The sequence below is a fragment of the Achromobacter xylosoxidans genome, from assembly GCF_001457475.1.
Lineage (GTDB): Bacteria > Pseudomonadota > Gammaproteobacteria > Burkholderiales > Burkholderiaceae_B > Achromobacter > Achromobacter xylosoxidans.
This window is the reverse complement of the sequence record NZ_LN831029.1, coordinates 5,491,409-6,398,685: the sequence shown is the minus strand read 5'-3', so window position 1 is coordinate 6,398,685 and position 907,277 is coordinate 5,491,409. Positions and strand designations below refer to the sequence as shown.

The following is a 907,277-nucleotide window of genomic DNA, read 5'->3' as shown; positions in this document are numbered from 1 at the left end:
CCGGTCCCCAGACAGCCTGTTGGCACGGCTGCGCAGCGAACCGGCCGACATCGTCGTGTTGCGCGGCACGAGCGACAATCTGTCGCAACTGATTGCCGAACTGCGTCGGGCCGCATCTGGTAGCGCAGTCGTGTGGCAATCCTCCGAAGATTCCCCCACGGCCCGCATCGCGGCGCTCGACGCCGGCGCCCATGCCTGCGTGCCGTTGCAGGCGAACATCGCGGAATGGGATGCGGTGCTGCGCAACCTGATCCGTTGCCGGCGCGCAGAGACCGACACATTGCCGCGCTGGCGTGTCGATGGCCGCGGCCGGATGCTGGCCGGCCCCGCGGGCGAACGATTGCCGCTGACCAACACTGAACGCGCCTTCTTTGTCAGCCTGCTGAACGCCCCGCATCAGTGCCTGCCCCGCGAAGGCTTCTTCCCCGAGGCCGCACGCGACCCCATGGACGGCGCGCGGCGCGTGGATGTGCTGGTGTCGCGCCTGCGCAGCAAGGCCCGCCGCCTCAACATCGACCTGCCGGTGCTGGCGGTGCGCGGGTGGGGGTACATGTTGATGCCGCAAGGCGTGCCGGCGCCCCACGACTAGATACGGTCCCGCGCGTGCTCCAACACCATGCCGCGGAAATTCCTACTAATGTGATATTCGAATTACATAGGTAGGGGAGCATCGCGCCGGTACAGGCGCGCATTCGATTGCGCCAACGGGCGGCGGATGCCGCCTTGTTCGGGAAGAGGGAGGGGCGCCGCCCGCGCGCTGTCAGAGCACGACCAGGTTGTCGCGGTGCATCAGCTCGGGGTCGGTCATGTTGCCCAGGATGCGGGCGATCTGCGATGACGGCTGGCGCAGGATGCGTCGGGTGTCCACGGAGGAATAGTTGATCAGGCCGCGCGCGCATTCGCGGCCCTGGCTGTCGACGCAGGCGACCACGTCGCCGCGGCCGAATTCGCCTTCCACGTCCACCACGCCGATCGGCAGCAGGCTCTTGCCTTCTCGCAGCAGGGCCTGCACGGCGCCGTCATCGAGCACCACGCGGCCACGCAGCCGCAGGTGGTCGGCCAGCCACTGCTTGCGCGCCGACCAGACCGGCAGCACGGCGCGCAGTTCGCTGCCGATGCATTCGCCTTGCGCCAGGCGCGTCAGCACGTTGCGTTCGCGGCCGGAGGCGATCACGGTGTGCGCGCCGCTGTGCGCGGCGCGCTTGGCCGCCAGAACCTTGGTCAGCATGCCGCCGGTGCCGATGCCGCTGCCGGCGCCGCCAGCCATGGCTTCCAGCGCCGGATCGCCGGCCTGGACGTGCGCCATGAATTTGGCGTCGGGATTCTTGCGGGGGTCGGAGTCGTACAGGCCGCGCTGGTCGGTCAGGATGATCAGCGTGTCGGCTTCGATCAGGTTGGTGACCAGCGCGCCCAGCGTGTCGTTGTCGCCCAGCCGGATCTCGTCGGTGACCACCGTGTCGTTTTCATTCACGATCGGCACCACGCCCAGGCGCAGCAGCGCGAACAGCGTGCTGCGCGCGTTCAGGTAGCGGTGGCGGTCGGCCAGGTCTTCGTGGGTCAGCAGGATCTGCGCGGTGCGCAGGCCGTATTCGGCGAATGCCGCTTCGTAGGCCTGGCACAGGCCCATCTGGCCCACCGCCGCCGCGGCCTGCAGTTCGTGCATCACCGACGGGCGTTTGCGCCAGCCCAGGCGGGCCATGCCTTCGGCGATGGCGCCGCTGGAGACCAGCACGACCTGCTTGCCCTGCTTGTGCAGCGCGGCGATCTGGGCCGCCCAGTGCGCCACGGCGGCGCGATCCAGGCCTCGGCCTTCATTGGTGACCAGCGATGAGCCGACCTTGGCGACGAGGCGCTGGGCATTGGCGACGACGGAAACGGCGGGTGATTCGGCAGACATGATGGCGGCGGGCTGCGGCGCGAAAAAAGGCGTAATCGAACGAGATTGCGATTATGGCTTATTCGTCGCCGCGCGGCGCGGCAGTCTTGTTGTCGGCGTCGCTGCGGGTGTCGTCGAAACGCGGATCTTCGGCCACGTAGGTGCCATCGGCCTGGTCCTGCGCCAGTTGTTCCTTTTCGCGTTCGGCGTCAAGGTAGTCCTGCAGCGCGTAGATCAGGTCCTGGGTGCCGTCGCCGGACAGGCCGGAGATGCCGAACACCGGGCCCTTCCAGTCGTACAGCTCGATGAAGCGGCGCTTGGTGTCCTCGGGATCGGCCACCATATCCAGTTTGTTCAGCACCAGCCAGCGCGGCTTGGCGGCCAGCTCGGGATCGTAGCGGCGCAGTTCCTCGACGATGGCGCGGGCGTCGACCACGGCCTGCTCCACCGGATCGGCATCGGGATCGGGCGTGGACACGTCCACCAGGTGCAGCAGCACGCGGGTGCGCGCCAGGTGGCGCAGGAACAGGTGGCCCAGGCCGGCGCCTTCGGAGGCGCCTTCGATCAGGCCGGGAATGTCGGCCACGACGAAGCTGCGCGACGGCGAGGTGCGCACCACGCCCAGGTTCGGGTGCAGCGTCGTGAACGGGTAGTCGGCGATCTTCGGCTTGGCGTTCGAGATGCGGGTGATCAGCGTGGACTTGCCGGCGTTGGGCAGGCCCAGCAAGCCGACGTCGGCCAGCACCTTCAGTTCCATGCGCAGGTAGCGGTGTTCGCCTTCCTTGCCGGGCGTCCACTGGCGCGGGGCGCGGTTGACGCTGGACTTGAAATGCATGTTGCCCATGCCGCCCTGGCCGCCGGCGGCCAGCACGACCTTCTGGTCGTGGCGGTTCAGATCGAACAGGACTTCGCCGGTCTCGGCGTCATGGATGATGGTGCCGACGGGCACGCGCAGCGTGATGTCCGGGGCGGCGGCGCCGTACTGGTCCGAGCCGCGGCCGTTTTCGCCGTTCTTGGCGCGGTGCAGGCGCGCGTAGCGGAAGTCGATCAGCGTGTTGATGTTGCGATCAGCCACGGCGAAGATGCTGCCGCCGCGTCCGCCGTCGCCGCCGTCCGGGCCGCCCTTGGGAATGAATTTCTCGCGGCGAAAGCTCGCCACGCCATTGCCGCCTTTGCCGGCGACGACTTCGATGGTGGCTTCGTCTACGAATTTCATGATGTCTGCGCGTGTATGAGATAGGGAGTCGCCGCAGCGCGGCGAGGGCCGCCACGCATTTGCGGTGGCCCGAAGGAAAAAAAGCCCTGCCGCGTGCGACAGGGCTTTGCCGTTCTGGCTGGCGGCGGATCGCTGAGGCAACCGCGCCGCTGGCCTGACCGTGCTGCGTCGAGGATTACTCGGCGGCGACGATCGAAACGGTTTGCTTGTTCAACGCGCCCTTGAAGCCGAATTGAACCTTGCCGTCGACCAGCGCGAACAGGGTGTGGTCCTTGCCCATGCCGACGTTCACGCCAGCGTGGAAACGGGTACCGCGCTGACGCACGATGATCGAACCAGCGGGAATCAGTTCACCGCCGAAAGCCTTGACGCCCAGACGCTTCGATTCTGAGTCGCGTCCGTTTCGCGTAGAGCCGCCGCCCTTTTTCTGTGCCATGTTTAGCTCCTGCTAATGTGGTGCCGAGTCGCGTCTTAGGCCGTGATGGCTTCGATGCGGATTTCGGTGTAGTTCTGACGGTGGCCCTGACGCTTCTGATAGTGCTTGCGACGGCGCATCTTGAAGATCTTGACCTTGTCGTGGCGGCCTTGCGCAAGAACCGTTGCCTTGATCACGGCGCCGGCGACGAGGGGCGTACCAACTTTCAGTTGGTCGCCTTCGCCCACGGACAGCACTTGATCCAGGGTGATTTCTTGCCCAATGTCAGCCGGTATCTGTTCTACCTTGAGTTTTTCGCCAATGGCAACACGGTACTGCTTGCCACCGGTTTTTACGACCGCGTACATGGGGTATTCCTTAAATAGGTAAATGGGTTCATTCGCTTGCCGGCCCTGCTGGGCTGGCAGTGCTTGCCTGGGGTTGCCAAGATTGGGGTTGCCAATATGGGGTTGCCAAGACCAAGCGCGCGTAATTCACCGACGTAATTCGGCCATCTCTGACCGAATCCGGGATATTAGCCCGCGGCTGAGGAAAAGTCAAAAAGCGCTTGCAGGCTAAGGGCTTAGGTGTGGCCGGGGCGCCGCGTCGGGGTGGCGCGCAGCCGAAAAAACGGGGGCGGGGCGGTTCGGATGGGATGGCGGAGGGGGATTCCGCGCCCCGGGCAGGGGCGTCGCTACGTCCGGCTCCGGTTCCTGGCAGCCCGTATAATCGCTGGTCGAATCCCCCGCCATCCCGGCGGCCCAGCGGTAAGAGCTGTTACATATGGCTCGTTTCACTCTCCGGATACGTCTTGAATCTCCCCGCGCTCATTGCTCCCATAGTTGACGATATGAAAGCCGTCGATGCGGTTATCCGCGAGCGGCTGAATTCCGATGTGGTGCTCATCCGTACGATCGGCGACTACATCATTGGCGCGGGCGGCAAGCGCATGCGCCCGGCGATGGTGCTGATGGTGGCGCGCGCGCTGGGGTATCAAGGGACGCACCACCAGTTGCTGGCCGCCGTGGTGGAGTTCATCCATACCGCGACGCTGCTGCATGACGACGTGGTCGACGAGTCCGACCTGCGCCGCGGGCGCGAAACCGCCAACGCGGTGTTCGGCAACGCGGCCAGCGTGCTGGTGGGCGACTATCTGTATTCGCGCTCGTTCGAGATGATGGTCGAGGCCGACTCGATGCGCATCATGAGCATCCTGTCCGAAGCCACCACGGTCATCGCCGAGGGCGAGGTGCTGCAGTTGCTGAACGTGCACGATCCGGACGTCTCGCAGGAGCGCTACCTGCAGGTCGTGCGCTACAAGACCGCCAAGCTGTTCGAGGCCGCCGCCCAGGTCGGCGCGGTGCTGGCGGGCGCCACGCCCGAGCAGGAAGCCGCGGCCGCCGCCTATGGCCGCCACGTGGGCACGGCCTTCCAGTTGGTCGACGACGTGCTGGACTACAGCGGCGACGCCGCCGCGCTGGGCAAGAACGTGGGCGACGATCTGCGCGAGGGCAAGCCCACGCTGCCGCTGATCCGCGTGATGGAAGTGGGAACGCCGCAGCAGCAGCAATTGATCCGCGACGCCATCAAGACGGGCGACGCCGACTTTGCCGCCGTGGCCGCCGCCATCCAGGCGACGGACGCGTTGGAACACGCCCGCCAGGCCGCCGTGGCCGAGGCGGATCGGGCCCGCGAAGCACTTTCTGCATATCCCGTTTCCCCTTTTCTAAATTCTCTGTTAGAATTCTGCGCTTTCGCGGTGAATCGAGATCGCTAGTTGAAAACAGCACTGCAAGCGCTGCTTTGAGCAAGGTTGGAATTCACGAGGCGGGAAGGGCAAAACCTTCAAGCCAAAGCGAAAAGATGATTTGGTTGCACTGAGCGCAACGAAGTCAGCAGCTGTAGGGTGTGGGAGATGTATAAGCCCATGCCCAGACTCGGGGCGTAGCTCAGCCTGGTAGAGTACTGCGTTCGGGACGCAGGAGTCGGAGGTTCGAATCCTCTCGCCCCGACCACTTATCTGTGGTCGAATTCTTGGTGGTGTTCTCGACACCAGCAGCAATAGCCGGAACCGCGAAAGCGGCGCCGGCTTTTTTGCGTTTGCTCTCTTCCTGTGCCAGCAAGATGAACGTCGCATCGATCGCGACGCCCGCTTCCTGAGCCATCAGCATAGCAGTCCGGTAGTCCGGAAGGTGCGTGCCCTTCACATAGCGATCCAGGGTCTGCTGTTTCAGACCCCACGCCTTCGCCATGCTGTTCACGCTGCGCCCCTTGAGCGCGGCTTCTACAAATTCCTGATATTCCATCGCCAGTCCTATCTTGCCGAATTACACGGATTCGGGTAATGTCGCCCTGAATTACACAAAATCGTGTAACACGGAACCGTGTTTTGACTAACGATAACCGCCCTTGAACGGGTATGCAACTGGGCCGAATGGCCTAGCGCCGAAAAGAGGAACGCCATGCCACACGTGATCGCTGTCGCGTCCACCAAAGGTGGAGTCACGAAGACCACAACCTGCGCAAATCTCGCAGGAATATTTGCCGATTTCGGCATGCAGGTGCTGTTGTTCGACGCGGACGAACAGAACAGCCTGACGAAGTACTACCCCATCGAACAGCGCGCTGAACACGGGCTGACGCGAGTTATTACGCGCGGTGGCCTCGTCACCGAAGACTGCATCAGCAAGACCGCGATTCCGGGAATCGACATCGTTTGCTCGGATGCTGTCGCGGGGAATCTGCAAACGTGGCTGAAGGATCGTGAAGATCGTCTGTTGATAATGCGCCGGGCAGTGAGGCGCTCAGCGGCCGTCGAGAAATACCACGCGATCATCATCGACACCCAGGGCGCGGCGGGCGAGCTGCAGAAGACGGCGGCGATGGCGGCGGACGTGATCCTGTCGCCGATCAAGCCTGACGTTCTGTCTGCGGCTGAATTTGCAGACGGCACGCTGCGCATGATGGAGTCTTTGAACAGTCTGTCCGACTTCGGCGCCGACTTCCGCAGTGGGGACCTATACGTCGTCATCAGCGCCCTGGAGCGTAACAACAACGCGCGTCACGTTGCGGATCAAATTCGCCGAAGCTTCCTCGGTCATCGGCAGGTGAAGGGCATTCTAGAGACGGTCGTTCCGCATGCAGCCGCCTATACCGCTGCGACGACTGCACGAATTCCGGTTCATCAATACGACCGTCGCAGGGGGGACAAGTCGCCCTGGGACGTCATGCACCGCTTGGCTTGGGAGCTCTTCCCCGCATTGAACGGCATCTACGTGGACGGTCAGGGCCAGCCTAGTGACGCGGGGGCTTGAGCAATGAAAAGAGCCATTAGACTTCCCGAACTGCCGGACATCGGAGACGTGTTCCGCGCAACCGCGCCTGCTGGAGGAGAGCAGCCGCCCCTGACGTTTTACGTGGCCGTGTCTTCAGATCACGCGCCCCTGGAAATGCGACGCGCGCGTGCTGCTGCCGTAGTGCAGACCGCTCTCCTCGCGATGCGACCCGTCGGCCTTGATTCTACGTCGACGGCTCCCTCCGAAGTCGTGAGCTTCAGCGAAATGAGCCTTATGGGCGTCTCAGAGACCGAGGCCGCAAGAATTTTTGAAGACCCAGTCCTCCATCGCTGGGTCCACCGCCCGATCTTTATCGTGCCGGACCCAACGCCCTACTTGAAAGCGTGGTCCGCCATCAGCTCGGGGAGGGTAGAGGCATGAGCACGAACAAGGAGCTTGCTCTCCTGCACTTGAGCACCGAGCTCGATCTTTTGCATCGTGCAACCGCGGGCTCCCCCGAACGCGCCCTGCACTTGGGCGTGGTGTTAGGCGCCGTGAGCGCGTATCGAAACCTCGGCGTGCTTGATGAAGACGACTTGCTTTTCATGGCCACCGCCCTCGCTGGCGAGGACGAAAAGCTGCCAATCCTGAGGGGCAACTGATGAAGCCCGCATCGAAGAAAGTAGACCTGGACCAAATGATCGCTTCGCGGCTGAGCGAAAGGTCGCCGGACCCTGCCGCAATCGACTCGGCGTTGACCAACGTGATTACCCTCAATGTCCGAGACGACTGCCGTCTGTACGAGCGCAACCCGCGGACGGTTCGCAATGAAAAGTACGACGAGATCAAGGAGTCGATCCGCACGCGCGGCCTCGATCAGATGATTGCTGTTACGCAGAGACCTGGCGAGAAGCAGTACATCCCGGCTAAGGGCGGCAACACCCGCTTGGAAATCCTGCAGGAACTGGTCGCCGAAGGCCATATGCAGTTCTTGCATATGGACTTCGTGAAGGTTCCGTACCGCAGCGAGGCAGCCCTTCTCGCGGCCCATATGGTGGAGAACGACCAACGCTCGGGCCTGCTGTTTTGGGACGCAGCGCGTTCGACCTTTGACCTGAAGCAGGAGGTGGAGCGCGAACGCGGCGGCCCGATGAGCTTGCGTGACTTTTCCGAACACCTCAAAGCAGGTGAAGGAATACAGGCGTCCCCTGCGCTTCTGAGCCACTATGGTTTCACCATGAAGCATCTGGCCGACCTGGCGTGCGCGGCCAGCCAGCTCTCCAGGCGCGATGTGCAGGACCGCTTCATACCGGCACGCAGTCGGCTGGCGACGATTGCGGCGAAGCTTGGTGCCGAGGAGGCTCTCGACCAGGCTTGGACGCTCGCGATCGATCACATGCGAGAGCGCTACGTCGCGACCAAGTCGCTGGACTTCGCGGCATTCACTGCTCGTCTTGACGAGAACTTCGCCCAGCGCATCAGTCTTACGGTGGACGAGCTCCAACGCGCGGTGCAGATCCTCCAGGCTAATCCGGACGCTGAATCCGCGAGCTTGGTGCGTGACGCGAAGCAGCATGCGCCAGCACCAGGCAGCTCCCTGGCAGACACGCAAGCCTCGGACGGTGCCGATGAAAGTTCAGGCCGTGATTCAGCGAACGTGGCCACGCAGATGAAGCTGCCTCCGCAGCATGAAACCTCCAATGCCTCAACCTCGCGGCGGAATGGTGAGCACGACACTGAAGCCGCCGGCGCGCAGCCGAGTTCGAAGCAGCCGCCCGCCGACAGTCGAGGCTCCGCCGAACGGGAACTCTGGCATGCGCTGGAGGAACTCGTGACGGTCAGCCATCTTCAAGGGTGCCTCCTGTCCGTTGACGAGCTGCCTTTGCGCTTCATGGTCGAGATACCCAAGGATGTTGGCGGCGACCTGGGCTCATTGCAAGAACAAGCTCTGCAGGGTGGGGACTACGCCGAACGTTATTACGCGTGGTGGTGGCTGGTCCTTCTGTCGCAACAAAACACGCCCGCAGGCCTCGCGGCTCTGTCCCTTGAGTCAGACTTCAAGCTCCACGCCGAAAGCACTGACTCCTGGCAGGATGCGTGCGACAACCTGTTGGGAGACCCGGTTTACGCAGACGGCTCCTACCACGTCGTGCGTCGAATGACGGACCCGGATGATGCCACTGGGCTTGTGTATCTCAGGGTGATCCAAGCCGTCCGACAGTTCAATCAAGCATTTCCTGAGCGTTCGAAGGACTCATTCTGGCAATCGGTGGGCGTGCCGGTGGAGTTGACTGGAGGCGCGTCATGAATTTCCTGGAGTTGACCCATCCCACCCTGAAACGCAAAGCGCTGCGAGAGCTGAACGAACAGATCCGGCGGCGCGCACATGCCGACGGGGCGCTACCACAGCACACGGCGGAACTTTTATTGGCTGGCCTTCGCGATCGAGGGCTTGATGCAATGCTTCCAGCAGTCACGGTGCGCATCTACGTGGACCCCGAAGCACTGGTGGAACAACAGAGCGAGCACCAGCGACGCCAGGAGCTCATGGCGCAGCTTCGACGGTTTCTCCGCGCACAAGCGGGCGGATCGCTGATCCGCGCGCTGTTTCCGGCAATACCGGCAGCGGAAGTGGACCAGATGCGGGCGCATATGCGGCTAAGTCCGCCTGGCCCAGCCGTTGAGCTGGATCCAGCGGAATACCTTCGGGTGCACAGCATTTGGAAGGAGCTGCAGGGGACCACTTCTGACGTCCGGGAGCGATATCTCGCACTCCATGAGGCATTTCCAAAGCACACGCTTCTCACACTGTTCGCCGCGCTCAATCAGCGCTAACTGGAGATCGCCGATGACTGCGACAAAATCACCGCGGGCCTTACCCGCAAACGCTGGCGAGGATGCTCCTGGTGCCATGGTCACCGTCCTCAAGGGCACGCCGGCGTTTCGCCCGCTGACGTACACACTCGCGATGCAACGGGTCGTGGAACGTGCGGCAGATCAGCCCCCTATGAAGGCGATGTCAGGCCGTGCCGGCCTGTGGAGGGCCGGCCGTGATTAGGATCCTGTCGCTGTTGAGTTGCTTCCCAATGCCCAGGAGGGGCTTGGGACCTTTGGCTTCGCCCATCGACCCTGCGTGGTTCCCAATTCGCCTCTTTGATCGACGCGGAAGCGCTGCGAACGATCCTCAGTTCGTCACCGAGGGTCGGCACGTGTGCCCAGACGGGAGTCCGCAATGACAGCATGGGATTTTGCGCTCGATCCCTACGGGCGACAGTACACAGCGAACGCCGATACGGATGCCGTCGCCCAGCGCGACCAGGCCAACGAGCATTACTTGCTAAGAGTCTTGGACGCGCCGATCACCATCCATCGCGCCTTCGTAGAGCTCGCAGGCAGTCTCAACGCTGCGGCCATCTTGAGCGACCTTGCCGCCCAATCCGACCTGACCGAACTAGCGGGCGACTGGGTCTATATCGACGCGGAGGAATGGCGTTCGCGCCTGGGACTGTCCTACAAAGAGCAGCTCACAGCGCGAAGACTATTGGAGCGGAACGGCTTTCTGGAAACGATGCGCATCGGAATGCCCCCGCGAACGGCCGTTCGCGTCAACTGGCTGGTAGTGGATAGGGAACTACGCGTACAGGCCGCGAACGCGGCGCTGGCGCGTCCATCTCCGAGCCTGAGTAGCTGACAGTCGTATGTCGACCAACATCGCCTACGACCGACTTTGGCTGGCCCTGAAGCGGAGCCGGCCTATCGCCTTTGGACTGTTCTTGGCACGTATGACCGGGAATCCGAAGGCGGCGATCGTACTGTCCCAGCTCGCGCATTGGACGCGAACCGGACGAGACGTAGCTCAAACCAACGGCTGGATCTTTAAAACTCAGCAGCAGTGGTGGCTTGAGACAGGCCTGTCGCGCGCGGAGCTCGACACCGCGCGCCGCAGGCTCCGCAATCTCGGCTTCGTAGAGGAGACATTGGCGGGCCGGCCAGCCACGTTGTGGTATCGAATGAACCTTCCGAACATAGCGAGGGCCTTGGAGGTGTGCAGGAAGGAGGCCCTTCCTGTCGAACTCACATTTGAGTTCATGCGCGCGCCTGAGCGCGCGGTGCGGGATCTGCTCGGGCCAACTACGGCGTATCACCGCATCCTGGCAGACGTGACCGGCGGAGTGAACGCCGGTCTACTTCTGTCGCGACTGCTCCAGCTTCAGCGCAAGTCCGTCGAGTCCGGGTATCCCTGGTTCAGCCTGACCGCACTCAACTGGCAAGAGGATCTCGCGCTGAATAGACGCTCGTTGGAGAACGCCAAGGATAAGCTGAAAGAGCTAGGTCTCGTACAGGAGTTCTACCTGAACCGCGGCGCCAAGCGCGTTTACACGCAAGTAGATCCCGCACTGCTCTGCAAGCTTCTGGAAGCACAGTTCGCATCTCAAGCAGCAGCCCGAAAGAGGGCTGAGGTGGAAGGTTTGGCGACCACGCGGCGCCACCAGGCATTCCAAATGTCTAGGGGCGAGCCGGGGCAGACTATGCCGCAAGCGGGCCCCGCGCCTGCCAATGTACGAAACCGACAAACTGGTAATGCCAAACCGGAAATATCAGATTGTGGGATTCGTACATTGCAGATTGCTGGAAACATGCATAGCAGTTTGCCAGATTCGTCCACTTCTATAAGGGATACGACTACAGGTCCGAATACAGCAACGACCACAACCCACGCGCGCGCACGGGAGGCCGTTTTGCAGCGAAACGAGTCAGTGGTGGTTGATTTGGACTCCCTTCTGTGGCCAGACGTGCTTCCGCAAGAGAGCAGGCAGGGCGCGATCACGATTCTTGGCTACGCGCCAACTGCTGTCCGGCAAACCCTGCTCGACGAGTTTGGCGCGCGAGCAAGACGGCAATCTGTGGAGAACCCGCTCGGATACCTGAGGCGACTGGTTCTCCTGGCCCAGCAAGGACGATTCGTGCCCGAGCTTGCCCATCTTGAAGAACAGCGTCGTCGCAACCTGGTTGCGGTTTCCGCCTCGGTGCGGGCGGCGGAGGCTGTGGTGGCGGCGAAGGCCTGCCCGGGTCCTCAGCCTTCGTCGAAGGAAGAGGGACGCGCCCGAATCGCAGAGCTACGCGCGGTGATGGCGGAGCGGAGGGCTCGGCCATGAGTGTTTTGCAGCAAAACAGGTCGACAAGGAAATTGACATTCGCGACCACGCTGTCGCCCTGGAGCAATTTCCTAACGATGCGGGCCAGCATCACCCATAAACACATTCAACAACGGAGAAGCGCCTGATGGCACCGAAAAAAACGGCGGTTGATTCTTCCCTGTCCGCATTTGCGACGGCGGACAACTCCCCATTTCCCGATCGTTACGACCTCGACGGTGAGCGCCGCATACTGGGCTCCCTCCTCAACGACGATGACCCCGACCCGGCCCATCCTCTCTTCGGGCGCTTGCAACTCTACTACGAGCGCGAGGCCGAATTTACGCGTATGCGTCAGGCCCATGAAGCGCGTGCCGGCGCCGACCCCTTGGTTGGGAGTTCTGAGGCGCGCCAGATAAAGACGTTGCCGTCGCTGGTCGCCGAGAGCCAGGACGTTATGTCTCTTCACACGCTGGAGGCCCTTCGGCTGTTTATGGGAAAGGCGGTCGAGCCCGGCAAGCCCGGCGCTCCGATTGCGGGTGGAAAGCGTGTTGCGGCAGCACTTCGATCCCTTTGGTCGCTGTCGTCGAATGACAATCCCTATGCAGACTGGGCTCTGGTCGAAACGAAGGCCCGCATTGAGGAAGTGCGCGCATACATCAAATCCGAACAAGGGCAACTGCTGTTGAAGCTGGACGAGATGAGAGCCAAGGGCCTCGCGTACTCGGTTTTGCAGTCCCGGGAGCCCGCGCAAATGCAGCTCGGCTTCGCCTCGCCCTATGGCTATATGGTGGCGCTACTCATCGTGGAAGTCGACTACTTCACACGAGTGTTGAAGAGTGCTCAACGTCGCGACCTAGTTTCGGGACGCCAAGGTCATGCGCTACTGCAGGCCGTCAAGCACAAATGTCGGAGCGTCTTTGAACGCGTTCTGTACTGGCAGAAGTATCTGATGAAGGACGAGCTCGTCACCCTAAGTCGCGTCGACTTTGTCGCGGGAGCAGAAGCGTCAGCCCAGCAGCGCGTGAGCGCCGTGAAAGCCATATTCGGGGAGGTGCCCAAGCCGGTGTTCATGGGTGAGGAGGCTCCTCGCCATACGAAGCGCCGGCTAAATCTATCTGCTGCCGAATTGCGACTGTTGGATGCGGTGCCGCTAGCGGATGCAGTTGCTACAGGCGTCGACAAGAACCTTCTGACCTAGATGGAGACGCTCATGTCGCCAAAGTCTGTCGCAGATGGTCTCACCAGCATGACAGGTTTGCCGTCACCTTCCGGGCTGGAGGGTGCGCGAGCGGTCGCCAGTGTCCCATCGTTCTCGTGCTCGTCCGTATCCGTGGACATAAAAGCCTTTAAGGGTAAGGGAGCGTTCCGCTCCCTGTCGCGGCAGTTCGCTGATTCGGTGGCGCAGGCAAGGGATGCCATGAGCGATCTGGCGCTGGATACCACCAGATTCGAAGTCGGCTGCTACTTGCGCCTAGTAGAAGAGCGTGGCCGCGGGGCGCTGGGACGGGCGCGGTTGCGTTGGTGCATTCGAGGCCATGCGCGCTACGTGCGATTTGAAGCGCTGGCAGGAATCTTGGAGACGCTCCCGCCATCGGTCGTGGAGCACTTCCGCAACTGCGACGTTCGCGCGATGGAATTGAACGCGCTTGAAAGCGTGCTGCGCCAAGCCGTCGACCAAGTGGAATCGTACTTGCGAAATGGTGCGCTGCGCCAACGGGCTGGAAACTTGGTGCCGCGCGCCGTTTTGCAGCAAAACACAAGAACCTATGAACGAAACCAGCAATCTTGAAGCTGCCGAAACGGGCGAACGACCCTGTCCACGCGGTAAGAGAGTTCTACGAGGATCAACTTTTTTGGAGCATTGAAATGGCTATGAGAAGCGAGATGGGCGGAAATGTTCTGGTGAATCCAGTGCTGAAGACCGTCAAGGTGAAGGGTGATGATCGCCAAATTTGCGAGCTCCGAGTGATGTGCTCGGAATACAAATCTGATGGCAATGGGGGGTACGTGCAGGACGACTCACGGACGTTTCCCGTCCAAGTGACCATCTGGCATGAGGGAACTGCAAAGCGGGTGTACGAGGTGGTGCGGGTTGGGGCAGCCGTCAGCGTGGTCGGGGCCGCATATGTGCGGCCATGGATCAACGAGCAAAGCGGTCAGGCAGAGGCCGGCATGTGCATGGACGCCGAGAAAGTCACCCTGGGCCTTCAGCGGATTGAAGCCGTGCAGTACCGCGCCAAGGCGCAGCCGGAAGCACCCCGAGCTACCGAGGCGGCGCCGACCGCTCTCTAACCATTATTCGATCGGTCGGGGGTGGCTCCGCCACCTCTGACGTGGAGGACATTGATATGCGTATCAGCACGAGAAGGCCGAAGTGGGAGCAGTTTCGCGAGTCGTACGTCCTGCGTGTCGGGAAAGAGCAGCGAGTGGTGGGCAGAGTCGACGTGATTGGCTCGGTGGGGTACTGGTGGCAGACGGCCGATAAGACGGATGTCGCCTACAGCCTTCAAGAGGCCAAGCGGAAGGTTGAGGACTTGCTTAGGCTGGGCGGTGGAGTGGTGGTGCTCAAAGGCATGGCGGCAAGTCCAATGGCCCGGGCCGCATAGGGGCGGGCCATGCGTAACTTTATTGGTCAGTATTTGGCGCGCGTGCGCCTAGCCACTCTTGAGACTGTTCTCGGGACTGCCGCCCTGGCGAGGAAGGGGCGCATCGCTGCGATGGGAGCGCCGCGCCGGTGGTGGCGCGTTCTGGCTCTTTTCTGCTCTGGTGTGCTTTTCGCAAACCTTATCGCCTATTTCGTGTCTGGCGGCGAGTCTGGGCATGAGGGTCTTGCCGGGTTTGCCGCACATCCCTTCAACATGGCCCTCATCGCTTATGTCCTCGGGTACGTGCTCTGCTTCGGCACCTGGAACTTGCTTTCGGTTGTTCGACGGTTGGGCCGCGAGGAAATGACGCGGGCGTCCTTCTTGCGAATGAATGGAAAGCGCACGAACTGGCCGCGACGTATCCCTCAGGAGCGGAAATGACGAAGACCCTCATAATCGCTGAGAAGCCCTCTGTCGCTCGCGATATCGCTGCGGCGCTTGGTGGGTGCCGTCAGGCCGGGAACTGGCTGGAAGGTGAGCAGTTTGTTGTCAGCTCTGGCATAGGGCACTTAGTTCAGATTGCCGACCCCGATCCTGGTCAGCCTGCTGGTGGGTTCGGTGGCCTTCCCCGCATTCCCGACCGATTTGTGCTGAGTCCTATCCCCGGAACGGTCGACCAGCTCAAGCTGCTCGGGAAGCTGATTGCACGCCCGGATGTGATCTCGGTGGTCAACGCTTGCGACGCGGGCCGTGAAGGTGAGCTGATCTTCAATCTGATTTATGAGTTTCACAAGGCGCAGAAGCCGGTGTATCGGATGTGGATTCAGTCCATGACTCCTGCGGCGATCCGCGAGGCCTACAAGGGGCTTCGGCCGGCCTCAGCCTTCGCCAGGTTGGGCGATGCGGCGCGCAGCCGGTCCGAGGCGGATTGGCTGGTTGGCATTAATGGTTCAAGAGCGGTATCTGCATTGGTTGAAGTGCTGACCGATCGACGCGAGCGGAATTCGCTGGGGCGAGTCCAGACGCCGACGCTCGCGATTGTTGTTCACCAGGAGCTTGCCATTCGCTCCTTTGTGCCGCGGCCATACTGGGAACTGCATGCGACTTTCGCCGTGCAGGCGGGCGAATATGTCGCGCGTTGGCGCGGTCCGTCTATCGACTCGGGGGACTCTGGCGACACGACTCACCGCATATGGGACAAATCCGCGGCCGAGGCCCTGCACGCACGATGCCGCGCTGCGGAGCCCTCCACGGTGCGAGATGAGTTCAAGGCAGTAACAAGCGCTCCGCCTAAGTTGTTCGACTTGACGACGCTTCAGCGTGAGGCCAACAAGCGGTTCAAATTCTCCGCCAAGAAAACGTTGGACTTGACCCAGGCCTTATACGAGAAGCACAAAGCTGTAACTTACCCGCGCACAGACTCCAATGCGCTTCCGGAGGACTATGTGGGGAAAGCTGCCTCAGTAATGGAGACGCTCTCTGTGGGTGCGTACGGCGAGCATGCTGGACGGATCATTGCCAATAGCTGGGTGCGCCCGGACAAGCGGATCTTCAACAATGCGAAGATCTCCGATCACTTCGCCATTATTCCAACTGGGAAGCTTCCGGAAGGCCTGACCGAAGGCGAAGCTAAGGTTTTCGACCTGGTCGTGCGACGGTTCCTGGCTGCCTTTCACCCGCCCGCGGTCTACGCTAAGACCGAGCGAACGACAGTCATGGCAGGGCACGAGTTCACGGCCACGGGCCGAGTGCTTCAAGAGGCTGGATGGATGGCGGTCTATGGGCGAGACCTTGATCCGGAGGACGATTCCACATCACTTTGCCCATTGGTGCAAGGCGAAGGCGCGGCGAATCGCGGCGTGAAGCTCGTGGCGCAGAAGACGAAGCCGCCCGCCCGGTTTAACGAAGCCACGTTGCTGGGGGCAATGGAGACCGCTGGAAAGTTGTTGGAGGACGATGATCTGAGAGAGGCGATGCGAGAGCGAGGGCTTGGAACGCCCGCCACTCGCGCGGCCATTATCGAAGTACTCCTAGCGGATCATGATCGTGCCAAACGACCGATTGAACCCTATTTGCGGCGGGAGGGAAAGGAGCAGCATCTCGTGCCCACCGACAAGGGCATTCAGCTTGTGCAGTTCTTGGAATCCAACGGACTTGAAGAATTGACTTCGCCCAGGATGACCGGGGATTGGGAAAGCAAACTGCGACTTATGGAGCGCGCCCAGTACGACCGATCGCGCTTCATGACCGAAACCGCTCAGTTTGCACGTCGCCTGGTTGAGACATTGAAGGCCAGGGCCGCGGCCGCCCCTGCGACGCCAAAGACCAGGCTTGCAGCGCCATGCCCAAAGTGTCAGGCGCCGCTGCAGGCGGGCACGCTACAAGTCTCGTGCAGCGCAGAATGTGGGTTTCGCCAGGTTAGATTGGTGGCAGGACGCGAACTTTCCGACGCAGAGCTGACTGTTCTGTACATCGATGGGAAAACGGGGCTGCTGGAAGGCTTCGTCAGCAAGACGAAGCGACTGTTCAGTGCCAAGCTCAAGGTAAATGCAGAGTGGCGTCTGGAGTTTGAATTCGAGGCCAGAGGTGACGCCAATACGGGCGCCGGTGTGACGCTCGGTGGTACGCAGAAGCGCTATCCGTGCCCGCTTTGCCGGCAACCGCTGCGCCTGCGGCAGAGCTCGAAGGGAGCCTTTTGGGGATGTTCAGCTTATCCGCAGTGCAAGCACACTCAGCCCGACGATGGCGGAAAGCCAGGCGTTCGCACGGCGACGGTCACGGCATCCATGCCGGTCGCGGAGGCGTTGCAGCTATCTGCCAGCCGTGAGGCGCCCGGTGGCGCTGCCGGAGCGGCGTGCCCGACTTGCGGCTCGGGAAAGCTCGTGAGCCGGGCTTCGAGCACGTCGCCCAGGCGCTTTCTAGGCTGCAGCAAGTTCCCTAAATGCCGTCATTTCGAATGGGAGAAAGGTCATGCGTCGAATTAGGGTGGACGTGCCTTTCAGGGCAGCTATTGGAACCATAGGGCGTGTGTCTCTGAACTTTGACCACTATGACAGCCTTCAAGTGCCAAAAGCCAGCTTATCTATTGACTTGGGGGTTGGGGCATGCGGGGAGGCAGTTACTGCCAGTCTTGACGTTGCGGCACTACGGCAGCTTGTGGACGGGATGATGGACGTGACTCTCGCGGTCGAGCGACGCCAGCGTTTGGACGGCCTGCAGGCTGCTGTTTAGCACTGCAGAACCTGTAGGTGCGGTATTCGCTGTTTAGCGTACACACTGCGCGGTGTGTACGGTAGTGCAGTCAGCCCGTAATAAGTATGACGATTTTCATGATTGATACTTCAGGGGGCAGTGGAAATGGGTAGGCCGTCATTTCAGCTAACGGATGACCATGCCAGGAAAATCATGAAGGCGATAGGCTATTTGCAGGTTGCCTATCCGACCGCTTCGGATAACCGCGCACTTCTTGATGGGCTGATACGAGTAATGTTGGACGTCACGGGTCGCTTGTATGGCGTGCCAACGTACCAGCGGATCTTGCGCGCCTACGCTCCGTCGCGAAGACCATCCACCGCGACCATTTTGTCGGTCCTGGTCGGCGTGCAAAGATCTTTCGCAAGCTCGCCGGCGCAGGCGGGTGAACTGGTGCCCAGCACTGCTACTGCGCCGCCCGCCGCGGCGGCAGCTCCCCGGCAGGAGGATCCGACTGCGGTTCGGCTGCTTGCAGTGGAGTTGGAGGAGCATCGCGGGCGGCGCCGGCTGTTAGAAGCTGATGTCGCTCGGCTCGAAGCTGCGATGATGCAGCAGAGTTGTGAGCTGTCGCGCGCCCAGGGCGAGGTGGATAGTGCCGAGCGTGCGCTCAACGCTATGGCTGATAAGTTGGCGGAGCTGGTGAACACAGTGACGCACGTCACAGAAGCGGAGAAAGGTGGACGGGCGTTCGCCTTGCGCGCGATCGAGGCCGCACGAGCAGAAGGCCGCCTATGGCGAGAGCGCTATGAAGGTCTGGAGGCGCTCAGGAAGGAAGAGCAAGCTCTGCTGGACTCGTATCGTCGGGCCGCTTTAGGGGCCGCAGGAGCCGCGCGATGACTGTTCTCGTGGCAACCCCTTCTCCGCTCGTTGCGGGCGACCCTGAGGGCTCTCTATGCGTTCTGGGAGCTGTTCGCGACGACTGGGAAGCGGCCGAGCGTTGGATTCAAGTGCTTGCCGCCCGACGGCCGCCCGTAAGCCACCATACTTTGGCGAACTATCGACGCGAAATTGCCCGCATCCAGTGGTACTGCCAGTTGGTCGGTTCGGATGGTCCAGGGCGTTGGTGCATTCCCGACGTGACGCGTTATCTCGATTTTCTGCGAGACAGATCGGGTGACCATATCTGCGGCCGACGCGCCGCGCGAGTCGGGGATACCGACTGGACCCCGTTTCGAGCCAGGCTTGGAGCATCGGCGCTGGCGAACTCACAGAAGGTCTTACATGCGCTGCTCAAATTTTGGTTTGAGGCAGGGTACCGCCGAGCCAATCCCATGGCGTCGATCGGAAGCGGCGGGGGAGTCGCGCGTGACGCGCCACGCCGGCATGCGGTGCCGCCCGATCTGATCGAAGAAGTGCTGGACTTTATGGGGCAGATTCCACGCACGTCAGTCGAGAAGAAGCTGATGTTTCTGCGGGATCGATTTGTCATTCGCCTGTTGCAATTCACGGGGATGCGCGCAAGTGAAGTTGTGTTAGCCAACATGGGCGACGTGGAGTTGTATGCGGATCCAAAAACTGGACGTGTGCATTGGTCCTTGTTGGTGAAACACGGCAAGGGTGGCAAAGCCGGACGTGTTGCTGTCCCAGCTCAGGTAATGGACGATCTTCGCGCGTACAGATATGCGTTTGGCTTTCCGCCAGAGCCCGTGTGCGGCGACTCCACCGCGCTGATCTTATCCACGCGGACGCGAAGGTCGGATGGGGCAGGCCGAGCGCCGCAGTCTGTGGTGGGGCGGCGAAGTCAACGGCTGTGGGCAGAGGTGCGCCGTCGCGCGACACTTTGGGACATTGTGTGTGGCGCGTTTGTTCACTGTGCAAAATCGCTGCGCGAAGCGGGCCGCGATTCCGAGGCCGCGTTGCTGGATCGTGCGTCGACACATTGGCTTCGACACACTTTCGGTCGCCAGCTTACCTTGCGTGGGATTGACGTCCGAATTATCGCTAAGGCCATGCGGCATGGCGATGTTCGAACGTCCATGGCCTATACGGAGCTGGATTTTCTAGACGTCGTGAGAGAACTCGAAGGTCCTGGACGATAGGGCGCTTTTGGAGTTGAAATTCATCCAACTGGAGATTTGCGTCATCTAGTTTGGAATACGTGACACGTCGGACGGAGTCCGACAGCGAGAAAAGCAGCGCGATTGCACGATTGCACTTTAAACAATGAATTAAGAGAAATTCTTCATTGACTTTGGTCTCATCGCGTCACTCAAGTTGGGATTTTGCTAGCAAAACTTCACCTAACCTGGGGTTTTAGATCAACAAAGCTGGAGCTGCTGGGTGATTGCCAAAGTGCAAAAACATCACACCTCGGACCCCGCCGTCCGAAATCTCGAAGCGCGCAGGTGCGCTTCTGAGACTAAATCCATTTCTTCTGAAGGCCGGTTTCGGCCGATTCTGTTGAAAAACTCGATCTCCGCGCGCCATCGCACCAGGATCGAAAAATGGACCCTCCAGATCGGCGCCAGATCAACGATCTCATCCCGGGCAAGGGGTGAAGCACTCTCAAGAACGTAGTCGAGTGTCACTGGAAGGAGTTTTTCAACAGAATCGGCCAAAAACGGACATTCATTAAAATCAAATGAGTGTCGGCTCTGAAGCGATAAATGGCCCGAGCTCTTTACCTGATCTGCTGAAGGTGAGAGTTAGAACGAAGGCAGATTGTTTGTCATATCTTCGTCCGGCGCATCTGGATGTTCCACCCCAGGTGCGTCAAGAACCAACAGAGAAATGGACATGTCGTACCGGTCGGAGAGTACGAGCATCTCGCGCAAAGGCAGCCTGATAGGCCAGACGCCGGGAGGGTGCTCCACGCCCGCGCGATAATCCGCCGTGGATAGTGCTTGGTCTGGACTCACAGCAAGCGAGCCCGAAGGCAGTTCCATACCCTCATGCAGCGCTCCAAATGTATATTTCTTCGCACTGCTACTGGCCTTCCACCAGTGCAGCATCCCTTCCCGCCCCATGACGGCAACGGCAGCCTGATCAGTGAACTCCAACCACTTGAGGATTGCAGCCGTCAGAGAGACGCCGTAACGGTCGGCGCACTGTCCCAGGAGATCAAGAGTGATCCGACGGCCGTGCACCAGTTGGGTGTAGTCGTCGATAGGCATGAGCAGGTACGACGCAAACTGGTCTGCCTCCCGTTCGATCCTGGCCCCCGTGATGCCCAATGTTGCACTTTGGGAGCACTGAAATGCCTCTTGCAGTTTGCGATGCAAGACGTAGTGCCCGAACTCATGCGCAACGGTGAAGTTGGACCGTCCTGGCAGGTCGGGGTGCGGGTGGTACAGCAGCGCCCAAACTTTTCTCTCTTTCAGCCAGAACAATCCGCCCTCGAAGCCTTTCAACTCTCTAGCCTGCAGCTCCCCAATGGGCGCCTCCGGCGCTACATTCCTGGACCATTCCTGGGCCAATGCTCCCGCGTTGATTGGGAACGTGAGGCCATGGACGGCGCGCCATAGCTGCGCCATCTTGATCGCCTCTCGCGCTGGAGAAAGCATCTGATTCAAGACCCAGCCTTCTTGTCGAGGACGCTGAGGATCTCCTGCAACTGCTGCTTTACCCCGTCGTCTAACGACTGGTACTTGCGAAAGAAGGCTTCGTCGGCCACATCGATCGTGGGCTCGGCGACGTCGTCATTCATCAGGAATTCGGGCGTCACGCCCAGGACCTTCGCAACCTCATTGATCCGATCTGCGGACGGGCGGGCCTTATCCTTGTTTTCCAGCTCCCATACGGAGGACTTGGACGCACCGATCTGCTCGGCGAATTTTTCCATCGTCAAGCCTGCTTTCTTCCGCAATGTGCGGACCTTTTCACCCAGTGTTGGCATACTTGTTCGGACTTTCGGTAAAAAAAATACTTGACTCCAGAAGTTCGGGAGTCCACAATTTTTATTGTGATTATTCCGAACTTACTGCGCAACCCCAATTTGGTAACACGGCCAGAGGGGGAGAGGCCCAAGGCCGGAATATCGCAACCAACCAACCGATCCTGAAAGGGGACGACCATGAGCAAGACGTTGAAGCCCGGTACGCCGGCACCGAAGTCCGGTCAGTACAAGAACCCAGGCACCGGCAATGAAGTGACAGGCGTGAAGGGCAAGCCGCTGCCACCGACGCCGCGGCCGGGCCAAGGCTACAAGCTGGTAGACCCCACTAAGCACAAACGTTGAGCTTGGGCGAGTCCAGGTGAAGCTGGCAGCCATCAACAAGAAGTTCAAGGAGTTCCTTTGATCCGCGAACCTGTGACTCTTCCTCAGCGCCCTCGCATTTCCATACGGTCGTCGGCGCGCTTCTTCCACCTAGTGGATGCCATCGCTCAGGCCCACGAACCAACGCCCACCCAGTTGAGCGCGCTGGAGCGCTCATACAACAGCACCGGTGAATTTCTTTCGGCTTGCCCTGAGTTTCGGGGCGACCTGATCCAGATCCACGCCCATGGCTCTCGACAGTTGGGCACAATCGTTCGGCCGCGGGACGGCTCGCGGGAGGGCTTCGACATCGATTTGATCGCGCGTTTGGCGTCAGGCGCGCGTCCCCAGTACGAGGGCGAGCGAGGGCCAACTGTGCTGCTCGACCGTTTGCATCGCGCCTTGTCCCGCTACGCCGATGCGCATGGGCTCCGGCTACGCCGCTGGGAGCGTTGCGCGACACTCGAGTACGCGGAAGGCATGTGTGCCGACATCGCTCCAGTCATTGACTCTCCATTGTTGGCCGCCCCATTCGGTGAGACGCACGGGCTCATCCCTGACCGTAAATTGCGGCTCTTCGACTCCACGAATCCGCGAGGGTACGCGGAGCATTTTGATCTCGCCGCCGCGATCTCTCCGAATTTCACAGCCGTTGCGACCTTTGCGGCGGCGATGGATTCGGTCAAGCGTGCTGATGTGACGCCGTTGCCCGACGCTCAAGAGGTGTTCGACCGACTGCTGTGTCGGCTGGTTCAACTGCTGAAGCTGCATCGCAATGTGGCCTTCGGCATTGCGCAAGGGAGCCCAGACATGGCGCCTTCCTCAGTCTTCCTGACGACGTTGGCCGCTATGGCATATGCGGTGGAGGCGCCGCAGCCACACGATAGTCCCCTGGAATTGCTACTAGATATCGTTGAGCGGATGCCACTGCACTTCGAGCGTATTCTGAGGTCCGATGGTTCCGAAGAATGGCTTTTGCCCAACCCGTCTGCCCCAAAGGACAACTTGGCGGCAAGCATGAATTCTCCCGCGAGGCAGGAAGCTTTTTTCTTGTGGCACCGACGCCTCATCGATGACCTAAGGCGCATCCTGCGGACCATCGAGAATAATGAGGGCATGGATGTCTTGCTCAAAGTATTGGAGGGCGCGTTCGGACCCCGCTCTGCGGCCGCGATCCAGCAGGACCACACCCAGCGACGCCAAGTCAACCGCGCGGCGGGCCGGGTAACGCTGATCTCGTCGGCCGCAGCCGCGCCGGTCAGTGTCGCTGCGCGCCCGCACACTTATTTCGGTCGTTGATGAGACAGTATCCGGCGCCGCCCGTTTCGACCTTGGCTCAGAGAGCCATGGAACTGCGTGCTCTTTCTCTTGAAGGCGCCCGTCTGGTGTTTCAGTCAGGCCGCGCGTTGCGCTATAGATTCCACTTGGCACCGAGCGATTTCGGTCGCATTTATGAGTGCGAGCTTCGCTTGACACCCGATTCACGTCTACCAGAAATGTTCGTGCTCAGTCCTGACCTGACGGTCCTGGCCGACGAAGCCACGCTACCGCACATCTACCCCAACGATGGTCCCGGCACCAAGCTGTGTCTGTGGTGGCCCAAACAGCGCGAATGGATCCCGCAGATGAAACTGGTCGACACCTACATTGCCTGGACCGCAGAGTGGCTGTGGTATTTCGAGGACTGGTTGACGACAGGGGTATGGGCCGGCGGCGGCGAGCATCCGCGGCAACGCAGGAAGCGTTGGGCTTGAGACGTCGATGATTGAATCATAGGATCTCAAAAATGGTGCAAGTAGAAGGGGGACAACATGAATGAAATCGACAAGAAGCAGCTGGAGCCGCGAATGCTCAATTTGCTGCGCGCCAGGACATTGATCTATCGGCGGGCTAAGAACGTCCAGGCCGTGGGCTTTGCCATCTCGCTCGGATTCCCGATCCTCGGCTTAGTCGTGTCCGCGTATCTCCTCCCGGGGAAGCCGTTCATTGCATTCTTCGCCCTTATCTTCGGCTTCCTGGAGGTTCTGCTGCTTGACCGCTGGCACCGTGCTCAGCTCAAGAGCGCGGCCAAGCTGCAGGAAGATTTCGACTGCACGATATTGCAGATGGACTGGAACGCCTTTTTGGTTGGCAATCGGATAGACCCTGAGGATGTATTTGCCGACGCATGCAAGAAGCTCAGTGACAAAGACGAGCAACGGCTGATCAATTGGTATCCGCTCGCCGTCAAAGAACTGCCACTGCATTTGGCAAGGCTGGTGTGTCAGCGGACCAACCTCTGGTACGACAGCGCTTTGCGCAAACGCTACAGGTTCGTTCTCTTGGCGGGCTGCGTAGTGCTGGGTGCCGTGGCTGGCTTCGCCTCGCTCGCGATCGACTACACCATGACGACATTCGTGCTTTCGACGCTGGCTCCGATGACGCCGGTGTTGATCTGGGCGCTCAGAGAGTGCAACCGGCAGGCAGCTACCTGTGAGCTATTAGACCGGCTCAACGATGAAGTCAAGAAGCTCTGGGACCATTCCCGCAGTGGCGCAACAGAACAGGAGATCAGCATGCGGTCGCGCGAGCTGCAAGATGCTATCTTCAACCACCGCGCCTCCAGTCCGTTGATCTTCGACTGGGTCTACAACCTGTTGCGCAGGCAGATGGAGGAGCGGATGAATGCCGGTGCAGAGCACTGGGTGAACGAATTGCGTGCAGCGGGCAATGCGCGCTGAAGGTGGGTAGAAAAATGAAACTGGTCCAAGACTTCAACGCCTTTCTGAACGACACCGTCAACCTCAACAGCACGCGGTTCGATCAGCTCGAATGCAGCATCGAGGCCATCAGGAAATCGGTGCGAGGGCTTGACTGGAAGCCTTCCATCGTCGGTTTTGCCGCGCAAGGGTCTTGGGCTCACAAAACTATCATCAAACCCCTGCCCGGAGATCCTTTCGACGCGGACCTGCTGGTTTTCGTGAGGCCGATCTCAGGCTGGGAGGCGAAGGACTACATCAACGAGCTGTATGCGGAGATGGGAAAGCTCGGTCTGTACAAGGACAAGATAAGGCGCTATTCGCATTGCATCACCGTTGAGTACGTTGGCGAGCGCAAGATCGACGTGGCACCCTGCGTGAAAGAGCGTCTTCATTCGGACGTTTGGGAGGTTTGCAATCGCGATACCAATCTCTTCGAAAAATCCAACCCACTCGATTACACCAATTGGCTGATTGAGCGCAATGGAATCTGTGGGAACAACAGTTTTCGCAAGGTCACCCGTTTACTAAAGTACCTCAGAGACATCAAGACGAACTTCACGTGCCCCTCGTTCCTCTTGACGACCTTGCTTGGAATGCAGGTATACGCCTCAGACAAAGGGACTGTGGGCTTCACCGATGTCCCCACGACGCTCAAGACGCTAGTTGATCGCCTCGATGACTGGCTGCAGGCCAACCCAAGCAAACCTACGGTGCGAAATCCCGTATTGTTCGAGGAGATTCAAAGCAGTGCGTGGGACGATATCAAATACTCAAACTTCCGCGCGAAGATTAATCTGTACCGTGGTTGGATCGATGACGCCTACGATGAGCCAGACAAAGAGGAAAGCATCGGGAAATGGCAGCGTGTGTTTGGCGAAGACTTTGCTACTCGGGAGGCTGTCGAGAAAGCCGGCAAAGTCAGTGAAGCTGCACTGTCCGCCGTCCGGGGAAGCGCGGCGTTGGCTGGCGTGGCAGATCTGGTCGCGTTGGTAAAGAAGATCGGTCGGGAGGCGCTGCCCCGCGACTTCGATCGCCTGCCGCACATGCGCCGTCCGCGATGGCGGGAGGCTGCCGGGACACGGTTAACGGTGAACGTTGGTGCGCAACTCTGGACAGAGCGCTTCGGGCGGCAAGTCAGCCCGTTCGTCTCGCTCGCGCCCACGCCGCCTGGGTACTGGGTCCGTTTCAACGCCAGCAACAATCTCGGGCTCCCGTTCCCTGATACCTATAAGGTCGAATGGCGTGTGACGAATACGGATGAAGTAGCGCGGCGTGCCAACGCACTGCGTGGCGACTACTACCGTTCAGATGAGCCATGGGTTCGATGGGAGCGATTGTCGTACCGAGGAGTCCATATGGTCGAGGCCTTCCTGATCCGAAGATCCGATGATTTCCTATTAGGCAAGAGCGATCCGTTCTACGTGGTGATCGAATAGGAATTGGGAGCACAGCCGATTTCGAAGGTCTTTGCCACATGCCGGAAGATCTGGCCTTTTCGAGCGTCCGTTTCGGGTCGGATAGCGCCCCTCCGTAGGAGCACACTGAATCTCCCTTTACTCAAAAGGAGATTGTCATGGAATCCGCGAATGCCGCCGTTGACCGTCGTGTGCCATGGAACAAGGGAAAGCTCACCGGGCAGAATCCGCCCCTAAAGCTCCGAGAAATTTGGGCAATTCGAATGAGACTTCAGATGGCTTCGAACACCCGGGAACTCGCGATGTTCAATCTCGCAATTGATAGCAAGCTTCGAGCGTGCGATCTCACGCGATTGCAGGTACAGGACATCCGTCACGGAAACCACATAGCCGCGAGAGCTAAGTCATGCAACAGAAGACCCAGCGTAAGCGCCTGCCGAACACACCCTTGACGGTCCAGCCTACTTGGCAGGCACCCACCGATGCGGCAGCAGTTCAGCGATCTGGCTGTTTTTCTGCGTCGGCAACCGCGTAAGCACGTTCTTCAGATAGGCATACGGATCGTGCCCATTCAGCCGCGCCGACTGGATCAGGCTCATGATGGCGGCCGCGCGTTGCCCGCCGCGCAGCGACCCCGCGAACAGCCAGTTCGAACGACCGATCGCCCACGGGCGGATCTGGTTCTCCACCCAGTTGTTGTCGATCGGCGCATCGCCGTCGTCAAGGTAGCGTGTCAGCGCCTCCCAGCGCTTGAGGCTGTAGTCGATGGCGCGTGCGGTGCCGGAGCCTTCCGGCACGCGCTGGCGCTGCCCGATCAGCCACCGATGCAACGTTTCGGTTATCGGCTTGGCGCGTTCCTGGCGCATCCGCCTGCGCTCATCGGCAGGCAACTCGGCGACCTCCCGCTCTACGCCGTACAGCGCGCCGAACAACTCCAGCGCCTCGGCGGCGATCTGGCTCTGGTTGTTCGCATGCAAGTCATGGAACTTTCGCCGGGCGTGCGCCATGCAACCCAGTTCAATAATACCGGCAGCGAAGCCAGCCTTGTAGCCGGCATAATCGTCGGTCACCAGCTTGCCGCGCCAATCTTCCAGGAAGGTGCGGCAGTGCTCGCCGGCCCGGCTGGGCGCGAAGTCGTAGAGCACCGCGTGCAGGCTGTCGTACGAGGTCGGTGTGTACGCCCACAGGTACGCACGGTGCGTCTTGCCCGCGCCCGGCTTGAGCATCTGCACCGGCGTCTCGTCGGCATGCAGCATGGATTTGCCCAGCACCTCGGCTTTCAACGCATCGACCAGCGGCTGCAACCGCAGCCCGCACACGCCGACCCACTCGCCCAGCGTCGAGCGCGGCAGCGCCAGGCCGGCGCGCGCAAAGATGCCTTCCTGACGGTATAGCTGCAGGTGGTCGGCGAACTTGGCCACCAGCACCTGCGCCAGAAGTCCCGCGGTCGGGATGCCCTTGTCGATGACCTGCGCGGGCACGGGCGCCTGCGTGAGCGTCTCGCAGTGCTCGCACACCCACTTGCCACGGATGTGGCGCTCGACCGTAAGGACGCCCGGCAGGTAGTCCAGCTTCTCACTGACGTCCTCGCCGATGCGTTTCAATCCGCAGCCGCAGCGGCACGTCGTGGTCGCCGGTTCGTGATGGATGTCGGTGCGCGGCAGCTCAGCCGGCAGCCGCAGGCGACGCGGAACTTGGGGCACCGTGGGCTTGGTCGAGATCGCCTCGCGTAGTGCGTTGACTTCCTCTTCGATGGCCGCCATGTCGGCATCCATCGTCTCTTCCAGCAGGCTTGCCTGCGCGGGGTTCAACTGCTCGCTGCGCTTGCCGTAGCGCCAGCGCTTGTACAGCGCCAGTTCTTGCATGAGCTGATCGATGTGCGTTTGTTTGAAGTGCAGTGCGCGATCCCGCTCGGCGACCACCGCGTCGTGCGCCGCTATCTGGGCGTCACGCGTGGCCACCTCGCCCATCAGGCGTTCGGCCAGCGCGCGCAGTTGCTGCGCGTCAAGGTGATCCAGGGATGCGGTACTCATGGCCGCCAGTATGCCGCAGGGCTCGCAGTGGCGGTATTGGCGTCATGCCGGATTGCACAGCGCTATAGCACCGTGATCGTCCCGGCCGCACCCACATGCTGCCAGGGCAAGCCCAGCACCAGCGCCTGCCACTGTTCGCCATCGACCGCGACGTGGGGGCCATGCAGGGCATCGGCCCACACGAACTTGCCTCGGTTCAGCCGGCGCGCAGCCAGCCACACGCCGATCCCGTCGTGCCCCAGCACCTTCATCCGGTTGGCGCGCCGGTTTGCGAAGCAATAGGCGTGGTGCGGGCGAGCCACGCCGAACACCGCCACCACCCGGGCCAGCGCCGTCTCGGTGCCAGCGCGCATGTCCAGCGGCTCGGTGGCCAGCCAGATCGCATCGACACGGATCACCGCAGCCACTCACGCAGCCACGCCACGCACGTGCCAGCTTCGCTTACGGGCCATTGCACCGTCGCTTGCACAGGACCACGCGACAAGCGGATCTCGATGTGACGGCCTGCCGAGGAAACCGCTGGCAACGCGACCGGCACGAACGCCGGCGCTACAGGGCTCTGCCGTTCGGTCTGGCGGATCCATTTATGCACCAGGTTCGCGTTCACGCCGTGCGACAGCGCCACTCCAGCGATGGATGTTCCTGGCTGGCTGCACTGGGCCACGATCTGCGCCTTCAACGCCTTCGGATAAGACCGGCGCTTAGGCGCCGGCGCTAATTCTGTCTTCGACATGGTGTCCACCTAAAAGTGGTGGACACTATCGGGGACAACGCACTCGCTCAAGATGGGTTTGCCGGGCGCTTACGACCCAGCGTCCGGTCCAATTCGAGATTACGGAGCAAACCCGTGAGAGCCTTGACGCATGGATCGAAGCGCGAGGGCTAAAGGCGGCGGATTTTCTGTGTTCGAGCCGGTTGCATACGTCGCTACATCTGTCGACGCGGCAGTACGCCCGGATTGTGCATCGCTGGGTCACATCGATTGGCCTCGACGATACCGCATATGGAACCCACACTATGCGCCGTACAAAAGCCTCGCTGATCTACCGCCGGACGAAGAATCTTCAGGCTGTACAGCTGCTGCTCGGGCATACGAAGCTGGAAAGCACAGTTCGCTACCTTGGCATCGAGGTAGACGATGCTCTTGAGATGGCTGAACAAACAGAGGTTTGATGCATCCTGGCCGGCGAGCGGTCGCTTGCCGGCCAAAATGAGACTTTCGGTTCATCCGATGTAGGTGACGTGCGTGGGTCACCCTATCGACTATCCCATAAGTTCTCACCGCTAGCGCACAAGCAGAATCGGCGCCTCAACAGCTCGTATCATTGACGTCGTGGTACTACCAACGATCAAATTTCTGAGCGGGGAGTGGCCATAGGCCCCCATGACCAGCACGGACGTCGGAGCCCCGGCTACGCAGTCGGCGATAACTCGCTCAGGTGACCCCGACGTGAGCGAAAAAGTTGCGGCCCGCCCGCTTTGCTCGAAGAGCTTAACGGCCTGCTCCATTTGGTCTCGATGCTCTTGCGTTTCCGCGCCAGCCCTGACGAGGTGAATGGGCAGACGGTCGAGCAACGGCGTGCTCGTCAGCAGTGCGATCGCCCTGGCAATAGACTTGCCTCCGTCGTATGCAATCACAGCCTGCGTGGGTGCCACAAACTGCTCGGGTGCAACCAACAGCGGCTTGTTGCTGGCTCGAAGCACACGCTCGATTTTCGATCCGAGATGGCCGGCGGCAAATGCGCTGGAGGCCCCACGCTTGCCCATCACCACCAAGCCCGCCTCAGCTTCACGCTCGATGATGGTCTCTACGATACCGCCGTGCAGGTGCACCGTGCTGACGTCGTCGACGCCGGCAGCCCGCAAGCGCGCTTCAGCGCCCGCCAAGAGCGCGCGGCCGCCTTCGACCGCCAACTTGCCCTGGGCTTCCTCGATACGGGTCAGCTCTTCCAGCAGTTCGCTTTTCACGCCCAGCCCGATCGCGCCACTGAGATCGTGCCGCGCCGTCACCGCGCTTTTTCGCTGCACGACGTGCAGCAGTTCAACGCCCCAGGAAAGGCGGGGCGCCACCCATGCCGACAAATCGCAAACCGAGGCGGCATAGGGGGAGGCATCGAGGCATGCAAGTATTTTGGACATATCTGCTCCTTAGTGTCCCAACGACTTGGCGTCGGCGCCGGCTTTGTCGTGAACCGCAAACCGGCCAATCATCGTGGCGCTGGCGGCGTTCAGACCCACAACGTCAACGGTCGTGCCCTCGCGGCGCAGCTTGATCACGACCTTGTCCAGGGCGCCCACGGCAGAGATGTCCCAGAAGTGCGCGGCGGATACGTCCAGCACCACGTGGTCAACGACCTCCTTGAAATCGATGGCTTCGGCAAACCGTTCGGTGGACGCGAAAAACACCTGGCCCGAGTAGTAGTAGGTACGGGTGCGTCCGTCCTCCGACAAGGTTGAGGTGACCGCGAAGAGCCGCTTGACCTTGCCCGCGAAGAACACGCCGCTCAACAGCACCCCTGCCAGCACGCCCTGGGCAAGATCATGCGTCCAGACGACGACCACGACCGTGGCCAGCATGACCACCGACGACTGCCAGGGATGCGAACGCAGGTTGCGGATGGACCCCCAACTGAACGTGCCGATGGACACCATGATCATCACCGCGACCAGCGCCGGCATGGGAATACGAGCCACCAAGGGTCCCAGCACCACGATCAGGAACAGCAGGAAAGAACCCGCAACGAAGGTGGACAGCCGGGTCGAGCCGCCGGACTTCACGTTGATGACGGACTGGCCGATCATGGCGCAACCGCCCATGCCGCCAAAGAAGCCCGTCACGAAATTGGCGATGCCCTGACCCTTGCATTCGCGCCGCTTATTACTGGGCGTGTCAGTCAAGTCGTCCACGATCTGCGCGGTCATCATCGATTCCAGCAAACCCACCGCCGCCATGGTCAGCGAATACGGCAGAATGATCTGCAAGGTTTCAAGGGTGAAGGGCACGTTCGGAATCAGGAACGAGGGAAGGGCCGACGGCAGTTTGCCCATGTCGCCCACCGTGTTGACGGGCAGGCCCCAGTAAATCGAGATGATCGTCAGCACGATGATTGCGATCAAGGGCGATGGCACGGCCCGAGTGAGGCGAGGAAACAGATAAATGATCGCCAACCCGCCCGCCACCATCACGTAGGTGACCCACGTGACATTTGTCAACTGCGGCAACTGGGCGATAAAAATAAGGATTGCCAGTGCATTCACAAACCCGGTAATCACTGAGCGCGACACATATTGCATCAGCAGGTCAAGTCGAAGAAATCCGGCGGTTACCTGAAAGATTCCCATCAGGATGGTGGCGGCAAAGAGGTATTCGACGCCATGGCTCTTGACTAGAGGTACCACCAGCACGGCAATGGCGGCCGTAGCCGCCGAAATCATGCCGGGTCGGCCGCCCACTAAAGAGATGATTACCGCGATCGAGAACGATGCGTAGAGGCCAACTCTGGGATCTATTCCCGCGATGATTGAAAAGCCGATTGCTTCGGGAATGAGTGCAAGAGCAACAACGATGCCGGCGAGGACGTCGGCACGAGGGCTGGCCATCCATTCCTGGCGAAACGAGGAGAAAAAAGACATTGTTTGGCTAACCTGAAGTTAGCAAGCGATGCATCACACCGAGGGGGTATGTAGTCGGTCTCGGAGCGAGCGGTAATTCGCTTGGAGTTGTCCGAGGGATAGGCGCCCGGCCGAGCCACCCAGCAAACGCCGGGTCCACTAGTATCGCCATCGAAGCGATGCAGCATCCGTTGCAGATGCTGCGCGTCGCATTGTACACGAGTCGTGCGGCAGTTTCCCAACAAAGGACCAAGCCGTCATGAACAGAGCCTGCGGTTGCTGGACTGTGGAGGTCACCGACGTTGCGGGCGAGTACGAGGAAATGTGGTGGCTCCGCTTACGTGCGCCCGCAGCGACAATCCATGTGAGCCCAGCGGGACGGTCGGCATCCCAAACGTCGGCTTCGGGCCGCACTCCTGTATTTAGTGTTTGGCGACAATCGGCCAAGAGCAGTCCTTAAAAGCACTTCCTAAAGTGACTGTTTCACGCCAACAGCAGCGCCCAGGGTTCATTACGCAGGCGAAAGCGTTGGTCGGCTATAGCCGCCTTCTAGCCCCGCGCGTGTGAATACCCATTGCCACAACTGAATATCTCGCGCTCGGAATGCGCCCGCGCACGACAACAGGTAATAGCTCCACATTCGGTAGAACCTCGGGCCTAGGTCAGCTTGAAACCGAGGCCAAGCCAGTTCGAAGTTTCTATGCCACGCCATCAAGGTCTTGTCGTAATCCGCACCAAAATTATGCAGGTCTTCGGTCACGAAAAGACCCTCAGTGGCAGATCCAATCTGGGCGATAGAAGGGAGGTCGCCGTTTGGAAATATGTACTTGTCGATCCAGGGATCCGGTGTGGAGCCAGTCTGATTCTTGCCTATCGTATGCAACAGGAACAAGCCGTCGTCGTCAAGGCAGCGGTGCGCGACTTCCATAAAGGTCCGCAGATTTTTCCGCCCAACATGCTCGAACATGCCCACACTGGCGACACGGTCAAAGTGTTCATTTACCGTGCGGTAATCCTGTAGGCGGAACTCCAGCGGTAGTCCCGCGTAAGCTTGCCGCGCCCACTGTGCCTGCTCTTTAGAGATCGTTACACCCACGCACTGCACTCCGTAGTGCTTCGCGGCAAAACCCATCAAACTACCCCAGCCGCAACCGATATCCAACAAGCGCATCCCGGGCCGAAGATCTAGTTTCTTGCAGATCAGATCGAGCTTTTGTTCCTGCGCGGTTGCAAGATCGCTCGTACCTTCCCAGTAGCCGCAGGTATAAGTCATGCGTGGATCTAGCATCGCCGCGTAAAACTCGTTTCCCAAGTCATAGTGACGTTTTCCCACTTGCCACGCACGTCGCGCGCTTTGCCTATTGAGCAGTCGCACCGTAAGTGCGTGCACCAGTAGACGCCCAGGCACGACGCGTTGGTCCAGTCGGGCGCGCAGAACACGGTGAAAGAAGGCATCAAGCTGCTCGGCGTCCCAGGCGCCCTCCATGTAGGCTTCGCCCAGGCCAAGATTCCCTTTCGCCAAAACACGATCAAATACGCTTTCATCGTGCACCTGGATGTCCCACGGATTCGGCCCATTCACGGTTATGCCGGCCTCGGAAAGGAACGCACTCAAAATGTCATGTGCTCGCCGTATTGGCGGAGTGGCTACATGCGGAGAAAGTGCCGCTACGGTTTTGGAGGCTGTATTGTTCTTCATGCTACTCCGTCATTACTTCAAAAATTGCGATTTGAGTTGTGGGTTCCCACATTGAGTTTGACTGCCAGATACCTTCAAGGCATACCTTGTATCCCGTTCGACGGGCCACGCCTTGCGCCCATTTTTTGAAGCGCGCTTGGCGCCACTCGAACTTGTGCTCGGCATGGCGTCGATGCCGAGGGGAAAGCCCTTGCTCAAGGTCATAACCTTTGTTGGGAGTTGAGATCAGCAGGCGCTTTGGGCGATATCCGGCAAGAATCGTCTTCTCGATACGCGAAAGTCTGCGTGGGCAATAGTGCTCAAATGACTCCAGCATGACCGCGACGTCAACGTCCGAAAAGGCCACGTGAGAGTCTGCATATGACCCCGGCACAAGTTCTATCGCCGCCGACGGAGAAGGCGAAATCGACGACAGCGCCGCGCGGCAGATTCCGAGTCTGTGCTGGCTAACGTCCATGCCGATCACCTGTTCGAGCTGCTGCATTGAGGCGAGCGCCAGCAAGAGGTCTCCTTCGCCGCACCCAAGGTCCAGCACTCGTCGCGCCTCGACTATTTCAATGTAGTCCAGCACGAATTCGATACGCTTGCGGTGCAGATCACTCGGCCCAAGCGCTTCGTCGACGGGACCTTTATAAATTGGCGCGCGCAACCTTTACCTCGTGGCGACAATTGCGTACGGCGATCTATCGGCTCTCACGCTCATCCCGGTTCTCTGCATTCTTGACAGAAGACTGTCGCAGCATCCGCATTGAGCCGGTCGGGAGCAATATCGTCTCCACAACGGCAGCACAGTCCAAATGTGCCGTTTTCCACGCGTTGCAGCGCGGCAACGATTCTTCGTCGGCGTATGTCCAGACGTTCTTGATGGTCTAGTGCCATTGCTTGCTGTTGCATGGCATCCATTCTTGTCAAACGGCCAACGCTGGACTGGTCCAGTTGCACCACCGATGCGGCCTCTCTGGCATCCGCAAGCTGAGCGGTCAAGGCTTCCAGCTCTCGATCGAGGCGGTCCCAGAATACAGTTCGATTGAATTCAGTCATGTACTTCCCTTGTTCTTTCCAACTCGGCATGTGGCGCGTCCACGACTGCGCAGAAGGTGCCAAGCAAGGCGCCCGCGACGCCCGTTGCAACGCGCAAGGCGTTCACCACAACTGCGACACTGTCGATCACGTTGCGCGCGGCTAGATCGCCAAAGTCGCCGCGCTCCGCGTCGAAGCCGAAGGATCCCTCGCCCTGATCCACCGCATCCATAACGACGTGAGGCGCCTCGCCAGCATTGCTGGCAATTCGTAGCAACGGCTCAGCGAGAGCGACACGCAGAGCCTGGGCGCCGGCTGATTCGTCTGCAGACGCGTATTGCAAGTTGCTCAGAGCTGCTCGTGCCCGAACCAGCCCCACGCCAGCTCCCGGTACTACGCCTTCGGACATGGCGGCACGCAAAACCTTTAGGGTTCTCTCGGCCAGATGTAGGCGCATGTCGCCTCGTTGGTCATCCGGATCGGCTAAAGCCAAGATGCAGGCCTGGCGAGATAAGCGAGCGATGCGCGCTCCGATCCGCTCGCGTTGCGCAGGGTCGCGCGTGGCCTCTAGCGTTGCACGCATGATTTGAATGTGGCTTTTGACGGTGTCCTCTTCAGGAGGAAGCATGCCCACTGCCTGTGTCGAGCCCCGCCCAGATTCAAGGCGTTCAGCCATTCCCCATTGGTCTATGCGCAAGTCTCCGAGGGTCTGCCCTGCGAGGCGCTGGACGAGCGTTGCGCCGGTCAGAGTGGCGATGTCTTGCAGCCATTCGGACTGCGCGGCCTGAGGAACGCCGATCGCGCAGCAGTGCACCAAGCCCGACGTACGATTCGACAACAACATCGACAGAACTGGTGCGGCGATCGCAGGCGCAATGACCGCTAACGGCTGGGTCAGCGGAGCCGCGCGTTCCAGCAGCAGCGCCATGTCGTCCACGCTATCTAGTGGGTCTTGCGATACGACGATGTAGGGATTGTTCAGAACTACCATCCCACGCATCGCGTCCGAGGCGAACCGGGAGGATAAGGGGCCCGCGTTCCATCGCAGTCCCGTCGGGCGAAGCAATGTGTCTTGGCCGTGCTCTGCAACCTCTATCGTGATGGCACCCGGGTCCGGGCATTCAAGAACCGCTTGCGCCGCTAAGGTCGCGATTCCTTGGTCACCATACGAGACCGCCCACGCGAGCCGCTCAAGCGCCGGTAGTTGTCGGCATGGTTGCGCTGCATCGCGAAGTTGACCCACCGCCGCCTCCGTAGCGAGCTCAAGTCCCCGTCTTACTCGCGCCGGTTTTGCTCCAGTGACAATAGCCTTGACGCACTCGTGCAACATTGCGCTGGCCAGTAGCATCGCGGTCGTTGCCCCGTCTCCGACAAGATCCCTTGATTGTGCGCCTGCCTGCAATATGACTCGGGCGCCCTGATTTTCGAGAGCATCCTCAAGTTCGAGGGAACATGCTGCGTCGTAACCGTCCCGGGAAATCGTTGGCGCGCCATGAGCGCGTTCCAAAATGACCGGCCTACCTGCCGGGCCAAGCGTAACCGCCGCCAATCCGGCCATCAGTTCCGCACCGCGAGCGATGCGGATCAGTGCCTCGATACCAATGAAGATTTCTTTTTCTGCCATCGTGTAGTCCCCAATAGAGGTTGGATACACGGCATCCAGCAGGGATCGCGCCGAGCGCAGCCGCGTTCGAATCGCTATTCGTGGGGATGCCAAGAACCTGGACCTCGGAGCATCTCGCTCCGCATTGGAAGACGCAGCAGCCCTAGCGGGAGCCCGGTTGAAACGCGGGCAACCCAATGCAGGTCTACAACTAGCCGTGGTCTGATAGGAGGAGGGAAGGCGGGCGGCCATCAACGTGCACATGCACGATCAAGGCGAAAGCGAGGTGGGTGAAGTACCTGGCGAGAAAACCGCGTTGCGTTCCACATCGAGTCAGATACCGCCTTGGCAGGCAGTCTAGAACTGACGAACTTCCATAAGACGAGACCCAGGAAGGATGCGGAATGGTGTTTACATTGGCGTAAGCAGAACGCGGTCTTTGAGTTAATTGCTAATGATTCTATCAGATCGTGGACTCACCCGAAGGTGCGTCGCCTCATCGCACAAAGCCGTACGGATAGAAAACAACCGGGCAGGCCTGCCATGTCCATTGCGGGACGCGCTATGGCTCAGAGGCACGACATGCGGCTCAGCCCAGCGGCGGAAGTTCTGTTTGTGAACACGTCTTCCTAGAATGGCCTCCGCGATTAGCTGCAATTCTAGTAACGTAAACGAGGGCGGCGCAAAGCTGAAGAGCAAGGCGCGGCTGAACAATTTGGCGCGCACGCGGGAGACAGCGGTGGCCAGTATTCGGCGATGATCGTGCTCCATCGCTCTTCCAGCGCAGTCGCGTTCGATCAGTGTTCCGGTTTGCATGTCCGAAACCAAACCTGCTGCATGGAGCATCTGTAAACGTGAGAGCGCTTGGTCATCTCGCCAAGTGTGGGGCGGCAGACCGAACAAGCTCGCTATTCGATCGCGCAATTGAGCTTGCGGTACCGGGGACGGTGCATTGCTAAGCCACCGCTCTAAAGACGACAGCAACAAGTCGAAGTCGAAGGGTGAACCGGTGGTCACCGCTCGGCGATCCTCCCACGGTAAGTAGTCATACCAAGACTTCCACTTACGTTGCGGCGCCGTTATGGCGCGGACGACTGACAGATAGCTCACCGACAAGATGGGCGCATGCGGTTCCCCCGCGAGATGCCGTTCGGCATACGTATACAACTGTTCCACACTGCTAGGGGCCTCCAAGCAGCGTTCCAGCCAGGTATTGACCTGCGCAGTTAAAGAGGGAAAGTCCGCCGATATGCGAGTGCATGGCAGTGCCTCCGGGCTGCCCACGGTGAGCACAAGGGGTTGCTCCTGCGCGACGGTGTTGACAACAAAAATGATCTCCGGTGCGCCGACAAGACTCATACGCTATTGCTCCTAAACCCCTCGGCAAGGCAGCACAGTGCCTGCGCTAAAGAACCGGGGACGAAAGGTTCATCGGGCTATGTTTGCACCGATGTCGATGTGCTATGTAGAATAAACAAAACTATCTCTGTCATCCCATGTAAATTCCAATTTCACTCAGGCAAGACTCCCACTCTGGAGATTTCCCGCAGCGCTGAATCACGCATTCGGTGCCATGCTTGCTTCTGAAGTGATATGCGCGTTGTGCTAGCAATGCGCCGCTCGCCCTCTTTCCCTGGTAGCCGCTTGGTATGCGCTTCAGCTTCTGTTCCTCGTTAAAAGGAGAACGTTGCATGCGCACGCCCATTGAACGGGTGTTCAGTTATGGACAACTGTCATGTGTGCTTCAAACGGCCGATGTTGGCGGGCTTGCCAGCAACGCGGTCCGACTGAAGATAGACGATACGCTGCTGTTGGCAATGGTGACGCGTCGGGAGCCTGACTGGCTCGCGCCAGACGGCGTGACTTTGACGGTGGAGTATTACGAGTGCGTTGATGCGGTACACCGCATCCCCGGAGCCGACATGCGGCGCGAGGGCGGAATGACTCCACGCGAAAGCGATATAGCACGCACTGTCCATCGTGCGATCCAAGCTTGTATTGCTCCGCAGTGCCAGGATGAAATCCAGGTAGTTATTCACGTGCCATCTGCGGAGCCTGGATGCGATGTGGAACTTGGCGCATTGTTGGCGTCGTCGGCCGCGTTGCGCCTATCCAGTGTGCCCATCATTGCAACGCCAAGCGCGGCCAGGGTTGCACTGTCGAAAGGACGTTTCTCGCTTAACCCTAGCGCCGATATTCGCCTGCAGGCGGACCTAACGGTTCTGGCGGCAGGAACCGCGCCAGCACTATCCATGGTTAATGCGCAAGCGGCTGAAATGCCTGAAGATGTCGTCATAGATGCAATTGCCTTCGCGCACCTGCAGCTGCAAGTGTGCATTCGGGAAATAGACGCCTTGGCCGAACAGGTGGGCTTGCACAATACGGCAAAGCAACCGCTTGCTCCGCATCGCTATCCGCTGTTTCGTGCGCTGGAGGCTTTGCGCACGGCAGTGCGCATCGAAGATGTGGCCTATGCGCGAATGGTCGCAGTGAAGGCGTTCGACGCCCAACTGGTTCGTTCCCGTTTATTGGGCGGCGGGTTGCGGACTGAAGGCAGGCGCGCGCTTCACCTGCGCAAGTTATCGTCTCGTTGCGGCGTACTTCCCGAGGCACATGGTTCTGCTCTCGTCTCGCAAATGCAGAACCAAACGCTGTGCTCGGTCACCCTCGGAAACGGCCGCGGACTTCGATGGCCGAGCATCCCCTTGAACCGGTCGAGGGAGCGACTACTCGTCCATGTCGAGAGGTCCGCATTCGCGCCGGGAAAACTGGAACGTGTTCGCCTGATCGGACATTTTGATTCGCAATTGGCGGCATTTATCAGGAGTGCCCTGGCACCTGTAATGCCGACGAAGGCGGACTATCCCAAAGCTTGCCGGCTTACGCTAGTGGTGCGCGAATCCACTGACTTGATTCCGATGCATAGTGTGTGCGCGGCGAGCCTTGCGTTGCAAGACGCCGGCGTGCCTCTGCGCCGCCCTGTCGTGGGCGTTAGTGTTGGTGCGCTACATAACCACCTGCGCAACTATGTGATGCTTGATGCGATTGGGCCGGAACAGGTTGCGCTGAATGTGCAGGCAAGGATGGCAGGCACAAGCATAGGTGTGACCGCTCTGCAATTGGACTTTCGTTCGGCCACCCCGCTGGCTGTTCTACATGAACTTCTGGCGAGAGCCCGCGACGCCCGCGAGGATCTGACCAAGCAACTACCGACCTCGTCGCGGTCACCCTCTTCCGTTCTCGGTGCGGAAATGGACGCATTCACGCGGATGAACCGAGTCCCTGTGGACACACGTGGAGACACCAATGCTCATTGATATTCCGGACGCTCTATATGCAGCAGCAGTGAACAACCGAGGCAAGCATTTTTCCCGTCCCGAACAACTACTAGCGTATTGGTCGGCCCTCGGTAAATCTTGTATAGAAAACCCAAATGTCAGTCCGACACTGATTTCCCAACTATTGCTCTCGCAGATGACCGAGCAATCTGATCTTTCGTGGCATACACGCACTTTGAATGGCGAGAGACTGGTTGCCGAGTCCGAAGCCTATCGATGCGAGGTCATGACATTGCCGGAAGAAGCCAGGGCAGTATGCGAGCGGGCGCTGCAACAGCTTGCCAGTCACCCGGGTGCAGGCATACGCCTGTTCGGAGAGCTGTCGTGCTTTTCATTGTTTCAGTGGGCCGAGTATGGCCAGCTGGTGCAGATCGGATATGTCCGGGGTGGCAAGCGCGTGGAGATTCTGCTGGCAGGATTGTGCCGTCAGTATGTCGGTGTTTGAGAGTCCGATCTCAGTGGGGATTGATGTCGCTAGCTTTTGTGGCCCACCGATGCGGCGGCGTCGGTGGGCCTTCTTGAAAGCCGCCACGCTAGAGAGCTTGCCAGTAAGCAATAGACGGCACAAGCCAGAGCTTGATGAGCCAGCAAAACGCCCGCATCGATCAACAATCCAAGCAGCAGGGGCGAAGCGCCGGTCGCCAACACATTCATCGACTCCACGGTAGCGCGCACCGAGGCCAATCGGCTTGGACCGAAGACTTCCACCCAAAAGGCCGTCGCCAGGACATTGACCAGGGCTGAGGAAACGCCGAATAGCGCGAAATACGGAATCGCGACCCATTCACCGCCCAGCATCGCAACCGACAGGAGCGCAACTGTCTGTGGCAAAAGCACAACCGGCAGCACTCTGCTAGCTGCAAATCGATCAATCAACGGGCCGGCCGCAAGCATGGCTGCAACGCGGGCTAGCGCATAGGCGACAAACGCCGTGGCGACCCAGGACATCGACCACTTCATCTCCGAGGCTAGACGAACCTGGTGAAAGAAAAACCCCGTGGATATGAAGGGCGAAGCCATGATCGCCGGCATGGAGAGTTGAAACCGGCGATCCCGCCAAAGTGGCATCGCAACGCTACCTGGCTCGGGCCTTTGGTGGATACGGCCCCTTGCCTCGTCGATGCTCGTGCGAGCCAAGTCTTTCTGTATTTTTGTTGGTTCCCTCAACAGGCGTAGCGCGAACAACACAAGCAGCAGCAGCCCGCCTCCAACCAGGATCCAGGTGTTACGCCAACCGATGCTCGAGATCGCATATACCGTTACGATCGGCAAAATCGCCTCGCCGAGCGGCAGCCCAAGCGCGACGATGCTGATAGCCTTGCCTCGATTCGCGGAGAAAGAACGCGCTGTGGAGGTTAACGCGGTGTGTACCATCAGGCCCTGGCCGCACAGCCTAAGCAGGAAAAATGCCGCGACGAGCGACAACGGACCCGTGCTCAAGTACATCATCAGGCATCCGAAGGCCAACGTTGAAGCGATTGCCAAGGTGAAACGTTGGACGGTAGTCCTGTCGAGCCATCGGCCGACGCGGCTGAGGGTTAGCGCGCTAATTACGGTGGCTCCCGCATACAGTGCCCCCAAGGAGCCATCCGTCAGCCCGAACTCGCTGCGAAGGCTGACGCTGAAGATGGCGATGAAGTAGGTTTGCCCCAGGCTGGATGCAAGCATGAGCGACATGCCGAACGCCAGCGGATTCGGGAAATCAGCCAGGAAGCGAATGTAGTTTTTCAAAGAAGCACCATGTGTTCCGCTTCATGGGGAGGCCCGACGGGATTAGAACTGGGTAAGGGCAACTTGGCCAATACTCTCGCGCATGTGATGAAAACGGATCTTGGGCCATTGTTCGCTCATAACGTCCACTTCAGACCGAGTTTTGAACAGGTAGGCAGGCGCTTGAACCGCATCTCGATAAACCCGTCCGGCGTGGTTAGAGATGAACCTGGCGAGCTCGTCGGGATTTTCCGCAGAGATCCAGCGTGCCGTCCGGAAAGCCGTCTCATGCAATCGGGCCCGCACCCCGTATTCGTGCTGCAGCCGCTCCAGCGCAACATCGAACTGCAATTCGCCGAAAGCGCCAAGCAACACCGAGGCGCCGGATGGGTCCCGAAATACCTGAATCGCGCCCTCCTGTCCGAGTTGAAGCAGAGCGGACTTCAACTGCTTCACCTTCATTGGATCGTCGATGTCGACGCGCTTGAATATCTCGGGAGCAAAGAAAGGCAACCCAAGAAAATGCAGTGATTCGCCCGAGGTGAGTGTGTCGCCAAGCTGCAGCGCTCCGTGATTCGGCAACCCTACAATATCGCCCGGGTAGGCCTGATCGATAGCCTCTCTGCGCTGCGAGAGGAACGACACCGGCGCGCCAGCTCGTATCGTTTTTCCAGTGCGCGTCACTAGATACTTGGCATCCCGGCAGAATCGGCCTGAGCAGACACGAATAAACGCGATCCTATCGCGATGTAAGGGGTCCATGTTTGCCTGGATCTTGAACACCACCCCCGTGAATTCTGGTTCAATTGCTTCCACTGTGCGCTCAAGCGTCGGCCGAAACTGAGGGGCAGGAGCGATATCAACCAACGCATCCAAAACTTCCTGAACGCCAAAGTTGTTCACGGCAGAACCAAAAAACAAAGGGCTTTGTCTTCCCTCATGGAACTCGGTTCGCGAAAACACCGGGGCGGATGCCAACACCAGCTCGAGTTCGGTCCGTGCGTCACGGGTGGCCTCATCGAGCGACGCATCGGCGACTTCACGAACGTCGTAGATTGCGTCGGGCGAGATGAGCTTGTCGTGCCATCCTGGCGAAAACGTCTTCACCGTTGCGCGCGCGGGGTCAATGACGCCGTGAAAGTTGCGGCCCATTCCAATGGGCCAGGAAAAAGGAACAAGGGGAATCCCGAGCACGCGCTCCAACTCATCAACGAGCTCCAATGGGTAACGCACCTCGCGGTCCATTTTGTTGACGAAAGTGATTATCGGAGTCTTCCGGGCGCGGCAAACCTCAATCAGGCGCAGGGTCTGAGCCTCTACGCCATTCGCGGCGTCAATGATCATCAAAGCCGCATCCACGGCGGTCAGGACACGATAGGTATCTTCGGAAAAGTCCTGATGACCCGGGGTGTCAAGTAGATTGAGAACATGGCCGCGGTACTCCATCTGCATCACCGAGCTAGCGACAGAAATTCCGCGCTGCTTCTCAATGTCCATCCAGTCCGAGATCGCGTGGCGCCTGCCTTTGCGAGCCTTCACACTCCCCGCAATGTGAATCGCCCCGGAGTGAAGCAGTAGTTTTTCAGTAAGCGTGGTCTTGCCAGCGTCTGGATGCGAAATAATAGCGAACGTGCGGCGACGTGCGCGCTCTTGTTGCAAAGTGAGCATAGCGCTCCTCCTCGACGGACCGTAGTCGGGACCGACAAGACAATCGCTACTGCGCCGCAGCGTTATGCGGACGCCACGCAATCGTCAACCGACCCAGCCCGAATACACTGAATTCCGCCGATACCGTCACAACGAACCATCAAACGCTAAGCGCAAATTCGCGCCAAACCGGCGACTAATCGGCGGGGCTGCTGGGAGGGGGAGTGGCTTACATCGGCAAGGGAGGTGGGAAGGGAGTGCTTGCTAAACGCATGGGTCCATGAAAACTGCTATCATGATGCGCTCCAACGTCTCACTCTAGACGACATTATCCAATGTAGCAAACCGTCCAACGTGGCTCTGTCCACGTTCCGCGTCCAGTTTTTCCTTCAGCGCCGCAAGTAGGCCGCTGTACTTTCCGTTTACCCGTCCGTAGAAGAACCCCCGTGGTTCTGCTGTCAACCCGCGCGCACGCCTCTCATGGCAGTTGTGCTTGTTGCGCCTGTGCGGACTCATTGCAAGCATCCAATGTCTCTAAAAAAAATCCGAGAAGAATGGTTCTCAAACATCCGCGGCGATGTGCTGGCGGGCATCGTTGTGGCGCTCGCGTTAATTCCCGAAGCGATCGCGTTTTCAATTATTGCGGGGGTCGATCCAAAGGTTGGCCTCTATGCGTCTTTCTGTATCTCCGTCGTTATTGCTATTGCCGGCGGCAGGCCTGGCATGATTTCAGCCGCAACGGGCGCCATGGCTTTGCTAATGGTTACCCTCGTGAAAGACCATGGCCTGCAATATTTGCTGGCGGCCACGTTGCTGACCGGCGTACTTCAGATTCTTGCTGGAGCATTGCGCTTGGGTGTGCTGATGCGCTTTGTCTCGCGATCGGTTGTAACGGGCTTTGTAAACGCTTTGGCTATCTTGATTTTCCTGGCCCAGCTACCTGAACTGACAAACGTCAGTTGGATCGTGTACGCGATGACAGCCGCAGGATTGGGGATCATCTATCTGTTCCCCTATGTGACCAAGGCGATTCCCTCACCTCTCATTTGCATCGTCGTTCTGACGGGTGTATCCATGTTCATGGGGCTGGACATTCGTACTGTCGGAGATATGGGTGAATTGCCTGACAGTCTGCCCATGTTCCTGATTCCAGACGTGCCGTTCAATCTGGAGACCCTACAGATCATTTTCCCGTATGCGGCCACTTTGACCGTCGTGGGGCTGCTTGAATCAATGATGACCGCTTCCATTGTTGATGAGCTAACGGACACAACCAGCAACCGCAACCGCGAATGCGCTGGCCAAGGGATTGCCAATATCGCCTCTGGTTTCCTGGGTGGGATGGCAGGTTGCGCGATGATCGGCCAGTCCGTCATCAACGTGAAGTCCGGCGGTCGAGGCCGCTTGTCGTCCTTTGCCGCTGGCGTGATCCTGCTGATAATGGTTGTGTTCCTGGGACCTTGGGTTAAGCAGATTCCCATGGCTGCACTGGTCGCCGTCATGATCATGGTGGCGATCGGCACGTTCAACTGGGCATCAATCAAGGGGCTTGCTCAACACCCGAAGACCTCCAGCATCGTGATGGTGGCTACAGTTATTGTGGTGGTCGGTACGCATGATCTGGCAAAGGGCGTGCTTGTTGGCGTGCTCCTGAGCGGAATTTTCTTTGCTCACAAGGTCGGACGCGTGCTGCGCATTACTTCCGAAATCCGCGAAGAAGGGGCGGTGCGGGCGTACACGGTCGTTGGCCAGGTGTTCTTCGCCTCTGCCGAGAACTTTGTGAAGTCCTTCGATTTCAAAGAAGTGATAGAACGCGTGCAGATTGATGTCAGCCGCGCGCGATTCTGGGACATTTCCGCGGTTGGCGCGCTTGACACGGCGGTACTCAAATTCCGTCGGGAAGGGGCGGAAGTAGAAGTCATCGGCATGGACGAGGCCAGCACCACACTTGTCGATCGATTTGCCATTCACGACAAGCCCGACGCAATGGACAGGCTGATGGGCCACTAAGGAGGAAAACATGGAAAAAATAATCGCATGTATCGATGGAACCGCCCGGTCAACGGCCGTTTGTGATTACGCCGTGTGGTCATCCATGCGCCTGCAAGCGCCCCTGCAATTTCTGCACGTGCTCGATCGTCATCCGGAGCGAGCCGCCGTCAGCGACTATAGCGGCGCCATTGGGTTCGACGCGCAGGAACATCTGCTTCAAGAGCTGACGTCCCTGGACGAGCAGCGCAGCAAGCTCGCCCAACAACATGGACGACAGATTCTGCAAGCCGCGCGAGAGCGCGCCATGGTGGCGGGCGCCGAGAATATAGATACGCTACAGCGCCACGGATCCCTTGTGGAAACGCTTGTCGAGTTCCAGGCGACCACGCGCTTGGTGGTTGTGGGTCAGCATATCGCCCCTGCTCACGAAAGCCCATCAATTTGGCATATCGATCATCACGCCGAGCGCGTCGTGCGTACGATTCAGCGCCCTGTGTTAGCGGTGGGCGGAAAGTTCGTTGCGCCTCGCCGTTTCCTTCTCGCGTTTGACGGGAGCCCAGCGGGTCGCAAAATGGTGGAAACCGTTGCCACCAGCCCTTTTTTGCAAGGCTTGGCCGGCCGCGTGATCATCGCCGACGAAGACACACCCAATATCCGTGATCAGGTGCAGTGGGCCAGCAAAACGCTGGAGGAAGCTGGATTCGATATTGACACTGCGATCGTAGCGGGTGAGCCAGAGAAAGTGATTACCGCGCAAGTTTCAGAGAGCAATTGCGATCTGCTCGTGATGGGCGCTTATGGGCATTCTCGAATTCGCCACATGATCCTGGGAAGCACAACAGCGACGATGTTGAGAACAAGCTCGGTGCCGGTATTGATTATTCGGTAATGGTTCGCCGATGTTGAATGGGTGCCGGCCGGAGGCCGGACCCCATCTGAGTTCGACATGAAGGCTGGCGGCATTATCCGGAGAGGGCACCCATGATTACAGGGACAGTGAAATTCGTAGCACGGTCCGGGCTATTTGGGATGATTTCACGAGACGACCGGCTGCCGAAGGTATACGTCTCACTGCAGGAATTGCAGCGCGCTGGGGGCAAAGCACTCAAGAAGGGGCAGCGCTTCGGTTTCGAATTGTGCTCGCCTGAAACTGAAGCTCGACCTCAAGCGGTCAAATTGTGTTTTCTAGAACAAGGCGAATGAGCGGCACTTACCATCCATAAGGCGGCCAAGCCGAGGGTTGTACGTTGCCCCGCAGATTCGGTACGCCGCCACACCAGGTCGTTGGCGATCGCATTCCCTAAGTGAGGAAGGTCGTCGGTCCCTTCAAACTGGCGTCATGGACGCTTTCAGGAGCATAGATGACATCGAAACCGCCTTACCTGCGCGCTGGGCACACGGACAGACAGTCGGCTATTGAAAACGAGGCGTCGCATGGGTGGATCATGCCCGGATCCCTACGATTGGGACGTCAATACATTGGCAGGCAGCCTCGGACTGATTTGCTTCGCTTGCACGCCTTGGAAGCGCCCCGTGCTGGCCACACGGCGATGCATCTCAACGCCGAGCTGCCGGCGTTGTATCGATATACTTTTCAGCCCGGTAGTGGCAGGCATCCTACGCTGGTTGACGTATGGCACTGCGATACCGTGCCTGCTAGCGTAGAGCATTGCCAACCTCCTTATTACCTCGCTCTAATACATCCGCCAAATCTTGTGCGCTCGCTGCATGAGATCGGGTTTGTCTTTTTCTATGAGCGCTCTGAACTGATAGCAAGGAAAGGGTTTACTTCCTTCCCCCTCGGCGTGGGCGATGCCACGCCATGGGGAAAAGTTACAGAGACTGACCGCATTTATGCCGAATCCCTCGTGTCATACCGTGAAAAGCAGAGCGATTTCAGCCTAGAGGTGGACGAAGCATGAACATCAGCGCCCAGCTATTCTTGATATCGTTTCTCGAAGAAGCGCCGCGCGCATGAGCGCGCTTACTTCCAGGCCCCTGCGCGTCATTCATTCGGAAGCCGCTACCGGCTTTGGTGGTCAGGAGCATCGCGTACTCAAGGAGATGCGGGGCATGCGCGATCGCGGCCATCACATGGAGGCGATTTGCCAACCCGGGAGTGGACTGTCCCATCGCTTAACTGACGAAGGGTTCAAGGTATATACGCTTCCCATGGATGGACCCGTCAATTATGTCAGGAGCCTCTATCGCATTCGGCGGCTTCTTGCCGCGGGTCGGTACGACGTTATCAACACGCATAGTCGGCGCGACACCGTCATCGCGGCAGCAGCGGCACGTTTGGCGGGCACCCCGTTAATCGTGCGTACCAGGCATCTGGCAAAGCCACCTGGCTCGCTCTGGAGCTATACAGGGCTCCCCCACAAGGTGATCGCAATTAGTGAATACGTGACACGGCAACTCCTTGCCCGTGGCGTGCGGCCAGGGGACCTGGATACCGTGTTTACCGCGGTGGCGCCGTTCGCGCCTGCGACTCAGTCCACACTGCGTGCCGAGCTGCACATCAAAGGCGATGCCCTGGTGGTCGGCTGCGTCGGTCATTTGCGTCCTCAGAAAGGGCATCGCTTGCTGCTGACGGCGATTGCTCCCTTGTTGACGGGGAGGGCGGACAATCACCTTGTTGCTGCGGGGGAAGGGTCGGAGCTTGAAAGTCTGAAAGAGCAAGCGAGGGCCCTCGGGTGCGAGGGTCGGGTCCACTTCCTGGGGCGTCGCAACGATATCGAAAACGTCCTGTGTGGATGCGATATTTTTGCGCTGGCTACCGAGTTCGAGGCACTTGGCACGTCATTTATTGAGGCCGCGGCGAGCGGTCTTCCTGTGGTCGCCACATCTGTCGGAGGAGTTCCGGAGGTAGTAAAGCACGGCCAGACGGGTCTGCTCGTTCCGTATGGCGATGTTCATCAACTGCGAGACGCCATCGGCGTATTAATGGCGGACAGAGCCCTTCGGGAACGTATGGGTAAGGCCGGAGAAGCCTACATTCGCGGCGAAAGCAAGTTCACGATCGGTGGGATGTCTGAACGCGTAGAGGCCGCATACATGCGTTGGTTAGCGGGCTAATAGGTCGGCAGCCGGGCAGAGGAATGCCAAGCTCCGCCAGGCGCCCAATCAAGAGTTCTGAGTAGTCGTGCCACCGTACACGACTAACATGGCACTATCCGTCGTGTCCCAGTCGTATCCCCTAATGCTCTCCCCACGTCCATTTCCTGATGTCGAGAGAGCTTGTATATGTCGGAGCGGGGTCAAACGTCGCTGCGGGTGTAGTGCGTGGAACTCGCACCGGTTTCGTTGTAAGAATTGAATCCCAGCGCGGCTATGTCATCTGCCAAAGAACGCCGCAACGGACTCGAAGTTGAGCGTTCCACCCCTGGTGCTTCCCGGTCTGCTCGCTGGTCATCTTTCCCCGGCTGGCGTCAAGCGGAAATCGTTGCCACGCTAGGCGGCCGATGGCGCTGCCGCCCCATATCGGTCAGCGCGGGTTGATCTTTCCTGCCCAACGCCAGAGGCACGCGCCTGCGGAACGAAGGGGTGTGGAAGACGCCTTCGCTTGGTATTGGATTCGACGAGAGCGAGGCGATTCTAAGGATCAGCTCCCGGGTGCCATCGATTCCGTCTGAAAAGAAGCATTGGGATTGTGGCTTGCTCTAGCACTGATACAGCGCAGGGGCGGCTTGAAAGGATGCCATCATGCGGATTACCTCCTGGCCTCGCCTCGGGTATGCCAGGCTTCAGCTGATAGATCGAACCAGCCCAACCCGGCGGATGGTCTTTCTCCTGGGTCCGCCGTGCCGAGGCCAGGCGGACCCGTAAGCAGGACATGTGCTTTAGCAACGTGACGGGTCAATCGGAATGTAGCTGGCTTGATAGTCCAGTTCGCCGAAAGTGTAGGAACCCTTTTCGTGGGCGGCGACCGCGGCGTTCCGAACTTGCTCGCGGGACATCGAGCTTGCCGTACTTGTAGACAGCGGGAATTCAAGTTCGCCGAAACTTACTTGCCCACGCGCTTTGGCGACTTGTAGTTCAGCCGTAACCTGACTACGGGTCAGCGTGCTAGCCCGGTAGGTGGTGGGTGGATAGTCAAGTTCACCAGAACTTACTTGGCCAGCAGCTTTAGCCGCTTGCAATTCAGTCGCGACCTGGGCTCGAGTCAACGAGCTACCGTTGTTGTCCTGGGCAAGGGCGACAGTGGCGGTCAGGCTGGCGGAAATAAGCAAAAGGGATGCGAGGTTTTTCATGATGCGCTCCTTTAAGGTTGGAAACACAGGGCTGGCGATGACGAATATCCGTTCATCGCAACAGGTCCCCGAAAGAAATATCGAGTCGTAATGACGGAGATACTCCTCCTCCAATAGAGGGCTAAAGCATGCTAAGGGGTTCGCGGCTGCAGAGACATATCGGCGTGTGCAGCTAGCGCTAGCAGGCATGCTGGACTTCGCCGAAAATACGCGCGGGCCACGTACTCAGCTATGGGGCAGACACGGACGCGAGCCACGTACCGCGCGGAACAATTCTCTGATTTTTCCGCCTGGAGTCTGATATTTGATCCACACTACTGACGCCGCTGAAATTTCGGACTTGCGACAATTCAAGGTCCTCTACAAGCGGTGCGCTCGCCTCGCCGATGGATGTGACGGCGATCATGGCCAAACGTGGTCACGTCTGGCAGTACGGATCTCACCGAAGCCCGACCGCGTGCCAGTTCGGAGGCGCGGGCGGGAAGGCGGGTCACTTCGGCGTATCTGCACTCTAGAGGCAGGGCTACAGAAGGTCCTGCCGCATTCGCCTGAACTGTTGCGACGATCCTGCTTGGATGTTGATTACTGGGCCTTTCTCTCATCTCGGGCGCGAAGGGCCTCAATCAGCCCGGCGAGCCAACAGGCGGGACATCCCCGCATGAAATAGATCGCCAATCCGACAAGGCCAGCTGCCGGCCAATAGTGTGGCGTTAATAGAATTGCTCCGACAATAGCTGCAACTGCCAGGGCACCGCGGACCAATTGCGCCGTTACTGAGGTACTGCAATACATGAGGGGGCTCCGTTCGTTGCTGTGGGTTCCTACTAAGAGAGGAGTCACCCACTAAACGGTTCGCACAATGGCCTATTGAGCGACGCTCGACGAGGAATGACCATCGGACATCGTTCCCACACATCATTATTCATCCACAACGCGAACCATTTTTGGCGTCTTAAACCTCTATTGAGAGGAGGGGGCTTTCAACTACGGGGCCAATCCTTCCCAATTGCTCAAAGAGAGGCTTGCTGACATGAAGTTCCGTTCATCTATCACCATTCTTGCCCTTTTCGCATTCGCTGGTATCGCCACCGCCGGGGAGATCAAGCCATTCAGCCAAACGGAGTTCGACCGCCTTACGCAAGCCGGCCGGCCCGTGGTGGTGGACGTCACCGCGACGTGGTGCCCCACCTGCAAGGCGCAGAAGCCGATCTTGGAAAAACTGATGAAGCAACCTGCCTACAAGGATGTGAGCTTGCTGACCGTGGACTTCGATAGCGAAAAGGGTGCCGTCCGGGCCTTCAAGGTCACGATGCAAAGCACGCTCGTGGGTTTCAAGGGCACCCAGGAAGTGGCCCGCACCGTGGGTGACACCACCGAGACTGGCATCGAGGGCCTGATTCAGGAGACCATGCGGTGATGACGCTCGGCCTTGGCTCCTATGGCTTTGGCCTGCTCGCGGGGGTGGTCTCCACACTCTCGCCCTGCGTCCTGCCCATTGTGCCGATCCTGATTGGTTCGGCGATCAACTCCCATCGGCATGGGCCCTTGGTTCTGGCGGCTGGACTTGCACTGTCCTATGCCATTGTCGGTACGGCGCTGGTCTGGGCAGGTGCTTCGCTTGGCATTGACACTACGATTTTTCGTGGCTTGGGCGCGACCGTCCTGGGGTTGCTAGGAGTGGTGCTCATGTTCAGCGCTCTCCAGCAGCGTTTCTCATCGCTGACCTCAGGCATCGGCAACGCCGGAAATAACTTGCTCTCTCGCATCCAGCTGGACGGGCTGCCGGGGCAGTTCGTGGTGGGGCTGGTTCTTGGCGTGGTCTGGAGTCCCTGCGTGGGGCCGACGCTTGGAGCAGCCATCGTCTTGGCCAGTCAGGGCACGAACCTGGCGCAGGCAGGTTCGATGATGGCGGTGTTCGGCGTCGGTGCGGCATTGCCCCTGGTGGCGCTGGCCTATGTGTCGCGCACCGCCTTGGGCCGCACGCGATCCAAGCTTGTGCAGGCCGGCAAGGTCGGGAAAGTCCTGATGGGTGCCGTCATGCTTGCCCTTGCAGTGCTGATCTTGACGGGCGCCGACAAGCTAATTGAAGCATGGCTTGTCGAACATTCGCCGGCCTGGCTCACACGATTAACGACGAGGTTCTGAACCATGTTCCGCCCAAAGTTCACCTTCATTTCGACCGAGTGACACCATGGGACGCATCTTGGACGGTCTCGCGCGCCGCTGTGGGCAAGGACTGAGCCGCTACCTCAGTCAGCCCCACCACGCGCATAGCGTTGCGCCACCGACCGATCCAGATATTCTCATGACGTGCCTGCGGTCCGGCGACGTTCTGCTGGTGGAAGGCCAGAGCCGGGTCAGCGTTGCAATCAAGTACCTGACCCAATCCACTTGGTTACACGCGGCGCTGTTTGTCGGCACGACCGACAGACCGGCTGATGCCGAAGGGCTGCCCCGTTGCTTTCTTGAGGCCGATCTATGTGAGGGCGTGCGTCTGGTCAGCGTGACGGAGTTCGCCGGTCTGCATACTCGTGTCTGTCGGCCTGTGGGCCTGACCGCTGCCGAGATCGACACCTTGATCGGTACGGCGATGGCCCGTTTGGGCCATCAGTACGATTTGAAGAATGTGATCGACCTGGCCCGATACCTTCTGCCCACGCCACCAGTGCCTGTGCGGTGGCGCCGCCGCATGCTCGGTCTTGGCAGCGGCGACCCCACCCGCGCCATCTGCTCGACGTTGATCGCCCAAGCGTTCCAGTCGATTCGCTATCCGATCTTGCCGTTGATTGAGATCGCGCCGTCGCAGGACGCGACGTGTCGCGGCTGTATGGAGGAGATCCTTCATGTGCGGCACCACAGCCTGTTCGCCCCGCGCGACTTCGACGTCTCGCCCAACTTCGCCATCATCAAACCCAATCTGGAAGCCGGAATACTTCCGCATAGGAGCACGCCATGCACGCCAAACTGACACTGCCTCTTCTTACCAAAGACACCGTCCCTGCAAAGAGTCGCGAGTTTCTGAGCAACGCGCACAAGACGCAGGGATTCGTTCCCAACATGTATGCGGAAATGGCCCACTCCCCTGGCGTGCTCTCGACCTACCTCCATGGCTACGACTGGTTTCGCAAGGAGTCTGGTTTTACGCCGGCCGAGCAAGAAGTCGTGTTGCTGGTCATCAGCCGGGAAAACTCCTGCCATTACTGCGTAGCTGCCCACAGTATGATCGCCGAGAAGGTGTCGAAGGTACCAAAGCAGGCAATTCAAGCAATCCGTGAGGGCACAACGATTGATGATCCGAAGCTGCGTATCCTTGCCGCGTTGGTCAAGGACATGGTCCAAACACGAGGCAACCCATCCGACGAAAGTTTGCAGGCATTCGCGGAAGCAGGCTACAGCGAGCAGCAGGTGCTACAGATCGTGCTCGCCATCGCAGTCAAGACGATTTCGAATTACACCAATCACCTTTTCGATACGACTGTGGATGCAGCCTTCGCGTCTTACGCACTGCCAGCACAGACAGAATAAAGGCAGCTCCCATGCTACGGCGAGAGCCGTCGAGACGCTGTCATTAGAACGTAGGAAGCGCCCGCGATCCCAAGCCGTGACGCGTTGTCCACCATAATTTGGGCTGATTGTCCCAGCCGTGTTTGCGCGCCGCTGCGCGCGCCTCCAGCGCGTTCTTTAAACTGGCGTCGATGCCGGTAACGCGGACGCCGAATGCTTCAGCCAAAACCAAGGCGCTGTCACCTTTGCCGCAGGTAATGTCGAGCACGTGCGATGAGGCGTTTAACCTCGTCAACCGACCAAGGCGCTTGGTCGTCTCAGCACCGCCAGGATGCAATGAAGCGGCAAGCCGGCGGAGAAAAGCAGGTTCTGCATTGCCCCAAAGGCGAGGCCAAGATGGGCGAGTGCGCTCATTTCTGAATTGCCTCCTGCGTCATGTCGCCCAGCGCCGTTGACATATTTGCCACGATGGAGCCACAGTTGGCGACACCGTGGCGCGACGCGAGATACTTCGGATCGTTGTAGGCAATCCAGACTTGCCCGGTCGCGTCTTCCCAAGCCAGCGCCTTGAGCGGCAAGTCGATGCCGGCAGTTTGCGCGCATTCCATCAGGGGTGTGCCACCCTGTGGATTGCCGAACACCAGAAGTTCGGTTGGCCGAAAGTCCTTACCGACCTTCTTCGCGCCCTGCGCGTGATCCAGGCGCAGGAAGATGTTGAGACCGCGGGATTTGGCGGCCGTCTCGAAGCGGTCAACCGTCTCCTTGACGCTGTACGGGCTCCGTACCGAAATCATGCCATCGGCGGCTCCGGCCCCCGAAGCAAAGCAACATGCCATCACAAGGGATGTGGCGCGTAGTGCAAGCATACTAACCTCCTGATCTGGGCGAAGCTTGGCGACGTTCCAAGAAACCGCGAATCCAATGATCGAGCGATAGGCGGCCCGGCCCGATGGCGATCAGCGCAATTGCCATCGTCGCCCAGGGCAAGTGGAAGTTCGCCCATCCGTCCGGCACGATGAGCTGGATCACCGCAGTCATGCCGAGCAGACCCAGGGCGCTCAGGCGTGTGCCGAGGCCGAGAATCAGCAAGATCGGCAAAATGATCTCGGCCGAGCCACTGGCGAAGGCAAGCATATACGGAGCGGGTAAGTCATAAACCTGCCCGAAGAGGTGTAGCTTGAATTCCTCTTGGAACAGGAAGCTCGCGGCCGGGGACAGCGACAGAAAGCCGTCCCATTTGGTGAGGCCGGACTTGAAGAAGGGCAAGGCTAGCGCCACCCGAAGGAACAGGGGCGCGGTCATGCCGGCGATTTTTGACAACCAGTGCAATCCACAGTTGGCCGAGCTGAGTATTCCAGGCCAAGCTTTCACCGTTTCAATGTTACTCACGATTTTTCTCCCCTGCTTCCCATTCGAAGCTAACAAAAGCGCCCATCTGGATCAGTTCCCGCAGGTTCTGCGACAGGTCGAAATCGACGTCTGTGGCGAGGGCTGCTTCCGTGGCATGCGCTAGCGTCAGGCCTTGGCCGAGCGTAGCCACGAAGTCATAGCTCGCGGGGAGTACCTGGCGCACGTCCACCTCGGCGTCGGGCCGCAGCACCATCGTGTCCTGCGCTTCAGAGAGGTCAACGGGTGCCAGCGTTCCATCTGGCGCGTTCATCCGCCAGACCGTGAAGGCAGGGTAGGGCGAACGCACCAGGCGCACGGAGGGGTGAAGCCCGAACCGCAGCATGGGTGCCTGGTCAGGTCGTACGCTTGCGAGAGTGCGGTGCGCTAAGGGTTCTGCGTCGCGCTCGTGATAGGCCTCGGTTGCCGCATGCTCAATTCGAGCGACATCGGCCAGATAAGGTAAGGGCGCGGCGGGCGAGAACGCGGCGATGAAATCCGGAAACCCGGCACCGTAGTGCAGGAGAACCGGAGAGTCGGGCAGATTGGTGACTACGAAAGCACGTGCCATCGCTGTAAAAAACTCGTCTCCGACAAGCCTTTCGACGCAGGGAAAGTTCGCCCGTAGTGCTTCGATCAGCCCGACAAAGACATTGTTCGTGTATACCGAAAAGCGCTGGTGACTGCGCTCTCCATCCGGCCCGACTATCCCGACCGGCATCGCCCTATCGGTATCGAGCAGCGCCTTCGCGAAATCTCGCTGGCGTTCATCCAGGGGTAGCATAGCTGCGCTCCTGTGTAGACAAGAGGTTCCGCATCAGCCCATCAGCCCGTGCAGCTTGTGCCTGAAGCTCATGCCATTTAGGGATCTTGGCGTCCCATTCGATCAGCGTCGCCACTGGGCCCGTATACGTAATTGTTCGTCGAAACAGCTTCCAGACTTCCTCGTCGACGAGCTGGTCATGCGAGTCGATCAACAAAGGGCGCCCTTTTTCATCGACTTGGCACGAATGGCCAGCAAGGTGGATTTCTTGCACTGCGCCAAAGGGAAAATCTTGTAGATAGCCGAGTGCGTCCCACCGTTGGTTCGTGCACGCCACATAGACGTTATTGACATCGAGCAACAGGCCGCATCCGGTCCTGCGGACGATCTCGCGGATAAAAGCCGCCTCGCCCCAGGTGCTTTCCTGAAACTGGACGTAGGTGGCAGGGTTCTCCAGGAGCATCTGTTGCCCCAGGAACGTTTGCACTTCATCAACGTGCTGGCAAATGCGCTGAAGCGCTTCATTGGTATACGGCACCGGCAGTAGGTCATCCAAGTATCCGGCGTCATGCGAAGACCAGGCGAGATGCTCGGAAAACAGACCGGGTTCGTAGCGTTCGATAAGTGCCTTCAACCGCCTCAGATGGCTTTGATCGGGGTCGCCTCAGAAAACGGAAAATAAAGCACGCTAAGCCGGTTGCAGCGGTCGTAGCGGCCTGAACTTGCCCGCGCCGATCTTGGCGCTGCTGCGCCAGAGGTAATCGCCGGTGAGGTTGATGTGCTCCCAACCGAGCGGCGACAGGTACTGCAACAGCGCGTCATCAACGGCATGGCCGTTGCCACGCAGCGCGTGCGCAGCCCGTTCCAGATAGACCGTGTTCCACAACACGACGGCAGCCGTTACCAGATTGAGGCCGCTAGCCCGGTAGCGCTGCTGCTCGAAACTGCGGTCGCGGATTTCACCCAGGCGGTTGAAAAACACTGCCCTGGCCAGCGCATTGCGCGCCTCGCCCTTGTTCAGGCCGGCATGCACGCGGCGGCGCAGTTCCACGCTTTGCAGCCAGTCCAGGATGAACAGCGTGCGCTCGATGCGGCCCAGCTCGCGGAGCGCCACGGCCAGGCCGTTCTGGCGTGGGTAGCTGCCGAGCTTTCGGAGCATCAGGGAGGCCGTCACCGTGCCCTGCTTGATCGAGGTGGCCAGCCGCAGGATTTCGTCCCAATGGGCGCGGACGTGCTTGATGTTGAGCGTGCCGCCGATCATGGGTTTCAGCGCGTCATAGGCGGCGTCGCCCTTCGGGATGTAGAGCTTGGTGTCGCCCAGGTCGCGGATGCGCGGCGCGAAGCGGAAGCCCAGGAGGTGCATCAGGGCGAAGACGTGATCGGTGAAGCCCGCCGTGTCGGTGTAATGCTCCTCGATCCGCAAGTCGGACTCGTGGTACAGCAGGCCGTCGAGCACGTAGGTCGAATCGCGCACGCCGACGTTCACGACCTTGGTGTGAAATGGCGCGTACTGGTCAGAAATGTGGGTGTAGAACGTCCGCCCTGGGCTGCTCCCGTATTTCGGGTTGATGTGGCCGGTGCTCTCGGCCTTGCTGCCGGTGCGGAAGTTCTGGCCGTCCGACGATGAGGTGGTGCCGTCGCCCCAGTGCTCGGCGAAGGGATGGCGGAACTGTGCGTTGACCAGATCGGCCAGCGCCGCCCCGTAGGTTTCGTCGCGGATGTGCCAGGCTTGCAGCCAAGCCAGCTTGGCGTAGGTCGTGCCGGGGCAAGACTCCGCCATCTTGGTCAGGCCCAGGTTGATCGCGTCGGCGAGGATCGTGGTCAGCAACAGGTTCTTGTCTTTGGCCGGGTCGCCCGATTTCAGATGCGCGAAATGCCGAGTGAAGCCCGTCCATTCGTCCACCTCCAGCAGCAGTTCGGTGATCTTGACGTGCGGCAGGATCATTGCCGTCTGGTCGATCAGCGCTTGGGCGGTGTCGGGTACCGCCGCGTCGAGCGGCGTGATCTTCAAGCCTGACTCGGTGATGATGGCGTCCGGCAGCTCGTTGGCCGTCGCCATACGGTTGACGGTGGCAAGCTGTGTTTCCAGCAGCGTCAGCCGGTCGTTCAGGTACCGGTTGCAGTCGGTGGCCACGGCCAGCGGCAATTCGCTGGCCTGCTTGAGGCTGGCGAATTTCGCGGGCGGCACCAGGTAGTCCTCGAAGTCCTTGAACTGGCGCGACCCCTGCACCCAGATGTCGCCGGAACGCAACGCGTTCTTCATCTCCGACAGCGCGCACAGTTCGTAGTAGCGCCGGTCGATGCCGGTGTCGGTCATGACCAGCTTCTGCCAGCGCGGCTTGATGAACTCGGTCGGCGCGTCGGCGGGCACCTTGCGGGCGTTGTCGCTGTTCATGCCGCGCAGCACCTCGATGGCGTCGAGCACGTCCTTCGCGGCGGGAGCGGCCCGCAGCTTGAGCACGGCAAGGAATTCCGGCGCGTAGCGGCGCAGCGTGGCGTAGCTTTCGCCGATGCGGTGCAGGAAATCGAAGTCCTCGGGCTGCGCAAGCTTCTGCGCTTCGGTGACGCTCTCGGCGAAGGCATCCCAGGACATGACGGCCTCGATGGCGGCGAACGGATCGCGGCCCGCCTGCTTGGCCTCGATCAGCGCCTGGCCGATGCGGCCGAACAGCCGCACCTTGGCGTTGATCGCCTTGCCGGACGCCTGGAATTGCTGCTGATGCTTGTTCTTGGCGGCGTTGAACAGCTTGCCCAGGATGCGGTCGTGCAGGTCGATGATTTCGTCGGTGACGGTGGCCATGCCCTCGATGGCAAGCGCCACCAGGGTGGCATAGCGTCGCTGCGCCTCGAACTTGGCCAGGTCGGCGGGCGTCATCTGGCCACCCTCACGGGCGATCTTGAGCAGGCGGTTCTGGTGCACCGACCGCTCGATGCCAGAAGGCAGGTCGAGCGCCTGCCACGCTTTGAGGCGTTCGATGTGTTCCAGCATGTGCCGCGAATTCGGTTTGACGGGCGATTGGCGCAGCCAGGCCAGCCAGGTCGTTTTGCCGTTGTCCCGACGCTTGAGCAGATCGTCGAGGCGGCGGCGATGCGCGTCCGACAGCGGTTCGGCCAAGGCATCGTAGATGCGCCGGTTGGCGCGGGTGATTGCTTCGGCGCTCGCCCGCTCGACGGCGTTGAGGGCAGGCAGAATGACCGACTGCTGCCGCAGGTGCTCGATCAAGGTGCTGGCCAGCACGATGCCCTTGTCGGTCTGCAAGGCCATCTCGGTCAGCAACTGGACGGCCTGCCGGTAGTGGCCCATGGTAAAGGGCTGGAAGCCGAACACCGTTTGCAGTTCGACCAGGTGCTCGCGCCGGGTCTGCTCCCGCTGCCCGTATTCGTCCCAGCTTTCGACGCTGACCTTGAGCTGGTCGGCGACCAGTTTCAACAAGGGCGGAAACGGCGGCTCATCGACGCCCAGGATGACACCAGGAAAGCGCAGGTAACAGAGCTGCACGGCGAAGCCCAGCCGGTTGGCCGGGCCGCGCCGCTGCCGGATGATGGAGAGGTCGGTTTCGCTGAACGTGTAGTGACGGATCAACTCATCCTTGGTGTCCGGCAACGCCAGCAGGCTTTCGCGCTCGGCGGCGGACAGGATTGAACGACGTGGCATATTTACTGATCCGTTCTCAAGTATTGATACAGGGTTTCGCGACTGATTCCGAATTCACGAGCCAGCTTGGTCTTTTGCTCGCCAGCCTCGACACGTTGGCGCAGTTCGGCAATACGCTCAGACGACAGGGATTTCTTCCTGCCACGGTAGGCCCCGCGCTGCTTGGCGAGCGCGATGCCCTCGCGCTGCCGCTCGCGGATCAAGGCGCGTTCGAACTCGGCGAACGCGCCCATTACCGACAGCATCAGGTTCGCCATCGGCGAGTCCTCGCCGGTGAAGGTCAAATGCTCCTTAAGGAACTCGATGCGTACGCCGCGCTGGGTGAGGCCCTGCACCAGGCGGCGCAGGTCGTCGAGGTTGCGCGCCAGACGATCCATGCTGTGCACCACGACCGTGTCGCCTTCGCGCACGAAGGCGAGCAGCCGTTCCAGTTCGGGCCGCCGTGTGTCCTTGCCCGACGCCTTGTCGGTGAACACTTTATCCACCTGGATCTGTTCGAGCTGCCGTTCTGGGTTCTGGTCGAAGCTGCTGACGCGGACGTAACCGATGCGCTGACCGTGCAAGGTATCCTCCTGAGGGAAATGTGTCAGGAAGAAATCTATGACCCTTGACGGCGTATGTCAATCAATTCGGAAGGCAACTCTATTCTGACGATTTAGCGCCGGATGGTCTGACGCCAAGTTAGGGTATGCCTCAATCTGACGGTAGCGAGTCGCAGGCGTTCGGATCGGCATCGGTTTCGTTCCCTGTCTTGGCACGCGCTTCGAAGCGTTGATAACACTCCAACCCGCAGAAGTGCTCGACGTATTCCGCGCCTTCCGGGGTGAAGGCGGCATCGAGCGGGATTTCCTTGCAGCACACGCAGCAACTGGTGGTGGTCGAGTCACTTGCATTCATGGTGGCACCCCTCCATTGACTGACGAAGACGGCGAATGCCGCCGCCGGCATTGGCTTCGCGAACAGGAAGCCTTGTCCTGTGTCGCAGTCCGCTTGTCGCAATAGATCAAGACTCGCCGATGTTTCCACGCCTTCAGCCACCACATCCATGCCCAGCCCGTGCGCAAGCTGAATCACGGTGTGCACGATGGTTTGGTCGCGGCGGTCGTTGGCGAGCCCGGCGACAAACGATTGGTCGATCTTGAGCGTGCTGATTGGGCAGCACTTCAGATGTTGCAGACAGGAATACCCCGTCCCGAAGTCATCGGCGGCGAAGCGCACACCGATCTGCCGCAAGGCGTCCAGGGCGGGGAAGATCGCCGGATCACCAAACGCGAACGATTCGGTCAGCTCGATTTCGAGATACTCGGCGGGCAACTCGGCATCAGCCAGCACGCCCTTTACCCACCCGTCGAAGTCCGGTCCCACTTGGCTCGCCGAAACATTGACGGCCAGCCGGAACGGTCGCCATGCCAGCATTCGCCAGTCACGCATCTGGCGGCAGGCTTCGCCCAGCACCCAAGCGCCGATTTCAGGCATCAGGCCGGACGATTCGACCACGGGCAGGAACTGGCCCGGTGGCAATAGTCCAAGCGTCGGATGACGCCAGCGCAACAGGGCTTCCGCGCCGACAATCCCACCACTGCGCAGATCGACGACGGGCTGGTAGTGCAGTTCAAGCTGCCCGCGCTCGACCGCTTGGGCCAGTTCCGGCGTCGTCCATCCATCCGGCCGGAAAGCGCTCATTCTCTTTCCCTGAATGCCCGCAACGCCCGCGACAGGGACAGAAGGAACAGGCCGGTCAAACCGAGCGCCGCGATGACCCAATGCTCGCCGAGGAAAGCACCGGCGGTTGTGCCGGCCAGCACGACAGCGAGGATGGGCAGGTGGCAGGGGCAAGTCAGCACAGCCAGTCCGCCCCACAGGTAGCCGGTGATCGGTTTGTGCGTCTCGGACGGCAAGCGCTCGGGGTTGTTCATGGCAGACTCTCCGCGTGCTGTGCCGGCTCGGTCGGCAGGGTGGCCAACTGCACTTCCAGATCGGCCAACGCTTCGCGCCGACGCTCGACGAACTGACGCAGCAGGGCAAGCTGCGCGGCCGCTTCGTCGCCGTCCGCCGCATCCAGCGCCCGGCACAGCCGCGCCAGCGCGTCGAGGCCGATGCCCGCCTCGAAGGCCGCCCGCACGAAGCACAGCCGTTGCAAGGCGGCGTCATCGAACAAGCCGTAGCCGCCTGGTGTGCACGCCACCGGGCGCAGCAATCCGCGCAGCAGGTAGTCGCGCACGATATGCACGCTCACCCCGGCATCAAGAGCCAGCCGGGACACCGTGTAGGCGTTCATTGAACACCTCCTTTTTCTCACCCGGCGCAGCAGGAAAGCTGCTTCACATCCTTGTTGAAGGTCTGCGCCGCGAGCTTCAACCCCTCGACCATCGTCAGGTAGGGGAACAACTGGTCGGCCAGTTCCTGCACCGTCATGCGGTTGCGAATGGCCAGAGCCGCCGTCTGGATCAGTTCACCCGCTTCCGGCGCGACCGCCTGTACGCCGATCAGCCGATGGCTGCCTTCCTCGATAACCAACTTGATGAAGCCGCGTGTGTCGAAGTTGGCGAGCGCACGCGGCACGTTGTCCAAGGTCAAGGTGCGGCTGTCGGTCTCGATCCCGTCGTGGTGGGCTTCCGCCTCGCTGTAGCCCACGGTCGCCACTTGCGGATCGGTGAACACCACGGCCGGCATTGCGGTCAGGTCGAGCGCCGCATCGCCGCCGGTCATGTTGATCGCGGCACGGGTGCCGGCCGCTGCCGCCACATAGACGAACTGCGGCTGGTCGGTGCAGTCGCCGGCCGCGTAGATGTTCGGGTTGCTCGTGCGCATGCCTTGGTCGATGACGATGGCACCTTGCGCATTGACAGTGACCCCCGCTGCGTCCAGCGCGAGGCTGCGCGTGTTCGGTGTCCGACCGGTGGCAACCAGCAGTTTGTCGGCGCGCAATTCACCGTGCGTGGTGGTCAGCACGAATTCACCGTCCATATGGGCGACCTGGCTGGCTTGCGTGTGCTCCAGCACCTCGATGCCCTCGGCACGGAAAGCGGCTGTCACCGCCTCGCCGATGGCCGGGTCTTCACGGAAGAACAAGGTATTGCGCGCCAGGACCGTGACCTTGCTGCCCAGCCGGGCAAAGGCTTGCGCCAGCTCCAGCGCCACCACCGACGAGCCGATTACGGCAAGGCGTTCGGGAATGGTGTCGCTCGCCAGGGCCTCGGTGGAAGTCCAGTAGGGTGACTCTTTCAAGCCCGGAATCGGCGGGACCGCCGGGCTGGCACCCGTGGCGACCAGGCAGCGGTCGAACATCACGACGCGCTCGCCACCCTCGTTCAAACGGACGGTAAGGCTCTGGTCGTCCTTGAAGCGCGCCTCACCGTGCACAACGGTGATGGCCGGATTACCGCCCAGGATGCCTTCGTACTTGGCGTGCCGCAGTTCGTCGACGCGGGCCTGCTGCTGGGCCAGCAGCTTACTGCGGTCAATCGTAGGCACAGTTGCCGCAATACCGCCATCGAACGGGCTTTCCCGGCGCAGATGGGCGATGTGGGCGGCGCGGATCATGATCTTGGACGGCACACAGCCGACATTGACGCAGGTGCCGCCGATGGTGCCGCGCTCGATCAGCGTGACCTGCGCGCCTTGCTCGACGGCCTTCAGCGCCGCCGCCATCGCGGCTCCACCGCTGCCAATGACCGCTACCTGCACCGGGGGCTCGTTGCCACTGTGCTTTTCGGCGGCGGCCATCCATCCCCGCACCTTGTCGAGCAGTCCGACGCGGTTGTCCGCCAGTGGCGCATCGGCTAGCGTTGCCTTGTAGCCCAGTCCGGCCACGGCGGCAGTCAGCGCGTCCGGCGATGTGCCCGGCACGATGGCGAGTTGCGCTGTGCCCTTCGGATAGGACACCAGCGCCGACTGCACGCCTGGCACTTTTTCCAGCGCTTCCTTGACGTGCGCCGCGCACGAGTCGCAAGTCATGCCGGTGATTTTTAGATGGGTCATGCAACAGATCCTTTATCGTTTGTGGCGCCAGACCATGACGTCCGTTGTGCTGCGGTGCCGTTTTCAGTGACTCACTGCTTGACGCTGGACGGATAGCCCGCGTCTGCGGTTGCCTTGGTCAGCTTCTGCACGCTGGTCTTGGCATCGTCGAAGGTGACGACCGCTTGGCGTGTCTCGAAAGTCACGTCAACTTTGCTGACGCCTTCGACCTTGGAAATCGCCTTCTTGACAGTGATCGGGCAGGCGGAGCAGGTCATGCCCGGTACGGACAGCGTGACGGTCTGGGTGGCGGCCCAGACGGGGGCAACAACGGCGGCGAGGGCGAGGGAGGCAAACAGTTTCTTCATGGTGAACTCCGATCAGTAGAAAAATGGCATGACGTAGGGAAATCCGAGCGCGACCAGAACCAGCGCGGCCACGATCCAGAAAATGAGCTTGTAAGTAGCTCGCACTTGGGGAATCGCGCAGACCTCACCCGGTTTGCAGGCCGCTGCCTGCCGGTAGATGCGCCGCCAGGCGAAGAACAACGCCACCAGCGCCACGCCGATAAAGATGGGGCGATAGGGATCCAACACCGCCAAGTTGCCGATCCAAGCGCCGCTGAACCCCAAGGCGATCAGAACCAACGGCCCGAGGCAGCAAGCCGAGGCGAGGATGGCGGCAAGCCCTCCAGTGAAGAGCGCGCCGCGCCCGGTTTTTGGTTCAGACATGCGCTTGTCCTTTCGAATTGAAATTGGATAGCGTAACCTTACTTCCGTACTCATGTACGGAGTCAAGCGATATGGAAAACAATTTGGAGAACCTGACCATTGGCGTTTTCGCCAAGGCGGCCGGGGTCAATGTGGAGACCATCCGTTTCTATCAGCGCAAGGGCTTGTTGCTGGAGCCTGACAAGCCCTATGGCAGCATCCGCCGCTATGGCGAGGCGGATGTAACGCGGGTGCGCTTCGTGAAATCAGCCCAGCGGCTGGGCTTCAGCCTGGATGAGATCGCCGAGCTGCTGCGGCTGGAGGATGGCACCCATTGCGAGGAAGCCAGCAGTCTGGCCGAGCACAAGCTCAAGGACGTGCGCGAGAAAATGGCTGACCTGGCGCGCATGGAGGCCGTGCTGTCTGAGTTGGTGTGCGCCTGCCATGCGCGAAGGGGGAACGTTTCCTGCCCGCTGATCGCGTCACTACAGGGTGGAGCAAGCTTGGCAGGTTCGGCTATGCCTTAGCGTGCTTTATTTTCCGTTTTCTGAGACGACCCCTCTATGGCTTGGGTGACCCGCTCGCTGAGGGGGTGCTTGCCTACAAGAACGATGGCACGGACAACGATTTCGACAAGCGTGCTGGTGACCACCACGATGGCATGGAATGGTTCGGCCTTGGTGCTGACAACCGGCCGTCGGCAAGCTCGACGGATCGCGGGCTGCTGGCGGTCAACCATGAGGCCACGACGAACGAAGGGCTCAGTTCGTTCTTCCTGCATGCAAATGGGGGCACGAATACGCTACCCCGGCCAGCCGCCGAGGTTGACAAGGAGATCGCCATTCATGGAGTGTCGGTTGTCGAGGTAAAGAAAGCCGGCAATGCCTGGGGTACGGTTCCCGATTCGTTGTTCAATTTCAGGCTCACGGCGCTTTCCGAAGTCGAGATCGCCGGCCCCGCCCGAGGTAACCCGCTGCTGGTGACGAAGTACTCGCCCGACGCGACGCGTACGCGCGGCACGCTCAACAACTGCGGCACGGGAAAGACCCCTTGGGGCACCTTTCTGACTGGCGAGGAAAACTGGTACGGCTATTTCACGCGAGACGCTGCGGACGATGCCGCCCGCGGGAATGACAAATCTGTCACCTCGCTTCGGCGCTATGGACGCAATCAAGGCGCTGCGTCGCGCCACGGTTGGGAATCGGCCGGCGCGGACGATCGATATGCTCGCTGGATAATCAGCCAGTCTGGCGCGTCGGCTGACGGTAGCGATGACTACCGCAACGAGATGAACGGCCAGGGCTACGTCGTCGAGGTGGATGCTTACGACCGCAGCAGAAAGGCGAAAAAGCGCTCGGCTTTGGGCCGGTTTGCCCATGAATCGGCCGCTTTCCGCACGGCAGTCGCGGGTCAACCGATCATCGTATATATGGGCGACGACGCTCGTGGCGAGTACCTCTACAAGTGGGTCTCGTCGGCCAATTGGGATCCCGCGGACGCAGACGCGATCAGTCGTATCTCTGTGGGCGACAAGTACCTTGATAACGGCACACTATTTGCGGCCCAGTTCTCAGAAGATGGCACCGGCTCGTGGTTGGAACTGTCGATGCAGAACTCGGCGGTCAGCGGGTATGCGACCTACCCCTTTTCCGATCAGGCCGATGTGGCGGTCAATGCCCGGTTGGCGGCCGATGCCGCCGGTGCAACTAAGATGGATCGGCCCGAATGGTGTGGCGTGAACCCCGCGAACGGCGAACTCTATTGCACGTTGACGAACAACAGCAGCCGCCGCGTTGATCCCACCGGCTCGCAGTATGAGCCCGACTCCGCCAATCCTCGCGTGTACACCGATATGAAGGGTGGCGCTAGCCAGTCTGGCAACCCCAACGGACACATCATTCGTATCAAGGAATTGGCAGCGGCCGGTGATGGCGATCGCTTCGAATGGGATGTGTACCTGTTCGGCGCGCAAGCCGACGCCGATGTCACGACCGTAAACCTGTCCAGTCTTACCGATGACCAGGACTTTTCAAGCCCGGATGGTCTGGTGTTCAGTGCGGTAACGGGTCTGTGCTGGCTGCAGACCGATGACGGCGCCTACACCGACGTGACCAACTGCATGATGTTGGCCGCGCGCCCCGGGCAGGTTGGTGATGGGGCGAAGAAATCCCTGGCGTATCCCGAGGGGGACGGCAGCACGCTTACGGTGGATACCTATGTCGGTAAGCCGCCAGCGCCAGAGCAGCTCAAGCGCTTTCTGGTGGGTCCGGTTGGATGCGAAATTACGGGATTCTGCGAAACCCCTGATGGCAAGGCCATTTTTGTCAACATCCAACATCCTGGCGAAAACACGGACCAAGCCAACCTCGCTGATCCTTCCAAGTACACCAGCCAATGGCCAAGCAATGCTGGGTATGGAGCGGGCAAACGACCCCGCTCCGCGACGATCGTGATTACGAAGGATGACGGCGGCCGTATCGGAACCTGATACCCAAAACCATAAGTAGGGCCAACATCGTCGATTCGTCGACGACTTTGCGGGGCGATGCTGGGGGGCTGGCACTCGCCCCAATTTTTTTGCGGCGGCCGCTTTAGCATGTCAGATGTTGCTGACACTAATCTGTCATCTATGCGATATAGTCTGTCCGGATATACAGAACTACCGACTTATCGAATTTCCATGCCCATCGCCAGCACGTCCACGCCTTCCCCAGCGGTTGCCAGCCATTTCAACCCGGATTTACCTCGGGACGGAGTGTCTTTCCAGCACGCGCTAAGCGCATTCCACGCCCTTTCTCAGCCAACGCGGCTCGAGATTTTTCGCCTTTTGATGGCGCGCGAGCCGGAAGGGGTGCCTGCGGGCGCCATCGCGGAAATGGTGGAGGGCCCCCACAACACGGTGTCGCAGCATCTGTCGGTGCTTGCCCGCGCGGGCTTGATCTGGGGAGACCGCCAGGGGCGAAGCATCATATATCGTGCCGACGTAGGCGTCATGGGCTCGTTGATGTCGTTCATGTTGACCGATTGCTGCCATGGCCACCCCGAGGCGTGCGCGCCGGTCATCGCTGCGCTGGCGGGTCACTGCGACTGCGACATCATCCCGAATAAGAAGCCGCTTCGTGGCGCCAAGAAAAATGCTGGCGCCTCGGCGGCTACCTAGCCGCCGATGTAGCTCATCTCGATCTTGTGTTGGCGTGGTTGTGACGTTCGAACCTCTGAGTATCGATCGTTGCGGGATCGCCACCGCTCAGCCAAGCCGTTGATCAGCATTTGTGGATTCGACTCCGACCTCAATTGCAAACGTATGTCATCGCCTTGTTCGGCAAACAGACAGGTATAGAGCTTGCCGTCGGCCGAGAGCCTTGCCCTTGAGCAATCGCCGCAGAATGGGTGGCTGACGCTAGAAATCAAACCGATTTCTCCTTGACCGTCTTGGTAAGCCCAGCGGCGGGCGACTTCGCCGCGCACCGTAGGCGCCAAGGGTGTCAACGGGAAAACGGCATGTATTCTCTTTAGGACTTCGTCGGACGGCAGGACGGCCGAGGCATTCCAACCGTTGGTCGCACCGACATCCATGAATTCGATGAAGCGCAGCGCGTGCGCGGTTCCGCGAAAGCGCCGGGCCATCGGCAGGATCTGATCGTCATTCACACCACGGTGCACCACCATATTTATCTTGATGTGCGGGATGCCCGCAGCCTGGGCTGCGGCTATACCCGCCAATACATCATCCACGGAAGCAGTCGTGTCCGCGACCCGCGCAAAGATGGACGGCGAAAGCGCGTCAAGGCTGACGTTCAGACGCCGCAACCCGGCGGCGGCCAGCCCCCGGGCCTTGCGTGCCAATAAAGACCCGTTGGTGGTCATGGCCAGATCAATCGGCGCGCCGGACGGCGTACGCAACGCCGCCAGTCGCGCAATAAGATGCTCCACGTCTTTGCGCAGCAGCGGTTCACCCCCGCTGACCCTGACCTTACGTACGCCCAGGCTGATGAAGGCGCTTGCGACTCTCTCAATCTCATCAAAAGTCAGCAGCTCTTCGCGGCGCAGGAATGAATGATCCGCGCCGAACTGATCTCGGGGCATACAGTAGGTGCAACGAAAATTGCACTGGTCTATGACCGAAATGCGCAAGTCATGCAGAGGCCGACCGTGCCGGTCTTCGGGCGGGCCGTCCATGCCTGACGAGGCGGTCGATGTTGACCGTAGCGAAGGAGATTTGCGGCGATCCAAAAGTGGAGCTTCGATCATGTTCTGCGTCAGCCTGGCGCGCCGGCAAGTATCCAGTCGACGACCTTTTTCGCGTCCTCGGCTGAAATTCCGGGGTTCGGCGGCATCGGCACAGGTCCCCAGGTGCCCGCACTGCCATTCTTGATTTTCCCTAGCAGCAGGGCAGCGGCGCCGGGTTCGTCCTTGAACTTGGCGCCCACGTCCTTGTATGAGGGGCCGACGACCTTGCGGTCAACCGCGTGGCACGCCAGGCAATTGTTCTTGGTCAAGATCGCTTGGATTGTGGCGTCCGGGGCCGCAACACAGGTCAGGCTGGCGGATGCCAACCCAACCGACACGAACAGCTTGGTGATACGCATGAGGGGCAATGCTCCTTTTGTTGAAAATCAGCCCAGGGTGAATCGGCGGCTCTTGAAACTGATGGTGTTCCGGAACTCCTCGACGGAGCCAACTTTCCGGATATTCCCCCAGGTGCCTTTGTAGTAAGGAATGATGTTGCGGTCGGTCCATTCGGTCGTGACGTCGCCTTGGATTCCGTTGACGTAGCCGAACATCATGAACGTCTGGCCGCGCTTTATTTCAGGCACCGGGTACACCATCGCGTAGGTGGAGCCGTAGTCGTTGTAGACCTCGACCACGTCTGAAGCCTCCACGCCTAGGTCCTGGCAATCGGCAGGGTTGATCTCGATGTACGCCATCGGATAACGGTCTTGCGCAAAGCTGTTGTACTGATCGTGATAGGCCGTTTGCCAGATCTCGTTATTGCGGCCGTTGTTCAACCAGAACTTGTATATCTTCTTTTGGGCGACCACGGGCTCGGGCAGGCCTTTCCACTGCGCCGGCTTGAAGTGAGCTTTTCCGTCGGCGGTGTCGAACTTACCGTCCGTGTAGAGCATTTCGGTGCCTTTGAGCTTCCCATCCGCGTAGGCCTGAACGGGTAACTGAACGCCGTTATTGCCGGCGGCGAGCAACCGTTCGTACGTGACCAGGTGACCGGTATCGCCGCCTTGGCTGTCAATCTTCGGCGCGTCCTTCTGGCCCGCCCGACGAAACCCATCATTGAACGCATCCTCTTCCGTCTTCCAGTCGAATCCGGCGAAACGTTGCGCCATCTTGCTGTTGCCTTCCTTCTCGTACATGGCTTTCAGCGTGTTGGCGATTCGCGCGGCGATCAGGCAGTCCGCTTGCGCTTCCCCGGGCGGGTCCGTGAACTTTTGCGACAGGCGAATGCGCCGCTCGCCATTCATGGACGTCAGGTTCGTTTCGCCCGGGTGCGCCGCTGGAAGCAGCAGATGGGCAGCCTCGGCCAGTTTGGTTGGATAGAGATTGATGCTTGCAACAAACAATCCGCCTCGTTGCGTGGCCGCATAGATGATGTCGACCATCTCTTCGGTTGAAGCGCCGCGCGCTTTCTGCATGGCTTCCTTCACGATGGCGGATCGCTTGAGCACCGCCTCTCGGAGCGCTTGCGCGTTATTGCTGGTCTGGAAGTTGTTGGACCCCCACCAGGTCATCATCCTGCCCTTGCCTTTGATGAGTTCCTGGTCAATGTAGATTTTCTTGTCGCCAGGGTAGGGGGGCCTGGCATAACCCTCTTGGTGCCCACCCATGCGTACACATCCGGTGCCACGGCGCCCCACGTTGTGCGTGGCGATGACCAGATCCAGCAACGCCGACTGAATGACGTAGTTGTCGTTGCCCCAGATGATGCCTTTTTCGTAGGCATGCATGGTGCGCGGAAGCTGCCCTGTCTTCTTCGGCTTGTACGACCACTCCGCCGCCTTCTTCAGGTCGTCGACCGGTACGCCCGTGATCTTGCTGCATTCCTCCAGGGGCATGCGATTCGTGTTGACGGCCTCATCAAATCCCGCCGTGTGCGTCTTGATGAACGGCTTGTCCACCCAGCCCTGTTCAACTACGTAGGTGAACAGCCCGTTGAACAGCGCGATGTCAGTGCCAGGTTCGATCGCCAGATGCAGCACCCGATCTTTTCCGGCAATTTGGCGGGCGATCGCGATGGAAGGCGTGTCGCGAGGGTCCACGAAGACGATGCGGGTATCCGGGAGCTCTTCGCCTGCGAAGCGCGCCTTTTTCTTTTCGACCGTCTGCCCATACAGATTGGGGATCCAGTGATTCAGGAAGTAGTTGGTCTGGGATTCGTAAGGATTATTTCCAATCGACCACAGCACGTCGGCAAGCTCGGCGTCTTCGTAGGCATTGTTGAGCTCGCCGATGCCCATCTCGCGCGTAGCATGGCATTCCGAGTTGTAGGCTGGACGATTGTGGATACGGACCATTGGCGTCTGGAGCGCGGTGAACATCAGCTTGCCCGTGCCCCAGGTGTTTTCGAAGCCTCCGCCAGCCCCACCGTGGTCGAAACAGGAGAACACAATGCCCTCGGGGCCATCGGTATCCAGTACCTTCTTCAGCAGGCCGGCGTACAGTGCCAAGGCGTTGTCCCACGGAACGTCCACCCATTGGTCGGCGGCATACATGCGCGGCTGTTTCAGGCGCGCCTTGCCATCGCCATCGGGCGTGTACATATAGCTGGCCATCCGGCCGCCACGGGTCGAACTCAAGCCGCTGTTGACCACGCATTCCTTGTCCGGAACGATCATGATGTTGTGACGCGAGCCATCCCGCTGCGTGATTACGTTGGTCATCGCCGGGGTAAGCGTCAACGCGAAAGGCGGTAGCTGCTGACGAAAGTCCTGGCCCAGCGCATTCTCCTCGGGTGCCCGGCCTCCCTCGCTTTGCTCCGGCCATTTGTAAACGTGGTACCCACAGCCGACGATACAGAAGTGGCACGTCATATTCGTGCGCGCGGCATCCTTCGGCGGCAAGGTGATGCGGTCTTTGGGTGCGGACATGAGCGTCTCCCGACTTACAGAATGTTGGCCTGGCGGCCGTAGATCAAGCCTTCGACCCCAACCGCGGATATCGCGTCCGAACTGGCGTCATAGCGCAGCAGAATCCGTGGGAGGTTTTCGGTGGCTTGCCCGCAGATCATCTGGCCTGCCTTCTCGGCGTCAAACTCGCTGAAGTGGCACGGGCACTTGAACGTTTTTGTTTTGTTGTCGAAAACTGTGGGGCAGCCCATATGCGTGCACATCGTGCTGTACGCGACGATGTCGTGGTCAGGGCCAACGCCGCCGGGAACGGGATGCCCGAGCTTCACAGCGGTACACGGCGAGGCATTGTCGGGATAGGCGAACTGCAGGGGCGTGTCGGCCGTGAGCTTCTGCGCGACGGCGATGGACTTCACGGGGTAGGGCAGCGTGGTTCCTGTGTGCGGCGCCGTGGCCGGTTGGGCTTGGGCGGGCATGATCGGGATGAGTGTTGCGGCAGCAACAGCACCGCCCGTTCCGCTCAACTTGAGGAATCCGCGCCGGGTAAGGATTTGTGGCTCTGACATGTCGATATTTCCTATTGAAACGAAATGACGGCTTCAGTACTCTGTAGAGCGATAAGCAAAGGGCATGCCAAGTGTCTCTGGCACTGCCCTACACAGGAGGAGACCAAGACCATGGGCACAACGCGATGCCGGAGAGGTAACGTCCAGGCGCCCCAACAGGGGCTGGCGTTACCGTTCGGTAACCGCCGCAGCTTTCTCGCGGCCGGCGTAGCGTCTATCGCGGCCTGTACCTTGCCGCGCAACGCAGCGGCGTCCGCGCCGCTTCTGTTAGGCACGACCGCGGTGTTCCTGGACGACCAGCTCCAACTGCTGGATATCTGGCGGGCCGATCTTCAAGCAGCGCTTAAGCAGGACATTCAGTTCGTCCAACGACGCAGCTACGGGGAAATCGTGGACCTGCTGTTGCGCGGCCAGATCGACGCGGCATGGATCTGTGGCTACCCCTACGTCTTGAACGCCGATAAGCTCAAGCTGCTGGTGGTGCCGCAGTACCAAGGCAAACCGCAGTACCGGTCGTACCTGATCGTGCCCAAGGAGGACCGAAGCACGGCAAGAATTGCAGGCTTGCGCGAACGGGTCTTCGCCTACAGCGACCCACTTTCTAATTCCGGCTTTCTGGTGCCTCGGACGGAACTGCTTGCCGAGCATCAGGACCCGCTACGGTTTTTCAGCAAGGCTTTCTTCACCTTTGCGCACAGCAAAGTTGTGGAGGCGGTCGCGGCGGGGCTGGCCAGCGGCGGGGCGGTCGATGGATACGTCTGGGACAGCATTGCGTCGCAACATGGCGCGCGCGCCGCCGGCACCCGCGTCGCATGGCGATCCCCGGAATATGGGTTTCCGCCCATCGTGGTCGGCGAGCATGTTGCCGACGACACCGCGCTTGCGCTGCGCGATGCTTTGCTCCAGATGCACGCGCGTTCGGATGGCCGCTTGATACTCAAGCGCCTATTCCTCGATCGGTTTGTTGAGGGGGCCGATAGCCTGTACGACGGTATCCGTGGGTTGGTGCGCACGTCAGCGGGCGAAAACCCGGCACGAGATTCTGCATGAAGTCAGCCCGTTGGAACCCCTGGTCCAGAATCAGCTATCGCTACAAGGTGCCGTTGGCCTTGGCCGCCGCGATCGTGGTAACGGAACTGGTGGTTACCGCGACGCTGATGCGAACCGCTTACGTCGGCATGCTGCGAGACACGCGGCAAAGCGCGATGGCGTTAACGCAGGTTTTATCCTTGTCGGTGCGCGAACCCTTGATGCGTGACGATCTGTGGCGGGTCTACGAGGCGTTGCGCATACCGCTCACGGCAGGAGATGGCGCCCCAGGCTTGCGGTCGATCATTGTGCTGGACCCCAGCTTGCATGTGTATGCGTCATCCGATCCGCATCGCTATCCGGTGCTGACGCCCGGCGCCGGTTTGCCCACCGAGCTGGCTGCTGCGGCGCAAACCCTGCGTGACGATCCGCGCACCTTTGTATTCAATACCCCCGATAGCCTGGACGCCACGTTGGCAGTCGCCGGCGCCGCAGTTGTGTCTGAAGATGCGGGATTGGCTGGATACGTGCTGGCGTCTTACGACGCTAGCATCTGGCGCCAGCGCCTGTACGACCTGGTCAGCCAGGTGCTGCTGGTCAGTATTCCCGGGCTGCTGTTGCTACTGGCGCTGGGCTGGTTATGGGGAAACCGCATTGCACGGCCGCTCCTGTCTTTGGCCCAGGCGACTCAGCGTGTCGGGCGCGAACCGGCGGCCAACATCGGACTTTCCTTGCGCAAGGAAGGAAGCGACGAAATCGCGGTGTTGGGGCGCAGCTTTGCATCCATGCTGACGCAACTGGAACGACAGGAAGCGCTTGAACAGGAAATCATTGCCGCCGAACGGCTGGCAGCGGTAGGCCTAGTGGCTGCCGGGGTCGCGCACGAGATCAATAACCCGCTTGGCGGCATGCTCAACGCGTTGGATACCTTGGAAAAGCACGGTTCCTACGATGAATTAACCCAAAGAACAGTCGGCCTGACGCGACGGGGCTTGATGCAGATTCGGCATACGGTCGGTGCCTTGCTGGTGGAGGCGCGCCTGGATTCGGCCTTCATGCACACCACGGATTGGCAGGATCTGCGCTTGCTGATCGAGCCCGAATTATCGGAGAAGAACGCCTCGTTGCTGTGGGACGTCACCACCCGGGACGAATTGCCGCTGCCCGCGCATCTGGTGCGCCAGTTGGTCTTGAACCTGCTCATCAACGCAAAGAACGCCGTGGAACGCGGCGGTAGCGTCAGTTGCACCGTGACCGGAACCGCCGACCGCCTTTCAGTAGAAATTGCAAATTCCGGGCAGCACATTCCACACGATGTGCTGCCCCATTTGTTTGAGCCTTACCGGGTGGATGCCCGGGGAGCGGGGCGGGCAGAGGGCCGCTCCCGCGGACTGGGCCTGTGGGTGACTTACCAAATCGTCACGCAATTGCAAGGCACGATCGAAGTGATAAGCGAAGAAGGCTACACCGCCTTCACCATCACACTGCCTTGCGCCGCACCCATTGAAAAAACGAACTTGGAGCTGACGCCGTGATACAGCCATATGTCTGTTTGATCGAAGACGACGCCATCATGGGCGAATCCATTGTGGAAAGGTTTCGTCTGGAGGGAATCCGTGCCGACTGGTTTTCCAAGGGGTATGAGGCAAGGGAGGCCATCCACGCCAATGCCTATGGCGTGGTGATCAGCGATGTCCGCCTGCCAGACCTGGATGGCGACGAACTTTATCTACAGTTGGTGGCGCAGGGCGGTACATTGCCACCGTTCATCCTGATGACCGCCTATGCCACGGTGGAAAGGGCCGTGGATTTGCTGAAGCTCGGCGTCAAGGACTACGTGACCAAGCCTTTTGACATCGCGACGCTGATCCAGACCGTGCGCGATGTTGTCCCGGCGCAGGCCTCGCCGGAAAGCGATACGGAACTAGGGGTGTCGCAGGCGGCCCAGAATCTACGCCGCATGGTGCCCCGGCTGGCGGGCCGTGCGTCGGCCGTCCTGTTGGTTGGAGAGTCAGGGGTTGGCAAAGAGGTATTGGCACGACTGATCCACAGCCAGGCGGGGCCGGACCTTACCGCGCGGCCGTTCGTAGCCGTGAACTGCGGCGCCATTGCCTCCACCATCGCCGAAGCGGAATTCTTCGGCTATGAAAAGGGGGCTTATACCGGTGCGGACAAGCTACGCAAGGGTTACTTCGAACAAGCCGACGGCGGCACGCTGTTCCTGGATGAAGTCGGAGAGCTATCGCCGGCGCTGCAAGGCGCGCTGTTGCGTGCGATACAGGAAAAGCGTGTCCGCCGACTGGGCGCCGAACACGACACCCACACCAAGTTCGACCTGGTCTGCGCCACCAACCGAAACCTGGCCGAGATGGTCAGCGCCAAGTTGTTCAGGGAAGACCTTTACTACCGGATCAACACCGTCACCCTTGAGGTAAAGCCGCTGCGCGATCGGCCTGAAGACATCCTCTGGCTGGCCAAACGGTTTGCCACCAGCATTGCCGAGCGCCTGGGAGAGCCTGCAAAAACCCTGCACCCGTTGTCACTGGCCAAGATGCAGGCGTACCCCTGGCCGGGCAATATCCGCGAATTGCATAACCGGATCGAACGCGCCTGTCTGGTAAGCCAGTCCAGCGTCTTGTTGCCGGGGGACATCTTTCCTGAAGGTCCGGACGGCGACCATTTTCACGATGAGCCGCAAGGTGGGGAAGAGGCCACGCTCAACGCCTACCAACAGATCTGTGAGCGGCTGTACATCGAAGAGGTGTTGCGCCGGCACGGCGGCCGCATTCAAGAAACGGCCGACGTCTTGAGCATATCCAGGAAGAACCTGTGGCAAAAAATGAAGCGCTACGGTATTGACCTGAAGCGCCAAAGCGAATAACGTTGGCACCAACAACTAATTTAGCCACCAAGAATGAATTCAACAAGAACACGTCTGGCCAGTCGGGACGCCGAAGCGCTCTATGAAGCGGTGAACCAGCTGATCAGGGTCCATCAATTCCGCGATCGCGATCGCATTTGTTGCTATGACGTGTCCGTGGCGCAGTGCTATGCCTTGGAAACCCTGGTCAAGCAAGGGCCGCTGCGGTTGCAGGCGCTTGCGCTGGTGATGTTCCTGGACAAGAGCACGGCCAGCCGAATTGTTGATTCGCTGGAACGCAAGGGCTACGTCACAAGGATCGAAGATGCCGCCGACCGCCGGGCGGTGCAGCTTGAGCCGACCGCGGCGGGGCGCAAGCTGTATCAGACCATTCGGGCGGATCTGGTTGCCGAAGAATTTGCCATGATCGAACACATGAAGCCCGAGGTCCTGGAGGCATCGCTTGATCTGCTGCGGCAGTTGACGCGCGCCGCACAAGCACGTTGTGGCGTCGCCTCGACGTGTGCCGTGGAGTTTGAGCCGTAGAGTCCAAGCCGTAGAAATTGCGGCTTTTTTTTAAGCAAATAGTTGGTAGTACCAATTAAATACGGCTTCGGCCGTGTCCCAACCCCATGAAGAGAGGTACCTGGAATGCGCATCAATGACCACCCCGTCGCAATCATCGGAGCCGGCCCCGTCGGGCTGAGCGCCGCCGCTCATCTGCTGGACAGAGGCATACCCTTCGTCGTATTCGAAGCAGGGGACCAGTCGGGCGCAAGCCTGAACCAGTGGGGACATGTACGGATGTTCTCTCCGTGGGGCTACAACATCGACAAGAAGGCCGGCGAGTTGCTCGCGCAGTCAGGTTGGGTTGCCCCGCCCAGTGACGCTTATCCCACCGGACGCGAATTGCTGGCGCAGTATTTGCAGCCCTTGTCGGAATTGGCGCCGATCAAGCGTTGCCTGAAGACCCATCACCGCGTGATGGCGGTCAGCCGCGTTGGGCACGATGTCATGAGAAGCCAGGATCGCGCTGCCGCACCGTTCCTGCTGCGGGTCAGCGGACCCGATGGCGAGCGGGATGTCCGGGCACGGGCAGTTATCGATGCCTCTGGCACCTGGAACACACCAAACTGGATGGGCGCGCATGGCATCCCGGCCTTGGGAGAAGAGCGGTTCGCGGCCCAGATCGCCTATGGCATTCCCGACATTCTGGGAGACGCCCGGCAGCGATACGCCAATCGTCGAGTGTTGGTGATTGGCGGGGGCCATTCCGCCTTCAATGCGCTTCAGGACCTAGTGGAACTGGCCAGCATTGAACCTGGTACACGGGTTTATTGGGCGATCCGCGGGGCTTCGACCGATCGGCTTTTCGGAGGCGGAGAGAATGACCAGCTTGAGGAGCGCGGTAGGTTGGGAACGACAGTCAAAAAGCTTCTGGACGAGGGAAGGATAGTGCTTTTCACCGGTGTCGACGTTGACCGCGTGAGCGATTCCGACGAGGGCTTGACGGTTCACAGTGGCGTCAAGGCGCTTGCCCCCGTCGACGAGATTGTCGTCGCAACGGGATTTCGTCCCGACCTTCGGTTGATGGCGGAGCTTAGGCTCGAACTCGATCCTGCAACGCAAAGCCCTATTCGCTTGGCTCCAATGATCGACCCGAATGTGCATAGTTGCGGGACAGTTCGGCCCCATGGCGCCTCGGAACTGGGGCATCCCGACGAGGGGGTGTTCGTCGTTGGAATGAAAAGCTACGGGCGTGCGCCTACGTTTCTAATGCTGACAGGCTATGAACAGGTCCGATCTGTTGTGGCCGCACTAGCCGGCGACTTGGAAGCTGCAAAACGAGTGGAGCTTGTGCTTCCTGAGACCGGTGTGTGTAACACGCAAGTTCGTCGTGCAAGCGCTGAAGCAAAGTGCTGCACCTAATCTGCAATTGTCATCGGAGGGCGCAGGCGGAGGTTCAATCTGCGACCCCGCTGCCGATGAAGACGGTCCACGTCGACGAGGTGGTTTTAAGGAAGGATCAGGATGGCCACATCTGCGCGCCCTAAAAGCTCTTTGCACGGGACTCCCAGAATGGCGTTCTTGAGGCCGCCGCAGTGCGAATTGCCTGCGACGATTAGGTCGGCGTCCATCTCACGCCCGAATGCCAAAAGAGACTCAATAGAATCGCCCGCAAGGATATGAAGACGCGGCTGCAATTCGCGTTCTCGAGCTGCGGACAAGAGCGTAGCCCACTCGGTCCCAATCTGCTTATGCACATCAGCGAGGAATGACTCCTCGGATTCGCTCAAAAGCTCATCCAGCTTTGGGCGCACTGCGAGGAACGTCAATGCAGCATGGTTGGCTTGTGCCAAGTCCAAGAGCGCCACCAACGATGGCCGACTCAGGTGTGCGAGGTCGAAATCCACCAGAATGCGCGTAAACATCATCTTCACCCATGAGGCCAGGCAACGTGATTCGCCGGCGTCCCTCAGGCTGATCGGAACGTCGATAGGCTGGATAACCGGTCCGGTCCCACCCGCATTTCTTGAAAAGAACGGAAGCTATTCCGTATGTCCAGGTATATGGAAATAAAGTCCGTTCGTCAAGTTGATGAAGATAAGGAGAGGAGGGCGTAAACCTTATTGGGTCTCCGTCTCATGCGTCATCGCTTCACGAGCCAGGCGTGCGATCTCCTCGGCCATGCCCTTGCGCTCGCTATATCGGTCCGTGAGATAGTCACTTCGGTCCCGCACCAGCAGTGTGAATTTATAGAGTTCTTCCATGACATCCACCACCCGGTCGTAGTAGGGCGAAGGCTTCATGCGGCCGGCTTCGTCAAACTCCTGAAACGCCTTGGCGACTGAGGACTGGTTCGGGATGGTTACCATGCGCATCCAGCGGCCCAGCACGCGCAAGGCGTTTACCGCGTTGAAGGATTGGGACCCCCCCGAAACCTGCATAACCGCAAGCGTGCGGCCCTGTGTCGGCCGCACACTACCCGTCTCCAGCGGCAACCAGTCGATCTGACTCTTGAACACACCCGTAAGCGTGCCGTGCCGCTCGGGGCTGCACCATACCTGCCCCTCGGACCACAGGGATAGTGCACGCAATTCAGCCACTTTTGGATGGTCCGCGGGAACACTATCGGGCAAAGGCAAGCCGCTCGGATCGAAAATCCGGGTCTCGGCGCCGAGCCGCGTCAAAATCCGCGCCGCCTCTTCAGTGAGCAACCGACTGTACGAGCGTTCACGCAGGGAACCGTACAGCAGCAGTATGCGGGGCGGATGCGTCGCGCCGGCCGTCAGCGACAGCTTGTCGTGCGTGGGGACGTCCAGCAAAGAGTCATCCAGGCTCGGAAGATCGAGGTCAGAGGGTGAAGAATACGTCGTCATTGCAATACACTCACTCGGGCAAAAATTGTAGTTTTGGGCGGCTGAGCCACGCTGCCAGCCAGAAGCTTGCGGCCAGTAATAACGCCACCACCAAGATTGAGACAAGCACTCCGTCGTAGGAGGATCCAATGGCCCAAAGGGCCGCGGCGCCCACCGGGGCGGCGGCGCGCGCAAATGTCATCGGCACGGTCAGGAGCCCGTTGATGGCTCCGTAGGCATGTCGGCTCAACATTTCAGGCACAACCATGCCACGAACGATCGTGAATATGCCGTTGGCTCCGCCGTAAACCACGCAGATTGCCGCGACGACAATGAAGTCCGTGTGCAAGTAGGCAAGGGCGCCAAAGGCGAGCGGGAAGACCGTCACCACCGCTGTACCCACCATTCGCATGGAGGCGCGTGCCGCGAAAATGCTTACGACGATTCGGCCCGCCACTTGGGCGGGGCCGATCAAAGCGATGGCTTGAACAACCGAAGCGGTGTCGATGCCTCGCTCGCGCAGTAAGGGGTACATATGGAACGTAAAGGCAGAGAACATGGCCGCGTATGCTGTCAGCGACAACAGCAGCGCCCAGAAAACAGGCCGACGCAGCGCTTCCTGAACAGCTAGGCGATTTCTTTCGCGCTGTTCACCAGGATTGACGTTGTCGGTCGGCCTGGCATCTCGGGCAGGCTGAATAAAGAGCAGGTAGGCGCCGGTGCAGATGATTGCGTTGACCGCAGCTAGTGCGATCAATGCTTCACGCCAGCCCCATAGATTCAACAGCCATTGCACCAGCGGGATAAAGACAGTACTGGCAAAGCCACCCCATAGCGTCAGAGCGGTAATGCCCGCCCGTGAATGACCCGGACCCACGCGGCGCGCGATCACGGCGAAGGCCGGCTCGTAAAGCGTGGCTGCTTGCAACGCGCCCAGGGCTGCGACAAGGACGTAGAAAGCCGGCAGGGACGTCACTTGAGACCAAAGCAACAGCAACCCTCCCGCGAGCAGTGAGGAAAGGCCCATTACCCAACGACCGTGTCCACGATCAACCGCAACACCCACCGGATATGCGGCCAACGCGGCGAGGATCAGCCCGAGCGTGGCAGCGCCATAGAGGTCGGGTTTGCTCCAGCCAAGCTCTTTGCCCATCGCCTCGGCAATCAACGGAAAGCTATAGTAGAGCGATCCCCAGGAACAGATCTGACCTATCCCCAATGCTGTGACCAATCCGTGCGCCTTGTCGGATGGATGCACAGTGTCCGCGGCTGTCGAAGGACTTGGCATGGTTTAGCGCACGCGCTTTCCGCTGTCGTCGATGACCACTTCGCCATCTTCTTTGGTGAACGGGCCGCGCTGGGGAGCCTCGAGGATGTCCAATACCTCCTCGGAAGGTCGGCACAGGCGAACACCCGAAGGAGTCACGACAAACGGGCGGTTGATCAGAATGGGATGCGCCAGCATGGCGTCGATCAACGCATCATCGCTTAAGGATGCGTCGTCCAGCCCAAGCTCGAGATACGGCGTCCCCTTCTGGCGAATAGCGTCACGAACGGTCAAACCTGCTTGGGCGATCAGATCAACGAGGGTGTCGCGATCCGGCGGCGTTTGTAGATATTCGATAACTTGCGGTTCGATCCCCGCGTTGCGTATCAGCGCTAGCGTGTTCCGGGAGGTTCCGCATTGGGGATTGTGGTAGATGGTAACGGTGCTCATATGTGTGATCAGGAGGTGAGAGAAAATGCGGTTTCAACAAAAGCGGCCACTTCGGCCGCAGTGGATTTGGCGGTTCGCATGACGCCAATGAGGGTGGCGGACGCAAAACCCGTCCATTCGCCATAACCGACGAGCCACAGGCCTGGAACATCGGCAGCCTGCGTGCCAGAAACTCGAACTTTGCCATCGGGGTCGAGGATGCCTAGTGCGGCGAGATGCGCCAATGCAGGCCGGAATCCGGTGCACCACACGACAGCGCCGACCACTGACGAAGAACCGTCGGCCCACACGACGCCATCGCACGTAAAGCGCGAGAATGGGCGAACCGATTGCAGTACTCCGCGCTCGCGCGCCTTGCGCACGGGTGGGACCATGACCACATCGCCAAATCCGCCTGGAAGGTCTTCGGGTTGTTTGCCCGACTGCATCGCCTGCCAACGCGCGGTAGCGCGTTCAAATAGAACCCGTCCATCAACGTCATCCGGCAAGAACAGCGGTTCGGTGGACGTTACCCACGTGGTTTGGGCAACCTCGGAAAGCTCTGCGAGAATCTGTGCTCCGGAATTACCGCCGCCAACGACCAACACGCGCTTGCCCGCGTAAGGGGCTGGCGACTGGTAGTGCGCGGAATGGACCTGTTCGCCACGAAAGACGTCCCGGTCGTCGTACGGTGGAATGAATGGAGCGCTCCAGGTGCCTGTGGCGCTGATTACGGCCTTGGCATGCCAAGCGCCCTTGTCAGTATCGACGAAGAATCCTGACTCCCGCTTGCTGATGGACGCAACCGCTACAGGCCGCTCCACCTTGAAGCGGTATCGTTGTTCATAGCGCGCGAGGTATTCAATAACCTGATCTCGCGCCGGGTAACCTTGTGTCGGGGGCATAGGCCAGCCGGGCAGGGAGCTCCACTGTACGGGTGAGAACAGGTGCAACGATTCCCATCCGTGCCGCCATGCTCCGCCCGGACCCGCGCCAGCGTCCAGAAGAATCACCTTTAAAGCGGTACGCCTGAGGAAGTAGGCAACGGCGAGGGCACTCTGGCCACCCCCAACAATGACCACATCCGCATGGCGGTCAGGAGCGACCTCGGACATCAGGCGGCCCCCAGAGTTTCGGAGGAAGAGGGCGCTGGAATTCCGCTGCAGCATTCCGCAGTGAGATAGCTCACTAACTCGTTCATCAAATCGATATTCGCGCGGTAGCGCATGTACCGCCCCTCTTGCTCTACGGTAAGTAGACCTGATTGCGTTAGCGCCTTTAGATGAAACGAAAGATTAGTGGGCGGCAGGTTTAATTCCGCCGCGATCTCCCCGGCAACACAGCCGACTGGAGCGGCGCGCACGAGAAGACGGAATATGTCCAAGCGAACGCCGGAGGCAAGAGATTCGAAAACGCTCACAGCAGTGTTTTTATCCATTCGTCAATACTACAACAATAATTGAAACGTTGAGAAGATAAATTTAGACTGTCATCGAATCGTCATGTGACAAGCACAATATGTCGTTAAATCAAGACATATGGACTTTATATGGAAACCCTCGATTGGCCCTCAGGGCGCCCTCAAGCCATGGTCTCAGCGCTCGCCTCTCCAATCGCCTCGGCAACGAATGCAGCGGAAGCTGTCTCGGTGTTCACTGCGCTGAGCCACTCGACGCGCTTGGCCATTTTCCGGATGTTGATACGCCAGGAGCCGCGCGGAATGGATGCGGCGAAGATAGCCGCCGTCGTCGGCGGGCCGCGCAGCACGGTGTCGCAACACTTGGCTGGGCTTGCGAGAGCTGGTCTGATCGTCGGCAGTAGAACAGGCGAGGTCGTTCGCTATCGTGCGCGGCTCGGAGGCATCTACGGGCTACTTGAATTCATCCTGGAAGACTGCTGCGCGACGCATGCGTGTGGCTGCTTGCCTGACGACGCCGAGCTTGTCATTGGCACGTCGGGACGGGGCAGGCAGGAATTGGAAACTGTCATAAACCGTTAATGAATTTGATTCATTATTTCCATAAATCACGACAGACAGAGATGTTGTGATCAGGGAGTCAAACGGACTTCCTCAATGCACCCTCAAGTGGAGAATAAGCATGTTTGCACAGGCCAAAAGATACGCTGCCGGATTGGGCATTTCCTTCGCACTCGGCATGGTTTCAGCCCAGGCCGCGGATATCACGGGCGCCGGATCGACGTTCGTCTACCCGATCCTGTCGAAGTGGTCCGACACTTACAACACCAAGACGGGCAACAAGATCAACTACCAATCGATCGGTTCGGGCGGCGGTATCGCGCAGATCAAGGCCGGTACGGTCGACTTCGGCGCGTCTGACAAGCCCTTGCCCCCCAAGGAACTCGCAGAGGCCGGTTTGGGCCAGTTCCCGGTGGTCATCGGCGGCGTGGTTCCCGTCGTTAACATCGCCGGCATCGAGCCGGGCAAGCTGCGCTTCACCGGTCCCTTGCTCGCTGATATCTATCTGGGCAAGATCGAAAAATGGAATGACAAAGCAATCGCCGATCTGAACCCGGGGATGAAACTGCCCGACGCAAAGATCACGGTGGTGCATCGTTCGGACGGCTCGGGCACGACCTTCAACTGGGTCAACTACCTGTCCAAGATCAGCCCGGAATGGCAGACCAAGGTGGGTGAGGGCACGTCCGTACGGTGGCCCGTTGGTGTGGGCGGCAAGGGCAACGAAGGCGTCGCCGCATACGTGAAGCAGATCAAGAATTCGATCGGTTACGTAGAACTGGCGTACGCGCTGCAGAACGAGATGTCTTACGCGGCAGTCAAGAACTCGGACGGAAAGTTCGTCGTGCCCAGTGACAAGACGTTCCAATCCGCAGCCGCGCACGCCGACTGGAAGAACTCGCAGGATTTCCATCTGGTGATCACCAACGCGCCGGGTGACGACGCCTGGCCCATCGCGGCAACGGTGTTTGTCATGATGTACAAGCAGCCCAAGGACGCAGCGCGTACGGTCGCCACGCTGGACTTCTTTAAGTGGGCCCTGGAAAACGGCCAGCACGAAGCCGAGGCATTGGACTACGTGCCGCTGCCCAAGGAGCTGGTTGCCCAGATCGAAAGCTACTGGGCCGCGCAGATCAAGCGTTGATCCCAGGAGTCGGTCTCGCCCGGCAGCGCTTGCAGGATCGGCGCCGCCGGGCGAGACCGACAGCCAATTGGCTGCGTTCTTACAGGTTGACGTAAATGTCGAATAATCCGGGTTTTAACCCCGCGCTGGATTTCCAGGCCGAGGAGTCGCGATCGCGCCGCGATGCGTCTTCGGACAAGGTCTTTCGCCGCATTGTTGCCGTAGCCGGCATTTTTGTATTGGTGTCGCTGAGCGGGGCCGCGCTGTCCATGCTGTGGGGAGGCAGGCTCGCCTTCAGCACCTTTGGGTTCGAATTTCTCTGGTCCAGTGATTGGGATGCGGTCAATCACAAGTTTGGCGCGTTGGTGCCGATCTACGGAACCTTGGTGACGGCGTTCATTGCCATGCTGATCGCGGTACCGGTCAGCTTCGGTATTGCGTACTACCTGACTGAAGTCGCGCCCAAGTGGCTGCGCCAGCCGGTAGCGTCGGCGATAGAACTGCTGGCGGGCATCCCGTCCATCATCTACGGCATGTGGGGCCTCTTCGTCTTCGTGCCGGTGATGGCTGAATACGTCAATCCGTGGCTTGACGAACACATCGGCGCGCTTCCCTTCATCGGCGTGCTTTTTTCCGGCCCGCCTCTGGGCATGGGCATGCTGACGGCCGGCATCGTGCTGGCCATCATGGTGGTGCCGTTCATCACATCCGTCATGCGCGAAGTGTTTTTGACGGTGCCCCGCCCGTTGAAAGAGTCCGCCTACGCCCTGGGTTCCACCACCTGGGAAGTCGTCTGGAACATCGTCTTGCCGCACACGCGCTCGGCGGTGATCGGCGGCGTATTCCTGGGGTTGGGCAGGGCGCTGGGCGAAACCATGGCGGTGACCTTTGTATTAGGTAACGCGCATCGGCTGACGCCCTCGTTGCTGGAGCCGGGCAATTCCATTGCGGCCACCATCGCCAATGAGTTCACCGAGGCCGACTCCGACATCTACCTGTCGTCGTTGATCGCCCTGGGTTTCCTGCTGTTTGTCGTGACCTTTGTTGTCCTGGCCATTGCCAAACTGATGCTCAACCGCCTCAATCGTCAGGAGGGAAGGCAATGACCCCGCAAGGCCTGCGTCTGCAACGCATGCGTACCGCGCGAAATCTGGTGTCGGTAGCGCTGTCGATGGCTGCGACCCTGTTTGGGCTGTTCTGGTTGATCTGGATCCTGTGGACCACGGCAACCAAGGGCTTCGCGGCGCTTAAATGGGACCTGATCTTCAAGATGACGCCGCCGCCGGGCGCCGATGGGGGCTTGGCCAACGCCTTGTTCGGCAGCCTGTTGATGAGTGTGGTCGCGATTCTGCTCGGTACCCCCATCGGGATTGCGGCCGGAACGTACCTGGCAGAATACGTGAACCGCCATCGGATCGGCGCGGTGATCCGCTTCGTGAACGACATTCTGCTTTCTGCGCCTTCCATCGTGTTGGGCCTGTTCGTCTACGAACTGGTCGTCCGGCAAATGGGGCATTTCTCCGGCTGGGCGGGCGCCATCGCGTTGGCGTTCATCGTGCTGCCGGTTGTGGTCCGTACCACCGACGAAATGCTGCAACTGGTTCCCAGCCAAATGCGCGAAGCGGCGTTGGCTTTGGGGGTGCCCCAATGGAAAGTGACGGTTCAGGTGTTGTTCCGGGCCGCGTTGCCGGGCATCACGACCGGCGTGTTGTTGGCCTTGGCGCGCATCAGTGGTGAAACCGCGCCCTTGCTCTTTACGGCGTTGAACAACCAATACTGGAACGCGGACCTGAGCGCGCCGATGGCCAGCGTGCCCGCCGTCATCTTCCAATATGCAATGAGCCCCTACGAAAGCTGGCATGCGCTGGCCTGGGCCGGCGCCTTCGTCGTCACGATGTTCGTACTGCTCCTGAGCCTGCTCTCCCGCGCTATCTTGTCACGCAACAAGGTGAATCATGACTGAATTTGCTTTCCCGTCATCGGTATTGAACTCCTCGGCGGCCGGGGCCATTGCGGCCCGCAGCGCCACCTTGGACAATCCGGCCATCGCGACGCAGCCGAAAGTGGTGACTCGCGACCTGTGCTTCTATTACAAGGGTGTCCAGGCGCTGAACAACGTCAATATCGAACTGGCTTCCAATCGCGTTACCGCGCTGATCGGCCCGTCCGGCTGCGGCAAATCGACCCTCTTGCGTGTCTTTAATCGTATCTACGCGATTTATCCAGGGTTGGAAGCGCGCGGCGAGGTCTTGCTGGACAACCAGAACATTCTGGACCCCGAGTATTCGATCAACCGCTTGCGTAGCAAGGTGGGGATGGTGTTCCAGAAGCCGGTCCCGTTTCCGATGTCGATCTACGACAACGTTGCCTACGCCATCCGGCACTACGACCGCTTACCCAAGGCCGAGATGGACGTCAGGGTGGAAGCGGCATTGCGCAACGCCGCGCTCTGGGACGAGGTCAAGGACAAGCTGGAGCAGAACGCGCTGGGGCTGTCGGGCGGCCAGCAACAGCGGCTATGCATCGCCCGCGCAATTGCCCTGAGCCCCGACGTGTTGCTGCTGGATGAACCGACTTCCGCACTGGACCCGATCTCCACCGCAAAGATCGAACAGCTGATTGCCGAGCTGAAGAAGGACTACACCGTCCTGATCGTGACGCACAACATGCAACAGGCTGCGCGTTGTTCTGACTACACCGGGTTCATGTGCGCCGGCGAACTGGTCGAGATGGGCCGGACCGACGACCTGTTCACCAAACCGAAGCGTGAACAAACTTCCGACTACATCACCGGCCGCTTCGGCTAGCCATCACCCGCGACCCTAAATCAGGGTTTACAGTCTTCCACTATTCCACGATAATCGAAAAATGGAAATGAAAGATGCTGTCAAAGCCCTCGCCGCGATCGGACACGAATCGCGCCTTACCGTCTACCGCCTGCTGGTCCAGGCGGGGCCGGAAGGTCTGCCTGCCGGCCAACTATCGGAAAAGACGGGCATCCCTCCCTCTTCGCTTTCTTTTCACTTGAAAGAGCTGGTGTATGCCGGCTTGTTGACGTCGCGGCAGGAAGGAAGGTTTGTCATCTATGAAGCTCGATTCGAGTCGATGGCGGAACTGTTGGCCTACCTGACTGACAACTGCTGCGGTGGCCAACCTTGTGCCCCGACAAGCGTCACCGCTTGTGCCCCACATGCAGCCGCTCGCGCGCGGCGCGTGAACAACCTCTCTTGAAGAGTCCGCATCATGACCGAGAAAGTCTATAACGTTCTATTTTTGTGCACCGGCAACTCGGCGCGCAGCATTATGGCGGAAGCCTTGCTCAATACGCTGGGGAAGGGCCGCTTCCATGCGTACAGCGCGGGCAGCTATCCGGGTGGCACCGTGAATCCGTTCGCGATCGAACGAGTGCAAGTGTTGGACTACCCGATAGAGCAACTGCGCAGCAAAAGCTGGGACGAATTCGCCGCGCCGGACGCACCCCAGATGGATTTCATCATCACCGTGTGCGACAACGCCGCCGGCGAAGTCTGCCCGGTTTGGCCAGGCCGGCCGATCTCTGCCCATTGGGGCTTTGAAGATCCTGCCGCCGCGGAGGGCACCGATGAAGAGAAGCGCCGCGTCTTCGAAAAGATCTTTCGGCAGATCTCCGCCCGCATCAATATTTTTGCCAACCTGCCCATCGCGGCGTTGGATAAGGCAGCGATTCATCGCGAGTTGAAGCAGATTGGTGAAAGCAAGCCGGCCGAGTAATGCCGTGCTAATGCTCATGACGCCTGTCGATGGGCCATTTTTTTTGACGAATATTTCGAAAATTCTTGGAGCGTCAAAATGAAAACCATACAGATATTTGACCCGGCCCTGTGCTGCAGCACAGGCGTGTGTGGCTTGGACGTGGATCAGGCTTTGGTAACGAGTGCGGCCGACATCGATTGGGCGAAGCGGCAAGGCGCAAACATCGAACGGCTCAACCTGGCCCAACAGCCCTTGGCGTTTGCGCAGAACGCGGTGGTGAGCGCGTTTCTGACGCGCTCGGGCGCGGAAGCGCTTCCTTTGACCTTGGTTGATAACGAGATTGCGTTGGCGGGCAGATATCCCACGCGCGAGGAACTCGTGCGATGGACAGGTATCGAAGCCCCCGGCGACGCCAAACCGCAGTCGGGTTGTTGTGGCGGCAATCGCACCTGCTAAGGGGACGGCCATGAAATTTCTAGATGCAGCTCCCAGGTTTTTCTTCTTTACCGGCAAAGGCGGAGTCGGCAAGACCTCGCTGGCTTGCGCGGCGGCCGTCTTGCTGGCGGAGCAGGGCAGGCGTGTGCTGTTGGTCAGCACTGATCCCGCATCGAACGTGGGGCAGGTATTCGGCGTTGATATCGGCAACCACATCACCGCGATTGCCGCCGTGCGCAACCTGTCGGCGCTGGAAATTGACCCGCAAGGCGCGGCCCAACAGTACCGGGACCGAATCGTGAACCCGGTGCGCGGCGTCTTGCCCGACGATGTGGTGCGGGGCATTGAAGAATCCTTGTCGGGCGCCTGCACCACGGAGATTGCGGCGTTTGACGAATTCACGTCTTTGCTGACGGACTCAAACCTGACGTCGGACTTCGATCACGTCATTTTCGACACGGCGCCCACGGGGCATACCATCCGCCTGTTGCAGTTGCCGGGAGCCTGGAGCAGCTTTCTGGATGCTGGCCAAGGCGATGCGTCATGCCTGGGGCCGCTGGCCGGCCTGGAAAAGCAACGTTCCCAGTACCGCGAAGCCGTCGCGGCGTTGGCGGACCCGCAACGCACGCGCCTGGTGCTGGTCACGCGCGCGCAGCGGGCCACGCTCGAAGAGGCCGCGCGGACTAGCCAGGAGCTGGCGGGCATCGGGCTGTTGCAGCAGCACCTGGTCATCAATGGTGTCCTGCCTGCCGCGGCCGTCCAGCATGACGATCTGGCCGCGGCCGTCTATGCACGAGAGCAGGCCGCCATCGAGGCCATGCCCGCACCGCTTGTGGCCTTGCCCAAGGACCAGGTCACCTTGAAAGCCTTCAACGTCGTTGGGCTGGAAGCCTTGCGCCACCTGCTCAGCGACGCCGCGCTTGATGCCGACGAGCCGAACCGTGTTGACGTTCCCAAGATCGAAGCCCCTGATCTGGCATCGCTGGTTGATGGCATTGCCGCCGACGGGCACGGCCTGGTCATGGTGATGGGCAAGGGCGGCGTGGGCAAAACCACGCTGGCCGCGGCGATCGCGGTCAACCTTGCGGAACGTGGCCTGGCGGTGCACCTGACCACGTCGGATCCCGCGGCGCATCTGGCACGTACGCTGGAAGGCACGCTCCCCAATCTGACGGTCAGCCGCATTGACCCGCGAGTCGAAACCGAGCGCTACCAGCAGTACATATTGGCGACCAAAGGCGCCAAGCTGGACGCGCACGGGAAGGCCTTGCTGGAAGAGGATTTGCGTTCGCCATGCACCGAGGAAATTGCCGTCTTCGGCGCGTTTTCCCGCATCGTGCGCGAGGCCGGCACCAAGTTCGTCATCATGGATACCGCGCCCACCGGCCACACTTTGCTGCTGCTGGATGCAACCGGCGCCTATCACCGGGACATCGCCCGCCAGATGTCGGGCAGCAATGTCCACTACACCACGCCGATGATGCAATTGCAGGACCCTACGCAGACCAAGGTGCTGCTGGTCACCCTGGCGGAGACCACGCCCGTGTTGGAGGCCGCCATTCTTCAGGAAGACCTGCGCCGCGCCGGCATCGAGCCCTGGGCCTGGCTGGTCAATAGCAGCATCGCCGCGGCGGGACCGACATCGGCCTTGCTATGCCAACGCGCTTTCAATGAACTGCGCGAAATGGACGGCATCGCCAAGCTACACGCGAAGCGATACGCCGTCGTGCCCTTGCTGAAGTCCGAACCCGTCGGCATCGAGCGCCTGCGGCAATTGGCCAGCCACCACCATGACGCCGCGCCAAGCCTTGCGTAGTTACCCACGTAATGACCCTTTATCGCTTCAACCTTCAATCCACAAATAAAAAAGAGTTCGCCCAATGTTTGGTGCAATAGCAATTTTTGTTCTTACGCTCGTGCTCGTGATCTGGCAGCCCCGTGGCCTGGGGATCGGGTGGAGCGCCAGTTTGGGCGCCGTCCTTGCGCTTGTCGCCGGCGTGGTCCACGTCGGTGACATCCCGGTGGTGTGGAATATCGTCTGGAACGCCACCGCCACCTTTATCGCCGTCATCATCATCAGCCTGTTGCTCGATGAGGCGGGCTTTTTTGAATGGGCCGCCTTGCACGTGGCGCGATGGGGCAAGGGTAGCGGTCGGGCGCTGTTCGCGCTGATCGTGTTGCTGGGCGCGGCGGTCGCGGCGCTGTTTGCGAACGACGGCGCCGCGCTGATCCTGACGCCCATCGTCATGGCCATGTTGCTGGCACTGGGATTCAGCCCGGCCGCCACCTTGGCCTTCGTCATGGCGGCAGGTTTTATCGCGGACACCGCCAGCTTGCCATTGATTGTGTCCAATCTGGTCAATATCGTTTCCGCCGACTTCTTCGACATCGGCTTCAACCGTTATGCCGCGGTGATGGTGCCTGTCAATTTCGTTGCGGTGGCAGCGACCTTGGCGGTGCTGATGCTGTATTTTCGTAAGAGCATTCCCGCGCGATACGACGCGGGCCAGCTCAAGCCGCCTGCGGCAGCCATCCGCGACGCGGGCACTTTTCGTGCCGGCTGGGTCGTCCTGGTGTTGCTGCTGATCGGATTTTTCGGCCTGGAGCCGTTGGGCGTGCCCGTGAGCGCCGTGGCGGCAGTCGGGGCGGCAATCCTGCTGCTGGTTGCAGGACGCGGCCATATCATCAGCACGCGCAAGGTCATACGCGAAGCGCCGTGGCAGATCGTGATCTTCTCGTTGGGGATGTACCTGGTCGTTTACGGCCTGCGCAACGCCGGCCTGACCCAATACCTGGCTGATCTGCTGAGCGGGATCGCGGAGCAGGGGATCTGGACGGCCACGATCGGTACGGGCCTGGTGGCGGCATTCCTGTCGTCCATCATGAACAACATGCCGACGGTGCTGGTAGGCGCCTTGTCGATCGACGCCAGCCAGGCCAGCGGCGTCGTCAAGGAAGCGATGGTCTACGCCAATGTGATCGGTAGCGATCTGGGGCCGAAGATCACCCCGATCGGGAGCCTGGCGACGTTGCTTTGGCTGCATGTATTGGAGCGCAAAGGCACCGTGATCTCGTGGGGCTATTACTTCAAGGTTGGCATTGTGCTGACGCTGCCGGTGCTTCTGGTGACGCTGGCTGCCTTGGCAATCAGGCTAGGGTAGCGAGGGCGAGGGTGCTCATATCTCAGACAAAGACCGCTTCTGGCCGAAAGCGGTCTTCGGTTTTTCTTGTCGCGACGGCGGCTCATACGAATACTGTTTATTGAGTTGAGTGCTGCTAAGCTACGTGCGTTTAGCATTTTGTTGCAGTTGCGGAATGAGCGTGATCGTAAACCTGTGAGGGTATTCGAAGCTCGCATTCCATGAATGAGGTGAGAGAGTGGCTTGCCGGCTTAGCTCTTATTGCCCGCAATTGATAATGACATGGCCCACACAGCACATATTCGTAAACTAACTATTCAACGCTTCAGGGGCATCCACTCCCTAACATGGCTGCCTGCGGAAGGAATGAACGTCATCCTGGGTGGGGGTGACGTCGGAAAAACGACCATCCTCGAAGCGATTGCATTGCTGCTTTCACCGTCGAACACTGCGGTCCTCTCTGAGGCCGATTACTGGGCGCGCGACAACGCGCAGGAGTTCGTCATCGAAGCCGTCATGACCCTACCCGATACGACCGGGATCGGCTCGCAGAGCACTTTCGCCTGGCCGTGGGCGTGGGACGGGCAGAATGCGATACCTCCGTCAGCCGACGAAGAAGGAGACCTTGCCGCGCCCGGCGAGCCGGTATATCGCGTTCGGGTACGGGGTACCGCGGAATTGGAACTCGCGTGGGAGGTCATGCAACCCAACGAAGAATTGGCCCATTTTTCGTCAGCCGTTCGCCGGCGTATCGGCTCGGTTCGAATGAGTGCTGATGAGCGCAATGATCGCGATCTGCGGCTTGTCTATGGCTCGGCGCTGGATCGGTTGTTGGCCGATAGCGCATTGCGGGCCCGCATCGGCAAGGAGGTAGCAGGGCTCGATTTGCACGATTCGCTCAATGACAAGGGTAAGAAGGCGATCGAATCGCTGGATGCGCGTATGGCCGGTGCCGCGCTTCCCAGCAATTTGAAACTCGGTCTCACGACCAGCCAGGGGTTGTCCATCGGCGCGCTCATCGGACTAGTGGCGACCGAGAATGACGTGGCGTTGCCTCTGAGTAGTTGGGGGGCTGGCACCAGACGTATGTCCGCGCTCGAAATCGCATCGTCAACGGACAAGGAAGCTAGCATTACGCTCATCGATGAGATCGAGCGCGGGCTTGAGCCGTACCGTCTGCGCAAGCTCATCAAGATCCTGGCCGGCCAACACGGGCAGATTTTCCTCACGACGCATAGCCCTATCGCCATTTCGTGTGCCGAGGACGCGCACCTCTGGTATCTGGACAGCGCGGGCTCCATCGGTGCGCTGCCTCGGGACAAGATCGGGCCGCAGCAGAAGCGCGATCCTGAAACATTCCTGGCGCGTGTGGCCGTCATCGCAGAAGGACCCACCGAAGTCGGCTTTTTGCAGTATCTATTAGAGAGGGCCTTTAAGGGCAACCCGCTTGATTACGGGGTGCGAGTCTGCGATGGTCAGGGAAACGGTGCGACCTTGGATCTGTTGGAGACGCTCGCGTCTTCCGGTTTGCTATTTGCCGGCCTGGCTGACGACGAAGGTACCGCACCAGAGCGGTGGAAGAAGCTGAAGGACAAGCTCAAAGGACGATTGCACCAGTGGCCCAAGGGCTGCACCGAGGACCATGTGATCGGGGCCGTCCCTGAAGAAAATCTCCTCGCACTGCTGAGGGATGCAGAAGGCGAGGTGGATGGCTATCGACTCCGGACTTTGGCGGAGCGCCTCGGACTTCAAGACAAGAGCGTGGAGACGATAGATGCGGCGCTGAAAGCATCGGGAAAGACGTGGCGTACTTTGATAATAGCGGCCGCCAGCGGCAGTAAGGATGGTGCGCCTGCAGGTCAAGAAAAGGCTTGGAAGAAGCACTCCCAGCAATGGTTCAAGTCCACTGTCGGTGGCCAAGAGTTGGCCCAAAAAATGGTCGCGTTAGGCGCTTGGAAGAAAATAGAGCCGCAATTGCTTCCATTGATCAACGCGGTATTGACAGCCGTGGGTCACAAGGCTCTGCAAGAGCTCGATCTATGAGCGACCACGCCGTTGCCAATCTTCTCCGCTCACCCGAGCGGCTGGTGATCATTGAAGCTGCGGCGGGCTGCGGCAAGACATACCAAGCCGCCGCGTACGCGCAGGAGGTGGTTGGGGCGATCGGTGATGGCCGCTTGCTCATCCTGACGCACACCCACGCCGCGTGCTCTGTCTTCGCAGAACGCACGAAGAAGGCAGGGGCGCGCGTCGAGATCAAGACCATCGATGCCTTGATAGCGCAGATCGCACTGGCTTACCATGAGCCACTTGGTCTTCCACGCGATCTGACCTCCTGGGCTTGGCAGGACGGCGGGCGAGGCTTTGAAATCATGGCAACCAAGGTCGCAGGATTTCTGCGGCATCAGCCAATGGTGGCTCGTGCACTGGCCCAACGCTATCCAGTCATCGTGTGCGATGAGCACCAGGACACGAGTGTCGATCAGCACAGTGTTGTCATGTCCTTGCTGTCTGCTGGAGCAGTTGTCCGGATCTTTGGTGATCCCATGCAGCGGATTTACGGCGCCAAGACCGACAAAGCCGCGCGCGAGGATCGTGCCCGCTGGGACGCTTTGAAGGCGCAGGGAGCAGGCGAGAAGCTGATCACGCCCCACCGCTGGCAGACCGGTTGTCCTCTGTTGGGGGCTTGGGTCATCGAGGCGCGGGAGAGCTTGGAACGCGGAATTCCAATAGACCTGACTGGAGCGCTGCCTCCATCAGTTAGGGTGCTTGTCGGAAACAACACGGCTCAGATGCGTACGGGCTACAAACTGTCCAAGGAGCATAGAGCACCGATCGACAAGGTGCTGAAAAGCAGCTCACAGCTTATGATTCTCGCATCGCAGAACGACTTGGTGTCGGCACTTCGGGCGTTCTGGTTTCGTACAGTACCAATTTGGGAAGGTCATACGCGTAATGCGCTAGGGGCGCTCGTACAGACACTGCGCGCAGGTCATGGTGATCCGGAAGCACTGGCGCAGGGTGTCATCACTTTCATGGGCAGCGTCGCAGCGGGATTCAGCTCGTCCAGCCACGGTGACCGACTTTTGCAGGAAGTTCGCACCGGCGCGGCGCGCTCCACCACCGGAAAGCCGGCCAACATCCAAGCGGTCGCACGATGTCTCCTGAATAGTCCCTCACATACGGGCGTGTCGAACGCGCTCGCAAAAATTGCTGCGCTGGTGAAGGAAAACGCCGCAGGCTTTGACACAGTGAAGATTGATCACTGGTCCGAACTGCGGGATGCCGTGCGCATTGGTCAGTTTGCAGATCCGGACGAAGGATTTGCGGAGGTGTCGCGTATGCGCTCCCATTCCCATCCGTCATTACCCCCAAAGGTGCTCAGCAGCATTCACAAGGCGAAGGGCCTGGAGTGCGACCACGCGATGCTGATGGCCTGCGACAAGGGGCAGTTCACATCGACCCTGTACGCCAAGTCCAAGATGTATGTAGCCTTTAGCAGGGCGAAAAAGTCACTAACCTTAGTGGTTTCGACATCCAATCCGAGTCCCCTTTTCAAGCTCCGTTGGTGAATTAGCCCCAATTACCGGCTGTCCGCGTACCTGAACTAGCGGGCGTGAGTGGCAGGCGGGTCAAGGTTGTCCTTTAATTTCCCATGAATCTTGCCGTTGTTCCTTCAGGGCGCGCGCATGGTCCGGCGTGTCTCCGATAGGAGCAGGATATAGGGAGATGTAGGGATGGACGGAAATTCGCAGTTTCAGGGCATCGACAAGGAGTATCCCAGGTTCCAATACCCCGGCCTGATGTCTGTTGGCACGTGCTTTTTGCGTGCCAGGGTGCGACATGACAGCCTGGTAATCGTCTGTGCGCAGCTTTACGACTATCACGGGACATCGGTGACGAATGCCATCGAAGAGGTGCGCGAAGCAGCTATCGTGCAGTTGCACGACGACGTCGGGCTGCAGCACCTCATGCCCGCAAGGAAGTGGTGGCAACGCAAGCCTGTTCGAGAGGAAGTGCTTGCCAATGCGGCTGCCCTGAGCACGATCATCGAGCATTGGCCAAAAGGGCGGGGCCTCGCGCCCGCCGGGTCTTTTGCGATCGTCGAATTTGACGACGCAGGAAAGCCGGAATGGGATTATCGGCCCCAAGCGATGGCGGCGCGGGCATGCGCGGTAGAGGAGGAATTTTTGACGGTGGATCCTGAGAGGCTGTATTTCCGCCAATGTTGATACTGGTTACATATACAGTGATACGTACAGAGGCAAATTCTTCGTCGTACCCGGTCTGGCTGGGAAGGATGGGTTGCGCGATGCTCAAATTTGAGCAACAATAGCCCTAACGCAATAGCTGGTGAGCCTTCGGGCAAAAGCGTTGACTGCCGCGCAAGCGGTTCCGCCAAAAGCGGAGGCAACAGAACGCCAGACTACGGGGCCCCTTCGGGGGCCTTCGCTTTTTCCGGTCATACTATTTTCGAGGCGGGCGCGGCTTGATTCCGTCAAGCGTCAGTTCGATCAAACGCGTGAACTTGATGGAGCCGTGGATTGGCGGCTGTTTTCCCGCGTCCAGCTCGTAGGCGCTCTGGATGGTCAGGAGCACTGCGAGACCGTCGGCGTCCTTGATTCTCCGCACGTTGAAGAAGACACCATAGCTTCCGGTAGAGCCTTCGGCGGTCTCCACGTCGATGGTGACGTAGTTCTCATGCTTGGCATAGCCGCATTTGCGTTTGGCCAGCTCGCGAACAATGAGCGGTAAGCGCGGGGACAAAGCATAGCGGTCATGGCAAAACCTGCGGACCTCGCGCTCATCCTGGTACAGATCCGGGGCATGCTCGGTAACCTCATTTCCGTGCGTGAAGCAGTGCATCGCGAAAGCTACACGGATTTCTACCGTCCGGCCGTCAGTCGTTTCCAACTGGTATCGGAAAGGATGCAAGTGGTTGAGCGGAAAGGACCGGCCTTCGGCGTCAACATATGGTGCCCAGCGCATCATTCCTTCGTTCCAGTTGGCCCCCATTTTTCTTTCCGTGTTTTGAGTTGTGCGAGGCGGCGAGTATGCCTCATCTGGTCACATTTTCTGGTTAGACGCGCTTGCAGTGGTATGTGTGCGCTGTTCCACATGGACGGCGTTCCGCTTAGCGAAGGTGATGCGTTCGCCGATGTAGAAGCCACCGAATTCTTGGCCTGCTTCGGGGTGCCCTGGGAATCCGATAACAAAGCCGCCATACGACTCCTCGTCGATCAGGCCGTCATGCACGCGGTCCAGCCACACTCGGGCTTGGATCATCGGGCCAACGACAGGCTGTAGGTGGACGAAATCACCTTGCTCAATGGTGTCCCGTATCGTGTCGCTGTCGAGATCCCAAGATCGGGTGGCGCCATCTTCCGGGACGAGGAAGTCCGAGGGCAAACGGTGGCCACACATCTGTAAAAAGCGCCACGTTGCCGGCGGCATCGACTGCTCACCTGCCTCCCAACGTTGCACTTGGCGTAGGCCAACGCCAAGAATGGCCGCCGTTTGCGCTTGCGTGCGGCGAGTTTTCCCCCGCAATTTCTTGAGGTCTTCCGACGTGGGCCTCATGGTGTCCGCCAGGCTGAGATTCTGGTTCATGTCTTGCTCCGATCGGATGCGTCTAATAGACGCGACTTAGAGCCGTAATTTCACTATAGCGACTAATAGACGTAAGGGCAAGTCGGTGTCGAGTCACCGCCAAAGCTGTGGCCGCTGCCGTGCAGGCCCGTCAAGAGAGGGCGCAGCTCTAGCTAGCGGGATAGGACGACATAGGTTTACTGTGCAAACATACAGTATTCGCCTATGCCGTTCAGATCTCCTTTATCCCTCGCTGAGCTCCGCGCTATTCAGGACCGTCATCGTGGCTCTGATGGCAAGATCTCCGACGCAGACGTGCTCGCCCTGCTGCTGGAGGTCAAGCGGTACCGCTCGTTTGTGCTGCGAACGAAGCAGTTGTCGAGCGAGGTTCAAACGCCCTTCCGGCGTTCTAGCCCCTGTCTACGATGAATGGTGGGAAGCGCTCGCGGCGGAACCTTGCGTGGCTGAACAGGAGCTGATGGTTCGTGAACTGCTGGAGGGGCCCGGTAAGCTACGCAAAGGCATGGCGCCACGGTAGGCGGCAAGTGTGGAACTCCACACAGGAACGGAGCTGATTCTACCGGTTGGCCGACAGGTGCCCCGTCCCAGCGCACCCGCTGCCAGGCCTGATTGACTTCAACGATTCGTGAGGAGTAAAGTCGATCTGCGCTGGCACGCGCAGGACGCCGTCTTCCGAAGCTCCTAGAGCAGTGCTTTGATCTTCTATTGGCCGATGCCTTCCTTCCGGCCTTTCAGAGCGACGGTGACTCTGTAAACGGGGCCTTAAGGATCGAAGCGCATGAATACCGCCAGCATTAAGCCGCTCTCAGTGAACGGCATCAAGCAGCTCGCCAAGAAAATTAGCCGCGAGCAAAACATCACCCACACAGACGCTCTCAATCTTGCCAGTCGCCAGGCTGGCTACGAGAACTTCGTGCACGCGAAGCGCCAGCTTCCCGTCGCAAGTGCACCGCGCGGGTTTCCCGTCTACATCTCCGTGCACTGGTTCACCCGGCGTCCGCGCAAGGACGATCAGACGCCCAATGGGCTGAGGCATGGCCGAGAACTGCTATGTGTGCACCTCTCTCGTCCATTGCCCGAAATCGTGGCCAAGCACCGCGTCGGCCACGCGCGTGGGCTCTACGGCTTCCGGATGGAATACGTCGATCATCTGGAACACCGGACCAATGTGGACAACCAAGAGGCGGCTCGGGACCTTCTACTGAAGGCGGAGCGCAGCTTGCGCTTCATGGAAGCGACAGGCCTGCAACCAGTATCGACCAAGAAGTTCGACGCCATCGCTAGCGTGCTGAACGGCATGCCCGGCAGAGACCATAACTCGGACTGGTTCGACCCTGTGAGCGGGAGCTATGTGTGCCTGGACGAGCCGTATGCGGCTGAGGTCAAGCGCATGGAGGCCAAGCGCGCCCACTGGCTGCAGAGTAATGGCTGCAAAATGGTGGTGCCCAAGTGGGAGGGCATCTACTACGCCGGCGAGTGCATTCCTCTCCTGATTGGCCTGGACGGCGCCCTGCTGCAGCGTGTTGCTGACGCGTTGGCCAATCTGCGCCCCGTCGTGGAGCCCCACCCGTGGCCACACGAGACGGGCAGGTGCAATGACGATTTTGTCAGTCCTCAACGCGAAGCGGATGCAAAGCCGCGCCGGCGGCGGCCGGGGCCGTCTTACGGCGAATACAACGGCGCGGTGCCGTATGGTGGCCAAACCGGTATCCCGTCGCGCTGGCGCCCGGCCAAAGCGATGCCAATTGAGCTACATCTACAACTTGCCCCTCTAATGCGAGGCCTGTCGGCCATCGGGTTTTCCAGCCGAGTCCACTCGAAGCTGGGCGCTGCCCGTTCCGAATTGGACAATTGGTGGCCATTGGAACACCGGGATGAGCAGGGGCGGGCCTTGGACGATATCTACTATGGAGGGCCGATCGCAGTGTGCGGCGATTCGGACATGGAGCGCCTGGCGATGCTCACCGAAGCGCGTTCCATCGTCGTGCGCGGCTACGACGACTGCAAGCCGCGGCGCACACTGCTCGCGGCTTTTGACGCGGGCATCGCTGAGCTGCAGAAGGTTGAGCGCATCCGCGCGGCGGCGAGCCCAGGCGCTAGCGCTGCGATCTGACGTCTCGCGACAAGCGCGCTCGCTGCAAACAGCCCCCGAAAGGGGGCTTTTTGTTGGCAGCGCTTCGCGCCAGCACAGCCTATAGGCCACGGTGCAGCCTCGTGATAAATTGCCGGCGTCGTGCCGAAAACGACCATAAATCCCCGCCTACTTGTTTAGGTGTCCGGTTTATGTCTGATGTTGTGGTTTTTGTCAGGAGCCAGCCGAGGTTCGGCGATCAAATCGTAGCTTTTCCAGCGCTAAGCCTTCTGAAGAAATTTTGGCGTGAAAAGCGCGTCCGTGTAGTGTCCCGGTACGCAGTTGGCCACTTTTACACGAGCCTGCCGTGGGTGGACGAATTCGTCCAAGCGGATGCGTTCGCGGCGCAAGTGCGCGCGCTGCCACGCCGAGCTCACGCTTCCTTAAGTCTTCACCATTCTAGCGAGCGCTACTCGCTGATTAACCTTATTCGGCGGCCAGCGCTGCGCATGGGATTCGAGAATGGCCGGCTGGGCGATCGCGTATGGACCCACAGTCATCGAAAAGACATCAATGAGTACATTGGGCTTGCAAATCTGCGCCTGCTCGCGACGCATCAGGGGCATGAGCCTGAGCGAACTGCGCGTCAGGCATTTCTGGAGATCTCCAAGCCGCACGTCGGGAAGGTCACACCGGCCGATATCGTTTTCATACCGGGCGGTGGCGCCGGAGATTTCAAGCGATGGGCGTTGGACCACTACGTGGCGCTCTCGGATCTTCTTCAAAACCATTTCGCCGGATCTGCAGGGTTCACCTTCGTTCTGGGTCCCGACGAAGGAAGAATGCGGGAGCACATTGCATACCTAGGCCGAAGCGACTTCAAGATTGAGTTCTGTCGGCCGCCAGCAGAGCTCGCCGCGCTCATGCGCAATGCCCGCCTGGTCGTATCGAATGATTGTGGTCCGTCGCATATCGCCCAAGGCCTGTGCGTTCCATATGTCGGAATCTTCAATGAGCCGAATCCAGAATGGTTCTGGGCGCGAAGGTACACGCGGGATGTGGTTCCGGACAACGGAACGGACGAAATCAACTCTATCGAGCCGGCGCGAGTTCTAAGGGCGTGTCTGGACGTCCTTGGCGAGCGGCGGCGCGCGTAGCGCTACATCTTGCAAAAAAAAAGGCCACCCCGGGTGTGGGGTAGCCTGTCCTGAGAGAAAGCACCGAAGTCAGTTAACCAACTGCTTCGCAAGGGCGACTTCAATGCTGTCACCCCCCTGATTCAGGATATCGAGCCCTGAGTCGGGCATATCGCCAGATGTGGATTGAGAGACTGCAATCTTCTGAGCCATGAGCTGCAGGCAGCGCATCTGGGCGGTGCCCTGATAGCCAAGAAAATCCACGTCCACGTCTCGCGTCTGCCCGATCCGCCAACTACGCCTTGCGGCCTGCTGCAGTGTGTAGACGTTGTAGCCGGTCTGCATGAACAAGATGGTCGGAAACTCCAACATATCCAGGCCTGTCTTGACCAACTCCGGGTTGCAGATCAACGCATCGATCCCTCGGTCGACTTGCTCCATTACCCAGTCCTCCCGCTTTTCCGCGGCCACACTGGAACGAAGCACGGCACTGCGCACGCCGGCCTGGTCAAAGAGTGCCTTTAGCCTGGCCGATGTGTCGCGTGTGCCCGTGTACGTCGTGTAAACGAGCGTACGACGGCCTTTTGCAGTCTCCCGTCGCACGCGCTCCAGCAATGCGTTCTCTTTAGGCGACGCATCCTGGTTGCCGTACAGCGCTGGAAGGCTAGCAAGCAGCGACTTGGTATGAGGATGCCGAACCGTCTCAGCCCGAAAGCAGCATTCTGGCCAAGCGAGAAGTGCATTCAGAACAACTCCCATGAGCGACTTGTCACCAGCACGCAGTGCCCGCCGCAACTCGTCAACCAGCGTGCGCTCCAGATAGTGATACGCCGCCTCCATGTCGGGCGACATAGCGACTTCCACCATGCTCTCGCGATAGGGCGGCAGCACGTCCTGACCGAGCTGAGACAGCTTCAAGAACGCCGTGTATGGGACCACATACCGCATGATCCCCTTCGGACCAAAGCCCGGACCTTTGACGGTGGAGATGGTCCTCTTATCCCCCTTTGCCGTTCGATGAGATCCCGAGTTCGATTCCTTGTGGATGTCGATGAGGACGCCGTGTTCACGCATGAATGCCATCGTCGCAGATGCCATCGACCCCTTTGAGTTGAAGTTATACCCGTCCTCTATCATCATCCGCGGGTGGAGGCGATAGAGGAGATGGTATAGGTCGTCCGCGTAGCCTCCCATCAGCGTTCCGGTCAATGCCAACGCCTTTGAGCACTTGCGCGCGAGCACGCCCATCGCCTGGCCTTGAGCCGAACCTTCGTTCTTGTACTCGTGACCCTCGTCTGCAATGAGCAAGCCAAAGTAGCCTTGCGGAAGATACCGTTTGATGAACTCAGTCGGTTGGAATCCGCCTTGTCCGAAAGACACTTCGGTATAGGCGAGTGCCCGTTCCATGCGCTTGGCCTGGCGATCTGAAAAGACTAAGTCGCCTTCATCGTCCATCAAGTTGATGAACTCGTAGACGTTGTCCTGCAGCATGTCGCCGAGCATTTCCTCGCCGAAGCGAGAAAGCAAGCCGTCCGCAGTGCGGGGGCCTACCGTGGGCATTTGAACGAGTGCATTTTTGACCATGTCCCGGTAGCTCATGGGCGTCGCACGCTTCGGAACGAGCGTCCAAAGGCGCTCGCCGCAATTGCACGCGGTGCGCCGCTCGTTCAAGGCCGCCGTAGCCAGCGTCGGTGTGAGCGGTACACCATCCTCGTCGCACACGAACTGACCGCATCGGGGGCAGCAAGCGGCACTTCTGCAAACGCGACCGAGTTCCGAGTCGAAGAGGACCGGCCGTGTTGCGAAGGCAGGGCGCCAATCGAACCCCATCCGCATCCGAACGCGGCCCAAGATGAAGAACTGCGGTGCAGCAGGTCGACCTCGCATGGTCCTGAGCTGAAGCAGCTTCCGAAGCGTGTCTGGACCGTTGAGGATCCAGACTTGTGCGTTCGGTACCGTTGCACGAATCTCCCGCCGCCATTTGTAGACCAAATGAGGCGGTGCAAGTACTAAAGTTCTCGGGAAACCGGCGTGATGGAGGAGCGTGGCCACGAGAATGCCCATAAGAGTCTTTCCCGTGCCCATTTCAGCGTTGATGACGCCGGCTGGCGCATGCTGCGTCAGCAGCGTGGTCAAGGCGTGCACGACGCGCCGTTGAGCCGGGAACGGTGTGCGAGAGAGAGAGTCTATGATCCCGTCCCAGTCGGGGCGGTGGGCTTCGTCAAATATAGGGGGGTTCTGCGCTCGGACGGCCTGCAACAGGCCAGCGCCAAATTTGCTGATGAACTCCGGAAGGGGGATGTGATCGGTTTCATCAAGCTGGGCTTCTTCCAATGCGACAACTTCGTCGTCAACGATCGCGTTCATAATGGTGCTCCAAGAAAAGGGGATTGAGAGACACCAACTCCCCTTCCGGGATGGTGTCCCGGAAGGGAAGAGAAGACGCTGTTAAGCGCTAGGGTGAAGTGTCAGATGTCCATTGCGGACGTAAGAAGAAATTCGCCTCGAAAAGTCCGTGGGAAGACGTACGAAAGTGGGACTAATCCTCCCGACAGGCCGGCAGGCCTCATCATTCAAGTCGGCCAGTAGGTCTGTGCTTAGTTCTCCTAAAAGGAAGTCCCGCCAGTGATCCAAAAGTGGGACGTCAGAGACCTGCTTGATCAGGTCCCATACCAGGTCTGCAGCAGCGCCCGGTGGCTCGTCGCCACCAACGTCGCGTAGCACCCAGCCACTACGCGTAGCTCGGGACGGCTTCAACAATGCGGGGTCATAGATCCAGCAGTGCAGGAGCCCGCCGAAGAGAGTTTGCTTAGGCAGTCTGCCCGAATGCTTTTCGAGCCGCTTCACATCTCCGACAGAGACTACGGTTTCAACGGCTGATGAGGTCGTCATCAGTGTCAATTGACGCAGGCCTCCCTCTTGAACGCCAAGTTGCAGCGATGCGAAGAGCTGCTGCGCGGACCCATCACGGCCATAGAACGACAGAAAAGCAAGGTCTCCGTTAGGAAACCTCACGCAGGCGTCTACAAATAGATCTTGCAGTTCGCGAATGCGGAACATCATAGATGCGCTCCAGAATTTAGATCAATCGCAACGGGTCACAGTTAGGATGCGAGCTCGATAGAAGCCAAGTACGGCAACAGCTCGCGAATCTGCTGAATCGAGCGTGCAGACAGCCTTACCTCAAGCAGGCGGTCGAGATCGACGACTTGCTCGGTTAATGAAGGTGCGGCATCAGAAACCATGCGGCAGAACTGAAGAAGGCTTCGGGCCCTCGAATGGAGCTCAAATTCCTGAACGCTTGCGCCCGGAGACGGAAGCGGGGCGCTTCCCAAATAGGTAACGTATCGGTTCACGCATTCCCCATCCTCATGGAAGTCATCATGAAGGAGTTTTTGCGGGGAATCTTCTGCCCATAGTGTGGCATTCCCGAAAGCCGCTTCGGCTTGCTGCAATGCGGCTAGATCGTTCGGCGCTTCTACGCCGACCTTTATGAGATGCCGATACGCGACTTCGAAAGTTACGATGAAATTTGAGGGCGTTGTCATTGGTCATATCCAAGCGACAGCGGGCACCCTGCGGGAGGTTGCCCGCAAGGGTTAAGAAAACACTCCAGGTCTGGAGGACCTTGGCCTGGGCAAAAGCCCATGGAGCCGAACCAAAAGGATGCCGGTTACGCCGGCGGCGGCCCAGTAACGCTGGGCTTCGTGGAACGCTGGCCTAAGTGCATGGAGATACGCTTAGGGCAGCGCCCTCGCGAACGCGAGGGGCTGTTTCAATAAGGCTTGAGTCACCGGATGTTGACCAGACGGCCCAAGCGCGCTCCTGGCGTGAAGTCGATTCCGACGATGGTCGGTACGAACTTGTCGCGCATCACGATCGTGGTGCGAACATCGCCATTGCTGGCTTCTTCAAGCTGAACTTCCTGGACTTTGACCTTGATCGTGTCTCCCCGGATAAGCAGCTTGGTCCCGTCGTCGCCCTCCACTACGCCACTTATCTGTCCGGCCGCGAGCGCAAGCGCAAGATGCCAGTCAGAGAGGTTGCAGAGCGGGCGTCGATGAGTGACTTCACCGGTCGAAAAGAAGCGTCCGAGCTGCGGCCATAAAGTCGAAGGTGCTATGCGTTGAAGCTCGTCACGTAACTGTTCGGCGTCGATTTTCGTGGACAGAAATGCGAGCTGACCGGCAACGTGCGGCACAAGATAGGGTGCAGTGGTCCATTCAGCGGGTAGCTCGGACGGAAGTGCTCCTTGCCCAATTTCGACCAACCTTTTCACAACATTGGGGTCAGGTGAGTCGGAACGCCTCTTTACACCGAAGACGACAAGCTGCCGAAACTCCTGCTCAGGCGCCAAGTGGGCCCGCACCCCTTCAAAGTTCCGGGAGATCATGGTCGCAAATTGCTTGTCCATCACATAGTGTGGGACGATCAAGACCAGCACGCCGCCGAAAGCGAGCGATGGCACCGCGGCCTGGTAGAAGACCTTTTCCAAGCGGTCATAGTGCCGGTCGCCAGTGTGCCCCTTGTCGGCCACCACGGCTCCATAAGGGGGATTTAAGAACAGGAGGCTCATAGACCGCGCTGATACAAACACATCGTGGACATCAGCGTGAAGTGCTGACGAGAGGAGCTCCTTTGCGTGCCAGGCGCGGCTCCGGTCAAATTCGACGCCATACGTCACTGTGGACTTTGAGGCATGAAACGCGTCCAGAGCGGAAGCCACCCAGTTAAGGGCGCTTCCTTCTCCGCAGCAGGGGTCATAGAGCCTTGCCCCCGCATCAGGATCGAGCAGCTCAAGGGCGGAGCAAACTCGCTTCAGTGTCTCCTCGTCGGTTGGAAAATAGCCGTTGCGAATGAAGTTCTGCGCGAGCCTAGGAAAGATAAGTGCCATGGGGTTCTGCCTGTAGTGGAGGTTTGAAGCGCGGGCCGGCTGAAGCCGGACCTGCGCATCGAGGGATTGGTGTTATTTGACGTGCCAGGTTTGAGATGCAGCACGGAAGCTGTAGTTGAGTCGCTTCCCGAGCCAATCGCGCTGCGACCGGAACAGCGCGCGGTCGACCGACGGATCTAGCTTTACTGGCTGCCGGGCTTTGATCAGCTCCGTAAGCTCAGCGCCGAAGACTTCCAAGAGCTCGCTGTCCTCGAAGGGCACGCTTGACGCCGTGGGCTGCTCGGCGGTCGCAAGTGGAGCGCTCGCTGCGGGAGGAGGAGGGGCCTCTTCCGCCGACAAGACCTTTGGAGTTGCGGCCTCGCTCTGCGTAGCGATCGATGGGGAACTGCGTTCTTCATCCGCTGGATCGGGCTCGGTCGCCTGAGTGGCAATCTCCGAGTCGCCAGGGTCGTCGCTGTCTAGCATCACGTCCGCGAGCATGGCGCGAATCTCAATTGTGATCTTCCCGTACCACGTGTATGAGTGCGGATAGATCTTCGAGATTAGAAACTCGCCGGGGTAGGAGCCCGACTGAAACTGCTCCAAGATCTTGTCCTTGATTTTGAATTCACCGATTGCGGTTTGCAGCTCACCGACATTGAAGTCGCCGTTGCCGCCTCGAATCGTCTTGACCTCCAGCGTGCCGGGGATCTTGATCATGGTGTTGCTCCAGAAAAAAAAGCGGCCCCTTAGGGGCCAAGATGAATGAGAGGGGCTGCGCGGGAATGCAAACCCGCGCGAGGGATGGACTGGATTGCGTCAGGCCCTACGAATTCGCGGTTCCTGTGGCAGTTTCCAGAATTTTTACGTCACTTCCGAAGATGCGTCGGGGTTGAGGTGCTGCTCAAGTTTCGTTTTGATTTCTTGCGCAACACCTCTCCATGAATGGGGGTGGATGAGATGATTCTCAGGCCAGTTTTGGAGATCTTCGTCGCTGAACTTCGCGACGCTCGTCGCGTGCTTGAGGAGCGCGTCTACGACAAACATTTGAGCGAGCGGGCCATAGGAGGAGAACTCCATTAAGTCCGTGACGCACTCAACGTTTGTCATTCTTTCTCGGTTTGAGTGGTGAGGCATAGTTGGGCCTTTAAGAGGGAGGCCCCCCAATCGGGAGGCCCCGATGGGTCAATGAGAACAGCAGTCTTAGATCGGATGTTCGGAGAACGTGCCATCCGCCTGGTGTGTGACGAGGCGGTTGCCCACGTTATTGCGACGATCCGCAAGCACCTCGACGTACATGCTCTCGGGAAGGGTAATGCCGAGTCGATGCAAGACTCCGCGGAAGTAATCGAGGTCCAACCCAAAGGGATTTCGCTCGTAAAGATTTGAATAAAGGAAGTCGCCGCCGAATTCGCCGTCGTCGTCTGCATCCGGATCAGTGTCAAGAAGCTCGACCGGCTTCGGTATGACCAGGAAGAAATGGCCCATGGGGCGGTCCCAGCCTAGATTGACCGTGATGGCATGGCCGTTGTGCAGGGTTTTGAAGAAATGATTGCTCATCGCAAGCTCCGAAGAAGAGCCCACTCGCCCGTTCGGGCGTGGGCCCGGTAGGGGAAGGAGCAGGGCGTCCAATGGGCGCCACTGCTTGGGTTTAAATCGGGATGACGCGAACTGCGCCGGCACCGCTCAGGACTTGGACCCGTTGGCCAGGCTTGAGCGGGATGTCAGCCTCCTGCGCGATTGCTTGGGTTTGACCACTATCGAGTCGTACAACGACTTCGATGCCAGCGGCTTCGGACACCTTGCGTTCGACAGAATTGCCGGCGATACCGCCGATGAGCGCGCCTATGGCTGCCGCGACATAGGACCCCTTGTGGTTTCCGATGGCGCTGCCCGCCAATCCGCCTAGTGCGGAACCTGCTGCCATGCCTGCCCCGGAGTTGTAGCCGGCCTGAATGGTGATTGGTCGTGCCGAAATGACCGTCCCCGATTGGACCTGCTGCACCTGCTGAGCTTGCTGGTAGCTGTACACGCCGCCTGAGGCGCTCTGATTTGCACATCCGGCGAGAAGGCCGGTCACCGCGATCGAGGTGACAATAGCCGCACGTCGGGTGTTGCCTCGGCTATGCGTGAAGCCGTGGGCGCATGCGCGCACGGCCACGTAGGCCCGCGGTGCCAGGGAAATAGCCCCCCAGACAATGGCGCCGACGCAGATGCCAAAGGCGATAGAAAGGCTTGCAACGCTGAACGTTGAACTCATGTCGGTTCTCCTGAATGAAAAAGGGGAACCGCCGCCCCATTCGGGGAGGAAAGTTCCCCGATGGGCTGAAAAGACACTCCTGGTCGCTAGGACCTGCGGTCACCGAATGGTGGAGCCAAACCGCAGCACTGCAAAAGATGCCAGATGAGCTCTGACGGGCATACTGGGCGGAATCCTACACACAATCTCAACGGTTTGGCAAGAGGGCTACCGAGCTTTTTTGGAGCTTGCCGCCGCTCTATGATGGTTGCGGTGCTGCGGTGGCAGCGTCCTGTTTTGCCGTGGCTTAGGAATAAACTTGAACTCCGTATTTTCAATCCCGAAGTACGTGACACGATCGGTGTTTGCGGGGCTCGGCCTGGTCGCGGTGATCGCACTGTCTGGTTGCGCGACAACCTCCGGTGCCCTGCATGTCGCGCCGGAGGGATTGGACTTCGACTACACGGTCAGTTCGGACGGCGGCCACGTTGCGGTACGCGCATTTGGTGACCATGGAAAAATCATTCTGGTCCTGGACCAGCCGTTGCCGTCGAAGCTGCGGTCGGTGCCAATTGAACTGCCAGGAGGGGCTCGGGGAGATGCCGAGGTGCGAGGCAACTACGTTTTTGTACCTGGCAGGCCGGACCGCTTCTCCGTGCTGCTGCCTGCAGGCCGCGTTGATGTCGTTCGATCGTCTGTTCTCGCAGCGGCAGGGTCCGACTCCGACCACATACCCGTCCAAAGCCCACCAACCGCCTCTGGCGACGAGGGCGACGGCGACGAAGTTGAATCCAACCTCGACTGGAGTGCTTCGGAGGTTCAAAACGGCGCTGCAGCTCCGGTCCTACAACAAGGCGGGCCAGTGCCAGCGCGGCCTGTCGGCTATAACGATCTCCGGCTGGGGCCACTGCCGCCCACAGGTGAACAACCTCGATGAAGGAACTCGCAATGAACATTATTTCTCCCTGGGCAAGCAAGTGCCGTGCTGGAACTCAGGCAAGACACGAACGTCTTGGTGACGTGTCAATCCTCGCTGAATGTGGGGATAGCCGAGAAGTCGAAACAGTGACGCTGGACAGCGAAGGGTGCGAAGTGCGCGCTGTCGAAACGGTGCCGGCGGCGGAACTGACGTCGGTCGACCCGTGCCGAGACTTGCTGCCGCGCCGAGCTCCCGCGACCATACTTTCCTTTAAGGCTCCGAGTCCGGAGTGAGGGACTTTCCTCTCTCTCGAAAATTGGTGTGGTGCTGCAGGAAATTCCATTGATTTCTTCATCGCCGAAACGTAAGATGTCGGCTAGAAAGCCGTCCGACAGCTTATGTCGGAATCTTTTGTAGCACTGCGGTTTGGCTCCACCATTCGGTGACCGCAGGTCCTAGCGACCAGGAGTGTCTTTTCAGCCCATCGGGGAACTTTCCTCCCCGAATGGGGCGGCGGTTCCCCTTTTCTTTAGGAGATCCGTCATGGCTCAAGCAAACACCCCCAAGTACTTCGATGCTCATCTTCGTGGCCTCGGCTATGTTCGTCGTGTTCGCGAAGTTAAGCCCAAGAAAGGTGCTCCGTTCCTTGCGTGCAGCATCAGCATCTTTCACGGTGAGGCGCAGGAAGGCAGTGCGGATTCACTCACCTGGCTCAATTGCGACGTAAAGGTCGTCGGCAAAGACGCCATCAAGGTCATGAGCGAAAAGCTTCAAGAAGCCGCGAACGACTCCAGCCGCAAGGTCCTGGCGTCCGTGACCATCGGCGATCCGTACATCGACACCTACAAGATCACGAGCGGCACCCGTGCCGGTCAAACAGGGGTGGTCCTCAAGGGCCGCTTACTGAAGATCCACATGGCGAAAGTTGATGGCGTGATGGTTTATCAGTACGTTGAACCCGAGGCTTCGGCCGATGGCGTTCGAACTGGCACGGATGACAACTGAGTCCTAGCCAACCCCGGAAACTCCACACACGTGGAGTTTTCTTCAATGTGCGCCGGTGGTGCATATTGAAGAAGACTTCGCAGGTTGTTCAGTGCGCGCCGCACTCAAAAAGGCGCATCCCGAATATCTGGTTAGGCTGCTGAACAGGCCAGATGAAAAAAGCAGTGTCCTCCACCCTCAGTCGATTCGGTGAATTGGCGTTCCTCGATCGAAATTGAGCTACCCGTCGCGGCCCTGAACCGGCCGCGGCTCTCTCTTCCGATCCCGGCTCTGTCCAGGGCAGGGCACACTTGGCCCGAGTAGGCTTGCCAGAGGCGACTTCGTCGTCTGTGGCAAGCCTATAGTCAAGCTTACTCGGGCGCCAACCCTATCCGCTATCCCAGGCCAGCAGCGGCCCGTAACGCTCGCAACCTTAGCGCATGAAGCGCTCCAACCCCCGCCCGGCACCGCCGGACGGGGGTTTTTGTTGGCCTTGCGGTTAAAGGACGTACACAATCGCCCCGTCGGGCACACCGGGCGGCAACGAAAGGACTGCCGCCCCGCCAGAAGGCGAGCTCAGAATACCGCTCCTGGCGACGCCAAAGAGAATCGGCAGGCCATCCTCGTCGTCCGGGAACATCCGGTATAGATCTACCGCGCGTCCGCCTGGAAGAAAGTAGATGTAGGCGGTGCCACCCACAACGACATTGCCCGTGCCGAACTGTGGGCTGAACCAGGTCGGAAGGTCGAGCGCCGTGGACGGGGCTGATCCAGAAAACGTTGGGTTAGATTTTGCAAACCTGGCTACTGAATTCGCGTAGATGCGCAGACTGCCTCCGGACACGACCGCCTCGTGCTGCTGCTGCATATCCAACGTAGTCTGCTCCGACGTGGAGGCCAGAGATGCAATTAGGATGAACAGCGCCAGCAGCGGAATCATCAGTATGCTCATAGCTGTGCGTCCTTTGGGACGGGGTCGCCGCCGGAGGTGGTCAAGAGATCCCGCAGCACGTGTAGCCGTGCCCGACGTTGCCCGCGTACAGGCTCTTTCCCATGACGTTGTAGAAATTCTGGTTCCTGCCTGCGCTGGTTACGCTGGTTACGATCATGCCGGCCGGGCACCAAGAGTTGTCCGTAGGGAGGTAATTATCGGCACGTCCCGCGAAGTAGTACTCGCAGCGAAATTGTCCTCCGCCAGACTTTCGCCACACTCCGGCCTGGCAGGATAGGGGTTCACCGATTCCCGTCCTGGCCACCAGGCCGTTTGCTTCGCATGCCCAGCCTTCGTTGGCGACCCCGCCGACGTACACGTATTCGTAGGCGTTGAGGCGTCCGTGAGAATAGGTTTGGCCCATCGAACGTAGTGCCCCGCCGCGGACTTCGCCTGCAGTGACCACATGATTGTCATTTAGAACGCGAAGCCAGCCATCGTTGCCTGCTGTATACCAGCCGCTACGGGTAGATCCGTCAGCGTTCTGTATTACCAGTGCGCTCTTAGTATTGATATTGCCGGAGGCCTCCACGGTCTGAGTGCGAACGGTGCGTGTGTTATTGAGGTCATTGCCATTCATGTCGATACTCGTGTTCATCCGGTTGACCTCTGGCCTCCCAGCGACCGAATTTCGATAGAGATAGTCCGTAACCTGGCCGGCGCTGTTGAAGAACAGCGCGGTGGCCAAGTTGCCGCCGGGCAATGCCAGTCCGAAGCCGGAAACCGGCACCTGCCAGCTTCCCATTGAGCCTTGAGCTATGGCGGGCTGGCGCGCGAGAACGAACCCGCCTCCCTCCAGCAATGCAGCGGTACGACGCAGGTCTTGTTCCGGAATGTCGCCGCCACCTGTCACCAGGAGTGCTTCGAGAATGTTCTGGCCACCCTGCGTTACGCGGCGTACTGCGAGCGTATAGGCCTGGCCGTAAGGATTGAGCGCGGGCAGGGCGGCGGGCAGGTTCCCAGCGTTGCGGATCGTGTCCAGTGAGATCGTGACAGGACCGCCGGCGGTAGCAGCCAGAAGAGATGCATAGTTGTTTTTGACGTATGCCGCAGCGGCGTTGCCCACCTGTTTTTGATGAAATGCCGCTTGGCGGCTTGTGAGCGTGGCCATGTAGTCGGTCTGGTTCCAGAGCCATGCTCCCAGGCCTATCGCGAAGAGAAGGAGCACCAGCATGCCCTCGACCATTGTGAAGCCCGCCTGCTTTCGCCTTGAAGCGGTCAATTGGTAGCGTCGGTTCATAATCTGTTCCCGAAGATGGCAGCGGCTTTCTGCGCTGCAATTTCTGTGTTCAGTCCGGCGAAGTCGCCTTTGCGGATCTTGGCCCGGATGGCAGTGTCCTCTTTGCCATCCAACACCAGCCAGTTGATTTGCAGGCGCTTGGCAATCCCAGTGCCTGTTTTGACTGTTTCAAGCTGTTGGTGAATCACCGCGCTGATGTTGTCAGCCAGCATGGCGTTGAACGACTCAACCGATGCGCCCGAGCCAGCGCATAGCGATTGCAGTTTGGTGAAAGTGAGCTCCGGACTGTCTGCGTGCAGTGTGGTGAGGACGGGCCATCCGTTGCCGCTTACACGGACGACCTCGATTGCGGAGGACGGGTCGCGGGTCTCCCCAAGATAGAAGATGTTCGCGCGAGAACGCAGCCCTCGCATAAGCTGCTCTTGGTAACCGCCATGCTCGCGTGCCACCTCGATTTGAATCGCGCGGCCCCTCCCGTGCATGCCATTCAACGATGTTTCAGGCGGATCAGCCAACGCGATGCCAAGCCCACCATGCCGTTCAAGCCGGTCGATGAAGATCGCATCAGCGGTGGACGTCTTTCCGTGGCGCATTCCTCCCGACACGACGACTAGGCCACTCAGCTTCGGCTGTATCAAATGGTTGAATAGCCGGTCCGCCATACCGAGCGATCTCAGCGGTCGTGTCTTCACATCCGCGCGGGCCAGGATGAATATGTCCTGCGAGTCCACGTCGAAGAGCTGCGTCACCCTGAACTTCTCCTCGCCTAGGGTGGCGGTGAACTCCGACTTCGTCAGTGTCCGCAGTGCCTGCCTGCATTGCTGACGCAGCAGATTGACGTCCGCCTGCAGGTGGCCCGGGACCTTGTCTGAGAGCGATTGACTTCCCTCCAGTTCACGAAGCTCGGCGTAGTCGGGCCCGATGATCATATCGACGAATCTCAGGTCGAGGAGGCTGGTTGCCTCCTCCAAGGTAACGGGTGTGTTGTCCATCAGCGTGCAGTCATTACAAGGTCAACATTGCCGGTGGTTGGGCAATTGGTCATGCTGACGAACTGAGCCGTCCGGGAGAGGTTGGCGCGCAGAGGGATGCAATTGCTGCTGGGGACAGCCCGGTAGGTAATCACGAACTGGGTGGCCGATCCAACGACAGTCACCTCGCCATCCCAACTGTGATACAGCGTGCCCGTCGTCGCGCCGACCATGTTGCTCGGAATCGCGCCGGCGGCTTGTAGCGCCGCAGTTGTGACATTGGCGTACCCATTCATGTCCCGGAGGAGCTTGGCCCCCTTGACGAGCTGGGCGATGTTCTGAGCTTCCGTGTTGTTCTCGGTGTCCTTATTGAGGACGTAGTAGCCTCCAAAGATGGCGCTGGCCACGATAACGGCAAGCAGCATCCACGCCAGGAAATCGGCGACGGAGGCTCCTGCTTGGCGAGCTACCGGCGTGCCGGCGTGAGGAAGCGCATAGCCAGTGACCTTCTGCGAAGCGCCGTCGGATAGCGACTCGCGATCGGCTGGTGCAGCGGTGCAGGAAGGGTCGATGTTAAGGGTCATGTGATGCTCCAATAAACGGGAGTAGTTGTGCAACGCGCCTTCGGCGCGCAGTTAGAAAACTCGATCGCCCATCGCGGCGGTCTGAAGTCCGAATAGTCCGAAGAAAATCACGGCGGCGAGTGCGGTTACGCCAATCAAGCCCAGGAAGAAGATGACCTTGCCCGACGCCTCAAGCCGCAGCGCGGCGTTCTCTGCCGAGTTGGCAGCAAACTCAGACAGCGCATAGGCGAATCCCTCGCGCGAGGCGATTGTGGTGATGTACGCGATCGATTCTTCGTCCGGGAACTTGTGACCTGCCAGGTCTAGCGCGACGCCAAGGTTTTTGCCCATACTGAGGCCATACATAGTGTCTTGCAGGCGCTGTTGCAGCCAGGGGCTCGCGTGCTTATGGATATGCACCATGGTTTGCAGCAAATCCGCACCGGCATTAAGCAGGATTGCGAGATTGGAAAAAAAAACCGCGCCCTGCATGGTCTTGTACGTGGACCATGGGGGAATGCGTTCGAACGCCAGCCTCATTGATCCGGTCCAGTTGGGCAGCGACCAACGGATCGCAAAGCCAACCGCGACAAGGCCGGCCAGGATGAAAATGCCGAAATGCCGGATGGTTTCGCTCATCCAGTAGACAAAGGCGGTGTACCCCGTCCAAGTTGTTGGATCCGAGCCTCTGGCGAAAACTGGGACCACCTTGAAGGAGACAAAAGCCAGTAGCACGGCGGCCATAGTTAGAATCACTGCCGGGTACGCGACAGCGCTAATAATTGCGGCGCGGACACGTGCCTGGCGCTTGATGTGCTTTATGGCGTCTTCGCACCCGGTGGCGATGTCCCCCGCTTTCTGGGCTGAAGCGAGCATAGAGATCTCGGTGCCCGGAAGCCAACCTTCGAGTGCCTCGGAAAACCGATCGCCGCTCATCCCGCTGGAAAGGCGCACTAGCACCTCGTGTGCGAAGACCGCGATAGTCGCCTTCGGGCGGCGACCATTGCGGCTATGCGCCTTCTGAATGTCGACAAGGGCGTCGAAGACCGGAACCTTCGATCGCGCCATGGCGTAGAGGGTTCGGTAGATCACTATGCGGCGACGCGAGCTAAGCTTTGCCATGACGAGAGCTCCGGCGGTTGAAGAGTGTCCGCTGGGCGCGGCGCGTGCGCCTGGCCTTGCGCGGCCCTATGCCTTCAGCGAGCCAGTCGTCGCTGTCTAGCGGCCGAACCATAAGCTCGCCGAGATCCGGATCCACGCGGCCTGCTTCGATCAATCGGATCAGATGCCCGCACTGGGTTACGCCACCCATCTCCTGCACCCAATATTTCTGCGCAGCGAACGTCCCGTTCTTACGGTAGACCGACATCAGTGAGGGGGTCGGGGACACCACTTCGGCGCAGACGGTACGTCCGACCAGGCCGCGGCGGCAATGCGAGCAGCCCTCGCCTCGAATCCGAACACCCGATACGTCGCAGACTCGCCTAACCCGGTCGCGAAGCCCCGGCTCAAGTTCGCCCTCCGCTTTGGCGAACGGCTTGCTGCAATGCCGACATAGGACCGGAACTAGGGCCTGGTTGATGATGCCGATGAACAGGGTTGGATCGGTGAGCAAATTGCGTGGCACGCCGGAATCTTCGAGCCTGTCAAAAGCGCTCATAGCATCCTTGACGTGCAGCGTTGCAAGGGTAGGGTGGCCGGTTAGCGCTGCGCGGATAGCAGCTCTCACCGAGGCCTTCCCACGAATCTCGCCGATCAGAATCGAGTCCGGATCTGACCTCAGCATGTGATCGATGGCATCGACCCACGCTGCTTCAACGTCTTCTTCGCTGGTGCCTGCCGGGATAATCGGTTCCTGAACTGCCACGTAGACGGCCTCGGCGCCATTGCGGACGGTGACCACCCGAATGGGCTGCTCGACGGGGTCTTCGGCCGTCGCGACGATGAGCTCCCCTTCTGCTTGCAGCAACGCTTGCTTCAGGTAGTGGTTCAGTGTGGTGGACTTGCCCGAGCCAGTGGTCCCTGTCACCAATACGATTCCGGACGTCTTGCGGCCGAATGATCGAATTTGGGCACATTGTTCGGGCAGGTAGCCGAGCTCCGCCATGGACTTCGGCGAGTCTCCGGTATCGGGATAGAGACGGATGACGAGCTTTCGACCGCGTGCCGCTGGGCCAGTCGCAATCCGGCAAACAAACAATCCCGACTGGCGGGCGTAGCGCTCCATGAGTCGAGCGTTCTGCTTTCGGGACGGCTCGTAGTTGTCGGGCTTCTCGCACATCGACGTGTAGAGCGTGGAGATTAGGTCCTCCGCCACGGCGCGCTCCAGGGTGAATCGACTCTCCGGAATGCCGTTGATTCGGTATTTCACATACGTCTTATCGACGTCGGGAAGAAAGTGAATGTCGCTCGCGCCCAGGCTCGCTGCCTCGGAGATCATTCGATTGATCTGTTCTTGCTGGGCGGTCTTGGTGTTTCCGAGGCCTTCGGCCATGGAGAGCGCAGCGCCGTCCTTCGCGGACTGCTGTAGGCGTTTGATCTCGGTGTGACTGACCGTCCGCAGTTCGAAACTTACTCGGTTGAGGCGAAGGCGCGATATGTATGACATCACACGCATATCGTCGCTGTGCTCTTCGTCCACGTACAGGACGCCGTCGTCGGCCAGCACGACGCGGTCGATTACGTACTCAGGCGCCTGCCAGTCCCCGCCGACAGCGCTGAGATTCTGAACTCGGCGTGCAGGCGCCATGGGCGGGGCGAGTGTCTCGTTCTGGCCTTCGGGCGAGTTGGGGGCATGGATGGTGGTGTCCATTTATGTTTACCTTCCAGGCTGGAATGGAACCGCGGCCCCGGGGAAGGGAGACGTCAGGCGAACAGAGCCCTCGGTAACGCTTTGGGGGGCTTCCGCCGAGAAGCCCAGGCGTAGGTCTTGACCGTTCCGCGTAAGGACCACCCTGTCTACGGAAATTGATTTCACGCGATAGCCTCCGGGGATGTCCTCGCCTGCGCGAGCTGTGGCCTGCGCGCCGCCCGCGTACACCAAAATGGCGGATAGCTTCCCTCCAATCCCTTGTACAGACCGAACCGTAGGAACGCCGGTCGCACTGCGATCTTCGACGCGAGACGTCTTTTCGTAGGCCAGTTTTGCTTCATTCATTCCGGTCAGCGCTTCATAAGTGAGCCTGCGTAGCTGGATTTCGGCGAGGTCTGCGAGGGTGCTCGCGGTTGCGGGGCCAGAGTCGGGCGAGCGCGCGACTTGCCCGACCGCGTGGGAGACAGGTCCGAGCATCAGAGCGACGAACGCCGCTAGGCCAAATACGTTCTTACTTTCCATAGATCTCTCCTTTAAGCGTGTAGGAGAGCTTTCTCTCCTTGAGGGACGTAGACTGCTCCAGCAGCCGCACGCCGCGCGTGTCAAAACCGGCGAAGACGGAGGCGGCAGGCCAATCACTGACGATTTCGAAGGTCGCAGTGCTCCAGTCCGGGGCGGGCTCGCCTACCTGCTCGTTGGGGGTGCTGTGAGTAGGCGGAGCCTTTGGCGCGACCTTGATCGGAATAAGCTGCTTCTGGAGGTGGGAGACAAGGCTATCCACCCTGTGTCCGATCTCCAGCATCTCGTCGTCGCCTCCCGCAGGCGCTTTGGACATGACGCGCACTGTCGCTTGGTCGGCGTCCGCCTGGATCGACACGGCGTATCCCGGGGGAAACACCGCTGCCGCTGCTGCTCTGAACTCCATGACCGTGGCGCCGGGCCGCCGCGCATATGCCGCCTCGTATGAACTCGGCGTGCAGTTTTGCGCGCGGAGTTCCCATGCAGCGACATCCAGTGGTGTCGATCTCGCGGCTGCTATGCAGTGCGAAATCATCGCGGGCACGGAGGGCGTAGTCGTCCATGGATGTACCAAAGCGGCAGGCCGAACGTCCTGGCCACTATCTTTCCGAACGCGCTCCAGCTCGGCCTGGCGGAGCCGTTCAAGGCGTTCTTCGCGCTCGCGTTCGTGCTGGCGCCAGACCATATAGACGATGGTGAGCGCGATGATCGCCGCCACCGAAAGGGCCAGGAGAAGCCATTCGCGGCGACTCAGCCCGAAGCGAAGCGGCTTTAGCTTGTGATCGCGCGTGGCAGCTCGGGCGAGTACCTCCAGCGTGACAGATGCATCACCGCCAAAGTCGAGCTCGGATGGGGCGTAGACGGTGACTTCCTTCCCCTTGGAAGAGAGCAGCGCGTAAAGAGCGCGCACTGCGTCCTGTGCCTGAGCCAGAGTGTCGAAAACAACGTCCGAGTCAGGCACCACGCCGCCATCCTTGAACGCGACAATGGCGAATCGCCCATCTCCGACCGCGAAGGCCGCAATAAGGGGGTCGAGCGTGGACTGCCCCTCTTTACGCAGCAGCAGGTCCGCCACGATCGAGGCGAGGCTGAACATGCCTTTCTGAACTCCCGCTTGCTTGCGCACAAAGCCGGCCTGGATGATTGTGGGCAGTCGGCGAATAGCGACGATGTCCATACCGTCTCGCTTGCCGATCTCGCGCGCCTCTTTCATGACCTTTTGGGGTTGCGAAAGTGTCTGCCAGTACAGACCGGAAACGAGGGACTTTCCGCCGGCCGAGATCACTATCACCCGGCCGGGTTCTGGTTGTTTCGGACCCATAGGCTCAGCTCGCTGTTGCTCTGTAGTCGCCAGCGCTGCCGCCAGACTCGTGAATCTCGGAGTCATCATCCAAGACGATAGGGGTGATTAGAATCACGACCACCTCGCGTCGATTGTTCGTGGAGCCCCCACCGCCCGTGAGCCAGTTTGATGGGCTGAACATCCCGCTCCTGTTCCCGCGGTCGACGTTCTGCTCGAAGCCGGAGAGAATCAGCGTCTGACCTGATCGGAGGCGTACACGTTGGGAGAAGATTCGGCTGTCCACCTCCGGGACTTCAATGGAGTTGTCGCCGCTCGTGACCGTGCGCAGGCGAGGATCTGTTGAGAGGTTCATCGTGAACTGCAGCAGCATCTGGTCGCTGTCGATCATGAACGGGAGAAGATCCATGGAGAAGCCGGTCGTGACGGTCCCCGGTGTGAGCGCCGAGGTTGAGCCAACTTGAGCCGTGGCGGTGTTGGATACTGCAGCAAGATAGCTGGTCTGCTTTGCTACCTGGACTGGGACAGGCTGATAGTTGAGGGTCGTGACCGAGGGCTGTGTCACGATCGATACGCGACCTTGGCTCGACAGCGCGCGGAGAATGGCTTTTGAGCCAGCGAACTGGCCGGCTGTGCCGGTTGCGGTGTCCAAGATTCCGATTGAGGCCGAGCCCGCGCTAGAGGCTGCGGTGAAGGCATTGGCGACAGTGATTCCGTAGTTGCCGTTCAGCGACTTGTACACAGCAGTCAAGTCGAGGCCTTGGTCATCTGTCTCTGTCCGCTGCACGACTGCCACGGTGATGTTGAAAAGGGCCTGTCGCGTGATGTTTCGGTTCTCTGTTTTGAGATAGGCCGCGATGCGGCTGAGCACGTCCGGCGTGTCCGTGACCGCCACGGTCCCAGTGCTGACGGACAAGCTCGATTGGCCCAGACCTGGAGTGAGCATGCTTTTGATCATCCGGTCCACATCCTCCGCCAAGTTCGATTCAATCGAAACCATCGTCGTCTGTGTGGAGCCGCCTGACACGGTGCTCCCGCCTGAGCCTGAGGAAGACGTGGCGCCGGCGGCACCCTGACCGCTAGTGCCGGATGATGCAAGCTGGGTGCCAGATTGCACGACAGACTGCATGTTGGTCTTGGACTGGATTGCGTATATGCGAAAGACTCGGGTGTCCAGGTAGTGGATCTGGACGGCGCCATCACGGAAAGTCCAGCTCAAGCCCAGTCGTGAGGTCACGGCATCGAGCAGCCCCGGTAGGGGCTTGCCGTCCCAACGAATGCCGGAGATCGTTGTGTCTCGTGCGGACATCGAGGGCAGCGATGAGCCTGCGCTGAGGGCGCCGACCCCGCCTGGGGGGATCGGCCCCCCGGATCCCGTCGGTGGGGTCATATCAGGCGTCCTGGCGGCGGTGCGTGCACCACCGCTCAGCGCTGTGATGGCATCAGGGGTGATCCTGACGGGCACTCCGCACAACGCCGTCACCGTTTGTCCAAACTCAAATACGCTGATCGGAGCGGCAGGGACAAATGTGATTGGGCATTGAAGGGGTGCGGGATATGCGGCCGCAGACGGCCGCGTAATTGGCGTCTTCGATACCCACGGGCGATCGATTACCTCCACTGCGCGATCTCGGGTCTTTCGCATGCTGGCTGCGCTGGCGGCGTGCTCGCCGTAGGCATCGTCCACGCGCGCCTCGGTATCCTTAATGCGCTGCAGAGCGCAGCCAGACAGGGTCGTCGCGAATGCGATCGCGATCACAATTGCTTTTCTCATCATTTCCTCTCCATCACTTCCAGTACTTTGTTGTCCCGATAGGCGAGGCCATTGAATTTCCTTTTGGCGACGTCATACGCAGCTAGCAGGTCATTGGCCGCATCCCAAAATTCGCCTCGGAGCGTGACCGGGACTTCGATGATGTAGTCGAAATCGGGGTGCCACTTGACGGGCTGCCACCCTGCCGCTTGGGCCCAGCCGTCGAGCGTCTGTTGAACGGTCTTACCCGTCTCGGCGTGCCACTCCTGGACGGGGGGTGGCGGCGGAACGGGCGGAGCGGTGCTTGTGGCCGCGGTGACATCGACGGTCGTGACGGGTGCGAGAGTGGCGCCACCTGGCGCAATGACGTCAGCTCCGGAGCGGCTGTCTCCCGTTTTTGGCTCCGCGATGGGTCCGCCTAAGGCGACTCCCATGAACGCGGCCAGACTGGAGCCGTCTGGCATCGAGGCGACGAGGGGCTGTGCGGTCGCCTGCAACGCAGGGGCGGGTGCAACGATTGGCTTGTACGACGGGTCAGGCCCGGCAGCGGCGTCAGCGGCAGTGCGACGAAATGCCAACTGCTCTCTCGTGGCAGGGACCGCGGCGCTGCCCGTCTGTCGAGCCGGCGTGGCCAGTCCCGTGTAGCTGCCTTCAGGCGGAATCCCAGCGCGCCACGCTACCGCTTCTCGCTTACCGAGTCTGAAAGCGAGGCGGGCTTCCATATGAGGCACGACAATGTATGGAGACTGCGCCTCCCAAGCGAGCAGAATTCGCCCGCCAGGTGCGTCGGCGAAAATGGCCGGGATCTCGGTTCCGGGTGCGAACTGCAGATACACCCTCTTGCCGTTGTCAAAAATCTGCACAGGAGAGATACCGCTGTCGCCGGCCTGCTTCCAGTTGAATTCATACACGGCCGGCACGGGGGCCGAGAACTCGGGCTGGGCGGCGGTGGCGATGGGCGGCATCAGCGCAGCCCATGCAATGACTATTAGATGGGTGAGGCGATTCTGCATTCAGTAGCTCCTGACTATGTTGGGGTCAAGCACGAGATCTCGCGCGACGACGATGTTTATCTTGTCCGCAGGTTCGAGCGTGAGGGTCCTCTTGATCGACTGATTCCGTTGGAGAATCTGACGGACGGTGTCGCTTAGTGCTTGACCCGCGGTGCCTGTCAGCGTCGAAGTGGCGTTGCCGCTGTTCGAGCCGCCACTTCCCACGTTTATGGTGACGTTCTGGCTCTTGTCGTAATGGCCTGCCAGCGCCGCCACTGCAGCTACGCCGAAGGCGCTTCCAAAGCGCTGCCAGAAGTGGTCGTCAACCTGTGCAGCAATGCCTGCGGCGCCCGTCCGATCGGAAATGTCCCAGCCGCCTAGAGCCACCCGGCCGCCGCTCGGGAAGTCCATCCGGTTGACAGACATGAGGATGCGGCTTTGGCCTTCAGCGATGTCCGTGCTCACCTCGCCAGTGAGCGCGGTGCCTCTCTCTATGAGGAGGTGCTCGCCACGTAGGCTGTCGTAGACGTCCGACGTCACCATGGCGCGGAACGTGCCCGGGGCATCTGTATTCAGGGACTGCTGGATCACAGCAGGGATGATCCAACCTTCGCGGATGTAGTATGGGGATGGCGCTGCGGAGGCGAACAACGGCGGCTTTATGTTGCCAGGAGTGCCGGCCTGTCGGCCGGCACTGGCCTGCGGTCCAACGACCTGGCCAACCGTGTTGGCGGGGCCACCGGCCGGCTGCGCACCAGGTATACCCCCGGCGGAAAAGCCGGAGGTGTCGATGCCGGCTGCTGTAGCGACGGTAGACACGTCACGAAGTGCTGCTTCCGCGCCGGCTGGGTCGCGATGCGATGATCGCCCGATCGTGGTTTGAGGTTCGTCGGCGTCCTGCGATTCCCAGAAACCGATCTCCACTGCGGAGAGATCCTCCTGTTGCGCGATTGTCACTGTGTTGCGGTGGTCCTCTATCCGCCTGGCATCGGCCTCGGTGCGAGTTGGCTCCGTAGTCGGAGCTTGATCAGCGATCTGCGGCGCATTAGACGGCTTGGGCGCGGCCTCTTCGTTCCGACTGAGACGGTCGCGTAGCTGGTCGGCAATCAGCCGCTGCACTGCGAATGGATTTCCTGCTTCCTTGGCGGCGCGCTCCTGCTCTTCCTTCCTAGCGCGGGCGTCGGCGGCGGATTCCGGCGCTATTCCAGCGAGCCGTCGCACGAGAACGAAGCCGAGAACGACGGCGATGAACGTGATTAGGACGATCTTGATCAGTCCTCGCGACACCGCAGTACGGCGTTGGGGCGAAGGACTGCTGGAAGGGGAGGGAGCGGCACTCATGGGTATGTCGCGCTGTTGAGATTCTTGACACCAGACACGCCGCAGCCGAAGAGCCCGCACGCTTTGCCGCGCCGGTTAAAGATGCGGACCTCATCTTTTCGAAGCTTCAGCAGTGCCCCATCGGGGAAAAGTCGCTGGACCACAAAGTAATTGCGGCGAACCGTAAAGTTGACTAGCTCTGCCGTTCCGTCCGCTCCCAGCGCGAAGATGGCGGGAATCTCCTGTACGTCGGCTGGGAGCTGTATCCAGGTGAACTTCCCATCATCGAAAACCATGGCGGGCTTGAACGGCGCGCTACCTTCCACCCGGTAATCAAAGTTCGCCTTCGAAATGTCGACGATGTCGGCCGGGCGCCCACCCTGGTGGGCACGCGACGATGAGCCAGAGCGGACGGCTGGGGCCGGAGCGTCCCATTCTGCGCTGCCCATTGGACCGTTCGGGCTGGCGGGCATCGGACCATTGCCTCCGAAGGTGTCCAGGCCGGCTACTGCGGAATCCTGATCGGGGTCCGCAGCCCAGTTGACGCGCTTGTAATACGAGCCTTTGGATGCTGAGACGAAGGTGACTTGATAGGTGCGGAGGTTCGTAATGATCGTCGCGGTGTTGAGCAGGTTGTCGCCCTTCGACATGACAAAAAGATCGCGCTTCGTTCGGGCCGGCTTGAACGTCCAACGGCTGGCGCTGGTATCCGACGCGTAATAGCCCTTGAGGATCTCGCCGGCGGCGAATTCCAGATGAACCATCGTGAAAGGCCGCATTAAGACGGGGTAGTCATAGTCGCGATCGAAGTTGAAAGTGACCAACCGCGCATCCAACGGCATCGGAACTGCAGCGTTCGGGCCCGTTCCGGCACGCTTCTGCGCCTGCGCGACCTCTGCTCGGACGTCGCTCTCCTGCGCGTGCGCCGGGACGCCCACGCAGAGCACGGCGATTACCGCTGCAAGTAGGGAAATGGCCTGACGCATTACTGTGCTCCCTGAATTCGAACGCTCGTGGGGCCGAAGTAGTCCGTGAGGGTCCACCACTCGATCTTGACGCCAAGCGGGTTGGAACGCTGCTCATCGATCGCTTGCTTATCGGTAGAAAGGAGGAATCGGATTGTCAGAAGCTTGGTTTTCGGCTCTCCGAATTCCTTGCCATTGACGCGCTCTTGCAGGGTGAGAAGCATGTAGGCCTGTTTACCGTCCACGCTGTAGGTGGTGGAGTTCTCGGTGACTTCACGCGTGAGTCCAGGCTGATCCGCTATGCGGACGCCGATCGGATCGACCTTGGCGAAGTAGTCGGTGAGCTGATCTGTCGCTGTGCCAATGGTCCAGCGAGTTGCTTTCGGGATGTCAACGTCGATTGAGTCCGACGGGTTCGGTTTGATGGTAAGTAGCCAGGTGGCCCATTGGCGCAGAAAGAACGTCTTATTGGCGGTTTCCGGCGTGAATCGCTCGGCAACACGGTCGGAAATCCAGACCGCGCCCGAGCGGGCGTCCCACTCGACGAAATAGGGGGTCTGCTGCTTGAGTGGCACCAACTGATATAGGGCAATGCCCTCGACCAGGGCGACGAGGAAGAACGCGAAGGCGACTAGCGCGGAGCGGTCGGCTTGTTGCAATGGACGCTGGAACACCGCGTAGTAGAGACGATGCGCGCGTTGGGTCAATGGGAGGATGTGCGCGTCGAACGACGGGTCCTCCGCGGTTTGGACGGGCGGCTGGGAAGTGTCTGTTGGGCGGAGATCTGGACGGCGACGGCGCATGAAGCGGCCCTTGAAGTTGAGGGGCATGGTTAGGCTCAGCGTTGGAGAGGATGCGTGGACGCGCACGCGTCGACGGCGCGGATGCAGTTACCGCTTGAAGAAAGTCCGTAGGAAGGGATAAACTCAAGCCGTAGGCTCGACCTTTGCCCGTGGCAATCGTTGGCCACACCAGCGGGCAGGGCGCCCTTGCGGAGGCCCTCCATACCAGAGTGGTCCGAGTTGGCGTTTGATAGACTCGGGCCCATCGAACAAAAATCGTATGGGGTGTCCACCATGTCCAAAGCAAAGTTCGGCTTGCTCGTTGCCGTCGCCGCGATTGCGATCGGCGTGGCTGTGTATGCGTTGCAGAAGTCGCGGGGATCCACCGCAGCAACGTCGATTGAACAGTCGAGCGTGGCGAAGCGGGAGGCCATTAAGCAGATGACACCGCTTTGTTTGGCCGGGATGGATTGCCCTGCAAATGCATCTGCCGGAGATAAGAGATGAGCGGACTGTTGGGATTCGCCGCGCTTGCGATCTTGGCGCGCGCTTTTCTGAAGGGCTTCGCTGCGGCGGGTCGCGACGACGGTGTCGGCGAGAGCTACGCTGACCGCTTCGACAAAGAATGGGAAGAGGAGTGGGCGCGGGAAGTGCGCGAGGGTTGAGGAGGTCATCGCTTGCCTCCGCTGCGCAAGATTTTTGCGGCCATGCCGCGGCCCACCATCCCTCGTCCGAAACTTTGCGCGTTTGCGCTGCCCCCCGCAACGAGCGCCTGTGCAAGGCCTGGTACTTGCCACATCATGTATGCAGCGATGAATCCTAAAAGGGCGATCGCGATCATCGCAATTTCATTGGACGCGAAGTAGAGATCCGCCTCCTTCCGGCTGTCGATCTTGTCGTAAAAGCTGACCAGTGTCGGGACAACACCCTTCGTTATGAGCACAGCGACAAACCACGCGACAAGCTGCTGCAGCGAGGCAGCGATCATGAATCGCAACCAGCCGTCGAACAAGAAGGAAACAGCGGGGATGATCGATAGGCCGACTAGCAGCGGCCCGAGGGCGAGACCGAGCTGCAGCATGACATAGGACATCTGCAAGACGACAATGAACGCGATCGACATCAGCACCATCGCGATGATTGCCAAGATTTGGCATAAAAAGATCACAAGGATGAGGGGCAAGTTCTTGAGAATCTCGAAGAACCCAATCTGATCTTTGTTGACGCATTCGGCGGGGCGTGAGTCGATGATCCAGTCCAGAGGATTCAGTGACCACCCTCCATGCATCTTGCAGTAGAGGGACTTTTCCGATTCCTTGCGCTTGCCATCGGCGATGAGCGAGATGGTGTCCATCGTCAACTTGAGAATCTCGACCGGATTTGCCGAGCCCTGAGTAATCTTGGTCGACGCTTCCTTGGTCGCGGTAACGAACATATCTCGCGGAACGCCATTCATGCTCTGCACGATCACCAAAACCACACCCATCCTCAGGATCAGATTGAAGAGGCTGACGAGGAACTTGACGGTGTCGCTGGCGAGGAAATAATCACGGAGCAGAAGCCAGAGAGCCGTACCCGAGGCTCCAACGGATAGGAGGATCAGCCCCTCCTCTTTAAAAATGTCGGCCAGGGCAAAGCCGGCCGTGTTGACGGCCGAGAACGCCTGATTGAATAGGGCTGCGACGTCCATGTCAGCCTCCGAGATGCCAGCCGAGCGCGCGAGCACCTGCATCAAGCGCGAAGAGGGCGGCGGATGTGAAAATCACTGCGACAAAGCCGGCTAGCGCGTTGGGGGACGCGCTGTCGACCTGCACGATGGCGATCGCCAACGACAGCCGCAGAGACTTCGCTGCCGCGCGTAGCGGCTTGTGCTCAAGTCGGCCACGCGCAGCAAGCTCCACCCTGTACCTGCGCCGCTCCTTGCATACGATTCGGAGCTCGCGACGGCTGCGGCAAAGGGCGAGTAGTACTCGACGGAGAGGCTTACCTGTCATGTCTAGAGGCCAAATTCGAGGCTTTTCATCTTTCCGATGGCGGAGCGCTTGTTCGCGGCTTCTTTGGTGACCGCGTCGTACCGCTGTTGCGCGCCTTCAACAGAAAGCTTGTTGAGGTCCTCTTTCGTGGCGCGGTCCTGGAGATCAAGCACGACCTGGCGCTGCATGAGACTGCGCATCTCCAGGAGTTCGCCGGCCAAGACGCTGGACTGCTGATTGAGGAGCTGCAGGCCTTGGACGTTGCCCTCAATGCCGGGAATCTGGCGGGACAACTGGCGTAGATTTGCAGCACGCGACGCGAAGGCCTCCATGGTCGCGAAGTCCTGGTCGAGCTGTTTGCGGTACACCCCGCCCTTGGTCTGAGCCAAGTGGACGAAGGCCGTACCCCAACGCTCAGGGGTCATGTTGAGAGACTTCATCTCGGCGCTCGCAGCGTCGTACATCCCTTGTAACTGCTTGCCCGCTTGGTAGAGATCGGAAACACTGGAAACGAGGTCGCGCATGGAGACTCCCTGACCGCTATACGCCTGGTCAGCCAGGCTGAGCACATTTCCGCCAAGCCGTTGTAAGTTCGCCAGGTTTTGTTGAACCATCGTGGTCTGCTGCGTGAGCTGCTGGGTTTGGTTCATCACGCTCAAAAGCTGTTGCGCGAAGTTGGCGCCGTCGAAGGTCGGAATGCCGGACGCTTTGGGGGCAATGGCGAAGCAACTCATGGCGATCGCCGTAAGGGCGCGAATGACGGTCCTGCGTTTGGGCGAGTGCATAGTCGTACCTCAGTAGTGAACACGGTTGTAGAGCGCGCCGTCGATGATGACGTCGATGGCACGCGGGCCCTTATAGGGCAGCCACACCACGCTGCTGAACACGTGCACGGTAGTGGGCGTACCGCCACCGGCGTCTCCGCCCGGGCCGCAGTTATCGCAGACCTCGTAGTGGCCGACGTATCCGCTGACGCATGCGCGTTGACCGGGCGAGCCACTCTCATTGCTGTCGGGCTCCGAAGTGGCATAGGTCCCCTGAAGCCGGAATTTCGGCCTGAATCGCTTTGTTTCGCCTGTCGGCGTCCCTTGAGCGACCACTTGACCTCGCCGCGCTGGCTCGTGGCCGGCCGGGCAAAGGTCGTATGGCTCGCGCGACTTCTTTGCGTAGTTGTTTGCGCCCGCCATTGCGCACGTAGGGAACGGTCCGGGCGGAACTGCATTCAGGACGCGCCAGAGCCGGTTGAGGTAGCCACTGCATTGGCTAGGGGGCTTTATGCCGGCAAGACATAGCAGCACTCCGCATCCCCACTCCGATCCACCTGGTTCATAGTCGGAAGTGTCGGGGAGCTGGAATGGTGCCGAGAATGCAGGCGCTTCGACAATAAGGAGCAGCGCCAGAAGCGCGCGGGCTGTCGATTTACGGATTTGATGCACGGACCACCTCTCGGAAGTATGCGTCGCGCCAGTCCTCGCGGTCGGACGCGCGATAGTGGTCAAACAGCGCTTGGGCGTCCAGTTCGCTCCGCAGGACCGCCAGTGTGCGTGTATCCAACTTCAAGGCAACCTTCCGCATGAAGCCATCCTTCTGCGTAAGAAAGTAGTCTTGCTTTGGAATGCCCTCGGCAAGTTGGTCGATTTGTTGCGGATTTAGGCCGAGCTCCGTAAACGCCTTGCGCAGAGATGGCGAAGTTTTGGCGGCCGGGTACGGCAGGATGATGCGGTTCGGGACGTTGTCCCGAATCGACGCATATATCGGCGAGTTGATGTACCGCTCCGGCGACTGGGCGTCCATCCAGACGCAGCCCAATAGCTTGCGGAGGGTATCGATCCACTCGGCCAGCTTCCTTGCAAAGATCGGCTCCTCCAGAAAACCCCATACCTCCGGCAGGCCGATGAACGTCGGGGCAATCAGTCCAGAGTTGCGGCGACTTTCAATCCGATCTTGAATGCGATAGAAGCAATAGATGAGATATGGGATGAGGACGTCCGGCTGCGCCAGGAGCTTTCCCATCTCGATGCCGAGAACAGCGGCAGCTCGTCCAGCCGCGATTTCATCGAAGATGTCCAAGCCGTTGTCGAACCAACGCGCATTCAAGGCATCGCCGACCCACTCTGCCAGAGCATGCTGGAAGGAACCGACAGGGAGCTGCACGTAGACTGCGTGCAGCCTCCAGTCCTTACGCTGGAGTTGGCGGGTTGCCAGAAGCGCCTTTTCTAGTTCTTCCCTGTCGTTGCTTGTTGCGAGGTACCCGCGACGCTCGGCGAGCGTGCAGATCCAGTCCTTGACAAACTTCAGGTGCCGGACTTCGCCAATAAGTGAGAGGGGGTTCACCGTCAGCCGATTGGTGCTAGCGTCTTCAGGATCGCAATAGACGCCGCCTTGCATCATTATTGGGATACGACTTGAGAAGGTTCGGTCGAAGATGAAAACGTCGGAGCCGAGGTACTTCCGAAAGAGGGTCCAGCCCAGGTTGACGATCGTGGTCTTCCCTAAGCCAGTTTCCCCCGACACCAGTGTGTGCCCGATATCGTGATAGAAGCCGGTCCAGAAGTATGGCGTGCCGTAATCGGTCGGCAGGCCAGCCAGGGCCGGAGACGGCCGCTTCATCGTGTTCGAAAGATGGCGATTTTCCTTTGAGCCTTGCGAGACGGTGCGAAGAGGTACAGCGCGAGCGACGACAGCGGCGCGTAGCGGTGCCCATCGTGCGATGTCGCGCCATGCGCCGGGGATTGTGGCCGTCCAACTAGAAATTGCGCCCAGTGTTTCGACCAGAGGCAAGAACTTTGCGCCGATCAGGGCGTCACCGACCTTTCCGGCCGTTGTTCTGACCTGGTCCATAGCGCTGTCCCAATCTTCAACCAGGTCGCTTTGGAACGGTGCGGATAGCGATGTGATGCTCAGCGTGTATTGGCCATAGGAGGCCTTCCCGCGGCTAACGCCCTTTTTCAGGTCCTCCGCTTCGTCCGCTGCTTCAACTCGTCCTCTGTCTTCGCGCGGTGCATAGTTCGGATCGCCTGAGTTTGCGGCAACGGCAGCAAGCGCTCGCAGATCCAGCGCGTTCGTTCTATGGTACGAACCCATCTGGTCAATCATTTTCGCGCTGGCGTTGGCGTCTTGGATCCGATAAACGTGGCTGATCGTCAGCTCACCAGGAACCTTGAGGAGGTCATCCAGTGCATGCGGGCGGATGCGGGAAGGATAAAACTGGTGCGCGGCGGGTATCGAGGTGACAACACCGATTCGCTTCCGGCCTTCAGCTTTGAAAAGGATGTAGTCCTCTGCGGGGATAACTTCGCCGTGGGACATCGACTCATCGAGGAAGTCCACCATGGCTACTGCACTCCGACGGGGCGCGGCAGGCGCGGCGCAGGATGCAAGGAATGCGCCGAGCTCATCCCCGACGAGTCGCGTGAGCGTAAGGGCAGGCAGGCTCGCCCGCATCCGAGTCAGTTGCTCCTCAAAGTCTTTGACGGCTGCCGCCAGCTCAACGGAGGTGTATGCGAAGTCTGCCTGGTCAGACCAAATTCCACGCAGCGCGTGGATCGCAGCACGAAGGGGACCTACCTTCTCGTGCGCCATCGCGTGAAAGAAGCGGCCGGCGATGCGGTCTAGACCCGCAGAAGCGCTCAGGGCGATGGCGAGATAATGCCGATTCGTGTAGTTCGACTTGGTCTTGAACGCATTACTGCGCTCGTCTTCGACGATCTGAGAGTAGGGGTCAGGCATGACCGCGGGCGCATACGGGTCGCTCCGTCGGCGGTGCGTGATAAACCAGAAAGTCAGCGGATTTCTGCTCGCGACCTGGAATGCATGCTCAGCCTGGTGCATGAGGCTCAGCAACTGCGCCGCCGATTGACTGTCGGTGTCGGGTCCCGTGTACTCGAAGCAAGCCATCAACGCGGAATCCTTGTTGACGACGATCTGTTCGTTGTAGCGGAACATCCAGGGGAGGAGTTCTGCCGTGGATGCCAAGCCTCTCACGCGCGCTGATTCGAGCTCGCCTAGTGTGCCGGCGTCGAGCGTGTAGCCATTTTTCTCAGTCAGTAGCATGGGAAATCTCTGCCAAAGCCGAACGGGCGCTTGTTGCGCTTCTGGGCGCGTGTGGCGCGGGGAACGTAGTGGTCGTGTTGCGCCTTGTATGCCTGGTACACGTCAATCTTGTCCGGGTCCTTGCGCATCACGTACCGGATGCCTAGGTACATCGGGATGCCGATGAGGGCCATCCATAGGCTGCGGCTTATGAGCACGACCATAGGCGCCAAAAGCAAGAATGCCGCCGCCGCCCGCCGATCGAGCCCAATAATGCGGCGTTTCTCGATGAGGGCCTTATCGACCTCCACCTCAAGTTCATCGATCGGATCTCGCTCGTCCATGGCTGCGTCAGACGCCGATAGAGCACATCAGGTTTCGCCCGGACACGAGCGCGACCACCGTGGCGATACCGAAGATGGATGCGATGCCGCCAGCCAGGCGGAGAGCGAAAACTTTCACCTTCGATTGGCCATCATCGAGCAACCACATCAAGATCGCGCCGACGCAGGCGACGAGCACTACAACGGAGATCAGCTCGTTGTTAACCACCGCCTGGAAGCCGGAGCAAAGCCGGCCCCCAAAAATGCTCTGTGCGAAAGCCGGGGTTGGAGCGAGGAGCGCGAGCGTCGCGTAGGCTACGAGGAGCAGCCTATCCGTACGTGTAGCGAGGCTACGACCACGGATCCATTGCTGGAGTTGGTGCAATTGATGACTAATCATAGTGTTGGTCCTGGAGTTGGATTTTGGAAAACAACAAGCGGGTTTGGTACAACCCATTTGAGTCGACGCCCAAGATTTCCCTGATCTCGCGGGGGCCTCTGGATGACCCGACGCGCTGGGCATGAACGACGAATCTGAACGTGGCTGCGATCTGTCTGCGAAGGTCCTGCAGAGGCCAGTTTTGGGTTTCTGGTGCCATTCTCAGCATCGACTCCAAGCGGGCCAGGGCCATAGCACTGGAGTCGGCGTGCAGGGATACCTGGCTACCTGGGTGGCCCGTATTCAGAGCGTCCAGGAGATCGAAAGCTTCTGCGCCGCGGACCTCGCCAAGCACAATCCGGTCCGGCCTGCATCGAAGGCTGAGCCTGACCAGGTCACGCACGCTGATCCCGAGCGCTTGGTTGGCTTCAAGGCCAACATGGTTGGGTACGGCCAGGCGCAGCTCGGCCGTGTCCTCGACCGTGATGACGCGGTCTGTGCTCGGAACAAGGTCCAAAAGAGCGTTGAGAAGTGTTGTCTTTCCGGCGGAGGTAGAGCCGCTGAGGACGATGTTGTGACGCCGCTCGATGATCCACTGGAAAAAATCTCGTAGCGCGGCGCCGCCATGACGCAGGGCGCTTTTTAAGGACGCTTGTTCTTGGTCGGCAGCGGCGGTTTCGAGTGGGTCTTGCGTGACAACGTCGAACGCACCGCTTTCGACGTAGCTGTCCAGAGAGATGCGCTTCGCGGCGAAACGACGAACGCAGAGCATCGAGCCCCGCAGAGCGATGGGCTTGCGCGCGGCAGCGATTCGAAGGCCGGGCAGGCGCGCGTCTAGGAGTGGGGAGTTTGGCTTGCCGTTCTTGCTCGCGATCAACGTAATTGCGCGGTCGACTTGCTCCTCGCTAAGGCCCGCATCTACCTTGCGCATGACACCGCGCTCTTCCACCCATATGTCGTCAGCGGCGTTCACCATCACCTCATTCACTTCGTTGGAGGTGAGGTACGGTTCAATCACGCTGAGGTGTTGCCTCAGGATGTCTTCCGCGTAAGTGGTCGACGCATCCATCAATGCTGCTCCTGCGAACGCTGCGAGGAGGCCTGGCCTGCCGCGATCAGCGAAGGGTCCGCTGTCTCAATTGCGAGGGCTGTGCCCGCTCCGGCGACAGGAGACCTGCCCGCCGGCTGGTCGGCCGGTGTTCGCGGTGAAAAGGGGACGCGAACCGGGATAAGAGTGCCGGCACGAATTGCGTTGAGCTTCGCCTGGATTTTGTTTGCATATGCGGCGCGCTTGGCGGGCGTTGAGGCGTTGTAGGCGCCCACGGCGTCCCAGGTGACGCCAAGGCGATCGAAGTTCTCAGCGAGAATCCAAGCTCCGACATAGGCTGAGACGCATGGATTGAAGAGGTCTTGCTTCGATACGCCGAAGCGTTGCAGGCGTTCCAGATGGACGCTGTTGATCTGAGCTAGGCCGTAGTCGCAGGATGCGTTTGCATTGGCGCAGTTCACTGCCTCCGCTCGGCCGGAGGATTCCTGCATGACTATTGCTTGCAGCAGTTGAACGTCAATTCGGTGATAGGCCGCTGCGGCGGCGATGCAGTCGGCATGCGCGTGCGACGGGAGCATTGCCCACAGCGCTATCGCGGCGGCGAATCGATACCGGGTTTGGAACTGCACGTCGCACCTTGGAGGAAAAAGCCCCGCCGGGCTGCGAGCCCAGCGGGTAAGCCAGCGGATCGGCAACGAGGGATGCCGACGGCTGAACTTTCGCCTCACATGCGAAATTTGGCACTTGGTGAATTAAAGAGAATCCAAACGTTACGGCGTGTCGGCGCTTGTTGTTGGCCTCAGTACGTGATATGCGCGCGCCGCTATTGGCCTGAAGACGACCCTCAAGAGGTCCCGACTGTGAAGGCAGACATAGCTGGTTTCAATAATTATTCGCGCAAATGTATCGTGAGTTGTGAGAAACGAAACTAAATGCCTCCAAGGGGAAGGGGCCTACCCAAAGGCCGGGCACTCAAATCTGTGCCCTCAAAAGGCGCAAATGCTTAAGGGGTAAGGGCCCTGCAAAGGGCTAAGGGAAGGGAAAGGGCGAAAGGAGGAACCGAAAGGCGCGGGTGTGGTGCCTCGTCGCTTGAGGTCAGACGAGCCGATCGGCATTTGTCAATATGTCGCACGCTGTTACGTTTCTGGCGGAGCAGGTTTCCGCATTGACCCTGGGGCGTGGTGGCGGCGAGGCTTGTCGCATTTTCTCTGCTGCCCACGCCCATGAACTACCTCCGGCATTCCTCCTCTCGCCCGACTTGGCCGCCCGGGGCAATGCCGCCGCCAGATAAGGCTAAAGCGGAAATGCACCGGGAGCTCAGTCGAGTGTGCAGTGGGCCGCAACGTGCCGTCGCCTTGATCTGGCTTGGCCGTTTTGACGGCTGGCAGACGGCAACCGGCGGGGAAGGCGGTGTCGAACTCTACGACATTGCTTGCCAGGAATTGAAGGGCCGCAGCGAACCGTTTAGCAGCCCTATCTCGTTTGTCGAGTGGCTGGTAGATCTGCCTTGTACGGGCTGGCGAGCGGCAACCATCGATTCAACCAGCCAGTGGGACCCGCTCGCCGAGCGCTTCACCGATTTCCAGGCTGCTTGCGGCAAGCTTGTTGTCGTATACGCCACGGATGTCGGAGCGGATACGTGGCGCAGCTATGTAAGGGGCTATCTGGCCGCTGCCTTGGTCCAGCTTGAGAACGCAGACCGTGTTGATCTTCCAGTCTGACATTGTGTTGCTCGCCTGCGCTGGGGCGGCAGCCTGCGCACTATGGTGGCTGAAAAATCCTCGGCCGTCAGCCGCAGACGTCGGGCCTCCTGACCGCAAGCCAACGCCGCGGGCAGCTCCCAGCGCGCGGCACTTGGAGGTGCTTCCCGCGCATCGACTGTTTGACGTAACCGGTACGGCGCCTCTACTGGAGCAGATCCGCCAGCGAATTGGATTCACGCCGGAGAACTTCGACGAGGACGTGCGCCCCTTGTTGGAAGCCTTTGCGGAGTTTGTCCAATTGCTCCCCGCGTCCGAATCGCATCACCACGCGCAACCTGGCGGTCTGCTGGTGCATTTACTTGAGGTCGCAGCGCATGCACTGCATTTCCGCGATGCATACAAACTGCCCATGGGCGTGGCGCCCGAGGAGCAGACGCGCCTCGCGGCTCGATACACATATGCCGTGCTCGTCGCGAGCCTGCTGCACGATATTGGAAAGCCGATAACCGACGTGTTGGTCCAGCTTCAAGACGCATCAGGACACTCCAAGCCTTGGGTGCCGCTGGGGGGAACGATGCGAGAGCAGGGAGGCGAATGGTACACGGTGGACTTTCCATCGCAGAAAGACTATCGCAAACACGAGCGGCTCGGCCTGCCTCTGTTGCGGACACTGGTCCCCGGCCAGGCGTTAGCGTGGATCGGGGAGCATCCTCCGCTCATGGATGAGCTCTTCGAGTACCTCGGAGGGGAGCAGCGTAAAGGGGTGATAGCGGAGCTCGTGGGCAGAGCGGACAAGCAGTCCGTGGCGACCAATCTAGCGAATGGCCCACGAACGCGTTTTGCGTCTGCTCGATCGGTTCCGTTGATCGAGCGCCTTATGGCGGGACTTCGGCGTGTACTGGCCGAAGGTGCGGTCTCCATGAATCGGGCTGGCGCAGTGGGCTTCTGTGATGGCGAATCGCTCTGGTGCGTTTCCGGATCCATTGCGAAGCTCGTCCGAGATCACCTGGCGCAAACCGAGCAGCGACGGCCAGGTGCGGCCGGCATTCCAGACGACAACTCGCGGCTGTTCGATATGTGGCAGGAATATGGCGCAGCGATGTCCAACGAGGCTGGTGCAGCTATTTGGACCGTACAGATCGCCATCGGTACTTGGAACCAACGCCTCACAGTTCTTAAATTCCCCCTGCCGTTGTTGTTCGAAGATGCGGCTTTGTATCCAGCAGCCTTGCCGGCTGGTGCAATTACCGTGGTTGATGCAAAGGCGAACGTAAGCAGTACAGGGCCGAAGGCGACCGCGGAGAGCGCCCCTATGCGTGAGCCAGATGCAGCGCCGGACGGACAGATCCCACCGGCCGCGCAACAATCGGAGGAGGGCTCCCGGAGTGACGAAGTGCTGGCAACTTCGATGGCGCCTGGTGCAGACCCCTGTCAAGAGGAGCATCTCGCAGTTTCCGCGAGTGAACCAATCGCGGTTGAGTTGGTGCAGGATGTTCAGCTTTCGGCTGCTGACGTCCCACTTGAGGTGGACGATGGCTACCTGGACGAGATCGACAGTGCTCTTCCAGACCTGGTGCAACCCGTTGACATTGAAGCACCCGAACTGATGAGTGCGCCAGTGGCTCCGCGCGTTAGGGCTGCGCCAGCTCCTGCGGCACTGCCGGCTATGCCCGCCCGTAAAGCAAACGTTGAGCGATTCATGGCTTGGATTCAGGCAGGGGTAAGCACGGGGTCTCTGCCTTACAACGAGGCGAATGCAGCAGTGCATTTCTGCGAGGAAGGCATGTTGCTGGTCTCCCCAAAGATCTTCAAGGACTACGCGGAAAATTTCGAGGCCAGGATTGACTTGCCAGCGCGTTCGGATGGCGGAACTGCCAAGGAACCGTGGCGTGTCCTGCAACAGCAATTTCAGAAATCCGAGTACGCGCAGAAGAGCGCCACCGGCTCGTTTCTGCATCGCTACAACGTAAGCGGACCCGGGGGAAAGCAGTTAACCGGCATCTTGGTACCAGGGCCCGAACGGTTCTTTCAACCTGTCCCATCGCCCAATCAATTGTTGAAGCCGGCTCCTGCCGGCGCGAGCTCCTGAGAATGGCACACCCATACGAAAATCTGTTCCGGCGACCATATGAAGCTGTCTCCTCAATCGCCGCGCTTGCGTCTGTCGGCGCTCTCTGGACTTTCCAAGGCCTATTCCTGGTCACTCCTGCAACAGGAGGGATGTTGAGCGCGGGGCTCCTATCGCTCGCGGCTATTAGGGCTCGACAGGCAAGGCGTCTTGTTCGCTTCCAGCGCAACCTGCGTCGTCTGCCGACATACTCGCTCGCGGCGGACGAGATCCCATGCTCGTCTACAGAGCTGTTCCTGGGGAAGGGCTTCTATTGGACGCAAGAGCATACGCAGCGCCTATACATCGCGCGCCTGCCTCAGTACAAACATCTGACTGCGAGAAATGAGCTGTATCAATGGGCCCGCCGGATGGAGCGCGAGCACCCCGGATGGCTCGCAAATCAGCTCAGACGAGACGTTTGGTGGAACCCGGCTAAACCACTACCTCCCGTCGGGGGAGACCCAGCCATTCATGGCGTTGAGCCAGATGAACGGGATATGTGGTCAAACCTTGGCGAGCGAGTTGGGCATACGCTGGTGCTGGGAACAACGCGCGTGGGAAAGACCAGGTTATGCGAGCTCCTGGTGACGCAGGACATCCGACGCGGCGACGTCGTCGTCGTCTTTGATCCAAAGGGTGACGTCGAACTGCTCCTTCGAATGTACGCGGAGGCATGTCGTGCCGGGCGAGAGAAGGACTTCCGCTTCTTCCACCTGGGGTATCCGGACGCGTCGTCGAGGTACTCACCCATTGCGACCTTCTCCCGTATTACCGAAGTGGCAACCCGGCTTGCCGGACAGTTGCCCTCAGAAGGGCAGGCGGCAGCATTCAGGGAGTTCGTGTGGCGCTACATCAACGTCATGGCGCGTGCCATGGTGGCCCTTGGAATGAAGCCTAGCTATGAAGTGATCTACCAGAATGCAGTCAACATCGATGACCTCTGCCTAAAGTACTTCGAGTACTGGCTTGACCGTGAACATATCGGCTGGCGTGATGAGATGTCGGAGCCCGACAAGCAGCTCCAGGCGCAGGCGCAGAAGACTGGTCGGGCGATGTATCCGTTGCAGATCCTCAAGCTAATTCGAGACAAGGGCTGGCACGATCAAATTGCGGACGGCCTAGCAAGCGTCTTGACGAATGATCGGTCGTACTTCGAGAAACTCGTGTCTTCGCTGTATCCGCTGCTGGAAAAGCTGACGACTGGCCCAGTGTCGAAGCTGCTATCTCCAGACTATTCGGATCCTACGGATCCGCGCACGGTGTTCGATTGGCAAAAGGTGATCGACACGGGGGGCATCGTATATGTCGGCTTGGACGCGCTGAGTGACTTCGAGGTCGCTGGCGCTGTCGGGAACTCGATGTTCGCTGATCTTACGTCGACGGCTGGGCGCCTCTACAAGTTTGGATCAGGTTACGGACAGACTGCACCAGGAAAGAAGCGAAACGTGTGCATCCACGCGGACGAGTTCAATGAGCTTGTCGGCGACGAGTTTATCCCCATGGTGAACAAGGCTGGCGGCGCCGGCTACCAGGTGACGGCATACACGCAGACGGGGTCGGACGTCGAATCCAGGATAGGCTCAAAAGCCAAGGCTGACCAAATTTTTGGAAACTTCAACACTCTGGTGATGATGCGGGTGAAAAATCTGGCCACGGCCGAAATTCTCACAGATCAATTGCCTAAGGTGCAGGTTTACACGCGTCAGTTGGACTCGGCGACCGGCGACGGAACAGATGATGGCGTAACCGATTTCACTTCGCGAACGCAGGACAAGTACTCGCCGCGGGAAGTCGCGTTGGTCGATCCGTCGGACCTGGTGCAGTTGCCGAAAGGCCAAGCCTTTGCCCTTATCGAAGGGGGGCAGTTGGTGAAGCTGCGCTTGCCATTGGCGAGCAAAGATGCAGATCCGCTCATGCCGGCCGGTTTGGTGGACGTAGTGAAGAGCATGCGGTCGACCTACCAGGCGTATACGGACGCCGCAGACGCTGGCCGAGTCGCAGGCATACAGGATTTTGAGGGCAGATCCTCGCACGGTCCTGAAGGCGCCGCCGTATCGAGTGTGACCGTGGAGGGGACAGGAAGTGGCTTCTAAAGAAAGACCCGCGGGAGAGGATGCCGTACGTGCATTCTTTTGGCCGATTCATGCTGCCCTTCACCTTGCGGTGTGGCTTGTCATCGTCATGTTCCTCTCAGTCGTGGCATCCCTTGCGGTTGCGGTAGGTCTGCAGAGCGAGCAGGCGCCGTCAAGGTACATGGGCGATCTGGTCGAGTACTACCTTGATCAAGCACCAAATAAGCAGGTTGCGAACGACGTGGCCGGGGTCTCGCGTGCGCTTGTGTTCGGTTGGCCGGGTGTGGCCACCGCCTTGTCCAGTGAGGCGAACCCTGCGGCTCCAAGCCTGTTGGGAGGGGCTCTGCAAAGATCTACGCGTGGGCAGGGGCGAGAACTCATATTGGTGACTATGCATGCCGTGGAGTTGTTGGGCGTGCGACTCATGCTGCTCTTTAGTGCGTTGCCAGCCCTCGCTCTGCTTCTTGCTGTCGCGCTAATTGATGGCCTTGTTGCACGCTACGTCCGGCGCGAATGCGGTGGCCATGAATCAGCAACGCGTCATACGCGCGCCAAGCGTCTGCTCAATCGCGGCATCGTTCCAATGGTGGCTGTCGTATGGCTAATCGTGCCCGCGCCAATGTCTCTGGCCATGTTCTTCTTTCCCGTAGCTGTCGGAGGAGCGGGTCTCGTGTGGGTCATGGCCAAGTACTTCAAGAAATATTTGTAAGACAAAAAATGCACGCCTCGTGGCGGTCAGGATGAACGAATGAAAGAGATTATGCGCGTTGCCGTGGGTCAGGTGTTTTTGTGCTTGGAGGGCCAGCCAGGTGGGCGTTTCGTGGACCTTCGCATTCGCGAGAAGAGAGAGAGCGGTCGGCCCGGCCGGACCATGGCGTTGGGGAATCAGCACCGATCGGGGCTATTCGCGATCGCGATGGGCCTGCTTGCTGTGGGCAGCTCGCTGACGCCTGAGGAAGCATTCGATCAAAGCAAAACTATCGGCGCTGTTCGAAAGCGGCCCGATCGTATTCCTCTACGCAAGCACGAATGGGAGCAGTTGGATAGGATTCTATCGGCCGATGCCGATGAAGCACGGCGGACCATCCAAGTCGCGAACGCGATGCATCGCAAGCTCCAGCGCCGAATGCACATTGTGCAGCGCTGCGTGCAACTGATGGAAGTGCTGGACGACCAGGATGCGCAGCAGATTGACCTACTGCTCACGCTTGCAGCCACTGGCCGTCCGTTGCCGTTTTCGATTCATGTGGGGCTGGCGCCAAGTCCCGAGAATGAAGAGCTTCGCGGCGGCGTTACGCATTGACGATGGGCCCGCTGCTCCGATGCCAGGCCTCTTCAAGTCGACGCATGGCATCGTAGACCTGGTTCGGTGCCAGGTGTGCATATCGCTCGGTCATCTCGATCGAGGAGTGGCCAAGGAGGTCTCGAACGACCAGCAGCGGCACGCCAGCCATAACCAACCAAGAGGCGCAAGTGTGCCGAAGGTCGTGGATCCTGAAGTCGTCGATGTTGGCTTTGGTGCAGAGGGATCGGAAGCCCTTCTGAATGGTGCTCAGGGGCTTCGTGTGGTCCCGCGGAGAGGGGAAGACCCAAGGCGACGTGGGGCAGTGCTCCGCGCGCCACGCGGCCATTTTATTGAGAGCCTCAAGCGCCGGCGCGTTCAACGGGATGATCCGATGCTTTTTGGTCTTGGTATCCTCGCTTTCAAGCGTTATGAGACCTTCCTCGGTCCTAACGCGTTGCAGGCGGAGTTTAAGCAATTCGTTTCGGCGGCACCCGGTGTGCAATGCCAACTGGATAAACGACGGAAGGTGTGGTCGCACTGCCATGGCCTCGGCTACCGAGATCATTCGCTGGGCTTCACCCCTCGTTATCCAGCGTGTCCTACCTTCTGGAACTGGCAGAGACATGCCCACCAGAGCGTTGGGCAGGTTGAGCTCGTGTAGGAAGTTGTACCAGTTGATCGCGGCGCTGAGGTCATCCAGCTCGCGGTTGATGGTCGCCGGGCTTACCCCAGCGGCTTGGCGGAGCGTGATGTAGCGTTGGACGGTCGCACGGCGCAGACTGCGAAGTGCGCGGCCCTTGAAGAAGCGGTCAAGCTGCAGCCGGCTATACCTGAATCTCTCCGTGTCCTTGCCCGAGGCCTGGTAGGCCTGCATCACGGTCTCGTATGTCGGATTCTCGTCGACGCCACTGTCGTCATCGGTGTGTCCAGTTTCACTCACGCCATCGATCGGCGGACGGGCGGACGCTGGGAGGGCGGAGGGGTATGGAGCTGTTGCGAGAGTATGGTCCATGTCAGTGGCCGGCCGTTACGCCCAGGAAGCGTTAAGGGAGGGGGTCACGTACGACCGACATTCGCAAATATCTGGCAAATGATGATAACATATTGACATGAATCGACTTTTTCGCATATTTGCGGGACCGTTTGACCGTAAGCGCTTAGAGCGCTTGCGGGACTTCGTCCTGGAATCGGGCCAGGGCGGAGCCGAAGACGTATCGATTCAAAAGTTCGGCGATCTTGTTCGGGCCTCGAAGACCACTGCGTTCGGGACGCAGGAGTCGGAGGTTCGAATCCTCTCGCCCCGACCACTTATCTGTGGTCGAATTCTTGAAGGTGTTTCCCGACGCCTTTAGCTGAAAGCCGGTACCGCGCAAGCGTTGCCGGCTTTTTTGCGTGGGCACGCCGTTTGCTGGCGTGGCGCCCATGAACTCGTTTTCTCTCGCAGAAGGCCCGCTCGTGGTCGCTTATCCTCGCCGCGCCCGGGCGTCCGAGCACGAAGTGGCGTCGCATGACGCCCTGGCGGCGCGCCTGGCCGCGCTGTTGGGCGGGCGCCATGTTCGCGATTACCGGCCCAGTCGCCATCGCGGCGGCCCGGTTCCGTATTACGTGCCCGACCGCAGCATCGCCGGGGCGGCGCGCGCGGCCATCCTGGGCATCGCGGGCATCGCCGACCTCTATGGTGGCGTCGTGCCGCATGCCTTCGTCGCCACCAAATCCATCAGCCATGGCCTGGCGCGGCCGGATGCACCGGCGCCAGCGGGTTGGGTCGCCTCGCTGGCGGATGCATTGGGTGACGCGGTGCTTGCCGGCTACACGGCGTTCCGCCCGGAAGACGCGCTGGCCGGTGGCCTGCGGCTGTTGCAACGCGGGCCGGTGCGGTTGAAACCTGCCGATGCGACCGCTGGGCGCGGGCAGGAGGTCGCCTCGGATGCGGATGCGCTGCGGCAGGCCTTGGAGCGCCAATGCGCGCGGACGATGGGACGGCTCGGCCTGGTGATCGAGGAAGACCTGGACGAAGTCGAAACCTGCAGCGTGGGCTGGTCCAAGGTGGGAAAAATGGAGATCGCCTATGTCGGCACGCAGTCGCTGACGCCCGACAATGCGGGCTGCCTCGTGTACGGCGGCTCGGAACTGCGCGTGGCGCGGGGCGGCTTCGATGCCTTGCGCAGGCTGGATCTCGCCGACCGTGAACGCCGCGCGATCGACCTGGCGTGCCAGTATGACGCGGCGGTATCGGCCGCCTATCCCGCGCTGGTCGCCTCACGGCGCAATTACGATGTGGCGTTTGGTCTCGGTGCCGATGGCCGGCCGCGCGCGGGCGTGCTGGAACAATCGTGGCGCGCGGGTGGCGCCAGCATCGCGGAACTGGCCGCCATGCAGGCCTTCGCGCTCTCGCCCGCGCTGCGCGAAGTGCGCGCCGCGACCCGCGAGCGCTATGGCGCCGATGAACCGGCGCCAATCACGCAACGCCTGGTGTTCCACGGCCACGACGCGGCGGTCGGGCCCATCAGCAAGTCGGGCGGCATCCTGGAGGCGGCCGATGGCGGCGCATAGCAGTCCGCTCGCGCTCGACGTGGATGGCGTGTCGCTGGACGCCACGTTCCTTACCCCGGAAGACAAGGTGCCGGGGGTGCTGTTCATTCATGGCTGGGGCGGCAGCCAGCAGTTCGACCTGTCGCGCGCCAAGGGCATTGCCGCGCTGGGTTGCGTCTGCCTGACCTTCGATCTGCGCGGACACGCCGCCACGCAGGCGCGGCAACGCGAGGTGACGCGCGAGGACAATCTGCGCGACGTGGTGGCGGCCTATGACCGGCTGGCGCAGCATCCGTCGCTGGACTCCGGTTCGATCGCCGTGGTGGGCAGCAGCTACGGCGGTTACCTGGCGGCGCTTTTGAGTACGCTGCGTCCGGTGCGTTGGCTGGCGCTGCATGTGCCCGCCTTGTATCGTGACGACGAATGGCTGGTGCCCAAGAACCAGCTCGATCGCGAGACCCTGCGCGCCTATCGCAGCGTCTACGTCGCGCCGGAAGAGAACCGCGCGTTGAAGGCGTGCACGGCGTTCGCCGGCGACGTGCTGTTGGTCGAGGCGGAACACGACAGCTATATCCCGCATTCGACCATCATGAGCTATCGCTCCGCGTTTCGCCGATCGCACTCGTTGACGCACCGGATCATCGACGGCGCCGACCACGCGCTGACGGAAAAACCGGCGCAACGCGCCTATACCTCGATACTGGTGAACTGGGTGACCGAAATGGTCATGGGCGCCCGCATGGGCGAGGGTAGGGCGCGCTACTGAGCGGCCGCGGTCGGGCTGGCGCGTTGCGCGCAAGGCCGGCAACGATGCCGGCCCTGGCGCTTTCCGCCGCGCGGGTCAACCCGGGTAGAGATCGGTGCGGCGATGCTCCCAGGCCGGCAGGCCGGCGCGCAGCGTGGCCACGCGCTGCGGGTCGAGGTCGGCCAGGATGTAGCCGGTGCGGTCCGGCATGCAGGCCAGCACCGTGCCCCAGGGGTCGATGATCATGCTGCGGCCCAGGCAGGGCAGGCCCGGGCCGTCGCCGCCGATCTGGGCGGCGGCGATCACGTAGCACTGGTTCTCGATGGCGCGGGCGCGCAGCAGGGTTTCCCAATGATCGCGCCCGGTGTGCAGGTTGAAGGCCGCGGGCACCACCAGCACGTTGGCGCCGCGTGCGCGCAGCGCGCGGTAGAGTTCGGCGAAGCGCAGGTCGTAGCAGATGCTCAGGCCCAGCGTCAGGCCCGCCGCCTCGACGGTCCGCAGGTGCGCGCCGGGCGCGAAGTCGGCGGATTCGAGGTAGGGGATGCCGTCGACCACCGCGTCGTACAGGTGGACCTTGCGGTAGGAGGCGGCGACGCTGCCGTCCGGGGCGAAGGTGACGCCGGTGTTGCCGAGCCGGTCCTGGTCCGCCAGGCGTTCATGCATCGAGCCCAGGTGGATCCAGCAAGCGTGGCGTTGCGCCAGCGCGGCGATGCGCGCCGTGACCGCGCCGGGGATCGGACTGGCGGCGGCGCGCAGCGTTGGTGTGTCGCCGCGCACATCGCTGTACTCGGGCGTGACGATCAGTTTCGCGCCGTCGTTGGCCGCGGCCGTTATCCAATGTTCCAGCGCCGCCAGGTTGGCATCGCGGTCACGGCGGCTATCGAGCTGGATGGCTGCCACTCTGATGGACATGCGGGCTCCTTGTCAGTGTGTGTGCGCCTGGGCTTTCAGGCCGAGCGCGACCGCGCGCGCGATCTGCCCCAGCAGGGCGGCGCCTTCGCCGCCCTGGAGCGTCTGCGCGGTCTGCCAGTCGGTGAAGCCGTCGGCCAGCACCGCCAGCACCACGCTGCGGTCCGCCACGGTGAGGATGCCGGCGTCATGGCGCAGGCCTGGCAGCTGGCCGGCCTTGCTGGCCAGATGCGCTGGCGCCGGCAGCGCGGCGCCGAAGTGGGCGCGCTCGCGCTGGTCGGCCAGCAGGTCGAGCGCGAAGGTCCGCAAGGGCGGCGGCAGCATGCCGTCGCGCAGCATCCAGCAGAGCGCGGCGGTGGCATCGTCGGCGCTGGTGAAGTTGTCGCGGCCGGCTTCGCGCGCGGCGGCGTCCATCATGCGGCGTTGCAGGCGGCTTGCCGCCAGTCCGGCGCGCTGGCTCCATTGGTTGATCGCGTCAAAGCCCAACAGATCGATCAGCGCGTTGGTGGCGACGTTGTCGCTGAGCACGATCATCAACCGCGCCAGCTCGGCCAGCGACAGGCTGGCGACGCTGGGCAGTTGGGCCAGGATGCCGGTGCCGCCGGCGCGGTCGCCGCAAGCGGGCAGGGCCAGCGGCTGTTCGAGCGCGTAGCGGCCGTTGGCCATCGCTTCGAGCAGCGCCAGCAGGATGGGCACCTTGATGATGCTGGCCGATGGCTGCACGCGGTCGGCGTGGTGCGCCAGCACGATGTTGCCGTCCAGGTCGCGCAGGCTCAGCGAGACCCGCGCGGGCGTGGCGGCCAGCAAGGGCGCCAGCGCCGCGTCGACGTGCTGGCGCAAGGCGTTGCGGTCCAGCGGTTGCGATCCCAAGGGGAACATGGTCGATCTCCTCAGACCAGGAAGAAGAACAGGGACGAGAACAGGCAGAGGTTCACCAGGATCACCGCCCAGCCGTTGTAGAGCATGTATTTGAGCTCGCCCGAGCGCGCCAGGCCCATCTGGCCGAACATGTCCGAGGTGGGGAACGGGCCGAACCAGTCGATCTGCGAACTGCCCAGGATAACCGCCGTGGTGGCCGCGGGGCCGACGCCGGCGGCCGCCAGCAGCGGGCCGAAGATCTTGGCGGTGAAGGTCATCTGCGCCACCGCCGCGCCGGGGATGTGGCCGATCACGTTGAACCACAGCACGATGACGCACAGCATGGCGCCGCTGATGCCGGCCAGGTGCGGCTTCGCCAGTTCCAGCACGGCGTGGTAGGCGTTGAGCTGGTCCACCAGCACCAGCACCGGGTTGAACAGCCAGAACAGGAAGAAGATCCAGATCAGCTTGCCGGTGCCCGCATACATCGCCTGCAGGATCGCGCGCGGACCCATGCCGCCGGCCAGGCCGGTGGTGGCCGCCAGCGACACCATGACGATGATGGCGAAGGCGTAGCCGGCCTTGGCGAGCACGCCGGCGGCCGCCATGATGATGATGGTCAGGCAGAACGCCCACGCCGCGCGCAGGGCCGTGGGGGACGGCGCGGCGTCCAGGTCGAGGGCGGCCATGCTGGCGCCGGCTTCCTCGTATTGATGAGTCGCCTCGGTCATCTTCTGGATGCGGCCCGACATGAACCAGCCGGCCAGCAGCGTCGCCACGGCCATCGGGATGCCCGCCACCAGCAGGTACTGCGGATAGCTCAAGCCGGTCAGGCCGGTCACGGTGACCACGTTGGGCGTGAAGGGCCCCAGCACCAGTCCGGCCGAGCCGGCGGTCTGGAACAGCGCGGCCACCGCGGGCGGCGACAGGCGCACCGCCGCCGCGATGGGGATCACCACCGCCGCGATGATGGCGTTGCCGCCGGCCAGGGTGCCGAGCGCGCCGCAGATCAGGGTCGAGGTCACCATGATGCCCAGGCGCACGCGCACCTGGTTCGACAGGCCGATGCGGCGCACGATGGCGCGCACCATCTGTTCCGCGGCGCCGGTGCGCGAGGCGACTTCGCCCACGCCGGCGCCGAGCACGATGATCAGGCCGACCACCGCGATGAACGACCCCAGTGATTCCGCCAGCAGTTTGCTCATGGCGATGGGCGTGGTGCCCGTCATGATGGCGCCGAGCACGATGGCGGCGATGGTGGACAGCACGATGTCCACGCCCAGCAGCGCGATGATGGCGAACACCAGCACGGGCGTCAGGCCCCACAGGCTGGTCTGGCCTGGCAGCGCGTAGTGGGTGTAGAGCGCGATGGCCAGCCCGACCAGGAATACCGCGATGGCGGCATTGCGCCGGCGTGGGTGAAACGAGCCGCCGGCGGGCGGGCGTGGCGCCGCCGCCGTTTGTGCCAATGAGGTCATGTCTTCTCCGTCCCTATCCAATCCGTGGCCAGGCCGTGACGCGCGGCGCGTCCGGCGGTTGTCGGCCTATTGTTGTGATCCCGCCTTGTGGGCGTTGCAGGCGTGGATTCCCAGCGGTCCAATGTCCAGGCCGCCGGGCCGCATCGGACGGCCTGGCGCTGGACGGTGAGAGTGTGGGCGTGACGGGCGACAGGTTCAAATGAGTGGTGCGGGTGCGACCATAACCAAAGGTTATGCGTTCGGCGCGGCGCCGATGCGCATGACCGACTTGCCGATCTGTTCGCGCGCTTCCAGCCGCGCATGGATGCACTGCACGTCTTCCATTTCGTAGCGGCCCTCGATGGCGATGTCCAGCGACCCTTCGAGCAGCGCGCCGAACACGGCGTCGGCGCGGCGCTGCACGGTGACGCCGTCCCGCATGTGGTCGGCCAGCCGCGGCCGCGTCAGGAACAGCGAACCGGCCTCGCCCAGTTCGATCGGATCCAGGTCGGTGACCGAGCCCGAGACATTGCCGTAGTTGATGACCAGGCCGCGCGCGCGGCAGGCGCGCAAGCTGTCGCGCAGGGTAGCCTTGCCGACCGCGTCGAACACCACGTCCACGCCCGCGCCGCCGGTGGCCTCGCGGATGCGGTCGGCGAAGCGGCCGTCGTCGTAGGGCAGGGCGTGGTGGGCGCCGCGCGCGCTGGCGACGGCGCACTTTTGCGCGCTGCTGGCGGTGGCGAACACGGTGGCGCCGCGCCGCGCGGCCATCTGCACCAGCAATTGGCCGATGCTGCCGGAAGCCGCGTGGATCAGGCAGGTGCTGCCCGGGCCCAGCCGGGCGATGTCCTCGATCAGGTAGTGCGCGGTGGCGCCCTGGAAGATCGCGGCGGCGGCCAGGTCGAATGGGATGGCGTCGGGGATCCTGGCGACCTTGGCCGCCGGCACGCTGGCGTACTCGGCGTAGCTGCCCCAGGCGATGCACCAGGCGACGCGGTCGCCGGGCGCCAGGTGCGTGACGCCGGCGCCGACCGCGACGATCTCGCCGGCGCCTTCCATGCCGAGGGTGCAGGGCAGGCGGACGGGATAGGTGGCGGAGGCCGCATACTTGCCCTGGCGGGTGTGCACGTCCATGAAGTTGATGCCGGCGTAGGCGACCCGCGCCACCACGTGGCCGGGCGCGGCATCGGGCATGGGATGGTCCGCGCGCATCTGCAGGACTTCGGGGCCGCCGTAGCGTTCTATCAGGATGGCTTTCACTGCGAAGGATTCCTTGTTGAGGGAGGGACGGCGCGCCGTGGCATCGATCGATGGCGGCCATCGTAGAAGGCGTGAATCGGTCTGGGAATTCCCCAGGAATTCACCGGGGGCGTGAGGAAATTGCCGGAACGGACGCGCCAATGCGCGGCGGCCGCGTGCAATCGCGGCGGGTGTTGGTCGACAAGCAGGATTAAGTCCCATTCCGGTTTGGGCTATGCTGCGGCAGGCGCCGCCGTTGCGGCGTGCCGAACCGTGTTCCATTCCGCCGACGGGCTGGCGCCCTGCGGCACGCGCAATCCCGAGAAGCCGATGTCCTCCCGTATCCTGTTCCGCCTTTGCCAAGCCGCCTTGTTCAGCGGCGTTCTCTGGAGCGCCGGTGCGCAGGCGCAGGCTCCGACGCCGAACGATGCGGGCGCGCCGGTCGCGCGCGGCGCGCAGCTTGTCGGCGAGACCGTGGCGGACCGGCCGTCGACGGTCTATCGCTTTGAAACGCATCGGCTCGATTCGGCCGATGGCAAGCGCCACTACCGCATCCAGATCGCCGTGCCGCGCCAGGCCGCGCCCGCCGGCGGCAGCGCGGTGTTGTACATGCTCGACGGCAACGCGGCGCTGGCCACGTTGACCGATGCCGACCTGCTGCGGTTGGGCGCGGGCGGGGCGCCGGTGCTGGTGGCCGTGGGCTACGACGTGCCGACGCGCAATGACGTGGTGGCGCGTGCCTATGACTACACGCCGCCCGTGTTCGAGCAGGGCGCGCGCCAGCCGAATCCGGTGGTGCTGGGCCGCGAGGGAGGCGGCGCGGACGAGTTCCTGGCCCTCTTGCGCGAACGGGTCAAGCCGCTGGTGCGCGGCCGCGCCGCGGTCGACGACAGACGCGAATACCTGTGGGGGCATTCCTATGGCGGCCTGTTCGCGCTGCACGTGCTGTTCACGCGGCCGGACACGTTCGCGCGCTACATCACGGGCGACCCGTCGGCCTGGTGGGCTGATGGCGCCCTGTTGCAGGAGTGGCGGCGCTTCGACGCGCGGCGCGCGGCCGGCAAGCGCGTGCTTGTGCTGGCGGGCACCAAGCCGCGCGATCCGGCGCGCCAGCGGCCCAATGCGCCGTCGACGCGGCCGGATGGCACGCCGATCGACCTGCAGCCTGCCGTGCGCGCGATGGTGGAAGGCCTGCGCGAAGGCGGCGCGGATGCCCGCTACGAGGCGTTTGCGCAGTTCGGCCACGGCGAGATGCTGCGGGTGTCGCTGGAGCGCGCGCTGCAGGTCGCGCTTGAACCCTAGAAGGCCATGGAAGCCGGGACCGGCTCGGCGCCGCGCCGGCGCATGGTAAAAGCGGCATCAGGACCCGGGAGTTTTCTCCCGCACGATCATCCCCGGCGTGAGTGGACAATCCGATGTTCGACTGGCAGGACCTGTATTACTTCACCGTCTTGGCGCGTACCCAATCGTTGTCGGCGGCCGCCCGTGAACTGCGGGTCGAGCATGCCACCGTGGGGCGCCGCATCGACGCGCTGGAAAAATCCCTGGGCCTGCGGCTGGTGGACCGGCTGCCGCGCAGCCGTCCGCTGACCGAGGACGGACGCGCGCTGGCGCGGCTGGCCGGCGCCATGAACGAGATCGCCACGGGAGTCGAACAGTTGTCGCGCATTGCCTCGATCGAGGTCGCCGGCACGGTCCGCGTCAGCGCGCCGCCGTCGCTGGCCAGCCACTGCATCGCGCCGCGGATCGCCGCGCTGCGCGAGCGGCATCCGAAGCTGAACGTGGTCCTGCTGCCGTCGCTGTCGCTGGTGGCGCTGGACCGCGGCGAGGCCGACATCGCCCTGCGTACCGTGCGCCCGGAAGAGGATGCGCTGGTGCGCAGGAAAATCGGCGTGGTGCGATTCGCGCTGTATGGCGGCGCCGGATACGCGGAACAGCCCGCCGAGCAGTGGCGCTTCATCGCGTATGACACGAGCGGCGACGCCCTGCCGCAACAGGCCTGGCTGCATCAGGTCCGCCGCCACCGGCCGGTGGTCTTTGCCGCCAGCGACCTGGCGGCGCAGCAAATGGCCGCGCGGTCAGGGCTGGGCGCCGTGGTGCTGCCCACGATCGTTGGCGACAGCGACGCCATGCTGCAACGGCTGGCGGTGGCGGGCGAGGCGCCGTCCCGCGATCTGTGGCTGGCGGTGTTTCCGGATTTGCGCCGGTCGCCGTCGGTCAAGGCGGTGATGGATTTCCTGGTGGAGTGCGTGCAGCAGGAACCACGGCTGCGCCCGTGACCGTCCTGCTCGCGGCTATTCGCGGGAGGTTGCGGCGCCCTCGGCCAGCATCTGGCGCAGGCGGGCGCGGCGACGTTCGAGGTCGGCGATCTGCCGTTCGACCGAGGCCAGGCGCTGGCGTTGCACTTCGGAGGTTTGCGGGCAGGCGGCCGCGCCCTCGATCATGCGCATGCAATCGGGAAAGCCCTGGATCTCGGCGAGACTGAAACCGGTTGCGATCAGGCGCTGGATCTGCCGCACCTGGCTGACCGCGGCGGGGGCAAAGTGGCGATAGCCGTTGTCGGCGCGCGAGGAGGCCAGCAGGCCGTGCGCGTCGTAATGGCGAATCGAGCGCAGGCTGGCGCCGGTGGCGCGGGCAAGGGCGCCGATCGACATCGGCTTGGCGGCGGGCGGGAGTGTCATGGCGAAGTTTCACGAGCCGGGCGCTTGACTCTAACACCGGTGTGAGGGTCGAGACTGCGATTCCCCTTTTGCCATCCAGGAGTCAGCCCCATGCCCGGCCAGCCTTTGTTCCGTCAATTCCGTCGCCTGCTGGCGATGATCGCCCTGCTGTCGGCGAGCGCCGCGGCATTGGCCGATGATCGCCAGTACACCGCCGTCGCGCCGGATGGCGTGACGCTTGCCATCCAGGAGTCCGGCGATCCGGCCGGCCCCGCCATCGTCTTCGTCCACGGCCTGCTGGGCAGCCGCCTCAGCTGGGAGGCGCAGTTGTCCAGCCCCCTGTTGCAGCGCTATCGCCTGATCGCCTACGACCTGCGCGGCCACGGCCAGTCGGGCAAACCGATCGCGCCGCAGGCCTACACCGATGGCCGGCGCTGGGCCGATGACCTGGCGGCCGTGATCGCCGCGTCGGGCGCGCGCCAGCCGGTGCTGGTGGGCTGGTCGCTGGGCGCCGCCGTGACGACCAACTACCTGGCCGCGTACGGCGACGGCGATGTCGCCGGCGCGGTCTACGTGGGCGGCGTGATCGAACTGGACGCCAGCCAGATCGCGCCGCATCCCGAGGTGTATCGCGGCATGGCGTCGACCGACCTGAAGAGGCACCTGGACGCCGAACGCGCCTTCCTGGCGCTGTGTTTCGAGACGCAGCCGGACACGGCCACGTTCGAGCGGCTGCTGGCCAACGCCGCCCTGGCGTCGCCCGGGATGCAGGCCGCGGTGCCGCGGATGACGATCGCGGCCCGCCAGGGCCTGGGCGCGATGCGCAAGCCGCTATGGCTGATCTATGGCGCGCGCGATGCGCTGGTGCGCGCCGAGCCGTCGCTGGAACGCGCCAGGCAGTTGAATCCGCGCGTGCGCGGCTCGGTATATGCGGCGTCGGGACACGCGCCGTTCGTGGAAGAGGCCGAGCGGTTCAACCGCGATCTGGCGGCCTTCGTCGACGCGGCGGCGGGGCGCTGACGCCCGCCGGAGGCACGCGGTCGGTGGTTCAGTTGCCCCCGGCCGGGGCGGACCGCTTGCTGGGCCGGGTGCCGATGTCGCCCGGGGTCGAGCCTTCGTCATCCACCGTGAGGCCGCCGCCATGCATGATGCCCTTGGCGATCTCGTCGGCGGACTTGCCGGCGAAGCCATGCTCGCCCGCGACGATGCGGAAGCTGTCGCCTTCGAGCGGGCTTTGCAGCGTGGCCGAGGACAGCAGCACGCCGTTCGAGCGCAGCTGGATGCGCTTGCCGACGCGGTCGCGGGTGAAGTCCGCCAGGGCCTGGCGGCTGTCGGGATGCAGCACCACGTCGACATAGCGCATCGAGGTTTGCGGGTCGACGCCGGCGGTGGCTTTGTCGGCCCGCAGGGCCACGCTTTCGGCGTGGGATGAGGCGGCCGCCAGCAGCAGCGCGGCGCAGGCGAGGGATCGGACAACGGTCATGGGCGGGCTCCGGGAAGCGGCGGATCGATGACGGCATCCTAGCCTCATCGACGGCGATGCGTATTACGACTTGTATGCGAACGCTGGCATTGCCTGCCGCCGGTGGGCTGGCGGGCATTTGGCCGCTAATATGGCGGCTCGATGATCGCCCCCCGGCCGCGTCCGGCCGCCGCAAGGAATCCCGTCACATGAAGCTGTCCGCCCCCTGGTTTCTGTCCTGCCTGCTGCTGGCCGGCGCGGCCCACGCCGGCTCTGCGCCGGCCGAGCTGTCGTGCGTTTCGGAAAGCGGCAAGGTGGCGCTGCGCGGCGCCATTCCGTCGCCGTCGTCGGAGGAACTCAACCTGACGCTGACCTATGGAAACGCGACGCAGGGCTTCGACTCGGGCGATGCCCCGGCCTACGTGGTGGCGGATTTTCCGCTCGGCGTCTTCACCCTTGTCGCCTCCGACGACGCCTGGCCGCTGACGCTGTACGCCTTGCCGGGCACCGTCGCGGTCAGGAAGGTTGCCAACGGGGATGTGGCCGGCACCTTCCAGGCCAGGCTGACCGGGCCGCGGCCGGGCGGCCCGACCGCCTCGGGAGCGGGCAATCCGCTCAAGGCGACCTTGAATTGCGACTACCGCTATTCGCTGTGAGGGCCGTCGCTCGCTAACGGGCGGACGGACGAGGAGGCGACGGACGAGGCAAGGCTCGCGCTACCGGGTAATCCCGCTACCGGCTTTTTCGGCAAAATTTGTATGATGACCATATGACTATGCCGAGGGAGGCGCGCATGCCGCAAGACTATTCCGCTGTCCGTCACCGCCCTGCGCGGGGCGCGCCATGAGCCTGGAAACCCGTATCCGCGAGGAGATTTGCACCGTCGGGGCCAGTCTCTACCAACGCGGCTACACCGTCGGCGCGGCCGGCAACATCAGTGCGCGCCTGGATGACGGCTGGCTGATCACGCCCACCGACGCCTGCCTGGGTCGGCTCGATCCGGCCGGGCTGGCCAAGGTGGACCTGGCCGGTAATCCGGTTTCGGGCGGCAAGCCTTCCAAGACCCTGGCGCTGCACCGGGGCATCTACCAGGCCGATCCCGCCGCGCGCGGCGTCGTGCATACGCATTCGACGCACCTGGTGGCGCTGACGCTGGCCGGCGTCTGGCGCCAGGACGAGGTGTTGCCGCCGATCACGCCCTACCAGGTGATGAAGGTGGGCCGCATTCCGCTGATCCCCTATCGGCGGCCGGGCGATCCGGTCGCGGCCGCGCGGGTGGCGGCGCTGGCGGCGCAGGTTCGGGGGGTGCTGTTCGAGCGCCTGGGGCCCGTGGTGTGGGAGCGGTCGGTGTCACACGCATCCCATGCGCTGGAGGAACTGGAAGAGACCGCGCGCCTGTGGCTGATGTCCGAGCCCCGGCCCGCGCCCCTGTCCGAGACGGCGATCGAGGAATTACGCGCCGTGTTCGGGGCGCGCTACTGATCCGCGCATCGCGCGGGCCGACGGCGCCCGCCACGACCTGAAGGAGCCGACATGCCGCGCCAGGCCGCGAACCTGAGCATGATGTATGCGGAACACCCGTTCCTGGAGCGCTTCGCCGCCGCCGCGCGCGATGGTTTCCAGGGCGTGGAGTTCCTGTTTCCCTATGACCATCCGGCCGCCGAGATCCGGACGCGGCTGCAGGCGCACGGCCTGACGCAGGCGCTGTTCAACGCGCCGCCGGGCGACTGGGCGGCCGGCGAGCGCGGTATCGCCGCGCTGCCGGGGCGCGAGGACGAGTTTCGCCGGGGCCTGGACCGGGCGCTGGAGTATGCCGCGGCGCTGGGCAACCGCAGCCTGCACGTGATGGCGGGACGGGTCCCGGCCGGGCAGGAGCGCGCCGCGCATCGCCAGGCCTACCTGCGCAACCTGGAAAGCGCCGCGCGCGCGGCCGCCAGCGCTGGCGTGACCATCGTGATCGAGCCGATCAATCCGCGCGACATGCCCGGCTATTTCCTGACGCGCCAGGACGAGGCCCAGGCCATCCGCGCCGAGGTTGGCGCCGACAACCTGCGGGTGCAGTTCGATTGCTACCACTGCCAGATCGTCGAGGGCGACCTGGCGGTGAAGCTGCGGCGCGACATGGCGGGCATTGGCCATATCCAGATCGCCGGCGTGCCGGACCGCCACGAGCCCGACCTGGGCGAACTGAACTACCCGTACCTGCTGGCGCTGGTCGACACGCTGGGCTACGCGGGCTGGATCGGCTGCGAATACCGGCCCAAGGGCGACACGACGGCGGGGCTCGGCTGGGCCAAACCCTATCTCGCGGGAGGCGAGCGATGAAGATACTGATTACCGGCGGCGCCGGCTTTCTGGGCCAGCGCCTGGCGCGCAAGCTGTTGGAACAGGGGCGATTGGCCCTGGGTGGCGAGCGCGTGCCGATCTCCCAGATCGACTTGCTCGACGTGACCCGGACCGACGCCATCAACGACACGCGCGTGCGTTCGGTCGAGGGCGACGTCGCCGATCCCGATTGCCTGCGATCCCTGATCGGCGCCGATACCGCGGTGATCTTCCACCTGGCCGCCATCGTCAGCGGCCAGGCCGAGGCCGATTTCGACCTGGGCATGCGCATCAACCTGGATGCCTCGCGCGCCTTGCTGGAGGCCTGCCGTCGGCAAGGCCATCGGCCGCGCGTGGTGTTCACCAGCTCGGTCGCGGTCTACGGCGGCGCCCTGCCGGAAACGGTGCGTGACGACACCGCGCTCAATCCGCAATCCTCCTATGGCACGCAGAAGGCCATCGCCGAGCTGCTGCTGGCGGACTACACGCGCCGCGGCTTCGTCGACGGCCGCGCGCTGCGCCTGCCCACCATCAGTGTGCGGCCGGGCCGGCCCAACGCGGCGGCCTCGTCGTTCGCCAGCGGCATCATCCGCGAGCCGCTCAATGGCGAGCCGGCGGCATGCCCGGTGGCCGCCGACACGCGCCTGTGGCTGCTGTCGCCGCGCCGGGCGGTGCAGGCCTTGATCGCCGGTTGCGAACTGGACGCCGGGGCGGTGGCGGATCGCCGGCCGATCAACCTGCCGGGCGTCTCGGTGACGGCGGCCGAGATGGTGCGGGCCTTGCGCGAGATCGCGGGCGACACGGTGGCCGACCGCATCCGCTGGCAGGCGGATGCGCGGGTGCAGGCCATCGTCGGCAGCTGGCCGGGCCGCTGGGACACGGCGCGGGCGGCGCGCCTGGGGCTGGAGGGCGACAGCGATTTCGCCGAGATCATCCGCGCCTACATCGGCGACGACTTGCGGGGGCAGGCATGAGCGCAGTCAACGAAATGCGCCCGGTCGGCGTGATCGGCCTGGGCGCGATGGGGGCGGGCATCGCGCAGAGCCTGCGCCGCGCCGGTTGCCGGGTGCATGCCTACGATATCCGGCCGGGCGTCGCGGCGGCGTTCGCCGAAGAAGGCGGCGTGGCCTGCGCGACGCTGGCCGACATGGCCGTCGCCTGCGAGGTGGTGGTCAGCGTGGTGGTGAACGCGCAGCAGACCGAGAGCGTGCTGTTCGGCGAGGGCGGCATCGCGGCGGCCATGCGGCCCGGCAGCGTATTCGTGATGTGCTCGACGGTGGACCCGGCCTGGTCTAGCGGGCTGGAGGCGCGCCTGGCGGCGTTGGGCATCCACTACCTGGATGCGCCGATCTCGGGCGGCGCGGCCAAGGCCGCGGCCGGCCAGATGACCATGATGACCGCCGGCACCGTAGCCGCCTATGCCGCCTGCGGCAACGTGCTGGAGTCGATGGCGGGCAAGGTCTACCGGCTGGGCGAGCGCGCCGGGGCGGGCAGCAAGGTCAAGATCATCAACCAGCTGCTGGCCGGCGTGCACATTGCCGTTGCGGCCGAGGCCATGGCGCTGGGTCTGCGCGAAGGCGTCGACGCCGATGCCTTGTACGAGGTCATCACCCACAGCGCCGGCAACAGCTGGATGTTCGAGAACCGCATGGCGCACGTGCTGGCGGGCGACTACACGCCACTGTCGGCGGTGGACATCTTCGTGAAGGACCTGGGGCTGGTGCTGGACACGGCGCGCCACAGCAGCTTTCCCTTGCCGCTGGCGTCCACCGCGCACCAGATGTTCATGCAGGCGTCGGCCGCCGGGCACGGGCGCGAAGACGACAGCGCGGTCATCAAGATCTTCCCCGGAATCACTTTGCCGGAGTCCGCATGACGATCAAACTGGGCTGCATCGCCGACGACTTCACTGGCGCCACCGACTTGGCCAACAACCTGGTGCGCGCCGGCATGCGCACCGTGCAGGCCATCGGCGTGCCGGCCGGACCGCTCGAGACGCCGGCGGACGCGGTGGTGGTGGCGCTCAAGACCCGCACGCTGCCGGCCGCCGAAGCGGTGGCGCAATCGCTGGCGGCGCTCGCCTGGCTGCGGGCGCAGGGCGCCGGGCAGATCTATTTCAAGTACTGCTCGACCTTCGACAGCACGCCCGCGGGCAATATCGGTCCGGTCGCCGATGCGCTGATGACGGCGCTGGATACGGATTTCACCATTGCCACGCCGGCCTTTCCCGACAACCAGCGCACGGTGTTCAAGGGCTATCTGTTCGCCGGCGACGTGCCGTTGAACGAATCGGGCATGCGGGATCATCCCTTGACGCCGATGACCGACGCGAACCTGGTGCGCGTGCTGGCGGCGCAGACGCGGCGCAAGGTCGGCCTGATCGACTACGCGGTGGTGGCGCGTGGCGCCCGCGCGATTCATGATCGCATCGACGAACTGCGGCAGGCGGGGGTGGAGATCGCCATCGTCGATGCCATCTCCAACGACGACCTGCTGGCGCTGGGCTCGGCGGCCAAGGGTATGCCGCTGGTGACCGGGGGATCGGGCGTGGCCATCGGCCTGCCTGGCAATTTGGGGCTGGCGCCGGGCGCCGCCGCCGGGCTGCCGCGCGCAGCGGGCGCGCAGGCCGTGGTGGCGGGCAGCTGCTCGACCGCCACCCAGGGGCAGGTGGCCGCGTTCATCGCGACCGGCCGGCCCGCGCTGGCGCTGGACCCGCTGCGTATCGACGCGGGCGATGACGTCGTGGCGCAGGCGCTGGCCTGGGCCGCGCCGCGCTTGCCCGACGGCCCCATCCTGATCTATTCGACCGCCCGGCCCGACGCGGTGCAGGCGGCGCAGGCCAGCCTGGGCGCGGCTCGCGCCGGCGCCCTGGTCGAGGACGCGATCGCGCGGATCGCGGCGGGCCTGGCGCGGCTCGGGGTGCGGCAGCTGATCGTGGCGGGCGGCGAGACCTCGGGCGCGGTGGTGCGGGCGCTGGGCCTGGCGCAACTGGCCATCGGCGAGCAGATCGATCCCGGGGTGCCGTGGTGCGCCGGGTACGCGCAGGCGGTGCAGGCGCGCATCAGCATCGCTTTGAAGTCGGGCAATTTCGGGGGCGCCGATTTCTTCACGCGGGCGTTCCGCCCGACTGCCTGAGGACCGATCGCCGGCCCTTGCGCCGCGCCTTCGAAGGCGGGCGCGTTCAGCGATGCGCCAGGCGCAGGCGCTTGGCCGCGTTGACCATGTGGATGCGGGCGGCTTCGCGCGCCGCGTCCTCGTCCTGGCGCCGGATGGCCTCGGCGATGGCTTCGTGTTCGCGCAGCACCGCGCGCATCTGGTCGGCGTGGCGCGCCTCGTTGCCGCGCGTGACGCGGGTGGCGGCTTCGAGATACTGGCTGACGAACGCCAGCGTGGCGAGGAAGTACGGATTGCCGGTGGCGCGCGCGATGCTGCGGTGGAAGGCCACGTCTTCCTTGACGCCGTCGCCACCGTTGTCGACCGCGGTGGCGATGGCCGCCAGCGCGTCGTCGATGGCCGCCATGTCGCGCTTGCCGCGCCGGGCGGCGGCTTGCGCCGCGATTTCGGTTTCCAGCGCGCGCCGCAGGTCGACGATGTGCAGCACCGCGTCCAGCGAGGCCAGCTCGGCCGCGTCGATGCGCAGCGCGCGGTTGCCGTCGTGGCCGGTGACGAACACCCCGCTGCCCTGGCGCGCCTCGACGATGCCGTCCTGGCGCAGCCGCGACACCGCTTCGCGGATGACGGTGCGGCTGACGCCGAACTGCTCGGCCAGGCGGGTTTCGGTGGGCAGCTTTTCGCCGGGCAGCACGCGGCCCGCGTCGATCTCGGCGAGCAACTGCTTGGCCACCGTATCGGTCAGCGTGGGGGGCGTGTTGAGTCGGGGAAACGCCATGGCATGGGGCCGCGTAAGCAAGGCGGGTCACCGCCCTGGGAGTGGGGGCTCATGATAACCCGCCGCATCAGGCCGGCGCGCGGGCGCGGTTCAGGCACTCGATGAAAAACTGCGCGGCCGGCGTCGGCGGCGAATCCGCCCGGGTCAGGATCGACACCCGCGCCGCCGGCAGCGGATGCGCCAGCGGCAATATGCACAAGGACGTCGGCGCCAGCACGCGGTGCAGGCCGTTGCGCACGAAAAAGCCCACCGCGTCGCTCTGGTCCAGTATCGCCAGCGCGATGGCGATGGACTGGCACGGAATCACGTCGGTGGGCGGCGGCAGGCCGCGTTCCGCATAGGCCAGGCGCAGCAGATTGGTGGGCGTCTGGGTATTGCCGGGCATCAGCCACAGCAGGTCGCGCAGTTCGGCCAGGTCGGTGGCGTGACGCAGCGGATGATCGGCGCGCGCGCCCACCGCCAGCGGCAGGGTGAACAGCGTGGTGCGGGCAAAGCCGTCATAGATGTCGCCGTCGTATTCGGTCTGCACCACCAGGTCGTAGCGGCCGGTTTCCAGCTGTTCGTGGCTGTAGGGTGGCGCGACTTCATGGAAGGCCACGGCAACGCGCGCCATGCGGGCGCGAAACGCGGCCAGCGCGGCCGGCAGTATCGGCAAGACCGATGAGCTGATGGCCAGGTTGAGCGTGCCGCCTTCGCCATCGCGCATCTGGTCGATGTCTTCCTGCGCCCGCCGGGCTTCCTGCAGGATCAGCACGGCGCGCTTGTGCAGCGCCTGGCCGTAGGGCGTCAGCTCGACCCCCTTGGCGCTGCGCCGCACCAGCTCGGCGCCCAGGCTCTGTTCCAGTTCGCGCAGGCTGCGCGTGGCCGCCGGCTGGGTCACGCACAGGGCGCGGGCGGCGGCGCGGATGCTGCCGTGTTCGGCGATCAGCACGAAGGCGCGCAACTGGCGCAGGTTCATCGGAGCGGGCACGGCGGGCTATAAGTAAAAGTCATCACTGCGCCAAAAATACTGTCTTTTGCGTTTCGCGGGCCATCCGTATATTCACTAGGCACGGTTACCGGAAACACGGGCCGGCACAGAGATCGGACATCAAGGGGAAAACATGTCTATCGCCATCGCGGCCGGCGCCGGCGCGCGCAGCCTGCATACGCCTTCCATGCGCCGGCGGGTCATCGCCGGCACCACCATCGGCAACGCGCTCGAGTTCTTCGACTTCACCGTATTCACTTTTCTGATGCTGGTCATCGGGCCGCTGTTCTTTCCGGCGGCCTCCAGTTACGGCCAGCTGCTGCTGACCACCGCCACGTTCGGCGTCGGCTTCCTGATGCGGCCCGTGGGCGGCATGCTGATCGGCTCCTACGCCGACCGCCATGGCCGCCGCGCCGCCATGACGCTGACACTGTGGCTGATGGGCCTGGGCTGTGCGCTGATCGCCGCCGCGCCCACGCACGCGCAGATGGGCCTGCTGGGGCCGGTCATGATGGTGCTGGCGCGGCTGATCCAGGGCTTTGCCGCCGGCGGCGAGGTCGGCGCCTCGACCACGCTGCTGGTCGAGCACGCGCCGCCGTCGCGACGCGGCTTCTATTCCAGTTGGCAGTTCGGCAGCCAGTCGCTCGGCGTGGCGCTGGGCGCGGTGGTGGTGGGCACGTTGACCGCCGCGCTCAGCGCCGAGCAGATGCAGGCCTGGGGCTGGCGGGTGCCGTTCGTGATCGGCATCCTGACGGTGCCGGTGGGCGCCTACATCCGCCGCAACCTGGAAGAGACGCTGCATGTCGAGGAGGCCGGGGCGCGCCGGCCGAGCGCCGCTGGCCACCAGCCGCTGCGCCGCGTCTTCGCCGAGCACAAGACCGAAGTGGCCAAGGGCATCTTGCTGATGATCGGCGGCATGGTGTGCGCGCAGATCATCGGCTTCTACATGCCGTCGTACGCCCACCGCGAGCTGGGCCTGCCGGCGACCTCGACCCTGTCGGCCAGCGTGGTGGTGGGCGTGGTCGGTTTTGCGTGCGCGCCGCTGGTCGGCATGCTGGCCGACCGGGTGGGGCGCAAGCGCGTGATCTTCTGGTCGCGGGTGACGACCGTGGCGGTGCTGCTGCCGTGCTTCCAGTGGCTGGTGGCGGCGCCCAGCAGCGCGCGGCTGATGCTGGTGGTGGCGCTGCTCTCGGTGCTGCTGGCGATGCAGTCGGCGCCCGGCATCACCATGCTGCCCGAATTGTTCCCCAAATCCGTGCGCACCACCGGCATGTCGGTGGTGTACGGCCTGGGGATTTCCGTGTTCGGCGGTTTCGCGCAGTTCTTCGTGACCTGGCTGCTGCACGTGACCGGCAATCCCATGGCGCCTGCCTGGTACCTGATGGTGGCGGTGGCGCTTTCCACGGTGGTGCTGTTCTGGATCCGCGACCGCACCGGCGACGATATCGACAACCAGGAGGCCTGATGCAATCCGCTAGCCCTTACTTTTCCCGCAGCTATGCTTTGGCGCGCGAGCGCTTCACCGCCGCAGCCCGGCCGCTGGCCACGCGCTTCGCGTCCTATGCCATCGAGCCCAAGGGGCGCGAAGGCGAGGACCTGGCCACCGACGTCGCCCTGATCGGCGATGCCGACGCCAAGCGGTTGCTGATCATGACCTCCGCCACCCATGGCGTGGAAGGCTTCTGTGGCTCGGGTTGCCAGCTGGCCCTGCTGGACGACGCCGAGATGCTCGAACGCGCGCGCCAGGCCGGCGTGGCGCTGTTGCTGGTGCATGCGGTGAATCCGCATGGTTTCTCGTGGATCGCGCGCACCGACGAAGGCAATGTCGACCTGAACCGCAACGCCCAGCCCTTCGACGGCCAGCCGCTGCCCGCCAACCCCGGCTACGGACAGATCCATGAACTGCTGCTGCCGGCGCAATGGCCGCCGTCGGACGCCAATCGCGCGCAGATCGCCGCCCATATCGACGAGCACGGCCTGCCGGCCTTCAAGCAGGCCGTGACACGCGGCCAGTACACGCACCCCGACGGCCTGTTCTATGGCGGCGACCGCCCGGCCGCGTCGCTGCTGAACTTGCGCCGCATCCTCCAGGAACATGCCGCCGGCTTTGCGCGGATCGGCTGGATCGATGTGCATACGGGGCTGGGACCGCGCGGACATGGCGAAAAGATCTACGCTGGCCGCCGCGACGATGCCGAGGTGGAGCGCGCCCGCCGCTGGTGGGGCACCGACATCGCCGTGCCCTACCAGGGCACGTCGGCCTCGGTGGACATCACCGGGCACCTGGCGGGCCTGATCTATCAGGCTTGTCCGAATTCAGTGCCCACCCTGATGGCGCTGGAGTACGGCACGCAGCCCTCCGAACAGGTGATCGATGCCCTGCGGGGCCGCAACTGGCTGCGCGCGCATGCCGACGCGGCGCCGACGTTGCGCGACCAGATCCTGCGCACGACGCTGGAGGCCTTCTATTGCGACGCGCCCGACTGGCATGGCGCGGTGCTGGGCCAGAGCCGCGTGGCGGTGCTGCAGGCGGTGCTTGGCTTGGCGTCCGGCTGAGTGTTGCCGGCAGGGCCGATTCCCGGGAATCGGCTTGTCTTGTCTCTGAGATGTTATATCATCCTTAGGTTTTCTGTAATGATATAACATCAATGAGGGTAAAGATGAAAGGCAAGACGCAGGACAAGCAGGCGTTGCGCGGCAGGTGGAACGCGGCCGGGGCGGGCAGGAGCCGGGGCGCGCGGGCGCTCAAGCCGCTGGTTTGCTCGCTGATGCTGGCCGCGCCGGTGGCGCAGGCCGAAACCGAGGCCGACCCGTCGCGCAACCGCACGCTGGCGCCGATCATCGTGTCGGCCAATCCGCTGGGGCTGGACCTGAACAGCACCATGCTGCCGGCTTCCGTGCTGGAAGGCGATGAGCTGGTCGAGCGGCGCGCCGGCACGCTGGGCGAAACCCTGAAAAGCCAGCCGGGCGTGAACAGCGACACCTTCGGCGGCGGCGCCAGCCGCCCCGTGATCCGCGGCCAGACCGCGCCTCGTGTGAAAGTGCTGTCCGACGGTTCCGAGGTGATGGACGCGTCCGGCATCTCGCCGGACCACGCGGTGACGGTGGAACCGCTGCTGGCCGAGCGCATCGAGGTGCTGCGCGGCCCGGCCACGCTGCTGTACGGCGGCGGCGCGATCGGCGGCGTGGTGAACGTGGTGGACAAGAAGATCCCCACCGCCGTGCCGGAGAAGGGCGTGGAAATGGAAGCCGAGTTGCGCGGGGCCACCGGCACCAAGGAGCGCGCCGGCGCCGTGGGCATCACCGCCGGCGAGGGCCAGTTCGCCGTGCGGGTGGAAGGCATGAAGCGGCGCACCAGCGATTACGACGTGCCGGACTGGCCCGGCGGCAAGCTGGAGGGTTCGTACAGCGAATCCTCCCAGGGCACGGTCGGCATGTCGTGGATCACGCCGCGCGGTTATGTGGGCCTGGCGTTCACGCACCTGGAAAGCACGTACGGCCTGCCCGGCCACAACCACGAGTATGAAGGCTGCCATCCGCACGGCACCCATCTGCATTGCGGTGGCCACGACCACGACCATGGCGACGAAGGCGAGGAAGGCCACGACCATGACCACGATCACGAACACGGCGGCGTGCCTTACGTCAAGCTGCGCAGCAACCGCCTGGACCTGCGCGCCGAATACCAGGATCCCTTCGCCGGCTTCGAGAAGATCCGCGTGCGTGGCGGACTGACCGACTACCAGCATGACGAGATCGAGGGCGGCCAGGTCGGCACCCGCTTCAAGAACAAGGGCTACGACCTGCGCGTGGAACTGCAGCACAAGCCCGTGGCCGGCTGGCGCGGGGTGATCGGCCTGCAGAATGCCTACAGCGACTTCCGCGCCGATGGCGAGGAAGCCTTCCTGCCGCGCAGCCGGACCCGTTCGAACGGCCTGTTCGTGCTGGAGGAATACCAGTTGAACGACTGGCGCTTCGAAGTCGGCGCGCGCCAGGACTGGCAGCGCATCGCGCCGTCCGGCGGCGCCTCGCGCAGCAGCCTGTCGGGCACCTCGCTGTCGGCCGCCGCCATCTGGGACTTCGCGCCGCAGTATTCCGTGGCGCTGTCGCTGTCGCGTTCGCAGCGCCTGCCGAGCGCGCAGGAGCTGTACGCCGATGGCGTGCACCTGGCCACCAACACCTACGAACTGGGCAACTCGGGCCTGGGCCGCGAGACCTCGCACAACATCGACCTGACCCTGCGCAAGCACGCCGGCGACACCACTTTCTCGGCCAGCGTGTTCCACAACCGCGTCAAGAACTACATCTACGCCGACACGCTCGACCGCTACGAGGACTTCCGCCTGATCGAGTACACCCAGCGCGACGCCGAATTCACCGGCGTGGAAGGCGAGCTGCGGCACCAGTTCACGCCGGTGTTCTCGGCGGCGGTGTTCGGCGACTATGTGCGCGGCAAGCTGACCGGCGGCGACGGCAACCTGCCGCGCATCCCGGCGGCGCGCGCCGGCCTGCGCGGCAACGTCAAGTGGCAGCAATGGTCGGGCGGCATCGAATACGCCCGCGTGTTTTCGCAGAAGGACATTGCCGCCTACGAAAGCAGCACGCCGGGCTACAACCTGGTCAACGCGGTGGTGGCGTATCGCGGCCGCTACGGCGCGACCGGCTATGAAGTCTATCTGCGCGGCACCAACCTGCTGAACAAGCTGGCGTACAACCACGCTTCGTTCATCTCCTCGGTGGCGCCGCTGCCGGGCCGCAGCGTGATGCTGGGCGTGCGCATGACCTATTGAGGCGTGCCGGCGAAGCCGGATTCCGCGGGCGGATATGCTAAGTTCCAGCCATGCCGTCCGCCCCGGAGTCCGCCATGCTGAAGTTCGCCGCCAATCTGTCGATGATGTACCCGGAACATGCGTTCCTGGACCGCTATGCGGCCGCCGCGGCCGACGGTTTCGCGGGCGTGGAATGCATGTTTCCCTACGAGGCGCCTGCCGCCTTCGTGCGCGAGCGCATGGATGACGCGGGCGTGTCGCAGGTCCTGTTCAATGCCCCGCCGGGCGTGAGCGCGCGCGGCGAACGCGGGCTGGCCGCGCTGCCGGACCGCCAGGACGAATTCCGCGCCGGTATCGAGCAGGCGCTGGGCTATGCGACTGTGCTGGCCTGCTCGCAGGTGCACGTGATGGCCGGCGTGGCGCCGGATGGCGTCGCGCGCGACGCCATGCTGGACTGCTACCGCGAGAACCTCGACTGGGCCGCGCGCCAGGCGCGTTCGGCCGGCGTGACGCTGCTGATCGAACCCATCAACACGCGCGACATTCCCGGTTATTTCCTCAATCGGCAGGACGAGGCCCACCAGGTGGTGCAGGCCGTCAACGCGCCCAACCTGAAGGTGCAGATGGACCTGTACCACTGCCAGATCGTCGAGGGCGACGTCACCGCCAAATTGCGCCAGTACCTGCCCACCGGACGCGTCGGGCACCTGCAGATCGCTGGCGTGCCGCTGCGCCAGGAGCCCGACCGTGGCGAGCTGGACTACGGCTGGATCTTCTCGGTGCTGCGCGAACTGGACTATGCCGGCTGGATCGGCTGCGAGTATCGCCCGGCGGCCGCCACATCCGCCGGCCTGCGCTGGCTGGCCGCGGCCCGCGCTTGAGCGGCAACCGGCGTATCGCCATGATGCTGTCCCCATGATCGGCCCCGCATGCCATGCTCGCCGCCTGCCGAAAATATAGTTAATATGTTAATTAAATAAAGAACACCAGGAGACAACCGCATGTCCAGAAGAGGTTTCATCCACCGCGCGCTGGGGACGCTGGCCGCCGCCGCGCTCGCGGCGAGCGCCATGCCCGCGTGGGCCGGCGATTTTCCCGACCATCCGATCCGCTGGCTGGTGCCTTTCAGCGCTGGCGGCGGCAGCGACCTGGCCACCCGCATCGTCGCCAAGCATGTCAGCCAGACACTGGGCCAGCCGGTGGTGGTGGAGAACCGGCCCGGCGCCGCCACCATCGTGGCGGCCCAGGAAACCGCGCGCGCCGCGCCCGACGGCTATACGGTGATGACCGCGGGCATGAGCACGCTGGCCCTGAATCCGTGGCTGTACAAGCAACTGCCCTATGACCCGTGGAAGGACCTGACGCCGGTCTCCACCCTGGTGGCGCTGCCTATCGTGCTGGTGGCCTCGCCGGCTTCCGACCTGGACAACATGCCGGACGTGATGGACTACCTGTCGCGCAACAAGACGGCCAGCTATGCGTCGCTGGGCGTGGGCAGCCCGCACCATCTGGCGATGGAGCTGTTCCTGTCGATGTTCGGCGCCAAGGCCACCGCGATTCCCTACAAGGGCACGCCGCCTGCCTTGCAGGACGTGGCCGCGGGCGTGGTGCCGCTGATGATGGCGGACCTCGCCGCGGCGCGGCCGTTGATCGAGGCAGGCAAGCTGCGTGCCATCGCGGTGCCGGCGTACGAGCGTTCGGAGCAGTTGCCCGAGGTGCCGACCTTCGGCGAGAGCGGCGGGCCGCCGCTGGAGGCCGCCGCCTGGCAAGGGGTGGTGGCCCCGGCGCGCACGCCGCGCGAGGTGGTGGACAAGCTCAGCGGCGCGATCCAGGCGGCGTTGAAGTCACCCGAGGTGGTCAAGCAGCTCAAGTTGCAAGGCATGGAGCCCATGGGCAGCTCGTCCAACGAATTCTATGACTACGCGCGCCGTCAGTACGACAGCTGGGGCGCGGTGATCCGGCAGAAGAACATTTCGGTGGATTGACGCGGCGCGGCGGCGCGCCCGCCGCGGCCTACCCGGCCGCGGCGGCGCGGTTCTGGCGGCGCGCGGTGGCGGCGCAGCCCGCCGAGGCGATGATGATGCCGCAGATCGCCAGCCACTGCGTGCCGGACAGGTGCTCGTTCAGCACGATGACGCCGGCCAGCGCGCCCATGGCGGGTTCCATGCTCAGCAGCACGCCGAAGGTCTTCTGCGGCAGGCGCCGCAGGGCCACCATTTCCAGCGAATAGGGCAGGGCGCTCGACAGGATGCCGACCGCGACGCCGGCCAGGATCAGCTTCGGGTCCAGCAGCGCCATGCCGGCATGGGCCGCGCCCACCGGCAGCGCCACCATGGTGGCCGCCAGCAGTCCCAGGGAAGTGGCCTGCCCGCCATGCACGTTGCCGGCCATCTTGCCGAATATGATGTACAGCGCCCAGCAGACAGCCGCGCCCAGCGCATAAGCGATACCGACGGGATCGAGGTCGTGCATCGACTGGCCGGTCGGGATCAGCAGCACCAGCCCGGCCAGCGCGCAGGCGATCCAGACGAAGTCGATGGCGCGCCGCGACAGCACCACCGCCAGCGTCAGCGGGCCGGTGAACTCGATGGCGATGGCCACGCCCAGCGGCAGGGTCCGCAGCGCCATGTAGAACAGCAGGTTCATGCAGGCCAGCGTCACGCCATATAGCGCGATCTTGGCGGCATTGCGAGCGGTCAGCGGAAAGCGCCATGGGCGCCAGAACGCGATCAGGATGATGGCGCCGATGACGATGCGATAGGCCGTCGTGCCCTGCGCGCCAACCTCGGGAAACAGCGATTTGGCGAACGATGTGCCGACGCACAGCGAGGCCATGGCGCCGATCAGCGACAAGGTCGGCATCAGGGTGGAGGCGGAGGCATCGCGTCCGGAGGGAAGAGTGGCGGCGGTCATGGTGCTGCGTCTGCGGAAGAATCAGGGGGTGAGGGTCGAGGCGGTGGAGTAGAGCACGTAAAGGGCCAGCGCCAGCATGATCGCGCCCAGTAGTCCCTGCTGCATGCGCAGGAACCACGGGTTGCGGCCCACCCAGCCGCGGATGCGCGATGCGCCGTAGGCGAAGCAGCTGCCATAGGGCAGGCTCAGCGCCTTCATGGTCACGCCCAGCACCAACATCTGGAGCCATACCGGACCGTTGTCCGGGGTGGTGAACTGCGGCAGGAAGGCGATCATGAACAGCAGCACCTTCGGGTTCAGCAGGTTGGTCATGAAGCCCTGCCAAAAAGCGTCGCGCGCATCGCCGGGACGCGCGGCCAGGGAGATGTCGGCGTCGCGGGCGCAGCGCAGGATGGCCTTGATGCCCAGGTAGCCCAGGTACAAGCCGCCGGCCGCCTTGATCGCCAGGAACAGCGTCGGAAACGCCTGCAGCACCGAGGCCAGCCCCAGCACCACGGCCGGCACCTGGATGAATCCGGCCGCCACGTTCCCCAGCACACTGTGGAAGGCAGGCCGGAAGCCCTGCGTCATGCCTCGCGACAACGTCAGCGCCATATCAGGGCCGGGGGTGAGTTTCAACGCCGCGTCGGCGGCCAGGAAAAGCAGGAAAAGCTGGAGTGACGGCATGGGAATCGGGCTGCGCCTGGCCGCGAGGGCGGCCAGAGGGTTCCCAGTGTAAGCAAGGCGGGTGATTAATTCCTGCAGCCGGCGGTGCGCAAATGAAGTTTCCCGTCGAATTTGGGGGCGGGTCGTGGCGCACACCCGTTTAGAATCGTCCTACGGGCCCGCGTGGCCTGGATCGCCGCGGCGCCGAGACCCCATGGAACTAGACGATTTCGACCTTCAGATCCTGCAGAGCCTGCAGGAAGACAACCAGCGCACCAGCCAGGAGGTGGCCGAGCGCGTGAACCTGTCGCCGGTATCGTGCCTGCGCCGCATGAAGCGGTTGCGCGAGTCCGGCGCGGTGCTGGGCGACGTCTCGGTGGTGGACCCGGCGGCGGTGGGGCGCGACATCATGATGGTGGTGCTGGTGTCGCTCGAAAGCGAGCGCGCCGACAAGCTCGACACCTTCAAGCGCGCCATGCGCCAGGCGCCGGAGATCATGCAGTGCCTGGCGGTCACGGGCGAAGTGGATTTCGTCGTCACCATGACCGTGCGCGACATGGCGGAATACGATGCGTTCGCGCAGCGCCACTTCTGGGGCGATCCCAATGTGAAGCGCTTTTCGACGCTGGTGGTGATGAATCGCGTGAAATACGGATTGGCGGTGCCGACGATGCCGTCGCACGAGGCATAACGTGCCGGCCGGAGATTGCGGGCCCCGAGCCGGCGGCGCTAGACTGGCCGCCTCCCTCCTTTGCGCATATCCCCGCCATGGCCTTGCATAGCTGGCTCATCTATCTGGTTGCCGTGATGGGCCTGTCGATCACGCCCGGTCCCAATACCTTGCTGGCGCTGACCCACGGCGCGCTGCATGGCCATCGCAAGGCGCTGTGCACCATCGCCGGCGGCGCGGTCGGCTTCATCGCCCTGATTGCCCTGTCGATGCTGGGCATCAGCGCGCTGCTCAAGGCCTGGGGGCCGGCGCTGACGGTATTGAAATGGGCTGGCGGCGCCTACCTGATCTGGCTCGGCATCCAGCTGTGGCGCTCGCCCGGCGTGCAACTGCGCCCGGCGCCCGACATGCCGCGGCTGCGCGGCACGCGCATGTTCAGCCAGGGATTCCTGTCGGCGATTTCCAACCCCAAGGCGCTGCTGTTCTATGGCGCGTTCCTGCCGCAGTTCATCGATCCGGCGCGCAGCCTGTTCACGCAGTTCGTGATCATGGCCGCCACCTTCGCGGTCATCGAGTTCCTGGTGGAATACGTGCTGGCCCGCCTGGCGCACCGCGTGCGGCCGTGGCTGGAGCGCGCCGGCCGGCGCTTCAACAAGGTGTGCGGGGGATTGTTCGCGGCGATGGGAGTGGCGTTGCCGGGGTCTTGAACGTCGCCCGTCAATGCCAATGCCAACGCCACAATGCAAAAGCCCGGCTCCAAGGAGCCGGGCTTTTTAATTCTGGTGGCCTGGGGCGGAATCGAACCACCGACACGCGGATTTTCAATCCGCTGCTCTACCAACTGAGCTACCAGGCCAACGAAGTCCGCAACTATACACAATTTTTTGGACTTGTGCCAGCCGCCTCGAAAAAAGTGTGAAGAATTTTCGGGCCGCCTTCCAACGCGACAAGCGACAGGGGCGCATGGTATCGCAAACGGCCATTGCATGGGGTGCGACACACGGTCGCGGCCAGGGGCCCGAATGGCGTGGGGATAACCCGCGGGAGTATAATCATGGCCGGTCCGCTGTTACATGCACGCTGCACCGCATGGGCTTTGCGGGGACCACAGCTCTAATACTCACGGCCTTGTCCTTTACATGTCGGTAGCTGTCCTAGCCTTCGGTCTGAATCACACGTCCGCGCCGGTTTCGGTTCGCGAACGCGTGTCCATGCCCGTCGATCTGGTCAAGCCGGCGCTGGAAGGCCTGCGTTCCGCGTTCGGCGGATCGGTGCGCGAAGCCGCCATCCTGTCGACCTGCAACCGCACCGAAATCTATTGCGCCGCCGATGGCCACGTGGCCGACCAGCTGCCCGCGTGGCTGGCCGAGCACAACCGCCTCGATGCCGGCACGCTGCGCCCGCATCTGTACCGCCACCAGCAGGACGACGCCGTGCGCCACGCCTTCCGCGTGGCCAGCGGGCTCGATTCCATGGTGCTGGGCGAAACCCAGATCGTCGGCCAGATGAAGGACGCCGTGCGCGCGGCTGGCGAAGCCGGTTCGCTCGGCACGCTGCTGCACCAGATGTTCCAGCGCACCTTCTCGGTGGCCAAGGAAGTCCGTTCGCAGACCGCCATCGGCGCGCAGTCGGTGTCCATGGCCGCCGCCGCGGTGCGCCTGGCCGAACGCGTGTTCGGCAACCTGGACCAGGCCCGCACGCTGTTCATCGGCGCGGGCGAAATGATCGAGCTGTGCGCCACCCACTTCGCCGCGCAGCGTCCGCGCAGCATGGTGGTGGCCAATCGCACGGCCGAGCGCGCCGAGCTGCTGGCCAACCGGTTCTCGGCCAGCACCATGAAGCTGTCGGACCTGACCGAGCGCCTGTCCGAATTCGACGTGGTGGTCTCCTGTACGGCCAGCTCCCTGCCCATCCTCGGTTTGGGGATGGTGGAACGGGCCACGCGCCTGCGCCGCCACCGTCCCATGGTGATGATCGACCTGGCCGTGCCGCGCGACATCGAACCCGAGGTCGGCCGCCTGGACGACGTCTACCTGTATTCCGTCGATGACCTGGGCCGCCTGGTCCAGACCGGCACCGACGCCCGCCGCGCCGCCGTGGTGCAGGCCGAGGCCATCATCGAAACCCGCGTCCAGGGCTTCATGCACTGGATGCAATCGCGCGAAGTGGTGCCCGTCATCCGCGACCTGCACCAGGCCGCCGAAGACGTCAGCGCCGCCGAACTCGAACGCGCCCGCCGCCTGCTGGCGCGCGGCGAATCGCCGGAGGCCGTGCTCGAGCAACTGGCCCACGGCCTGACCCAGAAATACCTGCATGGCCCGCTGGCGGCGTTGAACCGCAGCGAAGGCGAGGACCGCAAGCAACTGCTTGCCTGGATGCCGCGCCTGTTCCCCGGCCGCGACTCGCGCCGTTAGCGGCGCTGCTTCCGCCCCGCCTTGCGGCGGGCGCTCGTTGCGGGCGCCCGCCATTTCCGTTTTCCCTTGCTGAATCCCCATCATGAAATCTTCCATGCGCAGCCGGCTGGAGCATCTGTGTCACCGCCTTATCGAGGTGGACGCGCTGCTGGCCGAACCGGAAACCGCGTCCGACATGGACCGCTTCCGCAAGCTGTCGCGCGAGCGCGCCGAACTGGAGCCGGTGGTCGAGGCGTTCACCGCCTTCGTGCGCGGCGAGGAAGACCTGGCGACCGCGCAGGAGATGCTGGCCGATCCCGAGCTGAAGGCGATGGCCGAGGACGAGATCAAGAGCGGCCGCGTCAAGCTCGAATCGCTGGAGGCGGCGCTGCAGTTGCTGCTGCTGCCGCGCGACCCCAATGACGGCCGCAGCGTGTTCCTGGAAATCCGCGCCGGCACCGGCGGCGATGAAAGCGCGCTGTTCTCGGGCGACCTGCTGCGCATGTACACGCGCTACGCCGAACAGCGCGGCTGGCGCGTCGAGCTGATGTCGGAAAGCCCGTCGGAACTGGGCGGCTACAAGGAAGTGATCGCGCGCATCGAGGGCGACGGCGCCTACGGCCGCCTGAAATTCGAGTCCGGCGCGCACCGCGTGCAGCGCGTGCCCGCCACCGAGGCGCAGGGCCGCATCCACACCTCGGCCTGCACGGTGGCCATCATGGCCGAAGCCGACGAGATGTCGGAGATCGTCATCAACCCGAGCGACCTGCGCATCGACACCTTTCGCGCCAGCGGCGCCGGCGGCCAGCACATTAACAAGACCGATTCGGCCGTGCGTATCACGCACTTGCCGACCGGGCTGGTGGTGGAATGCCAGGACGACCGCTCGCAGCACCGCAACAAGGACAAGGCCATGCAGGTGCTGGCCGCGCGCCTGAAGGACAAGGAAACGCGCGAGCGCCAGAGCAAGGAAGCGGCCGAGCGCAAGAGCCTGATCGGTTCCGGCGACCGTTCCGAGCGTATCCGCACCTACAACTTCCCGCAGGGCCGCGTCACCGACCACCGCATCAACCTGACGCTGTACAAGCTGCAGCAGATCATGGAAGGCGATCTGGAGGAGCTGACCGGCGCCCTGATCGCCGAGCACCAGGCCGAGCAGTTGGCGGCGCTGGGCGACGATATCTGAGCGGCTGGGCGGCCCCTTCGGCGAGAACGTTCCGACCATGACGACCCAGATCAAGAGCCTGTTGCTGGACACGCGCCTGCCCCGGCTCGAGGTGCGCATGCTGCTCGAGCACGTGCTGGCCAAGCCGCGCGCCTGGCTGCTGGCGCATGACACCGATCCGCTGGCGCCCGAAGTGGCCGCGGCCTACGAGGCGCTGGCGCAGCGCCGCCTGGCCGGCGAGCCAATGGCTTATCTGCTGGGCCAGCGCGAGTTCATGGGGCACATGTTCCGCGTCACGCCCGACGTGCTGATTCCGCGTCCGGACACCGAGGTGCTGGTGGAAACGGCGCTGGAATGCGTCGCCGGCCAAGCGGCGCCGGCGGTGCTGGATCTGGGCACCGGCAGCGGCGCCATCGCCATCTCGATCGCACTGGCGCGTCGCGATGCGCGGGTGATGGCCAGCGACGTCAGCGCCGCCGCGCTGGCCGTGGCCGCGGGCAATGCCTGGGAGCTGACGGCCTCGGTGCGCTTCGTCGAGGGCAGTTGGTACGACGCGGTGCCGGCAGGCGAGGGCTTCGACCTGATCGTGTCCAACCCGCCCTATGTCGCCAGCGACGACCCGCACCTGGGGCAGGGCGACGTGCGCTTCGAGCCGCGCGGCGCGTTGACCGACGGCGCCGACGGCCTGGAAGACCTGCGCCGCATCGTGGCGGGCGCCCATCGCCACCTGAAGGCGGGCGGCGCGCTGTGGATGGAGCACGGTTGGGACCAGGCCGAGGCCGTGCGCGGCCTGCTCGCTGCCGCGGGTTTCACGGACGTGCACAGCCGGCGCGACCTGGCCGGCATCGAGCGCATTTCCGGCGGGCGCTGGCCGGGGCGCGGCTGACGCCGGGCCGGCGATTTGTAACCGGCAGCCGCGCCGCAAGCGGCCGATTCCCGGGGGCGGCCCCGGGGTATCCGGGACGAAATCCCGCCTGTACCTATAATTGGCGTATTCCGTTATGCCTCCTGTCCAAGAGACCACCATGAGCGACGTTCAAGAATTCATCCGCGAAACCGTGACCCAGCACCCCGTCGTGCTGTTCATGAAGGGCACCGCCCAATTCCCGCAATGCGGCTTTTCCGGCAAGGCCATCCAGATCCTCAAGAGCTGTGGCGTCAAGAAGCTGGTCACCGTGAATGTGCTGGAGGACGACGAAGTCCGCCAGGGCATCAAGGAATTCTCCAGCTGGCCCACCATTCCGCAGCTGTACGTGGCCGGTGAATTCATCGGCGGTTCGGACATCATGAACGAGATGAACGAGTCCGGCGAACTGAAGACCCTGCTGGAGCAATCCGGCGCCACGGCCTGATTCCATGCGGCGACTGGTCGTCGGCATCACGGGCGCCACCGGCGCCCTGTACGCGGTGCGCATGCTGCAGGCGCTGCGCGGCGTGGACGATGTCGAGACGCACCTGGTGGTGTCGGCCTCGGGCGTGCTCAACATCAAGCACGAACTCGATGTCAGCCGTCATGATGTCTACGCGCTGGCCGACCACGTGCACAGCGTGCGCGATGTGGGCGCCACGCTGGCCAGCGGCGCGTTCCAGACGGCCGGCATGGTCATCGTGCCGTGCTCGATGCGCACGCTGGCGGCCGTGGCCCATGGCCTGTCCGACAACCTCATCACGCGCGCGGCCGACGTCACGCTCAAGGAGCGTCGCCGCCTGGTGATGATGGTGCGCGAAACGCCCTTCAACCTGGCGCACCTGCGCAACATGACCGCCGTCACCGAGATGGGCGGCATCGTGTTTCCGCCGCTGCCGGCGTTCTATCACCGGCCGGCCAGCATCGAGGAAATGGTGGATCACACCGTGGCCCGGGTGCTGGAGCTGTTCGACATCCATGTGCCCGGTCCGCACTGGGAAGGCATGAAATAAGCGCCGCCGCGGCCCCCGGGCCGTGATGGTCAAACGCCCCGGGGATCTACCGATTCCTGGGGCGTTTTCGTTTTACCGTGCGCGTGGGCGCCATGGCTCAGCGCGCTGCGATCACTCCACCAACCCCAGGCCGTTCAAGGCCGCCAGGTTTTCCGGCCAGCGGCGCGCGCGGGCGTTCTGCAGTTCGATGCGGGCCCAGGCCATCCAGCCGGCCCACTCGATGCGCTTGTCCCAGGCGGTGCCCCAGGCTTGCAGCGCGGCCAGGCCGGCGGCGGCGTGGCCTGCGGCGGCCTCGAAGTCGCCGGCGGTCAGCGCCAGTTGCGCCAGCAGCAGGCGCGGCTCGGCGACCCACGGGTTGTGCGCCACCGCGGCTTCCAGCATGTGGCGCGCGGTGTCCATTTCGGTCTGCGGGTGCATGCGGGTGACGACCTGCCAGTAGAGCGCGCTGGCGGCGGCCTCGTCGCGCGGGCTGAGGGTGGCGCGGCAATGGTCGAACGCGGGTGGCACGGGGATGCCGGTATCGGCCGGCAGCGCTGACAGCGGCGCCAGCAGGTGCGACAGCATCGACAGGATGTTCGACGGCGGCTTCAGCGGGCCGGGCCACAGCGACGCGGCCCAATGCGATTTGAGGTCGCGGCGCTGCTGCTGCGGATAGCCGGCGAAGATCTCGTCCTGCCAGCTATGCCATTGCTCGCCGATATCGGCGGCCGACACCACGATGAAGGCGGCGACCTGGCGCGGCGTGAAGGTGAAGACCTGGCCGTCGACGCCTTCCAGCGTCAGGCCCTCGGGGCCTTGCCCCTGGCCTTGCAGGATGGCCTGCACGAAGCGGGTGCGCGGCATGGCGCAGAACAGGCTGACCCATTCCTCCGCCTCGACCCCGAGCGCCTCGCGCAGCGTGTTGCGTTCGCGCTCGCGGTCGAACAGGGTGAGATCGACGTACTCGTTGCCATACACGCTGTGGAACAGGCCCAGCAGCCGCACTTCGCGCGGCTGGTTCCACAGCGCCAGGGTGCGGTAGACGCCCAGCAGGTGGTGCTTGAAGGTGCCGGCCTTGTGCCAGTCTTCGCCGGCGCTGCGGGCAAAGAGCAGGTCGAGCAGGGCGGGCAGGTCGGCATCCACCGCGGCGTAGTGGTCGGCCAGCAGGGCGCGCGCGTGGGGATGCAGTTCGTTGGGGGTGGACATTGGCAATGACGGCAAGGTGTTTGGATCCAGCCGCTATTGTGTCGCGCCGGCGCGGGCTTGTCATCGCGGCGGGCTTTATATGGAAAGACGCATATCAATATGAAAATTCATCGCTTCCGGTTTTGAAGGACGCTCACTAGAATCCGGGGCTTCCCTTCCCTGTTCGATTGCCGAGATTCCCATGCGTCTACGCCACACCCTGGCCGCCCTTGCCACCCTGATCGGATTCGCCGCCGCCGCGCCGGCCATGGCGCAGGACGCCGAATTGAAAGTCGGCGTGACCGTCGGCCCGCACGCCCAGATCGGCGAAGTGGTGCAGCAGGTCGCGGCCAGGCAGGGCCTGAAGGTCAAGCTGGTCGAGTTCAGCGATTTCATCCAGCCCAACGCCGCGCTCGATGCCAAGGAATTGGACCTGAACATCTACCAGCACAAGCCCTTCCTGGAATCGCAGAACAAGGCGCGCGGCTACAAGCTGGTGCCGGTGGCCACGGCCGTGGTGCAGCAGATGGGCATCTATTCCAAGCGCGTGAAGTCGCTGGACGACCTGCAGCCGGGCGCCAAGGTGGCGATCCCCAACGACCCGACCAACGGCGCCCGCGCGCTGCTGGTGTTGCAGGCGGCCAAGCTCATCAAGCTCAAGGACGGCGTGACCGTGACGGCGTCGCTGTTCGACGTGGTCGACAACCCCAGGAAGCTCAAGTTCGTCGAGATCGAGGCCGCGCAACTGCCGCACTCGCTGGCCGACGTGGACGCCGCCGCGGTGAATTCGGCCTACGCCATCCCGGCCGGCCTGTCGCCCGCCAAGGATGCGCTGGTGCTGGAAAGCAAGGAGGCGCCGTTCGCCGCCGTGGTCATCGCCGCGCGCGAGGACAACAAGAACGATCCGCGCATCGCGCGCTTCATCAAGGCCTACCAGTCCGACGAGGTGAAGGCCTTCGTGGCGCAGAAGTTCCCTGGCGCGTACAGCACCTCCTGGTAAGCGATGTCGACGCTGACGATCTATCCGCAGGACGATCCCGCCGCCGGCCGGCGCATCGATGAGGTCGGCGAGATCCGGCGCGAGCTGGCCGCCATCGGCGTGACCTTCGAACGCTGGCGCGCGCAGGCGCCGGTGGCCCCCGGCGCGCCGCAGGCCGAGGTGCTGGCGGCGTATCGTCCCGAGATCGACCGGCTGGTGGCCGAGCGCGGCTATCGCAGCGTCGACGTGGTCAGCCTGGACCCGGCGCATCCCGAGCGCGAGGCCTTGCGCCGCAAGTTCCTGGCCGAGCACACGCACGCCGATGACGAGGTGCGCTTCTTCGTCGCCGGCAGCGGCCTGTTCACGCTGCATGCCGCCGGCCGCGTCTACGCGGTGCTGTGCGAGCAGGACGACCTGATCTCGGTGCCGGCCGGCCTGCCACACTGGTTCGACATGGGCTCGGCGCCCGCGTTCACCTGCATCCGGTTGTTCAATGACCCGGCGGGCTGGGTGGCGCGGTTCACGGGCGACGAGATCGCCACGCGTTTTCCGGTGCTGCCCTGACGACGAGGGCGCGGGGCGGCCTGGTTGCGTCCTCCGCGTCACGCGGTCCGGATACGCGCCCGGGCCGCGCCGCTACGTTCTTCCTTGCGGTTTGCCCTAAGCGTATTTGCCCGTCAGGCCCCCATCCACCAGCAGTTCCGTGCCGGTGATGTACGACGCTTCATCCGACGCCAGGAACGCCACCGCGTTCGCCACTTCCCAGGGCGTGCCCATGCGGCCCATCGGCACCTGCCGGTCGCGCGCCTTGCGCGCCGCCTCCAGGTCGTCCTTGGCGAACATGCCGGCCACGTTCCTGGCAACACGCGGCGTATCGATCAGGCCCGGGATCACGGTATTGACGCGGATGCCGTCGGCCGCGTACTGCTGAGCCGCCATGCGCGCGAAATGGATCACGGCGGCCTTGCTGACGCTGTAGGCCAGGTGGGGATAACCGGTGTAGCGGATGCCCGCGATCGACGATACGGTGACGATGGCGCCGCCGCCCTGTGCCCGCATCACGGGCGCCAGCAGGCGCGTGGCGATCAGCAGGCTGGTGACGTTGACGCGCTGGATGCGGTCCCAGTCGGCCAGGTCGATGTCTTCCGGGCCGCCGACCTTGCCGATACCGGCGTTGGCTTGCAGCACGTCGATGCGGCCGTAGTGGGCCAGTGCCGCGTCCACCGCGGCCCGCATGGCGTCGGCGTCGGCCACGTCGGCCTGCACCGGCAGCGCCTGGCCGCCGGCTCGCTCGACTTCATGGGCCGCGTCCTCGGCCGCCGCCCGGTCGGCGTCCAGCGCGATGATGGCCGCGCCCTGACGCGCCAGCGTCACGCAACTGGCCTTGCCGATGCTCCAGCCGGCGGCCGAGGAACCGGCGCCGGCCACCAGCGCGATCTTGCCCGCCAGCCGCGCGCCGGGCGCGGGCGGGATCACGACGGTTCTCCGTCGCGCTGGTGCGACTTGCCCTTGCCGACGTAGGGAATGGCGTGGTCGATGGTTTCCCAGATAAAGCGGCCGCTCGGGCTCTGCTGTTCCTCGGCCACGTGCGACACCAGGCCGGCGGCGCGCGAGATGACCGCAAAGCCGCGCATCAGCGCGGTGGGCACGCCGATCTCGCTGAGCAGCGCGGCGACGGCGCCAGTGGCGTTGATGGTGATGTGCTTGCCGTAGGTCTCGTCGATCGCCGCCGCCAGCAGGCGCAGCGCCTTGAGCGAATCGCCGGGCAGGTCCGGCTCGGCCTCGGCCAGCGCCAGCAGCTTGATCGAACGCGGGTCGTCGGGCTTGTGCAGGTGATGGCCGAAGCCCGGCAGCGGCTGGCGGCTGGCGCGGAATTCCTGCGCGATCGCCAGCGCCTCGGCGCGGCCGTCGGCGGCCTGGCGGATGCGGTCCAGCAGGCGCGAGCAGTTCTCCATGGTGCCGACGAACTGGCTGCCGACCGCCATCAGGCCGGACGCCACCGCGCCCTGCAGGTTTTCGGGCGCGCTCATGTAGATCAGGCGGGTGGCGATGGCGCTGGGCGTGAGGCCATGCTCCATCAAGGTCACCAGCACCGCGTCGACGATGCGCATGTCCACCGGCCGCGCCTCGCGGCCCAGGATCTGCATGATCATGACTTCGGTGAAGGTCTTCTTGCCGATCAGGTCTTCCACCAGGTCGACGTCGCGGTACGACATGCCGGTGAGGTGATGGGCGCAGAGGCGGGTTTCGGGCGTGTTCATGGGTATTCCTTGAGGGCCGCGTCGCGCACGGCGTTCTTGAGCACCTTGCCGACGGGCGAGCGCGGCAGGCTGGCGTGGAGGTGGATCTGCTTGGGCGTGGCGACCGGGCCGAGCAGGCCGCGCACGTGGGCCTTGAGCGCGTCGGCGTCGGCCGCGACGCCGGGATGCAGTTGCACCGCGGCGTGGACGGCCTCGCCCCATTTGTCGTCGGGCAGGCCGAACACCGAGCATTCGTAGACGGCCGGATGCGACGACAGCGCGTTCTCGACGTCCACGGGATACACGTTGAAGCCGCCGGTGATGATGACGTCGCGCAGGCGGTCCTTCAGGAACAGGTAGCCGCGTTCATCGATCAGGCCGGTGTCGCCCGTGTGCAGCCAGCCGTCGACGATGGTCTCGGCGGTCTTCTCGGGCAGGCGCCAGTAGCCCGACATCACCAGGTCGCCGCGCACCACCACTTCGCCGATCGCGCCGCGCGGCAGCAGGGCGCCGGCCGGGTCCATGATGGCGACGTCGGACAGCCAGGTGACGCGGCCGACCGAGGCGCGGTTGTCGGGCGATTCCAGGTCGGCCGGACGCAGCACCGTGACGATCTGCGGCGCCTCGGTCTGGCCGTAGGTGGTGCCCAGCACCGGGCCGAAGAAGGCGCGGGCGCGTTCGATTTTTTCGGGCGGCATGGGCGCGCCGCCGTAGATCAGGTTGCGCAGTCTCGGGAAATCGGCGCGCGACACGCCCGGCTGCGCCATGATCATGTAGATCAGCGTCGGCGGCATGAAGCTGAGGGTGCCGCCGCGTTCGCGGAAGGCGGCGGTGATCGAGGCCGGCGTGGCGCTGTCGAGCAGCACGTGCGCGCCGCCGCGCGCCAGCACCGGCAAGAGGTAGGTGCCGGTGCCATGCGTCACCGGGGCGGCGACCACGTAGCGGTCCTCGTGCGTCAGGCCCCAACTGTGGATCTGGTTGATGATGGCGGCGTTCCAGGCGTGATAGGGCTGCATCACGCCCTTGGGCAGGCCGGTGGTGCCGCCGGTGAACTTGATTGCCTGGGTGGCCTCGCGCGGCAACGCGTGGCGCAGCGGTTCGCGACCGGCGCCGCGTTGCAGCAGGGTCTCGAAGGCCAGGCCGGCGATGTCCGGCGCCAGGCTGACGCGATGCGGCGCGCCCGCCGCCACCAGCGCGTCGCCGGCACCGTCGACCATGACGATGGACGGCTCGGTGGCGTCCAGGATGCGCCCGATCTCGCGCGCGGTGCTGCGGATGTTCAGCGGCACCCAGATCTTGCCGCTGGCCAGCACCGCCAGCAGCGCCAGGATATGACGGCTGGTGTTGCCCGCGCACAGGGCGACGCGGGTCTGTGGCGCCGGGTCCAGGTCCTGCAACGCGGCGGCCAGCGCGCGCACGTCCTTGGCCAGCCGCGCATACGTTACGTGGCCCTCGGGCGCGTCCAGCGCCACGCGGTCCGGATACTGCTCGGCGGCGCGAAAAAAGAAATCTATCGGGTACACCCTGGTGCTCCTCAGTTGGCTTTGATGTCGGCGCGCTTGACCACTTCGCCCCATTTGTCGATTTCGCTGGCGATCTTCTTGCCGAACGTCTGCGGCGTGTTGGGCGGTTGCGGTGCGTAGAAGCCCGATTGTTTGTAGGACGCCACCAGCGCGGGATCGGCCAGCGCCTTGTTCAAGGCCTGGTTCAGGCGCGCGATGACGGGTTGCGGCGTGCCAGCCGGCGCCATCAGGCCGAACCAGGATTCGACGTCGAAGCCGGGCAGGCCGGACTCGGCCAGCGTCGGCACGTCGGGCACGGCCGGAAGCCGCTGCGGCGAGGTGACGCCGATGGCGCGCAGCTTGCCAGCCTGCACGTGGGGCAATGACGAGGGCAGGTTGTCGAACATGGAATCGACCTGGCCGCCCAGCAGGTCGGCCACCGCCGGACCACTGCCGCGATAGGGCACGTGCAGGATGTCGGTGCCGGTCTGCATCTTGAACAGTTCGCAGGACAGGTGGATGGACGAGCCGCTGCCCGACGAGGCGCAGGTCAGCTTGCCGGGGTGGGCCTTGGCGTAGGCCAGGTATTCCGGCACCGTCTTGACCGGCAGCTTGGGGTTGACCACCAGGATGTTGGGGATGGTCGCCAGCAGGCCGATCGGCTCGAAGTCCTTGACGAAGTCGTAGTTGAGCTTGCTGTACAGCGTGCGGTTGATGGTGTTGGCGATCGAGCCGACGTAGAGCGTATAGCCGTCGGGCGCGGCGCGCGCGACGATTTCGGCGCCGATGTTGCTGTTGGCGCCGGTCTTGTTCTCCACCACGATGGTCTGGCCGAGTTCCTCGTTCAGGGCCTTGGCGACCAGGCGCGCCACGATGTCGGTGGCGCCGCCCGCGGCGTAACCGACCACCAGGGTCACCGGGCGTTCGGGATAGGGTTTGGCAGCCTGGCTCGGCGCGCTGAATGCAATGGCGCCCGCCAGGGCCGCGACGCTGGCGGCCAGCCGCCTGCTGAATGTCTGCATGGTTGTCTCCGTCCTGTTTGTCTAATATCTGGACAGATCTTTGCCTGCCCGACTTCATATTGGGCTTTGATAGGCGCCTCATCAACGCAAGGTGTCCAGAAAATGAACAAACCGGAAAGCGACGACGGCGGGCCGCGGGTGTTGCGGCGCGGGCTGCGGGTGCTGGGCGTGCTGCGCCAGGCGGGCGCGGCCGGCATGCACGTGACAGACATCGCGCGCGCCGCCGGCATGCAGCGCTCCACCGTCTACCGGTACCTGGATGTGCTGGCGCAGGAGGGCTACGCGCTGCGCGAGCCGGATGCGCCGCACTGGCGCATGGCGGAACTGGGCGTGATGATGGCCGGCGATCCGCACGCCGAAGCGGTGCGCGGCCTGCGGCCGGTGCTGCGGCAGATCAGCGACGTCAGCGGCGATTCGGCATTCCTGATCTGCCGCGCCGGCGGCGATTCGCTATGCCTGCATCGCGAGGTCGGCAACTATCCGGTGCAGGTGCTGGCGGTGACCATCGGCCATCGCCAGCCGCTGGGCGTGGGCGCGGCCGGCCTGGCGCTGCTGGGCGCCTTGCCGCCGGCCGAGGCCGACGAGGTGATCGCACAGAACGAGCAGGCCCTGCGCGCCTACGGCGGCATGACGGTGGCGCAGATGCGGCGGCTGGCCGAGAACACGCGCGACCGGGGCTGGGCGGTGGTGGGCAATGCGGCGGTGCCGGGCGTGCTGGGGGTAGGGGTGGCGTTGTGCGACGCGGGCGGCTATCCGCGGCTGGCGGTCAGCGTCTCGAGCCTGATCGACCGCATGCAGGCGCCGCGCCAGCGCGCCATTGCCGAGTTGATCCGCACGCAGTTGGGGCAGGACGAGGTCAGGCGCCAGCGCTGGAGCTTGCCCGGCGTGGTCGACGAGGCGGATTGAACGATAAGGGTTCGGTCCGGCCTCGATGGCATCGAGGCCGGCTGCGCGTGTCAGGCCTGCGCCGGCGCGGGCGCGCGGTAGGTCTTCTGGTAGTGCACCGTGAAGGTCTTGAACGCGTCCAGCGCCTTGCGCGGGTCGTGGCCCGGCTTGACCAGGAAGCTGTCGAAGCCGACGCGCGCCTGGTAGTGGATGGTGTCGATCATCACGTCGCCGACGGCGCGCAGTTCGCCCGTCCAGTGATAGCGGGTGCGCAGCAGTTGCGCCAGCGAATAGCCGCGGCCGTCGGTGTAGACGGGGAAGTCCACCGCGATGAAGGCGATGCCGGCGGGATCGAGCGTGCCGTCGGCTTCCAGCAGGTCGCGCAGATCAGCGTCGGGTCCCAGCAGGACCGCGACCGGATGGCGATGGCGGCGCAGCGTGGCGCGCGAGGCCTTCCAGGTGGCCAGCGGCACGATCCAGCCGGGCTCGTCGGTCGGCACCTGGCCGTCGGCCGCCACCTCGGGATCGGGCACGAAGGGGCGGGCCGCGTCGCTTTCGAGTTGCCCGTTGCGGATCAGGTGCGGGCCGGGCGCGTCGTGGGCGTAGGGCTCAGACATGGGCGGCCTCCTGGGCGGGCTTGGCAAAGGCGGGGTCGGAATACACGTCTTGCTTGAAGGGATCGATGCCGACGCGGTCCACCACGTCGATGAAGCGTTCCTCCTCGCTGTCGCGCAGGCCAAGGTAGGTGCGGATCAGGCGGTCGACCACGCCCGGCACCTGGTCGCGGGCGAACGAGGGGCCGATGATGCGGCCGATGGCGGCGCCGCCGCCCTTCGTCGATTCGATGTCAGGCAGGGGCTTGGCGGCGCCGTTCTGGCGGCCGCCGATGGTGACCTGGTACCACTCTTCGCCGGCCTTATCGACACCCAGGATGCCGATGTGGCCGACGTGGTGGTGGCCGCAGGAGTTGATGCAGCCGGAGATGTTCAGGTCCAGCTCGCCGATCTCGAACAGGTAGTCGAGGTTGTCGAACTGGCGCTGGATGGCCTCGGCCACGGGGATCGACACGGCGTTGGCGAGCGCGCAGAAATCCCCGCCCGGACAGGCGATGATGTTGGTCAGCAGGCCGACGTTGGGCGTGGCCAGGTTCAGCGCTTCGAGCTTGCCCCACAACTCGTGCAGGCGCGCGCGGCGCACGTCGGCCAGGATCAGGTTCTGCTCATGCGACACGCGCAGTTCGCCGAAGCCGTATTCATCGGCCAGCGCGGCCACCGCGTCCATCTGGTCGGCGGTGATGTCGCCCGGCGGCACGCCGGTGGCCTTGAGCGAGACGGTGACGGCGGCGTAGCCCGGCGTCTTGTGGGCGTGCACGTTGGTGCGGACCCAGCGCGCGAAGCGCTTGTCGGCGGCGGCCAGCGCCGCCGTGTTGTCGGTATCGTGGGCCGCGGCCGGATCGTATTGCGGCCAGATGAAGCGCGCGGCGATGGTGTCGACGAATTCCTGCGTGATGGTGTCGGGGCCGCCCTTGATCAGCTGCCACTGTTCGTCAACCTGCTGCGCGTAGACTTCCGGCGTCAGGTCCTTCACCAGGATCTTGATGCGCGCCTTGTACTTGTTGTCGCGGCGGCCATGCAGGTTGTAGACCCGCAGCGCGGCCTGCAGGTAGGTCAGCAGGTCCTGCCATTCGACGAACGGGTTGATCAGCTTGCCGACGATGGGCGTGCGGCCCATGCCGCCGCCGACCCAGACGCGGAAACCGAGCTTGCCGTCGCGCTCGACCGCCTGCAGGCCGATGTCGTGCACGCCGACCGCGGCGCGGTCCTGCACGGCGCCGCTGACCGCGATCTTGAACTTGCGCGGCAGGAACGCGAATTCGGGGTGCAGCGTGGACCACTGGCGGATGATCTCGCACCACACCAGCGGGTCGATCAGCTCGTCCGGCGCGACGCCGGCGAAGTGGTCGGTGGTGGTGTTGCGGATACAGTTGCCGCTGGTCTGGATGGCGTGCATCTGCACCGTGGCCAGTTCGGCCAGGATGTCCGGCACGTCTTCCAGCTTGGGCCAGTTGAACTGGATGTTTTGGCGCGTGCTGAAGTGGCCGTAGCCGCGGTCCCACTTGCGCGCGATGTGCGCCAGGGTGCGCAGCTGGCGCGAGGCCAGGATGCCGTAGGGGATGGCCACCCGCAGCATCGGCGCGTGGCGCTGGATATACAGGCCGTTCTGCAGGCGCAGGACGCGGAATTCATCTTCGGTGAGCTGGCCATCGAGGAAGCGGCGCGTCTGATCGGCGAACTGCGCCACGCGCTGCTCGACGAGCTGCTGGTCGACGGGGTCATACACGTACATGTCTACTGCCCTTGAGGTCTTCTCGGTCTGGTCCCCGCAAGCTTGGCCCGCCCTGGGCGGGGACTGGGGGATTCATAACCGTAACAGGCAGCCGCTTCGACCGTCTAAGTCATTCTGGTAATAAGCGTATGCCTGCGGCGCACGCCTGCGTGGCGGCGTTCAGCCGCCGGACCCGGCGACCGCCCGGTGACGCGGCCGGGCACCCCGGAAGGTAGCCAGGCTGGCCAGCGCCAGCAGGCCGACGGCCGCCGCGCCGTACAGCATCACGTCGCCGAACCCCTGCGTCAGCGCGGTCCGGGCCACGTCCGCGGGGATCGCGAGCCCGGCGCCATCGCCCAGGTTGCCCGCCGACAGGGCCTCGGCCATGGCGCGCAGCGTGGCATCGGCGGGCGCCTGGGGCCAATGGCGGCGCAAGGAAGACAGCACGCTTTCGACCAGCAGGAACCCCATCAAGGCGATATTGATCGACAGGCTGATCATGCGCACGCTGATGTCGATGCCCGAGGCCATGCCGGCGCGGTCGCCGGGCACCGCGCCCGTGGTGGTGTTGGTGACGGGCGTATTGATCAGGCCCAGGCCGGTGCCGGCCAGCAGGCAGCCGGGCAGCATCGTCAGCCAGCTGGCGTGCGCGACGCCGCTGCCCCATTTCATCAGCGCGAAGCCCAGGCAGATGGCGAACAGGCCGGCCGGGATCACCGTGTCGGGGCGGTAGCGCAGCGCCAGTTTCTCGCCCAGCGGCGGCGCCACCAGCGTCGGCAGGGTGTAGGCCAGCAGCGACAGGCCAGTGCCCAGGCCGCCGTAGCCCAGGCCGTTCTGGAAATACAGTGGCAGGTAGATCATGAAGGGCCAGAAGCTGAAGTTCATCGCGGCCGACGCCAGCAGCGCGCCGGAGAAGCGGCGGATGCGGAACACCGCGAAGTCGAACATCGGGTCGGCGCAGCGGCGTTCGGCGATCACGAAGACGACCAGCGCCAGGATGGCCGCGCCCAGGCTGGCGAGGGTCGGCGCGCTGGTGAAGCCAGCCGCGGGACCCTGGGTAATGAACCAGGCCAGGCCGAACACCGCCAGCGACAGCGAGACGATGCCGGCCACGTCCAGCTTGCGCTGGCGCGGATCGCGCGATTCGTCCACGCCCTGCCACGTCAGCCCCAGCGCGACCAGTGCCAGCGGGCCATGCGCCAGGAATACCCATTGCCAGCTCGATAGCGCGACGATGGCCGAGCCGATGACCGGGCCGAATCCCAGGCCGACGCCGAAGGCAATGCCCCAGGCGCCAAAGGCCCGGCCACGCGCGGCGCCCTCCTGGAAGCGGTGCGACAGCACCGCCACCTGGCAGATCAACATGGCGCCGCCGGACAGGCCCTGCAGGGCGCGGCCGGCAATCAGCACGCCGGTGTCCTGCGCCCAGCCGCAGACCAGCGAGGTCAGGCCGAACACCGCCAGGCTGGCCATCAGCAGGCGCTTGCGGCCGTAGCGGTCGGCCAGCGTGCCCGCTGCCATCAGCACCGTGGTGCAGGCGATGGTGTAGGCGTTCATGATCCATTGCAGTTCCTGGAAGCCGCTGCGCAGCGCCTGTTCCAGTGTGGGCAGGATCACCGGCACGCTGGAAATCTCCAGGCCGAACATCAGGGCGGCCAGGCAGACGGCGGCCAGCGTGAAGCTATTTTTCTGCGCTATCGAAAGCGGCATCGGGGTTCTCACGAGAGGTCGGCGGCGGGAATCCGCCGCGGGACCTCATTCTGGGAGCGTGTTAAAAATGATGGAAATGATTTAATTTCGTCGGATTCATCAATATTCATCATGAGTTGACTCCATGGACTTCGATACCGCCTTGTTGCGCACCTACGTCGCGGTCAAGGAAGCCGGCGGATTCACCCGCGCCGCCGAACGGCTGCACCTGAGCCAGTCGGCCGTCAGCCACCAGATCCGGCGCCTGGAAGCGCAGGCCGGCACCGCGCTGCTGGTCCGCACCACCCGCAGCCTGGCGCTGACCGAGGACGGCGAGGACTTCCTGCGCTACGCCGAGCAGGTGCTGCGGGCCCAGGACGCGCTGGCGCGGCGTTTCCAGCGGTCATCGGTGGCGGGGGCGGTGCGCCTGGGCGTGCCCGAGAATTTCATGGGCGAACGCCTGCCATTGCTGCTGGCGCGGTTCGCGCGCGCCTTTCCGGCGGTGCGCCTGGACGTGGTGGTCGGCAGCTACCTGGACCTGCGTACCCAGGTCGAGGCGGATATGCTGGATCTGGCGGTGGTGATGGCGCTGCCCAGCGAACCCGAGCGCGGCGCGATGCTGCGGCGCACGCGCTTCGTGTGGGCGGCCGCGCACGCGTTCGACTTTTCCGGTGACGAGCCCATACCGCTGGCCTTCGCGCCGTCGCCCTGCGTGCATCGCCTGGTCGGCGTGGACGCGCTACAGGCGGCCGGGCTGGAATGGCGCGTGGCTTTCACCTCGCCCAGCCAGGAGGGCCTGCGCGCGGCCGTGCTGGCGGGGCTCGCCGTGACGGCGCTGCCGCAGGAAGACGTGCGGCCCGGCATGGATGTGATCGACGGCCGCTACGGCCTGCCGCCGTTGACCCATGCCGAATTCAGGCTGATTTCGCGCCAGGCGGAACAGCAGGCGCCGGCGGTGCGGGCGTTCGGGCAGTTGCTGACGGAAATGTCGGCGCTGGCGCTGCCCTAGCGTGCTGGCTCGCGGCTACGCGGGCACGCGATCCGCCCATTGACGCCATGGCGTCATTGCAGATCGCGCGGCGGTCTACAGCGCGGCGTTGACCGCCCAGCGCGCCACCAGCACCAGGATCACGACCAGGCAGGCGGCCATCAGCAGGCCGGTGAGGATCAGCGGGGCGGGCTTGTTGTGGGCGATGTCGGCGTCGTAGCCGCGGCCGCGGCGCACGCCGAAAAAGCCCCACAGCACGGATTTGACCGTGCGCAGGAAGCTGAGCATCGGGAAGGTCTCCTGACAGGGGATGCGGCCACTGTAGCCGCCCCGGCGCGGGCGGGGCAGATGCAGATTCGCGCCAGGCGACCGTATCAGATGGCGTCGGCGGGCGTGCCGATGCCGCGCACGATGTGGTCCAGCAGTTCGCGCGCCGCCGGCGAGATGTGGCGGCCGGCGCGGCTGAGCACGTGCAGGCTGCCCTGGTTGAGAATGGGGTTGGCCAGCGGCAGGCTGGCCAGGCGGAGCGCGGCCATGTCGGCGGTGACAGCGATGGGCGGCGTCAGGGCGTAGCCGATGCCAGTGGCGGCGAATTGCCAAAGCGCCTTGAACGACGAGGTGGTCAGCACGTTGCGCAGCCGCACCTGTTCGCTGATCTCGGCGGCCTGGATGTGCTGGCGCACGCCGAAGCCTTCCTGCATCGCGGCGCCGGGATACTCGACCAGGTCGGTCAGCAGCAGCGGGCGCTGCAGGCGCGTCAGCGGATGCTCCTGGCGCACGATGGCGCGGATCGGCTCGGGGCGCGAATAGTGCGTGCGCAGCCGGGCATCGTTGGGCGGCTGGAACACCAGGCCGATGTAGGCCTGGTCATCGACGATGCGCTGCACGATTTCCGAGGTGCGGGCCACGTCGATGTCCAGCGTGACTTCCGGATGATTGCGCCAGTAGCCGGGCAGCACGCGGTCGAACATCAGTTCGACGAAGCCTTCGCCCAGCACCAGGTCGATGTGGCCGCGCTCCGCCTTGCGCAGGCTGTCGATCTCTGAGAAGAAGCTCTCCTGGATGTTCTGCTGGCGCTTCACGTAGCGCGCCAGGATGTGGCCGGCGTCGGTCGGCACCACGCCGCGGCCGCGCCGTTCGAACAGCGCCATGCCGCAGTCGCGCTCCAGCGCGGCGATGGCGCGGCTGACGGCGGACGGATCCATGTTCAGCACTTCGGCGGCGCCGCGCACCGAACCGCGGCTCATGACCTGCATGAAGTAATGGGTGCGGCGGGCGTCGAGTTTTTCGTCCATGGGGCGGCTCCGTGGCACAAAGGCATCGGTTCGGTCTGCAACATATCGAGGGTTTACCCTTATATATTGCCGGTTCTTGCAAAAAAATCCCCGTCCAGGGGCATCCGTTGCATTTTACGCAACACATTAGCCCAGGCGCTGTCATGGTTGGCGCGCCGGCCCCCGGGCGAAAATCGTCGCTGCCGCCCGCTCGCATCGCGAGCCGTCCCGCGCCAGCCGTTCAGCGCGGCTGGCCCGCCAGGGACATGCCGATCGGGCCGCGCCATACCTACTCACGTACTCAGGGGAATCCGATGTCTCATGCCAGCGCCAGCCTGGCCATGCCCGCCATGTCGCTATACAGCCGCCTCCGCATGCTTGTCGCCATCTTGCTGGTGGTGCTCGTGTCCGAAGCGATCGGCAGCGTCACCTTCGCGGTGGGCCCGGGCAAGATCGTTCTGCAGCCCATGCTCTGGGCCATCTTCATCGGCGCGGTCGTGGCCGCCTTCGGCCAGCGCCTGCCGGCCAACGCGGGTATCGACACCGCCATGCAGACCCGCATCAGCGGCTACCTGCAATACGCGCTGCTGCCGTTCCTGGCCAAGCTGGGCCTGATGGTCGGCGGTTCGCTGCCGCAGGTGCGCGAGGCCGGCTGGGCCCTGGTGTTCCAGGAATTCGGCCACTTTTTCGGCACCATGGCCATCGGCCTGCCGCTGGCGCTGCTGCTGGGCATCAAGCGCGAAGCCATTGGCGCGACCTTCTCGGTGGGCCGCGAGCCCAGCCTGGCGATCATCGGCGAGCGCTACGGCATGAATTCGCCCGAAGGCCGCGGCGTGATGGCCGAGTACATCACCGGCACCGTGATCGGCGCGCTGTTCGTGGCGCTGATGGCCGGCTTCATCACCAGCCTGAACATCTTCGATCCGCGCTCGCTCGCCATGGGCGCCGGCGTGGGCTCGGGCAGCATGATGGCCGCGGGCGTGGGCGCTATCGCTTCGCAGCAGACGCCGGAAGTGGCGCACCAGGTGGCCGCGCTGGCCGCCGCCGCCAACCTGCTGACCACGGTGGTGGGCGTGTACTTCACGCTGTTCATCTCGCTGCCGACGACCATCTTCCTGTACGGCAAGCTGGAGCCGGTGCTGGGCCGCTTCTCGCGCGCCAAGGCCGAAACCGCCGCCGACACCACGGCCGCGACCGACGCGCCGTCGCATGCCGTGAAGATGGGCTTCGGCGATCGCCTGACGGCCTATGCCGTGTGCGGCCTGTTCGCCCTGGTCGGCAACCAGTTCGGCTACAAGGTGCCGATCCTGGACGCGCTGCCCGGCATGCTGATCATCATCGTGCTGGTCGTGATCGCCGACCTGCTGCTGCGCGTGGTGCCCAAGCTGCCCGCCGTGGCGGTGCTGTCGCTGATCGCCATGACCGTGGGTTGCCCCGGCGCGGTGCCGTACTCGGACCAGATCATTGCCGCGGTCAACAAGGTCAACTTCCTGCCGTTCACCACGGTGATCCTGGCGATGGCCGGCCTGTCGATCCTGAAGGACCTGCCGGCCTTCCGCAAGCTGGGCTGGAAGATCGTGGTGGTGTCGCTGGCGGCCAACGCCGGCACCTTCCTGGGCGCAACGATGATCGCCGAGTTCTTCCACTGATCGGACGTCGCCGTCCGGCAAGTGACAAGCCGCCCGTGTGGGCGGCTTTTTTCTTGCCTGGATCGGCGCAGCGGTGCACGTGAGCGTTATCCGAGGCGTTTATACCCGAGCCTTCGTGTCGCGAGCGGGGGGCCAGGCGCGGATTGCGCCTGCGCGGTTCAATCAAGTGCGCGCGTTGGGCCGGTAGCGGGCTTGGTCGGTCACGTTCTCGGTGGGGCCGATGTTCTCGACCTTGGGGATGCCCAGGCCCGCGGCCTTCAAGGCCACGGTGGTCTGCAGTTCCTGCACTTGCGGGTTGCCCATGGCCACGCGGTAGGGTTGCAGCGGCGTCAGGCCCTCGATGGTGCCGAGATCATTGGCGCTGTCGGCGCGCAGCGCCACCGGGTCGGGGCGCGCCGAGAATTCATCGATGGCGCGGCGCAGGCGGGCATCGGCGTACAGGTCGCGCAGCTGGTCGACATTGATGGCGGCGGGCGCGGCGGCCGTGAGGGCGACCGCCCTGGATGGCGTGTTGGTGACGGCGCGGCCGGCATCGGCGTCATCCGCCTGCGGCGAGGCAGCCGCGCGGGCGACGCGCTGGGCCTGCCAGGCGGCCTGCGCCTGGGCGCTGCGTTGCGCCTGGCGCGTGGCGGCGTTGCGGGCGGCCCATTCGGCTTCCCAGACGGGGCGTGTGTCGTCCAGCAGCGGGATGCGCGCGGCATACGGCGGGGCGACGCGGGCGATGGGGGAGACGGCGGTCACGTTCATGCGTGGGCTCCCTGGTCTGTGGGTCTACCAGTTGGTCCGGCGGGGACCTCGGAAGTTCAATATAGACGGCCCTGGGCGGGGCGGTATGTCGATCTGTAAGAAAAAAAAGCCCCTGGCAAAAGCCAGGGGCGAGCGGCGGGCCCAAGAGGGCGCGCCGTACCGGGCGGCCGTTGCGCCGGGAGCCCGGCGGGTTCTCCAGGCTTGGCGGCCACCCAAACCGGAGCGGGTCAGGCGTGTGGCAGCGTGGCCTGCATCGAGGGGCGCTGGTTGAACGCCTTGAACCAGGCGGCGACGGCGGGATGGCCGGCGCGCCAGTCGAAATCGGGATAGCGGAAGTCCAGGTAGCCCAGGGCGCAGCCGACGGTGATGGTGCCGATGTCGAGGCGGCCTTCCAGGCGGGCGGCGGTCTTCTCGAGCAGCGCCAGGCCGTCGCGCACCTTGCCCATCTGGCCTTCGTACCAGCCGTCCCAGCGCAGCGGCTCGGGGCGCAGCACGGTTTCGTAGCGCGCCAGCAGCGCGGCGCCCAGCATGCCGTCGCCCAGGGATTGTTCGGCCAGCGCGGCCCAGCGGGTGGCGCCCGTGGGGAACAGCGCGCCCTTGCCCAGGTCGTTCAGGTATTCGCAGATGACGCGGCTGTCGAACAGACGCTGGCCGTCGTCGGTGATCAGCGTCGGCACCTGGCCCAGCGGATTGTCCGGGATGATGTTCTGGTCGCGGGCCACGGGGCCGGCGGCGCTGGGCAGTTTCTCGATGCGGTCGGCCAGGCCCAGTTCGTGGGCGATGACCATGCACTTGCGCACGAAGGGCGAGGCGGGCGAGAAGTAGATCTTCATGGGAGTCCTTGTCGGTGGTGGTGCGTCAGTGTTGGGCACGGGCCAGGTGTTGTCCAGCGACCCAGCCGAAAGTCAGGGCGGGTCCGAGCGTGATGCCGGGCGCCGGATAGGCGCCGCCCATGACCGAATGCATGTCGTTGCCGGCCACGTAGAGGCCGGGAATCGGCTGGCCGGCGGCGTCCAGCGCCTGCGCGTTGCCATTGGCGGCGATGCCGCGGGCGGTGCCGATGTCGCCGGCGTACACCTTGACCGCGTAGTAGGGGCCGGCGCCGAGCGGCGCCAGGCAGGGGTTGGGCTGGTGCTCGGGATCGCCCAGGTAGCGGTTGTAGGCGGTGCTCCCCTTGCCGAAGTCGGGGTCCAGGCCTTGCGCCGCGTATTCGTTGTAGCGCGCGACGGTCGCGTGCAGCGCATCGGGCGGCACGCCCAGTTTCTGCGCCAGCGCCTCCAGCGTTGCGCCTTGCAGCAGGTAGCCGGCATCGATGAGATGCTGGCGCGGCCGTCCGCCGGGCAGCGCCAGGCCCAGGCCCCAGGTATCGATGAAGCGCTGGTCGCACAGCAGGAAGGCTGGCATCGTCGGCACCTGCTCGTGGCTGCGGTACATGGCTTGCACGAAGGCGTGGTACGAAGTCGATTCGTTGACGAAGCGGCGGCCGGCGCCGTTGACGGCGATGAGGCCGGGCTTGGCGCGGTCCCACACCAGGTGCGGATAGTGCAGCCGCTTGCCGCCGGGTTGTTCCAGGATCGACACCGGCGCCCAGAAGGCGGGGCTGGAATGGCCCTGGCCCAGCGCCGCGCCGGCGTCCTCGGCCAGGCGGATGCCGTCGCCGGTATTGTCGCGCGGCGCCATCGACCAGTCGTCGGTGGGGTGGGGGTAGGTCTGGCGGCGGCGCGTCGAATCCCACGGAAAGCCGCCGGTGGCCATGACCACGCCACGGCGGGCGCGAATGTTCATGCGCCGGCCTTCATGCTCGACGGTGGTGCCCAGCACCGCGCCGTCGGCATCGCGCAGCAGCGTCAGCGCCGGCGTGTCCAGCCAGTAGGGCACCTTGCGCGCCAACATCGCGTGGAACAGTTGGGCGGCCAGCGCGTTGCCCAGCAGCAGGCGGGTGCCGCGGTGGTAGCCGCGCAGGCGGTCGGCGCCATAGCGCAGCACCAGCTTCATGGCGTGGCACCACGAGGCGAACGCGCGGGTGGCGCGCAGCAGGTGGCGCACGTCGGTGATGCTGACCATCATGCCGCCCAGCACCGTGAATTCCTTGAGCGGATCGCGCAGCGTCTTGAAATGGCGGCCCAGCTTGCGGCCGTCGAATTCCACCGGATCGAGCGAGCGGCCGCCCATGGCGGCACCGGGCAGGTCGGGGTAGTAGTCGGGCGAGGCGGTGCGCGCGGCCACGCGCAGGAAGCCGCGCGCGACCAGGTCATCCATCATGCGCGGGCCGGCGTCCAGATAGGCGCGCTTCATCTCGTCGGAGGCCGCGGCGCCGACGGTTTCCTGCAGATAGGTCCAGACCTTGTCGAAGCTGTCCGGATGGCCGGCGGCCTCGGTCTGCGCGTTCAGCGGTATCCATAGCGCGCCGCCGGAAATGGCGGTCGAGCCGCCGATGCGGTCGGTCTTCTCGATGAGCAATACGTCCAGGCCCGCCACGCTGGCGGTCAGCGCGGCGCTCATGCCGCCCGCGCCCGAGCCGACCACGAGCGCGTCGACTTCCTTGTCCCACTTGATGCTGTCCATGCTGCCTATGCTCCCGACCCGCCCAGCGACTTGCCGCCGTCCACGAAAATCACCTGGCCGGTGATGAAGTCCATTTGCGGCGAGGCCAGGAACGACACCGCGTTGGCCACGTCTCGCGGCTGGCCGGCGCGGCCCGTGGGCTGCAGCGCCAACTGCGCCGCCAGGCGTTCGGGGCTCAGATTGCGCAGCAGCGGCGTGTCGATCAGCCCGGGCGCGATGGCGTTCACCAGGATGCCGCGTGGCGCCAGTTCCATGGCCGAGGCGCGGGTGTAACCCACCAGCGCGGCCTTCGAGGCCACGTAGTGCGGATGGTTGCGCGCGCCCAGGTAGGCGCGCGATGCGATGTTGACGATCTTGCCGCCGGCGGCCATGTCGCGCGCGGCTTCCTGCGTCAGGGTGGCGACGGCCAGCAGGTTGACGTCGTACATGCGCCGGTAATCATCGCTGGTGACGTCGAAGAACTTGCGCTCATCGAACAGGCCGGCGTTGTTGACCAGCGCCGCCAGCGGCGCCAGTTCGCGCACCAGGGCGCGGGTGGCGTGTTCGTCGGCCAGGTCGACCACGCGGTAGTCCACATCCAGGCCCTGCGCGCGCAGCGCCTGGGTTTCCTTGTCGGCCAGGGCCGCGTTGCGGTCGGCCATGACGACCCGAAAGCCGTCGCGCGCCAGCCGCTCGACGATCGCCAGGCCCATGCCGCTGGCGCCGCCGGTGACCAGCGCGGTGCCGAGGGAGTTGAGGGGTTCCATATCGATTCCTATACGGCCAGGTAGCCGCCGTCCACCGGCAGCACCACGCCATTGACGTAGCTGGCCATGTCCGAGGCCAGGAACAACACCGGGCCGACGATCTCGTCGGCGCGTCCGGCCCGCGCCATCGGCGCGCGCCGCATGTACCAGTCGGTGCCGTGGGCCTGGGCGCGCTGGCCGGCGGTCATCTCGGTTTCCATCAGGCCGGGGGCGACGGCGTTGACGCGCACCCCGTGCGGCGCCAGGTCGCGCGCCAGCACTTCGGTGAAGGAGCGCACGCCGCCCTTGGATACCACGTAGCCGGCGGTCGAAATACCGCAGCCATAGGCCACGATCGAGCACAGGTTGACGATGGCGCCGCGGCGGGCCTTGAGCTGTTCGACGAAGGCGTGGGTGACGTTGAAGGTGCCTTGCAGGTTCACGTTCATCACGCGTTCCCAGATCTGCGGGGTCTGTGGATCGTCGAACGGTGCGCGCGCCGAGATGCCGGCGTTGTTGACCAGCACATCGATGGCACCGTGGCGCGCTTCGCATTCGGCGGCGAAGGCGCGCACCGCCTCGGCGTCGGTCACGTCCAGCGCGGCGTCGATGGCGCGGCCGCCGGCGGCCGCAATGGCCTGGGCGCTGGCGCGGGCCAGGGCGGGATCGAGGTCGGCCACGATCACGGTGGCGCCTTCGCGCGCGAAGCCCTGCGCGATGGTGGCGCCCAGGCCGCGCCCGGCGCCGGTGACGAGGACCCGCTTGTCTTGCATCATCAGAGTCATGGTTCGCTCCTAGCCGCCCAGGTAGGCGCGCTGCACGCCTTCGTCGCTGGCCAGCGCGGCCGATGCGCCTTCCAGCGCGATCTCGCCGTTTTCCAGGATGTAGGCATAGCTGGACACCGACAGCGCCAGCTTCACGTTCTGTTCCACCAGCAGGATGGTGATGCCCTGTTCGCGGTTCAGGCGCAGCACGATGTCGAATATCTGTTCCACCACCAGCGGCGACAGGCCCATGGACGGTTCGTCCAGCAGGATCATGCGCGGGCGCGCCATCATGGCGCGGCCGGTGGCCAGCATCTGCTGTTCGCCGCCCGACAGCGTGGCGGCCTTCTGCTCGAAGCGCTCGCGCAGCCGCGGGAAGGTATCGCAGACCATGTCCAGGTCGGCCTTGACCGCCTGGCGGTCCTGGCGCAGGTAGGCGCCCATCTCCAGGTTCTCGCGCACGCTCATTTCGCGGAAGATCTCGCGGCCCTCCGGCACCTGCACGATGCCGCGGCTGACGATGGCGTCGGCCGGCTGGCGATGGATGGCCTCGCCCGCAAAGCGCACGCTGCCCGCGGTGGGCGTCACCAGCCGCGATATCACGTTGAGCGTGGTGGACTTGCCGGCGCCGTTGGCGCCCAGCAGCGCGACGATGGCGCCCTGCGGCACCTTCAGCGACACGTCCTGCAGGGCGCGGATATTGCCGTAGGCGGCGCTGACCGATTCGACTTCAAGCAGGTTCTCAGCCACCGGCGGCTCCCTTGCCCAGATAGGCTTCGATGACGCGGGGGTTGCTGCGCACCTCCGCGGGCGTGCCTTCGGCGATCTTCTCGCCGAACGACATGACGGTGATGCGATCCGAGATCGACATCACCAGCTGCATCACGTGCTCGACCAGCAGCACCGTGATGCCGTCGCGTTCGCACAGCTCGGTGAGGATGCGGTCGAGCGTCTCGATTTCGCGATTGCGCAGGCCGGCGGCGGGCTCGTCCAGCAACAGTAGCTTGGGCGAGATGGCCAGCGCGCGCGCCAGTTCCAGCATCTTCTGGCGGCCGAAGTCCAGGCTGCACGCGGGCGTGTCGAGGAAGTCGGCCAGGCCGACGCGTTCGAGCAGGTGTTCGACGCGTTCGCGCGCCTCGGCGGTGGCCGGGCGCAGCAGGCGCGCGGCCGTGCTGGCGCCGTGCGCATAGGTGCCCAGCAGCGCGTTCTCGCGCACCGTCAGCGCGCTGAACAACTCCAGGTTCTGGAAGGTGCGGGCCACGCCCAGCGCCGCCATTTCGTGCGGCTTCTTTTTCGTGACGTCGATGCCGTCGAAGACGATGCGGCCCTGCGTCGGCCGGTAGTAGCGCGAGACGCAGTTGAAGGTGGTGGACTTGCCGGCGCCGTTGGGGCCGATCAACGCGTGGATGCGGCCGCGCTCGACCTGCATCGACAGGCCGTTGATGGCGGTCAGGCCGCCGAATTTCACCGTCAGGCCCTGGACGTCGAGGTAGGGTTGGGCGCTCATGCGGCGCTCCTTTGCGTGGGTTTGGCGGTGGCGCCCTGGGCGTCCCGGCGCGCGGGCAGCGGCGCGGCTGGCGGCGGCGCGCGGCGGCGCGCCTCGCGGCCGGCGAACAGGCCCTTTGGCGCGAACATCATGAAGCCCATCAGGATCACGCCATAGATGATTTCCTGGAACGACAGCGCCTGGCGCAGCAGCTCCGAGATCAGGCCGAAGCCGATGGCGCCGGCGATGGCGCCGCGCACCGAGCCGATGCCGCCCACCACCACCATGGTGAGGATCAGGATGGTGGTCTGAAAGCCCAGGCTCTCCGGATGGATGAACGAGGCGAAGGTGGTGTACATGCCGCCGGCGATGCCGGCGTAGGCCGCCGACAGCGTGAAGGCGGTGCGCTTGATGGCGTTGACGTTCACGCCCATGGCCTGCGCCGCCACGTCGCTCTCGCGCACGGCGCGAAAGGCCGAGCCCAGCTGCGAGCGCGACAGCGCCACGGTGACCCACAGCAGCAGCGCGGCGATCGCCACCACGAAGGGATAGGCCTTGATGTCGGACACCAGTTCATAGCCGAACAGCGTGGCCGGCGAAATGCGGAAGCCGTTCGAGCCGTTGGTCACCGACTGCCAGTTCAGGAACACCCACTGCATCGCCTCGCCAAAGGCGAACGTGGATAGCGCCAGGTAGATGTCGCGCATGCGCAGCGCCAGCGCGCCGATCAGGTAGCCGAGCACGGCCGCCAACAGCCCGCCCGCCACGATCGAGACGAAGAAGGGCGGATGCCACAGGTTGTTGATCAGCCCGGCGGTGTAGATGCCGACGCCGTAGAACGCGGCGTGCGACAGGGCGAACTGCCCGGTCTCGCCGATGACGATGTGCAGGCCCAGGGCCAGCACCACGAACACCATCAGCAGGTTGACGACGTAGATCACATAGCCGCTGGCGACGAACGGCAGGGCCGCCAGCGCCACGGCCATCAGCGCCAGCAGGGCGCGGTCGGTCTTGGATTTCATACTTTTTTCACCTGCAGTTTGCCGCCCAGCAGGCCTTGCGGACGCAGCAGCAGCACCACCATGATGGCGACGAAGGGCGCCACCACGATGGCGTTGGTCGAAATGAACAGGCCCACCAGGTTCTCGGCCACGCCGATCACGAAGCCGCCGACCACCGCCCCGGGCAGGCTGGTGATGCCGCCGACGATGGCGGCCGCGTAGGCCAGGATGGCGATGTGGCCGATGTCCGGCGTGATCAGGATCTTGGGCGTGATGAGCAGCGCGGCCACGGCCGAGATCAGCCCGGACAGCGCCCACACCATCATGCGGATGCGCGTCAGGTTCACGCCCACCAGGCGCGCGGCCTTGGGGTTCATGCCGACGGCGCGCATGGCCTTGCCCACGCGGGTGTAGGTGAACATCACGTACAGCAGCAGCATCACGCCCACGGCCACGGCGAAGATCACCAGGTCCAGCTGTGTCAGCACGGCATCGCCGATGAGGATGGCGTCGGTGGGGGCCAGCGGCGGCAGCGAGCGCGGCGTGTCGCCCAGCCCGGTCTGGCGCACCAGCCCTTTAAGGGCGTAGGCCAGGCCCAGCGTGGCGATCACCATCTGCACGCCCACGCCCCTGGAGGCGATGACGCGCTCCATGACGACGCGCTGGAACAGGCCGGAGACCACGGCCACCACGGCCAGCGTCACCGGGATGACCGCTAGGTAGGGCCAGCCCATCACCAGGGTCAGGAACAGGGCGACGTAGCCCCCGACCATGAATATCTCGCCCTGGGCGAAATTGGGCACATCCGTGGTCTTGAAAATGATGACAACGGCGACCGCCAGCAGCGCATACACGCTGCCCGTCACCAGTCCCGACAGCACCCCCTGCTGCAGGAACAACCAGATATCGGCAAAGCTCATGATGGTCTCCGGCGGTCCGCGCGGCGCTGCGCCGCGGCGCGGACCTGGCCTGTGGCGGCGGTTACGGCTGGTACTGCCAGACGCTCTTGAAGGCGCCCGGCACGAGCGACATGTTGGTGCCGTCGAACTTGATGTAGATGGCCGATTCCTGCGCGGCGCGGTCGTTCGGGCCGAATTCGATCGGGCCGGCCATGACGCCGGAATCGAACTTCATGGTCTCCAGCGCGGCCAGCACCTTCTCGCGGGTGGGCTGCGGGCCGGCGGCCTTGAGCGCATTGACCACCGCCATGGCGGGCGGCAGGCCGTAGGGCATGTAGGTCTGCGGATGGCCAGGCTTGGCGGCCAGGTCCGGATAGGCCTGCTTGTACATGTCGTAGACCCAGGTCAGCTTGGGCCCGCCGGGCATGTCGCTCAGCACTTCCTGGATGTAGACGTTCTTGAAGGCGTCCTTGTTGCCGACGTTCTCCACCAGCTGCTTCAGGTCGGCGGTGCCGTTGACGGCCAGCACGATGGGCTTGTTCCAGCCCAGTTCCTGCGCCTTCTTGATGATCAGCGCGGCGGGCCGGGCATACGTCGTCAGCAGCAGCACGTCGGGATTGCCGGCGCGGATCTTGAGCATCGGCGCGGTCACGTCGGTGATGTTGGGATTGACCGATTGCACCTGCAGGTTCAGGCCGCCCAGCTGCTTGGACTGGGCCTGGGCGGCTTCCAGGTTCCAGCCGCCGTAGGCATCGTCGTGGTTGATGTAGCCGATCTTCTTGGCCTTGAGATGCTCGGCGGCGAACTGCACCATCGAGCCGCCCACGGCGTGCTGCGAGATCGAGAACGCGCCGTAGATGTACTTGGACGGCGGATACAGCGCGCCGTCGCCCGAGGCGTTGAGCATGACCAGCGGCACCTTCTCGCGCTCGACGTATTCGCGCGCGGCCACCACGGCGGCCGAGCACGAGCCGCCGTTCAGCAGGAACACCTTGTCCTGCTCCGTCAGCTTCTTGACCGCCGCCACCAGGTCGTTGGCGTTGCAGCGGTCGTCCTCGATTACCAGCTCGATCTGGCGGCCGTTGATGCCGCCTTCCTTGTTGACCTTGGCGTACCACATCTTGGCGGCGTTCAGCACGTCAAAGCCATAGGCCATGCCGCTGCCCGACAGGGGCGCGAACAGGCCGATCCTGATGGTCTTGTCGGTGATGCCGGGTTCCTGCTGGGCCTGGGCGGAAGCGCCCAGGGCGAGGGCGCATAGCGCGGCGGCCGCATGGCGGCGGAGGTGCTTCATGGTTTGTCTCCCGTTTTTTGAGTGCGCGCCTTTATCGATGGCGCGTTGCTGCTTGGCGGCGAAGCCGCCGGATTGGGTTCATTGCACAGGGTTCACTGCATGCGGTAGCCGCCGTTGACGTCGATGACGCTGCCGGTGATGTAGCCCGCTTCTTCCGAGGCCAGGAAACGCACCGCGGCGGCGACATCGTCCACCGTGCCGATGCGGCCCAGCGGAATCGCCTGGGCGGCCGCCGCGAGCGCGCCGCTGCTGGTGACGGTGCTGCGCAGCATGTCGGTGTCGATCAGCCCCGGCGCGATGCCGTTGACGGTGATGCCCAGGTGCGCGGATTCGCGCGCCATGGCCTTGGTCAGGCCCAGCACGGCCGACTTGGCGGCGATGTACGAGGCGCTGGAGCGATAGCCGCCCAGTTGCGCGGCGACCGACGTGAAGGTGACGATGCGGCCGTGCTTGAGCGGCGCGGCTTCGCGCCGCCGCAGGTAGGCGCGGCCGCACAGGAACACGCCGCGCGCGTTGACGGCGAAGCTGCGTTCCCAGATGTCGAGCGTGGTGTCCTTGATGAGCGGGCGTTCGCCGTTGGCCTGGAACAGCAGCAGGCCGGCGGCGCTGACCAGCACGGCGATGGGGCCGTGGGCCTGTTCGATCTGGTCGAACGCCGTTTCGACGGCGCTTTCATCGCTGACGTCGAAGGCATGGGCGCTGTGGGGCGCGCCGAGTTCGTCGGCCACGCGGCGGGCGCGCTGGGCATCCACGTCCGACACCACCACGCGGTAGCCGGCGCGGGCCAGCTCCTGGCAGATGGTGGCGCCGATGCCGCCGCCACCGCCGGTGACGAGCGCGAGCCGCGGAGCCGGGCCTGCGGCCGGCGTGGATACATTGGACATGCTGCCTCCTGTTGCGCGGATTCGCCCGCCTTGGAAACGGCGTCCGCTGATCTGAATTTTTGGCGATTATGTATACATGAAGGGGCGGCAGGTATAGGGGGTTTCCCGTAGCTGCGCATGAAACTTGATGGTTCTCATTGGGGAAAGCCCTAGCGTGATGGTATGGGGCGCTGTCGCATGTATTCTTCATGTATACAATGCGGGCATGGATACGCTATCTCAACACGTGACCGATACGCTGCGGGACTGGGTGCTGCATGGCAAGTTCAGCCCGGGCGCCCGCCTGGAGGAAATTCCGCTGGCCGAGAAGCTGGGGGTGTCGCGCACGCCGGTGCGGGCGGCCCTGGCGACGCTGGGCAACGAGGGGCTGCTGGAGCACCTGCCCAAGCGCGGCTATACGGTGCGGGCGTATGACCTGGCCGAGATCGTGGCGGCTTACGAGGTGCGGGCGGCGCTCGAAGGATTGGCCTGTCGGCAGGCGGCGCTGCGCGGGCTGTCGAACGACGCGGTGGCGGTGCTGAAGAATTGCCTGGACGAAGGCGACCGCATTCTCGGCAAGGGGGTGTTGCTGGCGGAGGACCATCTGCCTTACCAGCAGGTCAACATCACCTTGCACAACGGGATCCTGGAGGCGGCGGGCAATCCGTGGGTGAAGCGGTTCGCGACGCAGGCGCAGGCGATTCCGTATGCGTCGGATCGGATCATCCTGTGGGAGGACCATGGGATCATTCTGCGGTCGCACGATGATCATCATCGGATCGTCAACGCCATCATTGCGCGGGATGGGGCGCGGGCTGAGGATCTGATGCGTGAGCATGTCTACTATGCGGGGATCATTCTTAAGAATAATTATGAGAGGTTGGCGCAGGCGTATCGGGTTTGAGGGGGTTGCTGGCGTTGTTGGCGGCGGTTGTTGGGTTCTTTAGCCGCGGGCGCCGGGGCAGGCGGGGGATGGCGGGGCTACGATTGCGGTCCGGAGCGTTCGCTCCGGACTGCCCCTGCGTCAACCTCGTACGCCTTCGGCTCCCTACGGTTTCCCTCGGGCGCATCTACACGCCCCGCCATCCCCCGCCTGCCCCGGCACCCGCTCATGATGAGACTTAACGGGGGCCAGGGGGGCGAGTTGTTTGCTTGGCGTTTTTTTGCCAGCGATCGGGGGGAGGGGAAGGTCTTGCGGGGTCGCCAAAGGCGGCCGCGCGGGCGGCCTTCTTTGGCGTTTGGGTGTGTTGCGTCGGCGGGATGACGCTGCGCGCTGGTGATGGCGCTGCGTTGCGGCTACGCTGTGACGGTCTGGCGTGCTTGCCGCGTTTGCATGGCGTGGATGCGCCTGCGCTATTTGCCCGTGGCGACATGCGCGCGGCGGCCGAGCCGCCGCGTTTGTGGAGCGGTCAGCCGGGCAGGCCGGTTTCCAGGCAGGGGCTGAATTCGCCGGTGGCGGGGTCGCGCAGGAACAGGACGCCGGTGGCGACGCCGAAGTAGGTGCCGTGCAGCTCCAGGTCGCCCTTTTCGACGCGGCGGCGGATGGAGGGGAAGGTCATCAGGTTGTTCAGGCTGTGGCCGATGACGGCGAGTTCCAGGCGCTTGAGGTTGGCGGCGCGGTCGTCGCCGCCGGGGCCGAGTTCGTCGGCGACGGGGGCGATCTGGGACATCCACTTGCCGATGAAGTCGCCCTTGGTCAGGGGCTTGGCGTCGTCGAAGAAGGCGCGGATGCCGCCGCAGGAGGCGTGGCCGAGGACGACGATGTGCTTGACGTTCAGGCCGTTGACGGCGAATTCGATGGCGGCGCTGGTGCCGTGGTACGAGGATTCGGAGTCGGGGTCACAGGGCGGGACCAGGTTGGCGACGTTGCGCACGACGAACATTTCGCCGGGGCCGGCGTCGAAGATGGCTTCGGGCGAGACGCGCGAGTCGCAACAGCCGATGATCAGGATTTCCGGGCTTTGCCCAGTTTCGGCCAGTTTTTCGTAGCGGCTGCGTTCCGAGTGGAAGCGGCCGGCGAGAAAGGACTGATAGCCTTCGGTGAGTCTTTTGGGAAACATGATCTTTTCACTTCCTTGATAACTGGGCCGGGCATGCCGGCGTGCCGGCGGACGCAACAAGGGGCTTCGTGTGGAAGCCCCTTTTGTCGAGTCGGCTGCGGAATTTTCCCACAATTGGACTTGCGCCGGCTTGACTAAACCCTATCCTGATAAGGGTTTTTTGCCGGAGCAATCCGTCGGGCAAGTGAGCGCAGCGTGGGAAACGCGCGGCCGTCGCGCAAGAAAAGCCGTCCGGTCGCCCGGCCGCCCGAAGGCCGGACAGCCCCCTCGGGGGGCAGCAAGCGCGCAGCGCGCAGCGTGGGAAACGCGCGGCCGTCGCGCAAGAAAAGCCGTCCGGTCGCCCGGCCGCCCGAAGGCCGGACAGCCCCCTCGGGGGGCAGCAAGCGCGCAGCGCGCAGCGTGGGAAACGCGCGGCCGTCGCGCAAGAAAAGCCGTCCGGTCGCCCGGCCGCCCGAAGGCCGGACAGCCCCCTCGGGGGGCAGCAAGCGCGCAGCGCGCAGCGTGGGAAACGCGCGGCCGTCGCGCAAGAAAAGCCGTCCGGCCGCCCGGCCGCCCGAAGGCCGGACAGCCCCCTCGGGGGGCAGCAAGCGCGCAGCGCGCAGCGTGGGGGCCAACCATTCACCTGGCCCGGATGTCCTGGGCGGTGACCTTGGCGAATTGCAGCGGCGTGATGGCGCGGATCATCTTGATCTGGCCCGGCGCCAGGGGGCCGATGTCGTCGTCGCGCACGCGGCCGATTTCGCGGCCCTGTTCGTCGTAGAGCACGAAAGTGAGCATGACGTAGTTGACGGCGCGGGCCGATTGGTTGGCCAGCGAGCCGGTGATGGTGGAGACGTTTTCGTTGGCGTCGCGGATCGCCTGGATATTGCCCAGCGTGACGCCGTACAGGTTTTGGGCATGGGCGGCACCGGTCAGGCCGGCCAGCAATGCGAGGGAGGCGAGGACGGTTTTCATGGCGGTCTCCTGTGACCCGGTTGCCGGGCGTCCCAGCCGCGGACTCTGGGGCCGCGTGTCGGGGTCATGCGCCTATCTCACACCTTTCCCGCCGGGCGCACAACGGGCCAAAGGGATGAATGGGTAACAGGTTGCAGGGGATGGCCGCAGATTCATCTGTGGATGCCACAAGTGCATCGGAATGTCTCCGACTTGCGGGTATTTCCGCGCCTTTCCGCAAGCTGAACGATCGCGGCGGCGTTAGCATTTGTTGTCCTTTCGGCGCTTGCGGAGCATGCGGCTTTGTCCGATGATGACCACGCCGGCAACTTGGCCGGCGGATCTTGCGGCCCGGGTGTGCGCCAGGATGGCGCCGGCGGGCGCTCAAGGGAGGAACTCATGCTTTCCCGTACTAGCCAATTGGCTTCGGCCATCGTGTTGTCCGCCTGTTTCCTGGGCGCCGTCCATGCCCAGACGCCGGCCGCCACGCCCGCACCCGCCAAGACCCCGGCGCCTGCCGCCACGCCCGCCAAGACGCCAACCGCGCAGCAGCAGCGCATGGCCGATTGCAACAAGTCGGCCGAGGGCAAGAAGGGCGATGATCGCAAGACCTACATGAGTGCCTGCCTGAAGGGCGAGGCGCCGCCGCCCGCCAAGCAGCTGACGCCGCAGCAGCAGAAGATGAAGGACTGCAACGCCAAGGCCGGCGAGCAGAAGCTGACCGGCGATAAGCGCAAGACCTTCATGAGCACTTGCCTGAAGGGCTGAACGCGGCGTTGATTCCGCGCAGGTGAAAAGCGCCGGCCGTTGAACGGACCGGCGCTTTTTTCTGCGTGCTCCAAGTCGGGCGTCGCCCGTTGCGGCGAGCCCTGATGGCGACGATGCCGTTGAAGAGCGTACCTGCCAGGCGCGCATTCCCGCCACGCCCGGCGCAACCGCAGGCGTCGCCTACACCGTGGCGATCGGCGTGACCGGCGAGCCGATCGCGTGCGGCAGGCGCAGCGGCGGGGCGGTCAGCATGAAGCGGTGGCGGCCGTTGGCGCGAAGCCAGTCGGCCAGGTCCTTCAGGTACCACAGCTCGGCCAGCGGCAGGCCCAGCTTGAACAGGCAGTGGTGATGCAGCGGCAGCATGGCGCGCGGGCCGGTTTTCTCGCGCGCGGGATAGGCTTCCACAGCATAGTTGTCGGCGCAGATGGCGGCGATGCCGCTGTCGGTGATCCACTGCAGCAGCGCGGCGTCGGTGCCGTCGAGCGCGGCGCCGTAGGTGTGCAGCACCTCGGCGTCGGGCTTGCCGGCCATGGCGACCACGGCTTCGGCGTAGCCGGTGCGCAGCACCAGCATGTCGCCGGGCTCGATCTCGATGCCGTCCGTCTTCAGTACGTGCATGATCTCGGCGTGGCCGACCAGGGTGCGGCCGGGGCCGTAGTGGCGCGCCAGGTCCAGCAGCACGCCGCGGCCCTGCATACCTTTCTGCGCCAGGTTCTCTACGCCCAGCTTCAGCGCGGCCGAGGGGCCGCCGCTGTTGCAGCCGCAGCCGGTGTGGTCGCCATCGGCCGGGCCGATGACGTCGACGCCGGCCTGGAAGCCGTTGTAGTAGCGCAGCTCGGGCTGGCCGTCGCCATCGGCGTCGAACAGCGCGCCGACGTGCGCCAGCGCGTCCCATTGCGTCGAGTACTGCATCGACAGCAGCACCTGGTCGTCGCTCAGCACGTCGACCGCGTCCGGGTTGACGTTGCGCAGCGGGAAGTTCAGGTAGGGCGTGTCGGCCAGGCGCGTCGGGCTCAGTTGCGGCGGATGGCGCCGCGGGTTGAGCACGTTGCCGCCGGGCAGGTCCAGTGGCAGCGACAGGCAGAAGGTTTTGCCGGCGCGGATTTCACGCGCGCCTTTCAGGACCTGTTCTTCGGTGATGAGATTGAGGCGGCCGAGTTGGTCGTCGGGTCCGAAGTCGCCCCAGTTGGAGCCTTCGGGCCGATGGGTCCAGCGCTGCATGGTTTACTCCGTGAGGAAGTCGACCACCGCGCGGGTGAAGGCTTCCGGTTGTTCCCAGTTGGAGATATGGGAGGTGTTCAGTTCGAGGTAGCGTGCGCCGTTGATGGCGGCGGCCAGTTCCTTGCCCTGCGCGGGCGTGGCGGCCAGGTCGTGGGTGCTGCTGATGACCAGCGTCGGCGCCTTGATGGCCGACACCTGTTCGCGGAAGTCGGCGTCGCGCAGCGCGGCGCAGTTGCCCGAGTAGCCGGCGTCGGAGGTGCGGCGCAGCATGTCGACCAGCACCTGCGACAGGCCCGGCTCGGCGGCGCGGTAGCCGTCGGTGAGCCAGCGCTCGACCAGCGTCGGCGCCATTTTTTCCAGCGTCTGTTCGGCCACGGCGGCGATGCGGGCGCTCCAGCCTTCGGCCGAGCCGATGCGCGCGGCGGTATTGCACAGGATCAGCTTGCCGATCAGTTCGGGACGGTTCAGCGCCAGCCACAGGCCGGTGGGGCCGCCCATCGACAGGCCGCAGAAGTGGGCGCGTTCGATGTTCAGGTGCGCCAGCAGTTCGGCGACGTCGTTGCCCAGCTGCGCGAAGCTGTATTCGCCGTCGGGGATCGAGGATTTGCCGTGGCCGCGGGTGTCGTAGCGCAGCACGCGGAAGTGCTTGCTCAGCGCGGGAACCTGGCGTGCCCACATGTCGGCGTTGGTGCCCAGCGAATTGGAGAGCACCAGCACCGGCGCGTCGGCGGGGCCATCGATGACGTAGAACAGCCGTGCCTGGCTGAGATCGGCGTAAGACATGCGGAAAATCCTCGGGGAATGAAAGCGCGGCCACCCGGAGGCGGCCGCGTGGCGATTACAGGTGGCAGGTGCCGTCGACGTAGGCCTTGCGCCAGCGCGTGATGGTCACGCGCTGGAACAGCTGCGCCTGGGCGAAGGGATCGGCGTCGATGAACTGCTGCGCGGCCTCGCGCGTGTCCAGGTCGACGATGTACAGGCCGCCGCCCAGGTCCTTGCCGTCATCCTGCAGCTTGGCGCCGCAGGCCAGCAGCAGGTGCTTGTTGGCGTCCAGGTATTCGAGGTGCGCGGCGCGATGCTGCTGGCGCACGGCCTGGTGGTCGGGCTTGTCGAAGGTTTCGATGATGTAGGGCATGGGCGGCTCCGATCAGATGGCCGAGGGATGGCGCGCCAGCGCCGTCACCTGGATGTCCATGTACGGGAACAGCGGCAGCGACGACAGCAGCGCGTGCAGTTCGTCGTTGTCCTGCACGTCGAAGATGCTGACGTTGGCGTAGCGGCCGACGACGCGCCACAGGCTCTTCCACTTGCCGTCGCGTTGCAGCTGCTGCGCCAGGGCCTTTTCGTCGGCCTTGAGCTTGTCGGCTTGGGCCGCCGGCATGTCGACGGGCAGATTGACCTGCATTTGAACCATGAACAACATGATGGGTGTCTCCAGGAAATCGGCCCCGGCGTTGCCGGGGCGCGGGGATTGATCAGTTGGAAAACTTCAGCGGCAGGCCGGTCAGGCGCAGCAGTTCGTCGGCGGTGGTTTCGCCGAACATGTCGATCACCGTGACGCCGTCGGCGCGGATGTCGAACACGGCCACGTCGGTGTACACGCGCGACACGCAGCGCACGCCGGTCAGCGGATAGGTGCAGGCGTCGACCAGTTTGCTCTGGCCTTCGCGGGTCTGCAGTTCCATCATGACGAAGACGTCCTTGGCGCCGATGGCCAGGTCCATCGCGCCGCCCACGGCGGGGATGGCGTCGGGCGCGCCGGTGTGCCAGTTGGCCAGGTCGCCGTGCTGCGACACCTGGAAGGCGCCCAGCACGCAGATGTCCAGGTGGCCGCCGCGCATCATCGCGAACGAGTCGGCGTGATGGAAGAACGAGCAGCCGGGCAGTTCGGTGACGGGCTGCTTGCCGGCGTTGATCAGGTCGTAGTCTTCCTCGCCCTTGGCGGGCGCGGGGCCCATGCCCAGCATGCCGTTCTCGGTGTGCAGGATGACCTCGCGGTCGGCCGGCAGGTGGTTGGCCACCAGCGTCGGCAGGCCGATGCCGAGGTTGACGTAGGCGCCTTCAGGGATGTCCTGGGCGACGCGGGCGGCGATCTGGTCGCGGGTCAGTTTGGTGCTCATTGCTGCTCCTTGGCGGCCTGGGCGGCGTCGATCTGCACGACGCGCTGCACGAAGATGCCGGGGGTGACGACGGTTTCCGGGTCGAGGGCGCCCAGTTCCACGACTTCGCGCACCTGGGCCACGGCCACGCGCGCGGCGCTGGCCATGATGGGGCCGAAGTTGCGCGCGGTCTTGCGGTACACCAGGTTGCCCCAGCGGTCGCCGCGCTCGGCCTTGATGAGCGCGTAGTCGGCGTGCAGCGGATATTCCAGCACGTATTGGCGGCCGTTGATCTCGCGGGTTTCCTTGCCGTCGGCCAGCGGGGTGCCGTAGCCGGTGGGCGAGAAGAACGCGCCGATGCCGGCGCCGGCGGCGCGGATGCGCTCGGCCAGGTTGCCCTGGGGCACCAGTTCGAGCTCGATCTTGCCGCTGCGGTACAGGCCGTCGAAGATCTGCGAGTCCACCTGGCGCGGGAACGAGCAGATGATCTTGCGCACGCGGTTGGCGCCCAGCAGGGCGGCCAGGCCGGTGGTGCCGTTGCCGGCGTTGTTGTTGATGATGACCAGGTCCTTGGCGCCTTGCTCGAGCAGGGCGTCGATCAGTTCCATGGGCTGGCCGGCGGTGCCGAAGCCGCCGATCATGACGGTGGCGCCGTCAGGGACGTCGGCGAGGGCGGCCGCCGCGCTTGCAACAAGCTTAGAAATCATGGTGTTCGCTCATAGGTGGCGTGTCATAATTTGTTCTTAATTAGAACTTTCGTTCTTCTGAAGAACATCGTTTCATGGGGATGGTCGACCGTCAAGGCAAGCCGGCGCGGTGCGATCCTCCCCGTTTCAGGGTTGCCGGCAACGGCAACGTTTTTTCTCGCGGTAGACGGATGGCCGAGCAAGCAACCCAGCAACCCAGCGACAGCTACGTTCAATCTTTTGCGCGCGGCCTGTCCGTGATCCGGGCGTTCGGCCCGGATCGTTCCCAGATGACGCTGTCCGAGGTCGCGGCCGTCACCGGCCTGACCCGCGCCGGCGCGCGCCGCATCCTGCTGACGCTGGAGCACCTGGGCTACGTCACGGTCGAGGACCGCAAGTTCGCGCTGACCCCGCGCATCCTCGAACTGGGCTACGCCTACCTGTCGGGCACGCCGTTGTGGAACCTGGCACTGCCCTACATGGAAGAAGTGGCCGAGCAGACGCGCGAGTCGTGCTCGGTGTCGGTGCTGGAAGGCGCCGACATCGTCTACATCCTGCGTCTGTCGACGCACAAGGTCATGACCATCAACCTGGCGGTGGGCAGCCGCCTGCCGGCCTGGGTGACGTCGATGGGCCGCGTGCTGCTGGCGGGCCTGCCCGCGGCCGAACTGGACCGGGTGCTGGCCATGAGCCAGATCCAGGCCTATACCAAGGACACCGTGACCGACATCGGCGCGCTCAAGACCATCCTGGCCGGCGTGCGCGCCGACGGCTACGCCTGCGTGGCGCAGGAACTGGAGCCGGGCCTGCAATCCGTCGCGGTGCCGATCGTCGACCGCAGCGGCCGCGTGATCGCCGCGATGAACGTCAGCGGCCATGCCAACCGCTTCTCGCGCGAGGAAATGCTGGCGACCTTCCTGCCGCCGCTGCGCCACGCCGCCGACCAGATCAACCACGCGCTGCTGCGCCGCTAGGCGGCGCGGGCGGGCGGAGTCGGGCAGGCGGGCGGACATGGCGGCCGGCCTCAGATCGGGGCGACGCCCAGCGTCGTGCCGCCGCAGACGTACAGCATCTGGCCGGTGACGAAGCCGTTGTCGGGCGACAGGAAGAACATGGCGGCGCGCGCCACGTCCTCGGGCGTGCCCAGGCGCTTGACCACGATGCTGTTGATGATGCGCTCGGTCTGCGGCGCGCCGGCGGGGTTGCTCTTGGTGAACAGGTCCGTGGCGATGGGGCCGGGGCCGATGGCGTTGACGGTGATGCCGTCGCCGCCCAGTTCCATCGCCAGCGTGCGCGTCAAGCCGACCAGCCCGGCCTTGGTGGCCGAATAGACCACGCGGTCCGGCTTGCCCAGCGCGGCGCGCGACGACATGTTGACGATGCGGCCGAAGCCGGCGGCGCGCATCGCCGGCAGCGCGGCCTGCACCAGGATCAGCGCGGTGCGCAGATGCAGGTTGACCACGTAGTCCAGGTCGGCCAGGGTGGCCGTGTCGGCGGTGCCGGGACGCGTGGCGCCGGCGTTGTTGACCAGGCCGACGATGTCGTAGGCCGCGGTCACTTCGGCGGCCACTTCCTTGGTGCGCGCCTCGTCGGTCAGGTCGGCCTGGTACGACACCAGCCCCGCCGGCGGATGCTCGGGCAGGCGGTAGTCGATGTTGACCACCTTGTGCCCGGCATCCAGCAGCATGCGGACGATGGCGGCGCCGATCCCGGCGCTGCCGCCGGTCACCAGATACGCGGTAGGTTTGCTCATCTCAGCTCCCAATTCAGTTCTCACTGGCGGCGTTCCGAGGAACCCCGCCCCTCAACATTGCATTTCCCCCAGCGGGGACACCGCCAGATCCGGCTTTGCCGGTCTGCAGGTGTCGCCCCCTGGGGGGCGCGCGCAGCGCGTACGGGGGGGCCCTCTTAATGGGTCAGATAGCCCCACGCCAGCACGGCGGTGATGTGGATCACGCCGACCCACAACATCATGATGACCGTATAGCCCATCACGTCGCGCAGCTTGAGCTTGGACAGCGCCAGCGCCGGCAGGATCCAGAAGGGCTGCACCAGATCGTTCCAGGCGTTGCCCAGCATCACGGCCATGGTCGTCTGGTTGAGCGCGCTGCCGATTTCGCGGGCGGCGTCGATCATGAACGGACCCTGGATGACCCAGTGGCCGCCGGCCGAGGGCGCGAAGAAGTTGATGACGAACGAGCTGATCAGGCCCCAGAACGGCAGCGTGGCCGGCGTGGCGACGTCGACGAACACCTTGGAGATCGTGGTCACCAGGCCCGAGGCGGCCATGATGGCCATGATGCCGGCGTAGAACGGGTACTGCAGGATGATGCCCGAGATCGTCTTGATGCCTTCGGTCAGCTTGGCCACGTAGGCGGCCGGCGTGCCCAGCAGGATGATGCCCAGGAACAGGATGATGAAGTTGATCAGGTTCAGGTCGAGCGAGCCGCCATCGATGAAGTGGAAGGCGACGTAGGCCACGCCCAGCGCGCCGATCAGCAGGCTGAGGATGCGGCTGTTGTTCAGCTTGGAGGCGAGGGTGCCTTTCTCCAGCATGTCTTCGGCCGCGTTGGACGCGTTGGCGTCGCGGTCGATGGCCGGATCCACTTCGACGATCTTCTCGCCCTTCTTCGGATGCAGCCAGGCGTTCAGCAGCGGCAGCGTCACGATGATCACCAGGCTGGTGATCAGCATCGGCACCGAGAAGATGGTTTCCGTCAGCGGGATGATGCCCATCTGCTTGGCGGTGGGGTGGCCGGGGGTGGCCACCAGCACCGGGATGCTGGCCGACAGGCCCAGGCCGTACATGGTGAAACCGCTGTAGGCCGCGGCGATGATCAGCGGGTAGTGCACGCCCTTGACCTTGAGCGCCAGCTTCTTGGCGACGATGCCGCCGATGACCAGGCCGAAGCCCCAGTTCAGGTAGCTGCCGATGCCGCCCACCAGCGTGGCGACGATGATGGCGGTGTGCGGCTTGTGCACGTGGCTGACGATGCGGTTGAGCAGGCGGTCGGTCAGCGGCGCGGTGGCCAGCACGTAGCCCATGGCCAGGATCACGGCCATCTGGGTGGTGAACGCCAGCAGGCTCCAGAAGCCCTTGCCCCAGGCGCGGGTCACGTCGCCGATGCCCTGGCCTTCGATGCCCATGGCCAGCAGCACGGTGAGCAAGGTCAGCGCGATCGCGAAGACAAAGGGATCGGGCAGATACTTGCGCATCAGCTCAGTGAAAAAAGATGCCAATTTATTCATGGTGCCTCCTACGAACTCCGGTAAGGCGTATTGCTCTTGTGTCTTGCGCCGTGGCGCGCCGGATGTGGCGGCGCCGCGGGTGGGACGGTCGGTTTCTTTGTGTGGTTGGGCTCGTGGCCCGCTGGCGCGTCGGAGGGATCGCCGCGCGCCTTATGGTGTAGGGTTTCGGTGATGCGGCGGCGTCAGGAATCGCCGGCCTTGGCATTGAGCCACGCGGCCAGCTCGCCCAGCGCCGCGCTCTTGTCGCGCAGCACCCGTTCGCGGCGTTCGGCGCTCCAGGTGTAGAACCCCTGGCCGCTCTTGGCGCCGAGCTGGCCGTTCTCGACCTTGCTCTTGAGCAGCTCGGACGGCTCGGTGCGGTTTTCCAGGTCTTTGTAGAGATAGCTGGCGATGGCGTAGTGGACGTCGATGCCGTTCATGTCGCGCTGCTCCAGCGGACCGGACAGCGCCAGGCGGATGCCCAGGCTCCACTTGACCACTTCGTCGATGTCCTCGGCGCTGGCCACGCCCTTTTCCAGCAGCGAGATGGCCTCGCGCGCCAGGGCGTGCTGGATGCGGTTGGCGATGAAGCCGGGGATGTCCTGGCGCACCAGCACCGGGCGCTTGCCGCCCAGGCGCAGCGTCGCCATGACGCGCGCCACGGTGTCTTCCGAGGTGGCGTCGTTGCGCACCACTTCGACCAGCGGGATGACGTCGGCGGGGGTGAAGAAGTGCGTGCCGACAAAGCGGTCGCGGCGCGCGACAGCACTGGCGATGGCGTTGATCGACAGGCCCGAGGTGTTGGTGGCGAAGATGGCTTCGGGCTTGCACAGCGCATCGAGCTGCGCGAACAGGCCGCGCTTGAGCTCCAGGTTCTCGGGCACCGCCTCGATCACCAGGTCGCAGCTGGCGGCCGCGTCCAGGCCGGGCGCCATGCGGATGCGTTGCATCACGGCGTCGACCTGGCCGGGCGCGTAGACGTTCAACTGGCGTTCGATGACGGCGCGGGCGCGATCCAGGGCGCCGTCCATCGGATCGACCAGGACCACGTCCAATCCCTTCGAGGCGAAGAGCGCGGCGATGCCGCTGCCCATGGCGCCGGCGCCGATGACGGCCAGATTCTGCAGGGGAGTATCCATGAGGGTTCGCTTGCCTTACACGGCGCGCGCGGCGGGCGGCACAGGCGGAACCAGGGAACTGCGATCTGTCTCTTCCGTCGGTGTCTTCCTGTGCGCGGGCCAGAAAAATCGTTGTGTTCTATATACGAACATTTGTGCGTATATAGAATTTCTGGAAAAGATAGTACTAAAAGTTGCCGGGGGTGGACAAATGGCCTTTTTGCGGTGTTCGGCAGGTGGACAGTGTGGAGCGCCGCCAAGCCGCCTGCCGGGGTCGTCGCGTTCCGCACGGAGGGCCGATTCGAGGGGATGGGGGCAAAGAAGGCGCCGGAGCGCGAGGCCCCGGCGCGGCGTTGGTCTTTCGCCTCAGCCCGAATTGCGCAACCCGGCGGCGATGCCGTTGATGGTCAGGTGGATGGCGCGTTGCACGCGTTCGTCGGCCTCGGCGGCGGGCGACTTCTGCGCCGCGCGGTGGCGGCGGATCAGGTCGACCTGCAGGTAGTTGAGCGGGTCGATGTAGGCGAAGCGCTCGCGCAGCGAGGCCTGCAGCGCGGGGTTGTCGGCCAGCAGCTCGCGCCGCGTCAGCAGCTTGAGCATGGCCAGGGTGCGGGCGTGTTCGGCGCTGATCATGCCGAAGATCTTCTCGCGCAGCGCGCGCTGCGGCACCAACTGCGCATAGCGCGCGGCGATGGCCAGGTCGGACTTGGCCAGCACCATCTCCATGTTGGACAGCAGGGTGCGGAAGGCGGGCCAGTCGCGCGCCATTTCGCGCAACTGGGCCAGGCGGCCGCGCTGCGAGCGCGGCGCCCCCGGCGCGCCGGTCTCCAGATAGGCCTCGATGGCCGAGCCCATGCCGTACCAGCCGGTCAGCATCAGGCGGCATTGGGCCCAGGAAAACCCCCAGGGGATGGCGCGCAGGTCTTCGATGCGCTGGCCCTTCTTGCGCGAGGCCGGGCGCGAGCCGATGTTCAGGCCGGCGATCTCGGCGATGGGCGTGGCGGCGAAGAAGTACTCGGCAAAGCGCGGCGTGTCATACACCAGGCCGCGGTAGCTGCGCTGCGCGGTCTCGGACATGAACGACATGGCCGGGCCGTGCTGCGCCATGTGCGCGTCTTCCGCGCTGGTGGCCTCGGCGCGCGGCGCCAGGCTGGATTCGAGCGTGGCGGCGACCAGCAGCTCCAGGTGCCAGCGGCCGACCTCGGCGTCCTTGTACTTGCTCTGGATGACCTCGCCCTGTTCGGTCAGGCGGATCTGGCCGGCCACCGTGCCCGGCGGCTGCGCCAGGATGGCGTCGAAGCTGGAGCCGCCGCCCCGGCCCACCGAGCCGCCGCGTCCATGGAACAGGCGCAGGCGCACGTGGCGGCTGGAGAACACGTCGACCAGTGCGCGCTCGGCCTGGTACAGCGACCAGTTGGAGGTGAGGAAACCGCCGTCCTTGTTGCTGTCGGAATAACCCAGCATGACTTCCTGGGCGCCGTTCTGGGCGCGCTTCACGCGCTCGCGGATCTCGGGCAGGTCGAGCCAGGCGGCCATGATGTCGGCGCCGCGCTGCAAGTCGGGAATGGTCTCGAACAGCGGCACCACCATCAGGCCGTCTTCCGGCGGGATGTCCTGGCCGGCGGGCGCGATCAGGCCCGCTTCCTTCTGCAGCACCATCACTTCCAGCAGGTCGCTGAGGGTTTCGGTGTGCGAGACGATGGTCTGGCGCACGGCCTGCCTGCCATAGCGCTGGCGGCCGGCGGCGGCGGCGCGCAGCACCGCGAGTTCGCGCGTGGTGTCCTCGCTGTAGGCGATCCAGGGCGAGGCCAGCGGCCGCGCCTGCGCCAGTTCGGCGCGCAGCAGGGCCACGCGCGCGTCCTCGTCCAGCGCCAGATAGTCCAGCGGCTGGCCCGCGTGCGTGACGCCGGCGCGGCTGAACAATTCGGCCAGCGCGCGCTCGTGCACGTCGGAACTCTGGCGCAGGTCGACCGTGGCGAGGTGGAAACCGAACACTTCGACCGCCTGCTGCAAGCCGGCCAGCCGCAGCCGGCCGATGGGCGCGCCATGATGCGCGGCCAGCGACGCGGCGATGATGGCCAAGTCGGCCGACAATTCCTGCGGCGTGTCGTAGGGTTGCGCCGCGACGGTGCTGCGGCGGGCCAGGTTCTGGCCGGTCAGGCGCAGCGCGGTGGCGGCCAGGCGCGCATAGACGCCGACCAGCGCGCGGCGGTAGGGCTCGTCGCTGCGATGCGGCGAGTCGTCGCCGCTGTGTTCGGCCAGCGCCAGCAGCGCCGGGTCGACCGCGATCAGCAGCGTGGTGATGGACAGTTCGGCGCCCAGCGCGTGGACTTCCTGCAGATAGTGCTCGAACAGCACCGTGGCCTGGCGCAGCAGGGCGCGCTCCAGCGTGTCGGCGTCGACGTTGGGGTTGCCGTCGCGGTCGCCGCCGATCCAGCTGCCCATGCGCAGGAACGGCTCCAGCGGCGCGGGCGGGGCGCCGAAGGGCTTGGCGTCGCGGTTGAGCAGCTTGGACAGGTCGCCGTAGACGCGCGGGATGACCTGCAGGAAGGTGCTGCGGTAGTACGACAGCGCGTTCTCGATTTCGTCGGCCACCGTCAGGCGGGTGTAGCGCAGCATGCGCGTCTGCCACAGCGTGGCCACGCGGCCGAGCAGCGCGGCGTCGAGCTCGGCCAGTTCCTCGGGAGTCAGGGGTTGGTCGCGCTGGGTCAATGCCGCGGCGATCTCGCGATGCACGTCCAGCGTGCTCTTGCGCTGCACCTCGGTGGGGTGGGCGGTCAGCACCGGCATGACGCAGGCCTCGGCCAGCAGGCGGCGGATGCGCGCGGGCGTCACGCCCTGGCGGCCCAGGGTCTGCACGGCATCGTGCAGGCTGCCGCGGGCCGGCGCGTCGCCCGCCAGCGCGCGGGCGCGCTGGCTGCGGTTCTGGTCGCGGTCCTCGGCGATGTTGGACAGGTGCAGGAAATAGCTGAAGGCGCGCGCCACCGAGTTGGGGTCGCTGCCCTGCAGGTGCTTGACGCGCTGTTCCAGCAGCTTGCCGTCGGCGGCATTGCCTTCGCGGCGGAATTTGACGGCGGTGCGGCGCAGGGTCTCGATGGTGTCGAAGACGCGTTTGCCTTCGCATTCGGCGATGACTTCGCCGAGCAATCGGCCTAACAGCCGGATATCGTGACGCAAGGGTTCTGCTGAATCGGACTGCGGGCGGCTGGCATTCATCGGGCGGGAGATCCGTCGGGCTGCTGGAAAAGGGGAAGGGTCAGGTGATGCGCACTGCGGGTAAACCGTAAACGAGAACGGCACCGATTTTACGCAGGCTTCCTTACGGGGAAGACGGCCAGCTGCGGTAAAGTCTGGCCTATCCCTTAGTCTTTGCAGAAACCCCCTTTTATGCTGAATCACCAACGTCGCGCGCTCGTGCTGTTTTCGGGCGGACAGGATTCCACCACCTGCCTGGCCTGGGCGCTGGACCGCTATGCCCATGTGGAAACCGTGGCGTTCGATTACGGCCAGCGCCACCGCATCGAGCTGGATGCGCGCCTGAATGTGCTGCGCGACATCCGCGCGCGTTTTCCGCAATGGGCGCCGCGACTGGGCGAAGACCATCTGCTGGACCTGAAGGTGCTGGGCCAGGTGGGCGACACCGCCATGACCAGCGACCGCGCCATCGAGATGCAGGCCAATGGCCTGCCCAACACCTTCGTGCCCGGCCGCAACCTGCTGTTCCTGACGCTGGCGGCCGCGCTGGGCTACCGGCGTCAGCTGGACGTGCTGGTGGGCGGCATGTGCGAAACCGATTTTTCGGGCTATCCCGATTGCCGCGACGACACCATCAAGGCGCAACAGGTGGCGCTGGGGTTGGGCCTGGGCAGCCGCGTCACCATCGAGACGCCGCTGATGTGGATCGACAAATCGGAAACCTGGGCGTTGGCCAGGAGCCTGGGCGGCGACGCGCTGGTCGAGACCATCGTCGAGGAAAGCCACACCTGTTACCTGGGCGAGCGCGGCGCGCGCCATGCCTGGGGCTATGGCTGCGGCGAATGCCCGGCCTGCAAGCTGCGCCGAGCCGGCTGGGACAAATGGCAGGCGCAGGGCGGGGCCTGAGGCGTCCACCCGTCCCTCCACCGATAACCCCTGGATTCACATTGCGCCGGCGACAGGCCGCGGCGCATTGCCGACCTGCGCCGCAATGGCGTCAGAACTCGCGCGGACGGTAGCCAGGCGCGTGTCGCTACGTTTCGCCGATCAGTGATTTTTATTTCGATATATTGAATTCCATTCATTTAAAAGTGAATGGAATTCAATTATTTTCGACTTTGCGCAGTGACGTGAACGATTGAGCGCCCTTTTTTTGCGACCCTGTTCCCGGTATGGAGATGCAAACAAACATTTCAATACCGTTCGATGGAAAGCGGTTTCACTCAGGGCTCAATCATCATGAATCGGTCGCGCATTATCCTTATTTTCGACAACGAATTCGCCAAGCAGGGCATCTCCGATTCGCTCGAGCAGATCGGTTTCGTCCTGAATCCCGTATCGCTCCAGGAACCGGCGCCGGCGTGCCAGGCCGGCGAAATCCAGGTGCACCTGTGCCTGCCGCGAGATCTGGACATCACCATCGGCCAGTTGCGCGCGCGCTTCGCCCATTCCACGATCATCGCCATCCGCCACATCGAAAGCCCGGCGGTGCGGATCAATGCGCTGCTGGCCGGCGCCGACAGCTGCTATGGCGCCAACATCAGCTATAGCGAAGTGGCGGCCGCGATCCAGTCGGCGCAACGCAAACTGACACTGTGCCAACCGCCCGCGGCGGTCGCGCCGCGGCGGCCGGACGCGCCGCCCGATCCGACCGCGGCCGAAAAAAGCTGGCGGCTGTGCGACAACGAATGGACGCTGGTCTCGCCCGCGGGGCCGGGCGTCAGCCTCACGCCCATGGAGCGCGCGGTGCTCAAAGGCATGCACGCGCATGCCGAACGGCTCATCCGCCGCGCCGATTTCGCGGTCGCCAGCCTGGATATCCCCGGCAACGGCCGCGCGCTGGACCTGGTCATCAGCCGCCTCAAGCGCAAGGGCGCGGCCGCCGGGCTGAGCATTCCGATCCGCAGCTTGCGCGGCAAGGGGTATTCGTTCTCCGCCGCGTTGGCGCAGGATAGCGCCGCCGGCGACGGCCGAGAACCGGCGGCGCCCCGGAAAGAGGGCGGGCCCGTCTCGCCGTTGCTGGCCGCGATCCAAGGGGACCGGCTGCAATTCCACTACCAGCCCATCGTCGCCGCTTCGGACCTGGAGATCGTGGGCGCCGAGGCGCTGTTGAGGTGGCGGGCGGCCGGCGGCGAAACGCTGGGCATCGACGGCCTGTTGCGCGAGGCCGGGGCGCCCGAGGTCGCGCAAGCCCTGATCAGCTGGGGCATTCGCACCATTGCGAGCGACCAGGCGCGCTGGCGGCAGGCTGCGCGCGGCTGCGGACCGGCTGTCAATATCAATATCTCGCCCCAGAGCTTTGCCCGCCGTGACGTCGTCGGCGTGATCCTGCGCGATATCGCCGTGTGTGGACTGGCGCCGCGCGATATCCGCATCGAACTTACCGAAGAGGCGGCCTTGCACGCGGCCAGCGCGGACATCCGTTGCATGCTGGAGGAGTTCACCAGCCGCGGCATCCAGGTGTGGCTGGACGATTTCGGCAAGGGCTACAACAACCTCGAATGGCTGTCGACGCTACCGCTGGCGGGCTTGAAACTCGACAAGTCCATCGTCTGGAGCGCGGCGCGGCAGGCCGATGCGCAGAAAGTGCTGGCCTCGATCTGCCAGCTGGCGCGGGATCTGGATATCGTCACCGTGGCCGAAGGGGTAGAAACCGAGGCGCATTGCCGGGCCGCGCGGGAAGCCGGCTGCGACCTGTTGCAGGGCTTCCTGTTCTTCAGGCCCGGCACCGCCGACGAACTGGCCACCGCGTTGAACGCGCAATGCCAACGCCGTGACGACGTGGCCTGGGCGCGCGACCGCGGTGCGCCCGCCACGGCGGTCTGCGACGGCGGCGCGCCGTTCAGCCCCGTGCCCGGGCAATGAAGCGCCACCGCAGCGCCAATGCGGCGGCCAGGATGGCGCCGGCCACGCCGGCGGACATGCCCATCGCGGCATGCGCCCCATGCCGTTGCACGACGTAGGCGTACGCCACCGGCGCGGCGGCCGTCAGCAGGAAGCTGGGCATCAGCAGGGCGCCGGTCACCGCGCCGTAACTGCGGAAGTCGAACAGTGCCAGCGGCAGCGTGCCGCGCGTGATGGTCAGCAGGCCGTTGCAGGCACCGTACAGCGAGGCATAGGCGGCCAGGGCGGCGAGATGGCCGCCGGAGAACAGCGCCAGCATGAAGCCGAGCGGCAGCAGGGCGGCCACCGCCAGGGTCAGGGTCAGCGGATGCAGGCGAGATCCCAGCGCGACATCGGCAAGCCGCGAGGCGAACTGGCCAATGCCCCATAGCGCGGCGACGTTGACGGCCAGGGCCTTGGCCAGGCCAAGGCCGGACAGCAGGGGGATCAGGTGGGCGGCGTTGCCGGCCGCCAGGAAGTTGGTCAGCATGGCGATCGTGGCATACAGCGCGCCAGCCAGGCGACGCTCGCGGGCATTGCGCGCCAGGCCGGCTCCGCCCTGGCCGGGTGCCTGCGCCGGCGCGGCGTAGCGCGTGCGCGGCAGCGCCAGGTACATCGGCAGCGTCGCCAGCGCCAGCGCGGCGTACGCCAGCACCGCGCCGCGCCAGCCCAGCCAATCCGACAGCGCATGGCCCACCGGCCACATCACCGTCGAGGCGAGTCCGCCGAACAGGGTGATCTGCGACATCGGCCGGCGCGCGGCGGGACCCGCGGCGCGCGCCAGCGAAGCGAAGGCGGCGTCATACAGGCACAGCCGCATGCCCAGGCCTAACAGCGTCCAGGCGGCGAAGTACGCCACCGGCCCGTGCGCGGCGGCCAGCAGGATGCAGCCGGCCGCGGCCACGACGGCGCCGGTCGGCATGATGCGGTGGCCGCCCCAGCGGTCCACCGCCCGGCCAGCCAGCGGCGAAACCAGCGCCATGACGACGATGGCACAGGAGAAGCCGCCATAGATAGTGGCGGGGTTCCAGTCCAGGTCGGCGGCCATGTCCAGTCCAAGCGCGCCGATCAGGTAGAACGTCACTCCCCAGCCGACCAGTTGGGTCAGGCCCAGGCAGACCACCGCGCGGGCGGCGATCACGGGCGTTGCGGCGGCGTGCCGTCGCCTTCGCCAAGCGCGCGCTGCATCAGCACGGTGTCGCGCCATTCGCCATGCTTGTGACCCACGGAGCGCAGCGTGCCGACCGGATGGAAGCCCTGGCGCGCATGCACCGCGAGCGAGGCGGCGTTGCGGCTGTCGCCCACCACCGCCAGCATCTGCCGCCAGCCGGCCGCGGTGCAGCGTTCGACCAGCGTCGCCAGCAACCTGCCGCCGATGCCCTGGCCGGCGCGGCCGGCCTTGACGTAGACCGAATCCTCGACGGTGTGGCGGTAGGCGGGACGCGGACGATAGGGGGTCACGTAGGCATAGCCCACGACTTCACCGTCGATTTCGGCCACCAGGTAGGGCATGTCCTTTTCCAGCACGCCGGCGCGCCGCTGGCGCATTTCCTGGATCGACGGCGGGTCCAGTTCGAACGACGCGGTGCCGTGCTGCACGTGATGCGCGTAGATGGATTTGATCGCGGGCAGGTCGGCGTCGACGCTGTCGCGGATCAGGATGGGGGCGGCGGAGGGCGGCATGGCGGTGTTTTCTGCGGTGGGGGATCGATGGAAAGCAGCCGCCAGTGTGGCGCAGGCCCATGCATAAATAAAGCTTTGGTCTATTATGGTTTTCATAAGCAAAACTTTGGATGACGGGCGGACCATGCGCGGCCTCAATCTGGACGCCCTGCGCACGTTTGCGCAGGTGATCGAACTGGGCAGTTTTTCGGCGGCCGCCGAACGCGGCGGCATCACCCAACCCGCGGTCAGCCTGCAGGTGCGCCAGCTCGAGCGCCGCTTCGGCCTGAAGCTGGTCGAGCGGGTCGGCCGGCGCGCCGGTCCCACCGCCGCCGGACTGGAACTGCTGACCCACATCCGGGCCATCGACGCGGCGCTGGCGCAGGCCGAGCAGGCCATGACCGCGCATGCTTCACAGGTGACGGGCCGCGTGCGGCTGGGCACCGGCGCCACCGCCTGCACCTACCTGCTGCCGCCCCTGCTGGCCGATCTGCGGCGCCGTTTTCCGGCGCTGGACGTGGTGGCCAGCACCGGCAATACCGCCGACATGCTGCGCGGGCTGGAGAACAACACGTTGGACATCGGCCTGGTGACCCTGCCCGCGCCGGGGCGCATGATCGAGGCCACGCCGGTGCTTGAAGACGAGTTCGTGGCCATCTTCCCCGCGCGGGGGCCGCTGGCGATTCCCGACGCGGTGACGCCGCAGGCGTTGGCGGCATTGCCGCTGGTGCTGTTCGAGCCGGGCGCGCGCACCCGCCGCCTGGTGGACGACTGGTTCGAAGAGGCCGGAGTGGCGGTCAAGCCGGTCATGGAGCTGGGCAGCACCGAGGCCATGAAGGAAATCGTGGCCGCCGGCCTGGCCTGCGCGGTGCTGCCCAGGATGGCGGTGAGCGGCGCGGGCCAGCGCGGCAGCCTGGCGCTGCGTTCGCTGGCGCCGCGCCTGGCGCGCACCCTGGCGGTGGTGGTGCGCCGCGACAAGCCGCTCAGCCGCGGGCTGCGGCACCTGCAGGAGGCATTGCTGGCGCTGCGGACGTGAACGCGTAGGGGTGGAACACGTCCACCGGCAATTGGTTGCATGCCTGCACGCAGTCGCGCACGGCGGCCATGTCGGAAAAGTCCAGGCCGCTGGCGATGCCCTGCCGGTCCAGGTTCAGCGCCAACGTCACCAGATCGACGTTGCCGGTGCGTTCGCCGTTGCCGAAGAGGCAGCCTTCGACGCGGTCGGCGCCCGCCAGCACCGCCAGTTCCGCCGAGGCCACGGCGGTGCCGCGGTCGTTGTGCGGATGCACGCTCAGCACGATGCTGTCGCGCCGCGCCAGGCGGCGGTGCATCCATTCGATCTGGTCCGCGTACACGTTGGCGGTCGTGCACTCCACCGTCGACGGCAGGTTGATGATCATCTTGCGGGCCGGCGTCGGTCGCCAGATGGCGCTGACCGCATCGCAGACCTCGAGCGCGAAATCCAGCTCGGCCAGGCTGAAGGTCTCGGGCGAGTATTCGTAGATCCACTCCGTCTCCGGATGCGCGTCGGCCAGCGCGCGGATCTGGCGGGTGCCGGCCAGCGCGATCTCCTTGATCTCGGCGCGGCTCATGCCGAACACGATGCGGCGCCATTGCGGCGCTATCGGGTTGTACAGGTGCACGATGGCGCGCGGCGCGCCGCGCAGCGATTCGAAGGTGCGCGCGATCAGGTCGGGCCGCGACTGGGTCAGGACCTCGATGGTGACGTCGCTGGGGATGCGGCTTTCCTCGATCAGCTTGCGCACGAAATTGAAATCCGTGTCGGACGCCGAGGGAAACGCCACTTCGATCTCTTTCAGGCCCACCGCCACCAATTGCTCGAAAAAGCGCAGCTTGCGGGCCGCGTCCATGGGCTCTATCAGCGCCTGGTTGCCGTCGCGCATGTCGGTGCTCATCCAGATCGGCGGTGCGCTCGGACGGCGCGTGGGCCACTGGCGTTCGGCGTAGTCGCGCGAAAAGGGCTGGACGGGGCGGTACTTGTGTTGGGGGTGGTCGAGCATGGAAACCTCCGGCCGCGCGGCGCGCGGCGTCTGTGGCCGCCGGTCTGCGGCGGCGGGCGGGCAAGGGAGGTGGCGAACGGACCCTTCAAAGGGGCCGTGGCTGCCGGGCGGCCACGGGGCGCAAGGCCCGGCAACCGCGCGCTAGTCGTAGCGTCGACGCGGCGGCGTGCGCGACAGGAGTGTCGAAGGGGCGGGCGGCCGGAAGGGCTGGCGCGCAGGCGCAAGCGGGGCGGGCGTCCGGGATGGCGCGCGTCGAGGTGAAGGCGTCCGATTTGCCGGCCACGTGCGCGCGCCTGCCGCACAAGGTGGCGCAGGCGGCGGTGGAACTGGGGGCGGGACGCATGATCGGGGCGCGGGCAGCAATGAAATCGAACGGGGATGCCGGCAGGATAGGTACACTGGAAAAGACCGTCTACCGCCAGCTGGACATGAATCGTCGAGAAATGGACAAACCCAAACCGCCGTCGCGCCTGGCCGGCTCGCGCAAGCCCGCCGATCTGGACCTGTTCCCATACGAATCCTCGCTGCGCCCGGTGGCCGCGCTGGCCGTGGACTACGAGGACGGGCATCGCGTGGGCCGCCATCGTCACCGCCGTTCGCAGCTGGTGTATGCGATCTCGGGCGTGATGGTGGTGGATACCGACGCCGGCATCTGGGTGGTGCCGCCCACGCGCGGCGTGTGGGTGCCGGCCTGGGTATCCCACTCCATCCGCATGAGCGGCGAGCCGCGCATGCGCACCGTGTTCGTCGAGCCGGGGGCGGCCTCGCACCTGCCCACCGAATGCTGCGTGCTGTCGATCTCGCCGCTGTTGCGCGAGCTGATGGTGGCGGCCGCGGAGGTGCCGCTGGACTGGAAGCCGGGCACCCGCGATGGCCGGCTGATGCTGCTGCTGCTGGACGAATTGAAACAGGAGCCGGTGCTGCCGCTGCACCTGCCGCAGCCGTCCGAGCCGCGCCTGGCGCGCATCTGTCGCGCCATCGTGCGCCACCCCGAGCGGCAGGCGGGCGCGGCCGACTGGGCGCGCGAATTGGGGGTGGATCCCAAGACGGTGCACCGCCTGTTCCTGCGGCATACCGGCATGACCTTCGGCCGCTGGCGCCAGCAGGCGCGCCTGCTGGCGGCGATGGAGCGGCTGGCGCGCGGCGAGCGGGTATTGGATGTGGCCCTGGACCTGGGCTATGAAAGCCCCAGCGCCTTCGCGGCCATGTTCCGCAAAGCCCTGGGCGAGCCGCCCAGCGCCTTCGCCGCGCGCGGCGCGGCGTCCGCCTGATGGCCGCGGCGCGGTCTCGGGGCGGCCTCGGAGGCGGTCCGCGGCCGCTGCGCGCCGGAACCAGCGTATTATTTACCGTTTTGCCGCCCACGCTAATAGCCTGAGACAAGATCATGCCGCACTACCGTTCCCGCACCTCGACCCACGGCCGCAACATGGCCGGCGCCCGCGCCCTGTGGCGCGCCACCGGCATGAAGGACGGAGACTTCGGCAAGCCGATCATCGCGGTGGTCAACTCGTTCACGCAGTTCGTGCCGGGCCACGTGCACCTGCGCGACCTGGGCGCGCTGGTCGCCAAGGAAATCGAGGCCGCCGGCGGCGTCGCCAAGGAATTCAACACCATCGCCGTCGATGACGGCATCGCCATGGGCCACGGCGGCATGCTGTATTCGCTGCCTTCGCGCGAACTGATCGCCGACTCGGTCGAATACATGGTCAACGCGCACTGCGCCGACGCCATGGTCTGCATCTCGAACTGCGACAAGATCACCCCGGGGATGCTGATGGCCGCGATGCGCCTGAACATCCCGGTGGTGTTCGTGTCCGGCGGCCCGATGGAAGCCGGCAAGGTCAAGTCGCCGACCGACGGCAAGGTGATCGCCAAGATCGACCTGATCGACGCCATGATCAAGGCCGCCGATCCCAACGTGTCGGACGCCGACGTGGCCGAAGTCGAACGCAGCGCGTGTCCGACCTGCGGCTCCTGTTCCGGCATGTTCACCGCCAACTCGATGAACTGCCTGACCGAGGCCATCGGCCTGGCGCTGCCGGGCAACGGCACCATCGTCGCCACGCACGCCTGGCGTAAGGGGCTGTTCGAGCAGGCCGGCCGCCTGGTGGTGGACCTGTGCCGCCGCTACTACGTCGAGGAAGACGAATCGGTCCTGCCGCGCAGCATCGCCACCAAGAGCGCGTTCCAGAACGCCATGGCGCTGGACGTGGCCATGGGCGGTTCCACCAACACCGTGCTGCACCTGCTGGCCGCGGCGCAGGAAGCCGGCGTCGACTTCACCATGGCCGACATCGACCGCATTTCGCGCAAGGTGCCGTGCCTGTGCAAGGCCGCCCCGGCCACCGACAAGTACCACATCGAAGACGTGCACCGCGCCGGCGGCATCCTGGGCATCCTGGGTGAACTGGCGCGCGCCGATCTGCTCGACCTGTCCTGCGGCAACGTGCACAGCGGCACGCTGGGCAACGCCATCGCGCAATGGGACGTGGCCGGCGGCGCCGGCGAAGCGGCGCAGAAGTTCTATCGCGCCGCGCCCGGCGGCATCCCCACCACCGTGGCCTTCAGCCAGGACGCCACCTTCCTGACGCTGGACACCGACCGCAAGACCGGCTGCATCCGCAGCAAGGAAAACGCCTACTCCAAGGACGGCGGCCTGGCCGTGCTGTACGGCAACCTGGCCGAGAAGGGCTGCATCGTCAAGACCGCCGGCGTGGACGAATCGCAGTGGGTCTTCACCGGCCGCGCGCGCGTGTTCGAAAGCCAGGACGACGCCGTCGAAGGCATCCTGGGCGACAAGGTCGCGCCGGGCGACGTGGTGGTGATCCGCTACGAAGGCCCCAAGGGCGGCCCCGGCATGCAGGAAATGCTGTACCCCACGTCGTACCTGAAGTCCAAGGGCCTGGGCAAGACCTGCGCGCTGTTCACCGATGGCCGCTTCTCGGGCGGCTCGTCGGGCCTGGTGATCGGCCACGCCTCGCCCGAAGCGGCCGAGGGCGGCACCATCGGCCTGGTGGAAGACGGCGACACCATCGAGATCGACATCCCCAACCGAAAGATGCACCTGGCCGTGTCCGACGAGGAACTGGCCCGCCGCCGCGCCGCGATGAACGCGCGCGCCGATGGCGGCTGGCTGCCGGTGGACCGCGAGCGCGTGGTGTCGCAGGCCCTGCAGGCCTACGCGGCGCTGGCCACCTCGGCCGACCGTGGCGCGGTGCGCGATCTGTCGCAGCTCAAGCAGAAGCGTTGATCGGCCGGCGGTCGATCCCATGGAAAAAGCGGCGCCGCGTGCGCCGCTTTTTCTTTTTTGGTCGCAGAGCCAGATAACCCTGCCGCCGGCCCGGCCACCGCGCAATCGGGGCGTCCAGGCGCTATAAAATTCCGCTACTCGTGATCCGGAGTCAAAAATGGCGCTCAATTCCGAGGCCCTGCGGTTGTTCCTGGGCGTGGTCGACGCCGGCTCGATGAGCGCCGCCGCCGAGATGCTGGGCCAGACCGCGTCCGGCGTCAGCCGCGGCCTGTCGCGCCTGGAAGAGGACCTGGGCGTGACGTTGCTGAACCGCACCACCCGGCGCATGGAACTCACGGCCGAAGGCGCGCATTTCCTGCAGAAGGCGCGCCAGATAGTGCAGTCGCTGGAAGAAGCCGAGGAATGCATGCGCATCGTCAACCAGCAGCCGGCCGGCCGCCTGCGCGTCGATGCCTCGGTGCCGGTGATGCTGCATTGCGTGGTGCCGCACGTGGCGGACTTTCGCCGCGAGTATCCGGCGATCTCGCTGGAGCTGACCAGCAACGATCGCATCGTCGACCTGATCGAGCATCGCACCGACGTGGCGCTGCGCATGGGGCCGTTGAATGATTCCACGCTGCATGCGCGGCCCATGCGGCCGCGCCCGCGCTGGCTGATGGCGAGTCCGGAATACCTCGCGCGGCGCGGCGTGCCGCGCACCGTCGAGGACCTTGCCAGCCACGAACTGCTGGGCTTCACCCAGCCCGAAAGCCTGAACGTCTGGCCGCTGCGCCACGCGGGCGGCTCCACCTACCTGGCCACGCCCACGCTGGCCACTTCCAGCGGCGAGACCCAGCGCCACCTGGCGCTGCGCGGCGTGGGCATCGCCTGCCTGTCGGACTTCGTGTCGCGCGACGACCTGCGCGAAGGGCGGCTGGTGCGCATCATGGAAGACCTGCACACCGACTACCTGCAGCCGATGCACGCGGTGTACTACCGCAATACGCAGTTGTCGCGGCGTATTGCGTGCTTCCTGGATTTCTTCGCCAGCCGGTTGTGAGGGCAGGGGCCTGGCGCGACCGATGACGGTCCGCGCCAAACCCCTGAGCGCTGCAACGCGCTTTAGCCGTGCAGCGCCCGGCCGAAAGCCGCCAGCACCGATTCGTGCAGCGTTTCCGACAGCGTCGGATGCGCGAACACGGTGTGCATCAGGTCTTCCTCGGTGGCTTCCAGCGCCGCCGCCACGCCGTAGCCGGCGATCAGCTCTGACGCCTCCGGGTGGATGATGTGCGCGCCCAGCAGCTCGCCGGTGCCGGCATCGAACACCGTCTTCACCAGCCCCTGGTCTTCGCCCATGGCAATCGCCTTGCCGTTGCCGACGAAGGTGAATCTGCCGACGCGGATCTCGCCGCCCGTCGCCTTGGCGTGCTCGCGGGCGCGGGCCTCGGTCATGCCGATGCTGGCGACCTGCGGATGCGAATAGGTGCACGCGGGAATGCGCAGCGGATCGAGCGCGTGCACCGGCAGGCCGGCGATGGCTTCCACGCACAGCACCGCCTCGTGGCTGGCCTTGTGCGCCAGCCACGGCGCGCCGGCCACGTCGCCGATGGCGTAGACGCCCGGTTCGGCGGTGCGGCACAGGCCGTCGGTGACGATGTGGGTCTTCTCCACTTTCACGCGGGTCTGCTCCAGGCCCAGGTTCTCGACGTTGCCGACAATGCCGGCCGCGACGATGACGCGCTCGACCTCCAGTTCGATCTGCTTGCCCTGTTGCTCCAGCACGGTCTTGACGCCGGTGGCCGTCGGGCTGGAAGACTTGACCGCGCACTGCGTCAGCACGCGGATGCCCTGCTTTTCGAAGGCCTTGCGCGCCAGCGCGGAGATCTCGGCGTCTTCTTGCGGCAGGATCTCGGCCGTCATGTCGATCAGCGTCACCTCCGCGCCGACCGCGCGGTAGAAGCTGGCGAACTCGGCGCCGATCGCGCCCGCGCCCACCACCAGCAGCGACTTGGGCAGCGCCGGCGGCGTCAGCGCCTGGCGGTAAGTCCAGATTCGTTCGCCCACCGGCAGCGCCGGCAGCTCGCGCGCCCGCGCCCCGGTGGCCAGGATGATGTGGCGGGCCGACAGCGTGGCGCCGTTGTCGAGCGCGACGCGGCCGCCGCCGGCCAGTCTGGCGCTGGCGGAGAACACCGTGACGCCGTTCTTCTTCATCAGGTGCGTCACGCCCTGGCCCAGGCGGCCGGCGACCTTGCGCGAGCGCGCCACCATCGCGGCCAGGTCGGGTTGGGCCGCGCCCGCGCCGGTCACGCCGTACTGGTCGGCCTCGCGGCAGGCGCGCAGCACGGTGGCGCTGTGCAGCAGCGCCTTGGTCGGGATGCAGCCCCAGTTCAGGCAGATGCCGCCGAGTTCGGCGCGTTCCACCAGCGCGGTGGACAGGCCCAGTTGCGCCGCGCGGATGGCGGCCACGTAGCCGCCGGGGCCGCCGCCCACCACCACCAGGTCAAACGAAGTCTTGGTCATGGCGGGGCTCACAGCAGGATGCGCACGGGGGCTTCGATCAGCGCGCGGAAGGCGGCCAGCCAGCGCGCGCCGACGGCGCCGTCCACCACGCGGTGGTCGGCCGACAGCGTCACGGTCATGACGGTGGCGGCCTTCAGGTCGCCGTTGTCGTCCACCACCGGGCGGCGCTCGGCCGCGCCCACCGCCAGGATCGCCGCCTGCGGCGGGTTGATGATGGCGGCGAACTGCTTGATGCCGTACATGCCCAGGTTGCTGACCGTCAGCGAGCCGCCGGTGAATTCCTCGGGCTTCAGACGATTGACCTTGGCGCGGCCGGCCAGTTCGACGATCTCGGCGGCGATGGCGGACAGCGGCTTGACGTCGGCGTCGCGCACGATGGGCGTGACCAGGCCGCCGTCGGTGGCCACGGCCACGCTGATGTCGGCGCCGGCGTGGAATTCAATGGCATCGTCGTGCCAGCTGGCGTTGACCTCGGGCACCTCGCGCAGCGCCAGGGCGGCGGCGCGCACAATGAAGTCATTGACCGACAGCTTGACCGCGCCGCCCTGGTTGGCCTGGGCGCGCAGGGCCAGCAGCGCGTCCATGCGGCAGTCCACCGTCAGGTAGAAGTGCGGCACCTGCTGCTTGCTTTCGGTCAGGCGGCGGGCGATGGCGCGGCGCATGCCGGAATGCGGCACGCGGCGCGCGGCGGCGCGATTGGCGGACGGCGTTGCGGCAACGGGCGAGCGGTCGCGCGCGGCCTCGACGTCGCGGCGCACGATGCGGCCGCGCGGGCCGGTGCCCTGCACGTCGAGCAGGTTGACGTGCCATTGCGCGGCCAGGCGGCGCGCCAGCGGGCTGGCGAAGCGGCGCGTGCCGGGAGTGGGGGCGTCGGAAGCGGCGTCGCGTGCGGCGGGCGCCGGCGCGGCGATCGGTGCCGCATTGGCGGTGGCCGCAGGCGTCGCTGCCGGCTGCGCGGCGGCAACGGGCGTGGCGGGCTTTGCTGCCTGCGCGCCGTGTTCCGCCAGCGCCTGATCGATCGCGGCGGCGTCTTCGCCCGGCGCCAGCAGCACGCCGATCACGGTGTTGATCGGCACCGACGCCGGCCCGGCCTGCACCACGATGCGGCCGAGCACGCCCGCGTGTTCGGCGTTGATCTCGACGATCGCCTTCTCGGTTTCGATTTCCGCCAGCGCCTCGCCCACGGCGACCGTGTCGCCTTCCTGCTTGAGCCATTGGTGCAGCGTGCCGGCGTCGGCATCGGCCGCGACGGAGGGGAGCTTGATAAGGTGTGCCACGTGTAGTTCGTCCTATTCTGCGCGCACGGCCAGGTCGGGCCGATAGGCCGCCGGGTCGTCGTATTCGACCAGTTCCAGCACATTGCCTTCGGGGTCGCGGAAGAAGGCCAGCCAGGTGCCGGGCCGCACTTCCATCGGCGCCGGATCGCTGTCGAAGACCACGCCGCGCGCCCGCAGGCGCTCGACGGTGCCGGCCAGGTCATGCACGATGAAGGTCAGGTAGGTGCTGCCCTGGCGGTCCAGGATGGCGGCGCCGCGCACCGCGGGCTCCGGCGCCACGGCCGGCTGCAGCAGCTTGATGCGCTCGCCGTACGAGGTCTGCAGGCGCGCCACGTCGTAGCCATGCTGCGTCAGGCCGGTGGCGCGGGCCTTGTCGGCCGGCACGCTGACGCGGTTCACCAGCGTCAGGCCGACTATGTCGGTGTAGAAAGCCAGTTGCGCGTCCAGGTCGGCGCAGCAAATGCCGACTTCCATCGGCACGCTCATGCGCAAGGCGGCGTTCATGCGCGTTCTCCCAGGTCGGCCAGCACGTCGTTCAGGCCGGCGATGACTTCTTCCGTGTCGGCGAAGGCCGCGCGCTCCAGCACCTTGGAGATGCTGGGCGAGGCCTCGCCGCCCGTGACGCGCTTGACCGGCTGGTCGAGCCAGTCGAAGTAGCGGCGCTGGATCTCGTCGGCCAGCATGGCGCCGTACGAGGTGCCGCGCGCGCCCTGTTCGACGATCAGCACGTTGTTGGTCTTCTGGATGCTGGCGCCGATGGTGTCCCAGTCGAGGTTGGCGCGGTCCAGCGTGCGCAGGTCGATCACCTCCGCATCCACGCCGGTTTCCTCCGCCGCCTTGAGGGCGCGGCTGACCATCGACAGGTAGGTCAGCACCGTGACCTTGGAACCGGCGCGGCGCACGCGCGCCTTGCCGAACGGAATGGCGTAGTCCAGGTCGCCGTCGGGAACCTCGCCCGACGAGGCGTACAGGTCGACGTGCTCGATCACCAGCACCGGGTCCTTGGAGGCCAGCGCGGTGTTCATCAGGCCGATGTATTCATACGGCGTGGACGGCGCGACGATGCGCCAGCCCGGGGCTGTGGCGAAGACGCCGGCCGGGTCCATCGAGTGCTGCGAGCCGTAGCCCGTGCCCATCGCCACCTTGGTGCGCAGCACGAAAGGCACGTCGATGTCGCCGCCGAACATGTGGCGGGCCTTGCCGATCTGGTTGAAGATCTGGTCGGCCGCGACCCACATGAAGTCGGGGTACATGAATTCCACCACCGGCTTGTAGCGGCCGTCCATGGCCAGGCCGCCGCCCAGGCCGGCGAAGGCGTTCTCGGAAATCGGCGTGCCCAGCACGCGGTCGGGGTACTTGTCCTTCAGGCCGCGGGTGGCGCCGTTGGTGCCGCCCTTCAGGCGGTGCACGTCCTCGCCCAGCACCACCACGCCGGGGTCGGTTTCCATGCGGCGGTCGAGCACGTCGGCCACCGCGTCCACGAACTTGCGCTCGACGCGGGCGCCGGCATGGTCGGCGGCGTCCTGGTAGCGCAGGCCGGCCAGTTCCGAGCCGTCGCTGCGCAGGCCCACGTCGCGGAAGTCGGGGCGCGGCCACAGGTCGGCGCGCACGCGGCGCTTGCCGCCGTCGGTGGCCTCGGTCAGCCGGCCCGACACGTCTTTCATCACGTCCTTGCAGCGCTGGCGCAGGGCGTCGACCTCGGCCTGGGTGATCAGCTGACGGCCGATCATCTCGCTGGCGATCTTGTCGAGCGGATCGCGGCGGCGCCATTGCGCCTCTTCTTCCTTGCTACGGTAGCCGAAGGCGCTGCCGGGGAACGGGCCGTTCTGGTGGAAGAAGCGGTAGACGTCCACCTCGATGATGGTGGGGCCGTTGCCGGCGCGCATGTGCGCCACGGCTTCCGACATGGCCAGGTGCACGGCCAGCGGGTCCATGCCGTCGACCTGCCAGGCCGGGATGTTGAAGGCCTGGCCGCGGGCCGACAGGCGCGGCTCGGCGGTCGATTCCTCGACCGTGGTGGACACGGCGTAGCGGTTGTTCTCGATGAAGAAGCACAGCGGCGTCTTCCACGCGGCGGTCAGGTTCATCGTCTCGAGCACCGAGCCGATGTTGACGGCGCCGTCGCCGAAGTAGGTCACGGCCACGCGGTCGGTGCCGGCGTGATGGTGGGCCCAGGCCGCGCCGGCGGCCAGCGGCACGCCGCCGCCGACGATGGCATTGGTGCCGAGCGCGCCGGCTTCCAGCCAGCGCAGGTGCATGCTGCCGCCACGGCCGCGGCAGTAGCCTTGCGCCAGGCCCATGATCTCGGCCAGGGTCTTGTGCAGCACTTCGTCGATGGCGGGCGTGAGCGGGTTGCGCGGATCCAGGCCCAGCGGCGCGACGTGTTGCAGCGCCTTGGCCAGGAACTGGTGATGGCCGCGGTGCGAGCCGTTGATCTGGTCGCCGGCGCCCAGCGCCAGCACCGAGCCGACGGCGCCGCCTTCCTGGCCCACCGACGAGTGGGCGGGGCCGTGCACCAGGCCTTCGGCGGCCAGGTCCAGCACCGCTTCCTCAAAGGCGCGGATCCAGTGCAGCTGCGTCAGCATGGTGGCCAGCAGCGCGGGGTCGGCCTGTTGCCAGTCCGAGGCCTCGACCGTCAGTTGCCGCCAGGGCGCCTGGGAACCAAGCGGTTGGTAGGTGGCCATGAGTGAATCTCCAGAATGTAGGTAAGCGTCGATGCGTCAGAGGTAGCTGTAGCGGCTCCAGCCGCCATCGGCCACCAGGGTGTGTCCGGTGATGTAGGCGGCCTGGCTGGACGCCAGGAACACCGCCAGGTCGGCCATTTCGGCCGGTTGCGCCAGGCGCCGCAGCGGCGTGCGCTGCTTGAGGCGTTCGGGGTCGAGGCGGCCGCGCGCGGCCAGGTCGCGCACCAGGTCGGTCTCGACGTAGCCGGGCGCCAGCGCGTTCACGCGCACGCCCGCCGGGCCCCATTCCACCGCCAGGGTCTCGGTCAGCAGTACCACCGCGCCCTTGGTGGCGCAGTAGGCGGCGCGGTCGGGCGCCGCCACCACGCCATACATGGAGGCCAGGTTGATGATGCAGCCCTCGCCCTTGGGCACCATGCGGCGGCCGGCGGCCTGGGCGCACAGGAACACGCCGGTCAGGTTGATGTCGACCGCGCGGCGCCATTCCTCGGGCGTGACGTCCAGCGACGGCTTGTTGGCCGAGATGCCGGCGTTGTTGACCAGCACGTCGATGCCGCTCCAGGCCTGTTCGACCTGGGCGAAGGCGCGCTCGACCGCGTCGGCGTCGGTGACCGAGGCCTGCGCGGCCAGCGCTTCGCCGCCGGCCGCGCGCAGCCCGGCCACGGCCGCATCCAGCGCGACCGGGTCCATGTCCAGCAGCGCCACCCGCGCGCCCTGGCGCACGAACGCCTCGGCCGTGGCGTAGCCGATGCCTTTGGCGCCGCCGGTGATCACCACGTTCTTGCCGCGCAGGTCGGCGTGGCGTACTTCAGGGGTATTGTCCAAGTGCTTGCCTCTACAGATAGGGCCGCGGTCAGACCGCCAGCCATTCCTGGACCACGTCCTGGCGCTCATGCAGCTGCGCGGGCGGTCCTTCGAAAACGATGCGGCCATGGCCCATCACGCTCACCCGCGTGGAGACCTTCAGCGCGATGGTCAGCTTCTGCTCGACCAGCACCACCGACACGCCGCGCTGGTGGATGTCGCGGATCACGTCGGCGATCACTTCCACGATCTTGGGCGCCAGGCCCTCGGTGGGTTCGTCGATCAGCATGACCTTGGGATTGCCCAGGAGCGAACGGCACATGGTCAGCATCTGCTGTTCGCCGCCGGACAGGTTGCCGGCGCGGGTATTGCGGCGTTCCTTCAGGCGCGGGAAGTAGCCGAACATTTGCTCGATGGTCCAGGCCGGCGCGTCGGGCCGGACGGGCTGTTCGCCCATGCGCAGGTTCTCGTCCACCGTCAGGTTGGCGAACACCTCGCGTTCTTCCGGCACGAAACCCAGGCCGGCGCGAGCGATCTCGAAGGGGCGCTTGTTGGTGATGTCGCGGCCTTCGATGGCAATGCGGCCGCCCGTCACGTCCACCAGCCCCATGATGCTCTTCATGGTGGTGGAGCGGCCGGCGCCGTTGCGGCCCAGCAGGCTGACCACTTCGCCGCGGCCCACCGTCAGGTCGATGCCGTGCAGGATGTGGCTCTTGCCGTAGTGCGCGTGCACGCCTTGCAGGGCCAGCAGGGGGGATTGCATGCTCATACCGTTTCCTCTCCCAGGTAGGCTTCGCGCACGCGGGCGTCGCCGCGGATCTCGGCGGGCGTGCCGGTGGCCAGGATCTCGCCGTACACCAGCACGCTGATGCGGTCGGCCAGCGAGAACACCACCTGCATGTCGTGCTCCACGATCAGCAGGGTGCAGTCGCGCGTTACGTCCTTGATGAGTTCGACGGTGTAGTCGACCTCGTGCTGAGACATGCCGGCCATCGGCTCGTCCAGCAGGATCACTTTGGGCCGCGAGGCCAGCGTCATGCCGATTTCCAGCGAACGCTGCTCGGAGTAGTTCAGGTCGCCCGCCGCGGTGTGCTGCTTGGCGGCCAGGCGCACTTTCTCCAGCAGCTGGTCGACGTTCTCGTTGACGGCGCGGTGGCGCGCGATGGGGCGCCAGAAGTTGTAGACCAGGCCGTGCATGCGCAGCACCGCCAGCCGCAGGTTTTCGCGCACCGACAGGCGCGGGAACACGTTGGTGATCTGGAACGAGCGCGCCAGGCCGAGGCGGTTGATGCGTTCGGGTGGCAGGCCGCCGATGGGTCGCGAGCGCAGGCTGATGTCGCCCGAGGTCGGCGCGAACGAGCCGGACATCAGGTGGAACAGCGTGGACTTGCCGGCGCCGTTGGGGCCGATGACGGCGTGGCGTTCGCCGGCCCGCACCTGCAGGTTGACGCCGCGGATGATCTGCGCGTCGCCGAAGGACTTGCGCACGTCGGTCAGGGTCAGGATCTCGTGGCTCATTTTGCGGTCTCCAGCACGGGCGCGGCCTCGGCCTCGCCGCGCCACAGGGCCAGCGCCCAGCGGCAGGCCAAGAGGCCGGCCGCGAACAGCGCCAGCGGCAGCAGCCAGGTCGACAGCGCCAGCGGCGCCCAGTCGTGGCCGAACAGGGAAATGGCGGGCCAGCCGGCATCGGGGTTCATCGCCAGCAGCGAGCGATAGTCTCGCGCGAACATGCGTTGCAGCATTTCCACCGTGAACACCGTGGCGCCGGTCAGCAGCAGGCCGCCGGCGACGGACACCGCGGCGCGCGGCAGCCACTCGGCCAGCCCGCGCTGGCGCAGCGACCTGGCGGCGCGCTGCACCAGGCCGACCAGGCCGTCCGGCACGAACAGCATCACCAGCACGAACAGGATGCCCTGGTACAGCAGCCAGGAACGGGTGATGTCGGCCAGCGTCTGCGACAGGAAGGTCAGGATCGACGCGCCCAGCACCGGTCCCAGGAAGGCGTTGACGCCGCCGATGTAGGCGAACAGCACCGCGTCGGTCGACAGCTTGACCTCGAACAGCACGTAGTTGCCGGCCTCGATGTTCAGCGCCTGCAGGCCGCCGGCGATGCCGGCGAACATGGCCGACAACGCGAACACCATGGTCTTGAGCGTGTGCGGCCGGTAGCCCAGGTAGCGCAGGCGGTTGGCGTTTTCGCGCAGGCCCAGCGTCAGGCGGCCCAGCGGCGTGCGGGTCAGGCCATACAGCGCGGCCAGCGACACCAGCACCCAGGCCAGCACCAGGAAGTACACCTCGACGTCCGAGCCGAAGGTGAAGCCCCAGGCCGGCATGCGCATGGCGGACAGCCCGGCTTCCCCGCCGAACACGCCTTTCAGGTGCGGCGCCAGCGCATGCAGCAGTTCGGCCAGCGCCAGCGTGATCATCGAAAAGTACACGCCGGCGCGCATGGTGGCGAACCAGCCCGCGACCAGGCCGAACAGCAAGCCGGCCACGCCGCCCGCCAGCGGCATCAGCGGCGTTGGCAACAGGCCCGCGCCGCCCAGCGCGTTCATGGCGTGGATGGTGGCGAAGGTGCCGACGCCGAAGTAGGCCGCGTGGCCGAAGGACAGCATGCCGCCCTGGCCGGCCAGCAGGTTGAAGGCGCAGGCGAACAGCGCCGCGATCAGCATCTGCACCGCCGCGACCAGCTGGCCGGCGGGCAGCAGCCACGGCAGCGCGCACAGCGCGGCCACGCAGACGATCAGCAGCAGGCCGGCGGTGGCCCGGCGAGACGAGTTCTGGCTCATGCCTGTTCTCCTTTCAGGCCCGAGGGCTTGACCAGCAGCACCACCAACATCAGCAGGAACGGCAGCGTCGCGGCCAGGCTGGAGATCTTCACCGTCATCAGGCCGCCCACGCTTTCGGCCCACTCGCCGGCGCCGAACAGGCCGAACAGGGTCGCCAGGCTGGCGTCGATGCCGACCGAGAACGAGCTGATCAGCCCGATCAGCAGCGAGGCGATCATGGCGCCTTCAAGCGAGCCCAGGCCGCCCACGACCACCACCACGAACACCAGCACGCCCAGTTCCAGCGCCATGTTCGGATTGGTGGTGTAGAACGCGCCCGCGACCGCGCCCGCCAGGCCGGCCATCGCCGCGCCCACGCCGAACACGCTCATGAACACCAGCGGCACGTTGTGGCCCAGCGCCTCGGCCATGCGCGGCCGGTAGATGGCCGAGCGCACCACGATGCCGACGCGGGTGCGCGACAGCAGCAGGTAGATCACCGCGAACATCGCCAGCGACACGCCGCCCATCAGCAGGCGGTAGAACGGATAGTCGGCGTCGAACACGCGGAAGGCCGCGAAGTTCAGGAACTGCGGCACGCGGTAGTCGACCGGGAAATCCCCGTAGAACAGCTTGATGAGCTCGGCGACGATGAACGCCAGGCCGAAGGTCACCAGCAGCTCCTGCGCGTGGCCGAACTTGTGCACGCGGCGCAGGAAGAAGCGCTCCACGCCCATGCCGAGCACGCCGGCGATGACGGTGGCCAGCACCAGCGCGGTCCAGAACCCGGTGACGGGCGTCAGGGTATAGGCGGCGTACGCGCCTATCATGTAGAACGAGGCGTGCGCGAAGTTGAGCACGCCCATCATTCCGAAGATCAGTGTCAGGCCTGCCGACACCATGAATAGCAGCAGGCCGTAAATCACGCCGTTCAACAGCGAGACGGTAAAGTATTCCATGTCCGCTCCAAAATCCTTGCGCGCAGGCGCCGGGCGCCTGGCGATCCATCACGCTCTGTTGTGTCCCGGCCCCGCGCCGGCGAGCGCTTTATCGGCGAGTGGCCGCGGACGGCATGCCGTCCGCGGCCATCGCGTCATCAGTCCGGGCGAACCATCTTGCAAGTGGCCTGCACCGGCGCGGACACGTCCGCGGCGGACAGCACCTTGACCGGCTCGAAGCCCATGTCGGTGCCGTCGGCCTTGTACTTGGCGTTCTTGCCGACCTTGGACACCACCATCGGCAGCTGCACCTGGTGGTCTTCGGCGCGCATGGTGTAGGTGCCCAGCGGCGAGGTGTAGGTGACCTTCTCCAGCGCGCGCGCCAGGTCCGGCACCGACAGCTTGCCGTCCTTGGGCTTGACCGTCTTGAGCGCCTCGCCCAGGAAGGTGATGCCGATGACGGTCTGCGGCTCGGTGTAGCTGGGGTAGTGGCCGGTCTTGGCCTTGTAGTCCTCGGCGAACTTGGCGCCTTCCTCGCCCGCAGCCTCGATGTTGTAGGGATGGGCGATGTAATGGCCCAGCGCCACGTCGCCGGCGTTGGCGAGGTTGCCGACCTGGTCCAGGAACACGGTGGCAAAGCGCACCTTCAGGCCGGCCGACTGCGTGGCCTTCATCAGCAACAGCAGGTCGTTGGACCAGTTGCCGGTGATGACGGTGTCGGGATTGGCCGAGCGGATGCGGGCCACGTAGGGCGCGAAGTCCTGGATCTTGTTGACTTCGTGCAGCGTCTTGCCGACCACCTCGTAGCCGTACTGCTTGGCGAAGCGCTCGGTGGCGCCTTCCATGTCCTGGCCCCAGGAGTAGTTCTGGTTGATGGCGTAGACGCGCTTGCCCAGCGTGCCGTCGGCCGACATGACCGAGGCCAGCGCCTTGACGCGCAGGTCGGCGTTGGTGGTGAAGCGGAAGTGGTAGAAGTGGCACTTCTGGCCGGTCAGTTCCAGCGCTTCGCCGCCCACGTTCAGGAACACGACTTCCTTGCCCGGGTTGCGCAGGTTGTGCTTGCGCACGTCCTCGGTGAGCTGGCCGGAGATGGCCGACGACGAACCCTGCACCAGGATCTGCACGCCTTCGGCGGCGGCGGCGCGGAAACGGTCGGAGGCGCCCACGGGGCCGCCCTGGTTGTCGAACTCGACCAGTTCCAGCGGCTGGCCGTTCCAGCCGCCGGCGGCGTTGATGCGGTCCAGCTGGTACTTGACCGCGGCGCGGAACATCAGGCCGGTCGAGGCCTGCGGGCCGGACAGCGTTTCGATCAGGCCGATCTTGACGGGCGCGGCCTGGGCCGATGCGGCGATGCCGGCCAGGCACAGCAGGCCGGTGGTGAAAGCCAATTTCATGCGTGTCTCCTCCGTGGAACGGGAGTGGTAGGTCCGTGAATCAAGCAAGCGCGTTCAGCAGTTCCTGCTGCGGCTTTTCTATGCCCAGGAAGCGGGCAATTTCGGTGAGTTGTCCTTCCAGCATGTAGAGGCCGGGATGGGTGCGGCAGCCGCGCGCGGCCGCGGCGCGCAGCAGCGGCGTGTCGACGCGGCTCATGACGGCGTCGGCCACCACCGCGCCGGTCGCCAGGGCGTCCAGTTGGAAGGGCAGGGGATCGTTGTCGTCCAGGCCGAGGGTGGTCGCGTTGATGGCGATGTCACAGGCTTCGGGACGCGGGCCGGCCACACTGATGGCCAGGCCGGGATAGTGGCGCGCCAGGCGCGCGGCGAACGCCTCGGCCTTGCCGGGCGAACGGTTGTACAGGCGCAGGCTGGCCGGGCCGGCCTCGGCAATGGCGCAGGCGATGGCCTTGCCGGCGCCGCCCAGGCCCGCCAGGTAGACGTGGCGGCCGGCGGGCTCATGGCCCTGGCCGCGCAGGCCGGCGACGAAGCCCAGGCCGTCGAAGTTGCCGCCGGTCAGGCAGCCGTCGCGCAGCCGCACCGCATTGACGGCGCCGATCAGTTCGGCGGCGGGGGTGAGGGCGTCGCACAGCGCGGCGGCGCTTTCCTTGTGGGGCACGGTAACGACCAAGCCGCCCAGGTTGGCCAGGCCGCGCAGGCCCGCGAACAGGCCGGGCAGGCCGGCGGCGGTGACGTGGAACGGCACCATGACGGCGTCGATGCCGCGTTCGCGCAGCAGGGCGTTGAGCCGCTGGGGCGTCTTGACGTGCGCGATCGGGTCGGCCGCGATCGCGAATACGGTTGTGCTGCCGGTGATTTCCACCTGGTTGTCCCCTGCCTGTCATGCGGCCGTTGGCCGTGTTTTTCCGACCTGCTTGCCTGAAATCGCCAGTTGCTTTACGCTTTCAACACAAGTTGTCAGGCAACTTTATTAAGTTGTCCGATAAATCATAGGGCAAGCGTTTTTCCCGTGTCAAGCGATGCATTTGGCGGTTCAATCGAATCGTTGGCGGCACCCCGGGAGCGGGCGCTTGCCGTCGAAAAAGCACTTTGGAGACAGCATGATTTCGTTCGAAGGACAGGTAGTGGCCATCACCGGCGCGGGCAATGGCATCGGTCTGGCGACCGCGCGGCTGATGGCCGCCCATGGCGCCCGGCTGGTGCTCACCGACATCGACAAGGCGCGCCTGGACGAGGTGGCCGCCGAGCTGGACGCCAGCGGCCAGCGGGTGTTCGTGCACGCGCTGGACGTGGCCGCCTCGCACGATTGCGACCGCGTGCTGGAACGCGCCGCGCACCACTTCGGCGGCCTCGACCACCTGGTGCATTGCGCCGGCATCTACCCGGAGCAACTGGTCAAGGACACCAGCGACGAGGCCTGGAAGAAGCTGATGGGCGTGAACCTGGACGGCACCTTCTACGTGTGCCGCGCCGCCCAGCGCCACCTGCGCCAGAACGGCTCGATCGTGCTGCTGACGTCGCTGGCGGCGCAGCGCGGCAGCTACGCGCACGCGGCCTATTCGGCGTCCAAGGGCGCGGTGCAGAGCTTCACCCGCAGCCTGGCGCTGGAGCTGGCGCCGCAGATCCGCGTGAACGCGGTGGCGCCCGGGATCATCGCCACCTCCATGACGCACGACCTGATCGGCCAGAAGGGCGCGCAGTTGCTGGAAAGCACGCCGTTGCGGCGCTTCGGCACGGCCGAGGAAATCGCCGGCGCGATTGCTTTCCTGTGCTCGCCGCTGGCCGGTTTCGTGACGGGCGAGGTGATGCAGGTGAACGGCGGCATCTATATCGCGTAAAGTCTGAAGCGGCCGCGCCCTTGATTCCGGCAAAATCCTATAATTTTCAAGGGCGCCGCCGCAGTGAAACGTCGAGAATTCCTATAACCACGGGCCGGCGCGCCCCAGGGGCTTCCCCGCCGCGAGCCGCCTTCACGTTTTAACGATTCCACATGCAGCCCACTCAAGCACAGGACTCCGACCCGCAGCGCGCCGCGCCCAGGCATTCGCTTTCGGCGGGCGTGGCCGACGCGCTGGCCGAGCAGATCCGCCAGGGCACGCTGGCGCCCGGCGACCGCCTGCCCACCGAAAAGCAATTGACCGAGATCTACTCGGTCAGCCGCGCCGTGGTGCGCGAGGCGCTGGCGCGCCTGAAATCCGAAGGCTTGATCACCTCGCAGCAAGGCAGCGGCGTGTTCGTCGATCCGAACTTCCAGCGCAACGCCTTCCGCATCGCCGCGCCCACGCCGGGCGACAACCAGGACCTGGAACACATCCTGGAGCTGATGCTGTCGATCGAAGTGACCGCCGCGCGCTACGCGGCGCAACGCCGCACCGAACCCGACCTGAAGAAGATGCGCCAGGCGCTGGTGGGCATGGAGTACGCGCTCATCAACGACAAGCTGGGCGACGAAGAGGACTACCAGTTCCACCAGGCCATCGTGCAGGCCACGCACAATCCGCACCTGGTGGCCCTGAACGACTATCTGGAAGCGAATGTGCGGCGCGTCATCCGCAGCGCGCGCAACAACACGGCGCGCATGTACGCCGAGCGCATGGCGGCGGTGCAGAGCGAACACCAGGCGATCTTCGCGGCCATCGAGGGCGGGGATTCCGATGCCGCCGGCAAGGCCGCCGAGCAGCACCTGCGCAATGCCGCCGACCGCCTGCGGCTGTTCCAGGCGGAACGTTCGCCGCCGGTCTGACGGTCGCCGGCCCGTCCCGATTCACGCGGGGCCGGGGGCGGCATGGCGAGGCGCCGCGTTCAGGCGAAGGTCTGTTCCATTTCGCGGCGGAACTGCACGGCGGCCGAACGATCGTCGTATTCCACGTCGCTCCAGCGGATCGCCTGCGACTGCCGCACCGCGTGCTTGAGCTTGACCTGGTGCGACAGGCCCAGCGGCAGGTAGCCCTCGTCGACCGAATCGCGCGCCGGCATCAGCCGGCCATACACGGTGTAGCCGCCTTCGCCGTCCAGCAACTGCCCGGCCTGCAGGTCGCGCTTGGCCGTGGCCACTACATCGCCATGCCAGCCGGCCGGCGCGCCGGTAGGCTCGCGCCGCAAGCCGACGCTGGCCACGCTGATGCCAAGTTCCAGCCCGATCAGGTGATACGGCTTGTACATGGCGGTGTAGTTGCCGCTGGGGTCGGTGACCAGGCCGTATTCCTTGAAGCAGCGGCGCACGTAGTCGCTGTCGGCCGCCAGCGTCACGTACACGCCCCAGCGCAGGTCGCGGAACACCGGCCGGCCGTCGCGTTCGAGCGACGAGATCACTTCCACCTGGCCGCGATGATGCAGGATGCCGCCATCCTCGCGCGGCCGCAGCACGCGCGCCAGGTCGTCCACGCCGCAGGGCGGAAAGTGCAGGCCCGAGGGCGAGGGCAGCAGCCCGGTGGCGTTGGAGACCGCGGCCATCTCGATGGCGCTCTTGGTGCCGTCCAGGAAGCTGTTGAACATCTGCGCGTTGAAGTTGCCGGCCGCCACCATCTCGGCGGTGAAGCCGTAGTAGGGCCAGACGGTGTCGGGCGTGGAAGTATGGAATTCGGGCAGGTACTTGGTGCCCTTGCCGGCCGCCATCACCTCGAAGCCGCTGGCGCGGGCCCAGTCCACCATTTCGCAGATCAGCGCCGGCTGGTCGCCATAGGCCAGCGAATAGACGATGCCGGCTTCGCGCGCGCGGCGCGCCAGCAGTGGCCCGGCCAGCGCGTCGGCCTCGACGTTGACCATGATGATGTGCTTGCCGTGCTCGCAGCAGGCCAGCACGTGGCCGATGCCGGCGGCCGCCTGGCCGGTGGCGTCGATGACGATGTCGACGTCCGGACTGGCGATGACCGCGTGGGGATCGTCGGTGAAATAGACCTTGCCTTGCTTGAGGGCGTCGCCGGTGCTGGCGGCGTTGAGCGCCGTGGCCGGCCAGCCGACCCGGGTGAGCGCGGCGCGGGCGCGATCCGGGGTCAGGTCGGCCACGGCCACCAGCCGCATGCCGGGCGTGCGCGGGGCCTGGCTCATGAACATCGCGCCGAACTTTCCGGCGCCCAGCAGCGCTACGCGCAGGGGCTTGTGATCGGCTTCTCGCTGCTTGAGCAGGCGGTGCAGATTCATGGTGCAGGCTCCTCCAGGGTGTGGGGATACAGCACCACAGAATAGCCCCAACCCCGGCCGCTGAACAGGGCCGGCCACCCGGCCGTCAGGATGTCATCCAGGCGTCATTCGTCGGCCGTATACAGCTCGCCGGCCAGCACGTTGCGCCAGTTGCTCCAGGTGATCCGGGGGCGGTCGGCGACGCCGCGGTTGTAGGGCGCGTCGAACAGGACGTGCTTCCAGCGCGGCTTGACCGCGCCCTGGATCAGGGGCTTGTCGTCGATCAGCAGGTTGCCGTGCACCAGGGTCTTGTCCTTGGTCAGGATCAGCCGGTTGGTGGCCTCGCGGCCCAGGTGTTTCTCGACCCACAGGTATTTCTCGGCGACGCAGTTCTCGAACTGCGACAGGGGCGAGGTGCAGATGCGCACGTCCATGCCCAGCGCCAGCAGTTCCTTCACGGCCTCCAGCGCCCCCGGCACCGGCGGCAGGTTGCGGATGAACCCGGGCGCGGTGTAGATGGCCTCGGCCATGCCGCGCAGTTCGGGCGCGTAGTCTTCGCGGATATAGAAGGATTTGCGGTCCTCGAACGCCACCGGCGCGATGTCGGGATGGCGCGCGCGCCAGGCATCGATGAAGGCGTGTTCGAAGTCGGCCAGCACGCCGTCTTGGTCGAGCAGGATGATCATGAAGATCCTAAGTCGTTGCGACGCGCTCGATTGTGCCAGAGCGCCGGCGAGTGGCCTCAGCCCGGTTGCGGTTTCGAGCGGGCGACGACGCGGTAGCGGCTGCCGCCGTCGGTGGATTCGGATGCCACCAGCACCATGCGGTCGTAGTGCCAGGTCAGGGACGGCGGGGCGTCGGCGGGCGGGTCGTTGCGCTCGATGTTGCGCAGCAGTGTGACGTGGGGGCGGAACGGCTGGGCGGGCGGCACGAAGCCGAAGGCTGACAGCCACAGCCACAGGCCGTCATGGCTGGCCTGGAGCGAATCCGGGGTCTGCGCGGGGCCTGCCCAGAGAATGCGAGGGCGGGCGAAGACGCCGTAGCGGTCGAGGGTGACGGTGCCGGGCTGCAGGCGGTGGTAGGGGGTGGCGTCGATGAGTTCGTCGGCGATTTCCTTTTCCACGGAGCCCAGGAAGGCCAGCGTCATGTGCAGGGTTTCCGTGCGCATGGCGCGGCCGCGGCTGTGCAGTTGGGCTTGAGTGGCCCAGGTGGACAGCGTGTTGGCCAGGGGGGTGTCGGGCCAGAGGGCGTAGAAGAGGCGGATGGGCGACATGGCGGAGATTGTAGGGGTTGTTAGGTGTCGCGAGGGGGTGTGGGTTCTTGAGGCGCGCGTGGCGGGGTCGGTGGGGGATGGCGGGGCTACGATTGCGGTCCGGAGCGTTCGCTCCGGACTGCCCCGGGCTCAACCTCGTCCGCCTTCGGCTCCCTACGGTTTCCGCCGGGCGCATCTACACGCCCCGCCATTCCCCACCGACCCCGCCACGCGCTCGCGATGAGGCTTAGCCTCGGGCGTTGGGGCGGACGGTGTGCTTGGCGTTTTGGCGCACATCGGGGCTGGAGGGAGGGTCTTGCGGGGCCCGCCGCAAGCCGGCCGCGCGGGCGGCCTTTTGCGGCTTACGCGGCGTCTTGCGTCGGGGTGATGGCGCTCTCGCGTGTGGGAGAGACCAAATCGTTTGCTAGTGAAAGCCCGTTGGCATCACGACGGTTTGTGGTCGGCGCGAGAGGTCGTCCCGCGCAACATGCCTTATGCCGCGCCGACCACCACCGCCCCTCCCCCCTGACGTGCGGAACCATTAGAAAACCGCCCACCGCCAGCGCGCAGCGCACCCGCAGCACGCTCAAATGCACAGATGCCCATCGTGGCCGCCCGCGCGGCCGCGATGGGCAGCCCTGTAGATTCCCTTCCCCGCACACAGGTCTAACAGCGCGACAAGCCTAGACGCTCGCAGCCCCTCGGGCGGGCGGACCCGATGGCGGGCAACCTCGATGCGCCCGACGGAATCCGAAGGAGTCGCCGAAGGCGAGGACGAGGATGAGGATGGGGCAGTCCGGAGCGAACGCTCCGGACCGCAATCGTGGGCGCCCGCCATCGGGTCCGCCCGCCCGAGGGGCGACCTACGAAGACCGACTCATCATCGCTAACAGCAGCCAACGCAATGCTCGAGCAATGAACAACTAACGATTAGCCGCCACAGCCTCCGCCCCAGGTACCGGATTCCCCCACCCGCCGCCGATCGCCCGAATCAGATCCACCGCAGACCGCGCCTGCTCACCGCTCAACTGCACCGCCACCCGTTGCTGCAGCAGCACACTGCGATCAGCTTCGATCACGTCGAGATAGCTGATCGAGCCTTCGCGGTATTGCGTGTGCGACAGCTTCGCGGCGCGGGCCGAGGCTTCCACCGCGGCGTCCTGCGCGCGCGTCTGGTCGGACAGGATGCGCAGGTTGGCCAGGTTGTCCTCGACTTCGCGGAACGCGTTCAGCACCGTCTGGCGGTAGACCGCCACGTCTTCCTCGTAGACCGCGCGGGCGCGGTCCAGGCCGGCCTGGCGGCGGCCGCCGTCGAAGATCGGCATCGACAGCGCGGCGCCGACCAGCGGACCCAGCAGGAACGTGCGGCTCGACCATTGGAACAGGTTGCCCAGTTCCGACGACTCGTAGCCGAAGGCGCCCGTGATGTCCAGGCGCGGGAAGAACGCCGACTTGGCGGCGCCCACGCGGGCGTTGGCGGCGGCCATGGCGCGTTCGGCGGCGGCGATGTCGGGACGGCGTTCCAGCAGCGTCGACGGCAGGCCGGCCGGGATCGACAGCGCCACCTTTTCGATCGGCTTGGGCGGCATCGCGAATTCCGACGGCGCGCGGCCCAGCAGCACGGCCAGCGCGTGTTCGCCGGCGGCGCGGCGGCGGTCGATGCCCAGCGCCTCGGATTGCGCCGAGGCCAGTTCGGCCTTGGCGCGCGCCAGGTCCAGCTCGCTGATGTCGCCCGCGTCGTAGCGGCGCTGGATCAGCTGCAGGGTCTCGGTGCGCAGTTGCACCGTCTGGCGGTACAGCGCGGCTTCGGCATCCTGTTCGCGCACCAGGAAATAGGTGGTGGCGACGTCGGCCTGCAGCGCCAGCAGCACCGAGCGGTACAGCGCTTCGCTCTGCTGCGCGTCGGCGGTGGCGGCGTCGGCGGTGGAGGCGACGCGGCCGAACAGGTCGGCCTCGTACGACACCGTGCCTTGCGCGCGCCAGGTGGTCACCGGCCGCGTCGACGTGCCGTCGGGCAGGCCTTGCGATACGGCCGAGGGGCGCTGGCGATTGGGGCCGAAGGCGGCGTCCAGGCTGGGGAAGAAACCGGCGCGGGCCTCGCGTTGCAGCGCGCGCGCCTGGGTCAGGCGGGCGGCGGCGGCCTGCAGGTTCTGGTTGGCTTTGTGCGCCTCTTCCTGCAGCTGGTTCAGGCCTTCGTCGCCGAACACTTTCCACCATTCGCCGCGCAACGCTTCCTCGGACGGCTGCGCCGGTTTCCAGGTGCCGGCTTCGGCGGCGGGCAGCGCGGCTTCCTTGTAGGCCGCCGGCGTGGCGGCCGCGGGCCGTTCGTAGGTCGGGCCCACCGCGCAGCCGGCCAGCACGAGCAGGACGGCAAGCAGGGCGGAACCGCGGATCAGTCTATTGGTCTTCATGACGATTCTCTTGGGCGCGCGCCCCGCCGTGCGGGACGGGGCGCGCTGGCTATTTTTTTCCAGGCCGGATCAGGCGTTGTGCTGCGTGGCGGGCGGCGCGTTCGGGTCGATGTGCGGCATGCACACCGGCGCCTCGTGCGGCGCGGCCGAGTGCAATTTCTTGCCGCCCATCGAACGCAGCAGCACGTAGAACACCGGCGTCAGGAACAGGCCGAACAGGGTCACGCCGAGCATGCCGAAGAACACCGCGACACCCATGGCGTGGCGCATTTCCGAACCGGCGCCGGACGACAGCACCAGCGGCACCACACCCATGATGAAGGCGATCGACGTCATCAGGATCGGACGCAGGCGCAGGCGGCTGGCCTCGATCGCGGCTTCCAGCGGCGTGCGGCCGTTCATTTCCAGCTCGCGGGCGAATTCCACGATCAGGATCGCGTTCTTGGCCGACAGCCCCACCAGCACCATCAGGCCGATCTGGGTGAAGATGTTGTTGTCATTGCCCGTCAGATACACGCCGGTCAGCGCGGCCAGGATGCTCATCGGCACGATCAGGATCACGGCCAGCGGCAGGGTCAGGCTTTCGTACAACGCGGCCAGCACCAGGAACACCAGCAGCACGCTGATCGGGAACACCCACAGGCCGGCGTTGCCCGCCAGGATCTGCTGGTAGGTCAGGTCGGTCCATTCCAGCTTCATGCCGCGCGGCAGGGTTTCGGCGGCCACGCGCTCGGCCGCGGCCTGGGCCTGGTCGGACGAGTAGCCCGGCGCCGGTCCGCCGTTGATGTCGGCGGCGGTGTAGCCGTTGTAGCGCACCACCATTTCGGGGCCGAAGGTCTGCTTGACGGTCACCAGCGACGACAGCGGCACCATGTCGCCGGCGGCATTGCGGGTCTTGAGCTGCAGGATGTCATCGGCATGCGCGCGGTACTGCGCGTCCGCCTGTGCCCGCACCTGGAACACGCGGCCGAACCGGTTGAAGTCGTTGACGTACATCGAGCCCAGGTAGATCTGCATGGTGTCGAAGACTTCCGTCACCGGCACGCCCAGCTGCTTGGCCTTGACGCGGTCCAGGTCCACGTCCAGCTGCGGCACGTTGATCTCGTAGCTGGAGAACGCGGGGCCGAGCTCAGGCGCCTGGCGCGCCTTGGCCAGGAACGCGGACTTGGCCTTGTCCAGTTCGGCGTAGCCGGCGGCGCCGCGGTCCTCGATCTGGAACTTGAAACCGCCCAGCGTGCCCAGGCCCATCACGGGCGGGGGCGGGAACACGGCGATGAACGAGTCCTGGATGGCCGCGAACTTCTGGTTGAGCGAAGCCGCGATGGCGTTGCCCGACAGCGCGGCGCCCTTGCGCTCGTCGAAGGGTTTGAGCATCACGAACACGATGCCGGCGCTGGAACTGTTGGTGAAGCCGTTGATGGACAGGCCCGGGAAGGCGATGGCGCTCTGCACGCCAGGTTCCTTCAGGGCAATGTCGCTCATGCGGCGGATCACGGCGTCAGTGCGGTCCAGCGAGGCGCCGTTGGGCAGCTGGGTGAAGCCGATCAGGTACTGCTTGTCCTGCGCCGGCACGAAGCCGCCCGGCACCAGGTACGACACGCCGATGGTGGCGGCAACCAGCACGGCATAGACGCCCATGGCGCCGGCCTTGCGGCGGATCACGCCGGACACGCCCACGCCGTAGCTTTCCGAAGCGCGGCCGAACATGTTGTTGAACCAGTTGAAGAAGCGGCCGAACACGCGGTTCATGCCCCGGGTCAGCCAGTCGGGCTTGTCGTGGTGGCTCTTGAGCAGCAGGGCCGACAAAGCGGGCGACAGGGTCAGCGAGTTGAAGGCCGAGATCACCGTCGAGATGGCGATGGTCATGGCGAACTGCTTGTAGAACTGGCCGGTCAGGCCGGTCATGAACGCCAGCGGCACGAACACCGCGCACAGCGTCAGGGCGATGGCGATGATGGGGCCGCTCACCTCGCGCATGGCGCGATAGGTCGCGTCACGCGGGCTCAGGCCCGCGGCGATGTTGCGCTCGACGTTCTCCACCACCACGATCGCGTCGTCGACCACGATCCCGATGGCCAGCACCATCCCGAACAACGACAGGGCGTTGATGGAATAGCCGAACATCAGCAGCAGGCCGAACGTACCCACGATGGACACCGGCACCGCCAGCAGCGGGATGATGGACGCGCGCCAGGTCTGCAGGAACAGGATCACCACCAGCACCACCAGCGCGATGGCTTCCAGCAGCGTGTGCACCACGGCCTCGATACTGGAGCGCACGAACTGGGTCGGGTCGTATTCGATGCGGTATTCCACGCCCGGCGGGAAGTCCTGGGCCAGCTCGGCCATGGCGGCGCGCACCTGCGAGGACACGTCCAGCGCGTTGGCGCCCGGCGATTGCATGATGCCCATGCCCACCGCCTGCTTGTTGTCCAGCAGCGAACGCAGGCCGTATTCCTGGGCATCCAGTTCCACGCGGGCCACGTCCGACAGGTGCGTCACGGCGCCATCGGGCGAGGTCTTGAGGATGATGTCGCGGAATTCCTCTTCGGTCTGCAGGCGGCCGCGCGCATTCACGTTCAGCTGCAGCGGCACGTCGCCCAGGGTCGGGGACGCGCCGATCACGCCAGCGGCGACCTGCACGTTCTGCTCGCGGATGGCGGCGACCACTTCGGCGGCCGTCATGCCGCGCTGCGCCACCTTCTGCGGGTCGAGCCACACGCGCATCGAGTAGTTGCCCGCGCCCCACACCGTCACTTCACCCACGCCGGTGATGCGCGCCAGGCGGTCTTTGATGTTCAGGATCGCGTAGTTGCGCAGGTAGGTGATGTCGTAGCGGTCGTTGGGCGAGATCAGGTGCACCACCAGCGTCAGGGTGGGCGAGCTCTTGGTGGTCGTGACGCCCAGCCGCTGCACGTCCGGCGGCAGGCGCGGCAACGCCTGCGACACGCGGTTCTGCACCAGCTGCTGCGCCTTGTCCGGGTCCACGCCCAGCTTGAAGTTGACCGTCAGCGTCAGGTTGCCGTCGCTGTTGGCCTGCGACTGCATGTACAGCATGTTTTCCACGCCGTTGATGGATTCCTCCAGCGGCGAGGCGACGGTTTCGGCGATGACCTTGGGGTTGGCGCCCGGATACTGCGCGCGCACCACCACCGAGGGCGGCACCACTTCCGGGTATTCCGAGATCGGCAGCTGGAACATGGCCAGCAGGCCGCCCAGCAACACCAGCACGGACAACACCCCGGCGAAGATCGGCCGGTCGATGAAGAATTTCGAGATATTCATGAACGTTCTCGTTCTGCTTTGCGGTTCACCGGCGGCTTAGTTGGCGGCCGCGGTCTTGACCGGGTTGCGTTGCGCCGCGACCATGGACACCACGGTCGGGCTCACGGCGTCGCCGGGGCGCACGCGCTGCAAGCCATTGACCACGATGCGTTCGCCGGCGGCCAGGCCGGAGTCCACGACCCGCAGGCCTTCCTGGTTGGCGCCCAGCTTCACCTGGCGGTAGTTGGCGTGATTCTTGTCGTCCAGCACCAGCACGTAGCGCTTGTCCTGGTCGGTGCCGATGGCCTTCTCGTCGATCAGCACGGCGCTGCGCGGTTCGCTGCCGCCCAGGCGGATGCGGGCGTACAGGCCCGGCAGCAGGGTGCCGTCGGCGTTGTCGAACTCGGCGCGCACGCGGATGGTGCCGGACGTGGCGTCCAGGCGGTTGTCCACCGATTGCACGAAGCCGGTGCGCGAGTAGCCATCCTCGTTGGCCAGGCCCAGTTCGACCGGCACCGAGCCGGCCTTGCCGTTGCGGGCGGGGTTCACGTACTTCAGGAAGGTCTGCTCGTCGACGTCGAACGAGGCGTACATCTTGGAGACCGACACCAGCGTGGTCAGCGGCACCGAGGCGGCGCCGGCGGCGACCACGTTGCCCACCGTGACTTCCGCGCGCGACACGCGGCCGGCGACCGGCGCTTCGATGCGGGTGTAGCCCAGGTTGAGCTTGGCATAGTCCAGCGCGGCCTGCGCGCCTTGCAGGTTGGCCGCGGCTTCACGCGCGGCGTTCTGCTTTTCCTCGAAGTCGCGACGGGCGATGGCGTTGTCGGCCAACAGGCGCTGGCCGCGGGCCAGTTCGGTGGCCGTGTACGAGGCGCGGGCCTTGGCGGCGGTCAGGGCGGCGGCGGCGCGGTCCACCTCGGCCGCGTAGGGGCGCGGGTCGATGGTGAACAGCACGTCGCCCTTCTTGACGATGCTGCCGTCCTGGAAGTGCACCGCGGTCAGAGTGCCGGACACCAGCGGGCGGATGTCCACGCGGTCGATGGCTTCCAGCCGGCCGGAGTAGCGTTGCCAGTCGACGATGGTCTTGCTGACCACTTCGGCCACCTCGACAGGGGTCGCGGCGGGCGCGCCTTGCGCCTGGGCCGCGTTGGCGCCGGCGGGGGCGCGAAACAGGGCATAGCCACCGCCGGCCGCGATGACGGCCGCGAAGACGACGAGCACAGCAATACGATTACGCGAAACCATGATGTTCCTTGATGGGTGATGTCGGGGTGAAGCGCGCTTGCCGTGACCGCGACGGGGGCGGGTTGGCGGCGGGGCGGGCATCGCGGCGGGTCTGTCAGTCCTGAAACACCGATGTCATATTGCAGTGCAACATGCGACGCGGTTACGTTTCCCTGGTGGAACCCGCCTTTTTGGGGGACGGGTTATACCGGGATCGGAATCTGAGGATTGACAGGCCCTGGGATGGCGCCGGGCGGCACGGGCACTTCAAGATGCTTTGCATTCTGAGTGTTTTGCCGGCGCGGATAAACACGTCTATCTCGGCAACACTGTTCGGCAGATTTGTCTAATCTCGGACGAATTCGGGTTATGCTCCGTACACCCCGACCAAATTGCCCTTAAAGGACACCGTCGCCATGGACCGTTTTCAGGCTATGCAGGTGTTTGTGCGCGTCGTGGACGCCAATAGTTTCACCCGGGCGGCCGACAGCCTCTCGCTTCCGCGCACCACCGTCACCACCATCATCCAGAATCTCGAACGCCTGCTGGGCGTGCGCCTGCTCAACCGCACCACGCGCCGCATCGGCCTGACGCCCGACGGCGCCGGCTACTACCAGCACTGCGTGCGCATCCTGGCCGACGTCGAGGAAACCGAGGCCTGTTTCCAGGAAGCGGCGCTGCGCCTGAAGGGCCGGCTGCGCATCGATGTGCCGACCTGTATCGGCCGGCTGATCCTGATTCCCTCATTGTGTGATTTCCACGACAAGTACCCCGATGTCGAGCTGGTGCTGGGCATGGGCGACCGTCCCGTCGATATGGTGCAGGAGGCGGTCGACTGCGTCATCCGCGCCGGCGACCTGGAAGATTCCAGCCTGGTGGCGCGCCGCATCGGGACCCTGCAGACCGTGACCTGCGCCTCGCCGACCTACGTCGCGCGCCATGGCATGCCGCAGACCATCGAGGAACTGCGCAACCACCACGCCGTGCATTATTTCTCCAGCCGCACCGGCCGCAACTGCGCCTGGGACTTCAAGATCGACGGCAAGCACCAGGAAGTGGACATGCGCGGCACCGTGGCGGTGAACGAGGCCGGCGCCTACCTGGACTGCGGGCTGAAGGGTTTCGGCCTGATCCAGACGCCGCGCTACATGGCGCTGCCCTACCTGCAGTCGGGCGAGCTGATCGAGGTGCTGCCGCAATGGAAGCCCAGCGCCACCGCGATCTCGGTGCTGTATCCGCAAAGCCGCCAGCTGTCGCCCAAGGTGCGCGCCTTCGCCGACTGGGCGGCGGAACTGTTCGCCAGCTGCCCGCTGCTCAGCGGCCGCGACGAGACCGATCCGGCCGCCGCCAGCTGCGGCGTGTTCCAGCAGCGCCAGATCAGCCAGGCCAAGCAGATGGCCGTGGCCGGCGTGGCCGCTGCCAACGACCCCATGCCGCGCCGCCGTACCGCGCGCGAAGAGGCCGCCGAATACGCGCTGTAAGGCAGGCCGTGTCCGAGGTGGCGGGCCCGCGGGTCCGCCACGCCCGCAATTTGCCGGCAAAATCCCGGAACACCGGGAAACCCCGTAGTAAATACAGGGCTTGCGTCCCTCGTATTTCCCGAAACGTCTGTATAGTCCGACAGTCAAAGCCTCAACGCATTCACTGTCGATCCGCTCTATGCAGCCTGTACTCCCCGCTTACCTGATCGCCCGTTGGCTTTTGCTGCTCGTTTTGTTGGCGGGGGTGTATTTCCTCAGCGGCTTCCTGGTGCCGGCGCTGGCCGCGCTGATCATCGGCCTGGCCAGCTGGCCCCTGTACCAGCGGCTGGTCGCGCGCTGCGGCGGCCGCACCGCGCTGGCGGCGTCGCTGGCCCTGCTGGTGGTGATCGTGGTGCTGATCGTGCCGTTGTCGCTGGCGCTGTCGTACGCCATCAAGGAGGCCAGCACCTTCTTCGCCTGGGCCATCGCCGCCAATCGCCATGGCGTCGCGGTCCCCAACTGGATCACCTCGATGCCCGTGGTGGGCGACCGGCTCTCCGAATACTGGCAGGCCTATATCGGCCAGCCGCATGCGCTGGGCGCGCTGGTCGAGGCCGTCAGCGGCGAACACCTGGGCAATATCTACCGCATGGTGCTTGCCGCCACCGGCAACGTGTTCCAGTTGCTGCTGACGGTGCTGTTCATGCTGATCACGCTGTTCTTCGTCTACAAGGACGGCATGCGCATGGTGGCGCAACTGGACGTGCTGGGCGAACGCATCCTGCCGGCGCGCTGGCAGCGTTTTTCGCGCGTGGTGCCGGCCACCATCAATTCCACCGTCACCGGCATGGGCCTGATCGCATTGGGCGAGGGCGTGGTGCTGGGCATCGCCTACTGGGTCGCCGGCGTGCCGTCGCCGGTGCTGCTGGGCGTGGTCACCGGCTTCATGGCGTTGATTCCCGGCGGCGCGCCGCTGTCGTTCACGCTGGTGTCGCTGTACCTGGTCGGTTCCGGCCATGTGGTGGCGGGCATCGCGTTGATGGTGTGGGGCAGCGTCGAACTGTTCATCGTCGACAAGACGCTGCGTCCGCGCCTGGTGGGCGGGCCGGTCAAGCTGCCGTTCCTGCCGACCTTCTTCGGCCTGGTGGGGGGCGTGAAGACCATGGGCATCGTCGGGCTGTTCGTCGGCCCGGTGCTGATGGCGCTGCTGGTGGCCGTGTGGCGCGAGTGGGTGCACCACGAGGAAGCCGAGCGTGACACCGCCCGCCTCCGGGCCGCGCCCCCGCCCGACCAGACGCCGGCCGCCGGCCCGCGTATTTAGGTGTAATCTAGCTCTCCCCGCGCTCGCCGGCGCCTCGCCCGGCACGCGCCTGCCCTGTGCGCAGACGCTTTGCAGCTTACGCCGCGGGGTCTGAGGGGTTGGCAGGTTCATCATGTCCGCGTCGTTGCAAGAAGATGAGTTAGCGGTCCTGCGCGAGCAGGGTTTCGTGGTCGCGCGCCAGTTCGCCGACCCGGCCGAGGTGGCGGCGCTGCGCGCGCTGGCCGAGCGCCATCTGCGCGAGCACGTGGCGCCCATCGAATACGAGGCGGACCTGCGCTATCCCGGCGCGCCCGAGTCGCGCAACGCCGAAGGCGGTCTGACGGTGCGGCGCCTGCTCAGCGCCTATGGGCGCGATCCCTTGTTCGCGCAATGGGCCACCAACGCGCGCATCGGCCAATCGCTGGCGCGCTATTTCGGCGAGACGCCGGTGCTGTCCACGGTGCACCACAACTGCGTGATGACCAAGCATCCCGCCTATGGCAGCCTGACCGGCTGGCACCAGGACATCCGCTATTGGTCGTTTTCCGATACCGACCTGATGTCCTGTTGGCTGGCGTTGGGCGACGAGAACTGGGACAACGGCGGCCTGTCGTTCATTCCCGGTTCGCACGCGGCGGCGTTCAAGCCGGCGCAGTTCGACGAGCAGAAATTCTTCCGCGATGACGCGCCCGAGAACGCCGCATGGATCGCGCGCGCCGTCTGTCCCGAGCTGCGCGCCGGTGACCTGGTGTTCTTCCATTGCCGCACGCTGCACGCGGCGCAGGGCAACCGCAGCGACCGCGTCAAGCTGTCACTGGTGCATACCTACCATCCGCAGTCCTGTCATCCGGTGCCGGGCACGCGCTCGGCCAGCCAGCCGGGCGTGCCGTTGGCCGCATGACGGCGCTCGCGGCAGCGTGAGGGCCGGTCCGCCGGCGCACGGTTGAGGGCAGCGCGATCGCGCGTGCCGCGCTATGTGGTAATTGGGATCTGCTATTAATAATTGAATTACAATTAAATCGCGTGCGATACGCGCGATTGCCGCCGGCAAGACGGCCCGCGCTTCCGATTCGCGCGCGCTCCTTCTTTCAAATAGGCTGCTCCCGTGCCCAAAAACAAGCCCGACGATACGGACAAGACGCAGGCGGCGACCGAGGCCCGGTCTTCGCTCTTTGTAGGCTCGACCGAAAAAGCCTTCCAGGTGCTGCACGCCTTCGACGGCCCGAAACGCCACATGACGCTGGCCGACATTGCGCGTGCCTCGGGCCTGGACCGCAGCGCGACGCAACGCCTGGTCTACACGCTGGAAACGCTGGGCTATCTGCGCCGCATTCCGGACACGCGCAATTACGGACTGACGCCGAAGGTGCTGCAGTTCTCGTACAACTACGTGCGCGCCAATGAGTTGATCGACAAGGCGTCGCCCTATCTGCTGGACATCAGCCGCACGCTGGGCGAAACCACCAACCTGCAAGAACTGGACGGGCACGAGATCGTGTTCGTGGCCCGCTTCCCAGGGCATCACCTGGTCAATGTGGACATCGCCGTGGGCAGCCGCCTGCCGGCGTATTTCACCGCGTCGGGCACGGCGATCCTGTCACGCCTGTCGGACGAGCAGCGCCGTGAAATCCTGTCGCAGACCCGCCTGGAGCCGATCACGCCCTACACGGAAGTCAATCCCGACAAGCTGCTCGAACGCGCGCAGCGCGTGGCCGAAAAGGGCTACGCGATCATCGTGAACGAGACGGTGCTGGGAGATATTTCGGTGGCGGCGCCGGTGATCGATCATCGGGGATTGGCGGTGGCGGCGATCAACATTTCCGTGCCGACGACGCGATGGACCGTGGCGCGGGTCGAGGCGGAGTTGGCGCAGCATGTGCAGGTGGCGGCGACGTCCATCTCCAAGTCCAAGTTCTCGGCGTATTCGAGGTAAGGGCCGGGCGCGGTCGATCGATTGCGCCCAATCCTTCCCGAATCGCCTGTCTCAAACGCCTTCGAACTCCGCCAGCAAGGGCTTGACCACCGACCGCAAGGACGCCTGCAGGTCGGCCCCGGGCTGCACCAGGGGATCCAGCACTTCCGGCGCATCGACGCCGATGAGATCCATCACCGACTTCATCGGTCCGGGATTGGTCTCGGCGAACGCAAGGTTCATCAGGGGGATCAGGCGACGGTGCAGCAGCATGGCGTCGCGCGTGCGGCCTTCGGTGGCCAGGTCATAGACCTTGCGCCAGGCCTTGGGCAGCAGGCTCGCCGTCACCACGATCCCGCCCTGGGCGCCGGCGGCCAGGTGAACCGGCAGCAGCGTGTCTTCGCCGCTGAACACGGCGAACGATTCGTCCACGCCGGCCACCGTGCGCAGGAAGTGGTACATGTCCGTGTTGCAGGCCTTCATGCCGATGATGTTCGGGTGGCGCGACAGTTCGTGCAGCACTTCGGGTGCGATCGCGATGCGGGTGCGGTACGGGATCTCGTAGATCATCACCGGCAGCGGCGATGCGTCGGCGTAGCGCAGGAAGTACTCGCGGATGCCGGCCTGGGTCGGGGTCGTGTAGTAGGGCGTCAGCACCATCAGCGCGTCGGCGCCCGCGTCGGCGAATTCGCGGCCGGCCTGCAGGGCGTCGTGAAAGCCCGGGTCCAGCACGCCGGGAATCACCGGCACGCGCTTGGCCACGGCGTCCACCGTCAGTTTGCACATGCGGATGCGTTCGGCCCGCGCCAAAGCTCCGTACTCACCGGTGCCGCCGAGCGGCACGATGCCGTCGATGCCCTGCTTGAGCAGGTAGGCGATCAGCGCCTGGGCCGCCGGGACGTTGATGGTGTCGTCGGCCTTGACCGGGGTGGGAATCGCGGGAAACACGCCGCGCAGGTGGCTTGCATTCAACATGGAAAAATCCTGATGGAAGGGAAACGGCGCCGCGCCTCAGCCCGCCAGGCTGCGGCGGCGCAGCCGGTCGGCGAGCCAGATCAGCGCGGCGATGAAGATAAACAGGCAGGTGGACACGGCGGCGATCACCGGGGAGATCTGCAGCGTCACCTCGTCCCAGAACTGCTTGGGCAGGGTGGCGTTCAGCCCGCCCGAGGCGAACAGCGCGATCGTCAGTTCGTCGAACGAGGTCGCGAAAGCGAACAGGAACGATGACATCAGCCCCGCGCCGAGGATCGGGAAGGTCACGAAGCGCAACGTCGCCCAGGGGCCCGCGCCCAGGCTCTGCGCCGCCAGGTCCAGGCGCGTGTCGTAGTTGCGCAGCACCGCCATCATGGTGATCACCACGTACGGCACCGCCACCACCGTGTGCGCCAGGATCAGGCCGACGGTCGACCCGACCAGGCCGACGCGGGCGAAGAAATAGAACATGCCCACCGCGATGATCATGCGCGGCACCACGATGGGCGACAGCACGAAGGCCAGCATGGCGGACTTGCCGCGCATGTCGGCGCGCACCAGCAGGAAGGCGGCCGGCGTGCCGATCAGCATGGCCAGCAGGCCGGTGCCAACGCCCACGATCAGCGAGCGCGTGATGGCCTGCATCCACACCGGCGACGTGAACATCTGCTCGTACCATTGCAACGAAAAGCCCTTGGGCGGCCAGGTCAGGCCGGACCCCGAATCGAACGACAGCGGGATCATCAGGAAGGCGGGCGCGGACAGGAAGGCCAGCACCGCCAGCACGATCCACCACAGGGTGCGCGATTGGCCGGTGCCGGAGACCGAACGGCGCAGGCGCGTGGGCAGCAGCGAGAACAGGCGGTCGGACAGCGCGGCCAGCAGGTCCAGCAGGGCCTCGCCCGCGCGCCGCGCCAGGCCGGGCTTGGCCGAGGCGCGGGGGCGCGACGCGCCGGCGCCGGTCATGGTCGACAGGCCCAGTATGCGGTCGTACAGCGCGAACACCGCCAGCACCACCACCAGCAGCAGCACCGACACCGCGCCGGCGAATTCCCAGTTCATGGTCTGCTGCACCTGGTCGATGATGATCTGGGTGATCATCGTCTCCTTGCGGCCGCCCAGCAGCGCCGGGGTGATGAAAAAGCCGATGGCGGTGACGAACACCATGATGGCCGCGGCGGCCACGCCGGGCATGGACAGCGGGAAGTAGATCTTCCAGAACGCGGTGCCCGGGCGCGCGCCGAGGGTGGAGGCGGCGCGCGGCAGGTTGCGGTCGATGTTCTCCATGACCGACAGCATTGTCAGCACCGCCAGCGGCATCAGCGCATGCACCATGCCGACCAGCACGCTGCCGAAGTTGTAGAGCAGGTTGGCCGGCGCATCCAGGATGCCCAGCGCCTGCAGCATCTGGTTGACCACGCCGTTGCGGCCCAGCAGCACGACCCAGGCGAAGGTGCGCACCAGGAAGCTGGTCCAGAACGACAGCAACACCCAGAACAGCAGCGACGTCTTGCGCCGGGCCGACAGGCTCGAGATCAGGTAGGCGACCGGGTAGCCGGCCACCACGGCAAAGAAGGTCGTCCAGAGCGAGATCTTCAGCGTGATGAGCAGCACGTTGACGTACACCGACGACTCGAACAACCGGTGGTATTGCGTCAGCGAGAAACCCCGGTCGCCGTAGAAGCTCAGCAGCAGCAACTGGCCGACCGGATAGATCAGCAGCACCAGCAGCAGGATCGCCAGCGGCGCGGCCATGAGGAAATGGCGGCGGCCCTGGCTCATGCGCTTGCGGGGAGGGGCAAGGGGGCTCATGCGGTCACTCCGCGATGGCGACCGCGTCGGCGGCCTGCCAGGTCACCGACAGCGGCTGGCCGATGGCGTACTGCTCGGCCTGGCGGCGCGTGGGGTAGGCGACCACGAGCGGGGCGCTGTCGGGCGCGCCCGAATCGAGATAGAGCTTGGTCAGGCTGCCGGTCACCATCACGTCGAGCAGCTTGCCGGTCAGGGCCCGGCCATGGGCCTCGGCGGGGCCGGCCTGCAGATTCTGGGGACGCAGCATCAGCGTGACCTTCTGGCCGACCTTGACCGTGGCGCCATTGGACAGGGCCTGGCCGCTGACGCCCTGGTGCGCCAGCCTGACGGTCAGCGTGGCGCCGTCGACGGCCGTGACCTCGCCCTGCAGCAGGTTGGATTCGCCCAGGAAGTCCGCCACGAACAGGGTGCGCGGGCGGAAGTACAGGTCGGCTGGCGTGCCCAGTTGCTCGATCGCGCCGCCGTTCATCAGGCAGATGCGGTCGGACATGGTCATGGCCTCTTCCTGGTCATGCGTCACGTAGACGATGGTGGTGCCCAGTTCGCGGTGGATGCGCTTGATCTCCAGCTGCATCTGGTCGCGCAGCTTCTTGTCCAGCGCGCCCAGGGGCTCGTCCATCAGGATGATCGCGGGGCGGTAGACCATGCAGCGCGCCAGCGCGATGCGCTGCTGCTGGCCGCCGGACAGTTCGCGCGGCAGGCGCGCGCCGACCTGCGGCAGCCGCACCATGTCCAGCGCTTCCTGCGCGCGCCGCTTCGCCTCGGCCGCCGGCACCTTGCGCATCTTCAGGGGAAAGGCGATGTTCTCCAGGATGGTCATGTGCGGGAACAGCGCATAGTTCTGGAACACCATGCCGATGTCCCGCTCGTACGGCGCGCCGTGGGTGACGTCGTTGCCGTCGATCAGCACGCGGCCCTCGTCGGGCCTGGCCAGGCCCGCGATCAGGCTCAGCAACGTGGTCTTGCCGGAGCCGGACGGGCCCAGCAGGGTCAGGAATTCGCCGCGGGCGACATCCAGGTGCGTGGGCGCCAGGGCGACGAAATCGCCATAGCGTTTGCCCAGGCCCGAGATTTGCAGATTGGAAGAAGACATGGCGTTCGGCGTATGCAGAGAATTACTTCAAGACCCAACCGTTGAAGCGCTCGAGCACGTCGCGCTGCTTGTCCAGCCAGTAGGCGGCGTTGATGTGCAGGCCGGTCTTGATGTTGTCGGGGTGGGTGGGGCAATTGCGCGCCACGTCGGCCTTGATGTGGTCGAACGCGGCGGGTTGGGTCACGCCGGCGGCGAAGAACTCGACCAGCGCGGCCTGGCGCTTGGGGTCCGAGGCGAACTTGATGAATTCGCGGCAGGCGTCGGCGTTGGGCGTGCCCTTCAGGATCGACCAGTTGTCGCAGCCCCAGATGTTCTGGTCCCACACGATCTGCACGGGCGCGCCGTTGGCGATGGCCGATTGCGCGCGCGAGACCCAGGTGGCGATCATGTCGACTTCGCCGGAGCCCAGCATCTGCTCGACCTGCGCGCCGGTGTTCCACCACACGTCGACGGACGGCTTGATCTTGTCCAGGCTGGCCAGGGCGCGGTCGATGTCGCAGGGATAGACCTTGTCGGTCGGCACGCCGTCGGCCATCAGCGCTTCCTCGATGGTGTCGAACGGGTGCTTGCGCAGGCCGCGCCGGCCGGGGATGTTCTTGACGTCCCAGAAGTCCGCCCACGACGCCGGGGCGCGGCGGCCCTTGAAGGCGTCGGTGCGGTAGGCCAGCACGGTGGTGTAGACGTTGTTGCCCACGCCATAGGGCGACATGTATTGCTTGGGAATGGTGGCCACGACCGGGTCGGATTCCAGGCCGTGCTTTTCCAGGTAGACCTTGCCGCCTTCGGTGAGCATCAGGATGGCGGGCTGGCTGATCTTGGCCATGTCCCAGGTGTAGTTGCCGGTGTCCACCATGCTGCGGATCTGCGCGGTGGGCTCGGCGTTGGCCTGCACGCCCACCACCTGGATGCCGGTGGCGTCCGTGAACGGCTTGTAGAACACCGCGCCATAGGCCTTGCTGTAGATGCCGCCGTCGTCGCGCACGACGATGCGCTTGGAAGCCGCGCGCGACGGCGTCCAGATCATCGGCATGGCCAGGGCGGCGACGCCAGCGGCGGCGGTCTTGAGCGCGCTGCGGCGCGAGGCGTTGTAGGAGGTGGATTTCATGGAAGGGCTCCAGCGGGACGGCGGACGGGAAGGGCGGCTTCAGGGCAGCAAGCGACCGGGATTGAAGAGAGCGGCGGGGTCGAAGCTGGCTTTCAGCGTGCGCATCATGGCCAGTTCGACCGGTGACTTGTAGTGCGCCATTTCGGCCAGCGACGTGCGGCCCACGCCATGCTCGGCGCTGAAGGTGCCCCCCAGCGCATCGGCCACGTCGTTGACGGCGCGGCGAATGGCGGCCGCCATGGCGTCGCGCTCGGGCAGCGCGTTCCAGGCGTCGAACGTGAAGAAGGGAATGAAGTGCACGTTGCCGTCGCCCAGGTGGGCCACGATCAGGATGGGCAGGTCCGGCACCAGGCGGCGCACGGCCTCGGTGGCGGCGGCGATGAAGCGCGGCACGCTCGAGACCGGCACGGCGCTGTCGGTGGTCAGGCCCACGCCGGCCTTCTTGTTGCCTTCCGAGACGCTATGGCGCACTTCCCAGAGCGCGGCGCGCTGGCTGTCGTTGCTGGCCACCACGGCATCTCGCAGCAATCCCAGTTCGAAGGCTTGTTCCAGGATCTGTTGCAGGACCTCCTGCAGCTCCGCGCCGTTGCCGGTGTCCGACAGCTCCACCAGCACATGCCAGGGGTGCGCGCCGGGCAGTGGATTCTTGCGGCCGGGCACATGGGTCATGACGATGTCCAGCTGATTGCTGTCGATCATTTCGAAGGCTGACAGGCGCGAGCCGCATTGCTGCTGGAACAGGCCCAGGATGTCGAGCGCAGCCTGCGGATCGGTGGGCGCCAGCCAGGCGATGGCGTGGCGATTGGGCAGGGGGTGCAGCTTCAGCACGGCCGCGGTCACGATGCCCAAGGTGCCTTCGGCGCCGATGAACAAGTGCTTCAGGTCGAAACCCGTATTGTTCTTGCGCAAGGCGGTCAGGCCGTTCCAGATCGATCCGTCGGGCAGCACGACCTCCAGGCCCAGGATGTTGTCGCGCGTATTGCCGTAGCGCAGCACGCCGGTGCCGCCCGCGTTGGTGGCGATGGTGCCGCCGATCTGGCACGAACCTTCCGCGCCCAGGCTGATGGGGTACAGGCGGCCTTGTTCCGCCGCGGCCTGCTGCACCGTGGCCAGCACGCAGCCGGCTTCGACTTCCATCGAATTGTTGGCCGGGTCCACGCGGCGGATCTGGCGCAGGCGCGACAGGTTGACGATAACGGGCGGGGGGCCGGCCTCGTCCGGCACCGCGCCGCCGCACAGGCTGGTGTTGCCGCCTTGCGGCAATACGGGGGTGGCGTAGTCGTTGCACAGGCGCACGATGTCGGCGACTTGCCGGGTCGACCCCGGCAGGGCCACGCACAGCGCCGCGCCTTTGTAGCGGCCGCGCCAGTCTTCGGTGTAGCCGGCCATGTCGGCGTCGGAGCGCAGGACTGCGCTATCGCCCAGCGCCTGGATAAGCGCATCGAGCAGGGGGGTACCTATGGTCATGTCTGTCGTCCCGTAGGGATCGGAAAGGTCGAGAACCGATCACGTTGAGACACAGCATACGATTACTTAAATTGCTTTTCGATTTAAATAATCGTATATCAATTGAATTTAGGGTATGTCCTAAGCGGGAAGGCCGGAATGGCTTACGCTAAAACAATCGAAATACAATTGATGTGTTTGTTATGTAATTTAATTGAAATCCAGCCAACAAGGAAGAGACATGCTGCCCAGCGTGATGGATTACCGGGCGCAGGCGCGCAGGCGGCTGCCCCGGTTGGCCTTCGATTATCTGGAAGGAGGGGCCGAGGACGGGATCTCGCTGCGCCATAACGTGGCCGCCTTTGGCGAGCTGGAATTCGTGCCGCAAGTGCTGGCGGACGTCACCGACTGCCACCTGGAAACCACCGTGCTGGGCGCGGCCGCGGCCATGCCCGCCATTGTCGGGCCGACGGGCCTGAACGGGCTGTTCTGGCCCGATGCGGACGTGCACCTGGCGCGCGCCGCGCACCGAGCCGGCCTGCCGTTCGTGCTGTCCACCGCATCGACCTCGCTGCTGGAAGACGTGCGCGCGGCCAGCGCCGGCGAGTTGTGGTTGCAGCTATACGTGCAACGCGACCGCCGCATCGCCGAACACCTGATGGACCGCGCATGGCACAGCGGCTACACGGTGCTGTTCCTGACGGTCGACGTGCCGGTGCATGGCAACCGCGACCACGACAAGCGCAACGGCTTCCAGCTGCCGCTGCGCCCTTCCGGCCGCCTGCTGCTCGACCTCGCGGCCCATCCGGGCTGGTGCTGGCGCATGTTGCGCGGCGGCGGTCCGCAGCTGAAGAACCTGGCTGTCAGTTCCAACGCGCGCGAGGACATCACCGAGCAGGCGTCCGCCCTGAGCCGGCAGATGGATATGGCCCTGACCTGGGACGACATCGATTGGCTGCGCCGCCAGTGGCCCGGCCGCCTTGTCATCAAGGGCATCCAGACGCTGGCCGATGCGCGCAGGGCGCAGGCCAGCGGCGTGGATGGCATCGTGCTGTCCAACCATGGCGGCAGGCAGCTGGAATGCGCACCCTGCCCGCTGGAAGTCCTGCCGGCTGTCGCGGCCGAACTGGGGCAGTCGCTCGAGGTGCTGGTGGATGGCGGGGTGCGGCGCGGCAGCGATATCGCCAAGGCGGTGGCGCTGGGCGCGCGTGGGGTGCTGCTGGGCCGCGCGCCGCTGTACGGGCTGGCGGGACGGGGGCCGCGCGGCGCGGGCGAGGTGCTGGCGATCCTGCGGACCGAACTGGAGAACACATTGCGGCTGCTCGGGCGTAATCGCATCGGCGCGCTCGACGCCGCGGCGGTGCGCAGGCGCCGGGCCATTTTCGATTGACACAGGGAACCAGACATCATGCGTGAAAGAATCGTCTTCATCGGCGGCGGAAACATGGCCAGCGCCATCATCGACGGATTGTTGGCCCGGGGCCGCGAGCGGGCGGATTTCCTGGTGGTCGAACCTTTTGAACCTGCCCGCGCCAGCCTGCTGGCGCGCGGCCTGGCGTGCCAGGCAAGCGCCGGCCCCGAGATCGCCGACGCGGCGCTGTGCGTACTGGCGACCAAGCCCCAAGCGCTGCATGACGCCTGCGGGCAAGTGCGGGCGCATCTGTCAGCGCCGGCCACGGTGGTCAGCATCGCGGCGGGCGTGAGTCTCGCGTCGCTGTCGCAATGGCTGGGCGGCCATGCGCGCATCGTGCGGGCAATGCCCAATACGCCGGCCAAGGTCGGGCTGGGCATGACGGGCCTGTACGCCACCGCCAGTTGCGGCGCGGCGCAACGCGCGCAGGTGGATGCGCTGTTCGCCGCGGTGGGCGAATGCATCTGGGTCGATACCGAGGCCATGCTTGACGCCGTCACCGCCGTGACCGGCAGCGGTCCGGGCTACGTGTTCCATTTCATGGCGGCGCTGGAACAAGCGGCGCGGGAGCTCGGCTTCGGCGCGGTCGATGCGCGCCGCCTGTCGGTGGCGGCGTTTCGCGGCGCCGCGGAACTGGCGGCGGGCGACGACGCGGCGTTGATCGAGCTGCAGGAACGGGTGACCTCCAAGGGCGGCACCACCTACGCCGCGCTGACGCATCTGCGCGAGGCGGGCGTGGCCCGAGCCATTGCCGAGGCGGCGCTGAAGGCCGCGCAACGCGCGCGCGAATTGTCGGCGGGCTAGTGTGCTGTGCCGGGTCAACGCCGCCGCCCCAGCCACCACAGCAGCAATACCGACGTGGCGATTGCCGCCACGTTGAATTGCATGGCGCTGGCGAACGCGCGCGCATAGCGTTCGCCGTCCGCGGCATCGGCGTACGCATCAAGCGCGCCGCTGAACAGCATGCCGGCGGCGGACACGCCCAGCGCCGCGCCCACCTGTTGCAATGTGGCCACCACGCCCGCGGCCATGCCCGCGTGGCGGTCCTGCACCAGGCCCAGCGCGAGATTGACCAGTGGCGTATTGACCGCGCCTTGCGCCGCGCCCAACCAGACCAGCGCCGGCACCAGCGACCACGGCGCGAGCGCGGCGCCGGCCGACCCGACCTGCAGCATCAGGGCGGCCGTGGCGCCGCCGTACAGCAATGCGGCCAGCATGATGGCGCGCGTGCCGAAGCGCGCCACCAGCCGCGGCGCCGCCATCGAGCCGGCCACGAAGCCGACGCTGGCCGGCGCGAACACCGTGCCCGCCGTCAGCGCGTCCACGCCCAGGCCGGTCTGCAACAGCAGGGCGTAGCACAGGAACAGGGCGCTGGCGGTGGAGAACACCAGCGTCACCAGCAGGCAACCCGCGGCGAAACGCGGCTGCGCCAGCAACGCCATGTCGACCAGCGGCGCGCGGCCGGCGGCGCCAGCGCGGCGCTGCGTCCACACGAACAGCGCCAGCAACGCGATCGCCGCCCCGCCGCAGGCCAGGGTCCAGGCCGGCCAGTGGCGCGCAGGCCCTTCGACCAGCGCCAACAGCAGCAGGCCAAGCCCCGCTCCGACCAGCGCCGCGCCGCCCCAGTCCATCGGCGCGCCCGCGGCGTCGCGCGACTCAGGAATATGGCGGGCCAGCCGCCACGCGAGCATGCCGACCGGCACGTTCACCAGGAAGATCGTGCGCCATGCCAGGCCGAACAGGTCGGCATGCACGATCCAGCCGCCCAGCACCTGGCCGGCGATGGCCGCCAACCCCAATGTCATGCCGAGCAGGCCGAAGGCGCGGCGTCGCGCGTGGCCGTCGTAGCTGACGCGGATCAGCGCGTAGACCTGCGGGAACAGCGTGGCCGCGGCCACGCCCTGCAGCACGCGCGCGCCGATCAGCGTGTTGGCGTCGGGCGCCAGTCCGCACAGCGCCGAGGCCAGCGCGAAGCCGGCCATGCCCAGCATGAACAGGCGGCGGCGCCCATGGCGGTCGCCCAGCCGGCTGCCGGCGATCAACAGCACGCCGTAGGCCAGCTCGTACGCGACGATGATGAAATTGATCTGCGCGAAGCTGGCCGACAGCGTGGTCTGCATGCTGGGTATCGCGACGTTGACCACGAACAGGTCGAAGATCGTGATGAAGCCGCCGGACAGCAGCACCGCCAGGCCAAGGGGGCCGGGCGAGGCGGGCCGGGCGGGCGTGCCGGGGCAGGGCGAGGGGAGGGTGACGCAAGACATGAGCAGGCCGCGAGAGTGGGATCGGCGCTATTCTGTGGCCTGTTCTAGCCTCATACAATTTAGCTGTTTATGCTATTACTGAAGGCAATAGCCTATGCCCCGTTCCGCCTTGCATGACAGCGCTCCGGCCACCGCGCCGGCAGCGCGGGCCGACGCCCCCGGGCCGGGCGCGCAGCGGCTGGACCGCACCCGCGCCGACCTGGCCGAATTCCTGCGGCTGCGCCGCGAACGCCTGAGTCCCGCCGCCGTGGGGCTGCCTGCTGGCGGCCGCCGCCGCACGCCCGGCCTGCGGCGCGAGGAAGTGGCGGCGCTGGCTGGGGTCGGCCTGGCCTGGTACACCTGGTTCGAGCAGGGCCGCAACATCAGCGTGTCGGCCACCTTCCTGGAAAACCTGGCGCGGGTGCTGAAACTGGACGCGGCCGAACGGCGCCACCTGTACCTGCTGGCGCACCAGCGCCCGCCGGCGGAGCCGGGACGCACCTGGTGCACCGTGCCGCCCCAGGTGCGCCGCCTGATGGACGACCTGTCCACCCGTCCCGCCTATATCCTCAACCTGCGTTGGGACGTGGTGGTGTGGAACGCCGCCGCCGAACGCGTGTTCGGTTTCGGCGCGCAGCCGGCGGGACGGCGCAATCTATTGTGGATGCTGTTCGTGGATCCGGCGATGCGCGAACTGTTCGTCGATTGGGGGGCGCAGGCGCCGGCGATGCTGTCCACCTTCCGCCGCGATTTCGCTTCGGCCTCGGGCGCGCCGGACATCACCGAGTTGGTCGATGAACTCGAACGCGTGGCGCCCGATTTCAAGGCCTGGTGGCGCGAGCACGACGTGCATGGCGCCTGCATGGGCGTGCGCAGCCTGCGCCTGCCGGCGTTGGGCGAAGTGGCATTCGAGCATTCCACCCTGTCGGTCGATGAAAGCCGCCATCTGCGCCTGGTGGTCTACGCGCCCGCGCCGGATGAACCTCAGGCCGCGGCCTTTGCGCGCTGGCTGGCCCGCAAGCCGCGCGCGGCCGCGCGTGGCTCCAGGCAATAGCCGTGGCGTGGCTCTAGGGCGGGGGCGAGGCGCACTTCTATAGTCGGGGCGATCCGCTTTCCATTCGCCACCGTCCGCCATGCCCGCTGAAATCCTGTCCCGCCGCAAGGCCCTGTCGCTGCTCGTGGTGGTGGTGCTGGCTTGGGGCTTCACCTGGGTCGTCAGCAAGCTGCTGCTGCAATACATGACGCCGGTCTGGGCGGTGGCGGCACGCAGCGTTGTCGGCACTGCCGCGCTGCTGGCGCTGGGCCTGGCGCTGCGGCGCGTTGCCTGGCCGGTCAAGGCCGACATCCCCGTGATCCTGAGCGTGGGCCTGCTGCACATGGGCGCCTTCGCGGCGCTGGTCAGCCTGGGCCTGCAATACGTGCCGGCCGGCCGCTCGGTGGTGCTGGCCTACACCACGCCGCTATGGGTCATCCCGGCGGCGCGACTGTTCCTGGGCGAACCGATCGGCCGCGGACGGCAGCTGGGGCTGGCGCTCGGCCTGCTGGGGCTGGTCGTCATCTTCAACCCGCTGGCGTTCGACTGGCGCGATCACGATGCCGTGTTCGGCAATGGCCTGGTGCTGCTGGCGGCGCTGTGCTGGGCCGCCAACATCGTCTACGTGCGCGCGCATCGCTGGGTCACGCCGCCGTTCGAGCTGGCCTTCTGGCAGGCGTTGCTGGCATCGGTGGTGCTGACCGCCCTGGCCTGGGCGACCGAGGGCGCGCCGCGCGTGATCTGGAGTCCGGGGCTGGCCTGGCTGCTGGGCTATGGCGGCGTGTTCGGCATTGCCGTGGCGTATTGGGCGGCCGTGAACGTGAACCGGTCATTGCCCGCGGGCCTGACCGCGCTCGGCCTGCTGGGCGTGCCGGTGGTGGGCCTGCTGTGCTCGGCGGCGCTGTTGCGCGAGGCGCTGGGCCTGTCGCTGCTGCTGGGGATGGCATTGATCGTGGGCGGCATCGCCGCCGGGGTGCTGGGCGAGGCGCGCGGATAGTCGTGGGATCAAAAGACGCTTGACGGCCTGAATCGTGTCTGTGTATCGTACGATCTATATCGTAAGATACATCGTAAGTAACACGTCAGACACCAGCGAGGCCTCCCATGCGCCATTTCCACTTCCTGACCGCCTTTGCCTGCGGCGCGCGCCACGAGTTGCGCGACGCCCATTCCGGAGGCCGTGGCCATCACGGGCACCACCACGGCCACCAAGAATTCCACGAGCGCGCCGAGCGCTACGATCATCATGAACGCCACGGCCACCCGGGCGAACGCGAACACGGTCACGGTCGTGGCGCCCGCTACGCCACCGGCGACTGGCACGAGGGCGGCCGCGGCCGCCACGGACGCCATGCCGGCGGCGGGGGCGGCGGCTGGTTCGGCGGCCCATGGGGCGGCCGGGGGGGCGACGCCGACGACAGCTTCGGCGGCGATGGCCGCCACTTCGCGCGCGGCCGCAAGGTCACCGCTGACGACCTGCAGTTGATGCTGCTCGGCCTGCTGGAGCAGAACCCCAGCCATGGCTACGAGCTGATCAAGGCGCTGGGCGCCATGTCCAACGGCTTCTACACGCCCAGCCCCGGCATGGTCTACCCCGCGCTGACCTACCTCGAAGAGCTGGGCTACGCCACCGTCGAGCAGGAAGGCAGCAAGAAGCGCTACCACCTGGCCGATGCCGGCCGCGCGCACCTGCAAGCCAATCGCGAACGCCTGTCGGTGATGTTCAACAAGCTCAAGCACGTCGCCCGCAAGATGGACTGGATGCGCCAGGCCTGGAGCGGCGAACCGCGCGCGGCCGCCGGCGACGAGGACGCCGCCGGCTGGATCGATGAATTCGTGCATGCGCGCCAGGCGATCCGCCATGCGCTGCTGCAACGCACCGACGCGTCGCCGGCCGAGCAGCGCCGCATCGCCGCCATCCTGCGGCGCGCCACCGAGGAAATCACGGGCAAGGACCCTGCCTGATCCCGCCCGCCCCATTGGAGATTCCATGACCCAGACCGACCTGACCGTCGAACGCGTGCGCCATCCGCTCAAGATGCGCGTGCTGACCGTGGCCCGCGTGGAACGTATCGCCGGCCTGCTGGCCCGCGTCACGTTCCGCGGCGAAGACCTGCGCGACTTTGTATCCGCCTCCTTCGACGACCACGTGAAACTGTTCTTTCCCGCCGACCCCTCGCAACCGCTGGCGTTGCCCGAGGTCGGGCCCGATGGCATCAAGTTCCCCGAAGGCGCGCCGCGCCCGGCCGCGCGCGACTACACCCCGCGCCGTTTCGACGCCGAGCGCGAGGAACTGGACATCGATTTCGTGCTGCACGGCGACGGCCCGGCCTCGAGCTGGGCCGAACAGGCGCAAGTCGGCCAGCGCCTGGGTATCGGCGGCCCGCGCGGTTCGTTCGTGGTGCCCAAGGGCTTTGACTGGCACGTGCTGATCGGCGACGAAACCGCGCTGCCGGCCATCGCCCGCCGCCTGGAGGAGCTGCCCGCCACGGCGCAGGCGCTGGTGCTGATCGAAGTGCCGGGCGCCGCCAACGAGATCCCCTTGCCGACCCAGGCCCGCGCCTCGGTGCGCTGGCTGCATCGCGACGGCACCGCGGCCGGCTACAGCACGTTGTTGCTGGAGGCGGCGCGCGAGTTGGCGTTGCCGCCCGGCGAGGGCTACACCTGGATCGCGGCGGAGTCGGCCGTGGCCAAGGCGGTGCGCGAGATCATGGTGGCGCAGCACGGCGTCGACAAGAGCCGCATCCGCGCCGCCAGTTACTGGAAGCGCGGCGCCATCGCGGTGCACGAGTCGCACGAAGACTGAGGCCGCCGCGTCCAGGCCGCCGTGCCCGGGCGCTACGGTATCGCGCATCATGTCCCGCTGTTGCGCGGCATCGGGCCGGCGCGGCTATGCCCGCGCCAACGCCAGCAGATTGGCCACGCGCCCGCCGGGCGCGTCGTCGCGCACCACCAGCCCCAGCACCGCGCGCGGCCAGTCCAGCGCGAAGGGGCGATAGACCACCCCGTCCGGCCGCAGGTGGCGCAGCGAGGCCGGCACGACCGCCACCCCCATGCCGGCCGCCACCAGGTTCACCGCCGATGACAGTTGCGGCGCGCGTTGGCCCGGCAGCGGGTTCACCCCGTGGCGGCGGCACGCCGCCATGATGTCGGCGCTCAGGCCATAGCCGGACTTGCGCGAATACTGGATGAAGCGTTCCTGCGCCAGGTCGGCCGGCGCCAGGCGCTTGCGCCGCGCCAGCGCGTGGCCCAGCGGCAGCGCCACCATCAACGCTTCCTCCGTCAGTTGCGTGAAGCGCAACCCGCCATCCATCGCGAATGGCGGCCGCACGAACGCCGCGTCGATCAAGCCGTCGCGCAGCCGCGCCACCAGCGTTTCGCTGTCGTCCTGCGACAAGGTCATTTCCACGTCGGGATATTGCTGCCGGTACAGGCGGATCAATTCGGTCACGACCGGATGGAACGAGGCCGATTCGGTGAACCCCAGCGACAGCTCGCCGACTTCGCCGCGCGCGGCGCGCTGCGCTGTCTGCACCGCGTCGTGCGCGCGTTGCAGGATGTCCTGCGCGCACGCCAGGAAGGCGCGGCCGGCGTCGTTCAGGCTGACGCCGCGCCCGCGCCGGTCGAACAACGGCGTGCCGACTTCCTCTTCCAGTTGCCGGATCTGCTGCGACAGCGGCGGCTGCGCCATGCCAAGCTGCTCGGCCGCGCGGGTGAAGTGCTGGGCCTCGGCCGTGGCGACGAAATAGCGCAGGTGGCGCAGTTCCATATCAGTATCCAAAAAGTACTGGTTATAGATTTTCCATATATTGGACATTCTAGTTCCGCGGGACGATGATGCGGGCATCGATATCCCGTTTTCAAGGAATGCCCATGGCTACGACCCTTACTCCCGGCGCGCGTTTGCGCCAGCATCTCGCCCAGGACATCGTGGTGGCGCCTGGCGCCTACGACGGCATGTCGGCCCGCCTGGTGGCGGCCGCCGGCTTCAATGCGGTGTACGCCAGCGGCGGCGCCATCGCCCGCGCGGCCGGCTTTCCCGACATCGGGCTGCTGAGTTTCACCGAGGTCATGGACCGGGTCGAGAAGATCGTCGACGCCAGCGGCCTGCCGGTGGTGGCCGACGCCGACACCGGCTTCGGCGGGTCGGCCAACGTCGAGCGCACCGTGCGCGTCATGGAACGCGCCGGCGTCGCCGCCTTCCATATCGAGGACCAGTCGTTTCCCAAGCGTTGCGGCCACCTGGATGACAAGAGCCTGGTGGACGCAGAGGAAATGTGCCGCAAGGTGCACATCGCGCGCCAGACGCTGGCGGATGCCGACACGCTGGTGATCGCCCGCACCGACGCCATCGCGGTGGAAGGCTTCGATGCCGCCATCGCGCGCGCCGAACGCTATGTGAAGGCGGGCGCCGACATGGTGTTCGTCGAGGCGCCGGAAACGCTGGAGCAGATCCGCGCCATCGCGGACCGGCTGCCGGGCCTGAAGCTGATCAACATGTTCTATGGCGGCAAGACGCCCCTGGTGCCGCTGCCCGACCTGGCGGCGATGGGATATCGCCTGGCCATCATCCCTTCGGACCTGCAGCGCGCGGCGATCCACGCCATGCAGGCCACCCTGGCGGCGATCCGCGCAAGCGGCGACAGCAGCGCGCTGGCCGATCGGTTGACCAGTTTCAAGGAGCGCGAGGAAATCGTGCAGACGCGCCGCTACCTGGCCCTCGACACGCAATAGCGGGGCGTGCGCGCGGCGCCCGCGCCGCGCTCACGCGCATTTCCTCACCGACGGCAGCCCTTCGGCAGCGACAACGGCCACAGCCGCTGGCCGTAGCTCCCGTAGAGCGTGCGCACGCCGCATTCCATGCCGACACGGGCCCGCACGGCGCCGCTTGCGTCCAGGATCATCGACTGCTCCCGGGTCGACACCACGGCGCGCTGGTTCGTGTAGTCGGAAGCCCACAGGTAGGCCGGCGCGATCGCCATGCGGCCCTGTCCGTCCGCATAGCCATATTGATCGCCGACCAGCGCGATCGAAAGGCCGTCGTGCCGGGCGCCCAGGTAGTCGAATGCCGGCCCGTTCGCCACGCCCTTCTCGTCGACCGCGCGCATGCCGCCATTGGGCTGCGCGACCACCGCCTGGCCTTCCGAGAATGCCGTGGCGTTGCCGGCCAGTGTCAGGCGGACCTTGCCGGCCGTGTCGACATAGGAGGTGGCCGGCATGCCCTGTCGTTCGTGGCGCCGCACCAGCCAATCCGCGCCGGCGGGCCAGTACCACTCACCGGCCGGCAGGCTGGCGACGGTCTTGCCTTGCGTGTCGATCAGGCGCGCGCCATCGTCGCCGCTGAGCAGCGCCCGCGCCGGCGCGCCCTGGAACGCCGTGCCGGCCACCGGGCCGGGCGCGAACTGCCAGCGGCCCTGGCCGTCCACGTAGCCGTGGCGGTCGGCGCGGCGGACCGCGAGCCAGTCGCCCATCGCCGTGTAGCTGGCGTCCTGCAGATCGAGCGCATCGGAGGCGTCGGGCGAGATCACCCAGCGCTGCTTGTCGTTATAGGCCAGGAAAGTGCCGTTGGCTTCGCGCGAGGCCTCCAATCCCGGCTCGAAGGGCGTCAGGGCGCGCCCGTCGCGATTGACCAGCGAGGTGGGGCGACGATACTCGTTCTCCTGCGGGCCGGGCTGCTGCACCAGCCACAGTTTGTCGCTGACGCGCTTGACGTCGTGGTGGCGCGGCGGCACGACCCATTTGCCCTGGAGGTCGATCACGCCCACCTTGCCGGGGCCGAGCGAGGCGGCCGCCTGGCCGTCGCGGAAGCCGCCGATGAACTGGAACACCGGGGCCGACACCTCCTTGCCGGCGTGGAAATCGTACAGGCCCCAGGGATCGCCTTCGGCGGCGGTCTTCAAGTAGCGCACCAGGCCGGGCGCGACCACTTCGGCCTCGAAATAATCCGGCAACGCGTAGCGTTTGCCGGCGCGGTCGATCAGCTGCGTCACCCCCTTGGCGTAGACCAGCGCATAGCCCTGCCGGAAGGCGCCGATGTATTGCTGCATGGGCAAGTCCATCGGTTTGCCGCTGCCATCGAGCAACAGCACGCCCTCGTTGGTGTGCGCGGCGAAACGCAATTGATCGGCGCCGAGCTTTTCGGCGTTGTCGTCGTCGGCGGCGTAGCCATCGCGCTCGCCATCGAGCGACACGACCTCGTTCCAGGCCTGGTCGGTGGCGACGCCGCCATCGGCCAGCAGCAGGCCCGCGCCGCCGTCGTTGCAGTGGCAATAGCCCTGGCCCAGCAGGCCGAGCGGTCCGCCCGGCACATCCAGCGGCATGTCCTGCAATTGCGAGCCTTGCGCCGCTTGCAGCGCTTCGGGCTGCAGCACCGTGCGGCCGTCGGCATCGAGTGCGTTGAGCAGTTGGCCGTCCTTGTCCGACAGCCACAGCTTGCCCTGGCGCAGCGTCAGCCGGCTGGCTTTCGCCAGCCAGGGCGGCGCGCTGTCGCCCTGCAGCCAGACGCCCTTGGGCGTCAGCAAGCCGGCGACCTGGCCGGCCGCATCGTGCAACAGCAGGTAGCCGCCTTCCTCCTGCACGGGCTGGAGGCCGGCGCCCAGCGTTACCGGCTCGGCACGGCCGGGAACGAACGCCTTGAGCGTCTCGCCCGACAGATAGAGCAGCGTATCGTCATGGAGCGTCGACGCTTGCGCTTCCTCCGGGGTCAGCGTCGTCAGTGTCTTGCCCGAGGCGTCCAGCAAGGCGTAACCCTTGCGCGGCAGCTGCGCGCTCCAGAAGGCGTTGCCCACGCGCGTCATGCGTTGATAGCCCTGGCCTTCGCCGATCAGTCCGCCGCCGGCGTCGATCAGCACGACTTCCTCCTCACCGATAGCCAGCGCCACGGCGTCGCCCTTGCGTTGCGAGATGTCGCTGAAACTGGGCGCCACGCGCCAGTTCCAGTTGGCGTCGAGCAGGCCATACATCCCGTGGTTGTCGATCGCGATGAACAGATCCTTGCCATAGTGGGACAGGATGCGGATGCCGTCCCGGGCGTAGCGCCGTTCGCCATCGGGCGAGCGGTATTCTTCGCGGTAGCTGACCGATAGCCTGGCTGGCGACCCTTCGTGCAACCACGCGCTTTCGACGCTGGGATCGATCGCGTCGCCGACCGCCGCGCCGCTGCGATCGATCAGTTGGTACTGGCCGTCGCGCATCACCAGCGCCAACCCATTCTCGACGAAACTGAAGGCGGCGTCGTAGCGCGGCGGCACCGCCATCCGGCCCTTGGCGTCGACGTACCCCCACTTGCCTTGCCAGCGCACCGCCGCCAGGCCGTGGTGGAAGTCGCCCACGCGTTCGAACTGTGGCTTGATGGCCAGCCTGCCGTTGCCATCGACGAAACCCCAGGCGTGCCGGCGCAGGGATTGGTCCATGGGGACCCGGTCGATCGGCTCCAGGGCGGATGGCAGCAGCACGGCGGCGCGATCGTCCGACAGCGTGCCGATGCAGCCGGTGGGGCCGTATTGGTCCTGGTCGCGGTAGACCGCGGCGGCATCCATCAGGCTGTCGACGCAGTTGGCCTGGCCATATCGATACTGCGCCTGGGCGGACAGGGAAACGCCGAGCGCGGCGACGGCGCAGGCGATGCGGGTGGCATGAAACGCGCGTGAGGTCATGATTGTTCTGCTTTGGCGGATTCGGGGGCGGGCGCGTATTCCATTTCGGCGGCGTCGGGGCAGGTGAGCTTTTCGCGCGGCCAGGTCAGCTTGCCCTGCCCATCCAGCACGATGACCTCGCCGCACATGACGCTGAACAGCGCCGTGGTGGCGCCGCGTTTGTCGATGAACTCCAGCAGGCCTTCGCGCCGCACCAGCGCGCGGCCTTCGTGGAAGTCATCGGCCCAGCCGAATTCAGGCGCGATCACGTAGCGGCCCGTCAGATCGATATAGCCCAGCAACTGGCCGCTGCGCTGGTCGCGCCTGGCCAGGGCCAGCCCGTCGCGCAGGGGGCCCAGACGGTTGAAGTACGGCCCGACGATACGCTTGCCATCGGCGTTGACGAACCCATAGCGGTCGCCGTCGCCGCGGTAGGTCACCACGCCTTCGCTGGCGGTGCGCTCCTCGATCGTGAATTCCCCCTTGAAGCGCGTGATCTCGCGGCCCTGCAGATCGGTCATGACGCTTTGCGAGTTCTTGCGGTCGCGGAACACCACGCGCTTCATCGACGCCAGCGGCGTGCCGTCGCCAAGCTTTTCCAGCAGCGCCTTGCCGTTCTCGTTCATCACGCGGTAGCGCTGGCCGTCGTAGACGCGGGCCAGGCCTTCGGGTTGGACGAAGAACGGGTTGAACTCGCCAGTGCCGGCGGAAACCTTGAGATTGCCGCGCGCATCGATCGCGCCGTTGCTGGCGCGGTATTGCACATAGATCCAGTCGCCATATTGTTCCTGGCGATCGGGTTTGCCTTCGAACAGGCGGGTCATGCCGCCCTGCGCGTCGAACAGCAGCGTGGCGCCGTCCTTGCCTTGCGCCAGGTAACGGCCCTGCTTGAGATCCTGCGGCTTGTCGTGCAGCACCACGCTGCGCTTGCCGGTGCGCAGGTTGATCAGGCGGTAGTTGTCGCCGTAATCGGAGGCCTCCTCGCTTTTCGGTTCGCGCGCCAGCAGGTGGCCGTTGCCCAGGTATTCGAGGTCGTAGCTGCCGGAATAGGTGGCGGGCACGATCCATTTGCCTTGGCGGTCGATGACGCCCCAGCGATCGTTTTCCTGCGCCTTGGCCCAGTCGTCCTCGAAATCGTCGATGCGGTCCAGCGATGGTTTGACGGCCACGCTGGCGCCGCGGATGTTCCACAGGCCCCAGCGGCGCTGGCGCCGTTCATCCAGCGTGTAGTAGTAGAGCAGATCGCCGTCGAGCTTCTCGCCGTTGGCCGCGACCTGCGCCGGCAGCTTCTGCACCGTGCCGCGGGTATCGATAAGGATCGCGTTGCCCCGCGTCATGTCGGGCGTGCGGGCCCAGGCATAGGCGCCCTTGAAGCCGCCAATGCCGGCGTAACGGGGTTCCATGACCCAGTTGCCTTCGGCGTCGATGGTGCCGAACCGGCGTTCGCGGGTCTGTACCACCAGCGGCGCGACGGCTCCATAGGTGTTCATGTCGTCCCAATCCGGATTGGTGACGATCTTGCCGGCGCGCGTCAGGATGCCGTTCAGCTGCGTATAGTCCTTCGGGCGCAGCAGGGCCAGCGGCAGTCCATCGCGGTCCTGCCGCGCGCTGCGGGACCTGCCGCCGACAGGCTTGGCGGTGAAGGGCATGACCTGGTATTGCCGCAGCTGCTTTACCGTGTCTGCATCCAGCAGCGGCGTGCCGTCGGGCCGGTAGATCTGCACCAGCGTCCTTTCGGGATCCCTGCCGCCGGCGTCCGCGCTGGTGGCGGCGTCCGCGGCCGCGGCGGCGGCTTCGGCACCCGCGGCGGCGGCGTCGGCCACCGCCTGCGCGTCGGCTTCGACCTGGGCCGGATCCTGGGCCACGTCGATGTTGGCCGGGGCGGTCACCGTGTCGGCGGCCGCGGTTTCGATCGCGGCATCGGCCTCGGCCGCGGCAGTGGCCGCGGTCGCAGCATCGGCCTGGGTTGCGGCATCAGCCTCGGTCGCCGCATCGGCCTCGCTCGTCGGCCCGGCCGCGTCGGGCGCGGACGCATCGAACGGCGCCTGGCCATGAAGCCAGGCCAGGCCGTTGTTGACATTGACATCGCCAAAAACCGCCGGGACCACCTGGTGCTTGCCCGCCGGGTTTATCAGCACCACCGCGTCGATGTCGGCGAGCACTTTCCAGCCATCGGCTTCCTCCACGCTCAGGTAGTCGCGCGTGAAGGTGTAGAGCGGCTTCAGGGCGGCGTCCAGCAAGGCAAAGGGCGCCTTGCCCCGGGGTTTGGTCAGCCACAAACCCGGCACGACCCGCTGCACGGTTTCGTAACGGGTGGCGGTCAGCGGCGAACCGTCGGGGCGCACGAATTCCCACTCGTCCCGGCGGTACACGGCCAGCGTGTCGCCATCGCGCAGCGGCGCCTGTTGCGAGCGCAGCACACCGGGCGCGATGGCCCAGCGGCCATTGGCATCCAGCAGGCCCCACCAGCCGCCGTAGCGCAGACTGCGCTGCTGCGCCGGCAGGTAGCCCGATTCCGGCCGCGCCAGCGTCATCACGTCGGCGGGCAGCGTCAGGGCGTGTCCGGTCGCGGTGTTGAACAACTGCGGCGGCTGCGGCATTTCCATCGCCGCGAGTTTCTGGCCGGGCTCGAAGCCCCACGAGCGGGTGCCCAGTTCGAAGGTCTTGAGCACTTGCCCCTGGCGGTTGATCAACACGTCGCGTTCTTCCGCCTCGACCAGCGCGGTGCCTTCGGCGTTGAAACCGGACGCCCGCGTGAAGCGCGGCTTGATGACCCAGTTGCCGCGCGCATCGATATAGCCCCACAGGCCATCGCGCTGCACCGCGGCCAGGCCGTTCTGGAACGACTCGGCTTCCTGGAACGCCGGCGTGATGACCATGCGGCCTTGCTTGTCGATGTAGCCCCAGGTCCCGGCCTGGTCGCTGGCCTTGCCTGTCAGCACCGCGGCCAGCCCTTCGGCATAGGGCCGGTTGCAGCTGACGTCGGGGTTGATGGCGTACGTGCGGCCGACGCAATCCTGCTGCCAGTCCGCGATCGATTCGGCCGTGGCGGGCAGGGGGCCGAAGCTGGCCAGCAGCGTGGCCAACGCCAATGGCCGCAGGGCGAACGCGCGCGTCATGATGCGCGCGCGTGTTGTGCGCGAAGGCGCGCGGACGTTACAGGACGGAAGAAGCGAAGCCGGACGTGCCGCATGGTCGGAATGCCTGCTATAAAGGAGCAAAGGCAGCACTGTAACCAGCAGTAGTACTTAAGAAACCGGCAAATGTAACGATAAGGCACGAACCGTTAATGGGACAGCCGGGTGCGCATCTTCTACCGCGCTGCTGCTGCTCTTGCGACAATTCGTCCGCGCAGACCATGATCAGCAGCTCGCTCAGGCCTGGCCGGGGATGGTGGCCAGCCACCGGTCCCGGAGATGCGAAGGGGCTGGCGCGGTTCGATGCTTGGCGCCGGGCGGGAAGGGCGGAGCATGGGAGCGGACGGGGCGCCGCAGCAAGGGTCAAATGATGCAAAATTATACGGGCCTATCCGCACGCATGACCGCCCCAGCCGCGTTCTCCCCATCCCCTCCTCCGGGGCTCTCCTCGCCTGCCGCCTCGCCCGCGCCGGTTGCCGATGCCGTCGCGACCGAACTGGCCACGCTGCTGTACAAGCAATCGTATGGCGTGCTGTTCGCCAATTTCGCCGTGGCGCTGCCTGTCGTCTACGTCATGCGCAACGCCGCCCCGGATTGGCTGCTGGCGTCGTGGATCGCCGTCGTGTACGCGCTGACCCTGGCGCGGGTCCTGGTCTGCCATCGTTTCCTGCGGCGCGGGCCCGGTCCGCTGCGGCCATGGATCCGGGGTTTCTGCCTGCTTTCCTGGACGTCGGGCCTGTTATGGGGCCTGGCGGGGGTGGTCGCCGTGCTGTCGGGGCAGGACATGATGCTGGCCTTCGGCTGTGTGATGCTGGCCGGCATGTGCAGCGGCGCGGTGCCGTCCTTGTCGGCCTATCCGCCCGCCTACGCCGGCTCGGCATTGGGCATGGTGGCGCCCTTCATCCTGGCCTGCGTGGCGGCGGCCGATGGCCTGCACCTGGTGTATGCCGCCTTCGGCGTCTGCCTGTTGCTGGTGAACCTGTATTTCAGCGCGGTCACCTATCGCAGTCTCAAGACCACCGTGGCGCTGCGCTTCGAAAACACGGCGCTGGTCCGGAGCCTGGAGCTCGAACGCGACCGCGTGGCCGCGGCCGACCGCGCCAAGACCCGCTTCCTGGCCGCCGCCGGTCACGACTTGCGCCAGCCGGTGCATGCGCTGGGCATGTTCACCGACATCCTGGTCAGCCGCGCCGAGAGCGGCAACGTCACGGCGCAGGACGCGCTGCACGTCGCGCGGCGCCAGCAGACCGTGCTCGACAGCCTGAACCGCCTGCTGGATGGATTGCTGGACGTTTCGCGCATGGATGCGCATCTGTTGCGGATCGAGGGGCGCGCCGTCGATCTCGATCAGCTGTTCGACGACATCCGCCTGGATTTCGAATCGCTGGCCCGCGCGCGCGGCTTGCGGCTGTCGGTCGCGCCCACCTCCCTGGCCCTGGACACCGATCCGGCCTTGCTGCGCCGCATCCTCGACAACCTGCTCACCAATGCCCTGTCGTACACGCCCAAGGGAGGCGTGCTGCTGTCGGCCCGCCGACGGCGCGGCGGCGTACTGATCCAGGTCTGGGACACCGGCGTGGGGATCGCCCCCGAGTTGCAGGAAGCCGTTTTCACCGAGTTCACCCGCGGCGCCGGCGCGCCAGCCTCGCCGCCTGCCGGGCAGGGCCTGGGACTGGGGCTGGCCATCGTGCGCCGCCTGGCGGGCCTGCTGCATGGCGAAATCACGCTGCGGTCGATGCCCGGCAAGGGGTCGGTCTTCTCGCTGTGGCTGCCGGCTGGCATTCCCCCGGCGCATGCAGCCGGCGAAAATTAATCAGTTGATCGGCGGCCGCGCCGCCCCTGTAATAGCGTCAACCGCCCGCCCGCGCGGGATCCGCCTTCACGCCAGGGGTTCGCCATGTCCGTCGCCGTTTCGCCGTCCGATCGTTCCCGCGCGTCGCGCAATCTGTGGCTCATGGTATTGGCCGGCGGCGTCGTCATGGGGCTGGCGCTGGGCGTGCGGCACGTGCAGGGCCTGTTCCTGCTGCCGGTCACCATGGAGCGAGGCTGGTCGCGCGAGACCTTCGCCATGGCCATGGCGGTGCAGAACCTGACGTGGGGCGTGGTGCAGCCGTTCACCGGCATGATCGCCGACCGCCATGGCTCGGCCAAGGTGATCCTGGGAGGACTCGCATGCTATGCCCTGGGGCTTGCCGGGATGGCGCATGCCGGCACGGTCACCGCCTTCATGCTGAGCGCCGGCGTCTGTATCGGCATCGCTTTGTCGGGTACGGCATTCGCGGTGATCTACGGCGCCCTCAGCCGCCTGGTGCCGCCCGAGCGCCGCGGCTGGGCGCTGGGCGTGGCGGGCGCGGTCGGCGGACTGGGGCAGTTCACCATGGTGCCCGCGGCGCAGTGGTTGATCGGCAGCCGCGGGTGGGTCGATGCGCTGCTGATCTTCGCGGTGGTGCTGGCCGTGGTCGTGCCACTGGCATGGCCGCTGAAGGAAACGGCGCGCCAGGCCCCGGGCGGCGGCGCGGCGCCGGATGAGCAGCCGCTGGGCGCCGCGATCCGGCAGGCGTTTGCCCAACCGGGCTTCTGGCTGCTGAACCTGGGCTTCCTGGCCTGTGGCTTCCAGCTGGCGTTCATCGGCACGCACCTGCCGGCGTACCTGATGGACAAAGGCATGCGGGCGGCGGATGCCGTCGCCGCGCTGGCCATCATCGCGCTCGCCAATGTCGCCGGCACCTACGTCTGCGGCATCCTGGGCGCGCATCACCGTCGCAAATACCTGCTGGCGGGCATCTATCTGCTGCGCACCGCCGCCATGGCGCTGTTCTTCCTGTTGCCGTTGTCGGCTGGCTCGGTCTACGTGTTCGCGGCTGTCATGGGCTTCGTCTGGCTGGGCACCGTGCCGCTCACCAACGGGCTGATCGCGCAGGTCTTCGGCGTGCGCTACATCACGACGCTGTTCGGCTTCGTCTTCTTCGGCCACCAGGTGGGGTCGTTTCTCGGCGTCTGGCTGGGCGGGCTGGTGTACGAGGCCACCCATTCCTATGACCTGATCTGGGTAGGGGCGATGGCGCTGGGCGTCCTGTCGGCGGCGCTGCATTGGCCCATCGATGATCGCCAGTTGCCGCGCGTCGGGGCCGCCGTGGCGGCCGGCTGAGCCAGGGCGCGATGCGAGCCGGCGCCCGGCGCGATCCCGCAAAGGGCGGGCGTGGCTACAACGGCCGATGTTGCGTGCCCGCGCCCATGGTGATGTGCAGTATGCGACAGGACTCCGTCACCTTGAGCGTGTGCCAGGCGCCCTTGGGTATCACGTAGGCGTCGCCCGCCCGCAGGTGAACCGCCTGGATGCCGGTCGGCCACTCCAGCTGCAGTTCGGCGCTGCCGGACATCAGGCGCACGATCTCGTCGGCCTGGGGATGCATTTCCCATTGCGACCAGTCCGCGGCGCAGGCGTATTCCGACACCAGCCAGCCATCCCCATAGCGTTGCAGTTCGTCGCGCGGCAGCGACCAGAACGCGTCGCCGCCGGCCACCGTGGCGGCGTTGCCGGCGGCATCCAGGAAAACGTAATGCGAAGACAGGTCGGTCGGCATGGAGCGTCTCCAGTGGGTGGGGCGATACGCGCGTTATAACAGCGTTGCGGCCGTGTCGGCGGCGCGCGGCGTCCGGGGGCGAAAAAAGCTGCGATAATCCGGGACTTTCCCAGGGGGCGTCGGGTCGCATCCGGCGCAATGTCGGCATGAGCACAGGCTTTGACGGCGTACGGCCGGCATCCGAATCGTCCATCGAGATCGGCTTCTTCTACCAGGGCCGGCACTGCGTGGAACGCATCCGCGTCAAGCCCACCGCCGCCAACCTCAAGCGCGCCGCCGAGCGGCGCAACGCCATCCTCGCCGCCATCGCGCGCGGCGACTTCGACTACGACGCAGAATTCCCCCGACGCGCCGCTTCCTCCCGCTCCAGCAAGGACCCGACATGACCCGCGCCGCAGCAGTGCCCGTGCACGATCTGACCGCCGATGCCTTCAGCGCCTACGGCTGGATGCTGGGCAAGCCCATGCCCCTGGGCAACGGCGTTCCGCTGTTCAGCAACGACGCCACCGACTTCTGGCAGGAACATGTGTTCAACACGGGCGCTGGTGGCGATGCGCAAGTGTTGTGGGTGAACTACCGCAGCGCTTCGGCCGACGTGGCCAGCCTCGAAAAACACCTGCTGACGCAGCAGGCCATCGTGCCCCTGACCGGCGCCATCATCCAGGTGGTGGCGCGCAGCGCGGCCGACGGCACGCCGGACCTGGCCACGCTGGCGGCGTTTCGCGTGGAGCCGGGGCAGGGCGTCTGCATGCGGCCCGGCTGTTGGCATGCCACGCGCGTGACGGACGCGCAGGTCACCTGCCTGATGCTGACCCGCCGCTCGACCACGCTGGACCTGATCCAGCACCTGACGACCGACGCCGCCGCCAGTGAAAGCGCGATCGCGGCGATCCCCGCTTGCCGGCTGGACGTCCCGCATTCGCAGGACTGACTTACTCACAGTGCGCCCGCTCGCCAGCGCGGGCCGGACCGTGGCGCGGCCCTGGGGGCGACGCTGTCATCGTCCCGCGGTTTCACTACGGTTGCGAAATGTGCCAGAATTTCAGCGCCTGTTTGTCCTGTCCGCGACGCTGCCGCCATTCGGGCGTTGCCAACGCCTCCCCCTGTTGGAGCATGGAATGCGCATACGCCCCGCCGGCGCCGGATCTTCCCCTTATGTCCGTGGCCTTGCCGCATTGGCGCTGGCCGCCAGCGTGAGCGGCTGCAGCTTCACCTCGCCGGATGCGGCCACGGGATCGCAATTCGTCGGCATCGATGGCGTGTCGGCGCCCGAAGCGCGTCGCATCGCCAAGGAAGCCTACCTGTATGGCTACCCCATGGTGGCCCGCTACCAGGCCATCTATTCCACCAACATCGACCAGGGCGGCGCGCAATACAAAGGCCCGTTCAATACCTTCAGCCACGCCGCGCCGGCCGTCACGCCCGACGACAACGCGACCGCCGCGCCCAATGTCGATGCGCCCGCGTCCTCGGCCGTGCTCGACCTGCGGGCCGAACCGGTCGTCATCAGCGTGCCGCCGATGGAGTCCAGGCGCTATTTCGCGTTGCAGCTGACGGACCTGTATGGCTACAACTTTGCCTACATCGGCAGTCGTGCCACCGGCAACGGCGGCGGTCGGTTCCTGGTGGCCGGCCCGCGCTGGAAGGGCGCCCCGCCGAAGGGATTCACCCAGGTGATCCGGGCCGAGACCGACCTGGTCAGCGTCAGCGGCCGGACCCAGCGATTCGCGCAGTCGGACATCGCCAACGTCAAGCGCATTCAGGCCGGCTACCGGATCCAGCCGCTGTCCGCGTACCTGAAGAAGGCCGCGCCACCGGCGCCCGCGGCGGTGCAGTGGATCAAGCCCGAGCCGCCCACGCAGATGCGCAGTTCGCTCGAGTTCTACAACCAGCTGGGCTTCCTGCTGCAATTCGCGCCGGTGGCGCACAGCGAAAAGACCTTGCGCAAGCGCCTGGACAGCCTGCGCATCCGCCCGGACGCGCAAGCGGTGACCGACGCTATGCCGCCGCGCCTGCGGCTGGTCATGCAGGAGGGCATGCATGACGGCCAGAACGACATCGACAAGCATCGCGTGGCGCTGGCCGGCCGGACCGATACCTTGTTCGGCGATCGCCGGACATTGCGCAATGACTACCTGGCGCGCGCCACGGGCGCCCAGGTCGGCCTGGGCACCGACAGCCGCGAAGAATCGCTGTCGACGGTGCTGGCCACCGACATGGCGGGCCTGCCGCTGGATGGCGCCCAGGCCTACACGCTGCGGTTCGCGCCGCGCGCCCTGCCGCCGGTCAACGCCTTCTGGTCGGTCACGCTCTACCGGCTGCCGGGGCAATCGGTCGTGGCCAACCCCATCCAGCGCTACGTGATCGATTCGACGATGTTGCCCGCGCTCAAGCGCGATCGCGATGGCGGACTGACGCTGCGCATCCAGCATCAGGCGCCGGCCAAGGGCGGCCAGGCCAACTGGTTGCCGGCGCCGGCCGGCCCCTTCATGCTGGCCTTGCGCTACTACTGGCCCAAGCCAGGTTTGCTGGACGGCAGCTGGCAAACGCCGCAGGTGCAGCGCGCCGGTTCATAGGGCATAGGCCGCGCCGCTGCGCGGCTCGCGGGCCGCACGTGCGGGCGGCGCGTCACAGATCCTCGCTGCGCCAGACCTTCAGCACGCGCCCGAAAATCTGCAGGTCCATGTCTTCGGTGATGTCCCAGGCATCGTATTTCGTGTTCTCGGATTTCGCCCGGATCAGCAGGCCGCGGGCGCTGGGAATGCGTTGCAGGCGCTTGATGAAGCCTTCGTTGCCGACGCGAAAGAAGAACACGCCATCCACGTCGGCCTTGACCACGCCCAGGTCCACCAGCAGGGGATCGCCGGGGTTGTACATGGGCCGCATGCTGTCGCCAAAACCGGTCACCACGCACAGGTTGGCGGCCGCGGTGTAGTGCCGCAGGTTCTTGTGCAGCCATTCCTGGCTGACGCGCAGGCTCTGGATCACACCAGGCTGGTCGCGCAGTTCCACCCCCGCGCCCATGGCGCCGCCCGTGTCGAAGCGCGGAATGCGCAGGTCGCCAGCCGCGCCGTCGTCCGCGCGCGACGCCCCGCCGGTATCGGCCAGCACGACGTCCGGTGGATATTGCGCGGATTCGTCCAGCAGTTGTTCCAGCGTCAGCCCCAGCCCCGCCGCCAGGCGCGAGGCGTACTTGGAGCGTTCGCTGTCGCGCCCTTCAAGGGCGGCGATGGTGCCCACGCCCACACCGGTGCGCGCTTCGAGTTGTTCGAGGGTGAGGCCGAGCGCGGCGCGATAGTGCCTGATTTGTTTTCCGAGAGCCATGATGGGACGCTAAACAGTTGTGGAAAATTGTGCAACAACAAGTGTTGAAATGACGATTATACATTTGTAGAATTCTACTCATGGATCACCTGAAACGTGTGTTGTTATCAGACGGAAGCGTGGGTAGCGTATCGCTACTTAATCGCTTCTCCCGGCAACCCATCCGGACGGCGGCATCGCCCGTCCAACGTCGCGGTGCCGCCACGGCACCCATCCGGCCCCTCGTGTTGACGACGGGCGCCACCATCGAACCCAACGCCAAGGAGCGGCAAATGAATCAGGCAGGAAACATGGCGCTGCGGGCGCCGCAAGACTGGATCGCCGCGGCATCGCAGGCGGGCGCGGCCATCGCGCGCTCGCTTTCCGCGCGGCCGGCAGCGGCGGCCGCCAGCCGCCAGGAGGGCGCGCGCGGCCAGCACCAGAAGGGGCAGAACATGACACGAGAGGAATCGGATCAGGTCGAAGCGCTGATCATGGAGTGGTATCACTGGAGCCGCGGCTATCGGCCGCACCTGGGCGTGGGCAGGGTGGCGGCGTTCGCGCGCGGCATGACGTCCGACGAAGCCTATGACGACGAGGATGTCGACGCGCGCCTGGCCGCCACGCGCGGCGAGCAGACAGAATTGTGTATTGACGAGCTGCCGTGGCAGCAGCGCTCGGCGATCGGCGTGCATGCCGGCAACAAGGCGGCCGGCGCGCGCGTCTTCAGCAACCCGCGGTTGACGCCCGAGCAGCAGCACGCCGCCTACCAGGAGGCCAAGGCCGCATTGCTGCCCGCGCTGCGCCGCCGCGCGCTGGTGACGGCGCCGCAGGTGCGACACGCGGATCGCGCCAAACCTTGCGGCGCGCGCGGTGCTTCCGCATAATTGATTCGTCGGGGCAAGTTGCGCCCGAACCACGCAGACCCGCTGAACGCCCAAAGGCACCAGCGGGTTTTTTTATGAGAGCCGTCGGAACGGGCATCGCGCAACACGCATGCCGCGTGGTTCGCCATGCCGTTCCCGACAGACCGATCCAGCCCCGCGGCATTCGCCGCGGGGCTTTTTCGTGGCCGCCCCGGTTTGTCGGGCGTCCGCAATTGCCCGCCATTGGCGGGCTTTTTTTTTGGAGTCTGCAATGGCAGGTACTACCGTTTCGCAATTCGTTCAAACCCAGGGCACGCAACTGGAAGTGTCGACCACGGCCACCGAGGACCTGGGCGCGGCTGGCCTGGCTTATGCCGATCTGGCCATCACCATCAAGGACCCGAACTTCCAGGGCGGCCAGACCACCGAGATCGACGTCACCGTGCTCAAGTCGACCGCCAAGGAATACGCCCTGGGCCTGGACGACAGCGGCACCTTCAGCATGGCCGGCAACTGGAAGGCCGGCGACCCGGCGCAGAAAGCGCTGGTGGCCGCGCGCAGCGACAAGAAGACCCGCGCCTTCCGTGTGACCTTCGCCGACGGCGCCAAGTTCGAGTTCCTCGGCCTGGTGACGCAATACCAGTGGCAAGGCCAGCTGGACAACGTCGTGTCCGCCACGTTCAACGTGCGCGTGACCGGCGCCGTCAAGATGACCGACGCACCCGCCAACGGGGGCTGAGCGCCATGACGGACACGTCGATCAATTCCCCGGCTCGCGCGGCGGGCGTGCGCGGCCTGGCGGCCGATCCGCTGGCCGGCTTCGCGCATGAAACCCTCACCGTGCCGCAATGGCAGGACGCGCGCGTCATCGTGCGCGCGCCCAGCGCCGGCGACCACCTGTTTCACATCCGCGCCATCTGGGCAGCCGCGGGCGTGGTGCCGGGCGAGGACAACGAGACCGTGCGCGCCAAGCTGGACGCGCCGGGCGTGGACTACACCCGCGCCTCGGCCAGCCTGCTGGTGCGCACGCTCTTCGAGCAGACCGAGCATGGCCCGCGGCGCGTCTTCAGCGATGACGACGTCGACATGGTGGCGGCGGCCTATGGGCCGGCCCACGCCACGCTGGTGGCCAGGGCAATCGAGCTGGGCAACCTCGGGGAGGGTGCGCAGGAGCGCGCAAAAAAGCCCTCCAGGAAACGCCAGACCTCCGTTTCCTGATGGTCCTGGCCCTTCGGCTGGGACGCACGCTGGGCGAGTTGATGGACAGCATCGACACCCATGAATTGTCCTTGTGGCGCGAACTGGACCGCACCTCTCCCCTGGGAGACGAGCGGGCCGACCTGCTTGCCGCCAGCCTCGCCGCCACGGTGGCGCAGGCCGCCGGCGCCAAGGTGCGCGCCACGGACATGCTGGTGCGTTGGGGCGCGCACGACGAGGAACCTCCCGCCGAGGCGGGGGCGGACGCGTTGAAGGCGTTCCTGCTGTCGAAGGCCGGGAAGGGGTCTTGACGACGTGTCCGGTCCGCGCAAGCGGGCCGGAGGCGGATCTATGAGAGGTAAAGGACCATGACAACCATACAGACCGCGGCGCAGATCGCCGCGGAAACCGCGGCGTTGAAGCAGCAGACCACCGAACTCAACCGGAATTGCACGGCGCTGAAGGCGCGCGGCAGCGAACTCGCGAAGACCGCGACGGCAGGCGCCAAGAACACCGCCGTCACCAAGTTGGGAACGGCTGAAAAGGCCAAGGCGACGCAGGCGCTGGATCGCAACGCCCGCGCTATCCGGTCGGAAGCCGTCGAGCAGACGCTGGCGGACATGCGCAAGACCGGCGCGCTGCTGGGCGTGGACTCGGAAGTCGGACGAATGCGGGTGGAAACCGAGATCGGCAGATTCTCGGGCGAGAGCGATGACGACAAGGTCAGCCTGTTGGCTGGCGCGTCGCGGTTGGACAAGTTGCGCGCGCAGATGAAGATGAGCGCGTATATCCAGAGCCTGGCGAATCCCGACGCGGCCGCCAACGAAGAAAAGCGTCAGAAGCAGGAGGCGCTCGATCAGGCATTGAACGACGGCACGCTGAGCCAGGACAAGTACGACAAGGAAAGACGCGGTCTCGGTCTGGTGAAGCGGGACGGCGATTTCATGCTGGACGTGAACGACAAGCTGCTCGAATCGGCGCGCAACGGCGCAAGCAAGATCCAGGACATCCTGGGCACGAAGATGTACGACTTTGTTGCGGACAAGTTCGACAAGCTGGGCCTGTCGTTCCTGAACAACGTGGCAAAGATGGTGACCTCGGCGGCGTCCGCCAAATTGATGGAAACCCTGCTGGGCAATAGCTTCATGGAGGGCAAGGGCGGCGTGGGGGGATGGATCGGGAAAGCCGGATCGTTCCTCTCAGACCTCTTCAGCGGCGGCGGGGGGATTTCCGTTGGCAGCAGCTTCGTCTCCGGCGGAACGGCGCTGTCATTCTTCCCCAGCGCCAAGGGCAACGCCTTCACCAACGGCATGGTCACGAGTCCCGTCGCCTTCCCCATGGGCGTCATGGGCGAAGCCGGCCCCGAGGCCATCATGCCGCTGCATCGCGGCGCCGACGGTTCGCTCGGCATTCGCGCGGCCTTCCCGAGCGTTGGCGGCGATACCAACCCCGTCGCGGGCGGCGTTGCCGTCAACGTCTACGTGCAGGACGGCAACGTCAGTGCCTCCAGCGAATCCGGCCAGGGCGGTTGGCAGCAGTTCGGCCAGCAGATCGGCGAATACGTCACGCAGCTGGTCGATCGCCGCATGTCGCAATCGTATCGCCAGGGTGGCCTGGCGTGGCAAGCCAACAACAACCGTTTAGCGGGGGCATGAGCATGGCAATCGAAGTCTTCAACTGGTCGCCTCGGCCTAATCCCGTCGGCACGCTCAAGGACCGGACCCTGCGCGTGCAGTTCGGCGACGGCTACGAGCAGGAAGCGGCCGATGGCATTCATGCGGCGACGCAATCCTGGCCGCTGGAGTTCGTCGGCAGGGAGGCGTATGTCCGGCCCATTCTCGAATTCGTAAAGCGCCATGCGGGCTACCGCGCTTTCTTCTGGACACCGCCGATGGGGGAGCAGGGGTACTACAAGGCGCGCGAAGTGCGCTTGCGCGCCATGGAGGGCGACATGTTCGCCTTGTCGTTCACGATGGATCAGGTGTTCAAACCATGACGGCAATAAAGCAGATCAACATTGGCGCGGCGCCCAACGACCAAACCGGCGATCAACTGCGATCCGCATTCGATAAGGTCAACGCGAACATCGCTGAACTGGACCGGCGTACGGTCGCCAATGCAACGGCGGCCGCGATCGCCGAATTGAAAGCCGCGGACGCTGGCAAGGCCGCTGATGTCGCTGATGGCAAGGCTGTGGCGGCCCAGCGAACCGGGGACACGGCCGATGCGGCTGCCAGGCAAGCGCGACAGGCCGCCGATGAAGCGGACGCCAAGGCCCTGCATGCCCAGGCCAGCGCAGATTCCGCGGGCGCCGCGGCATCGCAAGCGCAGCGGTCCGCGCAGGCCGCCGCCGATGCGGCGGATCGGGCGCAGGGTACGGCGGACGCCGCGCTTCCTCGCAGCGACAAAGGCAAACCGGAAGGGGTGGCGCCCCTCGGCGCCGATGGTGCCGTGCCGGATGAGTACCGTCCCAAGCGCAAGTGTGTGGTCGTCCAAGGCAACGTCGATTTGAACGAGTACAAGCAGCCAGTGGAGGTTTTCCTGTCCTCGTCCGCGGGCGTGTCGAATCTTCCTGCCGGATTGAATGCTCCCGCCTTCCTGCTGGTCGAAGCGGCGGGCGACGCGGCGGTCCAGACGCTCAGTTCGCGCGAAGCTTCACCCCGGTTGTATTTTCGTACCCTTCTGTCGCAAAACGCCTGGACTCCTTGGCGCGAGGCGGGAACGGTGCAGGACATCACGGGAACCGGTGTGGATTTCAATTCGATGAAGTCCTCTGGCGCTTTCCTGTGGCGCACTGCCTACACGCTCGAGAATGGCGCCAACTATCCCAAGTTGCAGGCCCTGCGCCAATGTGGCGAGGTGAGTGTCCTCGATCTGTCCGGCGTGGTGATGCAACGTCTGCGCTACGGCGCCCTGAAAGCAGACGCGAGCGGACCGGAATTCTCCAGGCAGTTCGTCCCCGCGGGCGACGGAACCGCTACGGGGGGATGGACGCGATGGCGATACGTCGGAGCCATTTCGGATGCCGCCGATCTCGCGACCGAGGATTGTGGCGACGTCTGGTTTGAAGGCTCCGGATGGCGTCGCTGGTCGCAGGCGCAAGGCGGCTATGTACGGTTCTCTCCGCCTGTCGCTCATATATGGCAGGACCGCAGCACGCAGGACTATGCCAATGGGCCGTTGATCCGTTCGTTGATAGACGAGAACTGCTATTTCACCGTGGCCGGCAACAATGGCAAGGGCGCGATCTTCCGGGCCACGCCGTACGCCGATCCCAATTCCCCCACCATGATCATGGCCTGCGGCACCGGGGTGGCCACGTTGGGGACGACGAAAAACGGGTGGGGAGGTCCCATGCCCGTCAGATTCATTACCGATGATATCGAACGCGGCCGCATCATCGGGTCGCGCTGGGTCTTCGGCCCGGATCTGCTGACGCCGCCGCCGTATACCCACATCGCGACGATCAATTACCTGGGCGCCAATTATGAGTACGGCTTGATATTCAAGCCCCGCAACGCGGGCACCACGGTGGCGGTGGGCTTCATGAACAGCGCCAATAGCCTTGTGGGGTCGATTCAGGTCACCGACTCGATCACGCAATACAACACGGCGTCCGACTATCGACTCAAACATGATGTCGCCGCAACGCCGATCGCCGAAAGCTACAGCCGCGTCATGGGCGTGCGGGTCGTCGATTACAGCATGGCCGATGCCGGCATCCGGTACCGCGGCGCGATCGCCCACGAATTGCAGGCGCTCATTCCTCATGCGGTGACCGGCATCAAGGACGAAATGATCAAGATGCCGGGCATGGAGGAGTCCGTTCCCGCCTACCAGCAGGTGGATTACTCCAAGATCGTCCCGGACCTGATTGCCGCGCTTCAGCATGCCGACATGCGGATCAATGCGCTCGAAGAACGTGTGAAAGCGCTCACGAAAATGGAGGCATAGGAATGCCGATAACCGCAGATATACAGAAACTGGAGCCCGGCGCGCTGGTCGAGTTGTTCGAGCTGGATGCCAGCGAGATCGGCGGCGCCGTACAGCGCTTCCATGGCTACATGCAGGTCGGGGCCATCCACTGGCAGGGCAAGCAATACGATCCGTGGTCGATCCAGGCCGAGGGCTTCGAGCAGGTGGGCGAGGGCCAGCAGCCTTCGCCCACGTTGCGGGTGGGCAACATCGGCCAGGACGAAAAAGGCGACCCTCTGCCCGGCGTCATCTCCGCCCTCTGCATCCACCTGGATGACCTGGTGGGCGCGCGCGTGGTCGTGCGCCGCACGCTGGGCAAATACCTGGACGCGGTGAACTTTGCCGAAGGCAACCCCACTGCCGATCCGCAGGAAGAACTGCCGCCCGAAGTCTGGATCGTGCAGCAGAAGACCGTGGAGACCGCGCAGGTGGTGGAGTTCTCGCTCTCCAGCGCCCTGGACTTCAACGGCCAGAAGCTGCCCGACCGCCCGATCATCGCCGGCGTGTGTTCGTGGCTGCGCAAGGGCGGCTATCGCGGCCCCTATTGCGGCTATACCGGCAGCCGCATGTTCGACCTGGACGGCAAGCCGGTCACCGATCCCACGCTGGACCGCTGCTCGGGGTTGATGTCCGACTGCAAGAAGCGCTTCGGCGAGTACGAAGTCATCAACTTCGGCGGCTTCCCGTCCGCCGACCTGGTAAGGGGGTAGGCATGCTCAAGCGCACGATGCAAGCCATCCGCGACCATGGCGTGGCGACGTATCCGCAGGAATGCTGCGGCCTGGTGCTCAAGGCCGGCCGCCGTGAATGGTATGTGCCGTGCCGCAATACGGCCGCCAGCGAAGAGCACTTCGTCATGTCGGCGCAGGACTACGCGGCGGCCGAGGAAAGCGGCCGGATCGTGGCGGTGGTGCATTCGCATCCGGACGCGCCCGCCGTGCCCAGCGAGGCCGACCGGGTGGCCTGCGAGGCGTCCGGCCTGCCCTGGTACATCGTGGCGGTGGAGAAGGACCTGGATGGAAAGGTCAAGGCGGGAGAGATCCGCGGCTTCACGCCCGAAGGCTTCCAGGCGCCGCTGCTGGGCCGCCAGTTCGCGCATGGCGTGCTCGATTGCTATTCGCTGGTGCGCGACTGGTATGCGCGCGAACGCGGGATCCGGCTGCCGGATTTCGCCCGCGAAGACGGCTGGTGGCAGCCGGGCCATGCGGGCGATCTGTACATGGATCACTACGCCGAGGCGGGATTCCGGCCGCTGGCGCCGCACGAAACCATGGCGCCCGGCGACGTTGTGGTGATGCAGGTGCGGTCGGACCGCGCCAACCACGCCGGCGTCTTCATCGGCCCGGAGCCGCTGCGCGAGGCGCCGGACCTGTTCCCGCTGCCCGACGCAATGTTGCATCACCTGTATGGACGTGACTCCGAACGGGTCGTGTACGGCGGTTTCTGGCGCGAAGCCACCCGCCTGGTGCTGCGTTATGGAGAAAGGACATGAACGACAAGGTACGCCTGGTCCGCCTGTATGGCTGGCTGGGCAAGCGTTTTGGCCGCGAACACCGCCTGGCCGTGGCCAGCCCGGCCGAGGCGGTGCGGGCGTTGTGCGCCCTGTTGCCCGGCTTCGAGCCGGCCTTGCTGGCCAGTGAACGACGCGGGGTGCGCTTCGCCTGCTTCGCCGGTCGCCGCAATCTGTCGCAAGACGAGTTGCGGCACCCGGTGGGCGCGGATGTCATCCGCATCGCGCCGATGCTGGCGGGCGCCAAGAACGGCGGGCTGTTCCAGACCATGCTGGGCGCGGTGCTGATCGCCGCCGCGGCGATCTACAGCGGTGGCGTGGCGGCCGCGTTCCAGGCAGGGGGGATGGTGCAGGCCACGGCCACCATGGGATTGTCCATGATGCTGAGCGGCGTGGCCCAGATGCTGTCGCCCCAGCAGCGGCTGCTCAGCGCCAAGGACCGGCCCGACAACGGCGCGTCCTATAACTTCAACGGACCCGTGAACACCACTGCGCAGGGAAACCCCGTGCCTTTGCTGTATGGGGAAATGTTCGTCGGCAGCGCCACGATCTCCGCAGGCATCTATTCGGAAGACCACGTATGAAACAACGACATCGCAACAGGAACAAGGCGCCCGCGGGCGCCTTTGCTTTGGGGGGCGGGCGCCACGCCGGGAATCCGGCGCTGGTTGGCCACAAGGGCAAGGGCGGCGGCGGGGGACGCACGCCCGTGGAATTTCCCGACAGCCTGCACAGCACCGCCTATGCGCGCGTCATCGACCTGCTGGGCGAAGGCGAGATCTACGGCCCGGTGCACGGCATGGACAACGCGCTGCGCGACGTCTACCTGAACGGCACGCCCGTGGCCAACGAGGACGGCTCGTTGAACTTCAGCGGCGCGTCGATCGACTTTCGCACCGGCACGCAGTTGCAGGATCCGCTGCCCGGTTTTCCCGCCTCGGAAAGCACCATCGGCATCAATGCCGAGCTCAAGTCGAGCCAGCCGTGGACGCGCCTGTTCACCAATCTGCAGGCGTCGGCGGTGCGCGTGACGCTGGCCGTGGAAGGACTGAGCCGCGCCGACACCAAGAATGGAGACATCAACGGCTACCGCGTCGAGTACGTGATCGAGCTGAACACCGATGGCGCCGGCTACCAGGTGGTGCTGTCGACCGCCTTCGACGGCAAGACCACGCAGCGCTACACCCGCTCGCATCGCATTGATCTGCCGCGCGCGCGGCAGGGCTGGACCCTGCGCGTGCGCCGGATCACGCCCAATGCCAACAGCAATACCATCTCCGACCGCACCGTGGTGGATACGGTCACCGAGATCATCGATGCCAAGCTGCGCTATCCGATGTCCGCGCTGGTGGGCATCAAGATCGACGCGTCGCAGTTCCAGAGCATTCCCACCCGGGCTTACCACGTGCGCGGCCGCATCATCCGCGTGCCGTCCAACTATCACCCGGATCTGCGCAGCTACGACGGCGTATGGGACGGCACCTTCAAGCTGGCCTGGACCAACAACCCCGCCTGGATCTTCTACGACCTGGTCAGCAACGACCGCTATGGCCTGGGAACCCGCGTGCCGGCGGGCTGGCTGGACAAGTGGGGCCTGTACCAGATCGGCCGCTATTGCGACGAGATGGTCGACGATGGTTTCGGCGGCAAGGAACCGCGCTTCACCTGCAACGTCTACCTGCAGCAGGCGGCCGATGCCTATCGCGTGGTGCAGGACTTCGCTTCCATCTTCCGCGGCATGGCCTATTGGGCCAATGCCGCCGTGTTCGCGTCCGCCGACATGCCGGGCGATCCGGTCTACACCTTCTCGTCGGCCAACGTGGTCGATGGCAGGTTCAGCTACGCCGGCTCGGCGTTGACCACGCGCTACACCGTGGCATTGGTCTCCTGGAGCGATATGTCCGAGATGGGCCGCCAGAAGGTCGAGTACGTCGAAAACCGTGAAGGCATCGCGCGCTACGGCATCCAGCAGGTCGAGGTGACCGGCTTTGGCTGCACCTCGCGGGGCCAGGCGCACCGGATCGGCAAGTGGATGCTGCTGACGTCCAACCTGGAAACGCGTTCGGTCACGTTCTCGGTGGGCCTGGACGCCTGCCGCGTGCGTCCCGGCAGTGTCATCCGCGTGGCGGATCAGCATCTGGCGGGACGGCGCATCGGCGGCCGCATCCGCGAAGGCACCGTCAGCAAGGTCACGGTGGACGCGGAGCTGGGGGTGCGCCCGGGCGACCGCCTGACCGTCAACCTGCCCAATGGCCTGTCGGAAACGCGCGTGGTGGCGGCCGCGGTGGGCACCGGCCTGACGGTGGACAACGTCGCCTTCACGGTGGATTCCACCGAGCTGACGGCCGACCTGGTCGGCCTGCCCGGCACCGTGCTCCACATCACGGTGACCACGCCGTTCTCGCAGGCCCCGGAGGCCGAATGCGTCTGGACCCTCGAATCCGAAGCCCTGTCGGCGCAGACCTTCCGCGTGCTGAGCGTCAAGCGCAAGGAAGGGCTGGTGGCCGAGATATCGGCGGTCCAGCATGAGCCCGGCAAGTTCGACAACGTGGACTTCGGCACCCGGCTGGATCCCAAGCCGATCACGGTGGTGCCGCCCTCGGTGCAACCGGCGCCGGGCGACATCCGCCTGGCGTCGCGCTCGGTGATCGACCAGGGCATCGCGCGCCACGTGGGCGTCATCAGCTGGGACGCCGCGCCCTCGGCCGTGGCCTACCAGGTGCAATGGCGGCGCGACAATTCCGACTGGGTCGAGGCGGGCCGCACGGGCGCATTGACGCTGGAGCTGCCGGATATCCGGGCCGGCGCCTACGTGGCGCGGGTGCGTGCCATCAACGTGTCGGACATCTCGTCGGTGTGGGTCAATTCGACCGAAACGACGCTGGAGGGCGATATCGCGCCGCCGCCCGCGCTGGCCCTGCTGGCCGCCAAATCCCTGGTGTTCGGCATCGAGCTGCGCTGGGCCTTCCCGGAAGGCCGCTTCACCGCGCAGCGCACCGAGATCTGGTACAGCGCCTCCAACGACCGCGCCAGCGCCATCAAGCTGGGCGACTTCGCCTTCCCGCAAAGCGCGCATACGCTGATGGGCCTGTCGGCCGGCAAGCGCTTCTACTTCTGGGGGCGCATCGTCGCGCTGAACGGCGAGATCGGCGCCTGGTATCCGGCCGACCAGGGCGTGATGGGCGAATCCAGCTGGGAAGCCAGCGAGATCCTGGAGTACCTGAACGGCAAGATCAGCCGCGACGAACTGGCCAAGGATCTCGTCGGCACCATCGACGGCCTGACGACCGGCCTGGACGAAACGCGCGCGGCCATCACCGCCGAGGAGACCAAGCGGGCCGACGCGGACGGGGCGTTGTCCTCGCGCGTCGACACCGTGCTGGCGACCGCCAACGGCGCCGCCGCGGGTGTCGAGCAGGCGCGCACGGCGCTGGTCGGGCTGGACGGCAAGCTCAAGGCCACCTGGAGCGTAAAAGCCCAGGTCACGCAGGACAACAAGGTCTACGCCGCCGGCATGTCGCTGGGCGCCTACACCCAGCCCGACGGCCAGGTGCAGACCTCGGTGTACTTCCTGGCGGACCGGCTGGCCCTGCTGAACCTGGCCAACGGCGCGACCACCACGCCGTTCGTCATCGAGAACGGGCAGACCTTCATCAATGACGCGGTGATCGGCACCGGGCGCATCACCAACGCGATGATCCGCAGCCTGGATGCGGGCAAGATCAATGCCGGATTCATGAACGCGGACCGCATCGAAAGCGCCTCGCTGTTCGCGAAACTGGCGAACTTCGACTCCGCTTACATCAAGACTGCTCATATTGGCGTGGCACAGGTAGACACCTTGCGAATCGCCAGCGGTGCGGTTGTCATCAACAACTCGGCCACCTTCAATCTACAGTGGGGACGCTATTCCGGAACCAACACGGCCACGGTGTCCATCTATCTGAATGTGGCTGCCCGCCTGATGATGCTCCAAAACCATGTCTTTGGTACGGGAGATGGGAACTGGGCGGGAACGTCCAACGTGGTGGGAACGATGACATCCAACTTCGGTTTCAGCGGTACCGGCCAGATCTGGCTCAGCGACTTCCTGTCGCCAGGAACGTATAGCTTGACGATCACTTTCCCGCGGCCGATCGACGGCTATGGGAACGCGTCGGGCAACATAGCTCTCATGGGACTATTGCGATGAATGTCTACTCTCTTTATGACGTCGATGGGCGTGTATTCAGCGTGCTGTCTTTGCAGCAGGTCGATCAGCTGGCGGAGATGGTCGCCGCGAATGGCGCATCGGGATACGTCGATGGCGCCGTCGATGGCCAAAGCCATTATGTGCGCGATGGCCAGGTCACGCCCCGTCCACGCGGCGAGGCAGTCCTGCGGGGGGCGTGGCTCTCTGGTCTTCCGGTCCCCAGCCTGATCGCCATCAATCGCAAGGAATACCCCTGCGACGAAGCCAATATCGAGCTGGAATTCGATCAACCCGGAAAGTACCGCATCGTAGTGCGGGCCTGGCCCTATCTGGACATGGAGTTCGACCTTGAAAATCCGCCACTATGAACCCTACGCGCCGCTGCGCGCGCGCGCCTATCCCGCCATTGGCGACCAGCTCGACGCGATCATGAAGTTCGCCGCGCACCTGCAATCCTCGGGGCAGGCCTTGCCCGAGCCGGTGGCGCAATGGGTGGCGCAATGCCAGGGCGTCAAGCAACGCTACCCGAAACCCGCCAGCGTCGATGCCGGGGGCGGCGCGGACCTCGCGAGGAATCCGACATGACCCAATCCCTGACAACCATCCGCCTCTACGGCAGGCTGGGCGCGGAATTCGGCCGGCTGCATCGGCTGGCCGTCTCCAGCACCGCGGAAGCGGTGCGCGCCCTGTGCGCGCTGCTGCCCGGCTTTGAAACCCGCCTGCTCGACAGCGAATCCCGGGGCGTGCGCTACGCCTGCTTCATCGGCCGCCGCAACCTGGCCGAAGCGGAGCTCGGCCGTCCCGCCGGCAACGAGGACATCCGCATCGCGCCCATGCCCACCGGCGCCAAGCGGGGCGGCCTGATGCAGGTGGTGGTGGGCGTGGCGATGATCGTGGCGTCCTTCATCCCCGGCGTCAACGTGGCGCTTTGGGCGGGCGCCAGCACGTCGCTGATGACCATGGGGGTGGCCATGACCCTGGGCGGCGTGGTCCAGCTGCTGACGCCGCAGCAGCGCGCCCTGAGCGTCAAGGACGGCCCGAACAATGGCGCGTCCTACAACTTCAATGGTCCGGTCAACACCACCGCGCAGGGCAATCCGGTGCCGGTGCTGTACGGCGAGCTGTTCGTCGGCAGCGCCACCATCTCGGCGGGGATCTACTCGGAGGACCAGGTGTGAGAAGCGGCGGGCGGGCGTCCCCATGTCGGACGCGGTTCCCATCCGCTCTGCCTGCATTTGGCGCCGACTCGACCTAGAATCAGGAACCGGCGCGAGCAGGGCCGCGCCGGCCATATCCAATCGGGGGAGCCGCGACGCCGCATGAAGCGCAACTTCAATATCCACGACCTGCGCATTTTCTACACGGTGGTCATGACCGGATCCACCCGCCAGGCCGCGCAGGCCATGCACCTGACGCAGCCGGCCGTCAGCCACGCGATCTCGCGCCTGGAACAGGCCACCGGCGTGCAACTGTTCGACCGGTCCCACAAGACTCTGCGCCCAACCGAAGCCGGGCAGTATCTCTACAGCGAGGCCAAGCACGTCCTGGACGAACTGGTCCGCATCGACGAGGCATTGCACAGTATCGAGCAATTCGGTGGCCGCAACCTGCGGATCGCGGCATCGCCGGCGCTGGCGCTGGCGTACGCGCCCGATGCGGTGCGGCGCTACCTCGATGCCAACGGCACCCGGCCGTTCTCGATCGACCTGGAATCCTCGGTGCAGGTCATCAGCGCCGTGGAGACCATGCGCGCCGATTTCGGCCTTGGCGCCGTGTCGCGCGATAGCGCCCGCCTTGCCTTCCTGCCATTCCTGCGCACGGAAGTCATGGCCATCGTCCATCGCGACCATCCCCTGGCGCGCCAGGAGGCGGTCGCGGTCGGCGACATCCGGCCCGACAGCTACGTGCAGCCGCTGTGGTCCGACTACGTCATGCCGCAAGGCGATATCGCCGAGTCGCTGCAACTGCGTTCGGGCATGCAGGCCCACATGTCGCTGCTGCCGGGCACCGTCAGGGCGGTGCGCGGCATCAGCATGGTCAACGCCTTGTCGGCCGCCGACATCGTGCAGGCCTATCCCGAACTGGTGGCGCTGCCGCTGGCGTCGCGCCAGTGGTTCGATTTCGTGCTGATCACGCGCAAGGAATCCGCCAGCCAGGATCTGGCGGAGCGCCTGCTGGACGCGTTGCGCGCCGCGGCCGAGGATCGTCGGCACGGCGTCTATGCGCGGACCATCCAGCTGCTCGCATGAGTCGCCGGCGGTCGCGTGTCAATCCGCCGGCGGCTGCCAGGGCAGCGACTGCAGGTCGCCATCGATGCTGATGGCCTGGCCGCTGACCATCGCGCCGAACGGGCTGGCCAGGAACAGCGCCATGTTGGCGATGTCGGCCGCCCGCACGAACTGCCCCAGGCTGACACCGGCCAGTTCCAGCCGGGTTTCCTCGGCCACCGTCACGCCCATGTTGCGGGCGCGCGCCTCGATCACCCGGTCGATCCGCGGCCCCGCCACCAGTCCGGGCAGCAGCGCGTTTACCCGGATGCCGTAGCCACCCAGTTCCACTGCCAGCGATCGCGTCAATCCCACCACGCCCCATTTCGTGGCCGCGTAGGGCGTGCGCATCGGCACGCCCATGCGGCCGGCCACCGAGCTGATATTGATGATGCTGCCGCCGCCGGCCTGGCGCAAGGCCGGCAGCGCGTGGCGCACGGTATGGAATTGCGATGCCAGGTTGATGTCCAGCGTCGCGTCCAGCTCCTGCGGCGCAATGTCGGCGATACCGGCGGTCGGCCCGGCGATGCCGGCGTTGTTCACCAGCACGTCCAGCCCGCCCAGCCGCGCCAAGGCTTCCTGCATGTAGCGGTCGATCTGGTCGCGCTGGCTGACGTCGGCGCGCGACCAGGGATGCGGGCAGGCCGCCAGCGCGCGCTCGTCCACATCGCAGATATGGACCTGGGCGCCACGCGCGGCGAAGGCGCCGGCGATGGCCGCGCCGATGCCGGCCGCGCCCGCCGTCACGATCACGCGCTGGCCGGTCAGGTCGACGGGCAAGGCGGCGATATCGCCGGGAATGGGGTTCTTCGTGGTCATGCGGATTCCTTGCGGGAGTGGGGCGCGGGATCAGGGCTTCATCAATCGGCAGGTCGATTCCGCCGGCGAGGTGTAGATCTGGTCGCCCGGCGCGCGCGCCACCAGCTTGTAGTAGTCCCAAGGCCCCTTCGATTCCGCCGGGGTTTTCACCTGCATCAGGAACATGTCGTGCACCATCAGGCCGTCCGCGCGGATCCTGCCATCCTTGACGAAGAAGTCGTTCACCGGATTGGCCTTGAGCCACTTCATCACCGTGTCGCCGTCGGTGCTGCCGGTGGCGGCCACCGCCTTCAGGTAGGTCGTGGCGGCCGAGTAGTCGCCCGCCTGCAGCATCGACGGCTTCTTCTTCATCTTCTCCTCGAAGCGCGCGGCCCATTGCCGCGAGGCGTCGTCCTGGTCCCAGTACCAGGCGGTGGTCAGGTACATGCCCTGCGCCGCCGGCAGGCCAAGCGCATGGATGTCGGTGATCAGCACCAGCAGGCCGGCGATCTTCATCTTCGGCGTCAACCCGAATTCGGCCGCGGCCTTGACCGCGTTGCTCGTGTCGCTGGCCGAATTGGCCAGGCCGAGCACCGACGCGCCAGAGGCCTGCGCCTGCAGGATGAACGAGGAGAAATCCGCGGTGTTCAGCGGGTGGCGCACGCGCCCCTTGACCTGGCCGCCGTCGGCCTGCACCACCGCCGAGGCGTCGCGCTCCAGCGCCTGGCCGAAAGCGTGGTCCACCGTCAGGAAGAACCAGTCCTTGTTGCCTTCCTTGAGCATGGCGCGGGCCGTGCCCCGGGCCAGGGACACCGTGTCGTAGGCATAGTGCACGGTGTACGGGGTGCATTGGGAATTGGTCAGCTCCGAGGCGCCGGCGCTGACCACGAAGAACGGCGTCTTCTTTTCCTCGGCCACCTTGGCCATGGCCAGCGCCGCCGCCGAATTCGCGCCGGCGATCAGCATGTTCACGCCTTTCTGGTCGAGCCATTCGCGGGCCCGCGACGAAGCGATGTCGGCGCGGTTCTGGTGGTCGGCCACCAGAACCTCGATCTTCTTGCCCGCCACCACGCCGCCCAGGTCCGCCACCGCCATCTTGATGGCCTCGGCGCCGCCCGGGCCGTCGGCGTCGGCCGACAGACCCGACATATCGGTGATGAAGCCGATGCGGATCACGCCATCATCGGCCTGCGCCGCGCCCGTCCATCCCAGCACGGCGGCCAGCGCGGCCGCGCACAGTGCTTTTTTCATGTGTGTCTCCTCGATCCCGCGGATCTTGTTGATATGGACGCCCCGCCGCCGCTCAGAAGGCGACGTCGTGCCCGCCCTTCAGTTGCAGGGTCGCGCGCGCCTCGTCGGGCGTGGCGACCTGCAGCGACAGGTCTTCCAGGATGCGGCGGATGCGCCGCACCTGGTCGGCGTTGGACCGCGCCAGTTCGCCCGGCCCGTCCCACAGCGAATCCTCCAGGCCCACGCGCACGTTGCCGCCCATCGTCGCCGCCATCGTTGCCAGCGGCGTCTGCTTGCGCCCGGCGGCCAGCACCGACCAGGTGTAGTCGGCGCCGAACAGCCGGTCGGCGGTGCGCTTCATCATCATCACGTCTTCGGGGTGCGTGCCAATGCCGCCACGAATGCCAAAGACCGACTGGATCAGGAAGGGCGGCTTGAGCAGCTTGCGATCCACGAAATGCGCGGCGGTGTAGAGATGGCCGATGTCATAGCATTCGATCTCGAAGCGCGTGCCGTTGTCGCCGCAGGATGCCAGGATGCGCTCGATATCCTTGAAGGTGTTCTTGAAGATCAGGTCGTTGCTGCCTTCGAGGTAGGGGCGTTCCCAGGCGTGCTCGAACGCCTTGAAGCGCTCCAGCAGCTCGTACATCCCGAAATTCATCGACCCCATGTTCAGCGAGGCTACCTCCGGCTTGAAGCGCAGCGCCGGCGCCATGCGGTCCGCCAGCGGCAGGATCGGCGATCCGCCCGTGGTGATGTTGATCACCACGTCCGACGCTTCCTTGATGCGCGGCAGGAACTGGGCATAAAGCGCAGGGTCCTGGGTAGGTTGCCCGGTGTCGGGCTGGCGCGCATGCAGATGCACGATGGCCGCGCCCGCCTGGGCGGCTTCGATCGCCGCCTGGGCGATCTGGTCCGGGGTGACGGGAAGGTGGGGCGACATCGACGGCGTGTGGACCGAGCCGGTGATGGCGCAGGTGATGATGACTTTGTTTCGGGACGGCTTCATGGGCCTGGCACCTCGCGGTTTTTTGGGGCCCCGGTTGTCTCCTCCGGGTGCAGGCCATTCTGTCGTACCCCCGCTGGGCTGTCACCTGAACAGAAATTATCAATTGATAGGAAATCCGGTGCTGCGGCGCAACGCACGGTCCGCTGCTGCTGCTTCCCGGCTCATGGCATGTCCGATTGGGACTACGTTCCAGAACAACTGGAACGACGTCATCAGCCTGGGCTGGGGATAAGCATTGCGGCCGGGGGACGGCGTGCAGCCCGACGCTCCCCGCGTCGGTCGCGGGCAATAAAAAAGCCGCCGCCGGACATGCCCGGCGGCGGCCTCGCAACTTGACGTGGCGGAATCAGTCCTTGCGGCTGGTGACTTCGACCAGGTGATAGCCGAATTGGGTCTTCACCGGACCCTGGACTTCACCAACCGGGGCGCTGAACACCACGGTGTCGAATTCCTTGACCATCTGGCCCGGGCCGAACGTGCCCAGGTTGCCGCCATCGCGGCTGGACGGGCAGCTGGAGTTTTCCTTGGCCAGTTGCGCGAAGTCGGCGCCGTTCTCGATGGCGGTCTTCAGTTCGTTGGCCTTGGCTTCGGTCGAAACCAGGATGTGACGGGCGGAGGCTTGTGCCATGTAGTGGCTCCTTGCTGGGGAATGATCGGGGAGGGGAGAGTAACGCATTTGGGCGGACTCGATACCGCTCCATCATAAACGGGGTTGGGAACGCGGCCGGTGCCTGGCGGGACCACGCTTACATCTTGGAATGGATGGCAGCAAGGCGCACAAGAAAACGGGCGCATCGCGCGCCCGTTGGTCCTGCCGGATGGCCGTCTTACCGCACCGGCCACCCATACATCAACCCGCCATTCCGATACGACGCATTCAACCCCCGCGACAGCTTCATCGGGCTGGTGGCCCCGAGGTTCTTCTCGAAGCTCTCGCCGTAATTGCCGATCTGCTTGATGACGTTGTAGGCCCACTTGTCATCCACGCCCAGGTTTTTGCCCATGCCCGGCGTCACGCCCAGCAGGCGCTGCACGTTGGGGTTGGTGCTCTTGAGCATCTCGTCCACGTTCTTCGAGGTGACGCCGTATTCCTCGGCCTCGAGCATCGCGAACATGGTCCAGCGCACCACGTTGAACCACTGCTCGTCGCCCTGGCGCACCATGGGGCCGAGCGGTTCCTTGGAGAAGTTCTCCGGCAGGATGTCGTACTTCTCGGGATTCTCCAGGTTGGTGCGGGCCGCGGCCAGTTGCGATTTGTCACCGGTGAACGCATCGCAGCGGCCCACCGCGAAGGCGCGGATGATCTCGTCCAGGCGCTCGACCACCACGGGCTTGAAGGCGATGTTCTGCGAGCGGAACCAGTCGGACAGGTTCAATTCCGTGGTCGTGCCGGGCTGCACGCAGACCGTGGCGCCGTCCAGTTCCTTGGCGCTTTTCACGTTGAGCGACTTGTTCACCATGATGCCCTGGCTGTCGTAGTAGTTCACGCCCACGCCGATCAGGCCCAGGGTAGTGTCGCGCGTCAGGGACAGCGTGGTGTTGCGCGGCAGGACGTCGACTTCGCCGGACTGCAGGGCGGTGAAGCGCTGCACCGCGCTGACCGCCATGATCTTGGCCTTGGACGCATCGCCGAACATGGTCACGGCCAGCGCGCGGCACAGGTCCACGTCCAGGCCCATCCAGCCGCCCTTGCTGTCGTTGACCGAGAAGCCGGCCACGCCCGTGGACACGCCGCACTGCACGAAGCCCTTGTTCTTGACGCTCTCGAACGTCACGCCCGCGCTGGCGCCCCACGACGAGAGAAGGAGCGCGGCGCCTGCCGCGACGGTAGTCAGTGCTTTCATGGTGTCTCCGCGCGGGCGCGCAACTTATTGATCCGTGTCCGCCGGCCGGCGGAAATTCGGCGAATGGTATCGGCCGGACCCGGGGCGGAGAATCGGGGAATTCCCCTTAAATCCACTGGGCGGAATTTACCGGGGCCAGATGGGTGGGCCGCAGGTCCTGTGACGCGTCTCACCGCGCGAAATCCACTGAAACCGTCTGCCCCCGGCGCGTAACCCTTTCGATAATTTCCTCCGCGCACACTCGCCTTACCGCGTCCGCATCGGCGGGCGCGACTGCGAGGGAAATGCATCATGAAGAATCTTGCCAAAGCCGCGATGGCCGCGGGCGCCGCGATGGCCCTGTCCCTGGGGGCGTTGAGCGTCCCGGGTGTGGCGCGGGCCGGCGTGGCCATCAGTATCGACGTGGCGCCGCCGCCGCCGCGCGTGGAAGTGCTGCCCCCGCCACGCGTGGGCTACGTGTGGGCGCCGGGGCATTGGGAATGGGTCGGCGGCCACCACGCCTGGATTGGTGGCGTGTGGATGCCGGCCCGGCCTGGCTATGTGTATCACGGGCCGGAGTGGCGCCAGCGGCATGGACAGTGGGTGTACTACGAGGGGCGCTGGGGGCGGCATTGAGAGTGCGCCTGGCGTGAGGGGCGGCGGTCAAGCGTCCAACTTCATGACCCCGAGCGCGGGGTATCGGAGCCATTGCCAAGGAGAGCGGTTTGGCGCGCGCGAACCTTTACCGCGTGCTCGCGCCGGGAGCCACCCGAGCTACCTGACGTTGCGCCGGGTGATGGACGCGCTGGGAGTATCGCTGACGGCCGTTTCCAAGGGCAAGGACGCGGCGCACGCATAGCGCCACTGACCCAAACAAAAAGCCGCGCTGCATGGCAGTCGCGGCTTTTTCAATCTGGTGCCCGGGGCCGGAATCGAACCGGCACGCCTTGCGGCGGGGGATTTTGAGTCCCCTGCGTCTACCAATTTCACCACCCGGGCAGGCTGGTCGCGGAGCCGTCCAGGTGACGGTCGCGGGTAAAGCGAAGACCGCGATTATATGCGGTCTGGGAAAAATTGTCAGGCAAGGGGCCGGCGCGGGGCGCGCCGGCCCGCGTGCTTACTTCTTTTCCGGCAGGAACCAGTTCATCACCAGCGCGCAGATGCCGCCGGTGGCCACACCCGATTCCAGCACGTTTTTCACGGCGTGCGGCAGGTGCGACAGGATCTCGGGCACTTGCGACACGCCCAGGCCCAGGGCCAGCGACACGGCGATGATCAGCAGGGCGCGGCGGTCCAGGTGGATGCCGGCCAGGATGTTGATGCCCGAGGCGGCCACGGCGCCGAACATGACCATGGCGGCGCCGCCCAGCACGGGTTCGGGCACGGCCTGCAGCACGCCGGCGACGGCGGGGAACAGGCCCAGCAGGACCAGCATGCCGGCGATCCACACGCCGACGTGGCGGCTGGCGATGCCGGTCAGCTGGATGACGCCGTTGTTCTGGGCGAAGACCGAGCTGGGGAAGGTGTTGAAGACACCGGCCAGCAGCGAGTTGGCGCCGTTGACCAGTACGCCGCCCTTGATGCGCTGCATCCACAGCGGGCCTTCGACCGGCTGCTTGGACACCTTGCTGGTGGCGGTGACGTCGCCGATGGCTTCGAGCGAGGTGACCAGGTAGATGATCAGCATCGGCACGAACAGCGACCACGAGAAGCCCAGGCCGAAGTGCAGCGGCATGGGCACCTGGAACAGGGCGGCTTCGCGCGCGCCGGTGAAGTCCAGGCGGCCCATGTAGGCGGCGGCGATGTAGCCGACGGCCAGCGCCAGCACCAGTGCGGTGCTGCGGATCCACACCACCGGCACCCGGTTCAGCAGGATGATGGTGCCCAGCACCAGGCCCGACAGCGTCAGGTTCTCGGCGCTGGCGAAGGTGCCTTTGGCCATGGCGCTGTAGCCGCCGCCCATGCTGATGAGGCCGACCTTGATCAGCGTCAGGCCGATCAGCAGCACGACGATGCCGGTGACCAGCGGGGTGATCAGGCGCTTGACGAAAGGCAGGATGCGGCTGATGCCCATCTCGACGAAGGAACCGGCGATGACGACCCCGAAGATCGCGGCCATGACGGTTTCGACCGGCGTGCCCTGCTTGACCATGACCGAGCCGCCGGCGATCAGCGGGCCGACGAAGTTGAAGCTGGTGCCTTGCACGATCAGCAGCCCCGCGCCCAGCGGGCCGAAGCGCTTGCACTGCACGTAGGTGGCGATGCCGGAGATGACCAGCGACATCGACACGATCAGGGTGGTGTCGCGGCTGCTGACGTCCAGGGCCTGGCAGATCAGCAGACCGGGGGTGACGATGGGGACCAGGATGGCCAGCAGGTGCTGCAGGGCGGCGACGAAGGCGACGGGGGCGGCGGGACGGTCGTCCGGGCCATAGACCAGGTCGTGGCGGGGTTCGGCGTCGTCGGACGCGCCGTGGGAGGCGGGTTGGGTCAGGGAGGCGGGTTGCATGGCGGCAGGGTCGGCCAGGGCGGGGGTAGGGGAGGAAAGTGCGGGATTTTAGCGGGGAAGACCCCCGGGCGCACCGCGACCGCCGCGGGGCCGCCAGGAGGCTTGATAGAATTCCTGTCCGCCAACCAGGGGCCGCCGGCCCGGGAATCGATGCAAAAGCGCACCAGAGGGATCGTGATCGGCCTGGTCCTGTTGATCGCCATCCTGCCGCTGTGCCTGCTGTTCTGGTTGATCGACGACGGCGACAATTTCGCCGCCATCGATCGTGGCGAGTCCTACGGCAGCAGTATCTACAAGCGCTACCAGGGCGAGGTCTATGCGGCCGTGCCCAGCAATGGCTATTACCGGATGCCCGAGGCCGACCCGGCCGGCCTGCAGACGTTCGACACCGGTCGCTACGACGGCCGGCAGGCGGCGCGCGACAGCCGCCACGTGTATTGCGGCAACCGCGTGCTGCCTGGGATGCGGCCCGGATTGACGCGCTACCTGGGCAACAGCTATTTCAGCGACGGCGCCATCACCTATTTCTGCGACTTTGCGTCCGAACTCAACCGCGACCTCGGCGGGCTGGACGAGGTCTGGCAGAAGATCCTGTATCGCGCCGGCAAGGGCGACAAGCCGCAGACTTACCTGTACCCGTTCCTGGCCCTGCCGGCCAGCGCCCAGCCGTATCGCCCTTTGCTCGACCGCCAACTGGCCACCGACGGCGCGCGCGTGTTCTACGAGGGCCGCGAAATGCCGCGGGCGGACCCGTCGCGGCTGCGCCGTATCGCGGCGATCCAGGGCGGTGAAACGCGGCCGGGCAACGACTTCTTCGCCGATGGCAGCCGGGTGTATTACCGGGAAACGCCATTGCCGCTGTCGGATGATCCGGCGCTCTATACCTTCATGGTGGGCAACCTGCACCGCCAGCCCTATCTCTATGACCGGCGCGATGGCATGGTGTACCTGGGCGCGCTGGCGTTCGACGCGGCGCATGCGCCGTACCGGCTGCTGAACGAGCCGGGACGGCACGTGCACCACGCCCTGTTCGCCAGCAAGGACGGCATCTACTTCTATGACAGCGAGAAGCGCCAGGTGGAGCGCGCCGGCGACGATCCGTTCGCGGCGGGCGGCTTCACGGCGCTGTCGCCGTACGTGTTCTGGGACGGCAGGCAGCTGCTGTTTCTCAAGAGCAAGGAGGTGTGGAGCCGCTCGCGCGGCGGGGGCGGCCTGATGTCCCGTTCCACGCTGGTCCTGCGCATGAAGGACGCGCCGACGGGCCAGTGGACCAAGCTGGGCGATGTCTATCACGGCTTCGGTTCGGTCTGGCGCCACGGCGATGCGCTCTATTATCTCGACGAGTTGGGCGCCACCCAGCTGATCTACAGCCCGATCTACCGCATCCTGGACCACAAGGCGGCGGATTTCCTGTTGCGGTCGCAGCAGACCCGGCAGATCAAGGCGGATGACATCCGCAAGCTGGTCCACGGCGGCACGCTGGCCGTGCCCGCGTTCGACGAGGTGCTGGAGGCAAAGACGCGTTATCGCCGCGGCTTGCTCTCCCTGTTCTGATGTGCCGGGCGGCGCATCCTTGCCCGTTCGGTTCCCCTTTTTTCGTGTTCGCCGGCAGGGCTGGGGCGGGCCGGCGATTTCCCGGTCTTGAAATATTTCGGATGGCCCCCATCACAACAGGGTTTCCCGGAAACCGCCTGGGCTGCGCGCCCCGCCATCCGGCTTTCTTTTGTCCCTAATTTTCCGACTTTTCATACAACGATGAGCCAAACCGCCACGTCCGAAACCCTGGGATTCCAGGCCGAGGTGAAGCAGCTGCTGCACCTGATGATCCATTCGCTGTACAGCAACAAGGAAATCTTCCTGCGCGAGCTGGTGTCGAACGCATCCGACGCCTGCGACAAGCTGCGCTTCGAGGCCATCGATAATCCGGCGCTGCTGGAAGGCGATGGCGAGCTGGCCATCACCGTCAGCTACGACAAGGACGCGCGCACCATCACGATTTCCGACAACGGCATCGGCCTGTCGCGCGAAGAGGCCGTGGCCAACCTGGGCACCATCGCCCGTTCCGGCACGCGCGAGTTCTTCTCGCAGCTGACCGGCGACAAGCAGAAGGACGCGCAGCTGATCGGCCAGTTCGGCGTGGGCTTCTATTCCTCGTTCATCGTGGCCGACAAGGTCACGGTGGTCAGCCGCCGCGCCGGCGCCACCGACGCGATCCGCTGGGAGTCCGACGGCCAGGGTGAATTCACCATCGCCGCCGCCGACAAGGCCACGCGCGGCACCGACGTCACGCTGCACCTGCGCGCCGACGAAGACGAGCTGCTCAACGGCTGGAAGCTGCGCGAGATCCTGCGCCGCTACTCCGACCACATCTCGCTGCCGATCCGCATGGCCAAGGAAGAGTGGGATTCGGAAAAGGGCGAACAGGTCAAGAAGGACGAACTCGAAACGGTCAACCAGGCCAACGCGCTGTGGGCCCGCAACAAGGCGGATGTGACCGAGGAACAGTACCGCGAGTTCTACAAGACGGTGTCGCACGACTACGACGACCCGCTCGCCTGGACCCACAACCGCGTCGAAGGCCGCAGCGAATACACCCAGTTGCTGTACGTGCCCAAGCACGCGCCGATGGACCTGTGGGACCGCGACGGCCGCCGCGGCGTCAAGCTGTACGTCAAGCGTGTCTTCATCATGGACGACGCCGACCAGCTTCTGCCGTCGTACCTGCGCTTCGTGCGCGGCGTGATCGACTCGGCCGACCTGCCGCTGAACGTGTCGCGCGAGATCCTGCAGGAAAGCCGCGACGTGCGCGCCATCCGCGAAGGCTCGGCCAAGCGCATCCTGTCGCTGCTGGAAGACCTGGCCGAAAACAAGCCGGAAGACTACGCCACGTTCTGGTCGGAATTCGGCCAGGTGCTCAAGGAAGGCGCGGGCGAAGACCACGCCAACCTGGAACGCATCGCCAAGCTGATGCGCTTTGCCTCGACCCACACCGGCGACCAGGCCCAGACCGTGTCGTTCGCCGACTACGTGGGCCGCATGAAGGAAGGCCAGGACAAGATCTACTACGTCACGGCCGACACCTTCGCCGCTGCCAGCAACAGCCCGCACCTGGAGATCTTCCGCAAGAAGGGCATCGAGGTGCTGCTGCTGTCCGACCGCGTCGACGAATGGATGCTGTCGTACCTGCGGGAATTCGACGGCAAGTCGCTGGTGTCGGTGGCCAAGGGCGGCCTGGACCTGGCCGAGTTGGCCGACGAGGAAGAAAAGAAGCACCAGGCCGAAGTGGCCGAGGACTTCAAGCCGCTGGTCGAGCGCCTGCAGAAGACCCTGGAAGACCAGGTCAAGGAAGTGCGCGTGACGCTGCGCCTGGTGGATTCGCCGGCGTGCGTGGTGGTGGGCCAGAACGAACTCAGCCCGCACCTGCTGCGCATGCTGAAGGCGGCCGGCCAGGAAGCGCCCAACGTCAAGCCGGTGCTGGAAATCAACCCGGAACACCCGCTGCTGGCCCGCATCCGCGCCGCCGAAGACGGCGAGTTCGACCAATGGGCCCGCCTGCTGCTCGATCAGGCCCTGCTGGCCGAAGGCGCGCAGATCGCTGATCCGGCGGCGTTTGTGAAGCGGCTGAATGCGTTGCTGCTGAAGTAAGCGGCGGTACGAAGGCAGGAAAAGGGCGCCCGCGAGGGCGCCCTTTTTCATTGGCGAGCGGCGGTTGGGGCCGGACTACCTCGTTGGGGATGGAATCGTGCAACCGGTCCCTGTTGTCCTCGACGCATATTCCCGCTCGGTAATTTCTTGATGAACAACGCGATTTCCGTCGAAAGAATTACCGAGCGGGAATTTTCTTGTGCAATCCGCGCGCATAAAACGTGTGGCGTTGACGGGCCGAGCGCGTTCCTCTCTCGAACCCCCCACGTCATTCATGACTCCAGGTCAAAAGTCTTTCCCTGTTTAGTCGCTTTTTCCGTAAGGGTATACCCGTCATACTGGCCGCCTGTCTTCCGATCAGACCCGCCCCACGCTCCGGCCTTCGCCGCGACGCTTCTGGATTCCCTGGTCGGCGCACCCAACCAAGGAACCCGTATGTCTACCCATGAAACCCCGCCGGTGAAAGCCGGCCTGCCATTGCTGGCATTGGCCGTCGGTGCCTTCGGCATCGGCGTCACCGAATTCTCTCCCATGGGCCTGCTGCCCGTGATCGCCGACGGCGTGGGGGTGTCCATCCCCAGCGCCGGCATGCTGATCAGCGCCTACGCCATCGGCGTGATGCTCGGCGCGCCGCTGATGACCCTGGCGCTGTCGCGCTGGTCGCGCCGCAAGGCGCTGATCGTGCTGATGGCGATCTTCACGCTCGGCAACCTGCTGTCGGCGCTGTCGCCCAACTACACCACGCTGCTGCTGGCGCGCCTGGTGACCAGCCTGAACCACGGCGCCTTCTTCGGCCTGGGTTCGCTGGTGGCCGCCAGCGTGGTGCCGCGCCACAAGCAGGCCAGCGCGGTGGCGACCATGTTCCTGGGGCTGACCATCGCCAACGTCGGCGGCGTGCCGGCCGCGACCTGGCTGGGCCAGGTGATCGGCTGGCGCATGTCGTTTGCCGCCACGTCGGTCCTGGGCCTGGTGGCGATGCTGTCGCTGTGGTTCGCGCTGCCCGCCGGCGAGGCCGGCCGGCGTCCGGATATCCGTCATGAACTGGCGGTGCTCAAGACCCCGGTGGTGCTGGTGGCGCTGTTGACCACGGTGCTGGGCGCGGGCGCGATGTTCACGCTGTACACCTACGTGGCGCCGACCCTGGCGGAACTGACCGGCGCATCACCCAATTTCGTGACGGCGATGCTGGTGCTGATCGGCCTGGGCTTCACCATAGGCAATACCGCGGGCGGTCGCTTCGCCGACCGTTCGCTCGATGGCAGCCTGATCGCCTTCCTGGTGCTGGTGATCGCCGACCTGCTGGCCTTCCCCTGGCTGGCGCAGACCCCGGTGGGCGCCGCGATCGGCCTCTTGATCTTCGGTTTCGGCACGTTCGCCGTGGTGCCGCCGCTGCAGATGCGGGTGATGCGCGCCGCGACCGACGCGCCCGGCCTGGCGTCGTCGGTCAACGTGGGCGCCTTCAACCTGGGCAACGCGGTGGGCGCGGCGGCCGGTGGCGGCGTGATCTCGGCCGGGCTGGGCTACGCCGCGGTGCCGGTGGCCGGCGCGGTGATCGCCGCGGCCGGCCTGGGGCTGGTGCTGTGGCAACGCGCCGCCAACCAGCGCCAGCGCAAGCTGGCGGTGCAAGGCTGCTGAACGTCAGAACTCGAACGTCGCGCCCAGTTCGTACGTGCGCCCCGGCGCCAGCAGCACCTGGCTGGTGGCGCGGCCGCCGTAGTAGGCGTAGAGCTTGTCGGTCAGGTTGCGCACGCGGAAAGTGATCAGCGCCGGCCGGATGCGGTAGCTGACCGCCGCGTCCACCGTGGTGTGGCTGTTGATGCGGACCTGGTTGGCGTTGTCGGTGTAGATCTTGCCGGTGTGGTTCAGGCCGACGAAGAAGTCCATCGGCACGTCCTTCAAGCGGTAGGTGGCGTACAGGTTGGCGACGCGCTCGGGCACGTTGGGCGGGGTGTTGCCCACGCGGGAGGTGCCGTCGGCCTCGGTCAGCGAATCGAAGCGCGCGTTCAGCGCGGCGATGTTGCCCGACAGCGTCAGCTGTGGCGTGATGCGCCAGTCGGCCGACAATTCCACCCCGCGCGAGGATTGGCGGCCATTGTTGACCGTCACGCGCGGGTCGTTGGCGTCGCGCGTCAGCACGTTCTCCAGCTTGATGTGGTAGACCGCCGCGGTCCATTCCACGTCGCCCAGGCTCTGCTTGAAGCCGGCTTCCCATTGTTCGCCCTTGGCCAGCGGGAACGAGGCATTGGACTGCGACAGCAGGAACAGCGAGCCCACCGGGATGGTGGCATTGGTGTACTGCGCGTAGACCGACGACGACGGCGCTACGTCGTATACCGTGCCCAGGCGCATGGAATTGGCGCTGTAGCGCGTGCCGAAGGCGCTGCGGGTGCCGGCATTCAGGTCGGTGACGCCGCGGTCGACGCGGATGCGGTCGTAGCGGTAGCCGCCCACCACCGTCCAGCGCTCGGTCAGCTTGAGCGAGTCTTCCAGGAACAGCGCGGCGCCGCGCACGTCGGTGGTGAAATCGGTGCGGTTGCCGGGGCCGCTCATCAGCGCCGGGTCATCGTTGAAGTAGCCCACGTCCGGATTCCACAGCGAGACGCGCAGCGCGTCCGCGGTGGCGGCGGAGCGGTTGGAGAAGCGCCGCTCGCTGTCCAGCGTGGTCTTGCTGAGTTCGCCGCCGATCACGAACTTGTTCGACAGGCCGGCGATGGTGCCGTCATGGCTGGCGTCGAAGCGGTCGATGAAATAGCGTTGGTGGTGCGTGATGATGGTCTGGTCGCGGTCGATCGACGCGGGGGCGCTGAAGGTGGCCGATTCCGAGTTCTTCCACAGGCGGTCGACTTTGTTCATCGCGAATTCATTGCGCAGCGTCCACGACGGCGTCAAGCGGTGCGTGACGCGCGCCCGCAGCCAATAGGATTCGGCCTCGTTGCGGTCGTCCAGCACGTTGTAGTTCTTGCGCGCCAGGGCGCGGTCCAGCACGCGGCCATCGGGCGTGCTGACCACGCCAGTGGGATCCTTGGCCAGGCTGCGCGGGATCAGCGGCGTGCCCCAGTAGGCGTGGCCGGTGTCGCGCGAATAGTCGAACGACAGGTCCAGCCGGGTGGCGGGAGCGACGTCGAAGGCGATGCCTGTGGTCAGGTGGTCGAGCTTGTTGCTGTTGCGGTCGATGGTGCCGACGCGGCTGTCGTTGTGGCTGTAGTCGATGCGGTAGGCGCCGGTCTCGCCGAAGTTGTCGCCCAGGCCGATGCCGGTGCGGGTGCTGCCGTAGCTGCCGTAAGAGAACATCGCTTCGCGCGAAGGGTTGTCGCGATCGGGGCGCTTGGTCTGGAAGTTGACGATGCCGCCGATGGCGCTGTCGCCCTGCAGCACCGACGCCGGGCCTTTCAGCACCTCGATGCGTTCGTAGTTCCAGGTGTCTTCGACCCGGTTGGTCGAGCCCGCGCCCGACATGCGCAGGCCATCGTACAGGTACAGGATGTCGGTGAAGCCGCGCGAGGACAGCGTGGTGGGCGAGGACGGCGGGCCGCCGCCGGCCAGACCGGTGGCGCCGCGCAGGGCTTCGCTGAGGGTGCTGGCGCCGCGCTCGCGCATGGCCTGTTGCGACACGATCTCGACCGATGCCGGCGTCTCGCGCAATGTCAGGCCCAGCCGCGAGGCGCTGCTGCTGCGGCTGTCCAGGTGCAGGCTGTCCGCGTCGCTGGCGGCTTCCACGCGGATGCTGGGCAGTTCGGCCTCGCGCGCCTGGGCCTCCTGGGCCTGGACATTGGGCACGGCGGTGCATGCCGCGAGGGCGGCGGTGGATACGACTCTTCTCATGACGCTTTCCCGAAACTCGATGGGGGGTGAAAAACCTGTCTCTAGACCACGCGGTAGCGGCGCAGGCGCCAGCCGGCCAGGGCCAGCAGCAGCGCCGCGGGCACCAGCAGTTGCAGCAGCGCGCGCGCGGCCCGGGCGCGGACGGCGGCGGGATCCTCTTCCCGCCACTGGAATACCGGCATGGCGGCGAAGTCCGCGGGCGTGATGGCGCGGCTGGCTTCGATGCGGGGCAGGAAGAAGTCCTTCCAGGCGCGGTGGTAGGCGTCGATCTGCCGCATGAAATGCGCGTGGCGGCGTTGGCCGGTGCCGGCCAGCGCGGTGATGCCTTCAAAGGCGACCGCCGCCGGCGACAGCACGCTGTAGCGCGCCACCAGCGCCTGCTGGCGCGCCATCTGCGCGTCGAAGCGATCCAGCTCCGGTTGCATTGCCGCATCCACCTGGCGCTCGACGCGGGCGTGGCCCAGCGGACGGCCGGTGATTTCCAGGCGGCCATCGCGTGGAATCAGGGCGTCGGGCTTGTCCATGTGCTCGTAGTCGGTCGACAGCAGAGCGGCGTGGTCGCGCATGGCCAGCGCCGTGGCCACGCGGGTGCGGGTGGCCAGTTCGGCGCGCGACGGCGCCGGGCTGGCGTAGGCGGCCACCAGGTTGAGCAGCACCGGCACCACCAGGACCAGCAGCACCCAGCTGACCATCAGGATCATGGCGTTGGCGGCGGAAGACTTACCAAAGGCGTTGACCGCGACCACCGCCGCGAACCAGAACAGCGCGTAGGCGCCGACCAGCAGCGCCCACCACAGCGTGGCGCTGGCGGCCTGCAACGCCTGGGGGCGGGCGATCAGCAGGGCGGCCACCGGCAGCAGCACCGCGGCGCCCAACAGAACCGCTGCGCGCAGGACCACCTTGCCGCTGATCAGGGTCAGCAGCGACAGCGGCTGCGACAGCAGCAAGCGCAGCGTGCCGTCTTCCTTTTCGCCGGACAGCAGGTTGTGCCCGAGCGCGAAGATCAGCAGCGGCAGCAGGTAGACCACCACGAACGCCAGGTCGAAATGCCCGCTGAGCAGGTGCCAGGGGTTCTCGATGTCGTTGTTGTGGATGAAGTTGACCTTGCTGTCGTAGGTCACCTTGAATTGCGACGGGAACAGGTCGGTCTGGCCCAGCGCCACCGGCGCCAGCGGCACGCTCGGCATGATGGCGTAGTGCGCGCCCAGGCCGCCGCCCATGTTGGCGGGGCTGGCGGGGTTGCCGAACGGCGTGGGGGTCTCGCTGCCGTCCATGATGCGCTGCAGCTGCGCCAGCTGGCTGGCGCGGTTGTGCGCATCGGCGCGCGCCAGCGCGGCCTGGGCCTCGTCTCGCTGCGACGTCTGCAGCAGGCCGTTGAAGACCGCGTAGGCCACCAGCAGCAGGAACAACAGGCCGCACAGCCACAGCGCGCGCTCGCGCGTCAGCAGGCGGAGTTCGTGCCGCAGGACCATCCCGAAGCGGCGAAATTGCGTATCGTGCACCGGAAGTCTCCTACAGGGCGGTCTGGCGGGCCACGGCGCGCCAGGCGAAGGCCACGCTCAGCAGCAGCGCGGCGGCCAGCATCAACAGGCTCAGGCGCGCCTGGTGCAATGCCCAGCCGGCCGCGGGCGGCTGGTAGCGGAAGGGCGGCACGCGCGCCCACAGCGACGGATTGGCCTGGTACGAGAAATGCTGGTGTTCCAGCGTGTCGGCGTGCGCCACCAGGTCGGCGCTGACGATGTCCTGGATCACGCGGCGCTGTTGTTCGGCGGCGGTGGTGAAATCGCGGTGGTGCGCAAAATCGGTACCGGCCATGGCGGCGGACAGGGCGCGCACCGCCAGCAGCGGCATCAGCCAGCCGGCCGACTCCTGTACGGCCTGCTGCCGTTCCCAGGTGTCCCACAGGTGGCCGAAATGGCGGTCGTAGACCGAGTAGCTGGACTGGTCGTCGAGCTTGAGCGCCAGACCCCATTGGTTCAGCGGCACGTCGCGGCTCCAGCGCTCGGTCGTGCCGAAGGCCTGCATCCAGACGCGGTCCGACGTGGCTTTCAGGTCATCCTGCAAGGCCTGGTTGAATTCGAGGCGGGTGGGGCTGGGATAGAGTCCGCGCGACAGCTCGGCCATGACGCGCGGGGCGATCACCGTATTGGCGATCCACAACGCCAGCAGCACCGTGATGGCCACGCGCGAGGAGCGGGCGGCGGCCGACACCCCCAGCGTGACGAAGATGAACGCGGCCAGGTACACCGCGTAGCCGCCGGCCAGCACGCCGAAGCGCCACAGCGCATCGGCCCGGCCGCCCGCCAGCCACACCGCCACGATGGCGGCCAGCGCGGCCGGCGCCAGCAGCAGGCCAAGGCTCAGCGCCAGCGCGGTGGCCTTGCCCCACAGCAGGCGCCAAGGCGCCACGCCCAGGCTCAGCGTCTGGCGCAGGATGCCCTGTTCGCGTTCGCCCGAGAAGGCGTTGAAGCCCAGCACGATCACCAGCAGCGGCCCCAGCGCCTGCAGGATCCAGGCGGCCGACAGGTCGCCGAAGCGCTGCAGGCCGGTGGCGTCCTGCGCCGGGCGGAATTTCACCTCGCTCTGGCGGTGCGCCTGCAGCCACACGGTGCTGCCGATATACGGATTGATGCCGGGATCGAGCAGCGCCAGCGTGGTGTCGGGCTTGAAGACGTGCATGCCCTGGTGGGCGGCATCGTGCGGATGGCGCGCGCCCTGCTTGAGCCAGTCGCTGTAATCGGTGTTCTGGGCCGCGGCCTGTTCGGCGCGGGCCTCCTGCTGATGCAGGTAGCCCACGGCCAGCGCCGTCATCAGCAGCACCGCGACGATGCCGCCGGCCCAGTAGAGCCGGCCGTCGCGCAGGCGTTCGCGCAGGTCCTTGAGGGCGATCAGGAGGATCATGCCTCGGTCCTCATGTGCGCCAGGTACAAGGCCTGCAGATCGACGTCGCCGATCTGCCGGGCGTCGAGGTTTTCGACCAGCCGGCCGCGTTTCATGATGCCGACGCGGGTGGCGGTCTGACGCGCATGGAACAGGTCGTGGGTGGTGGCCAGGATGGCCACGCCGCGTTCGGCGGCGCGTTGCAGCAGGCGGGTGAACTCGGCGGCGGCCGACGGGTCCAGCCCCGAGGTGGGCTCGTCCAGCAGCAGCGCGCGCGCGTCCTTGGCCAGGGCCACGGCAATCCACACCTTTTGCCGCATGCCCTTGGAATAGGCGGCCACGCGCTTGTCGGCCGCGGCCGGGTCCAGCCCGACTTCCGCCAGCAGTTCCAGCAGCCGGGCGCGCGGCGGCGCCTCGCCCAGCGCCAGCGCGGCGAAGTAGCGCAGGTTTTCCAGCCCGCTCAGGGTGCCGTACAGGTTCACCTGTTCGGGGATGTAGGCCACGTGGCGCTTGCTGGCGAGCGGTTCACGCGTCACGTCCAGCCCATGGATCAGCGCCTGGCCGCCGTCGGGGGCGATGAAGTTCAGGAACAGGTTGATGGTGGTGGTCTTGCCGGCGCCATTGGCGCCCAGCAGGCAATAGATCTCGCCCGGCTCGATGCGCAAATCCAGCGGGTGGAGCGCGATCTGGTCGCCGTAGCGTTTGGTCAGGCCGATGGCTTCGAGCACTGCAAGTCCTTCTTCGTCCGAAGATGCCGGGAAATCAAGGGGAGGGGGGTGGAGCGCGGATGACGCCTGGGCAGGCCTTCCGGACTCCAGTGGGAATGACTATCGTTAGATATGATATAACATAACGTGATTATATCGCCATCCTCGCGCGGAACTCCGGAAAAAACGACAACCCAAAGCAGAAGGGCGCCCACGTGGGCGCCCTTCGCATTGGCTACGGCGGTGCGTGCGGATCAGGCCTCGATCCGCTCCACCTTGCCTACCAGCAGGATGTACGACAGCGCGCCCAGCAGCGCCAGCGACGACACGTACACGATGGCCGGCGCGAAACTGTCCTTCGACACCAGGAAGCCGATCACGATCGGCGTGCAGATCGACGACAGGTTGCCGACGAAGTTGAACACCCCGCCGGTCAGCCCCAGCAGCCGCACCGGCGCCAGCGCCGACACCAGCGACCACGTGATCGACGCCAGGCCGTTGCCGAAGAAAGCCACCGCCAGGAAGAAGATCACCCATGGCGTCGAGTCGGTGAAATTGGCGCCGATCATCGACGTCGAGATCAGCAGGCCCAGGATGATGGGCAGCTTGCGTGCCAGGCCCACGGTGGCGCCGCGGCGGATCAGGAAGTCCGACAGCACGCCCGAGCACAGCACGCCGATGAACGCCGCCAGGAACGGCACCGACGCCAGGAAGCCCGACTTGATGAAGTCCATGCCGCGGTACTTCACCAGATAGGTGGGGAACCACGTCAGGAAGAACCACAGCGTCGAGGTCAGGCAGAACTGGCCCAGGTACACGCCCCACAGCTTGCGCTGGCTCATCACCAGGCCCAGGTCGTTCCAGTTGAACGGCGCCTTCTTCTCGGTCACACGCTTGTCCAGGTCCACGACGCCGCCGCCTTTCTGGATCAGCTCGATCTCGGCCGCGTTGGCGCCCTTGAACTGGCGCGGTTCACGGTAGATCAGGTACCACAGCACGCCCCAGACGATGCCCAGCAGGCCGGTGCTGACGAACACCATGTGCCAGCCGTAATGATGTTGCAGCCAGGCCAGCACCGGCGTCAGGAACGCCAGGCCGACGAACTGGCCCGAGGTGTAGAAGCCGATGGCGGTGGCGCGTTCCTTTTCCGGGAACCAGGTCGTGACGACGCGGTTGTTGATCGGATAGGCGGGCGCTTCCAGCGCGCCCACCGCCAGGCGCAGCACGAACAGGATCACGAAGCTGCCGGCAAAGCCCATGAAGAACGTCGCCGCCGACCACAGGATCAGCGCGGCCGCGTACAGCACGCGCGGCGACACGCGGTCCACCAGCCAGCCGCCGGGGATCTGCATGGCGGCGTAGGTCCAGCCGAACGCCGACAGGATCAGCCCTTCGTGCACCGTGTCCAGGCCGAACTCGTCCTTGAGCGCGGGCGCGGCGATGGACAGGTTGCTGCGGTCCAGGTAGTTGATGACGACGGTGATGAACAGCATCACCATGATGAGATAGCGGCTGCGCGTCGGCCGCTGGGCGCTTTGCAGGCCCGGGTGGGTGGCGGTGGTCAAGGGGGTCTCCTCTTTCGCTTTTTTCTACCGGCTTACCACTCGGCGAAGCTGCCGTCGGCGTGGCGCCAGATCGGGTTGCGCCAGCGGTGGCCGACCGCCGCGCGCTCTTTCACGTATTCCTCGTTGACCTCGATGCCCAGGCCGGGGCCCTGCGGAATCGCGACCATGCCGTTCTCGTAGGCGAACACCTCGCGGTTGCTGACGTAGTCCAGCAGGTCGTTGGCGGCGTTGTAGTGGATGCCCAGGCTCTGTTCCTGGATGAAGGCGTTGTAGCAACCGGCGTCGATCTGCAGGCAGGTGGCCAGCGCGATCGGGCCCAGCGGGCAGTGCAGCGCCAGCGCCACGTCGTAGGCCTCGGCCATGGCGGCGATCTTGCGCGTTTCGGTGATGCCGCCGGCATGCGACGGGTCCGGCTGGATGATGTCGACGTAGCCGTCGGCCAGCACGCGCTTGAAGTCCCAGCGCGAGAACAGGCGCTCGCCCAGCGCGATCGGCGTGGACGTCAGCGGCGCCAGTTCCTTCAGCGCCTCGTAGTGTTCGCTCAGCACCGGCTCTTCGATGAACATCAGCTTGAACGGGTCCAGTTCCTTCATCAGCACCTTGGCCATCGGCTTGTGCACGCGGCCGTGGAAGTCCACGCCGATGCCGACGTTGGGGCCGACCGCGTCGCGCACGGCGGCCACGTTCTCCAGGCACTTCTCGACCTTGTCGAACGAATCGATGTACTGCAGTTCCTCGGTGCCGTTCATCTTGACGGCGGTGAAACCGCGCTCGACCGCGCCCTTGGCGGCCGCGGCGGTGTCGGCCGGACGATCGCCGCCGATCCACGAGTACACGCGGATGCGGTCGCGCACGTTGCCGCCCAGCAGTTGCGACACCGGCACGCCCAGGTCCTTGCCCTTGATGTCCCACAGCGCCTGGTCGATGCCGGCCAGCGCGCTCATGTGGATGGCGCCGCCGCGGTAGAAGCCGCCGCGGTACAGCACGGTCCAGTGGTCCTCGATGTTGCGCGGGTCCTTGCCGATCAGGTAGTCCGACAGTTCCTCGACGGCGGCGGCCACCGAGTGGGCGCGGCCTTCTACTACCGGTTCACCCCAGCCGACGATGCCGGCGTCGGTCTCGATCTTCAGGAAGCACCACCGCGGCGGCACGATGTAGGTAGTGAGCTTGGTGATCTTCATGCTTGGGTCTCCTGGGCGGGATAGGCGCGTTGCCAGGCGGCGATGAAAGCGCGCGCGTTCTGGCCGACTTCGTTGGCCGACAGGCCGGGTTTGTACAAGGCGGAGCCCAGGCCGAAGCCGCTGGCGCCCGCCTGGGCGTAGGTGGAAAGGTTGTCGGGCGTGATGCCGCCCACCGGCACCAGCGCGATCGGCGGACGCATCACCGCGCGCCAGGCCTTGAGCACGGCCGGGCCGAGCTGTTCGGCGGGGAACATCTTGAGCACGTCGGCGCCGGCGGCCAGCGCGGCGAAGGCTTCGGTCGGCGTGGCCACGCCGGGGCACGAGGCCAGGCCGGCGGCCTTGGCCGCGCGCACCACGGCCAGGTCGCTGTGCGGCATGACGATCAGTTCGCCGCCGGCGTCCTTGATGCGGGCCACGTCATCGGGATCCAGCACCGTGCCGGCGCCCACCAGGCAGTCGGCCGGCAGCGCATCGCGCATGGCGCGGATGCTGGCCAGCGGTTCGGGCGAATTCAGCGGCACTTCGATCAGGCGAAAACCCGCGTCGTACAGCGCGCGCCCGATGGGCACGGCCTCGGCGGGCGTGATGCCGCGCAGGATGGCGATCAGGCCGCAATGGGCCATGGCGGTTTGCAGTCCGGTATGGGTCATGGTGTGGTCTCGGAAGAAGGCGCGGCGGGCACCAGCCCGGCGCTGACGGCCAGATGCCACAGGCCGCGCTCGGTGGCGTGTTGCGCCAGTTGCGGCGTGCCCAGGCCGTAGTGCCGCAACGCCAGGATGTAGCGCTGGCACAGCGCATCGTCGCCGCACAGCACGATGCGCGGCTGGTCGCCCTGCAGGCGCAGCATGTCGGCCAGCGCGGAAATTTCGTGGCCGATCAGCAGGCCCGACAGGTAGTCGGCCTGCGACACGCCGGCCAGTTCGCCGGTCAGCCCCAGCGCGCGGGTGCTGAAGATGGTCGACAGCACGCCGGCGCGGCCGGCCGGCACGCCGGCCACCTTCAGGCCGCGCTCGAAGGCCGCCATGTCGGACGCCGGCGCCTCGACCATGGTGCGGCCCAGGATGGTGTGGCCGCGCAGCGCGGCATAGACCTCGCCGGTCATGAAGGTATCGAAGTGGGTGACCTGGCCGCGGCGCGCGTTGACCCATTTCGAGTGGGTGCCGGGCAGGCCGATCAGCACGCTGTGGGCGGGGTCGCCGGCCTGATCGAACAGCACGCCGAAGACCTGCGTTTCTTCGCCGCGCATCACGTTGGGCAGGCCGTGGCGCTGGATCAGGCCGGGCACGATGTGCACCGGCGTTGCGCTGTTGCGCTCGACGCGCGTCAGCAGGGTGCCGATGCGTGGCAGGTCGACCGGCACGTCCAGGTAGGCGGCTTCTTGCCAGCCCTGCGCGCTGCCGACCATGCCGCAGGCGATCACCGGCAGCTGCGGTTCGGCCCGCAGCCAGTCGCCGCAGGCCTGCTCGAAAGCCAGTTCGAAACCCGATTGGCCGCTCGGGGTGGCGGCGCCGTCCTGCAAGGGTTGCGGCAGGCGCATGATGCCCCACGGCAGGTGGCGGGTATCGAGCGTGCGGCCGGCGCCATCCAGGCGATAGGCGCGCAACGAAGAGGTGCCCCAGTCCAGCGCTATGAGGGCCGCGCGGGCAGGCGATCCGGTTGTCATCAGAATCTGTCTCGTCTCGGGGCGGCGGCGCGCTGCGGGCGAGGGCGCGCAAAGGGCGCGTCATTCGCGGGCTTGCAGGACCTGGCCGGCCTTGTTGTCGTCAAGCCCGCGATGGCGCCGGGGCGGCGTCAGTCGGGCTGGGAAAAATTCTAGATCAGCGCTTGAAAAATCTCAAAATATAGAATTAAATCCCATATATAGGGAATAAGCTTCGATTCCCGCTCCCCATATCCGACTCCCAGCGCCAGCCTTGTCCATGCCCGATTCTTCGACCGTCTCCCCCGCCTACGATCCCGACGCCACAGCGCCCGCCGGCACGCAGACCCTGATGCGCGGCTTGGGCGTGATCCAGGCCGTCGCCGCGGGCGCGCGCGACCTCAAGGACATCTGCGCCCACATCGGCGTGGCGCGCAGCACCACGCACCGGCTCGCCAGCTGCCTGGTGCAGGAACGCTACCTGCGCTCGCTGCCTGGCGTCGGCTACGTGCTGGGGCCGAAGCTGATCGAACTCGGTTTCCAGGCGCGCGAAGCCTTCCCCATGGCGACGCTGGCGCGGCCGTATCTCGACAGCCTCGCGGCCGACACCGGCGACACCATCCACCTGGCGGTGCGCGACAACGACGAAGTGCTGTATCTGGAAAAGATCCCCGGCAAGAAGGGCCTGGAGATGCGTTCGCGCGTCGGCCACCGCATGCCCTTGGCCGCCACCGGCGTCGGCAAGGCGCTTCTGCTGGATGCCGACGAACCGCAATGGAAGACGCTGCATCGCGTCGGCGCGCCGGTGTCGTCGCGCGCGCCCGGCGGCCGCCAGACCTGGGAGGCCTTCCGCGACCGCATGCGCGACTACGCCGCCAACGGCTATGCCTTCGACCTGGAAGACAACGAGCCGTCGATCCGCTGCGTGGCGGCGCCGGTGCGCGATGCCTCCAGCGGCATCGTCGCCGCGATCAGCGTGTCCAGCACGGTGCCGTACATGTCGCTGGAGCGCATGCGCGACATGGTCGACGTGGTCAAGGAGGCGGCGGCGCGCATCTCGGCGGAACTGGGATGGAAGGTGCAGGGCGCGCCCGCCAAGCCGCGCGACGCCGCCACGTAGCGCAGCACGCTGCCCAACAATGGGCGACCCTGGCAAGCGGCGCGCGGCGTCCGCCGGCAATGCCAGCCCCGGTCAAATCTCCGACCAATCCATATGCCGTCGCCACCGGCAGGGCGCCTTATCGGTGCTAGTCTCTTGCTCAATCATCAATGACGCTCATCACGAGTGAGTAGATCCCCGGCGACGAGCAAGTGGCGCCCCAACCTGATGTCGAGCGCCTGTATGCCGCCCATGCCGAGCGGCTGCGCCGTTACCTGTTCCTAAAGACTGGCGAAGCCGAGCTCAGCGCCGACCTGGTGCAGGAATGCTTCGCCCGCATCGTCGCGCAGGAAGACGAGCTGCCGTCCGACAACGTGCTGGCCTATCTGTACGCCATCGCCAACCGCCTGCTGATCGACCATCGCCGCAATCATCACCAGTCCCACACCGATGCTGTGTCGGACGACCTCCTGGAAAATATGCGCGACCTGCGCACCGCGCCCGACGTACACGTGCACGTTCGCCGGCAACTGGCGCGGCTGGCCACCACCCTGGCGGAGCTGCCCGTGCGCACGCGGCAAATATTCCAGCTCTGCCGCGTCGAGGGCCTGAGCCACGCGGAGGCGGCCCGCTACCTGGATATCTCTCCCAGCTCGGTGCAGAAGCACCTGGCGATGGCGTTGGACCTGATGCGCGAACGCTTGGGAGACGACCCTTGAACGCCCGCATCCGCGACTTTTTTTACTGTATTTCGTGGCTGGGCCGTTTATCTTGTTTATGAAGATCCCATCATGTACTCCTTGAGCCGCCCCGGCCGCGAACGACGCCTGCGCCGGCAGGCCAGCCAGTGGGCGTTGCGCCTGGCCGCCGGCGCGCTTGCGCCGGCCGAGCAACGCCGGCTGGACCGCTGGCTGGCTCGCGACGCGCGCCACGGCCCGGCCCTGGCCGATGCCGAGAGGGTCTGGGCATTGGCGGGGGAGTGCCGCGGCCTGCCGTTGTTCGCGCAGCCGGTGCCCCGGCCGCGCCGCTCGCATTGGCGTGCCTGTGCTGCGTCGTGTTGGCGGTCGGGGTCCATGGCGCCGTGGCGCCGCGCGGTCGCGATGGCCGGTGTGGCGTTGGTGGTCGCCGGCGCGGCCGGTGCTCCGGATGCCGTGGCGCCCTGGTTGGCCGACTACCGCAGCGCGGTCGGCGAAATCCGCTCCTTCGATCTCCCGGATGGCAGCCATGTGCTGTTGGGCAGCAACAGCGCGCTCGACGTGGAATACGATGCCACGACGCGCCGCGTACGGCTGCTGCGCGGCGAAGCGGTGTTTGCGCCTGCGCCCACGGGCGCGGACGAACCGCGCAGATTTGTGGTGGCGACCGCCGGCGGCAGCATGACCGCGCTGGGCACGCGCTATGCCGTGCGTCGCCGCGATGCCGGGCATGGCTGGATCGGCGTGTTGCAGCATCGTGTCGAGGTGGCGCTGGATCGTCCGCCCGTCTCGGGCGATGCGCTCGCGGTGCTGGCGGCGGGCGACAGCGCCACTTTCAGCCGCGCCCATGGCATCGAGCGTAGCGCCGTCGCGCCCGCGCGCGGGGCGGCCTGGGCCGAGGGCTATCTCGTCTTCGAAGGCGAATCCCTGGGGCAGGTCCTGCAGCGCATCGGCAATTTCCGGCCGGGCCTGTTGATCCTGGCGAACCGCGCCGCGGCGCGCAGGCCGGTGAACGCGCTGTTCCATCTTGATAACCTCGACGGCGCATTGGCCACGCTATGTGGCGAGATGCGGCTTGCGCAGCTGCGGTTGCCAGGAGTGACGGTGCTGTACTGAATTTCCGAATACAAATCATATGCTGTAAATCCAAAAAACAAATCATAATTTGTATATTTGAAATACAGCCTATATTGCGTATGAACCGTTTACAGCCTATGCTTTGTAAACCTGAAAAACAGCGTGAGACGTGTATGGCCGACTACACCGTACGCACCGCGGAGCAATTGCCGGCATTGCTTCAGGCATTCCGAAAAAAGGCTGGGCTGACCCAGGCCGCCGCGGCTTTGCGGCTGGGTATCACGCAACAGACGCTTTCCGCCTTGGAGCGCAACGCGGAAAAGGTCGGTGCGGATCGGCTCCTGCAATTGCTGAGCATCCTGGGCGTGGAACTGGTGTTGCGCGAACCCGAGGAACCGCTGGCAAGCCGGCAGGTGTCCGATCAGGACTGGTGAGCCATGGGGCGTCGCTCGCACACACAGTCCCTGCACCTCTGGATGAACGGCGTCATGGTCGGCACCTGGAGTGTGCAGCCCCGCGCTGGCGACATCCTGCAATACGCCGACGCCTGGGTCAGCGCCGATCAAGGCAGGCCGCTATCGCTGTCGCTTCCCTTCACGCCCGGCAACCCGCCGCATCGGGGGGTTGCGGTTCGCACCTACTTCGAGAACCTGTTGCCCGACAGCCGGCAAATCCGCGAGCGTGTCGCGCGGCGATTCCATGCGACCGCAACCGATGCGTTCACGCTGCTTGCCGAAGTGGGCCGCGATTGCGCGGGCGCATTGCAGGTGCTGCCTGATGCCACGCCGCCCCAGGACGCGCGCGTGCTGAACGCGACGCCGCTGAGCGAGGCCGAAGTGGCGCAGGTACTGCGCAACACCCTTGCGCCGACGCCCTTCGGCGGCGCCGGCGCCGCCGATACCGACGACTTCCGCATTTCCATCGCGGGCGCCCAGGAGAAGACGGCTTTGCTGTGGTTCGATGGCCGATGGTGCCTGCCACATGGCGCGACCCCGACCTCGCACATCCTCAAAATGCCCTTGGGCCGGGTCGGCAATCTTCAGTATGACATGAGCGAGTCAGTCGAGAACGAATGGTTATGCTCGGAGATCCTGCGCGCCTACGGCCTGCCGGTGGCCCGCACGCAACCGCTGTTGTTCGAGGACATGAAAGTGCTGGCCGTCGAGCGCTTCGACCGGCGCTGGGCCCGTCGGTCGACGGGGCAACCTGGGCTGCTGCGGCTGCCGCAGGAAGACATGTGCCAGGCGACGGGCACACCGCCGCATCTGAAATACGAGGCGGATGGCGGGCCGGGCATGGGGCTCATCATGAGGCTGCTGTCCACGTCCCTGGACCCTGACCGTGATCGGCGGATCTTCTTTCAGGCACAGGTTATCTTCTGGATGCTGCGCGCCACGGATGGGCACGCCAAGAACTTCAGCATCTTCCTGCGCCCCGGCGGCGCCTACGAGCTTGCGCCGCTCTACGATGTGCTGTCCGCCTACCCGGTCATGGGAGCGCGCGCGAATCAGCTGTCGCCGTTCAAGGCAAGAATGGCCATGGCCGTGCGCACCAGGAATCCGCACTGGAAGATGCAGGACATTCAACGCAGACACTGGCTGGCGCTGGGCGCCGAGCATGGCGTCGTCACGCCGGACGGGCGCGACGCGCGTTTCGTGATCGACGACCTGGTAGCCCGGACCGAGCAGGTGATACGCACCGTCAGCGAACTGATTCCAACCGGATTTCCCGAAGCGCTCGCGGACGGCATTCTCGGCGGGCTGCAAGCCGCGGCGGAAAAACTGGCCGGGTAAATCACCGGCCGCCGCGAGATACGCTCGGCTCGGATGCACGGCCCTGAGTAAGACCAAGTCAGGACGCCTTCGCGCCGCTCTCCCTCTGGCAACTGTCTTTTCCGAACTTTTTTTACTGTAGTTCGATTCTCAAACGTTAATGGTAATGATGCGCGTTTGCATCGGCTGAAACCAGAGACGAAAGTGAAGAGAAGATTGATGAAGGCGAGGTTGGCCCGGCGAATGATGTGCGCGGGGATGCTCGCGATGCCACACGCTGCCTCGGTGTGGGCTCAACCGCAACCGGTGGCATCGGGACAGCTCGACCGTCAGCAGGAAGCCATCCGCCAGACGCGCGCCTTCGACATCTCGGCCCAGCCAATGATGCAAGCGGTGCTGGCGTTCGCCCGGCAGGCCGGCGTCGATCTCTACGTGGGCGATGTCGATCTTTCCTCGTACACCAGCGTCGCCACCCAGGGTACCTACAGCCTCGTCGCCGGGCTCAAGCATCTCCTCGGCAACAGCCCCATCGGCTATCGGATTTCAGAAGGCAACGGACGCCTGAGCTTTCAATTGGTCGATAACGGCCCGGGCGGTCGTTCCCAGGTGTACTCGCTCAAACCAGTGGTGGTTCAAGGCAACACCGTCAACGAGCGTGTCTATCAAGCGCCCCGCGCCGTCAGCATCATCACGCGTGAAGAAATGGACCGCGTGCCGGTCCGCCACGCCGCCGAACTCATCCAGGACACCCCCGGCGTCGCCAGCGCCGTCAACCGCCAGAACCCCGGCCTGTCGATCAACATCCGCGGCATGCAGGACTTCGGCCGCGTCAACATGATGATCGACGGCATGCGCCAGGACTTCGTGCAGAACGGGCACATGCAGCGCAATGGAGAAATGTATGTCGATTCGGAACTGCTGTCCGAGGTAGAGGTGGAGCGGGGCGTGGTGCGTGGGGTGCATGGCACCGGCGCGATGGCGGGGAGCGTGGATTTTCGGACGCTGGATTTTGGGGATGTGCTGCGCGAAGGCAGGGATATCGGGCTGAAGCTGCGCGGCACGTCCGGGATGGGATATCAGGGGAACGGTACCAACTTCATCGGCAGCGCGGCGGGCGCGGCGCGCGCGGGTGAGAACCTGGAAGTGCTGGCGGCGGTGTCGCGGCGGTCGATTGGGGATTATCGGATTGGCGCGCGCGGAGGTATCGAGGGCCAGAATTCAGTGTGGTTCAACGGCGGAAAGATTGAATTCAACGATGTGAAGTTCGCCGCTCAAGAACAGGAATCCGGTCTGTTTAAGGCACGCTGGAAACTGAGTGATGATCAGTCGCTGTTGTTCAGCTACGTTGGCACGCGAGTCGGCTACTCCTACACCACTGATGCCGACACGTCGGTACAGGAGAGCGGCACTCCTTGGCGCAAGATGGGAACTTCGAAGGCCCAGTCAAACAGCTACGCCCTCGATTACAAAATCAAGCCGGTGGACAACCCTCTACTTGATCTGAAAGCGAAGGTTTATGGCGTCGAAACCAATGTTGAGAATTACACGATGCCAACCTATCCATTATCCAGATTTGATGGCGGATTCACAGACGCAACAAAGATCCGAGAGAATATTGATAAGGAGTATTGGGATAGCGGCGCTTGTGAGAAGCCCGATAAAACTCCCTACGCACTCGACGTTTGCAGGCAGTACGGTGTGGGCCGAAACAATCGCCTGTCCACCAAGACCCAAGGATTTCAGCTCGACAACACATCGCGTTTCGTGTTCGGGGCGACAACGCTCAGTGCGAACTACGGCGTAGAGTATTTCACTGACCATACAACTTCGAACCAGCGCTGGAATCACGATGGTCGCGAGGTGCGTCCCATTGGCACTACAGGTAAGGATGCGCTCAATCCCCAAGGTCGTCGCAGCATGGGCAGCATCTTCACAGAACTGAAGCTCGAAGACGATTTCTTCACCGTATCTGCCAGCCTTCGTTACGAACGCTACGGACTCAAGGGAAAGACGCAAGTTCCCGGCAAACAGACAGTCCACCTATCCAGGCTCGATAAGTTTGCAAAAGAAATGTGCGCTTATGGCGCCTTTCCAGCGCTGGCACCAAACGAAAACCCGCGCAGCCAAGTTCAGTCTGTTTACGGGCCAGGTTGCCGTTTGGCGTTAGCTGGCGACGAATCGGCCATCGCTGCTTGGTGGGCCGATGTGCCGAAGTACGTCGATCAACGTGGAAGAACGAAGAACTTCTACATACCTGGCGGCCGTAGATCCTCTGACTACGAAAAGGAGTTTCAGCCTGAAGACCTCGACGACCAGAACGCCTTGTATGACTACGACGTGAGTCGCAGTGCCGGGATGCTGTTGCCCGCGTTGTCCGGAGCGATTCGGCCAACCAATTGGCTGGAGGTGTACGGTAGCTGGGGTAAGTCCTGGAGGCCTCCCGCCATCAACGAAATGCTGATGGTGGGCAATCATCCTAGAGATGGATTTGCCTCCATCTACCCCAATCCGAATGCAGAGCCGGAAACCTCACGGACCTGGGAGGTAGGCGCCAACACCATATTCCAGGACGTCGCGTTGGATGGCGACAGTCTATCGCTAAAGGCGGGCTACTTCGACACGAGGGCGGATAACTACCTTTTTTCGTCTATGGACGTCATTTTGCCCGGCTCCAACCTGGAAAGATTGCCATTGCCCGGCACAACAGCCTTCGTCAATAACCGCAACCGCACAAAGTTCCGCGGATTGGAATTTGAAGGGCGTTATGAGGCTGGCTGGATCTATGGGGGGGCGAGCTATACCCATTATCTAGGCGGCCCCAACAAGTTCTGCGAAGACCTTTACTTCCTGGGGTCTGGCGAAAACAAATTCGACCGCCCGAATGCAGATGGAAGCTATCCGGTCGAGCATCAGAAAGCCCTCGCGCGCGGGTATGAATCGTGGCGAGCTTGGGCTGATGATCAGGTCGTGTGCGACAACTTCGTCTTCAACAGCGCGATCGCCAAGCCGGTGGATAAAGGCACGCTGCTGGTCGGCGTGCGCTTGCTGGAGCGCAAGCTGGATACTGGCGTGAGATTCAACTACAGCGGTGACGGTTGGTACAACCGCGATTCTGGCGGCTCCCAGGTTTGGTTCAAGTACACGACTTGGGACTGGTATGCCAGTTATCAAGCCAATGACAACGTCAAGCTTATGGCGTCAGTCGAGAACATCACCAACCGAATGTATGTCGACGGATATTCCGATGCGATGGCACGCACATTCGCGCCGGGGCGCTCTGTTGCGTTAGGCATGGAGGTTCGCTTTTAGGCAAGTAATCGCTCGGGGGGGGGCGCATGCCTATCCCGAGAAAGAGACATGCGGATTCTTCGCATGTGCGGCGCACGCATAGTGCGGCGCTTTTTTGGGTCGGGGATTCACCCCGGCAATTGGTAATAAACGGAGCATGACAATGTCTGCACAAGTAAGCTTTATCGATATCAGCCACCTTCCCACGGGTATCACAACGGAGAGTTCGTTGGAGCTCATGCTGGACGCGTTCCAGAATGGAGGGGTTGCCGGTGAGCACACCAGCGTTCCCAATAAGGGCGGATTCTTCGGCGGCAACGCCTTCAACGGCACTGACTATGGCTATGTCAGCAAAACGGTCGCCAACTACGCCTTCGTGGCTTCGGGTGATCTGCACTACTTCTTCCCTCCTTACAGCGGCCACGCAGGTGACGGCCCGACCGCGCACACAGTGTGGGGTTCATTGGATTCCATCACCCTGGGCGGTGGCCTGGACGGAGCCGGACATGTGGTCGATCCGCTCATTACATTTACTTTCGATCAGCCTATCGAGGGTGATGTTGCCGATGGACGAGGCAATGAAGTGCATGACATCGTTTGGGGCCTGATGAACGGTTCGGTTGTTGGCACGCCAGACAAGATCAGCCACATCACGAACGGAGGCTTGGTCGAAGCCTTGGAACAGAACGGGATGGATATGCACACATCCATCGCCGACCTAGTCGGCCACAACCTCGCCACCGAGACCGATCTGGCCCTGGCGGCGTAACCCACCCGCGAGTTTCCCCGCGCTTTCTCGGGCGCGTGGGTCACGGTCGCGGCGGGCCTATCCCCCGTCGCGACCGTCTTTTTGTTTCTTCATTCTGCGTGTCCCGGCAGTCATCCGGGCTAGGAAAACCAATGCGGCAAAACCAGACGCGTACAGTTGCGGCACAGGACGTGGGCGCCCTGGAGATCAAATCGCTCCTGGCGCGCTTTCGCACCGGCTGGGTCAGCGTGGCGGCCTTCAGCGTCGCCGCCAACCTGTTGATGCTGGCGCCGTCGCTCTACATGCTGCAGGTGTACGACCGTGTGCTGGCGTCCGGCAATGTCTTCACGCTGGTCATGCTGAGCCTGATGATCGTCGGGCTGCTCGCGTTGATGGGCGCGCTGGATTACGCGCGCGGCGTCGTCATCATCCAGATCGGCGCGCGCTTTGACGCGGCGCTGGCGGGGCGCGTGCATGAAGCGGCGTTCCGGCGCGGCCTTGCGGGTGTGCCAGCCAACGCCGGACAGGCGGTCAGCGACTTGAATACGGTGCGTCAGTTCCTGACCGGCAGCGCCGTGTTCGCGTTCTTCGATGCGCCGTGGTTTCCGCTGTTCCTGTTGGTGATGTTCCTGTTCCATCCCTGGATGGGCACGCTGGCGTTGGCGGGGACCATCATCCTGGTGGCGTTGGCATGGCTCAACGAGCAGGTGTCGCGCAAGCTGTTGGCCGAGGCGGGCGGGTTGTCGGTGCGGGCCGGCGTGGAGGCGGACGGGCAATTGCGCAATGCCGAGGCCATCCAGGCCATGGGCATGCTGGATCGATTGCGCGCGCGCTGGCAGCGGCTGCATGTGGGCTATGTGCGGCGCCAGGGCATGGCCAGCCAGCGCTCGGCGGTGATCGCGAGCGTGTCGAAGACGGTGCGGATGGCCCTGCAATCGCTGGTGCTGGGCCTGGGCGCGTGGCTGGTGCTGCAGAGCCATGTCAGCGCCGGCATGATGATCGCGGGTTCCATCCTGATGGGGCGCGTGCTCAGTCCGATCGATCAGGTGATCGGCGCCTGGCGGCAATGGGCCGGCACGCGGCTGGCGTGGCGGCGCTTGCAGGAGTTGCTGGCGACGTATCCGGCGCCAGCCGCGGGCCTGACGCTGCCCGAGCCAAAGGGCGCGCTGCGGCTGGAGGGCGTGACGGTGACGCCGCCGGGCGCGGCGCAGCCGACGCTGGTGAACGTGTCGCTTTCGCTGGAGCCAGGGCTGGTGCTGGGGGTGGTTGGCCCCTCGGGCGCGGGCAAGTCGACCCTGGCCAGATTGGTGGCGGGTGTCTGGCCGGCCCGCCTGGGCACGGCACGCCTGGATGGCGCCGACCTGCGGCAATGGGAGCGAGGGCGGCTGGGGGAGTGGCTGGGGTATGTGCCGCAGGACGTGGAACTGTTCTCCGGGACGGTGGCCGAGAACATCGCGCGCTTTCCCACCCCGGACAGCGATGGCGAAGTACTGGCCCAACGCGTGATCGACGCTGCCCGCATGGCCGGCGCGCACGACATGATCCTGGCCTTGCCGCGTGGCTATGACACGCCGATCGGTACCGGTGGCCAGGGATTGTCGGGCGGGCAGCGCCAGCGCATCGCCTTGGCGCGGGCGCTGTACGGGACGCCGCGCCTGGTGGTGCTGGACGAACCCAACGCCAGCCTGGACGACGCCGGCGAGCAGGCCTTGCTTGATGCGCTGGGCCGGCTGCGGGAGGCGGGCGCGACGGTGGTGCTGGTGACGCACCGGCCCAAGGTGCTGGCGGCAACGACGCACCTGCTGTTGTTGCGCGATGGCCAAGCGCAGCGCTTCGGTGCAACCCATGAGGTGCTGCGGCCGCCGCCTGAGAGCGCGTCAGGGACGATGGCATCGCCCTCGGCGTCGACCTCCGCGGCGGGCAACCGCCCGGCGGCGACGGCCAGCACGGCGGGCGCGGCGGCTTCCGGCGGGACAGCTCCACCGGCGCAGGCACGCCCTGGCGGGGCCGTGGCGCAGGTGTACCCCCTGGCCGGCGGCGCGTTTTCAGGGCTGATCTTCGGAGGCAAGGCATGACGGGACGCGCCGGCAATCGTGTGGTGGTGCTGCGGCCCGAACTGGACAAGGCCGAGCCGGTAGCGGACGCTGACGAGAACGGCGGCTGGTCGGCCCGCTTCGGCTGGTGGGTGCTGGCGCTGGGCTTTGGTGGCTTCCTGGCGTGGGCGGCGTGGGCGCCGCTGGACAACGGTGTGGCGATGCCCGGCATCGTCGTCGTGACCGGCGAGCGGCAGGCGGTGGACAGTATCGAGGGCGGCGTGGTGAGCGCCTTGCTGGTGGCTGAAGGCGACCCGGTCCGGGCCGGCCAGGCGCTGGTACGGCTGGACGATACCCGGGTGCGTGGCGAGGCGCGGAGCCTGCGCGCGCAGCAGGCGGCCGTCATGGCCCGCGAAGCGCGCCTGCTGGCCGAGCGCGATGGCCGGGATGATCTTGCGCCGCCCGATGCGCAGGCGAATGCCGAAGCGGCCGCCGCCTACGCGATGGAGCGCCAACTGTTCGCCAGCCGCCGCGCGGCGCTGGCGGGCGAACTGGCCGGCATCGAGGCCACGCTGGCCGGCAGCCGGGCCCTGGCCGGTGGCCTGGAATCGACGTTGGCGCACAAGCGCACGCAGCGCGCCCTGCTGCGGGAACAGCTGGGCAACCTGCGCGACCTGGCGCGCGAAGGCTACGTGCCGCGCAACCGCGTGCTGGAACTGGAGCGCAGCCTCGCGCAACTGGACGGCGACTTGGCCTCGGACCTGGGCGCCCTGGGACAGACACGCCAGCAGATCGCGGAACTGGCGCTGCGCGGCCAGCAGCGTCGCGACGCGTTTCAGCGCGAGGTGCGCACCGATCTGGCGGAAACCCGCGTGCAGCGCGAGCAGTTGACGCAGAAACTGGCGACGGCCGAATTCGACCTGGCGCACAGCGAGATCCGCGCCCCGGTCAGCGGTACCGTCGTGGCGCTGGCCACGCACACGGTCGGGGGCGTGGTGCAGCCCGGCTCGCGCCTGATGGAGATCGTGCCCGAGGACGTGCCGCTGGTGGTCGAGGGGCGGTTGCCGGTGGAGTCCATCGACAAGGTGCGCGCGGGCCTGCCGGTTGAGCTGATGTTCACGGCTTTCGATGCCAGCAGCACGCCGCGGCTGGAGGGAACCGTGACGCTGGTGTCGGCGGACCGGTTCGAGGATGACCGCAACGGCCGCCCTTACTATCGCCTGCGCGCCGACGTGGCGCCGGGCCAGCTGCGGCGCATCGGCGATGCGCCGTTGCGCGCCGGCATGCCGGTGGAGGTGTTCGTGCGCACGGGCGAGCGTTCGCTGCTGAATTATCTGTTCAAGCCCCTGCTCGATCGCGCGCGGCTGGCGTGGGGTGACGCATGAAGCGCTGGCAGGGCAGGCTCGCGGCGGCATGGATGTTGATGGTGGCGGTGTTCATGCCTGGATCGGGGGCGGCGCAGGCGCTGGATTTTCAGCAGGCGTACACGATGGCGCTGGCGTCCGATCCCACGTGGCAGGCGGCGCGTGCGCGCGAACGGGCCGACGCCGAGGAGGCGGCATTGGGGCGCAGCGGCCTGTTGCCGAACCTGAGCTATCACTACAGCCGTGCCCGCAACGATACGACGTCGCGGCAGCAGACGCGTTGGGGCGCGCTGGAGCAGCGCTCGCGCTACGCCAGCTATGCCTCGGGGTTCACGCTGAGCCAGCCGCTGTTCGACGCGGCGGCGTTTGCGCAGTACCGCGCCGGGCGCGAGCGTGCCGAAGCGGGCGGCTTGACGCTGAAGCGCGCGCGCCAGGCGCTTGCCGTGCGCCTGTTGCAGGCGTACACCGCCGTGCTGTACGCGCAGCAAGCCCTGGCATTGACGCAGTCGCAGGAGCGCTCGTTGCAAGAGGACGCGCGCCGCAGCGCGCGCTTTGTCGCGGCGGGGCAGGGCACGCGCACGGATCAACTGGAGATCGAGGCGCGCGCGCACGTGGTGCAGGCCCAGGAGATCGAGGCGCGGGACCGGCTGCGCGACGCGCGCAATGCGCTAAGGGCGATTGTCGGGCCGGGGCTGGCCGACAATTTGCTTGCGCCCTTGCAGGAATCAGCCCTGGCCGCGCTGGCGGTGGAGGGACGCGATTTGTCCGCGTGGCGACAACTGGCGCTGGCGAGCAATCCGGAATTGCTGGCCCAGCGCCACCTGCTTGAAGCCAGCCGCCAGCGCTACCAGGCCACCCGCGCGGGGCACCTGCCCACGGCGCGGCTGGTGGCGCGCAAGCAGCGGACCAATTCCAACGGCGAGAACCAGATCGGGCAGCGCTATGACTCCGGTTCTGTGGGCATCGAGGTCAGCATTCCGCTGTATTCCGGCGGGCGCACCTCGGCGGCCAGCGGCCAGGCATTGGCTGAAGCGGAGGAAGCGCAGCACAAGCTCGACGCCGCCACATGGGCGTTGCTCGATGACCTGGCGCGGCAATTCCACACGTTCGCCAGCAGCCGCGAGCGTATCACCGCTTACCGGCAGGCGGCCGAGGCGGCCGCGCAGCGCGTGCGCGCCACACGGCGCAGCGTGCTCGGCGGCGAGCGCACCAATCTGGATGTGCTGGACGCCGAACGCCAGCGCTTCGAGGCGCTGCGGGACCTGGACCGGGCGCGTTACGACAACCTGCTGGCGTGGCTGACGCTGAGGTGGCAAGCCGGGGTGTTGAGCGACGACGATGTGGCGCGCATTGGCGCGTTGTTCGTGGCGGGCTGAGCCGGCAGTCGGGGGGGCGCGTTCGGTGCAAGACCGCTCTGGCGTTTGGCCAGGGGCGCTGTTCGTGGCGGGGTGCACCGGCATGCGGATGCGCGTTCGACCGTCGACGAATGGAGCGCGTCGTCGGATCACTTCACCGGCGGCAGCGGCAGCAGCCGTCGAACGATCTCGTCCATGGCCGTCGCCAATTGCGCCGCCAGCGCCTGCGCGGCCGGCGACAGCGAGCGGTCGCGCCGGTGCAGCAGGCCGATGGCGCGGCGGGCCGAGGCGTCGCACAGCGGCGCGGCGCGCAGGCCGGCCAGGTTCAGTTCCGGCAATGCCAGGCGCGGCAAAACGCTTACTCCCAGGCCCTGGCGCACCATGCCGGCTGCGGTGCCCATGTTGGTGACGTCGTAGCGCAAGGCGGTGGCCGGCGCGCCGGTTTCCTCGCGCACCGCGCGGTCGAACTGCTGGCGCGCATTGGAGCCTTGCGACAGCAGGATCAGGTCGTAGCGCAGCACGTCGCGCCAATGCAGCGGGCCGCGTTTTCTGTCCAGGCGGTGGCCTTCGGGGTAGATGGCGCAAAAGCAATCCTCGGCCAGCGGCGTGAACGACAGGTCCGGCGCCGGCTCGGCCAGCGCGCCGACGGCGAACTCGATCTGGTTGGTGCGCAGCATGGCCACCAGCTCGTCGTTGTGGGCCTCGACCACCCGCACTTTCAGTGCCGGATGCAGTTGACGCAGCGCGCCGACCGCCACCGGCAGCAGCGCCAGCGCGGTCGAGGGCAGGGCGCCCAGCGTCACGTTGCCGCGCCGCACCGCCGCCAGGTCCGCCAGGCTGCGATAGGCTTCTTCCAGGTCGGCGATGGGGCGCTGCGCGCGGGCATAGAAGTCCTGCCCGGCCGAGGTCAGGCTGATGCTGCGGGTGGTGCGCTCGAACAGGCGCAGGCCCAGCACGTCCTCCAGGTCCTGGATCAGCGCGGTGAAGGACGGCTGCGTCACGCCCAGCTGGCTGGCGGCGTGGGTGAACGAACCGGTATCCACCGCCAGCAGGAAGGCCTTGAGCGGCCGGTACTTGATATTCATAGCCATGGGCTAAGAATATAAGAAAAATATCGAATTGTGCCTAATAGTCGACGGGCCGATGATGCGTCTACCGAAGTCCCCTGGATTGCCCGACCCTTATGCACGCATCGAGCCACAAGCCCTTCCGGCTGGGCGCCGACTGGCGCCACAGCCAAGACGGCGACGCCGTCATCACCTCCATCAATCCCGCCGACGGCAGTATTGCCGGACGCGTCACGTGCGCCTTGCCGCGTGACGTGGATACGGCCGTGACCATCGCCTGGGACGCGTTCCAGCGCCAGCCGTGGCGCAAGCTGCGTCCCGACCAGCGCGCCGCCACGCTGTACGAAATCAGCCGCCGCCTGGCCGCCGAGCGCGAGCCGCTGGCGCGGCTGCAGATGATCGACAGCGGCAAGCCCTGGAAGGAATGCCTGAACATGGTCGACAGCGCGGCCGGGCATTTCCGCTACTACGCCGCCGTCTGCGAGACCTGGCAGAACGAGATGACCTCGCCGCGCGGCGAGTACTTCTCGATGGCGCTGGCTGAGCCGTTCGGCGTGATCGCGGCCATCACGCCGTGGAACTCGCCCATCATGAACGAGGCGCAGAAGGCCGCGCCGGCGCTGGCCGCGGGCAACGCGGTGCTGCTCAAGCCGTCCGAGGAAACCCCCCAGCTGGCGTTGGAACTGGCCCGCATCTGCGCCGAGGCCGGCCTGCCCGAAGGGCTGTTGACGGTGCTGCCGGGCCACGGCGAAGACGTCGGCGCCGCGCTGGTCAAGCATCCCGGCGTGCGCATGGTGTCGTTCACCGGCGGCACCGAAACGGGCCGCGCCATCGGTGGCATCGCCGGCCAGCGCCTGATTCCCGTGGGCCTGGAGCTGGGCGGCAAGTCGCCGCACATTGTGTTCGATGATGCCGACCTGGACCGCGCCGTGGCCGGCGTGGTGTCGGGCATCTTCGGCTCGGCCGGGCAAAGCTGCGTGGCCGGTTCGCGCCTGTTCGTGCAGAAGTCCATCTATGGCCGCTTCATGGAGGCGCTGGTGCAACGTACGCGCCAGGTGCGGGTGGGCCTGCCCGATGATCCGGCCACGCAGATGGGGCCGCTGGTGTCGCGCGCGCATCGCGACAAGGTCGCCGGCTATGTCGATATCGGCCGCGCCGAAGGCGGCCGCGTGCTGGTCGGCGGCGCCGCGCCGGATCGCGCCGAGCTGGCCAATGGCTGGTTCTACCTGCCCACGGTGATAGACGGCCTTGGCAATGGCGCGCGCGTCTGCCAGGAGGAGATCTTCGGACCGGTGCTGGTGGCGCTGCCGTTCGAGGATGAGCAAGACGTAATCGAGCAGGCCAACGACACGCCCTTCGGCCTGGCCGCCGGCATGTGGACCGGCGACTACGCCCGCGCCTGGCGCGTGGCGCGCGAGATCGAGGCGGGCTCGGTCTGGATCAATACCTACAAGCAATCGCATATCGCCACGCCGTTCGGCGGCTTCAAGGCCAGCGGCATCGGCCGCGAGAAAGGTCTGCACGGCCTGCGCCTCTACAGCCAGGTCAAGAGCCTGTACTGGGGCATGCACAATCAACCGATGGGACTGTGAATCACATGACGACAGACAAGAAAAGCGCGGCGCTGCCGCTGGCCGATGCCCGCATCCTGATCGCCGGCGCCGCCAGCCTGGTGGGCTCGCACACCGCCGACGCGCTGCTGGCCGCCGGCGTGCGCGAGGTGATCCTGCTGGACAACTTCGCCTTTGGCACGCCCGAGGCCATCGCCCACCTGCAAGGCAATCCGCGCGTGAAAGTGGTGCGCGGCGACCTGATGCGCCTGCCCGACCTGCTGGCCGCGACCGATGGCGTGGATGGCGTGCTGCACCTGGCTGCCTACATGACGCTGGGCTTCGCGCAGACGCCGTGGCAAGCGGTGGACGTGAACATCCGCGGCGCGCAGAACATGCTGGAAGCCTGCCGCGCCAACAAGGTGAAGAAGTTCGTTTTCGCTTCGTCCAACGCGGTCTACGGCTACGGCAGCGGCATCGCCGGCGCGCTGGCCGAGAACGGCCCGTTCCATTCCGTCGGCGCGCCGCCCGCGGCGATCCTGTATGGCGCCTCCAAGATCATGGGCGAGCAGCTGTGCCGCCAGTACTACCAGAAGGCCGGGCTGGACTATGTGGTGTTGCGCTATTCCACCGTGTATGGCGAGCGCCAGCACTACCGCGCCGCGAATTCGCTGTACATCATGGAGACCTATGACCGCGTGCGCCAGGGCGAGCGTCCCGTGCTGCCCGGCGACGGCACCGACACCAAGCACTTCGTGCATGTCTCGGACGTGGCGCGCGCCAACGTCGCCGCGTTCCAGAGCGACGCGACCGATGTCGCGGTGAACGTGTCCGGCCCGGCACCCATCACCACCGGTGAACTGGTGCGGCTGGTGCTCGACTACTGCAAGAGCGACCTGGAACCGGAGATCCGGCCGGACCCTCCGGGCACCGTGCGCCTGACCTCGGGCGGCGCTTTCCATATCCCGCACGATCTGGCGGGACAACAGATCGGCTGGCAGCCGCAAGTGGGCATGGCCGAAGGCGTGACGCGCCTGCTGGCGTGGCGCGAGGCGCAGGAAGGGGGGAAGGTCGGTTAGGGAACAGTTTGAACCGGGGCGGCCGTCGCAGCCGTCCCGCGTGACCGGCCGGCATTTCCGGCCAATCACAACGCATAACAACAGCATTACCCAAACAGGAGACAACCATGTTCTTTTCACGCAAGGCGGCCGCTCGCGCCGCGCTGTCCGTGGCCGCGCTGTGCGCCGCATGGCCGGCCTGGGCCTGGCCCGACCATCCCATCGAACTGGTGGTGGGTTTCGCGCCCGGTGGCGGCACCGACCTGACGGCGCGTTCGCTGGCGGTGTTCCTGGAAAAGGAGCTGGGCACCACCATCGTGGTGCAGAACAAGCCGGGCGCGTCCAGCGCCATCGCGCTGTCGTACGTGGCGCGCGCCAAGCCCGACGGCTATACGCTGGCAATGACCAACATGCCCGGGCTGGTGTCGCTGCCGATCGAACGCAAGGCCGGCTTCACCACGGCCGACTTCACCTACCTGGCCAACCTGGTGCGCGATCCCAGCGCCTTCAGCGTCGCCGCCGACAGTCCGTACCAGACGCTGGATGCCTTGATCAAGGCGGCACGCGAGAAGCCGGGTTCGATCAGCTATGGCTCGACCGGCGTGGGCACCGATGATCACCTGGCGCTGGTGCTGTTCCAGAACCTGACGGGCACCAAGCTCAACCACGTGCCCTACAACGGCGCGGGGCCGCTGCGCAGCTCGGTGCTGGGCGGGCACACCGTGATCGGCGGCCTGAACCTGGGCGAAGTCATGCCCTACCACGGCAAGAACATGCGCGTGCTGGCCCAGGCCAGCGAGACGCGCTCGCCGCTGGGGCCGGACGTGCCGACCTTCAAGGAGCTGGGCGTGAACCTGGTGTTCGCCTCCGAGCGCGGCATTGTCGCGCCCAAGGGCTTGCCGGCGGATGTCGCCGAGAAGCTGCGCCAGGCGTTGGGCAAGGTCGCCGCCAATCCGGAGTTCCAGGCGCAGATGAAGCAGCAGTTCACCGAGATGGACTACCAGGATGGGCCGCAGTGGCAGGAACGCCTGAAGCAGGATGATGGGCGGCTGCGGAAGATCTGGGCGAGCACGCCCTGGGTGGAGTAGCGCGTCAGATGGGGGCCCCGCGATTGCGGCGACATGCTCCGGATCGCGGGACGCGGGCCAGTGTCTGAGAACTGGTCTGAATTGCGGCTTTTTTTTACTGTAAATCGCGGCTCAACCGTTTATGTCTATAGACGGTCGCCCGCGTGCCTGCGGGCGGCTATTGATGATCCGCGATCAGGAGCCGCATCATGCCCACGCCTACGCTTGCCCCCGTCACCGTTTATGGCACTTGGCCGCCGGACCCGTCTGGTTGGGGCGGGGCGGGGGGAATGTGGGATTGGGACTTGTACTCGCGACCTGAGTGGGACTGGTTGATGGGTTGGGATTGGGGGGGATGGGGATACCCGATCGAAGACCCCGACCCGCCCAGCGAGGTCCCTGATTTCACTGTGGCTGTTGAGGAACCGACGCCGGAGGCTGCGCCCGCGCCGATTGTAGACTCCGCGCCTGTGCCCTCGAACTGGGGCGGGCCGGCATTGGAGTCCGGGCTGTGGGACGTGGACCATGGGCTGTACTACTTGGCGGGCCCGCCTTCCTCGCCTCCCATCTGGGGTGATGCGAGATACCTCGACTCAGTGATCAAGGGAAAAGAGGACTATTACGCTTCCCATTATGGCGAGGAGTCCAGGCATTACCGCGATCCAACATCCTCCAGTGGTTTGGCCGCATCGGCGGTGAATGCGATTGTGCCGGAGACTGGGCATCTACTGAAGCACATCGGCACGTTGCTGCAGCACAATCTGGATGAGCAAGCATTCAAGGTTTTGAAGTGGATGTCCCGCAAGAACTACGCATTCATTCAGGGCGTGTTTAGTTGGAATGCCATTCAGAAGGATATCGCCGCAGGCACGCCGCCCAAGGTAGCAATAGGTTCCGAGGCAGCACTGCTGGTGTTTAATTATCTGGTCGCGGAAGGAATTGCCTTTGCGGTACTGGGCTCGTTGAGCATTGCCGCGGCAGGTCCAGTCGTTGCCGCATCGGTCGTAATAGGCGCCGGCGTTGCCTTTGGTTCAGATCTAATCGGGGTTAAGAGCATCGCAGCCAAGCTTATCAATGACGCTCTATTCAATGTAGATCCCCAGTTGATCGAGCCCCCGTCGGCTGCCGGTGCCAATTTCCTTCAACACGGCGAGCGAAGCGCGCTTCCCTCGCCTGCCGAAGATATGTCTGCACATCCAAGTCCACTTTTCCTTGAAGATGGGGTAGTGCAGTTTTCCGACTATCAAATCTATCTGGCGATGCGGGAGATCGTCGAGCACCCGGATCGGTATCCGGATGCGGTTGCCCTCCTGCCCGGTATCCTTGCCAGCATTGCCGGGACTATTGATTCCGAAGATGTGGCAGGCATTGATCTTGCCGGTGAGAATGTGAGTATGCGAGCTCCACCTGAGACTGTGCGATATGCCGATATCACCCCGGATAACGGTGTCAAGACTTTCGAAGGCGGGAATGAACGATCTTATCTGTTCATCGGCGACGACACGCCAAACAAGATGATTGGTGGCAAGGCAATCAACTGGTTCATGCCCAAAGCCGATCATGGTGGGGCCAATACCATCATCGGCAGTCCAGACGGCTACAACGTGCTCGATTTTTCGTTGAACGAAAAAGGTGTCGACATCCTCATCCAGGATAATGACCGTATGGAAAAATGGATTTTGGATCGCGCTTACGCGCTCGGCATTGATCCGGGTCGGATCTACGATCACTTCCTCACGTATGGCAACGCCCTGCCATTACTTCGAGGATGGTTTGCATCGGAAGAGTTGAATTCCGGTTCATGCGCTCGATTATCCGATGATATCTATAAGAACATCGATTACATCATTGGTAGCAGCTATGACGACATCATCGTCGGTGACATGCTCGGGGGTGTGACGATGACCGGTGGGGCGGGAAACGATACCTTCGTCCTGCATGGCGGAGGGAATCGTGTGATATTCAATGATGGGGATTTTGCCTCTCCAGGCAGTGGGGAGATCACCACGAAGTTCGTTCATGGCCTGACTACCGGCTCAGAAGCAGATGACTTCAATGCAAGGCACTACGCTCCCCAGTATCTGAACTTGGGTGGCCATTTCGGTTTCCGGCTCGATCCCGATGTCCTCGACTTTTCCAATCTCGACGGTGACGTCAACGTCGACGGATATCAGGCAATGAGGTTCATCGGGGAACATGCTTTCACCGGTCATGCCGGTGAAGTCAGATATGTGACCCACATTTCTCATGGATCCAACATCCCGGACCAGACGGTCGGCGATGAAGGAGGCTACTTCTGGACGACGGTGCGCCTGGAAGGGGACAGAACCGGCTCCGGTGAGGCCGACTTCTTCGTGGAGTACACCAATTATCTGAACCCGTCCAACGACAACAGCTTGTGGTCGGAATATGCGACCGGCAATATCTATCCCTTCCTTGACGACGCAAATCTCTTCTTCGGTTGAGTAGTTGAGCGGAAAAAATGGCTATCGGGTCGAATATGCAGGGTCTGTTTGAAACCAAGGAAGACGGCACGATCATCTACTACGGCAAGATGGGTCGAAACGCGCCCGGCTACATCGTTGACGAGGCTGCCATGAAGGCCATCCGGAGGTTGTACGCCTGGGCATCCGGCACATCACTTGTGACAATTCCCGCCATGGTTCGCGCCGGCCTCTGGTGGCTGTCGCTGGTGGTCGGACTAATCTTGATCGTTGGTGCGCATCTTCGCCATAAGGAAATCGTCAAGGATCTGCCTGTCTCCGCTTGCTATTTCAACCCAGGTTTCAAAAGGCGCTGGGTGCTGCTCAGTCGGAATGCGTCATATTGGATGTTGGTCCCTAGCCTGCTGATCGTTCTCCCGTTTTTTATCGTGGCGTTCTGGCGAACACTGGATGACCAGGAGAGAGATCCGGTAGCGGTGTGGACGTTCCTCGGTGTGGTCGTCGTGTGCTGGGTGACGTTCGCCGCGCTTTTTTTCATCAAGATCAAGCGGTCGCTCGGTAAAGTGAGGGCATGGCTCAAAGACGGCCGGAATTGAGGCAGATCTCCTTCCCGCCCTTCGGTTGTCGTCTCAGGCAACCTGTTCTTCGGTTAAGCGAAGACACTAGAGATGCTCGGTTTTCGGAGATAGTGATGCGTTCGGGTTTTACATACACCGGCTTGTTCGAGACCAAGGAAGACGGCACGACTATCTACTATTACGGTAGACGGGATGGTCATGCGCTCGGATACCACGTGGACGAGGCCGCCATGCGTTCCATCCGGCGTTTGTACGTGGAGTTATTTGCGGCTTCGGCCTTTGGCATCTCTCCTGCGTTCACCGCGGGGTATCGCTGGACGGCGATGCTGCTTGCAGCAGCGGCGGCCGTTTCCTTTTATGTTCGGCACAACAGGCTCATCAAGACACTGCCGGTTTCGCTATATCCACGGCCTCGGTTCGGTAAGAGGCTGATGTTGATCGGCAGAAGCATGTCTTATGCCCTGATCGTGCCCAACATCTTTCTGCTGCCCGCAGTCGCCGCCCTGGCATTTTCCAAGCTTGATGGCGCATCCCGATTGAGCCCGGCCTTGATATGGTCGGTCGTCATCGTCGGGTTTGCGGCGTGGGCAGTAAATTTCGCCTTCCTGTTTGCCAAGATCAAGGCGCGGGTCGGCTGGCGCGGGAGATAGTCGTGCCACGATCTTGCGGACGAATTGTCCATCGAGATGGGACATGAACTTGGCACCGAGAGGGCTGTTCGAAACCCTGGACGACGGCACCATCATCTACTACGGCAGGATGGGTTGGAACAAGCCCGGCTACATCGTCGACGAAGCAACCATGAGGGCGATCCAGAGGCTGACTGCGGCATCGACAGGTACGGCGATTCTGACCATTCCGGCTCTGTTTCGCGCCGGTTTCTTATGGCTGTCGCTGGCGCTGGGGATCATTCTGGTCGCCGTGACTCACGTTCAACACAAAAAGCTTGTCAAAGACCTGCCGGTCTCCACGCTCCACTGCACGCCGGGGTTCAGGCGGCGGTTTGTTTTGATAAGCGTGGACATGTCCTATTTCGTGCCGGTCTTGTGCCTGATCTTCGCTTTTCCAGCGCTTGCGTGGATAGGTTGGAGCAGTCTGGATGATCCCGATATCAAGCCGATATTGTCGTGGGCGGCATTGGCTGGCGCGGCTTTGGGATGGCTGTTCAGCGCCGCCATGTTGTCCGTCAAAGTCACGATGTCGGTGCGCCGCGTCAGGGCGTGGATCAAAGACCGCCGGAAATGAGGCGGGTCTCTTTCCCCCATTAGGTTGTCGCCGCAGCCTGGGCAATGAACGTCGCCATCCTGCGTGCCGGGAGGCCCTACTCCAACGGCAACGTCAACACCCCCTGCGTCGCCGGCCGCATCATCACGCGGCGGTACCACGCCGACAGCGCCGGCGTGTCCGGTCGTTCGATCGGCAGCCCCAGCCAGCGGTGCGCGGAACACACCAGGGCGATGTCGCCGATGGTCAGGTGGCGGCCGGCGATGAACTCGCGGCCTTGCAGCGCTTGGTCCAGAATCTGCGCGCGGGCGTTGCTGCGCTTGACCGACAGGTCGATGGCGGCGTGGTCGCGCTTGGCTTCGGGGGTGCGGATCAGGCCCAGGAAGGCCGGGACCATGGCGCCTTGCCATTCGGTGGTCTGCCAGTCCATCCAGCGGTCGGCGTCGGCGCGCAGGCAGACGTCCTCGGGCCAGAGGGTGCCGGCGCCGTAGCGCGCGGCCAGGTAGCGCACGATGGCATTCGATTCCCACAGCACGAAGCCGCCGTCGTCGATGGCGGGCACGGTGCGGTTGGGGTTGATCTTGGCGTACTCGGGCGTGTCGACCACGCCGAACGGGCCGCCGGCCTCGATGAAGGTGTGCGGCAGCGCCAGTTCGCGCACGGCCAGCATCACCTTCTGCACATTGACGGACGTCAGCCGTCCCCAGATCTTCAACATAACCGGTCCTTGTAAGGTCAGGCGGGCGGCAATTGCCGCCGCGCAAAGCCGCTGTCGCGCCCGAAGCGCGTCCAGTTGAAAGCGGGCCCCGGGTCGGTCTTGCGGCCGGGGGCGATGTGTTCATGGCCCCAGGCGGCCGCCAGGGGGTAACGCGCGCGCAGCACCGGCGTCAGCCGGCGCAGCGCCAGATATTGCTCGTCAGTGTAGGGCAGGGTATCGGTGCCTTCCAGCTCGATGCCGATGGAGAAGTCGTTGCAGCGCTCGCGGCCGCCGAAGCGCGACACCCCGGCATGCCAGGCGCGCGCATCGGTGGAGACGAACTGCACGATGCGGCCGTCGCGGCGGACGAAGAAATGGGCCGACACCCTCAGGCCGCGCAGGCGTTCCAGCCAGGGGTGCGAGCCGTAGTCCAGCGTGTTCAGGAACAGGCCGGCGACCTCGGAGCCGCCGAATTGGCCGGGCGGCAGGCTGATGTTGTGCAGGACCAGCAGCGACACCTGGGCGCCGTGGGGACGCGCGTCGCAATTGGGGGAGGGCAGTCGGGAAACGCCCGGGGCCGGCGCCAGCCAGCCATGTCGATCCAGAAGCAGGGGCATGGGAGGAAAGCAGGTTGGTATCCAACATGCATTATGCCGTGCGTGTAAAAAGGGAGCGAATGAGGGCGGGGCCCACCGGGGGCGGTGCCGTCGTGCGTCCGGTGATGGGCGAGCCTCTCCTGGCTGGCTAGCTAGCAGGCTGGGCCGGCTGGCGGAATGGCGGGCTGGCTGACCGGCGAATCCGGACCGGCCAGCCGTTCAGGCCAGCCTTTATTTGGCCGCCGGCCCCAGCCGGGCGTGTTCCTGGCTGCACCAGGTCCGGCCGCCTTGCAGCAGGGCTTCGGAGCGCGGCAGGTGGATGCCGCAGTGGGCGCAGCGCACCATGGCCTCGGGGGCGCTGGCGGCGGGCGGGTTGGCCGTGCCGCGGGGCTTGGCGCCGGCCGGAGGGGCCTGGCGGGCCGCGGCCATGCGGCCGGCGATGCGCGCCACGAACAGCACGCCGATGACGATGACGATCCAGAACAGCAGCTTGCCCACGTCAGCCTCGATGCAGAATGACTTCCAGCACGAACCGGCTACCGGTGTAGGCCAGGATCAGGAAACCGAACCCGGTCAGGGTCCAGCGCAGGGCGACGCGGCCGCGCCAGCCCCAGATGTGGCGCCCGGCCAGCAGCACGCCGAAGGTGAACCACGACAGCAGGGTGAAGACGGTCTTGTGGTCGAACGGCAGGATCTGGCCGGTGAGCTTCATGGAGGCGATGGAGCCCGAGCCGACGGCCAGGGTCAGCACCACGAAGCCGATCCAGATGATGCGGAACAGCAGCTGTTCCTGCACCAGCAGCGGCGGCTGCGAGTCCAGTACGCGGCCGATGATGCTGCGCTCGGCGGGGGCGTCCAGGGGACGGTGCAGGTGGCGGTCGAGCAGCGCCATCATCATGGCGTGCAGGGCGGCGATGGTGATCAGGCCGTAGGCGGCCAGGGCGATCAGCAGGTGCGCGCGCAGCCAGGCGTTGTCGGCGTGGGGCACGAACTGCCCCTGGGGGAACAGCGCGGCCAGGCCGCTGGCCAGGGTGGCGGCCGGCAGCAGCAGCAATTGCAGGCCGTCGATGCGCACCAGCAGGCTTTCGAGCCAGAAGACGACCATGCCCAGCCAGATGGCGGCCGACAGGGCCAGCGCCCACCCGATGAACAGGTGCGGGGCCCCCAGCATGGATTGTTGCAGCCCGATTCCATGGAGAACCAGGGCTCCCAGCAGGCACAGACGGGCGATCTTGCCCGTTTGTTCGACTTCCCCGGCGCCCGCCAGGCGGATCCAGAGGGATCCCCCCAGCACGGCGTACGCCAGGGCGGCCGCTGTGTGAAATACAATGCCTAGTGACATAGAAACCGTTGTCTGGATGGGGCCTGGGGGCGCATGCCGCCCGACAGTGCGCAATCCGCGCCTGCGGCCACCGTTCAATCAACTAGTTTAAGCGGAAACGCCTCTCATGCTCGATAACCTAACTCAACGCCTGTCGCGCGTCGTCAAGACGCTGCGCGGCGAAGCCCGCCTGACCGAGGCCAACACCCAGGAAATGCTGCGCGAAGTGCGCATGGCCCTGCTGGAAGCCGACGTGTCGCTGCCCGTGGTGCGCGACTTCGTCGCCCGGGTCAAGGAAAAGGCGCTGGGCGAAGAAGTCGCCGGCAGCCTCAGTCCCGGCCAGGCCCTGGTGGGCGTGGTCCACAAGGAACTGACCGCCCTCATGGGCGGCGACCTGGGCGCCGATTCCGGCGAACTGTCGCTGGCGGTGCAGCCGCCCGCCGTCATCCTGATGGCCGGCCTGCAAGGCGCGGGCAAGACCACCACCACCGGCAAGCTGGCCCGCTGGCTGAGCGAAGGCCAGCACACCCAGCACGGCCGCAAGACCGGCAAGAAGAAGGTGCTGGTGGTGTCCGCCGACGTCTACCGCCCGGCCGCCATCGACCAGCTGAAGAGCGTGGCGGCGCAGGTCGGCGTCGATTTCCTGCCGAGCGACCCCAGCCAGAAACCCGAGGACATCGCCCGCAACGCGGTCGACCATGCCCGCCGCCATCATTACGACGTGTTGATCCTGGACACGGCGGGCCGCCTGGGCATCGACGAGGCCATGATGCGCGAGATCCGCGCGCTGCATGACCTGGTCAAGCCGGTCGAAACGCTGTTCGTGGTCGACGCCATGCAGGGCCAGGACGCGGTCAACACCGCCCGCGCCTTCGCCGAGGCGCTGCCGCTGACCGGCGTGGTGCTGACCAAGCTGGATGGCGATGCCCGCGGCGGCGCGGCCCTGTCGGTGCGCCATGTCACCGGCAAGCCGCTCAAGTTCGTCGGCGTCTCGGAAAAGCTGGACGGCCTGGAGCCGTTCTATCCCGAGCGCATGGCGCAGCGCGTGCTGGGCATGGGCGACATCGTCTCGCTGGTCGAGCAGGCCCAGAAGAACATCGACATCGCCGAGGCCCAGAAGCTGGCGGCCAAGATCAAGTCGGGCAACAAGTTCGACCTGAACGATTTCCGCGACCAGCTTGGCCAGGTCAAGAAGCTGGGCGACATGGGCTCGCTGCTGGAAAAGCTGCCGGCCCAGTTCCAGCAGGCCGCCGGCCAGCTGCAGGGCGGCCAGGCGGAAAAGCAGCTGCGCCGCACCGAGGGCATCCTCAATTCCATGACGGCGGCCGAGCGCGCCAAGCCGGAACTCATCAAGGCTTCGCGCAAGCGCCGCATCGCGGCGGGTTCGGGCGTGCCGGTGCAGGAGGTCAACCGCCTGCTGGCCCAGTTCGAGCAGATGCAGGGCATGATGAAGCAGATGAAGAAGGGCGGCATGGCCAAGATGATGCGCGCCATGGGCGGCATGAAGGGCATGGGCCGCTTCATGAAGGGCTGAGCGGCGCGGCAAGGCGGCACGGCCCGTCTCGTGGGCCTGTCGATGACCGCCGGCCCGTGCTCCGGGATCTCCGCCAAAAAAATGGCCAGGCATTGCGCCTGGCCAAATCATCGCGGCAGGCAGGGGGTTCTGCGCCGCGATACTGGCCCGCGAGGGCCGGTTCGCATGGTTTACGACAGGGGCGGGATGCGCAGCACCTGACCCGGATAGATCTTGTCGGGGCTGGTCAGCATCGGCTTGTTGGCCTCGAAGATCAGGGTGTTCTTGGCGCCCTGGCCCTTGCCGTATTGCGCCTCGGCGATCTTCCACAGGTTGTCGCCCTTTTGCACCGTGTACATCTTGGCTTCCGGCGCGGCCTGCTTGACCTTCAACTGGTTGTCCACCGCGGCCACGCCGACGGTGTTGCCCAGCGCCAGCGCGATCTTCTCGGCGGCTTCGGTGTTGGCGGCCTCGCCCGTGACGGTGACCTTGTCGCCGTCCACCGAGATCTGCAGGCCATCGGCGTTCAGGCCGTGCTTGTCGAGCTCTTTCTTCAGTTCATCCGGCGTCGCCGCCTTGGCCTCGCTGGCACCGAAGAGTTTTTCTCCAACGTCCTTGATGAAATTGAGCAGACCCATCGTGTTTCCTTTATCTATGTTGCGGTGAGAAAAAGAGCGATGCATGTCAGGGCGCGCGGCCCACGAACATCTTGCGCACGATGCCGGCGATGAGCGTCAGTACCGCGCCGCCCACGCCGCCGCCGACCACGCTGCTGGCAATCGCGGAAAGATCCATTCCGCTGTTGCCCGCCGCGACGGCGCCGGCGCCGGCGGTGATCATCGGCGCCAGCCAGGAACCTCCGGCCAGGCCGCCGATCGCGCCGGCGATGGTGTTGCCCAGGGGCCCCAGGTTGAATTGCTGAAGCATTTTTCCCAGGCCGTTGCCACCGGCCGCGCCGGCGACAAGCTGGATGATGAGGTTGATGATGACGGCGGTGTTCATGATGCCTCCTCTGCCCCGCAGGGCATTGTGCAACGTTAGAACAACAACACGACAACCTGACGACGACAACGCCAGCAACGACGATTATGACTCGCGCCGTTGCCGCCAGACGAGGGGTTAACGTGTAACAGGTTGCTAGCCCTCCGTCAGATTGAGGAAAAAAGGGCTGCATTGCTGCAGCAAAAAAGGGCTGCATTGCTGCAGCAAAAAAAGGGCTGCATTTTTTGCTGCAGCCCTTTTTGCGATATTCGATCTTTCGCAGGAGTTGGCGCGATTGCCTCAGCCTCCGCCCACCGCGACCACGATCTCGACCTGGTCGCCATCGGACAGCGCGGTTTGCGCGTGCTGGCTCTTGGGCACGATTTCGCCGTTGCGTTCCACCGCGACGCGCTTGCCGGCATAGCCCAGCGTTTCGAGCAATTCGTTCACCGTGGTGTCGAGCGGGAATTCGCGGGCGTCGCCGTTCAGGGTGATGTGCATGTCGGTCTCCTCAGCGTTTGGCGTAGGCGTCGGTGGCGGCGATCAGGCGCGCCAGCGTGCCGGGTTCGTCGAAGGCGTGGCCCGCGTCGGGCACGATGTGGAATTCGGCCTCGGGCCAGGCGCGATGCAGGTCCCAGGCGCTGCGCGCGGGCGTGCAGACATCGTAGCGGCCCTGCACGATGGTGCCGGGGATGCCGCGCAGCTTATGGGCGTCGCGGATCAACTGGCCTTCTTCCATGAAGCCGGCGTGCGTGAAATAGTGGTTCTCGATGCGGGCGAAGGCCAGCGCGGCGCGGTCGGCGGCGTGGCTTTGCTGGTGGCGCGGACTGGGCAGCAGCGTGATGGTGCTGTCTTCCCATTTGCTCCAGGCCTTGGCGGCGCGCAATTGCTCGGCCGGATCGTCGCCCGTCAGGCGCTTGTGATAGGCCGCCACCAGGTCGCCGCGCTCGGCTTCGGGGATGGGCGCCAGGTACTCTTCCCAGCGGTCGGGGAACAGCCACGACGCGCCTTCCTGGTAGAACCACTGCACTTCGGCGCGGCGCAGCGTGAAAATGCCGCGCACCACCAGTTCGCTGACGTGCTGCGGGTGCGTTTCGGCGTAGGCCAGCGCCAGCGTCGAGCCCCAGGAACCGCCGAACACCAGCCATTTGTCGGCGCCCATGATTTCGGTGCGCAGGCGTTCGATGTCGGCCACCAGGTGCCAGGTGGTGTTGTTGTCCAGGCTTGCGTGCGGGGTCGAACGGCCGCAACCGCGCTGGTCGAACAGCAGCACGTTGTAGCGCTGCGGGTCGAACAGTTGGCGATGCACCGGCGAGCAGCCGCTGCCGGGGCCGCCGTGCAGGAACACGGCGGGCTTGCCCTGCGGATTGCCGCAGAGCTCCCAATAGACCTGGTGGCCGTCGCCGGTATCCAGGATGCCGTGGCGGTAGGGTTCGATCGCGGGGTAGAGCATCAGGCCACTCGCTTGAAGATCAGGTCCCAGACGCCGTGGCCCAGACGCAGGCCACGGTTCTCGAATTTGGTGAGGGGACGGTAGTCGGGGCGCGGGGCGTAGCCGTCCACCGTGTTTTTCAGTTGCGGTTCGTTGCCCAGCACGTCCAGCATCTGCACCGCGTAGTCTTCCCAGTCGGTGGCGCAATGGATGTAGCCGCCCGGCGCGATGCGGCTGGCCAGCAGCGCGATGAACGGCGGCTGCACCAGGCGGCGCTTGTGGTGGCGCTTCTTGGGCCAGGGGTCGGGAAAGTAGATATGGACGCCGGCCAGCGAGTCCGGCGCGATCATGTCGCGCACGACCTCGACCGCGTCGTGCTGGATGATGCGCAGGTTGGGGATGCTGGAATCCTCGATGCGGCGCAGCAGCGAGCCGACGCCGGCGTTGAACACTTCCACGCCCAGGAAGTTGTCGCCCGGGCGCGCCAGCGCGATTTTTTCAGTGGTCTCGCCCATGCCGAAGCCGATTTCCAGCACCGTCGGCGCTTCGCGGCCGAAGGCGGCGGCCGGATCCAGGCGCCGGGCGGCGTAGGGAATCGACCACTTGCCCAGCAACTGTTCGAGCGCGGCCTGCTGGCCCTGGGTGATGTGGCCGCGGCGGTGGACGAAGCTGCGGATGTGGGTGGCGCCCGGGCTGTTGGGGGCGTGCGCGGCGCTGGCCAGCGCGGCTTCGGTCTGGGGGGAAACCGGCGCGGGTGCGTCGGGGTTGCCGGGTGTTGCGGGGGTGTTCACGGGAGGATTCCCAAAGCTGTTCGTTGTCATAGGCGGGATTGTAGTGGCAGCCCCGCCGGGCTGCAGTCCGCCTTGTGGATTAAATAGGGACTTATTGCCCGCGACCGCCCTGGCGGGCGGTGACGGGGGCGGGCCGCGCTATAGTGCAGCCGCGGCGCCCGCCTGGCGCCGCCCGTCCGCCATGAATATCGCCCGCATCGACCTCGTCACGCTCTCGCTTTTCGTCTCGGTGGCCCGCCAGGGCAGCATCTCGGCCGGCGCGCGCCAGTCGCACCTGGCGGTGGGCGCGGCCAGCAAGCGGATCTCGGACCTGGAGGCGGCGCTGGATACCCAGCTGCTGTACCGCAATGCGGCCGGCGTCGAGCTGACCGAGGCCGGCCAGGCCTGCCTGGTGCATGCCCTGCGGGTGCTGCAGGAAGTCGAGCAGATGGCCGGCACGCTGTCGGACTATGCCCGAGGGGTGCGCGGGCAGGTGCGCATCGCCGCCAATACCTCGTCGCTGACGCAGTTCCTGCCGGAAGACCTGGCGTCCTTCATGGAAGCGCATCCCGCGGTGCGCATCGACCTGGAAGAGCAGAACAGCAGCGACATCGTCACCGCCGTGCTGGAGAACCGCGCCGACATCGGCGTGTTCGCCGACCGCACGCCGGCGGCGGGCCTGGCCACCGTGCCGTACCGGCTCGACGAGCTGGTGCTGATCGTGCCGCAGCGCCATCCGCTGGCGCGCCAGGCCAGCGTGGCGTTCGCCGATACCCTGGCCTACGATTACGTCGGCCTGCCGCCCGCCACCTCGCTGGCCACCCGCCTGGCCGACGAGAGCGGCCGGCTGGGCCGCGACATGCGGCTGCGCATCCAGGTGCGCAGCTTCGACGCCATCTGCCGCATGGTGGCCGCCACGCGCGGAGTCGGCATCCTGCCGCGCCTGGCGGCCGAGCCGCATGCGCGCTCCATGCCCATCCGGCTGATTCCGCTGGCCGACGATTGGGCGCGCCGCTGGTTGCTGCTGGGCGTGCGCGATGCCGACGCGCTGCCGGTGGCGGCGCGGCTGCTGCTGGCGCACCTGCGCGGCGCGCAGGACCCGGGCACGGCCTAGGGCCTGTTCACACTAAAAGGAGCCTCGCACAGGCCCTAGGGCTTTCTCGATCCGGGAATGCCCCCTTCCCGAATCGTCCATTCCGCCCCCGCGGACGATGGCGCACACTCCGCCATCATCGGTTGGATGCGCCCGGGAGGCGACATGGCAGGGCAGATACTCGCCGGCATACGCGTGCTGGAACTGGGACAACTCATCGCGGGACCGTTCGCCGCCAAGACGCTGGCGGACTTCGGCGCGCAGGTCGTCAAGATCGAACCGCCGGGGCAGGGCGATCCGTTGCGCAAATGGCGCCTGTTGCACGAGGGCACCTCGGTGTGGTGGGAAGCCCAGTCGCGCAACAAGCAGTCCGTGTGCGTCGACCTGCGCCAGCCCGAAGGCCAGGACATCGTGCGCCAGCTGGCGGCCGAGGCCGATGTGCTGATCGAGAATTTCCGTCCCGGCACGCTGGAGAAGTGGGGCCTGTCGTGGGAGACCCTGCACGCGTTGAACCCGCGCCTGATCATGCTGCGCATTTCGGGCTACGGCCAGACCGGTCCGAAGGCGCGCGAGCCGGGCTTTGCCGCGATTGGCGAAGCCATGGCCGGCCTGCGCTACCTGAATGGCGAACCCGGCCGCGCGCCGGTGCGCGCCGGCCTGTCGCTGGGCGACACCATCGCCGGCCTGCACGGCGCGCTGGGCGTGCTGCTGGCGCTGTACCAGCGCGACGCCCGTGGCGGCCAGGGCCAGGTGATCGACGCGGCGCTGTACGAAAGCCTGTTCAACCTCAGCGAAAGCCTGCTGCCCGAGTATTCGGTGTTCGGCGCCGTGCGCGAACCGGCCGGCGCATCGCTGCCCGGCATCGCGCCGTCCAACGCCTATCCGTGCCGCGACGGCTATGTGCTGATCGCGGGCAATGGCGATGCCATCTACACCCGGCTGATGGCGCGCATCGGCCGCGACGACCTGGGCCGCGATCCCGACCTGGCGCACAACGATGGCCGCGCGCGCCGCGTCGCCGAGATCGACCAGGCCATCGGCGCCTGGACCGGCGAACGCAGCATCGACGAGGTGCTGCAGGCCATGCGCGAAGCCGACGTGCCGTCGGGCCGCATCTATTCGGTGGCCGACATCGCCCACGATCCGCATTACCAGGCGCGCGGCGCCATTACCCGCCTGGAGGCCGCCAGCGGCATCGCGGTGGACATGCCCGCGGTGTTTCCGTGCCTGTCGGCCAACCCCGGCGCGGTGCGCGAGCGCGCGCCGACGCTGGGCGAACACACCGACGCGGTGCTGGCGGCGGCGGGGCTGAGCGCGGAGCAGCGCGAGGCGCTGCGGGCGCGCGGCGTGATCGCATGAGCCCTTTCAATTTCCGCTGTCCGGCGGCAAGGATGCACCCATGAACACCGGTTCCCCCGTCCTGGAAATCAACGAGGTCGGCCCGCGCGACGGCTTGCAGATCGAAGCGCGCATGGTGCCCACCGAAGACAAGATCGCCTTCATCGACGCGTTGTCCGATTGCGGCTTCGCCCGCCTCGAGGTCACCAGCTTCACCTCGCCCAAGGCGATTCCGGCCCTGGCCGACGCCGGCGCCGTGATGCAGGGCATCCGCCGCCGGCCCGGCGTGATCTACACCGCGCTGGTGCCGAACATCCGCGGCCTGGAGCGGGCGCTGGAAGCGGGCGTCGACGAGATGAACCTGGTCATGTCGTGCAGCGAGACGCATAACCGCGCCAACCTGCGCATGACCCGGCAGCAGTCGTTCGACGAACTCAGCCAGGTGCTGGCGGCCGCCGGACGCGCCGGCGCGCCTTGCAACGTCTCGCTGTCGACCGCGTTCGGCTGCCCCTTCGATGGCGACGTGCCGGCGGGGCAGGTGCTGGACCTGGCCGCCCGCCTGGTCGACGCCGGCGCCCGCGGCATCACGCTGTGCGACACCACCGGTATGGCCTACCCCAGCCAGGTCGGCGAGCTGTGCGCGCAGGCCGCGCAGCGCTTGCCGGGCACCGCGCTCACCGTTCACCTGCACAATACGCGCGGCATGGCCCTGGCCAACGCCGTCACCGCCTGGCAGGCCGGCATCACCCGCTTCGACGCGGCCGCGGGCGGCCTGGGAGGCTGTCCGTACGCGCCCGGCGCCAGCGGCAACGTCAACACCGAGGAACTGGTCCACATGTTCGAGTGCATGGGCGTGCGCACGGGCGTGTCGCTCCAAGCGCTGCTCGCCATCCTGCGCGGACTGCCGGGGCTGGTCGGCCGCGACCTGCCCATGGCGCTGTTGCGCGCCGGGCCGCGCCTGGCCGCGCATCCGCCGCCCGCGTGGCTGGCGGAGCGGTTCGGGCCGGCCGGCGGCGCCGCATAGGTTTTTGCTTCACACCACGCGCCTGGGGCGCTTCATACAAAAACAGCAAGGAGACAACCGCATGACCGCATTTCGATCCATTCCCGTTCTACGCGCCTGCGCCATCGCGCTGGGCCTGGCCGCCGCGGGCGCTGCCCACGCGCAGGCGGATTTTCCCAATCGTCCCGTGACGCTGATCGTGTCCGCCGCGCCCGGCGGCACCACCGACATCGCCGCTCGCCTCATCGCCCAGCCCCTGGGCGCCGCGCTGGGACAGAGCGTGGTCGTCGAGAACAAGCCGGGCGCTTCCGGCGGCATCGCCGCCCAGGCGGTTGCCCGCGCCAAGCCCGACGGCTATACGTTGCTGCTGCAGTATTCCGGCTTCCAGGTCATCACCCCGCACGTCACGCCGACCTCCGGCTGGGATCCGATCAAGGACTTCGCGCCGGTGGCCAATGTGCTGTCCGCGCCCCAGGTCGTGGTGGTGCGGCCGGACCTGCCGATCAAGTCGCTGAAAGACCTGGTCGCGTACGCCAAGGCCAACCCGGGCAAGCTCAACTACGCATCGTCCGGCAATGGTTCGTTGCAGCAGGTCGCCACCGAATTGCTCAACCAGATGGCGGGCACGCAGATCACCCACATCCCGTACAAGGGCACAGGCCCCGCGCTGAACGACCTGCTGGGTGGCGCCGTCGACATGACCATCACCACGCCGCCGCCGCTGCTGGGCCAGATCGCCGCCGGCAAGCTGCGCGCGCTGGCCGTCACCGGCAACACGCGCCTGGCGTCGCTGCCGGACGTGCCCACCGCCGCCGAGGCCGGTTATCCCGGCCTGATCGTCTCGTCCTGGTTCGCCATGTACGCGCCCAAGGACACGCCCGCGCCGGTGGTGGAGAAGATCGCCGGTGAAATCCAGAAGATCATGCAGACCGACGCCTTCCGCCAGAAGGCGGCCGAGCAGGGCGCCGAGGCGGAATTCATGGGGCCGAAGGCGCTGGGCGACTACACCCAGGCCGAGCTGGACCGCTGGGGCAAGGTGGTGAAGGCGGCGGGCATCACGGCGAATTGAGAGGGACGGCCTGGGGCGGAAAAACCCAGGCTATAATCTTGGCCTCTGCCCCGGTCTTGTGCCGGGGCACGACACCCGAGCGGGTGTAGTTCAATGGTAGAACGGCAGCTTCCCAAGCTTCATACGAGGGTTCGATTCCCTTCACCCGCTCCATTCCAAAGAATGCCAGGACGGCTACTGACGTCCAGATCCGCGTGAGCTGCCTCTCTCTCGCATGATGCTCCAACCTGAATTACCGTTTGAGTTCCTGGTAAGGCAGCGTCTTTCAGTGCAGTGATCGGAGGCTCCGGCAGGCCGCGAGGTTCGTGCCTGGCCCCTGCGGTCATGACTCAAGTTCGCAGCGCCATCGCGCGCAGCAGCGCATCGATCTGCCCGAATGCATCCTGCTGCCATTGTTCGGGTGTGCGGTCTCCCAGCGCTTGCGTGTTCCAGTAGAGGGAGACATTCTTGCGCCAGCGCTTCGATGCCACCAAGGTAGTTCCGCACGCAGTAGTAGATATCGTAGGCATCCTTCTGCTTGTAGCGGCCCGCCAGCGCATGACCTTTCATGGCCAATAGGGCAGGGATGGAGCACACCGCGATCTCTACGCGGTTGGTCCCTCCGTCCGGCATTGGGCCCTCCACCGCCACCAGCCGATAGAACCGCATCGCCAAGTCAGCGCCGTCGGCCCGTTGTACGGCAAAGTCGCTGATCAGGGGAGGGGTGTTCTTGACGATCTCCGCGTCGCGCGGCATCAAGAAATCGATCACGATGTCGATCGCCTCCCCGTCATCTCGCGGGAACCTGGCGAATCAGCTGGAAGCGCCGAAGCCCGTCGCGCTGGGTGTATCCGTGGCTCTGAAGCGCACCGATCAAGGTTGCGTACTCACCGTCGCCGAGCGTTTCTGCATCCAGACCAACGTCCACATCGAGCGTGCCGACGTGGGGCATGTCCTCGTTGGCCAATAGCAACCAGGGTACTGCCCCGCCGATGATGGCAAACTTGCCTTTGAAGCTGCCAAGTATCTGACCGATTTCGATCAGCACGGATTTCACGGCCGCGGTCGTGCGGTCGTCATATTCGGCGGCCGATTGTGGCTCCTGAGATGGCTTCATTTGGGCCATGAAAGCTCTTCCTTGCGCAGGTGGTCGGCGGCCTCGGTGCCGCGTTCGCCGGCAATGGAGAGGTCGAGGTAGGTTTGAACCAGACTCGTGCAGACTGCGCCCGGCGCAGGTTCAACGGTGTCGGTAAGCAATCCCATGTCCTTCGGCACGATGATGACCACGTTCTCGCCCTTTGCGGCAGGCGCGAGCTCCAGCGCCGACTGAAGCTTGCGTAGGCCATCCTCGTCGGCGAAGAAGTATTGTGTGCCGGTACGACCGTAGGGCGAAAGCCACTGCGCTGCCGAGAACGATGCGAAAGCAGCACGTCCAGGACCGTCGTCAGCGCGCAGCGCGGTACGGGCCGCGTTTTCGAACATGCTGCCATGCAGGGGTGTGTAGAACCGCAGATGTTCACCTGACGGTGCGGTGTAGCTGTCTCGCCATGCGTCCAGCAGTGCATCGGGTTCCGAGAGGATGAGGCCATCGTTCGAGGCGCGTGCCCATTCCCGATTAATCAAGCCGGTGCGTACATTACTGACGTGCCCCAGGCTGACGCCGGAAATTTCCGACAACTCGGTGACGCGCCATGCACGGTCGGGTTCGCGTAGCATGACGCGCAGAACCTGAGCCGATTTTGGCCTGAACAGCGATTTGAGTTCGCGTTGTTCGGCCACCGGTTTGTCCGCCACCATGCGCTCGATGAATACGCCGCCAAAAGCGATCCGGGCGTTGCCCTCCAGGTCGAGATAGCTGACGTCCTTCTCTTCGCACAACCGCCTCACCGCGGGCGAGATGTAGGGAGCGATGAAGACAGGCGTTGCCTCGGGAGCTCGCTCCGCAACGTAGTTCCGCAGTTCCAGCAACGCGGACCGGGCGTACCGCGGTTGCCCGTTCGATTTGTATTCGCAGATAAGCAGGTGCCGTTGGCCGTTGACGAGCAGCCGAGCGGTCAAGTCCGGCTCCCAATCACCGGATACGACTTCGGCTTCGATGCCTTCTATCTGAAGGATCGGGATCTTTTCAAGGACCCACCGCAGCGCCTCACCAGCCCGGGCCTCCGCTTCTTTCATTGGATGATCCTCTTTCATCATTCGCTGAAAGTACCATATTTATTGAAAGCCGTGGTCAAGATTTCATTCTTAATGGGATTTCAGCGTCTGCTGAAATTTATTCATAAAGTGAAATTTTGTTCCCTTCACCCGCTCCATTCACCGACGACCAACCGTAGCCTGCCGTGCGATGACGGCATCGACGATCCGCCGCAACTGCCGGTCGGCGTCGCGGATTGAGCGGTTCTGCGCGGACACCTGCGCGCCCTCGAACAGGAACGTGAGTTCGCTCGCCGCGTCTTCAGGCGACGCCAGGCCCGCCCGCTCGCACAGGCTGGCCAGTCGCCGCCATTGCCGCACCTTGTGTTCCTCGATCAGTTGGCGGCCGGGATGTTCCGGATCGGGCAGCTCCGCGATCGAGTTGATGAACGCGCAGCCGCGGTGCGACCAGGCGCGCGCCTCGTCCGAAAAATAGGTGACCCATCCAATGATCTGCGCGCGGGGATCGTCCGGATGCGCGGCCTCGATGGCATCGAGCGCGCGCCAATAGTCGTCGATCACCTGGCGCAGCCATTCGGTCACCAGCACATCCTTTGATTGGAAATGGCGGTAGATCGCCATCTTCGTCGTGTTGCCGCGAGCGGCGATGGCCTCGACGCCGGTCGCCCGGATGCCTTCGTTGTAGAACAGTTCGCCGGCCGCCGCGAGCACGCGTTCGCGCGGCGCGGGAGTGGCCTCGTTCTGGTTGTCGCTCTGTTTTCTTTTCATGGGTGCTTGACGATGATACTGATCGGTATCATCATTCGGGTTCCGTTGATACTGATCAGTATCACTCAGTGGCGATTCTATGCCACCCCTGGTCGATAGGAAACCGTAATGAAGCTCTCGGAGTACGTGCAGTACGACGCGATCGGGCTGGGCAGCCTCGTCGCGCATGGCGAGGTGAGTCCACGTGAGCTCGCCGACGCGGCGCTGCAAGCGTGCGCGCAGCTCAACCCGCGGATCAACGCGGTGATCGAAAGCTGGTCGCCGGACCTGGCCGACGTTGCCCCCGCGCGGGAAAGAAATTCGCCCCTCGCGGGGGTCCCTTTCCTGATCAAGGATGTGGGCGTCGCGATGGCCGGCAGGAAAAACGAGTTCGGCAGCCGGCTGGCGCAAGGCTTCACGGCGGCGGCCGATTCGCTGCTGATGCGGCGCTTTCGCGAGGCCGGGCTGGTGACCCTGGGGCGCACCGCCACGCCCGAGTTCGCCTGGAGCGGCACGACCGAATCCACGCTGTGCGGCCCGACGCGCAACCCCTGGAATGTGGCCCACGGCTCCGGCGGGTCGAGCGGCGGCGCCGCGGCGGCGGTTGCCGCCGGCATCGTGCCGTTGGCCCATGCCACCGACGCGGCCGGCTCGATCCGCATTCCCTCGGCGGCTTGCGGCGTGTTCGGGCTCAAGCCGACGCGCGGCCGCGTCTCCAATGGGCTCGCGCTGGAAGAGGCCATCAACGGCCTGGCGGCCCAGCTTGGCGTCAGCCGTTCGGTGCGTGACAGCGCCGCGCTGCTGGACGCGGTGCACGGCGCGGCGGATGGCGAGCCGTATGCGATTGCGCCGCCGGCTGGCCGTTACCTGGCGCAAGTCGGCATCGAGCCGGGCAAGCTGCGCATCGGCGTCATGCCGCAGGCGTGGGGAGGCAGGCGTACCCAGGCGTGCGTCCTGGAGCGCCTGGCCGAGGCGGTGCGGCTGTGTGCCTCGCTAGGCCACGAGGTCGAAGAGGCCGAGGCGCCGCTGGGCGTCAGCTGGGAGGCGTTCGTGCATGCCAGCTCGGTGCTGTGGTCCGCCAATATCGCCGCATGGATCGACGGCATCGCGGGCGCCATGGGGCGCCGGCCCGATCTGGCAACCCTGGAGCCGCAGACGCTCGCGGTCTATCGGACGGGGCGCGGGATCGGCGCCATCGAGATGGTCCATGCCCTCGATCTGCGCAATGCCGTGACCCGCAGCGTGGCGGCGTTCTTCTCGCGCTACGACCTGCTGCTGACCCCCACGCTGCCTGAACTGGCTCCGGCGTTGGGGACCTATGCCGCCGGCGCCGACACGATGGACGGCCACCAGTGGACCGACTGCGTCTTCGGCAATTCGCCGTTCACCCCGGTGTTCAACGCCGCCGGATTGCCGGCCATGTCGGTGCCGTTGTTCCAGGACGCCGCGACCGGCCTGCCGATTGGCATGCAGTTCGTTGCGCCGGCCGGCCGCGAGGATGTGCTGTTCCAGGTGGCCGGCCAGTTGGAGCGCAGCCTGCCTTGGGGGGGGCGGGAGCCCGGCGTGTGGGCGTCGACGGTGAACGAGTGAGCCGGCGCGATTCAAGTACCCTATAGCCCATCCCCGTGCCAGAACCACAAGTATGCAAGACGATCTTTTCGGCGATGCGCTGCCCGTGCCGCCGGCCAACACGCCGGATCAGGCCTCGTCTCGTGCCAATCCCGACCTTTCCGCCCTCCGGAGCATGGCCAGGGTGCTGCCCGCGCCTGCGGGGCAGGAATGGAGCGCGCTCGCGGGGCAGTTGCCGGCGCAGTTGCGCTTTGGCGTCTCCACCTGGTCATACCCCGGCTGGGAAGGGCTGGTCTGGGACGGCGAATACGATTCGAGCACGCTGTCCAGGCACGGCCTGGGCGCCTACCACCAGCATCCGCTTTTGCGCACGGTCTGCGTGGACCGCACGTTCTGGCAACCATTGACGGCGAGCCAGTACGCCGCTTATGCGGGGCAGGTCGATGACGATTTCCGTTTCGTCGTCAAATGCCCCGCCAGCGTTACCGATGCCCAGGTGCGTGGCGAAGCAGGCAGGACGCGGCAGGCCAATCCGCTTTTCCTCGACCCGTCGGTGGCTGTCCAGGAATTCGTGCGCCCGGCGCTCGAAGGCCTGGGGGCCAAGCTCGGTGTGCTGGTGTTCCAGCTGAGTCCGTTGCCGCTGGGCATGTTGAGCCGCTCGGCATCGCTGTTCGAGAAACTGGGGCGCATGCTGGCCGCCGTGCGTGAGGCATTGTCCGCGCATGATGCCGTGATCGTCGCCGTGGAAGTGCGCGACCCGGAACTGCTGGGCCAGGCGCTGGTCGACACGCTCAAGGCGCATGGCGCCACCTTCTGCCTGGGGCTGCATGGCAAGATGCCGCCGATCGAAGCGCAACTGCCGATGCTGCGCGCGCTATGGCCGGGGCCGCTGGTCTGCCGCTGGAACCTGAACCGCGTTTTCGGCGCATACGGTTATGCCGACGCGCAGAAGAAGCATGATCCGTTCAATGCCATCCTCAGCGAGGACATCCCCACGCGCACGGTGCTGGCGCGCACGGTCCGCGGCATTACGGGCGCGGGCCAGCCGGCCTACGTGACGGTCAGCAACGACGCCGAGGGCTGCGCGCCGCTGTCCATTCAGCAACTGGCCCAGGCCATTGCGGGGTAGGGCTGGACGGCAGACTCGGCGCCAAGGCCCGTCATTCCGGCTTTATACCCGCTGTCTTGACAGCCTCTCGCCACATCTCGACTTCGCTGGCTACCAGCCCGGCGAACGCCTGGGGCGTGGAGGATTTGGGTTCCAGCCCTTCCCTGGCGAACTGTTCCCGCAGCGCGGGCGCCTGCAACGCCTCGGACAAGCGTGCGTTGAGCAGGCTGACCACCGCGTCCGGGGTTCCCGCTGGCGCCGAGAGGCCATGCCACAAGGTCGCGGAGAATCCTGGAACGCCGGCCTCCGGCGCTGTCGGGATATCGGGCAACAGGCTGCTGCGGTTCTCGGTTGATACGCACAAGGCCGCCAACCGCCCATCGCGGACATAGGGCGTCACCGACGCCGTGCTCGCCAACATGAACTGAACCCGACCGGCCAGCAGATCGGTCAAGGCCAGACCGGTGCTACGGTATGGCACGTGGGAGACAGAAATTCCGGCTCTGCGGGCGAACAGCTCGGTGGCCAGATGCGTCGACGATCCGGTGCCCGAGCTGGCGTAGTTCAGACTGCCGGGTTTTTCCTTCGCCGCGCGCAGCAGATCCGCCAGGCGGGTGAAGCCGGTTTCCTTTCCTGCTACGAGCAACCAGGGACCGGACGCGATCATCCCCACGGCGCTGGTGTCCTTGACAACGTCATAGTTCAGCCGCATTACCGCGCCGTTGGTGGCGTGCGAGGTGGACAGCAGGACCAGGGTGTAGCCGTCGGGCTGCGAGCGTACCACCGCCTCCAGTCCCATGGCGCCGCCCGCGCCGCCGCGATTTTCCACCACCACACTGACGCCCAGCCTGTCCGTCAGGCCGCGCGCCACCACGCGCGCCAGCACGTCGGAGCCGCCTCCTGGCGCATAGGGCACGACCAACCGTATCGGCCGCTCGGGGTATCCCGCAGCCGCCCAGGCTGGCCGTAGCGCAGCGCCAGCCGCCAGGGCCATCGTTGTTGTGAGGAATTTGCGTCGTTCGTTCATGTGTGTCTCCTGCACCCTGTCCGGTGCGTCAAGCGAAGCTGGGGTCGAACAGCGACAGCGCGACGTCGCCGGGCGGGTGGCCGTCCAGGATGGCCTCGTCGACGACGATCCCCAGGCCGGGTTCGGCGCTCGCGCGGAAATGGCCGTCGCGCAGCACGGACGCGTTGCCGCGCACACCGGTCTCGAACAACGGCGACTCGGCGAACTGCTGTTCGACCGCCTCGGTGATGCCGAGCGCCGCGCACACATGCACGGTGTGCGCATGGGCCACCGGGCCCGAAGGGTTATGCGGCGAGACGGCGATATCGTGACCGGCCGCCAAGGCGGCGATGCGGGCGAATTCGCCATAGCCGCCGCAGTACTTGATATCCGGCATGATGACGTCGTACAGCCCTTGCGCCACGAAAGGCAATGCGCCGGCCACGCCGATGATGTTCTCGGCGCCGGCCAGTCGCATGCCGGCATGGTTCGCATGCCTGCGCAACGCGCGGATGCTGTCGTGCCATTCGGGGGACTCCGGTACGGGACATTCGAGCCAATGCAGGCGGGCGTCGGACAAATCATCGATGAAGCGCCTGGCGGCGTCGCCATCGAGGCGCCAGTGGCAGTCGACCATCAGCGGCAGGTCCGGCCCGATCGCGTCGCGCACCGCCAGGATGCGTTGCACGGCGCGCGCGGCCTCCGCCACGCCCTCGGCGGACGATGCCGTCCGCGGCGTCACCGCATCGAACGGCATGATCTTGATGCCCTGGAAGCCTGCGCCGACGGCGGCCTTGCAGGCTTGGGCAAAACCCGCCGGCGTGCGTTCCCTGACACTGCGATTGACGGTCGCGTAGGACCGCAGCGGCGTGCGATCGGCTCGGCCCCACAGATCGCAGATTGGCAGGTCCAGATACTGGCCGGCGAGGTCGAGGCTGGCCTGATCCAGCGCACTGATAACCGCATTGCCCGCGCGCCCTGCGGGCATGCCGGGGTAGGCTTTGCAAAGCGTGGCGAGTTCGTCCAGCGTCAGGTTGCGGATAGACGGCATCAAGCGTGCCAGGATGGCACTCATCGCACCCTCATGGGCGCGCAACGTCAGCTCGCCCCAGCCATGGCGACCGTCGTCCATGACGAGCTTCAGGAAGCTCCAGTTCGACCGCGGCGCGACGCCGGCCACGTGCAGGCTTACGTCCGCGACGCGGGCGGCCGCGCCTGTTTTTCGAGTTTCCAGGATGATTGAATGGCTGCGCATGCCGTGGGCTCCTCCGCCGTGATCGCATTGATGGGACCGAGGCACGAAGCCTCGCTGTGTTGTGTTCGACGATCTTATCGGCCACACTATTCGGGTCAACGTAGATTCGCCGAATCAATGCATGGAAAGCCACATATCCCGCGAAAAAAAGCGGATTCCGCTGATCGGATCCGATGAGGCGGCGAAGTTGCTCGGGATATCCCTGCGCACGCTCTACTCCTACGTCAGCCGTGGCCGCATCGGCCGCGTAATCGATCCCGTCACGGGCAACAGCCAGTACAACAGGGCGGAGGTCGAGGAATACGCGCGCAAGCGCGATCGCGGCCGCAGCGCGGGCAGCGCCGCGCGGGCTTCGCTCAGTTTCGGATTGCCAGTGATGGACAGCCAGGTCTGCGCCATCAAGGCCGGCAGACCGTGGTTTCGCGGCCAGGACGCCATCGCTTTCAGCGCGACCGCCACGCTCGAGCAGACGGCGGCCTTGCTTTGGGACGTGGATAGCCTGCCCGAGACGGGCCGCGCGGATGTGGCGGAGGACGCCGGCGCGGGCGGCGAGCGCTTTCTGCCGCGCTTTCATCAATGGCTGCTCACGAACATGGATCGGCTGCACGTGCGCGAGGCGCTGAGCCGCGACGAGCAGCTTAGGCACGCCAGCCGCATCCTGCGCGCCGGCGCGATCCTCGCGGTTGGCGATGAGCTGCATGGCGCTGCGATACACGAGGCCATGGCGCGCGCCTGGGGCGTGCCGGCCGGCGCGGCCGACATCATCCGACGCGCGCTCGTGCTGCACGCCGACCACGAGCTGAATCCGTCCAGCTTCGCGTTGCGCTGCGTCGCCTCGACCATGGCATCGCCCTATGCCGCCACCCTTGCGGGCTGTTGTGCGGCCAGCGGCGTCAAACACGCGAACTTTTCGGCGGTGATGGCCTTGACTGGCGCGACATTGCGCGGCGAGGAACCAGCCGCGTTGGTGGCCGCCCACGTGGCGACAGGCCAGGCGTTGCCGGGCTTCAACCATCCGCTCTATCCCAAGGGCGACCCGCGCGCGACGGCCCTTCTCGATGACCTCCGGGGCATCGCGTCCGGCCGCGATATGGCGCGCATCGACGGACTGCTCCATGCTGCCCGCTCCAGTCAGGGCCTGCTGCCCAAGAACGATTTTGCCTTGGCCGCGGTCACGCATCTGCTGCGCCTGCCGACGGACGCGTGCGAGCGCATTTTCGTGGTCAGCAGAATCGTCGGTTGGAACGCGCACGCCCTGGAGCAGTACAGTTCGCCGCTGCTCATCCGGCCCCGGGCGCGCTACGTGCCGGACTAGGTGCCGTTGGCCCGGGAAAGGGCGTGCAGCGCCGTCAACGCCGATCCGCGGTCGGTGGTTTGCGGCGGGCCTGCAAGGTCTCCTCGACGGCCAGCGCCAGCCCCAACAGGCGCACGTCGTCGCCGGGCCTGGCCAGCATGTCCAGTCCGACCGGCAATCCGACTGGCGCGCCAGCGTCGGGTGGCGTGAAGCCGGCCGGCAGGTCGATCGCCGGGAATCCCAGGGCCGATGCGAATATGCCGTTGCGTTCCGGCCTGGGGGCATCGCCCACGGCCAAGGGGGGGCGCTTCTGTGCCGGGTAGACCATGGCGTCCAGCGCCTGGGTGTCCATCAAGTCCAACATCTTGCGGCGTAGTGTGTCGCCGTAGCGCAGTGCCTCGCGGTACTCCGGCATGGCAAGAGGGTCCTGCCAGGCCACGGACTGCTGCAGGAACTTGCTCATCCCGGCGGGATACCGGCCCGCGGCCACATATGCGCGCAGCGAGGCCGGCCCGGCGCCCGTGGGCAGGCGCGCCAGGAACGCCTCGAACAATGGGCCGAACTCATAGTTGGCCACGTTGAGCCGCTTGCTGCCCAAGTCGGAATCGAATTCCGCGTCGTCAATCTCGACGATTTGCGCTCCTTGCGCGCGCAGGGCGTCCAGCGCCGTGCGTATGATCGCATTCACCGGCTCGTGTTCGGGACCTTTGCCGAACAGGTTCGCCAGCACGCCGAAACGCTTGCCGGCCAGGGACGCGCGCGCCGGCGGGCCCGCCCGCAGAGCCGTTGCCGCGCGCGCCGCCTCGGCGCCGGCAGGCCGCGGATCTGCCATGACGGCAAGCACCCGCGCGGCGTCGTCCACCGACCGGCAGATTGGGCCGACCACGTCCATGGTCGAGGACTGCGCGATGGCGCCGCGCCGGCTGACCAGCCCGGCCGTGCTGCGCAGCGCCACCACGCCAGCGGAACTGGCGGCGTTGCGCAGTGAATTGACGGTTTCGGTGCCCAGCGCGCACAGGCTCATGCCGGTGGCCACGGCCACCGCTGAGCCGCCGCTGGAGCCGGCGGCAAATCGCGTGGGATCGTAGGCATTGAGCGTCTGGCCGCCCAGCGAACTGATGGTGCTGCCGGCCACGGCGAGCTCGTCAAGGTTCGTTTTACCTATGAACAGCGCGCCCGCGTCGCGCAACCGGCTCAGCGCGTCCGCGTCTTCGCCCGCCACATTGCCATGCAATAGAACGGAGCCCCCTGTCGTGGCCATGCCTTTTGCGTCGAGGTTGTCTTTGACCGCTATCGGTATGCAATGCAACGGCAACACCGTGCCCGCGCGCCGAAGCGCATCCAGCTTCTGCGCGTCCGCGAGCAGGTCCGGGTTGACCGAGATGAACGCCTTGAGTTGCGGGTCCCGCTGCCTGATCGTTGCCAGCGCATTGCGCGCGACGTCTGCGCAACGGATGCGGCCCGCGGCTTGCGCCTGGAGCATTTCGGCGATCGACAATTCGCCCGGGTCCGGCGCGGACGCGGGCGAAGCGTCGGCAGGCGGGATTGGCAAGGCCAGGGCGCATGCCAGGATGGTCTTGATATGGTGGCTCACGGCCATGGTGGTTCTCCCCATTCCCGCGCGGCGGGATCGTTCTGGTTGGATGCAACGCCGGCTCATCATGAGCGCGGCGGCGCGCGGCGTCCAGGTTGATTCGTCGAAGCAACGTTTACGTCGCCTGCGCGCATCGCCATAATTTCCACGCGGTCTCCTGCGCGCCGCCGGCGCGGCGCATTCTTCTTCTGGAATATCGAATGTCACAAGATTCTCCGCGCACATCCTGGCCGACGGGCTACCTGATCAATCCCTGTGCCGATGCCCTGCCCGACGGTTGTGTCGACTTCTTCCGGGCCGCACCGGCCGCGGTGGTGGCGGACTGCGCCGGCCTGCAGGTTGCCTGTATTGGCCTGCGGCCTTTCCACGGCGCTGCGGGGGCGAAGCTGTGCGGTCCCGCCCTGACCGTTCGCGTGCGTCCCGGCGACAACCTCATGATCCACAAGGCATTGCTGATGGCGCGCGCGGGCGACGTCATCGTCGTCGATGGGGCAGGCTACCTGTCCCGCGCGCTGGTGGGGGGACTGATGCGCGCCACGGCGCTGGCGAAGGGGCTGGGCGGGTTTGTGGTGGACGGCGCTATCCGCGATCTTGATGAGTGGGCTGACGGCAAGGTCCCTGTCTATGCGCGCGGCCATACGCCGCAAGGGCCGGAAAAGCAGGGGCCGGGCGAAATCAACGTGCCGGTGGTGTGCGGCGGCATAGACATCGTCCCCGGGGATCTTGTGATCGGCGACACGGATGGCGCGATTGCCGTCCCTCGCAAGGTGCTGCATGGCCTGGCAGAGCGGGTAACCCTGCACCTGCGGCGCGAAGCGAGCATCCGGGAACAGAACGCCGCCGGCCGGCCGGATGCCGCGCGCATAGATGACCTGCTGCGGGCGCGCGGCGTGCCTGTCTAGGTCGGACGCAACTTTTGGAACGCTCCGATTCCCGCGATGCCGGCAAGGCCATGGTCCTTGCCCGACCGCCTGCCGTTGCTTCTGGCCGGGCGCGGTAAAATCCGCTCCCCATGCGCTATTCCGATTTCGACCAACGTCTCGCCGCCCTGGGCGCCCAACCGGCCCATCGCGGCCGGGTCATGCGCGCCTGGCTGACCGGTCAGGCGTTCGACAGCGACACGTGGCGGCGGCGCTTCGACAACTATCTGCCGCTGGCGCTGCGCGAGGCGCTGCCCGCCCTGTCCGCGGAGCTGGACGGCCTGGCGCGCGTCCGCTCCGAACATGCCGGCCACGATGGCTCGCGCCTGCTGGTCGACCTGGCCGACGGCCAGATGGTGGAAAGCGTGCTGCTGCCGCGCGACGGACTCTGTGTTTCCACCCAGGTCGGCTGCGCGGTCGGCTGCCGGTTCTGCATGACCGGCAAGAGCGGCCTGATCCGCCAGGTCGCCAGCATGGAGATCCTGGCGCAGGTGGTGCTGGCGCGGCGGCAGCGCGCGGTCAAGAAGGTCGTTTTCATGGGCATGGGCGAGCCGGCGCACAACCTGGACAACGTGCTCGAAGCCATCAACCTGCTCGGCACCGAAGGCAATATCGGCCACAAGAACCTGGTGTTCTCCACCGTGGGGGATCCGCGCGTGTTCGAGGCGCTGCCGCTGCAACCCGTCAAGCCCGCGCTGGCGCTGTCGCTGCATACGACCCGGGCCGAGCTGCGCGAACACCTGTTGCCGCGCGCGCCGAAGATCGCGCCGCAAGATTTGGTGGAAATGGGCGAGCGATACGCCCGTGACACGGGCTACCCGATTCAGTACCAATGGACGCTGCTCAAGGGCGTCAATGACGGCGACGACGAACTCGACGCCATCCCGCGCCTGCTCAAGGGCAAATTCGGCGTGCTCAACGTCATCCCCTTCAACAGCCTGGAAGGCGACGACTACCAGCGTCCCGAGACCGAACGCATCCGCGAGATCGTCCGTATCCTGCACCGCCGCGGCGTCCTGACGAAGGTGCGCAACAGCGCCGGGCAGGATGTGGATGGCGGCTGCGGCCAGCTGCGGGCCAGGGCGGTGGGCGCGGAGCGGGTGGTGCGGTTGCGCCGGTCACGGGGCGCGACCGCCTGACTCGGCCGCGCGGGCGGGCGCGCCGGCTACGCTGCGCGATATGCGCTGAGGCCTACCCCGGCATGTCCGCCGGATGATCCGCCGGCTCGCGGTTCAGTTTCGCGCAACGGTACAGCCCCTCCCGGTCCAGGATCGTCATCCCGCCATAGTGGGTCTGCAGTATGCCTTCCCGCGCCAGCCGGGTCAGGGCGGTGTTGCAGCGCTGGCGCGACACGCCGCACAGGCTGGCGATCTCTTCCTGCGAGATCTTGAGGCGGCCATTGGTGCCGGAATGCTGCTCGGCGTTCAGCTGCGCGGCGACGGCGCGGGCCACGGTGGTGTCGACGTCCAGCAGCACGTTGCCGGTATAGCTGGCCATCAGCCAGTTGACGCGCTGCGCCAGGTGCATCATCAGCGCCTTGGTGAACTCGATATTGTTGTTCCATAGGCGTTCGCAGGTGTCGCGCGGCAGGATCGCGACCTGGCTCGGCCGCAGCGCCACCACTTCGTATTCGAACGGCTCGCGGCGGATCATGGTGGCCTCGCCGAACCAGCTGCCGGTGCTGAAGCCGGCCAGCGACAGCGATTTGCCGTCCGAGCCGCGCGACGACCATTTCACCAGGCCGTCCACCACGCCGTACCAGCCCAGGGACTTCGAGCCCTCGCGGAACAGGCGTTCGCCCGCCTGCAATGACACCACCCGCAGTTCGGCCCGCACCACCTCGCGTTCGAGCTGCGGCAGGCCGTTGTACCAGGGTACGACGGCCAGCATCCGCTCCACCGGGTCTTGCCTGGCTCGCCGCTTCGGGCTGGCAGGTTCATGGCCGGTTCCGGCCGCTGCTGCGCGCATGGTTGTCCCCGTTCCGCCGTGGTGAGGGCGCCCAGGTAAACCCTAGGGCGCTTTGTCAACATGATGACTGTTCGCATTTGGGGCCGGTCCGAGAATATTCGGGGCCCCAGAGCCAAAAAACCATAAGAGGAGACAGGTATGTTGTCAATGCCACGCAGGTTTTCGCGCGCTGTCCTGGCCGGCGCCATCGCCGGCGCCCTGCTGCACGCGGGCGCGGCCCAGGCGCAGGTGTCCGACGACGTGATCCGGATCGGCTTCATCACCGACATGTCCGGCGTCTATTCGGGGCCGGACGGCCCGGGCGGGGCCGAAGCCATCAAGATGGCCATCGAGGAGATGGGCGGCGAGATCAACGGCAAGAAGATCGAACTGTTGACGGCGGACCACCAGAACAAGGCGGACATCGCGTCGGCCAAGGCGCGCGAGTGGTTCGACCAGCGTGGCCTGGACATGCTGATCGGCGGGACCAATTCCAGCACGGCGCTGGCGATGTCCAAGGTGGCCGCGGACAAGAAGAAGCCGATCATCGTGGTGGGCGCGGGCGCGCCGGCCCTGACCAACGAGCAGTGCACGCCGTACACGCTGAACTATGCCTACGACACCGTGGCGCAGGCGCGCGGCACGGGCGCGGCGGTGGTGAAGGCGGGCGGCAAGAGCTGGTACATCCTGACGGCGGACTATGCCTTTGGCCATGCGCTGCAGGCCGATACCACCAAGGTGGTGGAGGCGGGCGGCGGCAAGGTGGTCGGGTCGGTCAAGCATCCGCTGTCGACCAGCGATTTCTCGTCGTTCCTGCTGCAGGCGCAGGCCAGCAAGGCCGAGATCCTGGCGCTGGCCAATGCCGGCGCGGACGCCACCAACGCGATCAAGGCGGCCAACGAGTTCGGCCTGACCAAGACGATGCGGCTGGCCGGCATGATCATGTTCATCAACGATATCCACGCCATGGGCCTGGAGACGGCCAAGGGCATGTACCTGACCGACAGCTGGTACTGGAACGCGTCGGACGAGACGCGGGCCTGGGCGCAGAAGTTCTACGAGCGCCGCAACGCCATGCCGTCGTCGCTGCAGGCGGCCGACTATTCGGCGGCCATCCAGTACCTGCGCGCGGTCAAGGCCACCGGCACGGACGACGCCGACAAGGTGCTGGCGTATCTGCGCGAGAACAAGCTCGACGACGTGTACATCAAGAACGGCGTGGTGCGCCCGGACGGCCGCGTGGTGCATGACATGTACCTGCTGCAGGTCAAGACGCCGGAGGAATCGAAGGCGCCCTGGGACTACTTCAAGGTGGTCCAGACCATCGATGGCAACGAGGCCTTCACCACCAAGGCCGAGACCCGCTGCGCCCTTTGGAAATAAGAGAACCGCCATGGCAAAACGCAAAGTGATCGTGACCATTGCCCCCACCGGGGGCATGGCGTTCAAGAGCCAGAACCCACATCTGCCGACCCAGCCGGCCGAGATCGCCGAGGATGTCTACCGCTGCTACAACGCCGGGGCCAGCGTGGTCGCGCTGCACGCGCGCCGTCCCGACGACCAGGCCACCTGCGACGCGGCCATCTACCGCGACATGAACCAGCGCATCCGCGAGCGCTGCGACATCGTGCTGAACAATTCCACGGGCGGCGGCGTGCACGGCGACATGGTCAAGGAAACCACGCCGGGCACCTGGGAGATCCTGTGGGAAGAGCGGCTCAAGGGCATGGACGCCGGCGCCGAGATGTGCACGCTGGATGCCACCACGCTCAATCTGGCCTTCGGCGACCGCGAATACCTGATGAACACGCCCTTGACGCGAGCCCGCGAGCTGGCGGCGGGCATGAAGGCGCGCGGCATCAAGCCGGAGTGGGAGGTGTTCAGCCCGACCCACATCCTGCAGGACGCGACTACGCTGATCAACGAAGGACTGGATGAAGAGCCGCATTTCATCAACCTGGTGATGAATGTGCACCGCAACTTCCAGAACGCGATGCCGTTCTCGCCGCGCCACCTGCAGATGATGGTGGACCTGCTGCCCAGGAACAGCATCTTCTGCGTCAGCGGCATCGGGCCGTCGCAACTGGAGGCCAACATCAGCGCGCTGCTGCTGGGCGGCCACGCCCGGGTGGGCCTGGAAGACAACCTGTATTACCGCCACGGCGAGCTGGCGACCAATGTGCAGCTGACCGAGCGCATCGTGCGCATCATCCGCGAGCTGGACATGGAGCCCGCGACGCCCGCCGAGGCGCGCGAGATCATGGGGTTGCCGCTGCGCAGCGGGGTGCGGCCGGAATTCGCGCTGTGAGAGCGGTGCGGCATTTTTCCAAGGATGTAGCCTGATGATTGAATCGTTGAAGGGCAAGCGGGTCCTGATCACCGCCGGCGCGGGGGGCATCGGCCTGGCCATCGCGCGCAAGTTCCTGGCCGCTGGCGCGCAAGTGCACATCTGCGATGTGGCCGCGGAAGCGGTGCAGGCCGCCGTGCAGGCGCACGCCGGCTTGAGCGGCAGCGTCACGGACGTGGCCGACGAAGCCCAGGTGCTGGCCATGTTCGCGGAGTTGGCCGAACGCTGGGGCAAACTGGATGCGCTGGTGAACAATGCCGGCGTCTCGGGCCCCACCAGCCGGCTCGAAGACACGGACCTGGCGGCGTGGCAGGCCACGCTGGACGTCAACCTGACCGGCACGTTCCTGTGCGCGCGCAGCGCGGTGCCGCTGCTGCGCGAGGCGGGCGGCGGGGCCATCATCAACATCTCGTCGGTCGCGGGCCGGCTGGGCTTTTCGCTGCGCAGCCCCTACAGCGCCAGCAAATTCGGATTGGCGGGGCTGACGCAGACCTGGGCGATGGAACTGGGACCGTCCGGCATCCGCGTCAATTCGGTGCTGCCGGGCGTGGTGGCGGGCGACCGGGTCGAGCGCATCATCGCCGCGCGCGCGGCGGCCGGCGGCGTCAGCAACGACGCCATGCGCGCGCAGTTGGTGGAAAAGGTGTCGCTGCGCAAGATGACCCAGCCCGAGGACATCGCCAACCAGGTGGCGTTCCTGTGTTCGGACGAGGGCGCGATGATCAGCGGCCAGAGCATCTCGGTGTGCGGCAACGTCGAATACCTGGGGTAGCGAGGAGGCGGCGGGGCACGCCGGCTATGCCCGGACACTGAGTCCGGGCGCCTCGATGCGGATCGGCGTGCCGATATCGCGGCGCCATTGCGCGGGCCCCGATACGTGCAGGTTGCCGCCGTCCGCGTCCACCGCCACCGTCACCGGCATGTCGACCACGTCGAATTCGTAGATTGCCTCCATGCCGAGATCCTCGAACGCGACCACGCGGGCACGGCGGATCGCCTTGGACACCAGGTAGGCCGCGCCGCCCACGGCGATCAGGTAGGCGGCGCGATGGCGCTGGATCGCGGCGACCGCGTCAGGGCCGCGTTCGGCCTTGCCGACCATGGCGATGAGGCCGGTGTGTTCCAGCATCATGTCCGTGTAGCCGTCCATGCGGGTGGCGGTGGTGGGGCCCGCCGGGCCGACGGCCTCGTCGCGCACGGCATCCACCGGCCCTACGTAGTAGATCACGCGGCCGCGGAAATCCGCCGGTAGCGGCTGGCCCCGCGCCAGCAGCTCGCGGATGCGCTGGTGGGCGGCGTCGCGGCCGGTGAGCATGCGGCCGTTCAGCAGCAGGGTCTCGCCGGCGCGCCAGCGGGTGACCTCGTCGCGGGTGAGCGTGTCCAGGTCCACGCGCCGGGCCGTGGCGGCCTGCGCCGACGGACCCAGGTCGGGCCACAGGTCGAGCGAGGGCGGTTCCAGGTGCGCCGGCCCGCTGCCGTCCAGCACGAAACGGACGTGGCGGGTGGCGGCGCAGTTGGGGATCAGCGCGACCGGCTTGGCGGCGGCGTGGGTCGGGTAGGTCTTGAGTTTCACGTCCAGCACCGTCGTCAGGCCGCCCAGGCCCTGCGCGCCGATGCCCAGCGCGTTGATGCGCTCGTACAGTTCCAGGCGCAGCGCCTCTTCAGGGGCAAGCGCTGCGCCGCTGGCGGCGCGTGCCTGCAACGTGTGCATGTCCAGCGGCTGCATCAGGCTTTGCTTGGCCAGCAGCACGGCCTTTTCGGCGGTGCCGCCGACGCCGATGCCCAGCATGCCGGGCGGACACCAGCCGGCGCCCATGGCCGGCACTTGCGCCAGCACCCAGTCCACCACGCTATCGCCGGGGTTCAGCATGGCCAGGCGCGCCTTGTTTTCCGAGCCGCCGCCCTTGGCCGCGACGGTGATTTCCAGGCGGTCGCCCGGCACGATCTCGACGCTGGTGACGGCCGGCGTGTTGTCGCGGGTGTTGGCGCGCGCGAACAGCGGGTCGGCGATGACCGAGGCGCGCAGCGGATTGTCCGGGTCCAGCCAGGCGCGCCGCACAGCGGCGTTGACCGCGTCTTCCAGGCTGCCGGTGAAGTCCGTCCATTGCACGTCCATGCCGACCTTGAGGAAGACGTTGACGATGCCGGTGTCCTGGCAGATGGGGCGCCGGCCTATGGCGGCCAGGCGCGAACTGGCCAGGATCTGCGCCATGGCGTCGCGCGCCGGGGCGCTGGCTTCGCGTTCATGGGCGCGGGCCAGGTGCGCGATGTAGTCGGGCGAGTGGTAATGGCTGATGTACTGCAGCGCGCCGGCGATGGAGTCGATCAGGTCTTGCTGTCGGATGCGGGTCATGGGCGGGGACGATTGCGCGGGAGGAGCGCCGTCCGGAATCCGCGCGGATCCGGACGGCGGGTGTCATTCGGCGTGCAGGGTGACGCCGGGCCGGTCCTTGACCAGCGTGACGGCGATGAACGAGACCGCGGCCATGACGACGACGTACACGCCCACCAGCCACGACTGGCCGGTGGCGGAGATGATGGACTGCGCGATCATGGCGGCGAAGGCGCCGCCCAGGATAGAACCCAGCGCATAGCCGGCCGACACGCCGGAATAGCGCACGTCGGCGGGGAACATCTCGGCGTAGAGCGCGGCCTGCGGGCCGTAGGTCAGGCCCAGCGGCAACGACAGCGCGGCCAGCGCCAGGGCGAATTGCAGCGGATCGCCCGACTCGATGAAGGTCCACATCGGAATGGCCCACAGCGCCAGCAGCAGGTAGCCGAGCTGGAAGGTGCGCACGCGGCCGATGCGGTCGCCGAGCCAGCCGCCCAGCAGCGTGGTGCCGAGCCAGCAGGCGGCGGCCAGGGTGCAGATCATCAGCACCTGTTGCGGCGGCATGCGCAGGGCGCGGCTGCCGTAGCTGATGAAGAAGCCCACCAGCAGGTAGCCGGCGGTGCTGTTGCCCACGAAGATCAGCGTGGTCAGCGCGATCTGGCGCGGGTGCTTGCGCAGCAGCGCGCCCAGCGGCGCCGAGGAGTGGCTGCGGCGCGATTGCATGCGCAGGAATACCGGCGATTCCTCGACCGCGCGGCGGATGAAGACGCCGACGATGATCAGCGCGATCGACAGCAGGAAGGAGATGCGCCAGCCCCAGGCCATGAAGTTCTCCGCGCCGACCAGGGTGGTGATGCACCACAGCGCGCCCGTGGCGACGATCATGCCCAGCGGCACGCCGATCTGCGGAAAGGCGCCGAACAGCGAGCGCTGGTCTGTCGGCGCGTGCTCGACCGCCATGAGCGCCGCGCCACCCCACTCGCCGCCGGCCGAGAAGCCTTGCAGCACGCGCAAGCCCACCAGCATCACAGGCGCCCACAGCCCGATCTGGGCGTAGGTCGGCAGCACGCCGATCAGGGCGGTGGATACGCCCATGAGGATCAGGGTGGCGGCCAGCACGCGCTTGCGGCCATAGCGGTCGCCAAGGTGACCACAGACGATGGCGCCCAGCGGGCGGAACAGGAAAGCCACGCCCACGGTGGCGAACGACAGGATCAGCGACAGTTCGGGATTTTCCTGCACGAAGGGAGCGAAGAACAGCGTGCCCAGCACCAGGCCCGCGGCCTGCACGTAGATGAAGTAGTCGTACCACTCGATGGCCGAGCCGACCAGCGTGGCGGCGAGCACCTTGCGGTCTTCGGCGCTGACCAGCGCCGCGGATGGCCGGCGTTCGCCGGCGGACGCGGGCGCGACGGCGCCCTGTCCGGGGAAATCTGTCTGCATGCGTGTCTCCTGTGGGGGGCGCGGACCGTGCCGCTGTGTTTTTGTTCGAGGGTTGGCCGGAGCGGATGAAGACCCGCTCCGGCCGTCGCGTCAGGCGGCGGCTTGCGCCGGCCGTGGCGCATCGGGCTGGTTCTCGGGACGGGCGGCGTCGAAGGCGGGCAACGCGGCGCAGGCCTGGACGATGGCGCGCACCTGGGTGAATGGCGCCAGGTCGACGCCGTAGCGCAAGGCGTTGTAGACCTGCGGCACCAGGCAGCACTCCACCAGCGTCGGCGCATCGCCCAGGGCATAGTGGCCGCGCCTGGCGGGCAGGGCGGCCTCGAAGGCGCGGAAACCCTCTTCGCACCAGTGGCGGTACCAGTCGTGTACCTGGTCGTCGTCGGCGCCGAATTGGGCGCGCAGGCGCTTGAGCGCGCGCAGGTTGTTCAGCGGATGCACCTCGCAGGCCACCAGCAGCGCCAGCGCCCGCGCCTGGGCGCGACCGGCCGGGTCGGCCGGCAGCAGCGCGGGTTCGGGGTGGCGGGCGTCCAGGTACTCGATGATGGCGAGCGACTGCTGCAGGCGCAGCCCGTCGATCTCCAGCATCGGCACCAGGCCGAACGGCGCCAGCGCGCGGTAGGCCGGCTGCAGGTGTTCGCCCTGGGCCATCTGCCAGGGCACCTGGCGATAGGGCAGGCCCTTGAGCGCCAGCGCGATGCGCACGCGGTAGGCCGCGGAGCTGCGCCAATAGCTGTGCAGTGTGAGGGAGGATGTCTCGGCCATGGCGCAGTCCCCTTCAGGCCGTGGCGGCTTGCGGCGCCGGCCGGGCGGCGGGCAGCGGGCGGGTGCCGGGAATCCGCACCTGCTGGTCGATGTCGCCGAACAGGCTGTTGCCGGCCTCGTCGCGCATGGCGATGCGGACGCGGTCGCCGTGCTTGAGGAAGGGCGTGCGCATCTGGCCGTCGCGCAGCTGTTCGCGCACCCGCGCTTCGACCAGGCAGCACACGCCGACCGCGTCGCTGGCGTTGGAAATGGTGCCGCTGCCCAGGATCGTGCCGGCGCCCAGCCGGCGCGTGCGCGCGGCATGGGCGATGAGTTCACCGAAGTGGAATTGCATTTCCTCGCCGGCCTGGGGCTGGCCGATCAACCGGTCGTTGAGCCACACTTGCATCGCGCGGTGCAGCTTGCCGTCGCGCCAGTAGGGCGCAAGCTCATCGGGCGTGACGAAGACGGGCGACAGCGCCGACGCCGGCTTGCCCTGCAGAAAGCCGAAGCCCTTGGCCAGTTCAGGCAGCACCACGTTGCGCAGGGTGACGTCGTTCACCAGGCCCAGCAGCACCACGTGTTCCAGGGCGGTCGCGGGGTCCACGCCTTGCGGTACGTCGTCGGTGATCACCACGATCTCGGCCTCCAGGTCGACGCCCAGGTCTTCACTGGTGGCGGTGATGGGGTCGCGCGCGCCCATGAAGTCATCCGAGGCACCCTGGTACATCACGGGATCGGTGAGAAACGACGGCGGCATTTCTCCGCCACGGGCGCGGCGGGTCAGGTCGACGTGATTGAGATAGGCCGACGCGTCCAGCCATTGGTAGGCGCGCGGCAGCGGCGCGGCGCAGCGTGCCGGATCGAACGGCTGGCCGTCGCTGGCGCGCAGGTCGTCGCATTCCGCTTGCAGCAAGGGCGCGCAGCGGGCCCAGTCATCGAGCGCCTGCTGCAAGGTGGCGGCAATGTGCGGCACCGCCCGCATGCGGGTCAGGTCACGGTTGACGACGACCAGCTGGCCGTCGCGGCTGCCGTTGTTCAGGGTGGCGAGTTTCATGGGTGGCAATTCCGTGGTCAGGCGCGCCGAGACACGCGGCGCGCGATATCGAAAGGGGATCAGGCGGTCAGTTCGGCCCACATCTCGCGGTCGCGCTGGGCGGTCCAGACGCGCGGGTCGGTGATGCCGCTGGCTTCGTCGAAGGCACGCGAGATGTCGAAGGGAATGGCGTGTTCGTAGATCACGACGTGGCCGAACTCGGGGTCCATCACGCGGCGGGTGTCTTCATAGACCTGCTTGAGGCCCTTGCCTTCGCTCACGCCCTGGCGGGCGCAGCCGTACAGCGTCTCGACCCAGCGGCGGGTGTAGCCGATGGCCTCGCGGCAGGCGCCGGCGCTGGTGAGCGCGGGGCCGCGGCCGGGCACCATCTGTTTCGGCGCCAGGGCCTGCAACCGGTCGAGCGTGGCCGGCCAGTCCGACAGGTAGGCGTCGCCGGTGTAGACGCCGGCGTTGAATTCGACCAGGTCGCCGGCGAAGCAGATGCCTTGCGAGGGAATCCAGACGATGGAGTCGCCACGCGTGTGGCCGGCGCCCAGATGCATCATGCGCACTTCCAGCTTGCCCATGAACAGGGTCAGCTCGCGCTCGAACACGGTGGTGGGCCAGGTCAGCCCGGGAATGGTCTCGGCGGACTGGAACAGGCGCGGGAAGCGGCCGATCTCGGAATCCATGTCGGCCTGGCCGCGTTCGGCGATCAGCTCGTAGGTGCCGCGGCTGGCGTAGGTGTTGACGGCGCCTTCGGCGGCGAAGGCCGACGCGCCCAGCACGCGCACGGCGTGGTAGTGCGTCAGCGCGACGTGGCGGATGGGCTTGTCGGTGACGCCGCGGATGGCGCGGATCAGGTTCCGCGCCATGGCCGGCGTGGCGGTGGCGTCGACCACCATGACGCTATCGTCGCCGATGATGACGCCGGAGTTGGGGTCGCCGTCGGCGATGTAGGCGTAGGCGTTTTCGGACAGGCGCTCGAAGGAGGTCTTCTTTTCCGCCACGTCGGCCTGGGATGCGAAAGGCTTGCTCATCGTGTTCCTTGTCTGGATGAATGAAGGGATTCGGGGTCAGTCCGCGCCGCCATGGTGGCGCGCATGGCTGGTGGTGCCGGTGGCGCCGGGCTTGAGGCCGGCGGCCTTGTCGCGGTTCCAGGCGGCCAGTTCCTCGTGGGCGCTGCGGCGCTTGCGCGCCACGTAGTCGGCCACGGGCAGGCGCGCCGTCAGTTCCAGCCGGATGCCGTTGGGGTCGAAGAAATAGATCGAGCGGATGAAGTGATGGTCGGTCGGGCCGACCACCTCCACGCCATGCGCCAGCAGGCGCTGGCGCATGCGCTCCAGTTCGGCCTCGCCGCGGATTTCCATGGCGAAGTGGTTGACCCAGCGCGGCGTGGCGGGATCGGGCTGGCTCAGCGCGTTGTCGCCCAGGTCGAAGAAGGCAATGTGCGAGTGGTCGGCGAATTCGAAGAACAGGTGCACGAAGGGGCAGTGTTCACCGGTGGACGGCACCCGTTCTTCCTTGACCACGTGCACCAGCGGCAGGCCCAGGATGTCTTCGTAGAAGCGGCGGGTTTCCTCGGCATCGCGGCAACGCCAGGCGAAATGGTGCAGGCCCTGGATGGACGGGCAGGCGGCCGCGGGGGCGGGGGAATCGGTAAGCTGCGTCATGGCGCGGTCTCCGTGGGTCAGGGGATGTGCAGGGGGGCGGGTTCGCCGCGCGCCGCGAGGACTTCGTCGACGGCGGCCCGGACGCGGGCCGCGTCGTCCACCGCTTCGATCAGCAGCAGCGACAGCCGCGCCAGGCTGTCGCGCTGGTCGGCGGCGTCGCACTGGTCGGTCAGCGCGATCAGGCGTTCGAGCAGGTCGTCAAGCTGTTGCTGGGATTGCGGCATGGCGCGCGTCTCCGTTTGCGTGCGGGAGGCCGGCGGCCTCGGGTTGGGAATCGATGCCATCGGCGCCAGCCGGTCGCAGCGCGTCGCTGACCCAGGCCGCGAGCGTAGCGGGCGGCAGGGCCTGCGGCCCGCCCGCGGCCATGACGTGCTGGTCCGGCCGCAGCAGCCAGGCGCTGCCGTCCATCGGTTGGCCGAGCTGGTGCGCCAGGGCGTCGCGCCCGCGCGCATCGCACAGCGGGCCCACCGCGACCCAGCGCAGCAGCGCATCGTCGCGCACGTCCGGCGGCAACGCGTCGGCGAATACCAGCACGGTGAACCAGGGCCCGAGCAGCGCGTGCAGGGACAGGCCGTCGTCCTGCCGCAGCAGCACGTTGGGCAGGGCGCGGCCGGCGTGGGCGTGGTCGCCGCGCACCCAGGCCGATGCGGGATAGACCGCCGGCATGCAGAGCCGGCCGGTGTTGATCATGCGCGCCGCCAGCGCGTGGCGCGGCGCCAGCGCGATGATGGCGTCGCGCCACAGCGCGGCCGAGCGGGCGGCGCCGGGATAGACGAAGCGCGAAGAGCGGCGGGCCTGGCGGATGTTCTCCATGGCGGCGTGCTTGCGCTCGGCGTCGTAGCTGTCGAGCAGCCCGGCGTCGGCGCGGCCCTGCAGCAGCAGCGCCAGTTTCCAGCCCAGGTTGTCGGCGTCCTGGATGCCGCCATTGCCGCCGCGCGCGCCGAACGGCGCCACCAGGTGGGCCGAGTCGCCGGCGAACAGTACCCGCCCGTGGCGCAGGCGGTCTAGGCATTCATGGCGGTAGGCCCAGACGCCGTGCCAGGCGATGTCGAAATCGACCCGTTCGCCCAGCAGGTCCCAGACGCGCTGGCGCATGGCGGCCTCGGTGGCGGCGGCTTCGGGGTCTTCGTCCGGGCGCAACTGGAAGTCCAGGCGCCAGGTGTCGTCGGCCATCTTGTGGCGCCAGACCGCGCGGCCGTGATTGCTGCGGGCGTCGAGCCAGGTCCAGCGTTCCTCGGGCCAGGCGGTGCCGCGCAGCACGATGTCGATGATGATCCAGCGGTCCTCGGTGCGGTCGTAGATTCGCGGACGCAGGTCCAGCAGGCCGCGCACCGCGCTGTTGGCGCCGTCGCAGGCCACCACCCATTGGGCGCGGGTGGCGTAGGCGCCGTCCGGCGTGCGCACGCGCAGCGTGGCCGGGCCGTCGGCACAGGGCTCGATGCCGACCACCTGGTTGAGCCAGCGCAGGTCGGCCAGCGGTTCGCGCCGCAGCGCCTCGACCAGGAAGGCTTCCAGGTAATACTGCTGCAGGTTGACGAAGCCGTTGTGGCGCATGTCGGGCTGGTCCTGCAGCGTGAACGAGGCCACCGCCATGTCGCGGCACAGCACGCGGCCGACGTTCCAGCGCACGCCCTTGTCGACCACGGCGCCGGCCATGCCGAGGCGGTCGAAGATGTCCAGCGTGCGTTGCGCCCAGACCATGCCGCGCGAGGCCAGGCCGCGCACGCCGACGGTATTGTCGTCGTCCAGCACCACCACGGGAATGCCGCGCCGCGCCAGATCCAGCGCCAGCGTCAGGCCGGTCAGCCCGGCGCCGACGATCGCGACGGGGTGGGGGGCAGGGCGCGGACGATCCATCTCGTCCGGCCTGAGGTAGGGGTAGAGGGGAAGCTCTGTCATCGTTTTCCCTAGTGCTCCAAGGGTTCTGCGAGGCATGTCACAGGCACCACTCTAGGAGCACGGGCGGAGCGCGTCATGTCCTCACGAGAGAGGACACCGGGATCGCCGGGAAGCCCTTAGAATCGGGAAAAACACGCCCGAACGGGGGACGACAACCATGGATGAGACAAGCAAACCCTTGGCCGTGGACGGGGGGACGGACCAGTGGGCGGCGTCCGCCGTCATGGACCTGGGCGGACCGATGTTCCACGCGGCGCTGTTGATGGCGTTGCGCGAAACCGTGGCCGCCGACCACGTGTCGCACGTCTTCTACGGGCACGATGGCTCGGTGCAGTATTCGTCGGCCGCCAGCCTGTTGAACCAGTCGCTGATCGAGTGGACCACCACGGTCTATGTCGACGACCAGTTCTACCGCCGCGATCCCAACTACGCGCTGTTGCGCGACCTGGCCTGTCGGCCCGAGCATCATCCGGACCTGATCATCCAGGCCGCGGCGCCCGAGCGCATCCTGGATGCCGAGTACCGGGAACTGCTGTTCGAGCGGCCCGGCTTCGCCAGCAAGATCTCGCTGATCGGCGCGCGCAGCGAAGGCGCCAGCTACATCAACCTGTATTTTTCGCGCTCGCATCCGCCGGGCGTGACCGACGTGATGCGCGGACGCGCCCCGCTGCTGATTGCGCTGGCGCGGCGCCATCACCAGCTGTGCCGGCGCGAGGCCGCGCCCGCGCCGATCTGGTCGGATGGCCTGTCCGAACGCGAGGTCCAGGTGGCGGACCTGCTGCGCCAGGGGCGCACCGCCAAGGAAGTGGGCCGCGAACTGGGCCTGTCGCCGACCACGGTGGTGACCTACAAGAACCGCATCTTCAAGAAGAGCAACGTGGCCAGCCTGAAGGAATTCCTGATCAAGGCGCCGGCCGGCTGCGGAGCGCGCTCCAACGCCTGATCCCTGCTGGCGGACGGCAGGCGCGCGCTTTCACCGTTTTTCACAAAACCCACACAAAAACCGGCGGAACGGGCGCCGGCTCATTCCCTATGATCCGAGGCACCGCGCGCCGGCCGCGGCGCCCGGGCGTCGTGCCGGCCGCGCCATGTCGCGCCGGCTCCTTCTCTTGCCGCTGTCTCTCCGCTCGCTCCGTGGCGCAGGCGTACCCGCCGCGCCGGGCCGGGCCGTGGGCCGCCGGTCCCAAGGCTATTGATGCTCAAATTCCTCGTTCGCGTCGTCATCGTGGTCCTGGTCAGTCTCGGACTGGCCTATCTGTTCGTGGACAAGGGACTGGGGACGCTGCTCAAGCCGATGGTGCAAGAGGTCGCCTTCCAGTCGCTGCGCGGCCAGTTCCACGAGTTGCACGAGCGGCTGGACGCGGTGCCGCCTGCGCAGCGCGACAGCCTGCTGCGCGAGCAGGTGCAGCCGCATTACGGCATCGCGCTGCGGGTGCTGCCCGCGGAGCAGGTCCACCTGACCGAGGACGAGCGCGAGCAACGGCAGGTCTTTGGCGTCGTGATGCGGGATGACTTCGATACGCACCTGGTGCCGTTGCCGGGCGAGCCCGCGCAATGGCTGGAATTGCGGCTGCCCAACGTGTTCGACACCGTGGTCGCCCTGTCCGTGTGGCTCTGCCTGGGCGTGGTGGTGGCGGTCGGCCTGCTGGGGCTATGGGCATTGCCCATGTGGCGCGACATGGATGCGCTGCGCAATGCCGCGCTGCGCATGGGCCAGGGGGAACTGAGCCAGCGCGTGAGGCTGTCGCGCATCGCCGGCATCCGCCATGTCGGCGAGAGCTTCAACCAGATGGCCGAGCGTATCGCCGCCTTGATCGAGAACCAGCGCAGCCTGACGAACGCGGTATCGCACGAACTGCGCACGCCGCTGGCGCGGCTCTCGTTCGAGGTGGACATGCTGGGCCGTGGCGGCCTGCCGCCGACGCATCAACACGTGTTGCGCGACATGCGCGCGGACATCTCCGAACTGGAAAGCATGGTGGCGGAGCTGCTGGTGTACGCGCGGCTGGAACGCCCCACCGAAGAGACCGTGCGGCTGGAAACGGTCGACACGCGCGATTGGCTGGGCGAGGCGCTGGCCCAGGTCGCGCACCAGGCGCAGGCGCGCAACGTGGAGTGCCGGGTGGCCGATGGCCATCCACCGCACGTCTGCCTGCATCCGCGCTACATGAGCCGGGCCTTGCTGAACCTGGTGCAGAACGCCGTGCGCTACGCCCACGGCCGCATCGACATCGCGCTGACGCACAGTCCGACAGGGCATTTCGAACTGATCGTCGACGACGACGGGCCGGGCATCCCGGTGGCCGACCGCGAGCGGATCTTCGAGCCTTTCATCCGGCTCGATGAGAGCCGCGACCGCGGCACGGGCGGGGCGGGGCTGGGCCTGGCGATCGTGCAGCGTGTCGCGGCCGGCCACCACGGCAGCATCTGCGTGGCGGACAGTCCGCTGGGCGGCGCGCGTTTCGTGTTGCGCTGGGCGGCGGCATCGGCGGCATAGCGTTCAGCTTGCCGCCAGGGCATCCGGGTCAACCCGGAGACGGCGGCCGCCGCGCCCGGCCTGTCGCGCGCCGGCTTGCATTTTGTGGCACATGGCGCGTGGAAATGGTGTTTGATACAGGGGTTTGTTTTCCCCTCCCTGATAACTCATAACGAGAACACCATGAGACATTTCCTGCCCGCGCTGGGCGCCGCCCTCGTTTTGTCCCTTGGCGCCCAGGCCGCCTGGGGCCAGCAGGCATCCGCCGCCAAGCCGCCGCGCGATCCCTTCTTCTGGCTCGGCGAGATCAACAAGGCCACGGCCGTGATCAATACCGAGCAGGGCCTGCTCGACAAGTCCATGGCGCCGCGGCTGGCGGCGGGCGTGGCCAAGGTGATCAATGACGGCAACCAGCCCGGCGCCAAGCGGCCGGCCAGCGTCATCACCTTCGAGCCGTTGCTGATCAAGGCGGCGGGCGAGGACGTGACGCTGCTGCACGCCGGCCGCTCCAGCCAGGACATGCACGCCACCTATCGCAGCGCCATCCTGCGCGACAAGCTGCTGGATCTGGCGGACCAGCTCAATGCCACGTCGACCACGCTGGTGGAGCTGGCCGCCAAGCACAGCGCCACCATCGTGCCCAACTACACCAATGGCGTGGCGGCCCAGCCGAACAGCTACGGCCACTACCTGCTGGGGCAGGCCGCCGGCCTGGCGCGCGACGCCCAGCGCATCCGCGAAGCCTACGCGCGCATCGACCGTTCGCCCATGGGCACCACCGTGCTCAACGGCACCAGCTGGCCGCTGGACCGCAAGCGCATGGCGCAGTACCTGGGCTTCACGGCGCTGGTGGACAACGCCTACGATGCCTCGCAGATCTCGTCGATGGACCAGCCGGTGGAAGTTGCGTCCATCGTCACCAGCATCGCGCTGCGCACCGGCAACTTCGTCGAGGACGTGATGACGCAGTACGCCCAGTCGCGCCCGTGGATCCTGCTGGAAGAGGGCGGCGGCAACACCTATGTGTCCAGCGCCATGCCGCAAAAGCGCAATCCCGGTTTGCTCAACGACACGCGCAGCGACGCGTCGACCGCGGTGACGCTGGCGATGGGGCCGGTGATCCAGACGCACAACATCACGCCCGGCATGAGCGACCCCAAGGACGTCAAGCAGAACTCGGCGATGGTCGATGCCGGCATCGCGGCGCTCAAGCGCTGGGACCGCGTGCTCAAGGCCATGGTGATCAGCCCCGACCGCGCGCTGGAGGAACTGAACAGCGACTGGACCGCCTCGCAGGAACTGGCCGACGTGCTGATGCGCAAGTACAAGCTGCCGTTCCGTGACGGGCACCACTTCGCTTCCGAGGTGGTGAGTTACGCCAAGACCAACAACATCAAGCCGCTGGACTTCCCGTACGACCAGGCGCGCCGCATCTACGCCGAGGCGATGAAGGGGTCGAAGTATCCGAGCGAGCTGCCGATGAGCGAGGCCGAGTTCCGGTCGACGCTGGACCCGGTCGCCATCGTCAAGAACCGCGCCACCAGCGGCGGGCCGCAGCCGGCGGAAATGGAACGCATGGTCAAGGAGGCGCGCGAACAGCTGGCCTCGCAGGACAAGTGGATCAAGGAACGCCGGGCGCACATCGCCGATTCCCTGGCCAGCCTGGACAAGGACTTCGACGCGCTGGTGGCCAGCGCGCCGAAGGACAAGGGCCGGTAAGCGTCGCGGGCGTGGCATGTGCGGCTTCGTCGATCAGGGCATGGGCTGCGGCCGAGGATACCGCGGCCCATGCCAGGATGCCGGAGTCAGAACCGGTGCGTCAGGGTGACCAGGGTGGTGCGGCCTTCGCCGTAGTAGACCGAGTTGTAGAAGCCCATGGCGCGGTAGTAGCGCTTGTCCGCGAGATTGCGAACGTTCAGCTGCAGCTGGGTCTGCCTGCCGAGATCGTACTGGGCCATCAGGTCGAACAGCGCGTAGGGCTGTTGCTCCACGGCGGCGGATTGTTCGCCGTAATAGCCCACGGCGCGCGTGCGGCTCTGCCAGCGCATGCCGCCGCCGATGACCAGATCGCGCAGCGCGCCGGGCAGGCGGTACGTGGTGCTGGCCTTGAGCATCTGTTCGGGCTGCGTGGTCTGGACCTTCCTGCCGGCGTTGTCCTTGGATACCCGGTAGGTGTAACCCAGGAACAGGTTCCAGCCGGGCGATACCTCGCCGGCCAGTTCCAATTCGAATCCGCGGGTGCGCGTGCCGTCCAGCATCTCGTACCAGGACTCATTGCGGGCGGCGTCGAAGCCGGCGTATTCGGCCACGTCCTTCTGGTTGGTCTGGAACACGGCGAACGAGCCATTCAGGCGGCCCTCCAGATACGAAGCCTTGATGCCGGCTTCGTAATTGTGGCCATACGCCGGACCGGTCATGTTCCAGTCCCGCGTCTTGTACATCTGCGGCTGGAAGATGTTGGTGTAGCTCACATAGGCCGTGTAGGTGTCGTCGAGGTCGTAGGTGACGCCCAGGTAGGGCGTTATCTCGGAGTAGCGCTGCGATTGCGACAGCGTGATGGGGGCGGAATCGGGCGACCACTGGTTCCAGCGGTATTCATCGGCTTCCCAGCGCGTCCAGCGCGCGCCGGTCAGCAGGTGCAGGCGACTGCCAAGATTGAAGCGGGCGGTGCCGAAGATGCCGGTCTGGGTGGTGCGCAATTGCTGGTCGGATACCGCCAGGTCCCAGACCGGTTCGGGCCAGTCGCCATGCCAGTCATGGATGTTGGGGACCGGGTAGGTGGCCTGGTCTGAAGAGTTCCAGCCCTTGGTCCGGCTGCGCGTCCTGGAATGCGAAAAGCCCAGGTTGAATTCGTGCGTCGCGCCGAGCAGGCCGAAGTCGCCGGTCAGCGATCCGCCATAGACGTCCTGCTTGCTGTGGCCACGGTATTTGCGCAGCGTCGGCGTGCCCGAGAGGTAGCCGGTGTCCGCGTCCACCGGGAAGTCGGCCGCGAAAAGCAGCGACGCGTCGAAGTCGTTGTCCAGTCGCGAGTACGACAGCCGGCCGTTCCAGCCGTTGGCGAAGCCGTGCTCCAGCTGGGCGAAGTACTCGGTCGAGTCGGTGTCCCAGGTGGTCCATTTGGCGCCGACCGTCTGGCCCTTCTTCCAGTCGACCTGATCGCCGTTGGTGTCGAAGATCGGCAGGCCGCCCCACATCACGCCCTTGGGACGCGAGCGCTGCGTCGAGGCGCCGGCGCTGAGGGTGGTGGCCGGCGCGAGATCCGCCTCGACGATGCCATAGGCCACGTCGCGCTTCTTGCTGTAGAAATCCAGTGTGTCGCCGCGTCTTTCCTTGGCTCCGACGATGCGCGCGCGGATCGCGCCGGACGCGGTCAGGGGCGACGACAGGTCGATTTCACCGCGATAGGTGTTGTAGCTGCCGCCCATGGCTCGCAGGCTGCCCTGGAATTCGCGCGTGGGCCGCTTGCGGATGAAGTTCACTGAACCGCCCGGGTTGCCGGTGCCGCTCATCAGTCCGGTGGCGCCGCGGATGATCTCGACGTGGTCGTAGATGACGGGGTCCAGATTGCCTTCGCCGAACTGGTAGGTGCCGTCCAGCGGCTTGACTACGCCGTCGAACTGCATGGTGTCCATCTGGAAACCGCGCGAGTAGTAGCTTAGCCGGTCTGTCTCGCTTTGCTGGACGTTCATGCCGGTGGCGTTCTCCATCACGTCCCGCACGCTGCCCATGGCCTGATCGTCGAGCTGCTGGCGCGTGACGATACTGGTCGATTGGGGCGTGTCGCGCTGCGCCAGCACCAGGCCGTTGGCCGAGCGCATCCAGTCTGCGGTGTAGGCGCCGGTGCCTTCGGTGGTGGCGCCCGCGCCCAGTACGGTGACAGCGGCGAGTTGGCTGATGCCCTCGGCGGCGGCCGCCTCCAACGCGTAGCTGTCGTCGGGCAGGCGCCGCACGCGCAGGGCGGTGCCGGACAGCAGGCGGGCGAAGCCTTCCTCGACGGCGTAGCTGCCGCTCAGGCCGGGCGTCGACAGGCCGTCGGTCTGGGCGGGACGGAACGACAGCAGTACCCGCATGCGCTGGGCATAGGCGGCCAAGGCCGGTCCCAGCGGACCGGCCGGGATGTCGACGGCGCGGCTGTCGGCCTGGAGGGCAGGTTGGGCCAGGGTGGCGGCCGGGCAGAGCATGGTTCCAGCCAGGGCGGAAAGCAGGGCGAGCGCCAGGCCGGCCAGGCGTGGACCGTCTTGTCGAGGGGCGAGGGGGCGCAGTGTGGGAGCGTGCATGTCGATGGATTTCCGGTGAAGAGAAATGAGGCTTCACCTGTATGCCAATCGAGATCGGAAAAGTGACAATCCCGTCGTGTCAGCGCGCCCTCACCGTGACCCAATAGCGGGTGAGGCGGTCGGCGCGAACCGGCAGCACGCGTTCAATCGCGGCCAGCGCGCGGTCGGTATCGTCCACCGGATAGGCGCCGGAGATGCGCAGGGACCCGACCGCCGGGTCGCAGGCCAGGCGGCCGGGCCGATAGCGCGCCAGCGCCGCCACCAACGCGTCCAGCCGCATGCCGTTCGCATACAGCATGCCGTCGACCCATCCCTGTTGCTGTGGCGGGAAGGCCGTGGGCGCTGTCGCCGAACCGGCGTCGAAAGTGGCTGCCATGCCCGCCGGCACGACGACCGAGGCATGGGTCGCGAGGCGTGGTTCCAGGCGCACCGCGCCCTGTTCGACCGCGACCTGGGCGTGATCGCCCATCAGGTTGACGTCGAACCGGGTGCCAAGCGCGGTGGCTCGGCCGACGGGCGTGCTGACAAGGAAGGGCCGGGCAGGACGCAGCGGATCCGGGCGCGTCTCGATGTGGATTTCGCCACGCCGCAGGATCAGTTCGCGCTTTGCGCCGTCGAATGCCAGGTCCACGGCGCTGTCAGTGTTCATGGTGAGGATGCTGCCATCGGCCAGCTCCAGCCGCCGCCGTTCGCCTGTGGCGGTGCGCACGTCGGCGCCCCAGGCATCCCACGGCAGCTCCTGGGCGGCCAGGGCCCCGCCGCCCGCCACGAATGCCAGCGACAAGGTCTTGAGCAGCTTGCGCCGGCCAGCTGAGCGTGGCCTGTCCAGGGCCGTCAGGCCGGCGCGCGGTTCGATGTGGCCGAATTCCCGCCCCAGGGCTTCGACCCGTTCCCAGGCCTGTTGGTGCAGGGGATCGGACCGCAGCCATTCCTGCCATTGCCGCCGATCGTCCGCGCCGGCGTCTTCCGCGCCCAGGCGCACGAACCAGACGCTGGCGGCCTGGAGGACGGCATCGGGCAGGCCGGCGGCCGCGCGACGGTTCAGCACGACGCCAGGCAATGGCGCATGGCGAGCGCCAGGTATTGCCGCACGGAGCTGACCGATACCTGCAGGCGTTCGGCGATCTCGCCGTGCTTCAGGCCTTCGAGTTGCAGCAGCAGGAACGCGCGCCGCGCCTTGGGCGGGAGGCCATCGAGCAGCCGATCGATTCGTACCAGCGCCTCCAGCGCCAGCGCCCGGCGTTCAGGCGAGGGCCAGGAGGTTTCCTCGCGGGCCGCCAGGCAATCGAGATAGGCGCGCTCGATGTCGCGCCGACGGAACAGATTGACCAGCAAGCCATGCGCGACGGTGACGAGGTAGGCGCGCGGCTCGCGCAAGTCGCGCGCGTCTTCGTTGCGCAACAGCACCTTCATGTAGGTGTCGTGGGTCAGGTCGGCGGCGTCGTAGGGGCAGCCGGTCTTGCGGCGCAGCCAGTCGCGCAGCCACGACTGGTGCTGCGCGTAGAGATCCTCGAAAGACGCATGGGGACTGCTTTGGGTCATGGCCGGGCAGGGGCGGGTAGATCAGACGTTAATAGTAACCATTATCAACATCGATATCCAAGCGCCCGGCATCGGCTGAAATGGCGCGCCACCGCCGGGGGGCTTGCCCGGGCGGCGGCGCGGCCCCGGCCTCAGAACCCGGTGGGCGGCACGTGCACCCGGCCTTCCATCAGCACGCGCGCGCTGCGGCTCATGATGGCCTTGGTGACGGTCCATTCGCCGTCGATCAGCTGGGCCTGGGCGCCGACGCGCAGCGTGCCCGAGGGGTGGCCGAAGTTGACCTGGTCGCGCTGGCCGCCGCCGGCCGCCAGGTTGACCAGCGTGCCGGGCACGGCCGCGGCGGTGGCGATGGCGACCGAAGCGGTGCCCATCATGGCGTGGTGCAGCTTGCCCATGGACAGGGCGCGCACCAGCACGTCGATGTCGCCGGCGCCGATCTGCTTGCCGCTGGAGGACGTGTAGGCTTTGGGACGGGCCACGAAGGCCACCTTGGGCGTGTGCTGGCGCGCGGCGGCTTCTTCCAGTTTCTGGATCAGGCCCATGCGCAGCGCGCCGTGGGCGCGGATGGTCTCGAAGCGCGCCAGCGCGGCGGCGTCGCCGTTGATGTCGTCCTGCAACTCGGTGCCGGTGTAGCCCAGCGCCTCGGCGTCCAGGAAAATGGTGGGGATGCCGGAGTTGATCATGGTGGCCTTGAAGGTGCCGATGCCGGGCACTTCCAGGTCGTCCACCAGGTTGCCGGTGGGGAACATCGAGCCGCCGTCGCCTTCCTCGGCCGGGTTCATGAATTCCAGTTGCAGCTCGGCGGCTGGGAAGGTCACGCCGTCCAGCTCGAAGTCGCCGGTCTCCTGCACCGCGCCGTCGGTGATGGGCACGTGGGCGATGATGGTCTTCTGGATGTTGGCCTGCCAGATGCGCACCACGGCGATGCCGTTGCGCGGGATGCGGTCCGGGTCCACCAGGCCGTTGCTGATGGCGAAGGGGCCGACGGCGGCCGACAGGTTGCCGCAGTTGCCGCTCCAGTCGACGAAGGCCTGGTCGATCGAGACCTGGCCGAACAGGTAGTCGACGTCATGTTCGGGACGGCTGCTCTTGCCGATGATGACGGTCTTGCTGGTGCTGGAGGTGGCCGCGCCCATGCCGTCGATCTGCTTGCCGTAGGGGTCGGGGCTGCCGATCACGCGCATCAGCAGCGCGTCGCGGGCCGGGCCCGGCACGCGGGCGGATTCAGGCAGGTCGTCGAGCTTGAAGAACACGCCTTTGCTGGTGCCGCCGCGCATGTAGGTGGCGGGAATCTTGATCTGGGGGGCATGGGCCATGGGGGCAGTCCTGATGTCTTGGGTGGGAAAGGCGGGTGCCGCGGCGCCCGCCATGCGGTGGGGTGTCAGCTGGCCTTCTTGGCCGAACCGGCGGCCGATTCGGCTTCCAGGAAGTCCTGCGCGAAGCGTTGCAGCACGCCGCCGGCCTCGTAGATCGACACTTCTTCCGCGGTGTCGAGGCGACAGGTCATCGGCACTTCCAGCGTCTCGCCATTGCGGCGGTGGATCACCAGCGTCAGGTCGGCGCGCGGCTTGCGTTCGCCCACCACGTCGTAGGTCTCGGTGCCGTCCAGGGCCAGCGTCTTGCGGTTCACGCCGGGCTTGAATTCCAGCGGCAGCACGCCCATGCCGATCAGGTTGGTGCGGTGGATGCGCTCGAAGCCTTCGGCGGCGATGGCCTCGACGCCGGCCAGGCGCACGCCCTTGGCGGCCCAGTCGCGCGACGAACCCTGGCCGTAGTCCGCGCCGGCCACGATGATGAGCGGCTGCTTGCGGTCCATGTAGGTCTCGATCGCTTCCCACATGCGCATCTCCTTGCCTTCCGGTTCGACGCGGGCCAGCGAGCCTTGCTTGACCGTGCCGTCGGCGTTCCTGACCATCTCGTTGAACAGCTTGGGATTGGCGAAGGTGGCGCGCTGCGCGGTCAGGTGGTCGCCGCGGTGGGTGGCGTAGGAGTTGAAGTCCTCTTCGGGCAGGCCCATCTTATGCAGGTATTCGCCGGCGGCGCTGTCCATCAGGATGGCGTTGGACGGCGACAGGTGGTCGGTGGTGATGTTGTCGCCCAGCACGGCCAGCGGCCGCATGCCGCGCAGCGTGCGCTCGCCGGCCAGCGCGCCTTCCCAGTACGGCGGGCGGCGGATGTAGGTGCTCTGCGGGCGCCAGGCGTACAGCGGCTCGACCGCGGCGTCGCGCTCGTTGCGCAGGCCGAACATGGGCGCGTAGACCTTGCGGAACTGTTCCGGCTTGACGGCGGCCTTGACCATGGCGTCGATCTCTTCGTCGCTCGGCCAGATGTCCTTCAGGCGGATCTCGCGGCCGCTGGCGTCGGTGCCAAGCACGTCGCGCTCGATGTCGAAGCGGATGGTGCCGGCGATGGCATAGGCCACCACCAGCGGCGGCGAGGCCAGGAAGGCCTGCTTGGCGTAGGGATGGATGCGGCCGTCGAAGTTGCGGTTGCCGGACAGCACGGCGGTGGCGTACAGGTCGCGGTCGATGATCTCCTGCTGGATCACGGGGTCGAGCGCGCCCGACATGCCGTTGCACGTGGTACAGGCAAATGCCACGACGCCGAAGCCGAGCTTTTCCAGGTCGGCGGTCAGGCCGGCTTCGTCTAGGTACAGGGCCACGGCCTTGGAGCCGGGCGCCAGCGAACTCTTGACCCACGGCTTGCGCGTCAGGCCGGCGCGGTTGGCGTTGCGCGCCAGCAGGCCGGCGGCGATGACGTTGCGCGGGTTGCTGGTGTTGGTGCAGCTGGTGATGGCGGCGATGATGACGGCGCCGTCGGGCATCAGGCCGGGCTGGTTCTCGACCGTGCCGGCGATACCGCGCTCGGCCAGGTCGGCCACCGGCAGGCGGCGGTGCGGATTGGACGGGCCGGCCAGGGTGCGCACCACGGTCGACAGGTCAAAGCGCAGCACGCGCTCGTATTCGGCGGTCTTGAGGCTGTCTGCCCACAGACCGGCGGTTTTGGCGTAGTTTTCCACCAGCGCGATCTGCTCGTCCTCGCGGCCGGTCAGGCGCAGGTAGTCGATGGTCTGTTGATCGATGGCGAACATCGCGGCGGTGGCGCCGTACTCGGGCGCCATGTTGGAGATGGTGGCGCGGTCGCCCAGCGTCAGGCTGGCGGCGCCTTCGCCGTGGAACTCCAGGTAGGCGCCCACGACTTTTTCCTTGCGCAGGAATTCGGTCAGCGTCAGCACCACGTCGGTGGCGGTGATGCCGGGGCCGGCGCGGCCGGTCAGTTCGACGCCGACGATGTCGGGCAGGCGCATCCACGAGGCGCGGCCCAGCATCACGTTCTCGGCTTCCAGGCCGCCCACGCCGATGGCGATCACGCCGAGCGCGTCCACGTGCGGGGTGTGGCTGTCGGTGCCGACCAGCGTGTCGGGGAAGGCCACGCCGTCCTGCGTGTAGATCACCGGCGACATCCGCTCCAGGTTGATCTGGTGCATGATGCCGTTGCCCGGGGGCACCACTTCGATGTTGCGGAAGGCCTGCTTGGTCCAGTCGATGAAGTGGAAGCGGTCTTCGTTGCGGCGGTCTTCCACCGCGCGGTTCTTGGCGAAGGCGTCGGGATCGTTGCCGCCGTATTCCACCGCCAGCGAGTGGTCGACGATCAGCTGCACCGGCACCACGGGGTTGACCTTGGCGGGGTCGCCGCCCTTGTCGGCGATGGCGTCGCGCAGGCCGGCCAGGTCGACCAGCGCGGTCTGGCCGAGGATGTCATGACAGACCACGCGCGCCGGATACCACGGAAAGTCCAGGTCGCGGCGGCGTTCGATCAACTGCTTGAGCGCGTCGGTCAGCAGCACCGGATCGCAGCGACGCACCAGGTTCTCGGCGTGCACGCGCGAGGTATAGGGCAGGCGGTCGTAGGCGCCGGGGGCGATGGCGTCCACGGCGGCGCGCGCGTCGAAATAGTCCAGGCGGGTGCCTTGCAGGGGCTTGCGATAGGATTTGTTCATGCCTCGGTGCGCTTCAGGTTGCCCTGAGCGATCTGTTTTTCAATGTTGAGACGGGATGCGCGGATGTGGCGGCGCATCAGGAGTTCAGCCAGTTCGCCATCGCGGTCGGCGATGGCGTCCAGAATGCGGTGATGCTCGGCATACGACTGCCGCGGGCGGTTGGGGGTGGTCGAGTACTGGATACGGTACATCCGCGCCAGCTGGTAGAGCTCGTCGCACAGCATGCGGAACAGCATCTGGTTGCCGCTGCCTTTGACGATACGGTAGTGGAAATCGTAGTCGCCTTCCTGCTGGTAGTAGCCGATGCCGGCCTGGAAGGCTTCGTCTTTTTCGTGGGCGTGCAGCACCTGGCGCACTTCCTCGACTTCCGCCGGCGCCATGCGTTCGGCCGCCAGGCGGCAGGCCATGCCTTCGAGCGATTCGCGGATTTCGTAGAGTTCGGCCAGTTCCTGCGGGCTGAGCGAGACCACGCGGGCGCCGGCGTGCGGCACGCGCACCAGCAATCGCTGGCCCTCGAGCCGGTGCAGGGCCTCGCGCAGCGGGCCGCGGCTGACGCCGTGGATGCGCGCCAGTTCCGGTTCGGAAATCTTGCTGCCGGGGGCGATCTCGCCCTTGACGATGGCGGACTGGATCTTGCGGAAAATCTGTTCCGCCAAGGTCTCGCTGTCGTCGTGCGCGGCGCCCGGTAGCGTCAGCACTTTGCTCATGGTGTCAACAATCGGATGATTTTTTGGGTGAAAACCCGATAAGCAACGCCGTATGGCGATTGATTGTCAACAATTTACCCTTGGTCCAAGATGGGCGCAAGCGGCCTAGGCGTAATCGGCGTGACAATTGTAATGTTATTACATATCATTCAATATCGCCGGCGGCCCTCGATGGCCATCGCCCCTCTTTCCATCCCCTTGCCGGAGCCTTCCGCATGAAAGTCCTTTCCTCTCTCAAAGACGCCAAGACCCGCCATCGCGACTGCCAGGTGGTCAAGCGCCGCGGGCGCATCTACGTGATCTGCAAATCCAATCCGCGCTTCAAGGCGCGCCAGGGCGGGGCCAAGCACAAGTAGCCGCGCATGGTGCAAGCGAAAGTCCTGGAAGTGGCGGTGGTCGGCGCCCGCCACGCCTGGACCCTGGCGGCCCGCCAGGCCGCGACCTCGGTGGTGACGGCCTGGCTGTTGATCTGAGGAAAGCTGGAATGATCCCCGAAACCTATGCGCAGTGGCACCGTTGCATCACGATCGACTGCGGCCTTTCACTGACTCCGGAATTCATCGCGCAGCGCCTGGCGGCGATGGCGGATCCGCAATCCGACGACAACCTGCGGTTTCGCCGGCTCTATGGCGATGCGCACTGGCAGCGGGTGCAGCGCTGGTTCCGGCTGGCCAATGAGCCGCGGGCCGCGTTGGACGCGGCCCGGAGCGCCTAGCGCGGGCATCGACAGTCAACAGTACCCCGCGCGGGCCGGCGGATGGCGCGTGCGAGGCGATCCGGCCTGTTTCAGGGACCGGTGTCCGGATAGTTGGGGCCGGCATCATGGAAGCCGCCGCTGCTGTAGGGATTGGCGGCGCCCGGGTGCGGCGGGCCGCCGGGACCCAGCGAGGAACAGCCGCCCAGGATCAGCAGGGCGGCCAGCAAGGCAAGTGCGCGTGTGGTGGTGGCATGCATGGTCATCTCCGGCGGCTGCCCCTCGGCGGCCGCGTGCAGCGTATGGTGCTGTTGCCAGTTTACGCCCGGCGCGATGCAGCTTTGTGGCATGCTGCGGGCTGCCCGCCGTTTCCCGACCTTTCCCATGCCCAGATTGCTGTCGCGCCTGCGCGATTTCCTGTTGTTCTTCGCCACGGCGTCGTTGTTCGGCGCCTGCCTGACCGCCAAGCTGCGCACGGGCAGCTATGGGCTGGAAATTCCCCAGGCGCCCTATATGTACGAGCGCGCCGATTTCTTCCTGGATGCGATATTCGCCGGGCTGGTTGCGACGGCGGTCCTGGCGCTGGCCGAGCGGTTGTGGCGGGCCAGGTTGTCGGCGCCGGGGCGCGCCGCGCTCGTCGCCGTGGCGGCGCTGCTTGCCATCTATCTTGGGCCGCCCGACCCCCAGGTGTTTGGCAACACCTGGGCGCGCGGGGAGGCGACCTTCGAGTTGTTCCTGGACCAGTGGGATATCGCGCTGCCGCTGGCGCTGGCCGCCGCGGTTGTGCGCGGCGTCCTGCGCCGGACGGCCGGATCGCGGCGCTAGCCGCGCAGCCTGCGATCCAGTTCCAGCACGGTCTGGTACAGCACGCGGGTGCCGTCCAGCAGCTGCGCCGGCTCGATCCACTCCTCGGGGCAGTGGCTGCGCCCGTTCAGGCAGGGGATGAAGATCATGCCGATGGGGCCGGTGGGCGCCATGTAGACGGCGTCGTGGCCGGCGCCGCTGGGCAGGCGCATGCTGGCGTAGCCGAGCTGGTCGGCGGCGGCCTGCACCGCGTCCATCACCAGCGGCGTGCAGTCGGTGGGCTGGGCCCGGCTCAGTTGCACGAAGCCGGCGGTCAAGCGCAGCGCCTTCAGGTCGGCGGCCACGCCAGCCATCAGCGTTTCGGGGAAAGCGTCCAGCACGGCGTTGCTGTCGCTGCGCATTTCCAGCGTCAGTTCGACGCGGCCGGGCACGGCGTTGGCGGCGTTGGGCGTCATGGCGAGCTTGCCGACGGTGGCGACCACGTAGTGCGGGTTGCCGCTGGCGGCGCTGGCCTGGCGGCTGGCGGCGTCGATGATGCGGGCCGCGCCCACCAGGGCGTCGCGGCGGATGTCCATGGGCGTGGTGCCGGCGTGATCGGGCTGGCCTTCGACCGTGATCAGCACGCGGCGGATGCCGACGATGTTGGTGACCACGCCGATGGGCAGTTGGCGGCTTTCCAGCACCGGGCCTTGCTCGATGTGCAGTTCGACGAAGGCGGCGGTGCCGTCCGGGCCGCGCAGGGGCTGGGTCAGCGCGGTCGGATCGCCGCCGATGCGGGCGATGCCCTGCGCCAGCGTCTCGCCGTCGGCGTTGCGCGCGGCCAGCATGTCGGCGCTCAACTGGCCGCTCAGGGCGCGGCTGCCGACGCACGAGATGCCGTAGTCGCTGGGTTCTTCCGACAGGAAGTCGATGACCTCGAAGGGATGCTCCAGTTCGATGCCGTGTTCCCGCATGGTGTGGGCGACCTCGATGCCGGCCAGCACGCCGATGATGCCGTCGAAGCGGCCGCCGCTCATGACGGTGTCGCAGTGCGAGCCGGTGGCGATGGGCTGGCGTTGCGCGTTGCGGCCGGCGCGGGCGCCGATGAGGTTGCCGCCGGCGTCCAGGCGGGTGGTCAAACCCGCGGCCTCGAATTCACCGCGCAGCCAGTCGCGTGCCTCGAGGAACAGCGGCGAAAAGGCGCGCCGGGTCCAGGGCTGGTCGGGCAGGGTGTAGCGTGACAGGGTCTCGACACGCTGCCAGAGGCGCTCGGCGTTCAATGGGGGCAAGGACATAGCCATTTCACGCCTTGCGCGGACGCAGGAAGCGGCCGTCGCCCTGGTTGTTGACGATGCGGCGGCCGTCGTAGACCTGCTGGCCGCGGCACCAGGTGCCGGCCACGCGCACGGTGAACTCGCGGCCCTCGAACGAACTCCATTGCACCGCCGACAGGCTGGTGGACGGATCGTAGGCATGGCGCTCCGGCGTCAGGATGACGATGTCGGCGTCCTTGCCGACGTCCAGCGTGCCTTTGCGGTCGTCCAGCAGGAAGTGGCGCGCGGGGTTGTCGCACAGCTGGCGCACCACCATCGACGGCGAGATGCCGTGTTCCTCGCAACCGGTCCAGAAGGCCGGCAGCAGCGTTTCCAGGCCCGGGCCGCCGGACGAGTTCTTGAAGACGTTGGGGTTCTGTTTGCGCTCCAGGCCCCAGCTGACGTGATCCGATGACACGAAGGTGCATTCGTCGTTGGCGATGTGGGTCCACAGCAGGTCGACCTCGGCCTTGGGGCGGATCGGCGGGTAATGCTTGGTCTTGGCGCCGAAGCGGCGCGTGTGTTCCTCGTGGTTCAGCATCAGGTACTGCACGCAGGTCTCGATGCTGGCGCGGTGGCCGTTGCGGCGGTACATGTTGCAGATCTCGAAGCCGCGCGAGGTCGACACGTGCACCGCGTGGGCGCGGGCGCCGGTTTCGGCGCCGATCTCGTAGATCAGCGCGGTGGCCAGGTTCTCGATCAGGGGCGTATGGGCGCGCATGAAGGCGTCCCAGCCGGTGTCGTCGGCCTCGATCAGGCGGGCGATGTTCTTGCGCGTCATCTCCTGCATCTGGTTGTGCACGCCGCACACCAGGCCGGACGGCGCGATCAGGCGGAAAGCCTCGTACAGGTCGTCTTCCTCGATACGCGGGAAGCGGCCGGGGGTGGCTTCGAAGGTCGAGAACTTGAAGGCACAGACGCCGCCTTCGATCAGGCCGGCGGCGGCCGCCAGGCCGTGTTCCTTGTTCAGGGTGCCGAACAGCGCCACGTCGACGTGGCAGTCGCGCTCGACCTCGGCGATCTTGGCGTCCAGGTGCGGGCGCGAGGCGACCGGTTCGGGATCGTCGTAGGGCATGTCGACCATGACCGTGACGCCGCCGGCGGCGGCGGCGCGCGAGGCCCAGCCCAGCCCTTCCTGGTTGGCCTGGCTGCCGGAGTGCACCTGGCCGTCGACCACGCCGGGGATGATCCACTGCCCGCTGGCGTCGACGCTGTCGCGCGCCGCGGGGGGCGCGCCGGCGCCGCGCGCGGCGATCCTGCCGTCCCGCACGGCCAGCCAGCCGTTTTCCACGATGCCGTGCGGATCGACGATATTGCCGCGCACCACCCAATCGAAATCGCTCATGACCCCTTCCATCCAATGAAGAACTGAAGGGCAGTGTAGTAAGCGCGATTCAAAACGTCTTATGCTTATATGTGCATGGGAATTAACATCAGGTTAAGCATATGAAATTGAATCTGCGCCAGATTGAGGTCTTCCGCGCCATCATGTTGAGCGGCTCGATCAGTGGCGCTTCCAAGTTGCTGTTCGTGTCGCAACCGGCCGTCAGCCGGCTCATCGCCTACACCGAGCAGCGCCTGGGCCTGATGCTGTTCGAGCGCATCAAGGGGCGGCTGTACCCCACGCCCGAGGCGCGGCGGCTGTTCGTCGAAGTGACCGCGCTCTACCAGAACGTGCAGCGCGTCAACGAGGTGGCCGACAACCTGGCCGAGAACCGCGAGGGCCAGTTGCGCCTGTCCTGTAGCCCGAGCCTGGGCCAGTCGCTGCTGCCGCGCGCCATCGCCCGCTTTCGCCAACTGCATCCGGAAATCCGCATCGTGTTGCAGACGCTGATCCCGGCGGTGATGGAGCAGTCGCTGCTGACCCAGCAGGTGGAGCTGGGCGTGGCCTACATGCCGGTGAATCATCCCAGCCTGGCGACCCGGCCGCTGTACGAGAACCGCATCGTGGCGGTGCTGCCGGCCGGCCATCCGCTGGCCGCGCGCCGCCAGGTGACCGCCGCCGAACTGGCGCGCGAGCCGTTGATCGGCTATAGCGCCGACATTCCCTTCGGCATGCTGGTGCACAAGCTGTTCGGCGCCGAGGACGCGCAGCCCGAGCCGCGCATCGAGGTGCAGCAGGCGCACGTGGCCTGCGCCCTGGTGCAGGCCGGCGCCGGGGTGGCGCTGGTGGACGAGATCACCGTGGCCGGCCCGATCTGGTCGCAGGTGGTGACCGTGCCGATCGCCGATACCGTCAGCGCGCCGGTCAATGTGTTCCACCTGCAATTGCAGCCGTTGTCGCGCTTGGCGCAGGCCTTCATCGACGTGCTGCTGGCGCTCGACCAGCCCGTTTCCCTCTGAGCTTTGCGCCGGCGGGCGCCTGGGGATATCCCTAGGTGCCGTTTGCGCCCGGCCGGCCGCTCCCTCGGGGCGCGCCCCGCTATTAACCCAATGTTATGAACAAGGCATAAAAGGTAATACGACATTAACAGGATTGGTTCCTATGATGCCCTCGTCCATCCAGCGCAAAACGCCGCTGGAGCCGCTAAACGCAATCGGGAAAGGAAGGGCGCAGCAATGGGAAGAATCTTGACGATGCAGGATGTCGAAGCCGCGGTCAGGGGCGGTTCGGTGTTTGCCTGTGGCGGGGGCGGCTGGGCCGAGCATGGCCGCGAACTGGGATCGCTGGCCGTGACCATCGGCCGGCCCGAGTTGGTGTCGATGGACGAAGTGCCCGATGACGCCTGGATCGCCACCGCCGCCGCCATCGGCGCGCCGGGCGGCCTGACCGACTGGCAGATGCTGGGCATCGACTACGTCAAGGCGGCCGAGCGCTTGCAGGACGCGCTGGGCGAACGCCTGTATGGCCTCATCATCGGCCAGAACGGCATGTCCAGCACGCTCAACGGCTGGCTGCCGTCGGCGGTGCTGGGCACCAAGGTGGTGGACGCGGTGGGCGATATCCGTGCCCATCCCACCGGCGATATGGGCTCGCTGGGCCTGGCCGGCAGCCCCGAGCCGATGATCCAGTGCGCCGTGGGAGGCAACCGCGCCAACAACGCCTATATGGAATTGACGGTGCACGGCGCCACCGGCAAGGTCTCGCCGGTGCTGCGCCGCGCAGCCGACATGGCCGGCGGCTTCATCGCCAGCTGCCGCAATCCGATCCGGGCGTCCTACGTGCGGCGCCACGCCGCGCTGGGCGGCATCAGCCGCGCGCTGGCGCTGGGCGAGGCGATCCTGGCGGCACAGCCCAAGGGCGGCAGCGCCGTGATCGACGCCATCTGCAAGGCCACGCAGGGCGAGATCATCGGCTCCGGCAAGGTGGCGCGCAACACGCTCAAGTACACCGAGGAAGCCTTCGACATCGGCACCGTCGAAATCGGCGAGGGCGCGGGCAAGCGCGTCATCCACGTCATGAACGAGCACATGGCCGTGACCGACGCGCAGGGCGAGCGCATTGCCTGCTATCCGGACGTGATCACCACGCTGGACGGCGACGGCAATCCGGTCAGCGCCGGCAAGCTGCGCGAGAGCCTGCAGGTGTCGATCCTGCACGTGTCCAAGCAGCACATCCCGCTGTCCTCCAGCGTCACGGACGCGTCGGTCTACCCCATCGTCGAGAAGGCGCTGGGCATGGATTTCACCGGCTACGCGCTGGGTCGCGGTTCGGATCGTTGAGGGGGCAGCGATGAAACGTGAATTCAAGGTGCCGGGCGGCGCCACGCTGCGGTGCAAGGGCTGGCGCCAGGAAGCGCTGCTGCGCCTGTTGGAGAACGTGCTGGCGGTGGGCGAGGATCCCGCCAACCTGGTGGTGTACGCGGCGCTGGGCCGCGCCGCGCGCGACTGGCCGTCGCACGACGCCATTGTGCGCGCGCTGACGACGCTGGAAGAAGACCAGACCCTGATCGTGCAGTCCGGCAAGCCCATCGGCGTGCTGCGCACCCATCCGCAGGCGCCGATCGTGATCATGGCCAACTGCAATATGGTGGGGCAGTGGGCGCATGCCGAGAACTTCTACCGCATGCAGGACGACAACCTGATCTGCTGGGGCGGCCTGACCGCCGGCGACTGGCAGTACATCGGCTCGCAGGGCGTGATCCAGGGCACCTACGAGATCTTCTCGCGCATCGCCGAGCGCCATTTCGACAACGACCTGCGCGGCCGTTTCATCCTGACGGCGGGCATGGGCGGCATGGGCGGCGCCCAGCCGCTGGCGGGCCGCATGGCCAACGCCGCCATCCTGACGGTCGAGATCGATCCGGAACGCATCGAGAAACGCATCAAGGCCGGCTTCCTGGAATGCCGCGCCGACACGCTGGACGAGGCGCTGGCGCTGATCCGCGACGCGCAGGCGGCGCGCCGCCCGCTGTCGGTGGGCCTGCTCGGCAATGCCGCCGACGTGTATCCCGAGATCCTGGCGCGCGGCATCGTACCCGACATCGTCACCGACCAGACCTCGGCGCATGACCTGGTCTACGGCTACGTGCCGGCCGGCCACACGCTGGAGCAGGTGGCGCGCATGCGCCGCGACGACATGGCCGGCCTGATGGACGCCAGCCGCCGCTCGATCGTGCGCCACGTCACCGCGATGCTGGGTTTCAAGGACCGCGGCGCGGTGGTGTTCGACAACGGCAACTTGATCCGCACCCATGCGAAGCAGGGCGGCGTCGAGCGCGCCTTCGAGATCCCGGTGTTCACCGAGGCCTTCCTGCGCCCGTTGTTCGCGCGCGCCATCGGCCCGTTCCGCTGGATCGCGCTGTCCAACGACCCCGATGACATCCGCAAGATCGACGATTTCCTGCTGCGGCGCTTCCCCGACAACCTGATCGTGTCCAACTGGATCCGGCTGGCGCGCGAATCGGTGCCGTTCGAGGGCCTGCCCGCGCGCATCGCCTGGCTTGGCCATGGCGAGCGCACCGAGCTGGCGCTGGAGGTGAACCGCATGGTGCGAGCAGGCATCCTGGCCGCGCCGGTGGCCTTCACCCGCGACCACCTGGACGCCGGCGCCATGGCGCATCCGAACATCATGACCGAGAACATGCGCGACGGCTCCGACGCCATCGCCGACTGGCCGCTGCTGAACGCGATGATCAACTGTTCGTCCAGCGCCGACCTGGTGGCGATCCACTCGGGCGGCGGCGGCTACAGCGGCTATATGACCAGCGCCGGCGTGACGGTGGTGGCCGATGGCACCGACGCGGCGGCGCAGCGCCTGTCGCTGTCGCTGACCAACGACACCGCCAGCGGCGTGCTGCGCTATGCCGACGCCGGCTACGAAGAGGCGCTGGACGAAGTGGGCAGGAAGGGTATCGACCGTATCGACACGACGGCGACGCAGGTTTGAAAGGCAATACATAACAGCCCCGGATACGGGGCGAATCAACGGGAACGTCAATGAAAAACATCGCAATCAACCCGGGCGCGGGGATGGTGGGGGGCAATGCCGCCCACGCGGGCGCCGACGAGCACAAGGGCGCCAAGAAGGCGGTCATCGCCGCTTCCATCGGCAACGCCCTGGAGTGGTACGACTTTTCGGTCTACGCGCTGTTCGCGGTGTACATCGGGCAGAACTTCTTCCACAACGAAGATCCGACGGTGCAGCTGATGGCCTCGTTCCTGGCCTTCGGGCTGGGCTTCGTGGTGCGGCCCCTGGGCGCGCTGATGCTGGGGGCGTACGGCGACCGCGCCGGCCGCAAGGCCGCGCTGACGCTGACCATCATGCTGATGGCGCTGGGCACGCTGCTGATCGCCATCGCGCCGCCGTACGCCGCCATTGGCGTGGGCGCGCCGCTGCTGATCGTGTGCGGCCGCATGCTGCAGGGGTTCTCGGCCGGCGGCGAAGTGGGCGGCGCCACCGCCTTCCTGGTCGAGCATGCGCCGGCCGGCAAGCGCGGCCAGTATGCGTCGTGGCTGCAGGCCAGCATGGGCATCTCCAACCTGCTTGGCGCGCTGGTCGCCACGCTGGTGACCACGCTGCTGACCGAAGACCAGGTGGGCGAGTGGGGCTGGCGCATTCCGTTCATCGTCGGTCTGTCGATCGCGCCGGTGGGCCTGTGGATGCGCCGCACGCTGGACGAGACGCCGCATTTCCGCGAAGAGCAGCAGCGCCAGGCCGCCAGCGGCAAGCCCGTCAAGGCGCCGCTCTTGAGCGTGCTGCGCGACTATCCGCGCGAGCTGTTCACCGGCCTGTGCATGTCGGTGCTGTGGGCCATCGGCCCGTACGCGCTGATCATCTTCATGCCGATCTACGTGCAAAAGAGCATGGGTTTCACCAGCTCGCAGGCCTTCCTGGGCGCGCTGATCGGCAACCTGTTCCTGATCGGCGGCTGCTTCTTCTCGGGCACCCTGTCCGACCGCTATGGCCGTCGCACCGTGTTGCGGGCCTCGGCGCTGTTGCTGCTGATCGCGGTGTATCCGCTGATGATGTGGCTGCAGGCCAACCACACCCAGTTCGCGCTGATCGTGGTGCAGTCGTCGTTCTGCCTGCTGGTGGCGCTGTACGTCGGCACCGCGCCGTCGGCGCTGTCGGAAGTGTTCCCGACGGCGGTGCGCTCGTCCGGCATGTCCCTGGCCTACAACACCGCGGTGACGGTGCTGGGCGGCTTCGCGCCGGCCATCCTGACCTGGATCACCTACACCACCGGCGTGGCCTTCGCGCCGGCGCTGTACGTGATGGGCGCCTGCGTGGTGGCGTTGGTGGCGTTGACCGTGCTGCCGCAGAAGAATCATGTCTGAGGCCCACATGCGGTTCGCGGATGTGGCGCCAGCAAGCTTGCGGGCGCGCCGGTTGGCCGCCGGCGGCCTGCGCCGCTGGTTCGGCCGCGCCGCCGCTGCGCTCGGCGTGGCGGCGATGCTGGCCGCGCCCGCCGCGCAGGCGGCGGATGGCGCCGAACTGGTGCTGCTGGGCGTGGCCGGCGGCCCGACCTGGTACGGCAACGACGCGCCCCACGGCATCTCGTCGGCGCTGGTGGTGGACGGCAAGGCCTACCTGGTCGACCTGGGCTCGGGCGCCTACCGGCAATTGCGCCGTGCCGGCATCAAGCCCGGCGCCGAGCAGGCCGTGTTTCTCACGCACCTGCACACCGATCACATCATCGACCTGGCCAGCCTGCTGATGTACGACCCCAGCGCGCGCCGCCGCGCCAAGGCGTCGTTGCAGATCTACGGGCCGGGCCGCCGCGGCGCTTTGCCGCCGCTGGCGCCGGGCCTGGCGGGCGATCCGGTGATCCATGCCGAGAACCCGGGCGCGGGCACCGTGGACCTGGTGGACTCGGTGGTGGCGGGCATGGCCGCCGACCTGAACATCCGCGTGCGCAGCGAGGGCGTGCCCGATGTGCGCGGTTTCTTCCAGGCCCACGACATCGTCGTGCCGGCCGGGGTGGTGAAAGACCCGAACGTCGATCCCGCGCCGCCGATGGAGCCCTTCGAGGTCTGGCGCGACGAGCGCGTGACGGTCAGCGCCATCCTGGTGCCGCACGGGCTGGTGTATCCCAACTTCGCCTACCGCTTCGACACCGCGTCGGGATCGGTGGTGTTCTCCGGCGACACCGCGCTCAGTCCCAACCTGGTCAAGCTGGCGCGCGGCGCCGACATCCTGGTGCACGAGGCGATCGATCCCGCCTGGGTCGACCACATCGTCGGCCCCAAGCCATGGGATGCGCGCCAGCAGGCGCTGGCGCGGCAGCTGCTGGAGGCGCACACCACGCCGCAGCAGGCGGGCGAGGCGGCCACGCGGGCCGGTGTGCGCAAGCTGGTGCTGTCGCACCTGGTGCCAGGCGACGCGCCGGCCGAGCATTGGCTGCATGCCCGCGAGACCTTCAAGGGGCCGGTGGTGCTGGGCCAGGATTTGATGCGTATTCCCGTGAAGCAACCGTAAGCATCGTCGGAGGCGAGATGAAGTCTTTGTGTGTTGATACCCACCGACGCGCGGCGCGCGCGTGCGGCCGGATGGCGCTGCTGGCGTCGCTGATGTTGGCCACGGCCGCGCAGGCGGCAGCCGATTGCAGCGTGACGCTGGACGGCAAATCGCTGACCGCGGCGCAGGTGCTGGCGGTGGCGCGGCAGGATTGCGCCGTCGCCATCGCGCCGGCCGCTGCCCAGCGCGCGGCGCGTGCCTACGACCTGCTGCTGGCCTACGCGCGCCTGGACAAGCCGGTCTATGGCCTGAACCGGGGCGTTGGCCTGAACAAGGACCAGACCATCTTCCAGGGCGGCGAGATCTCGCCCGAGGTGCGGCGCCTGTCCGAACAGTTCAACCGTAACCTGCTGCATTCGCACAGCGCGGCCTACGGCGCCGAGGCGCCGCGCGACGTGACCCGCGCCGCCATGCTGATCCGCCTGAACACCGCGCTGTTCGGCGGTTCGGGCATGCAGCCGGCCGTGCTGGAGCAATACGCCGCGTTCCTGAACCGCGACGTGACGCCGGTGATGCTGGGCGAGGGCTCGGTCGGCCAGGCCGACATCACCATCCTGCCGCAGATCGGGCTGGTGATGATGGGCGAGGGCGAAGCCTGGCATGGCGACCAGCGCATGAGTGCCGCGCAGGCCTTGCGCGAGGCCGGCCTGGCGCCGGTGCGCCCGTTCGGCAAGGACGCGCTGGCGATGGTCAGCTCCAACGCCTACGGCGCCGCGCTGGCGGTGCTGGCCGCGCACGATGCGCGCGCGCTGCTGGCGCAGGCCGATGCCGTGGCGGCCTTGTCGCTGGAAGGCCTGGACGGCAACCTGGCGCCGTTGTTGCCGCCGGCCCAGGCGCAGCGGCCCTACGCCGGCCAGCGCCAGACCGCCGAACGCATGCTGGGCCTGCTGCGTGGCAGCGCGCTGTGGCGGCGCGATGCGCAGCGGCCGCTGCAGGATCCGCTGAGCTTTCGCACCGTGAGCCAGGTGCATGGCGCGGCGCGCGACCTTTTGGCGTTGCTGGATCGCCAATTGCAATTGCAGATCAACAGTTCGGATGACAATCCCACCGTGGTGCTGGACGCCGCGCCAGCGGCCGACGCATCGGACTACGAAACGCAGTACTACGTGACCGACGGACCGGTGCGCGGGGCGGTGATGCCCAGCGCGGGTTTCGACCCCAGCGCCTGGGTGCTGCCGCTGCAAGGCACCGCCGTCGCCCTGTCGCAGGTGGCGCAGTTGTCGGCGCAACGCACGCTGCGCCTGACGGACCCGGGCTTCACGCGGCTGCCGCGCTTTCTCAGCCCGGGCAATGGCGCCATCGGCTATGGCCCGATCCAGAAGACGGTGTCCTCGCTGGCGGCGGACGTGCGCGCCCTGGCCGGACCGGTCGTGACCGATGTGCAGCCGCAGGCCGGCAACATCGAGGACGTCGGCACCAACGCGTCGCTGACCGGGCTGCGTGTGAGGGGCCAGATCGTCGCGCTGACGCGGCTGCTGGCGGTTGAACTGATGCACGGCGCCCAGGCGGTCGACCTGCGCTATCCACAGGGGCCGGCCGCCGCGCTGGGCCAGGGCACCGCCAGCCTGTGGCGGGATTTCCGCAAGCAGGTGCCTTACATGGCCGAAGACCGGCGCAACGATACCGATGTCATCACCGCCACGGCCTTTCTGCGCCAGGCGCGTGGCGGCCAATCGGCCTGGGCGCGCGCCGATACGGCGCGCTGAGCGGCGGCCAGCCGAAATCGGCTCGCGCCCGGCGGAAATGCCCCCGGGCGTGCGTGCGGTTTTTCCCGTGGAACAGTGCGTTGCGCCGCCACCGCCCGCGCGGTGGCCTGGAGGCGCTTTGCGGCGGGCGATTTGCGCTACATTTGCCCGACGCGCGCGGGGTGCCAGTCAGGCGCCGCGCCTGTCACAATCGTCATCCCTTACCGCCACCGGATCTCCAGGAGCCCCCCGCATGTCCTCCCTAGCCTCGTTCGCCATCACCCGGAAATGGCCCGCCCGGCATCCCGACCGCATCCAGCTGTATTCGCTGCCCACGCCCAACGGCGTCAAGGTGTCGATCCTGCTGGAAGAGCTGGGCCTGCCCTATGAGCCGCACCGGGTCAGTTTCGATTCGCAGGACCAGTTCACCCCGGAGTTCCTGTCGCTCAGCCCGAACAACAAGATCCCCGCGATCCTCGATCCCAATGGCCCGGACGGCAAGCCGCTGGCGCTGTTCGAGTCCGGCGCCATCCTGGTCTACCTGGCCAGCAAGACCGGCCAGCTCATCCCCGCCGACACCGCCGGCCGCTTCGAAACGCTGCAGTGGGTGATGTTCCAGATGGGCGGCATCGGCCCGATGTTCGGCCAGCTGGGCTTTTTCCACAAGTTCGCCGGCAAGGACTACGAGGACAAGCGCCCGCGCGACCGCTACGTGGCTGAATCCAAGCGCCTGCTGGGCGTGCTGGACAAGCGCCTGGATGGGCGCGACTGGGTCATGGGCGAGCAATACACCATTGCCGATATCGCCATCCTGCCGTGGGTGCGCAACCTTATCGGCTTCTACGGCGCGGGCGACCTGGTTGACTTTCCGCAGTTCAGGAACGTGGCCCGCGTGCTGGAAGCCTTCGTGGCGCGTCCGGCCGTGGTGAAGGGCCTGACGATCCCGGCCTGACGGCCCCCAATTGGCGCCGGTCCGGCGGCTCATCGCGGCCCGCCGGAGCGGCCCGATCCGCGCATTCAGGAGATCGTTCCCCTGTTAATTAGTCTGAGGGATCGGGCCGGTTTGCGCCGCATCAAACAATGCCGATACTTTCATTCTTTTCGGTCATATGCTTATTACCAAAAAGCGTAAGCTGCCTCCATAAGCTGGACCACGCAGTACGAACACCCCGACGTGCGCGCTGGCCGGCAGCAACGGAGGGATGGAATGAAGCACTTCGGGATCAAGGCGGTGGCGCTATTGGCGCTGGCGGGCCTGGGCGGCGGTATCGGCGGCGCCCACCTGTTGACCGCCGTCCGCAAGACGGACAGCACGGCGGTCGTCGATCCGCAGGACCGCCGGCTGGCCGAAGCCGGCGCCTACATCGCGCGCACCGCCGACTGTATCGCCTGTCATAGCGCGCCGGGCGACAAGCCGTTCTCGGGCGGCCTGGCGATGCAGACGCCGGTGGGCACCATCTACTCCTCCAACATCACGCCCGACAAGCGCACCGGCATCGGCGCCTATAGCTACGCCGACTTCAAGAACGCGGTGCAATACGGCATCCGCAAGGATGGCGCCACGCTCTACCCGGCCATGCCGTATCCGTCGTACGCCATCATGCCCGACGCGGACATCCAGGCGCTCTACGCGTATTTCATGTCGCAGGTCGAGCCCGTGGACAAGCCCAGCGCCGACTCCACCATTCCGTGGCCCTTGAACATGCGCTGGCCCATGGCCTGGTGGCAGCTGGTGTTCGCCGGCAAGCGCGACTTCGCCGCGCCGGCGGGCGCGGACGAGCAGGTCCGGCGCGGCGCGTACCTGGTGGAAGGTCCGGGCCATTGCGGCGCCTGCCACACGCCGCGCGGCCTGGCCTACCAGGAAAAGGCGCTGTCCATGGCGGACGGCGACGCCTTCCTTTCCGGCGCCGTGATCGACGGCTGGCGCGCCAAGAGCCTGCGCGGCGAAGCCCGCGGCCTGGCGTCCTGGAGCGCGGACGACATCGCCCTGTTCCTGAAGACCGGCCGCACCGACAGGGTCGCGGTGTTCGGCGCCATGGCCGACGTGGTCGAGCACAGCACGCGTCACTTCACCGATGACGACCTGGCCAGCATCGCGGCCTACCTGAAGCAACTGCCGCCGGTGCCGGGCAAGGCGCCGGTGTTCCCCGCCAAGGCGGACAACACCACGGCGTCCCTGCTGGCTGGCCGCTACGACTCGCGCGGCGCGGTGATCTACATGGAGCATTGCGTCATCTGCCATCGCGCCGACGGCCAGGGCATGCCGCGCATCTTCCCGGCGCTGGCGGGCAACTCGGCGATCTTCGCGCAGAACCCCCAGTCCATCATCCAGATCACGCTGGAAGGCGGCAAGATGCCCGAAAGCGACCGCGATTCCATGGCTTTCGCCATGCCGCGCTTCAACCACCTGAGCGACCAGGACATCACCGACGTCATCAACTTCATCCGCACGGCCTGGACCAACCAGGCGCCGCCGATCGCCAGCGACGAGGTCGCGCACATCCGTGGTTTCCTGGCCAGCAAGAAGCCGAACATCGTGTCGGGAGGCAAGCATGAATAAGCTGTACAAAATCGCCGCCACGGTGGCGCTGATGGCCGGGGGCGGCATGGCGGCGCTGGCGGCGCCGCCGGCGCCGGCCGGCGAGGCCAAGACCTTCGCGGTGCTCGACAAGGACGGCAAGCGGCTGCCCGACTACACCATCCCGTCCGACACCTCGATCGACAAGGAACCCAACGCCGAACAGATCCGCTACGGCCAGCGCCTGCTCAACGAAACCCGCCGCCTGTTGCCGAACAACACGGGCGCCAGCCTCAATTGCAGCAGCTGCCATGTGCAGCAGGGCAAGAAGCCGCTGGGCGCGCCGTACATCAACTCGGTCAACTCGTTCCCGCAGTTCAATCCGCGCTCGGGCCGGGTCGTGTCGCTGGCGGACCGCATCAACGGCTGTTTCCAACGCTCGATGAACGGCAAGCCGCTGGACAAGGAATCGCCCGAAATGCTGGCGATGCTGGCCTACATGAAGTGGCTGGCCCAGGATGTGCCGCATGGGGCGCAGGTGCAGATCAAGAACGCCTGGCCCATCGACACCAAGCTGGTTCCCAACCCGGAGCGGGGCAAGGGCCTGTATGCCGCGCAGTGCGCCGCCTGCCACGGCGCCAACGGCGAAGGCAAGCGCGACCGCGCCGGCAATATCGTGTTCCCGCCGTTGTGGGGCGACGAATCATTCAATATCGGCGCCGGCCTGGCGCGCACCTACAAGGCAGCCGCCTTCATCCGCAACAGCATGCCGATGGGCGTGAACACCCATGGCAACTGGGGCGAGGGCAAGGTGCTGTCGGACCAGGACGCGGTGGACGTGGCCGAGTACTTCACGCACATGCCGCGGCCGGATTTCCCGCCCAAGGACAAGGACTGGCCGAACGGCAAGAAGCCCAAGGACGCGCGCTATTGAGCAACCGAGCCGGACGCGCGGGCCGGTCCCGTCCGGGGCGGCCCGGATCCGGGCGGGGTGATGGCGCGCTCCACGCCCTACAATCGGCGAGTCTTCCCTCGTGATCGTCCCCGACCCGCCATGGAACTGCGCCAGCTTCGTTATTTCGTTCGCGTCGTCGAAGCCGGCAGCATCGGCCGCGCGGCCATGTCGCTGGGCATGGTGACGTCCGCGCTCAGCCAGCAGATCAGCCGGCTCGAAGGCGAACTGGCCACGCGGCTGCTGCAACGCAGCGCCAGCGGCGTGGTGCCCACCGACGCCGGGCTGGCGTTCTTCCGCCAGGCCCAGTTGGCGCTGCGCCATGCCGACGACGCGATCCAGGCCGCGCAGCAGGCGCGCCTGGCCGGTCACGTCAGCGTCGGCCTGCCATCCACCACCGCGGCCATCCTGGGCGCGCCGTTCGTGCAGGCCATGAACCAGCGCTATCCCGATATCCGTCTGCATCTGGTGGAGGCATTGTCCGGCCATCTGGCCGACATGCTCAACGGCCGCCAGCTCGACCTGGCCATCGTGTTCCATGCCGAGGCGGCGCGCCGCTGGAGCGTTATGCCGCTGCTGGACGAACCCCTCTATCTATGCGCCCGGCGTGACATGCCGGGACTGCCCGCCGGCCCCACCACACGCCTGGACGAGATCGCCGGCCTGCCGCTGGTGCTGCCCGGCGGCCGCCACGGGCTGCGCGCCTCGGTCAACCTGGCGTTTCAGCAGGCGGGCCACGTGCCGCGGGTGGTGGCCGAGGTCGATGGCCTGGCGCTGCTGATGGACGTGGTGCAGCTGGGTTACGCCGCCACCATCCAGCCCAGCTCGGCCACCGCGCGCATCGCGCCGGGCCAGTTGGCGATGGCGCGGATCGACGAGGCCGACCTGTTCCGGCCCAATCTGCTGGCCAGCCTGTCGGACGACGAACTGTCGCCGGCGGCGCTGGCTGCGCGCCTGGTGCTGGCCGACGTCTCGCGCAGGTTGGCGCGAGACGGCAAATGGGCCGTTACCGCGCTGCATGAGTCGTGAACGGGTGTCGCTTGCCGCCCATGAGCGATGCCGCGCGCAGGCGGCATACCGCTCTTCACGAATCATGAAGACCCGTTGACGGCGCGCTGATATCGCGGCGGGCGGCGCCGGCCTACAGTCCGTTCCTTGATCCGGGAACGATGACATGGTCGATGTATTGGTGATAGGCGGAGGCAATGCGGCGCTGTGCGCGGCCTTGATGGCGCGCGAGGCGGGCGCCAGCGTGTTGCTGCTGGAGGCCGCGCCGCGCGCATGGCGCGGCGGCAATTCGCAGCACACGCGCAACCTGCGCTGCATGCACGACGCGCCGCAGGACGTGCTGGTGGACGCCTATCCGGAAGAGGAATACTGGCAGGACCTGCTCAAGGTCACCGGCGGCCAGACCGATGAGAAACTGGCGCGGCTGGTGATCCGCGAGTCCGCCACCTGTCGCGACTGGATGCGGCGCCATGGCGTCAATTTCCAGCCGCCGCTGTCGGGCGCGCTGCACGTGGCCCGCACCAACGCCTTCTTCATGGGCGGCGGCAAGGCGTTGGTCAATGCCTATTACCGCAGCGCCGAGGCCCTGGGCGTGGGCATCCGCTACGACGCGCCGGTGGACGCGCTGGAACTGGAGAACGGCCGCTTCAAGGCCGCCCGCATCGGCGCCGAGCGCATCGAGGCGCGCGCCTGTGTGCTGGCGGCCGGCGGTTTCGAGTCCAACCGCGAATGGCTGCGCGAGGCCTGGGGCCGCAACGAACGCGGCGAGTGGCCGGCCGACAACTTCCTCATCCGCGGCACCCGCTACAACCAGGGCGTGCTGCTCAAGTTCATGCTGGACGCCGGCGCCGACCGCATCGGCGATCCGTCGCAGTCGCACTGCGTGGCCATCGACGCGCGCGCGCCGCTGTACGACGGCGGCATCTGCACCCGCATCGACTGCGTCTCGCTGGGCGTGGTGGTCAACCGCGACGCGCAACGCTTCTACGACGAGGGCGAGGACTTCTGGCCCAAGCGCTACGCCATCTGGGGTCGCCTGACGGCCATGCAGCCCGGGCAGATTGCCTACTCCATCATCGACGCCAAGGCCGTGGGCCGTTTCATGCCGCCGGTCTTCCCCGGCGTTACCGCAGATTCCGTGGCGGAACTGGGGCGGCGCCTGGGACTGGACCCGGTGGCGTTCGAGCACACCATCCGCGAATACAACCAGGCCTGTAGAACCGGCACCTTCGACCACACGACGCTGGACGACTGCCGCACCGAGGGCCTGGCTCCCGCCAAGACCCACTGGGCCCGGCCCATCGACACCGCGCCGTTCTACGGTTACGCGCTGCGGCCGGGCATCACCTTCACCTATCTGGGGCTGAAGGTGGACGAGACCGCCGCCGTTCGTTTCAACGGCGCGCCCAGCGACAACCTGTTCGTGGCCGGCGAGATGATGGCCGGCAACGTGCTGGGCAAGGGCTACACAGCGGGGGTGGGCATGTCCATCGGCACCGCCTTCGGCCGCATCGCCGGCGCCCGCGCCGCGGCAGCCGCCCAGCGCATGCATCGTACCCCCGGCACCCACCGCAACGGAGCACAGCATGCGGCAGCTTGAAACCCTGGCCCGCGAGGCTCAATCGTTTGCGCGGACGGCGCCGGCCATGGAGGAACGGCCGGTGCGCTGGCATGGCCGCGGCGCGGCCGCGCTCAGTCCGCAAGAAACCGAAGTGGCGCGCGTCATGCAGATCTGCAACGCCTGTCGCTACTGCGAAGGCTTCTGCGCCGTCTTTCCGGCCATGACCCGGCGCCTGGAGTTTGGCAAGGCCGACCTGAACTACCTGGCCAACCTGTGCCACAACTGCGGCGCCTGCCTGCACGCCTGCCAGTACGCGCCGCCGCACGAGTTCGCGGTGAACGTGCCGCAGGCCATGGCCAAGGTGCGATTGCAGACCTATACCGAGTACGCGTTTCCAGCGGCGCTGGGAAAACTGTACCGGCGCAACGGGCTGGCGCTGTCGCTGGCCACGGCGGCGGGGCTGGCATTGTTCCTGGCATTGACGGTGATGCTGACGGGCGGGTTGTTGCACGCGCCGATGGCCGGCAATTTCTACGCGGTGTTCCCCCACAACACGCTGGCGCTGATGTTCGGCGCGGCGTTCGGTTTCGCCATGGTGGCGCTGGCCATCGGCGCGGCGCGCTTCTGGCGCGACGTCAGCCCGGGCACGGCCAGCGGCGCGGCCGTGGCCGAGGCCGCGCACGACGCGCTGCGCCTGCGCTACCTGGATGGCGGCCATGGCAAGGGCTGCAACAACGCCGATGACGCCTTTACGCTGTGGCGCAGGCGCTTTCACCACTTCACGTTCTACGGCTTCATGCTGTGTTTTGCCGCCACCTGCGTGGCCACGCTCTACCACTACCTGCTGGGCGAACAAGCGCCATATCCGTTCTGGAGCGCGCCGGTGCTGCTGGGCACGGCGGGCGGCATCGGCCTGCTGATCGGGCCGGCGGGCCTGCTGTGGTTGAACTTGCGGCGCCATCCGCTGCAGGGCGACGCGGCGCAAAAGCCGATGGACCGCGGCTTCATCGCCTTGCTGTTGCTGACCAGCGCCACCGGCCTGGCGCTGCTGGCCGGCCGCGATACCGGCGCCATGGCCCTGCTGCTGGCGGTGCACCTGGGCGTGGTGATGGCGCTGTTCCTGACCTTGCCCTATGGCAAGTTCGCACACGGTATCTATCGCTCGGCCGCGTTGCTGAAGTGGGCGATCGAGAAGCGCCAGCCCGACAAGCTGAAGTTGGGCGCCGACTGAGCCGCGCCGCCGCCGCGGTCCCGTGGCGGTATGCGCGCATGACGGCGTCCTCGAAGGCGCCGCGATTCCAATATCCTTCAGGAGACTTGCATGTTCCCTCATCGCCTTGCCCGCGCGGCATTCGCCGCCGCCTGTCTGCTGCCGGCCCTGCCGGCCGCGCAGGCGCAGCCCTTTCCCGCCAAGCCCATCACGCTGGTCGTGCCGCATTCGGCCGGCGGCACCTCCGACATCCTGGCGCGCACGGTGGCGGCCGAAGCCGCCAGGTCGCTCGGCCAGACCATCGTGATCGACAACAAGGGCGGCGCCAACGGCACCATCGCCGCCAAGCAGGTGGCTTCGGCCGCGCCCGACGGCTACATGCTGCTGCTGGCGACCGCCAGCACCCATGGCATCAACCCGTCGCTGTACTCGCGCATTTCGTATGACGCGGTCAGGGATTTCAAGCCTGTCACGCTGCTGGCGACCGTGCCCAATGTGCTGGTGGTCGGCTCCAACGTGAAGGCCGCCAGCGTGCCGGAGCTGATCGCCTACATCAAGACGCAGGGCGATCGCATCAACATGGGTTCCGCGGGGGCGGGCACGCCCGGCCACCTTGCCGGCGAGATGTTCAAGCGCGCGGCGGCCTTGCAGTTCACGCACGTGCCGTACAAGGGAGGCAGCCCTGCCATCACCGACCTGATCGGCGGCCAGATCGACTTCATGTTCACCACCATTCCGGGCGTGCTGCCGCACGTCAAGGCCGGCACCTTGCGCGCGCTGGCGGTGACCTCGCCGCAGCGTTCACCCGCCTTGCCCGACATTCCCACGATGGCGGAGTCGGGCCTGGCGGGCTTTCAGGCCCTGTCGTGGCATGGGGTGGTGGCGCCGGCCGGGACGCCGGACGCGGTGGTGGCGCGGTTGAATGAAGCCTTGGGCGGGGCCTTGGCGGCGCCGGCGGTCAAGCAGCGCCTGATGGAGGAAGGGGCCCAGGCATCGACCCTGCACACGGCCGCCTTCGGCGCGTTCATCGACAAGGAGATCGCGGCCTGGGCGCAGGCCGTGAAGGACTCCGGCGCCACCGCGAACTGAGTGCGTTGCCGATGCGCGCCGCGCATCGGCGATGGCCGTTCAACCCGCCTGGTAGGCGTCGCACAGGGCCAGGTACTCGTCGCCGCTGATCTCCAGCGCCATGGCCGGGATCAGCACGCGCTTGCGGTCCGGCAGCGAGGTCTTCAGCTGGATCTGGCGGCCGATCGGAATGCCGACGTAGGTCTGGTTGACGTAGGTGTTCTCGTTGACCGCCTGCCAGGGAATCACCGTGCCGTCCGTCAGCCGCAGGCCGTCGCGGGTGAAGGTGATGACGGGCTTGGCGGGGCCGAAGGCGCGCATCAGGCAGCGGATCACCAGCCAGACACCGATGGCGGCGATGGCGGCGAAGAACGCCATCCCGCCGATGTTTGCGCGGGCACGCGCGGCCAGCACGCCGAACGCCACCGCGGCCACCGTCCAGATGACGGCGCCGGCGATGAGGCGGTTGCGGGAGTAGTACACGGGGCGATCGGCCAGGGTCTGGGCTTGGTGCGAGGCGGAGCTGTAGATTTCCATGTTCGGGTTGCGTGCAAAGGATGAGGGGGCCGCCACGCGGGCGGGATTTCGGAGTCAGGCAGGCAGGTAGTGCCGCAGGCAGGCCAACAGCACCGGCTCGTTGTCGATGCCGGAGCGGTCGATCCTGTGGGTCTTGCCGCGCGCGACGACGATCAGCGTCTCGTCGGTTTCCATGCCTTCGCTGTCGGATTGGGTGCGGATGGTGTCGATGCTTGCCCACGGGATCTGCTGTCCCTTGTGCACCAGGCCGGCGGCGTTCATGCCCACGGCGCCGAAGGCGACGGTGGCGCCGGCGTCGATGCGGCGCCTGGCATCGGCTTCGAGATTGCCGCCCACGCGCGCCTCCAGCAGGTCCAGCAGCGCATCGGCATCGTCCCAGATGGCCAGGCGCAGCCGCAGGCGTCGGCCGTCGGTCAGCGTGAGCAGCAGATGGTCGCGATTGTGGCGATGACGCATCGAGGCGATGTCGGCATAGGGTACCGCCAGGGGACCCAGGCGCAGCGCCCGCTCGTCCAGCGTCAGCGCGGCGGGCGCGCGCCACCACGCGACCAGGTCCGAACCCCGCCACAGCAGGTAGCCCACGGTCGGCAAGGTCAGGAAGAAGACCAGCCACATGGCGCGATAGCGCAGCATCTCGACCAGCAGGCGGCGCGGCAGCAGCCAGATGTCAATGGCCGCCAGCAATTGCGCGGAGAACAGATACAGCAGCGCCGCCGCGCCCAGGTAGCAACCCAGCGCGTAGCGCGGCAGAATACGGGGAAATGAAGCCGTCATGGAAACCGGCCGCGACGCGGCACCGTTCTGGAATTTGAAGGCTTGGCACTCTAAGGCGATGTCCGGCGAGGCGGGGTTTCCAACTGTATCAATATTGCGGATTTCATGTCGCCATCAGCTTGCCCAGCGTCGCCATGCCCTGTTCCATCGCGTCGCTCCAGGGATGTCCGCAGTTCAGCCGCAGGTAGTTGCCGAACGCGCCGGAGGACGAGAACAGCGGCCCGGGCGCGATGCTGATGCCGTGGTCGAGCGCCGCGCGATGCAGTCGCAGGGTGTCGATGCGCGCGGGCAGTTCGACCCAGGTGAAGTAGCCGCCGAGCGGCCGCGTGGCGCGCGTGCCCTTGGGAAAGTAGCGCGCCACCGCCTGCAGCATCTCGCCCTGCTGCAAGGCCAGCGTCTGGCGGAACTGGCGCAGGTGGCGGTCGTAGCCGCCCTGCGACAGGTAGGCGGCAATCGCCGCCTGCGTCGGCGCGGCGGTGGCCAGGCTGGTGGTGAGCTTGTTGCGCATGATGGCGCGGGTGTAGCGTCCGGCCGCGACCCAGCCGACCCGGTAGCCCGGCGCCAGCGTCTTCGAGAAGGACGAGCAGTGCATCACCACGCCCTCGTGATCGAAGGCCTTGGCGGGCCGCGGCCGATTGGCGCCGAAGTACAGTTCGCCGTACACGTCGTCCTCGATCAGCGCGACGCCATGGCGCGTCAGCAGCTCGACCAAGGCTTCTTTCTTGGCCTCGGGCATCAGGCTGCCCAGCGGGTTCTGGAAGGTCGTCATCAGCCAGCAGGCGCGCGGCTGGTGTTGCTGGATGGCCCGCTCCAGCGCCTGCAGGTCGATACCCTCGCGCGGATGCGTCGCCACTTCGATCGCGTGCAGCTGGTTGCGTTCGAGCGACTGCAAGGCGGCGTAGAAGGTGGGCGATTCCACGATCACGGCGTCGCCGGGCCGGGTGACCGCGCTCAGGCACAGGTTGAGCGCGTCGAGCGCGCCGTTGGTGATGATGATGTCGTCCACCGGCACCGTCAGCCCGTCGGCCAGGTAGCGCAGGGCGATGGCGCGGCGCAAGGCTGCGTCGCCCGGGCTGAGGTCGTCGATGGAACCCCACGGGTCCAGCTGCTGCACGGTGGCGGCCATGAATTTCGCCAGCCTGCCGTACGGCAGCAGCGACGGGCTGGGAAACGCCGAGCCGAACGGCAGCATGTCGCGCCGCAGGGTGGCGTTGAGCACCTGCAGCACGTTGTCGCTGACGTCCACCGGATGGCGGCCGGCGGCGGCGCTGGACAGATCTTCGGGCTCGGGCAGGCTGGCCTGCGAGGCGCGCAGCACGTAGTAGCCGGAACGGTCGCGCGCGCGGATCAGCCCACGCGCTTCCAGCAGGTAGTAGGCCTTGAACACCGTCGACGGACTGACGCCGCGGCTGGCGCTGGTCTGGCGCACCGAGGGCAGGCGGTCGCCCGCCTGCAGCAGCCCTGACAGGATCGAGGCGGTGATCTCTTCGGTCAGCCGTTCGTAGCGTTTCATGAGGGGATCCGGAGAAGACGGCGTTTCAGGTCGACATGCCGAGGGCGCGCATCACCAGCCGCAACGCGCCGGCGGCCAGGCCCAGCGACGCCACGCCGCCGGCCCAGATCAACAGCAGCCACAGCAGCCGGCTGCGCCAGGAGGGCAGGGAGCTCGGCGCGGCCATCAGTGAAACGCCTCGCCGGTGCGCACCTTGCCGCGGAACACGTAGTAGGACCAGGCGGTGTACATCAGGATAATCGGAATGATGGCGAGCGCGCCGACCAGCGCGAAGCCCAGGCTCTGCGGCGGCGCGGCCGCGGTCCAGATCGACACGTCCGGCGGAATCACGGCGGGCCAGATGCTGATGCCCAGGCCGCTGTAGCCCAGGAACACCAGGCACAGCGCCAGCACGAACGGCCCGGCGTCCGGCTTGCCGCGCACGCGCCGCATCAGGTCGATACCGGCGGCCGCCACCAGCAGCGGCACCGGCAGGAACCAGAACATGTTGGGCAGGCTGAACCAGCGCTGCGCGATATGCGGCTGCGCCAGCGGCGTCCACGCGCTGATCGCGGCGATCACGGCCAACAGCGCCAGCGTCAGCGGCCGCGCCAGCGCGCACATGTGGCGATGCAGGCGGCCCTCGGTCTTCATGATGAGCCAGGTGCAGCCCAGCAGCGCATACGCCACCACCAGGCCCGCGCCGGTGAACAGCGAGAACGGGCTGATCCAGTCCCACGGTCCGCCCTGGTAGGCGCGCTCGACCACCGGGATGCCCTCGATGTAGGCGCCCAGCGTCACGCCCTGGAAGAAGGTGGCGCAGAGCGAGCCCAGCACGAAGGCGCGGTCCCACAGCGGGCGGTGGCGCGGGTCGGCCTTGAAGCGGAACTCGAAGGCCACGCCGCGGAAGATCAGCCCCAGCAGCATGAACACCAGCGGCAGGTGCAGCGCGCTCAGGATCACCGAGTAGGCCAGCGGAAACGCGGCCAGCAGCCCCGCGCCGCCCAGCACCAGCCAGGTCTCGTTGCCGTCCCACACGGGCGCCACGGTGTTGACCATGGCGTCGCGTTCCTCGGCGTCGCCGACCAGCGGAAAGAGGATGCCGATGCCCAGGTCGAAGCCGTCCATTACCACGTACATCATCACGCCGAACAGGATGATGACGGCCCATATCAGTGCAAGGTCGATGCCCATGGTGTCAGGCTCCTTTGAATCCAGGTTGCGCGGACGGGGCGTCCGCCGAGGTGGAGGCGGCCGACAGCGGCCGCGACGGCTGGCGCGGTTCGCCCGGGCCGCCGGACAGCGGCGCATGGCCGGGCGCCGGGGTCGGACCCATGCGGATCAGGCGCAGCATGTACGACACGCCCGCGCCGAACACGAACAGGTACACCACCACGAACAGCGCCAGCGTCAGCGTCAATTCGCCCAGGCCGTGGCGGGTGGCGGCGTCGGCCGTGCGCATCACGCCGTAGACGATCCATGGCTGGCGGCCGATCTCGGTCACGTACCAGCCGGCCAGGATCGCCACCAGGCCGGAGGGCCCCATCCACAGCGCGAAGCGTTGCAGCGCGCGCGACTGGTACAGGCGGCCGCGCCAGCGCGCCCACAGCGCCCAACCGGCCAGCAGGATCATCAGCATGCCCAGCCCCGCCATCACGCGGAACGACCAGAACACGACGGTGGCGTTGGGCCGATCCTCGGGCGGATACGACTTCAGTCCGGGGAACTGGCCGTCCCAGCTGTGCGTCAGGATCAGGCTGCCCAGGCGCGGCACGTTGAGCGCGTAGCGGGTCTCTTCGCGTTCCATGTCGGGGATGCCGAACAGCGTCAGCGGCACGCCCGCGCCCGGCTCGTTTTCCCAATGGCCTTCGATCGCGGCGATCTTGGCGGGCTGGTGCTTGAGCGTGTTCAGGCCGTGGAAATCGCCCACCACCGCCTGCAGCGGCGCCGAGATCGCCAGCATGGCCATCGCCATCGCGAACATCTTTTTCACCGTCGGGCTGCGGTCGCCGCGCAGCAGGTGCCAGGCGCCGGACGCGCCCACCATCAGCGCGGTGGCCAGGAACGCGGCGATGCCCATGTGCGCCAGGCGGTAGGGGAACGAGGGGTTGAAGATCACCGCCAGCCAGTCGGTCGGCACCACCCGGCCGTCCAGGATCTCGTAGCCCGCGGGAGTCTGCATCCAGCTGTTGGACGCCAGGATCCAGGTGGCCGATACCAGCGTGCCCAGCGCCACCATGATGGTCGCGAAGAAGTGCAGCCCCGGGCCCACGCGCGACCAGCCGAACAGCATCACGCCGAGAAAGCCCGCTTCAAGAAAGAATGCGGTCAGCACTTCGTAGGCCAGCAGGGGCCCGGTGACACTGCCGGCGAAATCGGAGAAGAAGCTCCAGTTGGTGCCGAACTGGTACGCCATCACCAGGCCGGACACCACGCCCATGCCGAAATTGACGGCGAAGATCTTGGTCCAGAAGTGGTAGAGGTCGCGGTAGACGGTGTTGCGGGTGCGCAGCCAGCAGCCTTCGAGCACGGCCAGGTAGCTGGCCAGGCCGATGGTGATGGCCGGAAAGATGATGTGAAAGGAAATGGTGAATCCGAACTGTATTCGGGCAAGCAGTAGCGCGTCGCTATCCATGGCGGGTGATTCCTGACTTCAAGGCCCGCGCGATCCTGCCGCCACCGGGCGGCGCGCGCGGACAGGCCGATGCCTGTAGCGCCAAGATAGGCCGGTGGCGCTGCGCAGTACAGATTCAGAAACGTCAAGAAAAAGCGGATCAGTTTGCCGACACCAGGCAGATGGAGTGCGGTGCCGCATAGCGGAAAAGGGCCATTTCCGAGAAAAGGGCCAGATCCCTACGTTACAAAAAAAGCAGCGCAGCGGGAACGCTGTGCTGCCTGGTATCGCCCTCCTGCGGGAGCAAAACGGCAAGGTCGCCGGCGGGTTGGCTCCTAGGCGGGTTTGGTTGACACGCGCCGCTGCACCCGCTGGCTCAGCCACACGCTGCCCACCACGATCGCCATCCCCGCCATTTGCGCCGCGCTCAGGCGCTGGTCGAGCAAGGCCCAGCCCAGCAGAACGGCCGACACCGGGCTCAGGAAGCCGAGCGACGACACCACCGCGGGCTCCAGCCGCGCCAGCCCGCGGAACCAGATGACGTAGGTCAGCGCCGCGCCGACCAGGCCCAGGTAGGCGATGCCCAGCACGTTCAGCGTGGTCACTGGCGGCAGCGCCGGCTCGGCCAGCAAGGCGACGGGCAGGAGCAGCGCGCCGCCGGCGGTCAATTGCCAGGAGGTGAAGGCCAGCGCCGACACCGGCGGCTGCCAGCGGCGGCTCAGCACCGTGCCCAGCGCCATCGACGCGGCGCTGGCCAGGCCTGCGGCCACGCCCACCGGATCCAGCGCCGCCTTGGGGCCCAGCACCAGCAGCGCCACGCCGCCGATGCCGGCCAGCGCCGCCAGCACCGCCAGGCCGCGCACGGGCGTACCCAGCAGGGCACGCGCCAGCAGGATCACGATGAGCGGCTGGATCGCGCCCAGCGTCGCCGCCACGCCGCCCGGCAGGCGATAGGCGGCCACGAACAGCAGCGCCCAGAAGATGGAGAAGTTCAGCGCGCCCAGGATCGCGCTGCGCAGCCACCAGATGCCGCGCGGGATCTGGCGCACCGCCAGCAGCAGCAGGAGGCCGGCCGGCAGGGCGCGCAGCATCGCCACAGTCAGGGGATAGCCCTGCGGCAGCATCAGGGTGGTGACGACGTAGGTGCTGCCCCAGATGGCGGGGGCGGTGGCGGTCAGAAGCAGGTCGGTGCTGCGGCTCATTATGGGTTCCTGGCGGCCGGCGGTCGCCACGATGGCCGGCCGACGACTTCGAAACCGACAGGCTAATTGATTAGCGCTGATACGATAATATCCATTCTGATGGCGACATCATTCACTACTAGTAAACAATAAACGGGCCCGTCCATGGACCACCTCACCGCGCTCAGGGTCTTTCGCCAGGTGGTCGAGCAAGGCGGCTTCGCCGCGGCCTCGCGCCAGCTCGGGCTGTCGCCCGCCGCCGTCAGCAAGAACATCGCCGAACTGGAGGCGCATGTGGCGGTGCGCCTGCTGAACCGCACCACCCGCCGCATGAGCCTGACCGAGGCGGGGAGGCAGTACTACGAGCAGGTCGCGCGCATCCTCGATGACCTGCACGATGCCGACATGTCGATGGGGCCGCTGCAGCAGGAACCCACTGGCACGCTGCGGGTCAGCGCGCCCATGTCCCTGAGCCTGACGCTGCTGGCGACCGCCATGCCGCGTTTCCTGGCGCGCCATCCGCGCCTGTCGCTGGACCTGCACCTGGAGGATCGCCGCATCGACCTGATCCGGGAAGGCTTCGACGTGGCCATCCGCGGCAGCGACAGGCTGGAGGAATCCAGCCTGGTGGCGCGCAAGCTGATGACGCTGGAGCATGTGCTGTGCGGCGCGCCGGCCTACCTGCGCCAACATGGCGAGCCACAGGCGCCCGCCGACCTGCGGCGCCTGGAATGCGTGCGTTTCACCCTGTCGGGGCATGCCGACGAATGGACCTTCCAGCGCGCCGGCCAGGTCGAACGCGTGCAGGTGCGCGGGCGCTACAAGGTCAATTCCAGCCTGGCGGTGCGCGACGCGTTGCGCGCCGGCCTGGGCGTGAGCCTGGTGCCGCGGGTCTACGTGCAGGCCGACCTGGAGATCGGCGCCTTGCGCCAGGTGCTGACGGATTGGACGCCGGTGGAGACGGACGTGTACGTGGTGTATCCGTCGCGGCGCCACATGGTGGCGAAAGTGCGGGCGCTGGTGGACTTCCTGGTCGAGGAACTGGCGCCGCCGGCGGCCTGAACCGCCGGCGGCGCCGCAGCGCGCGAACCGCGTCAATACATGTGCTGTCCGCCGTTCATGGCGACATTGCTTCCCGTCATGAACGCCGCCGCATCGCTGCAGATGAACGCCACCAGCGCGGCGATTTCGTCGGGCTGGCCCAGCCGGCCCAGCGGAATCTGCGGCAGGATCTTCTCCTTGAGCACGTCTTCCGGCACGGCCTCGACCATGCGCGTGGCCAGGTAGCCCGGCGACACCGTGTTGACCGTGACGCCCTTCCTGGCCAGTTCCAGCGCCAGCGATTTGGTGAAGCCGTGGATGCCGGCCTTGGACGCGGCGTAGTTGGTCTGCCCGAAGGCACCCTTGGAGCCATTCACCGACGAGATGTTGACGATGCGTCCCCAGCCGCGGTCGGCCATCGGCCCGCACAGGGGCTGCGTCATGTTGAACATCGAATCGAGGTTGCTGCGCAGCACGTCGTTCCAGTTCTCGTAGCTCATCTTGCGCAGGCTGGCGTCGCGCGTGATGCCGGCATTGTTGACCAGGATGTCGATCTGGCGGCCGTCGTCGGCCAGGCGCCGCGCCAGCGCCTGGCAGGCGTCGTAGTCGGCCACGTCGACCTTGACCATGTCGTAGCGGCGGCCGGCGGCCGCCTCCTGGTCGAGCCACTGGCGCGTGGCCGCTTCGCTGGCATGGCAGGTGACGATGACATCATGGCCGGCATCGAGCAGCGCCCGGGCAATGGCGCGCCCCAGGCAGCCGGTGCCGCCGGTGACGAGCGCGGTGCGTTTAGTCGCCATGGCGCGCTCCGAACTGGCTCGCTTCGCGCATGGCCGAGCAGGCCGAGGTCATCTGATCGCAATACGACGACCACATGCGCGTCAGCGGCGAATCGGCCAGGCCGCCGCTGGCCGCCGCCGAGGCGTTGCGCAGCCAGCCGCTCACGGCTTCGCTGACGCCGGCGGCCAGCGCCGCCTGGTCTTCCAGCGCGGCATGCGTGATGGCCTGGCTGGCTTCGAGTTGGCACTGCCATTGCTTGCGCGTGACCTCGCCCAGCGCGGGGGCGATGTTCTGCCAGTTGCCGTCGAGCTTGAGCGGCGCCAGCGTCGACAGGTACTGGCCGGTGCCGTCGCTGGCCAGGCGCTGGCCCAGCTGCAGCCAGCGCTGCTGGCTTTCACGCGCCAGTGCAGCCAGGCGCTGGCAGTAGGCGGCGTTGGCGCCCGCGAGGTCCTGGGGCGTGGAAGCGGTGGTCTTCCCGGTGGTCTTCTTCATGATGCGTCCTTTTAAGAGAGTGGTAAGGGGCAACGAATGCACAGGCCTCACGCCATCTGGCTGAGGGTCTTGCGGAAACGGGTCAACGAGAAGGCGAACAGGACGCTGCCGATCAGCGCCAGCGCCAGGAACGGTTGCCATACGACGCCCAGGCCGGCGCCGCGAAAGAGAATCGCCTGGCCGAGTTCCACGAAATGGGTGGTGGGGGCGGCCAGCATGATGTTCTGCACGAAGTCCGGCATGCTTTCGCGCGGCGTGGTGCCGCCGGACAGCATCTGCAGCGGCAGCAGCACCAGGACCAGCAGCATGCCGAACTGCGGCATGCTGCGCGCCAGGGTGGCCATGAAGATGCCCATGGAGGTGGTCGCGAACAGGTGCAGCGCCACCCCGGCCAGGAACAACGCCACCGATCCCTCGACCGGCACGTGCAGCAGGCCACGCACGACGAATGTCAACGATAGCCCAGCCGACACCAGGACCACCAGCCCCATGGACCAGACTTTCGCCAGCATGATCTCGGTCGGTGTTACAGGCATGACCAGCAGGTGCTCGATGGTGCCGTGCTCGCGCTCGCGGATCAGCGCCGCGCCCGTCAGGATGATGGATAGCATCGTGACGTTGTTGATGATCTCCATCAGGCTGCCGAACCAGGCCTGCGTCAGGTTGGGGTTGAAGCGCATGCGCACCGCCAGGTCCACCGGCAGCTCGGTCGGCTTGCGGTAGCGTTTGACGAATTCGTTGATCTCGTCGGTGATGATCTGCTGGATGTAGCTGCTGCCGGTGAACGCCTGGCTCATGCGGGTGGCGTCCACGTTCAGCTGGATCTCGGCCGGCCTGCCGGCCAGCACGTCGCGCTGGAAGTTCGGCGGCACGTTGACCACGAAGGTGTAGCGTCCGGCGTCCATGCCGGCGTCGGCCTCGGCCGACGTGACCATCGCCGGCCGGGTGAAGTGCGGCGGGTAGAACGCCGAGGTAATGCGCGCGGACAGCGGCGAGACGTCCTCGTCCACCACCGCGATGGCCGCGTTGTGCAGCGACTCGGGCACGGCGGTCGCGGCCGTGTAGATCATCAGCGTGAACGACACGAAGATCAGCACCAGCATCATCGGGTCGCGCGCCAGGCTCCACAGTTCCTTGACGCCCAGGCGGAAGATATTGGCGGCATGTCGCGGCATGGTTCAGGTCTCCTGCTTTTTCAGAAGCAGCGCCGAGGCGCCCAGGATCACCGGAATGGCGATCAGCAGCGGCCAGAACGAACCCTGCAGGTTGGAGAAATCCAGCGCCTTGCTGAACACGCCGCGGCTGATCGTGAGCATGTGGGTGGCGGGGTAGACCTGGCCGATCAGCTTGCCGGCGCCTTCCAGCGAGGACACCGGATTGAGCAGGCCGGCGAACTGCACCGCCGGCACCAGCGTGCCGATCATGGTGAAGAACAGCGCCGCGATCTGGCTGCGGGTGAAGGTCGAGGCCAGCAGGCCGATGGCGGTGGCCACCACGTTGTAGATCAGCGCGGCCGCCAGCAGCGTGGTGAAGCTGCCGGTGATCGGCACGCCGAACAGCGTCACCGCCAGCAGCGTCATCAACAGGAAGTTCAGCATCGCCAGCGCCACATAGGGCGCCTGCTTGCCCAGCAGGAATTCCAGCCGCGTCACCGGCGTGACGTACAGATTGATGATCGAGCCCAGCTCCTTCTCGCGCACCACCGCCAGCGCGGTCAGCATGGCCGGCATCATCAGCAGCAACAGCGGGATCACGGCCGGCACCATGGCCGGCAGGCTGCGCACGTCGGGGTTGTAGCGAAAGCGTGTCTCGATGCCGACCGCCTGCGTGGCGGCGGCGCCCAGCCGTTCGCGCGCCTGCTGCTGCAGCCAGCCCTGGTGCATGCCGAGCACGTAGCCGCGGATGGTCTCGGCGCGCTGCGGCATGGCGCCGTCGATCCAGACGCCGACCTGCGCGTTGCGGCCGCGCTCGGCGTCGCGCGCGAACCCCTGCGGAATCTCGATCGCCAGCGACAGCTCGCCGCTGCGCATGCGCGCGTCCATGTCCTGGTAGCTGCTGATCGGCGGCTGCTCGATGAAGTAGCGCGAGCCCGCCAGGTTCAGGCTGTAGTTCTGGCTCAGCGTGGTCTGGTCGCGGTCCATGACCGCGTAGCGCAGGTCTTCCACGTCCAGGCTGATGCCAAAGCCCATCACGAACATCAGCAGCAGCGAACCGGCCAGCGCCAGGGTGGCGCGCACTGGGTCGCGGCGCAGCTCCAGCGCCTCGCGCCACATGTAGCTGAACATGCGCTGCATGCTGAAGCCGCGCGGCTCGTGCGCGGCTGCCGGCGCCTGCGCGACAGGCGCCTGCTCAACATCCCGCGCCGCGTCGGGTGCCGTGCCCGCGCCCGCATCGACCAGGTAGGCGATGAAGGCTTCCTCCAGCGTCTTGGCGCCGCGCATCCGGGTGATCTCGTCGGGCGAGGCGCTCACCAGCACCTTGCCCGCGTGCATCAGCGACATGCGGTCGCAGCGCTGCGCCTCGTTCATGAAGTGCGTCGAGATGAAGATGGTGACCTGGTCCTGCCGCGCCAGCGCGATCAGCAGGCGCCAGAAGTTGTCGCGCGCCACCGGGTCCACGCCCGAGGTCGGCTCATCCAGGATCAGCAGTTCGGGCTTGTGCACCATGGCCACCGCCAGCGACAGGCGCTGGCGCACGCCCATCGGCAGGTTCTCGGGCAGTTCCTCCAGCGCATCGCCCAGGCCGAAGCGCGCCGCCATCTCGGCGACGCGGCCGGGGATGTCGGCCTCGGGCACATGGAACAGCCGCGCGTGCAGCACCAGGTTCTGCCGCACGGTCAGTTCGCCATAGAGCGAAAACGCCTGCGACATGTAGCCGACGCGGCGGCGCGTGTCGATGTTGCGCGGGTCGACTTCGGCGCCGAACAGCCAGGCCTTGCCTTCGCTGGCCGGCAGCAGGCCCGTCAGCATCTTCATGGTGGTCGACTTGCCGCAGCCGTTGGATCCGAGAAAGCCGAAGATCTCGCCCTTGCGGATGCGGAAATTGACATGGTCCACCGCGACGAAGTCGCCGAAGCGCATGGTCAGGTCGCGCGCCTCGATGGCGATGGTGGCGTCTTCGTCCAGCGCCAGCGGCGTGATCTCGACGGGTTGGTGGCCGCGCCGCTTTTCCTCGGGCAGCAGCGCGATGAAGGCGGCTTCCAGCGAGCCGGTGCCGGTGCGCTGGCGCAGTTCGTCAGGGGTGCCGGTAGCCAGCACGCGGCCTTCGTCCATGGCGATGAGCCAATCGAAACGCTGGGCCTCGTCCATGTAGGCGGTGGCGACGATCACGCTCATGCCCGGGCGCTCGCGCCGGATCTGGTTGATCAGGTCCCAGAACTGCGCCCGCGCCAGCGGGTCGACGCCGGTGGTGGGCTCGTCCAGGATCAGCAGGTCGGGATCGTGGATCAGCGCGCAGCACAGGCCCAGCTTCTGCTTCATGCCGCCGGACAGCTTGCCCGCCGGGCGCGACAGGAACGATGCCATGCCGGTGCTGCGGGTCAGGCTGTCGATGCGGCGGCGGCGCTCGGCCTCGCCATGGCCGAACAGGCGGCCGAAGAATTGCAGGTTCTCTTCCACCGACAGGGTGGGGTAGAGATTCTTGCCCAGGCCCTGCGGCATGTAGGCGATGCGCGGGCAGACGTCGTCACGGTGGCGCTTGCTGGCCATGTCGCCGCCCAGCACCTCGATCGCGCCCTCCTGCACCGCGCGCGATCCGGCGATCAGCGCCAGCAGGCTGGACTTGCCCACGCCGTCCGGCCCGATCAGGCCGATCATGCGGCCGGCGGCAATGTCGAGCGTGATGCCATCCAGCGCCAGCGTCCTGCCGTAGCGCAGCGACACCCCCGACAGCTTGACCACCGGGGCGGGGGAGGCCGTCGTGGTCGCGGTCATCACGGCACCTTGACTTCAAGGTTGGCGGGCCATTGCGCGTCGGCGTCCAGCTTCAGCCAGGCCACGCCCGGCAGGCCGGTCTTGACCTGGCGCAGATGCTGGCGCAGCAGCTCGGGCGCGATCTGCGCCTTGACGCGGAACATCAGCTTCTGGCGCTCGGTGGCGGTCTCGACGGTCTTGGGCGTGAATTGCGCGGTGCTGGCCACGAACGACACCTTGGCCGGAATCACGTACTGCGGCGCCGCGTCCAGCACGATGCGCACGTCCTGGCCCAGGGCGACGCGGCCGGCCGCCTGCTCCGGCAGGAAGAAGGTCATGTAGACATCGGCCAGGTCGACCATGTTCAGCACCTTGCCGCCCGCGCCCAGCACTTCGCCGGCCTGCGCCACGCGGTACTGCACGCGGCCGTCGCGCGGGGCGCGCAGTTCGCTGTCGGCGATGTCGGCCTCGATGCGGGCGATGGTGGCCAGCGCGGCGTTGACCGCGGACTGGGCGCCAACCTGGGCGGCCTTGGCGGCGTCGATGGCGGCCTGTGCCGCCTTGACCTGGGCGCGCCCGGCGTTGACGGCGGCCTGCGCGCTGCGCACCCGGGCGCGGTCGTCGTCCAGCTCCTGGATCGACGAGGCGCCTTCGCGCGACAGCGTCTCGGAACGCGCCAGGCGGCGGCGCGCCGCGTCCAGCTCGCTTTCGCGCTGCACCACCACAGCCTCGGCGGCCAGCTTGTCGCTTTCGCGTTGCGCCACCTGCGCGCTGGCGCTGGCGGCATTGTTGACGGCCTGCTGGTGCTGGGCGCGGGCTTCCTCGCGCTGCGCCTGCAGCGTGTCGATCTGCATGCGGGCCAGCGGCTGGCCGGCGCTGACGAAATCGCCTTCGGCCACCAGCACGTCCTGCACCCGCCCGGCCAGCTTGGTGGCGACGTCGACCTCGGTGGCTTCGATGCGGCCGTTGCCGCTGACGAAGCCCGCGCCCGGGCCGGTGTCGGACAGCATGCGCCAGCCGTAGTAGCCGGCGGCCGCCACGGCCACGATCGCGAGCAGGGGAATCAGTTTTCGGGTGGGCAGCTTCATGATGCGGATCCTGTGTTGAGCGGCGCGGGAGCGGCGGGGGCGGGCTGGGCTCCGGGTGGGGCGGGCGGCGCGGCGCGCGCCTGCGAGCCCCCGCCCAGCGCGGCGTACAGGCCGACACGGGCCGACAGCAGCGCGCGGCGGGTCTGCACCAGCGTCTGCTGGGCGGCCAAGAGGTCGCGTTGCGCGTCCAGTACCTCCAGATAGGGCGAGGCGCCGTGGTCGTAGCGCAGCTTGGCCAGCCGCGCGCGTTCGCTTTGCGCGTCCACGGTGGCGCGCAATACCTGCACTTGTTCGGCCAGCCAGCGGCGCGCCGACAGGGAGTCGGCGACATCCTTGAAGGCGCCCTGGATGGCGCGCTCATAGCTGGCCACGGCCTGGTCGCGCCGCACTTCGGCCAGGTCGAGGTTGGCGCCGCGGCGTCCCGCGTCGAAGATCGGCAGGTTGATGCTGGGCGCGAAATTCCAGGCGCGGCTGCCGCCGCCGAACAGGCCGTCCAGTTCGGCGCTGGCGCTGCCGAACGCGCCCGTCAGCGTGATGCGCGGAAAGAAGGCGGCGCGCGCCGCGCCGATGTTGGCGTTGGCGGCACGCAGCTGGTGTTCGGCGGCGACGATGTCGGGCCGATTGGTCAGCAGGTCCGACGGCAGCCCGGCCGGCAGGTCGCGCATGACGCTGTCGTCGTCCAGGCCGGCGCGCGGCAGCGGCTGCGCCAGTGGCTGGCCGGTCAGCAGTTCCAGCGCATGGGCCTGCGTGGCGCGGGCCTGTTCCAGGTCGGCGCCAAGCGCGCGCGCCTGTTGCCAGAGCGTCTCGACCTGGGTCAGGTCCAGCTTCGAGATCGAGCCCACCTCGTAGCGCCGGCGGAAGATGCGCAGCGACTCCTCGCGCGAGGCGATGGTTGCGCGCGTCAGCGCCAGCCGCTCATCCAGTTCGCGCAGCGTCAGGTAGCTGTCGGCCACTTGCGCGATCAGGCTCAGCGTGGCGGCTTCGGCGGCGGCGTCCGAGGCCAGGTAGTTTTCCAGCGCGGCGTCCTTGAGGCTGCGCACGCGGCCCCAGAAGTCCAGTTCCCAGGCCGCCATGCCCACGCCGACCTGGTACTGGCTGGCCACCTGCGGCTGGCCGGTGAGGTTCAGGTCGCCGGGCGTGCGGCCGCGGCTGCCGTCCGCCTGCGCGCCGATCGTGGGGAACTGGTCGGCGCGCTGGATGCCGTAGAGGGCCCGCGCTTCCTCGACCCGCAACAGCGCCGTGCGCAGGTCGCGGTTGTGCGCCAGGGCGTTGCCGATCAGGCCTTGCAGCACGGGATCGGTGAAGTAGCCGCGCCAGTCGACCCGCGCCGCGCTTGGCAGCGAGGCGTCGGGCGCGGCGGCCTGGCCGGGATAGACCGCCGCCACTGGCGCCGTGGGCCGGACGTATTGCGGCGCCATCGACACGCAGCCTGGCGCCAGCAGTACGGCCAGGGCGGCCGGCGCCAGCCGGGCGGCGCGCCATCGCGCAAGGGGACGGCGGTTCATGCTCATTGCTCCATCACATAGGTGCCGGGCGCGTCGCCCAGCGCGGGGTAGCCCTTGCGCGCGGCGCCCATCGAGGGGGGCCTGGCCGGCTTGCCGGACAACCCGTCCAGCCAGGCGCGCCAGTGCGGCCACCAGGAACCGTCGTGCGGCGTGGCCGCCGCCAGCCAGGCGTCCGGGGCCAATGCGGGCTGACCCGCCGCGCGCAGCAGGCTGCGAAAGCGCCGCCGCGGATGGCCCGGTTCGCTGACGATGCCGGCGTTGTGACCGCCGCTGGTCAGCACGAAGGTCAGCGCGGCAGGCGACAGCTCGTGCAGCTTGTAGACCGAACGCCATGGCGCCACATGATCGGTCTCGGTGCCGACGCAGAAGGTCGGCAGGCGCAGGTCCTGCAGCCGCACCGGGCGGCCGTCCACGGCGTAGCGGCCGGCGGCCAGGTCGTTGTCCAGGTACAGGTGGCGCAGGTATTGGCCGTGCATGCGGGCCGGCATGCGGGTGGCGTCGGCGTTCCAGGCCTGCAGGTCGTTCATGGGGCGGCGCTGGCCCAGCAGGTATTCCGAGGTCATGCGCGACCACACCAGCTGCTGCGCGCGCAGCAGCTGGAATGCGCCGCTCATCTGCCGCGCCGGGAAATAGCCCAGCGCCGCCATTTCGGCCTCCATCAGGGCGACCTGGAACGCGTCGATGAACAGGCCCAGCTCGCCGGGCTCGCTGAAGTCGGTTTGCGCCGCCAGCAGGCTCAGGCTGGCCAGCCGCGAGTCGCCGTCGCGCGCCATGGCGCTGGCGGCCATGGCCAGCAGCGTGCCGCCCAGGCAGTATCCCGCCGCGTGCACCGCCGCGCCGGGCACGATCGCCGCGATCGCTTGCAACGGCTCGCGCACACCCAGGCGCAGGTAATCGTCCAGGCCCAGGTCGCGGTCGGCGGCCGTGGGGTTTTTCCACGACACGCAGAACACCGTATAGCCCTGGCCGACGAGATAGCGGATCAGCGAGTTGTGCGGCGACAGATCCAGCACGTAGTACTTCATGATCCAGGCCGGAACGATGAAGATCGGCTCGGGCCGCACCTGGCGGGTCGCGGGCCGGTACTGGATCAGTTCGGCCAGCGGATTGCGCAGCACGACCTTGCCGGGCGTGACCGCCACCTCGTGGCCGGGACGGAACTGTTCGGCGCCGGCCGGCGGCAGGCCGCCCAGCTGGCGCAGCCCGTCTTCCCAGGCGGCCTGCGCGCCGCGCAACAGATTGGCGCCGCCTTCCCGCAAGGTCTGGCGCAGCACCAGCGGATTGGTGCATGGGTTGTTGTCCGGGGCCCACCACTCCAGCCATTGGCGCACCATGAACGCGGCCAGGTCGCGCTGGTGGCGATCCGCCAGCGGCAGGGCGCGGACGCAGGCGTCCCAGTTGCGCTGGGCCTGCTGGAAGCCTTGGCTCCACAGGGCATAGGGCCATTGGCGCCAGGCGTCGTCATCGAACCGGCCCGCGCGCAGCGCGGTCTGCGGGAGGGCTGGCGGGTTCCGTTTCGGCATGATGGCTCCAGGGCGCGCGGGCGGCGGGAATGCCGCTCGCGAGGCCGGATCGTCGCGCATCCGGGCTTGTGGCCCGGTGTCGGACCAATCCGACTCAAACGTCTTGAACGCATTGTGCCGCCGCGGTGGTGATCAATCCTTGATCAGAATCAAGTTAGCGACTGACTGGTCGGTTTTTAATGGTGCTGTTGGCTGGCGGCGGCGCTGCCCGCCAATCCGCAATGGGAGCAGGGGTGATGAGTTCGCAACGTCAGCGTCTCCCTCCTACCGTGCGCGTCGGGCAGATCCTCGATGCCGCGCTGCAGGAGTTCTCGGCCGCCGGCTACACCGGCGCCCGGATGGATGACATCGCCTTGCGCGCCGGTCTGTCCAAAGGCGGCCTGTACGCGCATTTCGCCAGCAAGGAGGAAGTCTTCGAGGCGCTGCTGGCGCGCTACCTTTGCCCACCGCGGCTCGACGCCCGTGCCCTGGTCGAGGGCTCGACCACGCCGCGCCACCTGGCCGAACGCCTCGTCAACCATCTCTATGCCAGCCTGGCCAATCCGGCCATGATCAGCGCCATGCGCCTGCTGCTGGCCGAAAGCCTGCGCGTGCCGCACCTGGCGCGGCGCTGGCGCGAACAGACCGCCGACGCGCACCAGGCCGACATCGCCCAACTGCTGGAGCTGGCCCGCGCGCGCGGCCTGTGCGGCGATGGCGCCGCGCTGCGGCATCCCTGGCTGCTGCTGTCGCCGGTGGTCCACGCCATCTTCATGGCGATCCTGCTGGGCCCGGACGAGCGCCTGAACCTGCCGCAGCGGCGCGAAGCGCACGTGGCGCTGATCTGCGACCTGCTGTAGCCGCGCGCCTGCCTTCGGCGGCGGCGTCGCCGTGGATGCGCGGGGCCGCGCCGCCCTGTATCCTTGCGACACCCCCATGACTGACGCTGCGAGGAAGATGTGCCCACCTCAGGAATGACGGTCCGCGTGCCGTCCTGGCGCTATTTCCCGGTGGCACTGGCCCTGGTGCTGCCGGTGCTCGGTTGCATCGGCTGGACCTGGCTGCACGCGCTGAGCACCGAGCGCGCCGAAGCCGCCACGGCGGGCCGGATCGTGCGAGTGCAGACCGGCCAGATCATGGCTCGCGCCCTCGACATCCTGCCGCGGGTCACGGCCCTGTCCGCGCAGTCCTGCCAGACGGCGCGTCCCGACTTGTACCGCTGGGGCACGCTCAATCCGTATTTCCGCTCGTTGTTGCTGGTCAAGCGCGAGCACATCTATTGCTCGTCGGCCTTGGGCGAGGTGGACTACGAGACTGGCGCGTTCCACCGCTGGCCGGTCGGCACGCCGCCGACACAGTGGTTCGTCAGCGTGTCCGGCACGCCCCTGGCGCCCGACCGCCCGGCCTTGCTGCTGGGCATGGCGGGCGAGGACGGCCGCGGCGGCGTGGTGGTGGTCGACGGCCGCTACGTGCAGGACCTGCTCAACGCGGTGTCGTCGCTGGGGGCCTACCAGCTCGAAGTGACGCTGGGCCGGGGCGCGCCCATCCGCAACGATGCCTGGGGCACGGCGGCGGCCGAGAGCCTGTTTGAGTCGACCGAGGCGGTTGCCGGCCGCGGCGACCTGGTCATCAGGGTGATGGCGCCGTCCGAAACCGTGGTGCGCGCCTGGCAGCAGCTGCTGGTCACCTATCTGCCCGTGGCGATGCTGTGCGGGGCGTTGCTGGCCTTCGGCGCCTACCGCCTGCAAGTGAACCGGCAGTCGTTCAAGGAGCAATTGCGCCGCGCCATGGACGCCGATGAGCTGCACGTCGAATACCAGCCGGTCTACGGCAAGGCCACCGGTCGCTGCGAAGGCGCCGAGGCCTTGATGCGCTGGACCCGGCCGGGCGTGGGGCCGGTGCGGCTCGACATCTTCATCGCGGCGGCCGAGGCCGAAAACATGATCGTGCCGCTCACGCAACACTTGCTCAAGCTGATCCAGCGCGACATGCAGGCCTGGAACACGCCGCCCGATTTCCATATCGCCGTGAACGTGGCGCCGGAACATCTGTCGAGTCCCGCCCTGGTCGCGGACATCCAGGCCTTTCGCGGCGCGATCCGGCCGTCCTTGATGGTGCTGGAAATCACCGAACGCAGCCTGATCTCCGACAATGGCCAGGCCCGCCGCAATATCGACGCGCTGCGCGCGCAGGGCGTTTTCGTCGCGATCGACGATTTCGGCACGGGACATTGTTCGCTGTCGTACCTGCAGATGTTCCCGGTCGACTATCTCAAGATCGACAAGGGCTTCGTGCAGGCCATCCAGGACAACGGCGAGGAAGCGCCGGTGCTGGACGTGATCATCACGCTATCGCACCGCCTGGGCTTGGCGGTCGTGGCCGAGGGGGTGGAAACCCCTGGACAATTCACTTACCTGACCGAGCGCGGCGTGGCATTCATCCAGGGCTACCTGTTCGCGCGGCCCATGCGGTCGGCCGACTTCGTGCGCTGGTATGCCGACAAAGCGGCCGAGCCACCGGTGCCGGCCACGCTTCGGGGCTGAGCGCGGCGCGCTCACTCCATGGCCTGCGCGGGCCGCCCGGACGCCGATATCTGCCAGGGCTTGCCGCGATCCTTTTCGTCCGCCGCCTCCGAAGCCGTTCCGGTCCGGGGCAATGGGCCCCGGTCACAACAGGCGCATGCCGCCCCGTCGCGCACGGACGGGAAGCCCAGCCTTGGCAAGGTCGGCAATGCAAAGCGCTGGCCCAGTGACCAGACGCTGGCGGTGCGCACGGCCGGCGCGCCCCTGTCGCGGTGGCAGGCCCGGCCAGGCGTGTCCCGCCCACAGGCGCAAGCCGACGCCAGCGCCATGAACAACAAGGCCGCGGCGACTAGCGCGGCGATCGCGATGGCTGACCGCATGGTTTTCCTTTTAGGATAAAAAATTATCGTTTGACGATAATTTGTTGCTACACTACAGCAACGTCATTACCTTCGCAACGTGTTCTGGAGGCTCCCGTGGCCGCAGCGCTGACTTCGACTCCCACCCAACAAACCCCGCCCGCGCCGCCAGGGCGCGACCGGTTTGAACGCATCCGCGTGCTGTCGCGATGGATGCGTGGCCTGCTCATCGCCGTGGCGCTGCTGCTGGTCGCCGCACTGATCGGCATGTGGTTTTTCACCGCCGAGGCGGTGCTGGCGCGCGGCATCTATTCGTTCCTCGGCATCACCCCGTCGCCGGCCTCGGTCGACAGCGCGGCCGCCCATGTCGGGCTGGCCGGACCGCCGCCCGCGCCGCACCTGCAGTTGGGGCCGGGCTACCGGCTACTGGGTTTCGCGCTGTTCGGGGCGCTGGCGGGGCTGGCGTTGCGCGGCATCGCGCACGCCTACGCGATGTTCAGCGATTTCGGCCGGGGCGATGTGCTCACGGTCGCCACCGCGCGCCGGCTGCGCGGCATCGCCTTGCTGGTCACGGTGTTCAGCGCGGCGGTGCCGGTGTTGAAGACGGTGCTGGCGCTGGTCCTGACGCTGGCCAACGGACCAGGGCAGGGCCCGCACATGCTGATCGATATCGACGTCAGCGACATCCTGCTGGCGTTGCTGGGTGGCCTGCTGTTTTCGCTGGCCTGGGCCATGGAAGAGGCGGCCCGGGTCGCGGAAGAGAACCGGGGGTTCATCTGATGGCGATTGTCGTGCGGCTGGATGTGATGCTGGCGCAGCGCAAGATGAAGGCGCGTCAGCTGGCCCAGGAGATCGGCATCACCGAGCCGAACCTGTCGCTGCTCAAGTCGGGCAAGGTCAAGGGCATGCGTTTCGACACGCTCGAACGCATCTGCGAAGTGCTGCAATGCCAGCCTGGCGACCTGCTCGAATACCAGCCAGGCCCGGCGGCGGGCGACGAAGCCCCCGACTGACTCCCTCCCGTTCCTGCTTTCCCCTGCGCGTGGCGCGTGGCCATGCGTGGGATTCCCACGTCCTTTCGATGGATGCCTGCCGTCATGCAAACCCTGTCCCGCGATGCGTCGCGTATCGCTTCTTTCCTGGCCTGCGCCACCGCGCTGGCCGCCTGCGCGCCCATCGCGCTGACACCCGGCGCCGCGAGCGTGCGCATCACGCACAACGAACCCGGCAAGGAATGCGTCTTCCTGGGCGATGTCACCGGTAGCCAGGGCAACTTCCTGGCGGGAGCGATCACCTCCAACGCCGACATGGAAACGGGGGCCCGCAATGACCTGAAGAATCGCGCCGCCGCGATGGGCGGCAACGTGGTCTATCTGTTGACGCAGCGCGCCGGACAGACGGGCGGCAAGGATCACATGGAGCAGACCAACGTCACGCTGTCCGGCAATGTCTATCGCTGCGGCTAGCGTTGTGGCGCCGCCTTGGCGAAGAAGAGGTCGGTGATCGATTGGCTGTCCAGCGGCTCGCCGTTGATGGCGCGCGTCAGCAGTTCGGCACCGAGCAATTGCACCGAGAACACCAGGTCGGGCTGCACCCGCCGGATTTTTTCCAGGTGCTTGCTGGTGTTGACCAGGGCCACCGTCCTGGCGCCCTGTTCTCCGGCGGCTTCCTTGGCGGCCAGCACGATGAAGGCGTTCTCGGCGTCGTCCTCGCGCAGCGCCAGCACATAGCGCGCGCGGGTCACGCCCGCGCTGCGCAGCACCTCGACGCTGGAGGCATCGCCTTCGATCAGGTCGGTGGCGGCCGGGTACTCCTGCGGCGCGCCGGCAGGCACGATGACCGTGACCTCGTCGCCGCGGCGCCGCAGGCCGTCGTAGACGCTCATGGCCAGGGGCGTGGCGCCGGCAATGATGATGTGGTTTTTTCTCATGGCGGTGGAAAACCGGCCCTTGACCAGCCGTTTCAGGTTGCCGCCGATCACCGGGCCGGCGATCGCGCTGATGGAGGTGGCGAAGACGGTGATGCCGAGAATGATAATCGACGCGGTGAACAGCCGCGCCGCGTTGCTGTGCGGCGTGATGTCGCCATAGCCCACCGTCGACATCGAGACGATGGAAAAGTACAGGGCGGTCGCCGCGTCCTTGATGGGCGGATTGAATTCCTCGCCCAGGTACAGCGTGCCGAACACCGCATAGATCAGCAGCGACACCATGCTGACCAGCGCGAACAGCGAGCCGGCCGTGACGCTGGCGCGATCGAAGCGGCGCCAATAGGCGACCAGCGCCACCACCAGCACCAGCGTATAGATGCCGAGTCCGGCGCGGCCGCTGTCGCCCAGGATGGCGAAGGTGCCGATGCCGATCAGCAGCACCAGCGAGAAGGCCCAGGCGATGCGCGCCTTCAGGATCAGGCCAAGGGCGATGATCTGCAGCCCCACCCCCAGCACCAGCCGCGGGATCTCCAGCAGGCCGACCACCTGCATCACGTCCCGCCAGTTGTCCAGCGCCAGCCAGAACGAATACTCGCGCGTCCGCACTTCGCGCAGCACCGGATGCATGAAGGCATACCCGTCCAGGGCCACCAGGATGGCGAGACACCAGTTGGGCGGCACAAGGGAGATCACACGGCGCAGGCGGCGCGCGAGGCCGGTCAGGGGATTGGGCATGGCAGGGGCATCCTTTGCCTGCATTCTATAGGCGCCCGTCGGGGGCTTGCTATATCCAATATGTATAGAAGGCTATCAACAAAGAATTACTTGAATTGCGCCCGACGTCCTAAACTGCCTTCATCACGCGGCTATCCGAGAGGAACGCCGCTGATACGGGCGACGAGCCCGCCAGCTGCCAGGGCGGACGAAATCCCCGGGCGTTATCACGCTGCAGCTTGGGTGGGGACTAGAGACCCCAACCGGGCTCACGGCCAGTCCGTGCGTGAGTAGTATGAGGCACGAATGTTGGAATCGCGTGATCTAGGTAGAAGGCATCAGTGCCGGCTGATGACTCCAGGCTCACGTGTTGTTTTAGCGCGGCGTCTTACCTTCGGGGCAGCGCCGCGTTTTTTTCGCCCATCGCCAGGCTCCTGGCGCCAGCGTATCAGTAAGATGGCGCGCCCGCATCTGCGGTGTCGCGGCGCCAGGCCTCCTGTCCGTCCGGACGACTCTCCTCTCCTCCTTCCCGCGGATCCAGTTCCAGCGCGATATCCGCCGCGAACATATAGCCCCAGCCATGCACCGCGCGGATCGGCAAGGTCATGTGATTGGCCGTCGCCTTGCGCCGCAGCCGGCTGATCATGACGTCTACGAAGCGGCGCCGCGTGATGGCGCCGTCGGCGTCTTCGGCGCCGTCGGGATAGAACGCGTCGCGGCTGACCTTGCGGTCGGGCGCCTTCACCAGACGGGTCAGGAAATCACGCTCGCCCGTGGTCAGCCCGAGGCTGCGCCCGGCGGGGCTGATGAGGGTCCAGCCCTTGTTGGCCAGGCGCCAGGTTTCCTGCAGGGGGTCGTCGGGGGGCGGCTCGGCCACCGGTTCGGACAGGTCCAGGCCCACCGCGCGGCGCACCAGCGCCTGCAGCACCGCCGCCAGCTCCAGGCCGGTGACCTCCGGCGGCAGGCACGCGTCGGCGCCGCAGAGCAAGGTGCGAATGCGGTTTTCCTCGGCGCCGAAGGGCGCGATGGCGACGATGCCCAGGCTGCGGTCGATGGCGCGCAACCGTACGGCGGCGTTGTGGATATCGGGCAGCGGCGCTTCCAGGATGATCAGCGGGCAGGCGCGGCGGGAATAGCGGTCGTAGACGTCGGCCAGGTCGTGGCAGCGACGTACGCTGAATCCGAGATGGGACAGCGCTTGGACCAGCCGGCCGTGCCTGGCGTCGTCCTGGGCCAGAAAAATGACATCCAGTGTGTTGTTCATGGATGCCCGTCCGCGCCTGCGTTGCGTGTCATGCCCCTCTCCCTTTGCTGCGCCATGATGTGGCGGCATCTGGCGGTGTTGTCTGGTGGCGGGCGAAGGTCTGGGCTGGTGCCCAGCGTGTGGGCCGCGGCAGGTTGAGGCCGCGGTCGGGGTCCGGGGCGGCGCCTGGCTCGAGCGCGTTGCGCCCAGGCCGCCGATGATCCGATTCCGCATGGAAGTCACGCCCGTGTTTCATTTAAACACGGGCGTGTTTTTTTGTGAAGATACGTTTCTGTAGTTTCTGGTGGTAACAATTGACGCGAGGCATATTTCCGCGTGGCGCTTGGAACGCTGTTTGTTTTGCGTGGTTGAGACCTGAAGATATTAAGTATTACCGATACATTATTTTCTATTTTCACACGCCGAAAAACCATAAACTCGGGCCGGCGTTAACCCCGCGCCAACGTCGCGCGTCCGCGCGCGGCGGGTGCCGTCGGGATGGCGCCGTGCCGACCGCAAGCCGATGATAGAAAGGGGTTTTTTGCATCGCCGCGGGTCAGTTTCGCGGTGGCGGGGCAGGGGCCCGCACGGGGCCGGGAGGAGGGCGCCGCGATTTACGGATTAGCCACGGAATTGGGGTGCAATCCGTTTATTTGGCGGCAGTATTGAGATGTTTTAATCAAATAAATAAATTCATATTAATGTCTCAGGTTGATCGATTGGACACGTTTAGCCATCGTCTGCGCAACGCAAGAATGCTTCAGGGATGGACACAAAAGGACTTGGCGGTCGCGAGCAACCTGTCGCAAAGCGCTATCGGCAATTACGAAAGCGGCCAGCGCCTGCAGCCTTCCAGCGATGCACTCATCAAGCTGACCCGCGCGCTGCGGGTCAATCCCATGTGGCTCAGCACCGGCGAAGGGCCGATGCTCAATCCTGGCCATGCCACGTCCGTCGCCGGCGCCGGTGACGCGCCTGAACAGCCGCCCTGGCCGTTCGAAACGGTGTCGTACGCCACCTATGCACGCCTGAGCCTGCAGGAAAAGCGCCAGATCGAGCAGGTGCTGGCCGCCTACATCAAGGCGCGCGGCGAATAGTCCCCACCGTGCCGCCGGCGGACGCGGCGTGTCGGACGGGCGCCCTGTCCAGAGGCGCCGCGCCGCGCGCCACGCCGGCCGGGTTGACGGTGCGCGGCGCCGATCCCACGCCTGCGAGCGGCGCGTCCACGCGCAGGCGCCGCCGCAGGCGTTCCACCGGCTCGGCGATGAGACTGTTGAGCAACGCGGCCAAGCCGATGCAGCCGGCCACCACCAGCGCCATGAACATCGCCGGCTGCCGCGCCTGGGTGCCGTCGAGCAGCCAGCCGAAGAACAGGATGACCAGCGCGTGGCAGATGTAGATCGGATAGCTCAGTTCGCCGATCGCCTTGTCGAGCCGGTGCCGTGACTGGAACAGGAAGGCCAGCGGCAGCAGCGCAGCGAACAGCAACACCGCGATGCCATCGCGCAAGGTGGGCGGCAGGCCAATGGAAAAATGGGCCAGCGCATACAGCAACAGCAACGCCGTGCCCAGTTCCGGCAGCCGCGCAACGCGCCGGCTCCAGGCCTGCCAGCGTGGCAGCAGCACCTGGTGCGATAGCGAACCCAGCAGGAACAACGCCAATTCGGTTGGGAAGAAACGGTAGGTCCAGGGATCGCCCTGGCCGATGCCGCTGGCGATCAGCGCCGCGCGCAGCGCCAGCGAGGCCACCAGCAGCACCAGCAAGCGGCGCGGCGAGTGCAGCGCGAAAGGCGCGACCAGGTAGAAACTCATTTCCACGCCCAGCGTCCACGCCTGCGGCACCAGCAATCCCTGGTACAGCGGCACTTCGCTGTGGACAAAACTGCCGGTAAAGGCCAGGCCACCCTGTTCGATACCGAAGAACATGAGCCAGTCCTGGCCCAGGATCACCAGGTTCGACACCGCCAGGAACAGTTCGGCGGACAGCGGCAGGTCTTCGTAGACGCGCCAGAACGCCTCGCCACCGCCTGCAAGGTACGCCAGCAGCGTCAGCGCGGCCACGGCCAGATAGACGGGATACAGGCGCAAGGCGCGATTGGCATAGAACCTGCCCGGCGCGCCCCGATAGTGGTCGGTGGCGGTCAGCACATACGAAATCAGGAAGCCCGAGATCACGTAGAAAAGCTGTACGGCAAGGCGCCCGCCCACCAGCCAGTCGGTGGCGCCGCCGCCCAGGTGGTCGAGCACGACGGACAGCGCCAGCAAGGTTCTCAACATGCCCATCGCCGTGTCTCCGGAAATTGTTGTTATGGCTGCCCGGGCCGGGCGCCGATCCGCGCCCGGCCTGTCGGGAAGTGTCAGTCGATTCTGCGCGTGGCGACGGCGCCCCGCCATGCGGCATTCGATGCAGGCCCCCTGCGCGCGATGTAGCGCGCGCGATGAGCGGGTGCAGCTTTAGGCTTCGGCTGTCGGGCGGAGGCACGGGACGTGCTGGCCTCATGGCGGTTACAGTCGAGGTTGTGTCTTTTCAGGAGTGCTGTCGATGTTTACCTTCCTGTCTTCGCGTTGCCGGGTGCTGGGCGTCGGGGTGCTGGCCGTGGCGTTGGCTGGCTGCGCCGGGTCCACCGGCGGCGCGCGCGCCGAGGGCGCCGCCGCCGCCAACGCGGCCAGCAGCGCGGACTCGCTGGCCCAGACCAGCTGGGAACTGGTGCGCTGGACACGCGCGGGCGGGGCCTTGCGCGATATTCCGCATGGCGACAATGGCGAGCCGATCCGCCTGACCTTCCTGGCACAGGGCAAGCAGTACCGCGCCGAGGGCTTCTCGGGCTGCAACCGCTACCAGGGCAGCTATAAGCTGCAGGGCGGCAAACTGGCCATCGACGCGCCCGCCGCCACCCGCATGGCGTGCGTGCCGGCCGAGCGCGCCGCGCTGGAAGCCGACTATCTGCGCGGCTTGACCGTCATCGACACGTTCACGCTGGACAGCGGCGGCGCGCCGCGCCATCTGACGTTCAACCTGCGCGGCGGCGACGTGCTGGAGTTCGAGCGCCGCCAGGATCCGCCCACTCCCTGAACGCGCGCGCCGGCCAGGTGTTTCAGTATGTTTTGCGGCATCCGGCCGCAAGGCGGGGCGCGCCTACAATGGGCGCTGCCCGAAACCGCCGGCAAGCGTGCCGCGGCGGGCGGTCCTTGTTTCTTGCGGGAGATTTCCATGTCCTTGTCCTCTGCCTGGCGCTGGATCGCGCCGTGCGCGCTTGGTTTGACGCTGGCGGCCTGCGCGGCGCCGCCGCGCACCGCGGACGGGCGCGACCCGCGCTTCCAGCCGGCCGCTGCCTCGGACGTGCTGGCGCAGACCAACTGGGACCTGGCGCGTTGGACCCGCCCCGGCGGCGCGTTGCGCGAGATCCCGCATCCGTCATCCAATTCGGTGCCTGTGACCATCGGCTTCATCCATGACCAGGGCGCTACCCGCGCGACCGGCTTCGCCGGCTGCAACACCTACAGCGCGCCTTATACGGTGGCCAACGGCCAGTTGATCATCCAGTCCAACCCGGTGGCGACGATGAAGGCCTGCGCGCCGGTGAACATGAAGCTCGAACAGGAATTCCTGGCCGGCCTGACGCGCATCACCGCCACGTCCTTCGACAACACCAGCAATCCGCGACGCATGACGTGGGCGCTGAGCAACGGCGACACGCTGGATTTCGGCCGTCGCCTCGATCCCGTCGCCGGCGGCCAGGTGGGCGCGACCAAGCTGGTCTACGTCAACGCCGAGCGCGTGCCGTGCAACGCCGGCGCCGGGCGCGCCATGTGCTATCAGGTGCGCGATACGCCGACGCAGCCCTGGCAGCTCTGGTATGGCGATATCACCGGCTTCAATTTCCAGCCCGGCATCCGCTACCGCCTGCGAGTGGTCGAGGTCAGGGACCCCAACCGGCCAGCCGACGCCTCGGGCCTGCGCTGGGTGCTGGATACGGTGGTGGAACAGGAAATCGTGCGCCGCTGAGGCGGTTCGGCGGGCCGCGCTTGATCCGTGGCAAGCGGGCGCCGCGGTCCAGCGATTACTATTACGCCCTTCGCCGCTCAACGCCCCGCTTTGCCATGTCTTCCGTCGTCAATATCGCCGCCTACAAATTCGTTTCGCTGGACGCGCTGCCCGAGCTGCGCGCCCGGCTGCTGGCCGTGGCTGGCGCGGCCGGCCTGAAGGGCACCATTCTGCTGGCCGAGGAAGGCATCAACCTGTTCCTGGCGGGCCAGGCCGGCGCTATCGACGGCTTTCTGCGCGACCTGCGCGGCGATGCCCGGTTCGCCGACCTGGAGGTGAAGTTCAGCCACAGTGCGCAGGTGCCGTTCCGCAAGCTGCTGGTGAAGATCAAGCGCGAAATCATCCGCATGAATCACCCGACGATCCGGCCCGAGGCCGGCCGCGCGCCGGGCGTGGACGCCAAGACGCTGGCGCGTTGGCTGGAACAGGGCGCCGACGACAGCGGCCGCCCCGTGGTCATGCTGGACACGCGCAACGCCTTTGAAGTGGACGAAGGCACCTTCCGCGACGCCATCGACTGGCGCATCGACCGCTTCACGCAATTCCCCGCGGCGGTGCAGGCGCACCGCGACGAACTGCAAGGCAAGACCGTGGTCAGCTTCTGCACCGGCGGCATCCGTTGCGAGAAGGCCGCGATCTACATGAACGAGGCCGGCATCGACAACGTCTACCAGCTCGACGGCGGCATCCTCAAATACTTCGAGGAAACCGGCGGTCCGGGGTTCGACGGCAAGTGCTTCGTGTTCGACGAGCGCATCTCGCTCGACCCGGCGCTGGCGCCGAGCAAGGATTGATCCCGTCCCGCGAGGACCGGCGCGCCGCCGCCTGAAAAAAAGCCCGCAGATTGCGGGCTTTTTTTCATGGCTCGGGAGTGCGGATCAGCGCACGCGCATGCCGGGCTTGGCGCCGGGGAACGGCTCCAGTACGTAGATGCCGGCGTCCACCGTCTCGTCGGCGTGGCTGGCGGCCAGCACCATGCCTTCGGAGACGCCGAACTTCATCTTGCGCGGCGCCAGGTTGGCGACCATGACGGTCAGCTTGCCGATCAGGTCTTCGGGCTGGTAGGCCGACTTGATGCCGGAGAAGACGTTGCGGTGGCGGCCTTCGCCCACGTCCAGCGTCAGGCGCAGCAGCTTGGTCGAGCCTTCGACGTGCTCGCAGTTGACGATCTGCGCGATGCGCAGGTCGACGCGGGCGAAGTCGTCGATCGAGATGGTCTCGGCCAGCGGCTCGCCGCCGGGGATCACGGCGGGGGCGGCGGGCGGCTCGAACAGGTCTTCCAGCATCTGCGGCTCGACGCGCTGCATCAGGTGCTTGAACGGAGCCACGCGCTGCGGCAGCACCGCGGCGTCGGCCCAGGTGAAGTCGGCGTCGGCGGCGAACAGCTCGCGGGCGACGCGTTCGGCCAGGGCCGGCAGCACCGGCGCCAGCATCACCGACAGGGCCTTGAAGCCGGCCAGCGAACGCGAGCAGATGTCCTGCAGCGCGGCCTTTTGCGCCTCGTCGGCGGTGGCGATGCCCTTGGCCAGCACCCACGGCTGGGCCGTGTCGAACGCCTGGTTGATGCGGTCGGCGTAGGCCATGATCTCGCGGATGGCGCGGTTGTACTCGCGCGCCTCGAAGGCGGCGCGGATCGATTCGGCCTGCGCGGCGTATTCGGCCGCCAGCGCGGCGGTGTCGCCCGAATAGGCCAGGGCGCCGTCGAAGTGCTTGGTGATGAAGCTGGCGGCGCGGCTGGCGATGTTGACGTACTTGCCGACCAGGTCGCTGTTGACGCGGGCGATGAAGTCCTCGGGGTTGAAGTCCATGTCCTCGACCCGGGCGTTCAGCTTGGCGGCGATGTAGTAGCGCATCCATTCGGCGTTCATGCCGAGTTCCAGGTAGCGCAGCGGCGAGATGCCGGTGCCGCGGCTCTTGGACATCTTTTCGCCGCTGACGGTGATGAAGCCGTGCACGTTGACCGCGTCCGGCGTCTTGCGGCCGGCGAATTTCAGCATCGCGGGCCAGAACAGCGCGTGGAAGTAGACGATGTCCTTGCCGATGAAGTGGACCTGCTCGGTGCTGCCGGCCGGGTCGAGCAGGGCGTCGAAGTCCAGGCCCTTGACCGCGCAGTACGACTTCAGCGAGGCCAGGTAGCCCACCGGCGCGTCCAGCCAGACGTAGAAGTACTTGCCCGGCGCGTCCGGGATCTCGATGCCGAAGTAGGGCGCGTCGCGCGAGATGTCCCAGTCGCCGAGCTTGGCCTCGCCGTCCTCGGCGCCCAGCCACTCGCGGGTCTTGGCCAGCATTTCAGGCTGCAGGTGCTTGCCGCCATTGGCGTTGCTGCCGGTGGTCCATTGCTGCAGGAATTCGACGCAGCGCGGATCCGACAGCTTGAAGAAGAAGTGATCCGACGATTTCAGCACCGGCGTGGCGCCGGTCAGGGCCGAATACGGGTTGATCAGGTCGGTCGGGGCGTAGACCGCGCCGCAGACTTCGCAGGAATCGCCGTACTGGTCCTTGGCGTGGCACTTGGGGCATTCGCCCTTGATGTAGCGGTCGGCCAGGAACATGCCCTTGACCGGGTCGTAGAACTGCTCGATGGAGCGGGTCTCGATCAGGTCCTGCGCCTTGAGCGCGCGATAGATGTCCTGCGACAGCGCCACGTTCTCGGGCGAGTCGGTGGTGTGCCAGTGGTCGAAACGGATGTGGAAGCCGTTCAGGTACTGCGGACGCTCGGCGGCGTAGCGGGCCACCAGCGCCTGCGGCGTGATGCCTTCTTTCTCGGCCTTGAGCATGATCGGCGCGCCGTGCGCGTCGTCGGCACCCACGAAGTGCACCGTGTGGCCCGCCATTCGCATCGAACGAACCCAGATGTCGGCCTGGATGTACTCCATGATGTGGCCGATGTGGAAGGATCCGTTGGCGTAGGGCAGCGCAGTGGTGACAAAGAGAGTGCGAGACATGGTTGTCGGTCGAGGTTGAAGGGAAAAATGGGTTGGCCGGCCATTTTAGGGCAATGGCGGGCATGCGCCCGGCGTGGTCGGGGACGGCCCCCTGAAACGACGCAACCCGCCGGTCGCGCGGGGCGCGTCTGGCGGGTTGGATAGCGCTAGGCCGGCGGGCCGGCCGCAGCACGGCCGCCGCAGGGCGCGGCGGGCGTCGGTGTTGCCGTGTTCAGCGGACCTCGCGGGCCTCGACGTCGATCACGTCGCCGCGCGGCTGCGTGGCGAACGGGGCGTTGGCGGACTGGAAGGGGCTGGGACGGGCGCCCTGGCGCTGGCTCCAGTAGGCGCGCACGCCGAAAGGCTTGCCGCGCACCTTGGCGACCACGTACAGGATCGCCACGGCGATCGCCGTGGACAGCATGAAGACCAGCGCCATCGCCATGCCGATCAAGGCCAGGGCGGCGAACAACACGGCACGAAAGAAGCGGATAAGAGTATTGGTCATGTAGGTCGGATGCAAAACGCAGCGAAAGGTTCCCGTGTATCCGCTATCCTTTAGGGGATGGCGGCCCGCAGACGCCGCGCTGCCTACGGAACCATAGTGACATGAGTATAACGATAGAACACATCCGCGCCGCGCTGCGCGGCGCGCAAGACCCCAACACCGGCCTGGACCTGGGCGTTTCTGTAAAAGATCGTGACATTCAAATCGACGGCGGCCGCGTCACCGTGGCGCTGGAACTCGGCTATCCCGCCGACGCCGTGCGCGACCAGGTGCGCGAGATCGCCGTGGCCGCGCTGGCCGGCGCCGGCGCGCCTGGCGCGCAGGTGAACGTTTCCTGGAAAGTGGCCGCGCACGCGGTGCAGAAGGGGCTCAAGCCGCTGCCCAATGTACGCAACATTATTGCAGTCGCCTCCGGCAAGGGCGGCGTGGGCAAGAGCACCACGGCCGTGAACCTGGCGCTGGCGCTGGCCGCCGAGGGCGCCAAGGTCGGCCTGCTGGACGCCGACATCTACGGTCCCAGCGTGCCGACCATGCTGGGCGTCTCGGGCCGTCCCGAGAGCCTGGACAACAAGAGCATGGAGCCCCTGACCGGCCATGGCCTGCAGGCCAACTCCATCGGCTTCCTGATCGACGCCGATTCGCCCGCGATCTGGCGCGGCCCGATGGTCACGCAGGCGCTCGAACAACTGCTGCGCCAGACCAACTGGCGCGACCTGGACTACCTGATCGTCGACATGCCGCCGGGCACCGGCGACGTGGCGCTGACGCTGGCCCAGAAAGTGCCGGTGGTGGGCGCCGTCATCGTCACCACGCCACAGGACGTGGCGCTGCTCGACGCGCGCAAGGGCCTGCGCATGTTCCAGAAGGTCGAGGTGCCGATCCTGGGCGTGGTCGAGAACATGGCCATCCACATCTGCTCGCAGTGCGGCCACGCCGAGCACATCTTCGGCGAAGGCGGCGGCCAGCGCATGGCCGCGCAGTACGGCACGCCCTGGCTGGGCAGCCTGCCGCTGACGCTGGCGATCCGCGAACAGACCGACGCCGGCACGCCGACCGTGGTGGCTGACCCCGGCAGCGAGGCGGCCGGACTGTATCGCGGCATCGCCAGGAAGCTGGCGGCCGGCGTTGCCGCGCTTCCCCGAGACATGGCCGGGAAATTCCCGTCCATCGTCGTGCAGCAGCCGACCTGACGCATGCGGTGGGCGGCCCGGGCCTTTCTGGCTGGACTTTGCGTAGTGGCGGGCGAGGCTGCGGCCAAGCGCCCGGAAATCATCGTGGACCCGGGCGGCGTGCCGCCGGCCGCGCTGCAGGCGATCACCGAGGCGGTGGGCGCCATCGCGCGCCTGGCTGAAGACCAGGACGGCGGCGAAATCAACCGCCTGCGGCGGCGCGCCCGCGACGCCACGCTGGCGGCGCTGGCCACCCAGGGCTACTTCTCGCCCACCGTCACGCTCGAAGCCGGCACCGATATCGGCGGCGAAACCTGGGATATCGGCATCGTGCCGGGCAAGCGCACCACGGTGTCTTCGGTCGACCTGACCTTCACCGGCCGCATCACGCGGCCGGAATACGCGCAGCGCGTGCAGAAGCTGCGCGAGGACTGGCTGCTCAAGCCGGGCCAGCCTTTCATCAACGCCGACTGGAACAAGGCCAAGTCCTCGCTGCTGGACCAGGTGTCGGAGCGCGATTTCATGCTGGCGCGCATGACGGCGTCCGAAGCCGAGGTGCAGGCCGACAGCGCCGCGGCGGCGCTGCGCGTCACCATCGACAGCGGGCCGCAGGTGCGCATGGGCGAACTCAGCACCGAGGGCCTGGAGCGCGTGCCGCCCAAGCTCATCACCCGTTATGTGCGCTATTCGCCGGGAGCGGCCTACGACCAGAACCGCCTGGACGAATGGCAGCAGGATCTGCAGTCCACGGCGTTTTTCCGCGGCGCCTTCGTGGCGCTGCGCCAGCCTGGCAGCGCGCAGCAGCCTGCGGAGCCGGTTTCGGACCGGGCCCGCGCGCCGGGCGCGGCCAAGGCCGCCGAATCCGCGCCGGCCGGCGATCCGGTGGTATCCGGCGCCGTCGCGCCGCCGCCACCCAAATACGATTCCGATGGCGAAGTGACGCTGCCGGTGCAGGTGCGGGTGGTGGAGGCGCCACCCAAGCGTTTTTCGGCCTCGATCGGCGTCGACGACGAAGCCGGCGTGCGGCTGGAGTCGCTCTACCGCCAGAACGTGGTGTTCGGCCAGCCCGTGACCATGGAATCGGGGTTCAGCGTCGACCGGCTGCAGCAGCGCGTCTACACCGATTTCCTGTTGCCGCCGACCGAGCGCGGCTACAAGGACTCCATTGGCGTGTTGGCCCAGCATTCCGATATCCAGGGCCTGGACGTGACCCGCTATGCCCTGGGCGCCACCCGCAGCCAGGAGCGCAAGGGCGCCGGCGACAGCCGAGTGACCTACGAGACCCGCTGGGGCCTGCTGCTGGCGCACGACGATGTCAAGATCGATGGCGGCGACGAATATTCGCTGCCCACGCTGACCGCCACCGGCGAATGGCTGCGGCGCGACGTGGACAACAAATACGACCCGCGCGAAGGCAACCTGATCGCGCTGGGCGGTGGCGTGGGCGTGACGCTGGACACCGGCGAGCCCTATACCCGGGCCCGCTTCCGCGCGCAGAAATGGTGGCCGATCGGCAAGCTGGACGTGCTGACGGTGCGTGGCGAGGTCGGGCGCGTCTGGGCCAATGGCAATGTGCAGGTTCCGGACGACTTCGGCTTCCGCACCGGCGGCGCACGCTCGATCCGCGGCTACAAGTACCAGAGCATCGGCCTCAAGCGCGACAAGGCCACCGTGGGGGCGCCCACGCTGGTGGTCGGCAGCATCGAATACGACCATTACTTCAATGAACGTTGGGGCATGGGCGTGTTCGTCGATGCCGGCGATGCCGCCCAATCCTTCGGCGACATGTCGATGGCGGTGGGCTATGGCGTGGGCGCGCGGGTGCGCACGCCGGCCGGCCCGCTGTTTCTGGACGTGGCCTACGGTCAACGCGAGCGCGACCTGCGCCTGCACTTCTCGCTGGGGATCGCATTTTGACCGGGCTGCGCAGATTCCTGCGGCGCCTCCTGGTGTGGTGGCTGCCGGGGCTGGCGATGCTGGCGGTGCTGGCGTGCAGCTTCGTATTCTGGCTGCTGGCCTCGCAGACCGGCACGCGGCTGCTGCTGACCACCGCTGCCCAGCAACTGGACGGCCAGGCGCTGGACGTGCGTGGGTCGATCCTGCGCGGACTGGAAGTGGGGCGGCTGGATCTCGATGTCGGCGGAACCCGCATCGGCATCAGCGACCTGCGGCTCACGGTGCGCTGGCGCGCGCTGGGTGACCGCCTGTTGCACGTGCGCGAGCTTGCCGCCGGCAGCGTCGAGGTCGCGCTGGCCACGGGCGAGGAAACGCCCGCCGACGCCGGCAGCGACGAACCTTTCGCATTGCCCTCCCTGCCGGTGGCGATCGCCGTAGACCGGCTGGCGCTGGGCGAATTCCACCTGTTGCAGGATGGCGAGCCGCTGCCGGTCGAACTCGGCGACCTGAGCGCCACCTTTGCCGCCGGCAGGCAAGGCGCGCAGCTGCGCATCGCCAATCTGCGCGTAGGCCACGAAGTCGGACAGGCGCAGGTGAGCGGGCAGGCTGAGCTGCAGGCCTTGGCGGACCCCTGGCCGTTCACCGCGCGCCTGGATGTGATCGCGCGCGGCTCGGGGCCGGATTCGCCGCTGTGCCAGGCCGACCAGTTGAGCGGCAAGTTCGCGCCGCTCGCGCAGGCGCAGGCGCAGACGGAGGCATCCAAGGCGCCGGAGACGGCCAAATCCCGGGCGGGCGCGGGCAAGCCCAAGGCCGCTGCCGCCAAGGCGTCGGCGGAGCCTGTCCAGTCCAAGGACGCCGGCGCGTTCGTCGGCCCGCCTGCGCCCGCCTGCCAGGTGGTGCTGCGCGCGGACGCGGCCGGCTCGCTGGAGGGCATCCAGGCCAAGCTGGACGGCAGCGGCGCCGGCCTGGCGCTGGACGTGATGGCCGACCTGGCGCCACGCACGCCGCTGGTGCTGCGCAGCGCGCGGGCCGATGCGCGCCTGCCGGACAAGTCGACGCTGTCGGCCCGCCTGGACCTGCAGGCGGTGGATGGGCAACCGGGCCGCGATCGCATTGTCGGCAGCCTGGGGGCGCAGCGCCTGAACCTGTCGCCGTGGCTGGGCGACGCGGTTCCGCCGGCGGTGCTCAGCGCCAATGCACAGCTGAGCGCCGAATTCGAGAATCTGAGCCGGTTGCGCCAGGCCGCCATCGACCTGCGTTTCGAGGACGGCACGCGCTGGAACAAGCAAGCGCTCGCCGGCATGGTCAAGGCCCAGGTCGAGGTCGCCGCGCCCGCCGCCAATCCGCCGGCCAGCGCCGATGCCGCCGCCGCGGCCAACGCCGCGACCGCCGAGCTGCTGGCCGGCCTGCGTATCCATGGCCTGGACGTGGACCTGAAGCTCGGACCCAACCGGGTGCGGGCGCAGGGTGAAATCGGCGGCGCCGACGGCGCCTTGACGCTGGACGCGCAGGCGCCGCAACTGGACGCGTTCTGGCCCGGCGTGCCGGGCGGCGCGGACGTGAAGGGCAAGCTCGGCGGCACCGTGGCGTCGCATCGCGGCGAGATCAGCGCCGGCTACAACCCGCCCAAGCCGCGTCCCGGCGTATTGGGGCAGTCGCGCGCCGAGGCCGCCATCACGTTTGCCGGAGGCTGGGGCAAAGGCCCGGCTGGCGAGGCCGATGCGGCCCTGACCGGCTGGCGCGGCACGCTCTCGCGCCTGACGGCCGGTAGCGCGGGCTTTACCGTCTCGGCCGACCGGCCGGTGACGCTGTCGTACCTGCCGGCGGCGGTGGCGCCGCAATGGCAGTGGCAGGTAGGCCCGACGGTGCTGGGCGTGGCCCTGCCGGGCAAGGAAAAACTGGCGATCGCGCACAAGGGCTCGCGCGGCGACGCCAAGCGCTGGGAAACCGCCGGCCAGGCCGACAACCTGGTCATCACCGCCGCCATGGCGCGCCAGGTCATCGCCGCCGTCGATCCCGAGGCCGCGGCGAAGATGAAACAGGGCCCCAAGCGCGTCAATGCCACCGTGGCCGAAAGCCAGCGCCGCATTGCGCTGGACGCCTCCTGGGACCTGAAATTCGACGGCCGCCTGGCCGGGCGCGCCCGCATCGCGCGCCGCGACGGCGATCTGCTGATCCCGGGCGACCCGCCGGTGCCGCTGGGCGTGAAGGCGCTGGTGCTGGACCTGACCGCCACGCCCACCGGCCCTAACGCCAGCCGCCTGGACGCCAGGCTGGACCTGGCCACGGACAAGATGGGCAAGATCGCCGGCAACGGCACGGCGGTGCTGGCGGTCGACGCCAAGGGCGGCATGGCGCTGGATCCGCGCCAGCCGATCCGGGCCAGGCTGGACGCCGATATCGCCGACCTGGCGTGGGTCGGCCTGTTCGTCGGCGACTCCATGGAAATCGGCGGCCAGGTCAAGGCCAATCTCGAGGCCCAGGGCACGCTTGCCGGCAAGTGGAGCGCCAGCGGCGCGATCCGTGGCGACAAGCTGCGCGTGGTGCGCATCGACGACGGCGTGCGGCTGATCGACGGCACGCTGGCGGCGCGGCTGGACGGCGACAAGCTGGTGCTCGACAGCCTGCGTTTCCCGGCCTCGCTGCGCGTGATGCCGGCCGAATGGCGCACCAAGGAATGGATCACCACCAACCCCGAGGCCAAGGGCGGCTATGCCGAGGCCAAGGGGCAATGGAACCTGATCGACGGCGGCGGCAACGTGCGCCTGACGCTGTACCGCTTTCCGGCGCTGCAGCGCTCGGACCGCTACGCCATGGTCTCCGGCACCATCGACCTGAACGCGGCGATGCCGCGCATCGACATCGTCGGCGACCTGAAGGCGGACGCCGGCTGGTTCAGCCTGGAGATCCTGCAGGGCGTGCCGTCGCTGGACGACGACGTCAAGGTGCGGCGCGCGGGCGACGACCCCGGCGCCGTGTCGACGCCGCTGCAGACCAGCATGAACCTGAAGTTCGACATGGGGCCGCGCTTCTACATCACGGGCATGGGGCTGGATGCCGGCCTGCTGGGGTCGATCCAGATCCTGCTGAACGACGGCCGCCTGACTGGCGTCGGCGCGCTGCGCACGCGCGGCGGTGGCATCGAGGCCTATGGCCAGAAGCTGCGCCTGCGGCGCGGCACGCTGACTTTCCAGGGGCGCCTGGACAATCCGTTGCTGGACATCGAGGCCCTGCGCACCGGCGAGCAGGTCGAGGCCGGCGTCAAGGTGGTGGGGACCGCGCAGCGCCCGCGCATCGACCTGGTGTCGTACCCGGACGTCAGCGACGTCGAGAAGCTGTCGTGGCTGCTGCTGGGGCGCGGCCCCGACGAAAGCGGCAGCGACGCCGCGCTGCTGCTGTCGGTGGGCACGGCCCTGCTGGGGGGCGGCGAGCCGTTCTACAAGCAGTTCGGGCTGGACGACGTCAGCGTGCGCACCGGCAACCTGGGCAGTTCGGGCAGCATCCTGCCGGACCGCACCGTGGCCGGCGACGTCAACCGCGACAGCGACAGCCAGCTGGCGACGCAATTCCTGGTGGCCAGCAAGTCGTTCGCCAACGGCATCACGCTCAGCGTCGAGCAGGCGCTGGCCGGCAGCGACACCGTCGGCCGGGCCAGCTACCGGCTGGCGCGCGGCCTCTCGCTGGATCTGAAGGGCGGCTCGGTCAACGGCATTGCGCTGGTGTACCGGACCTTCTTCGGCGATTGAGGCCCGTGACCGTTCCGTCCCCGTTCGGGGACGGAACGGCGCGCTCGGGATAAAATGACGCCCATTCCATTCCCCCAAGCACCTTGCCATCATGAGCATCAAAAGCGACCGCTGGATCCGCCGCCAGGCCGAAGCCGGCATGATCGAACCCTTCGAAGCGGGTCAGGTCCGCACGGCCAATGGCGGGCGCATCGTCAGCTACGGCACCAGCAGCTACGGCTACGACGTGCGCTGCGCCGACGAATTCAAGATCTTCACCAACATCAATTCCACCATCGTCGATCCCAAGAACTTCGACGAAGGCTCGTTCGTGGATTTCAAGGGCGACGTCTGCATCATCCCGCCCAACTCGTTCGCGCTGGCCCGCACGGTCGAGTACTTCCGCATCCCGCGCAGCGTCCTGACCATCTGCCTGGGCAAGAGCACCTACGCGCGCTGCGGCATCATCGTCAACGTGACGCCGCTCGAGCCCGAATGGGAAGGCCACGTCACGCTGGAATTCTCGAACACCACGCCGTTGCCGGCCAAGATCTACGCCGGCGAAGGCTGCGCCCAGATGCTGTTCCTGGAAAGCGACGAGATCTGCGAGACTTCGTACGCCGACCGCGGCGGCAAGTACCAGGGTCAGCGCGGCGTGACGCTGCCGCGCACCTGATGCGCCAGGGCCTGTGCGAGGCTCCTTTTAGCCTGAACAGGCCCTAGGCCTGGCGCCCCGGCGCCGGGCGCAGGTAGTCGATGTCCCACTCGCTTTCCGCCACCGGCTCGAAGCCGTGGCGGCGGTAGAAGCGGTTCGAGCCGCTGCCGCGCAGCGCGCCCACGCGCACAGGCAGGCCCCGAAGGTCGGCGTCGCGCAACAGGCGGCCCAGCACCTGGCCGCCCACCCCCAGCCCTTGCGCCGCGGGCACCACATACAGATGATCCAGCCGCAGGCCGTCGCCGTCGGGGCGCAGGGCATAGAAGCCGATGCGCGCGCCGTCGCGTTCGATGAACCAGGTATGGTCGGGACGGAACGTTGCGCGCAATCGTGCCCGGGCCCGCTCGGGGTCGAACCGGCCCAGGCGTTCCAGGCTGTCGCGCATGGCCTCGATGCGGATCGCCAGCAGGGCGTCGAAATCGGCTTCGCCCACGGGCGCGTCGCGTAGCGCGCCCGCCGCCAGGGCATCGTAGCCCCGCCCCAGGAACTGCATGATGCAGATGCCATGGCCGAATGGATCGCTCAGGTGGGCGATCCGGCCCCAGTCATGCGAAACCGCCGGATCTTCGAGCCGCGCACCCGCGGCCACCGCCCGCGCCACCGCGTCATCCACGTCGTCGACCACCACGTCCAGGTGTACCGGCGTCCAGTGGCGGGCGTAGTCGCGCGGCTGGCGCACGGCGCCCGCGGCCGGCGTGCCGGCGGCCTTTTGCAGCAGGTAGATGGGCGCCGGGGCGCCCAGCATCTCGGCGCCGGTCGCGCCCAACCGGCGGTGCAGCGCCAGCCCGAAGGCGCGGCTATAGAAATCGATGGCCGCCTCGAGATCGGGCACGTCGATATTGACCAGGATGCGCATGAGGTTTTTCCAGGGTATCCGAGCGCTCAACATAGCACGGCGCGCACCCCGCGCCGGCCTCGCTAACGCGCTAAAGAACCCGCGCCCGCGACCGTAAAATGACATATGTGTTTGCCGATTTGGCGACGTCATTTCAGCAAGCGTGAGCAAGGCCCTATCCGTGCGTTACCCCCACATCCCCTGGCTGCCCCTGTTGTTCTATCCTGCGCTGCCGGTGATCGCGGCCGCGGGCTTGCTGCTTTGGCGGGACTGGCCGCCGGCCTTGACGCTGGTGGTGCCTTTCGTGCCCTGGGTGATGGCGCTTATCGGGGCGGCGATCTGCCTGATGTACCAGCGTTCGCAGACGCTGGCGCTGATGCTGGCGGTGCTGGCGCCAGCCGCCGCCTGGCCCACGCTGGCCAGCCAGGCGCCGTGGGCGTTGGCGCCGGCGCTGGTGTGGTGGTCGCTGGCCTACACCATCAACGCGTTGTGGCCCGAGCGCGCCGGCATGTTGCGCGACCTGGCGGCGCGCGTCGGCCTGATGGCCCTGGGCGCGGCCGCCATCGCGCTGGCCGGCAAGGAGGGCATGGCGCAGCTGTTCGGCGCCCTGGCGGTACAGGGCGCGCTGGCGCGGCTGGGCCTGCCGTTCGAGGCGCTGGCGGCGCTGTTGCTGACCGGGCTGACACTGACCCTGCTACTGCTGCGCTATGGCCGTCCGCAACAGGCCGGCCAGTGGCTGGGTTTCGTCTGCATGGCCTGGGCGTTGCCGCGTGGGGCCCAGCACGAGATCGAACTGGCCGTGATGGCCGCCGCTGCCTTGACATCGCTGTCGATCTCGCTGGCGCACGAGGGCTATCACATGGCCTTCCGCGACGAGCTGACGGGCCTGCCCGGGCGCCGCGCGCTCAATGAGCGCCTGCAGCGCATGGGCCGCGTCTACACGCTGGCGATGGCCGACGTGGATCATTTCAAGGCCTTCAACGACACCCATGGCCATGACGTGGGCGACCAGGTGCTGCGCATGGTGGCGGCGCAGTTGCGCCGCGTGCCGGGCGGCGGCTACGCCTATCGCTACGGCGGCGAGGAATTCACGCTGGTGTTCCCGGGCAAGACCGCGGTCGAGGCCATGCCGCACCTGGAGACCGTGCGGCGCGCCATCGAGGCCTACCAGATGCGCTTGCGCGACAAGCCGGCGCGTCCCAAGGCCGACCAGATCGGCTTGCGCCGGCGCGGCGCGCGTGGCGGCCGCAATGCGCGCCCGTTGCGGGTGACGGTGAGCATTGGCGTGGCCGAGCGCGGCGAGACCTTGCGCGCGCCGGACGCGGTCATCAAGGCGGCCGACCAGGCGCTCTACAAGGCCAAGGATGGCGGCCGCAACCAGGTGTGCGCCTACGGGTCGCGGCGCCGGGCGGGCGGGTAAGGCCGGCTGGGGCCGGCCTGCGCGCGGTCCAGCGGCAGCGCCATCAGCACTTCGTCGTACAGCACGCCGTTCACGCACAGGGCCTCGCGCTCGTGGCCGTAGGTCTCGAAGCCGAGGCTGGCGTACAACCGGCAGGCCGCGGCGTTGTTGGCGGTGACGCTCAGCTGCACCGTGCGCACGCCGCGCATGATGCCGGCATGTCCGAGGGCGGCCTGCATCAGCTGCCGCGCCAGCCCCTGGCCGCGCCAGGCCGGCGTCACGTAGACGCTCCAGATATGCGCCTTGTGACGCACCTTCAGGCGGCGCTGCCTGGCCACGCCGATGATGCCGGCCAGCGCGCCTTCGGCGAAAACGCCGAACATGGCGCTGTCGTCCGCGGGCGCGATCCAGGCCTGGAAGTCATCCAGTGTCAGCGTATGTTCCTCTTCGTAACTCGATCCGAATGCTTCCGGGGTTTCGCGCAGGGCGTCCAGGCGCAATTGGCGCAGCGCCGGGGCGTCGGAAGGGGTGAGACGTCGGACAAGCGGGGCGGAGGACGGCATCGGGAGCGAGGCAAGTGTTGGGAATAGGGAACGGTCGGGCCGCATTCGGCCAGTATAGGCAGGGTCGCTGCCTATAATGGGGTCAACGCCGCTTGCGGTTTTCAAAGGAGCCAATGATGTTCGGTTTCCTCAAGATAAACCAGGACGCCAAGCGCGACGAAGTCCAGCAAGAGTTCGTGGCGCGCGTGGCCCACGCCGCGCAGGATTTCGTCCAGGCAGCCGGCCCGGACGGGGCCGGACTCGACTACTCCCTGTCGAGCGTCCACGCGCTCGACGACGCGCTCGAAGCCGCGCACCTGGGCACCTTGCCCCTGACCCCCATGCAGACCGTCGGCGCCGCCGCCTACCTTTACGAAGTGGCCCGGCGCGCCCATGGCGGCCTGTACGAGGTCTGCGATGACGAGGACCCGGTGGTGCTGGTCTGCGGCTCGCCCGAGACCGAAGTCTGCTTCGGCGCCATCGCCAAGGTCGAGCGGCGCATCCGCTATGGCGCCGCCGAAGCCATTCCACCTTACTTCGACCGCTTCCTGGCAGCGTTGGACGCCGGCGCGGCCACCACCATCCGCTAGCCGAGGCGAGCCGCGCGGGCGCGCCGGGATGGCGTCGGCAGGGGGCCGCGCGGCGCCTTCGCCGGCGCCCGGCGCGGCCCTTTGGCGCCGTCCTCGGGAAAACCATAGGGCCTGGGGGAAAACGGCCCTACAATTCCGCCATTCCCGCCGCCGGCGGGAACCTCGCGCCCGCCTGTCATCAGACGGTTTTTCACTAGAAGTACACTCGCGTCCGCCAACCCGGTCCGATTCGCCTTGCCCCCAGGAGCGCCTGCATGAAATTCCGCTTCCCCATCTTCATCATCGACGAGGACTACCGTTCCGAGAACGCGTCCGGTCTGGGTATCCGCGCCCTGTCCGCGGCGATCGAGGCCGAGGGCGTCGAGGTGATCGGGGTGACCAGTTACGGCGACCTGAGTTCGTTCGCCCAGCAGCAGAGCCGTGCCAGCGCGTTCATCCTGTCGATCGACGATGAAGAGTTCGACGTGGATTCGCCCGAGGACGTGGCCAGCGCCATCAAGAACCTGCGCACCTTCATCGGCGAACTGCGTTTCCGCAACGCCGACATCCCCATCTACCTGTACGGCGAGACGCGCACCTCGGAACACATTCCGAACGACATCCTGCGCGAGCTGCACGGCTTCATCCACATGTTCGAGGACACCCCCGAATTCGTGGCGCGCCACATCATCCGCGAAGCGCGCAGCTATGTGGACAGCCTGCCGCCGCCGTTCTTCCGCGAGCTGGTCAAGTACGCGCAGGATGGCTCCTATTCCTGGCACTGCCCGGGCCACTCGGGCGGCGTGGCGTTCCTGAAGAGTCCGGTGGGCCAGATGTTCCACCAGTTCTTCGGCGAGAACATGCTGCGCGCCGACGTCTGCAACGCCGTCGACGAACTGGGCCAGCTGCTGGACCATACCGGCCCGGTGGCCGAGTCCGAGCTGAACGCGGCGCGCATCTTCCACGCCGACCACTGCTACTTCGTGACCAACGGCACCTCGACCTCGAACAAGGTGGTGTGGCACGCCAACGTCGCCGCCGGCGACGTGGTGGTGGTGGACCGCAACTGCCACAAGTCGATCCTGCACGCCATCACCATGACGGGCGCGATCCCGGTGTTCCTGCGCCCGACGCGCAACCACCTGGGCATCATCGGCCCTATCCCGCTGGAAGAGTTCCATCCGGACAGCATCCGCAAGAAGATCGAGGCCAACCCGTTCGCGCGCGAAGCCGTGAACAAGAACCCGCGCATCCTGACGCTGACGCAGAGCACCTACGACGGCGTGATCTACAACGTCGAGATGATCAAGAAGGAACTGGGCAGCTACGTCGACACGCTGCACTTTGACGAAGCCTGGCTGCCGCACGCGTCGTTCCACGAGTTCTACCAGGACATGCACGCGATCGGCCAGGACCGTCCGCGCAGCAAGGACGCGATGGTGTTCGCGACCCACTCCACGCACAAGCTGCTGGCCGGCATCTCGCAGGCCTCGCAGATCATCGTGCAGGAATCCGAGACCCGCAAACTGGACCGCAACGTCTTCAACGAAGCCTACCTGATGCATACGTCGACCTCGCCGCAGTACGCGATCATCGCGTCGTGCGACGTGGCCGCGGCCATGATGGAGCCGCCGGGTGGCACCGCGCTGGTCGAGGAAAGCATCCGCGAAGCCATGGATTTCCGCCGCGCCATGCGCAAGGTGGAATCCGAGTTCGGCAAGAACGACTGGTGGTTCAAGGTCTGGGGCCCGAACCGCCTGGTGTCCGAAGGCATCGGCAACCGCGACGAGTGGATCCTGGAGTCGAACGACCACTGGCACGGCTTCGGCGACCTGGCCGAAGGCTTCAACATGCTGGACCCGATCAAGGCCACGGTCATCACGCCGGGGCTGGACATGTCGGGCAGCTTCGGCGAAACCGGCATTCCCGCCGCGCTGGTCTCCAAGTATCTGACCGAGCACGGCGTGGTGGTCGAGAAGACCGGCCTGTATTCGTTCTTCATCCTGTTCACCATCGGCATCACCAAGGGCCGCTGGAACACGCTGCTGACCGCGCTGCAGCAGTTCAAGGACGACTACGACCGCAACCAGCCGCTGTGGCGCATCCTGCCGGAATTCTGCCGCGACCATCGCCGCTACGAGCGCATGGGCCTGCGCGACCTGTGCCAGCAGATCCACGAAGCCTACCGCGAGCGCGACGTGGCCCGCCTGACCACCGAGATGTACCTGAGCGACATGGTGCCGGCGCTCAAGCCGTCCGACGCCTTCGCCCGCATGGCGCACCGCGAGGTCGAGCGTGTCGACATCGACCAGCTCGAAGGCCGCGTCACCGGCGTGCTGCTGACGCCGTATCCTCCGGGCATCCCGCTGCTGATCCCGGGCGAACGCTTCAACCGCACCATCGTCCAATACCTGCAGTTCGCGCGCGAGTTCAACGAACGCTTCCCCGGCTTCGAAACCTACATCCACGGCCTGGCCGACGAAGTGGGGCCGGACGGCGAGAAGCGCTACTACGTTGATTGCCTGATCGAAGACTGATCAGGTCCGGAGTCCCGATGTTCGATGTCGCCGTCCTCGGTGCCGGCGCCGCCGGCATGATGTGTGCCGCGGTCGCCGGCCAGCGCGGCTTGCGCGTGGTGCTGGTGGACCACGCCGAGCGCCTGGCCGAGAAGATCCGTATCTCGGGCGGCGGCCGTTGCAACTTCACCAACATCGGCGCGGGACCCGCCAATTTCCTCTCCGACAACCCGCATTTCTGCCGCTCGGCGTTGTCGGGCTACACCCCGCAGGACTTCCTGGCGCTGCTCAAGCGCCACCGCATCGCCTGGCACGAGAAGCATCGCGGCCAGCTGTTCTGCGACGATTCCAGCGAATCCATCATCGAGATGCTGCGCGCCGAATGCGATGCCGGCGGCGTGCAGTGGCGCATGGGCTGCCAGGTGGCCGAGGTGGCGCATGGCGAGGCGGGCTTCGAGCTGCGCACCAGCCAGGGCGCGATCCGCGCGGCCAAGCTGGTGGTGGCCACGGGCGGCATGGCGATCCCGCAGTTGGGCGCCACCGACTTCGGCCTGAAGCTGGCGCGCCAGTTCGGCCTGAAGGTGGTCGAGCCGCGGCCGGCGCTGGTGCCGCTGACCTTCGACGCGGCGCACTGGCAGCCGCTGGCGGAGCTGTCCGGCGTGGCGCTGGAGGTCAGCCTGGCGACGGGGCAGGGCAAGGCCCGGGGGGAATTCCTGGAAGACCTGCTGTTCACCCATCGCGGGTTGTCCGGTCCGGCCATCCTGCAGATCTCCAGCTTCTGGAAACCGGGCGAGCCCATCGTCATCGACCTGGCGCCGGGGCGCGACCTGGCGGCCGAACTGCTGGCGGCCAAGTCCGGAAACCGGCAGCAATTGCATACGGTGCTGGCCGGCCTGTGGCCCAAGCGCCTGGCCGACCGCTGGCTGCAGCTGGCCGAGCAGGGCGGCAAGCCGGGCCTGGCGGCCTTGCGCCTGGCCGACGCGCCCGACAAGACCCTGCGCGCCCTGGCGCAGGACATCCACCAATGGACGCTGGTGCCCAGCGGCACCGCCGGCTACAAGAAGGCCGAGGTCATGCGCGGCGGCGTCGATACGCGCGGCCTGGACCAGAAATCGATGCAGGCCCGCACCACGCCCGGCCTGTACTTCATCGGCGAGACCGTGGACGTCACCGGCTGGCTGGGCGGCTACAACTTCCAGTGGGCCTGGGCCTCGGGCGTGGCCTGCGGCAAGGCGCTCTAGGCGTTCCTGGCGCTTCATTCAACGCTTTTCCCGTCCGTCGGGCGCGGGCACGCTTCGTGCTGCCCGCCAAGGCCTGTCCGGCCCATAGCCTGACTGCATGACGGGCATTGCAACGTTGTCGTTGTGATATCAAATAAAAATACCTATCATTTGTATTTCACAAATTCAGCTGTGCCGCATCCGGTGGCGCCGCCTGATGGAGACCGCCTTGGCCTATACCTTGCCGACCCTGCCTTACGCCTATGACGCGCTCGAACCGCACATCGACGCGCTGACGATGGAAATCCATCACAGCAAGCACCACCAGACCTACGTCAACAACCTGAACGCCGCGCTCGAAGGCGCCGGCATCGCCACCGACGAGCCGGTCGAGGCCCTGGTGGCGCGCATCGACCAACTTCCCGAAGCCGTCCGTGGCGCGGTGCGCAACAACGGCGGCGGCCACGCCAACCACAGCCTGTTCTGGTCGGTCATGTCGCCACGGGGCGGGGGCGAGCCCGACGGCGCGCTGGCCCGCGCCATCGACACCGAACTGGGCGGACACGCCGCCTTCCGCGAAGCCTTCACCAAGGCGGCGCTGACGCGCTTCGGCAGCGGCTGGGCCTGGCTCAGCGTGACGCCCGCGGGCAAGCTGGCGGTGGAAAGCAGCGCCAACCAGGACAGCCCGCTGATGCAGGGCAACACGCCGATCCTGGGCCTGGACGTGTGGGAACACGCCTACTATCTCAAGTACCAGAACCGCCGCCCGGAATACATCGGCGCCTTCTACAATGTGATCGATTGGCCCGAGGTGGCGCGCCGCTACGCCGCCGCCGTGGGCTAAGCCGGCATTGCGCGGGGGCAGCGGTCCATGAATACCTTCAGCCGTCATCGCATCCGGCCCGCGGCCACCAGCGTCAGTGTCTGGACGCTGGCGGTGCTGGTCGCCTGCCTGGGCCTGCACCAGATGTGGGTCTATTTCAACGACCACGCGCCGCACGTGGCCGACGCCCTGCTGGGCGGCATGGTCGCCGCGGGCGCCACCGCGGCGGGCACGCTGCCGATCCTGTTCGCGCGCACCATCCCGCAGAAGATGCAGGACAGCATGTTCGGCTTCGGCGCCGGCGTGATGCTGGCCGCCAGCGCCTTCTCGCTGGTGGCGCCGGGCATCGCGGCGGCCCAGGCGCAGGGCGCGGGGCCGTGGGGCGCCGGCCTGACGGTGGGCGCCGCCATCCTGCTGGGGGCGGCGGCGCTGTTGCTGATGGACCGGTTGCTGCCCCACGAGCATTTCATCAAGGGCCGCGAAGGCATCGAGGCCCACCGGCTGCGCCGAACCTGGCTGTTCGTCTTCGCCATCACCCTGCACAACCTGCCCGAAGGCCTGGCCATCGGCGTCGGTTATGCCGGCAACGACCCGGTGCGCGGCACGGCGCTGGCCACCGGCATCGCCATCCAGGACATCCCCGAAGGCCTGGTGGTGGCCGTGGCGTTGATCGCCGCGGGCTACAAGCGCGCCTTCGCGGTGGCGCTGGGCATGCTGTCCGGCCTGGTCGAGCCGGTGGGCGCGGTGCTGGGCGCGGCCGTGGTGGGCTGGTCGGCGGCGCTGCTGCCGTGGGGCCTGGGCTTTGCCGCCGGCGCCATGCTGTTCGTGATCAGCCACGAAATCATTCCCGAATCGCACCGCAAGGGGCATGAGGTCTACGCCACCTGCGGGCTGATGCTGGGCTTCGTGTTGATGATGCTGCTGGACACCGCGCTGGGCTGAAGCGGCGCCCGGGCGGCGATCGCGGATCAACAACGGAACCGCGTTTCGCGGTATGCTTTCGGCGCTGTCACGCATGTTGCGGGAGAGAGCGGCCGTTCGCGGCTGCCGCCGAAGGCGCAATTCGCCCGGAATCGCTCAGGTATCCCATACCGCGCATGCTTGCCCTGTCCCGGTTTTCACCGCGCGGACTCGGCAAAGCAGCACTCTGGAGAGACCTGGCGCCGCTGCCCAATCAGGGACATAGCGAGCAGCCCAGGCGCCGAAGGTGCAAACCCGTCACGCGGGGCAACTCTCAGGCAAAAGGACAGAGGGGCGGAAGATTCAGCCGTTGCGTGGGCGCATCCCGTCCGCCGGCGGCATTCCGTAACCCTGGCACCGCTGCCGCTCCGGAGTACCCGCGCATGTCCGCACCCCTCAAACGCACCCCGCTGGCCGAAGAACATATCGCCTCCGGCGCCCGCATGGTCGATTTCGGCGGCTGGGATATGCCCCTGGCCTACGGCTCGCAACTGGAAGAGCACCACGCGGTGCGCCAGGACGCCGGCATGTTCGACGTCTCGCACATGCTCAACGCCGACGTCACGGGCCCCGACGCCTACGCCTTCCTGCAGCGCCTGGTGGCCAACGACGTCGCCAAGCTGACCGTACCGGGCAAGGCGCTCTACACCTGCATGCTGAACCCGCAGGGCGGCGTCATCGACGACCTGATCGTGTACTTCTTCGCGCTCGACGAATGGCGCGTGGTGGTCAACGCCGGCACCGCCGACAAGGACATGGCCTGGATGCAGCGCGTCAAGCAGGCCGGCAAGTTCGACGTCACCATCACGCCGCGCCGCGACCTGGCCATGATCGCCGTGCAGGGCCCCAACGCCCGCGCCAAGGTCTGGGCCGCGCGCCCGGCCTGGCAGGCCGCCAGCGAGCCGCTGACCCCGTTCGTGGCCGCGCGCGTCGGTGACGACACGCTGGTGGCGCGCACCGGTTACACCGGCGAAGACGGCTTCGAAATCGTGCTGCCCGCGGCCGAGGCGGTGCAACTGTGGCGCGACCTGGCGGCCCAGGGCGTGCGCCCGGCGGGCCTGGGCGCGCGCGACACGCTGCGCCTGGAAGCCGGCATGAACCTGTATGGCCAGGACATGGACGAACTGACCCAGCCCGGCGAAGCCGCGCTGACCTGGACGGTGTCCCTGAAGAACCCCGAGCGCCGCTTCATCGGCCGCGACGCGCTGGAGCAGTTCGCCACGCCCGCCGCCTTCGTCGGCCTGAAGCTGCAGGAACGCGGCGTGATGCGCGCCCACATGGCGGTGCGCACCGCGCAGGGCGTGGGCGAGCTCACCAGCGGCACCATGTCGCCGACGCTGGGCGTGTCGATCGGCTTTGCCCGCCTGCCGCAAGGCGTGGCCGCGGGCGACACGGTCGAGGTCGACATCCGCGGCAAGTGGGTGCCCGCCCTGGTCTGCAAGCTGCCGTTTGTCCGTAACGGCAAAGCCGTCGAACACTCGTAAACTCGAAGCTTCGCGCCGGTGGCCGGCCCTGCGGGGCGCGGCCGCCGGCGCGAGGCGCGCAACACCATTTCCTTATCCGAATCCCCCAGGAGTTCCCATGAGTCTGCCCACCGATCGCAAGTACACCGAGTCCCATGAATGGGTCAAAGCCGAAGGCGACGTGTTCGTCGTCGGCATCACCGATACCGCCCAGGACCAGCTGGGTGACCTGGTCTTCGTCGGCGACGTCAAGGTCGGCGCCAAGCTGAACGCGGGCGAGACCGCCGGCGTGGTCGAGTCGGTCAAGGCCGCCTCCGACATCTACGCGCCCGTGGCCGGCGAAATCGTCGCGTTCAACGACGAGCTGGAAAGCAACCCCAACCTGATCAACGAATCGGCCTTCACCGCCTGGATCTTCAAGATCAAGCCGGTCAACGCCGCCGATGCCGACAAGCTGTTGGACGCCGCCGGCTACGAAGCCGTGGCCAACGGCTAAGCCGGCCAGGGCGGGCGCGGCGCTGGCGCCGCCGCCCGTCCATGCATCACCGTCCGTCCTTCCCGACGACACCGCCATCTCGAGATCCCCCCATGTCGCGCGCCCTAGACACCCACACCGACTTCATCCCCCGCCACATCGGCCCCTCCGACGCCGACCAGGCCGCCATGCTCGCCGCCATCGGCAGCCCCAGCCTGGACGCCCTGATCGAAGAAGTCGTGCCGCCCAAGATCCGCAGCCAGGCGCCGCTGGCGCTGCCGCCGTCGCGCAGCGAAGCCGACGTGCTGGCCGAACTGAAGCAGATCGCCGGCCGCAACAAGGTCTTTCGCAACTACATCGGCCAGGGGTACTACGGCACGCAGACGCCCAACGTGGTGTTGCGCAACATTCTCGAGAATCCCGCCTGGTACACGGCCTACACGCCGTACCAGCCCGAGATCTCGCAGGGTCGCCTGGAGGCCCTGCTGAACTACCAGACCATGGTCGCCGACCTGACCGGGCTGGACATCTCCAACGCCTCGCTGCTCGATGAAAGCACCGCCGCCGCCGAAGCCATGACGCTGGCGCGCCGCAGCGCCAAGTCGCAAAGCCCGGTGTTCTTCATCTCGCGCCACGTGCATCCGCAGACCATCGAAGTCGTGCGCACGCGCGCCGAGGGCCTGGACATCGAGATCGCCGTCGGCGACGAGGCCGAAGGCCTGCCGGAATGCTTTGGCGTGCTGCTGCAGTACCCGCACAGTACCGGCTCGGTGGCCGACTACCGCAAGCTGGCCGAAACCGCCCACGCGCAAGGCGCGGTGGTGGCCGTGGCCACCGACCTGCTGGCGCTGGCGCTGCTGGCAGCGCCCGGCGAGTGGGGCGCGGACATCGCCATCGGTTCGGCCCAGCGCTTCGGCGTGCCGTTCGGTTTCGGCGGCCCGCACGCCGGCTTCATGGCCTGCAAGGACGCCTTCAAGCGCAACATGGCCGGCCGCCTGGTCGGCGTGTCCAAGGACGCCCAAGGCAACCCGGCGATGCGCCTGGCGCTGCAGACGCGCGAACAGCACATCCGTCGCGAGAAGGCCACCTCGAACATCTGCACCGCGCAGGTGCTGCTGGCCGTCATGGCCGGCATGTACGCCGTCTGGCACGGCCCGGCCGGCATCCGCCGCATCGCCGAGCGCGTGCAGCGCTACACCGCCATCCTGCGCGCCGAACTCGGCAAGCTGGGCGTCAAGGTCGCCAACGACACCTTCTTCGACACGCTGCTGCTGGAAACCGGCGCGGCCACGCCCGCCATCATCACGGCCGCCGAGTGCGAGCACATCAACCTGCGCCGCGTCGACGGCGCCCGCCTGGCCGTGTCGCTGGACGAAACCGTCACCGCCGCCGACCTGCAGGCCCTGGTGAACGTGTTCGCCGCCGGCCTGGAGCGCGATGACGTCGAACTCGACATCGACGCGCTGGACGCCAAGGCGGCCGGCGGCATTCCCGCCGCCGTGGCGCGCGAAAGCGCCATCCTCAAGCACCCGGTGTTCTCCAGCGTGCAGTCGGAAACCGACATGCTGCGCTACCTGCGCAAGCTGGCCGACAAGGACCTGGCGCTGGACCGCACCATGATCCCGCTGGGCTCGTGCACCATGAAACTGAACGCCACGGCCGAGATGATTCCCATCACCTGGCCCGAGTTCGCGCTGGTGCATCCGTTCGCGCCCGCCTCGCAGAGCAAGGGCTATGACGAGCTGATCACGCGCCTGTCGGCCGCGCTGTGCGAGATCACCGGCTACGACAACATCAGCCTGCAGCCCAACTCGGGCGCGCAGGGCGAATACGCCGGCCTGCTGGCGATCCGCGGCTACCACCAGGCCAACGGCCAGCACCAGCGCAACATCTGCCTGATCCCGTCGTCGGCCCACGGCACCAACCCCGCGTCGGCGCAACTGGCCGGCATGGACGTGGTGGTGGTGGCCTCCGACGCCAACGGCAACGTCGACCTCGGCGACCTGCGCGCCAAGATCGAACAGGTCGGCGACAAGCTGGCCGCGCTGATGATCACCTACCCGTCCACGCACGGCGTGTTCGAGGAAGCCGTGACCGAGATCTGCGACCTGGTGCACCAGGCCGGCGGCCAGGTGTACCTGGACGGCGCCAACATGAACGCCATGGTCGGCGTGGCCAAGCCGGGCAAGTTCGGCTCGGACGTGTCGCACCTGAACCTGCACAAGACCTTCTGCATCCCGCACGGCGGAGGCGGCCCGGGCGTCGGTCCGGTCGCGGTGCGCGCGCACCTGGCGCCGTACCTGCCGGGCGTGGTCAACGAGCAGGGCAAGCTGCCCGGCGAAGCCAAGGTTGGCCCGGTCTCGGCCGCGCCTTTCGGCTCGGCCGGCATCCTGCCGATCCCGTTCGTGTACATCGCGCTGATGGGCGCCGACGGCCTGCGCCGCGCCACCGAAGTCGCGATCCTGAACGCCAACTACATCGCCACCCGCCTGCGCGACCACTACCCGGTGCTGTACGCGGGCCGCAACGGCCGCGTGGCGCACGAGTGCATCCTGGACGTGCGTCCGCTCAAGGAAACCAGCGGCATCAGCGCCGAGGACATCGCCAAGCGCCTGATGGACTACGGCTTCCATGCCCCCACCATGAGCTTCCCGGTGGCCGGCACGCTGATGGTCGAGCCGACCGAATCCGAAGGCGTGGCCGAGCTGGACCGCTTCATCGACGCGATGATCTCGATCCGCGAGGAAATCGCCCAGGTCGAGCGTGGCGAGCGCGATCGCGAGGACAACGTCCTGAAGAACGCGCCGCACACCGCGCAGATGCTGCTGGCCGAGGAATGGCTGCACGACTACCCGCGCCAGCAGGCCGCCTACCCGGTGGCTTCGCTGCGCGACGCCAAGTACTGGCCGCCGGTGGCGCGCGTGGACAACGCCTATGGCGACCGCAACCTGGTGTGCGCCTGCCTGCCGGTCGAAGCCTACGCCTGATGCCGCTGACGGCTTGGCAATCTGATTGAGTATGGCGGCGTGGCGAGGCTACGCCGCCTAAATGCTCTTACTCTAGGCGAACCTTGGTTTCGTTGGGAGTGGCGGCTACGGGGCGATAGATCCGTTTTGCCTTTTCAACGGAACCTCTTTCGATTTAGTCCGGAAGGGATTTGTATAACGGCAGGGTGTGATTGTCTCTTCGGATCTAAGTCGAAGAATTGCTCGCCATTATCGATACCGGATTTTAACGGTAGTATCGCCAGAAACCGGCCCCGCCTGACTCCGTTGTCGTTCTGTGTTAAGTCAGTTTCCCACATTTCTAAAAACTGGTGGCGGCTTAACGTCTGATTGCCGACACTGGGATCAGCAAGCCAGATCGTATCCTGGTTTATCCCGCGTAGGACAGTGAAGTGATCATATTTTCTGTTCTTCACATAAAGAATTACAGGAATCTTCAAGCTCTTGAGTTGGGAAAACGTGGCCGAATATCCTTGTGCCTGAAATCCGAGCGCCTGTAGCGCTTGTGCCATGTCTTCAAAAGATGCCCTGCCGTTCTGCTTGTCCATCAATTGCAGCAACTGCAACTCAGTAATAGAAAAGCCAAATGCGCCTTGAAGTAGCGTGGCCATTGATGCGGCGCCGCAGGAAAAATCGAAATCTTGCTTGGTGATGTCTCTGTCTCGCTGGCTTTTCCAATCTTGCACTCGTCGGTGGAGATACAGATGCCCGTTCGGGCCGACCAGTAGAATTTCTGCATAAGCCGTACGGCAAGCGATTGCAATAAAAATGATGAGGCAGGCTTTCAAGAATATTGTCTTTGCTGGACATTAATCTGCCGAGGCTGTTGAGGTAGTCTCTGCAGTAATTTTGATGTTGTTGGTTTTCTATGGTGGCTATAATTTTTTTTGCTTTCGCTTTATATTTTCGAAAAATTTTAATGTAAATAAAATTAATATATAAAGTGCGCTTGATATCAATGCGATAATGGAAACGCTTTGGGGGTTGAGGGAGCCGTTCCAGGCATCTTCTAATACGGCAGAAAAAAATAATAGGCCTGCTGCAATGGCTGCCAGGGTGTGGCATCGCATTTGTGGTTTTGAATTCTCCAGTCCGACTAGAAATCCCATGATGGCGGCGATCAGGTCCCCCATAGCCAATTCCCTTTCTATAAGTCCGCGTCAGCAGCGTAGCTTTTGATTGAGGCGGCACTCGCTGCTGCGTAAATACTGATTGGCTCCGAAGTTGGCGAAGGCGCCATTTGCGCGCCACACGTTTGCCCCTGCGGTGAGTCCGCCACCTGCTGCGGCACCAAGCCCTCCCGTCGTCGCGCCAATAAGGGCGCCGCTTGTCATATTCGCTACAAGAGCCCCTGTCGAGTATGGGTATTTATCTCGTGCTACGCCCACCATATATGTCCCCCCGTTTACCAGTGCTCCCAATGCCGCACCAACAATAATGGGAGATACGGCCCCTTCCGTGTCCTTCATCTCCTCTTTGGAAAGCGCTACAAGCTGGCGAAGATCAGCTGATTCGCGAAATAGTCCAAGCTCCTGTGCGTCGGTAAAATTAGACATGCTGGGTGGTGCAGCGTGAGCGGGGAGCGTAAACGCGAACGCTAACGCCAGCGACGCGAGATAACTTGCGGTTCTTGTCTTCATCGTGCTCTTCCAAAAAGTTTGAGGCAAATGATTGCTGTTTGATCACTAAGAAAACTTCTAAAATGCATATGACCAAGCGAGATTCAGGTCGGCCCCTTTTCGACCGGAAATGGCGGATATCATTGATATATTGACTATGCTTTTTGCAGTGACGCCATAGCCCACGCCGAGGAGCAGGTCGGTGCTGGTGGTGCGGAAGCCGCTTTTCTCTCCGGCGACTGAGTCGGGTTGTTTGTTTGTCCATTGCGCTCCGCCGCTGAGGCTGACTCGATCATTTGCAGCAAATGCAACGGAACCGCTGATCAGGAATAGCGATCCGGGGGTATGGCGGTTTTCTCCTTCGCCTCTTGCGGTACTCATGCTTAAAGCGGTGTTCATAGAGAACACAACTGGATCTATAGCTTTGTATGCTGCCAAGCCGATCATTGCTGATTTAAACTGACTGCTCGTATTGTGCGTTTTTTCCATGAGCGCAATTTGAGAGAAGCCTATTAAACCCGGCGACTCATCATCGTCCTTGATCTGGTAGCTGGTTCCAAACCATATGTCTGATAGACCTTTGGAAGAAGCGCTATAGACAGATTCTGCGGCTGCGGATCGCGTGTCGCTCCAAAAGGCACTAGCCCGTACGTAGAGTTCAGTGCGAGTCGTGAGGCCATATCTCAATCCCACAGTCCCAACCACTATGTCAGTGTTTTTCCGTTCTTCGCCTACGTCTGTATATACGGATACAAAAGAGGTTGGGCCGGTTTGTATGATTAAGGGGTTGCCGATTTGCAGCCCCTGATCTTCACGATTCCCGTAAGCTACCGAGGTGTCGAGCTTCCATGTTCCCGCTTCTGGGACCAGACCTTCCACATACAGCGGCCGTTCAGCTAACGTTGGGGAGCAAAACAGCGAAATCAAACTGATAATGGTACTTTTCGCGCAGACGCATAGCGTCTTATGAAAATAAGGTCTGTCATTTTTTCATCGAGTTAATGCTGTCTCAATATTATTTTGTGGTAATTTTTTGGCGATTCTATCAGCCGGATTTCGTTGTGCGCGCGTTGCTCGAAAAATAGGAATCGTCCTAGTTGTCGTGGGAGAGGAGGGGGCCAACGTGTGCCGGGAATACCCAAACTGATGGTGCTAGGCCTAGGGCTTTCTCAACTTTGGGAATGGATTCGAGCGAATCGGGTGCGATATCGGAGCGCGGCAATGACACAGGACAAGCAGACTGCTGCTAGTCAGAAAGAGTCCAGTGGTGTAGCCGAATTCCGTGCGTGTGACGAACGGCTGTGTCTGCCGCTCATCAGGACTATCCAAAAATGGATATTTCGCAATGGGAAAGAGCAGCCGCTGGCTGCTGTTTCTACAGGTTGACGGCATGTTGAAGAGGGCGCTGGCCCGGCTCAGGCCAACATGCCGTCCCATATTCCAGACCGCACAGGCTTGGCTGTATTAACAGGCCCGTACTGTTAGATTAAATAAAAGGCCTGAGTCCGGTGTTGAACCGAGCTCAGGCCTTTTGACTGCGGACTGTACGATTTGGGACGTCAGTTCATAAGATGAGGGGTGTTTTTGCGCGGCCGCCTTACTTCCTGGCCGGCGCCGCCGTGATGGCGGTGGCGAATTCCTCGGTGATGCTGAAGTAGGTGTTCAGCAGGATCTGCAGGTTCTTCTTGCCAATGCCGCCTTCGGCGTTCATGTCCATCTGCAGCACGGCCTGGTTCTTGTCGTCCAGGTAGGCGCGGGTCCAGCGGTATTGCTGGTTCCAGGCGTTGATGGCCTTGAGCGTGGCCGGCTTCTTGCCGGCGTAGGTGGCGGTGGCGACCAGGTCGTAGCACTTCTCGGAGAAGTCGTTGCACAGGAATTCCAGGCGCAGGTCGGTGGCGCCGGTGTTGCTGGCATCCAGGATCAGCACCGGGCCTTCATCGCCGTCGGTCTTGCGCGTGGTGTAGCCCATGTCGTCCAGCATGCCGACGACCATGTCGACGTCGAACTCGTTGACCACGTCGGCATTGCTGGTGGCGGCCATGTCGTCGTCCATGGCGGTGGCGCCGACGGCCGGCTCGGCTTCGTCTTCATCGTCCATCATGTCCTCGTCCATGCCGGTCGCGCCCAGCAGGCCCGAGAACAGTTCGTCGGCGGGGATCTTCTTGCCGTTCAGGTCGCCCATGCCGTCGGCGAAGTGGAACTTGCCGACGATGTTGTCGCCGTCATTCTTGCCGACGTTGAACATTTCGGCCATGCCGGACATGCTGCGGATGTTGTCGGCGGCCTCGGCTTCGGCCTTGTCGGCGGGCATGCCGTCCTTCTTGATGGCGTACTGCACCATCAGGTCCTGCACCATCGGCTTGGAGATCACCAGCGTGGCGTCGATCTGCTTGATGGCCTTGACCACGATTTCCTGCGGCGTCAGGTCCTTGACGTTGGGAGGATTGGCCAGGTCCAGCGTGACGTTCAGCTTGCTTTCGCCCTTGGCGGTCTTCCAGCTGATCGGGTCGATGCTGAACGACGGATTGCCGGCCAGCAGCTTGCCGGCGTTATCCAGCAGCACCTGGAACTGTTCGTCGTTCAGGCCCTCGTCGTGGGCATCGGCCATGTATTGGCGTATCAGCTGGTTGTAGGTATCGGACAACTGCTTGACCGCGGCGCCGTCCAGCCGGGCCAGCTTGATGACGGCCTGGCCGTTGCCCAGCGGCACGTCGTTGACGTTGATGTCGCCGGTCTGATAGGCGGCCTGGATGTTGATGTTCTTGTCGTCCTCGGCCAGCTTGACGGTGTAGCTGAAGTTGTCGAGGATCACCTTGGCGTCGGCGTCCGGCTTGATCACTTCGATGCGCTTGATCTTGATGCCCGAGTCGCCGACCGACAGGCCGAACTTGCCCATGCGGCTGTCGACGTCCATGGTCAGGCCGGACATCGCCATCTTGATCGGATCGCTGCCCTTGGTGCCGTCCACCGCCAGGATGTCGGTCTTGGCATTGGCGGTGATGGCGGCCAGGCCGCGGTCGAACGTGCCGGTGATTTCCATGCCGCTGAAATCGACCGAATTGCCTTCATGCGTCACCTTCACCGGCGCGATGCGGGCGGTCGATGCCGTGCTGCCGCCAAAGCTGACCATGGCATCGGTGACCAGGGGCGAGACGTCCTTGGTCAGCTCGAACACCGGCTTGACGTTGTCCGTCTTGGCCATTTCGGTGTGGACGAAAGCCAGCTTGGGCGCGATGGCGCCGCGCGCCAGCGCGCTCTTGGGGAACGGGCCGTGCTCGATTTGGGCATCGAATTCCAACATGCCGTCCGGCATGTCGCTCAGGCTCTTGTCGCTCTTGACGAACGACACGCCGTAGCGCGCCTGCGTCGAGAACAGGCCGCGTTCGTATTTGATCTGGTCGATGCGCAGGCCGAACAAAGGCGTGATCTTGGCCAGCTTCTCGTTGGCCTCGGCCAGGCGGCGCTGCGCGCCTTCCTCGATGCGCTTGCCGGTGTACCAGGTAGCACCCACCCAGCTTCCCGCTCCCACTATGACCACGGCTAAGGTGATCGCTACGCTCTTTTTCATGTTTTGCTTTGTCGTTGATTGTCGAGTCTTGTCCCTGCGGCGCGGCGCCGTCGAGCGGCGCGGGCAATGGGACATATTCATCGGCCTGTCAGGACCCGCGGCGAGTATACCGAGGCGGGGTAGCCAGTTGCAGTGCGCGCCGTTACCGAAGATTTCAAAATGAAAGCCGGCGCCCTCGGGCGCCGGCCATATTGTCGACAACGCGTGTTTTACAGGGGATCGAGCGGGTAGATCGGCCGGCGCACATGCTTGAAGTCAAGCTGGCCGTAGTCGGAGGTGGTGACGCCCACGCCGGTGCACTCGATGATCTCGGTGGCCATCTCGGAGAAGCCGGCGCGCCAGTGGACCCGGCTCTTGAGCACCACATAGCGCTTTTGCAGCGGATCGATGCCGGCCGACAGCAGGCAATTGATGTCGAAGGGCTCCTGGTGGCGCGACACCACCACGATCTCGACCCGTCCGGTATCGATCACCACCGTCAGGCCGGTGTCATTGCGCACGCCCCGATACATGGGGCCGCGGTTCAGGTAGACACCGTCGAACACCAGCTTGACCCGGCCGGTCACCGTCAGCGGCTCGCCGGCCCGCTTGATGGCGGGCATGTCCACCTTGCCGCCCAGGGGCAGGGTGACGGTGCTGCCCACGCCCGCCGTGGCGGCCTCGCGCGCCGCCTGGGGATCGCAGATGGCGTAGAACACCACGTCGTCCAATTCCTGGCGCAGCACCTCGGCCAGCACCGCGGTGGTGTCCATGGTGCCGCCGGAGCCGGTGTTGTCGTAGTGGTCCAGCAACACCACCGGGCCTTGCTCGATGGCCTTGGCCCGGGCGATGGTGGGCGCCAGCGGCTCGGAATGGAACACCCATTTCGCCCGGTCGTTCCAGGCGCGCTCCAGCAGTTCGTCGCGGTATTGCTGCGCCTGGGCCAGGTTGGCGTCCGTACAGACCACGGCGCTAAGGCCCGCCTCGCGGATGTCGGCGTGGGGGAAACCCACGAACACCGAGGCCGCCAGAACGCCATCGGCCTCCAGCTGGCGGCAGCGCTCCTGCAGCGATTTGTTGGGATCGGCGTGGGTGCCCTGGCACATGACGTGCGGCAGCATGGGCTTGCCGCCCCAGGTCATCACGGGCTTGATCTCGCCCTTGAGCGTGCGCACGATGACGTTGGCCGCGCGCACGCCGGCCTCGCGGATGTCCACGTGCGGATAGGTATGGAAGCCGCTGATGACGGTGGCGTTGTCGACGATGTCGGCGTAGATGTTGGCGTGCATGTCCAGCGTCACCGCCACCGGCGTCTTGGGATCGATCTCGCGCAGGCGGCGCAGCAGGTCGCCCTCGGCGTCTTCCACGCCCTCGGCCACCATGGCGCCGTGCAGGTCCAGCAGGATGGCGTCGTAGCCGCCCTTGCGGACCTCGTCCAGCACCCGCTTGCACAGCAGCTCGTGGGTCTCGGCGCTGGCCGGGCCGCTGGGCCAGGATTCGGCGGCCACCGGCACCACGATCTCGGCGCCGACGCGGCGCGCCACCTCGATGTAGCCGCCCAGGCCGCTGTCGGTGTTCTCGTAGGCGCGGATGGCGCGGTCGCCGGCCAGGATTTCAGGATTGCCGCGGAAAAAGCGCGCGAGCGGGGTCGGCACGGGCGAGAAGGTGTTCGTCTCGTGCTTGATCATTGCCAGAAGCCAACGCATGGGAATTCCTGTGGTTGCCAAAGGGGAAGGGGATCGGGCCGGTCAGCGCGGGTTAGACGGCCCGGGGCGGCTGCGGCCAGGGCTGCTGGGCCGGGCGCATGCGTTCCCAGGCGCGGGCCACGCGCAGCACGCCCAGATCGTCGAAGCGCGCGCCGGCGATCTGCAGGCCGATCGGCAGGCCTGCCCGGGTATAACCGCAATTGACCGAGGCGGCCGGCTGCTCGCTCATGTTGTAGGGCAAGGTGTAGCCGATGTGGTGCATGGTCGTGGCGACCTCGTTGGTAGGCGCGGCCCACTCGGCGTTGTAGGCCACCACCGGCGCCACCGGCGACAGCACGTAGTCGTAGGGGGCGGTGGCGGCCACGGTCTTGGCGCGCACGTTCAGGGTTTCGTAGTAGCTGCGGAACACGGCCTCGCCGGATTGGCCGCCGCCGCTTTCGGCCCAGGCGCGGATGAACGGCAGGATCTTGTCGCGGCGCGCTTGCGGCAGGGCCCCCAGGTCGATGGCCGAGCGGGTGCGCCAGAAACGGTCGACGCCGTCCAGCATCTCCGGCGTCATCCACGGCTTGAGCGGCGTGACGATGGCGCCGGCCGACTCGAACAGTCGGGCCGCGGCTTCGACGGCGGCGCGGATCTCCGGGTCCAGCGGCAGGCCGCAGCCGGCTTCGAGCTGCAGGCCGATGCGCAGGCCGCGCACGTCGATATCCAGGTTGAGCCAGTCGAAGTCCTGGAACGGCAGGCTCATGTGATCGCGCGCGTCGGGCTGCGACAGCACGCCCATCATCAGCGCGGCGTCAGTGATGTCGCGGGTCATGGGGCCGGCGCAGCGGCCCATGAAGGGAGGGTCGATGGGGATGCGGCCCAGGCTGGGCTTGAGCGTGGCGATGCCGCACCAGGCGGCCGGCAGGCGCACCGAGCCGCCGATGTCGGTGCCGATGTGCAGCGGGCCGTAGCCCGCCGCCGCCGCCGCTCCGGCGCCGGCGCTGGAGCCGCCCGGGTTTTTGCTCAGGTCCCAGGGGTTGCGCGTCAGCGCATGGAAACTCGACAGTCCCGAGGACAGCATGCCGTAGTCGGGCATGGTGGTCTTGCCCAGCACTACCGCGCCGGCCTCGCGCATGCGCGCCGCCGGCGGGGCGTCGGCCGCGGCCGGCGTCAAGTCGGTGGCGGCCGTGCCCAGCGGCACCGGCACGCCGCGGGTGGCGATGTTTTCCTTGATGGTGGCGGGCACGCCGTCCAGCGAGTAGCCGCCGCAAGCCTGCGGCTCGCCCTTCATCCAGCGCGCCTCGGAAGCGCGCGCCTGCGCCAGCGCCTGGTCGGGATCGAGCGCATAGGTGGCGTGGATGTGCGGTTCCCAGCGCGCGATGTGGTCGAGCACCGAGCGGGTCGCCTCGACCGGCGACAGGGTCTTGTTACGGTAGGCGGCCAGCAGCTCCTGGGCCGAGAGTTCATGCGGTTGCGACATGGCGGATTCCGATTGCGTGGGATGCCTGGGTTGATTGGGACGCCTCAGGCGGCGGGGGCCGCCAGCCCGGCCGCCACGGGCCGGAAGTTGCGGAAGTCCCAGTCGCGCCCGGGCGCCGCGTCGATCAGGGCGCGGGTGTACTCGTGGCGGGGATCGGTCAGCACGGCCTGGGCGGCGCCGGTCTCGACGACCTTGCCGCGCTGCATGACCATGATGGTGTCGCAGATCTGCGCGGCCACGCGCAGGTCATGCGTGATGAACAGCACGCCCACGCCGGTGCGCTCGCGCACCTGCTCGAGCAGTTCCAGCACCTGCGCCTGCACCGACACGTCCAGCGCCGACACGGCTTCGTCGGCCACCAGGATCTCGGGGTCCATCACCAGCGCGCGGGCGATGCAGATGCGCTGGCGCTGGCCGCCTGAGAACTGGTGCGGGTAGCGTCGCATGGCGTCGGGGCTCAGCCCGACCACCGACAGCGTCTCGCCGGCACGTTGCAGCGCCTGCTCGCGCGGCACGCCGAAGTTGAGCAGGCCTTCGATGATGGACTCGCCCACGGTGCGGCGCGGGTTGAGCGAGCGGTAAGGATCCTGGAACACGATCTGGATGCGGCGCCGCACCGGGCGCAGGGCCGCGCCGGACAGCGTGCTGAGGTCTTCGCCGCCCATCATCATGTGGCCGGCGGTGGGTTCGATCAGGCGCACGATGCAGCGCGCCACGGTCGACTTGCCCGAGCCGGACTCGCCCACGATGCCGAGGATTTCGCCCTTGCGCAGCGTCAGGTTGACGTCTGCTGCCGCGATCACGTTGCGCGGCGCGCTGCGCGAGAACAGCGAGCGCTTGCCGCCGTAGGTGCGCCCCAGGCCCTTGACGTGCAGCACCGGCACGCCCGCGGGCGCTTCGCGGTGCAACGGCACCAGGCTGGGCACCGACGACACCAGGCGCCGCGTGTACGACTGCTTGGGTTCGGCCAGGATCTCGTCGCGGGTGCCGCTTTCGATCAGGTCGCCGCGGTTCATCACCACGATTCGGTCGGCGATCTCGGCCACCACGCCGAAGTCGTGCGTGATGAACAGCACGGCGGTCTGGTGCTTGACCTGCAGTTCCTTGATCAGCAGCAGGATCTGCTTCTGCGTGGTGACGTCCAGCGCCGTGGTCGGCTCGTCGGCGATCAGCAGCTTGGGCTCCAGGATCAGCGCCATCGCGATCACGATGCGCTGGCGCTGGCCGCCCGAGAGCTGGTGCGGATAGGCATCGTAGATGCGCTCGACGTCGGGCAGGTGCACCGAGCGGAACATGTCCAGTACCTTGGCGCGGCGTTCGGCGGCCGACATGCGGCGATGCAGGCGCAGCACTTCGTCGACCTGCTTGCCGACGGTGTGCACGGGGTTCAGCGCCGTCATGGGTTCCTGGAACACCATGGCCATGCGGGTGGCGCGCAGTTCGCGCAGGCGCCGCGGCGTGGCGTTGGCCACGTCCTCGCCTTCGACGCGGATCGAGCCCGCGCTGATGCGCAGCACGCCGGCCGGCAACAGGCCCATGACGGCCAGCGATGTGACCGACTTGCCCGAGCCGGACTCGCCGACCACGCACACGGTTTCGCCGGCGTGCACGTCCAGGCTCAGGTTGCGCACCACGCGGTTGCCGGCGCCGCCGACCTCCACCGACAGGTTGCGGATCGCCAGCACGGCGGACGAGGTATCGCCCGCGGGGGGAGTGGGAGAGTAGGTCATCGGCATCAGATCCTGCGCACCATTTTCGGATCGAGGGCGTCGCGCAGCGCGTCGCCCAGGATGTTCACGCTGAGCACGGTCAGCGACAGGAACAGCCCCGGGAACAGGATCAGGCCAGGCAGCATGCGGAAGTACATGCGGCCTTCGGACATGATGTTGCCCCAGGAGGCGATCTCGGGCGGGATGCCCGCGCCCAGGAAGCTGAGGATGGCCTCGGTCAGCATGGCCGAAGCGAACACATACGTGCCCTGCACGGTCAGCGGCGCGATGGTGCTGGGCACCATGTGGCGCCACAGCAGCAGCGGCAGCGGCGTGCCCAGCGCCAGCGCCGCTTCGACGTAGGGCTCGCCGCGAACGGTCAGGATCTGGCCGCGCACCAGGCGCACCACCCGTGGAATCTCGGGGATGGTGATGGCCACCAGCACCGTCATCAGGCTGGCACCGGTGACCGACACCAGGGCAATCGCCAACAGGATGCCGGGGATCGCCATGATGGCGTCCATGGTGCGCATGATGATGCCGTCGAGCGAGCGGAACCAGCCGGCGATGACGCCGACCACCAGCCCGATGGTGACGCTGATGACCGCCGCGCCCAGCCCCGCGATCAGCGAGACGCGCGCGCCGTAGGCCACGCGCGACCAGACGTCGCGGCCGAAGGCGTCGGTGCCGAACAGGTAATCGGTGAACGGCTGCTTCAGGCGCGCGCCGGGATTGATGGACGTCGGGTCGACCGTGCCCAGCAGCGGGGCGAACAGGGCGATGGCGACAATGATGAGCAGCACCACCAGGGCCAGCATCACCGGCCAGCTTTTGAGGCCCTGGCGGATCTGGCGCCAGGCGGTGACGTGGGGCGTGCCGCCGCCGGGAAGATCGGCGGCCGCTTGCGCGGCGGCGTCGGTTGGCGTTTGCATGGCGTGGCCTCAGTATCGGATACGGGGGTCGAACACCGTGTAGGCGCAATCGACAACCAGATTGATGAACACGTAGACGAAGGCGAAGAACAGCGTCAGGCCCTGGATCACGGGGTAGTCGCGCGCCAGCACGGCTTCGACCACCAGCCGGCCCAGGCCGGGGATGTTGAACACCGATTCGGTCACCACCACGCCGCTGATCAGCAGCGCGATGCCCAGGCCCACCACCGTGGCGATGGGCACCGCGGCATTGCGCAACGCGTGGCCCAGCAGCACGCCGGTCTCGGTCAGCCCCTTGGAGCGCGCGGTGCGGATGAAGTCCTCGCCCATCACCTCGATGACGCTGGTGCGCGTGATGCGCGCGATCAGGGCGATGTACACGGTGGACAGCGCCAGCGACGGCAGGATCAGCCGATGCAGGAACAACCAGAAGCCATTGGCCAGCGGCGTGTAGCCCTGCACGTTGAACCAGCCCAGCTTGATGGCGAAGGCCCAGATCAGCAGGTAGCCGGTGACGAACACCGGCACCGAGAAGCCCAGCACCGAAAAGCCCATGACCGCGCGGTCCAGCAGCCGGCCCTGGCGCCAGGCCGCCAGCACGCCCAGCGGGATCGCCACGATCAGCGTGAAGACCAGCGTCAACAGCGCCAGGCTCAACGACGGTTCGAGGCGCTGGCCGATGAGCTGGGTGACCGGCACGCCGGACATCAGCGAGGTGCCCAGGTCACCCTGAAGCAGCTTGCCGCCCCAGATGAAGAACTGCCTGGCCATCGGCTGGTCCAGGCCCATCGTCTGGCGGATCTGTTCGATCCGCTCGGGAGTGGCGCCGTCGCCGGCCATGATGATGGCCGGATCACCCGGGCTCAAACGCAATATCGCAAAGACCACCACCGCGACCATCACCAGAACGGGGATGGTCGCGAGGAGCCGGCGTGAGACGAATGCCAGCATGTATTTCCCCCTGAACTACTTGCCCGTCAAGGGGCTTTTTTCACATTCCAGAACGCGAACACCGGCGCATGCACCAGGCCCGAGAGCTTGGCCGTATACACGGTGGGCACCGACATCTGGCCCAGCGGCACGTACAGGCCCTCGTCGATGCCGATGCGCTGCAATTCATCGGCGATCTTCTTCTGCTCGGCCGGATCGGAGGTCAGCGCGAACTTGGTGCGCAGTTCCTCGACCTGGGGGAAGTCGGGCCAGCCGAACCAGGCGTTGTCGCCGTTGGCCGCGGCCGGGGCCGAGCGCACCGGGTCCATCACGTCGGTGGCGTACCAGTTGGTGTTGTGGATGTTCCAGCCGCCTTCGGCCGGCGCCGCCTTGGAGGCGCGGCGGGTCGCCACGCTCTGCCAGTCCATCGCCGCCAGGTTGACGTTGAAGCCGGCCTTGCGCAGGGCCTGGGCCATCACCACCGGCTGGGCCGACAGCGTGCCGACGTCGGTGGCGTGCATCACCAGGATCGGGGTGTTGTCATAGCCGGCTTCCTTCAGCAGGGCCTTGGCCTTCTCGATGTTCGAGGGCACCACCACGTCCTTGCCGATGTCCGATTCCAGCGGCGTGCCGCAGCCCCACAGCGAGGCGCAGGTCTTCCAGTACTTGGGATTGCCCACCAGCGCCTTCATCACGTCTTCCTGGCCGATGGCGTACATCGCGGCCTGGCGGATCTTCTTGTTGTTGAAGGGCGGGTACTTGAAGTTGAAGCGGTACATCGTGAAGTAGCCGACCGGGCTGAGCGACTCTTCCTTCAGGTCCTTGTTGCCTTCGATCATCGGCAGCAGGTCATAGGGGAACTGCTCGACGAAGTCGATTTCGCCGCCCAGCAGGGCGTTGGCGGTGGTCAGGGCGTCGGGCATCACATCCCATTGCACCTTGTCCACGTTCACCACCTTGCCGCCGGCCAGGCCGCTGGCGGGTTCCTTGCGCGGCACGTAGTCGGCGTTCTTGGCGTAGACGGTCTTCACGCCTGGCTTGAACTCGATGACCTTGAACGGGCCCGAGCCGGTCATGTCGGTGATCGGCTGGCCGATGGGCAGTTCGGCGATGCGCTTGGGCATCATGAACGGCGCGGTGCCGGTCGGCTTGGACAGGGCGCGCAGCGCCAGGTCCGTGGGTTCCTTCATGACGATGCGGAAGCTGTTGTCGTCGATGACTTCGATCTTGTCGGTGAATTTCAGCAGCGTGCGGCCCATGCCGTCGCCGGCGGCCCAGCGCTTGATCGACGCGACGCAGTCCTCGGCCGTGACCGGCTTGCCGTCATGCCATTTCTGGCCCGGGCGCAGCGTCATGGTGTAGGTCTTGCCGTCGGCCGAGACATCCCACTTTTCCAGCATCTGCGGCTGGATCTTGTTGTCGGCGTCGGTGGCCAGCAGGGTGTCGTAGATCATGTAGCCGTGCCACGTGGTGATGTACGCGGTGGTGGCGTGCGGATCGGTCAGGCGCAGCGGCGAATGCATCACCGCCTTGATGACGGTGTCGGCGTAGGCGCCATGGGCCATCAGCAGGGTGGCGCCGGCGAACGCGGCCGCGCGGACGAACTTGAGCATGAAATTCCCCTTTTATGCGTAGTGAGCGGCGCGGATTGCCGCTACGTCGTTGACGCGCCGCGCCCCGGGCGCGGCGTGCGAGGGTCAGTCGCTTGCGGCGCTGGAAAAAACCGGGCCGCAAGGCGCCATTCTGATGCCGGGACGCAACCGTGTCCATGGTTGTTTTGCCGCATCCATCAGCATCGATCCCGGCGCGGCGCAAACCAGGATGGCGTGGGCGATGGGGGTGAAGTCGGCGCGGAAATGCGCCGAGCTTTTCACCGCCAGGATGGCCGCGCGGCGCGGCTCGATGCCGGCGAAACGGAACATTTCCTGGTCCGCCATCTGCACCTTGTTGGACGCCACCACGATGCGCACGCCGCCGATGCGCAGGCAGGCGCTGGGGCCCAGGTCCATATGGAAGCCGCGGTAGAACGCGCCATGCGTATCGAAGCGCCCATCCGAAGTTTTCTCCACGATGAACTCGGCGTCCAGCGGTTCGTCGTCGGGAATACCCGAATGTCCACCCAATGCAATGCGGACCGATTTACCCACGCCGGCGCGGTGCGCGGCCAGCGCCGCTTCCGGATCGACGATCAATCCGATGGCGGCATCGCGCGCCTGGTGGCGGATCAGGGCGCGCAGCAGGCCCGTGGTGTCGGAACTGCCGCCGGCGCCGGGGTTGTCCTGCGCGTCGGCGATGACCACCGGCGCGTTGGCCTCGCGCGCCAGTCGCATGGCGGTGGTGACCGCGTCATCGGGTGAATACAGGGTGCCGCCAAAATCCCGTTCGGCATCGAGCACCGCGCGCGCCAGCGTGTCGGCGGCCGCGTCGGCCTCGGCCTGGGTGGCGCCGTAGGCCCATACCGCGGGCAGGCAATCGGGGAAATCCGCCGCCGGAAAACCGGTGGCCAGCGACACGCTCTGGGCGCCGCGCGCCTCGATGTCGCCCACCATCTGGTACAGGCTGCGCGCCGGCTCGATGTCGGTCGATTGCCAGCACAGCGGAATCAGGTAGGGCAACTGTCGCAGGGCCACGCAGGGACGGGGCGCGCCGGCCAGGCGCCGCGCCAGCAGCGCGGCGGCGCGCTGGCCGGTCTCGGCCATGTCGATGTGCGGATAGGTGCGGTAGCAGACCAGCGCGTCGGCGTGGCGCACCATCGCCGCTGTCATGTTGGCGTGCAGGTCCAGGCTGGCCACCACCGGCACGTCGGGGCCGACCAGCGCGCGCACGCGCTTGAGCAGTTCGCCTTCGCCGTCGTCCAGGTGCTCGGTGACCATGGCGCCGTGCAGGTCCAGGTACACGCCGTCCAGCGGCAGGGCCGCTTGCAGGCCCTGCAGGATCAGGGCGCTGATGCGTTCGAAGGCATCCTCGGTGACTGGACCGGAAGGGCTGGCCGCGGCCCACGTGGCCGGCAGCAGCGTGTGCTGTTGCATGGCCTCGATGAAGCCGGCCACGGGAATGTTGGCGCCGGCCACGGCCTGGAACATCGCCGGACCGCTGACCAGCTTCGGCCAGCCGCCGCCCTTGTCGGCAAAGTCTTCCCACGCCGCGCGCGAAGGCGCGAAGGTATTGGTTTCATGCTGAAAGCCGCCGATCCCGATGCGCATCAGGATTCCCCTTGTTGTGTGTCTTTCGGCAAAACCCCGGCCGCCTGGCGGCTCGGGGCGGTGAACGCGTCTACATGGTCACTTGGCCACCGGCATGGTGAATTCCGCGCCCTTGGCGATGCTGTCCGGCCAGCGCTGCATCACGCTCTTGTAGCGTGAGTAGAAGCGGATGCCTTCTTCGCCGTAGGCATGGTGGTCGCCGAACAGCGAACGCTTCCAGCCGCCGAACGAATGCCAGGCCATCGGCACCGGGATCGGCACGTTGATGCCGACCATGCCCACCTTGATCTGGCGGGCGAAGGCGCGCGCCACGCCGCCATCGGACGTGAAGCAGGCCACGCCGTTGCCGAATTCATGGGCGTTGATCAGCTCGACCGCGGCGGCGAAGTCGGGCACGCGCACCACGCACAGCACCGGTCCGAAGATCTCTTCGCGATAGATGTTCATCGCGGGCTTGACCTTGTCGAACAGCGTGCCGCCCAGGAAGAAGCCTTTTTCGGCGCCCGGCACCTTCAGGCCGCGGCCGTCGACCACCAGCTCCGCGCCGGCGGCGACGCCGTCCTCGATGTAGCCGATGACCTTGTTGCGGTGCTGCGCCGTGACCAGCGGGCCCATTTCGGCGTCGCCCTGCATGCCGTCCTTGACCACCAGCGCCTTGACGCGCGGGACCAGGCGTTCGATGACCTTGTCGGCCACGTCGCCCACCGCCACGGCCACCGAGATCGCCATGCAGCGTTCGCCGGCCGAGCCGTAGGCCGCGCCCATCAGCGCGTCGGTGACCTGGTCGAGGTCGGCGTCGGGCATCACCACCAGGTGGTTCTTGGCGCCGCCCAGGGCCTGCACGCGTTTGCCGCGGCGCGTGCCTTCGGCGTAGATGTATTCGGCGATGGGGGTCGAGCCGACGAACGACAGGGCCTCGACGTCGGGGTGCGCGATCAGCGCGTCCACGGCCTGCTTGTCGCCGTGCACCACGTTGAACACGCCCGGCGGCAGGCCGGCTTCGGTCAGCAGCTCGGCCAGGCGCAGCGAGGCCGAGGGATCGCGTTCGGACGGCTTGAGCACGAAGGTGTTGCCGCAGGCGATGGCCACCGGGAACATCCAGCACGGCACCATCATCGGGAAGTTGAACGGCGTGATGCCGGCCACCACGCCCAGCGCCTGGCGCATGCTCCAGTTGTCGATGCCGCCGCCGATCTGGTCGGAATACTGGCCCTTGAACAGATGAGGAATGCCGCAGGCGAATTCGACGATCTCGATGCCGCGCATCACTTCGCCCTTGGCGTCCGAGAACACCTTGCCGTGCTCGCGCGTGATCAGTTCGGCCAGCTCGTCCTGGTGCTTGTCCAGCAGCGCCTTGAAGTTGAACAGCACCCGGGCGCGCTTGAGCGCGGGGGTTTCCGACCAGGCCGGAAAGGCGGCCTTGGCCGCGGCCACGGCCAGCGCCACTTCGTCGGTGGAAGCCAGCGGCACGGAAGTGATGATCTCGCCGGTGGCCGGGTTGAAACCGTCGGCGTAGCGGTTGCTGCGGCCATCGTAGGGCTGGCCGTTGATGTAGTGCGAGAGGTTCTTCTTCATGGGAAAGCTCGGAGCGGGGTTCTTTGAAAACGCCGGAGGGCGGCCCGGGGCCGCCCGCCGTTGTGTGCGATGCGCGGCGCCTGCGCCGCGCCGGGGGGTTACGCGACTTCCTTGAGCACCTTGCCGATCTGCTCGAAGATCTGGCCGATCTGGGCCTCGTCGATGATCAGCGGCGGCGAGACGGCGATGATGTCGCCGGTGTAGCGCACCATCAGGCCGCTGTCGAAGCACTTCTGGAACACTTCGGCGGCGCGCGCGCCCGGCGCGCCGGCGCGCGGCGCCAGCTCGACGCCGGCTACCAGGCCCAGGTTGCGCACGTCGATCACGTGCGGCGCGCCCTTCAGGCTGTGGGCGGCCTGCTCGAAGGCGCCGGACAGCTTGCGGGCGCGGCCGAACAGGTCTTCGCGGCGGTAGATGTCCAGCGTCGCCAGGATGGCGGCGGCCGCCAGCGGGTGGGCCGAATAGGTGTAGCCGTGGAAGAACTCGATGCCGCCGGCCGGGCCGTTGACGATGGCGTCATGCACCTCGCGGCGCACCGCGACCGCGCCCGCGGGCACGGCGGCGTTGCTGACGCCCTTGGCCATGGCGATCAGGTCCGGCGTCACGCCGAAGAATTCCGACGCGGTGGCCGCGCCGAGGCGGCCGTAGGCGGTGATGACTTCGTCGAAGATCAGCAGGATGCCGTGCTTGGACGTGATCTCGCGCAGCTTTTCCAGGTAGCCCTTGGGCGGGATCAGCACTCCGGTGGAACCGGCCATCGGTTCGACGATGACGGCGGCGATGGTCGAGGCATCGTGCAGCGCGATGATGCGTTCGAGTTCGTCGGCCAACTGCGCGCCCCAGGCCGGCTGGCCCTTGGAATAGGCGTTCTGCTCCAGGTTGTGGGTGTGGGGCAGGTGGTCCACGGCGGGCAGCAGCGCGCCGGAGAAGGTCTTGCGGTTGGTCGAGATGCCGCCGACCGAGATGCCGCCGAAGCCCACGCCGTGGTAGCCGCGCTCGCGGCCGATCAGGCGGGTGCGCTGGCCTTCGCCGCGGGCGCGGTGATAGGCCAGGGCGATCTTCAGCGCGGTGTCGACCGACTCGGAACCCGAGTTGGTGAAGAACACGCGGTCCAGGCCCTGCGGCATGAAGCCGGCGACCGCCGTGGCCGCTTCGAAGGCCAGGGGGTGGCCCAGCTGGAAGCCGGGGGCGTAATCCATGGTGCCGGCCTGGCGCGAGATCGCCTCGACGATCTCCTGGCGGCCGTGGCCGGCGTTGACGCACCACAGGCCGGCGGTGCCGTCCAGCACCTGGCGGCCGTCGACCGAGGTGTAGTACATGCCCTTGGCCGACGCCAGCATGCGGGGATGCGCCTTGAACTGCTTGTTGGCGGTGAAAGGCATCCAGAGATGGGACAGGTCGGGCAACTCGGCGGGGGCGTTCATGGCGGCTCCAGGGGGAAGGACAAGCGCCGGAGCCTGCGCGCGTTTCGGGCGGGCGGCCGGCGGGATGCGATTGATTCTGGTACGTCCGGCCGCGAATGAAAATATACAATCCGTGCAAACCGGGCTAACTGTATAGTTGCAGGCATGACAACTGTACAGATAGCGTAGCGCCGTGATCGATTTCCAGCCCGTGCGGGCCCGTGGCCAGGCGCCGACCCTGGTGGACCAGGTGGTGGCGGCCGTGTTGCGCGCCATCGAAGCCCAGTCGCTGCGTCCGGGTATGTCCCTACCTTCGGTGCGCGACTTCGCGCGCCAGTACCAGGTCAGCACCTTCACCGTGGCCAGCGCCTACAGCCGCCTGGTGTCGCTGGGCTGGCTGGCGGCGCGCCCGGGCGCCGGCTATCGGGTGGCCGCGCCCGACGCGCCGCCGCGCCGGGGCGCGCCGCAATCCTGGGAGCCGCCGCGGCTGAACGCGGCCTGGCTGCTGTCGGATATCTTCGCGGACCATTCCATCCCCATCAAGTCGGGCTGCGGCTGGCTGCCGGGCGAGTGGCTCAACGAGGAAGGGTTGCACATGGCGCTGCGCCACATGGGCCGGGTGCCGGCCATGCGCATCGCCAACTACGGCCATCCCTATGGCTATGCGCCGCTGCGCGAGACCATCGCCGCCACGCTCAGCGCCCAGGGCATGGAAGTCGAAGTGTCGCAGGTGTTGCTGACCCAGGGCGTGACGCACGGCCTGGACATGGTGATCCGCACGCTGCTGCGGCCCGGCGACACCGTGCTGGTCGAGCAACCCGCCTACGCCAATCTGCTGCAGATGCTGCGCCTGGCCGGACTGCGCGTGGTGCCCGTGGCGCGCACGCTGGACGGCCTGGACTGCGAGGCGCTGGAGCAGGCCGCGTCGCAGCACCGGCCGCGCGCGCTGTTCGTCAACACCGCCTTGCAGAATCCATCTGGCGCGAGCATCAGCATGGCCAACGCCTTCCGCATCCTGCAACTGGCCGAGCGCCACGGGCTGTGGGTGGTGGAGGACGACATTTCGCGTGAGCTGGCGCCGGGCGTCACGCCCATGCTGGCGGCGCTCGATGGCGGCCGGCGGGTGGTCTACCTGGGCGGGTATTCCAAGGTCATCAGCCCGTCGGTGCGGGTCGGCTACGTGGTCGCGCACCGCGACCTGGCGCGCGATATCGCCCGCACCAAGATGGCGGTGGGCCTGACCTCGCCGGAAATCATGGAGCGTATCGTCCACCAGGTCATCCGCGAAGGACGCTACCGGGCGCACATCGAGCGCACCCGCGAGCGGCTGGCGCAGGCGCACGCCACGGTGGCCGAATTGATGGCGCAACACGGTTTCGAGATCTACGCGCAGCCCCGGGCCGGGCTGTTCCTATGGGCCAAGGTGGCAGGGCAGTGGCGCGAGCGGGGCGCCAACGGCCTGGCCGGCCTGGCATTGAAGGACGGCATCTGGCTGGCGCCGGGGTCGTACTTTGAAGCGGACGAGGCCGATACGCCCTGGGTGCGCTTCAACGTGGCGTACTCGGAAGCGCCGGCGCTGTGGCGCTTCATGCGCAACGAGGGCGCGGCCTAGCCTGCTGTCAGGGGGGCGGCGCGGCGTTGGCACCGCGATGGCAGCCATCGCGCCCGGGCGGGGCGGCTCAGGCGCGTTCGTACGTCACGAAATCGTAGCGGTAGCCGTTTTCCTCGGGCTGCGCCGCGCGCGCGGTTTCGCGCCACTGGAAGCCGGGCAGCAGGGGGAAGAAGGCGTCGCCCTCGACCTCGGCATGGACCTCGGTGGCAAGGACGCGGCTGGCCAGCGCCAGGGCCTGCGTGTAGATCTGCGCGCCGCCGATGACGAAGGCCTCGGCGCTGTCGCCGCAGGCGGCGATGGCGGCCTCCAGTGTCGGCACCACGGTGGCGCCGGCGGCCTCGAAGGCCGGGTTGCGGCTGACGACGATATTGGCGCGGCCGGGCAGGGGGCGGCCGAGCGAATCCCAGGTCTTGCGGCCCATGATGATCGGATGGCCCAAGGTGCTGCGCTTGAAGTGCGCCAGGTCGCCCGGCAGTTTCCAGGGCAGGGCGTTGTCTCGGCCGATGGCGCGATTGGTGGAATAGGCGACGATCAGGGTCAGGCTGGCGGGCATTCGGACAGGTACGCAAGGAGGCGGCCGGCGGCGCCGGCGGGAAGATTCCAAGCGTAGCAAATTTGGCCGGCGGGGCGGGGATGCGCCCGGCCGCGCGGGTCGGCTGGCGTGGATTCAGCCCGCGGCGTGTTCCAGGAATTCGTCGGCCGGCATCGGTTTGCCCAGCAGGAAGCCCTGCAGTGAATCGCACCCCAGTCCGGTCAGGAACTTCTGCTGGGCCGCGGTCTCCACCCCCTCGGCCACGATGCGTAGATTCAACTGCTGCGCCAGCGCCACGATGGCCGAAACGATGGCAGCGTCCTCGTTGTCGTTTTCCAGCTGGTTGACGAAACCGCGGTCGATTTTCAGTTCGGTCGCGGGAAGTCGCTTGAGGTACAGCAGGCTGGAGTAGCCGGTGCCGAAGTCGTCGATCGAAATGGTCACGCCCAGTCCCGACAGGCGCTTGAGCACTGTCAGGCTGGCTTCGGCGTCGCGCATGGCGGTCGATTCGGTCACTTCCAGCGTCAGGCAGGATGGTGGCACATCGTGCCGCGCCAACGCGGCGCGCACGGTCTCGACCAGGCTGGCGTGGGCGAACTGCAGCGCGGAAATGTTGACCGCGATGGTCCAGTGGCCCTGCCCGGCGTTGATCCATTCGCGCATCTGGCGGCAGGCTTCATTGATGACCCATTCGCCGATCGACAGGATCAGCCCGGTCTTTTCCGCCGTGGGGATGAACTGGTCCGGACCCACCAGGCCGCGCGTCGGGTGGTTCCAGCGCAGCAAGGCCTCGGCGCCCATGATGGGGCCGGCCGGCGCCTCGTACTTGGGCTGGTAGTGCAGCACGAACTGGTCGCGTTCCTGCGCCAGGCGCAGGTCGTGCAGCAGCTCGATCTGTTCATGCGCGTCGGCGTTCATCGACGGCTCGAAGAAGCTGTAGCCCGTGCCGCCCAGGCGCTTGGCGTGGTACATCGCGGCGTCCGCGTTGGTCAGCAGCGCATGGGTGTCCTCGCCGTCATTCGGGTAGATGGCGATGCCGACGCTGGAGGTCACCAGCACCTCGTGGCCGTACACCATCACCGGCCGCGCGATGGCTTCGATCAGGCGGTCGGCCACATTGGCGGCGTCGGTTGGTTCCACCACTTCGCTGAGCACGATGAATTCGTCGCCGCCCAGGCGCGCCACCGTGTCCTGGGTGCGCAGGGTCTGGCGGATGCGCTGGGCCAGGTCGATCAGCAGGGCGTCGCCGGTATGGTGGCCGTAGGCGTCGTTGACCGCCTTGAATCCGTCCAGGTCGAAGAACAGCACGGCGAAATAGCCCTTGCGGCGGCTGGCGCTTTCGATGGCCTGTTCCAGCCGGTCTTCCAGCAGGATGCGGTTGGGCAGCTTGGTCAGCGTGTCGTGCAGCGCCAGCTGCACCAGTTCCTCGTTGGCCTCGGCCAGCGACGAGGCCAACGCCGAGGTGCGGGCTTCGAGGCGGTTGTCCAGCACCGCCACCACCAGGGCGATGGCCAGCACGCTGAGGGTGACGGCGGTGACCGCGATGGCGAGCCAGCCGGCCGAAATGCCGGCGTCCGCGGCCATGCAGATGCTGCCGTCCGGAAAGCCCGCGGCTTCCATGCCGGTGTAGTGCATGCCGACGATCGCCAGCCCCATGACCACGGCCGCCAGCGGCCGCGACAGCGCCACCCGCGGCCCGTCGTGGCGCAGGCGGTAGGTGATCCAGAGCGCCGCGCCCGAGGCCGCCACCGCGATGGCGATGGACAGGGCGAACCAGGCGGGGTCGTAGACGATGCCCGGCATCATGCGCATGGCCGCCATGCCGATATAGTGCATGGCGGCAATCCCCGCGCCCATCAGCAGGGCGCCGCTGAGCAGGCGGGCCCAGGGCAGGTCGTCCTTGCAGACGATCCACAGCGCGAAGGCGGAGCAGCCGATGGCGATGGCCAGCGACAGCACGGTCAGCGGCAGGTCGTAGCCCATGGGAATGGGCAGGTTGAACGCCAGCATGCCGACGAAATGCATGGACCAGATGCCGATGCCCATCGCCAGCGCGCCGCCGCCCAGCCAATAGCGCGCCGCCGGCAGCCCGCTCGCCGCCCGCACGCGGTTGGCCATGCCCAGCGCCGTATACGACGCCAGGATGGCGACCCCTAGGGATACGAGGACGAGCGAAGGGTTATATGTTCCAACGAGCATTTTTGGGGTCCTGTCCTGAGCGCATACAGCCGCCGCGCCGGCCTCAATTCAAATCAATTAGTAGTCAACAGTTGCAACTGGGCCGCAAGGGAATCCTGCTGTCGACGCTGGCGATTCACGTACTCTCTTGTCTGGATGGGGGGTGCGGCGCGGCACTGCAGGCGGGCGGCGGACCGGACGGACTGCCCGGTTACGCGGCGAGGGCCAGGCACGGCGCGGCATGGGCCGTTCGGAAGCAACGGCGCGCAGGGCTTGCTGGACGCGCGTCCGGGGCTAAGGGATGGGTTATACCGAAAACGGGCTTCCAGAAGCTCACCAATCTTCACTTGCGCCGGACGGGGGCGCACCCGGCGCCGGATGGCGGCCGCACGCGACCCGCGAAATGCCGGCGGTGGGTTCTAGACGGCCATCGGCGCCGTCAATGGCGCGTGGTGCGTGTATCCGGCCAGCGAAAAATCGCCGGGCTCGACCTTCTCGAGCCATTCCGGCTCGTAACGGCCGGTCTGGGCGAAATCGGGGATGCGGTCGGACAGCACCAGGCGCGGGGCTTCCAGCGGCGTGCGCGTCAGTTGCTCGCGCAGCATCGGCAGGTGGTTTTCGTAGATATGGGCATCGCCGATGAAATACGTGAACCAGCGCGGCGTGTAGCCGGTCAGTCGACCCACCAGGTGCAACAGGGCCGCGCCCTCGGTGAGGTTGAACGGCGTGCCCAGCCCGACGTCATTCGAGCGGATATACAGGCACAGCGAGATTTCGCGGGTGGTCGCGTTCGGCAGGAACTGGTAGAGCAGGTGGCAGGGCGGCAGCGCCATTTCCTCGATCTGCGCCCAGTTCCAGCCGTGGAACAGGATGCGGCGGTCGCCCGGCCGTTCGTGGATGGTGTCCAGGCACTGGCGCAACTGGTCGACCGCCTTGTACAGCAGCACCTTGGACACGCCGCCTTCCTGCAGGTCCGCGACCTTGGTGTAGCCGCGGCCCAGGGCGTCGGCGATCTGGCCGTCGCGACCGGCGTCCAGCAGCTTGTAGGCCGGCCACTGGCGCCATTGCACCCCATAGACCGGGCCCAGGTCGTCCGGGCCTTCGCGGTAGGGGTTGGCCAGCCACTGGGCATTTTCGTTGGCGTTCTGGTCCCAGACCTTGCAACCCAGTTCGCGGAACTCGGCGGCGCTGCGCACGCCACGCAGGAAGCCAACCATTTCGCCGATGGCGGACTTGAAGGCCAGCTTCTTGGTGGTCACGGCCGGAAAGCCCTGCTGCAGGTCGAAGCGCAGTGAGGCGCCCGGCATGCTCAGCGTGCGTATGCCCGTCCGGTTTTCCTGCCACGCGCCGGTGTCCAGGATGGATTGAACGAGGTCCAGGTATTGTTTCATGGGTACAGAATCAGAAAAGGCTGAAATGGCGGCGTGTCGGCCGGGGCGCGCTAGGCAGCGGCGGCGTCCCGGGTGTCGACGATGTCCACCGAAAACGTCAATTCGGCGGTTTTTTCGAGCATCGCGGATGCCGAGCAGTATTTTTCGTGCGACAGCTGCACCGCGCGCTCGACCGCGGCGCGCGGCAGGTCGCGGCCGGTGACCGTGAAGGCAAAGTGGATGCGCGTGAACACCTTGGGGTCGACATCGGCGCGGTCGGCCTGCAGCTTGACGCTGCAGCCGGTCACGGCGTGGCGGCCACGCTTGAGGATCAGCACGACGTCATAGGCGGTGCAGCCGCCGGTGCCGGCCAGCAGCATTTCCATCGGACGCGGCGCCAGGTTGTGGCCGCCGCCGTCCACGGCGCCGTCCATCACGGCCACGTGGCCGCTGCCGGTGCTGGCGGTAAAGAGCATGCCGTTGGGGCCGCCCCAGTCGATCGTGCATTCCATTTGTCAGGTCCTTGTGCTTGAGCGCAGTCAATGGCTGATGATACCCGTTGCGTACAATTCCAGGCACGAGAGTCCCACCCCGGATGAGGGGTGTGTGCCCATTCAGGAGTCGTCTATGTCCCTCACGCTGTCTCGATCCGGTCCCGCTGCCTTCCTGCGCCGCGCCAGCCCGCTGGATGCCCTGCTGGCCGAAGCCGACCGGGCCCTGCGGGTGTTGTCCGGCAGCGCCAGCGCTGGCCGGCCCAATCCAGCCACCGCCGAGGAGGCGCCGGATACCCTGTCGGCGCAGGAAAAGCGTCACGCCGCCGGCTTGATGCGGGTGAACCACGTGGGCGAGGTCTGCGCCCAGGCCCTGTATCGCGGGCAGGCCGCCGTCTGCCGCGAGCCGGGGCCGCGCAACTTGTTGCTGGAGGCCGCCGGCGAGGAAGTCGACCACCTTGTCTGGTGCAACCAGCGCCTGACCGAACTGGGCAGCCGCCCAAGCCTGCTGAACCCGGTCTGGTACGCCGGCTCGTTCGCGCTGGGCTTGTTGGCCGGCTATGCGGGCGCGCCGCGCAACCTGGGCTTCATGGCCGAAACCGAAAAGCAGGTCGAGGCGCACCTGGAAGGGCATTTGCGGACGTTGCCGGAACAGGACGCCCGTTCCCGCCAGATCGTGCAGAAGATGAAGGACGACGAGGCCCAGCATCGCGCCAGCGCCGAGGCTGCCGGCGGCGTGCCGCTGCCCGGACCGGTCAAGGCCGCCATGCGCGCCATGTCCAAGGTCATGACCACCACCGCATACCGAATCTAGGGCTGCCCGCGCAGGGCCGGCAAGGCCCGGCATCAGAATGTTGCAGTGCGCAATATTTGCCGCATATTGGTGCCGCATGCACCTTTCCGGTGCAAATCATAGGGCGGGATAACCCGATCGTGGCTAGGGTAATTCCGCAAGGGGTTAACCCGTTCGGCAATAACCCTCCATTTTTGCAACGCATTGCCGGGTGCGGCTTTCCGGGGAGGAGGGCGGGACGTTGCGGCAAAAATGCAACGCAACATCGGACAACGCGGCGGCTCTAAAAAAATTCTTGCAACGCACAAAAAAAACCGATACTATGCATCTCATCGGATGTTGAAACGCAGTCGGCGCGGTGCAAACCCCGACAGCGCGGCGAGCGAAACGCTCCCAACATGCCACGGTTGTCTCCTCCACCCTCCTCCTTTGGTGGATTTAGCCCGAGATCTCACGATCTCGGGCTTTTTTTTGAGCGCATTTGAACTGTCCCTTTTTTGTTCGGGGCCTCGGCGAGTGATCCCGCCGGCGGGTGGCCGTAACCCGCGGAAATCGCTTCACCATCGTCTCCGTGTTTTCCCTTGGATATTTCGCGTGTGTCGAGGCGGAAAGCTCTACAATCGATTCATGAATTCGGTCTTTCCGCGCGTCTGCGGTCGCGTTACTGCCCGGCCCCGTCATAACGGGGTTTGGCTTGTGCACGGGTCCGGAGCGCGGACGTTACGTTCTGTCCCGGTGAATTGCACTTCCTTATCCCTCCCATATATGGGCGTTACACCTGCCATTGATAATGGCGGGCCTGTCTCGATAGACCAACCCGAGGTGACCCAGTGACCTGGCTGTACATTTGCGTGGTCGCGTTCATGGTGGGGGGACTCATCGTGGCGTCGGAGCGCTGGCATGGCGCCTTCACCGGCGACAGCGATCTGAACAAACCGCAAGCGAATCACTCTCGCGCCACGCCCCGCGTGGGCGGACTGGCCGTGCTGGCGGGCACGCTCATGGGCCTGTTGGTGCTCGGCCCCGACAACATGACCCTGACCTGGCTGTGGCCGGCCTTGTTCGTGTCGGCGTTGCCCGTATTCGTGGCGGGCCTGCTCGAAGACATCACCAAGGATATCGGCGCGAGCAAGCGCCTGCTGGCCGCCTTCGCGTCGGCCGCGATCGCCTGGTGGCTGCTGGGCGGCGTCAGCCGGGTCGGCATGGCGCCCGTGGACTACGTCCTGTCGTATTGGCCCGTTTCCCTGATTTTCACCATGTTCGCCGTGGGTGGCTGTACCCATGCCCTGAACATCGTCGACGGCATGAACGGCCTGGCCGGCATGATCGCCACGCTGATGGCGGTGTCCATCAGCCTGGTGGCGCTGCAAGTGGGCGATGTGCCGATCTTCATGGTCGCGGCGGCGCTGGCGTCGGCGACGCTCGGCTTCCTGGTGTGGAATTTCCCGTTCGGGCGCGTTTTCCTGGGCGACGGGGGCGCGTATTTCCTCGGTTTCATGCTGGCTGAACTGGCCGTGCTGCTGGTCGTGCGCAATCCGTCGGTGTCGCCGTTCTACGCGTTGGCGGTGTTGTTCTACCCCGTATTCGAAACCGGCTTTTCCATCTGGCGCCGCCGCTTCAAGCGCGGCGTGCCGGTGGACCAGCCGGACGCCCTGCACCTGCACCAACTGGTCTTTCGCCGCCTGGTGCGCGTCACCTTCAGCCGCGGCCGTCGCCACGCGGTGCCGGCGTTGTGCAACGCCCTGGCGTCGCCCTACATGTGGGTGCTGGCCCTGATCGGCCTGGTGCCGGCCACCATCTGGTGGGACAACGCCTGGGTGCTCAGCGCCAGCCTGGTGGTGTTCGCCAGCGTCTACATCTGGCTGTATGCGCGGCTGGTCTCCTGGCGCCGTCCGGGATGGCTGCTGCTGCCATCCGTGCTGCGGGCAGACTAAGTTTTGGGCGCCCCGGTGATCACCGCCGGGGGCTCGGTTATCCATCACCCCGACCATATTTAAAATGCCGTAATCGTCTTACGGCAAAGGGAGAGTTATGTTGCGTATTCAGGATGTGAAACTCGCAGTCGTCGGCCTGGGCTATGTCGGCCTGCCGCTGGCGGTGGAATTCGGCAAGAAGCGCTCGGTCATCGGCTTCGACATCAACACGCGCCGCATCGAGGCGCTGAAGGCCGGACACGATCACACGCTGGAAGTCAGCGACGCCGAACTGGCCGAAGCCAAGCAACTGACCTATACCGCCGACCGCGCCGAGCTGGGTCAGGCCAACGTCTTCATCGTCACCGTGCCGACGCCGATCGATGAATACAAGCAGCCCGACCTGACGCCGCTGGTCAAGGCCAGCGAGACCATCGGCGCGGTGCTCAAGCGCGGCGACATCGTCATCTACGAATCGACCGTCTACCCCGGCGCCACCGAGGAAGACTGCGTGCCCGTGCTGGAGCGCGTGTCGGGCCTGAAGTTCAACGTCGATTTCTATGCCGGCTACAGTCCCGAGCGTATCAACCCGGGCGACAAGGCTCACCGCGTCAGCACCATCAAGAAGGTCACCTCGGGTTCGACGCCGGAAGTGGCCGAACTGGTCGACCAGCTCTACAAGCAGATCATCACCGCCGGCACTCACAAGGCCTCCAGCATCCGCGTGGCCGAAGCGGCCAAGGTGATCGAGAACACCCAGCGCGACGTCAACATCGCCCTGATCAACGAACTGGCGCTGATCTTCAACAAGATGGGCATCGACACCGAAGCGGTGCTGCAGGCCGCCGGCACCAAGTGGAACTTCCTGCCGTTCCGCCCGGGCCTGGTGGGCGGGCACTGCATCGGCGTCGATCCGTACTACCTGACGCACAAGGCGCAGTCGATCGGCTACCACCCCGAGATCATCCTGGCGGGCCGCCGCCTGAACGACTCGATGGGCGGCTACGTGGTGTCGCAGCTGGTCAAGGCCATGACCAAGCGCCGCATCCACGTGCAGGGCGCGCGCGTGCTGGTGATGGGCCTGGCGTTCAAGGAAAACTGCCCCGACCTGCGCAACACCCGCATCGTCGACATCGTCAAGGAATTGGGCGACTACAACGTTGAAGTCGACGTATACGATCCCTGGGTCGACGCGGAAGAAGCCGTGCACGAATACGGCATCACGCCGGTCGCCAAACTCGAGGAAGGCAAGTACGACGCCGTGATCCTGGGCGTCGCGCACCATCAATTCGCAGACCTGGGTGCCGCCGGCATCCGCAAGCTGGGCAAGCCGGAACACATTCTTTATGACCTGAAGTACGTGTTGTCGCCCGCCGAATCCGATCTGCGCCTGTAAGGAGGACGTTGCATGACTACACGCTTCGAGACCGTCACCCAGGAACTGGCCGCCGCGCCGCGCAAATGGCTGGTGACCGGCTGCGCCGGCTTCATCGGCTCCAACCTGCTGGAAACGCTGCTGAAGTTGAACCAGACCGTCACCGGCCTGGACAACTTCGCCACCGGCCATCAGCACAACCTGGACGAAGTGAAGGCCTCCGTCACGCCCGAGCAGTGGGCGCGGCTGACCTTCATCGAGGGGGACATCCGTGACCTGGATGCCTGCCGCCGCGCGGTGCAGGGCGTGGACTTCGTGCTGCATCAGGCTGCCCTGGGTTCGGTGCCGCGTTCGCTCAAGGACCCGATCACCACCAACGAGGTGAACATCGGCGGCTTTCTGAATATGCTGGTGGCGGCGCGCGATGCCGGCGTGAAGTCATTCGTGTATGCGGCTTCCAGCTCGACCTACGGCGACCACCCGGCCTTGCCGAAGGTTGAGGAGAACATCGGCAAACCGCTCTCGCCATACGCCGTGACCAAGTTCGTCAATGAGTTGTACGCCGACGTGTTCGCGCGCTCCTACGGTTTCGAAACCGTGGGGTTGCGCTATTTCAACGTGTTCGGCAAGCGCCAGGATCCCAACGGCGCCTATGCGGCCGTGATCCCGAAGTGGACCGCCGCCATGATTCAGGGCGAGGACGTCACCATCAACGGCGATGGCGAGACCAGCCGCGATTTCTGCTTCGTCGACAACGCTGTGCAGGCCAACATCCTGGCCGCCATGGCGCCGGCCGAGGGCCGCAACCAGGTGTACAACGTGGCGGTCAGCGGCCGCAGCACCCTGAACCAGCTGTTCGAATTCCTCGTGAAGGCGCTGGGCAACCAGGGCGTGGCTTATGCCAAGAAGCCGGTCTACGCCGACTTCCGCGCCGGCGACGTGCGCCATTCGCAGGCGGACGTCAGCAAGGCCGGCCGCCTGCTGGGCTACCAGCCCACGCACACGGTGCTGCAGGGCCTGGAAGTGGCGATGCCCTGGTACACGCAATTCCTGCGTTGATTTGAAAGCACTTATCCGCAAACTCGGCAGCATCCACCCGGACCACCAGCGCATCTTCAAAGGCGCGTTCCGGGTGGCGGTGTTCCTGCTGCTGGGCAAGGCCGCCGGCGCCATCAAGGAGATGGCGGTGGCGTACCGCTACGGCGTCAGCGACGCCGTCGACGCCTACCAGTTCACGATGACCATGGCCACCTGGCTGCCGGTCACCATCGTGGGCGTGCTGTCGGTGGTGCTGATTCCGGTGCTGGTGCGGCTGCGCCGCGCCGAGGACGCCGAACGCGAGCAGTTCATCCGTGAGTTGCAGGGCTGGGTGGCGGCGGGGGGTGTTGCGCTGGCCGCGCTGACCTGGTTCGCCTGGCCCCACGTGCTTGGCGCGCTGGGGCAAGGCCTGTCGGCGCGCGTCGGCGAGATGACCGGCGAGCTGCTGCTGGCCTTCGCGCCGGTGGCGGCGTTGCTGCTCGTCGCCGGCATCAGCGCCGCGCGGCTGCGCTCGCACGAGCGTCACGTCAATACCTTGCTGGACAGCGTGCCGGCCGTGGCCACCTTGGCATGGGTGATGCTGGCGGCCAGCGCCGAGAGCGTCGGGCCGCTGCTGTGGGGCACGCTGGTCGGCTACGCGATCCAGACCGTTTGGCTGGCCTGGCTGGCGGCGCGCGCCGACGGCGGTTTCTGGGGCGCGCCCAGGCTGACCCTGCAATCGCCGCACTGGCCCGAACTGATGAGCGCCGCCGGCGTGATGCTGATCGGCCAGGTGGCCATGAGCTTCGTCGGCCCGCTGGACCAATACGCCGCCGCCAACCTGGGCGCCAATGCCAACGCCACGCTGGGCTACGCCAGCCGGCTGCTGTCGCTGTTGCTGGGCATCGGCGCGGTGTCGGTGGGCCGCGCGGCGCTGCCGGTGCTGGCCGACGTGCAGGCACGCGGCGACACGGCGCGCGCGCGCGGCATGGCGCTGAAATGGTCGGTGCTGATGGTGGCGGCGGGCGCCGCCGCGGTGGCGGTGGGCTGGGTGCTGGCGCCGTGGGGCGTATCGGTGTTGTTCCAGCGTGGCGCCTTCACCGCCGAGAACACCGAGGCCGTGGCGCACGTGCTGCGCTGGGGCCTGCTGCAGTTGCCGTTCTATTTCGGCGTTCTGATCCTGGTGCAACTGCTGGCCAGCCAGAACCGCTATCGCATCATGGCCGCCATCGCGGTCGGGAATTTTGCGCTGAAGGCGGCGCTCAACACCGTCCTGGCGCCCCGGATGGGGGCCGCCGGCATCATGCTGGCCACCAGCCTGATGTACGTGCTGTCCTATGCCTGCTACCTGGTGGTGGCCCTGCGCCGCGCCGAACCCAAAGAGGCCGACTGAATGCCCGCCGCTTCCGACTCCGGCCGCCCGTTGCGCGTGCTGCTGTTCATCCATTCGCTGCACGGCGGCGGCGCCGAACGGGTCGCCGCCGACCTGAGCGCGCATTGGGCCGGCATGGGGCGCGAGGTCATGGTGGTGACGCAGGCGAGCGCCGACGGCGATGTCTACACGCTGCACCCCAAGGTGCGGCGCGAGGTGCTGCATACCGCGGGCGAGGGCGGCGGGCTGCGCGGCATCTGGAGCAATGTGCAGCGGGTGCGCGCGCTGCGGCGCGTGATCAAGGCGTTCCGGCCCGATATCGTGCTGGGCATGATGACCACGGCGTCCGTGCTGTCGGTACTGGCGTCCACCGGCCTGGCGTGCCGCGTCATCGCCACGGAACATACCCATCCGCCGTCGCAGACTTTGTCGGGCTTCTGGCAGCGCCTGCGCCGCCTGACCTATCCCCGCGCCGCGCGCGTGGTGGCCCTGACCCGCGGCACCGCGCAATGGATCGAACAGCATGTGCCGGGATCGCGGCTGGCGGTGATCCCCAACCCGGTGCATTGGCCGTTGCCCAAGGGCGAACCCGTGCTGGCGCCGGCTTCGAACGATGGCCGCCGGCGCCTGCTGGCGGTGGGGCGGCTGCACGCGGACAAGGGCTTCGACCTGCTGCTGCAGGCATATGCCCGGCTGGCCCCGTCGCATCCGGACTGGGATCTGGTTATCCTGGGCGAGGGCGGCGAACGCCGCGCGCTGCAAGCGCAGGTGCGAGAGGCCGGCCTGCAGGACCGGGTCAGCCTGCCGGGGCGCGCGGGCAACGTGGGCGATTGGTACCAGAGCGCCGACCTGTACGTGCTGACGTCGCGCTTCGAGGGGCTGTCCAATACGCTGCTGGAATCGATGGCCAGCGGGCTGGCCGCGGTGGCATTCGATTGCGATACCGGGCCGCGCGAAATCGTGCGCGAAGGGGTGGACGGCGTGCTGGTGCGGCCCAACGGCGATGTCGACGCGCTGTGCCGCGAGCTGGGTGCGGTGATGGGCGACGAGGCCGTCCGCCTGCGCATGGCCGAGGCGGCCACGGCGGTGCGCGAGCGCTTTTCCGCCGAGCGGGTGCTGGGCCTATGGGAAGAACTTTTTGACGGTGTGCGCGGATCGGGCCGCTAGGCCGCGCGCCACACCGTTGCTGCGGTGACCACGAGAACCTGAAATCATGTGTGGAATTGTCGGAATTTGGGGCCCCCTGGGCGATAAGGCGCAAGTGCTGGCGGAAAGCTGCCGCCGCATCCGCCACCGCGGGCCGGACAGCAATGGCTTCTGGGAAGACACCGGCGCCGAACTGGCGCTGGCGCACGTGCGCCTGGCGATCCAGGACCTGACCGAGGCCGGCCACCAGCCGATGGTGTCGGCCTGCGGCCGCTACGTCATGGTGTTCAACGGCGAGATCTACAACCACATGGACATGCGCCAGCAGCTCGAGGCATCGGGCCTGGCGCCGTCCTGGCGCGGCCATTCCGATACCGAGACGCTGCTGGCCGGCTTCACCGCGCTGGGCATCGAAGCCACGCTGCAAGCGGCGGTCGGCATGTTCGCCATCGCCCTGTGGGACCGCGCCTCGCGCAAACTGGTGCTGGCGCGCGACCGCATGGGCGAAAAACCGCTGTACTACGGTTATTCCGGCGCCGAGCTGGTGTTCGCCTCGGAACTCAAGGGGCTGACGCCGATTCCCGGATTCGGTCGCAACCTGAACCGCAACGCGTTGGCGTCGTTCATGCGGCACAACTACATTCCGGCGCCGCAATCCATCTACGAAGGCATCGCCAAGCTGCCCCCGGGCACCTGGATCGAGTTCACCGCCGATGACACCCGCAGCCGCCGCATGCCCGAGCCCCGCGTGTACTGGTCGGCGCGGGAAGCGGCCGATACCGCGGCGCAATCGTTGCTGTCGTTCGACTCGGACGCGCAGGCGACCGATGCGCTGGAAGGCGTGCTGTCCAAGGCCGTGGGCGGCCAGATGCTGTCGGACGTGGCCCTGGGCGCCTTCCTGTCGGGCGGCATCGATTCGTCCACCATCGTCTCGCTGATGCAGGCCCAGAGTTCGCAACCGGTGCGCACCTTCGCCATCGGCTTCCATGAAAAGGGCTACGACGAGGCGCAACACGCCAAGGCGGTTGCGACGCACCTGGGCACCGACCATACCGAGCTTTACGTCACCGCGGAAGATGCGCTGGCGGTCGTGCCCGGCCTGGCCGACATGTACGACGAGCCGTTCGCCGATTCATCGCAGATCCCGACCTCGCTGGTGACGCGCATGGCGCGCCAGCATGTCACGGTGGCCTTGTCCGGCGACGGCGGCGATGAGCTCTTCGGCGGCTATTCGCGCTATTTCCGCGTCAACAACTGGTGGCAGAAGTGCGAACGCATTCCGTCGCTGCTGCGTACGCCGGCCGGCGCGCTGCTCAGCGCCTCGACCCATCTGCCGGGACGCGGCGCCTGGCGCGGCAAGGTCGGCAAGCTGGGCGAGCTGCTGCGCGCCGACTCGCGCGGCGATTTCTACCGCCTGTTCGTGTCGTACTGGTCGGATCCGGCCCGGGTGGTCAAGGGCGGCGTGGAGCCGGTGTCCGAATTCGCGCGGGCGATGCGCGGGTCCACCTTCGAGTCCATGATGAAGCTCGATACCGTGACCTACCTGCCGGACGACATCCTGGTCAAGGTCGATCGCGCCGCCATGGCGGTGAGCCTGGAAACCCGCGTGCCGTTGATCGATCACCGCGTCTATGAATTCGCCTGGAGCCTGCCGCACCACTACAAGGTGCGCGGCGCCACCGGCAAGTGGCTGTTGCGGCAGGTGCTGTACCGCCATGTGCCGCAGGCGCTGGTGGACCGGCCCAAGCGCGGCTTTGCGGTGCCGCTGGCGGCCTGGCTGCGCGGACCGCTGCGCGACTGGGCCGAAGCGCTGCTGGACCCGGCACGCCTGCGCCAGGAAGGCTGGTTCGAGCCCGAGCCCATCCTGCGCAAGTGGCGCGAGCACGTGTCCGGACATCGCAATTGGGACAGCCACCTGTGGGGGGTGCTGATGATGCAGGCCTGGCTGGACCGCTATCGCGCGGGCGCTGAACAGGGAGGAACGGTTGGGAGTCGCTGACGAATGAAGATACTGATGCTGGTCAGTTCCATGCATGCCGGGGGCGCCGAGCGCGTGGCCGCCACGCTGGTCAACGCGTGGGCCGAACGCGGTGACGACGTCACCCTGACGCCGACCTATTCGTCCAAGGGCACCTGCTTCTACCCGCTGTCGGACAAGGTCAAATTGGACTGGCTGGCGGACCTGGCGGGCACGCGCGTGTCGGGGCCGATGGCCGCGTTCAAGCGCCTGCTGGCCCTGCGCAGGCATATCCGCGATACCGCGCCCGACGTGGTGGTGTCGTTCCTGACCAACGTCAACGTGGCCGCCATTCTGGCCACCCGCGGCCTGCGCGCCCCTTTGATCGTCTGCGAGCGCACCAACCCGGTGGCCGAGACCACCACGGGCACGGTCTGGCGCAGGCTGCGCCGCCTGCTGTATCCACGCGCCGACATGGTCACGGTGCAGGCGGCCGATACGGCCGGCCCGTTCTCGCGGCAGGTGCCGGGCATCAAGCGCCTGGCGGTGATTCCCAATCCGCTGCCCGCGCCGTTGCTGGATGCGCCGCGGGTCGTCCAGCGTGAAGACGCCGGGCCGCGCACCTTGCTGGCGATGGGACGGCTGGTGACGGACAAGCAGTTCGATCTGTTGATCGACGTGTTCGCGCAGCTGGCGCCCGAGTTCCCGGATTGGAACCTGCGTATCTGGGGCGAAGGCCCCGAGCGCGGCGCGCTGGAACGCCAGGTCGAGCGCCTGGGGCTGCGCGAGCGGGTCAGCCTGCCGGGCCGCACCGAAGCGCCCTGGGAAGAACTGGCTCAGGGCCAGGCCTTCGTGCTCAGTTCGCTGGTGGAAGGTTTTCCCAATGTGCTCCTGGAAGCGATGGCGCTGGGCCTGCCCTGCGCCGCCTTCGACTGCCCCAGCGGTCCGCGCGAGATGACGCGCGATGGCCAGGACGCCCTGCTGGTGCCGGCCGGCAATCGCGATGCCTTGCGCGAGGCGCTGCGCCGCCTGCTGGGCGACGCGGGATTGCGCCGGCAGCTGGGCGAGCGCGGCGCCGACGCAGTGCGCCAGCGCTATGCGCTGGCCAGCGTGCTGGCCGAATGGGACCAGTTGTTCGAGGCCGTGAGGGAAGGGCGATGAGCGCCGCCGCATTGCGCGTCGTGCACGTGATCACCGGCCTGGGCCAGGGCGGCGCCGAATCCGTGCTGTGGCGGCTGGCCACCTTCCCCGGACAGGACGTCGAGCACATCGTGGTGTCGCTGACCGACGACGGCCTCTATGGCGAGCGGCTGCGGGCCGCCGGCATCACCGTGCATACGCTCGGCATGCCGCGCGGCCGCATCACGCTGCGGGGCTTCATGGGCCTGCGTCGCCTGATCGCCGGCGCCAGGCCTTGCGCGGTGCAGACCTGGATGTACCACGCCGACCTGATCGGCGGCCTGGCGGCCCGCCTGGCGGGCGTGCGCGCCGTCGCCTGGGGCATTCGCAATTCCGGCGCCCACCTCGAGCGCAGCAGCCGCTCCGCCCGCATGGTGCTGCGCGCCTGCGCGCTGCTGTCGGGCGTGCTGCCCGGCGCGATCGTGTGCGCGGCGCAGGACGCGGCGGAGCGCCATGCCGCAAAGGGCTATCGCCGCGACCGCATGGTGGTGATCCCGAACGGCTACGACTTGTCGCGCTATGCGCCCGACGCGGCCGCGCGCGCGCGCGTGCGCGCCCAATGGGGCCTGGACGGCGATGTGCCGGTGATCGGCTGCGTGGCGCGCTGGGATCCCTTGAAGGACCACGGCAATCTGTTGCGCGCCGTGGCCGCGCTGGTGCGCGATGGACGCGACGCGGGGCTGCGCTGCGTGCTGGTGGGGCGCGGCATGACGGCCGACAATCCGGAGCTGATGGCGCTGGTCGACAAGCTCGGCCTGCGGGAACGCCTGGTGCTGGCCGGCCCCAGCGATGAGGTGCCCGCCGTGATGAATGGCCTGGACCTGCACGTGCTGTCGAGCTGCGCCGAAGGATTTCCCAACGTCGTGGCCGAGGCCATGGCTTGCGGCGTCTATTGCGTGGCGACCGACGTGGGCGACGCCGCCTATATCATCGGAGACACCGGTGTGGTGGTGCCCCCCGAACAGCCCGAGGCATTGGCGCGCGGCATCGAGACCGCGCTGCGCGACGTGGCGTCGCGCGGCCAGGGCCGCGCCGGCGAGGCGGGCCGCGCCCGGGTGCTGGAGAACTTCGACCTGGGACGCATGGTGCAAAGCTATACCGCGGTGTGGCGCCGCCTTTCCGGAGGCCCGGCATGAGCGCGGCCCGTCGTTTGCTGTTCGTGGTCAACAACCCGGCGTTCTTCATGTCGCACCGGGTACCCGTGGCGCTGGCCGCGCAGCGCGCTGGATACGACGTGCACGTGGCGACGATGGATGGCCCCGCGGTCGCCGACATCGAGGCGCTGGGCATGACCCATCATGCCATTCCGATGACGCGCAGCGGCAAGCATCCGTTGCAGGAACTGGGCACTTTGCTGGCGCTGCTGCGACTGTTCCGGCGCTTGCGGCCACAGGTAGTGCACCTGGTGACCATCAAGCCGGTGCTGTATGGCGGCATCGCCGCGCGGCTGGCGCGTGTGCCGGGCATGGTGGCCGCGATTTCCGGGCTGGGCTTCGTGTTCCTGTCGAACTCGTTGAAGATGCGCCTGGTGCGCGCCGTGGTGGCGCGGTTGTACCGCCTGGCGCTGGGCCATCGCAATAGTCGGGTGATCTTCCAGAATGGCGCTGACCGCGATCTGCTCAAGTCATTGGGCGCGGTGCGCGATGAGCAGGTGGTGCTCATCCGCGGGGCCGGCGTCGATCTGGACTTGTGCCGGGCGCTGCCCGAACCGCCGGCGCCGCCGGTGGTGGTGACGATGGTGGCGCGCTTGTTGCGCGACAAGGGCGTGCAGGAATTCGTGCAGGCCGCGCGCCTGTTGCGCGAGCGTGGCGTGCCCGTGACGATGCGGCTGGTGGGCGGCGTGGATGCCGGCAATCCGGCTTCCGCCACGCCGGCCGAGGTCGAAGCCTGGCAGCGCGAAGGATGCGTCCAGGCGCTGGGCGAACGCGCCGACGTGCCGCAACTGTACGCGGACTCGCATATCGCGGTGCTGCCTTCCTATCGCGAAGGGTTGCCCAAATCGCTGATCGAAGCGGCTGCCTGCGGCCGGGCCGTGGTCACGACCGACGTGCCGGGCTGCCGCGATGCCATTGACCCGGGCAAGACCGGGTTGCTGGTGCCGGTGCGCGACCCGCAGGCGCTGGCCGACGCCATCGCGCGGTTGGCGGGCGATGCGACGCAGCGCCAGGCCATGGGGGCGGCGGGCAGGGCGCTGGCCGAACGCGAATTCAATATCGAGCGCGTGGCCCGTATCCACGTGGACCTGTATGACACGCTGAGCGCCTGAGTCCGGCTCAATGGCCCAAGGCCGCGCCGTCGCGGCGCGGATCGGCGGCGCCATCGAGGCCTTGCGGCGTCACGCGTATCGCGGCGGCGCCGCTTTTCATGTCGACCTGCTCGAGCTTGTGGCCGCGGGCGGCCAATCGCGCGATGGTATCGGTCGCCACTCGGCCCTTTTCCACCTGGCTGCGGCCGCTGTTGCCGGCGACGTGCGGCAGCGCCAGCGCGTCGGCGGGGCGCAGCCCCCAGGCCAGGATGCCGACCACGGCCTGGGCGATGTAGTCGACGATATAGCCGCCGCCGGCCGATCCGGTCACCAGCGCCAGCCTGCCATCGCTATCGAACACCATGGTGGGCGCCATCGACGTCACTGGCCGCTTGTTCGGCGCCATGGCGTTGGGCGCGCCCTTGCCGTGGGCCGACGAGAAATTGGTCAGGGCGTTGTTCAGGAAGAAACCGTGCGGCATCAGCCATGAGCCGAAGTTCAGGTTGATGGTGGTGGTCATCGACAACGCATTGCCGCGCGCGTCGACGATAGCGACCTGGCTGGTTTCGGTGGTGCCCGGCGCGTCGGCGCCGGCCGGCGCCGGCACGCCGGCGAACACCCCCGGGCGCGGGCCCGTGACCGCCTTGCCGGATAGCAGGGCGGCGCGTTCGCGCACGTAGCCGGGCGCGATCAGCTGGCGCACCGGCGCCTTGACCTGTGCCGGGTCGCCGATATAGGCCAGGCGGTCGGCGCGGGCGATGCGCGCGGTATCGATCAACAGGTGGTCGGCGGCGGCGGAGCCGGGAGCCAGTGTGTCGATGCGGTGGGCGGCCAGCATGCCCAGTTGCTGCAGCACCGATACACCGCCGAAGCTGGGGGGCGGAAAGGTGCAGACCTTCCAGGACAGGAAGGGGCCGCAGATCGGCGTGCGTTCGACCGGGCGGTAGGCCGCCAGGTCGGCGGCCTGGATCAGGCTGGGATACTTGCCCGCGCCGATGGCGGCCAGGACATCGGCGGTGAGCACGCCATGGTTGATTGCATCCGGATCGGCGGCGACCTTGCGCAGCGCGTCCGCCAGCAGTGGATTGCGGACCGTTGCGCCGACCGGCAGCACCTGCCCGCGGGCGTCATAGAACACATTGCGGATCGCGGGGTTCTCGGCCAGTTGCGGCAGCCGTTGCAGGCTGTCGTGCAGGTAGGGCGACATCGGAAAGCCGTCTTCGGCGCTGCGGATGCCAGCCTGGAACAGGCTGGCCCACGGCAGTTTTCCGTGGCGCTGGTGCGCCAGCGCCATGACGCGAACGGTGCCGGGTACGCCGACCGGGCGGCCCAGGCGCGCCACGTCCTTGAGCGGCAGGGTGGCGCCGTCGACGTCGGTGCGCAGGCTGGCGGTGGTGCGCGCCGGCGCCGCGGCCAGCCCGTCCAGGGCGGACAAGGTGCCACCGTCCTGGTCCCACACCAGCATCAGCGTGCCGCCGCCCAATCCGGACGATTGCGGCTCGACCACGGTCAATACCATCTGTACCGCGATGGCTGCGTCCACCACGCTGCCGCCGCGCTTGAGGGCGTCGAGTCCGGCGGCGGCCGCCAGGGGGTTGGCCGCGGCCACCATGCCAGTGGCGATGGTCTCGGCCTGTGCGCCGGCCGCGCCGCACAAGGCGAGGGCGGCCAGGAATCGTGCGGTGCGGCGGACAGGCATGCGCATGGGACGCTCCGGGTAGGACGACGGGCCATTATTCGCCCGTCGCCGCATCCTGTCCAGAGCGGCCCTGGCGGGACCGTGCCCGGCGGTTTTCGTCGACTCGCCAACGGCACACCCGGGCACATCGGCGGCACCCCCGGCGTGCCGATGGCGTCAGGAACGCCGGGCGATCGTGTCGATCCAGAAGCGGGTGGACGGATCCTGCGGCGCCACCTGCTGCGCCGGCGCGTCCAGTTCGCGGATGATGTTCTTGGCCAGGGCCTTGCCGAACTCGACGCCCCATTGGTCGAACGGATTGATGCCCCAGATGACGCCCTGCGTGAATACCTTGTGCTCGTACAGCGCCAGCAGGGCGCCCAGGGTGTAGGCCTCGAGGTGCGGCAGCACGATCAGCGAGGATGGCCGTCCGCCGGGGTGCACCTTGTGCTGCGCCAGGAGCCGCGCGCGAGCCGGATCGGCTTCGGTGCGGGAAGTTTCGGCCAGCGCTTCGTCGAACGACTTGCCGCGCAACAGCGCCGCGCGCTGCGCCAGGCAATTGGCGATCAACAGTTCGTGGTGGCGCGCATAGGCGTGGTCGGGCTGCTCGCACAGGATGAAATCGACGGGCGCGCCGGCGGTGTCCTGGTGCAGCCACTGGAAGAAAGTGTGCTGGCAATCGGTGCCCGACATGCCCCAGACGGCGGGGCCGGTCGGCACGCCCGCCGGGCTGCCGTCGGCGGTCGCGACCTTGCCGAGCGATTCCATTTCGAGTTGCTGGGCCCAGGGCACGATGTGGTAAAGCCGCGAATCGTAGGGCGAGATGACCAGCGAGTCGAAGCCCAGCACGCTGCGGTTGACGACGCCGGCCAAGGCCAGTTGCAGCGGGGCGTTTTCGGCCAGCGGGGCGTGGCGGAAGTGTTCGTCCATGGCGGCGGCGCCGGCCAGCAACTGGTCGAAGGTATCGTTGCCCATCGCCAGCGCGACCGGCAGGCCGATGGCGGACCACAGCGAATAGCGGCCGCCGACCCAGTCCCAGATCTGGAAAATATGGTCGGGCGAGATGCCCAGATTGAGTGCGGCCTCGACGTTGGCGGTGATCGCCACCACTTGCTTGATCGGATCGGCCACGCCGGCGTCGCGCAGCCAGTTCATGGCGACTTCGGCATTGGCCAGCGGCTCGGTGGTGGTGAAGGACTTGGAGGCGACGATGACCAGCGTGTCGTGGGGATCCAGCCGGCTCATGGCGTCGGCGACCGAATGGGAGTCGACGTTCGAGGCGAAGCGCACCTCGCGACGCGCCCCGCCGTAGCGCAGTGCGCGGGTGATCAAGCGGGGCCCCCAGTCGCTACCGCCGATACCCAGGTGCAGGATGCAGCTGTAGCGGTTGGCGGCATCGGCATCGCGCACGAATTGGCGCACGCGCTCGCGTTCGGCCAATACGGCGGCCGCAACCATGGCCGGCGGCTGCGGCGCGCGCAGGGCGGTGTGCCAGGCCGGGCGTTGTTCAGTCCAGTTGGCGTCGCCGCCATCGAACAGCCGCGCGCGCGCGGCATCGAACCCCTGTTGTGCCAGCAAGGCGGCCGCCGCTTCTTGCAGCGCGGGGGAATACGCCTGCGCGCTCAAGTCCAGGCGCAACCCGGGGGCGTTGATCAGGCGCAGTTGCTCGCCGCGCAGGTCGGCGGATTTGGCCGCGGCGGCGAAGCGCCGCCAGGCTGGACTATTGGGCAAAGACATCGGCGATCTAGAAGGGCAGGGTGGCGTCGGGCGCCAGTTTAGCCAGTTCCCGCCGGAAATCGCCCTGGATGCGGGCCAATGCCTCGGCGGTCTGCGCTTCGAAGCGCAGCACCACGACTGGCGTGGTGTTGGACGGCCGCGCCAGGCCGAAGCCGTCGGGATACTCGGCGCGCACGCCGTCGATGGTGACCACGCGCGTGGCGCCGGGAAACTGGCCCTGCTCCTGCAGCGCCTGCACCAGCGTGAAGGGCTGGCCTTCCTCCATTTCAAGCTTCAACTCGGGCGTGGACACGTCCTGCGGCAGGGCCTCCAAGGGCGCGCCGGCATCGCTGAAGCGCGATACGATTTCCAGCAGGCGGGCGCCGGTGTACAGGCCGTCGTCAAAGCCGTACCAGCGCTCCTTGAAGAAGATGTGGCCGCTCATCTCGCCGGCCAGCGGCGCGCCGGTTTCGGCCAGCTTGGCCTTGACCAGCGAGTGGCCGGTCTTCCACATCAGCGGCTCGCCGCCCGCGGCTTCGACCGACAGGCCGACGTGGCGGCTGCACTTGACGTCGTAGATGATGGTGGCGCCGGGGTTGCGCTCGAGCACATCGCGGGCGAACAGCACCAGCTGGCGGTCGGGCCAGATGATCTGGCCGGATTTGGTCACCACGCCGAGGCGGTCGCCATCGCCGTCGAAGGCCAGGCCCAGTTCGCAGTCGGTGGTGGCCAGGCAGCGGATCAGGTCCTGCAGGTTCTTGGGCTCGGCCGGATCGGGATGGTGGTTGGGAAAGGTGCCGTCGACCTCGCAGAACAGCTCCGTGACCTCGCAACCCAGGGCGCGGAACAATTGCGGCGCGATCGCACCCGCCACGCCGTTGCCGCAGTCGACCGCGATCTTCATGGGGCGGGCCAGTTTCACCCCGGATGCGATCCGCGCGATATAGGCCGCCACCAGGTCCAGTTCGCGCCGCACCCCGGGGCGCGGCGCGGGCGCGTCGGTGCCGCCGTTCATGCGGCGCGCCAGGGCCTGCACGTCTTCGCCATACAGCGCGCGTCCGCCCATCATCATCTTGAAGCCGTTGTACTTGGGCGGATTGTGGCTGCCCGTGATGGCGACGCCGGAGCCGGTCTGCAGCGTGTGCGCGGCGAAATACACAAGGGGCGTGGGAACCTGTCCGATATCGACTGTGTCGACGCCGCCTTCCAGCATGCCTTCCTGCAGTGCCTGCGACAGCATGTCGCTGCTGAGACGGCCATCACGGCCCACCACCAGTGTCTGCACGCCCTGTTCGCGCGCGGTCGCGGCCAGCGCCGCGCCCAGGGCTCGCGCAAAGCGGGCGTCGATCAGGTCGGGGACGGTGCCGCGGATGTCATAGGCCTTGAAGACGGCGGCGGGGAATTGCGAGTTGTCGGCCACGACGGCTCCTTGGGTGACGGGTTGCGCTGGCATGCCCCGGCGGCGGACGAGCCGGCCAAAATGGGGCGCAAAATGGGATTATCCCCTATCGGCGCCGGATGCATCATCCCGCCAGTGGCGTAGGGCGTCCAGGGGCTTGCGTCGCGCCCGCCCCAGCCTGGTGCGCCGCGCCGGCGGCGGCGCGCCGTGGCGGTGCGTTGGCATGGGGCCCGAAGCCGGCGTCGGCAGGGGCATCCCGCTGGCATGGAACTTGCTCGCCATCCGAAGGTGATACGCTAGTCAGGCAAGCAGAAAGACCGGAGGGGCCCATGAGAGCCAAAGTATCCACAGTCACGTCATCGGGCGGCGCCAGGCGCAGGCCGCCCACGGACTTCGCCGGCCCGGCGGCCGGGCGGGAACGCCGGCTCGACATTCACGTATTCATCTCACCCGAGGGCGAGCTGGCGACCGGCCGGGCCTGGGAGCGCTGTGTCTGGCGCGATGCCCGCGTGCTGATCGCCGAATGTCCGGCTCCGCATCTGCCGGCCTCGGTCGAGAGCGCCCTGCGCGCGATCGCGGCCAGCGTGGCGCGGGATCGCGCCTGGCAGGGCATGGGTACGGTGGCCTTTTCGCTGGACGATCGCACCGGGGTGTTCCGCGTGATCCTTGCGGAATCGCGGCCGCGTTCGGGCGCCGCGGTGGCCGACTTCGAACCGGTCGCGGCGCACGCGCTGGAGGTGCGCATCGACGGTTGCGCCGACCGCCATATGCCTTGCACGCACCTGCTGGTCTGCGGCGCCACCCGCGGCGAAGCCTTGCGGCGCGCCTATCGCGCCCTGTCCGAAATGCCGGGTCCGGCCGGCGTCGATCGCGCGTTCCTGATGAACCGCATCGCCTCGCGCGCCTACTGCACCGGCCTGACCGGCACGCGCCTGGACCAGGCCGTGGGCTAGTGTGCTGTTGGACAGCACGCTAGCGCAACCGGCGCGGCCGAGCTGCCTCTACAATAGTCCGCACCTCCCTTGAACTGCGCCCGGGCGCGGCCCGGCGCGCCCCACCGTGCGGCGCCTATGACCTTGCTGAGCGAATTGCAATCCCTCCTGGGCGAGTCCCATGTGCTGACCGGCGCCGATGCCGAGCCGTTCGCGCTGGACTGGCGCCGCCGCTATCGTGGCGTGGCGTTGGCGGTGATCCGTCCCGGTTCGACGCAGGAGGTGGCCGATGCCATCAAGCTGTGCGCCGGCCATGGCGTGCCGGTAGTGCCGCAGGGCGGCAATACCGGCCTCTGTGGCGGCGCCACGCCGGATGACTCGGGCAGCGCGGTGGTGCTGTCGACCGCCCGCCTGAACCGCGTCCGCGCGCTCGATACCGACAACGACACCATCACGGTGGAAGCGGGCTGCATCCTGCAGGCGGTGCAACAGGCCGCGGCCGACGCCGACCGGCTGTTCCCCCTCAGCCTTGCCGCCGAAGGCAGCTGCACCATCGGCGGCAACCTCGCCACCAACGCCGGCGGCACCCAGGTGCTGCGCTACGGCAACACGCGCGACCTGGCCCTGGGGCTCGAGGTGGTCACCGCCGAGGGCGAGATCTGGAACGGCCTGCGCGGCCTGCGCAAGGACAACACCGGCTACGATCTGCGCGACCTCTATATCGGCAGCGAGGGCACGCTGGGCGTCATCACCGCCGCCACGCTCAAGCTTTTCCCGCGGCCGGTGGCCTCCTGCACCGCGTTGCTGACGCTGGACAGCATAGACAACGCGGTCGAGCTGCTGTCACGCGCCCGCGCCGGCTTCGGCGCCGCGCTGACCGGCTTCGAATTGATGAGCGGCCATTGCCTGCAGGCCGTGGTGCGGCTGTTCCCGCAGCAGCGCCTGCCGTTCGAAGGCGACTCCGCCGCCTCGCCCTGGTTCGCGCTGCTGGAACTGTCGGACAGCGAAAGCGAAACGCATGCGCGCGAACGCTTCGAGACGGTGCTGGGCGAGGCGATCGAGGCCGGCCTGGTGAACGACGCGGCCATCGCCGCCAACGTCGCGCAGAGCAAGGCACTGTGGCACCTGCGCGAAAGCATCCCGCTGGCCGAGGCCGAGCTGGGCAAGTCGGTCAAGCACGACGTGTCGATCCCGATTTCCGCCATCGCCGGCTTCGTGCACCACACCAATGCGCTGCTGCAGGCGCGTTTTCCCGGCGTGCGCCACGTGATCTTCGGCCACCTGGGCGATGGCAACCTGCACTACAACGTGGCCAACGCGCCAGGCCAGACCGAGACCGAATTGCTGGCGCTGCAAAGCGACATCTACGGCGTGGTGCATGACAGCGTGCACGCGCACGCCGGTTCCATCAGCGCCGAGCACGGCGTGGGCCAGCTCAAGCGCGACGAACTGCCGCGTTACAAGAGCGCGGTCGAACTGGCCCTGATGCGGCGGATCAAGCGCGCGCTGGATCCGCACGGCCTGATGAACCCGGGCAAGGTGCTGCAGGCCTGACCGGGGCGTTCAACCTTTCTTTCGATGGGGATGCGAATATGGCAGCCAGTCCCGCGGCGGGCGCGAATCAGCGGATCCTGATCGTCGAGGACGATCACATCATCGCCGGCAACCTGTACACCTTCCTGGAAGCCCGCGGATTCCTGCCGGACGTGGCCTATAGCGGCCCCGCCGGCCTGCAGCGCCTGGAGGAACAGCGTTTCGACGCCGTGATCCTGGACATCGGCCTGCCTGGCATGGACGGCCATGCGGTGCTGCACGCGCTGCGCGCCGACAGGCGTCTGCCGGTGCCGGTGCTGGTGTTGACCGCGCGCGACAGCCTGGAAGACAAGCTGGCCGGTTTCTCGCACGGCGCCGACGACTACCTGACCAAGCCGTTCGCCTTGCTGGAAGTCGAGGCCCGCCTGCTCGCGCTGATCCAGCGCGCCAAGGGGTCGACCGTGGACACGGTGCGTGTTTTCGGCGACCTGGCCTACGACACCCGCAGCCGCACGGCGTCGATCGGCGGCAAGCCTGTCCACCTGACGCGCAAGGCGACCCTCATCCTGGAAGCGCTGCTGCGCGACCCGGGGCGGGTGGTCTCGCGCGAGGAACTGGAATCGCAGTTGTGGGGCAGCGAACCGCCGTCTTCCGACGCGCTGCGCAGCCAGGTGCACCTGCTGCGTCGCGCGCTGGCCGACGCCGGCTTCGACGGCATCGAAACCCTGCATGGCACGGGCTGGCGCCTGGTCGCCGACGGGAGCGCCGCATGAGCCGCTTCGCGGGGGGCGGCACCCTCACGCAACGCGTGGTGTGGGCGCTGACCGGCACCGTGGCCTTGTTCGTGACGGCGCTGGCGTTGCTCGCCTACCTGACGTTCGACCAGATGGAGGACGACCTGGTCAACGACATCCTCAATACCGAAATGGACCGCCTGGTGCAGCACGCGCGCACCAGCGACCAGTTCCTGCCGCGCCACGGCGCCCGTGAGCTGGGCGGCTCCATGCGCGCCTGGCTCAGCGCCGACGGCGAGGCCCCGGCCGGCATGCCCGAGGAGATACGCGGCCTGGACAACGGCCTGCACCTGATCGAGCCCGGAGCCTATACCTGGCACGTGATGGTGGCCGAGACCGGCACGGGCAAGGTCTACCTGCTGTACGACGCCACCGACAATGAGGAACGGGTGCACGATTTCGGGTTGATCGTGCTGGGCGTGGGGGCGATCTGCGTGGTGGGCGCGTATGCCCTGTCGCGGCGCGTGGCGGCGGTGGCGGTGGGCCCCTTGCTGGACCTGACCGACCGGCTCTCGACCTGGGCGCCCGGCTCGCCCGACCTGGCGGTGACGCGCGACGACGAGGCCGGCCGGCTGATCGAGGCCTTCAACCGGGTGCAGAACCAGGTCGACCGCTCGATCGCGCGCGAACGCGAGTTCGCCGGCAACCTCAGCCACGAAGTCCGCACCCCGCTGGCGGCGATCCGCTCCGACAGCGAGCTGATGCTTCTGACCCAGGACCTGACCGCGGACCAGCGCCAGCGGCTGACACGGGTCATGGACAACGTCGACGACGTCATCGTCTGTCTTGAAAGCGCGCGCGCCATGGCTCGCGACCAGATGCGTCCGCCGGAGCCGGTCGACCTGGCCGACTGCATGCAGGACGCCTGGCGCGGCTACGAATCCCAGGCCGGCGTGGCCCAGCTGCGTTTCGACAACCGCATCCCGCCCGAGCACATCCGCGTTCTGGACCGTTATGCCTTGCTGACGGTGCTGCGCAACCTGGTGCGCAACGCCATCGAACATGCCGCGCCCGCCACGCTGACCGCCAGCCTGGGCGAGGATGGCGTGTTGCAGCTGGGCGACGATGGCAAGGGCATCGACGCCGGCGACCTGCCCTTCCTGTTCCGCCGCTACTACAGCGGGCGGCTGCGGGATTCGGCCGCCGCGGGCCGGGACGAAACCGCGCGTGGCCTGGGGCTGGCCATCGCCAAGCGGGTCTGCGACATGCAGGGCTGGACCTTGACCGTGGATTCTTCCCGCGAAGGCCCCCAACGGGGCACGCGCTTCAGCCTGCGCCTGAACGCGGCGGACGCGACGGCGTAGTCGGGGCGCAACGCCGGGGGCGAGGCTCCCCCCGGTGGGCGGAATTTGACGAATTTTCGACTATCGGCCGCCTAAGCTGTCCGCTTCGGCCGAGCGCCCTCCATCGCGTCCCACATGTCGTCCCTGTCCCCTCCCGCGGCCACCCGGCCGACGCCCGCCGCCTACCTGGCCACGCACGTGCTGGGCGTGACGTTGTTCCTGGCGTGCCTGGCCTGGTGGGCCAATGCGTCGGGGTGGGACCTGGCCATCGCGCGCGCCCTGTTCAACCCGGCGTTGGACGATTTCCCGTTGCACACCAACCGCTGGCTGGAACTGATCGGCCACCGCATGGTGCTGGCCCTGCCGATCGGCATCGGGCTGGGGGCCATTGCCGTCGCGGCGGCCAGCTATCGCATTCCCGCCTGGCGCTCCCTGCGCGGGCCGGCGCTGGCGTTGGCATTGACCTGTATGGCGGGGCAGCTGGCCATCACCCAGCTCAAGCACTACACCACGCTGCCGCGGCCCTACGACCTGGACACGCTGGGCGGCTACACCCCCTATCCGCAGTCGTGGTGGACCTGGGATCGTGGCAAGGCCGGCGGCGCGCTGCCCAGCGGCCATGCCGGCGCCGGCTATTCGCTGCTGGCCCTGTATTTCGCCGGCTGGGCCGTCGGGCGGCCGGGTTGGCGCTGGTGGGGGCTGGCGGCGGGCATCGCCGCCGGGCTGGCGTTTTCAGCCGTGCGCATCCTGCAGGGCGCGCACTTCCTCAGCCAGACGCTGTGGTCGGCCGCCCTGATGTGGCTGCTGGCCGCGCTGTTCTTTTGGCCGGTGCTGCACGGGACGGGCGGTCGCCCCGCCTCCGTATCGATTGCTCAATTGAGCAGCAGGCCTGGCAGCCATAGCGAGAACGCCGGCACGTAGGTGACCAGCGCCAGCGCGGCCAGCAACGCGCCGTAGAACGGCCAGATGGTCCGCATCACCGTGCCGACCGAGACTCCGCCGATGGCGCAGCCCACGAACTGGGTGGTGCCCACCGGCGGCGTGTTCAGGCCCAGCGCGCAGTTCAGCAGCATCACCATGCCGAACTGCACCGGCCCCATGCCGTACTGCATGCAGATCGGCAGGAAGATGGGCGTGCAGATCAGGATGGTCGCCGCCATGTCCAGGAAAGTGCCCAGCACGAACAGGATGATGTTGACCATCAGGAAGATCGCCCACGGGCTGGTGGAGATCGAGGCCATCAGCGCGCCGGTCTTCTCGGCCACGCCGTAGAAACTGATCAGATAGCCGAAGGTGGCCGAAATACCGATCAGCAGCAGCACCACGCCGGTCGTCTTGACCGCCTTGCTGGCGGCGCGCACGAACTGGTCCCAGGTCAGCGAGCGGTAGACGAAGATCGTCAGCGCCAGCGCGTACAGCACGGCCACCGCGGCCGATTCCGTGGCCGTGAAGACACCGCTCAGGATGCCGACGATGATCAGCACCACCACGAACAGCCCCGGCAGGGCGGCCACCAGCGAGCGCGCCACGATGTGCCAGCCGGGAAACGTGCCGGCCGGATAGCCGCGGCTGCGCGCCACGAAATACGCCGCGGCCAGGTTGCACAGCGTCAGGATCAGCGCCGGCACCACGCCGGCCGCGATCAGCGCCGCGATCGACACCTTGCCGCCCGCCGCCAGGGTGTAGATGATGATGTTGTGGCTGGTCGGCATCAGCGCGCCCACCAGCGCCGCGTGGGTGGTGACGTTGACCGCGTAGTCGGCGTGGTAGCCCTCGCGCTTCATCATCGGGATCATCACCGAACCCATCGCCGAGACGTCCGCCACCGGCGATCCGGACACGCCGCCGAACAGCGTGCAGGCCACCACGTTGGACATGCCAAGGCCGCCGCGCACGTGGCCCACCAGCGATTTGGCGAACGCCACGATGCGGTCGGCGATGCCGCCGTACAGCATCAGCTCGCCGGTGAAGATGAAGAACGGGATGGCCAGGAACGAAAACGCGTTCATGCCCGAGGTCATCTGCTGGAAGGCCACCGCCAGCGGCAGGTCCTCGTACATGATCGCGGTGATCGACGACAGCCCGATGGCGAACGCCACCGGCACGCCGATCACCAGGAAACCCATGAAGGTGAAGGAGAGTAGGGTCAGCGCCATGCCGGTACCACCTTTTGGTTGCGCAACAGGGCGATGACGTGCTCGACCGAGAACAGCGCGATCAGCACGCCGGACAGGGCCGCGGGCACGTACTTCCAGCCGTTGGAAATACCCAGGTTGGGAATCTTGTAGGCCCACACGGATTCGGCCAGCAGGGCGCAGTTCCACGCCATCAGCGCGCCGAACAGCAGCACCAGCAGGTGGATGAAGATCTTCAGGCGCCGCTGGCCGGCCACCGGCAAGGCGTCGACCAGCGATTCGAAGCCGATGTGGCCGGCATCGCGCACGCCGACGGCGGCGCCGAGCATGGTGACGTACAGCACCAGCAGCAGCGCCAGGCTCTCGGCCCAGGTGGGGGTGCTGTTCAACACATGGCGGCCGAAGATCTGCAGCGATACCGCGACGATCAGGCAGACCAGGCCGAACACGCTGGTCCACATGCACAGCCGCGCCAGCCGGGCGCAGCCCCGGGTGTAGGCGTCCAGCGGGGCAGCCAGGGCATGCGCCCGGCCCCCCGCCGCGACATCCGGGTCATTGGTGGAGGTAGCCAACATGTGGATTCCTTATTGGACGGCCTGGATCTTGGCGACCAGGTCTTTCATGTCGGGCGTGGTGACGAAGCGGTCGTACACCGGTTTCATCGCCGCCTGGAACGAGGCCTTGTCCACCTCGACGATCTGCGAGCCGGCCTTCTCGACCACGGCGCGCGACTTCTGCTCGCGCTCGTCCCACAGCTTGCGCATGTACGGCACCGACTCGCGCGCGGCCTCGCGCAGGACCTTCTGGTCCTCGGCCGACAGCTTGTCCCATTGGCGCTTGGAAAAGATCAGTATTTCCGGCGTCATGGTGTGCTCGGTCAGCGCGTAGTACTTGGCGACCTCGTAGTGATGCGCGCTTTCGTAGCTGGGGTAGTTGTTCTCGGCCGCGTCCACCAGCCCGGTCTTGAGCGAGGTGTAGACCTCGCCCATCGGCATCGGCGTGGCGTTGCCGCCCATGGCTTCCACCATCGCCACCGACAGGTCCGACTGCTGCACCCGGATCTTCATGCCCTTGGCGTCGGCCAGTGTCTTGATCGGCTTGTTGCGCGTGTACATCGAGCGCGAGCCGCTGTCGTACCAGGCCAGGCCGACGAAGCCGGCCGACTCGCAGGACTTCAGGATCCGTTCGCCGATCTCGCTGTCCAGCACCTTGTGCAGATGCTCTTTCGAGCGGAACAGGAACGGCAGCGATGGCACGCGCGTGGTCTGGCAGATGTTGTGCATGGCGGCGCTGGAGACGCGCGCCATGGCCAGCGCGCCCAGCTTCACCTGTTCGATCGAGTCGTCTTCGTTGCCGAGCGCGCCGCCCGCATACACCTTGACGGTGATGCGGCCGTTGGTGCGCTGCTTGACCAGCTCGCCGAACTGGCGCACGGCCTGCACGGTGGGGTAATCGTCGGGATGGATGTCCGCCGAACGCAGCTCGGCGGCATGGGTGGCGGGAATCAGCGTCAGCAAGGCGGCCGCGGCCAGGATGGCGCGGGTCAGGGTCGGGCGCAACATGTCTACCTCCGGTTGGGAGTACGGCGTTTCGTTGAGGGCCGTTGCGGCCCCGAAGCTCTTCGATGTGTACGGACCTGCTTACTACTCGTGCGTGGGCGCTTGGGGCGCCACGGTCGGGTGCTAACCGGCGCTTGCGGTTTCCTCCAGGCCCCGCGCGCCGGGGCGCAGGATGAAGACGGCGCCGGCGATGGAATCGGGGGCGGCATCGGCGGGGCGGATCGAAGTGACCAGCAGCAGGTCCAGGTCGGGGCCGCCGAACGCGCACATGGCGACGCGGGCGGCCGGCACCTCCAGGCTGCGGTCAAGGCGGCCGTCCGGCGTGTAGCGGTAGATGCGGCCGGCCTCGTTGCCGCAGATCCAGTAGCAGCCGTCGGCGTCGACCGCGGCGCCATCGGGCCGGCCGGCCGGCAGTCTCGGGATGAAGACGCGGCGGTTGCGGAGCGGGCCGCCGTCGATGTCGTAGTCGAAGGCCCAGACCACCTGCCGCGACGGGTGCGAGTCGGACAGGTACATGGTCTTGCCGTCCGGACTGAAGGCCAGGCCGTTGGGCACGATCAGGTCGTCGACGATGGCCTCCAGTGCCTCGCCGGGACCGTGCCGGTAGAGCTTGCCGGCGTTGCGCGCCAGGCCCATGTCCATGACCATGGTGCCGGCCAGGAAGCGGCCCTGGCGGTCGCAGCGACCGTCGTTGAAGCGCATGCCGGGCGCGTCGTGACGCACCGGGGCCAGCGGCCGCGGCTGGCAGGCCTGGCCGGCCACCAGCGGCCCGCATTCATACAGGCCGTCCTCCATCGCCAGCAGCCAGCCGTCCCCGCGCGGGGCGATGCAGCCGGCCATCTGCGGCAACGTCCAGTGATCGAGCCGGCCGCTCGCGGGCGTCCAGCGCCACAGCGCGCGGCCGGGGATGTCGGTCCAGTGGAACGCCTGGTCGGCGGCGCGCCACACCGGGCTTTCGCCCACGCCGCAGAGCAGGGTTCCGATGCGTTCAGCGTGGGTCGCCATGATGGGCCGGGGACGAAATCAGCGCGGGGGAAAGGGGAAGGGGCCGGCCTTGACGAAGGCGCCGCCCTGGAAGCGTCCGGCGGGATCGTCGGCGGGCAGGGGCGCTTGCGCCTCGACCTGCGCGCGAAAGGCTTCGGAGGAATCCTTGGGCGCGAAACCCAGCGCGGCGGCGCGGTGGTTGTCCCACCAGCTGTCGCGGTTGGCCGAGGCGCCATAGGCGATCAGGTGACCGACGTTCGGCGTGAACAGCGATCGCACCACCAGGTCGGTCAGGTCGTCGTAGCTGAGCCAGGTGACCATCATGCGGCGATCCTTGGGCTCGGGAAACGACGAGCCGATGCGCAGGCAGACCGTCTCGATGCCGTAGCGGTCGTAGTAGAAGCGCGACAGGTTCTCGCCGTAGGCCTTGCTCAGGCCGTAGTAGCCATCGGGCCGCAACGGCGCGTCGGCGTCCAGCCGGGCGCCCTGTTCATAGAAGCCGATGACGTGGTTGGAGCTGGCGAACACCACGCGCCGCACGCCATGGACGCGGGCGGCTTCGTAGACGTGGTAGACCCCCTGGATATTGGCCGGCAGGATTTCCTCGAAAGAACGCTCCACGGAAACGCCGCCCAGGTGCACAATGGCGTCGGCGCCGCGCACCAGCTCGGAGACGGCGGCGGGGTCGGCCAGGTCGCAGGGCACGACTTCCTCGCCGGGGGCGGCGGGCGCCATGGCCGCGACGTCGGAAACCCGCAGCACGTCGGCGCAGGCCTTCAGGCGCGGTCGCAGTACCCGGCCCAGGTTGCCAGCGGCGCCGGTCAACAATAAGCGATGACAACGGGGGGAGGCAGGCATGCGGTCGACAGCTAGGCTCATGGCGCAACGCTCGTTGGGGTGGACTTGCCTGGTACGTTATCGTACAACTTGTCCAAAGTATAATAAGCACGAATTTTTGCAGTCAAGCGCCACGCAACCGCTTCCGGATAATCCCTGATGAACGCTCCTGTCGATACCCCCGTGCTGCCGCAGCGTCGTCCACGGAACCTGGCGCAAGGCCTGGTGGAAAACATTTCCGAACGCATCCGCGGCGGCGACATCCGCCCCGGCGACAAGCTGCCCACCGAATCCGAGATCATGCGGCAGTTCGGCGTCAGCCGCACCGTGGTGCGCGAAGCGCTGTCGCGGCTGCAGGCCTCGGGCCTGGTCGAAACCCATCATGGCGTGGGCACCTACGCGCTCGAACCCAGCGGTGGCGGCGATTTTCGCGTCGACCCGGCCGACATCGCCACGGTGCGCGATGTGCTGGTGCTGCTGGAACTGCGCATCTGCCTGGAAAGCGAGGCCGCCGGCCTGGCCGCCGTGCGCCGCAGCGAGGCCCAGCTGGCCGAGATGCGCCGCGCGCTGGACGCTTTCAAGGCCGCGCTGGACAGCGGCGGCGACACCATCACGCCGGACTTCCAGTTCCACCTGCTGGTGTCGCAGGCCACCGACAACCGTTATTTCGCCGATCTCATGTCGCACCTGGGTTCGGCCATCATCCCCCGCACCCGCATCAATTCGGCCAAGTTCGCGCACGAGGACCGTGCCGCCTACCTGTCGCGCGTCAACCTGGAGCACGAAGACATCTACAGCGCCATCATGCGCCAGGATGCCGAAGGCGCCCGCGCCGCGATGCGCACCCACCTGAGCAACAGCCGCGAGCGCCTGCGCCGGGTGCAATAGGCCCGCGCGGCCGCCACGTCGGATGCTGAGGAAATGAGATGTCGTACGACATGACAGGGTTGTCATCGGCCTCCTATTCGACATCGCGACTCCAGCCGGCGGCGCTGCGGCGCGTCGATCCGCGTTAATCTTGGCCGTTTTCAATCACCGGATGGCAAGGCATGGTTTGGCTCGGTAAGCGTGGCGCGGCAACGGCGCGGGGTTTCGTTGGTAGTCGGAGGGCCGCCGCATGCGCCGGCTGACACTGCGCTTCATCCTGGCCGTGCTGGCGCTGCTGACGCTCAGCCGCCTTGGCCTGTCCTGGTGGATGTGGGACCGGGTCCAGGCGGCCGGCGGCCTGTGGCCGGTGCTGCTGGGCGGCCTGCGCATCGACGTCTGCCTGCTGTCCATGGTGATCGCGCTGCCGGCGGTGTTCTCGCCGTGGCTGGGGCACCTCCCGTGGGCGGCGCGCGTCACCGCCTGGTGGTTCCGCGTCTGGTGGATGCTGTACGTGCTGCTGGAAGTCTCCACGCCGCAGTTCATCGCCGAATACGACACGCGCCCGAACCGCCTGTACTTCATCTACCTGCTCAATCCGAAGGAAGTCGGTTCGATGCTGTGGCAGGGCTACAAGGGCGTGCTGTTCACCGCGCTGGTGGTGCTGCTGGTGGCGGCCTGGCTGGCGGTCAAGCTGTTCCCGGTGCGCGTGCGCGATCCCTTCCTGGCGTGGTGGAAGCGGCCGCTGGCGTCGCTGGCGATCCTGGCGCTGGTGGTGCTGGGCGCGCGCGGCACGCTGGAGCATCGCCCCATCAATCCGGCCAAGGTCGCGTTCAGCTCGGACGCGATGGTCAATTCGCTGGCCCTGAACTCGCTCTACAGCGTGTTCGATGCCGCCTACCGCATGCGCGACGAACGCTCGTCGGCCGCGATGTATCCGAAGATGCCGGTGGACGAGATGAACGCCATCGTGCGCGACAAGGCCGGCCTGACGGGGGCGCCGCTGGATCCGCGCTACCCCAGCCTGCACGAGCAGAAGGCCACGGTGCGCCGCGACAAGCCGCTCAACCTGGTGATCATCCTGCAGGAAAGCCTGGGCGCGCAATATGTCGGCAGCCTGGGCGGCAAGGACTTGACGCCCAACATCGACCGGCTTGGCAAGGAAGGCTGGATGTTCCATCGCGCCTACGCCACCGGCACGCGCTCGGTGCGCGGCATCGAGGCGGTCACCGCGGGCTTCCTGCCCAGCGTGGCCGACGCCGTGGTCAAGCTGCCGCGCTCGCAGACGGGCTTCTTCACCCTGGCGCAGGTGCTGGGCAAGCATGGCTACCATTCGCGCTTTGTCTATGGCGGCGAGTCGCACTTCGACAACATGCGCGCCTTCTTCCTGGGCAATGGCTTTGACGAGATCGTCGATCGCCCGAAGTTCGAGAACCCGGTGTTCGAAGGCTCGTGGGGGGCGTCCGACGAGGACATGTTCACCCAGGTCGACCGCCTGCTGCGCGCCGACGGCGACAAGCCGGTGTTCACGCTGGCGTTCTCGGTCAGCAACCATTCGCCGTGGGAGTACCCGGCGGGCCGCATCCAGCCGGTGGGCGATCCGGCCAGCGTCGACAACACCGTGCGCTACGCCGATTGGGCGCTGGGCCAGTTCTTCGACAAGGCGCACAAGGCTCCGTACTGGGACAACACCGTGTTCCTGGTGATCGCGGACCACGATTCCCGCGTCTACGGCTCGATCCCGGTGCCGGTGCGGCACTTCCAGATCCCGGCCCTGATCCTGGGCGCGGGCATCGCGCCGCGCCAGGACGAGCGCATCGTCAGCCAGATCGACATGGCGCCCACGCTGCTGTCGCTGATCGGACTGGACAACATCAATCCGATGCTGGGCGCCGACCTGACGCAACGCGATCCCAACCGCGCGCTGATGCAGTACGCCGACAACTTCGGCTACCTGCGAGGGGACAAGCTGCTGGTGCTGGAACCGTCCAAGGCGCCGCGCGAATTCCGCTACCGCGCCGCGCCGGTCGGGCAGGACGAGACCTACGATCCGGTCGAACCCGCGGATGACGCCCTGACCAAGGAAGCGCTGGCGCACGCGTTGTGGGCCAGTTGGGTCTATCGCGAAGAAAAATACCGCCTGCCTTGACTTCACCCCGTCCGGGCCTGGGGCCGGTTTGATCCCGCTCAAACCGGCCCCCGGGCAGTCCTCGCACACTCGCGTTCATGACTTTTCCCGATCCGCTGGCCGGCCCGATCCGGCCCCCTGTCGCTGACGCAAGCGACGCGCCCGCGTCCGCCCCGGCCGCGCGCTGGCGCGGTTGGCCCGTGCCGCGCGGCCGCCTGGCCTGGCTGACCGGCGTGTTCAGCACGCTCCTGATCGGCGCCAGCACGCTGTTCTGGTGCCTGCTGCTGTTTCCCATGGCGCTGCTGAAACTGGCGCTGCCGTTCGCGGCGGCCAGGCGCCGCATCGACCCCATCCTCAACGGCATCGCCACGGCCTGGATCAGCGTCAACACCGCCTGGTTCACGCGCATCCAGCGCGCGCCCTGGGATGTGCGCGGCAATACCGGCCTGCGCTACGCGGACTGGTACCTGGTCAACTGCAACCACCAGTCCTGGGTCGACATCTTCGTGTTGCAGGGCGCGTTGAACCGCCGCATTCCGCTGCTGAAGTTCTTCCTCAAGCAGCAGCTCATCTACGTGCCGGTGATCGGGCTGGCGTGGTGGGCGCTGGATTTTCCCTTCATGAAGCGCCACGGCAAGGCCGACCTGCGCCGCAATCCCGCCCTGGGACGCCAGGACCAGGAAACCGCGCGCCGCGCCTGCCAGAAATTCTCGCTGGTGCCGACCAGCGTGATGGTGTTTGCCGAGGGCACGCGCTTTTCGCCGGCCAAGCGCGACGCGCAGGGAGCCCCGTATCGTCACCTGCTCAAGCCCAAGGCGGGCGGGCTGGCGGTGTCGCTGAACGCGATGGGCACGCGTTTTCGTTCGATGATCGATGTCACCATCGCCTATCCGGCGGGTGTGCCCAGCTTCTGGGACATGGCCTGCGGCCGCATGGGCACGGTGCGGGTGCGCATGCGCCAGGTGCCGGTGCCGCCGGCCTTCTGCGAAGGCGACTACAGCCGCGACAAGGCCTTCCGCACCGAATTCCACCACTGGCTGGGCCGGCAGTGGCAGGCCAAGGATGACGAGATCGAGGCGTTGACGACCGATGCGGCCGCCACGCCCCGATCCTGACGGACGTCGTTCAGACCCGCGCCGGCAGCACCGTGCCCGAGCATTCGCCGAAACCGATGCGCGGATAGCCCGCCTTGACGCATTCGGCGCGGATGATGACCTGGTCGCCATCCTGCAGGAAGGTGCGCTTCTCGCCCCAGGGCAGCTCGATCGGTTGCTTGCCGCCGTGGTTCAGTTCCAGCAGAGAACCGGCTTCCGACGGTTGCGGGCCCGACAGCGTGCCGGTGCCGAGCATGTCGCCCGGTTGCAGATTGCAGCCGTTCACCGTGTGGTGCGTGATCAGCTGCGCCACGTTCCAGTAGGCATCGCGGAAATTGCTGCGCGACAGGCGGGCCGGCGCCTGCTTGCCGGCGCGCGATTGTTCGGTGGTCAGCAGCACTTCCATCTGCACGTCGTAGGCGCCCTTGGCACGGTTGGCGTCGGAGGCCAGGTACGGCAGCGGCTGCGGCTCGGACGGCCCGCGGTTCCACTGCGTGCGGAACGGCTCCAGCGCTTCCATGGTGACGATCCACGGCGAGATGGTCGAGGCGAAATTCTTGGACAGGAACGGGCCCAGCGGCTGGTATTCCCAGGCCTGGATGTCGCGCGCCGACCAGTCGTTCAGGATGCACAGGCCGAACACGTGCGCATCGGCGTCCGCCAGCTTGATGCGTTCGCCCTGGGCGTTGCCGGTGCCGACGAAGATGCCCAGTTCAAGTTCGTAGTCCAGCCGCGCGCACGGGCCGAACTGCGGCGTCTCGCCTTCGTTGGCGGGGCGGGTCTGGCCGACCGGACGCGGGAACTTCTGGTCCACGCCGATGCTGGAGGCGCGGCCGTGGTAGCCGATAGGCACCCACTTGTAGTTCGGCAGCAGGGGATTGTCGGGTCGGAACTGCTTGCCGATGGCGGTGGCGTGATGCACCGAGATGTAGAAGTCGGTGTAGTCGCCGATGCGGGCGGGCGTGGTGTATTCGGCGTCGGCCTGGGCCACCAGCAGCGGCTCGACCGTGGCGCGCAGCGCGGCGCCTTCACGCAGCGCGCGCGAGAGCGCCAGGCGCAGTGCGCTCCAGTGGGCATGGCCCAGGGCCATCAGCGCGTTCAGGCTATCGCCCTGGCAGGCGGCCAGCGCCTCGGCGGCCGCGCCTTCGAAGGGCTTGGCGGCGGCCAGCGCGGCCAGGTCGACGATCTGGTCGCCGATGGCCACGCCGGGGCGGAACGATTCCTGCGAGCCCTTGCGGCGGAACGCGGCGTAGGGCAGGTTCTGCACCGGGAAGTCAGAGGTGCCGGTGTTGGCGCTGGCGACCCAGCTCTTGAGGGACGGGTCGTGGGTTTCGTTGATGGCGGTGGTCATGGGGGAGTGTCTCGTTCAATGTGTTTGTAAGGGCGCGGCGGGCGCCGGAAAAATCCAAAGCCAAACGGCGATGCGCTTGCGCGCATCGCCGTGGGCGGGCGTGACGGCGGAAAGGCCGGTCACGCCTTGGCGGGATCGAAATGCTTCTGCAGGCCCTGCCAGCACCGGTAATAGTCGCCCTGCAATTCTACCGAGGCCAGCGCCTGCGCCGTCGGGCGGATCACGCGCCGCGTTTCGAACATGAAGGCCATGGTGTCGCGGATGTAGTGCGCGCTGCTGGTGTCGGCGCGCGAGGCCTTCTCGAAGGTCTCGGCGTCGGGGCCATGGCCGCTCATGCAGTTGTGCAGGCTGGCGCCGCCGGGGGCGAAGCCGTCGGCCTTGGCGTCGTACACGCCCTGGATCAGGCCCATGAATTCGCTGGCGACGTTGCGGTGGAACCAGGGCGGACGGAAGGTGTTTTCCATTGCCAGGATGCGCGGCGGGAAGATGGCGAAGTCCATGTTGGCCGTGCCCGGGGTATCGGACGGGGCGGTCAGCACCGTGAAGATCGACGGGTCCGGATGGTCGTAGCTGATCGAGCCGATGGTGTTGAAGTGGCGCAGGTCGTACTTGTACGGCGCGTGCGTGCCGTGCCAGGCGACCACGTCCAGCGGCGAATGGCCGATCGCGGCGCGCCAGAAGCCGCCGGTGAACTTGGCGATCAGTTCGAAGTCGCCTTCCACGTCTTCGTACCAGGCCACCGGCGTCTTGAAGTCGCGGGCATTGGCCAGGCAGTTCGAGCCGATCGGGCCCAGTTCGGGCAGGCGCAGCGCGGCGCCGAAGTTCTCCAGCATGTAGCCGCGCGCGCTGTCGTCCAGCAGTTGCACGCTGAAGCGCACGCCGCGCGGGATCACGGCGATCTCCAGCGGCTCCAGGTCGATCAGGCCCAGTTCGGTGGCCAGGCGCAGGCGGCCCTGCTGCGGCACCAACAGCAGCTCGCCGTCGGCGTTGTAGAAATAGCGGCCCTGCATCGAGCGGTTGGCGGCATACAGGTGGATGCCGACGCCGCTTTGTTCATCGGGGCCGCCGTTGCCGCCCCAGGTCTTCACGCCTTCGATGAAGTCGGTGGGCACGGTGGGAATGGGCAAGGGGCTCCAGCGCAGCTGGTTGGGCGTGACCGGGCCGTGGCCGAACGCGCTTTCCCAGCCCTTGACGCCGGCAAACGGCTCGAACGGCTTGTGCTGCGCGCCCGGGCGGATGCGGTAGAGCCAGGAGCGGCGGTTCTCGCTGCGCGGCGCGGTGAAGGCGGTGCCGGATAACTGCTCGGCGTACAGGCCATAGGGGCATTGCTGGGGCGAATTGCGGCCCAGGGGCAGCGCGCCGGGCAGGGCTTCGGTGGCACAGTCGTTGCCGAAACCGGTCTGGTAGTGCAGTTCCATGGAATCCTCCTGGGGTGGCGCGCGATGCGTGGCCGCGCGGTCTTGGTCCTGGCGCGCCGGAGCGGATTTCCGGTGCCGATATGCCATTGTCGGAAAAATCCCCCACTATGGCTACGGGAATGCAAAAATACCAACTATAAATTTCGTGAATAGTAGGGGTGCCTGATGGCGGACTTGCGCGACGTCGACCTGAACCTGCTGATCCTGTTCCAGCACCTGCTGGAGGACCGCAACCTGTCCGCCGTGGCGCGGCGCCTGGACCTGTCGCAGCCAGCGGTCAGCAACGCCCTGCGCCGGCTGCGGCTGGCGTTTGGCGACGAGCTGTTCGTGCGCACCGCGCAGGGCATGTTGCCCACGCCGCGCGCGCAGCGCCTGGCCGGCCCGGTGAGCGAGGCGCTGGCGATGCTGTCGCAGGCCTTGCAGGACCAGGACGCGTTCGATGCCGCCACCAGCACGCGGCGCTTTCGCGTGGCCATGACCGATGTCGGCGAGATCCACTTCATGCCGCGGCTGATGGAAGTGTGCGTGCAGGTGGCGCCACAGGTGCGCATCGACTCGGTGCGGGTGCAGGGCCCCGATCTGCCGCGGGAAATGGAGGCGGGGCGGGTCGACCTGGCCATCGGCGCATTCGACGAGATGGGGGCGGGCACCTTGCAGCGCATGCTGTTCCGGCAGGGCTACGCCACGCTGTTTCGCCAGGCGCATCCCAGCGCCCACCAGGGCATGGGGCTGAAGGCGTTCCGCGCCGAGCGTCACCTGATCGTGTCGCGCGCGGCGCCCTACGGGCAGGTCAACCAGTCCATGGAACGGGCCGGCGTGCCGCTCGCCGAGCACTTCAGCGTGCCGCATTTTTCGGCGGTTCCGTATATCGTCAGCGCCACCGACCTGCTGGCGACCGTGCCCGAAAAACTGGCGGCCAGCGCCGCCCAGCCATTCGGTCTGCGCTACATGACGCCGCCGGTGAAGGTGCCGGCGCTGCAGACCAATATGTACTGGCAGCGCCGCTACGACCGCGATGGCGGCAACCAGTGGTTGCGCGCCCTGATCGTCAATGCGTTTGCGGTGGGTTCGACGCCGGCGTGACCGACGCGCGGGCCTGCGCCAGCGCCTCGCGCAGCACCGCCATGTCGCCCAGGTGGTTGGCCAGCAGCAGGATCAGCGCGGCGTTCAGTTCCTGGCTCTGCTCGTTGCTCAAATCGCGATGCGCCTCGATCAGCGCTTCGTAGAAGTCGTCCGGCGCGGCCAGGTTGGTTTCGGTGTTCAGCATGGAAAAGGCCTCCGGGTTCTTCAGGCGCGGCCGATGGCGCGGTTGACGGCCGACGCCACCGCGTCGGGCTGGAAGGCGCGCCAGCGCGCGGCGATGTGCTGGTCGGGGCGGATCAGGTAGGCGGTGCCCGACAGCGCGTCATAGCGCTGGGCCAGCAGGCCTTCGGTGTCGACCACCGCCGCCAGGTCGGACGGCCAGCCCGCGGTATCGCAACCCGGACCCGCGACCAGCACGGGCTTGACCGGCACCGCCGCCAGTCGCAGCGCCCGCAGGGCCTGCAGCGTCTGCGCGTCGGGCGGGGCGTCGCCGCAGAAATAGGCCAGCGTGAAACCGGCGTCCAGTTGCGACAGCCACCACGGCGAATCGCCCGGACCCTGCACCGGCGCATCCAGCGCCACCGCGCCGGGCCGCATGCGGCCGGAGAAGGCGTCGGTATCCGGCGTGTTCAGCGGCGAATCGGCGTAGGTGGCCGGCAGCGACAGGCGACCGCTGTTGACCAGCGTGCGCGCGAACGCATGGGTGCGGGCCAGGTTCAGCACCGCATTGCGGAAGCTGCGGCTGATGTCGCTCTTGGGGGTGATGAAGTCGGTGGCGCGCGAGGAATTCAGGACGTTCTCGTCGGCGGCGTGCTCGCGTTCGGCGGCGTAGCTGTCGATCAACGTCTCGGGCGCCTGGCCGGCCAGCACCAGGCGCAGTTTCCAGGCCAGGTTCTCGGCGTCCTGCACGCCGCTGTTGGCGCCGCGCGCGCCGAACGGCGAGACGCGGTGCGCCGAGTCGCCGGCGAACACCACGCGGCCGTGGCGGAACTTGTCCATGCGTTCGCAGGCGAAGGTGTAGACGCTGACCCATTCCAGGTCGAACTGCGCGTCCGGGCCGAGCAGGGCGCGGATGCGCGGCAGCACGTTCTCGGGCTTGACGGCCTCGACCGGGTCGGCGTTCCAGCCCAGCTGGAAGTCGATGCGCCAGACATTGTCGGGCTGCATGTGCAGCAGCACGGATTGATTCGGGTGGAAGGGCGGGTCGAACCAGAACCAGCGCTCGGCCGGGAAGTCGGCCTTCATCTTGACGTCGGCGATCAGGAAGCGGTCGCGGAAGATGCGGCCATGGCTTTCCTGGCCGATCAGCTTGCGCACCGGCGAGCGCGCGCCGTCACAGGCCACCAGCCAATCGGCGCGCAGCGCGTAGCCGCCTTCGGGGGTGTCGATCGACAGCACCACGCCGTCGCCGGCCTGTTCCAGGCCCACCACCTTGTTCTTCCAGCGCAGGTCGATGTTCGGTTCCTGGCGCGCCTGCTCGTACAGGTAGCCTTCGGCGTAGTACTGCTGCAGGTTGATGAAGGCGGGGCGGCGGTGGCCGGGTTCCGGCAGCAGGTCGAAGCGCCACACTTCCTGGTCGCGGAAGAAGACCTTGCCCACGTTCCACGACACGCCCTTGTCGACCATGCGCTGGCCGACGCCGAGGCGGTCCCAGATTTCCAGGGTGCGCTTGGAAAAGCAGATGGCGCGCGAGCCGGTGGACAGGCGGTAGTCGTCGTCCAGCACCACCACCCGCACGCCCTGGCGCGCCAGGTCCAGCGCCGTGGTCAGGCCGACCGGGCCGGCGCCCACCACCACCACGGGATGGCGCGCCTGCGTCGCGGCGGCCTGGTCGGCGTGTTTTTCATAGGCGAACTCCATCGCCTGAAAGTCGATGTCTCCCACGGTTGTCTCCTGTGTGGGTCATTTTGTTTTTATGCGCGGCTGCGCGCGTCGCCGGCCGACTTCGGTGGCGGATTGCGTGCAGCCGTTTCGATCTGTGGAACAGCGGCCGGCGCGCCGGCCGCGCGGGATCAGCCCTCCAGCTGCGCCCACATTTCCAGGTCGCGCTTGTCGGTCCAGATGCGCGGATGGACGTGGCCGGTGGCCTCGTCATAGGCGCGCGACACGTCGAACGGCATGCAGTGGTCGAAGATGACCCAGTCGCTGTAGCGCGGCTTCATGAAGTCGTAGACCTCGCGATAGATCGTCTTCAGGTCCTTGCCCTCGGCCACGCCGCGGTTGACCGCGCCGTACAGGTCGGTCAGGAAGGCGCGCGTGCCGGCCAGGCCCTGGCGCACTTCGGTGGCGTTCTTGAGCGCCGGGCCGCGGCCGGGCACCATCTTTTCGGCCTCGAAGCCCGACAGCGCGTCCAGCGTGCTGGGCCAGTCGCGGAAGTAGGCGTCGCCGCAGTAGGGGGTGGACTGGTATTCGACCAGGTCGCCGGCGAACAGGATCTTCTGCTCGGGCAGCCAGGCGATGGTGTCGCCCTTGGTGTGGCCGCGGCCGACCTGCAGCAGCTTGACCTCGAGGTTGCCCAGGTTGACGGTCATCTCACCTTTGAACGTCATGGTGGGCCAGACCAGGCCGGGAGGAATCGATTCGGCGTTGCGGAACAGGCGCGGGAAACGGCCGATTTCGCTGGCCTTGTCCTGCTCGCCGCGTTCGGCGATCAGGTCGTAGGTGTCGCGGCTGGCCAGGATTTCCTGGGCGTTGTAGGCCGAGGCGCCGAACACGCGCACCGCGTGGTAGTGCGACAGCAGGATGTACTTGATCGGCTTGTCGGTGACTTCGCGGATGCGGCGGATGACGTCCTGCGCCATGACCGGGGTGGCCTGGGTGTCGACCACCATGACGGCCTCGTCGCCGATGATCACGCCGGTGTTGGGATCGCCTTCGGCGGTGTAGGCGTAGGCGTTGTCGGACAGCTTTTCGAACGACACGACCTTGTCGCTCAGGTCGGCGTGCGAAGCGAATTGCTTGCTCATGGAGGCTCCTTCCACTTTTATAGGAATAGGGTGTGTGGACGGACTATAGCGTGGCGTTAGTTGTTGTGCAATACGTTTGCTATAAACGAATTAACCCTTTTTGGCAGGGATTTCCCTTGGATTTCCGTGGCTGCCCAAATGCATCCGGGCCGCGCAGGGCGGCCCGGATGGGAACCTTTCGGACCAAAGGAGGCCCCAGGGACTTAGACAGAAGTCAGGCGGGGGCGCTCAGGTCTTCTGGCACTTCGGGCAGTAGTAGGTGGCCCGCTGGCCCTGGACGATGCGCTTGATCGGCGTGCCGCAGACCCGGCAGGGCTGGCCGGCGCGTTCATAGACCGCGGCGTGGATCTCGAAATAGGCGCCCGGCTCGCCGGTGGCGCCGACGTAGTCGCGCAGGGTGCTGCCGCCGGAGGTCAGGGCGTCGGCCAGGGTGGCGCGCACCATGTCCGCCAGGCGGTCGCAGCGGGCGCGCGACAGCTTGTTGGCCGGGGTCTTGGGATTGATGCGCGCGCGGAACAGGCTTTCGGAGGCATAGATATTGCCCACACCCACCACCGCCATGCCGGCCAGCAGCACTTGCTTGATCGCGGCGCCGTGGTTCTTGAAGTGATGGTGCAGCCAGGCGCCGTCGAAGCGCGGGTCGAATGGCTCGATGCCGAGCTTGGCCAGCAGGGGGTGGTTTTCGACCGGTCCGTCCGCATCGGGATGCCACAACACCGCGCCGAAGCGGCGCGGGTCGTGCAGGCGCAGCACCGCCTGGTCGAAGATCCATTCGACGTGGTCGTGCTTGCGCAGGAATTCACCGGGCGCCACGCTGCGCAGCGAACCGGACATGCCCAGGTGCACGATCTGGGTGCCGTGGTCGAAGCGCAGCAGCAGGTACTTGCCGCGGCGGCCGCATTCGCGCACCGTGTGGCCGCCAACCAGGGCGGGCAGTTCGGCCGGGATGGGCCAGCGCATCCGGGACTCATGGACGACCAGCCGCGTGAGCGGGCGGCCGGTGATGACGGCGTCGATTCCGCGACGCGTGGTTTCAACTTCAGGCAGTTCCGGCATGAGCCAGTGTAAGATCATCAATTGCGTGTACGAAGATTGTGCCACCAACCGGACGGGCCGCGTGAAGTCGTCTTTCAAACAAATGAATATCGGGATTGCCGCGCTGGCGCTTGCGTTGGCCTCCACCCTGGCCCCTCAAGCCCAGGCCGCCGACAGCCGGACGCGGGATGCGACCGGCCCCCGCATGGCGCCCCAGAACCGCCAGCCTGAAACCGAGGTGATCCGCCTGCGTCCCGGCCAGCTGCCCTACGTGTCGCTGACCGCCGACATCTTCTACCGCGTGCTGGCTTCGGAAATCGCCGCCCAGCGCGGCATGTACGGCACCGCCGCCAACACCATGGTCGGCCTGGCGCGCGACACCGGCGATCCCCGCCTGGCGCGCCGCGGCCTGGAATTCCAGCTGGCCGGCGGCAACCTGCCCGGCGCGCTGGACGCGGCCCGTGTCTGGGCCCGTCTGTCGCCGAACGATCTTGAAGCCAGCTCCACTGAACTGGCGCTGGCCGCGGCCAACGGCCAGACCAAGGGCCTGTCGCAGGCGCTGCGCAACCGCATCGAGGCCTCGCGCGACAAGCCGGCCGCCATCGGCCAGGCCCTGGCGGTGCTGAGCCGCCTGAACGACCGCCGCCTGGCGTTGCGCATCCTGGACGAATCCCTGAGCGACAGCGTGCGCAAGCTGCCCGCCGCCCATCTGGCGCTGGCCGACGTGGCCTCGGCCGCCGGCGACTACCCGCGCGCCGCCCAGGAGGCTCGCGCCGCGCTGGCCGCCGATCCCAGGTCCGAGCCCGCCGCCCAGCGCGTGCTGGAGTACGGCGCCAAGGTCGATCCGCAGCGCGCGCAGGCCGAGGCCCAGGCCTATATCGCCCGCAATCCCAACGCCCGCAAGGTGCGCCTGATGCTGGCCGGCCAGATGGCCGATGCCGGCGACTACAACGGCGCCCTCGCCGAACTGCAGGCTATGTCGCGGCGCTCGCCGGAAGACTTCGACCTGCTCTTCATGCAGGCCCAACTGGCCTACAAGGCCGGCCAATTGCCGCAGGCCAAGACCCTGCTGCAGCAGTACCTGGACGTGCAGAACCAGCGCCAGCGCGCCATCGTGCCGGGCGCCACCGACGCCGGCGCCGCCGCGGCCGATGCCCACGTGCTGCTGTCGCGCATCGCCGAAGACCAGGGCCAGTACGACGAAGCCATCGCCGAACTCGGCCGCATCGACGACCCGTCGCTGCGCTTCTCGGCCCGCATGCGCCAGGCCGCCCTGCGCGCCAAGTCCGGCCGTATCGATGACGCCATCAAGATGGTCGATGCCGCCGCGCCCCAGGACGAGGAAGAGCGCACGCTGGGCGTGCTGACCAAGGCGCAGATCCTGCGCGACGCCGACCGCGTCGGCCAGGCCGTCTCGGTGCTGGAAGCGGCCGACCAGGCGCTGCCCGATACCGTCGAGATCAAGTACGAATTGGCCATGCTGTACGAACGCCAGGACCGCCTGGCCGACCTCGAGCGCATGCTGCGCCAGGTCATCGCGCTGGATCCCGAGCATGCCCACGCCTACAACGCACTGGGCTACACGCTGGCCGACCACAACCAGCGCCTGCCCGAGGCGCTGGACCTGATCACGCAGGCGCTGGAACTTTCGCCCAACGATCCGTTCATCCTGGACAGCATGGGCTGGGTCAAATTCCGCATGGGCGACCAGATCGCCGCCGCCGACTACCTGCGGCGCGCCTACAGCGTGCGGCCCGAGGCCGACATCGCGGCCCACCTGGCCGAAGTGCTCTGGACCCAGGGCAAACGCGACCAGGCGGTCGAGTTGTTGCGCGCCGCGGTGCAGAAGGATCCCAAGAACAGGACCGTGCTTGACGTCATCAAGCGCCTGGGAGTCAGCCTGTGACGGTAGCGTCGCGCGGCCCCGGGCTGGAATGGATGCGCTGGGCGCTGCTGGCCATGCTGGCGTTCGTGCTGGCGGCCTGCACCACCACGCCCAAGCCCATTGAGGGCGCCTCGCCCGACGCGTTCTCGCGCATCGGACGCTTCGCCATCACGGTCAACGAGGAAAACGGCAAGCAGAGCGCCGTGCAAGGCGGCTTTTCCTGGTCGGACGATGGCCGCCGCTACGTGCTCGACCTGACCAATCCGCTCGGCTCGACCGAGGCGCGGGTCGAAGGCCAGCCCGGCGCGGCCAGCCTGACCAAGGCCGACGGCACCCGCCTGGTGGCCGACAACCCCGATGCCCTGGCCGAAGACGCCCTGGGCAGCAGCATGCCGGTATCCGGCATGCGCGACTGGCTGCGCGGCAAGCTGCCGGGCCAGCCCGAGGCCACCGATGTGTCCAACGACGACCTGGGCCGCCCCGTGGCCTTCGAGCAGGGCGGCTGGCGCGCGCGGCTGTCGCGCTACGACACGCTCGGCCCGCAGATGCTGGTGCTGGAGCGCCAGGAGCCGGGGCGCCGCATCATGGTGCGCCTGGTCGTCAACCAGCCCTGATTGCTACCGCTTCGTGACTTCCTCGACGGCCCTGCGGGGCCGTTGTGTCGTCTGGCTGTAGCACGTCCGCCCCGCTTCAATCAGCAAATCAGCGTTGCAAAATCGACTTTGTTACTGATTGATAGATTCTGTTTAACCTGAATAATTCTTCCGACACCCGTGCGCACGACCCCCGCGCGCGGCATGCAAGGCCGGTGGCCGCGGATCGCGCCGCCGCTTTTTTACGGAGAATGCCAATGTTCAGGAATACGCGGATCGCGACGATGCTTTTGGGGATCATCGCGGTGTTTTTCACTTTCCAGCTGCTGGTGGGCGGCATGGGTTTCGTCGCCCTGCGGCAGACCAACCAGGACGTCGGCCAGCTCTATCGCCTTTCCTCGCAGCAGGTCAACGCCGTGAACACGGCCGCGTTGTCCCTGGTGGCGGCGCGCACCGACCTGAGCCGTTATGCCACCCGGGTGGCGCAGGGCAACGCCAGCGACACCACCGCACTGCGCCTGGCGCGCCAGCGCATTGCCGCGGGCGACCGGGCCTTCCAGGGCTTTGCCGGCGGTTTGTCGGCGCAGGAGAAAGCCGAGTCCAAGGACCTGATCGAGGCCTACGGCAATCTCAGCAACAACCTGCAGAACGTCGGCAAGGTGCTCGAGGCCGGTGACATGGACGCCTACTTCAAGCAGGGCACGCAGCAGGTGCAGGAGCTGCTGGTGTCCGAGCGCGACGCCTTCATGCGTCGCGCCGAGACCACCGGGCAGGAGGTGATGGACGAGATCTCGCTGTTCCACACCATCTTCAGTTCGCTGCTGGCCGGCATCCTGGTGCTGGGGCTGTTGATGGCGGTGGGCGCGCACGTGCTGATCCGCCGCATGATCGTGCGGCCGCTGCTGGAAGCCGGCGACATCTTCCGCCGCATCGCCGAGGGCGACCTGACGCGCCGCGTGGCCGATCGCGGCCGCAATGAGATCGGCGCGCTGCTGGGTGCCCTGCGCGCCATGCAGGACAGCCTGGTGCGCACGGTGTCCACGGTGCGCCGCGGGGTGGATGAGATCAACGTCGGCGCGCGCGAGATCTCGTCCGGCAATGCCGACCTGTCCAGCCGCACCGAAGAGCAGGCCGCCTCGCTCGAGGAAACCGCCGCCAGCATGGAAGAGCTGGCGACCACGGTGAAGCAGAACGCCGACACCGCGCGCGAAGCCAACCGCATGGTGGCCGCCTCGGCCGCCGTGGCGCAGCGCGGCGGCGAGGCCGTCTCCAGCGTGGTCGAGACCATGCGCGCCATCCAGGGCAGCTCGTCGCGTATTTCCGACATCGTCGGCGTGATCGACGGCATTGCCTTCCAGACCAACATCCTGGCGCTCAATGCCGCAGTCGAGGCCGCGCGCGCCGGCGAGCAGGGCAAGGGCTTTGCCGTGGTCGCCAGCGAGGTGCGCACGCTGGCCCAGCGCAGCGCCGCCGCCGCCAAGGAAATCAAGCAGCTCATCGAGGACTCGGCGCAGAAGGTCGGCGTCGGTTCCGAGCAAGTGGAAACCGCCGGCGCCACCATGCGCGAGATCGTCGATTCGGTGCAGCGCGTGACCAGCCTGATGGGCGAGATCTCGGCCGCGTCGGAGGAACAGGCCACCGGCATCGACCAGGTCAACCGCGCCGTGACGCAGATGGACGGCGTGACCCAGCAGAACGCGGCGCTGGTGGAGCAGGCCGCCGCCGCGGCCGGTGCGCTCGAAGAGCAGGCGCGCCAGCTGGCGGGCGCCGTGGCGGTGTTCAAGCTGCCGGAAGGGCAGGTGATCGAGGCCCCGGCCGAACGCCTGGCCGGCCGCGTCGCGCCGCAGATCGCCTGATCCGCATCCGAGGGCGGCGTCCAGGTCCGGGCAAGCCGGGACCCATTCCCGTGGCGCCGTTCCTTGCGGACGATAGGATCGGTCTCCCGCCGGTCCCCCGGGACGCCAGCGGCCCTGTCATGGCGTCCCGGCGCTCGCCACCCCGGGCGGGTCGCTAAAATCGACGCATCCGTCCTTTTTCCCGATCCGCCGTGACCCTCTACGACGTACCCGCGCCCGCCAAGGTGAACCTGTTCCTGCACGTGGTGGGCCGCCGTCCCGACGGCTACCACCTGCTGCAGACGGCCTTTCGCTTCATCGACCTGTGTGACACGCTGCACTTCGAGGCGCGCGCCGATGGCGTCATCAGCCGCGCCACGGAATTGGCGGGCGTGTCCGAAGACGACGACCTGACCTTGCGCGCCGCCCGCGCCCTGCAACAGGCCACCGGCACGCGCCAGGGCGCGCAGATCGCGCTGGAAAAGCGCATTCCGCAGGGCGGCGGCCTGGGTGGCGGTTCGAGCGACGCGGCCACCGTGCTGATCGCATTGAACCGCTTGTGGGGCACCGGGCTGTCGCGGCGAGAACTGATGGCACTGGCCCTGCCGCTGGGCGCCGACGTGCCGGTGTTCGTATTCGGCCAGTCCGCTTTCGCCGAGGGCGTGGGCGAGAAACTGACCGCGCTGGACCTGCCGGCGCGGGCCTATCTGGTGGCGCAGCCGGACGCGAGCGTGCCGACCGTTGGAATTTTTTCCGCACCCGATTTGACAAGGGATTCTTCTTACATCACAATAGCGGACTTTCTTGCTTCGCCTACATTTTCCTTCGGGAAAAATGATTTGGAGCCGGTGGTCTACCGACTTTATCCTGAGGTTCTCAGGGCATCGCGGTGGCTTGCAGAGCAGGGCGTGTTGAAAAACACGGGAACCCAAGTTCGCATGTCGGGATCTGGCGCGTGTCTATACGCCGAATTTTCCGAGCTGTCGGAGGCCGTTTTGGCGAAAACGGAAATTACCGCTACAATGCGCGGCGCTGTTGAAGCAAACTGCAAAAACGCAGATGACACAGACAGCACAACGCATCCACGGTTCCGGTTAGTGCAGGCATGTCCTGGGTTGACTGAACATCCGTTGCGGAATTGGATTGCAAGATAGTTGGGGAGTCGCCAAGCTGGTTAAGGCACCGGATTTTGATTCCGGCATGCGAAGGTTCGAATCCTTCCTCCCCAGCCAACCGAATACATAACAAAGCTGTTGAACACGCCTGTAAGACACTGGCCCGGGTTCAGCAGCTTTTTTATTTTCCGGTTTCAGCAGGTTCTCGCATCACCTCGTTAGTGTCTCGAAACGACCATCGCATCATCCATCATGGCAAACGATAGCTTCATGATCTTCACGGGCACGGCCAACACTCGGCTGGCCGTGGACGTAGTCAACCACCTCGACATGTCCCTGGGCAAGATGACCGTCGGTCGCTTCTCGGACGGCGAGGTGATGGTCGAGATCAACGAGAACGTGCGCGGCAAGGACGTCTTCGTCCTGCAGCCCACCTGTGCGCCTACCAATGACAACCTGATGGAAATCATGGTGATGGTCGATGCCCTGCGCCGCGCCTCGGCCGGCCGCATCACCGCCGCGATTCCCTATTTCGGCTACGCCCGCCAGGACCGCCGCCCGCGCTCGGCGCGCGTCGCGATCTCGGCCAAGGTCGTGGCCAACATGCTGCAAGTGGCTGGCGTCGACCGCGTCCTGACCATGGACCTGCACGCCGACCAGATCCAGGGCTTCTTCGATATCCCCGTGGACAACATCTACGCCGGTCCGATTTTGCTGGGCGACATCTGGCGCCGCAATTTCTCGAACCTGGTCGTCGTGTCCCCGGACATCGGCGGCGTGGTGCGCGCCCGCGCGCTGGCCAAGCAGCTCGAAGCCGACCTGGCCATCATCGACAAGCGTCGTCCGCGCGCCAACGTGTCGGAAGTGATGAACATCATCGGTGAAGTCGACGGCCGCACCTGCATCATCATGGACGACATGGTCGACACCGCCGGCACGCTGTGCAAGGCGGCCCAGGCCCTGAAGGACCGCGGCGCCGGCGCCGTTTACGCCTATTGCACGCACCCCGTGCTGTCGGGCGGCGCCATCGACCGCATCGAGGCGTCGGAACTGGACGAACTGGTCGTCACCGACACCATTCCGCTCTCCGAGCAAGGCCAGGCCAGCGGCAAGATCCGCCAGCTGTCGTGCGCCGCGCTGCTGGGCGAGACCATCCTGCGTATCTCGAACGCGGAATCGGTCAGCTCGCTGTTCGTCGACTGACGTCAGCCCCGCATCGTTTTTCGTGTCCTGCTGGTCGCGGCAGGACACAAGCAACACGGCGCACCTGTTGTGCGCCGTGTCTTTAACCGGTGAAGTCCGCTTCGCCATTTTTTGTTTTTGGAGTTTTCCATGAAATTTACTGCCACTGCGCGTAGCGTCCAGGGTTCGAGTGCGAGCCGCCGCCTGCGCCGCGCGGGCCGCGTTCCCGCCATTGTTTATGGTGGTTCGGCTGCCCCGTTGAACATCGAACTCGACCACAACGAGATCTACCACGCCCTGCGCAAGGAAGAATTCCACGCTTCGATCCTGCAAATGCAGCTCGAAGGCGCCAAGGACGAACAGGTTCTGCTGCGTTCGGTTCAATGGCACGCCTACAAGCCGCAAGTCCTGCACGTGGACTTCCAGCGCGTCGACGCCAACCAGGCGCTGCGCACCAAGGTGCCGCTGCACTTCGTGAACGCTGAAGTCTCGCCGGCCGTCAAGCTGAGCGGCGCGATCATCAGCCACGTCGCCACCGAACTGGAAATCACGTGCCTGCCGTCGGCGCTGCCCCAGTTCATCGAAGTCAACCTGGCCGACATCCTGGCCGGCGCTTCGATCCACCTAGCCGACATCAAGCTGCCGATGGGCGTGACCTACGTCCCGCACGGTGGTGAAGAGAACCCGCTGCTGGCCGCCGCTGTCGTCAAGGGCGGCGCTGCCGCCGACGACGCCGACGCCGCTCCGGCTGCTCCCGCCGCCTAAGTCCTGCCGGAAAGCTTCGGCTTTCCGGCGGCTTGCGCCCGAAACCCTGCGTGTGCATTTGCATGCGCAGGGTTTTTTGGTTTAAACACCCCCCATCATGTCTATTCCCATACGCCTCATCGTGGGATTGGGTAACCCCGGTCCCGACTACGAAACCACCCGCCACAACGCGGGCTTCTGGCTGGCCGACCACCTGGCGGACGACCTGCGCGCCTCGTTCGCGCTGGAGAAGTCGTTCTTCGGCATGGTGGCCAAATCCCGCCTGGGGGCCGACAACGTCCTGCTGCTCAAGCCCAACACCTACATGAACCGTTCCGGCCAGGCGGTTGGGGCGCTGGCGCGCTTTTACAAGCTGACGCCGGAGCAGGTGTTGGTGCTGCACGACGAACTCGACCTGATGCCGGGCCAGGTGAAACTCAAGCAGGGTGGCGGCCATGCCGGCCACAACGGCCTGAAGGACATCCAGGCCGCGCTCGGCAGCCCGAACTTCTGGCGCCTGCGCATCGGCATCGGCCATCCGCGCACGCTCGGCCTGGCGCAGCAGGTGGCGGACTTCGTGCTGCATCCGCCGCGCCGCGAAGAACAAAAGGAAATCGAGGCTGTCATCGACCGCTGCCGCGCCGTGGTGCCGGCCATGCTGGCGGGCGACTTCGCGCTGGCCACCCGCCAGCTGCACAGCGGCAACGACGCCTGATGGACGGCGCTCCGGCTTTCGCCGAATCGCGCAAGCTGCGCTTCCGCAGCGAGCTGGCCGACTTCTGGCGCTTCGTGCGCCGGCCGCGCCCATTGCGGCGCCTGCCGGGGCGCGCCCCGGCGATAGGCTGGGTGTCGGATTGGTGGCCGGGCGTTGGCCCGGGGCGCCTGCTGGCCTGGGCCGCCTTGCTGTGGCTGATCAACCTGTTCGCCCTGGGGCCGGTGGCGGTCGCCGCGGCCGGCGTCGGCGGCGTCACGCATCGGCTGGACCCGGCCAACATCCCCTGGCTGACGGCGGTGATCTGGGCCCCGCTTGTCGAGGAAATGCTGTTCCGCTATGGCCTGAGGCGGCCCAGGCAGGCGCTGTGGCTGTGCCCGGCGCTGCTGCCGGTGGTGCTGTACGGCCCGCGCATCTGGACCGGCCTGCTGCTGGCCGCCTTCGTGCTTCTGGCCTGCTGGTCGCTGCGTCCGCGCCCCGACCCGCTCAAGGGCTGGAACACCGCCTGGCGGCGCCATTACCTGAAACATTTCGGCTGGGTGTTCCACCTGGTGGCGCTGACTTTCGCCGCCGTGCACCTGACCAACTTCGTCTTCAATCACACCCCGTACTGGCTGCTGCCGCTGCTGGTGCTGCCGCAATGGGTCACCGGCCTGGTGCTGGGCTGGATCCGCATCCGCCGGGGCATCGGCGCGGCCATCGCGCTGCACGCCATGTTCAACGCCGGCCCCATTTTGCTGATCTGGGCCGTGATGCGCTGGGCCCCCACGGCGGCGAGTTGAGCCGGCCGTCCCCCCGGGCGCGGTCATCATGATGCGCCGCCCGGCGGGGTAAACTAGAACGTTAACGATCAATACCGTACTTACACAGGATTCCCATGGCTCTGCAATGCGGCATCGTCGGCCTGCCCAACGTTGGCAAATCGACACTCTTCAACGCTCTGACCCGCGCCGGCATCGCCGCCGAGAACTATCCGTTCTGCACCATCGAGCCGAACGTCGGCGTGGTCGAGGTGCCGGATCCGCGTCTGCAGAAGCTGGCCGAGATCGTCAAGCCCGAGCGCATCCTGTCGGCCACGGTCGAATTCGTCGACATCGCCGGCCTGGTGGCGGGCGCCAGCAAGGGCGAAGGCCTGGGCAACCAGTTCCTCTCGCACATCCGCGAAACCGACGCCATCGTCAACGTGGTGCGCTGCTTCGAAGATCCCAACGTGATCCACGTGGCCGGCAAGGTCGATCCGATCGCCGACATCGAAGTCATCGAAACCGAGCTGGCGCTGGCCGACCTGCAGACCGCCGAAAGGGCCCTGCAGCGCCACCAGAAGACCGCCCGTTCCGGCGACAAGGAATCGCAGCGCATTGTCGCCGTGCTGGAAAAGTGCGTGGCGCAACTGAACGAAGCCAAGCCGATCCGCGCGCTCGACCTGTCCACCGAGGAAAAGGCCGACATCGCCCAGCTCTGCTTCATCACCGCCAAGCGCGCGATGTACGTGGGCAACGTGGCCGACGACGGCTTCACCAACAACCCGCTGCTGGACCGCCTGACCGAATTCGCCGCCGCTCGCAACGCGCCGGTGGTCGCCATCTGCGCCGCCATCGAATCGGAAATCGTCGACCTGGACGACGCCGACCGCCAGGCCTTCCTGTCGGACATGGGCATGGAAGAACCGGGCCTGAACCGCCTGATCCGCGCCGCCTTCAAGCTGCTGGGCCTGCAGACCTACTTCACCGCCGGCGTGAAGGAAGTGCGCGCCTGGACCGTGCCGATCGGCGCCACCGCGCCCCAGGCCGCAGGCGTCATCCACACCGACTTCGAACGCGGCTTCATCCGCGCGCAGACCATCGCTTACGAAGACTTCATCACCTACAAGGGCGAGCAGGGCGCGAAGGAAGCGGGCAAGATGCGGGCGGAAGGCAAGGAATACATCGTGCAGGATGGCGATGTGATGAATTTCTTGTTCAACGTCTGACGATTTTTGCTGGATCTCGGTGGCGTTCAGTAGCGCTTGGTGGACAGGTTGGCCCATTTGAAATCAATGGGTTGCGTAAACAATACGGTCTGCTGAGTGTTCCTATTGTTCATCGAGGTCTGAAAAATTCGGGGGTAGCGTTGGGGGTACTCGTGTTCAACCGTGGGGGTACATCTCCCCGCAGTGGAGTCCAACGATGCCCCAGAATCTACTCACCGACCTCAAGGTCAGGTCGGCCAAATCGACTTCGAGACTGGAAACTTTCAGACGGTGGGGCCTGTTCCTGCTGGTCAAGCCCACCGGCGGCAAGCTCTGGCGGTGGAAGTACCGCCTGCAAGGCAAGGAGAACCTCTTTGCCATTGGCGGTTTTCCTCAAGTAAGTCTTGCGGAGGCACGTGCGGTCCGAGAGAAGGCGCGCGCGTTGATCAAGCAAGGTTCCATCCTGCCCATGAGCGGCAGCAGGTCAAGCAGCGCAACCTCGAAGCGCTGGAGGAACGCAAGCGCGCTCGCGAAAGCTCGTTTGCCAAGGTGGCGCAGGCGTACTTGGCCGAGATCAAGCCAGTCTTTGCGCTCAGTTCCTACCGCACTAAAGAATCCCGCATCAGGAAGTACCTGTCGCCCAAGTTCGATGGGATGCCGATGAGCGACATTGGTGTGAAGCAGATTCGCCCGCTGCTGGAGGAGTGCAAAGTCCATGGTGCATGGGCGGCCATCCATGTCAAAGGCGATCTTTCGGCCATCTTCGAATTCGCAGTGGTGCGTGGCCTGGTAGAGGTCAATCCAATTCCCAGTCTTCGCGGGCTGCTACGCGTGCCGTTCAGCGAGAGCAAGGCGGCGATGACGCGAGAGCAAATCCAGAAGTTCTATCAGGAGTTGCGCGGCTACCGGGGCTATCCGGAAACCTCGCTGTGCCTGCGGTTGATTGCGCTGACCGCCTGCCGTCCAGGGGAAGCGGCGGATGCCGAGTGGGACGAGTTCGACTTTGAGGATGCCCTGTGGCGTCGGCCTGCGGCGAAGATGAAAGCGCGGCGCGACCATGTCAGCCCGTTGTCGGTGCAGGCCATTGCCGTGCTAAAGGATTTGCAGTGCATCACGGGCGGTGGCCGCTATCTATTCCCACACCGGAGCGGCAAGGGCTTCACTACCCCCAACCGGCTCACCTACGCCATGCGCGACATGAACCTGGGCCGGGGTACGACGCCACATTGCTGGCGGACAACCTTTTCAACTTGGGCCAATGAGAACGGATATCGGCCTGATGCGATTGAGCGGCAGCTTGCTCACGTGGAAAGCAACAAGGTGCGGGAGACATACAACAAGGCGTTGCTGCTGGATCAGAGAAGGACGCTATTGCAGAACTGGGCGGACTATCTGGGTGCGGCGGAAGGCAGCGGCACGGCATAGGGGGGATTTGGCTGGGTGTTGCGGAACCAACGGACAGGGGGGCCTTTTTCCTTTTCTGGATAGGGCCGTTGCCCCTTGAGGGCCGTTCCCTTGCCATTTGTCTTTGCCCAAGGCTGGGCGCTGAAAATGGGGTAAACCATGAATTAAATGGGGTAATTTCTAATTTATTACCCTTTTTTTGATTCATGTCGCCCATTTCCTTCTTGGTCGGCCATGCCAGCCCCTCACGACCAGTCCAATGTTCAGGAAATGGGGTAGCCAAACACCGATAATGAGGCATTTTTAGAGACACTACCCCATTTGAAGGCTATGATTACCCCATTTACACGGTCTGGGCTTACATTTCCATGCACTCGCTCACACCCGAGTACCTCGCCGCGCTTCGCTTCGATGGCACCCAGGCCGCCACGTTGCGCACACTGGGCGGGTACCAGGGCAAGCAGCAACTCTACGCCGCGCAGTCGCCCGAAGCCCTCAAAGGGCTACGCCAGATCGCGGTAGTCGAATCCACCGAGTCGTCCAACCGGCTGGAAGGCATTGTCGTCGCACCCTCGCGGCTGAAGTCTCTGGTCATCCGCAACGCAACGCCAAAGAGCCGTTCCGAACAGGAGATCGCCGGCTACCGTGATGCCCTGGCGCTGATCCACGAGTCTGCCACGCACATGCCCTTCAGCGAGGGTGTTGTGCTGCAACTGCACACCCTGCTGTACCGCTATATGCCGCAGGCGGGCGGGCGCTGGAAGGCTACCAACAACGACATCATCGAGCGTCACCCGGATGGCACTTCGCGTCTGCGCTTCCAGCCAGTCGCTGCGCACCTCACGCCCATGGCCATGTCCGATCTGACCGGGCGCTACGCCACCGCGCTGGATCAGCACCTGGCCGACCCGCTGGTACTGGTGCCGCTGGCGATGTTCGACTTCCTGTGCATCCATCCTTTCCCGGACGGCAACGGTCGCATGTCCCGCTTGTTGACCCTGCTGCTGCTTTACCACTTCGACTATGCCGTGGGTCGCTACATCAGTTTGGAACGCATCTTCGAGGAAACCAAGGAAAGTTATTACGAGACGCTGGAAACCAGCTCGCAGGGCTGGCACCAGGGGCAGCACGACGTAAAGCCCTGGCTCGACTACTTCTGGGGTGCCTTGCTACGGGCCTACCGTGAGTTCGAGGAGCGTGTCGGCACCCTCGAGCGTGGCCGTGGCAGTAAAGGCGACCGGGTGCGGACGGAAATTCTGAGGCGCATCCTGCCGTTCTCGATTTCCGAGATTGAAGAAGCCTGCCCGGGCGTGAGCCGGGACATGGTACGGCTGGTATTGCGGGCGATGAAGTCAGAGGGACTGATCGAATCGACCGGCAAGGGGCGTGGAGCAAAGTGGCTTCGCATCAATCAAGGCGGTGAGAAATGAAGACTAGAAAAAGTATTTTCAGCCTCGACATCCGCGACGATCACACTTGCGGCAACGTGCCCGCGTTCCAGACCGAGGAAATAGCCGCAGGTAGCCAACGCTTCCGCATCGCCAGGGAGGCTAGGCATGTCTAAATCCGAGGCACAGACACGAGCCGACTTGATTGACCAGCAACTCGCGTTATCAGGCTGGAACGTCAAAGACCCCACCCAGGTTGTCGAGGAATTCGACATCCTCACCGCCTTGCCAGTGGGCGTGGCCGAGCCGCGCACGCCCTACGAGGGCCACCAGTTCAGCGACTACGTCCTGCTCGGCAAAGACCGCAAACCCCTGGCAGTGATCGAGGCCAAGAAGACCAACCGCGATGCTGCCATTGGCCGCGAGCAGGCCAAGCAATACTGCTACAACATCCAGACCCAGCTGGGTGGTGAGCTGCCATTCTGCTTCTACACCAACGGCCACGAGCTCTATTTCTGGGATCTGGAGAACGCGCCGCCGCGCAAGGTGGTTGGCTTTCCCACCCGCGACGATCTCGAACGCTTCGCCTACATCCGTCGTAATCGCAAGCCGCTGACCCAGGAATTCATCAACACTTCGATTGCCGGACGTGATTACCAGATTCGCGCGATACGCTCGGTGCTCGAAGGCATCGAACAGAAGAAGCGCGATTTCCTGCTGGTGATGGCCACCGGCACCGGCAAGACCCGCACCTGCATCGCCATGGTCGATGCCTTGATGCGGGCTGGCCATGCAGAAAAAGTGCTGTTCCTCGTGGACCGTATAGCGTTGCGTGAACAGGCACTGGCCGCCTTCAAGGAGCACATGCCCAACGAGCCGCGCTGGCCCAATGTGGGTGAAAAGCTGATCGCGACGGATCGCCGTGTGTATGTCGCCACCTACCCGACGATGCTCAACATCATCCGGGACGAGGCACAGCACCTGTCGCCGCACTTCTTCGATTTCATCGTCGTCGATGAAAGCCATCGCTCCATCTACAACACCTTTGGCGAAGTGCTGGACTACTTCAAAGCCATCACGCTGGGCCTGACGGCCACGCCGACCGACATCATTGACCACAACACCTTCCAGCTTTTTCATTGCGAAGATGGCATTCCCACGTTTGCCTACACCTATGAAGAAGCCGTGAACAACGTGCCGCCCTACCTCTGCAACTTCCAGGTCATGAAGATTCAGACCAAGTTCCAGATGGAGGGCATCAGCAAGCGCACCATTTCGCTGGAAGACCAGAAGAAGCTGATCTTCCAGGGCAAGGAAGTTGAAGACATCAACTTCGAAGGCACTCAGCTTGAAAAGCAGGTGATCAACAAGGGCACCAACACTTTGATCGTCCGCGAGTTCATGGAAGAAGCCATCAAGGACGCCAACGGTGTGCTGCCTGGCAAGACCATCTTCTTTTGCGCCACCAAGGCCCACGCCCGGCGCATGGAAGAAATCTTCGACAAGCTCTACCCGCAACACCACGGTGAGCTGGCCAAGGTGCTGGTGTCAGACGACCCACGCGTCTACGGCAAAGGTGGCCTGCTCGATCAGTTCACCAACAACGACATGCCTCGCATTGCCATCAGCGTGGACATGCTCGATACCGGCATCGACGTGCGTGAAATCGTCAACCTCGTGTTCGCCAAGCCGGTCTACTCCTACACCAAGTTCTGGCAGATGGTCGGGCGCGGCACACGCCTGCTGGAAACCAGCAAGCCCAAGCCCTGGTGTCTTGAGAAGGATGTGTTCCTGATCCTCGACTGTTGGGACAACTTCGAATACTTCAAGCTCAACCCCAAGGGCAAGGAACTGAAACCGCAGTTGCCGCTCCCGGTGCGGCTGGTGGGCCTGCGCCTCGACAAGATCGAAAAGGCCAATGACAGCGGCCATGCCGACATCGCCACGCGTGAAGTCGCCAAGCTCCGCCTGCAGATTGCCGCGTTACCCAAAGAGTCGGTGGTGATCAAGGAAGCCGCCGCCGCGCTGGCGCGGCTGGACGATGACAACTTCTGGATCAGCCTCAGCCACGAGCGCCTTGAGTTCCTGCGCGCAGAAATCAAGCCGCTGTTCCGCACCGTGTCCGAGGCCGATTTCAAGGCCATGCGCTTCGAGCGCGATCTGCTGGAATATTCACTGGCCGTTTTGAGCGAGGAGAAGGAACAAGCCGACACCCTCAAGGAAGGCATCGTCGAGCAGATCGGCCAATTGCCACTCTCGGTCGGCTTCGTCAAGCAGGAAGAGGCCCTGATCCTCGCCGCGCAAACCAACCACTACTGGGACAAGGCGGATGAAGACGCCTTCGACGAACTGGTCGCCAAGCTCGGCCCGCTCATGAAATTCCGCGAGCAATCCAGCGGCCAGGAGCAAACCCACCTCGATCTGGCCGATGAGCTGCACAAGAAGGAATGGGTGGAGTTCGGCCCACAGCACGAGGCGGTCAGTATCACTCGCTACCGCGAAATGGTGGAAAACCTGATCGCCGAACTCACCGCGCACAACCCGGTGCTGCAGAAGATCAAGAACGGCGAGGCAGTGAGCAGTGAAGAGGCCAAAGAGCTGGCCGAACTACTGCACGAAGAACACCCGCATATCACCGAAGACCTGCTGCGTCAGGTCTACAAGAACCGCAAGGCGCGCTTCATCCAGTTTATCCGCCACATCCTGGGTATTGAGGTGCTCAGGAGCTTCCCGGACGAGGTCAGCGCCGCCTTTGACCAATTCATCCGCGCCCACACCACGCTCAGCAGCCGGCAGATGGAATTCCTCAATCTGCTGAAGGGCTTCATCATCGAGCGCGAAAAGGTGGAGAAGAAAGACCTGATCAACGCCCCCTTCACGGTCATCCATCCGCAAGGCATCCGCGGCGTGTTCAGCCCACTTGAAATCAACGAAATCCTGCAGCTGACCGAACGGTTGGCTGCCTAAATAGCAGAGCACACCATGCTTCAAAACAATCCCGAACTCAAAAGCAAGATCGACCAGCTCTGGAACAAATTCTGGAGTGGTGGCATCAGCAACCCGCTCACCGCCATCGAGCAGATCACCTACCTGCTGTTCATGAAACGGTTGGACGAACTGGATCAAAAGAGACAGGCCGATGCCGAGTGGACCGGCGAGAAATACACCTCCAAGTTTGAAGGCACCTGGATTCCACCCGAGGAGCGCAACTGGCCTGTGGCGGAACAGCGTCCCATCGACAAACGCTCGCTGCGCTGGAGTGAGTTCAAGCGCATGCAGGCCGAAGAGATGCTGCAACATGTGCAGGGCAAGGTATTCCCCTTCCTGAAAGACCTGAACGGTGCCGAATCCAATTTCACCCACCACATGAAGAACGCCGTGTTCATCATCCCCAAGCCAGCGCTGCTGGTGGAAGCGGTGAAGACCATCGACGAAATCTTCGAGGTGATGGAGAAGGACTCACGGGAAAACGGTCAGGCCTTTCAGGACATCCAGGGCGATGTCTATGAAATGCTACTGGCCGAAATCGCCACCGCTGGCAAGAATGGCCAGTTCCGCACCCCACGCCATATCATCAAACTGATGGCCGAGCTGGTACAGCCACAGCTAGGTCACAAGATCGCCGACCCGGCTTGCGGCACCGGTGGCTTCCTGCTGGGCGCCTACCAGTACATCGTCACCCAGTTGGCCATCAAGGCAGGAACCAAGAACCTTGAGCCCGATGAAGACGGCTTTTTTCGCACCTCGATCGCTGCCGCACTGACCGAAAAGGCTCAGGCCATCCTGCAGGAAAGCCTGTACGGCTACGACATAGACGCCACCATGGTGCGCTTGGGTCTGATGAACTTGATGATGCACGGCATTGATGAGCCGCACATCGACTATCAGGACACCCTGAGCAAGAGCTACAACGAAGAAGCCGAATACGACATCGTGCTGGCCAACCCGCCCTTTACCGGCAGCATCGACAAGGGTGATATCAACGAAAACCTGCAACTCTCCACCACCAAGACCGAACTGCTGTTTGTCGAGAACATCTATCGCCTGCTCAAGAAGGGTGGCACCGCCTGCGTGATCGTGCCGCAGGGCGTGCTGTTCGGCTCTGGCGGAGCATTCAAAACGCTGCGCCAGATGCTGGTGGAGCGTTGCGACCTCAAGGCCGTGATCACCCTGCCCAGCGGCGTGTTCAAACCCTATGCCGGGGTCAGCACCGCCATTCTGCTGTTCACCAAGGTCTGGGGGCCGAAAGACAAGGTGAGCAAAGCCGCCACCGAACACGTCTGGTTTTACGAAATGGCCGCCGACGGCTATTCGCTGGACGACAAGCGCAGCAAGCAGGACGGCCATGGCGACTTGCAAGACATCATTGGTAGATATTACGCCCGAGATGCCGCCACTGACACCGACCGAACCGCCAAGTGCTTCATGGTGCCGCGCAGCGAGATTGCCGACGAGAGGAACAACTACGACCTCTCGCTCTCCCGCTACAAAACCGATGTGTTCGAGGACGTGCACTACGACGCGCCGGGCGTGATTCTGGATCGGTTGATTCAGGCCGAGGTGGGTGATGTAGATGAAGCGGAACTCGCCAAGGTGCAAAGCGGCATCGTGCGCGAGTTGCTGGAGCTGAAGGGGATGGTGGGATGAAGTCGGTCATTCTCTCGGATGTTTGCAACATCTCAAGTGGAGGGACACCTTCAAGGGCCAATCCGGAGTACTTCAGAGGCCACATACCATGGGCAAAGATTTCTGATATCGAGAACGCTGAGAACGGTGTTGTGTACAACACCGAAGAATCAATATCGGAAGAAGGGCTCAGAAACATTCGTGGAAAGACTTTCCAAAAGGGAACATTGCTTTTTGCAATGTACGGCTCCATTGGCAAGACCGCCATTGCGGGCAAAGAGCTTTCAACGAATCAAGCCATCCTTGGAATTAGGCCAAAGAATGATGACGAAGTCAGTATCAGCTATCTCAAGGCTTGGTTTGAGTCCAATAAGCAAACGTTGATCAATCAAGGTCGTGGCGTTGCGCTGAAAAATCTTTCGGCAACTATTGTCAGAAATCTTGAAATCAAACTACCTCCCCTCGACGACCAAATCCGCATTGCCCGTCTGCTCGGCAAAGTCGAAGGGCTGATCTCCCAGCGCAAACAACACCTGCAACAACTCGACGACCTGCTCAAGAGCGTGTTTATAGAGATGTTTGGCGACCCGATTCTGAATCCTCATGGTTTTCCTGTGAGGAAGCTTTCGGAGTTCTATGTCAATCCGAAAGAGGGCACCAAGTGCGGCCCATTCGGAAGTGCATTAAAGAAGGAGGAGTTGGTCGATGCGGGTGTGCCAGTCTGGAATATGGACAACATCGCCTCAGATGGACGAATGGCGCTTCCGTTTCGCATGTGGATCACCGCTGACAAGTACGACGAGCTCGCGACGTACTCGGTGAAGGATGGCGACATCATAATTTCGCGGGCCGGCACCGTTGGGAAGATGTGTGTCGCTCGCATGAATGGACAGCCTGCGATCATTAGCACTAATCTGATTCGTGTTCGATTAAGCGATGGGTTGCGGCCTCTGCACTTCGTTTCATTGATGCTGTATTGCAAGGGACGCGTAGGGCGCTTGAAGACAGGAGCAGACGGCGCTTTCACCCACATGAACACCGGAGTTCTCGATTCACTGGAATTTCCATATCCACCTATCGAACTTCAAGTCCAATTCGCCGCCATCGTTGAAAAAGTCGAAGCCCTCAAATCTCGCTACCAACAAAGCCTCACGGACCTCGAAGCCCTTTACGGTGCCCTAAGTCAGCAGGCCTTCAAGGGCGAGTTGGATTTGTCGCGAGTGGCCTCGCCTGCCGCCCCCATCGAAGGAGAAAGGCCGGTAGCCGCTGCCGTACCTGCGCCCATCACCACGCCGGTGATCGAGCTGCCCGAAACCGATTTGCTGCCGCCCGCACTGCAAGACCGCACACAGCTGGCGCCGCTGCTGCGCTTCTGGCTGGAGGCCTATCGCACACAGTTGGGCCCTAGGGCTTTCTCCCTCGAACGCTTCATCGCCGCCGCGCAAACCCGGCTGGCGGAACTTCACCCGGACAACGATTTCGAATGGGCGGCCAGCGACTACGAGTCCATCAAGGCCTGGGTGTTCGAGGCCTTGGCCGCTGGTGCCCTGACACAGGGGTTTGACGACGACGACAACCGCGTCGAGCTCAAAGCCGCCGCCGAGCAAGGCCAGGCATGAAGCTGTTGCGTCTCAAGATTACCGACCCCAAAGGTTTTCGCAGCCTGCCCTGCGGGTTTGAGCACCACTTCCGCACCGAGTGGAGCTTGCAGGACGAGCTGGCGCAAGCGAACGACTTTGCGCCCTTCGTTTGCGCTGGGCCCAATGGCAGCGGCAAATCCAACCTGCTCGAAGCGCTGGCGGCGATCTTTTTCCAGCTTGAAGTGCTGCGCGTACGCCGCAGCTTTCTGCCGGAGGCCTTGCAGGACGAGGTGCCGGATGTTTCGCCCGTCGCCTTTGAGCTGGATTACCTGATCCGCGTGCCCGCCGAGTACCGCAGCCCCGATAGCCCGCCGTGGGCGAAAGTGGGTGTGTGGAAGAAGGCCGGTGAATCGGTGCGATTTTTTTGGGACAACCAGGGCGACTTCAGCACCGATGTGTACGAGGCGTTCAAGGGTGGACACGCCGATATCCTGCTGCCGCAGTACGTGCTGGGTTATTCCTCGGGCGAGAACGAGATCCTCAGTCTGCCCTTCTTCAAGATGCGTTTCGTGCAGTTCGACGAGTACTGGAATGCACTGACCCGCCAACTGAGCTACCCCGGCCATCCGGAGACACGGCTGGCCTATCTGGACAGCGGATTCAGTCAAGCCATCCTGCTGTGCAACCTGCTGTTTCAGGACGAGGCCACACTGCAGCCCTTCCGCGAGGATGTGGGTATCGACGCATTGCGGGAATTCCGCATCATCCTGCGCCGCCGAATCCCCATCGAGGCAGTGCAACTGGAAGCCTTCGATCCCGCTGATGAAGATCAGAAGCGCGAGCGACGGAATCGAATACAGGCGGAAGCTCGAACACGCGGACTCTCAGAGTCTGAGATTAGCCAATCAGTTGATGATTGGGTTCGCCGCGAGATCATCAAGGGCAATCCCGCGCTCTCGGAAACTGATGAGCTAGGAAGTACGCGCTATCGCCTGAACTTGCTGCAGTTGCTGGAGGGTGACGAGAAGTCCTCGCTGGTGGTGAGCGCCCTCAAGCGTTGTGCCACGCTCAATTACGTCGACGACGCCACCGATACGCTGGTGCTCGACTACTGGGTCAATGAGGCGACCCGGCAGGCATTCCGCGAGAACTTCGATGGTTCGGCGCTGGCGCTATTCCAGGCGTTTCAGGTGCTGTTGACGCTCAACCTGTATGCCGTAAGCGATGTTCTGAAGGCCGATCTCTATACCTCGACCAGCCACTACGTCAGCGAGACGGTGCCAACCCTGGCATCCGACCAGCGCATCATGCGCTTCAAGTTCATGCGCTTCACCAAGCAGGGTGTGGCCGAGCCGATGATGCTCAAGGAATTGTCGGACGGCGAGCACCAGTTGCTGCACAGCCTCGGCCTGTGCCTGCTGTTTCGGGAGACCAACAGCCTGTTCCTTCTCGACGAACCCGAAACGCACTTTAACCCCGACTGGCGCGCCAACTTCATCAGCCGTTTGCGCCAGTGCCTGACGGGCCAGGGTGAATTCGCGCAGGAAATGCTGATCACCACCCACACACCATTTCTGATCTCCGACAGCAAGCCGGACAAGGTACTGGTGTTTGCCAAGGACAAAGCCAGCGGCAAGGTCAGCGTCAGCCACCCGCCGTACAACACGCTGGGCGCTTCGATCAACAAAATCACACATGAAACTTTCGGTAAGCGCGAAACTATTGGAGGTGGGGCTCAACAAGTGCTGGAGCAATTACTGGCTGACCCTATATCGAAAGCCGACCCCCATGGCCTTGCTCGCAAGATCATGGATACCATGGGCGACTCTGTAGAACGCGCGTTAGCCGTGCATGCATTGCTACAGACGCCAGGAGCCGACAAGGAGCCGGGCTGATGTTATTTCCCTATAAACGGCCTCGTCACCCGATGCGGGCCATGCACGGCTTTGTCACTTATGTCTTTGCCAAGGTCTGGTGCCGTGCGCCAAATGAGGAATACAGCCTCGAACTGTTCAAGGGGTTGCCCCCCCTATATGCCATCATGGATGAATTACATCGGGCGGATTTGGCTGGCACAGAGAAGGGGGCAGGAGCGTTCTTTTATCGCTACGTCAACCAAATATTCCAAGAGTTCAAACAGCTTGGTCCCGAGGACATCCAGTATTATCGAAAAATGTTCAAGGACAACAATGATATCCAGGCGCTTTGCGAGGGAAAAAAGGAACCCGGCCGCTACGTCGCGGGTACTCAGAATGCACTGATGAAAACGATAGAAGCCTTTTTCAGCAAGCTCTACAGCTGCGGCTTCTTTGAGCTGGCAATAGTCAAGGAAAATATTGGTGCCGACTTGAAAGAGCACTACAAGGAATTTTCCTCTCTGAACAACATGCCTTGCTGCCCGTTTTGTGGCCTTTTGCCGATGGATTCCGAATATGACCCGACTCGGGAGGCTTATGATCATTATTTGCCAGCTAGCAAATATCCATTCAATTCTGTGAATTTAAGAAATTTGGCGCCTGCGTGCTATAAATGCAACTCGCAAAACAAAGGCGCAAAAGACCCCCTGCAAGATGAAGCTGGGATCAAGAGAAAAGCCTTTTATCCATATGCCGCTGACAGCTATCAAATTCAAGTGTCCGTGCATTTTAAATCAGCTGTCCAACTCCCGGAAAAAGAGCAAGATATTCGTATTTCTCTAAGCTGCGCAGGGTATGATGAGGAAATCGAAACCTGGGATCGGCTTTACAGAATACGCGAGCGTTATACGGCCAAATGCCTGTCCTCTTCAGGTGCGAAATACTGGTTGCAGCGTGTGCTGGATGAGAATAAAAATTACCAGCAGTTATCTCAGGATGCTTTAAATAAAGAGCTGGAGCAATGTGAGAGCTTTCCTTGGCATGAGAGCAATTTTCTTAAAGGTGCCTTCTTCGACACCTGCCGACAGGTCGGTATGGTTTGATCGCTTATTCGCGCTGACAAGCTGGTGGCTGGATTCCAGAGCCGCGAGTTTGGATACAGTGGCAGGTCCGGAAAAGTAAACCTTAGCTTCCCAGATATATCGCTGTCACCTTGACTCGCCCGTGCCCAAGTTCACGACTGATTTGCTGCCGAACATGTTGGTCGGCCAGGCGTTGTGATAGGTCGAGTTGTGCCGTGCCAGGACCGCCTGTTGCCGGAGGCTTCCACCCCGTCAATGTTTCATATCGCATCTGTGCATACCGATGCCGCAGCCCATGCATATGGCTCAGACCCGCCGCCTTGCATTGTCCATCGTAGACGTGCCGATGCTGGATGTAGGTCTTGTTTGCCGGGATCGGTGACCCTGTGCCCGCCAGGCGGTGTGCTGCGTGGAGCGCGTCACGTTGCTCTGTCGTGGTGATGGGCACAGTCCGCTCCCGACCGCCCTTGGTCCACGATCCCTTGAGGGCGATGTGGTCGCCCCGATCTGCGTAACTGGGCTGGAACTTGATCGCTTCCTCCCGACGTAATCCGAAGGCGGCCTGTAGCTGAAGGCTCATGCGCACGTGGACATCGGTAATCTGTTCAAGACCTGTGCCCAGTTCCCTGGCCTTGCTGACGTTGGTCACATAGCGAAGCTCGGGCACACCAAGTTGTGTGTTGTCCGAGGGCAGGATGCCGGCCTTGCCGATCTTCTCCGCCCACCAGCGCAGGTGAGAAAGCCGATTCTTGATAGTGCCAGACGACAAACCTTCGCCTTGCCAGCGATCCAGCAGCGCCTGGACATGCTTGCCCTTGAGCGACGAGGCCTTCATCTGCCGGAAACCGGCCTCGCGCAGTTGCCGCGCTGCCAGCGACAGCGAACGCATCCTGTCGGCCTGCGTGGTGTAGCCTCCGTCACGGTTGCGCTGGCAGAGCTGCCGCAGGGTATAGGTCAGATCGTCCATCGTCCGGCCTCCAAGCAAAGCGCCGTACTGCGTTGTCCTGAAACTCAATGGTTAGTGTTGGTGCCAACTCGCCAAGGCGAGATCCCGTGAGGGCAAGGGCATGGTGTTCAGGAGGAGACACCAGGGCCTCGAATGAGGCATCCGTCTTGCTCCCTGCTGGAAGCCCGGACGGAGGTACTACAAGACGAGAGTAATGCGAACGTGGACGAGTCCTCCTATGAAGTGAGTAGGATGAGAAATGCAGCGGGAGCCCTGTGCGATGCACACAGGCAATTGCCGCAAAGGACAGTGCGCCAGGCGGCGCGGTAGGGATGAGTTCACACAGACGAAGAAGGCTCTGCCCTGGGGAGGGCCGGTATGCGGTCGGAGCCTGGGCATACCTGGGGTGGTTCTACCCTGTCGGGCCAGCGCTTGCAGGAACCTGCGCTGTTGGGGTTGCCGATGTACGAAGCCCATCGGTCTTGGCAATTGCTCGGTCAATGTAGTGCGGACATCATCATGTAGGCCGCACGCAATAGGAACTGGCTTTTGCCCGCATTGTTGGTGATGTGGCGCGGGTCGTCACTGCGGCGTGCAGTGACGACCCGTTTCGCGGCAGCATTTGCTACGCAGGATGGGGCTGCCATCCCTTGGCCTGCATTGCCTGTGCTGCGATGTCCCCAGCGTTCGTCGAGGCGTTCAGCATCTTGCGGATGTTGGCGATGTGCGCCAGGGCGGTTTCACGCGATGCCGGTTGCGCAGTCGGTTCTGGGCGGTGTTCGGTGCGTGGCACACCAGCAGGCCGATTCTCGGCAGTCCGTGGGGCGGCAGATGTCGCCTTACGGCCCGCCCACAAGCGGAACTCGCCCGCAAAAACACGCTTCACCAAGGCGAAGAAGTAGGCCACGACATTGCGCACTGTGCCGCTCTGGCTGCGTGCCTGCAACTCGTCGAGCACTTCCTGGCGATGCTGCGGCGGTAGCCGCCGCAAGGCGGCCTGCACGTCCTTTTGCTGATCTGCCTGGGCATTGCTCAGGCAAGGCGGCAAGCTCACCGACTGCGATGCCGAATCGCCGTCGCCCTCGCGCGCGCGGTACGTACGTTCTTTTTTATACATATACGTCTTATACGTACTGCTCTGCTCAGCCGTCATGTGGCGAGCGTGTCCGGTCTGTTGCGGAACAAGCGTGCTGCCAGCGGAATCGCCAGATAATGGCAGTGGGTCGGCTGCTTCGCTCGCCTGCGACGGCGGCGCAGGGGGCAAATCATCGTCATCGCCGCGCTGATCGTGGGTCGCAATGGAAGCGGCTTCAGGTGCCTGCGCCAGCGTTGCCTGAATGTGGACGGCCACCCGATCCACCTGGTTGTTTTCGTGGCCGATAGAGGCTTGCAGAAGCGCGGACAGACTGACATCGAGCGCGCAGGCCTGCTGGAAGTGCAGGGCGCTTTCGTGAACCTGATACAGCTCGCTGAGCACATGGCCGGTTAGAGGATCGCGGTGCTGGCCTACCAAGCTGATCCAGCCTGTCAGCCGAAGCACAACGAGGACGCGCCGGGCCGTCTCGTAGCCGGCCCTCTGCCCCAGCGGGGTGGAAGTGAGATAGCGGCGCAACTGCCCCAGATTCGCCAGCGGACTGATGCCCTCCGCAGAGCGCAGCATGCGCAGCACCTGCCAGCCATTGCGCTCCAGCGGCGTGAGACGTGCATCCAGCATGAGCGAGGCCGGCGTAGTGAACAGGGCGTCTTGCCCCAGCGGGTTGTGGACGGTGTGATGGTCTGCCATGAGAGTTCTCCAAGGTCTGGGCCACAGCGGCCCGTTCCCCTGCATCTCATCGCGTACCGCTCCATGCGTCAGCTAACAATGCGGTCTGCGCCATACCCGTTTTATCCGGCAGGCGCAGCGCTGGCACCCGCATCCAGACTGATCTATCATCCCGATACCCCTATAGGGGTACAACTGGGGGTACTTCCAGCGATTCCCGCAAAGGCCGTGGCCTGATTTCCCCGCGAAACCTAGCATTCACGGCCCTTTGCCGACCGATCAACGTTTAAACGTGTGATCAACGTCTGACGGGGCGGTCCATTCCTGGTTAATTGCGGGGTGCTCGGCAGTCCATGGTGGTTGTGAAAGGTCTCTCAAACCATCGTTATGGTCCGCCGAGCTCCAATTGCTCGTCCGACTCTGGACGACCGCGTTGAAGTTGAGGGTGGATGTGTCTGTCGTCGCGCGGCTTTGACTGGGGGGGCGTTCTGAGGGGCTGGCTGGCGTGAATAGCCCAAGTCGGCCACTTATTCGATGGCCGTCGAATAGCGGTAATGAATCCGCCAATGAGGGTAATGAGTCGGAGAATTACCCCATTTGAACGTTGTGAGATGCGACACCTGCTGAATTGGTGTTGCCTTCCGGCTGTGTTCATCTTGAAATGATGCATTCACATGTCAAGATATCATCGGATCACGAGCTATTCCTGCAAGACCCGCATGAAGTAGCCGTCGAGTATGGTGATCCGAATGAGCCAATGGCCGAATACCAGCAAATCACCCGGCAACTCGCCGAGGCACAACGGGCGCTGAAAACAGAACTACTGGCCGCGCTCAATGCCACCAGCGGAGACGCAGCATGAGTGACAAGCCCGCCTCCTTGATGTCCGTGCCCGAAGGCTACGACCACTGGCTGGGAGAGCTGAAAGTCCGCATTTCCACGGCTCAACAGCAGGCGGCGCGTGCGGTCAATCGCGAGTTGGTGCTGCTCTACTGGCAGATCGGTCAGGACATCTTGCAACGGCAGACCGAACAAGGCTGGGGAGCCAAGGTTATTGAGCGGCTGGCCCATGACCTGCGCACCGCTTTCCCTGACATGAAAGGGTTTTCCCCGCGCAACCTCAAGTACATGCGTGCCTTTGCCCAAGCCTGGCCGGATGCTTCATTTGTGCAAGAGGTGCTTGCACAATTGCCCTGGTATCACCAACTGGCGTTGCTGGACAAGCTGCCCAGCCATGAAGCCCGCCGTTGGTATGCTGCTCGGGCCATCGAGCATGGTTGGTCGCGCAATGTGCTGGTTATGCAGATTGAAGCCAGGCTGCTGGAACGCAATGGTCAGGCCGTCACCAATTTCGACACGCGCTTGCCCGCACCCCAATCCGACCTTGCACGCGAGTCGCTGAAAGACCCCTACCGTTTTGACTTTCTTGGCCTGACCGAGGAAGCGCAGGAACAGGCAATCGAAAACGCCCTGGTCAAACACGTTACCGAGTTCCTGCTGGAACTGGGCGCGGGTTTTGCCTTCGTTGGGCGGCAAGTGTTGCTGAACGTGGGAGGTGACGAATTCTTCATCGACCTGCTGTTCTATCACCTGAAGCTGCGCTGTTACGTCGTCATCGAACTCAAGGGAGGCGCCTTCAGGCCAGAGCATCTGGGGCAACTGGGTTTTTACCTCACCACTGTGGATCGTCAGGTCAAGCACGAACAGGACAACCCCACCATTGGCCTGCTGCTATGCAAGAGCAAAAACAAGGTGGTGGCCGAATACGCCTTGGGTGACAAAACACAACCCATGGGTATTGCCGAGTACAAACTGTTGGAATCCTTGCCTGAAGAGCTGCAAACCAGCCTGCCTAGCATCGAACAGATCGAGCGAGAACTGGGAGGCGAGCATGAATAAGCACACCGCCGAATGCTTGCGTGCATTAAAAATATATGAGGCTGACGAGGGCGCGAATCCGCCTGCGCCGGTAAGGGACCGGCGCAGGCGGTTGGTGGAGTACGTACTCCTCCGACACGGGTAGCGCAGTATTTAGAACCTCGCCTGCAAGCTCAACGTCACCCGCCGCGGCTCGCCATAGATCAATCCGTTATAGAACCCATACTGCCGGTAGTACGTCTTGTCGAACAGATTGCTGACGTTCAGCATGGCCGACAGATGGCGGTTGATGTCGTAGCGCGCCATCGCGTTGAACAGCGCATAGCCCTTCAGGGGAATCGGCGAGTCGTCGAAGCCGCCATGGCCATCCGGCCGGCCGGGGTAGGGCTCGGACACCGTCTTGCCTTGCCAGGTCAGGCCGCCGCCGATGGTCAGCCCTCGCAGCATTCCCTGCAGCCGGTAGGTGGTGTTCAGCCGCAGCAGATGGCGCGGGTCGGGACGCTCGGCGGTGTCCTTGTTGCCGACGTCCAGGTAGGTGTAGCCCAGATAGACGTTCCATGCGGCCGTCACGGCGCCGGCGATCTCGGCGTCGAGGCCCTTGACGGTGACGCCGGTGCCGGGCCGGTAGGCCTGGTCGCCATCGGGCGTCAAGCTGTCGCCGTCTTTCAGGGCGACGTTCTTCTGCTGGCTGCGGAATGCCGACACGGCGGCATTGAGCGCGCCGTTGAACCATTCGCCCTTGATGCCGGCCTCGTAGCTGGCGCCCGTGATGGGCTTGAGGGTGTCGCCGCTTTCGTTCTTGTTGGTCTGCGGCGTGAAGACATCGGTGTAGCTGGCGTAGACCGAGTAGGTCGGTGTCAATCCATAGACGAGGCCGTAGTAGGGCGTCCAGGCGCGAGCGGCGTTTTCGCCGGTGCGCGCGCCGCGGACGCCCGCCGCGTTGTAGTTGTCGCTGTGGATCTGGTAGACGCTGCGGCGCAGCCCGGTGATCAGGGTCAGGTCGTCGGCGAGCTCGAAGCGTCCCGCGACGTAGCCGCCATAGAGTGTTGTCCGGGTGACGCGGCGGGCGTCGGTGCGGAACGCGCGGATGTTGCCGTATTCGTCGCCGCGCCAGGCGCGCCAATCCGCGACGGGCAGCTCGGTGCGGTATTGGCAGCGGCCCTTGAAGCCGGCGATGCCGTCGATGCTGCAGTTGCTGCTGTTGAAGGTCCAGGATGGTTCGTCCATGCGCGAGCCGTTCAGGCCGACGAGCAGTTCATGCTGGCGTCCGAACAGTTCCAGGGGCCCCGACAGATCCAGCGAGAACGCGTCGGTTTCGCCTTCCGTCTCCGAATGGATGGCATTGAGGTAGGCGCCGCTGCCGTCCTGCTTCCAGTGGGGCCAGCGGACCTTGCCATTGTTGACCTTGACCGCGCCCTTGTTGTTCAGGTCCGCGCGCGAGGTGTGGGCATAATCGGCGCGCAGCTTCCAGTCGTTGTCGAAGCGATGGTCGAGCGAGGCGAACAGCGTCTTCGCTTCCATGTCGCTCTTGCTCCAGTCCGCCGCCAGGTTGAGGCTGCGGCGGAAATGGGTCGGCGAGCCGTCCGCGAACCAGGCGGGCACGTTGGCGCCCCAGGAGGCGCCGTGGAAGATGCTGTGCTCGTACTGGAAGCCCAGGCCGACCTGCGTGCGGTCCGTCACATCCATGGCGAAGCTGGCCAGGAACCCCTGCCGTTCGATGCTCGAGTGGTCGCGGAACCCGTCGGAGTTCTCGCCGCTGAATACCAGGCGCGAGCGGACGCGACCGTCCGCCGCCAGCGGTATGTTGATGTCGCCGACGGCATTCTTCTTGTTCCAGCTTCCGGTGCGCACGGTCAGGCTCGCGCCGAGCGCGCGGCCAGGGCGCTTGCGCACCAGGTCTACGGTGGCGGAGGGATCGCCGGTGCCGCCCAACAATCCGTTCGCGCCGCGCACGATGCTGACGCGGTCGTAGAGATCCATGTTGATCGCGCCGCTGCCGCCGCCGTTGAACGAGGACCCGCCGATGATCGACAGGCCATCGACCTTGTAGTTGGTGATGTTGAATCCGCGGGCCCGGTAGGTGGTGCGCCCGCCGTTGTCCAACTCGACGAAAGTGATGCCCGTGGTGCTGCCCAGGACGTCGCCGATGGACTGCATGCCCTGGTCGTCCATCTGCTGGCGGGTCACCACCGACACGGACTGGGGCGTTTCCTTCGGACTCAGTGTCAGGCCGGTCGAGGCGCGGGTCGAGGGCACGGTATAGGAGCGTGTCGCCTCGGTGGGCTCGTCGGCTTGCCCGCTCACTTCAATGGCCGGCAGCGTGGCCGGTGCGGACGACGTGTTGCCGGCGGCATCCGGCTGCCGCGCCTGGACCGGGGCGGCAGCGGATGCCAGGGCAAGCGTGATCAGGCCAAGCAGTGCGGACGAGCCTGACGAGTGGTGATGCATGACAATTCATCCCTGTTCATATTGGAAAAAGAAGCGCCATTGATTTGCATTTTTATTTATTGAGAATGGCTGCCAGGGAATATGCCGGATATCCCCCGGGTTGGATCGCATAACGCGCACAGGGCCGGCAAAAGAAGACTTGTTTAAGGGGCATGGCGAAGCCGCGCGAACGGGAGCGGGCGGGGCGATGGCGAGGAGTGCGGGGCCTCATCGCCATGCCGACGCATCGTTATCGTGTGGGCTCACCACGGTTCCAGCTGCCAACCCCCTTGCGTGGCCCGCAACCTGTCCGTGAGCGCCAGGTTGTCCAGGAACGCCTCGTCGTGCGACACCACGACCAGCGCGCCCGGATAGCCGCGCAGCATGCTTTCCAGGGCAAGCATGGAGGGCAGGTCGAGGTGATTGCCCGGTTCGTCCAGCAGCAACAGGCACGGCGGCGGATCGGCGTAGAGCGCGCAAGCCAGCGCCGCCTTCAGGCGTTCGCCGCCACTGAGCGAGCCGCTGGGCGCCAGGATCTTGCGCGCATCCAGGCCGAGGTGGGCCAGGCGCGCGCGCAGTTCGCCTTCGGCCAGGTTGGGGTTGGCGGCCTGCAGCTGTTCGAGCACGGGCCGCTCCGGTGCCAGGCCGGCCAGCCGCTGGTCGAGGTAGACGCTTTCGGGCGCCGCCTTCCTCTCGCCCGACAAGGGCGCGAGTTGGCCCGCCAGCACCTTGAGCAGGGTCGATTTGCCGCAGCCGTTGGGGCCGGTCACCGCGACGCGTTGCTGTCCGCCCAGCTGAAGGCTGACATGGCGGGTGGGCGCCACGATGAAAGGCAGCGTGACGTGGTCCAGTTGCGCCACGCGCCGCTGCGCCGCTTGCGCGATGGGTAGGGCATGCAGCGAGATTGCGGCGTCCTGTTCGACTTGCTCCGCGGCCTCGCGTACGGCCTGTGCCAAGCGTTCGTGGGCGACTGCGTGTTGCTGCCTCAGCCTGCCGGCCGAATCCTCGCTGCGGCCCTTTTGCCGGTCGAGCAGGATCCTGGCCTGGTTGGCCTGCTTGCCGTGCCGCCGGCCGCGCGCCTGGCGGCGCTCCTGCCGCTCGCGCTGGGCCTGCATCGCCTGCTCCTCGCGCCGGCGTTCGAGCTTGCGGTGTTCCAGCCGTTCCAGCGCGTTGGCGCGTTCATGTTCTTTGCTTGTGGCATAGGCACTGTAGTTGCCGCCGTAGCCGCGCAGGCCCAGCGAGGACAGCTCCACGATGCGCGCCAGGGTGTCGAGCAGTTGCCGATCGTGGCTGATGACCAGCAAGCCGCGCGGCCAATGCCGCAGCTGTTCGATCAGTGCCTCGCGGTTGCGGCGGTCCAGGTGGTTGGTGGGTTCGTCCAGGATGAGGAATTCGGCTTCGGACAGCATGGCGCTGGCCAGCGCGACGCGCATGGCTTCGCCGCCGCTGAGGGCGCTGGCCGGCGTCGCGGCGTCGAGATGGCCCAGGCCGTCGCGTTCCAGCGCGTGTTGCAGGCGTTGGCGGATGTCCCAGCGGTCGCCGACGCGCTCGAAGTCTTCCGGCGCGCTGCTGCCGGCCTCGATGCGCGCCAGCGCGTCCAGCGTGGCTTGCAGGCCGGCCAGGCTGGCGACGGTGGCGCCGGCGGGCGGGGAAATCTGTTGGGCCAGGTAGAAGACGTTGCCTGATCGCAGGCAGCGTCCGCTCGACGGCGGCAACTGCCCCGCCAGGATGCGCGCGAGCACGGTCTTGCCGACGCCATTGCGCCCGACCAGGCCGGTGGGGCGCGCGTCGAAGGTTTCGTCGAGTTCGGAGAAAAGCGGGCTGCCGTCAGGCAGCAGGTACGACACGCTTTCCAGCGTGAGATAGGGAGTCGTCATGCGTGATGCTTCCAGGGATGCCAGGAACTCCCCCTGCGAACGGGGGCGGGTGGAGACTGGCCGTCATTGCGACGGCGGCATCAATGGCGCATGGGACGAATACCTCGATGAATGTGATCCAGGCCGATACTTTAAAAGCCCTTGGCGGAATTGGCAAAACGCGCGCGCGGCAAGGCTGTCCGGGCCGACCGGGAGGCGTGCGCCGCTTCAGGCCTACAACGCCTTTGCCACGGCCCATCCCGCCAGATACAACCCCACGCCGAACGACGCATGCGCCATCAGGCTGCGCAGCCGTGCCACGCCGGGTTTCGGGGTCCTGGACGCCGCGATGCCGGCGCCCATGCCGGGTTGCAGGATCAGGAAGGGCGCCGCGACCGTGGCGATGCCGACGGCCAGCGCCGGCAGCAGCGTCGGTCGCGCGGCCCAGGCCGGGCCCCAGATGGCCAGCAGCAGGAGGGCGAACAGGATGCCGATGGCGTAGTGGGCGATCCAGCCGAGGGCGCGTTCGCCGGTTACGGGCGCCGAGCGGGCGATGCCGGGGTGGGTCAGGCGCCCTCGTGGCAGATGCCCGAGCCAGCGGCCGACCAGGGCGTAATCCAGCGACGGCAGGCCGAACAGGCGCTTGAGCAGCAGCGCCCACAGGTCCATGACGAGCGTGGCGCCGGCGCCGATCAGCACGGCGCGAAGAAAGAGGTCGGGTGGCATGTGCGGGTTCCGGGAAAATGAAATAACATTCAATAGATTAATTGAATGTTATTCAATAACCTTTTCGGATGTCAAATGTGGAGGGCGGACGCTGGGGCCGCGTTGGCGCGCCAGGCGCTCAACGAAACGCCTGAATCGGGGGAAACCGTTGGAGAGGGCGGAAAGCCCTGAAGGGGGCGATCGGCGGCTCATCGATGGCGGGACCGGCGCAATTCATCGCAGAGGCGGTCCAGCCCGACGCTGTCGGGTGCGCAGGCGCTCGGCCACGGTGTTGAAGCGCCGCCATGGGCGCCCCGCGCGCGGTCATTCGCCCTTGTTGCCGCCTGCCGCGCGCAGGAAGTTGGCTTCCAGCACGTTGAGCACGCGGTTCAGCGTGTCGATATCCGAAGCCGACAGCCCCTTGAGCGATTCGTCGAAAAATGCCGCCCGCTTGGGCAGGGCTTCGTCGACCACGGCCTGGCCGGCCGGCGTGAGGCGGGCGTTGGTCAGGCGGTTGTCGTCGGGATCGACGGCGCGCGCGATCCAGCCGAGCTTCTGCATCGCCTGCAACTGGCGGGTGAGCGAAGCGGGGTCGAGGCGGCAGCGTTCGGCCAGGTGCTTCTGCGAACATTGGCCGCATTCATGCAGCGCCAGCAGGATGCGCCAGCGCGGCAGCGCGTGGCCGACCATGCCGCTGAAGGCGCTTTGCATGACCCGGTAGGTCTGGCCCATGTGCTGGATGACCTGCAGGCCCTGTTGTTGTTTGGGCAAAAGCTACTCTCCGACGGCGGCGGGCTCCGTTTTGGCGGGGCGCGCCAATTGCACCAGGGGGACGCGCCGCACGCACCACAGCGCCAGCACCGCGACCGCCAGGGCGATGAGTTGCCCCTCGTGGATGGCGCCGACCAGCGCCACCCGCGCGATCTCGATCAACGACGTTCCATCCTGGCCTTGATGCGCCAATTGTGCCAGGAACTGTGTCTGGGCCTCGGGGTTGACCAGCATCTGCGGGTCGTCCAGCTGCGGCAGCCAGCGCGCCGAGGCGCCGCGCAGCGTCGATTCGACGCCGCTGAAATAGCTGTGGTTGACCATGGTGCCGACCACGGCCGTGCCCAGCATGCCGCCGATCATGCGCAGCGATTGCAGCAGCGCGGTGGCGATGCCCAGGTGGCTGCGGCCGGCGGTCTGCTGCGCGAACACGGTCAGGTTGGGCATGATGAAGCCCATGCCCAGCCCGGCCATGAGCATGTAGGCGGCGATCAGGCCGTGCGCGGTGTAGTTGTGGGTGGTGACGATGCCCAGACAGGACAGCGCCATCAGGATGAAGCCCGCGTACAGCATGCGGTTGGGGTTGCGGATGCGGGTGATGATGCGGCCATTGATGATGCTGCCCACGGTGATGAAGACCACCATTGGGGTGATCAGCAGCCCGGCGTCCTGCGGCGACAGGCCGAAGCCGCCCTGCAGCAGCAGCGGCGCGTAGAACAGCAGCGAATACATGGTCACGCCCACCAGCAGCGCCAGTATGAACAGCATGGCCAGGCCGCGGTTGCGGAACATGTCGAACGGCAGCAGCGGGTGCGGGCAGCGCCGCTCCCACCAGAACAGCAGGCCGAAGGCGGCGATGCTGCCAGCCGCCAGCAGCACGATGGTGGCGCTCAGGCCTTCCTTGGGCAGCAGTTCCACCAGCAGTTGCAGGCTGCCGAGCGCGGCGGCGATCAGCAGCGCGCCTTGCCAATCCAGGCGCACCTTGCCGGAAGTATGGTTGCGCAGGTGCGGCAGGTAGCGCGCCACGAACCAGAGGCCCAGGATGCCGATGGGCAGGTTGACGTAGAACACGGAGCGCCAGCCGTAGTGCTCGGTCAGCGCGCCGCCGAGCGTCGGGCCCACCGCATTGGCGATGCCGAAGGCCGAACTGAGCATGACCTGCCAGCGCAGCCGCACGTGCGGATCGGGGAACAGGTCGGGAATGGAGGCAAACGCCGTGCCCACCAGCATGCCGCCGCCCACGCCCTGCAGCGCCCGCGCCAGCACCAGCGTGAACATGCTGTCGGCCGCGCCGCACAGCACCGAGGCCAGCGTGAACAGCACGATCGCCGCCACCACGAAGGGCTTGCGGCCGTAGTAGTCGCCCAGCCGGCCGAAGATCGGCACGGTGATGACCGAGGTCAGCAGGTAGGACGTGGCCACCCATGCGTACAGCTCGAAGCCCTTGAGTTCGGCCACGATGGTGGGCAGCGCGGTGCCCACCACGGTCTGGTCGATGGCCACCATCATCATGACGAAGCACATGCCCAGCATGGCGAGCAGGGTCTGCCGGAAGGGAAGCACCTGGCCGGGTGAATAGGGCATGCTGGGAGCGGGGGCGGGCATTGTTGGATCTATCAATGATTGATGGATCAATAATTCTAGCCCTACAATCCCGAAGACAGAAAACCGTCAGTTTCGGGGCGGACGCGCAGGCTGGCCCGATTTGTTACGATAGCGGTATGTGCACGCTGGTCATGCCGGCGTCTTCAGCAGGTCTTTCCATGGCAGTTCCACCCCGCTTGGCGCCCCGGCCCCCGGCTTGGCGCACGCGGCGGCACGCGATCGAAGACGGACACATCAGGAAGCCACGCGCGCGGCGCGGCGGCAAAGCACCATTCCCGCGCCCGGCGCGGCGGATGGCATTCAAGGATTACCAGTCGAGGTACCGACGGGGCGGCAATGAAAACGTGGTTCAAGCGCATTCTGATAGGCCTGGTGGTGTTGGTTGTCGTGGCCGTCGTTGGCCTGGCCATCTTTTTGCTGACGTTCGACCCCAACGCGTACAAGTACAAGCTCGAAGAGCTGGTCCAGGAACGCTATCACCGCACGCTCACGATCGACGGCGAAATCGAGTTGTCGCTGTTCCCGCGCATCGGCCTGTCGGTGCAGGGCGTGTCGCTGTCCGAAGCCAATAGCACCGAAACGTTCGCTTCCATCGAGAGCACGCGCCTGGCGGTGGCGGTGTGGCCGCTGCTGTCGAACAGCTTCGTGGTGGATCACGTCGCCATCAGCGGCTTCAAGGCGCGGGTCGTGCGCGACAAGGACGGCCAGTTCAATTTCAGCAACCTGGTGGGCGGCACCGCGCCGGTGGTGGCCACGCCGTCCAATCCCGCCGAAGCGCTCGCGGGCGCGGCGCAGACCGCCGCGCAGGCCCTGACCAGCGGCACCTTGCCGCCATCGCGCAACAACATGCAGATCGACATCGCCGGCCTGGACCTGAAGGACGGCGAAGTCCAGCTGCAGGACCAGATGTCGGGCATGGCGGTGGCGGTGACCAAGATCAACGCCAATACGGGCCGGGTCACCTTCAACCAGCCGTTCGACGTGCGGCTGACGGCCCGCGTCGAAGGCGGCAACCCCCGCATGGACGCCAATCTGAATGGCCAGGCGTTGCTGACGCTCGATCCTTCGGCCAAGCGCTATGCGGCCCAGAAGCTGGACCTGCGCATGGATGGCAAGTTGCCGGGCGCGCAGGCCAAGAGCCTGGCGGTGCGCGGCAACCTGGCGTTCAACGGCCAGAAGTCGGCGCTGGACGTGGCCGGCCTGGAAGTCGTGTTCCAGGGCGATGTCACCGATCCGGCCGCGCCCGCCACGAATGTCGAAGCCAGCGTGGCCATGCCCAAGCTGTCGATCGATCCCCACAAGAGCCAGTTGCAGATCGAGAAGCTGGCGGTGCGTGCCAAGGGCGGCGTGGCCGACGGCCCGTTTGAATTCGCGGTCGATGCCCCGGCGCTCAACATCTCGCCGACGCAGGCGACGGGCGAGGCCTTGACCGGCCGCGTGCGCATCAGCGGCCTGGACGCCAGTTTTGGCCTGAACGGCATCAGCGGCAACGCCACCGAGCTGGATATCAAGGAGGCCAAGCTCGACAGCACCTCCAAGAAAGGCGAGCGCGTCGTCAAGCTGAATTTCGCTTCGCCGCTGTCGCTGAACCTGCTGCAACGCAAGGGCGGCCTGTCCGGCTTGCGGGGCGACGTCAATATCACCGATCCGGGCCTGCCCAAGGGCAGCCTGCAGATCCCGGTGATCGGCAGCCTCAATGTCGATCTGCTCAAGGACACTGCCAACAGCAAGATCAACGCCGTGCTGGAAGGCGGCAAGTTCGACCTGACCGCCGACATCGCCAAGCTGAGCGATGCGCCGCAGGTCAATTTCGCGCTGGCCGTGGATACGCTGGACCTGGACAAGCTGGTGCCGCCGGTCACTGCCACCGCGCCCGCCAAGCCGCCGGCCGAAGGCAAGAAGGACGAGACCAAGCCGGCCCAGCCGGCGCCGGCCGCGCCCGCGGACGATTCGATCAACCTGTCGGCGCTGGTCGGCCCGAGCGTGAATGGCACGCTCAAGGTCGGCAAGCTGGTGGTGCGCGGCCTGAAGGCCGACGACGTCGCCGCCGCCGTCAAGCTGGATCGCGGCAAGCTCGACATTTCCAGCCTGACCGCCGGCCTGTATGGCGGCAAGCTCGCCGGCGCGTTGTCGGTGGATGCGGCGCAAGGCAATCAGCTCGCCACCAAGATGTCGCTAGCTGGCATCGCCATCGAGCCGCTGTTGATGGACCTGGCGCAGCAGAACGTGCTGAGCGGCACGGGCAGCCTGGCGCTGGACCTGAAGACCGCCGGCGCCAACGCCTACGCAATGAAGAGCGGCCTGGGCGGCACGCTGCAGCTGCGCCTGCGCGATGGCGCGGTCAAGGGCATCAACCTGACGCAGACCCTGCGCGAGTTGAGGGCCGCGCTCAAGCCGGAATCGCAGGATGCGACCGTGGCGGCCGATACCAGCAAGCAGACCGCTTTCTCCGAAATGGACGCCGATCTCGCATTTGCCAAGGGTGTGGCCAACGTGAAGCGGCTGAACGTGGTGTCGCCGCTGCTGCGCGTGACGCAGGGCGAGCCGGCCACTATCGATTTCGTCAAGAACGAGCTGGACCTGGTGGCGCGCGCCCGTGTCGTCAATCCGGCGGCCGACCCGGAAGGCAAGGAACTGATCGACCTGAAGGACGTGACCATCCCGGTGCAGGTCAAGGGGCCGTTCGACAAGCCTGCCTACACGCTGCTGTGGAAGGACGCGGTTGCCGGTATCCTCAAGCGCAGCCTGGAAAACAAGCTGCGCGAAGCCGTGACCGGCAAGGGCAAGGGCGGCGCGGCGGTGGACAAGGCGCTCAAGGGCCTGCTGGGCAAATGAGCGGCGCCACTTTCCAACCCATTGCCCAATGCGGCGAGACGTCGCAGGCCGAGGCCGCGCCTTATCACCGCCAGTGGCTGGTCGCCAATGATTCAGGCCAGTGGCTCAACCGCGAGCTGTGCCCGCGGCTGGCCGACGTGACGGTGGAACTGCGCCTGGGCTATCTGGTGCTGCGCGCGCCGGGCATGCTGCGCATGGATATTCCGCTGGACGTGATCGAGGACGACGACAGCGTGCGCTACAGCATGAAGGTCGGCGAGCAGATCATCGACGTGATCGACGAAGGCGAACTGGCCGCGGCGTGGATCTCGAATTTCGTGCAGGTGCCGTGCCGCATCATGAAGGTGCATCCGGACACGCCCGTGTCCGCCTGGCCGGACTGAGCCTGGCGGCGGGCCGCGCACGGCCGCGCGACGCGCCCGGGGTCAACGCGGGACGAACGCCGCATCAGCCCGCCGGCTTGCGCCGGTATTCGAACACGGTGTGGGCCAGCAGGCCTGCCACCAGGCCCCAGAAGGCCGAACCGATGCCCCAGAAACTGAAGCCCGACGCCGTTGCCAGCAGCGTGATGAGCGCGGCTTCGCGCCGCTGCGGATTGGCCATGGCGGCGGCCATGCCGCCCATGATGGTGCCCAGCAGCGCCAGCCCGGCCAAGGCTGCCAGCAGCGCGGCGGGCAGCGCCTGGAAGAACACCGCGACCGCGCCGGCCACGATGCTCAGCGCGAAATAGCTCACGCCGTAGGTGGCCGCCGCGATGTAGCGCCTGGACGGCTCGGCATGCGCTTCGGGACCCGTGCAGATGGCCGCGCTGATCGCGCCCAGCGTGACGCTGTGGGCGCCGAACGGCGCCGCCAGCAGGCCGAGCAAACCGGTGGCGGCCACCAGCCGCGAGGCCGGCGGGCGGTAGCCGGCGGCTTGCAGGATGGCCAGGCCGGGCAGGTTCTGCGAGGCCATCGCCACCACGAACAGCGGCACGCCCAGGCTGACCGCGGCCTGCATGCTGAAGACGGGCGTGGTCCAGACGAATTCGGTCAGGTGCCAGTCGAGCTGGTCGAACTGGATCAGGCCCAGGCCGGCGGCCATGGCCACCGCCACCGCCATCACCACCAGCACCGCGTAGCGCGGCGCCCAGCGCCGGCACACCAGGTAGGCGGCGCACATGGCCAGCACCAGCGCCGGCTGCTTGCCGACGTTGGTGAAGATGCCCATGCCGAAGTTGAGCAGCACGCCGGCCAGCATGGCGGCGGCCACCTCGCCGGGAATGCGGCGCAGGATGGGATCGATCCAGCCGAACAGGCCGCAGGCCAGCGTCAGCGCGGCGGCCAATACGAAGGCGCCGATGGCTTCGGGAAAAGGCACGCCGGCCAGCGCGGTGACCAGCAGCGCGGCGCCGGGGGTGGACCAGGCCATGACGATGGGCAGGCCGGTGCGCAGGCTGTAGGCCGCGCCGCCCACGCCCAGCACCAGGCTGAGCGAGCCGATCCACGAACCGATGCGGGCGGCGTCCAGGCCGGCGGCATGGCCGGCCTGCACCATCAGCACGGCGGTGCCGCCGAAGCTGACCAGCACGGCGACCAGGCCGGCCGCGATCGCCGAGGCGGACAGGTCGCGGCGGGCGTTGGGGCGGGTGGCGGGGGGATCGAAGACGGGTTGCGCGGTGTCGCTCATGCGGCACCGGTCAGGCGGCGGTACTTGGCCATCAGTTGTTCCTGGCCTTCCTTCCATTGCGGATGCAGTTCGATGCATTCGACCGGACAGACCACCTTGCATTGCGGCTCGTCGTGGTGGCCGACGCATTCGGTGCAGCGGTCAGGGTCGATGACGTAGTAGTCCTCGCCCATGGAAATCGCGTCGTTCGGGCACTGGGGCTCGCAAACGTCGCAATTGATGCATTCTTCGGTGATGGTCAGGGCCATGATGGAGGGGCAACGGAATCCGGCAGGGATACTGCAATTGTACTGCCGGGCCCGCGCCGGCCCGGACAAGCCCCTGGCGCCGACCTGCCCATGGCCCGCCGGTGCGGACAGCCAAAATGCAGGGAGGGCGCGCAAGGCGCCCTCCGGGAGGGTTCGGTGAGGCGGAGAGCGGGACGCTCAGCCCGGCCAGGATTGCTCGCGGCGTTCCTTGGCCTTTTCCTGCAGCCAGCGTTCCACCGACGGGAACACGAATTTGCTGACGTCGCCGCCCAGCTGGGCGATTTCGCGCACGATGGTGCCGGAGATGAACTGGTATTGATCCGACGGCGTCATGAACAGGGTCTCGACGTCGGGCAGCAGGTGGCGGTTCATGCCGGCCATCTGGAATTCGTATTCGAAGTCGGACACGGCGCGCAGGCCGCGCACGATCACGCGCCCGCCCTGGTCGCGCACGAAGTCCTTGAGCAGGCCGCCGAAGCTCTGCACTTCCACGTTGGGATAGTGCCCCAGCACTTCGCGCGCGATGTCCACGCGCTCGTCGATGCTGAAGAAGGGCTTCTTGTTGCGGCTGTGCGCGATGCCGACCACGACTTTGTCGAAAAGCGTGGCGGCGCGGCGGACCAGGTCTTCGTGGCCTCTGGTCAGCGGGTCGAAAGTGCCGGGGTAAACAGCGATGATCATGCGAGCTCCGTACCGTTATTAGTGGTGTACACCATCCTCCGAAGCTCGGATTATTGATCTATTTGCGCAATGCAGCAAATTCCAGCAGATGGTAGTGGACCGCCCCGGCCTTGTCCTGGCGCAGGATCTCGAATCCTTCGGGGGGCTCGATGGGGCTTTCGGCCTCGACGTAGACCAGTCCGCCCTCGGCCAGGATGCCGGGCAGGATCGGCCACAGGCGCGGCAGCCAGCCCTGCCCGAAGGGCGGATCCAGGAGGATGAGGTCAAATCGGGACGCATCCATTCTTTCGGCGACCTGCATCGCATCGCCCACGTGGATGCGTATCATGTCGGCTTTGAGCTTGTCGCGCAGTGTCCGCAGCGCGGACGCGGCGGTCTTGTCGCGTTCGACCATCTGCACATGCGCCACGCCGCGCGAGGCCGCCTCGAAACCCAGGGCGCCGCTGCCGGCGAACAGATCCAGCACCTGCTTGTCGGCGAATTCGCCGCCCCACAGGTGGTTGAGCCAGTTGAACAGCGTTTCCCGCACCCGGTCGGGCGTCGGGCGGAGCGTCTCCACGTCGGGCACGACGATAGGGGTGCGCCGGTATTGGCCCCCGACGATACGAATATACTTGTTACCCATGTTTAGCCGCTTCTTCAAGAAAAAATCCCCTCCGCCCGCCGCGCCGGCCCAGCCCGCGCCGCCGCCGGAGCAGGTGGACGCCGGGATCGCGCCGCAAGCCGAGGCCGAGGTCCCCGCCCAGCCCGTCGAACCCGCCGTTCCGGCGCGCGAATTCGCGCCCGTCGCGACGCCCGAGGTGACCCTGCCGGTGCCGTCCGCCGAGGTGCCCGCGCCGGCGTCGGCCAGCGTGCCGCAACCGTCGCCGGCCGTGGTGCCGCAGCCGCAGGCCTCGGCGCCCGTGTCCGCGCAGGTCGCCGCGGCGCCCGTGCCGCAGCAGCCAGTGGCTCCCGCGCCGGCGGTTTCGCAGCCCGCCGCAACGCCGTCGGCGCCGGTCGTCGCCCCGGCTCCCGCCGCCATTGTGCCGGCCCCTGCCGCGCCCGAACCGGAAGCCGCGCCCAAGAAGGCGTCCTGGCTGTCGCGGCTCAAGCAGGGCCTGTCGCGCACCGGCCAGAGCATTGGCGGCATTTTCGTCGGCGTCAAGGTCGACGAGAACCTGTTCGAGGAACTCGAATCGGCGCTCATTATGGCCGATGCCGGCCTGGAAGCCACCGAGAAGCTGCTGACCGCGCTGCGCGCGCGGGTCAAGAAAGAACGCATCGAGGACCCGGCCAAGGTCAAGGCCGCGCTGCGTCAGCTGCTGGCCGACCACCTGCGTCCGCTGGAGCGCGCCTTCGACCTGAAGCGCGCGCAGCCGCTGGTGGTGATGATCGCGGGCGTCAACGGCGCGGGCAAGACGACGTCCATCGGCAAGCTGGCGCATACCTTCCAGCGCCAGGGCGCCAGCGTGCTGCTGGCCGCGGGCGACACGTTCCGCGCCGCCGCGCGCGAGCAGCTGATCGAATGGGGCAGCCGCAACAACGTTACCGTGATCTCGCAGGATGGCGGCGACCCGGCGGCGGTGGCGTTCGACTCGGTCAACGCCGGCCGCGCGCGCGGCATGGGCGTGGTGATGGTGGACACGGCCGGCCGCCTGCCGACCCAGCTGCACCTGATGGAAGAACTGAAGAAGATCCGCCGCGTCATCGGCAAGGCCGACCCGGCCGCGCCGCACGAGGTGCTGCTGGTGGTGGACGGCAACACCGGCCAGAACGCGTTGGCGCAGATCCGCGCGTTCGACGCGGCCATCAACCTGACGGGCCTGGTCGTGACCAAGCTGGACGGCACCGCCAAGGGCGGCACGCTGGCGGCGGTGGCGGCGGGCAGCCAGGGCGTGAGGCCGATCCCGGTGTACTGGATCGGCGTGGGCGAAAGCCTGGAAGACCTGCAGCCGTTCGTGGCCGACGAATTCGCCGGAGCCTTGCTGGCCGACTGATTCGTCCCGCTGATACCCGCACGGGCCTCGCGCCCGGCGCTGAAAACACCGCGCCCCACGTCTGCTGCATCGCAGGCGTGGGGCGCGGCGTTTGTGGCGGGCGCAAGTATGGTCCGCGAGGGACCGCGTCGCCTTATTTCCAGAACGGCTTGCTGCTTGCCAGGTCGTCGAAGGCGCGTTGCGCGTCCACCGCCAGTTCCTCCAGGCGCGCGCTGATCCAGCCCAGCGCGAACCAGGCCTGCGGATGCGTGGCCGTACACGACTCGTAGTAGTCCTTGGCGACGGCCAGGTCGTTGATCTCGCCCAGGATGTCCTGCACCCGCGACAGCAGCTTGCGGTAGCCGCGCAGCTTGCTCGGGGGCAGCAGCGATTCGGCGAAGGCCAGGCTGTAGCGCAGGCGCTTACCGCGCTTGCGCAGTTCGTGGCGCGTGGGGATGTCGAGCGTGGCGAACTGGGTGCCCTGGTCGGCCACCTTGCTGTGCCAGCGATGCAGGCGCCGCGCCAACTGCTTGTGCAGTTGCTGCGGATCGGGCTCGGGCGCCAGCATGGGGATGATGGTGGGCTTGACGCTGGGGCCGGCGATGCCGCCTTCCAGGCGGATGGCGGGTTCGGGTGCCGCGTCGCTGGGCACGCCGTTGGCGATGGGCTGTCCGTCGCTGGCGGGCAGCGCGGGCGGCACGTCCAGGCTCCATTCCAGCAGTTCCAGCAGCCAGGCCTGGAAGGCCTTGCCGCCGGCGATGGCGCGAGCGTCCTGTTCGGGCGGCGCGGCTTCCATCGGGATGACCGGCATGCCGGCGCGCATCAGCGCGGGCGCCACGGTTTCGTTCAGCACGTCCTGGTCGCGGTTGGCGCCGAAGGCGGCGAAGTGGGCGCGCACGCCCTGCATGATGGCGTCGGGGACTGGCCCGATCCAGCCATCGAACAGTTTCCAGGCCGAGCGCAGGCGGCGGATGCCGACGCGCAGTTGGTGCACGTGTTCGGAGTTGCCGGCGCGGTACACGCCTTCGGTGTCGACTTCGGCCAGCACGGCCGCGTTGCGGGCGATCTGATCGAGGCATTCGGCGGCGATGCGGCCCATGGCCTGCGCCGCCGTCATGTCCTCGCGCAGCTTGACGGACGCGGCGCCGCGCGGCGCCCAGAACAGGGCGATGGCCTGGGCGCGGCGGCTGTCGAGGTCGTCGCCCGGGACGGCGTCGACGTCGGCCAGGCGTTGCGCCAATTGCGCCAGCGCGTCGCCGCGCTCGGACTTGCTGCGCGGGTCCAGCACCAGGCTGTGGCGCTGCTGCCAGCCGCGCGCGACCGCGAAGATGGCGGCGGGGCGGCCCGAGACCAGTTCGAATTCAAGTTCGGAGATCGGCAGTTCCAGCGCGCCGGCGCGCAGGATGCCGGTGTCGTAGGCCAGTTCGACGGTGCCGTAGCGCGTGCGCACCTTGCGCAGCATGCGCTGCACGTCGGTCTCATAGCGCAGGCCGAGTTCGCCCTTGATGGCGGCAAGCGCCGCTTCGACCTCGGTGCCGGCATAGACCGACAGGTCGAGCACGGGGCCCGGGCGCGGGTGGTTCAGTTCGATGCGGGTGATGGCGTTGATGCCGGGCATCTTCAGGGTCTGCACCCAGTCGCGGCCTTCCTGGCGCAGGCGGATGGCGATGCGTGCCCGCGCCAGTTCGCGCTCGGGCGTGTCGAAGTACATCGCATGCAGGCGGATGCGGGTCGCCTCGCGTTGCTTGATCTCTCGCAGCACGGCCTGGCGCGAAGCCGTGGGCACGTGCAGTTTCAATTCCTGTTCCGACATGGCGGCGGGTGTCCAACGGCAAAAGCCGAGATCTTAATCAAACGGGGAGGGTGGTTTGATGACCGGTCATATTTATTTCACAAACGCTCGCATGGAGCATAGACGCGGTTGCGGTGCATCAACAATCGCCCGCCACCGGGTCGACGGACATTTTCCGCTTTGATTGCGTCCGCTCAATTACCCAGTTTCAGTGATATGCAGCGGCGCGCCGAACTTTTCTAATTGTAATTGGCGGGCCGGACGCTTTGCGCGGGGCCTCGATACCCATTCGCGCCCGCCCCGGCACTGCCGGCGCCGGGCCATGACAAGAGAAAAGAGAGGCCCCATGAATCGCACCTATCGCATCGTCCTGAACCGGGGCACGGGCCAGTGGCAGGTCGCCAGCGAGCATGCCCGCGGGCGGGGCAAGGGCCGGGCAAGGCGCTTGGCGCTGGCGGCCGCATTGACGGTGGCCTGCGGCACGCCGGTGTCACAGGCGTTGGCCGGCGCGGCGGTGACGGGTGACGTGACGCCTGTGGTGAACTGGGGCGATGCCAATGACCTCGTCGTCGGCGATACCGCGTCCGGTTCGTTGCAGATCGCCCCCCCGGGGACGCCCGTGCGCAGCGCCAGCGGCTGGCTGGGGCTGACGACGGGCGGGGTGGGGACGGCGAAGGTCTCGGGCCTGGGCGCGTCCTGGGTCATGAATGGCAGCCTGGTCATCGGCGCCAGCGGCAACGGCACGCTGACGTTGGCCAACTCCGGCGCGGTCTCGGTGGGTACGAATGGCCTGGGGCGGGTCGAGCTGGGCCGCAACCCCGGCGCTGCCGGCGTCATCAACATCGGCTCCGCGCCCGGCAGCGTGGCCACCGATACCGCCGGCTGGGTGGATGCGTCGGAGATCCGTTTTGGCGCCGGCGCCGGCGCGCTCAACTTCAATTCGGTCGGGCCCGTGATCTTCACGCCCGCGCTGAACAGCTTGGGCGCGGGCCGGCACGAGCTCAATCATTACGCGGGCTCCACGCAATTGCAGGGCGACAATTCGCGCTTCGCCGGCAACACGACGGTCTCGGGCGGATCCCTTGTGGTCCTCAACATCCTGGGCACCGCGCAGGGGCGGATCGATGCCGGCGTGGTTCCGGGCGCCACGGCCCGGGTCAGCGTGTTCAATCCCGGTTCGACCTGGGCCCTGACGGATAACCTGTTCGTCGGCGGTGGCGGGCCGGGCGAGCTGAGCATCTTCAACAGCGGCACGGTCTCGAACCAGTTCGCCACGGTCGACGCCCAGCGCAACGACACGGCGAGCGTGGCGATTTCCGATGCTGGGTCGCGCTGGGTCAATCGCGCGGCCCTGCTGGTGGGGTCGGAAGGCGGGCGCGGCGCGGTAACGATCCTGGCGGGGGGCTACGTGAGCAGCGTCGATGGCGTCATCGGCCGTCTCCAGAATGGCAATGGCACCGTCCTGGTGTCGGGGCGCGGCTCGACCTGGGCCAACGCCCGCGAGCTCAGGGTGGGCGATGTCGACGGCCAGGGCACGCTGATGGTCGAGGGGGCAGGTACCGTCTCGAACGTCGACAGTTTCGTGGGCAGCATGAGCGGCAGCGGCAATGTCATCGTCCGCGGCGCCGGTTCCACCTGGAACAACAGCGGCGCAATGACGCTGGGATTCGGCGTGGGGACGGGCGCGGGCAGCCTGACGATCGCGCAAGGCGGGGTTGTCAACGTCGGCGCCAGCAACGCGGGGAGCGTCTCGCTGGCGAAGGATTCGCTCCTGTTCTACCGGACCTCCGGCACGATCAACATTGGCGCGCCGGTGGGGCAGGCAGCCGTGGGCGCGGGCACGCTCAACGCCGGCGATATCCTGTTCGGCGCCGGCAACGCCACCGTGAATTTCAATCATAGCGACACGGCCTACGCATTCGCGACGCGGCTCGCCAGCGTGGGCAATGGCTCCCACGGCCTGAACCAGATCGCCGGCACCACCCGCCTGACAGGCGACAATGGCGCGTTCCTGGGCAAGACCGCGGTGTCGGGCGGCAGGCTGGTGGTGCTGAACCAGCTGGGGGGCGCGGCCGAAGTGACGGGCGGGACGCTGCAGTATGGCGATGCGACGACCGGCGCCGCCAACCGCCTGGCCGGCGACCTGCGGGTGTCGGGCACGGGCAGCACGCTGGCGGTGCAGGGGACCGCCTCGCTGGGGGTGGCGGGCAACGTCGGCATGGCCGACCACACCATTCTGGATCTCACGGCCGGTACGCGCGGCGCGGCGCTGCGCGCCGACACGGTGACGCTCGGGGCCGATGTGAGCTTCCGGCTGGGCGGCATCTACAGCACCAGTCCGGCGGAGGTCCTGCTGATCGACACCACCAACGGCATCAGCGGCGACTTCGCCCGGATCAGCGCCGGCGGCGCCGCCGGCGCGGTGGACTACCTGAGCGTCAATACGCGCAAGTCGCCGGACAACCGCCAGTACCTGGCCCGCTATGGCCTGACCTGGACCGCCGGCAACAGTCTGGCGCACGGCACGTTCACGCTGGCCAACGCTTCGGATCGCTTCACGGTCGGTGCGGCGCTGGCCGACCAGGCCGCCAACGCGGCGAGCGGCTGGAACGGCAGGACGCTGACCAAGGCCGGCGCCGGCACGCTGGCGCTGGGCGGCGCCAACACCTACAGCGGCGGCACGCGCATCACGGGCGGCACGCTGGAGGTCGAGCGCGACGCCAATCTCGGCGCGGCCGCCGGCGGCCTGGCGCTCGAGGGCGGCGGCATGCTGGCGACCACGGCGTCGTTCGACACGGCGCGCGCCATCACCGTGACGCAGTCGGGCGGTTTTGACGTGGCCGCCAACACCACGCTGGGCCTGACCGGTTTGTTGGCGGGCAGCGGCGACCTGATCAAGGCCGGCGAGGGCGTCCTCGACCTGAAGGGCGACAGTTCCGGCTTCAGCGGGCGCACGCTCGTCAACGGCGGCCGGGTGGCGGTCAACGGCCGGCTGGGCGGTTCGTTCACGGTGGCCGATGGCGGCGTGCTGGGGGGCAATGGCACCCTCGGCGCGGGCGCCGGGTCGACCATCACCGTGGCCGCCGGGGGCGCGCTGTCGCCCGGCAATTCGATCGGCATGCTCACCATCGATGGCGACCTGGTGGTGCAGCCGGGCGGGCGCTACCTGGTCGAGGCCGACCCCGCGGGCAGCAGCGCGGACCGCGTCCACGTCACCGGCAACGCCACGCTCAATGGCGGTTCGGTGGTGCACATCGGCGCCAACGGCAACTATGGCCTGCGCGCCAGCTACACGATCATGGAGGTGGACGGCGCGCTGTCCGGCCGCTTCGATAACGTGTCGTCCGACTTCGCTTTCCTCACGCCCAGCCTGGCGTATGACTACGGCGCGGGCCGCGTGTCGCTGAACCTGTCGCGCAACGAGACCCGCATGGCGTCAAAGGGCGCGACGCGCAACCAGCGCGCCACGGCCACGGCCATCGACAGCATCGGCCTGGCCGGCGGACACGGGCTCTATGACGCCATCGTGCGCCTGCCGGACGATGCGGGCGCGTTGCAAGCCGGCTTCGATCGGTTGTCCGGCGAGATGCACGCCTCGGCCAAGACCGTGCTGCTGCAGGACAGCCGCTATCTGCGCGACGCCATGAGCGACCGCCTGCGCGCGGCGGCGGGCGCGGCCGGCGCGCGATCCGCGCCGTTGCTGGCCGCGCTCGGCGGCGCCGCGCCGCTGGCGCCGGCCAGACTCGGCGGGCCCGCCAGCTGGATCCAGGGCATGGGCAACTGGAGCCGGATCGATGGCGACGGCAATGCCGCGGGTGTCAAGAGTTCGACCGGCGGCTTCCTGATGGGGGTCGACGCGCCGGTTGCCGATGCCTGGCGGCTCGGCCTGATGGCCGGCTACAGCCGCAGCGATTTCGACGCCAACGATCGCGCCTCGTCCGGGCACAGCGACAACTACCACCTGGGCGCCTACGGCGGCGGCCAATGGGGCGCGCTGGGCCTGCGTGGCGGCCTGGCCTACAGCTGGCACGACATCGCCACGCGCCGCTCGGTCGCCATGCCCGGCTTCGCCGACCGCCTCAAGGCCGGCTACGACGGCCGCACCGCGCAGGCCTTCATCGACCTGGGGTACCGCATCGAGGCGGCGGCCGTGGCGCTCGAACCGTTCGCCAACCTGGCCTATGTCAACCTGCGCACCGACGGCTATCGAGAAAGCGGCGGCGCCGCCGCGCTGCACGCCAGCGGCCAGACCACCGAGACCACCTTCACCACGCTGGGCCTGCGGGCCGCGTCCGGTTTCGAACTGGGTCGCGCGCAGGCCATGGCGCGCGGTTCGCTCGGCTGGCGCCACGCGCTGGGCGACATCAAGCCGGTGGCGACGCAGGCTTTCTCGGCCGGCGACGCGTTCACGGTGGCGGGCGTGGCCATCGCCCGTGACAGCGCGGTGATCGAGGCGGGCCTGGATCTGCAGGTCACGCCCAGGACCGTCCTTGGCCTGGCCTACCAGGGGCAGCTTGCCGGCGCGGCGCGGGACCATGGCGTGCGGGCCAATCTCGCGATCCGCTTCTGACGCTTGCCGCGCGGGCGGGTCGCGGCTTGCCGGCCGCCTCTCATCCGTCGCCTTTTACCCGTCGCCTCTGGCCCGCGCCCTTGCGGCGTTCCCACGCGGGCAAAAAAAACCGCCCGTTGCCGGGCGGCGCAAAGGAACGTTCTTGGCGTGCGCGCGCAATGCTTCAGAGAATGCGTTTGCGCGCCTGGGTGATGAGGATTTCGGCCAGCACCACCACCACGAAGATGGCGACCAGCACCAGCGCCACGCGGTCCCACTGGAACAGGTTGAGGGCGGTGTCCAGCGCCATGCCGATGCCGCCGGCGCCGACCAGGCCGAGCACCGCCGATTCGCGCACGTTGATGTCCCAGCGCAGCAGCACGATGGACCAGAACGCCGGACGGATCTGCGGCCAGTAGGCGTACCAGATCACCGATGCCTTGCTGGCGCCGGTGGCGGTGACCGCCTCGATCGGGCCGCGCTGCGCTTCTTCGATGGCTTCGCCCACCAGCTTGCCGACGAAGCCGATGGAGCGGAACGCGATGGCCAGCGTGCCGGCCAGCGCGCCGGGGCCGAAGATGGCGATGAACAGCAGCGCCCACACCAGCGAATTGACCGAGCGGCTTGACACCAGGATCAGGCGCGCGAGCATGTTGATGGTCTTGCTGGGCGTGAGGTTGTTGGCCGCCAGCAGGCCCACCGGCACCGCCATGATCACCGACAGGATGGTGCCGAGCGTGGCGATGTGCAGGGTCTCGATCAGCGCCTCGTGCACGCCGCCGCGATAGTGGGCCCAGTCCACCGGCCACATGCGCTGGAACAGGTCGGCCATCTGCTCGGGCGCGTCGTACAGGAACTCCGGAATCACTTCGACGCCTCGGATGGCCTGCACGATGGCGGCGACCAGCAGCAGGTAGAGAGCGAAGCGCAGCAGCCGCTGGCCCAGGCTGTAGCGGTGCCAGACGCGCGGCGCGTGGTTGGCGGGCAAGGTGGGGGCGTGCGTGTTCATTGGTCCGCCTCCGCCTTGCGCGCGGCCTGGTAGGCCGCCTTCGACGCGCTCGAACCGATGCCGCGCGCGCCGGCGAAGCGGCCCTGCAGGATGCGGTCAAAGCCCAGGTTGTCCAGGAAAACGGCGCGCACGAAGCCCGCCAGGATCTCGCCCAGCATGATGATGGCGATGAGCGTCAGCAGGATGGCGCTGACGAAGTCGTAGTCAAAGCGCTGGAAGGCCGAGAACAGCGTGCCGCCCACGCCGCCGGCGCCGACGATGCCGACCATGGTGGAGTTGCGCAGGTTCGAGTCGAACTGGTAGGTGGCAAAGCCGATGAAGCGCGCGAACACCTGCGGCAGCACGCCGAAGGCCAGCACGTTGGCGAACGAGGCGCCGGTGGCGCGCACCGCCTCGACCTGCTTGAGCGAGATTTCCTCGATGGCTTCGGTGAACAGCTTGCCGATGAAGCCGATCGAGGCCACCGTCAGCGCCAGGATGCCGGCCAGCGCGCCAAAGCCCACGGCCTTGACGAACAGGATCGCGACGATCACCGGATGCAGCGCGCGGCACAGCGCGACGATCGAGCGGGCCGGCCACGAGACCCAGGCCGGCATCAGGTTGCGCGCGCCCAAGAGGCCCACGGGCAGCGCGAACAGGATGCCCAGCACCGAGGCCAGCACCGCGATCTCCAGGCTTTCGGCGATGCCCTTCCACAGCGTGGCGGGCTTCTCGAAATTGGGCGGGAACATGCGCGCCAGGAAGGTCGACGCATGGCCCATGCCGCTTTCGAAGCGGGCCCAGCTGAAGTCCAGCTGCGCGGCCGCGTAGATTGTGTACAGCACCAGCAGCAGCACGCCGGCCTTGGCGCGGCCGGACAGCGCGAAGGGACGCGGGTGGGACGGACGAGGAGTCATTACGCCAGCCAAGACTCGCCTCCGTAGATGGTCTTGAGCATGGCGGCGTCCAGGCCATGGCCGTCGCCGTCATAGACCACGTGGCCGCCCGACATGCCGACGATGCGGCCGGCGTAGCGTCGCGCCAGTTCGACGTCGTGGATGTTGACGATGACGGGGATGCCGCTAGCGTCGCCCTGCGCCGCCAGCAGCTCCATGATCTCGACCGAGGTCTTGGGGTCGAGCGACGAGGTCGGCTCATCGGCCAGCAGCAACTGCGGACGCTGCATCAGCGCGCGGGCGATGCCCACGCGCTGGCGCTGGCCGCCCGACAGGGCGTCGGCGCGCTGGTCGGCGAAGCCCGCCAGGCCGACGGTATCGAGCAGCTGGTAGGCGTGCTCGATGTCGTCGGCCTCGAAGCGGCGGGTCCAGGCCTTGAAGGCGCCGGTGTAGCCCAGCCGTCCGGTCAGCAGGTTTTCCATCACGGTCAGGCGTTCGACCAGGTTGTATTCCTGGAACACCATGCCGATGCGCCGGCGCGCGCGCCGCAGCGACGCGCCACGCACCCGGGCCAGGTCGACCGCGCCGTCGCCGGCTTCGAGCACGATCTCGCCGCGGGTCGGCTCGATCAGCCGGTTGATGCAGCGCAGGAGCGTGCTCTTGCCGGTGCCTGACGGGCCGATGATGGCCGTCAGGCCGCGTCCCGCGATCTGCAGGTCGATGCCGTTCAATACCGGCCGGCCGGCCCGGTATTCCTTGACCAGGCCGGAAATGCGTAGCGACGTCGTCATGCTGGTTACTTCTTGCTCTTGGCGGATTCGCGGTCGTAGGCGGCGCGGTTGAAGCTTTCGCCTCCGGATTCGGCGACCTGGCGCACGATGGCCCAGTCCTTCTGGTAGGTCACCGGGTAGAAGCGGTCGGCGCCGTCGAAGGCCTTGGACATCTCGGCCGGGAAGCGGTAGTCGTAGAAGCACTTGAGCATCTGGTCGCGGAACTTCGGCTCCAGGTCGTGCGCGTAGGCGAACGACGAGGTCGGGAATTTCTCGCTCTTGTAGATGACGCGGAAGTCGGCTTCCTTGACCTGGCCGCGCTCGACCATGCGCTTGAACACGTCCGACGCCACGGCGGCGGCGTCGTAGTCGCCGGAATTGACGCCCATGACGGACTGGTCGTGCTTGCCCGAGAACACCACCTTGTAGTCCTTGTCGGGCGTCAGGCCTTCCTTGGGAAACAGCGCCACGGGCGCCATGTGGCCGGAGTTCGACGACGGTGCGGTGTGCGCCAGCTTCTTGCCCTTGAGGTCGGTGAGCTTCTGGTACGGGCTGTCCTTCTTGACGATGACGATCAGGTTGTAGCCCTGGAAGCCATCGGCGTAGCCCTTGACGGCGAACGGCACCGCGCCGGCGATGTTCACGGCGAAGGCGGTGGGGCCGGTGGAGAAACCGCCCACGTGCAGGCGGCCCGAGCGCATGGCCTCGATCTCGGCGGCGTTGCTCTGCACCTGGTAGAACACCACGCGCTTGCCGGTGCATTCGGACAGGTGCTTGGTGAACGGCTTGAAGATGTCTTCATAAACCGCCGGGTCTTCCACCGGGGTGTAGGTGAACACCAGGGTCGACGGCGTCTTGAGCTTGGCCGGATCGGTGGGCGTGTCGGCCACCAGGTCCTTGTTGGCGTCGCAGTAGTTCTGGTCCAGGTCGCCCCGGTTCGAGCAGGTGTCGGCGGCGTGGGCGGCGGATGCCCCGAACGCGAGCGCGGCCAGCGAGGCCGCTTGCAGTAGACGCAAGGCGCGCATCGTATGTCTCCTGTTATAGGTTTGAATATGACTGGTAACTGAATTCAAACATACAAGCGCGGGAGGCACACTCGGGAAAGTCCCTGTGTTTCTTTTCGTGTTTTGTTCGTTTTGTTCGCTTTGAGTTCGTTTTTGCGCGAACGGCACGGCGGCCACGCGATCGGATCGTGAGATCCGTCGCGCGGCTTGCGGGTCAGGCGACAGGGGAGAAGGTCAGGCGCGGTAGCCCAGCTTGCGCGAGATCTCGTGCGCGCAGGCCAGCAGCGGACGGGCGATGGCGCCGTCCCAGGATACGTCGAACAGGCCGGTGGGGCCCAGGCTGGTCAGCGCCAGCACGATGTTGCCGGTGTTGTCGAAGACCGGCACCGACAGGGCGTCCACGCCCGGCAGCGGGTTGCCCAGGGCGCGGGCCATGCCGTGCACGCGGATGTCGGCCAGTTGCGCCTCGATGTTGGCGCGGCTGACCTTGCGCGGCGGCGACACGCTGGAGATCACCGCCGTATCGCCTTCCTCGCGGGCGATGTAGTGCTCGCTGACCTTGGGCGGCAGCCAGGCCGCGAACACCAGGCCGGTGGCGGTGTGCAGCATGGACATCACGGTGCCCTTGCGCATGTTCACGTGCACCGGGTAGCTGGCCTCGGTCATGTGGATCATGGTGGGGCCGTGCGAGCCCAGCACCGCGATCCCCAGCGTGTGGCCGATCTCGGATTGCAGCTTGGCGATCTCGGGCATGGCGATGCGCACCGGATCCAGCCGTTGCAGGCTGACCAGGCCCATCTGCAGCGCGAACGGCCCCAGCTCGTACTGGCCGGTGATGCTGTCCTGCTGCACCAGGCCGACGCGGATGAAGCTGACCAGGTAGGGGTGGGCCTTGGCCGAGGTCATGCCGGCGCCGGCGGCCAGGTCGCGCAGGGTCAGCGGCTTGCCGGCGTCGACCAGCGCGGCCAGCAGCGGCACGCCGACCTCGATGGACTGGATGCTGCGGCGGCCGTCGTTGGCGGCGGGGGCGGAAGGTTTGGCGGTGGCCACGGTGCGTGCCTCAGGCGGTGACGGCGCGGGCGGCCAGCAGGCGGTCGGCCATCTCGGTGAAGCCGGCGCCGCCATGGAACGCGGCCACGTAGGCGGGGCGGTGCGTCAGGCGGTGCAACTGCGACTGGATGTTGGCCACGCCGACCGAGACCGGGAAGTAGGCGAACATGGGCTCGTCGTTGGGCGAGTCGCCGATGAACAGCGTGCTGTCGAGCACGCCGGCCACGTCGATGCCGAATTCGCGCTGGAACAGGGTGCGCGTCATGGTCAGCTTGTCGTAGTCGCCGAACCAGCCGTTGACGTGGATCGAGCTGACCTTGGCCTGGGCGCCGGCGTCTTCGAAGATGCGCACGATGCGGCCGATATCGGCCTCGGGCAGGGGCGGCACGTCTTCGCAGAAGTCGATGGCCAGGTCGGCCACGCGGTAGTCCTGGTCGCTGGCCACGGCGGCGCCGGGCACCTCGGCCAGCACCCGGTCGCGGATCGCGTCCAGCTGCTTGCGGCTGGCCTGGCGCGAAGCCGCGTCGGTCCAGTAGTGCGTGACCATGCGGCGCGCCTGGCGGTCGTAAGCGTAATAGAACGCGCCGTTCTCGCCGACCACTGCGCGCACCGGCCACATGCGGGCGATGTGGTCGCACCAGCCGGCCGGGCGGCCGGTGATCGGCACCACCTGGATGCCGGCCTGTTCCAGGCGTTCCAGGGCGGCGTAGGCGTCGGCGGGCAACCGGCCTTCGGTGGTCAGGGTGTCGTCGATGTCGGTGAGCACGACGCGGATCCCCGCCGCGACGGTCAAAGGCATGGCCGCAAGGGCTTGCATGGCGTTTTTCCTTGGTTTTATGGGGTGTTCTCCGGCCGAAAGTTTAACCGGATGGCCCTGTTTGGGCGGGGGCGGCGCGACCCGGTAGGGGATATGGCGCCGGGGGCGGTAAAATCCGGGCTTTCCCGCCTGGTTTGCGTGCCCGCCATGTCCGTCCAGTTGTCCCCGTTGCCCGGCTCCGAGCCGGAATCCTTCGATATTGCCTCGGTCGCCGAGATCATCGCCGAGCTGCGCGCCGGCCGCATCGTCATCCTGGTTGACGAAGAAGACCGCGAAAATGAAGGCGACCTCGTCATGGCCGCCGAATTCGTCACGCCCGAGGCCATCAACTTCATGGTGACCCACGGCCGCGGCCTGGTGTGCCTGACCCTGACCGAAGAACGCTGCCGCCAGCTGGACCTGCCGCTGATGGCGGCCCGCAACGGCACGCGATACGGCACCAATTTCACCCAGTCGATCGAGGCCGCCGAAGGCGTCGAGACCGGCATTTCGGCCGCCGACCGCGCCCGCACCATCCAGGTGGCGGTGGCGCGCGACGCCAAACCGTCCGACCTGGTCCAGCCCGGCCATATCTTTCCGGTGCGCGCCGTGCCCGGCGGCGTGCTGGTGCGCGCCGGCCACACCGAGGCCGGCTGTGACCTGACCGCCATGGCCGGCCTGACCCCGGCCGCGGTGATCTGCGAAATCCTCAAGCCGGACGGCACCATGGCGCGCCTGCCCGACCTGGTCGAGTTCGCCCGCGAGCACAACCTGAAGATCGGCACCATCGCCGACCTGATCCAATACCGCAGCGAGCACGAATCCATCGTCAAGCGCGTCGGCAAGCGCAGCATGCAGACCGCCTGGGGCACCTTCGAGGCCGTGGCCTACGAAGACGCCGCCACCGGCTCGGCCCACCTGGCGCTGGTGCATGGTACCGTGGCGCCAGAGGTCGAGACCCTGGTGCGCGTGCATGAACCGGCCTCGGTGCTGGACGTGCTGGATACCGGCGCCAGCCCGCACAGCTGGGGCGTGGCGCAGGCCCTGCAGGCCATTTCACAGGCGCCGGCCGGCGTGCTGGTGCTGATGAACTGCCAGTCCTCCACCGAACACCTGTTCGCCCAGATCGCCGGCTGGAACGACCCCAAGGCCAATGCCAACCCCGCCAACGCCGACCGTTTCGGCCTGCGCACCTACGGCATCGGCGCCCAGATTCTGCGTGACCTGAACGTGGGCCAGATGAAGCTGCTGGCCCGGCCGCGCAAGATGCCCAGCATGGCGGGCTTCTCGCTCACCATTACGGGTTACGATTGCGACCCTCCGAACTCTCCCGCAACACACTGAAGGCCGACACATGAACCCTTACATCCTCACCCCCGACCTGAACGGCGAAGGGCTGCACATCGGCATCGTTCGCGCCCGTTTCAATGAAGAGATCGGCCAGGCCGAACTCGAAGCGTGCCTGAAGGAACTGGCTGAACTCGGCGTGGACGAGCGCGACGTGATGGTCGCCACCGTGCCGGGCGCCCTGGAACTGGGCGTGGCCCTGTCGCACATGGCCGAGACCTTCGAGTTCGACGCCCTCATCGCGCTGGGCGCGGTCATCCGCGGCGAGACCTATCACTTTGAAGTGGTCAGCAATGAAATGGCCACTGCCATCACCCGCATCTCCCTCGAGACCGGCATCCCGGTCGCCAACGGCGTGCTGACCGTGGACACCGACGAGCAGGCACAGGCCCGCGCCGCCGGCAAGGGCCGCGACTGCGCCCAGGTGGCCGTCGAAATGGCCAACCTGGTGGCGGCCCTGGAGCCCGAGGAAGAAGACGAAGACGACGAAGACGAGGACGAAGATTTTGACGACGAAGAAGACGACGACCAGCGCTGATAGCGCGGCGCAAGCCCGCGCCAATGCCCGCAGCGCGCGCCGCCGTGCGCGCGAATTCGCGCTGCAGGGCGTGTACGCGTGGCTGCTGCGCGGCGGCGAAGGCACGCAGGACGCCGGCGAGATCGATGCCCACCTGCGCGACACCGAGGAATTCTCCGAGGCCGACGCGCAGTGGTTCAAGACCTTGCTGCATGGCGTCCTGCGCGAAGCGCCCGCGCTGCGCGAGCGTTTCACGCCCTACGTCGACCGCCCGCTGGCCGAGCTGTCGCCGGTCGAGCACGGCATCCTGCTGATCGGCAGCTTCGAACTGATCCATCATGTCGAAGTGCCGTACAAGGTCGCCATCAACGAGGCCGTGGAACTGGCCAAGTCGTTCGGCGGCACGGATGGCTTCAAGTTCGTCAATGGTGTGCTCGACAAGCTCGCGGCGGACGTGCGCTCGCACGAAATGAAGAAGTAGATACCCCCCCCGGAGCGCTGCGCGCTTCCCCCCCAGGGGGGCGCCGCTGCGGACCGGCGGAGCCGGATCCGCGCGGCCCGGGTCTGGGGAGGCACATTTTTTTGGATCGGTCTCCTTTCTTTCGGAGCTACCTTTCCGTTCCTTTGGTGCGGGCCTCTCTTTGGGGCGATCCTTCCCTTGGAGCGTGGCTCCGGTGTGGGAGTCAATACCGGCGCATTGCGCCGGACTGCGGAGTTGTCGTGGCGTCCGAATTCGATCTGATCGCGCGCTATTTCACGCGCGCCGCGCCGGCGGGGTTGTTGGGCGTGGGCGATGACTGCGCGTTGTTTCCGGTGCCGCCCGGCGAACAGGTGGCCACCAGCACCGATCTGCTGCTGGAAGGCCGGCATTTCTTTCCCGATGTCGATCCGAAGGCGCTGGGGCACAAGGCCCTGGCGGTGAACCTGTCGGACCTGGCCGCCATGGGAGCGCGGCCCATCGGTTGCGTGCTGGGGCTGGCGTTGCCGCGGCTGGACGAGCCGTGGCTGGCGGCCTTTGCCGACGGGTTCCATGCGCTGGCGGCGGCCCATGGCTGCCCGTTGATCGGCGGCGACACCACCCGCAGCGCCCATGACCTGGCCATCAGCGTGACCGTGTTCGGCGCCGTGCCGGCCGGCGCCGCGTTGCGCCGCGATGGCGCGCGGGCGGACGACGACATCTGGGTGTCCGGCGAACTGGGCGCGGCCGATGTGGCCTATCGCCTGCTCGACGGGCAGTACCCGGCCGACGCGGCGCGGCTGGCCGCGACCCGCGGCGCGCTGGAATGGCCCGAACCGCAGGTGGCGCTGGGGCTGGCGTTGCGCGGCATCGCGCACGCCGCCATCGATATTTCCGACGGTTTGCTGCAGGACCTGGGCCATATCCTTACGGCCAGCCGGGTGGGCGCGGTGCTGCACGAAGACCGCATGCCCGCGGCCGCCGCGCTGGCCGGCATGCCCGCCGACCAGGCGCGCCGCGCCGTGCTGGGCGGCGGCGACGTCTACCAGCTTTGCTTTACCGCGCCGGCCGCTCGCCGCGACGCCGTGCGGGCCGCCGCGCAGGCGGCGGGCGCGCGCGCGACCCGGGTGGGCAGCGTTTCGGCCCGGCCGGGGCTGGCGGTGCTGGATGCCGGCGGGCAAGCGCTGGCCCGGCTGCCCGCCGGCTTCGACCATTTCCCCGCGGCTTGAGGGGGGCGCCTGCCTTGCCAGGCGCGCCGCCAAACCCTGGCACAATCGCTGCCACGGGCAGCGCCCGACAAGACCGCCATTTCCGTTGCCATTTTCCCTGCCATTGACGGGCCCACATCCATGTCGTCCTTCTCTCCCCGCTCTCCCTCCATGCGCGAACGCTCGCGGGCCGTCTATCCCTCGCTGTCCTGGGTCTGCCGCGATCCGGGCCGGCTGATCGCCTTCGGCCTGGGCAGCGGCCTGATCCGGCCCGCCTCGGGCACCTGGGGCACGTTGCTGGCCTGGCTGATCTGGGTCGCGGCCGCGCCGGCCGCGTCCGACCTGGCCATCGGCATCTTCCTGGCGCTGGCCTTCCTGTATGGCTGCTGGGCCTGCGACCGTGTCGGCCGCGAACTCCAGCAACCCGATCATGTCGGAATGGTGTGGGACGAGATGGTGGCGTTCTGGCTGGTGCTGTGGCTGACGCCGGCCGGCTGGTTGTCGCAGGCGCTGGCGTTCGTGCTGTTCCGCACGTTCGACATCGTCAAGCCGCCGCCCATCAAGTTCTTCGATGCCCGCCTGAAGGGCGGTTTCGGGGTAATGTGGGACGATATCGTCGCGGCCGGATACGCCTTGCTGATCATGGCGCTGGTCGTGCGCACAGGAGTCTTGGGATGAACCAGCAACACGAAGGCGGCCGGTCCAATCTGTCGGCCGAACAATTGGCGCAGGCCACCGCTTATGGACTGGCCGAGCGGCTGGGCGACACGCTGCGGCGCCAGGGCCTGGTGCTGGGCACCGCCGAGTCCTGCACCGGCGGCCTGCTGGCCGGCGCCGTGACGGCGGTGGCCGGTTCCAGCGAGTGGTTCGATCGCGGCTTCATCACCTACAGCAACGACGCCAAGGTCGCCGAGCTGGACGTGTCGCCGGATGCGCTGCATCACTTCGGCGCGGTCAGCGAGCCGGTGGCGCTGGAAATGGCCAACGGTGTGCTGCTGGCATCGCCGGCGGCGCAGGTGGCGGTGTCCACCACCGGCATCGCCGGCCCGGGCGGCGCCACGCCGGGCAAGCCGGTGGGCATGGTGTGCTTCGGCTTCGCGCAGCGGGTCGGCGACGGCATCAGCAGCCGCGCCGTCACCCATGTCTTCAGCGGCGATCGCGCGCAGGTGCGCCAGCAGGCGGTTGAATTCGCGCTGCGCGGGGTGCTGGAACTGCTGGGGGCGCCGGTCAACCGGCGTTGAGGAAGACCGCGCGCGCAATGGCGCGGTCCAGGGATACCGCGGGAGCCGCCTGGCCCCCGCGAGCGGCGCTCAGCGCACCGCGTTGATCGCGTCGCGCAGGCCGCGCGCGGCCTCGCCCGCGGCCTGGCGCCAGTCATCGCCGCCGCTGGCGTAGATGATGGCGCGCGACGAGTTGATCATCATGCCGCTGCGCGCGGCGTTGGCGCCGGCATTGACGGTGGCGGTGATGTCGCCGCCCTGGGCGCCGATGCCGGGCACCAGCAGCGGCACCGCGTCGCCGATGCGCTGGCGCACCGCGGCCAGCTCGTTCGGGAAGGTCGCGCCCACCACCAGGCCGCATTGGCCGTTGGCATTCCACTTGTCGGCCACCAGCCCCGCCACGTGCAGGTACAGGGGCTCGCCGTTGTCCATCTTGAGGAACTGCAGGTCCGACCCGCCGGGGTTGGAGGTGCGGCACAGCACGATCACGCCGCGGTCGCGCCAGGCCAGGTAGGGCTCGACCGAGTCCAGGCCCATGTACGGGCTGACCGTCAGCGCGTGCGCCTGGTAGCGCTCGTAGGCTTCGCGGGCGTAGTTCTCGGCGGTGGAGCCGATGTCGCCGCGCTTGGCGTCCAGCACGATGGGCAGGTCGGGGTGCTGGTCGCGGATGTGCTGGCACAGCGCTTCGAGCTGGTCTTCGGCGCGGTGCGCGGCGAAGTAGGCGATCTGCGGCTTGAAGCTGCAGGCGTAGGGCGCGGTGGCATCGACGATGTCGCGGCAGAACTGGAAGATCGCGTCCGGCTTGCCCTGCAGTTCACGCGGGAAGCGTTGCGGGTCGGGGTCGAGCCCGACTTGCAGGAGCGAGTTGCTGGTGGTCCAGGCGTGTTCGAGTCTTTGGAGGAAATTCATGGGGAGTTCAGTGCAGTTTGACCCGGGGGCGCGTGCGCCGCATGAGCAGGCGCGCCAGGGCCAGGGAGGCGGTGCGTGAGATGCCCAGCACCGCTTTGTGGTGCATCAGGTGCAGGCTCATGTACATCAGGCGCGCCAGTGTACCGCTTACGAACAGTCCCCGTCCGGCCAGCTTGCCCATCAGGCTGCCGACGCCGGCGTCCTGGCCCAGCGAGACCAGCGAGCCGTGGTCTTCGTAGACGTAGGGAGCGGTGGGTTCGGCCGCGCGGCGCAGGCGCGCGGTGAGCTTCTTGCACAGGTAGTCGGCCTGCTGGTGCGCGGCCTGGGCGCGCGCCGGCACGGTGCGGCCGTCGCGCCAGGGCGCGGCGCAGCAGTCGCCCAGCGCCAGGATGTGCGGGTCGGCGGTTTCGAGCCGTTCATTGACCTCGACCTGGCCCAGCTTGTTCAGCGGCAGGTCCAGTTCGGCCAGCAGGGCCGGGCCCTTGATGCCGGCCGCCCACATGCACAGCCGCGCCGGGAATTCGCGGCCGTCGGCGGTCTTGACGGAATCGGCGGTGACTTCCGAGACCCGGCACGCGGTTTCGACGCGGATGCCGAGTTCGGTGAGCCGCGCGGTGGCGGCGGCGGAGATCTTTTCGGGCAGCGCCGACAGGATGCGCGGCGCGCCCTCGACCAGCGTGATCGCCAGGTCGCGCTCGGCGCGGAAATTCGGCAGGCCGTAGGCACTGACGACGTGGCTGGCTTCGGTCAGTTCGACCGCCAGCTCGACGCCGGTGGCGCCGCCGCCGACGATCACCAGGTCCAGCCGCGCCGACGGATCGCGCACCTTGGCCTGGTCGACCAGCGCCATGGCCTTGAGCATGGTCAGGCGGAACTGCTCGGCGTTCTCGGTGGTGTCCAGCGTGACGGCGTGTTCGGCCGCGCCCGGGGTATTGAAGAAATTGGAGGTGCTGCCCAGCGCCAGCACCAGCGTGTCGTAGGCCAGTTCGCGGCGCGGCAGCACTTCCTGGCCTTGCGCGTCGGCCACGGCGTCGACGCTGATCAGCCGGCGTTCGCGGTCGACGCCGACCAACCGGCCCTGGGCGAAGGAAAAGCCGTTCAGGTGCGCCAGCATCAGGTAGGACAGGCCTTCCTGGTGGACGTCCAGTGTGCCGGCCGCCGCTTCGTGCAGCGACGGCTTCCAGATGTGGAACGGCCGGCTGTCGACCAGGGTGATGTGCTGGCGGCCGTGGATGCGGCCGAGCTTGGCCGCCAGTTCGAGGCCGCCGGCACCCCCGCCGACGATGACGATGCGTTCCGAAGGGGCTGGCGTCGAGTTGGGCATCATGGCTCCCAGTATAGAGGCGCGGACCCCGGGGCGGGCAAGCCGGCGCCGGAATTCAGTGCATCACGAACCGGCTCACCGCCACGCCCACCCAGACGGCCACGGTGAACAGCAACAGCAGCATGACGGCCGCGCTGCCCAGGTCCTTGGCCCGTCCCAGCAGGGGATGGGTGTCGACAGACAAGGCGTCGGCCAGCGCTTCGACCGCCGAATTCAGCAGTTCCACCGCCAGCACCAGCACCACGGTGCCGATCAGGAAGAACACCTCGACGGTGGTGCGTCCCAAAAAGAACGCGGCCGGGATCAGCAGCACGGCCAGCGCCAGTTCCTGGCGGAAGGCGGCCTCGTACTTGATGGCGGCCTGCAGGCCCTGCAGCGAGTAGCGCAGCGCATTCAGGATGCGGCGCAGGCCGCCGGTGCTTTTGTAGGGCGAGTGGTGCGGATTGGTCGACATGGGAAGCGTAATAAGGCCGGGTGTGGCGGCTTTTTAACAGATATGGGTTGCCGGCGTGATTCGGCATGAGGCGGGTCAAGGATCCGTGGGTTTTTACTGGTAATACTACGTTACTTTTTGCCTTCGTCACGACCATGCGATACCCTGGCGACGCGCGGCATCACGGCGTCGGCTTCGAGCCCGCCCGCCGTGTGCAATTCCCTACCAACGCGCCTTTCCGCCTGTCCCGGGGCAGATGCATGACGGCGCCATGAGACATTGCGATCCATGCTCGAACGCTTGAATACGGAGTCCTTGCCACGCCTGCCCGCGGACGTGGAGAAACCCGCCTATGACCGCAGCCGACTGACGCCGGGCATCGTGCATCTGGGGCTGGGCGCCTTTCACCGCGCGCACCAGGCGCTGGCCACGGACCTGGCCATGGCCGCCAGCCAGGACCTGACCTGGGGCATTCTCGGCGTGTCGCTGCGCAGCCCCGCCACGCGCGACGCGCTGGCGCCGCAGGACGGCCTCTACACCCTGGCGCTGCGTGACAGCGGCCCGGATGGCGCGGCGCGCGAGCAACTGCGCGTGGTCGGCGCGGTGCAGCGCGTGATGGTCGCCGAGGAATACCCCCACGCGGTGCTCGAACGCATCGCCTATCCGCAGACGCGCATCGTCAGCCTGACCATCACCGAGAAGGGCTATTGCCACGACCCGGCCACCGGCCACCTGCGCTGGGACGATCCGGACATCCTGCACGATCTGGACAATCCGATCCGTCCGCGCAGCGCCATCGGCCTGCTGGTGCACGGCCTGGCGCTGCGCCGCGAGCGCGGCCTGCCCCCCGTGACGCTGCTGTCCTGCGACAACCTGCAGGCCAACGGCGACACCTTGCGCAGCCTGGTGCTGGCCTTCGCGCTGCGGCTGGACGTGGCCCTGACCAGCTGGATCGACACGCACTGCACCTTCCCCAATTCCATGGTGGACCGCATCGTGCCGGCCACGCGCGACGACGACCGCGCGCGCATCGCGCAGCGGCTGGGCGTGGAGGACGCCTGGCCGGTGATCGGCGAGCCCTACATGAACTGGGTGGTCGAGGATAAATTCGCGGCCGGGCGTCCGGCCTGGGAGGCGGCGGGCGCGACCTTCGTGGCCAACGCCGCGCCCTACGAGCGCCTGAAGCTGCGCATGGTCAACGGCCCGCACTCGGTGCTGGCCTACCTGGGCACGTTGCTGGGCGCGGCCACGATGCGCGAGGCCGCGGCGGTGCCGGCGCTGCGCGGCTTCGTCGACGACCTGATGCGCCACGAGATCGCGCCGACGCTCAAGGGCATCCCGGATGCGGGCCTGGAAGGCTATCGCCAGCGATTCCTGGCGCGGGTCGACAACGCGGCGCTGCCGCATCCGACCCGGCAGGTGGCGATGGACGGATCGCAGAAGCTGCCGCCCCGCCTGCTGGCCACGATCCGCGACCGCCTGCGCGGCGGTGACGACATCCGCAGGCTGGCGCTCGCCGTGGCGGCCTGGCTGCACTACCTGCGCGGCGAAGACGAGCACGGCGCGCGCTATCCCATCGAAGATCCGCTGGCCGCGCCGTTGTCCAGGCTGCTGGCGCGCGCCGATGTGGCGGCGCGGGCGGCTGCGCCCAAGCAGGCCGCGTATCGCCGCGCCCTGGTGCTGGCGGGCTATCGGCCGGTGTTCGGCGACCTGGGCGACAAGCCCGTGTTCGTCAACGCGCTAGCCGCGCAGCTGGAAATCCTGCGCGAACACGGGGCGCTGCATGCGCTGGAAGCGGTGGCGCGCGACCCCGCGCCTTCCGATCCGGCCGATGCCGCGCCAGCGGCAGAGATGGCCGCGGGCGCTGGCGCCGAGGCCGCGCCACGCTCGCGGGAAGCGGCCGGCGTCGGCATATGAGCCGGCGGCGCGACGGCCCCGGCCGCCGCGCTACACGCCCAGGTATTGCAGCAGGCGCGCTTCGTCGTCGATGAAGGCCTGGGACGTGCCGCTCCAGGCCACCCGGCCTTTCTCGATGATGGCGTGGCGATCGGCCGTGGCCAGCAGCGGCTCCAGGTTCTTGTCGATGCACAGTACCGCCAGCCCGGTGCGCTTGAGGCTTTCCAGCGCCTGCCAGATCTCTTCGCGCACCACCGGCGCCAGCCCCTCGGTGGCCTCGTCCAGGATCAGCAGGCGCGGATTCGTCAGCAGCGCGCGGCCGATGGCCAGCATCTGCTGCTCGCCGCCCGACAGGTGGCTGCCCAGGTGGCGCGCGCGTTCGGCCAGCCGCGGGAACAGCGCGTAGACGCGTTCCAGCGTCCAGGGCTGCGCCAGACCCTGGCGATTGTGCGCGGTGGCCACCAGGTTCTCGCGCACCGACAGGTTGAGGAACACGTGCCGGCCCTCGGGCACCAGGCCGATGCCGCATTGCGCCACCTTGTAGGCCGGCAGGGCGGCGACGTCGCGTCCGCCGAACGTGATGGCGCCCCGGCTGGCGCGGTTCAGGCCCATGATGGCCTTGACCGTGGTCGACTTGCCCATGCCGTTGCGGCCCAGCAGCGTCACGAACTCGCCCGCGGCGATATCCAGGTCGATGCCGAAGAGCGCCTGGCTGGCGCCGTAGTGCGCGGTCACGCCGCGCAGCGACAGCAGCGCGCTCATGCCGGCGCTCCCTGCGCGCGGCGGCCGGCGTGGCCGCGTTCGCTGCCCAGATAGCATTCGCGCACCTGCGGATCGTTGCGGATCTGGTCGGCATCGCCGCAGGCCAGGGCGCGGCCGTACACCAGCACCGTGATGCGGTCGGACAGTGCGAACACCGCCTGCATGTCGTGCTCCACCAGCAGGATGGTGTAGTGCCCGCGCAGCCGTTGCAGCAGGCGCGTCATGGCCTCGGATTCGTGCTGGCTCATGCCGGCCATGGGTTCGTCCAGCAGCAGCAGGGTGGGCTGGCAGGCCAGCACCATGGCCAGCTCCAGTTGCCGCAGCTCGCCATGCGCCAGGGCGGCGGCGGGTGTGTCGGCGCGGCCGTCGAGCCCGGCCTGCGCCAGCGCCTCGCGCGCCGGCTCGCGCAGCGCCGGGGTCGACAGCACCGGCCGCCAGAAGCGGAAGCTGTGGCCGCGCCGCGCCTGCACCGCCATGGCCACGTTCTCCAGCGCGGTGAACGGCTTGAACACCGAGGTGATCTGGTACGAACGCGCCAACCCCCGGCGCACGCGCCGTTCTACCGGCAGGCGCGTCACGTCCTCGCCGTCGAGCAGCACGCGGCCGCCGTCGGGCCGCAGCTCGCCGCTCAACTGGCCGATCAGCGTGGTCTTGCCGGCGCCGTTGGGGCCGATCACGGCATGCAGCTCGCCCGGCCGTACGTCCAGCGACAGGTCGTCGGTGACGGTCAGGCCGCCGTAGCGCTTGACCAGGTGTTCGACGCGCAGCGCGCTCATCGCGGTTCTCCGGTGGGATGGGGCAGGGCGCGCGCGGCGCCCAGGCGCAACGGCTTGTCCGACAGGCCGCCATACAGGCCGCGGCGCGACACCAGCACCACGCCTACGATCAGCAGGCCCATTACCAGCATCCAATGGTCGGTCAGCAGCTTCAGCCCTTCCTCCAGCAGCAGGAAGGCCAGCGCCCCGGCGACCGGGCCGACCACCGTGCCCAGTCCGCCCAGCGCCACCATCACGATCAGTTCGCCGGAGGTGGTCCAGGCCAGGTACGAAGGCGATACGTACAGCGTCAGGTTGGCCAGCAGCACGCCCGCCACGCCGCATACCATCGCCGACAGCACGTAGGCCGCCAGGCGATAGCGCAGCGTCGCGAAGCCCAGCGCGCGCATGCGCCGCTCGTTGGCCTGGCAGCCGCGCAGGACCATGCCGAACGGCGCCTGCACCAGGCGGCGCAGCGCGGCCAGCGCCAGCAGCAGCACGCCGAACGCGGTGTAGTACAGCGCCAGCGGCGTATCCAGCCGGAACAGGCCGAAGTCGCTGCCGGCGAACAGCGACATGCCGTCGTCGCCGCCGAAACCTTCCAGCCCGGTGGCCAGGAAATAGAACATCTGCGCGAACGCCAGCGTGATCATGATGAAGGCGATGCCGGACGTGCGCATGACCACGTAGCCGCTCACCAGGCCGACGGCCGCGCAGGCGCCCAACGCGGCCAGCAGGTGCAGCCAGCCGTTCTCGATGCCGTAGTGGTTCAGCACGCCGACCGCATAGGCCCCCAGGCCCAGGTACAGCGCGTGGCCGAAGCTGACCATGCCGCCGTAGCCCAGCAGCAGGTTCAGCGCCAGCGCGGCGATGCCGTACACCAGCACGCGGCCGAACAGCGCCAGCAGGAAGGGTTCGCCCTGCCATTGCGCATACAGCGGCACCAGCGCCAGGAGCAGCAGCAGCGCGCCGGCGGCGAACGCGCGGGGAGAGAGTCGAAGCATGTGTTGGCCTCCTTGGGCGCTAGCCGTGCCGCACGGGAAACAGGCCCTGCGGCCGCAGCGCCAGCACCAGCGCCATGACGATGTAGATCAGCATCGAGGCGATCGCCGGACCGGCCGCGTTGGCGGCGGCCGGCGGCAGCGCGGCGCGCAGCAGGGCGGGCAGCAGCGCCCGGCCCAGCGTGTCCACCAGCCCCACCATCAGCGCCGCCAGGAAGGCGCCGCGCACCGAGCCGATGCCGCCGATGACGATGACCACCAGCGTCAGGATCAGGATCGGTTCGCCCATGCCAGTCTGCGCCGACAGGATCGGCCCGGCCATCAACCCGGCCACGCCGGCCAGCACCGCGCCCAGCACGAACAGCAGCGTGTTCAGGCGCGCGATGTTCACGCCCAGCGCGCCCACCATCATGCGGTCGGTGGAGCCGGCGCGTATCAGCATGCCCAGCCGCGTGCAGTGGATCAGCGCGTAGCAGCCCGCCGCCACCGCCAGCCCCGCCACGATGATGAGAAAGCGGTACAGCGGGTAGGTGACGCCCAGCAGGTCGATGGTGCCCGACAGCCACGACGGCAGGCCCATGCTGAGGGGCGCCGGGCCCCAGATGATGCGGGTCAGCTCGTTGAAGAACAGGATGAAACCGAAGGTGGCGAGCACCTGGTCCAGGTGCTCGCGCGGATACAGCCGCGCCAGCGCGATGCGGTCCAGCAGCAGGCCCAGCAGCGCCATGCCCGCCACCACCGCGGCGGCCGCCAGCAGGAATGAGCCGCTGTGGCGGAACACGGTGGCCGCGATGAACGCGCCCATCATGTACAGCGAGCCGTGCGCCAGGTTGATGAAGTTCATGATGCCGAACACCAGCGTCAGGCCGGCGGCCAGCAGGAAAAGCAGGATACCCAGTTGCAGGCCGTTCAGGGCCTGCACCAGCAGCAATGTCGCGGACATGGCGCCTTACCTCGTTCTTGCCCGGCAGGCCGGCGTCATTTCATGGCGCACTGGGCGGCATACTGGTCCGAAACCTTGGACAGGTCGGCGAAGATCGGGCCCTTGTTGACGAAACCGACCTTGCCGTCCGCGCCCGCCGCCACGTCGGCGCGGAAGAAGCCGGCCACCGGGAAATGGTTGGGTTGGTAGCGGAACTCGCCGCGCACCGATGCGAAGTCGGCCGCCTCCAGCGCCTTGCGCAAGGCTTCCTTGTCGTCGGTCTTGCCGCCGGTGCGCTTGAGCGCCGAGCCGATCAGTTGCGCCGCGTCCCACGACTGGGCTGCATAGCTGGACGGCTCGCGGCCGTACTTCTGGCGGAAGGCGGCGGCGAAGGCCTTGTTGGCGGCGTTGTCCAGGTCGGGCGAGTACGGCACGTTGGTGACCGCGCCGAGCGCGTCCTTCTGCAGCGCGGGCAGGGTGGCGCCGTCGATGGTGTCGACCGACAGCAGCGGGATCTTGTCGAACAGGCCGGCCTGGCGGTATTGCTTGATGAAGTTCACGCCCATGCCGCCGGGAAAGAACACATAGGCGGCATCGGGCCTGGCGTCGGCCAGCGCCGCCAGCTCGACCGAGTAGTCGGGCTGGTTGACCTGGGTGAAGACCTCGTTGACCACCTCGCCCTTGAAGAAGCGCTTGAAGCCGGCCATGGCGTCCTTGCCGGCCTGGTAGTTGGGCGCCAGCAGGTAGACCTTCCGGAAGCCCATCTGGTTGGCCATCTCGCCGCTGCCTTCGTGGCGCTGGGTGTTGTTCCACGAGGTCGAGAAAAAGAACGGCGAACAGTCCTTGCCGGCCAGGTTGGTGGGGCCGGCATTCGAGCCCACCAGGAACACGCCGGCGCCCGTCACCGGCCGCGCCACGGCCAGCATCACGTTCGAATACACGATGCCGGTGATGATCGGCACCTTGTCGCTCTGCACCAACTTGCGCGCGGCCTGCACGCCGATCTCGGGCTTGAACTGGTCGTCTTCCTTGATGACCTGCACTGGCACGCCGCCGAGCTTGCCGCCGCCCTGTTCCACGGCCAGCATGAAGCCGTCGAGCTGGTCCTGCCCCAGCACCGAGCCCGGGCCGGTCAACGTGGTCAGCAGGCCGATCTTGACGTCGGCCCAGGCGGCGGCCCCGGGAGCCAGGGCCACGGCCGCCGCGGCGGCCAGCAGATGGATGCGTTTCATGGTGAATCCCCTTGCGTTGCCGTGTGTCACGGTCATGGTTGGCGGGCGGCTCAGCGATCCAGCCCGAAGAACGTCTGCGTGTTGGCCGCCAGGATCTTGTGCTGCACCGCGGGCAGCAGGTCGGAATTCGACACCAGCCGGCCGACCTCCTGTTCGCCCAGCGGGTACGGATAATCGGAGCCCAGCAGCACGCGGTCCTCGCCCATCACGTCGATCAACAGCCGCAGCGAGCGCGGATCGAACACGGCGCTGTCGACGTAGAAGCGGTCGGTGTACGACGAGGGCAGTTGCGGACAGTCCTGGCGCACGATGTCGCGGTGGCGCCAGGCGTTGTCCACGCGTCCCAGCAGGAAGGCGAAGCTGCCGCCGCCGTGGGCGAAGCACAATTTCAGGCTGCGCGGAATGCGCTCGAACGCGCCCGACAGGATCAGCGACAGGATGCCCAGCTGGGTTTCGGCGGGCATGGCGACCAGCCACGGCAGCATCCAGCGCTTCATGCGGCCGTCGGTCATCATGTCCCAAGGGTGCACCAGCACCGGGATGCCTTCGTCGGCGCAATGCACCAGGAACCGCACCAGCGTGTCGTCGTCCAGGTCGCGCGGGCCGACGTGGTTGCCGATCTGCACGCCCAGGTGACCGGCGGCGCGGGCCCGCGAGGCCTCGCGGCAGGCTAGCTCCAGGTCCTGCAGCGGCACCTGCGCCAAGGCCTTGAGGCGGTCGGGCGCGAAGGCGCAGTGCTCCAGCGCCAGGTCGTTCATGCGCGCGGCCCAGTCGGCCGCGGCCCGCGCGGGATAGCTGTAGCCGAACATCACCGGCGTGGCGCACAGGATCTGCAGGTCGACGCCGTGGCGGTCCATCTGTTCGACGCGCAGGGCCGGGTCCCACAACGTGGCATCGACCGGGCGGAAGGGGCGGTCGCCGGCCATGATCTGGCCGGTCGAGCCATCGCCGTCGCGCCGCAGCCAGGGCGCGTCCACCGGGTCCAGCGCCGCTGCTTCCTGCCGCGTGATGGGCGGGAAGAAGTGCGCGTGCATATCGATTTTCAAGGTCATGGAAAGAAAGTTGCGGCGGGTTGGGGAGGGCGTCAGGCGGGCGACGGCTGCGCGGCGGAGGCTTGCGCCTTGCCGGGGTGGAGCGCGCCGCAGCCGGGGCAGGTGCGCTTTTCCTCGCTGGCATAGAAGGCCTGGAACAGCGGCGGCAGGTCGGTCACGATGCTTTTGAGCTGCACCTCGACGCGGTGCACCAGGTGGCCGCAATGCGGGCAATACCATTCGAAGCCGTCCAGCAGCCCCTGTGGGCGCTGGCGCTCGATCACCAGACAGGCGCTGCCGGTCTCGGGGCGCTGCGGCGAATGGCGCACGTGCGGCGGCAACAGGAAGATGTCGCCTTCCTTCAGGTCGACCCGTTCGGGCTTCCCGTCGATCCACAGCGACAGCCAGGCGTTGCCGCGTACCTGGTAGAAGAACTCTTCCAGCGGATCGTCGTGGTAGTCGGTGCGCAGGTTGGGGCCGCCGACCACGGTGACGATGAAATCGGCGTCCTGCCAGATCTGCTGGTTGCCCACCGGCGGTTGCAGCAGGTGGGCATGGTCCTGGATCCAACGCTGGAAATTCAGGGGCGGGCCATAGGCGGGCATGACGGTCTCCGGGAGGCGCTTGCGGACTTCGCTGAAGGCAAGTCTAGGCGGGGGAAGGGGCCGCGGCACAATAGAAATTGCGCGGTTGGATATGCGGGGTATCTATCGCGGGGTTTCCCTGAACGGGATATCCCGGATGCGGTGGCCGGCGCTCAGGCGCTGGCGGGGCGCTGCGCCGCGATCTGCTTCAGGTAGTCGACCAGGCGCAGGCAGGCCGGCGTCAGCGGCCGGTCGGCGCGGATCGAATAGCCGACGTCGCCGAACGCGCCGAAGGCGTCGGTGGGCAGGCGCGTCAGCACGCCCATGGCCAGGAACTGGGCCGCGGCGTCGTAGGGCATCAGCGCCAGCGCGTCGCTGTGCATCAGGATGCCGATATTGGTCAGCAGCGACAGCGACTCGACGTGGCGCGTGGGCAGCCGCACGCCGGCATCGAAGAAGCTGCGCTCGATCGAGGCGCGCAGCGGCGAGGTGGGCGCGGGCAGGATCCAGATGTGGTCGGCCAGCTCGGCCAGCGTCACGCGCGCCGCGCCCGCGAGCGGATGGCGCGCGCCGGCCACCAGGCACAGGTCTTCGCGGTACAGCTGATGATGATCGACGGCCACGCCCGAGATCGATGCCATGTCGGCGCCCGGCAGCCGGCCCACCACGATGTCGACGTCGCCCGTGGCCAGCGCCGGCAGCAACTGCGCCGACGGCCCCTCGCGCACGGTGACCTGGATGCCGGGGTGCTCGGTCATCAGCCGCGCGATGGCCTCGGGCAGCAGCTTGGCCGAGGCCGCGATCAGCGTGCCCACCACCACGTGGCCGCTGGCGCCGCCCAGCACCGCGTCGATGTCGTCGGCCATGTAGCGGATCTCGGCCATCATGGCGTGCACGCGGCGGCCCAGCACCAGCGCCAGCTCGGTCGGCGTGACGCCGCGATTGGAGCGCTCGAACAGTGTCGCGCCGAAGAAGGCCTCCAGGTCGTGGATGGCCTTGGTGACGGTGGGCTGGGTCAGGTGCATTTCGCTGGCGGCGCGCGATAGCGAGCGGCGCGCCAGCACGCGCTCGAAGATCTGCAGCTGGTGCAGCTTGAGTTTGTGGCTGAGCGCGTTGGGCGTGATGCGGAAGTTCGACATGCGCGCGGCCGTCCCGGCGCGGCGGCCGGGGCGGCGATCCTGTTCCGAAGGAAAAGCCGCAAGGCGGTCGGGCGCCATCGCCGCGCGCGCCGCTCAGCGCGCCTGCGGCTTGTACGCCACCGCCTTGATCTCAATCAGCAATTGCGGGTGCGGCAACTGATGCACCGCCACGGTGGTGCGTGCCGGTCCATCGGCGTCGAAGAACTCGCCGTAGACCTGATTGTAGCCACCGAAGTCGTTCATGTTGACCAGGAAAGTACTGATCTCGACCACGTCCGCCAGGCTGGCGCCGGCGCTGGCCAGGATGTCGCGGATGTTCTCGATCACCGCGCGCGTCTGCACGCGGATGTCGAGCGTGGCGGTGCCCATCGCGTCGACCTCGGCGCCGGCGATGCGGTTGTCGGGCAGGCGCGAGCTGGTGCCGGAGACGAACAGGAAGTCGCCGGCGCGCTTGATGTGGGGATACTTGCCGCGCGGCGTGGCCTTGCCGGCGACGACGCTGGCGCGGGTGGAAGATTGGGTCATGGCGTGTCCTTGGAGGCGTTGTGCATCACAGCTTGATGCAGACGTTGGTGGGCTCGGTATAGAAATGCAGCGAATGGCGGCCGCCTTCGCGGCCGATGCCCGACAGGCCGCTGCCGCCGAACGGCGTGCGCAGGTCGCGCAGGAACCAGCAATTGACCCACGCCAGCCCGACCTTCATCGCCTGCGCGACGCGATGGCCGCGGGTCAGGTCCTGGGTCCAGACGGCGGCGGCCAGGCCGTAGCGGGTGTCGTTGGCCAGGCGGATGGCCTCTTCCTCGGTGTCGAACGGCGCCACGTGGCAGACCGGGCCGAACACTTCTTCCTTGATGCAGCGCGCGCTCTCGGGCAGGCCGGTCCAGAGGGTCGGCTGCACGTAGGCGCCGGCGTCGCGCGCATCGCCGAACACCGGCACGCCGCCGCCGGTGACCACGGTGGCGCCTTCCTCGCGCGCCAGGGCGAAATACGACAGCACCTTTTCCCGGTGCTCGCGCGACACCAGCGGTCCCATGCCGGTGTCCGCGTCGTTGGGCCAGCCGATGCGCAGCGCCCGCGCGCGTTCGGCCAGCGCGGCGACGAAGCGTTCGTAGATCGGGCGTTGCACGTACACGCGTTCGGTGCACAGGCAGACCTGGCCGCAGTTGGCGAACACCGAGCGCGCGGTGCCGCCGACCGCCGCCTCGAAATCGGCATCGGCGAACACCAGCGCCGCGTTCTTGCCGCCCAGTTCGAACGACACCGGCTTCACGCCCGGCGCCACGGCGCGCATGATGGCCGCGCCGGTGGCTGACTCGCCCGTGAAGGTGATGCCGTCGATATCCGGATGCGTGGTGATGAACTCGCCCGCGGAGCCCGGTCCGAAGCCATGCGTCAGGTTCAGCACGCCGGGCGGCAGCCCGGCCTCGTGCGCGACTTCGGCCAGCAGCGTGGCGGTGGAAGGCGTGACTTCCGACGGCTTCATGATGACGGTGTTGCCGAACGCCAGCGCCGGCGCCACTTTCCAGGTCAGCAGCAGCAGCGGCAGGTTCCACGGCGATATCACCCCGACCACGCCCAGCGGCTTGCGGTAGGCGTAGTTCAGCGCCTGGCGGCCGTCGGGCGTGTCGGTCATGTAGCTTTCCATGTCCAGCGTGCGCGCCAGCTCGGCGAAGGTTCGGAAATTGGCGGCGCCGCGCGGAATGTCGATCTGGCTGGCCCAGGAGACCGGCTTGCCGGTGTCGCCGATCTCGGCCCGCAGGAAATCGTCGAAGCGGCGGTCGATGCCGTCGGCCAGCGCCAGCAGGTGGTCGGTGCGCTGGCCCACCGGCAGCGCGGCCCACGCCGGCAGGGCGCGGTGCGCGGCGGCGACGGCGCGGTCGACCTGCTCGCGGCTGGCTTCATGGGCCTGGGCGATCAGCGCGTGATCCACCGGGCTGTGTTTGTCGAAGGTGGACGCGCCGTCTTCGAAGCGGCCGTCGATATAGTTGCGCAGCTGGCGGATCGTCATGATCGGGATTCCGGGAAGGATCTCGCCTGGGGTCGGCGATAAAATACGTATACGTACTATTGTGGCGATATTAGGCAGCGCCTGGAGCGAAGTCAATGCAGGGTTTTGCCCAGGATGGCGGCGTCGGCGCCAGGGGCTGCCCGGAGCCGGCCAGCCGCCGTGCCGGACCCGCCGCGTACTGACCGCTGCGGCCTACAATCGCCAGGCCCTTTCCATGGAAAGCCCCATGACCGTTTCCCGTTCGACCTCTCGTCCGGCCCCGCCCCGCGCCTTGCGGGAATTCGACCTGACCCAGGTGGCCTCGCACCTGCTGCGCCGCGCCCACTTCCGCGCCGAGGCGTTGTTCGCGCAGGCCTTTCCCGACGAGGACCTGACGCCACGCCAGAAGGCCCTGCTGATCACGGTCTACCAGAACCCGGGCGCGACCCAGAACCGCATCGCCGAACTGATCGCGCTGGACCGCAATTCCTTCGCCGAGATGATCGCCCGCATGACCGCCAAGGGCTATGTGCGACGCACGCGCTCGGCCGAGGATGGCCGCGCCTACGCGCTGGAGATCTCCGACGAGGGCATGGCGTTGCTGGCGCGGGTGTTGCCGCGTGATGCCGAGGTGGAGGCCCAGGTGCTGGCGCCGGTTCCGGAGGAACTGCGGCCGGTGTTCCTGCGATGCCTGCGCCTGATGGCGGGGTTGGAGTCGCCCGCGGCGTAGTGGGCTACCGGGCGCCGCCGCTTCCAGGCTTGCCGGCGCAAGGCAGGCCGTGAGGCCGTGAAATGGTCGGATGCGGCCTCAGGGTGCGTCCGAAGGCGGAGGCCCTGCCGCAGCCGTCGGGGCGGATGCCGCCGTCGCGTCCTTGCCCTTGGCCTCGCGCCCGAAGCGCAGCGCGAACTGCCGCGTGAACACCGCGCCGAAAAAGAAGATCTGCGCCGAATAATAGATCCACAGCAGCAGCGCGATCAGCGACCCGGCCGCGCCGTAGGCCGACACCGCCGCGCCCCGGCTCAGGTACACGCCGATCCCCCACTTGCCCACCAGGAACAGCGCCGCCGTGACGATGGCGCCGGGAATCACGTCGCGCCACGAAATCCGCGCGCTCGGCAGCAGCTTGAAGATCACCGCGAACAGCGCCACCACCACCGAGAACGAAAACAGGCTGGAAAGCCAGTCGGCCACCGTGGCCACCGCCGACGCGGCCCACAGGTCGCCGTAGTACTTGCGCGCGGCCCCCAGCGCCGCGTTCACGGTCAGCGAAATCAACAGGAACAACGCCAGCACCAGCACCAGGCCGAACGACAGCACCCGGCTGCGGACCATGCCGTGGATCCCGCCCTTCTGGTTGCCGGACACTTCCCACAGGTCATCGAGGCTGGCCTTCAGTTCGGCGAAGGCCGTGGTGGCGCTGAAGATCAGCACGAAGATCGAGATCAGCGCCGCGATCCAGCCGCCGCCGGATTCATGGGCGCTGGCCAGCACCGTCTGGATCACCTCGGCGCCGCGCTCGCCGGTCAGGTCGCGCAGCGACGAGAACAGCTCCGAGCGCACCGCGTCCTCGCCGAAGAAGGCGCCGGCCACGGCGATGACCAGGATCAGCATGGGCGCCAGCGAAAAAACCATGTACAACGCCAGCGCCGCGCCCTTGCTGGAGGCGCGGTGGGTCGACCACTGGTTGGCGGAATCCATCAGCAGCCCGCCGATCTCCGACGGACGCAGGACACGCAGGCTGTTGGGTAGGCGCATGGGTCTGGGCTCGGGCTGGGAAGCCTTCATTGTAGGGACGCATGCGCCGGCGCGAAACCATGAACTTGTTGGCAAACGTTCCGGGGCTTGGCGCGACGGCCAGATCCGCAAAAAGAAAAACCCCCGGGGCGAAGGTCCGGGGGTCTTTCGGGGTACTGCGTGCCCCGGCCGAAGCCGGGGAGGCCATGCAGGGGAAGCGGGACTTAGAAGTCCATGCCGCCCATGCCGCCCATGCCGCCGGGCATGGCCGGGGCAGCGGGCTTGTCTTCGGCCAGTTCCACAACGGCGGCTTCGGCGGTCAGCAGCAGGCTGGCGACGGAGGCGGCGTTCTGCAGGGCGGTGCGGGTCACCTTGGTGGGATCCAGCACGCCTTGCTCGACCAGGTCGGTGTACTCGCCGGTCGCGGCGTTGTAGCCGTAGTTGCCCTTGCCTTGCAGCACGGTGTTGACCACGACGCTGGCTTCTTCGCCGGCGTTGGTGACGATGGTGCGCAGCGGCTCTTCGACAGCGCGCAGGATCAGCTTGATGCCGGCGTTCTGGTCAGGCGTGTCGCCCTTCAGGTCGGTGATGGCTTGCTTGGCACGCAGCAGGGCCACGCCGCCGCCGGCCACAACGCCTTCTTCCACCGCAGCGCGCGTGGCGTGCAGGGCGTCTTCGACGCGAGCCTTCTTTTCCTTCATTTCGACTTCGGTGGCAGCGCCAACGCGAATCACGGCAACGCCGCCGGCCAGCTTGGCCACGCGTTCTTGCAGCTTTTCACGGTCGTAGTCGGAAGTGGCTTCTTCGATCTGGATGCGGATCTGCTTGACGCGCGCTTCGATCGACTTGCTGTCGCCAGCGCCGTCGATGATCGTGGTGTTTTCCTTGCCCACTTCGATGCGCTTGGCCTGGCCCAGCTCGGCCAGGGTGGCCTTTTCCAGCGACATGCCGGTTTCTTCGGAGATCACCGTGCCGCCCGTCAGGATGGCGATGTCTTCCAGCATGGCCTTGCGGCGGTCGCCGAAGCCAGGCGCCTTGACGGCGGTGGTCTTCAGGATGCCACGGATGTTGTTGACCACCAGGGTCGCCAGGGCTTCGCCCTCGACGTCTTCGGCGATGATCAGCAGCGGACGGCTCGACTTGGCGACTTGTTCCAGCACCGGCAGCAGGTCACGGATGTTGCTGATCTTCTTGTCGAAGATCAGGACGAACGGATCTTCCAGCGCGGCGACTTGCTTTTCCGGGCTGTTGATGAAGTAGGGCGACAGGTAGCCGCGGTCGAATTGCATGCCTTCGACGACGTCCAGCTCGTTTTCCAGCGACTTGCCGTCTTCGACGGTGATGACGCCTTCCTTGCCGACCTTGTCCATCGCGTCAGCGATGATCTGGCCGATCGAGGAATCGCTGTTGGCCGAGATCGAGCCGACCTGGGCGATTTCCTTGCTGGTCGTGACCGGCTTGGATTGCTTCTTCAGTTCGGCGACGGCGGCGGCGACAGCCTTGTCGATGCCGCGCTTCAGGTCGATCGGGTTGAAACCGGCGGCAACGTACTTCAGGCCTTCCTGAACGATGGCCTGGGCCAGCACGGTGGCGGTGGTGGTGCCGTCACCGGCGTTGTCGGAGGTCTTGGAGGCGACGTCCTTGACCAGCTGGGCGCCGATGTTCTCGAACTTGTCCTTCAGTTCGATTTCCTTGGCGACGGAGACGCCGTCCTTGGTCACGGTCGGGGCGCCGAACGAGCGCTCCAGCACGACGTTGCGACCCTTGGGGCCCAGGGTGGTCTTGACGGCGTTGGCGAGGACATTCACGCCACGGACGATGCGCACGCGGGCGTCGTCACCGAACAGTACTTGCTTGGCAGCCATTTGTTAGCTTCCTTCGAAAATTCGTTTGAGGCAGGGTTTACTGGACCACGGCGAGGATTTCGTCCTCGCGGATGACGAGCAGCTCTTCGCCATCGACCTTGACGGCCTGGCCGGCGTACTTGCCGAACAGAACCTTGTCGCCAGCCTTCAGGTCGACCGGCAGGATCTTGCCGTCTTCGGTCTTCTTGCCGGGGCCGACGGCCACGACTTCACCCTGGTCGGGCTTTTCAGCGGCGCTGTCGGGGATGACGATGCCCGACGCAGTCTTGCGCTCGTTTTCGAGGCGTTTGACGATCACGCGATCGCCCAGGGGACGCAAGGCCATGAGGAACTCCTGTTACTAAAGAAGAAAGTGAATGATCGGTTGGGCCCGGGAGGACTGTTAGCACTCACCGGAGTCGAGTGCTAATTATAGGGATGATGTTCCGGGGTTCAAGGGGGAGAGCGGTGGCTGTTACATATGGGGCGGGCGGCAATGCGCCTTGTGGTGCGTCCCTTTTTTTCGGATTGAGCTGAAGGGTCCGGGGGGCGAGAGTCTGCGCAAGAAGTTCTCTCACGCCCCTGGAGCCAATACATGCCCGCCAGCCTGCGCGCAATTCAATCGGATATCACGAAGCCTCGCGTGGACGCCATCGTCAACGCCGCGAATTCCTCATTGCTTGGGGCGGCGAGTGTCGAATTTCGTTCGACTTGAGATTCGGTTCACTGAAGTTGGCACGTGGACGAGTGTAGATTGAGGCGGCGTGTGGATTGAAAGCCCGTTCATTGGCAGGCCGTGCCTTGATCAATAGGGTATATATCCACTGAAGAGAGACTTGCTAGCATGTGCTGTGCTGTACGCAAGACATCATCGACATACAACTTGAGAAGATAGGATCATGACCCAGCCGCATTCAAGACGCCCACCCGCTTACGTACTGAAGACACGGTATACACCTGCGATGAAGCTTCTCTTTACGTTGGGCCTCGCAATGCTGGGGACCTACGCCCAAGCCGCCAGTTTTGATTGCAATAAGGCCGCGAGCACGACGGAAAAGTTGATCTGCAGCGATGCCGAGACCTCCGCGCTGGATGGCAAATTGCAGGGGGCCTATAAGGCAGCACTAGCCGCAACCGATGCCTATGGCAAGAAAGCGTTGGCTGAAGAACAGCGCAACTGGATTAAATACGCGCGTGGCATTTGTCAAGACAGCGCCTGCCTGCGGCAAGCATACACAAGCCGCATCGCCCTGCTGGGGCGTAATGAGAAACATATTGCCAATGGCGAGGTGTATTCGGACTGCAAGCTGCCGGGCAACCAAACCGCCAGTGGCGAATGCGTCAATGTTGTGCCGATTCGTGATCCCAACTCCCGCGTGGAATCGTTCAACCAATCGCTGGAGCAGCAGAAGCAAAACGGCCGAATCATCGGTTGTAGCCGGCTGATTGATCTGCCGGTTGGCGTCGCCGGAGGTAATCACAGTTTTGGCGGTTCCTGCGTATTGCAGGAAGGCACGCAGCGCAAGGACGTGAGGATCTGCAACGACGATATGTTCGGTCATTTCCAAGTAGAGCCGTCCACGCCCCAGGATGCCTCGGACAAGCACCTGGTCGACTTTACCTACGCGCAATGCTATGGCGGTTGATGGTAAGCGCCTGCTGCTTTTCACCGGGCGACCTTCTTCACTATGAGCGCATATTGAACCGGCCGCAGGCATGAGGCGATCGGGGCGCGGCCTTCAGTGTGCGAACACGGCCCGCTTTCGGGCCGCCGCAAGCCGCGAGCGCGTGTCCGATCGCGCTTCATATCCCGAGACCGACATGACATCGCAACCGCAACGCTTCCTGGATCATCTTGCCGCACACGGCTGGACCTTGCGGCGGACCACGTCCGAGCCGACGCCGGCGGCCGCGCCGCCGGGCGACCGGCACGGCTATGGCGCTTTCCTGGCGACGTTCACCGAATTGCACAACGCGGACCAGACACGCTGGTTCCTGAGCGCGGCCGACCACGACGGCACGGCGGACAGCGCCTTTGCCTGGCACACGCTGCGCGACATCAGCCTGGAGGCCGCGCTGGACGAGGCCGGCCGGCAGGCGGTCCTGGACTTCTGGCGGCGGCACACGCTGATCTACATGAGCGTTGCCGGTGAATACGAATTCCTGGCGATAGAGGGAGATTCGGGCCGCATCGTGCACGGCATCGAGCCGGAATTCGAGGACACCCGCGAGGTCGCCCCGAGCCTGGCGGCCCTGTTCGAAGACATGATGGCGGGCCGCGCCGCGGCCGCGCTGCTGGCCTAACGTCGTCCGCAACCCTTGGGCCGCGCGAAGGCGCCGCGACGGCGTCGAAGCGCTTGCTGTCGGCCTCATGCCTTCTCAAAAATCGTAGCGCAGCGTCACGCCGGCGAATCGTGGCGAACCGTAATGTCCATAACTGCCACCGATGCCCTGGTAGTAGGCCTTGTCGAACAGGTTGTTGATGTTCAACGTCGCGGCCAGCTTCTTGTTGAACTGGTAGCGTGCCATCAGGTTGACCACCGTGTACGCGTCCTGCTTGACCGTGCTGTCATAACGGCTGAAGTACAACGAGGTCTTCGACGTCCAGTCGACGCCGCCGCCCACCGTCAGCCTGTTCCACGCCCCACCCAGCCGGTACGTGGTCCACAGGCGCAGCGTGTCGACCGGCTGCTGGGTCAGCAACTGCGCGCCTTGCGCGTCTTCGGTTTTGGCATGGCTGAATCCCGCATGCAGGTTCCAACCCGGCAGGATTTCGCCGGCCACTTCCAGGTCGATGCCGGTGGTTCTCGCGCCTTTGGCCGCGCGGTAAGCCGCGTTGTCCGTGCCCGGCACCGTATAGCCCGCGTCCAGTTCGGCGACGTTGTCTTTCTGGGACCGGTAGATCGCCACGCTGGTGTTCAGGCGACGGTTCAGGAATTCCCCTTTCCAGCCCATCTCGTAGTTCTTGCCCACGATGGGGTCGAGCACGTTGCCATTGCGGTCCTGGGACGATTGCGGCTGGAAGATGTCGGTGTAGCTGGCATAGACCGATTGCTCGGGCGTCAGGTCGTAGACAATGCCCGCGTAAGGGGTGATTTCGCCGCGCGCGCGCAGGGTGTAGGTTTGCAGGAAGCTGTCGGCCGGGCTTTCATAGTAATAGTCGTAGTGGTAGTCGGACCGTCGGGCGCCCAGGATCAGGTGCACGTCATTGACCGGGTTCAGACGCAGCGCCGCATAGCTGCCATTCTGGCGTGACTTCACATTGAAGATCTCGCCCACGGTTCCGGTGTTGCCCGGCCGCGCCATGTTGTTGCCCCAGGTGCTGAAATCGACCGTGGACACGCCTACGTCCCAGCCTTTGTGCTTGTTCTCGTAGTGCTGGAAATTGAAGCCCGCAATGAAATCATGCGTCCGACCGCCCAGATCGAACGGGCCCTGGATCGTCACGTCCACGCCGGTCTGGGTTTGCGTCGCGCCAGCCCGGTAGGCCAACATGCCCGCGCGGCCCGTGGCCTGGTCCAGGAACGAGCGGCCCGAACCCACCCGATACGAGCCGTTCAGGTTGGAGCGTTCCACGTCCATGTGGTTGGCGGCGACCTTGAATTGCCAGTCATGCGCCAATGCCTGCTCGAAGTTCAGCGTGTAGTTGGTGGTCTTGAATTCGTCGTACATCCAGCGCGCGCCCGAGCTGGTCGAGCGCGTGAAGTCCGTCCGCTGGCCGTTGGTGTAGAGCAAGGGCACACCTGGCGCGCCCGTCGCCTTGTAGCGTTGGTGGTCGATGCCGAACCGCAGCAGCGTGGTGTCCGTCAGGTCGGCTTCGACCACGCCGTACAACACGTCCTTGTCCTGCGTGTAGGCGTCCATGAACGTGTGGTTGTCCTGCTTGGCGACCACCATCCGGCCGCGCAGCGTTCCGTTGCTGCTCAGAGGGCCGGAGATATCGGCTTCAGCGCGATAAAGATCCCAAGAGCCTGCTCCCACCTGCGCGTAGGCCTGGAACTCGTGCGTGGGGCGCTTGCGGATCAGGTTGACGGTGCCGCTGGGGCTGCCGGCTCCCGTCATCAGGCCGGTGGCGCCGCGCACCACTTCCACGCGGTCATACAACGCCATGTCGAGCAAGGTGCTCGGCATGGTGCGTGACTGGTTCACCTGCGTGGTGGTCACGCCGTCCAGTTGATAGGTATCCATGGCGCTGCCGCGCGAATAGATGTTGAAGCGTTCGCCGCCATCCTGCGACATGGTGATGCCCGGCGTCTGGTGCAGCACGTCGGTCATGCTGTTGAGCTGCTGATCCTCGATCTGCTGCCGGGTGATGACGCTGATCGATTGCGGCGTTTCCCTGATCGACAGGTTCATCTTCGTCGCGGTGTTGCTGACGGGCACCGTGTAGCTGCCCGTGCCTTCGCTGACGGGCGCGTCGAAGCTGCCGAACACGGCGACCGGTTCCAGGACTGCGGCTGCGTTCGCATCAGCGCTTTCGGCGCGCAGGGTGTACGCGTTGTCGCTTTGCCGGACAGCCCGCAGCCCGGACCCGATGAGCAGCGCCTGGAAGGCTGCCTGCACCGTGTAGCGGCCTTGCAGGCCAGCTGTGGCCTTGCCTTGCGTGAGCGTGCCCGGCGCGGTCAGGAACACGCCGGCGTCCGCGGCCAGCTGGTTGAGGGCGGCGGTCAAGGGGCCGGCCGGGATGGCATAGTCGCGCGCGTCGTTGGCCTGGGCTTGCGCCGTCGGCGCCCACGCCGCCGCGCCGCCGGTCAGGCCGGCAACGGCCAGGTGCAGGGTAAGCGCGAAGGGCCGGATGGCAAAACGCGGGGCGGTGTCGGGCGCGCGGTCGGCGCGCAGGCGGGTACGGCGAAGCATGAGATGAAAGTCCCTCAAGGCGTGGTGGTGAGCAGCGAGAGGGAAACCGTCGGCGGGTAGGCCTGATCTTCTCTCATTCCGTAAATCGGATGAGATTCAAAAACCCGAACTGGTTCTCGGAAAAATTTCTTGTCAGCGCGCGACGATCGATGTCCACCATGGCAGTGGCCGTTGCACGCGCACGGGCAGATTGCGTTCCAGCAAGTCCAGCGCGCGGTCGGGGTCGTCGGCGGGGAATACGCCCATGACGAGCATGTCGGCGACTTCCGGCGCCACGCCCAGATAGCCTTTGCGGTAACGTCCCAGCTCATTGACGAGCGTTTTCAAGGGGAGGTTGTCGGCCAGCACGACGCCCCGGCTCCACGCTTGGCGGGCGGGGTCGGCGCGCTCGGTGGACAGGATCCGTTCGGCATTGAAGCGGGCTTGGCCGCCTGCCATGACGTTCACCGTCGCGCCGGCACGGTTGCGCACCGCCACTTCGCCGTCATAGACGTCCAGTTGAACCTGGTCTTGCGCCAGGCGCACGCTGAAACGCGTGCCCAAGGCCTGCATGCGTCCAAAACGGGATTCGACATAGAACGGCCGCCGCGCAGGGTCGGGTGCCGTATCGATCAGGATCTCCCCGGCCAGCAGCGTCAAGCGGCGGGCGGCGTCGCGGTAATCCACATCCATTGCGCTTCTGGCGTTGAGCCAGATTCTGGATCCGTCTGTCAGCAGCAGGTCGCGCCGTTCTCCCGTGCCGGTGGCGTGGTCGGCGGCTAGCGCCAGTGCCTGATCGCGCAGCGGCGTATGGCGCCACCCCTGCCAGCCCAACAAGCTCGTGCCCAGCACGATGGCGCCGCCGCCCAGCAGTCGACGCCGTTTGAGCACGCCTTTGCGAGCCGCGGCGGCGCCCGCCAGCGCCGCTTCGCCTCCACCCACGCGCAGCGGCTCGAACCGCTGGCTGACGGCTTCGACGTGATGCCATGCCGTGGCGTGCTCGGTTCGCTCGCGCAGCCAGGCCTGCCACGCCTTCCTGTCCTGCTCGGTGACGCGATCCGCGCGCAACAGGGCAAACCAGTCGGCGGCCTGTTGCAGGCTGTCGAAATCGGCCGCCTGCAAGCGGCCTGGCGAGGGCGCGGCCCCATTGCCGGGAGGCGGATTTGGCAACGGCGGCGCCATGCTCCTATCTGCCCAGCCCGGCATCGATCAAGGCGCATTGCAGCATGCCCTGGGCGATGTATTTCTGGACCATGCGTTCCGACACGCCGAGGTCCCGGGCGATGTCGCGGTAGGGCACGCCGTCCACCTGCGCCAGGATGAAGGCGGTGGCGGCCTTGTGCGGCAAGCGGCTCAGCATCGTGCCGATTTCCATCAGCGTTTCGATGACCAACGCGCGTTGCTCGGGCGACGGTTCGAACGATTCAGGGCGCGTGGCCAGTGTGTCCAGCCAGGCTTGTTCGACCTCGCGGCGGCGCCAGAAGTCCGCGCACAGGCCATTGGCCATGGCGCGCAAATAGCCCCGTGCCTCTGGAAAGCTCTTGAATCCTTGCGAGGCCGGCTTGCTGAGCAGGCGAAGGAAGGCGTCATGGGCCAGGTCGGCGGCGTCGGCCGCGTTGCCCAGGCGGCGTCGCAGCCACCCTTGGAGCCATTCGTGGTGATCGCCGTAGATCACGTCCATGGACGGTGCCGCACCGTATCCGTCAGCCTTCATTCCTGTTCAAGCCCGCGGCGCTGGGGCCTCTCCGTCTAGATTTTGCAAACGACTCTAATTCGCATTCGCAAGAATGGAAGCGAATCATACATCATGGCAAAACCCTTGGCATCAGCCTGGCGCGGGATTCCGCCAGGCAGCGCAATGAAGGCATTCGACAGTTGCGCCCAGCATGGCGTTGCGCTCTGGGGCCAATCCCATGCCGCGGTTGTCGCGCCTTATCCCGCGCCGTCCCGATCCAGCGACCGCAATCGTTCCGGAATCTGATAGCGCTGGCCGTCGAACTTCAGCGTGCGGGGCGTCTTGCCTTTGTCGACGACCTTTTCCTCGCAATCGCCGCGCACCACGGCCGCGCGGCTCGACTCGTACGCTTCGCTCGTGATGATGTCGCGGTATTCGTGGGTGACCGTGTCGGCCATGGACAGGGTGACGGCGCGGCTGGAGAACCTGCCTGCGCAGTTGGTGTCCCATTCGCCGCCGGAGCGGTGCACGATCAGGCCGTCCAGCACCATCGCCAGGCCCTTGGGGCCGATGTCGAACAGGCGCAGGCTGGTTTCGCCGAAGGGGTTGGCGCGCGAGGCGCCGACGCGGGAAATCCGCAGGCCGAAGGCGCGGCGGCCGGCGGTCACGTCGTAGCGGGCGGTGTCGAAGGACACGTCGGACAGGCGTACGGCATCGTCCGACATCACCCCTTCCAACCGGAGGTCGTGGCGGATCTTCAGGGTGGCGCGGTCCAGCACCAGGATGCGCAGGTCGCCCTGGTGTCCATCGTCCTGATTCGGCGTGTCCTGCATCAGGGGAATGGCCGCCAGCAGCAGGTCGGGCTTGGCGGGCCATGTCTTGCACGTCACGGCAAAGGGTTCGCCGTAGTCGGCATCGGCGATCCGCAGGACGATGTTGTCCTGTCCCAGGCGGATGTTGCCTTCGTTGTCGGCGCTCGGGGCCCGCGGGTAGGCCGCGCGCACGATGTCCGCGGCCTGCGGGCAGGCGTCGCGGGCCGCCTGGGCGGCGCCGGAGGCGAGCAACGCGGCCAGTGACGTGGCAAGGGCCAGATGACGGATCATGGGGTGAAGCTCTCCGGATTGGATGCGCCTTCGGCCTGCGCCTTCGGCGTCGCAAGCATAGCCCAGTTTATCGGTGCGGCCGCCTGCGCGCGGCCATCGCGGCCATCGCGGTCGCGCACGGATCCACTGCCGCTCATTGCACGTGCGTGGGCGTGGCGGTGCGCGAGGCCTGGTTGGGCATGGGCTCCTGCGCCAAGGTGCCTGGCTCGGTGGAGGAGGGCCGTATCACGACGGCGTTGTGGCTGTCGTTGGCGCCCAGCTTGGGCAGGTCGGCGGGCCGCGCGGCCAGGGTGGCGAAGGGGCCGCCGCCATTGGACGGCATGCCGTCCAGCGTCAGGTTGGCCGCCCACAGGCCGTCGCGGCGCGACAGCACCTGGTAGCGCTGGGGGCCGCCTGCCATGCGAGCCACTACATATAGCGTGCCATTGACGAGATGGATCGCCGGTGGCGAGGCGGCTTCGGCCTGCAGCCTGGCGGGCTTGCCGTGCTCGACCAGCCAGAGCGGACCGTCCGCGCGTTCGAGGATCGCCAGCACCACGTTGCCTTGCGCGTCGGCATCGACGGCGGGGCGGCCGATGTAGGGCACGCCCAGGTCGACGGGCGCGCTCCAGTCCATTTCCATGTCGGTGGTGTCGCCGGCTTCCTCCAGCCGCGTCAGGTGATTGTTGGCGCGTTGGCGGAAATAGAGTTCGACCCGGTGTTCGTGGTTGCGGATCGCGGCCAGCCCGCCGGCGGCCTCTGGCGCGGCCACGCGGCGCCAGGGCTGCCAATCGGGGCGCTGGCCCTTGGCGGCCGGCAATTGGCGCGTGTAGAACAGCTGGCCGCCGCCCGCCGACGCAAACACGATGTAGCGGCCGTCGTCGCCGCGCACGACCGCGGGGGCGCCGGTGGCGCCGTCCAGCGGCGGCAGGCTTTGCCAGTGGCCCCAGCTGCCGTCGATGCCGGACGGCGCGATCCAGTGCAGCAGGCCGTCGTAGCCGAGCGCGACGGCGGCGGCTTCGCCGCGCGGCGCCACCGCCGGGATCTGGCTGACGCGGATCCCGGCCAGCGCCTGCCAGCCCTGCCAGGTGCCGTCGTGGCGCTGTTTGTTGGCCCAAACGCCGCCCAGCGGATCGCGCGCCATCAACCCGGCGGTGCTGTCGGCGTGGCCGAAGGTGACCAGCGGACCGCCGGTGCGCCCGCCCAGGCTCTGCCAGCGGCGCTGGCCGGAATCCCAGCGATTGACGGCGGCATTGGTTTCGCCGGCGGCGTACACCACCAGGCCGTCGCGGCCATCGGGGTAGATCTGCGGCGGCATGTCCTGGCGCGAGACGTAGTAGGCGCGCTGCACCCAGGCGGCGGCGGGGCCGGCGGGTTCCTTGCAGCCGGTGGGGCCGGCGCAATAGTGGTAGTCGTTCCAGGCGTAGTGCTGGAAGATCACTGATTTGCTGGCGATCTCGTTTTCGGCGAGGTTGCTGGCGCGTTCCTGGCTGGGGTAGTCGATGTAGCCGGTCTCGGCATAGTTGCCGGGGGCGCGCAGCATGGCCGCGCGCACCAGCCGCGCGCTGGCGATATGGTCGGGATGCCCGTGTCCGGCGCAGCGCCAGCACAGTTGCGTGTAGGGCACCGTGATGGTGTCGTCCAGGTGGCGCACGGTGGTCGGCTGGTACTGGCGGATCAGTTCGGCCAGGGTGTCGACCAGTTGCTCGCGCGAGTAGACCTCGGGGTAGGGCCCGAGCGTGTCCACCATCTGCCCGGGTTCCGATTCGGTGCGGCTCAGCGGGGTGAGGCTGCCCCAGCCCTTGCCCAGCCATGGGTCTTTCAGGCGCAGATGCCACAGTTGCACACGCGGGTTGCCGCTCAGGGTGAAGCGCGCGATCTGCCGTTGGCCCGCGTGGCCGGCGCTTTCCTTCCAGAGGTCGGGCTGGCGCGCCATGTAGGCGTAGGCGGCGCGCACGCCGCGCTCGCGGCCCAGCATGTAGGTGTCGCCTTCGCCGGCGTCGCTGGCCGTCAGGTAGACCACGCGCACGCAGCCGCCGGCCGCGATGTTGGACGCGATGTCCGGGTTCATGAACAGCAGGTCGTCATCCAGGTGGGCGACGAAGGCCAGGTCCTTGATGCCGTTGCATTGCGCCAGCGTGGGCGGCGCGGCCAGGGTGGGCGAGACCAGGCAGGCGAAAAACAGCGCCTGCGCGGCAAGGGAGAGCAGGGTCGTGCGTATCCGCGTCAAGAGGCTTTGCTCCGGAAGGCTGGGATATGGAATTGCCGGTTGCGGGCATCTTAGCAAGTCATGGCGGCGCTTGCGCGGGACGCGCGGCGCCGCTGCGCAGATGCGCGCCGACGCCGGGCGCCGCCCCTAGCGCGCGCCGGCGGCCTGCAGCATCGTCGCGATGGCTTCCTGGCCGCGCTGGCGCGCATGCCACAACGGGCTGCGGCCGTCGCCGTCCGGCAGGTTCACGTCGGCGCCATTGTCGAGCAGCAGCCTGACGACCGCCTGGTGGGCGGGGCCGCCATCGCTCAGGATGATGGCTTCCAGCAGGCCGGTCCAGCCGAGCCGGTTGACATGGTTGGGATCGACGCCGGCGCGCAGCAGCATGCGCACCGTGTCGACCAGGCCGCGCTCGCACGCCGGGATCAGGGCGGTACCGCCATACCGATTGGTGCTGCGCAGGTCGGCGCCATGGCGCAGCGTCTCGGCCAGGATGCCGTTGTGGCCGCGCGCGCCGGCGTACAGGTAGGCGCTGTCCTGCATGCGGTTCTTGGCGTTGACGTCGGCGCCCGCAGCCATGAGCGCCGTGGCGACGGCTTCCTGGTTGGCCAGCGTTGCCCGCAGAAGGGGCGTATTGCCGTCGGCGTCGCGCGCTTCAAGCGGCGCGCCCCGGGCCAGCAGCGCCTGGACGCGCGCAAGGTCGCCGGCGCCGGCGGCGCGCAGCAGCTCGGCGCCGGTCTCGCCTGCGCTGGCCGCGCCACTCTCCGCGACCGCCAGCAGGGCGGCCGCCAGGAACTTGCGCCAGGAACGGATGATGGACATGCCTGAGCCTCCTTGTCGTGGCAGGGAACGTGCCTCGATTATGCCGCCATGGCGCGGTCGCGACGTGTCGTCGGCCCGCCCGGACGGCCACGCCCCGCGCCGATAGCCCTTGCTCCCCTTGTCCCCTCGCGGGCGATATGGTTTGGCGAATGCGGCGGATCGCTGCAGAATCGCGGGGTTTCCCCGCATCCGTTCCCGCCATGGACACCTTCAACTATATGCGCGCCTTCCGGCGCATCGTGGAACTGGGCAGCCTCGCCAAGGCGGCCGAGGACCTGGACATGTCGTCAGCTGGTCTGAGCAAGCAGCTGCGCGCCCTCGAAGCCCACCTGGGAGCGGTGCTGATCCAGCGCACCACCCGCAAGATGAGCCTCACCGACACCGGCGCCGCCTATTACGCCGAATGCTGCCGGCTGCTCGATGCGCTGGATGCGCTGGAGAAGTCCGTCAAGCGCCAGTCCGGCCGCGTTTCGGGACGGCTGCGCGTGAACGCGCCGGTGTCCTTTGCGCTGAGCGTGCTGTCGCCGTTGCTGGCGCGCTTCCTGCGCCAGTACCCCGAGTTGCGGCTCGATCTGGCCATGGAGGACCGGCTGGTCGATGCGGTGGGGCAGGGCTTCGATGTGTCGATCCGGCTGCGAGCGCAACTGGATGATTCCTCCCTGATCGCGCGTCGCCTGGCGTCGCTGACGCAGGTGCTGTGCGCGGCGCCCTCGTACCTGGAGCGCCGCGGCCTTCCGGACAGCGTCGAGGCGTTGCGCGGGCATGACATCCTCAGCTATAGCCTGGCCGACAGCCCCGGTCCGGTTCCCGAGGAAGACGCTGGCCAGCCGGCCGATCCGCTGGCTGGCCCCGCGCTGATCCAGGTCAACAACAGCCTGATGCTGCGCGACCTGCTCGAGGCGGGGCTGGGGATCGGCGCCTTGCCGTCGTTCCTGGCCGGGCCCGCCCTGGCGGCCGGCAGGCTGGCGCGGGTGCTGCCCGAGCTGCCCGGCTCGCCGCGCCAGGTCTACGCCGTCTACCCGACCAGCCGCCACCTGCAACCCAAGGTCAAGGCGTTCGTCGACTTCCTGGCCGAGCACCTGCCCGCCGCCATGCGCGGCGATTCTTGACGGCCAGCGAATAAAGTCCTGCCGGCGAGCGCCTTACTCCCGGGCCTGCCCGTCCGTAAGCTGGCGTCCATTGAAACGAGATGGACGCCAACATGTTTTCGACTTCGCCTTTCGCCACTTCAGCCTCCGCATCCGCCGAAGCCGCCGCGCCCGCCACGCCGCTGACCGTGGATTTCTTCCATGACGTGGTCTGCGGCTGGTGCTACGTGATGTCGCCGCGCCTGCGCCAGGTGGCGGCCGAACTCGGCGTCACGGTGCGCCAGCGCAGCTTCGTGCTGCAGGAATCGCCTGAACAGATGCGTCGTGTATTCGGCTCGATGGAACGCGCCAAGCGCGTGATTCTGGGCCATTGGGAGGCCTGCGCCCGCCATGATGACACGCCGCGTATCGACATCGAGGGCATGCGCGGCGAGACCTTCGACTATCCCAGCGGCCTGGCCGGCGCGCTGGCCTGCCAGGCCGCTCACCTGCTGGCCGGCGAGGCGGGCCACTGGGACCTGTTCGACGCCATCCAGCGCGCGCACCTGAGCGAGCATCGCAACGTCGGCGATACCGCGGTCCTGCTGGACATCGCGGCGGCGCTGGGATTCGACCGCCCCGACTTTGCCCGCGTGATGCAAGGCGAAGAAGCGCGGCGGCGCGTGCGGGAAGACCGCGCGGCCGCCGCGCGGCTGGGCATTGACTCCATTCCGACGCTGGTCGCGGGACCGCACCAGGCCCGCTTGCAGACCCTGCCGCTGGCCGATCTGCGCGATCGCCTGCTGGCGCTGATGCCGGCGCGCGCCTAGGCCCGCGCCTCGCCGTCAGGCCGGCTCATCCCCCATTTTCCATTCTTCCTGTCCGCCGGACGGGATTTCACCCATAAGGTGCATCATGAACATCCGCAATACTTCCAGACTGCTCGCCGTGGCGCTGGGCGCTGCCATTGGTTTCAACGCTTTTGCGCATGGCGCGCCGGCGCGCGCGCCCGCCTCCGGGCAGGAGGTCGGCATCAGCCCATGGGGGCCGGACGACGAGATCGGCCGCCTCAACCTCATCACGCCCGCCTCGCGCGCCGCCGTGATGTCGCGTGTGGCGGGCGACAAGGTCTATGACCTGGCCACGGAATACTACGTGGGCATGCCGAGCTGGCAGGATGCTGGCGATCCCCATTACCAGTTCTGGATGACGCACACGCCGCGCGGCACCGAAGTCGATGATCCGATGGGCGTGGGCAAGGACATGAACGCGATGCGCAGCTACACCGGCACCGCGTTCTCGATGTACAGCCACACCGGCACGCACATCGACGCGCTGAACCACTTCGGCATCCACGGCAGGATATGGAACGGATTTCGCGCCGACGAACACCTGGGCGACCGCGGCTGGAAGCGCACCGGCATCGAGAAATTCCCGCCGCTGGTGGCGCGCGGGGTGCTGATCGACGTGGCCGCGCTGAAGGGCGTGGACATGCTGCCGGATTCGTATCGCATTACCCGCCAGGACCTGAAGGCGGCGCTGGCGCGGCAGAAGACCGCGCTGCAGCAGGGCGACATCGTGCTGATCCGCACCGGCCGCATGAAGCTGTACGACGACCCGGCCGCCTACATGGCCAAGCCGCCGGGCATGGGGCTGGACGCGGCCCGCTATCTGGTGGAAGAAGGCGGCGCCATGATCCTGGGCGCGGACAACCTCAGCTTCGAGACCTTCCCGTCGGAAGTCGCCGATGACTACGTGCCGCTGCATACCTACCTGCTGGCGCAGCAAGGCGTGCCCATCATCGAACTGGCGGCGCTGGACGAACTGTCGCGCGACAAGGTCTATGAGTTCGCTTTCATTGGCGGCCCGCTGAAGATCCGTGGCGGCGATGCGGCGCCGTTGCGCCCGGTGGCGATGCCGCTGCGCTGAGGACGCCGCCATGCGCGGACAGGCCGCGCCTGTCCGCCGGCCGGCGCGAAGTTGCTTTTCACGCGAACACCCCCTAGGCTGGCCGCTTGCCTGCAACCCTTTCCAGGAGGCGTCGCCCATGAACCCTGTCCGCCAGCCCGCTCGCGCACCGCAAGCGCCGGATTTCGAGGCCTTGATCGAGGCCGCCGGCGACCTGATCTACACGCTCGATCTGGAAGGCCGGTTCACCTACCTGAACCAGGCCGCCGAGCGCGTGCTGGGATTTCGCGCCAGGGCGTTGATGGGCCTGCCGTTCACCGAGGTGCTGACCGAGAACTCGGCGCAGATCGCCTCGCGCCACTACCGCCAGGGCGTCCTGGGACAGGACCGCACGCCGTTCTTCGAAGTCGAGGCGCGCCATCGCGACGGCCGTATCGTCCATCTCGAGGTGCGCGCCGGCCCGCTGATGCGGGGCGGGAAAGTGGTCGGGCGCCAGGGCATCGCCCGTGACATCAACGAGATCAAGGCGCTGCAGTCGCTGGTAACCGAGAAGTCGCAGCGCGTGACCCTGTTGGAGGAGCGCACGCGCATTGCGATGGCCATGTACGCGCGCATCGCCGAACTGGTGCACGGGGCACCTGAGGCCGGCGAGGCGGGGGATGACAAGCTGCGCGAGGCGCAATGCATGCTCAGCCGTCTGGCCGCCGAAAAGCATGGGCTGAGCGCCTCGGACCTGAAGATCCTGGGCCTGCTGGCGCAGGGGCGGTCCAATGCGGAGATCGCCGGCATCGTCCACCGCAGTCCCCACACGGTCAAGGACAGCGTCAAGAAGATCATGTCGAGGCTGGGCGCCAGGCGACGCGCCGAGGCGGTGGCCTGCGCCATCAAGGCGGGCCTGATCGCGCCGGGGCCGTGAGGCCCGGCCGGCGATCGCGGCCAGATACCCCGCTTTGGGGGAGGCATACCCCCCGTCGGTGGTCTGCCGCCAGACGCGGCGCTGCCGCACAATCGCATTCAGTATCGGTAGAACTGGCACAAGATCACCGAAGGAGACAAGCATGAGCAAGTGGAGGAACCTGCGCGGCGTGTGTGGCGCGGTGGGATGCGTCTTGCTGGCCGCTTGCGCGTCCGGGCCGCAGGCTCGCGGTCCGCAGGCCTTGCCGGCGCAAGCCGCTATGAAGGTGGACGGACGCGAATTCCTGCCGCGCGAGCAGGTGCGCCGCTGGCAGGAGGAACTGGACGCCATGGGGCTACGCGACACCGGCTCGCCCGCGCACGAGCGCTACGTCGACCAGTTGCACGAGCGGCTGCTGGCGGCGGGTGTGCGTGCCCTGCGCTTCGAATCGCTACCGCTGGCGCGCTGGTCGGCCCGGCACTGGGCCTTGCAGGCCGCGGACGGCGAGCGGATCGCCGTCGCGGGCTACGTGCCTTATTCGGGCAGAACCGGCGCGCAAGGTCGGGAGGCGGGGCTGGTGTACCTGCCGCCGGGCGCGGCGCCGGACCAGCGTGTCGCTGGCAAGATCGTGCTGTTCGACCTGCCGCGCGCCACGCTTACCGGCGATTTCTTCCATCGGTTGGCGCTGCGCGCCTACGACCCGGCCGGTTCGTTGCCGCCAGGCGCGCCGTATGCGCGGCCCTACCAGGTCCTGGAGGTGTTGACCGCGCTGCAGGAAAAACTGCAGGCGGCGGGCGCCGTGGGCGCCATCGCCATCATCGACGCGCCGGCGCAGACCGCCGAGGGACTGTATGCGCCCTACGACCGGGAGTTGCGCGCCGTGCCGGCCTTGTACGTGGACCGTGACGCGGGACGCCGCCTGAAAGCGCTGGCGGCCAAGGGCGCCGCGCTGCGGCTGACGCTGGACGCGCAGGTGGAGCAAGTGCGCACGCGCAACCTGATCGGCGTCATTCCGGGGGCGACGGATGAGTGGATCGTGATCAACAGCCACACGGACGGCACCAACGGCATCGAGGACAATGGCCCCAATGCCATCGTCGATATGGCAGGCTACCTGTCGCGCCTGCCGCGCAGCTCCCTGCCGCGCGGCGTGATGATCATGCTGTCCAGCGGACATTTCGCGGGTGGCGCCGGGGTGCAGGATTTTCTGGCGCGCCATCAGGGCGACGCGCTGGCCTCGCGCATTGCCGCCGTCGTGACCATCGAGCACCTGGGGGCGATGGAGTGGCTGCCGGACGCAACCGGCAAGCTGGCGCCAACCGGAAAATTCGAACCTGTCGGCGTATTCATGCCGCCAATCCCGGCGCTGGTGGACGCCGCCGAAGCGATGGTGCGCCAGGCGGACGCGGGGCCGGCCTTCATCATGCCACCGCTCAACCCCAAGGGGGATGGCGGCCCGAACAACGCTGTCTGGCCAGGAGAAGGGCAGTACTTCTGGGGGCGCGGCCGGATACCAACCATCAACTACATCTCCGGCCCCAACTACCTGCTCAATTACGGCGTGACCACGGCCGACAAGGTCGACTACGCGCGCATGCAACGTGAAACCGTGGCCGCCACGCAGCTGTTGCTGGACCTGTCGCGCGTGCCGTTCGGGCAGTTGCGTCCCGAGCCTGCCGCCGCTCGCTAGCCAGCGCCCGGCGGCGTCGCGCGCAGCAGGCCGCCCAATCTCCGTATATCCGCCGCCTTCGCCGCCGCCCCGCGCGCCGGCGCGGGGTTGGCCGTGCCTGGCCGATGGCGCGTGTTTCGTTTTTCCCTCAAATCCTGGATGGAGCCATGTCGTCGATGCAACCGAATCCCCCGCCGGGCCAGATGATGAACCGCCCCTTGTTGATTTCCAGCCTCCTGCGGCACGCCGACCAATGCTTCGGCAGCACTGAAATCGTATCGCGCCGCGTGGAAGGCGATATCCACCGCTATACCTATCGCGACTGCCACCGGCGATGCCGCCGATTGGCCAATGCGTTGGCCGGACTGGGAGTCGAGCCGGGCCAGCGCGTCGCCACGCTGGCCTGGAACGGCTACCGCCATCTGGAGCTTTACTACGCCGTGTCCGGATCGGGCGCCGTCATCCATACCGTCAATCCGCGCCTGCATCCGGAGCAGATCGCCTATCTGCTGAACCATGCCGAAGATCAATACGTGTTCTTCGACCTGGACCTGCTGGACCTGGTGAGCCGGGTGGCGCCGCGCTGTCCGGGCGTGCGGGGCTATGTGATGCTGTGCGGGCGCGAGCAGATGCCCGCTGCCGCGCCCTTGGCCGGCCTGTCGTGCTACGAGGACTTGCTGGCGGCCGCCGGCGAGGCCTACGACTGGCCCGAGCTCGATGAGAACACGGCCAGCGGCCTTTGCTACACCTCCGGCACCACAGGCCCGCCCAAGGGCGTGCTCTATACGCAGCGCTCCACCGTCCTGCACGCCTACGCCGCGGCGCTGCCGGACGCGCTGAATCTGTCGGCGCGCGAAACCGTGCTGCCGGTGGTGCCGATGTTTCATGTCAACGCCTGGGGGCTGCCATATGCGGCGCCGTTGACCGGGGCAAAGCTGGTGCTGCCCGGCCCCGCGCTCGATGGCGCCTCGCTGCACGCCTTGTTCGAAGCCGAAGGCGTGACCTCGGCGGCTGGCGTGCCGACGGTGTGGCTGGGCCTGCTGGACTACGTCGAGCAGAACGGGTTGGCGTTCAGCGCCTTCCGCCGCACGGTGGTCGGCGGCGCGGCATGCCCGCCGGCATTGATGCGGGCATTGCGCGAACGGCACGGTATCGACGTGGTGCACGCCTGGGGCATGACGGAACTGTCGCCATTGGGCACCAGTTGCACGCTGCGGGCGGCTGAGCTGGCGCTGCCGCAAGCGGCCCGGGACGCCATCCTGGAAAGCCAGGGCAATCCGGTGTTCGGCATCGAGTTGAAGATCATCGATGCTCAAGGCGTCGAGCTCCCGTGGGACGGCCAGGCGCGCGGCGATTTGCTGGCACGCGGGCCATGGGTTGCCGACGGCTATTACCGGGGCGGCGAATCGCAAGCTCATCCCGGTTGGTTCGCCACCGGCGACATCGCGTCCATCGATGTCGACGGCCGGCTGCGGATACGCGATCGCAGCAAGGACGTCATCAAATCGGGCGGCGAATGGATCAGCTCCATCGAACTGGAAAATATCGCGATGTCCCACCCCGCGGTGGCCGAGGCGGCATGCATCGCGGTGCCGCATCCCAAATGGGGCGAGCGGCCGCTGTTGGTGGTTGTGCCGCGCGCCGGCATGAACCTGTCGCGCGATGCCTTGTTGGCCTTGTACGAAGGGCGCATCGCCAAGTGGTGGATTCCCGATGACGTCGTCTGCGTCGAGCGGCTGCCGATGGGCGTGACGGGCAAGGTGCTCAAGCACGTGCTGCGCGAGCGGTTCAACGAGCAAGGCCAGCCCATGGGCTGAGCCGGCCGCCGCCCGCGGGCGGATCGAGGGGAAGACGATGGGCATTCCGGCCTGGAAGCTGGCCGCCTGCGCGCTGCTGTGCGCCATGGGAGCGTGCCGCGCGCAGGCGGCGGTGACGGTGTATGGCATCGTGGACGCTGGCCTGGCATACATCGACAATGGCGCGCGGCACGGCGCCAGCTCGGTGGCGATGCGGTCCGGCATACTCAGCGGCTCGCTGGTCGGGTTGCAAGGATCGGAGGAGCTTGGCGAAGGCCTGCGCGCGGTGTTCCAGCTGGAGACCGATTTCAACCTGGGCAATGGCCAGGCTGCCACGTATTACGGCGATCCCGCCAGCGCCACGGCGGCCGAGCCGCGTGGGCAACCGATAGCGGGCGGTTTCAACCGGCGCGCCTACGTCGGCGTTGAGAGCCGTCATGGCAGCTTGAGCCTGGGGCGTGACTACACGCCGCTGTACTGGTCGATGGTGGAAGTCGACCCGCTGAAGCTGGCGGGTTACGGCAACATGCAGCAGATCGTGCAATTGTCGGGCACCGGCTCCGAGCGCTTCGGCCGCGCCAGCAATGCGCTGTTCTACGCTACGCCTGTGACATCGGACGGCCTGCAACTGCGCCTGATGGGCAGCTTTGGCTCGCAAGGCTGGGGCGGTCCGGACCGACGGCCGGCCGATGCCAATCGCATGTGGGGAGCCTCGGTCGCCTACTACGCCCGCGGCGGGGCCGTGCTGACCACGGCCTACCAGCAGTTGCGCCTGCCGCGCGTGGCAGGGACGCCGCCGTTCTTCACCGGGGCGGCCGGCACCCGTCACGATCTGTTGGTGGGAGGGCGGTATCCCATGGGCAACGTGACCCTGGCTGGCGGATATTTCCGGGCTTGGCACCCCGAGCCGGGGCACGATGGCGGCACGGTTTGGGCGGGCGGAGTGATCCGGTTTGCGCGCGGTGTTCTCGCGGTCAACGTCCAGCGCGCAGTGCTGCAGCAACCGGACGGCCGCGCCCGCGCCACCGTGATCGGCGCGAGTTACGTCTATCCGGTGTCGCCCAAGATCTCGTTTTACCTGTCCTATGGCCTGTTGAACAACACGGCAGCGTCCGCGCTGACGCTGGGCGGCGTGCCGCCCGCCGGCGCGGGCGCTGACGTGCGCGCCTACGGCGCGGGCATGCGTTTCATTTTCTGAAAGGCGGCGCGGCATTCCGCGCGTGCGCCAAGCCGCCGCCACGCGCGCCATCGAGCCTGGCCAGCCGCTCGCGCCAGGCCGGCGCCGCCGAGGGATTGCATGCATGAGGCGGCAGTTCACCGGCGAGTATCGCCTCCACATTGCGCACGCAGGCCGGCGCGAACGAGGCATACAGCTCCTGGGTGTGCCCGGCCATGTGCGGGGTCAGGATGGCGTTGTCCAGTTGCCGCAGCGGGCTGTCCGGCGGCAGCGGCTCCACCTCGAACGCGTCCAGCGCTGCGCCGGCGATGAGGCCGTCGCGCAGGGCCTGGTGGACGGCGGCCTCGTCGACACAGGCGCCGCGCGCGGTGTTCAGGAGGAAGGCGCCGGGCTTCATGCGCCGCAATTCGGCCGGCCCGATCAGGTGGCGGCTGCCCGGGGTGAGCGTGGTGTGCAGGCTGACGATGTCGCTGGCCCGCAGCAAGGTATCGAGCGCGACCGCTCGCACGCCGGCCGGGACCTGCGCCGGATCCAGGCGCGGGCTGCTGGCCAGGATCTCGACGTTCCAGCCGCGCAGTCTGTCGGCCACGGCGCGCGCGATGCGGCCGAAGCCCACCAGGCCGACGGTCTTGCCTTGCAGCATCCGCGCCCGCGGCGCGGCCGGGCGGGGCGCATTGCGGCGCAGCAGGTCCTCGGTGCCGCGCAGGTCGTAGCTCAGGTTCAGCATCAGCATGATGGTGGCTTCCGCCATGCTCTGGAAATTCTCCGGCGTGGCGCCGTTGGCCACCATCAGGCCGCGCCGGCCAGCCTCGGCCAGGTCCAGCGATTCGGTGCCGATGGAGGGGAACACGACGCCGCGCAGCCGCGGCGCCGCGTCCAGCACGGCGTCGTCGATCACGACGCGCGAAGTCGCGACGATGACGTCGGCGGCGCCTACGAGTTCGCCCAGGCGTTCCGGCGGCAGCACGGTCTTGCGGCCGGGCACGGCGCGCGGGCCGCGCACCACGGTATGGCCCTGCTCGCGCAACCGCTCGGCCGCCGAGTCCAGGGCCGGATCGAGCACGAAGTCAGCGGCGATGAAAATGGTGTGGGGGGAGGGCATGGACGCTCGACCTCATCAAGGGTTGGCCGGCAAGGCGGCGAAAATGCGATAGAGCTCGGGCTGTTCCTCGAAGCCGATGCCGGGCGCGGCGGGCAGCGAGGCATGGCCGTCCGCGATCGCGACTTCGCGGCCGAAGCCGCCGAACGCGCCGAACAGGCCGGGATAGGATTCCGCGCCGCCCAGCCCCAAGCCGGCCGCGACGTGCAGCGACATCAGGTTGCCGCCATGCGGCATGATGTGGGCCGCCGGCACGCCGTGGCGCCCGGCCAGCCGCACCATGCGGTGGAATTCGCCAATGCCGTAGGCCAGCGGCGGATCGGGTTGCAGCACCACCCGGTGCGGCGCCGGGCCATAGCGCAGGAAGTTCTCCGCCTCTTCCTTGGAATACAGGTTCTCGCCGCCGGCGAGCATGCCGGGATACTGTTCGCTGACGGCGCGGTAGGTGTCGAAATCGGCCGGGTCGCAGGGTTCTTCCAGCCAGCGCAAGCCGTACGGCGCCACGGCCCGCGCATATGCCAGGGCGCTGTCGCGGCCGAAAGCGCAACTGGCGTCCAGCGCCAGGTGGCTGCCGTCATGCAGCAGCGCCAGCGCGGACTCGATGCGCGCCAGGTCCTGCGCCAGCGGCAGGCCGCCGGCCTTGATCTTGACATCGCGATAGCCGGCGTCGAGATACCCCTGGATCTCGTCGCGCAGCCGGGCGCGGTCGTCGGTCGGTTTGTAGAAACCGCCGCCCGCGTAGCAGGCAATGGCGCGCGGCCGCCCGGCGCCGGCAACGCCGTAGCGGCTGGCCAGGACCTGGTACAGCGGCCGGCCTTCCAGTTTGGCGGCGGCGTCCCAGAGCGCCAGTTCCAGCGTGCCCACCGCCATCGAGCGTTCCGCGTGCGCGCCGGCTTTTTCGCGGCGCAGCAGCGCGGTCGCGACGCGGGGCGGATCGAGCCGCTGCGTATCCGGATCCAGCAGGTCGGACGGCGGCGCGGCCAGCAGGCGAGGGATGAAGCGCTCGCGCAGCGGACCGCCGCAGGCATAGCGGCCAAAGGAGTTGAAGGCGTAGCCCACCACGCGCCGACCGTCGCGGAACTGATCGGTGGCGACGGCGACGACGGTGGCCGTCATCTCGCTGAAGTCCACCCGCGCGTTGCGCAGGTCGCATTCGATCGGGATGGTCTTTTCGCAGGCATGGACGATTTTCATGGCGTGACGGGCTGGCGGTGCAGGGAGAGTCAATCAAGGGAGGCGCCGGTGCGCCGGACGATGTCGCCCCATTTCCGGTGCTCGGCGCGGATGAAGGCGCCGAACTGTTCGGGCGTTCCTTGCACGGCCGGGCTGCCGAGCCGTGCGATCTGCTCGCGCACCTCGGGCTGGTCCATGATGTCGCGCAAGGTCTGGTTGAGCCGCGAGATGACTGGCGCCGGCGTCGCCGCGGGCGCCATCAGGCCGTACCAGGCCAGCGACTCGTAGTCCGGCACGCCGGCTTCGTCCAGGGTGGGAACGTCGGGCAGCAGCGCGGAGCGCTGCTTGCTGGTGACGGCCAGGGGACGCAGGCGGCCGCTGGTCAGGTTGGGCATGGCCGAGACCATGCTGTCGATGGCGAAGTCGATCTGGCCACCCATCAGGTCGATGGCCATCGGCGCCTGGCCCTTGTAGGGAACATGCACGGCGCGCGCACCCGTGGTTGATTCCAACAGCGCGGAAGACAGGTGTTGGGGCGTGCCGTTGCCGGAAGAACCATAGGTGTAGCGGCCGGGGCTGGCCTTCAGTTCGGCCAGCAGCGCCTGCGCGTCGCGCGCCGGATTCGACTGGTTGACCAGCAGGACCAGCGGCACCGCCGCGACTTCAATGACGGGAGCCAGGTCGCGCAGCGGATCGTAGGGCAGCCTGGGGTAGAGCCACGGACTGATGGCCAGCGGGCCGCTGGAGGACAGCAGCAGCGTGTGGCCGTCGGGCTGCGCCTTGGCCACCACGTCGGTGCCGATGTTGCCACCGGCGCCGACACGGGCTTCGATAATGACGGGCTGGCCCAGCCGCGCTTGCAGGCGCGGCGCGAGGATGCGCGCCAGGATGTCGGATGGACCGCCCGCCGGATACTGGATCACGATGGTGATGGGCCGCGACGGATACGCGGACGCGTCGGCGTGGGCCGGCCGCGCCGACGCCGCGCCCAGCAGCAGCGCAGCGGCCAGCAAGCGCGGCAACGCGTGCCGCAGGCGGGTGGGGATGAGGGTCATGATGTCTCCTTGGGTCGCGCGTCCTGCGTGGGATGCGCTGTTGTGGTGGGCTTGCCTTCGTGGTGGCGCCCGGGGATCAGAGCGCGTCGATGGTGAACGACAGGCCCTGCAAGGCGTCGCCCAATGCTTGCCGTTGGCGCTCGTCCAGGGGCGTCAGCGGCGGGCGCAGGCGGTTCCAGCCGGCGTCGCCGGTGGCCTGCGCGATGGCGGCTTTCATGGCGGCGATCAGCGGATAGGCCGAGAACGCGCCGCGCAGCGCATTGAGCGCGTCCTGGCGGGCCTGGGCGTCGGCGTCGCGCCACGACCGCCACAGTTGCACGATGGGGCCGGGGTTGACGTTGGCGGTGGCGGAGATGCAGCCCGCGCCGCCCAGGCGCAGTGTTTCGAGCAACAGGGTTTCGGTGCCGGCGTAGACGCCGAAGCCCTCGGCGGAGAATTGTTCAAGGGTCCGCGTGGTGTAGGCCCAGTCGCCGCCGGTGTCCTTCATGCCCGCGACGACGACGGGATAACGCGTGAGCAGCCGTTCCACCAGCGCGTGCGAGAAGCCGACGTGCGCCACGGGCGGGATGTGATACAGGTAGACGCGCAGGCGCGCGTCGCCGACGCGCTCGATGAGTTCGCTGAAGAAGGCGAACAGGCCATCGTCGGTGATCGTCTTGTAGTAGAACGGCGGCAGGGCCAGCACGCCGGCGCAGCCGTGCGCCACCGCGGCGCGGCTCAGCCTGACCGCGTCGGGCAGCGCGCAACTGCCGGTGCCGGGCAACATGCGCGCGGCGGGGACGCCGGCCTCGACCGCGGCGTCCAGCAGGTCGAGGCGTTCGTCCACCGACAGCGAATTGCCTTCCGAGTTGGTGCCGAACATCGCCAGGCCGCAGTCCTGCCGCGCCAGCCACAGGCAGAGGCGCGCGAAGCGCCGTGGATCCGGCAGCAGATCGGCGTCGAACGGCGTCAACACGGGGGCGAGGACGCCGGGCGGGCGGGGGGCGGAGGGTTGCGGCATGGACGGTTCCCGGAAAGAAGGCGGATGCCCCATCGTAGTGGCGCCGAGGCCCGCAACGGTTGCCGAATCGCCGTGCTGGTTTGCGAAATCCGCAAATCACTCGTCGGAAAAGACGTCCCTGGGAATAAAGGCCGGAAGTACACTTTCGAGGTGATTCTCTTTGAGGAATGCGCAAACATGATCGACCTCGTCGCGCTCAAGGATTTTCTGGTCCTGTGCCAGCTCAGGAGCTTCAGCCGGGCGTCCGAACGCTGCCACGTTTCGGTGTCCGGCTTGAGCCGCCGCATCCAGGGCCTGGAGCAGTGGCTCGGCGTGCCGCTGTTCGACCGTCGCAAGGCGGCGTTGGAACCGACCGACGCGGGCCTGCGCTTGCAGGCGGTGGCGACCGAGGTGGTCTATGCGCTGGAAGGCTTGCGCAAGTCGGTCCGCACCGACGCGCGTGACCGCCAGCAGCGGATCCGCTTTTGCGCGCCCCACATCATGTCGGCGGTGTTCTTCCCCGACTGGATTCCCCGCCTGCACAGCGATTTCCGGGACGCCAAATTCAGTGTCGAGTCCGACAACCTGCCCGAGTGCCTTGCCCTGCTCGACGAAGGCGCGGCCGACTATGCCGTGGCCCTGTTCGACGCCGGCGGGGCGGTGGCGCGGCGCGTCGGCCTGTCCGCCGAGGGCGGCGGACTGCGCTGGCTGGAACTGGGCGGCGAACGCCTGGTGCCGGTCAGCGCGCCCAATGCGGCGGGCCGGCCGCTTTACGACCTGGCGCGGGCCGGCGGCCAGGCCATCTCGTTCCTGGGCTATGCGGACGAATGCCATCTGGGCTGGTCATTGCGCCCCTTGCTGGATGGGCTGGACCTGGACCTGCAACAGAGCCACAACGCCAGCCTTACCGACGGCTTGCGGCTCATGGCGTTGTCAGGACTGGGCGTGGCATGGCTGCCGCTGTCGCTGGTGCGCGGCGACCTGGACGCCCGCAAGCTGGTACGCGCGGGTGGCGCGGCGTTCGAGGTGCCGCTGCGCCTGCGATTGCTGCGCGGGGAGGCCATCCTGGCGGAGCAGGCCGAGCGGTTGTGGCAACACCTGCAGGCGTTGGCGCGGCCGGCGGCGGACGCGCCGCTGGCCGAGCTGGTCGCGGGTTGAAGCGGCATGCTTGACAGTCAACCAACCAACTAGTAGATTGGTTGCCGCATGCAGCCGTCCGGATCCGTCCGATGCGGCTCGGGCGCCAGGGCATCTTGCCCCCCGCCAGTCACCACAGTGAATTCCCATGAGTCTGGAGCTTTCCCCCCGGGCCATCGAGATCGTCGAGCAGACCAAGCTGCTGCTTGCCGCCGGTGGATACCACGGATTCAGCTATGCCGACGTATCCGAGCGGGTGCATATCGGCAAGGCCAGTATCCATCACCATTTTCCGACCAAGGCGGAGCTGGTGTTGGCGGTCGTTGCGCGGCACCGCGCGCAGGCGCGTGAAGGCCTGGCCGGACTCGATCGGCACGTCGAGGATCCGCTGGCGCGGCTTACCGCCTATACCGAGTACTGGGCCCAGTGCATCCGCGAGGGCTCGCTGCCCATGTGCATCTGCGCGATGCTGGCTGCCGAATTGCCGATGATTCCCCCGGAAATCGCCGACGAAGTGCGCGCGTATTTCGGCGAGTTGAGCGGCTGGCTGGCGTCGGTGCTGGAAAAGGGCGTGGCCACGGGCCATTTCCGTCTTCGTGATGGCGTCCAGGCCGAAGCGCAGGCGTTCATGTCCACCGTCCACGGCGCCATGCTGACCGCGCGGGCCGTCGGCGATCCCGACGCGTTCGCCTCGGTTACGCGCGCGGCCATCCGCCAACTGACCGCGCCTGCCTGACGATTCCCGCGATGCGCGCCGGCCGGCGCGCATTTTTTTGAACCATTAAACCTACCAACTAGTTGGTTGTTTTTCCTGGAGACTGCATCCATGCCTCATCCCATTTCCCCGCTGGGGGCTGCCCATACCCTCATCAGTCTCGTGCCCGCCATCGCGGGCCTGTACAGCTTCGCGCGTTATCGCGGAATCGACAGCGCGACAGTCGCCGGCAAGGTCTACCTGGGTGGATTGCTGGTGGCCGTGTTCACCGCCTTCGGATTGTCCAGCACCGGCGGATTCAACGCCGGCCATGCGCTGGGCATCCTGGCGCTGCTGTCGATCGCGGGCGCCTTGCTGGCGTCGCGCCTGCCGCCGCGCGTGCGGGCGCGGCCCTATCTGTCCCAGCTTGGGTTCTCGTTCAGTTTTTTCCTGATGTGGATTCCCGGCATTGCCGAAACGTTGACGCGGCTGCCGCTCTCGCATCCGCTTGCCGATGGGCCGCAATCGCCCTTGGTGCGTGGCGCGTTGGCGACGTGGCTGGCGCTGTTCGCGGTGGGCGTGGTGGCGCAGATGCTCTGGATCCGCGCGCAGCGCCGGCGCGAGCCCGCCATCCGAAGGGCATCGGCATGAGCGCCAAAGCCATTGATCCCATGGGCTCGGTCCGGATCGACGATGTCCGCGATCCCTACCGTGCCGAACGCCTGCGGGCACAGGCTCGGACCGAGCGGGCGAGCTTCGCGCGCACGCAGGCCGCGGCGTTGGCGCTCGCGCAGGCGGGGCGTTCGCAGGCCGCGGCAACGGCGGCATCGCCGCAACGCGGCGCGGGCGCCGGCAGGCCGGCCGTCGGCGTGCCCCTTGACCGGCTGGGCGATCAATACACTGCCCATTGCCTGCGCAATGCGATCCAGGCGTTCCACGACGCGCAGGCCCGCCTGCTGGCGCGGGGCATCGCGAACAACCAGGCTTTGCGCGAGGAACAGGCGGCGTTGCGCGCGCGTGCCGACGCGGCCAATGACCTTGGCACCATCCAGGGCCTGCTGCCGTTGCAGGCGCATCGTATCGCGGCGAGCCTGCCGTTGCTGCTGCCACCACCACTGGCGGTTGTGGCCGGCGCCGCGGGCATCTCAAAGCGCGATCGCGCTTCGAGATGGATGGGTCAGGATTCGCAGGTCCATCCCGCGGGGGCGTGGTCGGCCGAAAACCGCAGCGACGGCCAGTAGCCCGGCATGAACCAGGCCGCGTCGCGCGGCGCGAGATGCAGGACGTAGCCGCCATCGGCCGCCATCACCAGGTCGGACGGCGCAAAGCCTTCCATGAAGGCGGCGGGCGCATCGTCGGGATCGCCGGTTTCGCGGCCGGCCTGCCACAGGAAGCGCAACGCGGCGTCCAGGCGCGCCGGCAGCGCTTGCGCGATGGCGCGGGCCGATGCCAGCAGCGTGGCGGTGGCCCGAGCTTCTTCCGCCAGCAACACCAGGCGCAGCCGGCCGCCGTCGGCCGACACGCAATCCAGCCAGGTTTCCCGGGTGGGAATGCCATCATGCACGCAGGGTTGCAGCGTCGCGGATTGCGCCGTCGCCATCAGGCAGCCCCTTGGCCTTGCGGCCGCGATGATTCCCGGCGCGGCGGCGTCATGTCGCCGGACAGGCCTGCGACGTCCGCGCGTTTCACCGTGCCGCGGCGCCGGACAGGCGCTTCCAGGAATCGTTCGTGCAACTGCGTCATGCCGGCTCCGGTTCAGGGCCGCGGCGAATGGCGAAATGCCGGCGCGGTCTGCCATGATGCCATTTCCGGATCGCGCATTGAAGGCCCGCGCCGGGCAGGGGGCCGATGTATATACTCACTCGACATTTCAAGCGGCTCGTCTTCCGGCGGCCGTTCTCGATGCAAGGGGACCGTCGACAATGACAGACAAGGCCGCCAAATCCCTGTCGTTGAAGCAATTGGAACTGTTCATCGCGCTGGCGTCCTCGGACAACATCGCCAGCGCCGGCGCGCGCCTGGGGATGACGCCGTCGGCGACAAGCCATGCGCTCAAGACGCTGGAACTGACGCTGGGCGCGCCGTTGATCGACCGCAATGTCACCGGCGTCCAGCTGACCTACGCGGCGCAACAGATCCTGCCGCACGTGCGCGACGTGTTCGCGTCCCTGCAGGTGGTGCGGGCCACGGTCAGCGCCAGCGCGGGGCTGCGCGCCGGGATGCTGACGCTGGGATCGCTGGGCGCGAGTTCGTCGTTGAATATCCTTCCGCAGTTGCTGGAGATGTTCAAGGCGCGCTATCCGGGCGTCGACGTCTTCGTCACCGAAAAGCCCGATCCGGAAATGGAGCGCGCCCTGATCGAGCGCCGCATCGAGATCGGCGTGGTGGCGCTGCCCAAACCCGACTTCGATACGCTGCCCCTGGTGTCCGACGAACTCATGGTCGTGCTGCCGCAGGGGCATCCGCTGGTCAGGCTGAGCGTGATCGGCGTCAAGGACCTGGCCGCGTATCCGCTCATCATGACGCGCGCCGGCTCGCAGCCGGTGATCACGCGCATGTTCGAGCGCGCCGGCATCACGCCGCGCATCGCCCACGATCTCTCGCAGATCATGTCGATCCTGGAGTTCGTCAGGAGAGGCCAGGGCATTTCCGTGCTGGCGTCGCTGGTGTTGCCCGACCGCTACGACGGCCTGGTCTACCGGAAGATCGGCCCCGCGGTCAAAAGGCGCATCGGACTGGCCTGTCTGAACGAACGGCGGCTTTCCCCAGCCGCCCACGCATTCTGGACCATGGTGCGCGAGGCCGCGCCCGGCATGACGTTTCCGGTGATGTGACGGCGGCTCACGCGGTTGGCGCGTGTTTTTTCCGGCTGCGCGATTTGGCCAGTTTCCAGAACGCCGCGGCCGCGGGCGACAGCCGGCTTTCGTTGAGACAGGCCAACCCGACCCTGCGGGAAGTGAGGGGCGCGATCGCCTTGTAGACCACGCCGTCGTACCTGGCCGGCAGGGCCAGCGACGCCACCACCGAAATGCCTTCGCCGCGCGCGACGAAGTCGAGGATGGAGAGCATCTGCGACAGCTCGTGGGTCACTTTGAGCGAAACGTCGGCCCGGCTGAACATCCTGGCCACCAGCCCCTGTGAACCCGCATGCGTGAGGATGAAGGGGAACTGCGCCAGCCGCCCGACTTCGATCGTGTCCAGGCTGGCCAGCTCGTGCCGCGCCGGCACCACGGCCACCAGCTCGTCGTTGGCGATCGTCACGGTGTCGAACTGCGGCTTGGGCAGCGTGACGACGCCGATTTCAAGGCGCCGCTCTATCAGGTCCTGCACGATGTCCGCGTCGGCCTTTTCGAAGACCCTCAGGTCGATGCCCGGATACAGCTTGCGAAACTGCTGCAACAGCGGCGGCAACAGCCGCAGCGACGAGCTCAGGCCGAACGAGCCGATCTTCAGCATCCCGCTTTTCAGGCCGACGCTGGCGTTGGCCGTGGCCTGGATCAGTTGCAGGGCCGCGAACACGTCGCGCACGTGCGGCAGGATCTGCTCGCCCGCATGGGTCAGTTCGAGCTGCGGCGCATTGCGGTCGATCAGCAGCACGCCCAGGGTCGACTCCAGCGCGCGCAGGGCGTGGCTGGTGGCCGAGGGCGTCATGCCGATCTTGGCGCCGGCACTGGCGATGCCGTCGGCGCTGGCCAGGGACAACAGCAGTTCCAGCTGGCGCAGGGTGGGGACGTCGGGCCCGAGGGGCGAAATCATATTGAATCCAAATTCAATTGAGATTGAATCATGTGAATTCTAGACTGATTCCAACTCGTCAGGGATTCCGCCCATGTTCGCTCCCATCATCTCCGCTCTGCGCCTTTCCCCCATCCAGGTCATGGCGGAACGAACCCGCCAGGCCATCCAGCAAGGCCACAGCGTCATCGACATGACGCTCGGCGAGCCGGATTTCCCCACGCCGCAGCACATCGGCGAGGCGGCGATCCGCGCCATCCGCGATGGTGAAACCCGCTACACCCCCATCAACGGCAGCACGCGGCTGCGCGAGGCCATCGTCGCCAAGTTCAGGCGCGACAACGGCATCGACTGCTCCATCGCCGAGATCAGCGTGGGCTGTGGCGGCAAGCAGGTCATCTACCAGGCGTTCCTGGCGACCCTGAGCCCGGGCGATGAGGTCATCATGCCGGCGCCTTACTGGGCCTCCTACAGCGATATCGTCGCCATGAATGGCGGCGTGTTGCGCCCGATCACGACGTCGCCGCAGCGCGGTTATGCGCTGGCGGCGGCCGATCTGGCGGCGGCGATCGGCCCCCGGACCAAATGGCTGGTCCTGAATTCGCCCAGCAATCCCAGCGGCACCGCCTACGACCGCGCCCAACTGGCCGAATTCGCGCAGGTCATCCGCCAAAGTCCCCACCGGGATTTCTTCATCCTGGTCGACGATATCTACGAGCACATCCTGTACGACGGACGCGCCTTCCACACCCTGGCGCAGGTGGCGCCGGACCTCGCGGATCGCATCCTGACCGTCAACGGCGTGTCGAAAGCCTATGCCATGACGGGATGGCGCCTGGGCTACGCCTGCGGGCCGCGGCACCTGATCGAGGCGATGACCAAGCTGCAGATGCAGATCAATTCACACACCTCGTCCATCTCCCAGGCCGCGGCGGTGGCCGCGCTGGAAGGGCCGCAGGACGAAGTGCGGCGGCGTTGCCAGGCCTTTCAGCGCCGCCGCGACTTCCTGCATGACGCGCTTTCCGGGATCGCCGGGCTCCATACGCCGCGGCCCGAAGGCGCGTTCTACCTGTTTCCCGACGTGCGGGCCTGTCTTGGCCGCCAGGCGCCTGGCGGCGAACGCATCGCCGACGACGTGGCCCTGGCTGCCTATCTGCTCCGAGCCGGCGTCGCGGTGGTGCCCGGCTCCGGCTTCGGCATGCCGGGCTTCCTGCGGCTGTCGTACGCGACCTCGGACGAGAACCTGCGCATCGCCGCCGAACGCATGGCGTATGCCTTGGGCAACCTGACCTGAACGCCTTGCCCGATCGGCGCGGCCGGTCGGCATTCCTGCAACAAGGGGCGCGACGAGCCGACCGCATCGGCCCCGGAACCGCGTCCCGCTTTTTTCTGGATCATCCATGTCTACCGTTTCCCAGATCATCGGCCAGCGTCTTTATGAGGCGGGGTGCCGGCACGCGTTCGGCATCCCGGGAGGGGAGGTGCTGTCGGTCATGCGCGGCCTGGACGAAGCCGGCGTGAAGTTCACGCTGGTCAAGCACGAGAACTCCGGCGGCTTCATGGCCGAAGGCGCGTTTCATCGGTCCGGCGCGCCCGGCGTGCTGATCGCGACGCTGGGGCCGGGCGTCGCCAACGCCGTCAACGTGGTCGCCAACGCGCTGCAGGACCGGGTGCCGATGTTGTTCATCACCGGCTGCGTCGACGAGGACGAGGCCGCCACCTATACGCACCAGGTGTTCGACCACGCGGCATTGATGCGGCCGATCACCAAGGCATCGCTGCGCATGTCCGCCGGCGCCGCGCAGGCCATCATCGACAAGGCGCTCGCCATCGCCATGGACGACCCGCCGGGGCCGGTGCACGTGGATGTGCCGATTTCGGTGGCCCTGCAGGAAGTCATGCCCGCCAGGGGCGCGCGGCGCGTGCCGCCGGCGCCGGTGGCGCCGGCCGATACGGAGCGCTTCCAGCAAGCCCGCGCCTGGCTGGCGGCGGCCAGGCGGCCCGTGATCATCGCCGGGGTCGAGGCCCTGCATCATCACGCGCAGGCGCAGGTCGAGGCGCTGGTGCGGGAGTTGAGGATTCCGCTGATCACGACCTACAAGGGCAAGGGCATCGTGGACGAGCGCAGCGACATGGTGATCGGCGGCATGGGGCTGTCGCCATTGGCAGACCAGGTCGTGCTGCCGCTCGTCCGCGAGGCCGACGTGGTCCTGCTGGCCGGCTACGACCCGATCGAGATGCGCGTGGGATGGCGCAATGTCTGGGCCGACGACGCGCGGGTGATCGAGGTGTCCGCGACCCGCAACACCCATTACATGCACCAGTCGGCGATCTCGTTCGTCGGCGATATCAGGCACAGCCTGGCCGCGCTGGGCGCCGGGCTGGCGGGGCAGTCGCAATGGACCGAAGGCGCCGTCGCCGACATCAAGCGCGCCATCGCCGCCATCTACCGCGCCGACGAGGAATGGGGGCCGGCCGCGATCGTCGATGTGGCGCGGGCGTTGCTGCCCGCGAACACCGTGGCCTCGGTCGACAGCGGCGCGCATCGCATCCTGTTGTCGCAAGTGTGGCAATGCCATGAACCGCGCACCCTGATGCAGTCCTCGGCGCTGTGCACCATGGGCTGCTCGCTGCCGCTGGGCATCGGCGCCAAGCTGGCCGAGCCCGAACGGCCGGTGGCCGTGTTCACCGGCGACGCGTGCCTGGAAATGACGCTGGGCGAACTGGCGACGGCCCGCGACGCGCGGGCGCCGGTGATCGTCTTCGTCTTTGCCGACGAATCCCTGTCGCTGATCGAGATCAAGCAGCGCGCCAACGGCCTGCCCAACCTGGGCGTGGATTTCGCGGGCACCGATTTCGCCGGCGTGGCGCGCGCCATGGGCGGCCTGGGATTCGAGGTCGGCAGCCGCGCCGAACTTGCCGCCGCGATCCGCGAGTCGCTGGCGTCGGATCGCTTTGCATTGATCTCGTGCCGCATCCCGAGAAAGGCCTACGACGGCCGCATCTGACCGCTGTTTCGACGACCAAGCCCCTGCAAGAGGGGCTTTTTCATAACCGGAAGGGGAAAACACATGAAGCGCCGTCATTTCATCCAGGCTTGCGCGTTGTCGCTGGCCGCCGTGTCGCGGGTCCAGGCCCAGGACCGCGTCATCCGTATCGTCGTGCCTTTCGCGCCGGGGGGCTCGGCGGACCTGATCCCGCGCCTCATCGCGGGGGCGCTGGCGGAGCGCCTCGGGCAGAGCGTCATTGTCGAAAACAGGCCGGGCGCCGGCGGCGCGGTGGGCGCCCTGCATGTATCGCGCGCGGCGCCGGACGGGCTGACGCTGGGAGTGGCCACGGTCAGTACGCATGCGATCCAGCCCGCCGTCTCGGCCAGGCCCGGCTACCAGCCCCTGCGCGATTTTTCCCCCATCTCCAATCTGGCCGACGTCCCCAACATCGTGTCGATCAATCCGCGACTGCCTGCCGCCAATCTGGTGGAGTTCGTCGCGCTGGCCAGGCGCAAGGACGGCGAGCTGATGTTCGGATCGCCGGGCGTTGGCTCGCTTGGGCACATGATGGGCGAACTCCTGGCGCAGACGACCGGCGCGCGCCTGCGGCACGTGCCGTACCGCGGCGCGGGGCCGGCCTTGCAGGACGCGATCGCCGGCCACGTCGACGTGCTGTGCGATAACCTGCCGGCCTCGCTGCCGCACGTGCAGGGCGGACGCTTGCGCGCGCTGGCGGTCGCCTGGCCGGGGCGTGTCGCGCAACTGCCCGACGTGCCGACATTTGCCGAGGCCGGCATCCCGGCGCTCAACGATCCCGCGTGGTTCGGCCTGGTCGGTCCGGCGGGCATGCCCCCCGCTTTGGTGGCGGCCTTGCAGGAAGCGGTCATGGCGGCATTGAAACGGCCGGAGGTCGCCGCCCGGATCGTGGAATTGGGCGCCGTGCCGCGCGCCAATGCGCCGGAGGAATTCTCCAGGCAGATCGGCGTCGAACTTGAAAAATGGCGGTCGGTGGCGAAACGCGCCAACATTTCCCTGGAGGCGTGATGGCATCCTCTCTTCCTGATGGCCTGCACGCGGCCCTGTCGTGGCTGGAGCGGCTGGTGGCATGCGAGACGGTGTCGGGCACGGCATCGAACCTGCCGTTGCTGGGGATGATCGAGGAGGCCTTGCGCGGGCTGGGGTTCCGCATCCGCTACACCTACAGTCCGGATGGGCGGCGCGCCAACTTGTATGCCAGCCACGGCGGCGATGTCGGCGGCATCCTGCTGTCCGGGCATACCGACGTCGTGCCGGTGGCCGGCCAGGAATGGTCGCGCGCGCCGTTCGAGCTGTCGCGCGAAGGCGACCGGGTCTACGGCCGTGGCGTATGCGACATGAAGGGATTTCTCGCCTGCGTGCTGTCGGTGCTGGCGCGGCTCGACCTGAAGGCCTTGAAGCGGCCCGTGCATGTGGCCTTCACCTTCGATGAGGAGATCGGCTGCATCGGCGTGCGCAGTCTGCTGGAGGATCTGCGCGGACTCGGCATCCGGCCCGAGGCCTGCGTGGTGGGCGAGCCGACCGGAATGGCGGTGGTGCGCGCCCACAAGGGGCGGCACGCGCTGCGGTGCCGGGTGCTTGGCCGCGCGGCGCATTCGTCCCTGAGCGGCCTGGGCGTGAACGCGGCGCAAGTGGCCTGCGCCCTGGTGGCGGAAATCACGGAGCAGGCCGGGCAGCTGGCGCAGCGGGAGGTGGACGAGGATTTCTACGTGCCGTTCTCCACCATGGCGGTCTGCCGCGTGCACGCGGGGCAGGCGGCCAACGTCATCCCGGAAAGCGCCGAATTCGACTTCGACCTGCGTTTTCTTCCCGGCGTCGATCCCGATGCCGTGCTGGCGCCGATCCACGCGCGCGCGGCCGAACTGCAGCGACGCATGCGCGACAAGGTCGAGGCCTCGCGGGTCGACGTCTTCCGCCGCACCGCGGTGCCGGCGCTGGTATCCCGGCGCGACGAGGACGGCATCGTCGCGCGCCTGTTCCAGGCGGGGGCGGGCAAGGGCGGCCACGTGGCGTTCACCACCGAAGCGGGCCTGTATCAGGCCGCGGGCATCCCGACGGTGGTGTGCGGGCCGGGCGATATCGCCCAGGCTCACACCGCGGACGAGTTCATTGCGGTGGAGCAGCTGGCGTTGTGTGAGGGGGTCCTGGCGCGCCTGCTGGCGCAATGACACCGGCGGACGGAATTCAGGGTTTGCCGCCCGGCGCGCCTTCGCGCGCTGCGCGGGCCAGGCGCTGGCCGCGCAGTTCCGCCCGGCGCCGGCCGACATGCATGAGCGCCATGCCGGAAATGGCCAGGGCGGCGCCGAGGAACAGGCTCTTGCTGGTGGGTTCGTCCAGCCACAGGCTGGAGAACAGCACGCCGAACACGGGCACCAGCGTGATGTAGCCCGAAGCCGCGCCGGCGCCCAGCGCTTTGACGCCCTCGAAGTACCAGGCATAGGCGACGGCCGTGGCGCCGAAGGCCAGGGCCAGCAGGCTGACCCAGGCATCCGCCGGCGCGCCGCGCAGCGCGCCCCAGGCCGCGGTGCCTTCGAATCCGATGCTGGCCAGCAGGAGCAGCAAGGCGCCGATCACGGTGGTGACCGTGGTGGTGGTCAATGCGTCCACGCCCTTGAGCACCAGCCGGCCGATCAGCGTGTACGCGACCCAGCAGGCCACGCAGCCCAGCAGCAACAGCTCGCCGATGCCGACCGAGCCGGGCAGGGCGGCGCTCGGTCCGTTGCCGCTGATCGCGATGTAGGCGCCGATGGCCGACAGGACCATGCCCGCCAGGATCGCCGGGTTCAGGTGCTCCCTGAACAGGATGGCCGCCAGCAGCAGCGTGGCGCCGGGATTGAGCGTCACCACGATGGCGGCCTTGCCGGCCGGCACCAGCTGCAGGCTCAGCATGAAGAAGGTCGAGTAGCCGAATACGCCCGCCATGGCCGCGGCGGCCAGGCCGAGCCACTGGTTGCGCGTCAGTTTCTTCAGGTCGCGCAGCGCGGACGCGCGATGCATCCACAGCACCAGCACCACGCTGGCGAACAGGAACCGCAGGCTGGCCGCGGCCAGCGGGGCCATCGCCTGCGCAACGACCTTGCCCCAGGACCACGACGCGCCCCAGAGCGCCGCCATGCCGACCAGGCGCAGGTGCGTGGCCATCAACGTATTTTTCATTTGTGCTTCGAAGGTGAGGAGGCGGTGGCGGCGAATCGGGACGATGCAAGCGTAGTGCGTCGTGGTGGCGTTGGCAACGTCAATTCGCGCGGGGCGTTCTTGAAAAAAATCTCAATTGAAGGTGAAGGGACCGAATTCTAGACTGCCTCGACATCAATCGTGGAGACAGGCATGCAGTCGATGATCCCCGGCGCGCTCGACGGCGTGCGCATTCTTGACCTTTCGCGCATTCTGGCCGGTCCCAGCGCCACCCAGCTGCTGGGCGATCTGGGCGCGGACGTGGTCAAGGTGGAGAAGCCCGGGGAGGGCGATGATACGCGCAAATGGGGGCCGCCCTACGTTGTCGGCAAGGATGGCCGCGACACGGACGAGAGCGCCTACTACCTCAGCGCCAATCGCAACAAGCGCTCGATCGCCATCGACATGGCCACCGAGGACGGGCGCGCGCTGCTGCACCGCCTGCTGGCCCGGGCCGATGTGCTGGTGGAAAACTACAAGGTCGGCGGATTGGCCAGGCATGGACTGGACTATCCCAGCCTGCGCCAGCGCTATCCCGGCCTGGTGTATTGCTCGGTCACCGGCTTCGGCCAGACCGGCCCCTACGCCCGGCGCGCAGGCTATGACTTCCTGATCCAGGGCATGGGCGGCATCATGAGCCTGACCGGCGAGACCGACGGCACGCCGATGAAGGTGGGCGTCGGCATCGCCGACGTCATGACGGGCATGTACGCGGCGGTCGGCATCCTGGCGGCGTTGCGCCATCGCGACGCGACCGGAGAAGGGCAGCAGATCGACATTTCGCTGCTGGACAGCCAGATCGCCTGGCTGGTGAACGCGGGCACCAATTACCTCGCCAGTGCAGAGGTCCCGAAGCGGCTGGCCAACGGCCATCCGAACATCGTGCCGTACCAGGTGTTCGAGACGGCCGACGGGCCGATGATCCTGGCGGTCGGCAACGATGGGCAATTCCGGCGTTTCTGCGAGGTCGCCGGCATCGAAGCGGTGGCGCGGGACGAGCGCTACGGCACCAACGTCGCGCGGGTCCGGCACCGAGAGGCCGTGTGTGAAGCCGTGCAGGCGGCGCTGCGCACCCGCCCGCGCCAATACTGGCTGCAATCGCTGGAGGCCGTGAACGTGCCGTGCGGACCGGTCAACGATCTGCGCGAGGTGTTCGAGGATCCGCATGTGCAGGAACGCGGCGCCCATCTGCGCATGCCCTGCGACTGGGCGCGCGATGGCGCGGTGAGCCTGCTGGCCAACCCCTTGAAGCTGTCGCGCACGCCGGTGTCGTACCGGCGTGCGCCGCCGCGCCTGAACGAGCACGTCGACGAGATCCTGCGCGATTGGGGCGGCGGCGCGCGGGCATAGCGCCCGCGGCCGCGGGCCGGTATCCGAAGCAGAAGCAATCAGGCCCCGATCCGAGGGCCGATCCACCAGAGGAGACAGACATGGACAGGAGACAGTTGTTGTTGCTTGCCGCGGCCGCCCCGTTCGGCAGGGCGCTGGCCGCCAGCGGATACCCCTCGCAGACGATACGGCTGGTCGCGCCGTATGCGCCGGGCGGCACCGTGGACATTCTTTCGCGGCAGCTGGCCGAGCCACTGCGCGCCGGATTGGGCCAATCGGTGATCGTCGAGAACCGTGGCGGCGCGGGCGGGACCCTGGGCGCGGACGCGGTCGCCAAGGCCAGGCCGGACGGCTACACCATTCTCTTCGGGGCGGTGCACCATGCGATCGCGCAGTCGGTCTATCCGAAGCTGGGCTACGACATCCGCGAGATGTCCGCGGTGGGTTTCCTGGGACGGGTCAATCACGCGCTCATCGTCAACAAGGACCTGCCGGCCGGCAATGTGGCGGAACTGGTCAGGCTGCTGAAGGCGGACCCGGAGAAGTACAGCTACGCCACCCCGGGCGCCGGCACCATGCAGCACCTGATGGCGGAGTACTTCAAGAGCGTGACCGGCACCCGGATGATGCATGTGCCGTATCGCGGCTCGGCGCCGGCCATCGTCGACATCATCGCCGGCAACGTGCACATGATGTTCGAGACCATGCCGTCGGCCATCCAGCACATCCGGGCCGGCAGCGTCCGCGCCATCGCGGTTACGTCCAAGGACAGGTCGGCCAGCCTGCCCGATGTCCCCACCGCCGCGGAAAGCGGCGCCGAGAACTACGACGCGACCAGCTGGTACGGCATCTATGCGCCGCCCGGCACTCCCGCGGATACGGTCGCGTCGCTGAACCGGGCCGTCAACGGCGCCTTTGCAGACGCGCCGTTCGCGCGGCGATGGGTGGAGCTGGGCGCGGACGCCGGCGGCGGCACGCCCGCCGAGCTGGCGCAGTTGACCCGGGCCGAGGTTGCGCGTTGGGCGCAAGTCGCGCGCAACGCCAACATCAAAGTGGGCTGAGCGGCGCGCGCTGCGCTTTTTTTTCAGCGGCAATCAGGAGAAATCATGGTGGTACTTTCGAAGGAACAAGTGGCGCTGCGGCAGCGCGCCCGGGAGCTGGCCCAGCAGGCGTTCAAGCCGACCGCGGCGCACACCGACCAGAGCGAGCAGTATCCGTGGGACAACGTGCGCCAGCTGTGCGACCAGGGGTTCATGGGGATGACCATCCCCCGTGAGTACGGCGGCCAGGGGCTCGGCCACCAGGACACGATCATCGTGGTCGAGGAAATGGCGAAGGCGTGCGCGACCATGGGCCGGATCACGGTCGAGGCCAACATGGGCGCGATTGGCGCCATCATGCGGTACGGCACGCATGAACAGAAGCAGCGGGCCGCGGCCTGCGTGCTGGCGGGCGACAAGCCGGCCATCTGCATCTCGGAGCCGCAGGCGGGCAGCGCCGCCAGCGAGATGGCGACGCGGGCCGTGCGGCATGGCGACGACTATCTCATCAACGGCGAGAAGTACTGGATCACCGGCGGCGGCGTTTCGCGCCTGCACCTGATATTCGCCCGCGTCATCGAAGACGGGGGCGACCAGGGCATCGGCGCGTTCATCCACATCAAGGACGATCCCGCCCTCCAGGACGGGCTGGCGGTCACGCAGCGGTCCTACGCCATGGGGGTCAGGGGCATCCCGGAGACCTATCTGCGCTTCACCGACCTGAAGGTGTCCAGGTCCATGCTGGTCGTGCCGCCCGAAGGACTCAAGCGCGGGTTCGCGGGGTTGATGCAGGCATACAACGCGCAGCGCGTCGGCGCCGGCACCGTGGCGCTGGGCATTGCGCAGGGCGCTTTCGAAGAGGCAGTGGCATACGTGAAGCAACGCCACCAGTTCGGCCGCCCCATTGCCGAATTCCAGGGCTTGCAGTGGATGATCTCGGACATGGCCATCCAGCTCAACTGCGCGCGGCACATGCTGCACGCCGCGGCCAACAGCGGCACGCCGGAGACTTTCGGTTTTCCGGACATCTCGCTGGCCGCGCAGGCCAAGATCGTGGCGGCCGAGACCGCGCAACGCGTCACCAACGACGCCTTGCAGCTGCATGGCTCGTCCGGCTATGGGCGCGACCTGCCGCTGGAACGCCACGTGCGCGACGCGCGCATGTTCACCATCGCGGGCGGCACCGCGCAGATCCTGCGCACCCAGGTGGCGTCATCGATCCTGGGGATGAAGCTGCCACAGACGCGCGACGGCTATATCCGGGGGCGGTGACGGCATCGCGGTCCGGCCCGGGCCTGGCGGGATTTTGTTGCAATTGTCATGGATTGCCGCCCGGCCCCTGGCATAACGGTGTTGAATCTGTCGCGGAACAGATACAGGGAGTCTGCCGTGCCGATAGCGTTCGACCCGATCGAGCTGGGATTCATGGAGACGCTGCGCGCGCAGCCCGCGTTCGCGGGCTGGAGGAAGCGGCGCAAGCGCTGCCTGTGGCGGGCATTGGGCGATGTCGAGCAGGGTGTGGAATTGCTGCGTTATCGCGAGTCGTTCGAGAATCGCCAGCTGGTGTCGCTGGGGCTCTATGTGTCGGTGCCATGCGAACGCGAATGGCCCGTCTACGTGCCGCCCGAGGTCTGGTCCAAGGGGCGGCTGTATCGCCGCGCCTGCCTGGTGCCGGGCCAGGGGCTGGTCGCCGAGGCGACGCTGGGCAGCGGCGCCGTCCTCGCCCTCTGCTCTGCCAAGGATCTGGCGCAATGGCTGGACACCCTGCCGGCCGATATCGAGCGGCATGTCGCGCCATGGTTCAGGCAGTATGACACCCTGGCCACCGCCTCGTATGAATACGAGATCCCGCGTTGGCGCCTGCAGCAGGCCGGGCTGGTTCCATAGCGACGCGCGGCCACGCCGCCATGCGCCAGGCGCTGCGCGCCGCTTCTTCGCGGCACGGTGTGCGGCCATGCTGGTCGGCGGCGCTGGCCGCGGGGCCTTCGCTTCCGGCGGGCTGCCGGCCTTGTATGACTGGATGACAGTGCTGTGGGTATCATTGATTCCCTTGGCGTTGGCGCTGGCCACATTGGCGGCCAGCATCGCTGGCGCGCGGCGGCCCGGATAGCCTTTCGCGCGGCCGCGCCATCCCCCGATTTCAGCAACAGGAGTCCCCATGATTCGTCCGCATGCGCCCAGCCGCATCCTTTTCGCCCTGGCCGCCATGCTTGCCGCCGCCGGCAGCCAGGCCCAGGATCGGCCCGCCGTGCTCAAGGCGCTGGAGACGCGCGGCCTGCGCGTGGTGCAGGAATTCAAGGTCGACGGCAACCTGCGCGCCTTCGCCGGCGTGGCTGGCGACCAGCCCGTGGCGATCTATGTCACCCCCGATGGCAACGCCATCGTCGGCGCGCGCCTGGATGCCCAGGGCAAGCCGCTTGACGATGCCAGGATCGAGGCCCTGGTCAGCAAGCCGATGGGCGACCAGGCCTGGGCGCAGCTGGAAAAATCGACGTGGGTGCTCGACGGCCAGAAGGACGCGCCGCGCATCATCTACACCTTCAGCGATGCCAATTGCCCCTATTGCCACAAGTTCTGGGAAGCCGCGCGTCCGTGGGTGGATTCCGGCAAGGTGCAATTGCGGCATGTGCTGGTGGGCGTGATCCGGCAGGACAGTCCCGCCAAGGCCGCCGCCATCCTGGGCGCCGCCGATCCGTCTGCCGCGTTGATCGAGAACGAACACAAGTTCGACAAGGGCGGCATCACGCCTGCCAAGAGCGTGCCCGACAACATCGGCAAGATCCTCGACGACAACCAGGCGCTGATGGTGTCGCTGGGCTTTCGCGGCACGCCGGGCATCGTCGTGCGCGACGACAGCGGCGCGCTCAAGAAGTACAACGGCATGCCGCAGGCCGGCAAGCTGGCCGAGGTGTTCGGGCCGCGCTGACGCGGCCGCGCCTGGTTCAGTACGCGCCGGCGGGCAGGACGTCCGCGAGATACGCCCCGGGGTCCGGCGCCGGATTCAGCATATGCCGTACCCAGGCGTCGCGCTCGTGCGCGGTAACCACCAGTTCCCAGACGCAGGCCAGCGCTGGCACCTGCACCGGCGCGTAATGGCCGGGACGCGCGAGCGGCGCCGACAGCATGCGCTGGCAGGCGATGCCGCCCGTGATCCACCAGTCCACCAGCAGCCATACGGCTTCCTGGCCCACATGCACCATGCAGAAGCCCAGGCCATGGCTGCGGGCGTCCTGCGCGTGTTCGGCCAGCGCCGCGCCCGCGGCCGCGCGCGCCGCGGCGGCGAGCGCGGCATCCAGCAAGGGCGCCGGATGGCGCGCATCGTGATGAATGGCGTAGGCCTTGAGGATGTGGCCGGCCAGATTCCAATTGCCCAGTGGTTCGAAGCGCCGCGGCAGATAGGGTTCGGGGGGATGGGTCATGAGAGCCGGCCGGTGGAAGGACGAGGCCATTCTACTTTGCCATCGGCCAAGGACAGTTACCGCTACTCACCACTTCCTGTCTTTTGCGAATAGCCCTGCGATACCATCGAAGCATCCGGCCAAGCCTGGCGGTCGCCGGATCAGGCGGCTCTTTCCTACAGGAGAACCCTTGCAACTCGACCCGAGTTTGAAATTCCTGCCAGATCAGGGCGAGGTCGCGCGGCATCTGCGGCAACTGGATTGGGACTCGACTTCGATCGGGCCGCCCGCCCTGTGGCCGCAGAATCTGCGCACGGCATTGAGCCTGTGCCTGAGTTCCCGCTTTCCCATCCTGCTCTGGTGGGGCGAGGATTTCAGCGTCCTGTACAACGATGCCTATGTTCCGTTCCTGGGCGCCCACAAGCATCCGGCGGCGCTTGGCCGGCCCGGGCAGGAATGCTGGAGCGAGATCTGGCCCGAAATCGGCCCGATGCTTGCGGGTGTCTATCGCAGCGGCCAGGCTACCTGGTCCTACGACGAGGAATACTATTTCGACCGCCACCTGCCGCGCGAAGAAGTCTACGTCACCTTCACCTACGGCCCGATCCTGGCGGCGGACGGCGTCACCGTCCAGGGCGTTTTCTGCCCCTGCACCGAGACCACCGAGAAGATCGTCAGCGCGCGGCGTCTGGAAACCTTGCGCGAGCTCGGCGCGCAGCCGGTGCCGGCCGCCGGGCCGGCCGCCACGGCGGGGCGTATCTGCGATGTGCTGGCGCGCAACCCGCGCGACGTGCCGTTCTGCCTGATCTATCGATGCGGCGACCCGGACTTCGAACTGCTTGCCGCGACCGGCGTGAATGCGCAGTCGCGCCCGGCAGCCCACTGGCCCCTGGCTGCCGTCGCCGGCAATGGCGAACCGCAGACCGTGGCGCTGGCGTCGTTGGGGCTGGCATTGCCAGGCGGGCCCTGGCCCGATCTGGCCGCATGGGCGCGCATCCTGCCGTTGCGCTGGACCGCTGACGGCTCGGTCTCGGGCGTCATGGTGCTGGGCGTCAGTGCGCGGCGGCCGCTGGATAGCGCCTACCGCGACTTCCTCGACCTGGTCGCCCAGCATTCGGCCAGCGCCATCGCCAGCGCCGTCGCCTATGAGCAGGAGGCTCGGCGCGCCGAAGTTCTGGCGGAGCTGGATCGCGCCAAGACCATTTTTTTTTCCAACGTCAGCCACGAGTTCCGGACGCCGCTCACGCTGATTCTCGGACCGCTGCAACAGGCGCTGGCGCAGCCGTCGGCAGGCCTGGAACGCGAGACGCTGGAACTGCTGTTGCGCAATGCGCTGCGCCTGCAGAAGCTGGTGAACTCGCTGCTGGATTTTTCGCGTATCGAAGGGGGCGGCATGGTGGCGCGGCTGCAGCCCACCGACCTGGCCCGCGCCACCCAGGAGCACGCCAGCGCGTTCCGATCGGCGATGGAGAGCGCGGGGCTGGCCTTGTCGGTACAGTGCGACGCGGTGCCCACCGTGCTCATCGATCGCGACTGGTACGAAAGAATCGTGCTGAACCTGTTGTCCAACGCGTTCAAGTACACCTTGCGGGGATCGATCGACGTGGCCTTGCGCGACAGCGGCGATGAGGTGGTCCTGTCCGTGCGGGATACCGGTGTCGGCATCGCCCGCTCGGACCTGGCCAATATCTTCCAGCGCTTTCACCGGGGCCAAAGTCCGGCGGCCCGCAGCCACGAAGGCTCGGGTATCGGGCTGGCGCTGGTGCGTGAATTGGTCAAGCTGTTGGGCGGCGCCATCAGCGTCGATAGCGAGCCGGGCGTGGGCAGCGTGTTCACGGTCACGCTGCCCAAGAAGCAGGCGAGCGCGGCCGATGGCAAGGTCGCCCACGAACCCGTCGCGGGCAATGCCACGATGCAGGCCCGCCAGGAAGCGTCGCGCTGGCTGGCCAACGCATCCCCGGCGCTTGCATCCGCGGGCGCCGCCAATCGCCCGCGGATCCTCTGCGCTGACGACAATGCCGATCTGCGCGAGTACCTGCGCAGCCTGCTCGCCGCTGATTACGATGTGCGCATTGCCGCCGATGGCGCGACAGCCCTGCGCAGCGCGCGGCAGGATCCGCCCGACCTGGTGATCACCGACATCATGATGCCTGGCATGGACGGGCTGACCTTGCTGCAGGCCCTGCGCGGCGATGCGCGGACGCGGACCGTGCCGGTGATCCTGCTGTCGGCGCGCGCCGGGCAGGAAGCGCGCGTCGAAGGCCTCGATGCGGGCGCCGACGATTATCTGGTCAAGCCATTCTCGCCCGCCGAATTGCAGGCGCGGGTTGGCGCGCATTTGCGGTTGGCAATGTTGCGCCAAGAAACCCAGGCGGCATTGCGTGACGCCAACGAACGCAAGGACGAGTTCCTGGCCATGCTGGCGCATGAACTGCGCAACCCGCTGGCGCCGCTGCACAATGGACTGCACCTGTTGCGGCATTCGGAGGTGGACGCCGCCGGCACGGTGCGCGTCCATGAGATGCTCGCGCGCCAGGTCAGCCACATCGCGCGGCTGGTGGATGACCTGCTGGACATCGCCCGCATCAACAGCGGCAAGATCCTGCTGCGCAAGGCGTCGGTGGACCTGGTGGAGCTGCTGCGCAACGCGCTGGAGGCAAGCCGCGGACCGATCGAGGCGGCCGGTCACACCGTGAGCGTGACCCTGCCGGAGCAACCGGTGATGATGCAGGCCGATGCGGTGCGACTGACGCAAGTGGTCTCCAACCTGCTCAACAACGCGGCCAAATATACCGACCGGGGCGGCCATATCATCCTGAAGGGCACGCAGGATGCGGCGGGCGAATTCATCCTTTCGGTGCGGGATAACGGACGCGGTATTCCGGTGGATATGCTGACACGTGTCTTCGAGCCTTTCGTGCAGGTCGATGGCCGGCGCGGGTCGGGCGGCCTGGGCGTGGGGCTCACGCTGGTGGCGCGCCTGGTGGCGTTGCACGGAGGCAGCGTGAGGGCGGCGAGCCAGGGACCCGGAACGGGCTGCGAGATCGTCGTGCGCCTGCCGGTGCAGGCCGCGTCGCCGCGCCAAGTGGCGCCGCAAGGCGGCCAGGCCGCGCCCAGGCAGAAACTTGGTCGTATCCTGGTGGTGGACGACAACACCGATTCCGCGGACACGACCGCCATGGTGCTCCAGGCGTTCGGCGCGCAGGTTGGGGTTGCGCGCGACGGCCGGCAGGCGCTGGCCATGCTGGACGAGTTCGCGCCGGCCGTGATGCTGGTGGACATCGGCATGCCGGGAATGGACGGCCACGAGGTGGCGCGACGGGTACGCTCGGCGCCGTCGGGCCAGGGCGTCGTGCTGATCGCCATGACGGGGTGGGGCCAGGACGAGGATCGGCGCCATTCCCACGAGGCCGGGTTCGACCATCACCTGGTCAAGCCGGTGGATTTTGCGGCGTTGGAACAACTGCTGGTTTCGCTGGCGCGCCGGCGGCAGCGACGGGGCCCGGCGGGGCTTGATGGCGGCGCGGCCGCTATCCAGGTCGGGAAAATTAGATAATAATAATCGTTCCCATTAAGTTCTATTGCCGCCGTCATGCCGTTGCCAGGCTGGCGGCCTCCTGCCTTGGATACCTCCGACTACGCGATCCCGCCCAGCGTGGAAACCCTTTACGGCGACCATCATTCCTGGCTCCAGGCCTGGCTGCGCCGTCGGCTCGGCAATGCCGCCGACGCGGCCGACCTGGCGCAGGACGCGTTCGTGCGGCTCCTGACCACGCCGCGCCGCTTCGGCAGCCTGCCTGAAGCGCGCGTCTACCTGCGCACCATGGCCGGCGGCCTGTGTGTCGACCTGTGGCGCCGCCGGCGTATCGAACAGGCCTGGCTCGACACGCTCACCGCCCAGCCCGAGGCGCTGGCGCCGTCGGCCGAACATCAGGCGATCGTGCTGGAGGCGCTGCAAGAGATCGACCGCCTGTTGCGCAGCCTGCCCGTGAAGGCGGCTCACGCCTTCGTCATGGCCTCCGGTTGCGGCATGAGCGAAACGGAAGTGGCGGCGGAGCTGGGCGTCAGCACCCGCATGGTGCGCAAGTACATCGCGCAGGCCATGCTGCATTGCCTGAAGACGCTTTGACGACGATGGGCATGCCGCCGCAACGGGGGCACGGGGAGCACGCGGTCCTGGAGCAGGCCGCGCAGTGGTTCGCGCTGCTGCAATCGGAAGAGGCCACCGCCACCGACCGCGAGGCGTGGCGGCGCTGGTGTGATAGCGCCGAGGCGCATCGCGCGGCCTGGGCCCAGGTCGAGCGCGTCGGCCAATTGTTCCGGCCCATCCAGACGGCGCCCGATCCCCATGGCGCGGTCGGCGCCTATCGTGCCGCCACCGCCAATGCAACCCGGCGCCGTGTTGTCCTCGGTCTGGCGCTGGGGGCCGGCGCCGGCCTGACGAGCGGGGTGGCCTGGCGCTACTCGCCGCTGGCCGGCCTGGTCCTGGCCCGCATGGCCGACCATCGCACTGCCACCGGCGAAGTCCGGGAGGTCTTGCTGGCCGATGGCACACGGGTCTGGCTGGGAACGGCAAGCGCCTTCGACACGGACTTCGGCCCGGCGCTGAGGCGCCTGCGGCTGGTCGCGGGCGAAATCCTGGTCAGCACGGCCGGCGGGCAGCAACGGCCGTTCGTGGTGGATACGCCGCAAGGCCGGCTGCGCGCGCTCGGCACGCGCTTCACCGTCAGGCTGGACGCCGGCATCACGCGTATCGCGGTCTACGACGGCGCCGTCCAGGCGCATGGGGCCGATGGCGCCGGCGTGGTCATCCCCGCCGGTTGGCAGGCGCGCCTGACGGCGACGGGACTGTCGCCGATCGAGCCGGTGGACCCGGCCAGCGAAGGCTCGACGCGGGGCTTGTACATTGCCCGCAATGCGCCCCTGGGCGAGGTCTTGCGCGAACTCGGACGCTATCGCGCCGGCCTGCTCAGCGTGTCGCCGGAGGTGGCGGATCTGCCGGTGTTCGGCAGCTACCCGATGACCGAACCCGAACGGGTACTGGCCATGCTGGCTTCGGTCATGCCCATCCGCGTCAGCCATCCCCTGCCGTGGTGGACCCGCGTCACCCCCCGTTGACGGGGCGCCGGCAGGGCGTGGCGGCGGTGGCGCATTTTTTTTGCAAAAGCGGTTCCTGTTTTGGGTGGCTCGTTCGATGAAGCGGGTGAAAGGTCTTCGGACCATCCCCCAATTGCCCATTTGAGGAAGCCCGCATGTCCATCCGAACCCTCCGGCCCCGTCACTTCACCGAGCCGGCGCGCCGCCCCGATGCGGCCCGCCGCGCGCCGCTCGCGCGCAGCCTGGCACAACTGGCCTGCGCCGGGGCGCTGGTGGCGATGGCGGGCGGATTGCCGGTCGCCGCCGCCCAGGAGGCCGGCGCGGTGACGGACGGCGCGGCGCGCCGCTACGACATCCCGGCCGGCCCGCTCGATGCCGTACTGGCGCGCTATGCGGCCGAATCCGGCGTGCTGCTTGCCAGCCCGCCCGGCCTGGTGCAAGGGCGCCACAGCCCCGGGGTGCAAGGCACCTACGATTCACAGGCCGCGCTCATGGCGGCGTTGTCGGGAACCGGCGTGGAAGCGGTCAGGGATGCCCAGGGCCAATACCGGCTGCGCGCGGCTACCAGCGCCGAGGTTGCAACCCTGGCGCCGGTCACCGTGCCGGGTCTGGGCATCGCCACCACCGAAGGCACCGGTTCGTACGCTTCGAACGTGGTGACGATCGCCAAGGGCGACCAATCATTGCGCGAGATCCCGCAGGCGGTCTCGGTGATTACCCGCCAGCGCATGGACGACCAGAACATTACCGATATCCGCGACGCGCTCAATCACGCGCCAGGCGTGTCGATGGTGGCGAACGAGCCGGGCGGGCAGTTTTATTCGCGCGGATTCTTCATCCAGAGCTACCAGTTCGACGGCGTGCCGCTGGAACGGCAGCTCTACGCGCGCGGTTCGGCCTTCAATTCCGATGCGGCTCTCTATGACCGCGTGGAAATCATGCGCGGTCCGCAAGGGCTTTTCGAAGGAGCCGGCGACCCGTCGGGCTCGGTGAACATGGTCCGCAAGCGGCCGACGCCGCAGCGCCAGTTCGTCTTCACCGGCAAGGCCGGCTCGTGGGACCAGTACGGCGCGCAGGCCGACCTGGGCGGCGCGCTCAATGACAGCAAGAGCGTGCGCGGCCGCGTGGTGGTGAACTACGACACCGCCGGTTCGTTCCGCGACTATATCAACTCCCATGACCGCACCTTCTACGGCGCGCTGGACATCGACCTGGGCGCCGCCACCACCGTCGGCATCGGCTACAGCCGCGAGAAGCCCTATGGCGTGATCGACTGGTCGGGCCTGCCCAACTATGCCGACGGGTCCATGCCCGACTATGCGCGTTCCACCAACCTGAGCGCGCCGTGGAACCATGCCTCGAAAACGCAGGACACCTGGTTCGCCGACCTGACCCACCGTTTCGCCAATGGCTGGAAATTCAAGGCCGCCCTGGTGCGCGTGCAGGAGGCCAACGACATCAAGTACCTGCTGCGCACGGGACGGCTGGGACCGCCCAATACCTACCGTGGCGACGCCTATGCGTTCGACATGGAGTCCAGGAACCTGGGCGGCGACACCTATCTGACGGGGGATACCACGCTGTTCGGCCGCAAGCTCGGCCTGACGGTGGGGGCCAACTTTTCGCACCTGCGCAGCAACGACACCTGGGGTTGGCTGCGCAACGTCGAAACCCTGAACCGCAGCCCGTATCAACGATTCACCGCGCCCGCCCTGAACAGCGACGAAATCATCGCGGCCAACCGCATGGACGATGGCTATCGTTCCGACAAAAAGGGCTTGTACGCCAGCGCGCGCTACCAACTGGCCGATCCGCTGCTGCTGGTGCTGGGCGGCCGCTACTCCTGGTACAAGCAGACCTACATTTCCAATGGGGTCTGGGGCTACAGCGAGACCACGGCCGAGGAGTCCGCGGAGTTCACCCCCTTCGTGGGGGCCGTGGTCACGCTCGACGACCAATGGTCGGCGTATGCCAACTACGCCGACATCTTCCGCCCGCAGAGCCAACGCGGCGTTTCCGGAGAATTCCTTGCGCCGGTGACAGGCCGCAACTATGAGCTGGGCCTGAAGGGTGAGTTGCTGGACGGCCGGGTCGATGTGGGTCTTGCGTTGTTCCGCACCGAGCAGAAGAACGTCGCCTTCGAGGATACCGACGTCCCGCAGGCCGTGGCCAACGCCCAGTGCGGCGGCACCTGCTACCGCCCCACGGCGCAGGTGCGCAGCCAGGGTTTCGAGGCCGAGATCAATGGCGAGGTGCTGCCTGGATTGCAGCTGTCCGCCTCATACACCTATACGCAGACGCGTCACCGGAGCGCCGATGTGCCGGCGGTGGGTTACGACATCTCGGCCAACACGGGGATCCCGCGCCATTTGGCGCGCCTGTGGGCCAACTATCGCCTGCCGGGGGAATGGAGCCGCTATTCGGTGGGCGCCGGCCTGACCACCCAGAGCAAATCGTCAGGCTTCGGCTATTACGGCCGCGAGCAGGGTGGCTACACCGTGCTGGACGCGCGCCTGGGCTACCGCGTGGACGAACGTCTGTCGTTCGCGTTGAACCTGGGCAACCTGACCGACAAGAAGTACTACAGCTCCATCAGCTACGACCACAATTACTACGGCGCGCCGCGCAATTACCTGCTGACGGTGCAGTACAGGATGTAGCGTCGGCGGCGCCGCGTTCGCGGTATAACCGACAGATGCAGCGCCGCGGCTCGCGCACCCCGCGCGAGCCGCGCCCGCCAGATCGGGAGACAGTCATGGCCGACATCGTCCAATTGCGTCCAGAAGGCTTGTATTGCGCCGCGGGCGGGTTCTACATCGATCCCTGGCGTCCCGTGGATGTCGCGGTCCTCACGCACGGCCATGGCGACCATGCCCGCGCAGGCATGGGCCGCTATCACACCAGCGTCGAGGGCCTGCCGATCCTGCGGTGGCGGCTGGGGGACCAGGACTATCGCGTCCATGCGTACGGCGAGCCCTTCACGCTGGGCCGCGCGCGCGTCTCGCTGCACCCCGCCGGCCACGTGCTGGGGTCCGCGCAGGTGCGCGTCGAAGTCGATGGCCAGGTGTGGGTCGTGTCGGGCGACTACAAGCGCCAGCCGGACCCCACCTGTACGCCGTTCGAGGTCGTGCCTTGCGACACCTTCATCACGGAAGCGACCTTCGGCCTGCCGATATACCGCTGGCCCAGCGCCGCCGACGTGGCGCGCGACATCGTGCAGTGGCGCGACCACTGCGCGGCGCGCGGCGAGGCCGCCATTCTCTACTGCTATGCGCTGGGCAAGGCGCAGCGCGTGCTGGCCGAGCTGATGCCTTTCATCGACCGCCCCGTCTACCTGCATGGTGCGATCGCCGCGGGCGTGGACGTCTATCGCGGCGCGGGCGTGGCAATGGCCGATACGCGCCTGGTCATCGACGCGGAAGGGGCGCCAGCGGCCGCGGGCACGGGATTTGCTGGCGAGCTGGTCCTGGCGCCGCCCTCGGCCGCCGGCAGTGCGTGGCTGCGGCGTTTCCGCAAGGCCCAACATGGTTTTGCCTCCGGCTGGATGCGGCTGCGCGGCAACCGGCGCCGGCGCAACATGGACCGTGGTTTCGTCGTGTCGGACCATGCCGACTGGCCCGATCTGCTGCGCACCGTCCGCCAGACCGGTGCGCGGCGCGTCATCGCCACGCACGGCGACACCGACGCGCTGGTGCGCACCTTGAACGAATCAGGCATCGCCGCCGAGACGCTGGCCACGCAGTACGGCGAAGACGACTAGGAGCCGTGCCCTTCCGTGCTGGCCGGCCGTGCTGGCAGGCCGCGGGACAGGCGCTTTTTTTGGATCGGCAGGAGAACGGACGCAGGCATGAAGCGATTCGCGGCGTTGTATCAGGAACTGGACCGCAGTACCGCCACCTTGGACAAGCGCGCGGCGCTGGTGGCGTACTTCCGTGATGCGCCGCCCCGCGACGCGGCATGGGCGTTGTATCTGCTGGCCGGCGGCAAGATCACCAGCGCGCGCAGGAAGATCGCGGCGGTCGGCGAACTGCGCGCCTGGGTCGCGAGCGCGTCCGACACCGCGCCCTGGCTGGTGGATGCCTGCTATGACCAGGTCGGAGACCTGGCCGAGACGCTGGCGCTGCTGGTTCCCGACCCCGCCACCGCCGCGCCCGAGCGCGGCCTGGCCGATTGGATCGAAGAGATCCTGTTGCCCGTGGCCAATCGCGACGAGGGCGAGCGCCGCGAGGTCATCGTGGCCGCATGGATGGGCCTGCCCTATGCGGAACGCCTGGTCTTCAACAAACTGCTGACCGGCGCCCTGCGCGTCGGCGTGTCGCAGCGGATGGTGCAGCAGGCGCTGGCGGAGATGTCGGGCGTGGCCATCGCGCGCATCGCGCAGCGCATGCTGGGCGCGTGGTCGCCCAGCCCCGCCTTCCTGCGTGACTTGCTGAGCGCCGAGGAATTGCCCGGCGACCGCCAGCAGCCTTACCCCTTCTTTCTGGCTTCGCCGCTGGAGGGCGATCCGGCGCTGCTGGGGCCGATCGGCGACTGGCTGCTCGAATGGAAGTGGGACGGCATCCGCGCGCAATTGATACGGCGGCGCGGCGAAGTGGCATTGTGGTCGCGCGGCGAGGAGCGCCTGGACGGCCGGTTTCCCGAGGTCGAGGCCGCGGCCGCGGCGCTGGATGTGGACTGCGTCATGGACGGGGAACTGCTGGCCTGGCAGGACGACACAGCCGGTCCCATGCCGTTTTCCGCCTTGCAGACCCGCATCCAGCGTCTCAAGCCCGGGCCCAAGTGGCTGGCCGAGGCGCCGGTGCGCCTGCTGGCCTACGATTTGCTGGAGCTGGACGGCGCCGACCTGCGCGAGCTGCCGCAGACCGAACGGCGCGCCCGGCTGGAAGCGTTGCTGCGCCGGCATCCGGACCCGCGCCTGCGGCTGTCGCCGATCGTCGCGCCCGAAAGCTGGGACGAGGCCCGCCTGCTGCGCGCGCAATCGCGCGAACGCGGCGTCGAGGGCTTCATGCTCAAGCGCGGCGCCGCGCCGTACCAAAGCGGCAGGCGGCGCGGCGACTGGTGGAAGTGGAAGATCGATCCGCTCACCATCGACGCGGTGCTGCTGTATGCGCAGTCCGGCCACGGCCGCCGCAGCACGCTCTACACCGACTACACCTTCGGCCTGTGGGATGGCGATGCGCTGGTGCCCATCGCCAAGGCCTATTCGGGCCTGGACGACAAGGAGATCCTGGAACTGGACCGTTGGCTGCGCGCCCACACGCGCGAGCGTTTCGGCCCGGTGCGCTCGGTTGATCCGGTACAGGTGTTCGAGCTGGGTTTCGAGGGCGTCAACCTGTCCAAGCGCCACAAGTCGGGCGTGGCGGTGCGTTTTCCGCGCATCCTGCGCTGGCGGCATGACAAGCGCGCCGACCAGGCCGACCGGCTCGACACGCTGAAGGCGCTGGCGCGATGAGCGCCATGCGCCGTGGCCGGGATGCGCCGCTGGCGGCATGGTTCGCGGCGCGCGGCTGGAAGCCCGCCCCGTTTCAGCGCGAGACGTGGCGGCGCTATCTGGATGGCGAATCGGGCCTGCTGCACACGCCCACGGGTAGCGGCAAGACCCTGGCGGCATTCGGCGGCCCGCTGCTGGAGGCCCTGGCCGGTGACGCGCCCATGGCCCCGGTGAAGGGCCGCGGGTGCTGTGGGTCACGCCGTTGCGGGCGCTCGCCGCCGACACCACCCGCGCGCTGACGCAGACGGCGGCCGACATGGGCCTGGCGTGGACGGTGGCGCTGCGCACGGGCGATGCCAGCGCCCGCGACAAGCGCCTGGCGCGGCAGGGCAAGGCGCAGGCGCTGGTGATCACGCCCGAATCCCTGGCCCTGCTGCTTTCCTACGCCGACGCGTCGTCGCGCTTTCGCGCCCTGCGCTGCATCGTGGTGGACGAATGGCACGAATTGCTGGGCAACAAGCGCGGCGTGCTGCTGCAGCTGTGCCTGGCGCGCCTGCGGCGCCTGTCGCCCGGCGTGCGGACCTGGGGCCTGTCCGCCACGCTCGGCAACCTGGACGAGGCCCGCGCCGTGTTGCTGCCGCACGCGCCGGGCAGCGCGCTGGTGGCGGGCGTGCGGCCGCGGCGGATGCAGATATCGACGCTGCTGCCCGAGCGCAGCCGCACCCTGCCATGGGCCGGGCACCTGGGCCTGTCGCAGCTGGAGCGGGTGTTCAAGCGCCTCTTCGACGTGCGCGCGACGCTCCTGTTCACCAATACCCGCGCCCAGGCCGAGCTGTGGCATCGTGCCCTGGAATCCATCTGGCCCGAGGCCCCCGCCACACTGGCGCTGCATCATGGATCGCTGGACCCGAAGCTGCGCGCCGCCGTGGAACAGGGCTTGCGCGACGGCACGGTGCGCTGCGTGGTGGCCACATCCAGCCTGGACCTGGGCGTGGATTTTCCGGCCGTGGACCAGGTCTTGCAGATCGGCAGCCCCAAGGGTGTGGCGCGCCTCCTGCAACGCGCCGGACGCGCCCGCCACCGCCCGGGGGAATCGGGCAACGTGGTCTGCGTGCCGGCACAGGCGCTCGAGCTGATCGAGTATGCCGCCGCCCGCCAGGCGATCGCGCGCGGCGAGATCGAGTCCAGGCCGCCGCCAGTCGGCAGCCTGGACGTGCTGGCCCAGCATGCCGTCACGCTGGCGCTGGGTGGTGGCTTCGAGGCGGACGAGCTGTACCGGGAAGTCCGCGGCACTCACGCCTACGCCGCGCTCGACGCCGCGACGTGGCGGGCCGTGCTGGACTTCATCGTGCAGGGCGGCCGCGCGCTGGCGAAGTATCCGGATTACCAACGCGTCGTGCGCGATGACGATGGACGTTACCGTGTGCGCGACCGGCGCGTCGCGTTCCGCCATCGGCTGTCCATCGGCACCATCACCGCTGACGGCGCGGTGGCCGTGAGGTATTTGCGCGGGGGCAGCCTGGGATCGGTGGAAGAAGGTTTCCTGGCCCGCCTGCGGCGCGGCGACCGGTTCCAGTTCGCCGGGCGCACGCTGGAACTGGTGCGGCTGGAGGGCATGGTCGCCTACGTGCGGCGCGCCAAGGGTGGCGATGGCCCGGTCGCGACCTGGCAGGGCGGGCGCATGCCCCTGTCGACGCAACTGGCCAGCGAGGTGGAAAGCCTGTATTCGCATCCCGGTCCGCATCCGGAGATGCGCGCGGTCGAACCGCTGCTGCGGATCCAGGCGCAGGCCAGCGCGCTGCCGGATCGCGGCCGGCTGGTGGCCGAGCGGATCGGTTCGCGCCGCGGCATGCATCTGTTCCTGTTCCCGTTCGCCGGCCGCGCCGTGCATGAAGGCATCGCGGCAATGATCGCGCTGCGCTGGGGCCGACGGCAGGCCAACACGATTTCCTACACCGTCAACGACTATGGACTGATGTTGACGCTGGCCGAGCCGGCCGCGCTGGACGACGCCCTGCTGCGCCAGCTGCTCAGCCCTGACAACATGGCCGATGACCTGCGCGACGGCGTGAACCTGGGCGAAATGGCGCGCCGGCAGTTTCGCGAGATCGCGCGCGTGGCGGGCCTGCTGACGCCGTCGCTCCCCGGCCAGGCGGCGCGTTCGCTGCGCCAGGTGCAGGCGTCGAGCGGCCTGCTGTACGACGTCCTGCGCCGCTACGACCCGGACCATCTGCTGTTGGCCCAAGCGGAGCGCGAAGTGTTCGAGCTGCAGCTGGAAGCGCCGCGCCTGCTGGCGGCGTTGCACGACTGCCAGCGGCGCGAGCTGCTGTTGCGCGAACCGCGGGCGTTGACGCCGCTGTCGTTTCCGCTCTGGACGGAGAGCATGCGCGGGCAATTGAGCACCGAGACCTGGCAAGCGCGCGTCAGGCGCGCCGCGGCGCAACTGGAGAAGCGCTATGAACGCATCGCCTGACGACGAGCTGGACATCGTGCTGGCGGGCGAGGCCATGGTGCTATCGGGGGCGCGGGCGATGTTCTGGCCCGCCCGGGGGCGCTTGATCATTGCCGACCTGCACCTGGGGAAAAGCCATGTCTTCCGGCGCGCGGGCATCGCGGTGCCCAGCGGCGCCACGCGCGGCGACCTGGACCGCCTGGCCGCCCTGGTTGCGCGCACGGCCGCCCGCGAGCTGTGGATCGTGGGCGACCTGTTGCACGGACCCGCCGCGCAGGCGGCCTGGCGCGACGCGTGGCTGGAATGGCGGCGCCAGCATGCCGGGCTGGACGTCGCCGTGCTGGCGGGCAATCACGACCGCGCGCTGGACGGCGGAGTCCTGGAAGTGCGACAGCTCGGTGATGCCTGCGTGGATGGTCCCTTCCTGTTCTGTCACATCCCGCGGGCGGAAGCGAACGGCCAGCACGTCATCGCGGGGCACATGCATCCGAAGACGTCGGTGCCGGGAGTGCCGCGCAGTTGGCCGGCGTTCTGGCTGCGCGCGGGCCTCACGGTCCTGCCGGCCTTTTCGGACTTCACTGGCGGTCACATCGTGGATGGCGGTGAAGGCGGGTTGATCGTCGCCTGCGTGGCTGGCACGCCGATCCCCGTGGCGGGGCGCCTGCGGTGAGGGCTTTCCACCTTGAGCGGCGCTGTGTGTCGAACGCCGCGGTGTCATGGACAGGTGGCCGCGCGCGGCGGGCGAGGTGTGCCTCAGCCCTGTTGCGCCAGCCACATCTGGCGATAGCGGCCCGGGACAGCCAGCAGTTGCGCGTGCGTGCCGCGCTGCGTGATGCGACCGTCCTCGAACACCAGGATGCGATCCGCCGCGACGATGGTCGACAGGCGGTGGGCGATCACGATGACGCTGCGGTCCGCGACCAGGGTATCGATGGCCGCCTGCACCGCCAGTTCGCTCTCGGTGTCGAGCGCGGCGGTGGGCTCGTCCAGGATCACGATCGGCGCGTTCTTGAGGATGGCGCGCGCGATCGACAGGCGCTGGCGTTCGCCGCCCGACAGCTTGCCGCCAGCCTCGCCCAGGCGGGTCTGCCAGCCTTGCGGCAGGCGCTCGATGAAGTCCAGGCAATGGGCCGCGCGGGCGGCGGCGTGGATGTCAGCCTCGCTGGCATCGGGCCTTGCCATGCCGATGTTGCCGAGCACGGTGTCGTCGAACAGGTGCACATCCTGGAACACGGTCGAGATCAGGCGGTTCAGGTCGGCGGCTGGCAGGCTGCGGATGTCCACGCCGCCGATGCGGACCGCGCCGCGTTGCGGATCGGCGTGCCGCATCAGCAGGCGCGTCAGCGTGGTCTTGCCGGAGCCCGAAGGGCCCACCAGCGCGGTCAGGCCGCGCGCCGGCAGATCCAGGTCGATATCGCGCAGGGCTGGCGCACTGCCGCCGGCGTAGCGGAATTCGAGACCGTTGATACGGATGCGCGCCGGTCCGCCAGGGCCTCCCTCTGACGGCCATTGCGGCAGCGGCGCCACCGCCCGTACGTCTTCGATGCGGGCCAGGGCGGCCTCGATCAGCGCCAGGATCGTGGTGAAGTTCACGAAGGTCGCCAGCGGTTCGGCAAAGCGCGCCACCAGCACCAGTACCGCGCCGAGAGCCGCGGGAGCCAGGCTCCCCTGGGTGACCCACAGCATGCCGCAGCCCAGGATTGCCAGCATCCCGGATTCGACGATGGCGGCCACCATCAACGACGGCTTGGCGCCGCGCCGGTGATGCTCGCGCTGCAATCGTTCCACCTGCTCGAAGCCGGCGCGCAGGCGTTCATTGGCGGCGCCGGCTCGGCCCGTCGCCAGGCACACGGGCAGTCCTTGCATGTACTCGAGCAGTTCCGCGTTCAAGGCTTCATTGGCGCGGCCCGTGGCCGCATGCCCGCGATCCAGCGCCGGCCGGCGCCAGCGGTAGAGCGGCACGATCACGGGAAACACCAGCATCAGCGCCATGCCCAGTCGCCAGTCCCAGGCCAGCAGCGCCAGCGCGGTCGTGGCCGGCGTAACCGCGGCGCCCAGGATCAGGTTGATCACCGTCAGCGCGTAGTTCATCTGCTCGTCGACGCCGCCCAGCAGCTTGGCGGCGATGCCGCCGGTGCGGTGGGCCTGCAGCGCCTCCAGCGGCATGCGCCGCAGTTGCTCGCCCAGCAGCACGCGCAGCTCGTGCGTGGCGCGCGCCATGTGGCCGCGATAGTCGAAGCCCTGCGCGCGCCAGCGCAGGATGATGGCGGCGGCTGCCAGCAAGGTGAAGCCCGCCAGCCAGGCCAGCGCGGCGCGCCAGGGATCGCCGCGGGTCACGTGGACGAACAGGGGCACGATGCAGGCCAGCGACAGGCCCTGGCACACGGCGGCGGCCAGCAACAGGCACAGGCTGGCGCGCAGGCGGCCGGCCTGGCTGCCTGCGCTGCGGAGAAGGCGGCGATAGGTGTCGCGCCAGGGAGCGGGAGGTGTCGTCATGAGGGTTGCTCGCCCAAGGTCCAGCGACGGGCGCGTTGATGGTTGTTCCAGAGCTGGGCATAGAGGCCGCCCGCCGCGAGCAGGGTGTCGTGCGTGCCGGATTCGGCTAGCCGGCCACGGTCCAGCACCAGGATCTGGTCGGCGTGGCGGATGCTGGCGAGCCGGTGCGCGACCATGATGACGGTGCGGCCGCGCATCAGCGCGGCCAGCGCGGCGCCGACCGCGCGTTCGTTTTCGGGATCGGTGGCGGCGGTGGCTTCGTCCAGCACCAGGATCGGGCGGTCCATCAGCACGGCGCGGGCGATCGTCAGGCGCTGGCGCTGGCCGCCGGACAGGTCCTTGCCGCCTTCGCGCAGCACGGTGGCGTAGCCGTCGGGCAGCGCGAGGATGAAGTCGTGCGCCTGCGCCGCCCGGGCGGCGGCCTCGATCTCGGCGGGGCGGGCATCGGGGCGGCCCATGGCGATGTTCTCGGCCACGCTGCCGGAGAACAGGAAGTTGTCCTGGAACACGAAGGCGACATGCTCGAACAGGGTCTCGCGTTCCAGGTCGCGCACGTCGACGCCGCCCACCAGCAGGCGCCCGGCATCGATGTCCCAGAAGCGGGCGATCAACCGCGCCACGGTGCTCTTGCCGGCGCCTGAACGGCCGACCAGCGCCGTCACCTGGCCGGCATGCGCGGTGAAACTCAGGTTGTCCAGCGCGACATGGCCACCATAGCCGAAGCGCACATCCTCGAAGCACACGCTGGCGTCGGCCGGCCGCCGCCGCGGCGCGCGGGCCGGCGGCAGCGGCGCGATCGCCAGCACCTGCTGGATGCGCGCCACGCTCAGCTTGGCCTGGTCGATCATGTGCGCCAGCGACATCATCGGAAACATGGCTTCGGCCATGCCCATGCCGAACAGCAGCAAGGCCAGCCAGATTGGAAAGCCGAGCTGGCCCTGCGCCGTCCACCAGGCGCCCAGCCACAGCAGCACCGCAAGGGTCGGCAGCGGGCCGAGCGCGGCAATCGCGAAGCGGGAACTGAAGCTGGCGCCGCGATACCAGTCGGTCAGCATCGCCAGGTAGCGCTCCAGGGCGCGGTGGTAGCGTCCGAAGGTGCTCTGGCCGGTATCGAAGGTGCGCACCACGGGCATGGCCTGCACGTATTCGATCACCGCGGCGCTGACCTGTTCGCGCGCCTGGTGGTAGCGCCGCGTCATGGCTCCGCGGCCGCGCATCGCCAGCGACAGGACCGCCACGCCTACCGCCAGCACGCCCACGGCGGCCAGTGCCATGCGCCAGTCCAGCGCGAACAGCAGCGCCGCGCTGAACAGCGGCATGGCGTAGGCGCGGGCGAACAGCGGCGTGCTGTCGGCCACGAAAACGTGCAGCGCCTGCACGTCGTTCTGCACCACCTTGGCCAGCGGGCCGCTGCCCAGCGCCTGCAATTCGCCGAAGGAAAGCCGCGCCAGGTGCCGCACCAGGTCGTTGCGCAGGATCACTTCCAGGCGGAAGGCGGCGTAGTGCGACTGGTTGAAGGCCTGCAGCCGCAGGAAGCAGGCCAGCAGGGTGCACGCCAGCGCGCCCAGGAACGCGGGCCAGGGATAGGTGTCCGGGGACAGCAGCAACTCGCGCATGGCCAGCGCCAGGCAGGCCAGGCTCGACAGGCTGCACAGCACGCCGGCCACGGCCAGCCCCATGGCCAGGCGGATCCGGCCGCGCACCGGCCGCATGATTTCCCAGGACTTGTTCATGTTGCCTCCCGGGGAACCCAGCGCGCGGCGGCCAATAGGCCGCATACCGCCAGCACGACCGCCGCGCCGACCACGCCGCCGTAGCCGATGCGGCCGGCCAGCATGGTGCCGGCCGAGGTCAGCAGCATCGCGAAGAAGTGACTCACGCTCATTTGCAGCGTGTAGTCGGTGGCGGGACTGTGCGGCGACGACTGATCCATGATGAGCGTGCACAGCACCGTGGCGGCCGGCGTGTACAGCATGTAGTACAGCACTACCGCCACGCCCGCGACGGTGTGCGAGCCCCAGGCCATGGCGGGCAGCGCCAGGCCGCCAATGCCCACGGCCTGCAACAGCGCCGCCGCGAGCGTGGCGCCACGCCGCGACCAGCTCTTCAACAGGCGGCCGTAGGCCAGCGCCACGAGCAGGCCGGCGGTGGCGCCCACGACGTTGAGCACCAGGCCGATGTCGGCGAGCGACCATCCGGTATCGAGCAGCGATGGCATGATGACTGCGTAGCCGAGCGATGCGGAGGCGGGATAGAGCAACAGCACCAACAGCCAGTGCTTGCGTTGCGGCCCTCGCCAGAAGGCCAGCAGGCGCGCGTGGCTGGCGGGGCCGGCGTTGCGCGGCCATTGCGGTTCACGGTAGCCCAGCAGCTGCAGCCATGACACTGCTGTGAGCGCCGCCAGCAACAGGCAGCAGCCGCGCCAGCCCAACCGCGGATAGAGCATCAGCATCATGCCGCCGCCCACCAGGTTGCCGATCAGGCCGCCGGCGATCTGCAGACCGTTGCCGAAACCGCGATCGGCGGGGCGGGTCAGCACGCGGCAGGCCAGGCCGTCGAGCGCCACGTCCTGCGCGCCCGAGAACAGCGCGGTCGCCCAGCACAGCAGGTAGATCGTCGTGAAGTCGGCGCGCAGGTCGAGCAGGCCGATCAGGGCCAGGCACAGCACCAACCCGGCCTGGGTCGCCAGCAGCCAGCCGCGGTAATGGCCGCGCAGGCCAGTCGCGTGGCGGTCGATCCAGGGCGCGTACAGCGCCTTCAGCGGCCAGGCCATGCCCATCAGGTAGACCAGGCCGATGGTGTCCAGGCTGGCCCCGCCTTCGCGCAGGATGGCCACCATGGCGATGACGAAGAACATCAGCCCCAGGAACTGGGTACTGTAGAGACTGGCCAGCAAGGCCCAGGTACGGCGCGATGGCACGGGGAAGCTTCTCCGGAGGGATGAGTAGGCGGATCTCGGAAGTGCCTGGAGCGGCGGCGCGGGCCGCAATCCGGGATCGGATGCCGTGAATACATGGATGATAATGATTTTTATTGTTGTTTCTACCCGAATCCGATCATCTCGGCCTGAATCGGATAGACGGCCCATTCCATGTCCGGCGGCCACGCATGCCGCGCTTGAGGCAGGCGCCGGCGCTGATGCCCGGACGGCCAGCCTTCGTCCGCTTTTTTGGGACGGCGGCAGGGATATCCTCCCTTTGTCGCGGTCTTTATAATATAGTCCCCTACACTATATATTCCTTTCCCCCGACCATGGCCCACACCATCCGCCAGAAGGAAAAACTCATCGCCCGCGTGCGGCGCATCCGCGGCCAGCTCGAAGGGCTGGAACGGGCGCTGGAGGCCGAGGCGGCCTGCGGCGAGGTGCTGCGCCAGCTGGCATCCGCGCGCGGCGCGCTCAGCGGCCTGACCGCCGAGGTGATGCAGGGCCATCTGGACGAGCACGTGGTGCACGCGCCGTCGCAGGCCGAGCGGGTCGAGGCGGCGCGGGAGATGATGGACGTTATCCGGGCCTACATGAAATAGCGGTCCGCCGGCAGGGGCCGCCGGTCACAGGCCCCGCGAGCAGCAGGAACAATCCCATGAATACTTCCCCGTCCCATGACCACGTCTTCCTGGGCCAAGACCACCGGCGCAACGAGCGCCGGGTGTGGTGGGTCATCGCCTTGACCGCCAGCATGATGGCCGTCGAGATCATTGCCGGCAACGTCTACGGGTCAATGGCGCTGGTGGCCGACGGCTGGCACATGTCCACGCACGCCGGCGCCATGCTCATCACCGCGCTCGCCTACGGCTACGCGCGCCGCCAGGCCCGCAACCCGCGCTTCACCTTCGGCACCGGCAAGCTGGGCGAACTGGCGGGATTCGCCAGCGCGGTCGTACTGGCGCTGATCGCCCTGATCATCGGCTGGGAAAGCCTGGTGCGCCTGATCGACCCGGTGCCCATCCGCTTCGACCAGGCCATCGCCATCGCGGTCGTCGGCCTGCTGGTCAACCTGGTGTCGGCCTGGCTGCTGAAGGATGACCATGGCCACGCGCATGGCCATGGCGGGCATGCGCACGGTCACGCGGGGCACGACCACCACCACGGCCGCGCGCACCGCCACGATCACGATCACGATCACCGTCACGACCATGACCATGACCACGCGCCCGCCGCGGGCCATGGCCATCCGCAGGTCCGCGACAACAACCTGCGGTCCGCCTACATCCACGTGCTGGCCGACGCGCTGACTTCGGTGCTGGCCATCGTGGCGCTGCTGGCGGGCCGCAGCTATGGCTGGCTATGGGCGGACGCGGCGATGGGCGTGGTCGGCGCGCTGGTCATCGCGCGTTGGTCATGGGGCCTGATCCGCGACTCGGGCACCGTGCTGCTCGACGCCACGCCGCAAAGCGCCCGGCTGCGCCACGACATCGAGCGGGCGCTGGACGCCGGCGATGGCCAGATCGCCGACCTGCACGTATGGCAGGTCGGGCCCGGCCACTTCGCGGCGATCGTGTCGCTGGTCACGGCGCATCCGCGCGACAGCGCTTTCTACAAGGGCAAGCTGGCGCATATCGCGGGCTTGTCGCATGTGACGGTGGAGACCCAGGCCGTGCCGTGAGCGCGGCGGCCCGCGGGCTCAATCGCAGGCGCCGGCGTCGCGCCGGGCCGGATCGATGCAGCGCTTCCAGGCCTGCGCATCCAGCGCCGTCACGGGCAGGAAGCGGGTCATCTCGTGCACATACAGGAATACCCGCCCCGGGGTCTCGCGCAAGGCCTGGTGGAACGGCGCGATCTGCCCGGCGTCCAGGACCACCTGGCCCCGCGCGTTGCTGAGTCCCTTGAGCAATACCGTCTGCACCTTCGGGTCCCAGGACGGCAGGCCGTCGCCTTCGACCGTGTCGGCCGGCACCCGTACCAGCCGCCAGGGTTCATCGGGAATCTCGGTGGTGATGACCGGGGAAGTGCCGGGCGCCACCGGCAGGATCCGGTCTTCCTGGGCGGGTGGAACCGGATAGGCGATCAGGGCGCCGTCCTGGTCCGGGTCGGGGCGCGACCGATAGACCGAGCGCGTCGTGCCGTCCGGGTTCAGGCGGTGCACCAGCGTGCCGAGCGGACCGGCGCGCTGGTCGATGGTGCGCAGCAGGGCGCCGGCGTCGTCGCGCACGTAGTAGACCGGCCGCTCGGGCGTAGCGCTGCAGCCAGCCTGGAAGACGGCCGTGACCCGCCCCTTGGCATCGCGCCTGACGCAGGCTTGCTGCAATGCGCCGCCACGGTCTCGTGCCGACGCATACTCCGCATAGCCCGCCAGCCGGCCCTCGGCATCATAGGCCAGCCGGTAGCCGCCATCTTCGATCTGGCGCCCGCGCTGCAGCCGGTAGCGGTCGATACGGCACAGCCGGCCCTCGGCGTCGCGCTGCAACACGGTCGCGCCCGGTTCGCCGGCGCGGCTGGCGTAGACGCTCCAGTCCACCGCGTCGGGCCAGATGCGCGGGGCCAGGTCGCCATCCTCGGGGACCGCGATCAGCCGGGTGTCGGCCGGCACCCGTTCCCCATGCAGGCCGAGCAGCACGCGCGGGCCGTCCAGCGACAGCGCCAGTGGCTGGGGGCGCAACGCGGCGCCGGGCGGATCGGCGCCGAAGGGCGTGTCCAGAGGCGGGCAGGCGGACCAGGCCAGGGCAGGGGCAAGCGCCAGCAACAAGGCGCCCAGTCGGCCCGGCCGGGGACGGGGCAGGGTTGCGTCAGCCATGTTGCAGGTCGTCCAAAAAGCGCACCACGTTCCAGTATTCGCGCGTCATGGCGCCCAGCCGCAGGCGCGGGCCGTCCTCGAACACCAGGAAGGGGTAGACGCCGCGTTCCAGCGTGCCGTCGGCCGGCAGGCGGTAGGGCTTGTAGGCCTCGGGGTCGTTGAAAAGACGTTCCAGTTCGCCGCCGCCGTCCACGTGCAGATACCACGCGCGCAGTGTCAGCGGGGCCTTGCCCGGCGGCGTGTCGGTGTAGGGGCCGCCATCGCCCGCCACCACCGACTGGCGCAATACGCCGACCAGCAGGCGCGCGGGACCCTGGAACACGATTTCGCCGGAGACCGAGCCGGCGGGCCGCGTCGCCAGTTCGCGCACGAACCCCACCGCGCGCGATGACGGCACCACGGTATCGGCGAAGATGCGCTCGACGTCGGCATCGGTGGCATCTGGCACGGCGGCCAGTTGGCGCAGGTTGCGCTCGAATTGATCCAGCCATTGCTGGTAGCGCTGCGTCTGCGCCTGGCGGTCGAAGGCCTGGGCGGCGGGAGCGCAAGCCAGCCACAGCAGTGCGGCAATGCAGCAGAACACAAGGCGAAGGCGGCGCGCGGCGAGATGCGCCTGCGGCGGCGTGGGCAAGGGCATGCCGGAGACTCCAGGACAGGGATCGACGGATTATGCGCAGGACGGCCGTGATCTGTCACCTTCGGCGCGCACTGCGGCGGGCGAGGGAAAGTCGGGGCATCGACCGGCATGCTTCTACGCTTGGTAACGCACGCGGACCGTTGCCGGCGCTATGCTCGACCGGCAGCATCCCTGGCGCGCGTCCACCGGGCCTTGCGGCGCGTTCGCGTGTTTCCGTTTTTCATCTCAGGAGAGCGAAGATGGTCAGCAAGAATACGGTTTGCCTCTGGTACGACCGCGACGCGCTGGAGGCGGCGCGTTTCTATGCCCAGACCTTTCCCGACAGCGCGGTGGGCCGCGTCATGCACGCGCCCGGCGATTATCCGTCGGGCAAGGAAGGCGATGTCCTGACGGTGGAGTTCACCGTCGCCGGCATTCCCTGTCTCGGCCTGAACGGCGGCCCCGGCACCCCCCACAACCACGCGTTCTCGTTCCAGATCGCCACCGACGACCAGGCCGAGACCGACCGCCTGTGGAACGCGATCGTCGGCAACGGCGGCGCGGAGAACGTCTGCGGCTGGTGCCAGGACAAATGGGGCCTGTCGTGGCAGATCACGCCGCGGGTGCTGACCGAGGCGCTGGTGTCGCCCGATCGCGCCGCCGCCAAGCGCGCCTTCGAGGCCATGATGCAGATGGGCAAGATCGACGTCGCCGGCATCGAGGCGGCGCTGCGCGGCTGAATGAGTCGGTCTGGCGGCTGGCGCGCCCGCCGCCGTGCGGGCGCGCTGACGCGACCCGCGCAAATCCCATCGTTTCCGTTTTCCGGGCGCCGCAAGGCGCCCGTGTCGTTGTTGCCGCCCGTTGTAAAGGCCGCTCACGGCGCGCCGGCGCCACCGGGCGTTCGCCCCGGGCACGCCAATTGCGCGAGGAGTGATCCGCCTACGCAGACAGAAGGAGCAACGACGTGCAAACCGTATCCGACTTCGTGCTGGACCGCCTCGGCCAGTGGGGCGTGCAACGCGTGTTTGGTTATCCCGGCGACGGCATCAACGGGCTGATCGGCGCCTTCGGCCGCAACGACACACTGGAATTCGTGCAGACCCGGCACGAAGAGGGCGCCGCTTTCATGGCCTGCGCCCATGCCAAGTTCACCGGGCAGGTCGGCGTCTGCATGGCGACGTCCGGCCCGGGCGCCATCCACCTGCTCAATGGCCTGTACGACGCCAGGATGGACCATCAGCCCGTGGTGGCCATCGTCGGCCAGCAGGCGCGCAGCGCCCTGGGCGGCGACTACCAGCAGGAGGTCGACCTGGTGAACCTGTTCAAGGACGTGGCGCACGAGTTCGTGCACATGGTGACCTCGCCCCTGCAGGCGCGGCACATGGTCGACCGCGCCATGCGTATTGCGTTGGAGCGGCGCAGCGTCGTCTGCCTGATCTTCCCGAACGATGTGCAGGACCTGGAGGCCGTGCCCGTGCCGCCGCGCGAGCATGGCACCGTGCACACCGGCATCGGCATCACGTCGCATGCGGCGGTGCCGCCCGAGGCCGCCCTGGCCAATGCGGCCGACCTGCTCAACCGCGGCGAGCGGGTGGCGATGCTGGTGGGGGCCGGCGCCTTGTCCGCCGGCGCCGAGGTGCGCGCGGTGGCCGAGCGCCTGGGGGCGGGCGTGGCCAAGGCGCTGCTGGGCAAGGCGGTGTTGCCGGACGCGCTGCCGTACGTGACGGGCGCCATCGGTCTGCTGGGCACCCAGCCGAGCTGGGAAATGATGAACGAATGCGACACCTTGCTGATGGTGGGCACTTCCTTCCCCTATGCCGAATTCCTGCCCAAGGAGGGCCAGGCCCGCGCCGTGCAGATCGACGTGGACGGCCGCCAACTGAGCCTGCGCTATCCCGTCGAGGTGGGGCTGGTGGGCGATGCCCGGCTGACGCTCGAAGCCTTGTTGCCGCGGCTGGAGCCCAAATCGTCGAATTCCTGGCGCGAGCGCATCGAGAAAAGCGTGCGCCGCTGGCGCGAGACCGTCACGGCGCGTGCCATGGTCGAAGCCAAGCCCGTCAATCCGCAACGCCCGTTCCTGGAGCTGTCCAGTCGACTGCCGCCGCACAGCATCATCACCTGCGACTCGGGCTCGGCCGCCAACTGGTATGCGCGCGACGTCCAGTTGGACGAAGGCATGATGGCGTCGGTCTCGGGCGGCCTGGCAAGCATGGGCTGCGGCGTGCCCTACGCGGTGGCCGCCAAGCTCGCCTATCCCGGGCGTCCGGTGATCGCGCTGGTGGGCGATGGCGCGATGCAGATGCTCGGCATCAACGAACTCATCACCATCGCCCACCGCTGGAAGGACTGGAGCGACCCGACGCTCGTGGTGCTGGTGCTCAACAACGGCGACCTGAACCTGGTGACGTGGGAGCAGCGCGTCATGGGTGGCGATCCGCGCTTTGCCGCGTCGCAGTGGCTGCCGGAATTTTCCTACGCCGACTACGGCCGCATGCTGGGCCTGGAAGGCATCCGCGTCACGTCGCCCGACGAGGTGGGGCCGGCGTGGGATCGCGCCCTGGCGGCGGGGCGCCCGGCGGTGCTGGAAGTGGTGACCGATCCGGAAATGCCGCCGTTGCCGCCGCATGTGTCGATGAAGCAGTTCAGTGCCTACATGACGGCCTTGCGCAAGGAAACCGGGGCGGCGGGCACGGCTGCGCTGCGCGCCACCATCAAGCAATGGTGGGCGAGCTGACCTGGCCGGCGGCGCGCCGCCGTGCCGGCTGGCCCGGCGGCACGCCACTTGCTGTAGGACCGGAGTCCGGGCTCGCGGTGAGGTTGGCGCGGACTTTTTTTCAAGGAGGTGTCATGGCTACACACAACGGCAACGGGACGTTGCGCGACCTGATTGCGGGAACCGAAAGCCTGCTGCGCAGCACTGCCAGCTACGGCGGCACGGAGATCGAAGCGGCGCGCGATCGTCTCAAGCAGCAACTCGACGCCGCGCGCGCCGAGGCGCGCGGGTGGGAGAAGCATGCATGGCGGCGCGCCCGGGAAGTCTCGGCCGCGACCGATGGGTATGTGCACGAGAACGCCTGGAAGAGCATCGCCGGCGCCGTGCTGGTGGGCGCGCTGGCTGGCGCCTGCCTGATGTCGGAAGCGCGCCGCCGCTGATGCGGCGCAATCCTCGATTCCAAGATATGCAGCGGGTACGCCCGCGGGAGAAACGCGATGGAACAGCAATCGAATATCGTCGGTGGTCCGAAGTCCAAGGCGCTGGGTCCCGGCCCCGAAGTGATGGCCGCCAGTACCCTGGAAGGAAATGACGTCTACAACGCCGCCGGCGAAAGCCTGGGCGACATCAAGGCGATCATGCTCGATGTGCCGCGCGGGCGCGTGGCCTATGCGGTGCTGGCGCGCGGCGGCGTGCTGGGGATGGGGGAAAAACTGTTCGCCATTCCGTGGGCGGCGCTGACGCTGGACACCGACCGCAAGTGCTTCGTGCTCAATGTCGACAAGGAAACCCTCAAGGACGCGCCGGGCTTCGACAAGGACAACTGGCCGAGCATGGCCGACGAGACCTGGGCGCGCGACGTGCACAAGTACTACAACCAGGACGTCTACTGGTAAGGGGCGCTTGCCACGGCCGGCGGCCGGCATATCCGCTTGCGCGGACCTGCCGGCCGGACCCGGCGCGGCGGCGGCGTCAGCCGGCGTCGATCCAGCGGCCGAGGTCCGGCCGCACCTGCTGGCGCGCGCGGCCACGCCGCACCTGCTCATCGTCCAGCCGCGCGGCGCCCGCGGAATCGATATCGAAAGCGATGCCCAGCGCGCCGGCCACGCCGGGATCCTCGATGGGCAACTCCCACGTCAGGAACACCTGCGACAAGTCGCGGCTCTCCGGGAAGTCGGCCTCGTCGAACATGCTGGAACCCCGCGGCACCACGCCATGAGGCTGGCAGGTGTCGAACAGCACCGCGGTGCCGCGCGTCAGCGCGATGCGCTGGCCGCTGTTGGCGAACAGCAGGTCCAGTCCCTTGTCCTCGCTCAGGAACAGATTGCAGAAGGCCGCGCCGCCATACTGGTCGCCGTCGTGGTGGTAGCGCGCGCCGCGGCAGGCCATCAAGGCGATATCGCTTTCGGCCAGCGCGTCGCCCAGGCCTAGCGCGCCGGTCCAGGCGCGCATGGCCTGCACGCAGGCGGTGTAACCGGGCCAGCGCGCGATGGTGCGCGCCAGCGCCATCTGTTCGACGTCGCCGGGGCCGAGTTCCAGGCGCGATGCGATGTCGCGCGCCCAGTCCGCCAGCAGGCGGTCGGGCGGCGCGGGCAGGGTGAGCGTGGCGCTGCGCACCACGTCGCTGACGCCGCGGCTGCGCAGGGCATCGCCGCTCCAGAAGTACGAGACCAGGCGGTCGGGGGACAACGGCATGATGCGCGGGGACCGGTTCATCCGCTTTGCACGTTTGCCCAGAGCCGCTGCCACCAGGAGCGCCGCGGCGGCCGCGGCCGGTTGCCGGTGTAGTGCTTCTGCGAGGCCTTGATCAAGTCGCCAAAAAGGGACGCGCTACGGTAGTCGTCGAGCCGATGGCCGGCGGCCAACGCTTCCTGGTAGTAGCGGTCGAACAACTCGGTCAGGTCGGTGCGCGCATGCGCCACCACTTCGCCGTCGAACCAGTGGCGGCGACCTTCCGCGCGCAGGCGCGGCATGGCGTAACGGTGCGAGAACTGCGTGCCCATGTCGGAGTAATGCAGGATGCGGATATCGTCGCGCGCCAGGCCGTCGCCGTCGATGCTGTTGTAGCGTGGGTCGAGGTACTGGACCAGGTGCGGCCGGCTGGCGAAATAGTGCGTCATGTCGTGGTTGGCGCGACGCATCGCGCGCAGCGCGTCGAGTGGCGGCAGATGGGCGCGGGCGCGCTCGCAGTCCCATAATGCCATGCATGAACGCCAGCCCTCTCCATCGCCTTCGCGGCGGGCTGCGACGATCGCTCCCTCGGCCAGCGGCATGTCCCAGATCTCTGCCAGGTCGCACAGCACCAGCATGTCCGCATCCATATAGAAGGCGCGGCCCTGGAAACCGGCCGCGGCCGGTACCGCCCAGCGCAGGGCGGAGAATGGCGTGGCCCATTTTTCGGTGCGCCAGCCCAGGCCGCGCGCCGGGTCGCAGTACCACGGGCTGGCAGGATCGCGCGACAGGCGCATCCAGGTGATCTCGACCGGCCGCGAAGCATGTTTGCGGGCGCTGTAGTCCAGCACCATCATCTGCTCCAGGTCGCAGTCGTTGGGGTCGCAGCCGACAAAAATCCTTATGGCGTCATTCATTTTGTCTCGTCATCCCGGGCGGCAGGGGCCGGTCCGCGCTGCCGGCTTTCCTGAATTTTCACTGAATTGTAATCGGGTTTTTCAGCGGGAAGGTCCCGCGGCGGCGTAGTCGCGCCGCGCTGTTGCATGCAGCGGACGCTTGCCGCGCGGGCGCTGCCGAGGGCGTGTAAACCGAATACAGTGCGCGACGGAGCCCGCGCCTCGCGGCGAGGGCAGACATCAAAAAAGGGAGACGAGACATGGATACGGCAGGAACGCTGGCCGCCCGCGTGCGCGAGCAGGTCGGCGAAACGGAATGGCAGGTGCGCAAGGATCTGGCGGCGCTCTACCGGCTGGTGGCGCTGTTCGGCTGGGATGACCTGATCTTCACCCACATCACGGCCAAGGTGCCCGGCACCGAGCATTTCCTCATCAACCCCTACGGCATGATGTTTGACGAGATCACCGCGTCCAGCCTGGTCAAGATCGACCTGGACGGGCGCAAGGTGATGGACTCGGCATACGACATCAATCCGGCGGGCTTCACCATCCACAGCTGTATCCACGCGGCCCGCAAGGACGCCATGTGCGTCCTGCACACGCATTCCATCAACGGAGTGGCGGTGTCGGCGCAGAAGGACGGCCTGCTGCCGCTGTCGCAGTTCGCCTTCATCGCGCTGCGTTCGCTGGCATATCACGACTACGAAGGCCTGGCGCTCAATCCCGAGGAACAGCCGCGCCTGGTGCGCGACCTGGGCGCCAGCCAGTACCTGATCCTGCGCAACCATGGCCTGTTGACGGTGGGACAGAGCATGGCCGAAGCGTTCCAGGCCATGCACCGGCTGGAAGCGGCCTGCATGGTGCAGGTGCGGGCGCAGGCCGGGGGCGGCGAACTGACCTTCATCCCGCCCGAGGTGCTGGCGCGCGCCGCGGTGGAATCCCCGGCAGACCGCGCCCACAAGGCCGCGCTGGCCTGGCCGGGCCTGCTGCGCCGGCTGGACCGGCGCAATCCGGGCTACGCCGACTGACGACCCCAGCGGTCCGCCGCGTCCCGCCGGTGCGGCGGAGCGGGCGCGGCCAGGGTGGCCAAGACCCGCGCCTTATTTCTTCCCGGGCTGCGGTTCCAGGAACTCGGCGCAGTCCGGCACCGGCGTGGCCGGCTGGTAGACCGAGCCGTCTTCCTTCCACTTGTAGGTCACCGTGTAGCTGCACTGCTTGTCGGCCTGCGGTTGCAGTTGCGCGGCCGTCGGCGCGGGCCGCTTGCTCGAATCGGCGTAGCGGCTGGCGTCGGCCGGACTGCGCGTGGCCTGCGTGGTGACCTGCAGGTCCGGGTACGGCTGCTGGCTGGGCAGGGCCTTCACCGTGGCGTCATAGCGGTAATAGTCCATGCAGTTGCCTTCGCGGCGTTTCTCGTCGGCCTCGTTGGCGCAGGCGCGGATGCCGGCCTTGGCGGAGTAGGGCAGCAGGTGCGCCAGGGCCGAGGACTTGTCGCCCAGGTCGACCATGAACAGGTACAGGTCGCGGCGCGAGAAGCTGCCGCCGGGGAACTGGATCTCTTCCTTGTAGTCCGGCTCGTTGGGGCCGATCACGCCGACCAGCGCGCGTTCCTCGCTCAGGCGGATGAGGTGCGGCCAGACCGTGAAGCGCGTGAAGTTCGGGATGTCGGGCAGGTCCCAGAAGCGGTAGTCGGCGCGCAGGGTGCGGCTGGTGGCGAACGGGCCGTTATCCTCGAAGCCGCCGTCGACCTTGATCCCCACGCACCAGTCGGCCTGCTTGTTGCAGTAAAGCTGGTTCTGCGGGTTGAGCGTCAGGGGCTCGACATCGGGCTGCACCGCGGACGCGGCGGCGGGCAGGACGGCGCAGAGCAGCGCCGCAAGGGCTTTGTTCATCGTGGTTCCTAATGGGTCGGGAAAAGCGGTCGGGAAAAGCGCCGGCGCATTGTGGCCCGATTCCTCCGGCAAAGCGTCACCAATTGTATAAGGTGGTGCGAAAGTTCCGCGTCGGGCAGCGCGTCAGCGCGGCCCCTGCGCGCGGTGCCGCAGGATCAGGTCGTGCAAGGCCTGGGCGGCCGGCGACAGGTGCGCGCCCTTGCGGCTGATGAGCGAAAAGGTGCGTCTCACCACCGGCGTGTGCAGCGACACCACGCGCAGCCCCGGATACGAACCGGCCTGCCAGGCCAGCCGCGGCGCCACGGCGATGCCGGCGCCGGCCGCCACCAGCCCGACGGCGGTCGAGCTGCGTTGCACTTCATAGAAGGCCGTCAGCCGCGGCGCCAGCTCGGCCAGCGCGTGATCGAGCAGCGGCCGGTTGTTGCTGCTGGCGCCGGGAAAGATCAGCCGATGACCCTCCAGTTTTTCCCAGGGCAGCGTGCGGCGTCGCGCCAGCGGATGGTCCTCGCGGCAGATCAGCACGAAGTCGTCCTGCAGCAGCGGGATGCTCCGCAGGGTGGGGGCGTGGGTCTCGGCGATGTTGATGCCGAACTCGGCCTCGCGCGTGAGCACCGCCTGCGCCACGGCGCCGGAAGAGTGGTCCAGCACCTTGACGCGGTTCTGCGGATGCTCGGCGCTGTAGCGCTGCAGGATGTGCGGCAGGTAGTGCACGCCGATGGTCGGCACACACGCCAGCGTCACGTCGCCGCGCTGGGCCTTGCCGGTTTCCCGGATCTCGGTAAGCGCCGCGGCCAGGTCGGCCAGCAGGCGCCGCGCCTGCGGCAGGAAGCTGTCGCCCGGCGGCGTCAGCGCCACCGAGCGGGTGGTGCGCTCCACCAGCCGCACGCCCAGGAACGATTCCAGGTTCTGCAGCCGGCGGCTCAGCGCGGTCTGGGTGATGCTGAGCTCGCCGGCGGCGCGGCGAAAGCTCTTGTGATCCGCGATCACCACGAAGGCCTGCACGCCGAGCACATCGATTTTCATGAGAAAAACGCATCAATTGACTAATTAATATCATTTTACGGTCGGCAAGGCGGCGCTCACAATGCCCGCATCCTGGCAGGAGACAGACCATGAACCTCACGATTCTGGACGATTATTTCGACACGCTGCGGGGCTTGCCCTGTTTCCGCAAACTCGATGGCCATGCCGTCACGGTCTGGAACGACCATGTGCAGGACGTGGACGCGCTGGCCGAGCGCCTGCGCGACACCGAGGCGCTGGTGCTGATCCGCGAACGCACCCAGATCCGCGCGCCGCTCATCGCGCGCCTGCCCAAGCTGCGGCTGATCAGCCAGCGCAGCGTCTATCCGCACATCGACGTCGACGCCTGCACCGCGCACGGCGTCATCCTGTCTTCCAACCAGCATGCCGGCACGCCGTCGTACGCCGCCGCCGAACTGACCTGGGGCCTGGTGCTGGCCGGCATGCGGCGGATCCCGCAGCAAGTTGAGGCGCTCAAGAACGGCGTCTGGCAGACCGGCATGGGCCGTACCCTGCGCGGCCGCACTCTCGGTATCTACGGTTATGGCCGGATCGGCGCCGAAGTGGCGCGCTATGGCGCGGCGTTCGGCATGCGGGTGCTGGTGTGGGCGCGCGAGGCGTCACGCCAACGGGCGCGCGACGACGGCTGGGATGTGGCGCCGGACAAGCAGGCGTTCTTCGAGGCCTGCGACGTGCTCTCGCTGCACATGCGGCTGGTGCCGGATACGCGCGGCATCGTCACGGCGGCCGATCTGGCGCGCATGAAGCCATCGGCGCTGTTGGTGAATACCAGCCGCGCCGGCCTGATCGAGCCGGGCGCGCTGGTGCAGGCGCTGCGCGCGGGCCGCCCCGGCATGGCGGCGGTGGACGTGTTCGAAACCGAACCGCTGCGCGATCCGAAGGACCCGCTGCTGCAACTGCCCAACGCGATCTGCACGCCGCATATCGGCTACGTCACCGAGGACGAGTACGAAACCCAATTCTCGGACGTGTTCGATCAGATCGTGTCCTATGCCGCCGGCAAGCCGATCCACGTGATCAATCCCGCGGTCCTGGCCTGACGCCCGGTTGGTCGCCGGGGCGACACCCCGCCGCGCCTTCACGCGCGCCGCAGGCGACCCGTCAGGACGATGGCCGCGGCGGGTGCGATGGCGAACACGCCGAACAGCGCCAGCGCGGCGCTTTTTGCCCCTTCGACGCCGCCGGGTTGCGTGAGGCCGCCGGCATTGGCGACCACCCCGGCCAGCGCCGCGGTCAGGGCGGTGGCATACAACTGCACCGTGGTGATCGACGACGACGCCAGCGTCTCCTCGCCCGGCGCGGCGGCCGAGAACACCCGGGTCAGCAGGTGCGGCCAGCCCAGGCCGATGCCGAATCCCACCGCCGTCAGCATCACGCCATGCAGGACAGGTCCCAGCGGCGCGGGATGCCAGGTGACGACCGGCATGGTGACCGCCAGTCCGGCCAGCGCGGCCAGCACGACGATGGGACTGGCCCGGATCAGGCGCCAGGCGCGGGCCGGCTCGCGGCCGGCGCTGTAGATCGAGGCCAGTGTCCAGCCGCCCGCCATCAGCGCGGTCATGTAGCCCGCGGCCAGCGGCGTCATCGCGTGCGTCACCTGGAGGAAGTACGGCACGAAAATCTCGGTGGTCAGGGCCGCCACCAGCAGGCTCATGATGGCGTAGAGCAGGCCCAGCTGGGTGCCGAGCGTATAGGCGCCGGTGGGCAGCAGCTTGGCGCGGGCGCGGGTATCGATGCGCGCGATGGCGGCGGCGATGGCGATGCCCGTGGCGATGCCGGCGGCGTTCCAGGCCAGGCTTTGCGACAGGCTGGCCGCCGAGATGGCCAGCACCGACAGCACCAGCAGCGTGATGGTCAGCCACGGCACCGGTCCCGACGCCGATTCGCCGTGGGTCTTGCCGCGGAACTGGCTGGCGACGATCAGGGCCAGCAACAATGCCACCGGCACCAGCACCCAGAACGCCGGCCGCCACTGGCCGTTTTGCGCGAACACGCCGCCGATCGCCGGGCCGCCCAATGTGGCCACGCCCCACATGCCGGACACCAGCGCCATGGCCCGCGGCCACAGCCGCGCGTCGAAGATGACGCGGATCAAGGCATAGCTCAGCGCGAACAGCACGCCGCCGCCCAGACCCTGCACCGTGCGGCCCAGCAACAGCGCGGGCATCGACGGCGCCAGGGCGCAGGCGATTGCGCCCGCCGAGAACACCGCCAGCGCCAGCAGGTACGCCAGGCGCGGACCGAGGCGGTCGATGAGCTTGGCCGACAGCGCCGAGCCGACGATGGAGGCGGCCACGAACAGCGTAGTGTTCCAGGCGTAATAGGTCAGCCCGCCGATCTCGCGAATGATGGTCGGCAGGATGGTGGTGACGACGTAGATATTGATCGCGTGCAGCGCGACGCCGCCCGCCAGCGCGATCGAGCGCAGGGCGTTCCTGCCGCGCAGCAGGTCGGCCCAGGAGACGGGGGGAAGGGTCCCGCCGGGCGTGGTAAGGCTGGATGGCATCGCGATTCCTTTTTTTGTAAATTATCAATCCAACAAGTGATGGAATGATAGGAAGATGCTAAGGTCGCGTCAATGAAGACCTTGCCGCCCGCCCCGCCATTGACCGACGTCGCCGCCGATTCCCTCGATGATCTGGCCGACGCCGCCAAGACTCTCGGCCACCCGCATCGGCTCGCGTTGCTGCAGGCGGTGCTGCAACGCGAAAGCACGGTGGAGCAGCTGGCGCTGGGCGTCGGCCTGTCGATCACCAATGCCTCGCAACACCTGCAGCAGCTCAAGCGCGCCGGCTTCATCCAGTCGCGCCGCGACGGCAAGCACGTGCTGTATCGCGGCGGCGCGGGCCCGGTGTCCGAAGTGCTGTCCGCGCTGCAGGACTACCTGTCACACCAGCGCCAGGAAATGCGGCGCGTGGCCGCCGACAGCGTCAATCACCCCGAGCAGCTCGAGGCGGTCTCGATAGAACAATTGGTCGCCAAGCTTGATGACGGCGCGCTGTTGCTGGACGTCCGGTCACCCGCGGACTATGCCGCCGGCCACATTCCGGGCGCGGTCAACATCCCGACCGAAGAACTGGAGTCGCACCTGGCGCAGCTGCCGCGCGACCAGCAGATCGTGGCATATTGCGGCGGCCGATACTGCGTGCTGTCGATGCGCGCGGTGGCCTTGCTGCGCAAGCGCGGCTTCCAGGCGCAGCGCCTGGGCGACGGCTTTCCCGCCTGGAAGGCGGCCGGCCTGCGCGTCAAGGCGGCGCGCCATTGATCCCAATTCCTTTTTTCCGGCAGCACCATGATCACCTTGAGAACCTCCACCCCCGCGGACGGCGCGCGCATCGTCGACATCTGGCGCCGCGCCGTGGATGCCACCCATGACTTCCTGTCGCCGCGGGACCGCCGCGACATCGAGGCCGAGGTCGTGGCCTTCCTGCCCGCCGCCACGCTCGACCTGGCGGTGGACGCGGACGATCGCGCGCTGGCCTTCATGCTGCTCGACGGCAGCCACATGGAAGCGCTGTTCGTCGACCCCGACGCGCGCGGCGCGGGCGTCGGGCGCGCCCTGGTCGAGGATGCGCTGCGGCGCCATCCCGGCCTGAGCACCGACGTCAACGAGCAGAACGCGCAGGCGATCGGTTTCTATGAACGGCTGGGGTTCGAGCGCACCGGGCGGTCCGAGCGCGACGGCCAGGGACGGGCGTATCCGCTGATCCATCTGCGTCATCGCGGCGACGCGCCGGCATGAGCCCGGTCTTCAAGTCCGAGCGCCACGCCGAAGCCGTGCGCCAGGCCTATGCCGCCGCGCTGGCCCATTGGCCTGCCGATGTGCGGCGAGTGACGGTGCCGACGCCGGCCGGCGACACCCATGTGCTGGTGTGCGGCCGCGAGGACGCCCCGCCCCTGGTGCTGCTGCATGGCGCGCAGAGCACGGCCGCCAGTTGGCAGCGGCAGGCCGCGGCCTGGGCGCCGCATTTCCGCATTTACGCGATCGACCTGATCGGCGAGGCCGGCCCGAGCGCGCCGGCGCGGCTGCCGCTGGCGAGCGATGCGCACGCGACCTGGCTGGAGGCCGTGCTCGATGGACTGGGCGTGGCGCGCGCGGCGTGCTTCGGCATCTCGCTGGGCGCGTGGCTGGCGCTGGACTTCGCCGTGCGGCGGCCGGCGCGGGTCGAGCGGCTGGTGCTGTTGTGTCCGTCCGGCATCGGCCGCCAGAAGCACATCCTGCCGTGGGTCCTGCCATTGTTGCTGCTGGGGCCCGCCGGCCGCGCGCTGGTGCGCTGCCGCATCATCGGGCCGCTGCCGGCCGATCCGGCGCCTGCCGATCGGGCTCAGTTTGCGTTGATGCACGCCATCAATCGCGGTTTCCGCTCGCGCTTCGGCGCCATTCCGGTCTTCGGCGACGAGGCGCTGCGCCAGTTGTCGCAGCCGCTGTTCGTGGCGGTGGGCGGGCGCGACGTGATGCTCGATTCGCAAGATACCTGCGAACGGTTGCGCCGCCTGGCGCCGAGCGCACAGGTGACGCTGTTGCCGAGTGAGCGGCATTTCATCCGGGGACAGGACGACGCGGTGCTGGCATTCCTGCGGGCGGCCTAGGGCCTGTTCACACGATAAGGAGCCTCGCACAGGCCGGCAATCGGGCGCCAGGCGCGGTCGTGCCGCAACGGGGGCGAGATTGCGCCGTCAGCGTGGCGCGCCCGGCGTCTCGGCCCGCAGCGGCGGCGGCTCGAAGGCCCGCACCGGCGGCGCGTCGCCGTGCCAGCGTTCCACCTGCACCAAGGCCGACAGCGCGCTCGGGCCCTGCGCCAGCCGCGACGTGCCCACGTCCACCGTCAGCACGTTGGGATTGCCGTGGCGTTCGAGCGAGCCGTCCTGCGGGTCGAACCAGGCGCCGGTGGGCATCACCACCACGCCGCGCAGCAGGTCGGCGCTGAGCTGCGCGCCGCCGAGGCAGGCGCCGCGGTCATTGAAGATGCGCACCACATCGCCCTGCGCGATGCCGCGTTCGGCGGCGTCGTCGGGATGCAGCAGCACCGCCTCGCGGCCGGCGACCTTGTGGGCGCGGGTGGCCGGCGCCGGGTCCAGTTGCGAGTGCAGCCGGTCGGCGGGCTGGCAAGTGACCAGGTGCAGCGGCCAGCGCGCCGCGCGTTCGGCGCCCAGCCATTCCACCGGCGGCAGCCAGGCTGGATGCGGCGGGCAGTCGTCATAGCCGAACTCGGCGATCGCCGCGCTGTGCAGTTCGAGACGGCCGGAGCGGGTCTTGAGTGGATGCGCGGCGGGATCCTCGCGGAACTGCTCGAACAGCACGAAGTCGCGCGGGGGCGGCGGCAGCGCCACGTGGCCGCGCTCCCAGAATTCATCGAAGGCCGGCAGCGTCAGTTGCGCGGCTTCCCAGGCCGGCCGCATCTGTTCGTAGATGTGGCGGATCCAGGCCATCTCGTCGCGGCCTTCGGTGAAGGCCTGCTCGAAGCCGCCGCGCGCGGCCAGTTCCCGGTAGATGTCGAAGTCGTTGCGGCTGTGGCCCACCGGCGCCAGCGCCTGCCGCATCGCCAGCAGGTAGCGGTCGCGCGAGGAGCCGCCGATGTCGTTGCGTTCGAGCGTGGTGGTGGCGGGCAGCACGATGTCGGCGCGCCGCGCCGTCGGCGTCCACCAGGGTTCGTGCACGATGATGGTCTCGGGCCGCGTCCAGGCCCGCGCCAGGCGGTTCAGGTCCTGGTGGTGGTGGAACGGGTTGCCGCCGGCCCAGTAGACCAGGCGGATGTCGGGATAGACGCCGGTCCTGCCGTTGAACGCATACGATTCACCCGGTTGCAACAGCATGTCGGTCAGGCGCGCCACCGGAATCGAGGCGCCGGCCGGATTGCGCCCCGCGCGCATCTCCGGCGCGGGCAGGTCGGGGCGCGGATTGCCGGCGCCGTTCATCGAGCCGTGGCCGAAGGCGAAACCGCCGCCGGGCAGGCCGATCTGGCCCAACAGGGCGGCCAGCGCCACGCTGCCCCAATAGGGTTGTTCGCCGCGATGGCCGCGCTGCAGCGACCATGAGCAGGACAGCAGCGTGCGGGTGCCGGCCGCTTCCAGCGCCAGCGCGCGGATGGTGGCGGCGGGCACGCCGCAGATGCGTTCGGCCCATTGCGCGCTCTTGGGCTGGCCGTCGGCGCGGCCCAGCAGGTAGTCCGCATACTGCTCGAAGCCGTTGCAGCAGCGCGCCAGGAATTCGCGATCGTGGCGATCCTCGGCCAGCAGCGTGTGCGCCATGCCCAGCATCATCGCCGCGTCGGTGTTCGGCCGTATCGGGATCCATTCGGCCGCCAGCGCCTCGGGCGCGTCGGCGCGCGTGGGGCTGACCACCACCGCGCGCATGCCGGCTTGCCGTGCCCGCGCCAGCCAGCCGGGCGCGCTGTGGTCGCCCGCGCCACCCGAGGCGATCTGCGTGTTGCGCAGCGGGATGCCGCCGAACGCGATCAGCAGCCGCGTGTGCCCGACCACGCTGTTCCAGTCGGTGATGCGGCCGGTCACGGGCGCGTAGGTGCCGATGATGTGCGGCAGCAGGAACTGCGCCGCGCCCCAGCTGTAGTTGCCCGACTGGTCGACGCAGCCGCCGCCGGCGTACAGGAAGCGGTGCGTCAGCGTGCGCGCATGGTGCAGGCGGCCGGCCGACGACCAGCCGTACGAGCCGCCGAAGATGGCGGTGGGGCCATGCTGCGCGCGCACCCGTTGCAGTTCGTCGTGCACCAGCGCCAGGGCGGTGTCCCAATCGACCTCCACATAGCCGTCCACGCCGCGCAATTCGGGCGCGCCGCGGTGCCTGAGCCAGCTGGCGCGCACGGCGGGGCGGGCGATGCGCAGCGACGAATGCACCATGTCGGGCATCGCGTGGATAAGCGGGGACGGGGCCTGGTCGTGCGCGAACGGCTCGCAGCCCACGACGCGGCCGTCGCGCACCAGCGCGGTATAGGCGCCCCAATGGGACAGGGACGGATAACGGGAGATCGCTTCGGTCATGCGGGCGCCGCCGTGAAAAGCGTATTGTTATGGAAATCCTCATAACTTAATCGCATTGCCTTAGAAAATCTTTGTCTTTCGGGCGTCCTGAAAGTGTGGAAAATAGAAAAATTTTCGGGGCCGCTCTTCCTATACTGCATAAGCAGCAAGGGGAATGGTCAGGTGCAGGCGCCAACCACCGCGCGCCAGCCTGGCTTTTTTGATTGAGCAGTCCATCCGCATGTGGAGCAGGTCATGAGCAAAATGAAAATCCAGGGGTCCTTCGTCGCCATCGTCACGCCGTTCAATCGCGACGGCAGCGTCGATTTCAGCGCCTTCCGCAGCCTGTTGAAGTTCCAGGAAGACAACGGCACCGCCGCCGTGCTGATCATGGGCTCCACCGGTGAAGTCTCGCTGCTGTCGCCCGAAGAGCGGCGCCAGGTGATCGTCGAGACGGCCAAGATGAAGACCGGCAGGATGAAGCTGTTCTACGGCTGCACCGGCAACAACACCGACACCACCATCGACTACCTGAAGTTCGCGCGCGCCAACGGCGCCGACGGCGCGATCCTGGCCGCGCCGGCCTACATCTGCGCCTCCGAAGCCGACACCGAAGCCTATTTCCTCGAAGTGGCCGACGCCACCGACCTGCCGCTGGGCATCTACAACAACCCGCCGCGGGTCAAGAGCGACCTGCACTGGGACCAGCTGCTGCGCATCTTCAAGCACCCGAACTACGTGGTGCACAAGGAATCGACCACGCGCGTGGGCCAGGTGGCGCAGGTGCTGCGCGGCCGTCCCGACGTGTCGGTGATGTGCTGCGACTCGCCCAACCTGGGGCTGGTGGTGCCCACCATGAGCCTGGGCGGCCACGGCACCGCCAACATGACCGGCAACATCGCGCCGGCCGAGATGGCCGAGATTTCGCGTCCCTGGGACACGCCGGACGTGTCGGTCAGCTTCCGCGAAGGCTACCTGGGCCTGCTGCCGATGCTGCATTACTCGTACTCCGCCATCAACCCGGTGGCGATCAAGTCGCTGATGAAGGCGGTGGGCCTGCCGGTCGGCGACCTGCGCCGTCCGCTGCGCGGCCTGGAGGGCGACGCCCTGGCCAAGGGCCTGCGCATCGTGCGCGAGTTGGGGCTGGATACCAAGTACGGCTTCAGCTCCGCGCAGCTCAAGGCGGCGTGATTCCCCTGTTCCGGCGGCGATAGCCGCCGGATTCATTTTTGACGACCCACGACACGGCGGCCGCGAGCGTCGCGGCCGGTGCGCGGGCGGCCCCTGCGCGCCCGAAACGGATGCGTCATCGCCAAGAGAGACCCCACCATGTTCCATTGCCCGTCCCGCCCCGCGCCGCTCAAGCGGCTTTTCAGCGCCGCCCTGCTGGCGTTGGGCCTCACCACCACCGCCGCCGCGCTGGCCGCCGACAGCTATCCGCAGCGCCCCATCACGCTGGTGGTGCCGCATCCGCCGGGCGGTTCCGTCGACGGCGTGGCGCGCCTGTACGCCGAGCAACTGGGCAAGGAACTGGGCCAGTCGGTGGTGGTGGAAAACCGCGCCGGTGCCTCGGGCATGATCGGCGCCGCCTATGTGGCGCGCGCGGCGCCCGATGGCTACACGCTGTACCTGAATGCCTCGATCCACGCGATCAATCCGCTGCTGTACAAAAAGACCATCAAGTTCGATTCGGTCAAGGATTTCACGCCCATCAGCGAACTGGCGCAGGGCGCGCTGATCTTCAGCGTCAACCCCAAGGTGCCGGCCGACAACGTGCAGGACCTGGTCAAGCTGCTCAAGGCCGAGCCGCAGAAGTATTCCTTCGCCACCACCGGTTTCGGCTCGGCCGGCCACCTTGCCGCGGCCTCGTTCCTGCATGAAAACGGCCTGGAGCAGATTCCCATCGTGCTGTATCGCGGCGGCGGCCCGGCGCTGTCGGACCTGGTCGGCGGCCAGGTGCAGGGGCTGATCGACCCGATGCTGTCGTCGCTGCCGATGGTGCGCGCCGGCAAGCTCAAGGCGGTGGCGCTGACCGGCGCCGACCGCAGCCCCCTGCTGCCTGACCTTGCCACCATGAAGGAGCAGGGCCAGAAGAACTTCGAGTTCTATTCCTGGTACGGCGTGTGGGGGCCGGCCAACCTGCCCGAACCGGTGCTGCGCAAGCTGGAGGCGGTGTCGGCCAAGGTGATGGCCAGCCCGAAGATCGTCGAACAACTGAACGGGCTGGGCTTCGAGCCATCGGTGAAAAACTCGGCGGCCTTCGCCAGGTTCATCGATGCCGAGATGAAGCGCTACCAGGTCATCATCGACCAGGCCAACATCCACATCACGGAATGACCGGGGCCATGCCGCCCCGATACTGCGACGGGCTGAGGCCGTAGCGGCGTTGGAACGCCTTGGCCAGCTGCGTTTCCGAGCGAAACCCGGCAGCCCGCGCCAGGGGCTTGAGCGGCTGGCCCGCGTCCAGCCCCGCGCGCACCGCTTCGAGCCGTAGCGCCTCGAGAAAAGCCCGTGGCGTATAGCCGGTGTCGCGCGTGAAGCCGCGATGGAAGGTGCGTGGCGCCTGGCCGGCCAGTGATGCCATGCGTTCGACATCGATGGCTTCGGCCAGATGGTCGCGCAGCCAATCGACCAGTTCGCCGTAGGCGCCGGCCTGCCCCTCGAGGATCGTCGAGTATTGCGCCTGGTTGCCGCTGCGCCGCAGCGCCAGGTTCAGCTGTCTTGCCACCCGCGCCGCCAGCCAGCGGCCCGCGTCCTGTTCGACCATGGCCAGGCACATGTCGATGCCGGCAGTGACGCCGCCCGAGGTCCAGAATCGGTCGTCCTGAACATAGAGCGCCTCCGGCTCCACCTGCAAGCCATCGAAGTGGCGCGCCAGCAATTGTGCCGAAGCCCAATGCGTTGCCACGCGCCGGCCGCCCAGCATGCCCCAATGGGCCAGCAGGAAGGCGCCGGTGCACACCGAAGCCAGGCGCCGCGTCCGCGTGCCGGCCTGGCCAACCCACGCGCGCAAGGTTTCGTCGGCGCCGGCCTGCATCAGCCCTTCGCGCTCGCCGCCGGCGATGATCAGTGTGTCGACCGTGGCCGGGTCGATGCCAGCCACTGCCTCGGTCTGCAGCGTCAGGCCGTTGGACAGCGTGACCGGTCCACCCCGGGCCGACAGGAGGGCGACGCGATACCGTGCGTCCAGGCCCAGCGCGCTGGCCATGGAGAAGACGTCGGCGGGGCCGGCCACGTCCAGGTGCTGCACCGTGGGATAGACGACGATGGCGACCAGGCGGGGCCTGCCGGCGGCGGAGTGTCGCGGCATGGGGAAGGCTAAGTGGCAATGCCGGCATCTTAACGCGGCCGGATGGCAGAAAACGACTGAATTCTGTCATTGCTGCCGAGCGCGCGCTATCGCTAGGCTGTCGGAATTGGGGCATGGCCTCGTTGCGGAAAAGGGTGGTTCATGGCGGTCGGATGGGGGCGAGCGGGCCTGGTATGCGTGTTGACGACCGTGGCCGTCGCCGCGGCCTGGTCGGTGTGGCGCGATCCTGGCGGGGTGCCCGCGCCGCCATCACCGCGCGGGCAGGCCGGGCCATTGACCGCTGCGCGGCCTGCCGCGGCTGGCCGCCTGCCGCGTGTCGTGGTGATCGGCCATAACGCCAACACCGAGCTGACCGACTTCGTGGTGCCCTACGCGGTGCTCAAGCGCTCGGGCGCCGCCGAGGTCTGGGCGCTGGGCCTGGATCCCGGACCGATACGGTTCTTTCCCGCCTTGCGGGCACAGCCGGATGCCGACATCGCCGCGTTCGACGCGCATTACCCGGACGGCGCCGACTACGTGATCGTGCCGGCCGTGCACGAAGACGCGGATCCGCGGCTGTCGGCCTGGGTGCGCGCGCAGGCCGGCAAGGGCGCCGTCGTCATCGGCATTTGCGACGGGGTGTGGGTACTGGCGCGGGCCGGCTTGCTGGACGGCCGTCAGGCGGTTTCGCATTGGTATTCGCGCTCGACGCTGGCGCGCGACTTTCCGGCGGTGCGCTGGCGCCAGGATCGCCGCTACATCGCGGACGGCGGGGTGGTGACCACCACGGGCGTCAGTGCTTCGATTCCCGTGTCGTTGGCGCTGGTCGAGACCCTGGCCGGCCGGCCGCGCGCGCAAACGGTGGCGCTCGAACTGGGCCAGGCGCACTGGGACGATGCCCATCCGGGCCAGGACTTTCAGCTCGGGCCGCGCCATATCTACACCGCGACGCGCAATGCAACGGCCTTCTGGCGGCACGAGACGCTGCAGGCGCGGCTGACAGCGGGTACGGACGATCTGCGGCTGGCCCTGACTGCCGATGCCTATGCCCGCAGCTACAGGACCTCGGTGGTCGGGGTGGCCTCCGAGCCGGGCCCCGTGAGGCTGGCCAGCGGCCTGGCCTATCTGCCCGACCAGGTGTCGTCAGCGGACATGCCGTCGCTGCCCATGGACAACACGCTGGCGCCGACTCCCACGCCGTTGCTGGACGGGATTCTGCGCGGCATGAGCGCGCGCTACGGACGCGCCACCGCCGGCTTCGTGGCGCTGCAGTTGGAATATCCCATGAGGGAACCCTGATCAGGGGCTCGCCGTCGGAGGGGGACCGCCATGCGCCGCCTACGGCATCGTCCGGGCCGACAGCGGTTGGCGCGGCTGGACCGCCGCCGCCAGCGCCACCAGCAGCAACAGGCTGGCGGCGACCACGTATGGCATCCATGGGCGCACGCCGTACAGCAACGTGCATACCAGCGGCGCCACCACCATCGCCATGCCCTGCACGGCGATCACCGAGCCGGCGGCGATGCCTTGTTCGTCGGCCGTGACGGCGTTGGCCGCCAGGGTCTGGATCGACGGGAACACCAGCCCCATGCCGGCGGCCATGATGGCATAGCACGCCACCAGGCCCCAGGCGCCGCCCAGCACCGGCACCAGCAGGAAGCCGACGCCGGACAGCAGGGCGCCGCCCGCCAGGCAGCGAGCCGCGTTCATGCGCCGCGCCTTGGCCAGTCCCACCTGCACCAGGATCAGCATGACGCCGACGGTGGTCATGGCCCATCCGGCCGTCCGTGCCGCCGGGCCGGGCTCCTGGCGCAGCGCGTCCATGGCATAGAAGCCGACGATCATCTGCGCCGTGATGACCGCGCTCATGGCCAGCAGCATGGCGGCCAGCGGCAGGCGCAGGCGCCGGTCGCTCAGCTTGAGCGGCGGCGTGACGCGCGGTTCGTGCGCGGCGTCGGACGGCAGTTTCGCGGCCAGCCATAGCGTGCCCAGCAAGGGCAGCACGGCGGCGATGTAGAGCGGCAGCGTCAGGCTGTCCTTGACCAGCAGGCCGCCGATGGCGGGCCCCAGCACCATGCCCAGGCCGTTGGCCGCGCCCAGCCTGGCCATCATGGCGCCGCGCTGCTCCGGCGCGGTGATGTCGGCGATGCGCGCGGCGCTGACGGTGGGCATGGCGGCGTAGAAGGCGCCGAGCAGGGCGCGCAGCGCCATCAGCGCCAACAGCGCCAGCCATGCCGGCGGCGGCTCGCGCAGCATCAGGTCCAGGCCGATGGCCAGCAGCAGGTAGCTGACGATGTAGCCGGCGGCGGCGCGCAGCAGCACGCGGCGGCGGCCGACGCGGTCGCTGCGGCCGCCCCAGTAGCGCGCCATCAGCATCCACAGCACGCCGGCCACGGTGACCACCAGCCCGCCATGCCATTCGGCCAGCCGCAGGCCGCGCACCACCGGGCCGATCACGGGCATGAAGGCCATGATGGCGGTCAGGCACAGGGTATTGAAGACGAACAGGGCGGCGGCCTCGTTCGGGCGGCGAACGGGGTCTGGCGTAGGTGTCATGAAAGACTGGATGAGAATGAAAATTGTTATCATCCAGGCCAGGCGGCGGCCGCGCTAGCGAATCCGCGCCGGAAATTGCGGAATTGGAACAAAATGGCCTCTCAGCCCCGTCTTGCCCCGGACCGCGGCGCGCCGCTCAGCGTGCAGGACCTGCTGCGCCTGCTGCCGCCGGACTGGCTCAGGATCCGCTCCCAGCACGAACTGCCGGGCGGCATCTCGATCGGCTGCCTGGACGGCCGGCCCGAATCGGACTGGGCCGCCAGCGGCGCGGCCGAGTCCAGCGTGGGCGTGGCGATCGTGCTGCAAGGCCAGTTCGGACTGGGCTTCGAGGGCGGCACGGCCCTGCGCATCCAGCCGGGCAGCGTCATCCTGCACGGCACGGTCGAGCCGGTGCCGGGCTGGGACGAATTCAAGGGCCGGCGCGACATCCGCGTGGTCGATATCCGTTTTTCGAACGAAGCCACGCGCGCCCTGTGGTGGCGCACCTTGCGCCAGGTGCCGTCCGCCGCGTTCGCGGCCGATGGCAGCGTGCCGGCGCGCGACGCCCAACTGGCGACGCTGCCGCTGTGGCCCGGCCTGGCGCGCGTGGCCGGCGAGATCCTGGCCTGGAGCCAGGATCGTGGCGAGGTCGCCGCGCTGTATCTGCAGGGCAAGGCCCAGGAGGCGCTGGCCCTGACCCTGGCGCACCTGGCCGGCCGCGGCGCGGCCGACCAGCCGCCGCCCGCGGACCGCAGGCGGCTGGCCGAGGCCCATCGCCGCATCCAGCACGAATACGCCGATTGCGGCAGCGTGCGCCAGCTGGCGCAGGCCGTGGGGCTGAGCGAAAAACGGTTGCAGGCAGGCTTCATGTCGCTCTACGGGCAATCGGTGCATGGCTGCCTGCTGCAAGCCAGGATGGACGCGGCCGCCGGCCTGTTGCGGCGCGGCTGCTCGGTTACCGAAACCGCATACAGCATCGGGTTTTCCAGCCTCAGCCACTTCATCAAGGCCTTCAAGGCGCATCGCGGCGCCACGCCCAAGGCCTGGCTGCGCGGCGCCGCGCAATAGGCGCGGCACGGTCGCGCCGCGCCGGCTTGGGGGGTAGCGGCAATACCGGTATCGCGGCTGGCCTTGCTGCGTGGAGCGAGGCTGGCAACAATCCCCGTTCACCGACTTCGCGCTCGACATCCCGAGGCTTTTTTCCATGACATCGTCCAGCTCCCCGGAACGCGCCGACGCCGATGCGGCCGCGTCGGCCGGGAACATCCATTGGCGGCGCAACCTGGCCGTCTGTTTCGCCGGTTCGTTCAGCACCATCGTGGCGATGACGCTGCTGCTGCCGTTCCTGCCGCTGTACGTGGAGGAACTGGGCGTGCAGGGTCACGCCGCCATCGTGCAGTGGTCGGGCGTGGCCTATGGCGCCACCTTCTTCGCCGCGGCGCTGGTCGCGCCCCTGTGGGGCCGGCTGGGCGACCGCTACGGGCGCAAGCTGATGCTGGTGCGCGCGTCGTTTGGCATGGCGATCTGTATGTCGCTGACTGGCATGGTGCAGAGCGTGTGGCAGCTGGTGCTGCTGCGGCTGCTGGTGGGCCTGGCCGGCGGCTACGCGTCGGGTTCGACCATCCTGGTGGCGATGCAGGCGCCCAAGGCGCGCTCGGGCTGGGCGCTGGGCGTGCTGTCGGCGGGCATCATGGCGGGCAACCTGGTGGGCCCGCTGATCGGCGGCGGGCTGCCGCCATTGATCGGCATCCGCGCCACCTTCCTTCTGGCCGGCGGCGTGATCTTCCTGGCCTTCCTGGCGACGGTGTTCCTGATCAAGGAGATGCCGCGCCCGGCCAAGCCCGCCAGGCAGGAAGGCAAGCGGCGCGGCGGCTGGGCCCAGATTCCCGACAAGCGGCCGGTGGCCGCGATGCTGGCGACGGGCATGCTGCTGATGTTCGCCACCATGTCGATCGAACCGATCATCACGGTGTACGTGGGCCAGCTGGTGGACGACCCGGCCCGCGTCACGCTGGTGTCGGGCGTGGTGATGTCGGCGGCGGCGCTGGGCGCCATCCTGTCGGCGTCGCGGTTGGGCCGGTTGGCCGACCGGGTCGGCCACTGGACCGTGATCATCGGCGCGCTGGCGGTGGCGGCGTTGCTGCTGGTGCCGCAGGCCTTCGTCACCGCCGGCTGGCAGTTGGTGGCGCTGCGTTTCCTGATGGGTTTGGCGCTGGGCGGGCTGCTGCCGTGCGTGACCAGCGTGATCCGCCACAATGTGCCCGACGGCGTCGGCGGCAACGTGCTCGGCATGTCGATCTCGGCGCAGTACGCGGGCCAGGTGGCGGGCCCCTTGCTCGGCGGATTCATCGGCGGGCATTTCGGCATGCCGGCCGTGTTCCTGGGCACGGCCGTGCTGCTGGCCATGGGGGCGCTGGCCAATGCCGTGCTGCGGGCGCGCCACCAGCGTGTCGCGGCCGGCGCGTAGCGGGGCGCGGACGCCGATGGCGCAAGCAGCCCGGGCGCGGCGGCGTCCTTGCGCGTCGGCGCATCAGAAGCCGGCCGAGCGCGCATCCATGACGTGGTCGATCAGGCCCCATTCGACCGCTTCCTCGGCGGTCATGTAGCGGTCGCGGTCCAGGCTGCGCTCGACGTCCTCGTAGCTGCGGCCGCAGTGTTCGGCATACAGGCGGATGATGCGCTGCTTGGTGCGCTGCATTTCCTCGGCGTGGATCAGCATGTCCGAGGCCTGTCCCTGGAAGCCGCCCAGCGGCTGGTGCACGTGCAGGCTGGCGTTGGCCAGCGCGGCGCGCTTGCCGGGCTCGCCCGCCATCAGCAGGAACGAACCCATCGATCGCGCCGTGCCCATGCACAGCGTGTGCACCGGCGATTTGATGAACTGCATGGTGTCGTACATGGCCAGGCCGCTGGTGATCACGCCGCCGGGCGAGTTGATGTACATGTGTATCGGCTTGCCGGGGTTCTCGGCTTCCAGGAACAGCAGCTGCGCGCACACCAGGGCCGAGACGGCGTCGTTGACTTCGCCGCTCAGGAAGATGATGCGTTCGCGCAGCAGGCGCGAGTAGATGTCGAACGAACGTTCCCCACGGCCGGACTGTTCCACCACCATCGGGACGAGCTGCATCGTTTCGCTCATGAGCGAACTCCTGTCTTGCGTGAAAAGGGAAGGGGGCGTCAGGCGGCGAGCTTGAAGCCGGACCAGGAATCGTTGGCCGCCTGCGGCGCCGGTTGCGTCAGGCGGGCGTCATCAGGGGTGTGGACGATGGTGAGGCGGGTGCCGCCATCGGCGGTGGGACTGAGCTGGAACGTCACCACGCTGGCCAGGCAGGGCGGCAGCGTCTCGCGCATGCGGTAGCGGACCTCGACGCCCGGGGTGGCGGCCAGCGGCTCGGCGTCGGCCAGCGCGCCGTCCGGCAGCCATTGCTCGCGCAGCGCCGGGATGCTGATGGCGCGCCAGACTTTCTCGGGCGGCGCGTCCAGCTCGTAATCGAGCACCAGCGCCGTGTCCTGCCGGGTGGGGTCCGCGGGGTTCATTGGTCCATTTCCTTGAGCAGTGTCTTCAGGGCGTCGACGCGCGCCGGCCAGTAGGCGCGGTACTTGGACATCCAGCCGGCGAGCAGCGCCAGACCGTCCGGATCGACCTGGTAGTTGACGAAGCGCCCCTGGCGTTCCTCGCGCACCAGACGCGCCTGGCGCAGCACCGCCAGGTGTTGCGAGACCGCGGGCTGGCTGATGTCCAGGCCCGCGCGCAGCGCGCTGGCGTTCATGGCGCCCGCGGCGAGCTTGTCGAAGATCGCGCGGCGGGTGGGGTCGGCCAGGGCCTTGAAGATGTCGTTTTCCATCATGGCAATACATTAGCAAACACTTATGTGTTGTGCAAGCCCCCGATGAACCTGCGCCCGGGCCGTCCGGTTCAGTGGATGGTGCGGGCGGCCTTGCGGGCGCGCTTGATGTCGTACATGCGGGCATCGGCCAGGCGCACGGCTTCCTCGGCCGACAGGCCGCGCGGATCCAGCGCCACCACGCCGACGCTGGCGCCCTCATACGGCAGGGTGACCTCGCCGAGCTGGTAGCGGCCGACGGTGGCGGCGGCGGCGCGATCTTCCAGCGAGCGGGCGGCTTCCTCGGCGTCGCCGCGTTGGGCCTCGTGCCCCGGCGCCGCGTCGCCGCGCGCCAGGGCCGGGCCGGGGCCGATCAGCACGAATTCGTCGCCGCCCAGCCGGCCCACCATGTCGGAGGCGCGCAGCGTCATTGCCAGGCGGCGCGCGATTTCCTGCAGGAAGACGTCGCCCTGCTGGTGGCCGTGGGTGTCGTTGATGCCCTTGAAGCCGTCCAGGTCGACCACGCCCACCAGCACGCTGCCGCCTTCGCGCAGGGCGCGGCCGCGCAGCCGGTCCAGTTCTTCGTACAGGGCGCGGCGGTTGGGCAGGCCGGTGAGCGGATCGGTCAGCGCAAATGCCAGCAGCCTGGCGTTGGCGTCGCGCAGTTGGGCGACGAGCTGCTCGCGTTCCAGGAAGCTGGCGATCACGTTGGAGAAAAGCCGCAGGATCGATTCGGCCTGTGGCGCGATCGGCCGCTGGCTGGCGCTGGCGCCGCACAGGGTGCCCAGCAGCAGGCCGTCGTCGGTGCGGATGGGCGCGCTGACGTAGGTCTGGATGCCAAGCTGGCGCGCCGCCTCGGAGTCGGGCCAGCAGGCGCCGACGTCGCTGGTGGCCATGCGGCCCTCGTCCAGCGCGCGCTTGCACAGCGTGTCCGACCATGGCACCGACAGGCCTTCCGGAATCTGTAACGTGCCGGCATTGCGCGCGTAGCGTACCTGCTGCCGGTCGGCCTGCGGGTCGATCGACGTGAGGTAGGTGGATTCCAGCCCGGTCACGGCGCCGAGCATATCCAGGATGGGGCGGGTCAACTGTTCGACCGACTTGGCGGCCTGCAGCGACGCCGACAGTTCGGCGAGTATCGGGTCCAACGAAAGCTCCCTGCGTATCACTGGCGTGACCAAACCGGTTCCAAGGCGGCCCGGGCCGTCGACGCATTCCACGCCGCGCACCGCGGTCTTGGCGTCCATTATGCCTTGCCGGGACTGCCGCCCCATGTCGTTTGCGTATGCGCAGGGTTCGACGCACGCCGGGCCTAAAGTCCCTTGCCGCCTTGCCGTAAGCCTGGGTGGCGCGGACCTTTTATCGCGTACCTGGATACCCGTGCCCTCCGGCACGGGCAGTTGCAGTAAGAAGACAAGCATGAAAATCACCTCGTTGCGCAACAGGATCCTGTTGATCACCTGTTTCACCGTCATCGGCGCGCTGGTGCTCTCGGGCATCGCGATCTATCAGATCGTGCGCGACAACATGATGGCGACCATCTCCGCGGACCTGGACGCCATCGCCGCCGGCAATGCCAGCGCCATCGAACGCTGGTCCGCCGACAAGGCCCAGGCCGTGACCGCCACCGCCGCCGTGGTCGAAAAGGGCGATCCGCGCGGCCTGACCAAACTGATGGGCGAAACCAACGGCTTTCCCATCACCAGCATCGGCTGGAGCGACAAGACCTACTTCTCCACCGCGCAGACGCCGCCCGACTACGATCCGACCGCGCGGCCCTGGTACAAGAGCGCGGTGGCCGCCGGCAAGCTGGCCGTGACCAAGCCATACGGCGATTCGGGCACCGGCAAGCCCTACGTGGCCTTCACCGCGCCGATCGTGCGCAACGGCCAGACCACCGGCGCCATCAGCGGCGCGGTGGCGCTGGACGGTATCAAGGACGTCATCAAGGTCATCCGGCCGACGCCGTCCAGCACCGCGTTCGTGCTGGCGACCGATGGCCAGGTGATTTCGCACGTCGATGACAAGCTGGCGCTCAAGCCGTCGACCGACGTGGCGGCCGGCCTCACGCCGGCCGTGCTGGCCGACATGGCGCGCGACGGCGCCGCGCCGCTGGCGTTGAGCCTGAACGACGCGCCCAAGCTGCTCAAGGCGCGCCGCATCCCCGGCACCGATTGGTTCCTGGTGATCGCGCTGGACGAGGCCGAGGCCACCGCGGGCCTGGCGCAGGTGTTCAACGCCACCCTGATCTCGATGGTGGTGCTGACGCTGGTTGCCGTCGTGCTGGCCAGCGTGGTGACGTCGCGCGCCTTCAAGCGCCTGTCCGCGGTGCGCGATGCGATGGACACCATCGGCTCGGGCGAAGGCGACATGACGCACCGGCTGGCCGTGGTGGGCCATGACGAAGTGGCGCAGATCTCCGCTTCGTTCAACGCCTTTGTCGACAAGATCAGCCACGTGATGCTCGACGTGCGCAACGGCGTGCATTCGATGACCTCGGCCACGCGCGAGATCGAGATGGGCAACCGCGACCTGTCGCAGCGCACCGAGGTATCGGCCGGCTCGTTGCAGGAAACCTCGTCGGCGCTGACCGAATTGACTTCCAGCGTGCGCCAGACCGAGGAGGCCGCCGAGCACGCCACGCGCCTGGCGACCGAGGCCAGCCTGGCGGCCGAGCGCGGCGGCCAGGTGGTGACCGATGCCGTCACCACCATGGGCGCCATCGCGCAGTCGTCCGAGCGCATCACCGAGATCATCAGCGTCATCGACGGCATTGCGTTCCAGACCAATATCCTGGCGCTGAACGCGGCGGTGGAAGCGGCGCGCGCCGGCGAGCAGGGCCGCGGCTTTGCCGTGGTGGCCGGCGAGGTCCGCACGTTGGCGCAGCGCAGCGCCGCCTCGGCGCAGGAGATCCGCGCGCTGATCCAGGCTTCGGTACAGAACGTCAAGAGCGGCACCGAGCGGGTGCAGGCGGCCGGCTCAACGATGCAGGAGATCGTCGAAGGCGTGTCGCGCGTGCAGAAGCTGGTCAGCGAAATCCACGGGGCCATGGCCGAGCAGAGCGTGGGCATCAGCCAGATCGACCGCAGCGTTTCCGACATGGATCAGGCCACCCAGCAGAACGCCGCGCTGGTGGAACAGTCGGCGGCGGCGTCCGCCATGTTGAGCGATCAGGCCGGCGCGCTGGCCGGCACGGTGGCCCTGTTCAAGTTGCGGGAAAACTTGCGGGTTGCCGCGCCCGAGCGGATCGCGCTGCCCGCCTGACCGCTTTGCCCGATGTGGCGACGCCTGTCGCCACGCGCCGCGATCGCTATCGCGGTTGGCGCCGGCCCCTGCCGGTGATGCGGGCGGCGGCCTCGGCCGATTGTTGGACGGCCCGGTCGCCGCGCCACCGCAGATCCGCTTCATAGTCCCGCAAGGCCTGCCCCAGCGGCAGGCCTTTGCACACCTGCGCCAGCCGCGTCGCCAGCGATTGCGCATCGGCCAGGGCGGTGTTGGCGCCCAGGCCGCCCGCCGGGCTCATCGCATGCACCGCGTCGCCCAGGAAAGTCAGCCCGGCTTGCGTCCATTGCGGCAGGGGCGGCGCCTGGTAGACGGTCTTGAGCGCGATGCCGCGCGGGTCGCTGGCGGCCACCATGGCGGCCAGCGCGGGATGCACCGGCGCCAGCAGGCGCTGCGCGGCCTGTTGCCAGCGCGCGCCTGTCGCGGTGTCGTCCCGCTGGCTCGCGCTGATCGCGGCGTCGTCCGCGCCCAGCACCGCGCTGCGCTCGCCGATGATCGCCCAGTACTGGTAGCCGGGCACCGCCGTCAGCGCGCAAGCCGGCGCGAGGCGTTGCGCCAGCGCCGGCAGCGCCGCCAGTTTCATGGCGTCCAGCACCAGCGCGTAGCCGGCGCCGAACACCACACCGGCGCCGTCGCGCAGGTCCGGCGGCAGGCCATCGGGCGCGAGGCTGCCGGCCGGCGCCATGCCGAAGATCCTCACCGTGCCGCTGTCCTCGGGCGCCGCCTGCGGCAGATGCTGGCGCCGCAGCGCCGAGTGCACGCCGTCGGCGGCCACCACCAGGGTGCCGGGCCGCGCGCGGATGCCCTCCAGGCGGGGGCCGCCGTCGTCCATGCCCGCGCAGCCGTGGCCGAAATGCACGCGCCCGTCCAGGCCGGCCAGCAGGATCTCGCGCAGCGTCTGCCGGTGCGCCGAGCGGTCGGGCGGGGTGTCGGCATCGTCCAGGCGCCAGGTGGCGGAGGCGCGTTGCGGCAGCGGCCGCAGTTGCGCGTCGAGCATGGCGCCCGGGCGGTCGTGGGGCGAGCAACTGTGCTGGAACAGGGCGTAAAGGTCCGGCGGCAGGCAGTGCGCCAGAGCCGCCTGGCCGCTGGCGTCGATGCGCAGGCGGTAGCCCTGCACGCGGCTGTCGGTGCGCGCGTCGCGCTCGTAGACGTCGAAGTCGATGCCGGCGCGCGCCAGCCCCTGCGCCAGGCACAGGCCGCCCAGGCCGGCGCCGATGATGGAAACGTGGAGATTCTGCATAATGTCCTCGAAGCAAGCCGGCGTCGCCGGCACCCTCACAGCTTGCGTGCAAGCGCGCCCGCGCCGGTAATGCCGGCGCGCCAACAAATCATGCGAACCCGCCAGACTGCTGCCCCCGCGCCCGACTACAGCGAATTGCTCGACGGCCCGGCCGTGTGCGTCTTTCATGGCGCCGATGCGCCGGGCAGCGAATTCCGCCTGGGTTCGCGCGAATACGATTGGCACGCGCATGCCCGCGGACAGTTGTTCGGGGTGGATAGCGGCGCGATGCGGGTGCGCACCGAGGCCGGCTCATGGCTGTTGCCGCCGCAGCGCGCGGGCTGGATCCCGCCGGGGCTGCGGCATCGGGTCAGCGTGGTGGGCGCGGCCAGCGGCTGGGTGGCGCTGGTGCATCCGCGGGCCGCCGCGGCCCTGCCGACGTCGCCCTGCGTGCTGGGTGCGGATGGGGTGTTGCGCGCCATGGTGCTGCGCGCGGCCGATTGGCCGGACAAGCTGGCGCTGGACCCGGCGCGCGCGCGCTTCGCGGCGGTGTTGCTGGACGAGATCGAGGCGGCGCCGCGCGAGCGCCTGCACCTGCCATGGCCGCGCGACCGCCGGCTGGCTCGGCTTGCGCAAGTCCTGGCGGACGACCCGGCCGACAACCGGCCGCTGGAAGCACTGGCCGCGCGGGCCGGGCTGGCGACGCGCACCGCGCAGCGCCTTTTCCGCGAGGAAACGGGATTAGGCTTCGCGCAGTGGCGCCAGCAACTGCGGCTGATCCACGCGCTGGAACGCCTGAGCGCGGGCCAGCCGGTGGCGCAGGTGGCCGACGCGCTGGGCTACGCCACGCCCGGCAATTTCATCGCCATGTTCAAGCGCGCCTTCGGCACGACGCCGGGGCGCTATCTGCGGGCGCCGCAGGCCGAGGGCGACGCCGCCGTCGCCTGAGCCGCGCCGGGGCGCGTGGCGTCCCGCTCGCTACCGGCCCCTTACTCCGCCAGCTTGCGCATCTCGGCGATCAGGTCCGCCTTGCCCTCGAAGCCGATGCCGGGCAGTTCGGGCAGGGTGACGTGGCCGTTGTCGACCCGCACGCCGTCGGGGAAGCCGCCGTAGGGCTGGAACAGGTCCGGATAGGATTCATTGCCGCCCAGCCCCAGGCCGGCGGCGATGTTCAGCGACATCTGGTGGCCGCCGTGCGGAATGCAGCGGCTGGCCGACCAGCCGTGCTGGCGCAGCATGTCCAGCGTGCGCAGGTATTCCACCAGGCCATAGCTCAGGGCACAGTCGAATTGCAGCCAGTCGCGGTCCGGCCGCATGCCGCCGTAGCGGATCAGGTTGCGCGCGTCCTGCATCGAAAACAGGTTCTCGCCGGTGGCCATCGGCTTGTCGTAGTAGTTGCGCAGCGTGGCCTGCAGTTCGAAGTCGAGCGGGTCGCCGGCTTCCTCGTACCAGAACAGGTCGTACTGCGACAGCGCCTTGGCGTAGCGGATCGCGGTGTCCAGGTCGAAGCGGCCGTTGGCGTCGACCGCCAGTTTCCTGCCGTCGCCCAGCACGCCCAGGATGGCGTCGATGCGGCGCAGGTCTTCGTCCAGCGAGGCGCCGCCGATCTTCTTCTTGACCACGGTATAGCCGCGGTCGACGTAGCCGCGCATCTCGTCCTTGAGCTTGCCCAGGTCCTGGCCCGGGTAGTAGTAGCCGCCCGCCGCATAGACGAACACGCGGCGGTCGGGGCGGCCGTTGCCGTAGCGCTCGGCCAACAGCTGGAACAGCGGCTTGCCGGCGATCTTGGCGACCGCGTCCCACACCGCCATGTCGATGGTGCCGATGGCGACCGAGCGTTCGCCATGGCCGCCCGGCTTTTCGTTGACGTACATCGCGTTCCAGATGCGGTGCGGATCGAGGTTGTCGCCGCTGTCGTCGAGCAGGCTGGCGGGGTCGGCCTCCAGCACGCGCGGGATGAAGCGTTCGCGCATCAGCGTGCCCTGGCCATAGCGGCCGTTGGAATTGAAGCCGTAGCCGATCACGCGCCGGCCGTCGCGCACCACGTCGGTCACCACCGCCACCAGGCTCAGCGTCATCTTGCTGAAGTCGATGTAGGCGTTGCGGATCGGGGAACTGATCGGGACGGTCTTCTCGCGGATTTCGACGATTTTCATGGTGTCTCCTGGCCGTGCGGCGGATGGGAAAAACCGTAGATTATTGGCTTGAAGGCGCATTATGATTCGCTATCAGGCACTACTTTATTAACTGAAAGTTAAAGATTCCGGCGCTCGTTGCCCGTCGCCGGCCTCGTCCCGATGAGGCGTTCCCCGCCGTGAACCACGATCTGGCATCTTCCCTGGAGTTCTTCGTGCTGCTGGCGCGCCACCGCAACCTGTCGACGGTGGCGCGCCAGCTCGACCTGACGCCGCCGGCGGCCACCAAGCGCCTGGCGCAACTGGAGGCGCGGCTGGGCGTGCGGCTGGTGAACCGCACCACCCGCAGCATCAGCCTGACGCCCGAAGGCGAAACCTACCTGCATTACGCCACGCGCATCCTGGCCGACGTGCGCGAAATGGAAGAGGTGGTGTCGTCCAGCGGCTCGGTGCCCAAGGGCCTGTTGCGCATCAATGCGACGCTCGGCTTCGGCCGCACGGCGATCGCGCCCATCGTGTCGGAGTTCGCCCTGCATCATCCGCAGGTCGAGGTGCAGCTGGACGTGACCGACCGGCCGATCGACCTGGTGGAAAGCGGCGTGGACCTGGGCATCCGCTTCGGCGCCTTGCCCGACCAACGCCTGGTGGCGCGCCGCGTCCTGTCGAACCGGCGCTTCCTGTGCGCGGCGCCGCGCTACCTGGCGCGCCACGGCACGCCGGCCAGCCTGCGCGACCTGGCCGACCACCAATGCATCATCCACCGGCAGAACGAGGACGCCTACGGCGTCTGGCGCTTCACGCGCGACGGCCGCGCCGAGACCGTGAAGGTGCACGGCGCGCTGTCCAGCAACGATGGCGACATCGTGCTGAACTGGGCGCTGGACGGCCATGGCATCCTGGTGCGCTCGGAGTGGGACCTGGCCAAGTACCTTGAAAGCGGGCGCTTGCGCGTGGTGCTGCCCGAGTTCATCCTGCCTTCGGCCGACCTGTTCGTGTACTACCCCAGCAAGCGCGACCTGTCGGCGCGCACGCGGGCGTTCATCGATTTCCTGATGGCGCGTTTCGCGTAGGCCAGGCCGGGGGGCGAAGGCGCGCCGGTCGGCGGCATGCGCGGGGGCGGACGCTAGGCGAACCGGTAGGCGAGCACTTCGTCGCCGGCCGCGTCGATCTCGCCCGTGGGCGCCCAGCCCAGCCGCCGGTAGAAGCCATGCGAGCGCACGCCCGGATCGGCCGCGCAGCTCAGGAACAACCGTTCATGGCCCAGCGCCCGCAGCGTTCGCATGACCTGCCCGAGCAGTTCGCGGCCGATGCCGCGGCCCTCGTAGGCCGGCAGCAGGGCCAGCACCAGGATCTCGCCGCTGTCGCGATCGCCGAAGCAATAACCCGCCATTACGCCGTCGGCCAGCGCCACCACGCCCGGCAGCGCGCCGTCGCGGATGCCATCACGCCAGCTTTCGACGGTGATGCCCAGGGCGCGCAGGTCCTCGGCCGAGAAGGCGTTCTCGCGGGTGCGGCCGCGCAGGTCGATGCAGGCAGCGGCGTCGTCGGGATGGGCTGGGCGGTAATGCAGGTTCATGTCGGGTGTCGTCTATCGGAAGAGGGCGCGGCCGGCGCGCCGCGCAAGGCTGGGGCGGGGATCAACCGCCGAGCGCCGCCAGGTTCAGCGTGTGGCTGTGGCCGATCCACAGCGCGCAGTCGCGGTGATCGCGCAGCGATTCGCCGGTGTTCGGATGCAGGAACACGTCCAGCAGGCCATGGTTCAGCGCCAGCCAGGTGAGCACGCGCGGCAGCGCGGCCGGCGTGAAGGCGAGCTGGTAGCTCCATTGTGGATGCGGGCCGACAGGGCGCTCGTGGAAGCGGCCCATCTGGATGCTGTCGCCGAATGCGTCCAGCGCCTGTGCGCGCAGCGCCCAGGCCGCGTCGCGGCTATCGGCGTTGAAGTAGACGTGGGCGTGCCAGCTGTCGACGATGGCGGGGTCCAGGATCATGGTGGTCAACCTCCGGCGCGCTTGGCGCGATGGCCGAGTTTTTCGAGCGCGGCCAGGATGCGGTCGCAGTGATCGCCCTGCACCTCGATGACGCCGTCCTTGACGGTGCCGCCGGAGCCGCAGGCGGTGCGCAACTGCTTGCCCAGCGCCGCCAGCGCGTCGTCGTCCAGCGGCAGGCCCTTGACGACGGTCACGGCCTTGCCGCCGCGGCCCTTGGTTTCGCGCGACACGCGCGCGCCGCCCGGCGCCGGCACCGGGCGGGACGCCGCCTGGCATTGGCAGTCGGCGAGCGGGCGCCGGCATTGGGGGCACATGCGGCCGCCGTCGGTGGAATAGACGAGTCCGCCCTTGGAGCTGCTTTTCATGGGTATTGCGTGATGTTGCGGTTCAGGCGGCCATTATGCCGGAGCGGCCGCCGCCAGGCGCCGCCGGAGCCGCGCGCGCCGCGTTCATTCGTCGAAGCCGCGAGGCCCCAGCGATTCGACCAGGTAGTCGATGAAGGACTTGATGCGCGAGGAGATCGCGGTATTGCGGTAATAGACCGCATTGACCGGCTGGCGCACGTCCAGCGTCTGGCGCGGGAACAGCTGGCGCAGCGCGCCGGACTGGCGGTCGGCGCGCGTCATGAAGTCGGAAAGGCAGACGATGCCGGCGTCGTTCAGCGCCAGTTGCCGCAGCGTCTCGCCGCTGAACGAGCGGATCGACGGCTGGATGTGCAGCGGCTGGCCGTCGGCGTCCTCCAGCGGCCATTCGTTCAGCGATTCCAGTTGCGAGAACCCCAGCAGCGTGTGCTCGCGCAGATCGGCTACCCGCTTGGGCGTGCCATGCGCCGCCAGGTAGCCGGGGCTGGCCAGCACCCGCACGCGGCTGCGGCCGATGGGCACCGCGTGCAGCGACGAATCCTTCAGGCTGCCGATGCGCAGCGCCAGGTCGGTACGGCGCTCCAGCAGGTCGATGTTGCCCTCGTTGCTGTTCAGCTCCAGCTCGACCTTGGGATAGCGCTGGCGGTAGCCCGGCACCAGCGGAACGATGACGTGCAGCATGAAGGGCGAGGCGGCGTCGACCCGCAGGCGGCCGGCCGGCTGGTTGCGGCGCGCGCGCATCTGTTCCTCGGTCTCTTCGACCGCGGCGATGATCTTGCGGGCCTGCTCCAGGTAGGCGCTGCCTTCCTCGGTCAGCTCCAGCCGCCGGGTGGTGCGGCGCATCAGCGTGGTCTGCAGCTTTTCCTCCAGCCGCGTCATGGTGCGGCTGGTGGCGGAAATGGTCTGCTGCAGCGCATCGGCGGCGGCGGTGATCGAACCGCAGTCCACGATGGCGATAAAGACCTGCATTTCGTCGAGTGTCGTCTTCATATTTGACGTTATATCAAAAGTATTTCGCCAATACCGGGCTTATTCCGCAAGGATCGAGCGGGCACACTGGATGCATTCCAACACTTACCCAGGAGTTTTACATGAGCATCCCGTCTTTTGGCGTCGGCACTTTCCGCCTGCAGGGCCAGGTCGTCATCGATTCCGTGCGCAACGCGCTGGACGTCGGCTACCGCGCCGTCGACACCGCCCAGATCTATGAAAACGAAGCCGAAGTGGGCCAGGCCATCGAGGCCAGCGGCGTCGCCCGCGTCGACCTGTTCGTGACCACCAAGATCTGGGTGCCGAACTATGGCCGCGCCAAGCTGGTGCCCAGCCTGAAGGACAGCCTGGCCAAGCTGCGCACCGACTACGTCGACCTGACCCTGATCCACTGGCCCGCGCCCGGCAACGGCGTGGCCATCGCCGAGATGATGGCCGGCCTGATGGACGCCCGCGAGCAGGGCCTGACGCGCCAGATCGGCATTTCCAACTTCCCCATCGCCGAGACCCGCGAAGCCATCGCCGCCGTCGGCAAGGAAGCGATCGCCACCAACCAGATCGAGCTCAGCCCGCATCTGCAGAACCGCAAGCTGGTGGACTTCCTGAACGAACAGGGCATCCACGTCACGTCGTACATGACGCTGGCCTACGGCAAGGTGCTCAAGGACCCCGTGATCGGCCAGATCGCGCAGCGCCACAACGCCACGCCGGCGCAGGTGGCGCTGGCCTGGGCGCTGCAGCGCGGCTTCGCCGTGATCCCGTCGTCCACCAAGCGCGAGAACCTGGCGAGCAACCTGCTGGCCCGCGACCTGCGCCTGACCGACGCCGACATGGCGCAGATCGCCGCGCTGGAACGCAACGGCCGCGAAGTCAGCCCCGACGGCCTGGCCGCGGCCTGGGACTGAGGCGCGCCATGGACAACGCGCTTTCAAGCCTGACCGCGGGCGGTTTCAGCATCGGCCTGGAAGCGCCCCTGGACAACGACTGGACCGCCGCCGGCGAGCAGGCGCGGCGCCAGGCCGGCCGCCTGCCCGGCGAGCCCGACCTGCAACGCCACGCCGACCTGGCCGTGCTGGCCGACCGGCTCGGCTTTCGCGCCCTGTGGGTGCGCGACGTGCCGCTGTACGATCCGGCCTTCGGCGACGCCGGCCAGGTGTTCGAGATATTCACCTACCTGGGTTACCTGGCGGGCGTCACGCGCGACATCCTGCTGGGCACCGCCGCGGTGGTGCTGCCGCTGCGCGAGCCGCTGCTGACGCTCAAGTCCGCCGCCAGCGTGCAGCGGCTGAGCGGCAACCGCCTGCTGCTGGGCGTGGCCAGCGGCGACCGGCCGGTGGAGTATCCGCTGTTCGGCCGCGATTTTCCCAATCGCGGCGCCGCTTTCCGCGAACAGGTGGCGCTGCTGCGCCAAGGCGCCCGCGGCAGCCTGCCCGATGGCCTGGATGTGCTGCCGCGGGCGCCGGCGCCGCCGCTGCTGGTGGCGGGCCTGGCGCAGCAGACGCCGGCCTGGATCGGTGCGCACATGGATGCCTGCCTGGCCTATCCCGGCGCGCCCGACGACCATGCGCGGCGCAGCGCCGCCTGGCGCCAGGTGGCCGGCGACAAACCCTATGCCAGTTTCATCCACCTGGACCTGGCCGAGGACCCGGACGCGCCGCTGCGGCGCTTTCGCTTCGGCGCGCAGGCGGGCCGCCACGCGCTGGCGCGGGAACTCCATGCGCTGCGCGCCGCGGGCGTGCAGCACATCGGCCTGCACCTGCGGCGCAACCAGCGGCCGCTGGCCGACACGCTGCACGAGATCGCCGAGCACGTGCTGCCGCAGTTCCATGGCGGCGGCGTGCCGGCCTCGCAAGCGGAAACCACGGCCGCCTGAGCCTCTCGCGGCCTATCAACACAAGGAGCAAGCACCATGAAGCTATTCATCACCGGCGCCAGCGGATTCATCGGCGGCGCGGTCGCTACCTCGATGGTCAAGGCCGGCCATGAGGTCCGCGGCCTGATCCGCAACCCCGGGCGCGCCGCCGAGCTGCGCGGTTTCGGCATCGAACCGGTGCTGGGCACATTGGACGACGCGGCGCTGCTGGCGGCCGAGGCGCGCGCCGCCGACGCCGTCATCAACGCGGCCGACAGCGACCACCGTGGCGCCGTCGAGGCCCTGCTGGGCGCGCTGGCCGGCAGCGGCAAGGTGTTCATCCACACCAGCGGCAGCAGCCTGGTCGCCGACGACGCGCTGGGCGAGCCGTCCGACGCGGTGTTCGACGAAACCACTCCGGTGGCGCCGGTGCCGGGCAAGGCCGCGCGCATCGCCATCAACGACCTGATCCTGGCCAGCGCGCCCGGCGTGCGCAGCGTGGTGCTGTGCCACAGCCTGATCTACGGCGCCACCGAGGGGCCGCGCGCCGAAAGCGTGCAGATTCCGCCGCTGGTGGCGCAGGCCCGCGCAAGCGGCATCGCGCGGCACGTCGGCCGGGGCCTGAACCGCTGGTCCAACGTGCACGTCGCCGACGTGGCGGCGCTGTACCGGCTGGCCCTGGACAAGGCGCCGGCCGGCAGCTTCTATTTCGTCGAGAATGGCGAGGCGGCCTTCGTCGACCTGGTTGGCGCCATCGGCCAGGCGCTGGGGTTGGGGCCGGCCCAGGCCTGGGACCCGGCGCAGGCGGTAGCCTATTGGGGCAAGGACCTGGGCGCCTACGCGCTCGGTTCCAACAGCCGGGTGCGGGCGGGCAAGGCGCGCCGCGAGCTGGGCTGGGCGCCGGTCCATGGCGACGTGATCGCCTGGGTGCGCCAGGCCATCGCCTGACGCGGGAGCGGCGCGGGCGGCGTCCACAGGGTGGGCCAAGGACGCAACGCCGTCAGCAAAACGCCAACCGAGTTGCGGTAAGGTGAGCGCTCCCTTCAGAGATTCCGCACGGAGCAGAACTTGAAATACCGCAAACTCGGCCGTACCGACCTGGACGTCAGCCTGATCGGCCTGGGCACCATGACCTGGGGCGAGCAGAACACCGAGGCCGAGGCCCACCAGCAGCTGGACTACGCGCTGGAGCGCGGCGTCAACCTGGTCGACGTGGCCGAAATGTACCCGGTGCCGCCCAAGGCCGAAACCCAGGGCCTGACCGAAACCTACATCGGCACCTGGCTGGCGCGCAGCAAGCGCCGCCAGGACATCGTGCTGGCCAGCAAGGTGGCCGGCCCGGCGCGCGACCCCAAGCGCCCCGGCCACATCCGCGACGGCAAGACCTTCCTGGACCGCAAGAACCTGACCGAGGCGCTGGACGCCAGCCTCAAGCGCCTGCAGACCGACTACCTGGACCTGTACCAGCTGCACTGGCCCGACCGCACCACCGCCACCTTCGGCCAGCTGTCGTATCCGTGGGTCAAGGACGAGCACACCGTGCCGATCGAGGAAACCCTGTCGGTGCTGCAGGACTTCGTTCGCGCCGGCAAGGTGCGCCACGTGGGCGTCTCGAACGAAACGCCGTGGGGCGTATCGCAATTCCTCAAGGCCGCCGACAACCTGGGCCTGCCGCGCATCGCCTCGATCCAGAACCCCTACAGCCTGCTCAACCGCGTCTACGAGATCGGCCTGTCGGAATTCACCCACCACGAAGGCGTGGGCCTGCTGGCCTATTCGCCGCTGGCCATGGGCATGCTCTGCGGCAAGTACCTGGACGGCGCGCGTCCGGCTAACGCCCGCCTGACGCTGTACACGCGCTTCACCCGCTACAGCAACCCGCAGGCCGAGGCCGCCACCCGCGAATACGTGGAGCTGGCGCGCCAGCACGGCATCTCGCCCACGCACCTGGCGCTGGCCTGGATCAATCAGCGTCCGTTCGTCACCAGCAACCTGATCGGCGCGACCAATCTGCAGCAATTGAAGGAAAATATCGACAGCGTCGACGTCGAACTGCCGGCCGACGTGTTGCAGGCCATCGACCAGATCCACGTGCGCCACCCGAACCCGGCGCCCTGATCCCGCTTGCCGGGAGCGACGAGGACCCATCATGCGCAATCTCGATTTCAGCTCCTGGCAAACCGTGCTGTCCACGCTGTTGGGCCTGGCGGTCATCACCCTGATCGGGGTGGGGATCCGCCTGTTGGTGATGCAGACCATCCAGCAGCGGCGCGAACGCGAGAACCGCCAGATCAATGAGCGCCTGCGCACCTTGATCGCGGCCTACAAGACGCTGGGTGGATCCTTCACCGGCAACCTGGTGGTGGATCCCAGCCATCTTCGCGACCTGCGCCGTGGCGCGCCCGAGACGGCCGGCGAACCCGAAGCACATGAAGACGACGACCCGCTGCGACCCCCCAGCGCCGACGGCCCAGGCGCCGAGCGCCGGCGGCGGGTGCGCGACGCCGTCGAGGCCGCGCTTTCCGACATCATCCTGCTGGGCACCGAGGACCAGGTCCGGTTGGCCGCGCAGGCGGCCGCCGACCTGGTGGCCGGGCGTGGCATCGAGACCGCCGAGCTGGTGGTGTCGCTGCGCGACTTCATCCGTCGCGTGCTGAACCTGGAACCGGTGCCGGCCGGGCTGGCGATTCCGCGGCAGGGCCCCACCCGGCCGGCGGCCGGCGGCGCGAAGGGCGGCGTCGCCCGTGGCGAAGGCGGCGGGGGCGGCAAAGGCGGGGGAGCCGGGGGCGGCGGCGCCGCCGCGGGGATGGGCATGATGGGCTTGGGCGCCGGGCTGGCGGCCGACGATCCGCACGATCCCCCGGGCGGCGCACGCTAGCGTGCAATCGCCGGTCGAACTCCTTCGGGCCGTCCTCGCGCGCTGGACGGTCACATCGACGGCGCAGTCCGCGTCGTCCTCTCAATACACGTCGCGCACATAACGCTTGTCCGCCGTCATGCGCGCCAGGTAGGCCGCGGCGGCGTCGGCGTCCATGCCGCCGTGTTCCGCCACCACCCGCCTGAGCGTGGCGTCCACGTCGCGGGCCATTTGCGCGGCATCGCCGCAGACATAGAAATGCGCGCCCTCCTGCAACCATGCCCATAGCTGCGCGCCATGCTCGCGCATGCGGTCCTGCACGTAGACCTTGGCGGCCTGGTCGCGTGAGAACGCCAGGTCCAGCCGCGTCAGCAGGCCGTCGTCGCGCAGCGCCTGCAGTTCGTCGCGATAGTAGAAATCGCTGGCCGCGTGCCGCTCGCCGAAGAACAGCCAGTTGCGGCCGCGGTCGCCGCGCGCCCGCCGTTCCTGCAGAAAGGCGCGGAACGGCGCCACGCCGGTGCCGGGTCCCACCATGATCATCGGCGTGTCGCCCTGGCGCGGCGGACGGAAATGGCTGGCTTCCTGCACGAAGACCGGCACGTCGGCCTCGCCGGCGCGGTCGGCCAGGAAGGTCGACGAGACGCCCTTGCGTTGCCGTCTGCCGTTGTCGTAGCGCACGGCGGACACGGTCAGGTGGACTTCGCCAGGATGCGCCTTGGGGCTGGAGGCGATGGAGTACAGGCGCGGCTGCAAGCGCTTGAGCGCGCCCAGCCACGCCTGCGCTGGCAGTGTCACTGGAAACGCGTGCAGCACGTCGGCCAGTTGCTTGCCCCACAGCCATTGGCGCAGGTCGGCGCGGCGCTCCTCTGCCAGCAATTGCCGCAGGCCGGGATCGCGGCTGTGCTCGGCGATCAACGCCAGCGCGGCCGGTGCCGGTCGCGCGATTTCGTAATGGGCGGACAGCGCCCGGGCCAGCGGCATGTCGCCGGCGCCCGGCACGCTGGCCACGGCATCGCCCGACAGGCCGGCCTGCGCCAGCAGTTCTTCCACCAGCTCGGGACAGTTCAGCGGCCATACGCCGAGGGCGTCGCCGGCCTCGTAGTCCAGTCCCGTGTCGGCGATGTCCAGCGCCAGCGCTCGCGTGTCCTTGTCGCCGCGGGTGTTCAGCCGCTGGTTGCCGATCAGGCGCGCGGGGGCCGGACGCGTCCGGGAGGGCGGCGCGGGGCGCGCGCCGGCGGGCGGGGCGAGCGGCTCGGGCGGCTCGGGCGGCGCGACGCGGACTGCCACGGTGGGCGGGGCGTCGGCCGCCAGCGCCGCCGCGATGTCGTCCGGCATCAGGCCAGTGGCCGGATGGCCATGCTGATCGGCCTCGGCCGCATGGATGGTGGCAATGGCATTTTCCAGCCAGGCGTCGGCCGGCGCCTCGTAGTCCGTATCGCAATCGACCCGCGCCAGCAAGGGCTGCGCGCCCAGTTGCGCCAGCCGCTGGTCGAGCCGGCGGCCGTGGCCGCAGAAGGCGTCATAGTTGCTGTCGCCCAGCGCCAGCACCGCATAGCGCAGCGATGCCAGCCGCGGCGCATCGGTGGCCGACAGGGCGCGCCACAGGCCCTGGCCGTTGTCCGGCGCGTCGCCGTCGCCGAAGGTGCTGGTGATCAGCAGCAGGTACTGCGTGCGAGCGAGGGCGTCGATCGCATAGTCGGCCATGCATGCGGTGCGCAACTCGAAGCCGGCCGCGGCCAGCGCGCTGGCGCTGCGTTCAACCAGCGATTCCGCATTGCCGGTCTGCGAGGCCCACAGCAGCGTCACGCGCGGGCGCGGGCCGATGATGCGGACGGTGGCCTCCCCCGCGTCGGCGCCAGGCGTGATCGCCAGCGGCAGCGGTGCGCGGCTGTACAGGCCATGCAGCAGGCCGTTGAGCCACAGGCGGATTGCCTCGTCGAAAGGCGCGTGGACGGGTAGCTCCGGCACGCCGGGGGCGCCGCCGGCCTGCCGCAGGCCGTTGAGAAAGCCCGACAGGTAATGGCGCTGGCGCGCATCCAGCGCGGGCGGCCCGCCGCCATTCGTCAGACCGAGCAGCGCGGCCATGGCCTCGGCGGGGGCGGCGCCGCCGGCCGCCGTCAGCCTCGGAACCGCGTGCGCCCTCAGCAAGCCGGCAACGCTGTCGGCCGCCGTCGCCGCCATGGCCAACGCGGCTGGTTCCGCGTCGTTCGCCGTCCTGTCCGCGGGCGCCGCCACGCGGCACAGCGCCACCGCGCAGAACTTCAGTTCCGGCTGCTGCGACACCGGGTCGACGGCATCGCTGGTGACGGCGTTGATGCAGAGTTCATCGCCATACACGTCGTTCCAGTGCATGGACGCGAAGCAGTTCCCCGGCCGCACCCGGTCGGTGACCACGGCGGGCAGCACCGCGCGGCCGCGGCGCGAGCGGATCTCGACGCCGTCGCCAGCGCCGATGCCCAGCGTTGCCGCGTCGTCCGGGTGAATCTCCACGAATGGCGCGGGATTGAGCTTGTTCAGCATCGGCACCTTGCCGGTCTTGGTCAGCGTATGCCATTGATGCTGCAGCCGCCCCGTGTTGAGCACCATGGGATAGTCGGCGTCGGGCAGCTCGGCCGGATCCACGTGCGGCCGCGCGTGGAACCGCGCGCGGCCGTTGGCGGTGGCGAACGCCAGGCGCGGGCGGGCGCCGTCGTCCGCCAGGAGCGATGGCTGGCTGACGCCGTCGTTGAGATAGCGGATCGGGTTGCGGTCCGGCCCGTCGGCGCGCGCGCAGGGCCATTGCAGCGGCGTCTCGCGCAGCCGCGCATGGCTGGCGCCGCGCAGGTCGTAGCCGGTGGCGGGGTTGGCGAAGGCGGCGATCTCGTCGAACACCTCGGCCGCGCTGGCGTACTGGAACGCGTGGCCGTAGCCCATCTCGCAGGCCACGCCGGCGATGATGCGCCAGTCGGGCAGCGCGTCCCCGGGCGGCGGCACGGCCTGTGGCATCAGCGTCAGGGTGCGTTCGGAATTGACCATCACGCCCTCGGCCTCGGCCCACAGCGCGCCCGGCAGCAGGATGTCGGCGTAGCGGTTGGTCTCGGTGTCCAGGTAGGCGTCCTGCGCGATCACCAGTTCCGCCGCCCGCAGCCCCGCCACCACATTGGCGCGGTTGGCCACGCTGGCCACCGGGTTGGTGCAGATGATCCAGCAGGCCTTGACCTCGCCCGCCGCCATGCGCTGGAACAGGTCGATGGTGCCTTGCCCGAGCCGCGTATGCAGCGTGCCGGCCGGCACGCCCCAGCGCGCCTCGACAAAGGCGCGGTCGGCGGCCGACAGCACGCTGCGCTGGCCCGGCAGGCCGGGACCCATGTAGCCCATCTCGCGCCCGCCCATGGCGTTGGGTTGGCCGGTCAGCGAGAACGGGCCGCTGCCGGGCCGGCAGATGCGGCCGGTGGCCAGGTGCAGGTTGCACAGCGCGTTGGTGTTCCAGGTGCCGTGGGTGCTCTGGTTCAGCCCCATGGTCCAGCAGCTCATCCATTCGGGCGCCGCGCCGATCCAGTCGGCGGCCTGGCGCAGTTGCGCGGCGGGGATGCCGGTCAGCGCCTCGACCCGCTCGGGCGCGTAGTCGCGCAGGAAGTCCGGCATCGCCTCCCAGCCGTCGGTGTGGGCGGCGATGAAGGCCGCGTCGGTCTTGCCGGCCTGGTGCAGCAGGTGCAGCAGGCCGTTGAGCAGCGCCAGGTCGGTGCCCGGCCGGATCGCCAGGTGCAGGTGCGCCTTCTCGGCGGTGGTGGTGCGGCGCGGGTCGACCACGATCAGGCGCGCGCCGGCCTTGACCCGTTCCATCATGCGCAGGTACAGGATCGGATGGCAATCGGCCATGTTGGCCCCGATCACCAGGAACAGGTCGGCGCGGTCGATGTCCTGGTACGAGCCGGGCGGTCCGTCGGCGCCCAGCGACAGCTTGTAGCCGCTGGCGGCGCTGGCCATGCACAGCCTCGAATTCGATTCAATGTTGTTGGTGCCGATGAAGCCCTTGGCCAGTTTGTTGGCCAGGTATTGGGCCTCGATCGACATCTGCCCCGACACGTACAGCGACACCGCGTCCGGGCCATGCGCATCGATGATGGCGCGCAAGCGCGTGGCGGTGTCGCGCAGGGTGTCCGCCATCGGCCGCGGCGCCAGGTCCTGCCCGCGGCGGGCGCGCACGTAGGCGTGTTCCAGCCGTCCCGACTGGCGCAGGGCGATGTGGGCCGAGGACCCCTTGGTGCAGAGGCGGCCGAAGTTGCTGGGATGGTCGCGGTTGCCGGTGATCTTCACCACCTGTTCCCGTTCCACGTGCAGGGTCATGCCGCAGCCCACGCCACAGTAGGGGCAGACGGTGTCCACGGTGCGCGGCGTGCCGCTCATGCTCGGCTCCAAAAAAGAAGGCGCCCTGCCTGCGCGGCCAGCGGGCCGGGCGGGCAGGGCGCCATTGCCCTGGTTCCCGGCGCGGCCGGGTCGATGTCCTGCCGATGCAAGTTCCATGCCAATCGCTTGCCACGGGCGGGCAGCGGGGCGCGGGGACTGGCGGCGTGCGCGGTGGTGCGCGGCCGCACCGGATTGGTGCGGCGCGGAACCGTTTGGGTGCGCGGCGGGTGCGGCGGCGCCGCGCCGCGCGGGCGTCAACGGGATGGCACGCTTATTGCTTTGATTGCCATACCGGGCCCGTGTCCGGCCAGACAACGCAAGCATTGCAGGCAACGGCGCCCGGACCCAACAGTCCCGGGCGCCGTTTGTCTTTTGAAACCCGAACGGCCCAGCCTGGATAGACCCATGAGCACAGCGACCTCCACGACTTCCATGCAGACCCTGATCGTCATCGGCAACGGCATGGTCGGCCATCACTGCGTCGAGCAACTGATCGAGCGCGGCGCGCTGGCGCGCTACCGCATCCTGGTGTTCGGCGAAGAGAGCCGGCGCGCCTACGATCGCGTGCACCTGTCCGAGTACATGGGCGGGCGCGACGCCGAGTCGATGGCCATGAGCGATGCCGCGTTCTATGAACGGCCCGGCCTGTCGCTGCGGCTGGGCGCGCCGGTGCTGCGCATCGACCGCCACGCGCGCCAGGTGGTGACGGCCGACGGCAGCCATGGCTACGACAAGCTGGTGCTGGCCACCGGCTCCTATCCCTTCGTGCCGCCGATCGCCGGCGCCGAAGGAGCCTCGCGCCTGGTGTACCGCACGCTCGACGACCTGGACCAGATCCGCGCGGCGGCCGATGGCGCCCGGCGCGGCGTGGTGGTGGGCGGCGGCCTGCTGGGCCTGGAGGCCGCCAACGCGCTCAAGTCGCTCGGGCTGGAGGCGCACGTGGTCGAGTTCGCGCCGCGCCTGATGCCGGTGCAGCTGGACGAGGCCGGCGGCGCGGCGCTCAAGGCGCGCATCGAGGCGCTGGGCGTGGGCGTGCACCTGTCGCGCGCCACGCAGGAAATCAAGCAAGGCACGCAATACCGCTACCGCATGCGCTTCGCCGAAGGCGCGCCGCTGGAGACCGACCTGATCGTGTTCTCGGCCGGCATCCGCCCGCGCGACGGCCTGGCGCGCCAGGCGGGCCTGACGGTGGCCGAGCGCGGCGGCGTCGCGGTCGACGGCCACTGCCGCAGCAGCGATGCGTCGATCTACGCCATCGGCGAATGCGCCGCGTTCGACGGCGCCATCTTCGGCCTGGTCGCGCCCGGTTACCAGATGGCGCGCGTGGTCGCCGCCGACCTCTGCGGCGAGGCCGGCGCGCCGTTCGCCGGCGCCGACATGTCGACCAAGCTCAAGCTGCTGGGCGTGGACGTGGGCTCGATCGGCGACGCCCACGGCGCCACGCCGGGCGCGCGCAGCTACCGCTACATCGACGAGGCCGGCGCCTCGTACCGCCGCCTGGTGGTGTCGGCCGACGGCAAGCGCGTGCTGGGCGCGGTGCTGGTGGGCGACAACAGCTACTACGACACCCTGCTGCAATACGCGCAGAACGGCATCGCGCCGCCGGCCGACCCGGCCAGCCTGATCCTGCCCGTTGGCCAGGGCGCGCCCGTACTGGGCGCCGGCGCGCTGCCGGCCAGCGCCACCATCTGTTCGTGCCACAACGTCAGCAAGGCCGCCATCTGTGACGCGCTGGACGGCGGCTGCGCCGACGTCGCCGGCGTCAAGGCCTGCACCAAGGCCGCCACCGGCTGCGGCGGCTGCGCGGCCCTGCTCAAGCAGGTGGTGGAACACGAACTGGCGAGCCGCGGCGTCGCGGTGGACAAGAGCCTGTGCGAGCACTTCGCCTACACCCGCCAGGAGCTCTACGCCATCGTGCGGGTGCAGGGCATCGAATCGTTCGAGGAACTGCTGGCGCGCCACGGCCGCGGCCACGTCGGCTGCGACCTGTGCAAGCCGACCGTGGCGTCGATCCTGGCCTCGTGCTGGAATCGCCCGATCCAGGATCCTCACCTGGTGCCGCTGCAGGACACCAACGACACCTTCATGGCCAACATGCAGAAGAACGGCACCTATTCGGTGGTGCCGCGCATCCCGGGCGGCGAGGTCACGCCCGACGGCCTGATCGCGATCGGCGCGGTGGCCAAGAAGTACAAGCTCTACACCAAGATCACCGGCGGCCAGCGCATCGACCTGTTCGGCGCGCAGCTGCACGAGCTGCCGGACATCTGGGCCGAACTGATCGCCGCCGGCTTCGAGACCGGCCACGCCTACGGCAAGTCCACCCGCACCGTGAAGTCCTGCGTCGGCAGCACCTGGTGCCGCTACGGCGTGCAGGACAGCGTCGCCATGGCGCTGCGCATCGAAGACCGCTACAAGGGCCTGCGCGCCCCGCACAAGCTCAAGTTCGCGGTCTCCGGCTGCACCCGCGAATGCGCCGAGGCGCAAAGCAAGGACATCGGCGTCATCGCCACCGAGAACGGCTGGAACCTGTACGTGTGCGGCAACGGCGGCATGCGGCCGCGCCACGCCGAACTGTTCGCCCAGGACCTGGATGACGCCACCCTGATCCGCTACATCGACCGCCTGCTGATGTTCTACATCCGCACCGCCGACAAGCTGCAGCGCACCTCGGTCTGGCGCGAGTCGCTGGAAGGCGGCCTGGATTACCTGAAGGCCGTGGTCATCGACGACAGCCTGGGGCTGGGCGCCGAACTGGAGGCGCAGATGCAGCTGGTGGTGGACCGCTATGAATGCGAATGGGCCAACGCCCTGTCCGACCCGGAAAAGCTCAAGCGTTTCCGCACCTTCGTCAACGACGCCGCGGCGGATCCGGACATCCGCTTCGTGCAGGAGCGCGGCCAGCCGCGCCCGGCGCCGGCCGCGCGCGTGATTCCCATCGCCGAGGAGCTTGCCTGATGCGTTCGAATGCCGTGATTGCCCTGCGCCCGGAGACCGCACGTGACGCCACGCCCGACGCCGCGTCTTGGCGCCCCGCCTGCACCCGCCGCGACCTGGTCGCCGATTCCGGCGTGGTGGCGCTGGTGGACGGCCGCCAGGTGGCCCTGTTCTATCTGCCCGCCGTTGCCGGCGAAACGCTCTACGCCCTCGACAACCGCGACCCGAAATCGGGCGCCAACGTCATCGGCCGCGGCATCGTCGGCCACCTGGCCGGCGAGCTGGTGGTGGCCTCGCCGCTGTACAAGCAGCACTTCCGGCTGCGCGACGGCGCCTGTGTCGAATACCCCGAACAATCGCTGCGGGCCTGGCCTGTGCGCTTCAATGGCGACGCCGTTGAAGTCCGGCCGCCCGCCGCGCGGTGAGGATGCCCGCCATGTCCGAACACGCCATGCCCTCGACCCTGCGCTTCCTGCTGGCGGCGCGCCGCAGCGAGCTGCACGGGCTCGAGGCCCTGGCGGCCACCTGCGAACTGGCCACCCTGGTCAGCAAGCTGGTGCACGTGCTGCAGAAGGAACGGGGCTCGTCCAACCTGTATCTGTGCGGCGGCCAGGAAACGCTTCGCCAGACGCTGGCGGGCCTCAGTTCCGACGCCTGCGCGGTCGAGGAAGAAGTGCGCCGCTTCCTCGACCGGCTGGAGCCGGATGCCACCCGCAGCGCCGGCAAGGCGCGCCTGCTCAACTGTATCGCGTACGCGCTGTACCGCCTGGACGAACTGCCGCGCACGCGCCGCGCCATCCGCGACCGCCGCGTGGCGGCGGAAGACGCCGGCGCGGTCTTCACGCGGCTCATCGCCAGCCTGTTCGCGCTGGTGTTCGAAGCCGCCGATTCGTCGCTGGACGCGGGCGTCACGCGCCTGTTGGTGGCGCTGCTCAATTTCATGCAGGGCAAGGAGCTGTGCGGCCAGGAGCGCGCCTATGGCGTCATGGGCTACACCGCCGGCTACTTCACCGAATCGCAAAAGGCCCGCCTGCTGGAACTGGCGGACCTGCAGAAGCGCTGCTTCGACAGCTTCGCGCAGTACGCCGGCGCGGATGCGCTGGCGGCGTGGGAGCGGCTGGAGCAGGGCGGCGGCCCGGTGCTGCGCTTGCGCGACATGGCGCTGCGCACCTCCGAGGCCGAACGCGTCGACGCCGGCCTGGCCGAGCTGTGGTTCGGCCTTTGCACCGAACGCATCGACGCCATGCGCGCGGTCGAGAGCCTGCTGGCCGAGGCCCTGACCCTGCAATGCCATCGCCGCATCGTCGAGACCCGCGCCGAGCTCGACAACCACCGGCTGCTGCTCAGCCGTTTCGCCGACCACGCCAGCGACGCGGCGCCGGCCATGCTGTTCCAGTTGCAGGGCCGTATTCTCGACGTGCCGCCGCAGGATGGCGTGGGCGAGGCCATGGAACGGTCCATCCTCGACCTGATGCGGGAACAGGCGCAGCGGTTGCGGCAGTCGGACGATGCGCTGGCGCTGGCCCGCGGCGCGCTGGAGGAACGGCGCCGGGTCGAGCGCGCCAAGTGGTTGCTGGTCAGCCGCCACGGCCTGAGCGAGCAGGCCGCGCACGATCAATTGCAGCGCGTGGCGATGGACCGGCGGCGCTCGCTCGACGACGTCGCGCGGCAGGTGCTGGCCGAGCTGGACGAGGCCCAGGGCTGAATGGCGGAAAGGCGCGCTGCGCGGCTACGCCGCCGGCACCTCCCACAGCGCGTCGGGCAGGAAGCCGTCCTGTTCGCCCTTCCTGGCGTAGCCCAGCGGATTGGCCACCACGCGACAGCCGTCCTTCACGTAGTCCAGCGGACAGTGCAGGTGGCCGTGCATCCAGACGTCCGCCAGCGGCAGCAGGCCGTCCAGCGCGTTGCAGAAGCCGGCCGTGCCCGGCGTGACGCCGTAGCGCGGATCGGCGCTGGCCAGGCTGGGCGCGAAGTGGGTGATGGCCAGCGTCGGGCCGTCGAAGGGCGTGCGCAGCGCCTGTTCCAGCCAGGCCTGGCAGGCCAGGCCCTGTTCGCGCATCTGCTCGGCCATGAAGGGCGCGCCATGGCGCCGCATCTGCGCCTTCTCCAGGTAGAAATCGGCGGCCCGGAAGGCCTTGCCGCGCTTGGCCAGCACCTGCGTCAAGGTGTCGCCGGGCGCGGCCAGCGCGTCGAAATCGGTCCACAGCGTGGTGCCCACCAGGCGCACGCCATCGATGACCCGCGTTTCGCGTTCCAGCCACTGGATTTCCAGTTGTTGGCAAAGCGTTTGCAGGCGTTCATGGGTTTCGTCGAAATCGAGGTTGTCGTATTCATGGTTGCCGGGCACGTAGACCACGGGCGTGGGCCAGCCGTTGCGTGGCGCATAGCGGCCCAGGCCGAAGTCGTCCGTGGTCAGCCGGGACCGCTGCTGGTACGAACCGATGTCGCCGGCCAGCACCAGCAGGTCCGCGCCGGGGATGGGATGGGCGACGAAGCCGGGATCGGACTCCAGGTGCAGATCGGACAGCAATTGAATTTTCATGGGCCGGGGCTTGTTTTGGTTGCGATTCGCAAGTAAATTGGTTGCGACCCGCAACTTCAGGACGCGTCATCATGGATCTTATCGATTTTCCCACCCGATCCCGGGAACAGACCATCCGCGACCTGCGGGAATTCTCGCGCAAGCTGGTGCGCGAACTGGGTTTCATGCGGCCGTCGCTGGCCGGCAGCGACCTGGCGCCCTCGGCGGTGCACGCCATCATCGAGATCGGCCTGCAGCCCGGCATCCAGGCGCGCGACCTGGCGCTGGTGCTGCGGCTGGACAAATCCAACACCAGCCGCCAGGTGGCCAAGCTGGAAGCGGCCGGCCTGGTGGCGCGCGAGAGCGACAGCGGCGACGCGCGCGCCTCGCGCCTGTCGCTCACGCCCGCCGGCCTGGACCTGCGCAACCGCATCGACCAGTTCGCCACCGAGCAAGTCTCGCGTGCGCTGCGGCAACTGGCGCCGCCCGACCAGGAAATCCTGGTGCGCTACCTTTCCTTGTATGCCGACGCCTTGTCGCGCGAGAACCCCAACACCCGCGCCGCGCAGGCCAGCGACGCGATCGAGTCGCAGATCCAGGAAGGCTACGCGTCGGGCTGTATCGGCGATGTGGCCGCGCTGCACGCGCGCTACTACGCCCAGGCCGCCGGCTTCGGCGTGGTGTTCGAGCGCCTGGTGGCCACGGGGTTGGCGGCCTTCGCCGAAAGCCTGCCCGCGCCCGGCAGGAACCTGTGGCGCTACACCGACGGCAACCGCACGCTGGCCTCCATCGCCATCGACGGCGACCTCGCGGCGCGCAGCGCGCACCTGCGCTGGTTCATCGTCGACGAGTCGCTGCGCGGCATGGGCGTGGGGCGGGCCTTGCTGGCGCGCGCCATGGCCTTCGTCGACGCGCTCGATATTGACGAAACGTATCTGTGGACCTTCAAGGGCCTGGACGCCGCGCGCCATCTCTATGAGTCGGCGGGCTTCGTGCTGACGCAGGAAGCCGAAGGCACGCAATGGGGCGGCGTGGTGGTCGAACAGCGCTTCAGCCGCCGCGCGCGTTGATTCCGCGCTGACGCATCTGGACACACACTGAGGCCGCGCGCACGCGCCGCGGCCGGCATTGACGCGCCTGCTTTCACGGCGCTGTCACTTCGCATTCCTAGACTCGCTGGGGTCTTGCCGATGCTTCGCGGCAAGGTCGGTCCTCCTCTTTTCCAAGAACCTCCCCATGCCCTCCACGAGTCTCGCAAGAACCCTTGCCGCGGTCCTGCTCGCCGCCGCCACGCTCGTCGCCTGTGGCGGCGACGACGATTCCTCGGATGATCCCGCGCCGCCGCCGGCCACCGAACAACCCAAGCCCGCGCCGCAGTTGCGTTGCGCGCCGTAAGCGGCGGTTGCGCCGACCCCAACGATTCCGAGTACAACGATGACCTCCCGCCGCAATTTCCTCCAGACCGCCGCCGGCGCGGGCTTTGCCGCCGCCGCGCTGGCCGCCTTTCCGCCCAGCATCCGCCGCGCCCTCGCCATCCCCGCCAACAACGCCACCGGCACCATCAAGGATGTCGAGCATGTGATCATCCTGATGCAGGAGAATCGCTCGTTCGACCATTACTTCGGCACGCTCAAGGGCGTGCGCGGCTTCGGCGACCGCTTTCCGATTCCGCTCGCCAATGGCCGCAAGGTCTGGCAGCAGCAGCGCGCCAATGGCGCCGTGCTGACGCCGTTCCACATCGATGGCACCAGCCACAACGCGCAGCGCGCCGCCGGCACCCCGCACAGCTGGGACGACAGCCAACGCGCCTGGGACGGCGGCCGCATGGCGCAATGGCCCACGCACAAGAACGACATCTCGATGGGCTACTTCAAGGAACGCGAGGTCCCGTTCCAGTTCGCGCTCGCCAATGCCTTCACGCTGTGCGACGCCTATCACTGTTCCATGCACACCGGCACCGACGCCAACCGCGCGTTCCACCTGACCGGCACCAACGGCGCGGTGCCCACCAACACCGCTTTCGTCAACAACGAATGGGACTGGATCGACGGCCTGCCCGCCAATGTCAACACCGGCTACACCTGGATGACCTACGCCGAGCGGCTGGAACAGGCTGGTGTCAGCTGGATTTCGTACCAGAACATGCCCGATGAATGGGGCGACAACATGCTGGGCGCGTTCCGCGCCTTCCGCCAGGCCAACGTGAATTCCGGCTATCCGGTCTCCAGCGGCGGCGAGCCCGGCGTGCCCTACGCCAACACCGGCCAGGCGCTGCCGTACAAGGCGTACGACCCCGCCACCGACAACGCCGCCAATCCGCTCTACAAGGGCATCGCCAACACGCTGCCGGGCACGGCGCCCGAAAACTACCTGGACGCCTTCAAGCGCGATATCCGCGAAGGCAGGCTGCCGCAAGTGTGCTGGATGAACGCGCCCTCGATCTACTGCGAACATCCCGGCCCGTCGAGTCCGGTGCAGGGCGCCTGGTTCCTGCAGGAAGTGCTGGACGCGCTGACCGCCGTGCCCGAGGTCTGGAGCAAGACGGTGCTGCTGGTGAACTTCGACGAGAACGACGGCTACTTCGACCACGTGCCGTCGCCGTCCGCGCCGTCGCGCGATGCCGGCGGCGGCCTGGCCGGCAAGACCACGCTGGCCGACGCCGACATGACGTTCGAGTACTTCACGCACGCCTCGCCCGCCGGCAGCACCACCCAGCCGGCGGCCAAGGACGGCCGCGTCTATGGGCCCGGCCCGCGCGTGCCGATGTACGTGATCTCGCCGTGGAGCCGCGGCGGCTGGGTCAACTCGCAGGTGTTCGACCACACCTCGGTGCTGCGTTTCCTGGAAGCGCGCTTCGGCGTGGCCGAGCCCAACATCAGCCCGTTCCGCCGCGCGGTCTGCGGCGACCTGACCAGCGCCTTCAACTTCAAGACGCCCAACACCGAGGCGCTGCCCACGCTGGCCGGGCGCGCCACGCGCGCCGCGGCCGATCAGTTGCGCACCGCGCAGGAAGCCCTGCCGCAGATGCCGCTGCCCACCGACATGCAGCTGCCGTTGCAGGCCAGCGGCACGCGCCCGTCGCGGGCCCTGCCGTACGAACTGCACACCAGCGCGCGCTGCGCCGCGGCCGGCACGGTGGAACTGCTGTTCGCCAACGGCGGCACGCAGGGCGCGGTGTTCCACGTCTACGACCGCTATCACCTGGACCGGCTGCCGCGCCGCTACATGGTCGAGGCCGGCAAGACGCTGTCCGACACCTGGAACGCGCTGCAGGACAACCTGGGCATGTACGACCTGTGGGTGTTGGGCCCCAATGGCTATCACCGCCACTTCAAGGGCGACACCAACCGCATCGCCGACAGCGGCTCGCTGCCCGAGATCAGGGTCTGTTACGACATCGCCAATGGCGAGGTCTATGCCGAGTTCCTCAACACCGGCGCCCAGGCCTGCACCTTCACCGTCACGCCGCAGGCTTATCGCCAGGACGCGCCGGTGGCGCTGGAGGTGGCGGGCGGCGGCAAGGCCTCCCGCCACTGGACGCTGGCGGCCAGCGGCCAGTGGTACGACTTTGCCGTCACCTGCTCCAGCGACCCGGCGTTCTATCGCCGCTTCGCCGGTCGCGTCGAGACCGGCGCGCACACGGTAAGCGATCCGGCCATGGGCCTGTCCGGCGCCTGACGCAGGGGCGCGCTCAGACGCGGAAGTCCGCCGCCATGTCCTCGTCGGTGCGCATGGGCAGCCGGCCCGGTGGCTTGGCCGGTGGCTGGCCTGTCGGCGGCCAGCCCCCGCCTGGCGCATGCGCAGGGAGCCGGCGTCAGATGACGGTGATGCGCAGTTCCGCCAGCAGCGCCGCCGCCTGGGTCTTGGAGATCACCGCCCCGGCCAGCCTGGCGGCCGCTGACAGGTCGATGCCGCCCAGGTCGGCCTCGCGCAGGTCGGCGCCCTCGAAGCGCACGTTCTTGAGGGTGGCATGGCGCAGGCTGCCGCCGTGGAACACCGTATCGCGCAGGTCGCTGCCGCTCAGGTCGGCATCGGAAAAGTCCAGCTGCCGCAATTCGCTCTTGCGAAACGAGATGCCGCGCACCAGCGCGCCCACCAGCAGGCAGTCCTCCAGCGTCCAGCCCAGGCAGGCGATGCCGTCGAAGTCGGCGCCCGTGAGTTTGCAGCCGGTGTAGCGGGCCGCCGCCAGCCGCGCGCGGCGCCAGCTGGCGTTGTTCAGGTCGCAATGCTCGAAGATCGCGTCGCTGGCATCGGCCGAGGCGAAGACGGCGTGCCCGCCACGGCAGCGCCGCCAGACGGTGTCGGCCAGCGTGGCGCCCTGGAACGAGGCGCCGGCGATGGCGCAGGCGGTGAAGCGGGCGCCGCGCAGGTCCAGCCGGGAAAAGTCGGCTTGCTCGAAATCGCAATCCTCGAAGGCCAGCGGCCTATCCTGCGCCTGGTCGATCATCGCCTGCATGGCCTGGCGGTCCACCGCCAGGCCGCTGACGACGTCCATGGATTGCTGCGTCATGCCCATCTACTCAATCGGGTTGTTCGAACCCTTATTGGAACATGCCGCTTTCGACACAGAAGGCGACCAGTTCCTGGTCGGTCTGCACGTTCAGCTTGCGCATGGCGGAGATCTTCTGGCCGCTGACGGTCTTGACGCTGCGCTTGAGGCTGTCGGCCACCTGCATCATCGATTCGCCGCGGATGAAATGCCGCAGCACCTCGAATTCCTTGGGCGACAGGCTGTTGATGCGCTCGCCGATGAACTTGTGGCGCGCGGCCAGCGAACCCTCGCGCTGGAAACCGGGAGGATAGTATTTGCGGCCCAGCTGCAGCGCGTGCAGCGCGGTGACGATCTCGCCCAGGTCGTCGCGCTTGAACACCACGGCCTCGACGCCGGCGTCGTACAGCGCCGAAATGATCATGGGATTGGACACCATGGTCAGCACGACGATGCGGGCGCCGGGAAAGTGGCGGATCAGGTACTTGACCAGGCGGATGCCGTCGCCGTAGATCTCGTCGCCCGGCATCGAATAATCGGTGATGACGACTTGCGGCAGATCGCGCTTCATGTGCTCCACCAGCGCGGTGGGGCTGGCCAGCGTCGCCACGACGTCGAAGCTCAGGTCCTTGTTCAGCAGGTCGGTCATGCCCATCAGCACGAGCGGATGGTCATCGGCGATGACGATGCGGAGTCTTTGCATGCGAGGCGCAGTCAGGTTGGCCGGGACGGCATACGGATTATTCTGCACCAGGATCCGGACTTGAACCAAAATGTTTCGAAGCCAGGGCGTAAGACGGAATCGTATCGACGTTTGCGGATTCGGACCATAAGAAGAATCTCAAAAATTGGGGACAGTCATTGTCGCTTGATCCGTTCGCTCGGGCGTGAGGCGATCGCCGGGGCCAGCGGTGGCCCCGCCGCTCCCGCGGTGTGCGCGCGCCGCGATTGAGAATTTTCTTGTTCAATCGCCGCTGTGCCTTTGGCAACATCGTCCTCGTACCAGATTCTGTCTTCCGCCCGCCGCGCCGCGGCCGGAATCCCGGCGCCACCGCGCTCACACGAGGTTCCATGATGTTTCCCCCCGCGCGCCGTTCCTGGCCGGCATCTGCGGCCAGGCCGCGCCATGCGTGATGCCGCTCGCCGTTGGCCGCCACGCGAGGAATCCCTGTTCCTGCGGTTCCAGCCCGTGTTCACGGCGCAGGGCCAGGTGCATGAATACGCGGTCGCGGACAGCATCACGCCGTTGCGCAGCGGCAGCCCGGGCCTCATGGCGCAGCGGGCCCGCCTGCGGGCCGCGGTGGCCTTCGCGGCCAGGCTGCCCGCCCCGCTCGACCTGTCCTTCGAACACGCGTTGACCGTGCCGGACGGCACCGACGTGGCGCGGCGGCTGTGCGCCGATCTCGATATCAGCGTGTCGCGCGATCATCTCTGCCTTGGCCCGGCGGCCGGCAACACGCCGCTGCAACTGGCCACCCGGCGCCTGACCTTCAGCGTGCCGCTGTTCCGGCGTCTGCTGCCGCAGGCGCACGTGCTGGCCTGCCACACCGAATTCCGCGCCAGCCTGCGCGCGCGGCTGCTGCCGGCCAGTTGCGGCGGCAAGCCGGTGGCCAGCGGTGTCATGCGCGTGACCGGCCTGACACTGCGCATTCCTCGCGGCCTTGGCGCCGACCGCGCGCTGCAGCGCCGCTTCGACTCCCTCATGGAATGCGCGACGGCCGCCAAGCTGCAGGTGACGATCGACGACATCGAAGACATGCACGATTTCGTCTGGCTGCGGCCGCGGCCCGGCCTGCTGTTCCGCGGCACGGTCCTGTCGGCGCCGATCAGCGCGCAATGCCTGGACGTCTGGTTGCAGGCCGACGGCGATGCCTGGCGAAGCTTCCATGCCTGCACCGCCCGGCCCAGCTGGACCGAGCGCTGACCGGCAGCCCGGCGGGGCGCGGCGGCGTCTTCGGCCCACGCCGGCCCCGGTTGGCACGGCTTATTCGGACTGCAGGCGGCCCAGGATGAAACCGTCCACCGCGCTGCTGCGGCCACGCCAGAGCGTGGGCTGGCCGGCGATCGGCGTGCCGTCGGCGGTGAAGAACAGCGCATCCACCAGGTGGATGTAGTTGGGCAGGGGCTCGGCCGGCTGCGGCAGGCGGAACACGTCGCCCAGTTCCGCCAGCGACGTGCGCACCGATTGGCGCGCCTGTGTGTCCATGTCGGAGAGCGAGTCGGAGAAGGTTTCGGCGAAGCGGTCGAAATACTCCGCGCCCGACACGATCGAACCCGACACCAGCATGCCGCCCATCTGCAACGTGACGCCGATGCTCTTGAGCTGGCCGCCGTTGTTCACCAGGTTCACCAGGAATTGCAGGAACACGTCGGCGGGCGGGGCGACGGAGGCGGAAGGGAGGGAAGTGGGGTTCGGGTCGAGACTCATGGCGGCGCGCGCTCCGGTATGTGCGTGGGAGTCACAAGATACTCGAACGGCAGCCGGCGCGCACGGGCCGCAATCTACGGATAAGCAACCGGATCGGCCCTCAGTCCGGCGCTTCGGCCGGCCGTTGGACGGGGTAACTTGCGGACCATCGAGATGACCCGCATAAAGGTTTCCCCATGATCGCCGTGAATGCCAGTAACGCCGCCAACCGGGCCGGCTTCCGTACGTCTGATGCCGCCAGCGGCGATGCGTTCCGCGCGGCGTTCACCGACGCGCAGCAACGCGGCGCTTCGGCCCTGGCCGGTGGCGTCAAGGGAGCGGCGCCGGTCGCGTCGGCCGCCGAGCGCGAGTTCATGGACTACGCTTCCATGTCGCTGCAGGAAAAGATGTTCTACGCCGCGCTGGCATCGCTCGGCATTTCCAAGGCGGAATACGACGCCATGTCCGCGGCCGACAAGCTCAAGGTCGCGGAAAAGGTATCGTTGGTCCTGCAGCAATTGGCCAAGGCCGAACAGGCCAGGCAGGTCGAGCACGCCGGCTGAGCGCGCCCGGCCCGGGCCGTCAGCCGCCGGCAGGGCCGTCCGGCAGGCTGCCCGGCGCGGTCTCCCGCCGTTGCAGCATGCGCGCGACGCGCTCTGCCGCGGTGCGCAGGCGCAACGCCAGCGCGGCGGGCGCCAGCACATCGAACTCCACTTCCAAGGCCATCAGCCAGTACGCCAGCGCATCCAGCGACTGGCCCGAGCAGCGTAGCAGGCAGCGATCGTCGTCCAGGGCGTCGATCTCGCCGACGGCTGCCGGAATGCGCGCGGTCATCGCCGCGCGCGTGGCATGAAGGACGATGCGCGCCTCTTCGCCGTTGGCGGCCTGCCCCACCGATCGCGCCACGTAGGCGCGCAGGTCGCCGCCATCGGGCGGCGGGCGTGGCGCAAAATGCGCGCCCGGGGTCACTGCGCCCGCGATACGATCGAGCCGGAAGGTGCGCCAGTCCGCGCGCGCCGGATCCCACGCCACCAGATACCAGCGATAGCCCGTATGGGCCAGCCCCTGCGGCTCGACCTGGCGGCTGGTGGCCTGTCCACGGCCGTCGGTATAGTCGAAATGCACGCGCAGCTGGTCGCGGCAGGCGGCAGCCAGGGCGGCCAGCTGGCTGGCATCGATCAGCGGACCGGCGCGCGGCACCGGCACCAGCGCCGTGCGCAGCGCATCCACCTTGTGGCGCAGCCTGGCAGGCATGACCTGTTCCAGTTTCACCAGCGCGCGCAACGCCGCTTCCTCGGCGCCACCCACCGAACCGGTGGCCGCGGTGCGCAGCGTGATCGCCACCGTCAGCGCCTCGTCGTCATCCAGCAGCAAAGGCGGCAGGGCGTTGCCCGCGCGAAACGCATAACCGCCCGCCACGCCGCTGCTGGCCTGGATCGGGTAGCCCAGCTCGCGCAGCCTGTCGATGTCGCGCCGCAATGTGCGGGGGTGGATTTCCAGCGTCTGCGCCAGTTCGCCGCCGGCCCAGTGGCGGCGGGTCTGCAGCAGGGAAAGCAGGCGCAGGAGTCGGTTGCTGGAAGCGAGCATGGCGGTGACGATAAAACGAATCGAGGGCGGAAACTGTCCGCAATGGATTCTACAGTTCACGCCATCGCCAGCGGCCATGGGGCCGCGGCGGGAATCCCTGAAAACCGGAGTTCTTCATGTCCATCGTCTTCTATTGGCACCCCCAGTCCAGCGCCTCCCCGATCGCCGCCGCCCTGGCCGAGCTGCAAGTCCCGCACGAACGCGTGAAGGTCGACATCCGCGCCGGCGAACAGCGCCGGCCCGAGTTCCTGGCGATCAATCCGAACGGCAAGGTGCCGACGCTGACCGTGGACGGCGCGCCGCTGTTCGAGGCGCTGGCGATCCAGCTGTGGCTGGGCGAGCACTGGGGCGTCGAGCGCGGCCTGTGGCCCGCCGCGGGCACGCCGCAACGGCTGGCCGCCATGTCCTGGTGCGCGTGGTCCTATGTGTCGTATGGCGCGGTGCTGTGGCGCCTGTTCCACCTCGGCCATGGCGATGAAGGCCAACGCGATCCGCGCCAGGCGGAGCGGGCGCTGGCAGACCTGGATTCGCTGCTGGCGGTGCTGGAGGGCCACCTGGCGCGCCAGCCGTGGATGCTGGGCGCCGAGTATTCGCTGGCCGACCTGGTGGTGGGGTCGGTGATCGGCTACAGCGCGATGCTGGGGGCGCCGATCGCGGCCCACCCCAAGGTGCAGGCCTGGCTGGGCAAGGTGCAGGCGCGGCCGGCCATGCAGGTCGACCGCTGAGGCGGCCCCGCGCCTACCAGCCCCAGCAGGTGCCGGCGGCGGGCTTGCCGCAGGCGCGGTAGTTGACCGCGAACCACAGCTTGCCGGCGCCGCGCGGCGAGCCTTCCGGCGATGCGTCGGCCTTGACGTCGTTGCGCGGCAGTTCTTCGAGCGTATCGCGCGCCTTCTTGGTGGGCGAGCCGCTGGGGGCGCCCGCCACCAGCTGGATGCGGCCCAGGCTGGCGGCCGTGCGGTCCTGGAACACGATGTCGTTGTCGGCCAGCGCGCTCATCTTCAGCGCGGCGTTGCGCACCGCGGCGGCGTAGCCATCGTTGGCGCCGGTGGAGGCCAGCGACGCATTCAGCGTGCTCACGGTCAGGATCTGCGCGGGCGTGGACGGCGCCATCATGGCGTACTGGTCCAGGCCCGGCAACTGGCCGCCGGCCACCTGCCGGCGCAGCCAGTCGCCCCACAGGAATTCCGCGAACTCCGGCAGGTTGCCGTTGCTGTAGGCGATGTCGCGGGTGAAGTACACCAGCGAGCGGTAGCGGTCTTCCTGCATGCCGCCGGCTTCCTGCGCATTGGCGATGCCCAGCCGCGTCGGCAGCTGGTCCACCGTGATGGGCTGGTTCTGGCCGTCGCGCAGCCAGGCCTTGCGTTCGTCGACCATGCGTTGCCAGAACGCCGCGGCGCTGCCGACGCCGCTGTAGTTGGCATCGACCTTGACCCACACCGGCAGCTTGGGCCCGCCATCGGCGATCTCGCGCAGCGACGAGAAGGTGTGGTGGCCGTCGGTCAGGTACAGATTGCCGTCCCAGCCGACCACCACGGTCTTCAGGTTGGCGGGATCGGCGCCCATGGCGGCGGTGCAGCTGAAGGTGGCCGGCTGGTCCAGGCGCGCCGCCCGCAATTGCGCAATCGATGTGAAGGCCTGGGAGGTGGTGGCGCCCATGTCCTCGCAATAGTCGCTGAACTTCTTGCCGACCGTGCGGTTCAGGTAGTCCAGTTGCTTGACCGGGTCGGCCGCCCAGGTGGCGCGATTGAAGTCGCCTTGCCAGCGGCCCAGCTTGTAGTAGATCTGGTCGTAGCCGATCGCGGCCTGCGTCGGCCGCAGTTCCTCGATGCGCACCTGGATCACGTCGCCGGCCTTGGCCGCCAGGTAGGCCTGGTTGCGCGTGTCCGCCGGCGGCGCCGGATTCTGCGCCACCGGGGGGCTGGTGTCGTCGTCATCGTCGTCGCCGCCGCCGTTGCAGGCGGCCAGCAGCAGCGGCAGCGTGGCCAGGGCCAGGATCCGCAGCGCGGGGCGCCAGCGAGCGGTGAACGGACGGGGCAGGTCGGAAGCAGGCATGCGGGACATGGATTTGGGGGGTTGATCCGAGAAGTATCCAATGATGACAGCGCCGTGTTTCGCGTTCATTGCATCGTCACGCCGCGGACATGCCGGGGAGGCGTCCAAGGAGCAGACGGGTGCAGGCGCAATGCTAAGATCGCCGCCAATGACCGCGCCTTCCGTCCAGCCCCCCCTTGCCGCCGAATTGGCCGAACTCGCCCGCACCCTGGGCAACGCCCATCGCCTGATCCTGCTGGAGCATATCGCGCAGGGCGAGCGGCCGGTCGAGCGGCTGGCCGAATTGTCGGGACTGTCGGTGGCCAATGCCTCGCAGCACCTGCAACAGTTGCGCCGCGCCGGCTTCGTCGTCACGCGGCGCGAGGGCAAGCACGTGTACTACCGGCTTGGCTCCGCGCCGATCGCCGGCCTGCTCAACGCCCTGGACGCGGTGGCGCAGCACAATCGCGGCGAGATGCGGCGCCTGGTGGCCGACAGCCAGGACCGGCGCGACGGACTCGAAGCCATATCGCGCGACGAACTGCTGAGCCGCCTGGGCGAAGGCAGCATGACGCTGCTCGACGTGCGGCCCGCCGACGAATTCGCGCAGGGGCACCTGCCCGGCGCCATCAACATTCCCGCGGACGAACTGCTCAAGCGGCTCGAAGAGCTGCCGGCCGACCATGAGATCGTGGCCTATTGCCGCGGCCCCTTCTGCGTGCTGTCGTCCGATGCCGTCACCGCGCTGCGCGCCCATGGCCTGCGCGCGCGGCGGCTGGACGCCGGTTTTCCCGACTGGCGCGCAGAGGGGCTGGCGGTCGAGGCGCCACCGGCGCGCAAGGGCCGCCAGCGCCCGCAGACGCGGTAAAGGTTGGCTGGCAAGCGGTGGCCGGCCGCCTGGCCGCGCTAATCACGTTCACGCGCCGCCAACAGCCACAATGCGACGGCCAGCCAGGCCGCGCTCAACGGCAGCGGCGTATCGAACGGCAGCCACGACGTGGCCGCCAATCCCAGTCCCAGCAGGCTGTAGTAGGCCAGGCCGAACAATGCGCCGGCGCGGCCCAGGCAATGGCCATAGCGACGCAGCGCCGGTCCCAGCAGATTGGGTATCGCCAGGCCGTAGCCGATGAACACGGGCAAGGCCGCGGCGGCCCACAGCCAGCCGGGCTGCGGCCGCCACGCCATGGCCAGCGCCTGCGCCGCCGCGCCCAGCGCGACGCAGCGCAGGCCATACCGCACCCGGATCGCGGCGCTCGCCGTCGCGGGCAGGCGGCGGTTGCAGGCCGCGCCCAGGCTGCCGGCCAGCGCCACGCCCAGGCCCACCCAGCCAAAGCCCAGGCCGGGCAGCGAACCCGTCATGAACGGTCCCGCCGCGTAGAACGAAAATACCAGCAGGTTCAGTCCCGCCACCCGCTGCACCGCCAGGCGCAACGCGCCGTCGGTCAGCATCCGGCGCGCCAGCGCGGCCAGCGGCACGGCGCCGGTCGGCGCCGGCCGGGTTTCGCGCCAGCGCCAGGCGACCGCTCCCAGCAGCAGCGCCACCACCACCGCGATCGCGGCCAGCACGCCGCCGTAGCCGTGTCCGTCGGCCAACACCTGGCCCGTCAGCGGCCCGACGGCCGGCGACCACGCCAGCACCGTGCCCAGCGTGACGAAGTAATGGGTCAGCCGTGGGCCGTCCAGGCAATCACGCAGCACGGTCTGCGTCACCACCGAACACGCCGCCAGCCCCAGCGCCTGCAGGAAACGGCCGGCCAGCAGCCAGGGATAGGCCGGCGCGGCCAGCGCGCACAAGGTGCCCGCCAGCCCCAGTGCCAGGCCGGCCAGCATCGCCGGGCGGCGCCCGCGGGTGTCGGCCAGATGGCCCCACAGCAGCACCCCGGCGGCAAAGCCGACGAAGAAGATGCCCATGACCGGCTGCGTGGCCGCGGCATCCAGGCGCCAGTGGCGCGCCAGGTCAGGCAGCGCGGGCGCGAGTATGGTCTCGGCGACCTGCGGCAGCGCCAGCAGCGCAATGACGAGCCAGGGCGGGGGCAGCGCGCGCGGGCCGGATGAGGAGGAGGGGGAAGACATGGTGTCGCCGTCAAGCAAAAAGACGCTAGCGTAGGCGCGCCACGGCGCGCAAAATCACGACATCGCGCCATAAAATATCGCCAATCGGACATGCCCATCTATACGCTTCCCGCCGTCGAGGACCCCGACCTCGTCGCCTGCCCCATCGTGGGCATGGCGATCGACACGCGCGAGCATGCCTCGGACTGGCACGCGCACCAGCGCGCCCAATTGCTTTATCAAGCGGAAGGCGGGGTGACGCTGTACCTGGCCGACCGGGTCGGGCAGCTGGCGCCGCTGCAGGCTGCCTGGCTGCCGGCCGGTTGCGTGCATCGCACGGCCATGCAGGGCACGTTCGCCTATCGCAGCCTGTATTTCGATGTGCGCGCCTACCCGGACCTGCCACGGGAGCCGGCGATCCTGGACGTCAATCCGCTCTTGCGCGAACTGATCGTGCGCGTGACGCAATGGCCGTCCGACGCGGCCCTGGATGCGCCGCGCCAGCGTCTGGTGGGCGCGTTGCTGGACGAGCTGGCGGCGGCGCCGACGGCGCCGCTGCATCTGCCGATGCCGCGCGACCGGCGGCTGGCGCCCATCGCGCGTGAATTGCTGGAGAATCCGGCCTGCCCGCTGTCGATCGACGAATGGGGCCGGCGGGTGGGGGCCAGCGGCCGCACGCTGGCGCGGGTGTTCCTGGCCGAAACCGGCCTGTCGTTCACCCGCTGGCGCGCGCAATGCCGCCTGTTGATGGCGCGGGCCCGGCTGGCCGAAGGCGCCTCGGTGACCGAGGTGGCGCATGCCGTGGGCTATGCCAGCGACAGCGCCTTCATCGCCATGTACCGGCGCGCCTACGGCGAGCCGCCGGGGCGCCGGCTGCGCCGGCGCGATCCCCCGCCTTAGAACACGTGGCGGATGCCGACGCCGGCCGCGGTGCTCTTGAGGCCATCGATGAACGCGTAGTCCTTGCCGTACGAACCATAGGCGTACAGGTTGGTGCGTTTGGACAGGTCGTAGGTGTAGCCCACGCTCCAGACGTTCATGTTGGCGTCGCCGCCGGTCAGGCGATCGTTGGACGGCGACACGTGCTGCCACGACGCGAACAGGCTGCTGGCCCCGCCCACCGGCATCGTCGCGCCCAGCATGTAGGCGTTGGCCTTGAAGCCGTCGACGTAGCGGTTGGTGCCGAACTCGTCGCTGAACGGCGTGCCGGCCGGCAGGTCCTGGCCGACGAACCAGCCGTCGGTGGTGCGGCCATAGGCGGCCGCCAGCTTCACCACTTCCAGGTCGTACGACAGGCCCACCGCGTACTGGCGCGGCGTGGCGTCATGATCGATCGACGCGCGGTTCGAGCCATTGAGCTGGTCGTAGGTCAGCGTGACGTTGACCGGCCCTTCCACGTAGCGCAGGCCGGCGGTGATGCCACGCGAATTGTCGTTGGTGCGGAAATGGGTTTCGTCGTTGTTGGTATCGTCGACGTTGAACGAATAGCCCGCGGCGAACTGGAAGCCGCTCATCGAGGGGCTGCGGTACATCACCATGTTGTCCCAGCGCATGGTGTTGGCCGCGCTGAAACCCAGGCCCAGGTTCGATTGGGTGTAGCTGGTGTAGAAGGGATCGATGTCGGCCAGGTAGTTCGAGCCGACGGTGGCCTGGCGGCCGAATTCGATCGTGCCCCAGGCGTCGCTGGCCAGTCCGATGGTGGCCTGGCGGCCGAACAGGCGGCCGCTCTGGCCGCGGGTGCCGTTGCCCGAATCGAAACCGCTTTCCAGTGTGAACACGGCGCGCAGGCCATCGCCCAGGTCTTCGGATCCGCGCAGGCCCCAGCGGGAGCCGGCCTGGATGCCGTTGATCATGCCGAGCTTGCTGCCGTCATAGCCATTGCCCTTGATCTTGTTGTAGCCAATGCCGGTGTCGATGACACCATAGAGAGTGACTGACGTTTCTGCCTGAGCGACGCCTGCAAAAGTGGTCAACATTGCGGCTGCGAGCAGCGTCTTTTTCATCCGTGGGACTCCTGTAGTGAAGGGAAAGGAAGAGACAAAAAGAAAGGGAACAGCACGCTGAGCATGACGCCCAGCGGTGTTCCCGGCCGCTATTGTAGGTCAAAAAGTCCTATTTTCTGGCAAAAATCACGAATTTCTGGTTATTTTCGGCGGCGCAAGGGGGTTAACCCCGAGTGGGGATGGAGAAAGGGCGCATCCGCATGAAGCTGCGCGGATGCGCCCCGGGCGCGGACAAGTTGCCGCGCCGGCCTGGCCGGCGCGGGAAACGGATCAGAACAGGTGACGCACGCCGACGCCGCCTGCGGTGCTCTTGAGGCCTTCAACCAGCGCATAGTTCTTGCCATACGAGCCGTAGGCGTAGACGCTGGTGCGCTTGGACAGGTCGTAGGTGTAGCCCACGCTCCAGACGTTCATCTTGGGATCGTCGCTGTCGGTGGAGGCGAGATGTTGCCACGAACCAAACAGGCTGCTTGCGCCGCCCAGCGGCAGCGTGGCGCCCAGCATATAGGAGTTGGCTTTGAAACCGTCGATGTAGCTGTAGGATCCGTAGTCTTCGTTGAGCGAGCCCACCGGCAGATCCTGCATGACGAACCAGCCGTTGGTGGTGCGTGCATAGGCCGCGGCCAGCTTCACGACTTCCAGATCGTACGAGACTGCCAAGGCGTATTGGCGCGGAGTGAGGTCGTGGTCGAATTCGACCGGATGGCCGTTGATGATGCGCTCGCGGCCGTTCGAAGCGAGGTCGCGAGCCTGGTTCGAACTGTTCAGCTGGTCGTAGGTCAGCGACACGTTCAGCGGGCCATTCACATAGCGCAGGCCGGCGGTGATGCCGCGGGCGTTGTCGGCGGTGCGGAAGCCGCTCTGGTTCTTGTCGGTGGTGTCGACATTGAAGGAATACCCCAGCGCGAACTGGAAGCCGTCGGTCCAGGGGCTGCGGTACATGATCATGTTGTCCCAGCGCATGGTGTTGGCCGCGCTGAAGGTCGTGCCGATATTGGCCTGGGTGAAGCTGGTGTAGAACGGATCGATTTCAGCCAGGAAGGTGCCGCCGACGGTGGTCTGCCGGCCGAACTCCACCGAGCCCCAGGCGTCGTTGGCCAGGCCGACGGTGGCCTGGCGATTGAACAGGCGGTTCTGCTGCTGCGTGCCGTCGCCCGAGTCGAAGCCGCTTTCGACCGTGAACATGGCGCGCAGGCCATCGCCCAGGTCTTCGGAGCCCTTCAGGCCCCAGCGCGAGCCGGCCTGAACACCGTTGATCATGCCGATCCTGCTGCCGCCAAAGTCCACATCCCTGGTTGCGCCGGTTTCGTCCATGATGGAACTCGTGCCGGAGACCTTGTTGTAGCCGATACCGGTATCGATGATGCCGTAGAGCGTGACTGACGTTTCCGCCTGGGCGGCGCCGGCGAAAGTGGCCAGCATGGCGGCTGCGAGCAATGTCTTTTTCATGTGGAAGATTCCTGAAGGGAAGAGGGAAGAAAGGGAGTCGCGCCGTGGGCACGGGACCCCGCGATGCGTCGACTCCGAAAGGGGTCGGGACTTCTATTTCCTGGGGCGAGCCTGCTAGAACCGGTGTTGGATACCGACGCCGCCCGCCGTGCTCTTGAGGCCTTCGATGAACGCATAGTTCTTGCCATACGAGCCGTAGACATACAGGTTGGTGCGGCTGGACAGGTCGTAGGTGTAGCCCAGGCTCCAGATATCCATGTTGGCGTCATCGCCGGTCAGGGCGTCGCTGGAGGCCGAGGCGTGTTGCCACGCGCCGAACACGCTGCCGCCGCCGACAAGCGGGACGGTGGCGCCCAGCATGTAGGAGTTGGCCCTGAAGCCTTCCTCGTAGCGATTGGTGCCGAACAGCTTTTCACTGCGCCGCGTGGCGCCGGCGGCCTGCTTGCCGCGCACGCCCGCCGGCAGATCCTGGCCGACGAACCAGCCATCGGTGGTACGCCCATAAGCCGCAGCCAGCTTGACCACTTCCAGGTCGTAGGACATGCCCACGGCGTACTGGCGCGGCGTGGCGTTGTGATCGATCGGATCGCCAAAGGCGTCTACGCTGGCCAGATTGGAGCCATTGAGCTGGTCGAAGGTGAGCACGATGTTCAGCGGGCCATTCGCATAGCGCAGGCCGGCGGTGATGCCGCGGGCATTGTCGGCGGTGCGGAAACCGCTTTGCTCCTTGTCGGTGCCGTCGACATTGAAGGAGTAGCCCACGGCGAACTGGAAGCCGTCCGTCCAGGGGCTGCGGTACAGGACCATGTTGTCCCAGCGCATGGTGTTGGCGGCGCTGAAGGTCGTGCCGATGCTGGCCTGCGTGAAAGTGGTGCGGAACGGGTTGATGTCTGCGAGAAGGAGGGAGCCGACGGACGTCTGGCGGCCGAAATCCACGGAACCCCAGGCGTCGTCGGCGAGGCCGATGGTGGCCTGGCGACCGAACATCCGGCCTTGTTGCAGGCGGCTGCCGTCGGCCGAGTTGAAGCCATTTTCCAGGCGGAACACGGCGCGCAGGCCGTCGCCCAGATCCTCGGTGCCGCGCAGGCCCCACCGCGAGCCCGCCTGCACGCCATTGATCATGCCGATGCGGCTGCCAGAGTAGTCAGCGCCGTTTACGTCGCCCGTGATCCTGTTGTAGCCAATGCCGGTGTCGATCAGGCCGTAGAGCGTTACGGACGTCGCCGCCTGGGCGACGCTGGCCAGGGTCGTCAACACCGCGGCCGCGAGCAGCTTTTTTTTCATTGTGAGAGTTCCTAGGGTGGGCAATGGGGAAGAACCATCGACGGGCAGGGGAGCGAACTCCCCGGGAATGCCTGTCTTGATTGCATGGGCCCATTCTCGGGTAAGTTCGGCCAAGTGCCGGCTATCCTGAGGTGTTCTAAGACCGATCTGAGACGAGTTCGCCACAACGGTTAGTGCCGGACGCGCGATGACCTGCCGGCCGGGAAAGCGCGCGGCCAGCGTGGGGCAATGCGTGGGCAATCGGCGCGGCGACTGGCCGACAGCCGACGCGCGGACGTGAGAGGTAAGTAGCGGACTGCCGAAGCGAGAGGCGCCGCGCTCGAGAAATGGGGCGGGCGGCGCTGCGCTTTAGAAACGTGGCGGGAGGCGCGCCGTTGACGGGCTGGCGGCCGCGAGACCGCGGCCGGGATACGCCCGCTCAGGCGGGTGGCGGCGGTCGGGTATTCACTGCCAGGCCCTGGTCCGATCCGGCATGCGCGCCGGATCGGGCATGGATCACTGGCGCGCGCGCAGCCGCCGTTCTTCGCGCGCCACGATGCCGGCGCCGAGGACGATCATGGCGGCCAGGGCGTACCAGGTGATGGCGTAGACCAGGTGGTTGTTGGGGAAGGTCAGCGTCGTCAGGCCGCCCACCGGCGCCTGGGTTGGATCGCGGCCCGCGCCCGGCGCGGCGTCGGCATCGATGAAGTAGGGCGCCACGTCGCCCAGGCCGCGCGCGCTGGCGATGGCCGGCAGGTCGCGCGAATACCAGAGGTTGGCGGCCGGATCGTTGTTGCGCAGGAAGCCGTTGCCCGGTTCGCCCATGCGCAGCAGGCCGTCGACCTTGACCGGGCCGGCGTCGGCCTCGGCCTGGCCGGCGGCCTGGCGCTTGCGCCACTCGGGCAGCACGAAGCCGCGGTTGACCAGCACCGTGCCGCCGCCGTCCGCCAGTTGCAGCGGCGTCATGACCCAGTAGCCGCTGCCCAGCTCGGTGGCGGCCTGGACCAGCGTCTGCTTGTCATATTGGTAGGCGCCGCTGGCGGACACGCGGCGGTATTCGGCATTGTCCGCGGTCAGCCCGGGCCAGTCGGCGCGCGCGGGAGCGGGGGTGGCGGGGGCATGGGCCCGCTGTTCCACCTGCGCGATCAGGTTCTGCTTCCAGGCCAGGCGGTGCACCTGCCAGGTACCGAGGGCGCACAGCCCCGCGAACAGCGCGACCGCAACCACGCCCAGGACGGCCAGGGTGGTTGCGCTGCGGGGATTGCGGGGGGTGTCGCCGGAATGCGTAGAGTCTTTTGTTGCCGCCATCACGTCAGGGCATATTCCGCATGTCGTGGACCGACATGGGCATCATGTTGGAGTTCAAGTGGTACATGATCCAGATGGATCCGCTGAGCGTGATCACGACCAGCACCAGCGTGAATATTAACGCCAACATGTTCCAGCCGCTTTCGGACTTGGTATCCATGTGCAGGAAATAGATGATGTGCACCACGATCTGCACCACCGCGAACGCCAGGATCACCAGCGCCGTGGTGCGCGAACTGGCGAACACCCGGTCCATCACCAGCCAGAACGGGATCGCGGTCAGGATGGCCGCCAGCACGAAGCCGGTGACGTAGCTTTTCAGGGTGCCATGGGCGGCGCCGTCGTCATCGTCGTGATGGCCGTGATCGTGGCCGTGGCCGGCGTGGTCGGCATGCGCGTTCATGGCAGCACTCCCATCAGGTAGACAAAGGTGAACACGCCGACCCAGATCAGGTCCAGGAAGTGCCAGAACATCGACAGGCACATCAGCCGGCGGCGGTTCTCGGGGATCAGGCCGTGCATGCGCACCTGCACCATCATCGTCACCAGCCAGACGATGCCGAACGTGACGTGCAGCCCGTGCGTGCCGACCAGCGTGAAGAACGACGACAGGAAGGCGCTGCGCTGCGGCCCGGCGCCCTGGTGGATCAGGTGCGCGAACTCATACAGTTCCAGCGACAGGAAGCCCAGCCCCAGCAGGCCGGTGACCGCCAGCCAGCCCTGCGTGGCGCCGACCCGGTTGCGCCGCATCTCCAGCATGGCGAAGCCATAGGTGATGGACGACAGCAGCAGCAGCGAGGTGTTGACCGCCACCAGCGGCAGGTCGAACAGGTCGGCGCCCGACGGGCCGGCGGCGTAGTTGCGCCCCAGCACGCCGTAGGTGGCGAACAGGCAGGCGAAGATGAGGCAGTCGCTCATCAGGTACACCCAGAAGCCCAGCAGCGTGCCGTTCTTCGGGTGGTGTTCGCCGGCCACGTGGAACACGGGCTCGGCGGGCGGCGCGCTGCCGCCGGGCAGGGTGGGGGCCAGGGTATCAGACATGTTTCGCCAACAGGTGGGTGCGGGCGTCCTCCGTGCGCACGACCTCGTCGGCCGGCACGTAGTACTCGCGCTTGTAGTTGAAGGTGTGGACGATGGACACGATGATCAGCGCGGCGAACGACAGCACCGCCAGCGGCCACATGTGCCAGATCAGCGCGAAGCCCATCACCACGCTGATCGCCGCCAGCACGATGCCGGCCCAGGTGTTCTTGGGCATGTGGATGGGGATGAAGCCGGCCTGCGGGCGTTGGTAGCCGTGCTGCTTCATCTGCCACCAGGCATCCTGGTCATGGATGCGCGGCGTGAAGGCGAAGTTGTAGTTGGGCGGCGGCGACGACGTCGACCATTCCAGCGTGCGGCCGTCCCATGGGTCGCCGCTGAAGTCGCGCAGCGATTCGCGGCGGCGGTAGCTCACCACCAGCTGGATCAGGAAGCAGGCGATGCCGATGGCGATCAGGAAGGCGCCGAACGCGGCCACCTGGAACCAGATCTGCAGCGACATGTCCTCGAAGTGGTTGACGCGCCGCGTCACGCCCATCAGCCCCAGCACGTACAGCGGCATGAAGGCGAAGTAGAAGCCCACCAGCCAGAACCAGAACGAACACTTGCCCCAGAACGGATCGAGCTTGTAGCCGAAGGCCTTGGGGAACCAGTAGGTGATGCCGGCCATCAGGCCGAACAGCACGCCGCCGATGATGACATTGTGGAAGTGGGCGATCAGGAACAGGCTGTTGTGCAGGGCGAAGTCGGCGGGCGGCACCGCCAGCAGCACGCCCGTCATGCCGCCGATCACGAAGGTGACCATGAAGCCCAGCGTCCACAGCATCGGCACCTCGAAGCGGATGCGGCCGCGGTACATGGTGAACAGCCAGTTGAAGATCTTGGCCCCGGTGGGGATCGAGATGATCATCGTGGTGATCCCGAAAAACGAGTTCACGCTGGCCCCGGACCCCATGGTGAAGAAGTGGTGCAGCCATACCAGGTACGACAGCACCGTGATCACCACCGTGGCGTACACCATCGATGCGTAGCCGAACAGGCGCTTGCGGCAGAAGGTGGCGACCACCTCCGAGAAGATGCCGAAGGCCGGCAGGATCAGGATGTAGACCTCGGGGTGACCCCAGATCCAGATCAGGTTCACGTACATCATGGCGTTGCCGCCGAAGTCGGCCGTGAAGAAGTTGGTGCCGACGTAGCGGTCCATCGACAGCAGCGCCAGCACCGCGGTCAGTACCGGGAACGCCGCCACGATCAGCACGTTGGTGCACAGCGCGGTCCAGGTGAAGATCGGCATGCGCATCAGGGACATGCCGGGCGCGCGCATCTTGACGATGGTGACCAGCAGGTTCACGCCTGACAGCAGTGTGCCGACCCCCGCTATCTGCAAGGCCCATATGTAGTAGTCGACCCCCACGTCCGGACTGTGCGCGATGCCCGATAACGGGGGATACGCCAGCCAGCCCGTGCGGGCGAATTCGCCCACGAACAGCGACATCATCACCAGCACCACGCCGCCGGTGGTCATCCAGAAGCTGAAGTTGTTCAGGAACGGAAAGGCCACGTCGCGCGCGCCGATCTGCAGCGGCACCACGTAGTTCATCAGCCCCGTGACCAGCGGCATGGCCACGAAGAAGATCATGATGACGCCGTGCGCGGTGAAGATCTGGTCGTAGTGGTGCGGCGGCAGGTAGCCCGTGGAATCACCGAAGGCCACGGCCTGCTGCAGGCGCATCATGATGGCGTCGGCGAAGCCGCGCAGCAGCATCACCAGCCCCAGGATCATGTACATGATGCCGATCTTCTTGTGGTCGATGCTGGTGAACCACTCGTGCCACAGGTAGCCCCACTTGCGGTAATAGGTGATGGCGCCCAGCAGCGCGATGCCGCCGATCGCCACCATGGCGAAGGTGGCCAGCAGGATGGGCTCGTGCAAGGGAATGGCGTCCCAGGTCAGGCGACCGAAGATCAGCTTGGTGAGGTCTGGTTGATCAGTCATCTCGGTTTCCAGGGCTCGGTTTCCAGGGGGAATACCTTGATTTCACGCGATGCGCCATGGCGGCGCGGCCGCTACAGCGCCAGTTCCGCCGCTGACGTGCACATGGCGCCGACATACTTGCGCACGGGCGCATCGGCCAGGCCCAGGCGTTCGCGCGTGGCCTCGTCCAGGCTGGCGATGTTGCGCGCGCCGGGAATGCCCATGCCGCCGCCGGCGTCGATCGCCATGGCGTCCTTCATGCACATGCGGTTCGGCTCGACGCAGCGGTTGACGATGGCGTCGAACAGGCCGGGCGAGACGCTGGCGTAGCGCTGCACCGGGTTGCGTTCGCTGGGTTGTTCCAGTTTCAGGTAGGTGTCGCGGCCGAGCGTGGCGCCGGAGGCGCGGGCATCGGCGATCCACTTGTCAAAGCCCTGCTGGTCCAGGCCGTGGAAGCGAAAGCGCATGCCGGAAAAGCCCGCGCCGCTGTAGTTGGCCGACAGGCCCTCGTATTCGCCTGGGTGGTTGATGACCGCGTGCAGCGTGGTCTGCATGCCCGGCATGGCATAGATCTGGCCGGCCAGCGCCGGGATGAAGAACGAGTTCATCACCGTGGACGAGGTGATCTTGAACTGGATCGGGCGGTCGACCGGCGCGGCCATTTCATTGACCGCCGCCACGCCTTGTTCGGGATAGAGGAACAGCCACTTCCAGTCCAGCGCCACCACTTCGACCACCAGCGGCTTGGTGCCGGGAGGAACCTCGCGGCCTTCGGACAGGCGCGCCAGCGGCCGGTAGGGATCGAGCTGGTGGGTGCTGACCCAGGTGAGCGCGCCCAGCGCGATGATGATCAGCAGCGGCGCCGCCCAGATCAGCAGCTCCAGCATGGTGGAGTGGTTCCAGTCGGGGTCGTAGTGCGCGTCGCGGTTGCTGGCGCGATAGCGCCACGCGAACAGGAAAGTCAGGAAGATCACCGGCACGATGATCAGCAGCATCAGGCCGGTGGAGATGATGATCAGGTTGCGCTGCTGCAGCGCGATGTCACCGGATGGCGAGAGCAATACCGCATTGCATCCGGAGAGCAACGGCAGGGCGGCGAACAGCAACAATCCGCGGAGCCTTGGGAAAGACGGCATGGCCATACCCCGAAACGTAACCGTGGGAGTTAAACGCAACACTACGCTGGAAGCCGCGAAAAATCTAGGGTAAAAAGAGCAAAAGTACGCACGCGAAGGTGTGCGGGGCAGGGCCTGCCGCCATGGCGCCGCGGCCCGCGGGTCCCGGATGCATGTGCGTACGAGTGTGTTGCAAAAAAGCGTAGACAAGGCGTTTTTCAAACCTCCTTTCAGCGAGCACTCACATGGCGACCACCACGCAGTACCCTGGCCACGCGTCTCCTTTGCCGAGCCCGGGCGCGGCAGGCGCAACGGGCAGTCACGCCAAGGTGGCGCCCGGCGAGATCGCGGTGGGCGTCGTGATCGGCCGCGCTTCCGAGTACTTCGACTTCTTCGTCTTCGGCATTGCCTGCGTGCTGGTGTTTCCGCGCGTGTTCTTTCCCTTCGAGCCGCAACTGGAAGGCACGCTGTGGGCCTTCGTGATTTTCTCGTTCGCGTTCATCGCGCGTCCCATCGGTACCGCGGTGTCGATGGCGATCCAGCGGCGCTGGGGGCGGGGCACCAAGCTCACCATTGCGCTGTTCCTGCTTGGCACCGCCACGGTGGGGATGGCGTTCCTGCCGGGCTATGACGTCATCGGCGCGCACGCCATCGTGCTGCTGGCGGTGTTCCGCTGCCTGCAGGGGCTGGCGTTTGGCGGCTCCTGGGACGGCCTGCCGTCGCTGCTGGCGCTGAATGCCCCGCCCAAGCGGCGCGGCTGGTACGCGATGCTGGGACAGCTGGGCGCGCCCATCGGCTTCATGATCGCCAGCGCCTTGTTCCTGTTCCTGCACGTGACGCTGACCGAGGCCGACTTCATCGAGTGGGGGTGGCGCTATCCGTTCTTCGTGGCCTTCGCCATCAACGTGGTGGCCCTGTTCGCGCGGCTGCGGCTGGTGGTGACGGAGGAATACACCCAGCTGATGGAAGAAGGCGAGCTGGAGCCCATCAGCACCGGGCAGATGGTGCGCGAGCAGGGCTACAACCTGTTCCTGGGCGCGTTCGCGGCGCTGGCCAGCTATGCGCTGTTCCATCTGGTGACGGTGTTTCCGCTATCGTGGATCGCGGTCAGCGCGACGCAGCAGATTCCCGACGTGCTGATCGTGCAGATCATCGGCGCGGGGCTGGGCATCCTGGGCACCATCGCCTCGGGCTGGATCGCCGATCGCATCGGCCGGCGCACCACGCTCGGCCTGCTGGCCGCGCTGATCGGCGTGTTCGCGTTGTTCACGCCGTGGCTGCTGGGCGGCAGCCCCAAGGCGCAGGACGCCTTCATCCTGATCGGCTTCGCGCTGCTGGGATTGTCGTACGGCCAGGCGTCCGGCACGGTGACGGCCAACTTCAGCAAGCGTTTCCGCTACACCGGGGCGGCGCTCACCACCGACATGGCCTGGCTGGTGGGCGCGGCCTTCGCGCCGCTGGTGGCGCTGGGGCTGTCGGCGCGCTTCGGGCTGGTGGCGGTCAGTATCTATCTGCTGTCCGGCACGGCCTGCACGCTGCTGGCGTTGCGGATCAACAAGGCGCTGGAAACGCGCGACTGAAAAAAACGCCGCGGGTCGGGGTTCGGACCCCGGCCCGCGGCGCGGCATGCGCGCGTCAGCGCACCGGCCAACCATACATCTGGCCGCCGTCGCGCCATTGCGCGTTCAGGCCGCGCGGCAGCTTCATGGCGCTGGCCATGCCCAGGTTGCGTTCATAGCTCTCGCCATAATTGCCGACCTGCTTGACGATGTTATAGGCCCACTTGTCATCCACCCCCAGGTTCTTGCCCATGCCCGGCGTCACGCCCAGGATGCGCTGCACGTTGGGATTGGTGCTCTTGAGCTGGCTGTCGACGTTGGCCGAGGTCACGCCGAATTCCTCCGCTTCCAGCATGGCGTTGAGCGTCCAGCGCACCACGTTGAACCAGTTGTCGTCGCCCTGGCGCACCATCGGCCCGAGCGGACTCTTGGCGATGTTCTCGTCCAGGATCACGTAGTTGTCAGGGTGCTCCAGCGTGGTGCGCGAGGCGGCCAGCTGCGATTTGTCGGAGGTGAAGGCGTCGCAGCGGCCGGCCGAGAAGGCGCGCACGATCTCGTCGTACTTGTCGATCACCACCGGCTTGAATTTCAGGCCGTTGGCGCGGAACCAGTCGGCCAGGTCGAGCTCGGTCACGGTGCCGGGCTGCACGCAGATGGTGGCGCCGTCCAGTTCCTTGAGTTTCCTGACGCCGAGCCTGGCGGACACCATCACGCCCTGGCTGTCGTAGTAGTTCACGCCGGTGCTGATCAGCCCCAGCGTGGTGTCGCGCGCCATCGTCGGCGTGACGTTGCGCGTCAGCACGTCGACCTCGCCCGATTGCAGCGCGGTGAAGCGCGCTTGCGTCGTCAATGGCGTCAGGCGGAACTTGCTGGCGTCGTTGAAGATGGTGGCGGCGATGGCGCGGCACATGTCCACGTCCAGTCCCTGCCAGTTGCCCTTGCTGTCCGGCGAGGAAAAGCCCTGGATGCCGGTGGACACGCCGCACTGCACGTAGCCGCGCTTCTTCACGGTATCGAGGGTGGGGCCGGCGTGGGCCAGGCCGGTGACGGTGGCCAGCGCCAGGGCGCCGGCCGCGGTTCGGAATATCGGCATTGCATTCTCCGGCCGGGCCCGGCCCGGCGCCAGGGTGGAACGGCTCAGGCGCTCAGCGCGCGGGGCTTGGCGATCTGGTCCAGGCTTTCGGTCAGGGCCTGGTCGAGGATGGCGATGGCGCGGTCGATCTCGTCGTTGCTGACGGTCAGCGGCGGCGCGATGCGCCAGACCGAGCCGCGTTCGGGGCGGCGGCGGATGTTCATCGACAGTCCCAGTTCGAAGCAGCGCTGCGTGGTCAGGGCGCCGAGCGCGTGATAGGGCTCGCGCGTGTCGCGGTCCTGCACCAGTTCCACGCCCAGCAGCAGGCCCAGGCCGCGCACGTCGCCGATGGCTTCGTGGCGCTGCTGCAGTTCCAGCAGGCCGCGGCGCAGGTAGTCGCCCTGCCGGCGGGCGCGTTCGAGCAGTTGTTCACGTTGCAAGGTTTCCAGCACGGCCAGGCCGACGGTGGCGGGCAGCGGGTCCGAGACGTGGCTGGTGTAGAAGGTGAAGCCCTTTTCGTGCACGTCCTGCTCGATGGCGGGCGTGGTGATGGTGGCCGCCAGCGGCAGGCCGCCGCCCAGGGTCTTGGAGACGCTGATGATGTCGGGCGTGACGCCGAAGTGTTCCGAGCCGGTGCGGCAGCCCAGGCGGCCGAAGGCGGTCTGCGCCTCGTCGAAGATCAGCAGCATGCCGCGCGCGTCGGCGGCACGGCGCAGCGCCTGCATGTACGACTTGGGCGGCACCAGCACGCCGCCGGCGCTGATCACCGGTTCGACGATGATGGCCGCGGGCCGGCCGGCCGAGGCCATGTCGAACATCTTCAGGCCGATCTCCAGGCAGGCCAGCGCCGATTGCTCGGCGTCCAGGCCGGCGATGTAGGGGCGGTACGAGTTCGGCTCGGGCATGACGAACACGCCGGCCGGCGGCACGCCATACCCCTTGCGGTCGCTGGCGTAAGAGACCGAGCCGGCGCCGCTGGTGACGCCATGCCACGAGCCGCCCACCGCCAGGATCTCGAAGCCGCTCTTGTGCATCTTGGCCATGCGCAGCGCGATTTCGTTGCTCTCGGAGCCGGTGTTCACGAAGATCGACTTGGTCATGCCGGCCGGCATCCAGTCGCGCGCCATCGTCGCGGCCAGTTGCGCGACGGCTTCCGGGATCATGCCGCTGAAGAAGTGGAACGCGGTTTCGCCGGCGCGGCGCACCGCGTCGACGATGGCCGGGTGGTTGTGGCCGATGGTGGCGCACATCTGGCCCGAGGTGAAGTCCAGTATCTCGCGGCCGGTGTCGTCGCGCACCACCGTGCCCTTGGCCGACTTGAACAGGTTCGGGAAGGTGTCGCCGCCGTAGCGGATGAGGTATTCGCGGGCCGCCGCACGCAGGGTTTGATCCATGTTTACACTCCGGCAAAAGGCAGGTTTCAATGCGGGCAGGTTCCAATGCGGAACCGGCGGACACAGTGTCCGGGGGCGCGGCGCGGACGTCCAATGCGAAGTACGCATGCGCCGCCATGCATGGCGCGCATGGCCCATGCGAATCGCGCAAGGAGTGGTATGGATACCCGGTGGCTGCAGGACTTCATCACCTTGTCGGAGCTGCGCAATTTCACGCGCGCGGCCGAGGCCCGCAATCTGTCGCAGGCGGCGTTCAGCCGCCGCATCCAGAGCCTGGAGAACTGGGCGGGCGCGCGGCTGATCGACCGTTCGGCGTTTCCGACCCAGCTGACCGAGGCGGGCGAGCGCTTCCGCGTCGCGGCGATCGAACTGGTCAACCAGCTGGTCGAGGCGCGCGCGGGCATCGCCGCGGTGCCCGCGCGCAACCAGCTGCGCTTGGCGACCTCCTATGCCTTGGCCACGACCCACCTGCCGGGTTGGTGGCGCGACTGGAGCGCGGGGCAGCAACTCAGCTGCAGCCTGCAGACCGGCAACGTGCACGACACGGTATCGGCCTTCACCTCGGGCGCGGCCGACCTGCTGATCTGTTTCCACCAGGTGGCGCAGCCGCTGCCGCTGGACCTGTCGCGCTACGACTGCCTGACGCTGGGGCGCGAGCTGATCCGGCCGTACGCGGCGCGCGGCCTGGTCGAGCGCGACGGACTGGACCTGCCGGGCGCCATGGACAGGCCGGTGCCGTTGTTGATGTATTCCCCCAGCGTCTATTTCGCGCGCCTGATCGATGCGGCGATCGAGAGCGGGCCGGAGCCCCTGCACGGGGTGCGCCTGTTCGAAGCCGAGATGTCGGACGTGCTGGGCGATATGGCCGCGCAGGGCCTGGGCGTGGCCTGGCTGGCGGACAGCGCGCTGCGGCGCCTGGGGGCCGCCGACCTCGCGCCGCTGGCCAACCGCGCCTGGGACATCGAGGTATCGATCCTGGCGTTCAAGGACCGCAGCGACGCGCGCGCCGCGGTCGAGGCCGTGTGGCGGCGGATGGCGGCCGGCGCTCAGCCGGCGTAGCCTTCCAGCACGTTGGCCACGTTGGTGCCGACCTCGGCCACGGCGTAGCCGCCTTCCATGGTGAACACCGCGGGCAGGCCCAGCCGCGCCAGCCGCGCGCCTACTTGCAGGTAGTCGGCGCTGCGCAGCTTGAATTTCGAGATCGGGTCGCCTTCGTAGGTATCCACGCCCAGCGCGATCACCAGCGCGTCCGGCTTGAAGCGGCCGATGGCGGCCAGGCCCTGTTCGAGCGCCTCGTTCCAGCCAGCGAAGTCGGCGCCCGCCGCCAGCGGCAGGTTCAGGTTGGCGCCCACGCCCGCGCCCCAGCCGGATTCGTCGGCGTAGCCGAGGAAGAAGGGATATTCGGTGGTCGGATCGCCATGCACCGACACGGTCAGCACGTCGCCGCGTTCGTAGAAGATGCTTTGCGTGCCGTTGCCGTGGTGGTAGTCGATGTCCAGCACCGCCACGCGTTCGGCGCCGGCCTCGCGCAGCGCCTGCGCCGCCAGGGCCGCGTTGTTCAGGAAGCAATAGCCGCCGAAGAAGTCGGCGCCGGCGTGATGGCCGGGCGGACGCGTCAGCGCCATGGCGGCGCGGGAGCCGTTGCCGCGGGAGACCGCGCGCGCCGCGTCGATGGCGCAGGCCGCGCCCGCGACGGCGGCTTCCCAGGTGCCCGCCGTCAGCGGGCTGCCGCTGTCGAACGAGAACAGGCCGACGCGCGCGGCGAAGTTGGTGGGCGAGATGTCGTGGCGGAAACCGCGCACCGGCCATACCGACGGCAGGATGTCGAGCTCGGCATTGGCCGGATCCAGCGCGATCCAGTCGGCCCACGCGCCTTGCAGGAAGTCAACGTAGCGCGGGCTGTGCACGCGCCGGATCAGGTCCAGGTCGGGCGCGGCCGGCGTCTGCAGCGTGCCGATGCCGCGCTGGCGCAGGGCGTCCAGCACGTACTCCAGACGCGCCGGGGTCTCGTGACAGGGCACGAGCCTGCCGCGGAACATTTCGTGGCGGCCATCGTGTCTGCCGTGGACGGGGTTGTGGAAGATATGCACGGTAGCGTCTGTGGAAAGAGAGGAAGGGAAACTATAGCGGCCGCAGCGCGTACCAGGCGATGGCCGGCAGTTCGCGCAGGATCGAATACAGGTCGCGCGCCTCGACGTAGCGCGGCGAGGCGCCGCCGACCTGCGGCACGCCATGGCGCCTGAGCGCCAGCATGGTGCGCGGCACGTGAAAGTACTGAGTGATGGCCGTGGCGCTGGCGTAGCCGTGCTCGCGCATGTAGGCGCTGGCGTGGCGGGCGGTGGCCCAGGAGTCGTTGCCGAGGCGGTCCGCGACCACCCGGTCGGCCGGCACGCCGCGCGCGATCAGGTAGTCGCGCATCACCGCCGCTTCGTCGCGGCCGGCCGGATCGACGCCGCCGCTGACGAACAGCACGCGGCAGCGCGCGGCGGCGTAGCAGTCGTAGGCGCGGTCGAGCCGGGCGGCCAGGCGCGGCGAGGGTTTGCCGTCGGGCGCGACCGTGTTGCCCAGCACCACGGCGACGTCGGCGGCGGGGGCTGGGGCGGCAAGGCCGGCGGCCACGAGCGTGCCGGCGGCCGCCAATGCCAGGCAGGCGAGCGCGGCAAGACTGCGCTGGAATAGTGTCTTTGGAATTGGCATAGGGGGGATGGCTGTTGCGGCAAGAGCTTAAGCCAGAATGGCCTGGGGCGCCGCGCCAGTGGGGCAGGCGCCGGCGCGGCTGTGCCGCGGACGGCTTGTCGTAATGAGAATCATGATTGATAATGCGCGGCTTCTTTCTTTCTCTGTCCATGTCGCCATGTCCCGCCGTCCGCCGTCCGAAAAGGGTTGGCTCGCGCATTACCGCGAGCTGATCGGGACGTGGACGCGCCGCAGCGGCAGCCGCCATGACGCCGAGGACGCCGCGCATGACGTGGTGGCCAACATGCTGCGCAACGGTGACGGCGCGGTGCTGGATCCCAAGGCCTACCTCTACGGCGCCAGCCAGAACCGGCTCAACGGAGAAGTGCGGCGCCAATTGCGGCGTGAGGTGATCGCGCTGGACGAGTTGCCGGATGCCGATCATCCCGCGCACGAAGATCCCGATTCGGCGTTGCGCGCGAGGCAGCTGGCCGATGCCTTGAAAGCGGCCCTGGCCGAGCTGCCTTTGAAGTGCCAGCAGGTATTCCTGTGGAACAAGCTGGAAGGCTATACGCAGGCCGAAATCGCGGGGAAACTGGGGCTGACGCAAAGTACCGTTGAAAAACACATGAAGCGCGCACTCGGCCATATACAGAAACGGTTGCAAGATCATGCCCCGCACTGAGCGCTCTCCTCGGGCCGCTGAGGCGCTTCAGGCGCAGGCCGTGCATTGGTTCACGCGCGAGCGATTGGGCACGCTGGACGACGCCGCGCGGGCGCAACGTGACGCGTGGCTGGCCGCGGACCCCGAGCACGCTCGTCTGTATCGTGCCGTCCAGGCGACGTGGTCGGTGGCTGACCTGTTGCCGCAGGACGAGATGCGGGCCATCCTGGCGCGCACCGACGATGCGCCGCGCGCCTCGTCGCGCCGGCGCCTGGCGCTGGGACTGGGCGCCGCCTGTGGGTTGGCGTTGGTGGCGGGCGTGACGGGGCCCAGGCTGTGGGCGCCGGCGGCGCAATTCAGTGCGTCGCTGTCCACCGCCCAGGGGGAGCGCGGCAGGCACACGCTGCCCGATGGCTCGTTGCTGGAATTGAATACCGGCACACGGGTCGAAGTGGCGCTCTACTCCGATCGCCGCGAGGTCGAGCTGACGGCGGGCGAGGCCTTGTTCACCGTCAGTCCGGACGCCGCGCGGCCGTTTTTCGTGGCCGCGGGCCAGGCCCGCTTGTGGGTGACAGGCACGCGCTTCAATGTCCGCCGCGAAGGCGATGGCGTGACGCTGGCGGTGGAAGAGGGCAGTGTCGAGTTTTCCGCGGGGCCGTGGTGGAGCCGACATACGCACCGGCTCACGGCAGGATATGTCGCGCACTATGCGCCTGGCGGCGGGCTGGAAGCGCCGCGCCAGGAGAACGTAGCGGCCATCACGGCATGGCAGCGCGGCCGGCTGGTGTTTCGCGACGCGCCGCTGCAGCAGGTGGTGGTCGAACTGAACCGCTATCTGCGCGAGCCGCTGCGAATCGACGATGCCGCGTTGGCACGCTTGCGCGTGGCGGGCACGCTGCCGATCGATGACCCGGAAGCCGTGCTCGACGTGCTGCCGCGGATCGCGCCGGTGATCGTGCTGTATCCGGCGGGCGGTGGCCGGGTGCTGGCGCCGCGCTGACGCGCGGGGCGATTGGCCCGCAATACCAAGCTCTCGGTGTTTGAAATTTTTTGTTTCAAATATTTTATCGAGACGCATTCCGGTTTTTTCCCGATCGTGGCGTCTATCCCTTGAAGGGGTGCGTGCTCGCCAGCTGATCTCGACCCTGGAAGCGACCTTTGGCCAAGGGTGTCGGGCGCAACATGCGCCGGTAGTTGTACTGGAATGTTCTATTCATGGTGGACAAGCAAGTGAGTCGGCGCGCGGTGCAAGCGCGCAAGAAAACCCGGCAGCAAGGGCGCGCGCAATGTGGCGCGCTGGCCGTGGCGCTGGCACTGGCCTGCGCAACGATGCCATTGGCGGCGCAGGCGCAATCGGCGCCGGTGGCGATCAGCATCCCCGCCCAGCCCTTGGGGGATGCGTTGATTGAGTTGGGCGAACAGGCATCGCTCGTGATTTTTTATCTGCCGGAAACCGTGCGGGGGCGCAACGCGCCCGCGCTGTCGGGGCGGTTGACGCCCGACGAGGCGTTGCGCGGCCTGCTGGCCGGCACGGGCATCACCTTCCACCGCGACGGCCGCAATGTATCGTTGGCGCAGCCGTCCAGCGGCACGGCGCAACTGGAGCCGGTGACGGTGCGCGGCGTCGCCGTAGGCACGGCCGACGGCTATGTCGCGCTGAACTCCGCGAGCGGCAAGCTGGACGTACCGTTGATCGAGACGCCACGCTCCGTGTCCATCGTGACGCAGGAGCAGATCAAGATGCAGGCGCCGCGCAGCCTGGAAGGGGCATTGGCCTACACCCCGGGGGTGCAGACGGAAGTGTCGGGATCGAGCGATGCGCGCATGGTCGGCGCGGTGATCCGGGGTTTCAGCGACGGCAGCGCCTACTACAAGGACGGTCTGAAGCAGTTGTCCAGCGGCACGTACGCGTCGTGGAACGACAACCTGGAAGACTTGGACAGCATCGAGGTGCTGAAAGGGCCGGCGTCCGTGCTGTACGGCCAGGGACGTCCTGGCGGCGTGATCAACGTGGTGTCCAAGCGGCCCACGCCCGGCCAGGTCAATAGCGTGGGCCTGAGCTACGGCACCTATGACCGGCGCCAGGCCACGGCCGACCTGGGCGGCGCGTTCGACCAGGACCAGAAGGTGCTGTATCGCTTGAACGTGACAGGCCGCAAGAGCGACGGGCGCACCGACGGCTCGCGCGATGACCGCCTGTCGGTGGCGCCGTCGGTGTTGTGGAACATCAGCAACCAGACACGATTGACGGTCTTGGGTACGTACTCGAAAGAACGGGCCACGCCCAAGAGCTGGTGGCCCAACCTGTTCACCTATCCCGCGATCAAGGACCTGCCCTTGAATCGCACCGCCGGTGATCCGGATTTCGATCGTTTCGACCGCACCACCAAGTCCATTGGCTATGCGTTCGAGCACGACACCGACAACGGATGGCGCTTGCGCCAGAACCTGCGCTATTCGGAAATCGACATCGACTACCGCCACATCTACGCGATGGATCTGCTGGCCGACCAGCGTACCGTCACGCGCGGCAGCCTTGCCCAGCGGACCAACGGCAAGACGCTGGCCGTGGACAGCCGCGCCACGCGCGATTTCCAATGGGGCGGCCTGACCCATACCTTCGCGGTGGGCGTGGATTATCTGCGCTACAAGGAGCATGACGGATTAGGGTTTGGCTGGGATGTGCCGAACCTGGACATCTACGCGCCGGTATATGGGCAACCGGTGGCGTATCCCGAATTGGACTACAGCCGCACCGATTTGAAGCAGACCGGCATCTACACCCTGAACCAGCTGAAGTGGAATCGCTGGATCGGCAACGTCAGCCTGCGCCGTGACATCGTGCGGACCACCCAGAGCAGCGTGACGCAACCACGGATCAACGACGAGGCCACGACTGGCAGTGTGGGCCTGCTGTACCTGTTCGACAGCGGCTTTGCGCCGTATGTCAGCTATGCCACGGCGTTCGATCCGATCACCGGGCAGCAGTTCGACGGCAGTTCGTTCAAGCCGCGCGAAGGCAAGCAGTACGAAGCCGGGCTGAAGTACCAGCCACCCGGGTCCGACGCGTTGTTGACGGCGGCGGTGTTCGACATCCGCCAGACGAACGTGGCCACGCAGGATCCCGACCATCCGCGCTTCAATGTGCAGACGGGCGAGGTTCGTTCGACGGGTCTGGAGCTCGAGGCCAAGTTGCCGCTGACACGCGAACTCAGCCTGATGGCGGGCTACACCTATCTGGATCCGCGCACCACCCGCAGCAACCGGCCGGCCGAGGTGGGCCGCCAGACGGTACAGACCGCCAGGCAGACGGCCAGCCTGTGGCTGGATTATCGGCCGCGGCAGGTACAGGGCCTGATCCTGGGGGGCGGGGTGCGCTATCGGGGCAAATCGCCGGTCAATGTGGCGGCGGACGGTTCGACCAACTACAACCCCGCCTTTACGCTGGCGGATGTCGCGGTGGCCTATGAAACGCCGCGCTATCGCATCGCGTTGAACGTCAACAACGTCTTCGACAAGCGCTACTACACCTACACGTTCCGCGGCATGGAACGCGAGACGATGCTCAGCGTGAATTACTACTGGTAGCGGCGGGTGGTTGCTTCCGGAACGGGTAGTCGACTTCGATTTCGTTCGAATAGACCGGTTGTTCCAGGCCTGGGTCGGTCAATACGACGGCCAGGCGGTAGCGGCCCGCCGCCAGGTCGGGAAAGAACGCTACGTACTGGCCGTTGCCTTCGTTGACCTGGTACTGCATCTTGCCGTCTTCGCCCGCGCGCCAGACGACCGGGTCGTCGGCCCAGTCCGCCACGTGGCGGGGCGCGGCCGCGGGCGGCGGCGCGGCGCGGTCTTCGCCTTGTGACGGATACGGATCGGCCGCTGGCGCCGGGGGCGGCGTGGGCGGACCCAGCGTGACCGCGGGGCGTTGGTACAAGGGCTGCAAGGTGCGGCGCCCCTGCGCATCCGTGAACAGCAGCCAGATGCGCGGCGACGCCAGTGTCGCGGCGTCCGGGCCAAGGTTCGTCACATGCAGCGTGAAGCGGCCGCCGGCTTCGTAGAGCTGCGTGCCCAGGTGGCCGCGCACCGACAACGACAGTCCGCGCATGGGCATGCGCTGTTGCGGCGCGTAGGCATATTTGTCGATTTTCAGGTCCGCGTAGCGCACCCACTTCAGGGGCGCGTCCGCCCCGCCCGCCGGGTAGCGCACCTGCAGCCATTGCGGGCGCAGCGCGACCACGTCGAGACGATCACCGGCCTTGGCGGTTTGGGTCGATAACGCCTTCACGTCGGGCGCGTCGTACAGGTCGATCCGGTCGAAGGGCACCCGGCTGTCTCCGTCCAGCGGCGAGCCTTCGCCATCGATCTGGATGTGCGCAACCGTACCGTCTTCGTTGAAGCCGTAGCTCAACTCGAACGGCTTGTCTTCCAGGTCGAACAGCGCCTGCGTGGTCCAGCGTTCCGGCCGTGCCGTTCCGTTGGCGCGCAACACGTATTCCTCGGTGCCCATGCTGTCGGCGCCGTAGCGGCACCCGACCGAGAACGCGGCACGCTGCGCGTCGAACACCGGGTTGACGAACCGGTGGCAGGGGCTGGCCTCGGGCGCCGGATGCTGGATTTCCTGGAAACGGCGTTCCTGGGGACGATACAGGAAGAGGCGGGCATGGACCTGGCCGCCACCGCCGCTCTGGCCGATCGCCAGGTCGCGATAGCCGTCGTGGTCGATGTCCGGGGTTTCGAAATAGTCGATCGCTTCGTCATCCAGGCGGGCGATCTCTTGCGCCGCGCCCTTGCCGACGCGCACGCTGACGCGCTGTTCGGTCGTGCCCTCGATGGTCGCCACCGCCCGCAACCCGGATTTGATGGCGTATGCATGATCGCGCGCGTGCACGTTGGCGCTGACGCCGATCAGCAAGGCCGCGAGCAGGATCGTCTTCAAGGCACCGTCTCCGAGGTTTCGTCTCGGCGCATTATGCCCGACCGCGCCGGCGATTCAATCGCGGCAGCGGCCCGTTCCTGGGTAGAATCGATGGATAGCATTGCGATGCGCGTCCCATGAATCTCCCGTTCCCCATCCGCCAGGAATGCCCGCCGGGCGCCTGTATGTGCGACCGCGATCGGCTGTTGGCCGACCCCGCGGCGGACGTGCGCATCCTGCGGCTCACCAAGGAAGAGGAAAAGCGCCTGGTGGCGCGGCTCGAGAACATCACCAGCCTGGAAGACCTGCGCGCGATGCAGGGCCGCATGCAGGCGCAACTGGGCATCGTGGTGCGCATCGTTCCCAGCGACAACGAGGTCCGTACCTCGCGCGGCATCGCCATCCAGCTCGATGAACAGCCCGGCCTGTGCCGCAAGACGCGCTCGTCGATTCCGGCCGCCATCCGCCGCGGCTTCGACAACAAACCCGAGATCGTCTATGCGCTGCTGAACGAGCGCGATCTGCTGAACGGCACCTGATGCCGGGGCGAGGCTTCTTGCTGTGTGGTTCGGCCCTGGGCGGGGGGCGCGCCTGGACGCCGGCGCGTCCCGGCCGCCGGGCCGCGGCCTTGGCCCGAGGCGCTATCGGCCGCGCGGCACCACGCAAGGCTTGAGCGGCGTGACTTCGGTCGGGCTGCGGCCCGCCTCAGGCCGGCTGTCGACCGTTTTGCCGCCGCGAGCGGGATAGGCCAGCAGCACGGCGCTGCCCGGCTCCAGCCGGGGCGCGTTGGCGCCACCGTAGGCCACCGTCCAGCCGCGCAGGGCGAGCGGCGCCAGCGTGTACTGGAGCGCCGAGCCGGGCGATACGTGAGCGACCTTGCCGGCGAACAATTCCTGTTGGCGGGTTTCGACGCCATCGACGACGCGGTAGGTGGCAATGCTGACGAGCGCGGCCGATTCCCCGTGGCGAGCCAGAATGGCGGTTTCGTATCTGCCGGGGGGGATGGCGGTCAGGCTCACCGCGATGTCGCCCTGCGCCCGGCCCGCGGCGTCCAGCCGCACGCCGGTGATGTCGGCGCGCGCCAGTGGCGCCGAGCCGGTATTGCGCACCCGCACGCTGTACTGGCCCGAGGTGCCGCTCAACGTGCAGACGTCGATGCCATATGGCGCCGTGCCCGCATGGGCGGGCGCCAGCGCCGCGAAGGCGGCGGGCAGGATGGCGGCGCGAAGGAATCGGGACGGCACGGTACGCTCCTGTAAGGAGGCAGCGCGCCGGGATGCCGCGTTGCCCGCCTTATTACACCACTTGGCGGCCGGCGCCGTCGCCCTGCGGGCGCTTGCCCGCCAGCCAGTGCAGGATCAGCGCCAGGATGAGCAGCGCGGCCATGATGAAGCCCCAGAACAGCCAGCCCAGCACCGAGATCCAGGTGCCAAGGCTGCCCGCGGCGGGCAGGATCTGGTTCAGCAGGTCCACCAGCCACACCAGGCCGGACTGCAGCGACTGGATCAGGCCGGCGTCGACCCAGGGCGCGGCCCAGGCGGGCGCTTCCCACTGCGCCGAGCCGATGGCCGTGGCGCCCGGCACCTGGGTCGAGGCGATGGTCGCCAGCACCCAGTCCGCCAGTTGCAGCGTGATGGCGACCAGCCCGGTCCATAGCGCCGCCAGCACGGCGAAAGCGATCCAGATGATTTTCTTCATTGCGGTGGTACTCCGGTGATTCAGGAAAGAAACGCCACGATAGAGCGGAAACAGCTTCTGAAAAACCAGCGTCTTTGTGACAATAATTAAGAAAAAACCGAAGTCTTGGCATGCGCCAGGATGCGTTGCACCAGGGGGTGGTGCTGCCCGCGGCGATTGCGGATGCCGTGGATTTCCTCGTGCACGCTGTCGCAGCGCGCCAGCGGCCGCAGGCCGCGCAGCAGGCCGACGTCGCCGCCGCCCAGGCGGCTGAGCGGAAAGACGCCCAACCCGCGCGCCGCGAATACCGACATGAGCGCGCTGTCCTCGAATTCCCCGACCACGTTGGGACGCACGCCCTGCTCATTGAACCAGCGGTCCAGCGTCTGGCGCAACACCGAATGACCGGTGGGCAACAGGACGGGAAGGCGCTCCAGGCAGCGCGGAAAGTCCAGCGTATCGGCCTTGCGCACCAGCCGCGCCGGGCCGTACCAGTCCACCGGCGAGGACACCAGGCGGTCGCTGGTCAGGCGCAGGTTGGGGTTGGCGGGCGCGCCCTGGCCGGCCAGCACCAGGTCCAGGTGGTGGCGCGCCAGTTCGCCCAGCAGTTCCTCGACCTCGCCCTCGTGGCAGGTCAGGCGCAGGTCCGGGGTGTCGAGCACCGGCCCCAGCAAGGCGTGGGCGGCCAGTTTGGAAATGCCGTCCGACAGGCCCACCGACAACCGTATCACCGGCTTGGTGGCGGCGGCGCGGACCTCCTGGGGCAGTTCCTGGCCGATCTGGAAGATCTCTTCGGCGCGGGCGAAGGCGGCCTGGCCGGCATCGGTCAAGGCCACGCCGCGCCCGGCCGGGCGCAGCAACTGGTGCCCCAGGTTCTTTTCCAGCTCGCGCACCTGGGCGCTGATGGTCTGGATGGCCATGTCGAGCCGCTCGGCGGCGCGCGAGAAGCCGCCTTCCTTGGCGACCATCCAGAAGTAGTACAGGTGGCGGTAATTGAGCATGATGGTTTCACTTCGGTTTTTTCGAACCATAACTCACTTTCAGGCTGATTTCTCCGTTTGCCCGGTATCCGGATCATGAGGGCCTTCACATACAAGCGGGAACATCATGGAAGCCTTGCTCTCATTTCTACAAGCCGACTTCGCCGGCACGCCGGCCTGGAGCTGGCTGCTGTTCATCGGCATCGTCATCTCCCTGCTGGTCTTCGACCTGGGCGTGCTGCACAAGGAAGACCGCGAGATCGGCGTGCGCGAAAGCCTGCTGCTGTCGGCCGGCTACATTTCCGCCGCGCTGCTGTTCGGCGGCTGGGTCTGGTGGCAGATGGGCCCGGCCAGCGGCATGGCCTACTACACGGGCTTCCTGATCGAGAAATCGCTGTCGCTGGACAACGTGTTCGTGATCGCGCTGATCTTCAGCTTCTTCGCCATCCCGCGCCAGTTCCAGCACCGCGTGCTGTTCTGGGGCATCCTGGGGGTGATCGTGCTGCGCGCCATCATGATCGGCCTGGGCGCCGCGCTGGTCAGCAACTTCGGCTGGTTGATGTATCTGTTCGGCGCTTTCCTGGTGTTCACCGGCATCAAGATGTGGATGATCGCCGACCAGGAGCCGGACATTGCCACCAACCCGATCCTGAAGTTCCTCAAGCGCCGCATGCGCGTGACCGATGGGCTGCGCGGCAATGCCTTCTGGGTGCGCGAGCCGGATGCGGCCACGGGCAAGACGGTGCGCTGGGCCACGCCGCTGTTCCTGGCCCTGGTGCTGATCGAGTTCGTGGACCTGTTGTTCGCGGTGGACTCGGTGCCGGCGATCTTCGCCATCACCACCGACCCGTTCATCGTGTACACCAGCAACATCTTCGCGATCCTGGGCCTGCGCGCGCTGTACTTCGCGCTGGCGGCGATGATCCACCGCTTCCACTACCTGAAGTACGCGCTGTCGCTGGTACTGGTGTTCATCGGCACGAAGATCTTCCTGGTCGGCTTCATCGGCAAGATTCCCGCCGTGGTGTCGCTGTCGGTGACCTTCGGCCTGATCGGCGGCGGGGTGTTGTTCTCGCTGTGGAAGACCCGCTCGGGGGCGTCGCAGCCTGAGCTGAAGACGGAGTAAGCCCGGCACGAGCAAGAGGGCCCGCCCATGGCGGGCCTTTTTTTTCGCCGCGCCGTCTCAAGATGAAACAGCCCCCTCGGGGGGGGCCGGGAAGCCGAGGGCGCGGCGTGGGGGTGCTTTCTCATGCACCGGCGGCGGGGGCCGGGTCGAGCGTGCGCAGGAAGCCGGCGATGGCCGCGGCGGCGGCCTCGGGCGCGGCCTGCAACAGGCAGTGCGGCGCGTCGATGTCGACCAGGAGGGTCTGCGGCGCCAATTGCCTGACCAGCATGGCGGCGGCGGGCGGCACCACGCGGTCGTGGCGCGCCTGCAGGTATAGCAGCGGCAGACGCACGCCGGCACATGCCGCGCGTTGGTCGGCGGCCATCACGGCCTGGAGACGGGCTCGCATGACGGCGGGCGCCACCTGCGCGACGGCCCGGTCCAGCGCGGCGCGCAGCGCCGGCGTGCCATGGGCGCCCAGCAACAGGTGATGCAGGACCGCGCGCGGCAGCAGTGTGACCGGCAGCCAGTTGGCCAGCGGCCGCGCCAGGCCCAGCCGGGGATGCGGCGCGCGCACGAACGAGGCGCACAGGATCAGGCCTCGCAGGTTTGGCGGCGGCGCGGCGGCAATGGCGGCGCCCAGCGGTCCCGAGAAGGATTCGGCCAGCAGCACGAAGGGCGCCTGCGCGGGCAGGGCCTGGCGCACGCGCTGTTCGAGCGTGGGGTAACCGAGCGGCTCGCGGGCGGGATAGCGCAGCACCACGGGCGGCGGCGCGGGGGGCAGCGCGGACAGCAGCGGATCAAACAGATCGCCGGTGCCGTCCATGCCGGGCAACAGGACCAGTTGCGGGGGCATTCATCAGGTTCCGGATGGGGGGAATAGTCGCATTCTGACAGGGTGTCGACATATCCAGTAAATATGAATGTATAGCCATATATATATTTGTCATATGGAATGACGCGGCGTAGAGTGCGGAACGTATCCAGACCCACGCAAGGAGCCGCCATGACCTGGTCCGCCAAACAGTATTCCGCCTTTGAAAACGAACGCACCCGCCCGGTGCGCGACCTGGTTGCCGCCCTGCCGAACGAACAGGTCGGCCACGCGGTGGATCTGGGCTGCGGCCCCGGTAACTCCACCGAGGTGCTGGCCGCCCGCTACCCGCAGGCCGACGTGACCGGCATGGACAGTTCCGACGACATGGTGCAGGCGGCGCGCAAGCGCCTGCCGTCGATCGCGTTCGAACTGGCCGACATCGAAACCTGGAATCCGCCGCGCCGGTACGACGTGATCCTGGCCAACGCCGCGTTGCAGTGGGTGCCCGATCACGCGACCCTCTATCCGCGCCTGGTGGGCAAGCTGGCGCCGGGCGGCAGCCTGGCGGTGCAGACGCCGGACAACCTGGAAGAGCCGGCCCACAAGCTGGCGCGCCAGGTCGCCGCCGACGGCCCCTGGGCCGGCAAGATCGGCGGCGTCAAGCATCCGCCGCGCCACAGCGCCGCCTGGTACTACGAGCTGCTCAAGCCGCATTGCGGTCGACTGGACGTCTGGCGCACGACCTACATGCATCCGCTGGCGGATGCGCAGGCGGTGGTGGAATGGTTCAAGGGCACGGCGCTGCGGCCCTATCTGAACAAGCTGGATGCCGATGAGCAGGCGGCCTTCCTGGCGCGTTACCACGACGAGATCGCGCGCGCCTATCCGGCGCTGGCCGATGGCACCGTGCTGCTGCCTTTCCCGCGCCTGTTCCTGGTGGCGGGCCCCCGGGACTGACGCGGTGCGCCGCCAGGCGCGTGCCGCGGGTTCCCGTGCAAACGGAGCCTACGCCTTGTCGGCGAAATAGCGCGCCGGCGTCTGCCCCAGCGTCTTGCGGAACATGGTGATGAAGGCGCTGACCGATTCGTAGCCCAGGTCTTCGGCGGTGCGTTGCACCGATACGCCGGACGACAGCCGCTGCAGCGCCATCACGATATGCATCTGCTGGCGCCAGCGGCCAAAGCTCATGCCGACCTCCTGCTGCACCAGGCGCGCCAGCGTGCGTTCGCTCATGGCCATGCGGCGGCCCCATTCGGCCACCGTGCTGCGGTCGGCCGGATCGGTGCGCAGCGCCGCGGCGATCTCGCGCAGGCGCGGGTGGTCGGACAGGGGCAGGTGCAGCTGTTCCGTGGGCATCAGCGCCAACTGCTCGACCAGCACCTCGGCCAGCCGGCGGTTGGCGGGCAAGGCGGTGTCGGCCGGCGCCAGGTCGGCCAGGTGCGCCACCATTTCGCGCACCAGCGGCGTGACCGCCAGCGTGCAGCATTGCGTCGGCAGGCCCGGCGTGTCCGCCGGCACGAACAGGAAGCAGACCCGGCCGTTGTCGGTGACGCGGTTGCTGTGCGGCACGCCGCCGGGGATCCAGACGCCGCAGCGCGGCGGCACCATCCACAGGCCCTGCGGCACGAAGCTCGTCACCCCGCCTTGCAGCGACAGCACCAGCTGCCCCATCCGATGGCGATGGGTGGGCGATTCGTGCTCGTTGCGGGCGGCGTCCACACGCATGGCGTACGTCCATTGCGCGGGGGTGTCGGGATCGAAGTAGGGGCTGTGGGCTTGCGGCGGATACATTGGCGCGGCGCGGGCTTGGCTGGATTTGAGGATATTTTGTCATTATCTCGAAATTCAGCAGAGCCGGCTTTCTCTAAGCTGGCGCCATGACTCCTTCCGCTTCCTCCCCCGCTTCCCAACGCCCCGTCCTGTTGATCGTGGGCATCCTCTTCATTGCCATGGCGCTGCGCGCGCCGGTCACGGGCATGCCGCCACTGGTCGGCCTGATCCGCGAGCAGCTCGGCCTGTCCAATACCGCGGCCGGCATGCTGATCACGCTGCCGCTGCTGGCCTTCGCCGTCGTCTCGCTGGTGTCGGCGGGCATGGCGCGCCGCTACGGGCTGGAGCGCACCCTGTTCGCGGCGCTGCTGCTGATCGGCGGCGGTATCGTGCTGCGCAGCCAGGGCCAGGCCTGGGCGCTGTATACGGGCACGGCAGTGATCGGCTCGGGCATCGCCATCGGCAACGTGCTGCTGCCCAGCCTGCTCAAGCGCGACTTTCCGCAGCGCGTGGCGGGGCTGACCTCGGCGTATGTCCTGACCATGAGCATCGCGGCCGGCGCCGCCTCGGCCCTGGCTGTGCCGCTGGCCAGCCTGGCGGGAGGCAGCTGGCGCTTCTCGGCGCTGTGCCTGCTGGTGATCCCCGTGGCCGGCGTGCTGCTGTGGCTGCCGCAGCTGGCCAACCATACGCCGCCGGCTTCGTCCACCGCGCACGCGCCGCACGGCGGCCGGCTGTGGCATTCGGCGCTGGCCTGGCAGGTGACGCTGTACCTGGGCATCAATTCGTTCGTGTTCTACGTCGGCGTGAGCTGGCTGCCGGCGATCCTGCGCGACGCGGGTTATACGGCCGAGCGCGCCGGCTCGCTGCACGGCCTGCTGCAGTTGATGTCGGCCGGGCCGGCGCTGTTCCTGGCGCCGGTGGTGCGACGCATGAAGGACCAGCGCGCCGCCGCGTTCTGCTCGGCGGCGTCCTCGCTGGCGGCGTTCGTCGGTTTGATCGCGGCGCCGGGCTGGGCCACGCTCTGGATCGTGTTGCTCGGATTGGGCACGGGCGGTGGCATCATTCTGGGCTTGATGTTCGTGGGCCTGCGCGCCAGTCATGCCCAGCAGGCGGCGGCGCTGTCGGGTATGGCACAGTGCGTGGGCTACCTGTTCGCCGCCAGCGGACCCGCGCTGGTCGGCGCCATGCACGACCGGCTGGGTGGCTGGTCGGCGGCGCTCGGGCTGTGCGCCGCATTGTGCCTGGCGATGGCGGGCTGCGGCCTGCTGGCGGGCCGCGCGATCCAGATCGGCCAGTTCCGGCCCCACCCGGCCAAGGCGCCGCAACGCGCGGCGGAGTGAGACCGGCGCATGCCGGGCGCGCAGGCGCGTCGTTTTAGCCGCCGGCCTGGGTGCGCCACAGGCGCACCAGGACGTCGGGCGCCTGCGCCTCGGGCACGTCGAACGTGAGGCTGGCGGTATCGCCGCTGGCCGGGTCGCGGAACACCAGTTCCACATGGAAGTAGCGCTGGTCGCCGCCCTGCGCGGGGCAGTCCGGCGTGGCCAGCGGGGCGGTGCGGCGCAAGGCTTCGCCGACCTCCTGGCGCAGCCCGGGGGGGCAGTCGGTCAGGTCGATGCTGCGCGTGCGAGCCAGGCCGGGCAGGTAGGCCAGGCCGCCTTCGCGTGTCAGGCTGACACGCAGCGCGAATTCGAGCGGGGGCAGGTCGATCATGGCTGTATGCCCACCGCCGCCCAGGCGCCGGCCACGGCCTTGTGCGCGGCGTCGCCGTGCGCGCCCCGCGCCACGTCCAGCGTCAGGCGCGCGAACGTGGCGAAGTCGGCGTCGTGGCGCAACCGCTTGTCGCGCAGGGTGTCGTACCAGATGCGGCCGGCCACTTCCCAGGCCGGTCCCTTCAGCGCGGTCGCGGCCAGGTAGAAGGCGCGGTTCGGAATGCCCGAATTGATATGCACGCCGCCATTGTCCTGCGGCGTATCGACGTAGCCGCTCATGTGCGCCGGCTGCGGGTCCTTGCCCAGCACCGGATCGTCATAGGCGCTGCCCGGCTCGGCCATCGAGCGCAGCGCGCGGGCCCGCACTTTCGGCAGGAACAGGCCCTGGCCCACCAGCCAGTCGGCGTCGCTGGCGTCCTGGCCCAGGGCGTATTGCTTGACCAGCGCGCCGAACACGTCGCACAGCGATTCGTTGAGCGCGCCGGACTGGCCCTGGTAGGCCAGCGCCGCTTCGCTGTCGATGACGCCATGGGTGAGTTCGTGGCCGATGATGTCGACCGCCACGGTGAAGCGGTTGAACACCTCGCCGTCGCCGTCGCCGAACACCATCTGCGTGCCGTTCCAGAACGCGTTGTCGTAGTCCTCGCCGTAGTGCACGGTGCCCACCAGCGGCAGGCCGGCGCCATCGATCGAGTCGCGCTGGTAGACGTCGTGGAACAGCTTGTAGGTGGCGCCCAGGTGCTCATAGGCTTCGTCCACCGCCGGGTCGCCGCTGGCCTTCGCGCCTTCGGCGCGCACCAGCTTGCCGGGCAGGGTGGTGGTGTTGGCCGCGTCGTGCACCGCGCGTCGCGGTGTGCCGGCGGCCGATGGCTGGCGCGGCGCCGCGACCTGGGCGCGGGGCGGTGGCACGGCCATTTCACGCAGCCCGCGCTGCTGCTGGTCGATGATGAGCGTCTTGACGGCCGGCATGCTTACGCGCGCATCGGCGTGCTGCGCCAGGCGGTCCAGGACATAAGGCGGGATCACGCCGATCAGGGGCGTGGACGCGGAGGGGCGCGGCATTGTCGATCTCCCTGTGAGGACATGGCGGACGCGGCGCGCGGGCCGGGCCCGGGGCAGGCTTTACGGTAGCAGATAGGCCTGGCGCGGGCGTAACAGTGTGCGGCCTGATGCTAGGAACGATAAACGAGCGCGCCGCGGCTCGACGCCCGCGGCGCGATCCGCTATCTTTCAGCGCGCCCCATCCCTTTCGCTTACGCTTCGAGACATCGCATGTCCGCCGACCACCGCATCCGCCATCTCGCGCTGACCGAGACCCACATCCTGCTGACGCTGGCCGACGGCCGCACGTTGCGCGAGCCGATCCGGCGGCATATCCGGCTGGAGAAGGCCAGCGCGGCCGAGCGCGCGCAATGGCAACTGGTGGACGACGACCACGGCGTGGTGTGGCCCGCGCTGCTGGCGCCTTCGGCCGCGGGCATGCTGAACGTGCGCGACCTGTTGTGGGACGCGCATTACGAGAGTGCGCTGGCGGCGCTGCGGGCGGTGGAGTGGAAGCTGGACAGCCTGCCGCAGCGCGAGCAGGAACTGGTTGCGCTGTGGCGCATGGAAGCCGACATCAACAACGGCGGTTTCATGCAGTTCCTGTGCAACTGGGGCGACCCGACCTGCCAACTGGCGCTGCTGGCGCTTGGCAAGATCGGCGCGGCGCGCACGCGCGCCATCCTGGCGGACATGCGCGGCCTGGTAGATCGTTTCGAGGCCGCGCCCGAGGTGATCCAGCTGAACGACATCTATGGCGCCATGACCGAGGCCGAGCAGGCGCGCCTGCATGAGCTGGACGAAGCCTATTTCGACTATCCGGACGACCTGGCGCGGCTGGGCCTGGCCTACTACGACTAGCCTGGCGTCCAGCCGGCGCGCTTCAGTCGAACACGTTCGCCAGCACGTCGGCGACGATGCCGGTGGCGATGGCGATCAGGATGAGGTCATTGCCGGCAACGCGCCATTCATAGCCGGGATGCACCGGCAGCCGGGCCAGCATCGGCCCGGGCACCATCTTCTTGGCGATTCCCGGAGGCAGCGGCTTGCCGCGCGCCAGGTTCTTGCGGATGCCGGGCGGCAGGGAGCCATAGCCGGTGGCGCCGGCCTGCACCGCATAGCCGCGCGCGGTCGAGATGCTGATGCCGGCGGTGCTCAGGGTGACGCTGACGTTGGTGTCCGAATCCTTGCCGTTGCCCTTGCCGTTGCCCTTGTTCTTGCCGCCGCTGTTGCCATTGCCCTTGTTGTTGCCATTGCCGTTGCCATTGCCGGCGTGATCGGGTTTGCCGCGGTTTTCCGGCGGCGCCGACCAGGCGGGGGCCAGGAGGGTGGTACAGGCCAAGGCGGTCACGAAGATGGCGATCGAGCGGCGCATGATGGGGACCCGAAGTTGAGGTCCAAGCAGCGTACCGCAGCGCTGGAACGCGCGCCATCTCCATTGGCAAGTGGTTTTTCTTATTGCAACAACCGTAACCTTTCACGCCGCTGACTCGGGCTAGAATCGCTCGCTTCTATTCCGGGGGGAATGCCAGGTGCGATATTTCCTGATCTTGGTGGGGGCGGCCGTGGTCGCCTATTTGCTCGCGCGCGGCATCGCCGCCGTGCTCTCGGACCGCAAACGCAATAAATCAGAAAGGGACTCCAAGTGAAGCCGACCGACCTCCAGATCGTCAAGTCCGTCAAGCCGCGCAGCCTGAAGCTGGCTATCGGCACGGGCGTGTTGTTCGTGCTCATCCTGTGCCTCGCGTTCGGTTCCTGGTTCCAGGTGGACCAGGGCGAACGCGGCGTGGTGCTGCGCAACGGCAAGCTGGTGCGCGTGTCCGAGCCCGGCCTGGACTTCAAGACGCCCTTCATCGACAACGTGATGACGGTGTCGGTGCGCGACCACACTTTCGTGTTCGAGAAGCTGGAAGCCTACAGCTATGACCAGCAACCGGCCACGCTGCGCGTGTCGGTGACCTACCGCGTGCCGCCCGAGCACGTGGCCGAGCTGTATTCCGAATACGGCACCATCAGCAACCTGCAGATGCGCGTGCTCGAACGCAAGACGCCGGACGCGGTCAAGAACGTGTTCGGACAGTACACCGCCGTGCGCGCCATCCAGGAACGCCAGAAGCTGGGCCTGGACGTGAACAACGCCGTGCTCAAGACCATGGAAGGCGCGCCGGTCCAGGTGGTGGGCGTGCAGATCGAGGAAGTCGGCTTCTCGCAGGCCTACGAACATTCGATCGAGCAGCGCATGCTGGCCCAGGTGCAGATCGAGACCACGCGCCAGCAGAAGGAAACGGCGATGATCAACGCCGAGATCCAGGTGGTCAAGGCCAAGGCCGAGGCCGACGCGCGCCGCCAGCAGTTCACCGCCGAGGCCGACGGCATCCGCATGCGCGGCGAAGCCGAGGCCGCATCGATCCGCGCCAAGGCCGAGGCCCTGGCCGCCAACACCAATCTGGTCAGCCTGAATGCGGTCGAGAAGTGGGACGGCGTGCTGCCGACGACCCAGGTGCCGGGCGCGGCGCTGCCGTTCATTGGCATCAAGTGACGGCGGCGCTGCCGCGGGACGCGGCGGCTGGAGGGCGCCGCCGCGCGAATTCCATCATGTCGTCGCCGGACAGCGCCTTGCTGTAGAACCAGCCTTGCACGATGATCTCGGCGCTCGATTCGAGCGCCGAGATCTGTTCCGGCGTTTCGACGCCCTCGACGATGATCTGCAGGTCCAGCGCTTCGCAGAAGCGCAGCAGGCCGCTCATCACTTGGGCGCCGCGTTCGCTGCCCTGCGCCAGCACGAAGCTGCGGTCGATCTTGACCGCGTCGATTTCGAACTGGTGCAGGTAGCTCAGCGCCGAATAGCCGGTGCCGAAATCGTCGATATAGATTCTGCAGCCGATGCCGTGCAGCCGGTCGAACGCCTTGTGCAGGGCCTGCGCGTCCTCGACCAGCGCGTCCTCGGTGAGTTCCACCGACACCTGCCCGCGGGCCTGTTCCAGCACTTTGACGAGCTTGTCCAGATACGATTCCGACGTCAGCGTGCCGCTCGTGACGTTGACGGTCAGCGGCAGGGCGAAATCCGCCTTGCGCCAGGCGTGGCATTGCAGCACCGCCTGCTTGGCCACCCACAGATCCACCTCGCGCATCAAGTCCGCCTGCGCCAGCCAGCGCAGGAATTCGAGCGGCGCCTGCTGCATGCCTTCCGGGCCGGTGGCGCGCAGCAACGCCTCGCAACCGGTGCAGCGGCCATCACGCAATGACACCTGCGGCTGGTATTCGAGGTAGAAGTCGTATTCGCTGATGGTGCGGATACGGGAAATCTCGGCGCTGCGGCGCGCGCGGTTGGCATAGGTGGAGACCACCGGGTCGTGCGCGAACAGCAGCGATTCCTCCTGCAGGCGCGGGAATGTGGTGTCCAGCGACTTGAAGTAGACGGTGGCGTCGGCCTTGCGCTGGCGTTCCAGCGCCACCACGAAGGGCGCGTAGATGCAGGTGCCCAGCGCGATCAGCACCACCTGCAGGATCACGCCGCCCAGGTGCCCGCCGGCGCTGAGATAGGCGTTGAGCAGCACCGGCGAAGTGAGCGGCAGCGTGACGGTGGCTGGCGGCATCCAATCGAGCTGCACCGCCGTCAACGCGATCAGGACGTTGCACACCGGCGCCAGGATGAACGGCAGCAGCAGGCGCGGGTTGAGGATCAGCGGCAAGCCGAACAGCAGGATTTCGTTGACGTTCAACAGCGATACGGGAATGCTCGCCAACGCCAGCAGCCGCAGCGATTCGCTGCGCGAGAACAGCAGGATGGCGGCCACCAGCGACAGTGTCGCGCCGGCGCCGCCGATGAAGGTGAAGGCGCCGAGCAGGCTACCGTTCAAGGCGTACATGCCCTGGTAGCCGGCCGCGGCGCTGGCGGCATTCAACGCCGTGGCCTGGTCCAGTACGTCGATGACGGGCGACATCGCATGGTAGCCATGGATGCCGAAGAACCAGAAGATCGAGTTGAGCGCGGCGGTCGCCGGCCCGATGGTGAAGGGGCTTTCGAGCGAGGCCAGGTCCACCGGAATGTCGAACCGCGCGACGCCGGGAATCCGCAGCAAGGCGCTGATCGCCAGCGCCACGGCGGCGGCGGTCAGCACGCCCGGTATCACCATGTTGAGGGTGCCGCGCACGTTTTCGCCGATCAGGCCGTCGGGCGCCAGGCGGGTCCAGTGGCGCCGGTGCAGCCACGCCAGCAGCGGCACGCAGCCCAGCGGCAGCAGGATGGCGAGGCTCAGGATCAGGGTGGCGGCGGCGTGGGGATGGGGCGCCAGCAGTGCCTCGGCGATCACCACGTACGACAGGCACAGGAACGCCGCCGGCAGGTTGGGCACGCGATGGCGGATCGACAGCATGTAGCCGACCGAGGTGCCCACCAGCAACGGCATGATCGTGTTCAGCCTGGCGTGCACGGCGGCCAGGCCTTCGACCACGCCCGCGGGCAGGCCGGCCTGCCCGGCCACCACCGACAGCACCAGGAACAGCGCGGACACCAGCAGGCAGGGCATCGTCCAGAGCAGGCCCTCGCGGATGGCGCGTAGCGCGCTGGCGCTGGCCAGGGCCGCCAACCGGTCTTTCGGATAGCGCATGAACCTTGATGTCGACATACCGGTATCGCCCAAAAAAGCCCGCTGCCGAAGGAGGGCCCGCCCCGGGGGCTGGCGCTGCGGCCGTCCCGGGTTTGTAAGAATCCTTTGCCGCATCCTAGCGCCTGAGTTCCCGGCTTAGCAATCGCGCGGGGAAAAAATCCTAGGGATTTCCCTCTGTCAAGAAATGAAAAGCCGGCGCATCGTGCGCATATCAGGAGGACGGCGGCGCGCTACGATCGGACGCAAGCCCTGGTTGGGCGGACGCCGCGGCTTCATGACAGGCTAGACCCAGAGGGAGACACGATGTCGCAGTTGGAGTGGGTGCCCGGCGACAAGACGCCGGAACGGCAGGGCTATTACGAAACGCGGTTGGACACGGGCGGCACCGCGATCACGCTGTACAGCGTCCTGGGCTGGATGCCGGTCAAGACGCCGGGCAATATGGTGAGCTGGCGGGCCTTGCCACCCGCCGCCGAAAGGCAGGAGGCCGAGCGCCACATCCAGGAATTGCGCGCGGCGCAGAGCCACGTGCCGATGGACTACTAGTGGCAATGGCTCGGCGGCAGCGCCAGGTGTTCTTGCGGGAATGAGAATTATTTGTAAAATCCGCAGCGTTGCCACACTACGCCACCGGATCGATCCATGTCCCGCCCCGCTTCGTCCCGTCCCGGATGGCTCGCCTGCTATGACGAGCTGATCGGCGCCTGGAGCCGCCGCTCGGGCAACCGGCACGACGCCGAGGACGCCGCGCACGACGCGATCGAGCACCTGCTCAACGCCGACGCCAGCGTGGCGGCCAAGGCGCGCGGCTATCTGTTCCAGGTGGCCGGACACCGCCTGATCGACCGCTGGCGCCGCCAGCATCGCGAGCAGCACGTGCCGTTGGATGAACTGGACGAGCGCGACCAGCCGGTGCACGCCGATCCCGAGTCACCGGTTCGGGCCGCGCGGCTGGCCGACGACCTGGCGCGGGTGCTGGCCGAACTGCCACCCAAGTGCCGCCAGGCCTTCGTCCTGAACCGCATCGAAGGCTGGACCCAGGCCGAGGTGGCCACCTGCATGGGGCTGTCCAAGAATATGATTGAACGCTACGTCATGCGAGCGATCCAACACGTGCAGGAACGCCTGCGCGAACACAATCCATGACGCCGTTCCTGTTTACTTCATGTCCGCGTTCCGGCGTGGACGGCCACCGACGATGACCGAGTCCTTTTCCCGCGATGCCGATGACCCGCGCCAGCCCGCCAGCGCCGCCTGGTGGTTCGCGCGCTGGCATTCGGGCGACATGACGCGGCGCGAGCGGCGCGCATTCGCGCGCTGGCGGCGCGAGCAGCCGGACGCGGCGCGCGAGTTCGACCGCATGCAGCAGTTGGGACAGGCCGCCGCGCAGTTGCCGCCCGACCGCGTGCGCGACCTGCTGGGCGGCGCGGTGCCGCCTCGCCCGGGCCGCCGGCGCATCGCCGCGCCGCTGCGCATCGCCTTAGCCTGCGCGGTGCTGGCGCTGGTGGCGCTGGTCGCCTGGTGGAGCCTGCCGGGCGAGGCGCCGACCTACACCATCGTGGTGGGCGCCGACCGCGGGGAACGCAAGCAGGTGACCCTGCCCGACGGCTCGGTGCTCGAGATCAACGGCAGCACGCTGGCCGAGGTCAAGTTCTATGCCGGCCGCCGCGAGGTCGAACTGCAAGGCGGTGAAATCCTCTTCAGCGTCAGTCCGGAAGCGGAACGGCCCTTCATCGTGCGCGCTGGCAGCGGCGACGTGCGCGTGACCGGCACGGTGTTCGACGTGCGGCGCGACGAGGACGTGGTCACCGTGCTGGTGCGCTCCGGCACGGTGGAAGTGACCGGCGGCCATTGGTGGAACCTGGGGCTGGCGGTATTGCGCGATGGCCACGGCATCCGCGTGCCGGGCAGCGGCGCCATCGGTGTTCCGGCGCCCGCCGACGTCGAGACGGCGCTGGCCTGGCAGACGGGCAGGGTGGTGTTCAGGAATGCGCCGCTGGCCGAAGTGGTGAGCGAGATGAATCGCTACCTGGCCACGCCGCTGCGGCTGGCCGACAGCAAGGCGGGACGCCTGCGGGTATCGGCCTCGTTCAGCCTGGACCGGCCCGAAGCGTTGCTTGAGGCGCTACCGGCGGTGGCGCCGGTGAAGCTGACGCCTTCGGCATCCGGCGTCATCGACGTGAACGCGCGCTAGGCGTTACAAAATAATCGTCCCCGGCATTCAGGTTTTTTCGCCTCGGCATCGTTCTAGGAATGAAGGCGCGCCGCGCCTTGCCTTTGCAAGAAGGCTTTCCTCCTGTTCCTGAACCGAAACCGCCGCTGATCGTGAATGCTTCCTCCAGGCGCCGCGCGCGCGCCACGCCCCGTATCGTTCTTTCTTCCCTGATGCTGTCGCTGGCCCTGGCGACGGGTGTCTGCGGCGCCGCCGGGCCGCGGGCGCCCGCGGTGGCGGTGGACATTGCCGCCATGCCGCTGGACGAGGCGCTGTTGCAGTGGGCCGCGCAGACGCGCCAGCGCGTGTTCTACGCGCCTGAACTGGTGGCCGGGCTGCGCACGTCGGGCCTGCGCATGACCGCCAGCCCGGAGCAATCGCTGGCGCGCCTGCTGCAGGGCACGGGCGTGGGCTATCGCTGGCAGGGCGACAGCATCGTCCTGACCCGGGAAGGCGAAGTGGCCAGCCTGGCGCCCGTGACGGTGCTGGGCGCGGGCGACCCGGCCGTGACCGAAGGCACCGGCTCGTACACCACGCCCGCCACGGCGGCGGCAACCGGATTGTCGTTGTCGCTGCGCGAAACGCCGCAGTCGCTCACCGTGGTGACGCGCCAGCGCATCGAGGACCAGAACCTGCGTTCGCTGGACGAGGTGATGGGCAACGTGGTCGGGGTGCAGGTGGTTTCCGAAGACAGCGACCGCACCGATTTCTGGTCGCGCGGCTTCTACATCGACAGCCTTCAGTACGACGGCGTGCCCACCACGATCGGCCTGTCCATGTATGGCGAGTCCAACAACGATTCCATCATCTATGACCGCATCGAGGTGGTGCGCGGCGCGACCGGCCTGATGACTGGCGCGGGCAACCCCTCGGCTTCGATCAACCTGGTGCGCAAGCACGCCAACAGCCGTGAATTCACCGGCGAGGTCAACGCCGGCATGGGGTCCTGGAACCAGTATCGCGGGTCGGCGGACCTGACCACGCCGCTGAACGCGGCGGGCACCGTGCGCGCGCGCATGGTGACGCTGTACCAGAAGTCCGATTCGTACATCGATCGCTATCGCGCCGACAAGAAGGTGTTCTACGGTGTGGTCGACGCCGATCTGACGTCCGCCACGCAACTGAGCGTGGGCATGGACTACCAGGACAAGCGGCCGCGCGGATCGACCTGGGGCGGCCTGCCGGTGGTGTTCAGCGATGGCACGCCCACCGATTGGCGCCGCTCCAAGAGCAGCGCGGCCGACTGGACCTATTGGCACACGACGCAGCGCACGGCTTTCGCGACGCTGACGCACCGTTTCGACAACGATTGGGAGGCGCGGCTCGCCTGGTCGCAGCGCAAGAGCAAGTACGACGCCAAGCTGCTGTGGTTCAGCGGCAAGCCCGATCGCGCCAGCGGCGCCGGCTGGACCGGTTTCCCGGGGTACTGGAATTCCTATGCGCAGCAGACCGCGCTGGACCTGCAGGTCAAGGGCCCGTTCCAGTTGCTGGGCCGGCGTCACGAACTGGTGCTGGGCGCCTCGCGCAGCCGCTACAGCGAGGACTTCTACAGCTACGCGCGGCCCGCATCGATGGCGGACACCGGCTCGTTCTACGATTGGGACGGTTCCTATCCCGAGCCGGCCTGGGGGGCCTCGACGCTGCGCGACACCGTCACGCACCAGCGTGGCGTGTATGGCGCGGCGCGCTGGTCGCTGACCGACGACGTGACGCTCATCACCGGCGCTCGCCACGCCTCGTGGAAGTCGCGGTCGCCCACCCGCGACCAGCGCGATGCGCGCCTGTTGCCCTATGCCGGCGTGGTGGTCGACCTGGACCGCACCTATTCCGCGTACGCCAGCTACACCGACATCTTCCAGCCGCAGGACTACCGCGACCGCAACGGCAACTACCTGGATCCGGTCGAAGGGCAGAACTACGAAATCGGCGTCAAGGGAGAATACCTGGACGGTCGGCTCAATGCGTCGCTGGCCTTGTTCAAGGTGAAGGAAACCAAGACCGCCGTGCCGGATCCCGGCTATGTGGTGCCGGGATCGACCGATGGCGCCTACCGGACCGCCGACGGCGTCACCACGCGCGGCATCGAAATGGAGCTGACCGGCCAGCTGGCGCCGGGCTGGAACACCACGCTGGGCGGCACCTACTACACCAGCCGCGACGCGCACGGCGTGTCGGTCAATACCGAGCGGCCGCGCGCCTCGGCCACGCTGTTCACCACCTATCGCCTGCCCGGGGCCTGGAACAGGCTGACTTTGGGCGGCGGCGCCAACTGGCAGATCAGCACCTACAGCAAGGTGGAGCTGGACGAGGGCAGCGTCATCGCCAAGCAGAAGGCCTACGCGATCTTCAACCTGATGGCGCGCTACGACTTCAGCGCGCACCTGTCGGCGCAGTTGAACGTGAACAACCTGTTCGACAAGAAGTACTACCTGGGCGGCGTGGCCAACCAGGTGTACTACGGCGAGCCGCGCAACGTGTTCCTGAACCTGAAGGCGACGTTCTAGCGCGGCGGCCGTGCAGGCCGCGTGACCCGGGCCAGCTTCAGGCCTGCTGGCGCGTCGCCGCCAGCACGATCTCGCGGATGCACACGCCTTGCGGCTGCGCATAGGCGTAGTAGACGGCGTTGGCCACGTCCTCGGCGGCCAGCACCTTGCCGCCCATGCCGGCCTTCCAGTCCTGGTAGCCGCTCTTGATGCCCGCGTCCGTGGTGTGGCTGAGCAGTTCGGTCTCGACCGCGCCCGGGGCGATGGTCACCACACGCACATTGTGTGGCGACAGTTCCTCGCGCAGGTTTTCCGACAGGCCATGTACCGCGAACTTGGTGCCGACGTAGGCTACGTGGTTGGGGAAGGTCTTGCGGCCGGCCACCGAACTGATGTTGATGATGGTGCCGCGACCGCGCTCGGCCATGCCGGCGGCGACGGCGTGCACGCCGTTGAGCAGCCCCTTGACGTTCACGTCCAGCATGCGGTCCCATTGCGCCGGGTCCTGGCGCGTGATGTCGCCCAGCAGCATGACGCCAGCGTTGTTGACGATGGCGTCGGCCGGACCATGCAGGGCTTCGGCCTCGCGCAGGGCGGCGGCCAGCGCGGCGCGGTCGGTCACGTCGACCTGGCGCGCCAGCGCATTCGGCAGGTTCAGCGCCTGCATCGGTTCCAGCCGCCGCGCCAGCAGCAACAGCGGGTGGCCGTGGGACGAGAACAGGCGCGCGGTGGCCAGGCCGATGCCGGAACTGGCGCCGGTGATGACGACGAGGGGGCGTTGAGGGGTAGTCATGAGGGAAACTCCAGGTATCGATTATTCATATGCCTTAGGGGCTGGAGACCATTCTAGGGCGGGCTTTTTTGCTTGAAAAATGGTTTATTCTTCTCGCATCGATCGGAAAAACTTATGGATAGCCGCCAGCTCAATGCCTTCATCGCGGTCTTCGAGGAACGCAACATCACCGCCGCCGCGCAACGCCTGCACCTGAGCCAGCCGGCGTTGTCGGGCACCATCAAGGCCCTGGAAGGCGTGCTTGGCACGCAGCTTTTCGAGCGCCAGGCGCGCGGCGTGTCGGTCACCGACGCGGCCCGCATCCTGTATCCGCAGGCGCGGCGCCTGGTGGCGCAGACCGAGTCGATGGCACGCCAGTTCCGCCAGGACGCTCGCCTGGCGCAACTGCGCATCGGGGTCGAAGGCGAGATCGCGGGCGCGCACGTGCGCGCCTTCGTGGCGCAGGCCCGCCAGGCGGTGCCCAATCTGATGCTGCTCCTGCTGGAAGGCTGCGTCGGCGACGCCCGCCTGGCGACCGAGGACGAACGCTGCGAGGACGAGCTGTTCGTGCCGCTGTGGGACGACCCCTATGCCATCGCCATGCCCTTGGATGCGGGCACGGCCGCACCGGCTTGGATCGTGTGCCCCGACCACCCCAGCCACCAGCGCCTGTTGCCGTACTACGGCGCCGCCGCCAACGCGCCGGCCGGCCAGGCTGGCTCGCTGCGCCTGGCGCTGGAACTGGTGGCCGCCGGCGTCGGCGCCTGCGTTGCGCCGCATTCCCTGATCGCGCAGCAAGCGGACGTGGCGATCCACGACCTCGACGGCCTGGCGCTGTCGCGCCGCATCGGCCTGTGCTATGCGGCGCAGGCGCTGGACAAGCCGGCGCTGGCATTGCTGACGGAACATCTGCGCGAGGCAGGCCAGGGCTGAATGGCGCGCGGCTGCCTGGTAGCGGCGCGAATGGGATAAAATAGTAACAATTCCCATTTAGATTGCTCGCGAGCTGCGCCGTGTCCTCGACCGATACCCTGCCCACCGACACCGTCACGCAGATCTACCGCGAGCACCATGGCTGGCTGTCGGCCTGGCTGCGCAAGAAGCTCGGCAATTCCTTCGATGCGGCCGACCTCGCCCACGACACGTTCCTGCGCCTGATGGCGGCGCGCGTGAGGGCAGGCGGCGGCGACGAGCCGCGCGCGCTCCTCACGCACATCGCCAAGGGGCTGGTGGTGGATCACTGGCGCCGCCGCGCGCTGGAGGACGCCTATCAAGCCGCCGCGGCGCAGCTGCCGGCGCGCGAGGTGCCGTCGCCCGAGGTGCGGGCGCTGATCCTGGAGACCCTGTACGCGATCGATGCCACCTTGCGCACCCTGCCGGCCAAGACCCGCGAGATCTTCCTGTCGTCGCAGTTCGACGGCATGGCGTATGCCGACATCGCGCGCGCGCAACGCGTATCGCTGGCCACGGTCAAGCGCCACATGCAGAAGGCGCTGACGGCCTGCCTCATCGCCTACCAGGCGGGTCCCGCATGAGCGCGACGCCGGACCCCGCCCTGCTCGAGGAGGCCGCCGGCTGGCTGGTGCGCTTCCAGTCGGAAACCCTGTCGGTCGCGGACCGCGCGGCGTTCGAGCGCTGGCGCGATCGCAGCGCGGCGCATGCCGCCGCCTGGCGCCGGGTCGAAGACATGCTGCGCAGTTTCGGCCAGGTGCCGCCGGCGTTGGGCGCGCATACGCTGCGGCGCCTTGAGCGGCCCGCGCGCCGGCAGGTCCTGCGCACCGTGACCGGCCTGCTGCTGGCGGGCCCGGCGGCCTGGCTGGCCTGGCGCGGGGTGCCCTGGCGCGAATGGAGCGCCGACGCCCGCACGGCCATCGGCGAGCGGCGGCAGATGCTGCTCGCCGACGGCACGCGCCTGTGGCTGAACACCGCCACCGCGGTGGACATCCAGTACAGCGCGCGGCAACGGCTGGTCTGGCTGCGCGCGGGCGAGATCCTGCTGACCACCGGCAGGGACCCGGCGCCGGCGCCGCGGCCGTTCCTGGTGCAGACCGGGCTCGGCAGCGTGCAAGCGCTGGGCACGCGCTTCATGGTGCGCGACGAGGGCGCCGCCATCCAGGTCGCGGTGTTCGAGGACGCCGTGGAAATCCGCGCTGCCGGCGGCGCGCGCCGGGTGCTGCGCGCGGGGCAGCGGGCCCGCTTCGACGCGGACGCCATCGGGCCGGACCAGGCCGCGGACGCCGCGCAGGTCTCGTGGGAGCACGGCATGCTGGCCGCGCGCAATTGGCGGCTGGCCGATCTGGTGGACGAACTGGCGCGCTACCGGCGCGGCTTTCTGCGTTGCGATCCCGAGGTGGCCGGGTTGCGGGTATCGGGCGCGTTTCCCCTGGCCGACACCGACGCCAGCCTGCGGCTGCTCGAGAAGACGCTGCCGGTGCGGATCCAGCGCGTCACGCCGTATTGGGTCACCGTGGCGGCGCGGCCGGCGGGCGGCGAGACCGTCGTTACAAATTAATCGCCGCCGCGCTGACACTTTTTCCGTCTTCGTCCGGTGTACCGGGTGAATCGTCGCGGCCAGGCCGCGAGGCCCGCCCACGAAGGATCTTCCATGCCCGTCCGCCATTCCCGTCATCCGTTCCGCCGCGCGCGGCCCCAATCCCGCCCGGCGCTGGCCACGGCCCGCGCGCTCGGGCTGGGCCTGGCCCTGCTGCTGTCGAGCGCGGCGCCGGCCGCGCGCGCCGCCGACGACGCCAGCGCCGCGCGCGGCAACTCCTATGCGATTGCGGCGGGGGCGCTGGGCGACGTGCTGGCGCAGTTCGCCGCCGCTTCGGGCGTGCCGCTGTCGTTCGACCCGGCCTTGCTGGCCGGGCGCCACAGCGACGGCTTGAACGGCGTCTATACCGTGCGCGATGGCTTTGCGCGGCTGCTGGCCGGTTCCGGCTTCGCCCTTGCCGAGCAGGGCGATGGCGCCTACTCGCTGCGCAGGCTGCCGGCGTCGGGCGAGACCACCACCTTGCCGAACATCGTCGTGGCCGGCGCCGGCGCACCCGCCTCGGCCCTGCCGGCCAGCTATGCCGGCGGCCAGGTCGCGCGGGGCGGCCGGCTGGGCATGCTGGGCAACCGCGACGTGATGGACGCGCCTTTCAGCGTCGCGAACTATACCGCCGACCTGCTGGCCAATCGCCAGGCGGTGACGCTGGCCGATGCGCTCAACGTCGATTCCTCGGTGCGCTTCACCGGCCAGATCGGCGGGGTGACGGATTCGTTCTACATCCGCGGCTTCCCGATAGGCGAAGGCAACCTGGGCGAGATCGCGTTCGACGGGGTCTATGGCGTGGCGCCCAACTACCACGTGTTCACCGACTACATCGAACGCGTCGAGGTGCTCAAGGGTCCGGCCGCGCTGCTGTATGGCATGTCGCCCAACAGCGGCGTGGGCGGCGTCATCAACATGGTGCCCAAGCGCGCCTTGCCGCAAGACCTGACGCGGGTGTCGGCCGACTACGCCGGCACCTCGCAGTTCGGCGGCCGCGTCGACCTGAGCCGGCGCTTCGGCGATGATGGCGCCTGGGGCGTGCGCGTCAATGGCCTGCACCGGCAGGGCGACACGCCGCTGGACAACCTGCATTCGCGCACCGACATCGGCGCGCTGTCGCTGGACTACCAGGGTGAAAAGCTGCGGGCCTCGCTGGACCTGCTGACGCAGGAGGAAAAGGTGGACGCGCCGACGCGGCCATTCCTGGTGGCCGCCGGACTGCGCACGCCGGACGCGCCCGATGGCCGGCGCAACGCGACCCAGCCTTGGGGCTGGTGGAAATCTTCCGGGCAGTCCGCGCTGCTGCGGGTGGAGTATGACGTCGGCGAGCGCCTGACCGTGTTCGCCGACGCAGGCGGTTCGGATACCTCCATCGACCGGCTGTCCGACCAGACCCCCACCATCGTCAACGCCGCTGGCGACACCGTGGTGACGCCCAACCATTTCAAGTTCCCGGTCGACCGCAGCACCTACAACGCCGGCCTGCGCGCCCGGCTGGATACCGGCCCGGTAAGCCACGCCGTCACTTTCATGGGCACGCTGTACAGCGACCGCAACGCGCAGGCCAGCGTGAATGGAACGCCGCTGTCGTCCAACATCTATCACCCGGTGACGCGGCCGCGGCAGGACATCGCCGCGCCCGCCAGCGTGCCCAAGGTGTCGTCCTCGGACCTGACCGGCTTCGCGCTGGCCGACACCATGAGCGTGCTGGACGAGCGCGTGCAGCTGACGCTGGGAGCGCGCCAGCAGCGCGTCGAGTCGCGCAATTTCAATCCCGTCAGCGGCGCGCGCACGGTCAGCTACGACGAAAGCGCCGTCACGCCGCTGGCCGGACTGGTGCTCAAGCCGTGGCACAACGTTTCGTTCTACGCCAACTACATCGAGGGCCTGAGCAAGGGCGACGTGGCGCCGGCCACCGCGTCCAACGCCGGGCAGGTGTTCAAGCCGTACAAGTCCAAGCAGAAGGAAGTGGGCGTCAAGGTCGACTTCGACAGCGCCATGCTGACCCTGAGCGCATTCGAGATCACCAAGCCCAGCGGCCAGTTGACGGGCACGGTGTATGCCGCGGACAGCGAACAGCGCAACCGCGGCCTGGAGCTGAACCTGTCGGGCGAGCCGCTGCGCGGCCTGCGCCTGCTGGGGGGCGTGACCTTCCTGGATGCCGAGCTGACGCGCACCAGCAACCCGGCCACGCGCGGCAACCGGCCGGTGGGCGTGCCGCGCTGGACGGCCAACCTGGGCGCGGAGTGGGATACGCCCTGGGTCGCCGGGCTGACCCTGACCGGCGGCGTGATCCACACGGGCACGGAATACGTCAACCAGGCCAACACCCAATCGGTGTCCTCATGGACCACCTTCGACCTGGGCGCGCGCTACGTCACGCGCATGCACGGCAACAACCTGACCTTGCGCGCCAATGTCGTCAACGTGTTCAACCGCGCCTATTGGTCGGGCGTGGCGTCCTACGGCACCATCTCGCAAGGCGTGCCGCGCACGCTGATGCTGTCGGCCTCGATGGACTTCTGACGGCGCCTGGCGCGCGCTACGGCGCCAGGATGCCGCGGATGCGGGCCAGGTTGTCGAGCGTGCTGCGCAGGTGATGCGCCAGCGCCCGGGAGGCTTCTTCGTTGCGTTCGCGTTCGAGCAGGTCGAGGATTTCCAGGTGCTGGTCGCAATGCTGGCGGTAACGGCTGCGATCCTGCATCGAGCGGTACGACAGCAGCCGGCGCACGCGGTTGACGCGCTTGATGGTCTCGATGAAGAACGGGTTGCCGGAGGCTTCGACCAGCGACTCGTGAAAGCGCACGCCGCGCTCGTGCAAGCGGTCGGGGCTGTCGCCGTCGATGCCGCCGTCGAGCAGGTGGCGTTCGGCGGCGCGGCAGCGCTGCAGCACGGCGGGGTCCAGGCGGAACGTCGGTTCCAGCAGCGCCGCCGGCTCCAGCGCCAGGCGCAGGCGGTACGACTGCAACAGGCTGTCGGGCGTGGTCATCATCGACGAGAACTCCCAACCGTAGCCGGGGCGCCGCTCGGCCCAGCCTTCCTGCGCCACGCGCGCCAGCAGGGCCTGGGCCTGGGCTTGCGTCAGGCCATAGCGGGCCCGCAGCTGGGCCTCGCTGCATTGCAGCGGCAGCGCGCCGCGCAGCAGCTCGTCGGCCAGGCGGAAATAGCTTTGCGTGACGATGTCGTCGGCGACGGGGGCCAACGCGGCCGGCGCGTGCGCCAGCGCGTCATGATCGAGTTGCAGGAAATAGCCGCGGTTGGGCTGGCGCGCCACGATGCCATGCCGTTCCAGCAGGACCAGCGCGTCGTTCACCGGCGAGCGCGACAGGCGCAGGCGGTCGGCCAGTTTCTGCGCGCTCAGGTGCGCGCCGGGGCTCAGGCGGTCTTGCTGGATCAGTGCCAGGATCTTGTTGGCGGTGTGGGTCTGCGCGCTCATGGGTGGACGGAAATCGGCGGGGGTTCGGCCCGGCGCTCCGGCGTCCGTGCGCGGTCGCCGAGCGTGTCCGCCAGGATAGCCGGAATCACGCCGCCCATCCGCAGCAAGCGCAGTTCCAGCTGGGTCTCCACGGCTGCCGTGGCGCGCAGCGATTGCGTGGCGCCGTTGGCGCGCAGCAGCCGCACGGTGATGGACTGGCGCGGCGCCAGCTCGTGCGCGGGACAATCGATCTCGATGCGGTCGCCGGGCCGCAACGCCAGGCTTTGCGGCCCGGCGTCCGCGGCCAGCCGCAGGGGCAGGATCCCCATGCCGATCAGGTTGGAACGATGGATGCGTTCGAAGCTCAGCGCCAGCACCGCGCGGATGCCGAGCAGCCGCTGGCCCTTGGCGGCCCAGTCGCGCGAGGAGCCGGTGCCGAAGCGTTCCCCGGCCACCAGCACCACCGCGTCGCCGTCGCGGCGATAGCGCTCGGCGGCCTCCCAGATCGGTGCGATGGCGCCGCTGGGCGCATGCACCGTGTGGCCGACCGGGGCGTCGGGACACAGCAGGTTGGCCAGGCTCTTGCTGTAGAACGCGGCGCGCATCATCACCTGCCAATTGCCGCGGCGCGAGGCGAATACGTTCAGGTCGTCGCGGTCATCGCCTTGGGCCACCAGGAAGTCGGCGACCAGGCTGTCGGGTGGAATGGCGCTGGCGGGCGAGAGGTGGTCGGTGGTGACGTCGTCGCCCAGCACCAGCAACGGGTGCGCGGCGTAGCGGCCCAGCTGGCTTGCCGGGCCGGCGGCGGCAAAGGGCGGCCGGCGCAGCGCGGTCGAGGCCGGGTCCCAGGGAAAACAGGGCGTGGCGGGCGACCGCAGGGCCTGCCAGCCCGGATTGGCGCTGGCCGCCTGGAACGCCCGCTGGAAATCGTCGGCGCGCACGCCGCGCGCCAGCGCCGCGTCGATCTCGTGGTCGTCGGGCCAGAGATCGCGCAGGAACACCGCGCGCCCATCGGGCGCGACCTGCACCGGCTCGCTCGCCAGGTCGCGCTCGGCGTCGCCGGCCAGCGCGAAGGCAATGACCAGAGGCGGCGACATCAGGAAGCCCAGGTCCAGGTCCGGGTGGATGCGGCCGGTGAAATTGCGGTTGCCGGACAGCACCGCCACCGGCCGGACGGCGCCGGCTGCCATGGCCTCGCGCACCACCGGCGGCAAGGGGCCGGCGTTGCCGATGCAGGTGGTGCAGCCATAGCCGACGATGCCGAAGCCGACCGCCTCCAGGTCATCGAGCAGGCCGGCGCGCGCCAGATAGTCGGCGGCGGCGGGCGAGCCCGGGCCGAGCGAGGTCTTGACCCAGGCGAGCGCCTTGAGCCCGGCGCGGCGCGCCTTGCGCGCCAGCAGGCCGGCCGCGACCAGCAGGCGCGGGTCGGAGGTGTTGGTACAGCTGGTGATGGCGGCGATGGCGATGGCGTGGCGCGGCAGCGGCGAGGCCGTCGCCGGCGAGAACGCCTGGGCGGCGAGAAGGGCGCGGGTATGTTCGTAGGGATGCAGGTCCTGCGGCCGCGTGGGGCCGGCCACCCGGGTGCCGACCTGGTCCAGCGCGATCTCGACCACGCGCGTATAGCGCGGCGTGGCCGCCGGATCCAGCGCCAGGCCCGCGCTGGCCGCGTAGGCGCCGACCCGCGCCACCTGGGCCGCGTCGCGGCCGGTCTGGCGCAGGTAGTCGAGCGTATTGCCGTCGATGGGGAAATAGCCGGTGGTGGCGCCGTACTCCGGCGCCATGTTGGCCACCACGCAGCGGCTGCCGGCCGACAGGGTGGCGACGCCGGGACCGAAGAACTCCACGAATTCGCCGGATACGCCGATGGCGCGCAGGCGCTGGGTCACGGTCAGCGCCAGGTCGGTGGCGGTGATGCCGGCCGGCAGCGCGCCGCTCAACCGCACGCCGATCACGTCGGGAATGCGCAGCATGGTCGGCATGCCGAACATCACCGTCTGCGCCTCCAGCCCGCCCACCCCCCAGCCCAGCACGCCGATGCCGTTGATCATCGGCGTGTGGCTGTCGGTGCCGATCATCATGTCCGGGTGCAGCATGCCGTCCTGCTCGCACACCACGGTCGCCAGCTGCTCCAGGTTGATGGTGTGCATGATGCCGGTGCCGGGCGGATGGATGCGCACGTTGGACAGCGCCTGCGAGGCCCAGCGCAGGAAGCGGTAGCGCTCGGCGTTGCGGCGCAGTTCCAGCGCAAGGTTGTGCGCGGCCGCATCCGCTTGCGCATAGGCCTGCACCGCCAGCGAGTGATCCACCGACACGTCCACCGGCAGCACCGGATTGAGCGCGCGCGGGTCCATGCCGGCCTCGTCCAGGGCGTCGCGCATGGCGGCGATATCCACCAGCGCGGGCGTGCTGGTGGTGTCGTGCATCAGGACGCGGCCCGGCTGGAAGGCGATCTCCGCCTCGCTGGTGCCGCGCGCCAGCCACGCGAACAGGGCCGCCACGGCCGCGTCGCGCTCGGCGCCGCGCATGTTGCGCAAGGCGTTTTCCAGCAGCAGCCGCAGCACCACGGGCAGGCGCAGGAAATCCGGACCGTACCGGCCCGCCATGTCGATGTGGGTATAGGCGACGCCGCCCAGCGTGAAGCCGGTGCGGCGGGGTGGGGTGTCGTCGGGGGTCTCCATGGCGGCTAGTTTTGCACATTGAAGTGTAAAAATGCAATGTGATTTCTAGCCAGCCCTGCCGGCGCCCCGGCGCGGCAGGATCGCCCGGGCCGGTCAGGGCGGGGCCGACAAGCCGTCCAGCGGCAGCGACAGGCCCACCCGTTCGCCGCTGCGCACCCGACTGACGGCGTGGCGCAGCGTGGCGCGGTAGTCGCCGTTAGCGCCATGGACGGGGCGGTGCGCCACCGCGATCACGGCGGCGTCGCCCCGTTGCAGCGGCAAGACCATGGGACGCGACTGCTGGCGCGGGCGTTGCTCCGTCATGACGAATTCGCCGCCGGTGAAGTCCTGGCCGGGCTCGGACAGCAGCGCAATCAGGCCGAACGGGAACGCGGCGTCATCCGCGGCGTGGCGCAGGGGCAGAAAGCCGTCCTGGCGCAATCTGTTCAGGCAGGGCGGTGCCATTGCCGTGGCGGCGGGGGCGGCGCGTCCCAAGCGCCGCGCCCAGGCATCCGCCAGCGGCGCCAGCCGGGCGCGCAGCGCGCCTTGCAGGGCGTCCAACCCCGACGGCAGCGGCGGGCGCAGCGAGCGCCATGTGTCGCCGTCCACACCGCTTGGCATGGCCTGCGCATCGTCGAAGGCGCGCGCCATGGCAACCGCCTGGGCGGCGCTGAACAGCGCGGGCAGCGGCGCCCAGCCCTCCGCGTCCAGCTGCCGCTGGATATGGTCCCAGTCGTAGCGCCGCAGCGACAGGGGCGCGCTCATGGCGCCGCCGGCGACGGGGTGGCGGGCATGCGCCACAGATACCAGGCCGCGATCGTGCGGTACGGGCTGAAGGCCTCGCCGATGGCGCGCATCTGCGCCGGCGAGGGCGCCTTGTCCAGCCGCTTCAGGCGCCGGTAGCCCTCGCGCACGCCGAAGTCGTCCACCGGCAGGATGTCCATGCGTTCCAGCGTGTAGATCAGCAGCATCTCGACGGTCCAGCGGCCCACGCCGCGCAGCGTCACCAGGCGTTCGACCAGGGCTTCGTCGCTCATCGCCAGCGCTTCGTCGCGCGCCGGGATCAGGCCGTCCAGCGCGGCCTGCGCGATGCCGCGGATGGTGGCCAGCTTGGACGCGGAGAAGCCGCAGGCGCGCTGGACCTGCGGATCGGTGTCCAGCAATGCGCGCGGCGCGGGAAAGGCCTGTCCGGGATACAGCGCCAGCAGGCGGCCGAGAATCGCGTCGCCGGCGCGGGCGTGCAGCTGCTGGTAGGCGATGGCGCGCACCAGCGCCTCGTAGGGATCGCGCGCCGGCCGCGAAGCGTGTCGACAGGGGCCGATGGCGGCGACATGGCCGGCCCAGTCGGCATCCAGCGCGGCCAGGTGCCGGGCCGCGCGCGCATAGAGGGCGGCAACGTCGTCGGCGGCGGCGGTCGCCTGGCGGGGCGCCGGCCGCGCGCGCTTCGGAGGGGAGGTCGGTGGCGTCATGAGGGGAAAGCTGCGGGTTGAATGGGGGCGCGGCCCGGGTTTGGCCGGCCGCGATACAGCATAGCGAAGCCTGCGGTGCGGCACACTCCGCTGCTTGCTGCCCCGGCCGCGGCCGGGTTGGCGCGGTGCAGTATGCTCTAGGGCTTCCCCGACCCTCCCCGTAGCCGCAATGACTGATTTTCCCTTTGACGCCGTGTTGTTCGATTGCGACGGCGTCCTGGTCGATTCCGAACCGATCACCGCCCGCGTCCTGACCGAGATGCTCAACGAGCTGGGTTGGGCCATCACCTTCGAGGAAGCCACGCGTATCTTCACCGGCAAGGCGGTGCGCGACGAACTGCCCTTGATCCAGGCCCGCACCGGCGTGGCGCTGTCGCCGGAGTGGTTCGCACAGTTTCGCGAGCGGCGCAATGCCGCGCTCGACCGTGAACTGCGCGAGATTCCGGGCGCGCCGGATGCGGTGCGCGCCCTGCACCGGACGCTGGCGGGCCGCATCGCGGTCGCCTCGGGCGCCGACCGCCGCAAGGTCGAGCTGCAGCTGGCCAAGGTCGGCATCGCGGACTGTTTCGGCGAACGGGTCTTCAGCGGCCACGAGATGCCGCGCAGCAAGCCGCACCCCGACGTCTACCTGGCCGCGGCCAGCGCGCTGGGCGTCGATCCGCGGCGTTGCGCCGTGGTCGAGGACACCGTCACCGGCGCCACCGCCGGCGTGGCGGCGGGCGCCACGGTGTTCGGCTACAGCCCCGATGCCAACGGCCACAGCAGCGCCGAAGCGCTGCGCGGCGTCGGCGTGACGCACGTATTCACCGACATGGCGCAGCTGCCGGGCCTGCTGGCGGGCTGGGCCGCGGCGCGCTGAGGCGCCGCGCGCGCCGTCAACGGCCGGCGTACTGCTCGCCGCCGTCCAGGTCGATCACCGTGCCGCTGAGATACCCGGCGCGCGGCGACGCGCCGAACACCACCATGTCCGCGACTTCCTCGGGCTCCATCAGGCGGCCGAAGGGCAGGTCGTTCAGGGTTTCCTGCCAGCGCGATTCATCGCCCCAGCGGGCCTGCGCGCGTTGCCTGGCCAGGGTCAGCACCCGGTCGGTGCGGGTGCGCGACGGATTGACGCCGAACACGCGCACGCCGTGGCGCGGCCCGTCGCCGCCCAGGGCGCGGGTGAAAGCGATCAGCGAGGCATTGGCGGCCGCGCCGCAGATGTAGTCGGCCCGCGGCGCCGAGCCTGCCATGCCGATGATGTTGGCGATGACGCCGGCGCCCGCCGCGCGCATCAGCGGATAGTAGTGACGCGCCAGGTCGATGTAGCCGTGCACTTTCAGGTCCCAGCCGGCGCGCCAGCGTTCGTCCTGCACCTGGTCCAGGGCCCCGCCGGGCACCGCGCCGGCGTTGTTGACCAGGATGTCGATCGCCCCGGTCCGCTCCAGCACCCGGGCCGCGGCGCCCGGCTGCGCCAGGTCCACCGCCACGGTGCGCGGCTGGCGGCCGGTCTGCGCCAGGATCGCCTGCGAGGCGGCCTGCAATGCGGCGTCGTCGCGCGCGGCCAGGATCGGCTCGGCGCCCTCGCGCGCGAAGGCGGTGGCGCAGGCCAGGCCGATCCCCTTGGACGCGCCCGTGATCAGGACGCGCTTGCCAACCAGTTGTAGATCCATCCAAAGCTCCTCGTCGTGCCCGTCTCGATGCGGACCTGCCTGATGTTGTAAACCAGATGGGCGCAGCCACGCCAGCGCGGCCCTGCTATGCTGGCGCAACCACCACGGGGAGACGACGATGGCGGATATCTGGCTGGAGATCTGGAGCACCTTGCGCAGCGAATTCGCCGACATCCCCGACGTCGGCGAGGCGACCCGCATCGTGCTGCGACTGGGCATGGCGGTGCTGCTGGGCGGCCTGCTCGGTTACGAGCGCGAGCGCAGCGGCAAGGCCGCCGGCCTGCGCACCCACATGCTGGTGGCGCTGGGCGCGGCGATCTTCGTGCTGGTGCCGCTGCAGAACGGCATGCAGGTCGGCGACCTGAGTCGCGTGCTGCAGGGCGTCATCGCGGGCATCGGTTTCCTGGGCGCGGGCGCCATCATCAAGCTCAGCGACGAACGCGAGATCCGTGGCCTGACCACGTCGGCCAGCATCTGGATGACGGCCGCCATCGGCGTGGCCGCCGGCATGGGCCGCGAGGCCACCGCGGTGGCCAGCACGCTGATGGCGCTGTTCGTGCTGGCGGTGCTGCGGCGGGTCGAGGCGCGCATCGCGGCCAAGGGCGACAAGCGCGTGATCGAGACCGAGCGCCCCTGAATCGACTTCAGATCCAGACGTCGTTGGGCGCGCTGCGCTCGCCTCCCTGGTCGCCGTTGTTGCGCACCCCGCGCGGCTCGATCAGCATGGCATGCACTTCTTGCGGCGCACAGGGCTTGTGTTCCACGCCCCGGGGGACCACGGCCATTTCGCCCGGGCCCAGGTCGATGTGGCCGTCGCGCAGGTCGATGCGCAGCTGGCCTGCCAGCACGATGAAGGTCTCGTCGGTGTCGGCATGGGCATGCCAGACGAACTCGCCGTGCAGCTTGACCAGCTTGAACTGGTAGTCGTTCATCTCGGCGATGACCTTGGGCATCCAGGGTTCCTGGATCAGCGACAACTTGCGGGCCAGGTTGATGGCGGTGATGGCGGGCATGGCGACGTCCTCGGTGCGGCAATGAAAACCACAGCTTAGGGAGCGGCGCGCGCGGGGTCTTGTACGTTTGTGCGAAACGCGTCAGCGGCGCAGGTTGCCGCGCCAGTGCGCGGGCGTCATGCCGAAGGCCTCGGCGTGGCGGCGCGTCATGTGGCTCTGGTCGGTGAAGCCGGCGGCCAGCGCGGCCTGCGCCAGGGGCTGGCCCGCGGCGATCAGGCGGCGCGCCAGGTCCAGGCGGCGCAGCAAGGCATAGCGATAGGGACTGGTGCCGTACAGCGCGCGGAAGTCGCGCGACAGGCTCCAGCGGTCGATTCCGGCGGCGCGTTCCAGCTCGTCCAGCGATACCGCCTGGCCGCGCGCGTCATGGATGTACTGGCGGGCGCGTTCGCAGGCGGCGTAGTCGGGGCGGGGCCGGGCGGGAACCTGGCCGGCCGCGGCGCAAAGCGCCTGCGTCAGGTCGTAGATCGCGTCGTCCTCGCGCAACGGGTCCGCCATGGCGTCGGTGTCGCCCAGCAGGGCGGCGCAGGCCGCGCGCAGCCGCGCATCGCTGGAAATGCCGTCGCGCACGAAGGGCAGCGGGCGGCCGCCCAGGATGCGCTGGATCAGCGCCGGCTGCACATACGCCATGCGGTAGTGGAAGCCGGCCTCGGTGCCGGCCTGGCCGTCGTGGGCCTCGTCGGGGTGCAGCACCAGCACGCCGCCAGGCAGGCTGTGCCGCAGGCCGCGGCGGTAGTGGAAGCTCTGCACCCCCGCCAGCGTACAGCCGATGGCGTAGGTGTCATGCCGGTGCAGCCCATAGCCGCGGCCGCCGAAATAGGCTTCGATGCGCTCGAACCGGTCGTCCGGCGCGTGGCGCACGATCCAGTCGCGCGATGCGGTGGCGGCAGCGGAGCGGGCGGCCATGGCGGGGGCGGACTACTTCAACTGCACCAGCACGAACTCGTTGCCGTACAGGTCGATGAAATGCGCATAGACGGCCGCGGTGTCATCGACGGGCTCTCGGGTGAAGCGCACGCCGCGCGCGGCGAAGCGGGCGTGGTCGCGCGCCACGTCGTCGGTGTAGAACACCCCCACCGGCTGGCCGCCGGTCTGGTCGCCGACGCGGTCGCGCTGGGCCTGGGTCTGCGCCTGCAACAGCCAGACGCCCACCGCGGGTTGCTCGGGCAGGCGCAGGTGCACATAGCGCTGCGGCCCCACCGCCATGTCGACGAACACCTCCATGCCCAGCTTGTCCTGGTAGAAGGCGATGGCGGTGTCGTAATCGTTGACCAGCAGGACGAGGCGGCCCAGCGAATGCATGTCGGACTCTTTTGAAAGTTAGGCTTGCGGCTATGCTAACCGGTCTTCATGGCGCCACTTCGCGCAGCAGCCGGAATCCGACCAGCGGATAGCGCGTTTCGGGAGTATTCCAGTTGCGGTAGGCCGAGCGCGTGTAGAGCGGCCAGGTGTGCCACGAGCCGCCGCGGCGCACCCGCACGTTGCCGCTGGCGGGGCCTTGCGGGTCGTCGCGCGGCGAGTGCGCGTAGTAGTCCTCGCCGTACCAATCGGCCACCCATTCCCAGGCGTTGCCGTGCATGTCGTACAGCCCGAAGGCGTTGGGCGCGTAGCTGGCGACCGGCGCGGTGTAGCGATGGCCGTCGCTGCGCGCCACCGCGTAGGCCTGCCACTTGGGCCAGAGCGGCGCGGCGTCGGCGTCGAAAGTGTTGGCCACTTCCGCCAGGGCGGCCGGATCGTCACCATGCTGATAGCGGCCCCGGCCGCCGGCGCGCGCCGCGTATTCCCATTCGGCCTCGGTCGGCAGGCGGTAGACGCGGCCTTCGCGCTGGCTCAGTCAGCGCGCCATGGCGACGGCGTCGTTCCAGCTGACGTTGACCACCGGATGGGCGTCGGTCTGGGGGAAGCCGGGATTGCGCCACGAATAGCGGCGATCGCGGCCTTCGAAGGCATCGCCGCGCTCGGACGCGTCGGGATCATAGGCCGCGTTGTAGCCATAACCGCCGGTGCCGTCCGCTTCGGATTCCGGCACGTAGCCGGAGGCTTCCAGGAAGCGGCGGAACTGGCCCACGGTGACCTCGGTGGCCATCAGCTGGAACGGCCGGGTGATGCGCACGGCGTGCACCGGCGCTTCGTCGAACAATTGCGTGAAACGCTCCCGAGGGTAGTGCGGATAGTCGCGCGCCAGCGTCTCGGGCGCTTCGTCGCTGCCCATCAGGAAGCGGCCCGCCGGCACCGCGACGAACGGCATGCCGAGCGAATTCTCGACGCCGGCGGCGGGTTCGGCGGCGCCGGCGGGCGGGAGGGCCGACAGGCACAGAACGGCAAGGGTAAGGCGCGGGCGCATGGGATTCCCAAGGGGCGAAAAGGGTGCTCGATAGTAGGGCCGCTCGCCGGCGGCCGCCAGTTCTGGGGAACCCGCATGCGGGCCAGGCGGCGCTAGCCGGCGGGCTGGTCGAGCCAGCCGCGCGGCGATGCGCCGAGCTTGCGGCTGAAGGCGCGCGACAGCGCCGAGGCGTTGGCGTAGCCCAGCTCGGCGGCGATGACCTTGACAGGCCGGCCCTGGCGCAGCCGGGCCTGGGCCAGGGCCAGGCGCCAGTCCGCCAGGTAGTCGGCGGGCGGTTGGCCGACCGCGTCGCGGAACGCGGCGGCGAAGGCGCTGCGCGACATGCCGGCTTCCTGCGCCAGCGCGGCCAGGGTCCAGGACGCGCCCGGCGCCTGGTGCATGGCGACCAGCGCGCGCGCCAGCCGGGGATCGGCCAAGCCCGCCATCAGGCCGGCCTGGATGCCGGCCTCGTCGGGGTGGTCGACCAGCCAGCGCAACAGTTGGATCAGCACGACTTCGAACAGCTTGTCGGCCAGCAGGCGCTGGCCGCAACGCACCGATTCGGTCTCGGCGAACAGCAACGCCAGCGACTGTTCCAGCCCGTCGATCCGCGCCAGCGGCAGCGCGATCAGGGGAGGCAGCGCGCGCACCAGCGGATTGCGCGCGCCGCCATCGAAATCCAGCGTGGCGCAGGTGAAGTCGCTGCCGTCGCGCGGCGGGTTGTGGAAGTCGTGCCGCACGGGCCGGGGGTAGAACAGCAAGGTCGGTTCATCCAACGCCAGGCGGCGCGGCAGGTCCTGACCCGCCGGATGGCGGACCTCCATCCGGCCGCGCCGCAGCACGTGCAGGAATCCGCGTCCGTCCTCGGGCGGGAAGCGGGTCAGCCCGCACATCGGGCCGCTGTGGAACAGGCGCGCGCGGGCGCGGAACTGTTCCAGGAGGGCGGACAGGCGATCGACGGGTTGCGGCATGGTGCTTGGACGAATGGGTATGTTTGATGGACGTAAAGTATCCAATGATACTGCCGCAACGGGAATACTGGATGCCAGGCGAAGGACCCTTCCGGTCAGCGCCGCGATGCCCTCCCACTTTCAAAGGAAACCATCATGTCCCGTGTACCCCTGCTCGACACCGCCACCGCTCCGGCCGCCAGCCAGGATCTGCTGCGCCAGATCCACGGGACGTTCGGCGCCACCCCCAATATGTTCCGCGCGGTGGCCAATTCGCCCGCGGCCCTGGCCAGCATGTGGGCCGCCTTCGGCGCGCTCGGCGGCGGCACGCTGTCGCCGCAGCTCGGCGAGAAGATCGCCGTGGCGGTGGCCGACAGCAACCGCTGCGAATATTGCCTGGCCGCGCACACCGCGCTCGGCCGCAAGGCCGGCGCCAGCGCCGAGCAGATGGCCGCCGCCCAGGCCGGACAGGCCGACGATCCGCGCACCGCGGCGGCGCTGGCGTTCGCGCTCAAGCTGGTGCGCGGCCGCGGCCAGGTCAATGATGCCGACGTCGTCGCTTTGCGCCAGGCGGGCTTCGACGACGGCGAGATCGTGGAACTGCTGGCGCACGTGGCGCTGAACCTGTTCACCAACTACGTCAACGTCGCCTTCGACGTGCCGGTGGATTTTCCCAAGGTGGCGCTGCGCGCCGCCTGAGGCGGGCCGCTTCAGCCGGCCTGGCGAATGGTGAAGTTGATCCGCACGCTGCCCAGCGTGGGATGGGGGCGGTCCTTGAGCGGCAGCACGCCGTGATAGCGCAGCCGGTCGACGCCGCCCCACACCACCACGTCGCCATGGAACAGCGGCACGTGCACGGCGCGATCGCCGCGCGCGTGGCCGCCGAACAGGAACACCGCCGGCATGCCGAGCGACACCGAGACGATGGGGGCGCCGTAGTCGCGCTCGTCCTTGTCCTGGTGCAGCGACAGCCGCGATCCCGGCTGATAGCGATTGACCAGGCAGGCGTCCGGCGCGAAGCCGGGAAAGCCCGCCGCCAGCGCGGCCGCGCGCGCCAGCGTGTCGAAGGCCTCGGGCATGGCGGGCCAGGGCAATCCCGACAACGGATCCTCGCGCGTATAGCGGTAACCGTGTTCGTCGCTGGTCCAGCCATGGCGGCCGCAGTTGGTCAGCGCCACCGACATGGGCAGGCCGCCGGGGGTGACCATGTGGCGAAAGGGCGCCTGGCGGCGCACCGTGTCGACGCCGGCCAGCAGCGCCTGCGCCGCCGGCAGCGCGTAGCCGCGCAGCACCATCGACTGCGCGCCGATGCGCTCGAGGCCGGTCTGCGCGATCTCTTCGTCGTCAAACAGGTTCAGGCTGGTTCCCATGTCAGGTCGCGTCGTGGAAGATCACGCCGAGCGTGTGGCGCCGGCCGCCGCGCAAGGCGCTGACGCCGTGGCGCATGGCCACGCGGCGCCAGCCGCGCGAGCCGGCCACCGGTCGCTGGTTGACGGTGAACACCAGCGCATCGCCCTGGCGCAGCGGCAATACCTCGGCGCGTTGGCCGGCGCTGTCGGTTTCGGTCATGACGAATTCGCCGCCGGTGAAGTCTTCGTCCGGCCGCGACAGCAGCACCGCGACCTGCAAGGGGAACACATGTTCGCCATACAGGTCCTGGTGCAGGCAGTTGTAGTCGCCGGCTCCGTACCGAAGAATCAGCGGCGTGGGCCGGCGCTGGCCCGCCTGGTGGCAACGCGCCAGGAAGGCGGCATGCTCGGCCGGATATTGCACCGCGATGCCCATCTGCCGGTTCCAGCGGTTGGCGATCGGCGCCAGCCGCGGATACAGCGCGGTGCGCAAGTTGTGCAGCAGGCGCGGCAAGGGATAGGCGAAGTACTTGTACTCGCCGCGGCCGAAACCGTGGCGGCTCATGACGATGCGGCTGCGGTAGCGGTGCTCGTCGTCGTAGCCGGCCGCCAGCGCCTGGCATTGCGCGGGCGTGAGCAGGCCGGCGACCACGGCGTGGCCGCGCGCGTCCAGGTCGGCGGCGATGCGGGTCCAGTCCAGGGTGTCGAGCTTGCTCATGGGAGAAGCGGGGCGGGAAGTCGGCGGATATCCAGTCTACCGCCGGCGCGGCCGGCGTGAACTCCGTAATTTGCTCCGCCGCCCGCGTCGTGGCCTGTCCGGCAACCTGCGTGTTGGCTTGGACGGCTGCTTGCGGCCGGACTACAGCAGCGACTCGATCGGCAGCAGCGACACGAACCAGACCGAGAACCGCTGCCAGGCGGTGGTGCCGGGCTCGGTGTCGTGCCGGATCGTGCGGCCTTCGCGCTGCTCCAGCCAGTAGAGCCGGTCCTGGTCGTCCAGGCGGACACGATAGGCATTGCGCGGGATGTCCTGGTCGAAGGCCGTGGCGATGTGCCGCGCCAAGGTCGGGCTGTCGATGACGAAGCCCAGTTCGGTGTTCAGGCGGGCCGAGCGCGGATCGAAATTGAACGACCCGACGAACACGCCGCGCCCGTCCACCGCGAAGGTCTTGGCGTGCAGGCTGGAACCGGAGCTGCCGAACGGTCCCAGGCTCTTGTTGCGCCCGATCTCGCCCGCCTGCCGCTTCATCTCGAACAGCTCGACCCCGGCCGCCAGCAGCTCGCGGCGGCGCGTGGCGTAGCCGGAATGCACCACCGCCACGTCGGTGGCCTCCAGCGCGTTGGTCAGGACCCGCACCTTGACCCCGCGCCGCGCCATCGCCGCGAAGGCGGCGGTGCCGCTGGCGGTGGGCACGAAGTAGGGCGATACCAATTCCACGTCGGTGGCGGGCGTGCCGATGATGTCGTGCAACTGGTGCGACAGCATGGCGTCGGCCGGCGCGGTGCCGAGGGTCTTGCGCGGATCGTCGCTCACCATGCGGGTCGGGGCCCATTCCAGGGCCAGCTCGCCGCGCAACAGCTGCTGGATGAAGGGCAGCTGGCGCATGGCTTCGGCGTAGGCCGCCGCCGCGGGCGACTGCTCGACGGCGGCCGCCCGCCGGGCCAGCGCAGCGAGCTGGTCAGGGCCGGCGGGCTTGAGCAGGCCGACCACGGGATAGGCCGACTGGCTGGCCCAATAGCGGTCGAAGTCGCTTGAGACGTCCTGCACCACGGGCCCCACGGCCAGCACGTCCAGGTCGGAGAACAGCACGCCTTCGGCCGCGCCGAAATACTCGTCGCCGATGTTGCGGCCGCCGACGATGGTGGCCTGGTTGTCGGCGGTGAAGGACTTGTTGTGCATGCGCCGGTTCAGGCGGCGGAAGTCGGTCAGGTAACCGATGGCCTTGGGCCAGCGTACCGCGAAGGGGTTGTACAGCCGCACCTCGATGTTCGGGTGCGCGTCCATGGCCGCCAGCACCGTGTCCAGTCCGGAGGTGCCGTTGTCGTCCAGCAGCAGGCGCACCCGCACGCCGCGGTCGGCCGCCGCGTGCAGGGCTTCCATCAGCATGGTGCCGGTCATGTCGTCGTGCCAGATGTAGTACTGCACATCCAGGCTGCGTTGCGCGGTGCGCGCCAGCATCATGCGCGCGGCGAACGCGTCGTGGGCGTCGGCCAGCGCGTGGATGCCGGACTTGCCGGGGTGTTCGGCCGCCAGCGGCGTAATGGCCCGGCCCAGCGGCGTGTCGCGCGCCACGTCCGGCGCCAGCGCCTGGGTCGGGTTGGTCGTCGCCCGGGGCGGCAGCCCGCAGCCGGTGAGAATGCCAAGGCACAGAGCGGTCATGGACAGGAAACGGAGGGTAGGCATGGGCCGTATTGTGCCGAATTGTCGCCATGGCCGTCGAAGGGCTCGGCTGCGTCGCAGGCAGGAACGCATTCGCGTGGCCCGCCAGCGGGCACCGTTGATGTATTTCCATATATGGGATAAATTCCCGAATATGGAAAATTCATTCGCTCCCGAAGCCGACCTGGACCAACGCCTGGCCGATCGCCTGAAAACGCTGCGTGTCGAACGCGGCTGGTCGCTGGACGAACTGGCCGGGCGCGCCGGCGTCAGCCGCGCCACGCTGTCGCGCCTGGAAAATGCCGAGGTCAGTCCCACCGCCAGCGTGCTGGGCAAGCTGTGCGGGGCCTACGGCATGACGATGTCGCGCCTGATGCGCATGGTCGAAGACGACTTCACCCCGCTCGTGCCGAGCGCGGCGCAGGCGCTGTGGGTCGATGGCGGCACGGGCTTCCGGCGCCGCTCGGTCTCGCCGCCCTCGCAGAAGCTGGCCGGCGAAGTGCTGGCCTGCGAACTCCCCGCGGCCACCCACATTGCCTACGAGCATTCGCCGCGCGCCGGACTTGAACATCACCTGGTCATGCTGGAAGGCGAACTGTCGGTCCGCGTCGACGGCCAGTCCCATACTCTGGCGCGCGGCGATTGCCTGCGATACCAGCTTTACGGCGCCAGCGCCTTCGATACCCCGCCGCACAGCGGCGCCCGCTACCTGCTGTTCATCATCTGAGTCCGCCATGTCTCCCTGCCTGCCTGCCTTGACCTCCCTGTCCGCCGACCAGGCGCGCGATCGCTTGCCCGAGCTGGGCGCGCTCTTGCATGCCTGTGTGCAGGACGGCGCCAGCATCAGTTTCGTGCTGCCGTATTCGATCGACGAGGCGCAGGCCTTCTGGCGCGACAAGGTGCTGCCGCCGCTGGCGGCCGGCCGCCTGGCCTTGCTGGTGGCGTGGCAGGACGGCCGTATCGCCGGTTCGGTGCAGCTCGATTGCGACACGCCGCCGAACCAGCCGCATCGCGCCGAGATCCGCAAGCTGATGGTGCATCCCGATTTCCGGCGCCAGGGCATTGCGCGGGCGCTGATGCGGGCGGCGGAAGCCGCGGCCGTGGCGGCCGGGCGCAGCCTGATCACGCTGGATACGCGGACCGGCGACAATGCCGAGCCGCTCTACGCCTCGCTGGGTTATCACACCGTGGGGGTGATTCCGGGATTCGCCCGCGACGCGCGCGATCCGTCCAGGCTGGACGGCACGACCATCATGTACAAGGCGCTCTAGGAGGGCCCGGAGACGGCCGGGCGGGCAAGGCCGTTCAGGCGAGCGGCTTCAGTCCCACGCTGTAGGGCGGGGCATTGCCGCGCGCGGCGGCCTTGATCTTCAGCATCGAGCCGCCCGGCGTGAATTCGAACTCCTGGAACGGCACTTCGAACCACTGGTGGAAGCTGGTGCGCGAGAATTCCGGCACCCAGACCTTGGGGCGCTTGGCATCGCAGTGGAATTCCACCAGCGTGCGATCGATGCCCAGCGGCCGGGTGTTGCCGATGCGGTAGCTGGCGCGCAGTTCGGCGCTCTCGGTGCGGCCGGGCTGCCAGGTCAGTCCGATGGACATCATGAATTGTTCGATCGCTTCAATGCCGCGATACATAGCTGACTCCGAATGCTGCCAGGCGCGGGCGCCGGCAGGAAACCGCCGCCCGTGGGCGGGAAATAGGCGGATTATCCGCCATTCCCCGTTTTCCTGCGCGGCGCCGGCTCGCCGCGTCAGCCTGGCGCCGCCGGCGCGGCGACGAAGTTCAGGATGGCGGCGGCCACCGCCTGCGGCGCCTCGCGCTGCGGGAAATGCCCCACGCCATCGAGCACCCGGCGTTCGTAGCGGCCGCTGAAGTAATGCGCCTTGCCTTCGGACGTGGCGGGTTGGTTGCAGGTGTCGGCGCCGCCATGCAGCACCAGGGTCGGCACGGCCAGCCGCGGCGCCGGCGTGAGCCGCGCGCCATCCTGCGCATAGGCTGGGTCGCCGGCTTCCAGGCCCCAGCGGTGGCGATAGGAGTGCAACACCACCGCCGCCCAGTCGGGGTTGTCGAACGCCTGCGCGGCCTCGGCGAATTCCTGCTCGGTGTACCAGCCAGGCGGCGACCAGGTGTCCCACAGGTAGCGGGTGAAGCCGCGCGCGTCGTCGCGCACGGCGGCGGCGCCGCGCGGGGTGGCCATGAACCAGTGGTACCAGTAGCTGCGCGCCTGGGGCAGCGGCAGGGCCTGCGCGGGATCGTTGGTGCCGTAGCCAACCGACAGCAGCACCAGCCGCGCGGCGACGCCCGCGTCCAGGCCGCAGGCGTTGGCGGCGGCACGCGCGCCCCAGTCGTGACCCACCAACAGCGGTTGCTCCAACCCCAGGGCGGCGATGAAGTCCAGCAGGTCGCGGCCCAGCGCCGCCAGTTCGCCGCTGCGCGGCGTGGCCGGGTCCAGGAAGCGGGTCGGGCCGAACCCGCGCAGCGCCGGGCACAGCACCCGGTAGCCTTCGGCGGCCAGGCGTTGCGCCACCGGGCCCCAGCCGGCCGGGCTGTCGGGCCAACCGTGCAGCAGCACCGCGCTGCGGCGGCCGGCGGGATTCCACTCGAGATAGGCGATTTCGAGCAGGGGGGTATGGATCGTGGAGTAAGAGGGCATGGCGCCGTGTCCGGGGATGTCGGGAGTTCCACGATAGCGGCACGGGTAATCATGATTAGTGAATAATCCGGGTTTATTATCAAAGAATCGTGTACTGATTCCGCCCCATGGACACCCTCCCGACTTCCCCCGGCGCCGTGCTGGACCTGACACTGCTGCGCACCTTTCTCGAGGTCGTGGACCACGGCGGTTTCGCGCTGGCGGCGGACGCGCTGGCGCTGACGCCATCGGCGGTCAGCGGCCACATCAAGCGCCTTGAATCGGCCGCCGGGGCCGTCCTGCTGGCACGCACCACGCGCAGTTTCGAACTGACCGCCGCCGGTGAAACGCTGTACGCCTACGCGCGCAACATCGTCGAGCTCGAGCGCGAGGCCCGCGCCCGGCTGAGCGGCGCGGGCCTGAAGGGCCGCTTGCGCATCGGTTCCTCGGAAGACTTCGCCGGCGCCTGGCTCGCCGAGGTATTGCAGGCATTCCATCGCGCGCATCCGGGGGCGTCCATCGAGCTGAAGGTGGGCGTGACGGCGGATCTGCTGCGCCAGCAGGCGCGCGGCAAGCTCGACGTGGTCTTCGGCAAGCAGTGCTCGCGCGTGCGCGACGAGGGCGAACTGCTGTGGGAAGAGGAACTGGTGTGGGCCTGGGGCGAAGACAAGGCCTGGCTGCCCGGCGAACGCGTGCCGCTGGCGGTGTTCCCCGAACCCTGCGTCTACCGCGAAGCCGCGATCGCGGCGCTGGGCAAGGCGCGGCGGGCGTGGTCGCCGGCATTCGAAAGCGGCAGCATGGCCGGTTGCCTGGCGGCCGCGCAGGCCGGTTTCGCGGTGGCCCCGGTGGCGCGCAGCCAGCTGCGGCCCGGGCTGCGGGCGCTGTCGCGCGAAGAAGGCATGCCGGCGCTGCCGAATGCGCGTTTCTATGCCTTCGCGCGTTCGGCCGAGCCGGTGGCGCGGGCGCTGGTGGCGGCGGTGCGGCAGACCGGCCAGCGGCGCCGCTTCGCAGGCTGAGCCACGGCCTTGCGTTCCCTCAATCGCCCTGATTGAGTAAACCAAATGGACGCGCGCCATCGCGCCCAGCAATATGAGCCCCATGTCTTATATAAGACCGGCGCAACCGCCGCCGGTCTGGGCATTTGACTCAAAGGAATCATCATGGCGAATCTTCTGCTTGCATTGGTCACCGCTGAACTCTCCCTTTTCGGCGTCGATGCCGCCGCTCCCGCCGTCGTGCCGGCGGCCGATGCCGCGCCGGCCGACAGCGCGCCGAGCTTTGACAGCGAACACTACCGCAGCGCGCTGGGCTGATATCCGGGCCCGGCCGCCGGGGACGGGGCGCCGCGACGGCCCCGTCCGGCAAACCCGTAGAAATAGGCAGGTTTCACGCAAGAACGAGCCTGTTCTGCCCGACGCGCGATTCCTACACTTCCTCTCACGCTTTGGGGGCGATGTATTCCGCGTGAATCCGTGGCCGCCAGCGGGCCGCCGGCGTGTTGCCGGCCGCCGCAAGCAGAGGGAGATCGCATGAGCACCGAAAAAATCTGGTTTGTGACGGGCGCCTCCGGCGGCCTGGGCCTGGCGCTGGTCCGGATGCTGCTCGACCAGGGCCACAAGGTCGCGGCCACGTCGCGCGACGTCGATGCGCTGATGGACGCGGTGGGCGCCAAGCTTGAAGGCCGCTTCCTGCCGCTGGAAGTGAACCTGGCCGACGAGGGCAATGTGCGCCGCGCGGTGGACACCACCGTGGCAGCGTTCGGCCGCATCGACGTGGTGGTCAACAACGCCGGCCATGGCCTGGCCGGCGCGCTGGAAACCCTGTCGGACGCCGAGCTGCGCGACAGCTTCGACATCAATGTCTTCGGCGTGTTGAACGTGGTGCGCGCGGTGATGCCGCGGCTGCGGGCGCAGCGCGGCGGCCATGTGTTCAACATCTCGTCGATCCTGGGGTTCGATGGCGGCAGCGCGGGCTGGGGCGCCTACAGCGCCGCCAAGTTCGCCGTCAGCGGATTGAGCGAAACGCTGGCCCTGGAAGCCGCGCCGCACGGCGTGCGCGTGTCGCTGGTCTACCCCGGCGCGATGCGGGCGCGGGCGGAGGGGGCGCATCCCGAGGCCGGCGCCGGCCTGGGGCATCCCCCCGCCGGCGACCCGTCCAAGGCGGCGCGCGCCTTGATCCAGGCGGCGCAGGCGCAGTACGCCCCGCTGCATCTGTTCCTGGGGCGCGACGCCTTCGACCAGGCGCGCGGCAAGATCCAGTCGGTGCAGCAGGAGCTGGCGCGCTGGCGCGAGATGTCCGTGTCGATCGGCTTCGTCGACGAACGGCGCCTGGCCGCCTGACGCCCGGCCAGGGCGCCTACCCGGCCAGGCCCTGCGCCACCTGGTAGGCGCCCAGCAGCGCCAGGCTGACCATGAAGCACTGCCTGAAGGCGCGCGCCGACAGACGGCCGCGCAACCACTGGCCCAGGGCCATGCCGGCCAGGGCCGGCAACAGCATCAATACCGAGGCGCCCGCGGCGCCTGGCGTATAGCTGCCGTTCAGCCACAGGCCCGCCGCCAGGGCGACGGTGGACACCGTGAACGAGATGCCCATCGCCTGGATCAGGCCGTCCTTGTCCAGGTGCAACGCTTGCAGGTAGGGCACGGCGGGAATCACGAACACGCCGGTAGCCGCGGTGATGAGGCCGGTGATCGTGCCCACCACGGCGCCCAGAGCGCCCTCGTGCCGCGCAGGCACCGCGGGCGGCGTGCCGAACAGCCCCCAGGCCGCATACGCCACCAGGGCGACGCCCAGGCACACGCTGGCCCAATGGCCGGCGGGGGCGCCGAACCATGCGGCGCCGGCCAGGGTGCCGGCGCAGACGCCCGCCTGCAGGGTGGCGATGCGGCGAAATAGCCGCATCAACGTCGGCCACGGCCGCGCCTGCCACAGGTTGGTGATGAGCGACGGCACGATCAGCAGCGCGGCGGCCTGCGCGGGCGCCATGATCAGCGCCAGCATGGCCATGGAAATGGTCGGCAGGCCCAGGCCGACCACGCCCTTGACCACGCCGGCCAGCACGAATACCGCGGCGGTCGCGGCCAGCAACGCGGGCGTGCCCGCGCCCAGCAGGTCGTTGGCGCTCATGCGGCCTCGCAGTGCGCGGTCAGCGCGTCGCGCGGCCGGCCGAACAGGGCGTAGGCGACGTCGTCGCCCGCGCCCTGGCCGGCTGCGCGCAGCAGCCATTGGCGGCCTTCGCAGAGGTCGGCGGGCTGCCCGGCGCCGTACAGGGCCGGACCGCCGATCAATGCAATGCCGAGCATGCGCTGGGCCGGTGCGTGGCCTTCGCGCGCCGCCGCCCGCAACCAGGCCAGCATGGCGGGGTAGTCGCCCTGTGTCTGGGCCTCCAGCGCCAGCGCATACTTCTGCACCGGCGTGGCATAGGCCGACAGGGCATTGTTGGCTTCGGCCCGGCCTGAGGAGTGCAGCGCCAGCGCCGCGAGCAGCGCCGCGCACCAGGCGCTGGCCGCGCGGCCGGTGATGGCATGTGTCATTGGAAAACCCCGTTTTCGATGATGGATGGCGCCATTCTGCGCCCGTGGCGCGACGTCTCCCTATCGGGATCTGGCGTAGGCAGCCTATGGAAGCGCCTGAGCCTGGCGTGCTACGCTTTTTGCCATGCGCTTCGACCTTACCGATCTGCGGCTCTTCCTCAATGTGCAGGAAACCGGTTCCATCACGGCCGGCGCGCGGCGTTCGCACATGACGCTGGCGTCGGCCAGCGAGCGTATCCGCGGCATGGAGGAAACGCTGGGCGTGCCGCTGCTGCTGCGCGAGCACCGCGGCGTGCAGGCCACGCCGGCGGGGCGCACGCTGGCGCATCACGCGCGCCTGGTGCTGGCGCAGATGGACCGGATGCGCGGCGAGCTGGATCATTACGGGCAGGGGCTCAAGGGCCATGTGCGGGTGCTGTGCAACACCACCGCCCTCAGCGAATATCTGCCGGCCGTGCTGGGCGACTTCCTCAAGGATCACCCGCGCGTGTCGGTGGATCTGCAAGAGCGCCTCAGCTACGAAATCGCCGACGCCCTGCGCGCCGGCACCTGCGACATCGGCGTGCTGGCCGATTCGACCGACCTGCAGGGCCTGCAGGTGGCGCGTTTTCGCCATGATCCGCTGGCGCTGGTGGTGCCGCCGGACCATCGCCTGGCGGGCCGCGAGACGGCGCTGCTGGCCGACGTCGCGGACGAGGAATTCGTCGGCCTGGTGGAGGGCAGCGCCTTGCAGGAACACATCGCCCACCATGCGCGCCGCGGCGGCAAGGTACTGTCGTACCGGGTGCGCCTGCGCAGCTTCGATGCGGTCTGCCGCCTGGTGGGCCAGGGCGTGGGCATCGCCATCATGCCGCGCGTCGCCGCCGTGCGCCATGGTCGCGCGGCGGGCGTGCGTCGCCTCGCGCTGGCGGACGACTGGGCCAGGCGCGACCTGGTGCTGTGCGTGCGCGGCGAACTGCCGGCCTACGCCCAGCAACTGGTCGCCTACGCGCTGCGCGACGCGCCGCGGTCGTAGCCTGCGCGGCTCAGCGTTGGGACAGCACGCCAGGCCGGCGCAGATGGCCGCGTTCGAACCACGACCCCGATGCCACGGCGGCCAGGATCACCAGCCCGTACACCGCCATGGCCAGCGCCGCGACCGCGAAGAACCCCGCGAGCGACCCTGTCAGGCGCAGCACCGCGCCGCCCAGGCCGATTGCGATGGCCAGGCGCAGCACGCCGGCCCACAGCGGCCACTTCAAGCGTCCCGCGCCCTGCGAGGCGAAATACATCGAGAAGCCCAGCGCGAAGAAGCCGTAGACCGGACCCACGATACGCAGGTACGCGGCGCCCGTGGCCAGCATGTGGTCCTGCGCGCCGAACAGGCGCAGCCACGCTTCCGGAAAGAGCGCCGCCGCCAGGCCGATGACCTCGGCCAGCGCGAACGCCATGGCGCCGCCGGTCAGCGCGATGCGCAGCGCCCGTTCCGGCTGGCCGGCGCCGATGTTGGCGCCGACCATCGCCACCATCGGCGCGCCCAGGCCGAACGCCAGCGGAATCATCAGGTATTCCAGCCGCACCGCGATGCCGTAGCCGGCCACCGCCGCGGTGCCGGCGTAGGCGCCCACCAGCGCCACCGTCAATGCCACCAGGCCGTTGGTGAGCAAGGGGTTGAGCGTGGCCAGCGCGCCCACCCGCAGAATGCTGCGCATCAGGCTCAGGTGCAGGCGGCTGCGCGTCAGCCGCGCGGCATTGCGGCCGCTCAGGCAATAGCCGCCCAGCACCAGGGTGCCCGCCGCGTAGTACGTGACCAATGCCCAGCCGCCTCCCGCCACCCCCAGCGCCGGAAACGGTCCCCAGCCGAAGATCAGGCAGGGCGACAGCGGTACCAGGAGCGCCGCGCCGCCGCAGATCACCGCGCCCGGCACCAGCATGTTGCCGGTGCCGCGGATGACGCTGGCAAAGGCGTTCATCAGCCACATCAGCACGATGCCGCCAAAGATGACGTTGGAGTAGGCCAGCGCCGCGTCCAGCGTCGCGCCTTCGGCGCCCAGGGCGCGGTACAACTGCGGCCCGAACGCCAGCAGCAGCGCGCAGAATACGATGCCGAGCGCGGCGTTCAGGACGACCGCGTGCAGCACCAACTGGTCGGCCTCCCGTTGCCGTCCCGCGCCCAGGGTACGGGCGACGGCCGCCGAAATGCCGCCGCCCATCGCGCCCTGGGACATGTTCTGCATCAGCATCAGTACCGGCACCACCAGCGCCACGCCGGCCAGCACCGGCGTTCCCAGGCGCGCCAGGAACCAGGTTTCGATCAGGCCGGTGGCGGACTGCGCCAGCATCATCAGGATATTGGGCCAGGCCAGCCGGGCCAGCGTGGGCGCGATCGGCGCGTGCAGCATCGCCTGCAGGCGCGCGTTGGCGGGGCGAGGCGTGGCGGCGGAGGTGGCGGACATGATCTGGCGGCCGGAGGGAAGGGTGCGTAAAATTTACGTGCATATGCCAATATATGTCAACATCGGGCTGGACTGGGACGGCGCGCGGCAGTAGCGTTATGGACTTGCCGCGCCCGGCTCGTCCGGTGAACCTGCCCGCTGGCGCGCGCCTTTCCTTTTGCCGTCCGTATCCGCCATGTCCGACGCCGATTCCTCCGCCATTCCCCAGGACCCGCTGGTCTGCAACGGTGCCGCCCTGCGCAAGGCCACCCGGCGCGTTTCGCAGCTGTACGACACGGTGCTGGCGCCCTGCGGCCTGAAGGTATCCCAGCATTCGATCCTGGTTCATATCGCGCGCGCCGGCACGCCCTCGATGACCGACCTGGCGCGCGCCATGGTGCTGGACCGCTCGGCGTTGGCGCACAATCTCAAGCCGCTGCAGCGCGACGGCTACGTGCGCATGGCGCGCGACGAGCGCGACGGGCGCAGCCGGCGCGTGGCATTGACCGATGCCGGGCGCGACAAACTGGCCGAGTCCAAGCGCCTGTGGAAAGACGCGCAGCGCCGCTTCGAAGCCGCCTATGGCGCGGAGCGCGCCGCCGCCTTGCGGCAATCCCTTGCCGACATCTTTTCCGACGACTTCGCGTTGGCCTTCAGCCGCGGTTGACGCGGCGCCGGCGCGGGCCGGTTCATTCCCGCCGCACCTCGAATTCCGGCGCGCGCGCATCCAGCACCGCATGGCGCAGCGGCGCCTGCCACACCTCGGCCAGCGCCGCGCGCAGTTCTCCGGTCAGCCGCGCGATGTCGCGCGCCGCGCCGTCATGCAGGGCCTCGGCCACGATCAGCACCTCGCGCGTGTCGTCATGCACCGCGGACAGGCCGCTTTGGCGATTGGTCCAGCGGCGGGCGTGCGCGCGGCCTTCGGGATCGGCATAGGTCACTTCGCCCGGTTCCGGATGCTCGGTGTCGCCGCCGAACGTGAGATACCGCTCGGTGCCGTCGGCGTAGCGCACCTCCAGCGCCGATCCCAGGCGCTGCGCATCCAGCACCGCGACCGGGATGGCGTAGGCCATGGAGACCGCGTTGCACAGTTCGATCAGCGGATGCAGCGGCGGCATCGAGCCTTCCTTGCGCAGGCGGCGCAGCAGCGCTTCCGACGCGCAGCGGTACTGGGTGGGCTTGATGCCCATGCTGGCAAAGGCGCGGCGCCAGGCCTGGATTTCCGGCAGGTCGGATTCGCTGGCGCCTGCCAGCCGCTGGCGAGCGCGCTCCAGGAACGGCGCGGCCCGGTCGCCGACCCCGGCGTGCCGATGAATGCCGCGCACGTGCAGGGCGCCGGCGGACAGTTGGGGATAATCGCGCCAGATGGCGCTCGCGTGGCGGAACAGCATGGATTACCTCGCAACGGTGGCCGGTTTGCGGGTCCGGCCCAGGATGAGTACGGCGCCCAGCACGCAGGCCATGCCCGCGAGCTGGCGCGCCGACATGGATTCGTCCAGCAGCAGCGCCGCCAGCAGGACGGCCGATACCGGCGCGATGGCGGTGAACAGGGCGGCTTCCGACCCTGCGACACGCTCGGCGCCGGCGTACCACAGCACGAAGCCGGCCACGGTCGGCACCAGCGCGTAATAGGCTACCGCCAGCAGGGCCTCGGCGGAAAGCGCCAGCGTCCACGGCGCTTCCGCCAGGCTGGCCGGCAGGCACACGGCCAGGCCGATGGCGCACATCAAGGTCGACAGCGCCAGCGGCGGCACCGGCGCGCGCAACCGCTTCTGCAGCAGGATGAAAAGGCCCTCGCACAGCACCGCGCCCAACACCAGCGCATTGCCGATCCACGAGCCGGCGCCAGATGCCGCATCGCCGTGCGTCATCAACCAGACGCCGGCCGCCGCCGTGGCGATGGCCAGCAGCGTGGCCTTGCCCGGCCGCTCGCCCAGCACCGCGATGGCGACGGCGGCCGACACCAGCGGCAGGGTGCCCAGGATGACGCCGCCGTCCACCGCCGAGGTGCGCCGCAGGCCGGCGATCAGCAGGGTGGTGTAACCGACGCTGCCGGCGACGGCCTGCGCCGCCAGCAGCAGCCAGTCGCGCCGGTCCAGGCGCGGCAGGCGCGCGCCGGCCAGCCAGCCCAGCAGCGCGAAACAGGGCAGCGCCAGCGCAAAGCGCATGGCGGTGGCGGTGAAAGGCGGCAGCCCGGCGGCGATGATCTTGCTGGCAACGACGGTGCTGCCCACCAGCGCCATGGCGGCGGCCAGGCAGGCATACCCTTGGGTTCGGTTCATGGAGAGGGCCGGAGTCGGGACAAGGCCGCAGCGTAGGCGCGGCCGGCGCTTGCGGTCTTGAACGAAATTGCAGCGCGGTCGCGCTTGCCAAGGCCCTCAGTGCGCAGCGGCCAAGGCGTAGCGTCCGGGTGACAGGCCATAGGCGCGCGAGAACAGCCGCGTCATGTGGCTCTGGTCGGAGAAGCCGGCGGCCGCGGCGGTGTCGGCCAGCGCCATCCCCTGGCGCAGCAGGTGGCGCGCCAGCAGCAGGCGGCGCTGCACCTGGTAGGCGTGCGGCGTCATGCCGGTGGCGCGGTGGAAGGCGCGCAGCACCTGGAAGCGGCTCAGGCCGCAGGCCCGGGCCAGGTCGGCCAGCGACAGCGCGGCGGCGGGCGCGTCATCGATCAGGCCTAGCGCGTGGCGGATGGCCGCGGGAGCGCCGGGCCGGGGCGCGCGGGCGCCCTGGCGGCCGGCGCGCGCCAGTACCCGCAGCAGCAGTGTGTCGCAGGCCAGCGGCTCGGCGGCGGCGGTGACCTGCGCATACAGCGCCAGCAGGTCCGCCGCCAGCGCCGGCGCGTCCAGCACCGGATGCTCGAATTCGAAGCCGGCCCCGGCGGGCAGGCCGTCCACCGCCTCGGCCACCACCGCCGGATCCAGGTACAGCATCTGCCAGGCGCGTTCGCCGCCGATGGGCGCGCCGTCGTGCACCTCGCCGGGATTCACGGTGATCACCTGGCCCGGGCCGGCCTCGACCTGGCCGCGGCCGCTGTGCGAGGCCTGGCCTCCCAGCCGCAACACGCCGATGCCGAACTGCTCGTGCGTATGCCGCGCAAACGTCCGGGCGCTGCGCGCGGCCACCGCCTGCACGCCGGCCAGGGCGCTGCGCTGCATGACGAATTGGTTGGCGTGCATGGCGGATTCCGTTGTGTGCCGGTATCTTGGCGGGCCGGCTCAAGCCCGTCCGTTGCGGCTGAAGACCTCGCGCAAGGCCGCCGCGAACAGGGCGTCGACATTGCGGCGCAAGCCGTCGGCGCGGGTGAACAGCGAAATCGGCGGCAAGGTCCAGTCGAAAGAATACGGCACGATCGCCGCGCCGGCGATACGCACCAGTTCATCGGCGATGTCGGCCGGCAGGATCGACACGGCGCGGTCGCTGGCGACGATCATTTCGCCGATCAGCTTGGACGAATCGCTTTGCACCGAGGGCGTGGGCGGCGCCAGGCCGGCGCGCAGGAAGATGTCGGCCACCTGTTCACGGATCGGGCTGTCCGGCGTGCCCAGGATCCAGTCCAGGTCGGCCAGCATGTTCCATTCCAGCCGCGTGCGTCCCAGCCGCGCGGCCAGGCGCCGGCTGGCGATCAGGCGCGGCGGCTGGTGGTACAGCACTTCGAAGTCGATCTGCCCCAGGTCCACCGACGGAGTCGCCCAGCCCACCACCACGTCCAGGGTGTGGTCGCGCAACTGGCGCAGCAAGGCCGGGCCTTGGCCTTCGTGGATGGTGGCGGTGATGCCGCGTCCTTGCGGCATGGTGCGGGCGATGGCGGCCGACAGCAATTGCCCCGACACGAACGGGATCACCCCGATGTGCAGGTGCGCGGCATGGCCGGCGGCCACGGCTTCCATTTCCTGCACCAGGTGCCCCAGGTCGTGCACCAGCGCGCGGGCGCGCGCCAGCACCACCGCGCCCAGCGGCGTGGGCGTCATGCCGCGCACCGAGCGTTCGAACAGCGGCACGTCGAACATGCTTTCCAGTTCGGCCAGTGCATTGGTCACCGCCGGCTGGCTGGTGGCCATGTGCTCGGCCACCCGGGTGAGCGAGCCGTGCTGCTCGATTTGTAACAGCAGCATGAGGTGGCGCATCTTCAGCCGCGAGGTCAGTTTCCGGATAACCTCGTCCGGGGAAAACGGCGTCATAGACAAGCCATAAGAAAAAGGTGATGTGACAATATTAAATCTGAATGATCACCTTATGCCCGCCGACCTAGAATTTTCCCTGTTCAAGACTAGGAGGCGCCGCCCCATGAATTCGCAATCCGACCGCCAGGCCGCTCTGGATTACCACGAGTTTCCCACCCCGGGAAAGATCTCCGTCGTGGCCTCCAAGCCGCTCGTCAACCAGCGTGACCTGGCCCTGGCGTACTCGCCCGGGGTGGCGGCGGCCTGCGAGGAAATCGTGGCGGACCCGGCCAATGTGTTCCGCTACACCGGCCGCGGCAACCTGGTGGGCGTGATCTCCAACGGCACCGCGGTGCTGGGCCTGGGCAATATCGGCGCGCTGGCCTCCAAGCCGGTGATGGAAGGCAAGGCGGTGCTGTTCAAGAAGTTCGCCGGGCTGGACGTGTTCGACATCGAGATCAACGAGACCGACCCGGACAAGCTGGTCGAGATCATCGCCGGCCTGGAAGCCACCTTCGGCGGCATCAATCTGGAAGACATCAAGGCGCCCGAATGCTTCACCGTCGAGCGCAAGCTGCGCGAGCGCATGAAGATTCCCGTCTTCCACGACGACCAGCACGGCACCGCCATCACCGTTTCCGCCGCCTTCATCAACGGCCTGAAGGTGGTGGGCAAGGACATCGACAAGGTCAAGGTGGTCACGTCGGGCGCCGGCGCGGCCGCGCTGGCCTGCCTGGACCTGATGGTGGACCTGGGGCTGCCGCTGGAGAACATCTGGGTCACCGACATCGAAGGCGTGGTCTACGAAGGCCGCACCGTGCTGATGGACCCGGACAAGGCGCGCTTCACCCAGAAGACCGACGCCCGCAAGCTGGCCGAGGTGATCGAGGGCGCGGACGTGTTCCTGGGCCTGTCGGCCGGCGGCGTGCTCAAGCCCGAGATGGTTGCCAAGATGGGCCCGCGCCCGCTGATCCTGGCGCTGGCCAACCCGACGCCGGAAATCCTGCCGGAAGTGGCGCACGGCGTGCGTGACGACGTGGTGATGGCAACGGGCCGTTCGGACTACCCGAACCAGGTCAACAACGTGCTGTGCTTCCCGTACATCTTCCGCGGCGCGCTGGATGTGGGCGCCACGACGATCACCCGTGAAATGGAAAAGGCGGCGGTGTACGCCATCGCCGAGCTGGCCGAGGAAGAACAGAACGAGGTGGTGGCCGCGGCTTACGGCACCTACGACATTTCGTTCGGTCCCGAGTACCTGATTCCCAAGCCGTTCGATCCGCGCCTGATCGTGCGCATCGCGCCGGCGGTGGCCAAGGCCGCCATGGAAGGCGGCGTGGCCACGCGTCCGCTGGCCGACCTGGAAGCCTACGAAGAGCAGTTGCAGCAGTTCGTGTACCACTCCGGCGCCTTCATGAAGCCGCTGTTCTCGGCCGCCAAGCGCATCGTGCGGGGCGGCGGCAAATCGCGCATCGTCTTCACCGAAGGCGAAGACGAGCGCGTGCTGCGCGCCGTGCAGGTCATCGTCGACGAAGGGCTGGCGCGCCCGATCCTGGTGGGCCGTCCCGCCGTGCTGCTGTCGCGCATCGAGAAATTCGGCCTGCGCCTGCGGCTGGGCGAGGACGTGGAAGTCACCAACCCCGAATACGACGAACGCTTCCACCAGTACTGGACCACGTATTGGGAACTGATGTGCCGCCGCGGCATCACCAAGGAGATGGCGCGCGTGGAAATGCGCCGCCGCCTGACGCTGATCGGCGCGATGATGGTGCACCTGGGCGATGCCGACGGCATGGTCTGCGGCACGGTCGGCGCCTATCACGATCACCTGCGCTTCGTCGACGAGGTGATCGGCCGCCGTCCGGGCGCCAACGTCTACGCCGCCATGAACATCCTGCTGCTCAACGAGCGCACGGTGGTGCTGGTGGACACGCACGTCAACGACGAACCCACGGCCGAGCAGATCGCCGAGTTCACCATCGCCGCGGCCAAGGAAATGCAGCGCATGTTCCTGGCGCCGAAGGTGGCGTTGCTGTCGCGCTCGAACTTCGGTTCGGGCAGTTCGGCCTCGGGCGCCAAGATGCGCCGCGCGCTGGAACTGGTGCGCCAAGCCGAGCCCGAACTGGAGATCGACGGCGAAATGCACGGCGACTGCGCGCTGGACGAAGCGCTGCGCCTGCGCATCCTGCCGTCCTCCACGCTCAAGGGCGAGGCCAACCTGCTGGTGTGCCCGAACGTGGACGCCGGCAACATCGCCTACAACCTGCTCAAGACGGCCGCGGGCGGCAACGTGGCGGTCGGCCCGATCCTGCTGGGCGCGAATGCGCCGGTGCACATCCTGACCTCCAGTTCGACCGTGCGCCGCATCATCAACATGACGGCCATGACGGTGCTGGACGCCAACCGCGTCGAAGGCTGACGCGGCTGCCGGCCCGCGCCACGGGCGCGGCCGGATGGCAAAACGCCCGCTTCATCCTGGGATGTCGCGGGCGTTCTCTTTGGCCGATGCAAGGGCCGCGATGCTCAGTTCGAGCTGGCCTTCCAGGTGCCGTCCGGTTGCTTGCAGAACCAGAACTTCCAGGTTTCGGTGGTGCTGGTGCGGGCGAAATCCCCTTCCAGCAGGCGGCAGGTGCGGTCGCCCGACAGCTTGCTGGTCTGCAGCGGGGTGATCTTGGCCGTGATCGGCGCGGCCTTGCGCTTGGGCGTGCTCGACCAGTTGACGCTCTGGCCATCGGCGGCATTGTTCAACGCATCCGCGACGGCCTGGTGGAAGGCGGGCTTGTCGGCCTTGGAAATCTGGGTGATGAGGGCATTGTTCAGCATGACGGCGGGCGCCGCCAGGGCCGGGCCGGCAGTGACGCCGGCGGCGAGCGCGAAAGCGATGAGACGGATGGTTTTCATTGCGGACTCCCTCATTGTTGTCACGGCTGCGCGGACAGCCTTTTGATGGTCAGGTCCGATGGTACGCGAAGCGCCCGTTTCTTGTCTCGATCCGCCGCGGCCGCATGCTCGCCGGCTTGTGCGGGCGCAAAAAAAGCCGCCCGGCAAGGGCGGCCAAGGTACAACAAGGGGAGGGGTAAATCGTCGGCCGATCAGTTGGCGCGATGGTAGGCGCCCGAGAACGGCAGGTCGTTCGGTTCGACGTTCGAGACCAGGCCGGCCGCCTTGGCGCTGGCCAGTTCGGCTTCGACCTGGGCGCGCGTCACGCCAGACTGGGGCGCGCCGTACACGCCCTGGAAGGGCACGTCGTTGGGTTCGACGTTCGAAACCTGGCCGGCGGCCTTGGCGGCGGCCAGTTCGGCCTGCACCTGGGCGCGGGTCGGGCCTTCATAAGGGGTGCCATAGACGCCCTGGAAGGGCACGTTGTTCGGTTCGATGTTCTGCGAGGCGTAGGCGCCGGCGCTCAGGGCGGCCAGGGACATCAGCAGGGCGGAAGCAAGGGTCTTTTTCATGGTGAATCTCCGATTTCAGAAGCCTGGGAGCGAATCCGGCGGCCTATCCGTCGTGGTTCGTTGTTGTTTCCCGATGGCTCCATAGTGCGCGCAAACGGCCTACGGATAAACCCTGATATCGGTAAAAGATTTTTCCACCAATGGAAAGAAATGGCGATTATTGGTAGTTAGTCGCCATTTATGGCGACGATAGCTGTCGCCATATTGCCAGCGCGAGAGACGCCCAGCTCAGTAATGGGGCGGCAGTTCGTCGCGCAGGCTGCGGAACGGCGCCGCGCCTTCGGGCGCCTGTTGGCGCAGCTCGGCCACCTCGCGTTGCAGGCGGTCGATCTGTTGTTGCTGGCGCACGATGATCTGGTTCAACTGTTCCAGCAGGTCGTCGGCGAAACTGGCCTTGACTTCCAGGTCCAGCAGCCGGCGTTCGATGTCTTGCGGATTTTCCATGGCGCTATTAGAACCCATTCGCCGCGGCGTCCGGGCCGTATCGACATCCGCGCAATCCTGTGCGAGGCTCGGGGGCATGGTCACTCAGCGGGGAACTCGATTGGCGCAGCAACGACGCCGGCGCGGCGCCCTGGCCCGCCCCTTTCTGCAGGGCCTGCTGGGCATGGCGCCGGCGGTGGCGGCGCTGGCCCAATCGCAGGCGCCGCAGCAGCTGGCCCCGGTGGCGGTGACCGGCACCCGGATCGGCGCGCCGCCCTGGGAAACCCCGGCCTCGGTCGACATCGTGGAAGGCGCGGCGATGCGTCGCGGCCAGCCCGGGATCAACCTGTCCGAAGGCCTGGCCGGCGTGCCGGGCCTGCAGGTCCAGAACCGCCAGAACTACGCGCAGGACCTGCAGCTATCCAGCCGCGGCTTCGGCGCGCGTTCCACGTTCGGCGTGCGCGGGGTGCGGCTGTACGTGGATGGCATCCCGGCGACCATGCCCGATGGACAGGGCCAGACCTCGAACATCGACATCGGCTCGCTCGACCGGGTGGAGGTGTTGCGCGGGCCGTTCTCGGCGCTGTACGGCAATTCCTCGGGGGGCGTGATCCTGGCCTATACCGAAGACGGCGCGGTGTCCGCCGCAATCGGGGTGTCGGGCTGGGCCGGCAGCGACGGGACCTGGCGCTACGGCGCCAAGGCGTCCGGCGCCTCGGGCGACATCGACTACGTGCTCGCTCTGTCGCGCATGACCACCGACGGCTACCGCGACCACAGCGCCGCGCGCAAGAACCTGGGCAACGCCAAGCTGGGTGTACAGCTGGACGACGCGAGCCGCTTGACGATCGTGGCCAACAGCGTCGACCTGACGGCGCAGGATCCGCTCGGCCTGACCTACGCGCAATTCCAGGACGCACCGCGCAGCGCCGCGCTGGCCACGCAATACGACACCCGCAAGACCGTGCGCCAGACCCAGGGCGGGCTGGTCTACGAGCGCCACGTCGACGGCGCCAACACCCTGCGCCTGATGCTGTACTACGGCCAGCGCGACACCACGCAATTCCAGGCCATCCCGCCCGCGGCGCAGGCGGCGCCGACCCAGGCGGGCGGCGTGATCGACCTGCGCCGCCGCTATGGCGGCGCCGACCTGCGCTGGACCTCGGAACTGGGGCCGGCGGACCGGCCCTTGACGCTGGTTGGCGGCTTCTCGTACGACACATTGCGCGAACAACGCAAGGGCTACCAGAACTACACCGGCGACGGCGCCGACCGCCAGCTCGGGGTGCAAGGCGCGCTGCGGCGCGACGAAACCAACACCGTCTATAACGCCGATCCCTACCTGCAGGCATCGTGGCGCATGGCGCCGCGCTGGACCCTGGATGCGGGCCTGCGCTACAGCACGGTGGCATTCCGCTCGCACGACCACTACATCGCGCCGGGCAACGGCGATGACAGTGGCGATGCCCGCTACCGCCGCGCATTGCCGGTGGCCGCGCTACGCTACCAGCCCGAGGCGCGCACCAGCCTGTACGTGTCCTATGGCCGCGGCTTCGAAACCCCCACGTTCAATGAGTTGTCGTACCGGCCCGGCGGCCTGCCCGGGCTGAACTTCGCGCTGGCGCCCGCGCTCGGCAACAATGCCGAAGCGGGCCTGAAGACCGACCTTGCCGGCGGGCAACTGACCGCCGCGGTGTTCCGCGTATCGACGCACGACGAGATCGTGTCGGCGGGCAGCGCGGGCGGTCGCGCCACCTTCCGCAATGCCGGACGCACGCGCCGCGATGGCGTCGAATTGGGCTGGTCGGCGGCCTTTGCCCGCCATGGGCGCGCGCAACTGGCCTACACCTGGCTGGATGCGCGCTATCGCGACGATGGCGCCGGCGGTATCCGCGCCGGCAACCGAATTCCGGGCATCGCGCGTCAATCAGCCTACGCCGCGCTGGGCTGGGCGCCACCACAGGGTTGGCAGGCGGGCATCGAGGCTCGCTACCTGAGCCGCCTGTATGCCGATGACGCCAACGACGCGGCCGCGCCGGGCTATGTGGTGGCCGCGCTGTCGGCGGGCTACGTCAAGCGTCTGGGAGACTGGGATCTGAGCGCCTACGCCCGCGTCGACAACCTGTTCGACCGGCGTTATGCCGGATCCGTCATCGTCAACGAAAGCAATGGCCGCTACTACGAGCCGGCGCCGGGGCGCAGCGTGGGCGTGGGGTTGGGCGTCATGTACCGTTATTGAGGTGGCATGCCCGGCCGGCTCAGGCGGCCCTGGCCGAGCCGTAGCAGAAGCCATGATCCTCACAGGCAGCGCAGCCCGGCGCGGCGGCGAGCGGCAGGCCGGCGTGTTCACAGGCGGAATACGCCAGGAACTTCTTCCAGCGCAGGTTGGCGGTGTTGCGCGCCACCAGGCCCGGGTAGTGGCGCGTCAGCAGCGCGGTGACGTCCTCGCGGCCGGTCAGGCCGAGGTCGCGCCACAGATGGTCCGGGCGCAGGCAGGCGTGCGCCAACACGCTGGTGACCCAGGCGGTGGTGGGCGCGGGCCCGCCGCAGGCCTGGAGCAGCATGCGCAGCAGGCGCGTGAAATCCGGTTGCGGATTGGCCAGGCCGCGCGCCGCGTAGGCGAGCAATTGTGCCCGCAGGTCGGCGAGCGCGGTGGTCGCGCCGCCCTGCGCACCCGGAAACACGCTGGCCAGCACCTCGGCCAGCTCGACGGGCGACAGGCCGGTGCGGGCCAGGTCATGGTGCGCCAGGCTCTTGCCGATCACGGTGGCGAAGAAGCGGGCGTCCGGATGGCCGGGCGACGCGTGGTCCAGCAGGGCGCGGGCCAGGGCATCGATGTCGCCGGTGGCAGGAGGGGCGGTGAGAAGGGCATCCATGGCGGTTGGCGAGGGAAGGATCGAAGAAATCGTTATAAGCCGGAATATATGACGAATGCCGGATGACCCCTCCTGCGCTGGGTCAATTCCGCCATGGATCGATCGGGGGGGGATCGTCGCGGCGAAATGCCTGCCACCCAAAAAAACAGGCGCCTCGCGGCGCCTGTCTGTCGTCATCGGATGACGGGTCTTACATGGCGTGGCCCATGTTGACGTTCATGTTGTACAGCACCCAGGCCGAACCCCCGACGATGATGGCGATGATCATCACGGTGAAGACGAACGTGGCCAGGTTGTCGCGGGCCGATTTCGATGCGCCCATGTGCAGGAAGTACACCAGCTGCACCAGCAGCTGGAGCACGCACAGCGCCACCACGCCGATGATGGTGATGGTGTGGGACAGCGCGCCGCTCATCACCAGGCCGAACGAGCCGAAGGTGAGCAGGAGCGAGAGCACGAAACCGATGATGTAGGACTTCAGGCTGCCGTGGTCGGCGGCGTGATCGTCGTGGCCGTGTGCGGCCGCAGCGGAGTGCGACATCAGAGGGCTCCCAGAAGATAGACGAAGGTGAAGACGCAGATCCAGACGATGTCCAGGAAGTGCCAGAACAGGCTCAGGCACGCCAGGCGACGCTTGTTGATCGAGTCCAGGCCATGGCGGCGGATCATGTCGATCATGACGACGATCCAGATCAGGCCGAACGTCACGTGCAGGCCGTGCGTGCCGATCAGCGTGAAGAACGCCGACAGGTAGGCGCTGCGGCCGGGGCCCGCGCCTTCGGTGATCAGGTGATGGAATTCATAGACTTCCATCGCGATGAAGCCCGCGCCGAACAGGAACGTGACCATCAACCAGCCGATTGCGCGGCTCTTGTTGTTGGCGTGGACGTTCAGGTTGGCCATGCCGAAGGTGAAGCTCGAGAACAGCAGCAACAGGGTTTCGACCAGCACGAACTTCAGGTCGAACAGTTCCTTGCCGGTGGGGCCGCCCGCGGTGGCGTTGGCCAGCACCGCGAACGTCGCGAACAGCACCGAAAAGATCAGCAAGTCGCTCATGAGGTAGACCCAGAAACCGAAAACGGTCTTGGATCCATCGTCATGGTGCGCGTGATCGTCGTGACCCGCGTGGGGGTGAGTGGCTACGGCTTGAATCATGGCTCAGGCGGCCTTCTGCATTTTTTCAAAGTGGGCGTTTTCGATGCGTTCGACTTCCGCGGCCGGGACCCAGTAGTCGACGTCGCGGTCATAGGCGCGGACGATGAACGAACCGATCATGCCGACGAAACCGACGATCGACAGCCACCAGATGTGCCAGATCAGGGCAAAGCACATGACCAGGCCGAATGCGCCGATGAAGACGCCGGCGGCGGTGTTCTTCGGCATGTGGATGTCTTCGTACTTGGCCGGGCGCTTGTAGGCCTTGCCGTTCTGCTTGTCTTCCCAGAACTGGTCCAGTTCATCGACGTGAGGAACGTGGGCGAAGTTGTAGAAAGGCGCGGGCGACGAGATCGACCATTCCAGGGTGCGGCCATCCCAGGGATCGCCGGTGATGTCCTGGTTCTGCTTGCGCTGGCGCACCGACACGAACACTTGCTGCAGCAGGAACCAGATGCCCAGCATGATCAGCGCGGCGCCGGCCAGCGCGACCAGCAGGTACGGCTGCCATTCGGGGTTGTCGTAGTGGTTCAGGCGACGCGTCATGCCCTTGAAGCCCAGGATGTACAGGGGCATGAAGGCCAGGAAGAAGCCGACGAACCAGCAGTAGAACGAGTAGCGGCCCAGGCGTTCGTTCAGCTTGAAGCCGAAAGCCTTGGGGAACCAGTAGGTCATGCCGGCGATGCAACCGAACACCACGCCACCGATGATGGTGTTGTGGAAGTGGGCGATCAGGAACAGGCTGTTGTGCAGCACGAACGACACGCCGGGGATGGCCAGCATCACGCCGGTCATGCCGCCGATGACGAACACCAGCATGAAGCCCAGCGTCCACAGCACCGGCGTGGTGATGCGCAGGCGGCCGCGGTAGATGGTGAACAGCCAGTTGAAGATCTTCGCGCCCGTCGGGATCGAGATGATCATCGTGGCGATGCCGAAGAACGCGTTGACGTTGGCCCCCGCGCCCATGGTGAAGAAGTGGTGCAGCCAGACCAGGAACGACAGCACGCCGATGGCGGCCGTGGCGTAGACCATGGACTTGTAGCCGAACAGGGTCTTGCGGGCGAACGTGGCGACCACTTCGGAGTACACGCCGAAGGCCGGCAGCACCAGGATGTAGACCTCGGGGTGGCCCCAGATCCAGATCAGGTTCACGTACATCATGACGTTGCCGCCCATGTCGTTCGTGAAGAAGTGCGTGCCCAGGTAGCGGTCCATCGTCAGCAGCGCCAGCGTGGCGGCCAGCACCGGGAAGGCGGCCACGATCAGGACGTTGGTGACCAGCGAGGTCCAGGTGAAGATCGGCATCTTCATCAGGGTCATGCCCGGCGCGCGCATGCGCAGGATGGTCACGATGAAGTTGATGCCGCTGAGTGTTGTACCCAGCCCGGAGATCTGCAGCGCCCAGATGTAGTAGTCCACCCCGACACTTGGGCTGTAGTCGAGCCCGGACAGCGGCGGATAGGCGAGCCAGCCGGTCGCGGCGAATTCACCGACGAACAGCGAGATCATCATCAGCGCGACGCCGGCGCCGAACAGCCAGAAGCTCAGCGAGTTCAGGAACGGGTAGGCCACGTCGCGGGCGCCGATCTGCAGCGGCACCACTATGTTCATCAGCCCGGTGATGAAGGGCATCGCCATGAAGAAGATCATGATGACGCCGTGGGCGGTGAAGATCTGGTCGTAGTGGTGGGGCGGCAGGAAGCCGGCGGAGTCGGCCGAGGCGACGGCCAACTGGGTACGCATCATGATGGCGTCGGCGAAGCCGCGCAGCAGCATGATCAGCGCGACGATGATGTACATCACGCCGATGCGCTTGTGGTCGACCGAGGTCAGCCATTCGGTCCAGAGGTACTTCCACTTGCGGAAGTAGGTGATGGCGCCGAAGACCGCTAGGCCTCCCAGGCACACGGCGGCCAGCGTGACCATGACGATGGGTTCATGGTACGGAATGGCCTCGAGGGTGAGTTTCCCGAGCATTATTGAGTCAATCCTGCGACAAGATTATTCGACGTGGGGGTGCACGTGGCGTCATCGACGCCGGCCATCTTGGACATGGTGCTGCCCAGGATGTAGTCGAACATGGACGGCGGCACCGAGGCGTACTTGGCGACCGGGTTGTGTTCGCTGCGCTTGGTCAGTTCCTGGTACACCGCCGGAGTCAGCGCGGTGCCGGAAGCCTTGGCTTCCTTGACCCAGTTGTCGAAGCCTTCCTGCGACGTGGCGATGGCCTTGAAGCGCATGCCGGAGAAGCCGGCGCCGCTGTAGTTGGCCGAGATGCCGGCGTAGGTGCCGGGCTCGCGCGCGTTCAGGTGCAGCTTGGTCTCCATGCCCGCCATCGAGTAGATCTGGCTGCCCAGCTGGGGGATGAAGAACGAGTTCATGACCGAGGCCGAGGTGATCCGGAAATTGACCGGGACGTCAACCGGGAAGGCGATCTCGTTGACCGTGGCGATGTCGTACTCGGGGTAGATGAACAGCCACTTCCAATCCAGCGACACCACCTCGATGGTGACCGGCTTGTGCTCGGAGACGAGCGGCTTGTAGGGATCGAGCGCGTGCGTGGAGCGCCAGGTGATCACGGCGAGGATCGCCACGATGATACATGGCACGGTCCAGACCACGACTTCGATCGCCGTGGAGTGGGCCCACTTGGGCTGGTAGTCGGCCTTGGTATTGGATGCGCGGTATTTCCAGGCAAACGTCAGGATCATGATGATGACCGGGATCACCACCAGGAGCATCAGACCGGTTGCCGTGAACAGCAGGGTCTTTTCCTGAGCGCCAATGTCTCCCTTGGGGGAGAGGATTTCCATGTTGCAGCCGCCAAGCAGCATGACCGCGCCGACGCCAAAAATGCGCGTAAGGGTCGCAAGGAGGGGGTGTTTCACGTACAGCCTTGGATGGAAGGTGGGAAATGCTGCGTAGCAGCAGACTGGAATGCTGCTAGGCAGCAACGTCCATCCTATCGGTTTGATTTGGGTCAAGGCTGCGACGAATGGTCGCATTGCCTGGCGGGCTTTTGCCCTCAAGGCTTCCCGTTAAGGGTTTTCCCAGGCGGGGGCGGGCTTTGCTGGAAGGGTGGGGGTGCGACGATATGTCGCACCTGCACAAGACGGGATTGTTGCGATGTGTGGCATCCGCGCCAATCAGTCGACCAGGACCTCGCGTTCCGGCCCCGGTTTTTTGGCCAACTTGCGCTGCAGGGAGCGCCGGTGCATCCCCAGCAGGCGGGCGGCGGCCGACACGTTGCCGCCGGTCTCGTGCAGCGCCTGGTGGATGTGTTCCCATTCTAGGCGGTGCAACGGCGTCATGGTGGTTTCGATCGTAACCGTTTCCGGCTTCACCAGGCCCAGGGTGCGCAGGATCATCGGGGCGGTGGCGGGCTTGGGCAGGTAGTCGTCGGCGCCGCGCTTGATGGCCTCGACCGCGGTGGCCACGCTGGCGTAGCCGGTGACCAGCAGGATGCGCATGTCGGCGCGCAGGGCGCGCAGGGGACGGATCAGGGTCAGGCCGGAGTCCTCGCCCAGGCGCAGGTCGACCAGCGCGAAGGCGGGGCGGATCTCTTCGGCCACGCGCAGCGCTTCGGCGATGCCGGTGGCGGTTCGGGTTTCCAGGCCGCGGCGCGACAGGCTGCGCTGCAGGGTGCGCACGTAGAGCTCGTCGTCGTCGATCAGCAGGCCGAGGTCGGTGGGATTCAACATATCAGGTCCCGGGGCTACCGAGGGGTAAATAAAAACGGATGCGGGTGCCGCCGCCATCGGCGGCCGTCATGGTCATTTCGCCGCCCATCTGCTCGACGGTGGCGTGCGACAGGGCCAGGCCGACGCCAAGCCCTCCCGGTTTGCCGCTGTTGAACAGGCTGGTGGCCGGCAGCAGCGTCTGGTCGGGGTCGAAGCCACGGCCGTAGTCGCGCACTTCGCCACGCAGGGCGCCGTAGCCGTATTCCAGGTGCAGGTCCACGCGCGGCTCGCTGGCGGCTTCGCCGGCGTCGGCCGCGTTGTTCAGCAGCGCCTGCAGCAGGTGGGCGATGGCCGGATCGACCCGCAGGCTGGCCGGCAGGGTGCCCGAGCGTTGCAGGTCGATGGTCGGCCGGATCAGGCGCCATTGCCCCACCACGCGAACCAGGTCCACCGCGGTTGGGACCGCCAGATTGCGGATGCGTTCCCGGCACAGGGCCAGCAGCTGGCTGAGGGTGGCGACATCCTGCTTGAGTTCGGGCTCCTTGACCTCGGCGGCGATCTCGTCGGCCAGCAGGGTCATGGTGGCCAGCGGGGTGTTCAGTTCGTGCGCCATGGCCGCCGCGTGGGTGGCCAGGGCGACAATGCCCTCGTTGCGCGTGAAGCGTTCGCGCAGGCGCGCCAGTTCGCGTTCGCGCGCCCGCAGGTCGGCGGCCAGGCGGGTGGTGAACACCAGCACCACCACCACGGAAATCAGGAAGTTGGCGCCCAGGCCCCACAGCAGCAGGGTGTGGGTGTTGACGTCGCCGCGCAGGGGCTGGCCGAGGATGGCCGCGGCGAAATAGCCGGAGATGCCCGCCAGCGCGGCGGCCAGCGCCCAGTTGCGCGGCAGCGCCAGCGCCGCCAGCGCCGTGAGGATCAGGAACATCATGCCGAACGGATTGCTCAGGCCGCCGCTCCAGCCCACCATCCAGGCCAGCACCGCCATGTCCACCAGCAGGTGGCCGAAGGCGGTGGCGTGCGACAGGTCGCGGCTGTGGCGCAGGCGCAGGCTGGCGTAGACGTTGAAGCCGATCAGCACGCCCACGCCGATCCACAGCGGTTCCAGCGGCAGGGCCAGGCCCAGCACGGCGCTGGCCACCAGGATGGTGGCAGCCTGGCCCGCGATGGCGAGCCAGCGCAGGCTGCAGAGGGTACGCAGGAAGGAAAAGGCGGAACTACCGGGCATATCCAGACACAGGGTTGCCGGTCCATCGCCGGCGGATCAGGCGCCCGGCTGCGCGGAACGCTGGCATCCTGGGCGGCATGGGGCGCCGCGCTGCCGCCGGGCCCCGCGGGGCCGCCGGCGGCGGATGTGTGCTGGCATTGTATGAGGAATCAGCACGGGCCGCAGATCGCGGTGTGTCCCTTATTACTGCATGTCGGACATACCGCTATGGGCCATGGGCATCGGCGGATAGCTTTCCTGGTCGGACGCCATCTGCCCTTGCATTTCGGCGGTCTGGAGTTCCTGTTCGACCTGGGCGCGGCTTTCACCGGGGCCGGTTGAGACGATGGCGGGCGGGTAGTCTTCCTGGCCGAAGGTGTACTGGCCGTCGGCCTTGGCGCGGGCCAGTTCGGAGGATACCTGGTCCGAGGTCTTGGCCGCGGGCGCCGGATAGCTGACACGCCAGTCGCCGTACAGATCGCGCTTGTACTGGGCGGCCGGGGCCTGGGCCTGCTGGGCTTGCACGGTTGCGGCGGCGGTCAGGCCGGCGCAAAGCAACAAGGTGGCTGTCAATGTCTTCATGAAACGCTCCTGGCAATCAAAGCAAACGGCCTGGGGGCAGGCCGCGCCGTCGTCCCCGCTGCGGCTTGGGGACGATTTCCTGGGATGCGGGCGATGCGCGCCGGGAGCGTGGCGCGGCCGCGCGCCCGGTTTTCTTGATTCGACCGGGCGCGGGCCGTGGCGTTGCGGGAAACGCGGGTTGTCTTGCAAACAGCTATTTCAAGCTTGAAATACAGGTGTCAATCCGCTTGCGGTGATGCGATCCCCGTATTTCGCGGCACCGCTTCAGTGCTTGTGATCCCCGGCCGGCGCGGCCGCCGCTGACAGCGGACGGGCCTCGGCCGTCACCGGCACGCGCCGTTGCTTGCCGTCGGCGTCCTGCACCAGCAGCGTCAGGGCCACCGGGTCGCCCACGGAAATCTGCCTGGCCAGGTCGATCAGCATGACGTGGTAGCCGCCCGGCTTGAGTTCCACCGGCTTGCCGGCGGGCAGGTCGATGGCGGGCACCTGGCGCATCTTCATGACGTTGTCCTGCATGGCCATTTCGTGCACTTCGGCGTGCTTGGCGGCGGCGGATTCCACGCCCACCAGGCGGGCCGCGGTCGGCGAGGTCAGGCGCATGAAGACGCCGGTGGCGTGCTGGTTGGGCACCGTGGCGCGCACCCAGGCGTCCTCGACCTTGAGCGTGGCGTCCTGCGCCAGGGCGCCAGGACTGGCCAGCACCAGGGCGCCCAGGGCGAAGGCGGCGGCCAGGGACTTGAAAGCGGTCGGTTTCATCGGGAATTCCTTTGGTTGGTGTGGTGGGTCAGAGCACGGTGCGCAGGTCGGCCGCGCATTCCTCGGCGCTCTGCTGGTGGCGCAGGGCCAGGCGCAACTTGCCCTGGGCGTCGATGATGTAGGTCAGCGCGGTGTGGTCCATGGTGTAGGACGAGCCGGTCGGCACCTTCTGGTAGAACACCTTGAACGACTGCGCGGCGGCGCGGGTCTGTTCGGCGTCGCCGCGCAGGCCGACGAACGCGGGGTCGAAGGCCCGCATGTAGGCCTGCAGGATTTCCGGCGTGTCGCGCTCCGGATCAACGGTGATGAACAGCACCTGCAGCTTGGCGGCGTCGGCGCCGAGCAGGCTCTTTATTTCCAGCGCGCGGGTCAGCGCGGTCGGGCAGATGTCCGGGCACTGGGTGAAGCCGAAGAACAGCATCACGGTCTTGCCGCGATAGTCGGCCAGTTGGCGTTGGCGGCCTTCGGTGTCCTTCAGCCGGAAATCGCCGGTGGGCATGCTGGACAGGTCCATGCCGTTGACCTTGGGGGCTTCGGGGCCGCAGCCGGCCAGGGGCAGCAGGGCCAGGGCCGACAGCAGCCGGCGCCGGTGACGGTCGGGCGCGGGCGGCGCGCCCAGGAGGGCGCGCGGGGATGGGGAGTGCATGAAAACCTCGTTGCTTGACGGTTCGCGTAGGCGCGGCTGGGCCGCGCGGAAAGGCGGAGTCAGGCCAGGCGAGGCGGGGCGCGCGAGCCCAGGGGCGGCCCTTGGGCCGGCTGCGCGGGCAGCGCGAGCGGGGCCGGCGCGGAGGGCGCGGCCCGGCCGCTGGACAACGCCAGCGGCGAGGTGTGCGAGGCGGGAGCGGGCGCAACGTGCGCCAGCAGCCCGAAGGGGCATTGCGCGCCGGTATCGGCGTTGGAGTGGGCGCCGGAACCCGCGCCGCCCTTGTCATCGGTGGACAGCGCCAGCCGCAGCGTGGAAATATCGCCTGCCGCCGAGCAGAAGGTGACCTCGAGCCGGCCGTCGTGCAGCGCGCGGGCGTCGGGCATGTAGCCCGCGGGCACCACCGCGCGCAGCAGCAAGGCCAGGAACGCCAGCCACAGCACACCGCGGACGCGCAAGGCGCCACGGCTTCGTGGAGGTCGGGTCAAGGCGGGCATGCGCCGATTGTAGGCCCTGTTGCCGGCCAGGATCAGGTATCGGGATCCAGGCGCCGGATCAGGGCGATGTAGCGGCGCCGGGCCTGGTCGGCGGGCAGGCCCGCAAGCAGGCGCCAGGTGGCCAGCTCGATCTGCTCGCGCACGGTGGCGTCGGCGGGATCCTGCGCGGGCGCGTCGCCGTGCCGGGCCTGCCGTTCATAGGCGTGCAGGCGGATGGCGACGCTGGTGGAGGGCGCTTGCGGCAGGGCGCGCAGTTCGATCACGGCGGCCTCGAACGCGTCTTCCAGGTCCTGCGCCGCGATCGCCAGCGTGGCCGGATCCATGGCGTCGCCCTCGGGCTCCAGTCCGCTGGCCACGGCCAGCCGTCGCCACAGGGCGTCGTCGGCGGCCGGGTCGGCGGCCTGCGCGCTTACCTTGACGATGCTGTTGTTGCGCAGGCGCAGGGTATGGGTGGCGGCGCCGCGGCCGGTGGTGGCGCCGTCGCGCACCTGGAAGGTCAGCGGCACCGCGATGGCGCGGCCGGCCAGGGCCGGCTGGCCCACGCTGTCGACGGTGAAGGTGTTGCGCGAATAGTCCATCACCCGCGAGAACAGGTCGATCAGGCCGCCACGGCCACGGTATTCGCCGCTCAGGGGATTGTCGCCGCCTTCCTGCCACACGACGTCGTCGGCGAACAGCGGGAACAACGTTTCGTATTCGCCCGACAGCAACGCCTCGCGGTACTGCGCGAGCAGGCGCTCGACCTCGTCGCCGGTCATCGCGGCGGCGCGGCCCGGACGCGCGGTGTCGGGGCGCTTGTCCATGAATTGCAGGATGTCGGCGGCGACGCGGTCGCGGTCGTTGTCCACGCAGATCATGTGGTAGCTGTTGTCCAGCAGCACCATCCGGCTGTCGGCAATGGCGTCATTCAGGAATCGCGCCGAGCGCACCGAGGTCAGCTCGTCCTCGTGCGCATGGATGATCAGGCTGGGGCAGGTGATGGCGTTCAGTCCGCGCTGCACGAAGCGGCGCAGGCGGTCCACCTCGCGGACACAGGCCAGCGGCACCCAGCGGTAATGGAAATTCTCGCCGCGCTCGAACTTGGCCTTGACGATGGATCGCACCAGTTCGTTCTTGATGCCGTAGGGTTCTTCTTCCTCGACGCGCATGCGCGCGGCCAGGCCAGGGATGCGGTAGACCAGCTTGCGCAGGCCGCGATACCAGGGCGTGCTCCAGCCGTCGATGAAGACCGGCGCGGCCAGGCTGACCAGCTTGCCCTTGCGGTGCCCGACGCGCTTGCACAGCTCCACCGCCAGCAGCGCACCCAGGCACATGCCGACCACGTGCAGCGTGTCGTGGCGTTCGGCCACCTCGCGGTACTTGGCGGTGACGGCGTCGATCCAGTCTTCGGCGCGCACCGGCAGCAGGTCCTCGGGAACCGTGCCGTGCCCGGGCAGCGTCAGCGAGTGGGTCTCGATGCCGGCGCGCTTGAGGATCTTGTGCAGCGATCCCAGGTCGTACTGGGTGCCGCCCAAGCCGTGGATGAGCAGGGCTCCGGTGCTAGTGGACATCTGCCTGCTCGATTTCGCCCAGGCGCCACATGCCGGCGACGACGGCCACGCTGCCGTCGAAATCCTCCAGCGGCGAACCGCGGTCGCTGATCACGCGCCAGCCGCCGCCGGCGTGCGCCATGCGGAACAGCAGCGGCGTGCGGTCGTGGGCGCCGGCGCGGCGCGCGGCCCAGTGCAGCGTCAGGCGCGCGCGGTCGTCCGGGTGGGCCAGTGCCAGCAGCGCGTCCAGGTTGGAAATGGCGGCCGCCTGCACGCCCAGGGCGCCCTGCAGGTCGCCGGCCAGTTCGAGCGAGCCGTCGAACGGGTTGTAGCGGTACATCAGCTGATGGCTGCCGGCCAGCGCCAGATCGAAGCGGCCGCGCCAGCGCTCGGCGTTCTCGAGTTCCTGCGCGCGGGCGGCGCGCAGGGTGTTGACCAGCAGGATCAGCAGCGCGGTGACCACCAGGTAGACCTGCGTGGCCAGCAGCACGTGCCAATGGTCGTTGGCTTCCACGAACGGGCCTTCGCCCTGCGCGCTCTGGTACAGCGCCATTAGGGCCAGCGTGATGACAGCCAGGGTGCCGCCCGGCGGACCCCACACCAGCGCGGTCAACACCGCGAATACCAGCGGCAGGTAGGTCAGCTCGAAGGTGACCACGTACGGCAGGTTCTGGATCATGTCGCCGTCGAAGGTCATGAAGGTCGAGGCGATCAGCGCGACGTAGGCGATGGCGCCCAGCACCAGGTCGCGCTTGCGCGGCCCCCCCGAGCGGCGCGGGCGGAAATGGGCCCACACGGTCAGGGCCGGCGCGACGATCAGGATGCCGGCCAGGTAGGCCGCGACCCAGGTGCGCAGCCGCAGCCAGCCATGCGCTTCCTGCGTCAGCCACAGCCAGCCGCCGCCCAGCAGCGCCGACAGGCCCGCGCCCGCCAGCGCGCCGGCCAGCAGCGCGGCGACCAGCCCGAGTCCGCCCTCGCGCGGGGCCAGGCGCTGCACCGTCCAGGCCGCCAGCAGGTTGGACAGGCTGGCGGCGATGGCGAACACCAGCGCGGTGGCGGGTTGGCCGCGCGTGAAGCTGGTCAAGACCAGTTGCGCGCAGAAGAAGGCGGCCAGGAGCAGCGGCCAATTGCGGCGCTGCGTCAGCAGGTAGGCGCCCACCGCCACGCCCGGCGGCAGCCAGACGAAGACCGCGTGGCTGACCGGATCGTTCAGCAGGCGCGAGAAGACCCCGCACAGCAGGTAGGGGATGGCCCACAGCAGGCAGTACAGGTTTCTTCGGGGCGCTCGTGGTGTTGCCATATCGTTCCTTGCAGACGCGGTGATCCATGGCGAGCGCGGGCTCGCGCCAATCAGCGGGGTTATACAACACGGCCCGGCACCGTCCGCGAAAGTTGCCGGGGGCATACCGCCGTTCGAAAATCTTGGTACCCTTGGACGCAGTCGTGTCCCACTCCGTTCCAGGATTCAGTGCTCTCCTTGCCCGCCCAGACCCTGCCAGCCCCCGATTCCATTGCCGTTTCCGGGTTCGCCCGGGCGCGTCCGCCCCTGCGCGATGTCATCCGCTTCGTCCGGCTGGCGCTGCTGGCCGCGTTGCTGGCATTGCTGGCCGCCTGCGGCACCACGACCAAGGTCCAGCCCGGCTATTACCGGGTGCAGTCGGGCGACACGCTGACGCAGATCGCCCGCAAGCAGGGCACCAGCGTATCCAACCTTGCACGCTGGAACAACCTGTCGAACACCAATGCAATCGAGGTGGGGCAGATGCTGCGAGTGGTGCCGCCGGCGGGGCAGGCCAGCACTTCCGCGCCGTCCAAGTCGCGGCCCAAGGCCTCGGGCGGCTCGCGCGCGGGCGCCTCCAGCATGGGCAAGCGGCGCACCGCGCCGCCGGGGGCGATCTCGCTGGTGTGGCCGGCGCAGGGCAAGGTGACCCGCGGCTACGATGGCTCGGGGTCGAACGGCATCGTCATTTCCAACACCACCGGCACGCCGGTGGTGGCCGCGGCCGCCGGCACCGTCGCCTATTCCGGCAGCGGCCTGCGTGGCTACGGGCATCTGGTGATCGTCAAGCATAGCGCCAGCTTCCTCAGCATCTACGCCCACAACAGCAAACTGCTGGTCAAGGAAGGCCAGCGGGTGAGCCAGGGGCAGAAAATCGCCGAAATGGGCAATAGCGACAGCAAGCAGGTAGGACTGTACTTCGAATTGCGCTACGACGGCCAGGCGGTCGACCCGGCCGGTTCTCTGCCTGGGAAGTAGGGCCCCCACGCGGCGCGCGCGTAGCGCGCTTGCTGCCCCCCGAGGGGGCTGCCCGGCCTTCGGGCGGCCGGGCGGCCGGGCGGCTATTTTTTTGTGGCGTTGTTGGTGGGGGGAGGGGACGCGCGCGTTCGATGGGGGGCGCCGCCTCAACCGATCTGGCCGGCTTCTTGCGTCAAGGTCGAGATGAACGTCGCGGTGCGCGGATCGCGCGGTCGGGTGAACAGGTCGCGCGAGGCGCCGGCTTCGACCACGTTGCCGTCGAGCAGGAACACCGCTTCACGCGAAACGCTGGCGGCCAGGCGCAGGTCATGGGTGGCCATCAGCATGGTCATGCCCTCGGCGGCCAGCTGGCGCAGCACGTCCACCACTTCGGCCGCCAGGCCCGGGTCGAGCGCCGAGGTCGGTTCGTCGCACAGCAATACGCGGGGGGCGGGCGCCAGGGCGCGGGCGATCGCCACGCGCTGCTGCTGGCCGCCCGACAGATTGGCGGGCCAGGCCTCGGCCTTGTCCAGCATGTTGACCTTGCGCAGCAGTTCCTCGGCTCGCGCGCGGGCGCGGTCGGCGGGCCATTTCTGCACCGTTACCAGGCCTTCCATCACGTTGCCGATCACGGTCTGGTGCGGGAACAGCTGGAAGTTCTGGAACACCATGCCGGTCTGCATGCGCACCCGCTGCACCTGGTCGCGCGCGAGCTTCAGGCCGGGTTCGAAGTGGACCTGCTCCGGGCCGATCTCGAGCGTGCCGCGATCGGGCACCTCCAGCAGGTTGACACAGCGCAGCAGGGTGCTCTTGCCGCTGCCGGACGGGCCGATCAGCGCGGTGACGCTGCCTTCGGCGATGGCCACGTCGACCTGCTTGAGCACCAGGTTGCCGCCGAAGGATTTCTCGATCTGTTCCAGGCGGATCATCGGTTCTTCTCGGAAAACACCGCGTGCTGGCCGAAGCGCCGTTCCAGGCGCACCTGGGCGGCGGACAGCACCGAGCTGAACACCAGGTAGATCAGCGCGGCCTCGGTGTACAGGATCAGCGGTTCATACGTGACGGCGGCGATGCGCTGGGCCGCCTGGAAGATCTCGGGCACGGTCAGCACGGCGGCCAGCGAGGTGTCCTTGACCAGGGCGATGAAGGAATTGGACAGCGGCGGCACCGCCACCCGCGCGGCCTGCGGCAGCACGGTGCGGCGCAGCGCCTGGCCGCGCGTCATGCTCAATGAATAGGCGGCTTCCCACTGGCCCTTGGAGATGGACTCGATGGCGCCACGGATCACTTCGGAGTTGTAGGCGCCGACGTTCAGCGTGAAGCCGATCAGCGCCGCCGGCAACGGGTCGAGCACCACGCCGACGCTGGGCAGGCCGTAGAAGATCACGAACAGCTGCACCAGCAGCGGCGTGCCGCGGATCAGCCAGACGTAGAAGCGCACCAGCGCCACCAGCGGCGCCGGCCCGAACAGCCGGATCAGCGCCACCACGAAGGCCAGCGCCAGCCCCAGCGCGAACGACATCAATGTCAGCGGGACGGTGAACACCAGCCCGGCGTGCAGCAAGGGCCAGAACGAGTCGGCCATCAACTGCACCCAGGCCGGCACCGCGAGGGTGTCGACCTGGGACAGGATCCAGTCGGGCAGGACGTTGTGCAGCCAGGCGGGGAGCGTCATCGAGGAGGCCGCTTATTGCTGCGCCGACAGGTCCGTGCCGAAGTACTTGACCGAGATGGTCTTGTAGGTGCCGTCGGCCTTGATGTCGGCCAGCGCCTTGTTGATGGCGGCCACCAGTTCGGGGTTGTTCTTGCGCAGCAGCACGCCGGAGTTGCTGAACTCGGCGGCCTTGTCGGTGGCGGCGATTTTGACCTTGGCGTTGGGCTTCTGCTTCTTGAAGTCCAGGAACGACAGGTTGTCGTTGACCGTGGCCTCGACGCGGCCCGAGGTCAGCAGGTCGATGGCTTCGTTAAAGCCCTGCACGGCAACCACTTCCGCGCCGTGGCTCTGCGCCAGCTTGCCGAAGTTGCTGGTGAGCGTGTTGGCGGACTTCCTGCCCTTCAGGTCCGCGAACGACTTGATGGTGGTGTTGTCATCGCGCACGATCAGCACCGCGGCCGACGAGATGTAGGGATCGGAGAAGTCGTACTTGGCGCGGCGTGCGTCGGTGATGCCGACCTGGTTGATGACGGCGTCGTAGCGCTTGGCGTCGAGCCCGGCGATCAGGCCGTCCCACTTGCCTTCGACGAATTCGGCTTTGACGCCCAGGCGCTGGGCGATGGCGCGCCCAATGTCGACGTCAAAACCGGTAAGCTGGCCGGAGGCGTCGTGGAAGGTGAAGGGAGCGTAGGTGCCTTCGGTGCCGATCTTGAACACGCCGGCGGACTTGATCTGGTCCAGCCCCGACTGGGCGTGGGCGGCGGACAGGGCGGCGACCTGGACCAGGCCGGCGATGAACAACGAGCGCAAGAGTTTCATGGCAATGCTCCACGGATGAGAGATCACTGCGAAAGGCCCGCGCCGATCGCGCCGCCTTCCGGTGTAGCCGCACTCTAACAACGCGCCTATTTTTCCACAAAGCATAAGGAATAGTAAAAATATAGCGACAAGTCATATGCGGCATTCGCGCCCCGGGCCGCCCGGCCCGGGGTTGATCCAGGCGGTATCCAGATGGAGACAGGCGTGCAACAACAGTGGAACAGGCGGGCTTTCATGATGGCGGCGGCGGGTGTCGCGGCGTCCGCAAGTGTCATGCCGGCGCAGGGCGCCGGCGGTTTGCGGCGGGTGCCCGGCGGCGGCAGCATCACCGACGTGGCCGGCATCAAGGTCGGGCACTACACCGACACGCGGCGGCCGACCGGCTGCACGGTCATCATCGCCGAAGCGGGCGCCACCGGCGGCGTGGACGTGCGCGGCGCGGCGCCGGGCACGCGCGAGACCGATCTGCTCAACCCCGTCAACATGATCGAAAAAGTGCATGCGGTGATGCTGGCCGGCGGCAGCGCCTTCGGCCTGGAGGCGGCCACCGGCGTCATGCGCTACCTGGAGGAACGCAAGATCGGTTTCGACGTGGGCGTGGCGCACGTGCCGATCGTGCCGGCCGCCATCCTGTTCGACCTGGGCGTGGGCGACGCCTCGGTCCGGCCCGATGCCGCGGCCGGCTACCAGGCCTGCAAGTCGGCCAGCGCCAAGCCGCCGCAGGAGGGCAACGTCGGCGCCGGCGCCGGGGCGACGGTCGGCAAGCTGTACGGCGCCAAGCGCGCCATGAAGGGCGGCCTGGGCAGCGCCTCGCTGACCGTGGCCGGCGTCACGGTGGGCGCGATCGTCGCGGTCAACGCGGTGGGCGACGTGGTCGATCCGGCCACCGGCCACGTGCTGGCCGGCGCCCGCACCGCCGACGGCAAGATGCTGCTGGACACGCGCGCGGCGATCCTGGCCGGCGACCTGCCGACCTCGATGCGCGAGGGCGCGGCCACCACCATCGGGCTGGTGGCCACCGATGCCAGGTTGACCAAGGCGCAGGCGCAGAAGATGGCGCAGACCGCGCACGACGGCCTGGCCCGCACCATCAATCCTATCCACACCATGCTCGACGGCGATACGGTGTTCGCCCTCGGCACGGGCGCGTCCGGCAAGCCCGCCAACATGATGCTGCTCGGCGTGATGGCGGCCGAGGCCATGGCGATCGCGGTGCAGCGCGCCATCCTGGCGGCGCGCGCGCTGGAAGGCTATCCGGCGGCGGTCGACTTCATCGCCTGAGCGTCACCTTCTTCCGGGTAAATGGCGCGCTTGCAAGCAGGAACGCCATTTGCTGCCACCCCATATTCGTGCTGACCCCAAGCTGTCACATGGCTTGGGCAAGATGAAAAGCGTCGGCGTCACGCCTGCGCGCGGGAGAGGGGCAGCATGTACGAAGGAGAGCGCTTGAACGGAGCCACGCACCTGGCCGGCCTGGCCTTGGCGGTGGCTGCATCCGGGGCCCTGATCGCGCGGGCCGCGGAACTGAAAGTGGAGTGGCGCCAGATCGTGGCCTGCGCGGTGTTCGCGGCATCCATGATCGCCGTCTATGCGTCATCGGTGCTGTATCACTGCTCGCGCGGACGCCGCAAGGCGCTGTGGGCCAAGGCCGACCACTGCGCCATCTACCTGCTGATCGCCGGCACCTACACGCCGCTGGCGTTCGTGCCGCCGGAACTGGGCTGGGGCGCCGCCATGGCGGTGGCGATCTGGCTGCTGGCGCTGTACGGCATCGGCCGCGAACTGTGGTGGGCGCGCGGGGCCGCGCCAGCCTTGCCGCTCTATCTGGCGATGGGCTGGCTGGGCGTGATGTGCGCGGCGCCCATCGCCGGCGCGCTGTCGGGCGCCGGGCTGGCCTGGCTGCTGGCCGGGGCCGCGCTCTACACGGTGGGCACGGTGTTCTACGCCAACGACAAGCGCTGGCGCCATGCCCACGGCATCTGGCATCTGTTCGTCATGGGCGGATCGGCCTGCCACTTCGTCACGGTGTTCGGCTTCCTGCGCCACGCCTGACGCGGGGCCGTCAGCGCCACGCCGCCAGCGGCAGCATGCCGCCGCGGTTCTTCACTTTCCGCATGACGATATGCGAACAGAGGTCGCGCACGCCCGCGATCTTGCTGAGCTTGTCTTCCACGAACTGCGAGAAGGCCGCCAGGTTGCGGGTGCGCACCGTCAGGATGTAGTTGGAGGCGCCGGTGACGATGCTGGCCTCGGTGATCTCGTCATACAGGGCGATGCCGGCCAGGAATTCCTCGTGCCAGCCGGGCCGCGACTGATCCAGGGACACGTGCACGATGGCTTCCAGCTCGAACCCCAGCCGCTCGGCGTCCAGCACGGCGCGGTAGCCGCGCACGAAGCCGCCTTCCTCCAGCGCCCGCACCCGCCGCAGGCAGGCCGAGGGCGACAGGGCCACCTGCTCGGCCAAATCCTGGTTGCTGAGCTGGCTGTTCTCCTGCAGGCGGTAGAGAATGCGGTGGTCGATGGCGTCCAATTGCATGGTGCAATCCAATTCGAAAAAATGGTCTACAGCGCAATTTAATGCGAAATCCTAGGGTAAGCCACGCCTCGTTTTGCAAGTATTCGGCTTGGTCGCGCTGATAGTATGTAGCCAGCATATTGCCCGAAGGAGCTGTGAATGAACACCCGCGAAGCCTGCGTCGCCGCCGACCGGCAGGACCCCCTTGCGCCGCTGAAGGCGCGTTTCGACCTGCCGCCCGGCGTGCTCTATATGGATGGCAACTCGCTGGGCGTGATGCCGCGCGCCGCCGCCGCGCGCGCCGCCGAGGTCATCACCCAGGAATGGGGCACTGGCCTGATCCGCAGCTGGAACACCGCCGGCTGGTTCGAACTGCCGTCGCGGCTGGGGGACAAGCTGGCCGGCCTGCTCGGCGCGAAGGCGGGCGAACTGGTCATCACCGACACCACCTCGCTGAACATCTTCAAGGCCCTGGCGGCCAGCCTGCGCATCCAGCAGAAGCGCCAGCCCAAGCGCCGCGTGATCCTGTCCGAACGCGACAACTTTCCCACCGACCTGTACATGATCCAGGGCATGATCGACCTGCTGCAGCAGGGCTACGAGATGCGCCTGATCGACGACGAGCTGCCGCTGGACCGGGCGCTGGACGAGGACGTGGCGGTGGTGCTGCTGTCGCACGTCAACTACCGCAGCGGGCAGATGCACGACATGGCTGCGGTCACGCGCCAGGCGCACGAGCGCGGCGCGCTGGTCATCTGGGACCTGGCGCACGCCGCCGGCGCGGTGCCGGTGGACCTGAACGGCGCCGACGCCGACTACGCCGTGGGCTGCACCTATAAGTACCTGAACGGCGGCCCGGGCTCGCCGGCCTTCATCTGGGTGGCGCCGCGCCACATTCCCGATTTCTGGCAGCCGCTGTCGGGCTGGTGGGGTCACCAGCGTCCGTTCGACATGACGGTCGCCTACGAGCCGGCCGGCGGCATCCGCCGCTACCTGTGCGGCACCCAGCCGATCGTGTCGCTGGCCATGGTCGAATGCGGCCTGGACGTGGCGCGCGAGACCGACATGGCCGAGGTGCGCAGGAAGTCGCTGGCGCTGGGCGACCTGTTCATCGCCCTGGTCGAGGAACGCTGCGCCGGCCATCCGCTGACGCTGGTGACGCCGCGCGACCATGCCCAGCGCGGCAGCCACGTGAGCCTGCGCCACCCGAACGGCTACGAGGTCATGCAGGCGCTGATCGCGCGCGGCCTGATCGGCGACTACCGCGAGCCCGAGGTGCTGCGCTTCGGCCTGACGCCGCTGTACTTCGGCTACGCCGACGTCTGGGACGCGGTCGAGATCCTGAAAGACGTGCTCGACAGCAAGGCCTGGGACAAGCCCGAGTTCAAGCAGCGTTCGGCCGTGACCTGACCTGCCGCGCACCGGCCCAAGCGACATCCAGCAAGAGAGCGCAGTACCGGAGGAGACAATGACACAACAACAAGGATTCGGCAGGATCGCCGAACGCGAGCAGGGGCTCAAGCGCCGCCTGACGTCCGGCCAGATGAGCATGATCGCGATCGGCGGGGCCATCGGCACCGGCCTGTTCCTGGGCAGCAAGTTCGCGATCGGTTTCGCCGGCCCCAGCGTCATCATCAGCTACGCCATCGGCGGGCTGATCACGCTGCTGCTGATGGGCTGCCTGGCCGAGATGACGGTGGCGCATTCCACCTCGGGCTCGTTCGGCGCCTACGCCGAGCACTACATCGGCCCGCTGGCCGGCTTCCTGGTGCGCTATGCGTACTGGTCGTGCGTGGTGCTGGCGGTGGGCACCGAGGTCACCGCGGTGGCCGAGTACATGAAGTTCTGGTTCCCGTCGGTGCCCGGCTGGCAATGGGTCTGCCTGTTCTCGGCGGCGCTGATCTTCATCAACGCCATGAGCGTGAAGGCGTTCGGCACCATCGAGTACTGGTTCTCGACCATCAAGATCAGCGCCATCGTGGCGTTCATCATCCTGGGCGCCTACGTGGTCTGGGGCAGTCCGCAATACGGCGCGGCGCAGTACACGGCGCACGGCGGCTTCTTCCCCAACGGCGTGTGGGGCATGTGGATCGCGGTGGTCATCTCGATCTTCAGCTACCTGAGCGTGGAGATGATCGCGGTGGCGGCGGGCGAGGCCGAGGACCCCGAGCGCGCGGTGAAGAAGGCGTTCCGCGCCACCATCGTGCGGCTGGTGGTGTTCTACCTGCTGACGCTGGCGCTGATCCTGGCCATCGTGCCGTGGGACCAGGCCGGCAAGGGCGGCAGCCCGTTCGTGACGGTGATGGAGGCGGTGCAGGTGCCGTACGCGGCCGGCGTCATCAATTTCATCGTGCTGGTGGCGGCGTTGTCGGCCATGAACAGCCAGCTGTACATCACCACCCGCATGATGTTCAGCCTGTCGCGCGCCGGCCACGCGCCGGCGGCGCTGGGCAAGCTGACGCGCAGCGGCACGCCGCTGAACGCGCTGCTGCTGTCGACCAGCGGCATCGCCATCGCCACCGTGCTGAACGTGCTGTATCCGGAGACCTCGTTCACGCTGATGATGGCGATCTCGATGTTCGGCGCGCTGTTCACGTGGATGATGATCTTCGTCACGCACTACTTCTTCCGCCGCCGCTGGGCGCGCGAGGGTGGCGCGGCGCTGTCGTTCCGCATGCCGGGTTTCCCGCTGCTGACGCTGCTGGGCGCCGGCGCCATGCTGGCGATCCTGGTCACGACCTACTTCACCGGCGTGTTCAAGATGACGCTGGTGTTCGGCGTGCCGTTCCTGTTGGTGCTGGCGGCCCTGTACCTGCTGCTGTTCCGCAAGACCGCGGCGGCGGTGGTGCTGCAAGCGCGCCAGCAGCGCTCCTAGCGATTGCGCCGGCGGACTCGCCCGGTGTTGCCGGCGGCGCGTTTCAAACTGCGCCCGCGTCCGCGCACTGGCGGATCGCCGCCAGCATGGCGCGGGCCCGCGCCGGCAGCGAGCGCGAGGCGTACACGGCGTGCATCTGCGGCGCCACGCCCTGCGCCGAGGTGGCGGTGTAGCCGGGGCATACCCGCAGCAACGTGCCGCGGGCGATCTCCGGCGCCGCCGCCCAGTCCGCCAATCTGGCGATGCCCACACCCTGCAGCGCCAGCGCCATCAGGCCGCTGCCGGTGCTGACCCGCACCGCCGGCTCGGCATGCATGCGCACGATGCGCTTGTCGCGCCGCAGGTGCCAGTCCTTCAGCACGCGCGGCCCGGTGTGCATGATGAGCCGGTGCCGCGCCAGTTCTTCGGGCTCGCGCGGCAGCCCCATGCGCGCCACATAGTCAGGGCTGGCGCACAGCAGCCGAGCATACGGCCACAGGCGCGCGCCCAGCAGCTCGCTCGATGCCGGAAAGCCGCCGCGGATGGCGAAGTCCAGGCCCTCCGCGATGGGGTCGACCCACTTGTCGGTGTAGTTGATGTCCACCGTGACGCCGGGATAGTCCGCCGCGTAGCGCCGCAGCACCGCCGGCAGCAGGGTCACGCCCAGCAGGTCGGGCGCCGAGAAGCGCAGACGGCCCTGATCGCCCGACTGGGTGTCGCGCAGCGCCTCGCGCGCTTCGCTTTCCAGCCGCAGGAGGCCGCGCGCCGACTGGAAGTAGCTTTCGCCCTGCGGCGTCAGCACCACGCTGTTCTTGCTGCGCAGCAGGAGCTGCGCGCCGACCTGGCGTTCCAGCGCCTGCACCGCGCGGGTGACCGCGCTGGGCGAGGCGCCCAGGGCGCGGGCCGCCAGCACGAAGCTCTGGCGTTCCGCGACGGCGCAGAACACCTGGTATTCCCATAGCGCGCCACGTTCCATGGCGGTTCTCCATTGCATTTATCGCAACATGATATTGCAACGCGGAGCGCTCGGGCGGACCTAGACTGCGCCCATCCTCGACTTTCTCCAGGTTGATCGCCATGTCAGATCCCCACTATTTCGATCCCGTCACCGGCGCGCGCCATGCGCTGGATGAGGCCCGCTGGTGTTCCGATGCGCGCGCGCCCTTGATGATCTCGCCGCTGCCGGGCATCTCGCGGGACGACATCGACCGGGGCGAGCGTTCGCTGTGGCGCTACCGCGCCGCGCTGCCGGGCGCCGTGGCGCGGCCGGTGTCGATGGGCGAGGGCGGCACGCCGATGGTCGAGCGCGCCTGGGGCGGCCTGCGGCCGCATTTCAAGCTGGAATGGTTCAACCCGACCTGCAGCTTCAAGGACCGTGGCGCGGCGGTGATGCTGTCGTGGCTGCGCCAGATCGGCATCCGCGCCATCGCCGAGGACAGCTCGGGTAACGGCGGCGCCGCCATCGCCGCCTTTGGCGCGGCGGCGGGCATGGACGTCACCATCTTCGCGCCCGCCTATACCTCGACCGCCAAGGTGGCGCAGATCCGCGCATTCGGCGCCGACGTGCAACTGGTGCAAGGGCCGCGCGAAAACGCCGAGACCGCGGCGATCGAGGCGTCCGCGCGCATCTTCTACGCCAGCCACAACTGGCAGCCGTTCTTCCTGCAGGGCACCAAGTCCATCGCCTATGAGATGTGGGAGGACTTCGGCTTCGAGGCGCCGGACAATGTGGTGATTCCGGCGGGCGCGGGCAGCAATGTGCTGGGCTGCGCCATCGGCTTTGCCGAGCTGCTTGCGGCCGGACAGATCCAACGCCTGCCGCGCCTGTTCGTGGCCCAGCCCCTGAACTGCTCGCCGGTGGACGCCAGCTTCCATGCCGGGGTCGACACGCCGGTGCCGCGCGAGGTGCTGCCGACGGTGGCCGAAGGCACCGCGATCAAGCGGCCGGTGCGGCTGCGCGAGGTGTTGCAGGCGATCCGCGCCAGCGGCGGCCAGACCGTCGCGGTGCCGGAGGCGGACATCGTTGCCGCCGTGCGCAGGCTGGCGGCAATGGGGCTCTACGCCGAGCCCACCAGCGCCACCGCGGCGGCGGCGCTGGATATGCTGCGCGCGCGCGGCGCGATCCGCGAGACCGAGCGCACCGTGGTGCTGCTGACCGGCACCGGCATCAAGGCCACGCAGTTCATGACGGATCTGTATTCGGCGGCGTGATCCGGGCGGCGTCGGCCAGCAGGTGGTCGAGCAGGCGGCGGGCGCGGGCGCTGAGCGTTTCGCGCGCTTGCACGCACAGCAGCAGTTGGCGCGAAGCCCAGGCGTCGGTCAGTGCCACCGACACCACGTCGAGCAGCCGGCACATGCTGTTGGCCGTGGTCTCGGGCACGATGCCGACACCGACGCCGGCCTCGACCAGCCGGCACATGGCGTCGAAGCTGCGCAGCTGCACGCGCAGCTTGATCGGCCCGCCCGCCACCAGCGCCTGGCGCGCCAGGAAGCGTTGCAGCGCGCTGCTGCGGTCGAGGCCGACAAAATCCTCGTCCAGCACGTCGCGGAAGGCGGTTTCGGCGGCGCCCGCCAGCGCATGGCCGGCGGGCACGATCAGCACGAAGCGATCGCAATGGTACGGGTAGGTCTGCAGCGCGCCGGTATCGACGGTGCCGGCAACGATGCCGATGTCGGCCGAGCCATCGGCGATGCACTCGACGATCTCGTCGCTCAGCATCTCCTGCAATTCGACGTTGATGCGCGGGTGCGCCGCCAGGAAACCGCCGAGCGCTTCGGGCAGGAAGGCGGTCAGGGCGTTGGTGTTGGACAGCAGGCGCACCGAGCCGCCGAATTCGCCGGAGAAATCGGCCAGGTCGTCGCGCAGGCGGTCGGCCTGGGCCAGCATCACGCGGGCGTGCGCGGCCAGTTTCAGGCCCGCCGGAGTGGGAATGACGCCCTGGCGGCGGCGTTCCAGCAGCGGCGTGCCGAGAGAGGCTTCGAGGTTGCGGATGCGGGCGCTGGCGGCGGCCAGCGCCAGGTTGGCGCGGGCGGCGCCGTGGGTGATGCTGCCTGCCTGCACCACGTGCAGGAAAAGCGCCAGATCGGTCAGGTCGAAACGCATGGCGGCGAGCCTACGCGAGGCGCGCAGGCTGCCTCTGCGAATGGCGCATTTTCAGCGGCGGACAGGGTCCGTACACTGCGCCGATTCGTGTTTTTTTTGGTGGTTTCTTCATGCATCTGGTCGCCTCCGGTTTTCCGATTCTACCCGCGCTGATCACCGCGATCACGATCGCGTTGTGGGCCTTTTCGCGGCTGCCTGAGTACCTGACGGCGCTGCTGTTCTTCAGCGCCGCGATGATCCTGGCGGTCGCCTCGCGCGATGTGGTGTTTTCGGGGTTCTCGTCGGCGGCGTTCTGGCTGGTGCTGAGCGGCTACGTATTGGGGCTGGCGCTGAAGTACACGGGCCTGGCCGACCGCATGGCGGGCGCGTTGTCGCGGCGCCTGTCGGGTTCATATCCGAAGGTGGTGGCCGGCGTGGTCGCGCTGACGTACCTGCTGGCTTTCGTGATGCCGTCGAACATGGGCCGCATCGCGCTGCTGATGCCGATCGTGCTGGCGTACGCCGACCGGATCGGGCTGGCGGCGGGACGGCGCGGGCGAATCGGGCTGGCGCTGGCGGTGGGCTTCGGCACTTTCCAGCTGTCCACCTCCATCCTGCCGGCCAACGTGCCCAACCTGGTGATGGCCGGCAGCATCGAATCCAGCTACGGCCTGCAGCTGGGCTATCTGCCATACCTGTGGCTGCATGCGCCGGTGCTGGGCATCCTGAAAGGCGCGGTGCTGGTGGCCTGTATTGCGTGGCTGTTCCGCGACACGCCGGAAGCGGCGCCGCCCGCCGCGCCGGCCCTGCCGCTGACGACGGCTGAAAAGCGCCTGGTGGTGTTGTTGGGGTTGACGCTGCTGGGCTGGGTGACCGACGGATGGCATGGCGTGTCGCCGGCCTGGGTCGGGCTGGCTGCGGCCTGCGTGTGCCTGTTGCCCAGGGTGGGGTTCGTCAGCGGCGAGCAGTTCGGCAAGGAAGTGAACTTTCGCACCGCGATCTATGTGGCGGGCATCCTGGGGCTGGCCGCGATGGTGGCGGACAGCGGCCTGGGCGGCATCATCGGCCGCGCCCTGCAGGCCTGGCTGCCGCTGTCGCCCGACGCGCCGATGCAAAGCTTCTTTTCGCTGGTGGGGCTGTCGGCCGCGCTGAACTTCGTGGTCACGGCCAACGGCGTGCCGGCCTTGTACACGCCGCTGGCCGAGACGCTGGCGCAGGCATCGGGCTTTTCGTTGATGACGGTGCTGATGGCGCAGGTGGCCGGCTACGCCACCGTCATCATGCCGTACCAGGCTTCGCCCATCGTGGTGGCGATGGGCATGGGCCAGGTGCCGGCGCGCAGCGGCCTGGCGCTGAGCCTGCTGACCGCGCTGGTGTCGTTCGTGGCGCTGGTGCCGCTGGACTACCTGTGGTTCAGGCTCCTGGGAATGCTGGGATCGTGACCAGTTCCTCCTCGGCGGGCGTGGTGTCGGGCGCCGGGGCGAACACGCGCAGGCGGTGGCCGTCGGGGTCGAGCGCCACGAAGGTGCGGCCGAAGTCCATGTTGGTGGGCGCCTGCAGGATGGGCAGGCCGCGCAGGCTCCAGTCGAGGTGGCGCTGGTCGAGCGCGTCGGCGTCGGGCACGGTGAAGGCCAGTTCGGTGCAGCCGCCGCGGCCGGCCGCGGCCGGTTCGACGGTGTGGCGCGACCACAGGCCCAGCATCAGGCCGGAGTCGAGCGCGAACAGGGCGAAGGTGGGCGAGCTTTCGACGGGCGGGCGGTTCAGCAGCGCGCTGTAGAACGCCGCGCTGGCCTCGGGCTTGTCGACGTAGAAAATGACGAAGTTCTTGGCGGACATGATGCGCTCCTGGTTGGATGAGCGCTCATCTTAGAAAGACATGCTGTCAGATTTTGTCAGCAGTCTTTGGCCGGATGTCGCACCGGCCGCCCCGCGTCAGCAGCCGTTGCACTCGGCCGCATTGATGGCGCGCCACTCCTTGAGCAAGGCATGGCGGCGGCGCGGGTAGCGCTGCCCGGGTTCGAGCGTGGCGATGCGGTCGGTGCGGAAATGGCGGAAGTCCTGGCGCAGTTCGCACCAGGCCATCACGATGCGCACGCTGTCGAAAAAACCCAGGGCGAACGGCCAGATGACGCGCTCGGAGTCGGCGCCCTTGTCGTCGCGGTAGGTGATGGCGATCTTCTGTTCGCAGCGGATCGCCTGGCGGATCTGGGACAGGTCGACCCGGTCGACCACCGCCCAGCTGCTGGGGCCGACCAGCAGCGGAATGGCGTCGAGTTCGTCGCGCAGTTCCCGCGGCAGCACCGCGCTGATCTTGGCCAGCGCGTTGGCGGCGGCCTGGCCCAGGCGCGGGTCGGAACGGCCGGCCACCCAGCGGGTGCCCAGCACCAGGGCCTCGATCTCCTCGGTGCTGAACATCAGCGGCGGCAGCATGAAACCGGGCCGCAGCACGTAGCCGATGCCCGGCTCGCCCTCGATCTCGGCGCCCTGCGCCTGCAACGTCGCGATGTCGCGATACAGGGTGCGCAGGCTCACGCCCAGGTCGGCCGCCAGGCGGTGGCCGCTGACGGGCAGGCGATGGCGCCGCAGGGTCTGCAGCAGGTCCAGGAGTCGTTCGGCGCGGGACATGTAGGCGGGCAAGGGCGGGACGCCGTAATGCTGCCACGGAATGGCAGCAGCCGGAAGCCGCGGCCCTCAATCATCAAGTGGTTTGCGTTCGAGCCGATGCACGGGCGCGAGACCACCTTCGACCGCCTGCTCAGGCCTTGCGCCACCGCCATACCGGTCAGCATGCCGCGCCGTTGCAGGCGTGGCTGCGCGGCCAGGTGCGCGACGTGCTGCGCGAGCGCCTGGCCGCGGATGCTTCCAGCTAGCGGCTGACCGGCTTGCCGCTGGCCACGTCGATGGCCGAGCCGTCTTCCAGGCTGACGCGGTAGATCTCGCGCAGCACGTTGCCGGCAAAGCCGATCTCGACGATGGACACGTCCTTGAAGGTGGTGGCGATGCCGTCGGGCAGCGCGGCGTTGAACTTGTCGGATTCCTGCTTCATGGCGTCGGCCAGGCGGGCGTCGTACGGCGCCATGCTGTAGACCAGCGTGGTGTGCGGATTGTGGGCGCGCACTTCCTTGCCGTCCTTCATCACGTTGACGCCGCTCACGCCCATGGTCTTGACCAGGTCGCGGCCGGCCTCGCCCATCTTGGCGTACACCGGGCCGGTCACGCGCGGCAGCGGGCCATCGCGCAGCGGCGCCAGCGCGGCCGTGGCTACCGTGTTGTAGGCCATCATGGCCTCGAAGCCCGCGCCGCTCTTGACCACGCCCAGGTCCAGCCACCACGGATGGCCCGCGCCCTTGGCGGCCTCGGTGGGGTAGAAGCCCTTGAGCGTGACGGCCAGCGGCGCCGGCGGCTTGGGCAGCGCCCGCAGCATGCGCTGAGGCGTGGCGGGGTCGGCGCTGTGGATGTGGACCACCGTGACGTGGGGGATATTGGGCGTTTCCGCCTCGGTCTTCAGGCCCAGCGCGAGCAGGTCCTGCTTGAGCGTGCCGTTGACCTTCGCGTCGAGCACTGCGTTGACTTCCTTGGGCAGGCGGTACACCACGCCATAGGTGGCCTTGTGGTCGCGGAACGCGGGCTGTTCCAGCGCGCTGTTGTCGATGGGGGCGGCGGCCAGGGCGACCGAGAGGGTGGCGAAGGACAGGCCGAGGGCGGCCAGGGGCAGGATGCGCTTGATCATGGATTTTCCTTTTATGTGGGACCCGCGAGAGTCCGAGCCAGTGTGGCCACGCCGGATGTACGGCGTATTGCACCAGTCCAAAGAAATCCGATAGCCGCCGTGGTCTGGCCGATAGCTGCGCGCCACCGAAGCGGCCGGACCGGACCGCGGGGTGTCAGAGCAGGAAAACGGCCGCGATGATCGCCAGTCCCAGCGCCAGGTTGACGCCGACCCAGCGGCGGATGCCGGCCATCGCCTGGCCGCCGCGCGGCCAGTCGGAGGCGGCCACCGCCGCCCGCAGCCGGGGATAGAGCGCGGCGCGGATGTAGGCGTAGATCACGGCCATGATCAATCCGCCGGCGGCCATCACCGTCCAGCCGCGCGGCATGAAGAAGGCGCCGCCCGTCTGCGCGGCCTGGGACGCCTCCTGGCCGATCATCGCCGCGCCGGTGGCCAGGATCAGCACGATCGCGGCCAGCACGGCATTCAGGAACGGGCCGAGCACCGCATGCATCAGTCGCAGCCGTTGTGGCGGCTCCAGCTGCGCGGCCGCCGGCCGCAGGAAACAGTGGGCGAACAGCATGCCGCCCACCCAGAGAATGACGGCCAGCAGGTGGATCAGTTTGAACGCGCTGTAGAGCATCGGGTCGGCCTTGGGCAAGAGGGGGAAGGGACGTCGCGCCAGCGGCGGGGCGGCCGGTCGGGCAAGTCCGTCCCCATCATATCGCCACCCTTGCGCGGGCGGGGTTCTTGACCTGGGTCAGGGTTTTCCATTTAGAATGAGATTGATTTTTATTTGTGATCAAGTGTGTTCGGGAGCCTACCGTGTCCAACCTTGCGCTTGCCTGCGGCGACGCCGTCCACCTGCTTTACCGCGCGCACCACGGATGGCTGCACAACTGGCTGCGGGCCAAGCTGGGCGATTCGTTCGACGCCGCAGACCTGGCGCAGGACACCTTCGTGCGCGTGCTGCGCCACCGGCACGAGCTGGACGCGCTGCGCGAACCCCGCGCCTACCTGACCACCATCGCCAAGCGCCTGGTGCTGAACCTGCACCGGCGCCGCTCGCTCGAACGGGCCTACCTGGACGCGCTGGCCACGCTGCCCGAGGCCCGGGCGCCGTCGCCCGAGCAGCGCCTGCTGGTCCTCGAGACGCTGCAGGAAATCGACGAGATGCTGGCGGGCCTGCCGCTTCCGGCGCGGCAGGTTTTCCTGATGGCGCAGCTCGAAGGCCTCGGCCACGCCGAGATCGCCGCGCGGCTGAACGTGTCGCTGCGCTCGGTGCACCGCTACATCGCCAAGGGGTACGAACAATGCATCATGGCGGTGATGTAAGCGCGCCGTGGGGCGCCGCGGGCGAGCTGCCCGCCGTCGACCGCAAGGTGGCGCGCGAGGCGGCGCGCTGGCTGTTGCGCCTGAGTTCCGAGCGCGCCACCGAGGCCGACGTGCGCGCCTGCGCGCAGTGGCGCGCCAGCAGGGCCGAACACGAACATGCCTGGCAACGGGCGCAGCGCGTCAACCAGCGTCTCGGCCTGGTGCCGTCCTCGTTGGGCATGGCGGCGCTGAACCGGCCCGACCTGGCCGGCCGCCGCGCGGCCCTCAAGACCCTGGCCGCGCTGATCGTGGCCGGCCCCGCCGGCTGGGCCGCGTGGCGCGCCAGCCCGTTCGAGTGGAGCGCCGACTACCGCAGCGCCACGGGCGAGCAGCGCCGGGTCGCGCTGAGCGACGGCTCTTCCATGCACCTGAACACCGCCAGCGCGGTCGACGTGCTGTACGACGCCGACCTGCGGTTGCTGCGTCTGCGCGCCGGCGAGATCGCGGTCCACGCCGTGGAAGAGTCGGGCGCCCATCCGCGCCCGTTCGTGGTGCGCGCCCGGCAGGGCGAGGTGCAGGCGCGGGCGGCGCGCTTCTGCATGCGCCAGGACGGCGCCGCCTGCCGCGTGAGCGTGCAGGAAGGGCGCGTCAACCTGCGGGGCGGCGGCGTGGTCGTGCCGTTGGCGGCCGGCGAGCAGGCATGGCTGCGCGATGACGCGCCCGCGCGCCCCGAGCCGGCCGATCCGCATGCGGCCGACTGGACCCGTGGCGTGCTGCACGTCAACGCCTGGCGCCTGGATGCGTTCGCCGCTGAACTGGGCCGCTACCGGCCGGGCCTGCTGCGGTGCGACCCCGAAGTGGCGGGCCTGCGGCTTTCGGGCGCGTTCCAGTTGCATGACACCGACGCGGTGCTGGCGGCCTTGCCGTCGACGCTGCCGGTGCGGGTGCGCTATCGCAGCGCGTATTGGGTGACGATCGCGCCGCGCGCCGGACAGGCGTGAATCGTCGTTGTTACAAAAAAACCGAGGACACGCTGTCCGGTCCGCGAATGTCGAGGGTCATGGTCAGTAGAGGCACACGAATGCCGATACCCGTTGGATCGAAAGGACGACCATGGCTCATTTCCCCGCCAGCCGCGTGCGCGGCTATCCCATCAACCGAGAGGCCCCATGCCGACTGACCCGCCTGACCCTGGCGTTGCGCCTTGCCACCGCGTTGGCCGCGCCGGCCGCCATGCTGTGGCCGGCCGCCGCCGCGCAGGCGCAGGCCGCGCCGGCGCAGCAGGCGCGCAGCTACCGCATCCCGGCCGGCCCGCTGGCCGAGAACCTGGCGCGCTTTGCCGACCATGCCGGCGTCACGGTGCTGTTCGACGCGACGCTGGTGGGCCAGCGCCGTGGCGCGGGCTTGAATGGGGAATACACCGTGGCTGACGGCTTTGCCCGCCTGCTGGCTGGCAGCGGCCTGGCCGCGCGCGAGCGCAGCCCCGGCGTATTCGTGTTGCAGGCCTTGCCGCAGCCGGGTGTCGCGCAACTCGCGCCGGTCACGGTCCAGGGCGAAGGCGCGGTGGCGGCGCCGGCATGGGAAACGCGCACCGACCGCAAGCGCATGGACGACCTGCAGATCAAGAACTGGAGCGACCTGGGCAAGCGCGCCGAACCCGGCGTGAGCTTCAACCGCCAGAACAACAGCATCAACATCCGCGGGCTCGACCAGGACCGCGTGCTGACGCGGGTCGATGGCATCCGGCTGCCCTGGCTCGACGACGGCGCCCGGGGCGTCAAGGGCGGCCTGGAGGCGGTGGACTTCAATACGCTGTCGCGCCTGGACGTCGTGCGTGGCGCCGACGCCGGCTCGGGCGGTTCGGGGGCCATTTCCGGACTGGCCGACCTGTACACGCTCAGCCCGGCCGACCTGCTGACCGACGGCAAGACCTTCGGCGCGCTGGCCAAGACCGACTACGACACCGCCGACAGCAGTTGGGGCGCCAACGCCGCGCTGGCCGGGCAGATCCATGACAACACCTTCTGGCTGGTGCAGGCGGGCGTGCGCAACGGCCACGCGCTCGACAACCGTGGCGACGTAGGCGGCTACGGCCCGCGCCGCAGCGAGCCGACGCCCGAAGACTACGACCAGCGCAGTTTCCTGCTCAAGCTGCAACAGCGCGTGGATGGCGGACATCGTTTCGGCCTGACCGGCGAGTACTTCAAGCGCAACGCCACCCAGGACAGCATGTTCGAGCAGGGCCCGGGCACCAGCTACCAGATCGGCGAGAACACCACCAAAAAGGAAACCGAGCGCGAGCGCGTGTCGTTCGACTATGCCTACAAGGCGCCGGGCGAGGGCGGCTGGATCGACAGCGCCACGGCGGTGGTGTACTGGCAACGCATGCAGCTCGACAGCGCGCTGGATGCGCAGCGGGTTGCCAGCCGTCCCAATAGCTTTCCAAGCGGCGCTTATGGCCGCAACAATTCCATCCGCCAGACCATGTTCGGCGCCAATGCAGAACTGTCCAAGCGTTTCGCCGGCGCCTCGGTGTCGCAAATATGGACGCTGGGAGCCGAGTGGTACGGCAACAAGACAGAGCAGAACTCCAGCGGTTACGACAATTGCCCGGCGATCCCTCCGGGCACGCCCAGGCCGCCGTTCCCCAGCACCTGCGACATGCTGCACACCAACCAGGCCGACGTGCCGCTGTCCAAGGGCAGCCAGTGGGCCTTGTGGGCCTCCGACGAATTCAGCTTCGCCGACGGCCGCTACACGGTCATGCCGGCGCTGCGCTACGACCATTACGAGCAGAAGCCCAAGTCCACCGAAAGCTACGCCAGCAACCGCAACGGCGGCGCGCTGCCGCCCGACAATGGCGGCGGGCGCTTCTCGCCCAAGCTGCTGGCCACCTGGAAGGCCGCGGACGAACTGAACCTGTACGCGCAGTACGCCTACGGCTTCAAGGCGCCCAGCGCGACGCAGCTCTACACCAACTACGGCGGCCCGGGCACCTACCTGCGGGTCGGCAACCCCTACCTGAAGCCGGAAACCAGCAAGGGCTGGGAACTGGGCGCCAAGCTGGGTTCCGATTCGCTGGGGGGCGCGTTATCGTTCTTCGATAACCGCTACCGGAACTTCATCGACAGCAACGTGCCGCTGGACGCCGGTTCGCCGCAATGGCAGGCGGGTTGGGCCGGGCAGTATCCGCTGGGCATCACCGGCAACGTCAACCGCGCCAAGGTGCGCATCTATGGCGCCGAGGCCAGCGCGCACTGGAAATTCTCGCCGGGCTGGCGCACCTGGGGCTCGCTGGCATGGGCCGTGGGCAAGGACGAGGGCACCGGCCAGTACCTGAATTCGGTGGCGCCGCTCAAGGCCGTGCTGGGCGTCGGCTATGGCCGCGACGCATGGGGCGTGGACGCGATGCTGACCACGGCCCTGCGTCGCAACAAGGCCGAGTATCCGGACGCTTCCGCCAAGGCGCCCAACCGTGATTTCCAGGCGCCTGGCTATGGCGTAGTGGACCTGATGGGCTACTGGCGCCCGGCCTCGGTGAAGGGCCTGCAGGTGCAGGCCGGCGTGTTCAACCTGTTCGACAAGAAGTACTGGGAAGCCATCAACGTGCCGACCGCAGGCGCCACGGCGCTGCCGCGGCCGGTGGACTGGTACACCGAACCGGGACGCAGCCTGCGCGTCTCACTGACGTATCAATACTGACCCGCGCTGCCGCCGCGCGTCAGCGGCGGCAGTCCCGATTTTCCATTCCGGCCGGAGGGCCCGCAATGAGCAACGAAGTGAAGCACCCCGATTTCGACACCCGCGCCGCCGAGCTGCGCGCCCGCAACGAAGCGCTGGCGGCGTCCAAGCCCGGCCTGCGCGCCCGCAACCTGGCCCAGGAACTCGGCGTGTCCGAGGCCGAATGGGTCGCCGCCGGCTGTGGCGGTGTCAAGGCAGTCGAACTGCATGGCCAGCCGCAGGAGATCTTCCGCGAACTGGGCACGCTGGGGCCGGTGATGGCCCTGACGCGCAACGACTGGTGCGTGCACGAACGCCATGGCGCCTACCTCGACATCCAGGCCGACGGCCCGGTCGGCCTGGTGCTGGGGCCGGACATCGACCTGCGGGTGTTCTTCTCGTGCTGGGCCTCCGCCTGGGCGGTCGAGCAGGACGGCCGCCACAGCCTGCAGTTCTTCGACGGCGCGGGCGTGGCGGTGCACAAGGTCTACCGCACCGAGGCCACCGATGCCGCCGCGTACGACGCGCTGGTGGCGAAGTTCGCGGGCGCCTCGCGCTGGCCCGACACCGCGCCTTATGCCGCCGCCACCGACGCGCCGAGCGTCGAGGACAGCGCCCAGTGGCGGCAGGCCTGGCTCGGCATGCAGGACACGCACGAGTTCTTCCCGCTGTTGCGCAAGTTCAAGGTGTCGCGCCTGGCGGCGCTGGCCGCGGCCGGCGAGGACCTGGCGCAGACGGTGCCGATGGAGTCGGTCGAACGCATGCTGGAGTCGGCGGCGGCCAGCGGCCTGTCGATCATGTGCTTCGTGGGCAACCGCGGCATGATCCAGATCCACACCGGCCCGGTGCACCAGTTGCGCCGCACCGGCCCCTGGTTCAACGTGCTGGATCCGACCTTCAACCTGCACCTGGACACCAGCGCCATCGCGTCGGCCTGGGTGGTGAACAAACCCACCAGCGATGGCTGGGTGACGTCGCTGGAGCTGTATTCGTCCAGCGGCGACCTGATCGCGCAGTTCTTTGGCGAGCGCAAGCCGGGCAAGCCGGAACTGACGGGTTGGCGTGAATTGATGTCGGGCCTGTGCCGCGTGCCGCTGGCCGCATGAGGATGATGCAATGAAGAAATGGCTGGCGGTGGCGGCGGGATGGATGCTGGTGGCGGCCGCGCAGGCGGCGCCGCCCGCGCGCGTGGTGACCCTGGGCGGAACCGTGACGGAAATCGTTTACGGCCTGGGGCAGGGCGAGCGGCTGGTCGGCGACGATCAGTCCAGCCTGTATCCGGAGGCAGCGACCCGTCTGCCGCGGGTCGGCTATTACCGCGCCGTGCCGGTCGAAGGCGTGCTGGCGCTCCAGCCCGACCTGGTGCTGGCGTCGGAGCAGGCCGGTCCGCCCGACGCGCTCAAGCGCCTGGGCGAAGTCGGCGTGCGGGTGGTGAGCGTGCCGGACGCGCCGTCGGTCGATTCGCTCAAGGCGCGCATCCGCGCCGTGGCGGCCGCGCTCGACGTGGCGCCGGCCGGCGAACAGATGGTGCGGGACGTGACAGGCGAACTGGCCAAGGCCGAAGCCATGCCGGCAACGCGCGCGCGGGCATTGCTGCTGATCAACCGCAGCGGCGCGCCGCAGGGCGCGGGGCGCGGCACCGCGGCGGCCGAGATCATGCGCCTGGCCGGCCTGGACAACGTGCTGGCGGGACAGCAGGGCTACAAGCCGCTGTCGCCCGAGGCCATCGGCGCGCTGGCGCCCGACCTGATCATCGTCACGCGTGAATCGCTGCAGGCCAGCGGCGGCCTGGAGGGCTTTGCGCGCCTGCCCGGCATCGCGGCGACGCAAGCCGCGGCGAAACAGCGCATCATCGTCATGGACGATCTGCTGATCCTGGGTCTGGGGCCGCGGCTGCCGCAGGCGCTGATCCAGCTCAAGCAGGAGGCGGCGCATGCCATGGCGCGCTAGGGCGCCGCTGGCATTGGCGCTGCTGGCCGCGGCGCTGGTGCTGGCGGTGCTGGCGGCCAGCGCCAGCGGCGCGGTGCCGATCCCGCTGCGTGAACTGCCGTCGTTGTTGTGGGGCGCGCCCACGCCTGAACAGGCGCTGTGGCGCAACGTGCTGATCGACATCCGCCTGCCGCGGGTATTGCTGGCGGTGGTGATGGGCGCGGGCCTGGCGATCTCCGGCGCGGCGTTGCAGGCGCTGTTCCGCAATCCGCTGGCCGAGCCGGGGCTGATCGGCATTTCCGCCGGCGCTTCGCTGGGCGCGGTCATCGCCATCGTCATGACGCACGGCGGCTTCTGGTACACCGCGCCGGGCGCCTTCATCGGCAGCCTGGTCGCGACGCTGTCGGCCTATGTGGTGGGACGGCGCGTGCCGGGCGTGGCCGGGCTGCTGCTGGCGGGGGTGGCCATCACGGCCATCGCCTTCAGCCTGATCGGGCTGTTCACGTTCATGGCGTCCGATGCGCAGCTGCGCGACCTGACCTTCTGGAACATGGGCAGCCTGGCCGGCGCCAGCTGGAAGCTGCTGGCGTTCCTGGGGCCATGGGTGCTGCTGCTGTCGTGCTGGCTGCTGCGCCAATGGCGCGTGATGAACGCGCTGCTGCTGGGCGAGCGCGAGGCCCAGCACCTGGGCTATTCGCTCAAGCAGGCGCGCGCCCGGCTGGTGCTGGCCTGCACCCTCATCGTCGGGCCGCTGGTGGCCGCCAGCGGCACCATCGTGTTCGTCGGCCTGGTGGTGCCGCACCTGGCGCGCATGACGCTGGGCGCCAACCACCGCCTGCTGCTGCCGGCCTGCCTGCTGGGCGGCGGGCTGGTGATGACGCTGGCGGACTGGCTGGCGCGGATCGTGGTGGTGCCGGCCGAACTGCCGATCGGCCTGGTGACCGGGCTGGTGGGCGGTCCCTTCTTCCTGTGGCTGCTGGCGCGCGGCCGGAGGCACGGTTGATGCTGGCCGCCGAGAACCTGACGCTGGCGCGCGACGGCAAGCGCATCCTGGACCGCGTCTCGCTGGCGATCCGGCCGGGCGAGGTGGTGGGCCTGCTGGGCAGCAACGGCGCCGGCAAATCGACCCTGCTGGGCGCATTGGCGGCCGAGCTGGAGGCCGATGGCGGCAGCCTGGCGCTGGACGGCCGCCCGCTGCGCGCGCTGCCGCCGCGCGCGCAGGCGCGCAAGCGCGCGGTGCTGCCGCAGAAGCCCGGGCTGACCTTCGACCTGGGCGTGCGCGAGGTGGTGGCGATGGGCGCGTATCCGTTTCCGGAGCTGTCGCCGGCCGAGGTCGATGACCTGGCGCGCCAGGCTCTGGAATGGGCCGACGTCAGCCACCTGGACGGCCGGCGCTATCCGCAGCTGTCGGGCGGCGAGCAGCAGCGGGTGCAATTCGCCCGGGTGCTGGTGCAATGCCGCGCGGCGCGCGTCCCGGGCGAGGCCCGCTACCTGCTGCTGGACGAACCGACCGCCAGCCTCGATCCCAGGCACCAGGCCGACCTGATGCGACGGGCAGCGCAACTGGCGCACGAAGGCAATACCGGCGTGCTGGTGATCCTGCACGACATGAACCTGGCGGCGCGCTGGTGCGACCGGCTACTGTTGCTGAGCGGCGGCCAGGCGATCGCGCAGGGCACGCCGGCGCAGGTGCTGACGCCGGCCAACCTGTATCTGGCGTACGGCATCCAGGCGCAGGTGATGCCGCATCCGTTGCAGCCGGACCGGTTGCTGGTGCTGATGGCTTGAGGGGGGCGAGCCCCGGTAAAATGGGGCAATCGCGGCGGCCGCGGCCGCCTTTTCTTCATCTACCGACAGGACCCAGTGTCATGCCTACTTTCGACGTCGTCTCCGAAGTCGACAAACACGAACTCACCAACGCCATCGACCAGGCCAACCGCGAGCTCGCCACCCGTTTCGATTTCAAGGGCACGGATGCCAAGTTCGAACTGGAAGGCTTCGTGGTGACGCAGGTGGCGTCGAGCGCGTTCCAGCTCAAGCAGATGCTGGACATCCTGCGCGGCCGGCTGTCGGCGCGCGGGATCGACGTGCGCTGCCTGGACGTGGCGGATCCGCTGGAGAACCTGGGCGGGGCGCGGCAGAAGATCACGGTGAAGCAGGGGATCGAGCAGCCGGTGGCCAAGAAGCTGATCGCGGCGATCAAGAACGCCAAGCTCAAGGTCGAAAGCCAGATCAACGGCGACAAGCTGCGGATCAGCGGCAAGAAGCGGGATGATCTGCAGACGGCGATTGCGTTGTTGAAGAAGACGGACGTGGATTTGCCGTTGCAGTTCGAGAATTTTCGGGACTGATCTTTTTTTGCGGCCGGAGGGGCGTAGGCCGCCCGTTGCGCGGGGCGCCTGGGGGGAGGGCGCCCACGATTGCGGTCCGGAGCGTTCGCTCCGGACTGCCCCGTTGTCATCTTCGTCACAGCCTGCGGCTGCTCCTTCAGATTCCCTCGGGCGCATCGAGGTTGCCCACCCCCCAGGCACCCCGCGCAACGGGCTACCGGCGTCTGGGTTTGCGGCGCTGTCAGGTCAGTGGGGGTGCGCAGGGGCTTGCGTCGCCCGCAAAGACCGGCCGCCCTGCGCGGCCGGTCTTTGCATACGTGGGGTGTTGCGTCGAGGCGGTGTGCGCTGCGCGCTTGCGTAGCAGGATCGTGCTGAACGGATTTTCTTGAGGTTGGGGGCTTGGCCTTGTTTCCGGGGGCCGTGAAACGCCGTCGTTGGGTGCGTCGCGCTGGCGATGGCGCGGCTGCTCCAGTCGCCTTGCTGAGTCTGCATTTGATGCGCTTCGCGTCATTGCTTCGCGGTTCGGTGTTTCCCTTTCCTTTCGATTTCATCTCTTGGCGTTGTCTGCGGACCCCTACGGGCTGCGGGCTGGCTTCTTCCCACATTGCGTAACGCCATCCGACTTCCTCAATATTCCGCCCACAAGTGCTGGGCCGCATAGGCGCGCCAGGGGCGCCAGGCTTCGGCGCGGGCCAGGAGCTGGGCGGGGGTGTATTGGCGGTTTTCCAGTTTTTCCAGGGCGCGGATCAGGCCGATGTCGGAGGCGGGGAAGGCGTCGGGTTCGCGTAGCTGGCGCAGGGCGATGTATTGGGCGGTCCATTCGCCGACGCCGCGCAGGGTGCGAAGGCGGGTGACGGCGTTGTCGAGGCAGTCGGCGGTGTCGAACAGGCGGGGGTCGGCCAGGGCCGCGGCGGCGACGGCGGAGAGGGTGGCGGCGCGCGTGCGGGGCATGCCGAGCGGGGCGAGGTCGGCGGGGGCGACGGCGGCCGGCGTCGGGAACAGGTGGGTCAGGTCGCCGTCGGGCTGGTCCAGGGGCTGGCCGTAAGCGGCGACGAGTTTGCCGGCGAGCTTGATGGCGGCGCCGACGGTGATCTGCTGGCCGAGGACGGCGCGCAGGGCGAGTTCGAAGCCATCCCAGGCGCCGGGCACGCGCAGGCCGGGACGGGCGGCGGTGAGGGCGGCCATGACGGGGTCGTGGGCCAGTTGCGCGGCGAGCGCGGCGGGGTCGCTGGCCAGGTCGAAGACGCGGCGCAGGCGCGCGATGATGGTGGGCAGGGCATGCAGCTGGGGGAAGCGGACGGTGGCTCGCAGCGCGTTGCCCGGGCCGGGTTCGACCCGCACGGTGCCCTGGCCGCCGTCCAGGCCGATGGTGCGCGTGTAGCTGTCGTCCGTGACCCGTTCGATGCCGGGGATGGCGCGCACGCGCAGGAAGTCCAGCATGGCGGGCCAGTCGTAGGGCGGGCGGTAGCGCAGCAGCAGCTTGATTTCGCCCTGCGGGCCGGCCGGGACATCGGGCTTGCCGGAGCGCCGCAGTTCGCCCGGGGCGCGGCCGAACAGGGCCAGGAAGATCTCGTTGAAGCGGCGGATGCTGCCGAAGCCGGCGGCAAACGCGATCTCGGCCATGGGCAGGCGGGTTTCGTGGATCAGCTGCTTGGCCAGCAACACGCGCCGGGTCTGCGCCACGGCCACGGGCGAAGCCCCCAGGTGCTGGCGGAACTGGCGCCGCAACTGGCGTTCGCCGACGCCCAGGCGCGCGGCCAGGGCGTCGACGCCGGCGTCGTCGAGCGCGCCGAGTTCGATCAGGCCGAGGGCGCGCGCGACGCCGTCGGGCAGGTCGCGGCCGCGGCCGGCGGCGGGCGCGGTTTCGGGCCGGCAGCGCAGGCAGGGATGGAAACCCGCTTCCTGGGCGGCGGCCGCCGTCGGGTAGAAGACAACATTGCGCGACAGCGGCGTGCGCGCCGGGCAGACCGGGCGGCAATAGATGCGCGTGGTCTTGACGGCGGTGAAGAAGCGGCCGTCGTAACGGGCGTCGCGCACGCGGATGGCGCTGTAGCAGGCGTCGTGGTCGAGGTTCATGCGATCCATGCTAGCGCTGGAAGCGGCCTGGATCTAGCGGTTTTCGGACACTGTTGTCCGGCTTGCTGTGATGTCCGGAATCCGCCAGCGCCGGCGCCGCGTCCGGCCTATATTGGACGCGTCAATACCGAAGCCGGAGCCCGCCATGCCTGTCCAGATTTTCCAATTCGAACGCGTCGCCACGCCCCTCGGGCAGATGCTGGTCCTGACCGACGCGCAGGAATGCCTGCGCGCGGTCGACTGGCACGACTACGAACCCCGCATGCATGCCTTGCTGCGGCGCCAGTATGGCAAGGGCGCGGTGCAGTTGCGCGATGCCGCGCGCGCCTCGGTCGCGAGCCGCCAGCTGCAGGCCTATTTCGAGGGCGAGGTGGATGCGATCGACCGGTTGAAGGTGGCGTCCGGCGGCACCGATTTCCAGCGCAGTGTGTGGCGGGCGTTGCGCGAGATCGCGGCGGGCGAGACCGTCAGCTATGGCGCCCTGGCCACGCGCATCGGCCGGGCTTCGGCGGTGCGCGCGGTGGGCATGGCCAACGGCGCCAACCCCATCGGCATCGTGGTGCCCTGCCACCGGGTGATCGGCGCCAATGCGTCGCTGACCGGCTACGGCGGCGGGCTGCATCGCAAGCGCTGGCTGCTGGAACACGAAGGCCACTGGCGCGCCACCCGGGGCGCGCCGGTGGCGCGGGCCGCCTGAGGCGGCCGCACCGGCAAGGAATGCCCGCGTCGCGTCGACGCGCGCGGCGCGCGGTGTGGCCGTCAGGCGCGGATCCAGCCGCGCGCGATGGGCAGCGCCAGCAGCTTGCGGTAGATGGCCTGCAGCACGGCCGTCAGCGGCTCGCCGACGCGGCGCCAGACCGGCACGGCCAGCCCGGCGGCCACGGGCGCCAGCAGCAGGCCGCCGGCGATGTCCAGCGGAAAGTGCACGCCCAGGTAGACGCGCGACAGGCCGACCACGGCCGCCAGCAACAGTAAAGCATAACCCCAGCCGGCCCAGCGCCGGTCGAAGATCAGCGTGAACGCCAGCGTGGCGATGATGATGGTGTGGTTGCTGGGAAAGGACGCGGTGGCCTTGTGCGCGAAGAACGCGTGGCCCAGCCCCAGCACGAACGGCCGCGCATGCGGCCACAGCGCGCCGCACAGGTAGCTGATGCAGAGCGCGGCGCCGATGCCGGCCAGCGCCTTGAGCGCGACGTCACGCTGGGCCTGGCCGCCCCACAGCCACAGCCCCGCGAGCGCGGCCGGCACCAGCAGGATCAGCCGGTTGGCGACGAACAGGGCCGCCTGGATGTGCCAGGCCGGGCTGGCCGGGTCGGCGTTGATCAAGAGAAACAGGGACTGATTGATAGGTTCCAGGAAATCCATGACGCGTCATTTTGATGAAATATTCTCGACTGGCGCGATGGTAGTCGGGTTTGCCGTCAATTCCCTTGCAAAATGCGCCTGGATCCGCGGATTTACTTCTGGATGCGAATGTCGTTTTCCTTGGCATTCACCGGCTTGCACAGAAAGAGCATGCAGTCCGGCGCATCCAGTCCGGACCGTGCCAGCCGCAGCAGCGGTCGCGCCAACTTCACTGGCACGGCGCGCTCCGTGGCACGCCGGGCAACCCCGCATTAGATCGGCCCCGGGCGGCCTTGGGTATCCCTGAAATCAGGTAATCGCGGTCGCTGGCGGCAGCGCCAGGCGGGCGAGCAGCCGCGTGCGGCCAGGCGCCGAGGCGATGTCCAGCGTGCCGCCGACCCGGGCGATGCGGGTGGCCATGCTGCGCACGCCGACGCTCAGATTGGCGGCGCGCACGGCGTCCACGTCGAAGCCGACACCGTCGTCCTCGATCTCCAGCAGCAGTTCGCCGGGCGCGGGCTGGCGCAGCGCCACGCCGACGCGCCGGGCGCGGCTGTGCTTGACCACATTGGTCAGCGCCTCTTCGATCAGCCGCGTCAGCGCCAGGCACTGCAGCGCGGAGGGCGCGCCGTTCCAGGCTTGCGGAACCTCCCAGCGCACCGCCAGGTCCAGTTCGTCGAACAGCTGGGTGTAGCGGTGGCGCAGCGGCGCGATCCAGGCGCGCGGCGTGGCGGGCGGCGTCATGTCGGCGCTGGCGCCGTTGTCGATGGTCTGCCGCAGGTCATTGCGCAGCAGGTTCAGCATGGACAGCACCTGCCGGTTCCGCAGCGGCTCGCCGGCCTGTTCGACCGCCGCCGTCATGCGCACCAGCGAGCCGCCCAGGCCGTCGTGCAGGTCGCGGGCGATTTCCAGGCGGTCCTGCAGCCGGCTGTTGGCCAGCGCCAGTTCATGTTCGCGCGCCAGCGTGGTGGCCAGTTCGGCGCGCGCGCGTTCGACCGAGATTTCCAGTTCCTGGTTGAAGCGCTCGATGCGCCGCACGCCGCGCGCGTGGCGCAGGCCCAGCACGGCCGACATGCCGACCAGCACCGCCATGCTGGTGTAGGGAATGTAGGAACGGCCGCCGTCGATGAGCTTGAGGATCAGCAGCAGGTCGTGCAGGGCGGCGCCCAGGAAGATCACCAGGCAGGCGGCAAGCAGCATCTGCTCGCGATCGCGGCTGCGCACGGCGTGGATGGTGCATTGCAGGCAGTTCAGAAAGAACAGCGCCGCCACCGTCAGCACGATGGTGCGCTGCATGGCCGCCACGGCCGTATCGGGCACGCCGATGGCGGCGGCCAGCATCGCGGCGACCGCGACCCATAGCGCTTTCTCCAGGCGCGGCCAGGACTGCCCGCCGAAGCGCCAGGTGAACAGGCAAAAGCAGGCGATGTGCAGGGTCAGCGCGACCGTATTGGCGCGCGCCGCCATCAGCGTGGTGCCGAACGGCCAGGGGCTGAGCGCCAGCACGTTGGCGCAGAACAGCACCCAGAACAGCGCGGTCAGGGCGTACCAGCCGTGGCTCGACTGCCGCGGCTGCATGACCCACAGGAGGAAGAACAGCGCGCCCAGGGTGGCCGAGATCACCAGGTTGACCAGGAACAGCGTGCGGTTGCGCCACCAGCGCAAGTCGTGTTCGCGCGCCAGCGCTTGCGGCTCGCCCAGGTAGACCGGGCCGAGGCCAGGGGTCTGGCCGGCCACGCCGGCCACGCGTATCCAGACGGTGTTGGCGCCGTCGCGCAGCGACGATTCGGGCAGGCGCCAGTAGCGCGGCATGTTCCAGCTGCGCGACAGGGGTTCGACCTGGCTGGCGTCGCGCCACAGCAGGTCGTCGTTCAGGTAGATCTCGCCGGCCATGACGATGGATTCGACCGCCAGCGCGGCCTGGCCGGCCGGCTTGCCGCCGCAGCCATGGCGCCAGTCGATGCGGTACCAGACGAAACCGGTATGGCCGGGCCAGCGGCTTTCCCAGTTGTCCGGCAGCGCGACCGACCGCCAGGCGGCGCCGTCCGCGGGGCGTTCGCCGCCGGGGCCGGCCAGGGCCGCGCGCACCCCGGTCACCTGCGCCACGCAGTCCGCGGGAAAACTCTGGGCCAGGGCCGGCGCGGCCAGCAGCGCCAGCCAGGCCAGCAGCGCCAGCCACGTCAGTCGAGCAAGCCGCGCGAGCGCGCCGTGTGGATCGCGCGGGTGCGCGAGGAGACGGCGAGCTTGCGGTAGATGTGCTTGATGTGGCATTCGACGGTGTAGCGCGACAGGTGCAGTTGCTCGGCGATCTCGCGGTTGCCCAGGCCCTCGGCCACCAGGCGCAGGATCTGGCCTTCGCGCGGGCTGAGCGTTTCGCCCGCGTCGGCCGTGGCGGGCAGGGAGGGCGCGGGACGCATTTCCTCGATGATGCGGCGGGCGACGAACGGATCGATGGGCGCGCCGCCGCGCAGCACGCTGCGCAGCGACAGCAGCACTTCCAGGTCGTCGCGTTCCTTGAGCACGTAGCCGGTGGCGCCGGCGCGCAGCGCGGCCAGGATGGCGTCTTCGGTGCTCCAGGCCGAGATGACCAGGATCGCCAGCGCCGGATCGGCGGCGCGCAGTTCAGCGATCAGGTCGATGCCATTGCCGTCGGGCAGGCCCAGGTCGACCAGCGCCAGCGCGACCGATTCGTCGGCGGCGCGGCGCCGCGCCTCGGCCAGCGAGGCCGCGAACAGCAGCGCATCGGCCGGGTAGCCCAATTGCCCCAGCAGCCGTTCCAGCCGGCGGCAGACCAGCGGTTCGTCTTCCACCACCAGGACCGGGGCGGGCAGGACAAGCGCGGGGGCGGGGGGCAGGTCGGTCATGGCGGCGGGCAGGGAAGCCGCGGGCAAATTCGCCCGCATGCCATTTTGCTGGCCGGCTGCCGGCTTGGCTATCCCTGAAACTGGGGATGGGGCCTGCGGCGGCGCGCTCACTTGGCGATGCGCTTGCCCTGCGCGTCGATCACCGCTTCGCCGTCTTCCTTGGTGAAGGCGCCTTGCTGCGGCGCGGGCAGGATGTCCAGCACCAGTTCGGACGGGCGGCACAGGCGCGCGCCCAGTGGCGTGCTGACGAAGGGGCGGTTCAGCAGGATGGGGTGGGCCTCGATGGCGTCCAGCAGGGCCTCGTCGCTCAGCGTGGTGTCATCCAGGCCGAGTTCGGCGTAGGGCGTGCCCTTCTCGCGCAGCGCGTCGCGCACGGTGATGCCGGCGCGCTTGAACAGCGCCTTGAGCTGTGCGCGCGAAGGCGGCGTCTCCAGGTACAGGACGACCTGCGGTTCGATGCCGGCGTTGCGGATCATGGCCAGCGTGTTGCGCGAAGTGCCGCACTTGGGGTTGTGGTAGATGGTGACGTCGGACATGGGCTTTCCTTGCGGTATTGCGGGGACAAGGAGGGAGCATAGTGCATTCCAGCCCCATCCCCGCGGCCATGGCGGCGTCAGGCGCGCAGCTTGCGGCCCAGCCGGCGCCAGCCGATCACAACGCCGGTCAGGCTCAGCGCCGCGCCGCCCAGGCTGAGGAACACCAGCAGGATGTCCCACAGCGGCCGGCGCGCCAGCAGGCCGGTCCAGTCCCAGCTGTGCAGGAAGGCGAACAACCAGCGGCTGGCGCGGTTGCGGCGGTCCTGCCGGCCCAGCACCTGGCCGGTGCGCGGATCCAGGTAGACCCAGCTGGCCTGCGGGTCGTCAAACACCAGGCGCCACGCCGGCAACGGCTTCTCGATGTGGCCGAGCATGGCGTGTTCGTCGCGGCCGTAGTAATAAAAATCGTAGCGGTCCAGCACCTGCACGTCGGCCAGGGCCGCGCCGGGCACCAGGCGGGCGGCGGCGGCGCGCAGGGCGGCGGGGTCGAGCGTGACGGGGCGGGCGTCGGCGGCCGCCAGCAGCCGCGGCGCGCCCGGGCCGCTGCGGGCCAGCACCAGGTCCTGGCCGTCCACGCGTTGCCAGCGCAGTTCGCGCGGCGCCGCCGGCAGGGCGCGGATCAGCGCGGCGGGCGGCGCCTGCGGCGCGTCGGCGGCATAGGGGCCGCCGGCGTAGGCCTGTTGCGCCAAGGGCGGCGCGCCGCTGCTGAACAGCTTCCACGGATTCATCGACATCAATCCGCTGAAGATCCAGGTGATGGTGATGCCGGCGAACAGCAGGCCCGCCAGGTGATGCCAGCGCATCATGTTCTCGCGGTAGGGCGAACGGCTGCCGCTGGCGTACGGGCGCGAGAAGCGCCAGCGCAGGATGCCGACCACCGTGCCGGTCAGCGCCAGGGCCACGCCGGCCACCGACAGCCAGACGACGATGTCGTGCCACCACGGATCGAAGGCGTTGCCGCGAAACGGATACAGCCAGTGGATCCAGGCGCCCGCGTAGTTCCACAGCCGTTCGCGGCGGGTGGCGTCCAGCACCACCTCGCCGGTGGCGGACGAGACGTACAGCCGCGTGCGCGCCGGATCGTCCATGTCGATGCGGTGCAGGGGCCGGTGCGGGTCGAGCGCGCCGGAATGGGTGTAGACGTCCTCGTCCACCTCGCCCTGGTAGTGCGCGGCGTAGCGGCCGTCGAACCAGGCCGCGGCGCTGGCGCCGGCGACGGCGGCATCGGCGCGCGGCAGCAATGCGCCGCTGGCGGCATCCACCACCTTGGGCGCGCGGCCGCGGCCGGCCGGCACCAGGTAGACCGGCGCGCCGCCGCGCAGCGCGGCCAGGCCCAGGCCCGTCATGTCGCTGGCGCCGGCGGCGGCCAAGGCCTGCGCCGGCGTGGCGGCAACGCGCGCCGGATCGAGCGGCGCGACGTGCGTCATGCGTTCGAGCGGGGTGAGCTTGGGATAGCCCACGTACATCATCACCACGCCCGAAATGAACCACATGGCGAAGAACAGGCACAGCACGATGCCGGCCCAGCGGTGCGTGAGGTACAGCCAGCGCTTGGCGCGGGTGGACCACGGCACGGGCGCGGGCCGGCGGCGGGGGGAGGGGATTGCGCTCATGATCGTTCTCAGTATCGCGCCTGCAGCGTCAGTTCGAACGAGCGCGGCGCGCCCAGGTAGAACATCGGCGTGCCGGTGACGTTGGCCGCGTACACCTTGTCGGTCAGGTTGCGGACCCGGCCGGTGAGGGTGAAATGGCGGTCGATGCGATGCGACAGCGCCGCGTCGAACACGGTGTACGACGGCGCCCAGACGGTGTTGGCGGCATCGGCATAGGCGCGGCCGACGTAGCGCGCGGCGACGCTGGCGTTCCAGTCCGGCAGGAAGGCGTAGTCGATCCAGGCGTTGGCCACGCGCCGCGGCGTGTTGGTCGGCACGTTGCCATTGCGCGATACGCGTACGCCGCCGACGGTTTCCGAGAAGTCGTCGTACTGCGGGTCGACGAAGGCCACGTTGGCCTGCAGCGACAGGGTGCGCGTCAGCCGCAGGCCGCCGGCCAGTTCCAGCCCGCGCGCCGACTGCTGCCCCACCGGGATGCTGACCGCCGGATTGTTGGCGTCGGGGGCCGAGATGTTCTTGCGCTTGATCTCGTAGGCGGCGATGGTGGCCGAGCCGCGGCCGTCCCAGAACTCGAACTTGCCGCCGACCTCCTTCTGCGTGCCGGTGGTCAGCTTGTCGTTGTTGAGCACGTCGGCGAACGACGCGGTGGCCATGATGCCGGACGGCGGATCGGCGGCCGTGGCGTATTGCGCGTACAGCGACGCCTGCGGCGTGATGGCCCAGTTCAGCGCCAGCCGGCCGGTGGTGGGCGAATAGCTGCGCGAGGCCGACGCCGGCGCGGCGGCCGTGACCGCGCGGCGGTTGGTCAGGTCCAGGTCGATGAAGTCCTTGCGCAGGGCCGACACGATGGCCACGCCGGGCAGCACCTCGGTGCGGTTTTCCAGCGTGAACGCGAGGGTGCGGACGCGGTTGTCGCGATCCGGATTGTGGCCGCGCGTCATGCCGGGAATGTCGTAGAAATAGCCCGGCTGGAAATCATACGGATCGACCGCGTCCACCGTGGCCGGCAGGCTGGTCGGATAGCGGGTCTGCCTGTTCACGCTCAGGTCGGCGCCGAATGACCAACTGGTGGGCAGGCCGGCCAGCGTCGATTCGACCAGTCCCTCGACGCGGTTGCCGACCAGGCTCTGCTCATGGCGCTGCAGCAGCGCGGCCGAGCGCAGCACGCGGCTGTTGCCGGCGTTGTAGCGGTAGGTTTCCAGGTTGCGGAAATCGCGCTCGGCGCGGTAGTAGTAGAGCGTGTTCTTGAACGTCACGCCCGGCGCGGCGCGCCATTCCGTCAGCGAACGGGCCCACAGCACCGACTGCTCGTACAGGCCGTCGTCGACGTTGTAGTTCTTGAAACGCGTGCCGCCGCGGATGTGGCCCTCGCCGCTCACCTTGCCGTTCGCGCCGACCGTCAACGGCGTGCCCCAGTAGGGGCGGTCGACGCGCTCGCGCTGGTACTCGAAGGCCCAGGTCTGGGTGAGGTCGTCGCCCAGGTCGGACAGCAGCGACGCCGCCACCTGGGTGGCGTTCGACCGTTCACCGTCGACCCAGCCGTTGCTGGCGGTGGTGTTGGCGTCGATGCGCAGGTAATGGCCGCGGCCGCCGGGCGACCCGGCCAGTTGCTGGTTGATGCCGGCCGATGCCTGGCGCGTGTCGAACGAACCCAGGCGCAACTGGCCTTCGTAGAAGGTGTCGCGTTCGGGCAGCTTGGTGACGTAGTTGATGGCGCCGCCGACGGCGCCGGCGCCGAACAGGAAGGTCGAGGGGCCGCCGATGGCCTCGACCCGGTCGTAGATCCAGCTGTCGATCGGCCGCGCCGCCGCCGAGTCGTACTGCACCGAGATGCCGTTGAACAACTGCGACACCTGCCCGCCGCTGAAGCCGCGGTAGCTGACGGCGCCGGCCATGCCGGGGGGCGAGGCGTTGTTCACGCCCGGGATGCCGCGGGCGATGTCCTGGGTGTTGAGGGCGCCGCGCGCCTCGATCTGCTGGCGCGAGATGACGGTGACGGAGGCCGGCGTGTCCTTGATCCGCAGGCCAAGGCGGCTGCCGGTGCCGTCGATGCGTTCCAGGTTGATCGGGCCGTTGGGGCGGTCCTCGGCGTTGTCGCCTTCGACCACGGTGGGCGCCAGCGTCTCGATGGCGGGCTCGGTCGTCAGCGCGAGCGCCGGATTGGCGGCGCAGGCGCCGGCCAGCAGGGATACTGCGTAGGTTCTTTTCATGGTCCACGCCGGCGGGGCCGGCCTGCGCGCCCGCGATGGCGCCGCGCTAGCAGGCGGCACCGGGATGCGGACGAGGGTTCTGCGGGAATCGCCGCCGGTCGGCGGCGACGAATGCTCGGGCGGAAGCGGCGCGTGCGCCGATCAGGCCGCGGGCGGGGCGCGCGGCTGGGCCGCGCGCCAGGCGTGGAGGGGGTGCGAGGCGCGGTAGAACAGCGCCGGGTAGGTGACGCCGCCGCTGGCGGGCGCCGGCAGCACGGTCAGGGGAGCGGGAGGGAGGCCGAGGTCGGCCTGGGGGTTGCGGCAGAACGGGCAGTGGTTGCTGTCGCCGTGGTGGGCGGCGTGGTCGCCGGCCCCGTCATCGCTTTGCACCTCGATGGTCAGGGACGATTGGCCCTCGGGGGCGCAGTAGTCCACGCTGACCTGGCGGCTGGCATTGGGCAGGTGATTGCCATGCGCCAGCGACGGAACCAGCGACGCCCACAGGATCGCGATCAGCGCGATCCAGGCGTAGCCGCGGTTCAGGAAGTGGGCGAGGTGCATGACGGCGCATTATATCCAAGCCTTTTCAGACGGAAAGATGGCGCCGCACGTCCTCGCCGTCGATGGCGGCGCGGTCGCCGCTGGCCACCACCTCGCCGCGCGACAGCACCACGAAGCGGTCGGCCAGCTCGCGGGCGAAATCGAAGTACTGTTCGCACAGCAGGATGGCGATGTCGCCGCGCTGGCGCAGCATGTGGATGACGCGGCCGATGTCCTTGATGATGGACGGCTGGATGCCCTCGGTGGGTTCGTCCAGGATGATCAGCTTGGGCTCGGCCACCAGCGCGCGGGCGATCGCCAGCTGTTGCTGCTGGCCGCCGGACAGGTCGCCGCCGCGCCGCGCCAGCATGCTCTTGAGCACCGGGAACAGCTCGAACACTTCCTCCTTGATGCGGCGCGCGCGCGCCGCCGGCTTGGTGGCCATGCCCATCAGGATGTTTTCCTCGACCGTGAGCCGGGCGAAGATGTCGCGGCCCTGCGGCACGTAGGCCATGCCGCGCGCGGCGCGCTGGTGCGGCGCCAGGCGGGTGACGTCGGCGCCGTCGAAATCGATGGCGCCGCGCGCCACCGGCAGCACGCCCATCACGCACTTGAGCAGGGTGGTCTTGCCGACGCCATTGCGGCCCAGCAGCGCCAGGCATTCGCCTTGGTTCACGGCCAGCGACACGCCGCGCAGGGTATGGCTGCCGCCGTAGTACTGGTCGATGGTGTTCACGTTCAGCATGTCAGCGCCCCAGGTAGACTTCGATCACGCGCGGGTCGGCCTGCACCTTGGCCATCGGCCCCTCGGCCAGCACCGAGCCTTCGTGCAGCACGGTCACCTTGCCGTCGCCGGCGATCTGGTTGACGAAATCCATGTCGTGCTCGACCACCATCAGCGAATGGCGGCCGCGCAGCTCGTTGAGCAGTTCGCCGGTGCGCTCGGTCTCGGCGTCGGTCATGCCGGCCACCGGCTCGTCCAGCAGCAGCAATTGCGGCTCCTGCATCAGCAGCATGCCGATCTCCAGCCATTGCTTCTGGCCATGCGACAGCAGGCCGGCGGGGCGGAAGGCCTCGGGCCGCAGCCGGATCAGGTCGAGCGTCTCGCCGATGCGGTCGGCCTGCTCGCCGGTCAGGCGCGCGAACAGCGTGGGCCGCACGCGCTTGTCGGTCTTCATCGCCAATTCCAGGTTCTCGAACACCGTGTGCTGTTCGAACACGGTGGGGCGCTGGAACTTGCGGCCGATGCCGGCGTGCGCGATCTGCGCCTCGCTCAGCGTGGTCAGGTCGATGCTCTGGCCGAAGAACGCGGTGCCGGCGGTGGGGCGCGTCTTGCCGGTGATGACGTCCATCATGGTGGTCTTGCCGGCGCCGTTGGGGCCGATGATGCAGCGCAGTTCGCCGACGCCGATGTCCAGCGTCAGGTCATTGAGGGCCTTGAAGCCGTCGAAGCTGACGGTGATGCCCTCCAGGTACAGGATGGCGCCGTGGCTGGTGTCCAGGCCCTTGGGGCTGACGCGGCCGTAGCCGGCGTCGCCGCTGGGGCCGCCATCGAGCATGGCGCTTTCGGTATGGGTGCTGGTCATGCGCGTCGCTCCTGGTAGCGGGCGGCCAGGCGCCGGGCCAGGCCGACGATGCCGGTGGGCAGGAAAAGGGTAACCAGCACGAAGATCAGGCCCAGCGCGTACAGCCAGAATTCGGGCAGCACGCTGGTGAACCAGGTCTTCAGGCCGTTCACGGCGCCGGCGCCGATGATGGGGCCGATCAGCGTGCCGCGCCCGCCGGTGGCGACCCAGATCACCATCTCGATGGAGTTCTCGGTGGACATTTCGCTGGGGTTGATGATGCCGACCTGCGGCACGTATAGCGCCCCGGCGATGCCGCACAGTACCGCCGACAGCGTCCACACGAACAGCTTGAAGCCGAGCGGGTCGTAGCCGATGAAGCGCAGCCGGCTCTCGGCGTCGCGCACCGCCGTCAGCACCCGGCCCAGCTTGGACTGCGTGACGGCGCGCGCCAGCACCAGCGCGCCGGCCAGCGCCGCCAGCGTGATCCAGTACAGCGCGGCGCGGGTGCCGGGCGCGGTGATGTCGAAGCCCAGGATGCGCTTGAAGTCAGTGAAGCCGTTGTTACCGCCAAAGCCGGTGTCGTTGCGGAAGAACAACAGCATGGCGGCGAAGGTCAGCGCCTGCGTGATGATGGAGAAGTACACGCCCTTGATGCGCGACCGGAAGGCGAAGTAGCCGAACACGAACGCCAGCACGCCCGGCACCAGCACCACCAGCAGCATGGCGTAGGCGAAGTGGTCGGTGAAGGCCCAGTACCAGGGGTAATCCTTCCAGTCCAGGAACACCATGAAGTCCGGCAGCCGGCTCTGGTAGACCCCGTCCTGGCCGATGGCGCGCATCAGGTACATGCCGTGGGCGTAGCCGCCCAGCGCGAAGAACAGGCCGTGGCCCAGCGACAGGATGCCGGCGTAGCCCCACACCAGGTCCAGCGCCAGCGCCGCCAGGGCGTAGCACATGAACTTGCCCAGCAGCGCCACCGCGTAGGCCGAGACATGCAGCGGATGGCCGGCGGGAAACGCCAGGTTCAGCAGCGGCACCAGCGCCAGCAGCAGCACGCCCGCGCCCAGCGCGGCCCAGGCGCGGCCATTGAACAGGGGCCGGCGCGCCAGCAGGTTGAAATCGGTCAGCGCGGTCTGCTTCATTCGACGCTCCGGCCGCGCGGGGCGAACAGGCCTTGCGGCCGCTTCTGCACGAAAAGCACGATGAGCACCAGGATGGTGATCTTGGCCATGACCGCTCCCGCGTAAGGCTCCAGGAATTTGTTGACGCCGCCCAGGCCGAGCGCGGCGATGACGGTGCCGGCCAGCTGGCCGACGCCGCCCAGCACCACCACCATGAAGGAATCGACGATGTAGCCGCGGCCCAGGTCCGGGCCGACGTTGCCCAACTGCGACAGCGCCACGCCGGCCAGGCCGGCGATGCCCGAGCCCAGGCCGAACGCCAGCATGTCGACGCGGCCGGTGGGCACGCCGACGCAATCGGCCATACGCCGGTTCTGGGTGATGGCGCGCACGAACAGGCCCAGCCGCGTGTGGTTCAGCAGCGCCCACACCAGGAACACCACGAACAGCGCGAAGCCGATGATGACCAGCCGGTTGTAGGTCAGCACCAGGCCGCCCAGCACGGTGAAGCCGCCGGACATCCAGCTGGGGTTGCCCACTTCCACGTTCTGCGCCCCGAAAAGGGTGCGCACGCCCTGCATCAGCATCAGGCTGATGCCCCACGTGGCCAGCAGCGTTTCCAGCGGCCGGCCGTAGAGCCAGCGGATCACGGTGCGTTCCAGCGCCATGCCGACCAGCGCGGTGACCACGAAGGCCAGCGGCAGCGCCGCCGCCACGTACCAGTCGAGCCAGCCTGGCAGCCAGGCGCGGAACGCCGTCTGCACCAGGTAGGTGACGTAGGCGCCGATCATCAGCAGCTCGCCGTGCGCCATGTTGATGACGCCCATCAGGCCGAAGGTGATGGCCAGCCCCAGTGCCGCCAGCAGCAGCACGCTGCCCAGGCTGAGGCCGTAGAACAGGTTGCCGGCCCACTCGATGGTGGCCAGGTGGCGGTCGATGCGCTTGAGCGCGTTGGCGGCCGCCTCGCGCACGCCGGCGTCGGGTTCGGCGTAGACGCCGTCCTGTTGCTGCGTCAGCGCCGCCAGCGTCGGCCGGAAGGCGGCGTTGTCGGTGCGGCCGAGCAGCTCGACCGCGTGGCGCCGCACGGCGGGGTCGGCGCTCTTGAGTTCCAGGCTGGCCTGCGCGATCTCCAGCGCGGCGCGCACGGCCGGGTCTTTTTCGGCGGCCAGCGCCTTTTCCAGCAGCGGCAGGCGCGCCGGATCGCCGGTCTGTTGCAGGCGTCGGGCCGCGGCCAGCCGTTCCTGCGGGTTGTCGGAGAACAGGCGCGAGCCGGCCAGCGCCGCCTCGATCGCGCGCCGCAAGCGGTTGTTGATGCCGATGGAGGAGGCCTCGGGCGGCAGCGCCAGGGCCGTGCCGGTGGCCGGATCGGTGGCCTGGCCCTTGCCGTCGCCGATCAGCACGCGGCCGTCCGGCAGCGCATACAGCTGGTCATTGCCCAGCGCCTGCAACACGGCGGCCGCGCCCGGGCCGGGCTGCTGGCCCAGGGCGGCAATGGCCTGCAGGCGGGCGTCGGTGTCGTCGCCGGCCAGCGGCGCCAGCAGCGCCGGGTCCACGCCGGATGCGGCCGCGTGGGCGGCCAGCGCCGGCGTGGCCAGCAGCCATGCAAGCAGGAGATGACGCAGGAATTTCGCGATGACCGCATTCAGCATGGCTGCGCTTCCGGTTCCGGTTAGAGGCCTTGCTTGCTTTCGTTGCCCGCGATGTACGGGCTCCACGGTTGCGCGCGGATCGGGCCCTTGCTTTTCCAGACCACGTTGAACTGGCCGTCCGCCTTGATCTCGCCGATGTAGACCGGCTTGTGCAGGTGGTGGTTGGTCTTGTCCATTTCGATGGCGAAGCCGCTCGGCGAATTGAACTTCTGGCCGCCCATGGCCGCGATCACCTTGTCGACGTCCGTGGTCTTGGCCTGTTCGACCGCCTGCTTCCACATGTGGATGCCGATGTAGGTGGCCTCCATCGGGTCGTTGGTGACCACGGTGTTGGCGTTGGGCAGGTTCTTGGCCTTGGCGTAGGCCTTCCACTTCTTGATGAACTCCTCGTTGACCGGGTTCTTGATCGACTCGAAGTAGTTCCAGGCGGCCAGGTGGCCCACCAGCGGCTTGGTGTCGACGCCGCGCAGTTCTTCCTCGCCCACCGAGAACGCCACCACCGGCACGTCGGTGGCCTTCAGGCCGGCGTTGCCCAGTTCCTTGTAGAACGGCACGTTGGAGTCGCCGTTGATGGTGGAGATGACGGCGGTCTTGCCGCCGGCGGCGAACTTCTTGATGTTGGCGACGATAGTCTGGTAGTCGGAATGGCCGAACGGGGTGTAGACCTCGTCGATGTCGCTGTCCTTGACGCCCTTGGAGTGCAGGAAGGCGCGCAGGATCTTGTTGGTGGTGCGCGGGTACACATAGTCGGTGCCCAGCAGCACGAAGCGCTTGGCGCCGCCGCCGTCTTCGCTCATCAGGTATTCCACGGCGGGAATGGCCTGCTGGTTGGGCGCGGCGCCGGTGTAGAACACGTTCTTCTCCAGTTCCTCGCCCTCGTATTGCACCGGGTAGAACAGCAGGCCGTTCAGTTCCTTGAACACCGGCAGCACCGACTTGCGCGACACCGAGGTCCAGCAGCCGAACACCACCGCCACCTTGTCCTGCGACAGCAGCTGGCGCGATTTCTCGGCGAACAGCGGCCAGTTCGAGGCCGGGTCGACCACCACCGCTTCGAGCTTTTTGCCCATGACGCCGCCGTTGGCGTTGACCTCGTCGATGGTCATCAGGGCCACGTCCTTGAGCGACGTTTCCGAGATGGCCATGGTGCCCGACAGCGAATGCAGGATGCCGACCTTGATGGTGTCTTCGGCGGCGAACAGCTGCGGCATCCAGCCGGACATGGCCAATAGGCTCGCGGCGGTCAATTGCTTGAGGGCTAGTCTGCGTTTCATGGTGACTCCTGGATGGGAAGAGGCCGGCGGCGCCGGTGATGAAAGGACGTGACCAGGACGTCAAAGCAAAAGCCGTGCCAGCCGCGATGCGATGGCGGCGCGCTGTATTGAGCAATGGGTGTGCGCGAGGAGGCGGGGGGGCGGACGGGCGACGCGCCGCGGTTCAATCTGGTGCCGCGTGCACAAAACCGGTGCGGCCGCTGCCCGCTGGGAGTGCGCGCGCGGACTTGTCCGCGAAGGCGGCCAGGCCGTGGCGCGCGGCGTCCAGGGCGAAAACGCCGGGCGCGGCGCACATGGCACGCGTATTGCTTGGGAATCCGTACTTGTATACCAGAAAGGATTCCAGCATGAATGCCGTAGCAACGCAGCAGGGCCCGCTCGGTTGGACGATCGCGCAATGGCTGTCGGCCTATCAGGAAGGGGCCACGCCCGAAGCGCTGTTGATGCCCCTGGCCGCCGCGCCGGACGACCCGGCCGACAACGCCTGGATCACGCGCGCCAGCGCGCCGGTGCTGGCGCGCCAGCTCGACGACCTGCGCCTGCTGCTGGCCGCGGCCGGCGGCGATCGTTCCCGCCTGCCGCTCTACGGCGTGCCGTTCGCCATCAAGGACAACATCGACGCGGCCGGCTGGCCCACCACCGCTGCCTGCCCCGCGTTCGCCTACACGCCGGACGAGGACGCCACCGTGGTGCGGCGCCTGCGCGCGGCCGGCGCCATCCTGATCGGCAAGACCAATCTCGACCAGTTCGCCACGGGCCTGGTCGGCACCCGCTCGCCGCACGGCGCGGTGGCCAACAGCTTCAATCCCGACTACATCAGCGGCGGCTCCAGCTCGGGGTCCGCCTCGGTGGTGGCGCGCGGGCTGGCGGCGTTTTCGCTGGGCACGGACACCGCGGGCTCGGGCCGGGTGCCGGCGGGGTTCAACAATATCGTCGGCCTCAAGCCGACCAAGGGCTGGCTCAGCACCGCCGGCGTGGTGCCGGCCTGCCGCACGCAGGACTGCGTGTCGATCTTCGCGCTGACGGTGGACGATGCCGAGCGCGTGGCCGGCATCGCCGGCGGCTATGACGAACACGATCCCTATTCGCGCGCGCAGCCGGCCGGCGCCGCCGCGCCCTGGCCCGCCGCGCCGCGGCTGGCCGTGCCCGACCGGCTGGAGTTCTTCGGCGACGCCCAGGCCGCCGCCGCGTTCGAGGCCGCGGTGCAGGCGCTCAAGGCCGGCGGCGCCGAGGTCCAGGCCATCGACTTCGCGCCTTATGCCGAACTGGCGGCGCTGCTGTACCAGGGGCCGTGGGTGGCCGAGCGCTTCGCCGCGGTCGAGCCGCTGTGGCGCGACAATCCCGAAGCCATCCATCCGGTGGTGCGCGGCATCGTCGAAGGCGCGGTCCACTACGACGCGCTCGACGCCTTCAAGGCCGAGTACCGCCGCGCCGAGCTGACGCGCAGTATCCACCAGTCGCTGCAAGGCTTCGACGCGCTGGTGGTGCCGACCTCGCCGTCGATCTACACCATCGCCCAGTTGCAGGCCGATCCGGTGCGGCTCAATTCACAACTGGGCATCTATACCAACTTCGCCAACCTCGCCGACCTGTCGGCGCTGGCGCTGCCCGCGGGCATGCGCGATGACGGGCTGCCGGCCGGCATCACGCTGATCGGCATGGCGTGGCAGGACCGCGCGCTGGCGCATTTCGGCCGCCAATGGCAGGCGCAGCGCGGACTGCCGCTGGGCGCCACGGGCCGGCCGCTGCCGCCCATGGGGCCGACCGCCGCCGACCCCGGGCTGTTGCGCGTGGCCGTGGTGGGCGCGCACCTGACCGGCATGCCGCTGAACCATCAGCTGACCTCGCGCCGCGCGGTGCTGGTCGAAAAGACACGCACCGCCGCCGACTACCGGCTCTACGCGCTGGCCAACACCACGCCGCCCAAGCCGGGGCTGGTGAAGTCCGACAGCGGCGCGCCGATCGAGGTGGAGCTGTGGGACATCCCGCTGGCGGCGTTCGGCGCCTTCGTGGCCGAGATCCCCGCGCCGCTGGGCATCGGCACCTTGACGCTGCATGACGGCCGCCAGGTCAAGGGCTTCATCTGCGAGCCGCGAGGCCTGGAGGGCGCGCGCGACATCACCGCCTTCGGCGGCTGGCGCGCCTATCTCGCCAGCCTGAACGCCACCCCCCGCTAAATCCAATCGCCCCTGGGAGCCGAACCGTGTTCGATACCGTCCTCATCGCCAACCGTGGCGAAATCGCCGTCCGCGCCATCCGTACCCTCAAACGCCTGGGCATCCGCAGCGTTGCCGTGTATTCCGATCCCGACCGCAATGCCGCCCATGTGCGCGAGGCCGACGTGGCCGTGGCGCTGGGCGGCGAGAAGGCCGTCGACAGCTATCTGCGCACCGACCTGTTGCTGGCGGCCGCGCGCGAGCACGGCGCGCAGGCCATCTACCCCGGCTACGGCTTCCTGTCGGAGAGCGCCGAGTTCGCCGAAGCCTGCGAGGCCGCGGGCATCGCCTTCGTCGGTCCCACGCCGCTGCAGATCCGCGAGTTCGGCCTGAAGCACCGCTCGCGTGAACTGGCGGCCGAAGCCGGCGTGCCGATGACCCCCGGCACGGGCCTGCTGGCCAGCCTGGGCGAGGCGCTGACACAGGCCGAGCGCATCGGCTATCCGGTGATGCTCAAGAGCACGGCGGGCGGCGGCGGCATCGGTCTGTCGCGGTGCGACAACGAGGCCGAACTGACGGTGGCGTTCGACAGTGTGCAGCGCATGGGCGAGCATTTCTTCCGCGACGGCGGCGCCTTCATCGAGCGTTACGTGGACAACGCCCGCCACGTCGAGGTGCAGATCTTCGGCGACGGCGCCGGCCGCGTGCTGGCGCTGGGCGAACGCGATTGCTCGGTGCAGCGGCGCAACCAGAAGGTGATCGAGGAAACCCCCGCGCCGCACCTGCCGGCCGCGACCCGCGCGGCGCTGCTGGCGGCGGCCGTCAAGCTGGGCGAGTCGGTGGCCTACCGCTCGGCCGGCACGGTCGAATTCATCTACGATCCGGCGCGCGACAGCTTCTATTTCCTGGAGGTCAACACCCGCCTGCAGGTGGAGCATCCGGTGACCGAGGCGGTGACCGGGCTGGACCTGATCGAATGCATGCTGCGCGTGGCGGCGGGCGAGCCGCTCGACCTGGCCGCGATGTCGCGCGCGCCGCAAGGCGCGTCGATCGAGGTGCGGCTGTACGCCGAAGACCCGCTGCGCCAGTTCCAGCCGTCGCCCGGCGTGCTGACGGAAGTGCATTTTCCCGAAGGCGTGCGCCTGGACGGCTGGGTCGAGACGGGTACCGAGGTGCCGGCGTTCTACGATCCGATGCTGGCCAAGCTGATCGTGCACGCCGACACCCGCGAGGCCGCGCTCGACAAGCTGGCCGATGCGCTGGCGCACACCCGCCTGCACGGCATCGCCACCAACCTGGACTACCTGCGCCAGATCGTGGCCGACGCGCGCTTCCGCGCCGGGCAGCTGTCGACGCGCTTCCTGGAGGGCTTCATCTACCGCCCCGCGGCCATCGAGGTGCTGGAAGCCGGCACCTACACCAGCGTGCAGGATTACCCGGGCCGCACCGGCTATTGGGATATCGGCGTGCCGCCGTCGGGCCCGATGGACGACTACGCCTTCCGCCTGGCCAATCGCATCGTCGGCAACGCGCCCGACGCAGCCGGCATCGAGGCCACGCTGGTCGGGCCGACGCTGCGCTTTCATGGCGATGCCATCGTCGCGCTCACCGGCGCCGAATGCGCCGCCACGCTCGATGGCGAGCCGGTGCCGATGTGGCAGCCGGTCACGGTGCGCTCGGGCCAGGTGCTGGCCACGGGCCGCGCGCTGTCCGGCTGCCGCACGTACCTGGCGGTGCGCAACGGGCTGGACGTGCCGGTCTACCTGGGCAGCCGCTCGACCTTCGCGCTGGGCCAGTTCGGCGGCCACGCCGGCCGCACGCTGCGCGTCGGCGACATGCTGCCGCTGGTGCGCCCCGAGCTGCCGGCCGCGAACGCCCAGGCGCCCGTGAGCGCGCCGCAGGTCGCGCCCGCAGAACTGATTCCCGCCTATGGCAACACCTGGGAGATCGGCGTGCTGTACGGCCCGCATGGCGCGCCGGACTTCTTCCGCCCCGAGGCCATCGAGGCCTTCTTCGCCGCCGATTGGGAGGTGCACTACAACTCCAATCGCCTCGGCGTGCGGCTGACCGGCCCCAAGCCGACCTGGGCGCGCGAGAACGGCGGCGAGGCCGGCCTGCATCCGTCCAACATCCATGATTGTGAGTACGCCATCGGCAGCATCAACTTCACCGGCGACAGCCCGGTGATCCTGACGCGCGACGGCCCCAGCCTGGGCGGTTTCGTCTGCCCGGTGACGATCGCGCGCGCCGAGCTGTGGAAGGTGGGGCAAGTCAAGCCGGGCGACCGCATCCGCTTCGTGCGCATCGATTACGCCGAGGCGGTGGCGCGCGAGGCCGCGCAGGACCGCAGCGTGGAGCAGCTACGGGCGGTGGCGCCGCAGGCCACCACGCCCGCCGCGCCGCCCGCCACGGCCTCGGAGACCATCATCGCGGCGCTGCCGGCGACGGGCAGCCGGCCGTCGGTGTCGTACCGCCAGGCGGGCGACGGCTACCTGCTGCTGGAGTATGGCGACAACGTGCTCGACCTGGCGCTGCGCATGCGCATCCACCTGCTGATGGAGGCGCTGGCGGCGCGGCCGATCGAGGGCGTGCGCGAGCTGTCGCCGGGCGTGCGCTCGCTGCAGATCCGCTACGACAGCCGCGTGATCCTGCAGCAGGCGCTGATCGCGCGGCTGCTGGAGATCGAAACGCAGCTGGCCGACGTGGCGACGCTGAAGGTGCCGACCCGCGTGGTCCATCTGCCGATGGCGTTCGAGGATTCGGCCACGCTGGGCGCGGTGCAGCGCTACCAGGAAACGGTGCGCGCCAGCGCGCCGTGGCTGCCGAACAATGTCGACTTCATCCAGCGCATCAACGGCCTGGCCAGCCGCGAGGACGTGCGCCGCATCGTGTTCGACGCGAGTTATCTCATCATGGGCCTGGGCGACGTCTACCTGGGCGCGCCGTGCGCGGTGCCGATCGATCCGCGCCACCGCCTGCTGACGTCCAAGTACAACCCGGCGCGCACCTTCACGGCCGAAGGCACGGTGGGCATCGGCGGCGTCTACATGTGCATCTACGGCATGGATTCGCCCGGCGGCTATCAACTGGTGGGCCGCACGCTGCCGATCTGGAACAAGTTCCTGAAGAACCCGGCGTTCCAGGACGGCAAGCCCTGGCTGCTGCGCTTCTTCGACCAGGTGCGCTTCTATCCGGTGAGCGAGGCCGAGCTGGATGTGCTGCGCGAGGATTTCCGCGAGGGCCGCGCCACGGTGCGCATCGAGGAAGAACTATTCGATTTCGCCGCGCACCAGCGTTTCCTGGCCGACCAGGCGGACAGCATCGGCGCCTTCCAGGCGCGGCAGAAGTCGGCGTTCGATGCCGAAGTCGCGCTGTGGAAACACGAGGACGTGGCGGCGCCGCCGGCCGAGGCGGCGCCGGAACTGGAGATCGCGCTGCGCGACGGCGAACGGCTGGTCAGCGCCGATATGTGCGGCAACGTCTGGAAGATCCCCGTGCAGGTGGGCCAGAGCGTGGCGGCTGGCGACACGCTGGTGGTGGTCGAGGCGATGAAGATGGAGCTGTCGGTGATCGCGCCGGTGTCGGGCACGGTGGCCGCGATTCGCTGCGTGCCGGGCAAGCCGGTCAACGCGGGCGATGCGCTGGTCGTGCTGGCCGAGGACGCGACTTGCCCGGTGGCCTGACCATGCGCGATTCGGTGCGTGTCGGGCCGGCGTTGCGGCAGGCGCCGGCGCTGGCGGGGTCGTTGGCCGAGCAGGTCTACCAGCGCATCAAGGATGAGCTGTTCGACTTCCGCCTGCTGCCGGGCGACCGCTTTACCGAGGCGGAGCTGGCGTTGCGGCTGGGGGTGAGCCGCACGCCGGTGCGGCTGGGGCTGGCGCGGCTGGAGCGCGAGGGCTTCGTGCTGCCCAGTCCGCGCAGCGGCTGGCAGGTGCGGCCGTTCGATTTCGAGCGCTTCGAGGCGCTGTACGACGTGCGCGTGGTGCTGGAACTGGCGGCGGTCGAACGGCTGTGCGCGCGCGAGCGCATGGACGATGGCGGGATGCTGGCGGCGCTGGTGGATGTGTGGCTGGTGCCGCCGGATCAACGCATTCTGGATGGGCGGATGGTGGCGCAGCTGGACGAGGCGTTTCACTGCTCACTGGTGGCGGCTGCCGGGAATGCGGAGATGGCGCTGATCCATCGGGAGGTGACGGAGAAGATCCGGATCGTGCGTCGGCTGGATTTCACCAAGGAGTTCCGGGTGGATGCGACGTATGAGGAGCATGGGGCGATTTTGCGGGCGGTGCTGGCTCGGCGGGGTGAGGCGGCGGGGAGGATGTTGCGGGGGCATGTTGAGATGAGCAAGGCTGAGGTGAGGAAGATTACGCTGCATATGTTGCATGTGGCTCGGGAGGGTTCTTAAGGCGCGGCGGGCTGCGGCGGCCGGGTGGGTGCGGGGCTACGATTGCGGTCCGGAGCCTTCGCTCCGGACTGCCCCGTCGTCATCTTCGTCCGCCTGCGGCTCCCTTCAGATTCCCTCGGGCGCATCTACACGCCCCGCACCCACCCGGCCGCCGCAGCCCGCCGCTCGTGCGTCTCCATGCGGAGGATGGCGGGGAGAATGGCTTGCTTGGTGTTCTGCTCAGCGTCGTTTGGGGGGCGGAGGAGTTTGCGGGGCCCGCCAAAAACGGCTGCGCGGGCAGCCGTGTTTGGCATACATCGGGTGGGGCGTCGGGGGTGTGGTCGCTGCGCGAAGTGGCGGCGATGGGGGGCGCGCTTGTGGGAGGGCAACCGATTCTCGAACGAGGGTGTCTGAGCAGGGGCTTTGTTGAAGCCCGCGGGCGGATTGGCGCTCGCCGGGCGCGCCCGCGCCCGGCTCAGCCTTGTAGCTGTTTGTAGACTTCTTCGGAGACGCGCTGCAGTTCGTCGCGGCTGATGGCGCCGGAGAGGGCGTAGCCGAATTGGCCTTCGACCCAGTAGAAGACGCGGACGGGGCCTTCCTGGGTGAATTGGAAGGCGGTCTGGCCGCCGGCGGCTTCGCGGGTGACGTAGAGGGTCAGGCGTTGGCCGTCGGGGGCGCCGTACATGAAGAGGGCGACGGGGCCGCTGCCGCCGGGCAGCAGGCGGCCGCCGACGAGGTCGTAGCCGGCGTCGGTCAGGGACGGGGCGCGCACGGGGGCGCCCAGGCGCTTGGTGAGCCAGGTGACCAGGGCTTTTTCGTTGTCGCCGCTGACTTCGACGGGGCGGCCCATGTCGGGGGCGTAGACGGCGTGGGCGATGGCGGCGCGCTGGGCGTAGCCGCCGGCGGCGCGGTCGGGTGTGGCGGTAGCCAATACGGTTTGCAGGTGGCGGGCGTCCATGGCGCCGCGCGCCATCCAGGCGCTGCTGGCGCTGATGACGGCGATGGCGGCACAGGCAGCGACGGCGCGCCAGGGCAGGCGGCGCGCGGGGGGGGAGAGCGGCAGGCGCAGGGGCAGGGGTTCGTCCAGCACCGGGTCAAGCAGGGCGTGCAGGGCGCGGCGCTGGGCCTGCCAGGCGTGCACGCGCGCCAGGTCCTGCGGATGGGCCGCTAGGAAGGCGTCGACCTCGGCGTGGCGGCCGGGCGGCAACTGGCCGTCGGCGTAGGCGTGCAGGTCGGCTTCGGTGATGGGGTTGCCGGCGGTGGGAATGGCGTGGAGGCGTTTGTCGTTCATGTCATTTCACGCGATGGAGCCGGCTGGCGGGTTCCTGGCCCTGCATCAGGGCGCCCAGGCGTTCGCGGGCGCGCGACAGGCGCGACATGACCGTGCCGATCGGCACGCCCAGCACCTGCGCGGTTTCCTGGTACGACAGGTCTTCCACGCACACCAGCAGCAATACTTCGCGCTGCTCGGCCGGCAGGCCTTGCAGGCAGCGGTCCAGGTCGCGCACCTCCAGGTGGTCGGTCTGCGTGGCGCGCACCGGCACGTCGGGCAGGTCGCCCGCGCCGGCCTGTTCGGCCTGCCGGTGGCTGGCGCGCACGCCGTCGATGAAATGGTTATGCATGATGCCGAACATCCAGGCCCGCAGCTCGCCGCGGCGCTGCCAGCGCGAGTAGCGGCTCCAGGCCCGTTCGAGCGTGTCCTGCACCAGGTCGTCGGCCCGGTGCGGGTCGCCCGTCAGCCCGCGGGCGTAGCGCCGCAGGCTGGGGATGCAGGCCAGGATCGCGGCTTCGTCGTCGGCGCGCATGGTCGGGCGTGGAGGGACGACTCAGGCCGGATCAGGGCTTGATGACGTGCCAGACGTCCTTGAAGTTGTCGCCGGTCTTGTCGCCCGGCTTGGCGTCCTTGGCATACAGGTAGACCGGCTTGCCCTTGTAGGCCCACTGCTTGGAGCCGTCGTCGCGGGTGATGATGCTCAGGTCGCCCGAGGCCTTGGCGTCGGCGGCGGCGGTGACGGGCGGCCAGATCTTGGCGCACTGGTCGTTGCAGGCGCTCTTGCCGCCGGCATCCTTGTCGAAGGTGTAGAGGGTCATGCCGGCGCTGTTGACCAGGATGCCGTCCTGGGTCTTGACGGCCTGGGCATGGGCGCCGGCCGAGAACAGGGCGGCGCAGGAGAGGGCCAGGGTTGCGGCGAGTTGAGTGCGCATGTCGTGCCTCGTAGATGGAAGAGTTTGGGGGACTGCCCTCTACAGACGCGGGGCGGAACGGGAATATTCCGCCACCGGACAAAAAAATCGGGAGGGCTGGGGATGAAGATCCAACCGAGCCTCGCGCGGGCCCTTCGCGACGGCCGCCGTCAGGCGTGGCCGCCGGCGGGCGGGGCGGGTTCGTAGCGCATTTCTATTTCCAGGGCGGTCTCCTCGACAGGGGTGAAGCCCAGCGACTCGTAGAGCCGGCGGGCGGGGTTGCCCTTCAGGACGGACAGGGTGACCGGGGCGCCTTCGTCGTCCGCCTGCCGCAGCAGGCCGGCCAGCAGGCGCCGGCCCAGTCCCTGGCCCTGGAAGGCCGGGTCGATCTGGATCTGCACCACGCGCCAGCCGGCCGGATCGCGGAAGGTCTTGAACAGGCCCGCCGGGCGGCCGTGCAGCCAGACGATCTGGGCGTCGTCGAAGTGATAGCGGATGCGCGCCAGGTGATGCGCATCGTCCCGCGGCGCGTCAACGCGCGCCAGGTGTTCGGTCATGGTTGCCTTGCGCAGCGCCAGCAGGAACGGCAGGTCGTCTTCGGTGGCGGCTTGCAACGCCAGGGAATGGGGGCTCATGGTGCGGCTTCAGGGTTGCTTGGGGGGACCACGCTTGGCGCTTTTGCCGGCCTGGTGGATAAGGTTATAGAGCTGTTGCGCCGCCGGCGCCAGGGGGCGGCCCCTGCGCGAGATCAAACCCAGGCTGCGGGTGACGCGCGGATGCTCCAGCTTGACGCCCGCCAGCGTGGCGTGGCCGGCCGGCGGCATCGCCAGCTGCGGCACGGCCGCCACGCCCAGCCCGGCTTCCACCAGCCCCAGCAGCGTCATGACGTGGCTGACCTCGAAGGCGCTGACGGTGCGCTTGCCGCTCTTGGCCAGCGCGTCGTCGATCAGCAGGCGGTTGCCGCTTTCCTTGGCCACGGTCATGAAGCGTTCCTGCGACAGCTCCTCCCACGACACGCTGCGGCGCGCGGCCAGCGGATGGTCGCGCCGCACCGCCAGCACGAAGTCCTCGCGCAGCACCGCCTTGAAATCCACGTCCGGCTCCTGGGTGCCGAAAAAACTGATGCCGAAGTCGGCGCGGCCGGTCACCACGCTGTTGAGCACGGTGTGGGCGGTCTCGTCGATGATGCGCACGCGGATGCGCGGAAAGCGCGCGGCGTAGTCGTGGATGATGGCGGGCAGGAAGTAGTAGGCCACCGACGGCACGCAAGCCACCGTCACCAGCCCGCCGCGCTGCGCCGCCAGGTCGCCGATGCTGAGCACCGCGCGTTCCAGTTCGTCGATGGCGCCGCGCGCCCGTTCCAGGAAGATGCGGCCGACGTGCGTCAGCGCCACGCGGCGCGTGGTGCGTTCCAGCAGGCGCGCGCCCAGCAGGTCCTCCAGCTTGTCGATGCGCCGGCTCAGCGCCGGCTGCGACAGGTTCAGGTCTTCGGCGGCGGCGCGGAAACTGGCGCGTTCGGCCACGGCCACGAAGGCCTGCAATTCCTGTAAATCGAAATTGATGCGTGCCATGCATTAATCCATCCGTAAGTTGCAATTCAAATAATAGCCGCGCCGTCGCAGAATGCACCGCATGGAAACGATCATCCCTTGCGTACTGATGCGCGGCGGCACCTCCCGCGGCCCCTTTTTTCTTGGCGACTGGCTGCCGGCCGATCCCGCCGAGCGTGACCGGCTGCTGTTGCAGGCCATGGGTTCGCCCCACGCGCTGCAGGTCGATGGCCTGGGCGGCGGCAACTCGCTGACCAGCAAGGTCGCGATCGTGTCGCGCTCGACCCGGCCCGACTGCGATATCGACTATCTGTTCGCGCAGGTCTCGGTGGACCGCGCCAGCGTCGACACCCGTCCCAACTGCGGCAACATGCTGTCGGGCGCAGCGCCCTTCGCCATCGACGAGGGCCTGATCGCCGCGGCCGACGGCGAAACCTCGGTGCGGGTGCACAACGTCAACACCGGCGCCGTGATCGAGGCGGTGGTGCAGACGCCGGGCGGCCGCCTGACCTATGAAGGCGAGGCGCGCATCGACGGCGTGCCTGGCGCCGCCGCGCCGGTGCGGTTGAATTTCCTGGATGCATGGGGGGCGGTCACCGGCCGCCTGTTCCCGACCGGCCTGCGGCAGGAAGTGGTTGACGGCGTGGCCGCCACGCTGATCGACGCCGCCATGCCGATGGTGCTGCTGCGCGCCGCCGACTTCGGCCTGCGCGGCGACGAGTCGCCGGCCGAACTGGACGCCAACCCTGCCCTGCTGGCGCGCCTGGAGCGCATCCGCCGCGAGGCCGGCAGCCGCATGGGACTGGGGGACGTCTCGAACAGCGTCATTCCCAAGCCGGTGCTGCTGGCGCCCGGGAGCGATCCCGCCGCGCTGTCGCTGCGTTCGCGCTACTTCACGCCGCACGCCTGCCATCGCGCCCATGCCGCCACCGGCGCGGTGGGCGTGGCCGCCGCCTTCCTGATGGCGGGCACCGTGGCGCACGACTGTGGCGGGCCGGCGCCGCGCCCGGGCTACCGTGGCGTGCGCATCGAGCACCCGTCGGGCGGCATGGACATTGACGTCAGGCTGGACGCCGCCAGCGGCGAGGTGCGGGCCGCCGGCCTGGTACGCACCGCGCGCAAGATCATGAAGGGCCTGCTGTACGTGCCGGGGCGCTATGTGCCGGCGCGCGAGGAACGCGCCAGCCGACCGGAGTCGGCGCCTGCCGCCATGGCGGCATAGGCTGCGATCAAGAATGCCGTACCCGGAAGCCGCCCTCGGCCGCCGGCACCGAAACATGAAGGTGGCGGCCCGAGCCGCCTCCGACCCGAGACACAGCGGTCCGCAGAGACCGCCCATAGAACCATCAGGAGACATGACATGGCTTTTCCCTCCCGCAGCACCCTGTGCGCCGCCGCGCTTTGCCTGGTCCTGGGCAGCCCGGCCGCGCAGGCCGAATTCCCCGAACGCGCCATCACCATGGTGGTGCCCACCGCCGCCGGCGGCGGCAATGACACCCTGGCCCGCGTGATCGGGCAGAAGATGGGCGAACTGCTGGGCCAGACCGTCATCGTGGTCAACAAGCCCGGCGCGCAGGGCGCCATCGCCGCCGACTACGTGGCGCGCCAGCCGGCCGACGGCTACACGCTGATGCTTGGCTACATCGGCACGCACGGCATCAATCCGGCGCTGCAGAAGCTCAACTACGATCCGGTGCGCGACTTCACCGCGATCGGCATGGTGGCCGACTCGCCCACGCTGATGGTGGTGTCCAGCAGCATCGGCGTGCAGGACGTGCCGGGCCTGCTCAAGTACGGCCAGGCCCATCCCGACGGCCTGAGCTACGCCTCCGCCGGCCCGGGCACGGCGCCGGCGGTGGCGGGCGAGCTGTTCAACCGCGCCACTGGCGCGGCCATGCTGGAGATTCCCTACAAGGGCTCGGCCCCCGCCATGACGGACACGCTGGCCGGCGTCACCCAGGTCATGTTTCCCAGCCTGTTCAGCGCCTATCCGCACCTGAAGTCGGGCAAGATCCGCGCGCTGGGCGTGGCCGGCGCGCGCCGCGCCAAGGTGCTGCCCGACATGCCGACCCTGGCCGAACTGGGCGTGCAGGGCGTGGACGTGGCGCAGTGGTACGCGGTGTTTGCGCCGGCCAACGCCGATCCGCAGGTGGTTGCCAAGTTGAACACCGCGCTCAATGGCGCGCTCAACGATCCGGCCGTGGCCGCCAAGATCGACGACCAGGGCGCCGAGGTGCGCACCAGCACGCCGGCGGAGCTCGCCGCGTTCGTGCGCGAAGAGGCCGTCAAGTGGAAGCGGCTGGCATCGACGATTCACGCGGCGCTGTAAACAGCGCCAAAGGCGCGGCGTCGAAGTGGCGCAGGTTCGGAAACACCAGCCGCAGGTCGTCGGCGCTGGCGCCGAACCAGCCGCCCAGCGCCGCGCCCAACTGCTCCACCGCCAGCGTCGGCAGCAGCCGGCCGTTGTCGACGAAACCCGGGCCATCGGGCGCGATTTGCGGATGCGTGCCGTAGTAGCGGCCGCCGTCGACGGCGCCGCCCAGCACGAAATGGTGCGCGCCCCAGCCATGGTCCGAACCGTTGCCGTTCGATCCCAGCGTGCGGCCGAATTCCGAAGCGGTGAAGGTGGTGACCTGGCGCGCCACGCCCAGCTCCGCCAATGCCTGCTGGAACACGGCCAGCGCCTGGCCCAGTTCCTTGAGCAGGGCGGGGTGGGTGTCGTTCAGGCCGGTGTGGTTGTCGTAGCCGTTCTGCGACACGAAGAACACCTGGCGGCGCGCGCCCAGCGCCTGGCGCGCGGCGATGATGCGCGCCACGATCTTAAACTGCTGCGCCAGCGGCGAGGCGAAGTCGCCCGGCACCGCCACGCCCGACAGCGCCGCCCGCAGCCGTGCATCGGCGTCGATGGACTGCGCCGCGATGCGCGACATTTCGCGTTCCATCAGGTGCTCGCGCGGCTGTGTGATCAGCTGGCGCAGCAACGCGGTGCAGGCGTTGGAGCCGTACAGGTCGCGCGTCAGCAGTTCGATGCGGGTCGAGCCGTTCACGCCGACCCGGTAGCCCGCGACGTGGCGGCCGGCCAGCAGCACGGTGTTGCCGCCGGCGGTGATGCCGGTGAAGCTGCGCCGCGCGTTGATGCCGGCGTACAGGTCCGTCAGGCGTCCGGCCCAGCCGGACGAGGCGCCTTCCGGCGCCAGCGCCTGCCAGTACGACTGCTGGTCGTTGTGCGAAAACAGCTTGGGCGGCAGCGGCACCCGCGCGCCGATGTAGTCCGCCTTGCTGGTGGGCACCACCAGCGGGCCGACGTTAAGCACCGCCGCCATCTCGCCGCGCGCGAACAGCGGCGCCAGCGGCGCCAGGGACGGGGCCAGCGCGAATTGCGCGCCATCGGCGGTGGATGCCTTGTCGCGCAGCGCCGTGGATTGGAGGGCGTCACGCGGCAGCGCGATGTCGCTGCGGGCCGCGGCATAGGCGCGGTAGGCGGGCGCGTCGAACGGCACCAGCGTATTGAACGGATCGTTGCCGCCGTACAAAAACACGCACACCAGCGCTTTGTAATCGCCGTTGGCCGCCGATTGCGCCGCCGCCGCGCCCAGCGCCGCCAGGTTCAGCGCCAGCGGCGCGGCCGCGTGCGTGGCGCCCAGGGCGCAGGCGCGCAGCAGGAATTCGCGGCGGTCGGCCTTCATTTCTGCACCAGGTATTCGGGGCTGGCCGCCACCAGCGTGATGGCGGCGCGCACGCGGTCGCGCGGCCGCTCGCGCGGCAGCGTGTCGACCGCCTGCGCGATGGCCTGCGCCGTCGCCGCGCTGAAGGCGTCGCCCGCCAGCAGCAGCACGATGCGCGCCACCAGCGCGTCGGCGTCGGCGGCCAGGGCGATCTCGGCGGTGTAAGGGGTCTGCAGGTCTTCCCAGCCGCGATCGACGTAGATGGCCACGAAGTTCAGGTAGCCGGCGATGCTGGTTTCATCGGTGATCTGCAGTTCCGGCGCCACCAGGCCGCGCCGCGCCAGCTCGGTGACGGGAGGGGCATAGCGCGGCCGGAAGAAGTTGAACACGCTGGCCGAGCGCATCGGGCTCTGCGCCAGCCGGATGGTGTTGTCGGTGGTGTCGGGCATGGCCCAGGCGCCGTTGGTGGAGGTGGCGCCGAACGCCCGAGCCCAGCCGGAAAAGCGCAGGATGGGTTCGCGCACCTTGCCCCAGCCGGGCGCGGCCAGATCGGGGTGGCGCGCCTCGTCGTCCAGCAGGATGGCGCGCACCACCGCCTTGAGGTTGCCGCGCGCGCCCCGGCCATCGTCGTCGAACACGGTCGCCACCCGCCCGACATAGGCCGGACTCGGATTGCTGGTGACCAGCCGCTGGATCAGCTGCGTGCCGATGAACGGCCCGACGTTGGGATGCGCGCTGATCACTTCCATCGCGCGCTCGAGCGACAGGTGTCCATCGGTGCCGGGCGGGATGACCGCGCCCAGGAAGCGCTTTTCGGCCAGCGAATGCAGCGCCGGGTTGAGCGCCATCGGCCGGCGGTGGAACTGCACGTCGGTCTCGGGCCCGTCCAGGTCCCAGCCGGTGAAGACCTTGGCCAGGCCCTGCACGTCGGCGTTGTCGTAGGTCTCCACGGGCGCGCCCTTGACCAGCCGGGGCGTGCCGTCGCGGTTCAGTTCGACCAGGCCGATGCTGAACAGCTGCATCACTTCGCGCGCATAGTTCTCGTCGGGATGGCGGCCGGTGCGCGGGTCTTCCTTGCGGTTGCCGCGATAGGTCAGCATGCAGCCCATCGACAGATTGCGGGTGACGGCGGTGAGCAGATCCTGGTAGCTGCCAAAGGCATGCTCGGCCAGCAGGTCCATGAAGCCGGCGGCGCCGAACAGCGGCCAGTTGGCGGTGATCGACGCCACCCCGACCACGAAGATCTCCGACAGCGCGAACGCCACGCGGGTGCGCACCTGGTCCTCGGCGCTGATGAACTTGCGCCACAGCGTCGATTCGAGCGGCGCGTTGATACCGTTGCCCTTGTAGGCCTCGGTGTCCTTGCCTTGCTGCAGCAGCCAGTCGAAATGGCTTTGCGACGGCGGCAGCGCCAGTTGCGCGTCGAGCCAGGCGGCGTAGCCGTCGCGCACCACCGCGTCGATCTGCGCCGGCGTCGGGCCGAAGGTGGCCTGGGCCAGGAAGCGCGAGGCCTGGCCAGGCGTGGGCGGGCGGGTTTCAGTGGAAGCGGGCGGCGCCGCTCCGGACGGCGACGCGGACATGCAGGCAGCCCCGGGGTCGAATGCGAAAGCCTACGGTAGCGAAGCGCCAGGGGGGCTTCAAGACCGCCATTCGGACGAGGGACTAATCCTTTTGCACGAGGCGCGCAAGCGCGGCGCGCCGGCCCACGCGGGGGCCGGCGCGCCGCGCGGATCAGACCGAGCGTGTGATGCCGCCGTCGATGCGGATGTTCTGTCCGGTGATGTACGAGGAAGCGTCGGAGGCCAGGAAGGCGATCAGGTCGGCCACTTCCTCGGCGGTGCCGTAGCGGCCCATCGGGATGCGCGCGCGCCGGTCTTCCTTTTCCGGCAGGCTGTCGATGAAGCCGGGCAGCACGTTGTTCATGCGCACGTTGTGCTCCGCGTATTCGTCCGCGAACACCTTGGTGAACGCGGCCAACCCGGCGCGGAACACGCCGGACGTGGGGAACAGCGCTTCCGGTTCGAAGGTGGCGTAGGTCGAGATGTTGACGATGGCGCCGGATTTCTGGCGCTTCATGACCGGCGCCACCAGGCGCGCGATGCGCACCACGTTGAGCAGGTAGAACTCCATGCCCAGGTGCCAGTCGTCGTCGCTGATCTCCAGCAGCGGACCCTTGGGACCGTGGCCGGCGCTGTTGACCACGGCGTCGACGCGGCCCCACTGCTGCAGGGTCGCGTCCACCAGCCGCGCCAGGTCCTCGGGCGAGCGGTTCGAACCGGTCACGCCCAGGCCGCCGAGTTCGGCGGCCAGCGCCTCGCCCTTGCCGGACGAGGACAGGATCGCCACGCGGTAGCCGTCGGCGGCCAGTTTGCGCGCCGCGGCCGCGCCCATGCCGCTGCCGCCGGCGGTGATGATTGCCACTTTATCCGTGCTCATGCGTCGTTCCCCAAGAGTATTGGCAAACGGTCATTGTAGGGGCGGGCACGGCGGCCCCGCGCAGATCCCGCGAGGCCGGCAGGGGCGATCAGTCGACCAGCTTGAGCACGCCCTTCATCAGCGCGAAGTGGCCGGGGAACGAGCAGAAGTAGGCGTAGTCCTGGCCGGCGGCCAGCTTGCTGACGTCGAAGGTGACCGAATCGGTTTCGCCGCCGCCGATCACCTTGGTGTGGGCGATGACGCGGGCATCGTCCTTCTTGACGTAGTTGTTGTCCAGGCCGGCGGCCATGCCGTCGTTGACGGCGCCCTGCATGTCGGCCTGCTTGGTCAGCACCCAGTTGTGGCCCATGACGTTCTTGGCCAGCTTGCCGGGGTGCTTGAGGTTGACGGTGAACTGCTTGCAGCTCTTGCTGACCGTGATTTCCTTCTTGTCGAACTGCATCTGGTCATTGCCGGCGATGTCGACCGAGCATTCGGCCGCCAGCACGGGCGCCGAGGCCAGGGCCAGGATGGTTGCGGCGCAGAGATTCTTCAACAGCATGTTCATGCCTCCAGGTGTCGAGGGGAAAAGGGCCGCGGAGCCGTTGCACGGGATCCCGCGGGCGACAAAGTGATCCGATCTCAGTCTACGCCTCTTGGGCCGGCCTTGCCCGCCGGCGGTTTGACGCAGCGCAATCGGACGCCAGCGAATTGCGCGGGCGCCGCATCAACGCGCCGCTGGCTGCGCCGTTACGCGCCAGATCACGTTGCCGACGTCGTCGGCCACCAACAGGCCGCCGCGCCCATCCACGGCCACGCCCACCGGCCGGCCGCGGGCCTGGCCGTCCGCGTCCAGGAATCCCGTCAGCACGTCGCGCGCCTGGCCGTCGGCGCGGTTGCCGGTGAATGGCACGAAGATGACCTTGTAGCCGCTGCGCGGGTCGCGGTTCCAGGAACCATGCTGGCCGACGAACATGCCGTGGGTGAACGGCGCCGGCAGCGTGGCGCCGCCGGACCAGGCCAGCCCCAGCGAGGCGGTGTGCGGCCCCAGCGCGTAATCCGGCACGATCGCCTGCGCCACCAGGTCCGGGCGCGGCGGCTTCACCCGGGTGTCGACGTGCTGGCCGAAGTAGCTGTATGGCCAGCCATAGAAACCGCCGTCGCGCACCGAGGTCATGTAGTCGGGCACCAGGTCGCTGCCCAGCTCGTCGCGTTCGTTCACCGCCGTCCACAGCGTCTTGCCGTCGGGGCCCCAGGCCATGCCCACCGGGTTGCGCAGGCCGCTGGCATACAGGCGCTTGGCGCCGCTGGCGACGTCGATTTCCCAGATGGCGGCGCGGCCTTCCTCTTCCGCCATGCCGTTCTCGGCGACGTTGCTGTTCGAGCCGACCGTCGCATACAGTTTGGCGCCGTCGGCGCTGGCGATGAGGTTCTTGGTCCAATGATGGTTGCGCCCCGCGGGCAGGTCGGTCACCTTGACGCCGGGCGCGTCGATGCGGGTCTGGCCGGCCTGGTACGGAAACCGCAGCACCGCGTCGGCGTTGGCGACATACAGCTGGTCGCCCACCAGCGCCATGCCGAAGGGCGAATTCAGGCCTTCCAGGAACACGCTGCGCGTCTGCGCCGCGCCATCGGGCGTCAGGCCGCGCAGCAGGGTGATGCGGTTGGCGCTGGGCGTGCGCGCGCCGGCGCGCTTCATGACGATGCCGGCGGCCCAGTCCTTGAGGCCGCCGGACATCTCGGGCGGCTTGGGCGGCGCGTTGGTCTCGGCCACCAGCACGTCGCCATTGGGCAGCACGTAGAGCCAGCGCGGATGATCCAGGCCGCGGGCGTAGGCGGTGACCGCCAGGCCGCTGGCCGGCGTCGGCAGGCCGGTCTCGCTCCAGCCCACCGCCCTGGCCGTGTTGACCGTGGGAATGAGGGTGGTATTGGGGGCGGGCAACTCGGGCCGCGGCCCCATGCCGGCCTCGACCGGCAGGCGGGCGACTTCGCCGCAAGCGGCCACCAGGCTGGCGGCCGCGACGAGCGCCGGCAACAGGTATCGAATTCGCATGGCGCGGCTCCAGGCGCGGATGGGCGAACTTCCATCATACGACGGGGCGGCGTGGGCTAGCGCATGTCGAAGGCTTCCTGATGCCAGTGGACGTTGCCGCGCCCCAGGCGCCGCAGGCCCTTGCGCAATGCGTTCGCCAGCCCGGCGGGGCCGCAGTACCAGACATCGGCGACGCGGCCGGCGGCCACTTCGCCCTGCGCCAGCGCGGCGGCGTCCAGGCGCTGGCCGGCGGCGGCGCTGTGTACCTGGAGCGTGACGTTGTCCAGCGCGGCGCAGCGTTGCCGCAGCACGTCCACGAACGGGTCGGTTGCGCCGTCGCGCACGCAATAGTGCAGCCAGACGGGCGGCGTGTGGCCGGACGCGTCGCGCGCGGCCTCCAGCCAGGCCAGGAAAGGCGTGACGCCGATGCCGCCCGCCACCCACACCTGCGGGCCGGCGGCGGGACGCTCGAAGCGGCCATAGGGGCCTTCCACCATCACGGGCGCGCCCTCGCGCAACGTGGCGGCCAGCCGCTGGGTGTAGTCGCCCAGCGCCTTGATCTGGAACGTCACGTCGCGGCGTCCGCGATGCGGCGCGCTGGCGATGGTGAACGGGTGCGCGCCTTCGCGCCGGTCGAAGGTGACGAAGGCGAACTGGCCGGCGGCGTGGCCGGGCCAGCGCGCACCGAGTTCACAGGTGACTTCGAGGATGTCGCCAGGCCGCTGCGTCAGCGCCGTCACCCGGCCCGCCACGCGCCGGGCCCCGCCGATGCGGCCGGCCAGCGACAGCAGCGCGGCCCAGGCGCCGCCCGCCATCAACGGCAGCAGCAGCGCGCCGGTCGGCCCGGTCCAGTAATAGGCCGGCGCCAGCGCCAGGGTATGGAACACCAGTATCAGGTAGGCCAGCGGCATGGCGCGGTGGACGATGCGCCAGGCATGGTACGGAAAGCGGCGCCACAGCGTGATGACCAGCATGGCCAGCAGCGCGTAGATCGTCCATTCGCCCAGGTCCTTGGCCAATCCGCGCGAATCCGCCAGCATGGCCAGCACCGCGTCGCGCGCCGGTCGGCCCTCGGCGCCGACCAGCGCCTTCAGCGGCGTGCTGGCCAGCTTGACCAGCCAATGCGCGGCGCCGGCGCCGATGGCCAGGATGCCGGCCCATTTGTGCAGCCGGTAGATCTTGTCCATGCCGCCCAGCGGACCTTCCAGCCAGGCAGGGCGCAAGGCCAGCAGCATGATCAGCGACATCAGGCCGATGGACCAGACGCCTGTCAGGTACAGCGCCTGCTGGCGCAGCACCCAGGGCCAGGCGGCCGTGGCCGCCGGTTGCAGCACCAGGGCGTCGATGGCCCAGGCGCCGGTCAGCGCCAGCAGGAACAGTCCCAGGACGGTACGGGTTTTCATGGCGTCGGCCTCAATCCTTGATACGGCTGCGCAGCACCGCGCCGGTCTGCGCGTCCACCCGCAGCTTCACGCGCTGGCCTTGCGGGTTGTCGGCCTTGACGTCGTAGCCGCGGTGATGCTCCAGTTCGATCTCGGTGATGTTGCGATAGCCCGCGGCGGTCAGCGTGTCATAGACCTGGCGCACGGTCAGGATCTGCGCGGCGGGGGCGGCCTGGACCGGCGCGGTTGCGGCGGGCGCCGGGGTCGCCGGAGCGGGCTGGGGCGCGGTCTGCGCCAGCGCGGCGGTGCCCGCGAGGGCGGCGGCGCCGATGGCCAGGGCGGACAGGGTCTTGCGGATCGGGTTCATGCGGTTTTCTCCTGAAGGTCGAGGTAGGGCCGTGGATCGGCCATGACGTCATTATTCGGCGGGGCGCATGAACCCGTTCTGAAGCCGCCGTTCACCCGCCGTTCATGTTCCGCCCGCTATAAATGAGGCGCTTGTGCTCCCTGTTTTTCCCCCGCGCGCCGGGTTACCCTGGAACGCGACCGCCCGACGGAATTCCCATGACCGCACGCCTACGTATCGCAATCTGGCTGACCGGCCTCGCGCTGGCCCTGGCGCTGGCCATCGGGCCGGGCGCGGGCCGCGCCGACGAAAGCGACCATGAACAGGCGCGCCAGGCCCTGCAGGCCGGCAAGGTGTTGCCGTTGCGGTCGGTGCTGGATATCGTCGAGCGTGATTTCCCTGGCCAGGTGGTCAAGGTGGAATTCGAGGAGGATGACGGCATCTTCCTCTACGAAATCCGCCTGCTGCAGCCCGGCGGCAGCCTGGTCAAGCTGAAGATCGATGCGCGCGACGGCACCGTGCTGGGCATGAAGGGGCGCGACATCCAATTCCGGAACCGACACTGATGCGCATACTTGTCGTCGAAGACGAACCGACCCTGGCCGCGCAGCTGGCCGAGGCCCTGCGACTTGCGGGTTATACCGTCGACGCCGCCGCGGACGGCGCCGACGCGCACTACATGGGCGAGGTCGAGACCTACGACGTGGTGGTGCTGGACCTGGGCTTGCCGGTGATGGACGGCCTGACGGTGCTCAAGCAATGGCGCGCGGCCGGCCGCGGCATGCCGGTCCTGATCCTGACCGCGCGCTCCAACTGGCACGAGAAGGTCGCCGGCATCGACGCCGGCGCCGACGACTACCTCACCAAGCCCTTCCACATGGAAGAACTGCTGGCGCGCGTGCGCGCCTTGCTGCGGCGGCACAGCAACCACGCCAGCGCGCAATGGCGCTGCGGTCCGCTGATGCTCGACACGCGGCTGGCCCGCGCCACTGTCGACGGCCAGCCGCTGAACCTCACCAGCCACGAATTCAAGGTGCTGGCGGTGCTGATGCAGCACGCCGGCGAGGTGGTCTCGCGCGGTGACCTGATCGAACACATCTACGCCCAGGACCACGACCGCGACTCCAACACCATCGACGTGTTCATTGGCCGCCTGCGCAAGAAGCTGCCGGCCGACACCATCGAGACCGTGCGCGGGCTGGGTTACCGGCTCGCCTGTCCGTCATGACCGCGTCGCGCGCGCCGGGGTCGCTGCGCTGGCGCATGCTGGCCGGCACGCTCGCCTGGATCGCGGCGATCATCGTGCTGGCCGGATGGGGACTGGGCAGCCTGTTTCGCCAGCACATTTCCGAACAGTTGCGGGCCGAGCTGGCGCTGCACATGAACCAGTTGACGGCGGCGGTCAGCGTGGCGCCGGACGGGCGGCCGACCGTGGCCTCTCCCTTGAGCGATCCCCGCCTGGAGCAGCCGCTGTCCGGCCTGTACTGGCAGATCGACCGTCTCGACGACGCCGGCCGCGTGGTGGCCGCGGGCGTGGCGCGTTCGCGCTCGTTGTGGGACCAGGTGCTGGCCCTGCCCGCCACTGACCGCACCGATGGTTTCCATGACATCGCCGGACCCGAGAACCACGACCTGAGCGCGCTGACGCGCCTGCTCAAGCCCGAAGACAGCGACGCCGGCGCGCTGCGCCTGGTGGTGGCCGCCGATCGCGCGGTGCTGGCCGAGCCCATCGAACGCTTCGACCACATGCTGTCGCTGTCGCTGGGCGCGCTGGCCGCCGGATTGGTGGCGGCAGCGGTGGTGCAGGTGATGGTTGGGTTGCGGCCGCTGGGGCGGCTGCGGCGCCAGCTGGCCGCGCAGCAGGGCCGCAACAGCGTGCGCATCGAGGGCCGTTTTCCCAGCGAGATCCAGCCGCTGGTCGATGATTTCAACCGCGTCCTGGCGGTCAACGCCGACATCGTGCAACGGGCGCGGACCCAGGCCGGCAACCTGGCGCATGCGGTCAAGACGCCGTTGACCATCCTGGGCAACGCGGCGATGCGCGAAGAGGGCGCCTTCGCCCGCCTGGTGCGTGAACAGGTTGCGATGGCGCAGCGCCAGATCGACCACCACCTGGCGCGCGCGCGCGCCGCGGCGGCCTCCGGCACGGCGGGCGGACGCACGCCGCTGCGGGCGCCGCTACAGGCGCTGTTGCGCGTCATGCAGCGCTTGTATGCGGCACGGGAACTGCAACTGGAGATGGACGAATTCGCCGACCGGCTCGAGTTTCGCGGCGAGGAGCAGGACCTGCAGGAAATGGTCGGCAACCTGCTCGACAACGCCTGCAAATGGGCCGCGCGGCGCGTCCGCATCGGCGCCCAGGCGACCGCGCCAGACCGCCTGAGCATCGTGATCGACGACGACGGCCCGGGCATCTCCGAAGACGAGCGCGAACGCATCTTCGAGCGTGGCGTGCGCATGGACGAGCAGCGGCCTGGTTCCGGCCTGGGCCTGGACATCGTGCGGGACCTGGCCGGCACCTATGGTGGCGAGGTCAGCGCGGGGCCATCGCCGCTGGGCGGGCTGCGCGTGACGCTGACCTTGCCGGCGTTGCCGACCGGCCTCTAGCGGACCTGCCGCGCCGGCCGCCTCGCGCCGTCGCCGGGGTTCAGCGCACCAGCGTCACCGGCACCTCGGCCAGTTGCACCACCTGGTTGGCGACCGAGCCGATCAGCACGCCGGCCAGCGCGCCATGGCCACGCGTGCCCATGACGATGCGCGCGCACTGGTGTTCCTGCGCATAGGCGTGGATCTCGATCGCGGGTTTGCCGAATTCGACATGGCTGGTGTAGTCGGTGCCGGTGACGTCGAGCAGCTTGCGCGCTTCATCGGCGGCTTCCTGGCCCTCGCGCACGTAGTACTCGTCGATCATGTCCTGCGTGACCAGCCGCGACAGGCCGGCGCGGCCCTGCGGCGGCGACTGGATGTTGAGCAGGTGGATGCGCGCGTCGGGCGCGCCCTGGGCCAGCTGGCGCGCGTGCAGCACGGCGCGGTTGGCATTGTCGGAACCGTCCACGGGGACGAGGATGTTCAGCATGGCGGCTCCTTACTTGACCAGGGTGACGGGCAATTCCGTCAGGTGCAGGACCTTGGTGGCGACCGAGCCCATGAACAGCGCGGCCACCGAGCCCATGCCGCGCGTGCCCATGTAGATTTCGTCGGCGTCGATCTCGGCGGCGACGCGGGCGATGGTCTCGGCCGCCGCGCCGGTCTCGATGCGCGGGGTGAACGGCACGCCGGCTTGCGCCAGCAAGGCGCTGGCGTCGCGCAGCGCGGCCTCGCCTTCTTCCTGGTGATAGGCGTCGATATCGGCCTGCGACAGGCCGCGGCCGATCTTGCCGGCCTGCAGCGGGATCTGCACGGTCAGCAGCTCCACGCGTTCGACGGGGTCATAGCTGCGCGCATCGAGCATGGCGCGCACGGCGTGGACGGCATGCTGCGAGCCGTCCACCGGGATCAGAATGCGTTTCATCGACGTCTCCTTGTTGTCCGCGAGCCCGCGGCCGCCCCGTCATGGCGGCGCCGCGGCAACTCCACTTTACGCAATTATTCCGCCGGACGGGGGCCGGCGGGATGCGCGCAATCAAAGGAAACGGAATCGGCCCGTCAGCACCAGCCGGGCGGCACCCGCGTGGCGGTCGCCGGCAGGCCGAGCAGTTGCGCGGCCAGGCCGGCCAGCGCGGCGGCGTCGCCGGTGGTCACCAGTTCCACCGCGCTGGCGCCCGCGCCCGCCAGCAGTCCGCGTTCCTGCAACTGGTGCCGCAGGCGCCGCGCCACCGGCCCGCCGGTTTCCAGCAATGGCACGGCGGGGCCCGCCGCGGCCTGGATCGCGTCATGCAGGAACGGGAAATGGGTGCAGCCCAGCACCAGCGCGTCGGCGCCCTGGGTCAGCAGTTCATGCACCGGCGCGGCCACGACGCGGGCGGCGGCCTCGCCTTGGATTTCACCGCGTTCCACCTGCAGCACCCATTCGGGGCAGGGGCGGAACTGGATGCGGATCTCCGGCGCCTCGCGCTGCACCAGGGCGGCGAACTTGGGGCTGGCCAGCGTGCCCGTGGTGGCGAAGACGCCCACCACGCCGCTGCGCGTCAGGTGCGCGGCCGGCTTGATGGCTGGTTCCACGCCGATGATCGCCAGGTCCGGATGGCGGGCGCGGAGGGCGGCGATGGCGGCGGCCGTGGCGGTGTTGCAGGCCACCACCATGGCCTTGGCCCGGCGCGACACCAGGTAGTCGGCGATGGCCAGCGCCCTTTGCTGGACGTATTGCTGCGTCTTCTCGCCGTAGGGCACGTGGGCGGAGTCGGCCACGTACAGCAGGTGCTCGTGCGGCAGGGCCTCGCGGATGGCGCGCAGCACGCTCAATCCGCCGACGCCGGAGTCGTATACGCCGATGGGATGGGGGGCGGGCATGGGGATGCGGCTGGGACAGGGGGTGGCCAGTGTAGCGCTATCGCGCCGGGTCCTCGGCTGCGCGGTGCGCCCGCACTTCCTCGATCAGGCGGCGGATGGCGCCGGTCAGCGGCGCGTCGCGCCAGATCAGCGTGAGCGGCGCGCGCATCGCCACCGGGCCGCTGACGTTGACGTACACCACGCCCTCGATATTGACCCGGCGCAGCGAGGCCGGCACCAGCGACACGCCCAGGCCGGCCGCCACCAGGCTGAGGGTGGACAGCATGCGCGGCGCTTCCTGGGCCACCCGGGGGCTGAAGCCCGCGGCGCGGCACGCCGAAATGATGGCGTCGTACAGTCCCGGGCCGTTGTGGCGGCGATACAGGATCAGCGATTCGTCGGCCAGTTCCGACAGGGCGATGCGCTTGCGCGCGCGGCCCTTGACCATGGGGTGGTCGGCCGGAAAGGCGGCCAGCATGCTTTCCTCCAGCACGGTCTCGACCGCCACGCCGCGGTCGACGCCATGGGCGCCGCGGATGAAGGCCACGTCGACGCGGCCGTCGCGCACGTCTTCCATCAGTTCGCCGGTGCTGCTTTCCTCCAGCACCAGGCGCACCTGCGGCGCGTTCTCGCGAAAGCGGCGGATCAGCGACGGCACGAAGGGATGGAAGGCCGCCGAACCGGTGAAACCCACCGTCAGCCTGCCGCTTTCGCCCAGCGACACGCGCCGCACGCCATCGACCGCCTGGTCGACCAGGGCCAGGATGCTGCGCGCGTCGGCCAGCAGGGCGCGGCCGCTTTCGGTCAGCTCCATGCCGCGCGGCAGCCGGTGGAACAGCGTGACGCCCAGCTCCTGTTCCAGCACGCGGATCTGCTGGCTCAGTGGGGGCTGGCGGATACCGAGCCGGGCGGCGGCCTTGGTCAGGTGGGATTCCTCGGCCACCGCCAGGAAATAGCGCAACAGACGCAGGTCGACGGATGCCATATGAATAGAATATGAGTGTTTAACCAGTCATATATTAGACATTATCCTGGCGCGGGAGTAGGCTGCGTGCTGTCTCTCCACTCCCGGCGCCGCGGCGCCGGCGCCTTGCGGACCCGCCGCGACCTCCACGACAATGAACGCAGCAGCACCTGATTCCCCCGACGCCGCCACGCGGCCGCCGCCCACTTGCGGGCAACTGTTCTACGGATTCCTCATGCTCGGCCTGACCGCCTTCGGCGGCGCGCTGCCCCTGGCGCGCCGCATGGTGGTCGAAAAGCACCGCTGGCTGTCCGGCGCCGAGTTCACCGACCTGCTGGGGCTGTGCCAGTTCCTGCCGGGCGGCAACATCATCAACCTGTCGGTGGCGCTGGGCATGAAGTTCCGCGGCCCGCGCGGCGCCTTCGCGGCGCTGATGGGCCTGATCCTGGCGCCTTCGGCCATCGTGGTGCTGCTGGGCATGGTCTACGACCGCTTCCAGAACGACCCGCACATCCAGCACCTGTTCGCCGGGCTGGCCGCGGCTGCCGCGGGGCTGCTGATTTCGATGGCGGTCAAGATCGGCATGCCGGTCCTGAAGCGCCGCGATTGGCTGGCCGGCCTGGTGGCCACGGCCTGTTTCATCGCCATCGCGGTGCTGCGCATCCCGCTGCTGCCGACCATGGCGGTGCTGACGCCGCTGAGCATCCTGCTGGTCTGGAGGCAACGTCGATGATGCAGACCCTGATCGCCCTGGCCATCATCTTTTCGCAGCTGTCGGTGCTGGCCTTCGGCGGCGGCAACACCATCCTGCCCGAAATGCAGCGCCAGGTGGTGGAGGTGCACGGCTGGATGACGGCCGCCGACTTCTCCGCGCTGTTCGCCCTGGGCCAGGCGGCGCCCGGCCCCAACCTGATGGTGGTCACGCTGGTCGGCTGGCACGTGGCCGGCTGGGCCGGCATGCTGGTCACCACGCTGGCCAAGTTCGGGCCGTCGTCCCTCATCACCATCATCGCCCTGGGCCTGTGGGAGCGCTTCAAGGACCGGCCCTGGCGCGGCGTGATCCAGGCCGGCATCTTCCCCATGACGGTGGGGCTGGTGGCCGCCAGCGCCGCCCTGATCACCGAGGCCTCGGTGCATTCCTGGCTGCTGGGCGCCATCACCGCCGTGGTCGCGTTGCTGGGCAGCGCCTCGCGCATCCACCCGTTATGGCTGCTGTTCGGCGGGGCGCTGGTCGGATTGCTCGCTATCGGTTAGCGTTTAGGCTCCTGCCACGCTGGGAGTCCGCCATGACGCTGCCGGTCAAGGATCCGGATATCGAATCACCGCCCGCCGGGATCGCGCCGCTGCCGTTCTTCCATGCGCACCGGCGGCTGGTGCTGTGCGGCGCGCTGTTCGCCATCCTGGCGGGCGCGCTGTGGCGCGTCGGCCTCACGCCCAGCCGCGCCGGGCTGCTGGCGTTCGACGTGGCGGCGCTGGTGTTCCTGCTGCTGACCGGCGCCGCGTTCGGCAGGGCCACGCCGGACATGATGCGGGTACGCGCGCAGCAGGTCGACGTCGGCCGCAGCGCCGTGCTCTGGAGCAGCGTGGCGCTGTCCTGCCTGGTGATGGCGGCGCTGTGGACCGAAATGCGCGCGGCAGGCGGCGCCGAGGGCGTGGCCGACCTGGTGGCGGCCGCCGTCAGCATCGTGCTGTCGTGGCTCTACCTGAACATGATCTTCGCGCTGCATTACGCGCATGGCTACTACAGCTATCGCAATGCCCTGCACAAGGGCCTGGATTTTCCGGGCAAGGAAGACCCCGACTACTGGGACTTCGCCTATTTCGCCCTGGTGCTGGGCATGACGTTCCAGGTTTCCGACGTGCAGATCGTCAGCCGGCGGATGCGGCGCACGGCGCTGGTGCACAGCGTCATCGCCTTCTTCTTCAACGTCTTCATCATCGCCATCAGCGTCAACGTCGCGGCGGGGCGGGCATGAAAAAACGGCCGTGAAGCCGTTTTTTTACCGTGAGGCCGGTTGACCGCTCTCAGGCCGCCGCCAGCCGCCATAGCGACGTGACTTCCTTCGAGCGCGCCGCGTACAAGGGATCGTCGGGATCCTTGGCGCGGCCATGCGTGGGCCGCGTATCGATGCGTTCCAGCACGCGCAGGCCGGCCTGCTCGATCATCTCCAGCAATTGCTCGCGGGTGCGCAGCCCCAGGTGCTCGGCCAGGTCCGACAGGATCAGCCAGCCCTCGCCGCTGGGCGTCAGGTGCGCCGCCAGCCCGTTCAGGAAGCCCCGCAGCATGCGGCTGTCGGGGTCGTAGACGGCGTGCTCGACGGGCGAACTGGGCCGGGCCGGCAGCCACGGCGGGTTGCAGACGGCCAGCGACACCCGGCCTTCGGGAAAGAGGTCGGCCTGCGCCACCTCGACCTGTTTCGACAGGCCCAGCCGTTCGAGGTTTTCGCGGGCGCAGGCCAGCGCCCGCGGGTCCATGTCGGTGGCGATGACGCGCTTGCCGCCGCGCCGCGCCAGCACCGCCGCCAGCACGCCGGTGCCGGTGCCGATATCGAAGGCCACGCTGCCGCGCGGCATCGGCGTGCGCGCCACCAGGTCGATGTACTCGCCGCGCAACGGCGAAAACACGCCGTAGTGGGGGTGGATGCGGTTGTCCAGCGCGGGGATCTCCACGCCTTTCTTGCGCCATTCGAAGGCGCCGATCAGGCCCAGCAGTTCGCGCAGCGACGCCACGTAGGGCTCGTTGGCGGGGCCGTGGGCCTCTTCGCAGGCCTGCCGCGCATCCGGCGCGCGGCGCAGCGAAATGCCGTGGCCGGCGTCGAACGGAATCAGCAGCATGCCCAGGACGCGGGCGCGCTGCGACTGGATCTGGCGATGCTGGTTGAAGGCCTCCAGCATGGTGTCCACCGGCTTGCGCGGACGCTTGTCGACCCGCCGGGTCATGGCCTGCAGCAACTGGCGCGCATTCTGGAAGTCGCCACGCCACAGCAGGCCGACCCCTTCGCAGGCCAGGCGATAGGCCGCGTCCGCCGTGGTGCGGTCGTCGGCCAGCACCACGCGCTTGGGGGGCGCGGCGCCCGATTCCGAGCGCCAGCGGGCGCTATGGTGGGTCAGGTCCGGGGCCTCGCCCTCCGTCCAATGCAGTTCAGGCTGGGTCAACGGGACGCTCCGGGCAGGGAAGGCTTGGGGGACAGGGCGGTCATGAAACGGGGAAATCCGGGGAACGGAAAAAGAAAAGGCGCGGGCTGCCAATGTAGCAGCTTCGCGCCCCGTGGGCGGCGGACGAGGCGTGGCGCCGCCCGCCGGGTCCGTCTCAGTGGAACAGCACCACCGTCTTTTGCAGCGTGATCCAGATGCCCCAGGCCAGCGGGATGCCGACGCAGGCCCAGGCGAACAGCACCAGGGCCAGCGGCGTGCGGAAGGTCGAGGCGCCCACGCCATGGGTCTCGGCGGCCACGGCGCGCTCGTGCGCCAGGGCCTTTTCGCGCGCCAGTTCCTCGTCGTTCATGAAGTACTTGGGATTCACCGGGCGGATCGCCAGGTTGCACAGGAAGCCCAGCACCAGCATGCCCGCCAGGATGTACATGGTGATGTCGTAGACCTGCGCCCGCGGCACGCCGATGGACAGCTGGTATTCGCGGATGTAGTTCACCAGCACCGGCCCGAAGATGCCCGCCGCCGACCACGCCGTGAGCAGGCGGCCGTGGATGGCGCCCACCATCTGCGTGCCGAACAGGTCCGCCAGGTAGGCCGGCACGGTGGAAAAGCCGCCGCCGTACATCGACAGGATGACGCAGAAGGCCCCCACGAACAACGCCAGCGCGCCCATGTGCGCGGTCCACGGAATGGCCGCGTACAGCGCGAAGCCCAGCACGAAGAACACCAGGTAGGTCATCTTGCGGCCCAGCTTGTCCGACAGGCTGGCCCAGAAGAAGCGGCCGCCGATATTGAACAGGCTGAGCAGGCCGGTAAAGCCCGCGGCGATGGCGGCGATCGCGGCCAGCTGGCTCTTGTCGAGCTGGCCGTAGCCCAGCTCGGGCTTGTTGATCAGGCCGCCGCCGAACACTTCCTGCAGCAGCGGCGAGGCCATGCCCAGGATGCCGATGCCGGCGGTCACGTTCAGGCACAGCACCAACCACACCAGCCAGAACTGCGGCACGCCCCAGACCCGCTTCACGTGCACGTGGCCCTTGGTGATCATGACGTTGTTGGCGTGCTTGGCGGGCGCGGTCCAGCCTTGCGGCTTCCAGCCGGTGGGCGGCACGCGGTAGCCGAGCGCGCCCGACATCATGAAGACGAAGTACACCAGCGCCATGGTCAGGAAGGTCTGCCACACGCCCGGCGAGGTGGGCGTGGCGAAGTGGCGCATCAGCACGTCGGCCAGCGGCGCGCCGATCATGGCGCCGCCGCCGAAGCCCATGATGGCCATGCCCGTCGCCATGCCGCGACGGTCCGGGAACCACTTGATCAGCGTGCTGACCGGCGAGATATAGCCCAGCCCCAGCCCGATGCCGCCGATGACGCCCGAGCCCAGCCACAGCATCCACATCTGGTGCAGGTAGACGCCGGCCGCCGAGATCACCAGGCCGCCGCACCAGCACAGCGCCGACACCACGCCGGCCTTGCGCGGTCCGGCGCGTTCCAGCCAGCCGCCCCACAGGGCCGCCGAGCAGCCCAGCAGCACGAAGAACAGCGTGTACATCCACCCCATGGTGGAGATGCGCCAGTCGCAACTGGTGGTGAACAGTTCGGCGACCAGGCTCATGTCGGCCGGGCATTGCAGCGGCTGGGCGCCGCCGATGGCCTTGGACAGGGGCAGCCAGAACACCGAAAAGCCATAGGCCATGCCGATGCAAAGGTGGATGGCCAGCGCGGCCGGGGGTACCAGCCAGCGCGAGAAGCCCGGCCCGGCGATGGTGCGTTCTTTGTCCAGGAAGCCCGGCTTGGCGCCGGGCAGGTCGAGTGTTGCAGTGCTTTCCATGAGGTCTCCTCGGGGTGCGGCTTTATAGCGGCGTTGGCTGGAGAAATCCAGTCCCGCCGTCTCTTGTTGAACCCTTTGCTGCGGTAAAGCTTGCTGCGCCCGCGCGCCGTCGTGGGCACGCGGATCGGTGTGGACGCGTCGGTCGGTCAGGACAAGCGCGCCAGCGGTGTCAGGCGTTCGCGGTTCTGCGCCACCGCCTCCAGCACCAGCGGATGCAATTGGTGTTCGCCGGCATCGCCGTCGGGCTGCCGCGCCAGGAAGTCCAGCAGCTCGTTGCGCATGCGGGGCTCCCAGAATTTGTGGATGTGGTTGGCCACGCCTTCCACCGCTTCCGGCCGCAGCGGCATGGCTTCGAAGAATTGGCCGATGCGGTTGGCCATGCGGATCAGGTTGCCGATTTCCATGCGTGTCAGGTCTGCGAAGTGATGCGTTCAGGGTGGGAATACAGGGTCGCGTCGTCGTCGCGCAAAAAGCCCAGCAGCGCGATGCCGGCGCTGTCGGCCAGGCGCACGGCCAACGCGGTCGGGGCCGATACCGCCGCCAGGATGCCGACGCCGGCCGCTGCGGTCTTCTGCACCATCTCGAAGCTGGCGCGGCTGGACACCAGCACCACGCCGTGCGCGGCGGACAGGGCCTGGCGCGCCAGCGCGCCGACCAGCTTGTCGAGCGCGTTGTGGCGGCCCACGTCCTCGCGCACCAGGGCCACGGCGCCGCTGGCGTCGGCCCAGCCGGCGGCGTGGGTGGCGCCGGTCAGGTCATGCAGCGCCTGGCGCGCGCGCATGTCGCGCATCGCCCGCAGCACCGCGCCCACCGGCAGCGGCGCGCCGGCAGGCACCGGCGCGACCGGCCGCAGCACCTCGGGCAGCGTCTCGACGCCGCACAGCCCGCAGCCGGTGCGTCCGGCCATGGCGCGGCGGCGCGATTTCAAGCGCGCCTCGCAGGCGCTGGAAATCTCGATCTGCACCACGATGCCGTCGCATTGCGGCAGCACGTCGATGCCGCGCACGTCGGCCACGCTGTCGATGATGCCTTCCGACAGCGAAAAGCCGACGGCGAAGTCCTCCAGGTCGGCGGGCGTGGCCAGCATGGTGGCGTGGCTGATGCCGTTGAACTCCAGCGCCACTGGCGTTTCCTCGGCCAGCCGGTCGCCCTCGGCGTGCGGCGCGATGGCGCCGGAGCGCACGCGGGTCACCTGGGCCGCCACGGAATCGGGGCGGTCTGCGGGGGAGGAAGGGCTGTGGTCCATGGCGGCTCCGGCCGGCTGTCGGGGTTATTTCCCCGCCAGCGTGGCTTCGCTTTCGCGTGAGCGCTCGCGCAGCAGCTTCTGCTGGATGTCCGCGAAGCGCGACCATTGCCGCTGCCATTCCGATGGCTGGGACACGCGCGTGACCTGCACGGCCGTGACCTTGTACTCGGGGCAGTTGGTGGCCCAGTCGGAACTGTCGGTGGTGACGACGTTGGCGCCGGACTCGGGGAAGTGGAAGGTGGTGTATACCACGCCCGGCTGCACCCGGTCGGTCAGGGTCGCGCGCAGCACCGTCTCGCCCGAGCGGCTCTGGATGCCGACCCAGTCGCCTTCGTTGACGCCACGGTCCTCGGCGTCCTGCGGATGGATCTCCAGCACGTCCTCGCTGTGCCACATGACATTGGGCGTGCGGCGCGTCTGCGCGCCCACGTTGTATTGCGACAGGATGCGGCCGGTGGTCAACAGCAGCGGGAAGCGGCGCGTGCTGCGTTCGTCGGTCGGCACGTACTTGGTGATCATGAACTTGCCCTTGCCGCGCACGAAGCTGTCGATGTGCATGATCGGCGTGCCCTCGGGCGCGTCGTCGTTGCATGGCCATTGCAGGCTGCCCAGCTTGTCCAGCTTCTCGTAGCTGACGCCGCTGAAGGTCGGCGTCAGGCGCGCGATCTCCTCCATGATCTCGCGCGGGTGGCGGTAGTTCATGGGATAGCCCAGCGCGTTCGACAGCGCCACGGTCACTTCCCAGTCGGCCTTGCCGTTCTTCGGTTCCATCACCTTGCGCACGCGCGAGATGCGGCGCTCGGCGTTGGTGAAGGTGCCGTCCTTTTCCAGGAACGACGAACCCGGCAGGAACACGTGCGCGTACTTGGCGGTCTCGTTCAGGAACAGGTCCTGCACCACGATGCACTCCATCGCCGCCAGCGACGCCGCCACGTGCTGCGTGTTGGGGTCGGACTGCACGATGTCCTCGCCCTGGCAGTACAGGCCCTTGAAGGTGCCGCCCAGCGCGGCCTCGAACATGTTGGGAATGCGCAGGCCGGGCTCGGGCTGCAGCGTCACGCCCCAGTCCTGCTCGAACTGCGCCCGCGCCACGTTGTCGGAAATGTGGCGGTAGCCCGGCAGCTCGTGCGGGAACGAACCCATGTCGCAGGAGCCCTGCACGTTGTTCTGGCCGCGCAGCGGGTTCACGCCCACGCCCTCGCGGCCGACATTGCCGGTGGCCATGGCCAGGTTGGCGATGGCCATGACGGTGGTCGATCCCTGGCTGTGCTCGGTCACGCCCAGGCCGTAGTAGATCGAGCCGTTGCCGCCGGTGGCGAACAGGCGCGCCGCGCCGCGCACGGCCTGCGCCGGCACGCCGGTGATCTCGGCCATGGCTTCGGGCGAGTTCTCGGGCAGCGACACGAAGTCGCGCCATTCCTGGAACGCCTTGGCCTCGCAGCGCTCGGCCACGTAGGCCTCGTCGATCAGCCCTTCGGTGGCGATCACGTGCGCCATCGATGACAGCAGCGCGGTGTTGGTGCCGGGCCGCACCTGCAGGTGGAAGTCGGCCTTGATGTGCGGCGAACTCACCAGCTCGATGCGGCGCGGGTCGATCACGATCAGCCGCGCGCCCTGGCGCAGGCGGCGCTTCAGGCGCGAGGCGAACACCGGATGGCCGCTGGAGGGGTTGGCGCCCATGACGATGACCACGTCGGTGTGCATCACCGAGTCGAAGGTCTGGGTGCCGGCGGATTCGCCCAGCGTCTGCTTCAGCCCGTAGCCCGTGGGCGAATGGCACACGCGGGCGCAGGTGTCGACGTTGTTGGTGCCGAAGGCGGCGCGCACCAGCTTCTGCACCAGCCAGGTTTCCTCGTTGGTGCAGCGCGACGAGGTGATGCCGCCGACCGCGTCGCGGCCGTACTGGCCCTGGATGCGGCGGAATTCGGAAGCCGCGTACTCGATCGCCTCTTCCCACGACACTTCGCGCCAGGAATCGGTGATGCGCTTGCGGATCATCGGCTTGAGCACGCGTTCCTTGTGGGTGGCGTAGCCCCAGGCGAAGCGGCCCTTGACGCACGAGTGGCCGCGATTGGCCTGGCCGTCCTTCCACGGCACCATGCGCACCACTTCCTGGCCCTTCATCTCGGCCTTGAAGCCGCAGCCCACGCCGCAATAGGCGCAGGTGGTGACCACCGAGTGCTCGGCCTGGCCCATCATGATGACGGTCTTTTCCTGCAGGGTCGCGGTCGGACAGGCTTGCACGCAGGCGCCGCAGGACACGCATTCGCTGTCCAGGAACGGCTGGTCCTGCCCCGGCGACACGCGCGACTCGAAGCCCTTGCCGGAGATGGTCAGCGCGAAGGTGCCCTGGGTTTCCTCGCAGGCGCGCACGCAGCGGTTGCAGACGATGCACTTGGAGGCGTCATAGGTGAAGTACGGATTGGACTCGTCCTTCTCGCTTTTCAAGTGATTGGCGCCGTCATAGCCGTAGCGCACGTTGCGCAGCCCCACCACGCCGGCCATGTCCTGCAGCTCGCAGTCGCCGTTGGCCGGACAGGTCAGGCAGTCCAGCGGATGGTCGGAGATGTACAGCTCCATCACCCCGCGCCGCAGGTCGTGCAGCTTGGGCGTTTCGGTGAACACCACCATGCCGTTCTCGGCCGGCGTGGTGCACGAGGCGGGATAGCCGCGCCGGCCCTCGATCTGCACCAGGCACAGGCGGCACGAGCCGAACGGCTCCAGGCTGTCGGTGGCGCAGAGCTTGGGGATGTTGATGCCGGCCTCGGCGGCCGCGCGCATCAGCGAGGTGCCTTCGGCCACGGTGATTTCCTGGCCGTCGATGGTCAGGGTGACGGTCTTTTCGGACACCCGCGCCGGGGTGCCCAGATCGCGGTCGCGCTTGATGACGGTTTCTAGCATGGCGGTCTCGGATTCAGGCGGGGTGGGCGGCGGACTGCGCGGACTCGATGCCGAAGTCCTGCGGGAAGTGGTTCAGCGCGGACAGCACCGGGTAGGGCGCCATGCCCCCCAGGGCGCACAGCGATCCGCCCAGCATGGTGTCGCACAGGTCGCGCAGCAGGTGCACCTGCTGTTCGCGCCCCGGGCCGCCGGCGGTGATCTTGTCGATGGTCTCCACGCCACGGGTCGAGCCGATGCGACAGGGCGTGCACTTGCCACAGGACTCGATGGCGCAGAACTCCATCGCATAGCGCGCCATGCGCGCCATGTCGACGCTGTCGTCGAACGCCACCAGGCCGCCGTGGCCGATCATGGCCGAGATCTGGACATAGGCTTCGTAGTCCAGCGGCACGTCCCACTGCGATTCCGGCAGGTAGGCGCCCAGCGGGCCGCCGACCTGCACCGCGCGCAGTGGCCGGCCCGAGGCGCTGCCGCCGCCGAAGGTGTAGAGCAGGTCGCGCAGGCTCAGGCCGAAGGCCTTTTCCACCAGCCCGCCCTGCTTGAGGTTGCCGGCCAGCTGGAACGGCAGCGTGCCGTGCGAGCGGCCCACGCCGTAGTCGCGGTAATAGGCCGCGCCCTTGGCCAGGATGATCGGCACGGTGGCCAGCGAGATCACGTTGTTGATCACGGTGGGCTTGCCGAACAGGCCCGCGATCGCCGGCAGCGGCGGCTTGGCGCGCACCACGCCGCGCTTGCCCTCGATGCTCTCCAGCAGCGAGGTTTCCTCGCCGCAGATATAGGCGCCGGCGCCCTTGCGCACTTCCAGGTCGAAGCGGCGGCCGCTGCCGTGCACGTCGTCGCCCAGCCAGCCGACGTCGCGCGCCCGTTCGATGGCGGCCTCCAGCGTGGCGATGGCGTGCGGGTATTCGGAACGCACGTAGATGTAGCCGTAGGTCGCGTCCACCGCCAGGCCGGCGATGGTCATGCCCTCGATCAGCACGTAGGGGTCGCCTTCCATCAGCAGGCGATCGGCGAAGGTGCCCGAATCGCCCTCGTCGGCATTGCAGACGATGTACTTGCGGTCGGCCGGCGACCCCAGCACGGTCTTCCACTTGATGCCGGTGGGAAAGGCCGCGCCGCCGCGTCCGCGCAGGCCCGACGTGACCATCTCTTCGACGATGGCGGCGGGCTCCATGGCCAGCGCGCGCTTCAGGCCCTGCAGGCCGCCGTGCGCGGCGTAGTCCTGCAGCGACAGCGGATCGATCACGCCGACGCGGGCGAAGGTCAGGCGTTCCTGCTGCTTGAGATAAGGAATCTCCTCGGTCAGGCCCAGGCCCAGCGGATGCGCGCCGCCCGTCAGCCAGCCGGCGTCGAACAGCGCCGGCACGTCCTCGGGCTGCACCGGCCCGTAGGCCAGGCGGCCCTGGGGCGTGGCGATCTCGACCAGCGGTTCCAGCCACAGCAGGCCGCGCGAGCCGTTGCGCACCACTTGCACGGCCAGGCCGCGTTCGTCGGCGGCCAGTTCGATGGCGGCGGCCACGGCGTCGGCGTCCATGGCCAGCGCCGCGGCGTCGCGCGGCACGTAGATCAGGGTGGGGGCGCTCATTGGCCGGCCTCCCGCGCGCGATGCAGCAGGCGGTCGAGCTTGGTCGGCGTGACGCGTGCGTGCGGCTGGCCGTCCAGCATCACCGCCGGCGACTGGGCGCACAGGCCCAGGCAGTACACCGGCTCCAGCGTGAAGTCGCCGTCGCGCGTGCTGGCATGGAAATCACAGCCCAACGCCTGGCGCGCATGGGCGGCCAGTTGTTCGCCGCCCATCGCCTGGCAGGACTCGGCGCGGCACACTTCCAGCGTGTGGCGCCCGGCGGGTTCGCTGCGGAAATGGGGGTAGAAGGTGATGACGCCGTGGACTTCGGCGCGCGACAGGTTCAGGGCCTCGGCGATGGTCTGCACCGCCTCGGCCGGAATACAGCCCAGTTCGTGCTGCACCGCGTGCAGCACCGGCAACAGGGGGCCGGGCTGGTCCTTCAGGCGCGCCAGGATGCGGGCGGTGGCCGCCACCGCCGGGCTGGCGGACGCCTGGGCGGCGTCCAACGCCAACGCGCCGCCACGGGCGCCGCCGGTGGAAGCCAGATCGGATTTTGCCTCGCGCTGGCGCATGGCGGTCTCCTCCAGTAGTGCTGGGCCCCGTAGGGTGGGGGGCTGTTGTGATGGGAGGTCAGGGTGATTTATATGCAAAGAAAAACATATAAAATTCCCGTGCCTCGCGTTATTTGTGTACTCTAAACAGGTAATTAATCGCCTTCAATAAGAAATAAATGACATATAAGTTCCGAATCGGCCTGCGGCCGCAATGGACCTTGGGTGGAGACGACGGCGCCCCCGTGCCGCTGCAGGACATGCTGGCGCTGCTGGCCGCCATCGACGCCACCGGCAACATCGCCGGCGCCTGTCGCGCCTGTGATCTGTCATACCGGCACGCCTGGGGCGTGCTGCGCCGCTTCGAAGGCATCTTCGGCACCCAGCTGCTGATCACCAACCGTCGCCAGGGCACCCAGCTGTCGCCGTTCGCGCAGCGCCTGCTGTGGGCCAACCGCCGCATCGAGGCGCGGTTGATGCCCACGCTCGACAGCCTGGCCTCGGAACTGCAGGAGGAACTGGCGCGGCTCTTGCCGGAAAACGATCCGCACCTGCGGCTGCACGCCAGCCACGGCTTCGCGGTGGAATCGCTGATGGAACACATGGGCGGGCGCAAGCCGGGGCTGGAACTGCGTTACCGCACCGCGATCGAGGCGCTGGCCTCGCTCGAGCGCGGCGAATGCGACCTGGCGGGCTTCCAGGTGCCGCTGGGCGACTTCGAGGCGCCCATCATGGATCGCTACGCACAGTGGCTGCACGCCGACGATTACGTGCTGATCCACCTGGCGGTGCGCAATACCGGGCTGTTCGTGATGGCCGGCAATCCCAAGCGCATCAGCGGCATGGCCGACCTGGCGCGCCAGGACGTGCGTTTCGTCAACCGCCAGATCGGCTCCAGCACGCGCTATCTGGTCAGCCTGATGCTGCAGCGCGCGGGGGTCTCGATCAGCGAGGTTCAGGGCTACGAGACCAACGAATTCACCCACATGGCGATCGCCGCCCACATTGCCAGCGGCATGGCCGATACCGGTGTGGGCGTGGAGACCGCCGCCTGCCGCTTCGGCCTGGACTTCATCCCGCTGGTGCGCGAGCGTTATTTCTTCGCCATCCGCAAGAGCGCGCTCGAAACGCCCGCCATGCGCGACCTGCTGTCCATCATGCGCAGCCCCGACTACGTCGGCTACGTCGGCCAGCTGGTGGGCTACGACGCCCGCGACACCGGCCGCCTGCAGACCCTTGAAGAGGCATTTTCCTAGGCGCGCCGCCGCGTGCGCCGGGCTATGATGTTCCCATGAGCAAAGTGATCCTCCTGGCTGACCGCCGCACCGAGCGTCCGGCGCCCCTGGCGCCGCCGCCCGCGGGCCGGCCCGCGCTCGACCGGCGCGCGCGGCCGCTGCGCGACCTGCGCATCTCGGTCACGGACCGCTGCAATTTCCGCTGCACCTACTGCATGCCGCGCGAGGTATTCGATACCAACTACGTCTTCATGCGCCATTCCGACCTGCTGTCGTTCGAGGAAATCGCGCGGCTGGCCGGCGTCTTCACCCGCCTGGGGGTCGAGAAGATCCGCCTGACCGGCGGCGAGCCGCTGCTGCGCAAGCATGTGGAAAACCTGGTCGGCCTGCTGTCCGGGCTGCGCACGCCCGCCGGCCGGCCGCTGGAACTGACGCTCACCACCAACGGCAGCCTGCTCGAACGCAAGGCCGCCGTGCTCAAGCAGGCGGGGCTTAACCGCGTCACGGTCAGCCTGGACGCGCTGGACGCGTCCATGTTCCAGGACATGAGCGACAGCGGCTTCACCCCCGACGACGTGCTGCGCGGCATCGACGCCGCCGCCGCGGCCGGGCTGGCGCCCGTCAAGGTCAACATGGTGGTGCGGCGCGGCCTGAACGATGCGCAGATCCTGCCGATGGCCGAGCGCTTTCGCGGCAGCGGCCACATCCTGCGCTTCATCGAATACATGGACGTGGGCAACACCAACGGCTGGAACCTGACCGAAGTGGTGCCCAGCGAGGAAGTGCTGGCGCGCATCGGCGCGGCCCATCCGCTCGAACCGATCTCCACCGACGGCATGGGCCGCGTCGCCGAACGCTGGCGCTATCGCGACGGCGGCGGCGAGATCGGCGTCATCTCCAGCGTCACCCACGCCTTCTGCGGCGGCTGTACGCGCGCGCGCCTGTCGCCGGAAGGCAAGCTGTTCCTGTGCCTGTTCGGACACGAGGGCCACGACCTGCGCGCGCCCCTGCGCGACGGCGCCAGCGACGATGAACTGGCCGCCATCCTCACGGGTATCTGGGCCGCCCGGGGCGACAACTACTCCGAACAGCGCGGCCGCAACATGGCCGACCCGGCCCGCAAAGTCGAGATGAGCTACATCGGTGGTTGACCCCGCGCCCGTTTTCGACCGGCAACAGGTGGCCGGCCTGATCCTGGCCGGCGGCCAGGGCTCGCGCATGCAGGGCAGCGACAAGGGATTGGTCCTGCTGGGTGGCGAGCCGCTGGTGGCGCACGTGGCGCGGCGCCTGGCCCCGCAGGTCGGGCCGCTGATTCTCAGCGCCAACCGCAATGCCGACATCTACGCCCGCTATGGCCGGGTGGTGGCCGACGATACCGATGCGCTGGGCGCCTGGCAGGGGCCGCTGGCGGGCCTTGCCGCCGGCCTGGCGGCCGCCGCGCCGTGCGAATGGCTGGTGGTGGCGCCGTGCGACACGCCGTTCCTGCCGGCGGATCTGGCCCACCGCCTGATCGCCGCGGCGCGGGCGGCGGGCGCGCCCCTGGCCTATGCGGTGGCCGGCGGCCAGCGCCATCCGGCCTGCATGGCGCTGCGCACATCCATGCTGCCGGTGCTGCGCGACTACCTCGCGGCCGGCGAACGCAAGGTCGGCCTGTGGCAGTCGCGCGTGGGAGGCGTGGGCGCGCCGTTCGATGACGTGCCCGGCGCGTTCATGAACCTGAACACGCCCGAGGAACTGGCGGCGGCCGAGCGCTACGCCAGCCAGTGACGCAGGTCGTAGTAGGGCACGCGGTCGCGGTCCTGCACCCGCACGTCGGCGGGCAGGCGCGCCAGCCCGGTCGACCACGGCAATGAACTGATCACCCCCGAACCCTGGTGGCCGTAAGGCACCAGTTCGGCGCCGCCGTCGTCGGCCGTGCGGCGCTGCACCCGCAGGAATTCCTCACGGCTGTCCTGGCGCGGATGCTCGGTGCGCAGCGGCAGCCGGCTGACCGGCGGGAACAACTCTTCGCGGCCCTGCATGCGGCGCACCAGCGGCGTCACCAGCATGGCGAACACCGCGTAGGCCGACACCGGATTGCCCGGCAGGCTGACCACCGGCTTGTCGCCGATCATGGCCAGCGCCACCGGCTTGCCCGGCTTCATGCGCACCTTCCACAGAGACAGTTCGCCGCCCAGCGCGGCCAGCGCCGGCTTGACCAGGTCGCGCTCGCCCACCGACACGCCGCCCACGCTCAGCACCAGGTCGCAATCGGCCAGCAGCGTCTTGAACGCGGCCAGCAGGTCGGCTTCGGTGTCGCGCGCATGCAGCACGTGGGTCGGTTCGGCCGCCAGCCCGCGCACCAGCGCGGCCAGCATCGGGCCGTTGGAGTTGTAGATCTGCGCCGGTTCGCGCGCCTCGCCGGGGGCCACCAGTTCGTCGCCGGTGGTCAGGATGCCGACCCGCAGGCGGCCGAACACCGGCACGCTGGCCAGGCCCTGCGAGGCCAGCAGCGCCACGTGGGCGGCCTGCAGCTGCGTGCCGGCGGCCAGCAGCGGGGCGCCGGCCAGGGTGTCCTCGCCGCGCAGGCGGATGTGCTGGCCGGGGCGCGGCTCGCGCGTGATCTCGACCTGCTCGTCGGCCTCGTGCGTATCTTCCTGCATCACCACCACGTCGGCGCCAGCGGGGATCAGGCTGCCGGTGAACAGGCGGATGGCATGGCCGGGCTTGAGCGGCTCGGGCGTGTCGCCGGCATAGCAGCGCTGCTGGATCGGCAGGCGCGCGCCCGGCCGCCAGTCGGCCAGGCGCAGCGCGTAGCCGTCCATGGCGCTGTTGTCGGCCGGCGGGATGTCCACGGTGGCGTCGAGGTCGGCCGCCAGCACGCGTCCGGGCGCCTGGTCCAGGCCGACGTCTTCGCGGCGCGCGATGGGGGCGGCCGCGTTGGCCAGCAGGGTCTGGGCTTGGTCGAAATCCAGCATGGGTATCAGTGGTCTTCTTGGTCGCGGGGTTGGAAGTGCGTGGCGAAATTGCAGGGGCGGTGGCCGCTGTCGAGCTGCTCGCGGATGATGCGGTTCCAGGCGGTCTCGCAGGCGTTGTTCGAACCGGGCAGGCAGAACAGCAGGGTCTGGTTGGCCGCGCCGGCAAAGGCGCGCGACTGGATGGTGGAGCTGCCGATTTCCTCGTAGGAGATCTGGCGGAACAGCTCGCCGAAGCCGGGAATCTCGCGGTCCAGCAGCGGCAGGATCGCCTGCGGCACGTGGTCGCCGTGCGAGAAGCCGGTGCCGCCGGTGGTCAGGATGACCTGCACCTCGGGGTCGGCGATCCAGTCGCTGATGACGCGCCGGATCTGGTAGATGTTGTCCTTGGCGATGTCGCGCCGCACGCATTGGTGGCCGGCCTGGGCCAGGCTGTTGGCCAGCAGGTTGCCGGAGGTGTCGTCACCGGCGCTGCGGGTGTCGCTGACCGTCAGCACGGCGCAGGCCAGCGAGACGGGGGAGGCGTCGTTCATGGAGTCTCCTTGGGGGGCGGGGGTTCGGCGTCCCAGGACTGCGTGCGGTCCTGGTCGGATTGGCGCTGTTCCACCCAGAAGCTGTCGCCACCCGCCAGGGTTTCGCGCTTCCAGAAGGGCGCGCGGGTCTTGAGCGCGTCGATGATGAATTCGCAGCCGCGGAAGGCGTCGCCGCGATGCGCGCTGGCCGCGGCCACGAACACGATCTGGGCATTGCGGGCGAGGGCGCCGACCCGGTGCACGATCACGGTGCCGTCCAGGTTCCAGCGCGCGCGGGCGGTGGCGGCGATGTCTTCGAGCTCGCGCTCGCACATGCCGGGGTAGTGTTCCAGGTAGAGCGTGTCGGTGGGCGTGTCCGGCGCGTAGTCGCGCACGTAGCCCACGAAGGTGACGATGCCGCCCACGCCCGGCCCGGCGCTGGCGCGCAGGGCGGCGGTGAGCGCGGCGCCGTCGAAGTCGGCTTCCTGCACGATGACCATGGCGTTCAGCCTCCGGTGACGGGTTCGAACACCGCGACCTCGTCGCCCGCGCGGATCGGCGCCGACGGCTTGGCGTGGGTCTGGTTGATGGCCAGCTTCAGGCGACCGGCCGGGGCCAGCTGCGGATAGCGCTCGCCGAGCGCGGCCAGCAACTGCGCGCCGGTGGACTCGCCGTCGACCGGCCAGGCTTCGGAGCGCTTGCCGACCAGTTCGGCCACGCGGGCGAAGTACAGAAGATTAATCGTTGCGCCATTCACCGCTTTTACCTCCCGCCTTGTACTTCAGGCGAACTTGTTCGATGACGATACCTTTGTCGGCCGCCTTGCACATGTCGTAGATGGTCAGCGCGGCGACGCTGCACGCCGTCATGGCTTCCATTTCGACGCCGGTCTTGTAGCTGGTGCGGCAGGTGGCCAGGATGTCGATGCGGTGCGCCGCGTCGTCCAGCGCGAATTCGACGCCGACGAACGACAGCGGCAGGCTGTGGCACAGGGGGATGAGCTCGGCGCAGCGCTTGGCCGCCAGGATGGCGGCGACGCGCGCGGTGTTGAGCACTTCGCCCTTGCCCTGGCCGGGCTGCGTCAGCAGGCCGTAGGCCACCGCGTTCATGCGGATGCTGGCGGTGGCGATGGCCACGCGTTCGGTGTCGGTCTTGCCGATGACGTCGACCATGCGGACCTGGCCGGCTTCATCCAGGTGGCTCAAGGTGGGGGCGGGCGTGGACATGGGAATCGGGATCGAGAATTGTTAATGATTGAAAAGAGCGGTCCCGGCAGGCCGTGGCGGGCCGCTGATGCGCCTATGATAGACGAGCCGCCGCCCGCCGCGCTTTGAGGAAAGATAAGCGCGGCCGCCGTCGCCGTGGCGCCGCGCCTGCCCGCTTCATCCCGGGGTGTGCGCCGGTCGTGGCTTGCGCGCTTTCGTGCCCCTGCGGGGGCATTTGCGCTTTTGGCGGCGCGGCCGCGATGGCGCGGCGCAAAAAGCCCCCCAATTTGCTCGAAGGACGCGATAATGGCCTTCGATTCGTACCAGGAGACGCACAATGCCCTTGCGGATGCCCAAGTTCCGGTTTACCCGCCGCTTAGGCAAGATCCTCTTGGGCGTCGTGGCCACGGCGTTGATCCTCTGTGGCATCGCCGCCTGGCAGGTGCCCAAGGTGCTGCACAATGTGCTGACCCAGGACGTCGCAAAGATGCTGGGCCGCGACGTCGCCGTCGGCAAGATCACCTTCAATCCCTTCACGCTGACCGTGCGCGCGCGCGATCTCGCGGTGGCGCAGCCCGGCTCGCAGACGCCGCTGCTCACCGCCGCCGAGGTCGACGTCAGCGCCGCCTGGACCTCGCTGTTCTGGTTCGCGCCGGTGGTCGACCGCTTCACCTTGCGTTCGCCCACCCTGTCGATCGTGCGCGAGGACGTCACCCGCTTCAACTTCTCCGACGTGCAGCAGCGCGTGGCCGAGATGACGGCCGCCAACCCCGACGAGCCGCCCAAGCCCGATGAGGGCCTGCCGCGCTTTTCCCTGAACAACATGGTGATCGAGGGCGGCGTCGTCACCCTGGACGACAAGGTCACCGGCCGCAAGCAGGTGATCGACGAACTGGCCGTGGGCGTGCCGTTCATCTCCACCTTCGGCTACGCCACCGACATCGACGTGCAGCCGCGCCTGCACCTGCGCATCAATGGCAGCCCGTTCGACCTGACCGGCGTGGCGCGGCCCTTCGACAAGGTGCCGTCGTCGACGCTGCGGGTCGCCTTCACCGGGCTGCAACTGGAAAAATGGGCCGACGTCTGGCCCATGCCGCTGCCGTTCAAGCTCGAGCGCGCGCTGCTCGACTCGAACCTGCAGATCGTGTTCGAGCAACCCAAGGACGCGCCGCCCAAGATCCGCGTGGTCGGCGACCTGGGCCTGCGCCAGTTCGACCTGCGCGATAACGCCGGTGAAAGCCTGGCGGCCTGGAGCGCGCTGACCATCAACCGCCTTGAAATCGAACCGATCGCGCGCCAGGTCTACGTGGGCGACGTCGGCCTGTGGGCGCCGCAGGTCTACGCGCGGCGCTACAGCAACCAGCGCCTGAACTGGCAGGACGTGGCCGACAAGCTCAAGCAGCTGGGCGGCCCGGCGCCGGCGACCAGGCCCGCCGCGACGCCTGGCGCGAAGCCGGGCAGCGGCGCCAAGCCGCCCGCCGCCACGGCAAGCGTGGACGCCGGTGCTCCCGCCAAGCCCGGCGCCGCCAAGCCGGCCGCCCCGGATTCCGCCGCCAAGCCCGCGGCGGAGAAGGGCGCGCCCGCCGCGAGTCCCGCCGCCGTGGCAACGGCCAGTCCCGCACAAGCCGCCAAGCCCGCGACCGCCCCGGCCGCCGGCCAGGCATCCGCGCCCGCCGTCAGCAACCCGGCATCCACGCCCCAGCCCGCCTCGCCCGCCGCCTCCGCGCCCAACGGCGCCCCGGCCGCCGCCGGCACGCCCCCCGCCGCCGACGCCCCGCCCAAGCCCGCCGCGCCCGCCGAATGGAAGGTGACGCTGGACGCCTTCAATATTCACGAAGGCGAGCTCTACGTCACCGACGCCGTCAGCAAGCTCGACTACACCCTGACCGGCCTGGGCGTCACCGTCGAAGGCGTGGCGCTGCCGCAGGTCAAGGGCGAACCCATCAATCTCTGGCTGACCGTGGACAACAGCACCGACGGCGGCTGGATCCGCGCCAAGGGCCCGCTGGTGCTGCAGCCGCTGTCGCTGGAACTGGCGCTGCGCATGGGCAACGTCGCGCTGGCGCCGTTCGCGCCGGCCGTGCGCAGCCTGTCGCCGATCCAGCTGCTGGACGGCCGCCTCGGGCTGACGGCGCAGGTGCACGTGCTGGACAACAACGGCGCCATCGACGCATCCGCCACCGGCGTGCGCGCCGAGCTGGCCCAGTTCAAGGCGCGCGACGAAACGCTGAAGCCGGCGCTCGACATCGCGCTGCAGCAGCTGGTCGTCACCGCCGATCGCCTCGCCATGGGCCCGGGCGCCAGCAATTTCACGCTGGCCGCGGCCGGCATCCAGGGCGGGGGCAAGCTCGACCTGAAGGGCGCCTTCACGCCGCAGCCGCTGACCGTCAAGACGTCGGTCGACCTGTCCGGCCTGAACGTCGCCTCGTTCGCGCCGTATTTCGCCTCCAGCCTGAACGCCACCGTGCGCGCCATCACGCTGGGCGCCAAGGGCGACGCCGACTTCGCCGCGGCCAACGGCAACGCGCCGATGAAGGCTGGCTGGAAGGGCGGCGTCGAGATCACCGACGTCGACCTGCAGGACCGCGTCAACAAGGACGACTTCCTCAACTGGAAGCGCCTGGCGTTCTCCGGCATGAACGTCGCCGTGGCGGGCGAGAAGATCGCCGCCGGCCTGGGCGACATCGCGCTCGACGACTTCTACGGCCGCATCCTGCTGAACGCCCAGGGCCGCCTGAACGTCATGGACCTGGTGGCGGCGCCAGGCCAGGCCGGCGGCTCCATCACCCAGGATACGCAGACCCCCGGCCGGCGCGCCGAACCGCCGGCGCCGGCGGCCAAGGGCGGCGGCATGCCCGACATCTCGCTCAACAGCGTCACCCTGACGCGCGGCCGCATGACCTTCACCGACCGCTTCGTCAAGCCCAACTACGTGGCCGAGCTGTCCAATATCGACGGCTCCATCACGGCGGTCTCGTCCACCAACCCGCAGCCCGCCAAGGTCAAGGTCACCGGCCGCGTCTACACCACCGCGCCCCTGTCGATCAGCGGCGTGGTGCAGCCGTTCGCCAAGTACCTGTCGCTCGACCTGAAGGCGTCGGCCAAGGGCGTGGACCTGCCGCGCTTCAACACCTACTCGGCCAAGTACGTCGGCTACCCGATCAAGCGCGGCAAGCTATCGGTCGACCTGGAATACAAGATCAAGGACCGCGCGTTGCTGGCCACCAACCACGTGGTGCTGAACCAGCTCACCTTCGGCGACAAGACCAACAGCCCTGACGCCACCAAGCTGCCGGTGCTGCTGGCCGTGGCCCTGCTTAAGGACTCGCGCGGCAACATCGACATCAACCTGCCGATCTCCGGGTCGCTCGACGACCCCGAGTTCTCGGTCGGCGGCATCGTCGTGCGGGTGCTGCTGAACCTGGTGGTCAAGGCCGTCACCTCGCCGTTCAGCCTGCTGGCGTCCGCCTTCGGCGGCGGCGAGGAACTGTCGTACGTGGAATTCGCGCCCGGCAGCGCCGCGCTCACCGAAGACACGCTGCAGCGCATCGAAACCCTGACCAAGGCCCTGGCCGACCGCCCCGCGCTCAAGATGGACCTGAGCGGCCGCGCCGATCCCAAGACCGACCTGGACGGCCTGCGCCAGGCCTGGGTCGACGCCCAGATCCGCCTGGCCAAGGCCCGCGACGTCGCGCCGCGCGGCAAGAAGCCGAACCCGGCGGGCGTCGAGGTCTCGGGCGCCGAACGCGCCAAGTACCTGGAAGAGGTCTACGACGACACCGACATCAAGGACAAGCCGCGCAATTTCATCGGCATGGCCAAGTCCGTGCCGCCGGAGCAGATGGAGGAGATGCTGCGCAGCGTGGCGCCGGTCGGCGAGGAACAGTTGCGCCAACTGGCCGACGCGCGCGCGCAGGCGGTATACGAAAAGCTGCAAGCCCAGGAAGGACTCGCGGATCGCGTGTTCATCGTTGCCCCGCAACTGGACGCCGATGGCATCAAGGACGAGGGCCTGCCCTCGCGCGTGGACTTCTCCCTGAAGTGAACCCCGGCGGTTCGCCAGGACGCGCCCGCGTCCGGCGGCCGTCCCTTGCCCGGAGATGCATGATGAAAGACCAGGACGCGCATTTCGACAGCCTGCTGCCGCCCCTCAAGCTCGACCGCCGCGGCTTCATCGCCACCACCGTCGCCGCCGGCTTCTCGCTGGCCGCCGGCCCCGCCGTCGCGCAGACCGCCATCAAGACCGACGCCAACGGCCTGACCGCCGGCAAGGTCGACATTCCCGTCGCCGACGACAAGATGCCCGCCTACCGCGCCGCGCCGGCCGGCAAGAAGAACCTGCCCACGCTGCTGGTGGTGTCCGAGATCTTCGGCGTGCACGAATACATCCAGGACGTCTGCCGCCGCCTGGCCCATCTGGGCTACCTGGCCATCGCGCCCGAACTGTTCGCGCGCCAGGGCGACCCGTCCAAGTACACCGAGATCCCCAAGCTGCAGGCCGAGATCATCGGCAAAGTGCCCGACAAGCAGGTGCAGGCCGATCTCGACGCCACCGTCGCCTGGGCCGCCGCCAACGGCGGCA

The 907,277-nt window shown here is 67.0% G+C and carries 828 protein-coding genes, 6 tRNA genes, 6 pseudogenes, 2 riboswitches and 1 other annotated feature (2 of these 843 running past the window's edge); of the genes and pseudogenes, 398 read left to right on the top strand and 442 right to left on the bottom strand.

The window, feature by feature from the left end; all coding sequences use genetic code 11:
- A protein-coding gene (locus tag AT699_RS28835) for a response regulator transcription factor (protein ID WP_232254252.1) crosses the window boundary here: on the top strand, window positions 1-589 show its 3' portion. It extends 41 nt beyond the left edge of the window; 589 of the gene's 630 nt are visible here — the last part of the coding sequence; its start codon lies off the left edge, out of view; the stop codon is at window positions 587-589.
- A 171-nt stretch (window positions 590-760) separates the two neighbouring features.
- On the opposite strand, the gene proB is transcribed toward AT699_RS28835, so the two are convergent.
- The 4 genes from proB to rplU all read right to left on the bottom strand — a co-directional run bounded on the left by proB (window position 761) and on the right by rplU (window position 3,875).
- On the bottom strand, window positions 761-1,897 hold the full coding sequence (proB, locus tag AT699_RS28830) for a glutamate 5-kinase (RefSeq protein WP_024070634.1): 1,137 nt from the start codon (window positions 1,895-1,897) through the stop codon (window positions 761-763).
- A 58-nt stretch (window positions 1,898-1,955) separates the two neighbouring features.
- Entirely contained in the window at window positions 1,956-3,092 is a 1,137-nt protein-coding gene (obgE, locus tag AT699_RS28825; protein WP_024070633.1) for a GTPase ObgE, read from the bottom strand.
- 175 nt (window positions 3,093-3,267) lie between these two features.
- On the bottom strand, window positions 3,268-3,528 hold the full coding sequence (gene rpmA / locus AT699_RS28820) for a 50S ribosomal protein L27 (protein WP_006389959.1): 261 nt from the start codon (window positions 3,526-3,528) through the stop codon (window positions 3,268-3,270).
- A gap of 35 nt (window positions 3,529-3,563) precedes the next feature.
- The gene (rplU, locus tag AT699_RS28815) at window positions 3,564-3,875 is read right to left on the bottom strand and encodes a 50S ribosomal protein L21 (RefSeq protein WP_006389960.1); all 312 of its coding nucleotides are present in this window, start codon (window positions 3,873-3,875) and stop codon (window positions 3,564-3,566) included.
- Window positions 3,876-4,318: 443 nt separating this feature from the next.
- On the opposite strand from rplU, the gene ispB reads away from it, so the two are divergent.
- The 16 genes from ispB (at window position 4,319) to AT699_RS32350 (ending at window position 19,796) form a co-directional block, all read left to right on the top strand.
- A complete protein-coding gene (gene ispB, locus AT699_RS28810; protein ID WP_006389961.1) occupies window positions 4,319-5,284 on the top strand; it encodes an octaprenyl diphosphate synthase in 966 nt (321 codons plus the stop codon).
- 161 nt (window positions 5,285-5,445) lie between these two features.
- A tRNA-Pro gene (locus tag AT699_RS28805) sits at window positions 5,446-5,522 on the top strand.
- Between the two features lie 447 nt (window positions 5,523-5,969).
- Window positions 5,970-6,821 (top strand): ParA family protein, encoded by an 852-nt coding sequence (locus tag AT699_RS28800; protein ID WP_006224648.1) that lies wholly within the window; start codon window positions 5,970-5,972, stop codon window positions 6,819-6,821.
- A 398-nt stretch (window positions 6,822-7,219) separates the two neighbouring features.
- Window positions 7,220-7,444, top strand: coding sequence for a hypothetical protein (locus tag AT699_RS28790; protein WP_006224646.1), 225 nt, complete (start codon window positions 7,220-7,222; stop codon window positions 7,442-7,444).
- Window positions 7,444-9,090: a ParB N-terminal domain-containing protein gene (locus AT699_RS28785; protein ID WP_006224645.1), complete on the top strand. Its 1,647-nt coding sequence runs from the start codon at window positions 7,444-7,446 to the stop codon at window positions 9,088-9,090. The genes AT699_RS28790 and AT699_RS28785 overlap by 1 nt, the downstream gene beginning before the upstream one ends.
- On the top strand, window positions 9,087-9,617 hold the full coding sequence (locus AT699_RS28780) for a hypothetical protein (RefSeq protein WP_006224644.1): 531 nt from the start codon (window positions 9,087-9,089) through the stop codon (window positions 9,615-9,617). The genes AT699_RS28785 and AT699_RS28780 overlap by 4 nt, the downstream gene beginning before the upstream one ends.
- A gap of 397 nt (window positions 9,618-10,014) precedes the next feature.
- Window positions 10,015-10,473: a hypothetical protein gene (locus AT699_RS28775; RefSeq protein WP_006224643.1), complete on the top strand. Its 459-nt coding sequence runs from the start codon at window positions 10,015-10,017 to the stop codon at window positions 10,471-10,473.
- A 7-nt stretch (window positions 10,474-10,480) separates the two neighbouring features.
- Window positions 10,481-11,938 carry a hypothetical protein gene (locus tag AT699_RS28770; protein ID WP_006224642.1) on the top strand — a complete coding sequence of 486 codons (1,458 nt, stop codon included), beginning with the start codon at window positions 10,481-10,483 and terminating at the stop codon, window positions 11,936-11,938.
- A gap of 127 nt (window positions 11,939-12,065) precedes the next feature.
- Window positions 12,066-13,118: a PFL_4669 family integrating conjugative element protein gene (locus tag AT699_RS28765; RefSeq protein WP_006224641.1), complete on the top strand. Its 1,053-nt coding sequence runs from the start codon at window positions 12,066-12,068 to the stop codon at window positions 13,116-13,118.
- A 219-nt stretch (window positions 13,119-13,337) separates the two neighbouring features.
- Window positions 13,338-13,709 carry a hypothetical protein gene (locus AT699_RS31785; RefSeq protein WP_006224640.1) on the top strand — a complete coding sequence of 124 codons (372 nt, stop codon included), beginning with the start codon at window positions 13,338-13,340 and terminating at the stop codon, window positions 13,707-13,709.
- Window positions 13,706-14,212 carry a single-stranded DNA-binding protein gene (locus AT699_RS28760; protein WP_006224639.1) on the top strand — a complete coding sequence of 169 codons (507 nt, stop codon included), beginning with the start codon at window positions 13,706-13,708 and terminating at the stop codon, window positions 14,210-14,212. Before AT699_RS31785 ends, AT699_RS28760 begins: the two co-directional genes overlap by 4 nt.
- A gap of 56 nt (window positions 14,213-14,268) precedes the next feature.
- Window positions 14,269-14,526 (top strand): hypothetical protein, encoded by a 258-nt coding sequence (locus AT699_RS28755; protein WP_006224638.1) that lies wholly within the window; start codon window positions 14,269-14,271, stop codon window positions 14,524-14,526.
- Between the two features lie 9 nt (window positions 14,527-14,535).
- Window positions 14,536-14,946 carry a hypothetical protein gene (locus tag AT699_RS28750; RefSeq protein WP_006224637.1) on the top strand — a complete coding sequence of 137 codons (411 nt, stop codon included), beginning with the start codon at window positions 14,536-14,538 and terminating at the stop codon, window positions 14,944-14,946.
- Window positions 14,943-17,489, top strand: coding sequence for a DNA topoisomerase (locus tag AT699_RS28745; RefSeq protein WP_054485445.1), 2,547 nt, complete (start codon window positions 14,943-14,945; stop codon window positions 17,487-17,489). The genes AT699_RS28750 and AT699_RS28745 overlap by 4 nt, the downstream gene beginning before the upstream one ends.
- Window positions 17,490-17,910: 421 nt before the next feature.
- Window positions 17,911-18,594, top strand: coding sequence for a hypothetical protein (locus AT699_RS28740; RefSeq protein ID WP_232254253.1), 684 nt, complete (start codon window positions 17,911-17,913; stop codon window positions 18,592-18,594).
- A complete protein-coding gene (locus AT699_RS32350) occupies window positions 18,591-19,796 on the top strand; it encodes a tyrosine-type recombinase/integrase (protein WP_232254254.1) in 1,206 nt (401 codons plus the stop codon). Before AT699_RS28740 ends, AT699_RS32350 begins: the two co-directional genes overlap by 4 nt.
- A 606-nt stretch (window positions 19,797-20,402) precedes the next feature.
- Here AT699_RS32350 and AT699_RS28735 read toward each other — a convergent pair.
- Window positions 20,403-21,260, bottom strand: a complete 858-nt coding sequence (locus tag AT699_RS28735; RefSeq protein WP_058207533.1) for an ImmA/IrrE family metallo-endopeptidase — start codon at window positions 21,258-21,260, stop codon at window positions 20,403-20,405.
- A gap of 5 nt (window positions 21,261-21,265) precedes the next feature.
- Window positions 21,266-21,538, bottom strand: a complete 273-nt coding sequence (locus AT699_RS28730) for a helix-turn-helix domain-containing protein (RefSeq protein ID WP_232254255.1) — start codon at window positions 21,536-21,538, stop codon at window positions 21,266-21,268.
- Between the two features lie 231 nt (window positions 21,539-21,769).
- Here AT699_RS28730 and AT699_RS32045 point away from each other — a divergent pair, with 231 nt between their 5' ends.
- The 6 genes and pseudogenes from AT699_RS32045 to AT699_RS32345 form a co-directional block, all read left to right on the top strand.
- On the top strand, window positions 21,770-21,934 hold the full coding sequence (locus AT699_RS32045; protein WP_169818058.1) for a hypothetical protein: 165 nt from the start codon (window positions 21,770-21,772) through the stop codon (window positions 21,932-21,934).
- A gap of 57 nt (window positions 21,935-21,991) precedes the next feature.
- Complete coding sequence (locus AT699_RS28725) at window positions 21,992-23,251, top strand: nucleotidyltransferase domain-containing protein (protein ID WP_058207531.1); 1,260 nt, start codon at window positions 21,992-21,994, stop codon at window positions 23,249-23,251.
- Between the two features lie 47 nt (window positions 23,252-23,298).
- A complete protein-coding gene (locus AT699_RS28720; protein WP_232254256.1) occupies window positions 23,299-23,706 on the top strand; it encodes a hypothetical protein in 408 nt (135 codons plus the stop codon).
- A 57-nt stretch (window positions 23,707-23,763) separates the two neighbouring features.
- The gene (locus tag AT699_RS28715) at window positions 23,764-24,672 is read left to right on the top strand and encodes an S-4TM family putative pore-forming effector (protein WP_058207529.1); all 909 of its coding nucleotides are present in this window, start codon (window positions 23,764-23,766) and stop codon (window positions 24,670-24,672) included.
- A 14-nt stretch (window positions 24,673-24,686) separates the two neighbouring features.
- Window positions 24,687-26,129: an SMODS domain-containing nucleotidyltransferase gene (locus AT699_RS28710; RefSeq protein WP_058207528.1), complete on the top strand. Its 1,443-nt coding sequence runs from the start codon at window positions 24,687-24,689 to the stop codon at window positions 26,127-26,129.
- A gap of 137 nt (window positions 26,130-26,266) precedes the next feature.
- Window positions 26,267-26,535 (top strand): annotated as a pseudogene (locus AT699_RS32345) (site-specific integrase); the annotation flags it as partial.
- A gap of 34 nt (window positions 26,536-26,569) precedes the next feature.
- Here the strand turns inward: AT699_RS32345 and tnpC are convergent.
- The 3 genes from tnpC to tnpA all read right to left on the bottom strand — a co-directional run bounded on the left by tnpC (window position 26,570) and on the right by tnpA (window position 28,874).
- A complete protein-coding gene (gene tnpC, locus AT699_RS28705) occupies window positions 26,570-28,141 on the bottom strand; it encodes an IS66 family transposase (protein WP_058207527.1) in 1,572 nt (523 codons plus the stop codon).
- A gap of 62 nt (window positions 28,142-28,203) precedes the next feature.
- Entirely contained in the window at window positions 28,204-28,548 is a 345-nt protein-coding gene (gene tnpB, locus AT699_RS28700) for an IS66 family insertion sequence element accessory protein TnpB (RefSeq protein ID WP_145964706.1), read from the bottom strand.
- On the bottom strand, window positions 28,536-28,874 hold the full coding sequence (tnpA, locus tag AT699_RS31325) for an IS66-like element accessory protein TnpA (protein ID WP_232254257.1): 339 nt from the start codon (window positions 28,872-28,874) through the stop codon (window positions 28,536-28,538). Before tnpA ends, tnpB begins: the two co-directional genes overlap by 13 nt.
- A gap of 71 nt (window positions 28,875-28,945) precedes the next feature.
- Here tnpA and AT699_RS31320 point away from each other — a divergent pair.
- Window positions 28,946-29,314, top strand: a pseudogene (locus AT699_RS31320) (tyrosine-type recombinase/integrase); the annotation flags it as partial.
- A gap of 111 nt (window positions 29,315-29,425) precedes the next feature.
- Here AT699_RS31320 and AT699_RS28690 read toward each other — a convergent pair.
- The 7 genes from AT699_RS28690 to AT699_RS31780 form a co-directional block, all read right to left on the bottom strand.
- Window positions 29,426-30,280 (bottom strand): universal stress protein, encoded by an 855-nt coding sequence (locus AT699_RS28690; RefSeq protein WP_058207524.1) that lies wholly within the window; start codon window positions 30,278-30,280, stop codon window positions 29,426-29,428.
- A 9-nt stretch (window positions 30,281-30,289) separates the two neighbouring features.
- Entirely contained in the window at window positions 30,290-31,774 is a 1,485-nt protein-coding gene (locus tag AT699_RS28685; RefSeq protein WP_058207523.1) for a SulP family inorganic anion transporter, read from the bottom strand.
- Between the two features lie 85 nt (window positions 31,775-31,859).
- Window positions 31,860-31,914 (bottom strand) — a sequence feature (sul1 is cis-regulatory element that is thought to sense ions involved in sulfur or methionine metabolism; They are found in Alphaproteobacteria).
- 350 nt (window positions 31,915-32,264) lie between these two features.
- Entirely contained in the window at window positions 32,265-33,452 is a 1,188-nt protein-coding gene (gene cfa / locus AT699_RS28680; protein ID WP_081247799.1) for a cyclopropane fatty acyl phospholipid synthase, read from the bottom strand.
- 1 nt (window position 33,453) lies between these two features.
- A complete protein-coding gene (locus AT699_RS28675) occupies window positions 33,454-34,101 on the bottom strand; it encodes a class I SAM-dependent methyltransferase (protein WP_062794044.1) in 648 nt (215 codons plus the stop codon).
- 50 nt (window positions 34,102-34,151) lie between these two features.
- Window positions 34,152-34,493 carry a TraR/DksA family transcriptional regulator gene (locus tag AT699_RS31315; RefSeq protein ID WP_081247800.1) on the bottom strand — a complete coding sequence of 114 codons (342 nt, stop codon included), beginning with the start codon at window positions 34,491-34,493 and terminating at the stop codon, window positions 34,152-34,154.
- Window positions 34,486-36,096: a chaperonin GroEL gene (gene groEL, locus AT699_RS31310; RefSeq protein WP_158646896.1), complete on the bottom strand. Its 1,611-nt coding sequence runs from the start codon at window positions 36,094-36,096 to the stop codon at window positions 34,486-34,488. Before groEL ends, AT699_RS31315 begins: the two co-directional genes overlap by 8 nt.
- A gap of 423 nt (window positions 36,097-36,519) precedes the next feature.
- Window positions 36,520-37,434, bottom strand: coding sequence for an NrtR DNA-binding winged helix domain-containing protein (locus tag AT699_RS31780; protein WP_145964705.1), 915 nt, complete (start codon window positions 37,432-37,434; stop codon window positions 36,520-36,522).
- A gap of 332 nt (window positions 37,435-37,766) precedes the next feature.
- On the opposite strand from AT699_RS31780, the gene AT699_RS31305 reads away from it, so the two are divergent.
- Complete coding sequence (locus tag AT699_RS31305) at window positions 37,767-39,392, top strand: hypothetical protein (protein ID WP_158646895.1); 1,626 nt, start codon at window positions 37,767-37,769, stop codon at window positions 39,390-39,392.
- Complete coding sequence (locus tag AT699_RS31775; protein WP_145964704.1) at window positions 39,382-39,858, top strand: hypothetical protein; 477 nt, start codon at window positions 39,382-39,384, stop codon at window positions 39,856-39,858. Before AT699_RS31305 ends, AT699_RS31775 begins: the two co-directional genes overlap by 11 nt.
- A gap of 29 nt (window positions 39,859-39,887) precedes the next feature.
- On the opposite strand, the gene AT699_RS28665 is transcribed toward AT699_RS31775, so the two are convergent.
- Window positions 39,888-41,144 carry an MFS transporter gene (locus AT699_RS28665; RefSeq protein WP_062794045.1) on the bottom strand — a complete coding sequence of 419 codons (1,257 nt, stop codon included), beginning with the start codon at window positions 41,142-41,144 and terminating at the stop codon, window positions 39,888-39,890.
- Between the two features lie 42 nt (window positions 41,145-41,186).
- Window positions 41,187-42,791 (bottom strand): peptide chain release factor 3, encoded by a 1,605-nt coding sequence (locus tag AT699_RS28660; RefSeq protein ID WP_058207519.1) that lies wholly within the window; start codon window positions 42,789-42,791, stop codon window positions 41,187-41,189.
- Window positions 42,792-43,298: 507 nt separating this feature from the next.
- On the opposite strand from AT699_RS28660, the gene AT699_RS28655 reads away from it, so the two are divergent.
- The 5 genes from AT699_RS28655 (at window position 43,299) to AT699_RS28645 (ending at window position 47,840) form a co-directional block, all read left to right on the top strand.
- Window positions 43,299-44,780, top strand: a complete 1,482-nt coding sequence (locus AT699_RS28655) for a SulP family inorganic anion transporter (RefSeq protein ID WP_058207518.1) — start codon at window positions 43,299-43,301, stop codon at window positions 44,778-44,780.
- 10 nt (window positions 44,781-44,790) lie between these two features.
- The gene (locus AT699_RS28650; protein ID WP_058207517.1) at window positions 44,791-45,651 is read left to right on the top strand and encodes a universal stress protein; all 861 of its coding nucleotides are present in this window, start codon (window positions 44,791-44,793) and stop codon (window positions 45,649-45,651) included.
- A gap of 92 nt (window positions 45,652-45,743) precedes the next feature.
- The gene (locus tag AT699_RS32520) at window positions 45,744-45,965 is read left to right on the top strand and encodes a cold-shock protein (RefSeq protein WP_081247803.1); all 222 of its coding nucleotides are present in this window, start codon (window positions 45,744-45,746) and stop codon (window positions 45,963-45,965) included.
- Window positions 45,966-46,312: 347 nt separating this feature from the next.
- Window positions 46,313-46,684: a hypothetical protein gene (locus AT699_RS31770; RefSeq protein WP_145964703.1), complete on the top strand. Its 372-nt coding sequence runs from the start codon at window positions 46,313-46,315 to the stop codon at window positions 46,682-46,684.
- Between the two features lie 52 nt (window positions 46,685-46,736).
- Window positions 46,737-47,840 (top strand): glycosyltransferase, encoded by a 1,104-nt coding sequence (locus AT699_RS28645; protein ID WP_058207516.1) that lies wholly within the window; start codon window positions 46,737-46,739, stop codon window positions 47,838-47,840.
- Window positions 47,841-48,604: 764 nt separating this feature from the next.
- Here AT699_RS28645 and AT699_RS31295 read toward each other — a convergent pair.
- Complete coding sequence (locus AT699_RS31295; protein ID WP_081247813.1) at window positions 48,605-49,015, bottom strand: DUF4148 domain-containing protein; 411 nt, start codon at window positions 49,013-49,015, stop codon at window positions 48,605-48,607.
- A gap of 1,030 nt (window positions 49,016-50,045) precedes the next feature.
- Here AT699_RS31295 and AT699_RS28640 point away from each other — a divergent pair.
- Genes AT699_RS28640 through AT699_RS28625 form a run of 4 tightly spaced genes read left to right on the top strand, consistent with a single transcriptional unit; the run spans window position 50,046 to window position 52,540 of the window.
- Window positions 50,046-50,432 (top strand): thioredoxin family protein, encoded by a 387-nt coding sequence (locus AT699_RS28640; RefSeq protein ID WP_058207651.1) that lies wholly within the window; start codon window positions 50,046-50,048, stop codon window positions 50,430-50,432.
- The gene (locus AT699_RS28635) at window positions 50,432-51,160 is read left to right on the top strand and encodes a cytochrome c biogenesis CcdA family protein (protein ID WP_058207515.1); all 729 of its coding nucleotides are present in this window, start codon (window positions 50,432-50,434) and stop codon (window positions 51,158-51,160) included. The genes AT699_RS28640 and AT699_RS28635 overlap by 1 nt, the downstream gene beginning before the upstream one ends.
- Before the next feature lie 46 nt (window positions 51,161-51,206).
- The gene (locus AT699_RS28630; protein WP_058207514.1) at window positions 51,207-51,983 is read left to right on the top strand and encodes a YiiX/YebB-like N1pC/P60 family cysteine hydrolase; all 777 of its coding nucleotides are present in this window, start codon (window positions 51,207-51,209) and stop codon (window positions 51,981-51,983) included.
- Window positions 51,968-52,540, top strand: a complete 573-nt coding sequence (locus tag AT699_RS28625; RefSeq protein WP_058207513.1) for a carboxymuconolactone decarboxylase family protein — start codon at window positions 51,968-51,970, stop codon at window positions 52,538-52,540. The genes AT699_RS28630 and AT699_RS28625 overlap by 16 nt, the downstream gene beginning before the upstream one ends.
- Before the next feature lie 43 nt (window positions 52,541-52,583).
- Here the strand turns inward: AT699_RS28625 and AT699_RS31765 are convergent, their stop codons facing one another.
- From AT699_RS31765 to merT, 13 genes are all read right to left on the bottom strand, one after another.
- Window positions 52,584-52,787, bottom strand: a complete 204-nt coding sequence (locus tag AT699_RS31765; RefSeq protein WP_232254258.1) for an SAM-dependent methyltransferase — start codon at window positions 52,785-52,787, stop codon at window positions 52,584-52,586.
- A 142-nt stretch (window positions 52,788-52,929) separates the two neighbouring features.
- The gene (locus AT699_RS28620; RefSeq protein ID WP_058207512.1) at window positions 52,930-53,385 is read right to left on the bottom strand and encodes a DUF302 domain-containing protein; all 456 of its coding nucleotides are present in this window, start codon (window positions 53,383-53,385) and stop codon (window positions 52,930-52,932) included.
- Window position 53,386: 1 nt separating this feature from the next.
- The gene (locus AT699_RS28615) at window positions 53,387-53,908 is read right to left on the bottom strand and encodes a DoxX family protein (RefSeq protein ID WP_232254259.1); all 522 of its coding nucleotides are present in this window, start codon (window positions 53,906-53,908) and stop codon (window positions 53,387-53,389) included.
- The gene (locus AT699_RS28610) at window positions 53,901-54,689 is read right to left on the bottom strand and encodes an HvfC/BufC N-terminal domain-containing protein (RefSeq protein ID WP_058207511.1); all 789 of its coding nucleotides are present in this window, start codon (window positions 54,687-54,689) and stop codon (window positions 53,901-53,903) included. Before AT699_RS28610 ends, AT699_RS28615 begins: the two co-directional genes overlap by 8 nt.
- Window positions 54,673-55,302: an MbnB/TglH/ChrH family RiPP precursor modification enzyme gene (locus tag AT699_RS28605; protein ID WP_058207510.1), complete on the bottom strand. Its 630-nt coding sequence runs from the start codon at window positions 55,300-55,302 to the stop codon at window positions 54,673-54,675. Before AT699_RS28605 ends, AT699_RS28610 begins: the two co-directional genes overlap by 17 nt.
- Window positions 55,303-55,356: 54 nt before the next feature.
- Window positions 55,357-58,323 carry a Tn3 family transposase gene (locus AT699_RS28600; protein WP_001138070.1) on the bottom strand — a complete coding sequence of 989 codons (2,967 nt, stop codon included), beginning with the start codon at window positions 58,321-58,323 and terminating at the stop codon, window positions 55,357-55,359.
- Between the two features lie 2 nt (window positions 58,324-58,325).
- Complete coding sequence (locus AT699_RS28595) at window positions 58,326-58,886, bottom strand: recombinase family protein (RefSeq protein ID WP_003124096.1); 561 nt, start codon at window positions 58,884-58,886, stop codon at window positions 58,326-58,328.
- 130 nt (window positions 58,887-59,016) lie between these two features.
- Window positions 59,017-60,006, bottom strand: coding sequence for a DUF3330 domain-containing protein (locus AT699_RS32515; protein ID WP_058207509.1), 990 nt, complete (start codon window positions 60,004-60,006; stop codon window positions 59,017-59,019).
- Entirely contained in the window at window positions 60,003-60,239 is a 237-nt protein-coding gene (merE, locus tag AT699_RS28585) for a broad-spectrum mercury transporter MerE (protein WP_003132004.1), read from the bottom strand. The genes AT699_RS32515 and merE overlap by 4 nt, the downstream gene beginning before the upstream one ends.
- Window positions 60,236-60,601 (bottom strand): mercury resistance co-regulator MerD, encoded by a 366-nt coding sequence (gene merD, locus AT699_RS28580; protein WP_000995360.1) that lies wholly within the window; start codon window positions 60,599-60,601, stop codon window positions 60,236-60,238. Before merD ends, merE begins: the two co-directional genes overlap by 4 nt.
- A 17-nt stretch (window positions 60,602-60,618) precedes the next feature.
- The gene (gene merA / locus AT699_RS28575; protein ID WP_003156770.1) at window positions 60,619-62,304 is read right to left on the bottom strand and encodes a mercury(II) reductase; all 1,686 of its coding nucleotides are present in this window, start codon (window positions 62,302-62,304) and stop codon (window positions 60,619-60,621) included.
- 71 nt (window positions 62,305-62,375) lie between these two features.
- On the bottom strand, window positions 62,376-62,651 hold the full coding sequence (gene merP / locus AT699_RS28570; protein WP_003131987.1) for a mercury resistance system periplasmic binding protein MerP: 276 nt from the start codon (window positions 62,649-62,651) through the stop codon (window positions 62,376-62,378).
- Between the two features lie 12 nt (window positions 62,652-62,663).
- The gene (gene merT, locus AT699_RS28565; RefSeq protein ID WP_006224622.1) at window positions 62,664-63,014 is read right to left on the bottom strand and encodes a mercuric ion transporter MerT; all 351 of its coding nucleotides are present in this window, start codon (window positions 63,012-63,014) and stop codon (window positions 62,664-62,666) included.
- A gap of 71 nt (window positions 63,015-63,085) precedes the next feature.
- On the opposite strand from merT, the gene AT699_RS28560 reads away from it, so the two are divergent.
- The 3 genes from AT699_RS28560 to AT699_RS28550 all read left to right on the top strand — a co-directional run bounded on the left by AT699_RS28560 (window position 63,086) and on the right by AT699_RS28550 (window position 66,153).
- On the top strand, window positions 63,086-63,520 hold the full coding sequence (locus tag AT699_RS28560; RefSeq protein WP_003131969.1) for a mercury resistance transcriptional regulator MerR: 435 nt from the start codon (window positions 63,086-63,088) through the stop codon (window positions 63,518-63,520).
- 41 nt (window positions 63,521-63,561) lie between these two features.
- On the top strand, window positions 63,562-65,481 hold the full coding sequence (locus AT699_RS28555; protein ID WP_231690637.1) for a PhoX family protein: 1,920 nt from the start codon (window positions 63,562-63,564) through the stop codon (window positions 65,479-65,481).
- 192 nt (window positions 65,482-65,673) lie between these two features.
- Window positions 65,674-66,153 carry an ArsR/SmtB family transcription factor gene (locus AT699_RS28550; protein WP_231690636.1) on the top strand — a complete coding sequence of 160 codons (480 nt, stop codon included), beginning with the start codon at window positions 65,674-65,676 and terminating at the stop codon, window positions 66,151-66,153.
- Here AT699_RS28550 and moaA (AT699_RS28545) read toward each other — a convergent pair.
- From moaA (AT699_RS28545) to AT699_RS28530, 4 genes are read right to left on the bottom strand one after another with little or no spacing between them, the layout of a single operon-like run.
- Complete coding sequence (moaA, locus tag AT699_RS28545; protein ID WP_081247806.1) at window positions 66,150-67,244, bottom strand: GTP 3',8-cyclase MoaA; 1,095 nt, start codon at window positions 67,242-67,244, stop codon at window positions 66,150-66,152. The two genes, AT699_RS28550 and moaA (AT699_RS28545), sit on opposite strands and share 4 nt — an antisense overlap.
- A gap of 8 nt (window positions 67,245-67,252) precedes the next feature.
- Window positions 67,253-67,582, bottom strand: a complete 330-nt coding sequence (locus AT699_RS28540) for a c-type cytochrome (RefSeq protein WP_006224616.1) — start codon at window positions 67,580-67,582, stop codon at window positions 67,253-67,255.
- A 27-nt stretch (window positions 67,583-67,609) separates the two neighbouring features.
- Window positions 67,610-70,093, bottom strand: coding sequence for an arsenate reductase (azurin) large subunit (locus AT699_RS28535; protein ID WP_006221920.1), 2,484 nt, complete (start codon window positions 70,091-70,093; stop codon window positions 67,610-67,612).
- A 14-nt stretch (window positions 70,094-70,107) separates the two neighbouring features.
- Entirely contained in the window at window positions 70,108-70,638 is a 531-nt protein-coding gene (locus tag AT699_RS28530) for an arsenate reductase (azurin) small subunit (protein WP_006221921.1), read from the bottom strand.
- Between the two features lie 111 nt (window positions 70,639-70,749).
- Between AT699_RS28530 and AT699_RS28525 the strand changes: the two genes are divergently transcribed.
- The 5 genes from AT699_RS28525 to AT699_RS28505 all read left to right on the top strand — a co-directional run bounded on the left by AT699_RS28525 (window position 70,750) and on the right by AT699_RS28505 (window position 76,456).
- Window positions 70,750-71,688: a substrate-binding domain-containing protein gene (locus AT699_RS28525; RefSeq protein WP_006221922.1), complete on the top strand. Its 939-nt coding sequence runs from the start codon at window positions 70,750-70,752 to the stop codon at window positions 71,686-71,688.
- The gene (locus AT699_RS28520) at window positions 71,685-73,202 is read left to right on the top strand and encodes a sensor histidine kinase (RefSeq protein WP_006221923.1); all 1,518 of its coding nucleotides are present in this window, start codon (window positions 71,685-71,687) and stop codon (window positions 73,200-73,202) included. Before AT699_RS28525 ends, AT699_RS28520 begins: the two co-directional genes overlap by 4 nt.
- Before the next feature lie 17 nt (window positions 73,203-73,219).
- Window positions 73,220-74,548, top strand: a complete 1,329-nt coding sequence (locus tag AT699_RS28515) for a sigma-54-dependent transcriptional regulator (protein WP_006221924.1) — start codon at window positions 73,220-73,222, stop codon at window positions 74,546-74,548.
- Between the two features lie 33 nt (window positions 74,549-74,581).
- Window positions 74,582-75,073, top strand: a complete 492-nt coding sequence (locus AT699_RS28510; protein ID WP_035212055.1) for a MarR family winged helix-turn-helix transcriptional regulator — start codon at window positions 74,582-74,584, stop codon at window positions 75,071-75,073.
- 105 nt (window positions 75,074-75,178) lie between these two features.
- The gene (locus tag AT699_RS28505) at window positions 75,179-76,456 is read left to right on the top strand and encodes an FAD-dependent oxidoreductase (RefSeq protein WP_006221926.1); all 1,278 of its coding nucleotides are present in this window, start codon (window positions 75,179-75,181) and stop codon (window positions 76,454-76,456) included.
- 86 nt (window positions 76,457-76,542) lie between these two features.
- Here AT699_RS28505 and AT699_RS28500 read toward each other — a convergent pair whose 3' ends face one another.
- From AT699_RS28500 to AT699_RS31290, 6 genes are all read right to left on the bottom strand, one after another.
- Window positions 76,543-76,959 (bottom strand): universal stress protein, encoded by a 417-nt coding sequence (locus tag AT699_RS28500; RefSeq protein WP_006221927.1) that lies wholly within the window; start codon window positions 76,957-76,959, stop codon window positions 76,543-76,545.
- Window positions 76,960-77,154: 195 nt separating this feature from the next.
- Complete coding sequence (gene arsH / locus AT699_RS28495; protein WP_006221928.1) at window positions 77,155-77,907, bottom strand: arsenical resistance protein ArsH; 753 nt, start codon at window positions 77,905-77,907, stop codon at window positions 77,155-77,157.
- A gap of 10 nt (window positions 77,908-77,917) precedes the next feature.
- On the bottom strand, window positions 77,918-79,117 hold the full coding sequence (locus tag AT699_RS28490; protein ID WP_006221929.1) for an MFS transporter: 1,200 nt from the start codon (window positions 79,115-79,117) through the stop codon (window positions 77,918-77,920).
- A 60-nt stretch (window positions 79,118-79,177) separates the two neighbouring features.
- Window positions 79,178-79,603, bottom strand: coding sequence for an arsenate reductase (glutaredoxin) (gene arsC, locus AT699_RS28485; RefSeq protein WP_006221930.1), 426 nt, complete (start codon window positions 79,601-79,603; stop codon window positions 79,178-79,180).
- A gap of 8 nt (window positions 79,604-79,611) precedes the next feature.
- Window positions 79,612-80,697 carry an ArsO family NAD(P)H-dependent flavin-containing monooxygenase gene (locus tag AT699_RS28480; protein ID WP_035212062.1) on the bottom strand — a complete coding sequence of 362 codons (1,086 nt, stop codon included), beginning with the start codon at window positions 80,695-80,697 and terminating at the stop codon, window positions 79,612-79,614.
- Window positions 80,697-81,020, bottom strand: coding sequence for an ArsR/SmtB family transcription factor (locus AT699_RS31290; RefSeq protein WP_006221932.1), 324 nt, complete (start codon window positions 81,018-81,020; stop codon window positions 80,697-80,699). The genes AT699_RS28480 and AT699_RS31290 overlap by 1 nt, the downstream gene beginning before the upstream one ends.
- A gap of 111 nt (window positions 81,021-81,131) precedes the next feature.
- Between AT699_RS31290 and AT699_RS28475 the strand changes: the two genes are divergently transcribed.
- From AT699_RS28475 to AT699_RS28420, 13 genes are all read left to right on the top strand, one after another.
- Window positions 81,132-81,581, top strand: coding sequence for an ArsR/SmtB family transcription factor (locus AT699_RS28475; protein ID WP_006221933.1), 450 nt, complete (start codon window positions 81,132-81,134; stop codon window positions 81,579-81,581).
- Window positions 81,582-81,681: 100 nt separating this feature from the next.
- Window positions 81,682-82,704: a phosphate ABC transporter substrate-binding protein PstS gene (pstS, locus tag AT699_RS28470; RefSeq protein WP_006221934.1), complete on the top strand. Its 1,023-nt coding sequence runs from the start codon at window positions 81,682-81,684 to the stop codon at window positions 82,702-82,704.
- A 95-nt stretch (window positions 82,705-82,799) separates the two neighbouring features.
- Entirely contained in the window at window positions 82,800-83,789 is a 990-nt protein-coding gene (gene pstC, locus AT699_RS28465) for a phosphate ABC transporter permease subunit PstC (protein WP_006221935.1), read from the top strand.
- Window positions 83,786-84,646 (top strand): phosphate ABC transporter permease PstA, encoded by an 861-nt coding sequence (gene pstA, locus AT699_RS28460; RefSeq protein WP_006221936.1) that lies wholly within the window; start codon window positions 83,786-83,788, stop codon window positions 84,644-84,646. The genes pstC and pstA overlap by 4 nt, the downstream gene beginning before the upstream one ends.
- 67 nt (window positions 84,647-84,713) lie before the next feature.
- Window positions 84,714-85,490 (top strand): phosphate ABC transporter ATP-binding protein PstB, encoded by a 777-nt coding sequence (gene pstB / locus AT699_RS28455; RefSeq protein ID WP_006221937.1) that lies wholly within the window; start codon window positions 84,714-84,716, stop codon window positions 85,488-85,490.
- A 61-nt stretch (window positions 85,491-85,551) separates the two neighbouring features.
- Window positions 85,552-85,914 (top strand): ArsR/SmtB family transcription factor, encoded by a 363-nt coding sequence (locus tag AT699_RS31285; RefSeq protein WP_081247808.1) that lies wholly within the window; start codon window positions 85,552-85,554, stop codon window positions 85,912-85,914.
- Window positions 85,915-85,926: 12 nt separating this feature from the next.
- Window positions 85,927-86,433, top strand: coding sequence for an arsenate reductase ArsC (locus AT699_RS28450; protein ID WP_006221939.1), 507 nt, complete (start codon window positions 85,927-85,929; stop codon window positions 86,431-86,433).
- A gap of 78 nt (window positions 86,434-86,511) precedes the next feature.
- Window positions 86,512-86,871 carry an arsenite efflux transporter metallochaperone ArsD gene (gene arsD, locus AT699_RS28445; protein ID WP_035212057.1) on the top strand — a complete coding sequence of 120 codons (360 nt, stop codon included), beginning with the start codon at window positions 86,512-86,514 and terminating at the stop codon, window positions 86,869-86,871.
- A 10-nt stretch (window positions 86,872-86,881) separates the two neighbouring features.
- Window positions 86,882-88,666, top strand: coding sequence for an arsenical pump-driving ATPase (gene arsA, locus AT699_RS28440; protein WP_006221941.1), 1,785 nt, complete (start codon window positions 86,882-86,884; stop codon window positions 88,664-88,666).
- Between the two features lie 64 nt (window positions 88,667-88,730).
- Window positions 88,731-90,011, top strand: a complete 1,281-nt coding sequence (locus AT699_RS28435) for an arsenic transporter (RefSeq protein WP_006221942.1) — start codon at window positions 88,731-88,733, stop codon at window positions 90,009-90,011.
- Window positions 90,012-90,356: 345 nt separating this feature from the next.
- Entirely contained in the window at window positions 90,357-92,033 is a 1,677-nt protein-coding gene (locus AT699_RS28430; RefSeq protein ID WP_223283291.1) for an ATP-dependent nuclease, read from the top strand.
- On the top strand, window positions 92,030-93,562 hold the full coding sequence (locus AT699_RS28425) for a UvrD-helicase domain-containing protein (RefSeq protein WP_006227973.1): 1,533 nt from the start codon (window positions 92,030-92,032) through the stop codon (window positions 93,560-93,562). Before AT699_RS28430 ends, AT699_RS28425 begins: the two co-directional genes overlap by 4 nt.
- A 165-nt stretch (window positions 93,563-93,727) precedes the next feature.
- Window positions 93,728-94,222, top strand: a complete 495-nt coding sequence (locus AT699_RS28420) for a hypothetical protein (protein ID WP_006227972.1) — start codon at window positions 93,728-93,730, stop codon at window positions 94,220-94,222.
- 235 nt (window positions 94,223-94,457) lie between these two features.
- Here AT699_RS28420 and AT699_RS28415 read toward each other — a convergent pair whose 3' ends face one another.
- A complete protein-coding gene (locus AT699_RS28415; RefSeq protein ID WP_054485450.1) occupies window positions 94,458-95,006 on the bottom strand; it encodes a hypothetical protein in 549 nt (182 codons plus the stop codon).
- A gap of 51 nt (window positions 95,007-95,057) precedes the next feature.
- The gene (locus AT699_RS28410) at window positions 95,058-95,600 is read right to left on the bottom strand and encodes a helix-turn-helix domain-containing protein (RefSeq protein WP_006227455.1); all 543 of its coding nucleotides are present in this window, start codon (window positions 95,598-95,600) and stop codon (window positions 95,058-95,060) included.
- Between the two features lie 778 nt (window positions 95,601-96,378).
- Between AT699_RS28410 and AT699_RS28405 the strand changes: the two genes are divergently transcribed.
- Both AT699_RS28405 and AT699_RS31275 read left to right on the top strand, forming a co-directional pair.
- Window positions 96,379-97,713, top strand: a complete 1,335-nt coding sequence (locus AT699_RS28405) for a DUF5623 domain-containing protein (RefSeq protein ID WP_006227456.1) — start codon at window positions 96,379-96,381, stop codon at window positions 97,711-97,713.
- A 170-nt stretch (window positions 97,714-97,883) separates the two neighbouring features.
- Window positions 97,884-98,828 carry a glycosyltransferase family 9 protein gene (locus AT699_RS31275; RefSeq protein ID WP_006227457.1) on the top strand — a complete coding sequence of 315 codons (945 nt, stop codon included), beginning with the start codon at window positions 97,884-97,886 and terminating at the stop codon, window positions 98,826-98,828.
- Between the two features lie 69 nt (window positions 98,829-98,897).
- Here AT699_RS31275 and AT699_RS28395 read toward each other — a convergent pair whose 3' ends face one another.
- The 6 genes from AT699_RS28395 to AT699_RS28365 all read right to left on the bottom strand — a co-directional run bounded on the left by AT699_RS28395 (window position 98,898) and on the right by AT699_RS28365 (window position 105,940).
- Complete coding sequence (locus AT699_RS28395; protein WP_006227458.1) at window positions 98,898-101,174, bottom strand: SNF2-related protein; 2,277 nt, start codon at window positions 101,172-101,174, stop codon at window positions 98,898-98,900.
- Window positions 101,175-101,911: 737 nt separating this feature from the next.
- Window positions 101,912-102,355: a hypothetical protein gene (locus tag AT699_RS28390; protein WP_006226471.1), complete on the bottom strand. Its 444-nt coding sequence runs from the start codon at window positions 102,353-102,355 to the stop codon at window positions 101,912-101,914.
- Window positions 102,356-102,597: 242 nt separating this feature from the next.
- Window positions 102,598-103,701 carry a DUF6094 domain-containing protein gene (locus AT699_RS28385; RefSeq protein WP_006226470.1) on the bottom strand — a complete coding sequence of 368 codons (1,104 nt, stop codon included), beginning with the start codon at window positions 103,699-103,701 and terminating at the stop codon, window positions 102,598-102,600.
- Between the two features lie 72 nt (window positions 103,702-103,773).
- On the bottom strand, window positions 103,774-104,400 hold the full coding sequence (locus tag AT699_RS28380) for a DUF3275 family protein (RefSeq protein ID WP_006226469.1): 627 nt from the start codon (window positions 104,398-104,400) through the stop codon (window positions 103,774-103,776).
- 483 nt (window positions 104,401-104,883) lie between these two features.
- Window positions 104,884-105,240, bottom strand: coding sequence for a hypothetical protein (locus tag AT699_RS28370; RefSeq protein ID WP_006226467.1), 357 nt, complete (start codon window positions 105,238-105,240; stop codon window positions 104,884-104,886).
- A gap of 91 nt (window positions 105,241-105,331) precedes the next feature.
- Window positions 105,332-105,940: an outer membrane lipoprotein gene (locus AT699_RS28365; RefSeq protein ID WP_006226466.1), complete on the bottom strand. Its 609-nt coding sequence runs from the start codon at window positions 105,938-105,940 to the stop codon at window positions 105,332-105,334.
- Between the two features lie 298 nt (window positions 105,941-106,238).
- Here AT699_RS28365 and AT699_RS31760 point away from each other — a divergent pair, with 298 nt between their 5' ends.
- Together AT699_RS31760 and AT699_RS28360 are read left to right on the top strand one after the other, a co-directional pair.
- Window positions 106,239-106,856 carry a hypothetical protein gene (locus AT699_RS31760; RefSeq protein WP_124260339.1) on the top strand — a complete coding sequence of 206 codons (618 nt, stop codon included), beginning with the start codon at window positions 106,239-106,241 and terminating at the stop codon, window positions 106,854-106,856.
- A gap of 525 nt (window positions 106,857-107,381) precedes the next feature.
- A complete protein-coding gene (locus AT699_RS28360) occupies window positions 107,382-107,843 on the top strand; it encodes a DUF3577 domain-containing protein (protein WP_006226465.1) in 462 nt (153 codons plus the stop codon).
- A gap of 478 nt (window positions 107,844-108,321) precedes the next feature.
- On the opposite strand, the gene pilM is transcribed toward AT699_RS28360, so the two are convergent.
- From pilM to AT699_RS28295, 13 genes are all read right to left on the bottom strand, one after another.
- Window positions 108,322-108,774 carry a type IV pilus biogenesis protein PilM gene (pilM, locus tag AT699_RS28355; RefSeq protein ID WP_006226464.1) on the bottom strand — a complete coding sequence of 151 codons (453 nt, stop codon included), beginning with the start codon at window positions 108,772-108,774 and terminating at the stop codon, window positions 108,322-108,324.
- Window positions 108,775-108,814: 40 nt separating this feature from the next.
- Window positions 108,815-110,053: a shufflon system plasmid conjugative transfer pilus tip adhesin PilV gene (gene pilV / locus AT699_RS28350; protein ID WP_006226463.1), complete on the bottom strand. Its 1,239-nt coding sequence runs from the start codon at window positions 110,051-110,053 to the stop codon at window positions 108,815-108,817.
- The gene (locus AT699_RS28345) at window positions 110,050-111,045 is read right to left on the bottom strand and encodes an ATPase, T2SS/T4P/T4SS family (RefSeq protein ID WP_006225788.1); all 996 of its coding nucleotides are present in this window, start codon (window positions 111,043-111,045) and stop codon (window positions 110,050-110,052) included. The genes pilV and AT699_RS28345 overlap by 4 nt, the downstream gene beginning before the upstream one ends.
- Complete coding sequence (locus tag AT699_RS28340) at window positions 111,045-111,608, bottom strand: type 4 pilus major pilin (protein WP_006225789.1); 564 nt, start codon at window positions 111,606-111,608, stop codon at window positions 111,045-111,047. The genes AT699_RS28345 and AT699_RS28340 overlap by 1 nt, the downstream gene beginning before the upstream one ends.
- A 51-nt stretch (window positions 111,609-111,659) precedes the next feature.
- Complete coding sequence (locus AT699_RS28335) at window positions 111,660-112,709, bottom strand: type II secretion system F family protein (protein ID WP_006225790.1); 1,050 nt, start codon at window positions 112,707-112,709, stop codon at window positions 111,660-111,662.
- Entirely contained in the window at window positions 112,696-114,399 is a 1,704-nt protein-coding gene (locus AT699_RS28330; RefSeq protein WP_006225791.1) for a GspE/PulE family protein, read from the bottom strand. The genes AT699_RS28335 and AT699_RS28330 overlap by 14 nt, the downstream gene beginning before the upstream one ends.
- 6 nt (window positions 114,400-114,405) lie before the next feature.
- A complete protein-coding gene (pilP, locus tag AT699_RS28325; RefSeq protein ID WP_223283304.1) occupies window positions 114,406-114,744 on the bottom strand; it encodes a type IV pilus biogenesis protein PilP in 339 nt (112 codons plus the stop codon).
- Between the two features lie 166 nt (window positions 114,745-114,910).
- Window positions 114,911-116,239 (bottom strand): type 4b pilus protein PilO2, encoded by a 1,329-nt coding sequence (gene pilO2, locus AT699_RS28320; protein WP_006225793.1) that lies wholly within the window; start codon window positions 116,237-116,239, stop codon window positions 114,911-114,913.
- A gap of 4 nt (window positions 116,240-116,243) precedes the next feature.
- Window positions 116,244-117,995 carry a PilN family type IVB pilus formation outer membrane protein gene (pilN, locus tag AT699_RS28315; protein WP_052017902.1) on the bottom strand — a complete coding sequence of 584 codons (1,752 nt, stop codon included), beginning with the start codon at window positions 117,993-117,995 and terminating at the stop codon, window positions 116,244-116,246.
- Window positions 117,992-118,984 carry a TcpQ domain-containing protein gene (locus tag AT699_RS28310; protein WP_006225795.1) on the bottom strand — a complete coding sequence of 331 codons (993 nt, stop codon included), beginning with the start codon at window positions 118,982-118,984 and terminating at the stop codon, window positions 117,992-117,994. Before AT699_RS28310 ends, pilN begins: the two co-directional genes overlap by 4 nt.
- A complete protein-coding gene (locus tag AT699_RS28305; RefSeq protein ID WP_081247809.1) occupies window positions 118,985-120,304 on the bottom strand; it encodes a TraB/TrbI/VirB10 family type IV secretion system protein in 1,320 nt (439 codons plus the stop codon). It lies immediately after the preceding gene.
- The gene (locus AT699_RS28300; protein WP_006225797.1) at window positions 120,301-121,269 is read right to left on the bottom strand and encodes a TrbG/VirB9 family P-type conjugative transfer protein; all 969 of its coding nucleotides are present in this window, start codon (window positions 121,267-121,269) and stop codon (window positions 120,301-120,303) included. Before AT699_RS28300 ends, AT699_RS28305 begins: the two co-directional genes overlap by 4 nt.
- Window positions 121,269-122,078, bottom strand: a complete 810-nt coding sequence (locus AT699_RS28295) for a VirB8/TrbF family protein (protein ID WP_054488777.1) — start codon at window positions 122,076-122,078, stop codon at window positions 121,269-121,271. Before AT699_RS28295 ends, AT699_RS28300 begins: the two co-directional genes overlap by 1 nt.
- 246 nt (window positions 122,079-122,324) lie before the next feature.
- Here AT699_RS28295 and AT699_RS31265 point away from each other — a divergent pair, with 246 nt between their 5' ends.
- Together AT699_RS31265 and AT699_RS31755 are read left to right on the top strand one after the other, a co-directional pair.
- Window positions 122,325-122,537 (top strand): hypothetical protein, encoded by a 213-nt coding sequence (locus AT699_RS31265; protein ID WP_052017976.1) that lies wholly within the window; start codon window positions 122,325-122,327, stop codon window positions 122,535-122,537.
- Window positions 122,534-122,695, top strand: coding sequence for a hypothetical protein (locus tag AT699_RS31755; RefSeq protein WP_155523078.1), 162 nt, complete (start codon window positions 122,534-122,536; stop codon window positions 122,693-122,695). Before AT699_RS31265 ends, AT699_RS31755 begins: the two co-directional genes overlap by 4 nt.
- A gap of 5 nt (window positions 122,696-122,700) precedes the next feature.
- Here AT699_RS31755 and AT699_RS28290 read toward each other — a convergent pair whose 3' ends face one another.
- The 7 genes from AT699_RS28290 to AT699_RS28255 all read right to left on the bottom strand — a co-directional run bounded on the left by AT699_RS28290 (window position 122,701) and on the right by AT699_RS28255 (window position 130,414).
- Window positions 122,701-123,720, bottom strand: a complete 1,020-nt coding sequence (locus tag AT699_RS28290) for a type IV secretion system protein (RefSeq protein ID WP_058207508.1) — start codon at window positions 123,718-123,720, stop codon at window positions 122,701-122,703.
- 306 nt (window positions 123,721-124,026) lie between these two features.
- Entirely contained in the window at window positions 124,027-124,788 is a 762-nt protein-coding gene (locus AT699_RS28280) for a TrbJ/VirB5 family protein (RefSeq protein WP_006222324.1), read from the bottom strand.
- 634 nt (window positions 124,789-125,422) lie between these two features.
- A complete protein-coding gene (locus AT699_RS28275; protein ID WP_006222323.1) occupies window positions 125,423-128,056 on the bottom strand; it encodes a VirB4 family type IV secretion system protein in 2,634 nt (877 codons plus the stop codon).
- The gene (locus tag AT699_RS28270) at window positions 128,047-128,379 is read right to left on the bottom strand and encodes a VirB3 family type IV secretion system protein (RefSeq protein ID WP_006222322.1); all 333 of its coding nucleotides are present in this window, start codon (window positions 128,377-128,379) and stop codon (window positions 128,047-128,049) included. The genes AT699_RS28275 and AT699_RS28270 overlap by 10 nt, the downstream gene beginning before the upstream one ends.
- A gap of 7 nt (window positions 128,380-128,386) precedes the next feature.
- Complete coding sequence (locus AT699_RS28265) at window positions 128,387-128,758, bottom strand: hypothetical protein (RefSeq protein WP_006222321.1); 372 nt, start codon at window positions 128,756-128,758, stop codon at window positions 128,387-128,389.
- Entirely contained in the window at window positions 128,751-129,806 is a 1,056-nt protein-coding gene (locus AT699_RS28260; protein ID WP_006222320.1) for a CpaF family protein, read from the bottom strand. The genes AT699_RS28265 and AT699_RS28260 overlap by 8 nt, the downstream gene beginning before the upstream one ends.
- Complete coding sequence (locus AT699_RS28255) at window positions 129,806-130,414, bottom strand: lytic transglycosylase domain-containing protein (protein ID WP_006222319.1); 609 nt, start codon at window positions 130,412-130,414, stop codon at window positions 129,806-129,808. Before AT699_RS28255 ends, AT699_RS28260 begins: the two co-directional genes overlap by 1 nt.
- 726 nt (window positions 130,415-131,140) lie before the next feature.
- Between AT699_RS28255 and AT699_RS28250 the strand changes: the two genes are divergently transcribed.
- From AT699_RS28250 to AT699_RS28230, 5 genes are read left to right on the top strand one after another with little or no spacing between them, the layout of a single operon-like run.
- Window positions 131,141-131,506 (top strand): hypothetical protein, encoded by a 366-nt coding sequence (locus tag AT699_RS28250; protein ID WP_223283293.1) that lies wholly within the window; start codon window positions 131,141-131,143, stop codon window positions 131,504-131,506.
- The gene (gene mobH / locus AT699_RS28245) at window positions 131,487-133,577 is read left to right on the top strand and encodes a MobH family relaxase (RefSeq protein ID WP_052017799.1); all 2,091 of its coding nucleotides are present in this window, start codon (window positions 131,487-131,489) and stop codon (window positions 133,575-133,577) included. The genes AT699_RS28250 and mobH overlap by 20 nt, the downstream gene beginning before the upstream one ends.
- 2 nt (window positions 133,578-133,579) lie before the next feature.
- Window positions 133,580-135,691, top strand: a complete 2,112-nt coding sequence (traD, locus tag AT699_RS28240; protein WP_054485458.1) for a type IV conjugative transfer system coupling protein TraD — start codon at window positions 133,580-133,582, stop codon at window positions 135,689-135,691.
- On the top strand, window positions 135,681-136,379 hold the full coding sequence (locus AT699_RS28235) for a DUF4400 domain-containing protein (protein WP_006227466.1): 699 nt from the start codon (window positions 135,681-135,683) through the stop codon (window positions 136,377-136,379). Before traD ends, AT699_RS28235 begins: the two co-directional genes overlap by 11 nt.
- Window positions 136,380-136,418: 39 nt before the next feature.
- Window positions 136,419-136,973, top strand: a complete 555-nt coding sequence (locus tag AT699_RS28230) for a hypothetical protein (protein ID WP_006227465.1) — start codon at window positions 136,419-136,421, stop codon at window positions 136,971-136,973.
- Here the strand turns inward: AT699_RS28230 and AT699_RS28225 are convergent.
- Window positions 136,963-137,967: a tyrosine-type recombinase/integrase gene (locus tag AT699_RS28225; protein ID WP_081247811.1), complete on the bottom strand. Its 1,005-nt coding sequence runs from the start codon at window positions 137,965-137,967 to the stop codon at window positions 136,963-136,965. The genes AT699_RS28230 and AT699_RS28225 overlap by 11 nt on opposite strands.
- 181 nt (window positions 137,968-138,148) lie before the next feature.
- On the opposite strand from AT699_RS28225, the gene AT699_RS28220 reads away from it, so the two are divergent.
- The 3 genes from AT699_RS28220 (at window position 138,149) to AT699_RS28210 (ending at window position 140,253) form a co-directional block, all read left to right on the top strand.
- Window positions 138,149-138,262, top strand: a tRNA-Pro gene (locus AT699_RS28220).
- A 115-nt stretch (window positions 138,263-138,377) separates the two neighbouring features.
- On the top strand, window positions 138,378-139,508 hold the full coding sequence (locus AT699_RS28215) for a DUF3182 family protein (RefSeq protein ID WP_054505662.1): 1,131 nt from the start codon (window positions 138,378-138,380) through the stop codon (window positions 139,506-139,508).
- On the top strand, window positions 139,495-140,253 hold the full coding sequence (locus AT699_RS28210) for an alpha/beta hydrolase family protein (RefSeq protein WP_006389963.1): 759 nt from the start codon (window positions 139,495-139,497) through the stop codon (window positions 140,251-140,253). Before AT699_RS28215 ends, AT699_RS28210 begins: the two co-directional genes overlap by 14 nt.
- 75 nt (window positions 140,254-140,328) lie before the next feature.
- Here the strand turns inward: AT699_RS28210 and AT699_RS28205 are convergent, their stop codons facing one another.
- The 4 genes from AT699_RS28205 to AT699_RS28190 all read right to left on the bottom strand — a co-directional run bounded on the left by AT699_RS28205 (window position 140,329) and on the right by AT699_RS28190 (window position 144,716).
- Window positions 140,329-141,144: a carbon-nitrogen hydrolase family protein gene (locus AT699_RS28205; RefSeq protein WP_024070631.1), complete on the bottom strand. Its 816-nt coding sequence runs from the start codon at window positions 141,142-141,144 to the stop codon at window positions 140,329-140,331.
- A gap of 12 nt (window positions 141,145-141,156) precedes the next feature.
- Window positions 141,157-142,020, bottom strand: a complete 864-nt coding sequence (locus AT699_RS28200) for a serine hydrolase (RefSeq protein WP_024070630.1) — start codon at window positions 142,018-142,020, stop codon at window positions 141,157-141,159.
- Window positions 142,021-142,031: 11 nt separating this feature from the next.
- Window positions 142,032-143,477 (bottom strand): GntT/GntP/DsdX family permease, encoded by a 1,446-nt coding sequence (locus tag AT699_RS28195; protein WP_024070629.1) that lies wholly within the window; start codon window positions 143,475-143,477, stop codon window positions 142,032-142,034.
- Window positions 143,478-143,708: 231 nt separating this feature from the next.
- Window positions 143,709-144,716: a quinone oxidoreductase family protein gene (locus AT699_RS28190; protein WP_024070628.1), complete on the bottom strand. Its 1,008-nt coding sequence runs from the start codon at window positions 144,714-144,716 to the stop codon at window positions 143,709-143,711.
- 252 nt (window positions 144,717-144,968) lie between these two features.
- On the opposite strand from AT699_RS28190, the gene AT699_RS28185 reads away from it, so the two are divergent.
- Window positions 144,969-145,997: an alpha/beta hydrolase gene (locus AT699_RS28185; protein ID WP_024070627.1), complete on the top strand. Its 1,029-nt coding sequence runs from the start codon at window positions 144,969-144,971 to the stop codon at window positions 145,995-145,997.
- A 113-nt stretch (window positions 145,998-146,110) separates the two neighbouring features.
- Complete coding sequence (locus AT699_RS28180) at window positions 146,111-146,974, top strand: LysR family transcriptional regulator (RefSeq protein ID WP_024070626.1); 864 nt, start codon at window positions 146,111-146,113, stop codon at window positions 146,972-146,974.
- A 15-nt stretch (window positions 146,975-146,989) separates the two neighbouring features.
- Here AT699_RS28180 and AT699_RS28175 read toward each other — a convergent pair whose 3' ends face one another.
- Window positions 146,990-147,376: a MerR family transcriptional regulator gene (locus AT699_RS28175; protein WP_024070625.1), complete on the bottom strand. Its 387-nt coding sequence runs from the start codon at window positions 147,374-147,376 to the stop codon at window positions 146,990-146,992.
- 90 nt (window positions 147,377-147,466) lie between these two features.
- Between AT699_RS28175 and AT699_RS28170 the strand changes: the two genes are divergently transcribed.
- Window positions 147,467-148,375: an alpha/beta fold hydrolase gene (locus AT699_RS28170; RefSeq protein ID WP_024070624.1), complete on the top strand. Its 909-nt coding sequence runs from the start codon at window positions 147,467-147,469 to the stop codon at window positions 148,373-148,375.
- Window positions 148,376-148,403: 28 nt separating this feature from the next.
- On the opposite strand, the gene AT699_RS28165 is transcribed toward AT699_RS28170, so the two are convergent.
- Window positions 148,404-148,838, bottom strand: coding sequence for a SecDF P1 head subdomain-containing protein (locus tag AT699_RS28165; protein WP_024070623.1), 435 nt, complete (start codon window positions 148,836-148,838; stop codon window positions 148,404-148,406).
- Between the two features lie 188 nt (window positions 148,839-149,026).
- Here AT699_RS28165 and AT699_RS28160 point away from each other — a divergent pair, with 188 nt between their 5' ends.
- The 6 genes from AT699_RS28160 to otnK all read left to right on the top strand — a co-directional run bounded on the left by AT699_RS28160 (window position 149,027) and on the right by otnK (window position 154,277).
- A complete protein-coding gene (locus AT699_RS28160) occupies window positions 149,027-149,473 on the top strand; it encodes a hypothetical protein (RefSeq protein ID WP_024070622.1) in 447 nt (148 codons plus the stop codon).
- 187 nt (window positions 149,474-149,660) lie between these two features.
- Window positions 149,661-150,299, top strand: a complete 639-nt coding sequence (gene otnC / locus AT699_RS28155) for a 3-oxo-tetronate 4-phosphate decarboxylase (RefSeq protein ID WP_024070621.1) — start codon at window positions 149,661-149,663, stop codon at window positions 150,297-150,299.
- A gap of 51 nt (window positions 150,300-150,350) precedes the next feature.
- Window positions 150,351-151,142 (top strand): 2-oxo-tetronate isomerase, encoded by a 792-nt coding sequence (gene otnI / locus AT699_RS28150; RefSeq protein WP_024070620.1) that lies wholly within the window; start codon window positions 150,351-150,353, stop codon window positions 151,140-151,142.
- Window positions 151,139-152,116 (top strand): D-erythronate dehydrogenase, encoded by a 978-nt coding sequence (gene denD / locus AT699_RS28145; protein ID WP_024070619.1) that lies wholly within the window; start codon window positions 151,139-151,141, stop codon window positions 152,114-152,116. The genes otnI (AT699_RS28150) and denD overlap by 4 nt, the downstream gene beginning before the upstream one ends.
- Window positions 152,113-153,018, top strand: coding sequence for an L-threonate dehydrogenase (gene ltnD, locus AT699_RS28140; RefSeq protein WP_024070618.1), 906 nt, complete (start codon window positions 152,113-152,115; stop codon window positions 153,016-153,018). The genes denD and ltnD overlap by 4 nt, the downstream gene beginning before the upstream one ends.
- A complete protein-coding gene (gene otnK, locus AT699_RS28135) occupies window positions 153,015-154,277 on the top strand; it encodes a 3-oxo-tetronate kinase (protein ID WP_024070617.1) in 1,263 nt (420 codons plus the stop codon). The genes ltnD and otnK overlap by 4 nt, the downstream gene beginning before the upstream one ends.
- A 46-nt stretch (window positions 154,278-154,323) precedes the next feature.
- On the opposite strand, the gene AT699_RS28130 is transcribed toward otnK, so the two are convergent.
- Together AT699_RS28130 and AT699_RS28125 are read right to left on the bottom strand one after the other, a co-directional pair.
- Complete coding sequence (locus tag AT699_RS28130) at window positions 154,324-155,031, bottom strand: FadR/GntR family transcriptional regulator (RefSeq protein WP_024070616.1); 708 nt, start codon at window positions 155,029-155,031, stop codon at window positions 154,324-154,326.
- Between the two features lie 67 nt (window positions 155,032-155,098).
- A complete protein-coding gene (locus AT699_RS28125; RefSeq protein ID WP_223203263.1) occupies window positions 155,099-156,001 on the bottom strand; it encodes a LysR substrate-binding domain-containing protein in 903 nt (300 codons plus the stop codon).
- A gap of 133 nt (window positions 156,002-156,134) precedes the next feature.
- Between AT699_RS28125 and AT699_RS28120 the strand changes: the two genes are divergently transcribed.
- The 5 genes from AT699_RS28120 to AT699_RS28100 all read left to right on the top strand — a co-directional run bounded on the left by AT699_RS28120 (window position 156,135) and on the right by AT699_RS28100 (window position 162,755).
- Window positions 156,135-157,466 carry an MFS transporter gene (locus AT699_RS28120; protein ID WP_024070615.1) on the top strand — a complete coding sequence of 444 codons (1,332 nt, stop codon included), beginning with the start codon at window positions 156,135-156,137 and terminating at the stop codon, window positions 157,464-157,466.
- Complete coding sequence (locus AT699_RS28115; RefSeq protein WP_024070614.1) at window positions 157,466-158,557, top strand: M14 family metallopeptidase; 1,092 nt, start codon at window positions 157,466-157,468, stop codon at window positions 158,555-158,557. Before AT699_RS28120 ends, AT699_RS28115 begins: the two co-directional genes overlap by 1 nt.
- 212 nt (window positions 158,558-158,769) lie before the next feature.
- Window positions 158,770-160,791 (top strand): TonB-dependent receptor domain-containing protein, encoded by a 2,022-nt coding sequence (locus AT699_RS28110; protein WP_232254282.1) that lies wholly within the window; start codon window positions 158,770-158,772, stop codon window positions 160,789-160,791.
- Window positions 160,792-160,865: 74 nt separating this feature from the next.
- Complete coding sequence (otnI, locus tag AT699_RS28105; protein WP_024070612.1) at window positions 160,866-161,651, top strand: 2-oxo-tetronate isomerase; 786 nt, start codon at window positions 160,866-160,868, stop codon at window positions 161,649-161,651.
- A 120-nt stretch (window positions 161,652-161,771) separates the two neighbouring features.
- Complete coding sequence (locus AT699_RS28100; RefSeq protein ID WP_038504522.1) at window positions 161,772-162,755, top strand: Bug family tripartite tricarboxylate transporter substrate binding protein; 984 nt, start codon at window positions 161,772-161,774, stop codon at window positions 162,753-162,755.
- A gap of 28 nt (window positions 162,756-162,783) precedes the next feature.
- On the opposite strand, the gene AT699_RS28095 is transcribed toward AT699_RS28100, so the two are convergent.
- Both AT699_RS28095 and AT699_RS28090 read right to left on the bottom strand, forming a co-directional pair.
- Window positions 162,784-163,683: an EamA family transporter gene (locus tag AT699_RS28095; RefSeq protein ID WP_024070610.1), complete on the bottom strand. Its 900-nt coding sequence runs from the start codon at window positions 163,681-163,683 to the stop codon at window positions 162,784-162,786.
- Between the two features lie 21 nt (window positions 163,684-163,704).
- The gene (locus AT699_RS28090) at window positions 163,705-164,349 is read right to left on the bottom strand and encodes a LysE family translocator (RefSeq protein WP_024070609.1); all 645 of its coding nucleotides are present in this window, start codon (window positions 164,347-164,349) and stop codon (window positions 163,705-163,707) included.
- A 193-nt stretch (window positions 164,350-164,542) separates the two neighbouring features.
- Between AT699_RS28090 and AT699_RS28085 the strand changes: the two genes are divergently transcribed.
- Together AT699_RS28085 and AT699_RS28080 are read left to right on the top strand one after the other, a co-directional pair.
- Complete coding sequence (locus tag AT699_RS28085; RefSeq protein ID WP_024070608.1) at window positions 164,543-165,019, top strand: Lrp/AsnC family transcriptional regulator; 477 nt, start codon at window positions 164,543-164,545, stop codon at window positions 165,017-165,019.
- A 77-nt stretch (window positions 165,020-165,096) separates the two neighbouring features.
- Window positions 165,097-165,705: a LysE family translocator gene (locus AT699_RS28080; RefSeq protein WP_024070607.1), complete on the top strand. Its 609-nt coding sequence runs from the start codon at window positions 165,097-165,099 to the stop codon at window positions 165,703-165,705.
- A 73-nt stretch (window positions 165,706-165,778) separates the two neighbouring features.
- Here the strand turns inward: AT699_RS28080 and AT699_RS28075 are convergent.
- Window positions 165,779-165,854: transfer RNA gene (locus tag AT699_RS28075), tRNA-Phe, on the bottom strand.
- Between the two features lie 283 nt (window positions 165,855-166,137).
- On the opposite strand from AT699_RS28075, the gene hemA reads away from it, so the two are divergent.
- The 5 genes from hemA (at window position 166,138) to AT699_RS28050 (ending at window position 170,476) form a co-directional block, all read left to right on the top strand.
- On the top strand, window positions 166,138-167,412 hold the full coding sequence (gene hemA / locus AT699_RS28070) for a glutamyl-tRNA reductase (protein ID WP_006389995.1): 1,275 nt from the start codon (window positions 166,138-166,140) through the stop codon (window positions 167,410-167,412).
- 82 nt (window positions 167,413-167,494) lie between these two features.
- Window positions 167,495-168,577 (top strand): peptide chain release factor 1, encoded by a 1,083-nt coding sequence (prfA, locus tag AT699_RS28065; RefSeq protein WP_006389996.1) that lies wholly within the window; start codon window positions 167,495-167,497, stop codon window positions 168,575-168,577.
- Between the two features lie 37 nt (window positions 168,578-168,614).
- Window positions 168,615-169,442, top strand: a complete 828-nt coding sequence (prmC, locus tag AT699_RS28060; RefSeq protein WP_024070604.1) for a peptide chain release factor N(5)-glutamine methyltransferase — start codon at window positions 168,615-168,617, stop codon at window positions 169,440-169,442.
- Between the two features lie 139 nt (window positions 169,443-169,581).
- Entirely contained in the window at window positions 169,582-169,908 is a 327-nt protein-coding gene (gene grxD, locus AT699_RS28055; protein WP_006389998.1) for a Grx4 family monothiol glutaredoxin, read from the top strand.
- A 4-nt stretch (window positions 169,909-169,912) separates the two neighbouring features.
- The gene (locus AT699_RS28050) at window positions 169,913-170,476 is read left to right on the top strand and encodes a UbiX family flavin prenyltransferase (protein WP_006389999.1); all 564 of its coding nucleotides are present in this window, start codon (window positions 169,913-169,915) and stop codon (window positions 170,474-170,476) included.
- A gap of 111 nt (window positions 170,477-170,587) precedes the next feature.
- On the opposite strand, the gene AT699_RS28045 is transcribed toward AT699_RS28050, so the two are convergent.
- Window positions 170,588-171,661: a DUF6817 domain-containing protein gene (locus AT699_RS28045; RefSeq protein ID WP_054497882.1), complete on the bottom strand. Its 1,074-nt coding sequence runs from the start codon at window positions 171,659-171,661 to the stop codon at window positions 170,588-170,590.
- A gap of 181 nt (window positions 171,662-171,842) precedes the next feature.
- Here AT699_RS28045 and AT699_RS28040 point away from each other — a divergent pair, with 181 nt between their 5' ends.
- Together AT699_RS28040 and AT699_RS28035 are read left to right on the top strand one after the other, a co-directional pair.
- On the top strand, window positions 171,843-172,640 hold the full coding sequence (locus AT699_RS28040) for a MetQ/NlpA family ABC transporter substrate-binding protein (RefSeq protein WP_024070602.1): 798 nt from the start codon (window positions 171,843-171,845) through the stop codon (window positions 172,638-172,640).
- Between the two features lie 3 nt (window positions 172,641-172,643).
- A complete protein-coding gene (locus AT699_RS28035; protein ID WP_024070601.1) occupies window positions 172,644-173,183 on the top strand; it encodes a 1,2-dihydroxy-3-keto-5-methylthiopentene dioxygenase in 540 nt (179 codons plus the stop codon).
- A 96-nt stretch (window positions 173,184-173,279) separates the two neighbouring features.
- Here the strand turns inward: AT699_RS28035 and AT699_RS28030 are convergent, their stop codons facing one another.
- Genes AT699_RS28030 through AT699_RS28015 form a run of 4 tightly spaced genes read right to left on the bottom strand, consistent with a single transcriptional unit; the run spans window position 173,280 to window position 177,383 of the window.
- A complete protein-coding gene (locus AT699_RS28030) occupies window positions 173,280-174,095 on the bottom strand; it encodes an SDR family NAD(P)-dependent oxidoreductase (protein WP_024070600.1) in 816 nt (271 codons plus the stop codon).
- Window positions 174,092-174,880: a citryl-CoA lyase gene (locus AT699_RS28025; protein WP_006390004.1), complete on the bottom strand. Its 789-nt coding sequence runs from the start codon at window positions 174,878-174,880 to the stop codon at window positions 174,092-174,094. The genes AT699_RS28030 and AT699_RS28025 overlap by 4 nt, the downstream gene beginning before the upstream one ends.
- Window positions 174,877-176,382 (bottom strand): class I adenylate-forming enzyme family protein, encoded by a 1,506-nt coding sequence (locus tag AT699_RS28020; RefSeq protein ID WP_024070599.1) that lies wholly within the window; start codon window positions 176,380-176,382, stop codon window positions 174,877-174,879. Before AT699_RS28020 ends, AT699_RS28025 begins: the two co-directional genes overlap by 4 nt.
- An 11-nt stretch (window positions 176,383-176,393) precedes the next feature.
- Window positions 176,394-177,383 (bottom strand): Bug family tripartite tricarboxylate transporter substrate binding protein, encoded by a 990-nt coding sequence (locus AT699_RS28015; RefSeq protein ID WP_024070598.1) that lies wholly within the window; start codon window positions 177,381-177,383, stop codon window positions 176,394-176,396.
- A 102-nt stretch (window positions 177,384-177,485) separates the two neighbouring features.
- Here AT699_RS28015 and AT699_RS28010 point away from each other — a divergent pair, with 102 nt between their 5' ends.
- Window positions 177,486-178,289 (top strand): IclR family transcriptional regulator, encoded by an 804-nt coding sequence (locus AT699_RS28010; RefSeq protein WP_024070597.1) that lies wholly within the window; start codon window positions 177,486-177,488, stop codon window positions 178,287-178,289.
- A 50-nt stretch (window positions 178,290-178,339) separates the two neighbouring features.
- Here AT699_RS28010 and AT699_RS28005 read toward each other — a convergent pair whose 3' ends face one another.
- The 3 genes from AT699_RS28005 to AT699_RS27995 form a co-directional block, all read right to left on the bottom strand.
- Window positions 178,340-178,885, bottom strand: a complete 546-nt coding sequence (locus AT699_RS28005) for a DUF934 domain-containing protein (protein WP_006390008.1) — start codon at window positions 178,883-178,885, stop codon at window positions 178,340-178,342.
- A complete protein-coding gene (locus AT699_RS28000; protein WP_024070596.1) occupies window positions 178,878-180,614 on the bottom strand; it encodes a nitrite/sulfite reductase in 1,737 nt (578 codons plus the stop codon). The genes AT699_RS28005 and AT699_RS28000 overlap by 8 nt, the downstream gene beginning before the upstream one ends.
- 159 nt (window positions 180,615-180,773) lie before the next feature.
- Window positions 180,774-182,303, bottom strand: coding sequence for an MFS transporter (locus tag AT699_RS27995; RefSeq protein WP_024070595.1), 1,530 nt, complete (start codon window positions 182,301-182,303; stop codon window positions 180,774-180,776).
- Between the two features lie 124 nt (window positions 182,304-182,427).
- Here AT699_RS27995 and AT699_RS27990 point away from each other — a divergent pair, with 124 nt between their 5' ends.
- Window positions 182,428-183,291 carry a LysR substrate-binding domain-containing protein gene (locus tag AT699_RS27990; protein ID WP_024070594.1) on the top strand — a complete coding sequence of 288 codons (864 nt, stop codon included), beginning with the start codon at window positions 182,428-182,430 and terminating at the stop codon, window positions 183,289-183,291.
- 75 nt (window positions 183,292-183,366) lie between these two features.
- On the opposite strand, the gene AT699_RS27985 is transcribed toward AT699_RS27990, so the two are convergent.
- Entirely contained in the window at window positions 183,367-183,558 is a 192-nt protein-coding gene (locus AT699_RS27985; protein WP_006390012.1) for a DUF2970 domain-containing protein, read from the bottom strand.
- An 86-nt stretch (window positions 183,559-183,644) separates the two neighbouring features.
- Window positions 183,645-184,565: a LysR family transcriptional regulator gene (locus AT699_RS27980; protein WP_024070593.1), complete on the bottom strand. Its 921-nt coding sequence runs from the start codon at window positions 184,563-184,565 to the stop codon at window positions 183,645-183,647.
- A gap of 293 nt (window positions 184,566-184,858) precedes the next feature.
- Here AT699_RS27980 and AT699_RS27975 point away from each other — a divergent pair, with 293 nt between their 5' ends.
- Window positions 184,859-186,193 (top strand): DUF3100 domain-containing protein, encoded by a 1,335-nt coding sequence (locus AT699_RS27975; RefSeq protein WP_006390014.1) that lies wholly within the window; start codon window positions 184,859-184,861, stop codon window positions 186,191-186,193.
- A 162-nt stretch (window positions 186,194-186,355) separates the two neighbouring features.
- Here the strand turns inward: AT699_RS27975 and AT699_RS27970 are convergent, their stop codons facing one another.
- The 11 genes from AT699_RS27970 to AT699_RS27920 form a co-directional block, all read right to left on the bottom strand.
- Complete coding sequence (locus AT699_RS27970) at window positions 186,356-186,940, bottom strand: hypothetical protein (protein WP_024070592.1); 585 nt, start codon at window positions 186,938-186,940, stop codon at window positions 186,356-186,358.
- A 227-nt stretch (window positions 186,941-187,167) separates the two neighbouring features.
- A complete protein-coding gene (locus AT699_RS27965) occupies window positions 187,168-187,773 on the bottom strand; it encodes a glutathione S-transferase (protein WP_006390017.1) in 606 nt (201 codons plus the stop codon).
- Between the two features lie 25 nt (window positions 187,774-187,798).
- Window positions 187,799-189,505 (bottom strand): FAD-dependent oxidoreductase, encoded by a 1,707-nt coding sequence (locus tag AT699_RS27960; RefSeq protein ID WP_024070591.1) that lies wholly within the window; start codon window positions 189,503-189,505, stop codon window positions 187,799-187,801.
- A gap of 5 nt (window positions 189,506-189,510) precedes the next feature.
- Window positions 189,511-190,251 carry an SDR family NAD(P)-dependent oxidoreductase gene (locus tag AT699_RS27955; RefSeq protein WP_024070590.1) on the bottom strand — a complete coding sequence of 247 codons (741 nt, stop codon included), beginning with the start codon at window positions 190,249-190,251 and terminating at the stop codon, window positions 189,511-189,513.
- A gap of 8 nt (window positions 190,252-190,259) precedes the next feature.
- Window positions 190,260-191,015, bottom strand: coding sequence for an SDR family NAD(P)-dependent oxidoreductase (locus AT699_RS27950; protein WP_006390020.1), 756 nt, complete (start codon window positions 191,013-191,015; stop codon window positions 190,260-190,262).
- A 9-nt stretch (window positions 191,016-191,024) separates the two neighbouring features.
- Window positions 191,025-191,744 carry an ABC transporter ATP-binding protein gene (locus AT699_RS27945; RefSeq protein ID WP_024070589.1) on the bottom strand — a complete coding sequence of 240 codons (720 nt, stop codon included), beginning with the start codon at window positions 191,742-191,744 and terminating at the stop codon, window positions 191,025-191,027.
- Window positions 191,737-192,501, bottom strand: coding sequence for an ABC transporter ATP-binding protein (locus AT699_RS27940; RefSeq protein WP_024070588.1), 765 nt, complete (start codon window positions 192,499-192,501; stop codon window positions 191,737-191,739). Before AT699_RS27940 ends, AT699_RS27945 begins: the two co-directional genes overlap by 8 nt.
- Window positions 192,498-193,502 (bottom strand): branched-chain amino acid ABC transporter permease, encoded by a 1,005-nt coding sequence (locus AT699_RS27935; protein ID WP_024070587.1) that lies wholly within the window; start codon window positions 193,500-193,502, stop codon window positions 192,498-192,500. Before AT699_RS27935 ends, AT699_RS27940 begins: the two co-directional genes overlap by 4 nt.
- Window positions 193,499-194,401 carry a branched-chain amino acid ABC transporter permease gene (locus AT699_RS27930; RefSeq protein ID WP_006390024.1) on the bottom strand — a complete coding sequence of 301 codons (903 nt, stop codon included), beginning with the start codon at window positions 194,399-194,401 and terminating at the stop codon, window positions 193,499-193,501. The genes AT699_RS27935 and AT699_RS27930 overlap by 4 nt, the downstream gene beginning before the upstream one ends.
- A gap of 61 nt (window positions 194,402-194,462) precedes the next feature.
- Complete coding sequence (locus tag AT699_RS27925) at window positions 194,463-195,674, bottom strand: ABC transporter substrate-binding protein (RefSeq protein WP_024070586.1); 1,212 nt, start codon at window positions 195,672-195,674, stop codon at window positions 194,463-194,465.
- Between the two features lie 92 nt (window positions 195,675-195,766).
- Window positions 195,767-196,558 carry an SDR family NAD(P)-dependent oxidoreductase gene (locus AT699_RS27920; protein ID WP_024070585.1) on the bottom strand — a complete coding sequence of 264 codons (792 nt, stop codon included), beginning with the start codon at window positions 196,556-196,558 and terminating at the stop codon, window positions 195,767-195,769.
- 226 nt (window positions 196,559-196,784) lie between these two features.
- Between AT699_RS27920 and AT699_RS27915 the strand changes: the two genes are divergently transcribed.
- Window positions 196,785-197,441: a GntR family transcriptional regulator gene (locus AT699_RS27915; RefSeq protein WP_230846684.1), complete on the top strand. Its 657-nt coding sequence runs from the start codon at window positions 196,785-196,787 to the stop codon at window positions 197,439-197,441.
- Window positions 197,442-197,946: 505 nt separating this feature from the next.
- Here the strand turns inward: AT699_RS27915 and AT699_RS27910 are convergent.
- Together AT699_RS27910 and AT699_RS27905 are read right to left on the bottom strand one after the other, a co-directional pair.
- Window positions 197,947-198,597: a carbonic anhydrase gene (locus AT699_RS27910; protein ID WP_006390028.1), complete on the bottom strand. Its 651-nt coding sequence runs from the start codon at window positions 198,595-198,597 to the stop codon at window positions 197,947-197,949.
- 618 nt (window positions 198,598-199,215) lie between these two features.
- Window positions 199,216-199,551, bottom strand: coding sequence for an FxLYD domain-containing protein (locus AT699_RS27905; protein ID WP_024070583.1), 336 nt, complete (start codon window positions 199,549-199,551; stop codon window positions 199,216-199,218).
- A 378-nt stretch (window positions 199,552-199,929) separates the two neighbouring features.
- On the opposite strand from AT699_RS27905, the gene AT699_RS27900 reads away from it, so the two are divergent.
- Entirely contained in the window at window positions 199,930-200,298 is a 369-nt protein-coding gene (locus AT699_RS27900; protein ID WP_024070582.1) for a PsiF family protein, read from the top strand.
- A gap of 180 nt (window positions 200,299-200,478) precedes the next feature.
- Here AT699_RS27900 and AT699_RS27895 read toward each other — a convergent pair whose 3' ends face one another.
- Genes AT699_RS27895 through AT699_RS27870 form a run of 6 tightly spaced genes read right to left on the bottom strand, consistent with a single transcriptional unit; the run spans window position 200,479 to window position 204,325 of the window.
- Entirely contained in the window at window positions 200,479-201,519 is a 1,041-nt protein-coding gene (locus AT699_RS27895) for a cyclase family protein (protein ID WP_024070581.1), read from the bottom strand.
- Between the two features lie 3 nt (window positions 201,520-201,522).
- Window positions 201,523-202,302 (bottom strand): 3-oxoadipate enol-lactonase, encoded by a 780-nt coding sequence (pcaD, locus tag AT699_RS27890; RefSeq protein ID WP_024070580.1) that lies wholly within the window; start codon window positions 202,300-202,302, stop codon window positions 201,523-201,525.
- A 55-nt stretch (window positions 202,303-202,357) separates the two neighbouring features.
- Window positions 202,358-202,654: a YciI family protein gene (locus AT699_RS27885; RefSeq protein WP_024070579.1), complete on the bottom strand. Its 297-nt coding sequence runs from the start codon at window positions 202,652-202,654 to the stop codon at window positions 202,358-202,360.
- A gap of 12 nt (window positions 202,655-202,666) precedes the next feature.
- Window positions 202,667-202,942, bottom strand: a complete 276-nt coding sequence (catC, locus tag AT699_RS27880) for a muconolactone Delta-isomerase (protein ID WP_020926098.1) — start codon at window positions 202,940-202,942, stop codon at window positions 202,667-202,669.
- Between the two features lie 52 nt (window positions 202,943-202,994).
- Window positions 202,995-203,639, bottom strand: coding sequence for a 3-oxoacid CoA-transferase subunit B (locus AT699_RS27875; RefSeq protein ID WP_020926099.1), 645 nt, complete (start codon window positions 203,637-203,639; stop codon window positions 202,995-202,997).
- Window positions 203,636-204,325, bottom strand: coding sequence for a 3-oxoacid CoA-transferase subunit A (locus tag AT699_RS27870; RefSeq protein ID WP_024070578.1), 690 nt, complete (start codon window positions 204,323-204,325; stop codon window positions 203,636-203,638). Before AT699_RS27870 ends, AT699_RS27875 begins: the two co-directional genes overlap by 4 nt.
- A 170-nt stretch (window positions 204,326-204,495) precedes the next feature.
- Here AT699_RS27870 and AT699_RS27865 point away from each other — a divergent pair, with 170 nt between their 5' ends.
- Window positions 204,496-205,278 (top strand): IclR family transcriptional regulator, encoded by a 783-nt coding sequence (locus AT699_RS27865; RefSeq protein WP_024070576.1) that lies wholly within the window; start codon window positions 204,496-204,498, stop codon window positions 205,276-205,278.
- A 50-nt stretch (window positions 205,279-205,328) separates the two neighbouring features.
- On the opposite strand, the gene AT699_RS27860 is transcribed toward AT699_RS27865, so the two are convergent.
- From AT699_RS27860 to ppc, 4 genes are all read right to left on the bottom strand, one after another.
- Window positions 205,329-206,057 (bottom strand): SDR family NAD(P)-dependent oxidoreductase, encoded by a 729-nt coding sequence (locus AT699_RS27860; protein WP_024070575.1) that lies wholly within the window; start codon window positions 206,055-206,057, stop codon window positions 205,329-205,331.
- A gap of 155 nt (window positions 206,058-206,212) precedes the next feature.
- Window positions 206,213-207,553: a short-chain fatty acid transporter gene (locus AT699_RS27855; RefSeq protein ID WP_006390043.1), complete on the bottom strand. Its 1,341-nt coding sequence runs from the start codon at window positions 207,551-207,553 to the stop codon at window positions 206,213-206,215.
- A 182-nt stretch (window positions 207,554-207,735) separates the two neighbouring features.
- A complete protein-coding gene (locus AT699_RS27850) occupies window positions 207,736-208,671 on the bottom strand; it encodes a 3-hydroxyacyl-CoA dehydrogenase family protein (protein WP_024070574.1) in 936 nt (311 codons plus the stop codon).
- Window positions 208,672-209,016: 345 nt separating this feature from the next.
- Window positions 209,017-211,863 carry a phosphoenolpyruvate carboxylase gene (ppc, locus tag AT699_RS27845; protein ID WP_024070573.1) on the bottom strand — a complete coding sequence of 949 codons (2,847 nt, stop codon included), beginning with the start codon at window positions 211,861-211,863 and terminating at the stop codon, window positions 209,017-209,019.
- Window positions 211,864-212,034: 171 nt separating this feature from the next.
- Here ppc and queC point away from each other — a divergent pair, with 171 nt between their 5' ends.
- Window positions 212,035-212,748, top strand: coding sequence for a 7-cyano-7-deazaguanine synthase QueC (queC, locus tag AT699_RS27840; RefSeq protein WP_006390049.1), 714 nt, complete (start codon window positions 212,035-212,037; stop codon window positions 212,746-212,748).
- 333 nt (window positions 212,749-213,081) lie between these two features.
- On the top strand, window positions 213,082-214,707 hold the full coding sequence (locus AT699_RS27835) for an EAL domain-containing protein (protein ID WP_024070572.1): 1,626 nt from the start codon (window positions 213,082-213,084) through the stop codon (window positions 214,705-214,707).
- On the opposite strand, the gene AT699_RS27830 is transcribed toward AT699_RS27835, so the two are convergent.
- Both AT699_RS27830 and AT699_RS27825 read right to left on the bottom strand, forming a co-directional pair.
- A complete protein-coding gene (locus AT699_RS27830) occupies window positions 214,685-215,866 on the bottom strand; it encodes an MFS transporter (protein ID WP_024070571.1) in 1,182 nt (393 codons plus the stop codon). The genes AT699_RS27835 and AT699_RS27830 overlap by 23 nt on opposite strands.
- Complete coding sequence (locus tag AT699_RS27825) at window positions 215,863-216,408, bottom strand: GNAT family N-acetyltransferase (protein ID WP_049053005.1); 546 nt, start codon at window positions 216,406-216,408, stop codon at window positions 215,863-215,865. Before AT699_RS27825 ends, AT699_RS27830 begins: the two co-directional genes overlap by 4 nt.
- 124 nt (window positions 216,409-216,532) lie before the next feature.
- On the opposite strand from AT699_RS27825, the gene AT699_RS27820 reads away from it, so the two are divergent.
- Window positions 216,533-217,423, top strand: coding sequence for a LysR family transcriptional regulator (locus AT699_RS27820; protein ID WP_026382245.1), 891 nt, complete (start codon window positions 216,533-216,535; stop codon window positions 217,421-217,423).
- On the opposite strand, the gene AT699_RS27815 is transcribed toward AT699_RS27820, so the two are convergent.
- Window positions 217,371-218,408 carry a 2-isopropylmalate synthase gene (locus tag AT699_RS27815; RefSeq protein ID WP_024070568.1) on the bottom strand — a complete coding sequence of 346 codons (1,038 nt, stop codon included), beginning with the start codon at window positions 218,406-218,408 and terminating at the stop codon, window positions 217,371-217,373. The genes AT699_RS27820 and AT699_RS27815 overlap by 53 nt on opposite strands.
- A gap of 443 nt (window positions 218,409-218,851) precedes the next feature.
- Between AT699_RS27815 and AT699_RS27810 the strand changes: the two genes are divergently transcribed.
- The 3 genes from AT699_RS27810 (at window position 218,852) to AT699_RS27800 (ending at window position 222,697) form a co-directional block, all read left to right on the top strand.
- Window positions 218,852-219,679, top strand: a complete 828-nt coding sequence (locus AT699_RS27810) for an AraC family transcriptional regulator (RefSeq protein ID WP_053499537.1) — start codon at window positions 218,852-218,854, stop codon at window positions 219,677-219,679.
- 113 nt (window positions 219,680-219,792) lie between these two features.
- Window positions 219,793-221,658: a dihydroxy-acid dehydratase gene (gene ilvD, locus AT699_RS27805; RefSeq protein WP_024070566.1), complete on the top strand. Its 1,866-nt coding sequence runs from the start codon at window positions 219,793-219,795 to the stop codon at window positions 221,656-221,658.
- Between the two features lie 157 nt (window positions 221,659-221,815).
- Window positions 221,816-222,697 carry a LysR family transcriptional regulator gene (locus AT699_RS27800; RefSeq protein ID WP_024070565.1) on the top strand — a complete coding sequence of 294 codons (882 nt, stop codon included), beginning with the start codon at window positions 221,816-221,818 and terminating at the stop codon, window positions 222,695-222,697.
- 62 nt (window positions 222,698-222,759) lie between these two features.
- Here the strand turns inward: AT699_RS27800 and lpdA are convergent, their stop codons facing one another.
- The 11 genes from lpdA to AT699_RS27745 all read right to left on the bottom strand — a co-directional run bounded on the left by lpdA (window position 222,760) and on the right by AT699_RS27745 (window position 234,884).
- Entirely contained in the window at window positions 222,760-224,157 is a 1,398-nt protein-coding gene (lpdA, locus tag AT699_RS27795) for a dihydrolipoyl dehydrogenase (RefSeq protein ID WP_024070564.1), read from the bottom strand.
- 8 nt (window positions 224,158-224,165) lie between these two features.
- Window positions 224,166-225,434, bottom strand: a complete 1,269-nt coding sequence (locus tag AT699_RS27790) for a pyruvate dehydrogenase complex dihydrolipoamide acetyltransferase (RefSeq protein WP_024070563.1) — start codon at window positions 225,432-225,434, stop codon at window positions 224,166-224,168.
- Window positions 225,435-225,446: 12 nt separating this feature from the next.
- Complete coding sequence (locus tag AT699_RS27785) at window positions 225,447-225,938, bottom strand: VOC family protein (protein ID WP_006386222.1); 492 nt, start codon at window positions 225,936-225,938, stop codon at window positions 225,447-225,449.
- Window positions 225,935-228,118, bottom strand: a complete 2,184-nt coding sequence (locus tag AT699_RS27780; RefSeq protein WP_020926119.1) for an alpha-ketoacid dehydrogenase subunit alpha/beta — start codon at window positions 228,116-228,118, stop codon at window positions 225,935-225,937. The genes AT699_RS27785 and AT699_RS27780 overlap by 4 nt, the downstream gene beginning before the upstream one ends.
- 36 nt (window positions 228,119-228,154) lie before the next feature.
- Window positions 228,155-228,943, bottom strand: a complete 789-nt coding sequence (locus AT699_RS27775; RefSeq protein ID WP_024070562.1) for an SDR family NAD(P)-dependent oxidoreductase — start codon at window positions 228,941-228,943, stop codon at window positions 228,155-228,157.
- A gap of 28 nt (window positions 228,944-228,971) precedes the next feature.
- On the bottom strand, window positions 228,972-229,691 hold the full coding sequence (locus AT699_RS27770; RefSeq protein ID WP_006386225.1) for an ABC transporter ATP-binding protein: 720 nt from the start codon (window positions 229,689-229,691) through the stop codon (window positions 228,972-228,974).
- Window positions 229,688-230,440, bottom strand: a complete 753-nt coding sequence (locus tag AT699_RS27765) for an ABC transporter ATP-binding protein (protein WP_024070561.1) — start codon at window positions 230,438-230,440, stop codon at window positions 229,688-229,690. The genes AT699_RS27770 and AT699_RS27765 overlap by 4 nt, the downstream gene beginning before the upstream one ends.
- The gene (locus AT699_RS27760; protein WP_024070560.1) at window positions 230,437-231,711 is read right to left on the bottom strand and encodes a branched-chain amino acid ABC transporter permease; all 1,275 of its coding nucleotides are present in this window, start codon (window positions 231,709-231,711) and stop codon (window positions 230,437-230,439) included. Before AT699_RS27760 ends, AT699_RS27765 begins: the two co-directional genes overlap by 4 nt.
- Window positions 231,708-232,649, bottom strand: a complete 942-nt coding sequence (locus AT699_RS27755) for a branched-chain amino acid ABC transporter permease (protein WP_006386228.1) — start codon at window positions 232,647-232,649, stop codon at window positions 231,708-231,710. Before AT699_RS27755 ends, AT699_RS27760 begins: the two co-directional genes overlap by 4 nt.
- Before the next feature lie 137 nt (window positions 232,650-232,786).
- Entirely contained in the window at window positions 232,787-234,022 is a 1,236-nt protein-coding gene (locus AT699_RS27750; RefSeq protein ID WP_020926123.1) for a branched-chain amino acid ABC transporter substrate-binding protein, read from the bottom strand.
- Between the two features lie 40 nt (window positions 234,023-234,062).
- Entirely contained in the window at window positions 234,063-234,884 is an 822-nt protein-coding gene (locus AT699_RS27745; protein WP_024070559.1) for a shikimate dehydrogenase family protein, read from the bottom strand.
- A gap of 238 nt (window positions 234,885-235,122) precedes the next feature.
- On the opposite strand from AT699_RS27745, the gene AT699_RS27740 reads away from it, so the two are divergent.
- Window positions 235,123-235,860 (top strand): SDR family NAD(P)-dependent oxidoreductase, encoded by a 738-nt coding sequence (locus AT699_RS27740; protein ID WP_006386231.1) that lies wholly within the window; start codon window positions 235,123-235,125, stop codon window positions 235,858-235,860.
- A 152-nt stretch (window positions 235,861-236,012) separates the two neighbouring features.
- Window positions 236,013-236,765, top strand: coding sequence for a FadR/GntR family transcriptional regulator (locus AT699_RS27735; protein ID WP_006386232.1), 753 nt, complete (start codon window positions 236,013-236,015; stop codon window positions 236,763-236,765).
- Between the two features lie 59 nt (window positions 236,766-236,824).
- Here AT699_RS27735 and AT699_RS27730 read toward each other — a convergent pair whose 3' ends face one another.
- The 6 genes from AT699_RS27730 to AT699_RS27705 all read right to left on the bottom strand — a co-directional run bounded on the left by AT699_RS27730 (window position 236,825) and on the right by AT699_RS27705 (window position 246,316).
- Window positions 236,825-238,162, bottom strand: a complete 1,338-nt coding sequence (locus tag AT699_RS27730) for an NAD(P)H-dependent oxidoreductase (RefSeq protein ID WP_024070558.1) — start codon at window positions 238,160-238,162, stop codon at window positions 236,825-236,827.
- Between the two features lie 104 nt (window positions 238,163-238,266).
- A complete protein-coding gene (locus AT699_RS27725) occupies window positions 238,267-238,827 on the bottom strand; it encodes a 5'-3'-deoxyribonucleotidase (protein ID WP_006386234.1) in 561 nt (186 codons plus the stop codon).
- A gap of 56 nt (window positions 238,828-238,883) precedes the next feature.
- On the bottom strand, window positions 238,884-239,414 hold the full coding sequence (thpR, locus tag AT699_RS27720; RefSeq protein ID WP_024070557.1) for an RNA 2',3'-cyclic phosphodiesterase: 531 nt from the start codon (window positions 239,412-239,414) through the stop codon (window positions 238,884-238,886).
- Between the two features lie 902 nt (window positions 239,415-240,316).
- Window positions 240,317-241,804, bottom strand: coding sequence for an efflux transporter outer membrane subunit (locus AT699_RS27715; protein WP_024070556.1), 1,488 nt, complete (start codon window positions 241,802-241,804; stop codon window positions 240,317-240,319).
- 69 nt (window positions 241,805-241,873) lie between these two features.
- Complete coding sequence (locus AT699_RS27710; protein WP_006386237.1) at window positions 241,874-245,089, bottom strand: efflux RND transporter permease subunit; 3,216 nt, start codon at window positions 245,087-245,089, stop codon at window positions 241,874-241,876.
- A gap of 36 nt (window positions 245,090-245,125) precedes the next feature.
- Window positions 245,126-246,316, bottom strand: coding sequence for an efflux RND transporter periplasmic adaptor subunit (locus AT699_RS27705; protein ID WP_024070555.1), 1,191 nt, complete (start codon window positions 246,314-246,316; stop codon window positions 245,126-245,128).
- A 395-nt stretch (window positions 246,317-246,711) separates the two neighbouring features.
- On the opposite strand from AT699_RS27705, the gene AT699_RS27700 reads away from it, so the two are divergent.
- The 4 genes from AT699_RS27700 to AT699_RS27685 all read left to right on the top strand — a co-directional run bounded on the left by AT699_RS27700 (window position 246,712) and on the right by AT699_RS27685 (window position 250,988).
- Complete coding sequence (locus AT699_RS27700) at window positions 246,712-247,776, top strand: LysR family transcriptional regulator (protein WP_020926131.1); 1,065 nt, start codon at window positions 246,712-246,714, stop codon at window positions 247,774-247,776.
- A gap of 178 nt (window positions 247,777-247,954) precedes the next feature.
- Window positions 247,955-249,076 carry an AI-2E family transporter gene (locus tag AT699_RS27695; protein WP_024070554.1) on the top strand — a complete coding sequence of 374 codons (1,122 nt, stop codon included), beginning with the start codon at window positions 247,955-247,957 and terminating at the stop codon, window positions 249,074-249,076.
- Between the two features lie 112 nt (window positions 249,077-249,188).
- A complete protein-coding gene (locus AT699_RS27690) occupies window positions 249,189-249,956 on the top strand; it encodes a phytanoyl-CoA dioxygenase family protein (protein ID WP_006386241.1) in 768 nt (255 codons plus the stop codon).
- A gap of 204 nt (window positions 249,957-250,160) precedes the next feature.
- Window positions 250,161-250,988, top strand: coding sequence for an IclR family transcriptional regulator (locus tag AT699_RS27685; protein WP_024070553.1), 828 nt, complete (start codon window positions 250,161-250,163; stop codon window positions 250,986-250,988).
- 51 nt (window positions 250,989-251,039) lie between these two features.
- On the opposite strand, the gene dapA is transcribed toward AT699_RS27685, so the two are convergent.
- The 5 genes from dapA to AT699_RS27660 are packed head-to-tail and all read right to left on the bottom strand — an operon-like array spanning window position 251,040 to window position 257,419.
- Complete coding sequence (gene dapA / locus AT699_RS27680; RefSeq protein ID WP_024070552.1) at window positions 251,040-251,942, bottom strand: 4-hydroxy-tetrahydrodipicolinate synthase; 903 nt, start codon at window positions 251,940-251,942, stop codon at window positions 251,040-251,042.
- Between the two features lie 36 nt (window positions 251,943-251,978).
- Window positions 251,979-253,754: an ABC transporter permease subunit gene (locus AT699_RS27675; protein ID WP_024070551.1), complete on the bottom strand. Its 1,776-nt coding sequence runs from the start codon at window positions 253,752-253,754 to the stop codon at window positions 251,979-251,981.
- Window positions 253,755-253,758: 4 nt separating this feature from the next.
- Window positions 253,759-254,847 (bottom strand): ABC transporter ATP-binding protein, encoded by a 1,089-nt coding sequence (locus AT699_RS27670; RefSeq protein WP_024070550.1) that lies wholly within the window; start codon window positions 254,845-254,847, stop codon window positions 253,759-253,761.
- A 22-nt stretch (window positions 254,848-254,869) separates the two neighbouring features.
- A complete protein-coding gene (locus tag AT699_RS27665) occupies window positions 254,870-255,952 on the bottom strand; it encodes an ABC transporter substrate-binding protein (RefSeq protein ID WP_006386246.1) in 1,083 nt (360 codons plus the stop codon).
- Window positions 255,953-255,991: 39 nt separating this feature from the next.
- On the bottom strand, window positions 255,992-257,419 hold the full coding sequence (locus AT699_RS27660; protein ID WP_006386247.1) for an FAD-binding oxidoreductase: 1,428 nt from the start codon (window positions 257,417-257,419) through the stop codon (window positions 255,992-255,994).
- 220 nt (window positions 257,420-257,639) lie between these two features.
- On the opposite strand from AT699_RS27660, the gene AT699_RS27655 reads away from it, so the two are divergent.
- On the top strand, window positions 257,640-258,788 hold the full coding sequence (locus tag AT699_RS27655) for an alpha-hydroxy acid oxidase (protein WP_024070549.1): 1,149 nt from the start codon (window positions 257,640-257,642) through the stop codon (window positions 258,786-258,788).
- Window positions 258,789-258,806: 18 nt separating this feature from the next.
- Entirely contained in the window at window positions 258,807-259,613 is an 807-nt protein-coding gene (proC, locus tag AT699_RS27650; RefSeq protein ID WP_024070548.1) for a pyrroline-5-carboxylate reductase, read from the top strand.
- Between the two features lie 14 nt (window positions 259,614-259,627).
- Here proC and AT699_RS27645 read toward each other — a convergent pair whose 3' ends face one another.
- Complete coding sequence (locus AT699_RS27645; RefSeq protein ID WP_024070547.1) at window positions 259,628-261,073, bottom strand: MFS transporter; 1,446 nt, start codon at window positions 261,071-261,073, stop codon at window positions 259,628-259,630.
- A 94-nt stretch (window positions 261,074-261,167) separates the two neighbouring features.
- On the opposite strand from AT699_RS27645, the gene AT699_RS27640 reads away from it, so the two are divergent.
- The 4 genes from AT699_RS27640 (at window position 261,168) to AT699_RS27625 (ending at window position 264,891) form a co-directional block, all read left to right on the top strand.
- Window positions 261,168-262,106, top strand: coding sequence for a helix-turn-helix transcriptional regulator (locus AT699_RS27640; protein WP_024070546.1), 939 nt, complete (start codon window positions 261,168-261,170; stop codon window positions 262,104-262,106).
- Window positions 262,107-262,185: 79 nt separating this feature from the next.
- Window positions 262,186-263,082 carry a DMT family transporter gene (locus AT699_RS27635; RefSeq protein ID WP_024070545.1) on the top strand — a complete coding sequence of 299 codons (897 nt, stop codon included), beginning with the start codon at window positions 262,186-262,188 and terminating at the stop codon, window positions 263,080-263,082.
- A gap of 107 nt (window positions 263,083-263,189) precedes the next feature.
- Window positions 263,190-264,050 carry a PadR family transcriptional regulator gene (locus tag AT699_RS32320; protein WP_024070544.1) on the top strand — a complete coding sequence of 287 codons (861 nt, stop codon included), beginning with the start codon at window positions 263,190-263,192 and terminating at the stop codon, window positions 264,048-264,050.
- A gap of 25 nt (window positions 264,051-264,075) precedes the next feature.
- Window positions 264,076-264,891, top strand: a complete 816-nt coding sequence (locus tag AT699_RS27625; protein WP_024070543.1) for a siderophore-interacting protein — start codon at window positions 264,076-264,078, stop codon at window positions 264,889-264,891.
- An 84-nt stretch (window positions 264,892-264,975) separates the two neighbouring features.
- Here the strand turns inward: AT699_RS27625 and AT699_RS27620 are convergent, their stop codons facing one another.
- Entirely contained in the window at window positions 264,976-265,854 is an 879-nt protein-coding gene (locus AT699_RS27620; protein ID WP_035199499.1) for a LysR family transcriptional regulator, read from the bottom strand.
- A gap of 104 nt (window positions 265,855-265,958) precedes the next feature.
- On the opposite strand from AT699_RS27620, the gene AT699_RS27615 reads away from it, so the two are divergent.
- On the top strand, window positions 265,959-266,819 hold the full coding sequence (locus tag AT699_RS27615) for an isocitrate lyase/PEP mutase family protein (RefSeq protein WP_020926146.1): 861 nt from the start codon (window positions 265,959-265,961) through the stop codon (window positions 266,817-266,819).
- A 44-nt stretch (window positions 266,820-266,863) separates the two neighbouring features.
- Here the strand turns inward: AT699_RS27615 and AT699_RS27610 are convergent, their stop codons facing one another.
- Entirely contained in the window at window positions 266,864-269,740 is a 2,877-nt protein-coding gene (locus tag AT699_RS27610) for a WG repeat-containing protein (protein ID WP_024070542.1), read from the bottom strand.
- Window positions 269,737-272,838, bottom strand: coding sequence for a WG repeat-containing protein (locus AT699_RS27605; protein ID WP_024070541.1), 3,102 nt, complete (start codon window positions 272,836-272,838; stop codon window positions 269,737-269,739). The genes AT699_RS27610 and AT699_RS27605 overlap by 4 nt, the downstream gene beginning before the upstream one ends.
- A gap of 418 nt (window positions 272,839-273,256) precedes the next feature.
- On the opposite strand from AT699_RS27605, the gene AT699_RS27600 reads away from it, so the two are divergent.
- Together AT699_RS27600 and AT699_RS27595 are read left to right on the top strand one after the other, a co-directional pair.
- On the top strand, window positions 273,257-274,669 hold the full coding sequence (locus tag AT699_RS27600; protein ID WP_024070540.1) for a sensor histidine kinase: 1,413 nt from the start codon (window positions 273,257-273,259) through the stop codon (window positions 274,667-274,669).
- An 84-nt stretch (window positions 274,670-274,753) separates the two neighbouring features.
- The gene (locus tag AT699_RS27595) at window positions 274,754-276,004 is read left to right on the top strand and encodes an MFS transporter (protein WP_047991981.1); all 1,251 of its coding nucleotides are present in this window, start codon (window positions 274,754-274,756) and stop codon (window positions 276,002-276,004) included.
- 55 nt (window positions 276,005-276,059) lie between these two features.
- On the opposite strand, the gene AT699_RS27590 is transcribed toward AT699_RS27595, so the two are convergent.
- Window positions 276,060-276,440, bottom strand: coding sequence for a cupin domain-containing protein (locus AT699_RS27590; RefSeq protein WP_006385683.1), 381 nt, complete (start codon window positions 276,438-276,440; stop codon window positions 276,060-276,062).
- A gap of 146 nt (window positions 276,441-276,586) precedes the next feature.
- Here AT699_RS27590 and AT699_RS27585 point away from each other — a divergent pair, with 146 nt between their 5' ends.
- The 3 genes from AT699_RS27585 (at window position 276,587) to AT699_RS27575 (ending at window position 279,016) form a co-directional block, all read left to right on the top strand.
- A complete protein-coding gene (locus AT699_RS27585; protein ID WP_006385684.1) occupies window positions 276,587-276,826 on the top strand; it encodes an Arm DNA-binding domain-containing protein in 240 nt (79 codons plus the stop codon).
- On the top strand, window positions 276,823-277,371 hold the full coding sequence (locus tag AT699_RS27580; RefSeq protein WP_006385685.1) for an ureidoglycolate lyase: 549 nt from the start codon (window positions 276,823-276,825) through the stop codon (window positions 277,369-277,371). Before AT699_RS27585 ends, AT699_RS27580 begins: the two co-directional genes overlap by 4 nt.
- Before the next feature lie 187 nt (window positions 277,372-277,558).
- Window positions 277,559-279,016, top strand: a complete 1,458-nt coding sequence (locus AT699_RS27575) for a DUF1254 domain-containing protein (RefSeq protein WP_024070538.1) — start codon at window positions 277,559-277,561, stop codon at window positions 279,014-279,016.
- Window positions 279,017-279,068: 52 nt separating this feature from the next.
- On the opposite strand, the gene AT699_RS27570 is transcribed toward AT699_RS27575, so the two are convergent.
- Window positions 279,069-279,764, bottom strand: a complete 696-nt coding sequence (locus tag AT699_RS27570) for an XRE family transcriptional regulator (RefSeq protein ID WP_053497387.1) — start codon at window positions 279,762-279,764, stop codon at window positions 279,069-279,071.
- 80 nt (window positions 279,765-279,844) lie between these two features.
- Between AT699_RS27570 and AT699_RS27565 the strand changes: the two genes are divergently transcribed.
- The 15 genes from AT699_RS27565 to AT699_RS27495 all read left to right on the top strand — a co-directional run bounded on the left by AT699_RS27565 (window position 279,845) and on the right by AT699_RS27495 (window position 293,732).
- Window positions 279,845-280,630: a hypothetical protein gene (locus tag AT699_RS27565; RefSeq protein ID WP_232254260.1), complete on the top strand. Its 786-nt coding sequence runs from the start codon at window positions 279,845-279,847 to the stop codon at window positions 280,628-280,630.
- A 250-nt stretch (window positions 280,631-280,880) separates the two neighbouring features.
- Window positions 280,881-281,348, top strand: a complete 468-nt coding sequence (locus AT699_RS27560; protein ID WP_006385689.1) for a phage tail tube protein — start codon at window positions 280,881-280,883, stop codon at window positions 281,346-281,348.
- Window positions 281,349-281,353: 5 nt separating this feature from the next.
- A complete protein-coding gene (locus AT699_RS27555) occupies window positions 281,354-281,827 on the top strand; it encodes a phage tail assembly chaperone (protein ID WP_024070536.1) in 474 nt (157 codons plus the stop codon).
- Window positions 281,827-282,117 carry a phage tail assembly protein T gene (locus AT699_RS27550; RefSeq protein ID WP_006385691.1) on the top strand — a complete coding sequence of 97 codons (291 nt, stop codon included), beginning with the start codon at window positions 281,827-281,829 and terminating at the stop codon, window positions 282,115-282,117. Before AT699_RS27555 ends, AT699_RS27550 begins: the two co-directional genes overlap by 1 nt.
- Window positions 282,118-282,174: 57 nt before the next feature.
- A complete protein-coding gene (locus AT699_RS27545) occupies window positions 282,175-283,461 on the top strand; it encodes a phage tail tape measure family protein (protein ID WP_024070535.1) in 1,287 nt (428 codons plus the stop codon).
- A 2-nt stretch (window positions 283,462-283,463) separates the two neighbouring features.
- Entirely contained in the window at window positions 283,464-283,802 is a 339-nt protein-coding gene (locus AT699_RS27540) for a phage tail protein (protein ID WP_024070534.1), read from the top strand.
- Window positions 283,799-285,760, top strand: a complete 1,962-nt coding sequence (locus AT699_RS27535) for a pyocin knob domain-containing S74 family peptidase (RefSeq protein WP_054499929.1) — start codon at window positions 283,799-283,801, stop codon at window positions 285,758-285,760. Before AT699_RS27540 ends, AT699_RS27535 begins: the two co-directional genes overlap by 4 nt.
- Before the next feature lie 2 nt (window positions 285,761-285,762).
- Complete coding sequence (locus AT699_RS27530) at window positions 285,763-286,491, top strand: phage minor tail protein L (protein WP_006385695.1); 729 nt, start codon at window positions 285,763-285,765, stop codon at window positions 286,489-286,491.
- Between the two features lie 2 nt (window positions 286,492-286,493).
- Window positions 286,494-287,273 (top strand): C40 family peptidase, encoded by a 780-nt coding sequence (locus AT699_RS27525; RefSeq protein WP_006385696.1) that lies wholly within the window; start codon window positions 286,494-286,496, stop codon window positions 287,271-287,273.
- On the top strand, window positions 287,270-287,875 hold the full coding sequence (locus tag AT699_RS27520; RefSeq protein WP_006385697.1) for a tail assembly protein: 606 nt from the start codon (window positions 287,270-287,272) through the stop codon (window positions 287,873-287,875). The genes AT699_RS27525 and AT699_RS27520 overlap by 4 nt, the downstream gene beginning before the upstream one ends.
- Entirely contained in the window at window positions 287,872-291,483 is a 3,612-nt protein-coding gene (locus tag AT699_RS27515; RefSeq protein WP_024070529.1) for a TipJ family phage tail tip protein, read from the top strand. The genes AT699_RS27520 and AT699_RS27515 overlap by 4 nt, the downstream gene beginning before the upstream one ends.
- Window positions 291,480-291,851: a hypothetical protein gene (locus AT699_RS27510; protein ID WP_024070528.1), complete on the top strand. Its 372-nt coding sequence runs from the start codon at window positions 291,480-291,482 to the stop codon at window positions 291,849-291,851. Before AT699_RS27515 ends, AT699_RS27510 begins: the two co-directional genes overlap by 4 nt.
- A complete protein-coding gene (locus AT699_RS27505) occupies window positions 291,832-292,068 on the top strand; it encodes a hypothetical protein (protein ID WP_024070527.1) in 237 nt (78 codons plus the stop codon). Before AT699_RS27510 ends, AT699_RS27505 begins: the two co-directional genes overlap by 20 nt.
- On the top strand, window positions 292,065-292,661 hold the full coding sequence (locus AT699_RS27500) for a tail assembly protein (RefSeq protein WP_006385701.1): 597 nt from the start codon (window positions 292,065-292,067) through the stop codon (window positions 292,659-292,661). Before AT699_RS27505 ends, AT699_RS27500 begins: the two co-directional genes overlap by 4 nt.
- Window positions 292,662-292,802: 141 nt before the next feature.
- On the top strand, window positions 292,803-293,732 hold the full coding sequence (locus tag AT699_RS27495; RefSeq protein WP_024070526.1) for a LysR family transcriptional regulator: 930 nt from the start codon (window positions 292,803-292,805) through the stop codon (window positions 293,730-293,732).
- 18 nt (window positions 293,733-293,750) lie between these two features.
- Here the strand turns inward: AT699_RS27495 and AT699_RS27490 are convergent, their stop codons facing one another.
- The 5 genes from AT699_RS27490 to AT699_RS27470 form a co-directional block, all read right to left on the bottom strand.
- On the bottom strand, window positions 293,751-294,569 hold the full coding sequence (locus AT699_RS27490) for an SDR family oxidoreductase (protein WP_006385703.1): 819 nt from the start codon (window positions 294,567-294,569) through the stop codon (window positions 293,751-293,753).
- Between the two features lie 30 nt (window positions 294,570-294,599).
- Window positions 294,600-295,799, bottom strand: a complete 1,200-nt coding sequence (locus AT699_RS27485; RefSeq protein WP_024070525.1) for an ABC transporter substrate-binding protein — start codon at window positions 295,797-295,799, stop codon at window positions 294,600-294,602.
- Between the two features lie 52 nt (window positions 295,800-295,851).
- Complete coding sequence (locus AT699_RS27480; RefSeq protein ID WP_024070524.1) at window positions 295,852-296,787, bottom strand: beta-keto acid cleavage family enzyme; 936 nt, start codon at window positions 296,785-296,787, stop codon at window positions 295,852-295,854.
- A 346-nt stretch (window positions 296,788-297,133) separates the two neighbouring features.
- A complete protein-coding gene (locus AT699_RS27475; RefSeq protein WP_006385706.1) occupies window positions 297,134-297,415 on the bottom strand; it encodes a peptidylprolyl isomerase in 282 nt (93 codons plus the stop codon).
- A gap of 199 nt (window positions 297,416-297,614) precedes the next feature.
- Window positions 297,615-298,631, bottom strand: a complete 1,017-nt coding sequence (locus AT699_RS27470; RefSeq protein ID WP_006385707.1) for an amino acid ABC transporter substrate-binding protein — start codon at window positions 298,629-298,631, stop codon at window positions 297,615-297,617.
- A 291-nt stretch (window positions 298,632-298,922) separates the two neighbouring features.
- Between AT699_RS27470 and AT699_RS27465 the strand changes: the two genes are divergently transcribed.
- On the top strand, window positions 298,923-299,246 hold the full coding sequence (locus tag AT699_RS27465) for a YXWGXW repeat-containing protein (RefSeq protein WP_024070522.1): 324 nt from the start codon (window positions 298,923-298,925) through the stop codon (window positions 299,244-299,246).
- A gap of 278 nt (window positions 299,247-299,524) precedes the next feature.
- Here AT699_RS27465 and AT699_RS27460 read toward each other — a convergent pair.
- Both AT699_RS27460 and AT699_RS27455 read right to left on the bottom strand, forming a co-directional pair.
- A tRNA-Leu gene (locus AT699_RS27460) sits at window positions 299,525-299,609 on the bottom strand.
- A 118-nt stretch (window positions 299,610-299,727) separates the two neighbouring features.
- Window positions 299,728-301,119, bottom strand: coding sequence for a nucleobase:cation symporter-2 family protein (locus AT699_RS27455; protein WP_024070521.1), 1,392 nt, complete (start codon window positions 301,117-301,119; stop codon window positions 299,728-299,730).
- A 150-nt stretch (window positions 301,120-301,269) separates the two neighbouring features.
- Between AT699_RS27455 and AT699_RS27450 the strand changes: the two genes are divergently transcribed.
- From AT699_RS27450 to AT699_RS27440, 3 genes are all read left to right on the top strand, one after another.
- Complete coding sequence (locus AT699_RS27450) at window positions 301,270-302,673, top strand: DKNYY domain-containing protein (RefSeq protein ID WP_058207648.1); 1,404 nt, start codon at window positions 301,270-301,272, stop codon at window positions 302,671-302,673.
- A gap of 201 nt (window positions 302,674-302,874) precedes the next feature.
- The gene (htpG, locus tag AT699_RS27445; protein ID WP_045952967.1) at window positions 302,875-304,764 is read left to right on the top strand and encodes a molecular chaperone HtpG; all 1,890 of its coding nucleotides are present in this window, start codon (window positions 302,875-302,877) and stop codon (window positions 304,762-304,764) included.
- Between the two features lie 435 nt (window positions 304,765-305,199).
- Window positions 305,200-306,399, top strand: coding sequence for an MFS transporter (locus AT699_RS27440; protein ID WP_006385726.1), 1,200 nt, complete (start codon window positions 305,200-305,202; stop codon window positions 306,397-306,399).
- A gap of 3 nt (window positions 306,400-306,402) precedes the next feature.
- Here the strand turns inward: AT699_RS27440 and AT699_RS27435 are convergent, their stop codons facing one another.
- From AT699_RS27435 to AT699_RS27400, 8 genes are all read right to left on the bottom strand, one after another.
- Window positions 306,403-308,586 (bottom strand): TonB-dependent receptor, encoded by a 2,184-nt coding sequence (locus AT699_RS27435; protein ID WP_024070519.1) that lies wholly within the window; start codon window positions 308,584-308,586, stop codon window positions 306,403-306,405.
- Window positions 308,587-308,627: 41 nt separating this feature from the next.
- Window positions 308,628-310,088: an ABC transporter permease subunit gene (locus tag AT699_RS27430; protein WP_024070518.1), complete on the bottom strand. Its 1,461-nt coding sequence runs from the start codon at window positions 310,086-310,088 to the stop codon at window positions 308,628-308,630.
- A gap of 10 nt (window positions 310,089-310,098) precedes the next feature.
- Window positions 310,099-311,487: an ABC transporter permease subunit gene (locus AT699_RS27425; protein WP_024070517.1), complete on the bottom strand. Its 1,389-nt coding sequence runs from the start codon at window positions 311,485-311,487 to the stop codon at window positions 310,099-310,101.
- The gene (locus AT699_RS27420; protein ID WP_006385730.1) at window positions 311,484-312,194 is read right to left on the bottom strand and encodes an ABC transporter ATP-binding protein; all 711 of its coding nucleotides are present in this window, start codon (window positions 312,192-312,194) and stop codon (window positions 311,484-311,486) included. The genes AT699_RS27425 and AT699_RS27420 overlap by 4 nt, the downstream gene beginning before the upstream one ends.
- Window positions 312,195-312,427: 233 nt before the next feature.
- Window positions 312,428-313,738 (bottom strand): MFS transporter, encoded by a 1,311-nt coding sequence (locus AT699_RS27415; RefSeq protein ID WP_024070516.1) that lies wholly within the window; start codon window positions 313,736-313,738, stop codon window positions 312,428-312,430.
- Between the two features lie 32 nt (window positions 313,739-313,770).
- Window positions 313,771-314,919 carry a galactonate dehydratase gene (gene dgoD, locus AT699_RS27410; protein WP_006391563.1) on the bottom strand — a complete coding sequence of 383 codons (1,149 nt, stop codon included), beginning with the start codon at window positions 314,917-314,919 and terminating at the stop codon, window positions 313,771-313,773.
- A complete protein-coding gene (locus AT699_RS27405) occupies window positions 314,916-315,569 on the bottom strand; it encodes a 2-dehydro-3-deoxy-6-phosphogalactonate aldolase (protein WP_024070515.1) in 654 nt (217 codons plus the stop codon). Before AT699_RS27405 ends, dgoD begins: the two co-directional genes overlap by 4 nt.
- Window positions 315,566-316,582, bottom strand: a complete 1,017-nt coding sequence (locus AT699_RS27400; RefSeq protein ID WP_058207507.1) for a 2-dehydro-3-deoxygalactonokinase — start codon at window positions 316,580-316,582, stop codon at window positions 315,566-315,568. Before AT699_RS27400 ends, AT699_RS27405 begins: the two co-directional genes overlap by 4 nt.
- A 256-nt stretch (window positions 316,583-316,838) precedes the next feature.
- Here AT699_RS27400 and AT699_RS27395 point away from each other — a divergent pair, with 256 nt between their 5' ends.
- From AT699_RS27395 to AT699_RS27350, 10 genes are all read left to right on the top strand, one after another.
- Window positions 316,839-317,678 carry an IclR family transcriptional regulator gene (locus AT699_RS27395; RefSeq protein WP_024070513.1) on the top strand — a complete coding sequence of 280 codons (840 nt, stop codon included), beginning with the start codon at window positions 316,839-316,841 and terminating at the stop codon, window positions 317,676-317,678.
- Window positions 317,679-317,869: 191 nt separating this feature from the next.
- Window positions 317,870-318,376 (top strand): RNA polymerase sigma factor, encoded by a 507-nt coding sequence (locus tag AT699_RS27390; RefSeq protein ID WP_024070512.1) that lies wholly within the window; start codon window positions 317,870-317,872, stop codon window positions 318,374-318,376.
- A gap of 72 nt (window positions 318,377-318,448) precedes the next feature.
- Window positions 318,449-319,468 (top strand): FecR family protein, encoded by a 1,020-nt coding sequence (locus AT699_RS27385; protein WP_024070511.1) that lies wholly within the window; start codon window positions 318,449-318,451, stop codon window positions 319,466-319,468.
- A 134-nt stretch (window positions 319,469-319,602) separates the two neighbouring features.
- Window positions 319,603-319,863: a helix-turn-helix domain-containing protein gene (locus tag AT699_RS27380; protein ID WP_006385738.1), complete on the top strand. Its 261-nt coding sequence runs from the start codon at window positions 319,603-319,605 to the stop codon at window positions 319,861-319,863.
- A 3-nt stretch (window positions 319,864-319,866) separates the two neighbouring features.
- The gene (locus AT699_RS27375) at window positions 319,867-321,222 is read left to right on the top strand and encodes a type II toxin-antitoxin system HipA family toxin (protein WP_058207506.1); all 1,356 of its coding nucleotides are present in this window, start codon (window positions 319,867-319,869) and stop codon (window positions 321,220-321,222) included.
- A gap of 198 nt (window positions 321,223-321,420) precedes the next feature.
- A complete protein-coding gene (locus AT699_RS27370; RefSeq protein ID WP_024070509.1) occupies window positions 321,421-324,510 on the top strand; it encodes a TonB-dependent hemoglobin/transferrin/lactoferrin family receptor in 3,090 nt (1,029 codons plus the stop codon).
- Window positions 324,511-324,652: 142 nt separating this feature from the next.
- The gene (locus AT699_RS27365; RefSeq protein ID WP_053500861.1) at window positions 324,653-325,258 is read left to right on the top strand and encodes a heme acquisition protein HasA; all 606 of its coding nucleotides are present in this window, start codon (window positions 324,653-324,655) and stop codon (window positions 325,256-325,258) included.
- 131 nt (window positions 325,259-325,389) lie between these two features.
- Window positions 325,390-327,312: a type I secretion system permease/ATPase gene (locus AT699_RS27360; protein ID WP_024070507.1), complete on the top strand. Its 1,923-nt coding sequence runs from the start codon at window positions 325,390-325,392 to the stop codon at window positions 327,310-327,312.
- Window positions 327,309-328,655: an HlyD family type I secretion periplasmic adaptor subunit gene (locus tag AT699_RS27355; RefSeq protein WP_024070506.1), complete on the top strand. Its 1,347-nt coding sequence runs from the start codon at window positions 327,309-327,311 to the stop codon at window positions 328,653-328,655. The genes AT699_RS27360 and AT699_RS27355 overlap by 4 nt, the downstream gene beginning before the upstream one ends.
- Entirely contained in the window at window positions 328,652-330,010 is a 1,359-nt protein-coding gene (locus tag AT699_RS27350; RefSeq protein WP_058207505.1) for a TolC family outer membrane protein, read from the top strand. The genes AT699_RS27355 and AT699_RS27350 overlap by 4 nt, the downstream gene beginning before the upstream one ends.
- A gap of 128 nt (window positions 330,011-330,138) precedes the next feature.
- On the opposite strand, the gene AT699_RS27345 is transcribed toward AT699_RS27350, so the two are convergent.
- Window positions 330,139-331,080 carry a LysR family transcriptional regulator gene (locus AT699_RS27345; protein ID WP_035182028.1) on the bottom strand — a complete coding sequence of 314 codons (942 nt, stop codon included), beginning with the start codon at window positions 331,078-331,080 and terminating at the stop codon, window positions 330,139-330,141.
- 92 nt (window positions 331,081-331,172) lie between these two features.
- Here AT699_RS27345 and AT699_RS27340 point away from each other — a divergent pair, with 92 nt between their 5' ends.
- From AT699_RS27340 to AT699_RS27310, 7 genes are all read left to right on the top strand, one after another.
- Window positions 331,173-332,648 carry an aldehyde dehydrogenase gene (locus tag AT699_RS27340; RefSeq protein ID WP_024070504.1) on the top strand — a complete coding sequence of 492 codons (1,476 nt, stop codon included), beginning with the start codon at window positions 331,173-331,175 and terminating at the stop codon, window positions 332,646-332,648.
- A gap of 5 nt (window positions 332,649-332,653) precedes the next feature.
- Window positions 332,654-333,685: an NAD-dependent epimerase/dehydratase family protein gene (locus AT699_RS27335; RefSeq protein ID WP_024070503.1), complete on the top strand. Its 1,032-nt coding sequence runs from the start codon at window positions 332,654-332,656 to the stop codon at window positions 333,683-333,685.
- A 107-nt stretch (window positions 333,686-333,792) separates the two neighbouring features.
- The gene (locus AT699_RS27330) at window positions 333,793-334,752 is read left to right on the top strand and encodes a tripartite tricarboxylate transporter substrate binding protein (protein WP_024070502.1); all 960 of its coding nucleotides are present in this window, start codon (window positions 333,793-333,795) and stop codon (window positions 334,750-334,752) included.
- 188 nt (window positions 334,753-334,940) lie between these two features.
- Window positions 334,941-337,196, top strand: a complete 2,256-nt coding sequence (locus AT699_RS27325; RefSeq protein ID WP_024070501.1) for a hypothetical protein — start codon at window positions 334,941-334,943, stop codon at window positions 337,194-337,196.
- 17 nt (window positions 337,197-337,213) lie between these two features.
- On the top strand, window positions 337,214-337,771 hold the full coding sequence (locus AT699_RS27320; RefSeq protein WP_058207504.1) for a hypothetical protein: 558 nt from the start codon (window positions 337,214-337,216) through the stop codon (window positions 337,769-337,771).
- A 95-nt stretch (window positions 337,772-337,866) separates the two neighbouring features.
- On the top strand, window positions 337,867-338,403 hold the full coding sequence (locus tag AT699_RS27315) for a hypothetical protein (RefSeq protein WP_058207503.1): 537 nt from the start codon (window positions 337,867-337,869) through the stop codon (window positions 338,401-338,403).
- Between the two features lie 43 nt (window positions 338,404-338,446).
- Window positions 338,447-338,998: a hypothetical protein gene (locus AT699_RS27310; protein ID WP_058207502.1), complete on the top strand. Its 552-nt coding sequence runs from the start codon at window positions 338,447-338,449 to the stop codon at window positions 338,996-338,998.
- A 76-nt stretch (window positions 338,999-339,074) separates the two neighbouring features.
- Here the strand turns inward: AT699_RS27310 and AT699_RS27305 are convergent, their stop codons facing one another.
- The 4 genes from AT699_RS27305 to AT699_RS27290 form a co-directional block, all read right to left on the bottom strand.
- Window positions 339,075-339,695, bottom strand: coding sequence for a glutathione S-transferase family protein (locus AT699_RS27305; RefSeq protein WP_024070498.1), 621 nt, complete (start codon window positions 339,693-339,695; stop codon window positions 339,075-339,077).
- A 17-nt stretch (window positions 339,696-339,712) separates the two neighbouring features.
- Window positions 339,713-340,291: a 1,6-anhydro-N-acetylmuramyl-L-alanine amidase AmpD gene (gene ampD / locus AT699_RS27300; protein WP_058207501.1), complete on the bottom strand. Its 579-nt coding sequence runs from the start codon at window positions 340,289-340,291 to the stop codon at window positions 339,713-339,715.
- 210 nt (window positions 340,292-340,501) lie between these two features.
- A complete protein-coding gene (locus AT699_RS27295; RefSeq protein WP_024070496.1) occupies window positions 340,502-340,768 on the bottom strand; it encodes a PP0621 family protein in 267 nt (88 codons plus the stop codon).
- Between the two features lies 1 nt (window position 340,769).
- Entirely contained in the window at window positions 340,770-341,612 is an 843-nt protein-coding gene (locus AT699_RS27290) for a cytochrome C assembly family protein (protein WP_006385753.1), read from the bottom strand.
- 106 nt (window positions 341,613-341,718) lie between these two features.
- Here AT699_RS27290 and ffh point away from each other — a divergent pair, with 106 nt between their 5' ends.
- Window positions 341,719-343,125 (top strand): signal recognition particle protein, encoded by a 1,407-nt coding sequence (ffh, locus tag AT699_RS27285; protein ID WP_020926210.1) that lies wholly within the window; start codon window positions 341,719-341,721, stop codon window positions 343,123-343,125.
- Between the two features lie 170 nt (window positions 343,126-343,295).
- Here ffh and lysM read toward each other — a convergent pair whose 3' ends face one another.
- The 5 genes from lysM to trmB all read right to left on the bottom strand — a co-directional run bounded on the left by lysM (window position 343,296) and on the right by trmB (window position 346,308).
- Window positions 343,296-343,742 (bottom strand): peptidoglycan-binding protein LysM, encoded by a 447-nt coding sequence (gene lysM, locus AT699_RS27280; RefSeq protein ID WP_006385755.1) that lies wholly within the window; start codon window positions 343,740-343,742, stop codon window positions 343,296-343,298.
- A gap of 46 nt (window positions 343,743-343,788) precedes the next feature.
- The gene (locus AT699_RS27275) at window positions 343,789-344,106 is read right to left on the bottom strand and encodes a hypothetical protein (protein ID WP_006385756.1); all 318 of its coding nucleotides are present in this window, start codon (window positions 344,104-344,106) and stop codon (window positions 343,789-343,791) included.
- A gap of 279 nt (window positions 344,107-344,385) precedes the next feature.
- Complete coding sequence (gene thiS / locus AT699_RS27270) at window positions 344,386-344,586, bottom strand: sulfur carrier protein ThiS (RefSeq protein ID WP_006385757.1); 201 nt, start codon at window positions 344,584-344,586, stop codon at window positions 344,386-344,388.
- A 10-nt stretch (window positions 344,587-344,596) separates the two neighbouring features.
- Window positions 344,597-345,538, bottom strand: a complete 942-nt coding sequence (gene pip, locus AT699_RS27265; RefSeq protein ID WP_006385758.1) for a prolyl aminopeptidase — start codon at window positions 345,536-345,538, stop codon at window positions 344,597-344,599.
- A complete protein-coding gene (gene trmB / locus AT699_RS27260; protein WP_006385759.1) occupies window positions 345,538-346,308 on the bottom strand; it encodes a tRNA (guanosine(46)-N7)-methyltransferase TrmB in 771 nt (256 codons plus the stop codon). Before trmB ends, pip begins: the two co-directional genes overlap by 1 nt.
- A 181-nt stretch (window positions 346,309-346,489) precedes the next feature.
- Here trmB and AT699_RS27255 point away from each other — a divergent pair, with 181 nt between their 5' ends.
- The 5 genes from AT699_RS27255 (at window position 346,490) to AT699_RS27235 (ending at window position 350,943) form a co-directional block, all read left to right on the top strand.
- Complete coding sequence (locus tag AT699_RS27255) at window positions 346,490-347,401, top strand: LysR family transcriptional regulator (protein ID WP_024070492.1); 912 nt, start codon at window positions 346,490-346,492, stop codon at window positions 347,399-347,401.
- A gap of 144 nt (window positions 347,402-347,545) precedes the next feature.
- Window positions 347,546-348,739 carry a CaiB/BaiF CoA transferase family protein gene (locus AT699_RS27250; protein WP_024070491.1) on the top strand — a complete coding sequence of 398 codons (1,194 nt, stop codon included), beginning with the start codon at window positions 347,546-347,548 and terminating at the stop codon, window positions 348,737-348,739.
- Between the two features lie 40 nt (window positions 348,740-348,779).
- Complete coding sequence (locus AT699_RS27245) at window positions 348,780-349,742, top strand: hydroxymethylglutaryl-CoA lyase (protein ID WP_024070490.1); 963 nt, start codon at window positions 348,780-348,782, stop codon at window positions 349,740-349,742.
- Between the two features lie 61 nt (window positions 349,743-349,803).
- Window positions 349,804-350,790 carry a Bug family tripartite tricarboxylate transporter substrate binding protein gene (locus AT699_RS27240; RefSeq protein WP_024070489.1) on the top strand — a complete coding sequence of 329 codons (987 nt, stop codon included), beginning with the start codon at window positions 349,804-349,806 and terminating at the stop codon, window positions 350,788-350,790.
- Window positions 350,791-350,869: 79 nt separating this feature from the next.
- Window positions 350,870-350,943, top strand: a tRNA-Gly gene (locus tag AT699_RS27235).
- 176 nt (window positions 350,944-351,119) lie between these two features.
- Here AT699_RS27235 and AT699_RS27230 read toward each other — a convergent pair.
- The 3 genes and pseudogenes from AT699_RS27230 to AT699_RS27220 form a co-directional block, all read right to left on the bottom strand.
- Window positions 351,120-351,895 (bottom strand): annotated as a pseudogene (locus AT699_RS27230) (nucleotidyl transferase AbiEii/AbiGii toxin family protein).
- On the bottom strand, window positions 351,883-352,944 hold the full coding sequence (locus tag AT699_RS27225) for a hypothetical protein (RefSeq protein ID WP_373862836.1): 1,062 nt from the start codon (window positions 352,942-352,944) through the stop codon (window positions 351,883-351,885). Before AT699_RS27225 ends, AT699_RS27230 begins: the two are co-directional and overlap by 13 nt.
- A 138-nt stretch (window positions 352,945-353,082) precedes the next feature.
- Window positions 353,083-353,691 (bottom strand): TetR/AcrR family transcriptional regulator, encoded by a 609-nt coding sequence (locus AT699_RS27220; protein ID WP_024070487.1) that lies wholly within the window; start codon window positions 353,689-353,691, stop codon window positions 353,083-353,085.
- A gap of 108 nt (window positions 353,692-353,799) precedes the next feature.
- Between AT699_RS27220 and AT699_RS27215 the strand changes: the two genes are divergently transcribed.
- Together AT699_RS27215 and AT699_RS27210 are read left to right on the top strand one after the other, a co-directional pair.
- Window positions 353,800-355,260, top strand: a complete 1,461-nt coding sequence (locus AT699_RS27215) for an amidase (protein ID WP_024070486.1) — start codon at window positions 353,800-353,802, stop codon at window positions 355,258-355,260.
- A 52-nt stretch (window positions 355,261-355,312) separates the two neighbouring features.
- Window positions 355,313-356,368 carry a DUF72 domain-containing protein gene (locus AT699_RS27210; protein ID WP_024070485.1) on the top strand — a complete coding sequence of 352 codons (1,056 nt, stop codon included), beginning with the start codon at window positions 355,313-355,315 and terminating at the stop codon, window positions 356,366-356,368.
- Between the two features lie 31 nt (window positions 356,369-356,399).
- On the opposite strand, the gene AT699_RS27205 is transcribed toward AT699_RS27210, so the two are convergent.
- Entirely contained in the window at window positions 356,400-357,374 is a 975-nt protein-coding gene (locus tag AT699_RS27205; RefSeq protein WP_006385769.1) for a Bug family tripartite tricarboxylate transporter substrate binding protein, read from the bottom strand.
- 28 nt (window positions 357,375-357,402) lie between these two features.
- On the bottom strand, window positions 357,403-358,608 hold the full coding sequence (locus tag AT699_RS27200; RefSeq protein ID WP_024070483.1) for a mandelate racemase/muconate lactonizing enzyme family protein: 1,206 nt from the start codon (window positions 358,606-358,608) through the stop codon (window positions 357,403-357,405).
- 61 nt (window positions 358,609-358,669) lie between these two features.
- On the opposite strand from AT699_RS27200, the gene AT699_RS27195 reads away from it, so the two are divergent.
- A complete protein-coding gene (locus AT699_RS27195; protein WP_131727724.1) occupies window positions 358,670-359,923 on the top strand; it encodes a citrate synthase family protein in 1,254 nt (417 codons plus the stop codon).
- 34 nt (window positions 359,924-359,957) lie between these two features.
- Here the strand turns inward: AT699_RS27195 and AT699_RS27190 are convergent, their stop codons facing one another.
- Window positions 359,958-361,502 (bottom strand): amidase, encoded by a 1,545-nt coding sequence (locus AT699_RS27190; protein ID WP_024070482.1) that lies wholly within the window; start codon window positions 361,500-361,502, stop codon window positions 359,958-359,960.
- Between the two features lie 89 nt (window positions 361,503-361,591).
- On the opposite strand from AT699_RS27190, the gene AT699_RS27185 reads away from it, so the two are divergent.
- Together AT699_RS27185 and AT699_RS27180 are read left to right on the top strand one after the other, a co-directional pair.
- On the top strand, window positions 361,592-362,398 hold the full coding sequence (locus AT699_RS27185; protein WP_232066993.1) for an RraA family protein: 807 nt from the start codon (window positions 361,592-361,594) through the stop codon (window positions 362,396-362,398).
- A 110-nt stretch (window positions 362,399-362,508) separates the two neighbouring features.
- The gene (locus AT699_RS27180; protein ID WP_024070481.1) at window positions 362,509-363,555 is read left to right on the top strand and encodes an RNA methyltransferase; all 1,047 of its coding nucleotides are present in this window, start codon (window positions 362,509-362,511) and stop codon (window positions 363,553-363,555) included.
- A gap of 52 nt (window positions 363,556-363,607) precedes the next feature.
- Here AT699_RS27180 and AT699_RS27175 read toward each other — a convergent pair whose 3' ends face one another.
- On the bottom strand, window positions 363,608-364,306 hold the full coding sequence (locus AT699_RS27175; RefSeq protein WP_020926220.1) for a Crp/Fnr family transcriptional regulator: 699 nt from the start codon (window positions 364,304-364,306) through the stop codon (window positions 363,608-363,610).
- A 216-nt stretch (window positions 364,307-364,522) separates the two neighbouring features.
- On the opposite strand from AT699_RS27175, the gene AT699_RS27170 reads away from it, so the two are divergent.
- From AT699_RS27170 to AT699_RS27160, 3 genes are read left to right on the top strand one after another with little or no spacing between them, the layout of a single operon-like run.
- Window positions 364,523-365,746 carry an ABC transporter substrate-binding protein gene (locus AT699_RS27170; protein WP_020926221.1) on the top strand — a complete coding sequence of 408 codons (1,224 nt, stop codon included), beginning with the start codon at window positions 364,523-364,525 and terminating at the stop codon, window positions 365,744-365,746.
- 10 nt (window positions 365,747-365,756) lie between these two features.
- The gene (locus AT699_RS27165) at window positions 365,757-366,671 is read left to right on the top strand and encodes a beta-keto acid cleavage family enzyme (protein WP_024070480.1); all 915 of its coding nucleotides are present in this window, start codon (window positions 365,757-365,759) and stop codon (window positions 366,669-366,671) included.
- 34 nt (window positions 366,672-366,705) lie between these two features.
- Window positions 366,706-367,482 carry an SDR family oxidoreductase gene (locus AT699_RS27160; RefSeq protein ID WP_020926223.1) on the top strand — a complete coding sequence of 259 codons (777 nt, stop codon included), beginning with the start codon at window positions 366,706-366,708 and terminating at the stop codon, window positions 367,480-367,482.
- Window positions 367,483-367,506: 24 nt separating this feature from the next.
- Here the strand turns inward: AT699_RS27160 and AT699_RS27155 are convergent, their stop codons facing one another.
- From AT699_RS27155 to AT699_RS27120, 8 genes are all read right to left on the bottom strand, one after another.
- Window positions 367,507-369,063, bottom strand: coding sequence for a fumarate hydratase (locus AT699_RS27155; RefSeq protein WP_024070479.1), 1,557 nt, complete (start codon window positions 369,061-369,063; stop codon window positions 367,507-367,509).
- A 63-nt stretch (window positions 369,064-369,126) separates the two neighbouring features.
- The gene (locus tag AT699_RS27150; protein WP_024070478.1) at window positions 369,127-370,485 is read right to left on the bottom strand and encodes an MFS transporter; all 1,359 of its coding nucleotides are present in this window, start codon (window positions 370,483-370,485) and stop codon (window positions 369,127-369,129) included.
- Window positions 370,486-370,575: 90 nt separating this feature from the next.
- Window positions 370,576-371,247 carry a maleylacetoacetate isomerase gene (gene maiA, locus AT699_RS27145; RefSeq protein WP_006385781.1) on the bottom strand — a complete coding sequence of 224 codons (672 nt, stop codon included), beginning with the start codon at window positions 371,245-371,247 and terminating at the stop codon, window positions 370,576-370,578.
- Window positions 371,248-371,260: 13 nt separating this feature from the next.
- Window positions 371,261-372,283 carry a fumarylacetoacetate hydrolase family protein gene (locus AT699_RS27140; protein WP_024070477.1) on the bottom strand — a complete coding sequence of 341 codons (1,023 nt, stop codon included), beginning with the start codon at window positions 372,281-372,283 and terminating at the stop codon, window positions 371,261-371,263.
- Window positions 372,284-372,342: 59 nt separating this feature from the next.
- The gene (locus tag AT699_RS27135; RefSeq protein WP_006385783.1) at window positions 372,343-373,302 is read right to left on the bottom strand and encodes an MBL fold metallo-hydrolase; all 960 of its coding nucleotides are present in this window, start codon (window positions 373,300-373,302) and stop codon (window positions 372,343-372,345) included.
- A gap of 36 nt (window positions 373,303-373,338) precedes the next feature.
- A complete protein-coding gene (locus AT699_RS27130) occupies window positions 373,339-373,935 on the bottom strand; it encodes a VOC family protein (RefSeq protein ID WP_024070476.1) in 597 nt (198 codons plus the stop codon).
- 17 nt (window positions 373,936-373,952) lie between these two features.
- Window positions 373,953-374,159, bottom strand: a complete 207-nt coding sequence (locus tag AT699_RS27125) for a hypothetical protein (RefSeq protein WP_006385785.1) — start codon at window positions 374,157-374,159, stop codon at window positions 373,953-373,955.
- The gene (locus tag AT699_RS27120) at window positions 374,134-375,834 is read right to left on the bottom strand and encodes an FAD-dependent oxidoreductase (RefSeq protein WP_058207500.1); all 1,701 of its coding nucleotides are present in this window, start codon (window positions 375,832-375,834) and stop codon (window positions 374,134-374,136) included. Before AT699_RS27120 ends, AT699_RS27125 begins: the two co-directional genes overlap by 26 nt.
- Before the next feature lie 157 nt (window positions 375,835-375,991).
- Between AT699_RS27120 and AT699_RS27115 the strand changes: the two genes are divergently transcribed.
- The 3 genes from AT699_RS27115 (at window position 375,992) to AT699_RS27105 (ending at window position 380,029) form a co-directional block, all read left to right on the top strand.
- Entirely contained in the window at window positions 375,992-376,777 is a 786-nt protein-coding gene (locus AT699_RS27115) for a helix-turn-helix transcriptional regulator (protein WP_035182042.1), read from the top strand.
- Window positions 376,778-377,029: 252 nt separating this feature from the next.
- A complete protein-coding gene (locus tag AT699_RS27110; protein ID WP_006385788.1) occupies window positions 377,030-378,331 on the top strand; it encodes an ATP-binding protein in 1,302 nt (433 codons plus the stop codon).
- Between the two features lie 162 nt (window positions 378,332-378,493).
- A complete protein-coding gene (locus AT699_RS27105) occupies window positions 378,494-380,029 on the top strand; it encodes an argininosuccinate lyase (RefSeq protein ID WP_024070473.1) in 1,536 nt (511 codons plus the stop codon).
- An 86-nt stretch (window positions 380,030-380,115) separates the two neighbouring features.
- On the opposite strand, the gene AT699_RS27100 is transcribed toward AT699_RS27105, so the two are convergent.
- From AT699_RS27100 to AT699_RS27075, 6 genes are all read right to left on the bottom strand, one after another.
- A complete protein-coding gene (locus AT699_RS27100; RefSeq protein WP_058207499.1) occupies window positions 380,116-382,587 on the bottom strand; it encodes a TonB-dependent siderophore receptor in 2,472 nt (823 codons plus the stop codon).
- A gap of 79 nt (window positions 382,588-382,666) precedes the next feature.
- Window positions 382,667-383,635, bottom strand: a complete 969-nt coding sequence (locus tag AT699_RS27095) for a FecR domain-containing protein (RefSeq protein WP_020926232.1) — start codon at window positions 383,633-383,635, stop codon at window positions 382,667-382,669.
- A complete protein-coding gene (locus AT699_RS27090) occupies window positions 383,629-384,129 on the bottom strand; it encodes a sigma-70 family RNA polymerase sigma factor (RefSeq protein WP_024070471.1) in 501 nt (166 codons plus the stop codon). The genes AT699_RS27095 and AT699_RS27090 overlap by 7 nt, the downstream gene beginning before the upstream one ends.
- A gap of 131 nt (window positions 384,130-384,260) precedes the next feature.
- Window positions 384,261-385,445 (bottom strand): 2-methylaconitate cis-trans isomerase PrpF, encoded by a 1,185-nt coding sequence (gene prpF / locus AT699_RS27085; RefSeq protein ID WP_020926233.1) that lies wholly within the window; start codon window positions 385,443-385,445, stop codon window positions 384,261-384,263.
- A gap of 65 nt (window positions 385,446-385,510) precedes the next feature.
- Window positions 385,511-388,129, bottom strand: a complete 2,619-nt coding sequence (gene acnD, locus AT699_RS27080) for a Fe/S-dependent 2-methylisocitrate dehydratase AcnD (protein WP_006385794.1) — start codon at window positions 388,127-388,129, stop codon at window positions 385,511-385,513.
- A complete protein-coding gene (locus AT699_RS27075; protein ID WP_006385795.1) occupies window positions 388,126-388,836 on the bottom strand; it encodes a GntR family transcriptional regulator in 711 nt (236 codons plus the stop codon). The genes acnD and AT699_RS27075 overlap by 4 nt, the downstream gene beginning before the upstream one ends.
- 215 nt (window positions 388,837-389,051) lie before the next feature.
- Between AT699_RS27075 and ykgO the strand changes: the two genes are divergently transcribed.
- Window positions 389,052-389,192: a type B 50S ribosomal protein L36 gene (ykgO, locus tag AT699_RS27070; protein ID WP_006385796.1), complete on the top strand. Its 141-nt coding sequence runs from the start codon at window positions 389,052-389,054 to the stop codon at window positions 389,190-389,192.
- Window positions 389,193-389,320: 128 nt separating this feature from the next.
- Window positions 389,321-389,551 carry a hypothetical protein gene (locus AT699_RS27065; protein WP_006385797.1) on the top strand — a complete coding sequence of 77 codons (231 nt, stop codon included), beginning with the start codon at window positions 389,321-389,323 and terminating at the stop codon, window positions 389,549-389,551.
- A gap of 71 nt (window positions 389,552-389,622) precedes the next feature.
- On the opposite strand, the gene AT699_RS32040 is transcribed toward AT699_RS27065, so the two are convergent.
- Window positions 389,623-389,790: a hypothetical protein gene (locus AT699_RS32040; protein ID WP_006385798.1), complete on the bottom strand. Its 168-nt coding sequence runs from the start codon at window positions 389,788-389,790 to the stop codon at window positions 389,623-389,625.
- On the opposite strand from AT699_RS32040, the gene AT699_RS27055 reads away from it, so the two are divergent.
- Window positions 389,789-390,355 carry a hypothetical protein gene (locus tag AT699_RS27055; RefSeq protein ID WP_227740141.1) on the top strand — a complete coding sequence of 189 codons (567 nt, stop codon included), beginning with the start codon at window positions 389,789-389,791 and terminating at the stop codon, window positions 390,353-390,355. The two genes, AT699_RS32040 and AT699_RS27055, sit on opposite strands and share 2 nt — an antisense overlap.
- On the opposite strand, the gene AT699_RS27050 is transcribed toward AT699_RS27055, so the two are convergent.
- Entirely contained in the window at window positions 390,352-391,614 is a 1,263-nt protein-coding gene (locus AT699_RS27050) for a Zn-dependent hydrolase (RefSeq protein ID WP_035182048.1), read from the bottom strand. The two genes, AT699_RS27055 and AT699_RS27050, sit on opposite strands and share 4 nt — an antisense overlap.
- Window position 391,615: 1 nt before the next feature.
- Complete coding sequence (locus AT699_RS27045; RefSeq protein ID WP_024070469.1) at window positions 391,616-392,971, bottom strand: dihydroorotase; 1,356 nt, start codon at window positions 392,969-392,971, stop codon at window positions 391,616-391,618.
- Between the two features lie 101 nt (window positions 392,972-393,072).
- Here AT699_RS27045 and AT699_RS27040 point away from each other — a divergent pair, with 101 nt between their 5' ends.
- From AT699_RS27040 to AT699_RS26980, 13 genes are all read left to right on the top strand, one after another.
- Window positions 393,073-393,969 carry a LysR family transcriptional regulator gene (locus AT699_RS27040; protein WP_006385802.1) on the top strand — a complete coding sequence of 299 codons (897 nt, stop codon included), beginning with the start codon at window positions 393,073-393,075 and terminating at the stop codon, window positions 393,967-393,969.
- 216 nt (window positions 393,970-394,185) lie between these two features.
- On the top strand, window positions 394,186-395,289 hold the full coding sequence (locus AT699_RS27035) for a DUF917 domain-containing protein (protein WP_024070468.1): 1,104 nt from the start codon (window positions 394,186-394,188) through the stop codon (window positions 395,287-395,289).
- Between the two features lie 10 nt (window positions 395,290-395,299).
- Window positions 395,300-396,955, top strand: coding sequence for a urocanate hydratase (locus AT699_RS27030; RefSeq protein ID WP_006385804.1), 1,656 nt, complete (start codon window positions 395,300-395,302; stop codon window positions 396,953-396,955).
- 50 nt (window positions 396,956-397,005) lie between these two features.
- Complete coding sequence (locus AT699_RS27025; RefSeq protein ID WP_006385805.1) at window positions 397,006-398,346, top strand: MFS transporter; 1,341 nt, start codon at window positions 397,006-397,008, stop codon at window positions 398,344-398,346.
- Window positions 398,339-399,487 carry an MBL fold metallo-hydrolase gene (locus AT699_RS27020; RefSeq protein WP_232254261.1) on the top strand — a complete coding sequence of 383 codons (1,149 nt, stop codon included), beginning with the start codon at window positions 398,339-398,341 and terminating at the stop codon, window positions 399,485-399,487. The genes AT699_RS27025 and AT699_RS27020 overlap by 8 nt, the downstream gene beginning before the upstream one ends.
- A 71-nt stretch (window positions 399,488-399,558) precedes the next feature.
- A complete protein-coding gene (locus AT699_RS27015) occupies window positions 399,559-401,232 on the top strand; it encodes an HAL/PAL/TAL family ammonia-lyase (RefSeq protein ID WP_024070466.1) in 1,674 nt (557 codons plus the stop codon).
- Window positions 401,233-401,464: 232 nt separating this feature from the next.
- Window positions 401,465-402,163, top strand: coding sequence for a glutathione S-transferase N-terminal domain-containing protein (locus AT699_RS27010; RefSeq protein ID WP_024070465.1), 699 nt, complete (start codon window positions 401,465-401,467; stop codon window positions 402,161-402,163).
- Window positions 402,164-402,418: 255 nt separating this feature from the next.
- Window positions 402,419-403,771, top strand: a complete 1,353-nt coding sequence (locus AT699_RS27005) for a c-type cytochrome (protein WP_024070464.1) — start codon at window positions 402,419-402,421, stop codon at window positions 403,769-403,771.
- Window positions 403,764-404,663, top strand: coding sequence for a c-type cytochrome (locus AT699_RS27000; RefSeq protein ID WP_024070463.1), 900 nt, complete (start codon window positions 403,764-403,766; stop codon window positions 404,661-404,663). The genes AT699_RS27005 and AT699_RS27000 overlap by 8 nt, the downstream gene beginning before the upstream one ends.
- Window positions 404,664-404,783: 120 nt before the next feature.
- Window positions 404,784-405,710 (top strand): LysR family transcriptional regulator, encoded by a 927-nt coding sequence (locus tag AT699_RS26995; RefSeq protein WP_024070462.1) that lies wholly within the window; start codon window positions 404,784-404,786, stop codon window positions 405,708-405,710.
- Between the two features lie 145 nt (window positions 405,711-405,855).
- The gene (gene tcuA, locus AT699_RS26990; protein ID WP_020926245.1) at window positions 405,856-407,289 is read left to right on the top strand and encodes an FAD-dependent tricarballylate dehydrogenase TcuA; all 1,434 of its coding nucleotides are present in this window, start codon (window positions 405,856-405,858) and stop codon (window positions 407,287-407,289) included.
- The gene (tcuB, locus tag AT699_RS26985; RefSeq protein ID WP_024070461.1) at window positions 407,276-408,481 is read left to right on the top strand and encodes a tricarballylate utilization 4Fe-4S protein TcuB; all 1,206 of its coding nucleotides are present in this window, start codon (window positions 407,276-407,278) and stop codon (window positions 408,479-408,481) included. The genes tcuA and tcuB overlap by 14 nt, the downstream gene beginning before the upstream one ends.
- A 90-nt stretch (window positions 408,482-408,571) precedes the next feature.
- Complete coding sequence (locus tag AT699_RS26980) at window positions 408,572-409,549, top strand: Bug family tripartite tricarboxylate transporter substrate binding protein (RefSeq protein ID WP_024070460.1); 978 nt, start codon at window positions 408,572-408,574, stop codon at window positions 409,547-409,549.
- A 39-nt stretch (window positions 409,550-409,588) separates the two neighbouring features.
- Here AT699_RS26980 and AT699_RS26975 read toward each other — a convergent pair whose 3' ends face one another.
- The 7 genes from AT699_RS26975 to AT699_RS26950 form a co-directional block, all read right to left on the bottom strand.
- Window positions 409,589-410,065 (bottom strand): hypothetical protein, encoded by a 477-nt coding sequence (locus AT699_RS26975; RefSeq protein ID WP_024070459.1) that lies wholly within the window; start codon window positions 410,063-410,065, stop codon window positions 409,589-409,591.
- Window positions 410,066-410,119: 54 nt separating this feature from the next.
- Window positions 410,120-410,839, bottom strand: coding sequence for a hypothetical protein (locus tag AT699_RS26970; protein ID WP_024070458.1), 720 nt, complete (start codon window positions 410,837-410,839; stop codon window positions 410,120-410,122).
- A 103-nt stretch (window positions 410,840-410,942) separates the two neighbouring features.
- Window positions 410,943-412,352, bottom strand: coding sequence for an aminotransferase-like domain-containing protein (locus AT699_RS26965; protein ID WP_020926248.1), 1,410 nt, complete (start codon window positions 412,350-412,352; stop codon window positions 410,943-410,945).
- Between the two features lie 25 nt (window positions 412,353-412,377).
- Window positions 412,378-412,518, bottom strand: a complete 141-nt coding sequence (locus AT699_RS31260) for a DUF2474 family protein (RefSeq protein WP_020926249.1) — start codon at window positions 412,516-412,518, stop codon at window positions 412,378-412,380.
- Complete coding sequence (gene cydB / locus AT699_RS26960; RefSeq protein ID WP_006385823.1) at window positions 412,518-413,525, bottom strand: cytochrome d ubiquinol oxidase subunit II; 1,008 nt, start codon at window positions 413,523-413,525, stop codon at window positions 412,518-412,520. The genes AT699_RS31260 and cydB overlap by 1 nt, the downstream gene beginning before the upstream one ends.
- 4 nt (window positions 413,526-413,529) lie before the next feature.
- Complete coding sequence (locus AT699_RS26955; RefSeq protein WP_024070457.1) at window positions 413,530-414,966, bottom strand: cytochrome ubiquinol oxidase subunit I; 1,437 nt, start codon at window positions 414,964-414,966, stop codon at window positions 413,530-413,532.
- A gap of 314 nt (window positions 414,967-415,280) precedes the next feature.
- Window positions 415,281-416,147 carry an EamA family transporter gene (locus AT699_RS26950; protein ID WP_024070456.1) on the bottom strand — a complete coding sequence of 289 codons (867 nt, stop codon included), beginning with the start codon at window positions 416,145-416,147 and terminating at the stop codon, window positions 415,281-415,283.
- A 144-nt stretch (window positions 416,148-416,291) separates the two neighbouring features.
- Between AT699_RS26950 and AT699_RS26945 the strand changes: the two genes are divergently transcribed.
- Entirely contained in the window at window positions 416,292-417,188 is an 897-nt protein-coding gene (locus tag AT699_RS26945; RefSeq protein ID WP_006385828.1) for a LysR family transcriptional regulator, read from the top strand.
- A gap of 32 nt (window positions 417,189-417,220) precedes the next feature.
- Here AT699_RS26945 and phbB read toward each other — a convergent pair whose 3' ends face one another.
- The 7 genes from phbB to AT699_RS26910 are packed head-to-tail and all read right to left on the bottom strand — an operon-like array spanning window position 417,221 to window position 426,466.
- Window positions 417,221-417,967 (bottom strand): acetoacetyl-CoA reductase, encoded by a 747-nt coding sequence (gene phbB / locus AT699_RS26940; RefSeq protein ID WP_006385829.1) that lies wholly within the window; start codon window positions 417,965-417,967, stop codon window positions 417,221-417,223.
- Window positions 417,957-418,439, bottom strand: a complete 483-nt coding sequence (locus tag AT699_RS26935; protein WP_024070455.1) for a hypothetical protein — start codon at window positions 418,437-418,439, stop codon at window positions 417,957-417,959. Before AT699_RS26935 ends, phbB begins: the two co-directional genes overlap by 11 nt.
- Window positions 418,440-418,486: 47 nt before the next feature.
- Window positions 418,487-419,614 carry an ABC transporter permease gene (locus AT699_RS26930; RefSeq protein WP_024070454.1) on the bottom strand — a complete coding sequence of 376 codons (1,128 nt, stop codon included), beginning with the start codon at window positions 419,612-419,614 and terminating at the stop codon, window positions 418,487-418,489.
- Window positions 419,615-419,617: 3 nt separating this feature from the next.
- Window positions 419,618-422,371: a ribosome-associated ATPase/putative transporter RbbA gene (rbbA, locus tag AT699_RS26925; protein WP_058207497.1), complete on the bottom strand. Its 2,754-nt coding sequence runs from the start codon at window positions 422,369-422,371 to the stop codon at window positions 419,618-419,620.
- The gene (locus AT699_RS26920) at window positions 422,371-423,438 is read right to left on the bottom strand and encodes an HlyD family secretion protein (RefSeq protein ID WP_020926257.1); all 1,068 of its coding nucleotides are present in this window, start codon (window positions 423,436-423,438) and stop codon (window positions 422,371-422,373) included. The genes rbbA and AT699_RS26920 overlap by 1 nt, the downstream gene beginning before the upstream one ends.
- Window positions 423,435-424,943, bottom strand: coding sequence for an efflux transporter outer membrane subunit (locus AT699_RS26915; RefSeq protein WP_024070452.1), 1,509 nt, complete (start codon window positions 424,941-424,943; stop codon window positions 423,435-423,437). Before AT699_RS26915 ends, AT699_RS26920 begins: the two co-directional genes overlap by 4 nt.
- Before the next feature lie 2 nt (window positions 424,944-424,945).
- Window positions 424,946-426,466: a PHA/PHB synthase family protein gene (locus AT699_RS26910; RefSeq protein ID WP_024070451.1), complete on the bottom strand. Its 1,521-nt coding sequence runs from the start codon at window positions 426,464-426,466 to the stop codon at window positions 424,946-424,948.
- A gap of 236 nt (window positions 426,467-426,702) precedes the next feature.
- Between AT699_RS26910 and AT699_RS26905 the strand changes: the two genes are divergently transcribed.
- On the top strand, window positions 426,703-427,305 hold the full coding sequence (locus AT699_RS26905; protein ID WP_058207495.1) for a TetR/AcrR family transcriptional regulator: 603 nt from the start codon (window positions 426,703-426,705) through the stop codon (window positions 427,303-427,305).
- 99 nt (window positions 427,306-427,404) lie between these two features.
- Window positions 427,405-428,988, top strand: coding sequence for an EAL domain-containing protein (locus AT699_RS26900; RefSeq protein ID WP_307190364.1), 1,584 nt, complete (start codon window positions 427,405-427,407; stop codon window positions 428,986-428,988).
- 11 nt (window positions 428,989-428,999) lie between these two features.
- Here AT699_RS26900 and AT699_RS32120 read toward each other — a convergent pair whose 3' ends face one another.
- A complete protein-coding gene (locus tag AT699_RS32120; RefSeq protein ID WP_058207493.1) occupies window positions 429,000-429,347 on the bottom strand; it encodes a hypothetical protein in 348 nt (115 codons plus the stop codon).
- A gap of 96 nt (window positions 429,348-429,443) precedes the next feature.
- Here AT699_RS32120 and AT699_RS26890 point away from each other — a divergent pair, with 96 nt between their 5' ends.
- The 3 genes from AT699_RS26890 to AT699_RS26880 all read left to right on the top strand — a co-directional run bounded on the left by AT699_RS26890 (window position 429,444) and on the right by AT699_RS26880 (window position 430,792).
- The gene (locus AT699_RS26890) at window positions 429,444-430,106 is read left to right on the top strand and encodes a hypothetical protein (RefSeq protein WP_054499208.1); all 663 of its coding nucleotides are present in this window, start codon (window positions 429,444-429,446) and stop codon (window positions 430,104-430,106) included.
- Window positions 430,106-430,339 carry a helix-turn-helix domain-containing protein gene (locus AT699_RS26885; RefSeq protein ID WP_006385840.1) on the top strand — a complete coding sequence of 78 codons (234 nt, stop codon included), beginning with the start codon at window positions 430,106-430,108 and terminating at the stop codon, window positions 430,337-430,339. Before AT699_RS26890 ends, AT699_RS26885 begins: the two co-directional genes overlap by 1 nt.
- 84 nt (window positions 430,340-430,423) lie before the next feature.
- Entirely contained in the window at window positions 430,424-430,792 is a 369-nt protein-coding gene (locus tag AT699_RS26880) for a DUF4156 domain-containing protein (RefSeq protein WP_006385841.1), read from the top strand.
- Here AT699_RS26880 and kch read toward each other — a convergent pair.
- Together kch and AT699_RS26870 are read right to left on the bottom strand one after the other, a co-directional pair.
- Window positions 430,789-431,979 (bottom strand): voltage-gated potassium channel protein, encoded by a 1,191-nt coding sequence (gene kch, locus AT699_RS26875; protein ID WP_370445606.1) that lies wholly within the window; start codon window positions 431,977-431,979, stop codon window positions 430,789-430,791. The two genes, AT699_RS26880 and kch, sit on opposite strands and share 4 nt — an antisense overlap.
- 439 nt (window positions 431,980-432,418) lie before the next feature.
- Window positions 432,419-433,234 (bottom strand): winged helix-turn-helix domain-containing protein, encoded by an 816-nt coding sequence (locus AT699_RS26870; protein WP_024070445.1) that lies wholly within the window; start codon window positions 433,232-433,234, stop codon window positions 432,419-432,421.
- Window positions 433,235-433,968: 734 nt separating this feature from the next.
- On the opposite strand from AT699_RS26870, the gene AT699_RS26865 reads away from it, so the two are divergent.
- On the top strand, window positions 433,969-434,310 hold the full coding sequence (locus AT699_RS26865) for a helix-turn-helix domain-containing protein (RefSeq protein ID WP_006385844.1): 342 nt from the start codon (window positions 433,969-433,971) through the stop codon (window positions 434,308-434,310).
- On the opposite strand, the gene AT699_RS26860 is transcribed toward AT699_RS26865, so the two are convergent.
- A complete protein-coding gene (locus AT699_RS26860) occupies window positions 434,291-435,490 on the bottom strand; it encodes an acyltransferase family protein (protein WP_324610090.1) in 1,200 nt (399 codons plus the stop codon). The genes AT699_RS26865 and AT699_RS26860 overlap by 20 nt on opposite strands.
- Window positions 435,491-435,755: 265 nt before the next feature.
- Here AT699_RS26860 and AT699_RS26855 point away from each other — a divergent pair, with 265 nt between their 5' ends.
- The 3 genes from AT699_RS26855 (at window position 435,756) to AT699_RS26845 (ending at window position 438,052) form a co-directional block, all read left to right on the top strand.
- On the top strand, window positions 435,756-436,286 hold the full coding sequence (locus AT699_RS26855; protein WP_020926270.1) for an META domain-containing protein: 531 nt from the start codon (window positions 435,756-435,758) through the stop codon (window positions 436,284-436,286).
- Window positions 436,287-436,424: 138 nt separating this feature from the next.
- Window positions 436,425-437,219, top strand: coding sequence for an META and DUF4377 domain-containing protein (locus AT699_RS26850; RefSeq protein WP_058207644.1), 795 nt, complete (start codon window positions 436,425-436,427; stop codon window positions 437,217-437,219).
- Between the two features lie 95 nt (window positions 437,220-437,314).
- Entirely contained in the window at window positions 437,315-438,052 is a 738-nt protein-coding gene (locus AT699_RS26845) for a sulfurtransferase (RefSeq protein WP_024070442.1), read from the top strand.
- Between the two features lie 84 nt (window positions 438,053-438,136).
- Here the strand turns inward: AT699_RS26845 and metG are convergent, their stop codons facing one another.
- Both metG and AT699_RS26835 read right to left on the bottom strand, forming a co-directional pair.
- Entirely contained in the window at window positions 438,137-440,203 is a 2,067-nt protein-coding gene (gene metG / locus AT699_RS26840; RefSeq protein WP_024070441.1) for a methionine--tRNA ligase, read from the bottom strand.
- A gap of 211 nt (window positions 440,204-440,414) precedes the next feature.
- Window positions 440,415-440,690, bottom strand: a complete 276-nt coding sequence (locus AT699_RS26835; RefSeq protein WP_006385850.1) for a hypothetical protein — start codon at window positions 440,688-440,690, stop codon at window positions 440,415-440,417.
- Window positions 440,691-440,791: 101 nt separating this feature from the next.
- Between AT699_RS26835 and apbC the strand changes: the two genes are divergently transcribed.
- The 4 genes from apbC (at window position 440,792) to dcd (ending at window position 448,156) form a co-directional block, all read left to right on the top strand.
- The gene (gene apbC / locus AT699_RS26830) at window positions 440,792-441,880 is read left to right on the top strand and encodes an iron-sulfur cluster carrier protein ApbC (RefSeq protein WP_006385851.1); all 1,089 of its coding nucleotides are present in this window, start codon (window positions 440,792-440,794) and stop codon (window positions 441,878-441,880) included.
- Between the two features lie 3 nt (window positions 441,881-441,883).
- Window positions 441,884-443,776 (top strand): autotransporter assembly complex protein TamA, encoded by a 1,893-nt coding sequence (locus tag AT699_RS26825; protein ID WP_026384793.1) that lies wholly within the window; start codon window positions 441,884-441,886, stop codon window positions 443,774-443,776.
- A complete protein-coding gene (locus AT699_RS26820) occupies window positions 443,773-447,501 on the top strand; it encodes a translocation/assembly module TamB domain-containing protein (RefSeq protein ID WP_058207492.1) in 3,729 nt (1,242 codons plus the stop codon). The genes AT699_RS26825 and AT699_RS26820 overlap by 4 nt, the downstream gene beginning before the upstream one ends.
- Window positions 447,502-447,592: 91 nt before the next feature.
- Window positions 447,593-448,156, top strand: a complete 564-nt coding sequence (gene dcd / locus AT699_RS26815; RefSeq protein ID WP_006385856.1) for a dCTP deaminase — start codon at window positions 447,593-447,595, stop codon at window positions 448,154-448,156.
- Window positions 448,157-448,199: 43 nt separating this feature from the next.
- On the opposite strand, the gene AT699_RS26810 is transcribed toward dcd, so the two are convergent.
- Window positions 448,200-449,051 carry a VOC family protein gene (locus tag AT699_RS26810; protein WP_024070439.1) on the bottom strand — a complete coding sequence of 284 codons (852 nt, stop codon included), beginning with the start codon at window positions 449,049-449,051 and terminating at the stop codon, window positions 448,200-448,202.
- A 160-nt stretch (window positions 449,052-449,211) separates the two neighbouring features.
- Between AT699_RS26810 and AT699_RS26805 the strand changes: the two genes are divergently transcribed.
- Complete coding sequence (locus AT699_RS26805; protein WP_045953426.1) at window positions 449,212-450,450, top strand: GGDEF domain-containing protein; 1,239 nt, start codon at window positions 449,212-449,214, stop codon at window positions 450,448-450,450.
- On the opposite strand, the gene AT699_RS26800 is transcribed toward AT699_RS26805, so the two are convergent.
- The gene (locus AT699_RS26800; protein WP_054499205.1) at window positions 450,420-450,992 is read right to left on the bottom strand and encodes a GNAT family N-acetyltransferase; all 573 of its coding nucleotides are present in this window, start codon (window positions 450,990-450,992) and stop codon (window positions 450,420-450,422) included. The genes AT699_RS26805 and AT699_RS26800 overlap by 31 nt on opposite strands.
- Before the next feature lie 116 nt (window positions 450,993-451,108).
- Between AT699_RS26800 and AT699_RS26795 the strand changes: the two genes are divergently transcribed.
- The 8 genes from AT699_RS26795 (at window position 451,109) to gcvP (ending at window position 461,984) form a co-directional block, all read left to right on the top strand.
- On the top strand, window positions 451,109-451,561 hold the full coding sequence (locus AT699_RS26795; protein ID WP_006385860.1) for a hypothetical protein: 453 nt from the start codon (window positions 451,109-451,111) through the stop codon (window positions 451,559-451,561).
- A gap of 254 nt (window positions 451,562-451,815) precedes the next feature.
- Complete coding sequence (locus AT699_RS26790) at window positions 451,816-454,077, top strand: arginine/lysine/ornithine decarboxylase (RefSeq protein WP_006385861.1); 2,262 nt, start codon at window positions 451,816-451,818, stop codon at window positions 454,075-454,077.
- 17 nt (window positions 454,078-454,094) lie between these two features.
- Entirely contained in the window at window positions 454,095-455,297 is a 1,203-nt protein-coding gene (locus AT699_RS26785; RefSeq protein ID WP_024070436.1) for a BaiN/RdsA family NAD(P)/FAD-dependent oxidoreductase, read from the top strand.
- Window positions 455,298-455,505: 208 nt separating this feature from the next.
- Window positions 455,506-456,120: a superoxide dismutase gene (locus tag AT699_RS26780; RefSeq protein ID WP_049053699.1), complete on the top strand. Its 615-nt coding sequence runs from the start codon at window positions 455,506-455,508 to the stop codon at window positions 456,118-456,120.
- A 27-nt stretch (window positions 456,121-456,147) separates the two neighbouring features.
- Window positions 456,148-457,041: a ZIP family metal transporter gene (locus AT699_RS26775; protein WP_024070434.1), complete on the top strand. Its 894-nt coding sequence runs from the start codon at window positions 456,148-456,150 to the stop codon at window positions 457,039-457,041.
- Between the two features lie 69 nt (window positions 457,042-457,110).
- Window positions 457,111-457,203: riboswitch (glycine riboswitch) on the top strand.
- 33 nt (window positions 457,204-457,236) lie between these two features.
- Window positions 457,237-457,359, top strand: a riboswitch (glycine riboswitch).
- 83 nt (window positions 457,360-457,442) lie between these two features.
- The gene (gene gcvT / locus AT699_RS26770; RefSeq protein WP_024070433.1) at window positions 457,443-458,543 is read left to right on the top strand and encodes a glycine cleavage system aminomethyltransferase GcvT; all 1,101 of its coding nucleotides are present in this window, start codon (window positions 457,443-457,445) and stop codon (window positions 458,541-458,543) included.
- A 97-nt stretch (window positions 458,544-458,640) separates the two neighbouring features.
- Window positions 458,641-459,018 carry a glycine cleavage system protein GcvH gene (gene gcvH / locus AT699_RS26765; protein ID WP_006385867.1) on the top strand — a complete coding sequence of 126 codons (378 nt, stop codon included), beginning with the start codon at window positions 458,641-458,643 and terminating at the stop codon, window positions 459,016-459,018.
- 92 nt (window positions 459,019-459,110) lie between these two features.
- The gene (gene gcvP / locus AT699_RS26760) at window positions 459,111-461,984 is read left to right on the top strand and encodes an aminomethyl-transferring glycine dehydrogenase (protein ID WP_006385868.1); all 2,874 of its coding nucleotides are present in this window, start codon (window positions 459,111-459,113) and stop codon (window positions 461,982-461,984) included.
- Window positions 461,985-462,118: 134 nt separating this feature from the next.
- Here gcvP and AT699_RS31255 read toward each other — a convergent pair whose 3' ends face one another.
- The 4 genes from AT699_RS31255 to AT699_RS31740 all read right to left on the bottom strand — a co-directional run bounded on the left by AT699_RS31255 (window position 462,119) and on the right by AT699_RS31740 (window position 464,548).
- Entirely contained in the window at window positions 462,119-462,790 is a 672-nt protein-coding gene (locus tag AT699_RS31255; RefSeq protein ID WP_232254262.1) for a C39 family peptidase, read from the bottom strand.
- 87 nt (window positions 462,791-462,877) lie between these two features.
- Entirely contained in the window at window positions 462,878-463,135 is a 258-nt protein-coding gene (locus AT699_RS31750) for a hypothetical protein (protein ID WP_131727228.1), read from the bottom strand.
- Window positions 463,136-463,162: 27 nt separating this feature from the next.
- Window positions 463,163-463,642 carry a hypothetical protein gene (locus AT699_RS31745; protein WP_131726752.1) on the bottom strand — a complete coding sequence of 160 codons (480 nt, stop codon included), beginning with the start codon at window positions 463,640-463,642 and terminating at the stop codon, window positions 463,163-463,165.
- Window positions 463,643-463,699: 57 nt separating this feature from the next.
- Window positions 463,700-464,548 (bottom strand): hypothetical protein, encoded by an 849-nt coding sequence (locus AT699_RS31740; protein WP_145964702.1) that lies wholly within the window; start codon window positions 464,546-464,548, stop codon window positions 463,700-463,702.
- Between the two features lie 294 nt (window positions 464,549-464,842).
- Between AT699_RS31740 and AT699_RS31735 the strand changes: the two genes are divergently transcribed.
- The gene (locus AT699_RS31735) at window positions 464,843-465,007 is read left to right on the top strand and encodes a hypothetical protein (protein ID WP_155523077.1); all 165 of its coding nucleotides are present in this window, start codon (window positions 464,843-464,845) and stop codon (window positions 465,005-465,007) included.
- 211 nt (window positions 465,008-465,218) lie between these two features.
- Here AT699_RS31735 and AT699_RS26755 read toward each other — a convergent pair whose 3' ends face one another.
- From AT699_RS26755 to aptA, 10 genes are all read right to left on the bottom strand, one after another.
- On the bottom strand, window positions 465,219-467,189 hold the full coding sequence (locus AT699_RS26755) for a DUF945 family protein (protein ID WP_058207491.1): 1,971 nt from the start codon (window positions 467,187-467,189) through the stop codon (window positions 465,219-465,221).
- Window positions 467,190-467,398: 209 nt separating this feature from the next.
- Window positions 467,399-468,874 carry a M81 family metallopeptidase gene (locus AT699_RS26750; RefSeq protein WP_020926288.1) on the bottom strand — a complete coding sequence of 492 codons (1,476 nt, stop codon included), beginning with the start codon at window positions 468,872-468,874 and terminating at the stop codon, window positions 467,399-467,401.
- Window positions 468,875-468,926: 52 nt separating this feature from the next.
- Window positions 468,927-470,336, bottom strand: coding sequence for an amidase (locus AT699_RS26745; protein WP_024070431.1), 1,410 nt, complete (start codon window positions 470,334-470,336; stop codon window positions 468,927-468,929).
- Window positions 470,337-470,380: 44 nt separating this feature from the next.
- On the bottom strand, window positions 470,381-472,066 hold the full coding sequence (locus tag AT699_RS26740; RefSeq protein WP_020926290.1) for an ABC transporter ATP-binding protein: 1,686 nt from the start codon (window positions 472,064-472,066) through the stop codon (window positions 470,381-470,383).
- A gap of 5 nt (window positions 472,067-472,071) precedes the next feature.
- Entirely contained in the window at window positions 472,072-472,977 is a 906-nt protein-coding gene (locus AT699_RS26735) for an ABC transporter permease (protein ID WP_006385876.1), read from the bottom strand.
- Window positions 472,978-472,986: 9 nt separating this feature from the next.
- Entirely contained in the window at window positions 472,987-473,928 is a 942-nt protein-coding gene (locus AT699_RS26730) for an ABC transporter permease (RefSeq protein WP_006385877.1), read from the bottom strand.
- A 26-nt stretch (window positions 473,929-473,954) separates the two neighbouring features.
- Window positions 473,955-475,520: an ABC transporter substrate-binding protein gene (locus AT699_RS26725; protein WP_006385878.1), complete on the bottom strand. Its 1,566-nt coding sequence runs from the start codon at window positions 475,518-475,520 to the stop codon at window positions 473,955-473,957.
- 84 nt (window positions 475,521-475,604) lie between these two features.
- Window positions 475,605-477,110 (bottom strand): M81 family metallopeptidase, encoded by a 1,506-nt coding sequence (locus AT699_RS26720; RefSeq protein WP_024070429.1) that lies wholly within the window; start codon window positions 477,108-477,110, stop codon window positions 475,605-475,607.
- A gap of 78 nt (window positions 477,111-477,188) precedes the next feature.
- Window positions 477,189-478,685 carry a CoA-acylating methylmalonate-semialdehyde dehydrogenase gene (locus AT699_RS26715; RefSeq protein WP_006385880.1) on the bottom strand — a complete coding sequence of 499 codons (1,497 nt, stop codon included), beginning with the start codon at window positions 478,683-478,685 and terminating at the stop codon, window positions 477,189-477,191.
- Window positions 478,686-478,783: 98 nt separating this feature from the next.
- Window positions 478,784-480,109 carry an omega-aminotransferase AptA gene (gene aptA / locus AT699_RS26710; RefSeq protein ID WP_006385881.1) on the bottom strand — a complete coding sequence of 442 codons (1,326 nt, stop codon included), beginning with the start codon at window positions 480,107-480,109 and terminating at the stop codon, window positions 478,784-478,786.
- A gap of 172 nt (window positions 480,110-480,281) precedes the next feature.
- Here aptA and AT699_RS26705 point away from each other — a divergent pair, with 172 nt between their 5' ends.
- Window positions 480,282-481,700 carry an aminotransferase-like domain-containing protein gene (locus tag AT699_RS26705; protein ID WP_024070427.1) on the top strand — a complete coding sequence of 473 codons (1,419 nt, stop codon included), beginning with the start codon at window positions 480,282-480,284 and terminating at the stop codon, window positions 481,698-481,700.
- Window positions 481,701-481,767: 67 nt separating this feature from the next.
- Here the strand turns inward: AT699_RS26705 and AT699_RS26700 are convergent, their stop codons facing one another.
- The 4 genes from AT699_RS26700 to AT699_RS26685 all read right to left on the bottom strand — a co-directional run bounded on the left by AT699_RS26700 (window position 481,768) and on the right by AT699_RS26685 (window position 486,292).
- Window positions 481,768-482,253: a dihydrofolate reductase gene (locus AT699_RS26700; protein ID WP_020926293.1), complete on the bottom strand. Its 486-nt coding sequence runs from the start codon at window positions 482,251-482,253 to the stop codon at window positions 481,768-481,770.
- Between the two features lie 114 nt (window positions 482,254-482,367).
- Complete coding sequence (locus AT699_RS26695) at window positions 482,368-484,431, bottom strand: putative bifunctional diguanylate cyclase/phosphodiesterase (protein ID WP_006385884.1); 2,064 nt, start codon at window positions 484,429-484,431, stop codon at window positions 482,368-482,370.
- A gap of 398 nt (window positions 484,432-484,829) precedes the next feature.
- Window positions 484,830-485,801 carry a thymidylate synthase gene (locus AT699_RS26690; protein ID WP_024070426.1) on the bottom strand — a complete coding sequence of 324 codons (972 nt, stop codon included), beginning with the start codon at window positions 485,799-485,801 and terminating at the stop codon, window positions 484,830-484,832.
- 50 nt (window positions 485,802-485,851) lie between these two features.
- Window positions 485,852-486,292, bottom strand: coding sequence for an OsmC family protein (locus AT699_RS26685; RefSeq protein WP_006385886.1), 441 nt, complete (start codon window positions 486,290-486,292; stop codon window positions 485,852-485,854).
- Window positions 486,293-486,407: 115 nt separating this feature from the next.
- On the opposite strand from AT699_RS26685, the gene coq7 reads away from it, so the two are divergent.
- The 10 genes from coq7 (at window position 486,408) to AT699_RS26635 (ending at window position 499,289) form a co-directional block, all read left to right on the top strand.
- Window positions 486,408-487,085: a 2-polyprenyl-3-methyl-6-methoxy-1,4-benzoquinone monooxygenase gene (gene coq7, locus AT699_RS26680; RefSeq protein WP_006385887.1), complete on the top strand. Its 678-nt coding sequence runs from the start codon at window positions 486,408-486,410 to the stop codon at window positions 487,083-487,085.
- Between the two features lie 809 nt (window positions 487,086-487,894).
- Entirely contained in the window at window positions 487,895-488,998 is a 1,104-nt protein-coding gene (locus AT699_RS26675) for an MraY family glycosyltransferase (RefSeq protein ID WP_006385888.1), read from the top strand.
- A 97-nt stretch (window positions 488,999-489,095) separates the two neighbouring features.
- A complete protein-coding gene (gene tviB, locus AT699_RS26670; protein ID WP_006385889.1) occupies window positions 489,096-490,373 on the top strand; it encodes a Vi polysaccharide biosynthesis UDP-N-acetylglucosamine C-6 dehydrogenase TviB in 1,278 nt (425 codons plus the stop codon).
- A 12-nt stretch (window positions 490,374-490,385) separates the two neighbouring features.
- Window positions 490,386-491,411, top strand: a complete 1,026-nt coding sequence (locus AT699_RS26665; protein ID WP_024070425.1) for an SDR family oxidoreductase — start codon at window positions 490,386-490,388, stop codon at window positions 491,409-491,411.
- A 1-nt stretch (window position 491,412) separates the two neighbouring features.
- Entirely contained in the window at window positions 491,413-492,762 is a 1,350-nt protein-coding gene (murJ, locus tag AT699_RS26660; protein ID WP_024070424.1) for a murein biosynthesis integral membrane protein MurJ, read from the top strand.
- On the top strand, window positions 492,763-493,908 hold the full coding sequence (locus AT699_RS26655) for a glycosyltransferase family 4 protein (RefSeq protein ID WP_024070423.1): 1,146 nt from the start codon (window positions 492,763-492,765) through the stop codon (window positions 493,906-493,908). It begins immediately after the preceding gene.
- A 46-nt stretch (window positions 493,909-493,954) separates the two neighbouring features.
- Window positions 493,955-495,886: an asparagine synthase (glutamine-hydrolyzing) gene (gene asnB / locus AT699_RS26650; protein ID WP_006385894.1), complete on the top strand. Its 1,932-nt coding sequence runs from the start codon at window positions 493,955-493,957 to the stop codon at window positions 495,884-495,886.
- A 3-nt stretch (window positions 495,887-495,889) separates the two neighbouring features.
- On the top strand, window positions 495,890-497,005 hold the full coding sequence (locus AT699_RS26645; RefSeq protein ID WP_006385895.1) for a glycosyltransferase family 4 protein: 1,116 nt from the start codon (window positions 495,890-495,892) through the stop codon (window positions 497,003-497,005).
- Window positions 497,002-498,159: a glycosyltransferase family 4 protein gene (locus AT699_RS26640; RefSeq protein WP_024070421.1), complete on the top strand. Its 1,158-nt coding sequence runs from the start codon at window positions 497,002-497,004 to the stop codon at window positions 498,157-498,159. Before AT699_RS26645 ends, AT699_RS26640 begins: the two co-directional genes overlap by 4 nt.
- Window positions 498,156-499,289, top strand: coding sequence for a glycosyltransferase family 4 protein (locus tag AT699_RS26635; RefSeq protein WP_006385897.1), 1,134 nt, complete (start codon window positions 498,156-498,158; stop codon window positions 499,287-499,289). Before AT699_RS26640 ends, AT699_RS26635 begins: the two co-directional genes overlap by 4 nt.
- Before the next feature lie 7 nt (window positions 499,290-499,296).
- Here the strand turns inward: AT699_RS26635 and AT699_RS26630 are convergent, their stop codons facing one another.
- The 3 genes from AT699_RS26630 to AT699_RS26620 form a co-directional block, all read right to left on the bottom strand.
- Window positions 499,297-500,973, bottom strand: coding sequence for a gamma-glutamyltransferase family protein (locus AT699_RS26630; protein WP_024070420.1), 1,677 nt, complete (start codon window positions 500,971-500,973; stop codon window positions 499,297-499,299).
- A gap of 150 nt (window positions 500,974-501,123) precedes the next feature.
- Entirely contained in the window at window positions 501,124-502,683 is a 1,560-nt protein-coding gene (gene pgi / locus AT699_RS26625; protein WP_006385899.1) for a glucose-6-phosphate isomerase, read from the bottom strand.
- Window positions 502,684-502,690: 7 nt separating this feature from the next.
- Complete coding sequence (locus AT699_RS26620) at window positions 502,691-504,115, bottom strand: phosphomannomutase/phosphoglucomutase (RefSeq protein WP_054442659.1); 1,425 nt, start codon at window positions 504,113-504,115, stop codon at window positions 502,691-502,693.
- A gap of 275 nt (window positions 504,116-504,390) precedes the next feature.
- On the opposite strand from AT699_RS26620, the gene AT699_RS26615 reads away from it, so the two are divergent.
- From AT699_RS26615 to AT699_RS26595, 5 genes are all read left to right on the top strand, one after another.
- Window positions 504,391-505,014: a BPTD_3102 family carboxylase-like protein gene (locus AT699_RS26615; RefSeq protein ID WP_006385901.1), complete on the top strand. Its 624-nt coding sequence runs from the start codon at window positions 504,391-504,393 to the stop codon at window positions 505,012-505,014.
- A 117-nt stretch (window positions 505,015-505,131) separates the two neighbouring features.
- Entirely contained in the window at window positions 505,132-506,547 is a 1,416-nt protein-coding gene (locus tag AT699_RS26610) for an FAD-binding oxidoreductase (protein WP_024070417.1), read from the top strand.
- 38 nt (window positions 506,548-506,585) lie between these two features.
- Window positions 506,586-507,299, top strand: coding sequence for a response regulator transcription factor (locus AT699_RS26605; protein ID WP_006385903.1), 714 nt, complete (start codon window positions 506,586-506,588; stop codon window positions 507,297-507,299).
- Window positions 507,296-508,624: a sensor histidine kinase gene (locus tag AT699_RS26600; protein WP_024070416.1), complete on the top strand. Its 1,329-nt coding sequence runs from the start codon at window positions 507,296-507,298 to the stop codon at window positions 508,622-508,624. The genes AT699_RS26605 and AT699_RS26600 overlap by 4 nt, the downstream gene beginning before the upstream one ends.
- A 114-nt stretch (window positions 508,625-508,738) precedes the next feature.
- Window positions 508,739-509,524: a phosphatase PAP2 family protein gene (locus AT699_RS26595; protein ID WP_024070415.1), complete on the top strand. Its 786-nt coding sequence runs from the start codon at window positions 508,739-508,741 to the stop codon at window positions 509,522-509,524.
- Here the strand turns inward: AT699_RS26595 and AT699_RS26590 are convergent.
- From AT699_RS26590 to AT699_RS26570, 5 genes are all read right to left on the bottom strand, one after another.
- Complete coding sequence (locus tag AT699_RS26590) at window positions 509,476-510,759, bottom strand: TRAP transporter large permease (protein WP_020926314.1); 1,284 nt, start codon at window positions 510,757-510,759, stop codon at window positions 509,476-509,478. The genes AT699_RS26595 and AT699_RS26590 overlap by 49 nt on opposite strands.
- Window positions 510,750-511,313 (bottom strand): TRAP transporter small permease, encoded by a 564-nt coding sequence (locus tag AT699_RS26585; RefSeq protein WP_024070414.1) that lies wholly within the window; start codon window positions 511,311-511,313, stop codon window positions 510,750-510,752. Before AT699_RS26585 ends, AT699_RS26590 begins: the two co-directional genes overlap by 10 nt.
- A gap of 9 nt (window positions 511,314-511,322) precedes the next feature.
- The gene (locus AT699_RS26580; protein WP_006385908.1) at window positions 511,323-512,300 is read right to left on the bottom strand and encodes a TRAP transporter substrate-binding protein; all 978 of its coding nucleotides are present in this window, start codon (window positions 512,298-512,300) and stop codon (window positions 511,323-511,325) included.
- Between the two features lie 120 nt (window positions 512,301-512,420).
- Window positions 512,421-513,302 carry an SMP-30/gluconolactonase/LRE family protein gene (locus tag AT699_RS26575; protein ID WP_024070413.1) on the bottom strand — a complete coding sequence of 294 codons (882 nt, stop codon included), beginning with the start codon at window positions 513,300-513,302 and terminating at the stop codon, window positions 512,421-512,423.
- An 18-nt stretch (window positions 513,303-513,320) separates the two neighbouring features.
- The gene (locus tag AT699_RS26570; protein WP_006385910.1) at window positions 513,321-514,160 is read right to left on the bottom strand and encodes an NAD-dependent epimerase/dehydratase family protein; all 840 of its coding nucleotides are present in this window, start codon (window positions 514,158-514,160) and stop codon (window positions 513,321-513,323) included.
- Between the two features lie 117 nt (window positions 514,161-514,277).
- Here AT699_RS26570 and AT699_RS26565 point away from each other — a divergent pair, with 117 nt between their 5' ends.
- From AT699_RS26565 to AT699_RS26555, 3 genes are all read left to right on the top strand, one after another.
- On the top strand, window positions 514,278-515,006 hold the full coding sequence (locus tag AT699_RS26565) for a FadR/GntR family transcriptional regulator (RefSeq protein ID WP_006385911.1): 729 nt from the start codon (window positions 514,278-514,280) through the stop codon (window positions 515,004-515,006).
- A gap of 229 nt (window positions 515,007-515,235) precedes the next feature.
- The gene (locus tag AT699_RS26560; protein ID WP_024070411.1) at window positions 515,236-517,131 is read left to right on the top strand and encodes an LTA synthase family protein; all 1,896 of its coding nucleotides are present in this window, start codon (window positions 515,236-515,238) and stop codon (window positions 517,129-517,131) included.
- A 179-nt stretch (window positions 517,132-517,310) separates the two neighbouring features.
- Window positions 517,311-518,225 (top strand): acyltransferase, encoded by a 915-nt coding sequence (locus AT699_RS26555; RefSeq protein ID WP_038505182.1) that lies wholly within the window; start codon window positions 517,311-517,313, stop codon window positions 518,223-518,225.
- Window positions 518,226-518,235: 10 nt separating this feature from the next.
- On the opposite strand, the gene fahA is transcribed toward AT699_RS26555, so the two are convergent.
- Both fahA and hmgA read right to left on the bottom strand, forming a co-directional pair.
- Window positions 518,236-519,555, bottom strand: coding sequence for a fumarylacetoacetase (gene fahA / locus AT699_RS26550; protein ID WP_024070409.1), 1,320 nt, complete (start codon window positions 519,553-519,555; stop codon window positions 518,236-518,238).
- A gap of 119 nt (window positions 519,556-519,674) precedes the next feature.
- The gene (gene hmgA / locus AT699_RS26545; protein ID WP_024070408.1) at window positions 519,675-520,973 is read right to left on the bottom strand and encodes a homogentisate 1,2-dioxygenase; all 1,299 of its coding nucleotides are present in this window, start codon (window positions 520,971-520,973) and stop codon (window positions 519,675-519,677) included.
- Between the two features lie 165 nt (window positions 520,974-521,138).
- On the opposite strand from hmgA, the gene AT699_RS26540 reads away from it, so the two are divergent.
- Window positions 521,139-522,056 (top strand): LysR family transcriptional regulator, encoded by a 918-nt coding sequence (locus tag AT699_RS26540; RefSeq protein WP_006385916.1) that lies wholly within the window; start codon window positions 521,139-521,141, stop codon window positions 522,054-522,056.
- Here AT699_RS26540 and AT699_RS26535 read toward each other — a convergent pair.
- The 4 genes from AT699_RS26535 to mutM form a co-directional block, all read right to left on the bottom strand.
- Window positions 522,022-522,240, bottom strand: a complete 219-nt coding sequence (locus AT699_RS26535) for a DUF2783 domain-containing protein (RefSeq protein WP_006385917.1) — start codon at window positions 522,238-522,240, stop codon at window positions 522,022-522,024. The two genes, AT699_RS26540 and AT699_RS26535, sit on opposite strands and share 35 nt — an antisense overlap.
- 20 nt (window positions 522,241-522,260) lie before the next feature.
- A complete protein-coding gene (locus AT699_RS26530) occupies window positions 522,261-523,940 on the bottom strand; it encodes an FAD-dependent oxidoreductase (protein WP_024070406.1) in 1,680 nt (559 codons plus the stop codon).
- A 128-nt stretch (window positions 523,941-524,068) separates the two neighbouring features.
- The gene (locus tag AT699_RS26525; RefSeq protein WP_006385919.1) at window positions 524,069-525,022 is read right to left on the bottom strand and encodes an MBL fold metallo-hydrolase; all 954 of its coding nucleotides are present in this window, start codon (window positions 525,020-525,022) and stop codon (window positions 524,069-524,071) included.
- 228 nt (window positions 525,023-525,250) lie between these two features.
- Window positions 525,251-526,078: a bifunctional DNA-formamidopyrimidine glycosylase/DNA-(apurinic or apyrimidinic site) lyase gene (gene mutM, locus AT699_RS26520; RefSeq protein ID WP_035182070.1), complete on the bottom strand. Its 828-nt coding sequence runs from the start codon at window positions 526,076-526,078 to the stop codon at window positions 525,251-525,253.
- Between mutM and AT699_RS26515 the strand changes: the two genes are divergently transcribed.
- The 18 genes from AT699_RS26515 to AT699_RS31730 all read left to right on the top strand — a co-directional run bounded on the left by AT699_RS26515 (window position 526,077) and on the right by AT699_RS31730 (window position 548,028).
- Window positions 526,077-527,963 (top strand): tetratricopeptide repeat protein, encoded by a 1,887-nt coding sequence (locus tag AT699_RS26515; protein ID WP_006385921.1) that lies wholly within the window; start codon window positions 526,077-526,079, stop codon window positions 527,961-527,963. The genes mutM and AT699_RS26515 overlap by 2 nt on opposite strands.
- A 32-nt stretch (window positions 527,964-527,995) precedes the next feature.
- Entirely contained in the window at window positions 527,996-528,556 is a 561-nt protein-coding gene (gene lolB / locus AT699_RS26510) for a lipoprotein insertase outer membrane protein LolB (RefSeq protein WP_020926327.1), read from the top strand.
- Between the two features lie 236 nt (window positions 528,557-528,792).
- Window positions 528,793-530,391, top strand: a complete 1,599-nt coding sequence (locus AT699_RS26505; protein ID WP_024070403.1) for a methyl-accepting chemotaxis protein — start codon at window positions 528,793-528,795, stop codon at window positions 530,389-530,391.
- A 191-nt stretch (window positions 530,392-530,582) separates the two neighbouring features.
- The gene (gene ispE / locus AT699_RS26500; RefSeq protein WP_024070402.1) at window positions 530,583-531,524 is read left to right on the top strand and encodes a 4-(cytidine 5'-diphospho)-2-C-methyl-D-erythritol kinase; all 942 of its coding nucleotides are present in this window, start codon (window positions 530,583-530,585) and stop codon (window positions 531,522-531,524) included.
- Between the two features lies 1 nt (window position 531,525).
- Window positions 531,526-531,602 (top strand) — tRNA-Gln (locus AT699_RS26495).
- Window positions 531,603-531,737: 135 nt separating this feature from the next.
- Window positions 531,738-532,688, top strand: a complete 951-nt coding sequence (locus AT699_RS26490) for a ribose-phosphate pyrophosphokinase (protein ID WP_006227587.1) — start codon at window positions 531,738-531,740, stop codon at window positions 532,686-532,688.
- A 129-nt stretch (window positions 532,689-532,817) separates the two neighbouring features.
- Window positions 532,818-533,432, top strand: a complete 615-nt coding sequence (locus AT699_RS26485; RefSeq protein ID WP_006385925.1) for a 50S ribosomal protein L25/general stress protein Ctc — start codon at window positions 532,818-532,820, stop codon at window positions 533,430-533,432.
- Window positions 533,433-533,529: 97 nt separating this feature from the next.
- On the top strand, window positions 533,530-534,126 hold the full coding sequence (gene pth / locus AT699_RS26480; protein ID WP_026384832.1) for an aminoacyl-tRNA hydrolase: 597 nt from the start codon (window positions 533,530-533,532) through the stop codon (window positions 534,124-534,126).
- The gene (locus AT699_RS26475; protein ID WP_024070400.1) at window positions 534,126-534,905 is read left to right on the top strand and encodes a CPBP family glutamic-type intramembrane protease; all 780 of its coding nucleotides are present in this window, start codon (window positions 534,126-534,128) and stop codon (window positions 534,903-534,905) included. The genes pth and AT699_RS26475 overlap by 1 nt, the downstream gene beginning before the upstream one ends.
- A gap of 95 nt (window positions 534,906-535,000) precedes the next feature.
- The gene (ychF, locus tag AT699_RS26470; protein WP_024070399.1) at window positions 535,001-536,092 is read left to right on the top strand and encodes a redox-regulated ATPase YchF; all 1,092 of its coding nucleotides are present in this window, start codon (window positions 535,001-535,003) and stop codon (window positions 536,090-536,092) included.
- Between the two features lie 196 nt (window positions 536,093-536,288).
- Window positions 536,289-536,735 (top strand): Arm DNA-binding domain-containing protein, encoded by a 447-nt coding sequence (locus AT699_RS32315; protein ID WP_232254263.1) that lies wholly within the window; start codon window positions 536,289-536,291, stop codon window positions 536,733-536,735.
- Window positions 536,636-537,496 (top strand): tyrosine-type recombinase/integrase, encoded by an 861-nt coding sequence (locus tag AT699_RS26465; RefSeq protein ID WP_024070397.1) that lies wholly within the window; start codon window positions 536,636-536,638, stop codon window positions 537,494-537,496. The genes AT699_RS32315 and AT699_RS26465 overlap by 100 nt, the downstream gene beginning before the upstream one ends.
- Window positions 537,497-537,843: 347 nt before the next feature.
- On the top strand, window positions 537,844-538,905 hold the full coding sequence (locus tag AT699_RS26460; RefSeq protein WP_024070396.1) for a Fic family protein: 1,062 nt from the start codon (window positions 537,844-537,846) through the stop codon (window positions 538,903-538,905).
- Window positions 538,906-539,031: 126 nt separating this feature from the next.
- The gene (locus tag AT699_RS26455) at window positions 539,032-541,830 is read left to right on the top strand and encodes a type I restriction endonuclease subunit R (protein WP_058207490.1); all 2,799 of its coding nucleotides are present in this window, start codon (window positions 539,032-539,034) and stop codon (window positions 541,828-541,830) included.
- Between the two features lie 15 nt (window positions 541,831-541,845).
- Entirely contained in the window at window positions 541,846-543,510 is a 1,665-nt protein-coding gene (locus AT699_RS26450) for a type I restriction-modification system subunit M (protein WP_024070394.1), read from the top strand.
- Complete coding sequence (locus AT699_RS31250; protein ID WP_080684535.1) at window positions 543,507-545,108, top strand: restriction endonuclease subunit S; 1,602 nt, start codon at window positions 543,507-543,509, stop codon at window positions 545,106-545,108. The genes AT699_RS26450 and AT699_RS31250 overlap by 4 nt, the downstream gene beginning before the upstream one ends.
- Window positions 545,105-546,964: a restriction system-associated AAA family ATPase gene (locus AT699_RS26440; RefSeq protein ID WP_024070392.1), complete on the top strand. Its 1,860-nt coding sequence runs from the start codon at window positions 545,105-545,107 to the stop codon at window positions 546,962-546,964. The genes AT699_RS31250 and AT699_RS26440 overlap by 4 nt, the downstream gene beginning before the upstream one ends.
- Window positions 546,964-548,028, top strand: coding sequence for a hypothetical protein (locus AT699_RS31730; protein WP_145964701.1), 1,065 nt, complete (start codon window positions 546,964-546,966; stop codon window positions 548,026-548,028). Before AT699_RS26440 ends, AT699_RS31730 begins: the two co-directional genes overlap by 1 nt.
- 82 nt (window positions 548,029-548,110) lie before the next feature.
- On the opposite strand, the gene AT699_RS26430 is transcribed toward AT699_RS31730, so the two are convergent.
- Window positions 548,111-548,974 (bottom strand): integrase domain-containing protein, encoded by an 864-nt coding sequence (locus AT699_RS26430; protein ID WP_024070391.1) that lies wholly within the window; start codon window positions 548,972-548,974, stop codon window positions 548,111-548,113.
- Between the two features lie 604 nt (window positions 548,975-549,578).
- Window positions 549,579-550,736 carry an STY4528 family pathogenicity island replication protein gene (locus AT699_RS26425; protein WP_058207488.1) on the bottom strand — a complete coding sequence of 386 codons (1,158 nt, stop codon included), beginning with the start codon at window positions 550,734-550,736 and terminating at the stop codon, window positions 549,579-549,581.
- Window positions 550,737-551,573: 837 nt separating this feature from the next.
- Between AT699_RS26425 and AT699_RS26420 the strand changes: the two genes are divergently transcribed.
- A complete protein-coding gene (locus AT699_RS26420) occupies window positions 551,574-552,614 on the top strand; it encodes a PDDEXK nuclease domain-containing protein (RefSeq protein WP_024070389.1) in 1,041 nt (346 codons plus the stop codon).
- 132 nt (window positions 552,615-552,746) lie between these two features.
- Here the strand turns inward: AT699_RS26420 and AT699_RS26415 are convergent, their stop codons facing one another.
- From AT699_RS26415 to AT699_RS26395, 5 genes are all read right to left on the bottom strand, one after another.
- Window positions 552,747-555,041, bottom strand: a complete 2,295-nt coding sequence (locus AT699_RS26415) for a TonB-dependent siderophore receptor (protein WP_024070388.1) — start codon at window positions 555,039-555,041, stop codon at window positions 552,747-552,749.
- Window positions 555,042-555,283: 242 nt separating this feature from the next.
- The gene (locus AT699_RS26410; RefSeq protein WP_024070387.1) at window positions 555,284-556,897 is read right to left on the bottom strand and encodes an ABC-F family ATP-binding cassette domain-containing protein; all 1,614 of its coding nucleotides are present in this window, start codon (window positions 556,895-556,897) and stop codon (window positions 555,284-555,286) included.
- Window positions 556,898-557,110: 213 nt separating this feature from the next.
- A complete protein-coding gene (locus AT699_RS26405) occupies window positions 557,111-557,602 on the bottom strand; it encodes a DUF2938 domain-containing protein (RefSeq protein WP_024070386.1) in 492 nt (163 codons plus the stop codon).
- Window positions 557,603-557,905: 303 nt separating this feature from the next.
- A complete protein-coding gene (locus AT699_RS26400) occupies window positions 557,906-558,352 on the bottom strand; it encodes a MarR family winged helix-turn-helix transcriptional regulator (protein WP_006385936.1) in 447 nt (148 codons plus the stop codon).
- 3 nt (window positions 558,353-558,355) lie between these two features.
- On the bottom strand, window positions 558,356-559,954 hold the full coding sequence (locus tag AT699_RS26395; RefSeq protein ID WP_020926346.1) for an MDR family MFS transporter: 1,599 nt from the start codon (window positions 559,952-559,954) through the stop codon (window positions 558,356-558,358).
- A gap of 336 nt (window positions 559,955-560,290) precedes the next feature.
- Between AT699_RS26395 and AT699_RS26390 the strand changes: the two genes are divergently transcribed.
- Both AT699_RS26390 and AT699_RS26385 read left to right on the top strand, forming a co-directional pair.
- Window positions 560,291-562,789 (top strand): AsmA family protein, encoded by a 2,499-nt coding sequence (locus tag AT699_RS26390; RefSeq protein ID WP_020926347.1) that lies wholly within the window; start codon window positions 560,291-560,293, stop codon window positions 562,787-562,789.
- Entirely contained in the window at window positions 562,786-563,172 is a 387-nt protein-coding gene (locus AT699_RS26385) for an MOSC N-terminal beta barrel domain-containing protein (RefSeq protein ID WP_006385939.1), read from the top strand. The genes AT699_RS26390 and AT699_RS26385 overlap by 4 nt, the downstream gene beginning before the upstream one ends.
- A 64-nt stretch (window positions 563,173-563,236) precedes the next feature.
- On the opposite strand, the gene AT699_RS26380 is transcribed toward AT699_RS26385, so the two are convergent.
- The 4 genes from AT699_RS26380 to rsmD form a co-directional block, all read right to left on the bottom strand.
- Window positions 563,237-564,457 carry a benzoate/H(+) symporter BenE family transporter gene (locus tag AT699_RS26380; protein ID WP_024070385.1) on the bottom strand — a complete coding sequence of 407 codons (1,221 nt, stop codon included), beginning with the start codon at window positions 564,455-564,457 and terminating at the stop codon, window positions 563,237-563,239.
- Window positions 564,454-564,705, bottom strand: coding sequence for a YfhL family 4Fe-4S dicluster ferredoxin (locus AT699_RS26375; RefSeq protein ID WP_006385941.1), 252 nt, complete (start codon window positions 564,703-564,705; stop codon window positions 564,454-564,456). Before AT699_RS26375 ends, AT699_RS26380 begins: the two co-directional genes overlap by 4 nt.
- Window positions 564,706-564,882: 177 nt before the next feature.
- Window positions 564,883-565,386: a pantetheine-phosphate adenylyltransferase gene (coaD, locus tag AT699_RS26370; RefSeq protein ID WP_006385942.1), complete on the bottom strand. Its 504-nt coding sequence runs from the start codon at window positions 565,384-565,386 to the stop codon at window positions 564,883-564,885.
- Window positions 565,387-565,444: 58 nt separating this feature from the next.
- Window positions 565,445-566,011: a 16S rRNA (guanine(966)-N(2))-methyltransferase RsmD gene (rsmD, locus tag AT699_RS26365; RefSeq protein WP_006385943.1), complete on the bottom strand. Its 567-nt coding sequence runs from the start codon at window positions 566,009-566,011 to the stop codon at window positions 565,445-565,447.
- Here rsmD and ftsY point away from each other — a divergent pair.
- Window positions 566,010-567,362 carry a signal recognition particle-docking protein FtsY gene (ftsY, locus tag AT699_RS26360; RefSeq protein WP_024070384.1) on the top strand — a complete coding sequence of 451 codons (1,353 nt, stop codon included), beginning with the start codon at window positions 566,010-566,012 and terminating at the stop codon, window positions 567,360-567,362. The two genes, rsmD and ftsY, sit on opposite strands and share 2 nt — an antisense overlap.
- 133 nt (window positions 567,363-567,495) lie before the next feature.
- On the opposite strand, the gene AT699_RS26355 is transcribed toward ftsY, so the two are convergent.
- Window positions 567,496-569,154: a CYTH and CHAD domain-containing protein gene (locus tag AT699_RS26355; protein ID WP_024070383.1), complete on the bottom strand. Its 1,659-nt coding sequence runs from the start codon at window positions 569,152-569,154 to the stop codon at window positions 567,496-567,498.
- 325 nt (window positions 569,155-569,479) lie between these two features.
- Here AT699_RS26355 and AT699_RS31240 point away from each other — a divergent pair, with 325 nt between their 5' ends.
- A complete protein-coding gene (locus tag AT699_RS31240; protein WP_024070382.1) occupies window positions 569,480-573,703 on the top strand; it encodes an autotransporter domain-containing protein in 4,224 nt (1,407 codons plus the stop codon).
- Window positions 573,704-573,866: 163 nt separating this feature from the next.
- Here AT699_RS31240 and phnE (AT699_RS26345) read toward each other — a convergent pair whose 3' ends face one another.
- The 6 genes from phnE (AT699_RS26345) to AT699_RS26320 form a co-directional block, all read right to left on the bottom strand.
- Window positions 573,867-574,691, bottom strand: coding sequence for a phosphonate ABC transporter, permease protein PhnE (gene phnE, locus AT699_RS26345; protein ID WP_024070381.1), 825 nt, complete (start codon window positions 574,689-574,691; stop codon window positions 573,867-573,869).
- Window positions 574,688-575,587 carry a phosphonate ABC transporter, permease protein PhnE gene (phnE, locus tag AT699_RS26340; RefSeq protein ID WP_049054605.1) on the bottom strand — a complete coding sequence of 300 codons (900 nt, stop codon included), beginning with the start codon at window positions 575,585-575,587 and terminating at the stop codon, window positions 574,688-574,690. Before phnE (AT699_RS26340) ends, phnE (AT699_RS26345) begins: the two co-directional genes overlap by 4 nt.
- Window positions 575,587-576,357: a phosphonate ABC transporter ATP-binding protein gene (phnC, locus tag AT699_RS26335; protein ID WP_024070379.1), complete on the bottom strand. Its 771-nt coding sequence runs from the start codon at window positions 576,355-576,357 to the stop codon at window positions 575,587-575,589. The genes phnE (AT699_RS26340) and phnC overlap by 1 nt, the downstream gene beginning before the upstream one ends.
- 5 nt (window positions 576,358-576,362) lie before the next feature.
- Window positions 576,363-577,361, bottom strand: a complete 999-nt coding sequence (phnD, locus tag AT699_RS26330) for a phosphate/phosphite/phosphonate ABC transporter substrate-binding protein (RefSeq protein WP_006385951.1) — start codon at window positions 577,359-577,361, stop codon at window positions 576,363-576,365.
- A 213-nt stretch (window positions 577,362-577,574) separates the two neighbouring features.
- Window positions 577,575-578,390 carry an IclR family transcriptional regulator gene (locus tag AT699_RS26325; protein WP_024070378.1) on the bottom strand — a complete coding sequence of 272 codons (816 nt, stop codon included), beginning with the start codon at window positions 578,388-578,390 and terminating at the stop codon, window positions 577,575-577,577.
- A gap of 10 nt (window positions 578,391-578,400) precedes the next feature.
- On the bottom strand, window positions 578,401-579,207 hold the full coding sequence (locus tag AT699_RS26320; protein ID WP_006385953.1) for an HAD-IIB family hydrolase: 807 nt from the start codon (window positions 579,205-579,207) through the stop codon (window positions 578,401-578,403).
- 147 nt (window positions 579,208-579,354) lie between these two features.
- On the opposite strand from AT699_RS26320, the gene ribBA reads away from it, so the two are divergent.
- The 6 genes from ribBA (at window position 579,355) to AT699_RS26290 (ending at window position 583,956) form a co-directional block, all read left to right on the top strand.
- Window positions 579,355-580,530, top strand: coding sequence for a bifunctional 3,4-dihydroxy-2-butanone-4-phosphate synthase/GTP cyclohydrolase II (gene ribBA, locus AT699_RS26315; RefSeq protein ID WP_006385954.1), 1,176 nt, complete (start codon window positions 579,355-579,357; stop codon window positions 580,528-580,530).
- Between the two features lie 10 nt (window positions 580,531-580,540).
- Window positions 580,541-581,071 carry a 6,7-dimethyl-8-ribityllumazine synthase gene (ribH, locus tag AT699_RS26310; RefSeq protein WP_006391339.1) on the top strand — a complete coding sequence of 177 codons (531 nt, stop codon included), beginning with the start codon at window positions 580,541-580,543 and terminating at the stop codon, window positions 581,069-581,071.
- Window positions 581,040-581,531: a transcription antitermination factor NusB gene (gene nusB, locus AT699_RS26305; RefSeq protein WP_006385956.1), complete on the top strand. Its 492-nt coding sequence runs from the start codon at window positions 581,040-581,042 to the stop codon at window positions 581,529-581,531. Before ribH ends, nusB begins: the two co-directional genes overlap by 32 nt.
- Window positions 581,532-581,770: 239 nt before the next feature.
- Window positions 581,771-582,736 carry a thiamine-phosphate kinase gene (gene thiL, locus AT699_RS26300; RefSeq protein WP_024070377.1) on the top strand — a complete coding sequence of 322 codons (966 nt, stop codon included), beginning with the start codon at window positions 581,771-581,773 and terminating at the stop codon, window positions 582,734-582,736.
- A 150-nt stretch (window positions 582,737-582,886) separates the two neighbouring features.
- Entirely contained in the window at window positions 582,887-583,393 is a 507-nt protein-coding gene (locus AT699_RS26295; protein WP_006385958.1) for a phosphatidylglycerophosphatase A family protein, read from the top strand.
- Entirely contained in the window at window positions 583,390-583,956 is a 567-nt protein-coding gene (locus tag AT699_RS26290; RefSeq protein WP_006385959.1) for a CinA family protein, read from the top strand. Before AT699_RS26295 ends, AT699_RS26290 begins: the two co-directional genes overlap by 4 nt.
- Before the next feature lie 69 nt (window positions 583,957-584,025).
- Here AT699_RS26290 and pyrF read toward each other — a convergent pair whose 3' ends face one another.
- From pyrF to AT699_RS26275, 3 genes are read right to left on the bottom strand one after another with little or no spacing between them, the layout of a single operon-like run.
- Window positions 584,026-584,844: an orotidine-5'-phosphate decarboxylase gene (pyrF, locus tag AT699_RS26285; protein WP_006385960.1), complete on the bottom strand. Its 819-nt coding sequence runs from the start codon at window positions 584,842-584,844 to the stop codon at window positions 584,026-584,028.
- A gap of 7 nt (window positions 584,845-584,851) precedes the next feature.
- Window positions 584,852-586,171, bottom strand: coding sequence for an NAD(P)/FAD-dependent oxidoreductase (locus tag AT699_RS26280; protein ID WP_058207487.1), 1,320 nt, complete (start codon window positions 586,169-586,171; stop codon window positions 584,852-584,854).
- Window positions 586,172-586,223: 52 nt separating this feature from the next.
- Window positions 586,224-586,622, bottom strand: a complete 399-nt coding sequence (locus tag AT699_RS26275) for a diacylglycerol kinase (RefSeq protein WP_006385962.1) — start codon at window positions 586,620-586,622, stop codon at window positions 586,224-586,226.
- A gap of 267 nt (window positions 586,623-586,889) precedes the next feature.
- Between AT699_RS26275 and AT699_RS26270 the strand changes: the two genes are divergently transcribed.
- Window positions 586,890-588,518 carry a mannitol dehydrogenase family protein gene (locus AT699_RS26270; RefSeq protein WP_024070375.1) on the top strand — a complete coding sequence of 543 codons (1,629 nt, stop codon included), beginning with the start codon at window positions 586,890-586,892 and terminating at the stop codon, window positions 588,516-588,518.
- Window positions 588,519-588,548: 30 nt separating this feature from the next.
- Here the strand turns inward: AT699_RS26270 and AT699_RS26265 are convergent, their stop codons facing one another.
- From AT699_RS26265 to AT699_RS26220, 11 genes and pseudogenes are all read right to left on the bottom strand, one after another.
- Window positions 588,549-589,259, bottom strand: coding sequence for an ABC transporter ATP-binding protein (locus AT699_RS26265; protein ID WP_024070374.1), 711 nt, complete (start codon window positions 589,257-589,259; stop codon window positions 588,549-588,551).
- Complete coding sequence (locus AT699_RS32510; RefSeq protein ID WP_369817049.1) at window positions 589,256-589,423, bottom strand: ABC transporter ATP-binding protein C-terminal domain-containing protein; 168 nt, start codon at window positions 589,421-589,423, stop codon at window positions 589,256-589,258. The genes AT699_RS26265 and AT699_RS32510 overlap by 4 nt, the downstream gene beginning before the upstream one ends.
- Window positions 589,424-589,570: 147 nt before the next feature.
- Window positions 589,571-589,969, bottom strand: a pseudogene (locus AT699_RS32505) (ATP-binding cassette domain-containing protein); the annotation flags it as partial.
- A gap of 62 nt (window positions 589,970-590,031) precedes the next feature.
- Window positions 590,032-591,018 (bottom strand): branched-chain amino acid ABC transporter permease, encoded by a 987-nt coding sequence (locus AT699_RS26255; protein ID WP_006385966.1) that lies wholly within the window; start codon window positions 591,016-591,018, stop codon window positions 590,032-590,034.
- 19 nt (window positions 591,019-591,037) lie between these two features.
- Window positions 591,038-591,958 (bottom strand): branched-chain amino acid ABC transporter permease, encoded by a 921-nt coding sequence (locus tag AT699_RS26250; RefSeq protein WP_024070373.1) that lies wholly within the window; start codon window positions 591,956-591,958, stop codon window positions 591,038-591,040.
- A 35-nt stretch (window positions 591,959-591,993) separates the two neighbouring features.
- Window positions 591,994-593,169, bottom strand: a complete 1,176-nt coding sequence (locus tag AT699_RS26245) for an ABC transporter substrate-binding protein (protein WP_024070372.1) — start codon at window positions 593,167-593,169, stop codon at window positions 591,994-591,996.
- A gap of 50 nt (window positions 593,170-593,219) precedes the next feature.
- A complete protein-coding gene (locus AT699_RS26240) occupies window positions 593,220-594,221 on the bottom strand; it encodes an amidohydrolase family protein (RefSeq protein ID WP_024070371.1) in 1,002 nt (333 codons plus the stop codon).
- 32 nt (window positions 594,222-594,253) lie between these two features.
- Entirely contained in the window at window positions 594,254-594,805 is a 552-nt protein-coding gene (locus tag AT699_RS26235) for a 3-hydroxyanthranilate 3,4-dioxygenase (protein WP_020926369.1), read from the bottom strand.
- 152 nt (window positions 594,806-594,957) lie between these two features.
- Window positions 594,958-596,001, bottom strand: a complete 1,044-nt coding sequence (locus tag AT699_RS26230) for a LysR substrate-binding domain-containing protein (RefSeq protein WP_006385971.1) — start codon at window positions 595,999-596,001, stop codon at window positions 594,958-594,960.
- 15 nt (window positions 596,002-596,016) lie between these two features.
- Complete coding sequence (locus AT699_RS26225; RefSeq protein ID WP_006385972.1) at window positions 596,017-596,448, bottom strand: RidA family protein; 432 nt, start codon at window positions 596,446-596,448, stop codon at window positions 596,017-596,019.
- A gap of 25 nt (window positions 596,449-596,473) precedes the next feature.
- Window positions 596,474-597,931, bottom strand: a complete 1,458-nt coding sequence (locus AT699_RS26220; protein ID WP_006385973.1) for a 2-hydroxymuconic semialdehyde dehydrogenase — start codon at window positions 597,929-597,931, stop codon at window positions 596,474-596,476.
- A 226-nt stretch (window positions 597,932-598,157) separates the two neighbouring features.
- On the opposite strand from AT699_RS26220, the gene AT699_RS26215 reads away from it, so the two are divergent.
- Complete coding sequence (locus tag AT699_RS26215) at window positions 598,158-598,640, top strand: MarR family winged helix-turn-helix transcriptional regulator (protein ID WP_024070370.1); 483 nt, start codon at window positions 598,158-598,160, stop codon at window positions 598,638-598,640.
- A 78-nt stretch (window positions 598,641-598,718) separates the two neighbouring features.
- Here AT699_RS26215 and AT699_RS26210 read toward each other — a convergent pair whose 3' ends face one another.
- The 3 genes from AT699_RS26210 to groES form a co-directional block, all read right to left on the bottom strand.
- A complete protein-coding gene (locus AT699_RS26210) occupies window positions 598,719-599,666 on the bottom strand; it encodes a YihY/virulence factor BrkB family protein (protein ID WP_024070369.1) in 948 nt (315 codons plus the stop codon).
- Window positions 599,667-599,869: 203 nt separating this feature from the next.
- Complete coding sequence (gene groL, locus AT699_RS26205) at window positions 599,870-601,510, bottom strand: chaperonin GroEL (protein WP_006385976.1); 1,641 nt, start codon at window positions 601,508-601,510, stop codon at window positions 599,870-599,872.
- 37 nt (window positions 601,511-601,547) lie between these two features.
- Entirely contained in the window at window positions 601,548-601,835 is a 288-nt protein-coding gene (gene groES, locus AT699_RS26200) for a co-chaperone GroES (protein WP_006385977.1), read from the bottom strand.
- A 249-nt stretch (window positions 601,836-602,084) separates the two neighbouring features.
- Between groES and AT699_RS31725 the strand changes: the two are divergent.
- From AT699_RS31725 to AT699_RS26190, 3 genes and pseudogenes are all read left to right on the top strand, one after another.
- Window positions 602,085-602,189: pseudogene (locus tag AT699_RS31725) on the top strand (O-acetyl-ADP-ribose deacetylase); the annotation flags it as partial.
- A 199-nt stretch (window positions 602,190-602,388) separates the two neighbouring features.
- Window positions 602,389-603,135, top strand: a complete 747-nt coding sequence (locus AT699_RS26195) for a lysozyme inhibitor LprI family protein (RefSeq protein WP_232254264.1) — start codon at window positions 602,389-602,391, stop codon at window positions 603,133-603,135.
- Window positions 603,136-603,310: 175 nt separating this feature from the next.
- Window positions 603,311-603,793, top strand: coding sequence for a hypothetical protein (locus AT699_RS26190; RefSeq protein WP_035182091.1), 483 nt, complete (start codon window positions 603,311-603,313; stop codon window positions 603,791-603,793).
- A gap of 75 nt (window positions 603,794-603,868) precedes the next feature.
- On the opposite strand, the gene AT699_RS26185 is transcribed toward AT699_RS26190, so the two are convergent.
- The 6 genes from AT699_RS26185 to AT699_RS26160 form a co-directional block, all read right to left on the bottom strand.
- Complete coding sequence (locus AT699_RS26185; RefSeq protein WP_006385980.1) at window positions 603,869-606,346, bottom strand: TonB-dependent siderophore receptor; 2,478 nt, start codon at window positions 606,344-606,346, stop codon at window positions 603,869-603,871.
- A 132-nt stretch (window positions 606,347-606,478) separates the two neighbouring features.
- Complete coding sequence (locus AT699_RS26180) at window positions 606,479-607,507, bottom strand: FecR domain-containing protein (RefSeq protein WP_024070367.1); 1,029 nt, start codon at window positions 607,505-607,507, stop codon at window positions 606,479-606,481.
- 4 nt (window positions 607,508-607,511) lie between these two features.
- On the bottom strand, window positions 607,512-608,039 hold the full coding sequence (locus AT699_RS26175; protein WP_006385982.1) for a sigma-70 family RNA polymerase sigma factor: 528 nt from the start codon (window positions 608,037-608,039) through the stop codon (window positions 607,512-607,514).
- 218 nt (window positions 608,040-608,257) lie between these two features.
- Window positions 608,258-609,103, bottom strand: a complete 846-nt coding sequence (locus tag AT699_RS26170) for a PA3715 family protein (RefSeq protein ID WP_020926425.1) — start codon at window positions 609,101-609,103, stop codon at window positions 608,258-608,260.
- Between the two features lie 133 nt (window positions 609,104-609,236).
- Window positions 609,237-611,312 (bottom strand): PIG-L family deacetylase, encoded by a 2,076-nt coding sequence (locus AT699_RS26165; protein WP_024070365.1) that lies wholly within the window; start codon window positions 611,310-611,312, stop codon window positions 609,237-609,239.
- 126 nt (window positions 611,313-611,438) lie between these two features.
- Window positions 611,439-612,113 carry an ankyrin repeat domain-containing protein gene (locus AT699_RS26160; protein WP_020926427.1) on the bottom strand — a complete coding sequence of 225 codons (675 nt, stop codon included), beginning with the start codon at window positions 612,111-612,113 and terminating at the stop codon, window positions 611,439-611,441.
- Between the two features lie 200 nt (window positions 612,114-612,313).
- On the opposite strand from AT699_RS26160, the gene AT699_RS26155 reads away from it, so the two are divergent.
- The 7 genes from AT699_RS26155 to AT699_RS26125 all read left to right on the top strand — a co-directional run bounded on the left by AT699_RS26155 (window position 612,314) and on the right by AT699_RS26125 (window position 620,646).
- Window positions 612,314-613,222 carry a LysR family transcriptional regulator gene (locus AT699_RS26155; RefSeq protein WP_006385985.1) on the top strand — a complete coding sequence of 303 codons (909 nt, stop codon included), beginning with the start codon at window positions 612,314-612,316 and terminating at the stop codon, window positions 613,220-613,222.
- Between the two features lie 80 nt (window positions 613,223-613,302).
- Window positions 613,303-614,010 carry a DsbA family oxidoreductase gene (locus tag AT699_RS26150; RefSeq protein ID WP_024070364.1) on the top strand — a complete coding sequence of 236 codons (708 nt, stop codon included), beginning with the start codon at window positions 613,303-613,305 and terminating at the stop codon, window positions 614,008-614,010.
- An 85-nt stretch (window positions 614,011-614,095) separates the two neighbouring features.
- Window positions 614,096-615,109 (top strand): cyclase family protein, encoded by a 1,014-nt coding sequence (locus AT699_RS26145; protein WP_024070363.1) that lies wholly within the window; start codon window positions 614,096-614,098, stop codon window positions 615,107-615,109.
- Between the two features lie 118 nt (window positions 615,110-615,227).
- On the top strand, window positions 615,228-616,004 hold the full coding sequence (locus AT699_RS26140; protein ID WP_024070362.1) for a PAS domain S-box protein: 777 nt from the start codon (window positions 615,228-615,230) through the stop codon (window positions 616,002-616,004).
- 142 nt (window positions 616,005-616,146) lie between these two features.
- Window positions 616,147-617,673 carry a zinc-binding metallopeptidase family protein gene (locus AT699_RS26135; protein WP_024070361.1) on the top strand — a complete coding sequence of 509 codons (1,527 nt, stop codon included), beginning with the start codon at window positions 616,147-616,149 and terminating at the stop codon, window positions 617,671-617,673.
- A gap of 146 nt (window positions 617,674-617,819) precedes the next feature.
- Entirely contained in the window at window positions 617,820-619,469 is a 1,650-nt protein-coding gene (locus AT699_RS26130; protein ID WP_026384059.1) for a 3-(methylthio)propionyl-CoA ligase, read from the top strand.
- 37 nt (window positions 619,470-619,506) lie between these two features.
- On the top strand, window positions 619,507-620,646 hold the full coding sequence (locus AT699_RS26125) for a porin (RefSeq protein WP_020926432.1): 1,140 nt from the start codon (window positions 619,507-619,509) through the stop codon (window positions 620,644-620,646).
- On the opposite strand, the gene AT699_RS26120 is transcribed toward AT699_RS26125, so the two are convergent.
- The 4 genes from AT699_RS26120 to AT699_RS26105 all read right to left on the bottom strand — a co-directional run bounded on the left by AT699_RS26120 (window position 620,636) and on the right by AT699_RS26105 (window position 624,952).
- The gene (locus AT699_RS26120) at window positions 620,636-621,727 is read right to left on the bottom strand and encodes a 2-hydroxyacid dehydrogenase (RefSeq protein WP_024070358.1); all 1,092 of its coding nucleotides are present in this window, start codon (window positions 621,725-621,727) and stop codon (window positions 620,636-620,638) included. The genes AT699_RS26125 and AT699_RS26120 overlap by 11 nt on opposite strands.
- 15 nt (window positions 621,728-621,742) lie before the next feature.
- On the bottom strand, window positions 621,743-622,918 hold the full coding sequence (locus AT699_RS26115; protein ID WP_020926434.1) for an enolase C-terminal domain-like protein: 1,176 nt from the start codon (window positions 622,916-622,918) through the stop codon (window positions 621,743-621,745).
- A 29-nt stretch (window positions 622,919-622,947) separates the two neighbouring features.
- The gene (locus AT699_RS26110) at window positions 622,948-623,952 is read right to left on the bottom strand and encodes a Bug family tripartite tricarboxylate transporter substrate binding protein (RefSeq protein ID WP_006385994.1); all 1,005 of its coding nucleotides are present in this window, start codon (window positions 623,950-623,952) and stop codon (window positions 622,948-622,950) included.
- A gap of 76 nt (window positions 623,953-624,028) precedes the next feature.
- Window positions 624,029-624,952, bottom strand: a complete 924-nt coding sequence (locus AT699_RS26105) for a dihydrodipicolinate synthase family protein (RefSeq protein WP_058207484.1) — start codon at window positions 624,950-624,952, stop codon at window positions 624,029-624,031.
- Between the two features lie 177 nt (window positions 624,953-625,129).
- On the opposite strand from AT699_RS26105, the gene AT699_RS26100 reads away from it, so the two are divergent.
- From AT699_RS26100 to AT699_RS26085, 4 genes are all read left to right on the top strand, one after another.
- Window positions 625,130-626,089, top strand: a complete 960-nt coding sequence (locus tag AT699_RS26100) for a LysR family transcriptional regulator (RefSeq protein WP_024070356.1) — start codon at window positions 625,130-625,132, stop codon at window positions 626,087-626,089.
- A gap of 127 nt (window positions 626,090-626,216) precedes the next feature.
- On the top strand, window positions 626,217-626,804 hold the full coding sequence (locus AT699_RS26095) for a TetR/AcrR family transcriptional regulator (RefSeq protein ID WP_024070355.1): 588 nt from the start codon (window positions 626,217-626,219) through the stop codon (window positions 626,802-626,804).
- A 90-nt stretch (window positions 626,805-626,894) separates the two neighbouring features.
- Complete coding sequence (locus AT699_RS26090) at window positions 626,895-627,413, top strand: hypothetical protein (RefSeq protein WP_006385998.1); 519 nt, start codon at window positions 626,895-626,897, stop codon at window positions 627,411-627,413.
- Entirely contained in the window at window positions 627,410-628,003 is a 594-nt protein-coding gene (locus tag AT699_RS26085) for a hypothetical protein (RefSeq protein WP_058207483.1), read from the top strand. The genes AT699_RS26090 and AT699_RS26085 overlap by 4 nt, the downstream gene beginning before the upstream one ends.
- On the opposite strand, the gene AT699_RS26080 is transcribed toward AT699_RS26085, so the two are convergent.
- Window positions 627,940-628,362 carry a hypothetical protein gene (locus tag AT699_RS26080; protein ID WP_024070354.1) on the bottom strand — a complete coding sequence of 141 codons (423 nt, stop codon included), beginning with the start codon at window positions 628,360-628,362 and terminating at the stop codon, window positions 627,940-627,942. The two genes, AT699_RS26085 and AT699_RS26080, sit on opposite strands and share 64 nt — an antisense overlap.
- Window positions 628,363-628,684: 322 nt before the next feature.
- Between AT699_RS26080 and AT699_RS26075 the strand changes: the two genes are divergently transcribed.
- The gene (locus AT699_RS26075) at window positions 628,685-629,596 is read left to right on the top strand and encodes a LysR family transcriptional regulator (protein WP_024070352.1); all 912 of its coding nucleotides are present in this window, start codon (window positions 628,685-628,687) and stop codon (window positions 629,594-629,596) included.
- 7 nt (window positions 629,597-629,603) lie between these two features.
- Here AT699_RS26075 and AT699_RS26070 read toward each other — a convergent pair whose 3' ends face one another.
- Window positions 629,604-630,518, bottom strand: coding sequence for a LysR family transcriptional regulator (locus AT699_RS26070; protein ID WP_006386002.1), 915 nt, complete (start codon window positions 630,516-630,518; stop codon window positions 629,604-629,606).
- 73 nt (window positions 630,519-630,591) lie between these two features.
- On the opposite strand from AT699_RS26070, the gene AT699_RS26065 reads away from it, so the two are divergent.
- The 4 genes from AT699_RS26065 to argE all read left to right on the top strand — a co-directional run bounded on the left by AT699_RS26065 (window position 630,592) and on the right by argE (window position 635,691).
- The gene (locus tag AT699_RS26065; protein WP_024070351.1) at window positions 630,592-631,791 is read left to right on the top strand and encodes a pyridoxal phosphate-dependent aminotransferase; all 1,200 of its coding nucleotides are present in this window, start codon (window positions 630,592-630,594) and stop codon (window positions 631,789-631,791) included.
- Between the two features lie 106 nt (window positions 631,792-631,897).
- Window positions 631,898-633,505 carry a thiamine pyrophosphate-binding protein gene (locus AT699_RS26060; RefSeq protein WP_006386004.1) on the top strand — a complete coding sequence of 536 codons (1,608 nt, stop codon included), beginning with the start codon at window positions 631,898-631,900 and terminating at the stop codon, window positions 633,503-633,505.
- Between the two features lie 63 nt (window positions 633,506-633,568).
- Complete coding sequence (locus AT699_RS26055) at window positions 633,569-634,531, top strand: Bug family tripartite tricarboxylate transporter substrate binding protein (protein WP_024070350.1); 963 nt, start codon at window positions 633,569-633,571, stop codon at window positions 634,529-634,531.
- Window positions 634,531-635,691 (top strand): acetylornithine deacetylase, encoded by a 1,161-nt coding sequence (argE, locus tag AT699_RS26050; RefSeq protein ID WP_024070349.1) that lies wholly within the window; start codon window positions 634,531-634,533, stop codon window positions 635,689-635,691. Before AT699_RS26055 ends, argE begins: the two co-directional genes overlap by 1 nt.
- A 16-nt stretch (window positions 635,692-635,707) precedes the next feature.
- Here argE and AT699_RS26045 read toward each other — a convergent pair whose 3' ends face one another.
- Complete coding sequence (locus AT699_RS26045; protein ID WP_035182098.1) at window positions 635,708-636,679, bottom strand: DMT family transporter; 972 nt, start codon at window positions 636,677-636,679, stop codon at window positions 635,708-635,710.
- Window positions 636,680-636,850: 171 nt separating this feature from the next.
- Between AT699_RS26045 and AT699_RS26040 the strand changes: the two genes are divergently transcribed.
- The 5 genes from AT699_RS26040 to dsbG all read left to right on the top strand — a co-directional run bounded on the left by AT699_RS26040 (window position 636,851) and on the right by dsbG (window position 641,992).
- On the top strand, window positions 636,851-638,047 hold the full coding sequence (locus tag AT699_RS26040; protein WP_024070347.1) for a CaiB/BaiF CoA transferase family protein: 1,197 nt from the start codon (window positions 636,851-636,853) through the stop codon (window positions 638,045-638,047).
- A gap of 80 nt (window positions 638,048-638,127) precedes the next feature.
- Window positions 638,128-639,087 carry a Bug family tripartite tricarboxylate transporter substrate binding protein gene (locus AT699_RS26035; RefSeq protein WP_024070346.1) on the top strand — a complete coding sequence of 320 codons (960 nt, stop codon included), beginning with the start codon at window positions 638,128-638,130 and terminating at the stop codon, window positions 639,085-639,087.
- A 45-nt stretch (window positions 639,088-639,132) separates the two neighbouring features.
- Entirely contained in the window at window positions 639,133-640,338 is a 1,206-nt protein-coding gene (gene acdA, locus AT699_RS26030; RefSeq protein WP_024070345.1) for a 3-sulfinopropanoyl-CoA desulfinase, read from the top strand.
- A gap of 117 nt (window positions 640,339-640,455) precedes the next feature.
- Window positions 640,456-640,953, top strand: coding sequence for a hypothetical protein (locus AT699_RS26025; RefSeq protein ID WP_024070344.1), 498 nt, complete (start codon window positions 640,456-640,458; stop codon window positions 640,951-640,953).
- A gap of 271 nt (window positions 640,954-641,224) precedes the next feature.
- A complete protein-coding gene (gene dsbG / locus AT699_RS26020) occupies window positions 641,225-641,992 on the top strand; it encodes a thiol:disulfide interchange protein DsbG (protein WP_024070342.1) in 768 nt (255 codons plus the stop codon).
- Window positions 641,993-642,008: 16 nt separating this feature from the next.
- On the opposite strand, the gene AT699_RS26015 is transcribed toward dsbG, so the two are convergent.
- Entirely contained in the window at window positions 642,009-642,485 is a 477-nt protein-coding gene (locus AT699_RS26015; RefSeq protein ID WP_058207482.1) for a hypothetical protein, read from the bottom strand.
- Between the two features lie 169 nt (window positions 642,486-642,654).
- Between AT699_RS26015 and AT699_RS26010 the strand changes: the two genes are divergently transcribed.
- From AT699_RS26010 to pdeM, 9 genes are all read left to right on the top strand, one after another.
- Window positions 642,655-646,020 carry an ATP-binding response regulator gene (locus tag AT699_RS26010; protein WP_024070340.1) on the top strand — a complete coding sequence of 1,122 codons (3,366 nt, stop codon included), beginning with the start codon at window positions 642,655-642,657 and terminating at the stop codon, window positions 646,018-646,020.
- A gap of 66 nt (window positions 646,021-646,086) precedes the next feature.
- The gene (locus tag AT699_RS26005) at window positions 646,087-646,593 is read left to right on the top strand and encodes a sigma-70 family RNA polymerase sigma factor (RefSeq protein WP_020926453.1); all 507 of its coding nucleotides are present in this window, start codon (window positions 646,087-646,089) and stop codon (window positions 646,591-646,593) included.
- Window positions 646,575-647,582: a FecR domain-containing protein gene (locus AT699_RS26000; RefSeq protein ID WP_223203240.1), complete on the top strand. Its 1,008-nt coding sequence runs from the start codon at window positions 646,575-646,577 to the stop codon at window positions 647,580-647,582. The genes AT699_RS26005 and AT699_RS26000 overlap by 19 nt, the downstream gene beginning before the upstream one ends.
- Before the next feature lie 134 nt (window positions 647,583-647,716).
- Complete coding sequence (locus AT699_RS31235; protein WP_020926454.1) at window positions 647,717-650,221, top strand: TonB-dependent siderophore receptor; 2,505 nt, start codon at window positions 647,717-647,719, stop codon at window positions 650,219-650,221.
- A gap of 95 nt (window positions 650,222-650,316) precedes the next feature.
- Window positions 650,317-651,321, top strand: a complete 1,005-nt coding sequence (locus AT699_RS25990; RefSeq protein ID WP_024070339.1) for a ligase-associated DNA damage response exonuclease — start codon at window positions 650,317-650,319, stop codon at window positions 651,319-651,321.
- A gap of 87 nt (window positions 651,322-651,408) precedes the next feature.
- Complete coding sequence (locus tag AT699_RS25985) at window positions 651,409-653,013, top strand: ATP-dependent DNA ligase (protein ID WP_024070338.1); 1,605 nt, start codon at window positions 651,409-651,411, stop codon at window positions 653,011-653,013.
- Window positions 653,010-653,291, top strand: a complete 282-nt coding sequence (locus AT699_RS32305; RefSeq protein ID WP_024070337.1) for a Helicase domain protein — start codon at window positions 653,010-653,012, stop codon at window positions 653,289-653,291. Before AT699_RS25985 ends, AT699_RS32305 begins: the two co-directional genes overlap by 4 nt.
- On the top strand, window positions 653,237-655,465 hold the full coding sequence (locus tag AT699_RS25980; RefSeq protein WP_232254265.1) for a ligase-associated DNA damage response DEXH box helicase: 2,229 nt from the start codon (window positions 653,237-653,239) through the stop codon (window positions 655,463-655,465). Before AT699_RS32305 ends, AT699_RS25980 begins: the two co-directional genes overlap by 55 nt.
- Entirely contained in the window at window positions 655,449-656,114 is a 666-nt protein-coding gene (pdeM, locus tag AT699_RS25975; protein WP_024070335.1) for a ligase-associated DNA damage response endonuclease PdeM, read from the top strand. The genes AT699_RS25980 and pdeM overlap by 17 nt, the downstream gene beginning before the upstream one ends.
- Before the next feature lie 83 nt (window positions 656,115-656,197).
- Here the strand turns inward: pdeM and AT699_RS25970 are convergent, their stop codons facing one another.
- Genes AT699_RS25970 through AT699_RS25960 form a run of 3 tightly spaced genes read right to left on the bottom strand, consistent with a single transcriptional unit; the run spans window position 656,198 to window position 660,860 of the window.
- Window positions 656,198-657,940, bottom strand: coding sequence for an ABC transporter ATP-binding protein (locus AT699_RS25970; RefSeq protein WP_024070334.1), 1,743 nt, complete (start codon window positions 657,938-657,940; stop codon window positions 656,198-656,200).
- Entirely contained in the window at window positions 657,937-659,652 is a 1,716-nt protein-coding gene (locus AT699_RS25965; protein ID WP_269474970.1) for an ABC transporter ATP-binding protein, read from the bottom strand. Before AT699_RS25965 ends, AT699_RS25970 begins: the two co-directional genes overlap by 4 nt.
- A 17-nt stretch (window positions 659,653-659,669) precedes the next feature.
- Window positions 659,670-660,860, bottom strand: a complete 1,191-nt coding sequence (locus AT699_RS25960) for an MFS transporter (protein WP_024070333.1) — start codon at window positions 660,858-660,860, stop codon at window positions 659,670-659,672.
- A gap of 332 nt (window positions 660,861-661,192) precedes the next feature.
- Here AT699_RS25960 and AT699_RS25955 point away from each other — a divergent pair, with 332 nt between their 5' ends.
- Window positions 661,193-661,465 (top strand): metal/formaldehyde-sensitive transcriptional repressor, encoded by a 273-nt coding sequence (locus AT699_RS25955; protein WP_006386026.1) that lies wholly within the window; start codon window positions 661,193-661,195, stop codon window positions 661,463-661,465.
- A 56-nt stretch (window positions 661,466-661,521) separates the two neighbouring features.
- Entirely contained in the window at window positions 661,522-662,544 is a 1,023-nt protein-coding gene (gene dmeF / locus AT699_RS25950; RefSeq protein ID WP_024070332.1) for a CDF family Co(II)/Ni(II) efflux transporter DmeF, read from the top strand.
- 18 nt (window positions 662,545-662,562) lie between these two features.
- Here dmeF and AT699_RS25945 read toward each other — a convergent pair whose 3' ends face one another.
- Together AT699_RS25945 and AT699_RS25940 are read right to left on the bottom strand one after the other, a co-directional pair.
- Entirely contained in the window at window positions 662,563-663,672 is a 1,110-nt protein-coding gene (locus tag AT699_RS25945) for a hypothetical protein (protein WP_232254266.1), read from the bottom strand.
- Window positions 663,665-664,309 (bottom strand): hypothetical protein, encoded by a 645-nt coding sequence (locus AT699_RS25940; protein ID WP_024070330.1) that lies wholly within the window; start codon window positions 664,307-664,309, stop codon window positions 663,665-663,667. Before AT699_RS25940 ends, AT699_RS25945 begins: the two co-directional genes overlap by 8 nt.
- 239 nt (window positions 664,310-664,548) lie before the next feature.
- Between AT699_RS25940 and AT699_RS25935 the strand changes: the two genes are divergently transcribed.
- The 4 genes from AT699_RS25935 (at window position 664,549) to AT699_RS25920 (ending at window position 667,897) form a co-directional block, all read left to right on the top strand.
- The gene (locus AT699_RS25935) at window positions 664,549-665,028 is read left to right on the top strand and encodes a VOC family protein (RefSeq protein WP_020926465.1); all 480 of its coding nucleotides are present in this window, start codon (window positions 664,549-664,551) and stop codon (window positions 665,026-665,028) included.
- 224 nt (window positions 665,029-665,252) lie between these two features.
- Complete coding sequence (locus AT699_RS25930) at window positions 665,253-667,022, top strand: thiamine pyrophosphate-requiring protein (protein WP_024070329.1); 1,770 nt, start codon at window positions 665,253-665,255, stop codon at window positions 667,020-667,022.
- Window positions 667,023-667,135: 113 nt separating this feature from the next.
- Window positions 667,136-667,441, top strand: a complete 306-nt coding sequence (locus AT699_RS25925) for an ElaB/YgaM/YqjD family protein (protein WP_006386032.1) — start codon at window positions 667,136-667,138, stop codon at window positions 667,439-667,441.
- A 57-nt stretch (window positions 667,442-667,498) separates the two neighbouring features.
- Window positions 667,499-667,897, top strand: a complete 399-nt coding sequence (locus AT699_RS25920; RefSeq protein ID WP_006386033.1) for a PRC-barrel domain-containing protein — start codon at window positions 667,499-667,501, stop codon at window positions 667,895-667,897.
- Between the two features lie 76 nt (window positions 667,898-667,973).
- Here the strand turns inward: AT699_RS25920 and AT699_RS25915 are convergent, their stop codons facing one another.
- Both AT699_RS25915 and AT699_RS25910 read right to left on the bottom strand, forming a co-directional pair.
- A complete protein-coding gene (locus AT699_RS25915) occupies window positions 667,974-668,717 on the bottom strand; it encodes a hypothetical protein (protein WP_054442781.1) in 744 nt (247 codons plus the stop codon).
- Complete coding sequence (locus AT699_RS25910) at window positions 668,714-669,589, bottom strand: glycosyltransferase family protein (RefSeq protein WP_024070327.1); 876 nt, start codon at window positions 669,587-669,589, stop codon at window positions 668,714-668,716. Before AT699_RS25910 ends, AT699_RS25915 begins: the two co-directional genes overlap by 4 nt.
- Before the next feature lie 239 nt (window positions 669,590-669,828).
- Between AT699_RS25910 and AT699_RS25905 the strand changes: the two genes are divergently transcribed.
- Window positions 669,829-670,596, top strand: coding sequence for a class II aldolase/adducin family protein (locus AT699_RS25905; protein ID WP_006386036.1), 768 nt, complete (start codon window positions 669,829-669,831; stop codon window positions 670,594-670,596).
- A gap of 72 nt (window positions 670,597-670,668) precedes the next feature.
- Here the strand turns inward: AT699_RS25905 and AT699_RS25900 are convergent, their stop codons facing one another.
- Entirely contained in the window at window positions 670,669-671,457 is a 789-nt protein-coding gene (locus tag AT699_RS25900; RefSeq protein ID WP_024070326.1) for a hypothetical protein, read from the bottom strand.
- A 123-nt stretch (window positions 671,458-671,580) separates the two neighbouring features.
- Entirely contained in the window at window positions 671,581-672,480 is a 900-nt protein-coding gene (locus tag AT699_RS25895; RefSeq protein WP_024070325.1) for a LysR family transcriptional regulator, read from the bottom strand.
- A gap of 89 nt (window positions 672,481-672,569) precedes the next feature.
- On the opposite strand from AT699_RS25895, the gene AT699_RS25890 reads away from it, so the two are divergent.
- A complete protein-coding gene (locus AT699_RS25890; RefSeq protein ID WP_024070324.1) occupies window positions 672,570-673,541 on the top strand; it encodes a D-2-hydroxyacid dehydrogenase family protein in 972 nt (323 codons plus the stop codon).
- A 38-nt stretch (window positions 673,542-673,579) separates the two neighbouring features.
- On the opposite strand, the gene AT699_RS25885 is transcribed toward AT699_RS25890, so the two are convergent.
- Window positions 673,580-675,007, bottom strand: a complete 1,428-nt coding sequence (locus AT699_RS25885; protein ID WP_006386040.1) for an MFS transporter — start codon at window positions 675,005-675,007, stop codon at window positions 673,580-673,582.
- A gap of 72 nt (window positions 675,008-675,079) precedes the next feature.
- Between AT699_RS25885 and AT699_RS25880 the strand changes: the two genes are divergently transcribed.
- From AT699_RS25880 to AT699_RS25870, 3 genes are read left to right on the top strand one after another with little or no spacing between them, the layout of a single operon-like run.
- A complete protein-coding gene (locus AT699_RS25880; RefSeq protein WP_006386041.1) occupies window positions 675,080-675,766 on the top strand; it encodes an ArsR/SmtB family transcription factor in 687 nt (228 codons plus the stop codon).
- A gap of 27 nt (window positions 675,767-675,793) precedes the next feature.
- Window positions 675,794-676,243 (top strand): acetyltransferase, encoded by a 450-nt coding sequence (locus tag AT699_RS25875; protein ID WP_006386042.1) that lies wholly within the window; start codon window positions 675,794-675,796, stop codon window positions 676,241-676,243.
- The gene (locus tag AT699_RS25870; RefSeq protein WP_024070323.1) at window positions 676,240-677,091 is read left to right on the top strand and encodes an alpha/beta fold hydrolase; all 852 of its coding nucleotides are present in this window, start codon (window positions 676,240-676,242) and stop codon (window positions 677,089-677,091) included. The genes AT699_RS25875 and AT699_RS25870 overlap by 4 nt, the downstream gene beginning before the upstream one ends.
- An 87-nt stretch (window positions 677,092-677,178) precedes the next feature.
- On the opposite strand, the gene AT699_RS25865 is transcribed toward AT699_RS25870, so the two are convergent.
- Window positions 677,179-679,497: a molybdopterin-dependent oxidoreductase gene (locus tag AT699_RS25865; RefSeq protein WP_024070322.1), complete on the bottom strand. Its 2,319-nt coding sequence runs from the start codon at window positions 679,495-679,497 to the stop codon at window positions 677,179-677,181.
- 234 nt (window positions 679,498-679,731) lie between these two features.
- Between AT699_RS25865 and AT699_RS25860 the strand changes: the two genes are divergently transcribed.
- Both AT699_RS25860 and AT699_RS25855 read left to right on the top strand, forming a co-directional pair.
- Window positions 679,732-680,667, top strand: a complete 936-nt coding sequence (locus AT699_RS25860) for a 4-hydroxy-tetrahydrodipicolinate synthase family protein (RefSeq protein ID WP_020926474.1) — start codon at window positions 679,732-679,734, stop codon at window positions 680,665-680,667.
- A 138-nt stretch (window positions 680,668-680,805) separates the two neighbouring features.
- Window positions 680,806-681,813, top strand: a complete 1,008-nt coding sequence (locus tag AT699_RS25855) for a Bug family tripartite tricarboxylate transporter substrate binding protein (RefSeq protein ID WP_020926476.1) — start codon at window positions 680,806-680,808, stop codon at window positions 681,811-681,813.
- Here AT699_RS25855 and AT699_RS25850 read toward each other — a convergent pair.
- Window positions 681,803-682,786 carry a GlxA family transcriptional regulator gene (locus AT699_RS25850; protein ID WP_006386047.1) on the bottom strand — a complete coding sequence of 328 codons (984 nt, stop codon included), beginning with the start codon at window positions 682,784-682,786 and terminating at the stop codon, window positions 681,803-681,805. The genes AT699_RS25855 and AT699_RS25850 overlap by 11 nt on opposite strands.
- A gap of 141 nt (window positions 682,787-682,927) precedes the next feature.
- Between AT699_RS25850 and AT699_RS25845 the strand changes: the two genes are divergently transcribed.
- Window positions 682,928-684,064: a DJ-1/PfpI family protein gene (locus AT699_RS25845; protein ID WP_006386048.1), complete on the top strand. Its 1,137-nt coding sequence runs from the start codon at window positions 682,928-682,930 to the stop codon at window positions 684,062-684,064.
- A gap of 39 nt (window positions 684,065-684,103) precedes the next feature.
- On the opposite strand, the gene AT699_RS25840 is transcribed toward AT699_RS25845, so the two are convergent.
- Complete coding sequence (locus tag AT699_RS25840) at window positions 684,104-685,321, bottom strand: MFS transporter (protein WP_070542495.1); 1,218 nt, start codon at window positions 685,319-685,321, stop codon at window positions 684,104-684,106.
- Between the two features lie 93 nt (window positions 685,322-685,414).
- On the opposite strand from AT699_RS25840, the gene AT699_RS25835 reads away from it, so the two are divergent.
- Window positions 685,415-686,368 (top strand): helix-turn-helix transcriptional regulator, encoded by a 954-nt coding sequence (locus AT699_RS25835; RefSeq protein WP_050807720.1) that lies wholly within the window; start codon window positions 685,415-685,417, stop codon window positions 686,366-686,368.
- Window positions 686,369-686,504: 136 nt separating this feature from the next.
- Window positions 686,505-687,767 (top strand): MFS transporter, encoded by a 1,263-nt coding sequence (locus AT699_RS25830; protein ID WP_038504371.1) that lies wholly within the window; start codon window positions 686,505-686,507, stop codon window positions 687,765-687,767.
- 63 nt (window positions 687,768-687,830) lie between these two features.
- Here the strand turns inward: AT699_RS25830 and AT699_RS25825 are convergent, their stop codons facing one another.
- From AT699_RS25825 to AT699_RS25810, 4 genes are all read right to left on the bottom strand, one after another.
- Window positions 687,831-688,436: an ATP-dependent Clp protease proteolytic subunit gene (locus tag AT699_RS25825; RefSeq protein WP_006384598.1), complete on the bottom strand. Its 606-nt coding sequence runs from the start codon at window positions 688,434-688,436 to the stop codon at window positions 687,831-687,833.
- Between the two features lie 38 nt (window positions 688,437-688,474).
- The gene (locus tag AT699_RS25820; RefSeq protein ID WP_006384597.1) at window positions 688,475-688,834 is read right to left on the bottom strand and encodes an SRPBCC family protein; all 360 of its coding nucleotides are present in this window, start codon (window positions 688,832-688,834) and stop codon (window positions 688,475-688,477) included.
- Window positions 688,831-689,145, bottom strand: a complete 315-nt coding sequence (locus tag AT699_RS25815; protein WP_006384596.1) for an ArsR/SmtB family transcription factor — start codon at window positions 689,143-689,145, stop codon at window positions 688,831-688,833. Before AT699_RS25815 ends, AT699_RS25820 begins: the two co-directional genes overlap by 4 nt.
- 68 nt (window positions 689,146-689,213) lie before the next feature.
- A complete protein-coding gene (locus tag AT699_RS25810) occupies window positions 689,214-690,269 on the bottom strand; it encodes a GGDEF domain-containing protein (RefSeq protein WP_223203238.1) in 1,056 nt (351 codons plus the stop codon).
- A 271-nt stretch (window positions 690,270-690,540) separates the two neighbouring features.
- On the opposite strand from AT699_RS25810, the gene AT699_RS25805 reads away from it, so the two are divergent.
- Window positions 690,541-692,385: a methyl-accepting chemotaxis protein gene (locus tag AT699_RS25805; RefSeq protein ID WP_053499235.1), complete on the top strand. Its 1,845-nt coding sequence runs from the start codon at window positions 690,541-690,543 to the stop codon at window positions 692,383-692,385.
- Window positions 692,386-692,431: 46 nt separating this feature from the next.
- Here the strand turns inward: AT699_RS25805 and AT699_RS25800 are convergent, their stop codons facing one another.
- On the bottom strand, window positions 692,432-693,643 hold the full coding sequence (locus tag AT699_RS25800) for an FAD-dependent oxidoreductase (protein WP_024070316.1): 1,212 nt from the start codon (window positions 693,641-693,643) through the stop codon (window positions 692,432-692,434).
- Window positions 693,644-693,733: 90 nt separating this feature from the next.
- Here AT699_RS25800 and AT699_RS25795 point away from each other — a divergent pair, with 90 nt between their 5' ends.
- On the top strand, window positions 693,734-694,570 hold the full coding sequence (locus AT699_RS25795) for an AraC family transcriptional regulator (protein WP_006387329.1): 837 nt from the start codon (window positions 693,734-693,736) through the stop codon (window positions 694,568-694,570).
- A 41-nt stretch (window positions 694,571-694,611) separates the two neighbouring features.
- Here AT699_RS25795 and AT699_RS25790 read toward each other — a convergent pair whose 3' ends face one another.
- A complete protein-coding gene (locus tag AT699_RS25790; protein WP_024070314.1) occupies window positions 694,612-695,778 on the bottom strand; it encodes a mandelate racemase/muconate lactonizing enzyme family protein in 1,167 nt (388 codons plus the stop codon).
- A 158-nt stretch (window positions 695,779-695,936) separates the two neighbouring features.
- Here AT699_RS25790 and AT699_RS25785 point away from each other — a divergent pair, with 158 nt between their 5' ends.
- Entirely contained in the window at window positions 695,937-696,827 is an 891-nt protein-coding gene (locus tag AT699_RS25785) for a LysR family transcriptional regulator (RefSeq protein WP_006387332.1), read from the top strand.
- Between the two features lie 53 nt (window positions 696,828-696,880).
- Here AT699_RS25785 and AT699_RS25780 read toward each other — a convergent pair whose 3' ends face one another.
- The 4 genes from AT699_RS25780 to AT699_RS25765 all read right to left on the bottom strand — a co-directional run bounded on the left by AT699_RS25780 (window position 696,881) and on the right by AT699_RS25765 (window position 699,097).
- Window positions 696,881-697,333 carry a GNAT family N-acetyltransferase gene (locus AT699_RS25780; protein WP_024070313.1) on the bottom strand — a complete coding sequence of 151 codons (453 nt, stop codon included), beginning with the start codon at window positions 697,331-697,333 and terminating at the stop codon, window positions 696,881-696,883.
- Between the two features lie 61 nt (window positions 697,334-697,394).
- The gene (locus AT699_RS25775; RefSeq protein ID WP_024070312.1) at window positions 697,395-697,745 is read right to left on the bottom strand and encodes a DOPA 4,5-dioxygenase family protein; all 351 of its coding nucleotides are present in this window, start codon (window positions 697,743-697,745) and stop codon (window positions 697,395-697,397) included.
- A gap of 5 nt (window positions 697,746-697,750) precedes the next feature.
- Window positions 697,751-698,110 carry a translation initiation factor Sui1 gene (locus AT699_RS25770; protein WP_006387337.1) on the bottom strand — a complete coding sequence of 120 codons (360 nt, stop codon included), beginning with the start codon at window positions 698,108-698,110 and terminating at the stop codon, window positions 697,751-697,753.
- Between the two features lie 84 nt (window positions 698,111-698,194).
- On the bottom strand, window positions 698,195-699,097 hold the full coding sequence (locus AT699_RS25765; protein WP_020926490.1) for a LysR substrate-binding domain-containing protein: 903 nt from the start codon (window positions 699,095-699,097) through the stop codon (window positions 698,195-698,197).
- A 101-nt stretch (window positions 699,098-699,198) separates the two neighbouring features.
- On the opposite strand from AT699_RS25765, the gene dkgB reads away from it, so the two are divergent.
- The 5 genes from dkgB (at window position 699,199) to AT699_RS25740 (ending at window position 703,827) form a co-directional block, all read left to right on the top strand.
- A complete protein-coding gene (gene dkgB, locus AT699_RS25760) occupies window positions 699,199-700,002 on the top strand; it encodes a 2,5-didehydrogluconate reductase DkgB (protein WP_024070311.1) in 804 nt (267 codons plus the stop codon).
- 8 nt (window positions 700,003-700,010) lie between these two features.
- Window positions 700,011-700,970: a TIGR03571 family LLM class oxidoreductase gene (locus AT699_RS25755; protein WP_024070310.1), complete on the top strand. Its 960-nt coding sequence runs from the start codon at window positions 700,011-700,013 to the stop codon at window positions 700,968-700,970.
- Window positions 700,971-701,006: 36 nt separating this feature from the next.
- A complete protein-coding gene (locus tag AT699_RS25750) occupies window positions 701,007-701,897 on the top strand; it encodes an NAD-dependent epimerase/dehydratase family protein (protein ID WP_006387343.1) in 891 nt (296 codons plus the stop codon).
- A gap of 120 nt (window positions 701,898-702,017) precedes the next feature.
- Entirely contained in the window at window positions 702,018-703,067 is a 1,050-nt protein-coding gene (locus AT699_RS25745) for an NADP(H)-dependent aldo-keto reductase (RefSeq protein WP_024070309.1), read from the top strand.
- Window positions 703,068-703,098: 31 nt separating this feature from the next.
- Window positions 703,099-703,827: a hypothetical protein gene (locus AT699_RS25740; protein WP_024070308.1), complete on the top strand. Its 729-nt coding sequence runs from the start codon at window positions 703,099-703,101 to the stop codon at window positions 703,825-703,827.
- Window positions 703,828-703,908: 81 nt separating this feature from the next.
- Here the strand turns inward: AT699_RS25740 and AT699_RS25735 are convergent, their stop codons facing one another.
- Window positions 703,909-708,192, bottom strand: a complete 4,284-nt coding sequence (locus AT699_RS25735) for a bifunctional nitrate reductase/sulfite reductase flavoprotein subunit alpha (protein ID WP_024070307.1) — start codon at window positions 708,190-708,192, stop codon at window positions 703,909-703,911.
- Between the two features lie 405 nt (window positions 708,193-708,597).
- Here AT699_RS25735 and nirB point away from each other — a divergent pair, with 405 nt between their 5' ends.
- From nirB to AT699_RS25720, 3 genes are read left to right on the top strand one after another with little or no spacing between them, the layout of a single operon-like run.
- Window positions 708,598-711,150, top strand: a complete 2,553-nt coding sequence (gene nirB / locus AT699_RS25730) for a nitrite reductase large subunit NirB (protein WP_058207481.1) — start codon at window positions 708,598-708,600, stop codon at window positions 711,148-711,150.
- Window positions 711,150-711,554: a nitrite reductase small subunit NirD gene (gene nirD, locus AT699_RS25725; protein WP_024070305.1), complete on the top strand. Its 405-nt coding sequence runs from the start codon at window positions 711,150-711,152 to the stop codon at window positions 711,552-711,554. Before nirB ends, nirD begins: the two co-directional genes overlap by 1 nt.
- An 11-nt stretch (window positions 711,555-711,565) precedes the next feature.
- The gene (locus AT699_RS25720) at window positions 711,566-712,834 is read left to right on the top strand and encodes a nitrate- and nitrite sensing domain-containing protein (protein WP_024070304.1); all 1,269 of its coding nucleotides are present in this window, start codon (window positions 711,566-711,568) and stop codon (window positions 712,832-712,834) included.
- 24 nt (window positions 712,835-712,858) lie between these two features.
- Here the strand turns inward: AT699_RS25720 and AT699_RS25715 are convergent, their stop codons facing one another.
- Window positions 712,859-713,671, bottom strand: coding sequence for a metallophosphoesterase (locus AT699_RS25715; protein WP_024070303.1), 813 nt, complete (start codon window positions 713,669-713,671; stop codon window positions 712,859-712,861).
- 71 nt (window positions 713,672-713,742) lie between these two features.
- Between AT699_RS25715 and AT699_RS25710 the strand changes: the two genes are divergently transcribed.
- The 3 genes from AT699_RS25710 to AT699_RS25700 all read left to right on the top strand — a co-directional run bounded on the left by AT699_RS25710 (window position 713,743) and on the right by AT699_RS25700 (window position 717,328).
- On the top strand, window positions 713,743-714,720 hold the full coding sequence (locus tag AT699_RS25710) for a bifunctional helix-turn-helix transcriptional regulator/GNAT family N-acetyltransferase (protein ID WP_024070302.1): 978 nt from the start codon (window positions 713,743-713,745) through the stop codon (window positions 714,718-714,720).
- 166 nt (window positions 714,721-714,886) lie between these two features.
- Window positions 714,887-715,045, top strand: coding sequence for a hypothetical protein (locus AT699_RS32035; protein ID WP_020926500.1), 159 nt, complete (start codon window positions 714,887-714,889; stop codon window positions 715,043-715,045).
- A gap of 39 nt (window positions 715,046-715,084) precedes the next feature.
- A complete protein-coding gene (locus AT699_RS25700; RefSeq protein ID WP_006387353.1) occupies window positions 715,085-717,328 on the top strand; it encodes a phosphocholine-specific phospholipase C in 2,244 nt (747 codons plus the stop codon).
- Between the two features lie 136 nt (window positions 717,329-717,464).
- On the opposite strand, the gene AT699_RS25695 is transcribed toward AT699_RS25700, so the two are convergent.
- Window positions 717,465-718,166, bottom strand: coding sequence for a pentapeptide repeat-containing protein (locus AT699_RS25695; protein ID WP_006387354.1), 702 nt, complete (start codon window positions 718,164-718,166; stop codon window positions 717,465-717,467).
- 25 nt (window positions 718,167-718,191) lie between these two features.
- Window positions 718,192-718,842, bottom strand: a complete 651-nt coding sequence (locus tag AT699_RS25690) for a response regulator (RefSeq protein ID WP_035183054.1) — start codon at window positions 718,840-718,842, stop codon at window positions 718,192-718,194.
- Between the two features lie 423 nt (window positions 718,843-719,265).
- On the opposite strand from AT699_RS25690, the gene AT699_RS25685 reads away from it, so the two are divergent.
- A complete protein-coding gene (locus AT699_RS25685; RefSeq protein WP_024070301.1) occupies window positions 719,266-720,063 on the top strand; it encodes a hypothetical protein in 798 nt (265 codons plus the stop codon).
- Between the two features lie 60 nt (window positions 720,064-720,123).
- Here the strand turns inward: AT699_RS25685 and gvpU are convergent, their stop codons facing one another.
- On the bottom strand, window positions 720,124-720,567 hold the full coding sequence (gene gvpU / locus AT699_RS32030; RefSeq protein WP_020926506.1) for a gas vesicle accessory protein GvpU: 444 nt from the start codon (window positions 720,565-720,567) through the stop codon (window positions 720,124-720,126).
- Window positions 720,568-720,743: 176 nt separating this feature from the next.
- Here gvpU and AT699_RS25675 point away from each other — a divergent pair, with 176 nt between their 5' ends.
- Window positions 720,744-721,109, top strand: coding sequence for a hypothetical protein (locus tag AT699_RS25675; RefSeq protein WP_020926507.1), 366 nt, complete (start codon window positions 720,744-720,746; stop codon window positions 721,107-721,109).
- A 19-nt stretch (window positions 721,110-721,128) separates the two neighbouring features.
- On the opposite strand, the gene AT699_RS25670 is transcribed toward AT699_RS25675, so the two are convergent.
- Window positions 721,129-722,133 carry a helix-turn-helix transcriptional regulator gene (locus AT699_RS25670; protein ID WP_054445758.1) on the bottom strand — a complete coding sequence of 335 codons (1,005 nt, stop codon included), beginning with the start codon at window positions 722,131-722,133 and terminating at the stop codon, window positions 721,129-721,131.
- 116 nt (window positions 722,134-722,249) lie between these two features.
- Here AT699_RS25670 and AT699_RS25665 point away from each other — a divergent pair, with 116 nt between their 5' ends.
- The gene (locus AT699_RS25665) at window positions 722,250-722,858 is read left to right on the top strand and encodes a glutathione S-transferase family protein (RefSeq protein ID WP_006387357.1); all 609 of its coding nucleotides are present in this window, start codon (window positions 722,250-722,252) and stop codon (window positions 722,856-722,858) included.
- Window positions 722,859-722,871: 13 nt separating this feature from the next.
- Here AT699_RS25665 and AT699_RS25660 read toward each other — a convergent pair whose 3' ends face one another.
- Window positions 722,872-724,194, bottom strand: coding sequence for a ParB/Srx family N-terminal domain-containing protein (locus AT699_RS25660; RefSeq protein WP_081247783.1), 1,323 nt, complete (start codon window positions 724,192-724,194; stop codon window positions 722,872-722,874).
- Between the two features lie 139 nt (window positions 724,195-724,333).
- Between AT699_RS25660 and AT699_RS25655 the strand changes: the two genes are divergently transcribed.
- On the top strand, window positions 724,334-725,032 hold the full coding sequence (locus AT699_RS25655; protein WP_024070298.1) for an ArsR/SmtB family transcription factor: 699 nt from the start codon (window positions 724,334-724,336) through the stop codon (window positions 725,030-725,032).
- Between the two features lie 38 nt (window positions 725,033-725,070).
- On the opposite strand, the gene AT699_RS25650 is transcribed toward AT699_RS25655, so the two are convergent.
- The gene (locus AT699_RS25650; RefSeq protein WP_024070297.1) at window positions 725,071-726,237 is read right to left on the bottom strand and encodes an MFS transporter; all 1,167 of its coding nucleotides are present in this window, start codon (window positions 726,235-726,237) and stop codon (window positions 725,071-725,073) included.
- Between the two features lie 90 nt (window positions 726,238-726,327).
- Between AT699_RS25650 and AT699_RS25645 the strand changes: the two genes are divergently transcribed.
- Entirely contained in the window at window positions 726,328-727,116 is a 789-nt protein-coding gene (locus AT699_RS25645; RefSeq protein WP_024070296.1) for an AraC family transcriptional regulator, read from the top strand.
- Here the strand turns inward: AT699_RS25645 and AT699_RS25640 are convergent.
- From AT699_RS25640 to cyoA (AT699_RS25605), 8 genes are all read right to left on the bottom strand, one after another.
- A complete protein-coding gene (locus AT699_RS25640) occupies window positions 727,113-728,219 on the bottom strand; it encodes a porin (protein ID WP_024070295.1) in 1,107 nt (368 codons plus the stop codon). The two genes, AT699_RS25645 and AT699_RS25640, sit on opposite strands and share 4 nt — an antisense overlap.
- Before the next feature lie 270 nt (window positions 728,220-728,489).
- Window positions 728,490-729,668: a porin gene (locus tag AT699_RS25635; RefSeq protein WP_024070294.1), complete on the bottom strand. Its 1,179-nt coding sequence runs from the start codon at window positions 729,666-729,668 to the stop codon at window positions 728,490-728,492.
- A gap of 114 nt (window positions 729,669-729,782) precedes the next feature.
- Window positions 729,783-730,952 (bottom strand): porin, encoded by a 1,170-nt coding sequence (locus AT699_RS25630; RefSeq protein WP_024070293.1) that lies wholly within the window; start codon window positions 730,950-730,952, stop codon window positions 729,783-729,785.
- A 495-nt stretch (window positions 730,953-731,447) separates the two neighbouring features.
- Complete coding sequence (locus AT699_RS25625) at window positions 731,448-732,239, bottom strand: SURF1 family protein (protein WP_058207479.1); 792 nt, start codon at window positions 732,237-732,239, stop codon at window positions 731,448-731,450.
- A 4-nt stretch (window positions 732,240-732,243) separates the two neighbouring features.
- Entirely contained in the window at window positions 732,244-732,642 is a 399-nt protein-coding gene (gene cyoD / locus AT699_RS25620) for a cytochrome o ubiquinol oxidase subunit IV (protein WP_006387366.1), read from the bottom strand.
- The gene (gene cyoC / locus AT699_RS25615; RefSeq protein ID WP_006387367.1) at window positions 732,639-733,280 is read right to left on the bottom strand and encodes a cytochrome o ubiquinol oxidase subunit III; all 642 of its coding nucleotides are present in this window, start codon (window positions 733,278-733,280) and stop codon (window positions 732,639-732,641) included. The genes cyoD (AT699_RS25620) and cyoC (AT699_RS25615) overlap by 4 nt, the downstream gene beginning before the upstream one ends.
- Entirely contained in the window at window positions 733,273-735,276 is a 2,004-nt protein-coding gene (gene cyoB, locus AT699_RS25610; RefSeq protein WP_006387368.1) for a cytochrome o ubiquinol oxidase subunit I, read from the bottom strand. The genes cyoC (AT699_RS25615) and cyoB (AT699_RS25610) overlap by 8 nt, the downstream gene beginning before the upstream one ends.
- A gap of 71 nt (window positions 735,277-735,347) precedes the next feature.
- Window positions 735,348-736,391, bottom strand: coding sequence for a ubiquinol oxidase subunit II (cyoA, locus tag AT699_RS25605; protein ID WP_054499224.1), 1,044 nt, complete (start codon window positions 736,389-736,391; stop codon window positions 735,348-735,350).
- A gap of 224 nt (window positions 736,392-736,615) precedes the next feature.
- Here cyoA (AT699_RS25605) and AT699_RS25600 point away from each other — a divergent pair, with 224 nt between their 5' ends.
- Entirely contained in the window at window positions 736,616-737,950 is a 1,335-nt protein-coding gene (locus AT699_RS25600) for an MFS transporter (RefSeq protein WP_045953003.1), read from the top strand.
- Window positions 737,951-738,005: 55 nt separating this feature from the next.
- On the opposite strand, the gene AT699_RS25595 is transcribed toward AT699_RS25600, so the two are convergent.
- Window positions 738,006-739,022: an amino acid ABC transporter substrate-binding protein gene (locus AT699_RS25595; protein ID WP_006387371.1), complete on the bottom strand. Its 1,017-nt coding sequence runs from the start codon at window positions 739,020-739,022 to the stop codon at window positions 738,006-738,008.
- Between the two features lie 44 nt (window positions 739,023-739,066).
- Window positions 739,067-740,395: an aspartate aminotransferase family protein gene (locus AT699_RS25590; RefSeq protein ID WP_006387372.1), complete on the bottom strand. Its 1,329-nt coding sequence runs from the start codon at window positions 740,393-740,395 to the stop codon at window positions 739,067-739,069.
- A gap of 159 nt (window positions 740,396-740,554) precedes the next feature.
- Between AT699_RS25590 and AT699_RS25585 the strand changes: the two genes are divergently transcribed.
- On the top strand, window positions 740,555-741,454 hold the full coding sequence (locus AT699_RS25585) for a LysR family transcriptional regulator (RefSeq protein ID WP_006387373.1): 900 nt from the start codon (window positions 740,555-740,557) through the stop codon (window positions 741,452-741,454).
- On the opposite strand, the gene AT699_RS25580 is transcribed toward AT699_RS25585, so the two are convergent.
- Both AT699_RS25580 and AT699_RS25575 read right to left on the bottom strand, forming a co-directional pair.
- On the bottom strand, window positions 741,442-742,485 hold the full coding sequence (locus AT699_RS25580; protein ID WP_058207478.1) for a histone deacetylase family protein: 1,044 nt from the start codon (window positions 742,483-742,485) through the stop codon (window positions 741,442-741,444). The two genes, AT699_RS25585 and AT699_RS25580, sit on opposite strands and share 13 nt — an antisense overlap.
- 31 nt (window positions 742,486-742,516) lie before the next feature.
- Window positions 742,517-743,092 (bottom strand): YdcF family protein, encoded by a 576-nt coding sequence (locus AT699_RS25575; RefSeq protein WP_024070289.1) that lies wholly within the window; start codon window positions 743,090-743,092, stop codon window positions 742,517-742,519.
- Between the two features lie 112 nt (window positions 743,093-743,204).
- Between AT699_RS25575 and AT699_RS25570 the strand changes: the two genes are divergently transcribed.
- From AT699_RS25570 to AT699_RS25560, 3 genes are all read left to right on the top strand, one after another.
- The gene (locus AT699_RS25570) at window positions 743,205-743,756 is read left to right on the top strand and encodes a sigma-70 family RNA polymerase sigma factor (protein ID WP_232254267.1); all 552 of its coding nucleotides are present in this window, start codon (window positions 743,205-743,207) and stop codon (window positions 743,754-743,756) included.
- 40 nt (window positions 743,757-743,796) lie between these two features.
- Entirely contained in the window at window positions 743,797-744,735 is a 939-nt protein-coding gene (locus AT699_RS25565) for a FecR family protein (protein WP_024070288.1), read from the top strand.
- A gap of 215 nt (window positions 744,736-744,950) precedes the next feature.
- Window positions 744,951-747,323 (top strand): TonB-dependent siderophore receptor, encoded by a 2,373-nt coding sequence (locus AT699_RS25560; protein ID WP_024070287.1) that lies wholly within the window; start codon window positions 744,951-744,953, stop codon window positions 747,321-747,323.
- Here AT699_RS25560 and AT699_RS25555 read toward each other — a convergent pair.
- Complete coding sequence (locus tag AT699_RS25555) at window positions 747,301-748,671, bottom strand: hypothetical protein (protein ID WP_024070286.1); 1,371 nt, start codon at window positions 748,669-748,671, stop codon at window positions 747,301-747,303. The two genes, AT699_RS25560 and AT699_RS25555, sit on opposite strands and share 23 nt — an antisense overlap.
- A gap of 116 nt (window positions 748,672-748,787) precedes the next feature.
- Here AT699_RS25555 and AT699_RS25550 point away from each other — a divergent pair, with 116 nt between their 5' ends.
- Window positions 748,788-749,189 carry a hypothetical protein gene (locus AT699_RS25550; RefSeq protein ID WP_006387380.1) on the top strand — a complete coding sequence of 134 codons (402 nt, stop codon included), beginning with the start codon at window positions 748,788-748,790 and terminating at the stop codon, window positions 749,187-749,189.
- A gap of 102 nt (window positions 749,190-749,291) precedes the next feature.
- Here AT699_RS25550 and AT699_RS25545 read toward each other — a convergent pair whose 3' ends face one another.
- The 3 genes from AT699_RS25545 to AT699_RS25535 all read right to left on the bottom strand — a co-directional run bounded on the left by AT699_RS25545 (window position 749,292) and on the right by AT699_RS25535 (window position 751,328).
- On the bottom strand, window positions 749,292-749,894 hold the full coding sequence (locus tag AT699_RS25545; RefSeq protein WP_024070284.1) for a hypothetical protein: 603 nt from the start codon (window positions 749,892-749,894) through the stop codon (window positions 749,292-749,294).
- A 52-nt stretch (window positions 749,895-749,946) separates the two neighbouring features.
- A complete protein-coding gene (locus AT699_RS25540; RefSeq protein WP_024070283.1) occupies window positions 749,947-750,348 on the bottom strand; it encodes a hypothetical protein in 402 nt (133 codons plus the stop codon).
- A gap of 86 nt (window positions 750,349-750,434) precedes the next feature.
- A complete protein-coding gene (locus AT699_RS25535; protein WP_006387383.1) occupies window positions 750,435-751,328 on the bottom strand; it encodes a LysR family transcriptional regulator in 894 nt (297 codons plus the stop codon).
- A 106-nt stretch (window positions 751,329-751,434) separates the two neighbouring features.
- Between AT699_RS25535 and AT699_RS25530 the strand changes: the two genes are divergently transcribed.
- A complete protein-coding gene (locus tag AT699_RS25530; RefSeq protein WP_006387384.1) occupies window positions 751,435-752,433 on the top strand; it encodes a TerC family protein in 999 nt (332 codons plus the stop codon).
- Window positions 752,434-752,554: 121 nt separating this feature from the next.
- On the opposite strand, the gene AT699_RS25525 is transcribed toward AT699_RS25530, so the two are convergent.
- Window positions 752,555-753,268, bottom strand: coding sequence for a serine aminopeptidase domain-containing protein (locus AT699_RS25525; protein ID WP_006387385.1), 714 nt, complete (start codon window positions 753,266-753,268; stop codon window positions 752,555-752,557).
- Window positions 753,269-753,418: 150 nt separating this feature from the next.
- Here AT699_RS25525 and tam point away from each other — a divergent pair, with 150 nt between their 5' ends.
- Window positions 753,419-754,186 carry a trans-aconitate 2-methyltransferase gene (gene tam / locus AT699_RS25520; protein ID WP_024070282.1) on the top strand — a complete coding sequence of 256 codons (768 nt, stop codon included), beginning with the start codon at window positions 753,419-753,421 and terminating at the stop codon, window positions 754,184-754,186.
- Between the two features lie 48 nt (window positions 754,187-754,234).
- Here tam and AT699_RS25515 read toward each other — a convergent pair whose 3' ends face one another.
- A complete protein-coding gene (locus tag AT699_RS25515) occupies window positions 754,235-755,020 on the bottom strand; it encodes an AraC family transcriptional regulator (protein ID WP_024070281.1) in 786 nt (261 codons plus the stop codon).
- Between the two features lie 86 nt (window positions 755,021-755,106).
- Between AT699_RS25515 and AT699_RS25510 the strand changes: the two genes are divergently transcribed.
- Window positions 755,107-756,339, top strand: coding sequence for an MFS transporter (locus AT699_RS25510; RefSeq protein ID WP_053501071.1), 1,233 nt, complete (start codon window positions 755,107-755,109; stop codon window positions 756,337-756,339).
- A 34-nt stretch (window positions 756,340-756,373) separates the two neighbouring features.
- Here the strand turns inward: AT699_RS25510 and AT699_RS25505 are convergent, their stop codons facing one another.
- Together AT699_RS25505 and AT699_RS25500 are read right to left on the bottom strand one after the other, a co-directional pair.
- Window positions 756,374-756,709: a protealysin inhibitor emfourin gene (locus AT699_RS25505; RefSeq protein ID WP_020926534.1), complete on the bottom strand. Its 336-nt coding sequence runs from the start codon at window positions 756,707-756,709 to the stop codon at window positions 756,374-756,376.
- Window positions 756,706-757,770, bottom strand: coding sequence for a M4 family metallopeptidase (locus AT699_RS25500; RefSeq protein ID WP_024070279.1), 1,065 nt, complete (start codon window positions 757,768-757,770; stop codon window positions 756,706-756,708). Before AT699_RS25500 ends, AT699_RS25505 begins: the two co-directional genes overlap by 4 nt.
- A gap of 210 nt (window positions 757,771-757,980) precedes the next feature.
- On the opposite strand from AT699_RS25500, the gene AT699_RS25495 reads away from it, so the two are divergent.
- Complete coding sequence (locus AT699_RS25495; protein ID WP_006387391.1) at window positions 757,981-758,610, top strand: DMP19 family protein; 630 nt, start codon at window positions 757,981-757,983, stop codon at window positions 758,608-758,610.
- A gap of 22 nt (window positions 758,611-758,632) precedes the next feature.
- Here AT699_RS25495 and AT699_RS25490 read toward each other — a convergent pair whose 3' ends face one another.
- Window positions 758,633-759,124 carry an anti-virulence regulator CigR family protein gene (locus AT699_RS25490; RefSeq protein WP_024070278.1) on the bottom strand — a complete coding sequence of 164 codons (492 nt, stop codon included), beginning with the start codon at window positions 759,122-759,124 and terminating at the stop codon, window positions 758,633-758,635.
- Between the two features lie 270 nt (window positions 759,125-759,394).
- Between AT699_RS25490 and AT699_RS25485 the strand changes: the two genes are divergently transcribed.
- Complete coding sequence (locus tag AT699_RS25485) at window positions 759,395-760,288, top strand: prohibitin family protein (protein WP_006387393.1); 894 nt, start codon at window positions 759,395-759,397, stop codon at window positions 760,286-760,288.
- On the opposite strand, the gene AT699_RS25480 is transcribed toward AT699_RS25485, so the two are convergent.
- A complete protein-coding gene (locus tag AT699_RS25480; protein ID WP_197602768.1) occupies window positions 760,281-762,359 on the bottom strand; it encodes an EAL domain-containing protein in 2,079 nt (692 codons plus the stop codon). The two genes, AT699_RS25485 and AT699_RS25480, sit on opposite strands and share 8 nt — an antisense overlap.
- 303 nt (window positions 762,360-762,662) lie before the next feature.
- On the opposite strand from AT699_RS25480, the gene AT699_RS25475 reads away from it, so the two are divergent.
- The 4 genes from AT699_RS25475 to fhuE all read left to right on the top strand — a co-directional run bounded on the left by AT699_RS25475 (window position 762,663) and on the right by fhuE (window position 767,075).
- On the top strand, window positions 762,663-762,905 hold the full coding sequence (locus AT699_RS25475) for a hypothetical protein (RefSeq protein WP_024070276.1): 243 nt from the start codon (window positions 762,663-762,665) through the stop codon (window positions 762,903-762,905).
- A 96-nt stretch (window positions 762,906-763,001) separates the two neighbouring features.
- Entirely contained in the window at window positions 763,002-763,505 is a 504-nt protein-coding gene (locus AT699_RS25470) for an RNA polymerase sigma factor (RefSeq protein WP_024070275.1), read from the top strand.
- Between the two features lie 52 nt (window positions 763,506-763,557).
- Entirely contained in the window at window positions 763,558-764,553 is a 996-nt protein-coding gene (locus AT699_RS25465; RefSeq protein WP_024070274.1) for a FecR family protein, read from the top strand.
- Between the two features lie 59 nt (window positions 764,554-764,612).
- Complete coding sequence (gene fhuE / locus AT699_RS25460; RefSeq protein ID WP_024070273.1) at window positions 764,613-767,075, top strand: ferric-rhodotorulic acid/ferric-coprogen receptor FhuE; 2,463 nt, start codon at window positions 764,613-764,615, stop codon at window positions 767,073-767,075.
- A gap of 37 nt (window positions 767,076-767,112) precedes the next feature.
- Here the strand turns inward: fhuE and AT699_RS25455 are convergent, their stop codons facing one another.
- Window positions 767,113-767,847: an SDR family oxidoreductase gene (locus tag AT699_RS25455; RefSeq protein WP_024070272.1), complete on the bottom strand. Its 735-nt coding sequence runs from the start codon at window positions 767,845-767,847 to the stop codon at window positions 767,113-767,115.
- A 114-nt stretch (window positions 767,848-767,961) separates the two neighbouring features.
- On the opposite strand from AT699_RS25455, the gene AT699_RS25450 reads away from it, so the two are divergent.
- The 4 genes from AT699_RS25450 (at window position 767,962) to AT699_RS25435 (ending at window position 772,885) form a co-directional block, all read left to right on the top strand.
- Complete coding sequence (locus AT699_RS25450; protein ID WP_024070271.1) at window positions 767,962-768,759, top strand: LysR family transcriptional regulator; 798 nt, start codon at window positions 767,962-767,964, stop codon at window positions 768,757-768,759.
- A gap of 80 nt (window positions 768,760-768,839) precedes the next feature.
- Entirely contained in the window at window positions 768,840-769,361 is a 522-nt protein-coding gene (locus tag AT699_RS25445; protein ID WP_006387399.1) for a sigma-70 family RNA polymerase sigma factor, read from the top strand.
- On the top strand, window positions 769,358-770,338 hold the full coding sequence (locus AT699_RS25440; RefSeq protein ID WP_024070270.1) for a FecR domain-containing protein: 981 nt from the start codon (window positions 769,358-769,360) through the stop codon (window positions 770,336-770,338). The genes AT699_RS25445 and AT699_RS25440 overlap by 4 nt, the downstream gene beginning before the upstream one ends.
- A 93-nt stretch (window positions 770,339-770,431) precedes the next feature.
- Window positions 770,432-772,885, top strand: a complete 2,454-nt coding sequence (locus AT699_RS25435; protein WP_024070269.1) for a TonB-dependent receptor — start codon at window positions 770,432-770,434, stop codon at window positions 772,883-772,885.
- A 16-nt stretch (window positions 772,886-772,901) separates the two neighbouring features.
- Here AT699_RS25435 and AT699_RS25430 read toward each other — a convergent pair whose 3' ends face one another.
- The 4 genes from AT699_RS25430 to AT699_RS25415 form a co-directional block, all read right to left on the bottom strand.
- Complete coding sequence (locus AT699_RS25430) at window positions 772,902-773,795, bottom strand: GntR family transcriptional regulator (protein ID WP_006387401.1); 894 nt, start codon at window positions 773,793-773,795, stop codon at window positions 772,902-772,904.
- Complete coding sequence (gene acnA / locus AT699_RS25425; protein ID WP_024070268.1) at window positions 773,792-776,452, bottom strand: aconitate hydratase AcnA; 2,661 nt, start codon at window positions 776,450-776,452, stop codon at window positions 773,792-773,794. The genes AT699_RS25430 and acnA overlap by 4 nt, the downstream gene beginning before the upstream one ends.
- A 93-nt stretch (window positions 776,453-776,545) precedes the next feature.
- Entirely contained in the window at window positions 776,546-777,196 is a 651-nt protein-coding gene (locus tag AT699_RS25420; RefSeq protein WP_024070267.1) for a 2OG-Fe(II) oxygenase, read from the bottom strand.
- A complete protein-coding gene (locus AT699_RS25415) occupies window positions 777,193-777,900 on the bottom strand; it encodes a DNA-3-methyladenine glycosylase family protein (protein WP_024070266.1) in 708 nt (235 codons plus the stop codon). The genes AT699_RS25420 and AT699_RS25415 overlap by 4 nt, the downstream gene beginning before the upstream one ends.
- Window positions 777,901-778,069: 169 nt before the next feature.
- Between AT699_RS25415 and AT699_RS25410 the strand changes: the two genes are divergently transcribed.
- Entirely contained in the window at window positions 778,070-778,759 is a 690-nt protein-coding gene (locus AT699_RS25410) for an HAD family hydrolase (RefSeq protein ID WP_024070265.1), read from the top strand.
- A 16-nt stretch (window positions 778,760-778,775) separates the two neighbouring features.
- Here AT699_RS25410 and AT699_RS25405 read toward each other — a convergent pair whose 3' ends face one another.
- Window positions 778,776-779,552: an SDR family oxidoreductase gene (locus AT699_RS25405; protein ID WP_006387405.1), complete on the bottom strand. Its 777-nt coding sequence runs from the start codon at window positions 779,550-779,552 to the stop codon at window positions 778,776-778,778.
- A 118-nt stretch (window positions 779,553-779,670) separates the two neighbouring features.
- Between AT699_RS25405 and AT699_RS25400 the strand changes: the two genes are divergently transcribed.
- A complete protein-coding gene (locus AT699_RS25400; protein WP_006387406.1) occupies window positions 779,671-780,189 on the top strand; it encodes an MgtC/SapB family protein in 519 nt (172 codons plus the stop codon).
- 7 nt (window positions 780,190-780,196) lie between these two features.
- On the opposite strand, the gene AT699_RS25395 is transcribed toward AT699_RS25400, so the two are convergent.
- The 5 genes and pseudogenes from AT699_RS25395 to AT699_RS25375 all read right to left on the bottom strand — a co-directional run bounded on the left by AT699_RS25395 (window position 780,197) and on the right by AT699_RS25375 (window position 783,856).
- A complete protein-coding gene (locus tag AT699_RS25395; protein ID WP_024070264.1) occupies window positions 780,197-780,565 on the bottom strand; it encodes a cupin domain-containing protein in 369 nt (122 codons plus the stop codon).
- 81 nt (window positions 780,566-780,646) lie between these two features.
- The gene (locus AT699_RS25390) at window positions 780,647-781,468 is read right to left on the bottom strand and encodes an AraC family transcriptional regulator (RefSeq protein ID WP_024070263.1); all 822 of its coding nucleotides are present in this window, start codon (window positions 781,466-781,468) and stop codon (window positions 780,647-780,649) included.
- Between the two features lie 12 nt (window positions 781,469-781,480).
- Window positions 781,481-781,864, bottom strand: coding sequence for a VOC family protein (locus AT699_RS25385; RefSeq protein ID WP_024070262.1), 384 nt, complete (start codon window positions 781,862-781,864; stop codon window positions 781,481-781,483).
- 46 nt (window positions 781,865-781,910) lie between these two features.
- A pseudogene (locus AT699_RS25380) lies at window positions 781,911-782,906 on the bottom strand (formylglycine-generating enzyme family protein).
- A gap of 92 nt (window positions 782,907-782,998) precedes the next feature.
- Window positions 782,999-783,856: an AraC family transcriptional regulator gene (locus AT699_RS25375; RefSeq protein ID WP_006387414.1), complete on the bottom strand. Its 858-nt coding sequence runs from the start codon at window positions 783,854-783,856 to the stop codon at window positions 782,999-783,001.
- Window positions 783,857-783,991: 135 nt separating this feature from the next.
- Here AT699_RS25375 and AT699_RS25370 point away from each other — a divergent pair, with 135 nt between their 5' ends.
- Window positions 783,992-784,534 carry a carboxymuconolactone decarboxylase family protein gene (locus tag AT699_RS25370; RefSeq protein ID WP_024070261.1) on the top strand — a complete coding sequence of 181 codons (543 nt, stop codon included), beginning with the start codon at window positions 783,992-783,994 and terminating at the stop codon, window positions 784,532-784,534.
- Between the two features lie 11 nt (window positions 784,535-784,545).
- Here the strand turns inward: AT699_RS25370 and alkB are convergent, their stop codons facing one another.
- The 3 genes from alkB to AT699_RS25355 all read right to left on the bottom strand — a co-directional run bounded on the left by alkB (window position 784,546) and on the right by AT699_RS25355 (window position 787,588).
- Window positions 784,546-785,205: a DNA oxidative demethylase AlkB gene (gene alkB, locus AT699_RS25365; RefSeq protein ID WP_006387416.1), complete on the bottom strand. Its 660-nt coding sequence runs from the start codon at window positions 785,203-785,205 to the stop codon at window positions 784,546-784,548.
- 1 nt (window position 785,206) lies between these two features.
- The gene (locus tag AT699_RS25360; protein WP_024070260.1) at window positions 785,207-785,902 is read right to left on the bottom strand and encodes a 2OG-Fe(II) oxygenase; all 696 of its coding nucleotides are present in this window, start codon (window positions 785,900-785,902) and stop codon (window positions 785,207-785,209) included.
- Window positions 785,903-786,043: 141 nt separating this feature from the next.
- Window positions 786,044-787,588 (bottom strand): phospholipase D family protein, encoded by a 1,545-nt coding sequence (locus tag AT699_RS25355; protein WP_024070259.1) that lies wholly within the window; start codon window positions 787,586-787,588, stop codon window positions 786,044-786,046.
- A gap of 130 nt (window positions 787,589-787,718) precedes the next feature.
- Between AT699_RS25355 and AT699_RS25350 the strand changes: the two genes are divergently transcribed.
- Window positions 787,719-788,291 (top strand): helix-turn-helix domain-containing protein, encoded by a 573-nt coding sequence (locus AT699_RS25350; RefSeq protein ID WP_035183043.1) that lies wholly within the window; start codon window positions 787,719-787,721, stop codon window positions 788,289-788,291.
- A 7-nt stretch (window positions 788,292-788,298) separates the two neighbouring features.
- Window positions 788,299-788,835, top strand: coding sequence for a GNAT family N-acetyltransferase (locus AT699_RS25345; RefSeq protein ID WP_047991731.1), 537 nt, complete (start codon window positions 788,299-788,301; stop codon window positions 788,833-788,835).
- Window positions 788,836-788,869: 34 nt separating this feature from the next.
- Here AT699_RS25345 and AT699_RS25340 read toward each other — a convergent pair whose 3' ends face one another.
- Together AT699_RS25340 and AT699_RS25335 are read right to left on the bottom strand one after the other, a co-directional pair.
- On the bottom strand, window positions 788,870-789,202 hold the full coding sequence (locus tag AT699_RS25340; RefSeq protein WP_020926561.1) for a hypothetical protein: 333 nt from the start codon (window positions 789,200-789,202) through the stop codon (window positions 788,870-788,872).
- 116 nt (window positions 789,203-789,318) lie between these two features.
- Window positions 789,319-790,221, bottom strand: a complete 903-nt coding sequence (locus tag AT699_RS25335; protein ID WP_024070256.1) for an alpha/beta fold hydrolase — start codon at window positions 790,219-790,221, stop codon at window positions 789,319-789,321.
- A 107-nt stretch (window positions 790,222-790,328) separates the two neighbouring features.
- Between AT699_RS25335 and AT699_RS25330 the strand changes: the two genes are divergently transcribed.
- The 3 genes from AT699_RS25330 (at window position 790,329) to AT699_RS25325 (ending at window position 792,539) form a co-directional block, all read left to right on the top strand.
- A complete protein-coding gene (locus tag AT699_RS25330; RefSeq protein ID WP_024070255.1) occupies window positions 790,329-791,216 on the top strand; it encodes a LysR family transcriptional regulator in 888 nt (295 codons plus the stop codon).
- A 144-nt stretch (window positions 791,217-791,360) separates the two neighbouring features.
- Entirely contained in the window at window positions 791,361-791,513 is a 153-nt protein-coding gene (locus AT699_RS32025) for a hypothetical protein (RefSeq protein ID WP_024070254.1), read from the top strand.
- Between the two features lie 216 nt (window positions 791,514-791,729).
- Window positions 791,730-792,539 (top strand): SDR family oxidoreductase, encoded by an 810-nt coding sequence (locus tag AT699_RS25325; RefSeq protein ID WP_024070253.1) that lies wholly within the window; start codon window positions 791,730-791,732, stop codon window positions 792,537-792,539.
- 16 nt (window positions 792,540-792,555) lie between these two features.
- On the opposite strand, the gene AT699_RS25320 is transcribed toward AT699_RS25325, so the two are convergent.
- Entirely contained in the window at window positions 792,556-793,326 is a 771-nt protein-coding gene (locus AT699_RS25320) for a sulfite exporter TauE/SafE family protein (protein WP_024070252.1), read from the bottom strand.
- Complete coding sequence (locus AT699_RS25315) at window positions 793,323-793,733, bottom strand: SEL1-like repeat protein (protein WP_024070251.1); 411 nt, start codon at window positions 793,731-793,733, stop codon at window positions 793,323-793,325. Before AT699_RS25315 ends, AT699_RS25320 begins: the two co-directional genes overlap by 4 nt.
- Before the next feature lie 124 nt (window positions 793,734-793,857).
- Between AT699_RS25315 and AT699_RS25310 the strand changes: the two genes are divergently transcribed.
- Window positions 793,858-794,748: a LysR substrate-binding domain-containing protein gene (locus AT699_RS25310; protein ID WP_006387427.1), complete on the top strand. Its 891-nt coding sequence runs from the start codon at window positions 793,858-793,860 to the stop codon at window positions 794,746-794,748.
- A gap of 10 nt (window positions 794,749-794,758) precedes the next feature.
- Here AT699_RS25310 and AT699_RS25305 read toward each other — a convergent pair whose 3' ends face one another.
- Window positions 794,759-796,168, bottom strand: coding sequence for an MATE family efflux transporter (locus tag AT699_RS25305; protein ID WP_024070250.1), 1,410 nt, complete (start codon window positions 796,166-796,168; stop codon window positions 794,759-794,761).
- Window positions 796,169-796,343: 175 nt separating this feature from the next.
- Here AT699_RS25305 and AT699_RS25300 point away from each other — a divergent pair, with 175 nt between their 5' ends.
- Complete coding sequence (locus AT699_RS25300) at window positions 796,344-796,814, top strand: MarR family winged helix-turn-helix transcriptional regulator (protein WP_024070249.1); 471 nt, start codon at window positions 796,344-796,346, stop codon at window positions 796,812-796,814.
- Between the two features lie 22 nt (window positions 796,815-796,836).
- Here AT699_RS25300 and AT699_RS25295 read toward each other — a convergent pair whose 3' ends face one another.
- From AT699_RS25295 to AT699_RS25280, 4 genes are all read right to left on the bottom strand, one after another.
- Window positions 796,837-797,538 (bottom strand): B3/B4 domain-containing protein, encoded by a 702-nt coding sequence (locus AT699_RS25295; RefSeq protein WP_006387430.1) that lies wholly within the window; start codon window positions 797,536-797,538, stop codon window positions 796,837-796,839.
- Between the two features lie 3 nt (window positions 797,539-797,541).
- Entirely contained in the window at window positions 797,542-798,429 is an 888-nt protein-coding gene (locus AT699_RS25290; protein WP_024070248.1) for a DMT family transporter, read from the bottom strand.
- Window positions 798,430-798,525: 96 nt separating this feature from the next.
- Window positions 798,526-799,320 (bottom strand): AraC family transcriptional regulator, encoded by a 795-nt coding sequence (locus AT699_RS25285; RefSeq protein ID WP_024070247.1) that lies wholly within the window; start codon window positions 799,318-799,320, stop codon window positions 798,526-798,528.
- 39 nt (window positions 799,321-799,359) lie between these two features.
- Window positions 799,360-800,322, bottom strand: coding sequence for a LysR substrate-binding domain-containing protein (locus AT699_RS25280; RefSeq protein ID WP_006387434.1), 963 nt, complete (start codon window positions 800,320-800,322; stop codon window positions 799,360-799,362).
- 106 nt (window positions 800,323-800,428) lie between these two features.
- On the opposite strand from AT699_RS25280, the gene AT699_RS25275 reads away from it, so the two are divergent.
- Window positions 800,429-802,723 (top strand): NADP-dependent malic enzyme, encoded by a 2,295-nt coding sequence (locus AT699_RS25275; protein ID WP_024070246.1) that lies wholly within the window; start codon window positions 800,429-800,431, stop codon window positions 802,721-802,723.
- A 104-nt stretch (window positions 802,724-802,827) separates the two neighbouring features.
- On the opposite strand, the gene AT699_RS25270 is transcribed toward AT699_RS25275, so the two are convergent.
- The 3 genes from AT699_RS25270 to AT699_RS25260 all read right to left on the bottom strand — a co-directional run bounded on the left by AT699_RS25270 (window position 802,828) and on the right by AT699_RS25260 (window position 804,200).
- The gene (locus AT699_RS25270) at window positions 802,828-803,205 is read right to left on the bottom strand and encodes a hypothetical protein (RefSeq protein WP_006387436.1); all 378 of its coding nucleotides are present in this window, start codon (window positions 803,203-803,205) and stop codon (window positions 802,828-802,830) included.
- A 191-nt stretch (window positions 803,206-803,396) separates the two neighbouring features.
- Window positions 803,397-803,756 (bottom strand): DUF4148 domain-containing protein, encoded by a 360-nt coding sequence (locus AT699_RS25265; RefSeq protein ID WP_006387437.1) that lies wholly within the window; start codon window positions 803,754-803,756, stop codon window positions 803,397-803,399.
- A gap of 228 nt (window positions 803,757-803,984) precedes the next feature.
- On the bottom strand, window positions 803,985-804,200 hold the full coding sequence (locus AT699_RS25260) for a SlyX family protein (RefSeq protein ID WP_006387438.1): 216 nt from the start codon (window positions 804,198-804,200) through the stop codon (window positions 803,985-803,987).
- A 163-nt stretch (window positions 804,201-804,363) separates the two neighbouring features.
- On the opposite strand from AT699_RS25260, the gene AT699_RS25255 reads away from it, so the two are divergent.
- Window positions 804,364-806,418, top strand: a complete 2,055-nt coding sequence (locus AT699_RS25255; RefSeq protein ID WP_058207638.1) for a TonB-dependent receptor — start codon at window positions 804,364-804,366, stop codon at window positions 806,416-806,418.
- Between the two features lie 19 nt (window positions 806,419-806,437).
- On the opposite strand, the gene AT699_RS25250 is transcribed toward AT699_RS25255, so the two are convergent.
- The 13 genes from AT699_RS25250 to AT699_RS25190 all read right to left on the bottom strand — a co-directional run bounded on the left by AT699_RS25250 (window position 806,438) and on the right by AT699_RS25190 (window position 818,404).
- On the bottom strand, window positions 806,438-807,055 hold the full coding sequence (locus tag AT699_RS25250) for a nitrogen fixation protein NifQ (protein ID WP_006387440.1): 618 nt from the start codon (window positions 807,053-807,055) through the stop codon (window positions 806,438-806,440).
- A gap of 190 nt (window positions 807,056-807,245) precedes the next feature.
- Window positions 807,246-807,596 carry a cytochrome o ubiquinol oxidase subunit IV gene (cyoD, locus tag AT699_RS25245; RefSeq protein WP_006387442.1) on the bottom strand — a complete coding sequence of 117 codons (351 nt, stop codon included), beginning with the start codon at window positions 807,594-807,596 and terminating at the stop codon, window positions 807,246-807,248.
- Window positions 807,596-808,210, bottom strand: coding sequence for a cytochrome o ubiquinol oxidase subunit III (cyoC, locus tag AT699_RS25240; RefSeq protein WP_006387443.1), 615 nt, complete (start codon window positions 808,208-808,210; stop codon window positions 807,596-807,598). The genes cyoD (AT699_RS25245) and cyoC (AT699_RS25240) overlap by 1 nt, the downstream gene beginning before the upstream one ends.
- A gap of 3 nt (window positions 808,211-808,213) precedes the next feature.
- A complete protein-coding gene (gene cyoB, locus AT699_RS25235; protein ID WP_020926575.1) occupies window positions 808,214-810,190 on the bottom strand; it encodes a cytochrome o ubiquinol oxidase subunit I in 1,977 nt (658 codons plus the stop codon).
- Window positions 810,190-811,101 carry a ubiquinol oxidase subunit II gene (gene cyoA, locus AT699_RS25230; RefSeq protein ID WP_026384598.1) on the bottom strand — a complete coding sequence of 304 codons (912 nt, stop codon included), beginning with the start codon at window positions 811,099-811,101 and terminating at the stop codon, window positions 810,190-810,192. Before cyoA (AT699_RS25230) ends, cyoB (AT699_RS25235) begins: the two co-directional genes overlap by 1 nt.
- 258 nt (window positions 811,102-811,359) lie before the next feature.
- Window positions 811,360-811,914 (bottom strand): response regulator transcription factor, encoded by a 555-nt coding sequence (locus AT699_RS25225; protein WP_006387446.1) that lies wholly within the window; start codon window positions 811,912-811,914, stop codon window positions 811,360-811,362.
- A gap of 1 nt (window position 811,915) precedes the next feature.
- Window positions 811,916-813,118, bottom strand: coding sequence for an ATP-binding protein (locus tag AT699_RS25220; protein ID WP_006387447.1), 1,203 nt, complete (start codon window positions 813,116-813,118; stop codon window positions 811,916-811,918).
- A gap of 183 nt (window positions 813,119-813,301) precedes the next feature.
- Window positions 813,302-813,679, bottom strand: a complete 378-nt coding sequence (locus AT699_RS25215) for a DUF4148 domain-containing protein (RefSeq protein WP_006387448.1) — start codon at window positions 813,677-813,679, stop codon at window positions 813,302-813,304.
- A 264-nt stretch (window positions 813,680-813,943) separates the two neighbouring features.
- Window positions 813,944-814,435: a copper chaperone PCu(A)C gene (locus tag AT699_RS25210; RefSeq protein ID WP_006387449.1), complete on the bottom strand. Its 492-nt coding sequence runs from the start codon at window positions 814,433-814,435 to the stop codon at window positions 813,944-813,946.
- Window positions 814,436-814,463: 28 nt separating this feature from the next.
- Window positions 814,464-815,081, bottom strand: coding sequence for an SCO family protein (locus tag AT699_RS25205; RefSeq protein ID WP_024070242.1), 618 nt, complete (start codon window positions 815,079-815,081; stop codon window positions 814,464-814,466).
- A gap of 59 nt (window positions 815,082-815,140) precedes the next feature.
- A complete protein-coding gene (locus AT699_RS25200) occupies window positions 815,141-815,536 on the bottom strand; it encodes a DUF2946 family protein (RefSeq protein WP_232254269.1) in 396 nt (131 codons plus the stop codon).
- A 71-nt stretch (window positions 815,537-815,607) separates the two neighbouring features.
- Complete coding sequence (locus AT699_RS25195) at window positions 815,608-817,125, bottom strand: acyl-CoA-binding protein (protein ID WP_006386697.1); 1,518 nt, start codon at window positions 817,123-817,125, stop codon at window positions 815,608-815,610.
- Entirely contained in the window at window positions 817,115-818,404 is a 1,290-nt protein-coding gene (locus AT699_RS25190) for an MASE1 domain-containing protein (protein ID WP_024070239.1), read from the bottom strand. The genes AT699_RS25195 and AT699_RS25190 overlap by 11 nt, the downstream gene beginning before the upstream one ends.
- 246 nt (window positions 818,405-818,650) lie before the next feature.
- Here AT699_RS25190 and AT699_RS25185 point away from each other — a divergent pair, with 246 nt between their 5' ends.
- Entirely contained in the window at window positions 818,651-819,361 is a 711-nt protein-coding gene (locus AT699_RS25185) for a peptidoglycan DD-metalloendopeptidase family protein (protein WP_035182616.1), read from the top strand.
- A 146-nt stretch (window positions 819,362-819,507) separates the two neighbouring features.
- On the opposite strand, the gene AT699_RS25180 is transcribed toward AT699_RS25185, so the two are convergent.
- From AT699_RS25180 to AT699_RS25170, 3 genes are all read right to left on the bottom strand, one after another.
- Complete coding sequence (locus tag AT699_RS25180; RefSeq protein ID WP_024070237.1) at window positions 819,508-820,269, bottom strand: amino acid ABC transporter ATP-binding protein; 762 nt, start codon at window positions 820,267-820,269, stop codon at window positions 819,508-819,510.
- On the bottom strand, window positions 820,266-820,946 hold the full coding sequence (locus tag AT699_RS25175) for an amino acid ABC transporter permease (RefSeq protein ID WP_026384606.1): 681 nt from the start codon (window positions 820,944-820,946) through the stop codon (window positions 820,266-820,268). Before AT699_RS25175 ends, AT699_RS25180 begins: the two co-directional genes overlap by 4 nt.
- Window positions 820,947-821,027: 81 nt before the next feature.
- Complete coding sequence (locus tag AT699_RS25170) at window positions 821,028-821,813, bottom strand: amino acid ABC transporter substrate-binding protein (RefSeq protein WP_006386703.1); 786 nt, start codon at window positions 821,811-821,813, stop codon at window positions 821,028-821,030.
- A 192-nt stretch (window positions 821,814-822,005) separates the two neighbouring features.
- Here AT699_RS25170 and AT699_RS25165 point away from each other — a divergent pair, with 192 nt between their 5' ends.
- Together AT699_RS25165 and trhA are read left to right on the top strand one after the other, a co-directional pair.
- Complete coding sequence (locus tag AT699_RS25165) at window positions 822,006-823,094, top strand: P1 family peptidase (protein ID WP_172561413.1); 1,089 nt, start codon at window positions 822,006-822,008, stop codon at window positions 823,092-823,094.
- Window positions 823,095-823,241: 147 nt separating this feature from the next.
- Entirely contained in the window at window positions 823,242-823,865 is a 624-nt protein-coding gene (gene trhA, locus AT699_RS25160) for a PAQR family membrane homeostasis protein TrhA (protein WP_006386705.1), read from the top strand.
- A 10-nt stretch (window positions 823,866-823,875) separates the two neighbouring features.
- Here the strand turns inward: trhA and AT699_RS25155 are convergent, their stop codons facing one another.
- Window positions 823,876-824,349, bottom strand: a complete 474-nt coding sequence (locus tag AT699_RS25155) for an Lrp/AsnC family transcriptional regulator (protein WP_006386706.1) — start codon at window positions 824,347-824,349, stop codon at window positions 823,876-823,878.
- Window positions 824,350-824,487: 138 nt separating this feature from the next.
- Between AT699_RS25155 and kynU the strand changes: the two genes are divergently transcribed.
- On the top strand, window positions 824,488-825,738 hold the full coding sequence (gene kynU / locus AT699_RS25150) for a kynureninase (RefSeq protein ID WP_024070235.1): 1,251 nt from the start codon (window positions 824,488-824,490) through the stop codon (window positions 825,736-825,738).
- A gap of 58 nt (window positions 825,739-825,796) precedes the next feature.
- Window positions 825,797-827,203 (top strand): amino acid permease, encoded by a 1,407-nt coding sequence (locus AT699_RS25145; RefSeq protein WP_024070234.1) that lies wholly within the window; start codon window positions 825,797-825,799, stop codon window positions 827,201-827,203.
- Window positions 827,204-827,246: 43 nt separating this feature from the next.
- Here the strand turns inward: AT699_RS25145 and AT699_RS25140 are convergent, their stop codons facing one another.
- The gene (locus AT699_RS25140) at window positions 827,247-828,158 is read right to left on the bottom strand and encodes a LysR family transcriptional regulator (RefSeq protein ID WP_024070233.1); all 912 of its coding nucleotides are present in this window, start codon (window positions 828,156-828,158) and stop codon (window positions 827,247-827,249) included.
- Window positions 828,159-828,259: 101 nt separating this feature from the next.
- Here AT699_RS25140 and AT699_RS25135 point away from each other — a divergent pair, with 101 nt between their 5' ends.
- On the top strand, window positions 828,260-829,393 hold the full coding sequence (locus AT699_RS25135) for a threonine synthase (RefSeq protein ID WP_024070232.1): 1,134 nt from the start codon (window positions 828,260-828,262) through the stop codon (window positions 829,391-829,393).
- Here the strand turns inward: AT699_RS25135 and AT699_RS25130 are convergent.
- A complete protein-coding gene (locus AT699_RS25130) occupies window positions 829,365-830,285 on the bottom strand; it encodes a LysR substrate-binding domain-containing protein (protein ID WP_024070231.1) in 921 nt (306 codons plus the stop codon). The genes AT699_RS25135 and AT699_RS25130 overlap by 29 nt on opposite strands.
- Window positions 830,286-830,395: 110 nt before the next feature.
- Between AT699_RS25130 and AT699_RS25125 the strand changes: the two genes are divergently transcribed.
- Window positions 830,396-831,706: an SLC13 family permease gene (locus tag AT699_RS25125; protein ID WP_024070230.1), complete on the top strand. Its 1,311-nt coding sequence runs from the start codon at window positions 830,396-830,398 to the stop codon at window positions 831,704-831,706.
- On the opposite strand, the gene AT699_RS25120 is transcribed toward AT699_RS25125, so the two are convergent.
- The 4 genes from AT699_RS25120 to AT699_RS25105 form a co-directional block, all read right to left on the bottom strand.
- Complete coding sequence (locus AT699_RS25120) at window positions 831,678-832,100, bottom strand: VOC family protein (RefSeq protein WP_020926592.1); 423 nt, start codon at window positions 832,098-832,100, stop codon at window positions 831,678-831,680. The two genes, AT699_RS25125 and AT699_RS25120, sit on opposite strands and share 29 nt — an antisense overlap.
- A 96-nt stretch (window positions 832,101-832,196) precedes the next feature.
- Window positions 832,197-832,889, bottom strand: a complete 693-nt coding sequence (locus tag AT699_RS25115) for a helix-turn-helix transcriptional regulator (RefSeq protein WP_058207637.1) — start codon at window positions 832,887-832,889, stop codon at window positions 832,197-832,199.
- Between the two features lie 241 nt (window positions 832,890-833,130).
- Window positions 833,131-833,994, bottom strand: a complete 864-nt coding sequence (locus AT699_RS25110; RefSeq protein ID WP_006386715.1) for a hypothetical protein — start codon at window positions 833,992-833,994, stop codon at window positions 833,131-833,133.
- Window positions 833,995-834,148: 154 nt separating this feature from the next.
- Complete coding sequence (locus AT699_RS25105; protein ID WP_024070228.1) at window positions 834,149-834,616, bottom strand: CopD family protein; 468 nt, start codon at window positions 834,614-834,616, stop codon at window positions 834,149-834,151.
- A 182-nt stretch (window positions 834,617-834,798) separates the two neighbouring features.
- Between AT699_RS25105 and AT699_RS25100 the strand changes: the two genes are divergently transcribed.
- The 8 genes from AT699_RS25100 (at window position 834,799) to AT699_RS25065 (ending at window position 843,287) form a co-directional block, all read left to right on the top strand.
- Complete coding sequence (locus AT699_RS25100; RefSeq protein ID WP_024070227.1) at window positions 834,799-835,308, top strand: sigma-70 family RNA polymerase sigma factor; 510 nt, start codon at window positions 834,799-834,801, stop codon at window positions 835,306-835,308.
- A complete protein-coding gene (locus tag AT699_RS25095; RefSeq protein ID WP_024070226.1) occupies window positions 835,287-836,288 on the top strand; it encodes a FecR domain-containing protein in 1,002 nt (333 codons plus the stop codon). Before AT699_RS25100 ends, AT699_RS25095 begins: the two co-directional genes overlap by 22 nt.
- A gap of 112 nt (window positions 836,289-836,400) precedes the next feature.
- Window positions 836,401-838,989, top strand: coding sequence for a TonB-dependent receptor (locus AT699_RS25090; RefSeq protein WP_024070225.1), 2,589 nt, complete (start codon window positions 836,401-836,403; stop codon window positions 838,987-838,989).
- A gap of 77 nt (window positions 838,990-839,066) precedes the next feature.
- The gene (locus AT699_RS25085; protein ID WP_035182620.1) at window positions 839,067-840,113 is read left to right on the top strand and encodes a hemin-degrading factor; all 1,047 of its coding nucleotides are present in this window, start codon (window positions 839,067-839,069) and stop codon (window positions 840,111-840,113) included.
- Window positions 840,114-840,123: 10 nt separating this feature from the next.
- Window positions 840,124-840,957, top strand: a complete 834-nt coding sequence (locus tag AT699_RS25080) for a heme/hemin ABC transporter substrate-binding protein (protein WP_024070224.1) — start codon at window positions 840,124-840,126, stop codon at window positions 840,955-840,957.
- Window positions 840,941-841,939 (top strand): FecCD family ABC transporter permease, encoded by a 999-nt coding sequence (locus AT699_RS25075; protein ID WP_006386721.1) that lies wholly within the window; start codon window positions 840,941-840,943, stop codon window positions 841,937-841,939. Before AT699_RS25080 ends, AT699_RS25075 begins: the two co-directional genes overlap by 17 nt.
- Window positions 841,936-842,724, top strand: a complete 789-nt coding sequence (locus AT699_RS25070; RefSeq protein ID WP_026384620.1) for a heme ABC transporter ATP-binding protein — start codon at window positions 841,936-841,938, stop codon at window positions 842,722-842,724. The genes AT699_RS25075 and AT699_RS25070 overlap by 4 nt, the downstream gene beginning before the upstream one ends.
- 80 nt (window positions 842,725-842,804) lie before the next feature.
- Window positions 842,805-843,287: a YajQ family cyclic di-GMP-binding protein gene (locus AT699_RS25065; RefSeq protein WP_006386723.1), complete on the top strand. Its 483-nt coding sequence runs from the start codon at window positions 842,805-842,807 to the stop codon at window positions 843,285-843,287.
- Window positions 843,288-843,893: 606 nt separating this feature from the next.
- Here the strand turns inward: AT699_RS25065 and AT699_RS25060 are convergent.
- Window positions 843,894-845,342, bottom strand: coding sequence for an AlkA N-terminal domain-containing protein (locus AT699_RS25060; protein ID WP_024070223.1), 1,449 nt, complete (start codon window positions 845,340-845,342; stop codon window positions 843,894-843,896).
- A gap of 145 nt (window positions 845,343-845,487) precedes the next feature.
- On the opposite strand from AT699_RS25060, the gene ogt reads away from it, so the two are divergent.
- The gene (ogt, locus tag AT699_RS25055; protein WP_024070222.1) at window positions 845,488-846,039 is read left to right on the top strand and encodes a methylated-DNA--[protein]-cysteine S-methyltransferase; all 552 of its coding nucleotides are present in this window, start codon (window positions 845,488-845,490) and stop codon (window positions 846,037-846,039) included.
- 62 nt (window positions 846,040-846,101) lie between these two features.
- Here ogt and AT699_RS25050 read toward each other — a convergent pair whose 3' ends face one another.
- The 13 genes from AT699_RS25050 to urtA all read right to left on the bottom strand — a co-directional run bounded on the left by AT699_RS25050 (window position 846,102) and on the right by urtA (window position 860,040).
- Complete coding sequence (locus AT699_RS25050; protein WP_024070221.1) at window positions 846,102-846,707, bottom strand: phosphatase PAP2 family protein; 606 nt, start codon at window positions 846,705-846,707, stop codon at window positions 846,102-846,104.
- A 92-nt stretch (window positions 846,708-846,799) separates the two neighbouring features.
- On the bottom strand, window positions 846,800-846,925 hold the full coding sequence (locus tag AT699_RS32410; RefSeq protein ID WP_255288692.1) for a hypothetical protein: 126 nt from the start codon (window positions 846,923-846,925) through the stop codon (window positions 846,800-846,802).
- A 70-nt stretch (window positions 846,926-846,995) separates the two neighbouring features.
- Window positions 846,996-848,957: a sensor histidine kinase gene (locus AT699_RS25045; protein WP_165601163.1), complete on the bottom strand. Its 1,962-nt coding sequence runs from the start codon at window positions 848,955-848,957 to the stop codon at window positions 846,996-846,998.
- Window positions 848,867-849,550 carry a response regulator transcription factor gene (locus tag AT699_RS25040; RefSeq protein WP_026382335.1) on the bottom strand — a complete coding sequence of 228 codons (684 nt, stop codon included), beginning with the start codon at window positions 849,548-849,550 and terminating at the stop codon, window positions 848,867-848,869. Before AT699_RS25040 ends, AT699_RS25045 begins: the two co-directional genes overlap by 91 nt.
- 107 nt (window positions 849,551-849,657) lie before the next feature.
- The gene (gene arsC, locus AT699_RS25035) at window positions 849,658-850,086 is read right to left on the bottom strand and encodes an arsenate reductase (glutaredoxin) (RefSeq protein ID WP_006386125.1); all 429 of its coding nucleotides are present in this window, start codon (window positions 850,084-850,086) and stop codon (window positions 849,658-849,660) included.
- 77 nt (window positions 850,087-850,163) lie between these two features.
- Window positions 850,164-851,699, bottom strand: a complete 1,536-nt coding sequence (locus AT699_RS25030; protein ID WP_058207476.1) for a PepSY domain-containing protein — start codon at window positions 851,697-851,699, stop codon at window positions 850,164-850,166.
- Window positions 851,700-851,707: 8 nt separating this feature from the next.
- Entirely contained in the window at window positions 851,708-853,909 is a 2,202-nt protein-coding gene (locus AT699_RS25025; protein WP_024070216.1) for a TonB-dependent receptor, read from the bottom strand.
- Window positions 853,910-854,050: 141 nt separating this feature from the next.
- A complete protein-coding gene (locus AT699_RS25020) occupies window positions 854,051-854,449 on the bottom strand; it encodes a DUF2946 domain-containing protein (protein WP_024070215.1) in 399 nt (132 codons plus the stop codon).
- Window positions 854,450-854,474: 25 nt separating this feature from the next.
- Window positions 854,475-855,173, bottom strand: coding sequence for an urea ABC transporter ATP-binding subunit UrtE (gene urtE / locus AT699_RS25015; RefSeq protein WP_006386129.1), 699 nt, complete (start codon window positions 855,171-855,173; stop codon window positions 854,475-854,477).
- Between the two features lies 1 nt (window position 855,174).
- Window positions 855,175-856,014, bottom strand: coding sequence for an urea ABC transporter ATP-binding protein UrtD (gene urtD / locus AT699_RS25010; protein WP_006386130.1), 840 nt, complete (start codon window positions 856,012-856,014; stop codon window positions 855,175-855,177).
- Window positions 856,011-857,138: an urea ABC transporter permease subunit UrtC gene (gene urtC / locus AT699_RS25005; RefSeq protein WP_006386131.1), complete on the bottom strand. Its 1,128-nt coding sequence runs from the start codon at window positions 857,136-857,138 to the stop codon at window positions 856,011-856,013. Before urtC ends, urtD begins: the two co-directional genes overlap by 4 nt.
- Window positions 857,135-858,766, bottom strand: coding sequence for an urea ABC transporter permease subunit UrtB (gene urtB, locus AT699_RS25000; protein WP_024070214.1), 1,632 nt, complete (start codon window positions 858,764-858,766; stop codon window positions 857,135-857,137). Before urtB ends, urtC begins: the two co-directional genes overlap by 4 nt.
- A 20-nt stretch (window positions 858,767-858,786) precedes the next feature.
- The gene (gene urtA, locus AT699_RS24995) at window positions 858,787-860,040 is read right to left on the bottom strand and encodes an urea ABC transporter substrate-binding protein (protein WP_024070213.1); all 1,254 of its coding nucleotides are present in this window, start codon (window positions 860,038-860,040) and stop codon (window positions 858,787-858,789) included.
- Window positions 860,041-860,387: 347 nt separating this feature from the next.
- Here urtA and atzF point away from each other — a divergent pair, with 347 nt between their 5' ends.
- The 3 genes from atzF to AT699_RS24975 are packed head-to-tail and all read left to right on the top strand — an operon-like array spanning window position 860,388 to window position 866,601.
- Window positions 860,388-862,217 carry an allophanate hydrolase gene (gene atzF / locus AT699_RS24985; protein ID WP_024070211.1) on the top strand — a complete coding sequence of 610 codons (1,830 nt, stop codon included), beginning with the start codon at window positions 860,388-860,390 and terminating at the stop codon, window positions 862,215-862,217.
- A gap of 26 nt (window positions 862,218-862,243) precedes the next feature.
- Window positions 862,244-865,879 (top strand): urea carboxylase, encoded by a 3,636-nt coding sequence (gene uca, locus AT699_RS24980; RefSeq protein WP_024070210.1) that lies wholly within the window; start codon window positions 862,244-862,246, stop codon window positions 865,877-865,879.
- A 2-nt stretch (window positions 865,880-865,881) separates the two neighbouring features.
- Window positions 865,882-866,601: a GntR family transcriptional regulator gene (locus tag AT699_RS24975; protein ID WP_006386138.1), complete on the top strand. Its 720-nt coding sequence runs from the start codon at window positions 865,882-865,884 to the stop codon at window positions 866,599-866,601.
- Window positions 866,602-867,055: 454 nt separating this feature from the next.
- On the opposite strand, the gene AT699_RS24970 is transcribed toward AT699_RS24975, so the two are convergent.
- The 5 genes from AT699_RS24970 to AT699_RS24950 all read right to left on the bottom strand — a co-directional run bounded on the left by AT699_RS24970 (window position 867,056) and on the right by AT699_RS24950 (window position 870,335).
- Window positions 867,056-867,871: an anti-sigma factor family protein gene (locus tag AT699_RS24970; protein WP_024070209.1), complete on the bottom strand. Its 816-nt coding sequence runs from the start codon at window positions 867,869-867,871 to the stop codon at window positions 867,056-867,058.
- Window position 867,872: 1 nt separating this feature from the next.
- Window positions 867,873-868,385: an RNA polymerase sigma factor gene (locus AT699_RS24965; protein WP_006384421.1), complete on the bottom strand. Its 513-nt coding sequence runs from the start codon at window positions 868,383-868,385 to the stop codon at window positions 867,873-867,875.
- 31 nt (window positions 868,386-868,416) lie between these two features.
- A complete protein-coding gene (locus tag AT699_RS24960) occupies window positions 868,417-868,785 on the bottom strand; it encodes a COG4315 family predicted lipoprotein (protein WP_006384420.1) in 369 nt (122 codons plus the stop codon).
- A gap of 149 nt (window positions 868,786-868,934) precedes the next feature.
- Window positions 868,935-869,399: a GNAT family N-acetyltransferase gene (locus AT699_RS24955; protein WP_006384419.1), complete on the bottom strand. Its 465-nt coding sequence runs from the start codon at window positions 869,397-869,399 to the stop codon at window positions 868,935-868,937.
- A gap of 9 nt (window positions 869,400-869,408) precedes the next feature.
- On the bottom strand, window positions 869,409-870,335 hold the full coding sequence (locus AT699_RS24950; protein WP_024070208.1) for a LysR family transcriptional regulator: 927 nt from the start codon (window positions 870,333-870,335) through the stop codon (window positions 869,409-869,411).
- 61 nt (window positions 870,336-870,396) lie between these two features.
- Here AT699_RS24950 and AT699_RS24945 point away from each other — a divergent pair, with 61 nt between their 5' ends.
- Window positions 870,397-871,536: a 4-oxalomesaconate tautomerase gene (locus AT699_RS24945; RefSeq protein WP_024070207.1), complete on the top strand. Its 1,140-nt coding sequence runs from the start codon at window positions 870,397-870,399 to the stop codon at window positions 871,534-871,536.
- Between the two features lie 138 nt (window positions 871,537-871,674).
- Window positions 871,675-872,643: a Bug family tripartite tricarboxylate transporter substrate binding protein gene (locus tag AT699_RS24940; RefSeq protein ID WP_006384415.1), complete on the top strand. Its 969-nt coding sequence runs from the start codon at window positions 871,675-871,677 to the stop codon at window positions 872,641-872,643.
- Here the strand turns inward: AT699_RS24940 and AT699_RS24935 are convergent.
- The 7 genes from AT699_RS24935 to AT699_RS24905 all read right to left on the bottom strand — a co-directional run bounded on the left by AT699_RS24935 (window position 872,600) and on the right by AT699_RS24905 (window position 880,175).
- Complete coding sequence (locus tag AT699_RS24935; protein ID WP_024070206.1) at window positions 872,600-874,000, bottom strand: DUF1501 domain-containing protein; 1,401 nt, start codon at window positions 873,998-874,000, stop codon at window positions 872,600-872,602. The two genes, AT699_RS24940 and AT699_RS24935, sit on opposite strands and share 44 nt — an antisense overlap.
- Window positions 873,997-875,559, bottom strand: a complete 1,563-nt coding sequence (locus AT699_RS24930; protein WP_024070205.1) for a DUF1800 domain-containing protein — start codon at window positions 875,557-875,559, stop codon at window positions 873,997-873,999. Before AT699_RS24930 ends, AT699_RS24935 begins: the two co-directional genes overlap by 4 nt.
- A 151-nt stretch (window positions 875,560-875,710) precedes the next feature.
- Window positions 875,711-876,415 carry an SDR family oxidoreductase gene (locus AT699_RS24925; RefSeq protein ID WP_006384411.1) on the bottom strand — a complete coding sequence of 235 codons (705 nt, stop codon included), beginning with the start codon at window positions 876,413-876,415 and terminating at the stop codon, window positions 875,711-875,713.
- 88 nt (window positions 876,416-876,503) lie between these two features.
- Window positions 876,504-876,956, bottom strand: coding sequence for an azurin (azu, locus tag AT699_RS24920; RefSeq protein ID WP_006384410.1), 453 nt, complete (start codon window positions 876,954-876,956; stop codon window positions 876,504-876,506).
- Window positions 876,957-877,121: 165 nt separating this feature from the next.
- Window positions 877,122-878,447, bottom strand: coding sequence for a PQQ-dependent sugar dehydrogenase (locus AT699_RS24915; protein WP_024070202.1), 1,326 nt, complete (start codon window positions 878,445-878,447; stop codon window positions 877,122-877,124).
- A gap of 56 nt (window positions 878,448-878,503) precedes the next feature.
- On the bottom strand, window positions 878,504-879,829 hold the full coding sequence (locus AT699_RS24910; RefSeq protein ID WP_024070201.1) for a ferredoxin reductase family protein: 1,326 nt from the start codon (window positions 879,827-879,829) through the stop codon (window positions 878,504-878,506).
- 10 nt (window positions 879,830-879,839) lie between these two features.
- Window positions 879,840-880,175 carry a PepSY domain-containing protein gene (locus tag AT699_RS24905; protein WP_020926634.1) on the bottom strand — a complete coding sequence of 112 codons (336 nt, stop codon included), beginning with the start codon at window positions 880,173-880,175 and terminating at the stop codon, window positions 879,840-879,842.
- 197 nt (window positions 880,176-880,372) lie between these two features.
- On the opposite strand from AT699_RS24905, the gene AT699_RS24900 reads away from it, so the two are divergent.
- The 3 genes from AT699_RS24900 to AT699_RS24890 are packed head-to-tail and all read left to right on the top strand — an operon-like array spanning window position 880,373 to window position 882,761.
- On the top strand, window positions 880,373-880,720 hold the full coding sequence (locus AT699_RS24900; protein WP_006386695.1) for a PepSY domain-containing protein: 348 nt from the start codon (window positions 880,373-880,375) through the stop codon (window positions 880,718-880,720).
- Window positions 880,720-881,382, top strand: coding sequence for a response regulator transcription factor (locus AT699_RS24895; RefSeq protein ID WP_006386694.1), 663 nt, complete (start codon window positions 880,720-880,722; stop codon window positions 881,380-881,382). The genes AT699_RS24900 and AT699_RS24895 overlap by 1 nt, the downstream gene beginning before the upstream one ends.
- Window positions 881,379-882,761, top strand: a complete 1,383-nt coding sequence (locus AT699_RS24890) for a sensor histidine kinase (protein WP_024070200.1) — start codon at window positions 881,379-881,381, stop codon at window positions 882,759-882,761. Before AT699_RS24895 ends, AT699_RS24890 begins: the two co-directional genes overlap by 4 nt.
- Before the next feature lie 40 nt (window positions 882,762-882,801).
- Here the strand turns inward: AT699_RS24890 and AT699_RS24885 are convergent, their stop codons facing one another.
- From AT699_RS24885 to AT699_RS24870, 4 genes are all read right to left on the bottom strand, one after another.
- Window positions 882,802-883,230 (bottom strand): universal stress protein, encoded by a 429-nt coding sequence (locus AT699_RS24885; RefSeq protein WP_006384626.1) that lies wholly within the window; start codon window positions 883,228-883,230, stop codon window positions 882,802-882,804.
- 9 nt (window positions 883,231-883,239) lie between these two features.
- Window positions 883,240-883,665: a universal stress protein gene (locus tag AT699_RS24880; protein ID WP_020926638.1), complete on the bottom strand. Its 426-nt coding sequence runs from the start codon at window positions 883,663-883,665 to the stop codon at window positions 883,240-883,242.
- A gap of 134 nt (window positions 883,666-883,799) precedes the next feature.
- The gene (gene murI / locus AT699_RS24875; protein ID WP_024070199.1) at window positions 883,800-884,603 is read right to left on the bottom strand and encodes a glutamate racemase; all 804 of its coding nucleotides are present in this window, start codon (window positions 884,601-884,603) and stop codon (window positions 883,800-883,802) included.
- A gap of 37 nt (window positions 884,604-884,640) precedes the next feature.
- On the bottom strand, window positions 884,641-885,567 hold the full coding sequence (locus AT699_RS24870) for a LysR family transcriptional regulator (protein ID WP_006386691.1): 927 nt from the start codon (window positions 885,565-885,567) through the stop codon (window positions 884,641-884,643).
- Between the two features lie 133 nt (window positions 885,568-885,700).
- On the opposite strand from AT699_RS24870, the gene AT699_RS24865 reads away from it, so the two are divergent.
- From AT699_RS24865 to AT699_RS24855, 3 genes are read left to right on the top strand one after another with little or no spacing between them, the layout of a single operon-like run.
- On the top strand, window positions 885,701-886,279 hold the full coding sequence (locus AT699_RS24865) for a chromate transporter (protein ID WP_006386690.1): 579 nt from the start codon (window positions 885,701-885,703) through the stop codon (window positions 886,277-886,279).
- The gene (locus tag AT699_RS24860; protein WP_006386689.1) at window positions 886,276-886,800 is read left to right on the top strand and encodes a chromate transporter; all 525 of its coding nucleotides are present in this window, start codon (window positions 886,276-886,278) and stop codon (window positions 886,798-886,800) included. Before AT699_RS24865 ends, AT699_RS24860 begins: the two co-directional genes overlap by 4 nt.
- A 32-nt stretch (window positions 886,801-886,832) precedes the next feature.
- A complete protein-coding gene (locus tag AT699_RS24855; protein ID WP_024070197.1) occupies window positions 886,833-887,522 on the top strand; it encodes a DUF1345 domain-containing protein in 690 nt (229 codons plus the stop codon).
- A gap of 49 nt (window positions 887,523-887,571) precedes the next feature.
- On the opposite strand, the gene AT699_RS24850 is transcribed toward AT699_RS24855, so the two are convergent.
- From AT699_RS24850 to AT699_RS24820, 7 genes are all read right to left on the bottom strand, one after another.
- Window positions 887,572-888,702 carry a methyltransferase gene (locus AT699_RS24850; RefSeq protein WP_006386687.1) on the bottom strand — a complete coding sequence of 377 codons (1,131 nt, stop codon included), beginning with the start codon at window positions 888,700-888,702 and terminating at the stop codon, window positions 887,572-887,574.
- 154 nt (window positions 888,703-888,856) lie between these two features.
- The gene (locus AT699_RS24845) at window positions 888,857-890,524 is read right to left on the bottom strand and encodes an OFA family MFS transporter (RefSeq protein ID WP_006386686.1); all 1,668 of its coding nucleotides are present in this window, start codon (window positions 890,522-890,524) and stop codon (window positions 888,857-888,859) included.
- Window positions 890,525-890,670: 146 nt separating this feature from the next.
- On the bottom strand, window positions 890,671-890,928 hold the full coding sequence (locus AT699_RS24840) for a formate dehydrogenase subunit delta (RefSeq protein ID WP_024070196.1): 258 nt from the start codon (window positions 890,926-890,928) through the stop codon (window positions 890,671-890,673).
- Between the two features lie 5 nt (window positions 890,929-890,933).
- Window positions 890,934-891,770 (bottom strand): formate dehydrogenase accessory sulfurtransferase FdhD, encoded by an 837-nt coding sequence (gene fdhD / locus AT699_RS24835; RefSeq protein ID WP_024070195.1) that lies wholly within the window; start codon window positions 891,768-891,770, stop codon window positions 890,934-890,936.
- 24 nt (window positions 891,771-891,794) lie between these two features.
- Window positions 891,795-894,671, bottom strand: a complete 2,877-nt coding sequence (fdhF, locus tag AT699_RS24830; protein ID WP_024070194.1) for a formate dehydrogenase subunit alpha — start codon at window positions 894,669-894,671, stop codon at window positions 891,795-891,797.
- Window positions 894,672-894,684: 13 nt separating this feature from the next.
- Window positions 894,685-896,256 (bottom strand): formate dehydrogenase beta subunit, encoded by a 1,572-nt coding sequence (locus AT699_RS24825; protein WP_024070193.1) that lies wholly within the window; start codon window positions 896,254-896,256, stop codon window positions 894,685-894,687.
- A complete protein-coding gene (locus tag AT699_RS24820; RefSeq protein ID WP_024070192.1) occupies window positions 896,253-896,810 on the bottom strand; it encodes a formate dehydrogenase subunit gamma in 558 nt (185 codons plus the stop codon). The genes AT699_RS24825 and AT699_RS24820 overlap by 4 nt, the downstream gene beginning before the upstream one ends.
- A 158-nt stretch (window positions 896,811-896,968) precedes the next feature.
- Between AT699_RS24820 and AT699_RS24815 the strand changes: the two genes are divergently transcribed.
- The 3 genes from AT699_RS24815 to mobA are packed head-to-tail and all read left to right on the top strand — an operon-like array spanning window position 896,969 to window position 899,791.
- Window positions 896,969-898,045, top strand: coding sequence for a substrate-binding domain-containing protein (locus tag AT699_RS24815; protein WP_006386679.1), 1,077 nt, complete (start codon window positions 896,969-896,971; stop codon window positions 898,043-898,045).
- Between the two features lie 35 nt (window positions 898,046-898,080).
- A complete protein-coding gene (moaA, locus tag AT699_RS24810) occupies window positions 898,081-899,175 on the top strand; it encodes a GTP 3',8-cyclase MoaA (RefSeq protein ID WP_038504309.1) in 1,095 nt (364 codons plus the stop codon).
- A complete protein-coding gene (gene mobA / locus AT699_RS24805) occupies window positions 899,168-899,791 on the top strand; it encodes a molybdenum cofactor guanylyltransferase MobA (RefSeq protein ID WP_006386676.1) in 624 nt (207 codons plus the stop codon). Before moaA (AT699_RS24810) ends, mobA begins: the two co-directional genes overlap by 8 nt.
- Here mobA and AT699_RS24800 read toward each other — a convergent pair.
- The 5 genes from AT699_RS24800 to moaC are packed head-to-tail and all read right to left on the bottom strand — an operon-like array spanning window position 899,776 to window position 902,716.
- Entirely contained in the window at window positions 899,776-900,981 is a 1,206-nt protein-coding gene (locus tag AT699_RS24800; protein ID WP_006386674.1) for a molybdopterin molybdotransferase MoeA, read from the bottom strand. The genes mobA and AT699_RS24800 overlap by 16 nt on opposite strands.
- A 5-nt stretch (window positions 900,982-900,986) precedes the next feature.
- The gene (gene moaB / locus AT699_RS24795) at window positions 900,987-901,511 is read right to left on the bottom strand and encodes a molybdenum cofactor biosynthesis protein B (protein ID WP_006386673.1); all 525 of its coding nucleotides are present in this window, start codon (window positions 901,509-901,511) and stop codon (window positions 900,987-900,989) included.
- Window positions 901,508-901,990 (bottom strand): molybdenum cofactor biosynthesis protein MoaE, encoded by a 483-nt coding sequence (locus tag AT699_RS24790; protein ID WP_006386672.1) that lies wholly within the window; start codon window positions 901,988-901,990, stop codon window positions 901,508-901,510. The genes moaB and AT699_RS24790 overlap by 4 nt, the downstream gene beginning before the upstream one ends.
- Window positions 901,991-901,995: 5 nt before the next feature.
- The gene (locus AT699_RS24785; RefSeq protein WP_006386671.1) at window positions 901,996-902,247 is read right to left on the bottom strand and encodes a MoaD/ThiS family protein; all 252 of its coding nucleotides are present in this window, start codon (window positions 902,245-902,247) and stop codon (window positions 901,996-901,998) included.
- Entirely contained in the window at window positions 902,228-902,716 is a 489-nt protein-coding gene (moaC, locus tag AT699_RS24780; RefSeq protein WP_024070189.1) for a cyclic pyranopterin monophosphate synthase MoaC, read from the bottom strand. The genes AT699_RS24785 and moaC overlap by 20 nt, the downstream gene beginning before the upstream one ends.
- Before the next feature lie 316 nt (window positions 902,717-903,032).
- Between moaC and AT699_RS24775 the strand changes: the two genes are divergently transcribed.
- Window positions 903,033-906,740, top strand: coding sequence for a DUF748 domain-containing protein (locus AT699_RS24775; protein WP_024070188.1), 3,708 nt, complete (start codon window positions 903,033-903,035; stop codon window positions 906,738-906,740).
- A gap of 62 nt (window positions 906,741-906,802) precedes the next feature.
- Window positions 906,803-907,277, top strand: partial view of a dienelactone hydrolase family protein gene (locus AT699_RS24770; protein ID WP_058207475.1) — the 5' portion only. It continues 410 nt past the right edge of the window; 475 of the gene's 885 nt are visible here — the first part of the coding sequence; the start codon lies at window positions 906,803-906,805; its stop codon lies beyond the right edge, outside the window.

Coding starts and splice junctions, on each gene's coding strand:
- tcuB (WP_024070461.1), top strand. CDS start 407,276: ATGCGGCAGCTTGAAACCCTGGCCCGCGAGGCTCAATCGTTTGCGCGG.
- prfA (WP_006389996.1), top strand. CDS start 167,495: ATGAAATCTTCCATGCGCAGCCGGCTGGAGCATCTGTGTCACCGCCTT.
- AT699_RS25925 (WP_006386032.1), top strand. CDS start 667,136: ATGGCTACACACAACGGCAACGGGACGTTGCGCGACCTGATTGCGGGA.
- AT699_RS24960 (WP_006384420.1), bottom strand. CDS start 868,785: ATGCGCACTCAACTCGCCGCAACCCTGGCCCTCTCCTGCGCCGCCCTG.
- AT699_RS28005 (WP_006390008.1), bottom strand. CDS start 178,885: ATGTCTGAGCCCTACGCCCACGACGCGCCCGGCCCGCACCTGATCCGC.
- AT699_RS26405 (WP_024070386.1), bottom strand. CDS start 557,602: ATGCCACCCGACCTCTTTCTTCGCGCCGTGCTGATCGGCGCCGGCGCC.
- AT699_RS26955 (WP_024070457.1), bottom strand. CDS start 414,966: ATGGATAGCGACGCGCTACTGCTTGCCCGAATACAGTTCGGATTCACC.
- ilvD (WP_024070566.1), top strand. CDS start 219,793: ATGCCGCACTACCGTTCCCGCACCTCGACCCACGGCCGCAACATGGCC.
- AT699_RS24840 (WP_024070196.1), bottom strand. CDS start 890,928: ATGGAAATCGGCAACCTGATCCGCATGGCCAACCGCATCGGCCAATTC.
- AT699_RS25345 (WP_047991731.1), top strand. CDS start 788,299: ATGTCTCCCTGCCTGCCTGCCTTGACCTCCCTGTCCGCCGACCAGGCG.
- tnpC (WP_058207527.1), bottom strand. CDS start 28,141: ATGAGTACCGCATCCCTGGATCACCTTGACGCGCAGCAACTGCGCGCG.
- dsbG (WP_024070342.1), top strand. CDS start 641,225: ATGATTCGTCCGCATGCGCCCAGCCGCATCCTTTTCGCCCTGGCCGCC.
- AT699_RS27930 (WP_006390024.1), bottom strand. CDS start 194,401: ATGAGCTTTGCCGATATCTGGTTGTTCCTGCAGCAGGGGGTGCTGTCG.
- AT699_RS28480 (WP_035212062.1), bottom strand. CDS start 80,697: ATGTCCGAGGTCGCTCCTGACCGCCATGCGGATGTGGTCATTGTTGGG.
- AT699_RS27385 (WP_024070511.1), top strand. CDS start 318,449: ATGTACTCCTTGAGCCGCCCCGGCCGCGAACGACGCCTGCGCCGGCAG.
- AT699_RS25155 (WP_006386706.1), bottom strand. CDS start 824,349: ATGCAATTGGACGCCATCGACCACCGCATTCTCTACCGCCTGCAGGAG.
- mutM (WP_035182070.1), bottom strand. CDS start 526,078: ATGCCGGAACTGCCTGAAGTTGAAACCACGCGTCGCGGAATCGACGCC.
- AT699_RS26965 (WP_020926248.1), bottom strand. CDS start 412,352: ATGAAACGCTACGAACGGCTGACCGAAGAGATCACCGCCTCGATCCTG.
- AT699_RS26140 (WP_024070362.1), top strand. CDS start 615,228: ATGAACCCTGTCCGCCAGCCCGCTCGCGCACCGCAAGCGCCGGATTTC.
- AT699_RS25690 (WP_035183054.1), bottom strand. CDS start 718,842: ATGCAAAGACTCCGCATCGTCATCGCCGATGACCATCCGCTCGTGCTG.
- AT699_RS32520 (WP_081247803.1), top strand. CDS start 45,744: ATGATTACAGGGACAGTGAAATTCGTAGCACGGTCCGGGCTATTTGGG.
- AT699_RS25420 (WP_024070267.1), bottom strand. CDS start 777,196: ATGAGCGCGCCCCTGTCGCTGCGGCGCTACGACTGGGACCATATCCAG.
- AT699_RS26415 (WP_024070388.1), bottom strand. CDS start 555,041: ATGCATCACCACTCGTCAGGCTCGTCCGCACTGCTTGGCCTGATCACG.
- AT699_RS26375 (WP_006385941.1), bottom strand. CDS start 564,705: ATGGCCCTGACCATCACCGAAGAATGCATCAATTGCGACGTTTGCGAG.
- pth (WP_026384832.1), top strand. CDS start 533,530: ATGTCTATTCCCATACGCCTCATCGTGGGATTGGGTAACCCCGGTCCC.
- AT699_RS27660 (WP_006386247.1), bottom strand. CDS start 257,419: ATGACCATAGGTACCCCCCTGCTCGATGCGCTTATCCAGGCGCTGGGC.
- AT699_RS26070 (WP_006386002.1), bottom strand. CDS start 630,518: ATGATTTCGCCCCTCGGGCCCGACGTCCCCACCCTGCGCCAGCTGGAA.
- AT699_RS25990 (WP_024070339.1), top strand. CDS start 650,317: ATGGCCGACATCGTCCAATTGCGTCCAGAAGGCTTGTATTGCGCCGCG.
- AT699_RS25645 (WP_024070296.1), top strand. CDS start 726,328: ATGCCCATCTATACGCTTCCCGCCGTCGAGGACCCCGACCTCGTCGCC.
- AT699_RS27885 (WP_024070579.1), bottom strand. CDS start 202,654: ATGCCCTACATCATCGAAACCTTCGACAAGCCCGACCACCAGGCCGTG.
- AT699_RS26865 (WP_006385844.1), top strand. CDS start 433,969: ATGCTTCAGGGATGGACACAAAAGGACTTGGCGGTCGCGAGCAACCTG.
- AT699_RS27360 (WP_024070507.1), top strand. CDS start 325,390: ATGCGGCAAAACCAGACGCGTACAGTTGCGGCACAGGACGTGGGCGCC.
- AT699_RS26935 (WP_024070455.1), bottom strand. CDS start 418,439: ATGAAGAAGACCACCGGGAAGACCACCGCTTCCACGCCCCAGGACCTC.
- AT699_RS25480 (WP_197602768.1), bottom strand. CDS start 762,359: ATGCGCTATCCGAAAGACCGGTTGGCGGCCCTGGCCAGCGCCAGCGCG.
- dkgB (WP_024070311.1), top strand. CDS start 699,199: ATGAGCATCCCGTCTTTTGGCGTCGGCACTTTCCGCCTGCAGGGCCAG.
- AT699_RS27495 (WP_024070526.1), top strand. CDS start 292,803: ATGAAGCGCAACTTCAATATCCACGACCTGCGCATTTTCTACACGGTG.
- AT699_RS26190 (WP_035182091.1), top strand. CDS start 603,311: ATGACATCGCAACCGCAACGCTTCCTGGATCATCTTGCCGCACACGGC.
- AT699_RS25720 (WP_024070304.1), top strand. CDS start 711,566: ATGTCCGAACACGCCATGCCCTCGACCCTGCGCTTCCTGCTGGCGGCG.
- AT699_RS25635 (WP_024070294.1), bottom strand. CDS start 729,668: ATGAAAAAGACATTGCTCGCAGCCGCCATGCTGGCCACTTTCGCCGGC.
- AT699_RS27205 (WP_006385769.1), bottom strand. CDS start 357,374: ATGAACGAACGACGCAAATTCCTCACAACAACGATGGCCCTGGCGGCT.
- pilM (WP_006226464.1), bottom strand. CDS start 108,774: ATGAGCATACTGATGATTCCGCTGCTGGCGCTGTTCATCCTAATTGCA.
- AT699_RS27855 (WP_006390043.1), bottom strand. CDS start 207,553: ATGAATAAATTGGCATCTTTTTTCACTGAGCTGATGCGCAAGTATCTG.
- AT699_RS25025 (WP_024070216.1), bottom strand. CDS start 853,909: ATGAAAAGAACCTACGCAGTATCCCTGCTGGCCGGCGCCTGCGCCGCC.
- AT699_RS27900 (WP_024070582.1), top strand. CDS start 199,930: ATGCTTTCCCGTACTAGCCAATTGGCTTCGGCCATCGTGTTGTCCGCC.
- AT699_RS26170 (WP_020926425.1), bottom strand. CDS start 609,103: ATGATCCGTCATCTGGCCCTTGCCACGTCACTGGCCGCGTTGCTCGCC.
- AT699_RS27215 (WP_024070486.1), top strand. CDS start 353,800: ATGAAGCTCTCGGAGTACGTGCAGTACGACGCGATCGGGCTGGGCAGC.
- AT699_RS27965 (WP_006390017.1), bottom strand. CDS start 187,773: ATGAAGATCTACTTCTCGCCCGCCTCGCCCTTCGTGCGCAAGTGCATG.
- AT699_RS25180 (WP_024070237.1), bottom strand. CDS start 820,269: ATGATCCGCCTGGAACAGATCGAGAAATCCTTCGGCGGCAACCTGGTG.
- ychF (WP_024070399.1), top strand. CDS start 535,001: ATGGCTCTGCAATGCGGCATCGTCGGCCTGCCCAACGTTGGCAAATCG.
- AT699_RS25830 (WP_038504371.1), top strand. CDS start 686,505: ATGACATCGTCCAGCTCCCCGGAACGCGCCGACGCCGATGCGGCCGCG.
- AT699_RS27700 (WP_020926131.1), top strand. CDS start 246,712: ATGGACCGTTTTCAGGCTATGCAGGTGTTTGTGCGCGTCGTGGACGCC.
- gcvT (WP_024070433.1), top strand. CDS start 457,443: ATGTCCGCACCCCTCAAACGCACCCCGCTGGCCGAAGAACATATCGCC.
- AT699_RS27920 (WP_024070585.1), bottom strand. CDS start 196,558: ATGTCCAATGTATCCACGCCGGCCGCAGGCCCGGCTCCGCGGCTCGCG.
- AT699_RS28720 (WP_232254256.1), top strand. CDS start 23,299: ATGGAACTGCGTGCTCTTTCTCTTGAAGGCGCCCGTCTGGTGTTTCAG.
- AT699_RS26975 (WP_024070459.1), bottom strand. CDS start 410,065: ATGGAAATCTACAGCTCCGCCTCGCACCAAGCCCAGACCCTGGCCGAT.
- rsmD (WP_006385943.1), bottom strand. CDS start 566,011: ATGGGTAACAAGTATATTCGTATCGTCGGGGGCCAATACCGGCGCACC.
- AT699_RS28265 (WP_006222321.1), bottom strand. CDS start 128,758: ATGATTAGTCATCAATTGCACCAACTCCAGCAATGGATCCGTGGTCGT.
- AT699_RS27130 (WP_024070476.1), bottom strand. CDS start 373,935: ATGACGCAGCTTACCGATTCCCCCGCCCCCGCGGCCGCCTGCCCGTCC.
- AT699_RS28405 (WP_006227456.1), top strand. CDS start 96,379: ATGAATACCGCCAGCATTAAGCCGCTCTCAGTGAACGGCATCAAGCAG.
- AT699_RS25335 (WP_024070256.1), bottom strand. CDS start 790,221: ATGCCCTCTTACTCCACGATCCATACCCCCCTGCTCGAAATCGCCTAT.
- AT699_RS26215 (WP_024070370.1), top strand. CDS start 598,158: ATGACCGTTTCCCGTTCGACCTCTCGTCCGGCCCCGCCCCGCGCCTTG.
- merA (WP_003156770.1), bottom strand. CDS start 62,304: ATGACCCATCTAAAAATCACCGGCATGACTTGCGACTCGTGCGCGGCG.
- AT699_RS28415 (WP_054485450.1), bottom strand. CDS start 95,006: ATGGGGGCCAACTGGAACGAAGGAATGATGCGCTGGGCACCATATGTT.
- AT699_RS25575 (WP_024070289.1), bottom strand. CDS start 743,092: ATGCCAATTCCAAAGACACTATTCCAGCGCAGTCTTGCCGCGCTCGCC.
- AT699_RS26230 (WP_006385971.1), bottom strand. CDS start 596,001: ATGGCGCCCGACCGCCTTGCGGCTTTTCCTTCGGAACAGGATCGCCGC.
- AT699_RS28050 (WP_006389999.1), top strand. CDS start 169,913: ATGCGGCGACTGGTCGTCGGCATCACGGGCGCCACCGGCGCCCTGTAC.
- AT699_RS27165 (WP_024070480.1), top strand. CDS start 365,757: ATGGCAAAACGCAAAGTGATCGTGACCATTGCCCCCACCGGGGGCATG.
- dapA (WP_024070552.1), bottom strand. CDS start 251,942: ATGTTGAATGCAAGCCACCTGCGCGGCGTGTTTCCCGCGATTCCCACC.
- arsC (WP_006386125.1), bottom strand. CDS start 850,086: ATGTCCGACGTCACCATCTACCACAACCCCAAGTGCGGCACTTCGCGC.
- AT699_RS31265 (WP_052017976.1), top strand. CDS start 122,325: ATGTCCAAAGCAAAGTTCGGCTTGCTCGTTGCCGTCGCCGCGATTGCG.
- AT699_RS25805 (WP_053499235.1), top strand. CDS start 690,541: ATGAAAATCACCTCGTTGCGCAACAGGATCCTGTTGATCACCTGTTTC.
- AT699_RS26755 (WP_058207491.1), bottom strand. CDS start 467,189: ATGAAAAAGAGCGTAGCGATCACCTTAGCCGTGGTCATAGTGGGAGCG.
- AT699_RS27030 (WP_006385804.1), top strand. CDS start 395,300: ATGAAACGTGAATTCAAGGTGCCGGGCGGCGCCACGCTGCGGTGCAAG.
- AT699_RS25265 (WP_006387437.1), bottom strand. CDS start 803,756: ATGAAAAAGACCCTTGCTTCCGCCCTGCTGATGTCCCTGGCCGCCCTG.
- AT699_RS28115 (WP_024070614.1), top strand. CDS start 157,466: ATGCAATCCGCTAGCCCTTACTTTTCCCGCAGCTATGCTTTGGCGCGC.
- AT699_RS28210 (WP_006389963.1), top strand. CDS start 139,495: ATGGCGGCGCATAGCAGTCCGCTCGCGCTCGACGTGGATGGCGTGTCG.
- AT699_RS25165 (WP_172561413.1), top strand. CDS start 822,006: ATGGAGACAGGCGTGCAACAACAGTGGAACAGGCGGGCTTTCATGATG.
- urtC (WP_006386131.1), bottom strand. CDS start 857,138: ATGAAGCAGACCGCGCTGACCGATTTCAACCTGCTGGCGCGCCGGCCC.
- AT699_RS31735 (WP_155523077.1), top strand. CDS start 464,843: ATGACACAGGACAAGCAGACTGCTGCTAGTCAGAAAGAGTCCAGTGGT.
- AT699_RS27710 (WP_006386237.1), bottom strand. CDS start 245,089: ATGAATATCTCGAAATTCTTCATCGACCGGCCGATCTTCGCCGGGGTG.
- AT699_RS27315 (WP_058207503.1), top strand. CDS start 337,867: ATGCGTTCGGGTTTTACATACACCGGCTTGTTCGAGACCAAGGAAGAC.
- gcvH (WP_006385867.1), top strand. CDS start 458,641: ATGAGTCTGCCCACCGATCGCAAGTACACCGAGTCCCATGAATGGGTC.
- pilO2 (WP_006225793.1), bottom strand. CDS start 116,239: ATGGGTCCGAAACAACCAGAACCCGGCCGGGTGATAGTGATCTCGGCC.
- AT699_RS32350 (WP_232254254.1), top strand. CDS start 18,591: ATGACTGTTCTCGTGGCAACCCCTTCTCCGCTCGTTGCGGGCGACCCT.
- AT699_RS26160 (WP_020926427.1), bottom strand. CDS start 612,113: ATGTCCATCATCCGTTCCTGGCGCAAGTTCCTGGCGGCCGCCCTGCTG.
- AT699_RS25770 (WP_006387337.1), bottom strand. CDS start 698,110: ATGAAAAGCAGCTCCAAGGGCGGACTCGTCTATTCCACCGACGGCGGC.
- AT699_RS28435 (WP_006221942.1), top strand. CDS start 88,731: ATGTTTGGTGCAATAGCAATTTTTGTTCTTACGCTCGTGCTCGTGATC.
- AT699_RS27545 (WP_024070535.1), top strand. CDS start 282,175: ATGACAACCATACAGACCGCGGCGCAGATCGCCGCGGAAACCGCGGCG.
- cyoC (WP_006387443.1), bottom strand. CDS start 808,210: ATGATTCAAGCCGTAGCCACTCACCCCCACGCGGGTCACGACGATCAC.
- AT699_RS24860 (WP_006386689.1), top strand. CDS start 886,276: ATGATGCAGACCCTGATCGCCCTGGCCATCATCTTTTCGCAGCTGTCG.
- AT699_RS24930 (WP_024070205.1), bottom strand. CDS start 875,559: ATGTCCGCGTCGCCGTCCGGAGCGGCGCCGCCCGCTTCCACTGAAACC.
- AT699_RS27480 (WP_024070524.1), bottom strand. CDS start 296,787: ATGAAGCCGTCCCGAAACAAAGTCATCATCACCTGCGCCATCACCGGC.
- phbB (WP_006385829.1), bottom strand. CDS start 417,967: ATGGCGACTAAACGCACCGCGCTCGTCACCGGCGGCACCGGCTGCCTG.
- AT699_RS27940 (WP_024070588.1), bottom strand. CDS start 192,501: ATGAGCGCCCAACCCTACCTCGACGTCCAGGGCCTGACGGTGAAATTC.
- AT699_RS27725 (WP_006386234.1), bottom strand. CDS start 238,827: ATGATCATCCTGCTCGACCAAGACGGCGTGCTGGCCGACTTCGAACAC.
- AT699_RS28090 (WP_024070609.1), bottom strand. CDS start 164,349: ATGCCGTCACTCCAGCTTTTCCTGCTTTTCCTGGCCGCCGACGCGGCG.
- urtE (WP_006386129.1), bottom strand. CDS start 855,173: ATGCTGAACGTGAACACCATCGACCAGTACTACGGCGGCAGCCATACC.
- AT699_RS27570 (WP_053497387.1), bottom strand. CDS start 279,764: ATGGCTCTCGGAAAACAAATCAGGCACTATCGCGCCGCGCTCGGCCTC.
- AT699_RS24970 (WP_024070209.1), bottom strand. CDS start 867,871: ATGAACGACAAACGCCTCCACGCCATTCCCACCGCCGGCAACCCCATC.
- AT699_RS28380 (WP_006226469.1), bottom strand. CDS start 104,400: ATGATCAAGATCCCCGGCACGCTGGAGGTCAAGACGATTCGAGGCGGC.
- AT699_RS27470 (WP_006385707.1), bottom strand. CDS start 298,631: ATGAAAGCACTGACTACCGTCGCGGCAGGCGCCGCGCTCCTTCTCTCG.
- otnK (WP_024070617.1), top strand. CDS start 153,015: ATGACGATCAAACTGGGCTGCATCGCCGACGACTTCACTGGCGCCACC.
- AT699_RS25105 (WP_024070228.1), bottom strand. CDS start 834,616: ATGCTCTACAGCGCGTTCAAACTGATCCACCTGCTGGCCGTCATTCTC.
- AT699_RS25920 (WP_006386033.1), top strand. CDS start 667,499: ATGGAACAGCAATCGAATATCGTCGGTGGTCCGAAGTCCAAGGCGCTG.
- AT699_RS26490 (WP_006227587.1), top strand. CDS start 531,738: ATGGCAAACGATAGCTTCATGATCTTCACGGGCACGGCCAACACTCGG.
- AT699_RS27560 (WP_006385689.1), top strand. CDS start 280,881: ATGGCAGGTACTACCGTTTCGCAATTCGTTCAAACCCAGGGCACGCAA.
- pilP (WP_223283304.1), bottom strand. CDS start 114,744: ATGAATGAAGCAAAACTGGCCTACGAAAAGACGTCTCGCGTCGAAGAT.
- dcd (WP_006385856.1), top strand. CDS start 447,593: ATGAGCATCAAAAGCGACCGCTGGATCCGCCGCCAGGCCGAAGCCGGC.
- AT699_RS26255 (WP_006385966.1), bottom strand. CDS start 591,018: ATGCTTCGACTCTCTCCCCGCGCGTTCGCCGCCGGCGCGCTGCTGCTG.
- AT699_RS27465 (WP_024070522.1), top strand. CDS start 298,923: ATGAAGAATCTTGCCAAAGCCGCGATGGCCGCGGGCGCCGCGATGGCC.
- ykgO (WP_006385796.1), top strand. CDS start 389,052: ATGAAAGTCCTTTCCTCTCTCAAAGACGCCAAGACCCGCCATCGCGAC.
- AT699_RS25795 (WP_006387329.1), top strand. CDS start 693,734: ATGCGAACCCGCCAGACTGCTGCCCCCGCGCCCGACTACAGCGAATTG.
- AT699_RS27735 (WP_006386232.1), top strand. CDS start 236,013: ATGCAGCCCACTCAAGCACAGGACTCCGACCCGCAGCGCGCCGCGCCC.
- AT699_RS28505 (WP_006221926.1), top strand. CDS start 75,179: ATGCGCATCAATGACCACCCCGTCGCAATCATCGGAGCCGGCCCCGTC.
- AT699_RS31240 (WP_024070382.1), top strand. CDS start 569,480: ATGAATCGCACCTATCGCATCGTCCTGAACCGGGGCACGGGCCAGTGG.
- AT699_RS25655 (WP_024070298.1), top strand. CDS start 724,334: ATGACCGCGCCTTCCGTCCAGCCCCCCCTTGCCGCCGAATTGGCCGAA.
- AT699_RS28610 (WP_058207511.1), bottom strand. CDS start 54,689: ATGCTACCCCTGGATGAACGCCAGCGAGATTTCGCGAAGGCGCTGCTC.
- AT699_RS25570 (WP_232254267.1), top strand. CDS start 743,205: ATGATTGATAATGCGCGGCTTCTTTCTTTCTCTGTCCATGTCGCCATG.
- AT699_RS26185 (WP_006385980.1), bottom strand. CDS start 606,346: ATGCTTCGCCGTACCCGCCTGCGCGCCGACCGCGCGCCCGACACCGCC.
- AT699_RS25665 (WP_006387357.1), top strand. CDS start 722,250: ATGTCCATCGTCTTCTATTGGCACCCCCAGTCCAGCGCCTCCCCGATC.
- urtA (WP_024070213.1), bottom strand. CDS start 860,040: ATGAAACGCAGACTAGCCCTCAAGCAATTGACCGCCGCGAGCCTATTG.
- urtD (WP_006386130.1), bottom strand. CDS start 856,014: ATGACCAGCACCCATACCGAAAGCGCCATGCTCGATGGCGGCCCCAGC.
- AT699_RS27160 (WP_020926223.1), top strand. CDS start 366,706: ATGATTGAATCGTTGAAGGGCAAGCGGGTCCTGATCACCGCCGGCGCG.
- AT699_RS28600 (WP_001138070.1), bottom strand. CDS start 58,323: ATGCCACGTCGTTCAATCCTGTCCGCCGCCGAGCGCGAAAGCCTGCTG.
- nirD (WP_024070305.1), top strand. CDS start 711,150: ATGCGTTCGAATGCCGTGATTGCCCTGCGCCCGGAGACCGCACGTGAC.
- AT699_RS31275 (WP_006227457.1), top strand. CDS start 97,884: ATGTCTGATGTTGTGGTTTTTGTCAGGAGCCAGCCGAGGTTCGGCGAT.
- AT699_RS26745 (WP_024070431.1), bottom strand. CDS start 470,336: ATGTCGCAACCGCATGAACTCTCGGCCCAGGAGCTGCTGGCCGCCTAC.
- acdA (WP_024070345.1), top strand. CDS start 639,133: ATGGTGGTACTTTCGAAGGAACAAGTGGCGCTGCGGCAGCGCGCCCGG.
- AT699_RS26390 (WP_020926347.1), top strand. CDS start 560,291: ATGAAAACGTGGTTCAAGCGCATTCTGATAGGCCTGGTGGTGTTGGTT.
- AT699_RS25905 (WP_006386036.1), top strand. CDS start 669,829: ATGGATACGGCAGGAACGCTGGCCGCCCGCGTGCGCGAGCAGGTCGGC.
- AT699_RS25075 (WP_006386721.1), top strand. CDS start 840,941: ATGCCATGGCGCGCTAGGGCGCCGCTGGCATTGGCGCTGCTGGCCGCG.
- pgi (WP_006385899.1), bottom strand. CDS start 502,683: ATGTCTTTGCCCAATAGTCCAGCCTGGCGGCGCTTCGCCGCCGCGGCC.
- AT699_RS27585 (WP_006385684.1), top strand. CDS start 276,587: ATGAGCACAGGCTTTGACGGCGTACGGCCGGCATCCGAATCGTCCATC.
- AT699_RS26645 (WP_006385895.1), top strand. CDS start 495,890: ATGAAGATACTGATGCTGGTCAGTTCCATGCATGCCGGGGGCGCCGAG.
- AT699_RS26635 (WP_006385897.1), top strand. CDS start 498,156: ATGAGCGCGGCCCGTCGTTTGCTGTTCGTGGTCAACAACCCGGCGTTC.
- AT699_RS26235 (WP_020926369.1), bottom strand. CDS start 594,805: ATGCCCGCCTATGGCCCGCCCCTGAATTTCCAGCGTTGGATCCAGGAC.
- AT699_RS27620 (WP_035199499.1), bottom strand. CDS start 265,854: ATGGAACTGCGCCACCTGCGCTATTTCGTCGCCACGGCCGAGGCCCAG.
- AT699_RS26945 (WP_006385828.1), top strand. CDS start 416,292: ATGGACCACCTCACCGCGCTCAGGGTCTTTCGCCAGGTGGTCGAGCAA.
- AT699_RS28790 (WP_006224646.1), top strand. CDS start 7,220: ATGAGCACGAACAAGGAGCTTGCTCTCCTGCACTTGAGCACCGAGCTC.
- AT699_RS27075 (WP_006385795.1), bottom strand. CDS start 388,836: ATGAGCAAAGTGCTGACGCTACCGGGCGCCGCGCACGACGACAGCGAG.
- cyoC (WP_006387367.1), bottom strand. CDS start 733,280: ATGTCTGATACCCTGGCCCCCACCCTGCCCGGCGGCAGCGCGCCGCCC.
- AT699_RS26295 (WP_006385958.1), top strand. CDS start 582,887: ATGCGCGAACGCTCGCGGGCCGTCTATCCCTCGCTGTCCTGGGTCTGC.
- prmC (WP_024070604.1), top strand. CDS start 168,615: ATGACGACCCAGATCAAGAGCCTGTTGCTGGACACGCGCCTGCCCCGG.
- AT699_RS27525 (WP_006385696.1), top strand. CDS start 286,494: ATGCTCAAGCGCACGATGCAAGCCATCCGCGACCATGGCGTGGCGACG.
- AT699_RS26920 (WP_020926257.1), bottom strand. CDS start 423,438: ATGAAGCTGCCCACCCGAAAACTGATTCCCCTGCTCGCGATCGTGGCC.
- AT699_RS25735 (WP_024070307.1), bottom strand. CDS start 708,192: ATGAGCGGCACGCCGCGCACCGTGGACACCGTCTGCCCCTACTGTGGC.
- AT699_RS27520 (WP_006385697.1), top strand. CDS start 287,270: ATGAACGACAAGGTACGCCTGGTCCGCCTGTATGGCTGGCTGGGCAAG.
- AT699_RS27345 (WP_035182028.1), bottom strand. CDS start 331,080: ATGGCTATGAATATCAAGTACCGGCCGCTCAAGGCCTTCCTGCTGGCG.
- kynU (WP_024070235.1), top strand. CDS start 824,488: ATGAACACCCGCGAAGCCTGCGTCGCCGCCGACCGGCAGGACCCCCTT.
- AT699_RS32045 (WP_169818058.1), top strand. CDS start 21,770: ATGAGCAAGACGTTGAAGCCCGGTACGCCGGCACCGAAGTCCGGTCAG.
- AT699_RS27500 (WP_006385701.1), top strand. CDS start 292,065: ATGACCCAATCCCTGACAACCATCCGCCTCTACGGCAGGCTGGGCGCG.
- denD (WP_024070619.1), top strand. CDS start 151,139: ATGAAGATACTGATTACCGGCGGCGCCGGCTTTCTGGGCCAGCGCCTG.
- AT699_RS28550 (WP_231690636.1), top strand. CDS start 65,674: ATGCCCATCGCCAGCACGTCCACGCCTTCCCCAGCGGTTGCCAGCCAT.
- AT699_RS31745 (WP_131726752.1), bottom strand. CDS start 463,642: ATGAAGACAAGAACCGCAAGTTATCTCGCGTCGCTGGCGTTAGCGTTC.
- AT699_RS27115 (WP_035182042.1), top strand. CDS start 375,992: ATGGATGAGACAAGCAAACCCTTGGCCGTGGACGGGGGGACGGACCAG.
- AT699_RS25700 (WP_006387353.1), top strand. CDS start 715,085: ATGACCTCCCGCCGCAATTTCCTCCAGACCGCCGCCGGCGCGGGCTTT.
- AT699_RS26290 (WP_006385959.1), top strand. CDS start 583,390: ATGAACCAGCAACACGAAGGCGGCCGGTCCAATCTGTCGGCCGAACAA.
- AT699_RS25800 (WP_024070316.1), bottom strand. CDS start 693,643: ATGCAGAATCTCCACGTTTCCATCATCGGCGCCGGCCTGGGCGGCCTG.
- AT699_RS25415 (WP_024070266.1), bottom strand. CDS start 777,900: ATGACGCCACCGACCTCCCCTCCGAAGCGCGCGCGGCCGGCGCCCCGC.
- AT699_RS28045 (WP_054497882.1), bottom strand. CDS start 171,661: ATGTCCACCCCCAACGAACTGCATCCCCACGCGCGCGCCCTGCTGGCC.
- AT699_RS25685 (WP_024070301.1), top strand. CDS start 719,266: ATGCGTGATGCCGCTCGCCGTTGGCCGCCACGCGAGGAATCCCTGTTC.
- AT699_RS26930 (WP_024070454.1), bottom strand. CDS start 419,614: ATGCCGCGACATGCCGCCAATATCTTCCGCCTGGGCGTCAAGGAACTG.
- AT699_RS27485 (WP_024070525.1), bottom strand. CDS start 295,799: ATGAAAAAAGCACTGTGCGCGGCCGCGCTGGCCGCCGTGCTGGGATGG.
- AT699_RS25630 (WP_024070293.1), bottom strand. CDS start 730,952: ATGAAAAAAAAGCTGCTCGCGGCCGCGGTGTTGACGACCCTGGCCAGC.
- AT699_RS28410 (WP_006227455.1), bottom strand. CDS start 95,600: ATGAACCAGAATCTCAGCCTGGCGGACACCATGAGGCCCACGTCGGAA.
- AT699_RS26835 (WP_006385850.1), bottom strand. CDS start 440,690: ATGACCAATACTCTTATCCGCTTCTTTCGTGCCGTGTTGTTCGCCGCC.
- AT699_RS26860 (WP_324610090.1), bottom strand. CDS start 435,490: ATGTTGAGAACCTTGCTGGCGCTGTCCGTCGTGCTCGACCACCTGGGC.
- AT699_RS27450 (WP_058207648.1), top strand. CDS start 301,270: ATGCAAAAGCGCACCAGAGGGATCGTGATCGGCCTGGTCCTGTTGATC.
- AT699_RS27515 (WP_024070529.1), top strand. CDS start 287,872: ATGAAACAACGACATCGCAACAGGAACAAGGCGCCCGCGGGCGCCTTT.
- lolB (WP_020926327.1), top strand. CDS start 527,996: ATGCGCTGGGCGCTGCTGGCCATGCTGGCGTTCGTGCTGGCGGCCTGC.
- AT699_RS26220 (WP_006385973.1), bottom strand. CDS start 597,931: ATGACGATCCGCCAGCTGCGCAACTATATCGACGGCCGCTTCGAAGAC.
- AT699_RS25965 (WP_269474970.1), bottom strand. CDS start 659,652: ATGCGGCCGGTGCGCGGCCGGATCCGCCTGGCCATGGGGCTGGCCGTG.
- AT699_RS24800 (WP_006386674.1), bottom strand. CDS start 900,981: ATGCTGGATTTCGACCAAGCCCAGACCCTGCTGGCCAACGCGGCCGCC.
- AT699_RS27925 (WP_024070586.1), bottom strand. CDS start 195,674: ATGAAGCACCTCCGCCGCCATGCGGCCGCCGCGCTATGCGCCCTCGCC.
- AT699_RS28785 (WP_006224645.1), top strand. CDS start 7,444: ATGAAGCCCGCATCGAAGAAAGTAGACCTGGACCAAATGATCGCTTCG.
- AT699_RS25325 (WP_024070253.1), top strand. CDS start 791,730: ATGAGCACCGAAAAAATCTGGTTTGTGACGGGCGCCTCCGGCGGCCTG.
- AT699_RS27015 (WP_024070466.1), top strand. CDS start 399,559: ATGGCGCTGCTGGCGTCGCTGATGTTGGCCACGGCCGCGCAGGCGGCA.
- AT699_RS25640 (WP_024070295.1), bottom strand. CDS start 728,219: ATGAAAAAGACGCTGCTCGCAGCCGCAATGTTGACCACTTTTGCAGGC.
- phnE (WP_049054605.1), bottom strand. CDS start 575,587: ATGACTCCTCGTCCGTCCCACCCGCGTCCCTTCGCGCTGTCCGGCCGC.
- prpF (WP_020926233.1), bottom strand. CDS start 385,445: ATGGCCCATGCCCCCCAGATCAAGATTCCCGCCACCTACATGCGCGGC.
- AT699_RS31775 (WP_145964704.1), top strand. CDS start 39,382: ATGCTCATTGATATTCCGGACGCTCTATATGCAGCAGCAGTGAACAAC.
- AT699_RS27190 (WP_024070482.1), bottom strand. CDS start 361,502: ATGGCCGTGAGCCACCATATCAAGACCATCCTGGCATGCGCCCTGGCC.
- AT699_RS26155 (WP_006385985.1), top strand. CDS start 612,314: ATGGACACCTTCAACTATATGCGCGCCTTCCGGCGCATCGTGGAACTG.
- AT699_RS26125 (WP_020926432.1), top strand. CDS start 619,507: ATGGGCATTCCGGCCTGGAAGCTGGCCGCCTGCGCGCTGCTGTGCGCC.
- pilV (WP_006226463.1), bottom strand. CDS start 110,053: ATGAACCGACGCTACCAATTGACCGCTTCAAGGCGAAAGCAGGCGGGC.
- AT699_RS26775 (WP_024070434.1), top strand. CDS start 456,148: ATGAATACCTTCAGCCGTCATCGCATCCGGCCCGCGGCCACCAGCGTC.
- AT699_RS25915 (WP_054442781.1), bottom strand. CDS start 668,717: ATGAACCGGTCCCCGCGCATCATGCCGTTGTCCCCCGACCGCCTGGTC.
- AT699_RS26580 (WP_006385908.1), bottom strand. CDS start 512,300: ATGTTGCGCCCGACCCTGACCCGCGCCATCCTGGCCGCGGCCGCCTTG.
- AT699_RS25475 (WP_024070276.1), top strand. CDS start 762,663: ATGTCGCAGTTGGAGTGGGTGCCCGGCGACAAGACGCCGGAACGGCAG.
- AT699_RS27810 (WP_053499537.1), top strand. CDS start 218,852: ATGGACAAACCCAAACCGCCGTCGCGCCTGGCCGGCTCGCGCAAGCCC.
- AT699_RS27565 (WP_232254260.1), top strand. CDS start 279,845: ATGGATCACCTGAAACGTGTGTTGTTATCAGACGGAAGCGTGGGTAGC.
- AT699_RS25590 (WP_006387372.1), bottom strand. CDS start 740,395: ATGGATCAAACCCTGCGTGCGGCGGCCCGCGAATACCTCATCCGCTAC.
- AT699_RS27865 (WP_024070576.1), top strand. CDS start 204,496: ATGGCCGAGCAAGCAACCCAGCAACCCAGCGACAGCTACGTTCAATCT.
- AT699_RS26250 (WP_024070373.1), bottom strand. CDS start 591,958: ATGTCCGCGACATTGCTGCTGGTGCAGGCCCTGAACGGCCTGCAACTG.
- AT699_RS28645 (WP_058207516.1), top strand. CDS start 46,737: ATGAGCGCGCTTACTTCCAGGCCCCTGCGCGTCATTCATTCGGAAGCC.
- pilN (WP_052017902.1), bottom strand. CDS start 117,995: ATGATGAGAAAAGCAATTGTGATCGCGATCGCATTCGCGACGACCCTG.
- AT699_RS26440 (WP_024070392.1), top strand. CDS start 545,105: ATGAAGCTGTTGCGTCTCAAGATTACCGACCCCAAAGGTTTTCGCAGC.
- AT699_RS27905 (WP_024070583.1), bottom strand. CDS start 199,551: ATGAAAACCGTCCTCGCCTCCCTCGCATTGCTGGCCGGCCTGACCGGT.
- proB (WP_024070634.1), bottom strand. CDS start 1,897: ATGTCTGCCGAATCACCCGCCGTTTCCGTCGTCGCCAATGCCCAGCGC.
- AT699_RS26585 (WP_024070414.1), bottom strand. CDS start 511,313: ATGTTGGCTACCTCCACCAATGACCCGGATGTCGCGGCGGGGGGCCGG.
- otnI (WP_024070612.1), top strand. CDS start 160,866: ATGCTGAAGTTCGCCGCCAATCTGTCGATGATGTACCCGGAACATGCG.
- AT699_RS25430 (WP_006387401.1), bottom strand. CDS start 773,795: ATGAGCGCGCAGACCCACACCGCCAACAAGATCCTGGCACTGATCCAG.
- AT699_RS26785 (WP_024070436.1), top strand. CDS start 454,095: ATGTTCGATGTCGCCGTCCTCGGTGCCGGCGCCGCCGGCATGATGTGT.
- AT699_RS26065 (WP_024070351.1), top strand. CDS start 630,592: ATGTTCGCTCCCATCATCTCCGCTCTGCGCCTTTCCCCCATCCAGGTC.
- AT699_RS27340 (WP_024070504.1), top strand. CDS start 331,173: ATGCACGCATCGAGCCACAAGCCCTTCCGGCTGGGCGCCGACTGGCGC.
- AT699_RS32025 (WP_024070254.1), top strand. CDS start 791,361: ATGGCGAATCTTCTGCTTGCATTGGTCACCGCTGAACTCTCCCTTTTC.
- AT699_RS25260 (WP_006387438.1), bottom strand. CDS start 804,200: ATGGAAAATCCGCAAGACATCGAACGCCGGCTGCTGGACCTGGAAGTC.
- AT699_RS27375 (WP_058207506.1), top strand. CDS start 319,867: ATGGGGCGTCGCTCGCACACACAGTCCCTGCACCTCTGGATGAACGGC.
- AT699_RS28080 (WP_024070607.1), top strand. CDS start 165,097: ATGGCCTTGCATAGCTGGCTCATCTATCTGGTTGCCGTGATGGGCCTG.
- AT699_RS26080 (WP_024070354.1), bottom strand. CDS start 628,362: ATGGCGACGGCGCAATCCGCGACGCTGCAACCCTGCGTGCATGATGGC.
- AT699_RS25885 (WP_006386040.1), bottom strand. CDS start 675,007: ATGCCATCCAGCCTTACCACGCCCGGCGGGACCCTTCCCCCCGTCTCC.
- AT699_RS27170 (WP_020926221.1), top strand. CDS start 364,523: ATGTTGTCAATGCCACGCAGGTTTTCGCGCGCTGTCCTGGCCGGCGCC.
- AT699_RS27005 (WP_024070464.1), top strand. CDS start 402,419: ATGAAGCACTTCGGGATCAAGGCGGTGGCGCTATTGGCGCTGGCGGGC.
- AT699_RS31305 (WP_158646895.1), top strand. CDS start 37,767: ATGCGCACGCCCATTGAACGGGTGTTCAGTTATGGACAACTGTCATGT.
- AT699_RS25395 (WP_024070264.1), bottom strand. CDS start 780,565: ATGCCCGCCATCACCGCCATCAACCTGGCCCGCAAGTTGTCGCTGATC.
- AT699_RS25780 (WP_024070313.1), bottom strand. CDS start 697,333: ATGAACCTGCATTACCGCCCAGCCCATCCCGACGACGCCGCTGCCTGC.
- AT699_RS25865 (WP_024070322.1), bottom strand. CDS start 679,497: ATGACCGAAGCGATCTCCCGTTATCCGTCCCTGTCCCATTGGGGCGCC.
- AT699_RS28620 (WP_058207512.1), bottom strand. CDS start 53,385: ATGCTTGCACTACGCGCCACATCCCTTGTGATGGCATGTTGCTTTGCT.
- AT699_RS25660 (WP_081247783.1), bottom strand. CDS start 724,194: ATGTCCCGCATGCCTGCTTCCGACCTGCCCCGTCCGTTCACCGCTCGC.
- AT699_RS28360 (WP_006226465.1), top strand. CDS start 107,382: ATGGCTCAAGCAAACACCCCCAAGTACTTCGATGCTCATCTTCGTGGC.
- AT699_RS26690 (WP_024070426.1), bottom strand. CDS start 485,801: ATGAAACAATACCTGGACCTCGTTCAATCCATCCTGGACACCGGCGCG.
- AT699_RS25650 (WP_024070297.1), bottom strand. CDS start 726,237: ATGTCTTCCCCCTCCTCCTCATCCGGCCCGCGCGCGCTGCCCCCGCCC.
- dmeF (WP_024070332.1), top strand. CDS start 661,522: ATGAATACTTCCCCGTCCCATGACCACGTCTTCCTGGGCCAAGACCAC.
- AT699_RS32035 (WP_020926500.1), top strand. CDS start 714,887: ATGCCCTCCACGAGTCTCGCAAGAACCCTTGCCGCGGTCCTGCTCGCC.
- AT699_RS26035 (WP_024070346.1), top strand. CDS start 638,128: ATGGACAGGAGACAGTTGTTGTTGCTTGCCGCGGCCGCCCCGTTCGGC.
- AT699_RS27825 (WP_049053005.1), bottom strand. CDS start 216,408: ATGCCGCCCTCCGCCGCCCCCATCCTGATCCGCGACAGCGTCGACGCC.
- AT699_RS26055 (WP_024070350.1), top strand. CDS start 633,569: ATGAAGCGCCGTCATTTCATCCAGGCTTGCGCGTTGTCGCTGGCCGCC.
- lysM (WP_006385755.1), bottom strand. CDS start 343,742: ATGGGTCTGCTCAATTTCATCAAGGACGTTGGAGAAAAACTCTTCGGT.
- AT699_RS28330 (WP_006225791.1), bottom strand. CDS start 114,399: ATGGACACCACCATCCATGCCCCCAACTCGCCCGAAGGCCAGAACGAG.
- AT699_RS25050 (WP_024070221.1), bottom strand. CDS start 846,707: ATGGATTTCCTGGAACCTATCAATCAGTCCCTGTTTCTCTTGATCAAC.
- AT699_RS25765 (WP_020926490.1), bottom strand. CDS start 699,097: ATGAAGACGACACTCGACGAAATGCAGGTCTTTATCGCCATCGTGGAC.
- AT699_RS32515 (WP_058207509.1), bottom strand. CDS start 60,006: ATGAGCGCTTTCCGGCCGGATGGATGGACGACGCCGGAACTGGCCCAA.
- AT699_RS26120 (WP_024070358.1), bottom strand. CDS start 621,727: ATGCCCTCCCCCCACACCATTTTCATCGCCGCTGACTTCGTGCTCGAT.
- AT699_RS28710 (WP_058207528.1), top strand. CDS start 24,687: ATGAAACTGGTCCAAGACTTCAACGCCTTTCTGAACGACACCGTCAAC.
- acnD (WP_006385794.1), bottom strand. CDS start 388,129: ATGAACAAATCCTATCGCAAGCCCCTGCAAGGCACCCGCCTGGACTAT.
- nirB (WP_058207481.1), top strand. CDS start 708,598: ATGAGCACAGCGACCTCCACGACTTCCATGCAGACCCTGATCGTCATC.
- AT699_RS28225 (WP_081247811.1), bottom strand. CDS start 137,967: ATGGACCATACTCTCGCAACAGCTCCATACCCCTCCGCCCTCCCAGCG.
- merP (WP_003131987.1), bottom strand. CDS start 62,651: ATGAAGAAACTGTTTGCCTCCCTCGCCCTCGCCGCCGTTGTTGCCCCC.
- AT699_RS25455 (WP_024070272.1), bottom strand. CDS start 767,847: ATGACTACCCCTCAACGCCCCCTCGTCGTCATCACCGGCGCCAGTTCC.
- AT699_RS28010 (WP_024070597.1), top strand. CDS start 177,486: ATGAACAAACCGGAAAGCGACGACGGCGGGCCGCGGGTGTTGCGGCGC.
- AT699_RS25220 (WP_006387447.1), bottom strand. CDS start 813,118: ATGCCCGGTAGTTCCGCCTTTTCCTTCCTGCGTACCCTCTGCAGCCTG.
- AT699_RS26750 (WP_020926288.1), bottom strand. CDS start 468,874: ATGCGTTGGCTTCTGGCAATGATCAAGCACGAGACGAACACCTTCTCG.
- AT699_RS26145 (WP_024070363.1), top strand. CDS start 614,096: ATGAACATCCGCAATACTTCCAGACTGCTCGCCGTGGCGCTGGGCGCT.
- AT699_RS27910 (WP_006390028.1), bottom strand. CDS start 198,597: ATGTTTCCCAAAAGACTCACCGAAGGCTATCAGTCCTTTCTCGCCGGC.
- AT699_RS28715 (WP_058207529.1), top strand. CDS start 23,764: ATGAATGAAATCGACAAGAAGCAGCTGGAGCCGCGAATGCTCAATTTG.
- moaC (WP_024070189.1), bottom strand. CDS start 902,716: ATGTCCACGCCCGCCCCCACCTTGAGCCACCTGGATGAAGCCGGCCAG.
- ogt (WP_024070222.1), top strand. CDS start 845,488: ATGCCTGTCCAGATTTTCCAATTCGAACGCGTCGCCACGCCCCTCGGG.
- AT699_RS28335 (WP_006225790.1), bottom strand. CDS start 112,709: ATGGCAAAGCTTAGCTCGCGTCGCCGCATAGTGATCTACCGAACCCTC.
- AT699_RS25095 (WP_024070226.1), top strand. CDS start 835,287: ATGCATCATGGCGGTGATGTAAGCGCGCCGTGGGGCGCCGCGGGCGAG.
- AT699_RS28165 (WP_024070623.1), bottom strand. CDS start 148,838: ATGACCGTTGTCCGATCCCTCGCCTGCGCCGCGCTGCTGCTGGCGGCC.
- fahA (WP_024070409.1), bottom strand. CDS start 519,555: ATGACCACCGCCATCAACGAAACCCACGACCCGTCCCTCAAGAGCTGG.
- AT699_RS26385 (WP_006385939.1), top strand. CDS start 562,786: ATGAGCGGCGCCACTTTCCAACCCATTGCCCAATGCGGCGAGACGTCG.
- AT699_RS27405 (WP_024070515.1), bottom strand. CDS start 315,569: ATGACCCATACCGGACTGCAAACCGCCATGGCCCATTGCGGCCTGATC.
- AT699_RS26910 (WP_024070451.1), bottom strand. CDS start 426,466: ATGCCGAAACGGAACCCGCCAGCCCTCCCGCAGACCGCGCTGCGCGCG.
- AT699_RS27125 (WP_006385785.1), bottom strand. CDS start 374,159: ATGCCGCAATCCCAGCAACAGCTTGACGACCTGCTCGAACGCCTGATC.
- AT699_RS25490 (WP_024070278.1), bottom strand. CDS start 759,124: ATGCGCCGCTCGATCGCCATCTTCGTGACCGCCTTGGCCTGTACCACC.
- AT699_RS26485 (WP_006385925.1), top strand. CDS start 532,818: ATGAAATTTACTGCCACTGCGCGTAGCGTCCAGGGTTCGAGTGCGAGC.
- AT699_RS25560 (WP_024070287.1), top strand. CDS start 744,951: ATGGTGGACAAGCAAGTGAGTCGGCGCGCGGTGCAAGCGCGCAAGAAA.
- AT699_RS26420 (WP_024070389.1), top strand. CDS start 551,574: ATGAGTGACAAGCCCGCCTCCTTGATGTCCGTGCCCGAAGGCTACGAC.
- AT699_RS25750 (WP_006387343.1), top strand. CDS start 701,007: ATGAAGCTATTCATCACCGGCGCCAGCGGATTCATCGGCGGCGCGGTC.
- AT699_RS27065 (WP_006385797.1), top strand. CDS start 389,321: ATGATCCCCGAAACCTATGCGCAGTGGCACCGTTGCATCACGATCGAC.
- AT699_RS25790 (WP_024070314.1), bottom strand. CDS start 695,778: ATGAAAATCGTCGAAATCCGCGAGAAGACCGTCCCGATCAGTTCCCCG.
- AT699_RS25850 (WP_006386047.1), bottom strand. CDS start 682,786: ATGCCGCGACACTCCGCCGCCGGCAGGCCCCGCCTGGTCGCCATCGTC.
- groES (WP_006385977.1), bottom strand. CDS start 601,835: ATGGCCTTGCGTCCCCTGGGCGATCGCGTGATCGTCAAACGCCTCGAA.
- AT699_RS25550 (WP_006387380.1), top strand. CDS start 748,788: ATGAATCTCCCGTTCCCCATCCGCCAGGAATGCCCGCCGGGCGCCTGT.
- AT699_RS28130 (WP_024070616.1), bottom strand. CDS start 155,031: ATGGCGTTTCCCCGACTCAACACGCCCCCCACGCTGACCGATACGGTG.
- cyoD (WP_006387366.1), bottom strand. CDS start 732,642: ATGAACGCGCATGCCGACCACGCCGGCCACGGCCACGATCACGGCCAT.
- AT699_RS25330 (WP_024070255.1), top strand. CDS start 790,329: ATGGACACCCTCCCGACTTCCCCCGGCGCCGTGCTGGACCTGACACTG.
- AT699_RS26425 (WP_058207488.1), bottom strand. CDS start 550,736: ATGGCAGACCATCACACCGTCCACAACCCGCTGGGGCAAGACGCCCTG.
- AT699_RS27975 (WP_006390014.1), top strand. CDS start 184,859: ATGTCTCATGCCAGCGCCAGCCTGGCCATGCCCGCCATGTCGCTATAC.
- moaA (WP_081247806.1), bottom strand. CDS start 67,244: ATGATCGAAGCTCCACTTTTGGATCGCCGCAAATCTCCTTCGCTACGG.
- AT699_RS24915 (WP_024070202.1), bottom strand. CDS start 878,447: ATGCGAATTCGATACCTGTTGCCGGCGCTCGTCGCGGCCGCCAGCCTG.
- gcvP (WP_006385868.1), top strand. CDS start 459,111: ATGTCGCGCGCCCTAGACACCCACACCGACTTCATCCCCCGCCACATC.
- AT699_RS27950 (WP_006390020.1), bottom strand. CDS start 191,015: ATGACTCTGATGATGCAAGACAAGCGGGTCCTCGTCACCGGCGCCGGG.
- cyoB (WP_020926575.1), bottom strand. CDS start 810,190: ATGCTCGGGAAACTCACCCTCGAGGCCATTCCGTACCATGAACCCATC.
- AT699_RS26535 (WP_006385917.1), bottom strand. CDS start 522,240: ATGCTGAACACCGAAACCAACCTGGCCGCGCCGGACGACTTCTACGAA.
- AT699_RS28295 (WP_054488777.1), bottom strand. CDS start 122,078: ATGCCCCTCAACTTCAAGGGCCGCTTCATGCGCCGTCGCCGTCCAGAT.
- AT699_RS28305 (WP_081247809.1), bottom strand. CDS start 120,304: ATGAGTGCCGCTCCCTCCCCTTCCAGCAGTCCTTCGCCCCAACGCCGT.
- AT699_RS27750 (WP_020926123.1), bottom strand. CDS start 234,022: ATGAAATTGGCTTTCACCACCGGCCTGCTGTGCCTGGCCGGCATCGCC.
- AT699_RS27760 (WP_024070560.1), bottom strand. CDS start 231,711: ATGAGCCAGAACTCGTCTCGCCGGGCCACCGCCGGCCTGCTGCTGATC.
- AT699_RS31290 (WP_006221932.1), bottom strand. CDS start 81,020: ATGGATAAAAACACTGCTGTGAGCGTTTTCGAATCTCTTGCCTCCGGC.
- AT699_RS25130 (WP_024070231.1), bottom strand. CDS start 830,285: ATGCGTTTCGACCTGACCGATCTGGCGCTTTTCCTGCACGTGGTGCAG.
- AT699_RS27475 (WP_006385706.1), bottom strand. CDS start 297,415: ATGGCACAAGCCTCCGCCCGTCACATCCTGGTTTCGACCGAAGCCAAG.
- ftsY (WP_024070384.1), top strand. CDS start 566,010: ATGTTTAGCCGCTTCTTCAAGAAAAAATCCCCTCCGCCCGCCGCGCCG.
- AT699_RS25875 (WP_006386042.1), top strand. CDS start 675,794: ATGATCACCTTGAGAACCTCCACCCCCGCGGACGGCGCGCGCATCGTC.
- AT699_RS25890 (WP_024070324.1), top strand. CDS start 672,570: ATGAACCTCACGATTCTGGACGATTATTTCGACACGCTGCGGGGCTTG.
- AT699_RS27705 (WP_024070555.1), bottom strand. CDS start 246,316: ATGGTTTCGCGTAATCGTATTGCTGTGCTCGTCGTCTTCGCGGCCGTC.
- AT699_RS26150 (WP_024070364.1), top strand. CDS start 613,303: ATGGACGCCAACATGTTTTCGACTTCGCCTTTCGCCACTTCAGCCTCC.
- AT699_RS25710 (WP_024070302.1), top strand. CDS start 713,743: ATGGATCTTATCGATTTTCCCACCCGATCCCGGGAACAGACCATCCGC.
- pstC (WP_006221935.1), top strand. CDS start 82,800: ATGTCGAATAATCCGGGTTTTAACCCCGCGCTGGATTTCCAGGCCGAG.
- AT699_RS28095 (WP_024070610.1), bottom strand. CDS start 163,683: ATGACCGCCGCCACTCTTCCCTCCGGACGCGATGCCTCCGCCTCCACC.
- AT699_RS28630 (WP_058207514.1), top strand. CDS start 51,207: ATGGGACGCATCTTGGACGGTCTCGCGCGCCGCTGTGGGCAAGGACTG.
- AT699_RS32305 (WP_024070337.1), top strand. CDS start 653,010: ATGAGCGCCATGCGCCGTGGCCGGGATGCGCCGCTGGCGGCATGGTTC.
- arsA (WP_006221941.1), top strand. CDS start 86,882: ATGAAATTTCTAGATGCAGCTCCCAGGTTTTTCTTCTTTACCGGCAAA.
- AT699_RS25045 (WP_165601163.1), bottom strand. CDS start 848,957: ATGCCACATCAAGCACATCTACCGCAAGCTCGCCGTCTCCTCGCGCAC.
- AT699_RS28270 (WP_006222322.1), bottom strand. CDS start 128,379: ATGGACGAGCGAGATCCGATCGATGAACTTGAGGTGGAGGTCGATAAG.
- AT699_RS28650 (WP_058207517.1), top strand. CDS start 44,791: ATGGAAAAAATAATCGCATGTATCGATGGAACCGCCCGGTCAACGGCC.
- AT699_RS24945 (WP_024070207.1), top strand. CDS start 870,397: ATGGAAACGATCATCCCTTGCGTACTGATGCGCGGCGGCACCTCCCGC.
- coq7 (WP_006385887.1), top strand. CDS start 486,408: ATGTCCCTCACGCTGTCTCGATCCGGTCCCGCTGCCTTCCTGCGCCGC.
- AT699_RS26280 (WP_058207487.1), bottom strand. CDS start 586,171: ATGATGCCCAACTCGACGCCAGCCCCTTCGGAACGCATCGTCATCGTC.
- AT699_RS28770 (WP_006224642.1), top strand. CDS start 10,481: ATGTCGACCAACATCGCCTACGACCGACTTTGGCTGGCCCTGAAGCGG.
- AT699_RS26605 (WP_006385903.1), top strand. CDS start 506,586: ATGGCAGCCAGTCCCGCGGCGGGCGCGAATCAGCGGATCCTGATCGTC.
- AT699_RS26355 (WP_024070383.1), bottom strand. CDS start 569,154: ATGTCGGAACAGGAATTGAAACTGCACGTGCCCACGGCTTCGCGCCAG.
- AT699_RS24965 (WP_006384421.1), bottom strand. CDS start 868,385: ATGCGCGCCGACGACGAAGCCGCGATCCTGGCCTGCATCCCCAGCCTG.
- AT699_RS25715 (WP_024070303.1), bottom strand. CDS start 713,671: ATGAAAATTCAATTGCTGTCCGATCTGCACCTGGAGTCCGATCCCGGC.
- AT699_RS25400 (WP_006387406.1), top strand. CDS start 779,671: ATGGCGGATATCTGGCTGGAGATCTGGAGCACCTTGCGCAGCGAATTC.
- AT699_RS26040 (WP_024070347.1), top strand. CDS start 636,851: ATGCAGTCGATGATCCCCGGCGCGCTCGACGGCGTGCGCATTCTTGAC.
- AT699_RS27425 (WP_024070517.1), bottom strand. CDS start 311,487: ATGATCCTCCTGATCGCCCTCAAGGACCTGCGCGAACGCCTGCGCGAC.
- AT699_RS25215 (WP_006387448.1), bottom strand. CDS start 813,679: ATGAAGACATTGACAGCCACCTTGTTGCTTTGCGCCGGCCTGACCGCC.
- AT699_RS25205 (WP_024070242.1), bottom strand. CDS start 815,081: ATGCACTCCCCATCCCCGCGCGCCCTCCTGGGCGCGCCGCCCGCGCCC.
- AT699_RS27755 (WP_006386228.1), bottom strand. CDS start 232,649: ATGGAATACTTTACCGTCTCGCTGTTGAACGGCGTGATTTACGGCCTG.
- fdhD (WP_024070195.1), bottom strand. CDS start 891,770: ATGGACCACAGCCCTTCCTCCCCCGCAGACCGCCCCGATTCCGTGGCG.
- AT699_RS27870 (WP_024070578.1), bottom strand. CDS start 204,325: ATGATTTCTAAGCTTGTTGCAAGCGCGGCGGCCGCCCTCGCCGACGTC.
- AT699_RS27435 (WP_024070519.1), bottom strand. CDS start 308,586: ATGAGAAGAGTCGTATCCACCGCCGCCCTCGCGGCATGCACCGCCGTG.
- AT699_RS27055 (WP_227740141.1), top strand. CDS start 389,789: ATGGTCATCTCCGGCGGCTGCCCCTCGGCGGCCGCGTGCAGCGTATGG.
- AT699_RS25695 (WP_006387354.1), bottom strand. CDS start 718,166: ATGGGCATGACGCAGCAATCCATGGACGTCGTCAGCGGCCTGGCGGTG.
- AT699_RS25040 (WP_026382335.1), bottom strand. CDS start 849,550: ATGACCGACCTGCCCCCCGCCCCCGCGCTTGTCCTGCCCGCCCCGGTC.
- AT699_RS26790 (WP_006385861.1), top strand. CDS start 451,816: ATGAAATTCCGCTTCCCCATCTTCATCATCGACGAGGACTACCGTTCC.
- AT699_RS27020 (WP_232254261.1), top strand. CDS start 398,339: ATGTCTGAGGCCCACATGCGGTTCGCGGATGTGGCGCCAGCAAGCTTG.
- tnpA (WP_232254257.1), bottom strand. CDS start 28,874: ATGTCGAAGACAGAATTAGCGCCGGCGCCTAAGCGCCGGTCTTATCCG.
- AT699_RS28625 (WP_058207513.1), top strand. CDS start 51,968: ATGCACGCCAAACTGACACTGCCTCTTCTTACCAAAGACACCGTCCCT.
- AT699_RS27635 (WP_024070545.1), top strand. CDS start 262,186: ATGCCCGCTGAAATCCTGTCCCGCCGCAAGGCCCTGTCGCTGCTCGTG.
- AT699_RS26795 (WP_006385860.1), top strand. CDS start 451,109: ATGTTCGGTTTCCTCAAGATAAACCAGGACGCCAAGCGCGACGAAGTC.
- AT699_RS25285 (WP_024070247.1), bottom strand. CDS start 799,320: ATGCACGCCAACCAATTCGTCATGCAGCGCAGCGCCCTGGCCGGCGTG.
- AT699_RS27535 (WP_054499929.1), top strand. CDS start 283,799: ATGACGGCAATAAAGCAGATCAACATTGGCGCGGCGCCCAACGACCAA.
- phnD (WP_006385951.1), bottom strand. CDS start 577,361: ATGCGCGCCTTGCGTCTACTGCAAGCGGCCTCGCTGGCCGCGCTCGCG.
- AT699_RS27175 (WP_020926220.1), bottom strand. CDS start 364,306: ATGCTGGCCGTCGTACCCTGGTACAACGGCCTGCCGCAGCTCGAACGC.
- AT699_RS27250 (WP_024070491.1), top strand. CDS start 347,546: ATGGCAGGGCAGATACTCGCCGGCATACGCGTGCTGGAACTGGGACAA.
- AT699_RS26850 (WP_058207644.1), top strand. CDS start 436,425: ATGTCCTTGTCCTCTGCCTGGCGCTGGATCGCGCCGTGCGCGCTTGGT.
- AT699_RS25815 (WP_006384596.1), bottom strand. CDS start 689,145: ATGATGGAAAACGACATCTTCAAGGCCCTGGCCGACCCCACCCGCCGC.
- cyoD (WP_006387442.1), bottom strand. CDS start 807,596: ATGTCGCACTCCGCTGCGGCCGCACACGGCCACGACGATCACGCCGCC.
- AT699_RS28635 (WP_058207515.1), top strand. CDS start 50,432: ATGACGCTCGGCCTTGGCTCCTATGGCTTTGGCCTGCTCGCGGGGGTG.
- AT699_RS25820 (WP_006384597.1), bottom strand. CDS start 688,834: ATGAACCCCGCGGACCCCACCCGGCAGGACACGGCGCTGGTGCTCGAT.
- AT699_RS25355 (WP_024070259.1), bottom strand. CDS start 787,588: ATGCCTACCCTCCGTTTCCTGTCCATGACCGCTCTGTGCCTTGGCATT.
- proC (WP_024070548.1), top strand. CDS start 258,807: ATGCGTGAAAGAATCGTCTTCATCGGCGGCGGAAACATGGCCAGCGCC.
- AT699_RS25530 (WP_006387384.1), top strand. CDS start 751,435: ATGGAAGCCTTGCTCTCATTTCTACAAGCCGACTTCGCCGGCACGCCG.
- AT699_RS25115 (WP_058207637.1), bottom strand. CDS start 832,889: ATGTCCCGCGCCGAACGACTCCTGGACCTGCTGCAGACCCTGCGGCGC.
- AT699_RS28475 (WP_006221933.1), top strand. CDS start 81,132: ATGGAAACCCTCGATTGGCCCTCAGGGCGCCCTCAAGCCATGGTCTCA.
- AT699_RS24885 (WP_006384626.1), bottom strand. CDS start 883,230: ATGCTGAACATCCTCGTCCCCGTGGACGGTTCCGACAATGCCAACCGC.
- AT699_RS25910 (WP_024070327.1), bottom strand. CDS start 669,589: ATGAATGACGCCATAAGGATTTTTGTCGGCTGCGACCCCAACGACTGC.
- AT699_RS25310 (WP_006387427.1), top strand. CDS start 793,858: ATGCGCTTCGACCTTACCGATCTGCGGCTCTTCCTCAATGTGCAGGAA.
- AT699_RS32510 (WP_369817049.1), bottom strand. CDS start 589,423: ATGCAGGCGGTGTTCGCACTGTCCGACCGCATCACGGTGCTGGTGTAC.
- AT699_RS24900 (WP_006386695.1), top strand. CDS start 880,373: ATGACCGCACGCCTACGTATCGCAATCTGGCTGACCGGCCTCGCGCTG.
- AT699_RS28525 (WP_006221922.1), top strand. CDS start 70,750: ATGGGCACAACGCGATGCCGGAGAGGTAACGTCCAGGCGCCCCAACAG.
- AT699_RS26395 (WP_020926346.1), bottom strand. CDS start 559,954: ATGCCCGCCCCCGCTCCCAGCATGCCCTATTCACCCGGCCAGGTGCTT.
- AT699_RS25385 (WP_024070262.1), bottom strand. CDS start 781,864: ATGCATTCGCTGGGCCGCCTCGTCCTGCTGGTCAACGATTACGACACC.
- AT699_RS25135 (WP_024070232.1), top strand. CDS start 828,260: ATGTCAGATCCCCACTATTTCGATCCCGTCACCGGCGCGCGCCATGCG.
- AT699_RS27715 (WP_024070556.1), bottom strand. CDS start 241,804: ATGAAGACCAATAGACTGATCCGCGGTTCCGCCCTGCTTGCCGTCCTG.
- AT699_RS25535 (WP_006387383.1), bottom strand. CDS start 751,328: ATGCTCAATTACCGCCACCTGTACTACTTCTGGATGGTCGCCAAGGAA.
- AT699_RS26085 (WP_058207483.1), top strand. CDS start 627,410: ATGAGCGCCAAAGCCATTGATCCCATGGGCTCGGTCCGGATCGACGAT.
- AT699_RS27675 (WP_024070551.1), bottom strand. CDS start 253,754: ATGAGCCCCCTTGCCCCTCCCCGCAAGCGCATGAGCCAGGGCCGCCGC.
- AT699_RS24975 (WP_006386138.1), top strand. CDS start 865,882: ATGCGCGATTCGGTGCGTGTCGGGCCGGCGTTGCGGCAGGCGCCGGCG.
- AT699_RS28110 (WP_232254282.1), top strand. CDS start 158,770: ATGCTGGCCGCGCCGGTGGCGCAGGCCGAAACCGAGGCCGACCCGTCG.
- AT699_RS27380 (WP_006385738.1), top strand. CDS start 319,603: ATGGCCGACTACACCGTACGCACCGCGGAGCAATTGCCGGCATTGCTT.
- AT699_RS25145 (WP_024070234.1), top strand. CDS start 825,797: ATGACACAACAACAAGGATTCGGCAGGATCGCCGAACGCGAGCAGGGG.
- AT699_RS25210 (WP_006387449.1), bottom strand. CDS start 814,435: ATGAAACCGACCGCTTTCAAGTCCCTGGCCGCCGCCTTCGCCCTGGGC.
- AT699_RS24910 (WP_024070201.1), bottom strand. CDS start 879,829: ATGAAAACCCGTACCGTCCTGGGACTGTTCCTGCTGGCGCTGACCGGC.
- AT699_RS25255 (WP_058207638.1), top strand. CDS start 804,364: ATGGCGCCGGCGGTGGCGGCGCTGGCCCAATCGCAGGCGCCGCAGCAG.
- AT699_RS24845 (WP_006386686.1), bottom strand. CDS start 890,524: ATGGAAAGCACTGCAACACTCGACCTGCCCGGCGCCAAGCCGGGCTTC.
- AT699_RS25900 (WP_024070326.1), bottom strand. CDS start 671,457: ATGAACAAAGCCCTTGCGGCGCTGCTCTGCGCCGTCCTGCCCGCCGCC.
- moaA (WP_038504309.1), top strand. CDS start 898,081: ATGAGCAAAGTGATCCTCCTGGCTGACCGCCGCACCGAGCGTCCGGCG.
- AT699_RS27895 (WP_024070581.1), bottom strand. CDS start 201,519: ATGCAGCGCTGGACCCATCGGCCCGAAGGCTCCAACTGGGGCGACTTC.
- AT699_RS25825 (WP_006384598.1), bottom strand. CDS start 688,436: ATGAGCGAAACGATGCAGCTCGTCCCGATGGTGGTGGAACAGTCCGGC.
- AT699_RS27625 (WP_024070543.1), top strand. CDS start 264,076: ATGACCCAGACCGACCTGACCGTCGAACGCGTGCGCCATCCGCTCAAG.
- AT699_RS27595 (WP_047991981.1), top strand. CDS start 274,754: ATGTCCGTCGCCGTTTCGCCGTCCGATCGTTCCCGCGCGTCGCGCAAT.
- AT699_RS28390 (WP_006226471.1), bottom strand. CDS start 102,355: ATGACAACGCCCTCAAATTTCATCGTAACTTTCGAAGTCGCGTATCGG.
- AT699_RS26210 (WP_024070369.1), bottom strand. CDS start 599,666: ATGCGCCTACCCAACAGCCTGCGTGTCCTGCGTCCGTCGGAGATCGGC.
- AT699_RS26095 (WP_024070355.1), top strand. CDS start 626,217: ATGAGTCTGGAGCTTTCCCCCCGGGCCATCGAGATCGTCGAGCAGACC.
- AT699_RS25375 (WP_006387414.1), bottom strand. CDS start 783,856: ATGCCGCAACCCGTCGATCGCCTGTCCGCCCTCCTGGAACAGTTCCGC.
- AT699_RS31235 (WP_020926454.1), top strand. CDS start 647,717: ATGTCCATCCGAACCCTCCGGCCCCGTCACTTCACCGAGCCGGCGCGC.
- grxD (WP_006389998.1), top strand. CDS start 169,582: ATGAGCGACGTTCAAGAATTCATCCGCGAAACCGTGACCCAGCACCCC.
- rbbA (WP_058207497.1), bottom strand. CDS start 422,371: ATGACCGCGACCACGACGGCCTCCCCCGCCCCGGTGGTCAAGCTGTCG.
- AT699_RS25440 (WP_024070270.1), top strand. CDS start 769,358: ATGAGCGCGACGCCGGACCCCGCCCTGCTCGAGGAGGCCGCCGGCTGG.
- AT699_RS26180 (WP_024070367.1), bottom strand. CDS start 607,507: ATGGCGCCGCCGTTGCCAAATCCGCCTCCCGGCAATGGGGCCGCGCCC.
- AT699_RS28660 (WP_058207519.1), bottom strand. CDS start 42,791: ATGCTCACTTTGCAACAAGAGCGCGCACGTCGCCGCACGTTCGCTATT.
- AT699_RS28655 (WP_058207518.1), top strand. CDS start 43,299: ATGTCTCTAAAAAAAATCCGAGAAGAATGGTTCTCAAACATCCGCGGC.
- AT699_RS28540 (WP_006224616.1), bottom strand. CDS start 67,582: ATGCGTATCACCAAGCTGTTCGTGTCGGTTGGGTTGGCATCCGCCAGC.
- merT (WP_006224622.1), bottom strand. CDS start 63,014: ATGTCTGAACCAAAAACCGGGCGCGGCGCGCTCTTCACTGGAGGGCTT.
- AT699_RS27320 (WP_058207504.1), top strand. CDS start 337,214: ATGGCTATCGGGTCGAATATGCAGGGTCTGTTTGAAACCAAGGAAGAC.
- AT699_RS25500 (WP_024070279.1), bottom strand. CDS start 757,770: ATGCCGCGCCCCTCCGCGTCCACGCCCCTGATCGGCGTGATCCCGCCT.
- AT699_RS25190 (WP_024070239.1), bottom strand. CDS start 818,404: ATGGCAACACCACGAGCGCCCCGAAGAAACCTGTACTGCCTGCTGTGG.
- AT699_RS26880 (WP_006385841.1), top strand. CDS start 430,424: ATGCAAACCCTGTCCCGCGATGCGTCGCGTATCGCTTCTTTCCTGGCC.
- rpmA (WP_006389959.1), bottom strand. CDS start 3,528: ATGGCACAGAAAAAGGGCGGCGGCTCTACGCGAAACGGACGCGACTCA.
- AT699_RS25080 (WP_024070224.1), top strand. CDS start 840,124: ATGAAGAAATGGCTGGCGGTGGCGGCGGGATGGATGCTGGTGGCGGCC.
- AT699_RS25225 (WP_006387446.1), bottom strand. CDS start 811,914: ATGTTGAATCCCACCGACCTCGGCCTGCTGATCGACGACGACGAGCTC.
- AT699_RS32315 (WP_232254263.1), top strand. CDS start 536,289: ATGCCCCAGAATCTACTCACCGACCTCAAGGTCAGGTCGGCCAAATCG.
- AT699_RS28730 (WP_232254255.1), bottom strand. CDS start 21,538: ATGGAAAAATTCGCCGAGCAGATCGGTGCGTCCAAGTCCTCCGTATGG.
- AT699_RS28040 (WP_024070602.1), top strand. CDS start 171,843: ATGCGTCTACGCCACACCCTGGCCGCCCTTGCCACCCTGATCGGATTC.
- groEL (WP_158646896.1), bottom strand. CDS start 36,096: ATGGCAGAAAAAGAAATCTTCATTGGTATCGAGGCACTGATCCGCATC.
- urtB (WP_024070214.1), bottom strand. CDS start 858,766: ATGCTGAATGCGGTCATCGCGAAATTCCTGCGTCATCTCCTGCTTGCA.
- AT699_RS26730 (WP_006385877.1), bottom strand. CDS start 473,928: ATGCTGGCATTCGTCTCACGCCGGCTCCTCGCGACCATCCCCGTTCTG.
- AT699_RS27995 (WP_024070595.1), bottom strand. CDS start 182,303: ATGCCGCTTTCGATAGCGCAGAAAAATAGCTTCACGCTGGCCGCCGTC.
- AT699_RS27050 (WP_035182048.1), bottom strand. CDS start 391,614: ATGGCTATGTCCTTGCCCCCATTGAACGCCGAGCGCCTCTGGCAGCGT.
- AT699_RS28180 (WP_024070626.1), top strand. CDS start 146,111: ATGTTCGACTGGCAGGACCTGTATTACTTCACCGTCTTGGCGCGTACC.
- AT699_RS25675 (WP_020926507.1), top strand. CDS start 720,744: ATGATCGCCGTGAATGCCAGTAACGCCGCCAACCGGGCCGGCTTCCGT.
- AT699_RS26515 (WP_006385921.1), top strand. CDS start 526,077: ATGAGCCAGTGTAAGATCATCAATTGCGTGTACGAAGATTGTGCCACC.
- AT699_RS27555 (WP_024070536.1), top strand. CDS start 281,354: ATGACGGACACGTCGATCAATTCCCCGGCTCGCGCGGCGGGCGTGCGC.
- AT699_RS25970 (WP_024070334.1), bottom strand. CDS start 657,940: ATGACGACACCTCCCGCTCCCTGGCGCGACACCTATCGCCGCCTTCTC.
- AT699_RS25840 (WP_070542495.1), bottom strand. CDS start 685,321: ATGACACCTACGCCAGACCCCGTTCGCCGCCCGAACGAGGCCGCCGCC.
- AT699_RS28175 (WP_024070625.1), bottom strand. CDS start 147,376: ATGACACTCCCGCCCGCCGCCAAGCCGATGTCGATCGGCGCCCTTGCC.
- AT699_RS26995 (WP_024070462.1), top strand. CDS start 404,784: ATGGAACTGCGCCAGCTTCGTTATTTCGTTCGCGTCGTCGAAGCCGGC.
- AT699_RS25390 (WP_024070263.1), bottom strand. CDS start 781,468: ATGGCCGCCCGCTCCGCTGCCGCCACCGCATCGCGCGACTGGATCGTG.
- AT699_RS27140 (WP_024070477.1), bottom strand. CDS start 372,283: ATGAAACTCGCCACCCTGAACAACGGCAGCCGCGACGGCCAGCTGGTC.
- AT699_RS25300 (WP_024070249.1), top strand. CDS start 796,344: ATGTCCGACGCCGATTCCTCCGCCATTCCCCAGGACCCGCTGGTCTGC.
- ribBA (WP_006385954.1), top strand. CDS start 579,355: ATGTCCGTCCAGTTGTCCCCGTTGCCCGGCTCCGAGCCGGAATCCTTC.
- AT699_RS28740 (WP_232254253.1), top strand. CDS start 17,911: ATGAAGGCGATAGGCTATTTGCAGGTTGCCTATCCGACCGCTTCGGAT.
- hemA (WP_006389995.1), top strand. CDS start 166,138: ATGTCGGTAGCTGTCCTAGCCTTCGGTCTGAATCACACGTCCGCGCCG.
- AT699_RS25410 (WP_024070265.1), top strand. CDS start 778,070: ATGACTGATTTTCCCTTTGACGCCGTGTTGTTCGATTGCGACGGCGTC.
- AT699_RS25290 (WP_024070248.1), bottom strand. CDS start 798,429: ATGAACCGAACCCAAGGGTATGCCTGCCTGGCCGCCGCCATGGCGCTG.
- AT699_RS27105 (WP_024070473.1), top strand. CDS start 378,494: ATGAGACATTTCCTGCCCGCGCTGGGCGCCGCCCTCGTTTTGTCCCTT.
- AT699_RS24880 (WP_020926638.1), bottom strand. CDS start 883,665: ATGAAACGCATTCTGATCCCGGTGGACGGCTCGCAGCATGCCGTCCAC.
- AT699_RS27120 (WP_058207500.1), bottom strand. CDS start 375,834: ATGACAGAGCTTCCCCTCTACCCCTACCTCAGGCCGGACGAGATGGAT.
- AT699_RS25525 (WP_006387385.1), bottom strand. CDS start 753,268: ATGCCCCCGCAACTGGTCCTGTTGCCCGGCATGGACGGCACCGGCGAT.
- asnB (WP_006385894.1), top strand. CDS start 493,955: ATGTGTGGAATTGTCGGAATTTGGGGCCCCCTGGGCGATAAGGCGCAA.
- AT699_RS25320 (WP_024070252.1), bottom strand. CDS start 793,326: ATGAGCGCCAACGACCTGCTGGGCGCGGGCACGCCCGCGTTGCTGGCC.
- AT699_RS28450 (WP_006221939.1), top strand. CDS start 85,927: ATGACCGAGAAAGTCTATAACGTTCTATTTTTGTGCACCGGCAACTCG.
- AT699_RS28035 (WP_024070601.1), top strand. CDS start 172,644: ATGTCGACGCTGACGATCTATCCGCAGGACGATCCCGCCGCCGGCCGG.
- AT699_RS27955 (WP_024070590.1), bottom strand. CDS start 190,251: ATGGAACCCCTCAACTCCCTCGGCACCGCGCTGGTCACCGGCGGCGCC.
- AT699_RS25020 (WP_024070215.1), bottom strand. CDS start 854,449: ATGCACCTCGCCCACTTCCTGAACCGCGGCTACGCCTGGATCGCGCTG.
- merD (WP_000995360.1), bottom strand. CDS start 60,601: ATGAACGCCTACACGGTGTCCCGGCTGGCTCTTGATGCCGGGGTGAGC.
- ribH (WP_006391339.1), top strand. CDS start 580,541: ATGAACCCTTACATCCTCACCCCCGACCTGAACGGCGAAGGGCTGCAC.
- azu (WP_006384410.1), bottom strand. CDS start 876,956: ATGCTGTTGAAGAATCTCTGCGCCGCAACCATCCTGGCCCTGGCCTCG.
- AT699_RS28510 (WP_035212055.1), top strand. CDS start 74,582: ATGAATTCAACAAGAACACGTCTGGCCAGTCGGGACGCCGAAGCGCTC.
- AT699_RS26015 (WP_058207482.1), bottom strand. CDS start 642,485: ATGACCCATCCCCCCGAACCCTATCTGCCGCGGCGCTTCGAACCACTG.
- AT699_RS27580 (WP_006385685.1), top strand. CDS start 276,823: ATGACCCGCGCCGCAGCAGTGCCCGTGCACGATCTGACCGCCGATGCC.
- AT699_RS26075 (WP_024070352.1), top strand. CDS start 628,685: ATGACAGACAAGGCCGCCAAATCCCTGTCGTTGAAGCAATTGGAACTG.
- AT699_RS24790 (WP_006386672.1), bottom strand. CDS start 901,990: ATGGTCATCGTGCAGGAAGCCGACTTCGACGGCGCCGCGCTCACCGCC.
- AT699_RS28230 (WP_006227465.1), top strand. CDS start 136,419: ATGAAAGAGATTATGCGCGTTGCCGTGGGTCAGGTGTTTTTGTGCTTG.
- AT699_RS27110 (WP_006385788.1), top strand. CDS start 377,030: ATGCTCAAATTCCTCGTTCGCGTCGTCATCGTGGTCCTGGTCAGTCTC.
- AT699_RS28025 (WP_006390004.1), bottom strand. CDS start 174,880: ATGAACACGCCCGAAACCCGCCTCTGCGCCCATCACCTCACCGGCATG.
- AT699_RS26870 (WP_024070445.1), bottom strand. CDS start 433,234: ATGAACAACACACTGGATGTCATTTTTCTGGCCCAGGACGACGCCAGG.
- AT699_RS27350 (WP_058207505.1), top strand. CDS start 328,652: ATGAAGCGCTGGCAGGGCAGGCTCGCGGCGGCATGGATGTTGATGGTG.
- AT699_RS27990 (WP_024070594.1), top strand. CDS start 182,428: ATGGACTTCGATACCGCCTTGTTGCGCACCTACGTCGCGGTCAAGGAA.
- AT699_RS27540 (WP_024070534.1), top strand. CDS start 283,464: ATGGCAATCGAAGTCTTCAACTGGTCGCCTCGGCCTAATCCCGTCGGC.
- AT699_RS26275 (WP_006385962.1), bottom strand. CDS start 586,622: ATGTCGACCAATCCGCACCACTCGCCCTACAAAAGCACCGGCGGCCTG.
- AT699_RS24925 (WP_006384411.1), bottom strand. CDS start 876,415: ATGAGCACGGATAAAGTGGCAATCATCACCGCCGGCGGCAGCGGCATG.
- AT699_RS24815 (WP_006386679.1), top strand. CDS start 896,969: ATGACATATAAGTTCCGAATCGGCCTGCGGCCGCAATGGACCTTGGGT.
- AT699_RS28430 (WP_223283291.1), top strand. CDS start 90,357: ATGAACGTCATCCTGGGTGGGGGTGACGTCGGAAAAACGACCATCCTC.
- AT699_RS32040 (WP_006385798.1), bottom strand. CDS start 389,790: ATGCATGCCACCACCACACGCGCACTTGCCTTGCTGGCCGCCCTGCTG.
- merE (WP_003132004.1), bottom strand. CDS start 60,239: ATGAACAACCCCGAGCGCTTGCCGTCCGAGACGCACAAACCGATCACC.
- AT699_RS26885 (WP_006385840.1), top strand. CDS start 430,106: ATGGCGATTGTCGTGCGGCTGGATGTGATGCTGGCGCAGCGCAAGATG.
- AT699_RS25595 (WP_006387371.1), bottom strand. CDS start 739,022: ATGCCGATATTCCGAACCGCGGCCGGCGCCCTGGCGCTGGCCACCGTC.
- AT699_RS25940 (WP_024070330.1), bottom strand. CDS start 664,309: ATGCCCTTGCCCACGCCGCCGCAGGCGCATCTCGCCGCGCGCCGCCTT.
- AT699_RS27770 (WP_006386225.1), bottom strand. CDS start 229,691: ATGAGCATGCAATCCCCCCTGCTGGCCCTGCAAGGCGTGCACGCGCAC.
- AT699_RS27275 (WP_006385756.1), bottom strand. CDS start 344,106: ATGAACACCGCCGTCATCATCAACCTCATCATCCAGCTTGTCGCCGGC.
- AT699_RS25360 (WP_024070260.1), bottom strand. CDS start 785,902: ATGAGCAAGCTCGACACCCTGGACTGGACCCGCATCGCCGCCGACCTG.
- AT699_RS27785 (WP_006386222.1), bottom strand. CDS start 225,938: ATGAACGCCGCCTTGCGCATGAGCGTGCCGATGGAAGTCGGCATTTGC.
- AT699_RS32120 (WP_058207493.1), bottom strand. CDS start 429,347: ATGCGGTCAGCCATCGCGATCGCCGCGCTAGTCGCCGCGGCCTTGTTG.
- AT699_RS25270 (WP_006387436.1), bottom strand. CDS start 803,205: ATGAAAACCATCCGTCTCATCGCTTTCGCGCTCGCCGCCGGCGTCACT.
- AT699_RS25110 (WP_006386715.1), bottom strand. CDS start 833,994: ATGATCAAGCGCATCCTGCCCCTGGCCGCCCTCGGCCTGTCCTTCGCC.
- otnC (WP_024070621.1), top strand. CDS start 149,661: ATGAGCCTGGAAACCCGTATCCGCGAGGAGATTTGCACCGTCGGGGCC.
- phnC (WP_024070379.1), bottom strand. CDS start 576,357: ATGACGACGTCGCTACGCATTTCCGGCCTGGTCAAGGAATACCGGGCC.
- AT699_RS25435 (WP_024070269.1), top strand. CDS start 770,432: ATGCCCGTCCGCCATTCCCGTCATCCGTTCCGCCGCGCGCGGCCCCAA.
- arsC (WP_006221930.1), bottom strand. CDS start 79,603: ATGAGCACCGTTACCATCTACCACAATCCCCAATGCGGAACCTCCCGG.
- AT699_RS28195 (WP_024070629.1), bottom strand. CDS start 143,477: ATGACCTCATTGGCACAAACGGCGGCGGCGCCACGCCCGCCCGCCGGC.
- AT699_RS26460 (WP_024070396.1), top strand. CDS start 537,844: ATGCACTCGCTCACACCCGAGTACCTCGCCGCGCTTCGCTTCGATGGC.
- AT699_RS27035 (WP_024070468.1), top strand. CDS start 394,186: ATGGGAAGAATCTTGACGATGCAGGATGTCGAAGCCGCGGTCAGGGGC.
- AT699_RS26175 (WP_006385982.1), bottom strand. CDS start 608,039: ATGAAGGCTGACGGATACGGTGCGGCACCGTCCATGGACGTGATCTAC.
- AT699_RS26845 (WP_024070442.1), top strand. CDS start 437,315: ATGTCTTCCGTCGTCAATATCGCCGCCTACAAATTCGTTTCGCTGGAC.
- AT699_RS27100 (WP_058207499.1), bottom strand. CDS start 382,587: ATGCACGCTCCCACACTGCGCCCCCTCGCCCCTCGACAAGACGGTCCA.
- AT699_RS27255 (WP_024070492.1), top strand. CDS start 346,490: ATGAATATCGCCCGCATCGACCTCGTCACGCTCTCGCTTTTCGTCTCG.
- AT699_RS27180 (WP_024070481.1), top strand. CDS start 362,509: ATGCGCTATTCCGATTTCGACCAACGTCTCGCCGCCCTGGGCGCCCAA.
- AT699_RS27395 (WP_024070513.1), top strand. CDS start 316,839: ATGCCCGATTCTTCGACCGTCTCCCCCGCCTACGATCCCGACGCCACA.
- AT699_RS28290 (WP_058207508.1), bottom strand. CDS start 123,720: ATGGACGTCGCAGCCCTATTCAATCAGGCGTTCTCGGCCGTCAACACG.
- murI (WP_024070199.1), bottom strand. CDS start 884,603: ATGCCCGCCCCCCATCCCATCGGCGTATACGACTCCGGCGTCGGCGGA.
- AT699_RS27610 (WP_024070542.1), bottom strand. CDS start 269,740: ATGACCTCACGCGCGTTTCATGCCACCCGCATCGCCTGCGCCGTCGCC.
- ffh (WP_020926210.1), top strand. CDS start 341,719: ATGCTCGATAACCTAACTCAACGCCTGTCGCGCGTCGTCAAGACGCTG.
- gvpU (WP_020926506.1), bottom strand. CDS start 720,567: ATGAGTCTCGACCCGAACCCCACTTCCCTCCCTTCCGCCTCCGTCGCC.
- AT699_RS27815 (WP_024070568.1), bottom strand. CDS start 218,408: ATGCTCGACCACCCCCAACACAAGTACCGCCCCGTCCAGCCCTTTTCG.
- AT699_RS27530 (WP_006385695.1), top strand. CDS start 285,763: ATGCCGATAACCGCAGATATACAGAAACTGGAGCCCGGCGCGCTGGTC.
- AT699_RS25740 (WP_024070308.1), top strand. CDS start 703,099: ATGCGCAATCTCGATTTCAGCTCCTGGCAAACCGTGCTGTCCACGCTG.
- AT699_RS26565 (WP_006385911.1), top strand. CDS start 514,278: ATGAACGCTCCTGTCGATACCCCCGTGCTGCCGCAGCGTCGTCCACGG.
- AT699_RS28385 (WP_006226470.1), bottom strand. CDS start 103,701: ATGGCACTTATCTTTCCTAGGCTCGCGCAGAACTTCATTCGCAACGGC.
- otnI (WP_024070620.1), top strand. CDS start 150,351: ATGCCGCGCCAGGCCGCGAACCTGAGCATGATGTATGCGGAACACCCG.
- AT699_RS27590 (WP_006385683.1), bottom strand. CDS start 276,440: ATGCCGACCGACCTGTCTTCGCATTACGTTTTCCTGGATGCCGCCGGC.
- AT699_RS27780 (WP_020926119.1), bottom strand. CDS start 228,118: ATGGCCACCTACCAACCGCTTGGTTCCCAGGCGCCCTGGCGGCAACTG.
- AT699_RS25585 (WP_006387373.1), top strand. CDS start 740,555: ATGGATACCCGGTGGCTGCAGGACTTCATCACCTTGTCGGAGCTGCGC.
- AT699_RS28280 (WP_006222324.1), bottom strand. CDS start 124,788: ATGCACTCGCCCAAACGCAGGACCGTCATTCGCGCCCTTACGGCGATC.
- AT699_RS26265 (WP_024070374.1), bottom strand. CDS start 589,259: ATGAGCGCGCTGCTGTCGCTGCGCGGCGTGACCGCGCACTACGGCGCC.
- AT699_RS28215 (WP_054505662.1), top strand. CDS start 138,378: ATGAACTCGTTTTCTCTCGCAGAAGGCCCGCTCGTGGTCGCTTATCCT.
- AT699_RS24940 (WP_006384415.1), top strand. CDS start 871,675: ATGGCTTTTCCCTCCCGCAGCACCCTGTGCGCCGCCGCGCTTTGCCTG.
- AT699_RS27655 (WP_024070549.1), top strand. CDS start 257,640: ATGCTGCCCAGCGTGATGGATTACCGGGCGCAGGCGCGCAGGCGGCTG.
- AT699_RS25625 (WP_058207479.1), bottom strand. CDS start 732,239: ATGGCGGCAACAAAAGACTCTACGCATTCCGGCGACACCCCCCGCAAT.
- AT699_RS26825 (WP_026384793.1), top strand. CDS start 441,884: ATGCGGTGGGCGGCCCGGGCCTTTCTGGCTGGACTTTGCGTAGTGGCG.
- cyoB (WP_006387368.1), bottom strand. CDS start 735,276: ATGACTGATCAACCAGACCTCACCAAGCTGATCTTCGGTCGCCTGACC.
- AT699_RS27600 (WP_024070540.1), top strand. CDS start 273,257: ATGACCGCCCCAGCCGCGTTCTCCCCATCCCCTCCTCCGGGGCTCTCC.
- AT699_RS27740 (WP_006386231.1), top strand. CDS start 235,123: ATGATTTCGTTCGAAGGACAGGTAGTGGCCATCACCGGCGCGGGCAAT.
- AT699_RS28275 (WP_006222323.1), bottom strand. CDS start 128,056: ATGCTACTGACTGAGAAAAATGGCTACACGCTCGACGCCGGCACACTA.
- AT699_RS28735 (WP_058207533.1), bottom strand. CDS start 21,260: ATGCTTTCTCCAGCGCGAGAGGCGATCAAGATGGCGCAGCTATGGCGC.
- tviB (WP_006385889.1), top strand. CDS start 489,096: ATGTTGCGTATTCAGGATGTGAAACTCGCAGTCGTCGGCCTGGGCTAT.
- AT699_RS25140 (WP_024070233.1), bottom strand. CDS start 828,158: ATGGAACGTGGCGCGCTATGGGAATACCAGGTGTTCTGCGCCGTCGCG.
- AT699_RS27695 (WP_024070554.1), top strand. CDS start 247,955: ATGCAGCCTGTACTCCCCGCTTACCTGATCGCCCGTTGGCTTTTGCTG.
- AT699_RS26105 (WP_058207484.1), bottom strand. CDS start 624,952: ATGCCGCAACCCTCCGCCCCCCGCCCGCCCGGCGTCCTCGCCCCCGTG.
- AT699_RS27690 (WP_006386241.1), top strand. CDS start 249,189: ATGTCCGCGTCGTTGCAAGAAGATGAGTTAGCGGTCCTGCGCGAGCAG.
- maiA (WP_006385781.1), bottom strand. CDS start 371,247: ATGGCCGAGACATCCTCCCTCACACTGCACAGCTATTGGCGCAGCTCC.
- AT699_RS27370 (WP_024070509.1), top strand. CDS start 321,421: ATGAAGGCGAGGTTGGCCCGGCGAATGATGTGCGCGGGGATGCTCGCG.
- AT699_RS27090 (WP_024070471.1), bottom strand. CDS start 384,129: ATGACCCAAAGCAGTCCCCATGCGTCTTTCGAGGATCTCTACGCGCAG.
- AT699_RS28425 (WP_006227973.1), top strand. CDS start 92,030: ATGAGCGACCACGCCGTTGCCAATCTTCTCCGCTCACCCGAGCGGCTG.
- AT699_RS28370 (WP_006226467.1), bottom strand. CDS start 105,240: ATGAGCAATCATTTCTTCAAAACCCTGCACAACGGCCATGCCATCACG.
- AT699_RS24865 (WP_006386690.1), top strand. CDS start 885,701: ATGAACGCAGCAGCACCTGATTCCCCCGACGCCGCCACGCGGCCGCCG.
- AT699_RS26320 (WP_006385953.1), bottom strand. CDS start 579,207: ATGCAAGCCCTTGCGGCCATGCCTTTGACCGTCGCGGCGGGGATCCGC.
- coaD (WP_006385942.1), bottom strand. CDS start 565,386: ATGATCATCGCTGTTTACCCCGGCACTTTCGACCCGCTGACCAGAGGC.
- AT699_RS27305 (WP_024070498.1), bottom strand. CDS start 339,695: ATGTTGAAGATCTGGGGACGGCTGACGTCCGTCAATGTGCAGAAGGTG.
- AT699_RS27550 (WP_006385691.1), top strand. CDS start 281,827: ATGGTCCTGGCCCTTCGGCTGGGACGCACGCTGGGCGAGTTGATGGAC.
- AT699_RS24855 (WP_024070197.1), top strand. CDS start 886,833: ATGACGCTGCCGGTCAAGGATCCGGATATCGAATCACCGCCCGCCGGG.
- AT699_RS25755 (WP_024070310.1), top strand. CDS start 700,011: ATGGACAACGCGCTTTCAAGCCTGACCGCGGGCGGTTTCAGCATCGGC.
- AT699_RS26560 (WP_024070411.1), top strand. CDS start 515,236: ATGCGCCGGCTGACACTGCGCTTCATCCTGGCCGTGCTGGCGCTGCTG.
- AT699_RS26455 (WP_058207490.1), top strand. CDS start 539,032: ATGTCTAAATCCGAGGCACAGACACGAGCCGACTTGATTGACCAGCAA.
- AT699_RS27210 (WP_024070485.1), top strand. CDS start 355,313: ATGCAAGACGATCTTTTCGGCGATGCGCTGCCCGTGCCGCCGGCCAAC.
- AT699_RS26855 (WP_020926270.1), top strand. CDS start 435,756: ATGTTTACCTTCCTGTCTTCGCGTTGCCGGGTGCTGGGCGTCGGGGTG.
- AT699_RS28535 (WP_006221920.1), bottom strand. CDS start 70,093: ATGTCCGCACCCAAAGACCGCATCACCTTGCCGCCGAAGGATGCCGCG.
- AT699_RS28775 (WP_006224643.1), top strand. CDS start 10,015: ATGACAGCATGGGATTTTGCGCTCGATCCCTACGGGCGACAGTACACA.
- AT699_RS27025 (WP_006385805.1), top strand. CDS start 397,006: ATGAAAAACATCGCAATCAACCCGGGCGCGGGGATGGTGGGGGGCAAT.
- AT699_RS26740 (WP_020926290.1), bottom strand. CDS start 472,066: ATGACCTACTCTCCCACTCCCCCCGCGGGCGATACCTCGTCCGCCGTG.
- AT699_RS27310 (WP_058207502.1), top strand. CDS start 338,447: ATGAACTTGGCACCGAGAGGGCTGTTCGAAACCCTGGACGACGGCACC.
- AT699_RS27670 (WP_024070550.1), bottom strand. CDS start 254,847: ATGTCTTCTTCCAATCTGCAAATCTCGGGCCTGGGCAAACGCTATGGC.
- AT699_RS25090 (WP_024070225.1), top strand. CDS start 836,401: ATGGCTCATTTCCCCGCCAGCCGCGTGCGCGGCTATCCCATCAACCGA.
- AT699_RS26800 (WP_054499205.1), bottom strand. CDS start 450,992: ATGCCGTCCTCCGCCCCGCTTGTCCGACGTCTCACCCCTTCCGACGCC.
- atzF (WP_024070211.1), top strand. CDS start 860,388: ATGAATGCCGTAGCAACGCAGCAGGGCCCGCTCGGTTGGACGATCGCG.
- arsH (WP_006221928.1), bottom strand. CDS start 77,907: ATGACGACGTATTCTTCACCCTCTGACCTCGATCTTCCGAGCCTGGAT.
- AT699_RS25945 (WP_232254266.1), bottom strand. CDS start 663,672: ATGGCTGACGCAACCCTGCCCCGTCCCCGGCCGGGCCGACTGGGCGCC.
- groL (WP_006385976.1), bottom strand. CDS start 601,510: ATGGCTGCCAAGCAAGTACTGTTCGGTGACGACGCCCGCGTGCGCATC.
- AT699_RS27010 (WP_024070465.1), top strand. CDS start 401,465: ATGTCCTCCCTAGCCTCGTTCGCCATCACCCGGAAATGGCCCGCCCGG.
- argE (WP_024070349.1), top strand. CDS start 634,531: ATGGCATCCTCTCTTCCTGATGGCCTGCACGCGGCCCTGTCGTGGCTG.
- AT699_RS25030 (WP_058207476.1), bottom strand. CDS start 851,699: ATGAGCGCAATCCCCTCCCCCCGCCGCCGGCCCGCGCCCGTGCCGTGG.
- AT699_RS27960 (WP_024070591.1), bottom strand. CDS start 189,505: ATGGACAGCATCAAGTGGGACAAGGAAGTCGACGCGCTCGTGGTCGGC.
- AT699_RS26090 (WP_006385998.1), top strand. CDS start 626,895: ATGCCTCATCCCATTTCCCCGCTGGGGGCTGCCCATACCCTCATCAGT.
- AT699_RS27045 (WP_024070469.1), bottom strand. CDS start 392,971: ATGAGCGATTTCGATTGGGTGGTGCGCGGCAATATCGTCGATCCGCAC.
- AT699_RS25340 (WP_020926561.1), bottom strand. CDS start 789,202: ATGTATCGCGGCATTGAAGCGATCGAACAATTCATGATGTCCATCGGA.
- AT699_RS26695 (WP_006385884.1), bottom strand. CDS start 484,431: ATGCTCGTTGGAACATATAACCCTTCGCTCGTCCTCGTATCCCTAGGG.
- AT699_RS26630 (WP_024070420.1), bottom strand. CDS start 500,973: ATGCGCATGCCTGTCCGCCGCACCGCACGATTCCTGGCCGCCCTCGCC.
- AT699_RS26640 (WP_024070421.1), top strand. CDS start 497,002: ATGAGCGCCGCCGCATTGCGCGTCGTGCACGTGATCACCGGCCTGGGC.
- AT699_RS28500 (WP_006221927.1), bottom strand. CDS start 76,959: ATGTTTACGCGCATTCTGGTGGATTTCGACCTCGCACACCTGAGTCGG.
- AT699_RS26240 (WP_024070371.1), bottom strand. CDS start 594,221: ATGACCTTGAAAATCGATATGCACGCGCACTTCTTCCCGCCCATCACG.
- AT699_RS25170 (WP_006386703.1), bottom strand. CDS start 821,813: ATGAAACTCTTGCGCTCGTTGTTCATCGCCGGCCTGGTCCAGGTCGCC.
- AT699_RS26195 (WP_232254264.1), top strand. CDS start 602,389: ATGACCCAGCCGCATTCAAGACGCCCACCCGCTTACGTACTGAAGACA.
- AT699_RS28340 (WP_006225789.1), bottom strand. CDS start 111,608: ATGACCCTTAACATCGACCCTTCCTGCACCGCTGCACCAGCCGATCGC.
- AT699_RS25305 (WP_024070250.1), bottom strand. CDS start 796,168: ATGTCCGCCACCTCCGCCGCCACGCCTCGCCCCGCCAACGCGCGCCTG.
- thiS (WP_006385757.1), bottom strand. CDS start 344,586: ATGCACATCACCCTGAACGGCGACGCCCGCGAATTCCCGCTCGACACC.
- AT699_RS26045 (WP_035182098.1), bottom strand. CDS start 636,679: ATGAAAAATACGTTGATGGCCACGCACCTGCGCCTGGTCGGCATGGCG.
- AT699_RS26915 (WP_024070452.1), bottom strand. CDS start 424,943: ATGAACCGCCGTCCCCTTGCGCGATGGCGCGCCGCCCGGCTGGCGCCG.
- AT699_RS24955 (WP_006384419.1), bottom strand. CDS start 869,399: ATGAGCCCCCATTCCCTGGCGTTGCAAGCCGCCACCGAAGACGACCTG.
- AT699_RS26970 (WP_024070458.1), bottom strand. CDS start 410,839: ATGACGGCTTCATTTCCCCGTATTCTGCCGCGCTACGCGCTGGGTTGC.
- AT699_RS26590 (WP_020926314.1), bottom strand. CDS start 510,759: ATGGCGCTGACCCTACTCTCCTTCACCTTCATGGGTTTCCTGGTGATC.
- AT699_RS26735 (WP_006385876.1), bottom strand. CDS start 472,977: ATGCAAACGCCAACCGACGCCGCCGCGCAAGCGGCCGCCGATCTTCCC.
- AT699_RS25275 (WP_024070246.1), top strand. CDS start 800,429: ATGAATTCGCAATCCGACCGCCAGGCCGCTCTGGATTACCACGAGTTT.
- cfa (WP_081247799.1), bottom strand. CDS start 33,452: ATGAAGAACAATACAGCCTCCAAAACCGTAGCGGCACTTTCTCCGCAT.
- AT699_RS26475 (WP_024070400.1), top strand. CDS start 534,126: ATGGACGGCGCTCCGGCTTTCGCCGAATCGCGCAAGCTGCGCTTCCGC.
- acnA (WP_024070268.1), bottom strand. CDS start 776,452: ATGGAGACCCCCGACGACACCCCACCCCGCCGCACCGGCTTCACGCTG.
- AT699_RS25295 (WP_006387430.1), bottom strand. CDS start 797,538: ATGCTGTTCCGCCACGCGAGCGCCATCTGGCGCGATTATCCCCAACTG.
- dgoD (WP_006391563.1), bottom strand. CDS start 314,919: ATGAAGATCACCAAGCTCACTACCTACATCGTGCCGCCGCGGTGGTGC.
- AT699_RS25505 (WP_020926534.1), bottom strand. CDS start 756,709: ATGATCGACCTGCCCCCGCTCGAATTCGCGCTGCGTGTCAGCCTGACA.
- AT699_RS28260 (WP_006222320.1), bottom strand. CDS start 129,806: ATGGATGCGTCGACCACTTACGCGGAAGACATCCTGAGGCAACACCTC.
- AT699_RS31730 (WP_145964701.1), top strand. CDS start 546,964: ATGTTATTTCCCTATAAACGGCCTCGTCACCCGATGCGGGCCATGCAC.
- AT699_RS27225 (WP_373862836.1), bottom strand. CDS start 352,944: ATGAAAGAAGCGGAGGCCCGGGCTGGTGAGGCGCTGCGGTGGGTCCTT.
- AT699_RS27245 (WP_024070490.1), top strand. CDS start 348,780: ATGAACACCGGTTCCCCCGTCCTGGAAATCAACGAGGTCGGCCCGCGC.
- AT699_RS25405 (WP_006387405.1), bottom strand. CDS start 779,552: ATGGATCTACAACTGGTTGGCAAGCGCGTCCTGATCACGGGCGCGTCC.
- AT699_RS24950 (WP_024070208.1), bottom strand. CDS start 870,335: ATGGCACGCATCAATTTCGATTTACAGGAATTGCAGGCCTTCGTGGCC.
- AT699_RS24775 (WP_024070188.1), top strand. CDS start 903,033: ATGCCCTTGCGGATGCCCAAGTTCCGGTTTACCCGCCGCTTAGGCAAG.
- trhA (WP_006386705.1), top strand. CDS start 823,242: ATGTACGAAGGAGAGCGCTTGAACGGAGCCACGCACCTGGCCGGCCTG.
- arsD (WP_035212057.1), top strand. CDS start 86,512: ATGAAAACCATACAGATATTTGACCCGGCCCTGTGCTGCAGCACAGGC.
- AT699_RS27155 (WP_024070479.1), bottom strand. CDS start 369,063: ATGACCCGCATCCGACAGCAAGACCTGATCGACTCCATCGCCGGCGCG.
- AT699_RS27835 (WP_024070572.1), top strand. CDS start 213,082: ATGAATCGGTCGCGCATTATCCTTATTTTCGACAACGAATTCGCCAAG.
- AT699_RS26725 (WP_006385878.1), bottom strand. CDS start 475,520: ATGCTCAAGTTCGTCCGCGCGGCCGCGTTCGCCGGCGCCACCCTGCTG.
- AT699_RS28000 (WP_024070596.1), bottom strand. CDS start 180,614: ATGTACGTGTATGACCCCGTCGACCAGCAGCTCGTCGAGCAGCGCGTG.
- AT699_RS27800 (WP_024070565.1), top strand. CDS start 221,816: ATGGCGCTCAATTCCGAGGCCCTGCGGTTGTTCCTGGGCGTGGTCGAC.
- AT699_RS26270 (WP_024070375.1), top strand. CDS start 586,890: ATGCTCGAACGCTTGAATACGGAGTCCTTGCCACGCCTGCCCGCGGAC.
- AT699_RS25370 (WP_024070261.1), top strand. CDS start 783,992: ATGTCCCGTGTACCCCTGCTCGACACCGCCACCGCTCCGGCCGCCAGC.
- AT699_RS27440 (WP_006385726.1), top strand. CDS start 305,200: ATGTCTACCCATGAAACCCCGCCGGTGAAAGCCGGCCTGCCATTGCTG.
- phnE (WP_024070381.1), bottom strand. CDS start 574,691: ATGAACACGCACGCCCCCACCTTGCCCGCCAACCACGCGCCGCGCGTC.
- AT699_RS27850 (WP_024070574.1), bottom strand. CDS start 208,671: ATGGATACTCCCCTGCAGAATCTGGCCGTCATCGGCGCCGGCGCCATG.
- AT699_RS24825 (WP_024070193.1), bottom strand. CDS start 896,256: ATGAGCGCCCCCACCCTGATCTACGTGCCGCGCGACGCCGCGGCGCTG.
- AT699_RS25880 (WP_006386041.1), top strand. CDS start 675,080: ATGAAGACCTTGCCGCCCGCCCCGCCATTGACCGACGTCGCCGCCGAT.
- AT699_RS25510 (WP_053501071.1), top strand. CDS start 755,107: ATGACTCCTTCCGCTTCCTCCCCCGCTTCCCAACGCCCCGTCCTGTTG.
- AT699_RS27365 (WP_053500861.1), top strand. CDS start 324,653: ATGTCTGCACAAGTAAGCTTTATCGATATCAGCCACCTTCCCACGGGT.
- AT699_RS28170 (WP_024070624.1), top strand. CDS start 147,467: ATGCCCGGCCAGCCTTTGTTCCGTCAATTCCGTCGCCTGCTGGCGATG.
- AT699_RS27615 (WP_020926146.1), top strand. CDS start 265,959: ATGGCTACGACCCTTACTCCCGGCGCGCGTTTGCGCCAGCATCTCGCC.
- AT699_RS26610 (WP_024070417.1), top strand. CDS start 505,132: ATGACCTTGCTGAGCGAATTGCAATCCCTCCTGGGCGAGTCCCATGTG.
- AT699_RS25540 (WP_024070283.1), bottom strand. CDS start 750,348: ATGAAGAAAATCATCTGGATCGCTTTCGCCGTGCTGGCGGCGCTATGG.
- AT699_RS28015 (WP_024070598.1), bottom strand. CDS start 177,383: ATGCAGACATTCAGCAGGCGGCTGGCCGCCAGCGTCGCGGCCCTGGCG.
- lpdA (WP_024070564.1), bottom strand. CDS start 224,157: ATGACCAAGACTTCGTTTGACCTGGTGGTGGTGGGCGGCGGCCCCGGC.
- AT699_RS32320 (WP_024070544.1), top strand. CDS start 263,190: ATGCGCCATTTCCACTTCCTGACCGCCTTTGCCTGCGGCGCGCGCCAC.
- AT699_RS26135 (WP_024070361.1), top strand. CDS start 616,147: ATGAGCAAGTGGAGGAACCTGCGCGGCGTGTGTGGCGCGGTGGGATGC.
- AT699_RS26600 (WP_024070416.1), top strand. CDS start 507,296: ATGAGCCGCTTCGCGGGGGGCGGCACCCTCACGCAACGCGTGGTGTGG.
- AT699_RS25065 (WP_006386723.1), top strand. CDS start 842,805: ATGCCTACTTTCGACGTCGTCTCCGAAGTCGACAAACACGAACTCACC.
- AT699_RS27200 (WP_024070483.1), bottom strand. CDS start 358,608: ATGCGCAGCCATTCAATCATCCTGGAAACTCGAAAAACAGGCGCGGCC.
- AT699_RS27355 (WP_024070506.1), top strand. CDS start 327,309: ATGACGGGACGCGCCGGCAATCGTGTGGTGGTGCTGCGGCCCGAACTG.
- AT699_RS28560 (WP_003131969.1), top strand. CDS start 63,086: ATGGAAAACAATTTGGAGAACCTGACCATTGGCGTTTTCGCCAAGGCG.
- AT699_RS27330 (WP_024070502.1), top strand. CDS start 333,793: ATGTTCTTTTCACGCAAGGCGGCCGCTCGCGCCGCGCTGTCCGTGGCC.
- AT699_RS25775 (WP_024070312.1), bottom strand. CDS start 697,745: ATGATCCTGGACCCCGCCATCGTCGACAGCTGGCACGCCCACGTCTAC.
- catC (WP_020926098.1), bottom strand. CDS start 202,942: ATGTTGTTCATGGTTCAAATGCAGGTCAATCTGCCCGTCGACATGCCG.
- AT699_RS31285 (WP_081247808.1), top strand. CDS start 85,552: ATGGAAATGAAAGATGCTGTCAAAGCCCTCGCCGCGATCGGACACGAA.
- AT699_RS31785 (WP_006224640.1), top strand. CDS start 13,338: ATGAGCGATCTGGCGCTGGATACCACCAGATTCGAAGTCGGCTGCTAC.
- AT699_RS25845 (WP_006386048.1), top strand. CDS start 682,928: ATGGCGGTCGGATGGGGGCGAGCGGGCCTGGTATGCGTGTTGACGACC.
- AT699_RS24820 (WP_024070192.1), bottom strand. CDS start 896,810: ATGCGCCAGCGCGAGGCAAAATCCGATCTGGCTTCCACCGGCGGCGCC.
- AT699_RS26685 (WP_006385886.1), bottom strand. CDS start 486,292: ATGGAATGCACGATCGACTGGGGCGGCCCCAACGGCATGCTCTTTACC.
- AT699_RS24905 (WP_020926634.1), bottom strand. CDS start 880,175: ATGAACCCGATCCGCAAGACCCTGTCCGCCCTGGCCATCGGCGCCGCC.
- AT699_RS27665 (WP_006386246.1), bottom strand. CDS start 255,952: ATGAAATCCACCTCCTACAACGCCTCGCGCCGCAGCGCGCTCAAGACC.
- AT699_RS25350 (WP_035183043.1), top strand. CDS start 787,719: ATGGAAAATTCATTCGCTCCCGAAGCCGACCTGGACCAACGCCTGGCC.
- AT699_RS27640 (WP_024070546.1), top strand. CDS start 261,168: ATGCCCCGTTCCGCCTTGCATGACAGCGCTCCGGCCACCGCGCCGGCA.
- AT699_RS26430 (WP_024070391.1), bottom strand. CDS start 548,974: ATGGACGATCTGACCTATACCCTGCGGCAGCTCTGCCAGCGCAACCGT.
- AT699_RS26665 (WP_024070425.1), top strand. CDS start 490,386: ATGACTACACGCTTCGAGACCGTCACCCAGGAACTGGCCGCCGCGCCG.
- AT699_RS28640 (WP_058207651.1), top strand. CDS start 50,046: ATGAAGTTCCGTTCATCTATCACCATTCTTGCCCTTTTCGCATTCGCT.
- alkB (WP_006387416.1), bottom strand. CDS start 785,205: ATGGGAACCAGCCTGAACCTGTTTGACGACGAAGAGATCGCGCAGACC.
- AT699_RS25835 (WP_050807720.1), top strand. CDS start 685,415: ATGGCCTCTCAGCCCCGTCTTGCCCCGGACCGCGGCGCGCCGCTCAGC.
- tam (WP_024070282.1), top strand. CDS start 753,419: ATGACCTGGTCCGCCAAACAGTATTCCGCCTTTGAAAACGAACGCACC.
- AT699_RS31250 (WP_080684535.1), top strand. CDS start 543,507: ATGAAGTCGGTCATTCTCTCGGATGTTTGCAACATCTCAAGTGGAGGG.
- AT699_RS28685 (WP_058207523.1), bottom strand. CDS start 31,774: ATGTCTTTTTTCTCCTCGTTTCGCCAGGAATGGATGGCCAGCCCTCGT.
- AT699_RS26980 (WP_024070460.1), top strand. CDS start 408,572: ATGTTCCCTCATCGCCTTGCCCGCGCGGCATTCGCCGCCGCCTGTCTG.
- AT699_RS26570 (WP_006385910.1), bottom strand. CDS start 514,160: ATGAGCCTAGCTGTCGACCGCATGCCTGCCTCCCCCCGTTGTCATCGC.
- fhuE (WP_024070273.1), top strand. CDS start 764,613: ATGAAGGCGCGCCGCGCCTTGCCTTTGCAAGAAGGCTTTCCTCCTGTT.
- AT699_RS26110 (WP_006385994.1), bottom strand. CDS start 623,952: ATGACCCTCATCCCCACCCGCCTGCGGCACGCGTTGCCGCGCTTGCTG.
- AT699_RS27510 (WP_024070528.1), top strand. CDS start 291,480: ATGAATGTCTACTCTCTTTATGACGTCGATGGGCGTGTATTCAGCGTG.
- pdeM (WP_024070335.1), top strand. CDS start 655,449: ATGAACGCATCGCCTGACGACGAGCTGGACATCGTGCTGGCGGGCGAG.
- AT699_RS26810 (WP_024070439.1), bottom strand. CDS start 449,051: ATGCGCATCCTGGTCAATATCGACGTGCCCGATCTCGAGGCGGCCATC.
- AT699_RS25125 (WP_024070230.1), top strand. CDS start 830,396: ATGCATCTGGTCGCCTCCGGTTTTCCGATTCTACCCGCGCTGATCACC.
- AT699_RS28530 (WP_006221921.1), bottom strand. CDS start 70,638: ATGTCAGAGCCACAAATCCTTACCCGGCGCGGATTCCTCAAGTTGAGC.
- AT699_RS27135 (WP_006385783.1), bottom strand. CDS start 373,302: ATGAGCAAGCCTTTCGCATCCCAGGCCGACGTGGCGGAAAAGAAGACC.
- AT699_RS25600 (WP_045953003.1), top strand. CDS start 736,616: ATGGCGACCACCACGCAGTACCCTGGCCACGCGTCTCCTTTGCCGAGC.
- AT699_RS28085 (WP_024070608.1), top strand. CDS start 164,543: ATGGAACTAGACGATTTCGACCTTCAGATCCTGCAGAGCCTGCAGGAA.
- AT699_RS26905 (WP_058207495.1), top strand. CDS start 426,703: ATGAGTTCGCAACGTCAGCGTCTCCCTCCTACCGTGCGCGTCGGGCAG.
- AT699_RS26655 (WP_024070423.1), top strand. CDS start 492,763: ATGCCCGCCGCTTCCGACTCCGGCCGCCCGTTGCGCGTGCTGCTGTTC.
- AT699_RS26715 (WP_006385880.1), bottom strand. CDS start 478,685: ATGAAGAAGAACCTCTCGCACTACATCAACGGCCAGCCCTACGATGGC.
- AT699_RS27455 (WP_024070521.1), bottom strand. CDS start 301,119: ATGCAACCCGCCTCCCTGACCCAACCCGCCTCCCACGGCGCGTCCGAC.
- AT699_RS28120 (WP_024070615.1), top strand. CDS start 156,135: ATGTCTATCGCCATCGCGGCCGGCGCCGGCGCGCGCAGCCTGCATACG.
- AT699_RS25860 (WP_020926474.1), top strand. CDS start 679,732: ATGAGCAAAATGAAAATCCAGGGGTCCTTCGTCGCCATCGTCACGCCG.
- AT699_RS28300 (WP_006225797.1), bottom strand. CDS start 121,269: ATGCGTCAGGCCATTTCCCTACTTGCAGCGGTAATCGCCGTGCTCTGC.
- AT699_RS26060 (WP_006386004.1), top strand. CDS start 631,898: ATGTCTACCGTTTCCCAGATCATCGGCCAGCGTCTTTATGAGGCGGGG.
- AT699_RS27860 (WP_024070575.1), bottom strand. CDS start 206,057: ATGAGCAAACCTACCGCGTATCTGGTGACCGGCGGCAGCGCCGGGATC.
- AT699_RS27730 (WP_024070558.1), bottom strand. CDS start 238,162: ATGAATCTGCACCGCCTGCTCAAGCAGCGAGAAGCCGATCACAAGCCC.
- AT699_RS27290 (WP_006385753.1), bottom strand. CDS start 341,612: ATGTCACTAGGCATTGTATTTCACACAGCGGCCGCCCTGGCGTACGCC.
- AT699_RS31295 (WP_081247813.1), bottom strand. CDS start 49,015: ATGAAAAACCTCGCATCCCTTTTGCTTATTTCCGCCAGCCTGACCGCC.
- rplU (WP_006389960.1), bottom strand. CDS start 3,875: ATGTACGCGGTCGTAAAAACCGGTGGCAAGCAGTACCGTGTTGCCATT.
- AT699_RS26450 (WP_024070394.1), top strand. CDS start 541,846: ATGCTTCAAAACAATCCCGAACTCAAAAGCAAGATCGACCAGCTCTGG.
- AT699_RS28395 (WP_006227458.1), bottom strand. CDS start 101,174: ATGAACGCGATCGTTGACGACGAAGTTGTCGCATTGGAAGAAGCCCAG.
- AT699_RS28800 (WP_006224648.1), top strand. CDS start 5,970: ATGCCACACGTGATCGCTGTCGCGTCCACCAAAGGTGGAGTCACGAAG.
- AT699_RS25895 (WP_024070325.1), bottom strand. CDS start 672,480: ATGAAAATCGATGTGCTCGGCGTGCAGGCCTTCGTGGTGATCGCGGAT.
- moaB (WP_006386673.1), bottom strand. CDS start 901,511: ATGAACGACGCCTCCCCCGTCTCGCTGGCCTGCGCCGTGCTGACGGTC.
- AT699_RS27150 (WP_024070478.1), bottom strand. CDS start 370,485: ATGCAGACAGATTTCCCCGGACAGGGCGCCGTCGCGCCCGCGTCCGCC.
- AT699_RS28755 (WP_006224638.1), top strand. CDS start 14,269: ATGCGTATCAGCACGAGAAGGCCGAAGTGGGAGCAGTTTCGCGAGTCG.
- htpG (WP_045952967.1), top strand. CDS start 302,875: ATGAGCCAAACCGCCACGTCCGAAACCCTGGGATTCCAGGCCGAGGTG.
- AT699_RS25315 (WP_024070251.1), bottom strand. CDS start 793,733: ATGACACATGCCATCACCGGCCGCGCGGCCAGCGCCTGGTGCGCGGCG.
- metG (WP_024070441.1), bottom strand. CDS start 440,203: ATGTCTCGCACTCTCTTTGTCACCACTGCGCTGCCCTACGCCAACGGA.
- AT699_RS26575 (WP_024070413.1), bottom strand. CDS start 513,302: ATGGCGACCCACGCTGAACGCATCGGAACCCTGCTCTGCGGCGTGGGC.
- ltnD (WP_024070618.1), top strand. CDS start 152,113: ATGAGCGCAGTCAACGAAATGCGCCCGGTCGGCGTGATCGGCCTGGGC.
- AT699_RS28750 (WP_006224637.1), top strand. CDS start 14,536: ATGCGTAACTTTATTGGTCAGTATTTGGCGCGCGTGCGCCTAGCCACT.
- AT699_RS27935 (WP_024070587.1), bottom strand. CDS start 193,502: ATGAAATCCAAGACCGACCGCGCCCTGCTGGCGCTGATGGCCGTGGCG.
- AT699_RS28520 (WP_006221923.1), top strand. CDS start 71,685: ATGAAGTCAGCCCGTTGGAACCCCTGGTCCAGAATCAGCTATCGCTAC.
- AT699_RS25935 (WP_020926465.1), top strand. CDS start 664,549: ATGGTCAGCAAGAATACGGTTTGCCTCTGGTACGACCGCGACGCGCTG.
- pip (WP_006385758.1), bottom strand. CDS start 345,538: ATGCTCTACCCCGCGATCGAACCCTACCGCCACGGCATCCTGGATACC.
- ppc (WP_024070573.1), bottom strand. CDS start 211,863: ATGAATGCCAGCCGCCCGCAGTCCGATTCAGCAGAACCCTTGCGTCAC.
- AT699_RS26615 (WP_006385901.1), top strand. CDS start 504,391: ATGAGAGCCAAAGTATCCACAGTCACGTCATCGGGCGGCGCCAGGCGC.
- AT699_RS31770 (WP_145964703.1), top strand. CDS start 46,313: ATGCATCTCAACGCCGAGCTGCCGGCGTTGTATCGATATACTTTTCAG.
- AT699_RS25465 (WP_024070274.1), top strand. CDS start 763,558: ATGACCGAGTCCTTTTCCCGCGATGCCGATGACCCGCGCCAGCCCGCC.
- AT699_RS27325 (WP_024070501.1), top strand. CDS start 334,941: ATGCCCACGCCTACGCTTGCCCCCGTCACCGTTTATGGCACTTGGCCG.
- AT699_RS26720 (WP_024070429.1), bottom strand. CDS start 477,110: ATGCGCATCGGGATCGGCGGCTTTCAGCATGAAACCAATACCTTCGCG.
- AT699_RS26595 (WP_024070415.1), top strand. CDS start 508,739: ATGTCGTCCCTGTCCCCTCCCGCGGCCACCCGGCCGACGCCCGCCGCC.
- AT699_RS25060 (WP_024070223.1), bottom strand. CDS start 845,342: ATGAACCTCGACCACGACGCCTGCTACAGCGCCATCCGCGTGCGCGAC.
- AT699_RS28745 (WP_054485445.1), top strand. CDS start 14,943: ATGACGAAGACCCTCATAATCGCTGAGAAGCCCTCTGTCGCTCGCGAT.
- AT699_RS27765 (WP_024070561.1), bottom strand. CDS start 230,440: ATGAGCCACGAGATCCTGACCCTGACCGACGTGCGCAAGTCCTTCGGC.
- AT699_RS26700 (WP_020926293.1), bottom strand. CDS start 482,253: ATGCCCGCCAGCCTGACCCTGATCGTCGCCTATTCCACCAATCGCGCC.
- AT699_RS27335 (WP_024070503.1), top strand. CDS start 332,654: ATGACGACAGACAAGAAAAGCGCGGCGCTGCCGCTGGCCGATGCCCGC.
- cyoA (WP_054499224.1), bottom strand. CDS start 736,391: ATGCCGTCTTTCCCAAGGCTCCGCGGATTGTTGCTGTTCGCCGCCCTG.
- AT699_RS25955 (WP_006386026.1), top strand. CDS start 661,193: ATGGCCCACACCATCCGCCAGAAGGAAAAACTCATCGCCCGCGTGCGG.
- AT699_RS26540 (WP_006385916.1), top strand. CDS start 521,139: ATGGCGGACTTGCGCGACGTCGACCTGAACCTGCTGATCCTGTTCCAG.
- traD (WP_054485458.1), top strand. CDS start 133,580: ATGGCACACCCATACGAAAATCTGTTCCGGCGACCATATGAAGCTGTC.
- AT699_RS27220 (WP_024070487.1), bottom strand. CDS start 353,691: ATGAAAAGAAAACAGAGCGACAACCAGAACGAGGCCACTCCCGCGCCG.
- AT699_RS27875 (WP_020926099.1), bottom strand. CDS start 203,639: ATGAGCACCAAACTGACCCGCGACCAGATCGCCGCCCGCGTCGCCCAG.
- AT699_RS27820 (WP_026382245.1), top strand. CDS start 216,533: ATGCGCGGCCTCAATCTGGACGCCCTGCGCACGTTTGCGCAGGTGATC.
- AT699_RS24895 (WP_006386694.1), top strand. CDS start 880,720: ATGCGCATACTTGTCGTCGAAGACGAACCGACCCTGGCCGCGCAGCTG.
- AT699_RS28780 (WP_006224644.1), top strand. CDS start 9,087: ATGAATTTCCTGGAGTTGACCCATCCCACCCTGAAACGCAAAGCGCTG.
- fdhF (WP_024070194.1), bottom strand. CDS start 894,671: ATGCTAGAAACCGTCATCAAGCGCGACCGCGATCTGGGCACCCCGGCG.
- AT699_RS24890 (WP_024070200.1), top strand. CDS start 881,379: ATGACCGCGTCGCGCGCGCCGGGGTCGCTGCGCTGGCGCATGCTGGCC.
- AT699_RS26100 (WP_024070356.1), top strand. CDS start 625,130: ATGATCGACCTCGTCGCGCTCAAGGATTTTCTGGTCCTGTGCCAGCTC.
- AT699_RS25120 (WP_020926592.1), bottom strand. CDS start 832,100: ATGTCCGCCAAGAACTTCGTCATTTTCTACGTCGACAAGCCCGAGGCC.
- AT699_RS27645 (WP_024070547.1), bottom strand. CDS start 261,073: ATGTCTTGCGTCACCCTCCCCTCGCCCTGCCCCGGCACGCCCGCCCGG.
- AT699_RS28420 (WP_006227972.1), top strand. CDS start 93,728: ATGGACGGAAATTCGCAGTTTCAGGGCATCGACAAGGAGTATCCCAGG.
- AT699_RS26410 (WP_024070387.1), bottom strand. CDS start 556,897: ATGACGACTCCCTATCTCACGCTGGAAAGCGTGTCGTACCTGCTGCCT.
- AT699_RS26245 (WP_024070372.1), bottom strand. CDS start 593,169: ATGAAACGCATCCATCTGCTGGCCGCCGCGGCGGCCGTGGCCCTGGCT.
- AT699_RS26115 (WP_020926434.1), bottom strand. CDS start 622,918: ATGAAAATCGTCCATGCCTGCGAAAAGACCATCCCGATCGAATGCGAC.
- AT699_RS25280 (WP_006387434.1), bottom strand. CDS start 800,322: ATGACGCCGTTTTCCCCGGACGAGGTTATCCGGAAACTGACCTCGCGG.
- AT699_RS27490 (WP_006385703.1), bottom strand. CDS start 294,569: ATGACCACGAAGAACCCCATTCCCGGCGATATCGCCGCCTTGCCCGTC.
- AT699_RS27575 (WP_024070538.1), top strand. CDS start 277,559: ATGCGCATACGCCCCGCCGGCGCCGGATCTTCCCCTTATGTCCGTGGC.
- AT699_RS28365 (WP_006226466.1), bottom strand. CDS start 105,940: ATGAGTTCAACGTTCAGCGTTGCAAGCCTTTCTATCGCCTTTGGCATC.
- AT699_RS27605 (WP_024070541.1), bottom strand. CDS start 272,838: ATGACGCGCGCGTTCGCCCTGCGGCCATTGGCGTTGGCCACGCTGCTG.
- AT699_RS27980 (WP_024070593.1), bottom strand. CDS start 184,565: ATGGACGAAAAACTCGACGCCCGCCGCACCCATTACTTCATGCAGGTC.
- AT699_RS28765 (WP_006224641.1), top strand. CDS start 12,066: ATGGCACCGAAAAAAACGGCGGTTGATTCTTCCCTGTCCGCATTTGCG.
- AT699_RS25515 (WP_024070281.1), bottom strand. CDS start 755,020: ATGTATCCGCCGCAAGCCCACAGCCCCTACTTCGATCCCGACACCCCC.
- AT699_RS27000 (WP_024070463.1), top strand. CDS start 403,764: ATGAATAAGCTGTACAAAATCGCCGCCACGGTGGCGCTGATGGCCGGG.
- AT699_RS25870 (WP_024070323.1), top strand. CDS start 676,240: ATGAGCCCGGTCTTCAAGTCCGAGCGCCACGCCGAAGCCGTGCGCCAG.
- AT699_RS28100 (WP_038504522.1), top strand. CDS start 161,772: ATGTCCAGAAGAGGTTTCATCCACCGCGCGCTGGGGACGCTGGCCGCC.
- AT699_RS25670 (WP_054445758.1), bottom strand. CDS start 722,133: ATGCTCGCTTCCAGCAACCGACTCCTGCGCCTGCTTTCCCTGCTGCAG.
- AT699_RS25450 (WP_024070271.1), top strand. CDS start 767,962: ATGGATAGCCGCCAGCTCAATGCCTTCATCGCGGTCTTCGAGGAACGC.
- AT699_RS28690 (WP_058207524.1), bottom strand. CDS start 30,280: ATGTCCAAAATACTTGCATGCCTCGATGCCTCCCCCTATGCCGCCTCG.
- AT699_RS25495 (WP_006387391.1), top strand. CDS start 757,981: ATGTCCGCCGACCACCGCATCCGCCATCTCGCGCTGACCGAGACCCAC.
- AT699_RS27400 (WP_058207507.1), bottom strand. CDS start 316,582: ATGACAACCGGATCGCCTGCCCGCGCGGCCCTCATAGCGCTGGACTGG.
- AT699_RS24870 (WP_006386691.1), bottom strand. CDS start 885,567: ATGGCATCCGTCGACCTGCGTCTGTTGCGCTATTTCCTGGCGGTGGCC.
- pcaD (WP_024070580.1), bottom strand. CDS start 202,302: ATGTCTTACGCCGATCTCAGCCAGGCACGGCTGTTCTACGTCATCGAT.
- AT699_RS26380 (WP_024070385.1), bottom strand. CDS start 564,457: ATGAGCGACACCGCGCAACCCGTCTTCGATCCCCCCGCCACCCGCCCC.
- AT699_RS25195 (WP_006386697.1), bottom strand. CDS start 817,125: ATGTCCACTAGCACCGGAGCCCTGCTCATCCACGGCTTGGGCGGCACC.
- AT699_RS28345 (WP_006225788.1), bottom strand. CDS start 111,045: ATGGACAACACACCCGTTACCTTGGAGGAGGCAACCAGCCTCCTCGAC.
- AT699_RS31780 (WP_145964705.1), bottom strand. CDS start 37,434: ATGAGTCTTGTCGGCGCACCGGAGATCATTTTTGTTGTCAACACCGTC.
- tcuA (WP_020926245.1), top strand. CDS start 405,856: ATGGTCGATGTATTGGTGATAGGCGGAGGCAATGCGGCGCTGTGCGCG.
- AT699_RS25250 (WP_006387440.1), bottom strand. CDS start 807,055: ATGGATGCCCTTCTCACCGCCCCTCCTGCCACCGGCGACATCGATGCC.
- hmgA (WP_024070408.1), bottom strand. CDS start 520,973: ATGGAACTGCACTACCAGACCGGTTTCGGCAACGACTGTGCCACCGAA.
- AT699_RS24935 (WP_024070206.1), bottom strand. CDS start 874,000: ATGAAGGCCGACCGCCGCGAATTCCTGCTGCGCGCCTGCGCCCTGGGC.
- AT699_RS26525 (WP_006385919.1), bottom strand. CDS start 525,022: ATGAGCAAGCAATTCGCTTCGCACGCCGACCTGAGCGACAAGGTCGTG.
- aptA (WP_006385881.1), bottom strand. CDS start 480,109: ATGAACGCCCCCGCCGAGTTGCCCGACCTGTCCCATCTCTGGATGCCT.
- AT699_RS25855 (WP_020926476.1), top strand. CDS start 680,806: ATGTTCCATTGCCCGTCCCGCCCCGCGCCGCTCAAGCGGCTTTTCAGC.
- AT699_RS28200 (WP_024070630.1), bottom strand. CDS start 142,020: ATGTTCCCCTTGGGATCGCAACCGCTGGACCGCAACGCCTTGCGCCAG.
- AT699_RS28160 (WP_024070622.1), top strand. CDS start 149,027: ATGAAGCTGTCCGCCCCCTGGTTTCTGTCCTGCCTGCTGCTGGCCGGC.
- AT699_RS25470 (WP_024070275.1), top strand. CDS start 763,002: ATGTCCCGCCCCGCTTCGTCCCGTCCCGGATGGCTCGCCTGCTATGAC.
- AT699_RS27040 (WP_006385802.1), top strand. CDS start 393,073: ATGAAATTGAATCTGCGCCAGATTGAGGTCTTCCGCGCCATCATGTTG.
- AT699_RS31750 (WP_131727228.1), bottom strand. CDS start 463,135: ATGGGGGACCTGATCGCCGCCATCATGGGATTTCTAGTCGGACTGGAG.
- AT699_RS26505 (WP_024070403.1), top strand. CDS start 528,793: ATGTTCAGGAATACGCGGATCGCGACGATGCTTTTGGGGATCATCGCG.
- AT699_RS25985 (WP_024070338.1), top strand. CDS start 651,409: ATGAAGCGATTCGCGGCGTTGTATCAGGAACTGGACCGCAGTACCGCC.
- cydB (WP_006385823.1), bottom strand. CDS start 413,525: ATGGGCATCGACCTTGCACTGATATGGGCCGTCATCATCCTGTTCGGC.
- pstA (WP_006221936.1), top strand. CDS start 83,786: ATGACCCCGCAAGGCCTGCGTCTGCAACGCATGCGTACCGCGCGAAAT.
- AT699_RS27970 (WP_024070592.1), bottom strand. CDS start 186,940: ATGAACGTGACCGCCGTCTCCCCCATCGCCCGCGTCGCCCCGCCGTAT.
- AT699_RS31755 (WP_155523078.1), top strand. CDS start 122,534: ATGAGCGGACTGTTGGGATTCGCCGCGCTTGCGATCTTGGCGCGCGCT.
- AT699_RS28205 (WP_024070631.1), bottom strand. CDS start 141,144: ATGTCCATCAGAGTGGCAGCCATCCAGCTCGATAGCCGCCGTGACCGC.
- AT699_RS26620 (WP_054442659.1), bottom strand. CDS start 504,115: ATGCCAGCGCAACCCGTCACCCAAGGAGCCGTCGTGGCCGACAACTCG.
- obgE (WP_024070633.1), bottom strand. CDS start 3,092: ATGAAATTCGTAGACGAAGCCACCATCGAAGTCGTCGCCGGCAAAGGC.
- queC (WP_006390049.1), top strand. CDS start 212,035: ATGCTGAATCACCAACGTCGCGCGCTCGTGCTGTTTTCGGGCGGACAG.
- pstS (WP_006221934.1), top strand. CDS start 81,682: ATGTTTGCACAGGCCAAAAGATACGCTGCCGGATTGGGCATTTCCTTC.
- ampD (WP_058207501.1), bottom strand. CDS start 340,291: ATGCCCCTGCTTCTGGATCGACATGGCTGGCTGGCGCCGGCCCCGGGC.
- AT699_RS26130 (WP_026384059.1), top strand. CDS start 617,820: ATGTCGTCGATGCAACCGAATCCCCCGCCGGGCCAGATGATGAACCGC.
- AT699_RS28310 (WP_006225795.1), bottom strand. CDS start 118,984: ATGCAGAATCGCCTCACCCATCTAATAGTCATTGCATGGGCTGCGCTG.
- AT699_RS27985 (WP_006390012.1), bottom strand. CDS start 183,558: ATGCTCAGCTTCCTGCGCACGGTCAAATCCGTGCTGTGGGGCTTTTTC.
- apbC (WP_006385851.1), top strand. CDS start 440,792: ATGAGTATAACGATAGAACACATCCGCGCCGCGCTGCGCGGCGCGCAA.
- AT699_RS26950 (WP_024070456.1), bottom strand. CDS start 416,147: ATGAGCCGCAGCACCGACCTGCTTCTGACCGCCACCGCCCCCGCCATC.
- thpR (WP_024070557.1), bottom strand. CDS start 239,414: ATGTCGCCCATCCGCCTCTTCTACGCCCTCTGGCCCGACACCCCCCTG.
- pyrF (WP_006385960.1), bottom strand. CDS start 584,844: ATGAATTTCCTCCAAAGACTCGAACACGCCTGGACCACCAGCAACTCG.
- AT699_RS27240 (WP_024070489.1), top strand. CDS start 349,804: ATGACCGCATTTCGATCCATTCCCGTTCTACGCGCCTGCGCCATCGCG.
- AT699_RS31260 (WP_020926249.1), bottom strand. CDS start 412,518: ATGGCCGCGCCGAGCTCCCTGCCCTCCTGGCGCAGCCGGCTGCTGTGG.
- AT699_RS31315 (WP_081247800.1), bottom strand. CDS start 34,493: ATGACTGAATTCAATCGAACTGTATTCTGGGACCGCCTCGATCGAGAG.
- AT699_RS26225 (WP_006385972.1), bottom strand. CDS start 596,448: ATGACCCAATCTTCCACCCGCGCCAGCGTCGTCGCCGGCAAGGCCACG.